Origin of the sequence: Amycolatopsis sp. TNS106 (assembly GCF_019330265.1) — a bacterium.
Lineage (GTDB): Bacteria > Actinomycetota > Actinomycetes > Mycobacteriales > Pseudonocardiaceae > Amycolatopsis > Amycolatopsis lurida.
This window is the reverse complement of sequence record NZ_CP024972.1, coordinates 2,681,904-3,604,649: the sequence shown is the minus strand read 5'-3', so window position 1 is coordinate 3,604,649 and position 922,746 is coordinate 2,681,904. Positions and strand designations below refer to the sequence as shown.

Here is a 922,746-nt window from a genome sequence, read left to right as displayed (position 1 = left end):
ACCACAGCCGCCGCCTCCGCAGGAACTCCCGCCTCCGCTGCTGCACGAGCTTCCTCCGCCGGTGCTGCACGTGGAGCCGCCGCCGGACGAACCGCCGCCGAAACCCCCGGGGACCGGAGGCGGGATCAGGGCCGCGCTCAGTTCCTCGTCCGGGTAGTAGGCGAGGCCGCCGAACGCGACCGCCGCCGCGGCGCCACCCAGCAAGGCGCCGCCGGCCGCACCGGCGTAACCCGGTCCGTTCGGGATGCCGCGTTTGCGCTCCCGGCCATGGACGGACCTGGCCCGGTGGAGGATCCGGCCGCCTTCGCTGGTCGGCCGCGGGCCCGACCGCTTGTTCTTGACCGCCCGGGCGATCAGCGTCGCGAAAACGGCCGCGATCAGCAGCGGGATGAGGAAACCGACGGGGCGGTCACCGGAGATCCCGGCGACCAGGCGGACGACGCCGAGTACGAGCACGGCGAGGTACAGGAAGAACACGACCTGGCGGATCCGGGGCGACCGGTCCGCGACGACGAGTCCCCGCTCCTCCAGTCCTTTGGCGAGCGCCTGCATCGGCCCCGACATCCGCAGCCGGTCGCGGATGCCGCGGGTCGTGGCGTTGTAGCCCGGCCGCGCGCCCTTGGCGACGGCCTTCTCGATCGGGTCGGCGGGCAGGGAGCCGGTGAGCTGGAGCTGCTTCGAGCTGCTGACCCGCAACGTCCCGCGGTCGACCAGCGCCGCGATGGCCGTGTCGACCACGCGGTCCGGGCCGCCGGCGAGATACGCGAGTTCGTACACCGTCGGTTCCGGTCCGCTCACGGTGGCGCGCGGGACCTTGGCGCCGAGCTTGGCCGCGACCGTCCACACGAGACCGACGACCAGCGGGAACACCAGCAGGGCGCCATAGATCACCAGGAACGCAGGGCCGGGGATGCCCCAGGTGTCTTCCATCGCACGGGCCTTTCACGAGCAGGTGCACTTACCGTAGTCGGACGCTTTTCCGCCCGGTCGTGGTTCCGTGATTCGACCATCCGGAGCGGGTCTCCACGACGGCAGTTGGGCCGTCAGTGGCCGCCGGTCCCGCAGGTGCTCGAACCGGGACCGTCACCCCAGCCGAAGGTGCGGGTGTCCTTGGCGGGCCGCCCGCCATAGCGGCTCAGGATGGCGGCGACCTGGCGATCGGGATACGCGGCGAAGCCGCCGATGGCCACCGCGCCCGCCGCACCCGAAACGAGGCTTCGATCCGACTCCGCCTCGGCCAGCACCGCGCGGCCCGCGGCCGTCGTCCGGCCCTCGTGATCGGTCCGGCCGAGCCGGAGGGAGACGATCAGCAAGGCCAGTGCCACGACGAGGAGCACGGTCAGGACCACGGTGCCGTCGGTGGCGATCCACCGGACCGTCCCGACCCCCAGAAGGACGGCGTAGACGGCGGCGGCGATCCTCCACGTGAGCCGTCGGCGTCCTTCGGCGACGACCAGGCCCCGGCGGCCCAACTCGGCCCACAGCGCTCGCATCGCCGGGCCGTGGCTCATCCTCTTCCGCAACTCGTGGTCGGGGAAGGCCGACAGGTGACCGGCGAGCTCCAGCCCCAGTGGGTCGACCGGAACCAGGGGAGTGCGGTAGATCCTGCCCGAACCACCGAGCCGGGCCTGGTCCCGTTCGAGCATCGAGGCGACCACCGTTTCGGTGACCCGCGAGGCGCCACCCGCCAAGGCCGCCACATGCCGCACGCTCGGCAACCCGTCGCCGTCGTGAAAGCCGCGCCGGAGCCGAAGCACATGAAGCGCCGCCACCGTGACGGGAAGCGCGATCGCCGGTGCGTGGAGCCACCCGAAGTCAGCCACCGCACCCACCTCCGCCTCCTCCGCAGGAAGAACCGCTCGCGCAGCCGCTTCCCCCGCTCGACGAACCCGCCGACCCCTTGGCGGTGGCGTCGCCGCTCCTGACCAGCATGTCCGCCATGACCGGATCGGGATACGCCGCCAAGCCGCCGAGCGCCACCGCGCCCGCCACTCCGGGGAGCAGAGCAGGATTCCGCCGGGCCGCGCCGAGGACGCGCAGACCGGCCGCGGTTGGCAGGACTGCGCGGCTCGGCCGCAGGAGAAGGACGGTCCCGGCGATGGCCGCGACCACCGCGAGGAGGAGACCCGCCAGCACCCCGGCCGGGCGACCCAGCGGGAGGGCGTTGGCGAACCTCGCCAGCCCGAGCGCGAGCACGGGGAGGTAGACGATCAAGGCCACCAGCCACCCGGTGCGACGGCGGCGTTCGTCCACTTGCAGGCCGCTCAGCTGAAGTTCGTTGCGCACTTCCTGGACGGCGGCGCTCCGGCTCAGCAGCTTCTTCAACCGGTAGAGCCCGCCGGCACCCGCTCGCGGAACGAGTTCGGCGGCGGCGCGCGTGAGCGGATCCCCCGATGCGGCGCGGAGGACCGTGACGCGCCCTCGGCTGTCCAGCCGTATCTGCTCACCGGCGACCATGGTGGCCACCACGACATCGGCGACCCGTTCGGTGCCACCGTCCAGCGCGGCGAGGTGGTAGGGGCCCGGCGGCGTCCACTCGTCGGCGGCACGACGCCGCAGCGACTGGGCCCACAGTCCGGCGAAGAGGAACGGCAGCACGACGAGGCAGCCGTACAGCCACGCGAAAGCCGGTCCCGAGATCCCCCATGGTTCGTTCATACGACACCGCCCTCCCTGACGTTGTTCACCATGAACGCGTCGGGGAGGGCGGTGGTTCGCTTCGGTTGGTTACGACTCGGGAACGAGCTTCAGCGAGATCGAGTTGATGCAGTACCGCTGATCCGTCGGCGTGGCGTAGCCCTCGCCTTCGAAGACGTGCCCGAGGTGGCTGTGGCACGACTTGCACAGCACCTCGATCCGGCGCATCCCCATGGTGGTGTCCTCACGGAGGAGGACGGCGTCGGTGTCGGCCGGGTCGTAGAACGACGGCCAGCCACAGTGGCTTTCGAATTTCGTGTCGCTGCGGAACAGCTCGGCGCCACAGGCTCGGCACTGGTAGACACCGGTGGTCTTCTCGTCGGTGTACTCACCGGTGAAGGGGCGCTCGGTGCCCGCCTGGCGGAGCACGGCGTACTCGTCGGGGCTGAGCTGTTCCCGCCATTCCTGCTCGGACTTGACCACGCGGGGCGTGGCTCCGACAACGGGTTTCATGCCTTTCACCGGTTCCACGTTACCCCGCGAGCCACGCGATGGCCCGGCCGATGATGTCCCATGCGGTGACCATCACGCCGAGCACGATGAGGATCACGACGAGTGCCGAAATCCACCAGCGCAGACCGCCGATCCGGTTGCTGGAGTCGGCGAAATCGGAGACACCGTCGAGGCAGGCTTCCACGGTGAAATTCGGGCCGCAGCGTTCGATGCGGTCCAGATGCTCGGCGAAGGCACGGGCTTCGGGATCGTACGGGTCGAGGCCTACCAGATCCTCCTGGAAGCGAGGATTCTGGCCAGGTCCGAAAGGTCCGCTATCGGCCATACCGGCAACAGTAAGCCACGAGCGGCGATTGGCCTACCACCAGCGAGGCGGGTCTCACCACCGCCACGCTGCGTCAGTTGCCGAGTACTCGCGTGTCGGCGTCGATGAGGTACTGGCCGCCGACCTGGACCACACGCAGCGCCGGCCGCGGGCCGCCGTTGATCGTGATGTTCATGTCGATCGACCCGTCGGGGTTACCGCCGCCGCTGTCGGCTCGTGCCTTCTCCGAGCCGGTGACCTTGTGCGCGGCCCAGTAGTCGGCGAAAGCCTGTTCTGAGCCGTAGACGGCCTTCGCGGCGTCCGTGAGCTTGTTCCAGCTCTCGGACGTGCCGATCTTGCCGGTATCGAAGAAGTCCAGGAGGAAGGAGCCCACGCTCGAGTAGCTCGTGACCTTCTCGCTGGGGGTCTTCCCCAGGCCCGCCGGCGAGGGGCGCGACGAGGACGGCGCACTCGACTTGGGCGAAGAGACACTGGTCTTCGGGTTCGCCCCGGCGTTGTTGCCACCCTGGTTGTCGGTCCCGTTGCCCGAATTGAGGACCAGGAACACGATCACGGCGACCACCACGACGGCGGCACCGGCGCCCGCGAACAGGACGGCCTTGCGTTTGGCGTCGGCGGGCTTGGCCGGGGACGGCCGCATCGGGGCGGCCGCGGACGGCGGCGGGCTCATCGCGGCGACCGGACGCGGCGGCGTGTTCGGCGGGGCGGACGGCGAGCGCATCGGGATGAAGGCGGCCGTCGGCGTGTGGGTCTTGGCCGGAGCCGGGGGAGCGCCCGCGGCGGACTCGGCGGGCTTGTCGGTCCGCTGCCACGGCGGCCGCTCTCCGCCGGGGATGCCGTGCCCCGGGGTGTCGGGCACGGCGGGCTGTCTACCGCCGCCCGCTCCGAAAAGCCGCGGCGACGCGGCCATGCCCGCGCCGGATTCGTTCGCCGCCAGCGCGGCGAGACGTTCCCTGGCCTCGGCCATGGTCGGACGCTCGGTGGGCTCGGTGCGCAGGAGGCTCATCAGCAGCGCCGTCGCGGGGCCCGCCTGCTGCGGCGGGTTGATCTGGCCATTCGCGGCCGCGTACAGCAGCGCCAGCTGGTTCGAGCTGTTCCCGTACGGGGTCTGGCCCTCGATCGCCTGGTAGAGCGTCGCGCCGAGAGCGAAGACGTCAGAGCTGGGCACCGGGTCGGAGCCGCGCGCCAGCTCGGGCGCGAGATACGCCGGGGTGCCGCCGATCAGGCCGGTCTGGGTGAGCGTCATGTCGCCGGCGGCCCGGGAGATGCCGAAGTCGGTGATCTTCGCGGTCCCGGCCTCGTCGATCAGGATGTTGCCCGGTTTGACGTCGCGGTGCACGATCCCGGCGCGGTGCGCGGCCACCAGCGCCGACGCGACCTGCTCGCCGATCTTCGCGACGCGCCCGAGCGGCAGCGTGCCTTCTTCGGAGATGATCGCCGAGAGACTCGGGCCGTTCAGGTACTCCATCACCAGGCAGGGATCGCCGCCGTGCTCGGCGATGTCGAACACCACGATCGCGTTCGGATGCTGGAACCGGGCCGCGTTCTTCGCCTCGCGCATGGCGCGCTGGCGCATGTTGTCGCGTTCGGCCTCGGAGACACCCGGCTGCGGGAGGATCTGCTTGACCGCCACCGAGCGCTCGAGGCGGACATCGATGGCACGCCAGACCACCCCCATGGCACCGCTACCAATTTGCTCGACCAGGCGGTAGTGCCCAGCGATCAGCTGACCGGTGTCGATGGCGACTGCTCCTGACACATTCTTTGACGAACACATCCCGGGTGATGGTGGCGTTACGCGACCTGACAGGTCCCGCGCACCCGATCGAGTGTAGCGGGCGGCGGTTTCGGCTCCCCGTCAGCTCGCCGGTGCGGAGGCGGGCAATTCTTCCTCATCGCTCGGTTCGGGTACCGGCCGGGCTTCGCGCCGGAAGACCTTGAGGAGCCCGATGGCCCCCGCCGCGGCGAACACGGCGTAACAGATCAGCAGGGCGGGCGGTGTTTCCCCGGTCAGCGCGTCGCCGAGGACGACGACCGCGATCGTCCCCGGCAGGCTGCCGAGCGCGGTTCCGAGCAGATACGGGGCGAAACGGACCGATGACACTCCGCACAGGTAACTGAACGGAGCGAACGGCACCATCGGGATCAGCCGTAAGGAGGTGATCGCCAGGACCCCGCCGTCGGAAAGCCGGTCGTTGACCGCACGGACCTTCGCCCGGTGCAGGTGCCGGGTGACCAGATCGCGGCCGAGTGCCCTCGAAAGAGCGAACGAGAGCGCCGACGCGACCGTGGTCGCCAGGATGCCGACGACGATGCCCGTCGTGGCGCCGAGCAGCAGCCCGCCCGCCAGGTTGAACACGGTGCGCGGGATCGGTGCCACGGTCAGGACCGAATAGACCAGGAAGAACACGAGTGGGGTGGCCGGGCCGGTCTCGGCCGCCCAGGCCCGCAGCCCGGCCGGACCCGGGATCGGCAACAGGACCGCGGCCGTCACGAAGACGGCGAGCACGGTGAGCGCGAGGATCAATTTGGTTCGGCCGGACACCGCCTCAACCGTACCGTGTCCGCTGTGATCGACACCGAGGCGCTGCGGACGCAGCCCGAACTCACCGGCGAGCTCGTCGTGCTCACGCAGCTCGACGAAACCTACTTCGAGACCGCGTGGAAGGCTCTGCAGGAGCCCGAAACCATCCGGCTGACCGGGACGCACACCCGGTTCGCCCCCAAGCAGATCCGGACCTGGCTCGCCGGGCGGAGGGGCCTCGACGATCGCGCGGACTACGCGATCGTGCGCACGGAGGATCGTGCGCACGTGGGCGATCTCGCACTCACCGACGTCGACAAGGACAACCGCTCCGCGTCGTTCCGCATCGCGCTGAACGGGCCGGAGTTCTTCGGCGTGGGCTACGGCACCGAGGCGACCAGGCTGCTGCTGGACTACGCGTTCGACGTCGTCGGCCTGCATCGCGTCTCGCTGGAGGTCTTCGACTACAACCCTCGGGCCCAGCGTGCTTACGAGAAAGCCGGGTTCGTCCGTGAGGGGCTCCAGCGGGAAGCGCTGTGGTGGGACGGCGAATGGCATGACGTCGTCACGATGGCAATCCTGAAGACCGATCCCCGGCCCTGATCGGCGATACGGTGTCCGCATGCCCAAGAACGGTGAGCCGATCGAGGTCGAGGCGGGCGGGCGCAAGGTCCGCGTGTCCAGCCCGGACAAGGTGTACTTCCCGGCCCGGGGGATCACGAAGCGCCAGGTCGTGGAGCACTACGTCGCGGTCGGAGAGCCTCTGCTGCGCGCGATCGGGGAGCGGCCCACGACGCTGAAGCGCTACGTCGACGGCGTCGAGGGCGAGTGGTTCTACGCCAAGCGCGTGCCGAAGGGCGCCCCGGAGTGGGTGGAGACCGCGAAGATCACCTTCCCGTCCGGCCGGACGGCCGAAGAGGTCTGCCCGACCGAGCCCGCCGTGTTCGCCTGGGCGGCGAACCTGGGCACCTTCGACTTCCACCCCTGGCCGGTGCGGCGGCCCGACGTCGACCATCCCGACGAACTCCGCATCGACGTGGACCCGCCGGACGAGGCGGGCTTCGCCGACGCGGTCGAGGTCGCGGGCGTGGTGCGCGAGGTCCTCGACTCGGCTGGTCTGGTCGGGTACCCGAAGACCTCGGGCGGCCGCGGCGTGCACGTCCTGGTGCGGATCCGGCCGGAGTGGGACTTCATCGACGTCCGGCACGCGGTGATCGCGCTGGGCCGTGAGGTCGAGCGCCGGATCCCGGACAAGGCGACCATCGCGTGGTGGAAGGAAGAACGCGGCGGCCGGGTCTTCATCGACTACAACCAGGCCGCCCGCGACCGCACGGTGGCGTCGTCCTGGTCGGTCCGTGGCACCGCACGGGCGACGGTGTCGACGCCGCTGACCTGGGATCTGCTGACCGAGGTCGATCCGGACGACTTCGACGTCCTCACCGCGGGCGCCTTCTACGCCGAGCGTGGCGACCTGCACGCGCCGATGGACGAGCAGGCGTTCGGCATCGAGACGTTGCTGGAGTGGTACGCGCGGGACGAGCGTGATCACGGCGTCGGCGAGATGCCGTACCCGCCGGACTACCCGAAGATGCCCGGCGAGCCGAAGCGCGTCCAGCCGAGCAAGGCGCGGGACGACACGTAGCACGCGTCAAGTGACGACGCGTGCGGTATCGGTGACCAATTCGCGCCTTCCTTCGTTTTGCTCCCGGAGTGATTGCGCTTTCATGTCGATCCAGAAACCAGTCACCGTGACGCGGTGGATCGATACGAGACTGTGTGACGCGTGGGACTCAGCCGTAACGCAGGTCTTCCTGCCAGCGACATTTCCCTCCGAACACTAGGCTGGGGGAGACGAAGGAGTACCCGTGGACGACCTGATCGCCTTTCTCGCCGCGCGTGTGGGGCAACGCCAGGCGTTGATCATGCAGGCGGTCAAGAAAACCGAGATCAACGAATCGCTCACTCGCGGTGAGACCAAGGTCGTCATCGAAAAGAAGATCCGTTCGCTCAACGACCTCGAACTCGACACGGTCAATCAGATGATCAACGAGATCGAGGCGACCCGGCGGCTCCTGCAGGTGCACCGCACCACGGTCTCGGAGAAGGTGCCCGGATTCCCCTTGTACGGCAACGAGTACTGGTGCGAGACCTGCCATGTGCCCGCCGACGAGGCCGGGACGAACTGGTGCCTGACCCTGCGGTTGCTGGCCCTGCCGCACGCCGACCACCCGGACTACAGCGAGCGCTGGCGCCCCTGAGCGGGGAATGCCCGCCCGGTCCGGGCGCGTTGACCCGAAGGTGATCACGCTTTCGGTACTGGACCGGTCCCCGACCCGCCGCGGCGGCGACGCGCCCCGCGCCCTGCGGGACACGGTCGCCTTCGCGCGGGACATCGAAGCGCTCGGTTATCACCGGTTCTGGGTCTCCGAACACCACAGCGTGCCCGGCGTCGCCGGTTCGGCGCCGACGGTGCTGGCGGCCGCCATCGCTTCGGCGACCGAACGGATCCGGGTCGGCACGGGCGGCGTGATGCTGCCGAACCACCGGCCGCTCGTGGTCGCGGAACAGTTCGGTGTACTCGAATCGCTCTTCCCCGGCCGGATCGACATGGGGCTGGGGCGTTCGGTCGGGTTCACCGGCGGGGTCCGGCAGGCGCTCGGGCACGACAAGGACGACGCCGATCGCTTCGGTGACCAGGTTCGCGAGCTGCTGGGCTTCCTCGCGGGCGATCAGACGACGTATCCGGGTGTGCACGCCATCCCCGCGGAAGGCCTGAGCGTGCCCACGTTCCTGCTGGCCACCGGCGCCGGGGCGCGGCTGGCCGCGGAACTGGGGCTGCCGCTGGTGATCGCGCCGGTCCGGGGTGAGGGACCGATGCTCGAAGCCATCGAGGGGTACCGCTCCGGGTTCCGCTCGTCCGCGCGGGCGCCGCGGCCGTACGTCGTGGTGTCCACGGCGATCGCGGTCGCCGAGACGGCCGAACGGGCACGGCGGTTGCTGATCCCCGAAGCGTGGTCGACGGTCTACTCGCGGACGCACGGCGTCTTCCCGCCGTTGGCACCGGTGGAAGAGATCCTCGCCGGTCCGCTGTCGGACCGCGACCGGGAGCGGCTGGACCGGGCGCTCGACGGTCAGCTCGCCGGCACCCCGGACGAGATCGGCGACCGGCTGGCCGAGCTCGCCGCCACGACCGGAGCCGACGAGATCCTGGTGACCACCAGCACTTTCGACCAGATGGAGCGGCTGGATTCCTATCGCGCGCTGGCCGAGGTCGCCGGGCTTCGGAGCCTGGCCGCGGCGTCGTGAGTTTTGCTAGGGTCACGGCCATGACTGCCGGGTCGGCCTCGTGCCGTGAGCGGACGGGTTCCCCGGCCTCCGCTTGAGCTCCGCGTGGGCCCGCGGCCCACCTTCTCCCGTATGTGTCCTGAGCTGTGGACCATGCATGGAGAGGAGGTGAATCGCATGTCTCCCACCGAAAACTGGCGGGCTTTCGTCACCGCGCACGCCGATGGCGGCGTTCTGGACGGCGTCGTCACGCGGGTGCTCCCGTTCGGCGCGTTCGTCGAAGTGGCCCCCGGGATGGAAGGGCTGTTGCCGACCGTCGGCGGAACCGGCCCGCTCGCCGCCGGGGCGGCCGTCGTGGTACGGCTGGACAAGCTGGACGTCCAGAACCGGCGGTTCAGCCTGATCCTGGCCTGATCCGGCGCGTTTCGCCCTCTCGAAGCGGGCAGGGAAACCCTAGAGGCGCAACAGAAGCTGGGTGAGGATGCGTTGCGCGGGGTCGTCGAGATCGATCCCGCACACCTCGCCGGCGCGGCGCACCCGGTAGCGGACCGTGTTCGGGTGGATGTTCAGCTCGCGCGCCGCCTTCCGGACGTCGCCGAACGCGTCGAGATAGGCGAGCACGGCGGGCACCAGGATGCCGCCGTGCTCGGCGTCGTGGGCGACCAGTTCGGTCAGCCGAGGATCGCGGATCCTCGGCTGCTCGCCGAGGAACGCGAGCACCTCCGAGAGCAGGACCTCGGCCCGGACGTCGGCCAGCGAGGCGACCTCCGCGGTCCCGTGCCCGCGCGCCATCGTCGCCAGGACACGGTCCGCGTCGCCACGCGAGGCCGCCGCGTCCGAGAGGCTGGGGACCACACCGCCCAGCGCCGCGCGCACCCGGACGTCGAGATGTCGTCGCGCGGTACCGGCGATTTCCTTGGCCAGCGTCAGGATCCGCGGTTCGGCGTGCTCGGGGAGGTCGGGAAGGAGCGCGTAGACCCGGCCGCCGATCACGCTCACCAGCGCGCTCCGCCGGTACGCGGCGGTGTGCACGGTGATCAGGTGCACCAGCTCCGCGCGCCGGAGCTGCCGGTCGGTCGCGGCCCGGTCGCGGGGGAGCGAGAACGCCAGCACCATGGCCGGTTTCCCGGGATCCGCGCCGATGTCGTCGGCGACGGACTCGGCGTCGAGTCGGCCGTCGAGCAGCCCCGCCAGCAGATCCTCGCGCAAGCGGAGTTCTGGGCTGGGCAGCGTCCGGTGCCGGATCAGCTGCGGCGCGAGCGCGCGGCTGGCGCCGAGCAGGGCGACCTCCGCGCTTTCGGTGAGCGGATGCGCGCCCTCCTGGACCCAGATCGTGCCCAGCGGCTGCGATCCGGCGTGGATCCCGGCCGCGATCCGCCGCCGGATGCCGAGATCGGGCCGTTCGTCGATGCGGACGATGCCTTCACCGGCGCGAAGACGCTGGTAAACGCCCCATTCGCGCAGCATCGCGAGATAGCGTTCCGGGCCTTCGCGGCCGAGGATGGAAAGCCTGCGCAGCTCGTCCACCTCGTCGCCCGCCCGCGAATAGGCCAGCACGCGGCTCGCGGTGTCCTCGATGCTGACCAGGCCGCCGGTCAGGGTCGCGATGGTCTGCGCTAGTGAGAACAGATCGCCAAGGACCTCGCCGCTGTCCGCCTCGCCACCTGCGCGAGCGGCGTCGACGACGCCCCTGGCCAGGGCTTCGACCTGTTCCCAGCGCGCTTCGTGGCCGACTTCGATCAGCGCGATCCCCGCGTCGGCCGCGACGTTCACGACGGCCATGCCGTTCTTGACCGCGACGGCGGCCGCGCCGGACCGCGCCGCCGCCCGGATCGCACCCGCGGCGGAGCGTCCGCGAGCGCCGATCACCAGGACGAGGTCACCCGGATGGGCGTCGGGCGGATCCTCCGGATCGTGGATGACGACCTCCTCCACGCCGACACCGAGCCCGCCCGGGGCCGCGAGCACCCTGACCAGCGGTTCCCCAAGGGTGGCGAGGACATGCCGCAGGGAAGCGCCAGGGGCCGTCTGAGTGGTCAGGGAGGACACTGTGATCACCGGTTAAGCCGATCGGACAAGATGGTCACCCTGATTCTAGCCAGTCGAACAAGCCGTCGGGGAGCCGTCAGGGCTACCGTTCGGGGTGAGACCTCTACCCGGCGAAGTGCAGTCAGGAGCAGTCAGTGGACGCCGTGACCCAGACCCCCGCCCCGAAGAACGAGCCGGTGCTGAACTACGCACCGGGCAGCGCTGAGCGCGCTGAACTCGAGGGCGCGCTCAAGTTGCTGGGCAACGCCGACCCCATCGACATCACCGCGACGATCGGTGGTGAGCAGCGCAAGGGCGGCGGCGAGAAGATCGAGGTCGTCCAGCCGCACAACCACAAGGCCGTGCTGGGCGTCATCCACAGCGCGACCGCGCAGGACACCCGCGACGCGATCGCCGCGGCCAAGGCCGCCGCCCCGGGCTGGCGCGCGCTGTCCTTCGACGACCGCGCCGCGATCATCCTGCGTGCCGCCGACCTGCTGGCCGGCCCGTGGCGCGCCAAGCTGAACGCCGCCACCATGCTCGGCCAGTCGAAGACCGCGTTCCAGGCCGAGATCGACTCCGCCTGCGAGCTGATCGACTTCTGGCGTTTCAACGTCGCCTTCGGCCGTCAGATCCTCGCCGAGCAGCCGGTCAGCTCGCCCGGTATCTGGAACCGGATGGAGCACCGCCCGCTCGAGGGCTTCGTGTACGCCATCACCCCGTTCAACTTCACCGCGATCTCCGGCAACCTGCCGACCGCGCCCGCGCTGATGGGCAACGTCGTGCTGTGGAAGCCGTCGCCGACGCAGAGCTACGCCGCGCACATGCTGATGCGGCTGCTCGAAGAGGCGGGCATGCCGCCGGGCGTCATCAACCTGCTTCCGGGCGACGGCAAGGCCGTTTCCGAGGTCGCCCTGACCCACCGCGACCTGGCCGGGATCCACTTCACCGGTTCCACCGCGACCTTCCAGCACCTGTGGGCCACCGTCGGCGCCAACATCTCCGGCTACCGCACGTACCCGCGGCTGGTCGGCGAGACCGGCGGCAAGGACTTCGTGCTCGCGCACGCCTCCGCCGACGTCGACATCCTGCGCACCGCGCTGATCCGCGGCGCCTTCGAGTACCAGGGCCAGAAGTGCTCGGCCGCGTCCCGCGCCTACGTCCCGCGTTCGCTCTGGGCGAGCCTGAAGGACGAGCTGGTCTCCGAGACCGAGGCCATCACCTACGGCGACGTCAACGACCTGAGCAACTTCGGTGGTGCCGTGATCGACCGCCGCGCCTTCGACAAGCACGCCGCCGTGCTGAAGAACGCGGCCGAGGACCCCGAAATCGAGGTCATCGCCGGTGGTACCGCCGATGACAGCGTCGGCTACTTCGTGCGCCCGACGATCCTGGTGTCGGACAACCCGGAGCACGAGATCTTCCGCACCGAGTACTTCGGCCCGATCCTCGCGCTGCACGTCTACGACGACAGCACCGACGCGGGCTTCGACAACGTCTTGAAGCTGGTCGACGAGACCGCCGACTACGCGCTCACCGGCGCGGTCATCGCGAACGACCGCACGGCCGTCGCGAAGGCGTCCGAGGCGCTGCGCTTCGCCGCCGGCAACTTCTACGTCAACGACAAGCCGACCGGTGCGGTCGTCGGCCAGCAGCCCTTCGGCGGCGGCCGCGCGTCCGGCACCAACGACAAGGCCGGTTCGGTGTTCAACCTGCTCCGCTGGACGAGCCCGCGCTCGGTCAAGGAGACCTTCGTTCCGCCCACCAGCGTCCGTTACCCCCACCAGGGCTGAGTTCTCCAGGAGTCCGTGATGTTGCGTGCCCCGTTGCTCGCCGCCGCTCGATCCCAGCGGATGCGCAAGCTGGTCGAGGTCGTCCCCGCCACCCGATCGGTGGTCAGCCGGTTCGTCGCCGGTTCGAAGACGCCCGACGCCGCCCGGGTGGTCCGTGAACTGGCCGACCAGGGCCTCCGGGTCACCCTCGACCACCTCGGCGAGGACACCACCGATGCCGAGCAGGCCGCGACCACGGTCCGCGCCTACGAGGAACTGCTGACCGCGCTGGCGGCCGACGGCCTCGCGTTCGGCGCGGACGTCTCGGTGAAGCTGTCCGCCGTCGGGCAGTTCCTGCCTGCCGACGGCGAGAAGGTCGCGCTGGAGAACGCCCGCAAGATCTGCGCGGCGGCCGAAGCGGTCGGCGCCACGGTGACCCTCGACATGGAGGACCACACCACCACCGACTCGACGCTGGGCATCCTGCGGGAACTGCGCACCGAGTACCCGTGGGTCGGTGCGGTGCTGCAGGCCTACCTGCGGCGCACCGAGCAGGACTGCCGCGATCTGGCGACCGAAGGTTCCCGCGTCCGGTTGTGCAAGGGCGCGTACGCCGAACCCGAGGAGGTCGCGTTCCAGGACAAGTCCGAAGTGGACAGGTCCTACGTGCGCTGCCTGAAGATCCTCATGCAGGGCAAGGGTTATCCGATGGTCGCCTCGCACGACCCGCGGATGATCGCGATCGCCGAGAAGCTCGCGGCCGACGCGGGCCGCAAGGCGGACGACCACGAATTCCAGATGCTGTACGGGATCCGTCCCGAAGAGCAGCGCCGGATCGCGGGCGACGGCAAGACGATGCGCGTCTACGTCCCCTACGGCGACGAATGGTACGGCTATTTCATGCGCAGGCTGGCGGAACGCCCGGCGAACCTGGCGTTCTTCCTGCGCGGACTCGCCACCCGGGGCTGACCCGGTCCCCGGTGGCACTGGTCCGCTGAACGACGAAGGGCCCTTTCCGGCGAAACCCGCAGGGAAGGGCCCCTTCTCCATGCTCGTCAGGCCTCCTTGGCCGCCTCTTCCTTGAGCTTGTCCATGTCGATGTCGCGCGCCTGCTGGATGAGGTCTTCCAGCGTCTTCTCCGGGAGCGCGCCCGGCTGTGCGTAGATGACCGTCTTGTCGCGGATCACCGCGAGCGTGGGGATCGAACGCACGTCGAAGGCCGCGGCCAGCTGCTGCTCGGCCTCGGTGTCGACGCTCGCGAAGACGATGTCGTCGTGGTTGCCCGACACCTTCTCGTAGGTCGGTGCGAACTGGCGGCACGGCATGCACCAGCCCGCCCAGAAGTCGATGATCACGAAGTCGTTCTCCGACACGACCTGATCGAAGTTGGCGGCGGTCAGCTCCACAGTGCTCATGCCCGCCGTAACGAATCGGGCGGGACGCGCATTCCCGCGAGGGCGCGTAGCGTCTCGGATGGAGCAACCCACGTTTCGCAGGAGGCGCAGATGGCCGACGGGGACATCCTCAACCGGATCGACGAGCTGGTCAGCGAGGAGCACGAGCTCCGTTCACGGGCGATCGGCACGGGGCTGAGCTCGGACGACCGGTCCCGGCTCGCGAGTGTGGAGCAGCAGCTGGACCAGTGCTGGGACCTGCTGCGGCAGCGGCGGGCACGGGTGGAGTTCGACGAGGATCCGGACCAGGCTTCGGCGCGGCCGATCTCCGAAGTGGAGTCTTACCGGCAGTAGCGGTTTTCGGGCCGGGGACGGCGGCGTGGGGTTGCGAAAGCCACTTTCGCAACCTTGAACGTTGCGAAAGTGGCTTTCGCACCGTGCCGTGGCGTCTTACCGGCAGGAGGCCGATTCGCTCACGTGAGTGATCAGGCCGGGCAGAGGGTCCCGTCGACGGGCACCTTTCCGTCGATCAGGAAGGCCCGCGTCGCGTCCGCGACACACGGCGAGAGGCTCAGGGCGCCGTGCCCGGCGCCCTGCCAGGTGATCGTCACCGCGCTCGGCATCTGGTCGGCCGCCCGGCCAGTGCCCTGCTCCGGCGTGACCGGGTCGGTCGCGGTGCCCGCGACGAGCATCGGCGGGGCGCCCGGCGCTCCCGCGGGCGGAAGCGGTTCCCGGCGCACGGGCCACGGGCTGCACCAGGCCAGCTGCTGTGCGGCGAAGACACCGAACTGCGGATACTTGTCGCGCAAGGTCGTGGTCGCGCGCGTGAGTTCCTCGGCCGAGAGCCGGGTCGCGCTGTCGTTGCATTTGGTCGCGAGCGTGCCGTCCAGCCGCGACGGCCGCGCCTTGGTGTCCTTCAGCACCGGCTCGGCGAACGCGGCCAGCGGCGTGACGTCGCCGGTCTGCGCGGCCTTGAGCGCCTCGGCGAGTTCCACCCAGCGCGAGCGCTGCGCGAGCCCGGAGTAGACGGCGTACAGCGCGATCCCCGGAGTGATCTCCTCGCCGTCGGTGGTCGTCGCGGACGCCGACCGGAGCCGGTCGGCGACGGCGGTCACGGCCGCGCGCGCGTCGCCGATCGGGCAGCCCCTCGCGATGCAGTCGGCGCCGAACGCGTCGAGGGTCGCCTGCGCGCTCGCGGCGACGGATTCCTGGGTGGCGGTCGCGTCGGGGGCGGGGTCGGGCAGCCCGTCGAGCATGACCCGGCCGACCTGGGCCGGGAACCGCACGGCGTATTCGGCGAGGACCTTCGAGCCGTCGCCGTGGCCCAGCGCGTGCAGCTTGTCCAGCCCCAGTTGCTCCCGGAGCTCTTCGAGGTCGCCCGCTGCCCGCCAGCTGTCCATCGCGACCTGCGCGTCGTCCAGTTCGATGGCGCACTGCTGACCCGCCCGGCGTGCCGCGTCGACGACGCCTTCGAGGTCGGCGGCGGCCGGATCGGCGCCGAGCAGATCGGTGCGGATCTCGGCGGGGATGCACTGCACCGGCATGGACGTCCCCGTCCCGCGCCGGTCCACGCCGATCAGCGAGAACTTCTGCAGGAACTCGGGCGGCAGCGTCGCGGCCAGCCGCGCGGCGTACAGCGACCCCGGCTCACCGTCGACGTCGTTGACCACGACGAGCGGGATCGGCCCGCCCCCGGTCTTGACCACCGAAAGCCGTGAGAGCCCGCGACCGGGCAGGTCCGGCGCGTCGAGGGTGGTGGGCACCCTGGCACAGGAGAACTTCAGCGTGTCCGGCACGGACGGCTGCCCCAGCCGTTGGCGGGTCGCTTCGTCGCAGTCCTCCCATTTGATCGACGGCGACCGCGGCTCGGTGAGCGGCGGCAGCGGTACCTGCTGCGCCGCCGCCGGACCGCCGGGGTTCGGCTTACCGTCGTTGTCGATCACCGCCGGCCGCACCGACGGCCCGGCCGTGCAGCCCGCGAGCACGGCCGTCACCACGGTGGTCGTCAGGAACAGCCGTGGCGTGCGGCGGGCGGTGCTCACGGGCTGGTCCTCACTTCCAAGGCATGACAAAGCTCGGGACAGAGCTTCGCAGGTCGGATGTCAGGACACGGTTAGCGGGTGCGTTTCACCTCGCCGCGGAACACCGCGTCCAGGTCGTAGCGGGCGATCTCCTCCAGCTGGGCATAGGTGCAGGAGGACGGCTCGCGGTCGGGGCGCCAGCGTTTGAACTGCGCGGTGTGCCGGAACCGCGACGGATACCCGGCCTCCGTGTGCTCGTAGCCGACCTCGACCACCTTTTCCAGCTTCAGCGGCACCCAGGGGGCTTCCTTGGCCTTCCACCGGGTGATCCCGCCGGGGATCCGCTGGTTCTCGCGCACGTTGTCACCCAGCCAGGGGTGATCGGTCCCGTCGGTGATCAGCGGCGCCAGCTCCTCGGCCAGCTCACGCCGCCGGGTGACCGGGAACGAACCGACGACGCCGGGATGGTGCAAGACGCCGTCCTCGTCGTAGAGCCCGAGCAGGAACGAGCCGACCAGCTCGCCCGGTTCGCCGTCGACGTGCCAGCGCAGCCCGGCGAGCACGCAGTCGGCGGTGCGCGAGTGCTTGTACTTCAGCAGCACACGTTTGCCGGGTGTGTACGGCTCGTCGAGCGGCTTGCCGATGACGCCGTCGAGCCCCGCGCCCTCGAACAGTTCGAACCAGTGCCGTGCGATCGCCGGATCCGAAGTGGCCGGAGTCAGATGGAGGCCGTCGGAGGCCAGTTTTTCCAGCCGCTCCCGCCGCTTCGAGGTCGGTTCGTCCAGAAAGGACTCGTCGCCCAGCGCCAGCAGGTCGAACGCGACGAACTCCGCCGGGGTCTGCTCCGCCAGCAGCTTGATGCGGCTTTCGGCCGGGTGGACCCGGTCGGTGAGCGCGTCGAAGTCCAGCTTGCCGTCCCGGGCGACCACCAGTTCGCCGTCCAGCACGATCCGCTCCGGCAGTGCCGCCTTCAAGCGCTCGACGACCTCGGGGAAGTACCGGTTGAGCGGCTTCTCCGACCGCGACTGCAAGGTCAGCTCGTCGCCGTCGCGGAACACCAGGCAGCGGTACCCGTCCCATTTCGGCTCGAACAGCAGGTCGCCGGAATCGGGGATCGCCTTCGCCGGTTTGGCGAGCATCGGTTTGACCGGCGGAGTCAGGGGAAGCGACATGACGGCCATTCTTGCCGCACCGAGCCGGTCAGCGCACCCGCTGCGGTGCTGCCGTGTCGAGTTCGATCCGGACGGCCGTCGGCAGGACGTCCACCCCGAGCGACTCCCGCGCGCGGGCCAGCACCGTGCGGTCGAGCTGCTCCCAGACCCGTTTCAGGTCGGTGCCCTCGACGAGCCAGAGCGTGATCCGCAGCGCCGGGTTCTCCTTGTCGCCGACCGCGCGGACCCGGGCGCGCCCGACCCCGTCGACCGTCTCCGCGTCGGCGCGGACGGCCTCGGAGATGGCCGAGGCGGTCACCACGAGATCGTCGTCGAGTTCGAGATCCGGCCGGCCTTCCGGGCGCAGCGACCGGAAGAACCACCACAGTCCCAGCCACAGCAGGAGCACGCCGAGCACGATCGCGCCGATCCGGGAGGCGAGCGCGTGCCGTGACAGCCAGTCGAGGGCGATCGGGTCGACGAGCGGCCGTCCGGCGCGGTGCGTGCCGAGCCAGCCCGCGCCGACCACGAGCGCCGCCGCGCCGCCGAGCAGCGCGACGAGTCCGATGAGGACGGTCAGGGTCCGTTCCGTGCCGGTGGACCGGCCCAGTGCCTTGGCGGAGACCGAACGGGTCATCGGCGGTCCTTCGGGGAGTCGACGACGACCGAGACCTTCGGCCGCCGCAGCAACGGGACGTCTTCGAGCAGACCGGAGACCGTCGCCAGCAGCCGCGGACGCAGCTCGCCTTCGGTTTCCAGCCTGCTCGTCGCGCGGACACGGATCTTCTTGGCGGTGGCCGTGACCTTCGCGCCCGCGACGTTGTCCTGCGCGCGCACGGTCACCCCGACCAGCCTCGCCAGGGAACGCGGCGACGTGGTCACGCTGACCTCGTTCGCCGGATCGGTCAGCCGGATGGCGCGCCGCCCGGCCGAGGCCGCCGCCAGGATCAGCAGCAGCCCCACGACCACGACGGCGATGGCGAGATACCGGACGAGGGGGGCGTTCCAGGTCTGTTCCGCGAGCCTGTCGCGCCAGTCGTCCCAGGGGAGGAACAGCGGGCCTCGCCCCGGCCGCCACCAGCCCCAGCCGACCTCCAGCGCCAGCAGGACCCCGGCGGCGGCCAGCGCCAGCCCGATCAGGGCCGACACCAGGCGGACGATCAAACGCATACCGGTTGCTCCTTCTAGCGGACGCGGGGCGCGATGTCGGGCAGGAGCGCGGAGACCGTCACCGAGATGTCCCGGACCTGGTACGAGGTGATCCGCTCGACCTCCTCGGTGACCTTGGCGCGCAGGTCGCCGACGATCCGCCGCACCGGCGCCGGATAGTTCAGCGCCACGTCGAGCACGAGATCGACGTCGTTGCCCTCACCGCCGACCTTCGCGCTCGCGCCGTGTGTCCCGAGCCCGAGCCCGGCGATCCGCCGCTCGGCGCGCGTGGTCCCGTCGACCTGGTCCGCGGCGTGCTGCGCGATCTTGCGGACCACGGACGGCGCGATGGTGAGGGTGCCGCGATCCTCCGGCTCGGGCGGGACGGTCATTTGTCGCGGCCCCGGCCGAACAGGTCGCCGAGGTCGAGTTCGCCGTCGAGCACGCGGCCGAGGACGAGGCCGATGACGCCGACGGCCAGCGTCACCAGGAACGCGGTGAAGCCCTGGGTCGCGGCGAGCCCGAGGATGAGGCCGGCGAGCAGGCCGGTCTGGGTCCCGTTCATCACTCGACCCGCGAGGTCTCGGTCTCGCCGCCGTTCTCGTCGGGCAGGTGGATGTCGTTGACCGCGATGTTGACCTCGATCACCTCGAGGCCGGTGATCTGCTCGACCTGGCCGATCACGTTGCGGCGCACCGCCCGCGCGACGTCGACGATGCGGGCGCCGTACTCGACGACCACGTCGAGGTCGATGGCCGCCTGCTTCTCGCCGACCTCGACCGACACCCCGGACGTGGTGACCGTGCCGGAACCGGGGATGCGCTCGCGGATCGCGCCGAAGGCACGGGACACCCCGCCGCCCAGCGCGTGGATCCCGGTCACCTCGCGGGTGGCGAGACCCGCCACCTTCTGCACCACCACCGACGAGATCGTGGTCTTGCCGGCGGCTCCTTCCTCGTTGAGGGACGCCCCCGCCACGGGGGTGTCGGGCCTGCTCGCGCTCGGCTGCGCCATGAAGTTCGCTCCTTCTCGGCCGGTGCCGCGCGACCTGCGCGCGCGGCGCTCCCTACGCTCTCACCGACCAGGACCCGCGCGCATGCCGAGCCGTCACGCGATGTCCCCCGGATGGGGTAATCAGTTCCGGGACATCGACGCCTTGCCGCCGATCAGTCCGGATGCACGTCGACGACGTGGACGTTGACCGCGGGCGGGGCGGAGCCGAGCTGACCGGTCAGTGCCGCGCTGACCCGGTGGCGCAGCAGGTCCGCGACGGCCGCTTCGACGCCGAACCGGATCGTCACCAGCACCTGGAGCACGTCCTCTTCGAGCGCGACGGCCGCGACGTGCACCCCGCCGAGTTCGCGGCCGATCTCGGCGGCGAGGCTCCTGGTCATCAGCACCAGCGCCCGCTCCGAAACCTGGGTCTTGCCGCCCGACGAGGGCAGGTCGAGCGGGGCGGTGGTGTGCCTGCCGCGGACACCGCCGACCGAGCGGAGCACCCGTTCGACGAGTCCCGGCGGCGTCGGCACCGGACGGCTCGCGGCGGCGCGCACCTGCTGCCACCGGGGGTCGTCGCGCGGATCCTCGCTCATCACCGTTCCCCGGGTCGGAAGTTGTCGCCGAGTTTCGCCAGCAGCGCCACCCTCGCGCGGTGCAGCCGGGCACGCAGAGCGGGCACGCTGACTTCGAGCACCTCGGCCACCTCGTCGTAGGTCAACCCTTCGAATTCTCGCAGAATCAGCGGGATCCGCTGGCCGACGTCCAGTTCGGCGATCGCGCGCAGCACCGTGCCGACCTGCTCGGCGCTCACCACGTGCCCCTCCGGACCAGGCACGACGCCCGCGTCGCCTTCGTCGAGCGGCACGGTCGGTTTCCGGCGCCGGACCACGCCGAGCGCGCCGTTCGTCGTCACCCGGTAGAGCCAGGTCGACACCGCGGACTCGAACCGGAAAGCGGGCAGCGCCCGCCACGCGGAGAGCCAGGCCTCCTGGACGACGTCCTCGGCCTCGGACGAGCTGCCGGTGATCCGCAGCGCCACCCGGTACATCCTGGCCGTGTGCCGCCGGACCAAGGTGTCGAACGCACCGTGGTCCCCGGCGGCGGCCCTGGCCACCAGTTCCTCGTCGGGAACCGGCGCGGCCTCGCTCACCCGCCCTCCCGTCGGCGATAGCGCAGCATGGTGAAGCCGTCTTCGACGAGCACGGACGCGAGATCCATCCGGCGCGGTTCCGGGGCAGGACGGCCGCGGACGATCCGGCTCTCGCCCGCTCCCGCCAGCAGCGGGGCGACGGTGAGGCACAGCTGGTCGACGAGGCCGGCGGCGATCAGGTCGGCGAACAGCGCCGGCCCGCCCTCGCAGTCGACACGGCGCAGGCCGCGCTCGTCCAGCAATGCGAGCGCCCGGTGGAGGTCGACGTCGGTCGTCCCCGCGACGAGGACGTCGGCGCCCGCGCGCTCCAGCTCGGCGCGCGGCGCCTGCTCGGTGGTGATGACGATCGGCGGGACCTTGGTGTCGGTGAACAACGGGCCCTCGGGGTCGAGTTCACCGGAACGGGTCACCACCGCGATCGGCGGGACCTCGGACCGGCCGAGCGCGACCCGGCGGGCCGCGCGTTCGGGAGTGACCCGTGCGCCGCGGTAGCCCTCGGCGCGCGCCGTGCCGGCACCGACCAGGATCACGTCGGAGAGCAGCCGGCCCAGCACGAAGATCCGCTTGTCGGCGGGGTGCGAAAGGCCCTCGGACAACTCGTCGACCGCCGCCGCGCCGTCCGCGGAGCTGACGAAGTTGACCTGGACCCAGGGACGGTTCAGGTCTTCGGGATACCCGTAGAGCCGCTCGAGGTCGGTGTCGGAGACGGGTTCCGCCGGTGTCGTTGGCCACAGAAGCTGCACACCGACATCCCAACACGCGCCCGAGGGCACCGCTGAGCGGGGGATACGCCCGGTCAGGGAGGGTGAACCCGCCACGCCGGTGCCGTTACGCTCGGCGAATGCCCGCCCGCCTGATCGATCGCCGTCCGGAGCTGTCCGCCGACGAGCTGATCACCGCGCTCGTCCCGCCGCCGAGGTTCGACGCGGTCCGGTTCTCCACGTACGTGCCCAACCCGGACGAGCCGAGCCAAGCCGAAGCCGTCGTCACGTGCGGCGCGTTCGCGAAGCGCGTGGCGGAAGCCTCGCGGCGGAAGCCGAAGTCGAAGCTGCGCGCGCTCTTCGGCGGTGGGGACGAGGCGCCGTCCGGGCCGATGGGGCTTTATCTCGACGGCGGATTCGGCGTCGGCAAGACCCACCTGCTCGCCTCGACCTGGCACGAGACTCCGTCGCCCAAGGCGTACGGGACGTTCGTGGAGCTGACCCACCTCGTCGGCGCGCTGGGTTTCGCCGAGGCGGTGCGGCGGCTGTCCGAACACCGGTTCCTCGCGATCGACGAGTTCGAGCTCGACGACCCCGGTGACACCATGCTCGTCACGCGGCTGCTGCAGGAGCTGATCTCGGCGGGGGTGTTCGTGGCGGCGACGTCCAACACGCTGCCGGACAAACTCGGTGAGGGCCGGTTCGCCGCCGCGGACTTCCTGCGCGAGATCCAGTCGCTGTCCGCCCGGTTCGGCGTCTGCCGCGTCGACGGCCCGGACTATCGCCACCGGGGCCTGCCGGACGCGCCACCGCCCGCGAGCCCCGAGGAACTGGAAGCCTCCGCCGCGGCGCATCCCGAGTCCACTGTGGACGATTTCGACGCGTTGTGCGAACACCTGGGTGGCCTGCACCCTTCGCGCTACGGCAGGCTTCTCGACGGCGTGACCCGGGTGCACCTGCGCGGCATCCACCCGGTGCCCGACCAGAACGTCGGACTGCGGATGGTCGCCTTCGCCGACCGGCTCTACGACCGCGCGATCCCGCTGGTGGTCTCCGGTGAGCCGGTGCCGGAGCTGTTCACCGAGGAGATGGTGAACGGCGGCTACCGCAAGAAGTACCTGCGCGCGGTCAGCCGTCTGACGGCTCTGGCGCGCGACGCCGTGCAGCCCAGCTGAGCAGCACCCACGTCGCGCACACGGTCGCGACGGCGAACAGCGCGCCGCCCACGACGTCGGTCAGGTAGTGGTAGCCGAGGCCGAGCATGCCGATCGTGACCCCGCAGAGCACCACGGCGCCCACCGTCGAGATGACCGCCGTCGCGACGCCGGGGCGGGCGAGCAGGACGAGTACCGTCAGCACGGCGACCAGCGCGACGGTGTGCCCGCTCGGGTAGGCGAGGTAGGTGTACTTCCAGCGGCCGAAGAGCGGTTTGAGCACCCAGGTGTTCGCGAGGATCGCGATGAGCGGGCCGACGATCATCAGCGCCGCTTCGAGCCTGCGGCGTCCGATCAGGCAGAGGACGGCGGTGAGAATCGCGACCGGGATCAGGACGTAGGCCTCGGTCGGCAGCACCAGTAGCCGCAGCAGGTCGGTGTCGGGGCCGAAGGCGCGCTCCACCCAGCGCACGGCGAGTTCGTCCGGACCGGCGACACCTCCGCCGGAGACCAGCACCCCGAGCACGACCATGATCACGGCACACGTCACCGCGACCAGCCCGTACGGCGCTCTTCCGCTCATCCGGCGAGATTACGTGACGGGCGATCAGTCACCATGCAAGGACGGCTCGCGAAGACGAAGGGGGCTTTCGATGCGGATCAGTGTGGTCGGCGGCGGGGTGATCGGGCTGAGCTGCGCGCACCGGCTGGCGGGGGCCGGGCACGACGTCACGGTGGTCACCGACGCCGGTCCGGGGGAGACGACGTCGGCGGTCGCGGGTGGCGTGCTGTTCCCGCCGCTGGCGGCGAACTCCGACCGGGTCGACCGCTGGACCACGACGAGCGTCGAGGAGTACCGCACCCTCGGTGCCCCCGGCGTCCGCATGCTCCGGGGGACGTACGTCGTCCCGCGTGAGGCGGCGCTGCCGTCGTGGGCGCTGTCCATGCCCGGCCTCGATCACGAACCCGGACGGCTCACCTTCACCACCGCGCTCGTCGACACCCCGGTGTACCTCGACTGGCTCGCCGGTGAGGTCGCCGCGCTGGGCGTGCGGACCGAGTACCGCACCGTGTCGCGGTTGGCCGACCTCGACGCGGATCTCGTGGTGAACGCCGCCGGGCTCGGCGGGGGACGGCTGGCGGGCGACGGCACGGTGGTGCCGGTCGGCGGCCAGGTCGTCCACCTCGCCGATCCGGGGCTGACCGAATGGATCGTCGACGGCTCGACGCCGGTGCTGCGGCACGTGATCCCGCACGGCCGCCACGTCGTCTGCGGTGGCACGCAGGAGCCCGGCCGCGATTCGGTCGAACCGGACCCCGGCGTGACCGCCGACATCGTGCGCCGGTGCCGGGAACTCGTGCCCGCGCTGGCCGACGCGCCCGTGCTGGGCGCGAAGGTCGGCCTGCGGCCGTTCCGGCCCGAAGTGCGGCTGGACCGGGACGGCCGGGTCGTGCACTGCTACGGGCACGGGGGCGCGGGGATCACGGTGGCGTGGGGCTGCGCGGACGACGTCCTGGCCCTGGTGTGAACCGCTGTCCGTGAAGGCCTCCTTGAGGGACCCAGAGTCCCTCAAGGAGGCCTTCACGGACTTGCGCCGTACCGCACCGGGCGCAAGTAGGTGACTAATTGCGGCGGGGGTCAGAGGGCGGCGAAGGCGGCGAAGTCCGCTTCGGTCTGATCCGCGTAGCGCACCGCGTAGGCCCCGATGGCCTCGTCGAGGTCTTCGTCGTCTTCGAAGTAGCCCGCCAGCATCCGCGGATGCAGTGACCGCGCGTGTGCCCGCGCCAACAACGCGCCGGCCAGCCGGCCGTAGTCGTCGAGGTGGTCCTTCTTCAGCTCCGCCGGATCGATGTCGCCCTTGAGGTTCCGGAACTGCCGCACGATGTACGGCACGCCGTCGATGGTCGTCCAGCCGAGCAGGATGTCCGTCTCGGCCTGCACGAGCCGTGCGCCCTCGACGATCCGCCGCCCCTCGTGCTCCGGGGCGGGCAGGCCGAGGAACGGCGCGAGCGCCGACGGGATGGCCTGTTTCACTTGCAGGACAAGGTCTTCACCGGAGTTCCCGTGCAGCAGCGCCACGTAGCTGCGCAGCCCGACACTGCCGGTGCCGACCACCCGGAAGGCCACATCGGACACCCGGTACCGCGAGATCAGTGTCCGCCGCGACTCGCGCAGCGTGTCCACATAGGACACCAGGCCGGTCACGACGGCTTCGGCGGTCGCGTCGTCGACGTGCGTGAGCACCGGTGGGTCCTCGACGAACCGGTGCCGTTCGAGGCCGGTCTCGTGGTCGTCGATCCGCCTGGTCCACTTCGCGGTGACCTTGGCGCTGGTGTTCTTCCGCGCCTTCTCCGCCGCTTCCTCGAAGTCGTCGATCAGGTCGTGCGCCTTGACCTTGCTCAGCACCGACGCGTCCGGCAGCGCGTTCCACGACCGGAGGAACGGCAGCTCCGCCAGCCCCCGGATGGTGCGCCGGTACGACTTCACCGCGTCCTCGGCGGCTTCCCGGCAGCCCGCTTCCCCGATGCCGCCCTCGCGCCCGGCGAGGACGAGACTCGCCGCGAGCCGTTTGAGGTCCCACTCCCACGGGCCCGGCACGGATTCGTCGAAGTCGTTGATGTCCATGACGATCTGGCCTTCGGGTGTGCCGTACAGCCCGAAGTTGGCGGCGTGCGCGTCGCCGCAGAGCTGCGCGGTCAGCCCGGACGACGGCGAACCCGCCAGATCGGCGGCCATCAGCCCGGCGGCACCGCGGTAGAAGGTGAACGGCGACGCGAGCATGCGCTCGCGCCGCAGTTCCACCAGTTCGGGCAGGCGGCCTTCGTTGGTGCGCGCGAAGAACTCCGCCACGCTGGGCCGTCCCTCGCCCGCCGCCGCGTGGTCGTGCGCGGACGAGGGTGCCTCGTCCCGCAGTGCCTTACCCCTCGCGAACCAGTCCTCCGGCGACACCGATTCGGTGCCGACCAGCGGCCGCTCCACCCACTCCCGCTCGTCTCCCATGGACAGGCAACGTACAGCCCGTCCGAAAGGTTCACCGGGTCTTGACGACCTCCGTGATGGCGTCGATACCGCGGTCGAGCTCCTCGCGGCTGATCACCAGCGGCGGCGCGATCCGCAGCGTGTGGTCGTGGGTCTCCTTGCACAGGACGCCGCGTTCGGCCAGCGCGGTGGACGCCTCGCGGCCGGTCGGCCCGCCGGGCGCGATGTCGATCCCCGCCCAGAGCCCCCGCCCGCGGACCTCGGCGAGCCCGTTGCCGACCAGTTCGCCGAGCCGCGAGTGCAGGTGAGCGCCCAGTTCCCGCGAGCGCTCCTGGAACTCTCCGGTCTTCAGCAGCCCGACCACGGCCCGCCCGATCGCGCAGGCGACCGGGTTCCCGCCGAAGGTGGAGCCGTGTTCACCCGGCCGCAGCACACCGAGCACGTCCTTGCCGCCGACCACGGCCGACACCGGCATGATCCCGCCGCCGAGCGCCTTGCCGAGCGTGTAGACGTCGGCGCGGACGCCTTCGTGGTCGAGTGCGAGGACGGTGCCGGTGCGGGCGAGACCGGACTGGATCTCGTCGGCGATCAGCAGGACGTTGTGCTCGTCGCACAGCCGGCGGGCTTCGGCGAAGTAGCCGGCGGGCGGGACGATCACGCCGGCCTCGCCCTGCACCGGCTCCAGCAGGATCGCGGCGGTGCGCTCGGTGATGGCGTCGCGCAGCGCTTCGGCGTCGCCGTACTTGACGGTGACGAAGCCCGGGGTGAACGGGCCGAAGTCGGCGCGCGCGGTCTCGTCGGTGGAGAAGGACACGATGGTCGTCGTGCGGCCGTGGAAGTTGGACCCGGCGACGACGATCTCCGCCTGCCCGTCGGGGACGCCCTTGACCCGGTACGCCCACTTCCTGGCGATCTTCACCGCCGACTCGACGGCTTCCGCGCCGGAGTTCATCGGCAGGGTCATCTCGGTGCCGGTCAGCTCGGCGAGCTCCCGGCAGAACAGCCCGAGCTGGTCGTGGTGGAAGGCGCGCGAGGTCAGCGTCACCCGGCCGAACTGCTCGATCGCGGCGGCGATGAGCCCGGGGTGGCGGTGCCCGAAGTTCAGCGCGGAGTAGCCGGAGAGGAAGTCGAGGTAGGTCTTGCCCTCGACGTCGGTGACCGAGGCTCCTTCGGCGGTGGCGATCACCACCGGGAGCGGGTGGTAGTTGTGCGTGCTCCACTGCTCGTCGAGCGCGATGAAGTCGGCGGTCGTCATGCGTTCAGGTTAGATGTCCATCCGGCTGCTTTCATCCGGGAAACGTTGCTTTGACCCGTTGTTCATTGCGTATCGACTCCTTCGGGTGGCGAAATCGTGCATCGGCGTACTTGATCACCGGAGGCGCGGCGCCCGGAGCGCGGTTATCGTCGCCGGATGGCGAAAAAGGACCCCGTCTCCGTCCGCGACACGCTGAGGATCGGCAAGGGCACCGAGCGGCACCATCCCGGCTCGTTCCCGATCGGGCCGACGAAGAAGCCCAAGGGGCTCAAAGACCTCGCCGACGCCGGCGGCAGGCTCGCCGAGTTGCAGGAGGCGCTGTACGCGGAGGGCGTCGGCGGCGGGAACCGCAGTGTCCTGCTGGTCCTGCAGGGAATGGACACCTCCGGCAAGGGCGGCACCGTCGGCCACGTCCTCGGCCTGGTCAACCCGATGGGCGTGCGGTACGCGGGGTTCAAGAAGCCGACCGCGACCGAGCGGCGTCATCACTTCCTGTGGCGGATCCGCAAGCAGCTACCGGTGCCGGGGCAGGTCGGCGTCTTCGACCGCTCCCACTACGAGGACATCCTGGTCCCGCGCGTGCAGAAGCTGGTGCCCGCGGCGGAATGGCGCAAGCGCTACGCCGAGATCAACGCGTTCGAAAAGGAGCTGACCGACGCCGGCACGACGATCGTGAAGGTCTTCCTCGACATCTCGCCGGAAGAGCAGCTGAAGCGCCTCAGGGCGAGGCTGGAGAATCCGGCGAAGTGGTGGAAGTACAACCCCGCCGACCTCGACGCGCGCGCCCAGTGGAACGACTACCAGAAGGCGTACGCCGACATCTTCGCCAAGACCTCCACGGCGGCCGCGCCCTGGTACGCCGTCCCGGCCGATCGCAAGTGGTACCGCAACTGGCTGGTCGCGCGGCTTCTGATCGAGACGATCGAGGGGATGGACCCGAAGTTCCCGCCTGCCGGTTTCGATCCCGAGACGGAGATCGAGAAGCTGGAAGGCGTTGGCGTACCGGCTTGAGCGTCTGAGAGAGTGCGGAGGTGACCGACACCAGCCTCGAAGATCTCCCGTTCCTCCGCCGTCAGGCCCGCACCCAGCGCTTCACCCTCGGCGCGCCGAAAGAGTTCAAGGTCGCCCCGGACGGTTCCCGCATCCTGTTCCTGCGGTCCGAGTCCGGCACCGACCCCCGGCACAGCCTGTGGTCGTTCGACGTCGCGTCGGGCGAGGAGACGAAGCTGGTCGACGCCGCCGAGCTGCTGCCCGGTGAAGAGGACCTTCCGCCGGAAGAGCGTGCCCGCCGCGAGCGCAGCCGGGAGACCGGTGGCGGCGTGGTCGGCTACGCGGTCGACGACGCCTTCACCGTCGCCGCGTTCTCGCTCTCGGGCAAGCTCCACACTCTCGACCTGGCCACCGGAGCGGTGTCGGTGCTGGTCGACGGCTCGGTCGTCGACCCGCGGCCCAGCCCGGACGGCACGCACGTCGCCTACGTCCGCGACCGGCGCCTGCGGGTGATCGACCGGGCGACCGGCGAGGACCGGCTGCTCGTAGAAGAGGCGGGTGACGCCGGTGAAGACATAGCCTGGGGGCTCGCGGAGTTCATCGCGGCCGAGGAGATGGGCCGCACCCGCGGCTACTGGTGGTCGCCGGACGGGAAGAGCCTCCTGGCCGAGCGCTCGGACCGGGCCGCCGTACCACGCTGGACGATCGCCGATCCGGCGAACCCGCAGTCGGCGGCGAACGTCGTCGCGTATCCGGCGGCGGGCACCACCAACGCGGACGTGACGCTGGCGGTCCTCGGCCTCGACGGCTCCCGAGTCGATGTCGAGAAGACCGATTGGGAGTACCTTGCCGCGGTGCACTGGTCCGCCGCGGGCAAGCCGCTGCTGTCCGTGCAGTCGCGTGACCAGCGGAAGCTGGAGATCCAGGCGGTCGACCCGGCGACCGGCGCCGTCGAGGTGCTGCACACCGAGACCGACGAGCACTGGGTCGAGCTCGCCGCGGGCGTCCCGGCGTGGACCACCGACGGCCGCCTGGTCCGCGAGAGCGCCGCCGACGGCGACCACCGGCTGGTCGTCGACGGGGTCGCCCTCACCCCGCCGGGGCTGCAGGTGCGGTCGATCCTGCACGTCGGCGACGAGGTGCTGTTCAGCGCGTCGGAGGCGGATCCGACGCAGATCCACGTCTTCCGCACGGAGGGTGGCGAGCTCCGCCGTCTGTCCACTGAGGACGGTGTGCACGTCGGCTCCGGGAACGCCTCGCTGACCGTGCTCTCGTCGTGGACCCTGGAGCGCAGCGGCCCGGTGGTGACCGTCGTGTCCGGCGATAAGACGGTGGCACGCATCGGTTCCTTCACCGTCGACCCCGACGTCGTGCCGAACCTGACCTGGCTGACGCTGGGGGAGCGGGGCCTGCGCGCCGCGCTGGTGCTGCCGACCGGATACGAGGAGAGCGAGGGCAGGCTCCCGGTGCTGCTCGACCCGTACGGCGGCCCGCACGCCCAGCGTGTCCTGCAGACCCGCAACGCCTTCCTGACCCCGCAGTGGCTCGCGGACCAGGGCTTCGCGGTGCTGGTCGCCGACGGGCGCGGGACACCCGGCCGGGGTGCGGCCTGGGAGAAGGAGATCGCGGGCAAGCTCGCCGACGTCACCCTCGCCGACCAGGTCGACGCCCTGCACGCGGCGGCCGCGCTCCATCCGGAACTCGATCTGGAACGGGTCGCGATCCGCGGCTGGTCCTACGGCGGCTACCTGTCCGCGCTGGCCGTGCTGCGCCGCCCGGACGTCTTCCACGCCGGGGTCGCGGGCGCCCCGGTGACCGACTGGTCGTTGTACGACACGCACTACACCGAGCGTTACCTCGGGCTTCCGCAGGAGGAAACGGCTTCGTACGAGCACAACTCGCTGATCGCCGGCGCCGGCGACCTCTCGCGGGCACTGCTGATCGTGCACGGGCTGGCCGACGACAACGTTTTCGTCGCCCACTCGTTGCGCCTGTCGTCGGCCTTGCTGGCCAAGGGACGCGCGCACGTGTTCCTGCCGCTGGCCGGCGCGACGCATATGACGCCGCAAGCCGAAGAGGTCGCGGAGAACCTGATGCGCACGCAGGTGGACTGGATCGTGCGTGAGCTGTCCGGTGCCGCGGTCAAGAGCGAGGAGAACGCATGAAACGGTGGGGCATCACCATTCCGCTGACCGGGGTGCCGCTCGCGGCGCACGAGGAGATGGTGCGGGAGCTGCCGGATCTCGGCTACACCGACGCGTGGTCGGCCGAGACCGCGGGCCACGACGCCTTCACTCCGCTGGTGCTGGCCTCGCAGTGGGCGCCGCAGCTGCGGCTGGGCACCGCGATCGTGCCGGTGTACACGCGCGGACCCGGGCTGCTGGCGATGAGCGCGGCGACCGTCGCGGAACTGGCGCCCGGCCGGTTCGTGCTCGGCATCGGCGCGTCGTCGCCGGTGATCGTGAAGAACTGGAACGCCGCCGAGTTCGAAGCGCCGTTCGCGCGTTCGCGGGACACCCTGCGGTTCCTGCGGTCGGCGCTGGCGGGGGAGAAGGTCACCGAGGAGTACGAGTCGTTCTCCGTCAGCAAGTTCCGGCTGGAGCGGCCCACCGACCCGCCGCCGTCGATCATGCTCGCCGCGCTGCGGCCGGGGATGCTGCGGCTGGCCGCGAAGGAGGCGGACGGCGCCATCACCAACTGGCTCGCCGCCTCCGACGTGCCCAAGGTCCGTGCGGAGATCGGGCCGGACGTCGAACTGGCCGCGCGGATCTTCGTCTGCCCCACCGAGGACAAGGCCGCCGCGCGCGGGCTCGGCCGGATGCTCATCTCCAGCTACCTGACCGTGCCGGTCTACGCGGCGTTCCACGAATGGCTCGGCCGCGGCGACGCGCTCGCGCCGATGCACGAGGCGTGGGCCGCGGGCGAGCGGCAGAAGGCGAACCAGGTCATCCCGGACGAGGTCGTCGACGACCTGATCGTCCACGGCAGCCTCGACTCCTGCCGCGAGCAGGTGCAGTCCTATGTGGACAACGGGCTGACGACGCCGATCATCGCGCTGCTGCCGACGGGGGAGGACCCGTTCGCGCACGTGCGGGGTCTCGCTCCGCGTTAAGCCTCGTGAGTGGTAAGGACGGTTCTAACCGTCCTTACCACTCACGAGCGCTACGCCTGCCCGAACAGCTCGTCGAACCGCGAAGCCATCATGTGCGACCCCTTGATCTCCGACGTGGTCGCCGCGTCCAGGATCCCGACCTCCTCGGCGTAGGTCGCGCCCCCGGAAGGCCCGAGCGGCAACGAGATCATCGGCCCGCCCGGCGTGTGCGCGCGCAGCTCGCCGCCTTCGATCAGCGCCCGGATGTTGGCCACGACGACCTCGGCGTGGTCACCGGCCACCTTCGCCAGCTTCCCCTCCGGCAACGCGGTGATGTCGCCGAGCGCGAACACCCCGGGACGGCCCGGTAGCCGCAGTTCGGGAGTCACCTCCACCTGCCCGTCCGCCCGCCGCGCGGCGGCCAGTTCGCCGTCGAGGTACGCGGTGTGCGGCGCACCTCCGTAGCACTGGAACCACAGGTCGGCGGTCACCTCGCCGCCGCCGGTGAGTTCCGAGGTGAACGTCTTGGCCTGCCCCGGTTCCGAGACCGGCGGCTCGGTCAGCGAGGTGCCGAGCAGAAGCTCGACGCCCAGCCCGTCGAGCTGACGGCGGATCTCCGCGCGGAATTCCTCCGGGAAGCCGGGCAGGATCTCCTTCGCCGGGTCGACGATCGTCACGACCTTCTCGGGCCACACCGCCTTGATCTCGCCCGCCAGTTCGAGGCCCACCGGGCCCGCGCCGAGCAGCAGCACCTTCTCCGCGCCCGCGAGTTCCTCCCGGGTGGCACGGATCTTCGCCTTCGCCGAAGCGCTGTCGTGGAAATCGATCTTCGCCGGGAACGGGTACGCCGAACCGGTCGCCAGCACGACGTAGTCCGGTGTGAGCCGTTCACCCGACGCCAGCGTGACGCCGTCCTGGTCCACGCTCACCGCGCGGTCGCGGAGCACCCGACCCCGCTTGAGGAGCCGGGCGTACGGGTAGAAGAGCCGATCCGTCCATTCGGGATCGACGAGCCCCCGCAACGCGGCGACGTGGTGGACGAAGTCCTCGCGCGGCTCGACGAGCACGACGTCGGTGAACGAGTCCAGCTCCTTGGCGACGGTCGTGCCGCCGTATCCCCCGCCGATGACGGCCACGGTCGTGGTCATGAGTTTCCCCTAGTTCGCAGTACGGAATGTTGGTACTGCGAACTACAGTAGTTCGTACTCCGAACGATCGTCAAGTAGACTTAGCTCATGACCACGGCCGAAGACCTCGGATTCGCGACGGCGCTGGTGCGGCTCTCCCACCTCGTGCAGCGGGCTTTCATCGACGTCGGCCGGTCCCACGACCTGACGCCGCAGCAGGCCCAGCTGCTCTGCGTGCTGGCGCAGGGGGAGACGGGCGTCGGGATGACCGACCTCGGCAAGATGCTGAACCTGGAGAAGTCCAGCGTCACCGGCCTGGTGGATCGCGTGCAGCGGCGCGCGCTCGTCGAGCGGGTCGCGGATTCCGGCGATCGCCGCGCGCTGAAGATCACGCTGACGGAAGAGGGGCTCCGGCTCGCGAACGCCGCGCACGAAGGCGTCGTCGAAAAACTGGAGGAGATGGCGGCGGACCTCCCGGCCGAACAGCGCGAGGCGGTCGCGGCCGCGGCGTGGCGGATGGCGCCCGAAGCCTGAGTCAGTGCCAGACGGCGGCGGCGAGCAGGAGTCCGGCCGCCGCGGCGCCGATCCCGGCGGCCATGGTCACGCCGACGTTCAGCGCGGCCCGAGGGCGCGTCTTCTCGGTGAAGAGGCGCAGCGTTTCGTAGCCGAAGGTCGAAAAAGTGGTGAGTCCACCGCAGAAGCCGACGGCCACCAGCGAGCGGACGCCGTCCGGCTGGCCGCCGTGCAGCGCCCAGCCGGTCAGCACGCCGAGGATCACCGAGCCTGTGATGTTGACCGCCAGCGTGCCCCACGGGAAGGCCGCGCCCCACCGCGCGCGCAGCCGAAGATCGGTCAGAAAACGGGCGATCGCACCGAAACCGCCACCGAGTGCGACGAAGAGGAAGGTCATTTCTTCACCGCGCGGGTGATCTCGTGCCCGGCGTAGACGGCTACCAGCGCCGCGGCCATCGTTCCGAACGCGTACGCCAACCCGGTGAACGGGCGCCCGGCCGTCACAAGATCGAGTGTGTCCGTCGCGTAGGTCGAGAACGTCGTGTAACCGCCCAGGGTCCCGACTCCGAGGAAGGGGCGCAGCAACCGGTGCGGATCTTCCGACGCGGTCAGCGACGCCATCAGGATCCCGATCAGCAGGCAGCCGGAAACGTTGGTGGCGAAGGTGGAAAACGCGAACTGACCCCGGGGATGAGGGATCGCGACCGAGAGCCCGTAGCGGGCGAGGCTGCCCAGCGCGCCACCGGCGCCGACGGCCGCGAGCACGTCCCAGCGCGGGCGGGGGACGGATGCCGGATCAGCCATGAATGGCAGCTTAGAACCGCTGTCCGGGTGAACCGGCGCCGCGGTGTCGAAGATCGCTCACAAGGCCGTTTTTGCCTGCTGGACAGTGAATTTTCTCGAAGCGTGTCGTAGGCTGGGCGGCGCTCCAGGCCGATTTTCGGTCCGTCCGCTCGTCTGAGAAAAAGGTGGCAGGATGGCACAGGAACAGTCAGGTACGCAGGCTCCCGACAGCGGTTTGCTGCTGGAGGTCGAGATGATCCCGGCCGCGGTCGACCGCGGGAAGGCCAACGGCGCGGCCGCCGACAACGACGGCAACGACGGCTGAGTGCCCGAAACGCCGACGCTGGCTGACCTCGTGGCTCCGCTCGGGGTCAGCCAGTTCTTCCAAGACGTCCAGGGCGAGACCTACCGCCGTTTCGAAGGCCGCGCGGGCCGGTTCGCCGACCTGTTGCCATGGCCGGCGCTGAACGCGATCCTCCGGCAGCACCGCCTGGAGTTCCCGCGGCTGCGCCTCGCGCTCGACGGCACCCCGGTGCCCATGGAGAGCTACACCGATCTCGTCCCCACCCGCCGCAGTGGCACCGTCCCCCGCCTGCTGGCCGCTCCGTTCACCGAGCACCTCCGCGGCGGCGCGACGATGGTGCTCGACGCCATCCAGGAACTCAGCGACCCGATCGGCGATCTCGCCAGAAGCCTCGAACACGACCTCCGCGAGAGCGTCCAGGTCAACCTGTACGCGGGCTGGGGCGTGACGCACGGCTTCGACGTGCACTGGGACGACCACGACGCGTTCATCATCCAGGTCGCCGGCCGCAAGCGCTGGCGGATGCACGGCCCGACCAGGCCCGCTCCGCTGCATCGCGACGTCGAGCAGCCCGAGCGGCCCGGCGAGCCGATCGACGACTTCATCCTCGAAGACGGCGACGTCCTCTACGTTCCGCGCGGGCACTGGCACGACGTCACCGCGGTGGGGGAGATGTCGCTGCACCTTACGCTCGGGTTCAGCCCGGCAACCGGGATCGACCTGGTGTCCTGGCTCGCCGACAAGCTCCGGGCGAGCACCGTGTTCCGTCAGGACCTCCCGAGGTTCGGGACGGACGAGGAGCGGGCGGCCCGTGCCGCCGCGCTGCGGGCCGAGCTGGAAGCCGCGCTGACCGGCGACGTCGTCGGCAGGTTCCTCGCCGAACGCGATTCGGCGGCCTCCGCGCATCCGCGAGTCGGGCTGCCCTGGGCGGCGACCCCCGGCCTGCTGCCGGACGGTGACGAGACCGAGGTCCGGTTCCTCGTGCCGAGGGCGGTGCTCGAAGAGAGCGGCGGCCGGGTGACCCTGCTCGCGGACGGTAAACGTTTCGTCTTCGCGGGCGCCGCGGCCCCGCTGCTGAAGGCGCTGCTCGACGGCACGCCGCAGGCGGTCAAACGACTCGCCGAGCTGTCCGAACTCGATCGGGGGACGGTGCGGGCCTTCCTCGGCGAGCTCACCACGCAGGGGCTGCTCTCGATCGGCTGAAAGTCACAGGGGACGAGAAGTGTGGAGGAGGGCCGGGCGGGGTAAGCTAAGGCATGCCTAAGGTGAAGTCCGGAGCGGTCGGCCGATGACCGCTCAGCTCTCGGACACTTCAGCGCCGCCCGCCGCGTTGCCGGGCTGCGCCACCGTCGCGCGCATGCTGGGCGCGAGCCCCGCCGGCACCGCCGCGGACATGCGCTGCTGGCTCCTCGTCGAGCAGCCGGGTCCCTGGCCCTCGGACGCGCTGGAAAACGTCCTCGACGAGGCCTTTCCCGCCGAGCGTCGTGAGCTGCTCGAGAATTTGAGACGTTCCCACGGGCTCCGCCCGCTGCTGATCCGGCGCCCCGGCAAACATCGTCGTGACCCGGATCGCCCCCGCTCCGTCTACGTCGGCGGAGGCGAGCCGGGCAACCGCTGGCTGGAGCGCCTGGAGATCCGCGACCTGAGCGAACTGGCCGAGCTGGACCTCGAAGCGGTCGCGGACGGCGTCGGCGGGCTCGGTACCCGAGTGGACGGGCCGCTGTTCCTGGTCTGCACGCACGGCACCAAGGACATGTGCTGCGCGGTGCTCGGCAGGCCGCTGGCTTCGACGCTCGACACGAACCACCCCGGCCGGACCTGGGAGGTCAGCCACGTCGGCGGCGACCGCTGGGCGGGCAATCTCCTGGTGGTCCCCGACGGCTTCCTGCACGGCCAGCTCAACCCGGCCGAAGCGGCGCTGGTCGCCAAAGCCGCCTTGCGTGGCCAGGTCGAGCCGGAGCAGCTCCGCGGCCGGACGTCCGCCCGGACGGCGTGGGCGCAGTTCGCGGAGATCGCGCTTCGGCGGCAGCTGGACCTGCCCGGACTCGACGACGTACTCGCCGTCCAGGAGGAGCCGCTGCTCGAATCCGACGCGCGGGTCGTCACCGTGCGCGGCGGCCAGGACTTCTACTCGGTGACGGTACGCCGCCGGTCGGCGACGCCGCGCGGGGAGAGCCGGTGCGCGGGGCTGATCCAGCCCGCCGGGTACGTGACCGAGGAGATCACGAAGCTCTGACGGGGCAAGTAGGCGACTGGTTGCGCCGAAGATCACCCACGTTCGAACATCTGTTTGACACTTGTCTAGAACATGTGTTCGACTGGCCGGGTGCGATGGGATCGACAGCGGGCGGACGGTGGCGAGCCGGTCCTGCCCGGATTGGACGGGTTGCTGCGTTCGGTGCGCACGCCCGAGTTCGACGGCGTCACCTTTCACGAGGTGCACGCCAAATCGGTGCTGAACAAGGTGCCCGACGGGTCGGGTGTCCCGTTCGGATGGACGGTGAATCCGTATCGCGGTTGTTCTCACGCGTGCACGTACTGCCTCGAAGGCGCGACTCCGGTCCTGATGGCCGATGGCCGGACCAAGGCGCTGGCGGAGCTCGCGCCCGGTGACGCGATCTACGGGACGCGCGGACGAGGAGCGGGCCGCCGCCTGGTGCCGACGAAGGTGCTCGCGCACTGGTCGACGCTGAAGCCGGCGTACCGCCTGACCCTCGACGACGGAACGTCCATCGTGGCCAGTGGCGACCACCGGTTCCTGACCGGGCGCGGGTGGAAACACGTCACCGGCACCCGGTTCGGCGCCGCGCAGCGGCCGCATCTGGTCGGCGGCACCGAACTCGTCGGCGTCGGGAAACTCGCCCGCACCCCGGACGACACACTCGGCTACCGCGCCGGATACCTGTGCGGGATGCTCCGCTCCGGCGGCTTCTCGACCGAGAAGGACGCCGCGGATCGCGCACTCCGGTACCTGCCCGATTTCGGCGCGTCGGTCGGCTTCGTGCAGGTTCCGCCCTCGCCGGATTCCCATTGGCAGCGTGGATTCCTCGCCGGATTGTTCGATCTCGCCGGTGGGTACCGGCACGGCGCGCTGCGTGTCACGCATGACGAGCAGGACATCGTCTCGACCTTCTGTGCCGCGCTGGGTAACTTCGGCTTCCGTTACGTGAGAACGGAAAACGTCAAGTTCCGTCCGCAGTGGACGGTTCAGCTCCTCGGCGGGCCGTCGGAGGAGGTGCGGTTCTTCCACCTCGCCGATCCCGCCGTCGGCTGGAAACGCTCGCTCGACGGCCTCGCGATCGGCCGGACCAGGCGGAAGGTCACGTCCATCGAACCGCTGGGCATCGAACTGCCGCTGTTCGACATCACCACCGGCACCGGCGACTTCATCGCCGACGGCATGGTCACGCACAACTGTTTCGCCCGGAACACCCACACGTATCTGGATTTCGACGCCGGACGGGACTTCGACACGCAGGTGATCGTGAAGGTCAACGCGCCCGAAGTGCTGGCCGCGCAGCTGCGGCGGCCGAGCTGGGCCCGCGAGCACGTCGCGATGGGCACGAACACCGACCCCTACCAGCGCGCCGAAGGCCGGTACAGGCTGATGCCGCGCATCATCACCGCGCTGGCCGATTCGGGCACGCCCCTGTCGATCCTCACCAAGGGGACCGTGCTGGCCAGGGATCTGCCGCTCCTGGAGTCGGTGTCGAAGGACGTGCCCGCCGGGCTGGCGATCTCGCTCGCGCTGCTCGACGAAGATCTGCAGCACCGCCTCGAGCCGGGGACGCCGAGCCCCCGGGCGAGGCTCGACCTGATCCGCAAGGCACGCGACGCCGGGTTGCCGTGTTCGGTGCTGGTCGCGCCGGTGCTGCCGTATCTGACCGATTCGGTGGACGCACTCGACGCCTTGTTCTCGAAGCTGGCCGAGGCGGGTGCCACGCGGGTCACCGTGCTCCCGTTGCATCTGCGGCCCGGCGCACGGGAATGGTTCGCGCGCTGGCTCGGCCGGGAACATCCGGAACTCGTGCCGAAATACCGCGAGCTGTACGCGCGCGGCGCCTATCTGCCGAAGTCCTATCGGGAGCGGCTGGGTGCCCGCGTCGGCCCGTTGCTGCGCCGTCACGGCTTCGGTTCCCGTGCGGACGACGGGGAACGAATGCAGGTGACGATGCCCGTGCAGCGCTCGGAGGAGGTGGTGATTCCGGCGGCGGAACAACTGAAACTGCTGTGAAGCGGTCCTGTGGCATGCGGCTCTCGCCGTCCGCCGAGGTGCCCTCACCTGCGCCGATGGCGCGTTGCGAAAGCCACTTTCGCAACCTTGGGCGGTGCGAATGCGGCTTCCGCGACCTCGCCGGAAGCTCCTGGCCGGCCTGCGGCGACAGAGACGACTTTCGCCGCACGCGGCCGAAAGTGCGCTCCGTTTCGCGCAATCGGGGAGAACGCCTTGCCGTTGCTCGGTGTGGATGGTGAATTTTCTTACCGCACAACGCATTCGGCCGTTCGGCGCAGTGACTTGGCGGAAAACCTTTTCGTGCTTAACCTCAACAGGACGAAGGCGAGGAGGTGCCTGGTGACCACCCGTACGGATCGCACCGCCGCTGTCCGCATCGCCTGGGCCGCGACCAAGCTGACCAGGGCGGGCAGACACCCCATCGCCATCGGAAGACTCGCCGCCACCGTCGGCATGGACCCCGCCGAAGCCCACCGCCTGATGGACCTGATGGGTTTCGCCATCCGCGACGGTCTGGTCGTGATGGACCGCGGTTCGCGCCCGGCCGAACGGGCGGGTGCCGACCGGTACCGCGTCGACCTGTTCCTCCTGGCCGTCGCCACCGGTGAACCCGTGCACGCGGACGCCGTCTGCCCGGCGACCGGGGCACGCGTCCGGGTCCACTTCACCCGGGAAAGGGTCTTGAGCGTGGACCCGCCGCACGCCGTGGTCGCCGCGTCGCGGTTGCCCGGTATCGACCTCGCCCTCGGCCAGGACTACGTCGAGGCGCTCGTCTGCACGCAGTTCTTCGCGTCGCGGGAGGCGGCCTCGGGCTGGCTGCTGGAGAACATCGACGGCCGGGTCCTGTCCGTGCCGGACTACCTGGCGCACACCCGGCGGATGGTCGCGGCGCTGGAGGCCTGGCCGACGATCTGAGTCTCTCGGGTGAACCCGCGTCCGCGATCGACGTCGGCAGGGCGCGATCTGGTCTTCCAGGTCGCGAAGGCGGTGTAGGCGCCCTGCCACCGCGATAGCGGAGCCTGCGGCCGGGGCGGGTTCACGCCTGTGGTCCCGTTCCCGACAAGACCTCGGCTCCGCCAACCGGCCCTGAGAACACCTGGTCGCGAGGCATCCGGGGCGATTCGTTAGCCTTTGACGTCGGCGAAAAACCGTCGAATCGCAGAATCGTGATGCCGAAGGAGAGCACCCGCAGTGCTTCGCACCCACAAAGCCGGCACCTTGCGTGCCGAGCACGCCGGTCAGACGGTCACCCTCACCGGATGGGTGGCCCGGCGGCGCGATCACGGCGGCGTCATCTTCATCGATCTGCGTGACGCCGGCGGCGTGAGCCAGGTCGTCTTCCGCGAGGGCGAGATGGCCGAGCGCGCTCACCAGCTGCGCTCCGAGTACTGCGTCCGCATCGTCGGTGAGGTCTCGAAGCGGCCGGAAGGCAACGCCAACACCGAGATCCCCACCGGCGAGATCGAGGTGCTGGCCACCGAGCTCGAGGTGCTGTCCGAGGCCGCCGTGCTGCCGTTCCCCATCGACGACCGGGTCGACGTCGGCGAGGAGGTGCGGCTCAAGCACCGCTACCTCGACCTGCGCCGTAGCGGCCCCGCGGCCGCGATGCGCCTGCGCAGCGAGGTGAACCGCGCGGCCCGCGAGGTGCTGCACGCGCAGGAGTTCGTCGAGGTCGAGACCCCGACCATGACCCGTTCCACGCCCGAGGGCGCCCGCGACTTCGTGGTCCCCGCCCGGCTCAAGCCCGGCTCCTGGTACGCGCTCCCGCAGTCGCCGCAGCTGTTCAAGCAGCTGCTCATGGTCGGCGGTCTCGAGCGGTACTACCAGATCGCGCGCTGCTACCGGGACGAGGACTTCCGCGCCGACCGGCAGCCGGAGTTCACCCAGCTCGACATCGAGATGAGCTTCGTCGAGCAGGACGACGTCATCGCGCTCGGCGAGGACATCGTGACGGCGCTGTGGAAGCTGATCGGCGCCGAGATCCCCCGGCCGTTCCGGCGCATCACCTACGCCGAGGCGATGGAGAAGTACGGTTCGGACAAGCCGGACCTGCGCTTCGACCTCGAACTCACCGACATGACGGCGTTCTTCGCCGACACCCCGTTCCGCGTGTTCCAGGCGCCGTACGTCGGCGCCGTCGTGATGGCGGGCGGGGCCGACCAGCCGCGCCGCACCCTCGACGCCTGGCAGGACTTCGCCAAGCAGCGCGGGCACCGCGGCCTCGCCTACATCCTGGTCAACGAGGACGGCACGCTCGGCGGGCCGGTCGCGAAGAACCTGTCGGAGAAGGAACGCGAGACGGTCGCCGAAGCCGCCGGCGCCAAGCCCGGCGACTGCGTCTTCTTCGCCGCGGGCAAGCCCGCCGACGCGCGTGCGCTGCTGGGCGCCACCCGCCTGGAGATCGGCAGCCGTCTCGGCCTGATCGACGAGAACGCCTGGTCGTTCGTCTGGGTCGTCGACTTCCCGATGTTCATCTCGGCCGAGGAGTCCGACGACGTCGCGGTCGGCGGCGGCAAGTGGAAGGCCCTGCACCACGCCTTCACCTCGCCGACCCCGGAGTGGATCGGCAAACTCGCCGACGACCCCGGCAACGCGCTGGCCTACGCCTACGACATCGTGTGCAACGGCAACGAGATCGGCGGCGGCTCGATCCGTATCCACCAGCAGGATCTGCAGAAGCAGGTCTTCGAGCTGATGGGCCTGTCCGAGGAGGAGGCGCAGGAGAAGTTCGGCTTCCTGCTCGACGCCTTCGCCTTCGGCCCGCCGCCGCACGGCGGGATCGCGTTCGGCTGGGACCGGATCGTCATGCTGCTGGCCAAGGCCGAGTCGCTGCGTGACGTCATCGCGTTCCCGAAGACCGGCGGCGGGTTCGACCCGCTGACCGCTGCTCCCGCGCCGATCACCGCGGAGCAGCGCAAGGAGGCGGGCATCGACGCCAAGCCCGCGCCGCCCGTGCAGAGCTGATGCTCCATCTCAGGGCCGTGTGCCCGCCGGACCGGACCGAAGAAGCGATCCGGATCCTGCGGGCACACGCCGGGACGGCGCACCTGGTGGTACATCGCGGGGTGGCGGTCGCGCCCGAGGGCGATCTGATCGAGGCGGACATCGCCCGCGAGGCGACCGACGACATCGTCGAGTCGCTGTGCGGGCTCGACCTCGACCACACGGGCGGGATCACGCTGGAAGCGCTGGACACCGCGGTGTCCGACGCCGCCGACAAGGCCGAAGAGGCCGCACCGGGCGAGGCCGCGGACGCGGTGGTGTGGCAGGAACTCGTCGGCCGCACCGGCGAGGAGTCGCGCCTCACCTGGACATTTCAGGCGTTCCTGACCATCGCGTGCCTGCTGGCGTCCGTCGGCGTCATCACGAACTCGTCGGTCACCATCGTCGGTGCGATGGTGGTGGGTCCGGAATTCGGCCCGCTGGCGGCCATCGCGGTCGGCCTGGTGCTGCGGCGGAAAGACCTCGTCAAGCAGGGCGGAATCGCGCTGCTCGGCGGCTTCCCGATCGCGATGGTGATCACGCTCGGTGTGGTGCTGGTGGGAAATGCCACCGGCGTGCTGGAGGTCAGCAAGCTCGCCGACAACCACGAGGTCGATTTCGTCTATCAGGTGGGAATCGCGTCGCTGATCGTCGCGCTGCTCGCCGGCGCGGCCGGGATGCTTTCCATGACTTCGGCCAAATCCGCCGCGCTCGTGGGCGTGTTCATCTCGGTGACGACGGTGCCCGCAGCGGGTTACGCGGTGGTCGCGGCGGTTGCCGGTCAGTGGGAACGGTGCCTTTATTCGGCCGGCCAGCTGCTGGTCAATCTCCTCGGAATCGTTGCAGCTGCGGCCATTGTGCTGACATTGCGCCGTCGTGGGCAACGATCGAGGGTGACGGAACGTCCGCTTTCACGCGGATGAGTCCCAGATCGCGCCAGTGCGCGCGATTGCCCGGATCTCAGTGGTCATGGTTGCTCAGTCACGAGTAGGGTCGGTGGCAATGACAGTCGATACCTCCTCTGCCGACGATTCCACCGTCGGAGCTGGAGCCGAAACCCTCGCCATCGCGGCCGCGGTCGCCGCCGGCGAGTCGGTCCTTTCGCGCCGATTCGGCAGCGCGATCACCCTCGTCGCCCCCGAAGACCTCGCCGGCAGTGGCCCGGCCACGGTCGTCCGGGCGCGGGTGGCGTCGTCGCCGTTCGCGCTGCCGCGGACCCTGGTCATCAAGCACTACCCCGACCAACCCGAACCGGGGCGGCCCGATCCGTTCGCGCAGGAGGCGGTCAGCTACCAGCTGTTCACCGCGCTCGCGCCGGAGGACCGCATGTGCCCGGAACTGCTGGCCCACGACGGCCGGGACCGTGTCCTGGTGATCGAGGACCTCGGCGGCGTCCCGACGCTGCACGACAAGCTCCATGCGCGCGACGCGCGCGGAGCCGAACGCGCGCTGCTGTCCTGGGCCCGGTCGCTGGGCAGGTTGCACGCGAGCACCGCGAGCCGCGAGCCCGACTTCAACGCCCTGTTGCGCCGTCTGGGCGGCCCGGTCAAGAACGAGGACGCGCCGCTGCCCGCGGTGTGCGCGCAGCTGCCCGGCCTGCTGGAAGAACTGCTCGACGTCGAGACGCCGGAGCCGGTGCAGCAGCGGGTCATGGAGGTCGCCGAGCGCGCGGGTTCGCCGTCGTACCGCGCGTTCAGTCCCGTCGATCTCAGCCCGGACAACAACCTCGTGACCAGCGGTGGAGTGCGGTTCCTCGACTTCGAACGCGGCCGGGTGCGCAGCACCCTCATGGACGCGGCGTACCTGCGCCTCCCGTTCGCGTCCAGTGAGGACGCGCTGGCGCTGCCGCCGGGGATGAGCGAGGCGATGATCGCGGCCTGGCGGGCCGAGGTCGTCTCGGTCTGGCCCGCGCTCGCGGACGAAGACGCGCTGGCCGAGCACCTGATGGACGGTCAGCTGCTCCTGCTGTGGGTCATCACCTGGGAGATCCTGCCGGAGCTGGACCTGAGCCGGCACGCCACGCCGATCAGCCGGGAGGCCGCGCTGGTGACCTGGTGGCGGGAACTGGCCAAACATTCGCTGCGCGCTCGCCTGACCCACATCTCCGAGCACGCCACCCGGGTCGCCGCGGCGCTCGGCGCGCGGCTGGGGCCGCACGCGGACCTCGCGTTCTATCCGGCGTTCCGGTAGCCGCCGCACGGACTTTTCGCTCGACCGTCCTCGCCGCGTTACCCAGGCATCACCACGGGTGAGTCTGCGTGGCCGATGGTGGCTACCGTGACCGTGATCAGTGTCGAAGTCACTCCGAGTCCCGAACCTCTCCTTCCTCCCGCGCCGGCCGTCCCGAGGTCCGCGCGCAGACTGGTCGTACTCGGCGATTCCACGGCCGTGGGCCTGGGCGACCCACTGCCGGACCGAGGCGGCTGGCGCGGGGTCGGCCCGCTGGTCGCCGAGGCGCTGGGCGTCGAACCGGACGGCTACCTGAACCCGTCGTTCACCGGTGCCCGCATGGGCTGTGTGCTGACGAAGCAGCTTCCCGCGGCCGTGGCGCACCGGCCGGACGTCGCGCTGGTGGTGGCGGGGATGAACGACACGCTGCGCCCCGATTTCAGTGCCGAGAAGATCGCCGCAGACCTCACCGAGGTGATCCGTGCGCTGGCCGCCGTCGGCACCATCGTGGTCCCGGTGCGCTACCACGACCACGGCAAGGTGTTCCGTCTCCCGCAGTCCTTGCGGCGGGCGTTGAGCCAGCGGGTGGCCGAACTGAACGCCGCCATCGACGGGGTCGTCGAACGCGAGGGCGTGCCGTGTCTCGACCTCGAACTCCTGCCGGGTGCCTACGACCTCACCGCGTGGAGCGTCGACCGGCTGCACCCATCGGAACTCGGGCACCGGATGCTGGCGACCGGGTTCACCGAACGGCTCGCCGAGGCCGGGTTCGCGGTGCCGCGGCCGGTCAGCCTGACCTGCTCGGGAGGCGTGGAGCCGAGTACCGCCGGGCACGTCGGCTGGCTGGTGCTCAAGGGCGTCCCGTGGGTGTGGCGGCGCGGCCGCGAGTTCGTGCCGTACGCGGCCGTGATCATGTGGCACGCGTTCCGGGAGCGGCTGCGCTGACCTGTGGCCGGAACCGTCGGTGGGTACGGCTACCGTCGACACCGTGGCACAGGACGAACTCTTCACCGTGAACCCCGACCTCGGGCCGCCGCCGGAGCCGGCCGAGCCGAGGAACACCGCGGTCCCGGCAGGCTCGCCGCTGGCGGTGCGGATGCGGCCGCGGTCGCTCGACGAGGTCGTCGGCCAGCAGCACCTGCTGCGTGAGGGCGCGCCGCTGCGGCGGCTCGTCGAAGGCGCGGCTCCCGCTTCCGTGCTGCTCTACGGTCCGCCGGGGACGGGCAAGACCACGCTGGCGAACCTGGTCTCGGCCGCGACCGGCCGCCGGTTCGTGGCGATGTCGGCGCTGTCGGCCGGGGTGAAGGAGGTGCGCGGGGTCATCGAGGAGGCCCGCCGCCGCCGGGCCTACAACGCCGAGAACACGGTGCTGTTCATCGACGAGGTCCACCGGTTCTCCAAGACCCAGCAGGACGCCCTGCTCGGCGCCGTCGAGGACCGGACGGTACTGCTGGTGGCGGCCACCACGGAGAACCCGTCGTTCTCCGTCGTCTCGCCGCTGCTTTCGCGGTCGCTGGTGCTGCAGCTGCGGCCGCTGACCGACGCCGACATCGTCACGCTGATCGAACGCGCGCTGGCCGACGAACGTGGTCTCGGCGGCGAACTCACCCTCACCGAAGACGCGCGGGAACATCTGGTGCGGCTGGCCTCCGGTGACGCGCGGCGAGCGCTCACCGCGCTGGAAGCGGCCGCGGACGCGGCGAGCGCGACCGAGGCCAAGACGATCGACCTGCCCATCGTCGAGTCCACAGTGGACAAGGCGGCGGTGCGCTACGACCGCGACGGCGACCAGCATTACGACGTCATCAGCGCGTTCATCAAATCGATCCGGGGGTCCGATGTGGACGCCGCGCTGCATTACCTGGCGCGGATGATCGAGGCGGGGGAGGACCCGCGGTTCCTGGCCCGGCGGCTGGTGGTGCACGCGAGCGAGGACATCGGCATGGCCGACCCGACGGCGTTGCAGTCGGCCGTCGCGGCGGCGCACGCGGTGCAGTTCATCGGGATGCCGGAAGGCCGTCTCGCGCTGGCGCAGGCGACCGTGCACCTGGCGACGGCGCCGAAGTCGAACGCCGTCATCACCGGCATCGACGCCGCGCTCAGCGACGTCCGGTCCGGGCGGATCGGGACGGTGCCGCCGCATCTGCGCGACGGGCACTACGCGGGAGCGGAGAAGCTCGGCAACGCGAAGGGCTACCGGTACCCGCACAACGTCCCGGAAGGTGTTCTGGCGCAACAGTATCCGCCGGACGAACTGGTCGGGCGGGACTACTACGAGCCGACGCAGCGCGGGGCGGAGCGGACGTTGCACGAGCGGGTTCCGAAGCTGCGGCGGACCATCAGGGGTGAACGTTAGCCCGCGTTCGGAGCAAGGTCGCCGTGATCGGTAACGATCGTCGAGCACGGGGCTATATCCCTTGTGGCTGGGGGATGCCGGGTTGTCACGCTGGGTGGGGTCTCCCGTGCTCGACCACGACGGCGAGCAGAACGAGACCGACAACCTCAACCGATGGCTGTTTTCGGAATTCGTGTTTTCGTGACCGCTTCCGTCGCGGTTTTCGCCGTGGCGACTGCTGCCCCCGCTTTGGCTACCGAGGCCCCGGCCGGCGCCTCGGTCGTGACGCAGACGCCGGACGAGGTGCGCACCGCCGCCGCAGCCGTCGTCGGGCTCGAAGTGACCCCGGTGTTGTTGCGGGCCGCTGAACGGGACTTCGTCTTTGAGATCTACCGTGCCGCGAAGCTGCGTGGCGAGATCGCGCGGGAAGTCCAGTTCGCGGCGCTCGGCGCCTACAACGACGGGTGGACTTCGTTGTTCCTCAGCACCGGGATCTACGAGGCGCACCAGCGGGATCTGGACCGGGAAACGCTGTACCAGGCCCGGCGCGCGGAGCGGCAGCCCGCCGCCGCACTGCTCGGTTTCGAGCTGATCTCGATCCTGCTGGCCCAGGACGACAAGAACTTCGTGTTCGAGTTGTGGGAACGGGCCGCCCAAGGTTCGTTCGTGAGGGCGGCCGCGGGCAAGGTTTTCAGCGGGACACCGGCGGAGCAGAAGGAGTTCATCGTCCGCGGGATCTTCGTCGAGCATCAGCGTGACGTGGACGCGGCGAAGGAAGCGGCCGAGAAGGAAGCCGCGGAAAAGAAGCTCCGCGACGCGCGGGTGAAGGCTGCCGCCGTCGTCGGCATGGATCCGGCGCTGGCCGCGCAGCTGACAGACGAGTATTTCGTGGAGCAGATCTGGTTCCATGACCTGGCGCCCCGGGACTCCGAGGTGTGGTACCGGGCCTTCCACAGCCGGACGCCGGAGCAGTGGCGTGCTTTCATCGACACCGGCATCTTCGAGGCCGCGGCCAAGGACAAGGTGGACACCATCAAGGTCCGCGCCGCCGCTGTCGTCGGTATCGAGGCCGGATACGCCAGGTACCTCCAGGAAGGGCCTTTGGTTCGCGAGATCTGGTCCAGGGCGAGGTCTGGCAGCCAGGTCCAGGCTGCCGCCTATCGTGCCCTGCGGAGCGAATCTCCCGCGCAGTGGCGGGTCTTCCTGGAGACGGAGATCTTCGTCGCCGCGGCGGCGGACAGGCCCTGAATCAGGTTGTGATCGGTCCGTTGGCGGCGGACTGTGCGGATTTCGGGACGTTGGATGACCCGAAATCCCCGCAGTCGTGCGTGATCGGTCCGGTCACGCGGGTTCGGGCCTTGGGCGGGGACGTCTCCGGAATGTCGCTGCGGAGCTGCGGGCATGCCGAGGGGCCCGTCGCCGGTGGCTGGCGGGCTCCTCGGGTTCAGACGTGATGGAGGGTGTTGCGGCGGGGATGTCGGAGCGGATCTCGGTATTGGGGTGGGATGAACTCCGGTAGTCCGTCGGCGGCCATGCGTACTTCCCAGTCACCGTGGTGGATCAGGCGGTGATGGAATCCGCAGAGCAGTACGAGGTTGCGGAGATCCGTCGGTCCGTCGTCTGCCCAGTGCACGATGTGGTGGGCGTGGCAGTTCTTGGGTTTCCGATGGCATCCGGGGAAGGCGCAGCCGCCGTCGCGGATGTTCAACGCTCGGCGTTGGCCGGGTGTCACGAATCGTCGCAGCCGCCCCACGTCGAGGGGTTCTCCGGCGGCGCTCAGCACGACGGGCAGCATCAGGCAGTCGCAGGCGGCCAGCCGGGCTTCCCTTGCGGTCATCGTGCCGACGAAGTCCAGGCACGCGGTCCCGAGACCCGACTTCAACTCGTCAAGTCCGATGGTGACATGGACGAGGGTGCGGTAGCCGCTGGTGCCAGGCTGGTCCGGGCACGCGATCGCCAGATCGAGAATATCGACCCACGCATCACCCATGCGCTCGCACTTCATCCGCAGGTCCGCCTGCCCGAACTCGTCGACGGGGCGGTGCTGGGCGTAGGCCTCCAGGGCGGCGGCGGTGCGGGCACCGGTCTCGTCATCGAGCAACCCGGTGAGTTTCCAGAATCCGTCTTTGCGGCGCTCCAGGGTGATTTCCCGGCGCGGCTCCTTCGGTTCCGGATCCTTGGGCGCCTTGCCGTCGGGGTCGAGCAAGGCGAGCAGGTTCGCCTCGGCCTTGGCCAGCTGCCGGGGACCGGCACTCGGGGCAAGATCGGCGAGGATCTTCTCCGCGTTCGCCCGATCCTCGGCCGGAAGTTTCTTCACGATCTCGAGGATCTGGTCGATCCGCTCGTCCCCGACCAACCCCTCCGCCGCCACAGCGGCAGTGGCAGGCAGCGCGGCCGGAACCTCGGTGCCGTCCAACGCGCGGGTCGGGTTCAGCGCGATGGCCCGCTTCACTACGGCACCGGCTTCACCGACCGACAGTCCGGCGATATCGGCGAACCACGCGGCCGTGCGGCCATACCCGTACAAGTCTTTGACGCCCCGCGACTCGATCTCCGCCAAATACCGCCCCAAACCCGCGGTAGCCATGCGAATCACCTGCAAGGACTGCTGCACGCCATGGGCAAGCTCCAGCTTGCCAGCACGCCACAACTCCTGCGGCAGTTCGGGAAGGAAGGTCTCGGACACGCCTCCAGAATACCGCAAACAATAGAACACGTGTTCGTAATTTTAAGCGACGAGCGAAACGCCTGGACAACACTGAAGGGTGATTCGGCCTCGTGCGGCGACCACGTAAAGAAGCCTGGCGCAATTAGCCGACTAAAAGCGATCAGTGCGCGAAGCAAGTAGCCGGCTAAATGCGATAAGCCCGAAAGTAAAGCGAGCTTGAGAATTCCTTGAGTCCACCCTGGACAGTTCGACCGCTCCCGTTCGCCTTGCCGTCGCGAGCCGAACACATCCGTCGGCGAGTATCCCGCGTATGGAAATCCCGAGGGTCGGTGTTCCCGACGCACTGGCTTCACGTCTGCCGATGGCCGAACAACACGAGTACCTGCGCCGCCGCACGATACTCAAAGGCGCCGTCCTCGCCGCCGGACCGCTTCTCTTGCAGGGCACCGCCTACGCCGATGGCGACAAAGTCGTCCCTGCCGGACGGCATCTCGCGTTCGGGCGGAATCCGCGGACGTCGATGCGGGTCGCGTGGCAGGTGCCGGCGCCGGTGCGGAAGCCGTTCCTGCGGATCGCCGACGGCCACGGCGGCTGGAGTCACCGCATCCCGGCCGAGGTTCGCGCGCTGCATTCCGAGGTCGCCGGGGTCATCGCGCCGTACGACCAGTACTACCTGCACGCCGAGGCCGACCACCTCTGGCCCGGCCACACCTATCGTTACGCCGTCGGGCACGAGGGTTTCGATCCGGCGTCGGGCGACGGCGGTTCCGCGGCGATCTCGACGTTCACCACCGCGCCCGCACGGGGAATCCCGGCGGGCAAGTTCACCTTCACCGCGTTCGGTGACCAGGGTGTTTCGACGACGGCGCTCGCTCAGGACGGCGCGGTCGCGCGGCAGAACCCGCGTTTCCACCTGCTGGCGGGTGACATCGCGTACGCCGACCCGAGTGGCGCGGGCAAGCCGCCCGGCACCAAGCCCGACGCGGACCACGACCTCTTCGACCCCAAGGTCTGGGACGCCTACTACCGGCAGATCGAGGGTGTCGCCGCGTCGGTGCCGTGGATGGTCACCACCGGCAATCACGACATGGAGGCCCTCTACTCGCCCGACGGCTACGGCGGCCAGGTCAAGCGCTGGGACTTCCCCGGCAGCGGCCCGCACGACTGCCCGAGCGTGTACTCGTTCATCTACGGCAACGTCGGGGTGATCTCGCTCGACGCCAATGACGTCTCCTACGAGATCCCGGCCAACCTCGGCTATTCGCGCGGCTCCCAGACGGCGTGGCTCAAGCGGCGCCTGCGGTACCTGCGCTCGCAGCCGGACGTCGACTTCGTGGTGGTGTTCTTCCATCACTGCGCCTACTCGACGACCAATCAGCACGCGTCCGAGGGCGGCGTCCGCGAGCAGTGGGTCCCGCTGTTCGACGAGTACCGGGTCGACCTCGTGATCAACGGGCACAACCACATCTACGAGCGCACCGACGCACTGCGCGGCGGCAAGGTGACCCGGGAGGTCAGAATCGGCGACACGGTCGAGCCGGATCGCGACGGAACCGTGTACGCGACCTGCGGTGGCGGCGGGAAGAGCCTCTACAGCTTCCCGGTGCCGGACACGTTCACGGGGGAGTTCCAGTCGTACCACTGGGTCAAGGGCGGCGAGAAGGTGACCGAGACCGTGTCCTGGTCGCGGGTGCGTTACACCGGTTACTCGTTCCTCGCGATCGACGTCGAGCCCGCCTGGCCCGGCCGCCGGACGACGCTGACCGTGCGGACCCTGCGCAACGACGGCGCCGAAATCGACCGGTTCACCCTGCGCCGTACGGCCGGCCTCCACCGTTCGCGGCACGCGTCGGTCCTCGGCGCCGACCAGGGAGACGTATAACGACCTACACAGGCCCGCATGGTGAGACTCGGTGCCATATCGTGGACCGGCGACATACAGTCCGGGACATGTCGCCGAGAACCCTCCTGCGGGCCGTCATGGCCGTTTCCGCCGTCACGCTCCTTGCCGCGTGTAACGCCTCGGCCAAGGATCCGGCCGATCGGAACGCCGCGGGTCCCGCGCTGGTCCTGATCACGCCGAGCCCGGTCGGGGTCAACGACTTCCTCAAACTCGCCGTCCAGGGCATCGAGGACTCGGCCAAGAAGCACAACGGGACGCAGAAGGTGTACCAGAGCACCGATCCGGCGTCGATCCAGCAGAACCTCGCGGCCGCGGTGCGGGAGAAACCCGCCGTGATCGTCGCCGTCGGCTTCAACTTCGCCGACGTGATCGCGGCCGAGGCGGAGCGCAACCCGGAGCAGAAGTTCCTCTTCGTGGACTCCTGCACGACGAAACCGTTCCCGAACGTCACCTGCGCGGTGTTCCGCGAGCACGAGGGCAGCTACCTCGCCGGTGCCGAGGCCGGGCTGCTGAGCAAGAGCGGCAAGGTCGGCGCGGTCGTCGTGCTCGACGCGCCCCAATTCCGCCGGTACTCGATCCCGTTCGGGCAGGGCGCCGAGAAGGCCAAACCCGGTACCACGCTGGCCCCGTTGTTCATCGGCGGCGCGAACCCGTTCAACGACCCGGCCCGCGCGAAGGCGCTGGCAGGCACGCTGGCCGGCCAAGGCGTCGACCACGTCATGGGCGCGGCGTCCGCGGCGGGCAACCTCGGCGTGTTCGAGGCGGCCGAACAGGGCGGGTTCTTCGCGTTCGGGGTCGACGCCAATCAGTGCCCGGCCAGCCCGGGACAGGTCGTGGACAACGTCATCAAGCGCACCAACGTCGTCGTCGGCGACGGCGTCGACGCGATCCTCGGCGGCAAGACCGGCGAGACGAAGTCCTATGGTCTCAAGGAGAAGGGCATTTCCCTGACCGGGCTGGAGCCGGACGCCGCCGCCTCGCAGTGCGTCGTCGCGAGCCACCCCGACGTGCTGGCCAAGGTCGGCGAACTACGGGACCAGATCGTCTCGGGCGCGATCGTCGTCGATGACCCCGCCAAGTCCTGACGCCGTCTCACTCCGGGGGATCGTCAAGCGGTTCCCCGGAGTGCTCGCGAACGACCACGTGGACCTCGACGTCGGCAGCGGCGAGATCCACGCGCTGATGGGGGAGAACGGCGCGGGCAAGTCGACGCTCATGTCCGTGCTCTACGGCCTGCACCGGCCCGACGAGGGCACGATCTCCCTGCACGGCGAGGAAGTCTCCTTCGGCTCGCCCGCGCAGGCCATCGACGCCGGTGTCGGCATGGTGCAGCAGGGATTCGCGCTGTTCGGCGAACTCACCGTCACCGAGAACGTCGTGTTCGGCAGCGAACCGACCCGCCGCGGTCTGCTGGACCGCAAGGCGGCGACGGGCCGCGTCACCGAACTGATCGAACGGCACGAACTGCGGCTGCGCCCCGGCGATCGCGTCCGTGACCTGCCGGTCGGGCTCCGGCAGCGCGTCGAGATCCTCAAACTGCTGTACCGCGACGCCGGTGTGCTGATCCTCGACGAACCCACCGCCGTGCTCACCCCGCCCGAGACCGAGCGGCTGTTCGGCGTGCTGCGCGCCCTCGCCGCCGAGGATCGCACGATTCTGCTGGTGTCGCACAAACTCCAGGAGGTCCTCGCCGTCAGCGACCACGTCACGGTGCTGCGGGACGGTCGCGTCAGTGCCCGCGGCCGCACCGCGGACCAGACGGCCGCCGGGCTCGCCGCGGCGATGACCGGCCGTGAGGTCGACCTCGATCGCGTCCACCCGGCCGGGACGCCCGGCGAGGCCGTCCTCGAAGCCCAATCCCTGATCGTTTCCGGCGTGGCAGGAAAGCCGTTGCTGGACAACGTGTCCTTGACCGTGCGCGCCGGGGAGATCGTCGGCGTCGCCGGAGTCGCGGGCAACGGACAGGCCGAGCTTTCCGGCGCCATCACCGGCCTGCTGAAAACCGGCGGCACCATCGTCCTGAATGGACAGAACCTCGACGGATTGTCGGTGCGGGCCAGGAGAGACGCCGGGCTCGCCCACGTCCCGGAAGACCGCGCCGAGGTCGGCTCGGCGCCCACGGCGAGCCTGCGGGAGAACCTGGCCGTCGGCTTCCATCGCAAGCGTCCCCTGGCGCGCAGGGGATTCCTGCGTCGCAGAGCGATCGGCGAGCACGCGTCGGCGATCATCGAGGACTACGACGTCCGCGCGTCCGGCCCCGCCGCCGCGATGGGCACGCTGTCCGGCGGTAACCAGCAGAAAGCGATCTTCGGCCGCGAACTCACCCACGACGCGCCGTTCCTGCTGGTCGAACAGCCCACCCGCGGCGTCGACGTCGGCGCGATCGAGAACATCCACACCCGCCTCGTCGCCCATCGCGACGCCGGGCACGCCGTCCTGCTGATCTCCGCCGAACTCAGCGAGATCCTGGCGTTGTCGGACCGCGTGCTGGTGCTGTTCGAGGGCCGGATCGTCGCGGAGTTCACCAAGGACGAGGCCGATCCGCACACGATCGGCCTCGCGATGGCCGGAGGTGCCGGATGACCCGCGTCCGCCTCGTCGCCGTCCCGGTCGCCGCCGCGCTCGTGCTCGGCGCGCTCCTGTTGCTGGCCACCGGAACCGATCCGCTGGCCGCGTACGGCGCGATCGTCTCCGGCGCGTTCGGCCCCGACGGCATCGGCGACACCCTCGCCTACGCCGTCCCCGTCGCGGGGATGGCGACCGCGCTGGCCATCCCGCTGCGCGCGGGCATGGTGAACCTCGGCGGTGAGGGGCAGCTGGTGCTCGGCGCGGTCAGCGCGCTCGCCGTCGGCCTCTCCGTGCCCGGCCCGGGGCCGGTGAAGGTCATCCTCGCGCTGCTCGCGGGCATCCTCGCCGGGGCCGCGTACGCCGCGCTGGCCGCGGTCTGCGAGAACCGCCTCGGCGTCCCGTTGCTGATCAGCACGCTGTTGCTGAGCTATCCGGCGATGTCGCTCGCCGGGTATCTGGTGCGGTTCCCGATGAAGGACGCCGGTTCCAGCCTGCCGCAGAGCCCGCAGCTGACCGAAGGCGCGCGGTTGCCCGAAATCGACGGCGTGACGACCGGGATCTTCCTCGTGGTGGCGGTGATCGCGGTCTACACGGTGATCGACGCCCGCACACCCGCCGGTTTCGAGACGAAGGTGACCGGGTGGGCGCCGCGGTTCGCCGCCTACGCCGGGATCGACCGGCCGAAACTCACCCTGCGGCTGCTGGCCGCCTCGGGCGGGACGGCCGGGCTGGTCGGCGCGATCGCCGTCCTCGGCTTCCCGTACCGGTTCATCGACGGCGCGCTGATCACGCCGCAGTACACCTGGATCGGGCTGCTGGCGGCGCTGCTCGCCGGGGCGAGCCCGCTCGGAACGCTGCTCGCGGCGGTGTTCTTCGCGGCGCTGACCAGCGGCGGCTTCGCGATGGAACGCGCCACCCAGGTCCCCCGCGAACTCACCGCGGTCATGCAGGCGGTGCTGATCATCTTCCTCGCGGCCGCCTCGGGGGTCTTCAGGCGGAAGGCGAGGCGGGCATGATCGACGCGAGTCTGTTCTCCTCGGCGTTCACCGCGTTGACGCCGATCCTGTTCGCCGCGCTCGCGGGCGCGCTGTGCCAGCGGGCCGGGGTCTTCAACATCTCGCTGGAGGGTTCCCTCCTGGTCGGCTGCTTCGGCGCGGTGGCCGGGAGCTGGTACACCGGCAGCGCCTGGATCGGCGTCGTCGTGGCGGTGCTCGCGGCGACCGCGTACTCGCTGATCCTCGCGATCGGCTCGATCACCTTCGATGGTGATCCGATCGTGCTGGGCGTCGCGAGCAACCTGCTCGCGGTCGGCCTGACGAGCTTCCTCATCCGTACCGTCTTCGGCACCGAAGGCTCGTTCAGCGATCCGTCGTTGCAAGGACTGGGCCAGTTCGGGCCGATCCCCGGGCAGTCGCTACTGGTCTACCTGTCCTGGCTGGCCGTGCCCGCGCTCGCGGTGCTGCTGTACCGGCATCCGTGGGGCCTGCGGCTGCGCGGCGTGGGCGAGCGCCCGGAAGCGGCGTCCAGTCTCGGCGTCAACGTGACCAAGTACCGCTACGGGGTGATCCTCGCGGGCGGAGCGCTGTGCGGTCTCGGCGGCGCGCAACTGGCGCTGGGCTCGGTGACGCTCTTCGCCGAGAACATGACCGCGGGCCGCGGCTGGATCGCCGTCGTGGCGGTCATGCTGGGCCGCGCGCATCCGCTCGGCGTGCTGCTCGCGGCGCTGCTGTTCGGCCTCGCCGAGGCGTTCGGCTTCCGGCTCCAGGGCATCGGGTTGCCGCAGCAGGCCACCGACGCCGCCCCGTACGTCGTCACGCTCGTGGCGCTGTTCCTGTCCAACATCAAGCGCAAGAAGGGACAGCCCGCGTGAGCGACGTCCTGCCCATCACCAAGATCCCCCGGCACGGACTGCCGCCGCGCGCGCTGGTCGTGGGCGACCCGGATCGCGCGACGGCCGTGGCCGAGTCGCTGGCGGATGGCGTCCTCGTCGGCCAGAACCGCGAGTACCGCAGCTACACCGGCACCTGGAAGGGGGTCCCGGTCGTCGTGTCGTCGCACGGTGTCGGCGGCCCCGGCGCGCTGTGCCAGTTCGGTGAGCTGGCCGAGGCGGGCGTCCGCACGTTTCTGCGGCTCGGCACCGCCGGATCGCTGGCCGACGGGATCACCGACGGCGATCTCGTCATCGCCGAGGCCGCCGTCCGCGACGACGGCGTCACCCAGCAGCTGATCCATCCGGAGTACCCGGCGTTCGCCACCCCGGAGATCGTCGTGGCGCTGAGCCGCGCGGCTCCCGAGGCGCATCGGGGCGTGGTGTGGACGCGGGCCGCGTTCAGCCCGCTGGTGCTCACCCTCCCGATGACCGAGTACCTGGCCGCGCGGGTGATCGCCATTGAGATGGAACTCTCCACGCTGCTGGTGTTCGCGGCATTGCGCGGCCTGCGGGCCGGTGGTGTGCTCGTGATCGACGGCGACGCGCGGCCCGAGCACCCCGATCCGTCGGCCTACGACCCGCATCGCGACGTCGTGGCCGAGGGGGTGGCGAGGGCAACTCGTGTCGCCCTCGACGCTCTCATCGACGTGGAAGGGGCGGAATGACCGAAGTGTGGCGAAAAGTGGCGCTCGAGTTGGCGAGCACCCTGACGGCGGACGCGGCCGAGCGAGACCTCGCCGGGCGTCTCCCGGTGCACGAGGTCGGCTTGCTGCGCGAGTCCGGGCTCTTGCCCCTGCTCGACACCGCCGGCTGGGCGGCCGCGAACGAGGCCACCCGGATCGTCTCCGCCGCGGACGCGTCGGTCGGCCATCTGCTCGGCTACCACTACCTGCAGCTGTGGCGCACCGGCCTGTTCGGGCCACGCGCGGCGAGCGAACCGGGCTGGTTCTGGGCGGGCGTGAGCAATCCGCTCGACGCCGCCCTGCTCATGACCCCGGTCGACGGCGGGTTCACCGTCGACGGCACCAAGACCTTCGCCACCGGCGCGGCCGTCGCCGATCGCCTGGTGGTCAGCGCGACGAGGACCGACAACGGCGAGAAGCTGACCTTCGTCGTCGACGCGCGGGCCGACGGGATCACCTTCCCCGGTGAGTGGGACAACATCGGCCAGCGGCTCACGGCGAGCGGCGCGGTGCGGTTCGAGGCCGTCCGCGTCGCCAAGGACGACGTGCTCGGCGCCCAGCCGGAAGACCAGTCGGATCCGAAAGTACCCCGCATCTCCCTGGCGGCGATCGGTTTCCAGCTCATGCTCGCGCAGGTGTACGTCGGCCTCGCGTTCGGCGCGCTCGACGCGGCGGCCGTCTACACACGGGAGTCCGCGCGGCCCTGGACGCTGTCCGATGTGGACAAAGCGGCGCAGGATCCGTACACCCTGGCCGGATACGGCGAGCTGGTCGCGACGGCGCGGGCGGCCGGTTTCGCCGTCGACGCCGCGGTTTCCGCGCTCGGTGAGGCCGACGAACGCGGCTTCGACCTGACCCCGGCCGAACGCGCCGAAGCGGCGATCGCCATCTCGTCGGCGAAGATCGTCGCGAGCCGGGCCGCGGTCGAGACCACGAGCAAGGTCTTCGAGTTCACCGGCGCGCGGGCCACCGCGACGAAGTACGGCTTCGACCGCTTCTGGCGCAACGCCCGCACGCTGACTTTGCACGACCCCGTGACGTACAAGGCGCGCGAGGTCGGCGACCACTTCCTCAACGGGATCCCGCCGTGCCTTTCGGGGTACAGCTGATGACGCTGCCGATCCTCGCCGAAAGCGTCCGCCTCGACGACGAAGGCGTGCACATCCTCGACCGCCGGGTCTTCCCGTTCGAGCGGGAATGGGTGCTCTGCCGGACTTCGGAAGAGGTCGCGGTGGCCATCGAAAACATGGTCACACAGTCTTCGGGGCCGTATTTCGCCGCGTTGGGCGCGATGGTGCTCGCCGCCCGGGAGGCGTCCGGGTCGGCCGACCCTCGGGCGTACCTGGAGCGGGCGGGTGAGCGGATCGTCGCGACCCGCAAGACCAACAACCACCTGCGCAAGGCCGTCGCCGCCGTACTGTCCGAAGTGGACAGAGCGGTCGGTGATCTCGTCGAGGCCGCGTCCAGGGGTGCGCGAGTAGGTGACGAATTGTATCGGTCCCGCAGCCGCGCGCTGGGTGCGCACGCGGCGGAGCTGGTGCCGGACAAGGCGACCGTGCTGACGCATTGCTGGGCCGACCTGTACCTGGTCGAATTCGTGCTCGCCGCGCGGCGGCAGGGCAAGGAGTTCTCCTTCCTGTGCACGGAGACCCGGCCGTACCTGCAGGGCGCGCGGCTGACCGCCGAGACGCTCGCCGAGATGGGCGCCGACACCCGGCTGATCACCGACGGGATGGGCGCCGCGGTGCTGTCCTCCGGCGAGGCCGGCGCGCTGGTGACCGCGGCCGACCGCGTCACCATGGACGGTCACGTCGTCAACAAGATCGGCACCCTGGGCCTCGCGGTGGCGGCGAAGGCGTTCGGCGTGCCGTTCCTCGCGATGGTCCAGGCACCCGATCAGGCGGCACCGACCGGTGCCGACGTGCCGATCGAATACCGCGACGGCGACGAAGTGCTGAGCGCGCTCGGGCACCGCGTCGCGAGCGAACGCGTCCGTGGGCACTATCCGGCCTTCGACGTGACACCACCGCGGTTCGTGACCGCGGTGGTGACCGACCGCGGGGCCTTCGAGCCCGGACGGCTCCGCGAGTACTACGCAGAAGGGGAAGCGAACCAGTGACCGCAACGCTGACCGCCCGATGGGTGGTCCTCGACATCGAGGGCACGCTGACCGCCACCAGCTACGTGCACGTGACCCTCTACGACTACGCGCGCCCGCGGCTGGGCCCGTGGATCGACGACCACCCGGATGACCCCGAAGTCGCCGGTGCTGTCGCCGAGATCAAGGAACTCGGCGGGCTCCCGGCGGACGCGTCCACAGTGGACGTCGTGCGGGTGCTGCACGGCTGGATGGACGCGGATCAGAAGATCGCGCCGCTGAAGACGTTGCAGGGGCTCATCTGGCAGCGCGGGTACGCCGAGGGCGACCTCACGACGGAGTTCTTCGGCGACGTCGCCCCGGCGCTGCGGTCGTGGCACGAGTCCGGGCTGCGGCTCGCGGTGTTCTCCTCCGGTTCGGTCGCCGGGCAGATCGCCTCGTTCTCCCGGACCACCGACGGTGACGTCACCGGCCTGTTCGAGAAGCATTTCGACACCGTCAACGCCGGGCCGAAACGCGAGGTGCCGTCGTACCGCGCGATCGCCTCCGCGCTGGAGGCCGAACCGGGTGACATCGTGTTCTTCTCCGACGTCCCCGCCGAACTCGACGGGGCCGCCGCCGACGGCTGGCAGACCGTCGGTCTCGCCCGCGTGGGTGAGCCCTTCGGCGACGCTGATTTCGGGACACACCGGACGATCCGGACGTTCGACGAGGTGAAGGTCGTCACTCGATGAGTCTTCTGGAACTCGCCGGACGCGCGCTGGCCGAGGAGTCCGCCCGGTTCGCCGGGCTGGGCTGGATGCGGGGCACGTCCGGCAACCTCTCGGTGGTGCTCGGGCGTGATCCGCTGCGGGTCGCCGTCACCGTCAGCGGCCGGGACAAGGGCGAGCTGACCAGCGACGACGTCGTGGTGGTCGGCGAAGACGGGCTGGCCGTCGCCGACCAGCCGCATCCGGAGAAGGTGCCGTCGGCCGAGGCCGGATTGCACGCCCGGATCGCGGCGGTGTCGGGCGCGGGCGCGGTGGTCCACGTGCACGCGCTCGCGCCGGTGGTGGCCGCCGAGCACTGGCCGGACGGTGTCGAACTGCGTGACCTGGAGATGCTCAAGGGCTTCGGCCGCGCCGCGCACGACGACCTGGTGACCATCCCGGTGATCGCCAACGGCCAGGACATGCGCGTCCTCGGTGACGCGTTCGAGGCGGGGTTCCGGGCGGACACGCCGGCGGTGATCGTCGCGCGGCACGGGATCTACGTCTGGGGGGATGACCTGCGCCACGCGCGTCATCGCGTGGAATGTTTGGAGTGGTTGCTCCGGTTCCGGGTAGAGACAAGACTTGTCGGTGGAGAAAGGGGAGTGCGATGACCCTGCTGACCGTGTGGCCGGACGACCGGCCCGGCGAGATCGCGCTCAGGACCGAGGACCCGGCCGTGATCACCGGGGAACTCGGGCGGCTCGGCGTCCGGTTCGACCGCTGGGACCTCGTCCCGGATCTGCCGCGCGAAGTGACGCCTGAGCAGGTGCTGGCCGCCTACGAGGAACCGATCGGCAAGGTCTCGGCGGCCGAGGGCTACACCTTCGTGGACGCCGTCCGGATGACCCCGTCGGACGAGCCCGGCTGGGCGGCCGAGGCCGCCGAAGCCCGGCAGAAGTTCCTCGCCGAGCACACCCACGACGATGACGAAGATCGCTTCTTCGCGCGGGGATCCGGCGTGTTCTACCTGCACGTCGGAGGCAAGGTGTACGCGGTGCTGTGCGAGGCGGGAGACCTGCTGAGCGTGCCCGCGAACACCACGCACTGGTTCGACATGGGCACGCGGCCCGACTACGTGTCCATCCGGTTCTTCCACGACGACGGCGGGTGGGTCGGGAACTTCACCGGCGCGACGCTGGCGGGGGACTTCCCGGACTTCGACACGTTGACCGCCGGGCGTTACTGACCGCTTCGGGCTTGCGTTGGGCGTGGGTGGCACGTCGCGAAAGCCACTTTCGCGACGTCAGATGTCCCGAAAGTGGCTTTCGCGACATGCTGGTGGCCTCCGTTGGCGGCGATGTGGCGCTCGGCCGTGCTTGCGTGGTTGTGAAAGCCACTTTCGCAACGCCGGGCACTACTGAGTCCGCCTGACCCGGTCAGGGCATCCGGACGCCATGAACGGTCCTTTCCTTGCGAAATTCGCAAGGAAAGGACCGTTCCTAGCGCGCTGCCGGGCTCTGTCAGGCGGGGGTCCAGAGGGCAGGCACGTTCGGCGGCTCCCAGCCGGGCAGGGACCGGTGACCCTGACGGCACACGTACGCCGCGCCGTTGTGGGTCACCCGGGCACCGGTGGCGTAATCGACGTTCGGCTTCCAGGCGTCGGACGGCACCGACGTGGTCGTCGTCGGCGTGGTGGTGGTCGTCCGCGTCGTGGTCGGACTGGTCGTGGTGGTCGTCGTACCGGTGGTGGTCGTGGTGGGTGTGGTGGTCGTCGTCGGCGGGGTACCGCCGCCACGCGGGTGATCCGACGCGATCGCGTAAGTCGTCCCGCCGAAGGTGAACGTGAAGTTCGACGGCGACGCGATCGGCATGTAGTAGTTCAGCCGGATCTCGACGGTGGCGCCCGGCGCGATGTTCTGCCAGGTCGGCACGGTCACCGCGACATGCTGGAAGTCTCCCTTCATCCCGCCGACGTTGGGCCCGCTGTGGCCCTTGCTCGTGACCGTCAGGCCGAAGCCGGATTGGTCGGACATACTGCCGGGCGCGCTCGTGCCGTAGTCGAACTCGATCTTCGTGCCACCGGGGATGGTGGTGGTCGAATTGTTGGTGATGCGCATCCGCGGGGTGATCGGGTAGTTCGCGTCGCCCAGCGCGAATCCGGTCAGGTTGACGTTCGCGTTCAGCACCGACGACGGCGCGGGACGCGGCGACTTGGCGTTGCCGTACGGGGCGGCTCCGCGCAGGCCGTCGTTGATCTTCGTGATCAGCGTGTCGCCCATGAAGTACTGGCCCTTGGCTTCGTCGAAGGCGTAGTCGCCCGCCAGTTCCCAGATCATGATGCCGCCGATGCCCTTGTCGGCCACGTATTTGGCCTTCGTGGCGAGCGAGGCTTCGTCCTCAGTGGACAGGAACACCTTCTTGTCGTTGTTCCACAGCCACGGCGTCACCATCGTGTTGTCGTAATACCTGTTGTAGGAGCCCGAGATCCGGTCCGTCGGGTCGGTCTTCGGTGTCAGCCCGTACGCCTCCAGGTAGTCCGGCGTGATCTCGTTCTCGAGGTTCTTCGCGTGCCACATCGGGTTCGCGCCCGCGGGGACCTCGCCGCCCGCCAGGCCGAGATCGTGCCAGAGGTTGTCGATACCGATCGCGCCGTTGCCGCACGGCACCGTCGAACCGACGTGTGACCCGGTGCCCGGTGGACACTGTTTCTGGTCGGGCAGCGGAGCCTTGCCCCACAAGCCGTTCGTCCCGCCGGACACGCCTTGCCAGCCGCGGGTGTAGAACCCGACGCCGATGTTGATCCGGCCTGCCTGCATCGCACCGCGGAAGTAGTGATAGGCCCAGTCGGTGTTGAGATAGCCTTGCCCGTCGTACTGCGGTGTCGTGTACACCTGCCAGTGCGCGAGTTCCGCGTCGTTGCCGGAGTCGTAGAGCGCGGCGTTCGGCCCGACGAATTGGTTCCACGCGCCGTGCAGGTCGTAGCTCATCATGTTGGCGTAGTCCAGATACCGCGTGACGCCGTAGACCTCCTGGCCGCGCAGCAGCCAGCCGGACGCGGGCACGGCGGCGGTCAGCAGGTAGTGCTTGCCGTCGGCGGCGCCCGCCCGGTCGAGCTTCTCGCGCAGCGTGCGCATCAGGTTCTCGTAGCCCGCCCAGAGGGTGCCGCGGTTGGCCTGCGCGATCCAGTAGTCGTCCGGGTTGCCGGCGTAGTTCGCCGACGTCGCGTACTCGTAGTCGATGTCCGCGCCGTTGAAACCGTAGGTGCGCAGGAATTGCACGACGGAATCCGCGAAGACGTCGATACCCGCCTGGGTCTGCGTCATCTTGTAGAACCCGCCGGAGGCGTTGCGGGTGCCGTCGGGGTTCAGGAAGCCGCCGGTCTCGGCCCAGCCGCCGATCGAGATCAGCGACTTCACGTTCGGGTGCTGCTTCTTGTACTTGGTCAGCAGGTTGAAGTGTCCCTTGTAGGGCAACGACGGATCCATCTCGGCGCCGGGCACGCCCGGCCATTCCATGCCGATGGACTCGTTGGTCGCGCTCGGCGCGCCGACCGACACCTTGTTCTGCGCGTCCACATGAGCGAACGCGTAGTTGAGGTGGGTGACCTTCGACCACGGGATGTTGTTGACCAGATAGGCCGGTGCGCCGTTCTTTCCGGTGCGCCAGCTGGTGAAGTAGCCGATCACGCGGCGGGAATGCCCTTGTCCCAGGGATTCGCGGCCCGCGGTGTCGTAGACGGTGCAGTAGGGGGTGTCGACGCCGGGTGTCCGGTACAGCCCGTCGGGACGGCAGTCCTCGTGGCCTGCCGCGCTCGACGTGGACGGGGTGATGACGACGATCATGATTCCGGCCAGCGTGATGAGCGACGCCAGCAGGGGGAGTAGTTTCCTGGTTCTCCTTGGCACGCCGAACCTCCGACAGTGGAAGATGGCCCTCGGTCCCAGCAGCTTGAGCCGCTGACCTGCCGCGCGTCAATAGGTGTAGACCAATTTCCATCCGGTGCCGTACGGCGGAGCGTACCTGTGGTTCGTCAGGTCCGGCCTTAGTCGAAGATCGAGGGCCGTTCGGGCGGTGGTGTGTAAGTCAAGCCGGTCAACAGGGTGCGCGGGTGGCCATACTCCCGACCACATCTCGTCAGTGCTATTACGCCATTTCCCTCGACATGGGTATGCGGGCCGATCTTGCCGGGAAACACCGACAGCGCCTCGGCGAGTGTTTCCGCGTCGCAATGGTCCGGGATCCCGAGTTCTGTTTTCAGCAGCCGGTATCGCCGGAACCATTCCCGCTGCCAGTCCCGGGGGTCTTCGGTGTGCTCGATGTCGTCGGCCCAGCCTTCGGGCAACGGCACTTCTTCATGGGGGAGAAGGTATCCGGCTTCGGCCGCTAGTTCGCCGACGGCTTCTTCGGGGACGGAGACGTCGTAGAAGCGGACCAGTTCGCCTTTTTCGGCGATGCACCACGACGTCGAAGCGTCACCGTGACTGGTGAAGTAGAAATGCGCCGTCCCGAATCGGCGGCTCAGTTCGACGCATCTCTCCCGGGTCACCCGGCGCCAGACTGCTTCGTTCGCGCGGACGTTCGCGTACAGGTCGCGTTCTTCCACGATGCCGGGGGGATGCTGGTCCTGTGAAGCGTTGCCGAAGACGAGAGTCCAGCCATCGAGGACCGGGCTGACGTAGACCTGCGCGCACCGCTGGTGCCCGAGGCCGGAATAGTGCCGGCTCCAGATCTCGGTACCCAGCGACATGGTCACCGGTTCCGCGTCGGACAGGCCGAAGGCGTCGAGCACCGCCGCCTGGTCGGTGGTCGGAACGGCGTACCAGAGCTCGCAAAATTCCATCGGGACGGGGACGTCGTCGGCGAGCTTGCCCCGGATCAGGCGGCGGACGAGCGCGAGGTCGTACTCGCCGAGCGCGTCCGGGCCGCCCACGGCGAACAGCAGGGCGCGTGCCGCGTTGCGCAGAACGGGATTCCCGGCTCGCCGGATTTCGCGCAGTTCGGCGAGCTCTTCCGGGCCGGCCTCGTCCAGGTCCCAGGAGTCGAAGTGTTCCCCGGCGGCCAGGGTCTCGGCCGCGGCTCTCATGTCCATGGGGCAGAGGTTATCGAGTGACGACGACGGAAAACTCGTTTCCGTCGGGATCGGCCAGTTCCACCCGGCCGTCCTCGCCGGTGCCGAGGCGGGTCGCTCCGAGCGAAACGAGACGGTCGACTTCCGCCGGCGGACCGCCGAGGTCGAAACGCACCCGGCGTTTCCCGGTCTTGGCGTCGAACGGCGGGCCGCCCCAGGTGATCTTCGGTCCGCCGTGCGGCGAACGGATCGCGGTCTCCTCGCCTTCGTCCCAGACCAATGGCCAGTCGAGCGCCTTGCTCCAGAAGTGGCCGGCTGCCCGCGAACCGTCGCAGGCGAGCGCGCCGACGAAGCCGCATTCGGCGAGGAAGCCGTTGCCAGGCTCGATGACGCAGAATTCGTTGCCCTCGGGGTCGGCGAGCACCACGTGCTCTTCCTCGGGGCTCTGCCCGATGTCGATCCGGCGGCCACCGAGGTCGAGCACCCTCGCGACCGTGTTCCGCTGACCTTCGAGGGACTCGCTCGTCAGGTCGAAATGCGCGTGGTTCTTGCCCGCCTTCAGTTCCCCGGCCGCGACGAAGCGGATGCGGAAACCGGTGTCGTCGGTCGGGATCAGGACGGTGCCGTCCGATTCCCAGCCGAGGATCTCCGCCCAGAAACGCGTGAGACGGTGCGGGTCGTGCGCGTCGAAGCCGAGCGCCTGCAGGGTCGCGGTCATAAGCGAAGCTAGGAGCCGCGGAGCCTGCGACGCAATCGATTAAGTCCGTGAAGGCCTCCTTCCCTACTCTCAGGGTAGGGAAGGAGGCCTTCACGGAACGATCAGCAGGAGACGCCGTTCCGCCCGTTCTCCACCCGCGCGGTCAGCGTCCGCAGGAACGACGGATCCCCGTCCGCGGTCACCTTCACGTCGTACCAGCCGCCCGAAACCGGCCAGTCCACCGTGACCGAACGCCCGGCCCCGACCCGCACGACACGCGTGAACCGCGAAGACGACAGCCGCAGCGTCAGCGCCGAAGTGCCCGAGTTGGACAGTTTGAACTCGACGCCGGAGCGCCAGGTCAGGAAGCGCGTCCGGACATCGACACCCGCGGCGGCTCCGCGACGGTTACCGCGAAGTTCCCACCACGACCGGTTCGGCCCCTGGACGACGACGCGGTATTCGTCACCGGCCAGCCGGACGAGCTCCGGTGCCTCGCCGCGGACGTCGCGGTGCGCGGGCTCGGCGAATTCGCCCTTGTACGGGTACAGCGCGAAATGCGCCGAAGACGAGCCGCTGTTGACCAGCGACAGCGCCAGATTCCCCGACTTGTCCACCGCGCCGGACACCGAAACCTGGTACGGCAGCGGACGCGACGGCCGGTTCCCGGGCTCGGCCACGGGCAGGCTCTGCTCCGCCGGGGCGGACGGCCGCCAGCGGCTGATCGGCGCGGGCACCGGGCCGGGCCGGTTCACCCGCGGCTGACGTCCGGCGCGCGAGAAGTCGAAGGCGCCGGTGAGATCGCCCGCGACGGTCCGCCGCCACTTGCTGATGTTCGGCTCGGCGATCCCCGTCCAGCGTTCGAGGAACCGCAGGACCGAGGTGTGGTCGTACACGGTGGAGTCGACGTTGCCGCCGATCGACCACGGGGAGACGACCGTCATCGGCACACGCGGGCCGAAACCGAGCGGCTGGCCGTTGAAGTGGTCCGCGTCGTTGGCCGCGTTCCCGGGCGGCATCGGCGGCGGCACGTGGTCGAAGTAGCCGTCGTTCTCGTCGAAGTTGATCAGCAGCACCGTCTTGGACCACGTTTCGCGGTCGGACGCCAGCGCGTCGAGCACGCGGTAGATCAGGTTCGCGCTGCCGACCGGGGTGGACGCGCCGGGGTGCTCGGAGTCCTTCGCCGACGGCACCAGCCAGCTGACCGCGGGCAGGCGCCGCGCCTGGATGTCCGCCTTCAGCCGGGTCACCAGCGTCTCCGGCTCACTGCGGTACATGGCCTTCTTGAACAGGTTCCGCTCGGCGGGCGTCAGCTTCGCGACCCCGGCGTCGAACTGCGTCAGCAGCTTGGTGCGCTCTTCGGGGGTCTTCTTGAGCAGGGTGTCGTAGAACTCTTCGGTGGTGCGGAACTTCCCCTCGACCGAAGCGAGGATCTTCGTGCCGACCTTCTTGAACGGCACGAAGTATTCGACGGCGTTGTCGGTGAAGTTGTCCCACTCCTGGTAGATCTGCCACGGCACCCCGGCGGCCTCGAGGCGTTCCGGGTACGTCGTCCAGTCGTAGCCCTTGTGGTCGTAGGAGTACGCGGCGTTGGTGACCGCGCGGTTCGTCGTGCTGCCCGGTTCGAATCCGGTGGTCCCGGTCCACAGGAAGTTCCGGTTCGGGTTGGTGGAGCCGAAGATCGAGCAGTGGTAGGCGTCGCAGATGGTGAAGGTATCCGCGAGTTCGTACTGGAGCGCGATGTCGCGGCGCTCGTAGTAGGTCATGGTGGCCGGCGTCTTCGCCGCGATCCAGCCGTTGTTCCAGCCGCGCGCCCATGCCTTGCCGCTGCCGTTCCAGCTGTGGTCGAGGTCGCCGAGGTACTGGATGTCGTCCGGTTTCCGCCCGGCGAGTTCGGCCGCCTTGCGCACCGAGAACGGCAACACCGTGCCGCCCGCCGGATTCGGCTGCTCGAACACCGAGGTCCCCGACGGCAGTTCGAGCGGATGCGTGTCGGAGAAGCCCCGGACACCGCGCAGGCTGCCGTAGTAGTGATCGAACGACCGGTTCTCCTGCATCAGCACGATCACGTGATCGATGGCGTCGAGTCCGCCCCGCCGCATGGGTTCGGCCATGGCGGCGTGCACGGACGGCGGGAGAAGGGTGGTGGCGGCCGCGGCGCCGGTGGCGCCCAGCAACGTACGGCGTGACAGTTCAGGCATGCCGGAACCTTGACCCAGTAACATGAACGTCACAAGAACCGAACAGGTCGACTCGGCGTCGGTAGCCGGAGGGCCGTGGTTCCCGGGCATCACGACGAAACGAAGGCGGGGAGGCCTCGTGAGACCGGTGTTCGCAGACCCCAGTGGCCGTCGTCGTGTCCTGGCCCGCCGGATCGCGATCAGTGCCGGGGCCACCGCCGGTTACGGGGTGCTTCTCCTCGTCGCATTCTCCGGCGTGCCGGACCTGCCCACCGCGCTGGGACCCAGGCCGATGCCCACGCCGCAGGCGACATCCCCGCCGCCTGTGGCCCCGCCGCCGAGGACTCCGCCGCCGGTGACCCCACCGCCCGCGACCACGCCGGACGAGCCGCGAACGCCTTCACCGCCGGAATCGCGGGAGGCATCCGAGCCGGTCGGCGAAACTCCGCGCACGAGAGCCAGGCCGGTTCCGTTCCGGGCCGCGGATGAGCCCACCCCGCCCGACCCGCGAGAGCCCGCCGCCTCCCCGCAGTCGGGCGGCGACCGCCGCAACGGCCGCGCGCCCGGAGACCCGCCCGGCAAGCCGAAGACCATGCCGCCCAAGAGCGGGCACTGACGTCCGGTTCTCCCCGGTTCGTCGTGCGGTCACTGCGCTGAGTGACCGTCCGGTGGGGTGACCCCGCCGAACGGCCGCCTGCGCGGTAACCTCACGGGCACCAAAGACCGCAGACCCTTGAGGAGGGCCCGTGTCGGCAGGGCAGATCGCCGCGCTGATCGCCGCAGGAGCATTCGTCGTACTCGTCGTGCTGCTGGCGATCGTGCTGTTCAAGCTCGGCCGGACCCTGGACGAGGCCACGATCGCCATCCGCAAGGCGCACGAGAACACCGACCCGCTGCTGATCGGCGCGAACGAGACGATCACGCACGTCAACACACAGCTGGAGCGGGTCGACGGCATCACCGCCAACGCGCAGGCCGTGTCCGGCAACGTGTCCGCGCTGTCGTCGGTGTTCACCGCGACGCTCGGCGGGCCACTGGTGAAGACGGCCGCGCTGTCCTACGGCCTCAGCAAGGCGATCAAGGCCCGCCGCAAGAAGGCGGAAGCGAAAGCCTCTCGTCCGGCGAAGAAGCGGGGCCGCAAATGAAGCGCCTGTTCTGGCTCGGCGTCGGCGTGGTCGCCGGAGTCGCCCTGTCACGCAAAGCGACGGAAACCGCTCGCCAGGCCACGCCGGCGGGGTTAGCCTCGAACCTGGGCGACGCCGTGCGGGAACTCGCGGGCGCCGTCGGTTCGTTCGGTGCGGAGGTCCGCGCCGGGATGAGCGAGCGGGAACAGGAGTTGCACGACATGGTGTCCGAACGGACCGGCTTGAGCACGGCCCCCGTGACCGAGGGCAGGCACGCGGCGTCGTCGCGGCGCCCGGTCCGGCGAGCTCGCCGGGCGGAGGGCTGATCCGGCCGCGTCCGGAAGCCCAGCCCTTCGCCGTTCCCGCCTGTCCGCATTCCCAGCGCGTTCGCGCGAGCCCGTATACAAGGACGATCCCGTGGAAACACACGAAATCACCCAGCGTTTTCTGAGCCATTTCGAGAACAAGGGCCACACGCGCGTCCCCAGCGCGCCGCTGATCCTCGACGACCCGAACCTGCTGTTCGTCAACGCGGGCATGGTCCAGTTCAAGCCGTACTTCCTCGGCGAGGCCCCGCCGCCGTACCCGCGCGCGACCAGCGTCCAGAAATGCGTCCGCACGCCGGACATCGACGAGGTCGGCAAGACCACACGGCACAACACGTTCTTCCAGATGGCCGGGAACTTCTCCTTCGGCGACTACTTCAAGGAAGGCGCCATCGAGTACGCCTGGGAGCTGATCACCAAGCCCCAGAGCGAAGGCGGCTACGGCCTCGACCCGAACCGCATCTGGGCGACGGTCTACGAGGACGACTCCGAGGCCGCGGGCCTGTGGAAGAAGCTCACCGGCCTGCCCGGCGAGCGCATCCAGTCCCGTGACGGCAAGGACAACTACTGGGACATGGGCGTACCCGGTCCCGGCGGTCCCTGCTCGGAGATCTACTACGACCGCGGCCCGGACTACGGCCGCGAGGGCGGTCCGGTCGCCGACGAGGACCGCTACATCGAGATCTGGAACCTCGTCTTCATGCAGGACGTGCGGGGCGACAAGAGCCCGAAGCACGGCCACAAGCCGATCGGTGAGCTGCCGAAGAAGAACATCGACACCGGCATGGGTGTCGAGCGGGTCGCGACGATCCTGCAGGGCGTCGAGAACGTCTACGAGACCGATCTCGTCCGCCCGGTGATCGGCCGCGCCGAGGAGTTCTCCGGCCGCCGCTACGGCTCCGACCACACCGACGACGTCCGCTTCCGCGTCATCGCCGACCACGCCCGCACCGGCGTCCTGCTGATCGGCGACGGCGTCACCCCCGGCAACGACGGCCGCGGCTACGTGCTGCGCCGTCTGCTGCGCCGCATCATCCGCTCCGCGCGCCTGCTCGGTGTGCACGAGCCGGTGCTGCCCGCCTTCGCCGCGGTCGTCCGCGACACCATGGGTCCGACGTACCCCGAGCTGGTCTCCGGGTTCGACCGCATCGAGGACGTCGTGCGCGTCGAGGAGGAGGCCTTCCTCTCCACGCTCACCAGCGGCTCGCGCATCTTCGACATGGCGGCCGAGGAGACCAAGCGCGCCGGTGGTTCGCTGCTGGCCGGGGACAAGGCGTTCCAGCTGCACGACACCTACGGCTTCCCGATCGACCTGACGCTGGAGATGGCGTCCGAGCAGGGCCTGTCCGTCGACGAAGAGGGCTTCCGCACGCTCATGAACGAGCAGCGGCAGCGCGCGAAGGCCGACGCGGCGTCGCGCAAGACCGGCCACGGCGACCTGTCCGAGTACCGCAAGGTGCTGGAGCGCAACGGCGAGACCGAGTTCCTCGGCTACACCGACCTGCAGGCCGAGGCGAAGGTCGTCGCGCTGCTCGAAGACGGTGTGCCGGTCTCCAGCGTCGGCGCGGGCAAGAAGGCGGAGCTGGTCCTGGACCGCACGCCGTTCTACGCCGAGAGCGGTGGCCAGGTCGCCGACACCGGCGTCCTGCTCGGCGACGGCGTCGAGCTCAAGGTCCACGACGTGCAGAAGATCGTGCCGGGCCTGTTCGTGCACCGCGTCGAGGTGACCGAGGGCGAGGTGGGTATCGGCAGCACGCTGACCGGTTCGGTCGACCAGCATCGCCGCCTGTCGATCGAACGGTCGCACTCCGCGACGCACCTGGTGCACGCCGCCGTGCGCGGCGCGTACGGCAAGCGCGCGGCGCAGGCCGGTTCGCTGAACTCGCCGGGCCGCATGCGTTTCGACTTCACCACCTCCGGTGGCGTGTCGGCCGACGTGCTGACCGAGGTCGAGGAGGAGGTCAACGACTACCTCCAGACCAACGTCGAGGTGAACACCTTCGTCACCACGAAGGACAAGGCCCTCGAACTGGGCGCGGTCGCGCTGTTCGGCGAGAAGTACGGCAACGACGTCCGCGTCGTCGACATGGGCGAGTACTCCCGCGAGCTCTGCGGTGGCACCCACGTCGATCGCATCGGCCAGCTCGGCCTGGTGAAGCTGGTGGGCGACTCGTCCATCGGTTCCGGCGTGCACCGCGTCGAGGCGCTGGTCGGCACGGACGCGCTCAAGTACGTCCGCAAGGAGCAGCTGCTCGTCTCGCAGCTCGCGAACACCTTCAAGGTGCCCTCGGAGCAGCTGCCGTCGCGCATCGACGACGTGCTCACCCGGCTCAAGAACGCCGAGAAGGAGATCGAGCAGCTGCGCACCCAGCAGGTGCTCGGTTCGGCAGGCTCGCTCGCGGACAAGGCCGAGGACATCGGCGGGATCGCGGTCGTGGCGGAGAAGCTCGGCGAGGGTGTCGACTCGAACGGCCTGCGCGCGCTGGCTTCGGACATCCGCGGCAGGCTCGGCGCCCGTCCCGGCATCGTCGCGTTGTTCGCCCCGCAAGGCGAGAAGGTCGCCTTCGTCGTCGCCACCACCAAGGCGGCGCAGGAGAAGGGCATCGCGGCGGGCAAGCTCGTCCCGTCGTTCGCCGAGGCGATCGGCGGCCGTGGCGGCGGCAAGCCGGACATGGCACAGGGCGGGGGCACCAACCCGGCCGGGGCCGAGCAGGCCATCGCCTCACTGCGCGCGGCGGTCGCCCAAGTTGGCTGACGACGCCCCCCAGCGGCGCCCGGATCGGCCAGGAGAGGCCGATCCGGGGCGTGGCAGGCGGCTTGGCGTGGATGTCGGATCCGTCCGGGTCGGGGTCGCGTTGAGTGATCCCGACCCCATCCTCGCGAGCCCTCTCGTTACCCTCACTCGCGACGCGGCAGGCGACAAGGACGTCGACCTGCTCGTCGGACTCGTCACGGAACACGACGTGGTCGAGGTCGTCGTCGGCTTGCCGAGGACGCTCAAGGACCGTCATGGCCCGGCGGCCGAAGCGGCGCTGGACTATGCCGAAAAGGTCGCCGCCAGGATCGCGCCGGTGCCGGTGCGACTGGCCGACGAGCGGTTGACCACGGTGACGGCATCCAGGATGCTGTCGCAGCGTGGGGTGAAGGGACGTAAGCAACGTGCCGTCGTCGATCAGGCGGCCGCGGTCGAGATCCTGCAGGCGTGGATCGACGCGGTAGCGGCACATCGCGCACGGAAGGGCGATACATGACCGAGCCCCACGGCCGGCCCGAGCGCCGTCAGGGCGGTAGACGACGGTTGCGGGAGCCTGAGGAGGCCAGCCCGCCACCGGCCCCGCCGCGTCGACGGCCCGAACCTCAGCCGACGGGACGACGGCACGTCCGGCAGGAACCGCCCGAGCCGCCGCCCGTACGGCGTCCGGCGGAAGAACCGCCGCGTGCCCGCCGGTCGCCGGAAGAGCCGCCGCCGCGTGCCCGGCGCGCCGCCGAAGAGCCACTGCGTCCGGCCCCGTCGAGGCGGGTGCCGGAACCCGCGGTCCCGCCACCGCCCCCCGCTCCGCAGCGGCGGTCCCCCCAGCCGGGTGACCGGGGTCTTGGCATGCCCGCCTACGCTCAGGACGAGGCACCCCGCCCCGGCCGGCGCAGGCGCCGTGAGGACGACGGCCCGTTCCCGGACGAGCGGCCGACCGACATCCTCCCCGCGATCCAGGAAGCGCCGATCGCCCGGCGTCCCGGCGCGAACCCCGCTTCGCCGCCCGAGGGCAGCGAAGAGGAATACAACGAGATCTTCGGCGACGACCCGTACGACGACTATGACGAGTACGACGACTACGAAGATTACGAGGACTTCGAAGACGAAGACCGGGCCGAGCCCGAACGCATCGAGGACGAGCGCCCGGAACGTCAGGGACCGCCGCCCAAGAAGCGCAAGAAGAAGCGCGCGCTGGGCTGGATCGCCGCGCTGACCGTGCTCGTCCTGCTGGCCGGTGGTGCCTACTACGGCTTCACCGAGATCTTCGGGTACGACGACTACGAAGGCGCAGGCGAGAGCGACGTCCTCGTCCAGGTGGAGAAGGGCGACTCGACGTCGGCGATCGGCAACCGGCTCCAGGCGGCCGGGGTGGTCGCCAGCGGCAAGGCGTTCGTGAAGGCGGGCGAGGACAACACCGCCGTCTCGCGGCTCCAGCAGGGCTACTACGTCATGAAGACGAAGATGTCCGGTGCCAGCGCGGTCGAGAAGATGATCGCGCCCGCGTCGAAGGTCGGGCAGGTCGAGATCCGGCCGTACACCCAGTTCCACGACATCACCCAGCCCGACGGCAAGGTGACGCCGGGGGTGTATTCGTTGCTGTCCAAGGCTTCCTGCGCCGACCTGAACGGCACGAGCACCTGTATCCCGGTCGAGGAACTGCGCAAGACGATCGAGACCGCGGATCTGGCGAAGCTGGGTGTCCCGTCGTGGGCCGTCGAATCCGCCACGAACGCCGAGCATAAGGACCGGCGGCTCGAAGGGCTGATCGCTCCGGGCATCTACAACATCAAGCCCGGCTGGAGTGCCGAAGAGCTGCTGACGTTCGTCGTCAAGACCTCGGCGGAGCGCATCCTGAACGCCGGGTTGAGCGATCAGTCGAAGGGGGAGGGCAAGACCCCCTACGAGACGCTCGTCATCGCGTCGATCATCGAACGCGAGGCGGTGAAGGCCGACTTCGGGAAGATCTCGCGGGTCATCTACAACCGGCTCGACAAGAAGATGCGGCTCGAGATGGACTCGACGATCAACTACGTCCTCGACCGGCCGACCCTGCTCACCAAACCCGAGGAACGGGAAAAAGCGGGCGTGTACAACACGTACAAATCGGTCGGCCTGACCCCGACGCCGATCGCGGTGCCCAGCGCGGAGGCGATCCAGGCCGCGCTGAAGCCGACCGCCGGCGAGTGGCTGTTCTTCGTCAAATGCGAGAAGAATGGACTCTCCTGCTTCACGGTGACGAACGACGAGCACAACAAGGCCAAGCTGGACGCACAGAGGCGCGGTGTCTACTAAGCGGAAGGCCGCGATCCTCGGGAAACCGGTCGAACACTCGCTCTCGCCCGTCCTGCACGGCGCCGCCTTCCGCGCGCTGGGGCTGGACGGCTGGACCTATGAGCGGGTCGAGATGGACGGTCTCGGGCTGCCCGCGTTCGTCGACGGTCTCGGTCCGGAGTGGACCGGGCTTTCGGTGACCATGCCCGGCAAACGGGCCGCGCTGGAGCACGCCGACGAAGTCACGCCGCGCGCGGCCGCCGTCGGCGCGGCGAACACGCTGGTGCGCCGGGAAACCGGCTGGCTCGCCGACTGCACCGACGTCGACGGGGTCACCGAGGCGCTGCGGATCGCGGGGGAATACTCGCCTGACACCGACGACGCCGCCGTCGTCCTCGGCGCGGGCGGGACCGCCGCCGCGGCCCTCGTCGGGCTGGCGTCGCTCGGCGTGCGGACGGTGCGGCTCGTCGTGCGGGATCCCGCACGGGCGACGGAAACGGTCGAGGCGGCTCAGCGGGCCGGGCTCGATGTCGAGATCCTCCGCTGGGCGGAGGCCGACTTCGGGAAGCTCGCGGCGGATTCGGCGGTGCTGGTGAACACCGTGCCCCCGGACGCCGTCCGGCCGCATCTGACGGAGCTGTCCCGGATCGGCTGCGTCCTCGACGTCATCTACCACCCTTGGCCGACCGCGCTCGCCGAAGCCGTCGCCGAACGGGGCGGACGGCTCGCGACCGGGCTGGACATGTTGCTGCACCAGGCCTTCGGGCAGTCCGAGTACTTCACCGGACAGCCGGCGCCGCGAGCAGAGATGCGGGACGCGCTGCGCGAGGCGACCGGAGGGATTCTTTCTCTGCCGATCGGCTGACAAGCTCGCCCGGTTTCGATAATCTGGCCGACTGCCTTGAGGAAGGAACAAGGGGTCAATGCCTAAACCCGATCGAGACGACTACACCGAAGAAGACATCAACGACTCGTGGGTCGATCAGGCTCCGGTACTGAATTCCACCGTCACGCTGGTCGAATACGACCCGGCGTGGCCCGAGCTGTTCGACCGGGAAGCGAAGCGCATCAGGGGGATCCTGGGGGAGCGCGCGCTGGTCCTGGAGCATGTCGGTTCCACGTCGGTGCCGGGTCTCTGCGCGAAACCGATCATCGACATCATGCTGATCGTCGCCGATTCGGACGACGAAGACGCCTATGTGCCGCAGTTGGAGGCCGAAGGCTACAAGCTCGTCATCCGCGAGCCGGAGTGGGAGAAGCACCGCTGCTTCAAAGGCCCGGACACCAACATCAACCTCCACGTCTACTCGCCGGACAACGGCCAGGCCGAGCGCTACCGGCTCTTCCGCGACCGCCTGATCGCGCACGAGGACGAGCTCAAGCTGTACGAGGCCAGGAAACGCGAACTGGCGTCGCGTACCTGGAAGTACATCCAGCAGTACGCCGACGCCAAGACCGAGGTGATCGACGAGATCATCGAACGGGCGCGCGCCGCCCAGTACGACGGGTTCGCCCGGCTCTACGCGGCGCACGCCGAAAGCAGCAGCACCAACGCCCTCTACGACCGTCCCGCCATCGTGGAGCTGGCCGGGGACGTCGCGGGCAAACGGGTGCTGGACGTCGGCAGCGCGGCGGGTCACCTCAGCGCCTTGCTCGCCGCGAAGGGCGCGGACGTCCTCGGCGTCGACGCCAGCGAGGGCATGGTGGCCGTCGCCAGGGAGAAGTTCGGGAGCGTCGCTCGTTTCGAGACGGCGGACGTTTCGCGGCCGATGTCCTTTTTGGAGGATGCCTCGATCGACGTCGTCACGGCGTCGCTGGTCCTGCACTACCTGAAGGACTGGGCGCCGGCGCTGGCGGAGTTCCGGCGGGTGCTCAAACCGGGCGGGCTCCTGGTGTTCTCGGTGCATCATCCCGCCGAGGACTGGCGCTGGTTCGACAAGCGGAACTACTTCCAGCTCGAACTGCTGGAAGACGAGTTCCCGCCGGGGCAGAAGGTCCGGTTCTACCGGCGGCCGCTGAGCTGGACGTTCGACGCGGTGCGGGACGCCGGCTTCGCGGTCGACCGGCTGGTCGAGCCGATGCCGCAGGAGGCGGCCGCCGAAGCGGACCCGCGGTGGTACGCGAAGCTCCGGACCGAGCCGCGGTTCCTGTACTTCCGGACCGTCCGAGAATCCTGACCAGGTCCAAGTCCGTGAAGGCCTCCTTGAGGGACCCAGAGTCCCTCAAGGAGGCCTTCACGGACGGGCACGCGGAGTGCGAAGCCCCGCAAGTAGGTGGCTAATCGCGCGGAGGAGCGGGGTCGTCCCGCTTCGAGAGGTCCCGGATCAGCGAAACGATCTCCCGGCTCACCGGCCGCAGTACCCGCAGCCGCGAGAGCCCCACCAGCCGCGCGATCAGCGGGACCGTCCGCTCCACCAGGAGCCGGCTGCGTTTCTGGCCCTGCGAGCGGTCGTGGACCCAGAACAGCACGACCCCCATCTGGTACAGCCACAGCAGATCGGGCAGGTCGTCGCGCAGGTCCGGGTCGAGTTTGGCGTCGGAGTCGGCGATGACGTCGCGCATCAGGCCGACGGAGGCGTCCCGCGCGGGTGAAGACTCTTCGCTGAACGGGCTCAGCGGCGAGTCCGGGTCGGCGGCGTTGACGAAGAACTGGGTGCCGAAGCGGTGGTACGGCTCGGCGACGTCGAGCCAGGTGAGCAGGACGGTCCTGAGCCGGGCGCTGAAGTCCCGCTCACCCGCGATCGACTCGCGCGCGGTCGTCAGGTGCGCGTTGGCGATCTCGTCGTAGAAACCTTGGATCAGCTGGTCTTTCGAGGCGAAGTAGTAGTAGGCGTTTCCGACCGACACGCCCGCTTCGGCGGCGATGGCCCGCATCGTCGTGCGGTCGTAGCCGTTCTCGGCGAACAACCGCAACGCCGTCGCCACGATCAGTGACTTGGTTTCCGCACTCTTCGCCACCACTGCACGGTATCCGGTCAGGGCGCGGGGTGTGGAGCGGGCGCCGGGTAGCCGGGGTAGGGCGGCGGGACCGGCGCGGGCCGCTCGGCCGCGTGGTTGAGGTGCTTGCGCCGGATCCCGTTGAACACCAGCACGTTCCCGACGTGCATCACGCCGAGCACGAGTGCCACGGTGCCGACCTTGACCGACAGCATCTCGAAGACGTCGCGCGCGTCGAGGACGGTGTCGTCGCTGGTCAGGAACAGGGTCACGAAACCCAGGCTGACCAGGTAGAACCCGACGACGAGCAGTTGGTTGACCGAATGCGCCAGTGCTTGTTTGTCCTGGAAGACGTCTTCCAGGAACGTCTTGCCGTGCCTGCTCAGCGTGCGGGCGACCAGCACGGTCAGGGGGACGGTGATGACCAGGTAGAGCGCGTAGGCCACGACTACGGGTTGCATGGGGACCTCCTTTTGAACGTGTTCAAGAAGAACCGTAGCCCAGATTTTGAACGCGTTCAAGAGATGCTGTTCATCTGAAGCTCACCCGTGCGGCCGCACGGAGTGCGTAAGGTCGCTACGACTCTGGGAGGTAAGACCGTGAAACGCATCGCCGCCGCGCTCACATCGGGCGCCGTGCTGGCCGGGACGCTGCTGGCCGCCGCACCGGCGGAAGCCGCCGTCGGGCAGAACATCCGCTTCGCGACGTTCAACGCTTCGCTCAACCGCGGAGCCGCCGGTCAGCTGGTGACCGATCTGTCGCAGCCGGGCAACGCGCAGGCCGGTGAGGTCGCCGAGGTGATCCAGCGCAACCGGCCGGACGTGCTGCTGATCAACGAGTTCGACTACGTGCCCGGCAACCGCGCCGCGGACCTGTTCCGCGAGAACTACCTCGCGCACGGCCAGAACGGCGCGGCGCCGATCGACTACCCGTACGCGTTCACCGCGCCGTCGAACACCGGTGTCGCGACCGGTTTCGACCTCGACCGCAACGGCCAGGTCGGCGGCGGCAACGACGCGCACGGCTTCGGCCTCTTCGAAGGCCAATACGGCATGCTCGTGCTGTCCAAGTACCCGATCGACACCGGGAACGCGCGGACGTTCCAGAAGTTCCTCTGGAAGGACATGCCGGGCGCGCTGCTCCCGGACGACCCCGCCACCGCGGCGCCGAACGACTGGTACTCGCCGCAGGCGCTCGACGTGCTGCGCCTGTCGTCGAAGTCCCATTGGGACGTTCCGATCCGGGTCGGCCGCTCGACCGTGCACTTCCTGGCCTCGCATCCGACGCCGCCCACCTTCGACGGCCCCGAAGACCGCAACGGCACCCGCAACCACGACGAGATCCGCTTCTGGGCGGACTACGTGACCCCGGGCAAGGGCCGCTACATCCGCGACGACAACGGCCGCCGCGGCGGGCTGGGCGCGCACGAGAAGTTCGTCATCGCCGGCGACCAGAACTCCGACCCGCTCGACGGCGACAGCGTTCCCGGCGCCATCTCCCGTCTGCTGAACGCCCCGCGCGTCATCGAAACCCGGCCGGGCAGCGAAGGCGGTGTGCGGGCCGCGCAGGACCAGGCCGGCGCCAACATCGGCCAGAAGGGCGACCCGTACTTCGACACCGGCGACTTCAACGACAAGGCGCCGGGAAACCTGAGGATCGACTACGTCCTGCCGTCGAAGGGCCTGTTCCCCTGGCGCGCCGAGGTCTTCTGGCCGCTGCCCGATTCACCCCTGGCCCGGCTCAACGACGCTTCGGACCACCACCTGGTGCGGGTGGACGTGTTCGTCCCGCGCTGGTGACGTTCAGCCGCCGAGCCGGGCGGTGCCCGGGCCGGTGAGCGTGGCCAGCCCGGCGCTGCGCCCGCTCACCGACAGGAGCAGATCGGCGAGCGGGCCCCGGACCTCTTCGGTGCCCGCTCCGCCGGACCATCCGGCGTCGGTGGCGATCAGCTTGAGGTCCTTGCAGCGCTTCTTGGCGCCCCAAAACGGGCTGACCAGCAGGTGCTCCAGCGCCGCGATCACCGGCTTCTCCGGCATGGGCCGGTCGATGCCGAGCGGGCGGGCGACGTCCTGGCCGTGGATGAGGACGTCGGCGAGCGCGTCGACCGGTTTGGCGCCGGGCGAGCGGCGCGCCGATCCGGCGTCCTCGCGGATCTGGGCGACGAGTTCGGCCGGGGTGAACCGCGCGGCGTAGGCGACGGCCTGGTCGACGTTCATCCGATCCCAGTTCCCCTTGGCCTTCACGATGCCGACGAGGGTGTCCTTGAGCCGGTTCCTGGTGGTCTGCGCGAGATGGCCCGCCATCTCGCGGACCGTCCACTCCGGACACAGCGTCCGCGCCGACCAGTCCTTTTCGTCGAGCCCCGCCAGCAAATCCGCGAAGCTCAGCCGTTCGGCCTCGGTCCACGTCAAGATTTCGCCGTCGTCCATCCCGCTCCTCGTCTTCGGCTCACCGTCGTTCGAGCGCCTTGACCGCCTCTTCGGAGGTCTCGATGACGATCGTGTGGTAGCTCTCGATCCGCGAGACGATCGCCTCGCGCGGGCCCGTCAGCCAGGCCTCACTGCCATAGAACTCGCGTTCCTGCCGTTCGTGTTCTTCGAGCGAGCCGAACGCGCGGATGAGGTAGGCCTCTTCGTGTCCGTCCTCGGCGACCAGTGAGCGTCCGAAGTCGACGACCCGCAACCCCGCCCGCTCCAGCAGGGGGATGGACTCTCCGGTCATCACCCGGAGGAATTCCTCGCTGGTCCCCGGCTTCAACCGGTAGGTGCGGAACTCCAGGATCACGGTGGCCTCCCCAGGCATGGCTTCGGCACCGACTCTAGCCTGGGAAGCATGAAGATCGCGATTCTCGACGACTACCAGGAAGTGGCGCTCGGATTCGGGGACTGGGGTTCCCTCGGCGCCGACATCGAGGTGTTCACGAAACCGTTCGCGGATCCCGCCGACGTGGTCGCCCGCCTCCGCGACTTCGAGGTCGTGGTCGCGATGCGCGAGCGCACCCGCTTCCCCGCCGAAGTGCTCGACCGGTTGCCCGCGCTCAAGCTGCTGGTGAGCACCGGCCACCGCAACGCCGCGATCGACGTGGCCGCCGCCCGGCGCAACGGCGTGGTCGTCTGTTCCACCGGGTACATCGCGGCCCCGGCGGCCGAGCACACCTGGGCGCTGATCCTCGCCGCCGCGCGGAACGTGCCGGTCGAGTCGCGGAACATGCGCGAGGGCGGCTGGCAGACCACCGTCGGCACGATCCTCTCCGGCAAGACCCTCGGCCTGCTCGGGCTCGGCAGGCTGGGTGCCGGCGCGGCCAAGATCGGGCAGGCGTTCGGCATGGAGACCATCGCCTGGAGCCAGAACCTGACCCAAGAGAAGGCCGACCCTCACGGGGTGACCGCGGTGTCGAACGACGAACTGTTCGCCCGCGCGGACGTCCTTTCGGTCCACCTGGTGCTCAGCGACCGCAGCCGCGGGCTGGTCGGCGAACGCGAACTCGCCGCGATGAAGCCGACGGCCATGCTGGTCAACACCTCGCGCGGCCCGATCGTGGACGAGGCCGCGCTGGTGGACGCCTTGCGCCGCAAGGAGATCGCGGTCGCCGCACTGGACGTGTACGACGTCGAGCCGCTGCCCGCGGAGCATCCGCTGCGGACGCTGGACAACGTCGTGCTCACCCCGCACATCGGCTACGTCACCCGCGAGACCTACGAGATCTTCTACCGCGACGCGGTCGAGGACATCGCCGCCTTCCAGGCGGGTTCGCCGATCCGGGTCATGGAGTGAGGCCGCGCGGGGCGAGCTGCTACCCGGCCTGCCGCCACGGGGCCCCTCCTTCGGTCAGCCTCGACGGTTGTGCCGGGGCGTGTCGCGGAGCCGAACGCTCACGACCCCAGTTCGGCCAGGACGGCGTCGGTGTAAGGCGGCCACACCTCGGCCGCCCACGGGCCGAAGGCGCGATCGGTGAGCGCGACACAGGCGGCGCCGGCGTCGGGATCGACCCAGAGGAACGTGCCGGACTGCCCGAAGTGGCCGAAGGTCCGCGGCGAGCTCGACGAACCGGTCCAATGTGGACTCTTGTGGTCGCGGATCTCGAAGCCGAGGCCCCAGTCGTTCGGCTTCTGGTGACCGAAGCCGGGAAGGACGCCGGAAAGGCCGGGGAAGACGATGGAAGTCGCCTCGCGCACCGTTTCGGCGGCGATGAGTTTCGGCGCCTGCAGTTCGGCGGCGAACGCGGCCAGGTCGTCCACAGTGGACTCGGCACCCGAAGCGGGGGAGCCGGTCAGCTTGGTCGCCTTCATGCCCAGCGGCTGGAAGAGCGCCTCCGCCTGATAGTCGGCGAAGGGGATGCCGGAATGTTCGGTGAGGGCGTCGGCGAGCTGCTCGAACCCGGCGTTGGAGTACAGGCGCCGGTTGCCCGGCGCGGCCATCGGCTTGTGCTCGTTGAAGGCCAGGCCCGAGGTGTGCGCGAGCAGATGCCGGATCGTGGAGCCCTCCGGCCCGGCGGGGGTGTCGAGTTCGACGACGCCCTCTTCGATGGCGATCAACGCGGCGTAGGCGGTGAGCGGCTTGGTCACCGACGCGAGCCGGTACACCTTCGTCGTGTCGCCGTGCGTGCCCAGCACGTCACCGGCGGCGGTCACCACGGCCGTGGCGGCGTTGTCCACCGGCCACTGTTCGATCCCACGCAGGCTTTCCATGCCTCACACCCTACGAAGCCCGGGCCGGTCGGGGCGGCCCGGGCTTCGCAGAGGCGGGGATCAGGCGTCGAGGTCGGTCGCCACCAGCTCGGCGATGGCGTCGACGGCCGCCTCGGCCCCCTCACCCTCGGCACTGATGATGACCTCGTCACCGAAACCGGCGGCGAGCGTCATCAGGTTCAGCACGCTGCCGGCCGCGACCGGGTCACCGCCCGCCTTGGCGATGTGCACCGCGACGGGCTGCGCCGCGGCCGCCTTGGCGACCGTCGCCGCGGGCCTGGCGTGCAGGCCCACCTTGCTGGCCACGGTGACGCGTTTCTCCGGCATGTTCTTTCCCTTTCGTGCCTTGTGTTCGGTGTGGCTGAAACTACTTGACGGGCTTCGCCGCGGTGGCTTCGAGATCGGCCTCGATCGCGTCGTCCTCGCGGCCCGGGGTCCGCAGGTTCCACTTCTTGATCACGAACCGGAAGATCACGTAGTAGACGACCGCGTAGGCGAGACCGATCGGGATGAGCAGCCAGACGTTGCCGCTCGCCGCCGGCAGACCGCTGTTGAGCGCGAAGTCGATCGCACCGGCGGAGAAGCCGAAGCCGAGGTGGATGTCGAGCGCGTTCACCAGTGCCAGCGACGTACCGGTCAAGACCGCGTGGATCAGGTACAGCGGCCACGCGACGAACATGAACGAGAACTCGATCGGCTCGGTGATACCGGTCAGGAACGAGGTCAGCGCGCCGGCGATCATCACACCGCCGACGATCTTCTTCTGGCTGGGCTTCGCGCTCTGCCAGATCGCCAGCGCCGCGGCGGGGATGGCGAACATGAAGATCGGGAAGAACCCGGTCATGAACGTGCCGCGGGTGGGGTCACCGTTGAAGAACTCGGTCAGGTCGCCACCGTCGAAGATGAACCACACCGGCACGTTCAGCAGCTGGTGCAGACCGACCGGGATCAGCAACCGGTTCAGCACACCGTAGATACCGCCACCGACGACCGGGGCGCCGGTGACCGCCTCGCCCGCGGCCTGGATGCCTTCGTTGACCCAGTGGAAGACCAGGCCCAGCGGCACCGCGAGGACCATCAGCGTCAGGGCGGTGATGATCGGCACGAACCGGCGGCCGCCGAAGAAGGCCAGGTACGGCGGCAGCTTGATGCGATAGAACTTCTGCCACAGCAGCGCGGTGACCAGGCCGACGATCACACCGGCCAGCACACTGTAGGGCCACTTCATCGGGTTGAGCATCAGGCCCGCGGGCTTCTCGGGATTCCAGCCCGGCAGCTCGGAGAACGGTGCGAAGACCTGGAGGACGCTGGTGAACACGAAGAAGCCGACCACGGCGGCCAGCCCGGTCGCGCCATCGCTCTTCCGGGCGAATCCGACGGCGATACCCACCGCGAACAGGAGCGGCAGCCAGCTGAACAGCGAGTTGCCCGCCGCGCCGAGAACCTCGGCCACTTTGTTCCAGCCGAGCCCTTTCTCGCCGAGCAGGTCGGGTTGGCCGAACCTGTTGAGGAGCGCGGCGGCGGGCAGGGCGGCGATGGGGAGCATGAGGCTGCGGCCGAAGCGCTGAAGCCCGGCCAGTCCCTTGCCCTTGCCCTTCGCCCCCTCCGCGGTGGTGGAGCTCATCGGGTACCTCCGTAGTGAGGATGTTGACCGGAATCCGGGGTGTTCCGGTCCAGCTGCATGGTGACCTGGTAGTGATCGCCCCGGTACCAGGAAGTCATGTCTTCGATCGGCTCCCCGTTGACGCTGGAGACCCGGCGGAAGACAAGAAGCGGACTGCCGGCGCGCATGCCGAGCAGGCGTGCCGTTTCGCGGTCCGCGGATTCGGCCCAGACCGTCTGCCACGCGTGGTCCGGGCGCAGGTCGTACGACTGGGCGAGTTGGACGTACAACGATCGGGTGAGATCGAGGTCGAGCAGACCGGGCATCCGGCCGGCGTGATACCAGCCGCGTTCGACCGCCAGCGGCACCCCGTCGGCCCGGCGAAGCCGGACGATGCGGTGTGCCGGGGTCCCCGCGGCCAGGCCGAGCGCATGCGCCGAGGGGGCGGGAGGGACCTCGGTGGAGGTCTTGACGACCTCCGTGGTCGGGGTCATCCCGCGACGGCGCATGTCCTCGGTGAAGGACATCAGGTAGAGCTGCAGTTCCATCCGCCTCGCGGCGGTGAACGTCCCCTTGCCGCGCACCCGCGACAAGAGCCCTTCTTCGACCAGCTTGCCGATCGCCGACCGGACCGTGAGCCTCGACACCTGGTAGGTCTCGGCGAGGTCACGTTCCGAGGGGATGGGTGAGCCGGGGGGTAGCTCACGCTCCACCGTGCGGCGCAGAATCTCCCGCAGCTGGGCGTGCTTGGGCGTCGGTCCGTTGATCACACGGTCGGACGGCGGCAGCTGCGCCGAAGCGCTCATGACGGTCACCGTCCTTTCGGGCCGGTCGGTTGGGGAACCCGTACTCGCGTCTGGTCCGGAAGATTGGTACGTTCCGGTCTAGACCAATGATCCGATGGGGCAGGATGCTCCGTCGCACGAGCGGGTGTCAACCACCGTTACGCGTTCGTGGCCAGGGATCACGTGCGAGTCGGCGAACGGCGTAGTACAGCTGGTTCGCATGTGGGAAACCGACAGGGAACAGGGAGACCGCGATGGCGGATGACAGGGCGGAAAAGATCCTCGCGGGGCTCGGCGGTGCCGAGAACGTCATCGAGGTCGAGGGGTGCATCACCCGGCTTCGCTGTGAGCTCGAAGACGTGAGCCTGCTCGACGAAGCGGCGCTCAAGGCCGCCGGGGCGATGGGCGTCGTCCGCATGGGGGCCGGTGTCCAGGTCATCGTGGGCCCCGAGGCCGACAACATCGCCAGCGAAATCGAGGATCTGCTGTGAGTCTCGAGATCCTCAGCCCGGTGGGCGGTAAGACGACCGCCATGACCGAAGTGCCGGATCCGGTCTTCGCGCAGGCGATGGTCGGCCCCGGCATCGCGGTCCTGCCCTCGGGCGGACGCCAGGACGCGGTCGCCCCGGTGGACGGGACGGTCGTGACCCTGCACCCGCACGCGTTCGTGGTGGCCACCGAAGACGGCCGCGGCGTGCTGGTCCACCTGGGGATCGACACGGTGAAGCAGAAGGGCGAGGGGTTCACCCTCCACGTCGTCAAGGGTGAGGCCGTCCGCGCCGGGCAGCCGGTGGTCGGCTGGGACCCCGACGCGGTCAAGGCCGCGGGCTACTCGCCGATCGTGCCCGTGGTGGCGCTCGACGCGAAGGCGGAAGTCCTCTCCGGACTGCTCACCGGCGGCGACGTCGAAGCGGGCGACGCGATTTTCACCTGGGACAGCTGAAAGCTTGCCGAAAGGGTCCCTTTAGGACGGAATTCCCCTCCTGAAGGGACCCTTTCGTGCGTTTCTCAGGCGGTGACGACCTGGCCGTTCGTGACCTTGACCGCGATCGAGGGCAGCGGCTGGTCCGCGGGCCCCTTTTTGACCGCGCCGGTCGCGGCGTCGAAGATCGAGTTGTGGCACGGACATTTCAGCTCCGCGCCCTCGGGCACGACCGCGCACCCCTGATGCGTGCAGATCGCGCTGAACGCGGCCGCCGTGCCTTCGGCGGTCCTGGTGACGATGACGTCCTTGCCGTCCGCGGTCTTGGCGGCCTTCGCCTTGCCGACCTCGATGTCGGAGAGCGCGGTCAGGGTCTCGCCCGGCGCGGCGGCGGGCGGTGCGGCGGGCGAACCGGACGGCGGGTTGCTGTCGCTTCCGCAGGCCGTGAGGGCCACGGCACCGACGGCCGCGCCGGCGACGGCGGCCCCGGTGGTCAGGACGGTGCGGCGGGAGTGGAGTTCGGCAGTCATGCCCCTACACACGGTCCAGACCGCCATCCGGTTCAATTTCGGCGACCATCGGGTGCCGGATTGAACCGGGAGGCCCGTTTTTCCGTGTTCAAAGGCATAGGGGAACCGAACACGCGGAAAGAGATACGGACATGATCCGGTGGTTGTTGCGGGCGGTCGTGGCGGCGGGCCTGCTCGGCTCGGCATGGGTGCACTACGTCGTATGGCAGGACTGGGCGTCGGAAACGGATGTGGTCGGCCCGCTCTTCCTGGTGAACGTGGTGGCGGGCGTGGTCATCGCGGTCGCCGTCCTGGTCTGGCACCACTGGCTCCCGGCGCTCGCGGCGATCGGCTTCGGTTTGGCGACGCTGGGTGCGTACGTGCTTTCGCTGACCACAGGATTCTTCGGCGTCTCGGAGCGCTTCACCACCCAAGCCGAGCTGTGGGGCCTGATCACCGAAGTGGCTTGCGTGGTCTTCGCGCTCCCGTTGCTCCTGAACCGGGAAAGCACGGATCGGTGAAGGAATACGCGGAGGACCGGCTGATGCGGGCTCTGCACGACGAGCACGCGGCGGCACTCTGGTCCTACGCGCTGCACCTCACCGGCGGCGACCGGGTCCGCGCGGAAGACGTCGTCCAGGAGACGCTGCTGCGGGCCTGGCGCAACGCCAAGGTGCTCGACCAGTCCGAGGGGTCGGCGCGGGGCTGGCTGTTCACCGTGGCGAGACGGATCGCCATCGACGACTGGCGCGCTTCCGAAGCCCATCCCGAGGTGGTGACCGGCCGGCCGCCCGAAACGGCGGTCACCGACGGCACCGAACGCGCCGTCCAGGGCTGGCTGGTCGCCGAAGCCCTCGGCGAGCTCTCGCCACGGCATCGGGACGTCCTCGTCCTGTGTTATTTCCAGGGTTACTCCGTCGCCGACGCTGCGAAACGGCTGGGTGTGGCCGAAGGGACGATCAAGTCGCGGACGCACTACGCGTTGCGGGCGCTGCGGCTGATATTGGAGGAAAGAGGGGTGACTCAATGACCGACCCCTTCGCCACCTACGACGCGGCCTACGTGCTCGGGGCGTTGTCCCCGGAAGACAGGTCCGCCTACGAGAAGCACCTTCGCGTCTGCGACCGGTGCGCGGCATCCGTGCGCGACCTGGCCGGGATCCCCGGGCTGCTCGCCCAGGCCGGTGCACCGGCGCTGCTGGAGGACGAACCGGCGCCCTCGTCGGAGTTGTTGCCGGCCGTGCTCAAACGGGTCCGCCGGGGACGGCGGATCCAACGGGCGATCACCACCACGACGGCCGGGGCCGCCGTCGCCGCCTGCGTGGCGCTCGCGGTCGTCCTGACCGGGCCGGTCGCGGCGGCGGGCGACCCGATGACCCCGCTCGGCGACTACCCGGTGACCGCCGAAGTCGCCATGTCCGCCACGGAGACCGGCACGAAGGTCGACATGACCTGCAGCTACGGCGGCAACCGCACCGGGGACTACATCCTGGTCGCCGTCGGCGCCGACGGCGGCACCAGCGAGCTGGCGTCCTGGCGCGCGATGCCCAAGGACACCGCGCATATCGTGGTCGGCACCGCGATGCGCACCGGGGACATCAAGGCGCTGGAGATCCGCACGCCCTCGGGTCTCCCGCTGCTGCGGATGAACCCCTGATCCCGGTGCCATGACAGGTCTTCGGTGCCGGACGCGGTGCGGATTGCCTTCTGGGCGAAGAAAGTTCTGTCGCGGCTATCCCGTTTCCAAGTCCGTGAAGGCCTCCTTGAGGGACCCAGAGTCCCTCAAGGAGGCCTTCACGGACTGGCGATCGTCACGGGAGCCCAAGGCACCCAGCCACCCGGCCCGACCTGCCGAAAGTGCGTGAAAGTCCCTGTCACGAAAAGAAATCCTTGCCTCACCGAGCGCGACGGGCGCACTCTTGATCTTGTGTTCACGCCGATCGCCTTCGCGGTGGCGGGCGCCGGATCGGCGCTCGCCACGCGCTCCTGCCTGCGCCGGGCGGGAGCGCCGGTCACGGCGTGGGCGGCCGCCATCGCCGCGGCGGCGCTCGTGGCGGTCTGGCTGCGGCACGACGCCGGAGCCTGGCCGTCGTGGTGGCTCGCGGTCCCGGCCGTGCTGACCGTCTTCGCCGTCCCGCTGGCGCTCGCCGACCTGAAGTACCGCCGCCTGCCCGACGTCCTGACCCTGCCCGCGTATCCGGCACTGGCCGCGGCCCTCGCGATCGCCGCGCAGGGGGGAGGGGCGGCCATCGCGTGGCGGGCCGCGCTCGGCGCGCTGGTCTTCGGCGGGGCGCACGCGCTCGTTCACGCGTTGTCGCCACGCTCCCTCGGCGCCGGGGACGTGAAGCTCGCGGGCAGCCTGGGAGCGGTCCTCGCCGCGACGGGCTGGCCGTCGGTCGTGCTCGGCGCCGTCGCCGCCGCGTTGCTGAGCGTGGCGCTCGCGGTGGGCGGGCCCCGGCATCCCACGGTGCCGCACGGGCCGGGTCTCCTGGTCGCGGCGTGGGCGCTCGCCGTCTTCGCCGGACCCGGTCCGGGATAGCCCGGCCTGTACCGGGACAGAGAGGAGGTTGTGACAGGATCTGTCAGGTGTTGCGCTGGATAACCGCAGGGGAATCGCACGGACCCGCCCTCGCCGCCATCCTGGAAGGGATGCCTGCCGGGGTCGAGGTCACCACCGCCGAAGTGGGCGAGCAGCTCGCGCGCCGGAGGCTCGGCTTCGGCCGGAGCCCCCGGATGGGCTTCGAGACCGACCACATCGAGTTCACCGGCGGCGTCCGGCACGGGCTCACCCAGGGTGGCCCCGTCGCGGTCCAGATCGAGAACGCCGAGTGGCCCAAGTGGGAGAAGGTCATGTCGGCCGATCCCGTGCCCGCCGAGGAGTTGGAAGGCCTCGCGCGCAACGAGCCGCTGACGCGTCCCCGGCCCGGCCACGCGGACCTGCCCGGCATGCAGAAGTACGGCTTCCCCGAGGCCCGTCCGGTGCTGGAGCGCGCGAGTGCTCGCGAGACGGCGTCCCGGACGGCGCTCGGCACGGTGGCCCGCGCGTACCTCAAGCAGCTGCTCGGGGTCGAAATCCTCAGCCACGTCGTCTCCATCGGCGGAGCCTCGGCGCCCGAGGGGCCGCTGCCGGTGCCGTCGGACCTTCCGGCCATCGACGAGAGCCCGGTCCGCGCCTTCGGCCAGGAGGGGACCGACGCGATGGTCGCCGAGGTCGACGCCGTGCGGAAGGCGGGTGACACCGTCGGCGGCGTGATCGAGGTCATCGCCTACGGCCTGCCGCCGGGCCTCGGCTCCCACGTCCACTGGGACCGCAGGCTCGACGCCCGTCTCGCCGGCGCGCTCATGGGCGTCCAGGCGATGAAGGGCGTGGAGGTCGGCGACGGCTTCACCACGGCCAAGCGCTGGGGCAGCCAGGCCCACGACGAGATCGACCGCGGCACCGGTCCGGTCGGGGTGACCCGCCGGTCCAACCGCGCGGGCGGCCTCGAAGGCGGTATCACCAACGGCGAGCCGCTGCGCGTGCGCGTCGCCATGAAGCCGATCTCGACCGTCCCCAAAGCACTGTCCACTGTGGATGTCACCACCGGCGAACCCGCGGTGGCCATCCACCAGCGTTCCGACGTCTGCGCGGTCCCCCGGGCCGGGGTCGTGCTTGAGTCGGTGGTCGCGCTGGTGCTCGCGGACGCCGCGCTGGAGAAGTTCGGCGGGGACTCGCTGGCCGAGGGCAAGCGCAACGCCGAGGCCTACCTGAAGGCGCTCGAGGAGCGCTGGTGACTCCTCGCGCGGTGATCATCGGACCGCCGGGCTCGGGCAAGAGCACGGTCGGCCCGGCGCTCGCCGCCCGGCTCGGTGTCGCCTTCCGCGACAGCGACGACGACATCGTCGCCGGCGCGGGCAAGCCCATCACCGACATCTTCGCCGAGGAGGGCGAGCCCGCCTTCCGCGCGCTGGAGGAGGAGATGGTCGCGAAGGCGCTGGCCGAACACGACGGCGTCCTCTCGCTGGGCGGGGGAGCGCCGATCACGCCGGGCACCCGCGAACGCCTCGCCGGGCACACCGTGATCTTCCTCAACGTCGGGATGGCCGCGGGCGTCCAGCGCGCCGGGCTCTCGACCGCACGCCCGCTGCTGGCCGGGGTGAACCCCCGCGCCACCTACAAGGCGCTCCTCGACGCGCGCCTGCCGGTGTACCGCGAGGTGGCCACGTTCGAGATCGAGACCGACCGCCTGACCGCCGATGAGGTCGTCGAGGCCGCCCTCATCGGGCTGCACGAGATCAGCAAGGACCGAGCATGAAACGCACCACCGCCGGCGTACTGCTCGCCGTCGTGGCCCTGACCCTGACCGCGTGCGGCGAGGAGAAGCAGCCTCCCGGCGCGGACGTCGTCCAGACGAGTGCGGCCCCCAGCGCCGCACCGGAGGCGGACGTCGCGGCCGACGTCAAGGTCACCAAGTGCGACAGCGGCAGCTACACCCCGAAGATCACCATCGAGGTCACCAACAGCACCGCGGAAGACGCGCGGTACGCCGTCACCATCGCGATCAAGGACGCCGAGGGCAAGGCCTCCGGTGAGGCGTTGTTCGCGAAGAACCGGATGACGCCCGGCCAGAAGGTGACCGAAGAGATCCCGGGGGACACCCCGGTCAAGGGCAAGATCACCTGCGAGGTCGCGAGGGCCAAGCGGCTTCCGCCGAAGTGAGGGGAACGATGACCGACCCGGTCCGCATCACCGTCAACACCGCCAAGCCCTACGACGTCGTCATCGGCCGCGGCCTGCTGGGCGAGCTCACCGAGCAGCTCGCCGACGCCTCCAAGGTCGCGCTGATCCACCCGCCGACGCTGACGACCACCGCCGAGGCCATCCGCGACGAACTGGCCGAGGCCGGGATCGACGCGCACCGGGTCGAGATCCCCGACGCCGAGGACGGCAAGGCGCTCACCGTCGCCAGCTTCTGCTGGGAGGTCCTCGGCCGCATCGGCCTCGACCGCCAGGGTGTGGTCGTCGGGCTCGGCGGCGGCGCCGTGACCGACCTGGCCGGGTTCGTCGCCGCCACCTGGATGCGCGGCGTCCGGCTGGTCAACGTGCCCACCACGCTGCTGGGCATGGTCGACGCCTCCCTCGGCGGCAAGACCGGCATCAACACCGAGGCGGGTAAGAACCTGGTCGGCGTCTTCCACGAGCCGAGCGCGGTCCTCGTCGACCTCGCGACGCTGGAAACGTTGCCCCCCAACGAACTCGTCGCCGGAATGGCCGAGGTGGTCAAGGCCGGGTTCATCGCCGACCCGCGGATCGTCGAACTCGTCGAGCAGGACCCCGCCGCGGCGCTGGACACCACCGGCGAGGTCCTCGGCGAGCTGGTCCGCCGCTCGATCCAGGTCAAGGCCGACGTCGTCGCCGCGGATCTGCGCGAGTCGGATCTGCGCGAGATCCTGAACTACGGCCACACGCTCGCCCACGCCATCGAGCGCCGCGAGCGGTACCGGTGGCGCCACGGCGCGGCGGTCAGCGTCGGCCTGGTGTTCGCCGCCGAACTCGCGCGCCTGGCCGGCCGGCTCGACGACGCCACCGCCGAGCGGCACGCCAAGGTGCTCAAGCTGCTGGGCCTGCCGACGACCTACGACCCGGACGCGCTCCCGCAACTGCTGGAGACGATGAAGGGCGACAAGAAGACCCGTTCAGGCGTGCTGCGTTTCGTCGTCCTCGACGGGCTCGCGAAGCCCGGCAGGCTGGAAGGCCCGGACCCGTCGCTGCTCGCCGCCGCGTACTCGGTGGTGGCCGGTGAAACCCCGAAGCCCGGCGGGAGTGTGCTGCTGTGAAGGTGCTCGTCCTCAACGGTCCCAACCTCGGCAGGCTCGGCCTGCGCGAGCCCGGTATCTACGGTTCGGCCACGCACGCGGATCTGGTGTCCACCTGCGTCGAAACCGGCAAGGAACTGGGGATCGACGTCGAGGTCCGGCAGACCGACCACGAGGGCGAGATGGTCGGCTGGCTGCACGAGGCCGCCGACGCGGGGTGGCCGGTGGTGCTCAACGCCGCCGCGTGGACGCATTACTCGATCGCGGTCCGCGACGCCGCCGCCCAGCTCAAGGCCCCGCTGATCGAACTGCACATCTCCAACGTGCACAAGCGTGAGCAGTTCCGGCACCACAGCGTGCTGTCGGATATCGCCACCGCCGTGATCGCCGGGCTCGGGGTCGACGGGTATCCGCTGGCCCTGCGCTGGATGGCCGCGAACGCGGCATGAACAACCCTCCCGCGCTCGAGACCGCGAGACTGCGGTTACGCGCGCTGACGGAGTCGGACACCGGCGCGATCGTCGAGCTCTTCTCCGACCCGGCGATGAGCTCGCATTTCGCGGTGCCGCTCACCGAGCCGGATCGCGTCCGCGAAATGGTCGGCCGCAGGTTGTCCTACGACGGTCCGGCCGGGATGGGGCATTGGGCGATCGAACGCGACGGCGAGGTGATCGGTCTCGCCCATCTGCGGCCGTCACAGGAGCTGCCCGGTGACGTGCCTGAGATCGGCTATTACCTTTCGCGCGCGCAGGGCGGGCAGGGCCTCGCGACCGAGGCCGCGAAGGCCCTGCTGGAGCACGGACTCGTCGGGCTCGGCCTGTCGTCGGTATGGGCGCTCGTCGGCGAGTCCAATGTGGCCAGTCAGAACCTGGTGCGGCGTTTGGGTTTTCTCGACGTCGGCGGCGGTGACCACTACGGCAGCGGGCCACATCGGGTCTTCGTCGCGCTGCCTTCGGACCACGGCCGCGCGCATCACCTCGAGCTGTGGGTGCCCGACCTCGGCCGCGCCGAGGAGAGCTGGGGCTGGCTGCTCGGCGAACTCGGCTGGCGGGAGTTCCAGCGCTGGCCCGCCGGAGTCAGCTGGAAACACGGCGCGACCTATCTCGTCGTCGAGCGTTCTCCCGCGCTCAGCGGCGAAAAACACGAGCGCACCGCGCCGGGCCTGAACCATCTCGCCCTGCACGTCGAGTCCCGCGAACGGGTGAACGAACTGGCCGCGAAGGCGCTCGAACACGGCTGGTCGCCGATGTTCGCGGACAAGTATCCGTATGCGGGCGGTGATCACCACTACGCCGCCTACCTCGAAAACGCCGATGGCTTCGAAGTGGAATTGGTCGCTCTCCCGGGTACTGAGGTCACTCGACTGGGTTAAGCCTCGCTACACTCGGCCATCATGCGCCTTTTTCGTGGGGGTCGGCGACCCGCCCGTGCCGTGGTGGCTCTCTTCGCGGCCGGCGCGGTCCTCGTGGCGTGCAGCGACGGCACGGTGCAGTCCAAGGCCGACGGCACGGGCGGCGGGATCGGCGGAGCCCAGCAGGCGCCCAAGGAAAAGCCGCGCCCGATGGACGTCGAACTCGCGACGAGCGATCCCCGGGCAGGCGGCGGTGTGGTCGCCGCCGGCGATCGGGACGCGGTCTACAACTACAGTCCGACCGTGATGCGGGACGGCGGCGAACTCAAGATGTGGTGGTGCAGCCAGTACGGCAGCGCCCAGCCTCCCGGCGACGACGTCCTCTACGCGCGGTCGTCCTCGCTCGACGGTCCCTTCACCGGCCCGTCCGGTGGTGGTCCGGCGGCGGTGTTCTCGGGTGCGCCCGGCGGGTTCGACGGAATGCACACCTGCGATCCCTCGGTGATCAAGGTCGGCTCGACCTACTACATGTATTACACCGGCGCGGCGGGTGATCACGCGCTCGGCAATTCGATCGGCCTCGCGACCAGCCCCGACGGGCTGACCTGGACGCGTGCGGCCGGCGGGAAGCCGATCATCGGCCCGTCGCACGACGTGCACCGTGACAACGTCTACGGCGCGGGCCAGCCCTCGGCGGTGTACCTCGACGGCTGGTTCTACGTGCTCTTCACCGACACCACGGCGAAGGGCGCCGGATGGAACGGCGCCGGGCAGTTCCTCCTCCGCGCCAAGGACGCGGCGTTCACCCGGAACGTGGAAACGCTGGGGGAGCAGGGCTTCCTCGCCAAGCCCGGCACGACCTCGCCGCGCCCGCGTTCGCTGGTCGACGCGTTCAGCTCCGATCTGATGTGGGTCGGTTCGCTCGACGCCTTCGTGATCGCGCACGAGACCGAAAAGGGCACCACCCTCACGTTCTGGACCAGGGACTTCTCCGCGCAGCCGTACCGGCAGGCGCTCATCCCCGGCGTGTGGAAGGAAGGCCCGGGGCTGGTCCGGCGGCCCGACGGGCACGCGCCGCTCTCCTCGGGCGACGTCTGCGATCGGGTCCCGTTCGACGTCGTCCGTGCCACGGTCATCGGCGGCGCCGGGGCGCCGACCGACCTCAAGCATTTCGGCCTGGACGTCCGCGGTTCGGGGGCGTGTGAGAACGAGGCCCGGATCCGGACCTCGTTCGAAGGCGTCGCGATGCCGTCACCGCAGCGGACCATCGACCTGGTGGCCGACGGCGTCCTGGTGCGGGTCGACCGGCGCTCGGTGGCTACGGCGCTCGCGGGCGAGGTGCTGAACCAGCGGCTCAAGGTCGTCGACCACCTGCCGGTGGCGGCGAGGTTGAGCGCCGGGGCGCGGATGGTGCACGCACCCGGCCGAGGGTTCGGAGTGGTGCTCGACGGCAAGCTCTACGCGCTGCCGGACGGCGGGGCGGCGGCGCTGAACGACTCGGGCTTCGAGAAGATCGCCGATCAGGCCTGGGACGGCTTCCCGGTGGGTTCCTCGCTCGCGGGCTGATCGGGTTTGGTGATGCGGCCGCCGACGAACAGGCCGAGCCCGGCCGGGATGAGCACCAGCAGGGCCGAGAAGGCGGCGCCGCCGGTGAGCGCGCCGCCGAGCTCCGATGCGCCGGTCTGATCGACGAACACCGCGCGGCCGATCACGTACAGCACGCCCGAGACCGGACCGGCGATCAGCGCCGCGATGAACCAGTTCTTGCCGCGTTCGGGTTTGCCCTGCCAGGCGTCCACGGCGCCCCAGCCCGCGGCCGCGCCGACCAGGACGGCGAGGGTGAGGGCGGTGACGAGGGTCTTGTCGGTGGGGTTGAAGACCTCGTACTTGGCCAGCACGGTGACGGCCGCGCCGTGCAGCAGCGCCATCACGAGTCCACGAGTCAGCCACGGTGCCATTGGAGGAGTTTAACTCGCCAGTAGCGACTGTCACGCCCGCCGCGGCCCCGTAGCCGGTGGAAGGTCCGTGAAGGCCTCCTTCCCTACTTTTCAGGGCCAGGGTCCCGGCAAGGTCGAGGCAGTACCGGTCAGACGGTCACTGTTGAGCGCATCGCGGGCCGGTCTGGTGTCCCCAATGTGGCATTGGAGACGCTCAGTGTCCCCAATGCCACATTGGGGACACCAGACCTGCAGCAGCCGCACTCCACAGCAGTGATACGACTTCGCCGAAACCTGGCGCCAAGTCCGTGAAGGCCTCCTTGAGGGACCCAGAGTCCCTCAAGGAGGCCTTCACGGACTTGGGCGGCGGCGAAAAGCGTGCCACCGGCGGCCCACCCCCTAAACTCCATCACGTGCGTGAATACTTCTCTCGCCGCCGCGCGGCGCTGCGTTCCCTGCTGGCCGATTCCGGGGTGGACGCGCTGCTGGTCACGGACCTGCTCAACATCAGGTACCTGACCGGCTTCACCGGGTCCAATGCCGCTCTCCTCGTCCACGCGGGCGGCGACGACAAGACGATCTTCTGCACCGACGGCCGCTACACGGTCCAGTCGGCGACGGAGGTGCCCGACCTCGAACGAGTGCTGGACCGCGCGAGCGCGGCGAAGCTCGCCGACCTGGCGGCCGAAAAACACTTCGGCAAGACCGGGTTCGAGAGCCAGCACGTCAGTGTCGAGCAGCACGAGGACCTCAAGGTCCGCTTCGACCGCGTCGAGCTGGTCCGGACGCCCGGGCTCGTCGAGCAGCTGCGGCTGGTCAAGGACGAGCAGGAGATCGAGGCACTGCGCCAGGCGTGCGCGGCGGCCGACCGGGCGCTGGAGGATCTGGTGTCCACCGGCGGGCTCCGGCCGGGCCGCACCGAGCTGGACGTCGCCCGTGACCTCGAGAATCGCATGCTCGGCCACGGGTCGACCGGGCCGTCCTTCGACACGATCGTCGCGGCGGGCGCCAACTCCGCGATCCCGCACCACCGGCCCACCTCGGCCGTGCTCGCGACCGGCGACTTCGTCAAGATCGACTTCGGCGCCACGGTCGACGGCTACCACTCCGACATGACCCGCACGTTCGTCCTCGGCAAGCCCGCGGCCTGGCAGGAGGAGATCTACGCGCTGGTCCAGCGCGCGCAGGCGGCGGGCTGTGACGCCGTCCTCCCCGGCGCCGAAGTGTCCGAAGTGGACAAGGCGGCCCGCGGCGTGATCGTCGGCGCGGGCCGCGGCGACGAGTTCGGCCACGGGCTCGGCCACGGTGTCGGGCTGCAGGTGCACGAGGCGCCCAGCCTCGCCGCGACCGGCGTCGGTACACTGTCCGCCGGTATGGCCGTCACCGTCGAGCCTGGTGTGTATCTGCCCGGACGCGGAGGCGTGCGCATCGAGGACACGCTGGTCGTGCGGGAAGGTACGCCCGAACTCCTCACGCTGAGCACCAAGGAACTCGTGGTCGTCTGACGGCGGCCCGGAAGATCGACACAGGAGACTGCACACTCGTGGCCACCACCAACGACCTGAAGAACGGGCTCGTCCTCAACCTCGACGGCCAGCTCTGGACCGTCACCGCGTTCCAGCACGTCAAGCCGGGCAAGGGCGGTGCGTTCGTCCGCACGACGCTCAAGCACGTGCTGACCGGCAAGGTCGTCGACAAGACCTTCAACGCGGGCACGAAGGTCGATACGGCCACCGTCGACCGCCGCAATATGACCTACCTGTACAAGGAGGGTCAGGACTTCGTGTTCATGGACGCGGAGACCTACGACCAGATCACCGTGCTGAACGAGACCGTCGGCGACAACGCGAACTACCTCCTCGAGAACACCGAGGTCCAGGTCGCGGTGCACGAGGGTGTCCCGCTGTACATCGAGCTGCCGACCTCGGTCGAGCTCGTCGTCCAGCACACCGACCCCGGTCTGCAGGGCGACCGCTCCACCGGTGGCACCAAGCCCGCCACCCTGGAGACCGGCGCCGAGATCCAGGTGCCGCTGTTCCTCACCACCGGCGAGAAGATCAAGGTCGACACCCGTGACGGCCGCTACCTGGGCCGCGTCTCCAGCTGATGGCAGGCTCAGGCAAATCCGGCAAGTCCCCGAACCGCGGCGGGCCGATCAGCCGTCGCCAGGCTCGTAAGCGGGCCGTCGAGATGATGTACGAAGCCGCCCAGCGCGGGGCCGACGCGGTGACGCTGCTGGCGGACCGGGTCGGTTCGGTCGAGGTCGACCCGATCGCGGACTACACGATCTCGCTGGTCGAGGGCGTCACCGGCCGCAAGACCCAGATCGACGAGCTGCTCTCCGAGCACGCTCAGGGCTGGACGCTGGACCGGATGCCGCCGGTGGACCTGGCGGTGCTCCGCGTCGGCGTCTACGAACTGCTGTGGGCCGAGGACGTGCCGGACCCGGTCGCCATCGACGAGGCCGTCGGGCTGGCGAAGGAGCTGTCGACCGACGACTCACCGCGTTTCGTGAACGGCGTGCTCGGCCGGATCGGCACCATCGCGGACCGGCTCCGCGCGGTCCTGTAGAAGACGTACTACAACGGGCCGTGTCCTCTGCCGAGGGCACGGCCCGTTCTCGTGCTCGGTGGTGCCGGTTGGCGTTTCCGGTCCCCCCGGACCGAAAACGTCGCCATCTCTAGTCCTCTTTGGACGGTCGAGCCTCGGGCGGCAGCACACCCCAGTCGATCAGCTGCTCGGTGAGCTCGCCGGGGGTCATGTCGTAGATGATCGCCAGGGAACGGAGGTCCTCGGTGCGGATCGAGAGCACCTTGCCGTTGTAGTCGCCGCGCTGGCTCTGGATGGTGGCGGCGTAGCGCGCGAGCGGCCCGACCTTCTCCGCCGGGAGCTGCTGGAGACGCTCCAGGTTGATGACGATCTTCGTGGCGGGCTCGGCACCCGACGGCACCCGGCCCTCCGGCAGCAGCTCGACCACCGGGACCCCGTAGAAGTCGGCCAGCTCGGCGAGCTTCTGTACGGTGACGGCGCGGTCTCCGCGCTCGTACGAACCGACGACGACGGCCTTCCAGCGGCCTCCGGACTTCTGCTCGACCCCGTGCAGGGACAGCCCCTGCTGCTGGCGGATCCCGCGGAGCTTGGCCCCGAGCGCCTTGGCGTAATCGCCCATCTGGTGGTTCTCCGTTTCCTCACCCCCGACCGGTCGGGGGTGACCGGTCCAGGGGACTCCTAGAGTCGAATACTCAGAGTAATGGTTACGCATAGTTGTCACCAGGTCAAGCGGGTGCTTTCGAGAGGCCTTCGTCACCTGGGGCGCGCCACTCGTAAGAATGAGCCTCCGCTCCTGCTAGTGTCGGTTCGATTTCCTCGCCAAGCAGGAAGTCGACGTCCTTTAAGGACCCGTCCAGAGAGGCGGGGAAGGAGGTCCGCCTTGTCGTCACGCCCGCGTGGCGCGGCGGAACCGGCGGGAGAGCGCGAGCTGCTCTCGTCCGGCGATGTCGCGCGCACGATCGCCCGAATGGCCCACCAGGTCATCGAGAAGACCGCTCTCGGTGCCGGTGGCTCGACTCCGCCCGTGTTGCTGGGCATCCCCACCCGGGGGACCCCGCTCGCCCTGCGGCTCGCGGACAAGATCGCCGAGTTCTCCGGCATCCGTCCGCCGACCGGCGCGCTGGACATCACGCTCTACCGTGATGATCTCCGCCGCCGCCCGCCCCGCGCGCTCGAACATTCGCAGCTGCCGCCGACCGGTATCGACGACGCGGTGGTGATCCTGGTCGACGACGTGCTGTTCTCCGGCCGCACCATCCGCGCCGCCCTCGACGCCCTGCGCGACCACGGCCGCCCGCGCGCGGTCCAGCTGGCCGTGCTGGTCGACCGCGGCCACCGCGAACTGCCGATCCGCGCCGACTACGTGGGCAAGAACGTGCCCACCTCGCGCGCCGAGGGGATCGAGGTCCTGCTGTCCGAAGTGGACGGACGGGACTCGGTTCTGCTTCGCGCGCAACCAGAAGGAGATCGATCGTGAAGCACCTGCTCGCCACCGACGGGCTCGACCCGGCGCTCGCGACAGCCGTGCTGGACACCGCCGAAGAGCTCAAGCACACCTTGCTGGGCCGCGAGGTCCGCAAACTGCCGACGTTGCGCGGCCGCACCGTCATCACGCTGTTCTACGAGAACTCGACCCGCACCCGCGTCTCGTTCGAGATCGCGGGGAAGTGGATGAGCGCCGACGTGATCAACGTCTCCGCTTCCAGTTCCTCGGTCAACAAGGGCGAATCGCTGCGGGACACCGCGCTGACGCTGGCCGCGGCCGGTGCCGACTGCGTGATCATCCGGCATCCCGCTTCCGGTGCGGCGCAGCGGCTTTCGGGCTGGCTCGCCGAAGCGGGGACGGCGGTCGTCAACGCCGGGGACGGCACCCACGAGCATCCGACGCAGGCGCTGCTCGACGCGGCCACGCTGCGGGAGCGCCTCGGCTCGTTCGAGGGCCGCCGCATCGGGATCGTCGGCGACGTCCTGCACAGCCGGGTCGCGCGGTCGAACATCCACCTGCTGTCCTCGCTGGGCGCGGAGGTGGTGCTCGTCGCGCCGCCGACGCTGCTGCCCGCCGGCGTGGAGAGCCTGCCGGTCACGGTGTCGCACGAACTCGACGCCGAACTGCCCGCGCTCGACGCGGTCATGATGCTGCGGGTGCAGGCGGAACGGATGCACGGGGGCTTTTTCCCGAGCGCGCGCGAGTACTCGATCGCGTACGGCCTCAACGAACGGCGGATGAAGCTGCTGCCCGAGCACGCCGTCGTCCTGCACCCCGGCCCGATGCTGCGCGGGATGGAGATCGCCTCGGCGGTCGCCGACTCCCCGGCCTCGGCCATCACCGAACAGGTCCGCAACGGCGTCCACGTGCGCATGGCGGTCCTCTACCACCTGCTCGCCAGCGAAGGAGCCGCCGCGTGACCACCGTCCTGATCAAGGGCGCCCGACCCTACGGCGAGGGCGATCCGGTCGACGTGCTCGTCGAGGACGGGGTCATCACCGACATCGGTGCCCTTGACGTCCCCGACGAGGCGGAAGTGATCGAGGCGGGCGGCCAGGTGCTGCTCCCCGGCTTCGTCGACCTGCACACCCATCTGCGCGAACCCGGCCGCGAGGACACCGAGACCATCGCCACCGGTTCGGCCGCGGCCGCGCTCGGCGGCTACACCGCGGTGTTCGCCATGGCCAACACCGACCCGGTGGCCGACAACGCGGTGATCGTCGACCACGTGTGGCGGCGCGGCCAGGAGGCCGGGCTGGTCGACGTGCACCCGGTCGGCGCGGTCACCGTGGGGCTCAAGGGCGAGAAGCTCGCCGAACTGGGCACCATGGCGAAATCCGAAGCCCAGGTGAAGGTGTTCTCCGATGACGGCCTCTGCGTCGCGGACCCGCTGCTCATGCGCCGCGCGCTGGAGTACTCGACGGCGCTCGGCGTGGTCATCGCCCAGCACGCCGAGGAACCGCGGCTGACCGTCGGCGCTCAGGCGCACGAGGGCGAGCAGGCCGCACGGCTGGGTTACACCGGTTGGCCCGCCTCCGCGGAGGAGTCGATCGTCGCCCGTGACTGCCTGCTCGCCGAGCACGCGAACGCGCGGCTGCACGTCTGCCATGTTTCGACCTCGGGTACCGCGGACATCCTCAAATGGGCCAAGGACCGAGGCACCAGGGTCTCAGCCGAGGTCACCCCGCACCACCTGCTGCTGACCGACGAGCGGCTCGCGACCTACGACCCGGTCAACAAGGTCAACCCGCCGCTGCGCACCGAGTCCGACGCCGAGAAGCTGCGCGCCGCGCTCGCCGAGGGCGTCATCGACTGTGTCGCCACGGACCACGCGCCACACGCGGTCCAGGACAAGGACTGCGAGTGGAACTCGGCAAGGCCGGGCATGCTCGGGTTGCAGACCGCACTGTCGATCGTGGTCGAGACCATGGTCCGCACCGGCCTGCTGGACTGGCGGGGCGTCGCACGCGTGATGAGCGAGCGGCCCGCCGAGATCGGCAACCTGTCCGACCACGGCCGTCCGATCGAGGTCGGCGAACCGGCGAACCTGACGCTGGTGGACCCGGACACCGAATGGACCGTGCGCGGGGCCGAGTTCGCGAGTATCGCGGCGAACACCCCGTACGAAGGAATGCGGCTCCCCGGCGTGGTGACGGCGACGTTGCTGCGCGGGCGGATCACCGCACGGGAAGGGAAGATCGCATCATGAGCGACCGGCTTCTGCTGACCCTGGCGGTCTTCGCCTTCTTCCTGTTCTGCGTCTTCCTGATGTGGCGCGGCTGGCGGCGCAAGTCCCGGGCGCAGAGCGTGCAGGTGCCGCCGTTCCCGGAGATCCCCGCGGAGCCGGGCGAGGCGTCCCTCGAATCGACCGGTGTCTACATCAGCACCACCACGGCGGGGCACTGGCAGGAGCGCGTGGTCACCCGCGGCGCCGGCCTGCGCACCGGCGCGGTGTGGCGCCTGCACGAAGACGGCATCGCCATCGAACGCGGCGGCGCCCCCGACTTCTGGATCCCGCGCGCGTCCGTCACCGGCGTCCGCAAGGACAAGGGGATGGCCGGGAAGGTGATGGGCATCGACGCGCTGCTCGTCGTCACCTGGCTGGCCGGGGACGTCGAACTGGACACCGGATTCCGCGGCGACGACGTCGACGACTATCCACAGTGGATCGAAGCTTTGCAAGACACCCGCAACGACATCAAGGGAGGTGCCTGATGAGCACCGCGAACAGCACCAGGACCCCCGCCGCGCTCGTCCTCGAAGACGGCCGCGTGTTCCGCGGCTCCGCGTACGGCGCCCGCGGCCGCAGCCTGGGTGAGGCGGTGTTCTGCACCGGCATGACCGGCTACCAGGAGACGCTGACCGACCCCTCCTACCACCGGCAGATCGTGGTCCAGACCGCGCCGCAGATCGGTAACACCGGCTGGAACGACGAGGACGACGAGTCCTCGCGTATCTGGGTCTCGGGCTACGTCGTCCGCGACCCGGCGCGCACCCCGTCCAACTGGCGCTCCAAGCGCACGCTGGACGAGGAACTGGAGCGCCAGGGCGTCGTCGGGATCTCCGAGGTGGACACCCGCACGCTCACCCGGCACCTGCGTGAGCAGGGCGCCATGCGGTCCGGTGTCTTCTCGGGCGACGCGCTGGGCACCGACGAGGAGATGCTCGCTCAGGTGCAGGCGAGCCCGCAGATGAAGGGCGCCGACCTCGCCGGCGAGGTCACCACGAAGCAGCCGTACGTGGTCAAGGCTCAGGGGGAGACCCGGTTCCGCGTGGCCGCGCTGGACCTGGGCATCAAGTCCAACACGCCGCGCATGATGGCCGCGCGCGGCATCGAGGTGCACGTCCTGCCCTCCTCGTCCACTGTGGACGAACTGCTCGCCGTCGAGGCGGACGGCGTGTTCCTGTCCAACGGACCGGGCGACCCGGCGACCACCGCGCACGCGACCGAGCTGACGAAGTCCGTGCTGCAGCGGGAAATCCCGCTGTTCGGCATCTGCTTCGGCAACCAGATCCTCGGCCGCGCGCTGGGACTGGGCACCTACAAGATGCGCTACGGCCACCGAGGGATCAACATCCCGGTGATCGACGTGGCCACCAAACGCGTCGCGATCACCGCGCAGAACCACGGTTTCGCCCTCGAAGGCGAGCCGGGCCAGCGGTTCGAGACGCCGTTCGGCGCCGCGCAGATCTCGCACTACTGCCCGAACGACGACACCGTCGAAGGTGTCCGCGCGTTCGACGTCCCCGCGTTCTCGGTGCAGTACCACCCCGAGGCCGCCGCCGGTCCGCACGACGCGGCCCCCCTGTTCGATGAGTTCGTCGCTTTGATGGAGAAGGCCAAGTAATGCCGAAGAGGACAGACATCCAGCACGTGCTGGTGATCGGCTCCGGGCCGATCGTGATCGGCCAGGCGGCGGAGTTCGACTACTCCGGCACCCAGGCCTGCCGCGTACTCCGCGAAGAGGGACTGCGCGTCTCGCTGGTGAACTCGAACCCGGCGACCATCATGACCGACCCCGAGTTCGCCGACGCCACCTACATCGAGCCGGTCACGCCGGAATTCGTCGAGAAGGTCATCGCCGAGGAGCGTCCCGACGCGATCCTCGCGACGCTGGGCGGGCAGACGGCGCTGAACTGCGCGGTCGCCCTGCACGAGCGCGGCGTGCTCGAGAAGTACGGCGTCGAGCTGATCGGCGCCGACGTCGAAGCCATCCAGCGCGGCGAGGACCGGCAGAAGTTCAAGGACATCGTCCGCACGATCGGCGGCGAGGTGCCGCGGTCGCGGGTCTGCCACGACATGGACGAGGTCCGCGCGACCGTCGCCGAGGTCGGCCTCCCGGTGGTCATCCGGCCGTCGTTCACCATGGGCGGGCTCGGCTCGGGCATGGCGCACACCGACGAGGAACTGGAGCGGCTCGCCTCCACCGGGCTCACCGAGTCGCCGGTCACCGAGGTGCTCATCGAGGAGAGCGTCCTCGGCTGGAAGGAGTTCGAGCTCGAGCTCATGCGCGACCGGCACGACAACGTGGTGGTCGTCTGCTCGATCGAGAACATCGACGCGATGGGCGTGCACACCGGCGACTCGGTCACCGTCGCGCCCGCGATGACCCTGACCGACCGCGAGTACCAGCACATGCGCGACGTCGGCATCGCCGTGCTGCGCGAGGTCGGTGTCGACACCGGCGGCTGCAACATCCAGTTCGCGATCAATCCCGAGGACGGCCGCATGGTCGTCATCGAGATGAACCCCCGCGTGTCGCGGTCGAGCGCGCTGGCGTCGAAGGCGACCGGTTTCCCGATCGCCAAGATCGCCGCGAAGCTCGCCATCGGCTACACCCTCGACGAGATCCGCAACGACATCACCGGCGAGACCCCGGCGGCCTTCGAGCCGACGCTGGACTACGTCGTGGTGAAGGTGCCGCGGTTCGCCTTCGAGAAGTTCCCCGGCGCGGACCCGACGCTGACCACGACGATGAAGAGCGTCGGCGAGGCGATGTCGTTCGGCCGCAGCTTCCCCGAGGCGCTCGGCAAGGCGCTGCGGTCCATCGACACCAAGGCCACCGGCTTCTGGACCCGCCCCGACCCCGAGGGCGCCACGCTGGAATCCGTGCTGGAGGCGCTGCGCACCCCGCACGACGGACGTCTCTACGAGGTGGAGCGCGCGCTGCGGTTCGGTGCCACCGTCCAGCAGGTGCACGAGGCGTCGGGCATCGACCCCTGGTTCATCGACCAGATCGCCCTCATCGGCGAGGTCGGCGCCGAGGTCCGCGACGCCCAGGTCCTCGACGAGCCGCTGCTGCGGCGCGCCAAGCGGATCGGCCTCTCCGACCGCCAGATCGCCTCGCTGCGGCCGGAACTGGCCGGCGAGGACGGCGTCCGCGCGCTGCGCCGCCGTCTCGGCGTGCGGCCGGTGTACAAGACCGTCGACACCTGCGCGGCCGAGTTCGCGGCCAAGACGCCGTACCACTACTCGGCCTACGAGACCGATCCCGCGGCGCAGTCGGAGATCACCGCGCAGACCGACAAGCCGAAGGTGCTGATCCTCGGCTCCGGGCCGAACCGCATCGGGCAGGGCATCGAGTTCGACTACTCGTGCGTGCACGCCGCGATCGCCCTGCGCGAGGCCGGTTTCGAGGCCGTCATGGTCAACTGCAACCCCGAGACCGTCTCCACCGACTACGACACCTCGGACCGGCTGTACTTCGAGCCGCTGTCGTTCGAGGACGTCCTCGAAGTGGTCAACGCCGAGCAGGAGTCGGGCACCGTCGCCGGGGTCATCGTGCAGCTGGGCGGCCAGACCCCGCTCTCGCTCGCGAAGCGCCTCGCCGACGCCGGTGTCCCGGTGATCGGCACCTCCCCGGACGCGATCCACCTCGCCGAGGACCGCGGCGCGTTCGGCGAGGTCCTCACCGACGCCGGGCTGCCCGCGCCGAAGTACGGCACGGCGACCTCGTTCGAAGGCGCGAAGCGGATCGCCGACAAGATCGGCTACCCGGTCCTGGTCCGGCCGTCCTACGTGCTCGGCGGGCGCGGCATGGAGATCGTGTACGACGAGGAATCCCTCGCCGGCTACATCCACCGCGCCACCGAGGTCACCCCCGAGCACCCGGTGCTCGTGGACCGGTTCCTCGACGACGCCATCGAGATCGACGTCGACGCGCTGTTCGACGGCGACGAGCTCTTCCTCGGCGGCGTCATGGAGCACATCGAAGAGGCCGGGATCCACTCCGGCGACTCCTCGTGCGCGCTGCCGCCGATCACGCTGGGCCGGACCGACATCGAGACGGTGCGCCGCTCGACCGAGGCCATCGCGCGCGGCGTCGGCGTCCGCGGGCTCCTGAACGTCCAGTACGCGCTCAAGGACGACGTCCTGTACGTCCTGGAGGCCAACCCGCGCGCCTCGCGGACGGTGCCTTTCGTGTCCAAGGCGACCGCGGTGCCGCTGGCCAAGGCGGCCGCGCTGATCATGACCGGCTCGTCGATCAAGGAGCTGCGCGAGTCCGGCGTCCTCCCGGCCGAGGGCGACGGCGGCCACATGCCCGCCGATTCGCCGGTCGCGGTCAAGGAGGCGGTCCTGCCGTTCCACCGCTTCCGCACGCCGGAAGGCCACGGCGTCGACTCGCTGCTCGGCCCGGAGATGAAGTCCACCGGCGAGGTCATGGGCGTGGACGTGTCCTTCGGCAAGGCGTTCGCCAAGTCGCAGGCCGGCGCCTACGGTTCGCTGCCGACGTCGGGCAAGGTGTTCGTCTCCGTCGCCAACCGCGACAAGCGTTCGCTGGTGTTCCCGGTGAAGCGTCTGGCGGACCTCGGCTTCGAGATCCTCGCCACGTCGGGCACCGCGGAAGTGTTGCGGCGCAACGGAATCGCCTGCACGGTCGTGCGCAAGCACTACGAAGGTTCCGCCGAGGGCGAACAGAATGTCGTGGACGTCATCCTCAGCGGCGAGGTGCAGATGGTGATCAACACCCCTTACGGCAACAGCGGTCCCCGCATCGACGGCTACGAGATCCGCACCGCCGCGGTGTCGCGGGACATCCCCTGCATCACCACGGTGCAGGGCGCGGCGGCGGCCGTGCACGGGATAGAGGCCGTCATCAAGGGCGACATCGGCGTGCGGTCGCTGCAGAGCCTCCAGGCGGCGCTGAAGGCCAAGGCATGACCGAGCGGTTCGGGGCGAGGCTGGCGCGGGCGGTCGCCGAGAAGGGGCCGCTCTGCGCCGGGATCGACCCCCATCCCGGGCTGCTCCAGGCGTGGGGTCTCCCGGCGGACGCGGGCGGACTCGAGAAGTTCGCCCTCACGGCCGCTGAGACGATCGCGCCCGAGGTCGCGGTGATCAAGCCCCAGTCGGCCTTTTTCGAGGCCTACGGGCCTCCTGGGGTCGCCGTTCTGGCCAAGACGATGAAGGTGTGCCGGGAGGCGGGCGCGCTCGTCCTGCTGGACGTCAAACGCGGCGACATCGGTTCGACGATGGCGGCGTACACGGCGGCGTTCCTGCCCGCGGGCGCGGAACTCGAGGCGGACGCCATCACGGTGTCGCCGTACCTCGGGTTCGGTTCGCTGGCGCCCGCGATCGACGTCGCGCAGGCACAGGGCAAGGGGCTGATCGTGCTCGCGCGCACCTCGAACCCGGAGGCGCAGGGACTGCAGAACGCCTTGCTGCCCAACGGAAAGACCGTCGCGCAGGACATCGTCGACACGGCGGCCGCGTACAACGCGGGCGTCGGTCCGCTGGGTGACATCGGCGTCGTCGTCGGCGCCACCATCGCGCCGGGGGAGCTCGATCTGAGCAACCTGAACGGTCCGATCCTGGCGCCCGGTTTCGGGGCCCAGGGAGCCACCGTGGCCGATCTCCGGGGCCTTTTCGGCCCAGGGCTACCGGGTGTGCTCCCGGCGTCCTCTCGTGACGTCCTCAAGCACGGACCGGACCCGGAGGCGTTGCGTGCGGCCGTTCGGCGGACCCGGGATTCCCTCGGTCCCCTGGAAAAAGGCCAATAGCAGGCCCGGGAATCCGTCATGACCAGCCACCCCCGCATTGTGGGCCGAGGTAACGGGTGGGTACCGTCGCCACACCCACCCAGATTTGAGAACTACCGGAGGAAAACGTGGCACTTCCCCAGCTGACAGAGGAACAGCGCGCTGCGGCGCTGGAGAAGGCCGCCGCCGCCCGCCGCATCCGTGCTGAGCTGAAGGAGCGGCTGAAGCGGGGCGGTACCACTCTGGTCGACGTGTTGAAGCAGGCCGAGGAGAACGAAGTCCTCGGCAAGATGAAGGTCTCGGCTCTGCTCGAGGCTCTTCCGGGCGTCGGCAAGGTCCGTGCCCAGCAGACCATGGAACGACTGGAGATCGCACCCAGCCGTCGTCTTCGCGGCCTCGGCGACCGGCAGCGCAAGGCGCTGCTGGCCGAATTCAGCGGCGAGTGAGCGGCACCGGTCAGGACCACCCGGTGAACCCGGGCGCTGACCGCGGCGGTGAGCCGGTGGCGGGAGTCGAATCCCGGCACCGGCTCACGGTCGTATCAGGGCCTTCGGGGGTCGGGAAGTCGAGCGTGGCCAAGGAGCTGCGCAAGCTGGATCCGGAGATCTATTTCAGCGTCTCGGTGACCACCAGGAAGCCGAGGCCGGGTGAGGTGGACGGCGAGCACTACCACTTCATCGACCGGGCCGAGTTCGACCGCATGGTCGCCGGTGGCGAACTGCTGGAACACGCCGAGTTCGCGGGTAACTGCTACGGCACCCCGCGCGGGCCCGTCGAGCGGGTGCTCGCCGAAGGCCGCAACGCGATCCTGGAGATCGAACTCCAGGGCGCCCGGCAGGTCCGCAAGGCGATGCCGGAGGCCCGGCTGGTGATGCTGATGCCGCCGTCGTGGGAAGAACTGGTCGGCAGGCTGACCGGCCGCGGCACCGAAAACGAGGCCGCGGTGAAGGCCAGGCTGGCCGAGGCCGAACGCGAACTCGCCGCCGCCGGGGAGTTCGACGAGCGCGTCGTCAACGCCGACGTGCGAGAGGCCGCTGAGCAGTTGCTAAACTTGATAACCGGCGACAACTAGACCCGAAGATTCGGAGCACCACGAGTGACGACTCAGGCCACGCTGCACGAAGAGCTCGAAGGCATCACCAACCCGCCCATCGACGACCTCCTCGAGAAGGTCAGCTCGAAGTACGCGCTGGTGATCTACTCGGCCAAGCGCGCTCGCCAGATCAACGACTACTACGCCCAGCTGGGCGAGGGCCTGCTGGAGTACGTCGGCCCGCTGGTCGAGCCGGGCCCGCGTGAGAAGCCGCTCTCCATCGCCCTGCGCGAGATCCACGGCGGCCTGCTCGAGCACACCGAGGGTGAATAAGCCCCGCGTCGTACTGGGCGTGGGTGGCGGGATCGCCGCCTACAAGGCCTGTGAGGTCCTGCGCGGACTGACCGAATCCGGTCACGACGTCCGCGTGGTCCCCACCGAAGCCGCGCTGAACTTCGTCGGCGCGGCCACCTTCGAGGCACTGTCCGGGAACCCGGTGCACACCGGCGTGTTCACCGAAGTGCCCGAGGTCCAGCACGTCCGTGTCGGCAAGGAAGCCGATCTGGTGATCGTCGTGCCCGCCACGGCGAACCTGCTCGCCAAGGCCGCGCACGGTATCGCGGACGACCTGCTGACCAACACCCTGCTCACCGCCCGATGCCCGGTCGCCTTCTTCCCGGCGATGCACACCGAGATGTGGGAGCACCCGGCCACCCGCGACAACGTGGCGCTGCTGCGCTCGCGCGGCCTGGTCGTCGCCGAACCCGCCGCCGGCAGGCTCACCGGCAAGGACACCGGCAAGGGGCGGCTCGCCGACCCCGCCGAGATCGTCGACCTCGCCCGGCTCCTGCTCGCCGTGCCGAAGGCCCTCCCGCGCGACCTCGAAGGCGTGCGCGTGGCCATTTCGGCGGGCGGCACCCGTGAACCACTGGACCCCGTCCGGTATCTGGGCAACCGTTCGTCGGGCAAGCAGGGCTACGCGCTGGCCAGAGTCGCCGCCCAGCGCGGCGCCGAGGTCACGCTGGTCGCCGCGCACACCGTGGCGCTCCCGGAGCCCGCGGGCGCGAAGGTCGTCCACGTGTCGACGGCCGAGGAGATGCGCCAGGCCATGCACGCCGAGGCCGCCTCCGCCGACGTCCTCGTGATGGCCGCCGCCGTCGCCGATTTCCGGCCGTCGAACCGGGCGGACCACAAGATCAAGAAGTCCGACGACACGCCGGACCCCGTGGTCGAGCTCGCGCGCAACGCGGACATCCTCGCCGAACTGGTGCGAAACCGGGCCAACGGCCAGGTGGTCGTCGGTTTCGCCGCCGAAACCGGGGACGACAAAGGTGGCGTCCTCGATCACGCCAGGGTCAAACTGAAGCGCAAGGGTGCGGACCTGCTGGTGGTGAACGCCGTCGGTGAGGGGAAGGCCTTCGGGACCGAGGACAACTCGGGCTGGCTGCTCGGGGCCGACGGCACCGAGATCCCGATCCCGCTCGGCGCCAAGGCCGAACTGGCGTCCACATTGTGGGACGCTGTTGTGACCTTGATGAAGCGTTGAGAGTCCCCCAAGCGATAGTCAGTAGGCTTGATTGCAAGCTGAGGGGTGCCTAACTTACTGGGCATCAGACGTCTAGGTGAGGGAGTGACGGCCACCGTGAGCGCGTCCACGAGCAGACTGTTCACGTCGGAATCGGTGACCGAAGGTCATCCCGACAAAATTTGCGATGCCATCAGCGACTCGATCCTGGACGGTCTGCTGGCTAAAGACCCGCGCAGCCGGGTCGCGGTCGAAACCCTCATCACCACCGGGCAGGTGCACGTCGCCGGAGAGGTGACCACCGAGGCCTACGCGGACATCCCGACCATCGTCCGCGATGTGATCCTGAAGATCGGCTACGACTCTTCGGCCAAGGGTTTCGACGGCAATTCCTGCGGCGTCAACGTCGCGATCGGCTCCCAGTCGCCGGACATCGCGCAGGGTGTCGACACGGCGTACGAGTCCCGTGTGGAGTCCGACGAGGACGAGATCAACCGTCAGGGCGCGGGCGACCAGGGCCTGATGTTCGGCTACGCCTGCTCGGACACCCCCGAGCTGATGCCGCTGCCGATCGCGCTGGCACACCGGCTCTCGCAGCGGCTGACCAGGGTCCGCAAGGACGGCGTGCTGCCGTACCTGCGTCCGGACGGCAAGACCCAGGTCACCATCGAGTACGCCGGCGACCAGCCGGTGCGGCTCGACACGGTGGTCGTGTCCACCCAGCACGCCGACGGCATCGACCTCGAGCAGATGCTCGGCGTCGACGTCCGTGAGCACGTGGTCGCCCCGGAGATCGCCGAGCTCGGGCTCGACACCTCCAACGTGCGGCTGCTGGTCAACCCGACCGGCCGCTTCGTCATCGGCGGCCCGATGGGTGACGCGGGCCTGACCGGCCGCAAGATCATCGTCGACACCTACGGCGGCATGGCCCGTCACGGTGGCGGCGCGTTCTCCGGCAAGGACCCCTCGAAGGTGGACCGCTCGGCCGCGTACGCGATGCGCTGGGTGGCGAAGAACGTCATCGCCGCCGGTCTCGCCTCGCGGGCCGAGGTCCAGGTGGCGTACGCGATCGGAAAGGCGGCCCCCGTGGGTCTCTTCGTCGAGACCTTCGGCACCGAGACGGTCGACCCGTCGAAGATCCAGGCCGCTATCCAGGAGGTCTTCGACCTGCGTCCGGCCGCGATCATCCGCGACCTCGACCTGCTTCGCCCGATCTACGCGCCGACGGCCGCGTACGGCCACTTCGGCCGTCCCGAGCTGAATCTCCCGTGGGAGAGCACGGCGCGGGCCGCGGACCTGAAGTCGGCCGCGGGCGCCTGATCGGCCTGTTCCGTCCGTGAAGGCCTCCTTGCCTGCCTTGAGGGTAGGGAAGGAGGCCTTCACGGCGTCCGGGCTGTGTGCACCGGGCGTGATTCGGGTCGCGGCCCGGTTGCGCGTGTGTCGTCCATCCAGTCACGCGTGCCGTCCGCCGGATCACACGTGTCGTCCCTTCGACCACGCGAGGCCGCCAGCTTGGGATCCCGGCCGGCGGGGCGTTGCCTGGTCCGTGAAGGCCTCCTTGAGGGACTCAGGGTCCCTGAAGGAGGCCTTCACGGCACTCTGCGGCAAGAATCGCACGCGGTGGCGGGCACTGGCGACGGAGTCTGGTAGAGATCACCGGGTGAGCACCAGTCCCGAACCGACCCCGCTGTGGGACCTTCCGGAGCCGAAGGCCGAGCCTGCGCGGAAGGCCAAACCGGCGCGCGCGAAAACGGCCAGCCGTCGCGGCGCGCAGAACCCCGCGCCCGAGAACCCGGTCGCCCGGATCGTCGTGGACATCCCGCTCACGCACCTCGACCGCACCTTCGACTACCGGATTCCCGAGAAGCTGCACGAAGCCGCCGTACCCGGCTGCCGGGTCCGCGTCCGGTTCGCGGGCCAGCTCGTCGACGGGTACCTCGTCGAACGCGCCGACACCACGGAGTTCACCGGGAAGCTCGCGTACATCGACAGGGTGACTTCCAGCGAGCCGGTGCTGCCTCCGGCGCTGCACACGCTCTGCCGGTCCGTCGCGGACCGGTACGGCGGCACGCTCAGTGACGTCCTTCGGCTCGCGATCCCGTCCCGGCACGCGAAGGTCGAAGCCGAACCACCCGCCGAACCCGCGCGGACGCCGGAGCCACCCGAAACCACCGCCTGGGAGAGGTACCAAAGCGGCCCCGCTTTCCTGGAGGCCGTCGCGGAACGGCGTCCGGCCAACGCTGTTTGGCAGGCGCTACCGGGTGAGGACTGGCCTCGCCGCCTCGCCGAAGCGGCCACCGTCGCGGCCGCTGCCGGACGGGGCGTCGTCATGGTCGTCCCCGACCATCGTGACCTGACACGGCTGCACGACGCGTGTGTTTCCTTGCTGGGCGCCGATTCCGTGGTCGCGCTGATCGCAGGCCTGGGGCCCGCCGAGCGCTATCGCCGCTGGCTCGCGGTGCTGCGCGGTGCGGTGCGGGTCGTCGTCGGCACGCGCGCGGCGATGTTCGCACCGGTCGCCGATCCCGGCCTGTTCGTGGTGTGGGACGACGGCGACGACGTCCACCTCGACCAGCACGCGCCGTACCCCCATGTCCGCGACGTGCTGATGGATCGCGCGCACGCCGCGAAGGGATCCATGCTCGTCGCCGGGTTCGCGCGGACCGCCGAGGCGCAGTTCCTGGTGGAATCGGGCTGGGCGCAGCCTCTCGTGGCGGCCCGGGCCGAACTGCGGTCGGCCGCGCCGCGGGTCACGCCGGTCGGTGAGGACTTCGACGTCGCCCGGGACGAAGCGGCCAAGGCCGCGCGCCTCCCTTCGGTCGCTTTCGAGGCGGCGCGGCAGTCGCTGGCCGGCGGATTCCCCGTGCTGGTCCAGGTTCCGCGTCGCGGTTACGTCCCGGGGCTCGCTTGCGGCAACTGCCGGACATCGGCGCATTGCCGTCGTTGCGCCGGTCCGTTGTCCTTGCCCGGCGGGCTGATCGACGGCTCACCGAGGCCGCCCGCGTGCCGGTGGTGCGGCGTCCCCGAGACGAACTTCCATTGCGCCGCTTGCGGTTCGGTGCGGTTGCGGGCGGTCGTCGTCGGCTCCAAGCGGACCGCGGAGGAACTGGGCCGGGCGTTCTCCGGTTTCCCGGTGCGGACCTCGGGCGCGACGGAGGTCTTGGCTTCGGTGCCCGGAACACCGGCGCTCGTGGTGTGCACGCCGGGAGCCGAGCCGGTCGCGGAAGGCGGCTACGGCGCGGCGCTGCTGCTCGACGGCTGGGCACTGCTCGGACGGCAGGACCTGCGCGCGGGGGAGGAGACCCTGCGCCGCTGGATGGCGGCCGCGGCCCTGGTGCGGCCGGGGACCGAGGGCGGTCGCGTTTTCGTCGGCGCGGAAGCGGGCCTCTCGGTCGTGCAGGCGCTGGTGCGCTGGGATCCGGGCTGGCACGCGAGCCTGGAACTGGCCGAGCGGCGCGAACTCGGCTTCCCGCCCGCGATGCGGATGGCGAGTATCGAGGGCACGCCGGACGCGGTCGCCGGACTGCTCGACGACCTCGCCCTCCCGGAGACCGGCGAGGTCCTGGGTCCGGTGCCGCTCGGCGAGGTCGACGAGGACGGCAACGCCGACCGTGAGCGGGCCCTGGTGCGCGTCGCGCGGCCGGACGGAAAGGCGCTCGCCGCCGCGATCCACGCGGCCGCCGCCCGCCGGGACGCGCGCAAGGCCGCCGAACCCATCCGGATCCAGCTGGACCCCTTGGAACTCATCTAACCCCCGCGTTTCGTCATCCGGATGCGGTAGTTCGGCCTCGAACTACCGCATCCGGATGACTGATTGCGTGGGGTCAGAGGGTCGTGCCGGGAGTGGCGAGGACGTCGGCGCGAGCCGAAGAGCCCGGAGCGGGCGTAGCGGGCTTCGCGGCGGAGCCGCCGAGAGCGGCGGTGAGCAGGGTGACGATCTGCGAGGAGATCGCCGCCCGTCGCGCCTCGAAGTCGGCATCGGTCAGCGCCGAAGGATCGGCGGGCGTGCCGAGGACGGGCGTGTGCAGATGCCCGCCCGCGATGCCGTCCAAGCCGAGTCCCGTCCGCAGCCGGTTGCTTCTGAACATCGACTCGTTGGACAGATAGTTTCCGCCGCCGCCCGAAGCGGCGATCTCGCCCGGCTTCGGCGCGTCCGTCCGGCAGACCGCCGTTCCCACGCCGGGGTTGCCGCTGTCCGGCCAGACGCAGAACGCCTGGTTGTACAGCACCTGGTACGCCCCGGCGGGCGCGGCGAGCATCTTTTCGTACGGCAGCGTGGTTTCGATGAACTGGACGTCCGGCTGCGGCCAGCCGTCGGCGGGCGGGACCGGGCCGCGGACGGGCTCGTCGAGGTTGTCCGGCGAACCGCCGCGCCAGGCACCGGCCCAGCGTTCGATGTCGAAGCGGCCGGGACGGCCCTGGCTGATCGTCATGATCAGCTCCGGACGGCGCAAACGGTCCTTGAACGCCTGACCGTAGGCCGCCTCGACGATGCCGGCGTCGAAGTAGCTCCACACCACCGGGAACGAGACGGCCTGCACCTGCGCGGGCCCGGTCGGGGTCTGGATCACCTTGCCGTCGAGGTGCAGCGCCGCCGCGCCCGACGGGTTCGCGATGCGGACGCCCGCGCCGTTGAGGGTGAACGGGTCGAATCCGCTCACCAGGACGCGGCGCTGCTTCGGGCCCGCCGGGAAACGGGAGTCGTCGAGTCCGCGCGCGCCGAAGTCGAACGTCTTCAGCAGCTCCGTGCGGGCGGGCGCGGAGAGCGGGAAGCGCGGCGTCCACTGCCGCAGCGCCTTGCTCATCTGCAGGCGCGCCCAGTAGAGCGGGCGGTCGTCGGCCTTGTCGATGGTGCCGAGATCGGGGCGGCGGCCCTGCGCGCGGTCGACCGCCGTGCGCCAGAGCCCCTCACCGGCCGTCTCGGCGAGCTTCTCGGCGCGCAAAGCGGTCTTCGTCGCGCACAGGCGGGCCGTGAAGTCGGAGACGAGCTTGTCGAATCCGGCGAGCCGGACCAGCTCCGGGCCGACCGCCGGCCCACCCGAAGGCAGGGTCGCGGTGAGCCGCTTCTCCTCGACGGTGATCGCGGCCGACTCGTCGAAGCAGGCGCGGGCGTCTTCGGCTTGCGCGACGCCGGGGACCGCGAGGACAGGGAGGGCAATGAGCAGCGGGAGGAGCGCGCTCCACCGCCTGCCGGGTGTCTTCATGGCCGCATTCTTCTCATCGAGGCCGGGCCGCACCACCGACGTTCGCAGGTCCGGCCGGGTCTTGTCCGGGGTGGACAGGCGGGGCAGACTCGCGCCATGGCCGCGCACAGAAGCACTCTGGGACGCATCACCGCAGTCACCGCGATCGCCGCACTGGTCGCCACCGCCGCGCCGGGAACCGCGGCCGCGGCACCACCGACACCGAAGTCGCCGACCGCCGTCGGCTATCTGGGCGCGGTGTCGAGTATCGACGCGGACGCGACCGCGATCGGCACGAAGATCCTGCGTGAGGGCGGCAACGCCGTCGACGCGGCCGTCGCGACGGCGGCCGCGCTGGGCGTCACTGACCCGTTCTCCGCCGGCTTCGGTGGTGGCGGCTTCTTCGTCTACTACGACGCGCGCACCGGCAAGGTGCACACCCTCGACGGCCGCGAGACCGCGCCGTCGACGGCGAACGAGAACCTCTTCGTCGAGAACGGCAAGGCGATCCCGTTCTCCGAAGCCGTCACCAGCGGTTTGGGCGTCGGCGTGCCCGGCACGCCCGCCACCTGGGACGAAGCCCTCAGCAGGTGGGGGACCAGGTCGCTGGCGAAGGCGGTCAAGCCCGCCGAAGAACTCGCCCGCAAGGGCTTCACCGTCGACCAGACCTTCGCCACCCAGATCGCGAACAACGCCGCCCGCTTCTCTGCGTTCCCGTCGACCAGGTCGCTGTACCTGCCCGGCGGCGCGCCGCCCGCGGTCGGCTCGACGTTCAAGAACCCGGACCTCGCGGGCACGTACGCCCAGCTCGCCGCCAAGGGCACCGACGTGCTCTACCGCGGCCCGATCGGCGCGGACGTCGTCGACACCGTCCGGAAACCGCCGGTGGACCCCGCGTCGACGTTGAAGGTCCGGTCCGGCGACATGACGGCGGCCGACCTCGCGAAGTACCGCGTCGTCGAGCGGAAGCCGACCAAGACGAAGTACCGCGGCCTCGACGTCTACGGCATGCCCGCGCCGTCGTCCGGCGGGCTGACCGTCGGCGAGGCGCTGAACATCCTCGAGAACACGAAGCTCTCCAAGCTGGAGAAGGCCGACTACCTGCACTACTTCCTGGAGTCGACGCGGTACGCCTTCGCCGACCGCAACCGGTGGATCGGTGACCCGGCCTTCGTCGACGTCCCGGCGAAGGAACTGATCAGCCAGAAGTTCGCCGACAGCCGCGCGTGCCTGATCGACCCCGCGAAGGCCGGGACCAGCCCGGTCGCGCCGGCCGATCCGCGCAAGCCCACGTCGTGCGTGGCGGGGACGAACCCCGCGCCGACGCCGTACGAGGGCGAGAACACCACGCACCTCACGGTCGCCGACCGGTGGGGCAACGTCGTGGCGTACACGCTGACCATCGAGCAGGAGGGCGGCAGCGGCATCGTCGTGCCGGGCCGCGGGTTCCTGCTCAACAACGAACTGACCGATTTCTCCTTCACCCCGGTGACGCCGGGCGTGCCCGACCCGAACCTGCCGGGCCCGGCGAAGCGGCCGCGTTCGTCGATGGCGCCGACCATCGTGCTCGATCACGGCAAGCCGTTCCTCGCCGTCGGCTCGCCCGGTGGCGCGTCGATCATCACCACGGTGCTGCAGATCCTCACCGGCCGGATCGACCGCGGGCTGAAGCTGGTCGACGCGATCGCCGAACCGCGCGCTTCGCAGCGGAACTCGGCGGCCGCGCAGGTCGAGCAGGCGTTCCTCGACCAGACCGAGGTGCTCGCGGCGCTGAAGGCCAAGGGGCAGGGATTCTCGGCGGCGCCCGCGGAGATCGGGGCGGCGACGGGTGTCGAACGGCTGCGGGACGGCCGGTGGCTCGCCGCCGCCGAACCCACGCGCCGGGGCGGCGGCTCGGCGGCCGTCGTGCTGCCCTGGCCACCCAGGTAGCAAGGACCGCGCGTGAAGGCCCCCTTCCCTCGGCTCAGCCGAGGGAAGGGGGCCTTCACGCGCTTCAGCGGAGCGCACGGGGGCAGCGAGCGCGCCGGGGGAGCGGGGCCCTTCTAGACTGAGCGGCGATGTTCGCCCAGTCAGAGGTACCCGTCCCCCCGGTGGAGGTGCGTTGATGCGCCTCGTCTTCGCCGGCACCCCCGAACCCGCCGTCCCGTCGTTGCGCGCGCTCCTGGCGTCCGAGCAGCACGAGGTCGTCGCCGTCGTGACCCGGCCGGACGCGCAGGCGGGCCGTGGCCGCCGCCTCGTCCGGTCCCCGATCGGCGCGCTGGCCGACGAGCACGGGATCGAGGTGCTGACCCCGCCGAAGGCGAGTGACCCCGCGTTCCTCGCCCGGCTCGCGGAGATCGCGCCCGACGCGTGCCCGGTGGTCGCGTACGGGGCGTTGCTGCCCCAGGCCGCGCTGGACATCCCGGCTCACGGCTGGGTCAACCTGCACTTCTCGCTGCTGCCCGCGTGGCGTGGCGCCGCGCCGGTCCAGGCCGCGATCCGCGCCGGGGACGAGATCACCGGCGCCTCGACCTTCCGCATCGTCAAGGAACTCGACGCGGGCCCGGTCTTCGGCGTGGTCACCGAGCAGATCGGCGACACCGACACCGCCGGGGAACTGCTCGCCAGGCTCGCGGAGTCCGGGGCGAAGCTGCTCGTGTCCACGATGGACGGAATCGCCGACGGAACGCTGCTCGCGGTGGAGCAGACCGGCGACGGAGTGACCTACGCGCCCAAGGTGACCGTCGAGGACGCGCGGGTCTCGTTCGCCGACCCGGCCACGGCCGTCGACCGGCAGATCCGCGCGGTCACGCCGGAACCGGGCGCTTGGGCGGAGTTCCGGGGAGAGCGGCTGAAGCTCGGCCCCGTGACGGTCGTCGACGAGCCGGGGCCCCCGCCCGGTGAACTGGTCGTGGAGCGCAAGCGGGTCCTGGTCGGCACGGCGTCGAAGCCGGTGCGGCTGGGCGAGGTGCAGGCGCAGGGAAAGAAGCGGATGGCGGCCACCGACTGGGCGCGCGGTACGAGGATCGGACAAGGAGAGCGCCTGCAGTGAACGAGCGTAGGGAACGCCGGCCGTCGAGGCCGGATCGCGGCCGTCCCGGCCAGCGTAAAGAGGGGCCGAGCCGCCCGCCGCAGATCGACCCGGCCCGGCAGGTCGCCTTCGACGTCCTGCGCGCGGTCCGCGAAGACGACGCGTACGCGAACCTGGTGCTGCCGCAGCTGCTGCGCACTCGCCGGATCTCCGGTCGTGACGCGGCGCTGGCCACCGAACTGACCTACGGCACCTGCCGCGCGGTCGGCATGCTGGACGCCGTCATCGAGGCCTGCCTCGACCGGCCGCTCGCCAAGGTGGACGCCATCGTGCTGGACGGGCTGCGGCTCGGCGCGTACCAGCTGCTGCGCACCCGCATCCCCCAGCACGCCGCCGTTGGGTCCACTGTGGACCTCGTCCGCGCCGAAGTCGGTTCCTGGATCGCGGGTTTCGTGAACGCCGTGCTGCGCTCGGTGTCCGAAAAGGACGAAGAGACCTGGCTGAACGAGCTGGCCCCCGACGAGGCCGTCGACCCGATCGGGGCCTACGCCCTGCGGACGGCGCATCCGCGCTGGGTCGCGCGGTCGTTCGCGGAAGCCTTGGGGGACAAGGGGCCTGAGCTGAAGGCGGCCCTGGAGGCCGACGACGACCGCCCCGACGTCCACCTGGTCGCCCGGCCCGGCGAGATCAGCGCCGACGAACTGGCCGCCATCACCGGCGGCGACGTCGCGCCGTACTCGCCCTACGGTGTCCGGATGCCCGCCGGCTCGGGCGACCCCGGTGACATCGAGCCGATCAAGGAAAAGCTGGCCGCCGTGCAGGACGAGGGCAGCCAGCTGTGTGCTGTCGCCGTCACGAAGGTCCCGCTCACCGGCTCCGACGAGCGCTGGCTGGACCTGTGCGCCGGACCGGGTGGCAAGGCCGCGCTGCTCGGCGCGCTGGCGACGATCAGCGGCGCGACCGTCGACGCCGTCGAGAAGGCGCCGCACCGCGCGAAGCTGATCGAGAACGCCGTCCAAGGGCTGCCGGTGACGGTCCACGTCGCCGACGGCCGCGAGACCGGTCTCGAACCGGGCTACGACCGCGTCCTCGTCGACGCGCCGTGCAGTGGCCTCGGCTCGCTGCGGCGCCGCCCCGAGGCGCGTTGGCGTCGTCAGCCCAGCGACATCTCGGACCTGACGAAACTGCAGGGCCAGCTGATCACCGCGGCGCTGGACCTGGTCCGGCCCGGCGGCGTCGTCACCTACGTCGTCTGCTCGCCGCATCTGGCCGAGACCGAAGGCGTCGTGGGGGAGACCGCGCGCCGCGCCGGTGCCGAGGTCGTCGACGCGCGGGAGTTCTTCCCGGACGTCCCGCAGCTGGGCAACGGCCCGTACGTCCAGTTGTGGCCGCACCGCCACGGTACGGACGCGATGTTCTGCGCCGTCCTGCGGAAGCCGGACTCCGCCAGGTGAGCAGGGTCCTCGGCCTGGTCGCGAGCTCGTGCGGCGGACTGGACACCCGGTTCGCCGCGCAGCTCGCGAAACCGGCCGCGGATCGCGGCTGGGAGCTCGCGATCACGCTGACCCCCACGGCGGCCCGCTGGCTGGAGAAGACCGGCGGGATCGGTGAGCTGGAGAAGCTCACCGATCTGCCGGTCCGCAGTACCTCCCGGCTGCCGGGCGAACCCCGGCCGCATCCGGATCCGGAAGTGTTCCTCTTCGCGCCCGCGTCCGCGAACTCCGTGGCGAAACTGGCGCTGGGCATCGCCGACAACCAGGCGCTGACGCTGCTCGGCGACGTCCTCGGGACGCCGGGGATCACGATCGTGCTGGGCTACCAGATCCAGGACACGCGGATCCACCATCCGGCGTGGCAGCGCCATCTCGACACACTCGCCTCGGCCGGGGTCACCACCGCGAGGCTCGGCACGGAGGCCTCGTGGACCTCCGTGCTGGACTTGCTCCCTTAGCGAGCGCAGAACCCCGTGTCGACAGCGGTGAAGAGATCCTTCGACGCCTTTCCCGGCAACGGATCCTGGTTCACCACGACGTTCACCTGCTTGCCGTGCGGGACCGCGCCGGACAGGGTGGTGAAGCCGGGGACGCTCCCGCGGTGGCCCCAGAACGTCCCCCCGCACGTCAACGGGACCGACACGATCCCGAGTCCGTACTCCGCGCCGGGAATGCCCAGGTTCACGGGAATGGTCCGCTGCAACTCCGCCTGCTGCGGCCGATGCAGAAGCCTGCCACCGGTGAGCGCGGCGAAGAAGCGGTTCAGGTCTTCACCGGTCGAAACGAGGCCGCCCGAGGTCCAGGCGGAAGAAGGGTCGAGTTCGGTGAAGTCGGCGAGGCCGGTGTCGCGGGGTGTGTAGCCCCTGGCGTGCGGGTGCGGCAGCCGTTCGTCGCCGCGCGGCGGCAGGTAGGTGCCGCGCAGGTTCAGCGGCTTCACGATCCGGGCATCGATCTCGGCGGACACCGAGCGCTTGGTCAGCTTTTCGATGAGCATGCCCGCGACGATGTAGTTCGTATTGGAGTACGACCAGCCGTCGCCGGGGTCGAACAACGGCCGCTGGGTGAGGGCGATGGCCACCAGCTCTCCGGGTTCGGCACCACGATGCCGCCACTCGTCGATGTCGATCCCCCGGGAGAAGTCGTAGAGCCCGCTGGTGTGCTGGAGCAGGTGCCGGACGGTGATCTTGGTGCCGTCGTTGCCGTTTCCGCGCACGAGACCGGGCAGATACCGGTCGATCGGCGTGTCCAGCCGGACCTTCCCTTCGGCGACCAGTTGCAGCACGACGACGGCGACGAAGGTCTTGGTGACACTGCCCGCCCGGAACTTCGAACCGGGCGGGAACGGTGTCCCGGTCTCGATGTTCCCGACGCCTTCGCGCTCCGACCACGTCCGCCCGGACGGGTTCGTCACCGTCGCCTGCGCGCCGGGGATTCCGTCCTGTACCAGCGTCTTCAGCGCTTTGTCGACGTCGTGACGGGCTCCGGTCACGGCGAGCGCCGGGGTGGCCGCTGTCGCGGCGAGCAGGGTGACCAGGGAACCGACGGCGATGATCTTCTTGCCTGGCAGGGTTTTCGGCATGGATACCAAGCTAGGGACGCTCGGCCGTGGTAGCCATGGGGGCAGCCCCCACGCCGGACCGGGGGGCTGCCCTACCTGTCCGTGAAGGCTCAGCGCAGGCTGTGCCCCGGGGCGACGATGCCGGTCTCGTAGGCGAACACCACCGCCTGGCTGCGGTTGGCCGCACCCAGCTTCCCGAAGATGTTGCCCACATGGGTCTTCACGGTTTCGAGGCTGATCACCAGCTCGGCCGCTATGTCCACATTGGACTTCCCGGTGGCGATGAGCCGCAGCACCTCGGTCTCCCGTTTCGTCAGCGAGGACGGCCGGGGAGCGAGGCCGGACGGCGCCGGTCGCGCGGTGACCATCCGGCGGATCGCGTCGGGGAACAACAGCGTCTCCCCGGCGGCGATGGTCCGGATGGCGTGCGCGAACTCCTCCTTGCGCGCCCGCTTCAGCAGGAAGCCGCTCGCCCCGGCCAGCAACGCGTCGTAGACGTAGTCGTCGTTGTCGAACGTCGTGATCACGAGGACCTTCGGCGGTTCGGGGATTTCGGCCAGTACCCGCCGGGTCGCCTCGATCCCGTCCACGCCGGGCATGCGCACGTCCATCAGGACCACTTCGGGACGCGTCCGCCGCACCAGGTCGACCACTTCGCCGCCGTCACCGGCCTCCCCGACCACGGTCAGATCGGGTTGGTTGCCGAGCAGTGAGCGCAAACCGGCGCGCAGCAAGGGTTCGTCGTCGACGATCAGGACCCGCAGTGTCATGAGTGCGACCGTAGCGGGATCGTCGTCACCAGCCGCCACAGCGGTTCCCCGTCGACGGCCGGCCCCGCGACGAGTTCGCCGCGCAGCGCTTCGACACGTTCGGTGAGCCCCGGCAGTCCGTTGCCGCCGCGGCCCGAATCGACCGCGTGCTCCACGAGCGGGTTCACGATCTCGATCCGCAGCGCGTCGGCGAGCACCGCGACCCGCACGGTCACCGGGCCGGGGTGGGCGTGCCGAAGCGCGTTCGTCAGTCCTTCTTGGACGATCCGGTACGCCTCCCGCGAAAGGGTCGCGGGAAGTTCCGCGGCGGGCCCGGTCAGCTCGTAGTCGATCACCGCGCCACCCGCGCGAGCCCGTTCGGCCAGCGTGACGGCCTCGATCAGCCGTCGTTCGGGTTCGCGGGAGGACCGGTCGTCCCGCAGCAGGCCCAGCACGTGGTCGAGGTCTTCGAGCGCCGCACGGGACGACTCCTCGATGGTGCCCAGCGCCCGGCGCACCAGCTGCGGTTCGGAATCGACCAGTTCCGCGGCCGCGGCCGCCTGGATGGTCGACGTCGTCAGCGTGTGGCCGATGGAATCGTGCAGTTCGCGGGCCAGCCGGTTGCGCTGCTCGAAATGGTTCGCCCGGACTTCGGCGGCGGCGACACGTTCGGCGGCCGAGGGGCCCAGCAGCGCGACCGCGCTGTACTGGAACAGTTTGGTGAAGCCGGCGAGCACGTACGCGATCACCACGAGCGTGAAGAACCCGATCGGCAGTGTCCACGCTCCGGCGATACCGGGTTCGATCGTCACCTGTTCACCGAAGATCGCGATGGGACTGCCGCCACCTCCGGCCCACACCAGGGTCAGGACGAACCCCAGGAACAGGAAGCAGCCGAGGCCGAACAGCACCCAGCCGAGCGCGGTGTGCACGAGCAGCCAGGCCGCCGAACGCCGGCGCTCCGCCCAGGCGATCTTCGTGTTCGGCAAGGGCTGCGCGATCCGGGTGCCCAGCATCTGGTTGGAGAACCAGATCCCGACCCGCCGCATCGGCCCCGGCAAGCCGGCCAGCGCGACCAGTACGCCCATGGCGAGCACGCCGTAGACCGCCTTCGCCCGCACGTCGCCCGGGATGAGGACGGCGGGGATGAGCGCGATCGGGAACGGGATCGCGGTGATCGCCATACCGAGGAAGCCGAACGGCAGGCTGCGGTAACTGCCGATCCGGACCAAGGGCTTGAGTGGGTTGACCATGACCGGAACGCTATTCGGCGGCGCGTGCGCGCACCTCCCACTGCGGTGCCATTTCCCGTCATACTCCAGACCGGGACGCCGGTCACAGCCGGTTAGCGGGCGTTAGCGGCGCCCTCTTACACTCGGGCCCGTGGCTCACCGACCTTTGATCGCACCCAGCATCCTCTCCGCGGACTTCGCCCGGCTCGGCGACGAGATCCGCGCCGTCGCGGGGGAGGGGGAAACCCGCGCGGACTGGGTCCACGTCGACGTCATGGACGCGCATTTCGTGCCGAACCTGACCCTGGGCCTGCCCGTGGTGCAGTCGCTGCTCAAGGCCACCGACGTGCCGATCGACTGCCACCTGATGATCGAGAACCCCGACAAGTGGGCCATCGGATACGCCGAGGCGGGCGCCTACAACGTCACCGTGCACGTCGAAGCCGCGCAGGACCCGATCGCGCTGGCGAAGAACCTGCGCGCAGCCGGGGCGAAGGCCGGGCTGTCGATCAAGCCGAACACGCCGATCGAGGACCACCTCGAGACCCTCAAGCACTACGACACGCTGCTGGTGATGTCGGTCGAGCCCGGTTTCGGCGGTCAGTCGTTCATCGAAGGCGTCCTCGACAAGGTGCGCACCGCGCGGCGCCTGGTCGACACCGGTCACCTGAAGCTCGTCGTCGAGATCGACGGCGGGATCAACGCCGACACCATCGAGCAGGCCGCCGAGGCCGGTGTGGACTGCTTCGTCGCCGGTTCCGCCGTCTACGGCGCCGAAGACCCTGGTAAGGCCGTCGCGGCGCTGCGCGAGCAGGCGGCCCGCGCCCGCGGCTGATCCCGCCTCTTGATCCGCCGTCGGGTCAGGAGAAGGAATCGGTCCCGATGGGTGTTGGATGAGGGGAGCACCGTTCCAGCGACGGTGCGAGCCAAGAGGAGGGCAGCAGGAGTGTTCACCGGCATTGTCGAGGAACTCGGCGAGGTCACCGCGGTCGAGCAGGTCCCCAACGCCGCGAGACTGACCGTGCGAGGGCCGCTGGTGACCAGCGACGCCGGGCACGGCGACTCCATCGCGGTGAGTGGCGTGTGCCTCACCGTGGTCGCGGTGACGGGCGGTGAGTTTACCGTCGATGTCGTGCACGAGACCCTGCAGCGCTCCAGCCTCGCGAAGGTGCACGTCGGTGACGTGGTCAACCTCGAACGCGCGACGCCGGCGGGCGGCAGGCTCGGCGGGCACATCATGCAGGGCCATGTCGACGGCACCGGCGTCTTCCTCAAACGCGACGAGCAGGGACTCACCACGTTCGCGCTGCCGAAGAAGCTTTCCCGGTACGTGGTCGAGAAGGGGTCGATCGCGGTCGACGGTGTCTCCCTCACGGTCGCTTCGGTGACCGACGAGGAGTTCTCCGTCGCCCTGATCCCGACCACCCTCGAACTCACCACCCTCGGCCGGAACACCCCGGGTGACCTGGTGAACCTCGAGGTCGACGTGGTCGCCAAATACGTCGAGAAGCTGGCCATGCCGCACCTGCGCACGCAGGGGGACAATGGCGGTACGGAGGAGCGGGCGTGAGCGAGACGAGTGCGATTCCGGGGTCGGCGGATCTGACCCCCTGTGGAGGCGGGGTGGCCGTGAACGCCGATGCCATCGAGGCGGCCATCGCCGACATCAAGGCGGGCCGTCCGGTCGTCGTGGTGGACGACGAGGACCGCGAGAACGAGGGCGACCTGATCTTCGCGGCGGAGAAGGCGACGCCGGAACTGATGGCCTTCATGGTGCGCTACACCTCGGGTTACGTCTGCGTGGCGCTGACCGAGGCCGAGGCGGACCGGCTCGACCTGCCGCCGATGTACCACACGAACCAGGACCAGCGCGGCACCGCGTACAGCGTCACGGTCGACGCCGCCGAGGGGATCACCACCGGTATCTCCGCGGCCGACCGATCGCATACCGTCCGGCTGCTCGCCGACCCGGGGTCCAAGGCGTCGGACTTCCGGCGGCCCGGCCACGTGGTCCCGCTGCGCGCCAAGCAGGGCGGCGTCCTGCGGCGCCCGGGGCACACCGAAGCCGCCGTCGACCTGGCCCGGCTGGCCGGGCTCTCGCCGTCCGGCGTGCTCTGCGAGATCGTTTCGCAGAAGGACGAGGGCGACATGGCCCGCCGCGACGAACTCGAGGTCTTCGCCGCGGACCACGACCTCAAGATGATCACCATCGCCGACCTGATCGCGTACCGGCGGCGCACCGAGAAGCAGGTCGAGCGGGTCGCCGAGGCGCGTATCCCGCTGGCCGCGGGCACGTTCCGCGCGGTCGGCTACGACAGCCTGCTCGACGGGATCGAGCACATCGCGTTCGTCTACGGCGAGATCGGTGACGGCGAGGACATCCTCGTCCGCGTGCACTCCGAGTGCCTGACCGGTGACGTCTTCGGCTCGCTGCGCTGTGACTGCGGCCCGCAGCTCGAGGCCGCGCTGGAAGCGGTCGCCAAGGAAGGGCGCGGTGTCGTGCTCTACATCCGCGGCCACGAGGGCCGCGGCATCGGGCTGCTGCACAAACTGCAGGCCTACCAGCTGCAGGACGCCGGCGCGGACACCGTCGACGCGAACCTGCAGCTCGGCGTCCCCGCCGACGCGCGGGACTACGGCACCGGCGCGCAGATCCTGTGCGACCTCGGCGTCCGCTCGATGCGGCTGCTGACGAACAACCCGGCCAAGCGGGTCGGGCTGGAGGGCTACGGCCTGCGGGTGAGCGGGCGGGTGTCGCTGCCGATCTCGCCGAACCCGGAGAACCTGCGCTACCTCAAGACCAAACGGGACCGGATGGGGCACGACCTGTCCCAGCTGGAGCATTTCGACCAGGTCGGCGCCGAGGTCGACCAGGGCAACGGAGGTGGCACGCGGTGAGCGGCGAGGGCCGTCCGGACGTCGAACTCGACCTGTCCGACTGTAAGAACATCCGGCTCGGGATCGTGGCCACGCGCTGGCACACGAAGATCACGAGCGCACTGCTGGAACGCGCCCTCGAGGCGGCCAAGGCGGCCGACCTGGAGGAGGAGCCGACGGTCGTGCGCGTCGCGGGTGCCGTCGAGCTGCCCGTCGCCGCGCAGGCGCTGGCCCGCACGCACGACGCGGTCGTCGCGCTGGGCGTGGTCATCCGGGGCGGGACACCGCACTTCGAGTACGTCTGCGACGCGGTCACCGCGGGCCTGACCAGGGTCGCGCTCGACGAGAGCACACCGGTCGGCAACGGCGTCCTCACCTGCGACACCGAACAGCAGGCCCTGGACCGGTCGGGGCTGCCCGGCTCCGTCGAGGACAAAGGTTACGAAGCGACGGTCGCCGCGCTGGACGCCGCGCACGCGCTGCGGAACCTGCGCCAGCCGTGGACCGAGCGGGGCTTCGTGTGAGCGTCGAGGCGGATGTGATGACGGAGTCCGAAGTCGTGGTGGTGCGGCCCCGGCGTGCCCTGGTGATGTGCTCGGTGCTGGCGGTGGTCATGCTGGCGACGTTCGTGGTCGTCGCGGTCCTGCTGCGCGGCTCGGACACCGGCGTGATCTTCCAGCCGTCCGATCAGGCGGCGATGATCGGCATCGGCGTCCTGCTCGCTGCGGGCACGATGCTGTTCGCGACCGCGCGCGTGAAGGCCGACGCCGACGGCATCGAGGTCCGGAACGTGCTGATGACCAAGAAGTTCGCGTGGAGCGAGGTGCTCTCGGTGAGCTTCCCGGACGGGGCCTCGTGGGCGCGGCTGGAGCTGCCGGACGACGAGTACTACTCGGTCATGGCCGTGCAGGCGGTGGACCGGGAACGCGCGGTGGCCGCGGTGCGGGCGCTGCGGCGGCTGCACAAGGCGGCTTGGGAAGGCTGACCTCTCCTGAAGTACGTGAAGGCCCCCTTCCCTCGGCTGAGCCGAGGGAAGGGGGCCTTCACGTACTTGGAAGGGGGCCTTCGTCCGCGGCCGCTGTGACCGGTGGTGCAGGTGGGGCGCATGTGGTGACCCTCGATTCCGTGAAGGCCTCCTTGAGAGACCCAGAGTCCCTCAAGGGGGCCTTCACGGACTGCTGCAGGGAAGGCTGACGCGTCCCACTCCGACCCGACCGCGTTTCGTCCTCTGAATGCGGTCCTTGCGCGTGCAAGTACGCGTTCAGAGGACGAAACGCGCGCTCAGAGCGAAAGATCCACCACGATCGGCGCGTGGTCCGAGGGCCCCTTCCCCTTCCGCGCCTCACGGTCCACATAGGAATCCGTCACCGCACCGGCCACGGCGGCGTCGGCGTACACGAGGTCGATCCGCATTCCCTTGTTGTTGGGGAAGTTGCCCGCCCGGTAATCCCAGTACGTGAACGGGTGGTCGTACTTCAGCGGCCTCGGGAACACGTCCGACAGCCCGAGGTCGCGCAGCGCGGCGAGCGCCTTCCGCTCCGGCTCGGTCACGTGCGTCGACTCGGCGAACAGGCCGATGTCCCACACGTCCGCGTCGGTCGGCGCGATGTTGAAGTCGCCGAGCACCGCGAACGGCAGCCCGCGCGCCTGCTCCTCCCGCACGGTCGCCTCCAGCGCCGAAAGCCAGGCCAGTTTGTAGCCGTAGTGCGGGTTCTCCAGGTCACGCCCGTTCGGCACGTACACCGACCACAGCCGCAGGCCGCCGCAGGTGGCGCCGATGGCCCGCGCGTCGGCCTTGTCCTCGAAGGTGGGCTCGCCGGTCAGGCCCCGTGTCACGTCGTCCAAGCCGACGCGGGACACGATCGCGACACCGTTCCAGCGCCCGATGCCGTACGCGGCCGTCTCGTAGCCCAGTTCCTTCACGGCCTCGAAGGGGAAGGCGTCGGTGCCGCATTTGAGTTCCTGCAGGCACAGCACGTCCGGCTGTACCGAGCCGAGCCAGTCCAGCACCCTCGGCAGCCGGGGCCCGATCGAGTTCACGTTCCAGGTCGCGATCCGCATGCCCGCGAGCGTCCCACACCCCACCGACACCCTGACGTGAAAGGGCCCCTGTCGCGGCGGATCACGTCGCGACAGGGGCCCGGCCGGGGTGGAGGTCAGACCCCGGTGGTCGTACGGATCCAGGAGCGGGCCGAAGCGACGCTGCCGTAGTTGTTGGTGCCGCGGACGTTCGAGCCGCTCTGGTTCTGCACGGTCGAAGCGACACCGACCTGGACGCCGTTGTAGACCTGGGGGCCGCCCGAGTCGCCCTTCCACGCCGAACCGTCGATGCCGACGCTCTGGATGGCCGGGCCACCGTAGGCGTCGCGCGAGGTACCGGTGACGCGGACGTTCGCGACCTTCAGCGCCGAGGCGGGCGGGCCGGTCGGGGTCTCGCGGCCCCAGCCGTAGAGCTGGTTGGTGCTGCCGACCGGCGGGTTCGAGCCGGTCAGGCTGATCGGCGTGACACCGGCGTCGGAGGCCAGGTGCAGCAGCGAGATGTCGGCGCCGGTCGGCGAGGACACCTTGCGGTCGACCGCGATCTCACGGCCGCCCTGGAGCTGGTTGCTGCCGACGCGGACCCGCATGCCGCTGCCGTCGGAGTCGAGGCAGTGCTTGGCGGTCAGGACCCAGCGCTGGGCGATGACGCTGCCGGAGCAGTTGAACCCGTCCCACTGACGGCCCGGGGTGTTGACGTAGATCTGGGCGCCCCAGCTCACGGTGGGGGCGGTGCCGCCACCCACGATGTTGGGCTGGACACCGGTGGGGGTGCCCGCGGAGGCGACCGCGCCGGCGGTCATGGTGAGGGCTGCGGCGGCGAGGGTGGCGGCGCCCAGCGTACGAAGACGGCTCACGGTGCAGGAGTCCTTTCGAGCGTCATCTGACGAAGAACCGAGTGAAGTGGAACTGGGACGGAAAGTAATCACCCGATTCACCCGCTAGGAACCAACGAACGTCTGATCCGGCCGAAGACCCGACTTAGGTCGGTATACGTAATGAAACACGGACCGGATCGTGGTAGGTGCCACTCGAATGAGGGTTAGAGCATGGGGCCTCGCGAGACTGTCGGTGGTGCCCCATAGGCTTGGCGGCGTGGCTGACCCGACCACCTACCGTCCCTCGCCGGGGAGCATCCCGGACGCCCCTGGCGTGTACAAATTTCGTGACGCCACGAAGAGGGTCGTCTACGTCGGCAAGGCGAAAAGCCTCCGCAGCAGGCTGAACTCGTACTTCGCCGACATCACGGGCCTGCACCCGCGCACCCGCCAGATGGTGACGACGGCGGCGAGCGTCGAGTGGACCGTGGTGAGCACCGAGGTCGAGGCGCTCCAGCTGGAATACAACTGGATCAAGGAGTTCGACCCGCGGTTCAACGTCCGCTACCGCGACGACAAGAGCTATCCGGTCCTCGCCGTCACGATGAACGAGGAGTTCCCGCGGCTGCACGTCTATCGCGGCGCGCGCAAGAAGGGTGTGCGGTATTTCGGTCCGTACGCGCATGCCTGGGCCATCCGCGAAACGCTCGACCTGCTGCTCCGCGTCTTCCCGGCGCGCACCTGCTCGGCGGGCGTCTTCAAACGGCACGGCCAGATCGGCAGGCCCTGCCTGCTCGGTTACATCGGCAAGTGCTCGGCTCCGTGCGTCGGCAAGGTCTCCGCCGACGAACACCGCGCCATCGTCGAGGACTTCTGTGACTTCCTCGCCGGCCGCACCGACGCGCTGATCCGCCGCCTGGAACAGGAAATGGCGGCCGCGTCCGAGGAGCTGGAGTTCGAGCGCGCGGCCCGGCTGCGCGACGACCTCGGCGCGTTGCGGCGCGCGATGGAGAAGCAGGCGGTCGTGCTCGGCGACGGCACCGACGCCGACGTCGTCGCCTTCGCCCACGACGAACTCGAAGCCGCCGTCCAGGTCTTCCACGTGCGCGGCGGCCGGGTCCGCGGCCAGCGCGGCTGGGTGATCGACAAGGCCGAGGAAATGGACGTCAAGGACCTCGTCGACCATTTCCTCACGCAGTTCTACGGTGAGGAGGCCGAACGCGCGGACGATCCCGACCTCGGGTCGCCGGTGCCGCGCGAGGTCCTCGTCCCCGAGTTGCCCGTCGACGCGGAAGCGCTCGGCGAATGGCTTTCCGGGCTGCGCGGGTCGAGGGTGAGCCTGCGGGTGCCGCAGCGCGGGGACAAGCGCGCGCTCGCGGAGACCGTGACACGCAACGCCGGCGAGGCGTTCACCCAGCACAAACTGCGCCGCGCCGGTGATCTCACGGCGCGTTCGGCCGCGCTGGCGGAACTGCAGGATTACCTGGCGCTGGAAACCGCGCCGCTGCGCATCGAATGCGTCGACATCAGCCATATCCAGGGCAGCGACGTGGTGGCGTCGCTCGTGGTGTTCGAGGACGGGATCCCGCGCAAGTCCGAGTACCGGCGTTTCGCGTTGCGCGAGGCCGCGGAGGAAGGCGACGTCGCCTCGATCGCCGAGGTCGTCCGCCGCCGCTTTTACCGCTACCTCAAGGAAAACGCCGAGGGTGCCGAGGTCGATCCGGATCGTCCTGGCATCGACCCGGAGACCGGCAAGCCGCGCAAGTTCGCGTACGCGCCGAACCTGCTCGTCGTCGACGGCGCCGGCCCGCAGGCCACCGCCGCGGCGGACGTCCTGTCCGAGCTGGGCGTCACCGACATCGCCGTGGTCGGCCTGGCGAAGCGGCTGGAGGAAGTGTGGCTTCCGGGCGATCCCGACCCGGTGATCCTGCCGCGCACCTCCGACGCGCTGTACCTGTTGCAGCGGTTGCGTGACGAGGCGCACCGCTTCGCCATCCGGTATCACCGCGAGAAGCGGTCCAAACGGATGCAGGTGTCCGCATTGGACGGTGTGCCCGGGCTGGGGCAGGCTCGCCGTACCGCACTGATCAAGCATTTCGGCTCGGTGAAGAAACTCCGCGAAGCGCGGATAGAGGAGATCGAGGCGGTGCCCGGCTTCGGCAGGCGCACCGCCGAAGCGGTCGTCGCGGCACTCGCAGGGGAGAAAGCCGCGGCGGCGGGGGAGTCCAGTACGTGACCGGTGAAGGGACCATCGTGAGTGCGCAAGAAGAAGGCCGCGGTTCGGGGATGGAGGTCGCGGTCGTTTCCGGTCTGTCCGGCGCCGGCCGCAGCACCGCCGCGAAATGCCTGGAGGATCTGGGCTGGTTCGTGGTGGACAACCTGCCGCCCGAACTGATCGCCACCATGGTCGAGCTCGGCGCGCAGGCGCGGGGCGCGATCACCAAGGTCGCCGTGGTGATGGACGTGCGTTCGCGCGCGTTCACCGACGACCTGGCGTCGGTCATCAAGGACCTCGACGCTCGCGGGTACAAGCCGCGCGTCCTGTTCCTGGAGGCCACCGACGCGGTGCTGGTGCGCCGGTTCGAGGCCGTCCGCCGCGGGCACCCGATGCAGGGCGACGGCAGGCTCGCCGACGGCATCACCGCCGAGCGCACGCTCCTGGAGCCGCTGCGGGAAGAGGCCGACCTCGTGCTCGACACGTCGTCGCTTTCGGTGCACGACCTGCGCGCCAAGATCGAGGACGCCTTCGGTTCCGAGGCGAGCACGCAGACCCGCGTCACCGTGCTGTCGTTCGGCTACAAATACGGCCTGCCGATGGACGCCGACCTGGTGATGGACGTCCGGTTCCTGCCGAACCCCTTCTGGATCCCGGAACTGCGCGACCACACCGGCCTCGAAGGCGAGGTCCGCAACTACGTGCTCAGCCAGGAAGGCGCGGACGAGTTCCTCGACCGCTACCACCAGCTGCTGCGCCTGATCGGCGCGGGCTACAAGCGCGAGGGCAAGCGGTACCTGACGCTGGCCGTCGGCTGCACGGGCGGGAAGCACCGCAGTGTCGCCATTTCCGAGGAACTCGCCCAGCGTCTGTCCAATGAGGACGGTATGGCCGTGAAGGTGGTGCACCGCGACCTTGGCCGCGAGTGAACCGCGCGCGGTCGCACTGGGGGGCGGGCACGGCCTGCACGCCACCCTCACCGCGTTGCGCCGGGTGACCTCGCAGGTCACCGCCGTGGTCACCGTCGCGGACGACGGGGGCTCCTCCGGCAGGCTGCGCCGGGAACTCGGGCTGCTGCCGCCGGGCGACCTGCGGCAGGCCTTCGCCGCGTTCGCCGCCGAAGACGGCGGGACCCTGTGGGCGGAGGTCTTCCAGCATCGTTTCGGCGGTGACGGCGCGCTCGCCGGGCACGCCGTCGGGAACCTCTTGCTGGCCGGGCTGTTCGAGGTGCTCGGGGATCCGGTCGCCGCGCTCGACGAGGCGAGCAGGCTCATGGGCATCTCCGGCCGCGTCCTGCCGATGTCACCCGAACCGCTGGAGATCCAGGGTGAGGTTTCGGGGCTGGACGCCGAGAATCCCGAGGCGGTCCGGCGGATCCGCGGTCAGGTGGCGGTGGCGACGACCCCGGGGCAGGTGCACCGGATCAGCCTGCACCCGTCCGGCCAGGCCGATCGGCCGCCGCGCGGCTGCGCCGAGGCGATCGAGGCGGTGCTCGACGCGGACGTGGTGTTCCTCGGTCCGGGGTCGTGGTTCACCAGTGTGCTGCCCCATCTGCTGGTACCGGATCTGCACGACGCGTTGCTCCGAACGGACGCCACGAAGGTCGTGATCCTCAATCTGATCCCCCAACCGGGGGAGACGGCGGGATTCTCGCCGGAGAAGCATTTGGACGTACTGTTCGAACACGCCCCGGAATTGCGGGTGGACGCGGTCATCGCGGATCGTGACTCGGTGCCCTCACCAGCCCGGTTGCGAGACGCTGCCGGGAGACTGGGCGCGCGGGCGTTGCTGGGGGCGGTGGCTGACCCGGTCGTGACGGGGCGGCATGATCCTGATGCGCTCGCGGGCTGTATGCGGGACGCTCTCGGTCTCACCGGGGGAGGAGCTGAAGGTATGGAGGGGCAGCGATGGCGATGACCGCCGCCGTGAAGGACGAGCTGAGCCGGCTGGAGATCACCAAGATCGGCCCGCGCCGCGCGGAGGTCGCGTCGATGCTGCGATTCGCGGGCGGGCTGCACATCGTGGCCGGCCGCGTCGTGGTGGAGGCCGAACTCGACACCGGTTCGGTGGCGAGGCGGCTGCGCAAGGAGATCCACGAACTGTACGGACACCAGTCCGACGTCCACGTCATCTCCTCCAGCGGATTGCGCAAGGGCACGCGGTACGTCGTCCGGGTGGTCAAGGACGGCGAGGGGCTCGCCCGGCAGACCGGCCTGATCGACCAGCGCGGCCGTCCGGTGCGCGGGCTGCCCGCCGCCGTCGTGTCCGGTGGCGTCGCCGACGCGGAAGCCGCCTGGCGTGGCGCGTTCCTGGCGCACGGTTCGCTCACCGAACCCGGGCGCTCGTCGTCGCTCGAAGTCACCTGCCCTGGCCCCGAGGCCGCGTTGGCGCTCGTCGGTGCCGCCCGGCGGATGGGCATCCAGGCCAAGTCGCGCGAGGTCCGCGGCGCGGACCGGGTCGTCGTGCGTGACGGCGACGCCATCGGCGCGCTGCTGACCCGTCTCGGCGCGCACACGAGCGTGCTCGCCTGGGAAGAGCGGCGGATGCGCCGCGAGGTGCGCGCCACCGCGAACCGGCTCGCGAACTTCGACGACGCGAACCTGCGGCGGTCGGCCCGCGCGGCCGTCGCGGCGGCGGCCAGGGTGGAGCGCGCGCTGGACATCCTCGGCGACTCCGCTCCGGATCACCTGCTCGCCGCGGGCAAACTGCGCCTGTCGAACCGGCAGGCCTCGCTCGAAGAACTGGGCCAGCTGTCCGATCCGCAGATGACCAAGGACGCCGTCGCCGGCCGGATCCGCCGCCTGCTGGCGATGGCCGACAAGAAGGCGAAGGAACAAGGCATTCCGGACACCGAATCCGCCGTCACGCCGGACATGCTCGAAGAAGACGAGGCCTGACCGCCGGCGCGGGCGATCATCAAGTCCGTGAAGGCCTCCTTGAGGGACCCAGAGTCCCTCAAGGAGGCCTTCACAGACCGAGCTTAGGTCAGGCGCCGCCATCGAGTGCGGCGGTCGCCAGGAGGACGGTGCCCGACGTCCACGCGGACCCGCCGGATCTCGGGCCACGGCCGGAATATCCTGGTGCCGGCGGTGAGCGGGACGACGTGGATCCGGCCCTCCGGGCACGCCCCTCGCCCGGCCGATGGCCGCACGGGACGCCCGCGACACCGTCAGCGTGGGCAGCCGCCGCACGACCCGGTGCTGCATGTCGACAAACCCGTACCACCGTTCGACCCGTGCCGCTGCGTGCCCGGTGACGGTGGCGGCCGTCGGCAGTCCACAATGGAGCATGCCGTAGCCGAGCCTATGCCGGTCATTCAGTCGTCCCGTCGCTTCGCCGAGGAGCGAAGCGAAACCGCACGAGGCGACCTTCTACCTCGCGAAGCGCCGCACGGGTGATGTCCTCTCCCCGGCGTTAACCCGCGGCGGGCAGGCGTAACGCGGCGGTTTCCGCGGTGACGACCGATGGAAACAGCCGCCCTCGAAGATCACCGGAGAGGTGATCTTCGAGGAAGGGGCGGCCATGCGGGTATCGGCGGAGGTCGGCAGGTGGCTCGCGCGGCGCAGCAGCCGGGCGGGTGACTGGTGGGCGGCGGAGCTGGTCGCCGCCAAACGCGGGACCCGGGTTTCGGTGGTGATCCCCGCCCGCGACGAGGAGGAGACGGTGGGCGCGATCGTCGGCACCATCCGGCGCGAACTCGTCGAACGGTTTCCCCTGGTGGACGAGATCCTGGTGGTGGACAGCCATTCCACCGACGCCACCGCCGAGGTCGCCAGGGCGGCCGGAGCGGATGTCGTCGCGCAGGACGCGGTGTTCCCGGAGCTGGAAAGCCTGACGGGCAAGGGAGAAGCGCTCTGGAAGGGCGTCGCCGAGACCACCGGCGACCTCGTCGTCTTCGTCGACGGCGACCTCCGCGATTTCACCGCCGGCTACGTGACCGGTCTGCTGGGGCCGCTGCTGACCGACCCGGGGATCGCTTACGTCAAAGGCTTCTATCACCGTCCGCTCGCCGGGACGGCGGGCGTCGAACCCGACGGCGGCGGCCGCGTCACCGAACTCGTCGCCCGTCCGCTGCTCAACATGTACTGGCCGGAACTGGCCGGTTTCGTGCAGCCGCTCGCCGGCGAGTACGCGGGACGGCGCGAAGTGCTCGAAGGCATCCCGTTCGTGACGCACTACGGCGTCGAGGTCGGCCACTTGATCGACCTGCTCGAACTGCACGGGCTCGACGCGCTCGCGCAGGTCGACCTCGGTCACCGCACCCACCGTCACCAGAGCACGCAGGCCCTCGGCCGGATGTCCGCGCAGATCATGCTGACCCTGATGGACCGGCTGGAGCGCGGCGGCCGGGTGATCTCCGCGGCGCCCCCGTCGACGTCGCTCGCCCAATTCCGGCGCGGTACGGGGGAGTCCGTCGAGCGGGAGCTCGTCCTCACCGATGTGGCCCTCACGCAGCGGCCGCCGCTGGAGAGCCTCCCGCCGGAGATCCGCCCGGAGAACTCACCCACCTTGCGCAGGAGCGCTTAACGCTTCCTTGGGCTGCCAGCCCGGCGGGCCGAACACGTAGCCGAGTTTGTCCCGCCACGACTCCGCCGCGCGGACATCGCGCAGGATCGAGCCGTACTCGTGGAAGCCGACCTTGAGCAGGTTGTAGGACTCGACGTTCTTGGTCAGCCCGTAGGTCGGGCGCTTGCCCTCCGGTACGAAACTGCCGAACATCCGGTCCCAGATGATCAGGATGCCGCCGTAGTTCGCGTCCAGGTACTCCTGATCGCTGCCGTGGTGCACACGATGGTGTGAAGGTGTGTTGAACACGTACTCGAACCAGCGCGGCAGCTTCCGGATCTTCTCGGTGTGCACGAAGAACTGGTACACGAGGTCGATCGACAGTCCGGTGAGGATCATCCACGGCGGGATGCCCGCCAGGGCGAGGATCGACCAGAACGGCAGCTGGAAGTACGGGGTCCACTTCTGCCGCAACGCCGTCGAGAAGTTGTAGTTCTCGCTCGAATGGTGCACCTGGTGGCCCGCCCACATGAGCCGGACGCGGTGACTCGCCCGGTGGTAGGCGTAGAAGACGATCTCCTGGCCCAGCAGCATCAGGACCCAGGTCCACCAGTCTTGCGGGCTGAACTTCACCGGTGCCAGCTCGTAGAGGACGGCGAACACGAACAGCATGGCGATGCGGAAGACACCGTTGATCACCACCGCCACCGCGCCCATGGACATGCTCGTCCGGGTGTCCTTGACGCTGTAACCGATGACGTTGTCGTCGTGGCCCAGCACGTGCAACGCGAGGATCTCGATAACGACGAACAGCAGGAACACCGGTGTCGCCAGCAGCACCGGGTCACTCAGATGGGCAAGAAAATCCGCCACCGCACCTCTCCTTCGTCCGCCCCCGTGATCTAACCATCAGGTAACTTACCCAAGAGTCACTTACCTCAGGGTAAGATAACCGCCGTGACAGAAGCAAGGGCCGTCGGCACGAAGGGGGTGCCCCGCGAGGAGCGGGAGACCCAGATCGTGCGCGCCGGGACGGAGGAGTTCGGCAAGAACGGGTACGCCGGGGCGTCGATGGTGGAGATCGCCCGCCGGGTCGGTGTCACGAAACCCTTGCTGTACCAGTACTTCGGCTCGAAGGACGGGCTGTACCTCGCCTGCCTGCACCGGGCGGGGGACAGGCTGACCGAAGGGGTCGCCGAGACGATGGCGGCGGAGGCCGAGCCGCCGGAACGGATGCCGCTCGCGGTGCTCTCGGCCATTTTCGAGACGTTCGACAACGACCGGTACGCCTGGAAGCTGCTCCGGGACCCGACGGTGCCTTCGACGGGTGAGATCGCCGGCGTCGCGATCGACTACCGCTACCGGCTCGACGGGTTCGCGCTGGTCGGCGCCGCCCAGCTGATGCGTTCACGGGGCCTGGACGACGATCGCGACATCGAGGCGATCGCGCAGGTGTGGACCGGCGTGGTCGATTCGCTGATCAGCTGGTGGATCGACCAGCCGGACCAGGACGCCGCGGCGATGACCGAGCGGTGCGGGCGGATCATGCGGAACCTGTTCGGCTGGTGAACGAAAAACCACCCCGCCGGGAGATCCCGGGCGGGGTGGCTTTCCTCCAGCTCACACTGGATACGGTCGGGGTGCCCGGCGCCGCTCCGGACACCCCGGCCGTGACTCAGGACGCGGCGCTGGATTTGCCGCGTAGCGTGACGTTGGCCGTCGAGGCGTTCTTGATCGCCGTCTCGATCTGCGCCATCGTCGAGGACGAGGACAAGCCCGGCACCGTCGCCGACTTCAGCGCGTACAGCGTGAAGGTGTAGGGATGGCTGGAGCCGCCGGGGCAGGGGCCGAAGTACTTCTGCGAGTTCGCCCCGCTGCCCATGGCCTTCTGCTTGGCGCCGTTCTGGTTCGGGACGGTGTAGCCCGCTCCGAGGCCTTCGGGCAGTGACACTGCGGGCCCCGAGGACGCCGGGATGTCCCAGATCGCCCAGTGCAGTTTGTTGCCGTTGTTGGCCACGTCGGCGAAGACGATCGCGTACCCCTTTGCACCGGTGGTCCCGGCGCCCCACGCCAGCGGCGGGGAGGTGTCCTGGCCCGCGGTGCCGTCACCGGCGCAGGTGAACTTGTCCGGGATCGTCGCGTTGTCGGCGAACGCGGAACTGGTCAGCTTGAACGCTCCCGGCTGCGAGCCACCGGGGAACTTCAGGCGTACCACCACGTTGTCGATCCCGCTCGGCGTGCCGCCGTTCTTGTCCGCGTTGGTCGAGGTGACCCACAGGCCGCCGTCCGGTGTCTTGGTGACCGAGCGGAGCCTGCCCCAGCGGCCGGAGAACAGCGACTGCACTGAGCCGACGCCGTTGCCCGCCGCGTTGATCTGCGTGGCGAAGAGCTGTTCGCTGGTGACGGCCGCGACGTAGATCCAGTCGTTGACGATCTCGATCCCGCTCGGCCCGCCGGAACTCGTCGGCCAGGTCTTCTTCGGCGCGACCGTGCCACCGCAGGTTCCGCTGGTGCCTTCGCACTGGGGCCAGCCGAAGTTGCCGCCCTTCTGGATCAGGTTGAGCTCGTCCTGCGTGCCGTCCCCGAATTCCGACGACCACAACTGGCCGCGGGAGTCCCACGCCAATCCCTGCGGGTTGCGGTGCCCGAAGCTCCAGACGTAGCGGGCGTTGCCGCCGGTGGAGAAGAACGGGTTGTCGCCCGGCGCCGAGCCGTCGGGATTGAGCCGGAGGATCTTCCCGTTGAGGGAACCCTTGTTCTGCGCGGTTTCCTTCTTCTGCCCGTCGCCGACGGTGGCGTAGAGCTTGCCGTCCGGGCCGAAGCGCAGCCTTCCGCCGTTGTGGTAACGGTTCTTGGCGATCCCGGTGAGCACCGGGGTCGAGGCCGAGGACAGTTTCCCGTTTTCGTAAGTCATTTTCACGATCCGGTTGTCGCCGGATGCCGTGTGGTACAGGTAGATCGCGTGGTCGGTGGCGTAGTCCGGCGAAATCGCGATACCGAGCAGGCCGCCCTCGCCACTGGTGCCGACCGCGCCGGGGACCTTGCCCAGCGTGGTCTTCTCACCCGACGGCGTGATCCGCAGGATCTCGAAGCGGTCCCGTTCGGTCGCCAGCGCCGTGCCGTCCGGCAGGAAGTCGACGGACCAGGCGAGGTCCACCTTCGTGATGTCCTTGTCGTACTCGGGAATCCCGCCGCCCGCGGCACCACTCGTCTTCGCGGTCAGTGCGGTGCTCGCGGCCGACGTGTTGCCGTCGAGGTCACGCGCCTTCACCGTGAACGTGTACGACGTGTTCGCCGTCAGGCCGGTCACCGTGGCTTCGAGCGAAGGCGTCGTCGCGACCTTCGCGGTGCCCTGGTACACGTCGTAACCGGCGATGGTGCCGCTGTTGTCCGTGGAAGCGTTCCACGCCAGGGAGACGCTGTTCGCCGTCACCGACGTCGAGCGAAGGTTCCCCGGCGCGGTCGGCGGGGTGGTGTCCCCGCTGGGCGGTGTCGTGAACTGGACGACATTGCTTTGCTGCGAAGGGTTTCCGGCCGCGTCGAAGGCGCCGACCGAGATGTCGTAGGCCGTGTTCGGCTGCAGGTTGTCGACGGTCGTGGTGAGCGTGTTCCCCTCGACGGTCTTGAGGACGTTGCCGCCGCGCATGACGTCGTAGCGGACCACACCGACGTTGTCGGTCGCGGCCTCCCAGGTGAAGGTTGCGCTGCGGGCCTTGATGTCCTTGGCGGCCAGGTTCTTCGGCGGGGTCGGCGCTTCGGTGTCGACCACCCCGCTCACGGTGAGCTTGTCCGCGTTCGGCCCGCCGTTCGCGGTCGTCGCGGTGGTGCGGATCTTGTTGGCTCCGGCGGCCAGCGCGACGTCCTTGGTGACGGTCTTCCAGGTGGTCCACGCGCCGGTGCCGGGGAAGGACAGTGTCCCGGCGGCGGTGCCGTTGACGGTCAAGGAGACGGGCCGGTCGATCGTGGTTCCGTTGGCGTAGCGGAAGGTCAGCGTCTGGGTTCCGGCCTGGGCGGCGTTCACCGTGTACTCGACATAGCTGCCGGCGACGTTGTCGAAGTTCACGAACCCGGTGCCGGAATAGCCCGCGTGGTTCTTTTCGACGGCGCCTTGGGAGATCGTCGCGGTTTCGGATTCGTGATCGGTCGGTGCCGCGCCGGCGGGCAGAGCCGGCAGGACGGCGAGGGTCATCGCCGTCGCGGCGGCACACGTGAGCAGCGCGCGCCACGGTGGTCGGGGTGCCACTGGAGCCTCCATGCGTGAAGTTCGGGGTTCGGGAGGGTGCAACGGCGGACCGGGCGAACCCGGCGGGGGACGTGGAGTTTTAGTTAGGAAACTTTCCTATCTATGGTTCAGATCACACACCAGCGGGTGCTTCGTGTCAATACTTGACCAACATCAACACGGACAGTCACGCCCACGAATGCATTTAGTCCCCTGGATGCGGTACTTGCACACGCAAGGACCGCATCCAGGGGACCAAATGCGATGGGGTGTCGCGGCCGGCGGGACACGTGGCTTCGGGGCCGGCGGGTTGCGAAAGCCACTTTCGCAACCTTCAGCGTTGCGAAAGTGGCTTTCGCAACGTCGCTTTCGCTGTCTCGACTGGGGCGGCGACTCCGGAGGCGGCACGTGCTCACTCGCTCACCCGAAGTCGGCGACCACACCCCCGGCCGGAGCGGTGGCGCCTTTACGCGGAAGGCGTCAGCCGGCGATGTCCGCCCGTGCGATCACCTTCGTGATCCGTGCCCGCACCAACGACTCCTCCGGGACGGCGTTCCGCTTGCCGTACGCCTCGGCCTTGTCCTCGCCCATGTACCGCCCACCGAGCCTGGTCGCCCATTCGAGCATCTCGTCGAAGTCGTTGTGCAGCACGGCTTCGGCGGTGAACTGCACATACGAGTACGGCGGCTTCTGGTCGTCGACGGCCAGCGAAAGCCGCGGGTCGCGGCGCAGCGCCTTCCCCTTGAGGGTGTCCGTGCCGGTGGTGAAGATCAGCTCGTCCCCGTCCGGCCCTTCGTTCAGCAGGAACCACACCGGCGTCACGATCGGCGCCCCGTTGGCGCGGACCAGGCCGAGCATGCCCGTCCGCGTGCCCTCGCTCGCGAACTTCCACCATTCTTCCCGGCTCATTTCACGCATGAACCAGACGCTACCGCCGCCCGGAGCGCCGGGCACCCCGGTCACCCGTGCGAGGTGCGAGGGGTGGCGACTAGCCTGGCCTGCTGTGCGAGACGACGAGCTGACCGGGATGGGGCTGGCCGACGAGGGGCTGACCCGCCGCCTCAAGGCGCTGGCCTGCACCGCGCCCTTGCACGACCTCGACGCGCGCAAGGCGAAGCTGGACTGGGCGGACGCCACGATCTACCAGATGGCCGAGATCGCCCTGCACACGATCGACCAGGTCACCGTCTCGATGGACTTCGACACCGGCGCCGACCACGACCAGGTGATCGCGCGGTTGCTGCCGTTCGTGGCGCTCCAGGCCCCCGGCCGGACCCCCGACGAGCACGCCAAGGTCGCCCGCTGGGTGCTCGACAACCTGATCAACGTCGGCACCACCGATCGTGGGTTCCGCCGCGTCTACGGCTCCATCGGCCCCGGCGGCGGCTACCAGCGCCGCCAGTTCGACTTCAAGCTGCTCGTCGAGCTGGCCGCGCCCGACGGCGAGGTCTACCTGCGCGCCACCGACGAGGCGATCAACGTGCTCGTCGGCGCGCTGGACACCGACGTCGAGTCGGCCCAGATCGCGGCCGAGGTCAAACTGGAGAACCTGATCAACCGCGGCCGCCTCGCCGACGCGAAGCTCGCGGCGGAGCAGGCCCGCTACCGGACGGTGCAGTACGGCGAGACCCTGCGCGCCAAGCTCGACGCCACCCGGCGCGACGTGCGCGCGGTCGACTGGGAGCGCGAGGTCCCGGATCTGCTGGATCAGGCGCTGTCCCATATCGAGTCCCGGTTCCGCGCCGAGAACGCGATCCTCAAGAACATCACCGCGTCGCGGGACGAGACCGAGGACCCCGACCGCAAACGCCGTGCGGCCGAACTCGTCGACATCGTCAGCGACTGCATTCGCCGCCACACGCGGCTCCAGTCACGGCTGGCCGACGCGGGCGCGGTGTTCCGCGCCGAGCAGGACCGTCAGCAGTTCTCCGGGCCGCCGCAGCGCGCGACGATCGACCTGTTCGGCCAGCTCCTGATGCCGACGCTGGGCCTGCCGATCGCCGAAGCCGTCGCGCCCGCCGAATCGTTCTTTCACGCCGGCGCCGGCATCTCCCCGCCGACCGTGCCGTCGCTGTCGTCGCTGGTGTCCTTGCTGCTGCGGCCCGCGCCCGAACGCGACCAGCTCGTCGGCGAGATCCCCGAGCCCGAACTCATGCCCGCCGAGGTCACCGACAAATTCGGCGACGAGCAGTGGCGCCTCGCCGACGACCTGCTCGACCTGCCGGAGGTGCCGCGGCGGCTGTCCGGGCTGCTCGAAGAGGCCCGCCGGATCGATCCCGGCCTGCCGGCCCTGGTCGCCCTGCGCGCGGTGCACGCCTACAGTCCCGGGGTCGGCGCGGCGCTCCGGCTGGGGGAGCGCCAGGTGCTGCTGGCCGTCGACGACGGCACGCTGCTCGACGACCCGGAGTTCGGCGGAGCGGATCTGCTGCTTTCGTCGGCCACGGTCGATCGCCACGAAGAAGAGGAGGAGGTCGCGTGACGACAACCGGGGACGTCGAATCCGCGGCCAGGCTGGTTTCCTTCGGCATGCGCCCGAAGCAGTTGCCGTCGCGGGACGTCGTGTACGGCGACCTCGTCCGGCGCTACGGCGAGGACAGGGCGTTCAAACAGCTCACGCACGCGGTCGCGGCCGGGCTCGGGCTGATGGTGCTGGAGGTCAACCTCCAGGCCGGTGCCGTGCTGGCGGCGACCGACGAGTCCGTCTTCGAGATCAAGATGGACAGCTACGCGCGGCAGAGCAAGATCCGTGAGCGCCGCGAGACCGAGAAGGTCCTGCACGGACTCGTCCACCTGGCCACCGCGGCGCTCGGCTACCCGCGCCCGGACGACCTCGCCAACGACACCTACATCGGCCGCGTCAGCGTCGAGCAGGTGGACGCGATGGTGCGCGAGGCCTGCCGGATCCTCGACGAGCGCGCTGCCGAGGCGGAGGCGAACAACGACCCGCTGGCCGACGCGCCCGAACTCGAACAGGCCTGGCGCGCCTACGCCCGGCGCCCGGCGGCCGCGGCGACCAAGGACGGCAGGCTGGCGTCGGACACCACGCGCGGCATGGTCGCGCGAGCCCTGCGCTTCCTCGCCGATCAAGGCTTTCTCGTCCAGGTCAGCGGCGAACAGGGCGGGACCTACCGGACGACACCGCGCTACCAGGTGCAGGTGCGCGAACTCGCCGCCGACGCGGCCTTCGACGACCTGCTCGAACTGAACGTGGTCTCGGTCGCCAACGGCGGCGGGACGTTGCGCGCGGCCGCGTCGGACACGCTTTAACCAAGGGGAGTCGATGTACGAGCTTTCGCGGGTTCGCCTGCACTCGGTGGGCCCGGCAGGCGCGCGGTACCAGGATGTCGTGCTGGACTTCAGCGGTGTCGGCGCGGCCATCACCGCGCCCAAACAGGACGCGCTGTTCAGCGCCGGGATCCACCTCGCGGGGGAGGGGCCGCCGCGGCGCCCTTCGCCGGCGAGCGTGCTGTTCCTGGAGAACGGCGGCGGCAAATCCGTCCTGATCAAGCTGATCTTCTCGGTCATGCTGCCCGGCCGCCGCCAGGTCGTCGGCACGACGAACACCAAGGTCCTGGAGAAGTTCGTCGCCGCCAAGGACGTCTCGCACGTCGTGCTGGAATGGCTGCAGGTCGAAACCGGCCATCGGGTGATCACCGGCAAGGTGTCGGAATGGCGCGGGCACGTGGTGTCGGCGGATTCGGAGAACCTCGTCGATTCCTGGTACTGCTTCCGGCCGACGCCCTCGCTCGATCTGGACTCGCTGCCGCTGACGTCGGACGGCAGGCTGCTGACGATGTCCGGCTTCCACGACCAGCTCGACAAGGTGCATGGCGGCGAGCCGGAACTGGAGCTGTTCTGGACGCGGCGTCACCACGAGTGGACGTCCCGGCTCGACGGCCTCGGTCTCGACACCGAGCTCTTCCGGTACCAGCGCGCGATGAACGCCGGTGAGGGCGAGGCGGCGGACGCCTTCGCGTTCAGCACCGACGAGGCGTTCGTCGAGTTCCTGTTGCGCGCGGTGCTTTCGGAGGAGGAGCCGAAGGATCTCGCCGAGGTCGTCGCGACGTACGCGCACAACCTCGCCCAGCGCGGGGATCTGTTGTCGGAGCGCGATTTCGTCGCCGGTGCCCTCGATCTGCTCACGCCACTGGCGGAGGAAGAAGGCGTCGCGGCCGCGTCACGGAAGCTCGCCGACGCTGCCCGCGCCGAGATGCGGACGCTGGCCGGTCAGGTCGCCGCGCGCGACAAACTGGAGAACGAGCGGCTGAGCGGGCTCGAACAGCACGTCGACGAGGTGAAGTCCGCGGAGAAACTGGCCGAGGGCGACCACCGCCGTCTCGCCGCCGGGGTCACCGAACTCCGCCGCCTGGTCGGGAAACTGCGGCTCGAAGAGGCGCAGGAAAGCAAGAAGCGGATCGACGGCGAACTGGCCGAGGCCAAGACCGCCGCCGAGGCCTGGCGTGAATGCGCCACCGTGCTCAACCACCTCAACGCCTCCCGCAAGGCCCGCGACTTCCGGGAACTGGTGGGGAATCGGGAGCAGAGGGCGCAGCCCGCGCTGCAGGCACGCAACGCCGCCGCGGGCGCGCTCGCGCGGGGACTGCTGGCGCTGGCCAAGAACGCCACCGAGCAGGCGGCGAAGGCCGAAGCCCATGTCGGCGCCCTGCGTGCCGAGGCGGAGAAGGCCCAGGCGGAACGCGACGAGTCGGCGAACCTCGCGGCCTCGCGCCGGGCGGAGGCCCGCGGACTGGGCGCGCGGATCGCCGAAATCCGTGAGGAGATCGCGGAAACCGTCCGGTCCGGCGCGCTCAAGGCCGGTGCCGACGTCGCCGAGGCGGCGCGTGCGGCCAGGACGGAGGCCGAGGAGACCGCCGCGGAACTCGTCCGTCGTGAACAGGAACTCGAACGCGTCGCGGAGGATCTGCGATCCGCGCAGGCCACCGTCAACGACGCGCACCGGCTCGCGGGGTCCACCAAGGACCGTCTGGAGCGCGCGGCCGACGAACTCGACCGGGCCAACCGGCGCACCGACGCGCTCGCCGTCGAGCCCCGGCTGAGTGAACTCCTCGGCGCCGACGACGTCACACTGGAGACGGACCTCCCGGTGCTGCTGGAGCGTCTTCGTGAGGCGGGTTCGGCCGCGGAGAAGGAACAGACCGCGCTGCGGATGGAGGAATCCGTCGACGAGCGCGCGCTGAACGCGCTCGGCTCGGGCGGCCTCCTGCCCGCCACCGAAGAGGTCCAGGCCGCTTTGGACGCGCTGGAAGCCGCCGGGATGAACGCGTGGTCCGGCTGGCGTTACCTGTCCACTTTGGACAAGAAGAGGCGGGCGGCCGTACTGGCCCGCGCGCCCCAGCTGGTCTCGGGGATCCTGCTCAACGAACCGGAGCAGGTCCGGCTCGCCGAGAAGGTCCTGGCGGAGCGGCGTCTGCTGCCCACCACGATCATCCCGGTCGCCACGACCGAGGCGACCACGACCGGCCGCCTGCCGGACGAGGCCGGGATCGAATTCCTCGTGCCGCCCAATCCGGCGATGTACGACGAGGAAGCCGCCGACGCCGAGCGTGAGGCCATCGCGCTCCGGCACGCGGAACGGCAGCGACGGCTGGAAGCGCTGGCGACGTCGCTGGCCGATGACAGCGCCCTGTCGTGGAAGCTCAAGACCTGGCGCGAGGACTATCCGCCCGGCAGCATCGCGACCCTGGCCGAGCAGCTCCAGAACGCGCGCACCGCACACGAAACCGCGCAGACCGCGTTGGAGCAGGCGGAAAAGGAGTTCCAGCGCCTCGGTGAGAAGGCGTCCGGGCTCCGGGAACGGGTTCCCGAGCTGCGCATGGCTTCGGCCGAGGCGGGGGAGCGGGCTCGCGGGCTCGAAACGCTCGCGGCACGCGCCGCGAAGATTCCCGAGTGGACGGACGACGTCGAACGTGCGACCGAGACCGCCGAGCGGGCGGAGGCGACGGCGTCCGAAGCGGCGGTGAGGGCCTCCCGGCTGCGCGAGCAGGCGAGCGAGGAGCAACGCACCGCCGACGGGCATCGGCGCACGGCGACGACCGCGAAGGCGGAACTGGCCGAGGTGCCGGGATCGAGTGACGTCACCGAAAACGACCCCGTGCCCGCCGAACCGGTGGACGCGTTGCGGAGGACTTTCGCCTCGGCTTCCGAGGCGTACGCGAAGGTGGAGGTCGGCAGCGACCTCCGTGCCGAACTCGACCAGGCCGAGAGTGTCGAGGCGTCCGCGCGGGCGGCCGTGGAGGCGCTGGACGACGCCGTCCGCGAACGGGCTTCGGCGTTGCTGGAGACGCCGGACGGTTCCGACGCTTCGGCGCGGGCGGCGGCGCAGGCGCGGGCGAACCGCGCGGTCGCGGTGCTGGAAGAGGAGCGCACCGAGATCGTCGGGCTCGTCGCGACGCGCAAGGCGGAACTGGGCCAGTTGCCGGAACAGCCGTCCGCGATCGCTTCCGACGCGCGGCCGAAGGACATCGAGCACGGCCTGGAGCTGATCGACGAGGCGAGTCTCGAAGTGTCCGCCGCCGCGCGGAAATGGGAGGAACTCCAGGAGCGCCGCGCCGCCGCCGAAGCGACGCTGGAGTCCGCGAAGACCTCCGCGTCCGGTTTCGGGCTGCTGGCCGAATCCATGGCACATCTGTTGTCCGAATCGGACACCGCGGACGGTGGGGCGGCCTTCGAGGGCGACGTCGAATCCGCGCGCGCCAAGCACTCCCGGCTCAACACCTCGCTCACCGAGGCGCAGGACGCCGCCGACGCGGGTGACCGCCGGGTGCGGGCCGCGGCCGACCAGCTGGCGCAGTACGCCACGGACAAGCGCTTCGAGAAGCTCAGCACGCCGGTGCGGCAGCAGGTGATCTCGGTCCGCCGTGATCAGCTGCCCGTCCACGCCGCGGAATGGGCGGAGGCGTTGCGGCCCCGGCTGCGCACGCTCACCGACGATCTCGCGCAGATCGACCGGCACCGCGGCGGCATCATCACCCGCCTGCAGGGCATGGTCGACGGCGCGCTGCGCACTCTTCGTGCGGCACAACGGGTTTCGCGGCTGCCGGACGGTCTCGGCGACTGGTCGGGCCAGGAGTTCCTGCGGATCCGCTTCACCGAACTCGAAGAGAACGTGCTCGCCGAGAAACTGGGCGAGGTCGTCGACGAGGCCGCGGTGGGGAAGACCTCGGACGGCCGGGACGTCAAACGGGACGGGCTTTCGCTCGTGCTGCGCGGCGTGCAGGCCGCCGCTCCCAAGGGTTTCCGGGTCGACATGCTGAAGCCGGACTCCGTGCTGCGGACCGAGCGGCAGCGTGTCTCCGAGATCAGGGACGTGTTCTCCGGCGGGCAGCAACTGACCGCCGCGATCATCCTGTACTGCACCCTGGCGGCGCTGCGGGCGAACAACCGCGGCAAGGCCCGCAACCGGCATTCCGGCGTGCTGTTCCTCGACAACCCGATCGGCCGCGCGTCGGCGGGCTACCTGCTGGAACTGCAGCGCGCGGTCGCGGAGGCGCTGGGCGTCCAGCTGATCTACACCACCGGCCTGTTCGACGCCGGCGCGCTGAGCGAGTTCCCGCTGATCGTGCGGTTGCGCAACGACGCGGACCTGAGGGCGGGGCGCAAGTACCTCTCCGTCGACGCGACGATCCGGAACGCCACCGACGAACTCGGCGAGCCGGACGGCGTCGCGCGGCTCTCGGCGACACGGCTGTTCACGCGACCGGCGGACGAGCCGGAACCGGAAGAGGAGACCGCCTAGGGTGGCACAATGTGGCACTAGGGGGCACATGAGCGCTATAGTGCGCTTATGAGCGTTCAGCACGAGATCTCCCAGCGTGATCTCCGGAACCGGTCCGGCGAGATCATGGACGCGGTCGAGCACGGGGAGACCTTCACCGTGACCCGCAGTGGTTCGCCCATCGCCCAGCTGGTCCCGCTGTGCCGCCGTCACGCCGTTTCCCGCGACCAGTTCGCCACCGGCTCGGCCAACGCTCCGCTCATCGACCCGGACAGGTTCCGCGCGGACCTCGACGACGCTTTCGAAGGCGAGGCGGAAGATCCCTATGGCCGCTGAGGTCCACGGCCTGCTCGACACGAACATCCTCATCCTCCGGCGGACGATCGACCACGCCCAGCTGCCGGATCTGATGTCGATCAGCACGATCACGCTCGCGGAACTGTCGGCGGGCCCGCACTACGCCACCGATCCGGCCGAGCGGGCCCGGCGTACGGATCTGCTGCAACGAGTGGAGTCCGAATTCGACCCGCTGCCCTTCGGCACCGAGGCGGCCAGGATCTTCGGCAGGGTGTCGGCGTCCGTGCTCGCGATGGGCAGGACGCCCCGGCGGCGGGTGGCCAATCTGATGATCGCGAGCGTGGCCATCGCGCACCGGATGCCGTTGTACACCACCAATCCGCAGGATTTCGAAGGCCTGAAGGAACTTCTCGAGGTCGTTCCGGTCACCCGGCCGGGTCGTTAGAACGACTCCGAATCACGCACGACCCCGTGTCGAGGCCCGGTACTGCCCGGGAGCCTGACGGCGAGCGCGGCGGAAGGCCCTGCTGAACGCGTACACCGAGGTGTAGCCGACCGAGTGGGCGATGGTGTCCACGGTGGCGTCGGTGTCGCGCAGCCGGACGGCGGCCAGGTCCATCCGCCACTGGGTCAGGTACTCGCCCGGCGTCCGGCCGGTGGTTTCGCGGAAACGCCGGGTCAGCGTGCTGCACGAGGTCGCCAGCTCCGTCGCGAGCAGGTCGGTGGTCCATGGTTTCGCCGGGTCCTCGTGGATCTTCGCCAGCGCCACGCTGATCAGCGGATCGCCGAGGACGCCGAGCCAGGTTCCCCGCGCCTCGGCCGGTTTCTCGGTTCGCCACGCGCGAAGCAACTGGACCAGCAGGATGTCGACGAGCCGGTTGAGGACGAATTCCGTGGCGATCTGCGGTGAGGCCAGTTCCCGCGACAACAGGCGGACGGTGTCGTCCAGTCCACCGCCGACGTGGTTCGCGCGGATGTGCACCAGCTCGGGCAGGGTGGCCAGCACCTGGGTGGACACCGCGGGGTCGTAGTCGTAGGACGCGCCGAGGACATGGGTGTCCACCTCGCCGGACCCGAGCCGCAACACGCCGCCGCAGGCTCGCGCCTTCTCCGCCGCCGTGCACAGGTTGGGAATGATCGCGACGTCCGGAGCGCTGCGCAGAGTGTGCTCCGGGCCGTTCGGCAACAGGACGACGTCGCCGGGCATGAGCTGCCGCGGCGGGTGCCCGGCCAGTTCCAGCCAGGCGGTGCCGCAGGTGACGGCGTAGAAGGCGGCGCGGGTGATGCCGTGCCAGAGGATGCCCCAGGGTCCGGACGCCTCGATCCGGGCTCCGGCGGCGCCGCGGACCCCGCCCACGGCGAGCGCTTCGGCCAACAGGTCCATGGCATCGAGGGTAGTGCGACAGGTGGATATCTTCGTGGTGTTTTCAGGCATCGATACGGTCACCGGATGCGTCATACGATCAAGGTCATGACTGACACGTTCGACTTCGACCAGATCAACCGCACCGTGATCGCCGAGTTTCGCGAGACCGGCGGGAAGGCGGGCGGCATGTTCGAGGGCTACCCGCTCGTCCTGGTCCACCACACCGGCGCGAAGTCCGGCACTCAGCGGATCGCGCCGCTCGTCCCGCTGCTCGAAGGCGACCGGATCTTCATCTTCGCGAGCAAGGGCGGCTCGGACGACAACCCGGCGTGGTTCCACAACCTGGTGGCCAATCCGGACACGAAGGTCGAACTCGGCACCGAGACCTTCCCGGTCCGCGCACGGTTGCTCGCCGGCGCCGAGCGCGACGAGGTCTACGCCAGGCAGTCCGCCGTCATGCCGCAGTTCGCCGAGTACCAGAGCAAGACCCGCCGCGTCATCCCGGTCTTCGAGCTGGAGCGGGTCTAGCCCTTCACGCTCAGCCGTTGTGACACCTGGTGTGCGTGGCGATCGCCGAGTCCGTGAACGCCTGACAGCCAGGTAGCCGCTCAGTTCGACGTGACGAGGTAACCGATCACCGCGGCCTCCAGGACGAGGAACAACGTCACGATCACCACGAGCCCCAGCTTGCGTTCCCGGCGTGAACGATCGGACTCGGTCACCGTGGGTCGCTCCTTCTGTGCTCTCAGTGTTCGGCGAGGGTTGGTATAGATACTTTCCCACCAAAAGTATCGGTATCTCGTATGGGTTCGGCAAGGCCCCGGTAGCCTCTCGCGCATGGCGGTTGATCGGATGGGTGTGCGGTGTGAGCCGTGGGCCGGGGACATCCGGATGATCCACGAGCGCCGGTACACGCTCGCCGACGGTGGCCCATGAGCAGCCCGGGCGCGAAGACCTACGCGAAACCGGACACCGGGTTCGCGTGGCTGCGGATGTTCGGGGCGATCCTGGTCGTCTTCGAACACTGTTTCCCGATCATCGAACCGAGCCGGATCACCAGCCTGCCGTCGAGCTGGAACATCTCGCTGGGGTACTTCGCGCTCATGGGCTTCTTCGCCATGAGCGGCTACCAGATCGCGGACAGCTGGCGGCGGGACTCCTCGTGGTGGCGGTACCTGCTCAAGCGGGTGCTGCGGATCTGGCCGCCGCTGCTGTTCGTGGTCATGGTGACGGCGTTCGTGATCGGGCCACTGGTGACGGTGCTCAGCCCGCGCGAGTACTGGGGGAATCACGACACCTGGGGCTATGTCGTGAACAACGCGATGCTGTACCCGTTGCAGCATCTGCTCCCGGGCGTGTTCACCGAGAACCCCTACCCGTTCTCCGCGAACGGTTCGATCTGGACGCTCCCGATGGAGGCCACCGGATATCTGATCGTGCTCGTCATCGGACTGGTGGGTGGCCTCGCGCGAGGACGGATCGTCCTGTTCCCACTGCTGCTGGCGTTCATGGTGGCGGACGGGTTCATGGGGGCCTCGGTCGGCTTCCACGGCAACGGGGGCTCGTTGTTCAGCGTGCCGCTGGGGTCGATGGTGGCGTTCCTGGTGGCGTTCGTCATCGGCATGCTGCTGCACAGTCACCGGGACCTGATCCCGTTGCGCCCGGCCGTCGCGTACGCGCTGGTGGCGCTCTACCTCGTCGCGAACTTCACCCCGCCCATCGAACCCGCGACGCGGTTCATCCTGCCCATCGCCGCGGGCTACGGCGCGATCACCTGGGCGTACCACTGGCCGCGCCGGCTGGAGGGCTACGACCAGTGGGTCTATCCCAGCTACGGGATGTACGTGTGGGGAATGCCGGTGCAGCAGCTGTTCACGCTCGCCGGGGTCCGCGATTCGTACCTGCTGATCGTGCTCGCGGTGCCCACCGCGTACGTCTGCGGGGTGGTCTCCTGGCGGCTGATCGAACGGCCGACCCAGAAACTGCGGATCTACCTCCGGGTGCCGGACGAATCCCGGTCCGGCAACGGAAGCCCCGCGCCGAACCCGGATACCGAGATCACCCAGGTGATTCCGGCAGTCCCGCTCGCGCCGAACCCGGACACCGAGATCACCCAGGTCATCCGGGCCGTCCCGCCTGCTCCGCCGCCACGCCGGCCGGCGCCTCGAGTCGCTCGCTTCGGGCCGCGGCCCGGGGGAGTGATGCCGCCGCTGGCCCACGGCCGGGAACGCCGGAACTGACGGGTCCGGACCGATCCGTTTTGTCGGGGCCCGGTGGTAGGAACGATCCGTGATCCCCAAGATCGATATCCGGCAGCGCCGTGCCCGCCTCGCGACGCGTCATCGCCTCACCACGCCCGCCGAGTCGGTGCTCGCCGCCGCGGACGCGGTCGTCGCGCTGCACGCCACCGATCCGGCGTCGGTGCACCTGTCGGCGTGGGCGCGGGTGAAGGGCGACGGCGTCGCCGAGCTGGAAAGCGCGCTGTACGAGGAGCGCACGCTGATCCGGATGCTCGGCATGCGCCGCACGGTCTTCGTACTCGGGCACGAGAACGCGGCGCTCGTGCAGGCCGCGTGTTCCGCCGACATCGCCAAGAAGCAGCGCCGCCTCCTCGAGCAGCACCTCGGCACGCAGGGCCATCCGGAGAACGTGCCGGAGCCGGAGCGCTGGCTCGCCGAGGTCGAGGACGCGACCGAGCGCGCCCTGAAGGCTCGTGGTTCCGCCACGGCACAGCAGCTGTCCGAGGACGAGCCGCGCCTCAAACAGCAGTTGCTGATGGCCAAGGGCAAACCGTACGAGGCGATCGCCAACGTCACCAGCCGTGTCCTGTTCCAGCTCGCGGTCGACGGCCGCATCGTGCGCGGCCGCCCGCGCGGCAGCTGGATCAGCAGCCAGTACTACTGGGCCCCGATGGCGGGCTGGCTGCCACAGGGCCTCGCCGAATGGGACGCCGACGCCGCCAGGGCCGAGCTCGCCTGGCGCTGGCTCTACGCCTACGGTCCCGCCCCGATCGTGGACCTCCGTTGGTGGACGGGCTGGACGGCGGGCCAGACGAAGAAGGCGCTCGCGGCGGTCCAGCCGGTCGAGGTCGATCTCGACGGCGTTCCCGGCGTGGTCCTCGCCGACGATCTGGAGCCCGTCGAAGAGCCAGGGCTGTGGGTCGCGCTGCTCCCGTCCCTCGATCCGACGTCGATGGGCTGGATCGAGCGCGACTGGTATCTCGGCCCGCACAAGGCGCCGCTGTTCGACGGCACCGGCAACATCGGGCCCACCGTCTGGGCCGACGGCCGCATCGTCGGCGGCTGGGCGCAACGCCCGGACGGCGAGGTCGTCCACCACTTCCTGGAGGACGTCGGCGCGGACGTCGAACGGGCCGTCGAGGCGGAGGCGAACCACCTGGCCGAGTGGTTCGGAGAGGTGCGAGTCACGCCACGAATGCGGACTCCGGTGGAGCGACGGTTAGCACAGGGAAGCTGAGAGTTTCGACAAGACGGCCTGGTAGCGATGGTCTTAATCGATTCTTGACCTGACCCACCGAGTGGTGGAAGTCTCGTCAGGGCAAAGAGGGTCGCCCGAGCACGCACGCTAGGGTTGCGCCCGAGTAAAGGACGTCTTACCGGGGCGATCCCGGACGAGTCTCAAGGGAGTGGCAGCAGTGACGGTTCGCGTAGGTGTCAACGGCTTCGGCCGCATCGGCCGCAACTTCTTCCGGGCCGTGCAGGCCGCCGGTCACGACATCGAGGTTGTCGCGTTCAACGACCTCGGCGACGTCGCCACCATGGCCCACCTGCTCAAGTACGACTCCATCCTCGGCCGTTTCCCGGGCGAGGTCAGCGTCAGCGACGAGGGCATCGTCGTCGACGGCAAGACGATCAAGGCCCTCGCCGAGCGCGACCCGGCCAACCTGCCCTGGGGCGACCTCGGCGTGGACGTCGTCGTCGAGTCGACCGGTTTCTTCACCACCGGTGACGCCGCCAAGGCGCACCTCGCCGGTGGCGCCAAGAAGGTCATCATCTCCGCGCCCGCCAAGGGCGAGGACCTGACCGTGGTGCTGGGCGTCAACGACGACAAGTACGACGGTTCGCAGAACATCATCTCGAACGCGTCCTGCACCACCAACTGCCTCGGCCCGCTGGCCAAGGTGCTGAACGACGCCTTCGGTGTCGAGCAGGGCCTCATGACCACGATCCACGCGTACACGCAGGACCAGAACCTGCAGGACGCGCCGCACAAGGACCTGCGCCGCGCCCGTGCCGCCGCGCTGAGCATGGTCCCGACCTCGACCGGTGCCGCCAAGGCCATCGGCCTGGTCCTGCCGGAGCTCAACGGCAAGCTCGACGGCTACGCGGTCCGCGTCCCGGTCCCGACCGGTTCGGCCACCGACCTCACCGTCACGCTGACCAAGAGCGCGACCCTCGAAGAGATCAACGCGGCGTACAAGGCCGCCGCCGAGGGCCCCCTGGCCGGCATCCTGCGCTACAGCGACGACCCGATCGTTTCGGCCGACATCGTCACCGACCCGGCGTCGTGCATCTACGACGCGCCGCTGACCAAGGTCATCGGCAACCAGGTCAAGGTCGTCGGCTGGTACGACAACGAGTGGGGCTACTCCAACCGCCTCGCCGACCTCGTCAAGCTCGTCGGCAACAAGCTCTCCTGAGCCATGGCGCTGAAGAACCTCGAAGACCTGCTGGGCGAGGACGTCTCAGGCCGGTACGTACTAGTGCGTTCCGACCTGAACGTCCCGCTCGACGGGGACAAGATCACCGACGACGGCCGTGTCCGCGCGGCCCTGCCGACCCTCAAGCGGCTCGCCGAGGCGGGCGCGAAGGTGGTCGTCACGGCGCACCTCGGCCGTCCCAAGGGCGAGCCGGACCCGAAGTTCTCGCTCGCGCCCGTCGCCGCGAAGCTCACCGAGCTGCTCGGCGTCGACGTCCCGCTGGCCGGTGACCTGGTCGGCGAGTCCGCCAAGGCCACCGTCGCGGGCCTGACCGACGGTCAGGTGGCCCTGCTGGAGAACGTGCGCTTCGACGCGCGCGAGACCAGCAAGGTCGAGGCCGAGCGGCAGGAACTGGCCGCCGAGCTGGCCGCGCTCGTCCCTGGCGGCGCGTTCGTCTCCGACGGTTTCGGTGTCGTGCACCGCAAGCAGGCCTCGGTCTACGAGATCGCACGGGCGCTTCCGGCGTACGCGGGCGGTCTGGTGCTGGCGGAGGTCGACGTCCTCAAGAAGCTCACCGAGGACCTGGCTCGGCCGTACGTCGTCGTTCTCGGCGGCGCGAAGGTGTCGGACAAGCTGGGCGTCATCGCCAACCTGCTGACCAAGGTCGACAGGCTGCTCATCGGTGGCGGCATGGCGTACACCTTCCTCAAGGCCCAGGGCCACGAGGTCGGCAACTCGCTGCTGCAGGAGGACCAGCTGGAGCAGGTCCGCGGCTTCCTCGCCGAGGCGGAGAAGCGCGGAGTCGAGCTGATCCTGCCGGTGGACGTCCTCGCCGCGACGGGCTTCGCCGCCGACGCCGACTTCGACGTCGTCGACGCGACGGCCATCCCGGCCGAGCGCATGGGGCTCGACATCGGCCCGAAGTCGCGGGAACTGTTCGCGGGCAAGCTGGCCGACGCGGCGACCGTGTTCTGGAACGGCCCGATGGGTGTGTTCGAGTTCGAGTCCTTCGCCGGCGGCACCCGTGCCGTGGCCGAGGCGCTGGTCGAGAGCGACGCCTTCACCGTGGTCGGCGGGGGAGACTCCGCCGCGGCCGTGCGGCAGCTCGGCCTGCCGGAGGACGGCTTCTCGCACATCTCGACCGGCGGCGGCGCGTCGCTGGAGTACCTGGAGGGCAAGGAACTGCCCGGAGTCACTGTGCTGGGAGAGAACGACTAGTGGCGCGCAAACCGCTCATCGCCGGCAACTGGAAGATGAACCAGAACCACCTCGAAGCCATCGCGCTGGTTCAGAAGATCGCCTTCGCCCTGCCGGAGAAGTACTACGCGAAGGTCGACGTCGCGGTCCTGCCGCCGTTCACCGACATCCGCAGCGTCCAGACGCTGACCGACGGCGACAAGCTGTCGCTCACCTACGGCGCCCAGGACCTGTCGCCGCACGACTCCGGTGCCTACACCGGTGACGTGTCGGGCCCGATGCTGGCGAAGCTGGGGTGCAGCTTCGTCACCGTCGGGCACTCGGAGCGGCGTGAGTACCACGGCGAGTCCGACGAACTGGTGAACAAGAAGGTCAAGGCGGCGCTCAAGCACGGCATCAAGCCGATCCTGTGCGTGGGGGAGAAGCTTGAGGTCCGCGAGGCGGGCGAGCACATCGCCCACACCACGGCCCAGCTGGTCGAGGGCCTCAAGGGACTCAAGGCCGAGCAGGTCAAGGACGTCGTCGTCGCCTACGAGCCCGTCTGGGCGATCGGGACCGGCAAGGTCGCGACGCCGCAGGACGCCGAGGAGGTGTGCGGAGCCATCCGCGCCACCCTCGCCGAAAAGTACGGTGCCGAGGTCGCGTCCTCGGTCCGCGTGCTCTACGGCGGCTCGGCCAAGGCCAACAACATCAGTGACCTCGTCGCCTGCGAGAACATCGATGGTGCGCTTGTCGGTGGTGCCAGCCTGGATGGTGACGAGTTCACCAAACTCTGCGCACTCGCCGCGGGCGGGCCCCTGCCCTGATCGGGGCACCTACCGGGTAACCTGGGTATCCGGTCCGTCACACAGCAGTGGACGAGTCCAGGAGTACGGTGTGTCCTGGCGGTGCTGGGTTGCAAACCCCGGCCGCCTGTGCACACCGTTTTCCTGCATTCTCCAAGAGCGCAGAGGATGACATGAAGCTGTTCCTGCAAATCCTGTTGATCGCCTCCAGCGTGCTGCTGGTGGTCGCCGTGTTGCTGCACCGCGGCCGTGGTGGCGGTCTGTCTTCGCTGTTCGGTGGCGGTATGCAGTCGAGCCTCTCGGGCTCGAGCGTGGCCGAGAAGAACCTCGACCGGATCACGCTGCTGCTGGGCGCGGTGTGGCTGATCAGCATCATCGGCCTCGGGCTCCTGCTCAAGGTCTGATCGACCCAGGTGTTTCGGCGTGCCTATGGGGGGCGCGCCGCCGATCCCTATAGGTGTGAGGATTCATGGTTGGCGGTAACGCGATTCGGGGCACCCGTGTGGGTGCCGGTCCTTCGGGCGAATCGGAACGGGGTGAGTCGGCGCCGCGGCGCCGTATTTCCTACTGGTGCGCCAACGGGCACGAGGCACAGCCCTCGTTCTCGATGGACGCCGAGATTCCCGACGAGTGGGACTGCCCGCGCTGCGGGCTCCCCGGTGGGCAGGACGAGAAGAACCCTCCTGCCGCGCCACGGACCGAGCCTTACAAGACTCACCTCGCGTACGTGAAGGAACGGCGTTCCGACGCCGACGGCGAGGCCATCCTCGCCGAGGCGCTGGAGCGGTTGCGCCAGCGCCGGGAGATCTAGTCGCTGCTGTTCAGGGCTGAGCCCGCGTCCGCTATCCCGTCGCCAGGGCGGTGGGATAGCGGAGCCCGCGGCCAGCCGGGTTCAGCGCGGCTCCGCCGACCGGCCGGTCACCGGTCGAGCGGGTACCGGGCACGCACCCGGAACCCGCCGTCCTCGGTGTCGGCGGTCTCGAAGCTCCCACCCAGCAGTCGAGCGCGTTCGGCCAGTCCGGTCAGCCCGTGCCCTCCCGAGGGCAGGGCCGCACCGGGGGTCCGGGCGCGCTCGTTGCGTATTTCGACCTTGAGCGAACCGTGTTCGCCCTGGATCCGGATGGTGGCGGTGGCGCCGGGCGCGTGCTTGTGCACGTTGGTCAGGCATTCCTGCACCGTCCGGTAGGCCGCCGCCGAAACCTGGCTGGGCAGGAGATCGGGGATCCGCTCGACGGTCAGATGCACCGGGACGTCCGAGCCTCGGATCAGCCGGTCGAGTTCGTTGATCCCCGGCCGGGGCCCGTCGTCTTCGGACCCCGAGCGGAGCACGCTCACGAGCGAACGCAGTTCCTCGAGCGTCTTGGTGCTCAGTTTCCGGATGACCTGCGCGGTTTCGAGGGAGCGGGCATCGGTGGTCTGCGCCTGCAGGGCGCCGGCCTGCATCGCGATCAGGGTGATCTGGTGCGAGACGACGTCGTGCATCTCCCGCGCGAGGCGGGCGCGTTCCTCCGCGCGCACGGCGTCGGCGTGGAAGCGGCGCTCACGATCGCGGCTGGCGGCGAGTTCGGAGAGCTTCTGCGAGATCTCGGTCCGCGCTCCGATGAGCAGGCCGATGGCCACCGGCATCCCGGCGACGATGACGCCGTAGATGCCGTCCAGGACGTGCTCGCGCCAGCTGAGTTCGACGAAGTCGGCCAGCGGCCACTGGACGAACCGGCAGGTGAAGACGAGGGCGAACCCGGTCCAGGTCTGCCAGTGCATCTGTTTGCGGGTGGCGAGGAAGCCGAGTGCGATCATCGCGGCCAGCTGTGACCAGCCCGCCAGGAATCCGGGGACGGTGACGATCACCGCGAGGAACGGCAACTTGCGCCGGAAGGCGAGACCGAGGCACGCGGCGCCGGACAGGTAGATCGAGTACGGCTGAGCCTTCTCGGGGATCACCAGCCACACGTCGAGCGCGGCCAGGAAGATCGCGAGTGTGTCGATGCCCAGCGCGACCAGCGCCGGGCGTTTGATCTTGGCGAACGAAATGACCCCGGCGGCACGGCGCATCCGGTCGGCGGCGTCCGCTCCGGAGCCGCCCACCGAGATACCTGGCATCGAGAGACCCTCTGTGCTCATCGCTGGCGACCTCACTCGTCTTGTGGACTTGGATGGTGAGACGTGTTCTTCGCCCGATCGGGACGCGCAGGAACGAACAAATGTGCGGATGCTAACGGGTGGATGTACAAGGGCGGTAAGTTTCCCCCAGTCGGGCTAGCGACTGTCCGGTCACCGTCCGCTCTGCGGACAAGTGCATGAACGTTCGGTCGGTCGGATCCACACCGGACCACCCGGGCTCGGTGGTCCGTTGATCGTTTCGACGCGCGAACAAGTCCTCTCTGATGCCGAAGCCCCCGGAAGTTGATCTACGTCACGTTTCGTGGCCGCGTGGTGACCCTGCCGCGCGGAAGTCCGTGAAGGCCTCCTTCACTACCTTCAGGGTAGGGAAGGAGGCCTTCACGGACTTCCGCCATGAGGGTGTCAGCGCCGGCCCGGCCGATCGTGCTCGAACTCGCGACTCGCGTGCTTGGAGGCGTAACTCGCGTGATCAGAGACGTAACTCGCGAGTTACGCCTCCAAGCACGCGAGATACGTGTCTGATCACGCGAGTCACGCCTGGGGGCACCTTGCCCGGATGCGCGTGAAGGCCCCCTTCCCTCGGCTCAGCCGAGGGAAGGGGGCCTTCACGCGCGAAGCGTCAGCCGGTAGGTGGCTGGTAGACCTTCGTCAGCTTCGAGGCGGAACCCCGGTCCAGCAGCCAGAGCGTGCGACGCGAGCCGCGTGCTCCCGCCACCGGGATCTCGACCTCACCCGCACCGGCCAGTGCCTGCGCGACGGCGTCGGCCTTGGCGTCGCCGCCGGTGACCAGCCAGATGTCCTGCGCGCGACGGATCGCGGGCAGGGTCAGCGAGATCCGGGTCGGCGGCGGCTTCGGGCAGTCCCGCACCGCGACGACCGAGCGCTCCTTCTCGTGCACCGCTGGGCTGTCGGGGAAGATCGAGGCGGTGTGCCCCTCCCCGCCGAGGCCCAGCAGCATGATGTCGAACGCCGCGTCGTTGGCGGCGAGCACATCGGCGTATGCCGCGGCAGCGTTGTCCACGTCGTCGCCGAACTCGCCGTCCGAGGGGGCCATGGCGTGCACCCGCTTCGGGTCGAGCGGGACATGGTCGAGCAGCGCCTCGCGGGCCTGCTTCTCGTTGCGATCGTCCGAGTCCGCCGGGACGAAGCGCTCGTCGCCCCAGTAGACGTCCAGCCGCGACCAGTCGATGGCGTCCCGGGCACTGGAGTCGCGAAGCTCGCGCAGGATCGCGATCCCGGTGCCGCCGCCGGTGAGCACCACCGAAGCAGAGCCCTTGGCGGCCTGGACGTCGACGATCCGGGTGACCAGCCTGGCCGCCGCGGCGGCGGCCAGGAGGTCCGGGTTCTCATAGACGACGACCTCGGTCTTGCTCATGAGGCGCTGTTCGCGGTCTTGGCGGCCGGAGCCTTCTTCGCCGCCGGAGCCGCCTTCTTCGCCGGAGCGGCCTTGGCCGCGGTGCCCGACGAGATCTTGGCGAGCCCGTGGAGCGAAGCCTCGTAGACCTCGTCCGGGTCGAGCCGCCGCAGCTCCTCGATCAGGCAGTCCTTGTTGTTCCGCCGCTGCAGGGCGATGCGGCGCGTCGGCTGGCCCGGCTGGGTCAGCATGCCGACCCGGCCATCCGGCCGGTGCAGTTCCACCGGCCCGGAACGCCGGTCCAGCGTCACCGAGATGATGCCCGCGGCACCGCTGCTCTTGACCCGCCTCACCGGCACCTTGAGGTACTCGGCCAGCCAGCCGGCGAGCAGTTCGGTCGACGGCGAGTCGGCCTCACCGGTCACGGTCGCGCCGGTGACCTTCTCATGCGGCGGAAGGTCCAGAGCGGACACCAGCTGTGCGCGCCAGCTGGTCAGCCGGGTCCACGCCAGGTCGGTGTCACCCTCCACATAGGACTTCGCCCGGGTGGTGAGTGCCCTTATGGGCGCCTTTTCCGCCGCCGAGTCGGTGATCCGGCGCTGGGCCAGCTCACCGAGCGGGTCCTTGGCCGGAGCCTTCGGACCGGTACCCGGCCACCAGGTGACGATCGGCGCGTCCGGCAGCAGCAGCGGCACGACCGCGCTCTGCCCCTGCGAGGCCAGCGGGCCGTAGAGCCGCAGGACGATGACCTCGCTCGCGCCGGCGTCGCCGCCGACCCGGATCTGGCCGTCGATCCGCGGCGCCGCGGTCCGCGCGCCCTTGGCCACCACGATCACCCGTGAGGGGTGTTCCCGGCTGGCCTCGTTGGCCGCCTCGATCGCCTCTTCGAGTTTGTCGTCGTCGTCGGCGACTATGACCAGCGTCAGCACGCGGCCGAGCGCGACCTGCCCGCCCTGTTCGCGGATCTCGACGAGTTTCTTGTTCAGCTGCGACGTCGTGGTCGACGGCAGGTCGATGATCACGGACGCCTCCAGTTCCGGCCGGTACGCTCCAGCATTTCGTCCGCGGACGGCGGTCCCCACGAACCGGGCGGGTACGCCTCGGGCGCGCCCTTCTTGGCCCAGTGGTCGAGGATCGGGTCCAGGATCTCCCAGGACAGTTCGACCTCTTCGTTCACCGGGAACAGCGACGGTTCGCCGAGCAGCACGTCCAGGATCAGCCGTTCGTAGGCCTCCGGGGACGACTCGGTGAACGCGTGTCCGTAGCCGAAGTCCATGGTGACGTCGCGGACCTCCATCGTGGTCCCCGGCACCTTCGACCCGAACCGCAGCGTGATGCCCTCGTCGGGCTGCACCCGGATCACCAGCGCGTTCTGGCCCAGTTCCTCGGTCGAGGTCGAGTCGAACGGCAGATGCGGCGCCCGCTTGAACACCACGGCGATCTCGGTGACCCGGCGGCCCAGCCGCTTGCCGGTGCGCAGGTAGAACGGAACCCCCGCCCAGCGGCGGTTCTGCACCTCCAGCGTCACCGCGGCGTAGGTCTCGGTGGTCGAGTCCTTCGCGAAACCGCCTTCCTGCAGCAGGCCCGGCACCTTCATCCCGCCCTGCCAGCCGCCCGCGTACTGCCCGCGCGCGGTGGTCTCGTCGAACGGCGCCAGCGGCTTGGTCGCCGAAAGCACCTTGACCTTCTCCGCACGGAGCGCGCGCGGGGCGAACGAGACCGGCTCCTCCATCGCGGTCAGCGCGAGGAGCTGCAGGAGGTGGTTCTGGATGACGTCGCGTGCGGCGCCGATGCCGTCGTAGTACCCCGCGCGGCCGCCGAGACCGATGTCCTCGGCCATGGTGATCTGCACGTGATCGACGTAGTTGGCGTTCCAGATCGGCTCGAACAGCTGGTTCGCGAAGCGCAGCGCCAGCAGGTTCTGCACCGTCTCCTTGCCGAGGTAGTGGTCGATGCGGAACACCGACTCCTCGGGGAAGACGTCGTTCACGATCTCGTTGAGCTCCTTGGCGCTCTTGAGATCGCGGCCGAAGGGCTTCTCGATGACGACACGGCGCCAGGTGTCCTCGCTCGCCTCGGCGAGGCCGGAGCGGGCGAGCTGCTTGGTCACCACCGGGAACGCACTCGGCGGGATCGACAGGTAGAACGCGGTGTTGCCACCGGTGCCCCGCTCGGCGTCGAGGTCCTTGACCGTCTGCGCGAGCCGGTCGAAGGCGTCATCGTCGTCGAAGGTGCCCTGGACGAAGCGGATCCCTTCGGCGAGCCGGTTCCACACCGACTCCTTGAACGGCGTCCGCGCGTGCTCCTTGACCGAGTCGTGCACGAGCTCGCCGAAGTCCTGGTGCTCCCAGTCCCGCCGGGCGAACCCGACGAGCGAGAACCCGGCGGGCAGCAGGCCGCGGTGGGCGAGGTCGTAGATCGCCGGCATGAGCTTCTTGCGGGCGAGGTCACCGGTGACGCCGAAGATCACCAGGCTGGACGGCCCGGCGATCCGCGGCAGCCGCTTGTCGCGCGGATCGCGCAGCGGGTTGTTCCAGGCTCGTGTCACTCGCCGGCCTCCTGTACCGCGCGGACCAGTTCGGCCAGGCCGGCGGCCCGGTCGGTGAGGTGCAGGCGCAAGACCGGACGACCGTGCTCGGCGAGCACCTGGCCGTCCCCGAGTGCCTGGGCGTGCTGGAGCACGCCGAGCGTGTACGGCCGGTCCGGAACGTCGAGATCGTCCTCGACAGCGCCGGTGATCTGCAGGAAGACACCGTTCTGGTGCCCGCCCTTGTGGTACTGCCCGGTCGAGTGCAGGAACCGCGGCCCCCACCCGAAGGTGGTCTGGCGGCCGGTGCGCTTGGCGATCTCGCCGCGCAGGACCGCGGTCGACGCGTCATCGAGACGGTCGAGGTAGGCCTGCACCGCGATGTAGCCGGTTTCCGGGGCGGAGTCGAAGAAAGCCCGCAGGATGTCCGCGAGCTTCCCGTCGGTGGCCACGCCTTCCGAGCCGAACACCTCGACCGCGCCGTCCACAGTGGACGGCTTCTCGCCGCCCTTGAGCGCGTCCGGGTTGTCCAGAAGGGAGCGTGCGGCCTTCTTCGCGGCCTCGACGTCGGGCTGGTCGAACGGGTTGATCCCGAGCAGCCGTCCGGCGAGCGCGGTGGCGAACTCCCACAGCAGGAACTGCGCGCCGAGCGAGCCGGTCACGGAGATCTTCGCGGCGCCTTCGGCCGATCCGACCGCCACCGGGGTGGCGTCGTCCTTGGCGTCGGCGAACCCGGGGGAGTCCGGGCCCTCGACGGCGACCGGCAGGAGGCCGGTGCCCTGCTTGCCGGTGGATTCGGCGATCAGCTGCTCCGCCCAGTCGGCGAAACCCTTGATGCCCGAACCGGTGTCGGCGATGACGACCTTCTCGGCGCCCTTTTCGTGCGCCGCGACCCACGCCGCCGCGAGCTTGACCGCGGGGTTGTCCACGGAGTCGGCGGCCAGCTCGTCGGCCACCGAAGCGGCCTGGTCGAGCAGGCGGGCGACGTCCGCGCCGGCGAGCCCGGCCGGGACGAGCCCGAACGCGGTCAGCGCCGAATAACGGCCACCGACGTTCGGGTCGGCGAGGAAGACCTTGCGGTAACCCTCCTTTTCGGACAGTTCCGCGAACGGCGAGCCGGGGTCGGTGACGACCACGATCCGCCGGGCCGCGTCGATGCCCGCGTCGGCGAAGGCCTTCGCGAAGATCCGCCGGTGGCTGTCGGTCTCGACGGTGCCGCCGGACTTCGACGAGACGACGATGACCGTGCGCTCCAGGTCACCGGCCAGCGCGTCGGCTACCTGACCCGGGTCGGTGGTGTCGAGGACCGTCAGCGGGACGCCGTCGGTCGCGGTGATGACCTCGGGGGCCAGCGACGAACCGCCCATGCCCGCGAGGACGACGCGGTCGACGCCCTCGGAGCGCAGGTCGGTCCGCAGTGCCTCGATCTCGCCGATCAACGGCCGCGAGGACTTGTGCAGCGTCGTCCACGAGAGACGGATCGACGCTTCGGACTCGGCTTCGGGACCCCACAGTGTGGCGTCCTGGGACGCCAGTTTCGATGCGACCTGGTCGGCGACGAGCCGCTCCGCGAACGGAGCGGCTTCGCCGGCCAGGGCGGCGTCGACGATTTCGACGCCGGTCGTTTCCCCTGCCATGGTCCAGATCAGTCCTTTGCCTTGTCCAGCTGCCCGGTGACGGTCTCGAGAAGCTCGGTCCACGACTTCTCGAACTTCTCGACGCCCTCGTTCTCAAGGGTCAGGAACACGTCGGTGATGTCGATGCCGATCGCGCTCAGCTTGTCGAAGACGGCCTGCGCGTCGGCGGCCTTGCCGGTCACCGTGTCGCCGGTGACGTCGGCGTGGTCCGCCGCGGCGTCGAGGGTCTTCTCCGGCATCGTGTTGACCGTGTCCTTGACGACGAGCTGGTCCACGTAGCGGGTGTCGGAGTACTGCGGGTCCTTCACGCCGGTGGAGGCCCACAGCGGACGCTGCGCGTTCGCGCCGGCCTCGGCGAGCGCCTTCCAGCGGTCCGAAGCGAAGAGCTCCTCGAACGCCGCGTACGCGAGGCGCGCGTTGGCGATCGCGGCTTCACCGCGCAGCGCGGTGGCGGCGTCGGTGCCGATCGCGTCGAGCCGCTTGTCGATCTCGGTGTCCACACGAGACACGAAGAACGACGCGACCGAGTGGATGCCCTTGAGGTCGTGGCCGTTGGCCTTCGCCTGCTCAAGCCCGGCGAAGTAGGCCTCGATGACCGCCCGGTACCGCTCGACCGAGAAGATCAGCGTGACGTTGACGCTGATGCCCTCGGCCAGGGTCTTGGTGATCGCCGGGAGACCCTCTTCGGTGGCCGGGATCTTGATCAGCACGTTCGGCCGGTCCACGGTCTTCCACAGGTCCTGCGCCTCGGCCACCGTCTTGTCGGAGTCCTTGGCCAGCCGCGGGTCCACCTCGATGGACACCCGGCCGTCGACCCCGTTAGTGGCGGTGTAGACGTCGCGGAACAGGTCCGCGGCGTTGCGCACGTCGGTGGTGGTCAGCTCGCGGATTGTGGCCTCGACGTCGGCGCCGCGGGCGGCCAGTTCGCGAGTCTGCTCGTCGTACGCCTCGCCCTTCGACATCGCGTTGGCGAAGATCGTCGGGTTGGTCGTCACGCCCACGACGTGCTTGTCGCGGATGAGGCCGGCGAGGTTGCCGGTGTTCAGGCGCTCACGGGACAGGTCGTCGAGCCAGATCGAGACGCCTGCCTCGGACAGCTGAGCGAGCTTGTCGTTGCTCATGCTTTCCCCTTCAGTTCTTGGTGTTGGCGATCGAGCGACGGGCGGCCTCGACGACTGCCTCCGCGGTGAAACCGAACTCACGGAACAGTGTGGCGGCGTCGGCCGAAGCACCGAAGTGCTCGATCGAAACGTTCACCCCGGCGTCACCGGTGAAGCGGTGCCACGACTGGGCGATACCGGCTTCCACGGAAACGCGTGCCTTGACCGACGGCGGGAGGACGGAGTCCTTGTAGGACTGCTCCTGCGCGTCGAACCACTCGACACACGGCATCGAGACGACGCTCGCCGGGATGCCGTCGGCTTCGAGGGTCTTGCGGGCCTCGACGGCCAGCTGGACTTCGGAGCCGGTCGCGATCAGCACGACCTCGGGGCTGCCGTTGGACGCCTCGGCGAGGACGTAACCGCCCCGCTTGACGCCTTCGGCGCTGGTGCCCTCCAGCACCGGCACGTTCTGCCGGGTCAGCGCGAGGCCCGACGGGTGGTGGACGTCCTCCAGGACGGCCTTCCACGCGTACGCGGTCTCGTTGGCGTCCGCCGGGCGGACGACGTTGAGGCCGGGGATGGCGCGCAGGGCGGAGAGCTGCTCGATCGGCTGGTGGGTGGGGCCGTCCTCGCCCAGGCCGATCGAGTCGTGCGTCCACACGTAGGTGACCGGCGCCTTCATCAGCGCGGCCAGCCGCACGGGCGGGCGCATGTAGTCGGAGAAGATCAGGAACGTCGCGCCGTAGGGGCGGGTGCCGCCGTGCAGCGCGATGCCGTTGAGGATCGAGCCCATCGCGTGCTCGCGGATGCCGAAGTGCAGCGTCCGGCCGTACGGGCTGGTCTTCCACATGTCGGTGGAAGCCTTCTCCGGGCCGAACGAGTCGGCCCCCTTCATGGTGGTGTTGTTGCTCTCCGCGAGGTCCGCGGAACCGCCCCACAGCTCGGGAAGCGGCTCGGCGAGCGCGTTGAGCACCTCACCGGAGGCCTTGCGGGTCGCGATGCCCTTGGCGTCCGGCTCCCACTTCGGCAGGTTGTCCGCGAAGCCCTCGGGCAGCGTGCGGGTCGACATCCGGTCCGCGATCTTCTTGCGCTCCGGGTTCGCGGCGCCCCACGCCTCGAACTTCTCCTGCCATTCGGCGCGGGCGGTCTTGCCGCGGTCGACGGCCTGGCGGGTGTGCGCGATGACCTCGTCGTCGACCTGGAAGCTCTGCTCCGGGTCGAAGCCCAGGATCTCCTTGACCGCGGCGACCTCTTCGGCGCCGAGCGCGGCGCCGTGGGCCTTGCCGGTGCCCATCTTCTTCGGCGCCGGGTACCCGATGACGGTCTTCAGCGCGATGAACGACGGGCGCTCGGTCTCGGCCTTCGCGGCCTTGATGGCCTCTTCGATCGCGACGACGTCTTCGCCACCCTCGACGACCTGGGTGTGCCACCCGTACGCCTCGTAGCGCTTCACGACGTCCTCGGACAGCGCGATCTTGGTGTCGTCCTCGATCGAGATCTCGTTGTCGTCCCAGAAGACGATCAGGTTGCCCAGCTCCTGGCGGCCGGCGATCGAGGAGGCCTCGGCGGTGACGCCCTCTTCGATGTCACCGTCGGAAGCGACGACGTAGACGTAGTGGTCGAAGATGCTCTCGCCCTGCGGGGCGTCCGGGTCCAGCAGACCGCGCTCGCGGCGGGCCGCCATCGCCATGCCGACCGCGTTGGCCAGGCCCTGTCCGAGCGGGCCGGTGGTGGTCTCGACGCCCTTGGTGTGGCGGTACTCCGGGTGACCCGGGGTCTTCGAGTCCCACTTGCGCAGCTGCTTCAGGTCTTCCAGCTCCAGGCCGAACCCGGCGAGGTACAGCTGGATGTAGAGGGTGAGGCTCGAGTGACCGGCGGAGAGGACGAAGCGGTCACGAGCGGGCCACTCGGGGTCCGCCGGGTCATGACGCAGCGTCCGCTGGAAGAGCGTGTACGCGAGCGGCGCCAGGCTCATCGCGGTGCCGGGGTGACCGCTGCCGCAGTTCTCGACCGCGTCCGCGGCGAGCACCCGAACGGTGTCGACGGCCCGCGTGTCGAGGTCGGTCCAGTCGGCGGGCACGTTGCGCCGGAGGAGTGGGTTCTTCTCGCTGGTAGAGGCGGTTTCGGACACTGAACTCGAACTCCCCGTCATCAGGTTGTGGCTTCTCTTCCCTCGTGGGTAACCCATGGGTACCGCTACTAATCTCAATCGATCCGGAAGGGACGATATTCCTGGTCCGGGCCGTTCGCAGAGGTACGCCGCGAGCTACCGCGGCCAGCCTAATGGTTCGGCCGGTCGAGGACCCGCGATCACCCTCTGGAAACAGCACGTCTAACATCGAGGAAGGGTTCAGAACACGGGATCCGGGGCCGCCACATCACCCGGAAGCCTGGTGGACCCCGCCCCGAAAACTGACGCAGGGAGTGAAATGTCGTTGGTGAACGCTGCGCACGGACGCAGTGACAGCACCAGCGCCGTACATCCGACCGGTGCGCGAGGGTCGCTTGCGGGCCCGAGCCATGGGGACGGACCGCACGGTGGCCGGCGAACAATCCGCCAGGTCGTCGGCGCGTACGCCGCCCTCGCGAAGCCCAGGGTGATCGAGCTCCTCCTGGTCACCACGATTCCCGCGATGTTCCTGGCCGGCCGGGAAATCCCGTCGCCGTGGCTGGTTCTCGCGACGCTCGTGGGCGGCACCATGGCCGCCGGCAGCGCCAACGCCTTGAACTGCGTCATCGACGCGGACATCGACAAGGTGATGAACCGCACCAAGCGCCGCCCGCTGGTGAAGGAATCGGTGCCCCGGCGCGGCGCGCTGATCTTCGGTCTCGTGCTCGGCGTCCTGTCGTTCGTCGTGCTCTATTTCACGGTGAACCTGCTCTCGGCGATCCTCGCGATCGTGACGATCCTCTTCTACATCTTCGTCTACACGCTGGTGTTGAAGCGGCGTACGTCACAGAACGTCGTCTGGGGCGGTGCGGCGGGCTGCATGCCGGTCGTCATCGGCTGGGCCGCCGTCACCGGCACCGTGGAGTGGCCCGCGTTCGTGATGTTCGGCGTCATCTTCTTCTGGACCCCGCCGCACACGTGGGCGCTGGGCATGAAGTACCGCGACGACTACGAGCGCGCCGGTGTGCCGATGCTGCCGGTGGTCGCCACCCCGCAGCACGTGGCGCGGCAGATCGTCATCTACTCGTGGGTGATGGTCGCGTGGACGCTGCTGCTGGTCCCGGTGACGAGCTGGATCTACACGACGTTCGCTTTGCTCGCCGGTGGTTGGTTCCTCTTCTACGCGCACAGCCTGAACGCGGCGGTGCGGCGCGGTGAGGAGACCAAGCCGATGTCGCTGTTCCACCGGTCGAACACGTACCTGATGATCGTGTTCGTCGCGCTGGCGGTCGACTCGGCGATCGGGCTGCCGGTCATCGGGCTGCCTTTCTGATCTTGTAGCGCGTGAAGGCCCCCTTCGCTCGGCTCAGCCGAGCGAAGGGGGCCTTCACGCGTGTGGTGCTCTGCTGGCGGGAGGGTTCCCAATGTCGCATTTGAGTCGCTGAGCGTCTCCAAAGCGACATTGGGAACCTGGCCTGAAGGCGTCCTTCAGGACGCTCGAACCTCTGGCCGTTCCCGTGGGCGGCGCGCGTTGCCGGTCCGAGCCACCCGTCAGTACCGTCCGGCGGAGTGACGAGTACGACCGAGCGCGCGACCATGGCGGTCGCCTGCCTGATCGTCTTCACCGCCCAGATGGCGACGACGATCTACCTCCCTTCCCTCCCGATGGTCGAGCGCGATTTCGCGGGTGTCGCGGCCACTTTCGCCGCGCTGCTCCACGAGAACGTCGTGTGGGCGAGTGTGGCCACCGTCCTGTCCCTCACCGCCTTCCTCCTGGTCCGGGTACGCGTGCGGGAATGAGATGATGGCGGGCGCCGTTGTAATCCGTTCGGCCCCTGTCCCACCTCTCGAAAGCAGGCTGCTTTTGTCCGTGTCCCCGGACCGGGAACCCGACGCGCTCGAGCAGGACGTCGCGCTCGAGCAGCAGTACGTCACCACCCTCTACCGCAAGCTCGACGCCGAACGCGTGGACGCGCAGCGCAGGCTCGACGAGACGCTGCGCCAGACCGGCGGCACCCCGCAGGCGCGTACCGAACGCGATGTCGCCACGACGCTGTACACCGACCGGCTGGCCCAGCTGAGCTCCGTCGAGCAGGGCCTGTGCTTCGGCCGCCTCGACTTCCTTCCGGAGCACGGCGAGGAGACCACCTACATCGGGCGGCTCGGGCTGTTCGACGAGGACGACGACTACCGTCCGCTGCTCGTCGACTGGCGCGCGCCGGTCGCACGGCCCTTCTACCTCGCCACCGCCGCTTCCCCCGAAGGTGTGCGGCGGCGCCGCCACATCCGGTCGCTGAGCCGGAAGGTCGTCGGCGTCGACGACGAGATCCTCGACCTGTCCGCCGCCGACCAGGGCCAGGACCTCGGGCTCGCGGGCGAGGCGGCGCTTCTGGCCGCGCTCGAACGCCGTCGCACCGGTGAGATGAGCGACATCGTCGCCACCATCCAGGCCGAGCAGGACCGCATCATCCGCGCGTCGCCGAACGGAGTCCTGGTGGTCCAGGGCGGCCCGGGAACCGGCAAGACCGCCGTCGCGCTGCACCGTGCCGCGTACCTGCTCTACACGCACCGCCAGCAGCTCACCACGCGCGGCGTGCTGGTGGTCGGGCCGAACAGCACGTTCCTTCGCTACATCGGGCAGGTCCTGCCGTCGCTGGGCGAGACCGGGGTGCTGCTGGCCACGATCGGGCAGCTGTATCCGGGGCTGGACGCCGACGGCCCGGTCACCCGCGAGGCCGCCGAGATCAAGGGCCGTCCGGTGATGGCCGACGTGCTCGCGAACGCGGTCCGCGACCGGCAGCGCGTGCCGGAACCGGTGCTGGAGATCGAATTCGAGCGCGAGATCCTCATGCTCGACCGCAAGACCTGCACCGAGGCGCGGACGCGGGCCCGCCGGTCGCGCCGTCCGCACAACCTCGCCCGGCGGATCTTCGTCTCGGACCTCCTCGACGCGCTGACCCGGCAGGCCGCCCGGAAACTGGGGGAGGACCTGCTCGACGCGCGCGACGTCCAGGACATCCGGGCGGAGGTCGCCGCGGATCGGAACGTGGCCGCCGCGATCGACGGGCTGTGGCCGAAACTCACCCCCGAGATCGTGCTCGACGAGCTGTTCGCTGACCGCGAACGGTTGCGCAGCGCGGCCGGAAAGGCCTTGTCGGACACCGATCGTGAGCATCTCTACAGCCCGACGGACGCGAGGTGGAGCCCGTCGGACGTCCCGCTGCTCGACGAACTCGCCGAATTGCTCGGCGAGGACGACACCGAAGCCCGTGCCGAGGCCGCTCGCCGCGAGCGGGAAGACCGCGCCTACGCGGAAGGCGTACTCGACATCCTCGAACAGGACGAGGAGATCGTCGACGAGGAACTGCTGAGGGTGGGCGACGTCCTCGACGCGGAGCTGTTCGCCGAACGTCAGCAGCGCCGCAGTGAGATGACCGCGGCGCAGCGGGCCGCTCAGGACCGGACGTGGACCTTCGGGCACGTGATCGTCGACGAGGCGCAGGAACTGACCGCGATGGACTGGCGGCTGCTGATGCGCCGGTCGCCGAACCGGTCGATGACGCTGGTCGGCGACGTCGCGCAGACCGGGGCGGCCGGTGGGGCGCGGACGTGGGGAGAGGCGCTTTCGCCGTACGTCGCCGATCGCTGGCGGCTCGAAGAACTGACCGTGAACTACCGGACCCCGGCGGAGATCATGGCCGTCGCGTCCCGGGTGCTCGCCGAGGTCAACCCGGAACTGGAGGCGCCGGTTTCGGTGCGGGAGACGGGTTTCGAACCCTGGCTGCGGTCCGTGGACCCGGCGGATCTCACCGTGGAACTGCCCGGCCTCGTCGAGGCCGAACTGTCCGCTGTGGACGGTGGGACGGTCGCCGTGCTGTGCCCGTCGCCCCTGGTCGCTTCGCTCTCGGAGACGCTCGGCGAGGCGGGGGACCGGGTGTCGGTGATGCCGGTCGAGCGGGCGAAGGGCCTGGAGTTCGATTCGGTGCTGCTGGTGGCCCCCGACGAGGTCATCGCCGAATCGCCGCGTGGGCTCAACGATCTTTATGTGGCCCTGACCAGGGCGACCCGTCGGATGGGCGTAGTGCAGACCGGTGACCTTGTTCCCGCGCTGGAGGGTCTTGGCTAAGGTCGGCCGCATGCGCACATTCGGCAAGATCGTGGTCATCGGCGCGGGCGTCCTCGCCCTGGCGGCCTGTGGCGAGAAACAGAACACCGCAGGTTCGGCCCAGACCTCCGGCGCGGCCCCCGCGTCGGCGTCGTCGTCGGCTCCGGCCGCCCCGAAGGGCAAGGAATGCACGGCCGAGGACGTGAAGACCACAGGGAAGTTCGGCGAGGCGCCGACCATCACCATCCCGGACGACTGCGACCCGCCGAAGAAGCTCATCACCAAGGATCTTGAGCCCGGCACCGGTGAGGGCGCCAAGGCAGGCGCGAACCTGAAGATGAACTATTCGCTGGTCACCTGGTCCAACAAGCAGAAGCTCGACAGCTCGTTCGACCGCGGTGAACCGTTCGAGCTGACGCTCGGCGCCGGCATGGTCATCCAGGGCTGGGACAAGGGCCTCGAAGGGATCAAGCAGGGTGCGCGGCGGCTGCTGATCATCCCGCCGGACCTCGGCTACGGCCAGGGCGGCAACGGTATCGCGCCGAACGAGACCCTGGTGTTCGTGACCGACGCGGTGAGCGTCCCGACCGACAAGGGCTGATGGGGACTTCCGACGGCCGCGTCCACCGAGGAACGGTTCGTTCCTGGCTGGTGGACGAGGGCTGGGGAGTGGTCGAGTCGGCCGATTTCGCCGACCCGATCTGGGCCCACTACGCGATGCTGGAGGGCTTCGGCCCCGGTGAATTCCGGCAGCTTCGCGTGGGCGACGAGGTCGAGCTGACCGTCGAGCACGCGGAACAGGACGAGTTCCGGCTGCGGGCGCTCTGGGTCCGCGCCGCAAGTCCGTGAAGGCCTCCTTGAGGGACCCAGGGTCCCTCAAGGGGGCCTTCACGGACTTCCTGGTCAGCCGGCGTACTCCCAGGTGAGCAGGTTGATCTCCAGCCCCTTCTCGACCTTCGTCTCCGGCGGCGCGTCGGTCAGGACGTAGCCGACCCGGCGAGCGACGGCCTGGCTGGCCGCGTTCTCGGCGTCGATCTTCAGCTGGAGCGGTCCGAGCCCGAGGTCCAGCGCGTGAGCGGTGATGACCCGCAAAGCCCGCGCGGCCAGATCCCGCCCGCGGTGGGCGGGACCGACGGCGTACCCGAGTTCGGCTGAGTCCTCCTTCAGGAACAGCACCACTTCGCCGAGCGGCTCGCCGCCTTCGGCCGTGATGGCGAGCCGAAGTCCGTTGCCCTCCTCGCGGCGGGCGACGGACTTCGCGTAATGGGCCTTCGCCGCCACCTCGTCGAACGGCGAAGGCAGCGGCGTGAACCGCGCGACAGCGGGATTGTCGAACAGCCCCGGCATGAACGCGATGTCGTCTTCGGCCCACTCCCGGAGAACGAGCCCTTCACCGATGAGCCGGACGTCCTCCGGCCAGAGCGTCGTCACGGGATCAGCAGGAGCTTGCCGGTGGTGCGGCGGCCCTGGAGGTCTTCGTGCGCCTGACGCGCGTCGGCCAGCGGGTAGCGGCCGCCGATCCGGATGTTCAGCGAGCCGTCCTGGACCGCGGCGAACAGTTCGTTCACGCGCCACTCCAGTTCCTCGCGGGTGAGCACGTAGTGCGCGGAGGTCGGGCGGGTGAGGTACACCGAGCCGCTGCGGTTGAGCAGCTGCGGGTCGATCGGCGGGACCGGGCCGCTGGCCGCGCCGTAGAGGGCGAGCAGGCCGCGGATCTTCAGGCTCGCCAGGCTGCCGTCCACAGTGGACTTGCCGACCCCGTCGTAGACGACCTCGACGCCCTTGCCGCGGGTGAGGTCGCGGACGGCCTCGGCGAAGTCGACCTGGTCGTAGCGGATGACGTCGTCCGCGCCCGCCTGCTTGGCGAGTTCGGCCTTCTCGTCGGTGGAGACGGTGCCGATGACCCGGGCGCCGCGGGCCTTGGCCAGCTGGACCAGCAGCAGGCCCATCCCGCCCGCCGCGGCGTGGATCAGCACGTCGTCCCCGGCCTTGACCTCGTAGGTCGAGGCGATCAGCGCGTGCGCGGTGACACCCTGGAGCATCGTGGCGGCGGCGGTCTCCTCCGTCACGCCGTCCGGGATCTTCACCGCGATCGCGGCGGGGAGCACGCGGCGCTGGGCGTAGCTGCCCAGTGAACCCTGCCAGGCGACGCGATCGCCGACGGCGAAACCGGTGACGTCCGCGCCGACCGCGGCCACCGTGCCGGCGCCCTCCATGCCCAGGATGAACGGCGTGTCGACCGGGTAGATGCCCTCGCGGTGATAGGTGTCGATGTAGTTGACGCCCGCCGCCGCGACGTCCACGAGCAGTTCGCCGGAACCGGGTTCGCCGACCTCGACTTCGGACAGCTCAAGGACTTCGGGGCCACCGGTTCGCCGGATCTGCACTGCCGCGGGCATACATCCTCCTCGTTCAAGGTCGTTCCGACCGGCACAACTATGGCCGACGCCACGGTTATTCCGCGTCCCGGGCCTTTCGCGGTTAAGCTCGGCGCGTGGCTGAGACCGAAGAGAAGACCGAGACCGCCGCCCCGACGTCGCGCCAGGTCGCGGCCGCCCGCGACTTCGTGAAGCGGCACGGGAAGCCGTCGCGCGCGGTGGTGGAGAACATCGGCCGGGTCGGCGCGCGCGTCGTGCTCGTGGGCGCCGACGGCGCGCTCGGCGACGTCGTCGTCACCTCCGTGGAGGCGGGCGAGGCACTGGTCGAGGCCGTCGAAGACCTCGAGCCCGCCGAGTGGGACAGCGAGACCGTGAAGGCCACCAAGATCGGCGCCGAGCACCGCCGCCGGATGGCGGGGAAGTGAGCGGCTCCGCGATCTTCGTCGCCTGCTCCAGCCTGCCGGAAGGCGACGGCGACGAGCACGCGGTACCCGAGGCGCTGGCCGACCTCGGCTTCAAGACCCGCTGGGCCGCCTGGGACGACACGACCGTCGACTTCGGCGCCGCGGACATCGTGGTGCTGCGCGCCACCTGGGACTACGCCGAGCGCCGCGACGAGTTCCTGTCCTGGACCGAATCCGTGCCGGCCTTGGCCAATTCGGCCGACGTCGTGCGGTGGAACACCGACAAGTCCTACCTGGCCGAACTCGGCGACGCCGGGGTCGCGGTCGTGCCGACGACCCTGATCGCGCCGGACGACAAGGCCCCGCGCTGGCCCAAGGGCGAATTCGTGCTGAAGCCCGCGGTCGGTGCCGGTTCGCGAGGCGCGGGCCGGTTCACCGCGGGCGACGCGGCCGCCGCACATCTCTCCGGGCTGCAAGCCGACGGCAGCACCGTGCTGCTCCAGCCGTATCAGTCCAGTGTGGACAGTGAAGGCGAGATCGCGCTGGTGTACTTCGGCGGCGTGTACTCGCACGCGTTCTCGAAAGCCGCGATGCTGGGCCGGGAACTCGACGAGTCCGGGCTGTACGTGACGGAAAAGCTCGCCCCCGTGCAGCCCGCGGCCGCGTTCCGCGCGCTGGCCGAAGACGCTTTGGACGCGACGGCGGCGCTGCTGGGCATCCTGCGCGCGGAGCTGCTCTACGCGCGCGTCGACCTCGTCGCCGGGCCGGACGGACGGCCGCTGCTGCTGGAATTGGAGCTTGTCGAGCCTTCGCTCGGGTTCCGCCAGACCGACGCCGCCGCGGCCTGGCGTTTCGCCTCCGCCGTCCGGCAGCAACTCGCCTGACCCGCCCCCTCGCGATGCTATGAACGGGCCGTTCCTTGCAAATTTCGCAAGGAACGGCCCGTTCATAGCGGCCGCGGGTGGGACAGCCGTCGCAAGTAGATGACTAATTGCGACGGGTGGCGTCAGGCGGGTTTCACACGTTTGGCGGCCAAACGCTCCGGCTTCGGCCACCGCACGTCGCGTGCCCAGCCGAACTTCTCGAACAGCCAGATCACCCGCGCCGACACGTCGACCTGTCCGCGCAGGACACCGTGCCGCGCGCAGGTCGGGTCGGCGTGGTGGGAGTTGTGCCACGACTCGCCCATGGACAGGATCGCCAGCGGCCAGAAGTTCGCCGCCTTGTCACGGCTGGCGAACGGGCGCTCGCCGACCAGGTGGCAGATCGAGTTCACCGACCAGGTGACGTGGTGCAGGAACGCGATCCGGACCAGCCCGGCCCAGAAGAACCCGGTCACCACACCCCACCACGACCAGCTGAGCAGCCCGCCGAGCACCGCGGGCAGCGCGAGGCTCAGCGTGATCCACAGCCAGAAGTAGCGATTCACCACGCGAAGGTCCTTGTCGGCCACCAGGTCCGGAGCGAACCGGTCGTAGTTGGTCACCTCGCGGCTGAACATCCAGCCCATATGCGCGTGCCAGAAACCGCGCAGCAGCGCCGAGGGCGACGTCCCGAACAGCCAGGGGGAGTGCGGGTCGCCTTCGCGGTCGGCGAAGGCATGGTGGCGGCGGTGGCTGGCCACCCAGAAGATGACCGAACCCTGCACCGCGAAACTGCCGGCGATGGCGAGCGCCACGCGCAGCGGACGCCCCGCCTTGAAGGCTCCGTGGGTGAAGTAGCGGTGGTATCCGACGGTCACCCCGAGCGTCCCGACGGTGTAGAACACGGCCGCGAGCGCCAGATCGACCCAGGTCATACCCCAGCCCCACACGATCGGCACGGCGGCGAGCAGCGCCACGAACGGGACCAGCAGGAAGGTCTTGAGGATCAGCATCTCCCCGGAGCCTCGCCGGTGGGAGATCAGGGGTTTGGACGGACTGGCCGGTGCGTCCGGCTCGGTGCTGGCGGTCATACGACACCTCGTGCCTCGACTCGGTGGTGACCCCCGTGCGGGGCACCGAGCGCAGCGTAAGGGCAGTGTCTGGCGAGCACGCCGCCCGGGGGTTACGTCCGGTTTGCCAGGGGGTCAGTTCGAAGTGGCGAGTTCCCGGTCAGCGGCGGGCGAAACCGGCGCGGCACCACGGTCGCGTGAACCACACCACAGTGCCGCGGTCGAGATGATCACCAGCGCGGAGCCGAGGACGTGGAACGAGACCAGCGCCTCCGGCACACCGAGGGCGTACTGCACCGATCCCACGACGCCCTGAAGGACCGCGACGACCCACACGATGGTGTACCGCTTCCACAGCTGCTTCGGCGTCTCGCCACGCATCAGCTGGAGCCCGAAGACGGCCAGCACGATCAGGTAGACCACCAGCAGTCCACCGTGGATCTGGGTGAGCGTCTCGATCGGGGCCTGGAGCCGGTGGGTGCCGGGGTCGCCGCCGTGCGGGCCCGCCCCGGTCACGGTGGTCCCCGCCGCGAGGACGGCCCACATGGCCGCGGCGAGGACGATCAGCGTCTTGCGGCCCGCGTCCGGGATCAGCCAGCGGGCGGGCTCGTCGCCCTCCTTGAACGCGCGCAGCAGCAGGACCGCGAGCCAGACCAGGGGGGTGGAGGCCAGGAAGTGGAGCGCGACGGTCCACCATTCGAGTTTCGCGAGCACGGTGATCCCGCCGACGACGGCCTGCAGCATCACGCCGGCGGGCATCGTCCAGGCCAGCTTCACCAGACGGCGCCGGCTCGGGTGCTCGATCTGCACCCGCCACGCGGTGATCACGCACAGCGCGGCGACCAGGATGACCACGCCGGTCAGCAACCGGTTGCTGAACTCGATCCACTGGGTGAGCATGTCCAGCTCGGGGTGCGCGACGGGCACGATGCTGCCTTCGACGCACTGCGGCCAGGTCGGGCAGCCGAGGCCCGAACCCGTCACCCGGACGACCGAGCCGGTGACGCCGATTCCGGCCTGCGCGATCACCGCCGCTATCGCGACCGCTCGCTGGACCGCGAACGAGGGATACGGCAGACGCGCTACAAGGCTCTGGAACGGCACCGTCCGATGCTAGAACGCCCTTCCTGAGAGCGTTCCACCGGCCGGACCCGCTGTGTCGGCCGCCTCAGGTCAGCTTGGTGGTCTTGCTCGCCAGCGCACCGGCGACGACACCCCAACCGACGAGCACCGCGAACGGGCCCCAGCCGAACGAGCCGTCCAGCAAGACCGAGCGCAGGCCTTCGGCGAGCGCGCCCGAGGGCAGCAGTTCGACGATCCACGCGACGCCGGACGGCATGGTCGACGGCGCCAGCAGGATGCCACCCGCGAGCAGCAGCACGAACCAGACGATGTTCGCCAGCGCCAGCACGGCCTCCGCGCGCAGCGCCCCGCCGAGCAACAGGCCCAGCGCGCCGAACGCGAGCGTGCCGACGATCAAGAACGGGATCGCGCCGAGAAGCCCGCCCAGCGACGGCGACCAGCCCAGCAGCGCGGCGACGCCACCGAGGATCACCGCCTGCAGCGCCACCACGACCAGCGCGGCGGCGACCCGGCCCGCGACGAGCAGCCAGCGGGGCAGCGCGGTGGCGGAAAGTCGTTTGAGGACCCCGTAACGGCGGTCGAAGCCCAGCGCGATGGCCTGTCCGGTGAACGCCGAAGACATCACCGCCAGCGCCAGGATCCTCGGCGTGATCCAGTCCACTTTGGACGAGTCGCCGAGTTGCGACGACGGCAGGATGTCCAGCAGCGACAAGCCGATCAGCAGCGCGAGCGGGATCAGCAGGGTCAGCAGGATCTGCTCGCCGTGGCGCAGCGTCAGGCTCGCTTCGACCTTCGCGTGCGTGCGGAGCATTTTGCCGAGCGAACCGCGGCCGGGGGCGGGGGTGAACGTGCCCGGGGCGAATCGGGGGGTGGGCGTCGTGGTCATGCGCGCAGTTCCCGTCCGGTCAGCTCCAGGAAGACCTCTTCCAGCGTGCGCCTGCCGACCTGCAGTTCCTCGGGCATGACACCCTGCTGCGCGCACCACGCCGTCACCGTCGACACCACCTGCGGGTCGATCGCGCCCTCGACGAGATACGTCCCCGGCGCCGATTCGTGGACGAGGTGGCCCTCGGGCAGGGCGGCGGTCAGCAGCGCGGTGTCGAGCCGCGTCCGTGCCTTGAACCGCAGCTGCGCGGTCTCACCGGCTTCGACGGTCAGCGACTGCGGGGAACCTTCGACGACGACCTTGCCGTGGTCGATGATCACCACGGTGTCGGCCAGCGTTTCGGCTTCCTCCATCAGGTGCGTGGTGAGCAGCACGCTGACCCCGTCCGCGCGCAGCGCCGCGAGCAGGTCCCAGACCAGGCGGCGGGCCTGCGGGTCCATCCCCGCCGTCGGTTCGTCGAGGAAGAGCAGTTCGGGCCGTCCGACGAGCGCGCAGGCGAGCGAGAGCCGTTGCTGCTGACCGCCGGAAAGCCGTTTGAACGGCGTCTTCCGCGCTCCGGAAAGGCCGAGGACGTCCAGCAGCCAGGCGGGGTCGAGCGGGTTCGCCGCACACGCGGCGACCAGCCCGAGCATCTCGTCGGCGCGGACGCCGGGATACGCGCCGCCGCCCTGGGGCATCACGCCGATCCGGGGCCGCAGCGCGGCGCCGTCGCGCGCCGGGTCCAGGCCCAGCACGCGGACTTCGCCGTCATCAGGCCGCAGGAAGCCTTCGCAGATCTCGACGGTGGTGGTCTTGCCGGCCCCGTTCGGGCCGAGCAGAGCGAGCAGTGCGCCACGTTCCATCCGCAGGTCGAGTCCATCGACGGCGGTGGTGGATCCGTAGCGTTTCACCAGCCCGGTGATCTCGACGGCGGGGGCGTTCACGACAGGTCACGATACGGCCTCACGCGGGGACCGAATGCTCCGGGGACGGTCTGGACAGCAGCAGTGGTGAGAGGCGGTGGACGATGAACAGCCCCAGCAGCGTGACGACCCCGGCGGCGGCCCACGCGAACGGCAGGACGAAACCTCGGCCCTCGAAGGTGCTTCCGGTCGTCGGCAGGAGGAACGGCAGGACGGCGGTGACGATCGTCGCGGCGATGCGGAACCGCGAGGTCCCCGCCGCCGCGGCGAGCGGGATGATCGCCCACAGCAGGTACCAGGGCTGGAGCGCGACGTGCAGCACCATCACCGCGCCGAGGGAGACACCGAGGCCGATGATCGGGCGGTAGCGCCATTTGAAGCTGTCCCACAGGAACTTGACCGTCACCGCGCCCGCGACGAGATAGCCGAGCGTGCCGAGGATCGGCACCATCGCGTTGGTGTGGTTGCCGAGGCCGAGCGCGATGCCGAGGACGCCGCCGAGCGCGGCGAGTTCCGACGTCGGCGAGATCCACGAGCGGACCAGGCCCGGCGTGCCGAGCGCGCCGACCCAGCCGAAGCCGAGGCCGGTGCCGTAACAGACCGCCACCAGCGTCACGCCGAACAGCAGCGCCATCGGCACCGCGGCGGTGACCAGGTCCTTGATCCGGCCGTGCCAGCGTCTGGCCACCATCACCGTGAAGAACGGCAGCGCCAGGATCGCGTTGATCTTCACCGCGACGCCGAGGGTGATGAGCACGACCCCGAGCCCGATGTACAGCAGCTCGCCTCTGGCCAGCGGGGGCGGCTCGTCGTTCTTGAACCGCACCGGCATCCGCTGGAGGCCGACCTCCAGCCCGGCCACCATCAGCCCGATCGCGAGCGCGTCGTTGTGGGCGCCCGCGACGAAGTGGAAGATCAGCAGCGGGTTCGCGGCGCCGAGCCACAGCGCGGTCGCGGGCTGCACGCCGAACCGCCGGGCCAGCCGGGGCAGCGCCCAGATGATCAGGATGACGCCGATCAGCGCGAGCCCGCGCTGCAGCAAGACTCCGGTGACGATGTTGCCGCTGCTCAGCGGGGCGAGCCAGCCGCCGAGGCGCAGCAGCAGCGGGCCGTAGGGCGCCGGGGTCTCGCGCCACATGTTGGAGACACCCGAGGTCAGCGGGTCGGAGACGCCGAGGGCTTCGGCCGGGCCGAGGGAGTACGGGTCCATCCCGCGGGCGACGATCTCGCTCTGCGCGAGATAGCTGTAGACGTCGCGGGAGAACAGCGGCGGGATGAACAGCAGCGGCGCACACCAGAGCGCGATGGTGCGGGCGAGCTGGCCCTGGGTGGCGAGGCGGCGGCGCGCGGGCTGCGCGAACCGGCCGAGCAGCAGCCAGCTGAGCACGATGATCGCCATGCCCGCCAGGCCCATCGCGAGCGAGACCATGGGGATGCGGGTGAACAGCCGCAGGACCGGGATCTCCTGCACCGGGTTGATCACCGGTGCGGCGCCCGCGCCGAGCGAGCCGAGCGCGAGGAACAGGGAGCCGACCGCGCCGAACCGGCGGACCACGTTCAGCCCGCGCAGTTCCTTGTCGTCCAGGGGTTCCGGATCGTGCGGGCGCCCGGGGACGAGCGTCGCCACCGACCCCGACGACCCCACGGCCCGGTCTTCCGGCTCCGCCCCGTCCGTGCCCCGCTGCGCCGGGTGATCGCCCTCTGCCACGAACGAAGGGTAGCGATGCCGGGAACAACGCAACTCGGCACCTGGTTGCGGTAGTTGCGCGTGCAAGGATCGCAATCCGCCATCTACTTGCGTCGGTGTCGGCGTGAAGTGACCCACGCCACTCCGTGAGGCACCCCTCTTTGCCGTCTCCCCGGAAATACGTCACACTTGTGTTGTGAAAAAGACGGGGACGCAGGACGAGGCCGGTGGCGACATGCCCCGCGCCGAGGTCCAGCCTGTCCCCGCGCAGGTCGGCCCCGAGGGCCGGACCAGGCACGAAGTGGCCCGCTTGCTGCTGGAACAGGGTCCGATGACCGCCGTCGTGGTGGCCGAGCAGCTGGGGATCAGCGCCGCCGCCGTTCGCCGTCATCTCGACGCGCTGCTCGCCGACGGCGAGGCCGAAACCCGCGACGCGCCCCGCCGCGGCCCTCGCGGTCGAGGCCGTCCTGCCAAGAACTTCCTGCTCACCGAAGCCGGCCGCGCCCGGTTCGGGCACGCCTACGACGACCTCGCGTCCTCGGCCATCCGGTTCCTCGCCGAACACGCCGGGGAAGACGCCGTGAAGGCCTTCGCGGAGGCTCGGGTCGCCTCGCTGGTCGGCCCGCACCAGGACGCGATCACCAAGCACACGGATCCCGCCGCGCGGGCCGAGGCCCTCGCTGCGGCGCTGACCAGGGAGGGTTACGCTGCGTCGACCCGTCAGGTCGGTGTCGGCGAACAGCTCTGCCAGCACCATTGCCCGGTCGCCCACGTCGCCGCCGAGTTCCCTCAGTTGTGTGAAGCCGAGACAGAGGCTTTCGCGGAACTTCTGGGTACTCACGTCCAGCGGCTGGCGACCATCGCACGCGGTGACAACGCGTGCACCACACACGTACCCGTCATCTCGGCGGGTCACCCGGCCACACCCGGGCCGGGAAGCACGGCGCCCTCCCCAGGGCGCACAGCACGGATCCCGAATGGAGGGAAACCCGCATGACTGCCGCTGCCGAGCAGCGCACTCCCACCACCGCGCCCATGAGCCAGGAAGAGACCATCGAGTCCCTTGGCAAGTACGCGTTCGGCTGGGCGGACTCCGACGAGGCGGGCTCAACGGCCCGTCGCGGACTGAACGAGGACGTCGTCACCGACATCTCCTCGAAGAAGTCCGAGCCGGAGTGGATGCGCGAAGCGCGACTCAAGGCGCTCAAGCTTTTCGACTTGAAGCCGATGCCCAACTGGGGTGCGGACCTCTCCGGGATCGACTTCGACAACATCAAGTACTTCGTGCGGTCCACGGAGAAGCAGGCCACTTCCTGGGAAGACCTGCCCGAGGACATCAAGAACACGTACGACAAGCTGGGCATCCCCGAGGCGGAGAAGCAGCGCCTCGTCGCCGGTGTCGCCGCGCAGTACGAGTCCGAGGTCGTCTACCACCAGATCCGCGAGGACCTGGAGGCCCAGGGCGTCCTGTTCCTGGACACCGACACCGCGCTCAAGGAGCACCCGGAGATCTTCAAGGAGTACTTCGGCTCCGTGATCCCGGCCGGGGACAACAAGTTCTCCGCGCTGAACACCGCGGTGTGGTCCGGCGGTTCGTTCATCTACGTGCCCAAGGGCGTCAAGGTGGACATCCCGCTGCAGGCGTACTTCCGCATCAACACCGAGAACATGGGTCAGTTCGAGCGGACCCTGATCATCGTCGACGAAGACGCCTACGTGCACTACGTCGAGGGTTGCACCGCGCCGATCTACCAGTCCGACTCGCTGCACTCGGCGGTCGTGGAGATCATCGTGAAGAAGGGTGCCCGCTGCCGCTACACGACCATCCAGAACTGGTCGAACAACGTCTACAACCTGGTCACCAAGCGCGCCAAGTGCGAAGAGGGCGCGACCATGGAGTGGATCGACGGCAACATCGGCTCCAAGGTCACGATGAAGTACCCGTCCGTGTTCCTCATGGGCGAGCACGCCAAGGGCGAGGTCCTCTCGGTCGCGTTCGCGGGCGAGGGCCAGCACCAGGACGCCGGCGCGAAGATGGAGCACCTGGCGCCGCACACCTCCTCGACCATCGTGTCGAAGTCGGTGGCGCGCGGCGGTGGCCGCACCTCGTACCGCGGCCTGGTCAAGGTCGCGAAGCGGGCGCACCACTCGCGGTCCAGCGTCGTCTGTGACGCGCTGCTCGTCGACACGATCTCGCGTTCGGACACGTACCCGTACGTCGACATCCGCAACGACGAGGTCTCCATGGGCCACGAGGCGACCGTCTCGAAGGTCAGCGAAGACCAGATGTTCTACCTCATGTCGCGCGGTCTCGACGAGGCCGAGGCCATGGCGATGATCGTGCGCGGGTTCGTCGAGCCCATCGCGCGTGAGCTGCCGATGGAGTACGCGCTCGAGCTGAACCGCCTGATCGAGCTTCAGATGGAAGGGTCCGTCGGCTAGTCATGTCGGTTACCGAGAACAACGTTTCCGAAGCGATGCGCGAAGGGGTCGTCATTCCGGCGACCTCTCGCGCGGAGCGCTTCACCTCCTACGACGTCGAGGCCTTCGAGGTCCCCGGCGGTCGTGAGGAGAACTGGCGTTTCACTCCGATGAAGCGGCTGCGCGGCCTGCACGACGGGTCCGCCGCCGCTTCGGGTTCGGCCACAGTGGACGCCGACGCCGCGCCCGAACTGAAGATCGAGCAGGTCGGCCGGGACGACGAGCGCCTCGGCGCCGCCGGTGTCCCGAGCGACCGGATCGCCGCGCAGGCGTACTCCTCGTTCACCGAGGCCACCGTCATCACGGTGCCCAAGGAGACGAAGACGTCCAAGCCGTCGACGGTGAAGATCACCGGCCCCGGCGAGGGCAAGGTCGCGTACGGGCACGTGCAGGTGCGCGCCGAGCAGTTCTCCGAGGCCGTCATCGTCCTCGACCACGCCGGCTCCGGCACCTACGCCGACAACGTCGAGTTCGTCATCGGCGATTCGGCGAACGTGACCGTCGTCAGCGTCCAGGACTGGGCCGACGACGCGGTGCACGTCTCCGAGCAGCACCTCAAGCTCGGCCGCGACGCCACGCTCAAGCACATCGTCATCACCCTGGGCGGTGACCTCGTCCGCGTCTCGCCGACGGCGACCTTCGCCGACAAGGGCGGCGACGTCGAGATGCTCGGCCTGTACTTCGCGGACGAAGCACAGCACCAGGAGCACCGTCTCTTCGTCGACCACGCGGTGCCGAACTGCAAGTCCCGCGTGATGTACAAGGGCGCGCTGCAGGGCGACGGCGCGCACACCGTGTGGGTCGGCGACGTGCTGATCCGGGCGGCCGCCGAGGCCACCGACACCTACGAGCTCAACCGCAACCTGGTGCTGACGCCGGGCGCGCGGGCGGACTCGATCCCGAACCTGGAGATCGAGACCGGCGAGATCGAAGGCGCGGGCCACGCGAGCGCGACGGGAAGGTTCGACGACGAGCAGTTGTTCTACCTCCAGTCGCGCGGAATCGGCGAAGACGCCGCGCGCCGCCTGGTCGTCCGCGGGTTCTTCCACGAGATCCTGGTCAAGATCGGCGTTCCCGAGGTGCGCGAGCGTCTCGAGGCCGCGATCGAAGCCGAACTCGAAGCTGTCGGCGCCTGAGCGCGCGTCCGTCCACAAGAGACTTTTAGGAAAGAAATGCCTACGCTGGAAATCAAGGATCTGCACGCCTCGGTCACGACCGAGGAGGGCCCCAAGGAGATCCTCAAGGGCGTCAACCTGACCATCAAGTCGGGCGAGACCCACGCGATCATGGGCCCCAACGGTTCGGGCAAGTCCACGCTGTCCTACGCCATCGCCGGCCACCCCAAGTACGAAGTCACCTCCGGGCAGGTCCTGCTCGACGGTGAGGACGTGCTCGAGATGAGCGTCGACGAGCGTGCCCGCGCGGGCCTGTTCCTCGCCATGCAGTACCCGGTCGAGGTGCCGGGCGTGTCCATGTCCAACTTCCTCCGCACCGCGGCCACCGCGGTCCGTGGCGAGGCCCCCAAGCTGCGCCACTGGGTCAAGGAGGTCAAGGACGAGATGGGCAAGCTGGAGATCTCGTCCGAGTTCGCCGAGCGTTCGGTGAACGAGGGCTTCTCCGGCGGCGAGAAGAAGCGCCACGAGATCCTGCAGCTGGCGCTGCTCAAGCCGAAGATCGCCATCCTCGACGAGACCGACTCCGGCCTCGACGTCGACGCGCTGCGCGTCGTGTCCGAGGGCGTCAACGAATTCAAGGCCAACAACGACGCCGGCGTCATGCTGATCACGCACTACACGCGGATCCTGCGGCACATCACGCCCGACTTCGTGCACGTCTTCGCGGGCGGCAAGATCGTCGAGTCCGGTGGCCGTGAGCTCGCGGACGAGCTGGAGGAGAACGGGTACGTCAAGTACACCGGCTCCGCCGAGACCGCCGCCGTCTGATCACTGAACTTCACGACTACACCGAGAGGAGTTGGCCCGATGACCACCACCACGGCTAACTCTGCTGTACCGCTGGACGTAGCGGCCATCAGGGCCGACTTCCCGATCCTGACCCGCACGGTGCGGGACGGGAAACCCTTGGTGTATCTGGATTCCGGTGCGACGTCCCAGAAACCGGTGCAGGTGCTCGAAGCCGAGCGCCGGTTCCTGGAGACCTCGAACGCCGCGGTGCACCGCGGCGCGCACCAGCTCGCCGAGGAGGCGACCGACGCCTACGAGTCCGCCCGCGTGCGGATCGCGGAGTTCGTCGGCGCCTCCCCGCACGAGCTGGTGTTCACCAAGAACGCCACCGAGGGCATCAACCTCGTCGCCTACGCGATGAGCAACGCCGCCACGGCCGGTCCCGGCGCCGAGCGGTTCAAGATCGGTCCCGGCGACGAGATCGTCATCACCGAGATGGAGCACCACGCGAACCTGGTGCCGTGGCAGCAGCTCTGTCAGCGCACCGGTGCGACGCTGAAGTGGTTCTCCGTCACCGCGGACGGCCGCCTCGATCTGTCCACTGTGGACGAGCTGATCACCGAGCGGACCAAGGTGCTCGCGTTCACGCACCAGTCCAACGTGCTCGGCACGATCAACCCGGTCGAGTTCCTGGTGAAGAAGGCCCGCAAGGTCGGCGCGCTGGTCGTGCTGGACGCCTGCCAGTCGGTGCCGCATTTCCCGGTGGACCTGCACGCCCTCGACGTCGACTTCGCCGCCTTCGCCGGGCACAAGATGGTCGGCCCCTACGGCATCGGTGTCCTTTACGGCCGCCGTGAGCTGCTCGAAGCGATGCCGCCGTTCCTGACCGGTGGCTCGATGATCGAGCTGGTCCGCATGGAGCAGACCACCTTCGCCGCGCCGCCGCAGCGGTTCGAAGCGGGCACCCCGATGACGTCGCAGGCCGTCGGTCTCGGCGCGGCCGCCGACTACCTGTCGGCGATCGGCATGGACCGCGTCGCCGCGCACGAGCACCTCCTCACCGAGGCGGCGCTCGCCGGGCTCGGCGAGATCCCGGGTGTGCGGATCATCGGCCCCACCGACATGGCCGACCGCGGCGGACTGGTGTCGTTCGTCATCGACGGCGTCCACCCGCACGACTCGGGTCAGGTGCTGGACAGCCTCGGCGTCGCCGTCCGCGTCGGGCACCACTGCGCGTGGCCGCTGCACCGGGCCTGCTCGGTGCCCGCGACCGTGCGCGCGTCGTTCTACGTCTACAACACCCTGTCCGAAGTGGACGCGCTGGTGAACGGTGTACGTGAGGCGCAGAAGTTCTTCGGGGTGGCGTGATGAACCTGGAGAGCATGTACCAGGAGATCATCCTGGATCACTACAAGAACCCGCACGGCCGCGGCCTGCGCGAGCCGTTCGACGCCGAGTCGTTCCAGGTCAACCCGACCTGCGGCGACGAGGTGACGCTGCGGGTGAAGGTCGACGACGGGAAGGTCGCCGACGTCTCCTACGAGGGACAGGGCTGCTCGATCAGCCAGGCTTCCACGTCGGTCTTGACGGATCTCGTCGTCGGGCACACCGTGGAGGAGGCGTTCACCACCATGGACGCCTTCGTCGAGCTGATGCAGGGCAAAGGGCAGATCGAACCCGACGAGGAAGTGCTGGAGGACGGCATCGCCTTCGCCGGCGTGGCCAAGTACCCGGCCCGCGTGAAATGCGCCCTGCTCGGGTGGATGGCGTTCAAGGACGCCGTCGCCCGCACGACCAACGGAGTTGAGACGGCATGACCGAACAGCAGACCGAAACCCGCGAGGGGCGCACGGCCGCCGACCTCGACGCCGAGACCACCGCCGCCCCGGACGCCGCCGATGTGGCGAAGGTCGAGGACGTCGAAGAGGCGATGCGTGACGTCGTTGACCCCGAACTCGGCATCAACGTCGTCGACCTCGGGCTGGTCTACGACATCCGGGTCGAGGCGGACAACACCGCCACCATCGACATGACCCTGACCTCGGCGGCCTGCCCGCTGACCGACGTCATCGAGGACCAGACCGGAGCCGCCCTCGTCGGCGGGGGAACGGGCCTGGTCAAGGACTTCCGGATCAACTGGGTCTGGATGCCGCCGTGGGGCCCGGAGAAGATCACCGACGACGGCCGCGAACAGCTGCGGGCGCTCGGCTTCACCGTCTGATTCTCGCTTGCGCGTGAAGGCCTCCTTCCCTCGGCTCAGCCGAGGGAAGGAGGCCTTCACGCGCTTCGGGCCTGGGTGGCTGGAGTGACATCCAATGCCACAAAATCCACACGGTCACCCCTTTCGTATAACGGCCTATACGGCGCGGGTGACGGCGTGTGCGTCTGGTTGGGTGACGGCATGGTCTTCCGCTCCATAGCGCTGTTCGCGCTCGCCGCCCTGCTGGAGATCGGCGGCGCCTGGCTGATCTGGCAAGGGGTGCGGGAACATCGCGGCTACCTCTGGATCGGCGCGGGCGTCGTCGCGCTCGGCCTCTACGGTTTCGTGGCGACCTTGCAACCCGACGCGAACTTCGGCCGCATCCTCGCCGCGTACGGGGGAGTGTTCGTCGCGGGATCGCTGGCGTGGGGCATGGTCGCCGACGGCTACCGGCCGGATCGCTACGACGTCATCGGCGCGCTGATCTGCCTGGCGGGGGTCGGAGTAATCATGTACGCGCCCCGAGGTTGAGACGCTAATCTGCGCTGTGACCGAAATGGGCTTCCCCGTCCCGCCTCCCGAAAAGGCCGGGCCGAAGCGAAGATTCTCCCCGCTCCTGTGGGTGATGATCCTGGTGGCGGTCGTCGGCGTGGGCGCCGGCGGCTATGGCTTCTGGAGCTTGTCGGACTACGCGATGAAGACCGCTGCCAGCCCGGCGATGAGTCCCACGCTCGAACCCGGCACCATCGTGACCTACCGGTGGTCCGAGGTCGGCGACATTCCGCGTGGCGCTGTGGTTCTCATGGATCTCAGCGCGTATCCGGACGCGAGTCCCAGCGAGGGCCTTGCCATCCAGCGGGTGATCGCCGTCGGTGATGATCAGGTCGTCTGCTGCACGAAGGACGGCCTGATCACTGTCAACGGGAAAGCCGTCAAGGAGACCTACGTCGATTACGGGGGCACCAGCGGGAGGCGCTTCGACGTCAAAGTCCCACCGGGCACCGTGTTCCTCGCGGGCGATCAGCGGAACAATTCCCGCGACTCGCAGCTTTATGCGGGGAAACCGGGTGATGGCGCCGTTCCGCTGGACAAGGTGCACGGGGTCATCGTCGGCATCGGCAGGAGCATCAACGCGGAACCCTTTCCGCAGACAACGGCTTTCGTCGACGCCGGCCTGCCAGGGGAACCGGTGTCCGACACCGGATTTCTCGCCGCGCGCCACTTCATGCTCGCCGGGATCAGCCTCGTTGCGATCGGTGTCATCGGGACGATCGTGAGCGTTGCCCGGTCCGCCGGAAAACGACGAAGAGCAGCCGCAATCCCACCAGCGCACTGACCACCAGCAGGTTGTAGCCGAACATCTGGTGCAGCGTGACCCCGTCCAGGACCTCCGGGCCGGTCGCGCTGCCCAGCAGCAGTACGGCCATCAGCCCGGTGGCCACACCGACGAACGCCAGCAGGATCTCGTGCACCAGTCCGGTGACCACGTCGCGGTCGCGTTCGTCGGAGAACAGCCGGACATTGACGGACAGCCTGCCCTGTTCCAGCGCGTTGCCGATCCGGTCGACGCGGCGGGGCAGCCGCCGCAGCACCGGAAGGAGCGCCATCAGTTCGTTGGTGGCCGTGGACCGCAGCGATTCCGGTCGCAATCCGGCACCTACTTGCTCGGCGGCGTAGGCGCGGGATTCGACGACGATGTTGAACCCCGGCGCCAGCGCGGCCAGCGTTCCCTCCAGGGTGGCCAGCGCGCGGAACACCGCGGCGATCGGCGGGGGCACGCTGAGCCGGAAGTCGGCGATCACCCGGAACAGGTCGGTGAACATGTCGAGATCCGGCGCCTGTCCGTGGTTGAAATGCTTGGCCACCAAGGACCCCAGCGCCCGCTCCAGGCGTCGCTCGTCGATCTCGTCCGGCTGGTCGACGATCTCCAGCAGACCGTCGCGCAGTGCGGCCGGGTCGCCGCGATCGAGCGCGAGGATGAGGTTCTGCAGCCCGCCGCGCAGGCCCGAGTCGAGCCGTCCGACGGAGCCGAAGTCGAGCAGGCCGAGCCTGCCGTCGGTGAGCAGCAGGACGTTGCCGGGATGCGGGTCGGCGTGGAAGACACCGCTGCCCATCACCTGGCCGAGCACGCACCGCAGCATCGACCGCGCGAGCTTTGCCCGCTCCGCGACCGGAACCTGCTCTCGCGCGGCCGCGAGCGGTTTGCCCTCGAGGCGCCGCATCACCAGGACCCGTTCGGTGGACAGTTCTTTGTGGACGGTCGGCAGGGCGACCTCGGTGCCGGGGTAGGCCGCGGCGACCGCTTCGATGTTCCTGGCTTCGGTGCGGAAATCGAGCTCTTCGACCAGCGCGTCGGCGAATCCCTCGGCGAGGTCGACGACGCCGAGCGAACGCGCCCAGCCGGCGCGCAGGTCCAGCGCGGCCGCCACCCGGCGGACGATGTCGAGGTCCCGGTCGACCAGCACCTGCACGCCGGGCCGCTGCACCTTGACCACCACTTCCTGCCCGTCGCGCAGCTTCGCCCGGTAGACCTGCGCGATCGACGCGGCCGCGATCGGTTCCGGGTCGAACTCGGCGAAGATCTCGTCCGGGTTCCCGCCCAGTTCCTCCCGTAGCACCGTCGCGACCTCGTCCGCGTCGGCGAAGGCGACCTGATCCTGGAGTTTGCCGAGCTCGTCGACGAACACCGGCGGGAGCAGATCGGACCTGGTCGAGAGCAACTGGCCGAGTTTCACGAACGTCACGCCGCCCTCCTCCAGCGCGCGGCGTAGCGATCGCGCCAGTTTGGCGTGCCGGACCTGGGCGAGGCCGGGTTCGCGGCGGCCGGTGAGGTACCGGCCGAGACCGTGCTTGATCGCGATCCGGGTGATCTGCGAGTAGCGCCGCGTCCGGGCCGCGCGGCGGCGCATCGACCGGATCCTGCCGAACAGCCCGAGCCCCGACCCCGCCGGAAGGACGAACTCCGCGACGAACAGGAAGATCAGCGTCGCGAGGAACGCGCCGCCCGCCACCGGGATGACCAGCCCGGCGAAGGCCCCGCCCGTGTACATCGGCGAGGGGAACGCGCTGAGGATGCCGCCCGCGACCAGCCAGCCGAAACCGGCGGCGCAGAACGCGCGGACCACGCCGATCCGCACACCCAGCACGCGGCGGGCGGCGACCACGAGCGGCCACAGCATCAGCGCGTAGACGGGCAGGGTGAGCAGGCCGAGCAGCAGGTTCATGCCGAGGAGCACATCACGCGCAGTCCACGGGGGATTCCCGCTCCGGCGGGACGGTACTCACCCTTGAGAGGGAACGGACCCCGAAGTTGTACGTCGTGGTCGCCTCCCGGGGTGCGAAGAGGACGCCGAGTACGGCGATCGCCGCCGCCGCGAGGAAGCCGGCGCGGAGGTCGAGGAGATCGCCGAGGAGACCGATGAGCGGTGCCCCGGCGGCCTGGCCGAGCGCCAGCGCCAGGAAGGCCACGCCGACACCGAACGCGGGTGCCGCTGGATAAGCCCTGGTGCCCCAGAGGATCAGCACGCCGGTCAGTCCGATGTAGACGGCCCCGAAGAGCGCGGCCGCGATGACGAGCGCGGGGAGGGACCGGGTGGCGAGCGCGAAGAGCGCCGTGGCGGCGGCGAACAGGACCATCCCTGCCGACCAGGCCCGGCGCAGGCCTGCCCGCGAGGTCAGTTCGGCGGTGAACGCGCCTGCCAGGCCGACCGCGCCGAGGACGATCCACACCACCGTCGAAGCGGTCTCGTCGAGGCCGCCGACGCTCACGGCGATGTCCCGGCCGAAGGTCCAGATCGCCGCGCTGGCCAGGCCGAGCGTCGCGGCGGCGGGCACCAGCCGTCCGGTGGCGGGCGGGAACAGCGGCACCGGCAGCCCGCGCGCGCGGTCTTCCTTGACCGGGGGCACGACCCGGGCGATCCACAAGGTCACCAGTGCCGAGGCCGCGGCGAAGGCCCACCAGGCCATTCGCCAGTCACCGATGGCGAGCAGGGAGACCGGGCCGGAGATCAGCACGCCGAGTCCGGTCCCGGCGTTCACCACGGATTGGGCGCGGTCACGGCGGGTCGCCCGGACGACGCGGGAGACCGCGTCGGCGAGCGAAGGGGAGGCCAGGCCTGTGCTGGCGCCGGCGAGGACCACACCGAGCGCGAGCACGCCGGCGTTCGGCGCGGACGCGATCAGGGCGGTTCCCGCGGTGGCCGTCGTCCCCGCGGCGAGCGCCCCCGCCCGCGCTCCCCAGCGGGTCGTGATGGCGGTCGACGCGACGACGGCGAGGCAGTACGCGACGTAACTTCCCGCCGCGATGGTGCCGAGGGCGCTGCCGTCGAGGTCGAACTCTGTCCGGAGGGTCGGCGCGAAGAGGCCGTACGCGTACCTCGCGAGGCCGTAGGAGACGGCGATCAGCGACAACCCGGCCGCCGTGAGGGTCAGTTCGCGCTTGTACGAAGAAACCATCAGCTCTCCTTCTTGTGTATACCGATCGGTATACTTCAGGAGTGTTCTCGCATTTCGCGCTCAGGTCAACCGGTCGGTATACTCGACACCATGCTGACCCCAGCCGGCGAGCGTGTCCTGAGCGCCGCGAGTGAGCTCTTCTACCGAGAGGGCCTCAACGCGGTGGGCGTCGCGGCCGTGGCCGAAGCCGCCGGCGTCACGAAGAAGACCCTGTATGCGTGCTTCGGGTCGAAGACGGAGCTCACCGTCGCGTACCTGCGACGTCGTCACGACGTCTGGTGGGCGTACCTCGAAGAGCGGCTGGCCGAAGCCGATCGTCCCCGGGCTCTCGTGGTCTTCGACTCCTACATCGACCACCCCCGGCTCGGGAGTGACCGGGGGTGCGCGTTCCTCAACGCGGCCGCCGAGCTGCCCGCGGGGCATCCCGGACTCGACGTGATCCGGCGGCACAAGGCGGCCGTGCGGGCGAAGTTCGCCGAACTGATCCGGGAGGACGCCCCGCGCGCGGACGATCCGGAAAGGCTCGCGGAGCAGCTCTTCCTCCTCGTCGAGGGCGCTGTCGCGCACACCGGGATCGACGGGGACGCCCATCGGGTCACCCTCGCGAGGGAGATCGCGGAGGTACTGATGCGGGATCCGTGCCCGGCCGGCACGCGCTAGAAAGAGCGCATGCGACTTTTCGGCCCGCTCGTCGACCGGGCGACCTACCGCCGTTGGGTGTATTTCATCCTCGGCGGCGCACTGAGCGTGCCGTACATCCTCTTCGCCGCCATCGTGGTGCCGTCGGTGCTGCCCCTCGTCGTGACGGTGGAACGCGGTCTCGTCATCGCGATGGTCACCGTCGTCCTGGTGATGGTCGCGTCGTCGTTCATCCCCGCCGTCCGGGTGCTGGAGGGCGCGGCCGTGCGGGAACTCCTGGACGATCCCGTACCCGGCGTGACGTTCGGGCCCGCGTCGAGCTGGCCCGTCCGGCTGCGGTCGACCGCGATGTTCCTGCTGCACGTGAGCACCGGCTGCGTCGTCAGCCTGGTGAGCCTGGTCGTCCCGGTCGCGTTCGGGTTCACGGTCGCGGCCCCGTTCACCGGCCGGATCGCACTGTCCACCGAGGATCCGATCGAGGTGCCGAAGGGCTGGGCGAGCGCGTGGATCCCGCTGGCGTGCCTGCTCGGCGTGGTCGCGCTGGCCTACGTCGTGTGGGGAGCGGGCGCGGTGCTGACCCGCTTCGCCAAGAGCCTGCTGGGGGTCTCGGCCGCGGAACGGATCGCCCAGCTGGAGAAGCGCACCGAACAACTCGCCGAACGCAACCGGCTCGCGCGCGAACTGCACGACTCCGTCGGGCACGCGCTGAGCGTCGTGACCATCCAGGCCGGGGCCGCGCGACGGACGCTGAGGTCGGATCCCGATTTCACCGAGCAGGCGCTCACCGCCATCGAGGACTCCGCCCGTGCCGCGCTGGACGACCTCGACCACGTGCTCGGGCTGCTGCGTGACGAGGCGTCGTCGCGGACACCGCAGTCAGGGCTGGCGGAGCTGCCCGCGCTGGTCGAAGCGACGCGGCTGGCGGGCGCCGAGGTGGCGGCGGAGGTGCGGGGAGAACCGTCCTCGGTGCCGCCGGTCGTCTCCCGTGAGGCGTACCGGATCTTGCAGGAATGCCTGACGAACGCGCTGCGGCACGCCGGTAAGGTTCCGGTGACGGTGCTCGTCGACGCCGGAACGGAGCTGCTACGCCTGCGGGTGTCCAACCCGCTCGGCGCCGCGTCGCCGTCGCGCGACGGGGGCGGCCGGGGGCTGCGGGGAATGACGGAACGGGTGGAAGTGCTCGGAGGCACGATCACCGCGGGCCGGGCGGACGGATTCTGGAAGGTCGAGGTGGCGGTGCCATGGGGGAAACGGCGATGAGCATCGGGGTGCTGCTGGTCGACGACGAACAGCTCATCCGGGCGGGGCTGCGGGCGATCGTCGCCTCCGAGCCCGACCTGGAGGTCGTGGGCGAAGCGTCCGACGGCGCCGAGGTGCCGGGGCTGGTCTCGCGGTTCCGGCCCGACGTCGTGCTGATGGACGTGCGGATGCCCTCGGTCGACGGCATTCGCGCGACCGCGCATCTGATGTCCACTATGGACAAGCCGCCGAAGGTGATCGTGGTGACCACCTTCGAAAACGACGACTACGTCTACGATGCCCTGCTCGCCGGCGCGAGCGGCTTCCTGCTGAAGCGGGCGCGGCCCGAGGAGATCGTCGCGGCGATCCGGACGGTGGCGGCGGGGGAGTCGCTCCTGTTCCCGGCCGCGATCCGGCGGCTGGCCGCGCAGCAGGCGAACCGGGGCCCGCAGGACGGCCTCGCCGGCGCCGGGCTCACCGAACGCGAATGCGAGGTGCTGCGGCTGATGGCGGGCGGACTGTCCAATGTGGAAATCGCGGGCGAACTGTACCTCGGCGTGCAGACGGTCAAGACGCATGTCGGAAACGTGCTCGCGAAACTCGGCGCGCGGGACCGGACCCAAGCGGTGATCAAGGCCTACGACACCGGATTCGTCACGCCGGCGGGCTGAAGCCGACGGCGGTCACCGCCCTCACCGTCGGCCGACGTTGCGAAAGCCACTTTCGCAACACGCCTTATCCCTCAACAGGGCACTATGATTTCGGCTTACTCCAGGGCGGCGAGGATCAGCGCGGCCATCGCGGCCGGATCGCCGTTTTCCGGGCGCAGCACCAGGTCCGGGTTCTCCGGCTGCTCGTAGGGAGCGTCGACCCCGGTGAACCCGCTGATCTCACCCGCCCTCGCCTTCGCGTACATCCCCTTGGGGTCGCGGTCTTCGCAGACTTCGAGCGGGGTGTCGACGAAGACTTCGAGGAACGGCAGCCCGGCCGCCTCATGTGCGGCGCGGGCGAGTTCGCGGTCGGTCCGGTACGGGCTGATCAGGGAGACCACCGACACCACACCGGCGTCGGCGAACAGCTTCGCGACCTCGGCGACACGGCGGACGTTCTCGGCGCGATCGGCGGGGCTGAAGCCGAGGTTCCCGTTCAGCCCGTGCCGGAGATTGTCGCCGTCCAGCAGGTACGCGGGCCTGCCGGACGCGACCAGCCGCCGCTCCAGTTCCACGGCCACACTCGATTTCCCGGACGCGGAAAGCCCGGTGAGCCAGACGGTGAGCCCGCGTGTCGCCCGTTCCGCTCTGCTGACCGCGGCGGTGTGCCAGACGACGTTCGACGCGGTCACGCTCGGGCCGGTGATCATGCCCGCCGCGACCGTCGCCCCGGAATGCTCGTCGATGAGGAGGAAGCCGCCGGTGGAGCGGTTGCGGCGGTAGGAATCGAACAGCAGCGGCTGTCGTGCGCGCAGCCGGATCCGGCCGATCTCGTTGAGTGACAACGATTCCGCGGTCTCGTCGCGGTGCAGGGTGGTGACGTCCAGCCGGTAGTCCAGGTCGCGGATCTCGGCCTTGGTCTCCCTGGTGGTGTGCCGCACGACGTAGTCGTTCCCTGTTTTCAAAGCTCCTTGTTCGGAGAACCAGCACACCATCGCGTCGACGTCCCTGCTGGTGTGGGGCCGGTTGCCGGGGCGGCAGATCAGGTCACCGCGACCGAGGTCGAGGTCGTCGGCGAGCTCGATCGTGACGGCCTGCGAGGCGAAGGCTTCGGTGACCGTGGTGCCGCCCGGGCCCCAGATCGCGCGCACCGTCGTGGTGAAGCCGGACAGCAGCACGGCGACCTCGTCGCCGGGTTTGAACACCCCGCCCGCGACGGTGCCCGCGTAGCCGCGGAAGTCGCGGCTGTGCTCCCGGATCACGTACTGCACAGGGAATCGCGCGTCGATGAGGTTGCGATCCGAGGCGACATGCACCTGTTCGAGGTGATGCAGCAGGGAAGTCCCTTCGTACCAAGGCATACTGGCGCCCCGGTGTACTACGTTGTCGCCGTGCAGCGCCGACATCGGCACGAAGGTGAGATCGTGTACCTGGAGTTTCATGGCGAAGCGGCGGAACTCCTCGCGGATCTCCTCGAAGCGTTCCTGGGACCAGCCGACCAGGTCCATCTTGTTGACGCACAGCACCAGATGCGGGATGCCCAGCAGGCTGGCCAGGAACGCGTGCCGCCGCGACTGTTCGAGCACGCCTTTGCGGGCGTCGATCAGGATCAGCGCGAGATCCGCGGTGGACGCGCCCGTGACCATGTTCCGGGTGTACTGCACGTGCCCCGGCGTGTCGGCGATGATGAACTTCCGCCGGGGCGTGGCGAAGTAGCGGTGGGCGACGTCGATGGTGATGCCTTGTTCGCGTTCCGCGCGGAGACCGTCGGTCAGCAGTGCGAGATTCGGGTACGCCTCACCGCGGTCGCGGCTGACGCGTTCGATGGCTTCGAGCTGGTCGGTGAACACCGTCTTCGAATCGAACAGCAGACGGCCGATCAGGGTCGACTTCCCGTCGTCGACACTGCCCGCGGTCGCGAGGCGGACCAGCGAAGCGCTCATCAGAAGTAGCCTTCCTTCTTCCGGTCTTCCATGCCCGCCTCGGAGATCCGGTCGTCGGCACGGGTCGCTCCGCGTTCGGTGAGCCTGCTGACCGCCACTTCGGCGACCACCTCACCCGGCGACGTCGCCGTCGACTCGACGCAGCCGGTGCAGGTCGCGTCGCCGACGGTCCGGAAGCGAACCGTTGCCTCGTAAGGGCTTTCGCCTTCGTACAGGGTGAGGAACCGGGTGTGCGCGAGCAGCATGCCGTCTCGCTGGACGACCTGGCGCCGGTGCGCGTAGTAGATCGACGGCAGGTCGACGTTCTCGGCTTCGATGTACTGCCAGATGTCGAGTTCGGTCCAGTTCGACAGCGGGAAGACCCGGATGTGCTCGCCCTTGCGGTGCCTGCCGTTGTAGAGGTCCCAGAGTTCCGGCCGCTGGTTGCGCGGGTCCCACTGGCCGAACTCGTCGCGGAAGCTGAACACGCGTTCCTTCGCGCGGGCCTTCTCCTCGTCGCGCCGCGCTCCGCCGAACACGGCGTCGAAGGAATGCTCGCGGATCCCGCGGAGCAGGGCGGCGGTCTGAAGACGGTTGCGGCCGGCCTTCGGGTCTTCGACGACCCGGCCCGCGTCGATGTCGTCCTGGACGCTGGAGACGACGAGCCTGAGCCCGTACGCGTCGACGGTGCGGTCGCGGAACTCGATGACCTCGTCGAAGTTGTGCCCGGTGTCGACGTGCATCACCGGGAACGGCGGCGGCGACGGCCAGAACGCCTTGGCCGCCACGTGGAGCATCACCATCGAGTCCTTGCCGCCGGAGAAGAGCAGCGCCGGTCGTTCGAAGGTCGCAGCGACCTCGCGGAAGATGTGCACGGCTTCGGCTTCCAGTGCTTCGAGATGGGTGAGCTCGTATGCCGGGGACGCCATCGTGACCTCCGTGGTTCGAGATCAGGAAAGTAGAACAAGTTCTTGTGCTTGGTCAAGGGCTGGGGGACGCTGTCGGCATGGACCTGGTCGCGCTCGAAGAGATCCGTCGCCTCAAAGCCCGCTACCTCCGCTGCCTCGACCTCAAGCTGTGGGACGAGATGGCCGAGACCCTGACCGCCGACGCGCACGCGCGCTACGGCACGCCGTCGTACGGCAAACCGTTGACCTTCGAGAGCCGCGAAGCCATCGTCGAGTTCTTCAGGAACGCGGTCGGCCCCGGCATCACGACGGTGCACTTCGCCGGGCAGCCGGAGATCGACGTCGACGGCGACACCGCGACGGGCACGTGGCTGATGCGGGACAAGGTGATCGTGCCCGAACACCGGGTGGTGATCGAGGGTGCGGCGTACTACGAGGACACCTATCGGCGAGTGGACGGCGTGTGGCTGACCGCCTCGACCCAGTACGACCGGCTGTACGAGACGATGATGTCGATGGACGACGTGCCGAGCCTGAAGCTCACCGCGAACCGCTGGTCTCCCTGACCCGCGATTCGTCATCTGGATGCGGTACTTGCGCGTGCAACTATCGCATCCAGGGGGCTAATTGCGGGGGTGGCGGCCGCCGGATTCGGCGGTGACGGCGTCGGCGGTGGCGACCAGCGCCGCGCCCCGCCGTGCGATCTCGGCGCCGGTGATCGGTTCGCCGACCGAAAGGGTGAGCACGAGCTCCTGCCGTCCCGAAGCGTCGAACGTCGGCGCGGCGAGCAGGCTCACCGCGTGTTTGCGACGAGGCTCCAGATCGGCCCCGAGGTAGACGCGCTCGCCGAGGCTCGAGACGAGTTCCCCCACCAGTCCGCGCACTTCCGGCGGGAGTTCCTCCGCGCCGACGCCCGCCATCAGCGCGTAAAGCCGCCGCCCCGCGGAAGTCAGGCTCTCCACCAGGTAACCGTGCTCCCGGCATTCGGCGACGACGCGACGCAGGTGTGCTTCGTCCAGCCGCACCGGCACCGTCGGGGGTTTGGCGAGCCAGGCGTCGAACGCCGCGTCGGAGTCCCATAGCACGTACATCAGGCCGACCGGCGGCGCGAACGGATAGGTCTCGCCCAGTTTGATCCGGCCGGGGCCGGCGCTCTGCACCATCACGATCCGGTCCCCGGCCACGGCCGACGCCGTGCACGTGGCGCCGTATCGCCTGCTCAGCTCCTCCAGGTGCCGGCGCGCGACCTCGCTCGCGCCGAATCCTTCGCTCGCGACGCGGCCGGCGGCGACCATCGCCGGGCCGAGCCGGTACGTGACCGGCTGCGGGTCCCGGACCAGATAGCCGCCCGCCGTCAGCTCGGTCACGATGCCGAGGCAGGTGGGTTTCGCCAGGTCCAGCTCGCGCGCGAGCTCCGAAAGGCCGATGCGACGGCCTGGGTGCGCGGTGAAGAAGTCGAGCAGCCGCACGACTCGCTCGGTGGGCGGTGAGCGTCGGGTCATTGACCCATCCTTAGAACGCGTTCTAGTCTGATTGTACGAGGAACGTACCAAGCCGGTACGTATTTGTACCAGTATGGGGAGTCGCCGGTGCTCACTCAACCGTTCGCGGACGCGATCGTCGAAGCCGAGAAGGTCATCGCGGAAGCGCCGCACATCCGGACCGAACAGGATCTGGTCGAGGGGTACGACTACCTCGCCGGCAGCATCCGCGCCTCCTTGCAGATGGCGTGGGCCTACGAACGGGACTATCCGTTCTTCACCCAGTCCACCGGCCCGTACACGAAGATGGGCCTCGACAACCCGGACACGTTGTACTTCAACGCGAACATCCGCGAGGACCGCGAATACGTCGTCACCGGGACGCGGGGGAGCACGGCCGACGTCAGTTTCCAGGTCCTCAACGGCGACTACTCGCCCGTCGAGGTGCCGGACAGCCTCGCCGCCTTCGACGACCGCGAGATCGAGATAGCCGAGGACGGCACGTTCGAACTCCGCTTCGGGCCGGCGAAACCCGGCCCCGGCCCCAACTACTTCGTGCTCGGCCCGGGTTCGTCGATGCTCGTGGTGCGCGAGGTCTACAGCGACTGGGCCACCGAACGCCGCGGCACGATCCAGATCCAGTGCGCCGACACCGCGGGTGGCGCGCCCGCGCCGCTCACCCGTGACGGGCTGGCCAAACGCTACGGCGTGACCGGCAAGATCCTGCTGAGCAGGCTCCGCACTTTCCTCGCCTTCCCGAAATGGTTCTACCTGAACCTGCCGGTGAACACGATGACCGAACCGCGACCCACGCCGGGCGGCCTGACCACGCAGTACTCGTCGGCCGGGCACTACGAACTCGGCGACGAAGAGGTCATGATCGTGACGGTGCCGCGATCGGACGCGCCGTACCAGGGCATCCAGCTCGGCAGCGTCTGGTATCTCTCGCTGGACTACATCAACCACCAGACGAGCCTCACCGCCGACCAGGCGCGGGTCGACCCGGACGGCAAGATCCGCTTCGTGATCAGCGAACGCGATCCCGGACTGGCGAACTGGCTCGAACGCACCGGGCACGACCGCGGGTACGTCCAAATCCGGTGGCAGCGCCTGTCCCGTGCGCTGGAGAAGGCCGACGGTCCCGAGGTCGAGGTGGTGAAGTTCGGCGAACTCGCCGACCGGTTGCCGTTCCACGACGAGGCGCGGGTGACCCCGCAGGAGTGGGCGGACCGGATCTCGGCCCGTCAGAAGGCCGTCGCGGCGAGGATGCTGGGATGACGGATCTCTTGCGCAACAAGGTGATCGTGGTCTCCGGGGTCGGTCCCGGGCTCGGCCGGTCGATCGCCGTGCGCTGTGCCGCGGCGGGCGCCGACGTCGTCCTCGCGGCCCGCACCGAATCCCGGCTCGCGGAGGTCGCCAAGGAGGTCGACGCGCTCGGCCGTCGCGCGGTCGCCGTGCGCACCGACATCACCGACGACGCTTCGGCGGCGAATCTCGCCGAGGCCGCGATGAAGGCGTTCGGACGGGTGGACGCCTTGGTGAACAACGCCTTCGCCATCCCGCCGATCATGGATCTCGCCGAGGTCGACCTCGCCGACGTGCGAGCGGGTTTCGAGACCAACGTGCTCGCCGCGCTCCGGCTCACGCGCTTGTTCACGTCCTCGCTCGCCGAGCGCGGCGGTTCTGTGGTGATGATCAATTCGGCCGTGTTGCGGCATTCCCGGCGGACGTTCGGCGCGTACAAGATGGCGAAGGCGAGCCTGCTCGCGCTCGCGCAGAGTCTCGCCTCGGAACTCGGGCCGCGGGGGATCCGGGTCAATTCCGTGGCGCCGGGCTATATCTGGGCGGACTCGCTGAAGTGGTATTTCGCTTATCTGGCCAAGGAACGCGGGGTGCCGCCGGAGCAGGTGTACGCCGAGACGGCGGAGACGATCGACCTGCGCCGTCTGCCCGAACCGGACGAGATCGCCGACACCGTCGTGTTCCTGGCCTCGTCGCTCGCCCGATGTGTCACCGGTCAGTGCCTCGACGTCAACGCCGGCGAATACCATCACTGAAAGGGAGAACATGCTGCCAGGGCGGGAAAACGTCGGCACCGTGGAGGATCTGCACGCGTCGGCGGCGAAACTCACCGGGCTGGACGACTTCGGCGGCGAAGACCACCTCGAAGGTCTCCGCGTGCTGCTGGATTCGTATGCCGGCGAGGCCGGGCTGACCCCGTACGGCAACAAGATCCATCGCGCGTTCCTGCGCGGCGCACTGGTGGCGAGGTCGTTGAGCGAGGCCTCGTGGAAGCAGAATCCGGAATACGCCGAAGTTCCCATCGAGCGGCCGATCTTCGTCACCGGCCTGCCGCGCACGGGGACCACGGCGCTGCACCGGCTGCTCACCGAAGATCCGGCGCACCAGGGGCTGGAAGTCTGGCTGACCGAAGTGCCGCAAGCACGTCCGCCGCGCGAGACCTGGGCGGAGAACCCGGTCTTCCAAGGGATCCAGGCGGGTTACGAGAAACACCACGTCGAACACCCCGAATTCATGGGCCTGCACCACATGTCCGCCGATCAGGTGGAGGAATGCTGGCAGCTCCTGCGGCAGTCGCTGAAATCGGTGTCCTACGAATGTCTCGCGCATGTGCCCTCGTACTCGCGCTGGCTGGACGGGCAGAGCTGGACCGACGCCTATCGCAGGCATAGGCGCAACCTGCAGCTCATCGGCCTGCCCGACGCCGGACGGCGGTGGGTGCTCAAGAACCCGAGCCATCTCTTCGCGCTCGACGCGTTGCTGGAGGTGTATCCGGACGCGCTGATCGTCCAGACCCATCGCGCGCCGAGCACGATCGTCGCGTCGGTGTGCAGCCTGAATGAGCAGGCCTCGGCGGGCTGGTCCGAAGTCTTCCGCGGCGACGTGATCGGCCGCAGCCAGCTGGATCTCTGGGCGCGCGGTGCGGAAAAATCGCTGGAGGCAAGGAAACGGCACGATCCGGCGCGGTTCTGCGATGTCCGGTATGAGGATTTCGTCGCCGACCCGATCGGTACGGTCGAGGGCGTCTACCGGCATTTCGGGCTGCCGCTGAGCGACGCCGCCCGGGACGCGATGACCGTCGTGCACGCCGAAAGCCGTTCCGGGGAAAGGAAACCCGTGCACCGGTACGACCTCGCGGACTTCGGGCTCACCGCCGGTGAGGTCGACGAACGCTTCTCGGCCTACCGCGCCGCCTACGCCCTCTGATCCCCCGCAATTCGTCATCTACTTGCGCGCGTAAAGAGCGCAAGTAGATGACGAATTGCGGGAGGGGGTCAAAAGCCGGCGGCGGCGCGTTGTGAGGGCAGGCCGCGCGTCGTGATCCCGCGCAGGACCTCGACCCGGTCCGAGCCCGGCCGCCCGAGCACCCAGCTCGACCCGGGGACCTCTTTGGCCCGCTTCTTCAGGGGCGCCAGGAGCCGGGAAGCGTCCTTGTAGGACCGGATCGCGCCGTGCCCGCACACCAGGGTCGCCAGCGAAACCGTCACCGGCAGCCCGTCGGCCGACCAAGCCGTGTCCAGCAGCGCGGCGGCGACCGTGCCGATCTCGTCGACGTCGCAGGCGATCAGGAAGTCGTCCCCGCCGACGTGGCTGACGCGCATCCGGCGCAGCCGGGCCTCCAGGTCGGTGAGGGTCCGGCCGAGCGCGCGGATCAGGTCGTCGCCCGCGGCGAACCCGGCGGTGTCGTTGACCGTCTTGAACGAGTCGACGTCCAGCCAGGCCGCGACGAACGGCTCCCGCGCGTTGATCCGGCGGTCGACGTCCCTGGCGACCGCGTCGCTGCCGGGCAGGCGGGTCAGCGGGCTCAGCGAGACCGCCTCTTCGACCTTCGCCTCCGCGACCCCGCGGACGACCTCGTTCACCAGCACCACGCCGACACACCGGCCGCGGTCGTCGACCACCACGACGTCGTCGCCGGTCCGGCCCCAGTCCGCGTCGGTGACCAGTTCGAGGAATTCGAGCGCGCTCGCGTCGGCGTGGATCGTGTGCGGCCGGTCGGCGAGCCGCGAAGCCGGCCGTTTGGCGTGCAGGGCGTGGCCGTACAACCCGGTGACCGCGACCAGGAACCGCGTCCGGTCGATCGACCACTGTGGACGGTGCCGGTCGTCGATGCCGACGATGCCGCTCGGCCCGTCGGCGGCGGCCAGCACCTCGCGCACGTCGTCGCAGGTGGCGTCTTCCGGCAGCGTGGTCGCGGGCCGGAGGAAGTCGCCGACGCGGCGGGCGCGGGCGGTACCGGGGATGAACGGCCCAGGCGCGTCCGGCGCGGGCAGCGGCGCGTGGTCGCCGTCCGGCGGGGCGAGCAGGTTGCCCTGCGCGATCCGCACGCCGAGCCGCCGCGCGGATTCCAGCTGCTCCGTGGTTTCGAGGCCAGTGGCGACCAGGCGGTTGTCGGTGCGTGACGCGAAGTGCAGCACCGCCTCGACCACCGCGACGGCGGCCGGGTCGTGCGGCAGGCCACGCAGCACGCTGCGGTCCAGTTTCACCAGGTCGACGGGCGCCGAAGCGAGCAGCGTGAGCGGGAGGTCGCCGCGGCCGAGGCCGTCGAGCGCGAGCCGGAACCCGAGGTCGGTGAGCCGTCGCATCCCGGTGAGCAGCAGGTCGGCGGGGATCTGGGTGAACGGTGGCCCGATCTCCAGCACGACGTCCCTGGTCCGGCGGCCCACCAGGCTGAGCGCCTCGGTCAGCGGGTCGAAATGCGCGGGCGGTGCCGCCACCGTCCGTGCGGACAGGTTCAGGTGCAGGGGGAGCGCGGCCTGCGGTTCACGCAGCTGCCGGACGGCCTCGGCGGCCAGGCCGACGTCGACCTCGGCCAGCCTGCCGCTGCGCCGGGCGTCGGCGAGCAGTTCGTGGGCGGTGCCGCGGCCTGGCCGGGCCAGTGCTTCGAACGCGACGACGCCACCGGTGTGCAGGCTGTACAACGGCTGGTAAGCGAAGCGGACAGCGATCTGCAACGTCACAAGCGCATGTTCTCCGCTGGCGGCGGTAAACGAAATACGTGTCAACTGATGTTCATCGTGCAGGCACCTGGGTTACCTAGAACGGCGTAACGCACGCCACCCGATCAGGTGTTTTCTTACTGTCCATGGCGACATTCGGAAAAGCGTCGACATCGCTTCGGCGTTACCCGAAACATCTTCGCGACCGCTCGTGAATGCCCGCTGGAGTGAGGTGGGCAAGGTGAAGAACAGATCGAAGAACACCGGGATCAGTTCGGGCGGCATTCCGCACAGTGCCCGCAGCCCGTGCCGCCGCAATCCGTGCACGGTGCGTGCCGAGGACGGCCACAGCGCCCGATGCGCCGCCGACGCCGCCGCGGCCGGCCCTCGATCCCAAGCCGCGGCCGCGGCGTCGGCCACCGTTTCCGCGAGCCGGATCGACGTCGTGACGCTGTACCCGGTCGCCGGATGCACCAGGGCGGCGGCGGTCCCGAACGGCACCGTCCGGCCACGTCGCGGCACCGGCGCGTCGAGCACGATCCGCACGCGTTCTTCGCGCCCGCGCGACGTCAGCCCGACAGCCTTCAGCCGGGCTCGCAACCGCGCCGCGAGGACGTCGAGCGGCAGGCCGGGCCGGCGGGCCAGCGACGTCTCCTCGACCAGGACGGTGCCGTCGCCGAGCGGCAGTACATACAGGAATCCGGACTCGGCCTCCCGCCAGTCCATGAACACGGCGGTGTCCGGGTCGTCCACCAGCCGCAGCGCGTCCTCGGCCGGGAGGACGGCACCGAACGCCGTCTGTTCGTACCGGTCGCCTCGCGGCCGGACACCGGACGCGTCGACGTACAGGCCGGTCGCGAGGATTCGTCCGTCCTCGAGGCGCACGGACGAACCTTGACCGCCGTGGTCCACACCGGACACTTTCCCGGCGACGACGTCGTAACCACCGTCGAGCCACGTGCGCAAGCCGGCGTTGTCCATCACCAGATAGCGCCGATCCAGGACGTGTGGCCTGGTCCCGAAGGCGAGCGTCGTCGAAGGCGCGCACGCGACGGCACCTCCGGGCAGCCCGGGCAGCTCGTCGGCGAACAACCCGTAGGTCGCCCGCCAGCGGCGGCCCGGCGCCGGGTCGATCAGGGTCGTTTCCAGACCGCGCCGTGCGCAGGCACGCGCGAGCGCCCGCCCGGCCGGGCCGCCGCCCGCGATCACCACGTCCGCCACCTGGGCAGTGTCTCTCAAAGCCCCGACGGATACCGTGTGACGCATGGAACAGACGGACCCGAGGGCGTGGCGGCGCGATCCGGAGAGCGCGAACGCCGGGTTCAGCGACCTCGCCACGAGCCCGTTCCGGATCGACCGGGACCGGATCGCCGCTTCGCCGTTCTTCGCCCGGCTCGGCGGTGTGACCCAGGTCGTCAGCGCCGGGGGCGCCGGGCTGCTGCACAACCGGCTCACGCACAGCCTCAAGGTCGCGCAGGTCGCACGCGCCATCGCCGAGCGGATCAACGCGAGCAGCGATTCGGCCGAACTCGCCGCGAAACTGGGCGGCTGCGATCCGGACGTCGCCGAGGCCGCCTCGCTCGCGCACGATCTGGGACATCCGCCGTTCGGGCACCTCGGCGAGCAGACCCTGGACCGGATCGCCCGCCACCGCTTCGGCCTCGCCGACGGTTTCGAAGGCAACGCGCAGTCGTTCCGGATCATCACCACCACCGACGTGCGCGGCCCGTCCGCCTCCGGGCTCGACCTCACCACGGCGGTGCGCGCCGCCGTGCTGAAGTACCCGTGGGCGCGGTTGCACGTACCCGACCCGCACCCGACGTCGATGCCCGTCCAGCCGCGCGGCGCGGCCGAGCCCGCCGACGCCCCCGGCACCGGTGCGAGCAAGTTCTCCGCCTACAGCACCGAACTCGACGACTTCGCCCAGGCGCGGGCCCCGTTCGACGGCCGGATCGAACCCTGGCAGCAGACCGTCGAAGCGTCCGTGATGGACACCGCCGACGACATCGCCTACGCCATCCACGACCTCCAGGACTTCCACCGGATCGGTGTCCTGCAGCACGCGCCGGTCGCCGCCGAGTTCTCCGGCTGGGTCGACCACGCGCTGGAACTGGCCGGGCTGGACGACGCGACCCTGACCGCGGAACGGCGGCTGCCCGGCCGTTCGCTGGAACGGCTGCGCCGCCGGATGCACGCCAAGGACGGCTGGATCGTCGACGACGACGCCTTCACCAGCGCCGTCGCCCGTGTCCGCGCCGAACTCGTCGACGGTCTGCTCGCCACCGGCTTCGACGGTTCCATCGAGGCGGAACAGGCCACCGCCGCCTTCTCCTCGAAGTGGACCGCGCGGCTCGTCGATGGGGTCCAGGTGGTGGCGTCGCCTTCGACCCGGACAGGGCATCTCACGCTGCGCCCCGCCCAGTGGCACGAGGTTCAGGTGCTGAAATTCGTGCACCGGCGGTTCGTGCTGCTGCGCCCGGAACTCGCGCTGCACCAACGTGGACAGGCCAGCCTGGTGACCACGCTGGTCGACGCGCTCGACGCGTGGCTGCTCGACCGCGACGAGTTCTACCGGCTCCCGCGGCGGCTGCACGACTTGGTGGAATTGGCACAGTCCGAGTTCTCCGCGCTCGCACGGACCTCGCCTGAACTGCTCATCGGAGCGACCGGGGAACCGGTCACCGGTGCCGACGCCGTACGCGGACTGGCACGCGGGCGGGCGGTCGTCGACTTCGTGGCGTCGCTGACGGACAAGCAGGCGGTGACCCTTTTGGACGGCTTGTCGGGCCGTGCTTCCCAGCCCTGGTCGGACTCGTTCGTCCTGTGACGACGCGATTACGCTGAACGGCCCACGACCTGCCGCCGAATCCGGAAATTCTCCATCAGACGTCACTCGAACGGCGCCTGCCGCCGGTGCACGCCCGGTACTTAGCTTGATCCAGCCGGTGATCGCCGGCGTCGGTCAGCGTGAGTCGGGGCACGCGCCTAGGAATCGGAGGCGCACGTGCGTCCAACCCGTTCTAGTAGGAGAAGAAGAACGATCCTGACCGCGGGCACCGCGGCCCTCGTCACCGCGCTCGGTCTGGTGAGCCCGCCCGTCGCGGCGGCCGAAAGCGGCGGATCCCCGGAGGCGTTCTCGGCGAACACCGTCCGGCAGATCGAGGCGCTGCAGTCGATCAAGAAGAGCCAGAACGCCGGCGAGTCCAAAGTGGACAGCCGACTGCTCGTCGAACAGAAGCTCCGCGCTCAGCGGATGCCGGCCTCAGCGGTTCCCGCACTGGGGTCTGGGGCGAATGTCTCCGCGGCCGGCACCGTACTCGTGGACATCCGGGGCCAGGTCTCGGAAGAACTCCTCAAGGGACTGCGGGAATCCGGTGCGGGGATTCGCGCGGTGTCCGAACGGTACGGCAGCGTGCGCGCCGAGGTTCCGCTGAACGCGGTCCCGGCGATCGCGGCCCGCGCCGACGTCAAGAAGGTCGAGACCGCCAACGAGGCGTTCACCGCCCGCCAGCTCGCCGAGCCCGCCACCGCGGGCAAGCGGGAGAGCAAGGAAGAGAAGGCCGCCCGGATCGCGGACGAGCTGAAGAAGGCCGTCGACGCCAAGGGGCAGGCCGGGATCGCCGCCGGACCGGTCACCAGCGAAGGCGACCGCGCGCACAACGCCGACACCGCGCGCCAGCAGTTCGGTGTCACCGGTGTGGGTACCAAGATCTGCGCGCTGTCCGACGGTATCGACTCGCTCGCGACCTCGCAGGCGCGTGGCGAACTCCCGGCGGGCGTCGACGTGATCCCCGGCCAGGAAGGCGACGGCGACGAGGGCACCGCGATGCTCGAGATCATCCACGATCTCGCGCCGAACGCGGCGCTTGGTTTCGCCAGCGCGTTCAACTCCGACGCCAGTTTCGCCGACAACATCCGCAAACTGCGGTTCGACGCGGGGTGCGACGTCATCGTCGACGACGTCCTGTACTTCAAGGAATCGCCGTTCCAGGACTGGATCATCGCCCAGGCCGTGAACGACGTGACCTCCGACGGCGCGCTGTACTTCTCCTCGGCCGGCAACGAAGGCAACGTCACCGACGGCACCTCGGGCCACTGGGAAGGCGACTTCGTCGACTCCGGCAAGAGCGTCGGCAAATACGCCGGTACCGCGCACAACTTCGCCGGGGCCGCGGGCAACCAGATCTTCCAGCCGCTCTCGAGCGCGTCGGGCCGGGTGCCGGTCACGCTGTTCTGGTCCGACCCGCTGGGCCGTTCGAACAACGACTACGACCTGTACCTGCTGAACGCGGCGGGCAACGTCGTCGACTTCAGCCAGGACGTCCAGAGCGGCACTCAGGACGCCTACGAACGGGTGGACACCACGGGCGTCGCCGGACTCCGACTGGCCATCGTCAAGTTCTCCGGGGAAGGCCGCTACCTTTCGCTGTCCGCGCTGCGCGGCCGGTTCTCCGACTCGGCCGACGGTCTCAAGGCCTACACCAGCCCCGGCGTGACCGTCGGCCACTCGGCCGCGCGGGACGCGTTCAGTGTCGCGGCGGCACCGGCGGCCAAGGCGTTCCCCCGTGCCCTCGAACCGGGCGACCCGGCCAACCCGGCCGGCCCGTTCCCCGGTGCCTTCGGCGCGGCCACGAAGGTCGAACGGTTCACTTCGGACGGTCCGCGGCGGATGTTCTACCAGGCCGACGGAACGCCGATCACCCCGGGCAACGTGTCCGCGACCGGTGGTGAGGTCCGCGCCAAGCCGGATATCACCGCGGCCGACGGCGTCTCGACCAGTGTCACCGGCTTCACCACGTTCTACGGCACGTCGGCCGCCGCGCCGCACGCCGCCGCGATCGCGGGCCTGGTGCTCTCGGGCAACCCGGGGCTGCCCCCGGCCGAGGTGCGCGAGGCACTGATCAACACCGCCGTCGACATCCTCGCCCCGGGCCGCGACAACTCCAGCGGCGCGGGCGTCATCCTCGCCGACAAGGTGCTCGCCTACACCGGCGCCAGCCCGCAGCCGCTCGCGTCGGCGGGCCAGCCGACGGTCACCCCGGCCGACGGCGGCTCCGCGCTCGACCCGGGCGACACCGCCAAGGTGACCCTGCCGGTGACCAACCGCGGTGACGGCACCGCGACGTCCACCAGCGTCGTGCTCTCCAGCCCGACCCCCGGTGTCACGGTGGCGCCGCGGTCGAAGTCGTACGGCACGATCAGCCCCGGGCAGACCGGCGTGAACGACTTCACCATCACCGTTCCCGCCACGCAGGAACTCGGGGTGCCGGTGGTGCTGACCGCACGCGTGACCTTCGCGGGTTCGTACTCGCCGACGACGTCCACGTTCTCGCTGCCGGTCGGCACCCCGTCGCCGGTGTCGCGGGACTTCGCCTACGCCGGTGACGCCGTGGCGATCCCGGACAGCGACCCGACCGGGGTGACCGTGCCGATCACGGTGAGCGGCGTCGGGCGCGCGTCGAAGCTGACGTTCTCGGTGGACGGGGCGACCTGCAACGCGGACCAGACCTCGACGACGGTGGGCATCAACCACTCGTACGTCGGTGACCTGGTCGGCACGCTGACGTCGCCCTCGGGTGCGAAGGCGACCGTGTTCCAGCGCAGCGGCGGCTCGGGCAACAACCTTTGCCAGGTCGTCTTCGCCGACAACGCGGCCACCGCGTTCAGTTCGGTGAGCGCGGTGAACGCGCCGTTCACCGGCACCTACAAGCCGGCGCAGGCGTTCGGCGGCCTGGCCGCCGGTTCCGCCGACGGCACCTGGAAGTTCACCGCGGTGGACGTCGCCGGTGGCGACACCGGGTCGATCCGCGCCATCTCCTTGCACATCAACGGTTTCGTTCAGCCCGGGGTGGCGGAGCGGCCCGCGGGTGTCGGGAAGTCGGTGGGGCGCGGCCCGGTGAAGCCGGTCTAGCCTCTCTTGTGGTCCGTGAAGGTCCCCTTTCCTCGGCTGAGGAAAGGGGACCTTCACGCGCGTCGGGGCCGGGCGGTGTCGCGAAAGTGGCTTTCGCGACACCACCGATCGGGAGCGTCGCGCTCACGTGCCCCAGCCGCGGCGGGTGTTGTGAAAGTGCTTTCGCAACCCCGGCAGCCGGGTCGTCGCCGCGAAACGGCAACGACCGACCCCTGCTGATCCGCGCCACGCCCCGTACGTTGGACCCATGGCGAGGGTGCGGCAGGTAGCAGGCGGGGGACGGGCGGTCGAGGTCGCGCCGGATCGCCTCGAAGGCTGGTACGCCCGCTTCGCCGTCCGCAACGAAGGCGTCCGCGAGACCGAGCTGAGCCCGGACACCGTCACGGTCGTCGCGGACAACGGCGTCGTCGCCGTCGCGACCGTCCCTTTCGGACCGCTGAACGCCGAAGCGACCGTGCCGGGTCTTGCCGTCGGCCCGCTCGTCGAGCACGCGCTGATCTCGCGGAGGATCGCGCTCCTGCTGGTGCGCCGCGGCGGGCACAGTGTCGGGATCGCGCGCGGGGGAGTGGTCGTCCAGTCCAGGACGGACCGGCATCTCGTCCAGGGCAGGTCCGCTGCGGGCGGCTGGTCTCAGCAACGGTTCTCGCGGCGGCGGGAAGGACAAGCGCGCTCGGCGCTCCGGTCCGCCGCGGACGACGCGTTCGAGGTGCTCGTCCCGCACCTGTCCGAAGTGGACGCCGTCGTACTCGGCGGTGACCGCCGCGCCCTGGCGTCCCTGCGCGAGGACAACCGTCTCGCGCCGTTGTTCCAGCTTGCCGAGGCCCGCGTTCTCGACATCGCCGAACCGCGCCGCACCGTGCTGGAAGACGCGGCGGAGCGGGCTGTCGCGGTCCAGATCACCCTCTCCGGGCCGTGACGTCGGGCACGGTCGGATAAAACCGTTCGACACCGGCCCGTACACTGATCGCGTGGACATCCTCTTGGAGTAGCTCCTCGTCTGCCCGTCGGCAGACGAGTCGAAGCTGTCCGCTCATCCACCCCTTTTACCGGGAGTTCCCGTGATCACGGCCTCTGGCCTGCAGCTGCGCGCGGGTTCGCGCATCCTGCTCGACGACACCAACGTCCGCATCCAGCAGGGCGACCGTATCGGCCTGGTCGGCCGCAACGGCGCCGGCAAGACCACCTCGCTCAAGGTGCTGGCGGGGGAGGGCGAGCCGTACGCGGGCGAGGTCCGCCGCAGCGGCGAGCTCGGCTACCTCCCGCAGGACCCGCGCGAGGGCGACCTGTCCGTCACCGCGAAGGACCGCGTGCTGTCCGCGCGCGGCCTCGACACCTTGCTGCGCAACATGGAAAAGGCGCAGACCGCGATGTCGGAGCTGGCGGACGAGAAGGAACGCGACAAGGCGGTCAACCGCTACAGCCGCCTCGAAGAGCGCTTCGCGTCCCTCGGGGGTTACGCCGCCGAGAGCGAGGCCGCGCGGATCTGTTCCAACCTCGGCCTGGCCGACAGGGTGCTCGAACAGACTTTGCAGACGCTCTCCGGTGGTCAGCGACGCCGTGTCGAGCTGGCCCGGATCCTGTTCGCCGCCGCCGAGGCGGGCGCGGGCGGCAAATCCGAGACGATCCTGCTGCTCGACGAGCCCACCAACCACCTCGACGCCGACTCCATCAACTGGCTTCGCGGCTTCCTGAAGCAGCACGACGGCGGTCTCGTGGTCATCAGCCACGACGTGGAACTGCTCGCCGACGTCGTCAACAAGGTGTGGTTCCTCGACGCGACCCGCGGCGAGCTCGACCTCTACAACATGGGCTGGCAGCGCTACCTCGACGCGCGCGCCACCGACGAGAAGCGGCGCCGCCGCGAGCGCGCGAACGCCGAGAAGAAGGCGTCGGCACTGCAGCAGCAGGCCGCCAAACTGGGCGCCAAGGCGACGAAGGCCGTGGCCGCCAAGAACATGGCCCGCCGTGCCGAGCAGATGCTCTCCGCGCTCGACGAGACCCGGCAGGCCGACAAGGTCGCCCGGATCAAGTTCCCCGAGCCCGCCCCGTGCGGCCGGACGCCGCTCACCGCGGAAGGACTCTCGAAGTCCTACGGTTCGCTCGAGATCTTCACCGGAGTCGACCTCGCCATCGACCGCGGGTCGAAGGTCGTCGTGCTCGGATTGAACGGTGCCGGAAAGACGACATTGCTCCGGCTGCTCGGCGGAATGGAAACTCCGGATACCGGCGAGACCATTCCAGGTCACGGATTGCGTCTGGGCTATTACGCACAGGAACATGAAACTCTCGACCACGATGCGTCCGTGTGGGAAAATATCCGTCACCTCGCGCCGGACACCGGAGCGCAGGAGTTGCGGAACCTTCTCGGTTCGTTCCTGTTCACCGGCGAGCAGCTCGATCAGCCCGCCGGCACGCTCTCCGGCGGCGAGAAGACGCGGCTCGCGCTCGCCGGGCTGGTGTCCAGCGCTGCCAACGTTTTGCTGCTCGACGAGCCGACGAACAACCTGGACCCGGCCAGCCGCGCCCAGGTCCTGGACGCCTTGCGCAGCTTCGCGGGAGCCGTCGTCCTGGTGACGCACGACCCGGGTGCGGTCGAGGCGCTGGAGCCGGAGCGCGTGATCCTCTTGCCGGACGGAACCGAGGACCATTGGTCGGCGGATTATCTGGAACTTGTCCAGCTTGCGTGAGGTCTGCGTCCGTTCGGGTGCTTGATCGATGCCATCCGGCCACTGAAATGGCCCAATGTGATCGCGGTTTCAGCAGTTTTGCGCTCGTCGTCTGGCATTCCGGCGCTCAGTGTTCGATCATTGCGGCGACAGGGGCCGTTATGTGGCCCAGAACACTCTCGGCGGGAAGGCGATCGACGTGGCTGATCTCAAGAAAGGCGCGCGGATCACCGGCAACACGCGTGACAAGCTGGCCGCTGACCTGAAGAAGAAATACGAGAAGGGCTCGAGCATCCGCGCTCTCGCGGAGTCCACGGGTCGCTCGTACGGGTTCGTGCACCGGGTCCTCTCGGAGTCCGGCGTCCAGCTGCGCGGCCGTGGTGGTGCCACCAGGGTCAAGAAGAAGTAGTCACGAGGAAGTAGCGGACTGCTGCGCGGGGGGCGCAGTTCCCTTTCCAGGGACCGCTGTTTCACGGGTTTCCGCGGCCAGGAAGGCCAGCCTGGCACCGAGCAGGACCAGCGGATACACCAGGTATCCGTACCTCGTCGCCGGAGTGAGCATGATCAGCGCGACGAGCCCGACGGCCATGCGCAGGAGCGCGTCCGAGCCAGTGGTGGGAGGACGGCGAAGCAGCCAGACGAGGATCGCGACGGCCGCGATCCCGAGCAGGGCGAAGGAAACCGCCGTGCCCACCGGGCCGAGCGAGGCGATGAGGTGGCCGGGCAGCGGGCTCGCCGCCGGTGACTTGATCACGCCGATTCCCAGCGGGAACCGCAAGACGTGCTCGACGAACGCCTTGGGGCCGGCCAGGTAGACGGGGACGTGCAGGACGAGGGTCGTCACCACGAGTGCCGCGGCGAATCCGCCCAGTGCGCGAGGGCCACGTCGCGTGATCAAGAGGACACCCAGCACCACTATCGCGGGCGCGACGATGAGTTTCGCGCTGACCACCAACGCCAGCACCAGACCCGACAGGATCGCGCGGCCGGTCGTGGCCAGCGCGAAGGACAGCACCAGCAGGCCGACGATGGCCAGATCGGGGCCGGCGACCGCCCAGGTCAGCGCCGTCAGCGGGCAGGCGAGCGCGAGTTGTGCCGCGCTGACCGGGATTTTCGGCCACTTCAGCAGTCGCAGCGTCAGCAGCACGCAGGCGACGGCCGCCAGCGCGAACATCCAGCGCGCGTCGGTGAGGGCGTTCGCGACCGGTCCGCCGCCGAACAGGGCGCGTGGCAGACCGAAGACGGTCATCACCGGACCGTATGGCGTGTAATCGTTTACTTCCACCGCGCGACCGAGCGCGGTGACGTCGACGTACGGGGTTCCGTTCTCCAGAAGGAGTTTCGCCGACCGTTCGATCACCCAGACCTCGGGCTGGGCGGCCCATGACACCGGCGTGATGAGCCAGTCCACTCCGGTCAGACGGCGAATGACGAGCATTCCCAACGGAAGGATCATCGCGAACAGGCCGATGGCGCCGATACCGAGCCACCGCGAACCGAGTGCGCCGGACAGCGGCTTGCCGCACCGGGCGGCGATCGTCAGCCAGCCGGTGTGGACCACGGCGAGGCCGTAACCCGCTACAGCGAAGTTCGCCCACACGCGATAACCGTAGAATTCCGCGACGGCGGTGTTCACGACGGCGTAGACGAGGCAGCCCGTGTAGAAGACCAGGTCGATGGTCAGTCGTCGCCGGTCTGGGTCCTTGGTCACCGGCTCAGGCTACCGACGCGGCCGCACCCGCTGGAAAGAGGACGCGGAAACCGGGAAGCATCCGGGGCGCCGCGGTGTTGGTCTTGCTTATATCCGGGAAAACTCTCGACTAATATCGAGGTTTTGGGGGCGAAGAGAGGGTTCTCATGGACAACACGTATGCGCTGATGAACTCGGCGATGAGGTCCGCCGATGTTCCGAAGGGGCTGCACAAGGGGACGCTCCGCCGCGTCGCGCGGTTCGCCAGGCCGCACTGGCGGAGATTGCTGATATTCCTGGCGCTCACCGTCGTCTCGGCGGTGCTGGCGGTCAGCACGCCGGTGCTGGCCGGAAAGGTGGTCGACGCGATCGTCGGCGGGCACGACGTCTCGCTGGTGGTGTGGCTGGCCGTGGTGATCGCCGTGCTGGCGCTGATCGACGCCGGGCTCGGGCTGGCCGAACGGGCCCAGTCGTCGAGGATCGGTGAAGGGATCATCCTCGACCTGCGGCTCGCGGTGTACCGGCACGTGCAGCGGATGCCGGTCGCGTTCTTCACGCGCACCCGCACCGGCGCGCTGGTGAGCAGGCTCAACAACGACGTCATCGGCGCACAGCGCACGTTCACCGCGACACTGTCCGGTTTGGTCACCAACGTGATCCAGCTGGTGCTGTCGCTGGTGGTCATGGTGACGTTGTCCTGGCAGGTCACCCTGCTGGCACTGGTGTTGCTGCCGGTCTTCATCCTGCCGACGCGGCGCCTCGGACGGCGGATGGCCGAGCTGCAGCGGGAGGCCGGCGGGCTCAACGCGTCGATGACCACGCAGATGACCGAGCGGTTCTCCGCGCCGGGCGCGACGCTGGTGAAGCTGTTCGGCGACCCGGAGCGCGAGACTGGCGAGTTCGGTGCGCGGGCCGGGCGGGTGCGCGACATCGGGGTGCGGACGGCGATGCTGACGCGCTGGTTCCTGACCAGCTTGACCACGGTCTCCGCGCTGGCGCAGGCACTCGTCTACGGGCTGGGTGGCTACCTCGCGTTGACCGGGGCGCTCGCGCCGGGCACCGTCGTGGCGCTGGCGTTGCTGCTGACCAGGCTGTACTCGCCGCTCACCGCGCTGGCGAACGTCCGGGTGGACGTGATGACCGCGCTGGTGTCGTTCGAGCGGGTCTTCGAGGTGCTCGACCTCAAGCCGATGATCGAAGAGAAGCCTTCCCCGCGCGGGCTGCCCGAAGGCCCGGTTTCGGTGGAGTTCTCGGACGTCCGGTTCGGCTACCCCGCGGCGGACCGATACTCGCTGGCTTCGCTGGAGGATGTGTCCACTTTGGATCACCGGGGTGGCGAAGAGGTTTTGCACGGCATCAGCTTCCGCGCCGAACCGGGGCAGATGGTGGCGTTGGTCGGTTCGTCCGGTGCGGGCAAGTCGACGATCGCCTCCCTGCTGCCGCGGCTCTACGACGTCGACGCGGGCTCGGTCCGCTTGTCCGATGTGGACGTTCGCGACCTCGGGTTCGCCACCTTGCGGGAAACCGTCGGCGTGGTGACCCAGGACGGGCATCTCTTCCACGACACCATCCGGTCGAACCTCGAATACGCGCGGCCCGGCGTCACCGACGCCGAGATCTGGTCGGCCTTGGAGAAGGCGCGGCTGGCCGAGCTGATCCGGGAGCTGCCGGACGGGCTGGAGACCGTGGTGGGGGAGCGAGGGTACCGGCTCTCCGGCGGGGAGCGGCAGCGGCTGACCATCGCGCGGCTCCTGCTGGCGCAGCCGAAGGTCGTCGTCCTCGACGAGGCGACCGCGCATCTGGACTCGCAGTCCGAGGCCGCCGTGGGCGAGGCGCTGACCGACGCGCTCGAGGGGCGGACCGCGCTGGTCATCGCGCACCGGTTGTCGACGGTGCGGGCGGCTGACCAGATCCTGGTGATCGAGCACGGGGAGATCGTCGAGCGGGGGACGCACGAAGAGCTTCTCGCGCGGGAAGGGCGCTATGCGGCGCTGTACCTGACGCAGTTCTCGGAGGAGCCTGCCGCCGCGTGACCGGATGCTATGAACGGGCCGTTACTTGCAAAATTCGCAAGTAACGGCCCGTCCATAGCGCGCCAAGGGGGATGGGAGGTCCGGTCAGGCGAGGGCGGGGGAGGCGAAGGTCGCGTTCACCAGTGCCATCTTCCGCGGATCGTCCCGCATCAGCGGCCCCATCCGGTTCATCGTGTAGCCGAAGGCGATCCCGCTTTCGGGATCCGCGCCGCCGGACGAGCCGCCGAACCCGTCGTGCCCGAACGCGCGCGGGTTCGGCCCGAAGCCGCGTTCCTCGCTGCCGAGGTAGAACCCCAGTGCCCATTCGTTGCCCAGCCCGCCGACGACGTCGGGCTCGCGGCCCTGTCCTTCACGCGCGGTCGCCAGCGCGCCGGCCGAAAGCAGCCGCCCGGAGGCGAGCGCGCCGTAGACGGTCGCGATGGCCCTGGCGGTGCCGTGACCGTTCAAAGCAGGCAGGATCGCGCGCCGCCACTCGGGATCGTTGGCGTCGCGGCCCTGCACGCGCGGGTTCGCCAGTGCCGCGAGGGCGGCGGGGCCGGCGTTGGCGAACGCCTGGGTCAGCGCGGTCGTCATCTCGTCGCTGAGCACGGGTTCGACGAGGGTGGAGCAACGCGCCAGATCCGCGTCGGAGTCCAGGCCGATCCGGAAGTCCGCGTCCAGCGGCCCGGCGATGTGCCCGGCGAAGTACGCGCGGACGTCCTGTCCGCTCACCCGGCGGATCACCTCGCCGACGAGGAACCCGAACGACAGCGCGTGGTAGCCGCCGGCGGTGCCCGGTTCGAAGAGCGGCGCCTGCGCGGCGAGCAGTCCGGTGATGTGGTCCCAGTCGTACAGCTCCTTCACCGTCACCGGCCGGTCGAGGCCGATCCCGGTCACCCCGGAGCGGTGCGAGAGCAGCCAGCGCACCGGGATGTCCCCCTTGCCCGCCGCCGCGAACTCCGGCCAGTATTTCGCGACCGGCGCGTCGAGGTCGAGCAGCCCGGCGTCGGCGAGGTGATGCGCGCAGAGCGCGGTCATGCCCTTGGTGGTCGACCAGACGTTGGTGAGCGTGTCCGCCCGCCACGGGGTCGTCCGGTCCGGATCGGCCCAGCCCGCCCAGAGATCGACCACGGTCTCGCCGTGCCGCGTCACCGAGAACGCGGCGCCGATCTCGCCGCGTTCGGCGAAGTTCTCTTCGAAGGCGGCACGGACGGGTTCGAAGCCCGCCGCGCACTCGCCGTGGATCTCGGTCATGGCACGGACCTCCTGCGGACACCGACCGGTCGGTATGTGACCGTAGAAGCGCCGCGCGGACGAGTCAAGGAACTCGTCCGCGCGGTGGAGGAGCTAGCGGAGCGCGGGGACCCGTTCGCCGTACTTGGCCAGCAGCGCGGCGTTGGCCTCGTCGCCACCGTCCACGTTGGAACTGCGCCACAGCGGGACGTCGACACCCTGCGCCGCACCGAGGTCGACGACCTCGGCGAGCACCAGGTTCCACAGGAACGCGTTGATCACCGTCGACAGCGGCGCGGTCCGCGGCGCGTCCGGCGGGTAGCTCGCGTCCCCGGGGCGGACGTGCGAGTCGAGCACGATGCTCGCCTCTTCGATCAGCGTCGTGGCCGCGCGTTTGGGCGCCTTGGCCACCGACGCGGCCGAACTCACCGCGATGACCGACGCCCCGCGCTTCCTGGCCCCGGCGGCCAGTTCGACCGGGTACGGGTTGACCCCCGAGGTCGAGAACACCACCAGGACGTCGTCCGGGCCCGGCGCGCGCTCGGCCAGCACCTCTTCGGCCAGCCCGGAACGGCGCTCGGTCTTGGTGCTGTGCTGCGCGCCGTGCAGCGGCAGCAGTTCGGGGTGGTAGACCGGGTACACGCAGGCGAGCCCGCCCGCCCGGTAGAAGGTCTCGGCGACCGCGGCCAGTGAATGCCCGGCCCCGGCGGTGAACACCAGGGCGTCCGCCCGGATGACCCCCAGGATCAGCTCGGCCGATTTCCGGATCTGCTCCGCGTTGCCCCGTTCGGCCTCAGCGAGCCGTTCGGCGACGTCTGCACAACGTTCGGTGGTGCTCACCACATCCGCCCTTCCGTCTGGAGATCAGCGACGAATGTATCGCGTGGACCAATGGCCGAAGTGGAATACATCGGGTCATGATCGAGGTTGACCCGATCACTGCGGCCGGGGTTTCGGAGACTGGAGGGTCCAGGGTGAGCGAGGCTGATCCCGCGGTGCGGACTTGGCGAGCACGCGGCCAGGTGAAAGGCGTGGTGCTGGTCCTGCACGGCGGCGCGGAGCACAGTCATGCCCGCGTGGCGCCGTGGCGGCTGGCGTACCAGCGGATGGTGCCGCTGGCGAGGGACGTCCACCGGGCGGGCCGGGCGCACGGGGCCGAGGTGCGGCTCCTGCGCAACCGGGTCTACGGCTGGAACGACCACGGCACCGACGCGCTCGCCGACGCGCGCTGGGCTTTGAAACAGATCCACGACGATCACCCCGGGGTCCCGGTGATCCTCGTCGGCCACTCGATGGGCGGGCGGGTCGCCCTGCGCGTCGCCGACGATCCCGCCGTCATCGGCGTCTGCGCGCTGGCACCATGGACACCACCGGGTGAACCCGTCGGCGCTGTCGACGGGCGTGCCGTGCTCATCGCGCACGGGACCAAGGACCGGATGACCGATCCGGTGGCATCACACGCTTTCGCGGAACGCGCCGAAAAGGTGACGTCGCGGTCCGCGCGATTCGAAATAGGCGGCGAAGGGCACGCGATGCTACGAAGGTCTCGCGTCTGGAACCGTCTCGTACGCGCTTTCACCCTCGAGCTGATCGAAGCCGGGGGAAGCGACGAAACGCTGAGCGGCGCCTGGGGGCGGCCGAGCTCGGAACGGCTGCGGATCCCGGTCTAGACCGGGCGGGAGGGAGTACTCATGTCCACGTCGAGCGTCGATCGGGCGGCCGGTTCGTCCGGCCTGCCCACCCCCGACGAAAACCGGTGGCCGGGGCTGGCCACCCCGCCGCATTCCCCGTTCCGGGCGCGGATCGCCGAGCAGCTGTTCCGGCAGGCGGTGCGCCCGCTGGACGTCCGCGTGCGCATGCCCGACGGCTCGCAGCTCGGCTCGGGCGGGCCGGACGCGCCCGAGATGCGGCTCAACCGCCCCGCCGCCTTCTTCCACCGCCTCGGCGTGGACGCGAAGATCGGCTTCGGCGAGGCCTACATGGTCGGCGACTGGACGAGCGACGCGCTCGCCGAGGTGCTGACGCCGTTCGCGGAGCGGATGGCGACGCTCGTCCCGCCGCTGCTGCAACGGTTCCGCCGGTTCGTCGACCGCGGCCACCCCGCGGACGAGGAGAACACCGTCGAGGGCGCGCGGGCGAACATCCACCGCCACTACGACCTGTCCAACGAACTGTTCGGCGCGTTCCTGGACCCGTCGATGATGTACTCGTCGGCGTTGTTCGGCCCCGGCGACGACCTCACCACCGCCCAGCACCGCAAGATCGACAGCGTCCTCGACTACGCCGGCGTCCGCGAAGGCAGCACCGTGCTCGAAATCGGCACCGGCTGGGGCGAACTCTCGATCCGGGCCGCCGCGCGCGGGGCCAGGGTCACGTCACTGACCATTTCCGAGGAGCAGGCGAAACTGGCGACCGAGCGCATCGCGGCGGCGGGCTTCGCCGACCGCGTCGATGTCCGGCTGTGCGACTACCGCGACTCGACCGGCGAGTACGACGCCGTGGTCAGCGTCGAGATGATCGAGGCCGTCGGCGAGTCCTACTGGCCCACGTTCTTCGATACCATCGGGAAGCGGCTGAAGCCGGGCGGCAGGTTCGGGCTCCAGGCCATCACCATGGACCACGAACGCATGCTCGCCGCGGCCCGGTCCTACACCTGGGTGCACAAGTACATCTTCCCCGGTGGGCTGATCCCGTCCACGACGTCGGTCGAGCAGGGCATGCTGGCGCACACCAGGCTGAAACTGCAGGGAGTGCGCGAGTTCGGCCAGGACTACGCCCGCACGTTGCGGCTGTGGCGGGAGAAGTTCACCCAGCGGTGGGACGAAATCACCGAATTGGGCTTCGACGACGTCTTCAAGCGGATGTGGGAGTTCTACCTGGCGTACTCCGAAGCGGGGTTCCGTTCGGGATATCTCAAGGTCCACCAGTTCGGATTCGCCGAAAACGGACAGTGAGCTCCACCCAACCGATGCGGGGTGCCGGACGTCCTTCACCTAGGGTCTGCGGTTGACTGGGCCCCACACGCGAGATCGGGACGGGTGATTCGGCATGACGTATGGAGGCGACGACCGAGGGCGACGGATGCCGCCGCCGCAACGGCCGCCGTCCGGCCGCCCCCGGCGGCATCAGCCCGCGCAGATGATGCCGCTGCCGGGCCGCGGGAGCAGCCCGTACGACGAACGGACGAGGCCCATGGGGACCGGCGGCCAGGAACGGCCCGCCGCCCCGCCACCGCGCCGTCCGGGCCCGCCGCAGCCCCCTCCCGGCCGTCCGGCCGACGATGGTGCGCGGCCGCCGCGGCGACGTAAGCGCTGGAGCTTCGGCAAGGTGCTGCTCACCCTGCTGACCGTGTTCGTGGTGTTCCTCGCCGGCGTGTGGGTGTATCTGGAGTTCTCCATCAACCGCGTCGACGCGCTGGCCGACTACTCCGGCCGCCCCGTCGCGGCCGAAGGCACCAACTGGCTGATCGTGGGCTCCGACAGCCGGGACGGGCTGACCCCCGAAGAGCAGGAGAAGCTGGTCACCGGGGACAGCAAGGCCGCCGGTGGCGGCAAGCGCACCGACACCATCATGGTCGCGCACGTCCCGTCCAACAGCACCAAACCGACCCTGCTGAGCCTCCCGCGCGACTCGCAGGTGACCATCCCCGGGCACGGCAAGAACAAGATCAACGCGGCGTTCTCGATCGGCGGCCCGACGCTGCTCGCGAAAACCGTCGAAGGTGCCACAGGCCTGCGCATCGACCACTACGCCGAGATCGGCTTCGGCGGCTTCGCGAAGATCGTCGACGCGATCGGCGGGGTCCACATGTGCGTCGAGAAGCCGATGGAGGACACCCTCACCGGAATCAAGATCCCGGCGGGTTGCCAGGACCTCCAGGGGCCGCAGGCACTCGGGTTCGTCCGCATGCGGCACAGCGAGGCCACCCCGCGTTCGGACCTCGACCGGGTCGCCAACCAGCGGAAGTTCATCGGCGCGCTGGTCAGCGAGATCGGCAGCCCCGGCACCCTGCTGAACCCGTTCTCGCTGTTCCCGCTGCTGTCGACGGCGCCGGACGCGCTGACGATGGACACCGGCGACCACGTGCACAACCTGGTGGGGCTGGCGCTGGCGATGCGCGGGATCTCCTCGGGCGGCGTCGTCACCACGACGGTGCCGGTGACCAGTGGTTCGGCGGAGAACTGGGACAAGACGAAGTCGAAGCTGCTGTTCGACGCCTTGAAGAACGACACGGAGATCCCGGACAGCGCGATTTTGACCTGATCTCCGGCCTCGTGAGTGGTAAGGACGGTTCTAACCGTCCTTACCACTCACGAGGAGACTGATGGAACCGCCCGCCGAGACCCTCGCCGACGAAGTCGTCACGCTGCGCCGCTGGAAGCCGGAGCAGCTCGAAACCCTCGCCGCCGTCGCGGGGGATTCGGCCGCGCACCTGGGCGCGTGGATGATCTGGGCCACCTACGGTTACGGCCGTCGCGAAGCCGCCGACTTCCTGGAGAACAGCGCGAAGAACTGGGCCGAGGGCAAGACCTATGACTTCGCGATCCTCGTCGAGGACGAACTCGCGGGCGGTACGGGCATGATCACGCGTCCGGACCGGATCGAGATCGGCTACTGGCTCGGCCGCCACCACACCGGCCGCGGCTACGTCACCAGGGCGGCGCGGCTCCTGACCGACGAGGCCTTCCGGCTCGGCGCGCCGGAGGTCGAGATCCGGCACGACGAGAGGAACCGCGCGAGCGGTGCCGTGCCCGCGCGGCTGGGGTTCACGATGGTCGGCGAAGAGGCCACCGAACCGCCGCTCGCCCCCGCCTGCGCGGGTGTCACCCGGATCTGGCGGCTCAAGCGTCCTTAGTCTTGCGCTCGCGCAAGGCCGCGAGTGCCTTGTCGGCGTGCACGGTGAACTTCAGCTCGCTCTTGATCACTTCGAGCACCTTGCGGTCGGTGTCGATGACGAAGGTGTGCCGTTTGGCGTGCAGCGGGCTGAATTTGCGCCATACACCGAACTGTTTCGCCACCACACCGTCCACATCGGACAGCAGGGGATAGTCGAAACCGTGTTTGGCCGAGAATTCCTGCTGTTTGGCGACGGCGTCCGGGCTGATGCCGACGCGGTGCGCGCCCACTTCGGCGAATTCGGCGGCGAGATCGCGGAAATGGCAGCTTTCCGCGGTGCAGCCGCTGGTCATCGCGGCGGGGTAGAAGAAGAGCACGACCGGCCCGGACGAGAGGAAGCCCGACAGCGTGCGCTGCTCGCCCTTGTCGTCGGGCAGGGTGAAGTCCGGGGCGATGTCACCTTGGTCCATGGACCGATCCTGTCAGATCAGTGGGCGTGCCGTTCGATGAGCTCGTCGACCTCGTCCCCGGTCGCCGAATCCGCCACGAACGAACCCCGCGCCGCGAGTACGCCGTACCGCCGCAGCCGTTCGGCCTGTTCGTGACTCCGGACGCCTTCCGCGCCGATGCGCAGTTTCAGCTCCTTGGCCCTGGCGACCAGCTGGCACAGATGACGGACGTCGGCCTCGTCTTCGCGATCGGCCAGGGCGTCGACGACGGCACCGGACAGGATCACGTGGCGGACCGGCAGCCCGTGCCGGGGGATCAGCTCCAGATCGTCCGAACCGGAGATGGTCAACACCAGCTGAGCGCCCAGATCGGCCAGTACGGCGAAGGAGTCGAGTACCTCTCCGCAGCCGTCGAGGATGGATTCGCGGTCCGTGCACAGCCGCAGCGCCTGTGCGGGCAGGTTGTGCCGGTCGAGCTGTTCCTTGACCAGCAGGACCAGGTCGGGCTCGATGGCCAGCCGGTTCGGCAGCCGCACACAGACGTCGGGCGCGGCCTCGCCGAACCGGTTCCGCCACCTCGCGGTGGCGGCCAGCGATTCGGCCAGCAGCCATCGGCCGAGCGGGATGGTCATCCCGGTGATCTGCGCGAGCGGGTAGAACTCGTCCGAGTCGAGTTCGCCTTTCTCCGGGTGGCTCCAGCGCAAGCCGGCGTTGACGGCGGCCAGCTGGTCGGGATTCGCGAGCTTCACCGTCGGCTGGTAGATCAGCGAGAACTCGCCGTTCTCCAGCGCGCCCGCGATGACCGCGCCGAGCTGGTAGCGGCCCCGGTCACGCGCGTCGAGTTCCGGATCGAACAGCATCCACTGCGCCTTGCCCGCCTCCTTGGCACGGTGCAGGGCGATTTCCGCGGCGCGAAGCAGGTCTTCGGGCCCGCCGTCGGTGACCGGGCGGACGACGATGCCCGCGCTCGCGCTGACGCCGATCCCGTGCCCACCGACGTAGATCGGCTCGACCAATTCTTCCAGGGCCTGCTCGACCAGCGAGATCACCTCGGGTGAGGTGAAGTCGCCGCGCAGCAGGACGGCGAACCCGTCGCCGGACAGCCGGGCCACCGAACCGTTGTACCTGCCGGTGAACACGGCCGTGAGCTTGTTCGCGACCCCGCGCAGCACCTGATCACCCACGCCTGCCCCGAGACCGTCGTTGATCACTTTGAAGCCGTCGACGTCGAGGTAGACGAGCGCGACCTGCTCGTTGCCGGAACCGGCCAGCGCGGCTTCGAGGGCGTTGCCGAACGCGGTGGAGTTGGGCAGGCCGGTCAGCGGGTCGTGCACGTTCTGATGCCGCAGTTGTTCCTGCAGCAGGTGGATTTCGTTGGCGTCGGAGACCATCAGCACCGGATAGGTCGAGCCGGGCCGGTCGCCGGGGAGATCGGTCAGCGTCACGTCGACCCAGAGAGGGCCTTCCTCGCTGTGATCCAGCAGCAGGCGTTCCTCCTGCGTCGGCTGACCGTGCGTCATGAGCTGGGCGAGCGCGTTCCGCAGTCGGGCGACGTCGTGTTCGGCGGAGCCGAGATCGGGGATTTCCCGGCCGCGCAGCGAGGCCGGACGGCAGCCGAGGAGACGGCCGAGCGCGCCGTTCGCCTCCACGATCACGCCGTTGCCGTCGGCGAGGGCGATCCCGACGGGAGAGGCGGAGTAGAGCTTGGAGAAGCGCAGCACGGCGGGCTGATGGTCGGGCTCGGCCAAGACGGCGTCCTTGGCGACACCGAGCAGCAGCTGTTCGAGTTGCTCCTTGGGAAGCGATACTCCTTTAGTGTCAGCGAGCGTCTCGGCCCATCTCCGAGCGACGTCCACCAACCCTGGCGCGGAACCAGGTTCGGGCACACTTCACCTCTTCATGCGCGGTAGATGGCCAGCTCAGACCGGGTGTCCGAGCCCATGGGCCCACACTAGGTATGAGCCGGCCGGGTGTAGTGCCACGGCATCATGCGCGATCCGGGGTGTCTACCGGCTGAAAGGGTGATCGCTGCTACACGAGTGGTGACCGGAAGTTACCAAGAGTACTCGATAGTGGGTGTCCGCTTGGTCCGGCTTCAGCGGGCCGTCAACTGGATCGGCAGGCCATCGGCCGGCACGGGCAGCGAGACGTAGTCCCAGCGTGCGGTGTAGTTCTCCGGTACCGACCACCGATACGCCCGCAGCATCTCGTGCAGCAGCGCCTTCACCTCGAACGTCCCGAAATGCAGGCCGATGCACTTGTGCGCGCCGCCGCCGAACGGCATCCACGCGTAGCGATGCGACTTGTCCTCGCGGCGTGCCTCGCCGAAGCGGTCCGGGTCGAACCGCATCGGGTCGGTCCAGTGGTCCGGCGAGAAATGGTTGACGGTGGGGGAAACCCCGACGAGTGTCCCTTCGGGAATGAAGTGCCCGAGAACCTCGGTGTCCTTCACGGTCTTCCTGGTCAGGGATGGAACCGGGGCGACCAGCCGCAGGGATTCCTTGATCACCAGGTCCAGCGTCGTCAGCGTCTCCAGCGCCTCGATGTCCGGCACGTCGTCGCCGAGCGCGAGGGACTCCCGCCGCGCGCGTTCCTGCCACTCGGGGTTCTTGGCGAGGTGGTAGACGGCGGCGGCGCTGGTGATGGTCGATGTGTCGTGCGCGGCCATCATCAGGAAGATCATGTGGTTGACGACGTCGGCGTCGGTGAAGCGGTCGCCGTCTTCGGTGGTGGCGTGGCACAACGCGGTGAAGAGGTCGTCGCCGTCGCTCGCCCGTTTCGACGGCAGGTTCGCCGAAAAGTAGCGTTCGAGGACCTTGCGGCCGTGCAGGCCTGCCGCCCAGCGGCCACCGGGCACGGGAAAGCGCACGATGGCCGTGCCCGCGCGCACGGAGTTCACGAACGCGCGGTTGATCGCGGCCGCGTCGTCGCCGGACCGCATGCCCATGAACACGCGCGTCGCGACGTCGAGCGTGAGTTGCTTGAGGGACCAGTAGATCCGCGGGTTCGGCCGGTCCGCCCACGCGGTGACGCCCTCGCGCAGAGCCGGTCCCATCTGGTCGACGTAACCGGTGAGCCGCTGCCGGGTGAACGCCGCCTGCATGATCCGGCGGTGCAGGTGGTGCTCACCGAAGTCGAGCAGCATCAGGCCGCGGTCGAAGAACTGCTCGATGAAGAACTTCCAGCCCTCCTGCGAGAAGGCCTTGTCCTTGTTCACCAGTGCGATCTGCGTGGCCTCAGGGCCCGTGAGCGCGACGATGCGGCGGCCGAAGGCGCCCATCCACGACACCGGGCCGTAGGTCTCGTAGCGTTTCAGGCCGAATTCGATGCCGAAACGCATGAAGTCGAGCGCGTGCCCGATGACCGGCGGGCCTTCGTCGCCGAGGACGGGTTTGAGGCCGGGCGGGGCGGGCGCGAGCTCCCGGACCGGCCACGTCGCGCCGAGCCAGCGCTGGTCGACCGAACGCGGCAGAGGGATCGAGGTGAGCGGCGGGACCCGCTCGCGCAGTGCCCCGGTGACCTTTTCGACGGCGTTCGCCATGGTGACCATCTCCCCGCTGAGATCGGTTACCGCTCCACCATCGCACCCTTGTTGACGGGTTGACAATACCTCGAAGGAAGTTCCGTGAAGGCCTCCTTCCCTACCTTGAGGGTAGGGAAGGAGGCCTTCACGGACCGGTCAGGCCAGTTCGGAGCGGACCGTGCGGGCGGCCGCGACCAGGTTCCGCAAAGCGGGCTCGACCTCGGCGTACCCGCGCGTCTTCAGGCCGCAATCCGGGTTGACCCAGATCCGCTCGGCGGGCACGGCGCCGACGGCGGTCCGCAGCAGCCCGCTGACCTCGTCGACACCGGGGACACGCGGCGAGTGGATGTCGTACACGCCCGGCCCGACGCCGCGGCCGAAGCCCGCCGTGCCGAGGTCCGTGACGACCTCCATCTTCGACCGCGCGGCCTCGATGCTGGTGACGTCGGCGTCGAGCGCGTCGATCGCCTTGACCACGTCGCCGAATTCCGAGTAGCACATATGCGTGTGGATCTGCGTCGCGTCGTCGATCCCCGACGTCGCGAGCCGGAACGACGAAACCGCCCACGCGAAGTACGCCTCGTGCGCCGCCGCCCGCAGCGGGAGCAGTTCTCGCAGCGCGGGTTCATCCACCTGGATGACGCGGATGCCCGCTTCCTGCAGGTCGTGCACCTCGTCGCGGATGGCCAGCGCCACCTGACGGGCGGTCTCGCCCAGCGGCTGATCGTCGCGGACGAACGACCACGCCAGGATCGTCACCGGCCCGGTCAGCATCCCCTTGACGGGCTTGCCGGTCAGGCTCTGCGCGTAGCGCGCCCACTCGACGGTCATCGGCTCCGGACGCGAGACGTCGCCGTACAGGATCGGCGGCCGGACACAGCGCGAGCCGTAGGACTGCACCCAGCCGAAGTCGGTGGCCGCGAACCCGGCCAGCCGCTCGGCGAAGTACTGCACCATGTCGTTGCGCTCGGGCTCGCCGTGCACCAGCACGTCCAGCCCGAGGTCCTCCTGCAGCCGGATGACGCGCTCGATCTCGGCCTTCATCGCGGCCTCGTAGCCCGCGTCGTCCAGCGAACCCGCCTTGTGCGCGGCGCGCGCCTTGCGGACGTCGGTGGTCTGCGGGAATGAGCCGATCGTCGTGCTCGGCAACGGCGGCAGAGCCAGCGCCGCCTGCTGAGCCGCCGCGCGCCGGGCGTAGGGGGAGCGGACGGTGTCTTCCGGCCGCAGCGCCTCCAGCCGGGCGCGCACCCCGCTGTCGGCCAGATCGGCCGCCGTCGCGCGATCCGCGGCCGCGGCACGGGCGGCGGCGAGGTCGACGCCCTCTCCCTTCACCGCGCGCCCGAGCAGGACGACCTCGTCGACCTTCTGCTTGGCGAAGGCGAGCCAGCCTTTGAGGCGCGGGTGGAGCCCGTCCTCCCGCTCGACGTCGTAGGGCACGTGCAGCAGCGAGCAGGACGTCGACACGCTGACCGACTTCGCGATGCCGAGCAGGGTCGCCGCCCGGCTGAGCGCGCGGGTCGGATCCGCGCGCCAGACGTTGCGCCCGTCCACGACACCGGCCAGAACCTCCTTGTCCCGCAAGGCGGGCTCGGCGGCGACGGCGTCCACAAAGGACTCGTCGGTGACGAGGTCGACGGCGATGGCGTCGATCGGGGAGCGGGCGAGCACGCCCAAGCCGCGACCGAGCCCGCCGAAGTAGCCCGCGACCAGGAGCTTCGGCCGCGCGGTCTCCTTCGCCAACCGGTGGTAGGCGCGGATGAGCGCGTTGAGCTCCCGCTCGGTGCGGTCGGCGGCGAAGGCGGGTTCGTCGAACTGGACCCACTCGACGCCTTCGTCGTGCAGACGGCGCAGTAGCTCGACGTAACCGTCGAGGAGGTTGTCGAGCAGGTCCAGCGGGCGGAAACCCTCCGGGGCGGTCTCGGCCGGCTTCGCCAGCAGCAGAAAGGTCACGGGGCCCACCAGTACCGGCCGGGTCTCGACGCCGACCGCGCGGGCCTCGCGGTACTCGTCGAGCGGTTTGGTGCCGGTGAGCGAGAACGTCGTGTCCGGGCCCAGCTCGGGGACGATGTAGTGGTAGTTCGTGTCGAACCACTTCGTCATCTCCATCGCGGGCGCGTCCTGCACCCCGCGTGCGGCGGCGAAGTAGGTGTCGAGCGGTGAGAGACCGAGCGTCGTGAAGCGCTCAGGCAGCGCTCCGAACAACTCGGTGGTGTCGAGCACCTGGTCGTAGTGGGAGAAGGTGTTGGAGGGGACGGAATCCAGCCCCGCGTCCTTGAGTTCCCGCCAGGTCCGGGTGCGCAGCGCGCGGCCGGTGCCCAGCAGTTCGGCCTCGTCGATCTTGCCCGCCCAATAGCGTTCGAGTGAACGCTTGAGTTCCCGGTCCGGTCCGATCCGGGGGTAGCCCAGCACTGTCGTGCCGATTTCGGTCACAGCTCTCTCCTCGCGAGCTTGTCGTGAGAGCCCGGAGCGCGCAGGAGTGACCGCCGTTCGGTCGCGCCCATCCCACGAGGCCCGGACTCACGCACGCCGTCGGCGCGCGTACCACGGGCAGGTCTTCGGACTCGTGGGCGACTCGCTCGGTCCTACCGGCCGTCGCTTCCCGGGGCGCCATGTCCCAGTGCTTTACCGTGTCTCGCACGGTGACGGCTTTCGTTCCCACATACCGCTGCGGGGCAGTCCCGGATTCGCACCGGGTTCCCTGTTACCTCGACCGGCCGGGGAGGCCGGGCGAACCAGTAGCACTCCGGAGCGTACCGAGGCGCGCTAGTGGCCCGCTGGACATGTGACGAACCGGACGCCACGCGTGACCAGACGGACGACACGCGTGATTGAGGGCGTAACTCGCGTGATCGGGGGCGTAACTCGCGTGTCCGGAAACGGAACACGCCGGGCGGAGGCCGCCCGGCGTGTTGTCCGTCTGATCACGTGAGTTCGCTGTTCGATCACGCGAGTTACGCCCCTGATCACGCGAGTTACGTGTCTGATCACGCGAGTCGCGAGTTCGGGATCAGTCCCAGTCGAGGGCGCCGCCCGACTGGTACTCGATGACGCGGGTCTCGAAGAAGTTCTTCTCCTTCTTGAGGTCCATCGCCTCCGACATCCACGGGAACGGGTTCTCCGTCTCGCCGAAGATCGGCGCGAGACCGATCTGCTGCGCCCGCCGGTCGGTGATGAAGTGCATGTACTGCTCGATCAGCTCGGCCGAGAGCCCGAGCATGCCGCGCGGCATGGTGTCACGGGCGTAGGCGACCTCGAGTTCGCACGCCTCGGTGAGCATGGTGCGGACCTCGGCCTGGAACTCCTCGGTCCACAGGTGCGGGTTCTCGATCTTGATCTGGTTGATGCAGTCGATGCCGAAGTTCAGGTGGATCGACTCGTCGCGCAGGATGTACTGGTACTGCTCGGCGATGCCGACCATCTTGTTCCGGCGGCCGAGCGAGAGGATCTGCGCGAAACCGGTGTAGAACCACATGCCCTCGAAGATCACGTAGAACGCGACGAGGTCACGCAGGAAGTTCTGGTCGGCTTCCGGAGTGCCGGTCTCGAAGTCCGGGTTCTCCAGGTTCTGCGTGTACTTCAGCGCCCACGCGTCCTTCTCCGAGATGGACGGGACCTCGCGGTACATGTTGAACAGCTCGCCCTCGACCAGGCCGAGGCTCTCGCAGATGTACTGGAAGGTGTGCGTGTGCACGGCCTCCTCGAACGCCTGGCGCAGCAGGTACTGGCGGCATTCGGGGTTGGTGATCTGCCGGTACACCGCGAGCACGATGTTGTTGGCCACCAGGGATTCCGCGGTGGCGAAGAAGCCGAGGTTGCGCTTGAGCATGGTGCGCTCGTCCTCGGTGAGGCCGTCGGGCGACTTCCACAGCGCGATGTCGGCCTGCATGGCGACCTCGGTCGGCATCCAGTGGTTGTTGCAGCCGGCGAGGTACTTCTCCCACGCCCAGGTGTACTTCATCGGCAGCAGCTGGTTGACGTCGGCGCGGGCGTTGATCATGCGCTTGTCGTCGACGTTGATGCGGGCGGCGCCGACTTCGATCTCACCGAGCCCGGTGGCGTCGGTGGAAGCGTCAAAGGTGGTCATAAAGGCTCCAAGAGGGCGTCGTGAGTGGTAAGGACGGTTAGAACCGTCCTTACCACTCACGAGAACGTATTACTGGCAGGCTTCGCAGTCGGGGTCGTCGATCCGGCAGGCTGCGCCGTCGGCGGCGACGAAGTCGACGTCGGAGACCTTCGGCATCTCCTTCGGCTCCGGCTTGGCGGCCGGGGCGGGGGCGGTCACCGGGACCGCGGCGGAAGCCGACGGGGCGGGCGAAGCGGCGGGAGCCGGAGCCGGGGCGGCGGGCTTGGGTGCCGAAGGTGCGGCCGGGGCCGGGGTGGCCGAGACCGCGTTCAGCTTGCCGTCGGTGCCGCGCAGGGTGCTCTTCTCCACGTGCGTCGCGGACCGCGCCCGCAGGTAGTACGTGGTCTTGAGGCCCTTGTGCCAGGCGTAGCGGTACAGCTCGTCGAGCTTGCGGCCGCTGGGCGCCGCGATGTACAGGTTCAGCGACTGCGCCTGGTCGATCCACTTCTGACGACGCGAACCGGCGTCCACCAGCCACTTGGACTCGATCTCGAACGCGGTGGCGTACAGCGCCTTCAGATCGTCCGGCACGCGGTCGATCTGGCCGAGGCTGCCGTCGAAGTACTTCAGGTCCGACACCATGACCTCGTCCCACAGCCCGCGCTCCTTGAGGGAGCGGACCAGGTGCGGGTTCACCACGGTGAAGTCACCGGACATGTTCGACTTGACGAACAGGTTCTGGAACAGCGGCTCGATCGACTGCCCGACCCCGCAGATGTTGGAGATCGTCGCGGTCGGCGCGATCGCCATCACGTTGGAGTTGCGCATGCCGACGGTCTTGACCCGCTCGCGCAGCGGCGCCCAGTCCAAAGTGGACGAGGTGTCGACGTCGAGCGCGTCGCCCTGCCGCGCGTCGATCAGCAGCTGCATCGAGTCGATCGGCAGGATTCCCTTGCTCCACAAGGAACCCTCGAACGTCTGGTACTGGCCGCGCTCCTCGGCGAGGTCGGTCGACGCCGAGATCGCGTAGTAGCTGATGTGCTCCATGCTGGTGTCCGCGAACTGGACGGCCTCGTCCGAGGACAGCGGCACACCGATCTCGAACAGCGCGTCCTGGAAACCCATCAGGCCGAGGCCGATCGGGCGGTGACGCAGGTTGGAGCGCCGCGCCTCCGGGATCGTGTAGAAGTTGATGTCGATCACGTTGTCGAGCATGCGGACCGCGGTGCGCACGGTCTTCTCGAGCCGCTGGGTGTCCAGGCCGTCGGGGGTGACGTGCTTGAGCAGGTTCACCGAGCCGAGGTTGCAGACCGCGACCTCGTCGGTGGTGGTGTTCAGCGTGATCTCGGTGCACAGGTTGGACGAGTGCACGACACCCACGTGCTGCTGCGGCGAGCGCAGGTTGCACGGGTCCTTGAAGGTGATCCACGGGTGGCCGGTCTCGAACAGCATGGTCAGCATGCGGCGCCACAGGTCGACCGCGCGGACCTTGCGGAACACCTTCAGTTCACCGCGCTCGGCGGCGGCCTCGTACTCGCGGTAGCGCTCGGCGAACGCGTTGCCGTAGAGGTCGTGCAGATCCGGGGTCTCGTTCGGCGAGAACAGCGTCCACTGCGCGTCGGCCTCGACGCGGCGCAGGAACTCGTCCGGCACCCAGTTCGCGGTGTTCATGTCGTGCGTGCGGCGACGGTCGTCGCCGGTGTTCTTGCGCAGGTCGAGGAATTCCTCGATGTCCACGTGCCAGGTCTCGAGGTACGCGCAGGCGGCGCCCTTGCGCTTGCCGCCCTGGTTCACCGCGACCGCGGTGTCGTTGGCGATCTTGAGGAACGGCACGACACCCTGCGACTGGCCGTTGGTGCCCTTGATGTGCGCGCCGAGGCCGCGGACCGGGGTCCAGTCGTTGCCGAGGCCGCCCGAGTACTTCGCCAGCAGCGCGTTGTTCTTGTACGCCTGGAAGATCGAGTCCAGGTCGTCGTCGACCGTGGTCAGGAAGCAGGACGACAGCTGCGGGCGCGTGGTGCCCGAGTTGAACAGCGTCGGGGTGGACGCCATGAAGTGGAACGTCGAGAGCAGCTCATAAAATTCGATCGCACGAGCTTCCCTGTCATCCTCGCGGATCGCCAGGCCCATCGCGACGCGCATGAAGAACGCCTGTGGCAGCTCGAAGCGGACGCCGTTGTGGTGCTGGAAGTACCGGTCGTACAGGGTCTGCAGGCCGAGGAAGCCGAAGTCGAGGTCGCGCTCGGCGTGGATGGCCGAGGTGATCTTGTCCAGGTCGAAGGTCTGGAGCTCGGGGTTGACCAGCTCCAGCTCGATGGCGCGCTTGAGGTAGTCCCGGAAGTACTGCGGGTACCGCGCGGTCATCTCGTCCTGGCTGGCCTGCTGCGGCACGCCCGCGAGGTAGCTGAGCGCCTCGCCGCGAAGCTTGTCCGCGAGCAACCGGGCGCTGACGTAGGAGTAGTTCGGCTCCTGCTCGACGAGCACGCGCGCGGCCATGATCTGGGCGAGGGCGAGTTCGTCGGCGCTGATGCCGTCGTAGAGGTTGCGCTTGGCCTCGGCCAGGACCGGCTCGGCCGAAACGTCCTCGAGGCCGGCGACGGCCTCGCCGACCACGTGCGAGACGCGGGCCCAGTCGAGCGGGCGGAGCGAGCCGTCGGCCGTCTTGACGCTGATGGCGACGTCGGACGACGCCGGCTTCTCGGCCTCACGGGCCTTCGCGCGCTCATCGCGATACAGGACGTACGCGCGGGCGACCTTGTGGTGCTCGCCGCGCATCAGCGCCAGCTCGACGATGTCCTGGATCTGCTCGATGTGCAGCGCGGTCTCGGGACCGGCGTGGCGGAGCAGGGTGGTCTCGATCTGCTCGGTCAATTCCTTGACCAGGTGGTGGATCCGCGACGAGGCGGCCGCGTCACCGCCCTCGACGGCGAGGAAGGCCTTGGTCACGGCGACCGAGATCTTGTTCGCGTCGAAGGGGGACACGCTGCCGTCCCGCCGGATGACTCGCACGGTCGCGGGCGTGGTGTCCGAAGACGAAGGTGGCCGCTGACCGGTATCGACTGACATGCGTCACTCCAAAAGGGCGCGTTGAAGCACCACAAGGCCTCACAAGGCCGTGCGCTGCACGTTCACAAAGCTGTCCGGCAACCGCTCCCGAGCGGTCTCCCCGTCGCTGGGCGGTACCGGTTCCCAGAGACTACATGTAGGGGTCGGAGGCTGCACGTGCCCCAATGGGTGGCGTGTCGTGGTCTCACCCTGGCGGGTTAGACGATCACGCTGAGCGGCTGGTCAACCGCCGAAAACGATCTTGAAGTCGCGCAGGCAGGCGCTCAGCACGGGCCGCTGACCGGCGAGGAAGCCGAACGGGCCGGCTTCGTTGATCCGCCAGTCCGCGGTCGCGGGGCGGGGGTTCGCCGTCGCCCGGACGGGGCTTCTTTTGAGACGGCCGTCCAGCATTTGGACGACGTCGAAGGCCGCGGGCATCCGCACCGGGAGACTCGGGCGGGCGGTGAAGGCCGCCGTCGCGATCCAGTCCTCGTGGGTGGCCGCCGAGGCGGTGAAGGTCCGCCCGTGGGCGAAGTCGAGCGCGGCGAGATCCTTGGGGATGCCCCACAGCGCGCGGCCGCCCGCGAGCGAGACCTCGCTGTCGACCCAGATGTCGGTGATGGAGCTGGACAGTCGTTCGCCGCGGACCGCGACGGTCGCCAGCAGCTCGTGGTACTGGAGCTGCCCGGGCTCCTGGTAGTCGATCCAGGCGGTGAACACCTGGGCGCGGCCGCCCAGCGTGATCGGCTCGGCGCCGCCGGGCAGTTCGGGCAGTTCGCTCACCGGGACACGCCAGATCGACAGGTAGGCCTGACCCGCCAGGTTCCAGGGCTCCGGGGGATAGGCCGTCACGAGTTCCGCCACGGCAGGTAGGCGGGCTGGTCGGTGTCGACGCGCATGGAGAACTCCGGTGGTCGTTTCTGCAGGAAGGACAGGACGCCTTCGACGGCGTCCGGGCTGGAGCCCAGGCCGCCGATCAGCTTGGAGTCCAGTGCGTGCACGGGGAACGGCGATTCCGCGCTGGCCATCCGGTACAGCAGTTGCCGGGTCACCGCGACCGACACCGGCGACGTGGTCGTGGCGATTTCGAGGGCCAGTTCGCGCGCCTTGCCGAGCACTTCCCCCGGCTCGTGGACACTGTGGACCAGCCCGGCGGTTTTCGCTTCCTCGGCGCCGAAGACCCGCCCGCTGACCATCCAGTCGAGTGCTGTTCCCATCCCGACGAGCCGCGGGAGGAACCACGCGGACGCGCCTTCGGGGTAGATCCCGCGGCGGACGAAGACGAAACCGAACCGGGAATCCGTGGACGCCAGCCGGTAGTCGCACGACAGCGTGATCGTGATGCCGCCACCGACGGCCGCGCCCCGCAGGGCCGCGATCACCGGCTTGTTCATCGTGAAGATCCGTTTCGAGCAGCGTCCCGCCGGCTCCTGCCACGCCGCGTCCGGCCCGGATTCGGGGTCGAAGTCGAAACCGCCCTGCGAGAGGTCGGCGCCCACCGAGAAGTCCTTGCCGTTGCCGGTCAGGATCACCGCCCGGACGTCTTCGTCGCGGTCGGCCCGGTCCATCGCGTCGCCGAGTTCGTCGGCCATGCGGATGGTGTAGCCGTTGCGGGCCTCCGGCCGGTTGAGCGTGACGGTCGCGATGCGGTCGGCGACCTCGTAGGTGATTTCGGCGTACGCGCTCATGACGTGAAAGTAAGGCTATGTTGACAAGGTGTCAATAAGGTTCATTCGACGTCGTCCAGATGGTCCGCGTAGTACTCGACCGCTCGCCGGTACCGCTGGACGCCGTCGTCGGCGCTGGTCGCCGCGAGCACCTTCAGCAGCGTTCCCGCCGCCTCGCGCGCCTCGCCGACGTTGTAGAGCGCCATCGCGAGGAACGTCCTGAGCGCCGCGTCGTCCGGGAACTCGCCGAGACCGCGTCGCAAGGTCGCGAGCGACTCGTCGTACCGGCCGAGGACGCGATACGTGCTGCCGAGCCCGACGAACACCCCGTGCCTGTCCTCTGTGGACAGACCTTCGCCCGCGAGCGCCTGTTCGTAGAACGGGGCCGCCTCGGCTTCCAGTCCGGCCGAATCGTGCGCCCACGCGGTTTGGTAGGCGATCACGGCGTCTCGCGGGTTCTTCTCGGCCAGCTCGATCAGCCGCAGGCGTGCCTCGTCGGTGCCCTGCTCCCGCAGCCGGATCGCTTCGTGTGCCTCGTTCACGCGACGGCGCCGTCGAAGGGCGGGTAGGCCTCGCCGCCGACACGCTCGGCCACGACGATGTACTCGGCCAGCGCGTCGCGCGACCGGGCCAGCTTGGCCAGCTGCTCGTCCAGACGTCCGAGCCGCTCGCGCATCGCGGCCAGCAACTCGGGACAGCCGATCAGCTCGGGTTCCTCGCCGATCGCGCAGGGGAGCAGGTACGCGATGTCCTCGGACGACAGGCCGGCGGCGAGCAGATGACGGATCTGCTTCACCCGCAGCAAAGCCGACTCGTCGTATTCGCGGTAACCGTTCGCGCCGCGGTTCGCCTCCAGGAGGCCTTGCGCCTCGTAGTAGCGCAACTGGTGGGCGTTGACGCCCGTCCGGTGACTCAGTTCACCGATCTTCATCGCATTCCCCGCTTGACCTTCATACCGGTATCAACGTTGACGATCGTGCCATGACGGACAACGAGAACACCCCGGTATCGGTCGTCGGCCTCGGTCTCATGGGCACCGCGCTCGCCCGCGCGTTCCTGAAGGCGGGGCATCCCACGACCGTGTGGAACCGGACGGCCGCCAAGGCGGACGCGCTCGTGGCCGAAGGCGCGCGGCTCGCGCCCGCGATCGGCGACGCGCTCGGCCCGGACGGCGTGACGATCCTGTGCCTCACCGACTATTCCGCCGTGCGTGGACTGCTCGGCGACACCGGGCTGGAAGGCACGAAACTGGTCAACTTGACCTCGGGCGACTCCGCCCAAGCCCGGGAAACCGCCGCCTGGGCCGAGAAGCGGGGCGCCCGGTACGTGGACGGCGCGATCATGGCCATCCCGTCGTCGATCGGGACCGCCGACGCGGTGATCCTGCTGAGCGGGCCGCGGCCGGACTTCGAGATCGGCGCACTCGGCACGATCAGTTACCTCGGCGAGGACCCCGGCTTGGCGTCCCTGTACGACGTCGCCGGTCTGACGATGATGTGGAGCGTCCTCAACGCGTGGCTCCAGGGCACCGCGATGCTCAGGACGGCCGGTGTCGACGCCGCGACGTACGCGCCCTTCGCGCGGCAGATCGCCGCCGGGGTGGCGGACTGGCTGCCCGGCTACGCGGAGCAGATCGACAAGGGTGCCTTCCCCGCCGAGGTGTCGGCGTTGGAGACCGACGCGCGGGCGATGGCGCACATGGTCGAGGAGAGCGAGGCGCTGGGCGTGAACGCCGAACTGCCGAAGCTGATCAAGGCGATGGCCGACCGCGCGATCGCCGCCGGGCACGGGGGAGAGCAGTACCCGGTGCTGATCCGGGAGTTCGAGCGCGGCCGGTGAGTGGCTGGGCTGCTCCGCTGTCCGTGAAGGCCTCCTTGAGGGACCCAGAGTCCCTCAAGGAGGCCTTCACGGAACGCTCGACCGAGGAAAACAATCAGGCGTGCTTGATTTTTCCGACGCGGGGTGCCAGCCTGAGGGTGACGCGAGGAGGCGGGCATGGCTGACCTTGGCGTGATCCTTGGGGATCTCGCGGCGGAATCGCAGGCCATCGACGACGTGGTGGCGGAGCTGCCCGCGTCGGACTGGGCGAGGAAGACCCCGGCCGAAGGCTGGACGATCGCCCATCAGATCGCTCATCTGGCCTGGACGGACAAGAAGGCGCTGATCGCGGCGCGCGGATCCGAAGCCGAGTGGCAGACCGAGATCGAAGGGCTGCTCGCGACGGGCGAGTCCTACGTCGACGACGGCGCCGCCGAGGGCGCGAAGACGCCGCCGCGCGAGTTGCTTGCGGAGTGGCGCGCCGGCCGCGCGAATCTCGCCGACGCGCTCGCCGCGGTGCCCGACGGACAGAAGATCCCCTGGTACGGGCCGCCGATGAGCGCCGCGTCGATGGTCACGGCACGCCTCATGGAGACCTGGGCGCACGGCCAGGACATCTATGACGCGCTCGGCGTCGAACGGGAGAACACGGCCAGGATCTGGCATATCGCCCGGTTCGGGACCCGCACCCGCGACTTCGCCTACAAGCTCAACTCGCTCGCGCCGCCCACCGAAGAGTTCCGCGTCGAGCTGACCGCGCCCGATGGCACCACCTGGGCGTTCGGGCCCGAGGACGCCGGGCAGCGGCTCACCGGGAGCGCGGTCGACTTCTGCCTCGTCATCACCCAGCGGCGTCATCCCGCCGACACCGGCCTGGTCGCCACGGGCAAGGACGTCGAGGAATGGCTCGGGATCGCGCAGGCCTTCGCCGGGCCTCCCGGTGCCGGGCGGAAGCCGGGGCAGTTCGCGTGACCCCGATCAGGATCGGCAACGCGTCCGGGTTCTACGGCGACCGGTTCTCCGCCGTCCACGAGATGCTCACCGGTGGCCCGCTCGACGTGCTGACCGGCGACTACCTGGCCGAGCTGACCATGCTCATCCTCGGCCGGGACCGGATGAAGGATCCGAACCGCGGATACGCCAAGACCTTCCTGCGCCAGATGGAACAGAACCTCGCGCTGGCGAAGGAAAAGGGCGTCAAGATCGTCGCCAACGCCGGCGGTCTCAACCCCGCCGGTCTCGCGGACGCGCTTCGTGAGCTGGCCGCGAAACTCGGTGTCGACGTCGCGATCGCGCACGTCGAGGGCGACGACCTCGTTCAGCGCGCGGAAGAGCTCGGCTTCGGCAAGACCCTGACCGCTAATGCCTACCTCGGCGCGTGGGGGATCGCGGAATGCCTGAACGCGGGCGCCGACATCGTGGTGACGGGGCGCGTCACCGACGCGTCGGTGATCGTCGGCCCGGCGGCCGCGCACTTCGGCTGGGCGCGCGACGACTACGACGCGCTGGCGGGCGCGGTCGCGGCCGGGCACGTGATCGAATGCGGCACGCAGGCCACCGGCGGAAACTACGCCTTCTTCACCGAGCACGAACTCGGCGTCCCGGGGTTCCCGATCGCCGAGATCTCCGCCGACGGCTCCAGTGTGATCACCAAACACCCCGGCACCGGCGGTGTGGTGAACACCGGAACCGTTACGGCGCAACTGCTCTACGAGATCACCGGCGCCCGTTACGCCGGGCCGGACGTCACGGCGCGGTTCGACACGCTGACGCTCACCGAGGACGGCCCGGATCGCGTCCGGATCAGCGGCGTCACCGGAGAACCGCCGCCTCCGACCCTGAAGGTCTGCCTGAACGGGCTCGGCGGTTTCCGCAACGAGACGACGTTCGTCCTCACCGGACTGGACATCGAGGCGAAAGCCGCGCTGGTCAAGGAACAACTCGAAGGCGCGCTCAAGGCCAAGCCGCCGGCGGACGTCCAGTGGACCTTGGCCCGCACCGATCATCCCGACGCCGAGACCGAGCAGCAGGCGAGCGCGCTGCTGCACGTCGCGGTGAAGGACGCCGATCCGGAGGTCGCGGGGCGCGCGTTCAGCGGCGCGGCGATCGAACTCGCACTGGCGAGCTACCCGGGCTTCCACGTCACCGCGCCGCCCGCGGCCGCCTCGCCCTACGGCGTGTACCGGCCCGCCTTCGTCGACGCGCACGAGGTGCCGCACGTGGCCGTCCTGCCGGACGGAACACATCGCGATATCGCGCCCGCCACCGAAACACTGCCTCTGTCCGAAGTGGACAACGAGCAGTTACCCGCCCCCTTCACGCAGGCCGAAGTTCGCCGCGCGCCGCTCGGCAGGGTTGTCGGTGCCCGCAGTGGTGACAAGGGCGGCAACGCGAACGTCGGCGTCTGGGCGCGTTCCGACGAGGCGTGGCGCTGGCTCGCGCACCGGCTCACCGTCACCGAGTTCAAACTGCTGCTCCCGGAGACCGCGGACCTCGAGGTCCGGCGGCATCTCCTGCCGAACCTGCGGGCGCTCAACTTCGTCGTCGAAGGCATCCTCGGCGAGGGCGTCGCGTCGCAGGCGCGGTTCGACCCGCAGGCGAAGGCGCTCGGGGAATGGCTGCGCTCCCGCGAGATCGATATCCCGGAGGCCCTCCTGTGACCGACCCCTTCTCGACGCCGGAACGCGCCGAACTGCGCAAGACCGTGCGGCGGTTCGCCGAAACCGCGATCCTGCCCCACCTCGAAGACTGGGAACGTGCGGGCGAGCTGCCCCGCGACCTGCACCGCAAGGCCGGCGAACTCGGGCTGCTCGGCGTCGGCTTTCCCGAAGAGGTCGGCGGCGGAGGCGGTGACTACCTCGACGCGGTGGTCATCGCCGAGGAACTGCACTACGCCGGCGGTTCCGGCGGGCTCTTCGCCTCGTTGTTCACCTGCGGCATCGCCGTCCCGCATATCGCGGCGGCCGGCGATCCGGTGCAGATCGAACGCTGGGTCCGGCCGACGCTGGAAGGCCACAAGATCGGCTCGCTCGCGGTCACCGAACCCGACGGCGGCTCCGACGTCGCCGGGATCCGCACCACCGCGGTGCGCGAAGGCGACGAGTACGTCGTCAACGGAGCCAAGACCTTCATCACCTCGGGCTGCCGCGCCGATTTCGTGACCACCGTGGTCCGTACCGGGGAGGCGGGCGCCCACGGGATCTCGCTCATCGTCGTCGAACGCGGCACGCCGGGTTTCACCGTCTCCCGCAAGCTGGAGAAGATGGGCTGGCTCTGCTCGGACACCGCCGAACTGTCCTATGTGGATGTCCGGGTGCCCGCCGAAAACCTTGTCGGCGCCGAGAACAGCGGGTTCGCGCAGGTCGCCACCCAGTTCGTCACCGAGCGGGTCTCGCTGGCGGTGCAGGGCTACGCGCACGCGCAGCGGGCGCTGGATCTGACGCTGGACTGGTGCCGCCTGCGCGAGACCTTCGGCCGTCCGCTGATCTCTCGCCAGCTGGTGCAGCACAAGCTCACCGAGATGGCCCGCAAGATCGACGTCGCCCGCACCTACACCCGGCAGGTCGCCCAGCGGCACGTCGCGGGCGAAGAGGTCATCGCCGAAGCCTGTTTCGCGAAGAACACCGCCGTCGAGACCGCCGAATGGGTGGTCAACGAGGCCGTGCAGCTGCACGGCGGACTCGGCTACATGCGGGAGTCCGAAGTGGAGCGTCACTACCGTGACGTGCGCATCCTCGGGATCGGCGGCGGGACCAACGAGATCCTCACCGGCTTGGCCGCGAAGCGATTGGGATACACCGCATGAGCACGATCAGGTCCTCTGTGGACACGCGGAGCGAGGAGTTCGCCACCAACCGCGAGTCCATGCTCGGCAAGCTGGCCGAGATCGACGGCGAGCACGCCAAGGCGATCGCGGGTGGCGGCGAGAAGTACGTCGCCCGCCACCGCAAACGCGGCAAGCTGCTGGCCCGTGAACGGATCGAACTCCTCCTCGACGAGGACTCGCCGTTCCTGGAGCTGTCACCGCTGGCGGCCTGGGGTTCGGACTACCAGGTCGGCGCCAGCGTGATCACCGGGATCGGCGTCGTCGAAGGCGTCGAATGCATGATCTCGGCGAGCGACCCGACGGTCAAAGGCGGGGCGAGCAACCCGTGGACGGCCAAGAAGAGCTACCGCGCCGCGGACATCGCCGCGCAGAACCGCCTGCCGGTGATCAACCTCGTCGAGTCCGGCGGGGCGGATCTGCCGACGCAGAAAGAGATCTTCATTCCCGGCGGCCGGATCTTCCGCGACATCACGCGTTCGTCGGCGGCGAAGGTGCCCACGATCGCCCTGGTGTTCGGCAACTCGACCGCCGGCGGCGCGTACCTGCCCGGCATGTCGGACTACGTCGTGATGGTCAAGGAACGGGCGAAGGTGTTCCTCGGCGGGCCGCCGCTGGTCAAGATGGCCACCGGTGAGGAGTCCGACGACGAATCGCTCGGCGGCGCCGAGATGCACGCCCGTACCTCCGGTCTCGCCGACTACCTCGCGGCCGACGAAGAGGACGCGATCCGGCTCGGCCGCAGCATCGTCAAACGGCTCAACTGGACCAAACAGGGCCCGACACCCAAACCGGACTACGCGGAGCCGTTGTACTCCGCGGAAGACCTGCTCGGCATCGTGCCCACGGACCTCAAGGTGCCGTTCGACCCGCGCGAGGTGATCGCCAGGGTCGCCGACGGTTCGGACTTCGACGAGTTCAAACCCTTGTACGGCAGCAGTCTCGCCACCGGCTGGGCGAGTATCCACGGTTACCCGGTCGGTGTCCTGGCCAACGCGCAGGGTGTGTTGTTCGGTGAGGAGTCGCAGAAGGCCGCGCAGTTCATCCAGCTGGCCAACCAGATCGACACGCCGCTGGTCTTCCTGCACAACACCACCGGCTACATGGTCGGCAAGGAATACGAGCAGAGCGGCATCATCAAACACGGCGCGATGATGATCAACGCCGTGTCGAACTCGAAGGTCCCGCATCTGTCGGTGCTCATGGGTGCCTCGTACGGCGCCGGGCATTACGGTATGTGCGGTCGTGCCTACGATCCCCGGTTCCTGTTCGCCTGGCCCAGCGCGAAATCCGCGGTCATGGGACCGCAGCAGCTGGCGGGTGTGCTGTCGATCGTGGCCCGTGCGGCCGCCGCGTCGCGCGGGCAGGAGTACAACGAGGAGCACGACGCCGCCATGCGCGCCATGGTGGAAGGCCAGATCGAGGCCGAGTCGATGCCGATGTTCCTTTCCGGGATGCTCTACGACGACGGGATCATCGATCCCCGCGACACCCGCACGGTGCTCGGGCTCAGCCTGTCCGTGATCCACAATGGACCAGTGAAGGGCGCCGAAGGCTTCGGCGTCTTCAGGATGTGAGCGGCATGATCGAGAAATTGCTGGTCGCCAACCGCGGCGAGATCGCCCGCCGCGTGTTCCGCACGTGCCGCGACGCCGGGATCGGCACGGTCGCGGTGTTCTCCGACGCGGACGCCGACGCGCCGCACACCGCCGAGGCGGACGTCGCCGTCTGGTTGCCGGGCAACGCGCCCGCCGACACGTACCTGCGAGCCGAACTGCTGATCAAGGCGGCCGTCGAGACCGGCGCCGACGCGATCCACCCCGGCTACGGCTTCCTGTCCGAGAACGCCGCGTTCGCCCGTGCCGTGCTCGACGCCGGGCTCACCTGGGTCGGCCCGCCGCCGGAAGCCATCGAGAGCATGGGCTCCAAGGTCGAGTCCAAGCGGATGATGGCCGAAGCCGGCGTCCCGATCCTGTCCGAATTGGACCCTGCCGAGGTCACCGAAGCCGACCTTCCCTTGCTGGTGAAGGCGTCCGCCGGGGGTGGCGGACGCGGGATGCGTGTCGTGCGCTCGCTCGGCGAACTCGCGGAAGCCGTCGAAGGCGCGAGCGCGGAGGCGGCGTCGGCGTTCGGTGACCCGACGGTGTTCTGCGAGCGGTACCTGGAGACCGGCCGGCACATCGAGGTCCAGGTGCTCGCCGACACCCACGGCACGGTGTGGGCGGTCGGGGAGCGCGAGTGCTCGATCCAGCGCCGTCACCAGAAGGTCGTCGAAGAGGCGCCGTCGCCGTTCGTCGACGAAGCCATGCGGGAGGCGTTGTTCGACGCCGCGCGCAAGGCCGCGCAGGCGATCGATTACGTCGGTGCCGGGACGGTCGAGTTCCTCGCCGGACCGGACGGGCGGTTCTACTTCCTGGAGATGAACACCCGGCTTCAGGTGGAGCATCCGGTCACCGAGGCCACGACCGGACTCGACCTCGTCTCGCTGCAACTGCGGATCGCCGAGGGTGACCACCTCCCGATCGAGGAGCCGGAGACACGGGGGCACGCGATCGAGGTCCGGCTCTACGCCGAAGACCCGGCCGAGGGCTGGCAGCCACAGAGCGGCACTTTGCACCGGTTCGAGGTTTCCGCCGCGCGGCGGGAATTCGAAGTCGGCCCGGGTGTCCGGCTGGACTCCGGTTTCGTCAGCGGCCAGACCGTCGGCGTGCACTACGACCCGATGCTCGCCAAGGTCATCGCCTACGCCCCGGATCGCCGGAGCGCCGCACGGGCACTGGCCGGCGCCTTGGCCGGTGCGGAGATCCACGGCGTGGTGACCAACCGCGATCTGCTGGTGAACGTCCTGCGCCACGAGGCTTTCCTCGCCGGGGAGACCGATACGGCGTTCTTCGACCGGCACGGACTCGAAACCCTGGCCCGCCCACTGGCCACTGTGGACACCGTACGGGTTTCCGCGCTGGCCGCCGCTTTGGCGGGGGCGGCGGCGAACCGCTCGGACGCGCGGGTGCAGCGGCGGCTGCCGAGCGGCTGGCGCAACGTCCGCTCCCAGGGGCAGCGCAAACGTTTTCGTCATGGCGACGACGAGATCGAGGTCGGCTACAGCCTCGGCCGGGACGGTCTGCGCGCCGACGGTTTCGAAGGTGTCGAACAGGTTTCCGCCGAAAGCGGCGCGGTCGTCCTGGAGGTTTCCGGGGTGCGGCGGAAGTTCGCCGTCGCCCGGTACGGCGACACGGTGTACGTCGATTCGCCGGAAGGCGCCGTCGAACTGGCTGTGGTGCCGAGGTACACCGATCCCGACGCGGCGCTCGCCGCCGGATCGCTCGTGGCACCGATGCCGGGCACGGTGGTCCGGCTCGCGGTCGAGGCGGGCGACACCGTCAAGACCGGCGATCCGTTGCTCTGGCTCGAAGCCATGAAGATGGAACACCGGATCGCGGCGCCCGCCGACGGCGTCGTGACGGAACTCCCGGTGGTGGTCGGACAACAGGTCGAAGTGGGCACGATCCTCGCGGTGGTAGGAGACGACGAATGAACGCGATGAACTTCACCGAGCCCGAGGAGCGCGTCGCGCTGCGGGCCGCGGTCGCCGAACTCGGCAAGAAGTACGGGCACGAGTACTACGCGAAACAGGCCCGTGCCGGGCTCAAGACCGACGAGCTGTGGGCCGAGGCCGGACGGCTCGGCTACCTCGGCGTGAACCTGCCCGAGGAGTACGGCGGCGGGGGAGCGGGTATCGCGGATCTCGCCGCGGTGCTCGAAGAACTCGCCGCGGCGGGCTGCCCGCTGCTGCTCATGGTCGTCTCGCCGGCGATCTGCGGCACGGTGATCTCGCGGTTCGGCACCGAGGAGCAGAAGAAGCGCTGGCTGCCCGGGATCGCCGACGGCAGCGGCCGGATGGTCTTCGCGATCACCGAACCGGACGCCGGGTCGAACTCGCACAAGATCACCACCACCGCGAAACGCGACGGCGACGGCTGGGTCCTCAGTGGACGGAAGGTCTACATCTCCGGTGTCGACGAGGCAGACGCCGTCCTGGTCGTCGGCCGCACCGAGGACGCGAAGACCGGCAAGCTCAAGCCCGCGCTGTTCACCGTCCCGACCGACACGCCCGGCTTCGAGTACAAGCAGATCGAGATGGACATCATCTCGCCGGAGAAGCAGTTCGGCCTGTTCCTCGACGACGTCCACCTGCCCGCCGACGCGCTGGTCGGCGAGGAGGACGCGGCGATCGCGCAGCTGTTCGCCGGGCTCAACCCCGAACGCATCATGGGCGCGTCGTTCTCGCTGGGCATCGCCCGTTACGCGCTGGGCAAGGCCGTCTCCTACGCCAACGAGCGCAAGGTGTGGGGCGCGCCGATCGGCACCCACCAGGGTCTCGCGCATCCGCTGGCGGAGATCAAGATCGAACTGGAGCTGGCGAAGCTCATGACGCAGAAGGCGGCGTCGCTCTACGACTCCGGTGACGACTTCGGTGCCGGCGAGTCGGCGAACATGGCGAAGTACGCCGCCGCCGAGGTCGCCATCCGCGCGGTCGACCAGGCCGTGCAGACCCACGGCGGCAACGGTCTCGCCAGCGAATACGGGCTGGGCACGCTGGTCACGGCCGTCCGGCTGGGCCGGATCGCGCCGGTGAGCCGCGAGATGGTGCTCAACTTCGTCGGCCAGCACAGTCTCGGCCTGCCCCGGTCCTACTGACTCGTGAGTGGCAAGGACGGTTCTAACCGTCCTTGCCACTCACGAGCCCACTACGGAAGGCGACCCTCCATGCCCACGCTGCACGGCAAGACGATCATCATCTCCGGCGGCAGCCGTGGGATCGGCGAAGCCATCGCGGTCCGCGCGGCCCGCGACGGAGCGAACATCGCCCTGCTCGCGAAGACCGCCGAGCCGCATCCGAAACTGCCGGGCACGCTCTACACCGCGGCCAAGGCGATCGAGGACGCCGGCGGGCAGGCGTTGCCGATCGTCGGCGACGTCCGGGACGACACGTCGGTCGAGGCCGCGATCGCGCGGACCGCGGAGCAGTTCGGCGGTATCGACATCGTGCTCAACAACGCCAGCGCGATCGACCTGACACCGACCGAAACGGTCAGCATGAAGCGCTACGACCTGATGCAGGACATCAACGCGCGCGGGTCGTTCCTGTTGTCGAAACTCGCCATCCCGCATCTGAAGCAGGCGGAGAACGCGCACATCCTGACGCTGTCGCCGCCGATCAGCCTCGACGAGAAGTGGTTCCGGGCCGGGCACCTCGCGTACAGCATCGCGAAGTACTCGATGAGCCTGGTGACGGTCGGGCTCGCCGCGGAACTGCGGCAGTACGGGATCGCGGCGAACTCGCTGTGGCCGCGGACGACGATCGACACCGCGGCGATCCGCAACGTCGTCGGCGCCGAACTGGCGGCGAAGTCCCGGACGCCGGAGATCATGGCGGACGCGGCGCACGCGATCCTCACCAAGCCGAGCACCGAGGCCACGGGGAACTTCTACCTCGACGACGAGGTGCTGGCCGCCGAAGGGGTCACGGACTTCTCGAAGTACCGCGTCGGCGGGCGGGAGGAAGACCTGCAGCTCGATTTCTGGGTCGAAAGCCGTACTCCAGAATCAGGGCCATGATCCGCGAACCACAGCAAGAGCGCAGCCGGACGACTCGGCGGCGGCTGGTCGAGGCCGCCGTCGAGACGATCGGGGAGCTGGGCTGGAACGGGACCACCGTCGCGCTGATCGCCGAACGCGCCGGTGTCTCGCGCGGTGCCGCCCAGCACCACTTCCCGACCAGGGAGGACCTGGTCGCGGCCGCGGTCGAGCACGTCGGCGAGATCCAGATCGTGGAACTGCGCGCCCGCGCCGCGGAACTGCCGTCGGGGCGGTCACGGATCGAGCGGGCCGTCGACATGGTGCTCAACCTCTACAGCGGGCCCCTGTTCCGAGCCGCGCTCCACCTCTGGGTCGCGGCGTCGACCGACGAGTCGCTGCGCGCGACCTTGGTGCCGCTGGAGGCGCGGGTCGGCCGGGAAGCGCACCGGGTAACGGTCGAGCTGCTCGGTGTCGACGAGTCCCACCAGGGGGTTCGCGAGCTGGTCCAGGCCACTCTCGATCTTGCCCGCGGCCTGGGACTGGCGAACCTGCTGACCGACGACACGAAGCGGCGCAAGCAGATCGTCGCCCAGTGGGCGCGGGTCCTGGAGCCGCCGCTGGCGTCGGCCAAGATCTCACGGAACCGAGAAGTCACCGACAACGTCTGAGATCTTGTTAACACTGATGGAGCAGCGACCGATAACACGGTGTGAGTGCTGCTGATTCAGGTGGCTGATCGAGAGAGGTCCGTCCGGTGTCCGGTTCAGAGGTCGAACTGTCCCATCGCGCGATGGCGATGCTGCGAGCGGTCGCGGCGCGCCGTGCCCAGATGTCGTGCAGCTGCGAGCCGGATCTCTTCATCGACGGGTTCGCCTGTTGCGATCAGATGACCGCGCACGCGCTGGCCCGCGGCGGTTACATCCGCCCCGGCGAGTCCACCGGTCCCGCCGCGGTCACCGGCCGGGTGCCCGCCGAGCTGACCGAGGCGGGCGAAGCCGCCATCGCGGTCACCGCAGCAGCCTGACCCTTCACCGCATCGTCTGTCCGCAGTGGACGACGACCGTTTACAACCACCTCCCGCGTTCCTAGGATCCACCCCGGGACGAGGCCGTCGCCGTCGAGCGACGGACCGGGTAGGGAGGTGCCGATGGCACGCACGGCTCGCCACGATTCCGGCGGGGACGCCCTGAACCCGCTCCGGCCGAAGGCCACGCCATCGCGGTGGCAGGGCGCCTATGCCGCCCTTCGCGAGCTGAAAGACCAGGTCGCGCCCCGGCGACGTCGAGCGCGGACGCGGGTTCACCACCAGACACTCAGCGAGTTGATGAGGAAAGCCGGTGCGGCACCCCGTCGCCAGGGGCCGCGCGGGCCGAAGCACCGGGCCCCGGAGGCCGCTCACGGGAGCGGGAGGATCCGGCGGATCTCGGCGCTCTCGGCGGGCGCTCTCGTCGTCGGCGGGCTGCTCGCCGTGCTGCTCGCCCCGGCCGAACAGGCCGAGGTCATCCCGGGGACGCCGCTCCCGCCGCCGTGGCCGACCATCGCGCCGCAGGCCGTCGAGGTGCCGGACGACGCGGTGTCTTCGCCCGTCCCGTCGGGGCCCTCGGGCGGCAGCGTCGCACCTCCGCCGCCGATGACGGCGTCGATGCACGGCTCGGAGACGCCGTCGCCGACGCCCACGCCGTCGCCCGAGGAACGGCCGGATCCGCGCGCCGGTCAGCACGAGTGGTATTACGACTGGAATCACGGCGGATATCCCGGCGGCGGCCGCTGGCCGCAATGGGGTCGATAGCGCCGATCGGGTGAGCAGAGGTATCGCTCACCGTCGAACAATGATTACGGTTCTCCCCGGATTTCGTCCTTTCGTGTCCGGTACGCCCATTCCTGTGCCCTGGGTTCGATCAGCTCCCTACGATGGTCCGCAATCTTCGATCCCTTCCGGACCACAGCTAGGGGCTGAACAGGAAAGATGAGTGTGGGGCGACATTCTCCCGCGGTGAAGCTCACTCGGAGAATGCTGATCAATCGCGAGGTGGGGGCACCTTCAAGACCGCAGCCGGTGACGCTGCTGCTCGGGCCGGTCGGCTCGGGCAAGACCACCGCGCTGGAGGCGATCCGGCACGATCTCGGCTGGGGTGTCGTGCACGCCGGGTTCGACTTCGGGCGTGGCGACCGGCCGAGCACGGTCGACGTGCTGACGAAGCTGGCCTACGCGTTGTCGAGCAAATGGCGGAATCGACCGAAACCGCAGTTCGTGCGTTTCACCATTGCGTTGATCGCCGTCCAGGCGGATCTGCCGGGACGAAATCGTCACGACGACCGGGATCAACTCAAGACACTGATCACCACTTTCCACGGAATCCGCTGGACGCCGCAGGCCGACGAATTGCTCACCACGCTGACGGATACCGCGAAGGCGACGGGTCTCGTCGAATCCGCTTACGCCGACGTGTTCCGCCAGGCGTTCCCGCATCTGGTCCGGAACATCCGGCCGCGGCTCGGCAAGGCGTTGAAGTACCTCGCTGACTTCCCGAACGCCGAGGGCAAAGACCCGTTCGACGCGCTGATCGAACTCAACCGGCTCGCGCACGGCACCGCCAGGGACGACAAGGCGGTCACCGAATGGCTGATCGCGGCCTTCCTCGGCGACGTCCGGGAGAACCATCGGAGGATGGCCAAACCGGAGGAGAAGAGCCCGTGTTCCTGTGACCTTTCCGAGCGCCGCAGGCACTGGCACAACTGGGTGCTGCTGCTGGACGACGTCCATCACGCCGGCGGCACCGAGTTCCTCGCCGATCTGATCGCCGCGCGAGAACGGTACGTCCTGCACCACCCGAACGACCGGGACACCCACGACGCGCTGCTGATCGTCGCCACCAGCGGACGGTGGCACCAGGACTGGGGAACGGCGTGGCTGGCGCCGTGGAAACCGGAGGCTTCGGCGCCGCCCGCGGTCCGGCCGGTGGTCGCCTGCGAGGAGGCGGGCTACGAGGACTGGGCGAATCCACGCGCCGGGGAGCTCGAATCCCCCTATTACCCCGTCATGCTCACGCCGCAGCCGATCGGGCAGATCGCGCGGGTCCTCGATTCCGGCGCGACGACCCCCAAGGTGAAACTCGCGCATCTGGCGACCGGTGGGCTGCCGTCGGCGATCGAGCGGATCGCGGGCACGTTGCGCGGAAGAGACGTGCGGGAAGGCGCCCGCGACGTGCTCACCACCGCTGCCGACGGCGAGCAGGATCCGTGTTACCGCAGGTTGAAGGAACTGGGCCTGACCGAATATCTCGACGGCGTCCACATCGACGACTTCGTGACCGCCGCCCCGTTCGCGACCGCGCCCTGGCTGATCCCGGACGCCGCGCAGAGCCGGATCGACCAGCCGCACGTCGGGCGGATCCTGACCGAACTGCGCATCGCGCTGTGGGTGACGGCGAAGAATTCCGCCGCCACCACCGAGGACCAGGCCGCCCTGCACCCGTGGATCGCCGCGAACCTGGTGTCCGCGCTGGCCCGGCGCGATGACGGGCCGACCTACGCCGGCCAGTTCCAGGCGCTGCGCGACGACCCGGACACCGCGCAGGACCCCGTGCGGCTGGCCTACTGCAACCTCGCGCTGGGCGATATCGGCGCGGTCGTCCGCTTCTTCGAAAGCGAGTTCAACCGGATCCCGCACGCCGAGTGGATCGCGAAGCTCCACCTCGTCCTGCACGCGCCGGACGACCTGCCGCCCGGGCGGAAACATGCCGAGTTGTACGAAGAACTCGTCAATCTGGACTCCGCTTGCCAGCCGGACGGCCGGACCGAGATCCGCAACAACATCGCCCGGCTCATCGCGGCGGGCTGGCTGACCGCCAACCCGTTCGCGGTCCGCGGTCTGGACCAGCAGCAGGTGATCGAAAACGCCTTCGCCGCGCTGGCCACGACCTCACATCGTCCCGACGTCGGCGCCCTCGTGGCTGCCAAGGATCTCGCCCGTCGCGGCGAGTTCCCCTGAACCTCGAACGGAAACCCGTGATGTCCTGGTTCGAATCGATGAAGACCCGGCTTTCCCGCACCCGCCACGGCGGGTCCGCCGGCCCGCCGGTGCGTCCGCACGGCTGGGCGCAACGCCACCGCGGCCTGCTCTCGGCGGTCGTAGTCCTCCTTCTCGGCGCACTCCTGGTCGCGATCAAACCGTGGGAGAACTGCGGGGCAGGTCTGCGTTCGGTGGACGCGGACGAGAAATCATCAGGCTCCTCCTATGCCTGCGTCGGCATCAATCTCGAGTCCGGTCCGATGCGGGAGAACGACCCGTTCACCGAACTGGAGAAGTTCATCAAGGCCCGTAACGACGAAGCGGGAAACGACTTCAGGACCATCGTGGTGCTGGAGAACTTCACCCCGGATCCGAAGGTCGACAGCCAGCCGATCGACTTCGTGAAACACGAGATCCAGGGCGCCATCACCGCCGCGTGGCCGAAGAACGGCCGGGCCGGGATCAGGCTCTTGCTGGCCAACTACGGCAGCAACGCCACCCACTGGAAGGACGTCGCCGAGGAGATCGTCGCGGCCGCGGCGAGCCAGCACATCGTCGCCGTCACCGACGTCGGGGTCAGTTCGGAGCACAGCCGGGCGCTGGTCGCGGAACTGTCCGCGAACGGCATCGCGACGATCGGCGCCACCGTCACCGCGGACAACATGAACGTCGATCCGCAGGGCAAACGGATCGACAACTTCTTCCGTGTCGGGCCGACCAACACCGACGAGGCCCGCGCCGCCGCCGGGTACATCGCGGCGCACGGTTTCCGGCGGGTGATGATGGTCCGGGGCACCGGCGTGGAGGACACCTACGCGACCACGCTCGCGGAAGCCTTTCAGAGCGCGTCGAAGGTTCCGGTTCTCTTCACCAAGGGATACAACAGCATCCCGTTGTTCGACGCGTCGAGGGAGGACTATTTGCGGAACCTGTTCCGCGGCTACCATTCCGACATCTGCGGCGCCAAACCTGATCTCATCTACTTCGCCGGGCGGGGGCTCGATCTCGGCGCGTTCGTGAAGGCACTGGCCGGAGACGGCGCCTGTGAAGGGCTCGACTCGGTGACCGTGATGACCGGGGACGACGCGAGCACGCTGGCCGGGAAGCCCTTGCCGCTGGACAAGGACATCGGGGTCCGGCTCCGGTACACGGCGCTGGCCTATCCCGACCAGTGGGATATGTTCGCCGCCGACCCGGCGTATCCGACCTACAAGAAGAACCACGACAACTTCGTCGCCGAGTTCACGCGGCGGTTCCCGCGTGGCGGACTGTGGGACGGCGCCGCGATGATCGAGCACGACGCGGTGGCCGTCGCGGTCCGGGCGGCGGGGGACAACGTGTCGGCCGATCCGGTCTCGGTGCCGGACGTGGTGCGCAACATCGACTGCAATTCCTCTGTCCCCGGCGCCACCGGAGCCATCGCCTTCGATCGGACGACGGGGAACCAGCTCGACAAGGCGTTGCCGATCCTGTCGATCGCTCCGGACGGTTCGGTGCATCCGGTCGACCTCGTGTGGTCGCGTGGGCGGCCACTGAACACCGCGCCGGACTGCGGTCGCTGAGTGGTGGTGGCGTGGGTGAGGGCCTCCTTCCCTGCCTTGAGAGCAGAGAAGGAGGCCCTCACGGACTGACACCGGTGGGGAACGGAAGTCAGCCGGTATAACCCGCCACGATCTTGGTGTAGTCGTACTTGCCTTGCGTGATTCCCGCACAGTTGTCGCAATCGCGGTTAACCGCCCAGAACGACAACCGGGCGAGATGTTTGCTCGCCGCGTAGTCACGGATCGCGCGGAAGTCGGCGACGCTGACGGTCTCGCCCGCCACATCGGTCTTCCCGTTCATCGACGAAAGCCCGCTGCGGCGGTAGGCCGCGTCGTCGCTCAAGCCGAAGGCGGATTTCACGACGTTCTTCAGCCCGTCCACGGCGCTGCGGGTCTTGCCCGCCATGTCACCGCCGCTGGAGAAGTCGAACGGCATGACCGACCACGCGTCGACGCCCGCGCCGAGCGCCTTCGACTGGTTGATGAGCCGCTTGCCGTGCGCGTTGGGGCCGCCGACCTCGGTCGGGATGGTGATGACCACGCGCAGGCCCGGGTTCTTCTGCTTCGTGATCTTGACGGCGTTCAGGATCCGGTCCTGGACGGTGTAGTTCTCGAACTCGTCGGTGTTCTCGACGTCGAGGTCGATCGCCTTGAGTTTGTAGGCGTCGATGACCTTCTGGTACGCGCCGGCGAGTGCCGCTGGAGTGGAGCATTTCGGGCCGAGCTTCGTGCCCGACCAGCCGCCGAACGAAGGGATGACGTCGCCGCCCTTGGCCCGGATGTCGGCGATCATCGTGGCGTCGGAGCCGGTGAGGGACCGGCTGCCGTCCCATTTCGGGTTGCAGCCGCCGTCGGAGAGGATGAACGCGAGAGTGAACGCCTTGACGCCGGTGGCGTTCATGGCGGCGATCGGGTCCGTCTGTCCCGACCACTGGTACAGATAGGGAGAGGCGAGCACCGGGTCCGGGGCCGCCGAGGCGACGGGGGCGAGGCCGGCGGCCGTGGCGAGAGCGGCGCCGACGGTGGTGACCAGTGTTGCCCAGCGTCGTAAGGATTTCATCGGTCCTCCAACTGGTACGCGCGCGGCGAGGCGCGCAGGTGTGGAGCACCTCCGTCTTGACGCGGCGGATCAACCGGGAGGGTGCGCTCTCTCACGGTGGACTAGACCATTGAGGACTGTCAAGAATTCACCGGAATACTCGCCGGAAACGACCGACCTTAGTAGGGGGTCATGACCCGGAAAGCGGATCGACACCATCGCGATTACCGGCTAGTTTGCCGAAATGGTGGGGGACTCCCTGATGGCGACCGGAAGCCGCGACCGGAGAGACCGGCTCGCCGTGCCGCGGCGGGTGCTGAGGTCGTGGAGCCTGTGGGAATTACCCAGGCGAGGCCTGATCGGATACCTGCTCCTCGTCGACTTCGCCGCCTTCGCCGCCACCGTCTACCTCTTCGTGCTGCGTCCGCCCGCGCCGTCGTCGTTTCTTCCGTTTTCCGCTCTGTTAACCGGAATGGTCCTCAGCGCAGAGCTTTCTCGCCCGGTCGAGCGATCCCGCGCCGACACCCGGCTCGGCGCCGGGCTGGACGCGGCGTGGATTTTCGCGGGCGCGCTCCTGCTGCCGCCCGCGCTGGCCGCGGTGCTCGTCGTCGCCTCCGCGGGATATCGCTGGTTCCGGATCCGCCGCGGGATCCCGCATCGGCAGGTGTTCGCGGCGTCCGCGACCATGCTTTCCGCGCTCGGTGCCTCGGTCATCCCGGTAGTGCTGGGCGCGCCACCGTTCATCGGCGCGGCAAGGGATTTCGAGAGTTTCGCCCTGGTTTTCGCGACCGGGCTGGTCTTCCTGTCCGTCGACGCGGCCTTGGCCGCGCCGGCGGCCGAATTCGGGGCGGAACCGTCGGGATTCGCCTTCGACGCGGCGATGGTCGCGTTCGGACTGGTGCTCGCGTGGTCGGCGGCGGACTGGCCGCTCGTCACCGTGGTACTCGCGGGGGCGCTCGTGGTACTTCACCGGGCGGGGACGATGCGTGCCCTGCGTGGCCACGCGGACACGGACACCGGTACCGGACTGCTCACCGCGTCGTCCTGGTTGGACGGTGCCCGCACCCAGTTCGAGCTGCTTCGCGGCCGTGGCGCCGATCTTTCGCTGCTGATGCTCGACCTCGACCATTTCGCCCGGCTCAACGACCGGCACGGCAGGCACGTCGGCGACGACGTCCTCCGGGCGGTGGCGGACACTCTGCGCGCCGAGGTCCGAGCCGCGGACCTGGTCGGCCGGTTCGGTGGCGAGGAGTTCGTGGTCCTGCTGCCCGGCACGAGCCGGTTCGACGCGCACGCGATCGCCGAACGCATCCGGCTGCGGATCTCCTCGACGTTCGTCTCACTGGATGGGAAGTTCGCCGGGTCGACCGTCTCGATCGGAGTGTCGTCGCATCCCGCCTGCGGTGAGACGCTCGACCGGCTCGTCGGCGCGGCGGATCAGGCGCTGCGCGCGGCGAAGGGGGCCGGGCGCAACCGCACCGTCGTCTTCGAGGCCGAAACCTAGCCCTCGGCGGGGACGCCGATGTCTTCGAACCACAGGTCCGGGCGATCCCGGATGAACTCGGTCATCAGCGCGGTGCACGCCGGATCGTCGAGCAGGGTGATCTCGACGCCGTGCTCCTCGAGCCAGCCGTGCCCGCCCTCGAACGTGGTGGCCTCGCCGATGACGACCCGGCCGATGCCGAACTGGCGCACCAGCCCGCTGCAGTACCAGCAGGGGGACAGGGTGGTGACCATGATCGTGTCCCGGTAGTGCGGCCGCCTGCCCGCGTTCCGGAAGGCCGAAGTCTCGGCGTGCATCGACGGGTCGCCGTCCTGGACCCGGCGGTTGTGGCCGCGGCCGAGCAGGACGCCGGCGGTGTCGAAGAGGGCGGCACCGATCGGGACCCCGCCCTCGGCCTTGCCGAGTTCGGCCTCTTCACGGGCGACGGACAGCAGCTGCGCGGGATCGATCACGCGGTTCACCTTACGGCTCGTGAGTGGCTAGGCGGTGTCCTGTAAGTCTGTTCGATGGGCTTCGTGATCCAGGTGGTTCCTGGCGGTGCGGGCGGATCCAGCCTCGTACCGGGTCGTACTCGGCTGGGCCGCCCGTGCCGCCAGGGGCCGCCTGGGCGCGGAGACCGCGAACACGACTTACTGGACAGCGCCTAGGACGGTTCTAACCGTCCTAGCCACTCACGAGCCCAATGCGGACGGGACCTGTCCTGAATATCTGCGAGACTCCTTCCATGAAGCGAGCGAACCGATGACCACGGGCACGTCGGCACGGCTGCTGAGGCTGCTCTCCCTGCTGCAGGCACGCCGCGATTGGCCGGGCGCCGACCTGGCCGACCGGCTGAAGGTGGACGTCCGCACGGTCCGGCGCGACGTCGAGCGCCTGCGCGAGCTGGGCTACCCGGTGCACGCCACCCCCGGCGTCGCGGGCGGTTACCGGCTCGGCGCGGGGGCCGCCTTGCCACCGCTGCTGCTGGACGACGACGAGGCCGTCGCGGTCGCCGTCGGGCTCCGCACGGCCGCGAACGGGACGGTCTCGGGGATCGAGGAGACCTCGGTGCGCGCGCTCACGAAACTGGAGCAGGTGCTGCCCGCGCGGCTGCGGCACCGGATCACCGCGCTGAACACCGCGATGATCCCGCTCGGCGGCGTCGTCCCGGTCATCGACGCGGCGGCGCTGACGGTCATCGCGTCCGCGTGCCGTGACCATCAGCGGCTCCGGTTCGGCTACCGCAACCACAACGGTGACGTCAGCGAGCGCTACATCGAGCCGTTGCGCCTGGTGCACACCGGGCGCCGGTGGTACCTGGTCGCGTTCGACCTCGGCCGTGAGGACTGGCGGACCTTCCGCGTCGACCGCATCGACGGCGTCCCGGACACGAGTTTCCGGTTCACGCCGAGGGAACCGCCCGCGGAGGACCTCGCGGCGTACGTCTCCCGCGGGATCACCTCTTCGCCGTATCCGCACCAGATGGTGCTGCGGGTGAACGCCCCGGCGGACGCGCTCGCCGAATACGTGTCCCCGACCGCCGGGACGATCGAGGCCATCGACGAGCACACCTGCCGGGTCCGGGTCGGTTCCAACGACCTTTCCGTGATGCCGTACTACCTCGCCCACTGGGACGTCGACTTCGTCGTCGAGGAGGCACCGGACGAGGTCAAGGAGCGGCTACGGCTGGTCGCCGACCGCTTCGCGCGCGCGGTCGTCTGAGTCCGAAGTGGACCGTGCGCGTTTGGCCAGCAGGCCGATCGAGCCGAGCGAGATCAGGGCCAGCACGATGATGTAGAGCGAGACCGACATCGAGGTCCCGGTGGATTCCAGCAGCAGCACCATGATGAACGGCGCGAGCCCGCCGCCGACGACCGCGCTGATCTGGTAGCCGAGCGAGGCGCCGGTGTAACGCATCTCGGCGGTGAAGAGCTCGGCGAACAACGCCGCCTGCGGGCCGTACATGATGCCGAGGAACAGCGACCCGACGAACGAGGCGATGACGAACAGCGGCAGCGAGGCGGTGTCGATCAGCAGGAACATCGGGATCGCCCAGAGCGCGACGCCCGCCGCGCCGAAGGTGTAGATCTTGAGCCTGCCGATCCGGTCGGACAGTTTCGCCGACAGCGGGATGATCGCGAGCTGCAGCGTGCTGATCAGCAGGGTCGCGACGAGCACGGTGGTCCGTGACATCCCGAGGTGGCGGGTGGCGTAGTCGAGGACGCCGTTCAGCAGGATGTAGAACGTGGCGGTGTTGACCATGAACGAACCGCCCGCCAGCAGCACCGTGCCCTTGTGGTCGCGCAGGACGTCGCGCAGCGGCGACTTGGCGCGGCCGCGTTCCTCGGCGGCGAGTTTCGCTTCCGCACGGCGGTATTCGGGGGTTTCGTCGATCTTGACGTGCATGTACCAGGCCAGGCCGAGCACGAGGACACCCACCAGGAACGGGATCCGCCACGCCCAGACGAGGAAATCCGACGGCGGCGCGACCTGGGCGGCGATCAGGAACACCGTGTTCGCCAGCACCACCCCGATCGGGACACCGAGCTGGACGAGGCTGCCGTAGAGACCCCGTTTGCCGGGCGGCGCGTACTCGGTGGCGAGCAGCATCGCGCCACCCCACTGGGCGCCGACGGCGACCCCCTGCACGAGCCGGAGCAGGACGAGGAGGATCGGTGCGGCGATGCCGATCGTGTCGTAGGTCGGCAGCAGGCCGATCAGCGTGGTCGCCGCGCCCATCAGCGCGATCGCCAGGACCAGCACGGGTTTCCGGCCGCGTTTGTCGCCGAGGCTGCCCGCGATGATCCCGCCGAGCGGCCGGGCGAGGAAGCCGACCGCGAAGGTCGCGAACGAGGCGAGGACGCCGGCGGCCGCGTTGCTGGTGGGGAAGAAGGTCTTCCCGAAGACCAGCGCGGCGGCGATCCCGAAGACGAAGTAGTCGTACCACTCGACCGAGGAGGCGAGTGCCGCCGCGGTCGCGGCCCTTCGGCGCTGGGACACGGTGATCGTCGGTTCGGCGGCGGTTTCCGGGGCGTTCGGTGCGGTGTCGGCCATCTGGATGCCCTTCGCTCGGCGCTGCTGCGGCGATGCAGTCCGGGCAAGTTAACAACCGCTTAGTATGTGGTCAACGTCTCAACGGGTATTTCCATATACCGACCGGTTGGTATGTCACTCTGGTGGCGGTAGCGCCGGAAAGGGTCGAACGGTACTGGTCAGGAGAGTTTCGTGCCGAGCATGCGCAGTACCAGTTCGCTGTACTCCTGGCCGAGTTTCTTGGGGGTCTGGCGCGTCCGCTCGCTGTACCAGCGGGAGACGTCGACGCCGAGCGAGAGCACGGCGCGGGCGGCGGTGTGCGGGTCGCCGACGGTGAACACGCCTGTCGCGGCGCCTTCGGTGATGACCTCGCGCACGACCTGCTCGATACGGCGGCGCAGTTTCGCGACGATCTCGAACTCCTCGTCGGGCAGCGCGTGCAGTTCGTACTGCACCACGCGGGCCACGGTATGCCTCCGCGCGTGCCACGCCACGAAATCCTCGACCAGCAGCCGGATCCGCTCGACCGGGTCGGTCTCCCGTGCCACGACGCTCTCGACCAGCGAGAGCGTCTGCTCGTGGCCGTACTTCGAGATCGCGAACAGCAACGCGGCCTTGGACGGGAAGTGCACGTACAGCGCCGCGGGGCTCATCCCCGCCGCCGAGGCGATGTCCCGGGTGGTGGTCGCGTGATAGCCACGGCGCGCGAAGGATTCGACCCCCGCCAGCATCAGCCGCCGTGCCGTCTCCGGCTGGACGTCGGGCCACAGCTCGGCCGACAGCGACATGGTCATCCGCAGATCCTCCCAGACGCTCGTTCCGGATGGCGGGCTTGACACCGTCTCCGGACCTTTCCATTGTAAGTGAGCGCTCGCTTAGTGATTGCGTCGCCAGTGAACACAGAGGAGATCGAAGAGTGAACTCGTTCAAGGATCGCGTCGCGATCGTCACCGGCGCCAGCCGGGGTATCGGCCTCGGGATCGCCAAGGACCTGGTCGAGCGCGGCGCGAAGGTGTGCATCACCGCGCGCAAGCCGGAGCCGCTGGCCGAGGCCGTGGCCGAACTGGGCGGCGAGGCCGTCGCCATCGCCGTTCCGGGCAAGGCCGACGACGAGGCGCACCAGGACGAGGCCGTCGCCAAGACCATCGAGACCTTCGGCAGGCTCGACATGCTGGTCAACAACACCGGGATCAACCCGGTGTTCGGGCCGACCCTGGACATCGACCCGGGGGCCGCCGCGAAGATCTTCGCCGTCAACGTGCTCGCGCCGCTTTCGTGGACCCGCCGGGCGCGGGACGCGTGGATGGGGGAGCACGGCGGCGCGGTGGTCAACGTCGCGTCCATCGCCGGGCTCGGCGCTTCGCCCGGGATCGGCATGTACGGCGTCAGCAAGGCCGCGCTGATCCGGCTCACCAAGGAACTCGGCTTCGAGCTGGGCCCGAAGATCCGCGTCAACGCCGTCGCGCCGGCCGTGGTCAAGACCAAGTTCGCGACCGCGCTGTACGAAGGCCGCGAAGAAGAGGTCTCCGAGTCGTACCCGCTGAAGCGCCTCGGCGTTCCGGCGGACATCGCGAGCGCCGTGTCGTTCCTGCTTTCGGAGGAAGCGGGCTGGATCACCGGGCAGACGGTGGTCCTCGACGGCGGCGTCACGCTGGCGGGTGGCCTGTGACCGCGTCGTTCACCGGTTCCGGGGTCGTCGTCACCGGTGGGGGCGGCGGCATCGGGGCCGTCCTCGCCCGCCGGTTCGCCGCCGAGGGCGCCCGGGTCGTCGTCGGCGACCTGAACGGGGACGCCGCGGCTGAAGTGGCGAAGGAGATCGGCGGGACCGCCGTCGCCGGTGACGCCGCGAGCGAAGCGGGCGTCGCGTCCCTGATCGAGGCGGCGCGCGAAACCCTGGGCGAGATCGACGTCTTCTGCGCCAACGCCGGGATCGCGCCGATGGGCGGTGTCGACGCGCCCGAGGAGGACTGGGCGCGGATCTGGGACGTGAACGTCATGGCGCACGTGCGCGCGGCGCGGCTGCTCCTGCCGCCGTGGCTCGAACGCGGCCGCGGGCACTTCATCTCGACGGTGTCGGCGGCGGGATTGCTGACCAGCCTCGGTTCGGCGTCCTACTCGGTGACCAAACACGGCGCGCTCGCCTTCGCCGAATGGCTGTCGGCGACCTACCGGCACCGCGGGCTCACCGTGCAGGCCATCTGCCCGCAGGGCGTGCGGACGGCGATGCTGGAGAACACCGGCCCGGCGGGAGAGCTGCTGATGGGCGCGTCGGCGATCCAGCCGGAGCAGGTCGCGGACGCGCTGTTCGAGGCCATCGCCGCCGACCGGTTCCTGGTGCTGCCGCACCCCGAGGTCGCGGACTACTACGCCGCGCGGGCCACGCAGACCGACCGCTGGCTCGGCGGGATGAACAAGCTGCAGCGCAAGGTGGAGCAGGTCATCGGCGACTGACCGGCGCCGGTTCCCCTTGGTGCATGGCCGAGCCGTGTCGCGAAAGCCACTTTCGCGACGTGTGATGTCCCGAAAGTGGCTTTCGCGACACGGTGGCCGGGGGCGCCGGGTGATCGGAGACGCGACTCGCGTGATCAAAGGCGTAACTCGCGTGATCAGAGGCGTGACTCGCGTGATCAGGGACGTGACTCGCGTGATCAGAGGCGTGACTCGGCGGCGGCGGTTGATCTTCGTCGGCGGATCGGCCACTGTGGTGAGGGGTCTTGCTCGCGGTAAGGAAAACTCGATGAACAAACGCTTCGTGCTCCGTGGTGCCGTGCTCGCCGCCACTCTCGCCGGGTCGGTGCTGACCGCGGGATCGGCGATGGCGAGCACCGCGGAGCCGTGCGCGGCCGGGGCGTCGGGTGACGTCGCGGCGGCTTCGTGCACGCCGTATCGCAAGGTGAGTGAGGGCTGGAGCAGCAAAACCTCCTGCAACCGCGCCGGCAACGAGGGCGCGCAGGCGGGCCGCTGGACCGGCTGGAACTGCAACCAGGCGCTGCGCGGCTGGGAGCTGTGGGTGCGCACGTGCACCGCGCTGGCCGCCGAGAAGGACGCGGTGACCACGCGCGAAACCGTCTGATCCTCCCTCGGAGCCGCCCCGGGTGTCACCACGCCCGGGGCGGCTCCATGTCTACAATGGACAACGCTTGTTCCGGTCGATCGATCGTTTTCATCGCTAAAGACCATTCGGCCGATCGACAGGCGAAGGTGTCCGTGTCCCGATCATCGGGCCAGCCGCTTCGTGAATCCGATCGATGTCCACCTTAAATCAATGTTAAGGATCGGCGGATTCGGTGCTATCGTGACGGAGCGAAAACGCGAGACTTTCTTCACGTGGAATTCGCTTCGTCTACTCCTCGATGCGAGGTTCGGTCGCCGAACCGGCCGCTGAGCTGAGGATTCTCCTGCTGGGGCCCCGATACCGAACCTTCGGTGCGGCCTGTCCGCACGGTGGGTTCGGTGGCCACGAACTGCGCCGGAATTCGTTGACCCCGTGGATGGCCGCTTCGTAGTGTTTGCCGAGTCTTGGGCAGGGACGGCTTTGGTGGACACATTTGGCTCAGGCAGAAGGGGGCTTTCCATGGCCGGCATCCGAACGATTTCCCCGATGGGCACGCGCGCTTTCGACGAGGGTCGCACCGTACGACCAGGAACCATCAGCGAATTCGTGGAAGTCGCCGACATGCCGCTCGCGGCACTCAGTGCCGGGTTGCGGCTCGGCAGCGGCAACGCGGCGTTCTTCCGGCTGCTCGGCCGCCGTCCCGCCGACGTGCTCGGCGAATCGTTCCCCGAGCTCGTCACCACTGGTCCGGACCATTTACGCGACCGGCTGAACCGCGTCGCCGAAGGCTGGGAACAGCGGTTCCGCGGCAGTGTCACCGGGCTCGGCTCCGGCGGCTCCGACCGGCTGACCATCGTGGCGGGCCGGATGCGGGCGCCGGGTACGGCGCTCCTGCTGACCATGCTCCCGGAGACCGCGCCCGCCGCCGCCCGCGCCGAGCAGCTGGGCTCGGTGTCCGACATCGAGGCGAAGATCCTCCAGGGGATCGCCAGCGGCCTGTCCAGCCTGGAGATGGCCGACAAGTACTACCTGAGCCGCCAGGGTATCGACTACCACGTCGCCCGCCTGCAGCGGAAGTTCAAGGCGCGCAACCGGGTCGAACTGGTTTCGCGGGCCTTCGCCACCGGCCTGCTGGACTCGACGGCCTGGCCGCCGCGGGTGCCGGAGTCCCGCCGCGCGAGCTGATCGCCCGAATCTGACGCGCGGGTGGCCATCGCGTGACGTGCTCGTGCGGTCACGGTGCGGTCCCGGTGAGCGGCCACTTCGGTTGCACGTATTTCGGCAGAATTCGTAATGACTCTCCCGGCGATTTCGCTCGTTTGAGCAGGCAGTGAGCCTCCGAGCGTGCTGATCGGTCGCCGCGTGGACACCCCGAAGGCGTCGGTGGTTCACGCCTTGTTTCCTTCTGTCGCGACTTCTGGCAGGCTTGGTCGACTTGGGCTTGCGCGCTGCTCCGTGCCCGAAATCCCGCCGTCGCTGCGCCTTGTGCTCATATGAGCGCGCGCTGTCCCCGTAGTGAGGGATAACCCTTATCGAGGTTGCACGCTCTATTCGGTAAGACGATCACACGATGAGATGGAACCAGGTAAGCGATTGTTCGCTCTGTGTGACGGCAATGGCTCCGATGGGACGACAGGGAGGCGGGAGATGACGGACGCCAACAGACTCGGACGCGCACTGGCCGGACGTGACGACGAGCTCCGTTGGCTCGCCGCCCGGCTGAGCCCCGGCGCGCCCGGCGAAGGCTCCGTCATCGTCGTGCGCGGGCAAGCGGGCATCGGCAAGTCCAGCCTGCTGGACACCGCGCTGGCGGCGCTCCCGGACACCGTCGTCTGCCGGGGCACCGGTGTTCCCGGCGACGGGGCCGCGGTCACGCGGCAACTGCTCGCGGACCTGCGCCGCGCGGGCGCCCGCGTCCCGGACCCGGGAGACTTCGCCGCCTGGTACGAGGCTTTCGCCGCCTGGGCTGGCGGGCGGTCCGCGATCGTGTTCGCCGTCGACGACGTGCACTGGTGTGACGAACCGGCCGTGCGGTGGCTGAGCCTGATCGCCCGGCACTCCACCCGGCTGCCGGTGCGGATGATCCTGGTCCGGTCGGCCGCCGACGGGCCGGACGGCGCGGCGGAACGCCTGGCGGATCTCGAATCCTGGTACGGCACCGAAGTGCTCGACCTCGGCCCGCTGCCCGCCGAGGCGGTCGCCTCGCTCGCGCGCGAGGCCGTCGGGTCGGAACCGGGAGAGCCGTTCGTGCGGCACTGCGTCGAGCAGTCCGGCGGGAATCCGTTGCTGTTGCGGGAGATGCTCGAAGAACTGGGCAAGGTCGCCGCCGGGATGGCCCCGGTGGCCGGATCCGCGGCGGGAGCGGCGCTGATCCGCTCCCTGTTCGCCGGCGTCCCCGACTACGCGATGGCGGTCGCCACCGCCATCGCGGTACTCGGCGGGCAGGACCTGTCGCTGGTCGCCAGGCTGGCCAAGGTGCCCGCCCGTACCGCCGGAACCGCCGTCGAGCTGCTCCGGAGCAGGCACATCCTTGCCACGGAAGGGCTTTCCTTCCGGCACGACCCGGTGCGGGAGGGACTGCTCGACGCTCTCGAACCCGCCGAACTGGGCCGGTGGCGGCGGACCGCGGCGATCCTGCTGAGCGACGCGGCCGGATCGCCGGAGGAGGTGGCGGAACACCTGCTCGAACTCGCCGAACTCGACATCTGGATGGTCGACCTGCTGCGCGACGCCGCGAGCCACGCCTGCGAGCGGGGCGCCCCCTGGGACGCGCTGCGCTATCTCCGGCCCGCCGCGGCCGCCAGGCCCTCCGACGCCGGACTGGCCGTTCAACTCGCGGAGACCGTCGCGCTGCTGGAACCGGACAGCGGATTCGATCTCCTGCGCCGCGCGCTCGAACTGCAACAGGATCCGGTGGACCAGGCCAGGGCCGCGGTGAAACTGGGCCGTGCGGCGCTCGTCGCCCGCCGGTGCGGGACCGCCGTCACCGTGCTGGACCGGGTGCTCACCGTGCTCGGAGGTGAAATGGACCAGCAACTGCGCGGGCAGCTCGAAGGGTTGTTGTGCCTGGTGGGCATCGAAGACCGCGACAGCCTGGCGAAGCTCGACACCCGGATCCAGCCGAGGTCGAAGGACGCGGTCGTCGATGCCCGGCATCTGGCCGTCTGCGCCGTCGTCGCCGCGCTCGACGGCACCCGGCCGCGTGAAGCCGCCGAATGGGCGATGCGCGCGATCCGCGGGTACACCCCGACCACCGACGATTCGGCCGTGAGTTCCGCCGTGCTGGCCCTGCTGCTGGCCGACGAGATCGACGTCGCCAGGGACGAACTGACCAGGGCCATCGAACTGGTGCCGTCCCAGCGCAGCGAATACCTCGCTTTCCGCGGCCTGCTCGGGCATTGGTGCGGTGATCTCGCCACCGCGGCCGCCGACGCCGGACAGGCCTACGCACTCAGCCGTCGCGCCGAAGGCCGGACCGGCGGTGTCGTCCCGCGGATCGCGTTCGCGACCGTCGCGGCGCAGCAGGGCGAGACCGCGAAGGCGATGAAGTTGTTGCGGGAAGCGGATTCCCCGCAATTGTGGGAGCACACGGTGATGCGCCCGTGGTTCCAGCTCGTCGACGCGCGGGTGCATTGGGCGGCGGGAGACCGCGAGGCGGCACTGAAGCTCTTCAACCGGTGCGGGGAGAGTCTCGCCGACGTCGGCATCGCCAACCCGCTGCTGGCTCCGTGGTGGTTCGAGGGCGCCTGCATGCTGGCCGACGAGGGACGTTTCGAGGAGGCCGCGGAGCTCGCGGCCGAAGGCACCGGACCGGCGATGCGGTGGGGCACCCCGAGAGCGGTCGGGATGGCCCGGCTCGCGACCGCGGTCGCGACCCGCGGCTCCGAGCGGATCGTGCTGATCGAAGAGGCGGCGGGCATCCTGGCGGGTTCACCCGCCCGGCTGGAGGAGGCACTGGCCGAGTACCACCTCGGCCGCGCGCTCGTCGAAGCCGGGGACACCGTCGCCGCGCGCACCCGATTGCGGCGCTGCGTCGAGCTGAGCCTGCGGACGGGGGACCGGTTCCTGCTCCGCCGCGCCCGGCGGACCGCCGCCGACGCGGGCATCCCGAGCGAGATGTCCCCGTTCGCTTCGCTGAGTCCGGCGGAACGGCATATCGCCCGGCTCGCCGGACGCGGGGTCAGCAACCGGGTCATCGCGGAGCGGCTCTTCGTCACCGTCCGGACCATCGAGACGCATCTGACGAGCGTGTACCGGAAACTGCGGATCAGCGGACGGACCGAACTGGCCATGGTGCTGGAAGAGACCGACGAGCGTCCGGCCGTCCTCGAAGGTGTCCGGTGAGCGCCGTCCGGCGGCTCGAAGCCGGCGACGCGGACGAACTCGTCGAACGCGAGACCGAACTGCGGCTGCTCACTCGCCTGATCGGGGATCTCGAACACGGCCACGGAGGCTCCGCGGCCGTGCTCGGCCCGGCGGGCAGCGGGCGCACGGCGCTGCTGGACCAGGTCGCGTCGCTGGCCGCCGGGCGGGGACTGCAGGTGTTCACCGCGCGGGGCTCGGCCAGCGAGGCGCAGCTGCCGTACGGGCTTCTTTCCCAGTTGCTGGCACCGATCCCGGAGCTCGCCGACGTCCCGTGGCTGCATGCCGCGCTCTCGGACGGCACCGACGTGCAGGTCCTGCACGAACTGCTCTGCCAGCGGCTGCTGGAGTCCGCCCGGCGCTGCCCGGTCCTGCTGGTCGTCGACGACCTCGTCCTGGCCGACGAGCAGTCCGAGGCCTGGCTGGCCGCCTTGCAGCGACGCCGGGGCAACGACCCCGTGCTGCTCATCGCCGCGCATTCCGCCCCGCAGGACGCCGACGAGGCGGATCCCTTGTCCCTCGGCGGCCTTCCCTGGGAGAACCGGCATGTCGTGCGGCTGCGGCCCTTGAGCGAGGCGGCGGTGCGGCGGCTGGTGCACGCGGTCCCCGCGCCGCGGCCGCCGGTGGCCGAGGTCTACGCGGCCACGCGGGGGAATCCCGCCCTGCTCGCGGAGGTGCTCGCCCGGTCGCCCGCCGGTCCGGAGATCACCGCCGTCACCGCGGACGTGCGCCGCGACACGGTGCTCGACCTGCTCGCCCGGCTGCCGTCCGATCTCGCCGCGCTGGTGCGGACGATCGCCGCGATCGGCACCCTGGACGAGGCGTACCTGCGGCCGCTCGCCGGGCCGCTCGGGATGCCGCTGGGCCGGGCGCTGCGGGTGCTGGCGGACTCCGGCCTGATCGGGACCGATCCGGCCGAGCCGATGAATCCGCAGGTGGCCACGTGGGTGCTGGCCGAGACCGGAGCGGACGAGCGGGCGGGCACGCGCCGCCGGGCCGCGGAACTCGGGCATCGCCGGGCAGCCCCGGAGGAGGACGTCGCCGGGCTGCTGCTCGGTTCGCAACCGGTCGGCGAGGCGTGGGCTCTGGAGACACTGCACGCCGCGGCGTTGCGCCGTCGCGAAGCCGGGGACCACGCCGAGGCGGCGCGCTACTACCGGAGAGCGCTGGCCGAGCCGGCGCCGCCCGGGACGTCGGCGCGGCTGCGGCTGGAACTCGAGACCGTCGAGGCGTCGTCGTGCCCGTTCACCGGCGGGCTGCGGCTGGCGAGGGCGACCAGGGTCTCCGGTGACGACACCGTCCGAACGCGACTGTCCGCTGTGGACTTGATGATGCAGCGAGGCGCGCGGGAAGACGCCTTGCGTGAGCTGGCCCTGCTGAGCGAGGCCGCGGTCGACGACCGGGACCGCGCGGATCTGGCGGCGTTGTACTGGCTGGCCGACGGCTGCGGGGCGGGCGCCGTCCATCTCGGCATCCCCGCCCTGCCGGACCTCGACCCGGCGGCACTGACCCCCGCGCAGGCGGCCGCCGCTTCCTGGCTGGCCACGATCGCCTGCCGTGACGGCAAAGCCGCCCGGCGGCTGGCCCGGCGCGCGGCCGATCCCGCCGGCGAGCCCATCACCCTCTACTCGCCGCGGCTGGCGCTGGCCATCACCTTCACCCAGACCGACGACGTCCTGGAAGCGCTTTCGGTCTACGAGGAGATGATCGCGGACGCGAGCGCCGCCGGGGCCGGAGTGCCGGTGGCCCTCGGGCTCACCGGCACGGCCTGGATCCATCTGCAGCGCGGTCGTGTGCAGGTCGCCGAGGACGCGCTGGCCGAAGCCGCCGCCTCCGGTCCGCCGGACGGCTGGCCGTCGACGGTCGCCACGTCGCTGAGCACGATCGAGATCGCGGCGGCTCTCACCCGCGGCGATCTCGAGGCCGCCCAGCGCGCCGTCGACGCCGCGGGCGACGGCGGTCCGCTGTACTCCACGCCCTATCTGCTGTTCATGCGCGGACTGCTGGAACTGGACCTGAAACGCCACCGCCGGGCGTTGGGCCTGTTCCAGGAATGCGGCAGGCGGATGAACGCGGCAGGCTGGCTGAACCCCGGCCTGGTGCCGTGGCGTTCGCATGTCGCCATCGCGGCGCAGGCGCTCGGCGACGAGCACACCGCCGCCGCGATGATCAGCGAGGAATGGCGGCTGGCGCAGAACTGGGGCACGCGCACCGCGATCGGGCGGACCCATCTGGGCGCGGGCATCGCGGTGCGGTCCGAGGACGCGGTGTTCCGGCTGACCCAGGCGGTCAACGCGCTCCAGCAGTCGCCGGCCAGGGTGCTCTACGTCGAGGCGGTCCTGCTGCTCGCGGCCGCCCAGCTCAACCGCGGCCAGACCAGCGGCGTGCCGCGGCTGCTGCGCGAAGCCGAACGGCTGGCCACCGCGTATCAGCTCGCGTGGGCGACGACCCGGATCGCGGACCTCGGGAAACGGCTGTCCGACCGGCCGCGGCGGTCCTACCGCACGGCGTCCCGGCGCTGGCGGGCGCTCTCGCCCGCCGCGACCGACCTCGTCCGCCGCGTGCTCGCGAACGCCTCCAACGCCGAACTGGCGGAGGAACTCGGCGTGAGCAAACGCGCCGTCGAACTGCGGCTCACCGCGATCTACCGGCAGCTCGAGGTGACCGGGCGGGCCGAGTTGCGGGAGCTGTTCGACGCGCTGGACAAGGAGCTCTGAGCCGCCGTCATGATGATCGAGCGAGCGGATCAGCTGGCCGCGATCGCCGGGGCGGTCGCCGAAGCCCGTGCCGGGGCGGGGGAGTTCGTCGTCGTCCGCGGCGGACTGGGGGCGGGGCGGTCCGCCCTGCTGCACGCGGCGGGAGAGGAAGCCGCCGCGCGGGGAGTGCGTGTGGTCCGCGCGGCGGCGACACCGCTGGAGCGAGGAGTCGCCCACGGCGTGGTCTGGCTGCTGCTGGAACCCTTGCTGGAGGCGGGCCGTCGCGGGGAACTGCTCACCGCGGTCCGGGCCGACAGCGAGTTCCCCGCCGACCCGCCCGACCCGCGCCGCGCCCACCTCGTGCTGCACGAACTGCTGGAGTTGTTCACCGAAATGGTGCGCGACACCGGCCCGGTGGCCCTGCTCGTGGACGATCTCCAATGGGCGGACGCGGCGTCGGCGCGCTGGCTCGCCTATCTCGCCAAGCGGATGAGCAGGCTGCGGGTCCTCGTCGTCGCGACCCTGCTGGAGGGCGACGACTCCGCGGACGACATCGTGGTCAAGGACATCGCCCGCACCGCGGCGCGCACGATCCACGCCACCCCGCTCTCGGCCGCCGGTGTCCGGGCCTACCTGACCGCCCGCTGCGGAACCGAACCCGCCCCCGAGTTCGCGGACGCCTGCCTCGCCCGCACGGGAGGTTCGCCGATGCTGCTGGACGCGCTGGTCAACACGATGCTCGGGCATGGTCTGCGCCCGGTCGCCTCGGCCGCGGCCGAGCTCGCCGCGTTGCGCCCCTCGCCCGCGGCGGCCCGGCTGACCCGCTGCCTGCGCGCCCAGCCGGACGACGTCCGCGCGGTGGCCAAGGCGATGGCCGCGCTCGGCGAGGAGACCGAGTCCGGCGTCCTCGCCGAACTCGCCGGGCTCGATTCCCCGGATTTCGACGCGGCGCTGCGCGCGTTGCGGAGGCTGGGCATCGTCGAAACCCCCGCCGACGGGCTGCTGCGATTCGCCGGAGGGATGGCGGGCGATCTCGTCGCGGACCAGCTGAGCGCCGACGAACAGGACCGGTTGCACCTGCGTGCCGCGAATGTCCTGTACCGCAACGGAAGGCCGGTCGAGCAGATCGGCCGCCAGCTGCTCGCCACGGTCGCCGAACCCGAGCCGTGGGCCGCGGACGTCCTGCGGACCGCGGCCAGTGCCGCGCTGGCGAACTCGTCGCCCCGGACGGCCGCGCAGTACCTGCGGCACGCGCTGGCGCATCCGGGCGCCGACCGCGCCGAACTGCTCGTCGATCTCGCCGCCGTCGAACGCGGCTACGATCTGCCCGCCGCGCACCGGCATCTGCATCAGGCGCTGGGCCTGATGCGGGATCCGGTCGACCGGGCCTTCGCGCTCGGCCTGCTCCCGGTGGTGGCCGGGCTCCGATTCGCCGCGGACGTCCGCCGTCTCCGGCAGGTGCTCGGGGAACTGCGTGCGGTCCCCGGCCCGGCCGCGGCCGAAGCGGCCTTGCGCATGGAAGCCCGGCTTCGCTATCTCGAACGAGGAGTCCCCGGCGCCGGGGACGCGGCGGCGGACCGGCTGGCCGAACTCGGTCCCGCGCCCGCCCAGGAGTCTTCGGCCCAGCGGGAACTGGTCGCGGTCCTGCTGTACCTGATGACCGTCGCGGGCGTCGCACCCCGGGAGTCCATTGTGGACCTTGCCAGGCAGGTGCTGGAACGGGAACCCGGTTCCCCCGACCAGATGTACACCACGCTCCCGCTCACCGTGCTCGTACTGGCCGCGGCGGATTCGCTCGACGGAGTGGACTCCTGGCTCGCGGCGGCGTGCGGCCCCGCCGCCGACCCCGACCTCCCGACGCTGGTCGCCTGGGCGGGGCAGGCGCTGGTGGCGTCCGCCACGGGGTTGCTCGGCGTCGCCAGGGACCGGGCACAGGCGGTGCTCGCCTCGGCGGGCCCCAGCCGGGTCGGGATCACCATGACGGCGATGCGGGTGCTGGCCGAAATCGCGATGGAGCAACGAGATCCGGCGCTCGCGCGGCTGCTCGTCGACAACCTGGAGGTCGACCACGACCCGTGGCTGCGGTCGCTGGCCTATGGCACCCTGGCCTTGACCGAGGCCAATCACACCGCGGCCGCCGAGTACTTCCTCGATTGCGTGCACCAGCTGGAGCGGTTCGGGAACCGGGTGCTGCTGCCGCTGCGCGGCCAGATCGCGCTGCTGCTCGCGGCGACCGACGATCCGAAACGGGCCGAAGCCGTCGCACAGGGCGAGGTCGAACGGGCGTTGTCGTGGGGCGCGCCGTCGTCGGTCGGACGCGCTTTGCGTATCCGCGCGACCCTGCTCGACCGTGACGAGGACGCCGTCCCGGTGCTGCGGGAGGCCGCGGAAATCCTTGCCCGCTCGGGAGATCGGCTCGAACTGGCCCGCACCCTGGTCCTGCTCGGCGAACGGGGCACCGGGCCCGACGCCCGCGAACGGCTGCTGGAGGGGCGGAGCCTGGCGGCCGGATGCGGTGCGAGCTGGCTGACCGGATCGGGGGAGCCGCAGGATCAGGCGGACGGCCTGCTGACCGCGACCGAGCAGCGCGTGGTGGAGCTGGCGGTGTCCGGGCGCCGCAACCGCGACATCGCGGAACTGCTGGAGGTCACGGTGCGCGCGGTGGAGAAGCACCTCACCAGTTCGTACCGCAAGCTGGGGATCACCGGCCGCGCCCAGCTGGCCGCGGCGATGCGGGGCCACCGGGCGGGGTGAGTCCCGGTCAGGAACCGGCGGGCGCCGCCGTGCCGAGGCGGCCCTGCAGCCACGCCGCGGCCAGCTCCACCCGGGAATGACTGCCGGTGCGCTCGAACAGCGACGTCAACCGCGCTTCGACGCGTTTCTCGCTGACCTGCAGCGCCGCCGCGATCTGCCGGTTCGTGTGGCCGCTCGCGATCAGGCCGACGATGTGGCGCTCCAAGGGATCCAGCGCCGCCCGGTCGGTCCGGTCCGCCTGTTCCGGCGAGAAGGCGATGCGGTGCCGTTCGAGCAGTGCCGAAACGGACGTCAGCTCGGCGACCGCGCCGAGCCGCTCCAACGTCCGGTGCGCTTCCAGCAGTGACGGCCCGGGGACCGGGCTCACCTCGCCGAACGCCGTGCACGCCTCGGCGATCCGGAACGCGTCGCCGGACTGCCGGGCCAGTTTGACCCCCGCGCGCACCGACTCCAGGTCCCCGCGCACGAGCCCGCCGCACACCAGGGCCGCCTCCTGGACCGACGCGGTCGGGCATCGGGTCGCGAGATTCTCCACTTCGGAGAGCAGACGGGTCACGGATTCGGTGTCGCCTTGGCGCCGCGCGCCGTACAGGAGCCGCGCGAGGAGCCGTTCCATCCCCGCGCGCACACCGCGTTCGCGGCAGTCGAGGTAATCCCGCCAGCCGCGCTCCACCGCCTCGTCGTGCCGTCCTTCGGTCTGATGCAGCCGGCAGCGGACCCAGGCGGCGCAGGCGTCGGCGGACGTCCGGAAAGGCAAGCGGCGCAACCATTCCGCGGCTCGGTCCGGCTGATCGCGCTGGGCACAGATCTCCGCGGCGAACACGCTCGCGAACCGGTGGCGACGGGGCGGGTCCCACCACAGGCGGTCGCCTTCGAGCCGCCGCGCCAGCGACAACGCCAAGTCCCACTCGCCCTCGCGGTAGGCCTGCCGGATGGCATGCCAGTCACCTGAGAACCCGGTCGAGGGCGGCTGATAGCGGCCGCGTAGCAGGACTTTCAGCACGCTGACGGTGTCGAGCACGTCGGCGGCCTCCGCGACGTCCTCGTGCGGCGGCATTTCCGTCGACACCAGCCATTCGTCGGCAGGTCTGCCACCGTCGCCGGGCAACGAGCCGAGAAGGATCCCGGCGCCGAGGGCGAACAACCGGTCGTCTTCGGCGCCGCAGGCACGCGCGAGCGCCCGGATCGCCTCGGCGGCCACCGGCCGGTCGGCCCGGTTGACCGCGTCCAGCAGACGGTGGCATTCGTGAGCCGCGTCGAGGGCGCGGCCGACTCCGGCGGCCAAGGGCCGAACGACGTCGAGTTCGGCGAGCCGCTGTTCATGGGCGAGGGCGCCGAGCCAGCACAGCAGCGTGGTGGCGGACGGCTCGGCGCCGGTGAGCCGCGGTGCGACGACGGTGGCGAGGTCGTCGGCCAGCGTGCCGTACTCACCGGCCGCGAGGCTGTCCGCGAGCAGCGCGCGGAGCGTTTCGGGGAAGCGGGTGTCGGCGGGAGCGAGCCGCCGGAGCGCCGCTCTCCGATAGCGGCGGGCGGTCGGCAGGTCGGCGTCCGCCGCCGCTTCGAGCAGCAGGCCGGCGGCCTCGGGGTCCGGCGGCGACGGCGGAAGCTCCGCGAGATACGGGGCGATCCCGGCGGATCGCCGCTCCCGGACGATCCGCCGGTGCAGCACGGTGCGCCAGCGCACGCCGTGCGCCAAGCGGAGGCTGTCGGCCAGCGCGGGGACGACGAACTCGATCGTGCCGCCGGTCCCGGTGCGCAGGATCCCGGCCCGGACCAGATCGTCGAGGGCCTGGCCCGCGCTGGACGGCGCCAGCGCCGCCGCGGAGGCCAGCCAGGGCAGTCTTTCGAGAGTGGGAGCGCTTTGTTCGCTCAGCACCGCGACGATGGCGGCCAGCCGCCGGGCACGCGGCCCGAGCCGCCGCGGCAGGAGCGTCTCGGGATGCCCGCCGGGCAGCACGATCGGCGTTCCCGCGCCGGTCAGGCACACGTGCTCGTCGATGACCGACAGCCTGCCGGAGGCGCGCAGGCCCGCGACCGTCGCGGCGACCGTGCCGGGATTTCCGAACAGCGGTCCGAGCGCGGCGCGCACCGCCGTGACGAGCGCCGGATCGCTCGCGATCCGCCCGGCGCGGGTCGTCCAGCCGGGGAGCAGCGCCGTCGTCTCGGCGGCGGTCAGCGGCCGGAGACCGATCGTGCCGTCGGCGACGGCGAACACCTTGCCGACCGGGCCGTCCCGCCTGCTCCGGCCGGTCACGGTCGCGACGGTGACCGTCCCGGTGGCGCGGGCGCCCTCGGCGACCAGGGTGAGCACGGTGGCGAGTTCCGGTGGCAGCAGGTCGAAGTCGTCGAACTGCAGGACGATGCGGCCGCGCGGGGCGAGCGTGGCGAGGACGGTGACGAGATCGTGGGCCGTCGTCTGCGGTCCGGCGCCGGAACCCGACTCGAGCCGGGTCCGCAGCCAGGCGACCGCGCTGAGCATGCTGACCAGCTCGGGGCGGTCGAGGGCGGTGATCAGCTCGACCAGCTGGGTCGTCAGCCGGAGGAGGACGGTCCCTGGTTCGAGGCCGGCGGGCACGGCCAGCACGGCGGCACCGGAGCGGCGGCCGCGCTGCGCGAGACCGGAGAGAACGGTGCTGCGGCCACTGCCCGGCGGCCCGTGCACCACCCAGATCGCGCCGGGACCGGTGAGCACGCGGTCCAACGCGGCCTGCGCGTCCTCCGGTCCGGCGCTCGTGACGGCCGTCGCTCCCATTTCCCTCCTCGGCCGGCGCGGGACCACGGCGCGGCCGGGCGACGGTCGCTCCGAGCATGGCGCAAGGAGGACCGTTCGGTCGGGAGCTCAGGCGGCCGGGGCACCTTCGGCCAGCATAGTTGCCCCGGCGGACCACGATCCCGCCCAAGTCCGTGAAGGCCTCCTTGAGGGACCCAGAGTCCCTCAAGGAGGCCTTCACGGACTCGCGCGACCAGTCAGGGCAGCGGGGTCGGGGCGGGTTGTGGGGGCGGAACATCGGTCTCGATCACCTTCGGCACGCCCCGCAAGCTTCGTAGCGCCACCAGCGCGAGGATCGTCATCACCGCCGCGCTGCCCAGCATGCTCGTCCGGATGCCGCCGACGAACGATTCCTCGGCCGCCGTCCGGACCGCCGTCGCCACCGGTTCGGGCAGGCCGGTCGCGACCGCCGCGGTGGCGCTGAACGATTCCCGCACCTGCGCGGCCAGATCGGGCGGCACACCGGCGGGCAGCGTCAGCTCGGCGTGGTAGACCGCCGACAGCACGCTGCCGACCACCGCGATCCCGAGTGAGCCGCCGAGTTCGTAGGCGGTGGCGGAGATCGCCGACGCGGCACCGGCCCGATCCCGGGGGACGGTGCCGAGGATGGTGTCGCCGGTGACGGTCAGGGTGAGCCCGGCACCCGCGCCGAAAGCCACCTGCGCGGCCAGCACCAGCAGGTACGACGAGTCCGTGCTGATCGCGCCGAACAACCCGAAGCCGATCGACGCCAGCGCCAGCCCGCCCGAGACCGTCGGCGCCCGGCCGAACCGGCGCACCGCCTTGGCCGCCACGACACCGCCCGCGACGAGCGCGGCGACGGCGCCGGGCACGAAGGCCAGCCCGGAGCGCAGCGGGCTCCAGCCCAGCACGAGCTGGAAGTACTGGCTGGAGATGAGCGCGAACGCGGACATCGTGAACACCGACACCAGATTCGAGCCGACCGACGCCGAGAAACCGCGGCGCCGGAACAGGTCCAGGTCGATCAGCGGTTGCTCCAGCCGTCGCTGGCGCCGGGCGAACCACAGCAGCGACGCGCCTCCGAGGGCGAACGCGCCGAGCACCTCCGGGTACCAGAGCCCGACGTAGAACGCGCCTTTCAGCGCGTACACCACGGCGATTAGCCCGACGATGGACAGCAGCACACTGGGCAGGTCGAGCCGCAACCGGCCGTTGGACCGCGATTCCGGGACGACGCGGGCGGCGCCGAGGATCAGCAGCGCCACCGGGATGTTGACGAGGAACACCGAACCCCACCAGAAATGTTCCAGCAGAACCCCGCCGACGATCGGGCCGATGGCGAAGCCCGCGGCCGAAACCCCGGCGGTGACCCCGACCGCGGCGGTCCGCGCTCGCTGCGTGGTGAAAACCGCGCGCAGCAACGAAGTCGTCGAAGGCAACACGGCGGCACCCGCTACACCCAGCAGCGCGCGGGCCACGATGAGCAGTTCGGCGGTAGGTGCGTAGGCCGCCACCAGTGAGCCGACCGCGAACGCGGCGACCCCGATCAGGAGCACCCGGCGCCTGCCGAACCGGTCGCCGAAATTGCCCATGGTCACCAGCAGGCCGCCCATGGCGAACCCGTAGACGTCCGCGATCCACAGCAGTTCCTCGGCCGACGCGCCGAGCTGCGTGGTCAGCGCGGGGACCGCCAGATGCAGCACGGTCATGTCGATCGCGACCATCAGCTGCGCCAGGCAGGACACCATGATCGTCGCGACGTCGCGGACCTTGGTGCTCATGCGGCCACCGCCTCTCGCAGGCGGGGCCGTCGTCTCGGTTTCAGCGTGTCCCGGAGGTCGGCGCGCAGCAGGGCGAACGCCGACGTCAGCCCGGGCAGCCGGTGGAGCAGGTGGTCCGGACCGGCGACGAGAACGCGGCCGACGCCGAGCGTGGCGAACCGGTGGACCAGCCCCGGCAGCCGGACCGCGTTGACCGTCGACTCCAGCAGGAGCGACGCCACCTCGCCGCCGGTCCGGACCGGCTCACCGTCCTGATCGGACACGACAGGCAGTTCCGGGTCGGCGAACTCGAACCCGCCGAAGACTTCTTCCGCCAGCCTGTCCCGCAGTCCGCCGAGCATCCGCGCGTGCGCCGCGGGACGCATGGTGGTGAGCGCGTAACCGCCCGTGGCCCGGACCCGCCGGACGAATTCGTCCAAATCGGACTCGCGCAGCGTCACCAGGTGGACCTCGTCGTCGAAGCGGCCGGAGAGTTCGTGGCCGATCCCGTCGAGGATCCCGCCGAGCGCGGCCTCCGGCGTGCGCACGATGAACTGGCTGACGAGGTCCTGGTGCGCCGTCTCGAAGTACTCCCGTTCCCGCCGGGCGACGGCGTCGACGAGCCGGACGAGATCCGCCACGGGAAGGGCGCCCGCGCGGACCACGGCGGCGCGTTCACCGAAACTGGCGCCGCCGACCGCGACCGGCACCAGCCCGTGCTCCCGCTCGGCGCGTTCGGCCAAGGCCAGCGACGCGAGCACGAACGCGATCTGGGTGTGCTCGGTGTACTCCTCGTCCGTTCTGGCGAGCGGATCCAGCAGGGAGCGGCCGAGCGCGCGCTCTGCCTCGCCGAGCAGGCGCCGGGCCAGGGGATCGATGACGAGGAAGCGGCCCAGTTCGCGAGCACGGGCCGGGCCCATGCCGGGGAACAGGACGGCATCGGTGGAACTTTCCACTGCGCACACCCGGTTTCGTGGTGGGGATCAGAGTTGTTCGGCGGCGGCGAATTGCTCCAGCCGCTTCCGGTCCGGTTTCCCGTTGCGGTTCAACGGGAACTGGTCGGTGACGAGGACGCGATTCGGCTGCTCGGCGGGCGGCAGCACACCGCAGATCCGGTCGCGCCAGTACCGCGAGTCCCGCCGCGCGTCGTCCTCGACGACGAAGACCAGGCTCGACCCGCGCCGCTGGTCGGGCAGCGCGACGATCTTCGCCGAGCAGCCTTCCCCGGCCAGCCGGTGCTCGATCACCTCGGGGTGCAGGGTGTGCCCGTTGCGGTGCACCGCCCGTTTGCGCCCGACGACGAACAGGTTCCCGTCCGCGTCGAGACGGCCGAGGTCGCCGGTCGCGTACCAGCCGCGGTCGACGGGGGTCACCTGCCCGGTGGCGTCGAGGTAGCCCTCCATGAGGTCGGGGTCGAGGACGAACAGTTCCCCGATCTCGCCGTGGGGCAGCACGGTGCCGTCGTCGGCGCGGACCTCCAGGGCCAGTCCTTCGACGATCTGCCCGCAACCGCGCGGGTTCCCGATGTTGGCGAAGGCGACGTTGCCCATCTCGGTGCTGCCGTAGCTGTCGAGCAGCGGCATGCCGAACAGCTCCTCGGCCTGTTCCACGACGCCGGGTTCGAGCGGCGCGGCGCCGCTGCAGAGCATGCGCACCCGGGAGAATTCCTCTTTGAGCGCCGGGCGTTTGCCGATGATGTTGAACAGGCTGCGATAGGTGGACGGCGTCGCGTCGACGACCGTCGCCCCGGCGCGTCCGGCCAGGCGCAGCGCCCGGTCAGGGCGGCGGTAGGGCGCGATCACCAGCGAGCAGTCCCGCAGCCACGCGATCATCACCATCGAAAGGCCGTATTGATGGTTGAACGGCAGCAGCGGCAGGAGGACGTCGTCCGCGACGTGGCCGACCAGATCGGCGTTGCGTTCGAGGTTCTTCAGGAACCGCGCGCCGTTCTTCGCGACGCCCTTGGGGACGCCGGTCGAACCCGACGACCACATCACGAGACTGTCGGGCAGCTTTTCCCAGACGTCGAAACGCAACTGGACGTCCGTCGGGGCCCGATCGGCGGCCGCGACCATGATCTCGTAGGTGTAGGCCGACGGCGCGTCCGGCGGCATCGGCGCGTCGTCGTCGATGACGGCCAGCACGACACCGGAGCCGGCGATCGTTTCGGCCGTGCGGTCGGCGTGCTCCATGTGGTCGACGAGCACCACCGACGCGCCGACGTGCATCAGCGCGACGAGGATCGTCAGATAGGCCAGCGTGTTGTCGGCCTTGAGCAGGACACGGTCGCCGGAGCCGACGCCGCGGTCCCGCAGTACCTCGGCGACGCGGAGGGCCTGCTGTTCGAAGGCCGCGCCGCCGGTGACCGCGTCGGGGGAATAGATCTTCGCGAACATGGGGAAGTCCTTTCCGCTGTCAATCCAGGCTCACCGGGGCGATTTCGTCGAACACGTCGCCGGGACCGGGGTTGTCCGGATGGGTGCCGCCGCCCAGGTGCTCGACGACGCCCCACACGGCGTTCAGCGCGGTGGTGACCGCGCTCTCGGAGAAACCGGCGATCCACGCGACGTCGTCGCCGGCGAGGAAGAAGCCGCGATGGTGCTCGGCGGCGTCACGCTGCATGAACTGGGTGAACAGGCGCCGCTGGTAGCGGTAGCTGCCGGGGAGGCAGGATTTGAAGGCGCCCTTGAAATGGGGCTGCGTCTCCCAGGTGATCGCGATCGGCGGGCCGATCATGTGCGAACGGATGTCGACGCCCGGATAGATCTTGGCCAGCGCGGAGAGCATCACGTCGAGCCGCTCGTCCGGGCTCAGCGAAGCGACCTTGAGCGAGTCGTCGTTCCAGGTGTAGGACAGCAGCATCGTGCCGGGCTCGTCGGGACCGTTGTCGATCAGGTAGACCCCGCGCGGGATGCGGTCGGTGAGCGTCGTGCTCATCACGTCGCGGCCGGTCGCCGGGTCCTGGTCGAGCCAGAACGGTCGGTCGGTGATGACGAACAGTTTCGACGCGCCCATGTAGTGGGTGCGCTCCAGCGCGGTCCAGACCGGCTGCGGCAGCAGGGCGTCGTCGCTCTTCATCCCCGAGAGCAGGTTCCAGTTCTGCGCGGCGAAGATCGCCGCCGGATACGTGCGCACGTCGCGGTTCGCGTCCTCGATGGTGAACCCGCGGCCGGTGCGGTCGATCCGCACCACCGCCGGCCGCGGTTCGCCACCGTGCAGGCTTTTCAGCGATGTGCCGGACGGCCAGTATTCGAGATCGGCGGGCTCGTCGGCCCACAGCCCGAGCGGCAGCTGTTGGCAGCCGCCGAGGATCCGGTGGTGCTCGTCGCTGGTGTCGGTGCAGATCACCCGCAGGATTTCGAGCGCGGAGTTGGGGAAGTCGGTGTCCCAGCCGCCGCAGCCGAAGCCGACCTGGCCGAAGATCTCGCGGTGCTCGAAGGACGAGAACAGCGGCGACGAGGTCAGGAAACCGTAGAACGACACGTTGTCGAACTTGGTGACCAGATGGTTCCACAGTGCCTTGATGGTCGGGATGTCCCGGCGCCGGATGGCGTCCTCCATCAGTGACATGTCGGCCTGCTCCTGGAGCGTCTTCGTCCAGGCGTCGTTGACCTCGCCGTACACCGGCGGCAGGTCGGCGGGCGTGCGCGCCCAGTGGTTCTCGCCGTGCAGGTTGATCACCGTGCTCGGTGACGCGGGCGAGAGCGGGTTGGGAAACGGCGTCGTCTCCAGCCCCACCTTGTCGATGTAGTGGAACAGCGCCCCGGCGGACGGCGGGAACCGCATCGCGCCCAGTTCGGCGACGGCGTCCGGATACCCGGGCAGGCTCACCGAGCGCATCCGGCCGCCGAGTTGTTCGGCTTCGTAGATCACCGGTTTGAGGCCGAGCTTCATCAGCTCGTAGGCGGCCACCATCCCGGACAGGCCGCCGCCGATCACCGCGACCTCGGTGCCGTGCGCCTGGCGCGGCACGCGGCCGAGCCCGGCGGGATGGCGGAGCCAGTCGTCGTAGGCGAACGGGAAATCGGGGCACAGCATGCTCGTCGGTGGCGCCGCCTCGGCGCGGGGGCCGGGCAGGATGCGTTCTTCGACGGGAGACAGGGTCATCGGCGTTACCTCCGGCACTGGTGTCTGGCGTCGCGCGGACGACCGCGGGCCGGCACGGCGGACGCCGGCGTTCTCGTGCGGCTACGGTTCTCGGCGCTGAAATCCGGTTCGCCGAAAACCACGTTAACGATTCCGTCCCGGCGCGCCGGATACCTTTTCCACCGCTTGCCCACGGCCCGGAAACCGGGCAGGGGAGCGGCCGGTTACCCGGCGGTGGAACAGTTCCGCCCCGCCCGCGACGGCCGCTGTGGCTAGCTGGACCGCGACTTCCCTGTGCCGGGCGACCCGAGGTGGCGAGTGCGCGCATGACCGAGCTGGATTCCCTGCGACGGCTGGAAAGCAGGCCGCGCGCCGAGCGGCGCCGCATACTGCTGGGCCTGGTGCGCCGGGCGACGTCGGCGGTGCTGGACGGGCCACTTCCGCCCGGCCGGACCTTCGCCGATCTCGGATTCGATTCCCTGCTGGCGGTGAAGCTGCACGCGTGGCTGACCGCCGAGACCGGGCTCGACCTGCCGGTGACCCTGGCCTACGACCATCCTGGCCCAGAATCGTTGGCGGACTTCCTCGGCGAGTGTCTCTTCGGAGCCGAGGCCGCGGGCACCGCGGACGGGGACGCGGCCACCGGCGAACCGATCGTGATCGTCGGCATCGGCTGCCGCTTCCCCGGCGGCGCGGACTCGCCCGAAGATCTCTGGTCCCTTGTGGACGAAGGAAGGGACGTGGTCACGGAATTCCCCCGTGACCGCGGCTGGGACGTCGACGGCCTCTACGATCCGCGCCCGGGCACCCCGGGCAAGACCTACGTGCGCCACGGCGGATTCCTGCCCGGCGCGGCCGAGTTCGACGCCGGATTCTTCGGGATCTCGCCGCGCGAGGCGCTGGCGATGGACCCGCAGCAGCGGCTGGTCCTGGAGACGGCGTGGGAGGCGCTGGAACGCGCCGGGATCGACGCCGGAACCTTGACCGGCAGCCGGACCGGGGTGTTCGTCGGCGCCGAGCCGCAGGAATACGGCACCCGCCTGGCCGACGCGCCCGAAGGGCTCGACGGGCTCCTGCTCACCGGCAGCGCGCCGAGCGTCGTCTCCGGACGGATCGCGTACACCCTGGGCCTTCAGGGGCCCGCGTTGACCGTCGACACCGCCTGCTCCGGCTCGCTGGTCGCGCTGCATCTCGCGGTCCGCGCGCTGCGGAACGGCGAATGCGGACTCGCGCTCGCCGGTGGGGTCGCCGTGCTCGGCACGCCCGGCCCGTTCGTGGCCTTCTCGAACCAGCGCGGCCTCGCGCCGGACGGGCGCTGCAAGCCGTTCTCGGCCGCGGCGGACGGGACCGCGTGGGCAGAAGGCGCCGGGATGTTCGTCCTGGAAAGGCTTTCCGACGCCGAACGGCACGGACATCCGGTGCTCGCGGTGATCCGGGGGAGCGCGGTCAACTCCGACGGCGCGTCGAACGGGCTCACCGCGCCGAACGGCCCGTCCCAGCAACGGGTGATCCGTGCCGCGCTGGCCGACGCCGGCGTCGGAGCGTCCACTGTGGACGTCGTCGAGGCGCACGGCACGGGAACCACGCTCGGTGATCCGATCGAGGCGCAGGCGCTGCTCGCGACCTACGGCCGGGGCCGGGAAACGCCGCTGTGGCTGGGTTCGGTGAAGGCCAACATCGGGCACGCGCAGGCGGCCGCGGGCGCGGCCGGGGTGATCAAGATGATCATGGCGCTGCGGCACGGCCGGTTGCCGCGCACCCTGCACGGTGCCGATCCGACCCCGGCGGTCGACTGGTCCGCCGGCGCGGTCTCGCTGCTGGCCGAGCCGGTCGCCTGGCCGCGTGGTGAGGAACCGCGCCGGGCCGCGGTGTCGTCGTTCGGCATCTCCGGCACGAACGCCCACCTGATCCTGGAAGAACCAGGGCTCACCGTGCCCACCGCGACCGCGCCCTCGGCGCAATCCCCGGTCGCCGTCACGTTTTCGGCGGCCGATCCGGAAGCGCTGCGCGCCCAAGCGGCGCAGCTCGCCGCCCTCGACGCGCACCCGGCGGACCTCGCCTTCTCACTCGCCAAGACCCGGGCGACGCTGGCCGAACGCGCCTTCGTCCTGGCCTCGGACACCGCGAGCCTGGCGGAAGCGCTGACCGCGTTCGACGAGCGGGTGCTTCGCGGTGGCCCGCTCCAGGAGCCCGCCGAACTCGCGTACCTGTTCACCGGGCAGGGCGCCCAGCGGATCGCGATGGGCCGCGAGCTTTACGACGCTTACGACGGCTACGCCGAGGCTTTCGACGAAGTCTGCGCACACGTCGACCTCCAGCTCGATCCGCCGCTGCGCGACGTGGTGTTCGGCGAGGCGGATCCGGCGTTGCTCGACCGCACCGACTACGCGCAGCCCGCGTTGTTCGCCGTCGAGGTCGCCCTCTTCCGGCTGCTGGAGTCCTGGGGTGTCACCCCCGCCTACCTGTGCGGGCATTCGGTCGGCGAGTTCGCGGCCGCGCACGTCGCCGGTGTGCTGTCGCTGTCCGACGCGGCGATGCTGGTGACCGCGCGTGGACGGCTCATGCGTGAGCTGCCCGGAGGCGGCGCGATGGTATCCCTGCGCGCCTCCGAGGAAACCGCTCGCGCGTTGCTGTCCGGGCACGAGGAACGCGCCGGGATCGCGGCGGTCAACGGCGAGGACGCGGTCGTGCTGTCCGGCGCCCGCGACGCGCTGGAGACGGCGATCAGCGGCTTCGACGGCAAGGTCAAAGGGCTCAACGTCAGCCACGCGTTCCACTCGCCGTTGATGCGGGACATGCTCGACGACTTCGCCCGGATCGCCCGGCTCGCCGACTACCACCCCGCGAACCTGCCGATCGTCTCGACGGTCACCGGCGAGATCGGCGGACACGGGTCCGCCGGCTACTGGATCCGCCACGTCGAAGCGACCGTCCGCTTCGCCGACGCGCTGGGTGTGTTGCGGGACAACGGGTGCGGCACCTATCTCGAACTCGGCCCGGACGGCGTCCTCTCGGCGCTGGTCGACGACGGTGTCGCGCGTCCGCTGCTCCGTCGTGACCGGCCCGAAGTCCCCGAACTGCTTACCGCGCTGGGCGCCGCCCATGTCCGCGGGGTGGACGTCGACTTCGCCGCGCTCGCTCCGGGCGGGCGCCGGATCGACCTCCCGACCTACCCGTTCCAGCGGTCGAAGTACTGGCTCACCCCAGGTCCGGGTGGGGACGCGCGCGGCCTCGGCCTGCGCCGCGCCGAACACCCGCTCCTCGGGGCGGTGGTCGCGGTGCCCGGCGGCGACACCGTGTTCACCGCGCGGCTCTCGACGACCGATCAGCCCTGGCTGGACGGCCACCGCGTCGGCGACGACGTTCTCTTCCCCGGCACCGGATTCCTCGAACTCGCGCTGCACGCCGGAGCCGAAACGGGCTGCGGACGGGTGGAGGAACTCACCCTGGGTGCCCCGCTCGTGCTGTCGGCCGCGGCCGAGGTGCAGGTGGTGGTGACCGCCGCGGACGACGACGGCCGCCGAGCGGTCACCGTCCATTCGCGACCGGAGCACGGCGAGGAGTGGACGCGGCACGCGAACGGCGTCCTCATTCCCGAGACCGATGCCGTCCCCTCGACTGTCGAGTGGCCGCCTCCGGGAGAAGCCCAGTCCCTGGAAGGCTTCTACGACAACCTCCCCGGCTTCGGCTACGAGGGCGTGTTCCGTGGCCTGCGTTCGGTGTGGGTCGACGGCGACGACGTCCACGCCGAGGTCGCGCTTCCCGCCGACGAGGACGGCGGCTTCGGCATCCATCCGGCCCTGCTGGACGCCGGACTGCACGCGATGTTCTTCCGGGAGTCGGCGGAATCCGCCGGTGGGCTGCCCTTCTCCTGGTCGGACGTCCGCCTGCGGGCGAGCGGCGCGAGCGCGCTGCGGCTGCGGATCACGTTCCACGCGGCGGACACCGTGTCGCTGGTCGCCGTCGACCCCTCGGGTGCCGAGGTGCTCAGCGTCGGTTCGCTGGTCGTCCGCCGCCCGGCCGCCCGCGGTCGGGAACTCCCCGGTGGACTGTTCACTGTGGACTGGACGCCGATCGCGGTTCCGGAACCGGTGGCGTGCACGGCGTATCCGGAGGTCGTTCCCGGCAAGCCCGCGGTGCTGTCGGTGCTGTCCGAAGGCGACCCGGTCAGTTCCGCGCACGAGCTCGGCGCCCGTGTCCTGGAAGTGCTCCAGGACTGGGTGACGCGGGAAGAGTCCACTTTGGTCGTCCACACGCGACACGCGGCGGGGCCGGACGCCACGGATCCGGCGGCCGCGTCGATCTGGGGCCTGGTGCGCAGTGCCCAGGCCGAGCACCACGGCCGGTTCGTCCTCGTCGACGGCGAGGCCGAAGACGTGCCGATGGCGGTGGCGACCGGGGAACCGCAGGTCGCCGTGCGCGACGGCGTCCCGCTCGTCCCGAGGATCGCCGAGGCGGGCGCGGGAGTCCTGCTGCCGCCAGGCGGGCCTTGGCGGCTGGGCAAGTCCGGTGAGGGCACGGTCGACGACCTCGTCCTGGAGACCGCCGACGAGCCGGAACTCGGGCCGGAGGACGTGCGCGTCGCCGTCCGCGCGGCGGGGCTGAACTTCCGTGACGTGCTGAACGTCCTGGGCATGTACCCCGGAGAGGCCGGGCCGCTGGGCTGCGAGATCGCCGGGACCGTGCTGGCCACCGGTGCCGCGGTGACCGACCTGGCGCCGGGCGACCGCGTGATGGGCATGGTGCACGGTGCGATCGGCCCGGTCGCCGTCGGCGAACGCCCGTTCTTGACGCGGGTCCCGGACGCCTGGACCGACGAGCAGGCCGCGACCGTGCCGCTCGTCTTCCTGACCGCCTACTACGCGCTGGTCGACCTGGCCGGGCTGAAGGCGGGCGAGTCGATCCTGATCCATTCGGCCGCGGGCGGGGTCGGGATGGCCGCGACGCAGCTCGCGCGTCATCTGGGCGCCGAGGTGTTCGGCACCGCGAGCGAGGGCAAGCAGCACGTCCTTCGCGCGGCCGGGCTGCCGTCGGATCACATCGCCTCTTCACGGACCCTCGACTTCGCCGAGGCCTTCCGGACCGCGACCGGCGGGCGCGGGGTCGACGTCGTGCTCAACTCCCTCGCGGGCGAGTTCGTCGACGCCTCGCTCGCCGTGACGGCGTCCGGCGGCCGGTTCCTCGAAATGGGCAAGACCGACGTCCGCGAACCGGCGGACGTCGCCTACCGCGCCTTCGACCTGATCGAAGCGGGCCGGACCCGCACCGCCGAGATCTGGGCCGAGCTGATCACCTTGTTCGACCAGGGTGCGCTCGCCCCGTTGCCGGTGCGGACCTGGGACGTCCGGCACGCGCCCGACGCGTTCCGGTTCGTCAGCCAGGCCAGGCATGTCGGCAAGGTCGCGCTCACCGTCCCGCGAGCGCTCGATCCGGACCGGACGGTGCTCGTCACCGGCGGTACGGGCGGGCTCGGGGCGCTCGTCGCGAGGCATCTCGTGACCGCGCACGGCGTCCGCAGGCTGCTGCTCACCAGCCGCCGCGGCCCGGACGCGCCGGGCGCGGGCGAGCTGGCGGCGGAACTCACCGGCCTCGGCGCCGAAGTCCGGGTCGTGGGCTGTGACGTCGCCGATCGGACCGCGCTCGCCGCGCTGCTGGACGGGGTCCAGCTGACCGGCGTCGTGCACACCGCGGGTGTCCTCGACGACGGCGTGCTGACCGGCCTGACCCCTCAGAGGCTCGCGAAAGTGTTGCGCCCCAAGGCGGACGCTGCCTGGCACCTGCACGAACTCACCCTCGGCCACGACCTCGCGTTCTTCGCGCTCTACTCGTCGGTGTCCGGGATCGTCGGCTCCGCGGGCCAAGCCTCCTACGCCGCCGCGAACACGTTCCTGGACGCCTTGGCGGTCCACCGCAGGACGCAGGGCTTGCCCGCGGTCTCGCTCGCGTGGGGACTTTGGCGGGAGGGCATGGGCAGCGGGCTGGCCGAGAACGACGTCGACCGCATGGCCCGCGAAGGCCTGCCGCCGTTGACCGCGGAGTCCGGGCTGGCCCGGTTCGACGCCGCCCTCGACGGCGGGTTCACCACCGTCCTGCCGATCGAACTGGACCGTGCCGCGTTGCGCGCCCACGCCAGGACCACCGAAGTGGCGCCTGTGCTGCGCGGTCTCGCGAAGGTCACCACCCGGCGCGCGGCGGCGCCCGCGGCCACCTGCGGCGCCGGTCTCGGCGAGCGGCTCACCGCACTGCCCGACGAGGAGCGCACGGCCCTGCTGATCGACCTGGTGCGGCACAACGCCGCCGCCGTCCTCGGCCACGAGGCGGGCGGCATGATCGATCCGGCCCGCGCGTTCAAGGACCTCGGCTTCGACTCGCTGACGTCGGTGGAACTGCGCAACCGGGTCAACACCGTCACCGGCTTGCGCCTGTCGGCCACCGCGGTGTTCGACCATCCGACCGTCGCCGCGCTCGCCGGGCACCTGCTGGCCGAACTGGCCCCGCCGTCGCTCAGCGCGGCCGACGCGGTGCTCGCCGAACTCGACCGGCTCGCGGAACGCCTGACCGCCGTCGACGACGACGGCCGGACCGCGGTCGCCGGTCGGCTGCGGTCCCTGCTCGACGGCATCACCACGCCGGGGAGCGACGTCGGCGGACGGCTGGAGGACGCGACCGCGGACGAGGTCGTCGACTTCCTGGCCACCGAACTGGGGATTTCGTGATGGCGGACAAGAAAGCCGTTGCCAAGGTGCTGGCCGACATCGAGCGGCTGGGTGAACGCCTCGGCGAGCTGGATCCCGAAGACCGCAAGAAGGTCGCCAAGCCGCTGAAGAAGCTGCTGCTGGCCTACGCGGCGGGCGACAAGGACGACGAATTCGACGACCTGCTCTTCGACGCCGCTGTCGACAAGGTCTTCGACTTCCTCACCGACGAGATCTTCTGAGCGTGTTGGCGGAGCTGAGGATGTATCCGGAAGAGCGACTGAACGCGTGAACCCGCGCTGGCCGAAGGCCCCCGCTATCGCGGTGACAGGGCGTCCTGAGATGGATGACCAGACAGTGTCCTGCCGACGTCGATCGCGGACGCGGGTTCACCGACAGACACCGACCACCGAGCGAGGGTGTGATGGCGGACCAAGAGAAGCTTCTCGACCTGCTGAAGCGGGTGACCGGGGACCTGCACCGGACCCGCGAACGGCTGCGTGACGCCGAGGACGGACGGCACGAGCCGATCGCGATCGTCGGCATGGCCTGCCGGTTCCCCGGCGGGGCCGACACGCCCGCCGCGCTGTGGGACCTGGTCGAGAACGGCCGTGAGGGCATCGGCGAGTTCCCGGCCGACCGCGGCTGGGACACCTCCGGCCTGTTCGACGACGACCCCGAGAAGCGCGGGACCACCTATGTGCGTACCGGTGGTTTCCTGCCCGGTGCCGCCGGATTCGACGCCGAGTTCTTCGGGATCTCGCCGCGTGAGGCGCTGGCCATGGAACCGCAGCAGCGGCTGCTGCTGGAGGTCGGATGGGAGGCCGTCGAACGCGCCGGCCTCGATCCGGCCGCGCTGCGCGGCAGCCCCACCGGTGTCTACGTCGGCGTTTCCGCGCAGGAGTACGGGCCGCGGCTGCACAACCCGGGCGACACGGTGGACGGCTACCTGCTCACCGGCACCACCTGCAGTGTCCACTCCGGACGGATCGCCTACCAGCTCGGCCTGGAGGGGCCGGCGGTCTCGATCGACACGGCGTGTTCGTCGTCGCTGGTCGCGGTGCACGCTGCGGTGCGCGGCCTGCGCGCGGGGGAGTGCACGCTCGCCCTGGCCGGTGGCGTCAACCTGATGGCCTCGCCGGGGATCTTCGTCGATTTCGCGCGGCAGCGCGGCCTGGCGCCGGACGGGCGCTGCAAATCGTTCTCCGACGACGCCGACGGCACCGCCTGGGCCGAAGGCGTCGGGATGCTCGTGCTGGAGAAGCTGTCCGACGCCCAGCGCAACGGTCACCGGATCCTCGCCGTGGTGCGGGGTTCCGCGGTGAACTCCGACGGCGCTTCCAACGGCCTGACGGCGCCGAACGGCCCGTCGCAGCAACGCGTGATCCGGGCGGCGCTCGCCGATGCACGACTGTCCACTTCGGACGTCGACGCCGTCGAGGCGCACGGCACGGGAACCAGGCTGGGCGACCCGATCGAGGCCGAAGCGCTGATCGCCACGTACGGCCGCGACCGTGACCGGCCGCTGTTCCTCGGTTCGGTCAAGTCGAACTTCGGGCACGCGCAGGCGGCGGCCGGGATCGCCGGGATCATCAAGATGGTCGAGGCGATGCGTCACGGTGTCCTGCCGCCGACCCTCAACGTCGGCACGCCCAGCCGCGAGGTCGACTGGACGGCCGGGCCGGTCTCGCTGCTGACCGAACGTACGCCGTGGCCCGAGACCGGGCGGCCCCGTTCGGCGGCGGTGTCGTCGTTCGGGATCAGCGGGACGAACGCGCACGTCGTGCTGGAGCAGGCCCCGCCGGAGGAGCCCGCCGCGGTGCGGGACGCGCCCGCCGTCGTGCCGCTGCTGCTGTCCGCGGCCACGGAACCGGCGCTGGCCGCCCAGGCGTCCCGTCTGCTCGCGGTGGCCGGGACCGCGGAGCCCATCGACGTCGCGTACACCCTGACGACCAGGGCGGCGCTGCCGTACCGGGCCGTAGTCACGGGTACGGACTGGGAAACCCTGTCGGCGGGGCTGGCCGATGTCGCCGCCACCCGGGTGACCGAGGGCGGGCTCGCGTTCCTGTTCACCGGACAGGGTTCGCAACGCCTCGGGATGGGTTCCGGGCTGTACGAGGCGTTCCCGGCGTTCGCGGCGGCCTACGACGAAGTTTGTGCGCTGCTGCCCGAGTTCGGGGATCTGGGCCGAACGGAGTTCGCGCAGCCGGCGATCTTCGCGTTGGAAGTGGCGTTGTTCCGCCTTGTGGAGTCGTGGGGTGTGCGGCCGGATTATCTGGCGGGGCATTCGATCGGTGAGATCGCGGCCGCTCACGTCGCCGGAGTGCTGTCCTTGACCGACGCGGCGAAACTCGTCGTGGCGCGGGGCCGGTTGATGCAAGCCCTGCCCGCTGGTGGCGTGATGGTGGCGGTGCAGGCGTCCGAGGAGGAACTCGGCGAGTTGCCCGAGGGAGTCTCGCTGGCCGCGGTGAACGGTCCGTCGTCGGTGGTGCTGTCCGGGGCCGAGGAAGCGACTCTCACCTTCGTAGAACGGTTCAGCGACCGGAAGACCAAACGGCTGGACGTGTCGCACGCGTTCCACTCGGTGCTGATGGAACCGATGCTGAACGACTTCGCCGAGGTGGTGCGAGGCCTGGAGTTCTCGGCGCCGCGGATCCCGATCGTGTCCACCGTGGCGGAGAACGCGGATCTGACGGACCCGGCGTACTGGGTCGCGCATGTCCGCGAGACCGTGCGGTTCGCCGGCGCGGCCGAGCGCCTGACCGCCGCCGGGGTCACGAAGTTCTTCGAGCTCGGGCCGGACGCCGTGCTCAGCGCGCTCGTCGACGGCGGAGTGCCCGCGCTGCGCCGCGGCCACGACGAACCCGGGCACCTGGTCTCCGCGCTCGGCACGCTGCACGCGCGTGGTGTCGCCGTCGACTGGGCCGCCTACCTCGGCGGCGGACGGTTCATCGACCTGCCGACGTACGCCTTCCAGCACGAGCACTTCTGGCTCGGTCAGGAAAGCGACGCCGACGTCACCGCGGCCGGGCTCGCCGCCGCCGACCACCCGCTGCTCGGCGCCGCCGTGTCCGTCGCCGCCGACGACGGTGTCCTGCTCACGGGACGCCTCTCGCTCGACCGGCATCCGTGGCTGGCCGACCATGTCGTCGCCGGCCGGGTGCTCGTCCCCGGTACCGCGTTCGCCGAACTCGCCGTCCGCGCGGGCGACGAGGTGGGCTGCGCGGGCGTGGAAGAGCTGATCCTGCGGGAACCGCTGGTCCTCGAACCCGGCACCGCGCCGGAGGTCCAGGTCGTCGCGGGCGCCGCCGACGAGCACGGCCGCCGTCCGGTGTCGATTCATTCGCGGCTTCCGGAGCGGCCGTGGGTCACCCACGCGACCGGCTTCCTCGGCACGCCGCCGGTGTCCACTATGGACACCGCTTGGCCGCCGGAGAACGCCGAGTCGCTCGGACTCGAAGACGCCTACGAACGGCTGGCCGCCGCCGGGCTCGCGTACGGGCCGATGTTCCGCGGCCTGCGCAAGGTCTGGCGCCGTGGCACGGAGATCTTCGCCGAGGTCGCCCTTCCTGAGCCCGAGCAGGCAGCGAAGTTCGGTCTGCACCCGGCGTTGCTGGACGCCGCGCTCCAGGCCACCGCCGTTCCCGGCGAAGACCAGGGTTCGGTGCCGTTCGCCTGGCGTGACGTCGTGCTGCACGCGCGGGGCGCGACCGAACTGCGGGTGCATGCCCGGCCGGTCGCCGACGGGTTCGCGTTCAATCTCGCCGACGGCACGGGCGCGCCGGTCGCTTCCGTGGGCGGGCTCAGCGTCCGCGCCGTCACGGCCACGACCTCGGTGCGGGACGGCCTCTATCGTGTCGAAGACGTGCCGCTTCCCGCCGGTTCTCCGGACCTCACGCCCGCGGCGGTGGTGGAAGCCGATGCGCTCGACACCACTCTCGTCGCCTTGCAAGACTTCCTGGCCACTGACGAGTCCGGCCCGCTGGTGGTGCTGACCGCTCGGGAAGGCGCGGCCGAGGGCCTGGTCCGGGCCGCGCAGGCCGAACATCCTGGGCGGATCGTCCTGGTCCGCGGCACCCACGCCGACGTCGAGGCCGCACTCGCCACCGGCGAACCCGAAGTACACGCCGACGGCGGAAACCTGTTCGCCCCGCGCCTGGCCAGGGCCGGTTCCGGCGAGTCCACACTGGACACTTCCGGCACGGTCCTGATCACCGGCGGCACCGGTGGGCTCGGCGCCCGCCTCGCCCGGCATCTGGTCGCCGAACACGGTGTCCGGCATCTGCTGCTGGTCAGCCGTCGTGGCGCGGACGCGCCGGGTGCCCGGCAGCTCGCCGACGATCTCGGGGCCCGGATCGAGGCCTGCGACGTCTCCGATCGCGATCAGGTGCGCAGCCTCCTGGCGTCGGCCGAACCTCCGGTCACCGGCGTCGTCCACGCGGCGGGCGTCCTGGACGACGGTGTGATCGCGTCACTCACTCCCGAGCGGGTCGCCGCCGTGTACCGGGCGAAGGCCACGGCCGCCCACGTACTCGACGAACTCACCGGCGACCTCGACTTCTTCATGCTGTTCTCCTCGATCGCCGGCGTGTTCGGCTCACCGGGGCAGGGCGCGTACTCGGCGGCGAATGCCGAGCTGGACGCCCTCGCCCGGCGGCGCCGTGCCGCCGGGAAGCCCGCGCAGTCACTCGCGTGGGGCCTGTGGCGGGACGGGATGGGTGCCTCGCTGAGCGGCACCGACCGCGACCGGATCGGCAGGGACGGCTTCGGCGCCCTCGAACCGGAAGAAGGACTCGCGCTGTTCGACGCCGCCGTGGCCGACGGCGGTGCCGTCCTCGTGCCGGTGCGGCTCGACCTCGCCGCCGTGCGCGGCGCCGGTGTCCCGCCGTTGCTGCGCGGGCTGGTCCGCGTCCGGACTCGCCGCGAAGCCGCCCGCCGCACTGACACCGGGCTGGCGGGACGGCTCGCCGGGCTCTCCGAAACCGACCGGGAAGCCCTGCTGATCGACCTGGTCCGGGCACGCGTCGCGGCGGTTCTCGGCCGGGCGGGCGCGGACACCGTGGAGCCGTCGCGGCCCTTCACCGAACTGGGCTTCGACTCCCTGACCGCGGTCGAACTGCGCAACGAGCTCACCGCGGAGACCGGGTTGCGGCTGCCGGCGACGCTCGTGTTCGACCATCCGAGCCCGGCGGCGGTGGCCGCGTACCTCGGCGCCGAACTGCTCGGCGCCCCGGAACCGGCGCGTCCGGTGGTGACCCGCCGCGGCACCGCCGACGAGCCGATCGCGATCGTCGCGATGAGCTGCCGGTACCCCGGCGGCGTCCGGTCACCCGAGGAGCTGTGGGACCTCGTGGCCGCGGGCACCGACGCGATCTCGCCGTTCCCCGGCGGACGAGGCTGGGACGTCGACGGGATCTACGACCCCGAACCCGGCCTGCCCGGCAAGACCTACACCCGGCACGGCGGATTCCTGCACGACGCGGGCGAGTTCGATCCCGAGTTCTTCGGCATCTCGCCGCGGGAAGCCCTGGCGATGGACCCGCAGCAGCGGCTCCTGCTGGAGATCAGCTGGGAAGCGCTCGAGCGCGCCCGGCTCGACCCGGCGTCGCTGAAGGGCAGCGCCACCGGTGTGTTCGCCGGGATCATGTACTACGACTACGCCGCGAAACTGGCCAGCGTGCCCGAGAGCGTCGCCGGCTTCCTGGGCACCGGGACCTCGGCGAGTGTCCTGTCCGGACGGATCGCGTACACCCTCGGCCTGGAAGGCCCGGCGGTGTCGGTCGACACGGCGTGTTCGTCGTCGCTGGTCGCGCTGCATCTCGCCGCCCGGTCGCTGCGGGCGGGGGAATGCGACATGGCGCTCGCCGGCGGGGTCACCGTGATGGCGACGCCGGAGACGTTCCTCGACTTCTCGCGCCAGCGCGGGCTATCCCCGGACGGTCGCTGCAAGTCGTTCTCGGCAGGCGCCGACGGCACCGGCTGGTCGGAAGGCGCCGGGGTGCTCGTGCTGGAGCGGCTTTCGGACGCCCGCCGCAACGGGCATCCGGTGCTGGCCGTGGTGCGCGGTTCCGCGATCAACCAGGACGGCGCGTCCAACGGTCTCACCGCGCCGAACGGCCCTTCGCAGCAGCGCGTGATCCGTGCGGCGCTCGCCGACGCCGGTCTGTCCACAGCGGACATCGACGCGGTCGAGGCGCACGGGACGGGCACGCGGCTGGGCGACCCGATCGAGGCGCAGGCGCTCATCGCGACCTACGGCGCCGAGCGGGACGAACCATTGTGGTTCGGTTCGGTCAAGTCGAACCTCGGCCATACGCAGGCCGCCGCCGGGGTCGCCGGGATCATCAAGATGGTCGAGGCGATGCGCCGGGGTGTGCTGCCGAGGACCCTGCACGCGGCGGAACCGTCCGAGGAGATCGAATGGGACGCCGGTGCCGTGGAACTGCTCCGTGAGCCGAGGCCGTGGCCGGAAGTGAGGCGACCGCGCCGGGCCGGGGTGTCGTCGTTCGGCATCAGCGGGACGAACGCGCACGTCGTCCTGGAGCAGGTCCCGGCCGAAGCCTCCGCCGAACCTGCCTCGCACGGCGTCGTACCGTGGGTGCTGTCGGCGAAGACCGATCAGGCCGTCGCCGACCAGGCCCGCGCTCTCCTGTCCCTTGTGGACAATGCGGATCCGCATGACGTGGCGTACTCCCTGGCGACGACGCGGACCGCGCACGAGCGCCGGGCCGCGGTCGTCGGCGCGGACGCGGAGAGCCTGCGTGCCGGGCTCGAAGCCATCGCCGACGGTGGCGGCATCACCGGCCGCGCGACGCGGGGCAAGCTGGCCTTCCTGTTCACCGGGCAGGGTTCGCAGCGGCCGGGGATGGGTTCCGGGCTGTACGAGGCGTTTCCGGTGTTCGCGGCGGCGTATGACGAGGTTTGTGCGCTGTTGCCCGGGATCGGGGATCTGTCGCGGACGGAGTTCGCGCAGCCGGCGATTTTCGCTTTGGAAGTGGCGTTGTTCCGGTTGGTGGAGTCGTGGGGTGTGCGGCCGGATTACTTGGCGGGGCATTCGATCGGTGAGATCGCGGCCGCGCATGTCGCCGGTGTGCTGTCGTTGGCTGACGCGGCGAAGCTCGTCGTGGCGCGTGGCCGGTTGATGCAGGCCTTGCCGCCGGGCGGAGTGATGGTTGCGGTCCAGGCGTCCGAGGAAGAGATCGGGGAACTGCCTGAGGGTGTTTCGCTGGGGGCGGTGAACGGTCCGTCGTCGGTGGTGCTTTCCGGTGCCGAAGAGCCGACGCTCGCCGTCGTGGAACGGTTCAGTGGCCGGAAGACCAAGCGGCTGGACGTTTCGCACGCGTTCCATTCGGTGCTGATGGAGCCGATGCTGGACGACTTCGCCGCGGTGGTCCGGGAGCTGACGTTCTCGGAGCCGCGTATTCCGATGGTGTCGCAGGTGACCGACCCGGCCTACTGGGTCGCGCACGTCCGGGAAACCGTCCGGTTCGGTGCGGCGGTCGAGCAGCTTCGCGCCGACGGCGTCACGAAGTTCCTCGAAATCGGCCCGGACGCGGTGCTTTCGGCCCTCACCGACGGAATTCCCCTGCTGCGCAAGGGGCGCGACGAAGCCTTGACGGCGATGACCGCGCTCGCGACCCTGCACGTCCAAGGTGTCCGTGTCGACTGGGACGCCGTGCTGCCCGGTGCCCGAGCGGTCGACGTTCCGACGTATCCGTTCCAGCGGAAGCACTTCTGGCTCGAACCGGCACCGGTCGGAGATCTCACCTCGGCCGGGCTGGACTCGCCGGGTCATCCGCTGCTCGTCGCCGGGCTCTCCCTCGCCGAGAGCGACGGCACCGTCCTCACCGGACGGATTTCGCTCGCGACCCACCCCTGGCTCTCCGGGCACACGGTGCACGACACCGTCCTGCTGCCGGGCGCGGCGCTCGCCGAACTCGCCGTCCGGGCGGGTGACGAGGCCGGACGGCCGCGGCTGGCCGAACTGACCCTGCACGCCCCCGTCGTGATTCCCGAGAGCGGGCCGCTCGAACTGCAGGTCGCGGTCAGCGCGGCGGCGGCGGTGACCATCCACTCGCGGATCCCCGGCGAGGAGTGGGAACTCAACGCGCTCGGCCTGGTGGCCGAGGCCGAGCCGCCCGCGAAGGGCTTCGTATGGCCGGACGGTCTCGAACCCATCGACCTCGGCTCGTTCTACGACGATCTCGCCGATCGCGGGTTCGTCTACGGCCCGCTCTTCCAGGGGCTGCGTGCGGCCTGGCGGCACGGTGAAGACCGCTACGCCGAAATCTCGCTGCCCGAGGACGCCCGGGACGACGCCGCGCGGTTCGGGATCCATCCGGCGTTGTTCGACGCCGCCCTGCACGGCATGTTCCTCGGCGAGGGTGAGGAATCGGGGGCGCTGCCGTTCAGCTGGAGCGACGTCAGCCTGCACGCGACCGGCGCCACGACGGTCCGCGCGCGGCTGCGGTTCCTCGCGCCCGGGGAGGTCGCGGTCGACCTGACCGATCTCGCCGGGGCACCGGTGCTGTCGGTCGGCTCGCTGGTCGTCCGCGCGGTCACCGGCGAGCAGGTGCGGGCCGGGGAAGACCGGTCGCTGTTCCGCGTCGAGCACGTCGCGGCCGAGCCGTCGTCCGCCACGCCGGTGCCGTGGGTGCGGTGGGACGAGGTGACCGAATCGGTGCCGCCGGTCGTCGTCCTGCCGGTGCCGCCGGCGGGGATCCACGCTGTCCTCGAAGTCCTGCAACGGTTCCTGGCCGAGCCGCGGTTCTCCGGCTCGCGGCTGGTGGTGGTCGTCGGCGAGGGGCTCGACGACGCGGCCGCGGCCGGTCTGGTGCGGTCCGCGCAGGCGGAGAACCCCGGCCGGTTCGTCATCCTCGACGGAGAAGTGTCCGATGTGGACACCGCGCTGGCCACCGGCGAGCCCCGGGTCCGGGTGCGGGACGGTCGCGCCGAGGTACCGCGGCTGGTCCGCGCCGAGCCCGGCCCGAAACCGGACTGGGAGCCCGCGGGCACGGTGCTGATCACCGGCGGTACCGGCGGTGTCGGGGCGAAACTGGCCGAACGGCTCGTGACCGAACACGGCGTCGAACGGCTGGTGCTCACCAGCCGTCGTGGCCTCGCCGCTCCCGGCGCCCGAGAATTGGCCGCCCGGCTGGGCGAGCTGGGCGCGGAGGTGCGCGTCGAAGCGTGCGACGTCGCCGATCGGGACGCGGTCGCCGCCCTGCTGGACGGCATCCCCGAGCTGTCCGGCATCGTGCACGCGGCGGGTGTGCTCGACGACGGCGTCGTCACCGCGCTGACCCCGGAACGCCTGGACCGGGTCCTCGGGCCGAAGGCCGACGGGGCCCGTCACCTGCACGAACTGACCCTCGACCGGCCGCTGACCGAGTTCGTGCTGGTCTCGTCGGTGTCCGGCGTGCTCGGCGGGCCGGGGCAGGGCAACTACGCCGCGGCCAACGCCTACCTCGACGCGCTGGCCGAGCGACGGCACGCCGACGGCCTGCCCGCGCGGTCGCTCGCGTACGGGATGTGGGCCGCCGAGGGGATGGGCGGGGTTCTCGACCAGGCGCTGATCGACAGGATGCGGCGCGACGGCTTCGGTGCGCTCACACCGGAAGAGGGCGCGGCGCTGTTCGACCGCGCTCCCGGGCCGGTGGCCGTTCCGGTCAAACTCGACCTGGCCGGGTTGCGGGACCAGGCCCGGGCGGGGGTGCTGCCCGCGCTGCTCACCGGGCTCGTCCGGCTTCCCGTGCGGCGCACGGCTTCCCCGGTCGCGGAATCCGCCGCGCTCACGCCGGACGCGCTGGAAGACCTGGTCCGGACGCAGACCGCGCAGGTGCTCGGCTTCGCCACGGCGGACGAGGTGGACCCGGACCACGCGTTCACCGACCTCGGCTTCGACTCGCTGACGTCGGTCGATCTGCGCAACCGGCTCGCGGCCGCGGCGGGACGGCAACTCGGGGCGACGGTGGTGTTCGACCACCCGACCCCTTCGGCCCTTGCGGCACACCTCCGGACGCTGCTGTTCCCGGAGGTCGCGGTGCCCGACGAGGCGCGTCTGCGACGTGCGCTGGCGGGCGCGCCGCTCGAGCGGCTCCGGGAACTGGGGGTGCTGGAGGCTCTGGTCCGGTTGGCCGAGGAACTGCCTGTCGCGGAGCCCGCGGTGTCCGGTGAGTCGATCGACGATCTGGACGTGGGGGATCTGATCAGCCGGGCGATGTCGACCGCTTCACCGGACTGACGGCCGGTTTCGTGGTGATCGCAAGTCCGTGAAGGCCTCCTTGAGGGACCCAGAGTCCCTCAAGGAGGCCTTCACGGACGGGATCACAGCGCGGACGCACGAGCCCACGCGTGCGCGCGAACCAGCCACCCAAGTACGTGAAGGCCCCCTTCATTGCGCCTAGCGCAGTGAAGGGGGCCTTCACGTACCAGTGGGCCCCCGGTTACCGGGCAATGGGGCCGGGGTGGCGAAGAGCGCCCGGGACGAGCGGCGTCCGCGCACAGGATGAGGCCATGCCCGAGCTGCGTCCGTCTCGTCCGGTCCGGAGAATCTGATGGCGACACCCGAAGAACTGGTGACCGCGCTGCGGGAGTCGGTCAAGGAGAACAGCAGGCTGGCCGCGCGCAACCGCGAACTCGCCGACGCGGCGAGGGAACCGGTCGCGATCATCGGCATGGGATGCCGCTACCCGGGCGGGGTCGATTCGCCCGGGGCGTTGTGGGATCTGGTGGCCGACGGTCGCGACGCGGTCACGGGGTTCCCCGCCGACCGTGGCTGGAACCTCGCCGAGCTGTTCCACCCCGACCCCGATCACCCCGGTACGTCGTACGCGCGGGAAGGCGGATTCCTCCACGAGGCCGCCGAATTCGATCCCGAGTTCTTCGGTATCTCGCCGCGCGAAGCGCTCGCGATGGATCCGCAGCAGCGGCTTCTGCTGCAGATCAGCTGGGAGGCGATCGAGCGCGCCGGGCTCGACGCGTCGACGTTGAAGGGCAGCGCGACCGGCGTGTTCGCCGGGATCATGTACCACGACTACGGAACCGGTGTTTCCGAGCTGCCCGAAGGAGTCGAGGGCTTCCTCGGCACCGGCACCGCCGGCAGTGTGCTTTCCGGCCGCGTCGCCTACACGTTCGGCTTCGAGGGCCCGGCCGTGTCGGTCGACACGGCTTGCTCGTCGTCGCTGGTTGCCGTGCACCTGGCCGCGCAGGCGCTCCGGGCTGGGGAGTGTTCGCTCGCGCTGGCGGGCGGCGCGACGGTGATGGCGGTCCCGGACACGTTCGTCGAGTTCTCCCGTCAGCGCGGGCTCGCCCCGGACGGGCGCTGCAAGTCTTTCGGCGCGGGCGCCGACGGAACCGGCTGGGGCGAGGGCGCCGGCGTGCTGCTGCTGGAGAAACTGTCCGACGCCGTCCGCAACGGGCACCGGGTGCTGGCCGTCGTGCAGGGCTCCGCGGTCAACTCCGACGGCGCGTCGAACGGGCTCACCGCGCCCAACGGGCCGTCCCAGCAACGCGTGATCCGCGCCGCGCTGGCGAGCGCCGGACTGTCCACTTCGGACATCGACGTCGTCGAGGCGCACGGTACGGGGACGAAGCTCGGTGACCCGATCGAGGCGGACACCTTGCTCGCGACGTACGGCCGCGACCGGGAAACCCCGCTGTGGCTCGGTTCGGTCAAGTCGAACATCGGGCACACCCAGGCCGCCGCCGGGGTCGCCGGGATCATCAAGATGGTCGAGGCGCTGCGCCGCGGCGAGCTGCCGCGCACGCTGCACGCCGACGAGCCTTCCCCGCACGTCGCCTGGGATTCCGGTGCGGTCGAACTGCTCACCGAGCACCGGCCCTGGCCCGAGACGGGCCGCCCGCGCGCGGCGGCGGTGTCGTCGTTCGGGATCAGCGGCACCAACTCGCACGTCATCCTCCGCCAGGCCCCCGAACGGCCGCAGGCCGAGAGCACGGCCGGGCGAGCCCGGGTCCCGTGGGTGCTGTCCGCACGCACCGAGACCGCGCTGCCCGAGCTGGCGGACCGCTTGCTCCAGACCGGCGGTCACCCCACCGACATCGCCTGGTCACTGGCCACTGGCCGGGCGCCGCTGCCGTATCGCGCGGTCGTCACCGGAGCCGACGAAGACGAACTCCGCGCCGGCCTCGGCGCCCTGGCCCGCGGCGAGTCCGCGCCCGGCGTCGTCACCGGCCGCGCGGGCGGCGGCAAACTGGCCTTCCTCTGCACCGGGCAGGGCTCGCAGCGGCTCGCGATGGGCGCCGGGCTCGCCGCGGCCTTCCCCGTGTTCGCCGAGACCTTCGAACGTGTCGCGGACCGGCTCGACGCGCACACCGGCTTCAAGCTCGCCGAAGTCCTCGCCTGCGAAGACCAGACCAGGATCGACCGGACCGACGTGGCGCAGCCCGCGTTGTTCGCCTTCGAGGTCGCGATGGCCGAGCTCGTGCGGTCCTGGGGGGTGGAGCCGGACTTCCTGCTCGGGCACTCGATCGGCGAGCTCGCCGCAGCGTACGTCGCCGGGGTGTGGTCGCTCGACGACGCCGCCCGGCTGGTCGCCGCCCGCGGCAGGCTGATGCAGGCGCGGCCCGAGGGCGGGGTGATGGTGGCGTTGCAGGCCACCGAGGCGGAACTGGACCTGCCCGAAGGCGTGAGCATCGCCGCGATCAACGGCCCCGCCTCCCTCGTTCTCTCCGGTGAGGAGGCAGCGGTCACCGCGGTGGTCGAGGCCTTCCCCGGCCGTCGCTCCAAGCGGCTTTCGGTCAGCCACGCCTTCCACTCCGCGATGATGGACGGGATGCTCGACGACTTCCGCGAGGTCGCCGAGAGCGTGACGTACGCCGAGCCGCGGATCCCGATCATCTCCGGTGACGTCCGCGACCCGGAGTACTGGGTGCGGCAAGTGCGCGAACCCGTCCGGTTCGCCGACGGCGTCGCGAGCCTGCACGCTCGCGGTGTCCGGCGTTTCGTCGAGATCGGGCCGGACGCCTCCTTGACCGCGCTGGGCGCCGACTGCGTCAGCGACGGCGTCTTCATCGCCACACAACGGAAAGATCGTGACGAGGCCGCCGCCGCGGACCTGGCGCGGGGAAGGCTCTTCACCGCCGGGGTGCGGCTCGACTGGGCCCGGATCTTCGACGGCACCGGCGCCACCCGTGTCGACTTGCCGACGTATCCCTTCCGGCGCGACCGCTTCTGGCTCGCCGCCGAGCGGACCGCACCTCCGGCCCGGCGGTACGAAGTCGTCTGGCGTCCGATGGAGCCGGTGGCGTCGCAGGAATCCTGGACCGTCTACGCCGCCGAACCCCACGCGTGGGCGGAAGCCGCCGCGAAGGCACTCGACGCGCCTCTGGTGACGGAAGTCCCCGAGACCGGCCCGATCCTCGCCTTCCTGGCGGACGGGGCCGCACTCGCCGCTCTCCTGCGGGACACCCCGGCGAAGGTGTGGTGTGCCACCAGCGATCCCGGCGTCGCCGCGGTCGCACGGGTCGCGGCGATCGAGCAGCCCCGCCGCTGGGGTGGCTGCGTGACCTTGCCCGATCGACCGGACCAAGCCGCTCGCCTCCGCGACGTGCTCGGCGGTCCCGAAGACGAGGTCGCGATCCGCGCCGACGGGATCTTCGCCCGCCGGCTCGTCCCCGCCGCCCCCGCGTCGGGCACGCCGTGGACCACCTCCGGAACCGCGCTGATCACCGGCGGCACCGGGGCTCTGGGCGCGCTCGTGGCCGAACGGCTGATCCGCGCCGGGACGGAACACGTCGTGCTTCTGTCCCGCCGTGGCGAGGACGCGCCGGGGGCGGCGGAACTGCGTGAACGGCTGGAAGGTCTCGGCGCCCGCGTCGACATCCACGCCTGCGACGCCGCCGACCGGGACGCACTGTCCACAGTGGTCACCAGCCTGACCGGCCTCCGCGTGGTCGTGCACACGGCCGGAGTCCTCGACGACGCCCTTCTCGACGACGCGACGCCCGAACGGTTCGAGGCCGTCGCCCGGCCGAAGGTGACCGCCGCGCACCATCTGCGGGAGCTGACGGAAGACCTCGACGCGCTGGTGCTGTTCTCGTCCATCGCCGGGGTGCTCGGCAACGGCGGTCAGGCCGCCTACGCCGCCGCGAACGCGGAACTCGACGCGCTCGCGACCCGATGGCGGGCCGAGGGCGTCAACGCGGTGTCGATCGCTTGGGGCCCGTGGGCCGAGGGCGGCATGGCCGAGGCCGTCGACGACGCCGTCCGCCGCAAGGGGTTGCGCCCGATGACCCCCGAGTCCGCCGCCGAGGAGTTCGTCCGGGCGATCGCCGACGGCGACACCTGTGTCACGGTCGCCGACTTCGACTGGCCGTCGTTCTTCGAGGACTTCCGCGCCGCGCCGGTGCTCGCCGAACTGCCACGACCGGAGACCGCGGTCGCCGAAGCACCGGTGGCGGATCTGCGGTCCCGGCTGAGCGGCCTGATCGAACCCGAGCAGCGACGGCTGCTGCTGAAGGTCGCCCGCGAAACCGTGGCCAAGGTGCTCGGCCACCCGGACACGTCGGCGGTCGGCCCGGACCGCGCGTTCACCGAACTGGGTTTCGACTCGCTCACCGCGGTCGAACTGCGTAACCGGCTCGACGCCGCGACCGGGCTCGCCGTGCCCGCGACGCTCGTCTTCGACCATCCGACCCCGCAGGCGCTGGCCGCCTACCTCTGGCAGGAACTCGCCGGGACGGACGACGACGTGGAGGGCCTGCTCGACGGACTGGAAGCCGCGCTGAGTCGGCTCGACCCGGGCAGCGACGAACACGCGAAAGCAGGCGCGCGCCTGCGGAAACTCGCCGAGAGCCTGGACGGGCCCGGCTTCACGCCGTCTTCGGACGACGAACTCTTCGCCTTCATTGACCAGCAACTCGGCGCTTGAGCCGGGTGCACGCGACCTCGACCGATGAGTGGGGACACCGTGGGTGAGAACGACAAGCTTCGCGACTACCTGACGCGAGTCACCGGCGAACTGCAGCGCACGCGCGGCAGGCTGGCCGCGCTGGAGGACCGTGCCGCCGAACCGATCGCGATCGTCGGCATGGGCTGCCGGTTCCCCGGCGGAGTCCGCACGCCGGAGCGGTTCTGGGAACTGCTGACCGCCGGGGAACACGGGATCACCGGGTTCCCCGAAGACCGCGGCTGGGACGTCGGCGCGCTCGTCGACCCGGACCCGGACCACCTGGGCACCAGCTACGTCGACCGAGGTGGATTCGTCGAGGGCGCCGGGGAATTCGACCCTGAGTTCTTCGGCATCTCGCCGCGCGAGGCCGTCTCGATGGATCCGCAGCAGCGGCTCCTGCTGGAGACGTCGTGGGAGGCACTGGAACGCGCCGGGATCGACCCCGCTTCGCTGTCCGGTGGCCGTGCGGGGGTCTTCGTCGGCACCAATGGCCAGGACTACGGCCGTGACCTGCCCAAGGGCGTCGAAGGCGTCGAGGGTTACCTCGGCACCGGCATCTCCGGCAGTGTCCTTTCCGGACGGATCTCCTACGTGCTCGGGCTCGAAGGCCCGTCGGTCACCGTCGACACGGCGTGCTCGGCGTCGCTGGTCACGCTGCACCTCGCCGTCCGGGCGCTGCGCGCGGGGGAGTGCGACCTCGCGTTGTCCGGCGGCGCCACCGTGATGGCGAGCCCGGACGCGTTCATCGAGTTCTCGCGTCAGCGCGGTCTCGCCCGCGACGGCCTGGTCAAGGCGTTCGCCGCCGGGGCCGACGGCACCGCGTGGGGCGAGGGCGCCGGCATGATCGTGCTGGAGCGGCTTTCCGACGCCCGCCGCAACGGTCACCCGGTTCTGGCCGTCGTGCGCGGCTCGGCGGTCAACCAGGACGGCGCGTCCAACGGGCTCACCGCGCCGAACGGGCCGTCGCAGCAGCGCGTCATCCGCCAGGCGCTGGCCGATGCCCGGCTGTCCACCAAGGATGTCGACGTCGTCGAGGCACACGGCACCGGTACGACGCTGGGCGATCCGATCGAGGTCCAGGCCCTTCAAGCCACCTACGGCCGCGACCGTGGGGAACGTGGCCCGCTGCTGCTCGGTTCGGTGAAGACGAACATCGGGCACACCCAGGCCGCGGCAGGGGTCGCCGGGATCATCAAGATGGTCCTGGCCCTGCGCAACGGAATCCTGCCCGCGAGCCTGCACATCGACGCCCCGAGTCCGCAGGTCGACTGGTCGCCGGGAACGATCGAGCTGCTGACCTCCGCCCGACCCTGGCCGTCGGGGGAGATCCGCCGGGCGGGCGTCTCCTCGTTCGGCATCAGCGGCACCAACTCCCATGTCCTGCTGGAGCAGGCGCCCGAGGCCGAAGAGTCCACAGTAGACTTCGTTGCCCCGCCGGTGGTGCCGTGGGTGCTGTCCGGCCGGACTCCGGCGGCGCTGCGCGCCCAGGCCCGCGCGCTGCTGGACGTCGAGGAGGACCCGGCGGGCATCGGCTGGTCGCTGGCCGCGACCCGGTCGACCTTCGAACACCGCGCCGTCGTCACCGGCCGTGACGAGGAGACGTTGCGCGCCGGTCTGACGGCGATCGCCGAAGGAGAGTCCGCCGTCGGCGAAGCGACCGAAGGCGGTCTCGCGGTCTGTTTCACCGGGCAGGGTTCGCAGCGGCTCGGCATGGGACGCGAGCTGTATGCGGCGTATCCGGTGTTCGCCGCCGCGTTCGATCAGGTCTGCGAGCTGCTGCCAGGCGTACGCGAGATCGTCTTCGGTGACGACGCCGACGCCTTGAACGACACCGCGAACGCCCAGCCCGCGCTGTTCGCGTTGGAGGTCGCGCTCTACCGCCTGATCGAATCCTGGGGAGTGGTCCCGGACTTCCTGATCGGGCATTCCGTCGGCGACTTCGCCGCCGCGCACGTCGCGGGCGTCTGGTCGCTGGAAGACGCGGCCGCCCTGATCGCCGCGCGTGGCCGCTTGATGAGCGCTTTGCCGCGCGGCGGCGCGATGTGCGCGATCGAAGCGACCGAGGACGAGGTCCGCGCCGCCCTGATCGCGGGTGCGGATGTCGCGGCCGTCAACGGTCCGCGCGCGATCGTCGTGTCCGGCACCGAGGACGCCGTGCGGACCGTCGCCGGGGTATTCGCCGGGCAGGGCCGCCGCACCAAGCACCTCGCCGTGTCCCACGCGTTCCACTCCGCGCTGATGGACGGCATGCTCGACGACTTCGCCGCCGTCGCCCGCCGTGTCACCTACAAGACGCCGAAGATCGCGCTGATCGCGGGCGTCACCGGCCGCATCGCCGACACTGCCGAGATCCTCGACCCGGCTTACTGGGTGCGGCACGTGCGCGAAGCCGTGCGGTTCGCGGACGGGATCGGCGCGCTGGCCGACGCGGGCGTCACCCGCTTCCTCGAACTGGGCCCGGACGGCATCCTTTCGGCCGCGGGGCAGGAAAGCGCCGAGGGCTTGTTCGTGCCCGTGCTGCGCCGCGACCGGCCCGAACCCGAGACTTTCGTCGCCGCGCTGGCCACCGTGCACGTCCACGGCGGAAAGGTCCGCTGGGCCGCCGCTTTCGACGGCGCGCGCCCGGTCGAACTCCCCACCTACCCGTTCCAGCGCGAGTTCTACTGGCTTCCCGCGACGCATACCGCCGGTGACGCGGCCGGTCTCGGCCTCGGCTCCCTCGACCACCCGCTGCTCGGCGCGGCCGTTTCGGTCGCCGACGCGGGCGGATTCCTGTTCACCGGCAGTCTTTCGCTCCGCACGCATCCGTGGCTGGCCGACCACCTGGTGCACGGCCAGGTCGTGGTGCCGGGCACCGCGCTGGTCGAACTCGCCGTGCGCGCCGCCGACGAAACCGGCCTGGCGGTACTGGACGAGCTGACGCTGCAAACCCCGCTGGTGCTCCCCGAAAGCGGCGCGGTCCAGGTGCAGCTCTGGGCCGGGACGCCGGAGGACTCCGGGCACCGCCCGCTCACCGTGCATTCGCGCCCGCACGGCACGGGGGAGTGGACACTGCACGCGACGGGCGCGCTCGCCCCGGCCGCTTCCACGCCGGACTGGGAGCTGACCGAGTGGCCGCCGCCCGGCGCCGAAGCCGTGTCCCTCGACGGCCGCTACGCAGAACTCGCCGCGGCCGGTCTGGACTACGGCGAGATCTTCCAGGGCCTGCGTTCCCTGTGGCGCGACGGCGAGCACACCTACGCCGAGGTCTCCCTGCCCGAGGCCGCCCGGGACCAGGCGGGCCGGTTCGGTCTGCACCCGGCGCTGCTGGACGCGGCGCTGCACGCCCTCGCTGAGGGTGACGGCCCTGCTCGCCTGCCGTTCGCGTGGAGCGACGTCGTCCTGCACGCCTCGGGCGCGGCAGAACTGCGTGTCCGGCTCACCCCGTCCGGTGCCGACGCGGTCAGCCTGCGTGTGGCCGACGGCACCGGAGCGCCGGTCGCCACCGTCGGTTCGCTGGTCGTCCGCCCGGTCACGGCCGGGCAGCTGCGGCCCACCGCCACCCGTGACGGCTTGTACGAGCTGGCCTGGCGGCCGATCGCCGCGGCCGAAACCGAAGCCCCGGCCTGGGCTCCGTTCGCGGAGGTCGCGGACGAGGCGCCCGAGGTCGTCGTGTACCGCGCCGAGGGTGACGACGTGCACGCCGTCACCGGCGCCACGCTGGACGTCCTCCGGACCTTCCTCGCCGAAGACCGCTTCGCCGCGTCGAAACTGCTTGTCCACACTGGACAGTCCGAGGTGGACCCGGTGGCCGCCGCGGTGTGGGGGCTGGTGCGCAGCGCGCAATCCGAGCATCCGGACCGGTTCCTGCTCGCCGACGCCGACGAGCTGACCGACGCCGTACTGGCCTCCGGTGAGCCGCAGATCGCCGTCCGCGACGGCGAACTCCGCGTGCCGCGCCTGGTCACGCCCGAATCCACCGGCCGGCTGCTCCCGCCGCCCGGGAACTGGCGGCTCGGCCTGTCCGGCAAGGGCACCTTCGACCACCTCACCCTGGAGCCGCTCCCCGACGAGCCGCTGGGCCCGCAGGGGGTCCGCGTCTCCGTCCGCGCCGCCGGGCTCAACTTCCGCGACGTGCTCAACGCGCTCGGCATGTACCCCGGCGAGGCCGGGCTGCTCGGCAGCGAGTTCGCCGGGACCGTCCTCGAGGTCGGCGCCGGCGTCACCGACCTGCGCCCCGGCGACCAGGTGATGGGCCTCGTCTCCGGCGGCGCCGGCCCGGTCGCGATCGCCGAACGGCCGATGATCACCCGCAAACCCGCGGACTGGACCTACGAGCAGGCCGCTTCGACACCGCTGGTGTTCCTCACCGCCTACTACGCGCTGGTCGACCTGGCCGGGCTCAAGGCGGGCGAGTCGATCCTCATCCACGCCGCCGCCGGTGGCGTCGGGATGGCCGCGACGCAGCTCGCACGCCATCTGGGTGCCGAGGTCTACGGCACGGCCGGCGAGAGCAAGCAGTACGTGCTGCGCGACGCCGGTCTCGACGACGCGCACATCGCCTCCAGCCGCACGCTCGACTTCGAGCAGCGGTTCAGCGGTATCGACGTCGTCCTGAACGCGCTCGCCGGGGACTTCGTCGACGCCTCCATCCGCACGATGGCGCCGGGCGGCCGGTTCCTGGAGATGGGCAAGACCGACATCCGCGAGCCCGAAGGCATTCACTACCGGGCCTTCGACCTGATCGACGCCGGACCGGAGCGGACCGCGCAGATGTGGGACGCGCTGACCGCGCTGTTCGACTCGGGCGCGCTCGCCCCGCTGCCGACCCGGACGTGGGACGTCCGCGAGGCGCGGGAAGCGTTCCGGTTCCTCAGCCAGGCCAAGCACATCGGCAAGGTGGCACTCACCATGCCGCGGGCGCTCGACCCGGACCGCACGGTGCTGATCACTGGCGGCACGGGCGGTCTCGGCGCCCTGATCGCCCGCCATCTCGTGACCACGCACGGCGTCCGGAAGCTCCTGCTCACCAGCCGGCGCGGCCTGGACGCTCCGGGCGCGCGGGAGCTGGTGGCCGATCTCCGCGAAACCGGTGCCGAAGTGAAGGTCGTCGCCTGCGACGTCTCCGATCGTGATGCCGTGGCGGCGCTGCTGGACGGCGTCGACCTGACCGGTGTCGTGCACGCCGCCGGTGTCCTGGACGACGGCACCATCGACGCGCTCACCCAGGAGCGGCTCGACTTCGTGCTCGGGCCGAAGGCCGACGCGGCCCGGCATCTGCACGAACTCTCCGGCGACCCGGAACTGTTCGTCACCTTCTCCTCGGCTGCCGGTGTGCTCGGCGCGCCGGGGCAGGGCAACTACGCGGCGGCCAACGGTTACCTCGACGGTCTCGCCGCCCACCGCCGTTCGCTCGGTCTCGCCGGGCAGTCGCTCGCCTGGGGGCCGTGGGCCGCGGGCATGGCGGAAACTCTCGGAGAGCCCCACCTGGCACGGCTGCGTGCCGGGGGAACTCCCGCGCTCGCCGTCGAGGACGGCCTCGCCCTGTTCGACGCCGCCCTCGCCGCCGGGATGCCGCTGGCCGTCCCGGTCCAGCTGGACCTGCCGGTGCTCGCCGCGTCCGGACCGCTCCCGCCGCTGCTCGGCGCACTGGTCAAACCCGGCCGCCGGACCGCGAAATCGGGCGGTGGGCAGGATTCCTCGCTGGCCAGGCGGCTCGCCGGGCTGACCGAGGCCGACCAGGACCGCGAACTGCTGGACCTCGTCCGCACCCAGGTCGCCCTCGTGCTCGGGCACGTCAACGCCGCCACCGTCGAGCCCGGCCGCGGGTTCATGGACCTCGGTTTCGACTCGCTGACCGCGGTCGAACTGCGCAACCGGCTCGGTTCCGTGACCGGCCTGCGGCTGCCGTCGACGGTGATCTTCGACCATCCGACCCCGGTCGCGCTCGCCGGTTACGTGCGTTCCGAACTGCTCGGCGACCTCGCCGCCGGACCGCGCACCCGCGCCCGGGTCACCGACGACAGTGAACCGATCGCCATCGTCGCGACCAGCTGCCGGTTCCCCGGGGGCGTGAACACGCCCGAAGACCTGTGGCGTCTCGTGGCCGAGGGCCGCGAAGGGCTCACGGAGTTCCCCACCGACCGCGGCTGGGACCTGGCGGCGCTGTTCGACCCGACGCCGGGCAAGCAGGGCGTCTCGCACACCCGGACCGGCGGCTTCCTGCCCGACGCGGGCGACTTCGACCCGGAGTTCTTCGGCATCTCGCCCCGCGAGGCCCTCGCCATGGACCCGCAGCAACGACTGCTGCTGGAGATCGCGTGGGAGGCCTTCGAACGCGCGGGGATCCCGCCGGGCACCCTGCGCGGCAGCGACACCGGCGTCTTCACCGGCGCGATCTACCACGAATACGCCTCCAGGCTGACGAAGATCCCGGAAGAGGTCGAGGGTTTCCTCGGCACCGGCACGTCCGGCGCGATGATGTCCGGCCGCGTCTCCTACACCTTCGGGTTCGAGGGGCCCGCCGTGTCGGTGGACACGGCGTGCTCGTCGTCGCTGGTCGCGATGCACCTGGCGAGCCAGGCACTGCGGTCGGGGGAGTGCTCGCTCGCGCTGGCGGGCGGCGTCACGGTGATGGCCAACCCCGACCCGTTCGTCGACTTCAGCAAGCAGAACGCGATGGCGGCCGACGGCCGCTGCAAGGCCTTCGCCAACGGGGCCGACGGCGTCAGCTGGGGTGAGGGCGCCGGGTTCGTGCTGCTGGAGAAGCTGTCCGACGCCCGCCGCAACGGGCACCCGGTTCTCGCGCTGCTCAGGGGTTCCGCGGTGAACCAGGACGGCGCGTCCAGCGGCCTCACCGCACCGAACGGGCCTTCGCAGCAGCGCGTGATCCGCCAGGCGCTCGCCAACGCCGGACTGTCCACTTCGGACGTCGACGTCGTCGAGGCGCACGGCACCGGAACCAGGCTGGGCGACCCGATCGAGGCGCAGGCCCTGCTCGCCACCTACGGCCAGGACCGTGAAGAGCCGCTGTTGCTCGGCTCGGTGAAGTCGAACTTCGGGCACACGCAGGCCGCGGCGGGAGTGGCCGGCGTGATCAAGATGGTCGAGGCCATGCGGCACGGCGTCGTCCCCGCGACGCTGCACGTCGACGCGCCCTCGGCCCAGGTGGACTGGGACACCGGCGCGATTCGCGTGGCTACCGAGTCCGCGGGCTGGCCGGAGACTGGCCGTCCCCGCCGGGCGGGGGTGTCGTCGTTCGGGTTCAGCGGGACCAATGCGCACGTCGTGCTCGAACACGTTCCGGCGCCGGAGACCGACGCGCCGGTCGCCCGGCCCGCGATGCTGCCCTGGGTCCTTTCCGGGCGTTCCGAGGAAGCCCTGCGTGCGCAGGCCGCGCGGCTCGCGGACCTGACGGCCGACCCGCTCGACGTCGCCTTCACGCTCGCCACCGCCCGCACCGCGCACGAACGCCGCGCGGTCGTCGTCGGGACCGACCCGTCGGTACTGCGTGCCGGGCTGGCCGCGTTCGCCGACACCGGCCGGGCCGCCAACGTCGTCTCCGGCCGTGCGGTCACCGGCAGGCTCGCGGTCCTGTTCACCGGCCAGGGCGCGCAGCGCGTCGGTATGGGCCAAGGCCTTTACGAGACCTTCCCTGCGTTCGCGGCGGCATATGACGAGGTCGCGGCGCTGCTCCCGCTCGAGGGCGATATCGACCGCACGGGTACGGCGCAGCCCGCGATCTTCGCGCTGGAAGTGGCACTGTTCCGGCTCTTCGAGTCCTGGGGCGTCACCCCGGACCTGCTGGCCGGACACTCGATCGGCGAGATCGCGGCGGCGCACGTGGCCGGGGTGTTGTCGCTGGAGGACGCGGCGAAACTGGTCGAGGCGCGTGGCCGGTTGATGGAGGCGCTGCCCGAGGGTGGCGCGATGGTCGCGGTGCAGGCGTCCGAGGACGAAGTGCGCGAGTACCTGACCGAAGAGGTCTGTCTGGCGGCGGTGAACGGTCCGCAGGCGATCGTTCTGTCCGGTGTGGACGGTCCGGTTCGCGCGGTCGCCGCCCGGTTCGCGAAGGAAGGCCGTCGCACCAAAAATCTCGTGGTGTCGCACGCGTTCCATTCCTCGCTGATGGAGCCGATGCTGGCGGAGTTCGCCGAAGTCGCCGAGTCCCTGACCTACCGCCGGCCGCGGATCCCGATCGTGTCCACAGTGGCCGAAGCGGCGGATCTGACCGACCCGGCGTACTGGGTGCGCCACGTCCGCGAAACCGTGCGGTTCGCGGACGGGCTCGCGACGTTGACCGCCGAGGGCGCCACGACGTTCCTCGAACTCGGGCCGGACACCGTGCTCAGCGCGCTCGTCGACGGCGGCGTGTCCGCGCTGCGCAAGGACCAGGACGAGGCCCGGACCGCGATGTCCGCGCTGGGCGCCGTACACGCGGCGGGCGCCCCCGTCGACTGGAACCGCTTCTTCGACGGCAGCGGCGCGCGGCCCGCGAACCTGCCCACGTATCCGTTCCAGCGCCGCCGTTTCTGGCTGCTGGCCCCGCCGGGCTCCGGCGACGCCACCGCGCTCGGCCTCGGCGCGCTCGACCATCCGCTGCTCGGTGCCGCCGTCGCGCTGCCCGAACGCGGCGGGCTCGTGCTCACCGGCAGGCTGTCGCTCGACGAACAGCCGTGGCTGGGCGGGCACCGTGTCCGCGACGCCGTCCTGCTTCCCGGTACCGCCTTCGCCGAACTGGCCGTGCGGGCGGGTGACGAGGTCGGTTGCGGAACCGTCGAAGAACTGACGCTGCAAGCACCGCTTGTGCTCACCTCTGCCCCGGTGCAGCTGCGAGTGTCCCTTTCGGACAGTGGTGCCCTGGCGGTGCACTCCCGTCCCGAGGACGGCGACTGGACACTGCACGCCACCGGCTCGGTGACCACGGCCACCGAGGAACCCGCCGCGCTCACCGAATGGCCGCCGTCCGGCGCGGAACCTGTTGACCTGGAAGGCTTCTACTCCACGCTCGCCGAAGCCGGGCTCGGCTACGAAGACCCGTTCCGCGGGCTGCGGGCCGCTTGGCGCCAGGGCGACGAGGTCTTCGCCGACGTCGCGCTGCCCGAGGGCACCGACATACGCGGGTTCGGGCTGCACCCGGCCCTGCTCGACGCGGTTCTGCACGCCGTCGGCCTGAGCGGCGGCCCGGCGCGGCTGCCGTTCTCCTGGGCCGGGCTGGCGTTGCACGCCACCGGCGCGAGCACCCTGCGGGCCCGGCTCACCCCGGCCGGTCAGGACGCGGTCTCGTTGCGAGTCACCGACGGCACGGGCGCTCCGGTTCTCTCGGTCGCCTCACTGAGCCTGCGCCCGGTCGGCGACGGGCCGCTGCCCAGCGCCGCTTCCGACGCGCTGTTCGGCATCGACTGGATTCCCGTCGCGTCGCCTTCGCAGGCCGAAGACGTCGCCGTGTGCGAAGCCGCGTCGGTCGAGGCCGCCCTGGAGGCGTTGCAGACCGCCGAAGACCGGCTCGTCGTGCACCTCACCGGTGACAGCCCGGAGCACGCCGCCGTCGCCGGTCTGGTGCGCAGCGCGCAGGCCGAGTACCCGGACCGGTTCGTCCTGGTCCACGGCGCCGGCGATGCCCGGATCGCGGCCGCCACCGGTGAGCCCGAGATCATGCTCACCGAGGACGGCCCGCGCGTGCCCCGGCTGACGCGGTCCCGCCCCACCGCCGATCCCGAGTGGACCCTCGACGGCACCGTGCTGGTCACCGGCGGTACCGGTGGGCTCGGTGCGCACGTCGCCCGGCGGCTCGTCGAGCGGCACGGCGTCCGGCATCTGCTGCTGGCCGGACGCCGGGGCGGCGACGCTCCCGGCGCCGAAGAACTGCGGGAGGACCTCACCGCCCTCGGCGCGGAGGTGACGATCGCCGCCTGCGACGTCGCCGACCGGTCGCAGCTGGAGTCCGTGCTCGCGCTCGCCGAGCCTCCGTTGAGCGGTGTGGTGCACGCGGCGGGCGTCCTCGACGACGGTGTCCTCTCCGCGATGACCCCCGAGCGGCTCGCCGCCGTGGCGGGGCCGAAGGCCGACGCCGCGCGGCATCTGCACGAACTGACCTCGGATCTGAAGCTGTTCGTCACGTTCTCCTCGATCGCGGGCGCGCTCGGCGCTCCCGGCCAAGCGAACTACGCGGCGGCCAATGGCTATCTCGACGGGCTTGCCGCCTTCCGCCGGGCCCAGGGCCTTCCCGGCACGTCGATCGCCTACGGCCTCTGGGAAACCGGCATGGGCGAGGGCCGCGGTGGTGCGGCACTGCCCGTCGAGGCCGGGCTGGAGCTGTTCGACCTGCTGGCTCTCGGTGACGACCCGCGGCCCGTCGCGGCCAAGCTCGATCTGGCCGCGCTGCGGGCGGAGGCCGAGGTGCCGCATGTGCTGCGGAGCCTGGTGCGGCCCCGGCGCCGCCGTGCGGCGGAGGAAGCGGAAGCCGCGGGCCTGCGGCAACGTCTGGCGGGCGTACCCGCCGGGGAGCGCACGCGGCTGCTGACCGAACTGGTCCGCACCGAGGCCGCGCACGTCCTCAGCCACACCAGCCCCGACGCCGTCGAAGCCGACCGCGCCTTCGGTGACCTCGGTTTCGACTCGCTCACCGCGGTCGAATTCCGCAACCGGCTCGGCACTGTCACCGGACTGCGGCTCCCGGCGACCCTCACCTTCGATCACCCGACCCCGGTGGCACTGGCCGAGTTCCTGCTCGCCGAACTGCTCGACGAACCCGGCGACGCGACCCCGGTCTTCACCGCCGCGCGCGCCGACGGCGACCCGATCGTCATCGTCGGCATGGCCTGCCGCTACCCGGGCGGCGTGACGTCTCCGGAAGAACTGTGGGACCTCGTGGCCGGCGGCCGCGAGGGCGTGACCCGGTTCCCCGAGGACCGCGGCTGGGACGTCGACGGCATCTACGACCCCGACCCCGACCAGCCTGGCAAGACCTACACCCGCGAGGGCGGTTTCCTGCACGACGCGGGCGACTTCGATCCGGAATTCTTCGGGATCTCGCCGCGGGAAGCGCTCGCGATGGACCCGCAGCAACGTCTGCTGCTCGAAGTCGCGTGGGAGGCACTCGAACGCTCCGGTACCGATCCGACGTCGCTCAAGGGCAGCCCGACCGGGGTGTTCGCCGGCGTCATGTACCACGACTACGGCACCCGGCTCGGCAACGACGTTCCCGACGACGTCGAGGGTTTCCTCGGCACCGGCACCTCGGGTTCCGTGCTGTCCGGCCGGGTCGCCTACACCCTCGGACTGGAAGGCCCGGCGGTTTCGGTCGACACCGCGTGCTCCTCGTCGCTGGTCGCCCTCCACTGGGCGACGCAGGCGCTCAAGTCGGGGGAGTGCTCGCTGGCGCTGGCCGGTGGTGTCACCGTGATGGCGACGCCCGAGACCTTCATCGGGTTCTCGCGTCAGCGCGGCCTCGCCGCCGACGGCCGCTGCAAGTCCTTCTCGGCCGACGCCGACGGCACCGGCTGGGCCGAAGGCGCCGGGATGCTCGTGCTGGAACGGCTTTCCGACGCGCGCCGCAACGGGCACCGCGTGCTCGCGGTCGTCAAGGGCTCGGCGGTCAACTCCGACGGCGCGTCCAACGGTCTCACCGCCCCGAACGGTCCTTCGCAGCAGCGCGTGATCCGTCAGGCGCTGGCCGCCGCCGGTGTCCCTTCGTCCACTGTGGACGCCGTCGAGGCGCACGGCACCGGTACGACGCTGGGCGACCCGATCGAGGCGCAGGCGCTCCTGGCCACGTATGGCCGCGAGCGTGACGGCGAACCGCTGTACCTCGGCTCGGTGAAGTCGAACTTCGGCCACACACAGGCCGCGGCGGGCGTCGCCGGGATCATCAAGATGGTCCAGGCGATGCGTCACGGTGTCCTGCCGCCGACGCTGCACCTTGGCGAGGCGACCCCGCACGTCGACTGGGAAGCCGGTGACGTCGAGCTGCTCGCCGAAGGCCGGGAGTGGCCGGAGACCGGGCGGCCGCGGCGGTCCGCCGTGTCCTCCTTCGGGATCAGTGGCACCAACGCGCATGTCATCCTCGAACAGCCTCCGGCCGAAACACCCGCTTCGCGCGAGGTCGTGGCTCCCGCGCTGGTGCCGTGGGTGCTGTCGGGCCGCGCCGAGAACACCTTGCGCGAGCAGGCCGGGCGCCTGCTCGGCCGCGACGGTGAGCCGGTCGATGTCGGTCTGGCGCTCGCCACGACCCGGACCGCGCACGAGCGGCGTGCCGTCGTACTCGGCGCCACCGGCGCGGATCTCCGCACCGGTCTCGAAGCGCTGGCCGAAGGAGCGACCACACCGTCGGTCGTCGCCGGACGGGTACTGCCCGGCCGGACGGTGTTCCTGTTCACCGGTCAGGGATCGCAGCGTCCAGGTATGGGCGAAGGGCTTTACGCCGCCTTCCCGGCGTTCGCCGCGGCGTACGACGAGGTCACCGCGCTGCTCCCGGCAGGCGGCGACCTGAGCCGCACCGGTGCCGCGCAGCCCGCGATCTTCGCGCTGGAGGTCGCGCTGTACCGGCTCGCCGAGTCGTGGGGTGTCGTGCCCGACTTCGTGGCCGGGCATTCGATCGGCGAGATCGCGGCCGCGCATGTGGCGGGCGTGCTTTCGCTGGAGGACGCGGCCAAGCTCGTCGAGGCGCGCGGTCGGCTGATGGAGGCGCTGCCCGAAGGCGGCGCGATGGTCGCGGTCCAGGCGAGTGAGGACGAGGTGCGTGAGCACCTGACGCCGAAGGTGTCGCTGGCCGCCGTCAACGGCCCCGACGCGGTCGTCCTCTCGGGAGCCGCGTCGCCGACGCTCAAGCTGGCCAAGAAGTTCGAGAAACTCGGCCGCCGCACGAAGCGGCTGGACGTCTCGCACGCGTTCCACTCGGCCCTGATGGAGCCGATGCTCGACGAGTTCGCCGCCGTGGTGCGGGAACTCGGCTTCTCGGCGCCGAAGATCCCGTTCGTGTCCACAGTGGACGGCGAACCGGTGGCACGGGTCGCCGAACCGGAGTACTGGGTCGAACACGTCCGCGCCACCGTCCGGTTCTCGGCCGGGCTCGCGTGGCTGCGTGAGGCCGGGGTGACCAAGTTCCTGGAACTCGGCCCGGCCGCCGTGCTGACCGCGCTCGCGGACGACGGCCCGGACACCTTCGCGGCGTCGTTCCTGCGCGCCGACCGCGGCGAAGCGGAGACCGCGCTCACCACGCTGGCCGCCGCGTACACCCGCGGTGTTCCCGTCGACTGGGCCGCGGTGTTCCGCCCGACCGGCGCCCGCGTCGTCGACCTGCCGACGTCGGTGTTCGACCGTCGCCGCTTCTGGCTCGCCGCCGGATCCGGGGCGGGCGACGTCACCACCGCCGGGCTCCAGGCCGCCGGGCACCCGCTGCTGGGCGCCGCCGTGCCGTTCGCCGACGGCGAGGGCTGGGTCCTCACCGGACGGCTTTCGGTCGCCACCCACCCGTGGCTGGCCGGGCACGCCGCGTTCGGCGAAGTGCTCGTCCCCGGCACCGGACTGCTCGAACTCGCGGTCCGCGCCGGTGACGAAGCCGGCTGCGGAGGCGTGGAGGAACTGACCCTGGCCGCGCCGCTGGTGCTGCCGCCGCACGGTGCGCTGGACGTCCAGGTGCTCGTCGGCGCGGCGGGCACGGGCGGACGACGCCCGGTTTCGGTGCACTCCCGTGCCCCGCAAGGGGAATGGACCGAACACGCCACCGGCACCCTCGCTCCCGAGGCGGCCGCCGCGCCGTCCGGTCTGACCGAGTGGCCGCCCGCCGCCGAGCCGATCTCCCTCGACGGGCTGTACGCGGACATGGCGGCCGCGGGGCTCGACTACGGCCCGCCATTCCGCGGGCTGACCGCCGCCTGGCGCGACGGGGACACGGTGTTCGCCGAGGTCGAGCTGCCCGAGGGCACCGAAGTCGACGGCTTCGGCCTGCATCCGGCACTGCTCGACGCCGCACTGCACACTCTGGGGCTCACGCCGGGGGAGGGCACCCGGCTGCCGTTCCTGTTCGGCGACGTCACCCTGCACGCCACCGGCGCCACCGCGCTGCGCGTCCGGGTCACGCCCGCCGGATCCGGATTCTCCTTGCTGGCCACCGACACCACCGGTGCGCCGGTCGCCACGATCGGCACGGTCGCGGTCCGGACCGCGGAGGCACCGAGGCAGCGCGGCACCGACTCGCTGTACGAGCTGACCTGGGTCGAGGTGCCCGCCGACGGTGACATCGGCGAAGACGTCCAGGTCTTCACCGCGCCGGACGGCGAGCCGCGTGCCGCGCTCGCCGCGACCCTCGCCGCCGTCCAGGAATTCCTCGCCGACGGCGGCCCGCGCCTGGTGGTGCGCACCGGTGACACCCCGGCGGGAGCCGCTGTCCGCGGTCTCGTCCGCACCGCCGCGTCGGAACACCCGGGCCGGTTCGTCGTCCTCGAAGGGGATGACGTGGCGAAGGCGCTGGCCACCGGCGAACCGCAGGTCCGGATCCGCGACGGCGTCGCGGAAGTCCCGCGGCTCGCCCGGGCCACGGCGGGAGAACCCGCTGTCTGGGGCGAGGGCACGGTGCTTGTCACCGGCGGCACCGGCGGGGTCGGGGCGGCCATCGCCCGGCACCTCGCGCCACGGGTCACCAGGCTGGTGCTCACCAGCCGCCGCGGCCTCGACGCGCCCGGCGCCGCGGAACTGGCGGAAGAGCTCGGCGCCGAGGTCGTCGCCTGCGACGTCACCGACCGCGACGCGCTCGCCGCCCTGCTCGACGGGATCGAAGACCTCACCGGCATCGTGCACGCGGCCGGGGTGCTCGACGACGGTGTCGTCACCGAGCTGACCCCGGAGCGCTTCGACACCGTGCTGCTGCCCAAGGCCGAGGCGGCGCTCGCGCTCCACGAACTCACCCTCGGCAGGCCGTTGACCCAGTTCGTGCTGGTGTCCTCGGTGTCCGGGATCCTCGGCGGTCCGGGGCAGGCCAGCTACGCCGCGGCCAACGCCGTGCTCGACGACCTCGCGCGCCGCCGTCACGCGGAGGGGCTGCCCGCTCGTTCGCTGGCGTACGGGCTGTGGGCCAACGGTATGGGCGGTCAGTCCGATGTGGACCGTCTGGCCCGCGCCGGCTTCGGCGCGCTGACCGACGAAGAAGGCCTGGCACTGTTCGACGCCGCGCTGGCCGCTCCGACGCCGGTCCCGGTTCCGGTCAAGCTCGACCTGGCGACGTTGCGCACGCTGGCCCGCACGAGCGAGCCCGCCCCCGCGCTGCGCGGCCTGGTCCGGGTGCCGAAGCGGCGGGGTGCGGCCAACGCCGCGGCCGCCGCCGGGCTGACCGCGACGCTCGCCCGGCTTTCGCCCGACGACCAGCTCTCGCATCTGGCCGGCCTCGTCCGCGGCCACGTCGCCGACGTGCTCGGACACGGCACCGCGACGTCGATCGAAGCCGGTCGCGCGTTCACCGAACTCGGCTTCGATTCGCTCACCGCCGTCGAACTGCGCAACCGGCTCGGCGAGGCGACCGGTCTGCGGCTACCCGCCACGCTGGTGTTCGACCACCCGACCCCGGCGGCGCTGGCGGCCCACATCCGCGGCGAACTGGCCGGTGACGAGGCAGGTGTGGACATCGAGCCGGTCAGGGTGGCCGAGCCGGACGAGCCCATCGCCATCGTCGCGATGAGCTGCCGGTTCCCGGGCGGGGTGAGCTCGCCGGAGGACCTGTGGCGCCTGGTCGCCGAGGGGACCGACGCGATCACGCCGTTCCCCTCCGACCGCGGCTGGGATCTCGACCGGCTCTACCACCCGGACCCCGACCACCCCGGCACCAGCTACGCCCGCGAAGGCGGCTTCCTGCACGACGCCGCCGACTTCGACGCCGAGTTCTTCGGCATCTCGCCGCGGGAGGCGGTCACCGTCGACCCGCAGCAGCGCTTGCTGCTGGAGACCGCGCAGGAGGCGTTCGAGCGCGCCGGGATCGACCCGGTCTCGCTGCGCGGCAGCGCCACCGGCGTGTTCGCGGGCGTCATGTACGACGACTACGCCTCCCGGCTGGCCGCCACCCCGGACGGGATGGAAGGCCTGCTCGGGACCGGCAGCGCGAGCAGCGTGCTGACCGGCCGGGTCGCCTACACCTTCGGGCTCGAAGGCCCGGCGGTGTCGGTCGACACGGCGTGCTCGTCTTCGCTGGTCGCCCTGCACTGGGCGGCGCAGGCGCTGCGCTCCGGCGAATGCGGGCTGGCGCTGGTCGGCGGCGCGACCGTGATGGCCAGCCCCAACCCGTTCATCGAATTCTCGCGTCAGCGCGGCCTGGCCGCTGACGGCCGCTGCAAGCCGTTCGCGGCCGCGGCCGACGGCACCGCCTGGGCCGAGGGCGCCGGATTCCTGCTTTTGGAACGGCTTTCCGACGCGCGCCGCAACGGACGTCACGTGCTGGCGGTCGTGCGCGGAAGCGCGGTCAACCAGGATGGCGCGTCCAACGGCATGACCGCGCCGAACGGACCTTCGCAGCAGCGGGTGATCCGCCGCGCGCTGGCCGCGGCGGGCGTCGAATCGTCCACTGTGGACGTCGTCGAGGCACACGGCACCGGGACCGCGCTGGGTGATCCGATCGAGGCGCAGGCGCTGCTGGCCACCTACGGCCAGGATCGTGAAGAGCCGCTGTGGCTGGGCTCGGTGAAGTCCAACATCGGTCACACGCAGGCCGCCGCCGGTCTCGCCGGGATCATCAAGATGGTCGAGGCGATGCGGCACGGCGTCCTGCCCGCCACCCTGCACGTCGACGAGCCGTCCCCGCACGTCGACTGGGAAGCGGGCGAGGTCCGGCTGCTCACCGAGGCGCGGCCGTGGCCGGAGGCGGGCCGTCCCCGGCGGGCGGCGGTGTCGGCGTTCGGGATCAGCGGCACCAACGCGCATGTGATCTTGGAGCAGGTCCCCGAACCTGAGGTGCCCGCGCGGACTCCGGTGACGCCGTCGCTGCTGCCGTGGGTGCTGAGCGCCCGCACCGAAGACGCGCTGCGAGCCCAGGCCGGACGGCTGCTCGGCACCGTCGGGTTCGCCGACCCGGTCGACATCGGCTACGCGCTGGCGACCACCCGGACCGCGTTCGAACGACGGGCCGTGCTCACCGGTGACGCCGACACGGTGCGCACCGCGCTGGCCGCGCTCGCCGGCGGCCGGACCACGCCGGAGGTCGTCACCGGCCGTGTCGTCGAAGGCAAACTGGCGCTGCTGTTCACCGGGCAGGGTTCCCAGCGGCTCGGCATGGGCCGAGGGCTCTACGAGGCGTTCCCGGTGTTCGCGGCGGCGTACGACGAGGTCGCGGCGCTGCTCCCGCTCGAGGGCGACATCGACCGCACCGGTACCGCGCAGCCCGCGATCTTCGCGCTGGAAGTCGCGTTGTTCCGGCTCGTGGAGTCGTGGGGCATCCGGCCCGATTTCCTGGCCGGGCATTCGATCGGTGAGATCGCGGCGGCGCATGTGGCCGGGGTGTTCTCGCTGGAGGACGCGGCGAAGCTCGTCGTGGCGCGTGGCCGGTTGATGGAGGCGTTGCCGGAAGGTGGCGCGATGGTCGCGGTGCAGGCGTCCGAGGAGGAGGTGCGTGAGTATCTGTCGGACGAGGTCTGTCTGGCGGCGGTGAACGGTCCTCAGGCGATCGTTCTGTCCGGTGTGGACGGTCCGGTCCGCGAGGTCGCCGACAAGTTCGCGAAGGAAGGCCGTCGCACCAAGGCGTTGATCGTCTCGCACGCGTTCCACTCCTCGCTCATGGAGCCGATGCTGGCGGAGTTCGCCGAAGTGGCGGAAAGCTTGAGCTACCACGAGCCGCGGATCCCGATCGTGTCCACAGTGGCCGAAGCGGCGGATCTGACCGACCCGGGCTACTGGGTGCGCCACGTGCGGGAGACCGTGCGTTTCGCCGACGGTGTCCGCGCGCTCGCCGAAGCGGGCGTCACGCGGTTCGCCGAGCTGGGTCCGGACGGCGTGCTGTCCGCGATGGGCCTCGACAGCGCTCCCGACGCGATGTTCGTCCCGGTACTGCGCAAGGACCGCGACGAACGACAGACCGCCGCCGTCGCATTCAGCCGACTAGTTGCGGCGGGGGCCGAGGTCGACTGGACGGCGTTCTTCGACGGCACCGGCGCCCGTGCGGTCCCGTTGCCGACGTACGCGTTCCAGCGCGAGCGGTTCTGGCTCGACCCGCCCGCGGTCGCCGGCGACGCCGCCGGGCTGGGCCTGGCCGCGGCCGGGCACCCGCTGCTCGGGGCGACCGTGCCGACGGCGGGCGAGGACGGCCTGGTCGGGTACGGCAGGCTTTCCCGCGCGGCACAACCGTGGCTGGCCGAGCACGCGGTGCTCGGCACCGTGCTGGTCCCCGGCGCGGCACTGGTCGAACTCGCCGTCCGGGCGGGCGACGAACTCGGCTGCGCCCGCGTGGCCGAACTGACCATCGCCGCGCCGATGGTGCTGCCCGAGACCGGCGGGCTCGCGGTGCAGGTCGTCGTCGGCGCCGCGGACGACGACGGACGGCGTCCGGTGTCGATCCACTCCCGGCTCGACGAGGCCCCGTGGACCGAGCACGCGACCGGCCTGCTCGCCCCCGGCGACGCTTATCCGGCCGCCAAGGACACCGCGTGGCCGCCCGCCGGAGCCAAGGCTCTCGACGTCACCGGGCTCTACCCGGGGCTCGCCGACGCGGGCCTGGAGTACGGGCCGGTGTTCCAGGGCCTCACCGCCGCCTGGCTCGTGGGCGACGAGGTCTGCGCCGATCTCGAACTGCCCGCGGTGGCGCACGCCGACGCCGGGAAGTTCGGCCTGCACCCGGCCCTGCTCGACGCCGCGCTGCACGCCATCGGCCTGCTGCCGGGGAACGCCGAGACCACCCGGTTGCCGTTCCTCTGGCGTGACGTCGTGCTGCACGCGGCCGGCGCCACCGCCGCCCGGGTCCGGGTCGCCGCCTCCGGGACCGACTCGGTGCGGCTGGAGCTCACCGACGGTGCCGGAGCGCCGGTGCTGACGGTGGGATCGTTGCTGCTGCGCGAGGTCACCGATCTCGGTCCGGTGGCTCCGTCCACTTCGGACTCGCTGTTCCGGCTCGCCTGGTCCCAGATCACGACCGGGGCCCCGGCCGCGTCGACGGAGCTGCTGTCGGCGGTGCCGGAAGCGGGCGACACTCCAGCGGCCACCCACGCGCTTCTGCGGAGCACGCTGGCGAAGCTGCAGGAATGGCTGGCCGGGGAGAAGGACGCCATCCTCGTGGTGCGCACCGAGAACGCGGTCGCCGTGTCCACTTCGGACACTGTCGACCCGGCTTCGGCCGCGGTGTGGGGCCTGGTCCGCAGCGCCCAGTCCGAGAACCCCGGCAGGCTGGTGCTGCTCGACGCGGCCGAAGCCGACGTCGACACCGCGCTGGCCGTGCTGGGCGACGAAACCCAGCTGGCCGTGCGGGACGGCGTCGTCCACGCCGCGCGGCTGCTGACCGCGTCGTCGTCGCCGGATCTCGTGCCGCCGTGGCACGAACCGGCGTGGCGCCTCGACAGCGTCGTCAAGGGCACCCTCGACCGGCTCTCCTTCGAGCCGTACCCGGACGTGCTCGAACCGTTGCTGCCGCGGGAGGTCCGGATCGCCACCCGGGCGGCCGGGACGAACTTCCGCGACGTGCTCAACGTCCTCGGCATGTACCCGGGCGACGCCGGCCGGATCGGCTACGAGGCCGCCGGTGTCGTCACCGACGTCGGCTCCGAGGTGACCGACCTCGCGCCGGGCGACCGCGTGATGGGACTGGTGCACGGCGGGTTCGGCCCGCTCACCTTCGCCGATCGGGATCTGCTGGCCAAGATGCCCGAGGGCTGGACGTTCGAAGAGGCCGCGTCGGTGCCGCTGGTGTTCCTCACCGCTTACTACGCGCTGACCGACCTCGGCGGGCTGAAGAAGGGTGAGTCGGTGCTCATCCACGCCGCCGCCGGTGGGGTCGGGATGGCCGCCACACAGCTCGCGCGGCATCTCGGCGCCGAGGTGTTCGGCACCGCGAGCGAGGGCAAATGGGACGTCCTGCGCGCCGCCGGGCTGGCCGACGACCACATCGCGTCGTCGCGGACGCTCGACTTCGAGGAACGGTTCCGCGAGACCACCGGCGGCAAAGGCGTGGACGTCGTCCTCAACGCGCTGACGGGCGACTTCATCGACGCGTCGATGCGCCTGTTACCGCGCGGTGGGCGGTTCGTGGAAATGGGGAAGACCGACGTCCGTCCGGACGGCGGCGCCGCGGGGCACCATCCCGGTGTGACTTACCAGGCGTTCGACGTGATCGACGCGGGCAACCACCGGATCGCGCGGATATGGGAGGAGCTGATCGCCTTGTTCGACCAGGGCGCGCTCACCCCGCTGCCGATCCGCACCTGGGATCTGCGCCGGGCCCCGGAGGCGCTGCGCTTCCTGTCGCAGGCCAAGCACGTCGGCAAGGTCGTGCTGACCGTGCCGCGCCGCCCGATCGGCGGCACGGTGCTCGTCACCGGCGGCACCGGCGGTCTCGGCGCGGTGCTGGCCAGGCATCTGGTCACCCGGCACGACGTCAAGGACCTGGTGCTCACCAGCCGTCGCGGCCCGGACGCGCCCGGCGCGGCCGAACTGGCGGCGGAACTGACCGGACTGGGCGCGACCGTGCGGATCGAGGCGTGCGACGCCGCCGACCGCGCCGCGCTCGCCGCGGTCCTGGACCGCACCCCGGAACTGACCGGGGTGGTGCACGCGGCCGGTGTCCTCGACGACGGCCTGCTCACCGCGCTCACCCCCGAACGGCTGGAGAAGGTGCTGCGGCCCAAGGTGGACGCGGCGTGGAACCTGCACGAGCTGACCCGCGGCCACGACCTGACGATGTTCGTCCTGTTCTCCTCGGCCGCCGGGGTGCTCGGCGCGCCGGGGCAGGCGAACTACGCCGCGGCGAACACCTTCCTCGACGGGCTGGCGCATCACCGGCGCGGTCTCGGCCTGCCGGCGACGTCACTCGCCTTCGGTCTCTGGGCCGACGGCATGGGCGACTCCGCCGACGCGGACCGCATGGGCCGCGACGGGGTCGGCAGTTTCGGCCCCGCGGAGGGACTGGAGCTGTTCGACCTGGCCACCGGGCTGGCCGAACCGGTTTCGGTGCCGGTGAAGCTGGACGTCGCCGGGCTCCGCACGATGACCGGACCGGTGCCGCCGCTGCTGCGCGGTCTCGTCCGCGGTTCGGTGCGGCGTGCCGCGCCGGTGGACGCCGCGGCGCAGGCCGACGGGCTCAAGCGACGGCTCGCCGGACTGTCGCAGGCGGACGCCGAACTGGTGCTGCTCGGGGTGGTGCGCGGCCAGGCCGCGGCCGCGCTCGGGCACGACGGCGCGGACTCGATCGAGCCGGGCCGGGCGTTCACCGAGCTGGGCTTCGACTCGCTGACCGCGGTCGAGCTGCGCAACGGGCTCGATGCGGCCACCGGCCTGCGCCTTCCAGCGACGCTGATCTTCGACTACCCGACCCCGGACGACCTCGCCAAGTTCCTGCAGTCCGAGATGGACACCGCGGGACCGGACGCGGACACCGGCCTGGCATCCGGGATCGACAAGCTCGCCGCCGAACTGTCCACAGTGGACCTGGCGAGCGCGGACGGTGCCGAGGTCGAGGCGAAGCTGCGGAACCTGGTGTCCCTCTGGCAGGACCGGACGCGGCCGTCGTCCGGCGGTGACGCGGATCTGGAAGTGGACACCATCGACGACATGTTCGCCCTGCTGGACAACGAACTCTGACCCCGGCCTGCCGCCGCGAGGAGGACCACCGTCATGACGACCGACGAGCGGACGCTCGACTACCTCAAGCGACTGACCGCCGAACTGCGCGAGACGCGGCGCCGGCTGCGGGAGGCCGAGGAAAGCGGCTCGGAACCACTGGCCGTGATCGGCATGGCCTGCCGCTTCCCGGGCGGGGTCACCTCGCCGGAAGGACTGTGGGACCTCGTCGGCGGCGGCGAGGACGGGATGACGGGGTTCCCGGCGAACCGGGGCTGGGACACCGACGGGCTCTACCATCCGGACCCGGAGCACCGGGGTACCACCTACAGCGACCAGGGCGGATTCCTGCACGACGCCGGGGAATTCGACGCGGGCTTCTTCGGGATCTCGCCGCGGGAAGCGCTGGCGATGGACCCGCAGCAGCGGCTGCTGCTGGAGGTCACGTGGGAGACCTTCGAACGGGCCGGGCTGGACACGGCGGCGCTGAAGGGCAGCGCCACCGGGGTGTTCGCCGGGGCCATGCGCACCGAGTACGTCTCCGGGTTCGACGGCGGATCCGAAGAGGTCGAAGGGTTTCTCGGCACCGGCTCGGCCAACAGTGTGCTGTCGGGGCGGCTCTCCTACACGCTCGGGCTGGAAGGCCCGGCGGTCACGATCGACACGGCCTGCTCGTCGTCGCTGGTGGCGGTCCACCTCGCGGCGCACGCGCTGCGGTCGGGGGAGTGCTCGCTCGCACTGGCGGGCGGCGTCACGGTGATGGCCACGCCGGAGACGTTCGTCGAATTCTCGCGTCAGCGCGGGATGGCGCCGGACGGGCGCTGCAAGGCGTTCGCCGCCGGCGCCGACGGCACCGGCTGGGGCGAGGGCGCGGGCATGCTCCTGCTGGAGCGGCTGTCCGACGCGCGCCGCAACGGGCGCCGGATCCTCGCCGTGCTCAGGGGAACGGCGGTCAACCAGGACGGCGCGTCCAACGGCCTGACCGCGCCCAACGGTCCGGCCCAGCAACGTGTCATCCGTGCCGCGCTGGAGAACGCGAAGCTGACCGCCGCCGACGTCGACGCCGTGGAGGCGCACGGCACCGGCACGACCCTCGGCGACCCGATCGAGGCGCAGGCGCTGCTGGCCACCTACGGCCGCGAGCGGGAAACCCCGCTGTGGCTCGGTTCGGTCAAGTCGAACATCGGGCACACGCAGGCCGCGGCCGGGGTCGCCGGGATCATCAAGATGGTCGAGGCCATGCGGCACGGCGTGCTGCCCCGCACCCTCCACGTCGACGAGCCGTCACCGCACGTCGACTGGACGGCCGGCGCCGTCGAACTGCTCACCGAACCCCGGCCGTGGGAGACCGGGGACCGCCCGCGCCGCGTCGGGGTGTCGTCCTTCGGCATGAGCGGCACCAACGCGCACGTCATCCTGGAGCAGGCCCCCGACGGCGAGGACACCGAGCCGGAACGGACCGCGCCCGCCGTCCAGACCTGGCCCCTTTCGGCTCGTGGCCCGGCCGCGTTGAAGGCCGCCGCCGCGCAGCTTCTGTCCATAGTGGACACTGTCGACCCGCTCGATCTCGGCTGGTCGCTGGCCACCACCCGGACCGCGCTGGAGTCGCGCGCCGCGATCGTCGGCAGCACCCGGGAAGACCTCGCCGCCGGGCTGACCGCGCTCGCCGAGGGAGAGCCCGCTCCCGGCGTCGTCACCGGCGAACCGCTGCTCGGGCGCACCGCGTTCCTGTTCTCCGGCATGGGTGCCCAGCGCTGCGGCATGGGCCGCGAGCTGTACGACACCTTCCCCGCCTATCGCGCCGCCTTCGACGAGACGTGCGCCGCCCTCGACCCGCACCTCGACCGGCCGCTGGCGGGCGTCGTCTTCGGCGACGACCAGAAGCTGCTCGACCGGATGACCTTCGCGCAGCCCGCGATGTTCGCCCTGCAGGTGGCGCTCTTCCGGCTGCTGGAGTCGTGGGGTGTCCACCCGGACTACGTCGTCGGGCACTCCGCCGGCGAACTGGCCGCCGCCCATGTCGCCGGGGTCTGGGATCTGGCGGGTGCCGCGCGGATGATCACCGCGCGCGGCCGCCTGATGGAGGCCCAGCCGCCGGGCGGCGCGATGATCGGTATCCAGGCCACGGAGGAGGAGATCGCCGCCGAACTGACCGACGGCCTGGAGATCGGCGCGCTCAACGCCCCCGACTCGGTCGTCGTCTCCGGTGAGGAGGCCGCCGCCGAGGCCCTCGCCGCGAAATTCGCCGAACGCGGCCGGAAGATCAAACGGCTCAACATCTCCCACGCGTCGCATTCCGCGCGGATGGACGGCATACTCGCCGAATTCGGCACCATCGCCGAGGAGATCCCGCACGGGACGCCGTCGATCCCCGTGGTGTCCAACGTGACCGGACGCCTCGCCGGTCCCGGCGAGGTCACCGTGCCCGGCTACTGGCCGCGGCACGTCCGGCAGCCGGTGCGGTTCGCCGACGGCGTCGGATTCCTGCGCGGTGAAGGGGTTTCCCGGTTCGTCGAGATCGGCCCGGACGCGGTGCTGGCCGGGATGGCGGCGCGGACCCTGCCGCCCGAAGGCACTCTCGTCGTCCCGGTGCTGCGCAAGGACCGCGCCGAGGCTCAGACGGCGATGACCGCGCTGGCCGAACTGCACGTCCGCGGCGCTCGCGTCGACTGGACCGCGTTCTACGAGGGCACCGGGGCCCGCACGATCGATCTGCCGACGTACCCGTTCCAGCGCGAGAACTACTGGTTGCGCGGCGGCCGCGGCGCGGGGGACCCCGGTGGGCTCGGTCTCGCCGACGCCGCCCACCCGCTGCTGGGCGCGTCCGTCCCGCTCGCCGACGGCGCCGGTGTCGTGCTGACCGGCCGGCTCTCGCCGTCCACCCACCCCTGGCTTTCCGATCACGCGGTCGCGGGCACCGTCATCGTGCCCGGTACGGCCCTGGTCGAGCTCGCGCTGCGAGCCGGTGACGAAGCCGGCTGCGCGCATCTGGAAGAGCTCACCCTGCGCGAGCCGATGGTGCTCGCGGGTCCGCTGGACGTCCAGGTCGTCCTGGCCGGGCCGGACGAAAGCGGACGTCGCGCCGTCGCCGTGTACTCGCGCGCCGGGGAAGCCGCGTGGACGCTGCACGGGTCGGGAACCTTGGCGCCGCAGGCTCCGGCCGCCGGTTTCGACCTCGCCGAGTGGCCGCCCCGTGACGCCGTCTCGATCGACGTCGCCGAGGTCTACCCGGCCTTCGCCGCCGCCGGATTGGAATACGGCCCGGTCTTCCGAGGACTCAAGGCCGCTTGGCGGCTGGGCGAGGAGATCTTCGCCGAAACCGCGCTACCGGAAGACACCGCGAAGGCCGACGTCGAGCGGTTCGGCCTCCATCCCGCGCTCCTGGACGCCGGTCTGCACGCGATCGGCCTGCTGGCCGGGGAAGCGGGCGGCGCCAAGCTGCCGTTCCACTGGCAGGACGTCACCCTGCACGCCACCGGCGCGTCGGCGCTGCGGCTGAAACTCACGCCCGGGCCGTCCGGTGCCGTCTCCCTGCGCGCCGCCGACGGCACGGGAGCACCGGTCGTCACCATCGGCTCCCTGACCCTGCGCGAACTCGCGCCCGTCACGTCGGCGGCCCCTGGTCTCGACTCGCTGTTCCGCCTCGACTGGACGCCGCTGCCCACCCCGGCCGAGCCATCACCGGTCGAGTGGGCCTATCACGGGCGGGTCGGCGGAGGCGCCGTACCGCCGGTGGTCGTGCTCCCCGTGTTCACCGACCCGGCGAGTGTCCGTGTCGCCACCCGTGAGGTGCTCGCCGTCCTGCAGCAGTTCTCGGCTGAAGACCGGTTCGCCGACGCGAAACTCGTCCTCGTCACCTGCGCCGCCATCGGCCCCGGCCGGGTCGACCCGGCCGCCGCCGCGGTCTGGGGTCTCGGCCGCTCCGCGCAGAGCGAACTCCCCGGCCGGGTCGTCCTCGTCGACACCGAGACCGGCGACCTGACCGAAACCGAACTCGCCGCCGCGCTGGCGACCGGCGAACCCCAGCTGACCTTGCGCGACGGCGGATTCGCCGCGCTCCGGCTCGCCCCGGTCCCCGGCACCGACGAGCTCAGCCCGCCCGCCGAACCCGCGTGGCGCCTCGGCATGGCCGCCCGCGGCACCCTGGAGGAACTGCGGCTCGAACCCTGCCTCCAAGCCCTGGAACCGTTGGAGCCCGGGCATATCCGCGTCGCCGTCGCCGCCGCGGGCCTCAACTTCCGCGACGCCCTCAACGTCCTCGGCATGTTCGAAGGCGAGCCAGGGCCGCTCGGCAACGAGATCGCCGGTGTGGTCCTGGAAACCGGGTCCGAAGTGGACGATCTCGCCCCCGGCGACCGCGTGATGGGCGTCGCCATCGGCGGCATCGGCTCCATCACCACCGCGCAGCGCTCGATGTGCGCCCGCATCCCCGAAAACTGGACGGACGAAGAAGCCGCGTCCGTGCCGCTGGTGTTCCTCACCGCCTACTTCGGCCTCAAGGAACTCGCCGGGTTGAAGGCGGGGGAATCCGTCCTGATCCACGCGGGCGCCGGTGGCGTCGGTATGGCGGCGATCCAGATCGCCCGGCACCTCGGCGCCGAGGTCTACAGCACCGCCAGCCCGGCGAAACAGCATGTGCTGCGCGAAGCCGGGCTGGACGACGGCCACATCGCCAACTCCCGCACCCTCGACTTCGAACAGCACTTCCTCGCCACCAGCGAAGGCCGCGGTGTCGACGTCGTCCTCGACGCGCTCACCGGTGACTTCGTCGACGCCTCCTTGCGGCTGCTGCCGCGGGGCGGCCGGTTCCTGGAGATGGGCAAGGCCGGACTGCGCGACCCCGGCGAGGTCGCCGCGCAACACCCCGGTGTGCGCTACCGGCCCTACGACCTCATCGAGGCCGGCCCCGAGCAGTTCTCCCGCATGTGGGCCGAAGTGCTGGAGCTGTTCGCGGGCGGTGTGCTGAAGCCGTTGCCGCGTCACGTTTGGGACGTCCGCCGGGCACCGGAGGCGTTCCGTCTGCTCAGCCAGGCCAAGCACATCGGCAAGGTCGTGCTCACCATCCCGCGTGGCCCGGAGCCCGGCGGCACCGTCCTGATCACCGGCGGTACCGGTGGCCTCGGCGCGATGCTCGCCAAGCACCTCATCGCCGTGTACGGCGTCCGGCATCTGCTGCTCACCAGCCGCCGCGGCCCGGACGCTCCTGGCGCGACCGAGCTGTCGCACGAGTTGCGGGCGCTCGGCGCCGAAGTCACCATCGCCGCGTGCGACGGCGCGGACCGTGAAGCCGTCGCCGCGCTTCTCGCCGCGATCCCGGCCGAGCACCCGCTGACCGCCGTGGTCCACGCGGCCGGTGTCCTCGACGACGCGCCGATCGACGCGCTGAATCCCGAACGTCTCGACCGTGTCCTCGCCCCGAAGGCCGACGCCGCCTGGCATTTGCACGAGCTGACCGCGGATCTTCCGCTGCGCTGGTTCGTCCAGTTCTCCTCCGCCGCCGGTGTGCTCGGCAACCCGGGCCAGGGCAACTACGCCGCCGCCAACGCCTTCCTCGACGGCCTCGCCACCCGGCGCCGCGCCGAAGGACTGGCCGCGCAGTCCGTCGCGTGGGGCCTGTGGTCCGGCGGCATGAAGGGCGAACTCGGCGACGCGGGCGAAGAACGTATGCGCCGCAGCGGTTTCCCGCCGATCGACCCCGAAAAGGGCTTGGCGATGTTCGACCGCGCGGTCGGCCTCGACCACGCCGCCCTGCTCGGCCTCGAATTCGACCGCGCGACCGTGCGCGGCAGCGACGCCCCGATCTCCCCGCTGATCCGCGCGCTCGTCGGCGGTTCCGGCCGCGCCAAGGCGAAGACCGCCACCGCCGAACAGGCGGGCGAACTGCGGCGCAAGCTCGCCGGGCTGTCCGCGCCGGACCGGGACGAACTCCTGCTGGACCTCGTGCGCCGCGAGGTCGCGCTGGTCCTCGGGCACGCCGACGCGGCCGGGATCGTCGCGACCCGCGCCTTCAACGAAATCGGCTTCGACTCGCTCACCGCGGTCGAACTGCGCAACCGTCTCGGCGCCGCCACCGGTCTCCGGCTGCCCGCGACGCTCGTCTTCGACCACCCGACGCCCGACGCGCTGAAGATCTTCCTGCGCGGCGAACTCGTCGGGGACGAGACGCCGGCCCCGGTCGCGGTCACCCCCGCCACGACCGGGGCCGGTCTCCACGACGATCCGGTCGTCATCGTCGGCATGGGCTGCCGGTACCCGGGCGAGGTCACCTCACCCGCCGAGCTCTGGCAGCTGGTCGCCGAAGGCCGCGACGGCGTCGGGGACTTCCCGGCCGACCGCGACTGGCCGCTGGACTCGCTGTTCCATCCGGACCCCGATCACCGCGGCACCACGTACGCGTCTGAGGGCGCTTTCCTCTACAACGCGGGCGATTTCGACGCCGAGTTCTTCGGGATCTCACCGCGCGAGGCGCTGGCCATCGACCCGCAGCAGCGCCAGGTGCTCGAGACCGCGTGGGAGGCGCTGGAGCGGGCGGGCATCGATCCGGCGTCCCTGCGCGGCACCAGCACCGGTGTCTTCGCGGGTGCCCTGTCCAACGACTACATCTCGCGGCTGAGCGCGATTCCCCAGCAGGTCGAGGGTTTCCTCGGCACCGCGTCCTTCAGCAGCGTCGTCTCCGGCCGCGTCGCCTACTCGCTAGGACTGGAAGGCCCGGCCGTCTCCGTCGACACCGCTTGCTCGTCTTCGCTGGTCGCCGTGCACCTGGCCGCGCAGTCGCTGCGGTCGGGGGAGTGCACGCTGGCGCTGGCGGGCGGCGTCAACGTGATGGCCTCGCCCGACATGTTCGTCGAGTTCTCGCGGCAGCGCGGGCTGGCGCCGGACGGCCGCTGCAAACCGTTCGCCGGGGCCGCCGACGGCACGAACTGGGCCGAAGGCGTCGGAATCCTGGTACTGGAACGTCTTTCCGACGCCCGCCGCAACGGGCACCGCGTCCTCGCGGTCGTCAAGGGCTCCGCGGTCAACCAGGACGGCGCCTCCAACGGGCTCACCGCCCCCAACGGACCTTCGCAGCAGCGGGTGATCCGGTCGGCGCTGGCGAACGCCGGGGTCGAAGCGTCCACTGTGGACGTCGTCGAGGCGCACGGCACCGGCACCCCGCTGGGCGACCCGATCGAGGCGCAGGCGCTGCTGGCGACCTACGGCCAGGGCCGGGAACGGCCGCTGCTGCTCGGTTCGGTCAAGTCGAACATCGGCCACACGCAGGCCGCCGCCGGGGTCGCCGGGATCATCAAGATGGTCGAGGCGATGAACCACGGGCTCGTCCCGGCGAGCCTGCACGTGGACGAGCCGACGCCCCACGTCGACTGGACGACGGGCGACATCTCACTGCTCACCGCGCAGACGCCGTGGCCGGAGACCGGCGGCCCGCGTCGCGCCGGGGTGTCGTCGTTCGGCATCAGCGGCACCAATGCCCACGTCGTCCTCGAACAGGCCCCGGCCGAACCCGAGCCGGAGCCTTCGGGAACGCTGCCCGTGGTACCGCTGGCGGTCTCCGGACGCACGCCGGAGGCGCTGGCCGCGCAGACTTCCCGATTGTCCACAGTGGACTTTACTGTCGACGCCGGTTACTCGCTCGCCACCACTCGCACCCACCACCAGTACCGCGCGGTCGTCGTCGGCGAACCCGGCGCGGGCCTGCGGACCCTGGCTTCGGGCGAACCCGCGTCCGGCCGCCTCGCCTTCCTGTTCACCGGACAGGGTTCTCAACGCGAAGGCATGGGTCAGGGGCTCTACGAAGCCTTCCCCGCTTTCGCGAAGGCCTACGACGAGATCGCCGCGCTGCTCCCGCTCGACGGTGACCTGAGCCGGACCGGGACCGCCCAGCCCGCGATCTTCGCCTTGGAGGTCGCGCTCCACCGGCTCTTCGAGTCGTGGGGGGTGCGCCCGGCCTTCGTCGCCGGGCACTCGATCGGCGAGATCGCCGCCGCGCATGTCGCGGGCGTGTTCTCGCTGGAAGACGCGGCGAAGCTGATCGAAGCGCGAGGCAGGCTGATGGAGGCGCTGCCCGGAGGCGGCGCGATGGTCGCCGTGCAGGCCACCGAGGCCGAGGTCGCCGAATTCGGCGTGGCCGTCGCGGCGGTCAACGGCCCGGACGCCGTCGTGCTCTCGGGCGCTGAGGAACCTGTGCTCGCCGCCGCGGCCGCGCTGGAAGCCCGCGGCCGCAAGGTGAAGCGGCTCGACGTCTCCCACGCGTTCCACTCGCCGCTCATGGACCCGATGCTCGACGACTTCGCGGAAGTCGCGCGGAGCCTGACCTACGCCGAGCCGTCGATCCCGGTCGTCTCGGCCGTCACCGGCGCCGTCGCCACCGAGCTGACCGACCCGGCGTACTGGGTGCGGCACGTGCGGGAGCCGGTCCGGTTCGCCGACGCGCTGACCGCGCTGTCGGCCGAGAACGTGACCACCTACCTCGAAATCGGCCCGGCGGCGGTGCTTTCGGCGCTGGCCGCGGGATCCGGCGAGGCGATCCCCGCCCTGCGCGACGACAAGGACGAGACGGCGACGGCGGTCACCGCGCTGGCCCGCCTGCACGTCCGCGGGATCGACGTCGACTGGGCCGCGTTCTTCGCCCCCGCGAAACCGCGTGTCGTCGACCTGCCGACCTACGCCTTCCAGCACGAGCGGTACTGGCTGCGCGAGCCCGCCGTGGCGCGGGTCTCCGGCGGCCTGCGCCACCCGGTGCTGGCCAACGCCGTGACGTCGGCGGACGACGGTTCGGTCCTGTGCACCGGCGCCCTGCCCGCCGACCCTTCGGACACGCTGCTGGTGGAGCTGGCGATCCGCGCCGGGGACGAGGCCGGGGCGGGCACCCTGGCCGAATTCGCGGTCGAGGCACCGCTGACCGGGGACCGCGAGGTCCAGGTCGCCGTCGGTGCCGAGAGCGGCGGCCGTCGCCCGGTCTCGATCCACACCCGCGCCGGACAGGGCTGGCAGCGGCACGGAACCGGATTCCTGGTCACCATCCCGGCCCCGGCACCGCCGGCCCCGGCCGGACCGCTGACCGAACTGACCCTGCCGGACGACAGCGCGCAGCTGTACGGCCTGCATCCGAGCCTGCTCGACCCGGTCCTGGCCGGACACGGCTGGCCGGTCGCCTGGCGGAACGTGACCCTGCACGCCACCGGCGCCACCACCGTCCGGGCGCACCTGAGCCCGGCGGGGGAGCTGGCGGTGTTCGACCTCGCGGGCGCCCCGGTGCTGTCGGCCGAGGTGACCTTCGGGGAGCGACCGGCCGCGGTGACCACCCCGAGCGAGTCGCTGCACCGGATCGTCTGGTCGCCGGTCCCGGCGGGTGACGCCGAACTGTCCTGGGCCCGGCTCGAAGACGTCGGCGCCGAGCTGCCCGGCGCCGTGGTCCTGGAACTCGCCGAACCGGCCGGTGACGTGGCCGACGCGGCGCGTTCGGCCACGGCGACCGTGCTCGCCGCGCTCCAGGACCCGGCGTACGCGGACACCCGGCTGGTCGTCCTGACCGTCGGCGCGGTCGCACTGTCCGAAGAGGACGGTGCGGATCCGGCCGCCGCCGCGGTCTGGGGCCTGGTGCGCGCGGCGCAGTCGGAGAACCCGGGCCGCTTCGTCCTCGTCGACGGCGACGGTGACACCACGCTCCTCGGCAAGGCGCTGGCCACCGGCGAAGACCAACTGCTGGTGCGAGACGGCAAGTTGTACGCGCCGAAGCTCTCACTGGTGCAGGCCCGGGCCGCGGAGATCCCGGCGTTGGCCGGGGGAGCGGTGCTCGTCACCGGCGGCACCGGCGGGCTCGGCGCCCACCTCGCGCGGCACCTGGTGCGTGCCCACGGCGTCACGGAACTGGTGCTCACCAGCCGTCGTGGTCCGGCCGCGCCGGGCGCGACCGAGCTGGCCGACGAGTTGACGGCTCTCGGCGCGAACGTCCGCGTCGAAGCGTGCGACGTCGCCGACCGCGCCGCCGTCGAAGGCCTTCTGGCCGGGATCCCCCGGCTGAGCGGGGTCGTGCACGCGGCGGGTGTCCTCGACGACGGCCTCGTCGGCGCGCTCACCCCGGATCGGCTCGCCACCGTGTTCGGTCCCAAGGCCGCCGCCGCTTGGCATCTCCACGAGCTGACCAAGGGCCACGAACTCGCGGCGTTCGTCCTGTTCTCCTCGGCCGCCGGGGTCTTCGGGAACGCGGGGCAGGGCAACTACGCCGCCGCCAACGCCTTCCTCGACGGTCTCGCCGTGCACCGCCGGGCGCTCGGCCTGCCCGCCCGCTCGCTGGCCTGGGGCCGCTGGGCGGACGGCATGGGCGGGGCGCTGGGCACTCAGGCCGGGCAACGCTTGAGCCGCAACGGTTTCCCCGCGCTGGGCATCGACGAAGGGCTGGAGTTGTTCGACGCCGCACTGGCCGCGGACGTGGCCGTGTCGGTCCCGGTGAAGCTCGACAAGGCCGGGCTCGCCGACGCCGCCGCGGCCGGGCAGCTCCCACCCGTCCTGCGCGATCTGGTGCCAGCGGTCCGGCGTACCGCCGCGGCCGCCGACGCCGGAGTGCTGCGCGTCAAACTCGCCGGGCTGGCCGAAGCGGAGCAGGAACGCGCGTTGCTCGACCTGGTGCGCGGGCAGGCCGCGGCCGTGCTCGGGCACGCCGGGGCGGCCGCGATCGCCCCCGGCCGTGGCTTCCTCGACCTGGGTTTCGACTCGCTCACCGCGGTCGAGTTCCGGACCGCGCTGGCCGCCGCGACCGGCCTCACTCTGCCCACGACGGTCGTCTTCGACTACCCGGCGCCGGACGCGCTGGCGAAGTACCTCCAGACCGAACTCGCCCCCGAGACCGGCGCGGCCGCCGCGGTGACCGAACAGATCACCCGGCTCGAAGCCCTGCTCGACGGCGCCGACCCCGGCGACGCGGAGATCGACGGACGACTGAAGCGGCTGGTGTCGGCGTGGGCGGCGAAGAAGCCCGCCCACGCGGACCTCGACGCCGCTTCGCCGGACGACCTCCTCGCGCTGATCGACGACGAGTTCGGCCCGCGCTGACCCTCCATCCACTCAGGAGCCGTGACATGCCTTCGGAAGAGCAGTACGTCGACTACCTCAAGCGGATGGCGGCCGACCTGCGGGAGAGCCGCCGCGAGCTGGCGGACGCGCGGGAGAAGGAGACCGAGCCCATCGCGATCGTCGCGATGAGCTGCCGGTTCCCCGGCGGTGTCCGCACCCCGGAACAGCTGTGGGAGCTGGTCGACGGCGGCGGCGACGCGATCTCGCCGTTCCCGGCCGACCGCGGCTGGGACACCGACGCGATCCACGACCCCGACCCGTCCGTGCCCGGCACCAGCTACGTCCGCGAGGGCGGGTTCCTGCACGACGCCGCGGATTTCGACAACGAGCTGTTCGGCATCTCGCCGCGGGAGGCCGAGGCGACCGACCCGCAGCAGCGGTTGCTGCTGGAGACTGCGTGGGAGGCCGTCGAGCGGGCCGGGATCGACCCGCTTTCGCTCAAGGGCAGCGCCACCGGGGTGTTCGCCGGCGTCGGGTTCACCGATTACGCGTCCCGGCTGACCGCGCTGCCCGAAGAGCACGAGGGCTACCTCGGCATCGGTACTTCCGGCAGCGTCGTGTCCGGTCGCGTCTCCTACGCGCTCGGCCTCGAAGGGCCGTCGGTGTCGATCGACACGGCGTGCTCGTCGTCGCTGGTCGCGGTCCACCTCGCGGCCCGCGCGCTGCGGTCGGGGGAGTGCACCCTGGCGCTGGCCGGTGGCGTCACGGTGATGGCGACGCCGGGCGCGTTCGTCGAGTTCTCACGGCAGCGGGGGCTCGCGCCGGACGGCCGCTGCAAGCCGTTCGCGGCCGCCGCCGACGGCACGAACTGGGCCGAGGGCGCCGGGATGCTGGTGCTGGAGCGGCTTTCCGACGCGCGCCGCAACGGACACCCGGTCCTCGCGCTCGTCCGCGGCAGCGCGGTGAACTCCGACGGCGCCTCCAGCGGCCTGACCGCCCCGAACGGCCCTTCGCAGCAACGCGTGATCCGCGCCGCGCTCGCGAACGCCGGGATCGAAGCGTCCACTGTGGACGTCGTCGAGGCACACGGCACCGGCACCGCGCTGGGTGACCCGATCGAGGCGCAGGCCCTGCTGGCCTCCTACGGTCGCGATCGGGAAACGCCGTTGTGGCTGGGCTCGGTGAAGTCCAACATCGGCCACACCCAGGCCGCCGCCGGTCTCGCCGGGATCGTGAAGCTGGTCGAGGCGATGCGCCACGCCACGCTGCCCGCGACCCTGCACGTCGACGCACCCTCCCCGCACGTGGACTGGTCCGCCGGCTCGGTGGAACTGCTGGACAAGGCCCGGCCGTGGACCGTGACGGACCGGCCGCGCCGCGCCGGGGTGTCGTCGTTCGGGATCAGCGGCACCAACGCGCACGTCATCCTGGAGCAGCCTGCCGAAGAACCCGCCGAGATACGCGAGATCGTGGCGCCGCCGGTGGTTCCGTACGTGCTGTCCGGCGCCTCGCCCACCGCCGTCCGCGCGCAGGCCGCCGCCCTGCTGTCCACTGTGGACGAATCCGGTGCCGAACCGGTCGACGTCGCGCTCTCACTGGCCACCACCCGGGCCGCCATGGAACACCGCGCGGTCGTCACCGGGGCCGACCGCGCCGAACTGGCCGCCGGTCTCCGCGCCCTCGCGGGCGGCGAAGCGGGCACGGTCACCGGCAGCGACACCGCCGGACGGACGGCCGTGCTGTTCACCGGTCAAGGTGCACAGCGGCTCGGCATGGGCCGCCGTCTGCACGAATGGTTCCCGGTGTTCGCCGAGGCCTTCGACGAGGCTTGCGCACACCTGCCCGGCGTCCGGGACGTCGTTTTCGGTACCGACGCCGCGCGCCTGGACCGCACCGAATTCGCCCAGCCCGCCTTGTTCGCGTTCGAGGTCGCGCTCTTCCGCCTCGTCGCTTCCTGGGGTGTCACTCCCGGCTTCCTCGCCGGGCACTCGGTCGGCGAGATCGTGGCCGCCCACGTCGCCGGGGTGCTCTCGCTGGAGGACGCCGCTCGTCTGGTCGCCGCTCGCGGCCGGCTCATGCAGGCGCTGCCCGAGGGCGGCGCGATGATCGCGCTGGAGGCCACCGAGGACGAGGTCCGCCCGTACCTTTCGGCCGACGTCGCCCTCGCGGCGGTCAACGGCCCGCGCGCGGTCGTCCTGTCCGGAGCCGAGGCGGCCACCACCGCTGTCGCGGAACGCTTCCCCGGCCGCCGCACGACCCGGCTTTCGGTGTCCCACGCCTTCCACTCGGCGCTGATGGAGCCGATGCTCGCCGACTTCACGGAAGTCGCGCGGACCCTGACCTTCCGCGAGCCCGCGATCCCGGTCGTCTCGACCCTGACCGGTGAGATCGCCGACCGGCTCACGGATCCGGCGTACTGGGCCGAACACGTCCGCGGCACCGTCCGGTTCGCCGACGCGGTGGAAACCCTGCACGGCCAAGGCGTCACGACCTTCCTCGAACTCGGCCCGGACGCCGCGCTCACGCCGATGGGCCGTTCGGTCCTGCCGGAAGGCGCCGTCTTCGCCGCCGCTCAGCGCAAGGACCGCGACCAGGCCGCCACGCTCGTCACCGCGCTGGGGCTGATCCACGCCCACGGCGCCCGCGTCGACTGGGCCGCCTATCTCGGCGGCAGCGGTGCGCGGATCGTCACCCTGCCGACCTACCCGTTCCAGCGCAAGCGTTTCTGGCTGGAAGACCCGGGTGCGGGCACGGTCTCAGCCGAAGACGGCCGGTTCTGGTCGGTCGTCGAATCCGGCGACGTCGGCGAGTTCGCCGCCGAGCTGAAGCTGTCCGACGTCGAAGCGCCGCTCGGCACGGTCCTGCCCGCGCTGTCGCGTTACCGCCGCGCCCAATCACTGTCGGCCGAAGCGGCTTCGCTGGCCTACCACGTGCGCTGGCAGCCCTTCACCCCCGCGACGACCACGGCCACCGGCCGCTGGCTGCTCGTCACCCCGGCCCAGGAACACCCGTGGATCGAGCCCGCCGCGGAGGCCCTGTCCGGTGCCGAGGTACGGCGGCTCGTCGTCGAGCAGTCCGACCGGGTGGAACTGCCCGACGAGACCTTCGACGGCATCCTGTCCCTGCTCGCCCTCGACGAGACCGAGACCGACGGGCTCTCGTTCGGCGCCGAAGCCACGATGACCCTGGTGCGGGAGCTGGCCGCCCGCGATTTACAAGGTCCACTGTGGACGCTCACCCGCGGCGCGGTCTCGACCGGCGCCCACGACGTGCCGGATTCGCCGGCCCAGGCCCAGCTGTGGGGCTTCGGCCGGGCGGCCGCGCTGGAGAACCCGCAGGCGTGGGGCGGTCTCGTCGACGTCCCGGCCGAGCCGGGGGAGCGGATCGTTTCCCTCCTGCGCGGCGTCCTCACCGGTCCTCGCGGTGAGGATCAGGTCGCCGTCCGGGCCACCGGCGCGTTCGGCAGGCGGCTCGCCCACGCCGATCTCGCGGAGCCCAAGCGGTCCTGGCAGCCACGCGGCACCGTGCTCGTCACCGGCGGGACCGGCGGACTCGGCGGGATCGTCACCCGGTGGCTGGTCGAGCACGGCGCCGAACACGTCGTCCTCGTTTCCCGCCAAGGAGAAGACGCTCCCGGCGCGGCCGGACTGGCCGGGGAGCGCGTCACCATCGTCGCCTGCGACGTCGCCGACCGCGACGCCCTCGCCGCCGTCATCGAGCCCATTCGTGACGACCTCCGCGCGGTCTTCCACCTCGCCGGCGTGCTCGAACTCGGCCTCATCGAGTCGATGGACCGCACGCGCTACGCCGACGTCCTTCGCCCGAAGGTCGCCGGGACCCGCAACCTCGAAGAGCTGACCGAGGGACTCGACCTCGACGCCTTCGTCCTGTTCTCCTCGATCGCCGCCTCGATCGGCAACGCGGTCCAAAGTGCTTACGGCGCCGCGAACGCGCACCTCGAAGCGGTCGCGCAACGCCGACGGGCGAACGGGCTCCCCGCGACGTCGATCGCGTGGGGCCGCTGGGGCGAGGTCGGCATGGGCGTCGGCGCGGATCTCGACGAACTGCTCAGCGGTCTCGGCGTTCCGGCCATGGCGCCGGAGACCGGCCTGGTCGCGCTCGGACAGGCACTCGACCGGGACGAGACCGCGCTGACCGTCGCCGAACTGACCTGGGAGAAGTTCGCGCCGCCGTTCGCCGCGCTGCGGCCGAGCCCGCTGCTGGCCGATCTGCCCGAGGTCGTCGCCATCGCCGAGGCCGAAGCCGCCCGCGCCGAAGAAGGCGCCGAAGCCGCCGACGCGTGGCGAGCCCGGCTCGCCGGGCTGCCCGAGGCCGAACGCGAACGCGTCCTCACCGAACTGGTCCTGACCCACACCGCCGCCGTCCTCGGGCACACCGACGGTGTCCCGGCGGGGCAGCAGTTCACGAAACTGGGCATCGATTCGCTCACCGCCATCGAGTTGCGCGGCCGGATCAACACCGAGACCGGGCTGGCGCTACCGCCGACGATGGTGTTCGACCACGCGACCCCGGCCGCGCTCGCCGCGCATCTGCTGGCCGCGCTCGCCCCCGCGGCCCAGGAGACGCGGACCGTCGTCACCGGACCGGCCGCCGCGGGCCAGGACGTCGCCGTCGTCGGCCTGTCCTGCCGCTTCGCCGGTGGCAGCGACACCCCGGAGAAGTTCTGGGAGAACCTGGTCCAGGGCAAGGACCTGATCCGCGAGGTGCCGCCGGACCGCTGGACCGCCGCCGACTACTACGACCCCGACCGCACCGCGCCGGGCAAGGCGTACACGCAGCAGGGCGCGTTCGTCGACGACATCGCGGGCTGGGACGCGGCGTTCTTCGGCCTGTCGCCGCAGGAAGCGCGACGGCTCGACCCGACCTTCCGCCTGCTCATGGAACTGGTGTGGGAAGGCATCGAAGACGCCGGGCTCACCGCCGACGAACTGCGCGGCAGCCGCACCGGCGTGTTCGCCGGGCTGATCGACACCATGCAGTACAGCATGCGGCAGCTCGAAGCCGACGGCATGGACGCGGCCGACGACCCCTACTTCGGGCTCGGCAGCTCGCTTTCCGCCGCCGCCGGCCGGATCGCGCATCTGCTCGACCTGCGCGGGCCCTGCCTGACCGTCGACACCGCGTGCTCGTCGGCGCTGAGCGCGGCGCACCTGGCCGTGCAGAGCCTCCGCCGCGGCGAATGCGACATCGCGATCGTCGGTGCGGCCTCGGCGATGATCAACCCGGACGTGTTCATCCAGTCCTGCAAGATGAGCATGCTGGCCGCCGACGGCCGCACCAAGACCTTCGACGAGCTCGCCGACGGCTACGTCATCGGCGAGGGCGGCGGAGTCGTGGTGCTCCGCCGGGCGGGCGAGGCCGGCCAGGGCAGGCGGACCCGTGCGGTCATCCGCGGCACCGCGACCAACCAGGACGGCCGCAGCAACGGGCTCACCGCGCCCAACCGCGCGGCGCAGAACGCGGTGATCCGAGCGGCGCTCGCCGACGCCGGGGTCACCCCCGACGAGGTCGGGTACGTCGAGGCGCACGGCTCCGGCACGCAACTCGGCGACGCGATCGAGTTCACCGCGCTCGGCGAGATCTTCGGCGAACGGAACGCGCCCGAGCCGCTCTACGTCGGCGCCGTCAAGACGAACGTCGGCCATACGCTCGCAGCGTCGGGGATGGCCGGGCTGATCAAGACCGTGCTGTCGCTGGAACACGGCACCCTGCCGGGCAACCTGCATCTGGACACGCCGAACTCGGTCGTCACCGTGGACGGCCCGGTCCGCCCGGTCCCCGAGGCGCGTCCCTTCCCGGCCAACGCCGACGGGGTGCTGCGCGCGGGCGTCAGCTCGTTCGGCTGGTCCGGTTCCAACGTCCACTTCGTCCTCGACCAGGCGGCGCCCGCTCCGATGCCCGCGCCGGGCCCGGAATGGCAGCTGCTCACGATGTCCGGGCAGAGCGAAGCCGGGCTGCGCGCGAACGCCGAAGCCTTGGCCGACCACCTGACCGAAGACCTCGAACTCGCCGACGTCGCCTTCACCACCCAAGCCGGGCGCAGCGCGCTCTCGGTGCGCAAGGCGGTGCTGGTGCGCGATCACGCCGACGCGGTCACGGCGCTGCGCGCGGTCACCGGCGGCTCGGCCGTCACCGACAAGCGGCGCTTCGGGCTCCTCCTGCCCGGCACCCGCCGCGGCCGGCAGGGCACCACCGACGAGCTGTACCGCACGGAACTCGCTTTCCGTGCCGCGATCGACGAATGCGCCGCCCTGCTGGACGGCCGGGCCGACCTCCTCGGCGCGCTCTACGGCACGGCCGAGGCCGACGAACGAGCCGTGGTCTTCGCCGTCGAGTACGCGTTCTGCCGCCTGCTGACCGCATGGGGTCTCGAACCGGCCGTGGTGCTCGGACGCGGGACCGGCGAATGTGTCGCCGCCGTCGCGGGCGGGTTGTTCGGCCTCGCCGAAGGCCTCGAACTCGCGCTCGGCGGACCGGTGCCGCGGACGGGAACGCCCACGGTGCCGGTGATCTCGCCCCGCACCGGCACGGTGCTCACCGCCGCCGAGGCCGCGGACCCGGCGCACTGGCGGATCTCCGACGACCGCTTCGAAGACGGCCTGCTGGCCATGGCGAAGTACGCCGGAGTCCTCGTCGAGGCGGGTCTCGGCGACGACGGCGCCGAGGCGGCCGGGCGCTACCTGCCGCAGACACCGGTGGTCTCGCTGCTGCCGGAGCCCGTGGCCGGTGCCGGACGGCGTGCCTGGCTGACCGCGCTCGGCGCGCTGTGGGAGCACGGCGTCGAGATCGGCTGGGCGGACGGCGCCGGACCGGACCGCCGGTTCGTCACGCTGCCCGGGTACCGCTTCCAGCGCACCCGTTACTGGCCGGAGGTCGCCTCGCGCGGCTCGGGCTGGTCGCTGAACCAGATGTCCGCCGCCGAACCGGAGACACCGGTCCGCGCCGGGCTGGCCGCGCACACCCCGACGTGGCACCGGGACACCACCCGCCGTGCCCCCGCGACGCCGGGCGACCTGGTCCTGTTCGCCGAACCGGGCAAGTTCGCCGATGATTTCGCGGCCGCCGCGGAAGCCGCCGGGCACCGCGTCACGGTCGCCTCCGGGATGGATCGCCAGGTGCTCGCCGGGGACGGCCCGCTGCGGATCGTGCACGCCCACGGGCTCACCACCAGTGACCTCGAATCCGGCTTCTACAGTCTCCTGGAGCTCGGCAAGGCCATCGGCGCCGAATGCGCCGGGCGCCGTGTCGATCTGCTCACGTTGGGACGCAACGGTTTCGACGTCCTCGGTGGCGACGCCACCGACGCCTTCGCCCCGACCATCGCCGCCACTGCCGACGCCATCGCCGCTGAGTACCCGCTGGTCCACGCCCAGTACGCGGACTTCGACCGCACCGGGGACAAGGCCGCCCAGGCACTCCACGAGCTCGACCTCCTGGCGGCGTCCACAGTGTCCAAATCGGACACAGTCGACGGCGTCGCGGTCGCCGCCTGGCGCGGCGGACGCCGCTGGCTGCGCGGTTTCGACGTCGTAGAGCTTCCCGAGGTCGACGACTCGCAGGCCTGGAAGCCCGGCGGGACCTACCTGATCACCGGCGGGCTCGGCGTCCTCGGCCTCGCGCTGGCCCGGCGGCTCGCGCCACTGGGCGTGAACCTCGCGCTGGCCGGCCGGTCCGAGCTGCCGCCGGAGGAGACCTGGGACGACTGGATCCGAGACCACGGAGTCGACGACCGTACGAGCGAAGTGCTGCTGGCGATCCGGGATCTGCGCGCCCTCGGCGCCGACGTCCTGACCCTGCGCGCCGACGTCAGCGCCCCCGGCGAGGCCGCCGCGCTGCTGGCGGAGGTCCGCGGCTACTTCGGCTACCTCGACGGCGTGGTGCACGCGGCCGGGATCGCCGGTGGTGGCCTGCTGCAGAACAAGACCCGCGACCAGGCGGCCGCGGTGCTGGCGCCGAAGGTCGACGGCACCCTCGCCCTGACCGAGGCGCTGCGCGTCGAACCGGTCGACCTGCTGGTCCTGTACTCCTCGACGGTGACGCTCACCGTCGGCGTCGGCGAGATCGACTACTCCGCGGCCAACGCCTTCCTCGACGGGGTCGCCTCGGCCGCGGCGGGCGGGCGCGGTCCCGCGAAGCAGGTCGTCTCGGTCGCTTGGGGCCCCTGGCAGCTGGACGCCTGGACGGCGTCGGGACTCTCGGGCTCCGCCGAAGCGCAGGAGGGCTCCCGCAAGTTCCGCGAGGAGTTCGGGATCGGCGCCGAAGAAGGCACCGAACTGCTCTCGCGGATCATCGTCTCCGGCGAACCGCTGGTGACCGTGCTGCCGCTCCCGCTGGCCGACGTGCTGGCCGCGCTCGCCCGGATGGGTTCGGTCGACGCGCTGGTCGGCGCCGATGCCGCGATCCCGACCGGCGAGCGGTACCCGCGGCCCGATCTGCGCACCGCGTACGTCGCCCCGCGCACCCCGGCCGAAGAGCGTGTCGCCGCCGCTTGGTGCGACTGCCTCGGCCTGGAGCAGGTCGGCGTGCACGACCCGTTCTTCGACCTCGGCGGTACTTCGCTGATCGGCCTGGTGCTGATCGGCCGTGTCGCCAAGGAGTTCGGCGTCGAACTGGCCCCGGCGAGCCTGTTCGAGAAACCGACCATCGCCGAGTTCGTCACGCTCCTCGGCGAACCCGGCGCGCCGCAGGTGGCCGCCGAGCCCGCCGAAGACGTCTCCGCGCGCGGTGAACGCCGCCGCGCCCGCACCGCGAAGCTCCGCAAGCGCCCGAGCCGGACCGGAAGGTGAACCACCCCATGACCACGCGAGAACGGGACACCGGCGACGACATCGCGATCGTCGGCATGGCCGGGAACTTCCCCGGCGCGCCCGACATCGGCAAGTTCTGGGCCGATCTGTGCGCCGGCCGCGACGGCATCACCCGGATGACCCGCGCCGAACTGCTGGCCGCGGGAGTGCCCGCCGAAGTGGCCGACGATCCCGCCTTCGTCCCGGCGGCCGGGTTGCTGCCCGGTATCGACCGCTTCGACGCCGACTTCTTCGGCTACAGCCGCGCCGACGCCGAACTCCTCGACCCGCAGCACCGGCTGTTCCTCGAGTGCGCGTGGCACGCGCTGGAGGACGCGGGCGTCGACCCGGACCGGATCGAAGGGCTCGCCGGGGTGTTCGCCGGCGGCGCCCCGAGCACGTACTTGCTGTCGAACCTGCTGTCCAACGACGTCACCGCGCTGACCGTCGGCCCGGACCAGCTGATCCTGCAGAACGAGAAGGATCTGCTCGCGTCCCGGCTGTCGTACGCGCTCGACCTGACCGGCCCGTCGGTCAGCGTGCAGAGCTGCAGTTCGACCGCGCTCGCCGCTGTCGCGCAGGGCTGCTCCAGCCTGCTCACCGGAGAGTCCGACCTGGTCGTTTCCGGTTCGGTTTCCGTTGTAGTGCCTCAGGAACCGGGTTACCTCTACCGCGAGGGCAGCCGGTTCGCGCCCGACGGGATCAACCGGATCCTCGACGCGGGCGCCAACGGCAAGGTTCCCGGCAACGGTCTCGGCGTCGTCGTGCTGCGGCGGCTGGAGGACGCGCTGGCCGACGGCGACCGCGTCTACGCGGTGATCCGGGGCTGGGCCATCCACCACGAGGGCAACCGCGCGCGGCAGGGGTTCAACCTGCCGGGCGTGCCCGGCCAGGCCGCCGTCGTCGCCGAGGCGATGGCCGCCGCCGATGTCGAGCCGGACGAGATCGACCATATCGAAGTGTCCACTTTGGGCACGCCGTTCGGTGACGTCGCCGAGATCTCCGCGCTGCAGAAGATCTTCGACGTCGACGGCGTCGAGCGGGTCACGCTCGGCTCGATCGACGCGAACCTCGGGCACATCAACCAGGCGGGCGGTGTCGCCCGGCTGATCAAGGCCGCGCTGGCGCTGCACCACGAGAAGCTGCCGCCCGCCGTCAACTTCGAGAAGCCCAACCCGCAGCTCGCCCACAGCGGTGACAAACTCGTCGTGCAGACCGGACTGGGGGACTGGCCACGCGGCGAGCGGCCCCGGCTGGCCGGGGTCAGCGCGTACGGCTTCGGCGGAACCGACGCCCACGTCGTCCTGGAGGAAGCGCCGGAGTACCGCCCGGAGCGTCCGTCCGCCCGTCCGCATCAGCTGCTCGTGTGGTCCGCGCGGACCTCCGAGGCGGCGGACGCGATGACCGGCAGGCTCGCCGCGGACAGTCCTGAGTGGACAGACCTGGCGGACGTCGCTTACACGTTGCACAACGGGCGCAAAGCGTTCGAGCACCGGCGGATGACGGTCGTGTCCTCCGAGAACGACATCGCCGACGCGTTCGCGACCGTGACGGCCGAAGCGGACTCGAAACCGCGGAAAGCCGGCTTCCTGCTCGCCGGGGTCGGCGAACAGTACCGAGGCATGGCAGGCGGGCTCTACGACAGCGAGCCGGAGTTCAAGGCCGCCGTCGACGAATGCGCCGCATTGTTCCGCGAGCATCTCGGCACCGACCCGACGGCGAGCCTGCACGGCTCTCGCGGTTCCGGCGGCGGTGATCTGGCCCGCCTGCTGGGCCGCGCGACCGACACCGAGGACGCGGCTCCGTCGGTCACCCAGCCCGCCGTGTTCACCCTCGGCTACGCCCTCGGGCGTCTGCTGCGCGCGTGGGGAGTCCAGCCGTCCGTGCTCGCCGGGTACAGCGTCGGCGAGTTCGCCGCCGCCACCCTCGCGGGCGCCCTGACGCTGGAAGAGGCCACGGCGCTGGTCGCCACCCGGGCGAAGCTGATCGAGAAACTGCCGGAAGGCGCGATGGCCGCGGTCCCGCTGGGAGCCGCCGAACTCACCGCGCTGGTGGGCGACGTGACCGCGTTCGGCGTCGACGTCGCCGCGGTGAACGGGCCGCGGATGATCGTCGTGTCCGGCGCGGGCGACGGCGTCGAAAAGCTGGCCGCCGATCTCGCCGGACACGGCATCCCAGCCAGGCCGCTGCGCACCACGCATGCCTTCCATTCGCGGGCCTTGCGCCCGGCCGCGGCGGAACTGACCGCGTGGGCGCGGAAGAACCTCACGCCGCGTGAGCCGGAAGTGCCCTACCTGTCGAACGTCACCGGCGCGCCGATCACGCTCAAGCAACTGAAGGATCCCGGCTACTGGGCCGAGCACATGTGCCGCCCCGTCCGGTTCGCCGCGATGATCGAGCATCTTGCCAGTGTTTCCCCGGATACCGTGTTGCTGGAACTGGGAGCCGGGCAGTCGCTCGGCTCGATGTTCCGCGGTCATCCCGATTTCCCGCAGACCTCGTGGCCGCTGCTGGTTCCGACCCTGCCCGGCGAGGCCGACCCCCGCCAGGACACGGCCGTGCTCACCGAAGCGCTCGGCCGCGCCTGGCTTTCCGGGGCGGACATCGACTGGCGGGCCTATCACGACGGCCGCGACCCGCGGAAGACCACGTTGCCGGGTTATCCGTTCCAGCGCGACCGCTACTGGATCGAGCCGACCCGGGCCGCCGCCGACGTCGCGCTCGGCGCCCGGTCCGCCGAGACCCCGGTCTACCTGATCGAAGGCGAACTGGACGTCACCGCCAGGGACCTGGCCACCCGGCTGGGCGCCGAACTGGGTGCGACCGTCGTGTTCGCCGAAGAGCACCCCGGCGGCCCTGACGCCGTGCGGGCCGCCCACGGCCGGCTCGACGGCGTGCTGGACCTGACCACGAGCAACACAGCCAAGGAGGAACGATGACCCTCGTCGGAGTCGTCGGCGCCGGTGTGATGGGCACCGGGGTCGCGCAGAATCTCGCCACCAGCGGGCACGAGGCCGTGCTCATCGACGTCGACCCGGGCAAATTGGCCGACGCCCGCGACCGGATCGAGCTCGAATGCCGGATGAGCCGCATGCTCGGCGGCCCCGAGATCGACGCGGCCGCCGTCCTCGGCCGGATCACCTTCGGTACCGAGCTGGCGCTGCTCGCCGAAGCCGAAGTGGTGATCGAGAACATCACCGAGAACTGGGACCTCAAATCCCGGCTGTACCCGAAACTCGACGAGGCCTGCAAGGCCGACACCGTGTTCGTCGTCAACACCTCCGCCATCCCGATCACCAAGGTCGCCGCGCTCACGCGGCGCCAGGACAAGGTGATGGGCGTGCACTTCATGAACCCGGTGCCGATGAAGCCGTCGTGCGAGTTCATCCCCGGCTACCACACCAGCGAGTCCACAAAGGACATCGTGCGCGAGCTGCTGCTCTCGATGGGGAAGAAGCCGATCCCGGTCAACGACGCCTCCGGGTTCGTCTCGAACCGCGTGCTGATGCTCACCGTCAACGAGGCGGCTTTCCTGGTGCACGAAGGGGTCGCGGACGCGGAGACGGTCGACGAGGTGTTCCGCGGCTGCTTCGGGCACCCGATGGGCCCGCTGGAGACCGCCGACCTGATCGGCGTCGACACGATCCTCTACAGCGTCGAGGTGCTCTACGACGAGTTCAACGACAGCAAGTACCGGCCGTGCCCGCTGCTCAAGCAGATGACCGCGGCCGGGCTGCACGGACGCAAGAGCGGCAAGGGTTTCTACAACTACAGCGGCTGAGCCCATCGGCCGCCGCACTCCATCTTCTTACTCACGAAAGGCATCCACCATGTCGCAGGACGTCCGCGGCGAGATCCGCGGCTTCATCGGCGCGAAGTTCCCCAGCCTGTCGTTCACCGACGAGCAGGACATCTTCGCGCTGGGCTTCGTGAACTCCCTGTTCGCGATGGAGCTGGTCATGTTCATCGAGAAGGCGTTCGCCACGCGGATCCCCAACGAGGAACTGAAGCTGGACAATTTCCGCACCGTCACGCGGATGACCGAGCTGGTCGAGCGGCGCACCGCCGCGGCCGCGCACTGAACGGGGAGAACGACGTGAGGGCGAGGACACGGCCCGAAACGCCCGGGGTCGAGGTGGTCGGGCGGTTCGTCGACGAGGAGGTCGGCCCGCACGCGGACGCGTGGGACCGGGCCGAGCGCATCCCGCCGGAGGTGCTGCGGCGGGTGGGGGAGCTGGGACTGTGGGCCCCGTTCCTCCCCGTCGAAGCCGGCGGCGCCGGGCTGGACATGGTCACCCTCGGGCGGCTGCACGAAGAAACGGGCCGCGGCTGTTCTTCGCTGCGGAGCCTGCTCACCGTGCACACGATGGTGACCGCGACGGTGCACCGCTGGGGTGACGACGAACAGCGCGAGCGCTGGCTGCCCGCGCTGTCCGACGGCGCGACGCTGGGCGCGTTCTGCCTGACCGAACCGGATTTCAGCGGCAGCGACTCGACGGCCGCGGGCACCGTGGCCGTCGCCGAGAACGGCGTCTGGACACTGCGGGGGCGCAAGACCTGGATCACCGGCGGCCAGGTCGCCGGGCTGCTGCTGGTGTTCGCCGGCACGGCCACCGGGATGAGCGCGTTCCTGGTGCCCGCGGATCATCCGGGGGTCCGGGTGACGCCGGTCCGGCACATGCTCGGCACCACGGCGAGCATGCTGGCGACCATCGAGTTCGACGACGTCCGGCTCGACCCGTCCGCACTGGTCGGCCCGCCGGGCTGGGCCGCGGGCACGGTGATGACCGGCGCGCTCGACCTCGGGCGCTACAGCGTGGCGTGCGGTTCGGTCGGGATCGTACGGGCGGCGCTCTCGGCGTCGGCCGCCTACACCTCGGCGCGTTCGGCGGGCGGCGGGCTGCTGCGCGATCTGCCGCAGATCCGCGCCAAGATCAGCGAGATGGTCACCGCGCGCGACGCCGCGCGCCTGCTGTGCGAGAAGGCCGGACGGCTCAAGGACGCGGGCGATCCGGCGACCATCATGGCGACCTGGGTGGCCAAGTACTTCGCGTCCACGGCCGCGGCGAAGGCGGCTTCGGACGCGGTCCAGATCCACGGCGCGAACGGCTGCGGCCCGGACTATCCGGTGGCACGGCTGTACCGCGACGCGAAAGTCATGGAAATCATCGAGGGCAGCACCCAGATCCAGGAGCTGACCATCGCGGACGAGGCGTACCGGGAGGTGCCGGGATGACCGGGGTACTGGAGAAACCGAAGCGCGGCCGCATCAAATGTGTCGTGTGGGATCTGGACAACACGCTGTGGGACGGCACCCTGCTGGAGGACGGCGAGGTCACCGTACGGCCGGAGGTGGTCGCGGAGATCAAGCGGCTCGACGAGCTGGGCGTCCTGCATTCGGTGGCCAGCCGCAACGACCACGAAGCGGCGATGGCGCGGCTGAAGGCGGCCGGGCTCGACGAGTACTTCCTGTACCCGCAGATCAGCTGGAACCCCAAATCCGGTTCCGTGGAACGGATCGCGAAGGCGCTCAACATCGGTCTCGACGCGATCGCGTTCGTCGACGACCAGCCGTTCGAGCTGGCCGAGGTCGCGCACGCGCTGCCTTCGGTCAAGACCGTCGACGTGGCGAAGCTGGGGGAGGCACTGGCGTCGGAGGAGTTCCGGCCGAAGTTCGTCACCGACGAGTCGCGGGTGCGCCGCGAGCTCTACCGCGCGGCCGCCGTGCGGGAGCAGGTCGAACAGGACCACGAGGGCACCAGCGAGGAGTTCCTGTCCACTTTGGACATGAAGTTCACGATCGCCCGTGCCCAGCGGGAGGATCTGCAGCGGGCCGAGGAACTGACCGTCCGCACCAACCAGCTCAACTCGACCGGCCGGACCTACTCCTACGACGAGCTGGACGAGCTGCGCACCTCGCCCGACCACGTGCTGCTCGTCGCGTCCCTTTCCGACAAGTACGGCGGCTACGGCAAGATCGGCCTGGCGCTGGCCGAACGCGGCGCGCCCGCCTGGCATCTGCGGATGATGCTGATGTCGTGCCGCGTGATGTCGCGCGGGGTCGGCACGGTCCTGCTCAACCACATCATGGGGCTGGCCAAGGAGGACGGCGCGAAACTGCGCGCGGACTTCGTCGAGACCGGCCGCAACCGGGTCATGTACGTGACCTACGCGTTCGCGGGCTTCACCGAGATCTCGCGGGACGGCGACCGGCTCGTCCTGGAATCCGACCTGAGCACGATCCAGCCACCGCCGCCCTATCTGACGATGGAGCTGCGATGACCGCTCCGAGCACGGCACGTCCCTGGCTGCCCGGCGGGCTCCCGCCGGGCGGGGTGACCAGGCTGTTCTGTTTCCCGCACGCCGGAGCGAGCGCGGCGGTCTACCGGGACTGGGTCCTTGCGGCGGGCGACGAGCTGGTCGTCCTGCCGGTCCAGCTGCCCGGCCGCGCCGAACGCGGTCGCGAGACGCCGCACGAAGACGTCGAAAGCCTTGTCGAGGCGGCGATCGAGGGCCTCGGGGACGCGCTGACCGGTGACTTCGCGTTCTTCGGGCACAGTGTCGGCGCCCTGACCGCGTACCTGCTCACCCGCAGGCTCGCCGAGCGCGGGGCCACGCTCCCGAAGCACCTGTTCGTATCCGGGCGGGCGGCCCCGCAGCTGCCCGACACCCGGCTCCAGCTGCGGGCGCTGCCCGACGAGCGGCTCGCCGCCGAACTGCACGCGCTCGGCGGCCTGCCGGACGTCCTGCGCCGCGAGCGCGAGCTGCTGGCGATGTTCCTGCCGCTGATGCGGGCCGATCTGGCGGTCAACGAGACCTACCGGCATGTCCCGGGGGAGCCGTTGCCGGTGCCGCTGACCGTGTTCGGCGGCGACCGCGACCCGCGGGCCGACCTGGACGAACTGGCGGCGTGGCTCGAACTCGCCACCGATTCGACGATGGTGACCTACCCGGGCGGGCACTTCTACCTCGAACAGCACAGGCCGGCGCTGCTGGACGTGATCCACCGGAAGCTGCGCCGATGACCACGCAGTGGTTCCCGGCGTGGAAACAGCCTTCGGGCGCGCTGGGCGAACGGCTCCGCCCCGGCCGGGACGTGCACGTGTGGCGGATCGCCCTCACGCGGGTGCTCGGCCCGGGCTCGTCCGAGGCCTACGGCCTGCTCGGCGCGCTCTCCGAAGACGAGTTGCGCCGGGCCGCCGCGATCACGGTGGACGAGGAACGGGCCCGTTTCCTGGCCGCGCATGTCGCGCTGCGCGACATTCTCGCGTCGTACACGGGCACCCCGCCGTCCGAGCTGCGGTTCACCCGCGACGGCGACCGCCCGGCACTGGCCGGCGCGACGGGGATCGAGTTCAGCCTGTCCCGGTCCGGCACGCTGGCGCTGGTCGCGGTCGCGGCCGGGGTCCGGGTCGGCGTGGACGTCGAGGAGGTCCGGGAGGTCGACCACGACGGCCTTGCCGCGCGGACCCTGCGTCCGGAAGAGGCCGCCACCGTCGGCGAGCCGCTGACCTTCTTCCGGTACTGGACCTGCAAGGAGGCCTACCTCAAGGTCGACGGCACCGGACTGGCCGGACTGCCGGGGCCCTCCTTCACCCTCACCGGCGGCGACGTCGCCCTCGACGACCGTCCTGAGTGGACGATCACGGAACTGGACGCCGGCGCCGGCAACGCGGCCGCGCTGGCCGTCCCGGCGCGCCCGGTCACCGTGCGCGCCTTCGACTGGCTTCCCGGCAGGCGGCGAGCGGCCGGGGAGCACCGGAAAGGCGGAGTGAAATGAGCGACCCGAAAGCGGAGCTCGAAGCGTTCATCCAGACCACGGAGTTCAGCTGTCTCGGCGCTCGCGCGGCGTTGAAGAAGGGCTCGATCGTCCACGGCCACTACCCGGCGCTGGGCGATCCCGAGTCGGCGCGTGCCCACTACCGCGACATGCTCGGCTATGCCCGTGACATCCGGCCCACGTTGTCGGACAAGAGTTTCCGCACGTTCGTGTCCACCTTCGAGGAGCCCGGCGGGGTTTTGGACGAAGAGGAGTACGAACGCCTGCTGTGGCGCCATCTCCAGCTCATCCACGACATCGACAGCCGCACCTACGGCCTCGACGAAGGCGCCACGTCGGATCCCGACGAACCGAACTTCGGTTTCCACGTCGCCGGGCACTCGTTCTTCGTCGTCGGCATGCACCCGGGTTCGTCCCGGGCGAGCCGCCGGTTCTCCCGGCCGGCGATCGCGTTCAACTCGCTGATGCAGTTCATGTTGCTGGGCGACAAGTTCTTCACGATGCAGGACGCGATCCGCAAACGCGAGACGACCAACAACGGTTCGGTCAACCCGAGCTTCACCACCTACGAGTACCAGATGCCGTCCCGGCACTTCTCCGGGCGGATGACCGAAGAGGACTGGAAGTGCCCGTTCACCTCGCGGCACGAGCCTTCTTCGGTCAAGTACACCTCGGACGTCATGCAGCGCCCCACCGGCTGATCCCGTCACGGCAGCGCCCCCGGCCGCTTCGGCGGCCGGGGGCTTTCGTCTTGCGCGTCCCGTAACTCACGTGATCAGAGACGTAACTCGCGTGTTCAGAGGCGTAACTCGCGTGTTCAGAGGCGTAACTCGCGTGATCACGCGAGTTACGCCTCCAAGCACGCGAGTTACGTGTTCAATCACGCGAGTTACGTCTTCGGTGCCGGTGCCGGTGCCGGTGCCGGTGGCGGTCCGGTCAGGCGAGGGCTTCGACGCGGCGCGGGACCGGGCGCCGGAGCAGCGCGGTACGGGTCGCGCGCGGGATCCGCTGGTAGACCAGCTCCCGCAAGGTCGCGCGGCGGAACGTGTAGCCCTCGTCGTCCTCACGGCGCAACACCGCGAGGCTCGCGAGCCGGGACAACGTCCCCTCGATCTCGGCGGTGTCGCGGCCGCAGACCGCGGCGACGTCTTCGGCGGTGAAGGCGTCCCCGGCGAGGCTGGCCGCCTTCAGCAGCGACTTCTCGGCGGCGGGCAGGTTGTCGAGCTGCGCGGCGAGCGTCCGGCGGACCAGCGGGGGTGTCATCGCCTGGCCGAGACCCGGAAACGGGGTGGTGCGGCCGTGGACCTCCTCGGCGTACGCGTGCGCGAACCGAGGGTTGCCGCCGATCCTGGTGATCAGTTCGCGCCTGCCGCGGATGAGCCGGGCGGTACCGGGAAGCAGCTTGTCGAGCAACTTGCCGACGGCGTCGTCGGCGAGCGGGGCGAGGGTGACCGTCGTGCCGCAGTGCTCGCCGTGTCCGGCATCCAGCAGCCCGGGCCGTGCGGAGGCGACGACCAGGACCGGCAGTCCCGCGCAGGCTTCACCGAGCCTGTCGACGGTGTCACGGGTCTCGGCGTCGGCGCGGTGCAGGTCGTCGGCCAGTACCACCAGCGGCCCGTAGGCGGTCAGCTCGGTGGCAGCGGCCCGAAGCGCCGCGTCGCCGCCCTCGGTGCGCAACCGGGACGCGGTCTGGGGGAGCAGCCCGGGAACGACGGCGAACGCCTCGGTGACGTCGGCCCCGGCGTCCAGCACCCTGATCCGGGGCTGCTCGGACAGGGTCTCGGCGAACTCGGCGAGGAGCCGTGTCTTGCCGATCCCGGGCTCGCCGAACACCGTCACCCGATGCGGGCGCCGGCCGCGCTCGACGAAACCGAGCAGGTGGTTCAACAGGTCGCGGTCGTGGTCACGGCCGACGAAGCCACCGGGATCGGCGGGCTCCGCGATCGGATGCTGGCGGGCCGAGACGGCGTGCCACCAGCCAGGCGAGTCTTCGGACGCTTCGTGCACCACGGCGGGCTCGGAGGCTTCGCGGACCGCGTCCGACACGCGGATCCGGCCTTCGGGCGCGCGCAGGGCCGAGCGGACACAGCGGTCCAGCACGGGACCCGCCACCTGCCCGGGGCCGTCGGCGGTGAACTCGACGAGAACGTCGCCGCTGTCGACCCCGATCTGGGTCGCGATCCCGGCCGTGCCCAGCCGGTCGAGGATCCGCAACGCCGTCCGGGTCGCGTGGACGGCGTCGTCGTCACCGGTCCGGGGGAGACCGAACAGGGCCAGCACGACCGGCCCCGACTCGCCGGGCAGATACGCGCCCGCGGCGATGGCCTCCTCCTCGACGACGGTCCGCAACCGCGCCTGCGCCTCCACGGCTTCTTCCGGATCGTCGTCCGGCGTGGCGAGGGCGACCCCGACCGCGACGACGGGCTTCCGCTCGCTCTCGACGGGCTCCGTACGGGGCAAGGCGATCACCGGCGCGGGTGTGAAGGGCAGCGGCTCGACCACGAGGGCGGGCTCGGGTTCGGGACGCGGCGCCGGATCCGGCCGCCGGGTGAGCAGGGTTTCGTCGTGCTGGAGGATCGCGCGTTCCAGCTCGCGCAGCTCCTTGCCCGGCTCCAGACCGAGACCCTCGGCGAGGCTGGCCCGCGTCGCGCGGTAGACCTCGAGCGCGTCCACGTGACGGCCGCAGCGGTAGAGCGCGGTCATCAGCTGGGCGTTGAGCCGCTCACGATTCGGATTGGCCTCTGCCAGCCCGCGCAGATCGGTGAGCACCTCGTGGTGGTGGCCTCGGTCCAGCTCCAGCCCGAAGAGGTCCTCGTGGACCGCGATCCGCTGATCCTCCAGCGCGACCAGCTCGGGCCACACCACACCGGTCTCGGTGAGGTCGGCGAGCACCGGGCCACGCCACAGCGAGAGTGCGTCACGATAAGCCGACACGGCCCGCTCGACGTCACCACCCGCCTGCGCCGTCCGCCCTTCGGCGGCGAGGCGCCGGAACCGGGCGACGTCGACCTGCTCGCTGTCGACGCGCAGCAGGTAACCGGGCGCGTGCGTGAGCAGCATCGCCTGCTCGGTCGCGCCGGTCCGCTGGGCCAGCGTCGAGCGCAGCCCCGACACGGCGTTCTGCACCATCTTGCGCGCGGTGGCGGGGATCTCGTCCGCCCAGATCGCCTGCAGCAACGTGCTGGTGGCGATGACCTCGTTGTGCCGCAACAGCAGGTAGGCGAGCACGGCCCGCTGGGTCGCCCCGCGCAACACGACCGGACGTCCGTCGTGCACGACGTTGAAGGGGCCGAGGAGGTCGAAACGCACGGGGTCACCACCTTGTTCGGGACTTGCGAAGACGATCTCCACCGTGGCCCCGCACCCCGCCCCCGGACAACGTCCTGGCGCGGATACTGGCTCGGTGCCAGTGGCACCCGAGAACGATGCCAGTTACCGCCCGATGTGTTGACTGTGGACGTTCGCGCCTGCTAGACGCGCGCGCCCCTCTCCCGCGATTAGTCGCCTGAATGCGAGGGCTTCACGGACCTCTCGGGAAAGGCGCGCGTCCGTGTTCAGTCGTCTGAGCGCGGGTCAGGTCAGGTATTCGCCGGTCAGGATCGCCGCCGCGAGTTCGACCCGGGACGCGTACCCGGTCCGGGAGAACAGCCTGCTGAGCCTGCCCTCCACGCTCTTCTCGCTCGTTTCGAGGACGACCGCCAGTTGACGGTTGGTGAGCCCCTCGGCGACGAGGATCGCCAGCAGGCGTTCGTTCTCGGCGGTCGTCTCCGTCCGCCCAGGACCGGCGAAGCCGTTGTCGCGCAACAGCTTTCGCACCCGGCCACGCCAGTACCACGCGCCGACCTCGCCGAACAGTTCGTACGCCTCGGTCCATGACCGCTCCGGCCGGTGCCCGGCGAGGCCCGCCCGCAGGAGGGTCATCGCCGACTCGTAGGGGACGTCCCGGCGTTCGCGCGCGATGGCCGCGGCACGCCGGGCCGAGGCGGGTTCGCGATGGACCACCGCGCGGGCGAGGTAGTGGTTCTGGTGCGCGCGGGCGGTGTCGAGCTGGGTCGCCGTGCGCGCGGAGCGCCGTACCCAATGTTCACCTTCGCGTTGCTTGTTCCGCGCCAGCGCGGAGCGTGCCAGGTCGGCCCAGAGGTCTTCGGTACCCAGCAGGTAGCCGCCCGCGTCGGCGCTGCGCGCGGCGGAGTACAGCAACGCGTCGGCGCCTTCGGTGTCACCGAGTTTGCTGAGCACGGTGAATTCGGCGTGATCGATCGTGTGCCGTATCCCGGTCGGGCGGCTGTCGGCGGCCAGTGCCCGGGCCCTGGAGAGCCAGCCCTGCGCGCCGAGGATCCGGATGGCGCATTGCGTCAGCAGGCTGTGCAGCGCCCGGGCCGGATCGGTGCCGCCCAGCATCGTCCGCCGGGCCAGTTCCATCGCCTCGGACCAGTCCCCGCCCAGATAGTTCAGCGCGAGCAGATTGGGCCCGGGCAGCTGGTCCAGGGTCATTCCTGCCTCGGTGATCAGCCGCCGCGCCTGGCGGAGTTCCCCCAGCTGCAGCAGCATCTCCACTTCGAACCGGCGCTGCTCGATCCGGTACTGCGGAAGATGCGCCGAACGCCACAGTTCCGGCCGCGCGATGAGCGTGTGCAGCTGGGACGTGTCGCCGAGCACGACGCCGCAGGCCGCGAGGAACATCGTGCCGAAGTCGGCGGTGATGTGGTTGCTGCCGGTCCACACCGCGCGCGCCCGCTCCAGCAGGTCGCGCGCCTCGATCCAGCGATGGCTCAGCACCAGGGCGTAGGCCCGGTTGATCACCATCAGTGCCGGGTCGTCCGGCAGTACCGGTGACGCGCCCGCCGCGATCTCGGCGAGCTCACCGAGGTCGCCACGGGCGGCGAGCCCGGAGATGAACACGACCGAAAGTTCCTGTGCCTCCGCGTGTTCGAGGTGGCCGAGATGTTTGCAGAGCACCTGCCGCGCGCAGTCCCCGGCCTCGGCCGCCCGATAGTGCAACGCTTTCGCCGCGCTCAGCAGCATCAGCACGTCCGTCCGCGCCGGCGGTTCGGTCACCCAGGACAACGTCGCGTGGAGCCAGCGTTCCGCCTTCGCGCCGTCGGTGAACAGGACACGCTTGCCGTTCTCGAGGAGTTCGGCCGCCGCGCGGCGCGTGTCGACGAGCGACCCGGCCTGGGTGATCCAGTCGAGCACCAGATCCGGATCCGAGACGGACGCGGAGCCCGACCACACCGCCTGGACCGCTTGAGCGGCCAGGCTGCGCGAGGCGTACGGCCCGATCTCGGTCAGCAAGGCGGCTCGCACGGCGGGGACCCGGAATCGGTGCCCGCCGTGGTGCTCTCGCACCAGGACACGTTCGGCGACGAGCCTGTCGAGCATCGCCCGCACGTCGTCTTCGCACCAGCCGAGCGCGGTCGCGGCCAGGCCGGGGGCGGAGGTACCGAGCGGGCAGAGCACCGCCATCGTCTCGGCCACCTCCCGCAGCTTGGCACCGGCTTCGGTCACCGCCAGCAGGAGCGGATGATCTTCGGTGGCCACGGGCCGGTCGACCCGCTCCACGCGGTACGCGGTGCGGTCGACGATCCGCAGGGCACCGGCCGCCCGGTAGCCGTGCACGAGCGCGGTCAAGGCGGCGGGATTGCCCCGGGCGGCGGTGTGCAGTTCGCTCACCAGGCCGTCGTCCGGCAGCGCCGAGACCAGTCCCGTCAGCAGTGACCGTGCTTGCGCGCGCGACAGCGGCCGGAGAAACCGCAGCTTCGCGCGGCCGCTCGCCCTGAGCCGGGCGAAGGCGGCTCTCAGCGCGGGACTCCCGGACAGGTCGTCCGCCGCGCCTGTCCGCACCGTCGCGATCACGCTGATCGGTGTCTCCGCGGTGCAACGGTGCAGCAGCGCGCTCACCAGCCGGGCGGTGTGGTCGTCGAGCCACTGCGCGTCGTCGACCAGGACCACCAGCGGCGTTTGGACACGGAGAAGCGCGAACACGGCGGTCGCGATCTTCGCGACGGTCTCCGGCGTCGGCGTCGTCTCGCCCGCCCTGGCGAGCATGGCCAGCACGGAGCGCCGCGCGGGCTCCTCCTCGGCCCGATCCCCGCCGAGCAGGACGAGGAGCCGGAAGATCGCCCCGTACGGGAGCGACCGGTCGAGTTCGGCCAGCCGCAGCACCAGCACCTTGGCCGACGGGGTGAGTTCCTCGGCGAGCCTGTCCAGCACCGTGCCGCGGCCGCAGCCGGGCTCCCCGGCGAGCACCGTCAGCGGAGTAGTGCCCTGAGCGGCCTCGTCCCGCAGGATCCCGACCTCCTCGACGCGGACGTTCGCGCGCGGTCCCGTCCCGGTGCCCGGGTGCCTGGTGCTCATGCGCCCAGTCCACCAGGACGGGGGCCGCCCGGCCGTCACCCAACCGTATGAACCGGGCGATCGAGGCCGTCCCGGGCACCCAGTGGCCGGTAATCGGTCCCGGGGACCGGCGGTTCTCCGGCCATCGACAAACCGGCCGGTATGCTGAGTGTCCGCACGAGAAGGGGCCGGCCATGACACGAGCGACCACCAGGAAGGCCGAGGCAGGCGGCGAAGACCAGGCCGCCGTCCCGCGCCGTCTGCTGTCGCACGCCACGAAGCTCTTCGCCAAGAAGGGTTTCGACCGAACCTCCGTGCAGGAGATCGTCGAGGCGGCCGGGGTCACCAAGGGCGCGATGTATCACTACTTCGGCTCCAAGGACGACCTCCTTTACGAGATCTACGCCCGGGTGCTGCGCGCACAGACCGAGCAACTGGAAAAAGTGGTCTCGAGCGAGGCTCCGCTGCGGGAACGGTTGCGTTCCGCCGCCTCCGACGTCGTCGTCAGCACGATCGACAACCTCGACGACAACACGATCTTCATGCAGTCCATGCACCAGCTCAGCGTGGAGAAGCAGAAGGCCGTCCGCGCGGAACGCCGCAAGTACCACGAGCGGTTCCGCACACTGATCGAGGAGGGCCAGGAGTCCGGCGAGTTCCGCGGGGACAAACCGGCCGACGTGATCGTCGACTTCTTCTTCGGGTCGGTGCACCACCTCGGTTCGTGGTACCGGCGCGGCGGCGCGCTTTCGGCCCGCCAGATCGGCGACCACTTCGCCGATCTGCTGCTGGCCGCGCTGCGGCCCGAGTAGCGCTCAGCCCGGTGGCGCGGGCACGAGGCGTTCGGCGAACCAGTCGTCGCGGCGTTCGAGCACCGTTCCGACTTCCCACTCGGACGCGAGGGCGAGCAGATCCGTCGCCACGTCCTCGGCTGCTTCGGGCGGCCAGCCCTGAGCGGCCAGACTCGACCGCAACGCGTCGGCGTAGTCGGAGAAGGTGAAGCCGGGCAGGTCCGCGACGAGCGCCGTCGTCGTTCCGCGGTGCGAGCTCAGCCCGCCGAACGCCCGGCCGCAGCCGCAACGGGAATCGGGCGAACTCTCGCCGTCGCCGCAGGGCGGGGCGACCCAGAGCAGTTCGCCTTCCACGCAGTGATCGAAGTCGTTCTCCCGCGCGCCCTGGGTCTTCGCGGTGGCCACGAGCAGTTTCATGCTGACTCCCTGTTCGATCGGATGTTCGAACAGTTGTACCGGCGGGGTCCGACAGTTTTCGGGCGGACCCCGCCGGGTGGGTCAGGCGGGAAGGTCGATCAGCGGCGCGAGGGCGGCGCGATGCCGCCCAGGAGTGCCGAGCGCGATCTCGTCGCTCTTCGCGCGCTTCAGGTACAAGTGCGCGGGGTGCTCCCAGGTCATGCCGATCCCGCCGTGCAACTGGATGGCCTCTTCGGCGGCGTGGACGGCGATGGGGGAGTTGCGGGCCTGCGCCACCGCGACGGCGATCGCGATGTCGTCACCGGAAGCCAGGCAGTCGGCGGCGTAGCGCGCGGTCGCCCTGGCGTTGACCAGATCCGTGTACAGGTTCGCCAGCCGGTGCTTCAGCGACTGGAACGAACCGACCTGACGGCCGAACTGGTAGCGCTCCTTGAGATAGCGCACCGTTTCGGTCAACGCCCATTCGGCGATTCCGAGTTGTTCCGACGCGAGCAGCCCCGCCGCGGTCACCAGCGCCTTGTCCAGCGCGGACGCCGCCACCGAGGGGCCTGCGACGCGTTTCGCGGCCACGTTCTCCAAGGTGACGTCGGCGATGCGCCGGGTGAGGTCGAGGGAAATCGCTTCGGCGACCGTCACACCCGCCGCCGAAGCGTCGATCGTGTACAGGCCGGGGCCATCGGGTCCCACCGCCGGGACGACGATCAGTTCGGCCACCGACGCGTCGGCCACGCTGCGGACCCGGCCGCTGAGCGTGCCGTCGGCGGCCGCGGTGACCGTCGAGGGGAACTCGGCGCCGGGCGCGGTCGACAGTGGGATCGCCAGCGCTCCGATGAGCGTGCCCGCGGCCAGTTTCCCGAGCGGTTCGGCCACTTCCGCCTGCGACGTGTCCGCCGCCAGCAGGGCCGACGTCGCCAGGACGGCGCTGCCGAGATAGGGGACGGGGGCGACGCTGCGCCCGAGTTCCTCCATCACGACGGCGACTTCCCGCGCCGAAGCGCCGTGCCCGCCCAGTGCCTCCGGGACGGCGAGGCCCGCCGCGCCGAGGTCGGCGGCGAGCGTGCGCCACAGCTTCAGGTCGTACGGTTCCGCCGTTTCGGTCCTGGTGATCAGGGCCGCCGGTTCGGCGCGGTCTTTGAACAGGTCACGGACGCTGGCGCGAAGGTCCTCTTCGACCTCGGAATACAGCAGGTCGCTCATCGGGGCAGGTCCTTCCAGGCGACGTCCTTGTCGATCCGCGGCTCGGACGGCAGCCCCAGCACGCGTTCGGCGATGATATTGCGCAGGACCTCCGAGGTACCGCCCTCGATGGAATTGCCCTTCGCGCGCAGATAGCGGTAGCCGGCTTCGCGGCCGAGGAAGTTCACGCCGTCGGGACGCCGCATCGTCCAGTCGTCGTAACGCAGGCCGTCTTCGCCGAGCAGTTCGATCTCCAGCCCGGAAGCGGCCTGGTTCAGTTCGGAGAACGCGACCTTGACCGCGGACCCTTCCGGTCCCGGCGCGCCCGCGGCGAGCTGCTGCCGCAACCGCGAGCTCACCAGTCGCAGGCTTTCGCCCTCCACCCACAGCTTCAGCAGCCGGTCGTGCAGTTCGGAGGTGCGCAGCTCCGGGCGTTCCCGCCAGGTTTCCGCGACGACGCCGACCATGCCGCCGTCGCGCGGGAACTCGGTGCCGCCGATCGCGACCCGCTCGTTCATCAGCGTGGTCTGGGCGACCTTCCAGCCCTCGCCGACCGCGCCGAGGCGGTGCGCGTCGGGGATGCGGACCTGGCTGAGGAAGACCTCGTTGAACTCGGCCTCGCCGGTGATCTGGCGCAGCGGACGGACCTCGACACCCGGGGCGGTCATGTCGCACAGGAAGTACGTCATGCCGCGGTGCTTCGGTACGTCGGGATCGGTGCGGGTGACCAGGATGGCCCACTGCGACTTGTGCGCGCCCGACGTCCAGACCTTCTGGCCGGTGACCACCCAGTCGTCGCCGTCGCGTACCGCGCGCGTGCCCAGCGCGGCCAGGTCGGATCCGGCGCCCGGCTCGCTGAACAGCTGGCACCACACCTCGCGCTCGGTCCACAGTGGACGGAGGAAGCGCCGGTGCTGTTCGGGTGTGCCGAAGGCGAGGATGGTCGGCGCGGCCATGCCCAGGCCGATCCCAATCCGTCGCTTGTCGTTGTCCGGCGCGCCCGCCGCCGCGAGCTCCTTGTCCACGACGGACTGAAGGGAGCGTGGCGCGTTCAGGCCACCGAGCCCTTCGGGGAAGTGGATCCACGCCAGCCCGGCGTCGAACCGCGCGTCGAGGAAGTCCTGACGCGGCGTGCTTTCCGGCGGATACGCGGCCAGCAGATCGGCCACGCGCCGCTTGAGATCGTCCACAGTGGTCACTTGGCGTCCTCCCCGCGGTACTTCTTCAGTTCACGGTGCGCCAGCGAGCGCTTGTGCACCTCGTCCGGACCGTCGGCGAGCCGCAGCGTCCGCACCTGCGCCCACATTTCGGCGACCGGGAAGTCCTGGCTCACCCCGCCCGCGCCGAACAGCTGGACGGCCTTGTCGAGGATCCATTCGACGGTGATCGGCGTGGAGATCTTGATCGCCTGGATCTCGGTGTGCGCGCCCTGGTTGCCGACGGTGTCCATCAACCACGCGGTCTTGAGCACCAGCAGGCGCTGCTGCTCGATCTTGACCCGCGCCTCGGCGATCCAGTCCTGCACCACGCCCTGTTCGGCGATCGGCTTGCCGAAGGTCTCGCGCGAAAGCGCCCGGCGGCACATCAGTTCCAGCGCGCGTTCGGCCATGCCGATGGCGCGCATGCAGTGGTGGATCCGCCCCGGTCCGAGGCGGGCCTGCGCGATGGCGAACCCGTCACCCTCGCCGGCGATGAGGTTCTCCGCGGGCACCCGGACGTCCTCGAAGACCACTTCGGCGTGCCCGCCGTGATCGCCGTCGGTGTAGCCGAACACGTGCATCCCGCGTTTCACGGTCATGCCGGGGGTGTCGCGGGGGACCAGGATCATGCTCTGCTGCTTGTGCGGCGGGCCGTCCGGATCGGTCTTGCCCATCACGATGAAGATCTTGCAGTTCGGGTTCATCGCGCCGGAGATGTACCACTTGCGGCCGTTGACGACGTACTCGTCGCCGTCGCGCCGGATGCTGGTGGCGATATTGCGCGCGTCGGAGGAGGCGACGTCCGGCTCGGTCATCGCGAACGCGGACCGGATCTCGCCGTCCAGCAACGGCTGGAGCCACTGCTTCTTCTGCTGCTCGGTGCCGAACATGGTGAGGACTTCCATGTTCCCGGTGTCCGGCGCCGCGCAGTTCAGCGCGGTCGGCGCGAGCCGGAGGCTGCGGCCGGTGATCTCGGCCAGTGGCGCGTACTGCAGGTTCGTCAAGCCCGCGCCGTGGTCGCCGGGGAGGAAGAAGTTCCACAGCCCGCGCTTGCGCGCCTCGGCCTTGAGTTCTTCGACGATCAGCGGCTGCGACCATTCGCTGTCGCGCTCGGCCAGCTGCCGCTCGAAGACGGCCTCGGCCGGATAGATGTGCGAATCCATGAACTCGAGGAGCTTTCCCCGCAGTTCCTCGGTTTTCGCGTCGAAGGCGAAGTCCATCTCTATCCCTCTTCCTTGAGAGTCTCGTTGCCGTGCGCGATCAACGGGACGACGCCCGACCCGATGCCGTCGAAACCGGCGCCGACGGTCTGTCCCTTGCTGTAGCGGAGGTGGATGCCTTCCAGGATCACCGCGAGTTTGAAGAACGCGAAGCTCACGTACCAGTTGAGCCGGGAGACGTCGCGGCCGGAACGTTCGGCGTACCGCGCGACGACCTCGTCGTTGCGCGGGTAGCCCGGCGCCGAGCTGGCGTTGGACACGAACTGCAGAGAGACCTTGTCGCGTTCGGCGTAGGCCACCAGCAGCGCGAGGTCGGTCAGCGGGTCGCCGAGGGTGGACATCTCCCAGTCCAGCACCGCGGTGATCCGGTCGTCCGCGTTCACCAGCACGTTGTCCAGCCGGTAGTCGCCGTGGACGATCGACGGTTCGCCCGATTCGGGTACCGACGAGGCGAGCCGGTCGTGGAGTTCGTCGACGCCGGGGAGGTCACGGCTGCGGTTGCCGTCGAGCTGCTTCTTCCAGCGCCGCAGCTGGCGTTCGAGGAAGCCTTCCGGGCGGCCGAAATCGCCCAGCCCCACCGATTCCGGATCGACGGCGTGCAGTTCGACCAGGGTGTCGACCAGTTCCTCCGCGATCGCCCTTGTCCGGGCGGGGCCGAGCGCGGCGAGTTCGGTGTCGGAGCGGAAGGGCGTGCCCTCCACGAACTCCATCACGTAGAACCGCGACCCGATGACGTCGGTGTCTTCGCACAGCAGCACGGTTTCCGGCACCGGGACGGCCGTGCCGTGCAATCCGGAGATCACCCGGAATTCGCGGCCCATGTCGTGCGCGGTCGGCAGGACGTGGCCCAGCGGCGGGCGGCGGACCACCCAGCGGAACCGGCCGTCGCCCACGATGTAGGTCAGGTTGGACCGGCCCCCTTCCACGACCTGGCCGCTCAAGTCACCTTGGACGAGACCCGGCCGGTGCTCGTCCAGATGGGCCTTGAGCCTGGCCAGGTCGAGGCCCGGCAGGTCGGACTGGTTCATGGTGCCTCCAGCGGCTCGCTTTCCGGTTACAGTACCGACCAGTCGGTATGTCGGGTAGGGGTGGTCCGGCGAGGTGCCGGACGTCACCTGCTCAGGCGATCAGCCGGACGACCATCTCCGCGACGCAGGCCGGTTTGGGCTCGCCGTCGATCTCGATCGTCCATTTGACGATGGCCTGCTTGCCGCCCGCGACGTCGGTGACCTCGACCAGCTCGGCACCCGCCCGGATCCTCGCGCCGACCTTGACCGGCTGGGGGAACCGGACCTTGTTCAGCCCGTAGTTGATGCCCATCTTGAGCCCGTCGACGCGATAGAGCTTCCCGACGAAGCCCGAAATGAGCGACAGCGTCAGGAAACCGTGGGCGATCGGGGCGCCGAACGGCCCTTCGGCCGCCTTCTCGACGTCGACGTGGATCCACTGGTGGTCGTCGGTGGCGTCGGCGAACAGGTTCACCCGATCCTGGGTGAGCGTCAGCCAGTCGCTGTGGCCGAAGTGCTCGCCGACGGCGTTCTCGAACTCCTGCAGGGAGGCGAATTCGCGCATGGTTCAGTCCTTCGGTCCGCCGGCGACGTAGATGACCTGGCCGGAGATGAACCCGGCGCCGTCGCTCACCAGGAACGACGCGAGGTTGGCGATGTCCTCGGGGGTGCCGACGCGCTGCACCGGGATCTGCGACGCGGCCGCCGCCTTGAAGTCCTCGAAGGACATGCCGATCCGCTCGGCGGTCGCCGCGGTCATGTCGGTGGCGATGAACCCGGGGGCGATGGCGTTCGCGGTGACGTTGAACTTGCCCAGTTCGATCGCGAGGGTCTTGGTGAAGCCCTGCATGCCGGCCTTGGCCGCGGAGTAGTTGACCTGGCCGCGGTTGCCCAGCGCCGAGGTGCTGGAGAGGTTGACGATGCGGCCCCACTTCTCCTGCGTCTGGTACTTCTGCACCTCGCGGGTCATCAGGAACGAGCCCTTCAGGTGCACGCCCAGCACCGAGTCCCAGTCCTGTTCGGTCATCTTGAACAGCAGGTTGTCGCGGGTGATGCCGGCGTTGTTGATCAGCACGGTCGGCGCGCCGAGTTCCTCGGCCACCCGGGTCACCGCGGCTTCGACCTGTGCGGCGTCGTTGACGTCCAGTGCGACACCGACGGCCCTGCCGCCCTCGGCGACGATCGCTTCGGCCCCCTGCTTGACGCCCGCCTCGTCGAGGTCCAGCAGGCCGACGGCGAACCCGTCGGAAGCGAGGCGCTTGGCCACGGCCGCCCCGATGCCGCGGCCGGCGCCGGTGACGATCGCTACACGGGAGGGGTGTTCGGTCACGGGTGTTCTCCTCGTCGTCGAGTGGAAGTGACGCCGAGTCTGCCGTACTAAGCAGTTGCTTTGTAGAGCGAATGCCGCTTTCGGGGAGCGCGGCGGGCGAATGTGACCGCAATCACCCAATGGCTCGGTCCGTGAAGGCCTCCTTGAGGGACCCAGAGTCCCTCAAGGAGGCCTTCACGGACTTACGTGCCGCAGGTGGTCAGCCCGCCCGCCTGCCGAGAACCTCGGTGATCAGCTTCGGTACCTCGCCGCCGTGCCAGGAACTGGGCGAGAACCGCTCTTGCGCGATCCCCTCCCAGAGTTCGCCGTCGTCCAGCGAAATACCTTCCTCGCGGGGGACGAGGGAGCCGATTTCCTGAGCCGCGACGCCCTCGCCGGCGAGGGTCTTCTTGGCGAGTTCGACATCCTGTGGCCGCACGGCGACCACGAGCGTCCAATCGCCCCACGCCTGTGCGAGCTCGAACGGGCCGAGGCCCGACTGCGCGCAGACGTCGGCGGGCGCGTCGTCCAGCCGGATGTCCGTGGTGATCCGCGCGCCGAGACCGTTGGCACCGCACAGGGTCCGCACGGTCGGGAAGAGACCGTCGGAAACGTCCATCGCGGCGCGTGCCAGCCCGGCCGTGGCGAGCATCCTGCCCGCCGCGACCTGGGCCATCGGACGGCACGCGCGCTCGCGGATGTCCGCGACGACAGGTCCGGGAAGCCGCGCCTGCTTTTCGACGAGCAACGCGTACGCCCACAGATAGCCGGGCGAACCGACCAGCAGCAGGCGATCACCGGCTTCGGCGCCCGCGCGCCCGAGCCGTCCGCCGGGGACGCACCGGCCGATCGCGGTCGCGGTGAGCTGCCGGACCGGGCCGTCCCGGAGATCACCGCCGACGACCTTGGTGCCGTGCACCTTCGTGCAGTCGTCGACGCCGTCGAGAAGCCGCCGGAATTCGCCAGCAGTGGTCGCCTTCGGGAGGGTGTAGTTGACGACCAGGCCGAGCGGGGTGGCGCCGGCCGCGGCGAGATCCGAGAGGTTGATCGTCGCCAGCAGCCACCCGGCGTGGTAGGGATCCGTTTCACCCAGGATGGTGACCAGCGGCGTGGGGCAGCTGTCGGTGGTGGCGACCAGTTCGCCGCGAAGCCCTTCGGTGGCGTCGAGGACCGCGCAGTCGTCCCCGAAGCCGCGGACACCGCCGTAGCGCGGCCGCAGGATGTGCTCCAGGATCGCGTGCTCGCCGAGGTCGCCGAGCCGGACGCCGTCGCCGATCGGCGAGAGTTCAGTTACGCCCGACATGATCCGCCAATCGGGACGGGGCGACGTCGTGGTCGCGGGAGTAGTTGTTCGGCATGGTGCCGTACGGCTGCTCGCTGCCGGTGGAGGCGAACAGCATCAGGTTGCAGATCCGCGTTCCGGGGTGCAGGAGCACCGGATGCCGCAGGTGGTTCACGATCTCCAGGGTCAGCACGGCGCCGGTCTCACTGCCGAATCCGGGGCTGACCTGACCGCACAGGACGACGCTGATGCCGAGCCGCGCGTAGTCGCTGGTGCCGTCGACGAGCCCGGCGAGCCTTTCCGAAAGCCCGATCTTCTCCAGCGTCGGCGCGAGAACGACTTCGCCGGGCTCGACGCGCAGCCTGCCTTCAGCGTCGAGTTCCTTCGGCCGCAGCTCCGGATACGTGCTCCGGTCGGCGATGTCGACGGTCCCGGTCGATTCCAGCGCGAACGCCTGTCGTCCGAGCCGGAGGCTGATCGCGGCGGGGCGGACGAGGCCGGGTTCGAACGGCGTGATCGTGAGTTCGCCGGTGCGGTGCGCGCGTTTGATGGCCCGGTCGGTCAGGATCCCGCGGCGCGGGGCGGGCCAGGTCAACGGCATGACGCCACCGCTTTCGCGACGGCGCCGACCAGGGCGCGGAAATCGTGCTCGGTCAGTTCGCCGTTGGGCTGGTCGTCGGACTCGCCCGGCTCGCAGTACACGACCGTGGTGCTTGTGCGGTGCGGTCCCTGGATCACCACCGTCGCGGTCAATCCCGCTTCGATGGGCCGGACGGTGTGGACGATGGCGGTGTCGCACGAGTAGACGTCACCGAGCCGGACGTGCGGGGTCTTCCCCACCGCGAGCCGGGCATCGCCGTCCGCGAGCAACGCGGCCGTATTCGCCGGATCGGCGCCGTAGCGGTACCGGGCGTACGGCTTCCCGCCTTCGGTCGTTTCGTGGAACTCGACCATGTGCAGGCCTGCGCCCGCGACGATGGTCGAGGCGAATTCCCACCGATGGCTGTGCGGATTGGACTCGCCGCGGGACGGCTCCGCGGATTCCGGCCAGACATGGAGCCGGATGCGGAAATCGGCCGAGGCGTGGAGCACCATTTTGGCGAATCCGTTGGGATGCCAGTAGGAACGTTTCGCCGCGGCGCGGACGGCTTCCTCGTCGCCGAGGATTTCTTCGAGCCACGAAAGGAAAGTGCCGGGGGAGTCCTGTACCCGGTGCGCGACCGTGCGCAGCCAGGCAAGGTCCGCGTCGCCGTGGCCGGGGCGACTGCCGGTGACCTCACGGAGGAACGCGTGCGCGCCCGCGGGCGCGGCCGTGAGGGTCGGGGGCGGGGTGTCGATCATGGAGTCGTACCTGGAGTTCCTGGAGGGCTGAGCGGGGGCCCGGCGGCGGCCAAGGCGGCCGCGCGGAGCGCGGTGACGGCGTCCAACGTCTGCCAGATGGGTAGGTCGCCGCTTCCCCAGGCCCACAGTCCCTGATCGGCGTCGTAGCGCTCCCAAAGGGTTCCGAGCGCCCGGTTGAGCCGGGGGAGTGGCAGGAAGGGGGCGGTGGCGAGCGCTTGGACGACCCAGGCTGCGGTGAAGTGCCGGATGATGATCCGGGTCGTTCCTTCCCCGTCGGGGCGAGGCCTTTCGAGATCCTCGGCCACGCCATCGTCCGAATGCGACCGGTCGATGAGCCATTGTGTGGCTTCGTCGGCCGCCTCGCGGACGTCGTTGCGATCTTCACGGCTGCGCAGGACTTCCCGCAGAGCGACGACCGATCGCGCGGTGTGCACCACCGACGCCTCCGGAGCGACAAGCCCGGCCTCGTTCTTCTCCGGCCACAGCTGTGAGCCGTCGAAGTCGAGCCGGGCCGCCAGGAGAGCGTCGATCAGCCGGTCGGTGAGCGGGGCGTCCGGGCGGAGCCGGACCGCCGTGTGCAACACGGCGGACAACAGATAGGGGCGGGTCCTGCTGTACGGGTCGAGCGACCCCTCGAGCTGGTCCAGCCCCTCGTCGGCGGACATGGTGCTGGTGCGGAAGAGCGCGTCCACCACCGAAGCGGTGGTCTCCGGTCGTTTGCCGCCCGCGCGGCCCCGCCAGCCGTGTGCCGATTGGAGCCGGTACAGATCCTCGGCGAGCGTATGTAGGTCGATGTAGGGATCGCCTACCACCAGCATGGTGTTGATCCCGTACGCGGTGCTGAGCGCCTTCGGCCCGGTGCTCTTCTGCAGATTGTGCCGCCAGCCGAGCGGTTTTCCGTGCTCGTCGCGGATCAGGCGCTCGGCGAGTTTGGCGCCGACGGTGTGGAAGACCTGCAGCAGCGACCGCGAGGTGTCGACGGTGGCGGCGTCGGCGAGGGCGGGCGGAGTGTGGTCCTGGGGTGAACGGGCGGTCTCCACCAGGGTGAACAGCGCGTTCGCGGCACGGAAGTGATCGTCGAGCTGACGCGCGTTGTGCGCCGACGGCAGATATTTCCCGGTCTCCCACTGAGTCAGGTTCGCCCTGGTGACGCCGATGATCCGGGCGGTCTCCGCCTGCGTTTCGCCCGCGGCCTTGCGCAGCCGCCGCAGCTCACGTCCGACACCCGACGCGGTAACGGTTTCCGCATCAGGGCTTACCGGCCCCTGCCCGGCCGATGTAGGCTTCATGTAGGCACTAGACACGAGCTTACCTACCTCTGGTAGGCAATGTAGGGCGGTGACTGAACGTGCACACAACGGGGAGAGTACAGCAAGGGGATCGAACCGCGCTGGCGCGTCGGTCAATGTCGGGTCACAACGTGCCGAGCGCCGCACTAGGCCCTGTTCTACCTGGTCCTGGTGTGCGTGACCCGCCAAATCACGAGGACCGGTCCAACCCGGGCACGACCGGAGAGCGGATGCTGTCAGCCATCTGAATGTGACGCTGTGCATCTGACCTGGTTCGCGTCGCCTGCGGGCCACACGAATGCCGGAGTAGGCGTCGTGTGTGCCGACCCGAGTCCGCGCTTCGCAGTATCGGGGGTGACCCTCATGTCCCACCACGAGAACCACACGGCAGCGCCCCGATCTTGGTTCGATCGACTTCTCGAACGCTTCCACGAATGGCTCTTCGCGGCCGGCGAGGACACGCGCGCGGCCGCTCGCGGCTGGCAGGTCTCGCGGGTGCCGAACAGCAGGCGCCGCCTCTATCGCGACCCCCGCTGGGACACCGTCCACGCGTGCACGCCCTGCGGGGGCACGGGGTGGTGGCCCTACGAGGACGCCGTTTGCCCGGACTGCGCCGGTGCCGGTGTCGTCCGCTCCATTCCCGCGGCGGCCGTGGCCGCCGAGCAAACCGCCGGACGGACAGGAGGAAGGTCATGAGCCGTTGGCAGGAACCCCAGGCGATCGCCGAGCTGGCCAGGGAGATCACGGTGGTCAGAAGGCCCAACCCGATCACCGCCTTGTATCACTGGCGGTACGAGATCGGCGCGCTCCTCGTGCTTCCGTACGCGGTGATCTCCCTTTTCCAGGCGGTCGGCCCGATCTGGGGCGCGGTCGTGCTGTTCGGTGTCGCGAACTGGCTGTTCTACTGGCGCTCGGCGCGGCGATTCCTCCGTGACCGGCTCCGCTCGGTCGTCGTGCAGCACCGGCTGCGGACCGGCTTCGCCCGCGCCCGGGTGTGCACCCTCGACGGCAAACTGCCGGTGATCCTGTGGACCAAACCACGCGGTGACGAGGTCGAGGTCACGGTGTTCTGCCCGGCGGGTGTCGGCTACGAGCGCATCGAGCAGCGGCGGGCGTTGCTGGCCGCGGCGTGCTTCGCCTCCGATGTCCACGTGTACCGCCATCACAAACGCGCCAACGTCGTGCACCTTTCGGTCTGCACCGCTCGCTTGCGTAAGGACGCGGAAGAGGATGACGTCAGGCCCGGTCTGCCGCCCGCGCGACGATATGCCGGGCAGACGGACGGTGGCGCCATTCCCCTTCCGGCGCCCTTCGTCGGAATTCCGCGCGCAGCGCGGCGATGAAGTCTTCACCGCGCGCGTCCGCCAGCGGCCGCATCGGCCCCGACCGGGTGTGCGCGGTGAAGAACGTGTCCGCGTCGGGGTGGACCATCGGGAACGACAACGGCTCGTCCCGTTCCAGTACGGCACCCTCCAGTGCGGGTACGAGCCGTTCCTCCCAGGAGCGGTCGCCCGCGGGGACACGTTCCCGGAGCACGTCGGAGAGCACCGTGAACGGCCCGCCCGGTTCGGTGCTGTGCGGCCAGTAGACGACCGAGAGCACGCCGCCCGGGCGTAGCGCGCCTGCCCAGGACCGGAGCGCGGTGTCGGGTTCGGGCAGTTGCTGGAGACCGAAGACCGAGACGACCGCGGCGGCCGAGGCCGGTTCGAGTTCCGAGGCGTCACCTTCGACGACGCGCACGAGTGGATTGCCCGCGGCCCGCCGCCTTGCTCTCGCGGCCATGCCCGCGGACAGATCGATGCCGACGAGCTCGCGACCCGGCAGATGTGCGCGGAGCACGTCGAGTTCCGGGAAGGTCCCGCAGCAGGGGACGAAGACGGGTCCGCCGGGCAGGTCGGTGGGGAGGGCGCGCACCGCCGCGGAGACCCAGGGCGCGAACCGGGGGACGTAGTACGCCTCGTATCCGTCGGCGGCTTCGTCCCAGGCGCGGGCGAGGTGTTCGGCGGTCATCGTGTCTCCGTTGGGGATTCGAGCGCGGCCAGCCTTCGCCGCAGGTGTGCGCGTTCGGGTTCTGTGGGGGCGAGCGCGATGGCTTCGCGGTAGGCCGTGGCCGCCGCGTCGGTGCGGCCCAGCCGTCGCAGCAGGTCGGCCCGGGCGATCACGAAAGGAGGGTAGCCGCGCAGCAACGGTTCGCCGCTCAGTTCGTCGAGCAGCGCGAGCCCCGCGGCCGGGCCGTCGCGCAGGGCGACGGCCACGGCGCGGTTGAGCGCGACGACGGGGGAGGGAGCCAACGTCATCAGGACGTCGTAGAGCGCCACGATCTGCGGCCAGTCGGTGGTTTCGACGTCGGCCGCTTCGTCGTGCAGGGCCGCGATCGCGGCCTGCACCCCGTACGGACCCGGCGGGCCGCCGGTCAACGAGGCGACCACCAGCCCACCGCCTTCTTCGATCAGCTCCCGGTTCCACCGGCTCCGATCCTGGTCCGCCAGGAGGACCGGTTCGCCGTCCGGCCCGGTCCGGGCGTCCCGCCGGGCGTGGACGAGCAGCATCAGCGCGAGCAGCCCCGCCACTTCCCGGTCGGCGGGCATGAGCCCGCGCAGGATGCGGCCGAGCCGGATGGCCTCCTCGGCCAGGTCGGCCCGTTGCAGGCTCCCTCCCGAACTGGCCGCGTACCCCTCGGTGAAGATCGAGTACACCGCCTGCAGCACACCCGGCAGCCGCTCCGGTAGTTCGGCGGCGCCGGGAACCCGGAACGGGATCCGGGCCTCGCTGATCTTCTTCTTCGCCCGCACGATCCGTTTCGCCATCGTCGGCACCGGGACGAGATAGGCCCGTGCCACCTCCGGCGTGGTCAGCCCGGCGAGGAACCGCAGCGTCAGCGCACCCCGGTCCTCGACGGGCAGGGCGGGGTGGGCGCAAGTGAAGAACAGCCTCAGCCGCTCGTCCGGCAGGCCGTCACCGGCGTCCGCCGCTGGGGCGGGACCGGCTCGATCGGCTTCCACCTGCAGGACCGCGAGCTTGGCGGCGTAGGCCTGGTCACGGCGCAGCCGATCGACGGCCTTGCGCCGCGCGGTGGTCATCAGCCACGCGCCCGGCCGCGGCGGGACGCCCTCCACCGGCCAGCGCTCCAGCGCCGCTTCGATCGCCTCGGACGTGACCTCTTCGGCCAGGTCCAAGTCGCCGAAGCGGCGCACGAGCGCGGCGAGGAGCCTGCCCCGTTCCTCGCGGAACACCGCCTCGACCGACGCCAGTCCGGCGCTCCGCTCGTCCACGGTCAGGCGGAGAAGTCGGCGACCGGGCGGACCACCACCGAGCCGTCACGGGCGCCGGGGCAGCGGGCCGCCCAGTCGAGCGCGGCGTCCAGGTCCGGCACGTCGATGACGTAGAAACCGCCCAGCACCTCGCGCGTCTCGGCGTAGGGCCCGTCGGTCACCGTCCGCTTCCCGTCGCGATCGACCTTCACCGTCGTCGCGGTGACGAGATCGGCCAGCGACTCGCCGGCGGACCAGATCCCGGCGTCCTTGACCTGCTTGTCGTAGGCCATCCAGTCCTCGAAGGTGCACTGGGGCTCGACGTCGCCGCTCGCGGCCTGGATCAGCAGCATGTACTTCACGGTGGTACTCCCGTTCTGGTTCGCGCGCGGCCTGCTTGCCGCACGACACCACTACGAGCGGGAAACCGTCAAATGGACAGGACGCCCGAAGGAATTTCACGAGGTCGTTTCCAGTGCTTCGGCCTGCTCGGTTACCGGTGCGGTGACCACCCGCGCGGGGATGAGCAGCGACGCCAGGGCGAGCAGCCCGGTCAGCGCCATCGCCCGCTCGACCAGCCCGAGCGGGATCGCCCGCCACCAGGGCTCACCGCCGTTCATCGAGACCACGATCGCCCCGAGGATCACGCCGAACCAGGCCAGGGCCGCCACCGCGAGCACCCGCGTCACCGCGCGCCGCGCGGGAGAGGAGGGGAAGACGGCCTTCGCCGCGAACCACACGGCCAGCGGCAGGCAGACGAAGGCCACGACGCTCGCGATCCGGTGCACCGTCCCGCCGGTGCTCGGCCCGATCGCCCAGTTGTTCTTGGGGAACGCCACGATCACCACCAGGCTCACCGTCCAGAGGCCGCAGAAGACCGACGCCGCGGACAGCGCGGGAAGGTGCTTGCGGCGGATCAGCGCGCCGAAGCCGATCGCCGAGCCGAACGCGACCAGCAGGACCGCGACGTCGAAGATCCACTTGTTCTCGCTGAGCGCGTATTCGCTGATGGTGCGGCGGACCGGGCTGATCTCACTGGTGGCGGGGAGGACCTGCAGGAGCAGGATCAGCAGCGCTCCGCCGGCGACCGAGGCCACGGCGGCCAGCAGGGCCAGCGGGGACCTGGCGGTGACCTGGGGCGTCGTCATGGGTGAAAGGTAACCATCCAACCTGAAGGTTTTCTTAGGCTTTCCTGTCGAAATCGACAGAAAGGTCCTGTCGCGGCGCGCGGGCAAGTGATCGTTCCGGCACGGTCGGTGAGATCGTTGGGCCGAAAGGGGTGCAGGCGACTTGTGGCGGGTCCCCCTGACGGTGTCCCGGGTCTAGGGTCTCGCTACCGGTGACCTCACCCGGTCACCGGACTGTCCAAGGAGGTCAGTCTGTGGGGTATTCACCAAACCGGCGAAGAGCGGGATGGACGGCGGCGACCCTGGTGCTCGCCGGCACCTTCGTGGCACTTCCGTCGGCCACGACGGCGGTGGCCGCGGACAACGTGGTCCGGGCCGACCGGGCCGTGCCGCGTTCCTGTTTCGCCGCGTTGCAGAAGCCGGGTACGGCAGGTACCGACCGGCGTGAGTTCACGTCCACAGTGGACGGTCTGCTCCAGGCCCGGATCGCGCCTCGTGGCGGTGGCGAAGGCGACTGGGACCTCGCGGTCTTCGACAAGGCCACCGGTGCCGTGGTCGCCGCGTCCGCCGCGTTGCGCAGCCACGAACTCGCCGAAGGCTTCGTGAAGAAGGATCAGAAGCTGGTCGTGCAGACCTGCCGGTACGACGGGAAGACGCGCGACGCGCTGCTGGGCGTCGACTTCCTCGCCCTCACGCCGCAGGGGACACCGACCGGTGCCGCGCACGCGCCACAGCGCGCCGAACTGGTCCGCGTCGAGACCCCGGGCAAGCAGGACAAGGACAAGCTGCTCCGGCTCGGCCTCGACGTCACCGAGAAGGCCGACGCCACCGGCGTCGAGGTCGTCCTCGCCAACGACGCGGACCGCAAGACGCTGGCGGACAACGGCTTCAAGTCGAAGGTGGTCGAGGCCGACCTTTCGGCGAAGTCGATCCAGAACGCCAAGACCGACCGTGAGTACGCCGCGAAGGCACCGGGCTCCACGTTGCCGTCCGGGCGGACGAGCTACCGGCACCTCTACGACTACCAGTTCGAGGTCAAGGAACTGGCCCGCAAGAACCCCAAGCTCGTCACGGCGTTCACGCTGCCGCAGCCGACCTGGGAAGGCCGTGACGTCATCGGCCTCGAGGTCGCGAGCGACGTCCAGAACATCGCGGACGGCAAACCCGTCAACTTCACCATGGGCGTGCACCACGCCCGGGAGTGGCCGGCGGGCGAGCATGCCATGGAATGGGCCCACGAGCTGGTCAAGGGCTACACCGGCGGCAACGCCGAGATCCGCGGCCTGGTCGGCCGGACGCGCAACATCATCGTGCCGATCGTCAACCCCGACGGCTTCGAAATCTCCCGTGAGGCCGAGCCCAGAGGTGACTTCTCGCGGTTCGACTACGAGATGAAGCGCAAGAACTGCAACGTCAACGACTCGCCGAAGGAGTTCGCGACCGGCGTCTGCAAGGCCAACCCGGCCGGACGTGAACGCGGCACCGACCCGAACCGCAACTACGCGGGCTTCTGGGGCGGCGCCGGCGCGTCGACCCTCTGGCGCAGTGACACCTTCCGCGGTTCCGGCCCGTTCTCCGAGCCCGAGACGCAGAACATCCGCTCCATCGTGTCCAACCGTCAGGTGACCAACCTGATCACGCTGCACACCTACTCCAACCTGGTGCTGCGTGTCCCGGGTGTCGCCGCCGTCCGCCCGCCGCTCGACGAGCCCGCGTACAAGGCGCTCGGCGACAAGATGGCCTCGCGCAACGGCTACACCAGCCAGCCGTCGTGGGCGCTCTACGACACGACCGGTTCGACCGAAGACTGGTCGTACTGGGCCACGGGTGGCTGGGGCTTCACCTTCGAGGTCGGCCCGAACGAGTTCCACCCGCCGTTCGCCGACGGTGTCGTCGCCGAGTACACCGGTGTCGCCCCCGCCGCGGGCGCGGGCAAGGGCGGCAACCGTGCCGCGTTCATCGACATGCTGGCCAACACCGCCGACCCGGCGGCGCACTCGACGCTGATCGGTACGGCGCCGAAGGGCTACCAGCTGAAGCTGCACAAGACCTTCCAGACGCCGACCTCGCCGGTGGTGCAGCCGGACGGTTCGACGAAGCCGCCGATCTATGTCACCGACAACCTGAACTCGTCGCTGGCCTCCACCGGCGGCCGGTTCGCGTGGTCGATCAACCCGTCGACCCGGCCCTACGTCGCGGGCCGCTACGGCCGCGAGCCGCAGGGCCCGGCGCAGCCCGCGATCCAGGCGGTCAACCCGCCCGGGGTCCCGGCGATCAACACGAACTACCCGACCGACCCGGCCTCGGAGAGCTTCACGTTCCACGTCGACGGGCTCCCCAAGGTCGACAACGGGAAGTTCAGCGTCGACGTCAAGTGGGCCAGCCAGGACACGGACTGGGACCTGTACGTCTTCGACTCCGCGGGCAACATGGTGTCGTCGTCGGCGAACGGTTCGACCACGGAAGAGCACGCGATCCTGTACGACCCGCCCGCCGGGGACTACACGGCCGTGCTGGTCAACTACTCGCAGGCGAATCCGTCCACTGTGGACGACTGGACCGGCGGCGTGTCGTTCCAGTCGCCGATCCCGCCGACCTACGGCCCCAAGGAGGCGTACCAGCTGACCTGTACGTCGCCGAAGGGCAAGCTCGTCGGGCTGGCGGACGTCTACATCGACCGCGGCCAGACGGTCGACGTCGGTGAGGTCTGCACCCGTTCCGCGCGGGCCAAGAAGGAGCGCTCGGGCCGGTAGTTCTTTGCGCGTGAAGGCCCCCTTCCCTCGGCTCAGCCGAGGGAAGGGGGCCTTCACGCGCTTCGCCCCGAATGCATTTCGTCCTCTGGATGCGGTAGTTGGCAGCGCGAACTACCGCATCCAGAGGACGAAATGCGGGTCTGCCGCTCCCTAAAGGGTGCCGGCGACCCGGTCCCGCACCACCCGCATCGTCGCCGCGTCCACAGTGGACGGCTCCGCCGCCAGCCAGCCGCCGATCTCGTGCAGGAACTGTTCCGGCGTCATCGGCGGCGCGGGGGAGGGATCCTCGAGATCCGTGGTGATCTCACCGGTCCGGCTCGGATACACGATCATCGCCCCGCGCAACGCGACCCCCGGCAGGATCCGCCGGTATTCGGCGAGGCTCTCGGTCAGCCTGCTCCCGCCGCCGCGGAAGGCGCGGCCGTTGCGCAGCAGACGGTCGTCGTCATCGGTTTCGTAGTGCCCCGGCAGCCACAGCTTCGATTCGATGAGCACGAGCCGCTTTCCGCACAGCACGGCGTGGTCGACGTCGGCGAACACCGAATCCGGCCACGAGAGGCCGTGGAAGATCCGGGCGCCGGGCAGCCGGGTCAGGTAGCGCTCGAGCAGGTCGGCGGTGAGCCGTTCGGCGAGTTCGTCGGTCTCGACGCCGGGGGTGCCGAACACGCGTTTCCCGCCGAATTCCGCGGCGAACCGGCTCTTGGCGCGCGAAGCCGCCAGGTAGCCGCGGGCGAGCCGTTGCACGAGCAGCGCGGTCCCGGCGGTCAGGATCAGCCAGACGATCAGCGTGGGGGCCGAGAACCCGACGCCGGTCAGCACCGGCAGCAGCACCAGCACCATCCCGCCGACCGCCGCCACCACCGGGGTGTGCCCGGGGCCGCGCCGCCGCCCGTGCCGCACGCGCGCGTCCTGTGCGGCGAATTCCCACCATTCGAGGTCGTCCGGGTCGATCACGACCGGATCGGGCTCGTAGCCCGGTTCTTCGCCGAAGCGGCGCCGCGGGCGCGGCCGGATCGGGGCCCGCACCGAACGGCCGCCCGCGTCGTAGCCGGCGCGCCGCATCGGATCGCTGAGCGTGTCGTAGGCCTCGCGGACCAGCTGGAAGGTGAGCGCGGACCCGCCGGTGTCCGGGTGATGCGACTTCGCCAGCCGCCGGTACGCGGTCTTGATCTCGTTGACCGAGGCGGCCTTGCCCACACCGAGCACCTCGTAGTAGTCGACATCGGGCACGGGCGGTTCACCTCCAAAGGGCCGGGCCGCAACACTATTCGGCCGCCGCCGCTCGCCCGCAACCACCTCCGCGGCGCGTCGGGGTGACTCCGCGGGCATACTGTTTCGCTTGTGGCGGAACGAGGTCCGCCTCCGCCGCGTCCTGGATATCGTGGAGATCGAGAGCACGCGAGGAAGGACAGTGGTGGGAGAACCGGTCACGGGCACGGCGGCGGGGGTACCGTTCACCGTCTTGCCGCCATCGGCCGAGGTCAGCGGCCCCGCGCCGGTGGTCGTCGCCTGGCATATGATCGACGCGCCCCGCACCGACGCGGCGTTCGCGGCCGCGCTGCCGCTGGACGGGGTGCCCGCGTGGCGGGTGTATCTCGGAATGCCGTTGTGCGGCGCGAGAATGGTCGACGGCAGCATGGACGCGGTGGTCGAACGGGCCGTCCGGGACTCGGTGCTCGCCTATGCCGAGCCGTTCGTCCGGCAGGCGGCGCTGGAATTCCCCGCCGCACTGGCTGAACTGCGGGAACGCTTCGGTTTCGACACCACGCGGATGGCCGTCGTCGGCGGTTCCCTCGGCGGTGCCGTGGCGCTGACGATCCTGGCCACCAGGGAGATCCCGGTGCGGGCCGCCGCGCTGGTCAACCCCGCCGTCCGGGCGCGGTCACTGGTCGGCGTGGTGGAAACCATGCTGGAACAGCCCTATCGGTGGACGGACGAAGCGAACCAGGCGGCGGATCACCTCGACTTCGTCGCACGATCGGGTGAAATCTCGGCCAGGGAAACGCAGGTTCCGCTGCTGGTCGTCAGCGGCGAGGAGGATTTCCCCACGTTTCGCGCGGACGCCGACGAACTCGTCGACGCGTTGCGTGCCCGCTACTCCGTGCCCGAGGACATCCGGTTGCGTCGGCTCCCCGGTCTCGCCCATCCGCTCGCCGAAGACCCGGGCATCGATCCCGCGCCGCAGTTGCCGATCGCGAAGCTGGCCGACGAAGCGGTCACCGAGTGGCTGGAGCGCCATCTGCTCTGACACGCGTCAGCAGCCCGGCGGCGGGACCGATCGGGGCGGCCCGAATTCCAGGCGCAGCTTGTCGGTCTTGGGGATCACGAACGCGACGCCGGTCGAGGCGCGCCAGTTCGCCGGCAGGAAGACGTACTGGCCGCTGGACTGGAGCAGCAGCTTCAGCCCGGTGTACCGGTACTTGTAGGCCGATTCGGGGTTCGCGCACTTCACCTGCGCGACACCGTTCGCGGTGAGGTTGAGGCTTTCCGCGCTGTACAGCGTCGCGGCCGGTCTGGCCGAGATCACCCCGGAGGCCTCGAAGGCACGGCTCGTGCCGACGGCTCCCGAGTAGTCACCGACCGCCCAGAAGAGGCCGACACTCACCAGGACGTAGCCGGTCACCAGTTCCGCGACGCTCGACCGGGTGCTTCCGGTCCTGCGCGAGGTCCAGTGGCGCCAGGAGAAGAGCACCATCAGGATTCCGATCGCGAAGCCGATGCCCGGAATACCGGGACGATCGCGAAAGGGTTCCGGATCGAGTGCGATCGCGGTCGTCGCGGTCAGCAGCGCGAGACCGAGGACGCCGGCGACGGGGGAGCAGATCCGCAGCAGCCGCGACCAGGAAGCCTCGCCGAGACGGATCTTCAGGACCCTGGTCAGGACGAGGAAGAGCAGCGCGGCGCCCGCGACGGCGGTCAAGGGCAGGAGCACCCCGTCGACGCCGCGCCCGAAGATCTCGTCCGGCGTCTGGCCGAGCAGGGTGTAGTGCACGCGGAAGTAGCCGAAGTACGTCTGCGTGTTGACGAGCCCGAAGTAGTAGAGCAGCGCGGTGAGCAGGGTCGTGTTGGCCAGGGCCGTGCCGACCAGCTTGAGTGCGCGTGACGGGCCCGCCGCGGGTTCGGGCTCTGGAGGCGTGGGTGCGCGGAGGCCCCGTCGTAGCGGCCGCCGGGTGCTCATCCGCTCGGGGTTCCGCTCGGCTGCTCGCTTTCCGACTTCGGCGGCGCCGAACTTTCCTCCGTGGTCTCGGTCGCGCAGGCCTTGGCCTGGATCGTGATCGTCCTGCCAGGGTTGACCGGGTTCGGGCGGATGCTGCGGATGCAGTCCCCTTCGCCCGCGATCACGACCGAAACCCCGCACCGCCGGGAACTCTTGCAGAGTCGTTCCAGGTCCTGTTCGATCGCGCTCTTGGCCGTGTCGGGGTCGGCGCCGAGCAGGTCGCTGTTGTACCTGATCGGGCTCCCGGGGACGACGGGCGGACGGGAGTCCTCGGTGTCCGGCCCGCCCGTCGGTCCGATGTCGGAAGACGCCGTCGGGGCCGTCTCCGTCGTCACTTCGGACGGAGACGTGTCGCGGGGTGTGGACGTTCCGCCGCAGGCCGCCGCGAACCCGAGTGCGGCGATCGCCATCGCCGTGCCGAACAGCCGTTTCATGGACCTCACCGTCCCTGGGGAAGACGTCCTTCTGGATAAGGACGCGGGACGACGGCCCCCTGATACGTCCCGGCTTGGTCCGTTCGGGCGTATTCCCGGGGAATCCGCCCTTTCGGGCAATTCCGGGTGGACCGGAGGACGACAACTTTGCGGACCGGCCTTCCGACACGCCCGAAATTATGTTAAGAAACTTTACTAACTAACAGGGAGGCGCGTTTTGAGTTCATCCCCGCGGCCGGGGCTCGAGCGGAAGATCGGGCCGCTCCAGGCGACCGCCATCAACATGACCCAGATGTGCGGCATCGGCCCGTTCGTCACCATCCCCGCGATGGTGGTGACGCTCGGCGGCCCGCAGGCCATGTTCGGCTGGCTCATCGGTGCGGTCATCGCGCTGGCCGACGGCCTGATCTGGGCCGAGCTCGGCGCCGCCCTCCCGGGCGCCGGCGGCACCTACGTCTATCTGCGCGAGGCGTTCGGCTCCCGTACCGGCAGGCTCATGCCGTTCCTGTTCGCCTGGAGCGCCGTGCTGTTCATCCCGCTGATCATGTCCACCGGCATCATCGGGCTCGTCCAGTACCTCGGGTACCTGGTCCCCGGGGTCGCCGACGACGGCGGGACGACGGCGCTCGGCAAGATCATCGGCCTCGGCGTCATCGTGCTGATCGTGCTGGCGTTGTTCCGCAAGATCGGCGAGATCGGGAAGCTGACCACCGTCCTGTTCGGGATCATGCTGTTCGCCGCGCTCTCGGTGATCGTCGCGGCCTTCACCCATTTCGACGGCGCGCAAGCGTTCGCCTTCACGCCGGGCGCGTTCTCGTTCGACGGCGGCGCGTTCTGGGCCGGGCTCGGCGCCGGCCTGATCATCGCCATCTACGACTACCTCGGCTACAACACCAGCGCCTACCTCGGCGGCGAGGTGCGTGACCCCGGCCGGACACTGCCGCGGTCGATCATCCTCTCGATCCTCGGCATCATGAGCCTGTACTTCCTGCTGCAGCTCGGGGTGCTCGGCTCGATCCCGCTGGAGGAACTGAAGAGCGCTACTTCGGTCGCCTCCACCGTGCTGGAGCAGGCGTGGGGTTCGGGCGCGGCCAAGGTCATCACCGTGTTCATCGTGATCGCCGCGATCGGTTCGGTGTTCGCCGGTCTCCTCGGCGGTTCGCGGGTCCCGTTCGAAGCCGCGCGCGACAAGGTGTTCCTGCCGGTGTTCGCCAGGCTGCACCCGAAACTGAACCTGCCGACCGCCGGTGTGCTGACGATGGGCGTCATCGCCGCGATCGGCTCGCTCTTCACGCTGACGGCGGTGATCAACGCGGCGGTGACGGTGCTGGTGCTCATCCAGTCGCTCGCGCAGGTCGCGGCGATCGTGGTGCTGCGGCGGCGACGCCCGGAGCTGCACCGGCCGTATCGCCAATGGCTCTATCCGATCCCGACGGTCATCGCGCTGCTCGGCTGGGTCTACATCTACTTCTCCGCGACCTGGCTCTCCATCGGGCTTTCGGTGGGGTGGATCGCGCTCGGCGTGGGGGCGTTCTTCGCCTATGCCAAGGCCGAGCACGTGTGGCCGTTCGGGCCCAAGGGAATTCAGGAATCGTTCGCGGGGGCGGCAGAGGGGAACGTCAAGTGACGGGGGAAGAACTGATCCTGGGGATCGACTTCGGCGGCACGAAGGTCGCGATCGGGCTGGCCGACCGGGCCGGGAGCCTGCTGGTCACCCGGCGGCTGGACACCGACGCGCAGGCGGGCGCCGAACAGGTGGTGAGCCGCGCGCTCGCCGCGGCGCGCAAACTGCTCGCCGACGAAGGCGCCGCGGACCGGCTCGTCGCCATCGGCGTGGTCAGCCCGGGCATCGTGCTGGAGGACCGCATCCTGCTCGCGCCCAACGTGCCGGGCTGGGAGGAACTGCGGCTGCGCGACCTCGTCGCCGCCGAGTTCGAGGGTGTGCCGATCGAAGTGGGCACCGACGCCAAGGCGGCGGCACTCGCGGAATGGCGGTGGGGGGCGCTGGCGGACGCCGATCCGGCGGTGTTCCTCTCACTGGGGACCGGGATCGCCGCGGCGGTCCTGGTCGGCGGACGGCTGCTGGCCGGCGCCAACGGCGCTGCGGGAGAGATCGGGTACAACCTTCTCTCGCCGCAGGACACCGACGGGTTCGCCAGTGGAGCGGCGCCACTGGAGGAAGCCGTCGGTGGGCGTGGGCTGGGCGGCCGGGCGAGTGAGCTGCTCGGCCGCCCGGTGACCGCGGGTGAACTGTTCGGTCTCGCCAGGGAGAACGCGCAGGCCAAGGAGCTGGTCGGCGCGGCGCTCGACGAGCTGTCGATGCACGTCGCGAACCTCGCCATCGCGCTCGACCCGCACCGCATCGCCGTCGGCGGGGGACTGGTGCGCTCGGCCGACATCCTGCTGCCCGCGTTGCGCGAGCGGCTCGCCCAAGCCGTGCCGTTCCCGCCGGAACTGGTTTCGGCGAAATTCGACCAGGACGCGTCCCTGCTGGGCGCGATCGCGATCGCGCTGGACGCCTAGCGAGATCACCGACCGAAGCCGCCGGGCGCCCGCTAGATCCGATCTAGCGAAAGTCCGGCGGCTTTCTCGCGCCCAAGGGGTGAAGCGAGAGGAGGTCGGTCATGGACACCAGTCCACTGCGGGTCGCGGTGATCATCGGAAGCACCCGCGAGGGGCGGGTGGGGGACACCGTCGGCAAGTGGTTCACCGGCCGTGCGGAGAACCGGGAAGACCTCGTCACCGAAGTCCTCGACCTGGTCGACTTCACGCTGCCCGCGGGGCTGCCGGAGCATCCGACGCCGGACATGAAGCGGTTCGCGAGGCTGGTCGACGAGGCCGAGGCGTTCGTCGTCGTCACCCCCGAGTACAACCGCAGTTTCCCGGCGTCGCTCAAGCAGGCGATCGACTGCGCCTACGACGAGTGGCGCGCGAAGCCGGTCGGTTTCGTCTCCTACGGCTACCGCTCGCAAGGGCTCTACGCCGTGGAGCAGTTGCGCACGATCTTCACCGAACTGCACACGGTGACCATGCGCGACACCGTGGCCTTCAACCTCCTCGACGGCACCTTCGCCCGCGACGGCACCCCCCTCGACAGCGACGGGCAGGGACAGGCCGTGACCACCCTGCTCGACGAGCTCGCCTGGTGGGGCCTCGCGCTGCGCGAAGCACGCGCCGCACGCCCCTACGTCTGCTGAATGCTCTGAAAGGAAACGAAAATGAGTGAACTGGCCATCGAAGCCTCGGGGCTGGTCAAGGTGTTCGGGGAGAACCGGGCGGTCGACGGGATCGACCTGAAGGTCCCCGCCGGCACCGTGTACGGCGTGCTCGGGCCGAACGGCGCCGGCAAGACCACCGCGGTGAAGATGCTCGCGACCCTGCTCCGCCCCAGCGGCGGAGAAGCGCGCATCTTCGGCAAGGACGTCGTCCGCGAGGCCGACGCGGTCCGGTCCATGGTGAGCCTGACCGGGCAGTACGCCTCGGTCGACGAAGACCTGACCGGCACCGAGAACCTGGTGCTGATCGGCAGGCTGACCGGGCACCGCAAACCGGCTGCCCGCGCGAGGGCGGAGGAACTGCTGGCGGCGTTCGGCCTCACCGAGGCCGCGGGCAGGCAGGTGAAGAACTACTCCGGCGGGATGCGGCGGCGGATCGACATCGCCGCGAGCATCCTCAACACCCCGGACGTGCTCTTCCTCGACGAGCCGACGACCGGGCTCGATCCCCGCAGCCGCAATCAGGTCTGGGACATCGTGCGCGCGATCGTCAAGCACGGCACCACTGTCCTGCTCACCACGCAGTACCTCGACGAGGCCGACCAGCTGGCTTCACGGATCGCGGTCATCGACCACGGCAAGGTGATCGCCGAAGGCACCAAGGGGCAGCTGAAGGCGTCGGTCGGGGCCGGCGCGGTCCACGTCCGGCTGCGTGAGGCCGACCAGCGTGCCGATGCCGAAGCGCTGCTCGTCCGCACCCTGGAGGCACAGGTGCTGCTGGAGCCGGACCCCGTCGCGCTCACCGCGCGGCTTTCGGGGGAAAGCACCGAGCAGGGCGCCGCCGAGCATGCCGCACGCGCGCTGAGCGAACTCGCGCGCGCCGGGATCGTCGTCGACACCTTCTCCCTCGGCCAGCCGAGCCTCGACGAGGTCTTCCTGGCCCTGACCGACCGCACCGCCGCACCTGAGGAGAGCGCGGCTTGACCGCGGAGTCGAGTCCGCCACTCCCGGCCAGAAGAGTCGATTCACACGTGCGCCTTGGCGACTCGATCGCGGACGCGCGAGGTACAGAGGAGAGATCAGCTTGAGCACCACGGCAGTCAAAGACAACGAACCCGTTCTCGCGGCACCGAAGGCGGAGGATCTCGCCGCCGTCCTGATCGCGAAGAACCGTCCTCAGCGCCCCAGCGCGCTTTCGACATCGGTCACCTTCGGGTGGCGCGCGATGCTGAAGATCAAGCACGTGCCCGAGCAGCTGTTCGACGTCACGGCGTTCCCGATCATGATGACGCTGATGTTCACCTACCTGTTCGGCGGCGCGCTGTCCGGTTCGCCGACGCAGTACCTGCAGTTCCTGCTGCCGGGCATCATGGCGAGCAGCATCCTGATGATCACCATGTACACCGGGATCTCGGTGAACACCGACATCGAGAAGGGGGTGTTCGACCGGTTCCGCACGCTGCCGATCTGGCGGCCGTCGGCGATGGTCGGCTATCTGCTCGGTGACATGCTGCGGTATCTCATCGCGTCGCTGGTGATCCTCGGCGTCGGCTTGATCATGGGCTTCCGCCCCGGCGGCGGATTCGGTGGCGTGGCCGCCGCGATCCTCCTGCTGCTGGCGTTCTCGTTCGCGTTCTCGTGGATCTGGACGATGTTCGGCCTGCTGCTGCGCAGCGAGAAGTCGGTGATGGGGGTCAGCATGATGGTGCTGTTCCCGCTGACCTTCCTCAGCAACATCTACGTCGATCCGGAGACGATGCCGGGCTGGCTGCAGGCCTTCGTCGAAGTCAACCCGGTGACCCACGTGGTCGCGGCGGTCCGCTCGATGATGGAAGGCGACTGGGACGGCGGCGAGATCACCTGGGTGCTGATCGCCGGCGCGGTCATCCTCGCGGTCTTCGGCACCTTGACGATGCGCCTCTACAACCGCAAGTGACCTGGGGGTCGTGGGTGTTCCGGCGACCCGGAACACCCACGGCCCGCTTGCGGGTTCGCGTGACCGGATGGACGGCACGCGTGATCAGGCGGACGACACTCGTGATCGGACGGACGACACGCTCGTGGCCGGGTTCCGCCGCGTGTCGTCCGTCCCATCACGCGTGTCGTCCGTTCAGTCACGCGTGTCGTCCAGTTCGTACCGGAGAGCGGCGGCTCACAGCCGCCAGGGGACCTTGTTTTCGGGCGCGTAGCGGCACGAGGAACCGGTGGTGACGGCCGCGCGCAGGTGCGCGGCCAGCGCCGGATGCTGCTCGTCGAGTTTGCGCAGGGTGTCCCGGATCCGCGCGGTCACCGTCTTGCGGGCGCGTTCCGCCTCGTCACCGAGCCGCCGGGTGCGGCCGCCGAGCCCGGCCGCGGACCGCAGTTCGGCGAGCAGCGCGTCTCGTTCACGGTCCAGCGCCGCGGCGCGCGCGTCCTGGCCCATCCCGGTCGCGGCGTCGATCAGTTCGTCCAGTTCGTCGAGCCGCGCGCGGTACCGGGCCTTCGCCTCGTCGTCGAGGACGGCGTCTCCGCCGAGGCTCTTCGCGGCGACGACCACCTCGCCGCCTTCGGGATCGAGCAGCCGCACGGCCGGCACCTCCGAACCCGGCCTGCCGAGCAGGAAATGCAGGTCCCGTAAGCCTTTCGAGTCCGGAAGGCGGGTGGTGACACCGTCGAAGTGCAAGGTCCACACGGCATCGTCGCGACGGAACTCCGCCCTCGGCGCCGCCTGGGCCCGCGTCTCCTCCCGAGCTTTCGTCATCCTGGCCACGACCGGCCGCATGCCGAGCGCGGTGGCTTCTTCGGTCACTTCGGACAGGAGTGCCGCCGCGGCCGCCGCGTCGCCTTCGAGGTTCCGGCCGAGTAGCGCCTTCACCAGCCAGGACTTGGCCTCGGTCGCCCAGACCGTCGCCCGGAGCCGATCCGCGGAGAGCATGGCGCCGCGCAGCCGGTCCACCGCGTCGTTCCAGCGTTCCTGCGCCAGGTCGAGCCTGCCGAGCCAGAGGTCGACCGGGCCGGAGATCTCGCAGCCGTACAGGGAAACCAGCCACTCCCCGCTGTAGGGCGCGAGCGGCGCACGGGCCGCTTCACAGCGTTCGGGGTCGCGCGAGACGGCCGCCGTCTGCGCCTGGCAGCGCAACCACAACGCTTCCAGATCGCGAGGATACGGCTTCACATCCGCCGCGAGAGCGGTGAGCCGGATGGCCTCCCCGACGTCCTCACGCTGGGCCGCGGTGATCGCCTCCAGCATCCGGCCGTAGACGTATCCGCTGCGCGAGATCTCGCGGTGCAGCCCGGCGAGCTCGTCGAACCGCCCCTCCAGGCACCACCGGATCCACCGCTGCAGCTGGTGCAGGTCGGCGAAATGGGGATGGTCGTCGCCGGCGTGGCACGAGATCACCTGGTGGATATACGCCTCGGCTTCGCCGAACCGGCCCTGCAGGGTGGCGATGATGCTCTGGTCGATCCGGGACGCCAGCTGCGAACTCGGCGCCCTGCCGGTGGCCGCCAAGGCGAGGAATTCCTGATACTGCTCGAAATACCGGGGATCGCCCTGTTCGAGCTGAGCCACCCACTTGAAGGACGCCGCGTAGTGCTCCAATTCCGGATTCGCCGTGCGGCGGCCGACGGCGACCAGTTCGTCGGTGAGCCGTTCCCGCTCCGCGGCGCTGCCCGGGCCCCAGATCGCGTCGTGCCGTGCCCACAGACCGAACAGCAGCGCGGAATCGTCCTGGTCGGCGCGGGCGGTCATCATGATGCGGGCCGAGAGCTCCTGAGTCATCTCCTCGACGGTGAGTTCCTGCCCTGGCTCGCGTCCGCAAAGCCGCGCGTGCGCTTCGGTGAGCACTTCGACCGTCTCGTCGACCCGGACGCTCTTGTGATCGGCGCGGACGAGGGTCAGCGCCAGGCGGGCGAGCAGATCGTCGTCGTCGAGTTCACGGACGAGCACGGAGACCTCGTCGAGGACCTGTCTGCCCTCGTCCGATTCGTGATGGCGGGTCAGATGCGCGCCCAGTTCGAGGGCGATGACCGCCTGCCGACGCCGGTCCTCGGCGATCTCCAGCGCCCGCCGGTAGTGCGTGGTCGTCTCCTCGATCGCCATCCGGCCGGTGGCGTCGATCGCGGCGGCCAGCAACAGGTCGATGGCCTCGTCCGGATCGACTTCCCGACCGGCGAGCAGCGCGTGGCGGGCCAGGTCCGCGGGGAAGAGGCTGTCCCGGGACGCCGGCGTCTCGCGGACGGCCGCGACGACGGCAGCGTGCTGCTTCCGGCGGTCCGACTCGGACAGGCTCGCGTACAGCGTCTCGCGGACGAGGTCGTGGGCGAAGGCGAAGCGCCCTTGACCTTGCACCACCACGAGTCGTGCCGTGACGGCCTGGTCGAGCAGCCGGTCCACCTGGGGAACGGGTGCCGACGCCACGCCCGCGAGCAGCCGGCGGTGGAACTCCCTGCCGAGTACCGACGCGGTGGTCAGCAGATCGAGGACCGGCTGGGGGAGCAGGGAAAGCCGTCGCTGCAGGGCGTCGGCCACGCCGGGTGCGATGGTCTCGGCGGAACCGCCGCTGTGCCAGAGCCGCGCCGTCTGCTCGACGAAGAACGGATTGCCGCCGGTGCGGCGGTGGACCTCGGCGACCAGCTCGTCGTCGGGTGCCGCGCCCGCCGTCCTGGTCATGAGCGCGCCGACCTCGTCCGGTTCGAGGCCGGTGAGAGTGACCGAAGTGGCCTTCGCGAGCAGCGGCATCATGAGCGAGCGAAGCGGGTGATCGGTGGCCTCGACCTCGACGTCCCGGTACGTGCCGATCAGCAGCAACCGTTCGAACCAGGTGTGCTGCGCGGCGAACTCGAGCAACCGGAGCGACGCGGCGTCGGCCCAGTGCAGGTCGTCGAGCACCACCACGACCGGCTGATCCTGGGAGGCGGCCACCAGCACGCTCGTCACCGCGTCGTACAGCCGGAACCCGTCGGCCGCGCCGTCGCCGCGCGCCTCACCGAGCAGGACGTCCAATTCGCTGTCGGCCATCGCGGCCCAGCGGCCCTGCCCGACCGCGCGCCGCAACCCGCGGACCACCTGTGTCCACGGCCAATAGCCCGGCGCGCTCGCCGAGTCCCAGCAGGACCCGTTGAGCACCAGGGCACCGAGGCGCTTCGCCTCTTCGGCGGCGCCGGTGACGAGCGTGGTCTTGCCGATCCCGGCCTCGCCGGTGACCAGCACCAGCCCGCCGTGGCTTTCGGCGGCACGGGAGATCTCCGCGCGGAGCACCCCCGCGGGATGGTCGCGTCCGATGAGCGCGGCTGACATGTCCGAATCCTCCCAGCAAGGTCCGACAATCTCACGACGCGCGTCCGATGTCAGGCGTTACCCGCGGTTCGTCGTGACCGACGGTGACCGACGTCTCCCGGTCGCCGGGAACCTCTCGCCAGGGAAAAGCGACTTTCTGGACGTGACTAATCGAGTGGGACGGCGGGTGAACAGCCGTCGAAATTCCTGCCCTGCCGGCCGAAGGCGGCCTGTTGTGCCAGGTCAGGTAGTCAGCGGCTGGAGTAGGGTGCGGGGTATGGGGAGCATTCGCTCGCGTGTGTTGGCATGGATCGGCCGCCGCTACCTCGCGCGTCAGCAGAAGAACGGTTTCGACCTGTCCAAGATGTCGATCATCCCGGACAACGCGCTGCTGCCGCTCAAGCGCGACGGTCTCGACCCGGTGGCCGAGCTGGGCCGGATCCGCGCGACGGAGCCGATCAGCAAGCTCGACCTGCCGTTCGGGATGAACGGCTGGCTGGTCACCGGCTACGACGAGGCCAAGGCCGTACTCGGCAAGGTGAGCGAGTTCAGCAACGACTTCACGAACCTGGTCGGCAACGCGGGCGTGACCGAGGACCAGAACCCCGGCGGGCTCGGGTTCGCCGATCCGCCGGTGCACACCCGGCTGAGGCGCCTGCTCACGCCGGAGTTCACCATGCGACGGCTGTCGCGCCTGGCGCCGCGGATCGACGAGATCGTCGCCGACCAGCTCGACGCGATGGCGAAGGCCGACGGTCCCGTCGACCTTTGGGAGGCCTTCGCGCTGCCGATCCCCTCGCTGACGATCTGCGAGCTGCTGGGCGTCCCCTACGAGGACCGCGACGACTTCCAGCGGCTGAGCACCGCCCGGTTCGACCTCTTCGGCGGCGCGGGCGCGTCACTCGGAGCGATGACCGAGTCACTGTCCTATCTGGACGAGATCGTCAAGAAGCAGCGCGAGAACCCGGGCGACGGACTGCTCGGCATGCTCATCAAGGAGCGCGGCGACGAGATCGACGACCGCGAACTCGCCGGCCTCGCCGACGGCGTGCTCACCGGCGGGCTGGAGACCACGGCGAGCATGCTCGCGCTCGGCGCGCTCGTGCTGCTCAAGGACCGCTCACTGTTCGAGACCGTCCGCGGCGACGACGGCGCCGTCCACAAGTTCGTCGAGGAACTGCTGCGGTACCTGACCGTCGTGCAGATGGCCTTCCCGCGCTTCGCCAAGGAGGACATGGAGATCGCGGGCGTCCGGATCGCCAAGGGCGACATCGTGCTGGTCTCGCTCAACGTCGCGAACCGTGACGGCGAACTCGGTGAGGACATGGAGAAGTTCGACGCGACCCGCGAGCCGACGTCGCATCTCGCCTTCGGCTGGGGCATCCACCGGTGCATCGGTGCCGAACTGGCCAGGATGGAGCTGCGCACCGCGTATCCCGCGCTGATTCGCCGGTTCCCCGAGATGCGGCTGGCGATCGAACCGGACGCGGTGAGCTTCCGGAAGGTCTCGATCGTCTACGGCGTCGACGCGTTGCCCGTGCTGCTGGACTGATCGTCAGGCGACTCCTCTCGGGCGGAACTGGATGCTGATCCTCGGCCCGACCGGTTTGGCGGTCTTGGGGACGGCGTGTTCCCAGGTCCGCTGGCAGCTGCCGCCCATCACGATCAGATCGCCGTGGCCGAGGGCGTGCCGGACGGTCTCGCCGCCGCCCCGCGGCCGCAGGGCCAGCTGGCGGGCGGCGCCGACCGAGACGATCGCCACCATGGTGTCCTCGGTGCGGGACCGTCCGGTGTCGTCGCCGTGCCAGGCGACGCTGTCGCGGCCGTCCCGGTAGAAGCACAGGCCGGAGGTCACGAACGGCTCGCCGAGCTCTTCCGCGTAGTGCGCCGAGAGCGTCTCCCTCGCCTCCGTGAGGATCGGGTGGGGGAGCGGCATGCCCTCGCGGTAATAGCTCAACAGCCGGGGGACGGCGACGACGCGGTCGTACATCTGCCGCCTTTCGGCGTGCCATGGCACGTCTTCGGCGAGCCGGGTGAACAGCTCGTCCGCGCCGGAGAGCCAGCCGGGAAGCACGTCTATCCAGGCACCACGGGTCAGCTCGGTGCGCCGGAGCCCGTCGAGCGAGCCCAGCCCGAGCGCGGCGCACTCGTCGAACAGCGAGGCTTGAAGCGCGGGGGTCATGGCAACCGAACCTACCCCGGTTCCGCTCAGTTGTCGAACGGGTGTTCGAGTGGCACGATGGGGACATGATCAACACAGCGAAGTCCGCGGACGGGACGCCGATCGCGTTCGAACGCCGTGGCGCGGGGCCGGTCGTGGTCGTCGTCGCGGGTGCGGGCAACGACCGGCACGGTGACGAACCGCTGGTCGCGGAGCTGGCGGCCGAGTTCTCCGTGGTGACCTACGACCGGCGGGGCCGGGGCGACAGCGGGGACACCGCGCCGTACGCGGTCGAGCGCGAGATCGAGGACCTCGCCGCGGTCGTCACCGCGCTCGGTGAGCCGGTGATCGTGCACGGCATCTCCTCCGGCGGCGCGCTCGCCCTCCTCGCCGCCGCGGCGGGCGTGCCGATGGCGCGGCTGTCGGTCTTCGAGCCGCCTTATCGCGGCGAAACGGAAGAAGTTCCCGAGGGGTACGCCGACGAGATGCGCGAGCTGGTCGCGGTGGACCGGTGGGACGACGCCGTCGCCCTGTTCATGATGTCCGCGGTCGGTGCCCCGGAAGAAGCCGTGGCCGAAGCGAAGGCGTCGCCGATGTGGGCCGAACTGCGGTCGTTCGCGCCCACACTCGTTTACGACGCCTTCGTGATGAAGGACTCGAAGGTGCCTGATGAGCTGGCATCGATCGCGGCGCCCGTCCTGGTGGTGAACAGCAACGGCAGTACGGACTGGCTGAAGGCCGCCGCTCTCGTCGCCGCGAAGGTGGTCCCGGGGGCGCGGCAGGTCGGGCTGGACGGCGAGTTCCACAGTGTCCCGCCGGAACGGCTCGCGCCGGAACTCAGCGCGTTTTACCGGGATCCTCGGTAAAACGCAGGTAGGCCGCGCCGCGCGGGGAGATCCGGTAGCCGACTTCGAGGCTGAGCGTGAGGCCGAGGTTCTTGAGCTTGCGGATGTCGACCTTCACCGGATCCTTGTCGCGGCGGAGGAGGTCGGCGAGCTCCTGGGCGCGGCGTCCGGGATTTTCGGCGATGAGGCGCAAGGTCTCGTGCGTCCACGGGCGTCGCCTGTCCATCTTGGACAATCGGTGGCAGATCTCCTCGAAGTCCTTTTCGGACAGTTCGGCGTCCGCGCTGAGCGCGCGCCGGGGATCGGGGCCGAGGTGTCGCAGGCCGATGCGGTACACCGGGGCGTCCGCGGGGCCGCGCAGGATGCCCCGCACCGCGTCGGCCGATTCCGCGCCGGACCGGCGGGCGTCCGCGTCGGTGATGGTGGCGGGGTCGACGCTCTCGACCGAGACGACTTCGATCACCCCCGCCTCAAGACGCATCACGTCGCCCGGCCGGACGTTCGGTTTCGACCAGCGCCGGAAGGCCAGGTCGATCGTCCCGGCCGCCAGTCCTTCGAGGACCGTCGAGGAGAGGATCACCGTCGTTACCCAATCAGCGGGACGCCGGGGCGTCAACGTCTTGTCCGCCGACGGTTCGTGCTCGTACAGTCGCAGCCTGGTCCTGGTCTGGACCATCACCGCCGCCCTGAGTGTGCAGGAGGCAGGATGCGGAGAAGACTTCGGACCGCCGGGGTGGTCGTGGCGGCCGGGCTCGGCCTGATCGCGTCGGCGATGCCGGCGAAAGCGCAGGTCGGCACCGGGCCGTGGACGGCGGAGAACCCCTCGTTCAACGTCCAGGAACGCGGCTGCGGCACCGTCGACGGGCTGAACTTCGAGCTGACCTGTTCCACCGGAAGCGGGGATCAGCGCGCGGAACGGCGCTACGTGACCTACACCGGCGGGACCCGGCAGTTCGAGGGATCGTTCCGGATCACCAGCATGGCGGGCACCCGGATCAGCCTGAAGCAGACCTTCCGCGACGCGCCGACCGCCGGGCCGTACTTCATGCTCGCGGTCGAACGCGGCGGGCGGCTCTACGCCGTCCACGGCGGGGACACCCTGGGGAGCGGGGCGACCGTCGGCACGTCCGTGCGAGTCAACACCGTGCACCAGGTCGGGAGTACCCACAAGGTGTACCTCAACGGTTCGCTGAAGCAGACCGTGAGCAGCAGCGGCGGGAGCTACTACGACAAGTTAGGCGCCTATCGGACGGCGAGCGGCGCCGGGCCGGTCAAGGTGACCTGGAGCGGGATCAGGTTCTGGCGCAAGTGAGCCCCGAGTCCGTGAAGGCCTCCTTCACTACCTTCAGGGTAGGCAAAGAGGCCTTCACGGCAAGGGCCCGCGGCGCCACGCGTCGAGGTCCGTCCACGCCTGGAGCGTCTGCCTGCTCTCGAACCGGCGGTGTTCCCCGGTGACCGGATCGGTGAACTCGAGGACTTTCGCCAGCAACTGCAAGGGTTCGGTGAAGTCGTCGAGCGGGGTCTCGGTCAGTTCCGGGTAGAAGTCGTCGCCGAGGATCGGCAACCCGAGACCGCTCATGTGCAACCTGAGCTGATGGGTGCGGCCGGTCGCGGGGATCAGGCGGTAGCGGCCGAGGCCGTCGCGGTGCTCGATGAGCTCGACGCGGGTTTCGGCGTTGGGCGGCCCGTCGACCTCCTGCGCGGCGATGACCCCGCGTTCCTTGACGATGCGGCTGCTGATCTCACGGGGCAGCACGACCTCCGGGTCGTACCGGGCGATCGCCTCGTATTCCTTGTGCACCAGGCGATCCCGGAACATCGTCTGGTACTTGCCGCGGACTTCGGGGGTGATCACGAACAGGATGAGCCCGGCGGTGACCCGGTCGAGCCGGTGCGCGGGACTGAGCCGCGGAAGGTCGAACTCGCGGCGCAGACGGACCAGCGCGGTCTGCAGGATGTGCCGCCCGCGCGGGATCGTCGCGAGGAAATGCGGTTTGTCGGCGATCAGGAAATGCTCGTCGCGGTGCACGACGGAGACCTCGAACGGCACGTCGACCTCGTCGGGCAGGTCGCGATGGAACCAGATGAACGAATCCGGCACGAACGGGGAATCGACGCCGAGCGGCCCGTCGAGCCCGACGATGCGCTCCTCCCGGAGCATCTCCTCGATCCGCTCGGGCGCGACCCGGGGGAGCCGCTCGACGAGGTGCTCCCGCAACGTCGTCCACGGCCCCTCGGCGGGCATCTTGAGCCTCGCGGGATCGAGCCCGTGACGGGGCGGGAGCGGCGGGCGGAGCTTGCGTCTCATCACCGCGCACTCTAGCCGCGACGGCTCATCCGTCCTGGTCGCGGGCGGCTTTCTGTGGGGCGCCGTGCCCGGGGCGTTGCGCGCGTCTGTGTCGCGAAAGCCACTTTCGGGACATCAGACGTCCCGAAAGTGGCTTTCGCGACACCGGGCCGGCCGCGGAGACGGGCACGCTGACGAAAGGATCAGGGCCGGTTCCGGTACCGCGCGAGATACCGCTCGGTCACCTCGGCTTCCGCGACCGCGACGGCCTCCGCGCGCGTCCGGCGTCCGGTGCCCGGCGGGAAGCCGTTCTTGGCGAGCCGGTGCTCGATGCTCTCCTCCATGTAGGCCATCGAGTAGAAGTACGCGACGAGGGCGGCCATCAGCACGATCGCCAGCCGCAGGGTGAGCGGGCCGGGCAGGAGCAGCCACACGGCGCAGAGCGGGGCGATCATCACCGTGCTGCGGGCGACGTGCCGCCAGCGCCAGCTTCCCGTGGTCGCGTCGTGGAGGATCCACGCGTGGTAGCGCTCGGGCAGCCTGCCGCCGAGTGAGTACCACAGCCAGCGGAACACGTCCGGGCGCTTGCGGGGCATCGGGCGACTCCTTCCGTCGATGCTCTCACAGTACACTAATGATTAGTATGCTAAACATTAGCGTGACGGCTAGGATCGGCGGCATGAACTCGGAGGGGCCGGAGATGAAGTCGATCGATCTGGGCGAGGATCCGCTCGCGCTGGAGCGTCAGGTGTGTTTCGCGCTGTCGGTCGCGTCGCGCAGCGTCATCGCCATCTATCGTCCGCTGCTGGAACCCCATGGGCTCACCCATCCGCAGTACCTGGTCATGCTGGCGCTGTGGGAGCGGGGCCCACAGGCCGTCAAGGAGCTGAGTGTCGCTCTGCGTGCCGAGCCGGCGACGTTGTCACCGCTGCTCAAGCGCCTGGAGACGATCGGATACGTCACGCGCAGGCGCAGTTCCGAGGATGAGCGCCTACTGACGGTCGAGCTGACGGAATCCGGTCGCGCGTTGCGCGCGGAGGCGGAAAAGATCCCGTACCGCGTCGTGGAAAAGCTCGGGATGGAGGTCTCCGAGCTGGAGGCGCTCCACAAGGCACTGACCCGCGTCATCGAAGCCACGGCTTGAGCGAACCGAAACCGGGGTGTGACGAAATGAGGGTGTGAAGCCGCTCCGGGGTGGGTAATTCCCGTCACGCCAACTCAAAGTGACAGGAAGATGAGGGACCGTGACCACCTCGACCCCCGCGCCCACGGAAGCAGGTCTGGAGCTCAAGACCAGGCTGAACGCCTACCTGGAGGACGTGGCCGCGGCACTGGGGATACGGCAGGACGCGTGCACGGTCGACCTCGCCGGTCCGGTCACCGCCCGGATGCGGCTGAACTGGCGTCTTCCCGGCTTCCCCGAGCGCGACGTGGACCTGATGTGGCACGAGGAGCACGGCTGGTCGGCCGCCGTGGCGACGCATTCGGGCGACGATCACCACGTGGTCGTCGCCTACCTCGGCGGCCGGACGGTGGCGTCGCAGCCGAGGCTGGTCGCCAGGTTCGCTGAAACCCTCCGCACCGGCGACCATCAGGATTGCTGGCCCGGCGCGCCGACGTTGCGCACCGCCGGCGGGCCGTCCGCGCTCGCCAAGGAACTTGCCGCCTGGGCCTGATCACCCAGGCGGGGCGACCGGACCGAGGTCGTGGGCGAGCAGGGAAGGTCTCAGGGACTGACGGTCAGCTTGCCGAGAATGCGCGCGACGACGGCGTCGAGGTTGTCTTCGAGGAAGAAGTGACCGCCCTCGAACACCTCCATTTCGAACGAGCCCGTGGTGTGCTCGCGCCAGTTTTCGACGTCCGGCAGATGCAGGACCGGGTCCGCGTTCCCGGCGAGCGCCACGACCGGGCAGCTAACGTCGGGGCCGGGCCGGTAGCGATAGGTCTCGACGGCCTTGTAGTCGCCGCGCAGCGCGGGCAACGCGAGCGCGCGGATGTCCGGGTCGGCGAAGATCGTGGGGTCCGTGCCGCCAAGGCGGCTGACTTCGCCGAGAAAGGTGTCGTCGTCGGCGAGGTGGTGCGACTTCTCCTTCTGGATATCCGGGCCACGGCGGGCCGAGACGAACAGCGCCGCCGGGAAGATCCCGCGTGCTTCGAGCCGCCGGGCGACCTCGAAGCCGACGATCGCACCCATGCTGTGCCCGAAAAGGGCGAACGGTTGCGGGAGCGCGGCGGCGACGTCCACCAGATGCTCGGCCAGGACGTGGACGTCGTCGATGACCGGTTCACCCATCCGGTCCTGCCGTCCCGGGTACTGGGCGGTGTGCACCTCGATCGTGGGCGAGAGGGCCGCCGAAAACGCGCGGTACGCGCTCGCCGATCCGCCCGCGTGCGGGAAGGCGAGGAGCCGCATCCCGGCCGACGGCGCCCGGTGGAAGCAGCGCGTCCAGCTGCTCGAAGCCTGTCCTGCCATCGAAAATCCCCCAATCCGCGCGGGAACGGCCCGCACGACAGTGGAATCTACGGGGGATCCGTGGAATGAGTCCATGCTTGTGCGGGGTTGTTCACGGTGGGACACGGGAAGGGAGCAAGTGTGGCGGAGGACCTGAAGATCAGGATCGGTGCCGGGCTGGGGACCGGAACGGCACCGGAGGAGTTCGGCGCCGCGGTCGACCTGCTGGAGCGGGCGGGCGTCGACTCGCTCTGGCTGCCTGAAGCGGTGTATTCGCCGAGGATCGACCCGGTCGTCGGGCTGACGCACGCGCTCGCCCGCACCACGAAACTGAAGGTCGGCACCGGGGTGATGGTGCTGCCCGGCCGTGACCCGGTCCTGGTCGCCAAACAACTCGCCTCTCTCGCCGCGCTCGCGCCGAAACGAGTCCTGCCGGTCTTCGGGCTGAAGCCCGCGCGCGACGCGGAACTGCCGTTGTTCCCGGTGCCGCAGGGCCGCCGCGCCGCGGTGTTCGACGAGTCGTTACGGCTGATCAGGGCCTTGCTGGAGCAGGAAGAGGTGACTTTCCACGGCGAGTTCTTCCGCGTCGAGGGCGCCGGTCTCGGCATGCGACCGGTCAAGCGGCTCGACCTCTGGCTCGGCGGGAAGGCGCCGGGCGCGCTGCGGCGGGTCGGCAGGCTCGCGGACGGCTGGCTGGCCAGTTTCCTCACGCCAGAGGAGGCGCGGGCCGGCCGAGAGGCGATCCAGGAGGCCGCGGCCGAGGCCGGCCGGGAAATCGAGGCGGACCATTTCGGGATCAGCCTCATCGTCGCGGAGGACGGGATCCCGGACGCGCTCGCGGCTTCGATCGCGGCCAGATCCGACGCGGACCCGTCCCGGCTGATCGCGGGCAGCTGGAGCGCCGCCCGCGACCTGATCGCCGAGTACGTCGACGCCGGGCTGAGCAAATTCGTGCTGTACCCGGCCGGGCCGGAGCCGATCGAGCGGTTCGTCGAGAACTTCGTCGAGCACGCCGTGCCGCTGCAGAACTGAGGCGCTAGTCGAACTTCAGCTCTTCGGTCCGCCGCGGCATCAGCAGCAGCGCGCCGACGCTGAGCACGGCGACCACCAGCATCGCCAGGAAGACGTGGTGCGTGGCGTCCGCGAGGGCGCCGCGCACGAACGTCGTCGTCGGGGTGTCCGGGCCGTGGCCCTCCAGGACGACACTGGTCGCGTCGACCCCGGACGGCAGGCCGGTGACTCCGGCGGGTGGAGTGGCGAAGCGGCTCGCCAGGGTGGCGTTCGCGATCGCGCCGAAGATCGCCACGCCCACGGCGCTGCCCAGCGAGCGACTGAACATGTTGGTCGCGGTGACGACGCCGCGCCGTTCCCAGCCGATCGTGGACTGCACGGCGATCAGCGTGGGGCTCGACGCCAGGCCCAGCCCCAGCCCGAGGACGAACGCCGCCGCGGCCGCCAGCCAGATCGACGACCCCGCCGTCAGGAACACGGTGAGCGCCGCGCCCGCGATGACGATCCCGCTGCCGATCAGCGCGGTGTCCCGGAATCCGATCCGCATGTAGACCCGGCCCGCCAGTGACGCCGAGATCGGCCAGCCGACGGTCAGCGCCGCCAGCGCGAATCCGGCGACGAGCGCGCCGGTGCCGAGCACGCCTTGGGAGAAGGTCGGCAGATACGAGGTGAGCCCCATCAGCAGCATGCCGACGACGACGGCGATCAGGTTCCCGCCGATCAGGGTCCGTTTGGTGAAGATCCACAGCGGCAGCACCGGCTCGTCGGCCTTGCGTTCCACGAGCACGAATGCCGCCAGCAGCACCACCGCGCCGCCGAAGATCGCCAGGCTCGGCGCGGACGCCCAGCCCCAGGCGACCCCGCCCTCCAGGAGGCCGAGGATCAGCAGCGAGCAGCCGAGGGTGAGCAGCGTGGCGCCGAGGTAGTCGATGCGGTGCGAGCGGCGTTCGACGCGTTCGCGGAAGTTCCGGAACAACATCCACGCCGCCAGCGCGCCGAGCGGCAGGTTGATGAAGAAGATCCAGCGCCAGTCGAGGTACTCGGCGAACACGCCGCCCAGCGTCGGCCCGACCACCGAGGAAATGGCCCACACGCTGGCGAGATAGCCCTGCACCCTGGCGCGTTCCTCGACCGTGTACATGTCGCCGACCATGGTCAGCGCGATCGGCTGGATGGCGCCCGCGCCGATGCCCTGCACCGCGCGGGCCGCGATCAGCACCGGCATGCTCCAGGCCGCGCCGCAGAGCACCGAGCCCACCAGGAATGCCGCGATCCCGAAGAACATCACCGGCCGCCTGCCGAGGACGTCGGCGAACTTGCCGTACAGCGGGACGGTGACCGCCTGGGTCAGCAGGTAGATCGAGAACAGCCACGGGAACTGCGAGAACCCGCCCAGATCGGCGACCACCGAGGGCACCGCCGTGGCGATGATGGTCGAGTCCAGCGCGATCAAGCCGGAACACAGCATCACGGCGATCAGGACGGGGCCGCGTTCGGACCGGAAGCCGACCCCTTCCTTCGCGGTGACCGGGGCCGGGGTCGTCATCTGTGGCGGTCTCCTCGGGCTCATGAACGACGTCAACTATTTCGCATGGGTAAGCATTCCATGGAGACACCCGGTCATGGGACCGATTTTTTCCGTGAGTCATCCCGCAAAATAAGTCGGATGAGCACCTGGATCCGCCCGATCGGCCGCGGCTGGGCCGTCCGCGACAGCGTCCCGGGGCCCGACGTCGACGAGTTCGCCGACCCGGGCCGGGTGGAGGCCGCGCTCGCCGGGGCGCACGGCGACAGCCTGCTGGCGGTCCAGCATCCGGCGAGGACCCCGGCCGCGCTGGCGGGCGGCCTCTCGATCGAGGCCGCGCTGCCGCAGGCCAGGGCGACTTTCGAGCGGATCCGGGAGCGGCACTATCGCCCGGTCGCCGACGTCGTCGCGCCATACCGCATCGACGGCCCGGACGGGATCGCGCTGGGCGTGCTGTGCCTGGTCGATCCGGCCGCGGTCCGGGAGGGTGGGGTGACCAGGGTTCGGCACACCGAGGACGTCTACCCGGACGTCGTCGCGGAGCGGGCCGCGATGCTCGCCGGGCTCGGTGTCGCGACGAGTGCCGCGATGCTGGTCCCCGCGACCGGCGGCCGGGAGCTGACCGCGCTGATCGAGCGGTGCTGCCGGGGACACGTGCCGAGCCTGTCCACAGTGGACGGATCGGGGCGAAAGCACGAACTGTGGCTCGCCGGTCCCGGGCAGGCCCAGGACGCACTGCTGGCGGCGCTGGACGAGCTGGATCTCCTGGTCGCGGATGGCAATCACCGGGTCGCGGCCGCCGCGGCTTCGGGGCGCGGGGCGTTGCTCGCGCTGGTCACCGGCGGGCCCGGGCTGCGGATCGGGCCCATCCACCGGGTGCTCGCCGGGACCGGTCTCGACCCGGCCACTCTGGTCCGGCGATGGACGGAGGCGGGGTTCGACGTCCACCCCGGCCCGCCGGGGCCGCCCGCCGAGCCGGGCGAGGTGACCGTGCTGACGGGCGAGTCGGCGTTCCGGGTGACGCTCGGCAAGGCGGGCGGTGACCACGCCGTGGTGGAGCAGGAGCTGATCCGCGGCGTGCTCGGCGTCGATCCGGAAGGTCCGAACGTGCGCCCTCTGCTGCCGGGAGCGCCGGTGCCCGAAGACGCCGACGCGGTATTCCTGCTGGCCCCGGTCCCGTACGCGGAGGTGCTCGCCGTGCACGCGGCCGGATCGCGGATGCCGAGGAAGGCCACCTATTTCACGCCCAAACCGCGGAGCGGGCTCCTCCTGGCCGAACTGTGATGCCGCGCTTTTGTCGGTGACGCGGCCTAGGATCGGCCTCGTGGAACTGCCCGTGATGCCACCCGTCAAGCCGATGCTGGCCAAGGCCGTGCACGAACTGCCTCGCACGCCGGGGCTGCTGTACGAGCCGAAGTGGGACGGCTTCCGTTGCGTGGTGTTCCGCGACGGCGACGAGGTCGTGCTGGGCTCGCGCAACGACAGGCCGCTGACGAGGTACTTTCCCGAGCTGGTCGATCTGCTCAAGGACGCGCTGCCCGAGCGCTGCGTCGTCGACGGCGAGATCGTGCTGGTCACCGAGGGCGGTCTCGACTTCGAGACGCTGCAACTGCGCCTGCACCCGGCGGCGTCCCGGGTGAACAAACTGGCCGAGGAGACGCCCGCCAGTTTCGTGGTGTTCGACCTGCTCGCGCTGGACGACCGGGATCTGACGCCCGAACCGTTCGGGGAGCGGCGGAAGCTGCTCGAAAGCGTCGTCGACACGAAGTTCGCCCGGGTCCACCTGACCCCGCTGTCCGAGGATCCCGACGTCGCCCAGGACTGGTTCACCCGGTTCGAGGGCGCCGGCTTCGACGGCGTGATGGCCAAGCCCGCCGACGCGCCGTACGAACAGGACAAGCGGGTGATGTGGAAGGTCAAGCACCAGCGGACGGCGGACTGCGTCGTCGCCGGGTTCCGGTGGCACAAGGACGGTGTCGGCGTCGGTTCGCTGCTGCTCGGGCTCTACAACGACGAAGGCGTCCTGCACAGTGTGGGCGTGGCCAGCAGTTTCACCGCCGCCAGGCGTGGTGAGCTGGTCGACGAGCTCGCGCCGCTGCGGGAGAACGCGCTGGAGAACCATCCGTGGCGTGAGTGGGCCGAGACCCACGAGGAGGCGGGCGGCCGTATGCCGGGGGCGGGCAGTCGATGGGCGCCGCAGAAGGACCTGAGCTGGGAGCCGCTCCGCATCGAATGGGTCGCCGAAGTCCGCTACGAACACGTCGAGGGCACGAGGTTCCGCCACGGCGGGAGGCTCGTGCGCTTCCGTCCCGACCGCGAACCCGCCTCGTGCACGTACGCGCAGCTCGAAGAGGTCCCGCCCGCCGAGCTGGCCACCTTGTTCACCGAGCTGGGGGAAACATGAAGGCAGAGCCGGTCACGCTCGACCTCGACGGCGTCGAGTTCACGGTGTCCAATCCGGGCAAGATCTACTTCCCGGAGCGCGGCGAGACCAAACTGGACCTCGTCGAGTACTACCGCGCGGTCTCGGTCCCGCTGCTGGCACAGCTCGGCGGCAGACCCCTGCTGCTGGAACGCTATCCCGACGGCGCGGGCGGGAAGTCGTGGTTCCAGAAGAGGGTCCCGAAGAACGCGCCCGGCTGGCTGACCACGACGGTGGTGTCCACCCCGAACGGGACCACGTCGGACGCGCTCGTGGCGAAGGACCTCGCGCACATCATCTGGGCGGTGAACCAGGGCTGCCTCGGTTTCCACGTCTGGCCGAACCGGGCCGAATCGCTGGATATCAGCGACCAGCTCCGCATCGACCTCGACCCGTCTCCCGGGATCGGGTTCCCCGAACTGCGGCACGGCGCCGTCCTGGCGAAGGCGTTGCTCGAGGAATTGGGCATCACCGCGCAGCTGAAGACCTCGGGCTCACGCGGCCTGCATCTCTACGTGCCGCTGGAACCGAAGTGGGACGGCTACGAGGTCCGCGCGGCCGCCGTCGCGCTCGCCCGCGAACTCGAACGCCGCCACCCGGCGGAGATGACGGCGCAGTGGTGGAAGGAAGAACGCGGCTCCCGAGTGTTCGTCGACTTCAACCAGAACGCGCCGCACCGGACGGTGTTCGGCGCGTGGTGTGTACGGCCGCGGGTCGGCGGGCAGGTGTCGACGCCGATCGGCTGGGACGAACTGGAGACCGTCGAGCCGGACAAGCTCACGCTGTCCACTGTGCCCGCTCTGCTCGCCGAACGCGGGGACCCTTGGGAGGGAACGAAACCGCAGTCGATCGAGCCGTTGCTCGAAATGTCCAGGAAGGACATGGAGGAGGGGCTGATGGACGCGCCGTGGCCGCCCGTCTACCCGAAGATGCCGAACGAGCCGCCCCGGGTCGCGCCGAGCAGGGCCAAGAAAGACGGCGTTTAGTCCTCTGAATGCGGGTCAGAGCGGTAAGTCGAAAGCGAGTTGTGTGTTCGCGGCGGTCGCGGTCTTGCGGGTGGACCGGTGGCCGGGGAGGGTCGCGGCGCAGCGGGGGCACGGGGCGACGTCGGTCGTGGTGAGATCCACCGGCGTCCACAGCCGGGATTCCTTGTCCCCGCAGGCGGAACGCCGGTAGCGGAGGTCTTCGGAGCGGGTCATCAGATGCGCGGCGGGAGAGTCCTCCGGCAGCGCGCCGACCAGATACCAGCGTCCGGCGGTGTTCGTCATGGAACTGTCCTCCCGATACAGGTGGTCCAGCTCGAGATTCCTTCCGCAGGCCAGTGTCGACGAGACTCGCCGCGATCCCCGGTATTTCGGCCTTTCGGCGTGTCAAGGCACGTCCAGTCCGGACACGCGTGCTCAGGGACGTAACTCGCGTGCTTGGGGACGTAACTCGCCCCGGTGCTGAGTTACGCCTCCAGACACGCGAGTTACGCCTTCGATCACGTGAGATGCGGCTCTGGACACGCGAGATCGGGCGCGGACTCGGGCGTGTCAGTCCTGAATGAACCGCAGCACGCGCAGCATGCCCCGGTCGTCGACGACGTCGGGATCGTCCGCGACGCATTCCTCGAGTCGCGCGGTGACGGCCTCGGTGTCGATCCCCGAACCGATCAATACCAGTTCGCTCCGGCGCGGCACGCCGGCGGGCCACGCCGACCGGTCCAGCTGGATGAAGGAGCCGACGGTGTGCAACCCGAACCGCGACCGCGGGCCGTTCGGGCCGAAGTCGAGGAAACCCTTGATCCGGTAGAGCCCGCCGGCGCGCTGTTCGAGGAAGTCCATCAGCCGTCGCGGGTCCAGCGGCCGTTCGGTCGTGAAGGCGACGCTGTCGTACGCGGTGTGGAAGTGGTGCTCGTGGTCGTGCTCCTCCTCGCGGAGGTCGTCGAACGACAGCTGGCCCACCCGTTCGCGCGGCCGGGCGTCGAAGAACAGGGCGGGGTCGATCCGGCCGTGGGAGGTCGCGATCACCGGCGTGCCGGGCGCGATCTCGTCGATCGTGCCGCGCAGTTTGGCCAGGGCGTCCTCGTCGGCCCGGTCGGTCTTGTTGAGCACGACCAGGTCGGCGAACCCAAGGTGCTCGTCCAGCTCCGGATGCCGCTTCCTGGTCGCCTCGAACTCGGCGGCGTCGACGAGCTCGACCAGGCCGCCGTAGGCGATGGCGGGGTTCTCGCTGGCGATCATCAGGCGGATGAGGTCACGCGGTTCGGCGAGCCCGCTGGCTTCGATCACGATGACGTCGATCCCGGCCTCGGCCTCGGAGAGCTTCGCGAGCATGGCGTCGAGGCCGCTCGCGTCGACGGCGCAGCACAGGCAGCCGTTGCCGAACGACATCATGGTGTCGACCTGGCCGGAGACGGCCATCGCGTCGACCGCGATACTGCCGAAGTCGTTGACCACGACCCCGATCCGCGCGCCCTGCCGGTTGGCCAGCAGGTGGTTGAGCAGGGTGGTCTTGCCGGAGCCGAGGAAGCCCGCGACCAGGATGACCGGAATCCGCCTGTCGACCACGATTTTCCTTTCCGTCGGAGCTCCCCGCACTCTAGCGACGGCGGGAGCCGGCCAATACACCGGCACGGGGAAAGAGCAGAAGGGCTCGCTGTCGAATACGCTCGAAAGAGTGATTAGAGGCGATCATAAAGTGATCTTGGCTGGACGTGATCATTTCGCGCGGTGTAATTCGGTGAATATCCCGCGAAGTCGTACGCAATTCCAAATATTGTCGTCCGCAAGCTTTCCAGCTGCGGAAATGTCACCAGAGGCGAAGCTTCTGCCATTTGGAGGATCGTGGCCGTCTTTCCGTGGGGTATCGTCTTTCGTCTGGTCCGGACCCGGCCATCTCGCCGATCAGGCATGATCCCTCCGGCCATTTCCGAGTGCAGGAGGAATGGTGATCGTTCCCGCCGCCGGTGCCGGCGTCGAATTCGGAGAGTGGGAAGCGGAGGTGGCGACGGCCTCCATGCGGGTGACGGATATCCCTCGCTTGCCTCCGGAGGCGACGGTGCGGGAACGGAGCGTGGACATCGCCGAGGCGGAGGACTTCCTGCGGCTTTTCCACGCCGAGACGGGCGGTGGGCCCGCGCGGCTGCGCGAGCGCCTCGACCGCGTCCGCGCCGAGATCGGCGCGACCGGCACGTATCGCCACACGACGGCCGAGGTCGAGTTCGGTGCGCGGGTGGCCTGGCGGAATTCCGCCCGGTGCATCGGCAGGCTGTACTGGCAGGGACTGAAGGTGCGGGACCGCCGTGGCGTGGTCGGGGCCGCCGCCGTCGCCGACGAGTGCGTCACCCATTTGCGGGAGGCGACCCGGGGTGGCCGGATCCGCCCGACCATCACCGTGTTCGCGCCGGACGGTCCCGAGGGGCCCGGTCCGAAGATCCACAACGACCAGCTCGTCCGGTACGCCGGCCACCGGCTGAGCGACGGCTCGGTGCTGGGCGATCCGCGCTACGCCGACTTCACCGAGACCGTCCAGGAGCACGGCTGGCGCCCGCCCGAGCGCAAGGGATCGTTCGACGTCCTTCCGCTGCTCATCGAGTCCGAGCCGGGGGAGCGGCGGCTGTTCCGGCTGCCGCAGGACGCCGTGCTGGAGGTCCCGCTGTCCCATCCCGACCACCGCTGGTTCGCCGGGCTCGGGCTGCGCTGGCACGCGGTACCGGCGATCAGCGATATGCGGCTGGTCATCGGCGGGATCACCTACCCGGCGGCGCCGTTCAACGGCTGGTATCTCGCCACCGAGATCGGCGCGCGCAACCTGGCCGACACCGACCGCTACGACCTGCTGCCGGTGATCGCGGACCTGATGGGCCTGTCGACGAAATCGGAACGCACCCTGTGGCGCGACCGCGCGCTCGTCGAACTGACGCTGGCCGTCCAGCACTCCTTCGACGCGGCGGGCGTGACCGTCGCCGACCACCACACCGAATCGCGGCGATTCCTCACGCATATCGCCAAGGAGGAGCGGGCGGGACGCCGTTGCCGGGCCGACTGGAGCTGGATAGTCCCGCCGCTGTCCGGCGGGCAGACCGCCGTGTTCCACCGCTACTACGACGAACCCGATCCGGCGGCGAGGCCGGCGTTCCTGCCGCCCGGGTAGCGCTCCGACGGGTGAAGAGGTGAGCCGAATGCGGCGTGTCGATGGGCCGGACGGTGGTACGGCCGACGGCCGCGCGGACAATGGCGGCATGACCGCAGTACTCGTCGCCCACGCCGGCAAATCCGGCGGGACAAGGGAGATCGCCGAGGTGATCGCCGCCGAACTGCGCGAAAGCGGTCTGACGGCCGATCTGCTGGACGCGGCCGAAGTCGAGGACGTCGAGCCGTACGGCGCGGTGATCGTCGGGAGCGCGCTGTACCACCGGCGCTGGCGGCCGGAGGCGGTGCGCCTGCTCACCGAGCACGAGGAGGCGCTCCGGAACCGGCCGGTCTGGTTGTTCCACAGCGGGCCGTGCGGGCCGCTCGCCGCGGGCAAACGGGTGAGCCTGCCCGCCGGGGTCGCCCTGCTGGCCGCGAGGATCGACGCCGAGCGCACGGCCACCTTCGGCGGCAGGCTCACCCCGGCCACCGCGAGCGGGCTGTTCTGGAAGATCATGGCCGCGGGCCCGTGGGCGGGAGACTTCCGTGACTGGCCGTCGATCCGGGCGTGGGCCCGTGACGTCGGCCGCCGGGTGCGCATCCGTGTCGCACTGTGAAAGACCGTTTCGTCGGTGCCCTGCCGTAAGGTGCCCTCATGGACAAACGGTTCACTGCGACGCTGGTCAAGAGCCCGGAGAAGGGCGGCTGGACGTACGTGGTCATGCCCGGCTCCGCCGAGTTCTTCGGCACCAAGGGGCTGGTGAAGGTCCGCGGCACCGTCGACGGGCATCCGTTCCGGAGTTCGTTCATGGCGCTGGGCGACGGCACCCACAAGCTCCCGGTGAAGGCCGACGTGCGCAAGGCGATCGGCAAGGAGGAGGGCGACACGGTGGAGGTCGTCCTGCTCGAACGGCTGGAGGGCTGAGTGGCCGCGGAGTGGAAGCCGTCCCCGGTCATCAAGATCTACGAGGCACTCGGCGCGGTCGCCGACGGGCGGGTCGAGATCGACGGTGACACCGCGCGGGTCGCGTCGTCGGACAGGGCCAAGACGTACGACGTCCGCCACGATCCGGTGGCGGGGTCGATCACGGCCAACGACAACGGGTCCTACTGGCAGGGGTATCTCGGGTACCCGGGCATCGCGTACTTGATGGAGCGCGGCGTGCTCGCCTACGACAGCGGCCTCACCGCCGGGCTCGCCGGTGTGCCGTGGAAGGAACTCGCCACCGAGTACCGCAACGACTGGGCGAAGGTCGAGAAGCACGTCCGCGAGGACCTGGCCGCCAAGGACGTGGATCTGGACCGGTTCGACGCCGGGATCGCCGAGATCTCGAACGGGCTGGAGAAACTGGCGCTCACCAAGCTCTCCCCTCGGCAGCGTCCGCCGAAGTGATGCTCGAGGGCGCGGCCACGGCTAGGGGCGCGCTCACCCTTGAGGCGGTGACGGAGGGCCTTCGCGGCCCGGCGGCAGCAAAGGGGGCTTCCTGCTGTGGTGTCCACAGAGGACATCGCAGCTCGGTGGCCGATGGGTGGCTATGTACGGTTTCGGTGGGGTCGTGAGTGGTAAGTGTCGTTCTAACGACACTTACCACTCACGATCCCCGCGGCGGGTCGCAACATGTCACGGTTGCCTTACCCCTGAACAACGTCGGCAAAGTGTCCCTTGTGGACACTCATGGCCGGCGCCCGGGGCTCAGCCGCAGTGTTCCGACGGGCTGTTGTACGCCGTCCCGCCCGCGGAGCCGCCCCACTTCACGCATTTGCCCGCCGCGGCCGCGCGTACCGGACCGGCGAACCACGAGAACGACCCGGAGTCGGTGATCCGGGACGAACCCGCCACTTCGAGGTAGGCCGATGTGGTCGTCGCGGTGCCCGCGGACTCGCTCTTCATCGTGCTGACACAGTTCTGCCCGTTGGAAGCGTTGTAGGACAGGTAAACCGTGCCCGCCGTCCCGAGCGGTGCCGAGTCGATCACGCCGTATCCGCCGCCGCACACCGGGGCGCCGAGGGTCGTCTCGGTGACGGTCGAGAAGCGGATGGTCTCGTTGGCGTTCCCCGCCGGGCCCGCCTCGTACAGCACGCCGACCGAACCCGAGGACAGCTGGACCATGTCGGAGTACGCGGCGTCACCGCTCCACACGAGCGTTCCGGCGGAGTTGCCCTGCCAGTTCGCGCCCTCGTCGAACGACGACCGCACGACGAGTTCCTTGCGGCGGTCGCAGACCGACGGCGCGGCGAACAGGATCCGGTTGTACTTGCCCGCCTTGTCGGTCGCGGTCATCCGCGCGGTCGACGCCTGCACCACCGGGGTGATCAGGTCCTCCTCGAAGGCGAACTTGGTGGAAAAGCTCGCCCCGCCGTCGGAGCTGATGGCGTAGGCGCGGTTCTTGGCACCACCGCTGAGGCATTTGTCGTCGTTGTTGGCCTGGTTGCGCGCCGCGGCGTAGACCCGGCCGTCGAGCAGTTCGGTGACGCTGATCTCCTGCGGGTTCAGCCCGGCCGTCGACGCCGGGGTGTCGGTGGCGCCGCGCTTCCAGGTGACGCCCTGGTCGTCGCTGTAGATGAGCGCGCCGCTGTTCTTGCCGTCGAGGGTGTAACTCATTCCGGCGACGATCCGGCCGGCGTGCGCGCCGCGGGTCAGCACGATGCCGTGCGACGGCCCGGTCGCGAGCCAGCCCGGCGCGCTGCTGAACCCGAGCTGCGTGGTGAGCACCTTGGGCGCGGTCCAGGTCTTGCCGTGGTCGTCGCTGATCGAGACGCGCGGAATCCGGTTGCAGTCGGGGTTCTTGACGCATTCCATCACCGAGAGCAGCACGATCCGCCCGGTGGACGGGATCACGATCGGCGTCGGATTTCCCTTGGTGTCGCCGAAACCTTCGATGACGATCTTCGGGGCGCTCCAGGTCTTGCCGTTGTCGGCGGAGCGTTTCACGACGAGGTCGATGTCGCCGCGGTCGTTGCAGAAGCTGGCTCCGCCGTTGCGGCCCTCGGCGAACGCGAGCAGCTCGCCGTTGTTCGCCTTGACGATGGCGGGGATTCTGAAGCAGTCGTAACCTTCTGTTTTCTGCTTGTACACCAACGTGTTCCCGACCGCGGTGGTCGAGAACTGGTCGCCGGTGGCCGGCGCGGCGAGGGAGGTGGCCGGGGCTGCGCCGACCGCCGCGGTGGCGACGAGGGCCGCGAACAGGCCCTGTGCGACGCGGGAGATCTTCACGGGAGTGTCTCCGTCCTGGATTCGGTTCAGGTGACGGGACATGAGAGTCCTTCCGGCTCGTACAAGACGCGTACAACCCGGGTTCGCGCTTTGTGTCAGATGACGCAGAGCGGCGGCACGATCCCTGCCAAGCTCGTTCCCGTCGGACACGGCGCGAGATCGGCAGGGAGGGCCGATGAAGGTGATCGATCCGGAGAGGTGAGGGGCGATCGATCACCGGTTCGCGTCGTGGCGCCGGTGGGTCCGGCCGTTGGCGGACTCACCGGCGGTTACCGGCCCGCCGTGGCGGCTCAGCGGTCGTCGGGTGCCAGCTGCCTGAGGTCGTCGACGCTCCGCACGACCAGTCGCTGGCGGCCGGTGCTGAGCAGCCCGTCGGCGCGCAGGGTCCGCAGGGTCCGCGCGACGGCTTCCCTCGACGCGGACGCGAGCCCCGCCAGGTCGCGCTGGCTGATCCGCAGGGCGATCAGGGTGCCGTCGGCGGCGGGCACGCCGTACCGCTCGGCGAGGTCGACGAGGATCGCGGCGATCCGTTCGGCGGCGGTGCTGTCCCCGAATTCGGTGCGGCGCGAATTGGCGTAGCGCAGGCGGGAGGTGATGATCCGGAGCAGGACCACCGAGATGCCGGGATGCTCGCTGAGCACGGCGTTGAACGCGCGCGAGGACAGCCACAGGCCGGTGACGGGCTCGACGGCGATCGCCGTGGCCGAGCGCAGGCTGCCGTCCATCGACGCCATCTCGCCGATGATGTCGCCTGGATCCCGGACGGCCAGCACGGCGTCGTAGCCGCCGGTGGACACCGACGTGATCTTGACCCGCCCGGTCATCAGGATCAGCACCCAGTCCGACCGGTCGCCCTCACGGATGATCACCGTGCCCGCCGGGTACCGGCGCAGTTCGGCACCGGCACGCAGCGCCTTGCGCTGGCCGTCGTCGAGCAGCTCCCAGAGCCTGCCGGGTGGATCGTGCGGCGCCGCCGCCGGCTGTGTCATGCCTTTCGTCGCCTCCGTGCGCGATCGTACGAGACGTCAGCCGGGGATCTCCTGGTACGCCTGGGAAAGGCGCTGGACGCCGTCCCGCAGCTGCGCGCCTGTCGCGGCGCTGACGTAGCTCAGGCGCAGATAGGGCCCCGGAGCTTCGGCCGCGAAGTACATCCTGCCGGGGGTGACCGCTACTCCGGCGCGGAAAGCGGCGCTGGTCAGCGCTACTTCGTCGACGAAGCCCGGGAGCGGCTGCCACAGGTGGTAGCCGCCGGTCGGGACCGGGACGGCGGTCCAGGTGGGCAGGAACTCCCGCAGTGCCGAGACAGCGACGTCGCGGCGTTCCCGCAACGAGGCCGCGAGGCTCCGGAGGTGGCGGCTCCAGGCAGGAGAACTCACCAGTTCGAGTGCGGTTTCCTGCAGCGGGCGCGGCACGAAGAAGCTTTCGACGGCGTGAAGCCCGCGCAGGCGTTCCAGTGCCGGGCCGCGCGCGGCCAGCGCACTGATCCGCAGGCTCGGGGACGCCGGTTTCGTGAGCGAGCGGATGTGCACCACGACGCCGTCGGGGTCGTCGGCCACGAGCGGCGGCGGGGGAGCCGGGCTGCCGGGATGCGCCATCAGCCGGGCGAAATCGTCCTCGATGACGAAAGCGCCCGCGTCACGGGCGATGCGCAGGACCTCGGCCCGGCGTTCGGCGCACAGCACCGCGCCGGTCGGGTTCTGGAACGCGGGCTGGCAGACGAACAGCCGGGCGCCCGTGTCGCGGAAGGCGTCCGCGAGCAGTTCGGGCCGGACGCCGTCGCGGTCGATCGGCACCGGGACCGGCCGCAGCCCCGACGCCCGCGCGATGGCGAGCATCCCCGGGTACGTCGGGGATTCCACCAGCACCGGCGCGCCGGGAGCACCGAGCGCGCGCAACGCCGTGGTCAGCGCGCTCTGCCCGCCCGAGGTGATCAGCACGTTCTCGACGTTCACCGGGCTGCCGATGTCGCGGGCGAACCAGGCCCGCAGTTCGGGCAGGCCGCAGATCGGCGGCCGGGTCCAGGCGCCGGGGCGGCGCCCGGCGCGGGCCGACGCCGCCGCGAGTTCGCGTTCCGGCTGGAGACTCGGATGCGTGTAGCCGCCGTTGAGGTCGATGACGCCCGACGGCGGGTCGCTCAGCGCGGTGAGCACGCCGCTCGCGTCGATCGCGCGGGTGCCGGACTGGGAACTCAGCGCCACCTCCTGCCACGACACGTCACCGGTCACCGCCACTTCGCGGGGCGGCGGAGCGCGGAAGACGCCGGCGCCGGGGCGGGTGATCACCAAGCCTTCGGCGGCCAGCGCGGCGATGGCGCGCGACACCGTCACCGGGCTCACCTTCAGCTGCCGGACCAGCTCCCGGCTGGACGGGAGCTTTCCATCGACCGGATAGCGCTCCAGGTCGACCTTCAGCTGTGTGACCAGGCTGGCGACACTGCTACCATCGGACATGAGACTGGATGATAGCGCTATCGCGGACCGGGCAGTAGCGGTCCGCTCCGGGACCGCGCTGGCGGCGCTGGGTGTCCTCGCCTTCTCGTTCACGTTCCCCGCCACCGTATGGGCGCTCAAGGGTTTCGACCCGTGGACGGCCACCGGACTGCGCAGCGTCCTGGCCGCGCTGGTCGCCGGTACCTGCCTTCGGCTCTTCCGGGTCCCGCTGCCGAGGCGCGACCAGTGGCGGGGCCTGGCCGTGGTCTCCCTCGGCTGTGTCCTCGCGTTCCCGATCCTCACGACGCTCGCGCTGACGACGTCGTCGACCGCGCATTCCGCGGTGGTGATCGGGCTGCTGCCGCTGGCCACCGCCGTCATCTCCTCGAAGCTGACCGGGAACCGGCCGTCCCGCCGGTTCTGGCTGGCCGCGGCGGTCGGCGCGAGCGCCGTCGTCGTGTTCACCGTCGCGCAGAGCGGCGGAGGACTGTCCACAGCGGACCTGTTCCTGTTCGGCGCGCTCGTGCTGTGCGCGTTCGGGTACGCCGAGGGCGGCAGGCTGGCCAGGGAGATGGCCGGCTGGCACGTGATCGGGTGGGCGCTGGTGATGGCGCTGCCGGTGACCGGCGCGTTCGCCGTCTTCGGGCTCGCGACCGAGCCGCTGCACGTCACCGGCGAGGGGATCGTCGGCCTGTTGTACGTCGCGCTCATTTCGCAGTTCGGCGGATTTTTCGCCTGGTACCGAGGAATGGCCGAGATCGGGGTCGCGCGGGCGAGCCAGTTGCAGCTCGCCCAGCCGCTGCTGACGCTGGTCTGGGCGGTCCTGCTGCTCGGTGAGCACCTCCCGGCCGCCGCGCCGGTGACCGCCCTGATCGTCGTCGCCTGCATCGTCGTGACCCAGCGGTCCCGGAGCTAGATCGACGTCGCGATTCCGCCAGACCGCGGTGCCCGCGCGGTGATGGGCTGAAGCACATGACCGCTTCTACCCTCGACACCTCCGCGCGGACCCCGCTGAAGGGATGGCTCGCCGTCCTCGCGGTGACGCTGGGGATCTTTTCCCTCGTCACCACGGAGATCCTGCCGATCGGCCTCCTGACCCCGATCGGCGAGGACTTCCGGATCACGCCGGGGACGGCGGGCCTGACCATGACCCTGCCCGGTTTCCTCGCCGCGCTCGCGGCCCCGGCCGTCACCGTCGCCGCCGGACGGCTCGACCGCAGGATCCTGCTGTGCGCGCTGATGGTGGTGCTGGCCTCGGCCGACGTCCTCGCCGCGACCGCGCAGGCCTACTGGGCGATGTTGGTCTCGCGAGTCCTGGTCGGGCTGGTGATCGGCGCCTTCTGGGCCATCGGTTCCGGGCTCGCCGCCCGGCTCGTCGGCCCCGGGCGCGCGGGCAGGGCGACCGCGGTGATCTTCTCCGCCGTCCCGCTCGGCTCGGTTCTCGGGGTGCCGGCGGGTACGTTCCTCGGCGAACTCTTCGGCTGGCGGGCGGCTTTCGCCGTGATGGCGGTCTTCACGGCCGGCGTCCTCGGCGCGCTGGCGTGGGCGTTGCCTCCACTACCGTCGGCGGAGGCGACCCGGCTCGGCGTCCTGCGGGGGATGACCCGCGAGCGGACGACCCGGCTCGGCCTGCTCGTCACGGTGCTGGTCGTGCTCGCCCACTTCGGGACCTACACCTACGTCACGCCGCTCCTGAGGCAGGTGACACAGGTGAGCCCTGAGCTGATCACCGTCTTCCTGTTCGTCTACGGCACCGCCGGGATCGCCGGCAACTTCGTGGCGGGCGCGGCGATCGCCCGCGATCTCCGGCTGACCTTCCTCGCCGCGGCCGGCTCGATCGGTGTCGTGACGTGCGCGTTGCCGTTTCTCGGCCATTCGAAGGCGGGCACGCTCGCGCTGCTGGTGCTGTGGGGCTTCGCCTACGGTGCCGTCCCGGTCTGCTCGGGAACGTGGTTCGCGAGGGCGGCGCCGCACGCGCCGGAAGCGGCATCGGTGCTGTTCACCTCGTCGTTCCAAGCGACCCTCTCGGCGGGCGCGCTGCTCGGCGGGCTGGTCGTCGACGCGGTCTCCGTCCCGGCCGTGATGGTCACCGGAGGCGTGGTGGCGCTGGTCGCGGCCGCCGTCCTCAGCCGAGCACGGTCAGTGTGACCAGCGCGGTGGTCCCGACCAGCAGCGTGGAGAGCAGGCCGAGCAGCAGGGCGCGGCCCCCGGTGCGGACGAGTTTGCCGATCCGCACCGCGCAGCCCAGCCCGAACAGCGCCCCGGCCAGCAGCAGGGTGCAGGCGACTTTGGCGACGTCGAGCGCGACCCCCGGCACGATCCCGGTGCTGCGCAGGGCGGCCATCGCCAGGAAACCGAGGACGAACAGCGGGACCAGCGGCGGCCGCTTGCCGTCGGCGGGCCGGTGCCGTTCGTGCACGCCGACCGCGGCGACCATCGGGGCCAGCAGGACCACCCGGCTGAGCTTGATCACGATGGCGACCGCGACGGCGGCGCTTCCGGCGGGGGTGGCCGCGGCGACGACCTGCGCGACTTCGTGCACGCTGAGGCCCGCCCACTCGCCGATCCTGGCCGCGTCGAGCCGCAGCCAGCCGCCGATCAGCGGCACCGCGGCGATGGCGAGCCCGCCGTAGAAGGTGACCAGGGCGACCGCGGTCGCGACGTCCGAGTCCTCGCGTTTCACGACGCCTTCCATGGCGGCGATGGCGGACGCGCCGCAGATCGAGAACCCGGTCGCGACCAGGATCCCCAGGCCGCGAGGCACGCCGAGGAGCCTGCCGAGCCCGATCGTGCCGAGGAACGTGATCCCGACGGTGAGCACGACGGCGACCAGGGTCCCGGGGCCCAGCGCCAGGACGGCCGGGAGCGAGAGTTGCAGACCGAGCAGCACGACACCGGCGCGAAGCAGTTTCTTGGTGATCCCGGCGATGGCTTTCCGGGTCCCGTCGGACAGCGAAGGCAGCGATCCGGTGACGATGCCGAGCACGACGGCGATGGTGAGCGCGCTGATGACCGGGAAAGCGGTGCCGACCAGGTACGCGGCGGCCACTCCGGCGCCGGTGATCGCGAAGGCGGCCAGGTAGGGCTTCGTCGGTCTCGCGTGCGTGGTGCTCATGGTTCGAGCCTCGCCCGGACGGGGCGACCTCGGTAGCCGGGAACAGCGGGGGTAGGTCATACACTTGGGCTATGACCACACCCGATCTGGACTCCCTGCGCCTGCTGGTGCTCGTGGACGAGCTCGGCAGTATCGGGCAGGCCGCGGCCAGCCTCGGGATCGCTCAGCCGTCGGCGAGCAAACGACTGTCCACAGTCGAGCGCAGGCTGGGGTTGGTGCTGGTCGACCGCACGCGACGCGGCTCCGCGCTCACCCCCGACGGCCGGGTCATCGCGGGCTGGGCGCACCGCGTGCTGTCCGAACTCGATGGCCTCCTCGACGGCGCCGAAGCGCTGCGCACCCAGCACGAGGCACACCTGCGGGTCGCCGCGAGCATGACACTGGCCGAGTATCTGGTACCGGGCTGGATCGGCGAGCTCAAACGCGGCGACCCCGGGTTGTACCTCGGGCTGGAGGTCACCAACTCCGACCAGGCCGCCGAACTGGCGCGGGAGGGCAAGGTCGACCTCGGGTTCGTCGAGTCGCCCGGTTCGCTGCCCGGCCTGTCCTCCCGGCGGGTGGCCACCGATCACCTGGTCCTCGTCGTGCCCGCGAATCATCCGTGGACCCGGAAGCGCCGGCCCGTGACCGCGGCCGAACTCGCGATCACGCCGCTCGTGGTCCGCGAACCGGGTTCCGGGACCAGGGAGACCGTGGACGCCGCGTTGCGCAAGGCCGGTGTCGGTCCGGCGAAACCGTTGCTGGAACTGGGTTCCGCGTCCGCGGTCGGCAACGCCGTGATCGCGGGTGCCGGGCCGGCGGTGATCAGTGAACTCGCCATCGTGCGGGACGTCGCCGAAGGCAGGCTCGTCCCCGTCCCGGTGGACGGCGTCGACTTCGGCCGGGAACTGCGGGCGGTGTGGCCCGCCGGGCGCCGGCTCGCCGGTCCGGCCGCGGAACTGCTGAGCATCGCGGTCCGGAACGCGAAAGCCCGCTGAGTGCTTTCATGTTCTCTTCGCGTGATACCGAATCCGTCATCGGCGTGCTACCGGCGATAGGGCGAATCGCCGTCGATTTCCGGAAATAGGTACGGACCACCATTCCCGGTGGTCCGATGGAAGTGGTCCGAACTGCTCTTCCCTGCTGTCGCGGGAAAAACATGGGACCTTCGGTACTCGCTCACCGCGGAAAAGCGTCGATCTTCGCGGTTCGCGGGCCGGCGTTCCGCCATTCGGTTTCTGTCGCCGGAAACAGTACTGCCGAGTATTGACGTGTCACCGCGTCTGCGTTTAAGTACGCTCGGTCATCAATTCACTCTTCCGTGTTTCGGAGGCTTCCCGTGGGAAAGGACGTCAGTGCCGTCAGTGTCCTTCGCCTGTCCGCACCGACCATCGCCGAGATGGGGTGCCTGCTCGACCGCGACGACCTTCCGCGCACCGGCGACATCGGCCGCGGCCGGATCCGGCTCAGCCTCGTCGACCCGACGCCCAAACGACTGAACCTGGCCAGGAAAGTGGTCGCTAAAGGCAGACCGTGGCGCGGCCGCAACGACCTCTGGTTCGTTCCGGAACCGCTGCTCGGCGCGGGCGGTGGCAAACTCGCCTTCGTCTTCCCCGGGCCCGAGAACGCCTGCGAAACGCATGCCGACGACGTCCGGCTGGGCAGGCTGCTCGACACGGCCTTGCGCCGTCTGCGCGTGACTCCGGACGCGCTCGCCGGGCACAGCCTGGGGGAGTGGACCGCCATGGCCATCGCCGGGATCCATACCGACGCCGAGGTGGACACGTTCCGGGCGGGTTTCGATCCGGACGCGCTCAAGGTGCCTGGACTGGCCTTCGCGGTGATCGGCACGGCGGCGTCCATGGTCGCCGAAGTCCTCAAAGGACAGTCAGAAGTGATGCTCTCCCACGACAATGCGCCCCACCACTCGATGATCTGCGGGCCTGCGGAAGCCATCGACGGCTTCGTGCGCCGATTCCGCGCCGAAGGGGTGATCTCTCACGTGCTGCCGGCCCGGCCCGGCTTCCACACCCCGATGCTCGCACCGTATCTCGGCCCGATCCGCGAGGCCGCCGAGCGCCAACCTCCGCGTCCGGCGGAACTCCTGCTCTGGTCGGCCACGACGGGCAGGCCCTACCCGGCGTCGGCCGGGGACGTGCGTGACCTGTTCGTGCGGCATCTGCTGGAGCCGGTGCGGTTCCGCGGCCTCGTCGAGAACATGTACGCGGCCGGGTTCCGCGCGTTCGTGCAGATGGGCGCCGGACAGCTCGGCTCGCTGATCGGGAACACCCTGCACGACCGTGAGCACCTCGTCGTCGCCGCGGACCCGGCACAGCGGCCGGGTCTTCCGCGACTACTGCGAGTCGCCACGGCCTTGTGGGCCGACGGGGCCGATCCGGCGTTCGGGCTCCTGCCGGGACTAGCCCTTCAGCCTCTTGAAAAATCCCACGTGTAGGGGCTCTCCTGGAGGGGTACCAGCCTTCAGAAGGTGCGTCCTCGTGCTGGGAGTCGTCATGACCGCGGTGAAGACATCGCCCCGACCGGAGGCCGTCCGTTTCGGCGGTCGGCGCCGGGCGCCCAAGGGCAGCGTGTTCCTCAACGTCGTCCGCACCACCGACCACAAGACGATCGGCGTGCTCTACTTGAGCACTTCGTTCGCGTTCTTCCTCGTCGGCGGGTTCATGGCGCTGCTGATGCGCGGCGAACTGGGCAGGCCGGGGATGCAGTTCCTTTCGCAGGAGCAGTACAACCAGCTGTTCACCATGCACGGCCTGATCATGCTGTTGCTGTACGCGACACCGAACCTCTTCGCGTTCGCCAACTACATCCTGCCGCTGCAGATCGGGTCACCGGACGTCGCCTTCCCGAGGCTCAACGCGTTCTCCTACTGGCTGTATCTCTTCGGCGGGCTGATGACACTCAGCGCGTTCCTCACGCCGAGCGGGGCGCCCGACTTCGGGTGGACGATGTACACGCCGCTGTCCAACGCCGCGCACACCCCGGGCGTCGGCGCCGATCTGGTGATCATGGGCCTGATCGTCTCCGGGCTCGGGACGATCCTGGGCGCGGTCAACATGGTCACCACGATCCTCTGCCTGCGCGCGCCCGGGATGACCATGTGGCGGCTGCCGCTGTTCACCTGGAACATCCTGTTCACCACGATCCTCATCCTGGCGGTCTTCCCGATCCTCACCGCGGCCCTGTTCGGGCTGATGGCCGACCGGCGGCTCGGCGCGCATGTCTTCGATCCGGCCAACGGCGGGGCGATCCTGTTCCAGCACCTGTTCTGGTTCTTCGGCCATCCCGAGGTGTACATCGTCGCGTTGCCGTACTTCGGCATCATCACCGAGATCGTCCCGGTGTTCAGCCGGAAACCGCTCTTCGGCTACAAGCTCATGGTGTTCGCGACGATCGCGATCACCGCCCTGTCCTTCGCCGTGTGGGCACACCACATGTTCGCCACCGGCGCGGTGCTGCTGCCGTTCTTCTCCATCATGACCTTCCTCATCGCGGTGCCGACCGGGATCAAGTTCTTCAACTGGATCGGCACCATGTGGAAGGGGCAGCTCACCTTCGAATCACCGATGCTGTGGTCGATCGGCTTCATGGTGACGTTCCTGCTCGGCGGGCTGACCGGCATCATCCTGGCCGCGCCACCGCTGGACTTCCACATCCACGACACCTATTTCGTGGTGGCGCACTTCCACTACGTGCTGTTCGGCACCATCGTGTTCGCCACGTTCGCCGGGATCTACTTCTGGTTCCCCAAGATGACCGGGCAGATGCTCGACGAGCGGCTCGCGAAACTCCATTTCTGGACCACCTTCATCGGCTTCCACACGACGTTCCTCGTCCAGCACTGGCTCGGCAACGAAGGAATGCCGCGCCGCTACGCCGACTACCTGAGCACCGACGGTTTCACGGTGCTGCACACCATTTCCACGATCGGCGCCTTCCTGCTCGGTGCTTCGGTACTGCCGTTCCTGTGGAACGTCGTCCGCAGCTACCGGTTCGGGGAGGTCGTCGAAGTGGACGATCCGTGGGGACACGGGAATTCGCTGGAATGGGCGACGACCTGTCCGCCGCCCCGGCACAACTTCTTCGATCTCCCGAGGATCCGGTCCGAACGCCCGGCGTTCGAACTCCACTATCCCCACATGATCCCCAGGTTGCGCGCCGAGGGGCATACGACCCCTTTTCAGCGCCGTGACCAGGCCACCCCTTCGGAAGTGGTGGCGGACAAGGCACTGAAGGACGACACCGCCTGAGGCGAGGGAATGAGGTACCGCGCATGATCCCCATGGATGTCGAAGGGATGGCAGTCCTGGCTCCGGAAGCGGCACCGGTGATGTTGCTGCGGGAGCGGGAGGGCGAACGCCGCTGGCTGGCGATCACGATCGGCGGTCCCGAGGCGAGCGCGGTGGCGCTCGCGCAGGAGCGGATCCGGCTGCCGCGGCCGGGCACGATCGAACTCATCGGCCAGGTGGTCGAGTCGTTCGGGCACCGGGTCACCGGGGTCCAGGTCACCGCGCTGCGGGACGGCATCTTCTTCGCCGACCTGGTGCTCGACTCCGGTATCCGCGTCTCGGCACGGCCGAGCGACGCGGTCGCGATCGGGTTGCGCGCCGGGGTCGGGATCGAGGTGGCCGACGCGGTGCTGGAGGTCGCTTCCGTGCGGGTCGAGATCGTGGGCAGCGGGCCGGACGCGGAACTGCCGGCGGTACCGCCGGATCCGGTCGCGCAGGAACGGGAGGTCGAGGAGTTCCGGGCGGCGCTGGACAAGATCGCGCCGGAGGACTTCGGGAACCCGCCGCCCGCCGACTAGCCCTCCGGAACGCCCGTGAGATGAAGGGGCCTTTCATCGCGAAATTTGCGATGAAAGGCCCCTTCATCTCACTTGAGTACTACTGCTTCCGAGGGCTACTGCTTCGCCAGGCCCTGTTCGATCGCCTCGATGATGCGCGGCCGCATCTCGGCGGCGCTGATGATCGCGTCCACCGAACCGACCTTCACCGCACGCTCGATACTGTGCACGCCGTCGAACTCGGCCGCGACCGCGCCCAGCTTCTCGGCGCGCACCGACGACTGGACCTCGGCCAGTTCGGCGGCCAGCGCGGCGCGCTCGGCACCGGTCGCCCCGCTGACCTTCTCCGTCAGCGACCGCACCCGCTGATCCGCCGCCGTCCGCGCGTTGACCTCACCCGCGAACACGACCGCCGCGGCGGGCGCGCCGCCGAGCACCGAGGCGAACGAGCCTTCCAGCGCCAGCACCGTCATGTTCGGGTTCAGTGCCTTGGAGAAGACCACGAACGCGCCGCCGTGGTACCGCGAGATCACGGTGAACACGATCGGGCCCTCGAAGTTGACGATCGCCCGGCCGATCTCCGCGCCGTACTCCAGCTGGAGTTTCCGCATCGACTCGGGCGAGCCGTCGAAGCCGGACAGGTTCGCCAGCACCACCAGCGGCCGGTTGCCGCTGGCCGCGTTGATCGCCCGCGCCGCCTTCTTCGACGACCGCGGGAACAGCGTGCCCGCGGTGTAGGTGTCCGGGCCGTCGGTGGGCGGGAAGCCGCGGCGCGGCACCGAACGCGACTCGATCCCGAGCAGGCAGACCGGCCGCCCGCCGAGGTGCACGTCCTGCACGGCCGCGGTCTCCGCGTCCGCCATGCCCGGCCAGCGCTCCAGCACCGGGTGGTCCTGGTCCGACAGCGCGCGCATCACGGTGCGGATGTCGAACGGCTTCTTGCGGTCGGGGTTGGCCTCCCGCGAGAAGATCTGGCCCACCGTGGTGAAGTCGCTGTCGACGGCCGCGTGCGGGAACGACGAGATGTCCCGGTCGATCGGGTCGTTCGTGACCGCCTTGCGAGGGCCGGGCTCGCCCGGCGCCACGTAGGTGTGGTCGTAGTGCGACATCAGGACGTCACGCGCCGCGGCGAGGTTCGGCGCCCAGTACTGCGCCTGGCCGTTCGGGCCCATCACCCGGTCGTAGCCGCCGATGCCGAAGTTGTCCTCCGCCGAGACGCCACCGGAGAAGTCGAGCGACTGCTTGCCGGTCAGCACCATCGCGGAATCCGGCGTCATCACCAGGATTCCCTTGGTGTGCATGAGCATCGTCGCTTCGGCGTTCCAGTACGGCTGGGCGCCGACGTTGATCCCGGCGACGACGATGTTGATCTCGCCGCCGTTCTGGGTGAAGTGCACGATCCGCTTGAGGGCGGCCGCGACCCAGTCCATGTTCTCGGTGCCGGACTCCATCGAGATCCGGGCGCCTGCCGAGAGCGCGTACCACTCCAGCGGGACACGCAGCCGCTCGGCGAGATCCAGCGCCGCGATCACCCGCGAGCACTCCGGCTCCGACAGCGCGCCGAGCGCCTTCGTCGGGTCACCGAGCAGGACCACGCGCTTGACGCCCTCCGGGTACCGCTCGGTCGGCGTGGTGACCACGCCGGCGACGATCGCCGCCTTGTTGCGGCCCTTCTTCCGCTCGACCGGGACGAGGGTGTTCGTGTCATCCATGTCGTACTCGGTGAACGAACCGAGCATCTCGGTCAGTTCGTACGGGTACACCGTGTCGCGGCGACGGGCGCGCAGGACGTTCTGGCGGTAGTCGTCGAGCGGCAGGATCGGCTCGGTGGTGGGCTCGGACAGCGACATCTGCACGCCGCCGCTGACGTCGTAGCCGATCCGCACGGCGACCTCTTTGACCTCACCGGTCGCGCGGTCGCGCTGCCTGCCGAGGAACTGGACCTCTTCGAGACCCGCGCCCGCCGTCGACGGCTGCACGCGCTGCGCGACCGTGTTCAGCTCCTCACCGGTGAGCTCACTGGTCGGCCATACGTACAGCATGATCCGGTTGGTGTCGAAGCGCTTCTTCGGCGGAAGCTTCGCCTGCACTTCGCGGATCGCGTCGAGACAGCCCGCCAGCGTGCCTTCGACCGCGGGCAGGGCCAGCAGCTTGCCGTCGTTGTCCCGCAACGGGGTGAGGTCACGGACCTGGGCGAGCGCGACCAGCCGCTGATCCGACGGGTTCATCGGCGAGACGCATTTGAACAGGTAGACGTCCTCGTCGCCCGACGGCAAGCGGGTGAGGTCGAAGTTCGCCAGCCGCTGCAACTGCATCCGCTGGGCGATCAGCGGGTGGAGACCGCGGATCAGCCGCTCCTCGCTGAACCCGGTCGAAGACGGGCGGAAGGTGAAGTGGTGGTGCATCACCGCGCCGCCGTGCCCGGCGACGGTGGTGGTGATCCGCCGGACGCGGCTCGGCAGCGACTCGGCCGTGAGGACCTCGCGCAGCCCGGCCGCCATCGTGTCGTCGTCGGCGGACTCGTCGTCCCACGTCAGGTAGAGATCGGCCTCGACGTCGGTGTCGGCGGGCAGTTGCGCGGCGAGGTCGGCGACCGCCTTGATTGCCCCGGGCAGCCCGGCGCGGTCGACGGCGGTGGTGACCATGTGGAACCGCTCGTTCGCGTCGGCGTAGTCGCCGGTGACGAAGGTGCAGCCGCCGACGGTCACCTGCTGGACACCGGTGAGCGCGCGGTTGCCGTAGTAGCGACGGCTCAGCACTTCCAGCAGCGGGCTGTGATCGGTGCCGGGGCGGCCGATCCGCTGCCCGAGCAGGCGGACCAGCGGCTGCGCGCTGGCCAGCATGCTCGCGATCCGCTCGGCGCGGTCCGGCGAATCCGGGTGCAGGTCGAGGTGACGCAGGTGTTTGCGGACCTCGCTGTACGCCTCGGCGCGAGTGCGGCGCAGCAGCGGCTGGGCGAACCAGCGGAACACCACGCTGCGTGCGAGGTCGCCCACCACCGGGAAACGGAGCTGCGTGGCGGCGATGAGCGCCTCCAGCGCCTTGCCCGCCGGCTCGCGCATCGACTCGAACGGCTGCGGCTCGGTGAGCCACTGCCGCAGCAACGCGGTGACGACCGCGACGTCGGACGAGGTCCGCTGCTGGGCGAGGAAGATGCGGAAGACCGCCTCCTCCAGCTCCGGCGTCCGCTCCAGGTCCTGGATGCCGTAGTGCGCCAGCACCTTCTTCAGCTTGTTCTGGAACGACTCCGACAGCCCGGCGCGCTCGACGTCGAGGCTCTGCAGGTAGGTGTGGAAGAACTCGCGGGAGCTGTGCACCCGGGTGTCCGTCTTGGCGTCTTCGCGGGCCGGCTTGTTGCGCATCAGCTCGGAGAGATCCGCGAACACGGTCAGCAGCTCGACCTCGCCCTCCAGCGGACGGTCGCCGTTGCCCTCCAGCTCGTCGCGGGCGGCGAGGTACGCGCTGAGCGTGCGGCGCTCGTCGTGCGGGTCGACGTCGAAGCCCAGCAGGAGGCTGCGCAGATCCTGCTGACCCCGCGTGATCCGCTGCGCGGCCGACGTTCCGTCCGGTTCGGCGGGCAGCTCGATCTCGACACTGCCCTTGTCCTCGGCGACCTCGGCTCCTTCCTCCGCCAGCGGCTCGAGCCGCAGCAGGGGAGCGCCGGTCTCGACCTGGCTGCCGACCGAGACGACGCACTCACGCAGCTTCGCGCGGAACGGCGCGCGGAGCACCGTCTCCATCTTCATGCTTTCCAGCACCAGCACGGGGGCGCCCGCCTCGACCTCCGCGCCGACCTCCAGCGGTGTCGCGACGACGAGCGCGGGCGCGGGGGAGCGGACGACGCCGCCCTCGTCCCGGCTGACGCGGTGGGTGACGCCGTCGACCTCGATCAGGTGGATCGGTCCGTGCGTGCCGGTGACCAGGCGGAACCGGGTGCCATTGACGGTGATCTGGCCGGTGTGCTCGTCGAACCGGTCGACCTCGACGTCGGCGGGGTGGATGTCGCCGCCGCCCGCCGAGACACCGACACGGAACCGGCGGTGGCCGATCCGGGCGACGCTCACGCGGTACGCGGCGCCGCGCAGTTTGAGGTCGAGGGGACGGCCGCTCTGGTGCTGGACCTGCGGGCGGCCACCGTGCGCGGTGGAGAGAAGCCGTTGGCGTTCAACGGCTTCCTCATCCTCGTACGCCTCGATCGCGGCGGCCGCGAGCGCGATCGCCGAGTGGCGGTGCGTGACGAGCTTGCCTTCGCCGCGGACGCGGTCGATCCAGCCGGTGTCGGCGCTGCCGTCGATCACCTCGGGCTGGTCGAGCAGGTCGAGCACGAAGCTCTTGTTGGTCGCGCCGCCCTCGATGATGACCGTGGTCTGGGCCATCGCGCGGCGCAGCCGGCCGAGCGCCTCGTCACGGTCGCGGCCGTAGGCGATGATCTTCGCGATCATCGAGTCGAAGTCGGCCGGGATCGTGTCGCCTTCGCTGACCCCGGTGTCGACGCGGATACCGGGACCGGCGGGCAGGTCCAGGCGCGCGATGCGGCCGGGCGACGGTGCGAAGTCGCGGTCCGGGTCCTCGGCGTTGAGCCGCGCCTCGACGGCGTGACCGAATTCGGCGGGCTGGGCGCCTTCGAGCTTGCCCCCGGAAGCGACGTGCAGCTGGGCCTTGACCAGGTCCATGCCGGTGGTCAGCTCGGTGATCGGGTGCTCGACCTGCAGGCGGGTGTTGACCTCGAGGAACGCGAACAGCTTGTCGCCGGGGTGGTAGAGGAACTCGACCGTTCCGGCGCCGCGGTACTCGACCGCGAGCGCGAGCCGCTCGGCGGACCGCTTGAGCTCGTCGGCCTGCTCGGGGGCCAGCACCGGGGAGGCGGACTCCTCGATGATCTTCTGGTTGCGGCGCTGCACCGAGCAGTCACGGACGCCGAGCGCCCACGCGGTGCCCTGGCCGTCGGCGATGACCTGGACCTCGACATGCCGGGCGCCGGTGACCAGGCGCTCCAGGAAGACGACGCCACTGCCGAAGGCGCGCTCGGCCTCCAGGCTGGTGCGCTCGTAGGCGTCCTTGAGCTCGTCGGCGGAGGTGATGACGCGGATGCCGCGGCCGCCACCGCCCGCGGTCGCCTTGAGCATCAGCGGGTAGCCGATCTCGTCGGCGGCCTTGATGGCGGCGTCGAGATCCGCGACGGCGCCGCGGCTCCACGGTGCGACCGGGACGCCGACCTCTTCGGCGATCAGCTTCGCGCCGATCTTGTCGCCGAGCTTGCGCATGGCGTCCGCGCTCGGCCCGATGAAGGTGACGCCCAGCCGCTCACACAGCTCGGCGAAGGCCGGATCCTCGGCCACGAAACCCCAGCCGACCCAGGCCGCGTCGGCCCCGGTCTCGGTCAGTGCCCGCTCGAGTACGGCGAAATCCAGATACGGACGCGCCGACGCGGGGCCGAGGTTGTAGCTGATGTCGGCTTCCCTCACGAACGTCGCCGACCGGTCCGCGTCCGTGAAGAGCGCGACGGTCTCGATCCGCCGTCCGGTCTCCGCCGAAAGCTCGCGGACGGCATGGATGAGCCGCATCGCGGCTTCTCCGCGGTTGACGATGGCGACACGACTGAACACCGACTGAGCCTCCCAAGTGCGCGACACCGTCCCGCCGGATCACGCGCGGGACAGTCTTCTGTACCTGTCTAACAGCCTGCCTCTTACCGGCCGGTACGAGAATGTCGTCGGTGGCGCATGCCGAGGGCCGGGTGTTGTAGGAACCCGCCAAAAAGTGTCCTGGAACACCTAGTGCAGGGGCCTGATGACGTGACGAAGTGGACAACTGGGGGTTCGGCTTGGTAGCCGGGTTCGCGAGGTGTCATCCGGTGTTCACGCCGGTTTCATCGAGGTGGCTCGGGCTTGTTTCCGGCTGGGGTGAGGGGTGGCCGTTTTCCGGCTGTCGGGTGTGGCTGGGGTACTCGGGGTGGGGTGCTCGGCGGTCGGGGTGTGGCTGGGTACTCGGGGCGGGGTGCTCGGCGGTCGAGTGTGGCTGAGGTACCCAGGGTGGGACGAGTCGCTCTGTGGGGATCGTCGGTTTCCGGCGACGGTGAGCGGCTCCCGATGGCGCCGTGGGCATTTTTCGGCGACGGGTTGGGGGCGTCGGCGATCGGCCGGGGTAGCGGCACGGGACAGTGTCGCCAGGCGGCGGTGGGCTGCGTTGCGCCTTCGATCGAGCTGTGGCCGTTTTTCGGCGACGTGGCCAGGAGGGTGGCGTTTCTCCTGGCGCTGCAGGGCGTGGTCGTTTTTCGGCGAAGGCTGGTACCGGTGGCGAGCGCTCGGGTCTGCGGTGTCGGCGGGCGGTAGTCACGAAGTGCGAGATGCCATTGCGTAGGGCTGCGCGGTGGTGCGGTGGTCGGATTGCGGTGACGGGTGGTCACGGTGGCTTCCCGGTTGGGGGTGTGTGCGGCGGTTACCGGGGCACCGATTCGTGCGGAGCCTTGTTCGTGTGCTCGATCGTCGTCGTGTTTCGGTCATGGACTTGCGTGGTGGCGTGTTCTGCGGCTGGCAGTGTGGCCCTTTGTGTAGGGCGGCGCGGTGGTCCCCTAGCGACGAGTGGTCACAGTGACTTCTCGACTGGGGTGTGTGCGGCGGTTACCGGGGCACCGATTCGTGCGGAGCTTTGTCCGTGTGCTCGACCGTCGTCGTATTTCGGTACGGCTGGCAGCGTGGCCGTTTTTCGGCGACGGTTTCAGAGTGGTGGTTGGTCGGTGCGGGGTTCGTGCAGTGGCGGTGGTGTGCTGTCGTAGCTGTGCCCTGTAGGCGTGGTGATGGTGAGGGTGCCATTCTCAGCCAGCCGGTAGGTCCAGCCGGGTTCGTCTTTGAGGCGGTGGTCGCGGCGGCAGAGGTCGATGAGTTCGGTGTGGGTGGTGTGGCCGCCGTGTTGCCAGGGCAGGGCGTGGTCGAGGTCGCAGGTTTGGGCGGGGCGGTGGCAGCCGGGTCTTCGGCATTCTCGGTCGCGGACTCGGACGAATTCGTCCAGTCCGGCGGTGGGTCGGTAGCGGTCGCGGCCGAGGTCGAGGATTTGTCCGGAGAGTGGGTCGGTGATGATGCGGCGCAGGATGGTGTGCGGGCCGGAGGCGATGTGCCGGGCCAGTGTGGCGGGGATGTGGCCGTGTCCGGCCAGTTCGGCGGGGTCGTCGTTCAGGCCGAGGTAGGTGTTGAGGTCCATGTACAGAAACACCTCACACCGCTCACTCTTCCCGCCCTGGCCGCCCAACATCAGATCGAGGGCGACATCGGCGCGCAACTGATCCAGGGTGCGGGTCTCGTCGCCGGTTTTAAGGGCGCGTGCCTCACGATCAATACGCGTGTAAGCGGCGGCGACTTTCTCGACGGGGCCGTCTTCGACTTCGATCGAGGCGACCCCGGTCTCGCCGTGGCGGATCGACAACCGGCGCCCGGCACGGTGCCGTTCCGCGCGCCGGGCGGCGCCGTCGCGGTCGGCCATCATCGCGGCGTGGTTGGCTGCTTTCCGGATCTGCTCGGAGTTCCGTCCCGGTAGGCGGTCTTCCAGGACGTCGTCGACCGCGCGGGCGTCCTCGTCGGTGAGCCAGGCGGTGGCGGTGGCGACTTTCATCGCCCCATAGCCGCCGACCTGGCCACGGTCCAGCAACCCCAGTGTGCGCGGGAGACGGGTGGTCAATGCCGCGGCCGTGGATACCAGACCGGCCGCGTGACCGTCCACAACGGACAGTGCGAACGCGACTTCCTGTACCACGCTCGACGCGCCGTCACGGTGCCGGTTCAGCTGTGCGAGCGCGCGGAACCGGACCGCTTCCAGGCGTGCGATTCCTTCCGATGCCGCGACGGCGGCGTCGATGGCATCGTTGTCCTCCAAAGAATCCAGCGAAGCATTGACCTCCCGCAAGGCATCAGGTGAGGTGATTTCCTTGAGTAGCGCCACAGTGGCGTTGCGTGTGTCCACACACAGAAGCTACAACCGACCACCGACAGTTTCCGGACTCAAGAACATTTCCGTTACACGGCAACGTTAATCTCTACCCGCGCCGCAGGGCTTCTCGTAGTGAACCGCGCCCGCCGCCAAGGACAACAGCCCGATCAGGAGCAGTGCCGCAGCTCGCCTCACAGTGAGGGCCAAGACCGGGAAGTCCCCGCACACAAGGAAATCCGCACTCCCTCTCCTCGTTCCTCACTCTGAGACCATGGTCGCGTGGGCATCCGGTGAACCACATCGGAAGGGCGGCCCCACGACGACCACCGGGCCGACAGCTTCAGCAGGAGGAGGCCCCAGTCCTTATAGGACATATGCCCGGAGTAGGCCAAGATGAGTGCGAGCAGTATCCCGACGGAGAGCCGGCCGGCGCCGACGGCGAGTACCACCAGGCCGATCGAGGCGACCATCAGCAGGATCACCGTCGCGCGGCCACGCGCAGCCCGGCCGGACCCAAGCGAATCGCCTCCCCGGACGAGGAGCCTATTGCGCGGGCGGTGCCAATTCGACCCTGTTGCGCCCGCCTTGCTTCGCGCGGTAGAGCGCCATGTCGGTGGCGACGAGAAGGTCGTCGACGCTGGTGATGTTGGCCGCCGGATACAGCGCTCCGCCGATCGACACCGTCAGATCGGTCAGCACGGTGTCGCGATCGGGCAGCGCGACCGACACCACCGCCACCTGGTGCCGGATCCGCTCGGCCACCTGGCGCAACGTCTCCTCGCCGTGGATGTCCGGGACGACGATCGCGAACTCCTCGCCGCCCCACCGCCCGCAGACGTCCTGCTCCCGGATCTCGGCGCGCAGCGCGTCGCCGACCGCGCGCAGGACGAGGTCGCCGTTGGGATGGCCGTAGGTGTCGTTGATCGTCTTGAAATTGTCGAGGTCGAGGAACAGCACGCCGAGTTTGCGTCCGGCGCGCGTCCGGCCCAGCTGCTCTTCGGCCAGTTGACGCCAGCGGCGTTTCGTGACGAGACCGGTGGTGGCGTCGGTGTGCGCGTCGCGCCGGTACTGCGTCAGCAGGAGCCCGCGGTGCAGGGCGACCAGCGCGATGACGACCCCGATCAGCACCAGCGGGTTGGCCTGCACGAGGACGACGGCCGTCACGAGCCCGAGGCCGAGCGCGCCCGCCTCGAGGATCTGGTCGCCGAACCCGGAGAACAGTTCGCCGATCGACTTCGGCGGCGACGAGAGCGCGATCGCGATCATCACCAGCGCGGTGTTGATCGCCCACCGCAAGGCCGCGGCGACGATGATGACGGCGAGGTCGCCCAGCCCGGCGAGCAGCCCGGAGTCGGGCGGCCCGGGGTAGTGGCGCATGCCGAGGTTGAGCACGACGACGGCGGCCTGTGTGCCGCACAGCACCGTCGCGGCGGAGAAGATCCACCGATGGGGGAGAACCGGCCGTTGGTGTGGCCAGATCCGCAGCCATGCGATGGTGTAGGTCACCACGACCATCGCGGCGGCGAGCACCGGCGGCAGCGCGATGACGGCGGCGACGCTCCACACCGCCTTGGTGTCGACGTAGGCGACCGACGGGGCCCTGTCGTACTCCCGTTGGCGTTCGATCTGCCGAGTGCCCTCGATCGCGATGGCCGCGCACAGCGTCAGTACGCCGAACCGCACCAGGTCGGTACCGGTCACCGGGATCAACCGGGCCGTGGCGGCGGTCGAGAGGACTGCGATGAGATTCACGACCAGGACGTAGGAACGCACAGGTCGCGGCAGGCTCCACAGGTGCCATGCCCTGAGCCGCCGCCGCACGCCGCCGAGTCGTCCGTCCACGCACCCTCTTCCGTCGGTGATCTACACCGTAATCGAACCGGGACGGCGACGACCGCGTTGTCTCCGGCGATAAGACACGCGGCCCCGAATTCCCCCGGACAGCCCAACCGAAACGAGGGAGGTGCACCGATGCAGGACAACAACTGGTGAGTGTTTTGCCGGGTTGATCGCTATTTCGAAGGAGGTGAACGACATGCGGGACAACAACTGGACCTGAGTGATCCGGCCCACATGAGCGCGCGGCTTCGCGAAGGGAGGTGAACGTAGTGCGTGACAACAACTGGACGACCCGTCGTGACAACAACTGGACGTGATGTGTCAGGAACCGTGCTCGCCAACGGGTGTCGTCCCGCCGACCGGCCCCACGGGATCTCCGGATTCCTCAGGGCCGCGGCGGGACGACACCGCCCGTGACCAGCCCACCCCGGCGACCGCGGCGACCAGCACTCCCGCACCCGCCGCGACGGTGACGACGGTGGTCGGCGCGACGACCTGGGCCAGCAGCCCGGCCGCCGCGATCCCCGCCGCCTGAGCCGCCCGCAACGCCGCGATCGCGACCCCGATCACCTGACCCCGCTGGGCGGGCGGCGCGGCGAGGCTGTACTGCGTCTGCGTGATCATGTCGTGCGCGGAGAACACCCCCGAGATCGTCCACAGCACGACGATCGTGACCAGGCCCGGAGCCCAGCCGGTCGGGATCAGCACCAGGCTGCTCGCCACCGCCAGCGCGCCCAGCACCCGGACCTGCCGTTCGCGCGGGACGCGGCTCAGCAGGATGCCACCGAGCACCGAGCCGACCGGGTTCGCGGCCAGCAGCCACGGCAACGCGCCCGCGCCGCCCAGTTCGGCGGCGACCGGGACGGCGAGGCCCTCGGGCACGACGTAGAAACCGCAGCAGCAGGCGATGAGCAGCAGCCAGCGCAGCTTGCGGTCGCGTGCCACCAGCCGGCAGCCCGCGATCAGGGACGGACGTTCGTGGTGGGCGGGTGCCGAGGGCGGGAACCGTTCGAGCCCGAAGCGGAGCATGAGCGCCGACAGCGCGAACGTTCCGGCGTCGATCAGCAGCGCACCCGGGACGCCGAGGCCGGTGACGACGGCGGCGCCCGCGCCGAAGCCCACCACGAGCCCGGCCTGGTACGTGGACGAGATGACCGCCTGGCCGACGACCAGCCGGTCCGGATCGAGCAGGTCCGGCAGCATCGCCTGCCTGGCCGCGTGGAACGGCCCGGCCATGAGCTGCACGAGGAACAACAGTGCGGCCGCGACGGGCAGTGGGAGCCCGGGTACCGCCATCAGCGCGATCAGGACAGCGCGGCCGACGTCGGTCACCACCATCACCGTGCGGCGCGAGAACCGGTCCGCGACACCGCCCAGCGCGCCGCCGAGGAGATCGGGCACGAAGGTCAGCGCGTACGCCGCCGAGGCCCATCCGGCCGAAGACGTCCGGTCGAACACCAGCACCGTGAGCGCGACCCTGGCCAGCTGGTCGCCGGCGACCGAGAGCAGATGTGCCAGCCAGATCCGGCGGAATCCGGCGACCGCGAACACACTGCGGAACGACGCCGCTCGGGCTGGCATGCGCTTCAGGCTGTCGTGAATCGGCCACTCGGCGCAACCCTCCGGAAAAATCCGGCCACCGTGTCGAACCGGCGCGGGCCCGTTCGACGTGTCGGTAAGAGAAGGAACGGAGAATCCGATGTCGCATTCACTGGGCCCGCTGGCGAACAATCTCGCCGCCTACGCCATTTACTCGACCGCGCAGACCGAGATGCGTCACGCCTACAAGCTGATCGACGCGGGCGACTACCTCGGCGCCGCCGCGGAGATCGATTCCGCCGCCCGCGCCGCCGAAGTGCTCGCCCGTGCCACCTTCGATCTCGACGTCGAGCGCTCGGAACGCTGGTTCAGAGTCGTCGCCGCCCGGAAGCGGTTCGCGGACCAGGCCCGGGCGCGGGCCTCGGACACCGCACTGGCCGTCGCCGCTTAACGGAAAGCACGCCGATACGTGCCGGGGCTGACGCCGGTCGTGCGTTTGAACCGGTCACGGAACGCGGTAGGCGAACCGAAACCGACCTCGGCGCCGATCCGTTCGACGGCGTGCTGAGTGGTCTCCAGCAGATGTTGCGCCTGCCGGACCCGCGCACGGTGCAGCCATTGCAGCGGTGTCGTCCCGGTCTGCTCGCGGAAGTGCCGGATCAGCGTGCGCGTGCTCATCCCGGCGCGGGCGGCGATGTCGGCGAGGGTGAGATCGCGCGCGAGATTCTCCTGCATCCAGAGCAGGGTGGGTTCCAATGCCGTGCCGCGAGGCGCGGGCGGATGCCGCAACGCGATGAACTGCGCCTGGCCGCCCTCGCGTTCCAGCGCCATGACCGAAAGGCGGGCGGCGTCGGCCGCGATCGCGGAGCCGTGGTCCCGCCGGATCAGATGCAGGCACAGATCCAGGCCGGCGGCGGCGCCCGCGGAGGTCAGGATCTGCCCGTTGTCGACATAGAGCACGTCCGGGTCGACATCGATTTCCGGGTACGCCGCGGCCAACGCCTCGGCGGCGACCCAGTGTGTGGTGGCGCGAAGGCCGTCGAGCAGGCCCGCGGCGGCGAGAACGAAGGTGCCGGAACAGATCGAGGCGATCCGAGTGCCCCTCGCGGCGGCCGACGTGAGCGCGTCGCGGACGGTTTCCGGCAACGGCCCGGCCGGATCCGCGGTGCCGGGAACGATGATCGTGTCGGCCTCGCGCAGTGCCTCCAGCCCCCACGGCGCGCGCAGGGTGAAGTGCCCGGCGTCGATGTCCGGGTGATCCGCGCAGACGAGCAGCCGGTAGCCGGCACTGCCGTCGGCGAGCCGGGTCCGGGTGAAGACCTCGATCGGCGTCGAGAGGTCGAACGGGATCACCTTGTCCAGCGCCAGGACGGCGACGGTGTGCATGACCGCACCGTACCCGTCCGATGGCGAGATCCCGGTGGAAGGCGTCGTTCACGCCACTGGGAGTGAGCCCCGGCCGGTTCTAGCGTCGAGCCATGATGATCATCGCGCCGATTCTCGTCGGCCTCGTCTACGTCGTGCTGATGTCGCTGATCCACGAACCGCACCGCCGCCGCTTCAACGCGGTCATGGTGGCGGGGGCGGGCGCCGCCTATCTGAGCGGCGGCGGGCTCGGGATCTGGGAGTTCGCGTTCGCCGCGGTCGTGACCTACGTGGCTTACCGCGGCCTCGAATCCTGGACGTTCATCGGTATCGCGTGGCTGCTGCACACCGGCTGGGACGTCGTCCACCACCTCAAGGGCGCCCCGATCATCCCGTTCCTGCACGATTCGTCGTTCGGTTGCGCGATCTGCGACCCGGTGATCGCCATCTGGTGTTTCGCCGGCGGGCGATCGGTGACGGATTTCGTCCGCGCCCGTGTCGGTTTCCGCCGTCCGCGTTCGTCGGTGGGGTGAAACGACCCGGCGAAGGGATGGAAGAGATGACCGTGATCGTGGCGGGCAAAGTGTACGTCGACCCGGAGGAGCGGGACCGGTACGTGGCCGGGCACCAGGTGATCGTCGAGAAGGCGCGGGCCCATCCCGGGTGTCTCGACGTGGTGATCACCGCGGACACGCTCGAACCGGGTCGGGTGAACATCTTCGAGTACTGGGAGTCGGAGGAGGTACTGAACGCCTGGCGCGCGATCTCGCCGAGGCCGGCGTACTCCGCCGAGATCCGGGACGGGGAGGTCTTCAAGCACCGGGTTTCCCACTCCGGGCCGCCGTTCGACTGAGCCGGAAGCTTGGTCACTGGGCCATTTGATGCGAACATATGTTCTATGACGACCGAGGGTCCCATCCTGCACGCCGATCTGGACTCGTTCTACGCGTCGGTCGAGCAGCGTGACGACCCCAGGCTGCGCGGGCGGCCGGTCATCGTCGGCGGCGGTGTGGTGCTGGCGGCCAGTTACGAGGCCAAGGCGTTCGGCGTCCGCACGGCGATGGGCGGCGGCCAGGCGCGGCGGTTGTGCCCGGACGCGATCGTGGTCCCGCCCCGGATGCACGCGTATTCGGCGGCGAGCAAGGCGGTCTTCGAGGTCTTCGGCAACACGACGCCGCTCGTGGAAGGCATCTCGATCGACGAGGCCTTCCTCGACGTCGGCGGGCTGCTGAAGATCGCGGGCACGCCGAGCCGGATCGCGGCGAAGCTGCGCAAGGACGTCATGGAACAGGTCGGCCTGCCGATCACCGTGGGCGTCGCCAGGACGAAGTTCCTCGCGAAGGTGGCCAGCGGTGTCGCGAAACCCGACGGCCTCCTCGTCGTGCCGCACGACAAGGAGCTGGAGTTCCTGCACCCGCTTCCGGTCGAGCGGCTGTGGGGCGTGGGCAAGGTGACGGCGCAGAAGCTGCGCGAGCGCGGCGTGACGACGGTCGGGCAGATGGAGGGGTTCGGAGAGAAGGAACTCGTCCGGATGCTCGGCCGCGGTGTCGGCACCCACCTGCACGCCCTGTCCCACAACGACGACCCGCGCCGCGTGCAGACGGGCCGCCGCCGCCGGTCGATCGGGGCGCAGCACGCGCTCGGGAGCAGGCCGCGGTCACCCGCCGAACTCGACGCGATACTGCTGACCCTTGCCGATCGCCTCGCCCGTCGCCTGCGGGCGGCGCACCGGGTCTGCCGCACCGTCGTGCTGCGGATGCGGTTCGCCGATTTCACCAAGGCCACGCGTTCGCACACCCTCATGGAGGCGACCGAACAGACGGGCGCGATCGTCGCTGCGGCCCGCGATCTGCTCGTGGCGGCGAGACCGCTGATCGACGAACGCGGGCTCACGCTGATCGGGCTCGCGCTCACGAATCTGTCGAAGGACGACGCGATCCAGCTGGCCTTGCCGTTCGGGGCGAAGCCGAGGGACGCGCTCGACGCGACGCTCGACACCGTCCGGGACCGGTTCGGGTCGAAATCGATCACGCGCGCGGTCCATCTCGGGCAGGCCGAGCGGCCGTGGGTGCCGCTGCTGCCGGACTGAACCCGTCGCTAGGGTGTCCCGGTGGCGGAAGTCGAGATCTACACCGATGGCGCGTGCAGCGGGAACCCCGGTCCCGGCGGCTGGGGCGCGGTGCTGCGGTACGGCACGGTCGAGAAGGAGATCTACGGCGGGGACGCCGGGCCGACGACCAACAACCGCATGGAACTGACCGCGCCCATCGAGGCGCTGGAAAGCCTGAAGCGCCGGGTCACGGTGGACATCTACACCGACAGCACCTACGTCCGGAACGGCATCACCAGCTGGGTGCGCAACTGGAAGAACAACGGCTGGATGACCTCGGCCAAGACGCCGGTCAAGAACGCCGATCTGTGGCGCCGTCTCGACGAGGCCGCCTCACGGCACGACGTCGAATGGCATTGGGTCAAGGGCCACGCCGGGCATCCGGAGAACGAGCGGGCGGACCGGCTCGCCGTCAAAGGCGTGGAAGAGGTCGTCGGACGACCGGTGATCCAGCCCGGCGAGCGGCCCGCCCGGAATCGTTAGCAGCTGACGTTCACCTTCGCGCTCTTGGCGAAGGAGACGTGGACGTGGTCCATGTGGTTGGCGGTCGCGCCGCCGCGGTCCTCCATGGTGTCCCAGCCGCTGCCGTCGTTGTAGCGCTGACGCCAGATCACGTAGGTGACGCCGAAGTCCTTCTGGTTGGCCAGGAGGTACTCGGCGATGGCGTTGCCGGTGGCGGTGTCCACCATGAAGTCCAGCGCGAGGCCGGAGGGGTGGTCGCTGGCGTTCGCCCGGCCGGCGACTCCGCCGACGTTCTTGACGCCGAACTTCGCCTTGACGTGGTTACCGACCTGGGCCACGTGCGGTTTGGTGCCGGCGAGGTCGGTGGAACACGCCGTCGCGGCGGGCACGGTCTTCTTGACCGGCGCGGGCGCTTTGGTCGGCTTCGGGGGAGCCGAGGAGGTCGCGGGGGAGGGGGACGGGGAGGGGGTGGGGCTTGTCGAGCTGGAGGGCGGGGTGCTGCTGGTCGACGGCGGGGGCGTCACGCTGGAGGCCGGGGGAGCCTTCACCGCGAGTGCGGCACTGGCCGCTTCGACGTCGGGGGTACCCGCGGTGGTCAGCCACATCGACGCCGGGAGCGCCGTGGCGACCGCTGCCGCGATACCCGCGGGGAGCTTCCACTGCGGAGCCTTGTTCTTGCGATGTCTGCCGGCCATTTCTCTGATCACTCACCACTTCGGGGACGGGAACTCGCGTCGGGGGCCGCGAGCTCCGGGCAACATTACGAAAAGGACACGGCAATGTCACGCCCGAGTGTGTTCGCCCACAGTTACCTTGATCGTTGAACCAAAAGAGGCTCACACCCGTACAGACCCAAGAAGTGCTTTTGTGTGAGCACTGTGAGTGATGAATTCACTCCGCCTTGCAGGATTGGAAGTACATCCTGTCGTCCGGCGAGGACACGTTCACGCCCGGGGTAACCGGAGCGCGTCCGGTGTCCGCCGAGGCCGCGATCGTCGTGCAGACCAGCTGATTGATGGCCTGGTTGGACAGTTTGCGGACGGAAAACGGCAGCACGATGGACGTCGGGTTGCCCGAATACACCTCGACCCGTCCGATCTCCGGCGGGACGAACGTGGTGAGCCCCTGCGCGGCTTCCCGCTCCGTCGGACCCTTCAACAGCAGCGTGATCGCGCCCTCGGGGGAGATGAAGCCTTCGCTGGGCCGGGTCACCGGGATGACGCGGCCGTCGGAAACGAAATACAGCGTCAGACCGGCGCGAACGTACGTCCCCGTGGTCGCGCGGATCGACGGGCCGGGCCCGGCCGGGACGACACCGGTCGGCTGCACGCCGCAGGCGGCCACCAGCGTCGCGGCCGCGAGAGCGGGCAGTACCCGGGTCCTTCTCATCGCGTTCCTCCTTCGGCCCGGTGCGGCAGGCGCAGGACGAACCGGGCGCCGTGCCCGGTGTCGGCGGCGGTGATGCCGCCGCCGTGCAGGCGAGCGTTCTCCAGCGCGATCGCCAGGCCGAGCCCGCTGCCCTCGGAGCGCGCACGGGCGGTGTCGGCCTTGGTGAACCGGTCGAACACATGCGGCAGGACCTCGGGATCGATACCGGGCCCGTGATCTTCGACCTCCAGGATGACGACGTCGTCACCGGCGCGCAGCCGGACTTCGACCGGGGCCGCGCCGTGCCGGAACGCGTTGCCGACGAGATTGGCCACGATCAGATCGAGCCGTCGCCGGTCGACGCGGGCGAGGACGCCTTCCGGCAGGTCGGTGACCAGGTCGTCGCCCTCGCGCCAGCCGCGGGCGTCGAGGCTGTCCCGGATCGCCGTCGCCAGATCCCATTCGTCGAGCACGAGTTCGGCGCGGCCCGCGTCGAACCGGGAGATCTCGACCAGGTCCTGGACCAGCCGGGTCAGCCTCCGGGTCTCGCCCGAGACCAGCCGCGCCGCGACGGCGGTGTCCGGCGGCAGGGTGTCCGCGTCCTCGTCGAGGACGTCGGTGACCGCGTTCATCGCCGCGAGCGGAGTGCGGAGCTCGTGCGAGACGTCGGCGACGAACCGGCGGGCGTCGGCCTCCATGGCTCTCAGCTCGCCGACGGTGCGTTCCAGTTCGGCGGCGGTGTTGTTGAAGGTCGTGACCAGTTCGGCCAGTTCGTCGGACCCCTTGGCGGGCAGCCGGACGTCGAGCCTGCCCTCGCCGAGCTGGGCGGCGGCGGTGTTGAGCGCGCGTACCGGTCTCAGCACCTGTCTCGCCGCGAGCAGGGCGAGCGCCGCGGCCAGCGGAAGGACGAGCGCGGCCATCTGCCAGGCCGATTTCGCGAGTTCGTCGATGGCCTGTTGCTGCTGGACGAGCGAGGTGAGCGAATACACCTCGATGCCGCTGGCCCTCGGCGACCCGTCGGGCTGCCGCGTCAGCACCGGCAGACCGACCTGGAGTTCGGGGCCGGTGTCGCGGTCCAGCCGCTGGAACTGGATACGGATGTCGCCCGCGACCGTCCGCCGCAGTTCGGTGGAGAACCGGGTCAGGTCTGGGCCGTTGACCGACCGCAGGGTCCCGTGGACCGCGACGGCGTTCAACCGCAGGCTGCCCGCGAAGTCGTTGAGCTCGTCCTGGGTCGGTGGCGTGGACAGCGGGCGGTCGTAGGCGCCGACCCGGTCCTTCAGCTGATCCATCGCCGCGTCCTGGACGGATTTGAGGATCGCGTTCCTCGCCGAGACGTAACTGGCCCCCGCCGCGGCCGCCGCGCCGATGATCGCCATCGCCGCGAAGGCCAGGATGAGCCGGGGCCGCAGCCCGGAGATCAGCCTCATGAACGGCCGAACCGGTACCCGAAGCCGCGGACGGTCTGGACGTGTTCGGGTTTCGCGGGAACGTCTTCGATCTTCGCGCGCAGCCGCTGGACACAGGCGTCGACCAGCCGGGAGTCGCCGAGGTAGTCGTGATCCCAGACGGCGGAGAGGATCTGCTGGCGGCTGTAGACCTGGCCGGGCGTCCGCGACAGCTCCAGCAGCAGTTTCAGCTCGGTCGGGGTGAGTGAGACCGGCTCGCCGTTCTTCGTGACCACCAGGCCCGCCCGGTCGATGACCAGGCCGCCGTGCCGCTCCCCGGCGACGGCGTCGTTCGCGGGCTTCTCGCTCACCGCGCGGCGCAGCACCGCCCGGATCCGGGCGTCGAGCACGCGGGGTTCGATCGGCTTGGTCACGTAGTCGTCGGCGCCGGCCTCCAGTCCGGCCACGATGTCGAAGTCGTCGCTGCGGGCGGTGAGCATGATGATCGGCACCTCACCCGCCGAACGGATACGGCGGCAGGTCTCGAAGCCGTCGATACCGGGGAGCATCAGGTCCAGCACGACGATGTCGGGCTGGAACACCCGCAGTTTCTCCAGTCCGAGCTCACCGCTCTCGGCGGTGTGGACGGTGTGCGCCTGCCGGCGCAGCGCGAGTTCCAGCCCCTCCCGCACGGACGCGTCGTCTTCGATCAAAAGGACACTGGCCACGCCGCCATTATTCGGATGTCGCCGCGCGTGTGCGACTCGGCTCGATCTTGTAGCAGAACCATGACATTGTCCGGACCTCCTGGCTAAACGCCGTGGGGACAGTGGGACGCATGGCCCTACTCATCCACGAAGCGAAGCCGACCCCCGCCCGCCGTCCGCTGCCGGGACGGCACGCCGAGACCAGGCGGACCCTCTCCAGGGCCGTGTTCCAGCTCGCCACCGGACTGGGACTGGCCGTCGCGTTCCTCGTGACCTATGTGCTCTTCGTGCACACGTCGGCCGGGCAGCACGCGGAGAACGGAGTCGTCCGCAGCGCGCAGTCCGGCCAGTGGTCCACAATGGACTGGGCGGGACCGCTGCGTGACCAGGACATGGTGCTCGTGATCGGCGCCGCCGGGATCGGGCTCGTCGGCCTGGCACTGCTCCGGCGCAAACCCGGCCTCCTCGTCCCCGCGCTGAGCGTCCTCGTGCTCCCGCTCGTCGCGGCGCAGTTGCTGAAGCTCTACGTCCTCGTCCGCCCCGAACTGCCCGACGGCGGCCGCGGGCCGGGGCACAACAGTTTCCCGAGCGGACACGTAAGCGCCGCCATGGCCATCCTGATGGCGCTCGCTTTCGTTCTGCCGCAACGATTCCGTCCGGCGATCATCGCGACCGGCGGTATCGCCGTCGCCTGGGTCGCGTCGTCGACCATCGCGCTGGGCTGGCACCGGCTCAGCGACACCGCGGGTGCCTGCCTCCTCGCGGCGTCGTTCGCCTGCCTGCTCGCCGCCTGGCTGACCAGCCGTCGCCGGGATCTGCGCCGCACCCCCGCTTTCCTGGTCGCGCTGGCCGCGGTGCTGCCCACCGGGATCGTCCTGATCGGCTTCGCGGTGCTGAACACGGCGACCGCCGGGGCCGCCCAGTTCGTCGCCGCGCTGGTGCTGGCCGCGTGCGCGGCGGTGGGGGTCGTGCTGGTCGCGCTGTGGCCGCTGCGCGGCTCCGCGTTCGACCGGCGGACCGGTGTGGAGACCCGGGTGGTCGACGATCTCCTCGAAACCCGCCTCGTGACCCGCCGCTGACGCGGGGCGAACGCATTCAGAGGACTAAACGCGTCAGTCCACCCGGCTCAACGGCGACGTCGGCTCCCGGGGTGACGGCGGGACCGCGGACGGTGCCACCACCACGCGGTTCCGTCCGCTTCGTTTCGCCTGGTACATGGCCGCGTCGGCCGCACGGAAGAGCTCGCCGTAGTCCGTCGAGTGTTCGGGCGAGAGGCCGACGCCGATCGACACGGTGCAGCCGTGGATCGGCCCCACCGCGCGGGGTTCGTTGGTGGCGTGCCCGCTGGCGAGCTCCGTCAGGCCGGTGATGGCGGTCTTCGCGACGGCCACCCGGATCCGCTCGGCGATCCGCATCGCCTCTTCGCGGGTGGTGTCCGGCAGCAGTACCGAGAACTCCTCGCCGCCCCAGCGCCCGACGATGTCGGTGGAGCGGGTGTTCTGCCGCAGTACGGCGCTGACGCAACCGAGCACGATGTCGCCGCCGGAATGCCCGTATTTGTCGTTCCACTGCTTGAAGTGGTCGAGATCCAGCATCAGGAACGCCGTCGGCCGCCGTCCGTTCTGATCTTCGAGCAGCCGCAGCGCCGCGGGGGCGTGGAAGGAGTCCTCGGTCAGCAGTCCGGTCTTCCGGTCGCGCTGGCTGCGCGCGACCGTGTCCGCCAGCGCCTGCGAGAGCCGGGTCGACCGCAGCGCGACCCCGATCATCACGAGCGGCACCAGCGCGATGTTGACCGCGCCGAGGATGGTGGTGCACGCGGCGAGTTGCAGCGCGTAGACGAAGTCCGCGTTGTCGGCCCAGCTGCCGATCAGCTTCTGCCGCCGCCAGCCTCCCCACGCGAGGCCACGCGCGATGCTGATCAGGAGCGTCTGCGACGCGAAGTACCAGAGCGCGGCGCCCACCAGCGCGACGGCGGCGACCGCGATGTCACCCGGCCCCTGGGGCAGCGTGCCCGATTCGAGCCAGGTGTGCAGTGCCGTCAGTTCGGTGATCGTGTGCACGCCGAGGATGGAGGCGGCGTGCGCGGCGGTGGTGAAGAGGAACGTCGTCATCGCCTTGTGCGCGATGGAGTAGCGCTGCACACGCACCATCAGCAGCAACGCGAGCGACAACGCGGGCGGCAGCAGGACGGCCGCGCCACCCAGCCAGACGGCGGTCTGGTCGATGTGCTCGCCGCGCCGGTCGTCGGCCCGGCGCTGTTCCTCCGGATGCTGCGTCTGGACGACGTACCAGATCGCGCAGCACGCGATCACGCCGAAGCGGACGAGATCGGTCGTCGTGGCGGAGGCCTTGAACCCGCTGTACAGCGCCCAGGCCGCGACGGCGATCTCGGTGCCGAGCATCCAGAAGACCGCCGCGGGCGGCAGTCGCCACAGTTCCCAGCCCGCCGGATGCCGCAGGGTGTTCCACGCACGACCTCGCAGCCGCCAGACGCGGGCGGCGGCGAGGCCGACGGTATCGGCGAAACCCCGGAGCGAACCGCGCGGCGGTTCCGAGACCGCGGCCGGGTCGTGCTTGCCGAACTCGCTGACGAGGGTCACCTCCCACCGTTACGCACCGCACCCGCTTCGATCTTGCTGGGTCACCGCAAGGGGGTGACAGGGGGACCGCGTTGACGATCCCGTGAGACACGGCCGATACCCACGTTCGCCGGACGCCATTCCGCCACAAGCTGGCATCGTGGCTCGTATGCCTGACGCCGCATACGACGACGCCGCCGTTCCGGTGATGTTCGGCCCGGAATTCGACAGGGACCCCTCACCCGCCTACGAATGGCTCCGGGCGAACGCCCCCGCGTTCCGGCTCCCGCTGCCCGGCGACACCTGGACCTGGCTGCTGACCCGGCACGCGGACGTCGTTTCCGCGATGGCCGACCCGCGCTTGTCCAAATGCCCGTCCGTCGCGGCGGACCACTGGCGCAAGGCCAATCTCGGGCTGCCCGCCGACCACCGGCCGACGCTCATCGGGCATATGAACAACTTCGAGGGCGAAGAACACGCACGGCTGCGCAAGGCCTGCGCCGGTGCCTTCGGCCCGCGGCGGCTGCAGCACATGCGCGACCGCACGCATCGGCTCGCGAACGAACTGCTCGACCCGATCCTCGACCGGGGCGAGGGCGACCTCGTCGAGGATTTCGCGTACCCGCTGGGGATCCGATCGATCTGCGAGCTGATCGGCATCCCGGACAGCCTGCTGGACGAGGTCCGCCCGCCCGCGCTGGTGGTGGCCGCCGGCGACGTCACGGACATGGCGTCGATGCTCAAGGCGACCGACGATCTGGACGCGTTGCTCGCCGACGTCGTCGCCCGCAAACGCGCCGAACCGGGGGCGGATCTGATCAGCGATCTCCTCGCGCAGGAGGCCGCCGGGAAACTGACCGGCGAAGAGGTCGCCGCGACGGCGTTCCTCTCCCTGATCGCCGGGCACGAGACGACGATCAGCCTCATCGCGTCCACCGCGCTGACCCTCATCACGCATCCGGAGGAGGCGGCCCGCGCCCGCGCCGACGGCGCACACCTGACGCTCGTCATCGAGGAGGTCCTGCGCCGCGACACCCCGCTGCAGAACACGAGCTGGCGCTTCGTCACCGAACCGATGGAGCTCGCCGGGCAGCGGATGGAGGCGGGCGATCCGATCCTGCTGTCGTTGCTGGCGGCCAACCGTGATCCGGAGGTGCACCCCGAACCGCTCGCCTTCCGGCCGGGCGAGCGGCCGGTGCGGCACGTGGCCTTCGGCGTCGGCCCGCATATCTGCATCGGCGCCGCGCTCGCGCGGATGCAGGCGTCCGCGGCGCTGGAGACGTTGGTCGGCCGCGCGCCGTCGATGACGCTGACCGTGCCCGAGGACCGGCTCGTGTGGTGGCCGAGCGCGATCACCCGGGGCTTGCACCACCTGCCGGTGAAGCTCTAGACCGTGCCCGGTCCGTCGGCTCGCGTGATCAGGCGGACGACACGCGTGATCTAACGGACGACACGTGTGATCAGGCGGACGACACGCTTGTCGTCCGAGGTGGCATGCGGCCTGAAGTCAAACGGCGCCTTCGAGACGGCCCCGCAGCACGCTCGCCTTCCGGTCGTCGAGATCCATGACGAGCTGGAGCGCGTCGCGCCAGACCGCCATGGCCTCGTCGGTGTGTCCCTGCGCGGCCAGCGCGCAGCCGCGTTCGTCGAGGGCGTCGGCCTGTCCCCAGACGTCGCCGCAGTTCCGGTAGGCGGTCAGCGCCTGCTCGCAGTACCCGAGCGCCTGCTCGAGATCACCGAACCGGCGGCAGGTTCTGGCCAGCGGTACCAAGGCGAACCCCATGCCGTGCTGGTCGGCGTCCTTCGCGTAGGCGTCGAAGGCGCGCAGGCCGTGGTCGAGGGCCTGGTCCCGTTCGCCGAGGTCGCGGTACGCGCGGCCGAGGTGGACCCGTGCGGTCGCTTCGCCGAGCCGGTAGCCGATCCGGGCGTTCACCTCCACGCTCTGCCCGGCGAGCCGCACGGCTTCGGCGTAGTCCTCCCGCTCGTGCGCGATGTTGCCGAGTCCGACCAGAGCCCAGCCGAGGCTTGGGGTTTCGCCGATCTCCTCGGCGAGCTCGACGGCCCGGCCGAACAGGTCGCTCGCGCGGTCGAGGTCGCCGCGCCGCCGGTGCGCCTCGGCGAGGTTGATCGCCGACCACGCCAGCCCGCCGAGGTCACCGCCCGCCTCCGCGGACTCGATCGCCACCTCGTGGCTGGAGATCCACGTCTGCCACGGCCTGCCGAGCAGGTGGTAGTCGAACAGCTCCACCGGCAGCCGCCAGCCGATCTCGTACAGCCCGTGGTCCAGCGCCAGGCGGGCGACACCGGTGATGCTCGGCATCTCCGACGCGCACCAGATATAGGCCTCGTCGAACGTGGCGAACCGGAGCGGCTCGACGCCTTCGGGCGCGGGGCCCAGGTCGATGTGGTGGTCGCGGGCCGGGGTCAGCGTCCAGCTCGCCGCGTTGGCGGCGTAGAGGTACCAATGGGTCAGCCGCGAGACCGCCGCCTCCCGCTCGTCCCGCCACTGTGCGGCGGCTGCCTCTTCGGCGGCGTAGACGCGGAGCAGATCGTGGAACCGGTAGTACCGCGCGCCGATCTGCTGGACGAGATGCGCGTGCGCGAGCTTGTCGAGCAGCCGTCGCGCCTCGCGTTCCGGCAGACCGGCGAGCGCGGCCGCCGCGCCCGCGGTGAACCGCGGCCCGGGATGGAGGCCGAGCAGCCGGAACATTCGGGCGGCGTCGGCCTCCAGCGCGCGGTACGACCAGCTGAACGCGGCCCGGACCCCGACGGCGTCGTCGTCGACCGCGAGCAGTTCCAGCCTTCGCCCCTCGGCGACGAGTTCACGGGCGAGGTCGCCGACGCTCTGGTGGGGATGCGTGGCGACTCGTTCGGCGGCGATGTTCACCGCGAGCGGCAGCGCCGCGCACAGCCGCACGAGCCTGCCGACGCCTTCGGGATCGCCTGCCGCGCGTTCGTCGCCGATGAGGTCGGCCATGAGCCGCGCCGCTTCGAGATCTTGCAGTGGCTCCAAGGAAACCTGGACCGCGCCGGTGCCGACGACCAGTCCGGACAACCGCCGTCTGCTGGTGATCAGCACGGTGGTGTCCGGGGTGCCGGGCAGCACCGGCCGCACCTGGTGCGAGTCGAGGGCGTTGTCCAGCACGACGAGCGTGCGCTGGCCGCGCAGCAGGCCCCGCAGGAGCGCGAGCCGCATGTGCTCCTCGGCGGGGACGCGATCGGGGCGGACACCGACGCAGCGCAGAAGATCGTCGAGGATGTCGGCGGGTTGCGCGGGAGAGCCCGCCGCATAGCCGCGAAGATCCGACCAGAGGACGCAGTCGAACTCCTCTTGCCGCCGGTTCGCCCAATTCAGCACGAGCGCGGTCTTCCCGACCCCGGGCGGCCCGGCCACGAAGACCACTTTCGCCGATTCGGTGAACACTTTTTCGTCCAGCAGCGCCAAGTGTTCCGCACGGCCGACGAAATGATCCGGCGGCGGGGGAAGGTGCACATAGGGTTCCGCGCGGGCGGCTTCGGCGAGCACGATCAGGGTCCCGCCCGCGCCCAGTGCGCGATCGCAGGCTTCGGCGAATTCCGCGCTCGGCGGGGTGAGCCCGCGTTCGACCCGGCTGATGAGGCTTTTGTCGACATAGGCGAGTTTCTGGAGATCCCGCAAGGCCAGCCCGCGCGCCTGCCGCCGTTGCCGCAAGGCGCGCCCGAAGGTCAGCGCGGCCGTCGAAACCGGGCGTGCCTTACCGGTCGCCCCGGATCCGGCCGAGCCGGAATTCTCGGTCACCAGAAGCACCTTTCTCCCCGCTGCGCGGCAGATGGTGCCACAACCTTCCCATTACGTGGGTCACAACACGGCCACCGGGTATGCGCAGGTGCGAAGCCAGCCCCCAAACTGAGCGAGAACGCGCCCGTTCCCCACCGGTGCGCCAGTCGAAAGGGAGGTGGATCATGCGCGACCGCGAAATGTGAGCAGGCCCTGTTCCGCCTTGCGAGCATCCGGGCGAGTATTGATCTCCTCGGAAGCCGGCCGTGGCCGCCATGCCCGGCGGCCACGGCCGTGACCTTCGGAACGTTCAGGACCACTTAACGTCGGTGTAGATCTTTTCACTTGTCCTGACGAGTCGCCCGAGGCAGCTTGGAGGTATCGAGCCGCCCGGCGAAAGGAACGAAGTGAGCATCGGCGCGCCGGGAACCCTGATCCGGATAGGCGTTCTCGCCCTGTTGTGGGGATCGGGATTCCTGTGGATCAAGCTCGCCCTGACCGGGTTGCCGCCCGTTCAGGTGACCGTCATCCGCTGCGCGCTCGGCGCGGCCGTCCTTCTCGTGCTGAGCCGCTGGGCCGGGCAACGCCTCCCGCGCGGCCGCCGGATCTGGGGCAGGCTCCTCGTCGCCGCCTTCTTCTGCAACGCCCTGCCGTTCGCGTTGTTCGGCATCGGCGAACTGACCGTCGACTCCGGCGTCGCCGGGGTGATGAACGCGACGACTCCGCTGTGGTCGCTGCTGATCGGCATCGGGATCGGCGCCGAACGCCGGATCACGGTGATCCGCGTCGGCGGTCTGGTCCTCGGTTTCGCCGGCATCCTGCTGATCTTCGCGCCCTGGCAGAAGAGCGGCCTGCTGGGCTGGGGGACACTGGCCCTGCTCGGTGCCGGAATCAGCTACGCGATCGCTTTCGCTTACATGGGACGGAAACTCGTCGGCGAGGGCGGTCCGATCGCGATCTCCGCCGCCCAGCTGCTGGCCGCCACCGGGCTGAGCGCGCTGGCGCTGCCGTTCGACGCCGCACCGTCCGGGCCGCTGACCGTGACCGCGGTGGTCGCCGTCGTCGTCCTCGGGATCTTCGGCACCGGCGTCACCTTCTACCTCAACTACCGGCTCATCGCCGACGAAGGCGCGACCTCCGCGGCGACCGTCGGCTACCTGCTGCCGGTCGTCTCGGTCGCGCTGGGCGCGCTCGTACTCGGCGAGGAACTCGGCCCGCGGGTGCTCGCCGGGATGGCCGTGGTGTTGCTCGGAGTCGCCCTGACCCGCTACGTCAGGTCTTCGGCGAGCAAGTCCATCAGCAGTCCGTCGTGCCAGCCTTCGCCGTCGGTGTCGCGTTCGTAGCGGCGCATCACCCCGACCTCGCGGAAGCCGACGGCCTTGTAGCAGCGGATGGCGGCGTCGTTGTCCACGGCGGGGTCGATCACGAGCCGATGGTGCCCGCGATCGTGCAGGAGATGCCGCGCCATCGTGCGGACGGTGTCCGTGCCCAGCCCGCGGCCGTGGGCCGCCGGGTCGAGGAACAGGTCGACCGACGCGTGCCGGTACATCGGGTCCTCCTCCTCGCCGTACTGGACGAAGCCCCGGACGGCACTCCCTTCCAGGACCGTGAAGCAGGTCGTCGTGGGGTCGTCGAACGGCCAGGTGGGGGAGTCGTCGACCGAACCCCAGCGTGCCCCGACCTCGGCCGTGCCGCGGATCCGCCGCAAGTCCGGGACATGGGCCTCGGTGACCGGGGTCAGGGTCACGAACTCCCCGCGCAACTCGGTGGTCAGTTCCCGCTCCGTCCACTCGTCCGAATGGCGTCAGTCTAGGGAGGAACCGGCTGGGGCGCCGCCGGAACCGCAAGAACGCGGGGGCTTTCGCCGCCGGAATCGGGTATCAACGAAAGGGACGACGGAGGTGGGTCATGGGGAACCCGTTCGACGAAACGCGTCCGGTGGAGGAACTGATCGACGGTGGGGCGACCGCGGTGCGGGCGGCGGTGCTGCGCAAGGCGACCGAAGCGGTGGTCGCGAACGCCCGCGACGCGACGGATTGCCGGATGCTGCTGGAGATGCTGGGGCTGCATTCCGCAAGGCCGGCCCGGACCGACGATGAAGCCGCTTGAGGCCACATCGGTCTCGTGAGTGGTAAGGACGGTTCTAACCGTCCTTACCACTCACGAGGAGTGGGGTCAGCGCCGCGGCAGCACGCAGAATTCGTTCTCTTCCGGGTCGGCCATGACCACCCAGGGGTCCGGCTCGGGGTCTTCGAGGATCTTCGCGCCGAGTGACACGAGCCGGGCGACCTCCTCGCGCTGCTCGAGTTCGGTGGGCGCGATGTCGAGATGCAGCCGGTTCTTGCCCGACTTCCCCTCGGGGACGGGCTGGAAGAGCAGGCTCGGCACGTCGGGGCCCTTCAATTCGACATAGGTCACGCCGTGACCGTCGGTCCACCGTTCGGTCTCCGGGTAGCCGAGTGCTTCCTTCCAGAACGCGGCCAGTGCTTCGGCCTCACGGCAGTCGACGGCGACGGCGAGCATCCGGGTACGCATGGTTCCACGGTGGCACGGAACGGCGAGGTTTGCCGGATGCGCGGACGGGCATCCGGCGGGGAGCAGAGTCACTCGCCGAAGGGAGCACCATGAAGGCCGTCACCTGGCACGGGAAACGCGATGTCCGGGTGGACACCGTCCCGGATCCGAAACTGGTCGAACCGACCGACGCGATCGTGCGCATCACCTCGACCGGTATCTGCGGTTCCGACCTGCACCTTTACGAGGTCCTCGGTGCCTTCATCGACGAGGGCGACATCCTCGGGCACGAGCCCATGGGCGTCGTGGAAGAGGTCGGGTCCGGCGTGACGAACCTGAAACCCGGCGATCGCGTCGTGATCCCCTTCAACATCTCCTGCGGCCACTGCTTCATGTGCGACCGCGGCCTTCAGTCGCAGTGCGAGACCACGCAGGTCACCGACCGCGGCAAGGGCGCGGCGCTGCTCGGCTACACGAAGCTCTACGGCCAGGTCCCGGGCGGCCAGGCCGAGTACCTGCGCGTCCCGCAGGCCCACTACGGCCCGATCAAGGTGCCGGACGGCCCGCCGGACGAGCGGTTCGTGTACCTCTCCGACGTCGTGCCCACGGCTTGGCAGGCCGTCGACTACGCGAACATCCCCGAAGGCGGCACGGTCGTGGTCTTCGGCCTGGGCCCGATCGGCCAGTTCTCCTGCCGGATCGCGAAACACCGGGGCGCGGGCAAGGTGATCGGCATCGACCTGGTGCCGGAACGGCTCGCGAAGGCCGCCGCGGCCGGAGTCGTCACCTATGACACGCGTGAGCACAAGTACCTCGGTGACGTCATCCGCGAGGCGACCGGCGGCCGGGGCGCGGATTCGGTGATCGACGCCGTCGGGATGGAGGCGCACGGCGCACCGGTCGGGCGGCTGGCGCAGAATCTCGTCGGCCTGCTGCCCGATCCGATCGGCGCGAAGATCACCGAGAAGGCCGCGATCGACCGGCTCAGTGTGCTGTACGCGGCCATCGACTGCGTGCGGCGCGGCGGGACGATCTCGCTGAGCGGCGTCTACGGCGGCATGGTCGACCCGCTGCCGATGATGGACCTGTTCGACAAGCAGATCACCCTGCGGATGGGACAGGCCAACGTCCGGCGCTGGCTCGACGACATCATGCCGCTGATCGCCGACCCCGCCGACCCGCTCGGCGTCGAGGGTTTCGCGACGCACAAGCTCCCGCTGTCGGAGGCACCGCACGCCTACGAGATCTTCCAGAAGAAACAGGACGGCGCGGTCAAGATCCTGCTGGAGCCGTCGGCGGCTTGAGGTGTCGGCTCGCGGAAGGCGGGTATCCGGTATGCGGATCCTGACGAAAGGAGCGATGGGATGACCACGGCACGAGAAATCATGACCGCGGGCGCGACCTGCGTGTCCGCGTCGGACACCGTGCTCGACGCGGCGAAGAAGATGGCCGCCGAGTCCGTGGGCGCGCTACCGATCTGCGGTGAGGACGGCAAGCTCCAAGGCATGCTCACCGACCGCGACATCGTGGTGAAGGTGCTCGCCGAAGGCAAGGACCCGAGGGCGCTGCACGCCTCGGAACTGGCCCAGGGCGAAGCGGTGACGATCGGCGCGGACGACGACGCCGAGGAGATCATGCGCACCATGGCGAACCACAAGGTCCGGCGGCTGCCGGTGATCGACGGGCACAAGCTGGTCGGCATCGTGGCACAGGCCGACGTGGCGAGGGCGCTGCCCAACCCGGACAGCGGCGAACTGGTGGAAGCCCTGTCCTACGACTGACCCGCCATACTCCTTCGGTGGCGTTCTTCGACATCGAAGGTTATGAACCCGTGTGGCTCTCCGGACTCCAGGCGATCCGGAGGGCGCACGGGGATCGTTTGCGTGCGCTGGTGGGCAAGCGGCTCCGGCACGTCCACCTCACCTGGTTCGTCGAATACGACGAGTGGCTGTCGGACGCGCCCGTCGTGGTCGACTTCGGCGCCGAGCGGCTGGAGATCAGGCACTGGAAGTTCGACGAGCTTTCGCTGACCTGGAACACGATCGACCCGTACGGGAAGTCCTCATGGGATTGGGGTGATCCGGCCGAGCCGAGCCCGCTGCGGTGGCGCCAGGACATCTTCCCGGAACTGTCCGCTTTGGAGGGTCAGGTGCTCCAGGACGTCGAACTGCTCGACTGTGCGACGAGGGACATGGCGAACGGGATGGTCGCGCTCGGTTTCGTCTTCCCGCGAGGCCGGTTCACCGTCTTCAACGCCTTGGACGAGAACGGGATCGAGTTCATCGAACCGGACTCCTCCTATCGGCGGCATTCCCTGGCCGGCTGAAAACGGGATGCGCCGGTCTTCGATCTTGGTGATACTTCCCGGCATGTCCCGGATCAAACTGGCCGAAGCGCTCGCGCTGCGCGCGGACGTGACCAAGAAGGTTGAGGCGCTGCGCTCCCGGATCGTCGACAACGCGCGGCACCAGGAGGGCGACCAACCGTCGGAAGACGCCTCCGCCTTGCTCGTCGAGGCCGAAACCGCGCTGGACGAGCTGGAATCGCTGATCCGGCGGATCAACCGGACCAACGCCGCGACCCCGCTCGGGGAGGGCACGATCACCGACGCGATCGCGCGCCGCGACGTCCTGCGGCTCAGGCACGGTGTCCTGACCGCGGCCGCCGACGCCGCGGCCGGGCGCAACCAGGGCGAGTACGGCCGACAGCTCCGCTCGGAGCTGCGGTACCTCTCCGCGCTCCCGGTCGCCGAGTTGCGGTCCCGCGCGGACCGGGTCGCGGGGGAGATCCGGGCGGTCGACGTCGAGATCCAGCGCACCAACTGGGAGACCGACCTCCTGGACTGAACGTGGAAAGCAGGTAGCCCTCCGGGAAGCGGGCACAAGCCGAGGGCCGGCGGTATTCCGGCCCGGCCTGGCACGTGGCGGGCAGCGTGGGGTTCGACTCCCCGATCACAACTCCGCCCAGCACGACGCACAGGTGACGGCGCAAACGGCACAGTTCATCACCACGTGCCGGTTCCGGAGGGTGAGGGCGGGTACGGGGTCTTTCCACGCGCATTCCCGGCGGCATTCCCGGTGACACAGTGGTGTTCCCGACACTCTTCACCTCGTCGAGGCATGGGCGGAGCTGATCGACTCTGTGCCAAGGTGAAAAGCGGAACAACCCAAGAGCCCAGGTGGTGACCCCGGATGGCACTGAAGATCGGTTACAAGGCGTCGGCCGAGCAATTCGGCCCGCGCGACCTCGTCGAGTACTCCGTGCTCGCCGAGCAGGTCGGGCTGGACAGCGTGATGGTCAGCGACCATTTCCAGCCCTGGCGGCACCAGGGCGGGCACGCGCCGTTCTCCTTCGCGTGGATGGCGGCGGTCGGCGAGCGCACCGAGCGGGTCGTGCTCGGCACCAGCGTGCTGACGGCGACCTTCCGCTACAACCCGGCCGTGGTGGCACAGGCGTTCGGCACCCTCGGCAGCCTGTACCCGGGCCGGGTGCTGCTCGGTGTCGGCAGCGGCGAGGCCCTCAACGAGGTCGCGGTGGCCCGGATCGAGTGGCCGGCGTTCAAGGAGCGGTTCGCGCGGCTGCGCGAGGCGATCGAGCTGATGCGCAAGCTGTGGTCCGAAGAACGCGTCACGTTCGAAGGCGAGTACTTCCAGACCACGGACGCCACCGTGTACGACCGCCCCGAGGGCGGCGTGCCGATCTATATCGCGGCCGGTGGCCCGGTGATGGCGAAGTACGTCGGCAAGCAGGGCGACGGCTTCATCTGCACCAGCGGCAAGGGCATGGAGCTCTACACCGAAAAGCTCCTGCCCGCGGTCGCGGAAGGCGCGGAGCAGGTCGGCCGCAGCACCGGCGACATCGACAAGATGATCGAGATCAAGCTGTCCTACGACCCGGATCCGGCGCAGGCGCTGGAGAACACCCGGTTCTGGGCGCCGCTCTCGCTGACGCCGGAGCAGAAGGCCGGTATCGAGGATCCGGCGGAGATGGAAAAGGCCGCGGACGCGCTGCCGATCGAGCAGGTCGCCCGCCGCTGGATCGTCACCTCCGACCCGGCGGACGCCGTCGAGCAGATCAAGCCGTACGTCGAGGCGGGCTTCAACCACCTCGTCTTCCACGGTCCCGGCCACGACCAGGAACGCTTCCTGCGCTCGTTCTCCGAACAGGTCGTCCCGGGGCTCCGCGAACTCGCCTGACCCGGCGCGGACGGCGGCATCGCGCGGACGGTGCCGCCACCGGGGTTCAGGCGGGTCAGGACTCGGTGACGAGCTTCCCGATCTCCTGGTCGAAGTCGAACCATTCCGGCTCGGAGCCGGCGGGCACGACGTCGTAGGTGCGGTCGAGGAACTCGGCCAGCTCCTGTGCGGGCGCTTCGAGGACGGCGCAGCCGTCGGGCGCGCTGAGCGCGAAGATCACGATCGAGGTGTCGTCGGCCGGGCTGATGATCACGTCGCCTTCACCCGATGGGGTGAGGAGGCCGTCCGCGAGGAGATCGCGGCCGAACATCCAGCGCACCGTCCCGCCGCCCGAGTGATAGGCCACCACGACGGCGTACGGGTCCTCGGGGTCGTATTCGAGGTCGGCCCGCACGGGGAGCGGGTCCGCACCGAATGTGCGCAGGCCGAAGACGATCGTCCCCCGGATGAGGTCGCTTTCCCTGTCCAATGCTTCAGCCCCTTACGTTCGGTTGCTGTTGATCTTCAGCTATGGATAACGCAATGTGAAGCCTTTTCGTGACCCGAGTCGACAAGGTTCACACGTTCGGCTGAGAGCTGCGTCTCACGTGCTCACGCACCGTCTTCGGCGGGCACGTGGGGTGAGCGGACGGAAAAGGCGATCATCCGTGCAAAAGAAAGAGAATTCGCACGTGCATATTCCGATGAAGGAAATATGGGCAGCCATTTGGCGGAGTGAATCTGTATTCTTGGCGGTTTAACATCAGCACGCGTCGTTCAAATGTTTCCAGGAGACCGGCGTGGCTCCGTCCTGGACCTCGGCGAGCTTGGTCGTTGCGGATCGGAGGGAGCGGTAATGGGTGTACGAATCACCGTCGTCATTCCCAGGGAAGACCGCGCGCGGCGGGATGTCGTTCGAGGACCGCGCGCGCGGACGGCGACCGGACGTGTTCCGCCTTCGTCGGGCTTCGGGACCGCGCCGCCGGTGCCGCGCGTCCAGGGACGCCGTCGTGATTGACCGGCTCCCGATGCGCGTCGGGCAGGCCGACATCGACCGGCTGGAGGGCGTCATCGCCGCGCTCCGGGCCCGCGACTATCGAGAAGGCGGCGGGTCCTGCCGGGAGTTGCTGCGCGTGCTGGAACCGTACGGCGCCGCGCTGCGACGCGGGATGATGCCCGACCCGCTGGCCCGGCGGCTGGCCGGCGTGGTCGCGGATCTGCACAACCTCAAGGGCTGGACGGAATTCGACTCCGGCCGTCCGGTCCGGGCGGAGCGGCACTTCCGTCGCGCGCTCGATCTCGCGGAGGAGGCTGAAGACGACGACCTCCTCGCCAATGTCCGCTACCGGCTCGGCCGGATGTGCCTGCATCACCGGTCACCGTCGGAAGCGCTCGAGCAGTTCGCCCAGGGACAGGTCGCGGCGCGGCGCGCCGGACGGCCGCTGTCGCAGGCGATCCTGTCGGCGAACGAGGCGTGGGCCTACGCGCTGCTCGGTGACGTCCGCCAGGCACTCGACAAGATTTCCCTTGCCCCGGAACAGTTCGCGGACTCCGCGGGCGACGCCGTCCCGTCGTGGTCGGCTTTCTTCACGGCCAACGACCTGGCCGCGATGATCGGCACGGTGCGCACCGAACTCGCCAGGCTCGTCGACGTCCGCCACAGCCGGAAGGCCATTCCCGCGCTCACCGAAGCCATCGAGGGCTACGGGCCGGACATGGTGCGCAGCCGGTCGCTGACGATGATCTGGCTCGCGGTCGACCACGCGCTGGAAGGCGATCTCGACCGGGCGGCGGAGGTCGGTCTCGCCGCGATGGACATCGCGGACGGAATCCGTTCCGCGCGGACGCGAGATCGTTTACGGCCGCTGTCGGAAAGCGTGCGGAAGCAGGTGGGTGACATTAACGCGCGAGATATCCTTGACCGGATCGCAACATTTCGGGCCAGTGCCTGAGTGCCGGAGAATGGGTGTGGGAATGACCGGATCAATTTCGCCGGGCGTAGGCTCGCGGGTATGAAACGGACTTCGTTCGCGCAGTGGCCGTGTTCGATCGCGCGCACCATGGACCTGCTCGGCGACTGGTGGACGCCGCTGGTCCTGCGGGAGGCGTTCTACGGGATCCGCAGGTTCGACGAGTTCCAGCAGCAGCTCGACATCGCACGGAACACCCTCGCCGACCGGTTGCGCCGCCTGGTCGCGGAAGGTCTGCTGGAAAAGCGCGCCTACCAGGCCGACCCCGTCCGTTACGACTACGTGCTGACCGAGAAGGGCTCGGATTTCTACGGGGTCCTCGCCGCCATGTCCCGCTGGGGCGACCGCTGGCTCTCCGGGGACGACGGGCCGCCGATCACCCTCCATCACGAGACCTGTGGGCACGACACCCACGCCGAGGTCGTCTGCGCGCACTGTGCCCGGCCGCTCACCGCGGAGAACACGCGGGCCCGGCTCGGCGCGGGCTACCCGCCCAAGCTCGCGAGCCGCCCGGACGTCGTCCGCCGCTTCGCCGCGCAGGAAGGTTTGACAACGTAAGTCCATCTACGCAACTATCGAGGTCACGGGCATGGGAGGGTGACCACGATGGAGTGGACGGGCGCCAAGTACGCCGACAAGCCGACGGTCGAGGTGCAGGCGTGGATCGACGCCGCCCCCGAGCGGGTCTGGTCGATCGTGTCCGATGTGCGGCTGATGCCGGAAATGAGCCAGGAAGTCCGCTCGGTCGAGTGGTGCGACGGCGCGCAGGGCGCGCCCGCGGTCGGCAGGCGGTTCGTCGGTCACAGCAGGCACGACGCGTTCGGCGAATGGCAGACGACGTCGTACGTCGTCGAATGCGAGGCCCCGCGCGTCTTCGCCTGGGCGGTGCAGGATCCCGAAACGCCCACCGCGGTGTGGCGCTTCACGCTGGAACCCGAGAACGGCGGGACGAAGCTCCGGCAGTGGATGCAAATGGGGCCGGGGCGGTCGGGTCTCTCGCTGGCCATCGACCAGATGCCGGACAAGGAGGAGAAGATCGTCTTCGTCCGGCTGCGCGAGTTCGAGAACGCGATGACCGGGACCCTCGCCGCGATCAAGGAGCGCGCCGAGGCGGACGGCGCGTGATGCGGACGGCGACCACGGTCGAGGCGTCCCGCGGCTGGCGGGAGACGCTGGAGTTCGTGCTGGAGGCCGAAAAGCTCGGTCTCGACGAATGCTGGGTCGCCGAAGCGTGGGGTTCGGACGCGCCGTCCGTGCTCGGCTATCTCGCGGCGCGGACCGAGCGGATCCGGCTCGGCTCGGGCATCATCCAGCTCGGCACCCGGACCCCGGTGGCGATCGCGCAGACCGCGCTGACCCTCTCGGAGCTCTCCGGAGGCCGGTTCGTCCTCGGGCTCGGCGCTTCGGGGCCACAGGTGATCGAGGGACTCCACGGGGTTCCGTTCGCCCGGCCGCTGACCCGGATGCGGGAAACGGTCGCGATCATCCGGCAGGCGTTCGCGGGGGAGAAGATCTCGTTCTCCGGCAAGGAATTCGAGATCCCGCTGCCGGGCGAAAGCAAGCCGATGCGGCTGTCGGTGCCGCCGAATCCGGAGATCCCGATCCATCTGGCCACGCTCTCGCCCAAGCTGCTGGAGCTGACCGGCGAGATCGCGGACGGCTGGCTGGGCACCAGTTTCGTCCCCGAGGGGGCGCAGGCCTATTTCTCGCATCTCGACGCGGGTCTCGCGAAAGCGGGCCGAACGCGGGCGGACCTCGAGGTCTGCCAAGGTGCCGAGGTCGCCTTCGCCGCGGACGAGGACGAGTTGCGCGGGATGGTCGCGGGCCGCAAGGCCGAACTCGCGTTCAGCCTCGGCGGGATGGGTTCGGCCAAGACGAACTTCTACAACAACGCCTACAGCAGGCAAGGGTGGGCCGAGGCGGCCGCGGCGGTGCGGGAGCGTTGGCAGGCCGGCGACCGCGAAGGCGCCGCCGCATTGGTGACCGACGAGATGGTGCTCGGCACGACGCTGATCGGCACCGAACCGATGGTCGCCGAACGGCTGCGCGTCTGGCAGGACGCCGGCGTCGGCACGGTCCGGCTGTACCCGGCGGGGGAGACGGTCGCCGACCGGCTCACCACTCTCGGCCGCGCGCTGGAGCTGGTCCGTGCGCTGGGCTGAATGCCCGCGCCGGCTGAGGTGACCGGCCGAGCGCGGCCGGTCGCGCCTGCTCCAAGCGGGTAGAACTTGTTCCACTTTTGCCCATGGTCCGGAGAACATGACCTCGCTCGATCCCCACGCGAGGAGGATTCATGGGTCCCGATTCCGGTCTGTCCCGGCGCCAGGTCCTGCTCGGCACCGGGCTCGCGCTCGCTTCGGGACTGCCGTTCGCCGGGACGGCCGCGGCCGCCTCCGCGGTGCTCGGCGAGTACGACGTCGTCGTGGTCGGTGCGGGCGCGGCGGGGATGACCGCCGCGCTGACCGCGGCGAAACGCGGGCTCAGCTGCGTGGTGCTGGAGAAGGCGGCGAAGTTCGGTGGTTCGGCCGCCCGGTCCGGGGCGGGGATCTGGATTCCGTGCAATTCCGTGCTGGCCGAGGCAGGCGTCCGCGACACCCCGGACCAGGCCGCGCGGTACCTGGCCGCCGTCGTCGGCCCGTCGATCCCTGCCTCGCGGCAGCAGGCATTCCTCGCCAACGGCCCGGCGATGCTGTCGTTCGTGATGGCCAACAGCCCGCTGCGGTTCCGGTGGATGGAGGGCTACAGCGACTACTACCCGGAGCTGCCCGGCGGGATGCCTGGCGGCCGTTCGATCGAACCCGACCAGCTCGACGGGAACGTCCTCGGCGCCGAACTGGCCAACCTGAATCCGCCCTACCTCGCCACGCCCGCGGGGATGGTCGTCTTCAGTGCCGACTACAAATGGCTCGCGCTGGCCGCGGTCAACCCGAAGGGCGCCGCGGTGGCGGCCGCCTGCCTCGCGCGTGGCACGGCCGCCGCCCTCGCCGGGCAGAAACCGCTCACCATGGGACAGTCGCTGGCCGCGGGACTGCGGGCCGGGTTGCAGCGCGCCGGGGTCCCGGTCTGGCTGAACACGCCGTTGACCGATCTCGTCATCGAGAACGGGAAGGTCACCGGGGTGACCGTCGCCGCGGGCGTGGTGAAGGCCCGGCGCGGCGTCATCGTCGGCTCCGGCGGGTTCGAGCACAACGCGGCCATGCGGGCGGAATATCAGCGCCAGCCGATCGGTACACAATGGACGGTCGGCGCCCGGTCGAACACCGGGGACGGGATCCTGGCGGGAAAGCGCGCCGGTGCGGCACTGGACCTGATGGACGACGCCTGGTGGGGGCCGGCGATCCCGCTCCCCGGCGAACCGTACTTCTGCCTCTCCGAGCGGACCCTGCCCGGCGGGCTGATGGTGGACGCGGCGGGCAAGCGATTCGTCAACGAAGCGGCGCCCTACAGCGACGTCGTGCACACGATGTACGACCGGAACCCGACGTCGCCCACCATTCCCGCGTGGCTGGTCGTCGACCAGCACTACCGCAACCGGTATCTTTTCCGCGACGTCGCGCCACTGTTGCCGTTTCCCGACGAGTGGTACTCGGCCGGGGCGGTCAAGAAGGCGTGGACCGTGGAGTCGCTCGGCAGCGCGATCGGTGTCCCGCCGCAGGCGTTGCGCGCCACGGTGAACCGGTTCAACGGGCTGGCGCTGTCCGGTGTGGACAGTGATTTCCGCAGGGGTGCCAGCGCTTACGACCACTACTACACCGATCCGTACGTCCTGCCGAACTCGTGTCTCGCGCCGCTCTGGGAGCCGCCCTTCTACGCCTTCAAGATCGTCCCGGGCGACCTCGGCACCAAGGGCGGGATGCGCACCGACGCGCGGGCACGGGTCCTGCGGGCGGACGGCTCGGTCATCCCGGGCCTGTACGCCGCCGGGAACGCCAGCGCGGCGGTGATGGGCAACAGTTACGCGGGGGCGGGATCGACGATCGGCCCGGCGATGACCTTCGGTTATGTCGCGGCGAACGATCTCGCGGATCAGGCGGGCTGAGGTTTCATTCGTCTTCGGGCGGCTTGTGCGGTCGAAGTTGTGACGGAACGTAGGGAACGCCGTCCAAGGTGGAGTCGGTGAACCTGATGTCACCGCTGAACGTCGCTCCGTCGAACGTGGTGTAGCTGCTGAAGGTCACCTGGTTGAACCAGGCGTCACCTGCGAACGCGGCCTCAGTGAAGTAGGACCGATGCGCGAACGTCACACCGGGAAGGTACGCGTCTTCGAAGAACGTGGAGTCATCGAAGGTTGCGCTGTCGGCGAAGGTGGCTTTGCTGAACACCACGCTCCCGGTGAACGTCGTATTCGTGAACCGGGCCTCGCGCAGGAACGAGGCTGCGCGAAATGTGGCGGTCCCTTTGAAGGTGGCCGCGTCGAATCTGGCCATGGCTTCGAAGGTCGCTTGATCGAATCGGACGTTGCCGGTGAACCGGGCTTCCGAGAACCAGGCGTCGCCGGCGAACGTGACGCCGTCGAACCGGGTTTCCCCATCGAAGTGGATGCCCATGAACAAGGTGTCACCACAGAACCGAGCGTTCGAGAAACGTGCGTTGTTGAGCCGGCAGTCGCGGAGCATGACGTCGATCAACAGTGCGCCGCTGAGGTCCAGGTCGATGTCCGGCCAGAACCGTTTCCCGTCCTGATAGTTCGGGTCGAGGTGGTCGGCCAAGATGCGTTGGGCGGTCGTTCGTACTTCGCGTTCTTGGAGATCCCTTCGGTATTCGTCGTGGATATCCTTCTCGGCGGTGGGATCGGGAGGCTTGTCGGGAAATTCGTAAGGCATGCGCAGGTAGGCGCTGATCACGTTGACGATCGTCTGACGTTGTGAAGGGTTGTCTTGAGCCAGGCGATCGAGGGCGTACAGCCCGGCGAGCCGAACGGGTGCCTTGTCGGCTCCCAGTTGCTCCACTGCTTTGAGGTAGAGGTCGCTGATCCGCCGCTCCGCGGCATCGTGGCGAGCGTCGTCGTTGGCCTGCTCTCGCAGTTGAAGGTCATGACGCTTGGTGATGAGGTCCTGTTCCGCGGTCTGCTGGCGTCGGGCGGCCAGGAGCAACGCGATGGCGCCGCCTGCTCCGAGCACGATCGTGCCGACGGTGCGCACCCCTTCCAGCCGAGCCTTGTCGGCGTCTGTTCCTTTTCCGTAGAGAAAGAACAGCACCCAGCAAGCGGCGACGGCGAAGACCAGGAGAAGCCCGGCGCACAAGGTGATGGTGCGATTCGACAGGGTTCGATGTTTCCCCTCCGAGGTACCGGCCGGTCGGGGTCGCGACTTTTCCGGAGGCTGGGAATCATCGGCCATCGGACCATGATCGCAGCGCGGGGCCGATTTCGAATCTGGCGAATACGTGATAGACCCGGGCGTGTTCAGGCTGGTCGGGACATTTGTCGCGCCGGTGTGAGGACGCGGTCGGCGACCTTCATCCGTGAAACGGCGATGACGAGCACGAAAGCGGTGAGCGCGGCGATGGTCCGGATGACGTTGTAGGTCTCCCACTGATCGAGGATCGCCGCGTGGTCGGCCGGTGCCGAGGTGGCCGCCCAGACCTTGATCCGGCCGTTGATGGGCACGTTCCCGAAGCGGGCGACCAGAAACGAGGTCACGACGAGGGCCGTGGCCACGCCGGCCAGCTGCCGCGGCCGCTCTCGGCTCAGGAAGGCGAGCGCGAGGGAGCTGATCGCCGCGAGCGCCATCGCGGACTGCATGACGACTCCGTTCCGCTGCATCAGCGCCGTGTGGAAGGTCAGCCGGACGTCGAGCGGGACGACGTCGAACGTGGCGGCGACGTTGACCGCGCCGTACCCGAACGCTCCCGCGAGCAGTCCTGTCGACAGGAGAGCGATACCGGTGGCGAGGCTTAACTTTGACATGCTGTCAAACATAGCCGCGTGAGTTAATGTTGACAACATGTCCGAGCTAGCCGAAGGGCGGCAGCGGCGACGGCGGACCGACGCCGATCGCAGTGTCGCTTCGATCCTCGCCGCGGCCAAGGAAGTCCTTGGCACGCAAGCCCATGCGAGCGTCGAGGACATCGCGAGAGCGGCCGGAGTGAGCAGGCAGACCGTCTACGCGCACTTCAAGACCCGCGAGGTGCTCCTGAGCGCGGTGATCGACGCGGTCTCCGAGGAGGCGGCGAACGAGATGGATGCCGCGCGGCTCGGCGAGGGTCCCGCCGCCGACGCCATGCTGCGCCTCCTCGACGTCGGCTGGCGGATGTTCCGGCGCTATCCCCAGCTGCCCGCCGGTGCCGCCGAAGAGAACGATCCCGAAGCCGACCGGAACCGTCATACGCCGGTGGCCGACCATCTGGACCGGCTGCTCACCCGGGGCAAGGAGTCGGGGGAGTTCGACCGGGAACTCGCGAATCCCTGGCTCGTCGACGCGATCGTGGCGCTCGGTCACGCCGCCGGACACGCCGTGGACGCGCAGCAGTTGACGCTCGAAGACGGCGTCGACGCGCTCGCCGAGAGTGTCCTGCGGCTCTGCGGTGCCGCTCGGCGGGACTGACGGACACGGAACGCCCCGAAGCGCTCACGGCCGGTTCCGCACCCGTTAAGGTGGGGCGTTCGCGTGGCATCAAGGGCTGGGGGGTCCGCCATGATCATCAAACGTGCCTATCACCACGGGGATCTTCGTCGTGCGCTCGTCCTCGCCGCACGGGAGCTCCTCGTCGAACGAGGTCCGGAGGGAGTGAGTCTGCGCGCGGCGGTCGCGAAGGTGGGTGCGTCCACCGCGGCGCCGTACCGGCATTTCCGCGACAAGGACGCGCTGCTGGTGGCGGTCGCGCTGGAGGGGCACGCCGAAGTGCAGGACCGCCTGCGGGCCTGCGGCGCCGGGACGGTGACCGCGCTCGGACGGTCCTATCTCGGCTTCGCCCTGGAGAATCCGGCGCTGTACCGCTTGATGGCCGGCGCCGGGATCGGTGACCGCGCCGCGTATCCGGAACTGGCCGAGGCGCACCGGGTGACCTGCGCGGTGCTGGCCGACGGGGTGGGGGAGCGGAACGATCCGGGCGGTTTCGCCGTCACGCTCTGGTGCCTGCTCCACGGGCTGGCCACGCTCGTGATCGACGGCCACGTCGAGCGCGAAGCCGCGGTCGCCGAAGTGGAGCGCAGCCTCGGGCTGCTGGTGGGGTGAGGACACGTGGTGCGCTCGCCCAAGGGGGCACTGTGTGGATTTCGGTGCGTTGGACGACCGGAAATCCACACAGTCCCCCTGAGACGTGGGTGTGTGGAAATAGGGACATTGAACGTCTCTATTTCCACACACCCCTCACTCGCAGTCCCACAGGTCACGTGGAGTAGCCGTATGGGCGAGGGCTCTCAGCGATCGATCACGAATATCACGAAGTCTCGAACGAACCAACCACCCCGCGACCCGGTTCAGCCGATGGACGGAATGAAGGTCGGCAGCCGCCGCACCTTCGTGTCCTGCTCGAAGGCGTAGGCGATGGCCAGGAGCGACGGTTCGCTGAACCGTCCGCCCATGATCGACAGCCCCAGCGGCAGCGGTCCGGCGTACGCCATCGGAACGGTCATGTTGGCGTAGCCCGACACGGCCGCCGGGCCGGACGAGTCGATCAGCAGCGCGCCGTCACCGACCCCGAGCTGCGTCTTCCACGCGGCGTTGTTCGTCGGCGCCACGATCGCGTCGAGCTTCTCACCGCGCAGCGTTTCGTCGAGGCCCCGCCGGGCGGCGCTCGTCGCGGCTTCGCGCATCGCGCGGTACGCCGGATCGGTGAGATCGCCGGTGGTGGCCTGCGACCGGTCCCACAGATTGTGGGTCCAGTACGGCATTTCGATCGCCGCGTGGTCCAGGTTGTACTGGATCAGCCCCGCCAGGTCGGCGGGATGCTTGCCGCCGGTCGAAGCGAGGTAGGCGTTGATGTCGTGCTTGAACTCGGTCCTGATCGCGGGGAACTCGTTGGCGGCGATGACGTCCAGATAGGGGATGGTGATCTCGACCGTGGTCGCGCCGAGTTTCCGGAGCCTGGTCAGCGCCTGGTCGAAGGCCGCCTTCGTCGTGTCGTCCGGTGTGTAGACCTCACGCCAGACGCCGATGCGCTTTCCACGCAAAGCGTTGGGGCGCAGGAACCGCGTGTAGTCGTCGAGTGATTGCCGGGCGGCGTCGACGGTGATCGGGTCACGGCGGTCGGCCCCGTTGAGGGCGGCGAGCAGGATCGCGGCGTCGACCACGTTGCGCGCCATCGGGCCCGCCGTGTCCTGCTGTTTCGACACCGGCACGATCCCGCTGCGGCTGACGAGCCCGAGGCTCGGCTTGACGCCGACGATGCCGTTGGCGCCGGACGGGCAGCTGATCGAACCGTCCGTCTCGGTCCCGACAGCGACGGTCGCCAGGTGTGCGGCGACGGCCACCCCCGAACCGGACGAGGAGCCGCACGGGTTGCGGTCGAGGACGTAGGGGTTGGCGGTCTGCCCGGCGAGCGGGCTCCAGCCGTTCGACGAGCTGGTGGAGCGGTAACTCGACCACTCCGACAGGTTGGCCTTGCCGAGGATGACCGCCCCGGCCTCGCGCAGGTTTTCGACCACTCCGGCGTCGCGGTAGGGACGGGATTCCAGCAGTGCCGTCGAGCCCGCCGTGGTCGGCTGCCGGTCCGCGGTGTCGATGTTGTCCTTGAGCAGCACCGGGATGCCGTCCATGGGCCCCTTCGACCGGTGCCGGTGCCGCCGCGCGTCACTCTCCGCGGCGAGCCGCAGCGCGTCCGGGTTCGTGGTGAGTACCGCGTGGAGCGTCGGGTTCAGCTTGCGGATCCGCTGCAGGTAGAAGGCGGTCAGCTCGACCGAGGACAGCCGCCCGGAGCGCATCGCCCGCTGCAGGTCGGGGATCGTCGCCCGCTCCAGGTCGATCCCGGCCACCACGGGGCGGCCGGAGGCTCCCGTGGCCGACGCCGGGACGGCCGTGGTGGCCGACGCGGCCGACACCATGACGAGAAACGCGGCGACGGCCACGCCCCGCCTTTTCCAGGAATGTCTTCTCAAGGAATTCCCTCCTTGCTCGAAAGAATTCCTGAACAGTACGGGCGCGGCCGTGGTTCGGAACCGGCCCCGAAAAGCGGGAAACGGTGAGTTGATCGCCGCGCGGCCGCTCATCCGGTAGGCGATCGGTCACGCAAACAGCCTGCGGGGCAACGGTGAGCGTGATTTCGGCACTGGGTGACGCCGGTCGTGGACGCACGGTGAGGGGATATCCGGGATTCCGTCGGAAATATTCCGCCTGCTTTCGGCGGGACATCGGTTTTCGCGTTGATCGCGGATTGTTCGCGATTCGCCGATCATCCGGCCCGGTTCCGCAGTGAGCATTCGGCGAGCGCGGCGCCGAAGGAACGGGCGGTGCTCGTCAGCACGGCCACCGTGGAAGCCGGGTCGCGGCGGGCGGGCAGGACGGCGGCGAGCGCCGCGCCGGCCCGGCCGTCCGGGGTCGTGATGCCGACGGCGGCGCAACAGAGCCCTTCCGCGATCGTCTCCGATTCGGCCGCGTACCCGGCCGCGCGGATCTCCAGCGCGTCCGCGTCCGGTTCGGCGAGGGCGGGGTGATGGGCGGCGAGGAGCCGCCCGGCGGCGGTCCCCGGAGGAAGCGGGCGGCCCGGGCACACGGGGACGTCGTCGGCGGGGAGGACGGCGCCCGCGGCGACCAGCGCGCGACCTTCCCTCGGGACCACGAGCACCAGGCTCGCGCGCATCCGCGCCGAAAGCGACGGCAGCCGTTCCTTGGCCAGGTCCCGGAGTTCGGGCTGCCAGAACCGCCCGAGGCGGAACACCCGCGAACCGATCCGGTAGCCGCGGCCGGCCCGTTCGACCGCGCCGAGGTCGGCCAGCTGGTCCAGGAGCCGGTGCACGGTGGTCTTCGGCAGCCCGGTGGCCCGCACGAGCTGGGTCAGCCCGGCCTGCCCGTCGTGTTCATCGAGTGCTTCGAGCAACGCGAACGCGCCTTCGAGCACGCCGCGTCCGCCAAGGGGTTCCCGCATCGCCGCCCTTTCCCGGAAAAAGGTCACACCGGAGAAGTAAAGTGCGTCCCCGGCGGGCCGGGATACGAACTTCCGGGCAGCCGATGGGGTGGTGTTCCGCTGAACGGCCCATCCGCGGACGTGACCGACACCGCGCCGCGAACCACCCTGCCGGGTCCGGCCTCCGGGCGCGTTCCTGGCATGCTGGCAAGGTTCGCGCGAACACCACAGCTCCAGGGGGACGTCGATAATGGAGGAGATCCGCCGCCTCGCCGACCGGTTCGATCTCATCGAGCCCGTCGGCGGTGGCTCCATGGGCACCGTGTGGCGGGCGCGCGACGAGAACCTGGAGCGCACTGTCGCGGTGAAGGAACTCCTTCTGCCGCACGGAGCAGGGGAGCAGAAGGCCGACGAGGCCAAGAACCGCGCCCTGCGCGAGGCGCGCATCGCCGCGCGGTTGGTGCATCCGCACGCCATCACCGTCTTCGGCGTGATCGACGAGCAGGACCGCCCGTGGATCATCATGGAGTACCTGCCCTCGACCAGTCTCGCGGACAAACTGCGCGAAGGGCCGATGGAGGTCGACGACGTCATCCGCCTCGGCATCCAGCTGTGCTCGGCGCTGGCGGCCGCGCACCGGGCGGGCATCGTCCACCGCGACATCAAGCCCGGCAACGTCCTGCTCGGCGAAGACGACACCGTCAAGATCACCGACTTCGGGATCTCGCGGGCGATGGGCGACGTCCAGCTCACCGCGACCGGCGAGATCTCCGGGACACCGGCGTTCCTGGCGCCGGAGGTGGCCCGGGGTGAGGACGCCACGTCCGCCTCGGACGTGTTCTCGCTCGGCGCGACGCTGTACACCGCGCTTGAAGGCGGCACGCCGTACGGCACGGCCGAGAACCCGATCGCGTTGCTGTACCGCGCGTCGAGCGGTGAGATCACCCCGCCGACCAAGTCGGGAATCCTGACGCCGCTGCTGAACCGGCTCCTCGACGTCCGGCCGGACAGCAGGCCGACGATGGCCGAGACCGAGCGGGAACTGCGGGCGCTCGCGGCGGGGGAGCCGACGACGCTCGTCGCCGAAGAACCGCCGCCGAAGGCGCGCAAGGGAATGCTGATCGGCGTGATCGCCGTGTTCCTCGTGCTCGCGGCGGCCGCCGCCGCGGCCGTGGTCGTGGTGCTCAGCCGCGAGGACGAGACCCCGTCCGGCCAGGCGCCGCCGCCGGCCTCACAGTCGCAGCCCGCCGTCCCGACCACGTCGGAGCCGGTCGCGCCACCGCCTTCGCCGTCCTCCGCGCCGCCTTCGACACCGTCTTCGTCATCCTCGTCCGCGCCGCCTCCGGCGCAGACGCCGGGGCAGGCGCTCGCGGCGTACTACGCGCTCATCCCGGGGAACCTCCAGGCCGGGTTCGCGACGCTGAGCGACAACTTCAAGCGCACCAGGGATCAGGACTTCGAGCGGTACTCGAACTACTGGAAGGGTTTCCGCTCGGTGACCGTGTCGAACGTGACCGAATCCGGCACCACGGTGTCGGCGACGCTCACCTACGTGCGGGCCTCCGGTGGGACCACGACGGAACGGGAGACCTTCGTCCTGGTCCAGCAGGACGGCCGGTACCTCATCGACTCCCAGCGGGCAGGCTGAGTTTTCCGGCGAGGCGCTGGAGCCAGGCCTCGACCTCTTCGGGAGAGTGGTCCGGGAGGCCGAAGATCGTCTCGGTGACCCCGGCCGCCTCCAGCGCGGCCAGGTTCTCCGGATCCGGGCGGACGCCGAGCGCCGAGATCTCAGGCTCGCCGGCGCGGCCCTCTTCGCGCCAGATCTCGCGTAGCCGCCGGGCTTTGTCCTCGATGCCGGTGTCGCCCGGCGTGGTGAGCCAGCCGTCGGCCGACTTCGCGATCCAGCGGAACGTCTTCTCCGTCGCGCCGGCGCCGACGATCACGGGGATATGCGCTTGCGCCGGTTTCGGCCACGCCCAGCTGGCGCCGAAGGACACGAACTCTCCCGCGTACGAAGCTTCGTCCTGGGTCCACAGCGCGCGCATCGCTTCCAAGTACTCGCGCAGGACCGTCCGCCGTTTGCCGCCGGGAACGCCGTGATCGGCCAGTTCGTCGACGTTCCAGCCGAAGCCGACGCCGAGGGTGACCCGCCCTGCCGAGAGATGATCGAGGCTGGCGATCGTCTTCGCCAGCGTGATCGGATCGCTCTCGACCGGGAGGGCCACCGCCGTCGCGAGCCGGATCCGGGAGGTCACCGAGGCCGCCGTGGCCAGCGCGACCCACGGGTCCAGCGTGCGCAGGTAACGGTCGTCGGGGAGCGACGAGTCACCGGTGCGCGGATGCGGAGCCTCCCGTTTGACCGGGATGTGCGTGTGTTCCGGCACGTGGAAGGTGTCGAAGCCCGCGGCTTCGGCCGCCCGCGCGGCGGCCGCCGGACTGATACCCCGGTCACTGGTGAACAGCACGATCCCATGTCTCACAACCGGTCACGCTATTAGAACGTGTTTCAGTTCGCAACCGTGGCGTGCAGGGTGACCGGCAAGGCGTTCAGCCGCCAGGTGCCCGGGTCCGGGATGCGGAGCAGGCCGTCGGCGAGTGCCAGGTCGGGGAATCTGCGCAGCAGGGCGATGAGCGCGACCTCGGCCTGAACCCTGGCCAGGGAAGCACCGAGACAGAAATGCGGACCGTGGGCGAAGGCGAGGTGCCAGGCGGGCCCCGCCGCGCGCCGGATGTCGAAGACGTCCGGGTCTCCGAACGCCCGCGGATCCCGGTTCGCCGCCGCGACCGCGACGGTAACAGGTTCTCCTTCAGGGATGAGGACGTCGCCGATCCGGACGTCCGTGGTGGCGAACCGGGGGATCGTCAGCAGCTGGGGGCTCTGCCAGCGCATCACCTCCTCGACCGCTCCGGGCATGAGCGCCGGGTCTTCGCGGAGCTCGGCCAGCTGTTCGGGGTGGGAGAGCAGGATCTCGACGGCGTTGGCGATGAGGTTGCCGGGCACCTGACCGCCGAGCACGAGTTGCCAGACCAGGGCGACCAGTTCGGTTTCGCTGAGCCTGTCGCCGTCTTCGGCCTGGATTCGGAGCAGTTGCGAGACGACGTCCTCGCCCGCGTGGAGTTTCCGGTCCGCGATGGCGGCGAGCGCGCCCTCGACGATCCCGGGGACCGCTTTCGCGAGTCCGGCGCCGTCGCCGGCCGAGACCAGCGCGCCGTATTCGCGCCACCGCGGGCGGTCGGCCGCGGGGATGCCGACCAGTGCGCAGATCACGTCGACCGGCAGGGGTCGGGCGAAGGCGGTGACCAGGTCGATCCGGTCTTCCCCGGCGAGTTCGTCGAGGAGGTCGTCCACGAGCCGCTCGATCCCCGGGCGGAGGGCGGCGGCCTTGCGCGGGGTGAACGCGGGCGCGACGAGCCGGCGGAGCCGGAGGTGTTCCGGGCCCTCGACCTCCTGCATCGTCCGCATGTACGGGCGGCAGTGGTCGGGGATGTCCATGCGCTGGTAGCTGTTCGCGCTCAGGGCGAACCGCGGGTCGCTCAGCATCTTGCGCGCCTCTTCGTGGCGCAGCACCGCCCACATGGAGAACCCGGGCGCGCTGAGCTTGGCGATCGGGGAGCGCTCGCGGGCCGGCCCGTAGGCGGTGAACGGGTCGCGGAGGACCTCGGGGTCGGTCAGGAGGATCTCGGGAACGTCGGACAAGGTGGCTCTCCCAGTTCGGATGTTCAAATCAGATGTTCTCGTCATCTGAATGGTCAAGGTATCTTGATCCGGGTCCGAGGGCAACGTGCTGGCTGACGGGAGGCCGATGGTCCGGCTGAGCAGGGCGGAGACGCAGGAGCGCAATCGCGCGAAGGTGCTGGCCGCCGCGCGTGACGAGTTCGCGGAGCAGGGTTTCCGGGACGCGAAGATCGACGTCATCGCCGAGCGGGCGGAGCTCACCCGCGGCGCGGTCTACTCGAACTTCCCGGGAAAACGTGCGCTGTACTTCGCCGTCTTGGCCGAGCTAGCCGAACGGTCCGCGGGCGCGCCGCACGCGATGCCGGGCGAGACGATCGAGGGCGCGCTGGGCGCACTGGCCAGGTCGAGAGTGGCCGCGTTTCCCCTGGACGACGATCAGGCAGGCCTCGTGCGCGACCTGATACCGGAAGTGCTCGCGGACGAGCGCGTCCGGCGGCCGTTCGCTCAGCTGGTGAAGCTCAACGGCCTCCTGCTGGGGCTCGCGCTGGAACGGCTCGACCCGCCGGAGCGGCCGCCGGGCTCGCCGATCCCGCGTCGGGTCCGGCTCGCGGAGACCGTGCTGACCACGCTGCACGGCGCCGGCCAGCTGGCGGCCGCCGCACCGGGCCTCGTCGAACCCTTCGACGTCGTGAGCGCCTGCGAACGGCTGGCGGGGCTGACCCTCAACGACTGGTGGGCGCCGCCGGTGATCGTGCCCGCGGCACAGGCGGCCGACCGGCCGTGGTCACCGCCAGAGGTCGTCGACCTCGTGCGCGGGGAATCCTTCGTACCCGCTGACGGCGTGGTCGTCGTCCTGGGCACGCATCGGCTGGGCGCCGCGGAAGAGGCCGTCCGGGCTCACGACGGCGATGTCACCGTCGTCGTCGTGACCAGCGAGCCCGCCGAGCTGGTGCCGTTGACCCGGCTGATCGCCGCGGAAGTGTGCGGCGGGCTGCGGCAGGCCTTCCCCCGGCCGTCCTGGCCGCGACTGCGCGTGGTGTGCGACGCGACCGGGACACTGGCCGCGGCCGCGGGGGTGCTCGCGGTCAGCGACGAGACCGAAGCCGCGATCCGCGTCGACCGAGGCCGGATCGTCGCCACGGCGGACGGGCGCGGCGCGGGACACGCCGTCTCGGGCGAGGTGTCCCGTGTGGACACCGCCTAGATGTATTGCCCTGGGAGGTTGGGGACGCGGCTGGCGGGTGGTTTGCCGTTGAGTGCGGTGTGGCCGCGGTGGTGATTGTAGGTGTGCAGCCAGCCGGGGTAGGCGTCTCGTCGCTCTTGTTCTGAGTGGTAGGGGCGTGCGTAGGCCCATTCTTCGAGGAGGGTGCGGTTGAACCGTTCGACTTTGCCGTTGGTCTGCGGCCGGTAAGGACGGGTGCGTTTGTGGACGATGCCGACGTCGCGCAGCGTGTCGCGCCAGAGGCGGGATTTGTAGCAGGATCCGTTGTCGGTCAGTACTCGCGCGACGGTGATGCCGTTGCGGGTGAAGAAGGTGCGGGCTCGGTGCCAGAAAGCGACCGCGGTCTCCTTCTTCTCGTCGTCCAGGATCTCGCTGTAGGCCAGGCGGGAGTAATCGTCGACGGCGTTGTGCAGGTAACTGGACCCGATCCTGGGTTTGCCGTGCCGGTAACGGGCGGTGGTGGTGGCTTTCTTGTGCCGCAGGCCGGTGGCTCGATCGAGGACGCGGTGCCCGCCGCCGTCGGGAATGTTGCCCAGCTTCTTGATGTCCACGTGGACCAGGTCGCCGGGCGCGGCGTGTTCGTAGCGGCGGACCGACCGCCCGGTGGCCCGGTCCAGATGCGTCAGCCGGGCAATCCCATAACGGCGCAGGACACGATGCACCGTGGACGGGTTCAGCCCGAGCAGGTAGGCGATCCGGGCAGGCCCCCACCGGCGCAGGACCCGCACCTTGATGATCCGCCGCTCGGTACGGGTCGGCGTCCGTGACGGACTATGACGCGGGCGCGACGAACGATCGACCATGCCGGCTTCGCCGTCCTCGCGGTAGCGGCCGGCCCAGCGTTTCGCCGTGGACACCGCGACCTGGAACCGCTCCGCGGCACGCCGCAACGGCCAGCCCTCGTCCACGACACACCGGGCCAGGCGCAGCCTTCCGGCAGGGGTCAACGGTGCGTTAGCGTGAGTCACGAGGGCCTCCAGGCAGCCGGTGCAGATGTCGCAATCCACACCGAACCCGGAGGCCCTCCCTCATACCAAGATCATCCGACTACGTGTCGGCCCGTTCACAACCTCTCAGGGCAATACACCTAGACCGTATCCGTGTGCCGGATCCGGTACACCTGCAGGCGAAGCCCGTAGTACTTGTCGGTCTCCCCGACCCAGACCATCCCGAGCCGTTTCGCGGTCGCGATGGCACGCACGTTGTTCGGCCGGGCGACGGCGAAGAGCTCGTCCGTGTCCTGGGTGAACGCCCAGCCGATCAGCGCGCGGGCGGCCTCGGAGGCGTAACCCTCGCCCCAGGCGTCCGGATGCAGCTGCCAGCTGATCTCCAGGTCCTCTTCGTACGGTGGCAGCAGGTGGATGCCCAGCCCGCCGACGACCACGCCGTCCTCCTTGCGCTGCACCGCCCATCTCCCGCGCGGCGGCACGAGATTCGGCTGGGCCTGTTGCCAGGCCTGCAGAACCGAACGCATGGCCGCGGCGTCGGACACCCGGTCCATCGCCGGGGTGAGCCATCGGGTCACGTCGGTGGTGCCGTAGATCGCCAGCGCGGCTTCGGCGTCGTCCTCGGACCACTCGCGGACGACGAGCCTTTCGGTGGTCAAGTCCATGACAGAACGTTACGCGCACAGATGGGTTCATGGGGTGTCCGGATCATGACAACTCGGCAACCCGGCGTACCTTGACGGCATGCGCGCCGACGCCTCGACGACCCCCGAACAGGCCTGCCCGATCGCCCCGGTGGTCGACCTCGTCTTCAGCCGCTGGACCACGCCGATCCTGTGGGCGCTCAACGAATTCGGCAGGCAGCGGTTCGTCGAACTCGAGCGGCGCATCGGGTCGATCACGCCGAAGGTGCTGACGCAACGGCTGCGGCAACTGGAACGCGACGGCCTGCTCACCCGGACCTATCACGCCGAGGTGCCGCCCAGGGTCGAGTACGAGATCAGCGACCTGGGCCGGAGCCTCGCGCCGCTTTTCGCGACCCTCGCGGACTGGTCGACGGAGAACCTGCCGAAGGTGGAAGAGGCCCGGTCGGCCTACGACTCCGCTTCCTGAGCCGCTCGCCGCCGCGAAACGGACGACATGCGTGATTGGCGTGGACGACTCGCGTGATTGGCCGGACGACTCGCGGCGGAGTCCCGCCCACGGGTGTGTCGTCCATCTGGTCACGCGAGTCGTCCGCCGGATCACGTGTGTCGTCCGGCCGATCACGCGGAAACCTCCGGCATCGATACACGGTGACTTCCTGAGCCGCCGCTGGTGTCCCCAATGCCTCATTTGAGACACTGAGCGTCTCAAATGAGGCATTGGGAACGCCGGCTGACCGACCCTTGAACCCGCTTTCTTGACCGACCGGTCCAGATGTGGCTAGGCTTCTCTCGTGTCCCGGGTGAAGGAATTCGACGTCGACGCGGCTTGCGAAGCCGCGCTGGAACTGTTCTGGCGGCAGGGGTACGAGGCCACCTCGGTCAGCGACCTCGTCGCCGAGCTCGGCATCGGCAAGGCGAGTCTCTACGCCACCTTCGGCACCAAGCACGAGCTGTACCTGACGGCCTTGAAGCGCTACATCGCCCGAGGCGACCAGCGGTTCGTCGAGGATTTCGCCGGGCCGGGCCCCGCGCTCGCGGGGGTGCGGCGGCTCATCGACCGCTATCTCGCCGAAATACTGGGCGAATCGGGGCGTAAGGGCTGTTTCGTGGTCAACGCCGCCATGGAGATGATGCCGAAGGATCCCGAGGTCGCGCGGGTCGTCGAGCGCAGCTGGGACGCGCTCGAGCTGGCCGTGCGGATGGCGTTGAGCCGCGCGAAGGCGCAGGGCGAACTCGACGCCGCCGCGGACCCGGAAGAGCTGGCCGGCTTCCTGCTCACCGTTCTGCAGGGCATGCGGGTGCTGGGCAAGGGGCCGGATCCCGCGGCGCGGGTCAGGGCGACCGCGAAGCAGGCCATCGCGGTGCTCGAAACCGCTCGCAAACACTCATAATGGAACGATCGGACCAGAAAGTGGTAACTACTGTGTTGTCTGCGGGGAAGCGATTCAGCGGCAAGGTCGTCCTGGTCACCGGCGGAGGATCCGGAATCGGCCGCGCCACGGCGGCGGCCTTCGCGCGCGAAGGCGCTCAGGTCGTCGTTTCCGGGCGGGACGGCGAAAAGCTGCGTCAGACGGTGAAGGAGATCGAGGCCGACGGCGGTACGGCCGACGCGGTGACCGCCGACGTGAGTGCCGGTCCCGAAGTCGAGCGTCTCGTCGCCGAGACCGTGCGGCGGCACGGCAAACTCGACATCGCGTTCAACAACGCCGGTGTGCTCGGCCGCCCCGCGCCGGCGGCGGACCTGGACGAAGAGGACTTCGACGCCGTCGTGCGGACGAATCTCACGGGCACGTGGCTGTCGATGAAGCACGAGATCGCTCAGATGCGGGCGGGCGGCGGGGGAGTCATCGTCAACATGGCCTCCAACATCGGCTCGCACACCCGCCTGCCGGGAATGGCCGCCTACGCCGCTTCGAAGGCGGCCGTGGACGTGCTGACCCGGACCGCCGCCCGCGACCACATCGGCGAGGGCATCCGGATCAACGCGGTCAGCCCCGGCGCCACCGACACGGAGATGTCGTTCCGGCCCGGCGAATCCGAGGCCGACCGGGCCGAACGGCTCGGTTCGGTCATCCCGCTCGGCCGGATCGGCGCGGTCGAAGAGATCGCCGCGGCGGTCCTCTGGCTGGCTTCGGACGAATCCGCGTACGTCGTGGGGCACGACATCGTCCTCGACGGTGGTGCCAGCGCGTGAGTCTCAGCGGCGCGAGGGCAGCAGTTCCTGCATTTTCGTCTTGATCCCCTGCGTGACCAGGTGCCAGGCGTCGGGCTCACCCTTCAAGACGGCTTCGGTCATGGCCTTCACCTGCTCGAAGGTGGCATGCGGGGGAATCGGCGGCACCTCGGGATCGCAGCGGATGTCGAGCACCGTGGGCACGTCGGCCGACAGCGCGACGTCCCATGCCTCGCCGAGCCGGGCGGGATCGTCGACGGCGATCCCGCCGAGGCCGACCTCCAGCGCGAAGTCCGAATAGGACACTTCCGGCAGGCTCTGCGACGGCTCGAACTTCGGGGAGCCGCCCATCGCCCGCAGTTCCCAGGTGACCTGGTTCAGATCGCCGTTGTGGAACACGCAGACGACGCAACGCTGATCGGCCCACAGTTCGCGGTACCGGGCGATGGTCAGCAGTTCCGCCATCCCGTTCATCTGCATGGCGCCGTCGCCGACCAGGGCGATCACCGGCCGGTCGGGATGGGCGAACTTCGCGCCGATCGCGTACGGGACGCCGGAGCCCATCGTCGCGAGGGTGCCGGAGAGCGTGCCCCGCATGCGGCCGCGCATCCGCAGGTTCCTGGCGTACCAGTTGGTGGCCGAACCGGAGTCGGCGGTGACGATGGCGTCTTCGGGGATCCGCTCGGACAGTTCGTGCACGATCCGCATCGGGTTGACCGGTCGCGCGTCCAGCATCGCCTGGCGGGTCAGCGTCTCCTGCCATTCGCCGACGTTCTTCTCGATCTTTTCGCGCCAGCCGCGGCCGGTTTTGCGCTCCAGCAACGGAATCAGCTGTTGCAGTGTGCCCTTCGCGTCGCCGAGAAGGTTCACCTCGGTCGGATACCGCAGGCCGAGGAACCGGGGATCGATGTCGATCTGGACCGCGCGCGCCTGCCCGAATTCCGGCAGGAACTGCGCATACGGCATATTCGAACCGACGATCAGGAGCGTGTCGCAATCCCTCATCATCTCGTACGTCGGGCGCGTGCCGAGCAGGCCGATGGAGCCGGTGACGTACGGCAGGTCGTCGGGGAGGACGTCCTTGCCCAGCAACGCTTTCGCCACCCCGGCCCCGGTGAGCTCGGCGACCTCGCGCAACTCCGTGACGGCGTTGCGCGCGCCCTGCCCGACCAGGACCGCGACCTTTTCGCCCGCGTTCAGCACCTCCGCGGCGCGGGCGACTTCTTCCGAGGGCGGGATGACACTGGCCCGCGGATGATCGGGCGGGGACGACGGCACGTGCTTGAACTCGTGCCGCGGCGGCTGGTAGGTCTCCTCCTGCAGATCCGCCGGGATGATCAGCGCCGTGGGCGCGCGCTGCGCGATGGCCGTGCGGAGGGCACGGTCGAGCGCGTTCGGCAGCTGTTCGGGGACGTTCACCTCCACGAGGTACTCACTCGCGACGTCCTTGAACAACGCCTGCAGGTCCACCTCCTGCTGGTAACTGCCGCCCATCGCGCTGCGCGCCGTCTGCCCGACGATCGCCACCACCGGCACGTGGTCGAGTTTGGCGTCGTAGAGACCGTTGAGCAGGTGGATCGCCCCCGGGCCGGACGTCGCCATGCAGACACCGGGCCGTCCGCTCAGCTTCGCGTAGCCGACGGCCGCGAACGCCGCCATCTCCTCGTGCCGTGTCTGCACGAAACGCGGCTTGTTCCCCGCCGCGCCGAACGCGCTCACCAGCCCGTTGATCCCGTCCCCGGGATAGGCGAAGACCTGCTCCACGTTCCATTCGCACAGCCGGGTCAGAACATGGTCCGCAACGGTTTCGCTCATGGTCGGCGGATACCGCCGCCCCCCGGCGGCTAAACGTCCTCGAGGATCTTGGTGATCCCCGCGACGACGTCCGGATGCCCGAGCGGCAGCGGAGGCGGGACCCGGTTGTACGGCTCACCGGTGCTGTGGGGGAGTACGTCGACGGCGGTCCCGGCCGAACGCACCCGTTCGGCGAGGTCGGACGACTCGTCCGGCACCGGGTCGACCAGCAGGACATGGGACGCGGCGCCGGGATGGCGTTCGGCCAGCCGCAGGGCGTCCGCGGCCGACTCGCCGGCGGCCACGACGTCGATCGGCGGGCCGCCGGGTTCCGCGTCGCCGAGTACGTCTTCGGCCTGGCTGAGCGCGCCGTCCACCGGCAGCCTGCACCAGATGATCTGGCGCCGGGCCGCGAGCGGCCGCCACGTCGCCGGGAGTTCACCGTGCTTGCCCTCGCCCGCCGGGTCGAGGACCAGCAGCTTCGCGCCTTCGGCGCCGCCGTCGGTGACGACCGAGGGGCCTTCGGCGCGGATGGGATCGGATTCGGCGGTCATGGGCGTCTCTCCTCTAGCAGTTCGTGCGGGGGAGTTCGGGGGAAACCGTGTCCAGTGGCACCGAACCCGAACGGACGAGTCCTAATTGGACTGTCTGCCGCTTCGTCACCGCTTCGAGCGCCCAGTCGGTGGCGGTGCGCAACCGGTTGCCCGGCATGGCGAGCAGATGGTAGCCGCGGGTGACCGCCTTGGCGGCGAACCCGGAAAGCGGGATGTGCAACGGATTCGCCGCGGCCTGGTGGGCGCCGAGGTCGACCACGAAGCCGAGATCGTGGTGGCGGTAAGTGCCGTGCGAGCCGTGCCCGAGCGACGCCGCGACGTTCCGCCCGGCGAGTTTGCCCTGGCGTTCGGCGTGCTGGGCCGTCATCGGCGTGTACTCGCCGGGTCTGGTCAGATCCGGGACGGCCGCCGCGTCCCCGCACGCGTAGACGTCGCGCCGCCCGGGAACGTTCAGCTGCGCTGTCACGACGAGCCTTCCCTTGGCCGTCTTCAGCCCCAGGTCCTCGATCAGCGGGTCCGGCCGGACGCCGACGCACCAGACGAGGGTGTGGGTCGGCACGGATTCACCGGAGGTCAGCGTGACCCCCTTTTCGCCGGCGTCGTCGATTGACGTCTTCATCAGCACCTCGACGCCGCGTTCGCGCAGCACCTCGTCCGCCGTGGCGCCGAGCCGCCGGTCGAGTTCCGGCAGGACCCGCTCGGCCACGTCCAGCAGCAGCCACCGGATCTTCTGATCCTTCAGTTCGGGGTGCCGCGCGGTGAGCGCGGCGGTGAACGCGGGCCCTTGCGCGGCGACCTCCGTGCCGGTGTAGCCGGCGCCGACCACGACGAACGTGCACCGCGCGTCGCGTTCGGCCGGATCCTGCGCCGAGGCGGCGAGTTCTATCTGCCGGGTGACGTGGTCCCGCAGGTAGAGGGCCTCGGGCAGACCGCGGAAGCCGTGGGCGTACTCGGGGACGCCGGGGATCGGCAGCAGCTTGTTGACACTGCCCGCGGCGAGCACGAGCCGGTCGTAGCCGAGGGAGTGCTCGCGGCCCTCTGGGTCGGTGTAACCCACCCTGCGATCGTCGAAGTCGACCGACTTGGCCGTGCCGAGCACCAGGCGCACACCGCGCAACGTGCCGGGGATCGACACCGAGATCCGCCGCGGTTCGAGGATCCCGGCGGCGACTTCGGGCAGCAGGGGGAGATAGAGGAAATAGTCGGTCGGGTTCAGGACGACGACTTCCGTGTCGTCGCCGACCGATTTGAGGAGGGTCTTGGCCGCGTTGTAGCCGGCGAACCCGCCTCCGATGATCACCACGCGCATCGTCAGTCCTCCGTGGGCCAGTCGCCGGTCGCCTTGCGGTAGCCGACCGCGCCCGCCCGTTCTGTGGCGGCCTTCACCGCGCCGAAGATCGCGCCCTGCGCGGCGGCCGCGACGATCACCTGGGTCCAGGTGAAGTCCCGGTCGGTGGCGTCCGGCGCTTCTTCTTCGCCGCTCACGCGTTTCCAGATCTGCCTGAACGCGATCCCGGCGAGCACGCCGCCCGCCGCGCTCACGACCATACTGAGCGGCTTGTAGAGAACCTTGTTCACGAGGAAGACCTCTTTCGCATGATCAACCGGATGGTGAAGAGCAACGCCAGGACACCGGCGAAGATCGGCAGGGGATTCGCGCGGACGACTTCGGTGCCCTGACGGAACTTCTCCGCCGCGGGCTCGGAAACCTTCTCGGAGATCTTCGCGCTGGCCTCGTCGACCTTGGTGTCGAGGTTGTCGTTGACCCTCGCCTTGACGTCCATCTTCTTGCCCAGCGCGTCGAGGGTCTCGGTGAGTTCCTCCCGCGTCACGTCGCGATCGGCGCGGGCTTCTTCGGCGTTCTTGGGGAAATCGGTCATGACCGCACTCCTTGCTTGACGGTGTCGACGTCCTCACGGACACCTTCGATGGCCTCTTCCGGCACCGGCGGTGTGGCGCTGGAGACCTCCTTCTTGCCGACGACGGCCGAAAGACCGGCGATCAGCAGCAGCGCCGCGCCCGTCACCACGGCCGCCAGCCACGCGGGCATCACCAGCGCGAGGGCCAGCACCACCGCGGCGATCAAGGTCGCCAGCCCGAAAAGGGCGAAGACACCCGCGGCGCCGAACAATCCGGCACCGAAGCCCATCTTCTTTCCTTTGCGCTGCAACTCGAACACGGCCAGCCGCATCTCGTCCCGGACGAGGTGTTTGACCTCGTCGCTGAGATCGGAAACCAGTTCGCCGACCGACTTTTCCTCGGACGGCTTCCGGTGGGTCTCTTCGATCATGGGGCACCTCCTCGGAGCGTTCTGTCCGCCGGGTACCCGGCGGCCCGGCAGGTCAATCACAGCGTGTTTCGCCCCGCTGAGCGCCGGGTAGCCGGGGAGTGCCGGCTCGAAAGCACCCAACCGACAGGAGGATGCATGAGCACGATCACCGAAATGGTGGACGTCGAAGTCCCGGTGAAGACCGCGTACAACCAGTGGACTCAGTTCGAGAGCTTCCCGCAGTTCATGGAAGGTGTCGAGGAGATCCGCCAGATCGACGCGACTCACACCCACTGGGTGACCAAATTCGGTGGGGTGAGCCGGGAATTCGACGCGACGATCACCGAACAACATCCCGACGAACGGGTCGCGTGGACCTCGGACTCCGGTCCCGACCACGCGGGCGTCATCACGTTCCATCGCCTGGCCGACAACAAGACCCGGGTGACGGCGCAGATGGAGATCGATCCGGAAGGTTTCGCCGAGAACGTCGCCGACAAACTCGGCGTGCTCGACCGCCGGGTCAAGGGCGACATGAAGCGGTTCAAGGAGTTCATCGAGAGCCGCGGCCACGAGTCCGGCGCCTGGCGCGGTGACGTGGACCGCCCCGGCAGCTGACCGGTACCCGGGACCTCCCCTGGAAGACGGCGTTTTCCTGGGGGAGGTCCCGGGTATCTCCTGGGGTGAGGTCCATTACGAAGGGAGCGTTCCGGCATGACTACCAACGCATACGTGGCCTTCCTCGTCATCGGGGTGGCGCTGGTCATGCTCGACGGTCTGATCATCTACCAGAGCGGTAAGCGCTACCTGCGAGGTTCCCACGGCGATCCGGCCGCGGGCGCTTCCATGACGTGGCTCGTGACGGTGCTGTTCCATCTCGCGACGCTGGGCGTCTTGGCGCTGCTGTCGACCGTCGACATCGGGGGCAGCGACCTTCCTGGTGTGGTGGGCAGGCTGGGCGTGCTGCTGCTGGTCCTGGCCATCGCCCACGCGATCACGCTCAGCGTGCTTTCGCGGATCCGTGGCGAGCAGGAGGCCGAAGCGGTCATCAACCGGCCGAGGCGTGTCGAGCCCGAGCAACGGGGCACGACGGTGACGCCGGTACCCGGGCAGGACGGCCGTTATCCGGCCGCGAGCCCGTCCATCGAACAGCAGGCGCCGTACACGACGCCGTAAGAAGTCGAGTGCTGGCAGGAGGTTTCGCCGTGCACGAGATCGACGACGAACTGTGGGACGAATTCCATCGCGTGGTCAACATGACTTCGCGGGAACTGGCCGACTGGCTGCGCACGAGGTCGGCCGACGACGAGGACGAAGCACTGCCGGACAAGGCGGGGACGCCGACCGGGCGGCATGTGCTCGGCATCCTCGGCAAGCGCCGGACCGACCTCACCGCCGAGGACGAGCGGGTGATGCGCTCGGTCGTCCGGCGGGTGGAGGACCAGCGGCGTGACGACCTCGAGCCCGTCGCGGGCGAGGCGCATTGGCGGCACAAGCTGATGTCGCTAGGGCACGACCCGCTGAAACCCGTGTGACCGAAGTACGTGAAGGCCCCCTTCACTGCGCTGGACGCAGTGAAGGGGGCCTTCACGTACCTGCCCACACGCGTGATCGAAGGCGTAACTCGCGTGATTGGAGACGTAACTCGCGTGATTGGAGCCGGATGGGGGAGTTACGCCTTTAATCACGCGAGATACGCCTCTGAGCACGCGAGTTCGGCCTCCTTGAGGGACCCGAAGTCCCTCAAGGAGGCCTTCACGGATGAACGAGGCCGCTACTCCGAGAGCTTGCCGCGCAACTGGTCCAGCGTCTGGGACAGGAGTCGCGAGACGTGCATCTGCGAGATGCCGATCCGTTCCGCGATCTGTGTCTGGGTGTAGCCCCCGAAGAAGCGCATCACGAGGATCGCGCGTTCCCGTTTGGGGAGCTCCCGCAGCAGGGGTTGCAGCGCCTCGTGGTTCTCCACCAACGCCATCTCGTGGTCTTCCTCGCCGATCGTGTCGGCGAGCGAGAGGGCCTCGGTGGCGTTGTCGTGCACCGGTTTGTCGACCGACAGCGTCTGGTAGGCCTGGCCGGCGAGCAGCCCTTCCCGCACGTCGTTGACCTCGAGCCCGAGATACTCGGCGAGTTCGGTCGGAGTCGGCGCGCGGCCGAGCCGCTGGGACAGTGCGGCCGTGCCCTGGCTGAGTGAGACGTGCAGCTCCTTGAGCCGCCTCGGCACCCGGACCGACCAGCCGGTGTCCCGGAAATGCCGCCGGACCTCACCCATGATCGTGGGCACGGCGAACGAGAGGAAATCGTGCCCGCGGCCGGGGTCGAACCGGTCGACCGCGTTGATCAGGCCGATCCGCGCCACCTGGACCAGGTCTTCGCGAGGCTCGCCCCGTCCGGAGAACCTGGTGGCGATGTGCTCGGCGAGCGGCAGCAGTTCGGTGACGAGGCGGGCACGCACATCCCGGCGGCGCGGGGAATCCTCCGGCAGCGACGACAGTTCCTCGAAGAGCGGTTCGCACTGAGCGTAGTCGTCGGCTTGCCGAGTGAGAGTCTTGCGCTCGCCACTCACCCGTCGCTCGTTCCCGGGGCCAGGACGAGGTCGATCGTCGTCGTGCCCCCTGTTTCGCCGGGAATCGGTTCGCACCGCGCCCGCACCGAGTGGGTCAACGTCGTCAAGACGTGCCAGCCGAACGTCGTCTCGCTCGGCAGATAGGGCCGGTTCGTCCGCGTCGAGATCGAGACGGCGATTCCTTCCGGTATCTCGTGAAAGACACAACAAAGAACGGCTCCCAGTTCAGCGGGCTGGACAAGTTGGGAACAGGCTTCGTCGACGGCCATCTTCGCGTCTGAAATGGCGTCCAAGCCGAAGTCCGCACGGGCCACCACACCATGGGTGAGCGTGCGGACGAGAGGGATCTGCTCCGCCTCCGCGGGAAGGCGAAGCTCGACCCGGTCGGACAGACCGTCCGACTGTGACCGGGTCTGGGGGGTGAGGCCGCCCCGTCCGTGTGCATCCATTACGAAACCCATCCGTCCGTGGCCGTGGGGTGACCGCGGCGGTGCTCCGCCGCGTGACGCGTGATCAACGGCCCAGGGCTCGCTGAAGCTCCTTTTTGGACATCTTCGACCTGCCCTCGACGTTGCGTTGTTTCGCTTCGTTGTAGAGCTGGTCCTTGGTCGGGCCGTTCGGGCCCAACCGGTTCCCCGACCGCTTGCCACCCCGCCGCTGGGGTGACATGTCCCGGAGGGACGTGCGGCTGGCCTCGCGTGACTCGCCCGCCTGCGCGCGGTTCTTGTTCACCGTGCGAGCGGCGATCTCCTCGGCCCGGTCGGTGCTCGCGCCCCGATCCTTCGCCGAGTCCTTGATGTGTTCGTACTGACGTTCTCGTTTGTCGCTCCAAGCCTGCTGCGGCATCGCGGCTCCTTTCTTCCCCCGGTCAGGTACCCCGTTCGATTCGCCGGATAAACGTCCGGTTGAGTCCGGGAAGGGGCGGGTACGCGGGGGTCGGACGCGAAGGAGGCTTCTATGCGCATCGGCTACACCCTCATGACCGAACAGGCCGGACCGAAAGACCTGGTGGGATACGCCGCCGGGGCGGAGAAGGCGGGGTTCGACTTCGAGGTCATGAGCGACCACTATTCGCCTTGGCTGGACGAGCAGGGGCATTCGCCGTACGCGTGGAGCGTGCTGGGAGCGGTCACCCAGAGCACCGAACGGGTCGAACTGATGACCTTCGTGACGTGTCCGACCATGCGCTATCACCCGGCGGTGGTGGCGCAGAAGGCGGCGACCGTGCAGGCGCTTTCGGACGGCCGGTTCACCCTGGGGCTCGGCGCGGGGGAGAACCTCAACGAGCATGTCGTCGGACGCGGCTGGCCGCCGGCGAACGTCCGGCACGAAATGCTCGCCGAAGCGGTCCAGATCATCGGCGGGCTCTTCGACGGCGGCTACTTCAACTACAAGGGTGACCACTTCCGGGTGGATTCGGCGAAGCTGTGGGACCTGCCGGAGCAGCGTGTCCCGATCGGGGTCGCGGTGTCCGGGTCGCAGTCGGTGACCAGGTTCGCGCCGATCGCCGACGCGATGATCGCGGTGGAGCCGGACGGGTCGCTGTGCCGCGAATGGGACGCGACCAAGCTCGGCCCGCCTGGCAGGAAGATCGCCCAGCTGCCGGTGTCCTGGGGCGAGGATCGCGACGCCGCGATCCGGCGGGCGCACGAGCAGTTCCGCTGGTTCGGTGGCGGCTGGAAGGTCAACGCCGAACTGCCGGGGCCCGCGGGGTTCGCCGGGGCCACCCAGTACGTCAAACCGGAGGACGTCGCCGAGGCGATCCCGTGCGGGCCCGATGTCGATCGGATCGTGAAGCAGGTCGGCGAGTTCGAGGCGGCCGGGTTCACCGACCTCGCCCTGATCCAGATCGGCGGAGACCAGCAGGAAGGCTTCCTCCGCTTCGCCGAGGACACGCTGCTCCCGGCGCTGCGGAGCTGATTCGCCCCCGAACGGGGTCACCCGTGTTCAAACCCGCGGATCGTGGGTATCAGAGCGACACATCCTTCAGCCAAGGGGGACAGATGAGCAACGAACTGAGTCTTCATCCCGTACCGGACCTCCTGCCGGAAGGCCAGGACACGCCGGAGCACGAGGCGATCCGGCGCAAGGCGGCCATCGCCGTCGCTTCGCGGGCGACGAGCGCCGAAGACTGCGCGACCCTGCTGGACATGCTCGGCCTGCACGACGGCCACCGCAGCTCCGAAGTGGCGTGATTCAGCGGTCGGCGCGCGCCGCCACGAGATCCGCGACGAAGGCCCGATAGGCCTCGTCGCGATCCGGCGCGCGCAGCACCGCAGACGGGTGCACGGTGGCGACGGCGGTGGTGGCGAACTCGGCGAGATCGATCCGCTCGCCGCGGCTCCGGGTGATGCGGAAGTCGTCGCCCAGCAGCGCCTTCGCCGCCGTCGCGCCGAGGAAGATCAGCAGCTCCGGGCGGACCGCCGCCAGTTCGGCGTGCAGCCACGGACGGCAGGCGACGATCTCGGTCTTGGACGGTGTCTTGTGGATCCGCCGTTTGCCGCGTTCGTCCCGCTTGAACTTGAAATGTTTGACCGCGTTGGTGACGTAGATCTTCCGGCGGTCGAACCCCGCCTCGTCGAGGGCCCGGTCGAGCAGCCTTCCGGCCGGTCCGACGAAGGGGGCGCCTTGGCGGTCCTCCTGATCGCCGGGTTGCTCGCCGACCACCATGATCTCCGCCGAACGCGAGCCTTCGCCGAAGACGGTCTGGGTGGCGTCGCGGTACAGGTCGCAGCCGCGGCAGCCGGACGCCGCCGAACGAAGCCTGTCCAGATCCGCGGTCTCGGGCGGATCCGCCCCGGGTGCCTTGGTCGCCATGGCGCCCGGATTCCCCACCCGGTCGCGGGACAAACCGGTTATGCGCGGGGCGCGGTGGGTAGCCCTCGATCATGGTGACTTCGACCGAACCGGCCACCGCTTCCGTCCAGGACACCGTGCGTGTGGCGCTGCGGGTCGTCCTGCCCACGCTCGCCGGCGGCGTGATCAAACGGCGGCCGCTGGGGATGGCGGCGGCACAGAAACTCCAGTTCGATCGCTCCGCCGTGCGGCTGCTGGGGCGGCTCCGGTCCCATTACGGTCCTGGCCCGCTGCGGCTGCGGGTGCCCGGCCGCACGATCGACCTGGCGCTGTCCGGGGAGGACGTCGGCGAGGTGCTCGCCGCCGCGCCGGTCCCGTTCAGCCCGGCGACCAAGGAGAAGAGGGCGGCGCTGGGGCATTTCCAGCCGCACGGCGTGCTGATCTCGGACGCGACGGAGCGGGTACCGCGCCGCCGATTCAACGAGGACGTCCTCGAACCGGGGAAGCCGCTGCACGACCTCGCCGCGCCCTTCGCCGCGGCGATCGCCGAGGAGGCGGCGTCGCTCTGGGACGGCGGCACGCTGGACTGGGACACCTTCACCGTGGCCTGGTGGCGGATGGTCCGCCGGGTCACGCTCGGCGAGTCCGCGGCGGGCGACGACGAACTCACCGACGCGCTCGCCCGCCTGCGGAAAGACGCGAACTGGGCGTACGCGCACCCCCGGCGCGACCGGCTCCACGACCAGTTCCGCACCCGGCTCATCGGTCACCTGGAACGGGCGGAGCCGGGGAGCCTCGCCGAAGCCATCGCGTCGGCGGGCCCGTCGGGTGAGCGGACAATGGACGTCGTGGCCGATCAGGTCGCCCACTGGCTCTTCGCGTTCGACGCAGCCGGGATCGTCACCTTCCGCACGCTGGCGCTGCTGGCCACCCACCCCGACGCACGGGAACGCGCCGGCGAAGAGGTCGCGACCGCCGACCTGACCGCGCCCGGCCAATTCGCGTACCTGCGTGCCTGCGCCCTCGAATCGGTCCGGCTGTGGCCCACCACGCCCGCGCTGCTGCGCGAGAGCACGGCCGAGACCGCCTGGGGACCCGCGGGGACCACGGTGCTGATCTTCACCCCGTTCTTCCACCGCGACCCCGAATCCCTGCCCTACGCCGACCGGTTCGAACCCGGGATCTGGCTGGACGGCAGCGCGGCGGCCAATCCGGCGCTCGTCCCGTTCAGCGCCGGACCGGCCATCTGCCCCGGCCGGGACCTCGTGCTGTTCTGCGCGAGCACGATGCTGGCGCACTTGATCAAGGACCAGCGGTGCGAACTGGTCTCCGGTGCCGTCCTCGGGCCGGAGCGGCCGCTGCCCGCGACGCTCGACAACTTCCACCTGAAGTTCTCGGTGGTCTAGTCTTCGACCCATTCCAGCAGGTCGCCGGGCTGGCATTCGAGTACCCGGCACATCGCTTCGAGGGTGCTGAACCGGACGGCCTTGGCGCGGCCGTTCTTCAGCACCGCCACGTTCGCCGGGGTGAGCCCGACGAGTTCGGCGAATTCGCCGACACTCATCTTGCGCTTGGCCAGCTCGACATCGATGCGGACGACGATCGGCATCAGATCACCTGTTCCATGTCCGACCGCAGGGTGGTGGCCTGCCGCAGCAACGTGCGCAGCACGACCATGAGAAGGCCCAGTACGGCGACGCCGATCAATGCCAAGAACAACAGCAACGGCAGGCCAGGGTCTTCGGCGTTGAAGCCGACGTAGAGGAACACACCCGCAAGTACCACCCAGCCGGCGAGGATCGCCCACACGATGGCGTCCACCCATCTCAGGGAAGCCTCGGTGAAGATCCGGTCCTTCTTGACCAGCGTGAGCAGATGCCAGGTGGCGACGACCACGACCTGGACGCACAGCACCCAGAAGATGGAGACCGCCGTCGCGGGCCAGCGCAAGTACGCCATTTCGGGGTCCTGCCGGGCCATATGCGCGAACTGCCCCGGCAGGGACATGGTCTGGAAGAGGACGAGGACCCCGAACAGCAGCACGAGGAACACTCGGAGAGGCGCGACCGCCCGTTGCCCTGTGATCATGCGTCGAGTTTCGCGCGTTATCTATCGAAAGTCAATCGGTAGCGCTCGGTTGTCGATGGATGGCGGGCTTCGGGTGCCCCGGTCGCGACACGCCCCGCCGCTGGTCGGTGCCGCTCAAGAGCCGGCGCGCAGATCGAGCCGCATCAGCCACCGCGGTCTCCGGTCCGAGCGCGCCTCGGTCTCTTCGGCGAGCGTGAACCCCGCGGCGGCGAACAGTCCGATGGTCCCGACGCGTGCCGCGGACGAGTTGATCCGTCCCTCGCCGGGATCGACCGCGGGGTGGATCCGGAAATCGGGCATACGGGGACCTTGAAGCGATGTTCGGAAAATCGCTCACCGCATTCGGTGAACGAGGTTGAATTTTTGGTGTGCGAAGGAATTCACCCGGCGGTAGTCCAGCCGTTGTCGCGCCGGGAGGCGTCTGCCAGGATGCTCGTGACCCGACCAGAAGGAGCGTTCCCATGGCTTCCCGTCTCAATCCCTATCTCAGCTTCGCCGGTGACGCGCGGCAGGCCATGGAGTTCTACAAGTCGGTGTTCGGCGGGGAACTGATGTTGAATACGTTCGGCGAGTCCGGTATGGCCGGAACGCCGGCGGAGGACCAGATCATGCACAGCCAGCTCGATTCCCCGAGCGGCTACACGATCATGGCGTCGGACACGCCGCCGGGAATGGAGCACGATCCCGGTACCAACGTGTCGATCAGTCTCAGTGGCGACGACGGCGAGGAATTGCGCGGATACTGGGAGAAGCTCTCCGCCGACGGCACCGTTTCGGTCCCTCTCGAAAAGCAGATGTGGGGCGACGAATTCGGCGCCTGTATCGACAGGTTCGGCATCTCGTGGATGGTGAACGTCGTTCTGTCCTGAGGGCATCCGGCCGGTCGTGAGTGATTCGGGTCGTTCTCGTGACTGAACGGACGACACGCGTGATCAGGCGGACGACACGCGTGTCTGGACGGACGACACGACCGCGGCCGGGATCCGCCGCGATCAGGCGCGCCGGAACTGCGGGGCGTCCACCTCGGCGCGCCGTCGCCCGAGAAGGACGGCCCGCCGCCGCTTGCGAAACCACTCTCTGAAGCCACGCCCTCGTTGATTGTTCTTCCCGAATCAAGGGTTCCGGTCAACCCGCCCCCGGGATGTAGTAGCCCGCGACGGAGCGACGGGCTGGTGGGGAGAGGGAATGAGCTCAGCGGAGGGTGTTGTCCTGGTGATCGGCTGCGGGATGCGGCCGTACCGGGAGTACCTGTTGGCGTCGGCCGGGCACCGGCATCCCTTGTGGTTGTTCAACGGGACCGAACCGACCTGGCAGGAGCGCCACATCACCGGCGCGACGGTGCTGGACACACAGGACCAGGACGCCGTGCTGGCCGCGGCCCGGGCGCTGAACGCGACCACGCCGGTGCTCGGCGTGGTGTCCTGGGACGAGGCACTGATCGTGGCGGCGGCGCATGTCGCGGACGAACTCGGGGTGCCGGGTCCCGGGATCTCCGCGATCGAAGGCTGCCGTGACAAGTGGTTCAGCCGCCGGACGCTCACCGCGGCCGGCGTCGCGCAGCCCGATTTCGGGTTCGTGCACGACGACGACCAGGCCGTCCGCGTGGCCGAACGGATCGGATACCCGGTCGTGGTCAAACCGCGCGGGGGCGGGGCCAGTATCGGCGTCAGCCTCGCGGAAGACGCCGAGGCGGCGCGGAAGGCGTTCCGGACCGCGGAGGACGCCAGCTTCGGCGGCTCTCCCGCCTACCAGGGCGGGGCGCTGGTCGAGGAGTACCTGAGCGGCCCGGAGATCAGTGTGGACGGTGCCGTCGTGGACGGCGAGTACACGCCGATGTTCGTGGCCCGCAAGACGGTCGGCATGCATCCGTACTTCGAGGAGCTCGGCCACCTGGTCAGCTCCGCGGACGCACTGCTCGCCGACCCCGCCTTGCGCTCGACGCTGGCCCGCGCGCACAGCGCGATCGACTTCCGGTACGGCATCACGCATACCGAACTCAAGCTCACCGAACGCGGGCCGGTGATCGTGGAGATCAACGGCAGGCTCGGCGGCGACCTGATCCCGTTGCTCGCCAAATTCGCGACCGGGGTCGACCCGGGCGCGGCCGCGGTCGACGTCGCGCTCGGCATGCGTCCCCATATCCCGCACGAGGCCGAGCCCCGGTGGGTCGGCGTGCGGTTCGGTTACCCGAAACAGGATTGTGTCGTCGAGTCCGTGTCCGTTCCGGATACCTTGCGGAACAACGGGATCCTCGCCGCGGACGTGCTCGTCGAGCCGGGCGCGCGCCTGCGGCTGCCGCCGGCGGAGTTCATCTCGAGGCACGCGTACGTGATCTGCGCGGGCACCGACCCCGAAGACTGCGAAGCGGTGCTGGACAAGGCCATGGCCCAAGTCCGGCTGACCGCGCACCCCCTGTTGCCCTCGGTGGCCGCCGGCGCCTGACCGCGCACCGGCACCGCACCACACCTTCCCAGCACTCTCAACGATGGCGGAGCAAACAAATGGCGAACCGTGATGTCGAGCTGCTCGCAGTCGGAGCAGGACCGTCCAACCTGGCGCTCGCAGTGGCACTGGAAGAGCTCGCGCCCGGCCTGGCCCGCGAATCGGTCCTGCTCGAACGGGACGAAGAGGTCTCCTGGCAGCGGGGCATGCTCCTGCCGGAGGCGCTGTCGCAGGTCTCGTTCCTCAAGGACCTGGTGACCCTGCGCAACCCGCGCAGCCGCTTCTCGTTCCTGAACTACCTGCACGCGACGAACCGGCTCAACGAATTCGTGAACATGGGCAGTTTCGTCCCGTACCGGGTGGAACTCGCCGACTATCTCAAGTGGACGGCCGACTCGCTTTCCCTGGTGGACCTGCAGCGCGGCCGGGAATGCCGCGAGATCACTCCCGTGTGGACGGACGGCACGCTCACCGGCTGGGACACTCGCGTCGCCGACGGCGAGGTCATCCGCAGCCGGTACCTGGTGGTCGGCGCCGGGCGCGACGCGCGGATCCCCGACCTGCTCCGCACGGTGAACCAGGATCGCGTCATCCACAGCACGCAGTACCTGCCGAGGATCGCCAAGCTGCGCAAGGACCTTCCGTACCGCGTCGCGGTGATCGGCGCCGGGCAGAGCGCGGCGGAACTGTTCAGCTCGGTGCAGAACGATCTTCCCGAATGCAAGCCGACGATGGTGATGCGCTCGATCGGGCTGAACTACTACGAGAGCAGCAAGTTCAACAACGAGCTGTTCTTCCCGTCCCATGTGGACAAGTTCTTCGAGGCGCGGCCGGAAGCGCGCGAGCAGATGCTCAAGGAGATGCACCACACGAACTACTCCGGGCTGGCACCGGGGACGATGGACGCGCTCTACCGCTCCGTCTACCTGGACCGTCTTTCCGGCCGGTCCCGGCTCAAGATGATCACGATGAACGACATCACCGACGCCCGTGACGAGGGCGAGGAGATCGTGCTGGAGCTGACCGACCGGCGCACCGGGGAGATCCAGGAACTGCGGACCGATCTCGTGCTGCTCGGCACCGGTTTCTCCCCGGAGATGCCGAGGATGGTCCAGGAGATCGCGAAGTCGATCGGCCTGTCGGAGATCAAGGTGACCCGCGACTACCGGCTGGAGATCGACCAGCCCGCCACCGCGGCCGTCTACCTCCAAGGCGTCAACGAGGCCACGCACGGCATCGCGGACTCGCTGCTGAGCGTCCTCGCCCCGCGGGCCAACGACATCCTGCAGGACATCCTCGCCCACCGCGGAGAGAACCCTTCGGTGCCACCGCAGCCGACGTCGGAAACCGCCCCCATCGTCGCCACCCGCTGACCCACGAGAAGGAAGAGAACGTCATGGAGATCCGTCCGCTTGAGCGGGAAAAGATGGTCTTCGAGAACGGCGCCTACGGCCAGCGGCTCCTGCCGTGGGCGGCACTGAACGCGCCGTTCGAAGGCGCCTGGGTGACGGTGCCGGCGCACGGCGCGACGGGTGCGCATTCCCACCACGAGTACGAGATCTTCATCGCCGTCAGCGGCGAAGCGGTCGTCGAGTCCGGGGGAGAGCGCAGGGCCTTCCGGCCCGGCGACATCGAATTCCACAAGCCCGGCACCGAGCACCGCATCCTCAACGACGGTGCGGAGGACTTCGAGATGTACGCGATCTGGTGGGACTCCGACATGACGGTGAAGTTCGCCGCCCGGCACGAGGCGGAGGCGTGAGCATGACCGACCAGCGACCGGTGGTGATCATCGGCGGCCCGCCGACGTCCAACGGGGATCTGCACATCGGGCATATCGCCGGCCCGTACCTCGGTGCCGACGTGCACCGGCGATACCTGCGCGCGGCGGGCCGCGAGGCCGTGTTCGCCTCCTGCACCGACGACAGCCAGACGTATCTCGTCACCAGCGCGGCCAGGGTCGGGCTGACGCCGCCCGAACTGGTGGAGCAGTCGACGGAGAACATCCAGCGCACCTTCAAGGCGATGGGCGTCGAGGTCGATGGCTTCTCGCCGACCGACGAAGGCTACAAGGCGCTGGTCTACGACTACGTCAAGCGCCTGTACGACAAGGGAAAGCTTCGCCTGCGCAAGGTGCGGCTGCCCTACAGCGAGAGCACGAGCGAGTTCCTGGTCGAGGGTTTCGTCGGCGGTGGCTGCCCGACGTGTCTCGCCGACAGCCGCGGCGGATTCTGCGAGGGTTGCGGGCATCCGATCGACTTCGACGCGCTCATCGAGCCGTACTCGGTGCTCGACCCGGCCGACGAGGTGACCTACCGCGAAACCGAGATCATGGTCTTCCCGGTCTCGGAGTACCGCGAACAACTCCTCGCCTATTACGAGGAGCGCGGCCCCGCGTGGCGGCCGCACGTGCTCGGGCTGATGCGGGAACTGCTCGCCGGGCCGTTGCCCGACTTCGCGATCACGTACCCGGTGAAATGGGGCCTGCCGGCGCCGTTCCTCCAGACCCCCGGGCAACGGCTGAACGCCTGGGTCGAGGGGATGCCCGCCTCGATGTACTGCACCGAGTACGCGTTGCGGCGCAACGGGAAGCCGAAGGCCGCCGATGACGACGCCTGGCTCGCGGAGAACGATGCGCGGGTCGTGGTGTTCATGGGGTTCGATCCGCTGTTCACCTGGGGTGTCGTCCACGTCGCGGAGCTGATCGCCCTCGAAGGCCGCTACGTCCTTCCGGACACCCTGCTCGTCAACGAGTTCTACGAGCTGGAGAACGAGAAGTTCTCCACCAGCAAGGGGCACGTGGTCTGGGCCCGTGAGCTGGCGGCCGAGGTGCCCCGCGACATCGCGCGGTTCCACCTCAACCTCACCGCCCCCGAGTTCGCGCGGACCAACTTCTCCCGTGCCGCGCTGGAGAAGGTCGCGGGGGAGCGGCTGGTCGCGCCCTGGAACGAACTCGCCGAGACCCTGGCGAAACTCACCGCCGAGGTCGGCGGCGAGAACGGCTCGCTCCCGGTGTCGACCGAAGCCACGGAACGCGCGGCGGCGATGGTCTCCCGGTTCGCGTTGAACTACGAACTGGAGGACTTCAGCCTCAGCCGTGCCGCCGATCTGGTGGTGCAGCACGTCGAGCGCCTGCGCGCGGCGACGGAACGCACGCTCAAGGGCAATCTCGACCAGGAGATGCTCCGCGCGCGGCTCGGTGATCTCTTCCTCGAACTGCGGGCGTTGATCGGCTGTGCCTCGCCGATCCTGATCGACCTCGCCGGGCGTGCCGCCGAAGCGGGCGGATTCGAACCCCGGATCACCGCGGCCGCCTTCGACGTCACGCACACCACGGCTTTCCCCGTGCCATCACTGGAATTCCCTCCGACGAGCGAGGTCTGACCCACCATGTCACTCGACAGCACCCTCTCCGCCGACGCGGCCCGGAGTTCCCGGCTCGCCGAACGCCTGCTGGTCCCGGCGGGCTTCATCACCACGGCGGGCAACGCGTTCCAGATCACCGCCGCCGCGATCCTGGTCTTCCACGCCGAGCAGACCACCCTGGCGGTCGGCTGGCTGTTCATCGCGGTGTCCATCCCGCAGGTCGCGCTCGCGGTCATGTTCGGGAAACTGGTCGACAAGGTCGACCGCCGGATGCTGTGCGTGGCGGCGGACCTCGTGAGCGCGATGACCGCGTTCGCGCTGCCGGTGTGGCTGTGGATCGGCGGCCCGGCGAACCTCGGCTCCTACATAGCGAACTTCATGCTCGCCTGCACCGCGGCGTTGTTCATGCCGGCCAGCAACGGCCTGATCAAGGAACGGATCCGGGACGAGCGGCTCGGGAAGTTCAACTCCCACTTCGAGATGGCGAGCAACTCCGGGATGCTGCTGGCGTCTTCGCTCGCGGGCTTCCTGGTGATCTGGTTCGGCGCCACGCCGTTGTTCGTGTTCAACTCGCTGAGCTTCGTCCTGTCGGCCGTGCTGGTCTACGCGATCGGCCGCAAGCCCGCCAAAGCCCCGGTGGTGGAGGAGATCACGGCCACCGACCCGTCGGCGCCGGTCGAGGTCCCGGTGCGGCAGCCGATCAAGCGGCTCGCGCTGTTGTACGCCAACGGCAACATCGGCCTGATGGTCGCCAACGTCATCCTGACGACGCTGATCCTGCAGACCTTCGACCAGGGCGCGTGGATGATCGGCGTGGTCGACGCGCTGGCCGGGGTCGGGTTCATCGTCGGCGCCGCCGCGTACGGCAAGGTCAGCAAGCGGTTCAAGGGGATCCATCTCGCGGTGCTCGGCACGCTCGGGAACCTGATCTGCCTCGCGATCCAGCCCCTGCACTACATCGCGCTGATGGCGGCGATCCCGTTCGCCGGGTTCTGCTTCGCGCAGGGGCGGATCGCGGCCCGCACGCTGCTGATGCGGGCCAGCCCGGAGGAACGTGTCGGCCGCATCTTCGGCGGCACCCAGGCCCTCGGCCTCGGGCTCGGCGTCGGCGCGACGGTCGCGTTGTCCTCACTGGCGGACGCGACGACGGTGCCCTACGCCTTCTGGGGACTGGCGATCCTGCAGGGCGCGATCGTGATCGGCACCTACTTCAGCTTGGCGAAACCGCTGTCGGCGCAGGAGAAGCGGCCGGCGGAGGTTCTCGAGGCGACCGCCGCCTGAGCGCGGCCGACATGCGGAGGAAGCGAAAGTCATGACGGACAAGCCGATCAAGGGTGGCGTCGCCACCTGGGCCTGCCTTCCCGGGTTCCCGCCCGCGGTGATCTTCCCCTTCACCCCGGGCGAGCGCTTCGGCGTGCGGAGCCTCTACGAGTTCCAGATGCTGATGTACCGGCCGCTCTACTGGCTGGGCCGGGACGGCGCGCCGGAGATCGACTGGGACCTCAGCGTCGGCGAAGAGCCGGTGTGGGACGAGACCGGCCGCACATGCACGGTCCGGATCAAACCGTGGAAGTGGTCCAACGGCGAGACGGTCTGCGCGGACAACGTCATCTTCTGGATGAACATGCTGAAGGTGAAGGGGCCGAGGTTCGGCGCCTACTCCGAGGGCTATTTCCCGGACAACCTGGTTTCGTTCGGGAAGGTCGCCGACGACACCGTGAGCTTCACCTTCGACAAGGCGTACTCGAAGAACTGGGTGCTGCTGAACCAGCTCACGATGATCACGCCGATGCCGAAGGCGTGGGACCGCACCGCGGACGGCCCGGCCGACGCGACACACGACATCGATCAGGCCGAAGCGGTCTACGAGTTCTTGATGGCGGAGAACGGCGACGTCGTCGAAGAGGACAACTCGCACCGCACGCGCTGGGCCGACAGTCCCGTGTGGAGTGTCGTGAACGGGCCGTGGCGCCTCAAGAGCTACACCGAGGAAGGCGTCGTCACCTTCGTCCCGAACGAACACTACAGCGGGCCGAACCCGGCGCATCTCGACGAGCTGCGCCAGGTCTCGACGACGTCGGACGAGCAGCAGTACGAACTGCTGCAGTCCGGTGACGTCCAGGTCGGCTTCCTGCCGCCGGGGATGGGCGTCCAGCCCGACGGCGACCCGACGCAGGGCGGCCCCAACCCGCTCGGCGACGGTTTCCAGCTGGAACCGCAGATCCTGTTCAACATCAACTTCATGGCGGTCAACTTCAGCAACCCGACCGTCGCCGGGAACATGATCAGGCAGCCCTACGTCCGGCAGGCGCTGCAGAGCTGCTTCGACCAGGAGTACGGGGCGCGCGAGGTCTACCAGGGTTACGGCTGGAGCCAGACCGGGTCGATCCCGGTGCTGCCCAAGAGCGACCTGGTGTCGCCGAAGATCGCCGAGCGCGGCGGGTTCTGGCCGTTCGACCTGGAGAAGGCGCGTCAGCTGCTCTCCGACAACGGCTGGGACGTCAGCGCTTCGCCCGCGGTGTGCGTACGCCCCGGCACCGGCCCCGGTGAAGCGGGCGAGGGCATCCCGGCGGGCACGGAGCTGAGCTTCTCCCTGCGCTATTGGGAAGGGCGGCCGTCGCTGGCGCGGCTCATGGCGCAGTTCCGGGACGACGCGGCCAAGGCCGGGATCGAGATCCGCCTCGAAGAGGTGATGGGGTCGGTCCTGGTGGCGGAGGACGGCCCCGGCGAGAAGCGGATGTGGCAGTTGTCCTGCTGGGGCGGCGGCTGGGTCTACAACTATCCGACCGGGGAGAACCTCTTCCAGAGCGGCGCCGCCTGCAACTTCAGCAACTGGCGCGACGCCAAGGCGGACGAGCTGATCGCGAAGACCGTCACCACCGACTCGCTCGAAGCGCTGTACGAGTACCAGGAGTACATCGCCGAGCAGGCGCCGGTGATCTTCATGCCGACGTTCCCGCGGCGGCTCTTCGAGGTCGCGGGCAACCTGCGCGGGTTCTCGCCGATCAACCCGTACGGCTTGATCAACCCCGAGAACTGGTATTACGTCGAGGAGCAGTCATGACGCGGCCGGTGGTACTGGTCGGGTTCGTGGCCGCCGCGCTGGGTTCGTCCATCAAGGACTTCCAGCCGGACGGATCGGTCATCTTCGTCGAAGAACCCGACGTCGTCCGCAAACGCGACGCGCGCAAGACGGTGGCCGGTTCGGCGCTGGTGCGCGAGCTGATCGAGTGGGAGTTCCACCTGCCCGGCAAGGCGGACGAGTTCTACCACGTCCACCACGACCTCGACCCGGCCGCCGTCGTCCCGCTGACCGAGTACGCGACCCCGTTCGCGGCCCGGCTCGCGGAACGCTACGGCCTGCCGGGCGCGGGGTTCGGCGCGGCGCAGATCCTGCGGGACAAAGCGGTGCTGCGCCTGGTCAGCCGGGCGGCGGGGATCGCGAACCCGGCGTCGGCGCGCGTCGAAAGCCCGGCGCAGGTCCGCGAGTTCATGGCGCGGCATCCGGGCAAGACCGTGCTCAAGCCGGCGAACCGGCAGGCGTCGGTGGGGACGCAGGTGCTCACCGATCCGGTGGAAGCCGAGCGGGCGTGGGCGAACTGCGTCGTGCAGGACGAGGGGATCTTCGTCCCGGACCGCGCGATGGAGCTGAAGATGCTGGCCGAGAGCTTCGTCGAGGGTGACGAGTACAGCGTCGAGATGCTGCTGAGGGACGGCGAGCCGTTGTTCGCCAACGTCACCGGCAAGCGGCTGTTCCCCGGGCCGCGTCCGATCGAGCTCGCGCATATCGTCCCCGCCGACATCCCGGACGCGCTGACCACGACGCTGACCGAGGAGACCCGCCGGCTCACCGGCGCGGCCGGGTTCCGCACCGGGATCGTCCACTGCGAGTGGATCGTCTCGGACGGTGTCCCGTACCTGGTCGAATGCGCAGGCCGGTTCGCGGGCGACGGCATCATCGAACTGATCCAGCGCGCCTATCCGGTGGAGCTGAACCGCGCCTACTTCTCGGTGATGAAGGACGAACCGGTCGCGGACGTGTTGCCGCGCAGGGCCGAAGGCGGTGCCGCGGTCCGGTTCCTCTCGATCGAACCGGGCCTGATCGAGGACGTGCGCGGAGTGGAGAAGGCGTCGCAGGCCGAAGGCGTGTTCCTGTGCGACGTCAGTGTCTCGGCGGGCGACCGGTTCGACGGGCTGCGCAGTTCGTGGGACCGCGTCGGCGATCTGATGGTGACCGCGGGCAGCCCGGCGGAGGCGGCACGCCTGGCCGAAGAGGCGGTCGCGCTGATCGAGATCGACGTGCGGCCGGACCGAGGAGAGAGGGAGAGCGCCGCACCATGACCATCGAAGCCGTCCAGTCCACGCTCCCGGCCGCCGGTCTCGACGTGCTCGTCACCGGGCTCTCGTCCGACGCGCACACCTGGAACCTGGTGTACCTGGAGCTGTTGCTGGAGGAACTGGGCTGCCGGGTCACCAACCTCGGCGCCTGCGTCCCGGACACGACGATCGTGCGCGAATGCGTCACCCGGCGGCCGGACCTGCTGGTGATCAGCAGCCTCAACGGGCACGGCCGCCAGGACGGCGTCCGGTTGATGGAGACCTTCCGCGCGCGGGCGGAGCTGGTCACGATGCCGGTCGTCATCGGCGGGAAGCTCGACGTCACGGGCGGCAGCAACGCGGCGCGGCTGCTGGAGGCCGGCTTCGACGCGGTGTTCGAGGACTCCGGCGGGCTGACGCCCTTTCGGACGTTCCTCCGCACCCTGTCCGTGCGCGCCCCCGGTGTCCCCCTGGGCGCGGGATGAGCGTGCTCACCCCGCGGCGGGGACATTCGTTCGGCGAGGTGGTCGCGCGCCACCATGCCCGAGGTGACCTGGTGGTCCAGCCCCGGATGGGTTTCGCGGATCCGGGGCGGATGACCCGGGGACTGCTGGCGACCAGGGCGGCGCGGGCCGCGACGGTCGGCACGATCACGATCGACAGCTACACCAGGGTCGGCGACCACGAGGCGGCGCGCGCGGCGCTGGCGGCCGGTGCCGATCTCAACGGGTACCCGCTCGTCGACCACGATCCCGCGACGACGGCGGCGTTGCTCGACGGCGTGCTGACCGGGGATTTCCCGGTTCAGGTCCGGCACGGTTCGGCGGATCCCCGCCGGATCGTCCGGGCGCTGCTGGACTTCGGGCTGCACGCGACCGAGGGCGGCCCGGTGTCGTATTGCCTGCCGTACAGCCGGATGCCGCTTTCGGCGGCCGTCGACAACTGGCGGCGCTCGTGCGAAACGCTGGCCGAGGCCCGCGGTCCCGAACTGGAGCCGCACCTGGAGACCTTCGGCGGCTGCATGATGGGCCAGCTGTGCCCGCCAGCGCTGCTGGTCGCGCTGAGCGTGCTGGAGGGGATGTTCTTCTGGCGGCACGGGATTCGCTGCCTGTCCTTCAGCTACGCGCAGCAGACCCACGCCGGGCAGGACGAGGAGGCCGTCGCCGCGCTGCACGCGCTGATCGGGGAATACGTGCCGCACGCGCGGACGCATGTGGTGATCTACGGCTACATGGGCGTGCATCCGAGGACACCGGGCGGCGCGCTGGAGCTGATCGCGGAGTCCGCGCGACTGGCCGCCCGCACCGGCGCGAGCAGGCTGATCGTCAAGACCACCGCCGAAGCGCACCGGCTGCCGACCGTGGCGGAGAACGTGACCGCGCTGGAACACGCGGCCGAAGCCGCGCGGGGGGTGTCCCGGATCGGCAGGCTCGGTGACACCGGGATCCACGCGCAGGCGAAAGCGTTGGTGGACAACGTTCTTTCGCTCGACACCGATCTCGGCAGGGCACTGGTCACCGCGTTCGCGCGGGGGCAGCTGGACGTCCCGTTCTGCCTGCACCCGGACAACGCGGGCCGTGCCCGCGGGCGGCTGGACGCCGGCGGCCGCCTGGAGTGGCAGCGGATCGGCGCGATGCCGCTGGGCGACCTCGTCGACCTGCCCGCGGAACGGCGGATGACCTCGGGCGATCTGCTGGACGCGCTCCGGTACGTCGAGCGCTCGTTCGACGAGAAGTACGGGTTGCCGGGAATCGAGCCCGTGAACCGACTGACACAGGGGAGTAGGACATGACCGGACCATCGGAGGCGGCGCTGCCGCCGGGCACCCGCGAGCATCTGACGTCACCGGTGACGCAGGCGGCGTTGCGCATCCAGAACAGCATCACCGCGGGCACCCGCGAGTATCTCGGCATGAACGGGTTCGTGGAACTGCAGCCGCCGCTGATCGGGCCGGTCACCGACCCGGGATGCCGCGGTGCCAAGCAGGTCGACGTCGACTACTACGGGCACAAGTACAAGATGATGACCAGCGTCATCCTGTACAAACAGGCTTCGCTGCTCGCGTTCGACAAGATCTTCTACGTGGCCCCGAACGTGCGGCTGGAGCCGCTGGAGACCTCGACCACCGGACGGCATCTGGTCGAGTTCACCCAGATCGACGTCGAGGTCGCCCGTGCCAGTCGCGAGGAGGTCCTCGATATCGCGCAGGGGCTGTTGCGGCACGTGGTCTCCCACACCCTGCGAGAGTCCAAAGTGGACCTCGCCACGCTGGGCCGGGACCAGGCGGCGTTCACGGCGCTGCTGGAAGAGGACTTCGAGCGGATGACGCACCGCGAGGCGGTGTCGCGGCTGCAAGGTCTTCGGCACGGGCAGAGCGCCGACGCGGAGATCGACTGGCAGGGCGAGCGGATCATCTCGGAGCAGACGAACCGGCCGTTCTTCATCGTCGACTACCCCAAGGGCTCGCGCGGGTTCACCGACGGCGAGTCCAGCACCGAACCGGGAGTGCTGCGGAACTTCGACCTCATCGCCTCGGACGGGTTCGGGGAACTGTGCAGTGGCGGTGAGCGCACGCACGAGTACCGACGGTTGATCGAGCGGATGCGGGAGACGGGGGAGAACCCGGCGAAGTACGCCTGGTACCTCGACCTCGCGCGCGAAGGGCTGCCGCCGAGCGCGGGCTTCGGGATGGGGTTGGAGCGGGTGACGCGGTACATCGCCGGGCTGGACGCGATCTGGCAGGCCAACGCGTACCCGAAGTTGCCCGGGATCGCGACGCCGTGATCACCGCGCGGCAGCTCCCGGAGGACGCGATCCGGGCCAGGGCGAGGGAAGGCAGCGCGGCGATCTTCCCCGACGTCGCGGGGTATGGCCGGTCGCTGTTCGGCGCGGACGCCGGCACTCCGCCGGACGAACTCGACCGCGCGCGGATCGTGCCGCCGGTGTTCGTCCCGCGGCGTCTGGAGAAGATGTTCGATCTCGCGCGCGAACCGGTGTACGGCGACGTCGGACTCTCGACCGTCCTGGGCGGGTTCACCGCGCCGTCGCCGGTGTTCCTGTGCGCGTTCGGGTCCACGCAGGTGGCGGGCAGCGGGCTCGGCATCGCCGCGAGCGAGCAGGCGGGCAGGCTCGGGATGCCGATGGTGATCGGCGAGAACGTCGTCCCCATGCACGGATACGGCCGGATGGGCGAAAGCGCCGAAGACGGCCTGCTCGGCCGCATCCGCGCGTACGCCGATGCCGTGCCGGACGGGCTGGGCGGTGTCGTCGTGCAGCAGAGCACCGAAGACGCCGACGCGGAGGTGTGGAACCTCGTCTACAGCGACCCGTCCGCGACGAAACTGCTGGATACCGGGCGGCTGGCGTTCGAGCTCAAGGTGGGCCAGGGCGCCAAACCGGGACTCGGCGGGATGACCGTGCTCTCGCGCACGGCCGCCGGCGAGATCGCCGAGCAGTACACAGTGGACGAAGCCTTCGGCAGGGATCAGGCCATGGTGCTGCGGTCCAGCAGCCCCGGCACCTTTACCGGGGAAATCCTGCGCCAGCAGATCCACCTGATGCGCAACAACTACCCACGGGCCCGCGCCTGGGTGAAACTGCACCCGGGCCGCGACGTCGGCGAGGCGGCGCGGGTCGCGTGGGCGGCGGGAGCGGACGCCGTCACCGTGGACGGTGCCGAGGGCGGCACCGGCTGGGCGCCGTCGGTCTTCCTCGACCAGGTGGGACTGCCGCTGGTGGAATGCCTGCGCCGGGTCGGCAAACACGACGCGTCGCTGCTGGTGTCGGGACGGATCTGGGAAGGCGCCCGTGCGCTGAAGTGCCTGGCGATGGGCGCTTCCGCGGTCGGCCTCGGCCGGGCGGCACTGCTCGCCGTCGACGAGGACGCGGACGAAGGGCTCGTGCGGCTGGTGCGGTGCCTCGAACTCGAACTGCGGTTGCTCGCCAGCGCGCTCGGGAAATACGACCTCGCGGATCTGACCACGGACGACCTTTGGTTCCCTGGTTCATCGGCACGGACGGAGCAGGACGAATGATCAACTACGACGGGAAACGGTTCCGCAAGGTCAGCACGGATCCGAACGCGCCGGTCACCCTGTACCGGCAGAAGGACGATCTGGTGTGGGCCGAGCTGAGCGGCGGCGGGGTGCGGCTCGGCTCGCTGACCGGGAAATGCGGCGAGGACGGCACGATCGACATGGCCTACACGATGGTGCTGGCCAGCGGGCAGGTGATCGCGGGGCACAGCACGAACACGCCGGAGTTCCTGCCGGACGGGCGGATCCGGCTGAACGAGGTGTGGGAGCGGTACGGGAGCCCCGGCTCTCGCGGAACCTCCGCCATCGAAGAGGTGGCCGAGTAGCTTCGTTTGCGCGTGAAGGCCCCCTTCCCTCGGCTCAGCCGAGGGAAGGGGGCCTTCACGCGCGTTCGGGGTGCGCCTGGATCGACCGGCGGCGGCCGTAGCGAGGACCGAACTCGCGTGCTTGGAGCCGTAACACACGTGATTGGAGGCGTAACTCGTGCACCCGGCCGTCTTACGCCTCCAGACACGCGAGTTACGGCTCCAAGCACGCGAGTTACGCCTCCGGACACGGCCCGGGCCGGGGCGGCACGGGATTTCTACCGGCGTCCGTCGCCCGAAAGGCGAATTCACGCGACCGAAAAGGGCAATCGAGGGGGCTGAACGGCGCACGCCGAAAGGAGCAGTTCAGCTCGGGTTCTTTTCCAGGTATTCCGTCCAGACCTTCTTCGGCACGCACATTCGCCACGAGTCGACGACGAGTTCTCGTAACTCTTCGTAATCGATCGCGGACAGCCGGACGCGGACCCACTGATAGCGCATATCGGATGGAATCGGCATCATGAACTTGTCCGGCTCGCCCGCCACGAGCGCTTCCCGCTCCTCTTTGGGATAGCCGAATCCCATCACGGTTTCGTCCGGCGAGAGCGAAAGAAAGACGATTCGCCCCACGCGGAACTTCGCCCGGTCACGGACCAGTGCCTCATAGGCACGAGGCAGGTCCGAAACGATCCGTCTGACGTCATCCCCGGTTACCATTTTTCCACCATTCTCCGCTGTCTGTTCCCCAGTCACTCTTGGCGCCCATGGTGAAGGCGACGTAGAGGTATTCGTCGAGGATCTTCGCCAGTGACACGGGCCTGCCCATCAGTGCGGGGATCTCGCCCCCGCCGTCCCCCGCCTCGGCGATCACCGCGGCGGCCCACGCGCGGCCGAGGCGCAGGTGCGCGCCGAACGCGGCGTCGTCGCGGGCACCGTGGAGGGCGGCCGCGATGGCGGCGTCCCACGGCATGATCGTGTTGGGCCGCAACGCATACAGCGCCTTGGCCGCGGCGGTCGGGCCCAGCGTACGCCTGGTCCGTCCCGCTGAGACGACGACACCCGCGAGATCCGCGTAGGCCTTCGCGGCGGTGTCGATCTCCGCGTCCGTCAGGCCGGCCAGGTCGGCCGACGGGAGCGTGGTGCCCCAGGTCTCCCACCAGGCCCGGACGCCGTCGTCGAAGGGGGCGGGTTCGCCGTCCCGCGGGTACCGGATACGGCATCCCCACGAGTTCAGCCAGCGAAGAAGAATTGTGCGATGCGCGGGCTGTGACAGGTCGATCGCGGAGTGCGTTTCCTCAAGCAGCCGAAGCCAAGAGGCGTCCACATTCGCGAAGCCGTTGAACACTTCGGCGGCCCGCCGGAGTTCGGCGAGTGGGGGCAGGGGGTCAGACATGGGCGAACCCTATCCGGTGCCACCAAGGGGGTGAATTTCCACGTCCAACTATTGGACTTTGTACATTGAGTCACCTATTTGTATCTGCTGCATCCTTCATTGGTCCTTTAGGGTTGTGGCCAGGAAGGCCACAAGGATGTCGGTCACGCAGCGCGATTGCGTTACCCCATCCAGGGGAGGGAGAGGGCATGGGCAGACCCGAGCGACCGTTGGACGGCTCCACTGGTCCGATCGCCGCATTCGCTCACGATCTGCGCGTTTTGAGGAACCGGGCGGGAAACCCGAGTTACCGGGAACTCGCCAGGACCGCACTGTTCGCACCTTCCGTGCTGTCCAGCGCGGCGAGCGGCCACCGTTTGCCGACGCTCGCCGTGACGTTGGCGTTCGTCTCCGCGTGCGGTGGGGACCGTGCGGTGTGGGAACGGCGTTGGCGCAGTGTCGCCGGACAGCCGGGGACCTGCGCCGAGACACGGGAAGACCGTGCGGCCGAGACTCCGCCGGACGGCGCGCACGCGACGGCATCCGGCGTCGTCCGCCTCGCCCGTCCGGCCCAGCTGCCCATGGGATCGAGGATTTTCGTCGGCAGGGAAAGGGATCTGGCCGACGCCGCCGAGATGATCGGGGCGAGCGGGCCGGTCAAGGTACCGTTGCTCGTCAGCGGCCCGATCGGGGTGGGGAAGACGGCTTTCGCCTTGCGGCTGGCGGAAGAGGTGGCGGCGGACTTCCCGGACGGGCAGCTGTACGCCGACCTGGGTGACAGCGGCTCCGGCGGCCGGTCGGCCAACGGGATCGTGCGCGGGTTCCTGCGCGCGCTCGGCGTGCCCGCCCATCTGGTGCCCGACGATCCGATGCAGCGGGTCGGGCTGTACCGGTCCCTGCTGGCGGAGCGCAGGTTGTTCGTGCTTCTGACGGGCGTCCGGGACGAGGGGCAGGTGCGGCCGCTGCTCGGCCAGGCGCCGCACAGCCAGGTCGTGGTGACCAGCCGCGCCCGGCTGCTCGGTTTGGAGGACACGAACCGTATCGAGCTCGATACGTTCTCCCGCAAGGAATCGCTGGCCTTGATCGGCCGGATCGCCGGACCGGGCCGGGTGCGGGCGGAGCACGACGCCACCGACACGATCGCCGAACTGTGCGGGGATCTTCCGCTGGCGGTGAACATCGTCGGCCGCAAGATCGCCGCGCGCCCGGAATGGGCGATCGCCTACACCGCGGGCCAGCTCGCCGATCGCGAACGGCTCATGGACAACCTCTGCGTCGGTGACGTCAACGTGCGGGACCGGTTCTCCGCGGCGTACGACCATCTCTCGCCCACCGAACGGGAGGCCATCCAGCACTTCGGGCAGAGCGGGGCGGGCTGGACGACGTCGATCGGCGTCGCCGCCGCGATGGGCATCATGATCGAGACCGCCGACGAACTCCTCGAATCCGTGGTGGACGCCGGACTTCTCCAGCGCGCCAACGTCGCCGGCCGCTACGCGGTGTCCCGGTTGGTCAGTGCGTTCGCCGCCGAACGGCAACGCGAACCAAGCCCGTTGGCCGCCGCCGTCTCGATGGCGGGCCGCAGGACGCGCAAGAACGCGTTCGAATCGCTGCGCCACGAGGCGGTGCGCACCCTGCCGGGCGGCTCGTCCGAAGGTTGATTGTTCTCCCCGCGCGGCGCTTCCGGTCAACGGGCCGCGCGGCTTGAATGAGTCGACGAATGAAGGCGAGCGAAATTCGGTGACACAATGCTGATTCTGTCGATGAAAGAGGGTCACGATGGCGGGATCGTGGCGATCGAGGACGGCAAGCTGCTGTTCGCGCTGGAGTCGGAAAAGGACAACTACCCGCGCTACGACCGGATCACCGGCGAGCTGATGGCGCGCGCGGCGGGCATGCTCGACAAGCAGCCCGACGTGGTCGCGCTCGGCGGCTGGGTCAAGGGGGAGTTCTCGGTGGAACCGCCGTCCCGCACCGGATACTTCGGTGTCGGCGAGGGCGCGATCTCCGACGAGGCAGGCAAGTTCTTCGGCAAGGACGTGCGGTACTTCTCCTCGACCCACGAGCGCTCGCATATCTACACCTCCCTCGGGATGGCCCCCGCGGCACCCGGCCAGGCGTACTACTCCCTGGTGTGGGAAGGGAACATCGGTGACTTCTACCGGATCGACGAGCGCGGCGAGGCCACGCACCTGCAGCACGTCCTGACCGACCCCGGCGCGAAGTACGCGTATCTCTTCGCGCTGGCCGACCCGGGTTTCCCGCTGGGCAAGGGGAAGTTCCGGTTCAACGACGCCGGCAAGCAGATGGCGCTGACCGGGTTCGCCGAGCCGGGCCCGCTCACGCCGGACGAGCAGAAGACCATCGACTTCATCCTCGACCGCGACGGCATCATCCTCGGTCTGTCCAAAGAGGAGATGTCCTGGTCCCATCTGTACAACGCCGGTGTCTGGTCGCAGGAATACCGCAACGCGGCGGCGAAGCACTCGCAGGCCATCTTCAACCGGTTCTACGACTACGCCGAGAAGAACCTGACCGAAGGCCTGCCGTTGCTGATCTCCGGCGGCTGCGGGCTGAACTGCGACTGGAACCGGTTGTGGCGGGAGAGCGGCCTGTTCTCGTCGGTGTTCGTGCCGCCGTGCCCCAACGACAGCGGTTCCGCGCTGGGCACGGCCATCGACGCGCAATGGTTCTACACCGGGCAGGCGACCATCGAATGGGACGTCTACGCGGGGGAGAACTTCGTCGAGGACGTCGTCCCGGATCCCGCCAAGTACGAGACGCGGCCGCTCGTGGCGAGTGAGGTCGCGAAGTATCTCAAGGACGGCAACATCATCGGCTGGGCGCGCGGCCGGTACGAGATGGGGCCGCGGGCGCTGGGCAACCGGTCGATCCTGGCCGCACCGTTCACCGTGGACACCACCGTGCGGCTCAACAAGATCAAGCGCCGCGAGGACTACCGACCGATCGCCCCGATCGCGCTGGAATCCGACGCCCCCCAGTGGTTCGTCGGCTCGGTGCAGGATCCGTACATGCTGTACTTCAACCACGTCACGTCCGACGAGTTGAAGGCCATCACGCATGTCGACGGCACCGCGCGCACCCAGACGGTGACGCGGGAGCGCAACGCCGGCATCACCGACCTGCTCGAGGCGTTCCGTGAGCAGACCGGGTTCAGCGTGCTGTGCAACACGTCGCTGAACAACAACGGGCGCGGTTTCCTCAACCGCACCAGCGATCTCATCGAGTACGGGGAGACGTACGGCCTCGACGGCTACGTCATCAACGACACGTTCGTGACCCCGCGCGCCTCCTGAAATCCTTGCCCGACGGGGGCAAGGCCCGGATGCCACCACCCAGCAGTGGCATCCGGGTACCTCGTGGTGCCCGAACGAAGTCTCGCCCGGAGGGGGAAGACCATGCGAGTCGTGTTCGCGGGCGGTGGTGTCATCGCGCTGCTGACCGCCTTGGAGTGTGTGTCGGTCGGGCACGAAGTGGTGCTCGCCGACCAGGCGGACATCCCGTTCTCCGGCGCGACCTCGTTCGACCGGCACCGTGTGCTGCGCGCGTTGCATGCCGGCGACCCGGCCACCACGGCGGCCGCGGTCGGCGCGCATCACGCGTGGATCGACCTCGAACACCTGCTGTCGACGTCGTTCTACGAACAGGTCGGTGCGCTCACCGCGTTGCCGGCGCCCGAGGCGGCGGCAGCGCGGGAGCTGCTGTCGGCGGCCGGGTCGAAGGCCGAAGTGCTCGGCGCGGACGAACTCGCCGCGGAATTCCCGCACGCCGGGTTTGTACCCGGGACGGGCGCGATCTTCGAGTCGCACGCGGGAGTGCTGCTCGCCGATCGCGTCTTGACCGCGTGCGCCACGTGGCTGCGATGGCACGCGAACGCGGAACTCCATCCGCATCGCAAGGTCGCCGGGATCGACGCCGACCGGGCGGAGGTCCGGCTGGCCGACGGGGAGACCCTCCGCGGTGACGCCGTCCTGGTGGCGGCGGGCCCGTGGTCCAGGGAACTGCTGGCCCCCGCGCTGTCCAGGGAACTCGTGCTGCACCGGCAGACGATGCTCTACTGCGATGTCCCGCCCGCCGACGCCACCGCGTGGGCCGCGACCCCGGCGATCACGTCGCTCGGCTCCGACGGGGGCGCGTGGCTCGTGCCGCCCGTCGCCGGGACGCCGTTGAAGCTCAGCGCCGCGAGCGCGTGCCGCGTCGTCGACGAGATCGGCGGCGCCACGGTGCCCTCGTGGTGGCGGGAGCACCTGATCGACACGTTCGCCACGCTGATCCCGGGTTTCCGCCGGGACTGGCTGGTCGACACCCGGGACTGCCACTACCTGGCCCGGCGCTCCACCCTCGGCCCGATGCTCGCCGTCCTCGGCGACCGGGTGCTGACCTACGCGGCGTGCGGCGGCTCGTCGTTCAAGTTCGCCCCGCTGATCGCCCGGTCCCTGGCCGCGCGCCTGACCGGCGCCGACCCGGTCCCGACCGGACTCGAACCGCTCGACCGGCCGCTCGCGCGAGCGGGCGGTGCCCACCCGATCCGTCCTGCCCTGCGAGGTGTGTCGTGAAACTGCTCGCGCTGGAAGCCAGCCAGAACTCCTACTACTACCTGCCCCGGTATCAGCAGATCGAGGACTTCGGCGGCGTGCTGTACGTGCTCAACGGCATCGGGACCGAGGATCTCTGGCCGTCCGAGCGCTACCGGATCGCCGGCAGCAACCACATCGACGACCTGATCCGGCACGCGAAGGCCTGGCACGCCGAGGAGTCGTTCGACGGTGTGCTCACCTTCTCCGAGTCCGGCGTGGTCCTGGTCGCCGCCGTCGCGGAAGCGCTCGGCCTGCCCGGTATCGGCGTCGACGCGGCGCGGACCAGCCGGAACAAGCTGATCATGCGGCAGGCGCACGAAAAGGGCGGGGCCGCGCATCCGGACTACCGGTTCGTCGAAGACCTCGATTCGGCCCTTCAAGCGGCCGAAGACTTCGGCTATCCGGTGATCCTCAAGCCGACCCTCGGCGCGGCCAGCAACTTCGTCTTCCGGGTCGACGACGAAGAGAAGATGCGGGAGCGCTACGCGCAGGCGCGCGAAGGCATCGACGGGATGTCCTGGTACAACATGGAGGCCGAGGGGCTGGACCTCGGCCCGCACGGCCTCCTCGTCGAGTCCTTTCTGGACGGTCACGAGCACCTCATCGAAGCGGTCGCGTGGGACGACGAGGTCTATCTCGGATCCATTGTGGACAGGGTCACTTCGGAGGGCGAGACCTTCGACGACGACGTGCACCACGCGCCCACGTCGCTCACCACCGAGCAGGTGGCCGAAGTGCACTCGGTGGTCGCCGCCGGCGTGCGGGCGCAGGGGCTCACTCGCGGCGCGCTGCACGCCGAGGTCCGTTTCCACCAGGGGAAACCGTTCCTGCTGGAGATCGCCGTGCGGCCCGGTGGCGGGGGACTCGACCACATGGCCCGGCTCTCGGCCGGGTACGACCCGATCAAGGGACTCATGGACGTCTCCCGCGGCGTGCGGCCGGACGTCGGGCACTTCAGCCCGACCGGGCTGCACACCGCCGCGATGTGCCTGATCTGCCCGGGCGGTGTGATCGCTTCGATCGACGTCCCGCCCGCGGTGAACGAATCGGACTCCTTGTACTACCTCAAGATCTTCGCCAAGCCGGGCGACCTGATCAAACGCCCGCCGCTCGGCAACAACATCTTCGGCGGTATCGGCGCGCTGGGCGCGTCCTTCGACGAAGCCATGCGCAATGCCAATGACCTGGCCGGGAAGATCGAGGTCAAACTCTCCGAAACCCAGAAGTAGCACCGGATCCTGTTCGACGAAGCCGGGCCCTTACCCAGGGCCCGGTGGCGGAAGACGCCCAAAACCGCGTGGAGGAAGCGTGTCACGGACTGCCACCCAACGGCACTACCTGATGGTCAGACCGACGTACTTCGACGTCGAGTACTCGATCAATCCTTGGATGGACCCGAAGAAACCGACGGACACCGAGCTGGCCATCGCGCAATGGGAATGGCTGCGCGACCTGTACGTCGACCTGGGGCATCGAGTCGAGCTGCTCGAACCGCTGCCCGGGCTGCCCGACATGGTGTTCGCGGCCAACGGTGCCACCGTGGTCGACGGACAGGTGCTCGTGGCGCGGTTCCACCACGTGCAGCGGGCGGGTGAATCCGACGCGTATCTGAAGTGGTTCCGGGCCAACGGATACCGCTACGTGCGGCAGGCGCAGTGGGTGAACGAGGGGGAGGGCGACTACCTCGTCGCCGGGAAGACGATCCTCGCCGGCACCGGGTTCCGCACGAACCCGGAGGCGCACAACGAATCGCGCGAGTTCTTCGGCCGCCCGGTGACCAGGCTGACGCTGGTCGACCCGCGGTACTACCACCTCGACACCGCGCTCGCCGTTCTCGACGAGGACACGGTCATGTACTACCCCGGCGCGTTCTCCGAGGAAAGCCTTCTGCTGCTGAAGGAGCTGTATCCCGACGCGATCCTGGCTTCCGAAGAAGACGCCGCCGTCTTCGGCCTCAACGCCGTCTCCGACGGCAAGCACGTCGTGCTGCCGCAGGCGGCCACCGCGCTGACCGCGCGATTGCGGGAACACGGCTTCGAACCGATCGGTGCCGACCTGTCGGAATTGCTCAAGGCGGGCGGCAGCGTCAAATGCTGCACGCTGGAACTGCGTGCCGGTTAGGGAGAGAAACTCGATGGATTCGGCTGTGCGGGACCGGGGCCGGCGCACCACGCTGCGCCGGATCGTCGTCGGGACCGCGTTGGTCGCGGTTCCGGCGGTGGTCGTCGTCGTGGTGCTCGGCCTGGGGTCGGCCTACGCGCCCGTCGCGAGCACGGGCGCCAAGGCCGCGGGCGGCGGTCCCGACACCTACGCGCGCCTGCTGGTCGCGCTGCCGGTGATCCTGGGCGCCTGCTACCTCGCGGGCGTCCTGGCCCGGCGGCTCGGCCAGCCCGCGGTGATCGGCGAGATCGTCGCCGGCATCCTGCTGGGACCTTCGCTGTTCGGGCTCGTCTGGCCCGGCGCGTTCGGCTGGCTGTTCCCCGGCGGGGTGGTCACGGCGATCAACATCCTTTCGCAGCTGGGCCTGATCTTCTTCATGTACCTGGTCGGTTCGGAGATCGATCTCGGCGCGGTGCGCGAGCGCGGATTCACCGCCGTGACGGTCAGCCAGGTCAGCATCGCGTTGCCGATGGTCTGCGGCATCGTGCTCGCGCTCGGCATGTACCCGACCTTCGGCGGCGACGTCGGCTTCCTCGCCTTTGGGTTGTTCATCGCGGTCTCCATGAGCGTGACGGCGTTCCCGGTGCTGGCACGGATCCTGACCGACCGCGGTCTGTCGAAGACGCCGCTCGGGGCGCTGGCGCTCACCTGCGCCGCCGTCGACGACGTCGCCGCGTGGTGCCTGCTGGCCGTCGTGGTCGCCGTCAGCCAGGGCGGGACGCCGTCGGAGGTGTTCCTGACCGTCGGGCTGACCTTGGTGTTCGTCGTGGTCATGCTCTACGTCGTCCGGCCACTGCTGGCGAAGGCGCTCGCCCGCGTGCCGGAGTCGGCGGTGCTCGCGATCCTGCTCGGCGGGATCATGCTGTCGGCGCTGGCCACCAGCGAGATCGGCATCCACGCGATCTTCGGCGCCTTCCTCTTCGGGGTGATCGCGCCGAGGACCGATCCGGTCGTCACCCGCGCCGCCGGAAAGCTCGGCAGCGTGACCCTGACGTTGCTGCTGCCGCTGTTCTTCGCCTACACCGGTCTGCATACCGAGTTCAGCCTGCTCGGCTCCGGATCGCTGTGGCTGTGGACCGTGGTGATCACGGCGGTCGCGGTGTTCGGGAAATGGGTGGGCAGCACCACGGCGGCCCGGCTGACCGGGGTCGGCTGGCGCGAAGCACTGTCGCTCGGGGCGCTCATGAACTGCCGGGGGCTGACGGAACTGGTGGTGCTCAACGTCGGCCTCCAGCTGAAGGTGATCAGCCCGGCGGTGTTCGCGATGCTCGTGCTCATGACGCTCGTGTCGACGATCGCGACCGCTCCCGCGCTCACCTTCATCGCCAAGTTCAAGACGAGACCGCCGGTCCAGCGGCGGCGGAAAGTGGATAGGACACCATGACCAGCAAGGAAACCCTAGTCAGCACCTTCACCGAGGTCGTCCTCGACGACGAGGTCCGGGACACCATCGGGAGCGACCTGCGGACCTTCCCGAACCCCGTCGACGACATCGACCGCTCGCTGGCGATGCTCCGCGTCGCGTTCTCGAAGCTGCCGATCGACCAGTTGCAGGCGATCCTGGACTTCGGCAGACATGTCGACACCCCCGGCGTCGCGCTCGTGCGCAACCTGCCGGTGGACGCGGAGCTCCCCGAGACACCGATCGACGGGGAGCCCAGCAAGGACAAGAAGACGTTCGTCGCCGAGACCGTCCTTTTGGGACTGAGCCAGCTGCTCGGCGAGCCCGTCGGGTTCACCACGGAGAAGAGCGGGCGGCTCGTGCACGACGTCGTCCCGGTCTCGGCGGGGGCGCGGAGCCAGACCAACCAGAGCTCGCACGTGTTCCTCAACTTCCACAACGACATCGTGCACGACGAGGTCGGCCGCTACGACGTGTCCAATCCGGACTTCCTGGTGCTGAACTGCGTCCGCCAGGACGGGAACAAGGAAGCCGTCACCTACTACGCCGACGGCAGGGACATCTCGGCCGCACTGGACCCGGAGGTGCTCGACGTCCTGCGGCGCCCGCTGTTCCGGCTCAACGCGCCCGGCAGTTACGTGCGTGACGTGGCCAAGGGAGCCGACGTGCTCTCCGACCTCGTGCCGGTCATCTCCGGGCCGGCGGAGTCTCCGGAAGTGGCGATCTCGGCCAACGGCGTGGTGGGGGAGACCGTCGAGGCGGAACAGGCGCTGGAGGAGCTGCAGCGGGTCTGCCGCGAGGTCGCGCACCAGGTCAAGCTGGAGCCGGGGACGGCGCTGCTGATCAACAACCGGAAGGGCCTGCACGCGCGGTCGCAGTTCTTCGCGCGGCACAACGGGCGGGATCGGTGGTTGCAGCGGACGTACATCCGGCGCAGCCTTTGGACGATCCGGTACCGGGGGACGGCGGAGGACCGGCGGGTGCACTGAGGCTCTCGGACCCCTGCACCTGACGGACGACACGCGTGATCAGATGGACGACACGCGTGATCCGACGGACGACACGGCGCGGGGCCGGATCCGCCGCGAGTCGTCCGTCTGGACACGCGTGTCGTCCGTCCAGTCACGAGTGTCGTCCGTCCAGTCACGCGATACCGCGCTTGGCCGAGGGTGATGCGAAAGCCACTTTCGCAACCTTGAAGGTTGCGAAAGTGGCTTTCGCAACGCTCAGCCCGGGTGATCGGCCGGTGACCGTGTCGCGAAAGCCACTTTCGGGACATCAGACGTCCCGAAAGTGGCTTTCGCGACACCCCGCCGGGCGCCGGCCACGGCATGTTCGAGAAAGCGGCCAGCCGGGTAACCGTCGGCGAAAGCACCCGACGGGAGGGAACCGATGGCAGACAAGTTACGGCCGCCGCAGCAGCAGGAACCACCGGGCGTGACGTCGAAAATGGACCCGCCGCCTCGTGACTCCATGGAGGATTACGAGGGCCGCGAGCTGCTGGCGGGCAAGCGCGCGTTGATCACCGGCGGTGACTCCGGTATCGGCCGCGCGGTCGCCATCGCCTTCGCGAAGGAGGGCGCCGACGTGGCGATCGCCTACCTCAACGAGCACGAAGACGCGAAGTACACCGAGGAACGCGTACGCGCTGAAGGACGCGAGTGTCTCCTCCTGCCGGGTGACCTCGCCGAGGCGGCGCAGTGCCGGGAGATCGTGGACCGGACCGTGAAGGAGCTCGGCGGCCTGGACATCCTGGTCAACAACGTCGCCACGCAGTGGCCGGTCGACTCCCCGGAGGAGCTCACCGACGAGCAGTGGACGCATACCTTCGACGTGAACATCCACAGCTTCTTCCGGGTGACCAACGCCGCGTTGCCCCATCTGGGTGAGGGCTCGGTCATCATCAACACCGGCTCGGTGAACGGCTTGCGGGGCAACAAATCGCTGATCGACTACTCCGCGACCAAGGGCGCCGTGCACGCGTGGACGTACGCGATGGCGCAGGCACTGGCCGATCGCGGCATCCGGATCAACTGCGTCGCGCCCGGTCCGGTGTGGACACCGCTGATCCCGTCCACCTTCCCGCCCGAGAAGGTGGAGAAGTTCGGTCTCCAGGTGCCGTTCGAGCGGGCGGCGCATCCCGACGACCTCGCGCCGTCGTACGTCTTCCTGGCGTCCAACCGGCTTTCGTCGTACTACAGCGGCGAGGTCATCGCCGCGCTGGGCGGCGAGACGACACCCGGCTGAGGCGCGCCACGGCGTCGACGACCGCGTCGGGCGCGAGGCGGTCGAGGCACGGATGGCCGGGCACGGGGCAGACCCGGGCCCGGCTGTCCTTGCACGCCGCGTGCTGGTCTCCGAGCACTTCGGACGGCACGCCGTACGGCGCCCAGCGCGACGCCGGCACGACAGGGGCGAACAGCGAGACGACCGGCGTCCCGACGGCGGCCGCGAGGTGGGCGGGGCCGGTGTTGGGCGCCACCACGACGTCCGCCGCCGCGAGCACGGCCGCCAGTTCGGACAGTCCCGTGCGGCCGCCCAGATCGAGCGCGGTTCCGGCGACCTGCCTGGTCAAAGCGCTTTCCGATGGCGAGCCTGTCACGACGACCCGGCGTCCGGCGGCCTGCAACGCCCGGACGATCGCAGCCGACCGTCCGGCGGACGGCTGCCTGGCCGGGACCGACGCGGCGGGATGGACGACCACGTAGTCCTCGTCGCCGACCAGGTCCTCCACCGGTGGCAGGGGCCAGCGGACGGCGAGACCGCCGTCGTCGCCGGGCGGCAACGAGAATCCCGCTTCCTCGGCGAGGGAAAGCATCCGGACCGGCTCCGGTGGATCACCGGGAACGCGATGCCGCAGATCCAGCAGCGACCCGGGGTAGTCCTCGCACACCGCGCCGATCCACGGTACGCCCACCATCCGCAGGAGCAGCGCCAGCGGGAGCGGGGACTGGTGGAACGACGTCAAGATCAACGCCGAGTCGAAGGAGAACTCGCTCAAGCGCCGGACGAACGCGTCGGTGTCCTCCCGAGTGACCGGTGGCGGTTCGGGGTCGATCCACGGTGCGCACCAGCTGATGACCTCGTCCACTCCGGGCAGCAGTTCGCCCGCGGCGCGGCCCCGGGGCCCGGTCAGCAGGACCACCCGGTCCGCTCCGGCCGCGACCGCACGGACACAGGGACCGGCGAGCAGGACGTCGCCGAGGTTGTCCATCCTCGCGACCAGCACGTTCATCGGCTGCCCGCGACGGCCAGATGCACGGCTTCGGCGAGGTCCCGGGCGACGGTCGCCCGGCGACGGGCGCGGTCGATCTCCTCCGGCCGGGTCCGTGCGGTCGGGATGAGGATGCCGCGGGCTCCGGCAGCGAGGGCGGCGTCGACGTCGGCGCCGGTGTCGCCGATGACCACGCAACGGCGGACGTCCACTCCGAGCGCTTCCGCGGCCTGCCGCACGAGTCCCGGCGCGGGTTTGCGGCACGGGCAGCCGTCACCGTCGTCGTGCACGCAGACCTGCCAGGTGCCGAACGGGCCGAGGACCTGTTCGACGCGGGCGTTCACGGCGGCCAGCCGATCCGGGGTGATCAGGCCTTTCGCCACCCCGGACTGGTTGCTGACCACGCCGATCCTGATACCCGCCGCCCGGACGCAGTGCAGGAGTTCTTTGGCACCGGGCACGGGCCGGACGCCGTCGGGATCGTCGAGGTAGGGCACGTCGACGATGAGCGTGTCGTCCCGGTCGAACAGCAGGGCCTGCGGCCGCCGGGCCAGCCGGTGCCGGAGTTCCCCGCGCAGCCGGTGATAGCAGGCCGCGGGCGGGATGAGGACGCTGGTCAGCAGCATCCGCGCCACTTCGCCCGGAGTGAGCGGTCCCGGGGCGATCCGGCGTGCGGCGAACTCGGCGGTCAGCCCCGCCCACACTCCGGCCGCCGCGGTGGCGGCCTTGCGGCGCCCCAGGGCGGACAACGCCAGGGCGCCGGCCGCGCTGACGGTGGCCAGCGCGTGCCGTTCGAGCCGTCCGTGCCCGGCTCCGGTCTGCTGTCGCCAGAGGACTCCGTGCTTGTGCCGCATGAGCGCGTCGTCGGCGTTGCCCCGCTGGGCGCGGAAGCTGGCCAGCGGACCCGACCGTTTGGGCGGATGGACGGTGACGCGGTCACCCCGGGCGATGAGGTAGCCCGCCTTGGCGACCTGCAAGGCCAGATCCGAGTCCTCCCGGTAGGCACGGGGGAAACGTTCGTCGAAACCGCCGACCTCGGCGAGCACGGACCGGCGGTAGGCCATGTCGGCCGTGATCCACCTGGCCGTCTCCAGCCAGGCGGTTCCTCGTTCGTCGTCGGTCGGGCGGCGGTCCGGCGGCAGTGGCACGACCAGCCGTGCCTGCGACGCCGCCGTCTCGGGCCCGAGGGGGAGGAGGTCTTCGGCGAGTTTCCGCGGCCAGTCCGAGCCGATCACCACGTCGTCGTCGAGGAAGGCGATCCACTCGGTCCGGGCGCGCCGCCAGCCCGCGTTACGGGCGGCGGCGGGACCGCGTCCGCCGGAGCGGACCACTTCGATTTCCGTACTGGACGGGGGAAGCCGCAGTTCGTCGCCGCCGGGCCGGTCGTCGGCGACGACGATCCGCGCCGGCCGGGGTTCCCCGGCGGCTTCGATCCCGGCCAGAAGCGTGTGGAGGTTCTCCCGGCCGGTCGTCGGGATCACGATCGTGTAGTCGAGGTCGCTCACCCTCTTCCGGTACCCGGGAGCCACCGCCGCAAACTCCGGTCAGGCCGGGATCGCGTCGGTTTTCCGCACCCACGAGCGATGTTCGCCCAGTTGCGCGAGGAACGAGGCGAAGAAGCCGTCGGGGAGGGTCGCCTCGGCCGCCGTGGTGGTCACCACGCCCTGGTCGATCAGGGTTTCGCTGTCGTCGGCCAGTTTCGCGGTCACGCCGGCCCGGCGCAGCAGGTCCAGACCCGAACCGAAGGCGGCCACCGGTTTGCCGTGCTTGTACGCCTCGGCGACGAAATGCACGGCGTACCCGTCGCGTTCGAGGACACTGATCGCGCTCGGGCCACACGGCACGGCGACGGCGTCGTAGAGCACCGAAGCCATGGTGTTGAGCTGCCTGTCCGGCCGCAGCGGATCCCCTTCCCCACCCGGCCGGAGCTCGGCTTCGGCCGGCGCGAGGACCTCGGCGATCGCGCCCTGCTCGGTCAGCGCCTCGACCAGGCGGCGGACGCCGATCGTGTCCACCCCGTCGGCGGCGAGCACCGCGACCTTTCGGCCGGTCGGGGCGACCGAGGGCTGGTTGAGCTGGGAAAGCGCGGGGGAGGTGCGGTCGTGATGGGGTGTGGCGGGAGCGGCGGGCACGGTCACCCCGATCCCCTCGGCCACCCGGGCCGCGAGGTCGTGGTCGACGTTGTTGAGCTCGGCGACGGTCCGCGCCCGGACCTCCCGGTCCTCGACCTTGCCCAGTTCGAACCGGAACGCGGCGACGATGTGCTCGCGTTCGACCTGGGACATGCTGTTCCAGAACAGCGTCGCCTGACTGTAGAAGTCCTTGAAGCTCTCGCTGCGTTCCCGGATCTTGTGGCCCGCCACGGCTTCGGTGTAATGCCGGAAGACGCCGGAATCGGCGATCGCCGGGCAGCCGCCGCCGAGCGAATTCGGGAAGTAGCTCGTCCGTCCTTTGTGGATGTTCTGCTGGCCGTGCCCGTCGCGCTGGTTCGTGTGCACCGGCGCGATCGGCCGGTTCACCGGGAGCTGGGAGAAGTTGGGGCCGCCGAGCCGGATCAGTTGCGTGTCGAGGTACGAGAAGTTCCGTGCCTGCAGCAGCGGGTCGTTGGTGAAGTCGATCCCGGGGACGATGTTCGCGGTGTGGAAGGCGATCTGCTCGGTCTCGGCGAAGAAGTCGTCGGGGTTGCGGTCCAGGACCATCCGCCCGACCGGCCGCACCGGCACCTGCTCCTCGGGGATGATCTTCGTGGCGTCCAGCAGATCGAAGTCGAAGTCGTGCTCGGAGTCCTCGGCCACCAGCTGGACACCCAGTTCCCATTCCGGATACTGCCCGGCCTCGATGGCGTCCCACAGGTCGCGCCGGTTGAAGTCGGGATCCTTGCCCGCGATCTTCTGGCATTCGTCCCACACCAGGGAATGCGTGCCGAGCACGGGCTTCCAGTGGAACTTCACGAAGGTGCCCTCGCCGTCGGCGTTGACCAGCCGGAACGTGTGGACGCCGAAGCCCTGCATCATCCGGTAGCTGCGCGGCAGCGCGCGATCGGACATCAGCCAGAGCACCATGTGCAGGCTTTCCGGTTGCAGCGAAACGAAGTCCCAGAAGGTGTCGTGCGCCGACTGGGCCTGCGGGATCTCGTTGTGCGGTTCGGGTTTGACCGCGTGCACGAAGTCGGGGAACTTGATGCCGTCCTGGATGAAGAACACCGGCATGTTGTTGCCGACGAGGTCGTAATTGCCCTGCCGGGTGTAGAACTTCGTCGCGAAGCCGCGGACGTCGCGGACGGTGTCGGCCGAGCCGCGCGATCCGGCGACGGTGGAGAACCGCACGAACACGGGGATCTTCTCACCGCTGGTGAGGAATTCCGCGACCGTGTAGTCGGCCAGCGCGTCGTCGTAGGCCTCGAAGAAGCCGTAGGCGCCCGCACCGCGCGCGTGCACGACCCGTTCGGGGATCCGCTCGTGGTCGAAATGCGTGATCTTCTCGCGGGCGTGGAAGTCCTCCAGCAGTGTCGGGCCCCGGGTTCCCGCGGTCAGGGAGTCGTTCGTGTGGTCGACGCGAACACCCTGCTGAGTGGTCAGTGCCGATTGTCCGGGATCCACACGGCTTCCGCCCAGTTGTTCGTCCTTCGCGTCTTCTCGATGCTGTGCCACTGGTGTCGCCCCTTCGTGGTGGTGGTCTTCCCTCGCGGCTACCCCGGCACTGTTTCGGCAAAACGACAGCGGGTAACCGGCGCGCAGTGAAACTTCGAGGAGGTGCGAATGACGACGGTGGAGCGGCCTGCCGTGCTGGAGATCCGCGACCCCGCCGACGACAGGCTCGTCGGCAGCGTCAAGGTGGCGACCCCCGGCGACGTCGAAACGGCGATCGCCACGGCGAAACGGCGGGCATCGGCCTGGGCCGTCACACCGGCGGCCGAACGCGGAATCGCGCTGAAGGACGCGGCCAAGTCGCTCCGGGAGCGCGCGGGCGAACTCGCCGTCCTCATCGAGAGCGAGACCGGAAAGCCTCGCGACGAGGCCGAGGAAGGGGTCTTGGCCGGGGCCGGGACCTTGGAGCAGTACGCCGAACTGGGCCCGGTCCACCGCGGCCGGTCCTTGCTGGGCGATCCGTCGGCGACCGACCTGATGGTGCCCGAACCGCGGGGCGTGGTCGTGGCGCTGACGCCGTGGAATGACCCCGTCGCCGTGGCCTGCGGGCTGCTGGGGGCCGCGGTGGTCACCGGCAACACGGTGGTGCACAAGCCGAGCGAACGCTGCCCGCACACCGGCGCCTGGCTGGGGAACGTGCTGTCGGAGGCACTTCCCGAGGGAATGCTGCAGACCGTGCAGGGCGACGGGAGCGTCGGTGCCGAACTCGCGGCCCACCTTGACGTCGACGTCATCGCTCATGTCGGCAGTACCGTCGCGGGCCGTTCGATCGCGGCGAGTGCGGCGCGGACCGGCGCCAAGGCGTTGCTGGAGAACGGCGGCAACGATCCGCTCGTCGTCGACGCCGGGGTGGATCCGGTCTGGGCGGCCGAGCAGGCGGCGACCGGAGCCTTCGCCAACTCCGGGCAGATCTGTGTCTCGGTCGAACGGATCCTGGTGCACCAGGACGTCGCGGACGCCTTCCTCACCGCACTGGTCGCCGAAGCAGGGAGGCGCCGGCTGGCCCCGCTCGTCGACCGGCGTCACCGCGAAGGGGTGCACGCGCAGGTCGCGGAGGCGATCGCGCAAGGCGCCGATCCGCTCGTGGGCGGCGTCGTGCCGGACGGTCCCGGTGCCTTCTACCCGGCGACCGTCCTCACCGGATGCACCTCCGGGATGCGGATCCTCCGTGAGGAGACGTTCGGCCCGGTCGCGCCGGTGACGGTGGTCGCGGACTTCGAGCAGGGGCTCGGCCAGGCCGCCGACGGCGAGCACGGTCTCGCCGCCACGGTGCTGACGTCCTCGATGGCGCACGCGCAGCGGGCCTGGCGCGAACTCCCGGTCGGAACCGTGAAGATCAACAACGTCTTCGGCGGTGCGCCCGGGGGATCCGCTCATCCGCGAGGTGCCAGCGGCAGCGGTTACGGCTACGGGCCCGAACTGCTCGACGAGATGACCCAGACGAAGGTCGTCCACCTGGCGCCCCCGGGCCCGTGATGCGCTGGACGGCGCCGTTCGCCTGGGCCGCCCGGGCATTCCGGGTTCCGGGAGAGGAACGCCGGAGTCTCATCCAGACCACGAAGGCCACGGCCGCGGCGGTGATCGCGTGGATCGTCGCGACGTCGGTGCTGCGGCTGCCACAGCCCTTTCTCGCGCCGTACGCCGCGGTGTTCCTGGTACAGGCCACCGTTTACCGCTCGCTGCGCGGCTGGGCGCAGCAGGTCGGTGCGGTGAGCGTGGGAGTGTTGCTCGCGGCGGGCGCCGGTCAGGTCGTCCCCTCGGTGACGGTGGCGCTCGGGCTGGTCATCTTCGTCGGATTGCTCATCGGCTCATGGCGGGGGTTCGGCGATTCCGGGGTCTGGGTCGGGATCACCGGCATGCTGCTGATCTCCTACGGCAACGCGACCGAACCCGTCCTGCTCGCCGACCGGCTGCTGGAGACCGCGCTGGGCGCGGCGATCGGCGCGGTGCTCAACGCGGTGATCCTGCCGCCGCTGCACGGCGAACGCCTGCGGGCGGCGACCTCCCGGCTGGCCGCGGCGATCGCCGACCTCCTCGACGAGACCGCGGAAGTGGTCCGCGGTGGCGAGGCGGCCGACGCATTGGACGACCGTCTGCAGGACGTCCGCAGCCTGGCCGCGGAGGCGGAAGAGGCGATCGGCTGGACCCGGGAGGGCCGATACCTGAATCTCCGCGGAAGGCGTGAGATCCACGAGGAACCTTTGCCGAACCTCATCTCCCTGTGGCAGCCGCTCGCCCAGCTGATCGACGCCGTGAACGAGGCCGCCCGGAGCGAACAGCCGTTCCGACATCCCGGCGAGTACGCGCGCGGGGTGATCGGTGACCTGCTCGAAGCGCTCGCCGAGGTCGTCCGTTCGGGCGACGCGGGCGAACTGGATCGGTGCGGCAGGCTGCTCGACGAGATCGACCACCTGCTCGTCACGCCCACCGACGAGGTCGCCACCTCGATCGGACTGGGGGCGATGGCGTTGCCCGCTCGCCGCCTCGTCCAGCGGATCCGCGCCGATTAAGCCGGGGCGACGGCGGGTAACCGTACCCATGAGCGACAGTGGCAAGCGGATCGTGGTCACCGGCGCCACCGGTAACGTCGGCACGGCGGTGGTACGCGCGCTGGGTGCGGACCCCGAGGTCGGCTCGATCGTCGGACTGGCGAGGCGCCCCAGCCGCTGGGAGAGCCCGAAGACCGAGTTCGTCACCGCCGATGTCGCCCGCGACGATCTCCGGGCCGTGTTCGACGGCGCCGACGTGGTGATCCATCTGGCCTGGCTCTTCCAGCCCACACACCGGCCCGAGGTCACCTGGCGGGCCAACGTGCTGGGTTCGATCCGGGTGTTCGAAGCCGCGCAGGCGATGCGGGTGCCGTCGCTGGTGTACGCGTCCTCGATCGGGGCGTACTCGCCGAGGGACGACGATCACCCGGTGGCCGAGGACTGGCCGACGCACGGCTCGCCCAAGGCGGCGTACACCCGGGAAAAGGCTTATGTCGAGCGGGTTCTCGAGGCTTTCGACCGTAGTCATCCACGGATGCGGGTGGTCCGGGTGCGCCCGGGATTCCTCTTCCAGAAGGCCGCGGCGCCCGAACAGCGCCGCCTTTTCGGCGGGCCGCTCGTTCCGGGCAAGCTGCTTCGGCCGTCGCTCGTCCCGATCCTGCCGGACATCCCGCAGCTGAGGATCCAGACCGCGCACACCGAAGACGTGGCCGACGCTTACCGCCGTTGCGCGCTCCAAGACGTCAAGGGCGCCTTCAACATCGCCGCCGACCCGGTGCTGGACACCCGCGCGCTGGCGCGGATCTTCGGCGCCAGGCCGGTGAAGGTCCCGGCCGCCTTCGTCCGGAACGCGCTCGCGGCGGCCTGGTCGCTGCACCTGATTCCGGCCACGCCGGGGCTCTTCGACGCGGTCCTGCATCTCCCGGTGATGGACTGCACGCGCGCCAGGCAAGAGCTGGGCTGGACGCCGCGATACTCGTCGGAGGACGCGATCGAGGCGTTCCTCAAGGGATTGCGGGAAGGCGAAGGTTTCCCGACCGAACCGCTGAAAGCAGACGTCGGCCGGGGTCACGAACTGGCCACCGGAGTGGGGGAGCGACCGTGAACGAGAAGGAACTGCTGCACACGCTGACCAAAGTGGTGTCCACTTTGGACGGAACTTCGGTGCGGTTCGCCGTCGCGGGCGGTCTCGCCGTGTACGCGCGGGGCGGCCCGCCGTCGGACCACGACGTCGATCTCTTCCTCAAACACGAGGACATCGAGGAAGCGGCGGAGGCGCTGGTGGCCGCGGGGCTGAGACGGGTGCATCCGCCGGAGGACTGGCTCACCAAGGTCTACGACGGCGACTGTCTCGTCGACCTCATCTTCCGGCCCAATCACCGGCCGGTCACCGACGAGATGCTCGACCGCGCGTCGCTGATGCGGGTGGGGGCGACCGCCGCCCCGGTGCTCAACGGGACCGATCTGCTCGTCGACAAGATGCTCGTGCTCAGCCCGCACCGCTGCGATTTCGGGCCGCTGCTGCGGATCGCCCGTGACCTCCGCGAGCAGGTCGACTGGCACCGCGTGGCCGAGGAGACCGCCGAATCGCCGTACGCCTGGTCTTTCCTGACCCTGCTCGCGGCTCTGTCCATCATCGACGGAAAGGAGCTTCCGATGCCCGAGGAAGCGCCACAGTACCTGGTCGCCAGGCTCACCAAGGCGCTGGCGGAGGATCCGAGGACCGCCGAACTCGGCGTGCACGTCACCGTGCGCGGCGACCAGGTCCGGCTCAGCGGCGAGGTCCCGTGCGCGAACCGCAAGGCCGACATCGAGGCGGTCGTCTGCGATCACATCGCGGCCGAGCTGGTGCACAACGACGTCCGGCTGGCGGACGTCCGCGAGCCGTCGCACGCCGAGGAGATCCGGTGATCCGGGTCGCCGCGGTCGGGGACGTCCACCTCGGGGAGGACAACCGGGGCCTGCTGCGGCCGGCATTGGACAACATCGCCGAACACGCCGAGGTGCTGCTGCTCGCGGGCGACCTCACCCGGCACGGCAGCGTCGAAGAGGCGAGGGTCGTGGCCGACGAGTTCGCCGGGCTCGACGTCCCCGTGGTGGCGGTGCTCGGCAACCACGACTATCACTCGGACGAGGCGGAAGCGGTCAGCGGGCTGCTGGAGGAAAGCGGGATCACCGTCCTGGAGGGTTCGGCCACCACTTTGGAACTGGAGGGTGGGAAGCTGGGTGTCGCCGGGGTGAAGGGCTTCGGCGGCGGGTTCGCGGGCAAATGCGCGAGCCGGTTCGGCGAACGCGAGATGAAAGACTTCGTCGAACACACCATGGCGGCCGCCAAGCGCCTGCGCACCGCGCTGGAAGGGCTCGAACACGAGCAGCCCGACGTGACCGTCGCGTTGACGCACTACTCGCCGATCCCCGGCACCCTGCACGGCGAACCGCCCGAAATCCACCCGTTCCTGGGGTCGTACCTGCTGTGCGAGCCGATCGACGACGCCCAGGTGGCACTCGCCGTGCACGGGCACGCGCACTACGGCAGCGAGCAAGGTGTCAGCCCGGGCGGCGTCCCCGTGCGCAATGTCGCCCAGCCGGTGATCCGCGCGGCATACGCGACGTACGTCCTCGAACCTGCGAAAGTGCTGACATGAGGGATCGATTCCACGGTCAGCTGAGCGTCCTCGGCGAGCTCCTGTCGAACATGTGCGGGATGGCCTGCGAGGAACTGCGCCTCGCGAACCGGGTCTTCCTCGACCGGGATGCCGAAGCCGCCGCCGAACTCGCGGCGGTCGAGGCGAAACTGAATGCGGCACGGACCACGTGCGACCAGACCGCGCAGAAGCTGCTCGCCCTGCAGGCGCCGGTCGCGCGCGACCTGCGGACCGTGCTGGCGGCGGTGTACTGCGCCGACCGGCTGGAGCGGATGGGCGACCTCGCCCAGCACATCGCCGACCAGGCCGCGCGAGCGCCGGAATTCGCCGTCCCCGACGCGCTCGCCGGCCGGTTCGGCGAGATGGCCGGGCTCGCCTGCTCGATGGCGGAAGACCTCGGCGCGGCGATCGAGGGACCGACCGCGGAGGTCTTCCACTCGCTCGCCCAGTCCGATCAGCGTGTCGACGCGCTGTACGAGGAACTGATGACGCTGGTCACCGAGCCGGACTGGCCCCACGGCATCGCGCCCGCGATCTCGGTGGCGCTGCTGGCACGGTTCTACGAGCGGTTCGCGGACCAGGCGGTTTCGGTGGCGCGGCGGGTGGACTTCGCGCTGACGGGAGAGCTGCCCGAGTCTTCCGTGCGGGATGTTCCTGCCGAGTCACCCACCGGCGCCATTCCGTGAAGGCCTCCTTGAGGGACCCAGAGTCCCTCAAGGAGGCCTTCACGGACCTCTGCGAACGGGCGGGCTCAGGTGGCGCGGTCCGTCAGCGCGTCCCGGATCTTGTCGATGAACGCCGTCCCCGGCGCCAGGATCCGGTTCGCCGGCGGCCGGTCCGGCGCGGCGGGATGCGGCCGCGTCGGGGCGATCTTTTTGGCCCGTAACACTTTCTCACCCAGCTCCCGCAGGTCCTCCGGCGAGCAGGCGGCCTGCAGTTTCGGCAGCAGGTCGCTCTCCTCCTCTTCGATGTGGTGCCGGACGTCCTCGATCAGCTTGCCGACCAGCTGGTCGAAGCGCTTGTCCGCCGGCTCCAGACCGATGAGGTCGTTCATCACGCGTTCGGCTTCGGCGTGCTCCTCGATCTCGTGATCGGCGACCTTGTCGCCATCGGGGAGGTGTTTCCGTGCAGCCGGGTACATGTGCTGTTCTTCGGCGATCGAATGCCGCACGAGTTCGGCGATCACGTGGTCGGCGAGGTCCTTGCGGTGCCGATCACCGCCCTTGCCGGACTCGAGTTCCTTGAAGATCCGTTCGAAGGCGCGGTGGTCCTCGGTGATCACCGAGACGAGGTCGTGTTTCGTGGTGGTGGTCATGGACACTCCTGTCCGTGGTCGTCAGTCCGACGCCGCACGGATACCCGTTTCCCCCGGTTCAATCACCCGGATTCGTCGGTGACGTGATGCGGCGCGCCCACGGGTTTGGATTCCGGGGAGCCGCGCTGGCGCAGATACACGCTGAACACCGCCATCGAGCCGATGGCGAGGAATTCCGACTGCCAGTTCTGGAGTGTGCGGTTCCAGAAGTCCGCCGACGCCAGATAGCCGGACCACGACTCCGGATCACCGAATTCGGTGAGCTGTTCGGCGTTGTAGGCGCTCATCCCGGCCACGGACTGGGCCAGCCAGGACAGCAGGAACAGTCCCAGCATAACCAATCCGAGTGACATCGAGAAGATTCCCGTGCGCCAGCCGCCCGCTTTCGCCCATTTCGGGGAGTCGGCCGTCGAATGCCTGCCGATCTGCTGCTCCTTGTCCGTCTCCAGCCCGGCCCGCCCCGCCGGTTTCGATTCGGGGGAGCCGCGTTGCAGCAGCCACACGGTCGCGAACACGTACAGGAAGAACTGCAGGTACTCCGATTGCCAGTTTTCGGCGACGTCGACGGCGAAATCCGCGGATGCCAGGTAGTCGAGCAGGCCGATCGGCTCGGCGGCATGGCTGAGCCGCCGGTCGTTGTAGGCGGAGAGGCCCGCGAACGCCTGTCCCGCGGAGGCTCAGCAGGAACAGCAGCCCGAACGCCAGCGAGAGGGCGTTGTCACGGAGAAAGCGCCGCATCATTTGCCTCCTTCACCGGTGGAGCAGGCCCAGTAGGACGCAATAGCCGAGGACGGCCACAACGAAGACGAGATAGACGGTGAACACCGGGCGCGCTTTCACGGTCCACCCACCGCACAGTCGTAGACCTGTTCGTTCCGGTGGCGGCAGCCCGCGCCCGTGATCACCCAGCCGGTGGACGATTCGTGCAGGAAGAGGGTGTCGCGGGCGGTTTTCACCTGGGCTTCTTCGCTCCAGACCGAGACCGTTCCGGGTGTACCGTCCGGGACGTCCGCGCCCGCCAGGCCGCGTTCGCAGCTCTCGGGTGCCCAGGACTCCCGGGCCCGGGGCGCCAGCAGCGCGCACGCCGCGCGGTGATCACCCGACGCGAGCGCGCTGAGGAACCGCGCGGCGGCTTCTCTCGCCGGCTCTTGCCCGCTCGCTCCGGTACAGCCCGGCGAGCAGGAGGCACACACCGAACGCCAGCGTTTTGACGATCACGGAAACGGGGTACCCGGCTGTGGCGTCGTTCACACCTGGCATCAGGAAGCGGGGTACTGCTTCTCCCGCAACAGGTTCGCCAAGTGGACGGCGTTGCGCGCGAGGGTCGCGTTGGTCGAGGCGACCGCTTCGGGTGATTCGTCGAGATCGTTGTAGTCGCCGCCCTTCATCGCCTCGCCGTTCCAATAGGTTCCCCCTTGGGCGGGCACGGTGAAACCGATGTCGTTGAGGGCTTGGAACAGGTCGGCGGTGATCTTGTGCGCCCCGTCCTCGTTGCCGACGACGGCGGTGACACCGACCTTGCCGAACATCGCGGGCCTGCCCTCTTCGTCCGTTTCGGACAGTTCGGCGTCGAGCCGTTCCAGCACACGCTGGGCCACACTGGACATGTGGCCGACCCAGGTCGGCGTGGAGATCAGCAGGATGTCGGCCGCGGCGATCTTCCGGCGGATCTCCGGCCAGGCGTCGCCGTCGCCCATGTCGCCTTCCACGCCGGGTTTGACGTCGTGGTCGACCACGCGCACGAGTTCACCCGTGGCGCCGTGCCCGGCCAATTCGTCGAGCAGTTGCCGGGCGATCAGCGCACTGCTCGACGGCGCGGGAGACGGCTTGAGCGAGCACACCAGTGCGAGGGCCTTCAACGGCTGGGTCATCCTGTCCTCCTGTTCGGGTCGGTACCGAGCCCCGTATGGGTGAAGCCCGCTTCGCCGACGGCCGCCGGATCCAGGAGATTCCTGGCGTCGACGACGACGGCGCGCTCGGTGGCGGCGGCGAGCCGTTCCCAGTCGAGCTCGCGGAACTCGGGCCACTCGGTGAGCACCACCAGCGCCGCCGCGTCCTTCGCGACCAGGTACGGGTCGTCGACGACCTGGACGATGTCCGGTTCGGCGGCCTCGACGCCGGGGTCGTACGCGGTCAGCACCGCGCCGCTCCTGGCGAGCTCCCGCGCGACCGCGAGTGCGGGGGACTCGCGCAGATCCCCGGTCCCAGCCTTGAACGCCAGTCCGAGCAACCCGATACGGATGCCCGAGAGCGAGCCGTCCGAAACCCCGGTGATCGCGAGGCGGATCTTCCGCACGACGGCCGCCCGCTGGCGCGCGTTGGCCTTCATGGCGTCACGCAGGATGCCGAAGTCGACGCCCGCGTGGTCGGCGGTCCGCAGCAGCGCGGCGGTGTCCTTGGGCAGGCACGAGCCGCCCCAGCCGGGGCCTGGCACGAGGAAGGCGGGACCGATCCGGGAATCGAGCCCCATGAGCCGCCCGACGTCGCGGATGTCGGCGCCGTAGTGCTCGCACAGTTCGGCGAGGACGTTCACATAGGACACTTTCAGCGCCAGGAACGCGTTGCTGGCGTACTTCGCGAGCTCGGCGCTGGCGGGATCGGTGAACCACACCGGCGCGTTCGTCTCGCCGTACAACGCGGCCACCCGTTCGGCGGCCGCCCGGTTCTCCGGCACCGAGCCGAGGACGATCCGGTCGGGCCGCAGGAAGTCTTCGACGGCGTGCCCCTCGCGGAGGAACTCGGGATTGCTCACCACGGGCAGATCCGGCCGCCCGAGCAGCTCCGCCAGGCGGGTTCCGGTGCCGACCGGAACGGTGGACTTGGTGACGACGGCACAGCCTGGCCGCAGCAGGCCGGGGAGCGTGGCCACGACCTGCTCCAGCACCCGGACGTCGGCGGCGCCGTCCTTCCCTTCCGGAGTAGGCAGGCAGAGCAGTACGAAGTCCACATCGGATAGTTCGTCCGGCGTGGTGGTGAACCGGAGCCGTCCACAGCCTAAGCCGTCGCGGACGAGTTCCGTGAGCCCCGGCTCGACGATGGTGACCTCGCCGCGCCGCAGTGCGTCCACTTTGGACCGATCGTTGTCGACGCAGACGACCTGATGCCCCAGCTGGGTGAAGCACGCGGCGCTCGTGAGCCCGACGTAGCCGGCGCCGATCACCCCGACCCGGTCACCCACGGGATGCCCCCGCGGCCAGCAGGCCTTCGGCCGCGGCTAGAACGCGCTCCTCGCGTAGCAGCAGCAGCCCCGGGTCCGGGGCTTCGCCGTGCGGATCGCCGACGTCGCCCACCCAGAGGACGGTGTGCTGCCGGGCCTCGGGAGGCGGGCCCCACAGCTTCGGCGGGGTCGGCCCGAACAGCAGGACCGACGGCGTCCCGTACGCCGTGGCGAGATGCCCGACACCGGTGTCGCCGCAGATGACCAGCCGCGCTTCGGCCACGGTCGCGGCCAGTTCGGCGAGCCCGTCGCCGGCGAGCACCGACTCGGCCGGCAGCCCGGCCGCTTCGGCGATCTCGCGCGCGAGCGGTGCTTCCGCCGCGTTTCCCGTGACGACCACCCGGTGACTTCCGGAGAGCGCCCGCGCCACCCGCGCGTACCGGTCCGGCGGCCAGCGCCGGGCGGCGAACGCGGCACCGGGATGGATCACCACCGCACCCGCCGCAGGGCTGGGGCCGGGCGGCGGTGGCAGCGCGAGATCACCGCGGTCGGCCGGGATGCGGGCGGCCTCCAGCAGACGGCACCAGCGGTCGACTTCGTGCGCTTCGGCGGGCCAGTCCGGGCCGTCGACGCCGGGGAAGTCCGGATGCCGGTGCGTGATCAGTTCGAGCGGGTCCTGGGCGAGCAGGTCGTGGATGCTCTCCGGGCCGCGGCCGTGCAGGTTCACCGCCAGCCGCGGCGGCTCGCCGGGCCAGGACAGTTCGCCCAGCCCGGCCGTCGGGAGCAGCTCGTCCACCGCGTCGATCAGTTCGACGATGTCGCGCAGCTTGTCGGGTGCGGCGAGCACCAGGCGCTCTCCGTCGAAGGCGCGGCGCAGTGCCCGCAGCGCGGGAATCGCGGTGAGCAGATCCCCCAGGCCGAGGGCGCGCAGCACGAGGATGCCACTGGTCACGGCCACGACCCCTCTTCCGAAGCGCACACCACGAGTTCGCGGACCTCGCAGCCGGGCGGCTGGGACAGCGCGAACACCACCGAAGCCGCGACGTGCTCGGGCTGGTTGAGTTTCGCGTCCGGCGGCGGCTTGTACCGCTCGGCCCGGTCGTCGAAGAACGCCGTGTGCATGCCGCCGGGGACGAGCAGGGTCACCCCGACCCGGCCCGCCAGTTCCATGGCGAGTGCCCTGGTGAAGCCGACGACGCCGAATTTCGAGGCGCAGTAGGCGCTCGCGTCCCCGGCCACCCGCAGCCCCAGCGTCGACGCGCAGGTCACCACGGTGCCGTGGCTCAGCCGCAGATGGGGCAGCGCAGCGCGGACGACCGCGGCCGTGCCGAGCAGATTGACCCGGACCACCCGTTCCCAGTCCTCAATGGACACTTCGTCGAGCGCGCCGCACGCGTCGGTCCCCGCCGCGGTGAAGACGCCGTCGATCCCGCCCGCCCGTTCGGCGAGCTCGTCCACGGCGTTCGCGGCCGCGGTGGAATCGGCCAGGTCGGCCTGGACGAAGGCGACGTCGGACGCGGGTTCGGCGCGGTCGATGACGAGGGGCGTGCCACCCGCTTCACGGACGGCTTCGACGGTCGCGGCACCGAGTCCGGAGGCGCCACCGGTGATCAGGACGTTGCCGAGAGGGCGCATCATGCTCCTTCCGCCGCGGCCACCAGCCGGGTGGTGGAATAGCCGCGGATGGTCGGGATCAGGACGATCTCGCCGCCGTGCCCGCGCACGACGGTGCTTTCGGGGAGTTCCATGTCCGCGTAGTCGCCACCCTTGACCCAGACGTCGGGGCGGAGGCGGTCGAGTACCGCGGCGGGATCGGGTTCGTCGAACACCACGACGGCGTCGACCGAAGAGAGTTCGGTGAGCAGCCTGGCGCGGTCCCGGGCGGTCACGATCGGCCGCCCCGGACCCTTCAGGCCGCGCACGGAGGCGTCGGAATTGAGGCAGACGACCAGGGCGTCGCCCAAGGCGCGAGCCTGCCGGAGCAGACTGGCGTGGCCGGGATGAAGCAGGTCGAAGCAGCCACCCGTGGCGACGAGCCTGCCGCCTCGCGCGCGGACCCGCGCGGCCACGTCGAACGCCGAAGCGCCGTGGTACGCGGTCTCCAGCCGGGGCTCGTTGTCCACAGTGGACAAAGTGGCGGCGCCGCCCGTGGCCACGAACCGCGCCGCCGTCTGGACCCCGGTGGCCACCGCGTCGGCGGTGGACGCCCCGTCGAGCAGCGCGGCGGTGACCGCGGAGGCGAAGCGGTCACCCGCGCCGCAGGTGTCCTTGGCGACCACGCCCGAGGGCGGCCGGAACGTGGTGCACGAGCCGCCCTCGGTCAGCACCGCACCCTGCGAACCCGTGGTGACGCACACCGCGTCGGCGTTCCAGAGCGAGTGCACCTGCTTCGCCAGGTCCTCGGCGTCGGCGCGGGCTTCGGTGAGCTGCTCGGCTTCGGCGAGATTCGGGGTGGCGAGCCGGATTCCCGCCACGGGCTCCGCTCCGCGGGGATGCGGATCCCAGACGATCGGGATCGTGTCCGCCAGTTCGGCGAGCAGCCTGCGGACCTCCGGATGGCCGGTCACGCCGCGGCCGTAGTCGGCGACGAGGATCGCGCCCGCCGAACGCAGCGTCTCACGGACGCCGGCGGTGAGCGGAGAGTGCTCCGCCCGGCCGTCACCGCTGTCGAGACGGACCAGCGACTGCCCGGCGGCGCGAACACGCGTCTTGGTGACGGTGGTGCCGCACAACGGCATCGGCACCACCCTGACCTCGCGCTCAAGGAGCCCCGCCAGGGTCCGGCCCGCCTGGTCCCCACCCAGTGGAGTGACCAGGACGACCTCGGCGGTGGACCGGGCCGCGAGCAAGGCGGCCAGCCCCGCGCCGCCCGGCCGCCGCCATTCGCGGGCGAGGTCGACCACAGGGACCGGCGCGTCGGGGCAGAGCCGGTCCGACGTGCCGTCGACGTCGACGTCCAGCAGGGCGTCGCCCAGTACGACCAGCGGCCTCACGTGGGCACCCCCAGCGCGCCGTCGAACGCGGTGCACAGGGCGTGCACCAGCGCGAGATGGACCTCCTGCACGGTGGCCATCGACGGCGCCTCCACCGGGATCGCGTCCGAGCACAGCGCGGCGAGCGGATTGGGGGAGGGGCCGGTGATCGCCCAGGTGGTGATGCCGAGTTCGTGCGCGGCCTTCGCGGCCGCGACGACGTTCTGGCTCCCTCCACTGGTCGAAAGGCAGACGAGGATGTCGCCGGAGCGGCCGTGCGCGCGCACCTGCCGGGCGAAGACCTCGTGCTCGCCGTAGTCGTTGACGATGGCCGTCACGGCGGAGGTGTCCGCGTGCAGGGCGATCGCTGAGAACGGCTGCCGGTCGTTGCGGAACCGGCCCACCAGTTCACCGGTGAGGTGCTGCGCCTCGGCGGCGCTCCCGCCGTTGCCGCACGCGAGCAGCCGTCCGCCGGAGGACAGCACGGTGGCCAGTTGCTCACCCCAGCCACGGATCTTCGGCGACCAGGAAACGGACTTCCCGGCGGCCTCGCTCAATGCTGCGAAGTGTTCTTCGATCACGACACACCTCCAAGGTCAGGGACGGCGGACCACGAAGGGTCCGAGGGCGAGCAGGTCGATGGGGGCCGAACCGAAGCACTCCAGCGCGTCCCGAGGGGAATCGACCATCGGCCTGCCCGCGGTGTTGAGGCTGGTGTTGACCACGGCGGGCAGTCCGGTACGCCGTTCGAACGCGCCGAGCATCCTCGCCACGAGCGGTTCGGCGGCGGCGTCGACGGTCTGCACGCGGGCGGTGCCGTCGACGTGGGTGACGGCGGGGAGGCGATCCCGCCACTCCTGCGCCACGTCGTGCACGAAGAGCATGTACGGGCTGGGAAGCGGGCCGCGGGAGAAGATGTCGCCCGCGCGTTCCGCGAGCACCATCGGGGCGACGGGGCGGAACTGTTCGCGGCCCTTCACGTCGTTCAGCCGTTCCAGATTGGCCTCGTGCCCGGGATGCGCGAGCAGCGACCGGTGGCCGAGCGCGCGCGGGCCGAATTCGGACCGGCCCTGGAACCAGGCCACGATCCGGTCTTCGGCCAGCGCTTCGGCCACGGCTTCGGCGACGTCGTCCGGCCGTTCGTAGCGGACGTTCGCGGTCTTGAGCGCGTTCTCCAGCTGGTCGTCCGTCCAGCCGCGGCCCAGGTCCGCGCCGGTCATCGGGCGACCGCGTTCGCCGAAGTCGGCCGCGAGCTGCAGCGCCGCGCCGAGCGCGGTGCCGGCGTCACCGGCGGCGGGCTGGACCCAGATGCGGTCGAACGGACCCTCGGCGTGGAGCCGGGTGTTGGCGACGCAGTTGAGCGCGATCCCGCCCGCCATCGCGAGGTCGGTGTGCCCGGTGTGCTCGTGGACCTTGGCCGCGAGTTCGAGGAGCACGTCCTCCAGGCAGCGCTGCACGCTCGCGGTCAGATCGGCGTGGACCTGCCCGGGTTCCTGCCCCGGCTCGACGGCGGGCGCGAACGAGGCCCAGTCGATCTCGTCGGTACGGAATCCCATTCCGTTGGTGTGCACGCTCTCCGCGATCCGGTCGAGGAAGCGGGGCTTCCCGTAGGAGGCCAGCGCCATCACCTTGTACTCGTCGCTGGACCGGGCGAAGCCGAGGTGCTCGGTCAGGTCCTCGTACATCAGCCCGAGCGAATGGGGGAGCCGTTGCTCGGCGAGCTCTTCGAACTTGCCGTCGCGGTACTCGCCCGCGAGATAGGACGTGCTCTCGCCGCGGCCGTCGGCCACCAATACCGCGCAGTCGTCGAACGGCGCGGCGAGCGCGGCCGAGGCGGCGTGCGCCACGTGGTGCCGGACGAACCGGACGGTCGCGGGATCCAGCCCGGGCAAGGCCGCCTTGAGGAACGCGGGAGCCCGGCGGGCGAAGTCGGTGCGGAGGCATTCGTTCTTCCCGTCATGCCCCGCCAGACCCGGCTCGACGAGCGCCGGATCGTACGAATAGCCGACGGCGTCGAGATCCCGCGCGGAGATCCCCGCCTCCGCCAAGCACCACGCGGCGGCTTCGGCCGGCTGTTCCCAAGCGGAGAACGGCACCGGCCGCTTGCCGTGCTTGCGACGGCTGAACCGTTCTTCCTCCGCCGCGGCCACGATCTCGCCGTCGACCACGAGGGCCGCGGCCGGGTCGTGGAAAACGGCGTTGACACCGAGTATGCGCACCGGGCCACCTTTCCGGTCGGGGGATGCGGGCCGTGACCCGCGCTTACTCCTGTAGCGCTACCCGGTGCAGTCGGTGATAAACGACGCGGCGCAGAAGCCCAGGACGTCGCTACAGAGCGAAGCGTCTCTCGAGGGATTTCGGGGTGCGTGCCGCGATCCGTCATTCGCGTGTCCAGACACGGAACTCACGTGCTTGGAGCCGTAACTCGCGTGATCAGAGCCGGTCCGGCTTCAAGCACGCGAGTCACGGCTCCGATCACGTGAGTTACGGGTTCAGGCGCCGGCGGCCGGGTACGGGCCGGACCGCGGCCGCGCGAACCAGGCGACGGTGCGCGGAAGTCCTTCCGTCAACGGGACTTCCGGCTCCCAGCCGAGTTCCCGGCGGGCACGGGAGATGTCCGGGCAGCGGCGGGCCGGATCGTCGACCGCCGCTTCGACGTGCTCGATCCGCGACGCGCTGCCGGTGACGGCCAGGACCTCCTCCGCGATCCGCAGCACGGTGAGTTCGTGCGGATTGCCCAGATTCACCGGGCCGGGCACGTCGGAGCCGGCCAGCGCGATCAGCCCGCGGACCGTGTCGTCGACGTAACAGAGGGAACGGGTCTGGTCGCCGGTTCCGGTCACGGTGAGCGGCTCGCCCGCCAGCGCCTGTCCGATGAACGTCGGGATCATGCGGCCGTCGTCGGGGCGCATCCGCGGGCCGTAGGTGTTGAAGATCCGGGCTATGCCGGTGTTCACGTCCCGTTCCCGGCGCATGGCCGACGTGAGCGCTTCGGCGTACCGCTTGGCCTCGTCGTAGACGCTGCGCGGTCCGATCGGGTTCACGTTCCCCCAGTATTCCTCGCGCTGCGGGTGCTCCCGGGGGTCGCCGTAGACCTCGCTCGTCGAAGCGAGGACGAAGCGGGCGTCGTCGCGTTCGGCGATGTCCAGCGCTCGCTCCGTGCCGTGCGAGCCCGCGCGCAGCGTCTCGAGCGGAAGGCGGAAGTAGTCACGGGGCGAAGCGGCGGACGCGAGGTGGAAGACGACGTCGAACGGGCCCGGCGCGCTCATCGGCGCGGTGACGTCACGGGAGAGAAGCCGGAACCCCGGCCGCTCGAGCAGATGCGCCACGTTGGCCGTGACGGCCGTGGCGAAATTGTCGGCCGCGACGACCTCCGTGCCCGCGTCCAGCAGACGTTCGCACAGATGCGAACCGACGAAACCCGCGCCCCCGGTCACCAGCACTCTGTCCATGGCGACCGGCTACCCGCGGTGAGGGCCGGAAAAACCGTGTGAATCAGGAGAGGACGGGTAAGCCTCGGATATGCGTGCATTGGTGATCGGCTGGGCGAGCTTCCGGCACGGCGAAGCGACGGCAGGGGACGTTCTCAGCATGCGCAGGGTCGACGAAGCGCTGTCGACGATGGGGCTCCCTCACGATCTTGCGTGGAGCCCGGTGTACCGGCCGGGCGACGTGAACTACGAAGAGGTGGATCCGGCGCGGTACAGCCACGTGGTGTTCGTCTGCGGGCCCGCGCACGGCAGGCAGGTGCGCGAGGTGCACCGGCGGTTCGCCCACTGCCACCGGATCGCCGTCGGGGTCTCGGTGATCGATCCGGAGGATGACACGGTCACGGGCTTCGACGAGGTCTTCGCCCGGGATCAGGGCGGAGTCGGCTCGCCGGACCTTTCCCTGGGCGTGCCGACCGACACGGTACTGGTGACGGGGGTGATCCTGGCGCCGGGACAACAGGAGTACGGCGACTCGGGCCGCCACGCTGCGGTGCACGCCTCGGTGAAGGACTGGATCGCCGGGGTGGACTGCGCCCGGGTGCCGCTCGACACGCGGCTGGCGGCGTCGGACTGGGAACGCTGTGAGACACCGGACCAGTTCACGTCGATCCTGTCGCATCTGGACGTCGTGGTCACGACCCGGCTGCACGGGCTGGTCCTGAGTCTGCAGGCAGGCGTGCCCGCCTTGGCCATCGACCCGGTCGAGGGCGGCGGCAAGGTCACCGCGCAGGCCGATGCGCTCGGCTGGCCCGCTCTCGTGCCTGCCGAGGAAGCGGCCGACCGGGACGTGCTCGACTCCTGGTGGCGCTGGTGTTCCTCGGTACAGGGCCGGGCGATGGCCGCGCTGCGCGCGCTGCCCGGTGACGACGGGCTGATGCGGGACATGGTGAAGGCGCTCAAGACCAGGCCGGTGCGATGAGCGCGACCGCGACGACGGTGGTGATCGCCACCCGCGATCGGGCACCCGAACTGGAACGGACGTTGCGGCGGCTCACGGCGCTGCGGCCGCCACCGCCGATCGTGGTGGTCGACAACGGCTCGTCCGACGGCACGGCGGCCATGGCCGCCGCGTTCCCGGGGGTGCGTGTCGTCCGGCTGCCCCGCAACATCGGTGTGTCCGCGAGGAGTCTCGGGGTCGCGGTGGCGCGGACGCCCTATGTCGCGTTCAGCGACGACGATTCCTGGTGGGCCGAGGATGCGCTTGCCGAGGCCGAGCGCATCCTCGAGACACACGACGACGTCGGCCTGGTCGCCGCGAAAACCCTGGTGGGGGAGGAGGAACGGGAGGACCCGGTCGTCTCGCTGATGGCAGCCAGCCCGCTCGGCAGGCCCGACGGGCTTCCCGGACCCGCGGTACTCGGGTTCCTCGCCTGCTCGGCGGTCGTCCGGCGGACCGCCTATCTGCAGGCCGCGGGTTTCCATCCTCTGCTGCACTTCGGTGCCGAGGAGCGGCTGCTGTCCTACGACCTGGCGGCACGCGGCTGGTGGCTCTGCTACGCGGAGGATGTGCGGGCGCATCACCATCCGTCGCCGGTGCGGCCCTCGTCGTCGTGGCGTGAGCGCGCCGAACTCCGCAACCGGATGCTGATCACGGTGATGAGACGGCCCGTGCGCCGTTGTCTCACCGAAGGATTCCGGGCCCTGGCACGGGTCCCCCGGGAACCCCATGTGCTCGGCGCGCTCGCCGGGTTCCTCCGGCGGCTGCCCCGCGCACTCGCCGACCGGCAACGGCTGCCCGCTTCGGTGGAGCGCCGCATCCGCGTTCTGGAACACGCCCATGGAGGATGAAGTGACGGACCGGATCACGGTCGTGGTGATCACGCACAACCGGCGCGGGCAGCTGCTGGAAACCCTCGACTCGATGATCGCGCTGCCCGACGCGGCGCCGATCGTGGTGGTGGACAACGCTTCCCGCGACGGCACCGCGGACGCCGTCGAGGAACGGTTCCCGTCGGTCCGGGTGATCCGCTCTTCCCGGAACCTCGGCGCCGTGGCGCGCAATCTCGCCGTCCGTGCGGTGGAGACGCCGTATGTGGCTTTCTGTGACGACGACACCCGATGGCAGCCGGGGTCCCTGCGGCGAGCCGTCGAGCAGCTCGACGCCCATCCTGGGCTGGGTGTGGTGACCGGGCGATGCCTGGTGGAGCCGGCGCTGACCGAGGACCCGATCACCCCGGAACTGCGGCACTCCCCGGTCCCGGGCCCGGACTGGCTGCCCGGCCCGGCGCTGCTGGGTGTCATGGCGGGGCTGTCGGCCGTCCGCGTCCGCGCGTTCCACGACGTCGGCGGCTTCTCGGACCGGATGTGGCTCGGCGGGGAGGAAGAGCTGTTCGCCCTCGATCTCGCCGCCAAGGGCTGGTGGATGTGCTGGGACGAGGAGATGGTGATCCACCATGCCCCCTCGGCCGTCCGCGATCCGCGGCGGCGTCGTCAGCTCGGCATCCGGAACACCCTGTGGACGTTGTGGCTGCGCCGTCCGCCCGGCAGCATCGCGCGCCGGATGGTCGCGGTACTGCGTTCGGCGCCGTTCGACCGGGCCACGTTCGCGGCGGTGGCGGAAGCGGTGCGGGGGATCCCCTGGGTGCTGGGGGAGCGCGCGGTGGTGCCTGCCGGAGTGGAGCGGGGGCTGGTGCTGCTGGAGGAGTCGCAGCGGAACTCGGTCGCGCGACGGTACGTGGGGTGAGCGGGTTCTTGGGGTGATGCGAAAGCCACTTTCAGGACATCAGACGTCCCGAAAGTGGCTTTCGCGACACGCGCGCCGCGGGGCGCGACCGAGCGCGTGCCGGGCGGAGGAAGCCGCTCAGGAAGGCGAAGCGGCAGTCGCCACTTCCGTCTCCCCGCTCAAAACCCGCCCGTAAGCGCGCAAGGTGTCCGCGGCCACCCGGTCCCACGAGTAGCGCGCCCGCACCCGGTCGGTCCCGGCGATCCCGAAGGACTCGCGTGCCGAAGCGTCGTTGAGGAGCCGCCGCAGTGCTCCAGCCAGGTCCTTCGGGTTGCGAGGCGGGACCAGCAGGCCCGTGACGCCGTCGACGACGGTGTCGGTCAGCCCGCCGACGGCGGTCGCCACGACCGGAACACCGCAGGCCATCGCCTCCAGCGGCACGATGCCGAACGGTTCGTACCAGGGTGTGCAGACCACCGCGTCGGCGGAGCGCAGGAGCGCGGGCATGTTCTCGCGGGACACCAGTCCCGGCAGGTGTACGCGGTCGGCGACGCCGGCCTGGTCGGCGATCTTCCGGAGCCGCCGCACTTCCGGAGCCTCGTCGAGCGGGCCCGAGTCCGGGCCGCCCGCGATGACCAGTTCCGTGTCCGGGAGCGAGGGCAGCGCTGCGATGGCGAGGTCGAAACCCTTGCGCGGCACCAGCCTGCCGACGCTGACGATCCGCTGGCGAGCCGTGTGGGGAGCACACTCGCCGTCCGGAGTGAACTCGGTCAAGTCCACTCCACAAGGGACGACGGACGCGCGGGAGCGCGGCAGGCCCATCCGCGCGAGTTCGAAGACCTCGTCCGAGCAGGTCGCGATCACCCGGTCGGCCTGTTTGGCGATCATCCGCTCGAGCCGGATCCGTTCGGCCGGGCTGGTGTCTTTTTTGCCCTGATAGCGCCGTTTCACCACACCCAGCGCGTGAAAGGTCTGGGTCACCGGGATGCCGAGATCCTTCGCCGCGAGAATCGAAGCCAGGCCGGACATCCAGAAATGCGCGTGGACGACGTCCGGCCGGTCCTTGGCCCAGCGGGAGCGCAGCACCCGCCCGAACTCTCCCATATGCGGCAGTAGTTCGTCCTTCGGCAGCTTTCTCGCCGGGCCCGCCGGGACGTGGACGACGCGGTAGCCGTCCGGCGTTTCGACCGTTGCCGCGACGCGCCGGTTCTCGCGGCGCGTGTAGACGGTGACGTCGTGGCCCTGCCTGCTCAGCGCGGCGGAAAGCTCGGCGAGGTGGACGTTCTGGCCCCCGGCGTCGGCTCCGCCGAGCGCGGCGAGCGGGCTGGCGTGTTCGGAAACCATCGCGATCCTCATCGGATTCCTTCCCGCCGCGATCGGCGTGGTCAAGCGGTCACCTCGGTCAGCAGGGCGTCCCAGCGGTCGAGGAACGCGTCGAGCCCGTAATGGCTCACCGCGAACTCGCGCGCGGTTTTCCCCGCCAGTACGGCGAAATCGGGTTCATGGATCAATTCGCGGTAAGCCCGCGCGAGCACCTTGATGTCCGTTGAGACGGCGCCTGCGTCGGGCGGGATCGCGAGCACGGCTTCGGTGGTCGCCAGTGCGACGACCGGCATGCCGAGGTGCATCGCTTCGAGCAGCGAGAGCCCCAGCGACGTCCACCGGGCGGTGTGCAGGTAGACACGGCGCCGGGCGACCTCGGCGTGCAGTTCCCGGCTGCGCAGGTCGCCGCCGGGACGCACCGCGGGGTGACGGCCTTCGAGGTCTTCGCTGCCGATGCCGTACACGTCGACCGGCGCGATCTCGGCGAAAGCGGGCAGCAGGTCGGTCCCGGTGATCCGTCCCCGCCTCGCCGGTTCGTTGATCAGGGCGGCGCCGTGAGGGAGTTCCCCGGTGTAGCGCTCACCCGGATCCGGGATCCCGTGCGGGACGACCACCGTGGGCGCGATCCCGGAGTCCCACATGAGTTCGTTGAAATGAGTCACGTGGACCAGCGGGATGTCGTCCCGATCGGCCAGCGGGTGCCGGGTGGTGGCCGCGTGATCCCGAGGCGTGTTGTGCTCGACGTAGACGGCGGGCACTTCCTTGCCGGGACGGCGGCGCAGCCACCGCGCCGCCAGCTGGAGCTCTTCGGGCCGCTGGAGAACCACGACGTCGACATCGAGGTCTTTCAGATCGTCGACCGGAACTTCCTCCGCGGCTGGCCAGTCGCGGCCGCTGAGACCTCTTCCCCAAGGCCCGCCCTCGGCGAGCAGCGGCAAGAGGTAGTGATGGCCGCCCCGCACGAAGGATTCGGTCCAGGACCCGTGAACGTGCCACAGGAGGATCCGGAGCGGGGCCTTTTTCGTCATACCCGCCAAGTTGCCCGTTGTGGAGGGACTAAACGTTCTCGCTCGCGTTGCTTTGCTCTCGCCGCGAGACGCGAGTGGCGGCGATGCCCACCACGAGCGCCGCGAGCGAGGTCAGCCCGTGGAGGGTGTTGTCGGCCCAGCTGAAGTTGACGGCGTCACCCGAAGTGTCGGTCGCCGCGGAGAGCACCCCGAACGCCGTCAGGCCCGCGAAAGCCACGAAAGCCAGCCAGCAGTAGGCAGGGATCGCGGACGGCTTGATCACCGCGACCAGACCGAGTGCGCCGAGCACGGTGCGGATGACGTCGAGCATGCCGGTCGCGCTGAAGATCCACAGGGTGTTCTCGCCCGCCTGGTTCGCCTCAGGGAGGAAGAAGAAGCCGAGCACACCCAAGACGAGATGGACCAGTGCGATGATCAGTACCACCGGTCGCAGGAGAAAGCCTGTCGTACGCAGATTCATCGGAAACGCCTCCGTTCCACCACAAGCCCGTCGGATACCCCGTGGAGACGCCGTGAAACTCCCCCGGCCGGGCGAGCCGGGGGAGTTTCCCGCACCGGCTCAGCCGGATTGCGGGTCGGTGTCGTCGTGGGGATCACCGGACGACGTGCCCTGCTCCCCACGAACCTCTTCGCGTTCTTCCTCGTCCTGCTTCTCGCCGGGGTCGGCCTTCTTCTCCACCGTGGCCTCCTTCGGTCATTTCCCTGCGGCTACCCCGTTCCGAGCGAGTCCAACCCTCGGATCGCAGGCCATTGTGGACGTTTGGCACCACACGACCGGGGTAGCCGGGAGCAACATCGGCGAACCCGGAGGGGACATGACCGCGATCTCCAATGCAGCAGCGCTTCCACTCGCCCCGGTGCGGCGGCCCCGGCTGCTGCGACCCCCGGGGGTGTACCGCCCGCAACACGACACCTGGATGCTGGCGAGCGCGTTGAGCACGTCAGGAATGCCCGCCGGGGCGAGAGTCCTCGACCTCTGCACCGGGACCGGCGCGCTCGCGCTGGCGGCCGCGGCGCACGGCGCCGGGTCGGTGACCGCGGTGGACATCTCCCGGCGGGCGCTGGCCGCGGTCTGGGTCAATTCGCGGCTGCGCGGGCTCGCGGTCCGGCCGCTTCGGGGCGGCTTGGCCGAAGCGGTGCGCGGTGGGCCGTTCGACGTCGTGCTGGCGAACCCGCCGTATGTGCCGTCCCCGGTGCCCGCGGCCGGGGCCGCACGGGCGTGGGACGCCGGGCCGGACGGCCGGATCGTGCTCGACCAGGTGTGCGCCGGGGCGTCGTCCCTGGTGGCGCCGGGCGGCTACCTGATGATGGTCCACTCCGCGGTCGCCGACCCCGGCAAGTCGCTGGAGCAACTGCGGGCGGCCGGAACGACGCCTTCGGTGGTCGCCACCCGGTCGATCCCCTTCGGACCCGTCATGCGGGAACGGGCGGCCTTCCTCCAAGCGGCGGGACTGATCGGCGCCGAGCAGCGCCACGAGGAACTGGTGGTGATCCGTGCCGACCGGCCGTGAAACCAGGGTCCGGATCGAACCCGGCGGGCCCCTCCTGGTGGAGGGGCCGGTCGAGATCGTCACCGAAGACGGCGAAACGGTGACCTCGGATCGCTTCGTGGTCGCCCTCTGCGCCTGCCGCCGCAGCAAGCGCTACCCGTTCTGCGACACCAGCCACCGCCGCCGTTCACGGCTAGGGGTGCAGCGGCCTCAGGAGTGAGCTTTCCCCGGCCGACCAGGCACCCAGCAGGTGCTCGGTCAGCCGGCCCTCCAGGAGATCGGTGGCCTGGACACCGAGTGCGATGTCCGCCGCCAGTTCCGGTTCCCGGTCGAGCAGGTCGCCGACGACGTCGTGCCGCAGCACCTGTTCGTGCACCGCGTCGGCCTCGATGTGCTCGGTGTAGAAGTACCGGCATTCGGCGGGCCCGCCGAGGCGTTCCAGCGCCTGGTCCATGCGCCGGGCGGCGGGCGCGGTGGTGATCTCGGCCGCGGCGAAGTGCCCGACGAGCGCGCCGCGCAGGCCACGGTGCAGGCCGAACAGCGACATCATGTTCACCGTCGCGAGCATGCACGCGGGGACGTGATCGAGGTAGGCGAGGTACCCGGACGACAGGCCGGCCGCGCTCAGCAGATCCGCGAACAGGCGGGAATGCGCCTGCTCGGCCCGCCCGCCGCCGAACTCGTCGAACTCCACGGCGACCAGCGCCGCCTTGGCCCTGCCCCGCAGCCGAGGGATCACCCAGGCGTGGGGGTCGGCCTCCTTGAGGTGGTAGATCGACCGGTGCGCGAAGTACTCCTCGATATGCCACCATTCGCCGTCGTCCCGCAGGAAGTGCGAAACGCCGCCGCCGTCGACCGGTTCGACGAGCAGCTCGTCCAGCAACCCGCCGACGTCGTCTCCACCGGGTACGGCGGCGCGGATGCCGTCGAGGAACGTGTGCTCCAGGACGGACCGGAAGCCCAGCAGCCGGGGGTCCCATTCCCATGCGGAGTCGACGCCGTCGAAACCCTGGTAGTGCAGTTCGTAGCAGACGTACAGCGCCAACTGCAGGTCTTCACCGAACGGGTCGGCGCCGGCCGCCGTCTCGAGGTCGAAGTCGTCACGGCGTCCGCCTGCCAGGGTGTCCACCACGGCGGCAGAGAGCGGGCCGCGGATTTCGGGCAGCCTCGCGGCCACCTCACGGTCGATGGTCGTCATACCCGGGAGTACCCGGTCTAGGCGTGCGGAACCGTCTCTTCGGTCAGCATCCGCAAGACCGCGATCTCGCCGTCGGCGGCGGCCCGGCGCTGCCGTTCGGCTCCGGTGCCCTCTCGTTCCAGCTGCCCGAGAAGGGTGCGGACGAGGTCCGCGTCACCGGTGTCCTCCAGTGCCTGCTTGGTGTGCGCCAGCAGCGCGGCGACCCGATCGCCCACCGGGACCGGTTTGCCCGCCACCGGGTCGACAGCCGGCCCCGAAAGACCGTGACGCGCGGCCGACCACACCGCGGCGGCGGCGATCTGCGGATCCAGCGGCGTGGCCTCCACGCCGCGGTCCAGTTCGGTGAGGGCGGTGCGCACCAGCGCGCGGGTCAGGAGGCCCTGAAGGACGGCTTCGTCCACTGTGGACGCGGTGTCGGCGGCGCGGACCTCGACGGTGGGCCACCGAGTGGACGGCCTCGCGAGCCAGAAGGTCTGGTTCTCGTCCACGAGGACACCGCAGTCCACCAGCCGTCCGACCTGCTCCTCGTAGGCGGCCGCGTCGGCGAAGTACGGTGCGACGCCCGAGCCGGGGAAACGGCTCTGCTCGACCATCCGCCAGCTTTCGTAACCGGTGTCGCGACCGCCCTCGAAGGGCGAGTTGCCCGACAGCGCCAGCATGGTGGGCAGCCATTCACCCAGGTGGTTGACGACGGCGACCGCGGTCTCGCGGTCGGGTACCCCGACGTGCACGTGACATCCGCAGGCCTCGTACGCCTTGACCACGCCCGCGTACAGCGCGTCGACCTTGCCGAACCGGTCGTCGGAACCATAGTCGCGCTCGGGTGAACGACGCGGGGGAGTGCCGGCGGCGATGACGGCGCAATCCTCGCCCGCGGCCGCTTCGGCGAGCGAGCGTCGCCCGGCGGTCAGGTGTTCGTACAGCTCGTCGGCCGTTTCACAGACCCCGGTGGCGGCCTCGATCTGGGTCGGCCGCAGTTCGCGGTGGACCGCGGCGCCGTCCGGCAGCGGACAGCAGATCCGGTGCCGTTCGAGCACCGCCTCCGCCCGGGGGCAGCTCACCCCGGTCCTGGGATCGACCAGCAGGAACTCCTCTTCGATACCGATCCCGGTCATCACCGCTCCCGTTTCTTCGGCAGCGCGCGGACGGCCGGCCCCTGGATCACCGACCCGTCCAAGCCGAACCGCGAACCGTGGCAAGGGCAGTCCCACGTCTTCTCCGCGTTGTTGAACGCGACGAGACAGCCCAGATGGGTGCAGTGGGCCCCGACCGCGTGCAGTTCGCCGCCCGGATCGCGGTAGGCGGCGACGAGTTCGCCGCCGTCACGGGTCACCTTCGCCTCACCGGGCAGGATCTCGTCCACGGACGCGGGTTTGCGCAACGCGCTGAGATGGTCGCCGATCAGGAACTTCGCCACGGTGGCGTTGTTCTCGACGGTCGAGATCGCGGACCGGAGGTCGAAGCGGTTCGGGTCGTAGAGACCCGCGGACGGGTTGTCGCGTCCGGTGAGGAGATCCGCGAGCAGCAGCCCGGCCGCGGTGCCGCCGGTCATGCCCCACTGGCCGAAGCCGGTGGCGACCCAAAGGTGGCGGCTCGCCGGGTGATAACGCCCGACGTACGGTACGGAGTCCAAAGTGGACAGATCATGGGCGGACCACCGGTGGGTGACGCGGTGCAGGGCCGCGTGCTCGGCCGCCCAGCTCGCCAGCCGTTCGTAGCGGCTTTCGACGTCGACGGAGTCGCCGACCCGGTAATGCTCGCCGCCGACTACCGCGTACGGGACGCCGTCCTTGAGGTAGCTCCGCACGGAATGGTGGGTGTCGGCGTCGAGGTACATCCCCTCCGGTGGGCGGTTGCCTTCGACCGGCCCGGCGACCACCAGGTCGCGCACCGGGTCGAGCCGGGCGAAGAACAGGCCGCGGTCGAAAACGGGGTAGTGGGTCGTCACCACGACCTCGCCCGCCCGTACTTCGCCGGAACTGGTGCGCACCTTGACGCCGCCGAGTTCGTCGACGCCTTCGGCCCGCACACCCTCGACGATCGTCCCGCCCGCGCGTTCGATCTCGCCGGCCAGCGCGAGCAGCCAGCGGCGCGGGTGGAAGTGCGCCTGTGAGGCGAACTTCACCGCGCCGAGGGCGGGCACGTCGAGCTCGACCTCGGTGACGTAGGAGGCTGGGAGACCCGCCTCGGCGGCCGCTTCCGCCTCCCGTTCGAGGCTTTCGACCGTCCCGGGATGGGTCGTGTAGACGAAACTGTCGGCGCGGGTGAAACCGCAGTCGATGCCGAGTTCGGCCGTGGCCGCGGCGATCCAGTCCAACGCGGCCGCCTGCGTGTATGCATACGTCGCGGCGGCTTCGGAGCCTTTGGTCTTGGCGAGCGTGGCGTACTTGAGCCCGTGCTGGGTGCTGACCTTCGCCGTGGTGTGGCCGGAGACCCCGGCGGCGAGGCGGCCTGCTTCCAGCACCAGTACCGAACGCCCGGCCCTCGCCAGCCGGTACGCCGTCGTGAGCCCGGCGATACCGCCGCCGAGCACGGCGACGTCGACCTCCGACGGCAACGGCGTTCCCGTGCGGTCGGGAGCGGGAGCGGTGTCGAGCCACAGTGAACGCGTTCCGGGCAACTCCGTCATGACCGCCGGATTCCCAGGTGGCGGCGCGGGCAAACCAGGGTTTTCGGGAAGTTCGAACCGGGTAGCACTGCCCTATGACCACATCCTCCAGTCCCCCAGAGGAAAAGAACATCTTCGTCATTGGCCTCGACGACAGCAACGACGAGGTGCTGAGACGAATCCCCGGCGCCGACCGGTATCGCTTCCATGCCTTGCTGACGCCGGAAGAGCTCCAGCACGGTGAGATCCAGATCGTGGAGCTGGTGGAGAAGGCGGAGCACCAGTTGGACGCCTTCGACGGCTCGATCGACGCGATCGTCAGCTACTGGGATTTCCCGTCGTCGACGATGGTGGCGATGCTGTGCGAAAAGTACGGTCTGCCCGGCGTTTCGCTCGAGGCCGTGCTGAAGTGCGAGCACAAGTACTGGAGCCGCCTCGAACAGTCGAAGGTGATCGACGAGGTGCCGGCGTTCGGCATCGTCGACCTGGACGAGGACGATCCCCGGCCGCCGGAGGGCGTCGACTACCCCATGTGGCTCAAGCCGGTGAAGTCGTTCTCGTCGGAGCTGGCCTTCCACGTCGGCGACGAGGACGAGTTCGACAAGGCCGTCGCCGAGATCCGGGCGGGGGTGGACAGGGTCGGCAAGCCGTTCGAGCGCGTCCTCGCCACGGTCGACCTCCCCGCCGAGGTGGCCGACGCCGGGGGAGCGGCCTGCCTCGCGGAGGGTGAGCTCAACGGCGTGCAGGCCGCGACCGAAGGCTATGTCTACAAAGGACAGGTCACGGTCTACGGGGTCCTCGATTCGATCAACTACCCCGACACCGCCTCGTTCCAGCGGCATCAGTACCCGTCGCAACTGCCCGAGGACGCCGTGGAGCGGATGAAGGAGATCTCCGTCCGCGTGATGGAGCAGATCGGCTTCGACAACGCCACGTTCAGCATCGAGTTCTTCTGCCACCCCGAATCGGGGCAGGCCTGCCTGCTGGAGATCAACCCACGGCATTCGCAGTCCCACGCGGAGCTGTTCGAATACGTCGACGGGGTGGCGAACCACCAGATCATGGTCCAGCTGGGCCTCGGCCAGGATCCCCGGACCCGGCGGAACCGGGGTGACTACCGGATCGCGGGCAAGTGGTACTACCGCCGCTTCCGTGACGGGCTGGTCACCCGGGTGCCCACCCGCGGTGAGATCGCGGACCTGGAGGCGGAGATCCCCGGGGTGAAGATCGAGCCGGTGGCCGAGAAGGGCATCCGGCTCTCCGACCTGCCCGAGCAGGACAGCTACAGCTACGAGCTCGCGCACATCTTCGTGGCGGCGCAGACCGAACGGGAGATGGAGAGCAAGTACCGGCGGTGCGTCGAAGCGCTGCGGTTCGACTTCGAGGAGGGATAGCCCATGCGGACGGTGGCTTCGCTGCCGTACGAGATCACCGAGGAGGACCACGTCTGGATCCCGGTCTCCGACGGCGTCCGGCTGTCGGCCCGGATCTGGCGGCCGGTCGCTTCGGACGGTGAGCCGGTCCCCGCGATCCTGGAGTACATCCCGTACCGCCACCGCGATCTGACCTCGGTGCGGGACTCCGTGCACCACCCGTACCTCGCGGGGCACGGCTACGCCTGCGTCCGCGTCGACATCCGTGGTTCGGGGGAGTCGGAGGGCGTGCTCACCGACGAGTACCTCGAACGGGAGCAGCTCGACGCGGAGGGCGTCCTGGAGTGGATCGCCGCGCAGCCGTGGTGCTCCGGCCGGACCGGCATGATGGGGATCTCGTGGGGCGGGTTCGCCGCGTTGCAGGTGGCGGCGCGCAAACCGCCGAGCCTGACCGCGATCGCGATCTCGTCGTTCACCGACGATCGCTATTCCGACGACATGCACTACATGGGCGGTTGCCTGCTTTCGGACAACGTCGCCGAGGCCTCCACGATGTTCGCCTACGCCACGTTGCCGCCCGACCCCGCGCTCGCGGGTGAACGGTGGCGCGAGCTGTGGCACGAACGGCTGGAGAACTGCAGCCTCTGGGCCGGTGAATGGCTGAGCCATCAACGCCGGGACGACTACTGGCGGCACGCGTCGGTCTGCGAGAACTACAGCGACGTCCAAGTGCCGGTCCTCGCCTCCAGCGGCTGGGCGGATGGATACTCGAACGCCGTCTCGCGGCTGCTGGCGAATCTCGACGTGCCCCGGCGCGGGCTGATCGGGCCGTGGTCCCACAAGTACCCGCATCTCGGGCGGCCCGGCCCCGCCATCGGCTACCTGCAGGAACTGGTCCGCTGGTGGGATCACTGGCTGAAGGACGTCGAAAACGGCGTCATGGACGGGCCGATGCTCCAGACCTGGATGCAGGACAGTGTGCCCCCGTCGACTTCGTACGAGGACCGCCCAGGCCGCTGGGTGGGCGAGCCGGCCTGGCCGTCGCCGCATGTGCGACCGTCCGAGCACCGGCTCGCCCGGCACCGGATCGCCCGGCCGGATGAGGACGTCCCGGCGGAGAACCTGTCCGTGGAGTCGCCGCTTTCGGTCGGCCAGTTCGCCGGGAAGTGGGCATCCTACAGCGCCCCGCCCGACCTGCCGTACGACCAGCGGGAGGAGGACGGCGGCTCGCTCGTCTTCGACACCGACGAACTCACCGAGCCGTGTGAAATCCTCGGTTCGCCGGTGGTGGAGCTGGAGGTCTCCGCGAACAAACCGGTGGCGCAGGTAGCCGTCCGGCTGTCGGACGTCGCCCCGGACGGCAGGGCCACGCGCGTGACCTACGGGCTGCTGAACCTGACCCACCGGGACGGGCACGAAGACCCGCAGCCGCTGGAACCGGGCGAGCGGTACCGGGTGCGCGTCGAGCTCAACGCCGTCGCGCAGGTGTTCCCCGCCGGGCACCGCATCCGGCTGTCGATCTCGTCGTCGTACTGGCCGCTGGCGTGGCCGCCGCCGGAACCGGCGATGGTGACCGTCCACACCGGACAGAGCGCGCTCACGCTGCCGGTCCGGCCGATGGCGGAGGCCGACGAGGTCCCGGCGCGGCCGTTCGGCGAACCCGAAGGCGCGGAGCCGTTGCCCGCGACCCAGATCGAGCCAGGTGAGCAGCGCTGGACGGTCTCGCGTGACCTGATCGACTACCGGTCCTCGCTCGACATCGTCAAGAACGAGGGCAAGGTCCGGTTCGACGACATCGATCTCGACGTCACCAGGAACGTCTTCGAGTGCTACTCGTGGGTGGCCGACGACTTCTGCTCCCCGGTGGCGGAGACGTCCTGGTCGATGACCTTCGCCCGCGGTGACTGGGAAGCGCGGTCCGAGACCCGCACCCGGGTTTCCTGCACTCCCACCGAATTCGTGATCGACGCACAGCTCGACGCATACGAAGGGGAGCGAAGGACGTTCTCCCGCAACTGGCATCGGACGGTACCCCGTGACCTGGTCTAAGACGAGTCTTCCGGCGAAGGCGCTGCTCGCGTGGCTGCGCCTCAGTGGCCGGAAGCGCACCTACGCCGAGCTCGACCGCTTCCGCCGGAGCATCGAAAGCAGTCAGGCGAAGGGTGATCGGGGGCCGATCCGCTCGATCAGGCGCCGGTTCGACGTCCGCCGGTCCGAAGTGGACGGACGGCCCTGCTATACCGTCAAGCCGCCCGGCGGCGGGGGCGGCAAGAAGGTGCTGTACTTCCACGGCGGCGCCTACGTGCACCAGATCCAGCACGACCACTGGCGGTTCTTCGGACGGCTGATCGACCGCACCGGCTGCTCGGTCACCGTGCCGATCTACCCGCTGGCCCCGGAGCACCAGTGCCCGGAGACCACCGCGTTCGTCCGCCGCGCCTACGACGAGTTCTCCGCGGGTGCCGACCCGGACGACCAGATCGTGATGGGGGATTCCGCCGGCGCGGGGATCGCGCTGGCGCTCACCAAGGCGTTGCGGGACGAAGGACGGCCGGTGCCCAAGGAGACCGTCCTGTTGTCGCCGTGGCTCGACCTGACGATGAGTCATCCGGCGCAACCCGCGCTGGACGAGCGCGATCCGTACCTCGCGCTCACCGGGCTCAACGAGGCCGCCAGGCTCTACAGTGGACAGCTGCCGCGTACCGATCCCAGGCTCAGCCCGCTGTCCGGGGACCTTTCCGCGCTCGGGTCGCTCACTGTCTACATCGGAACGAAGGACGTCCTCCTCTCCGACGCCCGCCGCCTCCACACGCTGTGCACCGAGCAAGGCGTACCGCTGGGCTATCACGAATACGAGGGCATGATCCACGCGTGGATGCTGGCCTCGATCCCGGAAGCGAGGCTGGCATTGGAGGGGATCGCGCATCTCGTGGAACGAGCGCTGGTGAAATCGGTGTAGCCGGGTGAAGAGGGGGTAACCGGAAGGCAACGGCCGGTGCAGCGAGGTTGTACGTCCGCCGGTCGTGAGGTGGACCGGCGTGGGCAGCCCCGGCGGAGCAGGGCCGTCGGCGCGCCGGTCACCGAGTCCATCCTTTCGTCGGGGAGCGCTCGATGCAGCAGCTGGAGACATTGGGGGAACTGGCCGCGCTGGTCCGGCGGCGGAAGGGTCTGTACGTCCGGTGGGCGCCGAGTCCCGAACACCGTCCCGGCACGAGCCGGGACGAACTCACCGGCGCGGAACTGCCGGGCCTCTCGGTGAACCCCCTCGATCCCGAACCCTGGTGGCGCGACCAGCCGCTCGAACTCTGGCTGGCCAGGCGGCTTTACGACTACTGCCACCTCCGGCACGAACGCCGTCGCGGGACCAAGCCCTGGGTACTGGCGGGCCGGGTCGTGGGCTCCGGCCCGGACAACGAGCCGCTGCTGACCGACCCCGAACCCGTCGCGAGGATCTCTACCGCGGTTCTCGGCGAAGCTCGCGAACTGTTGCGCGACAGGGCTCGGCACGACGCGGACTGGGGCCCCCTGCGCCGCCCGCCGGAGCTGACCACCCGTGCGCCGGGCCGTAACTCACGTGATTAGAGCCGTAACTCGCGTGATTAGAGCCGTAACTCACGAGTTACGGCTCTAATCACGCGTGTTACGCCTTCAATCACGCGAGTTACGGCTGGACGGCGAGGAGGTCCACGACGTCTTCCGGGCGTGCCCGCTTCTCGAACCGGGCTCGTTGCCGGTCGGCCCCGCTGCCCTCGGCGGTGAGCCGGGCGCAGCCGTCTCGGACGAAATCGAGGTCACCCGTCTCTTCGAGGGCACCGGCCGCGAAGGTGACGACGTCGTCGAGCACGTCGCTCGCCGGAGCGAGGTCGCCGGTGCGGAAATGCGGGCAGCGGCCGGAGAGGCCCTCCCGGGACGCGCGCCAGATCTGCGCCCGCAGGACCTCGTTGGACAGGTTCGGCGGGTGCTCCTCCGTCGCGAGGATCGTGCCGACCAGCCCGCGGATCAGCACCCCGAACAGAGCCGCTTCACCGGCGGTGGCCGCGACGTCGCCGAGCCGGAACTCCACGGTCGGCTGCGTCTCGGAAAGCCGCACATCCCAATAGACCATCGCGCGATCGAGGATGGCGCCCGCCCGGAGCCAGGCGTCGACGATGCTTTCGTAGTGGTCCAGCGAGGTGAACAGCGGCGGCGAACCGGCCGAGGGCCAGCGGTTCCACTGCTGGTAGCGCCAGCTGGCGTACCCGGTGTCGTACCCGTCGCAGATGGCGGAATTGGCGGTCACGGTCAGCAGCGTGGGCAGGAACGGCCGGACGTGGTTGATCACCCGGATCCCGGTTTCCCGGTCGGGGACGGCGATGTGGACATGACAGCCGCAGGTGTGCGACGTCCGGGCGGTCGCCCCGAAATGGTCGGACATCCGTTCGTAGCGCGGATTCGGGGTGATGGCGGGCAAGTCCGTCTCCGCGAGCGGCGCGCTGCCGCTGGGCAGCAGGCGGCAGCCCCGCCGGACGGCGGCTTTGGCCAGTTCGGCCCGCATCGTCGACAGTTGCCGCTCGGCCTCGTCCCGGGTCGTGCAGATACCGGTGGCCGATTCGGCCTGGGATCGGGTGAGCTCCTGCTGGAGTTCGCCCTCTTCTTCGTCCGCGGCGTCGACGACGGCGTCGCCGGCGGGGGAGAGATGACCGGCCCGGTCCACCACGAAGAACTCTTCCTCGACCCCGAAGGTGAGCGCGTCCTTGTTCACAACCGCTGATACCCCCGGCCTTCTCGGCACAAACTTGTTTTCGCAGGTCGTGGACGGGGTACTTCACGGCATGGGACCGAAGTCGGAGGAGCCGCCGTACCTGCTGGCCGCACAGGCCGGGGCGGTCGTGCGTCGCCTGTACGGCAGGCTGCGGGACGACGAGCCCGCCTCGCCCGCCGATCTCTGCCGCACCATCGGGGCGTTGCAGCGGCTCGCCGACGACCTCGCCAACGTCTTGCCGGGCCTGCAGAAGCAGCTCGAAGAGAGCCTGCTGGCCGGTCAAGTGGGTGCGGGGGACACGCCGGGCGAAGCCTGGGACAAGGTCTCCGAGGTCGGTTACGCGCTCGCGCAGGCTCGCACGGGCGGCCTCCTGCTGGCCGCTGAACTGCGAGTTTCCCAGCGGACGCTCGGCGAACTGACCTCTTCGTGACGCTCCGCGCTCAGCCGACCGGCTGAGCGCGGACCACCGCCACCGGGCAGTGCGCGTGGTGCAACGCGTCGTCACTGACCGAGCCCAGCAGCAGGCGCCGGAGATCGCCGTGATCGCTCCGGCCGAGCACGAGCAGCGCGGACTCACTGGACTGCACGGTCAACGCCTGCGCGGCGGGCCCCACCCCGTGCACCATCTCCACGGCGACGTCGGGATAGCGCTCCCGCCACGGTTCGAGCTGCCGGGCGACCAGTTCGTCGGCGACCTCCTGGGGGAGGCCCGGGGCCGGATCCAGAACCGGGCCGCCGAGCAGGGGCTCGCTCGCCGGCCCCCAGATCGGCATCCGCGCGACGTGGACCGCGTGCACGGTGAGCCCGTGACGAGCCGCGAAGTCGAACGCGAACCCCGCCGCCTGCGCGCTCTGCTCAGTGCCGTCGGTACCGAGGATCACCGGTGCGCCCGGCGGAGGCTCGTCCCCGCGTACGACCACGACGGGACGTCCGGCGGTCTTGGTCACACCGGATTCGGTCGAGCCGAGGACCGTCCTGGCGAACAGTCCGGTGTGGGATTCGCCCAGCACGATCATCGCCGCGTCCACCTCGTCGGCGACCGACGTCAGGACCTCCTCCGGCGTGCCGCCGCGGACGACCGTACGGACGTCGAGATCAGGGTCGGAGCGCTTGAGGGCGTCGGCCATCGAAGCGAGTTGCCGCCGGGAAGGTTCCACTTCCGCCGCGTCGTCCGCGACCTGGGGGACCGCTTCGTTCAGCGGGGTCGCGACGGGGTCCGAGCCCGGCGGGGGAAGCCGGTCATGGGTGCAGTACGCGAGGACCAGGCCGAGGCCGCGGGTCTTCGCCTCGGCGACCGCCCAGCGGACGGCGCGGCGGGCTTCGGGCGACCCGTCGAAGCCGGTCACGACCGGCCCGGTGCCGCTTTGTGCTGCCGACATGGAAAATCACCTCCGACGCGCTGGTGATACCCGCTTTCCGCGATGTTCAAGCGCGGTTTCCCCGGCTGCTCGCCGGGTACGCGGCGGGGGCAGAGCCCATCGGAAACGAGGAGAGACCGTGAGCAACGCGAACCCGATCGAAATCCAGAAGTACCTTTCGGGCGTCGACTATCCGGCAGGCAGGGACGACCTGGTCCGGGCCGCCGAGGGCAACGGCGCCGACGACCGGACGCTCGACCTGCTGCGGAACCTTCCCGATCGCGAATACGACGGCCCGAGCGGCGTGAGCAAGGAGATCGCGAAGGAGTAAGCGACCGTTTCATCAGATGCGGTGCCGGGGTACTTCCATTCATGACCTCCTTGTCAACGCCCCGCGCGCTTGACGAGAAGCGCGCCTACCAGGTGGCACCCGAAGCCCCCGGCCGTCTGCGGCTGCACGTGAGCAGGCCGACCAGGGATACGGCCGTGGTCAAGGCGAACGGTGCGGTGGACCTCGGCCCCGCGCCGAGGCTGTGGGAAATGCTGAGTCAGCGGCTCCACGGCAGCGGTACCAAGGTGATCGTCAACCTGTCCGAACTCGAGTTCTTCGGCACGACGGGCATCCGGGTGCTGGAAAGAGCGCAGCTGCTCGCCGAGGAAACGCACACGCTCCTCTTCGTCTTCCCCGGTGAGTGCCGTTCCGCCCGTCGGCTGCTCGACCTCCGCGAGGGCGAGGACCTCCACGTCCTGTCGGCGCACATTGGTGACCCGTAACAAGCGGGTCAAGCACGGCGGGTGGTCGCGCGAGCGGCGAGTGCCGCGCTGACCAGGGCGACGTGTTCGAGCCGGGTGGGATCCAGTCCGGTGAGGTCGGCGATCCGGCGCAGCCGGTAGTCGACCGTGTTGGGGTGGACGTGCAGGGCGGCGGCGGTCTGCCGTCGTCCTCCCCGGCGGAGGAAGGTCTCCAGCGTCTGCAGGAGTTCCTCGTTGCCGTCGAGGGGCGCCAGCCTGGCGGCCAGCCGGTCGAGGGCGGGGCCGGGACGGGAAAGCTGGTATTCGAGCAGGACGTCGTCGAGCCGGTACAGCCCGGGTGACCGCCCTGATCCGATGGCGACCGCGAGCACGTCCTGCGCCAGCCCGGCCGCGGCAGGCACCGCGGACGGTTCGGCGGCGGCCACACCGGCGATGAGGTCCGCACCCGCCGTACGGGCGACGTCGGCGAGGACGCGTCCCAGCCACGCCCAGTCACGAGCCGTCAGGTCGCAGGCCACCGTTTCGTGCGGCAGCAGGGCGATGCCGCCTTCAGGAGTGAGCGAGGTCAGGACGGTGCCCCGGATCTGGCGCTCCAGTTCGACCCGCAACCGCCGGAGTTTCCGCCGCCCGGCGACCAGCGGGTCGACCCCGTCGACCTCCTCGTCCGGATGCGCCCCGACCGACACCGCGAGCACGAGGTAGCACGGCGGCATCCGCAGTCCGGCCTGCCCCGCCATGACCTCCGCGGGTTCGCCGTCGAGCAGCGCGGACAGCACGGTGTGCCGCGCCGACCGCTCGTCGTCGAACATCGTCTGCCGCTCGTCGAGGTATCCGGCGCCGACCACGGGCGTGACCACCTCCAGGTAACGCAGGGTCAGCGCGTTGACCGCCAGGACGTCGGAGACCTCCTCCGGGCGCGCGTCCGGCGTCAGCGACGCCCAGACCACCTGGATACCGATGTGATACGCGGTGAGCACGATGTCGAGCGGGATGCCCTCCTCCGCGCGCCGGGCCGCCGACTCGCGGAGAAAGCCGAGTTCCTCCCGCGTCGGTGTGGACCCGGTGCGCAGAGTGTCGATGAACGAACGCAGGTTCTGCTCGATCACGTGGGTGATGTCGCCGCTGAGTTCCTCGGCGGGCAGTAGACCGTACTCCGGGATCCGGGAGACGATCTCGGCGAGCACCGTCTTCGCGAGCGACGGCAGGACTTCGGTCAGCCGTTCCGCCAGTGGACGTCCGCCGATACGGAAACCCGGATCCTTGTCACCCGTCACAACCGCCCATCATGACAGCCGGTCAGCGAGTGAGCATGTCCCGTGCTGAATCGAGGGTCGGGTGCACGATGAAGACGGCGTCGAGGCCGAGCAGCGCCATCGGGCGCAACAGGGCCCGCTCCTGGGTGACCATGATGAACGGGACGCCGGCTTGTTCGGCCTTCGCCCGGATCTGGACCAGCACGGTGAAGCCGGACGAATCGCAGAAGGTCACCGCGGACAGATCCGCGATCAGCGCCGACGGCTTGAATCGGAGCTCCTCGTCCAACGCCCGCCGCAGGTCGTCCGAGACGGCGAGGTCGATCTCACCGGCGACGGCGACCACCGTGTCACCGGCGGAAGCGGTGATCGAAATGTCGAGAGAGGACGCGAATCTCCGGGCCGACCGAGGCGGATCGGAAGCGGGAGCGCGGTAATCGGTCAAGTTGACTCCTTGCCGGTACGGGGTCCGGCCGCTGCCCAATGGACAGGCCGGACCCGGAAAAAGAGGGGATCCGGCGGCTGGTGTCTGAACCGCGACTGGTCAACCGTAGCAGCCTTGTGGTTCGGCACGCCGGATGAGCGATACCGGGCCCGTCTCACACCCTCCGTGCCCGGGCTTCGCCGACCATCACCTGATCGAGATCGGGATGGATTTCGTCGGCTCGATTCCACAGGTCCGCCGCCATCTCCGCGGAGCCTTCGGCGGCCGCGACGTTGCCGAGACCGACGTAGGCGCGCGCGGTCTCATACCGGCTCCCGCAGGCCTCGGCCCGGTCCGCGGCGGCACGATAGGCCGAGGCGGCGAGGTCGTGGCGCTCCGCGTTGTACCAGGCCCAGCCCACGCAGTTGAGGGCCATCGCGGCGTCGAGGTCCAGGCGCAGCTCGTCGAAGACGGCCAACGTCCCGGTGGCGAGCACGGCGGCTTCGGCGGCCTGCCCGAGGGCGGTCAGCGCCAGGGCGATCCCGCGTTCGGTGATCGCGGCGTTGCGGCGGTTGCCGTCACGGACATAGGACGCGTGCGCCTGCCGGAGATCCCGCAAGGCGCCTTCGTGGTCGCCCCGGTAGTGCTCGGCCCAGCCGCTGTGCGCGAGCGTGGTGGTTTCCCCGTGCCCGTCGCCGATCCGCCGGAACAGCGCGAGCGCTTCGCCGTAGCACGCCGAAGCCTCGTCCAGATCGCCGCGATCGACATGCGCGACCCCGAGGTTGGCCGTGGTGGTGGCCAGCGCCCACAGGTCCCCGATCGCCTCCGCGGACGCGCGCGCCCATCGATGGGTTTCCAGCCAGGGATCCCAGAGTTTGGCCACGAAGAAGTAGTCACGCAGGAAGAAGGCGAGCTGCCAGCATCGCTCGTGCTCGCCGCGGTCCCGTGCGGCCCGGCACAGGGCGACCAGACCTGGCCATTCGGCGCGGAACCAGGCCATCGCCATCTCGCCGTCGTCCAACCGGGCCGGCTCCGGAAGCCCCGGGGCGAAGTCGATTTCCGGGACGAAGCGGTGCGGCGTGAGTTCCTTGTCGGCCTGAGCGGCGGTCCGTACCGCGAAAGCGGCCAGTCTGCTGAATGCTTTCATTCCGTCCTCTGCGTCGGTCAAGACGAATTCGGTCGCGAATGCCCGTAGCAAATCGTGGAATCCGTAGCGGCCTGCCTCCGGCTGGGTGAGCAGATGCGCATCGTGCAAACGGTCCAGCAGACGGTCGGTCTCCCGGAACGAAAGCGAGCTCAGCGCGCTCGCGGTATGGATGTCGACGTCGGTGCCGGGATGGACGGTGAGCAGGCCGAAAAGTCTCGACTCGGCGGCGCTCAGCTGATGGACGGACAACCGGAACGCGGCGGCGAGCGAGCGTTCCCCGTCGTCCAGTTCGCCGAGGCGGGTCGTTTCGTCCGCCAGGCGCCGGTCGAGTTCGGTGACGTCCCACGCCGGATGCGCGCGCAGCCGCGCCGCGGCGATCCGGATCGCGAGAGGGAGCCGGCCGCAGCGCTGGACCACCCGGGTGACGGCCGCTCCGGCGGGAACCCCGGTGACCGTGGTGAAAAGCTCGACCGCCGCGTCGAGCGGCAGCATGGCCAGCGAGACGTGCACGGCGTCGTCGAGCGCGCTCAGCCTGGACCTGCTGGTGATCAGCACCCGGCATTTCGGCTCGGCGGGAAGCAGCGGGCGTACCTGGGCCGCGCTGACCGCGTTGTCGAATACCAGCAGCAGGCTGCGGCCGCGGAGACGGGACCGGTACAGCGCCGCGCGATCGGCGGGGTCGGCGGGGACACGATCCGCGGGAACACCCAGCACCCGCAGCAACCTGTCGTGCACCGCGGCGGGCTCGCCGGATTCGTCGCGCAGGTCGATGAACAGGCAGCCGTCGGCGAATCCGGATTCCAGCCGGTGCGCGCACCGCACCGCGAGTTCCGTCTTGCCGACGCCGCCCATGCCGGACACGACGCAGACACCGCCGTCGGCTTCGAGCGCCGCGCGGATGGCCCGCAACTCGCCTGCCCGGCCGGTGAACGAGGAGGTCGCCGGTGGCAGACCGGAAGGCCGGACGTCCGGCCGCGTCCTGCGCCGCGCGGGTTCACCGGGCAGCAGCGGTTTCAGTTCTCCTTCGGCGCCGAGTTCGGTTTCGCACAAAGCGGCGAGCGCCGCGTTCGGCGCGGAAAGCCCGGTCTCGACTTTGCTGAGGTAACCCTTGCTGTAGTGAGTGCGGGCGGCGAGTTCGGTGAGCGAAAGGCCTGCCGCTTTGCGGCGGCGTCTCAGCTCCGCTCCGAATGTGGCTCGCTCGTTCATCGGCCCCCACCCTCGTCGGAGGATCAGTATGGCCGTGTGGACGGTGTTTCGGCAGCGGCCGCCGTCCGACGGCCGGATCCGCGGATCCGGCCGACGGACGCAGGGACATCTCCTGTCGTCGATCACCCGTGTCCTCTCAGCCGAACACGAGGCCGAGCAGGGCGAGAATCAGGTCGATGGCGTGGGTCTGCATGGTCAGTCCACCTCCTTTCCGTCTGTGGCGACCGCGGGTGAGACCGGGTTCGCGGGCGCGGTTCCCGGTGCGCTGCCGAGCGCCAGCCCGAGGACGAGCGCGACCACCCACAGCCAGAAAGCCAGCCGTAAGAGCAGCGAAAACGAGCACATGACCTGCATTTCGACTCCTTCGGTGTGCGCGTCCGGGCAGCACTCGAAAACGCGGGAAAACCGCTGGTTGGAGTGTTATTCGCCGCTAATTGGGGCGGCTCACCAAGAATGCGTCGCCGGTCCTTGGGCGACAAGGAGTTTCCTGTTTCCCGTATGAGCGGGAAAGGAAAACCCAAAATAACGATCGGCGATACACGACCGCGATCGGCTGGACACGGGCCGCCGGGCTGACGACTATTGACGACCGTGCTTGAACCACTAGGGGAGGACTGGTGACCGTCAGCGCTGCGGACCTGGCCGTCGAATTGAAGCTGCTTCGGCGGGGCAGGGGAATTGCGGCACCTCAGCTCGCCGAACGCGCGGGCCCCGCGTTGCGCGCGGTCTGCGGCGCCTCCGGGGGAGACGGGAACGCGGCGATCCGGCGGACGCTGGGCGAGAGCCTGTCCGGGTGGGCGCGTTCGCTCCCCGAGGACCTGAGCACCGCGGTGCTGGCCGCGCTCGGGCTGCACCCGGATGCGGCGCACCCCTTCTACCAGGATCGGGTGCGCTGGCTGGCCAGGCATCTGCAACGGGACGACCGGACGGCCCGCCGCCGGATCGACGAAGGCATCGACCGGCTCGCCGAGGTCGCCGTGGCGTCCACAAGCGAATCCGGCGACGGTGACGTGCCCGAGCCCAGCAGGAGGTGGCACACGGAGGAGCTGCGCGTGTCGGTGGCGCTGGACCAGCCGATTCCCGAGGTCCTGGAATCCCGCCGGATCGTCGCGGACGCCGACGGCATCTCCGAACTGGATCTCGCGCTGACGCTGACCGACTCCGTCTACCGGGGCGAAGCCATCGGCAGCGACGATCTCCGCGTGGACGTCTTCCACGGTGGACGGCTGACCGGTCGGATGATGGAGTCCACCGATCGTGTCGGGCTGGCGTTACGGCTGCCCAAACCGCTCAAACGGGCGAGCAAGCACGACATCGCCCTGCGGTTCCGGGCGGAATTCCGGCATCCGCATTTCGTCTGCGTTCCCCGGCATCCGGTCGACCTGTTCGATCTGCACGTCCGGTTCGCCCTGCCGATCCCGAGGGAGGTCGTCCAGCTCGAACGGGTCTTCCAGGACGACGCGAGTGACGAGGCGGCACGCGGATTCCCGTTGACGCCGGACGCTTCCGGCGAGGTCCACGTCCAGTTCCGGCATCTGACACCGGGTTTCGCCTATGGGGTGCGGTGGAGGCCGTCGAGCGGGGCATGAATCCCGCTGGATGCGGTTTCCGAAGGCCCGCACTGTCGTGCGTGTCGCGAAAGCCACTTTCAGGACATCAGATGTCCCGAAAGTGGCTTTCGCGACACGGCACCCTGCCTCACCAGACGATCACGACCACCCGGCAGGCCACGCCGCGACGGTCTTGTGCCGCAGCACCCGTCGCGCCGCGACCGCCTTCTCGGCCAGATCCGTCGCGCTCCCGAGCGTCGCGACTATGTCGTCCGCGGCGCCTTCGACCAGTTCCGTGGCGTGCCGGTCCCGGCCGCGCCCGCTGAAGGCCAGCGCGAGACCGAGGTCGAGCCTGGTCTCCAAGGTTTCCGGATGGGTCGTGCCCAGCAGCCGGATCTGCGGCTGGAGGATCTCCTCGAGGAGTTCGGCCTGGCGGCCGAACTCGCGCAGCTGCCCGTGCGCCAGGGCGATGCCGTGCCTGATCCGGTAGCGCAGCCGGTGGTCACCGCCGAGAACGCGGACGACCGTCCGCTCTGTCGCGCTCAGTGCCCGTAAAGCCTGCTCCGCCCGTCCCGGGATCAGCAGCGCACGATCGGCCATGGCCGTGGCGGTCAAGGCCGGCGCGCTCTCTGGTCCGTAACGCCGCCCATACCTGTTCGCGAGTTCGCGCAGCGCGGCGCGGTCGGCGTGAAGGTCTTGCAAGTCGAGGGTGACTGTCGCCTCCGCCCACAGCAACTCGGCTTCGGTGCACCGGAAGTGCCGCGTCCGGCCGTCGGCGTGGAAGGCCGCGATCACCTGCGCCGCGACATCGCGCGCCGGTCGTGGCCGGCCGTCGAGCAGCAGGGCGCGCGTGTATTCCAGCAGTGCCGGTGGCAGGAGGCCTTCGCGCAGTGGCCCGTTCGGCAAGGCATGGAGCTCCGGCAGGATCGCGGTGAGAGACATGATGGCCTCCCTGGGGCGGCCCCTGAGGCGCGTCGCCTGTGCGCTCGCCACGATTGCGGGCAACCGGGTTTCACCCCGGACGAGGGATCTGTGCCAGAACATCCGCTCGCCCGCGTCGTAGTCGCCCTGGCAGTCGAACGCCTGCGCGGCGACCAAGGCAGCCGCGTACCGCTCGTCGTCGTCGCCCGCCGACAGCAGCGCGCGCCGGGCGTGCCGCGCGGCCTCCGGATACAGCCCGCAGGCGATCTCCACCCGTGCCGCCGTCGCGAAGTCCGTGCTCGCCGCTCCTTCGGTGGCCAGGATCATCGCGTGGATCTCGCCCGCCGCGAAGAAGTCCAGGTGCCTTTCGTGCGCGGCCGCGATCGGTCGCAGAAGCCGGATCCGATACGCCGCGGGCGTGTGTTCGGCGAGGGAACGGGCGTGCTGGAGAAGGAAGTCCCGGTATCCGGCGTGGTCGTCGGAAAGCAGGCGCAGCAAGGATTTCGCCGCGGCCTCCGGCAGTGGTCCCGGGTCGAGCCCGGCTCTGGCGACCTCCGCCACGAGTGGTTGCAGTCGCAGTCCACCGTCCACAAGGGAGGCCAGGCCCCAGGCCAGCACTTCGTCGACGGCTTCCGTGAAGCCAGGTCCGGCGCCGAGAACGTCACGGGCGATGCCGAGCGGAAAGGGGACCGGTGCCAGCAGCCCGCCCAGCCGGACGATCCCGGCGGCGATCGGCCCGCGGCCCGCGAGCAGGACACGGATCGCCGGCGGCGCGGTGTCCGGGCGGGAGGCGGCGCGATCGGCACCCGGGGAAGCGTTGGCGCGCACCGTGATCGGATGCCCGTCGCAGTGCTCGACGAGCCGGAGAACCGCTTTTCGCTCGGCGTCGTCGGCCGGTGCGCGGTGCACGCCGGACAACCTGAGACCTTCGGCCGGTGACAACCCGGTGAGGTCCAGCGTCTCGACGTCTCGAGGAGACTGCCCCGTCCGGCAGGTGAGCACCGTGGACACCTCGGGTGCGGGAAGCAGCAGCCGGTCCAGGACGTCCGGCGGGAGCCCTGCCGGTACGTCGTCGACGAGGACGAGAACACGGCGGCCGGCGGCCCCGATCCGCTCGGCGACGTGGGCGCGCAGCCGGTCGGAGTCCATTCCCGCCAGGTCGGTGCCCAGCCGGTCCCCGGCCGCGCGGGCCAGCGCGAGGTGGAACTGGGACAAGACCTCTTCGGGCGCGTGATGCCCGAAGGGGCCCAGCCGCAGCACACCGCCGTCGAAGGCGTCCTGGAAGAGGTCGGCGTACCGTTCGACCAGCGCGGTCTTGCCCACACCCGGCAGCCCGCGCACCATCAGGACCGGCCGGGCACGCAGGGCGTGATGGATCGCCGAGAGTTCCCGGTACCGTCCGATCAGCCGGTTGCCGGCGCCGCGCGGACGGCGGGCGCCGGCAATCTTGCGCAGGACGAGTTCGACGAGAGCCGCCGGATCCCTCGGATCCCCGTGCTCGCCGCCGCTCTCCGGATCGAGGACATGCACCCGGCGGGCCCGCGAGTAATGGACGAGCACGACCCGTGAATTCGCGAGCGCGTCGGCGATTTCGCGGGTCATCCCGTCGACGACCAAGTCCGGGAACACGCGGAGCCCGGCTTCGCGAAGGGCCGCTTCGACCTCGCCCATCCGCGCGACCTCGTCAGGATCCGTCGCGGTGAAACACAACAAGACATCGAAACGATCCATCATCAGCGCTCGCTCCCAGTGATCGTGCCGGTTCGCCAGCGCAGGGATCGATCCGGGGAACGCTTTCGCTACCGATGGCCGCGCAGCCGGGAAAACTGTCCTTGATCTGCCCGCTTCGCGAATTCGGGCAACGGACAAAACGAGGACAACAAACTCTGTTCCGCAACGTCGTCGCCTCGCTCCTCGATTATCGGGCATTCGGACCGTGAACGCCCGGGAGAGAGCATGGGAATCGCCACTGACACCACCACCGAGGGGAACGGCGCGGCCGTCGCCCTGATCCTCCTCGTGATCGCCGTGCTGTACCTGGGTTACGCCGCCCTGAAGAGACACGGGTTCCGGCCGCGGCGCGTGGAAACGGCCTTGAGCGGACAGCAGTTGCGCCAGGTCTTCACGAAGAAGATCGCGGGAAGGGGTTGGTCCGTGGCGGACGACGGCAATCCGATGATCGCCCGGTCACCGGAGTTCGACGGGGTCCGGCAGGGCATCTCCCTCGAGATCTCCGAGGCGGGCGGGCGCACGGTCGGTGAGCTGGCGGCGGTCCTCCACAAGAAGAAACTCTTCGGTGACACGGCGAAGGCGCACAGCCTGCGATGGCGGATGAACGCCTTTCTCGCGCAGGTCCGGCGGCTCGACGCCACCGCGAAAGTGATGGGCTGAACCGATGCCGACCCTCGACACCCGCCCGCACGAAGGCGAACTCCAGGGCTACCGCGCGCTCGCGACCCTGCCGCGCCCGTCGGGCCGCCTGACCAAAGAGACGCTCGATCCGCTCGTCGCGGCGGCGAAGACCGGGGACCCGGACGCCGTGGACGCGCTGCTGGCGGTCGTGAAACCGATGCTGGTGCGCTATTGCCGCGCGCGGATGGGCGGCCGCGACCTCTCCTATCTGTCGGCCGACGACGTCGCACAGGAAGTCTGCCTCGCGGTCTTCAAACTGCTGCCGGCGTACGAAGACCGAGGCGGCTCCTTCGTCTACCTCGTACGGGCGATCGCGGCCAACAAGGTGGCCGACGCCTTCCGCGTGGTGTCCCGCGACCGATCCGACCCTGTGCCCGAACTGCCGGAGGCCGGATCGGTCCGCGGCGAGCCGGAAAGCCACGTGCTCGCCGTCGACCTCGGCACCCGGCTGGGGAGGTTCGTCGCCCTGCTCCCGAAGCTGCAGCAGGAGGTGCTCACCCTGCGGATCGTCGTCGGCCTGTCCGCCACCGAGACCGCCGCCGCGCTCGGGCTGACTCCGGGGAACGTGCGGGTCAAACAGCACCGGGCGTTGGTGAAGCTTCGCGAACTGGTGAAGGAGGAGGACTTCTCTTGAGAGGCGGGGCGGCCCCGTGTGTGGCGCGAAAGCCACTTTCGCGACGTCTGACGTCCTGAAAGTGGCTTTCGCGACACGCTGCCGGCGAGCCGTCCTCACCGGCTACTCCACGGCGGGGTCGCCCCACGCCAGTTCCGGGAGCCACTTGCTCTCCGTCGTACCCGGACGGTGGAATTCCAGCCGGACCGTCAGGACACCGGTGACGTCGAGATCGATCCGCGCCGGTTTCCCCAGCGCCACCTTGACTTCGGGTGAAGGTCTCCCGTCGAGGAGTACGCGGAAGTGCCCGACCTGGAAGGGCTCGGCCGCGTCGTCGAGGACACCGGCCACCGCGGTCAGCCTCCGGTAGGCCATTCCCAGGCTCACTTCGACGAAGGCGGGCCGCTCGGCCGCGCGCAGGACGATGCTGTCCGAGTACTGCACGTCGTTGATCCGCGCGCCCTCGGTGCGGATGCCGCTGCTGCACGCGCGCCATTCCAAGCCGGTCGCCAGCGACGTCCGGCCCGGTCCGGCCCCGCTCGTCGCGCCGCCACGCCATCGGCCGCGTTCGGGCCGCTGGTGCCGGGCCCTGCCGGTGATCGCGGTCAGCAGATCCTCCACACCCTCCTCGGTGAACACCTCGATCGGGTACCTCGTGGTGGAGTGCGGGTTGAGGAAGTTCGGGATGTCGTCGACGGACTGCCCGGCGAACACGACCGGGAGGATCCGTTTGATCTCGCCGCCGAGATTCCTGGTCATCCGGTCGCGGATCCGCGCCGCCTCGAACTGGGAGCCGCGGCCTTCGTCGAACGCCGCTCTTCCTTCGGCACGGCGCTTGTACTCCGGCGAAGCGATGACGACCACGAAATCCGCCGTGTCGAGGTGGTCCAACGCCCACAACGACCAGTCGCGGCGTTCGCCGTCGTCCCATTGATCAAGATGTACTTCGAGACCGATCCGGCCGTGCAGGAATTCCGCGAAGAGGCGGACCCGCTCTTTGTGCTCCGGTGAATCATGTGCGTAAGTGACGAACACGTGCGGCGGCTCGTTGTCGGCCATCGGAACTCCTGTCGGACGAAGGGAACCCGGCCCGCCGGGTGCGTCGCATTCTCGGCGATCCCAAGGTCGTGGCGCACCCATTGTCGCCCGCTTGTCATCTTTCTGTCGTCGAGGGGTCGCGCGCGCTGTCGTGTCCAGTTTTTGTCGTGTTTTTGTACCTTTTTCGAAGGCGTCGTGGACCCCTACGATCGGGGCTGTCAAATGGATCGGGGTGCGAAGGGGCGATGGCGCTCGTGTACGAGTACGACGTGTTCATCAGCTATCGCCGCAGCGGTGGTGACGCCCCGGACTGGGTACGGAATCACTTCCATCCTCGGTTGCAGAGACTTCTGGACGACAATGTCGACTATGACGTCAAGATATTTCTCGAGGACGGCGTCCCGGTCGGAGGAAAGTGGCCGCAAGTGGTTCGTGACGCGTTACAGCGCGCCCGGATCCTGATCCCGGTCTGCTCCCCGAAGTACTTTCACGACGAGTGGTGCCTCGCTGAATGGCACACGATGGCGAAACGCGAGGAAATCGTCGCCGGTGGCGGCTCGGCGAAGCCCGGAAGGCTGATCTATCCGGTCATCTTCAGTGACTCGGAGAACTTTCCCGGCTACGCGCACGAACGTCGTATGCACAGTTTCCGTGACTGGAACAAGCCGCATCCGCAGTACCAGAACACCCCCGAGTACCTCGACTTCGATCGTGAGCTGGCGCTGATGGTGGAGGACCTGGTGGAGGTCATCGAGCAGGCGCCACCGTGGTCTCCCGAGTGGCCGGTCGAAACGCCGCCACCACCCGACCCGCCCAGGCCGTCGAAGCTGCCGAGGTTCTGACCCATGCCGGGAACCGTGGTCACCTTCTACTCCTACAAAGGCGGTGTCGGGCGGAGCTTCACCCTGGCCAACATCGCCGTTCTCCTGGCGCGCTGGGGAAATCGGGTGTTGTGCCTGGACTGGGACCTCGAAGCGCCCGGTCTGGACACCTACTTCCGGCCGATGATGAGCGCGCCCCCGTCGGGCGGCGTCGTGGACCTGATCGACGACTTCCGCGAAGGCAGGCTCCGTCCCGGCGCGCATACGACGCGGCTGACCGGGAAGGTGAAGCTCGACGTCATCACCGCCGGCCGGGCGGACGACGCCTACGTCCGGCGGGTGCAGGATCTCGACTGGGAAGCCTTGTACGAACAGGGTTTCGGTGACTACCTCGAACTGTGCCGGGAACAGTGGACGGCCGCCTACGACTACGTCCTCATCGACAGCCGCACGGGGATCTCCGATATCGGCGGCATCTGCACCGCCCATCTTCCGGACCGGCTCGTCGTCCTCTTCACGGCGAACGTGCAGAGCATGAAGGGCGCGGTCGAGATCGCCGACCGGGCCAACGCCGCCCGCGACCGCATGCCCTACGACCGGCCGCAGCTGACCGTCCTCCCGGTGCTGTCCAGATTCGACGCCCGCGAGGAGTACGCCCGCTCGGAGGAGTGGCGCCGCATCTGTCTCGAAGAGACCAAGGACCTGTTCCGCAGCTGGCTCGACCGCGACGTCTCTCCCGACGTGATGTCCCGGCATCTGACCTTGCCGTATGTCTCCTTCTGGACCTTCGGTGAGCAGCTCCCGGTGATGACGGAGCTCAGCCCGACCGCCGACCAGATCAGTTTCGCGCTGGAAACGGTCGCCGCGGTCGTCGCGCACGACTTCGACCGGACGGATCTGCTCGCGGAGAACCGGGACGCCTATGTCGCCGGGGTCCGCGCGGAGAAGCGCACCTTCGCCCACGACGTCCGGGTCAGCACGACCAGGCCGACCATGCGACTCGCCGAGGAACTCATGAAGTACCTGGTGGAGCTCGGCATCCGGCCGGTGCTGTCGTTCTCCGGTGAACGGTCGATGCTCGAAAAGACCGAGGACGACGCGAAACATCTGTGCCTGATCGTCGACCGGGAGGTGAGCCGGTGGCAGTCGGCCGAGGTCGAACTGTTCCTGCACCGGACACTCGGCCAGGATCGCCGCGTCGTCCCGGTGCTCACCGAGGAGACCAAACCGAACACCCTGCCGGGTTACGTCGGCAATCTGCGGCATCTCCAGTTCGGCCCGTCCCGCGGGCCGATGGAGATCGCCAGGAGCCTGGTGGACCAGCTCACGGGAACGACGGCACTCGTCGACCCTGGCGAGCTCGACGTCGCGGGCGTGCTCCGGCAGGCCTCGCACGCCAGGCTGCGTCCGCTGATGTGGGGCCTGGTGGACGAGATCGTCGCCGAGCTGCAGATCGCGATCGGCGCGGGGGACCGGGAGCGGGTACAGGACCTCGCCCAGGAACTCATGTCGGTGACCCGGACCCGGACCACCGAAACGAATCCGGAACGCCGGGTGCTCGCGCCGCCCGACACCCGTATGGCGATCGAGTGGGCCATGCGGACGTCGGAGGCCAGGGTGACGCGCCAAGGATTCAGCGGATTCCTCGACCAATAGCAACCAGGTACGGAAGGATCACGGATGACGGATCGATTGGGACAGAAGCAGATCGCGGCGATGCTCGTGCTGATGGTGGTCGCGCGCGAGGTGTCGAACCCCGAGCTGCGCGAGATCGTGGGCTTCGCCCTCGACGGGAAGGAACGCCGTCAGCTCAACGGTCTCGACCTGGTGGTCAGCGAACAGCGTGGCCGTCCCTATTTCCACGAGCTGACCGAGCGCGGCTGGGCCTGGTGCGAGGAGGAATTGAGCCAGGGAGAGCCGCCGTTGCCCCGGACCAGCCTGGGCAGCGCCCTGTACGTCGTGCTCGGCGGGCTCGGCAGGCACCTCCGGCGGGAGAAGCTCCGGCTCGCCGACCTCTTCATGCCCGAGGTCGACCTGACGGCCGAGGAGATCGAGAGCCGGATCCGGATCGCCTATCGCAAACTCGCCCGTTCGCCCCGGGACTGGGTCGCGCTGGTGGAGCTGCGGCCGATGCTCGGCGAAGCGTCCACTGTGGACGTCGACTCGGTGCTGAAGGAACTCAGCCGGTCGGGCCAGGCGGACCTCGTGCCGGAATCGAATCGCAAGGCGCTCACCGCCGCCGACCACGCGGCGGCGGTCCGCGTCGGCGGTGAGGACAACCATCTGATCTCGATCGAGGCGCCGTGATGGACGAGCTGAGTGCGCTCGCGGCGCTGCGCTTCGACTGGGCCGACACACCCGATCACGTGTGGCGTGATTCGCCGTATCACGTCGACGGCCTGCACACCGGCGTCCTGACGCAGGTCAGCGCGGGGATCAAGGAGGCCGTCGCCAGCGACGGCCCGAGCCCGATCGGGCTGGTCCTCCAAGGGAAGAAGGGCGTGGGCAAGACCCACCTGCTCGGTCTGGTCCGCAAGCAGGCCCATGGCGCCCGCGGTTACTTCTTCCTCAACGACCTCACGGCGGGCGACGCGTTCTGGGAGAACACCGCGGAGGCGATGCGCCGGGGCCTTTCGCGGCTCGACGGCTCCGGCGTACCGCAGCTCACCAGCTTTCTCCGCCGAGTCTGTCTGCGCGCGAGCATCGACGCGAACGTCACCAAGAAGATCCTGGACGGCCGTGGTCTGTCGAGGGGTGACGTCGACACGTTCGTCGAGGGCCTGCGCGCCTTCGATCGGGACGTCGCCAGGGAATGCGCCGACACGGCGCGGGCGCTGGTGCTCTACGCGAGCGAGGATCCGAGCAAGAACTACGTCGGGGACGACTACCTCGGCGTGTTCCCGGAGTCGAAATCCGGCGACCGCCGCAAATGGGGGATCCGCTCGGATCCGAAGTCCGCGAAGACCCAGGTCAGGAACATCACGCGGTTGCTCGCGCTCACCGGCCCGATCGTGATCGCCGTCGACCAGCTCGACACCCTGGTGGCTCGGTCCGCGGTGAGCTTCCAGAAAGTGCGGGACAGCGACGAACAGGACCTGCTCGTCGCGCAGATCGCGGACGGGCTGATGGGGTTGCGGGAGGCGACGAAACGGACCATGACGGTGCTCGCCTGCCTCCCCGGTACGTGGGAACTGCTCAAGGAGAAGGCCACCGACACCGTTCCGGACCGCTTCCGGGAAGCCCTGATCCTCGGCAGGGTGAGGGATGCCGAAGTCGGCAGGGCCTTGGTGGAGAAGCGTCTCGGTGTCGCTTACGAGGCGATGAACTTCGTGCCGCCGCACCCCACCTGGCCGGTGTCGCCGTCCGCGTTCGACGGGGAATGGGAAGAGATGTCCCCGCGAGACGTGCTGAAGCGGATCGGCGCGCATATCGACGCCTGCGTCCGGGCCGGCCGGATCACCGAGCTGACCACGTTCGACGAGGGCGGCGGGCGGTCGGCCACGCCGCCGCGTCCGGCGATGGCCGCCGACCGGTTCGTGGAACTGGACAAACGGTTCGAGGAGCTTCGCTCGGAGGCCGACCCGTCGGCGCTGCTGGATCCGAAGGTCGAGGACAAGGTGATGCCCCGCCTGCTGGCCGCGGCACTCCGGGGATGGATCACGGAGGTCGGCGACGACAACCTGGAATGGGTTTACGGGGCCAAGAGCGACCGGAACGAACTGCACGCCTGGCTCACCCGCACGGTGGACGAGGCCTCCGATCTGGAGGAGCACTGGGCGTTCCGCGCCATCGCGGCGTCACATCCCATCGCCGTGCTGCACCGCTTCCGCAAGGCGCGTTCGGCGGCCGGCGTGCGGAAGGGAGCGGAGAACCGGCACCTGGTCGTGATCCGCAATCTGGCTTGGTCGCGAGGGGTCAAGACCCAAGCGGAACTCGAGGCGTTCAAGAAGGACGGTGGCCGGGCCCGCGAACTGTCCGATGCGGACATCCGTACGTTCTGGGCGCTGGACAAGATGTTCGCCGAGGGCAGCCGGGAACTCCACGAGTGGCTCGTCGACCGGCGTCCCGCCGGGCGGTCGGAACTCCTGGCGGAAGTCCTGCCCGAGCCCCTGCCCCGATCCGCACCCGGATCCGGTGAGGCGCACGCCCCGGCCGCCGAGGGGGAGATCACCCTGGGCGCCGTGAGCGGCAGCGGGAAACCGGTCAGGATCGAACTGGCGGCCTTGCGCAAGCACGCCGCGGTGTTCGCGGGTTCGGGTTCCGGGAAGACGGTGCTGCTGCGGCGGATCGTGGAGGAATGCGCGCTGCAGGGCGTTTCGGCGATCGTGCTGGATCCCAACAACGACCTCGCCCGGCTCGGGGACGCCTGGCCGGAGCCACCCGAGGCGTGGGGAGCGGACGACGCCGAGCTCGCCAAGCGGTACCTGGCCGAGACCGACGTCGTCGTGTGGACGCCGGGACGGGCGGGCGGGCGGCCGCTCGCGTTCCAGCCGTTGCCCGATTTCGCCGGTGTCCTCGACGACGAGGACGAGTTCAACGCGGCCGTCGAGGTCGCGGTGGCGACGCTCGCTCCCCAGGTGAAGCTGACCGGCGGCACGGCGAAGACCACCGTCGGGCTCGCGGTGCTGCGGCAAGCCGTCGTGCACCACGCCCGGACCGGGTCACGGAGCCTGCCCGAACTCATCGAGGTGCTCGAAGACCTGCCCGACGGGGTGAGCACCTTGAACGACGGGCGGAAGCGGGCGGCCGAGCTGGCCGAACTGCTGAAGGCCTCCATGGTCAACGACCCCCTGCTGGCGGGCGGTGGCGAGCCCGTCGACCCGGCGCTCCTGCTCGCTCCCGGGGAAGGCAAGCGAGCGAGGGTTTCGGTCATCAGTTTCGTCGGGCTGCCCTCGGAGAAACAGCGGCAGAACTTCGTCAACCAGCTCCAGATGGAACTTTTCGCCTGGGCCAAACGGAATCCGGCGGGAGACCGGCCACTCGGCGCGCTCTTCGTCATGGACGAGGCGCAGATGCTCGCCGCGTCGGGGACGCTCACCGCGAGCACCCGCAGCACCATCGTGCTCGCCTCGCAGGCCCGGAAGTACGGTCTGGGACTGCTGTTCGCCACCCAGGCGCCCAAGGGACTGCACAACCAGGTCGTCGGCAACGCGATGACGCAGTTCTTCGGCAGGCTCAACAGCCCGGCCCAGATCGCCGCCGCCAACGAACTCGCCAGGGCCAAGGGCAGCCCCGTCGACGACATCTCGCGACTGGAACGCGCCCAGTTCTACGTGTCGGGGGAGGCGTTCGGCTTCCAGCGGGTGACCACTCCGCTGTGCCTCACCCACCATCCGGCCAGTCCGCTCAGCGTCGAGGAGGTGCTCGCCCGCGCCCGCCGCGAAGCCGAGTGAAACCACGGCCCGTACACCTCAGCAACTGTGCTCGCTGGAAAGGATTTCGCATCATGGCAGGAATCTTCATCACCGCCCGGGAAGGTGACGGTCTCGGCCGGAGTCTCGGTCACGTGTTCGGAAGGGACCGGGTCGTCCGGTCCGGCGGCCCCGCGTCCGTCCTGGTGGTGCCGATCGGCGCCGAGGGGCTGGACGACGGGGTCCAGGAGGAGATCGCCGAAGCACTGCGGCTCGGGAAGAAGATCGTCCCGGTCCTCGTCGACGACGCCGTCATGCCCGATGAAAGCGAACTGCCGTCCGAAATCGCCGGCTTCGCCCGCCTGCGGTACCGGCGGCTCGGCGGACGCACGGCGGGACAGGACATCGCGGGGCTGGTCATCGAACTGATCCGGATCGCCCCGGAACTGGGCATCGGTGTCGTGCAGGGCCTCGAAGACCTGGGGGAGTGGCTCGAATCCTGGCGGAACGAGACGCGTCCCGTGCTGCCGGAGGCACTCCCGGTGCTCGGCCGGGCCCGCGAAACGGACCGGCTCTGCGCTTGGCTGGACGCCGCGCCGTCGGTCCTGCCCGTCCACGCCGTCAGCCGGACCGAGGCCGCGGCGTTCGTCGCGACCGCGGTGGCGGCCCAGCGGCCGGGTCTCCGCGCGGTCCGCGTGTCCAGTGAGCAGGGCTGGCGTCATTGCCGCGATCTGGAGGGACCGTTCCTCGCGGTGGTGGACGGTGTCGAGGTGGGGGACGACACCGGTGGCGGGCATGTCGTCGTGGTGCGGAGGACGCCGGACCGGGACGGTGCCGATCTCCTGGAGCTGCCCGGGATTCCGCGTGACGAGGCGGCCGAGAAGTTCGCCGCGGCCGGCGTCCCGCCCGCCGACGCGGCGGCCTACGCGGACACCGCACGGCTGAGTCTCGGTGCCCTGCGCCGGAAACTGGCCGTCGCCGATGACCTCCCGAAGTGGGTGAACCCGCTGGAGCGCGATCTCGCCGCACCGCTCCTGCTGATCGGCCGGTGGTCGGCGGGATCGCGGCACGATCTGGACGAGATCGCCGCGATCGCCGGCCGGGAGATCGACGAGCTCACGCGCTTCTTCGCCAGGTCCGAGGCAGGCGACGACCCCCTGCTCGCCCGGTCGGGCGACACGGTGCGGCTGGCGGATCCGCACGATGCCTGGGCGCTCCTCCACGGCAGGCTCGGCGCGCAGGATCTGCGGCGCTGGAACGAGGAAGCCGTCAAGGTGCTCACGGAACGGGAGCCTGGGCGGAAGTGGTCGGCGGAACTGCGCCACGGGCTGGCGCGGAGCGCGGCGCTCCTGGCCTCCGAAGGGAACACGACGCTGTCGGGCGGGGTCGCGTGCGCCGACCACGCCACCCGCTTCGTCCGCGAAGTGCTCGGTCAAGCCAACGACGACGCGGACGGTGTGCTCTGGCGGTCGCTCGCGGACGTGCTGCCCTTGCTCGCGGAAGCCGCTCCTCACGAATTCCTCGGCGCCGTCGATCACGCGCTGACCAGCGACCCGTCACCGCTGAGCGGTACTTCCGACGGCCTGGTCGCGGCGCTGGAAACCGTCAGCTGGTCCGACGACGCGTTGCCGATGGTGGTCTCGCTGCTGGCCGAGCTGACGCGGCCCGGCCGGGAGACGGGGGACCAGCCGCTAGAATCCCTGATCACCCTGGTGCAGCCGTGGTACCCGTATCTCGACCTGCCCGCCGGGCAACGGACCGAGTTGGTCAAGGCGATCGGCCGTCGGTCGCCGGAAGCGGGCTGGCGGCTGGCCCTCGCCCTCCTGCGCGGTCCGCGCGGACACCTTCTCGCCAGTCCGAAGCGGCCCCAGGTCCGTCTCGAATGGACGGTCCCGATGCCGCCGGTCGCCGTCGCCGACGGGCCGGAATTCGAAGACGAGCTGGTCGCCTCGGCGCTGTCGGCCCTGGCGGAACGGCCTCACCGGTGGTGCGAGTTCTTCGAGCGGCTGCCCGAGCTGAACACCGCGCAGTGGGATCGCGTCGTGGACGGCTTCACGAGGCTGGACGCCGAACGGCTCTCGGCGGACGAACGTCTTCGCCTCTGGGGCCTGCTCACCGGAGTGATCGCCGAGCATCGTCATCACCACGGCGCCGGCTGGACGCTGCCGGAGGAATTGCTGCAGTGGCTGGAATCGTGCGCCGAGATGGTCGAGCCCTCGGTCAACCCGGGGCGGCACGGCCTGTTGTTCGGCCGGACTCCGTACCTGGACGGTGGTGAGTCCCTCGATCCGGACGCGCGTGACGCCGAGATCGAGCGCCTTCGCCGCGACGCGGTCAGTGGTGTCCTTCGCGAACACGGTGCCGCCGGGTTGAGTGCCCTCGCCGCCGAGAGCGCTCTGCCCAGGCTGGTCGGAGTGGTCGCGGCCCAGGTCGCCGGGGACGACCTCCAGGAAGACGCGCTCGCGGAACTCGGGCGCGAGGACTGGGCGGCGGGCTGGGCGGGCGAGATGGCGCGCTCACAGGGCGAAGAATGGCGGCACGGGGTCGCGACACAGCTCAAGGAACAAGACCGGCTGGTCGACTACCTCCTTGCCGTCCCGGTGGACCACGCGCCGTCGCTCTTCGAAGCCGCCGACGACGCGGTCCTCGAGGGCTACTGGACGCATGTCGGCCCGTGGCCGCTCCCCGAAGGACGGGAATCGTTCTTCGTCACCCAACTCGCGCGGCGACGGCCGTGGGCCGCGGTCAAGGCACTCGCACTGGCCGTGCGCGCGGCCGAACCGCCGTCCTTGCCCGTGTCCCTGGTCGAGGACGTGCTGCTCCAGGCGTCCGCCGACGGAGTCGAGGCACCCGACCGCAAGGCCGTCGCGAACGTGGGGCCGCTACTGGACCACCTGGCCGAGGCAGGCGGTTCGGACGTCGCGGTCGCGCGGCTGGAACTGCGGTTCCACGCGGCGCTCAAACACCACCGGAAACCGCGGAGCCTCCAGCGGATCCTCGCCGAGGACCCGGGCGCGTTCGTCGATCTCTGCACCCGGATCCAGCCCGCGGACGACGGCGCGCCGAGCGTGGAACTGGTCGACGCGTGGCTGACGATCTTCGAGACACGCACCATGCCGGGCGCCACCGAGTCCGGTCTCGACGGTGCCGCGCTCAAGGCCTGGGTTTCGCGCGCCCGCACGGAGTTCGCCGACCGCGGCCGGGCCGAGTTCGGCGACCGGACGATCGGCACCCTGCTGGCGAGCGGTTCCCCCGTCCCCGACGGCGGATGGCCGCCGGAGCCGGTCCGGGACGTCCTGGACGTCGCCGACGGCGGATATCTCCGGGAAGGCTTCGCCACCGGTCTGACCGTCCAGGACGGCGACTCGGGTGAGCTCGCGCAGCGGCATCGCGGCTGGGCCCGGCGGATCAACGTCGGCTGGCCGCGGGTCGCCGCGCTCCTGCGTGAGCACGCCGACGACCTGGCGCGACGCGGCTGACGTCGAAACGGCGCTCCGGGTGGACGGCTCTCCGCCCGGAGCGCCTCGTAGGCTGACCAGGTGACCGGGACGACGACGGCCGAGGTGCTGGCCGAACTGGCCGCGCTCGAAGACCCGCGCGCGCGGCAGGTGAACGAGAAACACGGCGACGACCACGGGGTGAACCTCGGCAAGCTTCGTGCGATCGCGAAGCGGCTGAAGACCCAGCAGGAACTCGCGCGCGAGCTGTGGGAAACGGACGACACGGCGGCGAAACTGCTCGCGCTCCTGATCTGCCGTCCGAAGGCGTTCGACCGCGACGAGCTGGACCGCATGGTGCGCGAGGCGCGCACCCCAAAGGTGCACGACTGGCTCGTGAACTACGTCGTCAAGAAGAACCCGCACGCCGAAGAGCTGCGCCTGGCGTGGTTCGCCGATCCGGACCCCGTGGTCGCGAGCGCCGGCTGGGCCCTGACCACCGAACGCGTGGCGAAGCGGCCCGAGGGCCTCGACCTCACCCGGCTGCTCGACGTCATCGAAGCGGAGCTGAAGACCGCGCCGGACCGCCTGCAGTGGGCGATGAACCACTGCCTGGCGCAGATCGGGATCGACCACGCGGAGCACCGTGCCCGGGCGATCGACATCGGGGAGCGCCTCGAAGTGCTCAAGGACTATCCGACCCCGCCGAACTGCACGTCGCCGTTCGCGCCCGCCTGGATCGCCGAGATGGTGCGACGGCAGGCGTGACACGCGCCGGTTGTCGCTACGGAAGTCCGTGTTCCGGGCCAGGCCGGAGTCTCAGCCGAGCGCGTCCGCCTTGATGGCCTCGAACTGGGCGCCCATCCGCGCCGCGAGCGCTTCCGCCGCCCGCAACGGCCGGACCATCACCTTGAAGTCGGTGATCTTGCCGTCGGCGCCGAAGGTCAGGAGGTCGCAGCCGTTGATCTCCAGCCCGTCGACGGTCGCTTCGAACTCGTACACGTGGTGCGCGCCGTCGTGGATCTCGCGGACGTAGCGGAAGTCCTCGAACACGCGCAGCACGCCGCGCAGGATCGCCGCGGTGATCGCCTTCCCCTGGTAGGGCTTGAACGCGACCGGGCTGGTGAAGACCACGTCGTCGGCGAGCAACGCCTCGATCGCGGCGGCGTCCTTCGCTTCGACCGCTTCACGGAACGTGGGCATGGCGATCTCCTCATAGTCAACTTGTTGAGTAGATGCGCCGAGCGTAGGTGATCACCGCGTCACTGTCCAACAAAGTGTCTAGTCAACTTTGCGACTAATCCGCGCGGCACTATCATCGCCCCCATGGCGCTGCGGAACGCGATCCTCGCGACGCTCCTGGACGGTGAGTCCTCGGGCTACGACCTGGCGAAGAGCTTCAACGCGTCGGTCGCCAACTTCTGGACCGCGACACCGCAGCAGCTCTACCGCGAACTGGACAAAATGGAGTCGCAGGGCCTGGTGGCGGCGCGAGTCGTCGAACAGCGGCGGCGTCCCACCAAGCGGCTCTTCTCCCTGACCGACGCGGGTGCGGCCGAACTCGCCGAATTCACCACCCGGGCGCCGAAGCCGACCGCGATCCGTGACGAGCTGCTGGTCCAGGTCCAAGCCATCGAGGCAGGCGACGACAAGGAGGTCCGGCGCGCGGTCGCGGACAGGATGGCCATAGCCGAGACGAAACTCAAGCAGTTCGAGCGCCTTCGTGAGCGTCTGCTCGGCGAGTCCGCCGAAGCGGATTTCCTCGCCACCGCGCCCCGGGTCGGGCCGTATCTGACCCTCGCTCGCGGGATCGCGTTCGAACAGGAGAATATTCGTTGGTGCGAGAAGGTCCTCGCGGCACTCGATCGGCGCGACGGAGATGAACGGCATGGTTGAGCGGAAAACGGGCCCGAGATTTCGTCAGGTGGTGCTGGACGGCACCGACGTCCGCACCTTGGCGGAGTTCTACCGGCGGCTGCTGGTCTGGGATTACCGGCCGGGGGACGAAGCGCCCCCGCCCGGCACCGAGGACAAGGACTGGCTGGTCCTGCGGAACCCGGACGGCGGGGCGCAACTCGCGTTCCAGCAGGTCGACCGGCTGGAAGAAGCGAGCTGGCCGGACGCCGAACCGGTGCCCCAGCAACTGCACCTGGACCTGACCGTGGACTCGGTCGAGGATCTCGAGGCGCAGCATGCCCGCGTCCTCGAACTCGGCGGGCGCCTCAGGTACGACCGCAGCGAGGACCCGGACGAACCCTTGCGCGTCTACGCGGATCCGGCGGGGCATCCGTTCTGCGTCTTCGTCGCCTGAACGCGCTCAGGCGCGGCACAGCAGCGCGTCAGGAGTGCGATTCGAGCCGACGCGCCCGGTGTACGCGACACCGGCGACATATTCGCCCGGAGCGCACTGGCCCTTGTAGTGGCCCGACGCGTAATCACCGCCGGGATTCCCGGAAGGCCGGTTGTCGCCGCGGTCGAACCAGACCGTCCGTCCGGCCCTGCCGAGCGGAGTGGCGGATTTTCCGCACAGGAGCGCGGAGAACGCCGCGCCGGTGACGCTGTAGCCGACCGCGGCGTGCTCGGGCGGGCATTGCACCTTGGTGTAGCCGGACGCCCAGTCGGTGTCCACATAGGTCTCTCCGCGGACCACGACGTAGCCCGCCGGCACGGCGAGCCTGCCGGTGCACAGCCCCCGGTTCCCGGTATGGGAAAGACCGGTGAGCCGCTGCCCGTCGGGGCAGGCTCCCTTGCGCGCGCCCGGATTCCAGTCCGCCATCGCGCGAACCTTGCGTGAGGCCTGGAAATCCGCGTAGTCGAGGTTCAGCATCGACCAGCGCTCGGCTTCGGGGATCCGTCCGGAGCGGGATGGGGCACTCACCAGCCGCCGCCACGCGGGGCCACGCCAGTCCGTGCCGTCGAGCACGTCGACGCGCCGGCCCGCCGCGTCCCACGAGAGCAAGGACCAGCCGTTGCCCGTGCTGCCTTCGTGGAACCCGACCGCGGGCCAGTAGGCGAAGTCGGTGTCGGTCTCCGCGAGGTAGGAGACGAAATTCTCGAACCAGGCTCGGCTCGCCGCGTCGGTGGTGTGACGCCCTTCGCCGAACTCGCTGATCCAGAGCGGCGCCGTGTAGTGCTTGCCGGTCTCCGCCGAAACGAAGAACGCTTGCCGGTAAAGGACATCACGGAGTTCTTGCGGCGACAGGTCGCGGTAGCGCGGGTCGTGAGTCTCGCCGGTGCCGGTCGCCCCGGAATGGTTCGGACCGGTGTACCCGTAGAAATGCGCGGCGTAGACCAGTTTCCCGGAATCCACGAGCGTATGCGACAGCGTGCGGGCAGGCTCCAGCGTGGGCCTGCCGTGCGGAAGGCCGTCCACGGGCAGGCCGGTCCAGTTGATGCCCTCGACGATGAGCAACAGGTCGGGATTGGCCTCGGTCAGGATGCGGTCGGCCACCCGCTGGCTCGCGCGCTGCCAGTCCGTGCCGTTTCCCCAGCCCCAGTTGGGATCGTCGAAGACGTTGCGGCGGACCTCGTTGTACAGATCGGCGCCCGCGACCCGTTTGTTCGCGGCGTACCGGCGGGCCATGAACAGCCAGTCCTCCTGCCACCGCTGCTCGGTCTGCGCGGTGTTCCAGCGCTCGTTGCCGTCGAGACCGCAGCACCAGCGGGAGGTCGTGGTGTGGTTGTTGAGGATCACCGCGAAGCCGCGCGCGGTCAGCCGCGCGACGACGCGGTCGTAGACCTGCAACGGGGTGAGGCCGCGCAGCCCCGGGTTCGCCGGGAGGTCCGGGACCGGTCTGGTGTCGTGGATCATCGCGTTGGAGAAGGGCAGCCGGACACTGTTCAGGCCCAGCTCCGCCAGCCCGTCGATGATCGTGTCGATCGAGGCCCGGTCCAACCCGAGCGGTGTCTGGTAGGCGATCTCGCCGGCGTGGTGCGCGGCCGGATCGTTCACATCGCCCGAGCCGGTCCACGTACCGCTCGCGCCGTGCCAGTTGGCGGCCTTCAGCTTGAACCGGTCGCCCGCCGCGTCGACGAGGTAGCGGCCGCGCGTGCTCAGCGGCGCCACCCACTCCGCCGGGTCCGCCCCGGCGACGGCGGGCGGGGGAATCACGATTCCGGCGGTCATCAGGACGGCGAGCAGCACACTCTTGATCCTCACCCGCCGGAGGCTAGCCAGAAGCGCGGCCGGTTGTATACGGGCGATCAGGTAGCTTCCGGTCATGACCACCGCGCTGATCATCGGTGACCTCCAGCGAGGTATCACGGGCAATTACCCGTTCACCGGAACAGTCCTGCCGCCGATCAAGAGCCTGCTGCCGCGTGCGCGTGCGGCCGGCGCGCTCGTCGTGTTCGTCCACTTCGCACTCCGCGGCAACGGGGCCGACCTGCCGCCCGGGAACGCGCTGTTCAAGACGTTCCACGAGGCGGGGGACACCTTCCACGAGGGTTCGGCCGGGACGGAGATCGATCTCCCGGTCGCCGACGAGGACGTGGTCGTGCTGAAACGCCGTGCCAGCGCGTTCGCCGGTACCGACCTCGACCTGGTGCTCCGCGCCCGCGGCGTCGACACGGTCGCGATCGCCGGGGTCGCGACCAGCGCCATGGTGGCCGCGACGGCCTACGACGCGGCGGACCGCGGTTATCACGTGACCGTGCTGCGCGACGGTTGTGCCGACGGAGATCCGGAGATGCACGGCTTCTTCGTCGACAAGGTGTTCCCGAGCCGGGGCTTCGAAGTCGTGCCGTGCGCGGAGTGGCTCGTCGGCGGCGCATAAATCGCGGGACCGGATCGCCCGGATGTGGCACCGTGGTCGCCGATCTGATCGAGGAGGGCGGAGATGGAGACGAGTCGGCTCGGGCGCACCGCTGTCGAGGTGACACGGCTGGGATTCGGCGGCGGGCCGCTCGGCGGATTGTTCGCGCCACTGGACGACGAGACCGCGGCGGGGGCGCTGGCCGCGGCTTGGGACGGCGGGATCCGCTACTACGACACGTCACCGCATTACGGGATCGGGCATTCCGAACGCCGCATCGGCGAGTTCCTGCGCTCGCGGCCGCGAGCTTCCTTCGTCCTGTCGACGAAGGTCGGCCGCCTGCTGGTTCCCCAGGATCCGGCCGGGCGAAGGGATCCGGCGGGCTTCCACGTCCCCGCGACGCACCGCCGGGTACGCGACTTCACACGAGACGGGATCCGGCGCAGCGTCGAAGATTCCCTGGAGCGGATGGGCCTCGACCGGATCGACGTGCTGTACCTGCACGACGCCGAGGAGTACTTCGACGACGCGCTGCGCGACGGCTACCCGGCCCTCTCTGAGCTGCGGTCGGAAGGGATCGTCGGCGCGATCGGCGCCGGCATGTACGACACCGCCCTGCTGACCACTTTGGTCGAGGAGACCGATGTCGACGTGATCATGCAGTCCGGCCGCCACACGCTGCTCGATCACAGCGCGCTCGACACCTTCCTGCCCGCGTGCGAGGAACGCGGGGTCTCGGTGATCGCGGCGTCGATCTTCAACTCCGGGCTGCTCGCCGTGCCGAGGCCTGTCGCGGGAGCACACTTCGACTACGAGACCGCCGCACCGGAGGTCGTGGAGCGGGCGAACCGGATCGCCGACGTGTGTGAAGCACACGGCGTGACGCTTCCGCAGGCCGCCATGGCCTTCCCGTTGCAGCACCCGGCCGTCGCCGGTATCGCGGTCGGGATGCGGTCCGCCGAAGAGGCGCGAAGCAACTTGGAATCCTTCGCCGCGGAGGTGCCCGCGCAGGTCTGGGCCGATCTGCGCGCCGCGGGTTTGATCCGTTCGACAGCGATTAGGGTGGTCTGATGGTGTCGGTGAAACAGGTCCAGGTCACGTTCGACTGCGCGAAACCCGAGCGCCTCGCCCGGTTCTGGTGCGAGATCCTCGGCTACGTCGTGCCTTCGCCCCCGGAGGGGTTCGACACCTGGGACGACTACAACCGTACGCTGCCGCCCGAGAAGCGGGACGCCGGTTTCGCCTGCAGTGACCCCACCGGCGTGGGCCCGCGGCTGTACTTCCAGCGTGTCCCCGAAGGCAAGGTCGTGAAGAACCGGGTGCATCTCTGCGTGCGGGCGGGCACCGGGCTCGTCGGCGAAGAACGTCTCGCCGCCCTCCAGGCCGAACGCACCCGCCTGGAGGCGCTCGGCGCGGTCTGCGAGCGGGTCATGCTCGCCGACGAGGAGAACGAGTCGTGCATCGTGATGCAGGACATCGAGGGCAACGAGTTCTGTCTCGACTGAGGCCCTGTTCATCTCGCGTCGCGGATGCTGAACGTCGTGATGCAGAATCCGCCGTCCTCGGTGCGATCCGCGATCACGGTGCCCCTGGCGGACCGTCCTTTGACGACTCCGGCGACGTCGGCCAGGACGAACTTGGCAGTCCCGCTGGTGGTCGTTACTTGAACGCGTGAACCGAGCGGGAGCAGGGAATCGATCTTGTCGTCCATGAACCTCTTCTGCGCCTCGCAGGCGAGCGCGATCGCCGACGGCTTGTCGCTCCCGGCGATCTTGGCGAGAAAGTCCGCGACCACCTGAATACCCTTTTCGGGCGGTCGAGCCGGACGCCTGGTGATCGTGATCCTCGGACGGCTGACCCTGGTGCTGGTCGGGCTTTCCGTGGTGCTCGTGGGTGAAGAGGTGGTCGTCGGGGTGCTCAGCGGGACGGGCAGCGAGATCCCGTGCCCGTTGCGGAGCAGGAAACCGGGCGCGGCGAACCCGGTGATGCAGAAGGCGACCAGCACGATCACCGCGACCAGGATCCCGATGGCCACACCGGGCTTGACGGTCGAGGGGCGGGGGTTCTGCTGGTCGGGCAGGCCTGGACAGGTCATCGGATTCACCTTTCGTGCGGATCTGGATCGGCGATCCGACGAGGCGTTTCCGAGGTGGGTTCCGACCCTTTCGAGGATCTTACGATTGTCGTGGAAGGTGTTCCGCGGCAAGGAAAGCCGTGCTTTGGCGGGTTCGCGTGACCGGATGGACGGCACGCGAACCCGCCGTGGATCTCAGCAGGGGTTCAACAGCCAGCAGAGCCGGTACTTCGCCTGGTAGGTCGTGGACGTACCCGGCGCGATGATGTTCTGCGTCCGCGCGCCGCCGTGTGCCCAGCCGGTGTAGGCGTACTTCAGGTTGAGCGGTGGCAGGTTCTGCGGGCTGTCCGCGCTGATCGAATTGGTGGAGCCCGCGATCACCGTCCGGGAGAACGGCGTGCGCTGCTGCGTGCCGCCGACGGTGAGCATCGCCTGACTGGGACTGGAGGTGAAGTTCAGCGACACCGTCTTCGGCTGGAGGTCGACCGTCTTGCTGCCGGTCCGGCCGGTCGAGTCGGTCGCGGTGAGGGTCAGTTGCAGGTACGACGGGTAGTCGTGGTCCGGTGCGACGAACGAGCCCGCCGCGACGCCGGGGAAGTCCTGGACGTTGTGCGTATGGCAGGTGCCGTTGGTCGCGCAGTGCCGGATCGCGAGCCGCCACGAGAGCGCCGACGCCGGGAGCTGTCCGTCCTGGGCGTCGACGGCGCGGCCGGAGAAGGACACGTTCTGACCGACGGACCAGGTCAGCGTGCCTGCCGGGCCGTCGATGACCGGCACCGGGTCGAGGCCCTCCGGGTTGCCGACGGTCACCCGCACGGTCGTGGTCGCGCTCGCGCCGTGGGAGTCCGTGACCCGCAATCCGGCGTCGACCGCGGCCGCCGCGGTGTAGGTCCAGGTGGGGGCGGAGGCCGATGAGTCGTCATACGCGCCGTCGGCGTCGAGGTCCCAGGCGTACGACAGGGTGTCCCCGGCGTCCGGGTCGGTGGACGACGTGCCGTCGAATCGCACGGTCAGCGGTGCGGGCCCGCTCGTCGGATTCGCCGTCGCCACGGCGGACGGCGGCCGGTTGGTGCCGCCGGGATGGCTCACGCGACGGAGTTCGCCGCTGCCCAGCGCGACGTAGAACAGGTCGCCGCCCGGTCCGGTGAGCACCTGCACCGGGACGTTGGCGCCGGTCACGAACGGTACGAGACGGCTCGGGCTCGGCTGGCCGCCGACGGCCTGCATGGCCCAGATGCAGCCCCGGGACGAGTCGGAGAAGAACAACGCGCCGGAGTACTCGGCGGGATAGTTGCTGCCGGATTCGAACGCGATGCCGCTGATCGACGAGCCGCCGGTGGGGCAGGGGTCGCTCGCCACCACCTTGGCACGGTGGTTGTAGGCGTAGTACGGGGCGGAGTGCCCGCCAGAGGAGTACAGGGACTCGCAGCGGTCGAGGTTCGCGCCGTCGTAGCCTGCCTGCCTGGCGTTGCCTTCGAAACAGGGCCAGCCGAAGTTCTCCGCCACGCCGTCACCGACGTCGGCGACGCGGTTGATCTCCTCCCAGGTGTCCCAGCCGACGTCACCGGCCCAGAGCTCGCCGGTACCCGGCCGGAAGCCGAAGCGGAACTGGTTCCTGGCGCCGTAGGCGATCACGCGCCGGGCGTTGGCGTCGGCGCTGTTCGCGAAGGGGTTGCCGGGGACGCCTTCACCGGTGTCCGGGTCGATGCGCAGCACCGTTCCGTTGAGCAGGACCGGCTGCCCGGCAGGACGCCGCGGCGACTGTGAACGCAGCGCGCCGCCCTCGGCGGTCGGCGGCGCGAGGTTCGTGCCGGCGGGCGAGGGCGGGTCGGCGCACGGGTTCCCGGTCTGGCCGTAGTCGGCGAAAGTGAAGCTGGCGCCGTCACCGCCGCCCGCGTACAGGGCACCGTCCGGACCGAAGGCGAGCGCACCGACCGAGTGGCTGGGGTACTGCTGACACCACCCCGTGACCAGGGGTTTTTCGCTGACGGCCGTGCCGGCCGCACCCATCGTCAGCTGGGAGACCCGGCCGGTCACGACGCATCCCTTGTCCGTGGCGCCGGGCGGGGTCGGGCAGGTGTCGCCCCACCGCGGCGCGGTCCCGCCGGGCTCCGCGTCGAGGGTGTACGAGACGTAGACGTACGGCCTGGCGGGAAAAGCGGGGTCGACGGCCAGCCCGAGCAGGCCGCGATCCCAGAAGTCCTGCGTCTGGGTGCGAAGGTCAGCGAACACCGTCGCCGTCGGGTCGGCGAGCGAGTCGAAGACCTTGACCAGACCGCTCTTTTCGGCGACGAACACGCGCCCGTCCGGCGCGAACGCGGTGGCGGTCGGCGAGCTGAGCCCGCCGATCGCCACCGTGTCGGTGAAGCCGGCGGGTACCGCGGCTTCGGCGGGCGCGACGGTGACGAGACCGACCGCGAGCGCGCCGGCCAGCGGGCCGACCACGCCCACCGCCAGCGCGCGTCGTGATCTTCGGGGGAACGGGAAACGACGGGAACTCAGCACACGAACTCCTCCGCGCGGGGACCGGCCTGAACAAGACGGCTCTCCGGTATGCCGCGAGAAGGCCGAAAGTTGTTACGCGTCTGCGAGAAACGCGCACAACTTCGTGGTCATCGAGCCGGTCACGGCAGGGCGGCCAGGCACGTCGGGAAAGCCACTTTCGGGACGTCTGATGTCCTGAAAGTGGCTTTCGCGCGCTCAGCCCATGGCCGTGGGGAGACCGGTCAGGCGGGCGAGGGCGTGGAATCCGTCTTCGGTGCCAGGCCAGTGCGCGCGGACGGCGTCGAGCCCGGCGCGGCGGACGACACCACGCAGGACGACGGTGACGATGATGGCGTCGTCGGCATAACCCAGAACAGGGATGAAATCGGGGACGAGGTCGAGAGGCAAGGCAAGGTAGGCCAGCAGCAGCGTGAGCCTGATCCGGACGCCACGCGGCAGCGTCCTGTCCGCGGCCAGGCGGCGGATCAGCCGCAGCACGTCGGGCAGCAGCCGCAGCGCCTCGCGGAGCAGGCCGCCACGCGGCCGGGCGAGGACGAGCGCCGCGACGAGCGCGAGCCAGGCCACGAGCAGCGCGCCGCCGAGGCCGAGCAGCAGATCCCACCAGAACGACCCGGTCATCGCGGCCCGGATGCGGGGGCTTCGGCACGCAGCGCCGCATCCTCGAAGGCGGCAAACTCGCCCGCTGCCTGCTCGACGGCGTCGCGGGCCACTTGGCCGCCTGGCGCGGCGAAATAGTCGCGTGCGGTGATCTTGCCCAGCCAGCCGCGGAAGCGGTTCAAGTCGGCTTCGGATTCTTCGACTTCCGCGTAGGTGGCGTTGCCGCGGGCCTGTTCGTCCGCGAGTTCCCGCCGCAGTTCGGGAAGTCGCTCAAGGACTTCGGCGTACTCGGCGTCGCGGGCCTCGTTCAGTTCGGCGATCACCGACTGCTCCTCGGCCGGGTCGGTGAACGCCATCGGCAGCACGCGCGCCGTCCCGCCTTGATGGCGGACCCGGTCGACGAGGCGGCGGACCTCCCGCGTCACCTCCGCTCGCGCGGGAAGCAGGCATACCGATTGCTGCAGGTAGAGCGCGCCGAGGGAACGGAGTTTGCGCCAGACCTGGACTCGCAGCGAGTCCGGGGCGCCGGCGGTGGACACGCTGATCACCAGCCAGCCCGCTTCGCTCGATTCATCTATCACATCGGCATGTTACGTCCGTAACATCGCGCTGGTCCAGCCGTAACGGACACCGAGTGCCATACGGGCGATTCACCCGGCACGGTACGGATCCGGCGGCAGGGGATTGTCGCAAGGCGGAGGGCACCTGCCCGTGGCTCGCACCGGGGACGGGAGGTCAGCCATAGGCGCCGAAGTGCTGCATGGCGCGCCGTGGGGTCGGTCAGCCGGAGCTTGCCGTCCGCCGCGAACTTCGCGAACCGGTCCTCCAGCATCCGTTCGGGTTCGGCGCGCGCCGGTTCCGCGATCCGCTCCTTCGCTGTCAACTCCCAGAACCGTCGGCCGGATTAGCTGCCCGACGTTGCTTGACGCGGCACTGAGAGGGCGTGGATCGAGCTTCACGGGAGCTTGGTGTTCAGCTCGCCGCCGGACTGTGGGCATGACGAGGTGCCCGTCGCCGGGTGGCTGGCGGGCTCCTCGAGTTCAGACGTGGTGGAGGGTGTTGCGCCGGGGTCTTCGAAGCGGATCTCGGTATTGCGGCGGGATGAACTCCGGTAGTCCGTCGGCCGCCATGCGGACTTCCCAGTCACCGTGATGAATCAACCGATGATGGAATCCGCAGAGCAGCACGAGATTCCGGAGGTCGGTCGGTCCGTCGTCTGCCCAGTGCACGATGTGGTGGGCGTGGCAGTTCTTGGGTTTCCGGTGACATCCGGGGAAGGCGCAGCCGCCGTCGCGGATGTTCAACGCCCGCCGCTGGCCCGGTGTGACAAAACGCCGCAGCCGCCCCACATCGAGAGGTTCACCCGCGGCGCTCAGTACAACGGGCAGCATCAGGCAGTCGCAGGCGGCCAGCCGGGCTTCGCGAGCGGTCATCGTGCCGACGAAGTCCAGGCAGGCGGTCCCGAGGCCGGATTTGAGTTCGTCGAGTCCGATGGTGACATGGACGAGGGTGCGGTAGCCGCTGGTGCCAGGCTGGTCGGGGCAGGCGATCGCCAGATCGAGAATATCGACCCAGGCATCACCCATCCGTTCGCATTTCATCCGCAGATCCGCTTGCCCGAATTCGTCGACGGGGCGGGGTTGCGCGTAGGCCTCGAGGGCGGCGGCGGTGCGGGCACCGGTCTCGTCATCGAGCAGGCCGGTGAGTTTCCAGAAACCGTCCTTGCGGCGCTCCAGCGTGATCTCCCGGCGCGGCTCCTTCGGCTCCGGATCCTTGGGCTCCTTGCCGTCGGGGTCGAGCAAGCCCAGCAGGTTCGCCTCGGCCCTGGCCAGCTGCCGAGGACCCGCACTCGGGGCAAGACCGGCGAGAACCTTCTCGGCATTGGCACGGTCCTCAGCGGAGATCTCGGCCGGGAGTCTCTTCACGATCTCCAGGATCTGATCGATCCGCTCATCCCCGACCAACCCCTCCGCCGCGACAGCGGCCGTGGCGGGCAGCGCGGCAGGAACCTCAGTGCCATCCAAAGCGCGGGTCGGGTTCAGCGCGATGGCCCGCTTCACCACCGCCCCCGCTTCACCGACCGACAGTCCCGCGATATCAGCGAACCAGCTGGCCGTGCGGCCATAGCCGTACAAGTCTTTGACGCCCCGCGACTCGATCTCCGCCAGGTACCGCCCCAACCCGGCGGTGGCCATGCGAATCACCCGCAGAGACTGTTGCACGCCATGGGCAAGCTCCAGCTTGCCGGCGCGCCACAACTCCTGCGGCAACTCGGGAAGGAAGGTCTCGGACACGCCTCAATAATACCGCAATTCACCGAACAAGTGTTCGTAATTTTCGGTAACCGCTAATTGGCGCGTTTACCACTGACGGGTGATTTGAACGCAAATGGCGACTACGCTAAAACAATCAGGCTCCGTCCGGTTTATTCGCGTCCGGGCGAGACTGGTACGAGGCCGAATCGCCCGCCGTGGCCGCCTGCTGGAGCGCTGTCTGCCGATCGGTGCTGCCGTTCAGGTCGACGACGATCGCCAGCGGGCCGTTCGCACCCTCGCCGAAGCTGCGCGCGGCAGTGCTGTCGTTCGGCAGGCCGAGCTGCATGCTCGCGGCCGGGTTGGCGACGGTCGCGGCGATCGGCACCGCGATCCGGCGGCTGGCCACGAAACGCGCGCCCAGCGCCGCCAGGATCACGAAGCCCGTCGAACAGAATCGCAGGACATGGGCTAGCGGCGCAGCTTCGGCGCCGCTGGGATCGAGTCACGGTCGACGGTGAAGACGGCGAGAAAGTAGTTCGCCGTAGCGCAGTTGACGTTCTCCCCGCCGGTGAGATTCACGTTCACCGTATCGCCTTCGATGGTCAGTTCCGCGCCGTCCTCGGCACAACCGGGCTCGACGAAGGCGAAACCGCGGCGGTCGGCCGGCGGCGCGGACGACAGGGCGGCACGGACTTCGTCCAGGTTCGGGATCTTGGCGCTTTCCAGGGCTCGCTGGAGTTCCTGCGAGCCGGCTGTCCCCAGCTCCGCGGGTCCCAAGCCCGCCAGTCCGGGGGCCGAGCCGAGTGGCGTGAAGGTCTCGAGTTCCACCTGCCCTTTGCTCGCACCGGCACCACATCCCGCCACGACCAGTAGGAGGCACGCCACGATCCATCTCATGTGACGTGGACGTAGTGAGCCGTTCCCTCGGTTGCGCCGTTCGGGTCTCGAAGCGATATCGGTCCGGCCGGAGGCTCGTTCGTTCGACCGTGTGTCCGAAATGGACAGAATCGGGTGCGTCCTACGGCTGATGTCCGCGCCGGAACGGCTCGACGCCGACGACATGGCTGGAGCGGGTCGGCTCGACGAGGACCTTGACCCGGCGTTCTCCCGGAATCCGCCATTCGAAACGGTCGGTTCCGACGTACTTCTTCGCCAGCCGGTCCATGCACCGGTCCGCCTCGTCGCCTTCGACGAACTCGACGACCCGGCCGTGGATGACGACCCGGTCGTAGGGATTCTCCGTGTCCAGACAGGACAACGACACCCGAGGCTCGCGGCGCAGGTTCTCCTCCTTCACCCGGCCGACGGCGGTGTTGAACACGATGTGATCGCCTTCGACGTCGATCCACATGGGGGACACCTGGGGAGAACCGTCCTGGTTCACCGTGGCCAGGTGCCAGAACCTCGGTGCCGCGACCCAGTCGCGGATCTGCTCGCTCAACTCGGCCACGGGGCCCTCCAGTGGGTCGGGACGACGATTGTCGCACCTGACGCCCCCTTGACATACATGAAAGTATTTTTCCAACCATACGACTTGTGCGTTGCCGGGGTCGTGGCAGACGAACCGAGGACGATCCGGGCCGGCGCCTCTGGGGAGAGGAACCGTTCATGCGGCCAGCCCGCCGAATCTCTGTCGTACTCGCGCTCGGCGTCACGGCGGGGATCGCCTTCGCGTCGCCGACTCTCGCGGGTCCGTCCGGTGACGACTACTACCAGGACGCGCTGGGCAAAACCGGGCCCGAGCTCAAGGCGGCGTTGCACAAGATCATCAGTACCGGCACCAAACTGACGTACGAGCAGGTATGGGACGGGATCAAGGCCACCGACGAGGATCCGGCCGACAAGGCGAACGTCGTATTGCTCTACAGCGGCCGCTCGCAGGCGAAGACGGCCAACGGCGGGGGAGTCGACGACTGGAACCGGGAGCACGTCTGGGCCAAGTCGCACGGCGACTTCGGCACGGCGGTCGGACCCGGCACCGACCTGCACCATCTGCGGGCGGAGGACGCGTCGGTCAACAGCACACGCGGGAACAAGGACTTCGACGCCGGCGGTTCTCCGGTCGAGGAAGCACCCGGGAGCCTGACCGACGACGACTCGTTCGAGCCGCGCGACGCGGTCAAGGGCGACGTGGCCCGCATGATCCTGTACATGGGCGTCCGGTACGACGGAACCGACGGTTTCCCCGACCTCGAACCCAACGACGCCGTCGACAACGGGTCGAAACCCCATATCGGCCGGATCTCGGTCCTGCTGAGCTGGCACACCCAGGACCCGCCCGACGCCACCGAACAGCGTCGCAACCAGATCATCCACGACCAGTTCCAGCACAACCGCAACCCGTTCATCGACCACCCGGAATGGGCGGCCTCGATCTACGGCTAGGCGCTGTCCCGCAAGTCATGTTCGCGGTCTCCGCACCGCCAGGAACCACCTGGATCACGAAGCCCATCGAAAAGCCTTACAGGACACCGCCTAGGCGATCTTCCGGACGAAGCAGACCCTGTCCTGGCCGGGCCCGTCGTAGTCGCCGTGCACGGGGAGCCCGTCCACCTCCCGATCCCCGGGTTCGAGGGTGAACCCCATGGCGCGATGAAACGCGATGGATCCGGCGTTCCCCGGCGAGGTGATCGCGCGGACTTCCGTGCGGCCCGCCTCGGCGGCGTGCTGGAAGAAGGCCGTGTACAGGCGGCGGGCCGTCCCCTGCCCGCGCAGTTCCGGGTCCACGCCCACGAAGTGGATGTACGCCTGGACATCGTCGTCGGGAGAGTGGAAGCCGACGAGGAACGCCCTGATGCCGGTTCCGTCCTCGACGACCAGGCTCGTGCCGGAGAAGAACTGCAGGAACAGCTTGGGGAGCAGCAGGGAGAGTTCGCGGGCCTGGGCGGGGGTGCGCGAGTCGCCCCACCACCGCTGGACGCGGTCGACGATCGCGCCGTGGTCGGAGACGTGTGCTCGGCGCGGCTCGGACATGACGTTCTCCTCCCGGGCGATCTTGACGCCACCCCGTTCTACCGTGTCGCCAGCCGATCGGCGAGGAAGGCGAGGATCTCGTCCCTGGCGCGCAGCGTGGGATGCCCGGCGGAGTCGACGAAGTGGGCGGTGACGACGCTGTGCGGCGTGCCGACCAGGTCGCGGAAGAACGGGGGCGGGTCGGTGTTCGCGGCACTGTCCGGCAGGACCCGTCCGTCGAAGGCGTCGCCGAGGAGGGCCCGGTAGGCGGCGAACCGCTGTCCGGTGCACCAGCGGTCGCCGTCGAAGCGGTAGGCGAGCACCTTGAGGCCGTCGCGCGCGATCCGGTCCCGGACCGCGGTCGCGTCCTCCTCGGCGAGTTCGAGCGCGCCCGGGTCGTCCAGCGGGAGCGAGGGGTGGTTGACCACGGGGGCGATGACGGCGGGTTCGAGCGCCATGGTGAGGGCGAAGTTGCCGGTGAAGCACAGGCCGATCGCGCCGACCCCGGGCCCACCGCATTCGGCGTGGGCGATGCGCGCGAGCCCCCGCAGCCATCGCGTGACGGGGCTGGTCCCGCCGCCGGCGAACGCCCGGAATTCGGCGCTGACACACGCGCGGCGGACCACTTCCTCCCCAGTCTCCGCGGTCGGATACGCGCCGTCGCGCCCGAAGAGCGAAGGGACGTAGACGGTGAAGCCGGCGTCTCGCACCCACCGCGCGAACCGAAGGACGTCAGGACTGATCCCGGGCATCTCCGGCATCAGCACCACGCCGGGCCCGGATCCCGCGACGTGCACCGTCTTCGGCACGCCGTCCACCTCCACGAGCCGGTGCGAGAAGTCGGTCAGGGGATCGTCCAGGTGTCCGTGCATGGCGAAAGCCTCGCCCGGCGCGGCCTTCGCGGGGACAGGCCAGATCGCCGGATAGCGGGGTAATCTCGCCACATGCTGCGAGTGGGGGTCCTGGCCTACCCGGGCTGTTTCGCGTCCGAGGTGTTCGGTGTCCCGGATCTCCTCACGATGGCCACGCACGTCGCGGGTCCGGGCCGTGCCGGATACGAGGTTTCCGTCGTTTCCCCTCGCCGCCGGGTCGCGGCGTCGGGCGGGGTCGTGGTGACCGTCGCGCCACTGCGTGAAGTCGACGTCCTCGTCGTGCCGGGATTCGAGCTCACACCGGGGCAGGACATCGACGGGAAGATCGCGAACCTCGCACCGGAGATCGAAGCGATCCGGTCGCATGCCGCCGCGGGCGACGTCGTGGTCTCGCTCTGCGTCGGCGCGTTCCTGCTGGCCGCGGCCGGGCTGCTCGACCGTCGCCGCGCCACCACCTCATGGCTCTTCGCGGACGAACTGGCTCGGCGCTGCCCCGAAGCCGAAGTCCGGCCCGAGCGTCTGGTCGTCACCGACCGGGGAGTCACGACGACGGCGGCGTTCAGTGCCATGTACGACTTCGCCCTCGAACTGATCCGCGAGCACAGCGGCGCCGATGTGGCACGGACGACGGCGCGGGTGGCGCTGGTCGACGACGCGCGGTCGTCACAGACGCCTTATGTCGACACGCGGCTCCTGCCGCGTCCGGGCAACGCGTTTTCCCGCCGGGTCATGCGATGGCTGGACCAGAACCTCGCCGTCCGCTACGACCTCACCGCCTTGGCCGGACGGTTCAATGTCAGCACCCGGACGTTGCTGCGGCGCTTCGCGGAGGAGGCCGGGCAGACGCCCCTCGAATACCTGCATTCCTCACGCGTCCGGCGTGCCCGCCATCTCCTCGAAACGACGGACCGGACGGTCGCCGGAATCTGCGCCGCGGTCGGCTATCGGGACCCGGGCACGTTCGCCGCCCTTTTCGCGAAGCACACGGGACGGCGACCCGGCGACTATCGGGCGGCCTTCCGGCGAGACTCCAGTACTTTGTGATACTTTGTACTGGTAGTCAGTGCCACTGAGTACCAGGATGCGAAGAGGGTCACGATGGACGGTCTGACCGAGATGCTGAAGGGCACGCTCGAGGGTTGCGTGCTGGAGATCGTCGGCGGCGAGGAGACCTACGGGTATGCCATCACGCGTCGGTTGAACGAGCTCGGCTTCGCGGAAGTGGTCGAGGGGACGGTGTACACCATCCTGCTGCGGCTGGAGAAGAACGGGCTGGTCCAGGTGACGAAACGGCCGTCGGAGCAGGGGCCCCCGCGCAAGTTCTACGCGCTCAACGACGCCGGGCGCGCGGAACTCGCGACGTTCTGGGCGAAGTGGGAGTTCGTCACATCGCGGATCGACAAGCTCAAGGAGGGCGGGAAATGAAGTTCTGGGACACCATCACGGGCGGCGATCTCACCAGGGAATGGAAGGCCTTCGAAGTCCGGGCCGAAGCCTTGCCCGCGGACTATCGGGCGGCGTGGGGACAGATCACCGGGCATCTCTCCCTCTACTCGGACTTCACCGGAAGAAATCTGACGCCGATTCTCGACGGCGCCCTGGGCCTGCTCGAGGAAACGGCCGCGGACGGGCAGAACGTGCACGAGGTGCTGGGTGACGACATCGAGGGCTTCTGCGCCGCGCTGGCCGGCGGGGAGCGGCGCCACGGCTATCGCGACCGCTGGCGCGAGCAGCTGAACAGGAACGTCGCCAGGAAACTGAAGCAGCTGGGAGGCTGACGTGGGCATCCAGGACATCATCGAGGGCAAGAAGCAGTGGCGTGCGCACCTGGCGCGGGTCAAGGCGCTTCCGCCGGACTATCGGATCGTCTACCAGGAGATGCGGAAATACCTTTTCAAGGTGGGACCGGTCGACCTGGCCGACGGGCCCTTGCTCTCCGGGATCGTGGACTTCTTCGAGGAAGGTGCCGCGTCGGGTAAGGGAGTGCGGGAAGTCATCGGCGACGATGTCGCCGCCTTCTGCGACGACCTGATCAAGGACACCCCCACCTACGCGGACCGCTATCAGGAGTCGATCGGCGGGCAGCCCGGCGCGGCGGGGCGGTAAGACGATCCGCCCGGGGACCGAGGTGCCCGGGCGTCCGTCGTGGCGTCAGGCCTTCCGCTTGTCGAAGAGCGTCAGGCGTTCGCTGAGGGACCACAGCTTCCTCACGTCGCCGGGATCGACGGCGGCGGCCGCGGCCCTCGCGGGTAGCCTGCCGTCGTAGTAGCCGCCGTTGAGGACCTTGGCCGACGGATCGGCCAGCCGGGCCACCGGTTCGGCTCCTTCGATCACCGGGCGGCCCCGATGGCTGTAGCCCGGCAGCATCCTGGTGGCGATGATGCCCGGGTGCACGCTGACGGCTTCCCTGACCTTCGGCCGGAATCCGGTCAGTGCGGCGGTCATCATGGTGAGGGCGAGTTTGGACTGCGCGTACGCCGCGCCTCGGTTGTAGCGGCGCTTCCAGTTGATGTCGTTCCAGTTGATCCGCCCGCCGCGGTGCAACGAGGAAGACACGTTCACGACGCGGCTCACCGTGGAGCGGTCGAGCGTGTCTTCGAGCAGCCGGGTCAGCAGGTACGGGGCGAGATAGTTGACCTGGACGGTCTGTTCGTGGCCGTCCTTGGTGAGCACACGCCCGTGCTCGCCGGTGATTCCGGCGTTGTTGACCAGAACGTCGAGACGGGGACAGGTCTCGGCGACGGAGACAGCGAGGTCGATCACCTGGCGCAGGTCGGTGAAGTCGGCGACGGCGGGCCGGAGTTTCCGGGTGTCGACGCCGGATTTCACCAGCCGGTCGCACGCTTCGTCGCTTTCCTCGCGGGTACGCGCGTGGGCGATCACCGTGCACCCTTGAGCGATGAGAAGACGGGCGGTCTCGAAACCGATGCCGTCCGATGCGCCGGTGAGCAGGACTGTGGGGCTGTCGTTCATGGGTCCATCCACAGAGGATTCATGGCGCGTTCGATCGCGCCGGGGCCGGAAGGTCGACGGCCGGCCGGGGAATCGCCGGAATCGGGGGTATCGCCGGCCGGCCCCGGATGAGGTGGACGGTCGTCGTGGCGCACGCCCCACGCGTGCCCGCGAACGTCACCCCTGCCCATGCCGCAAGCCAAACGTGCCCGCGGCCGGGGAGCAAGCTCGGCTGATCCGGTTTTACGGATTCCTTCCGCGGGATCCCGGGCCGGTCACCGGGCACCCACCCGGAAGCGCATCCGGCAGACGACGGCGTCCGAGCGGCGGCGCAGTGCGCGGGCGAGCACGCCGCCGCGCTGGTTCTGCAGGATCCGCTGCCACCGATGCTCGGGTTCGACTTCGGCGATCAGCACGAAGACGTGCCGTCCGCCGACGGTCCGGAGATGTTCCACCAGGGGCTCACCGAGGCGGCGGCGTTCGTCGTGGAGCTGGACCAGTGCCACCTCGGGATGCCATTTTTCCCAGGCCGTCAAGAAGTCCTGTGCCGCGTGCCCGTCGTCGGGGTGGGTGACGTGGACCGCCTGCACATGGTCGCCGAGTGACAGCGCGGCGGCGAGGGCGTCACGGGTCAGGCGGGAGACGGCGTGGACGGGGACGATCACGAGTGAGCGGTTCGGCCGTGGGGGAGCCGGGGTGACGCCGAGTTCGAGCCGATCACCGATCCGGCGGTAGCTGCGCTCGACCCACTCCATGGCCGCCACCAGCAACGGAAGCGCGACGACGATCAGCCAGCCGCCCTCGCCGAATTTCGTCGTCGTCACCACGATCGCCGCGGCTCCGGTGAGCAGCGCGCCGAAACCGTTGAGCGTGGCCTTGCCGCGCCAGCCGGCCGGGCGGAGACGGCGCCAGTGCCGGACCATCCCGACCTGGGAGAGCGTGAATCCGATGAACACCCCGATCGCGAACAGCGGGACCAGGGTGTTCATCTCACCGTCGGTGATGACGAGCAGGAGTGCGGCGGTGATGGCGAGGAAACCGACCCCGTGGCGATACACCTGGCGTTCGTCGCGCAGGGCGAACACGTGCGGCAGCTTGTGGTGTCTCGCCAGCAGCTGAGCCAGTACCGGCAGACCGCCGAAGGAGGTGTTCGCGGCCAAGGCGAGCAGCACCACGGTCGAGAACTGCACCAGGTAGAAACCGAAGCCGTCGCCCAGCGCCGCGGTGGTCACCTGCGAGAGCACCGTGACGCCGTCCACCGGATGGATGCCGAACTTCCCGATCAGCACGGCGATCCCGATGAGCATCACGCCGAGCAGGCCACCCAGCGCGATTTCCGCGTGCTGCGCCCGCCGTATCCGCGGCTTGCGGAACGACGGTACGGCGTTGGCGATCGCCTCGACTCCGGTGAGCGCGGCGCAACCGTTCGCGAAAGCCTTGAGCAGCAACAGAATCCCGACCATCTGCAGGTTCTGTGCGTGGTCCGGTGCGGCGATCTCCGCGGCCGGGCCGGACCGGAAGAGACCGGCGACGATCACGGTCAGGATCGCGACCACGTAGATCACGGTGGGCACGACGAACACCCGGGCACTTTCGGCGATGCCGCGCAGATTCACCGCGGTGACCAGTGCCAGGACGCCGAGGCACAACCACAGCGTATACGGCAGCAGGCCGGGGAACGCCGACGTCAGCGCGGCGACCCCCGCCGCCACGGACACCGCGACGTTGAGCACGTAGTCCACGATCAGGGACGCCGCGGCCACCAGCGAGGCCCGTCGCCCGAGATAGGCCCGGCTGACCCCATAGGCGCCGCCACCGTCCGGGAACGCGGCGATCACCTGACGGTAGGACAGCGTCAGCACGCCGAGGAGGGCCGCGATCGCGAGCGTGACCGGCAGGGTGAAGCCCAGCCCCGCCCCGCCCGCGACGGCCAGCACGATCACGATGGCCTCGGGCCCGTAGGCGACCGAGGCCATCGCGTCCAGGGACAGCGCGGCGAGCCCGCCGACGACGGAGAGCCGGTGCCGTTCGGAGCGGTCGAGAGCGCGCTCGGGGCGGGTGAGTGTCGTGGTCACGCCGTCAGCGTGGGGTTCCGACGCTCCACGGTTCGAGGTCGTTGACAGGTTCTTGACACCGATCCCGGTGAACCCGACAGCAAACTGACGACCGTTGCGCGGTATCTTCGCCGTTCAGTCGTCCGGGCCGCGCAAGGTGAGGACCACCCGGAGAACGTGTTCGACGGCGGCCGGGAACGCGGCTCCGCGTAGTTCGCCGCGATTGGCGAGGGTACGCCCGGCGAAGTCCAGCATCCGGTCCTCACCGAGACGCCGGACGGCCAGCGTCGCCACTTCCTCGAGGTCGAGTTCGGGATGGTCCATGCGGGTCAGCGCGAATTCGATGAGCAGCTGTTCGTCCGTCATTTCGCACCTCCGTCCCGCATCGAGGATACGGAGGCGCCGGGCGGTCAGCGCACGGTGCGGCCGAGGAAGTCCCTGATGAGGGCCGCGATCTCCGGGCCGTGCGTCTCCAGTGCGAAATGTCCGGCGTCGAGAAGGTGCAGTTCGGCGTCGGGCAGGTCGCGAAGGAACGCGCGGGCTCCGTCGGCGCCGAAGATCTCGTCGTGCTCGCCCCAGGTGATGAGCGTCGGCGGGCGGTGCTCGCGGAAGTACTGCTGGAAGGCCGGGTAGGCGTCGAGATTGAACTGGTAGTCCCAGAACAGCTGCAGCTGCACCTCCTTGTTGCCCGGGCGGTCGAGCAGGGCCTGGTCGAGGGTCCAGGTGTCCGGGGTGAGCCGGTCCAGCCGGTCGGCGGGGACGCCGTGGGTGTACTGCCAGCGGGTCGCCGCGGGCTCCAGGAGTTCGCGCACGGCTTCTTCGTGGGTTTCACGGTCCTTGGCGTGCGCGAACAGGACATCCCAGAACGGTGTGAAGCCTTCGACGTAGGCGTTGCCGGACTGCACCACCAGTGCGCTGACCCGCTCCGGGTGCCGGCTCGCGATGCGGAGCCCGATGGGCGCCCCGTAGTCCTGGAGGTAGAGGGCGAAACGGTCCAGGCCGAGCGCGTCGACGAGCCCCAGGGTGATCGCGGTGAGGTTCTCGAACGAGTAGTCGAACCGGTCGACGGGCGGGGCGTCGGAGTGGCCGAAGCCGATGTGGTCGGGGGCGATGACGTGGTAGCGGTCGGCGAGTGCGGGGATCAGCGTGCGGAACATCTGCGACGACGTGGGAAAACCGTGCAGCAGCACCACGGTCGGGGCGGCCGGGTCGCCTGCTTCCCGGTAGAACACGCCGCGGCCGTCGATGGTCGCCGTGCGGTGGAAAACCTCGTCGGCGGAACGGGTTGCTTCGGACATGTCAGGTGCTCCCTTGCTCTAACCGTCTAAATAAGTTTTAACGGTTAGAGACAAGCATGCGGAGACCTAACCTGTCAAGCGGTTGACGGAGGGTAGGATGGCGCCGTGCCGCAACGCCCCTTGGTCGGCGAGCCGATCGCTCTGGACCTGCTGAACACCACGTGGCCCGATCGTGGTGCGCGGCAGGACGTTTTCGATGAACCCGGCGGCGTCGGCGCCTGGCTGGCCGAGTGGGGCCTTCCGGATACGCCGGGCGCGGAGGAACCGTTGCGGCACACGCGGTCCGTCCTGCGCGAGGTACTCGAGAATCCCGGCGCTTCCGCCGAGCGTGCGCTGAACGAGGTGCTGGCGCGCGGGCGGTTGCGGCCGGAGCTGCGGGAAGGCGGCCCCGGAGAAACGATCGAGGTCGAGGAAGTGGCTTGGCGGCCCGCGTGGCTTGCGGCCTACGGCTACTTGAGCCTGCTTCGCGCGCGCCCGGAACGGATCAAGCGGTGCTCGGCGTATCCGGCGTGCACGCTGTACTTCGACGACACGACCCGTAACGGCACCAGGCGATGGTGCTCCATGGAAACCTGCGGCAACCGGGCGAAGGCCGCTCGTCACTATCGCCGCGAACGGTCGGCCTAGCGCCCGCCGTGAAGGACTACCGCCGGAACCAGCGGCGCCGCTTTTCCGCGGCGTCGGCGGGCTGAAGTCCCAGACTTCCGGTCAGGAAGAAGGTTCCCGTCACGATGTTGCCGCGGGCGGGGGGCTGCTCCAGGCCGGTGGTCGCGATGGCGACGTCGAGTTCGATCGCGGCGATGGTCCGGACCCGGATCCGATGGAATGCCTTGCCGGTGACGGTGTTCACGGGAGTCGCGGCCTCGACGACTTCGCCGGCGAACAGCGCGTGGGCGGAGGGCGCCCAGCCGGGCGAAGGGGCCTCGAGCGCGAAAGTGCCGGACGGGATGAAGTGGTCGGCGGCGAACTTCGGTCCGTCCTCGCCCTGCGAGGCCTCGTAGGCATCGGCGTCGGCGTGCACGGTGATGTCTTCGGCCAGCGCCGCCAGTACCAGGGAGCCGGACTCGAGTCGCCCGCCGGCGTTGGCGAGAACCGCCCGGTCTTCCAGTTCGACCGCGACAGGGCAGACCATCTCCCCGTCACCGTCGAGGAGGTCGAGCATCGCGGTCTCGTCATCGACAAGGCGTACGCCGCGCACCGGGACCGCGGGCGCCGTGCCTGCCAGGCATGGCAGAAGGAAGTCGATCTCGCCCTTGCGGACCTGTGCGACCAGCCGGGCGCCGGAGGAATCCGTCCACACGTGTTCGCTGATCTTCTTGTCGATCTGCCGGGCCGTGCCCGCGCCGATCAGGGAGACCACCCGCTCCCTGAACTCGTCCTCGTTGGTGACGCCGATCCCGATCGCCTCGAAGTGGCTGGACACGCTATCTCCCCCTGTCGCACCGTCCGCTGGAGAGTACTGGGACGGCCCGGACAAGGACATCCCCGTCCTCTGCCGAGACGCGCATTCACCATCGGGTTGCTTCTCGTGGTGCAACGTCACGCTGGGTCGGCCATTCGGCCGATGAGCACCCGGCCGATAAGCCGATCCAGCCGTGATCATCACCCCATAGCGTGACGACTGTCAGCAATTCGTCGTCTACGGGGAGTTCACGATAATGCTTCGCAAAACAGGCGTACTGATGGTCGGGCTGGCCGCGGCGGGAGCGGTACTGGCACCGGGGATCGCCGCGGCGGCCGACGGGCCGACGCCCTACGTCATCGGCGGGCACGACGCCACCGAGGACTATTCGTTCATGGTGTCGTTGCAGCAGGACGGGAATCACTTCTGCGGCGGCTCGCTGATCAGTGAGAACTGGGTGGTGACCGCGGCGCACTGCGTGCAGGGAGCGCGGCCGGACCAGGTCAGGACCAGGATCGGGGCACGGCAGCACAACAGCGGGGGGACGGAGACCGGCGTCAGCCGGATCATCGTGCACCCGGACTTCGACCGGCGGAAACCGTCGGGCGGGGACATCGCGCTGGTGCGGCTGGACAAACCGGTGACCGAGCAGCCGATCAAGATCGCCGAAGCCGTGGGCGACGCCGGAACGGCGACCCGGATCCTCGGCTGGGGCGAGCACTGCGCCGAGCAGAACTGCGGCGCTCCGGAGATCCTCCAGGAGCTGGACACCAAGGTCAGGCCGGCGGCGGAGTGCCGCAATCTGGCGACGGGCAAGGAGATCTGCACCGGATCCGACACGCCGGACGCGATGGGCTGCTACGGCGACTCGGGTGGACCGCAGATCAAGGGCAGGCCGGGTGAATGGGAACTGGTAGGTGCCACCAGCCGCGATGGTGACGCGGATCCGAAATGCGCCAGCGGTCTGGGCATCTGGACCGATGTGACGGTGTATCAGGACTGGATCGCCGAGCAGACGAGCCGAGAGGCGGCCGTGGCCTGATGCCGGGGCGTGTCGCGAAAGCCACCAGAAGCGGCTTTCGCGACACGGTCCCGACGAGCGTTACCGGCGGGTCTTCTCTTCCAGCGCCCGGCGTCGAGCGGCCACCTCGTCGGGGTCGTCCCCGAGAACCAGCAGCTGCAAGGTACTTCGCCTGATCGGATCGTCCGTGTGGCCGGTGTCATGGCCTGCCACGATGAGCAGGCGTCCGTCCGCCAGCGCCGGGCGTAGCTCGGCGAGCAGGTCGGTGAGCGCGCCGGCGACGGTCAGCTTCACGGACTCGGCGGGGTGGTCCAGGGCGTCGGGGCGGACGGACTGCATCGCCAGCAACGGGATCGAGCCGCTGGTGATCCGGAAGTTCAGGTCGAGCACGACCTGCTGGCCGTCCAGGGTTTGGGCGCAGTCGAGGCTGCACAGGCCGCGGTAGCCGACATCGGCCGCGCGCTGGGTGATCGCCAGGCATTCGGCGAGCAGTTCGGCGGGAGGGGTGGTGACCGCGCCGAATCTGCCGCCGGCGTAGATCCCGGTCTCGTCGACGCGTTGTTCGGTCACGGCGAGCAGGCGGGCACGCGCGTCCGCGCCCACGTAGAACTGCAGGCCCCAGTTGCGCAGGATCCGCAGGTACTCCTCGACGACGAACTCGCCGAGCACATCGGTGAACGCCGGCAGCGTGATCGGCTCGTGGGCCCGATGCAGATACACGTCGAGGCTGCCGCCGTGCGCGTCGTTGGTCGCGGCTTTGAGCACCCACGACTTCTCCGACGGCGCCGCCTCGGCGAGTTGCGCACGGGTCACGACGCTGCGGTGCGCTTGGAACCGGGGATCGACCAGCGTGGTGATGCTGGCCTTGTTGTTCAAGTAGCCGACGAGTTGCGCGCTTTTGAGCGCGCGTTCGTCCGGGCACAGCGTGGTCGGCTGGGGGTACTCCATCGACATCAGCAGACCGTCGGACATCGCTTCGGTCACCCGGGCGGCGAATTCCCTTTCGCTCCGGAACGCGCGCAGATCGGTGCCGACCGGCAGGCCGCTGTCACGCAGGAGCGCCAGCAGATCCGGGTCCGTGCCACCGGCGCTGCAGATCACCGGCAGGTCGGCCGCGACGGCGATCGGTCGTGCGGACACGACGTCACGGCTGTGGCGGTGCTTGTTCACTGGTTCGGCGGCGGCGAGCTCGGGCCGCGCGCAGACGGCGATGCCCGGACCGTACACATCGGTGAGCGAACGAGGAGCGCTGACGGCGTACGGCAGAACTACGGGGACACTGATGGAGGATCTCCTGTGGAGTGAGTCGGACCGGCCATGACCGGCTGTGGTGTGCGGGTGGAACGAGGGAACCGGTGCCGTCAGCCGAGGACAGGCCTGGTGCCTGTCCGCCGCGATAGGGCTCGACCCGGCGTGGTGGGCCGGCGTACCTGCCGCCGAGGTCAGCTGAGTGCCTCGGTGAAGCGCGGCGGAGCCAGGGCCGGTCGTCATGGGTCGAGCGGAGGGTTCGAGGTGAGCTTATAGCCGAGGACCTTCTGCCGCCCACCGTGGGAGCGTTTCGTTATCGGTCGTCAGGCGTTGCCCGTACGGGCAGCCCGGCGTACCCGAAGGTCTGCCGCTGCGCGGCTGGCCGGTCGGCGCCGCCGCGATCATCGTGGGAAGACCGCCGTCCGAGGAGGTCCGCGTGATCCATGAGGTCGATGAGGCGCTGCGGCGGCTGGTGCGGGACGCGGCCCGGCGCGGCAGCGAGATCGAGGTCGCGTTCGACGCGCCGACCAAGGAATGGGCGGCGCGGCGCAACGCTCCCGCGGTGAACGTCTATCTCTACGACGTACGAGAAGATCTGCGGCGCCGCTCGCGTGGCCTGCTCAACGAGTACGACCCGCTCGGCAAGGTCTCGGCGCGGCACCTTCCGCCCCGGCACATCAAGTTGTCCTATCTGGTCACCGCGTGGACGCAGCGTCCGGAAGACGAGCACCGCGTGCTGTCCGACCTGCTGCTCGGCCTGCTCTGCCACGACGCCGTCCCGGAGTCGGCGCTCACGGGGTCGCTGGCCGAAACGGGCCTGCCGGTGCCGATGACGGTCGCGTTGCCGCCGCCGGAGGACCGCGCGTTCGCCGACGTCTGGACCGCTTTGGGCGGCGAGCTGAAACCGTCGTTGGACGTCGTCGTCTCCGCGCCGGTCCACAGTGGACGGGTATACCCGGCCGAACGGCCACCGCGGGAAGGCTTGAAGCTCGACACCCGCGATGGCGAGCTGATCGGGCACCATGTGGCGGAGAGCGGGGCGGTCGAAGGGCAACGCCGGGTCGCGATGGCGCGCACGCACCGGAAGCCCCGATGAGCCTGGAATACCTGTTCGAGCGGTTGGCCCGGCTCGAACAGCGGATCCGCGACGCGGTCGAGAGCCGCCGGGCCGCCGACCCGAACCCCGACGATCCCTTCCGCGGGCTGTACCTCTCGAACGAGACGATCGACGCGCTGCTGGAGGGCCACCGTGAACCGTTCCCGCCGTTCACGGACTCCGTGCCGGACGGCCGCCTGCGCCCGTTGGCGAAGCGCGCGGGACTCACCGGTGTCGACGTCGAACTGCTGCTGGTCGCGCTCGCGCCCGACCTCGACAGCCGGTTCGAGCAGTTCTACGGCTATCTCAACGACGACGTGACTCGCCGCCGGGCGACGGCGGGCTTGGCCTTGCGCCTGTGCGGCATCCCCGAAGCGTCGGCCGCCGGCCGGGCGCGGCTCGACGCCGACGCTCCGCTGATCACTTGCGGCCTGCTCACCATGGAGGAGCAAGAACGACCCTTCCTGTCGCGGACGCTTCGTGTTCCGGACCGGGTGGTGAACCACCTGCTGGGCGACGATCGGCTCGCCCCTGAACTCGCCGGATGCGCACGCCTCGGCACGGACATCGCCGACGTGTCCGGTACCGAACGGCTCACCCGTGCGATCAGCGGCCAGGTCGCGTTGGTCTATCTGCGGGAGCATCCCGGCGGAGGTGCCGAAGAACTCGGTGTCGCGGCACTGACCGCCGCCGGTTTTCCCGCGCTCGTAGTCGATGCCCCACGGTGGCAGGCGGACTCCGGACGGGGCGAGCTCACCGCTTCGCTCATGCGGGAGGCGTTGCTGCGCGGTGCGGGGCTGGTGCTGGGCCCGGTCGACGACTCGCCGGGCCTGGAGAAGCTCGCGCATCCGGCGGTCCCGTCGATCGTGCACGGCACCGGGGCCTGGGACCCCCGGTGGAGCGCCGTCCCGCCGTTGCAGCTCGACGCCTTCCCCCTGTCCGTGGCGAGCCGGGTGGGCCTTTGGCGGGGCCATCTCGACGGCGGGCTCGCGCCGGATGTCGACCCCGCGGAGGCGACCGCGCATTTCGTGCTGGGGCCGGGGCAGATCGCCCGCGCGGCGAAGGCGGCGTCGGTGACGGCGCTGGCCGATGGCGGGCCGGTGCGGGCGTCCCATCTCCGCGCGGGCGCGCGGAGCCAGAACGCGGCGGGTCTGCAACGGCTCGCCCGGCGCATCGAACCCGGGGTGGGCTGGAGCGACCTCGTGCTGCCCGCGGGCGTACTGTCCCTTTTGGACGAACTGGCCGCGCGGGCCCGCTACCGGGACCAGGTGCTCGACGTGTGGCGGATGCGGCCCGGCGGCGGCCGCGGCCGAGGCGTGACGGGGCTCTTCGCCGGGGACTCGGGGACGGGCAAGACGATGTCCGCCGAGGTCATCGCCGCCTCGCTGGGGCTGGATCTCTACACCGTGAACCTGGCGACGGTGGTCGACAAGTACGTCGGCGAGACGGAGAAGAACCTGGAACGGATCTTCACCGAGGCGGCAGGCGTCAACGGAGTGCTGCTGTTCGACGAGGCGGACGCGATCTTCGGCAAGCGGTCCGAGGTCCGTGACGCACACGACCGGTACGCGAACATCGAAAGCGCCTACCTGCTGCAGCGGATGGAAACCTTCGACGGCATCGCGGTGCTGGCCACCAACCTGCGAGCGAACCTCGACGAGGCGTTCACCCGGCGGCTGGACGTGATCGTGGACTTCCCGTTGCCAGACGTCGAGCTGCGGCGGCAGTTGTGGGACCGCTGCCTCGGCGCTCGCATGCCCCGGGCCGACGACCTGGACCTGGGTTTCCTGGCCGAAGCGTTCGAACTCGCCGGAGGGCACATCCGCTCGGCCGCGGTGACGGGCGCGTATCTGGCCGCGGAAGCCGGCCGCCCGGTGGCGATGGCGGATCTGGTCGGCGCGGTCGCGCGGGAATACCGCAAGCTGGGCAGGCTGTGCCTGGACCGCGAGTTCGGCCCGTACCTGGCGATGGTGACCGACGGCTGACCCGCCCCTTCGGGCAGCCGATGCCGCCCGTTCGGCCGCGCACGCAGCCTGGTGCGCGGCCGGGCGACGGCGCAAGCTGGACAGGCGGCGTAGCGACCCGAGGGAGCGGACCATGCGCGGGCACAGTCACGACAACGACCTTGAACCGAGCCTGCGGCCGAAAGGCGACCGGGTGGACCGGGACGAGGGCGGCCTGCTCGGCCGCGCCGCCGCGGCCGGGCGCACCGATGTGCTCGGCCCCGCCGGAATGCTGGATCTGCAGCGCGCGGTGGGGAACGCGGGGGCGAGCACCCTGGTCGAGGAGGAGCGCTCCCCGGTCCACGACGTGGTCACCTCGGGCGGCGCGCCTTTGGACGCCTCGACGCGCGCGGACATGGAGGGCCGCTTCGGGCACGACTTCGGTGACGTCCGGGTGCACACCGACGGCGCCGCGCACGATTCGGCGAAGTCCGTCAACGCGCAGGCCTACACGGTGGGTTCGAATATCGTGTTCCAGCGGGACAAGTACGACCCTGGTTCCGATTCGGGCAGGCATATGCTGGCGCACGAGCTGACCCATGTCGTCCAGCAACGCAGCGGGCCGGTGGACGGGACCGACGCCGGTGGCGGGGTGAAGGTTTCGGATCCCTCCGATCGGTTCGAGCGCGAGGCCGTCGCGAACGCCGACCGGTTGATGTCCGCCCCGGCGCCTGCTGTGTCGCCGACGGGGCCCGCGGTCCAGCGGTGCGCGGACGACGGCGAAGCGCACGTTCAGCGCGAAGAAGCTCCTGAGGCCGAGGAAGGCGAAGAGGAGAAGATGGCGCAGACGTACGTGCAGCGCGAGGAAGAGACCGAAGAAGAAGCCTAGTTCCGGGCTCATCCGTCGGTGGGTTCGGCGACGGCGTGGGCTGTTCGCCGAGTTCATTCACTCGCGATCCGTTCCGGCGAGGAGTTCGGCCGCGAGGCGGCGCACTTCCGCCGAAGGGTCGGTGAGCGAACGCTCGACCGCGTCGCGATCGAACCCCCCGGCGTGGCCCAGGGTGAAGATCGTTTCGATCCGTGCGGTCTCGGCGGGGTCAGCGAGCAACGGCTCGAAGAGCCCGGAAGGCAGTGGCGTGGAGAGCAGGCGTGCGGCCGACAGCGCGGCGACACGGACGGCTTCGCTGGGGTCGCCCAGGCCTTTCTCCCATGCGGATCTCAGAGGTACATCAAGGACACCCAGGACATGGAGGTACTCCTCTCGGACTTCCGGGTCGGCTAAATCCAGCAAGCGCTGGTGGTCGGCCGCGTCGAAAGCAGTGGCCAGAACACTCGCCGGGTCGCCCTGACGGCTGAGGGTGATCGCTGAACGAAGGGCGAGGAGGATCTCGCTGTCGTCTCTCGACTCGACCGGTTCGAGAAGTTCTCGCAAGACCTTCGCCGGCCAGCCGGCCGCGTGGCCGAGGTCGGCCGCGGCCGCCGTCACAAGCGAATTCGCATCGCCGAGAGCGCGCAGCCCGATTCGAATGAGCGCGTTGCCGTCGCCGGGGGAATCCTGGAGCCTGCCCGCCTCGAGAAGTTCCCTCATGCCGTTCAGCGCGGCGATCCGGACGTCCCATTCTTCATCGTCGAGGAAACCGCCGAGCAGAGGGAACGAAGGGGAATAGGCGATTCGGGCCAAGGTCCGCACCGCGCGATATCGTTCCGTGTTGTCGCCGGTCATGGCGCGCCATGCGGCCTCGGTGACGACGGCCGGCCAGTGCGGGCCCGCGCCGGGATGTTCCCCTGGACCTTGATACAGGTGTGATCCGGTGGTGTCGGGTAACGCCTGTGAGGGGAGTCGCGTCGGGTGGCCCCGCATATCCGAGAAACAGCCGTTGAACCGGCTTCCGGACAATCTCGATCCGGCGAAGGACGTGCCGTTGAGACGACAACCGAAGAAGGTGACTCCCGTCAGGTCCAAGCCCTCGAGGCGCAGTCCCCGGAGATCGGCGCAGCGAAGCACGTCGAACGGACGGATGTCCGGTGGCTGTGCTCCGTCGGTCGCCCCTGACCTCCAGTGCGGGAAAACAAGCTCTCTGCTCACCTGTCACCTCGCCGGTTTCGGCCTCGCCGCCGATCTTCCGGCTCTTGGCCAGGGTAGCCCGGTGGAAGCCCGGCTGCCTCCAGCTGGTCCCGATAGGGTCCCGCCCATGTCGGCAGCGGGGGCTGTTCGTCGGCGGTGTAGGCCTTGCACCACGACTCGGCGTCGTCGCATTTCGTCTTCTCCGCGCGAAGGAGTTCCTTGGCTCGCTCGGGAAGCCTGTCGTTCGCGAGATGCCGGGCGAGTCCCTTCTTGTACTCGGTGGTCTTGGTGATGTGCAGAGTGCCGCCGGTATGCGATTTCCCGGAGACGGTTTCCATGATCGCCGCGAACGGGGTGCTACCGTCGCCCAGTTTCGCGGTCGGCTTGTTGTTCTCGCTCACTGTTTGCTGAGCGGCGTCGAGGGCGTCACGCACGTCTCGCGGGAACTGCTCGGCGGGGTTCCCCGCGAGCCGGAACTGAGCGCGTTTCTCGCTGATGTACTCGAGTGAGTAGAGTTTTTCCTTGTTCGTCTTCTTGCCGCTCGTGCGGTCTCCGGGGTTGACTTTGCCGTCGAAGTGGACGGTCGCTTCCTTCTCGTCCGCGGTTTCGACGACCAAGGTCAGTTCGGTCATCTTGTACTTCGCCTTGATCGCCGGCAGTTTCGGCCGGATCTCGTCTGGCGGTAGCCTCCGGTCCACCAGGGCGTCGGCCTCCTTGAGCCCGTCGGCGAGATCTTTCTTCTTCTGGTCCGCGGAGCGTTCGTCCTTCTCGCCGGACAGCTTCTTGAAGATCTTCTTCCCTGCCTTGACGATCGTCCCCACGACCGTGTCGATCACCTTGCCGACGGGGGCCTGGATCTTCTCCAGGATCGACTTGATCTTCTCGGAGATCCCGCCCAGCCCGAGCAAGCTCGCCAGGAAGCCGAGCACCATCGGCAGCGCCTTGGCCAGGGTCCGCTCGATCAGTCCCGCCACCGCGCCCGCCCCGCCCCGGGCGATCGACTCGACCGAGTCCAGCACCGACGAGACGAACTCCTTGATCTGGGCGGCCTTGTCCACGAAGAACAGGACGATGTCGTAGATCGCCTTGCAGGCCTTGATGAAGGCGGCCGCCGGGTTGAGCATCGAGATGATCCAGGTGATACCGGCCTTGACGATCTTCTCGATCACGAATTCCTTGATCTGGCCGAGCACCATCTCCTTGAGGTCGCCCAGCTTCTCGACCACCCAGCGCCAGAGCCCCGGTACGCCTTCGGTGATCAGGATCTTGACCACCTCGAACGTCTGCTCCAGCTTGGCGAGCACGGGTTCCGGGATGAAGCGGAGAATCCGCGCACGGACACTCGCCCAGGTGAGCCCGAGGATCGACATGACCATCTTCAGGATGCCCTTGGCGTCCAGTGTCTCCGGGATCTCGATACCCGCGCTCGCCAGGTTCCCGAGCAACCAGCCCTTCAGTCCGTCCTTGAGGTGCTGCACGATGTTCGCGCCGAAGTTCAGGACGCCGGTCTTGACCGCGTTGACCAGGTTGCCGAGGAACTCGATCGGTTTGGCGATGATCAGGCCGACCGCGTTCGCCGCCCGCGACAGTACGCCCAGCAGCATGTCCTTCAGCTTGAGGATCGTGTCGATCGCGCCGCCGACCGCCTCCTTCGCCTTGTCCCACAGGCCCTTGTTCTCCGCCTGCAGTGCCTTGATCTCCTCGTCGACGGCGTTGCGGGCTTCGCTGTACTTCTGTGCCAGATCGTCGACCAGCGACTGCTGTTTCTCATCGACGGAACTCTCGAGTTCGTCGAACTGGCTTCCGAACTCCTTGGCGGCCTCGCCCGCGATCTTGCGCAGTGCCGGGGATTGCGAGTCGACCTTCTGCCGCACTCGCTCGCGGCCCTCGGCGATCAGCCGTTTCGCTTCACTCAGCTGCTGCCCGACGAAATCGGCGATCTCGCCGATGACACCCTGCATCTTCGCCTCGTAGACCTTCTTGGCTTCGAGGAAGAGGTTGTTCGCCTCGGCGGGCAGCCCGGCGAACAGGTCGTAGCTCCAGCGGGCCGCACCGGCGACGCCGTCGTAGCGTTCGTCCTTGTACTTCTTCATCCGGGCCTGGTGGTCGGCGGTGAACGCGGCCTTCGCCGCCGCTTCACCGGTCTCGAACCGTTTGGCCACCTCGTCGTCGAGTGCGCCGAGGACCCCCTCGACCTTCGTCTTGGTCTCGTCGAAGATCGCCTTGATCTCCGCGGTGATCCGGGCCCGGTCCTGCTCGTCCTTGGCTTTCGTGGCCGACTTCGCCGCCTGCCCGCGTTGCCCGGCGGACGACCGCGCGCCGGCCATGCCCGCCATCGCGGCCTGTCCGGATGCCTGCGCCGCGCCCGTGACGGCGGCCAGCTGTCCCGCCTCCGACTCGCGAACCGCCGCGGGTGCCGACGCCGTGTGCTGTTCGCCTTCCCGTTTCGCCGCGAGCGCGCCGGTGAACTCGGGTTCGTTGGACTGGGCCAGCTGCTCGTCGGTGACCCCGGCCTCGGCCATTTTGCCGTGGGTTTCGCACTGGTCGGCGCGAAGGTCGGTTTGGGCGGGCGGCGCCTTGTCCGGCGTGGCCTTGCGCGCGTCCGGCGGGGACAACGCGGGCGGCGGCGGGGTCTCCGGTAGCGGTTTCACCGGCTTTTCCGTGGCCCTGCTGGTATCCGGCGCTTCCTTGGTGCGCTCGGTGACGTCCTTGGCCGAAGCGTCCTTGCCGCTGGTGACCTTGCCCAGCACTTCGGACTTGATCTGGCTGGCCTTGCCGGAGGAGGCGAACTTGTCGGCTTCGTCGAGATTCTTCGGTGCCTGCTTGGCCACGGCGGCGTTGACCGCGGCGATGAAGGCGGCCTTGTCGAACCCGGCCGGTTTTGCGGCGGCCATCTTGTCGGCTTGCGCCGCCTTGGCCTGGGCCTCCTTGTCGTCGGCGGGCGCGACCGAAGCGTCCTGCGCCTTCTTGACCTCCGCGGTGGCGGGCGGATGCGCCTTCGCCGCTTTCGCCTGTCCGCCGACGTCCTTCTTGAGCGACTGGAATTTCGGGTCCGACGCGGGTGTCACACCCGTGGGCGCGACCGGGGGAGCAGGGCAGCTACTGCGCTGCAAACCGACGAGGCGGGCCACCGCGGCATTGCCCGCGGTGGCCTGCAGTCGCAGCAGCGCGGGTGGGGTGGCGCGGCGCGCGGGTTTGACCGGCCGCGCGGGTACCGCGGCCGGGGCCTGTGTCACGTTGTCCCGGCCCACTGGCATGTCTTCACTTTCGGCTTCGCCCGGCCGGTTGCCAACGGCCGGACGGGCGGCCCCCGCCGCCCGAACGGGCAGTTGCCTCTTCGGGCAGAGATTGGTTCCCGCTGACCTATCCGCTCGGTCGTTTCGCCGCGAACGCGCACGCAGGAGCATCGCCGATGTCAGAAAGTACGCCGACAAGGGAGGCTCGCATGCCCACCTATCTCACGCCGGGTGTGTACGTCGAGGAGATCGAGGCGGGCGCCCGGCCGATCGAGGGTGTGGGCACCGCCGTCGCCGCCTTCGTCGGTTTCGCGGCGGACGGCCCCTTCAACACGCCCACCCTGGTGTCCAACTGGACCCAGTTCACGCAGACCTTCGGCGACTTCGTCGAAGGCTGCTATCTCGCCCAGTCGGTCTACGGCTATTTCCTCAACGGCGGTGCGAACTGCTACATCGTCCGCATCGGCGGACCGCGGGGCGACGGCGGGGCCAACGGCGCGGCGCCGAAGGAACCGACGCGCCAGGCGGTGCTCGGTGGCTACCGATTCGTCGCGAAGGAGCTCCCGAGCGGCGGACAGGCCGGTGAGCTCACCGTCGAGGTCGCGGAACCGGCCGGCGAGAACCCCGGCGACGACCGGTTCACCGTGCTCGTCAAGAAAGACGGCAAGGTCGTCGAAACCCACCACGTGACCACCAAACGCACCAAGGAGAACGTCGTCACGTCGGTGCGCGAGAAGTCGAACTTCATCACGATCGAGGAGCTCGCGACCGCCGGCGCGGTGGCGAAGCCGGACCGTGGCACCGCCGTGCTCACCGAGCCGCCGCAGCCACCGCCCGTCCCGCGGCGCATCGCGGCCGACGACTATGTCGGCGACGTCGCCGATCGCACCGGTTTCGGTGGCCTGGAGGCGATCGACGAGATCACCATGGTCGCGGTGCCGGATCTGATGGCCGCCCACCAGCGCGATCTGATCGACCTCGACGGCGTCAAGGCCGTGCAGCTGGCGATGATCGCGCATTGCGAGCTGATGGGGGACCGGATGGCGATCGTCGACCCGCCACCCGGGTTCACTCCGCAGGAGATCCGCACCTGGCGCATGGACCAAGCCGGGTACGACTCGAAGTACGCGGCGCTGTACTACCCGTGGGTGCAGGTGCTCGACGCCGCCAGCGGGACCAACACGTACGTGCCGCCGAGCGGCTACATGGCGGGGGTGTGGGCGCGCACCGACGCGACCCGCGGTGTCCACAAGGCGCCGGCGAACGAGGTCGTCCGCGGCGTGCTGGCGCTCGAGACGCATCTGACCAAAGCGGAGCAGGAGCTGCTCAACCCGATCGGCGTGAACTGTGTGCGTTCCTTCGCGGGCAAGGGGATCCGGATCTGGGGCGCACGCACGTTGTCGAGCGACCCGGCGTGGCGCTACCTGAACGTGCGGCGGCTGTTCAACTACCTGGAGGAGTCGATCCTCAACGGCACCCAGTGGGTCGTCTTCGAGCCGAACGACGACGCGCTGTGGGCCCGCATCCGGCGCACGATCAGCGCTTTCCTGGTGATGGAGTGGCGCAAGGGCGCGTTGTTCGGCCTCACGCCCGACGAGGCCTTCTTCGTGAAGTGCGACCGGGAGACGAACCCGGCCGAGGGGATCGATCTCGGCCAGGTGATCTGCGAAGTGGGCATCGCGCCGGTGAAACCGGCGGAGTTCGTGATCTTCCGGCTGGCCCAGATGTCCGGCGGCACCAGCCTGGTCAACGAATAGTGAAAGGGCTCCGAAATGGCACTTCCCGATCTTGACAAGGCCGTCGGCTGTTCGTTCGGGCTCGAGATCGACGGCGTCCAGATCAAGCAGATCTCCGAGGTCTCCGGACTGAAGATGGAGCAGGACGTCATCGAGCTCAAGCAGAACACCGTGGACGGCAAGTACGTCATCAAGAAGCTCCCCGGTCGCCCGAAGGCGGGCGAGGTGACGCTGACCCGTGGTCTCACCGAAGACAGCAGCTTCGAGAAGTGGGTCAAGGACGCGCACTTCGGCAAGATGGGTTCGGCTCGTAAGGGCGGCGCGATCATCGTCTACGACTACGAAGGCGCCCCGATCAAACGCTACAAGCTCACCAACGCGTGGCCGAAGAGCCTGGAGATCGGTGCGCTGAAGGCGGGCGACACCAGTGTGCTCACCGAGAAGCTCGTGGTCACCTACGAGCAGATGGAAGTCGAGTGAGCCCATGCGCAGGGTGATGGCGTCGGCACCGCCGGCAGAGGAAACCCCCGTCATGCCGGAGGAACAGGCTCGGCCGAAGCTGCGGACCGAGTTCGCGTTCGAACTCCCGCGCGGGTACGTCGACGACGCGGGGAGGGTGCACCACTCGGGGGTGATGCGGCTGGCGACCGCGCGGGACGAGCTCGTCCCGCTGCGGGACGACCGGGTCCGGGAGAACTCGGCCTTCCTCACGGTGGTGCTCCTGGCCAGGGTGATCACCCGGATCGGCGACGTCACCGACGTGCACGCCGGAGTCATCGAGAACCTGTTCGCTTCGGATCTGGCGTTCCTGCAGGACATGTACCGGCGCGTCAACAGCGAAGGCCATACGCGGGCGGGTGTCGCCTGCCCGGAGTGCGGCCACGGGTTCGTCGTCGACGTCGCCGGCGGCCGCCTGGGGGAATCGTGACGTACGCGGCCGGACGGCTGCACGAGGAAGTCGCGTACGTCGCCTACCACCTGCACTGGTCGCTCGACGACATCCTCGACCTCGAACACCACGACCGGTTGACCTACGTCGCCGAGATCGCCCGGATCAACACTCGGATGAGCGAGGGACGGTGACGCTGCGATGTGGACATGGCGCAGGAAAGAGCCGGGCTCGCCCTCGGAGTCGCCGGCACCGGCCACTCTGCCGTCGGCCCGGGCCGAATGGCGGGCCCTGCCGCCGATCCAGCGCGTCGTCGCCGAGCATCCGCTGATCAACCCGGTGCAGCGCTTCAGTTCCTCGCTGACGTCCTGGCGGAGCCCTGCCTACCTGGAGCAGCTGGGCCATCGGGTCGGCCCGGCCGAACCCGCGGGTGTCATCGATGGTCTGGCGCGGACGGCCGGGACCCCCGCGCCGGACATGCCCGTCGTGCAGCGGTCGGCTCGCAAACGCGGTGTGCTGTCCCGGTTGTGGGGAATGTCGGTGCAGCGCGCCGCCGAACCGGATCCTCCGGAATCCACGACCGTGGCGCCGCGCGAGGAGGCGGTGGCCGAAGAGCCCTCGCCAGAAGAGCCCTCGCCAGAGGGGCCGGGGCCGGCTTACGATCCGGCGCCCGCATTCGTACTGCCGTCCGTGGCTGTCCGGCCGCGTGAAGCCGACCGGCCGTCGATGCCGTTGACGTCCGCCGAACCGTCGGTGATCCCGGCGAGCCCGCCGGTGAGGACGGTCCAGGCGGTCCGGCCGGAAACCCCGATGGCGCCGCTTCATCCGCCGGGCCCGGCGGACGAGCAGTCCTCTGTGGACAGTCCGGATGATGTCGAGCCGGCAGCGGTGGACACTCCCGCACCGGAGCCCGACCTGGCCGACACCGGCTCTGTCGAGACAGCACCTGTCCCGGCACTTCCGCTTCCCGCGCCGCCACCCGTCGTCGAACCGGCCGCCTCGGGAAAGACGCCGCCCGGTGAGCCGGTGCGGTCCGCGCTCCCGGTCGTCCAACGGACCGGGCAGGCCGGGACATCGCCGCGACGGCTCGGACTCGGCGCACCGATCGTGCCGGAGCCGGGTGAGACGCGGACGCCGGTTCCGCAGCCAGCCGAGCCGGCCGCCGTCGAACCCGAAGTGCCCGTACCGGCAGCCGAAGACCGCGCCGCGGACACGGATGCGCCCCTGACGGGCGCCGTCGAAACCACCGCGGTTCCCGCGCCTCTCGCCGAAGAAACCGCACCCGTCGCGGACGACGCTCCGCGCCCGGTCGCACGGATCGCGGAGGGATCGGACCGGAGCCCGGCGGCGGCGTCGGTCGAGACGCCGACTCCGGGCGGTTCGGCGTCGGTATCGGTGTCGCGGGCGTCCGCGACGGAGCCTGTCCAGCGTTCGAGCATCGGACCGGCGCTGCCGTCGCGGCCGCCGTCGCCGACGCGACAGGACCCGCAGTCGTCCGGTGCTCCGGTCTTCAAGCCGGTGCAGCGTCTCCGTGACGACTCGCCGGGGAAGTTCGCAGAAGAGTCGCAGATCACGGCCTCCCGGGCGGTCTCGCCGCAACCGAGCCTGCCGATGGTCCCCTTGTCACGATCTTCACCGATCACCGCGTTCGATGCACTCGAAGCCGCGGAACCACCCGGGATGCCGGGCGGCTCAGCGAGTACTGCATCAGCACCGGATCGGACGGCACCGACGTCACCACTGCCGGTGGCGCGCGCCGTCGACAACGTGGCCGCGTCATCACCCGTCCCGGCGACGATTCCGGCGAGCAGGCCGACGCTCACCGCCCCGGCCGACGAGAGGCGGGGTGAGAGCGCACAGCTACCCGCGCTGGCCGTGTCCCGGGTGGTCGAGGCTCGGCGAAGCGCGAGCAGCCCGCTGCCGTCGGTCCGGGTTCTGGACGGCTCGGCACCGCCGGAGGTCCAGCGTGCCCACGAACCGAGCCTTGCCGTCGCGGAGCCGCACGCGACCAGGACGGTTCTTCTGACACCGGCCGCCGGCCAGGAGGCCGGGGGAGTGGCTCACCCGCTGAGGGCGGCACTCCCGGTCTCGAGAATCGCCGATCGCCAGGACCCGGCCCCGCGGCCATTTTCGCCACGCACCGGGAATCCGGTGAGCGCCGAGGGAACCGCACCGTTGCCGGTGGCGGGGATCGTCGAAGCGACCCCACCCGGGCAGAACGGCCGACCCTCCACAAGGGACGTTTCGCCCACTGTTCGCCGCGCCGCGCCGGGCGAGCGGGCCGATCACGGCAAGAGCGTCGTGCTCGACCTGCCACCCGTCGTCGTGACGCGACAGGCGGAGGCCTCGGTCGTCCAGCGCGAGCCGGAAGCAGCACCGCCGGAACCCGTCGCACCGCCGGTCGGGGAACCGGAGCCCGCGGCGCCGTCGGTGGCGGGGCCGTCGGCGGTGGCCGCACGGGCCCCGCAACCGGAGACCGAGGAACTCGTCAAGAAGCTGTTCGACCCGCTGCTCCGGCGACTGAAGACCGAACTCCGCCTCGACCGTGAGCGCCGCGGCGCGCTCACCGACCGCCCGCACTGAAGGAGAAGCCGATGCCGGACGCGGAAGAAGCCGTCGCCGTTTGTTACGTCGTCAAACTCGACGACAGGAACCTCGGCAACCTCGGCGCCTTCAGCAGCTGCGAAGGGCTGGGCTGCGAGTTCGTCATGGAGCAGCGGGAAGAGGGCGGCAACAACGGTATGGTCTGGCAGCTCCCGACGCGGATCAAGTACTCCAACGTCAAGCTTTCCCGCCCGGTCACCGAAGCCAGCTCGCAGATCACGAAATGGTTCGCCGACATGGCGAGCGGCATCGAGCGCAAGACCGCGACCATCGAAGCGCGCACCCTCGAAGGCGCCGTGATCGCCAGCTGGTCGTTGGAGGGTGTCGTCCCCGTGCGCTGGAGCGGGCCGCAGCTTTCGCCCGACTCGCCGAAGGTCGCCACCGAGACCCTGGAACTGGCCCACCACGGCTTTCTCAGCCCGGCGAGGAAGGGCTAGCCATGTCCTCGCCCGTCACGTTCACCTCCGCCGGATCCCAGCCACCGGCGGCGTACGGCTCCGGCGAACCGGCGCCGAACAACCTCCAGCGCGCCCTGCTAGAGGTCCGCAAGCCGCCGCAGTCCGGCGGCACCGGGCAGCCCGGCGCCAAGCTGTTCGAGATCAAGTTCCAGTTCAACCCCAAGGAACTCTCGCTCACCAAGAACGCCAAGTGGGGCCGCGACCCGCAGCGGAACGCGAAGAAGAGCGGACCACCCGAGTTCAAGGGCTCGGACCCGTGCAAACTCGCGCTGGAGATGTTCCTCGACGCCACCGACAAGATGGACGACGCCGTCGTCAAGAAGGTCGAGCAGCTCTTCACCTGCTGTGTCGCCACCGAGGAAAGCCGCCAGCACGGCAAGGGTTCTCCGCCGTGGGTGATCTTCAAATGGGGCGGCATGACCGGCTTCCCCGCCTATGTCGCCGGTGTCACCGCGAAGTACACGCTGTTCACCCCGTCGGGCACTCCCGTGCGCGCGGTCTGCACGGTGAACCTGGAGGAGATCGCGGGCGAGCTGAGCGGTCAGAACCCGACGTCGGGCGCGCTGGCGGCGCGGGACACCCATGTTTTCGTCGCCGGTGATTCCCTGCAGGCGGTGGCGTTCCGTGCCTATGGCGACGCGGGGAAGTGGCGCGCGATCGCCGACGCCAACGACATCGACGACCCGATGCGACTGCGGCCCGGCACCCGGCTGCTCGTGCCGGCGCTGGAGGAACTCGATGGCTAACGAGAGCTTCGCGAACAATCTCGTCGTCGAGGTCGACGGCGGTCCGCTGCCCGACGACGTGAAGACGCTGTTGTCCTACGCCTATGTCGACGACAGCCGGAACCTGCCGGACATGTTCGTCCTGCGGTTCCGCGACTCCGGGCACGTGGTGCTGGACAAGGGGAAGTTCAAGGTCGGCGCGGAGGTCAAGCTGAAGGTGCAGACCTCCGATCCGGAAGCGCCGCAGGAGCTGCTTTCCGGCGAGGTCACCGCGGTCGCGATCGACCTCGACCGGATCGGCACCTTCACCGAGGTGCGCGGCTACGACCACGCGCACCGGCTGTTCCGCGGCCGCCGGGTCGCGGTCTACCCGGGGATGAGCCTCGCCGATGTCGTCACGAAGGTGACCCAGCGGGCGGGGCTGAAGGCCGGCAAGATCGATCCGGTCCCCGGTGTCGGCGGGCGCCCGCATACACAGTTCAGCCAGGACAACGTCAGCGACTGGGAGTTCTTGTCCCGGCTGGCGGAGTCGGTCGGCGCCCATATCGCGGTCCGCGGCGGCGCGCTGAACTTCAGCCTGGCGGAGAAGCCTTCGGCGGCACCTGCCACCAGTGCGAAGGCCCACACCGACCCCTTGGTGCTCGAGGCGCACCGGACCCTGGTCAGCCTGCGCGCCAGCGTCACCGCGGCCGAGCAGGTACCCGAGGTCGAGGTACGCGGCTGGGACTTCGAACGGAAGCAGGCCGTGGTGGCCGTCGAAAGGCCGAAGAACGCGGGGGCCGAGGTCGAGGGCGTCGACCCGGTCACGCTCGCGAACAAGTTCGCCAGCCCCAAGTACGTCTCGGCGGATACGCCGCGCCGGACTCAGGCCGAGGCGAAAGCGGCGGCGATCGCGCTGTCCGAACGGCTCGGCGGCGCCTGCACCGAACTCGACGGAGTGGCCAAGGGCAACCCGAAACTCCGGGCGGGCGCGGCGGTGGCGCTGACCGGTGTCGGCAAGCCGTTCGCCGGCAAGTACACGCTCACCAGCACCCGGCACCTGTTCAACGCGGAAGTCGGCTACACCACCGAGTTCGCCGTCTCCGGACGGCAGGAACGCTCCCTCTACGGCCTGGTCGCCGGTGGCCACAGGACATCGACGTGGGCCGGAGTGGTACCCGCGGTGGTCAGCGACGCGAAGGATCCCGCCGGGCTCGGCCGGGTCAAGCTCATCTTTCCCTGGCTGGATCGGGACTTCACCAGCAACTGGGCGCGTACGGTGCAGCCCGGCGCAGGGAAGGGGCGGGGCTCGATGGTCCTGTCCGAGGTCGGTGACGAGGTGCTCGTGGGGTTCGAGCACGGCGACTTCGAAGCCCCGTACGTCCTCGGCGGGCTCCACAACGGCGCCGACGTGATCCCGAAGTTCACCGCGTCGCCGGTCGACGGCAACAGCGGCGAGATCGCCGTGCGGGGCTTCGTCTCCCGCGAGGGCCACAAGCTCGAATTCGCCGAACAGGACGGCATCGTCGTCGCTTCCGGGGACGGGAAGCTGGTGGTCAAGCTGGACCAGAAGAACCAGATGATCGAAGTGACCAGCGGCAAGGGTGTCACGGTGAAGGCGCGGAACGGGGTGAGCATCGACGCGGGCGCTGGTCCGCTGGAGCTCAAGGGCCAGAAGGTCTCCGTGAAGTCGGCGACCGAGGCGACCGTCGAGGCGGGCAGCAGCCTGAAGCTGTCGGGTACGGCGGGCGTCCAGGTCGAGGGCGCGACGGTTTCGGTCAAGGGGCAGGGCCAGGCGGAGCTGAGCGCGAGCGGCATCGTGACCGTGCGCGGCAGCGTGGTCAAGATCAACTGAGGGGAGTGGGCATGCCACCAGCCGCGAGGGTCGGCGATCCGACCGGGCACCCAGGCGTCATCGCCGGGCCCGGTGTGCCGACCGTGCTCATCGGCGGGATGCCCGCCGCCACCGTCGGCACGTTGCACACCTGCTCGTTCCCGCCGCCCGCGGTGCATCCGCCGACGCCGGTCGCACCGCCGGGTTGCCCGACGGTGCTGATCGGCGGCCTGCCCGCGGCGCGCATGGGCGACCTGGCCGCCTGCGGCGCGCCGATCGTCATGGGCTGCCCGACCGTCCTGATCGGAGGCTGAGGTGGACTTTCTCGGCAGGGGACTGGCGTTCCCGGTGCGCACCGACGCGACGGGTTCGATCGCCTTGGTCGGCGGAGAACGCGAGGTCGTCGAGAGTATCCGGCTGATACTGGCCACCGCTCCCGGTGAACGGCCGATGCGCCCGGAGTTCGGCTGCGCGGTGCACGATCTCGTGTTCGCGCCCGCCGACGCGGCCACCGCCGGGCAGATCGCGTACGAGGTGCGCACCGCGCTGGAGCGGTGGGAGCCGCGGATCACGCTCACCGACGTCGTGGTCGGGTTCGCCGAGGCCGACCAGGGCACGCTGCTGATCGACATCAGGTACCAGCTGCGCGGCACCAACGACCCGCGCAACCTGGTCTTCCCGTTCTACGTCATCCCCGCGCACGAGTCCGTTCAGGACGGTGCGTGATGTCGCTGCCCCTGCCCAACCTGGATGACCGCCGGTTCCAGGACCTGGTCGACGAAGCGAAGAGCCTGGTCCAGCGCAACTGTCCGGAATGGACGGACCACAACGTCTCCGACCCGGGCGTGACGCTGATCGAAACGTTCGCGCAGATGGTCGACCAGCTGCTCTACCGGCTCAACCGGGTGCCGGATCTGCATTACCTGCGGTTCCTCGACCTCATCGGCGTGCGGCTGTTCCCGCCGGCCGCCGCGCGCGCGGACGTGACGTTCTGGCTTTCGGCGGCGCGTGACGCCCCGGTGGTCGTCTCCGCGGGAAAACAGGTCGCCAGTGTGCGCGACGAGGCCGAAGACCCCGTCGTGTTCACCGTGGAGCGGACCCTGACGATCGTGCCGTGTGCGCTCACCGGCCTGGCGACCGGCGGGACCGACACCGGTGTGCCGCAGGTCGACCGCACCGACGAGCTGCTGGTCGGCGGCGAACCCGCGTGTTTCGCCGAAAGCCCGGCTCCCGGCGATGCCGTCTACTTCGGACTGTCGGACGCCGTACCCGGCTGCGCGGTGCTGCTGCGAGTGGACTGCGAGGTCGAGGGACAGGGCGTCGATCCGCACGACCCGCCGTGGGTGTGGGAGGCCTGGGACGGGCACGGCTGGGCCGCCGGTGAGGTCGACCGGGACAGTACAGGCGCGTTCAACCGGTCCGGGGACGTCGTTCTGCACGTGCCGCCGGGGCACACGGTGTCGGTGCTCGCCGGCAGGCACGCGGGCTGGATCCGGTGCCGGTTGACGGAACCGAAACAGCATCAGCCGTTCTTCCAGCGGTCGCCGAGGCTGCGCTCGGTCGAGGCGTCGACCATCGGTGGCACGGTCGGCGCGGTGCACGCCGAGGTCGTGCGCGGAGAGATCGTGGGCACCTCGGACGGCGTGCCCGGACAACGGTTCCCGCTCGGCAGGCGTCCGGTGGTCGCCGGTGGGGACGAGCTGATCGTGGAGGTGTCCGGTCCCGGCGGCTGGCAGGAGTGGACGGAGGTGTCCTCGTTCGCCGAGTCGGGCCCGGACGATCGGCACGTCCGGGTCGACCGGGTCGCCGGCGAGATCGCGTTCGGCCCGGCCGTGCGCCAGCCCGAGGGCGGCATCCGGTACTACGGTGCCGTTCCGGCCAAGGCCGCCGCGATCCGGGTGCCCGCCTACCGGGCAGGCGGCGGGCGGCGGGGGAACGTCGCACGCGAAGTGCTCGAGGTGCAACGGGATCCGATCCCCTTCGTCAGCGGAGTGGTGAACCGGCGTCCGGCGACCGGCGGGGTGGACGGCGAGTCGGTGGAGGACGCGGCGGTACGCGGACCGCTGCTGCTGCGCACCCGCGACCGCGCCGTCACCGCCGAGGACTACGAACAGCTCGCGCGCGAAGCGGCCCCCGAGGCGGCGAGGGTGCGGTGTGTGCCCGCGCACGGCGCCGACGGCCGCGAGACCGGGGCGATCCGCGTCCTCGTCGTACCCGCCGTTCCCGACACCGGTGAGCTGAAGTTCGCGACGCTGATGCTCGAACCCGGGATGCGCACCCGGATCGAGCGGTATCTGGACGAACGCCGCTGTGTCGGCGCCCTCGTGTCCGTGGAAGCGCCGTTCTACCACGGGGTCACGGTCGTCGCCCGGTTGAGGTCGCGCCGCCGGACCACCCCCGGCGCCCTCGGCTCGCGGGCGACGCAGGCGCTCTACGCCTACTTCAACCCGCTCACCGGCGGGCCGGACGGCGATGGCTGGCCGTTCGGGCGGCCGGTGCAGTCGGGTGAGGTCTTCGCGGTGCTGCAACGGCTTCCCGGTGTCGAGCTGGTCGAGGACGTCCGCCTGTTCGCGGCAAATCCGGTCACGCGGGAACGCGGCGAGCAGGTCGACCGGATCGATCTGCCGCCCCACGCGCTCGCGTTCTCGTTCGGGCACCAGGTCCGGGTCCGGGAGAGTGGCGGATGAGAGCGGCCGTGCCCGGGCTGCCGAGCCCCCACCCGATCGGCGAGCAGCTGCCCTCGGTCTACGCCGAGGACCGGTTCGTCCAGGGTTTCACCGGTGCGCTCGACGAAGTGCTCGCACCGGTCTTCGCCACGTTGGACAACTTTTCGGGCTATCTTGACCCGGCACTGGCGCCGGAGGACTTCGTCGGCTGGCTGGCGCACTGGGTGGCGTTGCGCGTCGACGAAGGCTGGAGCCCGGACCGGCTGCGTGAACTCGTGCTCCGATCGGTCGAGCTGCATCGGTGGCGCGGCACGCAGCGCGGGCTCGCCGAGCACGTGCGACTGCTGACCGGCGGCGCGGTCGAGGTGACCGACAGCGGCGGTGTCGTGGCGTCGCCGGAACCCGGAGCGCCGCTCCCGGACCCGGGACCGCCGTGGGTCCACGTGCGCGTGCGGGTGCCCGAGCGGGAGCGGATCGACGAACGAGGGCTGACGGCGACGGTCGTGGACGCGGTACCCGCCCACGTTCGCGTCACGGTCGAAGTGGTGGAGGGGTAGCGGATGGTCATCTACCGGGAGTGCGGGCATCAGGGCCCCGCCGACGTCGAGTTCTGCGGCGAATGCGGCCGGTACCTGAAATGGGACGACGAGGAACCCGCCACGGTGCGCCAGCCGGCCGCCCAGCAGCAGCTCGTGCAGCCCGCCGAACAGCTCGCTCCGGTCCGGCAGCCTCAGCAGCGGACGGCCGAGGAACAGGTTCTCCGCCCCGGTGACCTGATCTGCGGCAGATGCGGCAAGGGCAACGTGCCCACCCGCAACTTCTGCGGCCGTTGCGGCGCGTCCCTCGCCGAGTCGGAGGTCGTGAAGACCTCATGGTGGCGACGGCTGTTCGGCCGCGGTCCCCGTGAGCACAAGGCGGGGGAACGGCCGGGCAAGGACGGTGTCCGCCGTCGGGCCGGCCGTGCCGGTGCCGCGCGACGCCGCGCCGGCAAGGCCGTCCGCCGGGTGATCGCCGTGATGCTGGTGCTCTCGGCGCTGATCTACGCGCTCTACCAGCCGTTCCGGGGCGCGATCAACACCGCCGCGCTCGGCCTGTGGAATCAGGCGACGGGGATCTTCGAAACGAAGCTGAACCCGGTCCGCCCGAGCAAGGTGACCGCGAGCGCGCAGTCGCCCGCCCATCCGGGAAACCTGGTCAGCGACAACGCCAAGAACACCTTCTGGTCGGCGGCCGCCCAGAGCGAACCCGTGCTGGTGTTCACCTTCGACCGGCCGGTGGACCTGCGGAAGGCGATCGTGCATTCCGGTGACGGTGCGAACTTTCAGGCCGCGCACCGGCCGAAGACCCTGCATCTCGTGTTCTCCACCGGCAAGACCTACGACATGGTGCTGGCCGACACGCCGGACGCGCAGGAAGTCCCGATCGAGAACAGCGCGGGGGCGACCGGCGTCGAACTGCACGTGGTCGGGCTGCATCGCTCGCTGGACGGCATGGACGTCGCGATCTCCGAGATCGAGCTGTTCGAGGCAGGCTGAGGAGAGGCGAATGGCTTTTGCAGCGTCAGTGGACACGACTGCCTCGTCAGATGTCGCGAAAGCCACTTTCGCGACGTGTGATGTCCCGAAAGTGGCTTTCGCGACGCGATCGCGGCCGGGGCCACGAGCGGACCGCCCACCTCACCGGACCTCTTTGCCTTGTCCCTCAAGGGCTTCCGGAAGCCACCGAGGAAGGACCGGATGACCATGCGCCCGAACCGAGCGGTGGCGGCGATCGCCTTGGTCGCGGTGCTGGGCGGAGCGGCGATCACCGGGGTGTTCGCGCCGACCGCGGCGCAGCAGCCCGCACCGCCCGCCGCGCCCTACCGCGTCGGCTACGTCAGCGCCGCGACGACGGATTTGGCCCAGGCCACCGGCGAGGGCGCGGTGGCGGCGCTGCCGCCGGGCGCCGGGGGCGTCGATTCCGACGCGTCCGCGGGCACCGGCGGCCTGGTGTGGGTGAGCAAACGCGCCGTCCGCGACGGTGCCGAGCGGGACGGCGAGATCTGGTACCTGCGGGACGGCGCCCGGGTTCCGGTGCGCCTGACCGACGACGCGACCGCCGACACGCGTCCGGCGTTGTCGCCGGACGGCTCGTCGGTGGCGTTCGTGTCGGAACGCATGGGCAGCAAGGACATCTTCGTGATCGGCGTCGACGGCCGCGGTCCGCGTCAGGTGACCTCCGGACCGGCGGCGGACGATTCGCCGAGCTGGTCGCCCGACGGCGGCCGTCTCGTGTTCAGCGGTACGGGCGAGGACCCGGCCGGCGACCTCTACACCGTGCCGGTGAGCGGCGGCGCGCCGACTCGCCTGACCGCCGACCCCGGCGCGGACACCCAGCCTGCCTGGGCTCCCACCGGCTCCCGGATCGCGTTCACCACCACCAGGTTCGATCCCGCCGGGGACGTCGTGGTCATGGCCGACACCGGTGGCGCGCTCACCCGCGCGGTGCCGGAGCCCGGCGACTCGGCCGAGCCCGCGTGGTCGCCGGACGGTGCGCGGCTGGCCTTCACCACACGGCAACCGGATCCGCTCGGTGACGTCAAACAGGTCACCCTCCCCGGCGGTCAGGTCTCGGTGATCTCCGCGCTGCCCGCGGTCGGCGAAAGCGAACCGACCTTCCGAGCCGGTGGGCAGCCGGTGTTCACCCGGCTCCGCGGTGGGGACACCACCGACATCTGGAGCGCGGACGCGCGCGGCGGCGACCGCCGCGACCTCACGAACCGGCCGGACGCCGACGAAGCCGATCCTTCCTTCTCGCCGGACGGGACTTCGCTGGCCTACACGGAATTCGGCCCCGGTGAGTTCCGGAGCAGTCAGATCGTCGTGGCGAACGCCGACGGTGGCGCACCGCGACCGCTGACCGGTGGGGGCGACGGCAAGCGGGAGCGCCATCCGGCATGGTCGCCGGACGCGACGAAGATCGCGTTCACCCGGACCGTGTCGATCGGCGAGGGTTCCGACAGTTTCGTGCGGATCGTGCGTGTCGCGGACGGCCGTCTTCTCGGCGACATCCCCATCCCGGCGCATCTGCGCGGGGACGACTCGCAGCCGGTGTGGTCGGCGGACGGCACGAAGATCACGCTCACCCGTGCGGCCACGCTGATCGGGCCGCCGGGACCGTCCAGAGTGGACCCCGCGGTGGTGGACGTCCCGGTCGGGCGCGGCGGGTCGGCGCGGATCGCCAAGACGGTGCGGACCGACCGGATCCGGTCCCTGCCCGATGTCGTCCTGCTGATGGACCAGACCGGCTCCATGGGCGGGGAAGACGGGGTGATCGAGCAGGTCAAGACGAACCTCGGCCAGGTCATCGACAGCGTGCGGGACCGCGAGAAGGAAGCGCACTTCGCCGTCGCGGCGTTCGGTGACGTGGGCGACGACAAGGGCCAGCCCATCCCGCGGTCGTTCTATGTTCAGCAACCGCTGACCCCGGCGGGTACCGACGCCGAGCGGAAGCTGCTGTCCGACGCGTTCGCCCGGATCGAGGCGAGGGGCGGCGGAGACACCGCCGAGGACTGGCTGCTGGCCTTGCAGAAGGTCGCGACCGGAGCCATCACCTTCCGCCCCGGCAGCAGCCGGATCCTCGTCCTGGTCGGAGACGCGGCGAGCCATGAAGACCCACCGGAGAAGGGTTCGCCGGTCCGGTCGGCGGTGATCGCCGCGCTGAACGCGGCGGAGATCAGCGTGGTGGCCGTGCCCGCGGTCACCGGCGGGTCGAGCGAGGATCGTGACCACGGCCTCGACGCGCGAGGACAGGCGACCGCGATCACCAAGGCGACCGACGGTGTCCTCACGCCCGGCACCGACGCCGGCCAGATCGCGCGGGCGATCATCGACGGCATCGGCGACCTCCCGGTCAGCGTCCAGCCGGTGAGCTCCTGCGATCCCGGCCTCACGATGACGTTCGATCCTCCGGGCCCGCAACGGGTTCCCGGCGGCACGGACGCGCGATTCGTCGAAACGGCGACGGTGTCCCCGACGGCCGCACCGGGTTCTTTCCTCCGCTGCCGGGTGGAATTCCGGGTGAACGGGGAGACCACCGTGCGGCCGGGCTACACCGAGAACGTCACCGTGCGCGTCAAAGATCCGGCCCTGCCGCTGATCACCCTGCACGACCGGACGGTGACCGGAACCGGCCCCACGGTGATCGAGTACCCCGTGAGCGCGGTGGACGCGGACGGGACCCCGCTCACTCCGAGCTGCACGCCCTTGTCCGGCAGCCTGTTCCCGGTCGGGGCCACCACCGTGACGTGCACGGCGGCCGGGAGGAACGGCACCGCCGTCGAGACCGCGGTCATGGCCGTCGTCCCGCCAGGAGAAACCCGGCGGAAGACGGTGTGGCAGGTCGCCCTGACCCAGCCTTCGCCCGACGTCGTCGTGCCGGGAGACCAGCGTGACCTTTCGTCGCTGTTCGGCCCCGGCTGCGGTGCGGGGGAGGAAGGAGCGGCGGACGTCTCACCGGACGGTGCCACCCTGGCGTTCCAGAGCGGCAACGCGCTGATCTGTGTCGCTCCCGCCGTCGGCGGGCCCGCCCGGATCCTGGTGCAGCGCACGGGATTCGTCGACGATCCGGCCTGGTCGCCGGACGGCGGGCTCGTCGCCTACACGAATTTCCCGGGTGAGTCCGCGCCGCAGGTCGCGGTGGTGCCGTTCACCGGCGGCGAGAGCCGGATCCTGATCGACGGCCCCGGCGGGGCCGAACAGCCCGCGTTCCAGCGGATTCCCGACCTCGCCGTGAGCGCGACCGCCGTGCCCGCCGCGATCCCGTTCGAGGGGCTCACCACGTTCGAGTTCGTCGTCACCAATCGCGGTCCCACCGCTTCACCCGTGGTGGGCCTGTTCGTCCGGCTGACCGCCGGTCTGCGGCAGGCGGCGGTCGTGCCCACCAAAGGCACCTGCACGCCCGAACCGGTGTGCGCGTTCGGCACGCTCGTTCCGGGGGAGGAGGTGAGGGTGCGGTTCAGCGCGACCGGCCTGGCCGCCGGAGCGCAGGCGGCGGCCGGCACGGTCACCACGACGGGCCATGACGCGGACCCGCGGGACAACTCCGCGACGGCGGTCGTGACGGTCGGTGAAAAGCCGGCGCCACCGGTGACCCCCGGATCCTTGTCGGTCGGCCTGGCGGTCTCGGCGGTCCCGCTGTTCGTCGGCGGTGCCGACGTGGTGCTGACGTACTTGGTGCACAACGGTTCCCCGGCCGCGATGCCGGGCGTCCGGCTCGTGACCCAGCTGCCATCCGGGCTTCCCGCTACTTCGGTCACACCCGGCTGTGCGCCGGGCGGCGGCAGTTGCGCGCTCGGGACGCTGGCGCCCGATCAGACTGTGGCGGTCCGGATCTCGTTGGCCGCGAAGGCCGCTTTCGACGGCCCGGTGTCGGGCACGGTGAGCACGACGGGACCGGACGGCAACACCGGTGACAACACGGCGAACGCGCGGGTGGTGGTCCGGCAGCCGGTGGTCGAGCTGGATCCGAAGATCGGCACGCTCGGCTTCGTCCCGCGGGTGCGGGGAACGGACTTCCCGCCGGGCGCGGTGGTCCGGCTGGCCTGGTCGGCGGGCATCTCCGCACCGGGACTGGTCACGGTCCGCGCGGACGGAAGATTCGAGGCGCCGTTCTTGCTCTTCCACCACGACCTGATCGGCCCGCGCACGGTGAACGTGACCTCCGTGGGCGGCGTGAAATTCGGGACGGTGCGGTCGGAGCCGATCCTGGTGGTGCTCCGCACCCAGCAACCGCCGTTCATCACCCGAGGCTGAGGAGAGGCGACACTGAGCCTTTGCCGACCTGGTGAGGGGGCTGGCCGGCGGTTGTGCGGCGTGGCGTGCGGCCCGGGAGTGGATGTGCCAGCACTGCGGCCGTCGTGGACAGCTTGGTGGGGGCGGTGGTAATGGTGGTGCCCACCGTCCTGGGCGGACGGATCGATCGCGTCGCCTTCGCGGTTGGAGTGTCCGACACTCCTACGTCCGACCTGTTCCCTAGAGTCCGGCGGGTGAGTGAGAACGAAGCGTTGGATCAGACCCGCCGAGACTACGACGAGGTCGCCGAGTTGTACGACGACATGGTGCGACAGGGCGACCAAGTCATCGATGCGCTGTCAACAGGGATGATCAACGCCTTCGCCGACCTCGTCCGCGCCGGTGGGTCGGTGGGTGCTGTGGTCGATGCGGGTTGCGGTCCGGGACAGTGGACCGATCACCTGGATCGAGCAGGTATCCGGGCTTACGGGATCGATCTGTCACCGGCCATGGTCGCGATCGCCCGCCGGTATCGTCCCGACCTGCGCTACGAGGTCGGTTCTATGCTCCATCTCGACGCAGGGGACGAGTCGATCGCGGGCATCCTGGCGCACTTCTCGTTGATCCACACGCCGCCGGACCTGCTTCCGCGCGTCCTGACCGAGTTCGCCCGAGTGGTAGAGCCGGGCGGCCCCCTGCTGATCGGTGTGCAGATCACCGACACCGCAGACGCCAATGGTTGGGTCCCGTACGACCACAGAGCCTCACCGGCGTATCTGTGGACCCTCGACGCGCTCGCCGACCGACTGCGCGAGCACGACTTCGCCGAGCTCGGACGCCTGCGAATCGTTGCTCCGGCGCCAGGCAAGCCCCCCGCCGGATACCTGCTGGCGCGCCATGACGCCAGAAGTGACGAATGAATTTTGCCGACCTGGGCGGGCAGTCGGCGGTGTGCAGCGTGGCGTGACCTCGAATGGGTCCTGCGGAAGATCCGCTCCAGCCCGAACACCGCCCACCGGCTCATCGCCGCAGTTCAGACCCTCATGATCGCCGGCGCATGATCAGGTTGGCAAAGGCTCACTGCCCCAATGGGCAACGACCGGCGCACGGCCGCACACCCGTCCGCTGGTGCCGGGCCCGGCCCCGGACGCGCAGACTTCCGGGTATGGGAGCAACGGCGACGCTGTCCGAGGCGGGCCTGGTCGCGGAACCGGGTCAGGAGACCAGCTGCTCGGTGACCATCCGCAATGCCGGGCGGGTCGTCGATCAGTTCGCGATCGAAGTGGTCGGCGACCCGGGTGCCTGGGCCATCGCGGAACCGGCGACGGTGAACCTGATGCCGGGGGAGGCGGGGACGGTCGTCGTCCGGTTCTCGCCGCCGCGGTCGTCCGAAGTCCAGGCCGGGCTGATTCCCTTCGGTGTCAAGGTCTTCTCGAGCGAAGACCCGGCAGGATCGGTGGTCGAGGAGGGCACTGTCCAGCTCGCCGCCTTCACCGAGGTGACCGCCGAAGTCGTTCCGGCGAAAGTGGAGGCCGGTTCCAAGGCCGACTTCGAAGTGGCCGTGGACAACCGCGGGAACCATCCGGTCGCCGTCGAACTGAGCGCGCTCGACCCCGAGGACGAACTCGACTTCCAGCTCGAACGGAACCGGGCCGACCTCGCGCCGGGGACGGCCGCGTTCGTCCGCCTGCGGGCCCGGCCGCGGAAACGGTTCCTGCGCGGGCAACCCGTCCGCCACCGTTTCCAGGTGTTCGTCATCGCCGACGACGCCGAACCGCTCAAGACCGAAGGCACCATGGTGCAGCGCCAGTTGCTGCCCAAGTGGTTGCTGCCGGCGCTGGCCGCGCTGCTGGTGGTGTTGCTGGCCTTGGTGGCGCTGTGGTTCACCGTGCTGAGGCCCGCGGTGAAGTCGGCCGCCCGGGAAGCCGCTCAGGAGCAGAACCAGGAGGTGATCAAGGCGGCGCAGGACGCCGGTGGCGCCGCGGGTGAGGCGAAGAAGGACGCCGTTCAGGCCAAGCAGAACTCCGTAGACGCGATGAAGGCCGTCGGGCTGACCCCGCCGGCCGACGGCACGGCTCCCGGCCCCCGGCCGTCGAACGGGGTCCCCAACCCGGCGGGCAACGGCGCCGGGACACCGACCGACTTCCGGGTGGCGGCGGACGCGGCCGTCGACTCGAACGTCAACCGGTTCGCCGAATTCCCCTACACCCTGCCGGATGCCGCGAAAACGTTGGTCATCACCGACCTGATCCTGCAGAACCCGCGTGGCGACAACGGAACCCTGCGGTTGTTGCGCGACGCCGGTGGCACCAAGACCGTGCTGCTGGAAGTCGGGCTCGCGAACTTCCGGGACCTCGACCACCACTGGTTGCAGGCATGGCGGTTCGCCCCCGGGGAAAAGATCGTGCTCGCCGTCAGCTGTCAGACACCGGGCGACGGAAGCCGTTGCACCCCGTCGGTCTCGTTCTCCGGCCGAGTCGAATGAACCGGCTCAGATCAACCCCTCGCGCAGGGCGAACGCGACGGCATGAGCGCGGTTGCGGAGCTGGAAACGGTTGGTGATGTCGTGCAGGATCGACTTCACCGTCCGCTCGGAGTAGCTCAGCCGGTCGGCGATCTCCTTCGTCTCGAAACCGTCGGCGATCATCCGCAGCACCTTGGTCTCGCGCTGCGACATCCCGGCCAGATCCCAGCCGTTCGGTTGCAGCACGTCCCGCTGCAACCGGGACACCCGGGACAGCAGACGGCCGAGCAGATCCGGCGGCAGCGCGCCTTCCCCGGCGGCCGCGGCCTTCACCAGCCGCACCAGCGTGTCGGGGGTGGCGTCGGCCCGGCGGATGATCGCGGAGACACCGTTGCCCACGACGTCCAGCAATTCCGAGTCGTCCACCTCGCCGGCGACCAGGACGATTCCCGCGCAGCCGGCGCAGTGGAGGCTGCGCAGCAACTGCCGCGCCTCCTCGTTCAACCGCTCGACGATGACCAGGACGACGGCCTGCTCATCGGAGTCGCCGGCGAAACGGATCTCAGGACGTGAGCGCAACGCGGCGGTGACACCCGCGTGCGTGATGGTGTCGGTGGCATGAAGCAGCACCGGGATCTGGTCGACGAGCATCGGTGAACCCCTCCCCGCAACGGCGTTTCGTCCTTCTCAAGGATCGTGCGGACCGGGTTCCGCGAACAGGGATCCGGAGTCCCGATATGTCCCGTTTTGCTACTCCGATCGGGCAACGCCTGTCTTCCTGACCTTGGCGATGGCCTGGGCCCGGTCGGTGACGTGCAGCTTGCGGAAGATGTGGGACACGTGGTTTCGCACCGTTTTCGGGCTGAGCACCAGCCGGTCGGCGATGGAGGCGTTCCCCATGCCCTGCGCGATGAGCCCCATGATCTCCCGTTCGCGCGCGGTCAGCCGTGGAAAGGACTCGTCGCGCGGGGTCTCCGTGCCCAGCAGCGAAAGCACCCGGTTCGCGATGGCCGGGCTGAAGATCGCCTCGCCGTCGCCGATCACCCGTACCGCGCGGACGACCTGCTCGTTGCGCGCCCCTTTGAGCAGGTAGCCGCGCGCACCCGCGCGCATGGCGGCGAACACCGCGGCTTCGTTCTCGAACATGGTCAGCATGAGCACACCGGTGTGCGGGCAGGCGCCGACGATCCGGCGGGTCGCCTCGACGCCGTCGAGGTCCGGGAGGTTCAGATCCATCAGGACGACGTCGGGCTCCGCTCTGCCTGCTTCCGCGACCGCGGTGAGACCGTCGGGAGCCTGGCCGACGACCTCGATGCCGTCGGTACCGTCGAGCATCGCGCAGATGGCCGTCCGGAAGGCGGGATGGTCGTCCACCACGAGGACACGGAGGGGCGGGAACATCGCTCACTCCTTGGTGGCGAGCGGCAGCCAGGCGGCGATCCGGGTGCCGCCCGAGGGCGCCGGCTCGATCACGCAGCCGCCGCCGAGGTCGACGGCGCGTTCCCGCATCGAACGCAGTCCGGTCCCGCCGACCACGGGCAGCGCCTCGCCGCCCGCGCCGACGCCGTCGTCGACGATCTCCACGCGCAGATCGCCGTCCAGCGGCCAGAGGCGCACCGCGCACTGCCGGGCACCGGAATGGCGGGCGATGTTCACGAGCGCCTCGCGGATGATCCGGTACGCGGTGACCTCCACCTCGGCCGACAGCGGCGGCAGCTCACCGCGGACCTCGACCGTCACCCCCAGCGGGCCGTGCTCGGCGGGCACCCGGTCGGCGAGCATCCCGGCATACCGGCGTACGGCCGTGACGAGGCACGTTTCGTCGAGCGCGGGCGGTCGGGCGTCGGTCACGATGCGGCGCAATTCGGTGATGGCGCCGTGGAGTTCCTCCTCGAGCCGGGCCAGGAGCCGCTCGGCCCCGGCCCGGTCGCGGACGAGCAGTTCGCGGGCCGCGCGCAGCCCGAGCACCGCCACGGCGAGTGTCGGCCCGAGGCCGTCGTGGAGATCGTTGAGCACCGTCTTGAGCCGGTTTTCGTATCCGGAAGGATGAACGACGTCGGTGACGACGAAGGTCCGGCGCATTTTCTCCCCCGTCCGGCGGCATGACCTGGGTCCCTTGGCATCCGGGGGAACCAGCTCTCGGCAAGGTGACGCAACCGTCAGCCCCTAGCGCGTAGCGTTCTGGTCACTCGCAGTACTAGTCGCGAAAGGCCGTCCCGGCGTTTCCCCGCCTGCCGCCGGCCCGGGTAACGGTTTGGGGCCGATACGAAAACCGCGCGAACAGGGGCCGGCCATCCCCGCGATGACCGGCCCCGGTGTGGTCGGCCCGCTCAGGCGGGGGGTTCCTCCTGGAGGGCGCGGACCTCGACCTTGCTGCGCAGCGCCCGCGAGGCCTGTTTGGTCCATTCGATCGCGACGTCGTCGTTTTCGGCTTCGATGATCCAGAAGCCGCCGAGGTACTCCTCGGCCTCGACGAACGGGCCCGGCGTGAGCACGGGGGTGTCCCCGGAGTAGTCGACCGTGGTCGCGGTCGACGGGGGCTGCAGGCCGCCGGCGGTCACGAACGCGCCCGCCTCCTCGAGGGCGGTGTTGAACGCGCCGACCTCGGCGATGATCTCCTGCAGCTCCGCGGGGTCCATGTTCTCCATCGTCGGCTCCTCGGCGGAGTCGTGCGGGAGGCTCAGGAAGTACTTCGTCATGGTCGTCTCCTCGTCGTTGGCGATGCCGGAAACGCTAGGAGAGGCCCACCACCGGCGAATCAGTCATCGTGACTGGTGTCCGGGAAACCGGTGACCGCCGCCTGCCGTCAGACGAAGCCGGCCAGCTCGGCGCGCGCGGTGACGCCGAGCTTCGGATAGGCCTTGTAGAGGTGGTGACCGACGGTCCGCGGGCTGAGGAAGAGCTGTGCGGCGATCTCCTTGTTGGTGTGGCCGGTGGCGGCCAGCCGTACGACCTGCAACTCCTGCGGGGTCAGCAGGGTGAGCGGGCCGCCGCGCCGAGGCTCGTCGCCCCGCTCGCCGAAGGCGGCCAGCTCGCCGCGGGCACGCTCGGCCCAGAGCGCCGCGCCCAGGTCCTCGAACGCGGACGCCGCCGCCGCGAGATGGGCGCGGGCCTCGGTACGGCGGCGCCGGCGGCGCAGCCACTCGCCGTAGACCAGCTGCGTACGGGCACGCTCGTAGGGGCCGCCGTCCCGCTCCTGGAGCCGCAGCGCTCCGGCGTACAGCGCGTCGGCGTCGCCGTCGTCGGCCAGCAAGGCCCGGCAACGCAGGACGAGCCCGGTGGCGACCGGGCGGTCGACGTGCTCGGCCCAGTGCCGGAACTCCGCCAAGGGCCCGTGGGCGCGATCCGGCTCGCCGCCGCGCACGGCGGCCTCCACCAGATCCGGCACCGCCCGGACCAGGAGGTCGCGGCTCGCAGGTCCCCGGGACACCCTTTCGAGCCGGTCGAGTGCTTCGCCGAACCGCCGGGCGGACAGGTCGAGCATGCCGAGACCCCAGTCCGCGATCTCGGCGTTGACCCGGTGCCGGGTCCGGGCTCGCTGGAGCACCTCCTCGGCGAGGGCTCGGCAGCGTGACTCGTCGCCCGACACGGCGTGCAACCACACCTCCACCGAACGGTGGGCCAGGTGCTCGGTCGTGTTGCCGAGTTCGGCGCTCACGGCCGCGCCTTCCGCCACGCACGCGCGGGCGTCCGCGAACTCGCCGCGGAACAGCCGCGCCACGGCGAGCACGTTCAGGATGTACGGGACCCACCCCAGCGTTCCGGTGGCCCGTGCCTCGGCCAGCATGTCCTCGGTCCCGGTGAGGACGCCGTCGTCGTCGGCGAGCATGAGCCCGCCGATCGCGGCCGTGATGCGCTGCATCAGATCGTTCCCGCCGCCGGGTGAGGCGGTGTAGAGAGCGCGCATCGGTCCGACGGCCCGCTCCGGGCGACCGGCGAAGAGCTCCGCCCACCCGAGCAGGGCGTCGACGACGGGTGCCCAGTGTTCCGGCGGGCCGAACCCGCGCATCAGATCCGCCGCACGCCGCAGGAGGTCGTGCGCCGCTCCGTGCCGGGCGGCGTGCGCGGCTTCGTAGAGCGTGAGCGCGGCGCGCTCGGGGTCGATGTCGCGCACCAGCGCGGCGGCCTCGAGCGTCAGCTCCGCGTCGGCCCGTGGCGAGGTGCGTTCGTACTCCACGGCGCCACGGGTGTAGATGGCGTCGGCCCGGACGCCGATGTCGGTGGTGAGCGCGAGCGCTTCGGCCGCCAGCCGGGCGGCGCGGTCGGCCTTGCCCGCGTCGAACGCGGCCTGGCTGGCGCGGCCGATACGCCGGGCCTTCAGCTCCCGGTCGGCGCTGAGCCGGCCGGCGCGTTCGTAGGCCGCGCACACCGCCATCGCGCCGCCTCGGTGCCAGGCCCGCTCCGCCACGCCTTCGAGTTCCGCCGCCACCGCCTCGTCGGGTTTGGTGGTGGCGGCGGCGAGGTGCCAGGCCCGCCGGTCGGCATCGGCGTCCGCGCGCAGCGCTTCGGCGTACGCGCGATGTACCTCGATCCGCCGGTGCAGCGGCGCGTCCTGGTAGGCGGCTGCCCGTACCAGGGGGTGGCGGAACGTGATCCGGCCGTCGATCCGGAGCAGCCGGTCGCGTTCGGCGGGCGCCAGGTCGCCGGGCGCGCCGCCGAGGGCTTCGACCACGTGCAGGATCGTCGCGAGCGGCGCCGCCGTGTCCGCCGCCGCCGCCAGCAGCGCGCGCTGGGTGGGTTCGGGAAGCTCGACGATCTGGCGGCGGAACGCCTCCTGCACGCGGCGGGTCACCGGCAGCGGGCCGACCTGCTCGGCCGGGTCGGACTCGTCGGCGTCGCGTGCCGCGAGCCGCGACGACCCGAGTTCGATGATCGCCAGTGGATTGCCGCCGGACTCCGCGAGGACCCTCGCCCGCACCGGTTCGGCGAGTTCCGGAGCGTGGTCGTCCAGCAGCCGGGTGGCGTCGGGCGCGGCGAGGCCGGACAGATCCACGGCCTCGACGCCCGCGAGTTCGACCGGCGCCGACGTCTCGCGCACCGCGAACAGCATCGCGATCGGGTCGGCCACGAAGCGGCGGGCCGCGAACAACAGCGCCTCCACGGAACCCTGGTCGAGCCATTGCAGGTCGTCGACCACGCACAGCAGAGGGGCGTCCTCGGCCAGCGCGGCGAGCAACGACAGGGTGCCCGCGGAGATCAGGAACCGGTTGGCGTCGTCTCCCTCGGCCAGGCCGAACGCACACCGCAATGCCGTCGCCTGGGGAGTGGGCAGGGCGTCCAGCCGATCCAAGTGCGGGAACAGGAGTTGATGCAGACCGCCATACGCGAGCTCGGAGTCGGACTCGACCCCCGCCCCGCGGACCACCCGCACGCCCTCGGCTTCGGCGATCGACACAGCGTGGTCGAGAAGAACCGATTTCCCGATGCCCGCCGCACCCCGCAGCGCCAGCACGCCGCTGCTCGCGGCACGCGCGTCCGCGAGCAGGCGGTGAACCCGCGCCAGCTCGGCGTCCCTTCCCCTCAGCGACATTCGGTCACCCTAAAGGGCGACCTGATCGCCGCGACGCCTTCCCGGCTCCAGGCGGACAGGCCCTGCTCGATGCCCGTCGCCGCGAAGAGCGCGACTCCGGCCGGAAAATCGGCAAGGGTTGAAACCCGACGCCGCCGGGTACCTCAAGATCCATGTGGATGGTGCTGGTGACCCCGATGGTGATCATGGCGTTCGCCCTGATCATGGAACGTGTCGAAGTGACCGTCCCGGTCGCGAGACCGCGCCTGTCGGTTCCGGCCGGCTCCCGTCCGGCGCGCCAGGCGCGACCCGCGGCCGTTCAGGTGCTGGCGGTCGACCGCGCGCCCTCGTTCGAAGTACGGGGTAGCGCGAAGGCGGCGTAGGCGATCCCAAGCCGGCACAGGAAAATCCATTGTGGACTCCGACTCCGGAGATCCTGTCGCGCGAGCCGCCCGTGCTCGCGGGTAGAGCGGTCGGCCGCATGAAGCCGTGGGGATTCCCGCTGTGCCGCCGCCCTTTCAGTCGAAGTCGGCGTCGCCGTCCCCGTCGGAGTCACTGTCGCGGTCGGCGTGTCCGTTGCTGCTGTGCGACCCTTCGCGGAATCCGGCGATCGCGACACCCGCGCTCGCCAGCCCCAAGACGCCGTAGACCAGCCCGAGCAGTATGCGGGTGAAGATGCCGGTGGTGGGCTCACCCGCGCCGTTCACGAAGGCGATGTCGCCTGTCATGGTCAACACGGCCAGGACTGTCAGGCCGGCCCCGAACAGGAACCCGGCCACACGGCCCATCGGGCCCCAGAAGCTCGGAGCGGGCTTCTGTCCCTCAGGCATGGCCACGACGCTACGCGGACTCCGCCGCCTGGTGCACCGCTGACCGGAGTGACCGGGACGCGCGGCCGCCGTTCGGATTCCCTGTCCGGGGCCGGACGGTCCACTTCGGACGGATGGTTCAGGTCAAGCTGCGGGACGAGCGTGGAACTCTGTCGGCATCAGGGTGGTCGAGGTCGCCGAGGATCGTGATGGCGTGGTTCCAGGTGGTGCGGGCTGCGTCGGTGTCGTCGGCGGCGTGGTGGGTGTCGCCGAGGTGGGTGAGTGTGCCCGCTTGGTTGTAGAGATCTCCGAGTTGGCGAAACAGCCGGAGGGCGTGCTGGTAACAGGTGGTGGCTTGCCGTGTGGCACCGAGATGGAGGTGAGCGTGGCCGAGGCTGTCCCAGGTATGCGCCTCGCCCGCCTGGTCACCGAGTTTTCGGTGCAGGGCCAGGGCTTGCCGGCAGTGAGAGAGGGCTTGCCGGTGGTTGTCGAGCTGGGAGTGGCACCAGCCGACCTGGTTGAGAGCTCTGGCTCGCCCGTCGTGGTGGCCCGCGGTCGTGAACAGGTCGAGTGCTCGCGTGGCGTGGCCGAGCGCGTCGGTGTGGCGGCTCTGCCTTTCGAACATCCAGGCGAGGTCCAGGTGGGTATGGGCCCGTCCGACCTGGTCGCCGAGCTGATCGAACAGAGCGAGGGCGTACCGAAGAGTGGAGTGGGCGTCGTCGTACAGGCCCAACCGGATTTCGGCGCCCGCCAAGTCGTTGTGGGCGTGGGCTTGAGCGCGTCGATCGCCGAGTCGGCCGGCGGCGGCGATGGCGGTGCGCTGGATGGCGGCCAGCTCGTGCCAGTGCCCTTGCCGTTCGAGGAACGTCGAGAGGGACCAGGCCAACCGGGAGCCGGACGCGTCGGCCCCGATGCCGACGGCCAGGTCGATGGCGGCCAGCAGTGCGGGGTGCTCGACGGTGAACCACGCCAGAGCCTGTTCGAGGTCAGCGGGTTGCTCAACGGTGGTTCCGCTTTCGGGCGTGGTCAGGGTGAACGGGCGAGCGCGGTGCGGGTGGAGCCGCAAGGAGGCGGCGTGCGCCGTGTGCACGTAGTGATCGAGCAGCCGGTGAAGCACTCTGTGCGGCGGGTCTTCGGCGGCTGAGTCGTCGGCCCGCTCGCCCGCGTAGGTGCGGAGAAGGTCGTGGAAGCTGTACCGGCCGGGAGCGTGTTCGGTGAGGAGGTTCGCTCCGGTCAGCTCGGCCAGCTGCTCCAGGGCTTGCCGGAGCGGGCTGCCGGCGAGGCTGGCGGCGGCCGCTGTCCCGATGTCGGAACCGGGGTGCCGGCTCAGCAGCCGGAACATCCGGGTGGCCGAAGGGCTCAACGCGCGATAGGACCAGGAGAACACGGCCCGGATGTCGGTGGCCGGGTCGCCGCCGCGGAGAGTGTCCAGCGCGCTCGTCATGTCGCGGAGCTGGTTCACCAGCGAGGCGAGCCGTAAGCCGGGGCGGCTGGTGGCCCGGGCGGCGACAATGGCCAGTGCCAGCGGCAAGCGCGCGCATCCGTCGATGATCGCGGTGACGGCGAGGGGTTCGCGCTCCACTCGCTCCTGGCCGAGACGGCGGGCCAGCAGGTCTCGCGCCTCGTTCCGGGGCAGGAGGCCGACATCCAGCGCGTGAGCCCCTTCGACGGCGAGCAGGGAAGTGAACCGGTGGCGGCTGGTCACCAGGACCAGGCAGCCCGGGGAGCCGGGCAGCAGCGGGCGGATCTGCTCGACGTCCCCCGCGTTGTCCAAGACCAGCAACACCTGTTTGCCGGTCAGCACACTGCGGTACAGGCCGGTCAGCGCGTCGCGGTCCACCGGCAGACGTACCTCAGGCACGCCGAGAGCGGTGAGGAACCTCCGCAACGCGTCGGCGGGGTCGAGCGGTGACCCGGCGGTGTCGAACCCGCGCAGGTTCACATACAGCTGCCCGTCGGGGAACCGTGCGGCCACTCGATGGGCCCAGTGCACGGCCAAGGCGCTTTTGCCCACTCCGGCGGTGCCGGACACCACGACGATCACCACCGGCGCGGTCTTGCCCGGCAGGATCGCGTCCAGTTCGGCCAGGGCGCCGCTGCGGCCGGTGAAGGCGCGCACGGCGGGCGGCAACTGCGCGGGACGGGTCTCGGGTGCGTGCACTGGCTCTGCTGTGCGGGGGTGGAACAGCCGGGAGTCCTGAGCCAGGATCTGCCGATGGATCCCGGCCAGCCCGGCAGAGGGGTCCAGCCCGGAACCTTCGACGAGCACCTCACGGGCCCGCTGATACGCGCGCAGCGCGTCGGCCTGGCGCCCGGCCCGGTACAGGGCCGTCATCAGCTGGCCCCACAGTCGTTCGTACTCCGGATGGCGGGCGAGCAGCCCTTCCAGTTCCGCGATCAGCATCTCGCCCGACCCGGTCGCCAGATCCGCTTCGATCCGGTCCTGCACGGTGGTCAGCCGGAGCCGTTCCAGTCGCTCCCCTTCGGCATGCAGAGCCGCGATACCGGTGAACTCGCCGTAGGCATCCCCACGCCACAGCGCCAGTGCCGCGGCCAACCGGTCGGCAGCGGTATCCGCGTGCCCGGCGTCGAGGGCTCGCCTGCCGGCCGCGGCCAGCCGCTCGAACCGCGCCGAGTCCAGCATGTCCGGCCCCACGCGCAGCGCATACCCGGGAGGCCGTGTCACGATCAAGTCGTCCGCCCCGCTGTGGGTCCGGCGCAACGTCCCGCGGAGCCGGGAGACATAGGTGCGCGCCGTGCGGGCGGCGTCCGGCGGGGCTTGTGCCCGCCACAGGCCCTCCACCAAGGCCGCCACGCTCACCGCCCGGCCGGCGTCGGCGGCCAGCAGCGCGAGGACGATACGTAACCGCGGACCGCCCAGGTCCTCGAAGACGTGACCGTTCACGGCCACTTCGAGCGGGCCGAGCACCCCGACGGTCCACGCACCGCGTGGCGGTGCCCCCTCGACCTCGTCCACGGTGACAGATCACCTCCACCTCGACTCATCGAGACATGAGCCGCGGTGCGAGGTCCAGATACGTCGGGTCGTCCGATCGGACCGGTCCGGTCACCCTCCGGCCAAGGACCGTCGACCGGGTGTCGACAGCCTGTCGATGGCTACTGCCACGGTGAATCCCGAGCAGGAAAAGGCCGTGAACCGGGGAGTTCGGGACGAGAGCGGTCGAGTTCCCCGCTCGGCAACCGGCCCCGGACCGGACTCTGGAACTACTGATGAGGGAGAGAACGACATGCGAAAGTCAGTGCTCGGTATCGGTGCGATGACGGCCATGCTGGGGTTGTCCATGGCGCCGTCGGCCATCGCGGCGCCAGGACCGGCCGGGGAGGGAGGAGCCGGCACGTTCGCGTCGGTGGTGATCGCTGCCAAGCGGGTTCCGGTGGATAACCGCTTCATCCCACCGCGGGTCGGGGGAGACGCCGAATTCAACGGTCATGGTCCGGACGTCTTCGCCAGCGCGACGCTGGTGGGCATCGGGTCGAACCGGTTGGGGGTCAGGATCTTCATGGACGCGATCGAAACGACGCCGGACTTCACCCGCGCGCGGGGGACATCGCCCGACTTCCTGATCTACGTGGCGCCGGCGGGCCACTGCGTCCTGAGCGTCAGCCGGGGCGGTTACGAGGAAATCCGCTACCGCGACACCGACCACGCGGTCGACGCGTTCGCGGGCCAGGTCACGGACAGCTTCGTCAGCGGCTGGTCCTTCGTCGGAGACACCAACAGTTCGGAAGCGGGCACCAGAACGGGTGTCGCGCTGACCACCTTCAGTTTCGTGGCCAACGTACAACCGTGCTGAGGCAGTCCCGAGTCGGGTGAACGTCGCCGTCGGCCGGTCCCGCACGTATCCGCCGTGCGGGACCGGCCGTGGATGACGTCGCCGCCCGCGGAGATGCGAGGGCGCACAGCCAAGGGATACCATTGAATCGATTGTGCAACGAAACTTGGTGCCCGGAAACCCCAGGGCCACCAGATCGGAGAGCAGCGGTGACGACAGCGGGACTCAGGCCACGCCGTATTCCGGCGCCGGTGGCACTCGCCGGCTTCCTCGCCGTGGTCGCGGCGGTCGCCGTGACCGGTGCGCTGGCCGCGACACAGGCGAAAACGGTGTACAGCGGGCTCGTCCTGCCGGCGTGGGCGCCGCCCTCGTGGCTGTTCGGTCCGGTGTGGACGGTTCTGTACCTCATGATCGCCGTGTCGGGCTGGTTGTACTGGCGGGCACGCGGCGACCGTCGCGGTCTGGGCTGGTACGCGGCCGGGTTGCTGCTCAACGCGGCGTGGACCCCGTTGTTCTTCGCCGCCGGCGCGTACACCGCCGCACTGGCCGACATCATCGCCCTGGATGTGGTGATCGTCGTGACCGTGCTGGTGTTCCGCCGGAAATCCCCGCTCGCGGCCGCGCTGCAGGTGCCCTACCTGGCCTGGACGTTGTTCGCGACGGCGCTCAACGCCGCGATCCTGGTCCTGAATTGAGCCGGGAGATCCCATGATCCACGTCGAACGCAGTCTCACCGTCGCCACGCCCGCACCACTCGTCGCCGCGTACCTCGCCGATTTCGCGCACGCGGTCGAGTGGGATCCCGGCACCGTGTCCTGTGTCCGTGTCGACGACGGCGAGATCGACGTCGGCACGCGGTGGCGCAACGTCTCGGAGTTCCGTGGCAAGCGGACCGAGCTGACGTATCGGCTCACCAGGCTGGACCCCGGCCGGATCACCTTGGTGGGGCAGAACCGCACCGCGACCTCCACCGACGACTTCACCCTGCACTCGGGTCCCGCGGCGACCACCGTGCGCTATCAGGCCACGATCGTCTTCCACGGCCTGGCGAAACTCGCCTCCCCGTTCCTCAAGCGCGAGTTCGAGCGCCTGGGCGACGAGGTCGCCCCCGAACTCGCCGCCCGGCTGGAACAGCTCGGCCCCGGATGAGCTCCCCGCCCGCCCTGTGGTTGTTCGGCGACCAGCTCGGACCGCATTTCCACAGCACACCGGAGCATCGTGACCGCGAGGTGCTGCTGATCCGCTCGGCCGCGGCCTTCGGGCGCCGCCGGTTCCACCGGCAGAAACTGCACCTGGTCGAAGCCGGGATGCGGCGGCTGGTCGCGGATCTGGGCGGCAGGGCCAGGATCGTCGACGCGCCGACCTACACCGACGGCCTGCGCCGCTTCGGCAAGCCGGTGGTGGTGCACGAACCCGGCTCACACGCCGCCGACGCGCTCGTCAGGCGACTCCGCGAACAGGGCATCGTGGCGGACATCCTGCCGACGCCGGGCTTCGTTCTGTCCAAACAGGACTTCTCGACCTGGATCTCGGGCCGTCGCCGCTACCTGATGGAAGACTTCTACCGCGACCAGCGGCGCCGCTTCGGAATCCTGCTCGAGCCGGACGGTGAGCCGGCAGGCGGAAAGTGGAACTACGACCACGACAACCGCCGCCCGCCCCCCGGCCGGTCGACGCTGCCGGTGCCCGCGCCGTGGCACCCGAAGGAAAACGCGATCGATCAGGAGGTCAGGGCCGACCTCGATCGCGCGGAAGGCGAGGGGGCGATTCACCCGGTCGGCGTCGACGGCCCACGCCGGTTCGCGGTCGGCCACGCCGAGGCCGTCCGTGCCCTGCGCCGCTTTCTCGATCACCGGCTGGCCACGTTCGGGCCGCATCAGGACGCCATGCTCCACGCGGACTGGGCGATGTCGCACGCCCTGCTCTCGGTACCGCTCAATCACGGCCTGCTCGACCCGCTCGACGTCGTCCGGAAAGCAGAAGAACGCTACCGGGACGGGACGGCACCATTGGCGAGCGTCGAAGGCTTCGTCCGCCAAGTCCTCGGCTGGCGGGAATGGGTGTGGCATCTCTACTGGCATCTCGGGCCGGCTTACTCGGACCGCAACGTGCTCCGGGCGCACGAAAAGCCGCCGTCATGGTGGCGGGAGCTGGACGCCGACGCGGTCGAGGCCGCCTGCCTGCGGTCCGCGCTGACAGGCGTCCGTGACCGGGGGTATGCCCACCACATCGAACGGCTCATGGTGCTGGGCAATCACGCTCTGCAGCGCGCCTACGATCCGGCGGAGCTGACGGACTGGTTCGCCACCGCCTTCGTCGACGGTTTCCCCTGGGTGATGCCCGCGAACGTCATCGGGATGAGCCAGTACGCCGACGGCGGCATCGTCGCGACCAAGCCTTACGCGGCGGGCGGCGCGTACATCAACCGGATGAGCGACCACTGCGGCGGATGCGTGTTCGACCCGAAGAAACGCGTCGGCGCGTCGGCCTGCCCGTTCACCGCCGGGTATTGGGCTTTTCTCGACCGCAACGCGAAACGCCTGGAAGGAAACCCGCGGATGCGGCAGCCGCTCAACGGAGTGAAGCGGCTGTCCGACCTGAGTGCCGTGGTGGCGCAGGAGAGCGACCGCCGGGGCTTCTGACGAATCGGAGGCGGATCGGTTTGTGGTCGCGAGGCGCCGGGTAACCGCCGAGCAACACCAACCGACCACGTGAAGGAGCTGACGCTTCGCCATGGGCACGATCACCAAGACCGTCGACGTAGAAGCCGACGTGACCACTGTGTACAACCAGTGGACCCAGTTCGCCGAGTTCCCGCGGTTCATGGAGGGCGTGGACCGCGTTGAACAGCGCGACGACACCCATACACATTGGACGGTCACCATCGCCGGTGTGTCGAGGGAGTTCGACGCCACCATCACCGAACAGCATCCCGACGAGCGGGTGGCGTGGCAGTCCGACACGGGCCCGAACCACGCGGGCGTCGTGACCGTGCACCGGATCGACGACAAGCACAGCCGCGTCACGGTCCAGATGGACATCGACCCCGAGGGTTTCGTCGAGAACGTCGCCGACAAGCTCGGCGTGCTGGATCGCCGCGTGCAGGGTGACCTCGACCGCTTCAAGACCTTCCTGGAGAACCGGGACGGCACCGAGACCGGGGCGTGGCGTGGCGACGTCGAGCGCCCCGCCCAGCACGGCTAGGCGAACGCGGCGGACGGCCGGTGCGCTTGGGGTGGGAGCCGATCCCACATTCGCGCCGGCCGTTCAGCTTGTCGCGCCCCCGACCCGCCGTCGCCGGTCCTCGGCGAGATATTTCGAGGCGGCCAGCCGATTCAGCAAGCCGATCCGTCCGCGGTTGGGGACCGAGCGAAGCGCGTGCCCGGCGAGACCCCAGTGCCCGAGGAGGGTGTTGGCCGCGGCCCAGCCGGTGGCGGCCGCGCGTTCCATGAGAGCGACCGGCAGGTCGATCCGGATGCCGTCGCCCGCGAGCGCGAGGAGCGGGTCGGGGGTTCGCACGGCCGGCCGCCGGGCGAAGTCGCCGACACCGAACAGCGGGCAATCCTCGCGCCACAGCGTGCTCTCGCCGAGCACCCGCGCGTCCCGGGTTTCCGGGTAGATCTCGTGGAGCCGTTGTTCGAGGGCCTTCTCCAAGGCGCTGTGATCCGCGGTGGCGGCCGCGTAGGCGTGCAGTTCGACGACGGACCCACCGGTACGTGTGGCCCAGCGCCGCGCTTCGCCTTCGTACCGGTCGAGAAGGCTGATGTTGTCCAGCGGCGGGACGCTGCCGGTGCCGAGGAAAGGCGGACGCCGGGCGTCGACCGGGCGGTCGAGCCAGAGCCGCCGGACGAGGAAGGGCGGGGCGGTCCGCAGTTCACCGATCGCGCGCCGCCAGGCCTCGGTCGCGATGCCCGGGGAAGCGGTGACGAGGTCGCGGAGCCCGGCGACGTCGCAGGCGAGCACGACTCCGTCGAAACCCTCCGTGCGGCCACCGGTTTCGACTTCGAAACCGTCCGGTGTCCGGCCGAGGGCGGTCACCCCCGTACCGGTGCGGATTTCGACCCGGCGGCCGGCCAGGTAGCTCGCGAGCGGATCCCAGAGTGCCTGCGGGAACGGCTCGGTCGGCACGTCGAAGACGAGTCCTTCGCTGGAACCGAGGAAGTAGAGGTGGAACATGGTCGCCAGTTCCGCGGCGGACAGGTCGTGCGGGTCGGCGAAGAAGCTGCGCGAGAACACCTCGAACGCGAGATGTCGTGCGGCGGCGGGGAAGTTGATCGCTTCGAGGAAGGCCGAGGCGTCGGTGCGGTCGAGCCGGTGATAGGTCTCGGGCACGCTGACCGCGGCGAGTGGCAAGGCATCGCGCCCGCTGAGCCGAAGAAGGTCCCTGGGGGTGAAAGTCGGGCTTCGCAAGGCGAAGACCACCGCGTTCCAGATCGGTGTGCGAGGGAGCCCGGCGAAGGTGTCGATGCGGCCGTGAGCGTCCAGCAGCGGATAGTCGGAGAGCGGGGTCAGCCGATCCAGGTACGGGTCCGTGCGCGCCAGCAAGGTGCGGAGGTTGTAGTACTGACGGAAGAAGGCGTGGAAGCCCCGGCTCATCGTCACCGGTGTGCCGTCCGGCAGTTGTTCCCGCCAGCCGCCGACTCTCCCTCCGAGGTGGTCTTCCCGTTCGAAGACGGTGACGGTGACGCCGCGTTCGGCCAGTCCCGTCGCCGCGGTGAGCCCGGCGATGCCACCGCCCACGACGGCCACCGTGGGACGCGCGCCGAGCAGGCCGGCGTCGGCGAGGCCTCGCCGACCCGGATGAGTGACCAGGCGGCGGTCCAGGGGTGAGGTCACGAAGTCTCCCGGGGAGCGGTGCCGACGACGGTGTGCACGATGTCGCGTTGCCAGCCGGGGACGGTGGCGGTGTGGACGTCGGTGAAGCCGGCGTCGATGAGGCGCCGGGTGAGAGAGCTGATTCCGTCGAACTCGACGACGCTGCGGCGAAGGTGGCGGTAGAGCGTCGCGTCGCCGGTGGTGACCTTCCCGAGAGGGATGATCACGGCCGCGCACACCGCGTTCCAGACCCAGCGGGCTCGCCGGGAGTCCCGGACCGAGTACTCGTGTACGGCTATCCGGCCGCCCGGTCGCAGCAGGCCGCGAAGGCGGCGCAACTGGCCCGTGGGGTCGGCAACGTTCCGCAGCAGATAGGCCGCCAGGATGGCGTCGAACGGGCCCTCCACCCCTGCCAGCTCCTCCACCGGCGTGTGGACGAACTCGACCCCTTCCGGCCAGGTCTTGCTCCGGGCTCGCGCCAGCATTTCGCGGGAAGCGTCGAACGCCGTGATCCGCGCTCCGGGCGCCATCGAGACGAGCGCGGCGGTGGACGCACCGGTGCCGCAGCCCGCGTCGAGCAGCCGCAGGCGGTTTCCGTCGAACGGCAGGTCGAGCCGCTGGGCGGACAGCAGCAGATGCCGGTGATAACCGGGATTCGCGCCCACCAGGCGGTCGTAGAAGCGGGCTTCGGTGTCGAAGGCCGACGGCACGGCGCCGCGCGGCAGGCCGTCTCGCGCCAGGGCGTTCATCGCGCCTCCTCGTGTGGCCGGGACCGTTCCCACAGCAGCAGCACGGCGGTCACCAGCGCGTAGCCGAACAGGAAGTCTTCGATCGGGATGTCCCAGGGAAAGCGCCAGCCGGTGACGTGCTCGGGCGCGTAGAGGACGATCGGCGCGGACAACTTCGTCAGCCAGCCGTCGACCGGGATCTGGAAGCCGAAGACGATGGCCATCGTGAGCCAGTAAGCGGGTTTCCGGAACAGTCCGGTCTTCAGCACGAAGGTCTCGGCGAGGACGACCACGGCCACCGCGATGACGGCCGGAACGGTGTAGCCCCAGGGGATCATCGGCGGACCGCCCGTTCGCCGCGGCGCCGGGCCACGGTGAGCGAAAGCTGGACCATCTCGTAGGTGAGCAGGCCGCAGATCGGGATGACGACGAAGAACAGGATCTCCTCCAGCGGGATGGCGAACGGGGCGTGGACGCCGGTCATGAATTCCGGTGCGTAGCCCCAGACCCCGGTGGCGATCGCCAGCGCGTCCCAGACGAGGAAGACCAGCGCCACCGGGAGCAGGGCGCGGGCGAGCCGTTTCGGTTGCCGGTAGACGCGGGCACCGGCCAGTTCGAGCGGCAGTGTCACCAGGACACAGGCCGCCAGGACGATCAGGTATTCGAACTTGCCCACTCAGCTCACCGCCGCGGGGGGAGCGGGCGCCGGATGCCGCCTGCGTGCCCACAGGGAACGGGTCAGCGCGCCACAGGCGACCCCGAGCCGGCGGCGGCGGGTCACCTTCGCGCGGCCGGCGAACACGTCGTGGCCAGCGTCCTCGATCCGGTCGAGGATCTCCCCGTAGAGGGTCGCGGCGGTGGCGACACAGGGGCGCGAAACCGGATGCAGCATCGCGATTCCCGGCCGTGCCTCGGCGTAGATCCGGCGGGTGACGGCGATCTGGTCCCTGATCGCGGCCCGTACCGGTGCGTCGGCCCGGCCGTGCTCCGCGCACCAGGCCAGCCGTTCGCGGTCGACGTCGTGGGCCTTGAGCTCGTCCGCGGGCAGGTAGACCCGTCCTCGCGCGAAATCCTCGGCGACGTCGCGGAGGAAGTTGGTCAGCTGGAACGCCTTGCCCAGCGCGGCCGCCCGCGGCGCGGCCTCCTCGCGAGGGGTCACCGCGCCGAGGATGGGCAGCACCTGCAAGCCGATCACCTCGGCCGAGCCGTGCACATAGACGTCGAGATCGTCTCTCGTGGAGTAGTCCGTGATGCTCAGGTCCATCCGCATCGACTTGAAGAAGGCGCGGAAGAGGCGTTCTTCGAGCTCGTACCTGGCCGCCGTGTCGATCACGGCTCTCAGCAAGGGATCCTCGCTGGTGCCCGAAGCCAGATCGGCGAGGAACCGGCCCTCCACTTCGGACAGCCTCGCGGCCAGTGACCGAGGCGTGGCATCGGGATCCGGTTCGTCGACGATGTCGTCCAGCCACCGGGCGAAACCGTAGAGCGCGTGGACCGCGGGCCGTTGCGGCGCGGTCAGCATGCGGGTCGCCAGGAAGTACGTGCGCCCGTGCCGGGCGTTGAGGCCGCGGCACCAGGTGTAGGCGGCGCGCAGGCGCGGATCGCGGATACCGGCGGCGTCGAGTTCGCGCCTGGTCATCGGTTCGCCTCCGCGGCGAGGTCGAGCACGCGCGCGCCGCTCGTCGGCGTCCCGGTGATCCGGTCGGCGGCGAGCCTGCCGGAGATCAGCACGGTCGGGACCCCGACGCCGGGTACCGTCCCGCCTCCGGCGAGGACGACGTTTTCGGTACCGCGCGGCAGGTTCCGGGGGCGGAACGGGCCGGTTTGGCTGAACGAATGCGCGTAACTGAAGGGCGTCCCGGCCACCAGGCCGCGGTCCGCCCACTCGGCGGGACCGATCACCTCGGTGAACTCGGGTTCGAAATCCGGCAGCAGACGTTCACGGGCCACGGAAAGGATCTCCTCGGCGTAGGGACCGGCTTCGGCGGTCCAGTCCGCCGGGCCACGGTCGAGATTGGGCACCGGCGCGAGGATCGAGAAGAGCTGACGGCCGGGTGGGGCGAGTCCCGGATCGGTCGCGGTGGGCCGGGTGATCAGCAGGGACGGATCGCTCATGCGGCGTCCGGCGGTGATGAGTTCGTCGAAGGTCGAATTCCAGCCCTGCCCGAACGAAATCGTGTGGTGGCCGATTCCCGGATGGTCACCGGGGCCTCCGGTGTGCACGATCAGCGCGGACGGCGCGGGCCGCAGCGGGACGGGCCGCTTCGGCTTCCGGCCGAGAAGCCGATAGCTCTCGGGCGGTTCGGTCGTCAGCACGACGGCGTCACACGCGTGGCGTTCGCCACCGGCGGTGCGGACGGCGCGGACCCGGTCACCGTTCCGTTCGAGCGCGTTCACGGGGTCGCCGTAGTGAAAGGCGACCCCGTTCTCCGCGGCGACCCGGGCGAGTGCCCGCGGGAGCGCCGCCACACCGCCGGGCGGGAAATACACGCCACCGACGGTGTCCATATAGGAAATCACCGCGTAGAGCGCCAGCGCCCGCATCGGTGACTCGCCCGCGTAGAGGGCCTGGAAGGTGAACACCCGCTTCAGCCGCTCGTCCGACAGGAACGAGCCGATCCTGGGATCCAGCCGCCGGAAACCACCGAGCGCCACCAGCCGGGCCAGCTCCGGGCGGAGCATGCCCAGCGGTGAGTCGATGTTCGAGTCGATGAACCGGGAGAATTCGGTGCGGTACAGGCGAGTCAGCCATTCGCGGAGCCGCACGTAGCCCGCGGCCTCCGCCGGGCCCGCGAAGTCGCGTACCGCGTCCGTCATCGCCGCGGCGTCCGTGTGCACGGGCAGCGTGCTGCCGTCGGCGAAACGCGCCACATACGCCGGGTCGAGACGGGTCAGCGGTAGTTCCTCGCTCAGCTCGGCCCCCACGGCGCCGAAGGTGTCCCGAAGGATCGAAGGCATGGTGAGCACCGTCGGCCCGGTGTCGAGCAGATAGCCCTTCCGCTCGACGCGTCCCGCGAGTCCGCCCGGGCCGGCATCGCGTTCGAGAACGGTGACCGAGCGTCCTCGGCCCGCCAGGTGCAGGGCCGCCGCCAGTCCCGACAGCCCCGCTCCCACGACGACGACCCGGTTCGTGGGCCCTGGCACCGTCTTCACTGGTCGCGCTCCGTGCATTTCGTGGCCAGTACGGCCAGAGAATCCGCGGCATGCCGGGGGAACACGGCCGGATCGATCGCGGCCTGGGCCTTCTCGGCCCGTTCCCGGATGAGCTCGCCGAGGCGTTCCCGCGCCCCGGTCGCCGTGATCAGCGCGCACCATCGGGCCACGGCTTCGTCGTCCACCGCCGGTAGCGCGAGCAGGCCGTCGAGGTCCGCTCGCTGCCGCCGGTCGGCCATCTCGGCGGCGAGCACCACCACACTGGAAGCCTTGCGATCGCGGAGGTCCTGGCCCGCCGGTTTGCCGGTGACCGCCGGATCGCCGAAGACGCCGAGCAGATCGTCCCGGAATTGGAACGCCTCACCGACCAGGCCGCCGTACTCGGCGAGGGCGGCCAGGACGTCCGGGCCGCATCCTGCCAGCGCCGCGCCGAACTCGAGTGGCCTGCGGACGGTGTAGTTGCCGGACTTCCGGCGCAGGACGTCGAGCAGTGTCTCCCAGCTCGGGAGCGTCCTGGCGTCGTTCACGAGATCCGCGAGCTGCCCGACGGCCAGTTCCGCGCGCATCAGGTCATAGCGCGGCCAGCCGCGGGCCAGCGCCGCCGGGTCGAGGCCGGATTCCCGGAGCATCCGCTCCGACCAGACCAGGAAGAGGTCACCGAACAGGGTCGCCGCGGATTCGCCGAAGCGGTCGGCGGAGCCGCTCCACCCCTGTTCGGCGTGCCACCGCGCGAACCGGACGTGCAGCGCGGGGCGGCCGCGGCGCAGTGGTGAGCCGTCCATGACGTCGTCCTGAGCCAGCGCGAAACAGTGGAGCAGTTCCAAACTCGCCGCGGCGCGCAAGGCCGCGTCCGATTCCGGCCCGCCGCATCGCCACCCCACGTAGGCGAACTTCGGGCGAAGGAACTTCCCTCCCGCGACGAACTGCGGAATGGCGGTCTCCGCGAGCTCACCCTCACGGTGGCCGGCGAAATATTCGGCGGCCCGTGCCGAGACGAAACCGTACGCCTCGGTGAGGCAACGCCCGCTCAAGGCTTCCAGCCAGGCGGCGGGCGCCTCTTCCGCCATGATCGACGCCATCCGACCGTTCCCTCCGCCGTTCGAAAATTCGATTCGCAACCGTTTCGCAACGGGTGTACCCTGTCTACTGGATCGGGTGACACCCCCGCAACTCGGCGGTATCGCCTGCCAGGCAACAAAGTCCGGGGTGCCCGGAAGTCCCGGGATCAAACCGCGGATCGCTCCCGAATCGAAGACGACTGCCTCGCGCCGGTGGCCGGGACCCCGCCACCTCCGGGAACCCGGTGTCCCCCTTGGACCGGGTTTCGGACGCTCGGCGGTGCCCGGGCGGATCGGCCCCTCCAGGCCGGTCCCGGCGCCGCCGAGCGTCCTTTTTCGTAACGGCTCCATACCTGCCGTGTTCGAGCGTCACTGAGGGTGAGCACGTAGGCTCGGGCACGGATGCCGCTGTGCGAGGACCGTCCGTCGTCACGTGGCGACGACGGCTCCCTGGGTGTGGAAACGTGGTACTGAATGGAAGTCGACGAGGAGAACGGCCTTCGGCCCACGGGTTCGTGGACGCCCGGCAAGGTCGCCGAAATGCTGGGCATCTCCCCGGTCACGCTCCGTACTTGGGCCACGCGTTACGGAGTGGGGCCCTCACTGCGGTCCGAGCGGCGTCATCGCCGGTACTCCGACGTCGACGTCCGCAGGCTTCAGCACATGCAGCGGCTGATCGATCGCGGTATCCGTGCCCGCGAGGCCGCCGCGGCCGCGTTCTCAGGCGCCGCCGACGCGCTCCCCGACGTCCCGGCCGACCGCCGCGTGGACGAATTGGAACAGGCCGCGGAGGAGCTGGAATTCGCGTCCATCGCGGCGTTGCTGGACGAAACGCTGGACTCGATCGGCGCGGCGGCCGCGTGGACCGACGTGCTGCTGCCGATCCTGCGGAACCTCGGTGGCCGCTGGCAGCGGGGCGACGTCTGCTTCGAATCCGAATGGGCGCTCACCACCGAGGTTTCCCTGGCGCTGCAGCGTTACGTCGCCCGCTTCGCCGCGGCGCCCGCGGAGCGCGGCGTGCTCATCTCCTGCTGTCCGGACGAACGGCACAGCCTGCCGGTCGAGATCCTTCGCGCTTCGCTGATCGAGATCGGTATCCCCGCGCTCTACCTCGGTCAAATGGTGCCCCCTGAGACCATCGTCGGCATGGCTTCGAAGCTGGAGCCGGTGCTGACCGTGCTGTGGTCGATGTCCGTCACCACCGTCGACGACCTGCTCTGCCGTCGTCTCCAGCAGCACGGCTTCGAGGTCGTCGTCGCGGGGCCCGGCTGGGAAGGGCTCGATGTGCACGGCACCCCGTGGGTCAACGATCTCGCCGGCGCGCTGGAGGTCGTCGCCGAGCGGCTGAAGTCTTGAACCGTTGCGAGATCGCTCCAAGTGCCACAGGATGGTTCCGTCGGATATCGCGGGACAGGAGAGTCTGTGGTGGATCTCAGGCGGCAGGTGCTCGAGCGGTGGCCGGCGAACTGGCCGGTCCAGCCCTTCCGGGAACCGGCCTGGGCGCGGCAGGAGCCGACGTATCGCGAATGCAGCCCCGCGCTGATCGACGCCGCGGTCAAACGCGCCGACGCCCGGGTGGCTGGCAACTGGTTCGTCGTCGCGGCGAGCCGGGAAATCCGTGAGGACAGGCCACTCGGCCTCCGGGCGGGTGGCAGGGAACTGGTCGCCTGGCGTGGCCAGGACGGTGCCTTGACCATCGGGCCCGGCGCGTGTCCTCATCTCGGCGCTCCGCTGGAGCAGGCGCGTGTCCATTGTGGAGAGCTGGTCTGCCGATGGCACGGGCTGCGGGTCGGGGCCGACCGGCCGGGCTGGACGCCCTTGCCGTCCTATGACGACGGAGTCCTCGCCTGGGTCCGTCTCGATCGCTTCGGCGGCGAGGCTCCGACGGATCGGCCTGTCGTGCCGTCCCGTCCGCAAGGTGATACGACGGTCGACGCGGTAGCGACGCTGACCGGGATCTGTGAGCCGATGGACGTCGTCGCGAACCGGCTCGATCCCTGGCACGGCGCCTGGTTCCACCCGTATTCGTTCACGCGGTTGCGAGTTGTCTCGGCGCCGCAAGGAAACGAGGTCTCCGACGCGGACGACAAGTTCGTGGTCGAAGTGACCTTCCGGCTCGCCGGGAAGCTGGGGGTGCCGGTGATCGCCGAATTCACCTGTCCCGAGCCCCGGACCGTGCTGATGACCATCGTCGAAGGCGAGGGCGCCGGAAGCGTGGTGGAGACGCATGCCACCCCGCTCGGACCAGGTCCGGACGGCCGTCCGCGCACCGCCGTGATCGAGGCGACGATCGCGACCTCCGAACGCCCGGGGTTCGCGAAGGCCGCCCGGATCGCCCCGGCACTGCGGCCTTTGATGCGCCGGGCGTCCGCGCGCCTGTGGCAGGACGATCTCGCCTACGCGGAACGACGCTACGCCTTGCGAGCGGGACACGTCTGAGCTCGCGTCGCATGTGACACCGAGGAGCGTTCCGATGGCTGTGCACGAAACCGACGTCGTGGTGATCGGTGCCGGACTCGCCGGTCTCTCCGCCGCGCTGCACCTTCACCGCGCCGGTGTCGTCTGCACCGTCCTGGAGGCCGGGGACGAGGTCGGTGGCCGCGTGCGGACCGACGTCGTCGACGGCTTCCGGCTGGACCGCGGTTTCCAGATCCTCAATCCCGCGTACCCCGCGATCCAGCGCTTGGTGGACGTCGACGCGCTGCGGCTGGGCAAGTTCTGGCGCGCGGTCCGGGTGGCCGACGACGACCGGCTCAGCCTCCTCGGAAGCCCGCTCGACACACCCAAGGCGCTGCGGGACGTCGCGGCAAGGCGCTATTTGTCGGCGAAGGACCTCGCCGCGCTCGGTGCCTTCACCGCGCGGGCGGCGGGTGGTCCGGCGCGGTCGATCGTCCGGGGTCGCGACGGCACGACCGCCGACGAACTGCGTGCCGCGGGATTGTCGGACCGCGCGGTGGAAACCGTGTTCCGCCCGTTCCTGTCCGGGGTCTTCCTGGAGGCGGGGTTGAATACCTCCTCACGGTTCTTCCGGCTCGTCTGGCGCAGCTTCCTGCGATCCGCGCCGTCGTTGCCGTCGCTGGGCATGGGGGAACTGCCCCGGCAACTCGCCCGGTCGCTGCCCGTTTCCGCGGTGCGGACCGGAACACGCGTCGAACGCGTCGGGAACGGGGAGGTACGCACCTCCGGCGGGGACGTCTGGGCCGCACGCGCGGTCATCGTCGCCACGGACGGCACGACCGCCGCGAGCCTGGTCGACGGCGTTCCCGAACCGCGGTGGAACGGTGTCACGACTTGGTATTTCGCGCCACCACGCACACCGCTGCGAGAGCCGGTCATCGTGGTCGACGCCCGCGGCGGCCCGATCCTCAACACCTCGGTCCTGAGCGAGGTCTGCCCGGCATACGCCCCGGAAGGCGCGGCCCTCGTCAGCGCCTCGGCGCTCACGCCGCTCGGGGAATCGGAGGTGCGGCGGGAACTGAGCCGGATGTACCGTGTGGACACCTCGCGCTGGCCGTTGGTCGAGCGCTACGAGATTCCCCACGCGCTGCCGGCCATGTCGCCGCCGCACGACGTCCGTGGCGAGATCCGGTTCGGCGAACGGCTTTACGTGTGCGGCGATCACCGTGACACCAGTTCGCTGCAGGGCGCGCTGGCCTCCGGCGGCCGGGCCGCCCGCGCGGTGCTACGAGACCTGTGAGGAGATTGCCCGGATCGCGTCCGACAGTCGCGGATACACCGTCGCCCGCACGTCGAGCCCGAAGAGCCGCAAGATCCTGAGGTCCGTCGGCGACGAAGTGACCAACGCCAGCCGACGGCGCTCGTGACCGGCCAGGGCGGCGGCCTCCAGCACCTGAAGCCCCGCCACGCCGAGGAAGGTCACCCGGGACAGGTCGATCACCGTGTGATCGGGGAGGTTCCCGGCCAGATGTCGGCGGAGGAGCGGGGCCGTGGTGGCGGCGAGTTCGCCGGTCACGGTGAGGATCAGCAGACCGGTGGCGTGCTCGTGCCCCAGTATGGGGGCAGGTGTTTTTCGGTGCGGTGATGACATGGAGGTCTCCTCGGGAAGCGATATGACGCGCACTTCGAGTGCCCGCAGCAGCACGTCGCCGGACGCACCCGGTCTTCGGCCGGACGGTGCGAGGCCGGCAAGGTCACCGAACACGCGAAGCTGCGAGTTGAACCTCACGTGCTCTCACCGTACGTCGCCGGAGCCGCCCCCGCAGTCTGCGGGACAAGGAATTCCGTCGCCGTGAATCGGTCTTGAATCGGTTTGTGGCCAGGAGCTGCGGGGTAAGCCGATCGTGAAGGTCTCCGCAGGTGTGCTCCGGGAAGAACCGGGGTAACCGGCCACTGCTTCATCCGGATCATGGGAAAGGGAATCGACATGAGCCTGAACGACGACGACATCTCCACCACATCTGGCGAGGACCGCGAAGGACCGGCCGACGCCGGTGCCGGCCAGGGGACTCCCGGCGAGCACGACGGCGGGGCCGACGGTGGCGCCGAAGGGCCTGCCGATTCCGGCGCCGGCGAAGGCACCCCGGGCCAGCACGACGGCGGGGCCGACGGCGGCGCGGACAGTGGGGCGAGCTGAGCTGAGCGAGCCGTCCACCGGTACCGGGAAAAGCGTCCCGGTGCCGGTGGACGGCCGCGTCCCGGAAAGTGTCCTGTCGCGATTGGTCGGTGCGGACACCGAAGAGTTCGCGGCCCGGCATTGGGGCAGGAAACCGTTGTTGCGGCGAACCGGTGGCGGCTTCGGTGATCTGCTCGATCTGGACGGTGTCGACGAGATGCTGTCCCGCCGCGGGCTGCGGACGCCGTTCCTGCGGCTGGCTCGCGACGGGGCCGTGGTCGATTCCCGTTCGTTCACCGGGGGAGCCGGTGTCGGTGCGGAGATCGGCGACCAGGTCCGTGACGACCGGGTCGCCGCTCTTTTCGCCGACGGCAGCACCATCGTGCTCCAGGGCCTGCATCGCGTCTGGCCGGCCGTCATCGACTTCACCACGCGCCTGGCCGGCGAGCTCGGCCACCCCGCGCAGGTCAACGCCTACATCACTCCGCCGTCGTCGCAGGGATTCTCGGCGCACTACGACGTGCACGACGTCTTCGTGCTCCAGCTGGCAGGCCGCAAGCGATGGAAGGTGCACGCGCCCGTCCACCCGTCGCCTTTGCGTGATCAGCCGTGGAGCGAGCACGCCGATGCCGTCGCCGCGCGCGCCCGTGACGACGCTCCGGCCATCGACGAGGTCCTTGAGCCGGGCGACGTGATGTATCTGCCCCGGGGCTGGCTCCATTCCGCGACGGCGCTCGGTGACGTCTCCGCGCATTTGACCATCGGCGTCCACGTGATCACCGCCTTCGCCTTGGTGGAAGCGTTCACCGCGCTCGTCGGTTCCGAGGAACGGCTGCGCACGTCGCTCCCGCTGGGGATCGACGTCGCCGACCCGGACCGGCTGGAGGCCCATGTCGAGTCCGTCCGGGAAGACCTGATCGCCGCCCTGCGGGCCGTGCCCGGCGACGCCATCGCCCGGCACGTCCGGGACAGGACGTGGCAAGGGAATCGTCCGGAACCTCTGGCACCTGTCGCCACGGCCAGGTTCGTACTGGGCCTCGGCGACGGGGATGCCGTGCGGCGTCGTGAGGGTTTGCGCTTCCGGATCGGGGACACGGCGGACGGCCGGATCGTCCTCGAACTCCCGGATCGCCGCCTCTCGTTGCCGGCGGCCACCTCGACCGCCTTGACGGCGCTGCTGGACGGAAGGACATGGCGGCTGGGGGAGATTCCGGGAATGGACCGCGGTGATCAGCTCGTGCTCGTGCGCCGCCTGCTCCGGGAAGGCGTGCTGATGGCCGCGACCGCATGACCGCGACACCGGCGGAACGGTGCGCGGACCTGGCCGAAGCCGCGGGCGATCCCGGGGAGGGAACGGCCCCGCCCGCGGAGCACTGGCTCCTGGTCGAACATCCGGGCCCGTGGGGCCGCCTCGCGCTCAAGGAATCCGGGATCGATCCGGCAGCGGTCGCCCACCTCGGCTCCTGGGCGGCTCGGGTCAACGGCCGGATCGCCCTGGTGCGCCGTGTCGCCCGGCGTCCGTCCACACGCGACCGGCCCTTCCGCTGGTTCCGGGTCGACGCTCGTCCCGGCCACGAGCAGATCCGGACCGGGGAATTCACCGGCGCCGCGGAACTCTCCCGCATCACTGCCGCAGCGGGGAACGTGTGGAAGAAACCCCTTGCGCTCGTGTGCGTCCACGGCAGACACGACACCTGCTGCGCGGTGCGCGGCCGTTCGCTCGCGACCGCGCTGGCCGCGGAGTTCACCGAGGACACTTGGGAATGCAGTCACCTCGGCGGCTGCCGGTTCGCTCCCTCGATGGTGGTGCTGCCACACGGTTTCACCTTCGGCGGCCTGCGCCCGGACGACGCGATCGGTCTCTTCCACCGGTATTCGAAGGGCATCCTCGACCCCGGCTCCTTACGCGGCCGTTCCGCGTACCCGCCGATCGTCCAAGCGGCTCACCACCACGCCCGCGCCGCGACCGGCGCCGCCGGAATCGATGATCTCCGGTGGACGAAGACCACGCGTACCGGTGATAGGGACTGGCAGGTGGTGTTCGCCGAACCCGACTGCGTCGTGTACCTGCGCGAAGGCCGGATCCCGGCGGGCAGGCGGCTCACGTGCGCGTCCGAACCCGTGAGAACGATCAGGGTGTTCGAATTGGTGGATCTCCGGTACTGACCGGGTGCCGCCAGGAAGGTGGGGAAGCCATGGGGGAGCAGTGGTGGTGGGGCGCGCTGGGCGCAGTGATGGTCGTCAGCGGCTTGCTGACACGCCGGCCGGGTGACCGGAAATGGCGATCGTTCGCCGTCGGGACGGTCACGTCGGCGGGCTGGATGCTGGTCGCCCTGTTCGTGATCGGGCCGCTGGTCCCGGGGAACGTCCTCGGGACCACGATCCTGATCGTGATCGTCCTGGGTGTCCTCGCGGTTCCGCTGATCGTCCGGCTCAGTGCGGTTTCGCGGAGGAGACGCGGGGTATCCGGCCGCATGACCGAATACCGGCACACCGCGACCATCGAGATGCCCGCCGCGGACCTGTTCGCCTACTTGCGAGAGCCGCGGAACCTGCCTCGCTACTTCCCGCAAATGAGTCGGGCCGAGCCTGAAGGCGGCGAGGCCGTGCACGTCGAAGCCGACGTCGACGGCGAGCATGTGGAAGGTGACGCGTGGCTGAAGGTCGACGAGGCCAACCGCTCCCTGCGGTGGGGAGCCCAAGGGCCGCATGACTATCAGGGGGAGTTGTCGATCGAGGACGCCGGTCCCGCGGCGGCTCGTCTCACGGTGACCCTGCACAGCGTCCGGGACGCGGATGACGAGACGGTGCAGCGCGGGCTCGAGGAGACCGTTGCCGCGCTGGCGCACACCGTCACCGCGGATGCCGATGTGGACGCCGCCGAAAAAGAGGGAGGCTGGGCGGGACACCGGGATTCCTGACGGCCTCAGGAGCGGAACGGCCGCGACCCTGATCCGGGTCGCGGCCGTCATCGCACTGGCTCCTCACGAAGCGTCGTCTTCGATCAGTAGGGGCGGACGGTCCATCGCTGGTGCGCCTGGCCGGTGTCCACCTGCTGGACGACGGCGGTGGCGTTGGGGTCCGCGCCACCGGCGGCCTCGACGATCTTCGCCGAATGCACGCTGCGGAGGGCGACCGAGCCGTCCGCGGTGGTGGTGAACTCCCACTGCTGCGTCGTCCCGTTGTGGCACTGGTACTGGACGATCGAGTTGCCGTTGTGCAGTTCGCCGTACCGCAGGTCGAGGCACTTCCCCGAGTGGCGGTTCTTCAGGACGTAGACGTTGTTGCCGAGATGGGTCACGTCCCAAAGCTGCTTGACACCGCCGACGCAGTCCCACAGCTCCATGCCGGCGAGATCGTTCAACGCGCCTTCCCCGACGAGGCCTGCGGTCTGGATGCAGCGGCCCGACTTGGCTCCCCTGAGGTCGACCGTCTTGTGGGGGACCGCCGCGACCCGGTATGCGATGGTCGAGCCGTTCTCACTGCTCCAGTCGATCCGGCCGTTCTGGAACAGGTTGCGCCTGCCCATGGGGAGGGCGGTTTCGTCGGACTTCGGGTAGCCCAGGTACGAACGCTCGGCCCCCAGCTGCTTGTACTTCACACTGATGCTCCCGTAGACCAGGCGTGCGCCGGTGCTGGGATGCCAGTAGATCGAACCCGAACCGGTGGCGAAGTCGGCGACCTTGCCCACACCGTCCGAAGTGGACCGGATATCGCCCGTCGGATTCCCGAGCGGGCCGGTCTCGTAACCGTGCTCGGCGAACTTCCGGTGGATGTCACCGTTGATCGCGACGGTTCCGTTGCGGGTGATGTACACCGAGCCCGACGTGAAGCGCTGCATGGGGCCGGCGTCGGGGCCGTAGGTGCCGGCGTCCGCCAGGGGGTAACCCATGCCCGCCTCGAAGCCCATGGCGGCGAACTTCCGGTGGATCTCACCCTTGACCTGCCGGATCGCGCTACCGGGCACGTAGTAGATGGTGCCCGCGGCGAACCGGTTGTAGCGGACGTTCGTGCCACTGACGGTGCCCTCGTCGGAGAGCGGGTAGCCGTAGGGACCCGTTTCCCCGCCCGAATTCGCCCAGATCTCCCCGATCAGGCCGAAGACGATGTGGACCCCCGTCGACGCGCTCCACACGATGTGGAGGTGCGGCCCGCCCATCGTGGGTTTGACGACCCGCAGGACCTGGCCGTTGCCGTCCTTGGTGGGCACCTGGTCGGTCATCGCGCCGCCGACTCCGGCGGGCCCGCCGAGGGCGAGGAGCTTGTCGAGGACCGGTCCGTTGTAGACCGCCTGCACCGCGTAGCGCTGGTTGGTCCCGTCGTTGCCGGCGGTGAGGTAGAGCCTGCCCCGTTCGTACAACCGGTGGCCGAGGCCGACCCCGTTGGAAGTCCCTTCGGGAACGAAGTCGCCGACAGGCTTGCCGAGCTTGTCGCGCAGCGGCTGCTCCGCGGCGTAGCGCCGGTCGATCGGGTGCGGGGCCAGCGGGGCCTCGGCGTGCCACTTCGTCGCGATCGCGTAGGCGTCGTCATCGATCGCGCCGGTGACGAACAGGTACTTGCCCGAACTGCGCGAAGGGCGGATGGAGACGCTGGAGGCGTCACCCCGCACACACCAGGTCGCGTCACCCTTGAAGGCGTTGGAGCCGTCGGTCGGGTCGACGTAGGCCCGCACACGTTGCGACTGCGGGGGGATCATCGCCGTGTTCGCCGCGGAAGACGCTCCCGAACGCCAGCGCAGGTAGTGGTTGGGGCGGCTGACCGACTGGAACGAGAAGCACTCGGGATTGCTCAACCCCGGCTCGATCCTCCATCGCGCCTCCGGGCGCTCGCCCGGCTGCCACTGTTCGAGCACCACGTCGCCGTTGCGGTCGGTGAGGTAGACGTCGACACCGCTGTACGCGTCGACCCGCAAGGTCTGGACCAGGTTCTCGTACTGGCCGGTACGAAGGAACTTCTCGCGATCGCTGCGCTTGGCGGCGAGTGCCGCGTCCGCGGCGGCGACCAGCGCCGGCCGGATCAGCTGGTTCGCCGCGCGCGTGCGCAGTTCGGTGATCAGGCGGATGTACTCCTGGTCGCGCTTGGCGAGCTCGTTGACGATGTCCCGCAGGTGCGCTTCCTCGGCGCCCTGGTTGATGAAGAAGGCCCAGTCGGCGGGGTCGAGGCTGCCGACGGCGTCTTCGGCGGCGCCGTGGACCTCGGTGTCGCGGGGCACCGACTTCCAGATTTCGACGACGAAATCCCGGTCCTTCAGGTTGATCAGGTACTCCAGCCGCGCCGGGGGCACGGATCCCAGCGTGTGCGACACGGCGTTCGCCTTGGCGGCCTTCGCCCGTTCAGCGGCCTTGGCCGCTTCGTCCTTCGTGGCGTCGTCCTGGATGACCCGGTCCACGTCCTTCTTGTGCTCGGCGAAGAGCACGACGGTCAGGAAGCGCCACTGATCGTCCGCGGTACCCCGCAGCGCCGTGCGGGCCGCCTCCTTGACGGCCATGTCCTTGTAGCCGTCGGCGTTGAGTTCCAAGTGGACGATGAAGTCGAAGATCGATTTCGCCAGGACGGTGTTGTCCACCGGGATGCTGAGGGTCGACGCGGCCAGCGCCTTGGCGGCGCGTTCCTGCTCCTGCTGCTGGCGGCGGTCGGTGACGATCTTCTCGTCTTCCCGGTGCGCGTCGTGGATCCCGACCTTGATCCACTGCGTGGACGCCGCCTCGCCGTCGGCGGCGAGCGCGGCGATGGCCGTCTCCTTGAGCTTCTGGTGCTCCGGTTCGAGCGGATGCTGCTTGTCGATGTCGTCGGCCGCGTAGTACATCGCGGCGACGAAGCCCCGGTCGCTGAGGACCAGGAGGTCGGGTCCGGCCACGATCTTCAGGACGGCGGCGGCGTTGCCCTTGTCGATGTCCGTGGACTGCGCGGCGGCCGACGGCGCCGACGGCGGGGCGGCGAAAGCCGTGACGGGTGCCGCGACGCCCGCCGTTGTCGCGACGATCGCGGTGGCGATGATCAATCTCTTGAAAACCCCTCTTCGCCGTGCCGATGGCACGCCGGAGGGACCCCAGTATCCGTTCAAGACATCCTCTCCTTGGATGTAACGCGCGAGACCGTCATTCGGTCTCCATCGCGAGTGCGAATAGGAGACCAGTTAATGGCGAAAAAAAGACCGTGACTGTGATGTGGATCACGCCCTTTACGGGCGTTGTGTCCTTGTGCCATAGTCGTCCTCAGGCGTGCGCGAGCACGCAATTCTGGGGTCTGGGGTTCTGGGGATGAGACTTCGTGCACTGTTCGGCGCCCTCGTGGTGTCGATCATCGGGATCGGCGCAAATGTCGCTACGGCGAATGGAGTAACAGAAACGGCCATCGGGTCGAGTGTGCCCGGTATCGAGAATTCGATTTACTATCCGATCGTCCGGCAGAACGCGCTGTACCACTCGGAGGATCTGGTCAGGGTGGCGGCGTGGCAGGCGCTGCGGTCGGACGAAGGCGAGCCGGCCCTGCGGGCGTTCGTCCGGACGGGGTTCTTCGAGGCCAGGAAGCGGGCCGAGGGATACCACGCGCGGAACAAGGAGTTCGCGCGGCGGGTCATGACCAACTACAGCGCGCAGTATTCGCCTAACGTGCACGCCGAGGCCACGGCGGCGTACAAGGGCAGTTCCGCTCAGCAGGAGCAGTTCTTCCGGACCGGTTTCGCGGCGGCGAAGGCGCTCGACGATGCCGCCCGTGAGGCCGATGAGCAGCACAAACAGCAGATTCTCGACCAGGACCGCGCGTTCGTGCGGTTGCTGGCGGAGTTCGATCCGGGTGAGCAGGTGCGCCTGGCCGCCCAGCACGCCTTGCGGGCCGGAGGTACGGACAGTCACCTTCGGGCGTTCTTCGCCTCCGAGTGGATGGCCGCGGCCGCGACGGATGTCGAGGTCTACCGGATCCGCACGCAGGAGGCGGGTGTCCGCTTCTATGCCTTGATTCCGCAGCTGATCGCGGACGCGGAAGAAGCCGAGCGGGAGGCGCTCGCGGCCGAGGGTGCCGCGGCGGAGCAAGCCCGCGCGGTCGCCGCCCGGGCATGGGCCACGACCAGGGAAAAGGCCGATGAAGCCCGCGCGGTCTGGGAAAGCGAAGCGCTGGCCTGTGCCGAGCAGGCCCGGTACTGGCGGACGGTGATCGACCGGGCCAACGCCAGTGTCGACCCGGTCTGGGCGATGATCGCCACCAGGGCGGACAAGAATCGTGCCGGCTGGGCCGCCGACGGAACGTTCGCCGACGGGCAGACCCAGTACTGGGCGAGTGTCGAAAAGCATGCGAAAGAGCATCGAGACCAAATGTCGCCCGCGGGCTGAGTTCAGCCGGGCATCTCTTTTCAAGCGCTTCAGGACTTCTTCTTTCGAGTAAATTCGAAAAGGGCTCCGGTGCGCTCGATTCAACGCCGAGACGGGTAATCGACGGCCGACGGGGCGGGGTGGCGGACAGCTGCGCCCGTCCCGTTTTCTCCGGTGCCCGGAAACCCTCCCGGGATTCTTCTCGTGCGCGATTCACGAAATCTTTCTGCTACTGGGGAGTGGTGTGCCATGAAAAGGAAGACGCGACGCGCCAGACGGGGGCCACTCGCCTCCGGATGGTGCCGCGGCGCGGTCGTGCTGACCGTGACCACGGCCTTGGTAATGTCGGGCGCGGGGCTGGAACTCGCCGCCGCCGCGCCCGCCGTCCCGGTGGTGGCGGCCGCGCAGCAGGCGCCCGCCACGCCGCCGGGCGCGGTGACGCCGCCCGCCGCGGCGACGGCGACGAGTGACCCGGAAGAGGAGGCGCTGCTCCGGCAGTTGCAGCTGGACCTGCTCGCCGACATCGCGGCGCTGGACGAGCACGAGGAAGTCCGCGTGGCGGCGCGGGAAGCCTTGAAGAAGGCCGAAGCCGGCGACGACGCGGCCATCACGACGTTCTTCGAGCGGGGACACCAGGAAGCCAAGGCACGGGCGGAACGCCGCAAGCAGGAAGCCGACGACCGCAACCGCGCGGTGATCCAGTCCCTCGCGGGCACCGGCGGTCCGGCGTTCAACGCCGCCGTCGACCGCGCGCTGCGGGGCAACGCCTACGACCGCGAGAACTTCCTGGCTTTCGGGCGGGACATCGCCACGGAACAGGATCGCCGTTCCGGCGCCTACGAGAAGGAGATCCGGGACCGGCGGCGCGCCCATGTGCAGATCGCCGCGGACCGGGGGACACCCGAGGTCTCCGCCGCCGCGAAGACGGCGCTGGCCCAGGGCGACGCCGCGATCGAGGAATACCTCAAGACGGGGTACCTGGCCGCGGCCAAACGGGACGCGGATGCCCGGGAGCGCCGGCTCGCCGACCTGGAACGTCAGCGCAAGGAAGCCGAAGCGAACTCGGAGCTGGCGCAACGGATCGCGCGGGTCATGCGGGCGCGGCAGAGCCTGCTCTCCGCGCACGCGAGCGGTGTTCAGGCGCTGGAGCGGACCGCCAACGACATGACACTGGCGGCGAACGCGTCCCGGGAGGCCGCGCGGGCGCTGGCCGCCGATCAGGCGGGGAACAGCTATCACCCCGAGCTGTACCAGCGGGCGAAGGACGACGTCGCGCGTTTCGTCCGGGACGCGCGGACCGACGCTCAGCAGGCCCAGTCCGCGGCCGCGCTGGCGAGCGCCCAAGTGGACGTCCTCGTGCAGAACCAGATGCCGCACGGCACCCAATGGGCGAAGGTCGTCCAAGGCATGGCGGCCGCCGCGAACGCCGCGAAGCAGGCCGCCGAAACCGCGGCCCACGCGATCGACGCGATCGCCGCCGACGCCGCGGCCACCGACGCCGCGGAAAAGGCCAGGGCCCGGGAAGAGAACGCCCGCCGCTGGCGGGCCAACGCGCAGTCCCACGCCGACGCGGCGGAGCGCCTGGCCACGGCCGCCGGTGAACAGGCCGCGGCGGCCGCACAAGCGGCGGCACAGGCGCAGCAGGCGAAGACCGACGCGGAAACCGCGCTGCGGAACGCGAAGGCGCACGCCGCGAAGGTCAAGCAGGCACGTGCGGACGCCGAGCGGGAACGCGATATCGCCGACGCCAAGCGGCGTGAGGCCGAACAGTGGCGTGGTCAAGCGGCCCTCAAGAGGCAGGAGGCCGAGGCCAAGCAGCGGGAAGCCGCGAGCGAGCGGGACAAGGCCAAACGCGAGGCGGGTATCGCCCAGCAGAAGCGGCAGGAGGCCGAATCACAGCAGCGGATCGCCTCCGAAAAGCGCGTCGCCGCTCAAGGACAGGAACAGATCGCCGCCGACGCCGCCAAGGAGGCTCGGCGTCAGGAACAGATCGCGGCGGGCATCGACCAGAACGCCGGTGTCGAGGAGGGCAAGGCCCATCAGGCCCGGGAGGACGCCGCACGGGTGCGGCAGTCGGCCGAGACGACCGCGAAGAAGGCCCAGGCGCTCGAACAGCTGGCCGCGCGGGCGGAAGCGTCGTCGGAGATCCTCCAGGAGGAAAAGGAAAAGGTGCGGGCCGCGGCGACTCAGGCCCGAGCCGAGGCGAACACGGCGAAGGACGCGGCGCAGGCGGCCGACGGCTTCGCCACCCAGGCCGGCCAGGCCGCGGCGTCGGCTCGTGCCGCGGCGACGGAGTCACAGGCCGCCGCGGGCAGGGCGCGGGCGCACGCGGACCGGGCACAGGCGGCGGCGTCGCAGGCGCGGGCGGCGGCCAGGGAAGCCGAAGTCGCGGCGGAGAAGTCCCGGACGGCGGCGAACGAAGCGGAGGCCGCGGCGGCCCGCGCCAACGAGGCGGCGGCGCGCGCCGAACGGGAAGCCTCCGCCGTCCACGCTGAGGCGATGAAGGCCCGTGCGTCGGCGGAGGAGGCGACGGCCGCGGAATCGCGGGCCGCCGAGAACGCCCGCAACGCGGCGAACCTGGCGCAGGAGGCGGCGGTGCACTCGGAGCAAGCGCTCACCGCCGCGCATCGGACCCAGGAGGAGGCCAACGCCGCCGCGGCGGAGGCCGCCACCGCGGCCACCCAGGCGGGGATCGCGACCCGTGCGGCGGTCGCGGCGGGATTGTCGGGGTCCGGGATCGCCGCCCCGGCCGACCAGGCGATCAACCTGGTCAGCCCGTTCACCGGCGACGACCTCGACGCGGACTTCGTGCTCATGGTGGCGAACCGGGCGAAGGACGTCGGCGACACCCAGGTCCGGGCCGCGCAGGCCGCCGCGGCCGATGCCGCCGCGCAGGCGAGCCGGGCCGCCGAGGCGGCCAGGAACGCCGGGCTCGAGGTGAAGCCGGCGTTCGAGGCCGCGGCGGCGGCCGCCACTTCGGCGGCCGACGCGGCGAATTCGGCGGCGGCGGCCCAGCAGTCCGCGGCCGCCGCGGCGGTGGCCGCGGCCGCGGCCAGGAAGGCATCGGCCGAGGCGGGCGCCGTCGACGCCGAGGCACAGGCCGACGCCAAGGCCTCACGGGCGGCGGCCGACCAGGCGGCGGCCGATGCCGCGCTGGCGGGACGGGCGGCCGACCAGGCGGCGGCCGACGCCGCCGCGGCGAGGAAGGCCGCCGACGACGCGACCCGCGCGGCGAACGAAGCCACCGCCGCCGCCACCCGGGCCCAACAGGACGCGGTCGCCGCTCAGCAAGCGGCGGAGCAGGCCCAGCGTGACGCGGACGCCGCTCGCGAGTCCGCGAACCGGGCCGCGGATCACGCCCGGGACGCCGATTCCGCGGCCACCAACGCGGAGAAGTACGCGAAGAACGTGGAGGACCGGGCGGCGAACGCGGCGGCGGACGCCAAGGCGATCCAGGACCAGCTGGCCGAGATGCAGGAATTGCTTCGCCAGGAAGAAGAAGCACGCGAACGCGCCGAGGCCGAACAGGCCATCACCGACGACAGCGAGGTTCCCGAGCTGACGCCGGAGGAAGCGGAACTGCTGCGCGCGGAAAAGGGGCAAGCGGGTGTCGACGAGTACAACCGTGCTCGTGCCGACGCGAACAGGGACCTCATGGGCCTCATCGTCGACGAAGGCGGCCAGGTCATCCTCGACCTGATCGGCTACACCGACGCGAAGCGGTGCTTCATGGAAGGCGACTTCATCTCCTGCGTGATGACCGTGATCAACGCGCTGCCGATCCTCAAGATCGCGTCGGTGCTGCGGAAGATCCCGGACGCGGTCGGGGCGACCGTGCGCATCGTGAAGGGCATCCGCACCTTCAAGGACGTGAAGATGCTCGGCCGCCGCATCACCGACAACCTGCGTGACCTGATCAGGCAGCTCAAGGGATGCAAGAACCCCGCCGCGGTGGCGTCGGCGGCGGCACCGCCCGCCTGCCAGGTCGTGGACAGGGAAGCGCTGCGCAAGAAGGTGGAGGACGAACACAAGAAGCAGCCGGCGGTCAATCCTCAACCGGGACAGCGGCTCAGCACCCTCGCCCGGCAGCGGGAGGTGGAGGGCTGTTTCAAGAGCGTGATCCCGGCGAATATCTCCTTCAACTACCCCATGGAGGACTTCACCTGGCTCGGCAACGACGCCAAACGCGCCACCGGCGGCATCGTCTGCGTCAACCAGACCGCGAAACGATCGGGAGAACCGGCGGCGCCCGTCGGGCACCCGGACACCTCGCCGCCGAAGCTGGACGGTACGGCTGTCCACAAGGGACACCTGGTGCCCGCCAGGCTCCACGGTTCCATGCTGGTGGACAACATCGTGACCCAGTGGTCGAAGGTCAACCTCTCCGACGTCAAGAAGGTGGAGAACGCGGTGGGGGACATGCTGGACCGGTATCCCAACCGGGACGTCTCGGTCATCTACGAGGTCCACGTCCAGTACGCGACCAAGACCGCCGCGATGCCGAGGTGGATCTTCATCGAGGCGATCGCTTCGAACGGCGCGAAGTGCTTCGCGAAGATCGAGAACATCCCCACCGGTAACCTCGTCAAGGAAACCTGTCCCGCCTTCCGGACGGCCTGACGATCGAGAGAACGGAGGACGGACGTGCCGAAACGGTCGTACGTCGACGAAATCTGCGAGCTCGTCGGATGGCGCCCCGGGGACTTCGTGCCCGGGACGGACTGGGCCACCGTCGAACGCGAACTGGGGACACCGCTCCCCGGCGACTACAAGGAGCTGCTGACCCGCTTCCCCTCCGGAGGGTTCCGCGGCGTCATCTCCTTCTCGAATCCCGCCGAAAGCGTCGAGGCGTGCGCGAACGTCAAGAACGAGAACGCCGATCTGCTCGAGATCTTCGGCGACGAGGATCTCGAATACCTGCGGGGTGTCCCGTACCGGCTCTTCCCGGAGCCGGGCGGGATCTACCCCTGGGGGACCAACGGCGCGGGGGGATCGTTCTGGTGGGTCCCCGGCTCGGCGGATCCGGACGAGTGGGCGGTCGCCTACAACGACCGGGACCGGTGGCACGAGGAGCATTCCGGGCCGATGACGAAGGTTCTCTTGGAGCTGCTGGTGAGTACCGGTGAGGACAACATCCTCGGCTGGGACATGGCCGGTAAGCCGGTCGATTTCGACGGTCACTGGGCGGACCGGTACGTCTCTTATCCTGGCTGAGCGGGCCGGGCGGCGGCGTGCGCACTCGCACGTCGCCGCCCGGTCTCGATCTCATGCCTCGACGAAGAGCGTGCCCGCGTCGGCGAGTCGTTCGATCACGCGGGCCGGTTCGAGCAAGGTCTCCGGGGTGTAGAAGCCGGGCGGGACCGCTTCTCCGCGCAGGCCGAGCAGCCGCTCGATCCCCATGGCGAGGCCGAGCGAGGTCAACGGACGCTGGCCATGTGGGTGGACCAGGTACCGGTCGACGCTCAGTGGGGCACCTGCCGGGCCTGCTCCTTCGAGTTCGATCCGGACCTCGACGGACGGGCCGTCACCCCGGCGCGTCCCCGCGGATTCACCGACCGCGAACACGAATTCGACGTCCGGCGCGCCCGTCGCGAGCGCCAGGCTGGTCACGTCGAGGATCGGGACGGCCTGACCGGTGACCGTGGTCCCGTCGAGGCTGCGCAACTCCACCCGGGAATCGGCCGCGCCGGACCAGGCGAACACGCCGTCGCGCCGCGCGTAGCCGGCCGAGGTGACCTTCGCCCAGCGCTCCAGGTCCGCGAGGCCCGCGGGTCCGCCCGCGTCGTTCTCGTCGAGGATCGCGCCGATCCGGATCGTGTCGACCCGGTCGAATTCCCCGGCCCACGCCAGTGCCGTGAGGGTGATGACGCCCGCGGCCCAGTGGCTGGCCATCAGCACGGGCGCGGCCGCGGGGCGCTGCGCGGCGGCGGTGACCTCCGGCGCGATGTCGATCATGCCGCTGGACAGGCTGACGTAGGGCACGCCGTGGTCCTGGGCGAAACGCAGCCCGTTCAGCCTGCTGTCCCACAGCGTCGCGACCACCGCCGCGTACTCCCGGCCGGCGGGCAGGCCGAGATCACCGCGGGTCAGGTCGACGGTCACCGCGGTGGCGCCGCCCAGTTCGCCGGCCACCTTTCGCGTGCGTTCCGGATTGCGTCCCGCGATGGTCAACGGCAGCTCCGGGTACCGCCGCCGCAGGAGTGTGGCGGTATCCGAGCCCGCCTGTCCCGCCCCGCCCAAGAGCAGAACCGATCCTCGCTGTCCCATGTCGTCCTCCTCGATCCCCATAACCTACATTTTGTAACTTACACGATGTAGCTAGGATGGGGCGATGACCACCGCACCTGCCCGGCTGTCCAAGCAGGCCCGGCGCGAGCAGTTGCTCGACGTGGCCCTGGAGATCGTGCGTGCCGACGGTGCCGACGGGTTGACGCTGCCCACCCTCGCCGAGGCGGCCGAGGTGAGCAGGCCCATCGTGTACCACCACTTCGGCACCCGTCCTGGACTGCTGCTGGCGCTCTATCGGCGACTCGACGAACGGCACCGCGCCGCCATCGCGCGGGCGCTGGAACAGACCGCGCCGACCGCGGTGGACGTCGCGGAAGCCATGAGCGTCGCCTACTTCGCCTGCGCCACCGACATTCCGGAGTTCAACGCCGTTTCCTCGGCGTTGAAAGGAAATCCGGAGATGGAGGCGAGCCGGCGCGACCTGCACGAGGGCTACACCGATCTGATGGCCGATGCCTTGACGCCGTACTCCGGCCTGGACCGGTCGGCGCTCCGACTGCACTGCGTCGGCGCGCTCGGTGCCGCCGAGGCGATCGCCGGTGAACTGAACCGTGGTGCCACGACCGACGCCGACGCCGTCGCGGCCTTGACCGGCGTCATCTTGGGCCGCATCGAGCGAACGGCGGTGGCTCCGACAGAGTGAACACTCGATAACCCATACGGCCTTCCGGTGGTTCCCCATGTCGGAGAACCGCCGGCCGCTCCATCAGGACCGGAGCCACGGCCCGGTCATCGCGGCGAGAAGGCTGTGCTGCGGATCGTCGGCGCCCAGCTCCCACATCATCATGCCGGCCAGGCGGTGGCGTTTCGCGAACAGCGAGCGGTCCTGGATGGACCGCGGGTTCTCGTAGCTCACCCAGATCTTCTTTTCCGGGTTCCAGAGATACGGCGAGCGCACGATCGGGTCCCAGCCCTGGCGGAATCCGGGGTCACCGGCCCACTCCGGGCCCAACATCGATCACCTTCGTACCGTCCGTTCGTTCGCCGACTACGTCGAATCCAGGCAGGCCATCGGGGAAGGAGTGTCATGAGCGGCGAACCGTTCGGGTCCAAAGTGGACGAAGAACGCTGGCAACGCGGCGCGCACGTTTCGCACAAGGCGCTGACCGACCGGTTACTGGAAGCCGAGGGCGTGCGTGCGAGCCGTCCGCAGCTGATCATCGTGGCCCACGCCCTGCCCGACGTCCTCCCGTTCACCGCCGTGTCTCACCGACCGGCTCGACGTCACGGCGACCACGTTCTCCGTGGCACAGCAGGGATTGGCCGCGCCGTTCACGGCCTTGCGCATCGTGGCGGCGTACCAGCGGTCGGGACGGTGCGACGAGGCGGTCATCGCGGTACTGGAACAGACGACGCTCCCGACCCCGCATCCCCTCGTCGATGACGGCGGGCTGGTCGAGTCGGGTGCCGCGCTGGTCCTCGGCACCGGGCCGGGGCCACGGCTGGCGTCGGTGTCGTCCGGCGGGGCGGTGGGCGAGTTACTCGAACCTCATCGGGAGTCCGGCACGCTCGTGGTCCTCGGGCCGTGGGTGACGGAAGCCGTCGAGGCCGGGGACGTCCATCGGGTCGCGCCGGGCTCGTACTGCACCAGTGTGTGGCTCGCCCTGGCGGGAAACTGGCCTGCGTGGCAGGAGATGTACCGGAAGGTCGTGCTCTGTGACACCGATCCGGTGAGCGGTCGCAGTCATGCCGCGGCCTTCACCTTCCCGGCCGGGTAGCCCGATGCGGATCGGGGCCGACCTGCTGTACCTCGGCGAACTGGACCGGCCGTGGTTCCGTGCCTACGTGTACACCGAGTCCGAACTCGCCACCGCGGCCGGGTTCGGCCCCGATCGAGGCCGGGAGTTCCTGGCGGGCCGGTTCGCCGCGAAGGAAGCCGTCGCGAAGGCGATCGGCACCGGTTTCGCCGACGGCGTCGCGCCGCGCCAGATCGCCGTCGAACGAGCCGATTCCGGAGCTGCCCTGGTGGTGCTCACCGGCGGTGCTCACTCCACACGGTCAGCGTCCCATCTCCGCGGCCACTGAGTCGTGCTGGCCGACTTCGATACAGGCCGGACCTTCCCGTCGTCAACGCCCACTCGCTGTGATCGCGTAATACCCGAGTGGTCCCTTGTCGTGCACCTCGACCATTTCTAGTGTTGTTTACACGGCCGTGAAATTCGTCGCACTCCGGCGTCCGGCCTGTCGGGGGTATTCGCAGGCGCGGCGGCCGTGGGGACGAATACTGCCAATCGCGCGGAAGGAATGTCATGTCGGTCGCTCCGGACAGTTCAGTCTGCACTCGATGCGGTATGCCGATGGGATACGACAGATTCATCGCGGGCCTCGACGGCCGGGAGCCATCCCCAGATCCCGCACTGTGCACCCATTGTCTGAATCCGCCGGATCCGACCGAATTGCCGGCTCAAGAGGACCGCGGCAGATTGCTCGACTTGGTCTTCCGGCTGGTCCGTGGCGAAACGGTGGGAGAAGTGCCGCCCGAGCTCGACGAACTCGTCGCCAGCGTGCCGGCGCGGCGGCCTCAGGCGAAGGCCGACGCGCTGGTTCTCTACAGCGGAGGCAAGGATTCGAGCTGGATGCTGCACGATTTGGCAAGCAGGGACGTGCGGGTGGTGGCCTGGATGCTCGACCAGGGTTATCAATCGCCGCTGGCCATCCGCAACGCCCGCTCATTGTGCGGGAAATTGGACATCGAATTGGTGATCGCGCGTCCGGAACGCGACCCGATGAACACTCTGTTCCGGCTCGGTTTCGCGATGAACGAAGAAGGCGACCAAGACCTTCTCCGCGCGGTGATGTCCTGGGGGTCGGCGTGCTGGCCCTGCTTTTCCACCATTCTGGCCCAGGCATCGGTATATTGCCTTGACAATGCGATACCGCTGTGCTTCGTCGGAACGCACAAAGGTCAGAACCGCACTACCGCCGGTGATCAGCCGATTGTCAAAGTGGACGGGCTGACGCCGTTGGCCGGCGTCGTCGAAGACCAGGTTTCCTTGTTGCGCGGACACGCCGAGCGCAAGGCGCCGGAAGCCGCGGAATTGCTCCGGACCGGGGACAGCGGAGCCGCTCTGGTGCCCTTCTACGAGTTCGTGCCGAAGCCGCCGACTCCACAGATCATCGCCGACCTCGAGGCCATCGGCTGGGAAGTGCCCCGCAACACGGGCAGCTGTAGCACGAATTGCATGATCAACGAACTCGGCTACCGCATCATGCGCAACCAGTACGGCTTCGACATCTACCAGATCGCCGAAGCCCACGAGCAGCGGCTCTCGCCCGACCCGTCGCCCGCGAACATCGCCACCCTCGACGAGGAAGCGATCCGGCGCGGCGCGAAGCTGATCGAGCTGACACCGGTCGAGTCCCGTCGCTGGGGCATCGAAAAGTGACGGCCGAGCCCCCTTGGTCGGAGCTGCGGGCCCAGTTCGACCTCGACCCGGCCTACGTTCACCTGGGACTCTCGGTACTGGCCCCACATCCGCGGCCGGTTCGTGAGGCGATCGAACGGCATCGTCGGGGCCTGGACAGCAACCCGGCGTTGTACTTCCACCGTCGCGACGAGCTCCAGCGCCAGGTCCTGGAGAAGGCGGGACGCTACCTCGGTGCCGAGCCGGACACGATCGCGCTCACCGAAAGCACCACCATGGGCCTCGCCATCGTGATCACCGGTATGACGCTGCGACCGGGTGACGAGATCTTGAGCACCGAGCACGAGCATTACGCGGCCGGCGAACTGTTGCGGTTCAAGGCCGAATCGAGCGGTGCGTCCCATCGGATCATCGCGCTCTACGAGGACCCTCGGACGGCGACCGAGGACGAGATCGTCGCTGCCGTGTCCCGCGGCATCGGGGACCGGACCCGGCTGCTGGTGCTGACCTGGGTGCACTCGGGGACCGGGGTCAAGCTGCCGCTGGCCCGTATCGCGGAGGTCGTCGCGGCCGTCAACGCCGGGCGTCCACCCGGTACCGAGGTCCTGACCTGCGTCGACGGGGTGCACGGTATGGGCGTCGAGGACTTCGAGGTGACCGCGCTCGGTTGCGACTTCTTCGCCACCGGGTGCCACAAATGGCTGTTCGGACCGCGGGGAACGGGCCTGGTGTGGGGCAGTGAGCGAGGCTGGGCCGCTGTCCGGCCGATCATCACCTCGTTCGACGTCGAGGTGTTCTGGCCGTGGTACCTGGGTTCCGTGCCGGACGGCAAGGCGCCGGCGGCACGGTTCTGCACCCCGGGTGGGTTCCCGGCCTACGAGCACCGGTGGGCGCTCGCCGAAGCCTTCGACTTTCACCAGGACCTGGGAAAGTCCAGAGTGGCAGCACGCATCCACGACCTGAACGCGCACTGCCGCCGCGCGCTCGCCGACGTCACCGGTGTCCACGTGCGCACACCCGACGTGGCCGAGTTGACGTCCGGGATGGTGTGTTTCGACGTCCCCGGCATCGACCCGGCCACCGTCGTCGACCTCCTGCACGGCGAAGGAGTCGTAGCCGGGCAGACGCCGTATCGCAGCAGCGCGGTCCGCTTCGCCCCTGGCGTGCTGAACGACTTCGACGACGTCGACCGCGGAACCGAGGCACTGGCCAAGATCATCAAAAACCACACCTGAACGGAGAGACGTTGAGCACCAGGGAGACCGATCGGGATGCGGTGATCAGGGTGGCCCGCGGCGCGACCCTGTTCACCCCGTGGGCGTTGCGGGCCGCGGTCACGCTCGGACTGCCGGATCTGGTGGCCGACGGAGTCGCCGACCTCGCCGACCTGGCGCGCCGGTCCGGCGCGGAGGTGGCCGCGCTTCGGCGGCTGGTCCGGTATCTCGTGTTGCTGGAGGTGTTCCGCGCGCCCGCCGCGGATCGCGTCGAACTCGGAGAGCTCGGGGCGGTCCTGTGCAGTGGCCACCCGGCAGGCCTGGCGCAGGCACTGGACCAGCGCGAAGCCTTTGCCCGTCGTGGTGACGAGGCGATCGCCTCATTACCCGAAGCGGTACGCACCGGTAAAAGCGTGTGGGCAGGTCTGTTCGGACGCGGCTTCTGGGACGACCTCGCCGCCGATGCGGTGCTCGGCCGGTCCTTCGACGCGGCGATGGCCGTGCACGCCGCCACACTCGGCCCTGAGGTGGCGCGGCGTTACGACTGGTCGGGGGTCCGGCACGTGACCGACGTCGGCGGCGGGACCGGGCAGGTGCTCGCGGCCGTGCTGGCCGCTCATCCCGGGCTTACCGGAACGCTGGTGGACCTGCCCGGCACCGTCGGTGTCGCGGACCCGGTGCTGCGGGCGGCAGGGGTCGCGGACCGGGTGACCGTGGTGGGCGGCAGCTTTTTCGAGCCGCTGCCCGGCGGAACGGACGTCTGCCTGCTGGCGAACATCCTGCATGATTGGCCCGACGAGGACGCGGTCACGATCCTGCGCCGCTGCCGGGCCGCGGTGGTCGCGGGTGGACAGGTCGTGCTCGTCGAACGGGTGCTGGACGAGGTGCCCGCCGCCGGTGACGATCCCGGTCAGTTCGTGGCCAGTCAGCGAGATCTGGCCATGCTGCTCCTGCTGGACGCCGCCGAGCGCACCGAAACACAGTTCGCCCGGCTCGGCCGGGAAGCCGGGCTGCGGCCGGGCGGCGTCGTCGACCTGGTGCCGGAGCAAGGTTTGTTCCTGGTCTGTTTCGACGTCGGCTGACTCAGCCTGCCCAGGAGACCGCGAGGGGGAGTGCCCGGAACCCGATAGCCTTGCGCACGTCCTCGGGCCGCACCCCGCCGTCCAGCGAGAACGAGTCCCACCGCTCGAGCGCCGCGTGCAAGGCGACGCGCTGTTCCAGTCTGGCCAGCGGGGCACCGACGCAGAAGTGGATACCTCGCCCGAACCCCAGATGGTGGTTGGGTTCGCGTCGCGGGTCGAAGCGGTCCGCCTGCGTGAACTGGCGTTCGTCCCGGTTCGCGGAGGCGATCCAGACGAGCACTACCTCACCGGCCGGCACGACGTGGCCGCCGAAGGTGACTTCGCGGGTGGTCCGTCGCGGGGTCGCGGGCAGCTGCCCTCGGAAGCGCAGGACCTCCTCTACGGCGGCAGGGATCAGGTCCGGCCGGCACCGCAGTTCCGCGGCGAGATCCGGCCTGGAGGCGAGCAGGTGCACGGCGTTGCCGAGCACCAGTGTGGTGGTGATGTGCCCGGCTACCAGCAGGAAGCCACAGACGCCCAGTACCTCTTCGTCGGCGAGCCGGGTGCCGGCCACCTCGACCGCGGCGAGCTTGCTGATCAGGTCGCCGCCTGGATGCCGTCGCCGGTGACGGATGTGGTCGAGGAAGTAGGCGTTCATCTCGCCGATCAGCGGTTCGACCGAGCGCAGCATTTCCTCGGTCGGCACCACCACCGGCTCGTCCCCACGGCCCTGGAAGAACAAGGCGTCGGCCCAGGCGCGGAAAAGGTGCCGATCGGCCAGCGGGATGTTCATCAGCTCGGCGATCACGATCAGCGGCAGCGGGTAGGCCAGGTCGCCGATCAGCTCCACCCGGTGCCGTCCGGACAGGGAGTCGAGCAGTTCGTGCGCGATGGCGGTGATGCGGGGCTCGAGGCCGGCGATCATCCGGGGAGTGAGCGCGGCCCTGACCAATGAGCGCAGTTTCGTGTGCTCCGGGGGGTCGAAGCCGTTGAACGCGCCGCGCGCGACGATCGCGAACTGCTCCGGCTGCCGGACGGCTGAGCGCAGGTCCGACGAGAACGTCTCGTGATCGCCGATGACGCGCATCGCGTCGTCGTAGCGGAACACGTGCCAGTTCCCCAGTTCCGCGTCGTAGTGCACCGGCTTCGCCTCCCGCATGCGCGCCCACCAGCGCACCAGGGAGGCGTAGTCGCCCCGCTGGTCGGCAAGGCCGAGGCCCGCGGTCATCCGGTCACCCCGGCCTTCTCGTCGTCACCGGCCCGGCCGGGATCGGCGGCCATGATGCCGAAGATCTCGTCGTGTAGTCCACGGAGGACAGTGCGGTCACCCGGATCGCGGCGGTCGATCAGGCCCAGTTCGGTCGTCCGGCCGGTCAGGTCTTCGAGTGTGTCCAACCGGTAGTGGTCGAGGAAGGCGCGAACGGCGGGTGAGTAGCGCTCACGATGCAACGCCGCGGACGGGTCCACGGGCACCGCCAGCCGCGGGCGCGCGGTCAGCTCACCGACCACGTCACGGAGCACACGCATGGTCTCTCCGTAGGTGGCCCAGGCCGGTGTCCGGTAATCCGTCAGCCTGCCGCGGTCCAGCACTCGACGGCATTGCCGCGCGAGGTCGGCCGGATCGACAGCCGCGAAGTCGAACGGGCTGGTCCGGCCGGTGTTCCCGTACCGGACCTCGGCCAGGGCGCCGTTGTGCTCGCCGACGAAGTACGGGAATCCGTCCCAGCGCGGCAGCACCGCGGGCAACCCGCAGGCCATCGCCTCCAGCGGTGCTTTCCCATAGGTCTCGAAGATGCTGGTGGCACCGGAGACGTAGAGGTCCGCCGCGTTGTACAGGCTCACCGTCTCCTCGCGCGAGAGACGCTGGAACAGCACCACGTGTTCGAGCTGTGCCGCGAGCTGGTTGTAGAGGACCGCGTCGACGTGTGTCACCGACATCGTCAGCAGCGCGTCCGGCACGCTGCGGCGCAGCAGGTGGTATGCCTCGAGCAGCGCACCGATTCCCTTGTCGGTCATGAATCGGCCGGTATACAGCAGGATCGGCCGGTCGGGTGGGAGCCCGAACCGGGCTCTTGCCGCCGCGCGGTCCCCCGGCCGGTAGATGTCGCGGATGCCGAACGTGCAGATGTTGCGGGCGGGGATCCCGGCGACCTGCTCGTAGGCGGCCGCGGCATTGGTCGAGCCGCACAGGACCAGATCGCCGGGATGCGCGGTCTCGGCGACCAGCATCAGGTGACACAGGATATTGAGCGGGTACGGGTTCGTGTGCGGGATGATCAGCGCCGGGCACGAGTGGCCGTCCCGGCGCATCAGATACAGCAAGGGCAGCGCCTCGGTGTACTCCGCCACCACCATGTCTACAGTGGACAAATCGCAGGCTTCGCGCAGCCGGGCATACACCTGCTCGAAGAACTCGAAGCTGTGTCCGGCTGCCGGCAGCTGTTCGATCCGGAACAGCAGCAGTTCCGTGTCCTGACAGAAAATGCGGACGTCGTCAGGCGCGTCGGTCAGCGCCAGTACCCGTTTCATCGTTGTGCTCCCGTCCCGCCCGTTCCGCCCCTTCCGTCAGGCCGGCAGGCTCTCGAAGTACATCTGCCGGGTGCCGAGTTCCGGCCAGCGGTCGCGTGCTTCCTTGGCGGACGCGATCACGCGGCGGATACCTTCCTCGACCGTGACCGAGGGGTGGAAACCGAGGATGTTCTCGGCCTTGCGCGTGTCCGCCCACAGCCGCTCCGCGTAGATCGCGATGGGCGTCGGCACATAGCGAGGCGTGAGGTCCATGCCGAGTTCGGCGCCGATCAGGTCCAGGGTACGGTTGAACGTCGTCTCCAGTCCGGTCCCGACGTTGAACTCGTCGGTCTTGAGGTCGCCTTCCAGGGCGAGCTGGAAAGCGCGGCCGGCGTCGGTGACGTAGATGAAGTCGCGGGTCTGCTGGCCGTTTCCCCAGAGCACAGGCGTTTGTCCGCTGAGCGCGGCCCAGACGAACAGCGAGATGACGTTCGCGTAGCCGCCCTTGCTGAACTCGTCGTGCCCGTAGACACTGAACGGGCGCAGCCCGACCGCGGTGATGCCGTAGCGGTCGGAGTACTGCCGGGCGGCCTCCTCGTTCCACTTCTTCGAAAGCGCTTTCAGATCCGGTGGGGCCAGGGTCATCTCCTCGGTGTAGGGCACCGGGTTCCCCTCGTAGACCGCGCTCGTGCTCGCGTACACCAATTTTCCGACGTCGTTGCGGCGAACGGCCTCCAGGATGTTGAGGAAACCCTGTGTGGTGACCGACGCGCCGTCGGTGGGGTCTTCCTCGTACATCAGGAAGGAGGACGGAGCGGCAAGGTGGATGACCCCGTCCACGCCCTTGGTCAGCTTCGCCACGAGTGAATAGTCCCGGGAGTCGCCTTCGACCCAATTGACCTCATTGCGAATCTCGTCGTCGACGAACTCCTTGCCGCCGATCTTGTAGTTGTCCAGCGCCGTGATGGTGTACCCGTCACGGACCATCCCGGCAATCATGTTGCGTCCGATTAATCCGGCGCCGCCGGTGACGAGGACGTCCTTATAGGAAGCCATATCGCTCCTCGGGGAACTCGCTGTGAGAGCCGGTGCCCAGCCCCCCAGGGTGACACCGGCGAGAATTTACCTTCTTCATGGAAGCAGACAGTGAAGGGCGGGGGAATCCGCTGATCGAGTGGACGATCATGAACCGGAAAGCGCTTGCTCAATTGTTTCGCTCGTGGCACAAATCGGTAGTTTCGGGTCGGCGTAAAGGAGAAATCCGTAGCGCGGACCGCAGGTTCGCTGCTCCCTCGGCTCGAGCGCTGCGACCCGTTTGGCGGACAACGATCGGCCTACCGGCGACAGAGGGCGACGAAAGCTGGCACCGGCGGCCGATTGATCAACGTCGAATCCGCGTGTTAGAAATGCTGAGGCGCGATCCACCGGAAGCGGGGATTGGGGGGCTGACGGCCATTCTTGCGCCAACCGCCTTTCGTCCATGAGGAACTCCGCGTGCTCGCGCCACTGCCGGGCGCCTTCGTTTCCCGTCCGTGTGGCGGGAAACAATTCCGCACGCCCTGTGCCGGGACGGCGGCCGGGAGCCGATTCGATTCAGTGAAAGGAGGAACAATGGAGATGAACTGGGTTTCGGACCGCGCCAACTGGGTGTCCGACCGGGCCAACTGGGTGTCCGACCGGGCCAACTGGGTCTCGGACCGCGCGAACTGGGTCTCGGACCGCAGTGAGTGGGTTTCGGACCGGGCGCTGCGCGCATCGGCCGGTGTCTACGAGCTGGTCTCGGTCTAGCCGACCAGGCCGGCGCGGCCGGTCACAGCGCATGATCGGCCGCGCCGGCCGTACCTGGGGGCAGGTGGCGCCCCGCATCGAAAACGCGAAAGGTGCCCCGTGATAGTTCTGGCTGTGCTGCTCGTGCTCGTCGCGGCGTTCGCCCATGCGGGCTGGAACGTGATCGCGAAGAGAATGGGCATGTCGGGTTCACTGTTCGTCTTCTCCTATATGGCCGTGGGCAGCGTGCTGATACTGCCGTTGGGGATCGGCACCCTGATCCTCGGCGGCCCGGTCGACCTCGGGCATTGGCTGCTGTCGGCCGTGGTCGGCACCTGCTTGCAGCTCAGCTACTACCTGCTGCTGCAACGCGCCTACCGTACGTCGGATCTGTCGGTGGTCTACCCGCTGTCGAGTGGCGCGGCACCGGTATTCGCGATCGGCGCGGCCGTGTTGCTGCTCGGTGAGCGGCCGAGCCCGCTGGCCCTGCTCGGCGCGGCCACGGTGATCGGCGGGGTCCTGGTCATCACCGTGGACCGGTCGCCCGGTCCGATCAGCCGCGCCACGAGCTTGTCCGCGGCCGGATTCGGTCTGCTGATCGGCCTTGCCAACGCGTTGGCGACGTTGTGGGACAAGAACGTCGTCAGCGGTTTCGGTCTTTCACCGCTGCTCGTCTTCTGGGGCGTCTCGGTCGGTGAGGTGCTGGTCCTGGCTCCAGTCGCGCTCGCGCGGACCCAAGCGCTGCGAGATCTCTGGTCGGCGCACCGCCGCGAAATCCTGGTGGTCGGCACGCTGGTGCCGACCGCGTACGTCCTGGTGCTCTTCGCGATCCGGTGGGCGCCGGTCAGCGTGATCGCTCCGGTGAAGGAGCTGAGCATCGTGACCGCGGTCGTCTTCGGCTGGTACTTCCTGGGAGAGGGCCACGTCCGCCGCCGGATCACCGGCGCGCTCGTCGTGATGGGTGGTGTCGCCATGCTGACCTTCGCTTAGGGCCTCTGACCCGCTCACGGTTTCGAAAGGAGCAAGACCATGAACATGTCGTCTTCCGAGACAGCGGTGCGGCGGACTTTCGACACGGTAGCCGGGTCCTATGACCAGAACGGTGTCGAGTACTTCCGTCCGATCGCCACGCGGCTCGTCGAACTCGCAGCACTCGGTGCCGGCGAGTACGTCCTGGACGTCGGTTGCGGCCGCGGCGCGGCGCTGTTCGCCGCGGCCGACGCGGTCGGCCCCGCCGGGCAGGTCGTCGGGATCGATGTCTCCGCGGCCATGATCGCGAAGACGGCGGCGGACCTGCGTCGCAGACACGCCACCGGAGTGGTCGTCGCGGTCATGGACGGCGCCGCTCCCGGTTTCGGACCGGGCTACTTCGACGCCGTCATCGGCAGCAACAGTGTGCATATGGTGCCGGGCCTGGCATCCGCCTACGGCCGGTACCGGGCCCTCCTTGCTCCCGGCGGGCGCCTCGCGGTCTGTGCGCCGGCGTCGGTACTCGAACCCGAGCCCCGAGTGTTCGGGCTGCGGTCGATCGCGGCGGCCGCAGCCAGGTTCTCCGTCTCAACGCGCGTCTACCCGCAAGAGGAGGCCTTCGGTGGCCCGGAAAAGGCGACCGAGGACCTCCGGCGCGCCGGCTTCTCCGACATCGCCGTCCACGTCGAGGACGTCGTGCTGCGGGCGGACTCACCGGACCAACTCGTCCGGTGGACCTGGACGCACGGCATGCGGATGATGTGGGACACCATGCCCACGGAGCACCACGAGGCGGTCGCGCGGGAGATCGAGGCCGAAGCAGCCGAGTTCATGACGGATTCCGGTGTCCTCGAGATCCCGTCACCCGTGCGGTACTTCGTCGCCCGCTGACCTCCCGTCCTGCCCGTGGCCGAAGTCGCTCGGCTGGTGGTGGTCAGGACCGGGTGGAGGTGAGTCCGGTGGTTACGACGTCGATCAGCAGGTCGAGGATCTTCGAGTAGGTGGCGGAGTCGCCAAGACGGTCGGCGTGGAGCGGTACCAGCAGCACGGTTCGCAGGACGCCGACGATCACCTCGGGTGGTGCGTCGACGAGTTGGCCGGCTTGGTGTTTGCCGGTGACGTAGTCGGCGAGTGCGGTCGCCACCTTGGCCACGATGGACCGGGTGGCCGCCGAACATTTCGAACCACTCGGCGACCTGCTGTCCGAGATCACCAAATTCGCCGCTCTGCTCGTGTTCGGCGCGTTGATCACGCCCGACCGGCTTTCGCATCTGACCGTCGGCGGATGGATCCTGGCGGTGGTCACGATCGTGCTGGTGCGCCCGGCCGCGATGATGCTGTCGTTGCTCCGGACACCGATGACCCGGCGAGAACGTTCGGCGGCGGCCTGGTTCGGGCCGAAGGGATTCGCTTCCGTGGTCTACGGCTTGCTCGCGCTCCAGTCCGGGATCCCGGACAACGAGCTGGTATTCGACCTCGTGGCCGTCACGATCGCGCTGTCGATCGTGCTGCATTCCTCGACCGACGTGCCGGTGGCGAAGGCGCTCAGCTTCGAACCGAACACCACTTGGTCAGGCGCCTACGAGGCGTTGCGTGAGGTCCGGGTGGGGCCGGCGGCCCTGCATCTGGACCTCAGCTTGGCGACCTGGGCCGCGGACGGGCTTCTCGCGATCTTCTTCGTCGCGGGCCTGGAGGTCAAACGCGAGTTCGTCGCCGGGGATCTGCGCGATCCCCGGCGGGCCGCGGTCCCGGTCGCCGCCGCCGTCGGAGGCGTCGTGGTACCGGCGCTGATCTACATCGCGATCAACGTCGGCGACTCGGGCGCGCTGAGCGGCTGGGCGATCCCGACCGCGACCGACATCGCGTTCGCCCTGGCCGTCCTGGCGGTGATCGGACACCACCTGCCGTCCGCGCTGCGTACCTTCTTGCTCACGTTGGCGGTCGTCGACGACTTGATCGCCATCGTGATCATCGCCGTTTTCTACACCCGGGAGCTGCTGGTCGGCCCGCTGCTGCTGGCGCTGCTTCCCTTGGCGGTGTTCGCCGTGCTGGTTCAGCGCCGGGTGCGGTCCTGGTGGCTGCTGCTGCCGCTCGCGGCGGCGACCTGGGCGCTGGTGCACGCGTCGGGAATCCACGCCACGGTCGCCGGTGTCCTGCTGGGATTCGCGGTACCGGTGATCCGCAAGCACGGCGAAGGACCAGGGCTCGCCGAGCATTTCGAGCACCGGTTCCGGCCGATCTCGGCCGCCGTGGTGGTCCCGGTGTTCGCCTTCTTCGCCGCCGGTGTCACCGTGGGTGGTCTCGGCGGCCTGGCCGATTCGCTCCTCGACCCGGTGGCGCTGGGTATCGTCGTCGCGCTCGTGCTCGGCAAGACCGTCGGGATCACCGGGGCCACCTACCTCGTGGCCCGGTTCACCCGCGCGGAACTCCACGACGACCTCGCCTGGACCGACGTCATCGGGCTGGCCGCACTGGGCGGTATCGGCTTCACCGTGTCCCTGCTCATCGGTGACCTCGCCTTCGGCGCGGGCAGCGAGAGCGACGAGAAGGCCAAGATCGCGATCTTGGTGTGCTCCTTGCTCGCCGGCCTCGTCGCCACGATCATCCTGCGTATTCGCAACCGGGTGCACCGGAGAATCTGTGCCGAAGAGTCGGTCGACTCCGACCACGACGGCATCCCGGACGTGCACCAGCACGAAGGCGAACGCTAGAAGGCTTCCCGCGCGGTCACGGTGTGCCGCGCTTCCGAGGGTCGTCCGCATTCTCGGTTTGCAGGCCTCGGCGGATCGAGCCGGGAGCCCGTTCCGGGCGATGCCGGACTTTGGCTGACGAAGCGAGTTGCCAGGGCACGCTGGTCACCATGACGCCGGGCTGGAACAGGAGACGTCCCTTCAGCCGCAACGCGCTCTGGTTGTGCAGGACGTTCTCCCACCAATGCCCGACGACGTATTCGGGGATGAACACGGTGACCACGTCGCGCGGGTTGTTGGTGCGTATTCGTTTGACGTAGTCGAGGATCGGTTTGGTGATCTCGCGGTAGGGCGATTCGATGACCTTGAGCGGGATGGAGAAGGGCTGTTTGGCCCACCGGTCGAGGAGTTCGTTGGTTTCCTGGTTGTCGACGTTGACGGTGATCGCCTCGAGGACATCGGGCCGGACAGCCTTGGCGTAGGCCAGCGCCCGGCGGGTGGGCCGGTGCAATTTCGACACCAGGACGATCGCGTGATTACGCGACGGCAGAACGATCGGCTCATCCTCATCGGTGTCGTGGAGTTCGTCCCCGACCCGTTGGTAGTGACGGCGGATCGCGGTCATCAGCAGGTAGATCGCGGCCATGGCGGCCAGCGAGATCCAGGCACCCTGGGTGAATTTGGTGACGAGGATGACCACCAGCACAAGCGCGGTCATGGAGAAGCCGAAGGCGTTGATCGCCTGGGAGCGGCGCATCCGGTGGCGCGCGGCGGGGTCGGTTTCGGTGCGCAGCCGCCGGTTCCAGTGGCGGATCATCCCGCTCTGGCTGATCACGAACGACATGAACACGCCGACGATGTAGAGCTGGATCAGGCGGGTGACCTCGGCGTCGAAGGCCACGACGAGGAGAATGGCCGCGGCGGCGAGGAAGATGATGCCGTTGGAGAACACCAGCCGGTCGCCGCGGGTATAGAGCTGCCGCGGCAGGAAGCGGTCCTGCGCGAGGATCGAGCCGAGCACGGGGAATCCGTTGAACGCGGTGTTGGCCGCCAGGACCAGGATCAGGCCGGTGAAGAAGATGACGAACCAGGTCGCCGGCGGGAAGCCCGCGAACACCGCGTTGCCGAGCTGCGCCACCAGCGTCTTCTGCTCGTATCCCGCCGGTGCGCCGATCAGCTGATGCGCGGGGTCTTCCGCGACCTGCGCGCCGGTGAGCCGGGCGAGCATGATCAAGCCGAGGAACATGGTGATCGCGAGCACGCCCATCATCAGCAGCGTGGTCGCGGCGTTGCGGCCTTTGGGTTTGCGGAACGCGGGAACACCGTTGCTGATCGCCTCCACACCGGTCAACGCGGCGCTCCCCGAGGAGAAAGCACGCAGGATCAGGAAGGCGAAACCAAGCCCCGCGAGATGTCCGCTCTCCTCGACCAGCGTGAAGTCCGCGCTTTCCGCCCGTACCTCCTCGCCCAGGATGAAGACCCGCACCACCGCCCAGACGATCATGGCGAGGATGCCGAACACGAAGGCGTAGGTCGGGATGGCGAACGCGGTGCCCGATTCCCGCACACCACGGAGGTTCATGGCGGTCAGCACCACGATGGCGCCGACCGCGAACTCGACTTTGTGTTCCCCCACGAAGGGCACTGCCGAGCCGATGTTGGCCGCCGCGGAGGCGATCGCGGCACGAGTGACGGTGACGGTCGGCGGGGACCTGGACTTCGCCACCCACGGCAAGCTGGCAGCGGAGTTCGACAAGCTGATGGACCTGTCGCCGGACGGTGTGGTCGTCGATCTGACCGGAGTGGAGTTCTGCGACTCCAGCGGGCTTTCCTGTTTGGTCCGGCTCAACGCGAGATGCGTCGATGCGCGAGTACCGCTGCTCATCTTGCCTTCTCCGAGAATCAGCAGGCTGGTCGCCATGACCGGACTGACGGGCATCCTCCCGGTGGGCGGCGCCTGAGACGGCTGCGAAGTCACGGATTCCGGCACTGATCATCGGCCAGTGGCGGTAAGGGTCTCAGTGCAAGCGAGGGGCACAGAGCCGTCGCTCCTGCTCGCGATCACCAGTGTCCGCTGGACGACTTCACCCCGTGCCCGCGGTATTTCGTTTTCGGCGCTGGAAGAACCTTTGAATGAGTCTGGCGACACCTGAATTCGGCGGCGTGGGCTTGCCTCGTCGCGGGACAGGGGCGGTGAAGCGGAGGATGTGCACGGTGGGCGTGATCGGTGTCGACCATGCGGTGGCCTGTGCGCATTCGATGCTCTGACCTGCCGGTAGGGGCCTTGGAAGGCCCCTACGCGACGTCGCAGTGATAGTCGGTGTCCCACCGCCAGCAGTCCTACACCTCAGCACCAAGGCTGATGGCTCCGAACAGGACGGGCCGGGCTGGATCTCGGTTCACGCTTGCTACCGGGCGCGAACGGTTTCACCGCCCGGGCCGGCGGCCATGACGGTGCGGGGCCAGGTCCAGGCGTACCGCAGGACGAGGGCGAGAACGATCAATTCCAGTGCGACGCCGAGGCCGTAGAAGTACGTCCAGGACTCGCCCACCGCGTTGAACGCCGCGAAGGGGACCTGTACCGAGGCCACGATGAGGTTCGTGGTGCGGTTCGCCCGGGCGGGCAGGGTCATCGACAGCACGACCATGAGGATCGGGATCGCCATGAGCGTGAGGAAGACGGTGAACAACGGCTGGCTGATGTCGAACTCGAAGACGACGCCGGCCTCGATGTCTTTGATGACGCCGGGTTTGAAGAAGGCGAGAATGTCCACGTAGGCGTACAGGAGCACGAGGCTCGTCCACGCTGCGGCGAGCTTGGCTCTCACCGGGATCCGCTGGTCGTCCAGTGCGTTCGTGGTGGGTTGACGTGTTGTCATCGTGGGCTCCGTTGTCGTCGTGGTGAGGACCGGTGGGCCAACGATCACCGAGCCCGGCCGCGGGCACATCGTCGTCGAGGCCGGACCCGCCCCGGCCGCGAGGAGGAGCGCCGTCTCGTTCTTTCGGTCGGTCCCCGCCGCCTCGGCGGTCCCTAGGCTGGGCGGGTGACCACCAACGCCCTGCGCTCGCTGTGGGCCGAGCCGCGCGCCACGGACCCGCCCGAACGGATGTCGCGCGACTGGGTGTTGGTCGCGGCGTTGATGGTGACCGCGCTGCTCGAGGGCGTCCTCCGGGACGACGTCGCCTGGCGGCCGTTCGCGACGATCGTGGCGGTCGGACTCGCGCCGGTGCTGCTGTGGCGGCGTAGCCACCCGTTGGCCTGTGTCGTGGTGGCCTTCGGCACCGCGATGGCGTTGGGACTGGCGAGCCTGCTGGGCGGGGTCCCGAGCGTGGGCCTCGACACGATGATCTACGTCCTGGTGCTCGTCCACGCGCTGGTCCGCTGGGGCTCAGGGCGCGAGATCGTGATCGGGCTGGCGGTGGTGGCGGTCGCCGCGGGAATCGGTATGGTCCCCGGCCACATCGGGCCGACCGAGATCTTCGGCGGGCTCGCCATCCTCGCGGCAGCGGCGGCGGGCGGCGCGGCGTTCCGCTACCGCGCCGAGAGCCGGCGCCGGGCGTTGGACCAGATCCGCGGCCAGGAGCGGGTCGGTCTCGCGCGCGAGTTGCACGACATCGTCGCCCACCACGTCTCGGCGATCGCCGTGCAGGCGCAAGCGGGCCGGGCGATGGCAGGCCGGCGACCTGAGGCGGCACTCGACGTGCTGGCGGCGATCGAAGGGGAAGCGGCGCGGACCCTCGCGGAGATGCGGGCGATGGTCCGGGTGTTGCGCGACGGAGTGCCGGCGGAGTACGCCCCTCAGCCCGGTGTCGCCGACCTGGTCTCCCTCGCGCGACGCGCCCCGGTCCCGGTCGTCGACGTGGCGTTGCCGGACGACCTCGACGAACTTCCGCCCCAGATCGACGCGGCGGTCTACCGGCTGGCGCAGGAGGCGCTGACCAACGCCCTGCGGCACGCCCGCAACGCCTCGCGGGTGGAGATCCGGGTCGTGGAGGGCGCGGGAACGCTGCGGCTACGCGTGACCGACGACGGTCAGCTCGACCTGGCGCGGTCGGTGAACCACGGCTTCGGGCTGCTGGGGATGACCGAGCGTGTGCAGCTGCTCGGCGGCACGCTGCGTGCCGGGCCGGCGCCCGAGGGCGGGTGGACGGTCGACGCCGAACTGCCGACCAAGGTACGCCGATGACGGTGCGCGTGCTGGTGGCCGACGACCAGGATCTGGTGCGCACCGGCCTGTCGATGATCCTTGACGCGCAGCCCGACATCGAGGTCGTCGGCCAGGCCGCCGACGGCCACGCCGCCGTCGAGCTGGCGCATCGGCTCCGCCCCGACGTGTGCCTGGTCGACATCCAGATGCCCGGGCTCGACGGCATCGAGGTGACCAAGCTCCTCGCCGGGCGGGGCGTCCCGGACCCGATCGCGGTGGTCGTGATCACGACATTCGACCTCGACGAGTACGTCCATGGTGCGCTCCGGGCCGGCGCCCGGGGCTTTCTGCTCAAGGACGCCGGGACGGACCTGCTCGTCCAGGCCGTCCATGCCGCCGCCGTCGGCGATGCCCTGATCGCGCCGAACATCACCCGGCGGCTGCTGGCCACGCTCGCCGGCCGGGAACCACCGAACCGGCGGACCCAACCGATCGAGCCGCTCACCGAACGAGAGGAGGAGGTGCTGACGCTGGTCGCCCGCGGCCGCACGAACGCGGAGATCGCCGCCGAGCTGTTCATCGGCTTGACGACCGCCAAGACCCACGTCGCCAGCCTGCTGACCAAAATCGGCGCCCGGAACAGGGTCGAGATCGCGATGTGGGCGTACGACACCGGCCGGGTGGGGGACTGAACCGAACCTGACATACCCGCAGACGACTGGTCCCCGGCCGAGTGGCGGCGTGACACCGGTCGGCCGTCGCGCGCTCCGCGGGTTCGGGGACGAACCGGGGTCCGGCTCCGCGGCGGGGTGGGCGGCGTCGGGGAGCCGGACCGTGGGGGGTGGAGGTCGTCAGCAAGCCAGGGTGAGGATGGAGACCGTGCCGGAGCCGGAGTTGGTGACCAGGATGTAGCGGTGGCCGGGCCCGGGCGCGGACCAGTGCGCGTCCAAGCCCACCGCGACCTCGCCGAGCACCCGGTTGGTGCGGGTGTCGAAGGTGACGACGGTGCCCGTGCCCGCGGGGCCGGGGCCGGCGTTGACCACGTACGCGATCCGCCCGCCCGCGGCCAGGGTGATGCCGCGCGGTTTCACGCCGACGGCGATGGTGGCGGTGACCTCGCGGGTACGGACGTCGACCACGGACACGGTGCCGGCGATGGTATTGCTGATGTAGGCGGTGCGGTTGTCGGGAGTGATGAGCACGCCGCGCGGTTCGTCGCCGACCGGGATGGTGGCGACGGCGGTGTAGGTGTCGGTGTCCACAATGGAGACGGTGTCGGCGTCGGAGTTGGCCACCCAGGCGTGGCGGCCTCCGGTGGTGAACTGCACGCCGCGCGGCGCGTCACCCACCGGGATGGTGCGGGTGACGGCCTGGGTGCGGGTGTCGATGACGTACATCGCGTCGGAGCCGGTGTTGCTGACCCAGACCTCGCGCCCGTCGGGCCGCAGCGCGGCCAGGCGGGGCGCGTCACCGACCGGGATGGTCTTCACCACCGTCCGGCGGGCGGTGTCGATCACCGACACGTCGTCGGAGTCGCGGTTGGAGACGTAGACGTGGCGGCCGGAGCGATCGAAGACGATGCCGTAGGGAAAGGTGCCGACCGGGATGGTGGCGACCTCGATCCGGCGGACCGGGTCGATGACCGAGACGGTGCCGGAACCGCCGTTGGCGACGTAGGCCAGTCGGTGGTCGGGCGTGAACGCGACCATCCGGGCGTTGGCGCCGATCGGGATGGTGCCGAGTTCGACCGGGCGCCCGCTCGCCGCGCTCGCGGGGACCGGCGCCGCGACCAGCAGTGTCATGGTGGTGACGAGAAGAATCAGTCGACGCAACGGATTACCTTTCAGGAGGCGGATCGGACGGCGGCGGAACCGCGCAGGCGGTCACGGGACAGCGCGTAGACACCCGCGCCGACGATGAGCACGAGCGGCAATACGTAGTCGCCGTCGCGCTCGACGAATTGGAACCACTCCTGCCCGACCAGCGGCCGGAGCAGTTCGGTGGCCAGTTTCCAGCCGAGCACGAACCACAGCAACGGTTTCGCCGGGCGGATCAGCACGGCCAGCCCGAGCAGGATTTCGAAGGCGCCGAATACGACCAATAGATTCGCCGATTCGACGGTCATGCGCCCGATGCCGAAGAATTCGAAGAACTTGTACAGGTACGGCTTGTCCTCGAATGCGCCGAATCCGCCGTGGCCGATCAGCAGCAGCGCGAGACCGCCGCGCGCGGCCCAATGCACGCCGACGTGCGCGCGATCGGAGACCGCGATCGGCAGGTCGCCACGAGTGAACCAGCGCCGCAGCGACCACCCACCGCCGCCCACCAGGATCAGCAGGGCCAGCGGCATGCCGTAGTTGCCGCCGCGCTCCAGGAACTCCCACCAGCCCTCGCCGACGACCGGCCGCAGCAGGGCGGTGAACACGCCCCACACCGTGGCGTGCAGCAATACGATCCGCAGCGGGAAGAACAACACCGCCAGCCCGACGGTGATGTCCACCGCGCCGGTGACATACATCATGTAGTCCACCGCCGCGTCGGCGGAGATGCCGAACAGGTCGTAATAGGGCAGCCACGCCCGCGATCGGCTCAGTCCCGCCCACCCGTGGCCGAGATATTCCACGGCAACGCCCAATCGCAGCAGCCAGTACATTTTGGTTATAACCGGGGCTTGGGCCCATCGCTGCCAGAGTGTGCCGCCTCCGCCTATGCTCAATTCTGTCGTAGTCACGGTTTCCTCTATTTCCGAGAGGTGGTCAAGTACGATCATCATGAACGTACGGACTCGGTGACTTTTCCACATCGGCGAAACGCACTAATCGCCGTTGCTACTCCGCGATCATTCGAAATCGGGCTAAATTAAAAATGGGCGCGAAATAGCATCGCCACTATGGCGGAAAATCGGCCGCCGCCGTGAGGCCGCGCTCGTTCGCGCCGCCACGCTGTCGTGGCGTCGAGTGCGGAGTCGGTCGGTGATCGTCTCTGGCCTTGTCCGCCTCCTGGGGCTCAAGGTGTAGACGTACGTTGACCCAACTAAGCACCTCAGCAAGGATTGAGTCAATGGAACTTGACATATCACTTCGAAGGCGGGCGGCGGTGCATCACGCCCTCTCCGACCCTGTGCGCCTCGGCATCGTCGACCTGCTCGCCGTGGGCGACCGCTCACCCGGCGAGCTGGGCCGCAGGTTCGACCTCGCCTCGAACCTGCTCGCCCATCACCTCAAGGTGTTGAGGGAGGCCGGCCTGGTCGAGCGCACCAGGTCGCACGCCGACGGCCGGCGGGCGTACGTGCGGTTGACGCCCGAGCCGTTGACCGGCCTGCACATCACACCGACGGTCCCCGCGCCACGGGTGGTGTTCGTCTGCACCCGCAACGGCGCCCGCTCACCCCTGGCCGCCGCCGTGTGGGGCGAACGCAGCCCGATCCCGGTGACCTCGGCGGGCACGCACCCGGGCAACCGCCTCAACCCCCGCGCGGTCAGCACGGCCCGTCGGCACGGCCTGCGCCTGGAGCGCGCCGGCACGGCCCACGTGCGAGACGTGGTCGAACCGTCCGATCTCGTCGTCGCGGTGTGCGACAACGCCTTCGAGGAACTCGGACCGGCCGACCGGCGCGTGCACTGGTCCGTCCCCGATCCGGGTCCGGTCGACACCGACGAGGCCTTCGAGAGCGTCCTGGCTCAGCTCACCCGACGCATCGACCAGCTGGTCACCATCGCTTCCGCGCCGTGACGACCGACCACCATGGAGGAGCATCCCGTGTCGGACTGCCCGTACTGCGACCCGCCCGCCCCCGAGTTCGGCGGTTGGGTGCACGAAGACGAGAACTGGCTCGTCGCCCACGGACCCGCCGCGACCACCATGGCGGGCGCCCTCCGGGTGACCTCCCGCCGCCACTTCACCGACTTCGCGGAGATGACCACCGCCGAGTCCGAGAGCTTCGGCCGGCTGCTGACCCGCCTGGACGCCACCCTGCGCGCCGTCACCGACGCCGAACGCGTCCACGTCGTCTCCACCCGCGACCGCGTGCCGCACTTCCACGCCTGGCTCTACCCCCGCCCCGCACACCACCCGCTGCGCGGCACCGCCTTCCGCGACGCACCCCAGCAGAGTTCCCCCGCCGACACGGAGAAGACCGTCCACGTCATCCGTCACCATCTCGCCGAAGGCCGTACGGCGGCACGGTGACGCCGCACAGCGGACCGGATTTTGTCCACATTGGACAATCGGTGCCATCGATCTTCCCGCCTTTGATCGAGGGTTCCGCGCAGCGTCGGCCGCGCTCCCGTGCTCCGCGCGCCGCTCGGACACCCCGCCCGAGCTTCACTTGCCGGTGCCGCTGTCCCAGAGCGCATAGAACGTGGAACGGGAAACAGGGGTGAGGCCGGGGTCGGCGAGGTCGAGTGCTTGGTCGGTGAGTCCGCCGGCGTCATCCTCGAGGTTCCGCCACCAGTAGCGGTGAGCGGTCCCGGACGAGTCCAGCTCGATTTGCTTGAGGGCCACTGTCTCGTGGTCGACCACGATCGCCTCCCACAGCCAGCGAGCTCCTTCGTCGACCAGGCCTTCGCGATCCGCGTACTCGTAGTACCGGCGAAGCTCGGAGCCCTCGTCCAACGCCCGATACCACGCGACGCTTGCCCGGAACGCGGCTTCGGTCTCCAGTGGCCAGCGCCGTTGTACCGCCAGACGCCGGTAGCGCATCTCCACGTCCGGCGGAAAATCGGTCATTGCCAGAGTATGCCGGTGGCACCGAGCCGCGAGTCGCGCGTTTGATGCTTCGCGGTTGTAGTGGGCATGAGCGGGTTGTGCTGCGGCGGCTACAGCCCCAGCGGCTGAGGCCGCGGGAAAGAACAAGACTGTTTTTCGGTGCGGTCACTGCGCATCCTCGATGTCACTGAGCATCGATTGCGGGGAGCGCTTGAGTGACCATCACTGAGATCGACGTCGAGCAGGAGTACCTGGCGGTTTTGTACGCTCGGGTGGATGCCCTGCGCGAAGAGGCGGCCACGCGGTTGGTGGCCGCGCGTCGCGCCGGCGAAGACCCCGCGGCGATGGCTACCTGGCAAGCGGAAGTGACCCGTCTCGACGCGGTGGAACAGGGGCTGTGCTTCGGGCGGCTGGACATGCGCGACGGCCGCCGTGTTTACGTGGGTCGGCTGGGATTGTTCCCGGACACGGATGACGAACCTTTGATGGTGGACTGGCGCGCACCGGCGGCTCAGCCGTTCTACGTCGCGACCGCGACCGAGCCGCACGGCGTCCGCCGACGACGGCACATCACCACGCGAGGCCGCAGGGTCGTCGCGCTCGACGACGAGTTGCTCGACCCGGACAACGCCGCCGACGACAGCCTGGTCGGGGAGGGCGCGCTGCTGGCGGCGGTGACAGCGGACCGGACCGGGAGGATGCGCGACATCGTCACGACCCTGCAAGCCGAGCAGGACCGGATCATCCGGAGTGGGCACCAAGGAGTGCTCGTGGTGCAGGGTGGCCCGGGAACGGGAAAGACCGCCGTCGCGTTGCACCGGGTCGCCTACCTGCTCTACACGCATCTCCACCTCCGTGCCCGCGGTGTCCTGGTCGTGGGCCCCAGCCGGCTCTTCCTCGACTACATCGGCCAGGTCCTGCCCGGTCTGGGCGAGAACACCGTGGTGACCGCGACCATCGCCGACCTGTGCCCGGGCGTCTGCGTCAGCCGCGTGGATCCACCCGAGACCGCCGAACCCAAGGGCCGGGTGGGCATGGCCGAACGGTTGAGGGCGGCGGTGCGCGCCCGGGTCCGGATTCCCGACGAGCCGATCGACATCGAGTTCGAACAGCAGGAACTGCGGCTCGAGCCGGAGACCTGCCGCCGTGCCGTGCAGAGGGCGCGGCGGACCGGGCTGCCGCATAACCGGGCCAGGCTCGTGTTCGCGCGGGAGATCGTGGACGCACTTGCCCAGGGACTGATCGAGGAAATGGAGAGGGTGGTGCTCTCCGATACCGGCGAAGCTCTGGATGGCGGCAGCCTTGATGGCCGGCTGAGCGAAGCCGACCTGCGCGCGTTGGCGGCCGCGGGTGTCGTGATCGGCCGGAATGATCACGACGGACCGACGAACCTGCTGGACGAGATCGACAAGGCCCGTCTCCGGGACAGCCTGCTGATCGATGCCGGCGTCCAGGACGTGCTCGACGGCCTCTGGCCGCTGCTGACTCCGCAGGAAGCGGTGTCGGACGTCGTCGACAGTCCGGGCGCCGACTGGAGCGTCGCCGACGTCCCGCTGCTGGACGAGGCCGCAGCCTTGATCGGCCAGGGCGGCAGCCCGGCGACGTTCGGGCACGTGGTCGTCGACGAGGCACAGGAACTGTCCGCCATGGCGTGGCGGATGCTGATGCGTCGCTGCCCCAGCAGATCGATGACCGTCCTCGGCGACCTCGCTCAGACGGGGAACCCGGCGGGCGCCTCTTCGTGGGAACGGGTGCTGCGGCCGCACCTGAACGACCGTTGGCGGCTGGCCGAGCTCACGGTCAACTACCGCACACCATCGGAGATCATGGCCGCCACCGCGGACCTGCTCGCCGCCAGCCATCCGGGGCTGCGGCCACCCCGGTCGGTCCGCTTCACCGGCCGGCCCCCGTGGCGCCTGCGCACCACCCCCGCCGAGCTGCCAAAGGTCGTCGCCGACCTGGTAGCGACGCACTCGGAGGGCCAGCTGGCGATCATCGCCCCGAGCAGGCATCTCGGACGGCTGGCCGCCGAGTTGTCCCTGGCCACGCTGCCGGATCTGACGGATGAAGTGGTGTTACTGGCTCCTCAGCAGGCCAAGGGACTGGAATTCGACTCGGTCGTGATCATCGACCCGGTGGCGATCCTCACCGCGGGACCGCTGGGCCACAACGACCTGTATGTCGCCATGACCAGAGCCACCCACCGGCTGGGCATCGTGCATCCCGGCCCCCCGCCGGACGAACTGGCGGCCATCCCGGAACTCACATCCTGACGACACCGCTCGACCTCCCCGCCCGTCCGCTCATGCCACGAGTCGCGTCCTGCCGTGCCGATGATCGGCTATCTTGCGGTGGTGGATATCCAGGTGCTGGAGGGTGCGCTGGTCGAGGTGCCGACAGCCACAGCGACAGGCATGGACCGGCGCGCGTTCGGGGAGTTCGTCGGCCCGCAGGGTGAGCTGGCGTCGTACGCGTTCGGCTGGACGACGGGGTCGGACCCGCATGTCGCTCATCTGTCGGTCGGGATCGGCGCGGGCAACCCTGGCGGCGGAACCTTCCACGCCGTCGTCTTCGAAACCGAGGACGGGCATGCGTTCTCGCTGACCGACGACCCGTTCGAGCGGGTGCCGGAGGGTGGCCCGGACCTGACCGCGGACGAGGCGCGTGCCCATGAGGACCTGCCGTTCATCTGGTGGGTCGCCGACCGGATCATGCAGCGCGATCGGCGGGCTTGGTGGATGCTGCACTGGCTTCTGCGCACCACCTGTATCCAGACCCGTGAGATCTTCGAGCGAAGCGAGCCGATTCTGCTTGTCCAGCACGATGCCGAGGACGGCATGTGGCAGCTCATCGGCGCTTCCGACGCGGACGGCGGCACCGGCAAGATCGGTCATCTGCACCATGCCATCGACGAAGACCAAAGCCTGATCGACACCCTCGACCTGCCACCCGGCGGCAGCGCGACACGGGCAGGCGCCGAAAGTCCCTGGAATCGTCACCTCTAGAGTTGCAACGCACTCTCATACCGCAAGACTCGCGCCATCCGCCGCTCCGTGTCCGTCCAATATGGACATTCGCGCGGGCCGTGGGCCTCTGGCTGGAACCGTTCGGGTGGTCAGTCGCCCTTGGCCAGCCGGTCGTTGATCCGGCGGGCAAGCTCGCCGGTGAAACCCGCGGCCGGCACGGTGTGGCCGAGAGCGGTGACGATCGTGTCGAGATGGGTGTCCACCGTGCCTTCGATCAACGTGGTGAGTGTCGCGGTGGTGGATCGGGCCCGGCTCCACCCCACCGCGACGGCGCCGATTCCGGCCAGCGCCGCGGGATACCAATAGATCCCGAGGCCGAGGTACAGCAGGCCCCAGCCGACGAGCCTGGTGGCCGACCTGAACTGGGATTCGGCCGCCTGCACTGGAGTGCGGACCGTTTCCGGGACCAGTAACCACAGGCGCGGCCACACCAAGCCCAGATCGAGGCCGTGGTACTGCCCGGCGATCCGGGCGTTCAGCAGCCGGAACCGCTCGCCGATCCAGGCCGGATGCCGTGGACGGTAGGCGGAGACCGGATCCACCCCCGCCTTGGCCGCCGCTCGATCGAAGAGCCTGCCGCGTAAGGCCACCAGCCCCCGCGCGAGCCAGGCGGCAGGCCCGCGCCACGGTCTGGTCCACACCGCCTCGGCCAGGCTGCCGACCGCCTGCGCGGCCATGGCCGTCGCCGTGGCACCGGCCAGCAGGAAGACTGCCGCCGCGACCGGCAGGCGTGGTGCCTCCCGCACGATCCAGCCGGTCACCGAGACGAGGTCGAACGCCGAGCGGTGCCCCAGCCGGGCCGCGCACACCACCGCGGCGATGAACAGCGCCCCCGGCAGCACGAGGGTCGCGACCCATCGCTCGGCGAGTTTGCCGCTCAGCGACGATAAGAAGGGGTTCACGGCGTCGCGCCCGTCGGCAGCATCGGCTCGTTGTCGAACAAGGCGCAGACGGGCGGGTGCCCGTTGTCGTCCCGATGGTCGTGGCGCATGCACACCTTGCGCGGGCAGCTGTACTCGCCGCGTCCGGTCCTTGGCGGACGAGAGCTCCGCGTGCTGGGATATACGGGCATGCGGTCGGGAGTGCCCGCGCTCCTGGTCGGCTCCGCCGATTCGGCATCGAGCAGGTCGAACTGCCGGCACGCGTCCAACGCCGAACCACCCGCGCGCACGCGGGAGGCGGCACGTTCCAGCCGGTCGGTCCACCGGCCGGCGACGGCGGCCTGGCGCAGATCCGACATGGCGGTGCACCACAGAACAAGCGCTTGTCCCTCGTCGAATGCCGCCACTTCGCCCCTCCCTTGTGCCATCCTGAATCGTCTATCGCACCGTAGTGGGTGGGCGAGGGGAGGGGTGGGCATCTCGCTCTTGGAACGCATCCTCCGTTGCCTGGAAACAAGCGAATCCGACGAGGTCACCACACCCGAGGCCGTAGCGGACGCCGCTCGTCTGGTCCTGCCCGCCATCGGTACCGGTTTGCCTCCCGAACTGCTTCGGCAACTCGGAATGCTGCACTGGCTGCGGCATTGCGCCCTGCCGCCGGGCGGTATCGGGCCTGATATCCAGATCTGCACGGAACTGTTCGCTCCGCTCGCCGAATCCTTCCCGGGTGTGGTGCCACCACCGGTGCTCGGCTGGCTTCGGGAAAACCACTATGCGGGACTCACGCCCGCGCAACTCGGACCGTTCTACGCGTCGGTGATCACCGACGCCGCTTTGACGGCCGCGGACCCCGTCCTGACAGACCTGGGGATAGCCGCATGTCGAGCCGCCGTCGACGCCGGCGGTGAGGTCGACCGTCCGGCGCACCTGTTCAACCTGATGACGCTGGCGAACCAGCGCTTCGAGTGGACGGCCGCCGAGGCGGATCTGGACGACGCCGTCGCAGCGGGCCGCGCGGCACTCGAATCGGCCGAGCACCCGATCGCCCCGGCGGTCCGGTTTCCCCTCGGGCTTGCGCTGCTTACCCGGTTCGGGATCCGAGGGCGGGAACGGGACCTCGCCGACAGCACGGTGCTCCTGCGCGAAGTGGCGTCGTCTCTGCCGCTCGGTGACCCGGACCGCGTCGCCTGCCTGTCGCAGCTCGCCGTGGCCTTGGAGACCCATTGCAATATCGGCGGTCCGCTCGCCGTGGTCGAGGAGTACGTCGAGGTGACCCGGGAAGTCCTCGCAAGCTGCGCTCCGGACGACCCGGCATTCGGTGAAGCGCTCCTGTTGCGAGGCAGCGCCCTGCGCGTCAGGTTCGTCCGTACGGGCGATACCACCGACATCGCGGAAAGTGTCCGATATTTGCGGGAGGCTCTGGGGAACCTCCCCGAGGGCAGCGAGTCGCATGTCCCCGCGCTGCTCAACCTCGCAAGCTCGCTCCAGACCCGGTTCTCGTACGCCTCGGCGTTCACCACACCTGATGGTCCCGACGAGGCCGACCTGTCCGAAGCCATCACCCTGGCCAGGAAGGCCGACGCGGCCGTTGGTGAAAACCACCCGCTGAGGTGGGCGGTCGAGGCCACGCTGGCGACTGTGCTCCGAGCCGAAGGCACGGACCCTGCCGAGGTGACACGGGCGGCAAGAGCGGCCTTGGCGGCTCTGCCCGCGGACAGCCCGCTTCGGGGGACCGCGCTGCTGTCCCTCGGTGAGGCACTTCGCCGCCTGTACCGGGCATCCGGTGGTCAGGAGGTCCTCCGGGAAGCCGTGGACGTCCTTCGTGAGGCGAAGACGGCCGGCGCAGGCGGTCCGCTCGGTCGGACGCCGATGCTCACGGCCCTGTCGATGGTCCTGTACGAGACGGTCAAGCTGGCGGACACCGACGGCGAGATCGATGACGGTGAGCTCGACGAAGCCATCGAGACAACGAGAGTGGCCGCGCGGGACATCCCCGATGACACGGTGATCCGCGGCCAGCAGCTCTGGCAGCTGGCGGAACTGCTGCGGTGGCGTTTCCTGCGCACAGGCCAGGCCACGAACCTCGACGAACGGATCGAGACGCTGCGGGCGACGGTGCCGCTGGCCCCCGACGCCCCCGCGTTGACGCAGTGTTTGTCCGCGCTCGTGGACGCACTCAGCCTCCGGTACAGCCGCAATCCGGACCCCGCCGACCTCGACGAGTCCGTCGCCGCGTTGTGCCGGATCGTCGAGTCCCTGCCCACGGGCGACCCCCGGCTGCCCGACCTGCAGGCGGACACCGCGTTGGCGCACCTGCAACGCTTCGATGCCAGGGGCGAGCCTGCCGACAGGGAGACGGCGACCCGGCTGATCCGCTCGGCGCTCGCCGCTACCGGCGACTCGAGCCGCTATCGGATACTCGGCGTTCTTGCCGCGATCCTCAGCTCGACAGCCACCTCCGAGCGCGATCCCGAGAAGCTGACCGAAGCCATAGAAGCCTGCCATGCGGCGACGCCACCCGGCGCGGTTCCGAAGGTGGCGGTCACCCTCACCCTGGGCAACGCGCTCATATCCCGCTACGAGAACACCGGTGCCGAAGCGGACCTGGAGGCGGCGGCCACGACTTTGCGGTCCGCTTTGGCGCACGCGACCGAGATGAACCGGGTCATGCTCGTGAACAATCTCATCCAGGTGCTTCGCATCCGCTTTTTTCGCCACGGCGACCGAAGCGCCCTGGCCGAGGCGATCGACAGGGGGAAGGCAGCCCTGAGGGAAAGCCCCGACGCGTTGCTGCTGGCGGGAAATGTCGCGGCCGCACAGACGGATCGGTACGAATGGGCCCGCGACTCCGCCGATCTCACCGAGGCCGTCGACGCACTGCGGTCGGTGCTCGGCCGGGCCCGGCCGGACAGCCCGGATCTGCCGACGTTCCGGTTCTATCTCGGCCATGCCCTCCGGGCCCGTTTCCAGGCCACGGCCTCGATCGCGGATCTGGACGAGGCGATCGCGGTGTTGCGGCCAGGCCTCGCTTCGGTCAGGTCGCGCGACCAGAAGGTTCAATTCAGCCTGATGCTGGGAATCGCGCTGTCACTTCACGGGCAGTGGTCGAACGACCAGGTCGCGCTCGCCGAGGCGAGCGAATTGCTGCGGGTCGCGGCCGACGGGCTACCAGTGGCGAGCCCAGGCCGGAACACGGCGGGGATCTTCTTGGCGAGCACGCTGCGCCTGCGTTTTCTCAACTCCGGAGAAGACATTCTGCTCGCCGAAGCGATCGAGATCGGCAGGGATGTCCTCGCCCGCACTCAGGACGAGGAGGCCAACCGGGCGTACGCCCTGATCACGCTGGGCACCCTGCTGGCCCTGCGGTTCGAGCGGACCGGCGACGTCGGGGTGCTGACCGAGTCGATCGAGGTGCTGCGCCGCGGGGTGGCCGCCGCGGGCACGAACGACGCGATAACGGCGAACGCGTTGTCCGAGCTGGCGCACGCACTGCGTGGCCGGTTCAGCATCCTGGCTGAGTCCGCCGATCTGAACGAGGCCATCGAGGCCGCGGAGCGCGCCACGACCCTGCCGGGCACGACACCGGCCGAACGGAGTGCCCAGTTCACCGCACTGGCCGTCGGCCTGCTGACCAGATCGCTGGCCACCGGCGATCTCGACGACCTCGACGCCGCCGTCGACCTGGGGCGCGAGGCCGCCCGCGCGCCCAACTGGCACGCCGCCTCGGCGATCAACCTGATGACGCTGGGGCTGGCACTGTGGTCCCGGTTCGATCGGACCGGAACGGTCTCCGACCTCAATGCCGCCATCGACGCGTTGTTCGAGGCGGCGGAGGACGCCCATCCCGGGCACATCATGCGGCCCATCATGCTGACCAACCTGTCCAACGTGCTACGCACGCGGGCGGGTCTGCTCGGCTCTGTCGCCGACCTCGACGCCGCCGTGGAGGCCGGGCGATCGGCCGTCGCGGCCGCGCCGGCGGACCATCCGGCGGTGCCGATGTGCCTGATGAACCTCGGGACCGCGCTGCACCTCCGGTACCTGGAAAAGCAGGACACCGCGGACCTCGACGCCGCGGTCGCGGCCTTGAACGAGGCGGTGGACCGCAGCACGCCCCAGAGCCCGAACCGGAGAGAGATCCTGATCAACCTGGCGGGGCTGCTGCGCGCCCGCCGTGACCGGCGTCCGAGCCGGGACGCACTGGACCGGGCCGTCGCACTCGTCCGGGAGGCGATCGCGATCACCGACGTCACGCACTCGATGTACCCGCTGTGCGTCCTCAGCCTCTCGACCGTGCTGCACACCCGGTACGACCGCGGTGGGGACGACGCGGACGCGGCCGAATCGATCGAGTCGGCCAGACGGGCGATAGACAGCATGACCGCCGGTGACCCGCGAGTCGCGGTGGCCTGGGTGACGCTGGGAAGGCTGCACGAGCGCAGGCGCGTCGAAGGCAGGCGCGACGTCGACGCCGCGGTCGCCGCCTACCGAACGGCGGTCGAATCTCCCGCTGCCGCACCGACGTATCGGGCGGCCGCGGCCAGATTGTGGGCCGAGACGGCCGTCCGGCACCGTGATTGGACCTCCGCGACGGAGGCCTTCGGCGTCGCTGTCGCACTGTTGCCCCATGTGGCCTGGCACGGCATCGAACGCGACGCGCGCGAGCGCAGGCTGACGATGTGGGAAGGCCTGGCGAGGGTGGCCGCCGCCGCGGCACTGGAGGCCGGCGACCCCGGCCGTGCTGTGGAACTGCTCGAGCAGGGCCGCTCCGTTCTGTGGTCGCAGGCACTGCAGACCAGGGACGACCTGTCGATGCTGCGGGAACGTGACCGCGCGTTGCACGATCGCCTGCGCGCCGTGGCGGCGAAGCTGGCGGCCACCACCGCGCCCGACATTCCGGAGGCCGCCGCCACGACCGATCCGTGGAGCGACCCGAGCCAGCGTATGCAGTCCGACCGGATCAAGCTGGCCGAGGACTGGGACCGGTTGCTTGCCGAAGCACGCGCCTTGCCCGGACTGGAATACCTCCTGAGGATCCCGCCGCTGGCCACCCTCCGCGAGGGCCTGCCCGCCGGTCCCGTCGTCCTGCTCAACGTCGACGAAGCCCGATGTGACGCCTTGATCGTGCACGAGGACCGCGACGTCGACCACGTCCCGCTACCTGATCTGTCGTACGTGGAGGCCGGACGACAGGCAGAGGGATACCTGCGGGCGTTGAAGCTGCTGGAAAACCCCGGCGGACCCGGCGACCTCGTCACCACCGGCGCCAAACAAACGGTGCACGCGACCCTGGAATGGTTGTGGGACACCGTAGCCGAGCCGGTGCTGACCCGGTTGGGCTACACCGGGCACGATGAGCCGTTGCCACGACTGTGGTGGTGCCCGACCGGATCACTGACCCTGCTCCCGCTGCACGCCGCCGGTTACCACGACCCGGCCGACACACCCGCCGGGCGCACGGTGATCGACCGCGTGGTGTCGTCCTACACACCGACACTGCGCGCGCTGGCGAAGGCGAACACCGCGAGCGCGGTCAAGCCCGCCGACCGACGCATCCTCGTGGTCAGCATGCCGGAGACCCCGCCGGTTCCCGGCAGCCCGGCCATGTGCCCCCTGCCCGGTGCCCGGGCGGAAGCCGAGTTCGTTTCTCGTGCGCCCTCCTTCACCGGCACGGTACGTGTCGCCGACACCGCCACCCACGCCGCGATAACCGCCGACCTGCGCACCCACGCCTACGCACATTTCGCCTGCCACGGCGGGCAAAACCTGCGGCAACCGTCAACCGGCAGCCTCTACCTGTGGGACAAACCACTGAGCGTGCTCGAGGTAGCCGAACTGGATCTCGAGCACGCCGAACTCGCCTACCTGTCGGCCTGCAGCACGGCGATCGGTGGCACGGATCTGCCCGACGAGGCCATCCATCTCGCCGCGGCGCTCCAGCTCGCGGGTTACCGGCAGGTGATCGCGACCCTGTGGACCATCACGGACCGGACCGCGGTCGAGGTGGCCGAGACGATGTACACCGGACTGCTCGGACCTTCGGGTCTGCGTCTCGACGACACCGCCCATCTGCTCCATCGCACCGTGCGCGCCTTGCGCGACTCGGCCCCCCGCAACCCGGCCATCTGGGCCCCGTACGTCCACTTCGGACCGTGAAGGACAGGTGCACGCCTCGGCCCGCCGGCTCGTTTTCGCCGGGCGATTGTCGTCGTCGTGGTGGGATGGTGTCATGGTCGAACTGCCGATCCGTGATCGTGCCGGCAACGCCTTGATCGAGTTTCGTTCCGTCACGGAAGACGAGTTGGGGCGTCTGGTCGAGCAGGTGACCGTGCCCGCGTCGTTGGTTGTCGCTGTCCACGCGCACGCAGTCCTGATGATGTTCGATGGCCGGCGGAGGCAGTGGGAGCTTCCGGGAGGAATGAGGGAAGCGGGTGAGAGCCCGCGCGAGGCCGCGGTACGGGAGCTGGGTGAGGAGACCGGCATCCACGGCGTGGACTTGTCCTTCGCCGCCGTGGCCGAGTTCGATCTCACGAAGCCGGAGCGCCGGGAACTCCTGGCCGTATATCGGGTTCGGCTCCAAGTCATGCCTCGGCTGACCGTCAACGACGAAGCGCTGGACTTCCGATGGTGGCTACCATCGGAGCCGGTGAGCGAGGATACGAGCCCGCTGGACGCCGAGATCGCCAGGCGCGTGGCCCGATCATGCCGCGATGAGGATGGGTGAATCGGATGCGACGATACTTCCGGTTCCCGGCGGCAGCCGAATGTCCACATAGGACAATTCAGCGCGGGCCGCGCTCGGTTTTCCGGGGAATGCGTCCCCTTGCCCCGATCTGCGAAGATCGAGGCAAGGGGACGGCCGGACGCGCCGGCTGCTCGACTTCCTCGCCCACCGGAACGAAGGGAAGATCTCGTGGCTGACCGCGGCGCCGAGGACACCTGGGACCTGATCGTCACGCCGTGGCACGTCGACGAGTACATCCCGGCCTTTCCGATGCCTGCCACCGCGACCCGGGTCACCCCTCCGGATCTTCCCGCGGGCCCCGCCGCCGCGCGGATGAGCCTGCTGCACCAGGCGGCACTCGGCGCGGTGACGCGCGCCGCCAGGCCCTTGGTGCTGTCCGGTGACTGCCCCACCACTCGCGCGGTGGTGGCCGGGTTGCAGCGTCGTCATCGTGACCTGGCCGTATTGTGGCTGGACGCCCACGGCGACTTCAATACCCCGGCCATCTCGACCAGCGGGTACCTCGGTGGGATGGCACTGGCCATGCTGACCGGCCGCACGCCTGACCTGTTCGACGACACGCTCGGCCTGAATCCCGTCCCGGAGACCAACGTCGTACTCGCCGATGCCCGCGATCTCGACCCCGCCGAGCGCGAAGCCCTCGCCGCCGGTGATGTCCGTCGTGTACCCGCCGATCCCGCCGCGATCACGTCGGCCCTCGGGCGGCTCGGCCCGGTCCCCGTCTACCTCCACCTCGACATCGACGTCATCGACGGCGCCCAGCTGCCCGGCGCGCGTTTTCCCTCCGGCCCCGGCCCTTCCCTCGCCCAGATCGAGGAGTGCCTGTCCGCTGCCGGGGCGGCCACCAGCCTCGTGGGCGCCTACCTGGCCTGCGCCTGGCTCCCCGAACACGCCGACGACAGGTCCAGCCGCCACACCATGACCCGCCTCGCCGCAGCACTCGGCGCCGAACTGGCCTGGCCGGAACCCGACGGCGGTTGACTCAGGTCAGCGCCGCCGGCAACTCGGCCGCGGCGCGGCGGCCGCTGTCGATGGCGCCGTCGATGAAGCGTGCACCACGGATCCAGGGCCGCAGCTGCGGGTGGCCGGGCACTGGCTGGTCGAACGGACCGGCCGCACCGAGGACGACCTGCGGCAGGTCCGGCGGGCCGTGGAACTGTCCGGGCGGCTGTCCGGGCCGTGGTTGCGCGTAACCGGCGTCAAGCTGATGGTGGACGGCGTGATCGACAGCTGCACAGCGGCGATGAAGGCCCCGTTCGCCGACGGCAGCCATCCAGGACAACTGGCGGGCAGTGCTCGGCGACGACCGGGTGCGGCGCGGATACCCGTGGCGGGAACTCGCCGCCGCCGGCGCGGTGCTCGCGTTCGGCTCCGACGCTCCGACCGCGCCCCACCCGCCGCTGCCGGACATGTTCATCGCCACCACCCGGCGGTCGGCGTCCGACCCCGGGTTGCCTGCCAACACCCCGGAATACGCGCTGCCACTGGCCTCGCGCACGGCACCCGGCACGCCGCGTACTCCTGCCGCTGAGAGGGTCTGACCGGGCGACTGGCACCGGGGCTGGCGGCGGACTTCGCGGTGCTGGACCACGATCCTCTCACCGAGGCCCTGATTCCCTGTTGCGCACCAGGGTCCGGCGGACCGTCATCGCGGGCGAGGAGCGTGCCGGCTCATGACGCTCCCGCATGGCACGCGCGGTGAGAACCTACAGGCGCTGGCTTGTGGGTTCTCATAATCGTGGACGCTGCCTCGCCGGCCATGTCGTGTGGATGTCATCGAAGACGTTCTGGTGTGGTCCAGGGCCGTGGTCCGGGTGTGCCGCGTCCTCGGTGGAACAGCCCCGCCTGGCGCGAGGTCAAGCCTCGATCGCGCGCAGGCACCGTTCCGCCTGCTGCCGGAGCGCGCCTTCGAGTTCCGGCGGTCCGCTGACCAGGGTGAAATCGGTCTGGACCGAGGTGATCATCCACACCAGGTCGGACGTCGTCGGAGCGCCGAGGTGCAGGAGGCAGCGGTGCTCGTCGACGGCCTCGACGGCGCCCATCCCCGGCCACACCCGGTCGGCCACCGCGTCGGCCGATTCGTGCAGCTCGACCGTCGCCTGGCACGGCCAGGCGCGCGCGGAGAGCTGCTGCGCCAGATAGGCCGCGACGTCGTCGAACGGCGGCTCGCGGGGCGTGAACCGGGCGCCGGCGGGCGGTCGCGGGGTGAGGCGATCGACGCGAAAGGTGCGCCAGTCGTCGCGGTCGACGTCGAAGGCGACGAGGTACCAGTGCCTGCCGAAGTGGACCAGGCGGTAAGGCTCGGCGTGCCGCCGGGAGGCACCGCCGCGCGGGCTGACGTAGTCGAAGTGCAGGCGTTCGTGGTGGCGGCACGCGTTCGCGATGGTCATCAGCGTGTCCGCCGAGATCTTCGGGCCGGGTGCCACTCCGGCGCGCACGGTCGCGGTCTGGAGAGTGTTCACCCGATGCCGAAGCCGCGACGGCAGCACCTGCTCCAGCTTGGTGAGCGCGCGCAACGCCGTCTCCTCGATACCGGTGACCGAACTGCTCGTGGCGGTGCGCAGTCCGACGGCCACCGCGACGGCTTCGTCGTCGTCGAGCAGCAGCGGTGGCAGGGACGCGCCCGCGCCGAGCCGATAGCCGGGTGTGCCTTGGAGCGCGTGCACCGGGTAGCCGAGTTCCCGCAGGCGCTCGACGTCCCGTCGCACGGTCCGCGTGGTGACGCCGAGGCGTTCGGCCAGGTCGGTACCCGGCCAGTCGCGGTGGGTCTGCAGCAGCGACAGGAGCTTCAGCAGTCGTGCGGACGTTTCCAGCATGGTTTTGATTCTGCCGTCCGGTTAGGACCGAAGTTGTCCTAACCGGGCTCTAGCGTGGTCTTCATGACACAGGACATCCACCCTTTCTCGATCGACATCCCGCAGGCGGACCTCGACGATCTCGCCACGCGTCTGGCCGCCACCCGTTGGCCGAGCGAACTGCCGGACGTCGGCTGGAGCCGGGGTGTACCCGTCGGTTACCTCGCCGGACTCGCCGAGTACTGGCGCACCGGGTTCGACTGGCGGGCGCAGGAGGCCGCGCTCAACGCCCACCCGCAGTTCGTCACCACCATCGACGGCCAGCGCCTGCACTTCCTCCATGTGCGCTCGCCGGAACAGGACGCCACGCCGCTGGTCCTGCTGCACGGGTGGCCGGGCGGGGTGACCGACTTCCTCGACGTGATCGGGCCGCTTTCGGACCCGCGGGCGCACGGGGGAGACCCGGCCGACGCCTTCCACCTGGTGATCCCGTCCTTGCCGGGGTTCGGGTTCTCCACGCCGCTGGCCGGCCCGGGGATGAGCGCCGCGAAGATGGCAGGCCTGTTCGCCCGGCTGATGGCCGCGCTCGGCTACGAGCGGTACGGCGTGCACGGCTACGACACGGGTTCTTGGGTCGCGCCGGAGATCGGCAAGCAGGATCCGGAGCACGTGCTCGGCGTGCACCTCACCGCGATGATCACGTTCCCGATCGGCGCCGAGGGCGAACTGGACGACCTTCCCGAGGCCGACCAGCGCCGCTGGGAGTCGATGCAGAACTTCAACGACGGCTACCTGCAGTGCAACTCCAAGCGTCCGCAGACGGTGGCCTACGGCCTGCACGACTCGCCCGCCGGTCAGCTCGCGTGGATCGTGGAGAAGTTCAAGGAACTGACCATGCCCGAAGAAGCGCTGCCCGAGGAATGCCTGGATCGCGACCGCATGCTCGCCACGATCTCGTTGTACTGGTTCACCGGCACCGCCGGTTCGGCCGCCCAGGTCTACTACGAGGAGATTGCGGCGAACGACTGGAGCGGCGGCGAATCCGGGGACTGGGGATCCGGCGACTGGAGCGGCGCTGCGGCGCCGACCGTGCCCACCGGTGTGCTCGTGTCCGCGCACGACGTGACCGTCCGCCGGTGGGCCGAGCGCGACCACCACGTCGTGCACTGGACCGAACTCGGCCACGGCGGGCACTTCCTCGCCATGGAGGCGCCCGCCGCGCTGGTCGACGACGTCCGCGTGTTCTTCCGGAAGGTGCGCTGAGATGGGCGCCCGCGGGACCGCGGTGCTGAGCCCGCGGGCGCTCGACCGCGCCTTTCTCGGCAGGCGACTTCTCCTCGGCCGTGTCGAGCTCGGGGTTCTTGCTATGTCGCTCGCACTACAACGCCGTGCTTCGCGCTGACCCCTCGACCCGGCGAGCTGGGCGCATGATCGCGCCCAGCTCGCCGTCTTCGGCTACCGGTCCGGATTGGCGGAGCTCCGGCTCGCGGTGGTCATTTCCCATTCAGCGCCGGTGCGGCTCGCTCGGTGAGAGCGGACCGCACCGGCCTCCCCAGGAGTTCAGAGGCGCACGAGGCACTTCGTCGCGACCCAGCCGCTGCCGATGTACTTCCACAGATTGCCGCCGCAGGAGCCGTAATTCCTCCCGACAACGTTGTCGCAGGTCACGTTGTATAGTAAGCGCCGGACCCGGGGGTTCCGACGATCGACGAACTCCGGTCCGGCCGGTAATGGATGTTGATGGCCTACTTCGTTCGGTAGCTGCAGGTCGCCTGCGGCTCGACAGCCGCGACGCCGACCTGGACGACGGTCTTGTCGGGAACCGTGGGCGAGGTTGCCGCGAATGCCGCCGACGTCGAGAACCCCAGTGCGGCTATCAACATCGAAAATGAGAGGAGGAAACGCTTGAACGTTCACTTCTCCTTTGCGTTGAATGACTGCGGAACCCATTTGTAGCGCTCTTTCAGGCCTTGAATCTTGAAGAAATGGGAACCACGGTGCCCGACTGGGCCGGGGTCACGTCCGCCAGCGACCCGAATTCCCGGGTCAAGTGGGCTTGGTCGCTGTAGCCCACCGTTTGGGCCAGCTCGGCCAGGGATCGACGGGGACCGGGCAGGCGCAGCAGGTGCAGGCCGTGCTGGAAACGGATCACCCTGGCGGCGGCCTTCGGGGTCGACCCGATCTGTGTGCGGAACTGGTTCACCAGGTGCCTGCGGGTCCAGCCGACCTCGGCGGCCAGTCGCTCGATCGGGATGCGGCCATGGGAGTGGCGCAGCCGATACCACGCCCTCAGCACCTGCGGTGCGGGCCGCGGACCGGTCTCGGTCCACGCGGTGAGCGCGTCATCAAGCAACGCCATCCGCTCTGGCCAGCCCGTCACTTCCGTCAGCCTGGGCACAATCCGGTCAGCTTCGTGTCCTACGGCGTCGACCAGATCGATCACCATGTCAGTGACTTTCCACAGTGGAACGGCGAGCAATCCGTAAGCGCCAGGTGGCGTCAAATCTACATTGATGCTCGGTCCGTCGAATCGCGTCAACGTCGTGGGACGCGTACGCAAGCCGTACACCGCCGCTCTTGGTGCGGCGCCGGAGTCGGCCAGTTCCGGTGGCTCGCCGAGGCTGATGTCGATTTTCATTCGGGTTGACGGGACCAGGCGCAGCCGCGCCCACCCTCCCGGCTGCGGCCGATACCCCCGAACAGCGTGCACATACGCCGCCAATCTCGGCGACGGAATATGGTCGACGACGTCCGGCACCCCCTTCGTGCCGCCGATCTCCTCGACCAGGAACCCGTGTTCCGAGCATCCCGTAGCCATAGCAAGCCCCCGGTACTCGGCTATGGCCATCGTCGGGAAATGGCACCGCCAAGTCGTCGCACAGGGGACGGCATTTCGCGCTACGTCGTACATCCGAACCTGGTGCCTGCGACACCCGCATTTCGCGCTTGCCGGCGTGTGCGTAGTCGGCCGGATCTGCCATTGACAGTCCACAAGGGATTTCAGGATCTTCGTTATGCGACGGCGGCTCCCCACGGCGCGGCCAGTCCCAAAGTTTCGACTTCGCCGGGGAGCGTCCCAGTCCCTTTCCGTTCGGCTTGGACGTCTACGGCACGCAACCGAGCAAGGCAGCATCGACGCTGATGTCCCGGTGGGCACCGATCAGGAGATCCGGGAGTCCTGGCTTGCCCAGATCACAGCCTTGCTGCGGCACGACCAACCGAGCAGCGCCCCTGAATCACATCGACCACAGTGGCACCGAACACCTGCCGCCTCCGCGGAACGCCCTCGCAGCCGACCGGAGCGCTCAGCCCGGCGGATGCGGCTCCGGCGCAGGGGCGGCGGCGCGCGCCTTTTCGGATCGCCAGTCCGTGACGGCGTGCGTCTTTCCAGCCATATGCCGGGACCACATTGCCACGATCGTCCCTGGGTTCCGGGCATCAGCCCGACCTCGGCTCGGGCAGCCGAGGCCTGAAGGTGCGGAATCCGGAGCGCGGGGGATCGGAAGCATCGATAACGGCACCGGGCATGGTGATGGCACCGATCGGGGGACGAGTTCATCGAGCCGACGCTGGCATACTGCCCGATTGTCGGACCGTGACGTGGGGAGCGCCATGGGGAACGAGACAGCGGGAAGCAGACGCCGGGGCCGGGTCGCCAAGGCACCTGCGGGTACTGATCCTGCGGCGGTATTCGCCCGGCAGTTGTGGGAACTCAAGCAGAACGCGGGGGACCCCTCCTACGCCGCGATGCGTCAGGAGCACGGCGCGCTGGTGTCGGCGGCGGCATTGTCCGCGGCGGCGCGGGGCGCGCAGCTGCCTTCCTGGGAGACGACGTGGGAATTCGTCCGCTCTCTGGCGGTCGGCGTCCTCGGCCAGGATGAACAGCGAGTTCACGCCCAGTGGCGAAAGCGGTGGGAACAGGCGGCCGCCGCGGTCAGGACCCCGGCGGAGACCTCGCCCCCGGCCGCGGATCCGGCGCGGGCCGCGCCCGTGGAGAGCCCGGCGGCAGCGCCGTGGTTCAGGCGGCGCCGATGGTGGATCTTGGGTGCCGTCGCCGTGATCGGCGTGCCGCTGGCCATTGTGCTGTGGCCGCAGGCGGAAACACCGGGGCCTGCCACGATCGCGGAACCGTGTGAAGCGACATGGCTATGCCTATACCGGAATATCGGCTTCGAGGACATGAACTTCCGGACCCAGCGGCAGAACACCTGCTGGCGTCTTGCCGACTACCACCTCCAGGACGCTGTCTTCTCCTATGACAACAATCTTCCCGTCGTCGGCCGATTCTACGACGTGGCGAAAAATCATACTGGGACGATGCGCGCCGGTGACAGCAGTCAAGACAGTTCGATGTTGCCCGGTGCATACTGGTTCTGTACTGGCTCCGCCAGGCCGTGACGCGACCGGTCAGAGCTGAAAGTCAAAGCTCTGACCAGCTGATATGCTGCGATTTCGCTATAGTTGAAACAGAGTCCGGATCACCCTTCCCCTGGTCGTCGGACTGCTTCTACAGTGGCCACGCCATAGCAGAGCAGCATGGCTCACTTCACAATTTTCCGGGAGCCAACTGCGCAGATACACGACAGGGGTCTTCATCATGAGAAAAACTCAAGGCATTATGCTGGGCATATGCATGGCCGCAATGGTGTTCCTGGCCGGCGCTGGCACGGCGGGTGCTGCCGAAAGCAGCCGGCCTCGGACCACGGCAGATACGGGTGCCGTGGCATCGCCGAAATGTGGCGGCACCGAAAACTACGGTCCCATTCGTTACCAGGCATGCGTGCGATACAACTGCGACAGTACCTCTTGTTTCCACCGCGGATACATCGGATTGATCAACACGGCCACGAGCGCCCGAACGGTCACCTGGGATCTCTACTGGGCCATCAACAACGGAACCTTCGCCCTCGAGGCCACTGGCACCGTGCAGCTCGCCGCCGGTCAGCAGATGACGATCTACGCCCCGGACCGCGGCCTCAAGTCGGCCTGCAATGTCAGGGTCTGGCGGGGCCTGTTCGTTACCTACAGTTCCGGAACCAGCCCCGATCCCGCCATGGTCTATGACGACATGTCCTGCCGCTGACGCGCAGCGGTCAGCCGACTGGAGTGGTGGCTCTATCACCACTCCAGTCGAAGGCCTGTGCGTGCGAAGGGTGGCGCGTGCGGCCTGCACCGCGGCGCGTTCCGGGTGTGGCCGTTCATGCTCAGGTCGTCCTCGGCGAGCGCTGTGGCCAGGCTCGCGGCGACGGGAACGATGGACGCTCTGCGCCCGGTCTGGGCGGCGCCCGAGATCCTGCGCGCGGCCGCCGAGGGCCGTGTTCGAGCAGCCACGGAAGGTTCGCGGTGACCGAGGTCCGGTAGGAGTTCGGCGACGGACCGGAAGTCAACCTGTGCGGTAGCGATGTAGTCCCGGAGCCGGACGCGCGGCGACGGTTTCGACGGCTATCGTTCCCTGTGCGCCGACCGACGTGGCTGAGAACGAACGCTCCCGAAGCGGGCGACGCGGTGCTCGCGGTGTTCATGATCGCGTTCACCGTCGAGGCCGGCTTCGCCGTCGACCTCCCCGGCTTCCGGCCGTTCGACACGGCCGGTGTCATGCTGAGCGTGCTGGTCAACGCACCCCTGGCGGTTCGGCGGCGTGCGCCGCTCACGGTCTTCGTCCTCTTGCTGGCCGGATGGACCGCCTACCTGCTGCCGGGATATTGGCCGGGTGTCAGCGCGCTGGCACTGTTGCTCGGTCTCTACACCGTGGCCGCGTCCCGGTCCCTTCCGGTGACGGCACTGTGCGCGGCGGCCACGCTGGCGGGCGAGACCTACTCCGCCTGTCACTCCCAGCTGATCGGCTCGGTGTGGACGGCGGTTTTCCAGAGCATGCTGCTGACCGGCGTGGCCTGGGGTTTCGGCGCGAACGCGGGACGGCTGGCCCAGCGGAACGGCCAGCTGCGGGTGCTGACCGGGCAACTGCGCCTCGAGCAGGAGGACAGGGCGCGGCGGGCCGTCACGGAGGAACGGGTCCGCACCGCGCGTGAACTGCACGACGTCGTGGCCCACCACATGTCGGTCATCGCGGTACAGGCGGAGATGGCGCGGTACGTGTTCGAGTCGGACCCGTCGGCCAGCCGGACGGCGCTGGACGTCATCGGCCGCACCAGCAGCGAGGGACTGGACGAACTGCGGCGCATGCTGACGGTGCTGCGGTCCGGCGAAGACGACGACACCTACGTACCCGCCCCCGGGCTGGAGGGGCTGAAGGAGCTGGCGGCGAGGGTCGGCGCAGCCGGGGTGCATGTGGAGGTTTCCGTGCGGGGGACGGTCCGCTCGCTGCCCGACGGGGTGGGACTCTGCGTCTATCGTGTCGTCCAGGAGGCACTGACCAACGTCGTCAAGCATGCCCGCCCGGCCAGGGCATGGGTGTCGCTGACGTACGGCGCGGAGGAAGTGACGGTCCGGATCGCCGACGACGGCCGTTCCGAGCGGTTCCACGAGGGCACCGGACACGGCATGATCGGCATGCGAGAGCGTGCCGAACTGTATGGGGGAACACTCCTGGCCGGCGCGGGCGCGGAAGGGGGATTCGTGGTGACACTCGTGCTCCCGCTGGCGGGCAGGGGAGTCGGTTCATGATCGAGGTAGTGGTCGTCGACGATCAGGATCTGGTCCGCGCCGGGTTCGTCGCGCTGCTACGGGCCGCGCCCGGGATCACCGTCGTCGGCGAGGCCGCCGACGGACAGGAGGCAGTGGACCTGGTGGCGAGGCTGCGGCCGGACGTCGTCTTGATGGACATCCGGATGCCGGGCACGAACGGTGTGGTCGCGACGGAACGCATCCTCCCCGCGGAACGCGATCGTCCGACGCGCGTCCTGGTGCTGACGACGTTCGACCTGGACGAGTACGTGTATGCGGCCTTGCGGGCGGGGGCTTCGGGCTTCCTGTTCAAGGACGTCCGCGCGGAGCGGCTGGTCGCCGCGATCCACACGATCGCGGCGGGGGAGCAGCTGTTCGCGCCGTCGGTCATGCGGCGGCTGGTCGAGGCCTACACGAACCGGCCGGGCGGGCCCACCGGCGCTCGTGGACCGGAACTGGACTGCCTCACCGCCCGGGAGACCGAGGTGCTGCGCCTGGTCGGCAAGGGCATGACCAACGGCGGTATCGCCGGCGAACTGGTGGTGAGCGAATCCACGGTGAAGACGCACGTGAACCGCGCGATGACGAAACTCGGGCTCTCCAGCCGCGCGCAGATCGTCGCTGTGGCCTACGAGTCCGGTCTCGTCAAGCCGGGTGCCTGAGGCTTCCGGGAAGGAAGCCTCAGGACAGGTCATCGCCCGGTTTGCAGGGCCCGCCAGGTGTTCACGCCGGCGATCCCGTCGGCGTCGAGCCCTCGTGAGGTTTGGTAGCCCTTGAGGGCCGCGGTGGTCTTGGCACCGAACTTGCCGTCGACGGTCAGGTTCGCGGTGGTGGCGGCGTTGAGCGACCGTTGCAGCCGGGAAACGGCTTCACCGGACGAACCGTCCTGAAGTTGCGGAGTGGTACCGCGGGCCAGCAACGCCGTCCAGGTGTGCGAGTCCACCGAGCCCGTCTCCGCGAGTCCCACCTGAGCCTGGAAACGCTTCACCGCGGACACGGTCGCTGTATCCAGGACTCCGCTGGGGTCACCGGCACCGGTGTCCTGGCCGGCGGCGCGGAGCAGACATTGCGCCGTCTTGACCTCGGGCCGGGTGACGCCGGCGTCGAGCCGTGGATAGGGACCGTCGACACCTGCGTTCGTGCAACCGCGGGAGCGGGACACCAGCTCGGTCGCGGCTCGTTTGCCTTCGGCGGCCGCGTCGACGGCGTCGTGGATCGGCGACGCCTTGACACCGGGGAAGACGATGTAGTCGACGACCTTGCCGGACACCCCGCCCGAACGCGGGTCGGGGTTGATGCCGAGCGCCTTGGCCAGAGCGTAGGAGCCCTCGCCGATCGCTCCCGACGGGCCTACGTCGCCCACGACGGCATAAGCGACCCTGCCCTGGTAGACGACCGCGGCGACGGTGCCACCGGTGATTCCGGACCGGGCGTAACTCCAGGTCGAACTGATCCCGGGCACCACGACGTAGGGCAGTTTCTCGGCGTTCAGCGGCTTGCCGTCCGGCTGCGCCCACGCGGTCTGCCCCTGCCAAGAGGGATCGGTCGAGGCGTTGCACTTCTCGGTGCGCTGCCCGTCACAGTCGATCGTCATCCCGGACCGCCAGTGCACCGCGCCCCCGGTCGAGCACACCGGGATCGTGCGCGTACCGCCGCTGCGCTCGGCGTACTTCCCAGTGGACACCTGGTGAGTACACGTCGCGACCACCGCACTCAGCTCGGCGCCGGTCGGATCAGCGGCCGTGGCCGCCGTCGCCTCGTTGGCCGTCGCCAGGCCGAAGCCGACCATCATGGCCATCCCCAGCGCCACCGACTTCACCCGCATCGCGTTCCTCTTTCCCGTCCACAGTGGATTACTCATTTGCCGGCCTGCAACGCGGCCCAGGTCTTCGGCCCGGCGATTCCGTCGGAGGAGAGCCCTTGCGCGCTCTGGTACCGCTTCACCGCCGCTGTCGTGTTCGGGCCGAACCGGCCGTCGAGTCCGAGACCCGCGTCGAGGGCGGCGTTCAGCGAGCGCTGAAGACGCAGCACCGCGTCCCCGGAGGCGCCGTCCTGGAGCTGTGGGGTCGACCCCCTCGCCAGCAGAGCCGTCCAGGTGTGCGAGTCCACCCTGCCGAGCGCCGGCAGGCCCAGGCTTGCCTGGAACTGTTTCGTGGCGTCGGCGGTCGTCGCGTCGAAGGTGCCGGTGGGGCCGTTCACCCCGGTGGGGAATCCGGCGGAGGTGAGCAGGCACTGGGCGGTTTTGACCAGGGCTCCGGTCGCGGTCGGGGCGATCTCGGGATAGCGCGCGTGGTCCAGGCTCACCGCCGCGCAGGTCTTGGCGTCGCCCTCGACGACGTTGCGGTACCTGATCGCGGTGAACCCCGCCGTCCGATCGGCCGACCAGGTGCGTTGCGACGCCACCGTCCCGGAGCGGTATTCCTCCCACACCACGGCCTGTGTCTTCGCGGCGTCCGCCCATCGGATGAACAACGCCATGTGCTGGTGGGCGCTGGAATGCACCCACAGACTGTCGCCCGGCAGGAGGTTCTTCTTGTCGATCCGGGTGGCGACCTGCATGATGTCGCCCGTCCAGCGTGCGGTTTTGAGCCCCCAGGCCATCGACACGTATCCGGAGCAGTCCTGCCGGTAAGTGCCGTACTGGTTGGTGTGCTTCGTTTCCTGACTGTAGGGGACCCGTTCGTCGAGCCAGCTCTTCGCTCTGGTGAGGATGTCGTCGCGAGTCGGTTTCAGATCGGCGGTGGGATGCCCGGCGGCGTGGAGATCCGGTTCCGCGTGGGCGAGCCCGGATCCGGGCTGGAGAAGTCCACAAAGGACAAGTACGGCGGCGAGGACGCTCGCGGCTGTGGTTCGCATGGGCTCAGCATCGGAGGACCCGGCCGCGCGAGGCAAAGGTTTTCGGCTACCCCAAAGGGGGTGTTCAGGGGTCAACCCTGGTGGTAGGCGGAACCCGATCCTGCGCGGTATTTGTGCCGTCGACGGTGTCGGGGAATGCCGCGGATCCCCTAGCATCGAGCGTCGCAAGGGGGACTGCCAGTAGCCGTGTGTCGTCCGGTGGCCTGGTGGCGGGGGGATTCAATCCAGGGGGAAGTCATGCTTGTTCGGGATCGACGGGAGTGCGGTTCTCGTAGGAGACAGCCGTGCTGAGGATCCATTTCACTCCCGAAGACCTTGCCAGGACCAGGATCAGTGCGGCACCGCAGCCGATGTGGGAGGTCCTGCTCAGCATGTACCGGTTGCGCGGCCGGGAAGGCGGGATCTTCTTCGAGGAGTGGCGAAGATCGGTGGCCCCGGCGGCACCCGCCACCACCCGGCTGCTGGCCGACCTCGCTTCCCAATCCGGTTACGCGGTCGATTTCCTCACCCCGACGCTGCGGAACCTCTCGTTGGCGGAGGGACTCGAAGCGCTGCGCCGAACCCCGAAGAAGCGGCTTCGGGCCGATCTGGCCGTACTCGAGGGGAGCCGGCGGCTTCCCTCGTGGACCGCCGGTCTCGCCGACGGCAGACCGGAGACGCTCACTCAGCTCGCCGACTCGGTCGAGCGGTACTTCACCGCCTGCCTCGCCCCGTACTGGGTGCGGGTGTGCGGCCGGGTCGAGCAGGTACGCGCCAGACAGGTGAAGACGATGACCGAGGAGGGGTGCGAGTCCCTGCTCGCCCAGGTGCACCCCACGGCGCGATGGACCTATCCCGTCCTGGAACTGGACTATCCGGTCGAGCACGAACTGCGCCTGAACGGGCGGGGGCTGTGTCTCGTGCCGTCCTTCTTCTGCTGGGGGCTGCCGACGACCTTCTTGGCCGGTGAGCTGGAGCCGACCCTGGTGTATCCGATCGAGCACAGAGTGGGCTGGTCGGCGAACGGAGCGGCGCACAGGCCGTTGACGTCCCTGCTCGGCCGGACCCGGGCCCGGGTCCTTGAGGTCCTCGGGGAGTGTCCTGGTACCACCACCGAAGTGGCTTCCCGGACGAAGACCAGCCTCCCGACGGCGAGCCAGCAGGCCGCCACCCTGCGCGCCGCCGGCCTGATCACCAGCCGCCAGACCGGGCAGTCCGTGCTGCATTCGATCACCCCGCTCGGCCTCGCGCTCCTGGCCGAAGGCTGAGCGTCCGGGGCCCGGTCGCGAGAGGTTCGCGGCCGGGCCCCGGACACCGGTTACGGGGCCTGCAGACCAGGACGGCCTTCTTCGACCACGTACGAACGCGCCGTCAAGGCCGCCTTGTCGCGCACGGTGACCTGCTCGACGTAGCGGAAGTCGACGTCCATCTTGGCCTGGCTCAGTTTCGTCCGGACGTAACCTCGGTACTGGGAGTAGAACTTGAGGTGCGGGTTCTCGGCCTGGTTGGGAACACCGCCGGCTTTCGCGCCGTTGCCGCCGGAGGAGACCGAGCTGGTGACGAGTTCGGTGCCGACGACCGGCGAGCCGGGATTGGTGTAGTCCGCCTTGAGTTCGTTCGCCCAGGCACGGTGCACGTCACCGGTGAGGACCACCGGGTTGCGGACACCGCGCTGGACCCAGCCCTTCTGGATACGGTCGCGGGAAGCGGGGTAGCCGTCCCAGCCGTCCATTCCGGCCGCGCCCTGCGGGTCCACCCGCCGGGCGAAGAACACCTGCTGACCGATCACGTCCCAGGTCCCCTGTCGTTGGGACAAGCCGTCCAGCAGCCAGTTCTCCTGCGCGATACCGGGCAGGCTCCGCGACGGATCACCGGCTTCGGGGCAGTACTTCCAGCCGTCGCCGCACGCCTGGTCGCTCCGGTACTGACGGGTGTCGAGCAGGTGGAAGGTGGCGAGCTTCCCCCAGCGCACGCGCCGGTACAGCTGGATCCTGTGCCCGTTCGGCTTGGCGCCACCCCGGAGCGGCATGTTCTCGTAGTAGGCCTTGTACGCGTCCGCTCGGCGCTGGTCCCAGCCCTTGGGCAAGGTGGGCTTGTTGTTGTCCCGATGGTCCCCGGCGTAGTTGTTCTCGACCTCGTGATCGTCCGGGACGACCAGCCAGGGGGCGGCGGCGTGCGCGGCCTGGAGATCCGCGTCCATCTTGTATTCCGCGTACCGCTGCCGGTAGTGGCCGATCTCGGTGAGTTCGTTCTTGTTCTTGTGATACCGGGGACGGCTACCGTCTTCCTTGTTGCTGGTTTCGTAGATGTAGTCACCGAGATGCAGGATCAGGCCGGGACGCTCCTCGGCCATGCGCCGGTACACGGTGTAGAAGCCGTCTTCGTAATGTGCGCACGACGTGAACGCCATCAGCAGGTCGCGTCCGAACGTGTCGAACGCCGGGGCGGTGCGGGTGCGGCCGACCGGCGAGATGTGTCCGGCGGCACGGAACCGGTAGTAGTACTCGTAATCCGGCTGCAGCCCGTTGACCTCGACGTGCACCGAGTGCGCGTCCGCGTACACGGCGGTGACCTGGCCTTTCCTGACCACGTTCGTGAACTTGTCGTCGGTCGCGACCTCCCAGTCCACCGCGGTCGCCGTGGTCGGCATCCCGCCGTTGCCGTTCTCCAGCGGGTTCGGCGCGAGCCTGGTCCACAGCACGACACCGTCGGGCAGCGGATCGCCCGACGCGACGCCGAGTTTGAACGGATAGGGCAGCGCGGCGCTCGCCCGGCCGCCCAGTGCCACCGCCCCCACGGCGACGGCGGTACCGAAGACGAAGGTCCGTCGGTTGAACTTGCTCATTTCCCCATCCCCCTACTTAGGTGTTTCCAGGTTGTCGTCCAGTACGGCGGAGTTGCCCGCGAACGGGGCCCCGGGGCCGAAAGCGGTCGGCGTGCCGATCTGGGCGCGGGTGAGCTTGCGTGCCGCGGTCACCGTGAGCGCGTTGCCCGTCAGCCCGGTGTTCAGTACGAACATCGCCCCGGTCTGCGGACCGCCGTCCTCCCAGGGAGCCGAGACGGTCAGTTCGGGTTTGCCGTCACCGGTGATGTCGAGGATCCGTAGGCCGTACCCGAAGCCCTCGCCCACGGCGGCGCCGGCGTTGACCGGCGCGGTGTTCTCACCGACCGCAGTGGCGGGGAAGGACGACAACCCGCTCGCGCCGCCGCGCAGCAGGCACAGCGCGCCGGTGCGATTGTCCTCCTTCGGGATTCCGACGGCCAGGTCGTCGACGGTGTCGCCGTCGAGGTCGCCGACCGCGAGGGAGCCGCCGAAGTAGTCATTGGCCTCCGGGCTTCCCGGGATCGCGTCACCGGACTGGTCGATCACCTCGACCGCGGTGGTCAGCCCGGCGTTCCCGCCCCGCACGGAGACGAGCGCTCCCGACCCGGCCGGGCCGCCGCGGCGGCGGTCGGCCTGGACGACCAGGTCGGCGTTGGCGCCGCCGTGGAAGCGGCCGATGACCGCACCTCGCCACTTCCCGTCGGTGGCCGCGTTGCCCACGCTGATGTAGGAGGACGCCTTGGCGGAGAGCCCGCTCGCCGAGCCGTGCAGCAGGTGGACCGACCCCCAGGCGTTGGCGGTGCCGGTGATCACCTCGCCGGACGAGACCACGGCGAGGTCGTCCCGTTTGTCGCCGGTGACGTCTCCGGCCGCCAACGCCCACCCCATCAGGTCACCCGCTTCGGACGCCCCGGCCAGATCCGGGTCGTCCTGGTTGAAGGCGATCGCGTTCCTCGCGGTGAGCCCGGCACCGCCGCCGTAGAGGATCCATACCGCGCCGGCGCGCGCCTTCGTCTCGATCGCCTCACCCGGTGACCCGATGCCGAGGTCGGCAAAACCGTCCCCGTTGAAGTCGCCGGTCACGAGCGAAGCTCCGAACAGGTCACCGGCCTCCATCACCCCCGGCACGTCCGCGGTGTCCTGGTTGATCGTCCCGAGTGCCCCGGGAAGGGCACGGAGATACGGTGCCGTGCGCTGGCCGTAGAGAATGCTGACCGTGCCGGCGTTCGCCAGGCCGCCGACCGACTCGCCCGGGTTGCCGATCGCCACGTCGGCCAACCCGTCCCGGTTGAAGTCGCCGGTCGCGAGCGCGGCGCCGAACTTGTCGGAGGCCTCCATCCCGAGCCCGACGCCGGCGGTGTTCTGGTTGACCAGTGCCGAGGGGGCGCCGGGCGGGGCCGCCCCGCCGGGGGTCACCAGCACGGAGCCGCCGAGATCGTGCGGAGTGAGGGAGGTGTCGCCGCTGTAGGTCAGGCGCGCCCCCGTCGACAGCACGAGGTCGGCGATGCCGTCACCGTTCACGTCCGTCTGTGGGGCGGCCGCGAGTGCCGGTACGGCCGTCGCCGGTGATGTCAAGAGAATCAACGCGGCCGCGGCCGCCAGTACGGGAAACCATTTGTTCGCCACGACGGACGACGGTAGGAACCGGGAACGAGCGTGGACAATCGTTTTCGCCTGAGTGAAAAGGTCGGGCACGGCGCTCACCGGCCGGCCTGCAGCGCGCCCCAGGTGGCCTGCCCGACCACACCGTCGACCCCGAGCCCGCGGGAGCCCTGGTAGTCACGGACCGCCTTTTCGGTGTTCGGACCGAACGCGCCGTCGATGGCGAGGGTCTTGCCCGAGGCGGCGGTGAGCGCGCGCTGCAGCCGGTTCACCGCGGCGCCAGTCGCCCCCTGCCGCAGGGTGGGTGTGTCCCCTGTGGACAGTAGTGCGGTCCACGTGCGAGCCTCGATCTCACCGGTCGCGGCGAGCCCGTGGGCTTGCTGGAACGTCTTGGCGGCGGACACCGTCGCTTCGTCGAAGGTGCCGGTCGGCCGCCCGGTGGGCGACAAGAGGCACTGCGCCGCCTTGACTGCGTTCCCGGTCGAACCCGAGGCGATTCGCGGGTACGCGCCGAAGTCGAGGCTCACCGTGTCACACGGCGGCGTCGTGCCCGGCCCGACGTCCAGGTAGTCCCGGTCGATACCCGGGATCCGCACCCCGCCCCAGGTTTCCGCGACCTCACCGGCGTACTGGTGGATGCGCTGATGGTTCGCCCAGTAGGCGCTCGGCGCGTAGGTGCCGGTGTCGGTGTCGGCCTTGTCGTTCCACCAGGCGAACCAGATGTGGTCGGGTCTGGTGTACGAGGTGTTCGTGTAGGCGCTCGCCAGGTCCTTGATCCCGGACCCGGCGCTGGTGTAGACGCCGGAAAGCCAGCCCTTCGCATGCAGCGCCTCGGTCCAGCCGCTGACATAGGACAGCACGCCGGCCTTGCACGCCGCCGTCGACGAGTAGCCCTCGATGTCGCTGTAGATCACACTGCCCGCGCCGAAACCGAGCGCGGTGTTGGCCGCGATCGCGTTCGCCGCCGCGTCCCGGCCCTGCTGCCGGGCGATCGCGGGATCAGGGGACATCTTCAGCCGGTATCCGGTGCACGGGGCCTGTCTGCCGACGTCGGTGAGGATGAAGCGCCAGCCGCGGGCCGCCTGGTTCGCCACCCACGCCGGGGTGAGATTGGGTTGCGCGCAGGCACGCAGGTCACCACTGCTGTAGATGCCGACCGCCCGGTACGGAGAGGCTCGCCAGGCGTCCATCGTGGCCTGGGCCGGTGCGGCACAGGTTTCGAATCCCTTGCCCTGGAAGCTCCCGGGCGCCACGATCGGTGCCGCCGCGGCCGCTTTCCCCGGTCTGGTGGGCAGGACGGCACGTGTGCCGCCCGCGACCAGGCGCGCGCCTTCCAGCGCTGTCCGCACCGTCTGTTCGGTCGCGCCGGTGTGGCCCGCCGTGACCAGCACACCGGCGTCCGGGACGGCGACCCGGATGGTCCCTTCGCGGGACGGTGTCCCGGGCGGCGGAGTGGCCGTCCCCGGCGGCGCGGTCACCACGCCCTCGGGTACCTGCTCGGGCGTCAGCTCGGTGAGCGGTTCGATCACCACGCCCGCCGTCCTGCCGACGAGTTTCGCCGGACAGTCCGGTTCTTGGGCCTGGTGTCCCAAGTAGACGGTCTCGGCGTCGAACCGGACGCAGGTGCTCGGGGCGGTGGCCAGATCGACCACCCGCCAGCCGTCGGGGACGTCGAGCTGGTAGCCGTGGTAGGTGACGGTGCGCGAGCCCGTGGCGGCATCGGCCGGGGTCGCGAGGGACAGCAGCGCGACCGCGAGTGCGATGGCGCCTGTCCGCCGGATTCGTTTCATCGGTTCTCCTCCCGGAATCGAGGGCGGGAGGTTATCTGCGCGCGAGTGACGGCCGGAAGCGTTTTGGTGCCCGTGGAAAGGCTTCCAGCGCAAGGAATCCACGTTCTAGGGTTCCGGCTCCGTACCAGCGCGAACAAGGAGTGTCATGCGGCGCCTACTGATTTTTCTCGCCACCGTCGTGGCCATGGTGATGATCGGCGCGGGATCCGCGCACGCCGCGCCTGCCCCGGCGTGGCCGTTGGTCGGCGGTGATTCCACCGGCCCTGAGGTCACGTCGGCTCAGTACCTGCTCCGGCAACGCGGTGCGCAGATCGAGGCCGACGGCATCGTCGGCCCGAAAACCCAGGCGGCGGTGAAAGCCTTCCAGACCGCACAGGGGCTGACGGCCGACGGCATCGTGGGGCCGAAGACCTGGGGCAAGCTGGTGATCAACCTCGACAACGGTGCGACCGGCGAGGCGGTGAAAGGGGCGCAGCACCAGTTGGCGCGCCATGGTTACCAGGTCAAAGCGGACGGCACGTTCGCGGCGAGCACCGCGAGCGCGGTGACCGCGTTCAAGACCAAGCACGGGCTGCCCGCGACGTCGCTCGTCGACGCCACCACGTGGCAATGGCTCATCGCCGGGACCCCGTCCGTCGCGGGCTGGTCGCTCCCGCTCTCGCGTTCCGCGCTGCCGCGCAGTGAGTACGACGATCCGCATCACGACTATCCGGCGATCGATCTGCCGGTCGGCACCGGTACCCGGGCCCTCGCGGTCACCGCCGGTACGGTGGCGCTGGTCAACGACAGTTCCTGTGGTCGAGGCGTGGTGCTGACCGCCAACGGGACCCGTTTCGTCTACTGCCACTTCTCCCAGCACGCCGTGGCGTCCGGGGCGACCGTCCAGGCGGGCCAGCTCATCGGCTACACCGGGAACACCGGCAATTCGACGGGACCGCACCTGCACTTCGGCATCAAGATCGGCACGACCAGCCATTGCCCGCAGCGGCTGCTGCTGGCGATCTACGACGGCGTGGCGCCTCCCGCGCCGTCGAGCCTGCCCACCTCGGGCTGTTCCTACTGAAACCACTGCGAAATCCGGAGAATCCCATGCGCAGATTAACGGCGGCACTCGCCGTCCTGGTTCTGTCGGCCGGTTCGGCGATCCTCACCGTGGAACCGGCCCACGCGTACGGAAACGCCTTCTTCCATACCCAGAGCAGCGGAAATCGCGGTGTGGAGGTGCTGGCGATGCAGCATCTCCTCGTCCATCACGGACACGCGGCACCTACCACCGGTGTGTTCGACTCCGCCACGGTCGCGGCCGTGCGCGCGTTCCAGACCGCCAGAACGCTCGGAGTGGACGGCATCGCGGGACCGAAGACTTGGGCCGCGCTGACGCCCACGGTCCGGGCGGGCGACAGCGGCGACGCGATCAAAGCGCTTCAACTGGAATTGAACGCCAAGCGCAGGATGAACCTTCCGGTGAGCGGGCAATTCGACGCGGCGACGACCACCGCCGTCCGCGGCTTCCAGGAGCACGCGGGCATCGCCGTGGACGGTATCGCCGGGCCGGCCACGTGGAAGAACCTGGTCTGGCACCACGACTATCCCGACTTCGGCCAAGGGTTGTGCGATCAAGACCCGGACGGGAACGGAACGGCGGCAAACTGGGGAACCGGCGCCGCGGTCGCGCAGCTCGAGCAGGCCGCGAAGGTCTTCACGGGCACCGGACGCGGAAAAGTCCCGCTGGGCGACTTCGGTTTCGAACACGGCGGCGCCATCCCCGGGCACAGCAGCCACCGGGTGGGTCTCGACGTCGACCTGTGGCCGATACGGACTGATGGCGCGCAGTGCGGCGGAGGCAGGATCACCTGGCGCTCGTCCACCTACGATCGAGCGGCCACGCGTGACCTGGTCAAAGCCATCCGCGCGGCCGCGCCCGGACACGTGAAGCTCATCTTCTTCAACGACCCCACGCTGATCGACGAAGGCTTGACGACCAGCTACGCGAACCACGACAACCATCTGCATGTCCGCTACTGCGAAGCGGTGCATCCGAACAGCCTCTACGTCTGCTGAACCTTCATAGCCGGCGGGTTTCCGCTTTCCCTGCCTTGGCGGCCGTCATCCGCACCGGTAGCGGAGCTCACTACGCGGAGCGGGTGCCGGACATGGTGTAGCCCGCGGCGATCGCCTGGTGGTCTACCTCGGTCAGCGCGAGCAACAGAAGGAGGATGGACAGGACGAGGTAGCCGGGCCGCACTCGACGGGCGAGCAGGGGGGCGCCGATGGCGGCCAAGACCATCGCCAGAGCGGGCGGGCCCATCCACGCGCCCGCGGCCGGCGGGGAGAGCGCTTCGACGAGCTGCAGGTGCTGAGTGACCAGATACAGCGCGCCGCCGACACCGACGAGGCGGTGCCGGCGGCGCGATCGGTGAACAGCGCGACGTCGAGCATCGGGTCGCTCAGGCGGCGCTGGCCACCAGGGTGGCCGTGGTGTGGGTGTCGAACCCGTGCGTGTCCGCGTGCCTGATCGCGTATACCAAGGGAAGGCTGGCGCCCAGCGAGAGCGCCACGCTGAGCAGGTCCACCCGTCCGGTGCCGCCGACGAGTGGACCTGCCGCCATGCCGAGGGCGAAGGTAGTCGCCCACAAGCCGATCGCCAGTGCTCGTTCACGGGCGTCGGTGAGCATGTTGGTGATCAGGGCGAGGCAGGAGGGCATGAGCGTCGCTCCGCCACGCCCACAGGGCGCGTGCCGCGATGAGGATCTCGGCGGTGGTGGCGATCCGACTACGTGTCCCCACGTTCGCGACCTCCCGGGGCAGTACACCTAGCACGTTTGGAAGACCCGTGCTCGAGAGCTATCGCGCGGGGTAACCGGTCGACCCGGTGGGGTTGGCAGGCGCACGCCGCTGATGGGGCCGGTGAGAGCACCGCCCCCATCAGCCACCCGTCCGCAGTCAGGCTCAAAGGAAAATGATGCTCACCGAAAATCGCGGTCGAACCTCGCCGCTCTCGTTCGCGCGGTGCCGTCCTTACTGGGGTGCGGGGATTCCTTGGCTGATCCCGCCGTCGACGGTCAGTCTGGCGCCGGTGGTGAAGGTCGCGTCGAAGGCGAGGAACAGCACGGCAGCGGCGACTTCCTCGACGGTGCCGTGCCGCCGCATCGGGGTTGCCATCTCTCCCATTTTCATGAAGGCGTCCCGGCTCTCGTCGGTCATGCCGGTGATGCCCATTGTCGGGGTGTCGATGAAGCCGGGGCTGACCACGTTCACCCGGATGTTCCTGGGCAGTAGCGCGTGGGCGATTCCTTTGGCGAACGCCCGGACGGCGGCTTTCGCTCCGGAGTAGACGGTCAGGGTGTCTGTTCCGCCTTCGTCGGCGATGGAGGTGGTGAAGACGATCGAGCCACCGTCGTGGATGAGGGAAGCCAGTCGCTGGGTGGTGAAGAAGGCGCCCTTGGTGTTGGTGTTGAAGCTTTGGTCGTAGGACGTTTCGGTCACCTGCTCGAAAGGTTCGAGTTTGGCGAGTCCGATGTTGACGAACAGAAAGTCGATCCGGCCGAGCTTGTCTTCGACGAGGTCGCCGAGCGCGTGGATGTCGGCCATGCTGGTGGCGTCGGATCGGACCACGTGAGCGGCAGGGGACGCGAGCTGGGTCCGCGCCGTTTCGATGTTCTTCTCGTTGCGGCCCGTCAGCACGACTTCCGCGCCGCCGTCGAGTAGTGCCTTCACGACGGCGAGTCCCATGCCGTGCGTTCCGCCCGCGACGACGGCCTTCTTGCCCGAATACTCGTTCATTGTCTACTCCGTGGGTTTCTTGATCAGGTCGACCATTCCCGCGAGGTCGCGATCGTGTGCGGGCTGGCCGATGAGGTCCCGCAGGGGGATGAGCAGGTGGGAGAGCAGGGCTTTGTCGACGTTCTGGGCGTTGCTGGTCGTGACGATGTTGGCGATGGCCACCGCCTGCATGTCCGGTGGGGAAGCGGATTCCTCGCCCGCCTGCGTGCTGGTGTCGTTTTGTTCGGCGAGCAGGGGGAGCGCGAAGGTCGTCGCGGTCAGCCAGGGGACCAGCATGGACGAGGCGAACTCCGCCGGATCGCCCTTCTCCGTGCCGACGAGGGCGAGTGCGTGGCTCGCTCCGGCGAACTGGCCGTACATCGCGCTGAGCAGGGCCAGGTCGTAGAGCGACGCCAAGCCGTGGTCGGCGCCGACGTACTTGGCGATGCCCAGCCGGTTCAGCGCCTGCTCGTACCGGTCGAAGACGCGTCGTGAGCCGCTGTAAAGGACGAAGGCTTCCGGCTGGCCGATCATCGGAGGCACGGCCATGATGCCGCCGTCGAGGTAGTCGGCGCCGCGCTGGGCCGCCCAGGTAGCGGTCTCGCGGGCCTGGTCCGGAGTGCCGTTGGTGAGGTTCACCAGTACTCGACCGGTCAAGGCGTCGCCGACCGGATCGAGGATCTCGTGCAGGACCGGGTAATCCAGCAGACAAACGACCACCAGCGGACTGGCCGTGACCGCCTCGGTGATCGTGGCCGCCCGCGTCGCGCCGTCCGCGACGAGACTGTCGGCCTTGCCCGCCGAGCGGTTCCAGACGGTGGTGGGGTGGCCGGCGGCCAGGAACGCGGCGGCCAGCGCCTTGCCCATCGCGCCGAGGCCGATGACCGTCACCGGGACGGGTGGTTCGTGCTCGTTCATTCACAACTCCATTCGATCTGTGACCACCACTCTCGGATGGGGCACCCCAGGTCGGGTCTAGGTCCGGTCTAGGTCTGGTGCGCGTCGACCCGGCCGCCGGCCCGCCGGTTACCGTGGTGGCGTGCGTTTCGGAGTGCTCGGTCCGTTGGCCGTGTGGACGGCGGACGGGACCCGGGTCGACGTCCGGGAGTCGAAGGTCCGTGCCTTACTGGCGGCCCTGCTGGTCCGCGAGGGACGGCCGGTGTCGGCTGATCGGCTCATCGAGGACCTGTGGGGCGAGCGGCTTCCGCTGAACCCCCGAAAGACCTTGCAGACGAGGGTCTGGCAGCTTCGGCGGGCTTTGGAAGACGCCGAACCGGGAGGGCGGGGCCTGGTGGTATCTCAGCCGCCTGGGTACCTGCTGCGGGTCGATCCGGCAAGGATCGACATGGGCCGGTTCAGGGACCTGACCGCGCAGGCGCGAATCAGCGATGACGCCCGCACACGGGCGGAACTGTTGTCGGATGCCCTGCGGCAGTGGCGGGGGCCGGCGTTCGCGGACTTCCAGGACGCGGAGTTCGCCGGGCATCTCGCTCGGCGTCTCGAGGAGGAGCGGCTGGTCGTCCTGGAGGAACAGGCCGAGGCGAGGCTGGAGTCGGATGACCGGCTCGCCGCCGCACTCGCCGGCGAGCTTGGCGAACTGGTGGCTCGATACCCTCTGAGGGAACGTCTGTGTGCGGTCTACATGCGTGCGCTCTACCTCGCCGGGCGCCAAGCCGAGGCACTGGCCGCCTACAGCGGGCTCCGCCACCGGTTGGCCGAGGAACTGGGCCTGGACCCCGGGCCTGAGCTGGCGACCCTTCACCAGTCGATCCTGGAACAGGCCACCCACCTCAGCCTCACCTCCGGCGCCGCGCCGCGCACCACCCTGCCCATCCCGCTGAGCGCCCTGATCGGCAGAGCGGACGTCGTCGGCGCGGTGCGCTCGGCGCTGGGCACGGCCCGGTTGGTGACGCTGACCGGCCCCGGCGGTGTCGGCAAGACGCGGCTGGCCGTGGAGACGGCGGGCGGTCTGGTCGATGCCTTTCCCGACGGCGTCTGGCTGGTCGAACTGACCATGCTGGATCGCCAGGACGATCCGCGGACGTTAGCGGAACTGACCGACCTGGTCGCCGCGGTGCTCGGCCTCCGCGACGACGCCACAACTGCCTCGTTCCCGTCCTCTGGTCCCGTTTCCTCGCTCGAGCGGCTCACCGGTGCCTTGTGCACGAAGCAGCTCCTGCTGGTCCTGGACAACTGCGAGCATGTGACCGAGCCGGCCGCCGAACTCGTCGAACAGCTGCTGTCGACAGCGCCGGGGCTGCGAATCCTGGCGACCAGCCGTCAGCCGCTCGCGGTCGACGGGGAACAGGTGTGGCCCGTGTCGCCGCTGGAGCCACCGGCGCCCGGGGCGGCGATCGAAGCCGTGCGCAAGTCCAGCGCGGTCAGGCTGTTCCTGGCACGAGCGAGCGCCGCCGTGCCCGGGTTCGAGTTGACCGTGGACAACGCAGACGCCGTCGCCACGATCTGCCGGCGGCTCGACGGGATTCCTCTCGCCTTGGAACTGGCCGCCACCCGGCTCCGGGCCTTGGGCGCGCGGGAACTGGCCGTACGAGTGGACGACCGGTTCCGGTTGCTGGCAGGCGAGAAACGGGGAGCACCTGCTCGTCAGCGGACGTTGCGGGCGATGATCGACTGGAGCTGGGAACTGCTCACCGAGGCAGAACGCGTCGTCCTGCGCCGTCTTTCCGTCCATGCCGGAGGCTGCACCATCGAGGCGGCCGAAACGATCTGCGTCGGCGGGGGAGTGCGGGCGAGGGAGGTCCTCGATCTGCTTGCCCGGCTGGTGGACCGTTCGCTGATCGTCATGACCGAGACCGCGGACGGCCCCCGGTACCGGCTACTCGAATCCGTGGCGGTCTACAGCCACGAACGGCTCGACGAGTCAGGCGAGTCCGAACGGATCCGGCAGCTGCACCGCCGGTACTACACCGAACTCGCCGAACGCGCCGGGCCACACCTGCGAAGCAGACAGCAACAGTACTGGTTGCGGCGCCTCGACGCCGAGACCGCCAATCTCCACCGGGCGCTGGACGACGCGATCCAGCACGACGAAGCGGAATTGGCTCTCCGGCTGGTCAACGCTTTGGGCTGGTACTGGTTCCTGCGCGGCAGGCTCGGCGAAGCACGCCGAATGCTGAACCTGGTCTCGCCCCTCCACAGGCAAGCACCTGCCGCGACACGGGCCGTGGCGACCGTATGGCAAGCAGGCATCACACTGCTGATCCGCGATGCCGCCGATCCGGACACGGTCGTTCCAAGCGGCGTGCTGGACACGGTGAACGACACCGTCGCCGACCCTGCCGTGCGAGTGTGGGCCGAGTGGTTCCTCAGCTTCGCGCAGAGCGGTTTCGACACCCCGGCAACGACCGGTGACCGGATCGATCGGCTTCTGTCGGTCTACCGCGCCGCCGCCGACGACTGGGGCGTCGCGGCCGTCCTGATCACGCACACGTTCGCTCTCGCCAAGGGCGACATCGCCGAAGCCGGCCGGCTCGGCCGTCAAAGCCTGACCCTCTTCGAGGAACTCGGCGACAGTTGGGGGCAAATGAAAGCCAGGCAGCGCCTCGCCACACTGTCCGAAATCAATGGCGACTACGAAGACGCCGCACGTCTTCGCCGTGAGGGCCTGCGCAACGCCGAGGAACTCGGGTTATGGACCGAAGCGGCGTACGAACTGTCCGGACTCGGACGCAGCGCCCTGCTGGCAGGTGACTACGGCACAGCCGAGGAGTTCCACACCCGAGCGATGCGACTGGCCGCGGAACAGTCCCATCAGTGGGGCGTCCAACACGCCGAAGTCGGTCTCGGGCTCGGCGCGCGCAGGCAAGGCAAACTCGATACCGCCGAAACACATCTGCGAAACTGGCTCGACTGGTGCCGGCGCTGGAACGGAACCCCCGGTCTCGCCTTGATCCTGGCCGAACTCGGCTTCATCGCGGAACAACGCGACGACGCCCCGGCGGCGCTCGACCTCCATCTCGACGGCTATGCCGCAGCACAGGCCACCGGCGACCAACGGGCGATCGCACTCGCGCTGGAAGGATTGGCCGGGGCACACTCGCTCGCCGGCCATCACCACCACGCCGCCCGCCTGCTCGGTGCGGCCGCCGCACTCAGAAAAGCAGCGGGAGCGCCACTACCGGCCGCCGAACACGGCGACATCGACCGGATCACCGCCAGGATCCGGCACAACCTGCCCGAAAACGTCTTCGTCACCGAATTCGAAAACGGTCGGAGAAACGACCTCGACGTGATCGCCGGAAACACCACAGCGCCAAACGCCTAGCAGCCAGCAAACGCCCTCGCTGGTCGGGCGAACGCCGGCGCGTCCGCGTCTTGACGGCCCTGCGCGCCGTCGTGGTAGCCGGTGAGGTCGGAGGGAACAGTCAGCTGAGGAAATGCCAAGAGTTTGAGACTGATCATGGTGACGTCACCATGAGACAACAGAGAAAGCCCAGGTCGCGCAAGATCGGCATGTCACGGGCGGTGAGACCCTACATTAATGTAGGGTCTCACGCTCTGTGTCGAAATCTTGTAGTGCGGATGTCGTCAACGACATTCGCGCGAGATTCCGCGACTGACCCGGTGTGCCAGCATCGGAACTAGTGTTGCTCGTAGCGGGCGGCGAGGTGCTCCTCGAGTTCGGCGTGGCGGAAGTGGTAGGCGGGCCCGACTGCCCGCAGCAGGCCGAGGCGGTGCGCGTCATCCAGGAAACGCATGAGGTTCCGTGGCAGTTGGCCGGTCCTGGCGAGTTTGTTGACGGCAGTGACGTAGGCAGGCCATGCGTGGTGCTGCCCGGGCAGGAGGCCTGCCAGCAAGCCGATGATGCCGGCCCCGGCGATGGTGACCGTCACCGTCGCGAAGGCCGGCGCGTCCATGCGGGCGCAGATCGCGAGCGTGCCCGCGGCTCCGGCGGCCGTGGCGACTGCCACCTGGATGAGGGTGACGCGTCGAGCGGAACGCCAGACCGTCATCGAGGTGAGGTTGTCGAGGCCCGTGGTCGGTACTGCCAGGATCTGGTTGAGGGCGGAGGCCGCCAGGAACGGGTCTGTCAAACGAGCGGTGTAACTCGGGTTGAAGGAAACTACTTACGTCCGGCGGCGAGGCGGCCGTCGAAGGCGATCTCGAACGCGTTCAGCGCGGGTTTCCACCGCATGGTCCAGCGTTTGCGGCCGGTGCCGGTCGGGTCGAGGCTCATGATCGCCATGTAGACACATTTCAGCGCGGCTTGCTCGTTGGGGAAGTGGCCACGGGCCTTCACGGCGCGGCGGATGCGGGCGTTGACGCTCTCGATGGCGTTGGTGGAGCAGATGACCCGGCGGATCTCCGGATCGAATGCCAGGAACGGCACGAACTCGGCCCAGGCGTTGTGCCACAACCGCACGATGGCCGGATAGCGGGCGCCCCAGGTGTCGGTGAACTCGGCGAACCGCTCGCGTGCGGCGGCCTCGGTCGGTGCGGTGTAGACCGGTTTGAGTGCTTTGGCGATCGGATCCCAGTGCTGACGGCCGGCATAGCGGAAACTGTTGCGCAGCAAGTGCACCACGCAGGTCTGAGTAATCGTGGCGGGCCAGACGGTGGTGATCGCGTCGGGCAGCCCAGTCAGGCCGTCGCAGACGACCATGAGCACGTCGGCCACGCCGCGGTTCTTCAGTTCGGTGAGCACATGTAGCCAGTACTTGGCTCCTTCGCCGCCGTCGCCGGCCCACAAGCCAAGGATGTCCCGGCGGCCCTCGCAGGTCACCGCGAGTGCGACATAGATCGGCCGGTTGGCCACCTGCCCGTCACGGATTTTGACGTGGATAGCGTCGATGAAGATCACCGGATAGACCGGGTCCAGGGGCCGGTTCTGCCATTCGGTCATGCCCTCGACCACCTTGTCGGTGATGGTGGAAATGGTCTGCCGCGACACGTCGGCACCATAGACCTCGGCCAGGTGCGCGGCGATCTCCCCGGTGGTCAATCCCTTGGTGGCCAAGGAGATCACCATCTCGTCCACGCCACCAAGGCGCTTCTGCCGCTTCGCAACGATCTTGGGTTCAAAGCTGGCGTCCCGATCCCGCGGCACGTCGATCTCGACCGGGCCGACATCAGTCAGCACGGTCTTCGAGCGGGCGCCGTTGCGCGAGTTACCGGTCCCACGACCGGCCGGGTCGTGCTTGTCATAGCCGAGGTGATCGGTGATCTCGCCCTCGAGCGCGGACTCCAGCAGCCGCTTGGTCAGCTGCCGCAGCACCCCGCCCCCCATCGGTCAGCTTCAGCCCACCGGCCTTGGCGCTGCTCACCAGCTGCTCGACGAGCTGGTCGTCCAGGCCATCCAAACCGGTCTCGGGCTTCGAGTCCTCAGCGTTCTCCACGCCGGACATCATGTCGGTCATCAGGTGCACTTCCATGATCGGGAGTTACACCGCTCGTTTTACAGTCCCTCGCGTGGCCGTCGCCGTGACGGCGGGCCGAGGCGACGCCTCCACGATGTGGTCGAGGTCGAAGGCGTGGTCAAGGCAATGATCGACCTCAATCTCACCACGGTGGAACAGCTCAACGCGAGATTCCGAAGATGAACGCTAGCCATGCGGTCTCGTGTTCGGTCAGCGTCTGCGTTCCCAGGGCTCGACGGTGGCGAGCATGAGGAGGCCGTCGAAGATGAGCGGCCAGATGGCTGAGGTGCGGTGGTCGGTGCCGAATTGGGTTGCGAAGTCTCGCCCGTGGCGGCGCGAAGCATAGGCGGCGCCGAGGGCGGTGCAGCTGCACTGCAGAGCCGGTTCGCGCGAGATGTTGCTTCGTTCGTGGTGGTCATAGCGGTCACCGGGTTTTTGCGGTGTCGGCGGTGCCGCTTGATCACTGTCGTCGTGGAGCCCCGCAGCTCAACAGGCCTTTTGGGCATGGCGTACTTGTTCGAGCCGCGCCAGGGGGCGAGCCCCCACAGCGCCTCCGGTGCCTGATGTGATCCGCATCCGCCGGGCGGCCTGTCGTCCCATGCCGAGGGCTGTTCACAGACCTCTGAAATAGAAGAAACCTTCACTCGGTAGAGTTGAGTGAAGGTTCTCGCAACTGGTGAGATCTCACCTAAAGCGGTGTCCGAGGGGGGACGTGATCACAGATCCTTGGCAGATCCCCCAATTTCTGGGAGGTCATGCGTGTACTGTAGCAGATGCGTTGCTCTGCCTCGACCGGAGATGTCCTGCGGTTGCTGCGATATAGACGAATTCCGTTGCGTTCTGGGTGTCGACATGGGATCCTCGTCCGTTCAGTCGGTGCGAGTTCTGATTCTTGATTCCGTTGCAGGCTAAGTGCAGTTGAGTGGTTGACGCTCTTGCGTGGATCGGTGTGAACGGGTGGCGTTGTGGTAAACTGGCTTATGGTGGAGCGCGCGTGTGTCTGGCTCTCACCTGATCGGGCGGCGTTGCCGGACTGCTGAGGGGCCTGCGCAGGCAATGGGCATGAGTTATTCGCGGCATGATGTTATCCATCGTCACGTTTGCGTCATTGCTGACGTCTCACGCTACGAAGGGTGAGGACCGTAGTGGCAAGGGGCGGGTTGAGCTTAGTCTTGTATTGCCGCTTGGACGAACGCGACTAGATCACTGACTCGTCTCCGAAGACTGTCGGTCCACGACGATTGGCTCCAATCTTGACATATGGTCCTAGCGATGCGGACCTTGTCTGGGTTGGCTATGGAGCCGAGTGGATTCGTCCAGGGGTCGCCGTTCCAGCTCACTTCTTTCCTTGGGTGAACTGCTTTAACCGCTTCGCGTAGCAGCTCCTCAGGAACGTAACTTTCGATCGTGTATCCGTCGGTTGCCCATGCCAGGCCGGGCTGTCCGGGGTCGTTCAATTCATCGATTATTCGCTGCTTTGTCGCGTTGAGTTCCTGCTCGCCGGAGGTGGTATCCGAGTCGATCACGATCGCGAGGTGACGATTGAGTCGACGTAGTGATATGAGCTGCTCAGGCCAAGGATCGTCGGCAGTCAGATGTGAAACCAGGCTGCCTCCGTAGAACATGATCGAATAGTCAATGCCCTCGGTGAGCTCTGGATCCAGCTGCTGGATCCAATGGTTGATGTAGATGCGATCACTTGGCCCTTCGACCCAGATGACTGAGTTGGTTTGCAGCAGGTCGGAGGGGCGGTAGCCGAGGTCAGCGCAGATTGACCACAGCTGTGCGGAGGATTTAGCTTCGCTAGCTCGGAGGCCATTGCTGGTAGCTTTGATATTGAAAATATTCGCGCGTTCGTAGTCGAGCATTGCAGCTGAGTGCGTCGCGATGAGATATTGGTTCTGTGTGTGGTCGGCTAAGTAGCGGATGAGCTTGCGTTGCAGGATCGGGTGCAAGTGGATCTCAGGTTCTTCGATGCAGACAAGGTGGTCGCGGAGCACTGTTGCTGCCGCTGCGAGGATGATCACCTGGTGGACGCCGGTTCCGTAGTGTTCTAGGGGGAGCATGGTGTCGCCGCGGGTGACGTTGATCGCACGGCGATCATGTTGGACTTCTAGTTGGACGGCGTCGTCGTCGAGTACGACTTGTAAGAACTTGTTGATCGCATGGAACTGCCGTTTGGCGGCACGGTTCGACGATGGTGGGTTCTGCAGTTGCTGAAGCTTGTCGATCAGGCCGCGGCCGTCGTGCTTGTTCTGGCCATCGCCGGTATCCGGTCGAATCTGGCGGAAAGCATCAATGGCTGATACTGGCGGGAGGGTGTTAAGCACTGTGAGGTGTTGCCGAATTATGCGCTTGGCGTCTTCGCCCTCCTGTCCGCCGCTGGATTGGGTGAGTGCGCTGGAGAGGTGGCCAAGTGCGCGCCCGATGCCTTGTCGGGTTGCTTCTATTGCTTGAGCATGGCTTACGTCATATCTCCCCTTGAGTTCTTCCCAGGTCACCGTGTAGCGGATCCAGATGAGATCGTCATCGGTGAGGCGAAAGGCTGGCTGTGACAGGAACCGTTGAAAGTCGGCGTAGCTGCTGTTTCGGTAGTTGATGCTTGACTCGAGTCCGGTGATGAGCTCGTTGTCGGAATGGATGGCGAGCGCTAGTTCGAGGGGGCGTGAGTCCCCGCTGAGAGTTTGTGGTGCATCGTCGGTACCCGGAGCCTCAGGACGCCCGTTGAGGAACCGTTCAGCGAACCGAAGGATGGTCGACTTCCCCGCGTTGTTCTGGCCAGCCAAGAGCGTGATCTTGCTCATCGGGGCGATGAGGGTGAGATCGCTATGTGCGCTGCGATACCCGACGAAGCCGAATCCGGCGACTAGGCGGTTTGACAGGGTCGACTGGTCTTTCGGACTGGTCATGGCGATCATCTCTCGTGGAGCGCTAGCGGGCTATCGGTGGATTAGCTGAATCGAGCCGGAGTAGTTGGTCATCTATGAGAGGCGTTACCAGTCAGTACGACAGCCAACCATGCTTGGATCTTTTGCATGACCTCTACTGGCCGCAGCGCGGTCGAAAGGACGCCGAACTCCCGGTACTCTGGATGGTTCACGGGCAAGGGTGGGAGTCCGTCCTCGCGTAGGCGGACGACCGGGTAGCCGGCGTCGAGGAAGTCGCGGCTCTTGCGCTCGTCAACCTCTGATTTGTCGGCGTGCCAGTACGCCCCGTCATACTCGATCACCACTGTGCGTCCCGCGACTTCGACGCTGATGTCGGCCGTCCAGGACCGGGCTGCGGGGCCGGTAGTGCGCAAGATCGCGCCGGACCGGGCCTGGCCGAATGTGTCGACAGCCGCTTCATAGTGGGCCAGTTCGACGCGCGACTTGCCTGCCTCGCGGCATTCCGGGCAGGCGCCGCCGCTCGAACGCGAGCTCAGCGACATCTGCCACACGTGCGCTGGGTTGATGGGACAGACCCACTCAGGTGTAAAGGTGAGCGTGGCGTGTGGGCGTATGTGCCAGGCGCTGACTGGATTCACCGGGCTCCAGGTGGCAGCGAGGTCCGGACTCTGCCAGGCGAGCGAGCCGAGGATGGTGCGGCATGTCGGACAGCGGAGCCGCTGGTACTTGTCGCGATCGCGAACTGACTCTTGCCACTCGTGTCCGCAACATTGTGCGATCCACCACACTGTCCGCTTCGAATCCCAGACCACATTCTGTGGAGTCAGCTTGCCGTTTCGGGTCGGATGCCACTGATCGGCAATCTCGGGAAGGGTGTCAGCGAGCCACTTCTTGTTTGCGGCGGTCTTCTTGCCACGGCAGTGCGGACAACCGGAGTGGAGGAGACTCCCTGGCGCGATCCGCGGATAGTGCCCGCTTTCACAGCGGAACCGTCGAAGCCTCGAGTCCCCGACCATCACCTCGCGGGGAGACCCTTCATCTGCCCACATTGCCAGCAGCTCTGGGACCTCGGAGACAGGGGTGACATCCCAGCGCGCCAGTGTTTCTCGCCATTCGCTCTGCTCCCGGCTCCTGCAATCTGGGCAAGAGGGTCCTAGGGCCATCTCCCTGACCTTCGCCGTGAAACGAAAGGAACACTGCGGACAAATCCAGTGACACAAACGGGTTGCCCGGACAGTCACTGCCTTCAGCGTCGCTTCATCGTTCCGATCGTGATCCCACCACTCGAGGGCTGGTGACTCCGATTCGTTAAGGAAGGTCTTCGCGGCGGCGGGAGTGCTGGGGACCGAGGCTCGGGTGTTGCGCGAGCACGTGCATCCCCACCCAGTGTCGGAGACGCGGTCGACGGCGAGCTTCTGGCAGGCACGGCATTTCGTCACCATTACAGTGCTGGAGGTGATGACTTCGTCGAAGATCCTTACAAGGTCGAAGTTGTGGGCGTCGAGATGAGCCATGAGCCGTTCCATCGGCCACTGTCTGGAGTTCAGAGAGTCGCGGACTGTGTCGGTCGGGACTGCTTCGAGGATCTGCTCTGGCGTGTGTTGCAGGAGATCGTTGATCGCTCGTTCAAAGGTGCTGAGTAGGCTTGTGTCGTTGCGGGTACCCCAGCGCCGAAAAAAGCAAGCGCGGCAGGTTTTCTCGCCGGATCGGTTCTTGTCGAGGATGTGCTCGAGCCGATAGTGCGCCTGCACACCGCAGGTCAAGCATGTCGTGAGCCACCAGGCTCGAAGTCCGGGGAATGGTTCGTCGGCTCGAAGTCCAGCGTTGTAGATGAACTCGCCGATGCAGTCGCGGCACCATGCCGGTTTTGTTCGCGTCGAGAACGCGGCCGAGTTCGAACACGTGCTGGTTGAGCACTCCTGCATGGCAGCGCGGGTCATGGCACCCTCCTGTCGTCGACCGTTCATCGCCCGCAAGGTCATCTTTGTGACCGACGTGAGCAAATCGTGACGTCAGGACCGATGTCGCAAAGCATGCGTCGGAATCGGGAAGTCCAGGGGCAGCTGAGGTGAACGCTTGCCGCATGTTGATGTTGACGCGGGGCGGCCTGAGCACTGAGCGTGAAGTTCGTCCAGGCAGTCCTACGGAGACATGGTTGCCCAGGCAGATTCAAGAGGCCACCAGCGATTGTCTGTTATAAGCCGAACTCGTGGCTACGAAGCCACGACGAATGATTGCTATGGCTGGGCTAGTGGGTGGGGTTGTCCGGTCATTGCGGCGAGTGCGGTGGCGACGGTTTGGAGGTCGGTTTTGATGTAGGTGGTGGTGGCGGGGCCGGTGTTGTCGGTGTGGCCTGCGTAGGCGCGTGCGATGCCGTAGCCGTAGTGGCGTTCGACCCAGGTGAGGGTGGTGTGGCGGAGCCAGTGGGTGGAGATTCCTTGGTTGGTGATCCAGGGGAGTTGCTGGCCGAGTCGTTTCCAGAGGTGGTCGTAGCGTCGGGTGGTGAGTGCGCGGCCGTCGCGGTAGCGCAGCAGGCGCTCGCATGGTTCGAGTGCGCCGCGGGCGGTGGCTTGGTCGGCGAGGCGGCTGGCGAGCAGTGGGCTGATGGGTTGCCAGCGGAGGGTGCCGCCTTTCTCCTCGAGGCGGACGAGGCATTGGGTGGTGTCGAGGTCTGTGAGGCGGAGGGCGAGGGCTCCGCCGCGGCGGCAGGCGGTTTCGGTGTGGAGGCGGAGCAGGAGTGCGTCGAGGACGGGGTCGTTGCCACTAGAACGGGCGGTGGTGTCGATGTGGTCGAGTTCGGTGGTGGTGAGTGCCCGGCGTGGGCTGGGGAGTCGGCGGGGTTTGGCGACGCGGTGGGCGGGGCTTGCCGCGGCGGGGATGAGGTTGTCGGCGATGGCGCGGTTGAAGATCGCGCGTGCGGCCGCGACGACGTGTTCGCTGGCGTGGCGGCCGTTGCGGGTGTTGCGGCGGGTCCGGGCGTGGGTGGTGGCGTCGTGTTGCATGGCCTCGATGTCGGTGGCGGTGATCTGGTCGAGGCGCCGGTCGCCCCAGGCTGTGGCCATGCGTGTCCAGTAGTTGCCGTAGGTGCGGGCGGCTCCGGGGCCTGCGGCGGCGATGACCTGGGGGAGGTAGTCGGCGAGTCTGGGGATGCCGGGGGCTTCGGCTGGTTCGTCCTGTAGGTCGGCGAGGGTGACGCCTGGTTCGGCGAGTGTCTGGCGGGCGGCGAGGATCTGGGCGGGGTTAGGCGTCATGATCCAGTCCGGTTATGTCGCGGTAGTGCTCGGTCAGGAGGTGGGCGACGGTCGTGCCGGGGTGGACGACGAGTAGCTGTTCGTGGATCGAGGCGGCGAGGACGAGGGGCCGGTCGGGTTCGATCCCGCACAGGTGGCGGGCCGCAGCGGGAAGGGCGAGCGCGCCTCGCGTGTCGATGACGTGCCGGCCGGACGGATCAGGTGCGCTCACGATCAGCCCGTGCAGCGTGTCCAGTGAGAGTCGGTGGCCTGGGTTCCAGCCGAGTGCGCGGAACAGGAGGCGTTCGTTGACGCGGCCGGTCCGGTCGATACGCACGGCGCCGACCAGCAGGTCAGGGCCAGATTCCACCGGCAGACGCGGCTCGGGCAGAGTCGGCAATCGGGCAGGTTGGGGGCGGCGCTGGGTGCTGTCGGGTACCAGTGCCGCGATCAACTGCTCCCGTGGCCGGACTGCTCGTGCGGCCCCGGGGACGCGTTGTCCCACCATGTCATGGTGGTGCCCGGAATGATCGACACAAACCCCGCGACGCCAGGATCACCCGTTCGTGAGGATTGGGCGAGGCTATTCGAACCTTGAGCTAGAAGAAGTCTCGACTTGTTGCACTCGTCGGCGGCAGTCGTGCCACATGGTCCATGTGTCGATGGTCGCTGTGCATGTGTCATCAAGCCTCAAATTTGGCTGGATACACATCGAGCTTCTGTCACCCGCATGCTTCACAGGTGATAACACCAGTCTCAGGATTAGCTCATAGACACGTCATGTGTCGTATTAGGAGGAGGACTGGTGCCATCCCGTCACTCGAGCGGCGGTCGTTTCCTCACATGGGCGACCGCCACGATCGATGTGGGGAGGTATCCGTGGCAAGAGGACGTCGTCGCAAGACTCCGTTCAGGGCTTGGGGAGTGGTTCTCGCGGTCCTGGCATACTATTTTTATTCGGAACGGCTGTGGCAGCCTTTGCTTTTCGCAGTCGCAGCCTTGCTGCTCTACTTGACCGTAGTTCGGCTGACTCGTTGCAGGGTCGAGACGGTCAAGCATCGGCCGTGTCTCTGGCTTGTTCGGGGTATCGTCGGCACGTGCGACTTCCACGTCGGTTACAAGCGCGGGCTTCCTGTTCTTGTCCGCGGTAGGGGTTTTCTTGGGCTTCCGACCTTGATGTGGCCGCGTGACACCTTTGATCGTGGTGCCTTGCCAGAGCGGCAACCAAGCTCGGCTGTCCGCGGCGCGGCAGCCATGTCTTCGAGGGCGGACAGGCCGGGTTACGACTGGGCGATGATGTCCATCGCTGGGGCGAGCATGTTCGTAGCGATCGCCGCGTTCATCAGAGACCTGATCGCCGGCTGAAGTCATCGGCGAATCGGGCTTGTCGCTGGGCTCGCCCACCAGATGGAGTGCTTGGTGGAGCCGGATCAGGCCGCATGGAGACGCCAGTTGCCTGCCGTTCAGCCAGGCGAATGCTCGACGGTTGCTTGATGAACGTCGGACGGAGCGGTTAGCGCAGCCAGGGCGTCTCCGATGATCGGAACGGTTGATCAAAGGGGAGCACGATGTTGGTGAGACGACGCGTAGACGATGATTCACGTTACGTCTGCTCGTGAGTTCGTCGCGCACATTTCCAGAAGTCGTCGGCAGCAAGGGGAATCCGGAAAGCCTGGCATTACGCCGCGACCAGGCGGACAGGAACTGAACGAGGTCCAGTAATCACCTCCGAGGACGCGGCGGTCGGGATCGGCCAAGAAGTTGATGCGGTCGGCCTCGCGTCCCTGCAACGGATTGTCACGTCAGGGGAGCAGGCGTATGGCGAGTACGGTTCCATCCGGGTGAATTGATACCGGGCCGCCCCATGAGCTGTCCCAGGAATCGCTGGGCCGGGCGGAGCGGTGCTCGTAGATCTTGTGGCGGTACTGCGTCACTCGTCCATGAGCCAGGAGATCGAATAGTGCGATCTCTACGCCAGAGAAGGCTTCCACGCGGGTGCCGTTCAGTCGGAAGACGTGGTCGGTGCCGACGAAGCGTTTGCCGAGGAGGGTGTGGTTCGCGTCCTGCACGCTACCGGTGGCCGCGTGCGTGAAGCCGATGAAGTGCTTCCGTCCCTGGCGCTCGGTCAGGTACTGGGCGGTCGCTTCGCCATTGCCGGCGAAGGCTGTCAGTCCGGCGGCGGCCGTTCGTGCGAGCACGCGCCCGAACCATTCGTAGTGATCCGGTGTGATATGGAAGCCGGGGATCGAGGTACGGGTTTCGTCACCGTTGGAAGGGAGGCGGATTTGGGGAAAATGGTTGACGTCGCTGAGCTCGGCATCCAGGTCGCTACCCTCAGCGCTGGGATTGGCCAGCCAGCCGCCACTTCCTTCGGCGCAGAGGGCGTGCACGGTGACGTGGCCATCCAGGGGCAGCTCAGTGCTGAAGATCAGGCAGGGGGTCTCGTTCCATGGTCCGACGTGCACCGCCTCGACGTGAGCCGATGCAGACGCGAGTTGGACGTGGGAGTGTGCGGCGTTGCTGTGGTTGCCCTTGCAGGCGATCGGCAGTACTAGCGAAGGCACTTCCGGCTTCCACAGCTCAGCGAAGAACTGTGGGCGGTACCGGTAGTTCTGTCGTTGTCCCTTGTCTCTGCTGGTCAAGGCCCAGCCTGCGCGCAGCGCCGTGTCCGCGGGCACGATGGAGACGACGCGATCGGGATATCGTTGCGCCAGGATCCGCCTGGCCAGTGCCAGTGCGAAGCCGACTCCGAGTTCACTCGACTGGACGGCCTTGTAGTAGTCCGCCGTCTCCTTGCCCTCAGCGGATAGCTTCAGGAATGAACCTGTGTCGCCGGTCAGCGCCTGGCTGTACTTCAGTGCGCCCCAGTGCTCGGCGAGTCCGCGCGCGGCGCCTCGTCTGGCCAATGCGATGGCTCGGCCGAGTACATGCAGCACGTCCCACGGTGTCAGCGGCGAGGATTTGTCTCCCCACGCGCGTATCGGATGGAGTTCGGGCTTCCGCCGTAGGACTTCGTCGTCGTCTTTGGCGCTGCTCTCCTCGTCTCGCTTCTTTGCGCGCCTTTCGTCGTCGTCAGCTGCTGCGGCGGCCACAGCGCCAACCAAAACGGGATCCGAATGGAGGGAGACGTTCGAGCGTTGCGCTAGATCCCTCAGCACGTGCCTCGCGGGCTTCAACATCATCTTCCTTATGCGCCCTCTACGTCGACCTGGTCGCACTACGCGTGATCAACACCGACACACAACGATACGTTCTCGATCACGGGCGTGGTTCCGCTCAAGGAGTGAGGTATGTCGATGATCTTGGGGTGTAGTCGACGACCAGAGTTTGAACCTTGCCCAACCGCCGTGCCGGGCGGAGCCTCCGTCTCAGGGTCCGGAAACGAAAACTGGTGATCGTCATCGCGTTCTGCGTGGTTCTCGTAGTGGGCATGGCCACGTTCATCGTCATCAGGGCCTTGTCGCCGACGTGTCCGTCGAGCAGCCACGAGGTGAATGCAGCTACGAACTTGCGTTCCGACAGGTCGCCGTCCTCCGCAGCCGAGGTTCGACCGCGGCTCGGGGATAACGATGATGACCGACGACGGCCAGACCGTCTACGGACCCTGTCGTCCGATCGCGAGGGAACCCAGGTCGGAGACTGTGGTGCAGGGACCTTGCCGATGAACATCGGGTTCAAGTCGATACCCCACGAGGGCTGGGTGTTCATGCCTTGCCTCAACCTGCGTCCCTGATTTCACGCCGCAGGCGCGGCGAGGTGTCGGGGATGGAGCAGATGCTTCGGCTTGTCGGGGATTGCCGTGACAATTTCAGACGAGTTTGAACGAGAGTACGGAAAATTGATTTCCGACCGGCCTCCTGAATATGGGATGATCCGATCTCGGAGCGAACTCGTCAGGGTCAACCACTTCGACGTGCACGCTAAGAAAGGTCGGAATCGCCGAGAGCAACGGTACGTGTGTACCGCTCCACCCTGGTGAAAATCGTAGGGGGCGCGAGGTACTGTTCCTGTCCGAGTAGGTCGGGCGAGTCCGGAGGAACAAATGGGGATCGAAGGGGCGTTCGACGCCTACCAGAAGACGGTCGACGCTGATCCCGATCAAGTGAAGCTTGCTCGGGACCGGCGGGATGCGTTCAAAGCCGCTTTGCGGGACACCGACGTGGACGACGTGTGGGGTTCGGGTTCGCTTCGTCGAGCGACCCAGCTCAAGCCGGTCCATGACGTCGACCTGGTGGTGGAATTCTCGCGGGAGGCGTACCCGGATTGGGGGCAGCCTGGCGACTCCTCGGAAGCCGCTCTCGATCTCGTCCATGATCGAGTCAAGGCGGCACTGGGTGATCCGGGCGGCAGCGAGGAGGAGTGGGTTCGCCGGGCGGACCCCCGTGATCGCGCCGTCAAGTGCTTCCTCGACGACCCGGACGACCCGGATGGGTTCACGGTCGATGTGATGCCGGCGCTTCGACAGGACGACGACACCCTGCTGATCCCCGGAAAGGGGCACGCCTGTTGGATCGTCGCGGATCCGGAGTACCTGATCGAGCGTGTCGAGAAACGGCAGCAGGCGTGGAGCTACTATCGACCGCTCGTCCGGGTGCTCAAGCAGTGGCGCCGTGGTGTTTCGGCCGACAAGCCGGTCAAGAGCCTCGTCATCGAAGTGCTGGCGCTCGAGTGCCTTCCGGCCGGCCCGACGCGTTCGTCGGCGCTGAGCTCGTTCTTCACTAGCGCCGCCTTCCGGGTCAACGAGCCGATCGAGGATCCCGCGGGTCATTGCGGGCCGATTCAGCCGGACCTGGACGTCGACGCCTTGCGTGACGCGTGCGAAGAGGCCCGCGAGCTGGCGGCGGCGGCCATGACCGCTGAAGACAACGATGATTTCGACGAGGCCAAGAGGCTGTGGCGGACGATCCTGGGGGCGGATTTCCCCGCTCCCGCCAAGGCGAAGAAGACCGGAGCCACGTTGATTGGGTCGGGCTACGCCGTACGCGACGTTCCGCAGGGGTGATCAGTGGCCCGGACTTGGTGGGAATGCGAGCCTCGCCGGTTCGCGCGTGACCGGGCCGAGGTCGCGGAGAGGTTCTCCGGGCTGGAGTGGGAAGAGAGCGGTGCGGGAGGGTGGTTCGGTCGTCTGCCACTGTGGCCTTTCGAGCGGTCGGCGCCCCCGGGGCTGGCCGAACTGACCGGGGGCATGGGGCTGCTGGTCCACCTGCGATACGGGCATGCGTATCCGGCGGCGGCACCGCGGCTCGAACCACTGGATCCGAAACCCCCGCTCGATGCCCGCACCGATCAGCGCTGGCATGTCCTGGGCGACGGCAACTTGTGTCTCATGCAGTCGCCGTCGCAGTGGACCGGCCGCGAATCGCCGGTAGGTCTGCTGCTCAAGGCGGCGGGCTGGCGCGTCGAGTACGAACTGATGTCCTGCGGCGCCATCGACGCTATGACTATCAACGGCATCGTCGACGATGCCGTGCTCGACGACACGATCGCCGAGCTCGCCCATGCGTGAACTGCTGTTGCTGAGCACCGAGGCTGCGGAGGCGATCCGACAAGGTACGGGCTGGGGACCGTTGACGCTCAGGCGTGCGCCCGCCGATCGCGTTCTAGGCGTTCGGGCGGTCGGCCGTGGCGACAACGCCCGATTTCCGGTCGCGGTGGGCCCGCCCCGGCACTTTCTCGGCTCAGGTGACGACTACCCGACGGGGTTCTGGTACCGCGTGTCGGCCCAGGTCAATGTCGGTTGGTTCTTCATGCGCCGCAAAGGCACTTGCATCCCCGTCGCGGATTTCGCGGCTCAGGTTCAGACAGGCTTCAAACAGCCTGGTGGCGGTGCCTATTTGGCCATTACGCACGCGATGCCCGGCCCTGACCTGGAGATCGGGGACTTCTCTGTCCCCGAGTTCGCGGCTTGGCTGGTCAGCGCCGAAGGAGCGGCACCGATCGACATCGAAGTGCAGCCCGACGTCACCGGAACACCGGCGTTGGCTCCGCACTGGCCGATCGACGCGACGTCGAAGCTGAGGTTCTTGGTCGTCGGAACCGGCAGTATCGGCGGGGCCGCGGCACACGCGCTGGCGTCGTACGGCGTGGGCAGGCTCGACCTGCTCGACCCTGATCGGCTCCGCTGGCGAAACCTGCCGCGGCATGTGTGCAGCGAGCGACATGTCGGTCGACTGAAGGTCGAGGCCTTAAGGCTGGATCTCGCAGGCGTTAGACCGGACACGGAGGTGCACGCGTGGCCGTTGGACGTCGTGGAGAATGCCGACCACGTTCGTGAGCTGCTGGACAACACGGACATCGTGTTGTGCGCCGCCGACGGTGTGGAGCCGCGGCAGGTCGTCAGCCACCTCGCGCGCCGTGCCGGAGTACCCGCCGTGCTGGTGTGCGTACTGGAGAACGGTGGTCTAGGTGAGATCATCCGGCTGATGCCCTGGGCAAGTCGAGGATGTCTGGCCTGTCAGCGAGCCACTCTCGCGGAGCACGGCGGAATTCTGCCCGAACCGACGCTGGACGCGGAGTACGGTACGGGGACCACGCACCGCCCCATGACCGCGGTCGGTGGCGATCTCCATTTGCTCGGCCAGCTCGCGGCGAAGGTCGCCGTAGGGATTCGCCTGGAGCCGGAGGGCCTTCGCGATCAGGTTTTGCGAGCCGACCACGGTGTTGTCGGACTTCGGCCCCGCCCTGGCTGGAGGGCACCGTTCGACGTGTCATGGCTCGGCCAAGTCCGATGGCTTAAGGCGGGGCCGCCCCGCCCGGGCTGCCCGACCTGTGAACCGGCGTGACGAGGAGACGCGGTGACCGATTTCGTGAGGCTTCCCGCCGACCTTCAGGCCGCACTGGTCCTCGGAACACCGTTGCGAGACGGTATCGAGCTCGTTCGCGCTCGGGGGAAAGGAACGATAGTGGTGCTGGGGTACGACGAGTCGTTCCCCATCAGGGGAGGACATCAAGTCGGGATGCCGCTGACCCCGGCGAAGATCGATACCGCCTCGAACAACGACGGCGCCACGATCGTGTCTGCGGATCTCGAACGCGTCCTGCTGGAACAGGCGGTCTTGCAGCCAAAGCCGGTGGCCGTGGAAAGTGCTGGTGGCACCAGGCATATTTCCTCGTGGAGTTTCGCCAAGGAGATCGGCAAGGCGGTGATTGTGGTAAGCGACGAACGCCAGACCGTCACCGTCTACTACCGCGAGGAGCAATATTTCCTCACATCGAAGGATGAATTGCGGCGCAAGCTCGACGGGTCGATGAACGCATTGCGCTCGTTCCGCGCTCCTGTCGACGGAGCGGGCAAGGAACCGGCGTCCCATCAGATGACGAAGATAAAGAGCCTCCTTGGTGAAGTGAAGATTCTCCTTTCCGAGCTGGGGTCTTCGGAGCAGAGCGTTGCCATCGAGTGCGAGAACATCGCGACCGCATTGGGAGTCGAATGGACGCAGCCGAATAGTCACCCTCGTCTCTTCGAGCCTGTTGCCGGCGCTGAGCTCGTCCCCCTTCCCTCCTTGACTGCGACTCTGCAGCACAAGGACTTCGGTGGCTCCTTTCGTCCCGCCGGGGTCGCGCCGCCACGTCCGCAACAGCTTCCGTCGGCGCCGCCGCGTTTCACCGGACGAGCCGAAGAGTTGGCCAAGCTCGATGCCATCCTGGCCGGCGATGACGCGACACCGAAGATCGCCCTCGTCACCGGTGGGGCGGGGATGGGCAAGAGCGCCCTCGTCGTGCACTGTGCGAGGTTGGTCGCCGACCGGTTCCCTGACGGAGTGCTCTACACCGACCTCCGTGGATTCGAGCCCGCGGGGCAGCCGGCAGACCCCGCGGAGGTCCTTCGCGGACTGCTGCGGGATCTCGGCGTCGAGGAGTCGTCGATGCCGCGCGATCTCGACGGCGCGATCCGCCGGTACCGATCGTGCTTGGACGGCCGGAGATACCTCGTCGTCCTCGACAACGCCCGCAACGCGGACCAGGTGCGCCCCCTGGTCCCGGGTTCGGCTTCGTGCGGGGTGCTGGTGACGAGCCGATCGGTGCTGCGGAGTCTGACGGTCCGTGAGGGGGCGCGTGTGCTGGTGCTCGGCACCATCCCGCCGGACGATGCGGTCAGCTTGCTCGGCAAGGCCGCCGGCGGAAAGATGGACGGCGCCGCGGCGGCGGAACTGGCCAGGCTCTGTGGATACCATCCGCTTGCGTTGTGCATCGCAGGCGCACGAGCCGCCGCTTGCTCGACCGATGAGCTGGCCGATTTCATTTCCGAGCTCGAGTCCGAGCTGCTAGAGACACTGAGCGACACGGACGACGCCACCGTTTCGGTCAAGGCGGCTTTCACCGTCTCTTACGACATTTTGCCGCCCGATGCCCAGAGAACCTTCCGGTTGCTGGGTGGCTACCCTGGCCCGACAATTTCTCAGGAAGCCGCCGAAGTCCTCACCGGCGACAGAGCAGGACTGCGGAAGCTCGCCGACGCCCACCTTCTGGAGAAGGTGGGCCGCAGGCGCTATCGATTCAACGATCCTCTGCGAGCGTACGCCGTCGAACGCGCGCAAGCCGAACCAGCCGAGAACCGGCAAGTCGCGCTGGCTCGCTTGCTCGTTTGGTTCGCTGAAACCGCGGAAGAGCAGGATCGGGCACTCGACCACTGGCTTCTGCGGATGCAGGATCCGGTTCCTTCTGCGGCAGGGCACGAAGATCCCGCCGAAGCGGCCGTCTGGTTCGAGCACGAGCTCGTGAACCTGGCGGCCGCGACGGAGGCCGCATGGAACGAAGAGGAACGAGAGGTCGCGTGGCGGCTGGCGCTCGCGCCGTCGGCGTACTTCTTCAGCCGCAAGCCGTGGGCACTCTGGATCCAGATCCAGGAGACGGGATTGGCGGCCGCGCACTCGTCTGGCGCAGTCGAAGCGGAGGCATGGTTGTGTGACGGTCTCGGTGTCGCATACCGGGAGCAATCGCGGCTCGAAGACTCCTTCCGCTGCTTCAACAGAGCACTCGCCGCCTTCCAAGAGGTGGGCAACCGCCTGGGTGAAGCCCAGGCTCAGTTACACCTCGCGCAGGCGTACCGGGAGAAGGGGGAGTTGGAACCGGCTCTTCGGACGGCGACCACCTCGATCGAGTTGTTCGGGTCGGCAGGCCACGAGCATGGCGAAGCCAGAGCCGCCAATCTCCTGAGCGGTATCCACCTTTCTCTTGACGACCTCCCGACGGCGTTGAGCTGTGCCCGGCGGGCCACCGCACTGTTCCATGAACTCGGCGATGACCACGGTCACGCCTGGGCGGTCAACAACATGGCGGCGGTGCTCGCGAAGTCAGGAAAGCGAGCGGAAGCCATCGAGGCGTTCCGCCGAGCGGAAACCGTGCGCCGGGTAATCGACCGGTACGGGCTCGCCTTAACCTTGCAAGGACTGGGCGACGTCCTGACGGAAGAGGGCGAAGTCGGCGAAGCACAGGAGAAGTATCTCGAAGCACTAGAGATCTTCGACGAACTCGACGATCCGAGAGCCACACAGGCGAGGTCCAGCCTGAAGACGACCGGGGAGCTCGCTTCCGTCGTCGGCCTGCAAACCGCCCAGAGCCTGCGTCGGCTCTCCGATCGGTTGGCCGCCGAACTCGACGTGGCCGCCAGCCAAGCCCTGGACGGAGAACGCGGCCTTCTCAGCACCGGGCTCTATGTGCCCAGGACTGCCCAAGCGCAGGTTCTCGCGAAGCTCAGGACCTCCGACAAACCTGTGCTCGTGCAGGGAATAGCGGGCGAAGGGAAGAGCAGCCTGCTGTGGGCGTTGCACGAAGACCTCGTTTCCGACCCCGACTTCGACGCCTACCTCTTCGACTCCTCGTGGTTGTCGTCCGGCGCGGGATCGGAGCCTCGCGTGTCGATCGAGTCACTTACCCGGGCCGCGGAACTGGCCCACACCCGTGGTCACACTCCGGTGTTCCTCGTCGACACGGTGGATCTGCTGCTGCACGACGAGCACAGCAGGCAGAACGTTCTCGATCTTTGTGACGCGGCGGTCGGCGTGGATGCCAAGCTGGTCCTCACGACCCGCCCGGAGGAAGCCCGGACCCTGCCCAAGGGGGCCTTCGAGGGCATCGTTCTCGGGCCGTACGACGACAAGGAACTGACTGCGGCGGTTTCCGCGCACGCGGCGGTGTTCTGTACCTCCGCACCGGCGGACACTCTAAGGGAAAAGGTCGAGAACGTCGTCGGTGCCGCCGCGCGCGGCCTGGCAGTGCGCGAAGTCGTGGTGAATCCCTTGAACCTGCGGTTGCTGTTCGAGCTCTACGCACCGCAATTCCCCGGCTTGGAACACGACGTGTCGAGTTTGTACGAGATGTACTGGGACAGACGGGTCCGCACGGACAGACGCGGCGAACTCGCGATCACGGAGGCGGGTGATCTCTCCCAGACGACCGAGAACACCGGGATCGCGCTACTCGCGGCCGGTCGGCTCAAGCTAGGTGAGCGGTCCTTGGTGCGGTCCGCCGCGGCAGTGGCGGCGGGGCGAGCCGATCGCCGCGACCCCGATCAGATGGCCGTGCGGATGGACATTACGACGCTCGCGCATCGCGGGGTGCTGGCCCGCTCCGGCGAAGACCTCCGGTTCTTCCATCAAACGATGTTCGAATACGCGGCGTCAAGAGGGTTAGTGGCCAGGGACGGAGAACGCGGGCTGTCGTTCCTTGTCGAGCACCTTCAGGAGCATCCGGACGATCTGGTCGTCGGCGCTGTCGCCGAACAGGCACTGGTCCTCGCGGTCGACGACCCACTCTGCGCCGACGGCGCGATCGAAATCCTGATCGGCATGGCGGAAGCAGGACTTCCGCTGTTCCAGCGCATCGCGCTCGGGGTCCTCGCGCACCGGCCCACCTTGGAGGAGATCACCGGAAGGCTCATCGACCTGGCTGATACCGCCGCACTCAGGCGTTACGCGCAGACCGTGCCGACGGTGGCCAAAGCAGACCCACGCCTCCAGGTCGCGATGCTGGAGAGAGTCTGGAAACGGGACAAGTCCGTGCGTAAGTCCGTCCTCGAAGCGCTGGAACGCTTGGGCGCGCGCAACCCGAACGTCGTGATCACGACCTTGCGAGGATTCGAATGTGTCGAGACCGCCTTGTCCTGGGCGAACGATCCCGCGGGGATGGTGATGCTCGTCGCCCGTGCGCTGGTGGCGTCCGCGGCAGCCGACCCGGAATGGGCACGAGAACAGCTGTTCGCTTTGTTCGACGGCATGATCTATGACAAGAAGCACCGTGCCGTGCCTTGCCGGATCGTCGAACTCATCGCTGAGTACTGGCCGGTCTTGGGTTCAGCCGAGGCCGCTGCGGCCCTCAGAGAGCGAATCCTGGAGGCGCAAAAGAAGCATGATGCCTCGGCTTCAGAGATGCGACGTGCTCTTGGGCTGATACAGGCACTTGAGTGGCGGAGCAGGCTCGATGCCAACGGTCCGGATGAGGAGCAGTGGTGGTCGCGGACCTTGGAGGGGGTCTGCGCGTGCCTGGAGAACGACCGCCGGGATGTACTCGGCAACGCGCAGCTTCGGGCGATCGCCGAACTGATCGCGACAGAGGCCCTTAGTGCCGCGCAGGCGACACGGACGGTGGCTCGGTTGTGCCGTCTTCGCGGCGCGGCGCCGTTCGCGCTCAACTGGCTTTTCCTGCCCCTGTTGCAGAGAGCGACGAGAGGTGAAACCGGCGCGATCACCGTCGTGCCCGAGATCACCAGGTTGCTCGTCGGCCTGCCGGCACCGGGGAACAACCCGGCGGAGGGGCCGCCACGGCTGGCGCACGCGGCGAGAGAGGCACTGCGGGAGGCTGGCCTCGAACCCCGACAGCTGACAGCTCTCTTCCCGGACGTCCCGGTGGCCCGCCAGGTGGCAAGCTGGCTCGACGACGACCGCTTGGCGGTCTTACTGATCCTCGCCGCGGTCGGGGGACACCCCATCGCGTTAGCGGCACTCGAACAGGTGAAAGCCGACGCGGGTGTACTTTCTCCGATCGGGCAACGGAATGTCTGCTACGACCTCGTCCCACAGCTGGACCGCCGGCCGGATCTGCTGGCACTGCTCGTCGAGCTCTCGGTTCGACGGCAGTCCGCGCAGCCCTTGGCAGAGGTGGTGAACGAGGTCGACGGCGGGCTTCGGGCGCGCCTTCGCGAACACTCGGCCGCACTCGAAGAACTGATCGAATCGATGTTCGCAGGCAAAGGAACAAGCCAAAAGGAGGCGACGAGCCTCTGGCGACGGCTTTACCGAGCCGGTGCGGTCGAGGCGCCGGAATACCACGTTCTCACCGCACGGTTCCTGGAGACCCCTGTACCGGCCGCCCGCGGGAACGTGCTCGAACTGGCCGTCGATGCCGCTTTGGACGACAAACTGAAGTTCGACGTCGTCGACGGGATGCTGCGTGACAAGTTCGTCCTGGACACGGTGTCGAACGCGATCGTGTCACCGGGGACGGCGCAAGCCGACCACGTCGCCATAATCGCCCGCGGAGCCTGGCTCAGGCTGGTTTGCCGACACGGGCGTCCGGACAAGTTCGACACCGGCGAGGTGCTGGCGATCGCGTCGGCAGCACCGGCCGATGTCGAAAGTTTCGCGATACTCGGCGACCTGATCACCTGGTTCACTCGTCAGGGCGCACCGGAAAGGGCCGTCGAGATACTGTCGCGCGTCGCTGAAGCCGCCAGAGAACAGCTGTCGGCCAAACAGGAGAATGCCCTCGCGAACAGACTTCGTTCGCCACTTCGCAGAATTTTCGGTTCTGCTCCGCTCGACCTGCAGCGGGACTTGGTGGGAGAGGCCAAGACGCTGCCTCCGACGTTCGCGCGGATCCTGGTCGCCGCGGCCGCCCAGGAAGGGTTTGAGCGGCTGCGGCCCCATCTCGCCGCCTTGCTGACCGATGAACTGCCGCCGGGAGTCGCGCAGCAGATTCACGACGACATCCGGGTGCGCTCTCGGGAATCGGCTCGCAGCGCGCTCCCCGTGCTGATCTCGCCCATCCCGGGCTAAAGCGACGTAGGACGTGGTCCTCGCGTCAGCCTGACTCGACCTTCGCGTGGCCCTCGCCGTGACGGCGGGCTGAGGCGAACGCCTCCACGATATGGTCGGGGTCGAAGGCGTGTTCAAGACAATGATCGACCTCAATCTCACCACGGTGGAACAGCTAGACGCGAGATTTCGAAGATGAACGCTAGCCATGCGGTCTCGTGTTCGGTCAGCGTCGGCGGGTTCCCAGAGCTCGACGGTGGCAATCATGAGGAGGCCGTCGAAGATGAGCGGCCAGATGGCTGAGGTGCTGTGGTCAGTGCCGAATTGGAGTGCGAAGTCTCGCCCGTGGCGGTGCGAAGCGTAGGCGGCGCTGAGGGTATCGAGGGTGGTGCAACTGCACTGTAGCGCCGGTTCGCGCGACGATGGGAACGATGTTGCTTTCGTTCGTGGTGGGTATAGCGGTCACCGGGTTTTGCGGCAGTGCCGCTTGATCGCTGTCGTCGCGGAGACCCGCAGCTTAACAGGCCTTTTGGGCATGGCGTACTTGTTCGAGCCGCGCCAGGGAGCGAGAACTCCCACAGCGCCTCCGGTGCCTGAGGTGATCCGCATCCGCCGGGCGGCCTGTCGTCCCACCCCCGGCGACATTCACAGATCCCTGAAAAAGAAGAAACCTTCACTCGGTAGTGTTGAGTGAAGGTTCTCGCAAGTGGTGAGATCTCACCTAAATCGGTGTCCGAGGGGGGACTTGAACCCCCACGTCCGTTAAGGACACTAGCACCTCAAGCTAGCGCGTCTGCCATTCCGCCACTCGGACTTGCTGATGTGAGAAGAGTATACGTCGCATCGGAGGCCTCAATCAGGGGGGTCCGTATCGTCACGCAGACCTACATTGAGACGATGATCGGTTACCCTCTGACAACTTCCGCACCCCCATGGGGCCGCATGTTCCCAGGTCGGGATCAGAAAGTGCGAAGAGTGACGATGGGTTGCCGAAAGTGACCAGTCGGGGAGGGTGGCCGGGAATCAAACCCGGTCACCGAGCGCTTACACGGGCGTGAAGAAGATTGGTTTCCTGTCCTTCGGCCACTGGTCGGCGAGCGCGTACTCCGAGACGCGGTCCGCCGCCGACTTCCTGCATCAGTCGATCGACTTGGCCGTCGCGGCCGAGGAGCTCGGCGTGGACGGCGCGTACTTCCGTGTGCACCACTTCGCGAGGCAGGCGGGCAGTCCGTTCCCGTTGCTGTCGGCGATCGGGGCGCGCACGTCGAAGATCGAGATCGGTACCGGCGTGATCGACATGCGCTACGAGAACCCGATGTACATGGCGGAGGAGGCGGGCGCCGCCGACCTCATTTCGAGGGGCAGGCTCCAGCTCGGAGTGAGCCGGGGATCCCCGGAGCAGGTGATCGACGGCTGGCGTTACTTCGGTTACGGCCCGGCGGAGGGGCAGACCGTCGCGGACATGGCCCGGCAGCGCATCGAGGTCTTCCTCAAGCTGCTTGACGGCGAGGGGTTCGCGCAGCCGAATCCGCGGCCGATGTTCGCCAACCCGCCGGGGCTGTTGCGGCTGGAGCCCTTCTCCGAGGGGCTGCGCGAGCGGATCTGGTGGGGGTCCAGTTCGAACGCGACCGCGGTGTGGGCGGCGGAGCAGGGCATGAATCTGCAGAGTTCCACGCTCAAGGACGACGAGACGGGGGAGCCGCTGCACGTCCAGCAGCGCAAGCAGATCGAGGCCTACCGCGAAGCCTGGAAGAAGGCAGGCCACTCGCGCGAGCCGCGGGTGTCGGTCAGCCGCAGCATCTTCGCGTTGACCAACGACCTGGACCGCGCCTATTTCGCCCGCGATCGGGACTCTCGGGACCAGGTCGGCATGATCGACGAGACGACCAGGGCGATCTTCGGCCGGTCGTACGCCGCCGAGCCGGACGAGCTGGTGCGGGCGCTCAAGGAGGACGAGGCGATCCAGGCCGCGGACACCTTGTTGCTGACCATCCCGAACCAGCTCGGCGTCGAGTACAACGCGCACGTGCTGGAGAGCATCCTCGAGCACGTCGCGCCGGAGCTCGGCTGGCGCTGAGAATGCGCGGTTCGGCGGATGGGCCGGGGCGCCTCGCTCGTTACGATCGGGGCATCCCCGGCCATCGGAGGGTCCCGTGAGACTGCCCCGATCCCTTTCCTGCCTGGTCCTGGCCCTCGGTCTGGCCTCGCCGTCGACCGCGCAAGCGAGCGCTCCCGCCCCGCTCGGCGGCGGGAGCGTGTTGCAGAGCAGCGCCGCGACGCGGTGTACGGCCGGGTTCGCCGCCGTGCAGGGCAAGACCGGCTACCTGATCGCGAGTTCCGCCTGCGGCAGGCCCGGCGACACCATCCGCAGCGCGGGCCGGGTGGTCGGGGTGGTCGTCGGCACGCAAGCCCCGCCGACCGGCGTGATCGTCATCCGCGTGACCAATACGACCGACTGGCGGCTGGTGGGCTCGATCCCGCCCACCGGCAGCCGTGTGACCATCACCGGTTCGGTCGAGGCCCCGGTCGGCGCGTCGGTGTGCCGATACGGCGCGACCACCGGCTGGCACTGCGGCACCATCCAGGCGAAGAACGTGTCGATCACCTTCCCGGAAGGAACGCTGACCGGGTTGACCCGGACCTCCGTGTGCGCCGAGCCGGGGGACAACGGCGGACCGTTCGTCAGCGGGACGCAGGCGCAGGGAGTGCTGGTCGGCGGCAGCGGGAACTGCTCCAGCGGCGGCACCACCTACTTCGTCCCGGTCAACCGCGTGCTGTCGGCCTACGGGCTGACGATCCTCACCGGCGCTTAGAACGGCTGGACCCTCGGATACGGGGGAGGGGAGTGCCGCGCGAACGCCGGAGTTGTCGTCACCCGCGCTTCTCCGACGGCATCGAAGATCGTCTGGTGCTCGGGCGCGAGCTTGCCCGCTTCGGCGTTCAACGCGGCAGGCCCGCTGGACGGCCACTGCCCGGCGTCCAGCCGCCGCTCCAGCGTGCGCAGGGCGGTGATCTCCTCGGACGCGGTGAACACGCAGTGGCCGGCGCGATTCACGAACAGCTGACGGAGATCGCCGCCCGGCCCGACTCGTTCGGCGTAGGCGCGTTCGTGCGCCGCCGGCGCGGTGCCGTCCGCGACGGTGTGCATGGTCAGCACCGGGACCGGTGTGCGTCCCAGCGGCAGCCCGAACCGCGCCAGATAGCCTGCCGCGGCCGGATCGGGCGTGACTCGCGGCGCTTTCGCCAGCTTTTCGAGGTCGGCGGCGAGATCGAGGCCCGCCTCCGCATAGGCCCGTTCCACCAGCGGCCGCTCGCCTGCCTTCGCGAGGATCCGCCGGTAGTCGACGCCCACGTTCCAGCTCGGGTTGCCGCCCGCGCGCTGTTCCAGCGCGACCCGGTCCACGCCGAAAGCGCTGACGCGGTAGAAGCGATCCCAGACGCCCTGCCAGAAAACCTGATCGGCGACGGACCGCGGCCGGGGCCGGGTGGCGTCGAACCAGCCGGGGATTTCGGCCAGCGCGTTCGCCAGTGCGAGCCGGGCCCGGCCTTGCGGGTTCGCGGTGGCGGCCCGTACCACGTCGGTGAACCGGCCCGCGTTGGCCGCGGCATCGGCGATCCGCACCAGGTCCAGCCGTGCGTCGAGCAGCGTGTTCAGTGCGAACCCGAGATCGAGACCGGAGTTCCAGTGCGCGGCCCCGCCGGCGAGGTTGCCGCAGAAGGTCATCAAACCGGCGAACCGCCGCGGGTTCCGCTCGGCGAGCAGGGTCGCGGTGATCGCTCCCACCGATTCGCCCGTCGCGATGGTCCGCCGCGGTGGGCCGACCGTGCGGGAGAACCAGTCGTGCAACCGGATCTGGTCGGTCAGCGCCTCCTCGATCGACCAGCCGCGCACGGTCCGGTACTGGGACGCGGCCAGCGCGTAGCCCTGCTCCAGCAGATACGACTCCGTGGTGGGCTGTGAGGTCAGCGCGATCCGCTCTGGCTCCGGATAGGCCAGGGAGTACATCCCGTGACTCCACAGCATGAGCGTGCCGTTCCAGTTTTCCGGAACCAGCACCAGATAGCGCGCGCCTTCGAGTTCGCCCTCGTACCTGGTGACCGGCTCGGCGGCCGCGGCGCGGGGAACCAGCAGCGCCAGAAAGATCGTGAACAGGGCCAGGAGAACGAGACCACGTCGGGCCATCACGACCACCCCCGTGCCTCATCCTTCGCCGCCGGGGGATGCGGTGTCGAGGTCCGCTCGGCCTAACTGAAGATGACCGAGCGGAGGAGAAGTCTGTCCGAACCGCGGCCGCCGTTGGGGCGGAGCGAGAAATAGGAATCGCTCGCGCAATCGTCGTCCAAGAACACCACCGCGGTCGAGTCGGTGTCGTTGCGCGGACGGAACGCGTCGACGTCCCAGTCGGCTATTTCGGGTATCTCTATGCATTCGCCGCTGGGCGGATCGACCAGCGTGCCGACCTGGATCTCTTCGTCTTCGTCGTAGTAGCGGTAGGTGAATTCGCCTTCGGCCGCGGACGCGGTCGCGGGGATCGTGAAGCACAGGGTGACGGCGGAGGCCATGGCGAGGAAAGCGGTACGTGTACGCATGGGAACGACGTTAGGACGAAGATCGACATTTCCGATAGGTCTCGCGGCCGGATCCACTCCGGCAGGTGGACCGAAGTCCGGCCGGTGATCGATAGTGAGGACATGTACACCGGCAACCCCGACGTCCCAGAGGACGTGTTCGCGGACGTTCTCGCGCAGATCGACGACTTCGTCCGCACCCGCGTGATGCCTCGTGAGCTGGAGATCATGAGCACGGACGCCATCCCGGCCGACCTGCGGGCACAGGCCGCGGAGATGGGGTTGTTCGGGTACGCGATACCACAGGAGTGGGGTGGGCTCGGCCTCGATCCGGTGCAGGACGTCGAGGTGGCGATGACGCTGGGTTACACGTCGTTGGCGTTGCGGTCGATGTTCGGGACGAACAACGGGATCGCCGGACAGGTACTGGTCGGGTTCGGCACGGACGAACAGCGGGCGCGGTGGTTGCCGGGTATCGCGTCAGGTGAGGTCGTCGCGTCGTTCGCGCTCACCGAGCCGGGTGCCGGATCCAATCCGGCCGGCCTGCGGACCAGCGCGAAGCCGGACGGCGACGGCTGGGTGATCGACGGCGGCAAGCAGTTCATCACCAACGCCACCGAGGCCGGGCTGTTCGTGGTCTTCGCGCGTATCGACACCGGTATCGCGGTGTTCCTGGTGCCTGCCGACGCGCCCGGCATCACGGTCGGGGCGAAGGACGCCAAGATGGGGCAGGAGGGTTCGCGTACCGCGGACGTGACGTTCTCGCAGGTCCGCGTCGGGCCGGAGGCGCTGGTCGGCGGAGACGGGGAGGTCGGGTACAAGGCGGCGATGACGTCGCTGGCGCGCGGCCGGATCCACCTGGCGGGTCTCGCGGTCGGGACGGCGCAGCGCGCGCTCGACGAGTCGGTCTCGTATGCCGCGACGGCGACCCAGGGCGGGGCGCCGATCGGGGATTTCCAGCTGGTGCAGGCGATGCTCGCGGATCAGCAGACCGGTGTGCTCGCCGGCCGGGCGCTCGCTCGTGATGCCGCGCGGCTGTACGTGACGGGAGAGGACCGGCGGATCGCGCCGTCGGCGGCGAAGCTGTTCTGCACCGAAATGGCCGGGAAGGTCGCCGACCTCGCGGTGCAAGTCCACGGAGGCAGCGGGTACATGCGCGAGGTCGCGGTCGAACGCATCTACCGTGACGTCCGGTTGATGCGGCTGTACGAGGGCACGAGCGAAATCCAGCGGCTGATCATCGGCGGTGGCCTGGTGCGGGCCGAGAAGAAGAAAGCATGACCCGGCCGCTCGAAGGGGTCACGGTCGTCGCCGTCGAGCAGGCCGTCGCCGCTCCGCTGGCCACCCGCAATCTCGCCGATCTCGGCGCGCGCGTGATCAAGGTCGAACGCGTCGACGGCGGGGATTTCGCGCGCGCCTACGATCACGCCGTGCACGGGAGCGGCGCGCATTTCGTGTGGCTCAACCGGGGCAAGGAGTCTCTCGCCGTCGACCTCAAGACCGCCGAAGGCCGTGACGTCGTCCGGCGGCTGGTCTCGAAGGCCGACGTGTTCGTCCAGAACCTCGCGCCAGGCGCGGCGGAGCGGCTCGGTTTCGGTGACCTGCGCGCGGCGCACCCGGAGCTGGTCGTGGTGAACCTGTCCGGATTCGGCTCGGGTGGGCCGATGGAGCAGCGCAAGGCCTACGACATGCTGATCCAGGCCGAGGCCGGGCTCATCGCGATCACCGGCACCCCGGACGCGCCGGCGAAGACCGGGATTCCGACCGCGGACATCGCGTCGGGGATGTATTGCGCGCAGGCGGTTTTGGCGGCGTTGCTGCGCCGCTGGCGGACCGGCGAGGGCGCGACGATCGAGGTCTCCATGCTGGAGGCCACCGTCGAATGGATGGGCTACGCGCTCAACACCCGGATGTACGCCGGAACCGAGCCCGAACGGATGGGCCTGAGCCACAGTTCGATCGCGCCCTACGACGCTTTTCCCACACGCGACGGCCAGATGCTGATCGGCGTCCAGAACGACACCGGCTGGCGCACCCTCGCCACCGATGTCCTCGACGCGCCCGAACTCGCCGACGACCCGCGCTTCACCACGAACGTGCAGCGCGTGGCCCACCGTGCCGAGTGCGACGCCGCCGTCGCCGCGAGGACATCGCTGTGGTCCACCAGCGAACTCGACGAACGGCTCGCCGCGGCCGGGGTTCCCGCCGCCCAGCTCAAGGACGTCGCCCAGGTCGCCGAGCATCCCCAGCTGCGGGCCCGTGATCGCTGGCGCGAGGTCGGCACCGAATTCGCCCGGATCGACGCTTTGCTGCCACCGGTGACGTTCGACGATTTCGAGGCGTGCATGGGCGACGTTCCGGCGCTGGGCGAACACACGCGGGCCTTGCTCGTCGAGTCCGGAGTGGACGCCGACGACTACCTTCGCCGGGGCATCGCCCGCTGAATTCCGGGAGCGACTGGAGGAACTCCAGGTTTACGCTCGAGATCATGCGATTCGCCATCAAGACTTCGCCGCAGGACACCGTCTGGTCCGACATGCTCGCCGTCTGGCAGGCCGCCGACGAGATCGAACTCTTCGAATCCGGCTGGACCTTCGATCACTTCTATCCCATTTTCTCGGATTCGACCGGTCCGTGCCTGGAAGGGTGGGTGACGCTCACCGCGCTCGCGCAGGCCACGAAACGGCTCCGGCTGGGCACGCTGGTCAGCGGGATCCACTACCGCCACCCCGCGCTTCTCGCGAACATGGCCGCGACACTGGACATCGTCTCCGGCGGCCGCCTGGAGATCGGCGTCGGCGCGGGCTGGAACGAGGAGGAATCCGGCGCGTACGGCATGGAACTCGGCACCATCAAGGAACGCAGTGACCGGTTCGAGGAGGCCTGCGAGATCCTCGTCGGACTGCTGACCCAGGAGACCACCACGTTCCAGGGCGAGCACTACCAGCTGACCGACGCCCGCTGTGAACCGAAGGGCGTGCAGAAGCCGCATCCGCCGATCTGCATCGGCGGCAGCGGCGAGAAGCGGACCCTGCGCACGGCCGCGAAGTACGCCCAGCACTGGAACTTCGTCGGCGGCACGCCGGAGGAGTTCGCGCACAAGCGCGAGGTGCTGCACCGGCACTGCGCGGACATCGGCCGGGATCCGAAGGAGATCACCTTGTCCTCGCACGTCCGCCTCGGCACCGACGGCGACTACGCCAAGGTCGCCGCGGACGCCGAAGCCCTCGGTGAAGCGGGCCTCGACCTGGCGATCATCTACCTGCCGCCGCCGCACACCCCCGCCGTGCTGGAGCCGCTGGCGAAGGTGCTCGAACCGCTGCGCTGAGGTCTCGAAGGCCGGCCGGGGAGCGACCGCCCGTTGCGGAACCGGCCGGTCTCGCTATACGGTGACAGAACTAGAACAGGTTATAGTTCTGCACGGTGGGCGGACCGAGGAGCGGACATGGCGAACAGGGCTGCGCGCGGCGACGAGGCCGACTACGTGGTCGTCGGATCGGGCAGCTCGGGCGCCGCGATCGCCGGCAGGCTGGCGGAGGCCGGTGCCAGCGTGATCGTGCTCGAGGCGGGCAAGAGCGACGACAAGCTGCTCGTCAGGAAGCCGGGGCTGGTCGGCCCGATGCACGCGGTGCCCCAGCTCAAGAAACCGTTCGACTGGGGCTACTACTCGGTGCCGCAGAAACACGTTCTCGATCGCCGGATGCCGGTGCCGCGCGGCAAGGTGGTCGGCGGTTCCAGCTCCATCAACGGCATGGTCTACGTCCGCGGCAACCGCGCCAACTTCGACTCGTGGGCCGCCGAGGGCAACAAGGGCTGGGACGCAGACAGCGTCAACGCCGCGTACAAGCGGATGGAGGACTTCGAAGACGGGGAGACCGAGTTCCGGGGCGCGGGCGGGCCGATCCGGGTCACCCGCAACAAGACCCCGCAGGAGGGCACGCTCCAGTTCCTCCAGGCGACCGCCGACGCGATCGGCTGCGAGATCCTCGACGACTACAACGCCGAGTCCCAAGAGGGCGTCAGCCGGATGCAGCAGAACGCCGCCGACGGCCTTCGGTACAGCGCCTCTCGCGGCTACATCCACCATCTCGCGCCCGCCACGCTGCAGGTCCAGTCCGGCGTGCTGGCGAAGAAGGTGGTCATCGAGAACGGCCGGGCCGCCGGCGTCGAGGTCGTCGACGCGAACGGGGGACAGCGAATCATCCGCGCGGGCGAGGAAGTGATCCTCTCGGCGGGCTTCGTCGGGTCCGCGCACCTGCTGATGCTGTCCGGGATCGGCCACGCCGAACACCTGAAGGAGCACGGCATCGACGTCGTCGCGGACCTGCCGGTCGGCGACAACCTGCACGACCACATGTTCCACGCCCTGACGTTCCGCGCGTCGTCGAGCAAGAACCGGGGCACGCCGCCGTACTTCGCGCGCGGCCTCGTCAGCGAACTTCTGCGGCCCGGGACGACGTTCCTGGCGAACTCGGTCTTCGAGGCGGTCGCCTTCCTCAAGACCTCCCAGGCCACCGAGGTGCCCGATCTCCAGCTGCACCTCCTGCCGTGGGCGTACGTGACGCCCAACCAGGACGCGCCGATCCGCCACGACGTCGACAAACGGCCCGCGCTCACCGTGCTGACCACGCTGATCTACCCGAAGAGCCGCGGCACGCTGCGCCTCGCTTCGGCCGATCCCACGGCGGCGCCGCTCATCGACCCGCAGTACCTGTCCGACCCGGCCGATCTCGAGCTGCTCGGCGAGGGCTCGGAGATGGTGCGCGAGATCTTCGCGTCGGGGGCCTTCAACGGCTCGATCAAGGAAGAACTCCATCCGGGCGAGTCGCTGCGGGGCCAGGAGCTGCGCGACGCGATCCTGAACCGCGCGACATCGGTCTACCACGGCGTCGGCACCTGCCGGATGGGCGTCGACGAGCTCGCGGTCGTCACGCCGGACCTGAAGGTGCGCGGGGTCGACGGCCTGCGGGTCTGCGACGCCTCGATCATGCCGTCGATCACCGGCGGCAACACCAACGCGCCCGCCATCATGATCGGCGAGATGGGCGCGCAGCTCGTCCTCTCGGACAACTGACGGAAAGAGGACCATGACCGTCACACCGCTCGCGCTCACCCGACCGGCGTCGGTGACCGACGCGTTCCTCCGACGGCTCGTCGCTCGCGTGCCGGGCTCGTCCGGCACGACCTGGAAGCTCACCGAGGTCTACACCGGTGACGTGCTCGTCGAGCTGCCCCAGTCGACCCCCGCCGACATCGAGCAGGCGTTCACCACCGCGCGCGCCGCGCAGGAGAAGTGGGCCGCCACACCGCTCAAGCAGCGGCTGGAGGTGTTCAAACGGGCGCACACGCTCTTCGTCGACAACGCGCCGGCCGTCACCGACCTCATCCAGGTCGAGAGCGGCAAGAACCGGCGGATGGCGATCGAGGAGACCTGCGACCCGGCGATGGTGATGAGCCATTACCTCACGCGGGCCGCCAAACTGCTGGCACCGACCAAACGGGGCGGGCCGGTCCCGTTCCTGACGACGTCCACCGAGATCCGGCAGCCCAAGGGCGTGGTCGGGATCATCGCGCCGTGGAACTTCCCCTTCGCCACCGGCATTTCCGACGCCATTCCGGCGCTGATGGCCGGCAACGCGGTGGTGCTGAAACCCGACAACAAGACCGCGCTCTCCCCGCTCTACGGCGTCGAGCTGCTGGAGAACGCGGGTTTGCCGAAGGGGTTGTTCCAGGTCGTGTGCGGCGAGGGCCCGGACGTCGGCCCGACGCTCATCGATCAGGCGAACTACGTGATGTTCACCGGTTCCACCGCGACCGGCCGCGTGATCGGCGAACGGGCGGGCCGCAACCTCATCGGCTGCTGCCTCGAACTCGGCGGCAAGAACCCGATGATCGTGCTCGAAGACGCCGACCTCGCCGAGACCGTGCAGGGCGCGATCTTCGGCGCTTTCGGCAACACCGGGCAGATCTGCATGCACATCGAGCGGATCTACCTGCCCGAGTCCCGTTATGACGAGTTCAAGAACGCGTACGTGGCCAAGACCAAGGCACTCGACGTCCGCGCCGCCTACGACTTCGGGCCGGACATGGGCTCGCTCGTCTCCATCGACCACATGAGCCGGGTCAAGTCCCATGTGGACGACGCCGTGGCAAAGGGTGCGACCGTCCTTTGTGGAGGAAAGCCGCGGCCCGACCTCGGCCCGGCGTTCTTCGAACCGACGATCCTCGAAGGTGTCACGAAGGACATGCTCTGCGGCGTCACCGAAACGTTCGGACCCGTTGTCGCACTGCACAAGTACCGCACGGTCGACGAGGCCGTCGCACTCGCCAACGACACCGAGTACGGCCTCAACGCCTCGGTGTGGGGCACCGACGTCGGCGCCGCGCGTGCCGTGGCCGCGCGGATCGAGTCCGGCAACGTCAACATCAACGACATCCTGGCCACCGCGTACGCCTCGAAGGGGACGCCGTCCGGCGGTGTCAAGAATTCGGGCGTGGGGGCCCGCCACGGGGACCAGGGCCTGCTCAAGTACACCGACGTCAAGAACGTGGCGGTGCTCAAGAAGCAGGTCATGGGTCCCCGCGGCGGCCAGACCTACGAGAAGTACGTCGAGGGGATGCTGTCCGGGCTGAAACTCATGCGACGGTTGCGTATCCGCTAGACGGAGTCGGTGTGCGGTGGATCGGGAACCGGTCAGTTCCCAATGTCGCATTGGAGACACTCAGTGTCCCTGATGCGACATTGGGGACATCGGGCTGTATCGGCGCGACCGGCTAGACCTCGTCGGTGTGCTGCGGCGCGGCCAGCACACAGACGATGCTCAGCACGCACATGCCGATCAGCAGGCCGATCGCCGGCCAGATACTGCCGGTCGCCTGGAACAGCAGCGTCGACACCAACGGCGAAAGGCCGCCGAAGAGCGCGCCCGCCAGCTGGTACGACAGCGAGATGCTGGTGTAGCGCGCCCGCGGACGGAACATCTGCGACAGGACGGCGGCGATCGGGCTGTAGGTCGCCGTCATCGCGAGGCGCATCGCCACGAACGCCGCGATGATCAGCGCCGCGTTCTTGGTCGAGAGCACCAGGAACTGCGGAGCCGCGAGGACGGCGACACCGATCAGGCCGATCACGACCACCCGCACGCGGCCGAAGCGATCGCCGAGCCAGGCCGCGCCGAAGCTGACGACCAGTTCGACGAACGCGGCGATGGTGAGCGCGTTGAGCACGAGCGATTCGGAGACGCCGACGGCCGGGTCGGTCGCGTACGCCGTCGCGAAGGTGGTGACCAGGTAGTAGCCGCCGACCGCGACGGGCAGCACACAGATGCCCAGCAGGATCGGCTTCCAGTTCGTCCGGACGGCGTACAGGATCGGTACGCCGTTTTCTTCGACGGTCTCCTCGAAGACCGGGGACTCTTCGACCTTCAGCCGCACGATGAGGCCGACGCCGATGAGCAGCACGGACGCGAAGAACGGGATCCGCCAGCCCCACGTGGTGAGCCATTCGGTGCCGCCGGTGCTCAGGAGGCTGAACAGACCGGTGGCCAGCAGCGCGCCCGCCGGATTTCCTGCCTGCGCGAAGGCGCCGTAGAAGGTCTTCTTGTCCGGTGGCGCGTGTTCCACGGCCATGAGCACGGCGCCGCCCCATTCGCCGCCGACGGCGAGCCCTTGGACGAACCTGAGCACCACGAGGAGGATCGGCGCCCACGTGCCGATCTGCGCGTATCCGGGCAGGCAGCCGACGAGGAAGGTCGCCGCGCCCATCATGGTCAGGGTCACCACGAGCGCGGTCTTGCGGCCCACCCGGTCGCCGACGTGCCCGAACACGATGCCGCCGAGCGGCCTGGCGAAGAACCCGACCGCGTAGGTCGCGAAGGCCGCCGCGACCCCGGTCAGCCGGTCGCCGGTTTCGGGGAAGAACACGGTGCCGAAGACCAGGCTCGCCGCCGTGGCGTAGATGTAGAAGTCGTACCACTCGATGGTGGTGCCGACGAAGGCCGCGAGCCCGGCCCGGCGGGCTCGGCGAAGCGACTGGGTGCCGGTCTGAACGGTCATCGGGCCACCTCGCCGTCGATCCAGGTTTCCACCACGCGGATACCGGCGATCCGGTCCGGCTCGCAGGTGAGGGGATTCTCGCCGAGCAGCACGAAATCGGCGCGTTTGCCGGGCGTGATCGAGCCGAGGTCGCGTTCCCGGCCGAGCACCCTGGCACCGGCGATCGTATGCGCGGCGACGGCCGAGCGGACGTCGATCAGCAGGTCGTCCCCACCGAGCCGGTGCCCGCGGCGGGTCGTCCTGGTCACCGCGGTCTGGATGGCTTCGAGCGGGTTCGGCTCCGCGACCGGGGCGTCCGAGCTCAGCGTGACCGGCACACCCGCCGCCTGGAATTCGCCGAGAGGGTTGAACCGCTCGCCCGGGGTGCCGACGGCGTCGGTGACGCCTTCGCCCCAGTTGTAGTAGTGCTGCGGCTGGTTGACGGGATGGACGCCGAGCTCGGCCATGCGCTGGATCTGTTCCGGAGACGGCAACCCGCAGTGCTCGATGCGGTGACGGGCGTCCGGCCGGGGATTTCGCCGCTGCGCGTCCTCGATGGCGTCGAGCACCATGGCGATCGCGTCGGGGGACTGGGCGTGGGTCGCGGTCTGGAGCCCGGCCTTGTGCGCCTTGCCGATCAGCGCGGAGTAGTCCTTGGGGTCGTGGTAGAGCTGCCCGGTGCGGCACGGATCGCCGACGTAGCCGTCCGGGAAGTACGCGGTCCAGCCGCCGAGCGTGCCGTCGGCGTAGAACTTGATCCCCGCGAACGCGAGCCGAGTGGTGCCGAAAGCGCCATGCAGTCCCATTTCCAGCGCCTGGTCGAGCAGATGCGACAGCAGGTACATGTGGACACGCGTCTTGAGCAGGCCGGCCTCGTCCAGCCGCAGGTACATGTCGAATTCGCGGCGCGTGACCTGCGCGTCGCCGATCGCGGTCACTCCCGCGGCGAGGAACTTCTCCTGCGCGGCGGCCAGCTGCCGCGCGTGCTCCTCCGGCTCGTCCTCGAGGTGGAAGTTGGGCCCGTGCCGCCCGACCTTCACCCCGGTGACGCCGGTGAGGATGTTGCACGCCGCGTCCGACAGCTCCCCGGTGAGTTCACCGTGCTCGTCACGGAAGAACACCCCGCCGTCGGGATCCGGGGTGTCACGGGTGACGCCGTTGCGCCGCAAGGTGAAGCTGTTGACCACGCCGCCGTGACCACTGGCGTTCATGAGGTAGACCTCGCGGTCTTCGGCGACCGCGTCGAGTTCTTCCTTGCGGGGATGGCGTTTCTCGGCGAGGTTGCGGTGTTCGTAGCCGTAACCGCGGACGGGCCTGCCCGCCGGGGTGTTCTCGGCCGCCTCACGCAGCAGTGCGACGATCTCGGGAATGGCCGACGCGCGCTCGGGGCCGCAGTCCACCCAGGTCATCATCTGCCCGTACATCAAGGGATGCGCGTGCGGATCGATGAATCCGGGCAGAAGCGTGCCCGGCAGCCGTCGCACCTCCGGCTCGGGGCGGCCAAGGCCCGCGGCGCGGGTGCGGCACTCGTCCACCGAGCCGACCGCGGCGATCTCCTCGCCGAACACGAGCACCGCTTCGGCGCCTTCGGTGGCGTCGTCGACGGTCACCAGCTCGTCGGGAAGCAGGATCGTCGCTCTCGCGTCGAGGACTGAACGATCGAGGGGCAGCAGACGCATCGCGCGGACTCCAGGGGTTCGTCGGTGAAGTGGGGCGAAGGTAAGCGACGAAAACCGGGAGCGCAATCAGATCGGTCGTGTACGGACGGTGTTCACAGCCGATATGTGTGTGCTCTTGGACAAAACGCGCAATCTCAGCTGTCCATCGCGGTGGTTGGCCGGTGATATGCTGCTGCGCGCCGTCGGAAATTCAGCAGAGGAGAACCGCCGTGGACGACGCGTTGGTCGCGGCTTTGCGCGCGGACGGCCGGATCAGCGTCGCCGACCTGGCCAAGCGTGTCGGCGCTTCGCGGGCGGCGGTGTCGGCGCGGCTGGAGCAGCTGAAGGCCGACGGTTCACTCAGCGTGGTCGCGGCGGTCCATCCCGAGTTTCTCGGCCTGACCGCCTACGCGCATCTCGCGATCCGCACGTCGGGCCGTTCGCAGGCGACGACGGACGCCATCGCGGCGTTGCCCGCCGCGGCGTTCGTCTCCGCGGTGAGCGGGGAGTACCAGACCGTCGCCGAGTTGCGGTTGCCCGATTCCCCGGAGCTGTACCGCACGGTGGCGGACATCCGTGGCCTGCCGGAGGTGGAGCGGGTCAACACGCTCGTCTACGTGGACGTGGTGAAAGGCCTGTTCATGCCAGGGCGGCCGCTGCCGCCCTGGCTGCGGCTCGACGACCGCGACCTCGCGATCATGCTGAGGTTGCAGGCCGATGGCAGGGAAAGTTACGCGAGCATCGCCGAGCACGTCGGGCTTTCGCCGTCGGCCACCCGCACCCGCGTGCGCTTCCTCGTGGAGCACGACGTCATCCGGATCGCGCCGGTGCTCAGCCGCGCACGCCCGGACGCCGGGCTGGTCTGCGGGATCGGCCTGAACGTGCGGGGCGCCGGGGATTCCGTGACGGCGGCGCTCGCCGCGCGCGACGACACCGAGTTCCTGGCCAGGACCATCGGCCGGTTCGACGTCGTCGCCACCATCGCGGCACAGTCCGCCCGCGCCCTCGACAGGGCGCTCGAAGAGATCAGCGGCAGGCCCGACGTCGTGACGGCGGACACGTGGGTCCACCTCCGCATCGCCAAGGAGCGGTACGAGTGGCCGTTGCCGACCGCGGATGAACTCGCGCGGCGTTGAGGGTTGGAAGTATGTGTTTACTCGCGCGTGTGTTTTTCGTGGTTGGGTCTTGGGTGTTCTGGGCTTGGACGGTGTCGTGCTTTGGTTGTATGGGATGCGAGAAGTGTTGTAGTCGGATCGCTCTTCGGTGTTGTTCGCGCGTTTTGGTGGTTGCTTAAGGATTGGGGACATTTGTTCTGTCTCCGTATCGTTAAGGGGTGGCGCGAGTGGTCGTTGTCGACTGTGGGCTAAGGGTTGGAAGTAGGCGTTTACTTGGCGCGTGTGTTCTTCGGGGTTGGGTCCTGGGTGTTCTGGCCTTGAACGGTGTCGTGCTTCGGTTGCATGGGGCGCAAGACGGGTCGTAGTCAGATCACCCGTCAGTGGTAAACGCGCCAATTATCGGTTACCTAAAATTACGAACACCTGTTCGATGGATTGCGGTATTATTGGGGTGTGTCCGAGACTTTCCTTCCCGAGTTGCCGCAGGAGTTGTGGCGTGCTGGCAAGCTGGAACTTGCCCATGGCGTGCAGCAGTCCTTGCAGGTGATTCGGATGGCTACCGCCGGTTTGGGGCGGTATTTGGCGGAGATCGAGTCTCGGGGTGTCAAAGACTTGTACGGGTATGGCCGCACGGCGAACTGGTTCGCCGATATCGCGGGGCTGTCGGTCGGTGAAGCGGGTGCCGTGGTGAAGCGGGCCATCGCGCTGAACCCGACCCGCGCCTTGGATGGCACTGAGGTTCCGGCCGCGCTGCCCGCCACCGCCGCTGTCGCGGCGGAGGGCTTGGTCGGGGATGAGCGGATCGATCAGATTCTGGAGATCGTGAAGAGACTCCCGGCCGAGATCTCGGTGGAGGATCGGGCGAACGCGGAGAAGGTTCTCGCCGGTCTTGCGCCGAGTGTGGGTCCGCGGCAGCTGGCCAGGGCCGAGGCGAACCTGCTGGGCTTGCTGGACCCTGACGGCAAGGAGCCCAAGGATCCGGAGCCGAAGGAGCCGCGCCGGGAGATCACGCTGGAGCGCCGTAAGGACGGGTTCTGGAAGCTGACCGGGCTTCTGGATGACGAGACCGGGGCCCGCACGGCTGCCGCCCTGGAGGCGTACGCGCAACCCCGCCCCGTCGACGAGTTCGGGCAGGCGGATCTGCGGATGAAGTGCGAGCGGATGGGTGATGCGTGGGTCGATATTCTCGATCTGGCGATCGCGTGCCCGGACCAGCCCGGCACCAGCGGCTACCGCACCCTCGTCCACGTCACCATCGGACTCGACGAACTGAAGTCGGGTCTGGGGACCGCGTGCCTGGATTTCGTCGGGACGATGACCGCAAGGGAAGCCCGCCTCACGGCCTGCGACTGCCTGATGCTGCCCGTCGTGCTGAGCGCCGCGGGCGAACCCTTGGATGTGGGACGGCTCAGACGGTTCGTGACACCGGGTCAGCGTCGGGCGTTGAACATCCGCGACGGGGGCTGCGCCTTCCCTGGCTGTCACCGGAAACCCAAGAACTGCCACGCCCACCACATCGTGCACTGGGCAGACGGCGGACCCACCGACCTCCGCAACCTCGTGCTGCTGTGCGGGTTCCATCATCGGTTGATTCATCACGGTGACTGGGAAGTCCGCATGGCCGCCGATGGGTTACCGGAGTTCATCCCACCCCAATACCGGGATCCGCTCCGACAACCCCGGCGCAACACCCTGCATCACGTCTGAACCCGAGGTGCCCGTCGGCCATACCGGCGACGGGCCCCTCGGCATGCCTCCACTCGGTCGCGAGGGTCGTGAGTGACCGCCGCCCCGCACAGACCGCGGCACCACCCCGGCCCGGCCACAGGACGCGACAGGATCAGGCCGATGGTCAGCACCGCGCCCACGATGTCCGCGCAACGGTGCGATTCTCGGAAGCCGCCGGGGCGGCGTGCGCACTGGCTCGTCCGGCAGACCGCAGACGGCGCCCCATGCGGAACGGGGCAAGCTCCGAGCCGAGATTCCGGCACCTGGTGTGATGTTCGGTTCGAAGAAGCTCGACGATCTGATGGCGCAGCTCAGGCCCGACCTGAGTCGGGAATCGCTCGGCGTTCTCGTCGACTGGCGGGAGGTCGGCGGCGACGGAAGTCCACGCATGGTCCTGATGCTCGACGTGGAAACCGCCGGCGGTATCTCGTTCCGCGGTATCGCGGACGAAGACCTCACGATCACCGAGCTCACCCGGCTCGCCCCAGGACGGACGTTGCCCGTGCGCTACCGGCCTGCCGTCATGGACCGCTACGTCGCCCTTGCCCGGGACCCCGCCCAGATGCGGCGGCTCTCAGATGAGATCGCGAGCCGCAAGCGGACCTGAACCGGGATCGCGTGGCGTGATGTTCCCGGCGGTCGAAGGCCCCTGATGCGGTAGCCGCAAGTGCGCAATCCCTGACCGCCGCACGTCAATTCCGCGCATGGGAAACCTCGTGACCCGCCCGTAGTTTCGGCGCCGTGCCTGAAATCGAACCGTTCACCATCCATGTCCCCGATCGCGAGCTGGCCGATCTCCACGCTCGCCTGGCCCGGGTACGCCTTCCCGAAGCCGAGACGGTTTCCGACGCCACCCAGGGAATCGAGCTGGCCCGGTTGACGGCGTTGCTCCGGGCGTGGCGGGAACACGACTGGCGGGCACGGGAGATCCGGTGGAACACCCTTCCGCACTACCGGACCCGGATCGACGGTCTGGACATCGGGTTCTGGCATGTCCGTTCGCCCGAGCGCACGGCACTCCCGCTGATCTTGACCCACGGCTGGCCGGGTTCGATCCTCGAATTCGAAAAGGTGATCCGGCCGCTCAGCGATCCGGTGGCCCACGGCGGTTCCGCGAGCGACGCCTTCGACGTGGTCGTGCCTTCGTTGCCGGGGTTCGGCTTCAGTGAACGGCCCAGTGAGCGCGGCTGGCATCCTGGCCGGACCGCCCGGGGGTGGGCCGGTCTGATGACCGCGCTCGGGTACCGGCGGTTCGGGGCCCACGGCGGGGATTGGGGTGCCGTGGTCAGCACGGAACTGGCACTCCATGCGCCCGACCGGGTCGCGGGCCTGCACCTGACGATGCCGTCGGCGTCGCCGTTGCGGGAGGACCGGGTGGCACCGAGCGCATCCGAACGGCGCATGCTGGATCGGCGTGATCTGCACCTGTCCGACGGCTACGGCTTCGGGATGCTCATGGGCACGCGCCCGCAGACGCTCGGTTACTCCCTGCTCGATTCGCCGTCGGGGCTCGCCGCCTGGCTCGGGGAGAAGTTCGCCGCCTACGCCGACGACAGGCCGGAGTACGGCGGCGGGGTGAGCTTGGCGGAGCAGGTCGACACCATCGCGCTGTACTGGCTGACCGGCACCGGTGCTTCGAGCGCTCGCTGGTACTGGGAGGCGATGCGGTGGGTGCCGCGCAGCGCGCAGGAGGAGAACGCGCGGCCGGTGACCGTGCCCACCGCCGTGTCGCTCTTCCCCGCCGACCCGTGGCCGACCGCGCGACGCTGGGCGGAGCGCCGCTACCGGAACCTGCACCGGTGGACCGAACTCGACCGCGGCGGGCACTTCCCGGGACTGGAGCGGCCGGACCTGCTGGTGTCCGAAATCCGGGAGACATTTCGGGATCTGCCGGTAAACGGTTAAAAACCCCCGACGTTCGGCGGGATACATCGGGAAGCGGGTGCTCTTAACGTCGGAAGCCGACCGAAACCCGGTGAGGAGCACCTCTATGAAACTCGTGCGCATGATGGGGCTGGCCGTGGTGACGGCCTCCGCATTGGTGTTTTCGATGACCGCGGCGTCCGCGCACGATCCCGAGACGGCGGAGGGACAGGCCGCGGCCCGGACCTTCCTAGCCGACCATGTTCCGGCGGAACGGCACGCCGTCACCGGCACCGCCGCGGGTGTCCCGTGCGTCAACGGCATGGCCGACAAATACCCGTGCAAGAACGTCGACCTGCTCAGCGTGCTTCCGCTGTCCGGGCTCGGCGGCGGGAACGGCAACGACATCTGGGGCTGGACCGACCCGTCGTCCGGCAAGGAGTACGCCGTCGTCGGGCGGACCAACGGCACCGCGTTCGTCGACCTGAGCGTCCCGACCTCGCCCAAGTTCCTCGGCAACCTGCCCTCCAACGGCGGCAGCAGCTCGTGGCGGGACATGAAGGTGTACAAGAACCACGCGTTCATCGTGGCCGACTTCATCACCGGGCACGGGATGCAGGTGTTCGACCTGACCAGGCTCCGCACCGTCACCACACCGCAGACCTTCACCGCCGACGCGCTGTACCGGGAATTCGGCCCTGCGCACAACATCGCGATCAACGAGGAGACCGGTTTCGCCTACGCGATCGGCTCCAACACGTGCAGCGGCGGACCGCATATCGTCAACATCCAGAACCCGAAGGCGCCGGCCAAGGTGGGCTGCGTGTCGCAGGACGGCTACACCCACGACACGCAGTGCGTCGTCTACCGCGGGCCGGACACTGCCTACAGTGGCCGGGAAATCTGCTTCAACGCCAACGAGGACACGCTCACCATCGTCGACGTCACCGACAAGGCCAGGCCGGTCCAGATCTCGCGCAAGGGCTACTCGGGCGCGCAGTACTCGCACCAGGGCTGGCTGACCGGCGACCAGCGCTACTTCCTGCTCGATGACGAACTGGACGAGTCGCGCGGCACCGACAAGCGCACCAAGACCTACATCTGGGACCTGGCCAAGCTGTCCGCCCCCGTGCACACCGGTGTCTACAGTTCGCCCGCCACCGCGATCGACCACAACCAGTACATCAAGGGCCAGTACTCCTACCAGGCGAACTACCAGGCCGGTCTCCGCATCCTCGATGTCAGCGGCGTCGCTTCGGCACGGTTGTCCGAGGCCGGCTATTTCGACATCTACCCGGCGGGCAACGCGGCGAGCTTCAACGGCGCGTGGAGCAACTACCCGTACTTCGCCAGCGGCATCGTCATCGTCAACGGCATCGAACAGGGCCTGGTCGTGGTGAAGCCGAACCTCGGCGCCAAGTGACCGGAGGGCAGGCGTGCGCAAGCCCCGCTTCACGGATTGGTTGTTCCTCGCGCTGGCACTGGTGATCGGCGTGGCCGCGGTGTTCGTCGCGCTCCGGCCGACACCCGGTTCCGCGCACTCCGCTCACCGACAGCCCGTCGTGACGGCGGATCTGCTTCCCGCCGCGCACAGCGACGGGCTGTCGGAGGCGGAAAGCGGGTACCGGTTCGAGCGGGTGACCACGCCGGCCGCCCGGGGTCCCGAGGTGCCGGTCGCGTTCCGGATCCTCGGGCCCGACGGGCGTCCGGTCACCCGGTTCCTGGACAACCAGACCAAACAGCTGCACTTCTTCGCCGTGCGCGACGACATGAACGTCTTCCAGCATGTGCACCCGACGCTGGACGGCGACACCTGGCACACGAGCCTCGCGCTGACCGATGGCGGCGCCTACCGGATGTTCGCCGAGTTCGTCCCGCTCGACACCAAGGATCCGAAGCATCCGGTGGTGCTCGGTGTCCCGTTCACCGTTCCGGGCGACACCACCTTCGTTCCGGTGCCCGCTCCGGCGGGCGACACCATGACGTCGACGGGATACCGCGTGACGAGGGTGGACGGGGAGACCCGGATCCCGGCGATGCGCGCGCAGGTCCTCCGCTTCGCCATCCGCGGCCTCTACGGCGCGCTCGTCACCGCGGTCGACCCGCACCTGGGCGCCAACGGCCATATGACCGGATTCCACACCATGCTGTTGTCGGCCACGCATCTGCATCCGGTGCAGCCGCTCGGTGCGGCGCTCGTCGACGGCGAGCTGACCTTCCACTCGCTGTTCTCGGAACGCGGGGAGTACCGGCTGTTCCTCGAATTCTCCCATGGCGGGCGGGTGCACACGGCGGCCATCACGGTCGCGGTGGGCTGACCGGACCTACGGCTTCTCGGTCAGTGCCTCCGCGGTCAGGGTGAGATGCCGGGTCAGTGCCTCGGCCGCCGCGTCGGCGTCGCGGGCCAGCGCGGTCTCCTCCAGCAGGCGATGTTCGGCGAGATGGTCGCGGCCGGGGGAGCGCTGCGCGGCCCAGCGGCGGGCGAGTTCGCTCGCGGTCCACATCCGGTCGAAGGTCTCCAGCAGGACCGGGTTTCCGCAGCCGTCCAGCAGGCTCCGGTGGAAGACGCGGTGGGCTTCGGACCACGCGCCGCTGAGGTGCTCGTCTTCATCGAACGGCGGTGTCCGGCTCAACCGGTGATGGGCGGCGCGAACGCGGGCCTCCCACTCGAGGTCGCCGCGCTCCACGGAGAGGCGCAGCACGAGCGGTTCGATCGTCCGGCGGGCCTCCGTGATCTCCTGCCAGCGGCGGTCGGAGAAGGCCGGGACGGCGAACCCGCGGTTGGGGAGCCGGTCGGCGAGGCCGTCGCCGACCACGCGCACGAGGGCTTCGCGGACGACCGCCAGGCTCACGCCGTGTTCCTTGGCGAGGTCCTGCGGTTTGAGCGGGGCGCCGGGGGTGTGGTCGCCGCGCATGATCGCGTCCCGCAGGCGGTTGTACACCTGCTCGGAGAGCATCTGCTTGTCCGGTGAAGCCATCCGCGAAGTATAGACGAAGCCAGAGATAATCGATTATCTGTGTTAGAGTCGATTCATGACCACCGTCAATGATCCCTTCGCCCGGCTGCCTGAGGTGGCCTCTTTCGCCGTCACCAGCGCTTCTGTCGCCGACGGCGCCGCCTGGTCACCCGATCAGCTGGCCGGCAAGGACGTCTCGCCACAACTGAGCTGGAGCGGCGCCCCGCGCGGCACGAAGAGCTACGCCGTCACCGTCTACGACCCCGACGCCCCGACCGGCTCCGGTTTCTGGCACTGGGCGGTCGCTGACATCCCGGCCGCGGTCACGGAGTTGCCGGAAGGCGCCGGCGACGACAGTGGCTCCGGGCTACCCGAAGGCGCCTTTCAGCTGCCCAATGACGCCCGCCTGACCCGCTTCCTCGGTGCGGCGCCGCCTGCTGGGCACGGCGTGCACCGCTACTTCGTCGTGGTGCACGCCCTCGACGTCGAGTCGCTCGGCGTCCCGGCCGAGTGCACGCCGGCGTTCCTCGGCTTCACCATCACCCAGCACGTACTCGGTCGCGCTGTCCTGGTCGCCACGGCGGAAACCCCTGGCCCCGAACGCATCGAGGTCTCCCGGCTCATTCCGGCTCCCGCTGACGCGATCTTCGCCGTCTTGAGCGACCCGGAGGGTCATGTCGACATCGACGCGTCGGGAATGCTCCTCGCCGCGGAAGGCGAGCCGGTCGAGCAGGCGGGTGACCGGTTCGTGGTGCACATGGACCGGGAGGCGCTCGGGGACGTGCCCTTGGGCAAGTACGACGTCGAGGTCGTCATCACCACCCTCGTTCCGGACGAGGAGATCGCCTGGACCGTCGAAGGCCGGGTCCGGCCGCATGCCCGGCACATTTACGGCTACCAGCTGAAGCCCGCCGAGGGCGGCACACTCGTGACGTCGTATTACGACTGGTCGGAGGTCGGCGAGGAGTGGAAGGAGCGCATCACGTTCCCCGTGGTTCCGGAGTCGGCGCTCAAGGCCACGCTCGGGATTCTCGAGCGGACCGTGCGGCGTCGAGGCGATTCGCCCCCGCGCGGGGACTGAACAAGGCAGAATGCCCGCGTGCGGAACATCCTCGTGGCGCTGGCCCTCGTCCTGCTCGGTGTCACCGGATGCCAGGGCGGGGTTTCCGGCCAAGCCGAACCCGAAGGCGACAGTTTCGCGATCAAGGACGGATCGCGGCTGAGGTTCCGCCCGGTCCTGACGGAGTTCCCGCCCGGCCCGGCGACCGGCGCGGCGACGAACCGGCAGAGCACGGACCCCGCCGAACAGCAGGCCGCCGCGGCGGCACTGGACTGCTCTGCGGGAGCGGATCCGCTGGACGGCCGTGACGATCCGGCACTCCCGCTGGTCAGCTGTGACCGCGTGCAGGGCACCAAATACCTGCTCGGCCCGGCCTTCCTCACCGGGGCCGACCTCAGCCGGGTGAACGCTCTGCTCGATTCGCGGTCGGGTGGCCCGCTCGTCGGGCTCAGCTTCACCGACGCGGGCGCGCGGACGTGGGGCGACTGGACCGCGGCGAACGTCGGCAAGCAGGTCGCGATGGTGCTGAAGAGCCGGGTGCTGACCGCGCCGATGATCCAGTCCGCCATCACCGGCGGGGAAACCCAGATCACCGGCAAGTTCACCATGGACGACGCCCGCCGGCTGGCGCGGGACATCGCCGGCGCCTGAGTCAGGGACCGACGCGGAATACGATCACGCGACCCGACGTTTGAGCGTTCAACTACTTGAGGAGTTGGACATGGGTTACGAGATCCTGGGCACCCCGCAGGCGCCGACCTTCGGCCTGGACACGTTCGGCGACGTCGAGAACGGCGCCGACGGCCAGCCGGTGAGCCAAGCCGAAGCCATCCGCCAGGTCGTGGCCGAGGGCGTCCTCGCCGACCAGGTGGGCGTGGACTACTTCGGCGTCGGCGAGCACCATCGCGCCGAGATGGCGGTGTCCTCGCCGGACGTCGTGCTGGCCGCGATCGCGGGGCGGACCGAGCGGATCCGGCTGGGTACCGCGGTCACGGTACTCAGCTCGGACGACCCGGTGCGTGTGTACGAGCGGTTCGCCACGCTCGACGCCGTTTCCCGGGGGCGCTCCGAGGTCACGCTCGGCCGGGGCTCGTTCACCGAGTCGTTCCCGCTGTTCGGGTACTCGCTGGAGGACTACGAAGCGCTCTTCGCCGAGAAGCTCGACCTGTTCACGCATCTGCAGGGGGAGAAGCCGGTCGACTGGTCCGGGACCGTCCGCCCCGCGCTGGAAGGCGCGCAGGCCTACCCGGTCACCGAATCGGGCAGTCTGCCCGCGTGGGTCGGGGTCGGCGGCACGCCGCAGTCGGTGGTCCGCGCGGCCGCGTACGGCCTGCCGCTGGTGATGGCGGTGATCGGCGGCTCGCCGGAGCGGTTCACCCCGCTCGCGGACCTCTACCGCCGCGCGGTGAAGGAGGCCGGGCACCAGGAGCTGCCGATCTCGATGCACAGCCCCGGCCACGTCGCCGAGACCGACGAACTCGCCGTCGCCCAGCACTTCTCGCATCACCAGGCCGCCTTCGCCAAGATCGGTGCCGAACGAGGCTGGGGCCCGATGTCCCGGGCCGATTACGACGCCATGGCGGGACCGCGCGGTGCGCTCTTCGTCGGGTCTCCGGAAACCGTCGCGCGGAAGATCGCGTGGGCGGTGCGGACCCTCGGCCTGTCGCGATTCCAGCTCAAGTACAGCGTCGGCGCCCTTCCGCACGAGCAGCGCCTGAACTCGATCCGGCTTTACGGCGAGCAGGTCGTCCCCCGCGTGAAGGAGTTGCTCGGCTAGCCTCGAAGGCGTGGTGTTCGACTCCGAGCGATTCGACCTTCAGCCGTACACTGGTTTCGACATGTCCCGCTATGTCCGGCGGACGTATTGCAGCTGGGAGGATTCCGGCTGGGAGTCGCTGCTCGTCCAGCGATTCGACCACGTTCCCGTCGCCGAGGACATGCGGCTGCCCGGCGTCGCCGATCTGCATCTGGTCCTGCCGCTCGCGGGGCGGGCGGTGATGGAGACCCGCGGCGAAGGCCGGTGGAACCGGCACCAGTGGGGGCCGGGACGGCTCGAGCTCGCCGTTCCCGGCATGCCGCTGCAGCGTCGTTACCGCGGTGACGAAACGATGCGAAGCCTGCAGGTGCACATCCCGGGCACCACGGTGGACTCGGTGGCCGCGCGGCTGGGCGGCCGCGCGGTGGACCACGAGGCGATGTCCGCGTCCGTGGCCGGGGGAGACCCGCTGCTCGACGAGCTGGTCCGGGCGGTCGGGAACGCCGGGGAGCAGGACGATCTCTACGCCGAATCCGCGGCCGCCTTCCTCGCCGTGCACCTGCTCACCCGCCACGCGCGGAAACCGGAGCCGCCGAACGCGGGACGGGAGGACCAACGGGTTCGCGCCGCGGTGACGATGATGCGCGACCGGCTGTCCGAACCGCTCACCGTCGCCGAAATCGCCGGGGAAGTGCATTTGAGCGTCTACCACTTCATCCGGGTCTTCAAGGAGAAGACCGGCCAGACCCCGCACCGTTTTCTCGGCGGGCTACGGATGGAGGAAGCGCGAAGGCTGCTGCGCGACACGGATCTCCCGATCGCCGCCATCGCGGGCAGATGCGGATTCGCCACTCCCGGCGCCTTGTCGGCCGCTTTCCTGAAGCACACCGGGTCGCGCCCGTCGGAGTACCGCAATTCCTGATCGCTGCCGCGCAATCCGGCGCATGGTGACGCCGCCCGCCCGTTCCTAGGGTGAGCCTTATGAGTGGAACGCAGTCGTACGACGTCACCGCCGAATCGACGGCGCCACCCACCGCGGTGTGGGCACTGTTGCTGGACGCCCGCAGCTGGCCGGTCTGGTCACGGGTGGGCTCCCTGGAAGTCGCCGCGTCGCAAGGACTTTCCGCCGACGGACGCGACGGTGTCGGTGCGGTGCGTGCCTTCCGCACCGGCAAGACGGTCACCAAGGAGCGGATCACCGCCCTCGACCCCGAACGGCGGTTCGCCTACGAGGGCGTGGACGTCCCGGTCATGCTCGACTACCAGGCTTCGGTCGATCTGTGTGAGACACCCGGCGGCGGAACCCGGATCCGCTGGCACGGAACGTATCGCGTCGGCAAGGGCAACGCGTGGATCTTCCGTTGGTACCTTCGCCGCTTCATGCGGGACATGGCGACCGGGCTCGCCGATCACGCCGGGAGCCCGGTCCGGAGGCCATGACGAGGAATCAGTGCCGATGGGCGGCTTCGCGGTGGAAGCCCGCGATCATCGCTTCGGTGCTCGGCGGGTTGAAGGGCTGCCCGAGGGTGCGCATGAGTGAGTTCACGCTGGGGCGGTACATCCCGGTCTTGCAGTAGCGGGAACCCTCGAAGACACCGACCGTGCCGCCGTCGGGGGAGGGCTTGCCGAGCCAGGCGTACCACTTGGCCCGGCGATCCTTCATCTGCTGCGCCGTGAGCGCGGAAGCGTTGGGCTCCCGGGGTTCGCGCGTGTCGCAGGTGCCGTAGTCGTATTCGTCGGCGAGCCCGCCGATGGAGTGACCGAGTTCGTGGGCGACGATCTGGCTGGCCTGGATGTTGCCGCCCGAGGAGGTCGCGACCCCGCCGCCGGCGCCGCCGTACTTCGTCGTGTTCGCCAGCATGATGACCTGATCGACGTCCGGCGCGGCCGCGGCGTACTGGTTCGCCTTGGTTTCGTTGACGCACAACAGCCGTTCGATGCCGCCGCACCAGAAGTAGGAGCCCAGCGCGGTGTTGCGCCGTATCCCCTGGGTCGGGTCGTTGGTGATGCCGGACTGCGGTGACACCACGTCGACCTGCCAGAGGTTGAACTGCTTGCGGTGGCTCTTGTACGGCTCGATGGCGAACAGCGCCGCGACGCTGTTGCGGACGTGCTGCGAGTAGGTGCCCAGCTGCGTCGAGGTGTAGCCGTCACCGACGAAGACCAGGTCGAAGGTGGTCTCGCTGGGGCCGTTGGTTTCGATCGGGGTCACCGCGGCGGCGCTCGCGTACTGCCGCGGCGCGGCGGTTCGGTCCGAAGCGGGCCGGGTGACGTTCACCCGGGTGATGGTCCCTCCTGGTTCGAAGGCCTCCATCGACGTCGTGAATCCGGGCGCCGCCGACGCCGTCGCGGGAACGAGCCCGGCGACGAGGGTGGCGGTCAGCGCGACCATCAGGCAGGCGCGTCGCATGCGTACTCCTTGCGGGGACGAGGGGGAGTACGAAAAACGATCCCGACTTTCGACGGCTTCCGGCACATCCCAAGTGGCCATAAGGTCCGCGTGATGGACGTCGAGTTACGTCACCTTCGCGTGGTGTGCGCCGTCGCCGACGCCGGCAGCATCACGCGCGCGGCGATCGGGCTCGGGAGCACTCAGCCCGCGTTGACCGCCGCCGTGCAGCGGATCGAGCGCGCGTTCGGGGGAACCTTGTTCGTCCGAGGCCGGGACGGGGTCTTCCCGACGGCGTTCGGTGAATGCGTGCTCGTCCGTGCCCGCGCCGTCCTCGCCGCGGCGGACACGATGCACCGGGACGCGGCGCGTTTCCTGGCGGAAGGCGAGAAGCGCCCGGTCGCGCTGGGTGGGATCGGCGGTTCGATGGTCGTCGAGCTGGCGGACCGGCTCGGTGATTCCGGCCGGGGGCAAGCGGTTTCGGTGACCACAGAGTTCTCGCCGTTGCGGTTGCTGGATCTCGTGGCAGGCGGGCAACTCGACGCCGCCGTGGTCGCCGACTATCCCGGGCACAGGCTGCCGTCGGCCCCCGGGGTGGCGTCGCGTCCCCTGGCCACGCAACCGGTGTTCGTGGCGATCGCCGCGGACCATCCGGCCGCCCGCCGCGCCGAGATCGACCTCGCCGACCTGGCCGCGGAGCGGTGGGTGCTCGGGCCGTCCGACGGTGCCGGCTGGCCGGAGTGCTTCGAGGAAGCCTGCGCCCGGGCGGGATTCCGGCCGCTGGTCGCGCACCGGAGCACCGAGTTGCGGCCCCTGCAACGCCTGATCGCCGCCGGCCGGGCGCTTTCCCCGTGCCAAGTCACCTTTCCCGCCTCTCCCGGGATAGCGATCCGGCCTCTCGCCGGGGATCCGCTGTGGATGCGGTACCTGATCGTTTGGAGCACGGAAGGAGCCTTCGGCGCGGACAGCGACGTTTTGATCGCCGCGGCCGAGGCGGCCTACCGGTCCGACACCGAAAGCAGCCATCCCTATCGTCACTGGCTCGCCCGTCGCGGTGAACCGGTCGGTGGGCGGCGTGCCATCGGGTGACACCTGGTCAGGTAATTCCCCTTGTCGCGCAGGGGTCTTAGCCTCGGATCACCTCATCGACGAAGGGTAAGAAATTGCGTCTGCGCGCCCTGCTGGCCGCTGCTGTCCTGACCATCCCCACCGCTCCGGCCGCGTTCGCCGCGCCGGACGTCGCCCACGGCACCGATGTCCCACCAGGGCAGTTCGGGTTCGTCGCGAAGATCGCGATGACGAAGATCCCCCGCCCGGACGGCTCGACCTACAGCAGTTACTGCACGGGTGCGCTGGTCGCGCCCGGCTGGGTCGTCACCACCGGACACTGCTTCCACGACGCGCACCGCAAGCGTGTCGAGGGCAAGGTACCGTACCCGACCTTGGTGACGTTGGGCCTCGTCGACGAGGCGATCGAATCAGGCGTGGCCCGCAAGGCGACCGAAGTGCTGCAGGCGAAGGAAAATGACGTCGCGCTCATCAAGCTGGACACTCCGGTGACGACGGTGACCCCGCTGACGGTGAACCGGGTGCTCCCCAAGATCGGCCAGCAGCTGACGTTGGCGGGCTGGGGCAGCCTGACCGCCAAGAACCCCGCTCCGGCCACCCGCATGCAGCAAGGCACGGTGCAGGTGGCGACGGTGGCCCCGGCGACGATCGGTGTCCGCGGCGCGGCACCCTCGATCACGACCAGTGCCTGCACGTACGACTCCGGCGCGCCGTACTTCGTCCCTGAAGGCAAGAGCGGCACCTTGGTCTCGCTGGAGGCCACCGGGCCGGACTGCCCGCACGCCGGGATCGAGACGACCTCGCGCGCGGACGTTATCGCGGACTGGATCGCCACCCGGACGGGCTAACCGGTCGTTTCGTCTGGTGACGGACAGGGTAGTGGCGTGAGCAGGAGGTCAATGCGATGACGAGTGTTCGAATGACCGCGCCTCCGGCGCCGCCGAATCCCATGCCGCCGGACCCCGGCGTACCCGACCCCGGGATTCCCGAACCGGTCCCGGACCCGGGCAGGCCGGAGCCGGTCCCGGATCCCGGGGTGCCCGAACGGGTCCCCGATCCGGGACCGGACCACCCGGTTCCGGAACCCGAGAGCCCGCCGGAAGCCCAGCCGGGGCCGGCGGGACTCAGAGAGTGAACGCGAGCCAGAGCGCGAGCCAGGCGCAGGCCGCGACCGCGGCGACGACCGCGACCACCCGCAGGCCGGCGGCGGCGATCCGGAGCGACGCGGTGCCGGTGTGGTGTCGGTGATTCCCCATGATTCCGCCCTCCTTCCAAGATCACCATCCGCTCTCGGCGCCTTCGCCGCCACCTGGGTGACCCCGTCCGGGTGAGTACCCCCGCACTCAGCGGATCGAATGCGGGGGTGCTCAGAGCCAGTCGTTGTGCGCGGCGAAGATCCCCAGCTGGAACCGGCTGGAAACACCCGCGCGATCCATCAGGTTTTCGAGATAGCGGAACAGGGTTCGCCTGCTGACGCCGAGTTCGGCGGCGATCTCGTCGTCCTTGCGCCCGGCGGCGAGCAGGAGCAGCAGTTCCCGTTCGGCCGGCCGGATCGGCTGCCCGGAGGTCCGTCCATACCGGTCGAGCGGAAGCGCGGCCGCCCAGGAGGTTTCGAACAGTCCCTCCAGCGCGGAGAAAAGGCTGCACGGGCGCACGATGACGATGGACTGGTTGCGATCGGCCTCGCGGATGGTCAGCGCGATGGTCGCGGCACGGTCGTCGAACAGCGTGAGTTTCACCGGGAGCTCGGGCAGGAGGCGGGCCTGTTCGCCGGCGCGCAGGCACGGCAGGATGTTCGCGGCGAGATAGCCGGGATCGCCGAGCGAAGCTCCACTGTAGACACAACGGTAGGTGATCCCGCGCCGTAGTTGGTCCTCCTCCAGGAGATTCCGGCGGCCGCCGGTGAAGTAGGGCGGGGAGTCGAGGCGGCGCACCTGATGCCGCACCGTGGTCGCGAGGTGCTGAAGCCGCGGGATGATGGCGTCGCCGGTGACCACTTCGAGCAGGTCCTGCGCGTTCGGCATCCCCGAATGCGCCCGGCGGAAGGCACGGTACGCGGTCTGGACCGCGAGCCGCGCGTCGTGCAGTTCGGCCTGCCGTCGCGTGGTCAGCGCGGTGAGCGCTTCGCTGGGATTCGCCGGGAGGTATTCGGTGCTGTCCACTCCGGACGACACCGCGAGCCCGGCATCGGCCAGCTCCTTCAGCGCCAGCTGGACGGTCTCCGCGTCGTCCTCCCGCCAGGCCAGCTCGTCGGCGGTGACGGGCGCGCTTTCGAGCATCCGCCGGTAGATCCGGGCGGCGGTCTCGCCGAGACCCAGTCTGGCCAGCTGTGAGCCGAGCCCATCCGGAGAAGCCGTCGATCCCACTTTCCACCTGCCTTCTCAGCGGTCCGGGAGCGGTGGCGCCACCGCTCCCGGACCGGTTCGCGGAAACCTAGACGCCCGAGGTGTCGCGGATCCAGGTGCGGTTCGCCGAGATGCTGGTGTGCGTCGAGGTGTCCACCTTGTTGCCGGCGATGTGCACGCCGACCTGCTTGCCGCCGACGAAGACCGGACCGCCCGAGTCGCCGCCGTTGGTCAGCCCGTCGCCGCGGCGGGCCTTGATCAGTCCGCTTCCGCCACTGGTCACCGTCATCCGGGCGACCTTCAGGTAGCGCTGCAGGTCACCGTCTTCGTTGTAGCCCCAGCCGTAAACGTGTTCGGTGTCGCCGACGGCGACCGAAGTGCCGAGGGACGCGTACGTCGTGCTCACCGAACGGTCGAGCCTCAGCAGCGCGATGTCGGCGCCGCTGGAGGGCGTGTAGATGCCCGTCACCACGGCGTACGTTCCGGCCCGATGATCGACGTCGCCCACCCGGACGGAGTAATCGGCGCCGGGTTCGTCGACGCAGTGCTCGGCCGTGAGCACCCAGCGGGCGCTGATGATCGAACCGGAGCACCACTGGCTGCCGTTCTGTTCGATCATGGCGGCCCACGGGCCGGACTGGGCGTATTCACCGTCGATGATGGGGGCCGCGACGGCGGCGGGCGCGGCCGTCGCGAGCCCGGCCGCGCACAGCAGGGCGGCGAGGAGACCTCGGATGCGCATGGGTGCCTTCCAATGCAGGGAAATCGGGGAAAAGGAAATCGACGGGTCACCCGTTTTGCGGCCGTGACGGATCGCCAGGGATCGCCCGGCCGGATCCGAAATCGGTTTCCCATGCTAGGTAGGCGGATACGGCGGTAGATAGCGACTAAAGACGGGAGAAGACCGCGCCGGGCGGCACCGGACCTGCGCTTTCGGCACGAGAGTGCCGATGGCACCGATGTGTCACGGGGGAGTCCCTGTGAAGTACGTGAAGGCCCCCTTCACTGCGCTAGACGCAATGAAGGGGGCCTTCACGTACTTCGGAAGGTGTGAATGTGCGAGCTATCCCGCGGTCATCGGCGCCGGGGCCTGGCGTCGAGCAGTTCCTCGGCGAGCAGGATCGTCCGCTCCGACAGCGTGGCGGACAGCCGCTCGACCGACTCGCCGATCCGGCCCGCCTCCCGGCGCACTCCTTCGCCCGCGGGCATGTTGTGCCGCTCGGCGAGGCCCGCGAGCCTGCTGCCGGAGACCAGGACGAGATCGGCGAGCCGCTCGCCCAGTTCGGTCAGCCGGTTCGCCGTCCGGCCCGCGCGGCGTGCCACGAGGTCTTCGGTCTCCCGGCGCAGCTCCCGGACCGCGGACCTCGACTCGTTCGTCGTCCCGGTGAGTGCGGACCTCAGGGTTTTCGTCACGTTCATCAGGGATCGACCTCCACGCGGCTAGCTCTGGAATTCAGTGTACAGCTGTACTCCGTATTCATGGAATACGAGATCTCGTATTCGTTCGCACGAAACAAAAGTGCTGAAACTGAGCGAACGTGCGTAAGCGCAAGTGGTGCCAGGTCGAACGTTCACCGGCGGCAGTCGAAAAATTTCGGAAACATGTCAATTTCTTGCGTTTTGTCTCCTGGTTGTTGCATGCTCGTACGGCTGTGGCTCCCTCCCCGCCGTCTCAAAGAAGAGAAGACGCCATGACACGTATGCGCCTGTCCCGGCTCATCGCCGGTCTCCTGGTCTCGGGGCTTTCCGTCGCCGGACTCTCCCTCGCTTCCGCCGCGAGCGGACCACCTCCCGACCCCGTTCCGGCCGCGCTCGCCGAAGTGCCGTTGACCCGCACGGTGTCGGCGAGCAGCGCGCTGCCCGGTTATCCCGTCGCGAACGCCGTCGACGGGAATCAGGAGAGCTACTGGGAATCCGCCAACAACGCGTTCCCGCAGTGGATCCAGGCCGACCTCGGCACGGTGAAATCCCTCTCGCGGATCGTGCTGAAACTGCCCGCGGGCTGGGAATCCCGCACGCAGACGCTGGCCGTGCGCGGAAGCACCGACGGCACGGCGTTCACCGACCTCGCCGTGCCGGCCGGCTACGCGTTCGCTTCCGGTACCAACACCGTCACCATCCCGATGACCGCGTCGGCCCGCTACGTGCGGCTGCAGGTCACCGCGAACTCGCGGTGGCCCGCCGCGCAACTCGCGGAATTCGAGCTGTACGGGCCGGACACCGGCGACACGCAGGCGCCGAGCGCGCCGGCGAATCTCGCGCTGACCGAACCCGCCGCCGGCCAGATCCGGTTGACATGGTCACCCTCGGCGGACAACGTCGGCGTCACCGGCTACACCGTCCATCGCGACGGGACGCCGGTCGCCACGATCACCGGCACCACGTTCACCGAGTCCAGGCCCACGGGGACCCGGGTCGAGTACTTCGTGCGCGCCAAGGACGCGGCGGGCAACGAATCCGGCGACAGCGACCACGTCGTGCGCTCCGGGACGAGCGCGGGCGCGAACCTGGCTGCGGGCAAGCCGATCGAGGCCACGTCCACGGTCCATGCGTTTGTCGCGGCCAACGCCAACGACAACAACACCGCCACGTACTGGGAATCCGCCGCGGGCTATCCGAACGCGCTGACGGTGAAGCTCGGGGTCGACGCGGACGTCGATTCGGTCGTGGTGAAGCTCGACCCGGACGCGATCTGGGGCGCGCGGACACAGAATTTCGAGGTACTCGGTCGTCCGCAGGGGACCTCCGCGTTCACCGCGCTGTCGCCGCGAGCCGACCACCGCTTCGACCCGGCCACCAACCGGAATTCGGTGGTCATCCCGGTCAGCGGACGCGCTGCGGAGGTACGCCTGCAGTTCTTCGCCAACTCCGGTGCCCCTGGCGGTCAGGTCGCGGAATTCCAGGTGATCGGCACTCCCGCGCCGAACCCGGACCTCGTCGTCACCGGCACGACCTGGACGCCGTCGAATCCGACGGAGACCAGCAGGCTCGCCGTGTCGGCGACGGTGAAGAACACCGGCACCGCGAACGCGGCCGCCACCACCGTGAACGTCAGCCTCGGCGGCACCGTCGCCGGTGACGCGGCGGTCGGGGCACTCGCCGCCGGCGAGTCCGCCACGGTCACCGTCGACGCGGGAACGCGCCCGCAGGGCACGTACACCGTGGCCGCCACCGCCGACCCGGCGGGCAAGGTGGCCGAGCAGGACGAAACGAACAACACCCACACCTCGCCGACGCCGCTGGTGATCGCCCAGTCGCCGGGGCCCGACCTCGAGGTCACCGGCATCACCTCGAACCCGCCCAATCCGGCGGCCGGTTCGGCGGTGTCCTTCACCGTCGCGGTGCACAACCGCGGCACGAGCGGCGCGGGCGCTTCGGTGACCCGGTTGGCGGTCGGCGGCACCACGCTGACCGGCACCACCGGGGCGATCGAGGCGGGCGCCACCGCGAACGTCGCGATCTCGGGCACGTGGACCGCCGTCGACGGTGGGGCGACCCTCACTGCGACGGCCGACGCGAACGGCACGGTGCCGGAGACCAACGAGTCCAACAACAGCCTCTCGCGGGCCATCGTCGTGGGCCGCGGCGCGGCGGTCCCGTACGTCGAATACGAGGCGGAAGCCGCGCAGTACCAAGGACAACTGCTGGAAGCCGACCCGCTTCGCACCTTCGGCCACACGAACTTCGCGACCGAATCCTCGGGCCGCAAATCCGTGCGGCTGGCGAATCAGGGCCAGTACGTGGAGTTCACGTCGGCGAACCAGGCGAACTCGATCGTCGTGCGCAACTCCATCCCCGACGCTCCCGGAGGCGGTGGGCAAGACGCGACGCTCAGCCTGTACGTCAACGGGACTTTCGCGCAGAAGCTGACGCTGTCGTCGAAACACAGCTGGCTCTACGGCAGCACCGACGATCCCGAAGGCCTGACCAACACCCCGCAGGCCAACGCGCGACGGCTGTTCGACGAGTCGCACGCGCTGCTGTCGCGGTCGTATCCGCCGGGCACGAAGTTCAAGCTGCAGCGGGACAGCGGTGACAACGCGGCGTTCTACATCGTCGACCTCATCGATCTGGAACAGGTCGCTCCCGCGTCGGAGAAGCCCGCGAACTGCGTGTCGATCACGGACTACGGCGCCGTGCCGAACGACGGGAACGACGACTCGGCGGCGATCCAGCGCGCGGTGACCGACGACCAGAACGGCGTGATCGGCTGCGTCTGGATCCCGGCGGGGCAGTGGCGGCAGGAGAAGAAGATCCTGACCGACGATCCGAACGTGCCCAACGGCGGCGGCCAGTACAACCAGATCGGCATCTCCAACGTGACGATCCGCGGTGCCGGCATGTGGCATTCGCAGCTGTACTCGCAGATCGAGCCGCAGAACGCGGGCGGCATCAACCATCCGCACGAGGGCAATTTCGGGTTCGACATCGACAAGAACACGCAGATCTCCGATATCGCCATCTTCGGTTCCGGCCGGATCCGCGGCGGCGACGGCGGAGCGGAAGGCGGTGTCGGTCTCAACGGCCGCTTCGGTACCGGCACGAAGATCTCCAACGTGTGGATCGAGCACGCCAACGTCGGCGTGTGGGTCGGCCGGGACTACAGCAACCTGCCTGCGCTCTGGGGCCCCGGAGACGGACTCGAGTTCAGCGGCATGCGGATCCGGAACACCTACGCCGACGGCATCAACTTCACCAACGGCACCCGGCACTCGAAGGTGGTCAACTCGTCGTTCCGCACCACCGGTGACGATTCGCTCGCGGTGTGGGCGAACCAGTACGTGAAGGATCCGTCGAAGGACATCGCGCACGACAACGTGTTCGCCCACAACACGATCCAGCTCCCGTGGCGTGCCAACGGGATCGCGATCTACGGCGGCTACGGCAACAAGATCGAGAACAACGTCGTCCACGACACGATGAACTACCCGGGCATCATGCTGGCGACGGATCACGATCCGCTGCCGTTCTCCGGGGAGACGCTCATCGCGAACAACGCCCTGTACCGCTGCGGCGGCGTGTTCTGGGGCGAGCAGCAGGAGTTCGGCGCGATCACGTTCTTCGCGCAGGGCAAGGACATTCCCGGGGTGGTCCTGCGGGACACGGAGATCCACGATTCGACCTACGACGGTGTCCAGTTCAAGACGGGTGGCGGCGTCGTGACCGCGGCCCTGACGAATGTCAAGATCGACAAGTCGAACAACGGCGCCGGCATCCTCGCGATGAGCGGCGCCCGCGGCAGCGCGACCTTGACGAACGTGACGATCACGAATTCCGCGAACGGCGACATCGTCCGGGAGCCGGGGTCGCAGTTCGTGATCAACGGCGGGCCGGTGCCGGCGGTGATCTCGCCGGGCCGCCGTACGCGGTAAGCCGTAAGTGATTCAGGGGCCGGAACGGGAGACCGCTCCGGCCCTGGTTCACGCCTGGGGGCTCAGACCCGCGACGGCCAACCGGAACAGGCGGTCCGCCTGCACGGCGGGATCCGGGTAGTGCTCGGTGGCCAAGACGATGCCGACGATCAGGGTGATCAGGTCGGCGACCGTGACGTCCCGAGACACCACGCCGTCCCGTGCGGCCCGCCGCACGAGCGGATCCCCGGCTTCCTCGATGGCGGCGGAACAGGAGTTCTCGTGCTCCAGGGGACCGTCGTAGGCGAGCGCGGCCGCCAGGCCGCGGGCGGAGACGCAATAGGCGACGACCTCGTCGAGCCAGGTCAAGAGCGCTTTCCGGCTGTCGTCCTCGCCGGTCAGTTCGACGGCGCGGGCGCACAACGCCGCGATCCGGTTCGCGGAGACCGCCTCCAGCAGCGCCCGCCGGGTGGGGAAGTGGCGCCGGACGGTCGCCGAGCCGACGTTGGCGGTCCGCGCGATCTGCTCCAGGGAGGCGCCGGAGCCGTGGGCCGCGACCTCCTCCTCGGCGACCGCGAGGATGCGCGCGTAGTTGCGCCGCGCGTCGGCGCGCCGGCCGTCGGACATGTCTTCACCTCGGAGTTTGCGTAAGTGGCGGGCCCCGCCATATTGTAGCGGACGATAAGTGGCGGGCCCCGCCACTTAGTCGACCGAAGGAGCCTCCATGTCCCCATCACCCGTTTTGGTCACCGGCGCCACCGGCAGGCAGGGCGGTGCGACCGCTCGTGCTCTGCTCGCGGCCGGTGTTCCCGTCCGCGCGCTGGTACGCGACCCGGCGAGGGCGAAAGCCGTCGAAGCGCTCGGCGCCGAACTCGTCGTCGGCGATCTCCACGACATCGATTCCGTGATCCGGGCGGCCAAGGGCGCCCGCGCCGTCTTCTCGGTGCAGATGCCGGGCATGAACGCCGACGGATTCGACTACGCCGGCGAGGTGACCCAAGGCGTCAACCTCATCGAGGGCGCCATGGCGGCCGGGGTGCCGCAATTCGTGCACACCTCCGTTTCGGGGGCCGGCCAGCACATCGAGGCGGACGGATGGGCCGAAGGGCGCTGGGCGGTGATGGAACCCACGCTGGGTGCCAAAGCCGCGATCCAAGACCGTCTCCGCGAAGCCGGATTTCCTCAGTGGACCCTGCTGAAGCCGGGTTTCTTCATGGAGAACTTCCTGCCCGACATGAAGTTCCTCTTCCCGCGCGGGGTGGACGGCGGTCTGGTGAGCGTCATCAAGCCGTCGACGTCACTGTCACTGGCCGCCGTCGACGACATCGGCACCGCGGCCGCCGCGGTCATCGCCGAACCGGAGCGGTTCACCGGGGTCGAACTGGAGCTGGCGAGCGACTTCCTGACCATGGCGGAGATCGCCGAGGTCCTCTCCGGCGTGCTGGGCACCCCGCTGGCGGCACCGGACATGACCGTCGAGCAGGCGGTCGCCGCCGGGATGCCGCCGATGGGTGCCTCGCACGAGTGGCTGAACGTGGTCGGCCAGCCCGGACGTCCGGAATACGCGCGGGAACTCGGCCTCCCGCTCACCGGATTCGCCGACTGGGCGCGGAAATATCTTGCGTAGTGCGTGATCGTTGAGGCATGCGCATCGAGCCTCTGCTGGACCATCTCGACCGGGAGGATCCCGGCGGCGTCCTCGGGTTGTACCTCTACGGTTCCGCCGCGGCGGGTGGGCTGAAACCGGACAGCGACGTCGATCTGCTGCTGGTCACCCGCCGCTCGCTCGGCGCATCGGAACGCGCCGGGCTGGTGTCCCTGCTGGTGCGGCTTTCGGGTTGGCGTGGCCACGCCGCCCGATTCCCGGACGCGGCGGATCGCCGTCCGATCGAACTGACGGGGATCGTCGCCGGGGACAAGCCGTCGCGCCGTGATTTCCAGTACGGCGAATGGCTTCGGGAGGCCTTCGTGCGAGGTCGTCTTCCCTGGCCAGTGGAGGATCCCGACGTCGTGATCCTCGTGGCCACCGCCCATGCGGCGCATCGCGTTCTGCGCGGCCCCGCGCTCGCCGACCTGCTCGATCCGGTGCCGCGGGAGCCGCTCCGTCACGCGGCGCTCGGCGTCATTCCCGGTCTGATGGCCGAGATCGAAGGCGACGAACGCAACGTCCTGCTCACGCTCGCGCGCATCGTCGTGACCGTCGAGACGGGCGGGATCGTCTCGAAGGACGCCGCGGCGGCGGCCGTCGCGCCGACGCTCGACGGCGACGGCCGCGCGCTGCTCCAGCGGGCGCGAGCGGGCTACCTCGGTAATGCTTCCGATGACTGGACCGGACTTTCGGCCGAGGTGGCCTCGCTCGCGCGTGCGCTCGCGGACCGGGCGAAGGGAGTTTGACAAAGCGGAACGGTGCTCCGTATGTTTGTGGAACAGTGCTCCGCTTAGTGCGGCGCCGTCTCGCAAAGGAAGAATCACCATGAGCACGTCAGTGATCTCGATCGCCCCGGTGACCCTGCCTGCCCCGGATCGAGCCGTGGATCTGCAGGTCCGGGTCTCCGCGCCGGTGACCGGCGGCGGGTTGCCGATCATCCTGCTGTCGCACGGCCAGGGCTATTCGAATCACCTGTCCTCGTTGAACGGCTACGCCCCGCTCGTGAACTACTGGGCGGCGCACGGATTCGTCGTACTCCAGCCCACTCATCTGAGTTCCAGGACGCTGGATCTGGGGGCCGATCATCCCGAAGCGCCGCTGTATCAACGGTCCCGGGCCGAGGACATGATCGGCATCCTCGACCGGCTCGACGAGATCGAGGCCGCGGTGCCGGGTCTGCGAGGGCGAGTGGATCGGAGCAAGGTCGCCGTGGCCGGGCATTCGATGGGCGGGCATACCGCGAGCCTGCTGCTGGGTGCGCGGTACACCGACCCCGGCGACGGCACGGTGGTGAACCTGGCCGAGCCACGGATTTCCGCCGGAGTGCTGCTCGCCGCGCCCGGTCGCGGCGGCGACGCCGTCACGGAATTCGTGGCGGCGAACTATTCCTTCTTCGTCAGTACCGACTTCTCCGCGATGACGACGCCCGCGCTCGTGGTCGCCGGCGACAAGGACTCCTCGGCGCATCTGACGGTCCGAGGCCCCGAATGGCATGCCGATCCGTACTTCCTTTCGCCGGGGCGCAAGACCTTGCTCACCCTGTTCGGCGCGGAACACGGTCTCGGCGGGATTTCCGGCTACGACGTCGCCGAGACCACGGACGAGAATCCGGCGCGAGTGGCCGTGCTGCAGCGGCTCACGGCGGCCTATCTCCGCAGCGAACTCTTCCCGGGTGATCCTGCCTGGCAGGAGGCCGCCGAGGCGCTGGCCGCCGAGTCCGATCCGCCGGGGTACGTCGAATCGAAAGAGGCCTAGTTGACAAGTCATATAGGTGACTAGTCTACTAGCGACATGGTTCTTTCCCGCCTCATCCTGGGGTTGCTCGCTCTCGCGCCCATGACCGGCTACGACCTCAAACGTCATTTCGATTCGACCGTCGGGCACTTCTGGGCGGCGGACAAGGCGCAGATCTACCGCACCCTCGCCCGGCTCGTCGCGGACGGGCTCGCCGAGGTCGAGACCGTCGCCGGCGCCGGGGCGCCGGACCGGCAGGAACACCGCATCACCGCCGCGGGGCGGACGGCGCTCGCCGAGTGGCTGGCGAGTGAGCCCGAGCGCCACGTCGAACGCGATCCGTTCCTCGCGCGGGTGTTCTTCGGCGCGGATCTCGACGACGACGCCTTCCGCTCCCTCTTGGTGGCACATCGTGAGGCGACCCAGGCGCGGCTGGAGCGGTTCGAACGGATGCGCGCGGAGTCCGATGCGCCTGACCGGGCGGCCCGGCTGCGAATGTCCACACTGGACAACGGAATCGCGCACCTGCGCGTCGAACTGGACTGGCTCGACGCGCTCGAGGAGGAACTCGCGTGAGTGCGTTCCCCGAGGTGCATTCCGCCGGGACGGCCACGGCGGAGCGGCCGGTGGTGCTGCTGCACGGCGGCAATGTCGCGAACTGGATGTGGGAGCCGCAGCTGTCCGCGTTCGGCGATCGGACGGTGCTCACACCGGACTTGCCGGGCTTCGGTGAACGGGTCCGCGAGCCCTGGCCGGGACTGGACGCGGTGGCGGACGACGTCGTCGCGAGAGTGACCGGGCACGGCGTCGACGGCCAGTTCGATCTCGTCGGGCTCTCCCTCGGAGCGCTCACGGCGTTGCGCGTGCTGGCCCGGCACCCGGACCGGGTGAGTTCGGCGTTCCTGACCAGTGCGCCGCTCCTGCCTGCCGGCGCCGGGATGCGCTTGTACTGCGGGGTGCAGACGGCATTCTCGCGAGCCCGCTGGTACTGGCGCGCCCAAGCCGCTGTCTTCGGGCTTCCCGAAGAGGCACGCGCCCGGTATGTCGAACATGGTCTCTCGGTGCGCCGCGAGACCGCGTCCGCGATGGCCGCCGAGGTGTGCGCGGGCGGGGTGCCCGCAGAGGTGGGCCGCTATACCGGGCCACTGCTCGCGACAGCGGGGGAGAAGGATTCCGCGGCGGTGCGGCGATCCCTCGCGGCGATCGCGCGGGCCGCACCCCAGACGCGGTCCCGGCTCGTGCCGGGGATGCACCACATCTGGAACGTGGAGGACCCCGAACTGTTCAACGGAGTCCTTCGCGCTTGGCTCGGCGGAGCCGTGGATCCGCGTCTTCTGGGCTGACCGTGTCAGAGCACCGCGATCTCCGCCCACACCGTTTTGAACCCCGCGCCGGTGGTCACTCCCCATTGGGCGCTGATCGCCTCGACCAGAGCCAGCCCTCGTCCGCGGGGGCTCGTCGGATCGGCCTTGGCCACGCGGTGCGGCCGGAGCCGGGGCCGGCGGTCGTCGACTTCGACGCGGACGACGTGCCGGCCTGCGGGCACGGAGACCCTGAGTTCGGCGACGCCGTCCGCGTGTTCGTGCGCGTTGGTGACCAGCTCCGTGGTCAGCAGTTCGGTGTCCGCGACGGTGGCGCGGCCGACCTCGGTCAGCCGCTCTCGCAACCAGGCCCGCACCTCTCCCAGCGGCGGGGCGGCCCCGGTGGGGAATTCGTAAGCCTGTCGTGTTCTCGTGATACCCACGCGTTCTCCTTAGCAGGTTTCCCAGCTTGGCCAAGAGCATGGGCGTGAGGTGAGTACCCCGGGAACACGGGATTCACACGGGGGAACTCGCGGCGATCGCGGTGACCCTGGTCTCGGCGCGCGTCCGCCCCTGTGCTCGCGGAACTGCTCCACGCTCGCCGTGCTCACCGACGACGGCTACAGGCGCCGGCCCGGATCGCCGCCGAACTGCGGACGCGGCCTGCTGACCTCGCTCGGGCACTGTCCTGAGAGGCAGTCGATTGTGCGCGCGAAGGGCTCTTGTGCCCGCGTTCCGGACTCTGGTCCTCTGACGGGGGTCATTTCACGCGAAGAGGCGGAGCTTTCGTGTTCAAGAAGATCTTCGCCGTCGTGTCGGTGTTTTCGATGGCGCTCGTGGGCGTCGCGGGGACGGCACACGCCGGGATCGTGCAGTGGTCCGACGGTTACGAATCGAATCCTCATGGCGTATGGGAGCGCGAGATTCAGGGTGGTGACGGGCATTCCTGGTTCGACATCGGTATGGGAGTGGCGCGGACCGGCAACAACGGCTGGCTCTTCGCCGACAACGGCTGGTCGGCGATGAGGACCCCGAAGTCGCTCGGCAGTTTTCCGGCGAATCGATCGAATTGTGCCGCCGCGATTCACGCCGACCCGGTCGGCGGTGGGGCGAACATCGGCCTCGAGATCTGGGACCCCGTCGGCTGGCGGAAAATATCCCACACGGTGAAGTGGATCGACGACCGGGCGGGCTATCAGCTCATCACGCTGAACAATCTCAATCTGAACGGCGTGGGTACCGTCTATCTTCAGCCGATCTACGGCAACAACGGCGGGCCGGCGAAGTACATCCGCTTGGACGACGCGATCATCCAGTGCGTCTACTGATCGAGGTCTCGCCGGGGTAACGACCATTGCGACATTCGGTGGTTGTTCGCCGTCGAATCCGGACTTCCGCCCGGCGCCGTGATCACGGAAAACGCCGAAATCTTTGGCACCTCTCACGCTGAAGAGTGAGAGGTGTCGAATCTCCTTCGGCTGGACGGCGCAATGCGGACCTGGTCCGCGTAGCCCGGATCCTCGGTAACAGCCCGTTGGGCACCTTGACACAGGGCACTCCGGGTGAAGCCCGGTTCTCGCGCTAACGAAAAGCGAAAAATTCCGTCTTCTCCAGGAGCGCACAGGAATTCCGGCTCCGGCCGGGTCTCGAAAGGGAAGTCCATGTCACGAAGACCACTGCTCGTCGTCCTGGCCGCCGTTTCGGCGATGCTCGCGTCCACCGCGGTCGCCGCCGCGGCTCCGCCGGGTGTGGACCCGGCCACGCTCGACCTCACCCTGAACGCGGGGCAGAGCACGACCGTGACCAAGAACGTGACGACTTCGGCCGTCCCGCCGAATCCCGACCTCGTCCTGCTCGCGGACACCACGGGCAGCATGGGCGGGCCGATCGGCAACGTCCGGACGAACGCCGGCGCCATCACCGCCGACGTCCTCGCCGCACAGCCGACCGCGCAGTTCGGTGTCGCCGAGTACAAGGACTTCACCGACTCGGTGCCGTTCAAGGTCAATCAGGGCATCACCGGGGACACGACCGCCGTCCAGGCGGGGATCAACCAGTGGACGGCCTCGGGCGGCGGGGACACGCCGGAGGCGAACCTGAACGCGCTCTACCAGCTCGCCACCGGCGCGGTCGCGTTCCGGCCCGACGGCACCCGCATCATCGCGTGGTTCGGCGACGCGCCGTCGCACGATCCGAGCGGCGGGCACACGCTGGCCCAGACCATCGCGGCGTTGCAGGCGGCGAAGATCCGCGTGGTCGCCGTCAACGTCGGCGCGCTCGACGCCACGGGGCAGGCTTCCGCCATCACCTCGGCCACGGGCGGCGTGCTGCTGAACAACGTCCCGGCCGGGCAGGTCTCCCAGGCCATTTTGGACGGCATCAAATCCATCGAGGTCACGGTGACCCCGAAGGTGACCAGCTGCGACCCGCAGCTCACCGTCACCAACGATCCGGGCAGCGTCAAGGTGACCAGTGGCGAGGTCGCGACGTTCACCGAGACGATCAAAGCCGCCGCCGGTGCCGCTCCCGGTACCTACCAGTGCGTCGTCGACTACCAGGTCGACGGGGTTTCGCGGGGGTACATCGAGACCACGACCGTGCGCGTGCTCGGCCTGAGCATCGACGACGTGACTGTCGGTGAAGGTTCCGGTGGCGCGCAGGTACCGGCGACGTTCACGGTGTCGCTGCTCGGCGGCCCCAGCCCGAATCCGGTGACGGTCCAGTACGCGACCGCCAACGGCACCGCGACGGCGCCCGCCGACTACGCGGCGGCGAACGGGACGGTGACGTTCGCGCCGGGACAGACCACCAGGCCGGTGACCGTCCTGGTCAACCCGGACACCGTCGACGAGCCGGACGAGACGTTCACGGTGAACCTCTCGGCCCCGTCGGGGGCCGGTCTCATCGACCCGACCGGTGTCGGCACGATCGTCGACGACGACCGTGACGGCGTCTTCTCCTGCACCGGCACCGCGGCGAACGTCCTCGGGGTGACCGCGGCACGGGCCAACCCGGCGAACCTGCCTTGTGCCGACGACAGCAGCACCGTCGCCGCCGCGACGCTCAACGCCGGCCTGATCAAGGTCGACACCAAGGTGCTGACCGCGTCGACCGATCTCACGCCGGACGACCAGTCGGAGGCTCCGGCCGCGGGCGATCGCGCGCTGGCGTCGGCCAAGATCGACAAGACGGTGATCAGCACGCTCGGGCTGACCGTCGAACTCGGCGTGATCCAGTCACAGGCGACCGCGACCTGTCAGCCATCGCCGGGCGGGCTCGCGCCAGTACTGGCGGGCAGTTCGCACGTCGCCTCGCTGAAGATCAACGGTGAGTCGATCACCGTCGGGTCGGCGCCGCTGACCATCCCGCTGGTCATCGGTTCGCTGAAGCTCAACGGCCAGACCGTGGTGAACGGCGTGGTGAAGCAGCAGGCCGTCGCGCTGGACACCGCGCTCGCGAAGATCGTGCTCGCGGAGTCCCAGGCCGACGTGCACGGAACCCCGGCGCATCCGGCGGGAAACCCCTGCCGTCGCTGAGCCGCTGAATCCCGCCGGGACGGACGCGACCTCGTCCGTCCCGGCGGGTGCGCTCAGGGAAGGGCCTTCACCGCGGCCGCGGTGGCGTCGGCCAGGAGCTTGTTGTCGATCTCGGCGTCCTTCTCCGACCGGTCGGTCAGTACCGAGATGACGATCGGCGCGCGACCCGGCGGCCACACGACCCCGATGTCGTTGCGCGTGCCGTAGGACGCCGTTCCGGTCTTGTCGGCGACCGGCCAGCCGGGCACCCCGGCGCGGATGTTCTGGTCGCCGGTGGTGCTGGCCCGCATCATGTCGACCAGGATCTTGCGTTTGTCCTCGGGGAGGGCGTCGCCGAGGGCGAAGGCGCGCAGGCTCACGGCGAGCGCACGCGGTGTGCTGGTGTCCCGGGTGTCGCCGGGCGCGGTGTCGTTGAGTTCCGGTTCGATCCGGTCGGCGTGGCTCGTGGTGTCGCCGATGCCGCGCAGGACCGCGTTGAGACCTTCGGGGCCGCCGAGTTCGCGGAAGAGCAGGTTCCCGCCGGTGTTGTCGCTGTACCGGAGGGTCGCGTCCATGACGGCGCGCAGCGGCATCCCCGTCGCCACGTGTTTCTCCGTGACCGGCGAATTCACGACGAGGTCCTTGCGTTCGTAGGTCACCGTTCGGTCCAGCTCGGCGACCGGCGTCCGCTGCAGGACGCCACCGGCGCTGAATACCTTGTGCGTCGAGGCGTAGGCGAAGCGTTCGTCGGCGCGGAAGGCGACCTCGCGGCCTGTCGCGGTGTCCACCGCGTACACCCCGAGCCGGGCGCGGTAGGCGCGTTCGAGCTGTTCGAAGTCGGCACGCCCGGTCGCCGCGACCGGTGAGGCGGCCGACGGCGGCGGTGCGGGGGCGGGTGTGGAGCATGCGGCGAGAGACGCGACCGAGAGCGCCAGCAGGGCGGCCCAGCGGCGAGAAGTGACGGACACGGTGGTTCCTTTCAAGATCGTTCGATGTCCGCAGTCTGTCCAGCGCCGGTCATGCTGTCCAAGACACGAACGACCTCTTTCATGCGGAATCCGCATAGTATGTGGTCGTGGACCTGATCGGGAGCTGCCGGGCGTTCGTGAGCGTGAGCGAGGCCGGGACCTTCACCGCGGGGGCGGCGATCGCACGCATCCCCCAGCCGGTGGCGAGCCGCCGGATCGCCGCGCTGGAACGGCATTTCGGCGAGCGGCTGTTCGACCGTTCCACCCGCCGCGCCGTGCTCACCCCGTTCGGCCGGGACATGCTGCCGTCGGCGAAACGGCTGGTGTCACTGGCCGACGCCATGGAGCACGACGCGCAGCGCGCCAAACTGCGTCCGATGCGGCTGGCGATGCCGGACACCTGCACCGTCCGCGAGCTCGCCGAACTCGACGCGGCGGCGCGAGCGCTCGACGTCTTCCTGGAGTTCCGGCAGGCGCCGCCGGGGGAGCGGGCGGAACTCGTGCGCACACAGGAGGTCCGCGCGGCGCTCACGGCCGTTCCCGCCGAAGAGGGCACCTGGACGGTGCCTCTCGGGCTGGCGGGCGGGGGAAGGTCGCGAGCGAGCGCGCTCCACCTGGAAACGCTGCGGGTCGGCCGGTCCGGCCGTCCGGCTCGCCGGGTCTGGATCCAGCCGGAGGACGACGTGCCGCATATCCGGGATCGCCTCTTCCGCATCCGTGACTCGGTGGGCTTGCGGCCGGCGCAGGTGTCCGTCGCCGACACTCTCACCGCGGCCGCCGCGGCGGTGTTCGGTTCGGAAGATCTGCTGCTGTGTTCGACGGCCCAGGCGACCGAACTCGGCCTGAACTGGCGGCCGATCGGGGAAACCCGGCTCGCGCGCGGGTTCGAGATCACGGCGGGGCCCGGTGAGGACACGCGGCGGCTCCGGGCACGATTGTGGCCGGACATCGCCCGGTGTCTCGGCGCGGAGGAGACGACATGAACACCGAGACGCTGCTCCTCGGGCTGCGCGCCGAGCTGGACGACGGCGGCCTGCGGGGTTCGTTCCTCGTGCGCGATCTGCGGACCGGATACGAGATCGGCATCGACCCGGATCTGGAGTTCCCGAGCGCCTCGCTGGTGAAGATCCCGCTCGCCGCGGCGACCCTGGAGCGGATCCGCCGGGGCGAGCTGGACGGCTCCGCGCCGATCGACGTCGAGCCGGGGCGGGCCACCGCGCCCGGGCCGACCGGGCTGACGCGGTTCCGGCATCCGGCCAGGGTGGCGATCGACGACCTGCTCTATCTGACGATGGCCATCAGCGACGAGACCGCCGCGGACGCGCTCTTCGCGCTGACCCCGCCCGCCGAGGTCACCAGGATGACCCGCGAATGGGGCGTTTCCGGGATCACCGCGCGGCATCCGGCCGCGGACCTCAGCGACACGCCCGCCGAACGGTTCGCCCCGGCCGACGTCCACCTCGCGCACGCGCTCGCGATCAACGCGGGCACCGCCGGGCGAGGCCATCCCGTTCCACAACTCGACGTCACCCGCGCGAGTTCCGGTTCGGCCCGCGCGTTCGTGAACCTGCTCGAAGCGTTGTGGAAACCGTCCAAAGTAGACGGAGAAGTGGCGGCGCGGGTGCGTGAACTCATGGGGCTGAACCTGCTGCGTCAGCGGCTGAGCCCGGATTTCGTCTCCGACGCCACGAAATGGTCGTCGAAGACCGGCACGGTGCTGAACCTGCGGCACGAGGTCGGGGTGGTCGAACACGCCGACGGCGGGCTGTACGCGATCGCCGCGCTGACCGGATCCCGGGTGCCCGCCGCGATCCAGCCGGAGGCCGAAGTGCTGATGGCCCGCGTGGCGCGGGTGCTGCGGGATCACCTGCGCGAAGGGTGACGTCACGTTCTACGCCGCTGCCCGGTTCTCAAGGGGAAAGAACCGGCGAGGTGGAGGATCGGCATGAAGGTCGTCATCGTGTGCGTTTCGGTGTCCCACGGCAACACGGCGAGGGTCGCCGAAGTGCTGGCAGGGGTTCTCGGCGCGCGTCGTCAGCCCCGAGGAGATCGACCCGGCCGAGCTCGATTCCTGTGACCTCGTGGGTTTCGGCTCGGGGATCTTCGGCATGGACTTCCATCCCCGCCTGCGGCGGTTCGTCGAGGAACTGCCGTCGAAGCAGCGGAGGAAGGCGTTCGTGTTCGGCACCAGCGGGTTGCCGGAACCGCGGTTCCGGCGCTACACCCGTCGTCTGGCACGGTTGCTCGGCCGCAAGGGATTCGAGGTGGCGGGCACGTTCTCGTGCCGGGGTTTCGACACGTGGCTGCCGTTCAGGCTCGTCGGCGGGATAGGCAAGAACCGGCCCGGTACGGTCGATCTCGAAGCGGCACGACGGTTCGCCGAAGGGCTCGGTGGTTGACGCGCCGCGTTTGCGCGCCGCCGGCTGTGGGTATCAGCGGCGCGTGCTCGATCACTCGTACTTCCCGGAGCTGAGGGACCAGCGTCTCGTCGTCGACTACGACGACGCCGACGACCCGGTCCTGCGCCGCCCCGACGGCTCGCCGATCGACACCTGGCGGGAGAACTACCCGTACACGACGCGAATGTCGCGTGAGGAATACGACGTCGTGAAACGGTCGCTGCAGATCGAACTGCTGAAACTGCAGTACTGGATCAAGGACACCGGCGGCCGGATGGTGATTCTGTTCGAGGGACGCGACGCAGCGGGCAAGGGTGGCACCATCAAACGGTTCACCGAACACCTCAACCCGCGTGGCGCGCGAGTGGTGGCGCTGAGCAAGCCCACCGAACGCGAGCAGGGGGAATGGTACTTCCAGCGCTACGTGAACCACCTGCCCACCGAGGGCGAGATCGTGCTGTTCGACCGATCCTGGTACAACCGCGCCGGCGTCGAACGGGTGATGGGGTACTGCACGGACGAGCAGTACGAGCGCTTCATGCGGCAGGCGCCGACGTTCGAGGAGATGCTCGTCGACGACGGGATCATCCTCGTCAAGCTCTGGTTCTCGGTGTCGAAGTCCGAGCAGCGCACCCGGTTCCTCATCCGGCAGGTCGACCCGGTGCGGCAATGGAAGCTGAGTCCCAACGACATCAAGTCGCTCGACCGCTGGGACGCCTACACCGAGGCGAAGGTCGCGATGTTCCGGTCCACCGACACGGAGATCGCGCCGTGGACGGTGGTCAAGAGCAACGACAAGAAACGGGCGCGCGTCGAGGCGATGCGCAGCGTCCTCGCCCGGGTGGACTACGCGGACAAGGACGAGGACGCCGTCGGCGACCCGGATCTGAAAGTGGTCGGCGCCGCGGCGACCCTGCTGGAGGAGGGGGAGGACGAGGCGTCGCTCAGCCCGACCCCGATCGCGCCTTCGCCGGACCCCGATCACGGACCCGGCCTGCATCCGTGACGGAACGCGTGACTCGCGTGATCAGAGGCGTAACTCGCGTGCTTGAAGGCGTAACTCGCGAGTTACGCCTCTGATCACGCGAGTTACGTGTCTGATCACGCGAGTGTCGAGATCCTGCCATGTCGGGTATCCGCCATCTTCCGGCCGTGTGGGAAAGCTGATCATCCGTCTTTACTTCACGTACGGACGTCGGGGGCTCCTGTCGAAAGGGATCATGGTGATCAGTAGTACGAAAAAGACGCGGAGGGGCACGGTGGCCGTCGTCGCCGGTGCGTTCCTGGCCTCCGGCCTGGTGCTGGCTCCGGCGGCGGGTGCGGCACCCGCGGTCAAGGCCGAGCCGGACACCGCCGCGCTCGCCGGCGCGCTGACCAAGCAGGCCGTGGCCTGGGGCGAGTGCTCGTTCCCCTCGGTCGCGCCCGCGACGGAAGCCGAACTGAAGAAGGTCAAGGGCCTCGCCTGCGCCACCGTCCAGGTGCCGCGTGACTGGCACGACCCGCAGGACGGCAACACCATCGGCGTCCGCGTCTCCAAGACCGCGACCGCCTACCCCGGCACCGGCAGGCAGGGCATCGCGCTGGTCAACCCCGGCGGCCCCGGCGGCGAAGGCCTCCCGTGGGGCGCCGCGATGGCGATGCGCAGTCCCGTGCTCGCCTCGCAGTACGACTTCGTCGGTTTCGACCCCCGCGGCGTCGGCCAGAGCACCCCGCTGACCTGTAGCTACACCGTCCCGGACAGCACGGATCAGAACGTGATCAGCCGGGCGAAGGTCGAGGGTTGCCTGAAGAACCCGCTGACGAAGTTCATCACCACCGAGCAGACCGCGTACGACATGGACTTCATCCGGGTGCTGCTCGGGGAGAAGAAGACCAGCTACATCGGTTACTCGTACGGCACGTGGCTCGGCACCTGGTACGCCACCACGTTCCCGTCCAAGGCGCACCGGTTCCTGCTCGACTCGTCGACCGACGCGAGCCGCTCGACGCTGGAGAAGACCTGGGATCTCCAGCCGCGCAGCCGTGACCGTCAGTTCCAGGAGGCGCTGCTGCCCTACGTCGCGCGCAACGACGCCAAGTACAAGGCGGGCACCGATCCGCTCGAGATCCGCCGCAACTGGGAGAAGGCGGGCGGCACCCGGGAATTCGCGGGCATGCTCTACGCCGCGTGGTTCATCATCCCGGCGATGTACGACACGTCCCAGTACCCGTCCGCGGCCTCGATGGTGGCCGCGCTGGCGAAGGGACCCGCGCCCACCGGGACCGACTCGGAGAAGCTGGAACAGGTCGTCGCGAAGGCTCTCGCCACTCCCGGGCTGACCGACGCGAACAAGGCGTTCCTGACCAAGGCCAAGGGCAACGCGCTGGAGGCCATCGCGAAGAAGGACTCGGTCGAGCGCAAGGCCTCCTACCAGGGCGGAGCCGAGGTCGAGACCTGGGACGCCGCGTTCGAGGCGATCCGCTGCCAGGACGGCCAGTGGAACCAGAACCTGCACTACTGGAACTACTGGCAGGCCGATCTGACCGTGAACGCGCCGTTCATCGCGCCGATCATGGCCCTGTCGGGCGCGCCGCTGTGCGCGTTCTGGCCGACCGCCAACGCCAAGCCGGCGCCGGACGCCAAGACGTTCCCGAAGCTGCTGATCGCGCAGACCGAACTCGACGCGGCCACGCCGTACGAGGGCGCGCTCGCCACCGCGAACGGCCTGCCGGGCGCCAAGATGATCAGCGTCGACAACGAAGGCAGTCACGGGATCTTCCCGTACAACACCGACTGCGTCGACGACCCGATCGTCGCCTACTTCCAGACCGGGCTCACGCCGAAGAAGAAGTTCACCGGCTGCCAGGGCCTGCCGCTGCCGGGTGAGGACAAGACGGTCGAGGTCGGCGGTCACCTCGGGCACGACGGGAAGATCAAGATCAAGATGATCACGCCCCAGGTGCGCAAGGCGAACGAGATCGTCCGTGAGCTGCTGGAAGGCACCGCGACGCCGGAAGCGGACGAGAAGGGCATGCCCGCCAACGCCTAGTCCGGACGGTGCCGACGAGAGGCTCCCGCGGTTCGCGGGAGCCTCTTCGTCATGATCCGTGACGGTTTCGTTATCGGTCCAGGCGCACGATCCGGCCGTTTTCCCCCTCAAGACCAATGAGTCGTGACATCGATGTCACGTCGATCGATCCTGGGCGGGGGAGGAGAAGCGTCATGCTCGCCGAGTCGCGGGGCCTGTCGATGGAGGCCGAGCAGCTGTACCGGGCCCTGCTGGACGGGCGTCCGGTCACGCCCGGCGCCGAGCTGGCGGAGCTGGAGCGGTTCGGCCTGGTCCGGGCGGGTGCGTCCGGGGTCGAGGTGTGCCCGCCGCGTGCGGCGCTGTCGGCGTTCGCGGCGCAGCACGAGGCCGCGGCGATCCGTGCGCGGGAAGCGGCCGAGGTGCTCGGCGCCGCCTACTCGCTGCGGACGGGGCGGGACGCGGACTTCGTCGAAGTGCTGCGGAGCCGGGAAGAGGTGATCGCCACCTTCGAAGCCATGCAGACCCAGGCGGGCGTCGACATCGTCGCGCTGGACCCGGGGTCGTACATGAGCCCGAAGGCCGAAGTGAGCACGGTGCAACCCGGTTCGATGGCGCGCGGCATCGCCTACCGCGTCGTCTACGACTCGTCCGTGCTGCAGCACGACGACGGCTTCGCCCAGGTGCAGTCGAGTATCGCGCTCGGGGAGCAGGCCAGGGTGTTCCCCGGGCTGCCGCTGAAGCTGGTGATCGCCGACGGCAACCGGGCGCTGATCGCGGTCCCGAATTCCGACGCCGGTGACGTGCTCGCCCTGCTGATCCATCCGTCGATGCTGCTGAGCGCGCTGATCGAGTTGTTCGCCTCGTTCTGGCGGATGGCCGTGCCCGTGCGGGCGGGTGGCCCGGACGACGCGGAAGCGGCGCAGGAACCGACCGTCGCCACGCGCCGCCTGCTCGCGCTGCTGAGCGGGGGCCTGACCGACGAGGCGATCGCGCGCGAGCTCGGGATCAGTGAGCGGACGGTGCTCCGGCGGATCAGCCGGTTGCAGGAGCTGCTCGGCGCCCGGACCCGATTCCAGCTGGGAGCGCAGGCTTCGCGCCAGGGGTGGCTCTGAATCCCCTGTGCTCAAATGGCGATCATGCGTGTCTGGATGGACGACACGCGTGACTGGACGGACGACACGGCGTGGCCGGGGTTCCGCCGCCGCGCCGAAGTTCGTGCCGAAGTGACAAGCGGAGTGCCCCCTTCCTCACGTCCCGGTGAGCACGTCCGCGCTTTCGCCGGCATTCCATCATCCTTTCATTGACACTCTTCCCGGGACGTCCATACAGTTCCGGGCAGATCAAGAACGGTCTCCGGAATGGAATCCGCTTTCGGCAACGGTGCCGTTCCGAATTCACCCGCTCCTGCACGAATCGTCACGACGAGGGGCCATGGAAACCATTTCGGAATCGGTCGCCGCCGCCCACGCGCCGGACGACGCACGCGGCGGGGAGTCGTTCGCGACGCTGCTGAGGTACTGGGCGTGGCGGCTCGGCGACGACGCCGCGGTGACCTACCTCGACCATCGAGCCGGGGCGGACGGCCGGGCGATCACCCTGTCCTGGCGCGAACTCGACGACCGGGTCGACGCCCTCGCCACCCGGCTGACCGGGTTCACCGGCCCGGGTGACCGGGCCGCGATCCTGGCCCGGCAGTCCGTCGACTACGTGGTCGCGTTCCTCGGCGCGATCCGAGCCGGGCTGGTCGCGGTCCCGCTGTTCTCCCCGGGCCTTCCCGGGCACGCGGGCAGGCTGGCCGCCGTGCTCGCCGACTGCGCGCCGAGGGTCGTGCTCACGACCACCGACGGGCTCGGCGACGCCGCCGGTTTCCTCGCCTCGACGGATTTCGAGCGGCCCGCCGTGCTCGCCGTCGACACCACAGCTCCGGTCGCGGCCGGTGATCGCTCCTGGCCGCGACCGGAACCGGACGAAGTGGCGTACCTGCAGTACACGTCCGGTTCCACGCGGACGCCGGCGGGTGTGATGCTGACCCACCGCAACGCGCTCACCAACGCCCGTCAAGCGTGTGACGCCTACGCGATCGAAACCGGGACGACCTCCACCGTCAGCTGGCTGCCGCTCTTCCACGACATGGGCCTGATCCTCGGGATCGGCGCGCCACTGGCGGCGGGGGCGGCGTCCGTCCTGATGGATCCGCGCGCCTTCCTGGAACGTCCGTCGCGGTGGCTGCGCGCGCTCTCGGCCAGCCCCGGCGCGATCAGCGCGGCACCGAATTTCGCTTACGCCTATGCCGCTTCCCGGGTCACCGAGGACGAGAAGAGCTACCTCGAACTGAGCCGGGTCGTCTCGCTGATCAACGGCAGCGAGCCGGTGCTTCCTTCGACCATCGCGAAGTTCCACGGCGCTTTCGAGGAATGCGGGCTGCGCCCGGAGGTGCACCGGTCCTCCTACGGACTGGCCGAGGCCACGGTACTCGTCTCCGTCACCGAAGCGGGCAAGGCGCCACGGCAAGTCGCCTTCGACCGCGACAGCCTCTCCGCCGGGCTGGCCGTGCCGGCGCTCCCCGGCGCGGCGGCCACCACGCTCGTCTCCTGTGGATTCCCGGTGGGACAACGGGTCCGCATCGCCGATCCGGTCACCGGCGCGCTGGTCGAACCGGGCAGGGTGGGGGAGATCCAGGTCAACGGCCCGAACGTCGGCGTGGGCTACTGGGGACGGCCCGCCGCATCCGACGGCGTCTTCGGCCTGCCCCCGATCGACCCGGATTCCGGGGCGGGCTGGCTCGCGACCGGAGACCTCGGCGTGCGCTACGAAGGCGAACTGTTCATGACCGGCAGACTCAAGGACCTCGTCATCGTCGACGGCCGCAACCACTACCCGCAGGACATCGAACAGACCGTGGAGACGCATCCCGCGGTCCGGCCGCATTCCGCCGCGGCTTTCGCGATCGGGCGCGAAGACGGTGAAGCGGCGGTCGTCCTGGTGGAACGGGCCAAGGAGACCGAAGCCGACCTCGCCGTGGCGACCGCGGAGATCCGGAGTGCGGTCTCGGCCGTGCACGGTCTGCGGCCGCACGACGTCGTCTTCCTCGCCCCGGGCGAGGTGCCGCGCACCTCCAGCGGCAAGATCAGCCGTGCCCGGTGCCGGAAGTCCTATCTGGACGGTTCGCTGACCGCGCGGCGGCTCGGGTGACCGCGGAGATCCGTGCCTGGCTCATCGCGCGGGTGGCGGAGCGGACCGGGGCGCCCGCGGAGCATGTCGATCCGGACCGCCCGCTGCACGAGAGCGGCCTTTCCTCGCGGGAGTCGATGGAACTGGCGGCGGAACTGGGCCGGTACCTCGGCCGTCCGTTGCCGCCGACCCTGGTGTGGCAGTACCCGACGATCGCCGCCCTCGCCGCGCGTCTGTCCACAGTGGATTACTCCACGCTCGTGCGCGGTGAGGGCCGTGAAGAGGAACCGATCGCGATCGTCGGCCTCGGCTGTCGCCTGCCGGGCGGAGCGGACTCCCCGGAGCGCTATTGGCGCCTCCTGGAGGCCGGCCGCGACGGCATCCGCGACGTTCCGGAGGAGCGGTGGGAGATCCCCGCGCGTGGCGGGTTCCTCGGTGACATCGCCGGTTTCGACGCGGAGTTCTTCGGCATCACCCCGGGCGAGGCCGAAGCGATGGATCCCCAGCAGCGGATGCTGCTCGAAGTGGCGTGGGCGGCGCTGGAGCACGCCGGGATCCCGCCGTCCACGCTGCGGGGAAGCCGGACCGGGGTGTTCGTCGGCCTTTCGGCGGGCGAGTACGGCCACCTGACGATGGCCGATCCCGCCACCGTCGACGTCTGGTCCGCCACCGGCGCCGCGACGAGTATCGCCGCCAACCGGCTGTCGTACTTCTTCGACCTGCGCGGGCCGAGTCTCACCGTCGACACCGCGTGCTCGTCGTCGCTGGTCGCGGTGCACCAAGCGGTGCAGAGCCTGCGCCGCGGCGAATGCGGGACGGCGCTCGTCGCCGGGGTGAACCTGCTGCTCTCACCGGCGGTCACCGCGTCCTTCCAGCGGGCCGGGGTGCTGGCCCCGGACGGGTACTGCAAACCGTTCGACGCCGCCGCCGACGGCATCGTCCGCGGCGAGGGCTGCGGCGTGATCGTGCTCAGACCGCTGAAGGCCGCCCGTCGTGCGGGGGACCGCGTGCTCGCGGTGATCCGCGGCAGCGCGATCAACTCCGACGGCCGGTCCAATGGTCTCGTCGCGCCCAGCCCCGGCGCGCAGGCCGGCCTGTTGCGGGACGCGTACGCGGCGGCGGGTGTCGAACCGTCCTGTGTGGACTACGTGGAGGCGCACGGGACCGGGACCGAGGTGGGGGACCCGATCGAGGCAGGCGCGCTCGGCGAGGTGCTCGGAGCCGGACGCGAACCCGACCGCCCGCTCCTGATCGGCTCGGTGAAGGGGAATCTGGGCCATCTGGAGGGCGCGGCCGGGATGGCCGGGCTGATCAAGGTCGTCCTCGCGCTGGTCCACCGGCGGCTGCCGCCGACCCCGCGTCATCAGGAACCCAGCCCGCATGTCGATTTCGCCGCTCTCGGCCTCCGGGTGGTGGACACCGCGACGGACTGGCCGCGCTACACCGACGTCGTGCGTGCCGGGGTCTCCGCGTTCGGTTTCGGTGGCACCAACGCCCACGTCGTCCTCGAAGAATGGCCCGCCGCGTCGTTCGCCCCTCGCGGGACGGAAACCGGGCGCCCGCGGATCTTCGCGCTGTCCGCGCGGTCGGCCGAGGTGCTCCGGGCGCGGGCCGCCGATCTGGCGGACTGGCTCGAAGACCCCGCCCACCGCTCGGTTCCGCTGGACGCGGTCGCCGCGACGCTGGCCCGGAGCCGCGACCATCTGCCCGTCCGGGGCGCGGTGGTCGCGGAGGGACGTGAACGGGTGGCCTCCGCGTTGCGGGAACTGGCCGCCGGTCGCGCGAGCGGTGACGTCGTCTTCGGCGAGGCCGGGCCTGTGCCGGGCGTCGTGTTCGTCTTTTCCGGCTACGGCTCCCAATGGCCCGGGATGGGCCGCCTCCTGCTGCGCACCGAGCCCGCGTTCCGGGCGGAGGTGGAGGCACTCGATCCGGTGTTCCGTGCCGAATCGGGCTTCACCCTGAGCGAAGTGTTCTCCGGCGCGCGGGACCTCCCGGATCTCGCGGCGACACAGCTCGCGTTGTTCGGCATGCAGCTGGCCCTCGCCGGGCTCTGGCGCGCGCACGGGGTCGTCCCGGCCGCGGTGCTCGGGCATTCGATGGGCGAGGTCGCGGCCGCCGTCGTCGCGGGGGCGCTGGACGTGGCCGACGGCCTTCGCGTGATGGCCACCCGCGCCCGGCTGCTGGCCGAGGTCGACGCGTCCGGCGACGGCGCGATGGCGGTGGTCGAACTGTCCGCCGCCGAACTCGCCGACCTGGAAGCGGACTTCCCCGGGATCACCGTCGCGGTCTACGCCTCACCGGTCCAGTGCACCGTCAGCGGCGGCGCCGAACAGGTCGAGGCGCTGGTCTCGCACGTCGAGAGCCTCGGCAGGCTCGCCATGCGGCTCCCGGTCGGGGGTGCGGGCCATTCGGAAGCCGTCGACGCGGTTCTCGGCCGGTTCCGCGCCGAACTCGGCGGCCTGTCCCCGCGACCGGTGGAGATTTCCTGCTACAGCAGCGTTCTCGACGATCCACAAAGGTCAGTGGTGTTCGATGTCGAGTACTGGGCGGCGAATCTGCGCCGTCCCGTGCGCTTCAGCCAGGCGCTGGCGGCGGCGACCGCCGACGGGTACGGCGTGTTCGTCGAGATCTCGCCGCATCCGGTGGCCTTGGCCGCGATCGAGCAGAGCACCGGCGCGCTCGCGTTTCCGACGGCGAGCCGCAAGGGCGATGAGCGAGTGGCGTTCCTGACCACGCTCGCCCGGCTCCACACTCTCGGGCTGCCCGTCGTGCTCGACGACGGCGGCCCCCGTCCGCTTCCGATGGAACTGCCGGGCCCGCGCTGGCGGCACCGGCGGTTCTGGCCGCGGCGTCCGGCGGCCCGGGCCGGTGGCGCGCATCCGATGCTGGGTGTCCACATCGAACAGCCGACCGGCGGGCACCTGTGGCGCGCGGACGTCGGGACGGAGGCGCTGCCGTGGCTGGCCGACCACGCGGCGATGGGTGTCCCGTTGTTCCCCGCCGCCGGATTCCTGGAACTCGCGCTCGCGGCGGCGAAAACGGTCCTGCGTCCCGCCGGGCGAGTACGCATCGGCGGTCTCGAACTGCACCGGGTCCTTCCGCTCGCCGCGCACACCGAGGTGACGACCAGCCTGAGCGACGGAAGCGTGGACGTCTACGCGCGGTCCGCGGACGGCGGCTGGGTGCGGCACGCCACCGCCCGCGTCCGCGACGGGGTCACCGCGGTGGTGCCGTTCGGCCCGGTCGGCGTCGACGCCCGGCCGGTCGACCTCTACCGGGCGCTGGCGGGGGCCGGGCAGAGCTACGGTCCCGCTTTCCGTGGGCTGCGCGACGTTCTGGCCGCGCCGGGCCGGGCCTCGGCGTCGATCGCCCTGCCCACCGACGATCCGGCATTCGTCCTGCACCCGGTGATCGCCGACGCCTGCCTGCACGCGCTGGCCGCCGCGGCCGGGGACGCGCTGCGCGAAGCCGACGGCGTGTTCCTGCCGCTGACCCTGGGCGAGGTCGTCCTCGCCGGTGATCCGCGCCGCGGTGTCCGGGTCGACGCGGTTCTCGATTCCCTTGATCCGGCGGGTGACGGCCTGGTCGGTGGTGTCCAGCTGGTCGACGCCGACGATGTCGTCCTGGTCGAGTTCCGCGAGGTCTACTGCCGCCGGTTCCAGCGTTCGGCGCTTCCGGTGCCCATGGCGGAGCTGCTGTTCGAAACGGTCTGGCGGGAGGTAGACCTGCCGGTGGCGGCGCCGGGCTCGCGCCGCTGGGCCGTGCTGCACGAAGACGCGCCGTGGCTGACGGCGTTGCGCGAGCGGCTCACCGAAGCCGGGGACGAGCTGGTGACGATCCGGCCGGGGGACCGGCAGGCGCTCGCGGAAGTCCTGAGATCCCGCGAGGTGGCGGGAGTCCTCGTCTGCGCCGGGATTTCGGACGGGCCCGACCCGATGAGCGCGGCGCGGAGGGTCGCCGAGTTCTCCGGAGTCCTCGCCGGACTGGTCGAAGCCGCACCGCGGTTGTGGTTCGTCAGCGCGGGTGCCTCGGCCATCGAACTCGGCGAGCGCGGCGACCCCGGTCAGGCCTGGCTGCGCGGACTGGTCCGCGTCCTCGCCTTCGAACACCCCGAACTGCGGGCGAGCCAGATCGACTTCGACGCCGAGCCGGACCCCGCCCACCTGTGGGTCGGCAAGCTGGTGGCGGAGATCCGTGCGGACGCGCCGGACGACGAGATCGCCTGGCGTGAGGGCGTCCGGTACACACGGCTGCTGGCCCGCCCGGAACTCGGCGAACCCCGCCACGAAACCGTGGTGCACGACGGCGCTTACGTGATCACCGGAGGTCTCGGCGGCCTCGGCCTGGTCGCGGCGGACTGGTTGGCGGCGCGCGGCGCGACCAGGCTCGTCCTTTCCGGCCGGAGCGGGGCGAGCTCTGCCGTCGAGCCGCTTCTGGCGGAGTTGCGTGAGCAGGGCGTCGACGTTCGTGTGGTGACGGGTGACATCGCCGAGCCGGGGACGGCCGAAGCGCTGGTCGCGGCCGCGACCGAAGACGGCCTGCCGTTGCGCGGGGTGCTGCACGCGGCCGGTGTGCTGTCCGACGGCGCCGCCGTCACCCTCGACGCCGACGCCGTCGAGGCTGTCTGGCGCGCGAAAGCGCTGGGGGCGTGGCGAGTGCACGAGGCGACGGCCGGACACGAACTCGACTGGTGGCTGACGTATTCGTCGGCCGCGGCGTTGTTCGGGTCACCGGGCCAGACCGCCTACGCCACCGCGAACGCGTGGGTGGACGCCCTCGTCACCTGGCGCCGCGCCGCTGGATTGCCGGCGGCGACCATCGGCTGGGGAGCCTGGGGTGAAGCGGGAGCGGCCGTCGGCAGCCGCAACCCCGTCCTCGAACCACTCGGCACGGAGGAGGCACTGGCGGCGATGGACGCCGTGCTGCGCCGTGACCGCGCGTCGACCGGGATCGCCAGGGTCGACGCCGGGACCGTGCTCGCCCTGTTCCCCCGGCTGGCCGGACGGCCGTTCTTCGAGATCCTGATACCGGGGGAGGAGCAGGACGCCGGACCGTCCACTTGGGACGGGCTGGACGCGCTGCGGGCGGTCCTCCCGGAAGCCGCCCGCGAGATGCTGACCGACTATCTCGCCGGGCTCGTCGCCGGGATGCTCGGCCTCGCCGCGGACGAGATCGACCGGCGGACACCCCTCACCCGGCTCGGCTTGGACTCGCTCTCGGCCCTGCGCGCCAGGGGAGTCGTGGAGCGCGACTTCGGCCTGACGCTGCCGATTCCGCTGCTGTTGCGAGGTGCGGGCCTCGCCGAGGTCGCCGGCCATCTCGCCGACCAGGCGGGGTTCGGTGAGACAGGCACCCGGCCCGCCGGCCCGGTCACGGCCGTCGGGCCACGCGATCCGGCCGAACGCTGGATCGCCCGGCATTGGCAGGCGGAACTCGGTGGCGCGGAACCCGGCGTCCACGACGACTTCTTCGCCGCCGGTGGCGACGCCGGAGCGGTGGAGCGGCTGCGGGACGTGATCGCCGGGCAGCTGGGAGCCGTTCCCGAGCGGCTCTTCGCCACTCCGACGATCGCCGCGATGGCCGATCTGCTGCGCGACGAGATCGAAGGACGCGGAGGCTGCCCTGTCCGGCCGCTGCGCGAAGGCGGCACGGATCCGGTGTTCCTGTTCCATCCGGCGGGTGGTCCGACGAGCGTCTACGAGGGGCTCGTCCGGCTGCTGCCCGAGAACAGAGCCGTCTACGGGCTCGAACGGATCGACGAAGAGGACACCGTCGAGGACAAAGCCGAGTGCTACGTCGAGCTGATCCGGGAAATCCAGCCGCGGGGCCCGTACCGGCTGGGCGGTTGGTCGTTCGGCGGCTGCCTCGCCTACGAGACCGCGCGGCGGCTGACCGCGGCCGGGGAGCGGGTCGATCTCGTGTTCCTGATCGACAGCATCCTGCCGCTGCCCGCGCCGGGGAAACCGGCCGACGAGATCCTGCTGGACCGCTTCGACCGGTTCGCCGAGCACGTCGAGCGGACCTACGGTGTCCCGCTGGACATCCCGCGTGAAGAGCTCGCCCGGCTCGGCGACGACGACCAGATCCGGCTGGTGATCGGCAGGCTGGCCGCTCAGGTGCCCGAGCTGGGCCACGGCGTGCTGCGGCACCAGTACGAGTCCTATGTGGACGCACGGGTCGCCGAACGGTACGAGCCGCGACCGTATGCCGGGCCGGTGCTGCTGGTGCGCGCGCAGGAGCCGCATCCGCTGACCACCACGCTCGATCCGCGGTACCTGCGCGTCGACGACGCTCTGGGCTGGGACGCCTTCTGCCCGGAGCTGGAGATCGTGCGGGTGCCGGGGGACCACCTCTCGATGATCGACCCGCCGCATGTCGAGGCGGTCGCCGCGGCACTGGCGGCCCGGCTCGGGGCACCCAAGGCGGCGCGGCCATGACCGACACGACGGCGTTCCGGATCGCCGACCTCGCCGCCCGCCGGGAAGAGCTCCGGACTGCGGAGAAGCGGGCCGTCGACCGGCAGCACGCCAAGGGCAAGCTGACCGCGCGCGAACGCGTCGAGGAACTGCTGGACCCGGGCTCGTTCGTCGAACTCGACCAGTTCGCCCGGCACCGGTGCACCGAGTTCGGGATGGACGCCAGCCGGCCCTACGGCGACGGAGTGGTGACCGGGCACGGCACCGTCGACGGCAGGCGGATCTGCGTGTTCTCCCAGGACTTCACCGTCTTCGGCGGCAGCATGGGCGAGGTCTTCGGCGAGAAGGTCCTCAAGGTGATGGACCTGGCGATGACGCTGGGCTGTCCCGTGGTCGGGATCAACGACTCCGGCGGTGCCCGCATCCAGGAAGGCGTCGTCTCGCTCGCCTACTACGCCGAACTCGGCAGGCGCAACACGCTGGCGTCAGGGGTCATCCCGCAGATCTCGCTGATCATGGGCCCCTGCGCGGGCGGGGCGGTCTACTCGCCGGCGATCACCGACTTCACCGTGATGGTCGACGAGACCGCGCACATGTTCGTCACCGGGCCGGACGTCGTCCACGCCGTCAGCGGTGAACGGGTCACCGCCCAGCGCCTCGGCGGCGCCGCGGTGAACAGCGAGGTCTCCGGGAACGCCCACCACCGTGCCGCCGACGAGCACGACGCCCTCGACTGGGTGCGGACCCTGCTCGGGTACCTGCCGTCCAACAACCTCGACGCCGTCCCGGAATACGCCGACGAGACCGCGCCCGAGCTCACCGCCGCCGACCTCGAACTCGACCGGCTGGTGCCCGATTCGCTGAACCAGGCCTACGACATGACCGAGGTGATCTCGCGTCTCGTCGACGACGGCGACTTCATGGAGGTGCACAGCGGCTTCGCGCCGAACATGCTCTGCGCTTTCGGCCGGATCCGGGGCCGCACGGTCGGCGTCGTGGCGAACCAGCCGCGCCATCGAGCGGGCGTGATCGACATCGACGCCTCGGAGAAGGCCGCGCGGTTCGTCCGGTTCTGCGACGCCTTCTCCATCCCGATCCTCACCCTCGCCGACGTTCCCGGCTATCTGCCCGGCGAGGAGCAGGAACGGCAGGGGATCATCCGGCGTGGCGCCAAGCTGATCTACGCCTACGCCGAGGCCACGGTGCCGAAGGTGACCGTGGTGATCCGCAAGGCCTACGGCGGCGGCTACGCGGTGATGGGGTCGAAACATCTCGGCGCGGACGTCAACCTGGCCTGGCCCACCGCGGAGATAGCGGTGATGGGCGCCGAGGGCGCGGTGCGGGTGCTGCACCGGCACGAACTGGCCGCGTTGCCCCCGGAACAGCGGTCCGCCGAACGGCGACGGCTCACCGAGGCGTACCGCGAACGGCATTCGAACCCCTACCTGGCGGCCGAACGCGGCTACGTCGACCAGGTCGTCACGCCGTCGCAGACCCGCCTTCAGGTGGCGAGGGCACTGGACGCGCTGCGGACCAAACGGCGGACCCTTCCGGCCAAGAAGCACGGAAACATCCCGTTGTGAGCAAGGAGAAACGATGAAGCGAACCCGGCGGTGGGGTCTGCTGGCACTGGCCATGGTGACCCTGCTCGGAAGCCCGGTCCCCGCGAGCGCGGCGCCCGCGCCGGTCACCGCCGACAACGGCGCGAAGCTCGTCGAGGAGACCTGGCTGGACGCGCGCACCGTCGACCTGAAGATCAGTTCGCCCGCACTCGGCACCACCGGCATGGTGCGCCTGCTGGTCCCGGCGGGCTGGGCCGCGCAACCCGCGCGGACCTGGCCGACGCTGTTCCTGCTGCACGGGTGCTGCGAACCGGTCGACTACCGTTCGTGGGACCAGTTCACCGACGTCAAGGCGTTCACGGCGGACAAGGACGCCCTCGTCGTCATGCCGACCGGCGGGCCGGCCGGCATGTACACGAAATGGTGGAACTTCGGGCTCAAGAGCACCCCCGACTGGGACACCTTCCACACCTTGGAGGTGCGGCAGATCGTCGAACGCGGGTACCGGGCGGGTCCGCGCCGGGCGATCGCCGGACTGTCGATCGGCGGCTACGGCGCGCTCGCGTACTCGTACAAGCACAAGGGCATGTTCGCCGCGGCCGCGTCCTACAGCGGCGTGCCGAACACCCTCAACCAGGGCGCTCCGCTGTTCATCCAAGGGATCCTGGCCCGCGCGGGGATCTTCAACTACCTCGAACTCTGGGGCGACTCCTGGGGGATGCGGCCGCTCTGGACGGCGAACAACCCGTACGACAACGTCGACGGTCTGCGTGGCACGACGCTGTACATCTCCTGCGGGAACGGGAAGACCGGCCCGCTCGACCCGCCGGGGCAGTCCGACATCTTCGAACCGCAGGCGCTGGCTTCCTCGGTGAGCTTCACGGACCGGTTGAAGGCCAAGGGGATTCCGGCGACCGTCGACTACTACGGCGACGGCACGCACAGCTGGCCGTACTGGCAACGGGCGCTGCGGAACTCCTGGCCGGTGCTGGCGGGCGGGCTCGGCCTGTGAGGTGACCGAACGCCGAACTCGCGTGATCAGACCCGTATCTCGCGTGCTTGGAGGCGTAACTCGCGGTGCGGCCGCTGATCACGCGAGTTACGGCTCCAAGCACGCGAGTTACGCGTTCGATCACGCGAGTTACGCCTTCGGCCCCCGCCAAGGCGTTGCGAAAGCCACTTTCGGGACATCAGACGTCCCGAAAGTGGCTTTCGCGACACCCGCACACCGCAGGTCGTTTACGGGCTACCGCATCGAGAGGACTAAAGGCGAAGGGTCAGCCGGCGATCAGTTCGGCGAAGCGTTCCGGGCTGACGTTCCCGCCGCTGAGGATCACCCCGACCCGGCCCGAAGCGGGCACCTGGCCGCTGAGCAGCGCCGCGAGCCCGGTCGCCCCGCTCGGCTCGATGACGAGCTTCAGCCGTTCGAACGCGAACCGCATCGCGTCCCGGACCTGGTCGTCGGTGACCAGCGCGATGTCGTCGACGAGCCGCTGGTTGATCGAGAAGGTCAGTTCACCGGGAATGGAGGCGGCCTGGCCGTCGGCGATGGTCCGCGGCACCGGGATCGACACGCGCTCCCCGGTCTCCAGTGAGCGTTTGGTGTCGTCGCCCGCGGCAGGTTCGACGCCGACGACCCGGATGCCGGGCCGGACGGCCTTCGCGGCGGTCGAGCTGCCCGCGATCAGACCGCCACCGCCGACGGGGACGACGAGGGTGTCCAGTGACTCGGCGTCCTCCAGCAGTTCCAGCGCCGCGGTGCCCTGGCCGGCGATCACGTGCGGGTGTTCGTACGGCGGGATGAGCGCGAGACCGCGGTCGGCCGCCAGCGCCTCGCCGATCGCGACGCGGTCGCCGGTGTACCGGTCGTAGGTGACGATCTCGGCGCCGTAGCCCGCGGTGGCGTCCTTTTTGGACTGCGGGGTGTCCTCCGGGATCAGGATGACCGCGCTGCTCCCGAGTTCCCGCGCGGCGAGCGCGACGGCCTGGGCGTGGTTCCCCGACGAGTAGGCGGCGATGCCCTTGGCCAGCTGTTCCGGCGAGAGCCGCGAAGCGGCGTTGTACGCGCCACGGAACTTGAAGGCCCCGATGCGCTGGAGGTTTTCACACTTGATGAAGACCTCGGCGCCGACGAGGTCGTCGAGGGTCCGGGAACGCACGACCGGGGTCCGGTGTGCGACACCGGCCAGACGGGCGGCGGCGTCACGGATGTCGTCGATGGTCACGGGGGCGGTCATGATGCTCCTTGATCACGGATTTCGGCGAGATAGTTGTAAGCGGAGGCACGGGAGATCCCGATGCGGGAGGCGACCTGGGGCACGGCCCGTCGCACCGCGAAGACGCCGCGCGCGTGAAGGCTGCGGAACAGATCGAGACGTTCTTCGCGGCTGAGGGCGGTCCAGGGTTTGTTCAGCCGGAGCTGGTGCTCGTCGACGATCGCGTCCACCACGGCGTCGACGTCGTCGCCGAAGGTCGTGGTCGGCGTTTCGGTGACGGCACCGACGTCGGCGAGTTCGCCGACCAGGGTCTTGAGCTGGCTCAGCGCGGTGACGTCGAGGTTCACGCACAAGGCGCCGAACACCGAGCCGCCGCTGCCGCGCAGCAGCATGGTCGACGACTTCACGAGCTTCCCGGACGCCGTCCTGGTCACGTAGTTCAGCTGGTCTTCGGCGTCGTCACCGCGGGCGAGCAGGCCCATGCCGATCTCGCTCATCGAACCGCCCACGGTGCGGTCGGTGACCGAGCCGGCGATCGCGACCACCGATTTCTCCGGACGGCGGAAGTCGTGCACCACGACCTCGCAGAACGAGCCGAGCGTCGCCGCGATGCCGTCGGCGACCGGGGCGAGCGCGTCGAGGATCGCGTCCTGCTCAGACATCGCGTACTCGGGCGAGGGCCTCGACCTCGACGACGCCGCCGTAGGGCAGCGACGCGACCCCGACGCAGGTCCGAGCGGGCCGGGGCTCGGCGAAGAACTCTTCGTAGACGCGGTTGAGGCCGTCGCGGTCGGCGATGTCGGTCAGGTACGCGACGACCTTCACCACGTCGGCCCGGGTCGCGCCCACCGAACGCAGGGCGGCGTCGAGATTGGCGAAGGCCTGCGGGCATTCGGCGTCGAAGCCTCCGGGCACCAGCGCGCCGGTCTCGGTCACGCCGAGCCGCCCGGACACGGAAACCAGGTCGCCGCTGCGGAAGGCGGGTGGGTACGGATGCTCGTTGGTCACGAGACTGACTGTATAAGCGTTGGACGAAAAGTCCAATCAGATTAGAAGTGACCTGCCACTCACCTGGTGAACGGGGTGTTACTCGCGAGTAGTCAGCCAGGTTAACGGCTTTCACTCGAACGAGCGACGGCTGTTTCCTGATCATCAAATGGACGTGAAACGCCTTGTCCTGCCTTTGATGATCAAGCCATCCTCCTCGGCGTGCGGTCCCCTGTCCGCGCACTCACCAGTCGAGAGGACGAACACCATGAGCGACACCCGGAGCACCACCCGCCGGTGGACGAAGCGCGGCCTGGCCGCCGGCCTGCTGGCGGTGCCGATGCTGGCCGTCTTCGGCGGCTCGGCCTCCGCGGCGGAACTGACCCCGATCGCCGAGTACCTCGACAGCACCATCGCGGGCCTGTCCGCGTCGTTGGTCCAGGCACTCGCGGCCTTGCTCGGCGTGAGCTGAGCCCTGGCCGGATGTGCCGGGAAAGGGTCGCGCCCTGAGCGACCCCTTCCCGGCACTCTCAGACCACCTCGAAGTTCGCCATCATCGCCATGTCCTCGTGTTCGGCGTTGTGGCAATGGAAGACGTAGCGGCCGCGATAGCCGTCGAAGCGGGCGATGACCTCGGCCGACTCGCCGGGGGCCAGGTCCACGGTGTCCTTGATACCCCCGTCGAACGGCCCCGGTGGCCGCCCGCCCCGGGAGAGGATCCGGAAACCCACCAGGTGCAGGTGCACGGGATGGTGGACGTCGGCGACGAACCGCCAGATCTCCGTGTCGCCGAGGCGCGGGCTCGCCGACATCACGTCCGGCGAGAACGGTTCCCCGCCGATCACCCAGCCCGCGCGGCCGTGGACGGTGCCTGCCCGGAACGAGAAGTCCCGTGTGGTCGTGGCCTGTTCGCGAGCGAGCGGCGGGATTTCGCCGAGTTTCGGCGGAACGCGGCTGTCGTCCGCCGCCCGGCGCGTGACGACGAACCGCATGACCTGAGCGGTCGAACCGGTGCCGAGCCGGTTCACGAGGGTGACCTCAGTGCCGACCGGATACCGGCCGAAGTCGACCACGAGGTCGTACCGCTCCGCCGGGGCGATGGGGAGATGGTCGTGTTCGCGCGGCGCGTCCAGGAGGCCTTGGTCGGCGCCGATCTGCACGAAACCGCCTCCGCCGGGCGGCGGCGGGTCCAGCGCCAGGTCGTAGCGCCGGGCGTTGGAGCCGTTGAGGACACGCAGGCGGTACTTGACGGCCGCCACCTCGTGCACTGGCCAAGGCGCGCCGTTGACCAGGATGACGTCACCGAAAACACCTTCCACGTAAGCACTTTCGACGCCCGGTGTGGTCCGCAGCGACCGGTCGAGAGAGGGATAAGCGAAGGCGCCGTGCTCGTCGAAAGACCGGTCGGCGATCATCAGCGGCAGCTCACGGTCTCCGGACGGGAGCCCCAGCGAGTCTTCCTCGTCGTCGCGGACCAGATGGAACCCGGCCAGGCCCCGGTACACGGCCGGACCGGTGAAGTCCATGCGATGGTCGTGGTACCAGAGGGTCGCGGCCCGTTGCCGCAGCGGGAAGACGTAGTCGCGTTCCCCGTTCGAGATCCGGGCGCGCGAGTCGGCCATGCCGTGCCCGGTATGCGCGGTGCTCCAGCCTGAACGCGGCAGGACGAGATCGGTCGGATAGCCGTCGGAATCGGCAGGCGTGTGCCCGCCGTGCAGATGGACCACGGTCGGCACGGGAAGCTCGTTGCGGTGGTGCGCCACCACCGTCCGGTCCCGCCGCGACTCGATCGTCGGGCCGGGGAAGATCCCGTCATAACCCCAGATCGGTGTCCGGACGCCGGGCAGGATCTCGGCCGTCGCCGCCCGCTGGGTGATCGTGTAGTGATCGGCGTCGGCGGTCCTTTGTGGACGCAGGACCGGCGGGATCGGCAGCGGAACCCGGAAGGGCTCCGGCAATGGGAGTGCGCTGCGCAGCAACTCGCCGGTCCCCGGAGCGCCCTGTGCGAGCAGGCGGGGAGCGGTGATCCCCGCGGCGACGAGGACGCCGGCCCCGCCGGCGAGCCCGAGGAAGGTCCGGCGGGGCAGCCGCCTGGTCATCGGTCGGCCCGCCAGGTCTGCGGCCGCCACACGGCGATGGTCGTCAGCACCGTCGCGGTGACGAGCGCGACGCCGAGCGGGACGTGCAGATCGAGCGCGCCCTTCATGCCGGCGAGATACTGCCCGGTCTCGCCCAGCGCGAGCAGCAGGCTGATCCAGAACAGCCAGCGCGGTCCGCGGACCAGCCACAGGACCAGCGCCGCCAGGATCTGCGCGTACGCCAGGTACGACACGGCGTCGGCGCCCCAGCTGTGCAGCCAGAGCATGTCGTAGTCGCCGCCGAGATAGCCGCCGGCGAACACCGGCTGGCCGATGATCGCGAGGGCGTGGGCGCTCACCAGCACCCGGTTCACCACCAGTGTCCCGTGCGCCTTCCGGCTCGGGCTGGTCAGGGTTTCACTCACGTGCTCGAACGTAGGAGCTGACGCCTTATGCTGTCCAAGACAAGATCGGTTATCTGTTCATAACAGGCGAGGTATCAGCAGTGGATCTTCTGGCGCTCCGGTACTTCCAGACGGTCGCCCGGCTCGAACACGTCGGCCGCGCCGCCGAAAAGCTGCGTGTCGCGCAACCCTCGCTCAGCCGGACCTTGGCCAGGCTGGAGAACGACCTCGGCGTACCGCTGTTCGACCGGCACGGCCGCCGGATCCGGCTCAACCGGTTCGGCACCGCGTTCCTCCGCCGCGTCGACCGGGCGCTGGCCGAACTCGACGACGCCCGTCAGGAACTCGACGACGCCGCCGGGCTCGAACGCGGCACCGTCGCCGTCACGGCCGAGAGTCTGCTCGTCCTCACCGAACCGCTTCGCACCTTCGCCCCCGATCATCCGTTGGTGGACCTAAGGCTTTCCCAAGCGTCGGGAGAGGGGATGGCGGAGAAGCTGAAAGCCGGCGATGTCGACCTGTGTGTCACGTCGCAACCCTTGACGGGCAACGATATTCGCAGCCGCGTGCTTCTCGACGAAGCGGTGATGCTCTGCGTGCCCGCCGGGCACCGGCTGGCCGAGCGCGGCAGTGTCAGCCTGGCGGATCTCGAGGGCGAGCCGTTCCTCACCACGCGACCCGGCTACTGGCAACGCGCGCTCGTCGATCGTCTTTTCGCGAAGGCCGGGCTCGAACTGCACGTCGTCTGCGAGGGGGACGAAGCCGCGGTGCTCTTTCAGCTCGTCGACGCGGGTCTCGGCATCGCGTTGGTGCCTGCTCTGGGGCTGCGCGCCGTCACGGGTTCGGCGGTGGTCTGGCTCGACGTCGACGACCCCGAATGCCGGCGCGTGCTCAGCGTCGCGTGGCGCGAGGATACTTACCTTTCCGCGGCGGCCCAACGATTTCGCGACCATCTGGTCGGCCACTTCAAGGCACAGGCCGAGCCCCGGTCGCGGTGACCGGGGCCCGGCGAGAGGCGCTTACGGGTTGAGCGTGACGCTGTAGGCGCTCATCGCCTCGCCGATGGGCTGGTAGTACGAAGTACCACTGCCCTTGCCGGAGGTGATGCCGAGGCCGACGCTGCCGGAGAACAGGCAGCCGCCCGAGTCGCCGGGGTTGGCCAGCGCGTTGGTCTGGATCAGCTGGTGCACCGCGCCTTCGGCGTAGTTCACCGTGACGTTCAGCCGCTGCACCGAACCCGAGGTGAGGCGGGTGGTGCTGCCGCTCTTGCTGATCCGCTGCCCGACGGTGGCGGTACCGGCCGAGGCGATCCGCTGGGTGGAGCCGTTCCAGAGGGTGACCGCGCCGGGCGCGCTGCCGGTGGTGTTGCGGATCAGGCCGTAGTCGTTGGTCGGGAAGCTGGCGCCCTGCGACGGTCCGACGTTCCACTGCGACACCGCACGGGTGCAGTGGCCGGCGTCGAGGATGTAGTTCTGGCCGCCGCGGTTGGTGTTGAACCCGACCGAGCACCGGGTGCCGCCGCCGGTGATGGCCTCACCGTTGTAGATCGCCGTGTGCATCTCGCCGGTGGTCCGCTCCACGCGGACGCGGTCGCCAAGCGCTTCGGCGGCCTTCACAAGGGCTCCGGTGCCCTTCGCGGCGTCGGAAATGGTCAAGACCACCTGGTTGGCCTTCGGGTCGAGGCCGATCGACGTGTGCGTGACCGACGGCAGCGCCTGGAGCGCGTTCTGCGCCCCCGCCAGCGCGGCACTGGAGTGCTTGACGATCCGGGCCTGCGCCCCGGTCGCCGTGACCTGGTCCGCGGCGGCCTGGTCGAGGACGTTCACCACCGGCTTGGCGGCGTCGTCGAGGTACCCGTCCGCGGCACGCGCGCCGAGCGACGCGGTGACCTGCTGCAGCTTCTCGACGCTCGCCGTCTGCGTCCGGAGGAACTCGACCGCGGCGGCCTGGCTGATCCCGGCTTCGGCGGCGAGGGAGGTCACCGCTTCGTGCTGCACCGTGGGGGAGTAGCCCGCGATGGTGGTGGCGGTGGCCGTGGACGGGGCGAGGAAGCCGACGACCGCGGCCGCGGCCACCAGTGTCGTGGCGGTACGGGCTAAGGGGTTTGTGCGCATACCGGTGTCTCACTTTCGCGAGGGGACATCCAGCGCGAGGGGTGGCCGCACTGGACACGGTGGGGTAGCCGGGCACGGCCAAGGTGACCCGGCACCGGTGTTCCGGTGCCGATCATGGTGATCCGCCGCACCGGGGGCGGATACCGACTTTCGTTGGACAGGAAGAAAAATAGGTACCCGCCGTTCGGGCTACCGACGGATACGCGCACAGCAAAGGGTGATCACGTGAGCGCGGCGTCGAAGGCCAGGCGCGCGAAGCGCTCTCCGATGAGCCGGTGTGTGGCCGCGTCCGGGTGGAGGGCGTCGGGCAGTGGCAGCTCGGCGTGGTCCGCCTCGCCGTACAGTTCGAGGCCGTCGAGGTAGCGCAGGTGCGGATCGGCCGCGCTCCGTTCCTTGACGATACGGGCGAGTTCTTCGCGGATCACGGTGAGCGTCAGCTTTCCCGAGGCGGTTTCCGCGGGATCGCCGGTGGCCCTGAACCGCACTTTCCCGTCGCGCAGGGCGTCCGGGTCGAACTCGCCCGGCCCCGGTGTGTGTTCGTGGATGGGACAATGGATCGGCGAGACGACCAGCAACGGCGTGGCGGGATGGCCTTCCCGGATGGTGTCGAGGAAACCGTGCACCGCCGGGCCGAACGCGCGCAGCCGCATCAGGTCGGCGTTGACGACGTTGATGCCGATCTTGACGCTGACGACGTCGGCGGCCGTGTCCCGCATCGCCCGGGCGGTGAACGGGTCGAGCAGCGCGCTGCCGCTGAAGCCCAGGTTGACCAGGTCCACCCCGGCGAGGGCCGCCGCCGTGGCAGGCCACGTGCCGGTCGGGGTCGTCGCGTTGGAGCCGTGACTGATGGAGCTGCCGTGGTGCAGCCAGGTCCGGCGGCCGCTCGACTGTGCACTGTGGACGGACGCGTCGGTGCGCAAGGCGACCAGCCGGGTCGTCTCGTTGTGCGGCAGCCAGATTTCGACGGTCTTCTCGCGGCCGGGCAGGCCGTCGAACCGCAGGGTTCGGACGGGGCCGGGCTCGTGCCGTGCGGCGCCGGTCGCCAGGTCGACCCTGATCGTGTCGCCGTCGGGCACGCTCGCCTGCCCCGAGCGCCTGCCGTCGACGAACAGTTCGTAGACGCCGTCGGGACGGGGCGGTGTGCCGGCGAAGACCCGTTTGGTGGCCAGGACGTCGAGTTCGACGAGGGACGCCGCGGTGCGGAAGACCAGCCGCACGCCGGACGGCTGCGATTCCGCCATGGTCAGCTGGCCGTCGGGGATCTGCCGCCTGGCCCGCGCGGGCAGCCGGTGGGGGAGCACGCCGCGTTCGGTGAATTCGAGGTCGAGCGCGCCGCGGACGAGGCCGGCGGTGATCGGGGTCGTGAGCATTGTTCCGTTCATTTCGTTCGGGGCCAGGCGCGCAGCAGGACGTCGAGCGCGTCGAGGATTTCGGTCCAGCTCTCTTGTGAGCCGGGAGTGCTGTGACTGAAGCCGCCGGCGGCCTCCAGCCCGACGAAGCCGCTGAACACGCTGCCCAGCAGCCGGACCGCGTGCGTCTGATGCGGTTCGGCGAGGTCGTAGCCGCGCAGGATCGCCCGCGTCAGTTCGGCGTGGCGGACACCGGCGCTGGTGACCGCCTTGTCCGGTGCGAGCCGGAATCTCGCGGCGGTGAACCGGCCCGGGTGTTCGAGGGCGTAGTCGCGGTGCACGTCCGCCAAGGCGATCAGCGCGTCCTTGCCCGCCAGGCCCGCCACCGCGGTGGCGGCGCGATCGGCGAGTTCGGCCAAGGCCAGCAAGGCGATCTCGGTCTTCAGTTCGTGGGCGTTCTTCACGTGCGAGTACAAGCTCGCGGTCTTGACGCCGCACCGTTTCGCGAGCTCGGTCGGGGTCACGTGCTCGAAACCGATCTCGTCGGCCAGTTCCGCACCCGCCCGGACCACGAGTTCCTTGGTCAGTCCCGCTCGCACCATGGAAGCCACCATACCATAGCTCATTCGGCATTTGCCTAATGCTATTAGGAAGGCGAAACCTGGGTTCGGTAGCGCTGGGCCCGGCGGATGCTGGGCGCGGTACGAACGGAGGTGGACATGATGAACACGGTGGACCCGGCCAAGGCCCGGCACGACCGGATCGAGCGGTGGCGCGGAGATCGCCGCCTGCTCGTGGGCGCGATCCTGGCTTCGCTGGTCACCCTCGTCTGCGGCTATCTGACCGGGTATGGATTCGGCGCACTCCTCGAGGAGTTCCGCACGATGGCGATCGACAGCGTTTTCGACGACCGCGGTGACGGCGAGCCGCCGTACAGCTCGGTCTGGGGAACTTTCGGCTTCCTCGGATGTCTTGCCGCGGGCAACCTCGCGCGAGCCGCGACGCGGCGCTACCAAGGACGGCGGTCGGGACCGGCGTTCCCGGTCGTCCTGGCCTTCGCGGCCAGTACGCTCGGTCTCTGGGAATCGTCACGAGCGTGGCTTCCGCCGCTCGCCGTCGGCACGGCGGTCGACCCCGTGTTCCACGAGGACGAAAAGTGGGGGTTCTGGGGGTGGTTCCTGTACTACGCCGACCTGTGGGCGCCCGCGTTCCTGCTCCTCCTGACGTTGCTGGCCCTGTGGTACGCCGTCGGAGTTTCGCGGCACCAAGCCGAACTGGCGCGCACCAAGGAACGGCTGCTGCGGCAGGGCCGCCGGGTGCCTGCCGAGCTCGTCGAAGTGAAGGTGCGCATGGGCGGGGACGAGTCGGGCACCCGGGTCGTCGGCGCGGACGTGACGGTGTCCTTCGTCGACCTCTCGGGCGTCCGGCACTGGGTGACCCGCCGCACCGGCGACACCGCGATCGCCGGCGCGGAAGTGCTGTTCGACCCGGCTGCACCCGCCGATGACAAGAAGATCTTCGTGGCGCTGCGGCGTCATCCCGCCCTCAGCGACTGGCTGTCCGCGAACTGAGCTCTGGAGTGTCCATGCCGCTCACCCTTGTCCGCGGGTTCCTGACCGGGATCATCAGCGGGACGACCTTGTGCGCGTTCATCGTCGGCATCGTCATCGAGTACGTCCCGCTGATCGTCACCGGCGTCGGGCTCCCGATCGTCTACGGGATCCTGCTCCACCTCGCCGGGGCACCGCGACGCGCCCGTGAGGCGAAGATCGTTCCGGTGGTCGCGCTCGCCAAGATCGAAAGCCTTCGCGCCGGGGGCACCGAGACCGGGGACATCCCGGTCGACTTCGTCTTCACCGTCGCCCCCGAAGGCATGGCCACGTTCCGGCTGAAGGTCGCCCACCACATCAACCTGGTCGACATCCCGAACTACCGGCCGGGTGACGTCCTCGTCGTCCGGTACCCGCCGGACCGGCCGTGGAAGGCGGAGGTCGTGGACCGGCCGCCGCCGTCGTGGGAACGCCGCGCGGCCGAAGCCACGATCGAATCCGCTCCGGAGTCCGGCCTGGTGCAGGAACCGCCGGAGGGCTGCGGGTTCTCCGCGCTCGCCGTCCTCGGGTTCCTGCTCGGCGCGGGGCTCGTGCTGTTCCTGTTCCGCGCCGAGCTGTTCGCGCCGGAAACGCCTGTCCGGACGGAAGAAACCCAGTCCGGTGTGACCACGTCCTCCTCGGGATCCGCGACCGTCGACGTCGACAGATCCCTGCTGGGCGAAGGGGAGTTGCGCCGGGCGATCGACTCACTGGCGCAGGCCACGGACGTTTCGCAGGTGATCACCGTGGTCGTCGAAGACCGGCGGCTGACCGTGGTCTTCGCGCCGTCGGGCGCCCAGGTGCCGCGGTTCGACCTCCGCGCGCTGGAGGCCGACCGCGTCCCTGCCCTGGTGCGGCGGGCGAAGGCGACTATCGAAGTCGGGGAACCGCAGACGTGGCAGGTCACGACCGTCCCGTTCGGCACCGCGGTGAGCACCAGGGTGATCGTGACCGGACCCGACGGCAGCGGCTCACTCGCGGACGGTGGCTGAAGCCGATCCGTGCTTGCCCGGCGCGGCGCTGCCGGAGTATTCGCCGAGGTCGGAGATCAGCGCGGTCAGCTCGGCGTCGCCGTCGTAGCGACGCTGGTGCAGTTCGGCGATCTTCGCGCCCATCTCCGGGTCCGGATCGTCGGTGATGTCGAAGGACGCGAACCGGTCGACCAGCGGCAGCCCGACCCGGTCGGTGTTCCGGTGCGCCGGGTGCATGAGGTACTCCCAGTACCCGTCGAGGTCTTCGATCGCGAAGACGGCGCCCCATTCGTAGTCGCCGCCGAAATCGCGGCCGACGACGAAGGACTTCACCGACGGGATGACCCGGCCCTGGTTGCGGAGGCTTTCCAAGGCTTCTTCGACCTGCTCCGGCGAAGCGTCGGGGCGCAGGGTGAAACGGTTGCCGTGGTAGATCATCGTGTTTCCTTTCGGTTGTTCCGGTTCGGGAGAAGAGCGGCGAGTGCCGCTCCGGCGCCCAGGGCGGCACCGGTCCAGGTGAACGCGCCGGCGATGCCGATGCCCTGGACGAGTGGCTGGACGACGAGAGGGGACAGGAACTGCCCGAGGAAGATCCCGGCGACCAGGCCGCTGAGCACGCGGCCGCGATGCGCGGGATGGGCGAGGTCGGCCAGGCGCAGGTTGAGGTTCGGGACGACGAGGCCGACCCCGAATCCTCCGACGAGCAACCCGGCCACGACCTGGGCGACGGTGCCCGCCGTGCCGATCACCAGCCAGCCCGCGGCCATGAGCGCGACGCTCGCGGTGGTGATCGCCGTGGGGCTCGAGCGCTCACGCAGGCGGGGGAACACCAGCGCACCGGCGACGCTGGTCAGCGTGCTCCCGGCGACCACGGCCCCGACGACCGCGGGACCGCTGCCGAACCCCTCCAGCAGGAAGGGTAACTGCGTCGGCGCCATGTAGAAGGCGAGTGTCACCACCAACGCGAGGACGTAGACGCCGATGACGCGACCGGGCGGCCGAGGCCGCTCGCTCTCACCGGCCGCTGGACCGCGCCGGACCGGCTCGCGCAGGGAGGTGATCGCGAAGACCGCCACGATCACCGAGACCGAATAGATCCAGAACGGCGCCTGCCAGCTCACGGTGGCCAGCACTCCCGCCAAGGGGAGGAAGACGACACCGCCGAGACTCGCGAAAGCCTGCTGCATCCCGAGGAACGAGGCGCGGCGTTCGCCGGAGAACCAGTCGGTGATCAGGGTGCTGACCGCCGTCATGATCCCGCCGACGGCGAAACCGAGCCCCACCCGGGTGATCAGCAGCAGAAAGAGGTCGTCCACGAAGAATCCGGCCGTACCTGAAACCGCGTAGAGGCCGAGGCCCGTCAAGAGCAGAGGGCGGCGTCCGGCGCGGTCGGCGACGATTCCGGACAGCGGCGCGCTGATCGCGATCGCGAGGGAGGTCACGGTCAGCGTCAGCCGCACGAGAAGATCGGAGCCGGGGGTACCGGAGAAGACCTCACGCATCGCGGGCAGGCTGGGCGCGATGATCGCCGCGGCCATGATGGTCAGCGGTGCCGCGGCCAGCACGGTGCCACGGGCTCGCCGCGTCGGCGCCAAGATGTTCGTCACGCCACCAATCTCGCAGCGGGACAGCGGGGTTCGCGTCGGTGAAAATCGCCTATGTCCGCCCGCGCTCGGTAGCGTGCGGGCATGACCGACGAGATCCTGCCCGCCATCGCCGGAGAGATCCTCACCGGAGAAGCCGCCTTGTCCGTGGCGGGGAAAGACTGGGGGAACCTGATCCACACCCGGCCGGGACTGGTCGTGAGGCCGGCCTCGGTGACCGATGTGGCGGTCGTGCTCAGGTTCGCCGCCGCGCGGGGGCTGCCGGTCGCCGCCCGCGGAGCGGGGCATTCGCCGTACGGGCAGGGACAGGTCGACGGCGGGATCCTGCTGGACATGACCTCGCTGCCGCCGCGCAGGGTGGTCACCGGTGAGCTGGTGTCGGTGGACGCGGGCGCCCGCTGGCGGGAAGTGCTGGAGACGACCTTGCCGCATGGGCTTGCGCCTCCGGTGCTCACCGACTATCTCGAGCTGACCGTCGCCGGCACGCTGGTGGTCGGCGGGATCGGCGGCGCCACCCACCACCACGGCACGCAGACCGACGGCGTGGTGGAACTGGAGGTCGTCACCGGTGCCGGAGAGGTGATCACCTGCTCACGCGAGAGCGATGAGGACCTGTTCGACGCGGTCCTCGGCGGCCTGGGGCAATGCGCGGTGATCACTCGCGCGACGCTGCGGCTGACCCCGGCCCCGGCGCGGGCCCGGCGGTGGAAGCTCTACTACGACTCGCTTCCGGCGTTCTTGGCGGACCAGCGCGCCGTGGTCCGTGACGGTCGTTTCGACTACGTGGAGGGCCAGCTGATCCCCGTCGGCGACGGGTGGCGGTATCTGCTGGAGGCGGTCGCCTACTACTCGCCGCCCGCCGGGCCGGACGAGGACGCCTTGCTGGACTCGCTCGGTTTCGACGAGTCCGAGGACGAGGACACGGGGTATTTCGACTTCCTGAACCGGATGGCCGACGGGGAGGCGGCCCTGCGGGCGGAAGGAAGCTGGTTCCATCCGCATCCGTGGCTGAACGTGTTCCTCACGGACGACACGGTCGAGCGGTTCGTCGCCGAAACCCTCGCCGCCACCGGCGAATCCGAACTGGGTGCCACCGGACTGGTGCTGCTTTACCCGGTGCGCAACGACCGACTGAAGACTCCGCTGTTCGCCGTGCCGCCGGGGGAGATCTCCTGGCTGTTCTCGCCGCTGCGTGTCGGTTCGCCCCGCGACCCGCTGCACAACGCCCGCCTGCTGGCGCTCAATGTGGACCTCTACCGGAAGGCACGCGAGCTGGGCGGAAAGGTCTATCCGTCGAACGCGCTGCCGATGTCCACAGAGGACTGGCGCGCGCACTTCGGCGACGCCTGGCCGAAACTCGCCGACGCCAAGGCCCGGTACGCGCCGGGGAACCTGCTCAACCCCGGCCAGTGCCTGCGGGTGCCCTGAGGTCCGGGGCCACTGGTAGAAATGTCCGATGCGGGATTTCTTCAGGGGTTTCCGGATGTTCGGGCAAGGCCTGGGCATCCTTCTGCGGTCGCCGAGACTGCTGCTGATCGGCGCGCTGCCCGCGTTGCTGAGCACGGTGCTGCTCATCGGCGGCATCGTCGCGCTGGCGTTCTGGATCGATGATCTCTCGCTCCTGATCACCTCGTTCGCCGACGACTGGTCGCCGGGCTGGCGGACGACGATCCAGGTGGCGGCCGGTATCGCGGTGTTCGGGGTCGCGCTGGCCATCGCCATGATCGGGTTCACGGCGATCACCCTCGCCGTCGGCGGCCCGTTCTACGAGCACATCGCGGAGAAGGTCGAGGACGACCTCGGCGGCGTGCCCGGCGCGGTGGACCTCTCGTGGTGGCGGTTGCTGGTGCTGGGCCTGAAAGACGGTATCGCGCTCGTGCTCCGTTCGCTGATGTTCACGATCCCGCTGCTGATCGCGGGCTTCATCCCCGTGGTGGGGCAAACGGTCGTGCCGGTCCTGCTGGCCTTGGTGACGGCGTGGTTCCTGGCCCTGGAACTGATCGCCGTGCCGTTCTACCGGCGGGGGATGGGGTTGAAGCAGCGCCGGCCGCTGCTGCGCCGTCACCGCGCGCTCGCCCTCGGGCTGGGGCTTCCCGTGTCGCTGCTGTGCCTGATCCCGTTCGCCGCGCTGATCGTGATGCCGGTGGGCGTCGTCGGCGGTGTGCTCGTCGCCCGTGAGGTCCTCGCGGCGGAGGCGGCCTGAGCTTCGTCTGTGTCAGATGCCCCTTTGGACCTGACGCCCCCTTGCCCAGCCAGTCCGTGAAGGCCTCCTTGAGGGACCCAGGGTCCCTCAAGGAGGCCTTCACAGACAGCGCCGCCTAGCCGATGGGTTCGATCCAGATGTTGCGGAACCGCGGGTTCTCGCCGGGATCCCCGTGGTCCTGCAGCCGGATGGCGCCCGGCGCCGCGCTCTCCGGGATGCTGTCGCCCGTGCCGCCGTCGATCGCCACGTCGTTGTGGACGACGACGCCGTTCCAGACCACGGTCACGCGGGCGTTGTCGGTCTTGTTCCCGGCACCGTCGAACCGTGCGGCGCGGAACGTGACGTCGTAGGTCTGCCAGGTGCCCGGAGCCGTCGCCATGTTCCGGTCAGGTGCCTTCTTCGAGTAGATCGCGCCCGCTTCGTTGTCGGCGAGCGTGGTGTCCCCGAAGGATTCGAGCACCTGAAGTTCGTAGCGTTCCTGGAGATAGACGCCGCTGTTGCCCCTGGCCTGTCCGGTGACCTCTGGCGGATAGTTCGGCTCGTTCCACTCGACGTGCAGCCGGAAATCGCCGAACTGCTGTTTCGTGCGGATGTCCCCGCCGTTCGACTCCATCGCACCGCCCGAGACCGGCCAGGTCGCCGCGCCACCCGCGCGTTTCTCCCACGCGTTCAGATCGGTGCCCTTGAACAACGGGATACGCCTCGACTCGGTCAGGGTGAGACTGTCGAGATTGACGTTGCCCGCGTCGCCCGTGTCGTAACGGTAGGAGATCGTGTTCGACCCGGCTTTCAGGTTCAGCGTCTCGGGTTGCGTGTTCCAGGTGTCCCAGTTGCCGGTACTGGCGAGCCGGACCTGTTTCACCTTCGTCCCGTTGACGTAGACGGTCACCGATTTGGTCCCCGGCGCCGGATCCGGGCCGTTCGAGTAGCGCAAGGCCGCGTTGTAGGCGCCGGACTTCGGCGCGTTCACGGTGAACGTCGTCGCGGCGCCCTGGTTCCAGTAACCATCGACGAATCCGGTGCCCGTGTAGCCGGTGTGGTTCGTGTTCGTCCCGGCGCCACCGCTCAGCGCGGCCCGCTCCGCCTCGTAGGTCGTGCTCGCCGCCGGGCCGCCGACCAGCGAGTTCAACGTGTACCAAGCCTCGGTGCTCCACAGCGCCGCACCGGACTCCGCCGCGAACGGCCGCGGCGACCGCACGTGGACCACGTGCCCTGCCTTCAAGCCCGCCACCTGCAGGGTGACCTTCTTGCGGTCGGCCGAGAGGCTCGCCGACGTGACGGACAGGGTCTGCTCGTCGAGCTTCGGTCCGCCGTACGCGGGGGTCGGCTGGTAGCGCCACTGCTGAGCCTGGTACTTCGCCGCGAGGTTCTGCGCGGTCTCGGCCGACAACGGCTGGGTGTACTCCAGCTCGAAGCCGCCCGCGACGGCCCGCATGGCGCGGATGTCGAAGGCGTTCGTGCCGTTGGGCGTCACCTTCTGGAGGCCGTAGGCGAGTTTGCCGGGCTGGCCCCAGTTCCCGCCGCCGTCGATCCCGCCGGTGTAGATCGCGCCGTCGGGGCCGAGGCTGATCCGGCTGACACCCGACTCGAGTCCTTGCGTGAGGCGGAAAACGGCGCCCTGGTACTCGCCGTTGACCTTCTCCAGGAACGCTCGCTGAAGCCCGCCGTAGGTCACGTCGCCGTACACCATCTGCCCGGCGAAGGGGCCTTGCGACAGCATGACCATATTGCTCGGCGAGTTCGCGATCTCGTTGTGCGGCAACCACAACACGGGCGCGGTGACGGGCTTCGAGTCGAACGGGCCCGGCGGATTGGTGTAGTGATTGAAGAACCGGTCCTGTTTGACCCGCACCAGCTTGTTCGCCGGCAGCCAACCGCCCTGGTTGTCCGTGACGAAGACGTCGCCTTCCGGTCCCCAGCCGATGCCGTGCGGCGTACGCAGCCCACCGGCGATGTAGGAAACCTTGCCGGTCGCCTTTTCGACCTTGATCGTCGTGCCGCGGTTCGGCGCGGGCTGCGGATCAGTCGTGGCGCCGCCGTAATTGATGGACACGGAAAGGTTGGCGTAGAAGAAGCCGTCCTTGTACAGCAGGCCGAACGCGAACTCGTGGAAGTTGCCGCCGAACGGCCACATGGCCACGGTGCGGTAGTCGTCGGTCACGCCGTCGCCGGTGGTGTCGTTCAGTTCGACGAGCCGCGTCTTCTCCGACACGTACAGCTTGCCGTCGACGTACTTGACGCCCATGGGTTCCTTCAGCCCGCTGGCGACCCGCTGGGTGCGGACCTTGCCCGGGTCGGTGTTCCCGCTGACGTTGCTCAGCAGATGGACCTCGCCGAGAGTCTTGTCGGAGCCGCCCCAGGTGGCGATGGCGAGCCGTCCGTCCGGCAGCCAGTCCATGCCGGTGACCTGCGGCTGGAACCCGTCGGGACGCAGGTTCGTCAGCGTGAAGCCGGGGTGGACGCCGTTGAGCGGCAAGCCGTCACCAGGGGAGTCCGTGGCGCCCTCGCATTCCTTGCGCCCCGGCGCGGTCACCCGGACGACGTCGGCGTCGGTGCTGAGCACCGAATTCGGGACGAGCGCGAAGTCCGAAGCGCCCGGCGGCCGCCATTCGAGGGTGACCTGCTGGTCGTGGAGATTGTCGAAATGGTCGATCCGCAGCGCGTGATAGCCGGTGCTCAACTGGACCGAACCGGTCGCGGGGGTCGCGCCGTGCAGGCCGTCGTGGTTGATCACCGTCTGTCCGTCGATCCGGAGCCGGGAGCCGTCGTCGCTGGTGAGCCGGAATTCGTACTGCCCGGCGGTGGCGATGTTGATGTTGCCGATGACCTCGGAGACGAACTGCTCGTTCAGCCCGAAGTCGGCGGTGGTGGTCCAGTTGATCGTCGGCATCAGCTTGTCGACGTTGGGGGTCTGGCCGGATTTGATCGCGCAGAGCTTGGTGAGCTCGCGTTGCAGGTCGTACGTGCGGAGCGTGACACCGGGTTGCTGGGGCGGGATGGCCGCTTCTGCCGGGGCTGTGACCAGCCCGGACACTGCCGTGACCAGCGCCAACGAGGCGACGATGGTCCGGTTGAAGCGCTTGCGGACAGACGGAAGCATCGTTGCTCCTCGGGTCGGCGGCGGAGCACCTCTGTGACGTTCGCTGAACCTAAGAGGGCTTTCGATTGAAGTCAACGAAAGTATGTACAGAAATGACGAAAGTTAGGCCGAACGGTCTCTCGGATAGAGTTGCGGCCGGACAGGGGGAGGGCGAGTGACGAGGGGATCGGGCGAGTCCCGGCTGCGGTCGGCCGTTCTCGCGCAGGCGTGGGCGGGCATCCCCGGTGTGGAAGTCCTGTCGTCGGCCGACGGCGGCCCGCTGACCCGGACGATCAAGAAGATCATCGACCCGCTGGTCGTCCGCACCGCGGCGCGTCCCCGGCTCGGTCGTCCCGTGCTGGACGCGGTCACGGCGGCGGAGTTGACGGAAGTGCTGCTGGCCGACGCGGACAGGCTGCGCGCGACGGCCGCGTGGTTCACCCACCTCAAACGGCAGCGCCGCGCCTTGCGCATCACCGCGGGCAACGTCCAGGACGTGTGTTTCCCGCTGGCGTACGAGTTGGCGACGGGTTTCGGCTCGCCGGGTCCGGACGCGGCGGAGACGGCCGCGGCGGCGCTACGGGATCTGCACGGTGAGGGCGGCGCGGTGGGCGTCGACCAGCTCACCGCCTACCTCTCGGATCCGCGGCACTCGGCCAGGCTGACCGCCGAACTGCGGCGCCGCTGGCACGCCGAAACCGCTGTGCCGCAGGACATCGCCCCGCTCCGGGCCTTCGTCGACGGCCTTTCCGACCCCGCTTGGCGAGCTCTCGCCGATTCGGCGGCCGGGCACGCTCTCGGGCTGATGCTGCGACAGCCTGGCGGGGCCCGAGGCCTGACCGAAGTCGTCCAAGAGATTTCGGGGCTGCGTGCACCGGATCTCGGTCTGCAGCGCGGGGATCGCACCGCCTTCCCGCCGCTGAACCGGAGTGACGAAACCGGTTCCGAACTCCTCGAACGCAGTGTCGAGCGCCGGGTGCGCGCGACACTGCGTCGTCTGCCACCGGACGAGCGGGCTCCTGTCACCGAGCTGGTCGACGACGAACTCACCAGGGTCGCCGCCGGATTCGGGCTCGGCCTGCCCGCGTTGGCCGGGTGTTTCGCGCTCGGTGTCGTCCTGGCGCCCGCGCTGCGGCCACTCGACGGCGCGGCGCCCGCCGGTGTTCCCGAATTCGCGCGGCAGCTCAACGCGCAGGTCGCCCGCGAGGGTTACGTCCTGCACGCTCGCCGGGCACTGGCCGGTGCCACGCCGCTCACTCCGCGGCCCGACGCCGGACTCCTGCGCGATCTTCGCGAGTTCGCCAAGCACTTCCTCGGCAGGCTGTGGGTCCGGCTGCACGGCTTCGACGTCCGCGGCGATCTGCCCGCCGACGCCGCCGACGTACGCGACCTCGTCACCGGGGTGGTCCGTTCGACCTCATTGGACCTGCGGACGAAGGTGCGGCGCGCGCTCGTGGCCCGGCTGCCCGAGCTGGAGGCCGTGTCGTGACGCATCCGGTGCACACTCCCGTCATCGCGGCCGACGGTGCGCTCATCCGCTTCGCCCTGGCCGATCTCCTCGACGGCCGGACGACGACGATGCACATCGAACTCACCGACGCCGGAGCCGCCGAACCCTGGTTGACCCGGCTCGCGGGCGCCGAGGCGAGCCTCGCCGCGCTCGGCCGGGGCCACGCCGAGCTTCCCGCCCGGGCGGAACTCGGCAGGCTCGCTTTGCTGCTCTGGCTGCGTCGCTGGTGGCCCGCCGGCCCGTCGCTCGGGATCCCTTCGCTGGATCCGGCGTTGCTGGACCTCGAAACGGCGGTCGCGACCGCCGATGTCGAGGACCTGGCCGAAGGCCTTCTCGACGGTTTCGAAGCCTCCCCGGCCGAGCTGTTCGACGCGGCGATCGCGGACGGCGCCCTGCTCGCTGCCGCAGTGCCGGTCGCCGACGGAGCCCGGGACTTCTGCGCTCGTCTCGCGGCTTGGTTCGACGATCAGGACGACGTCGTACGCGCCGAGGCGGCGGCCGAAGTGTCGGCACGGCTGGAAACGGCGGCACCCGGCCAGCGTGAGTACGCGCTGGCCGCGGGCCTCGATCCGCTCGCACCCGGCGAAGGAGTACTGGCGACCGGACGCGCGAGTGTCGACTGGGCGCGCGTGCCACCGGGGATCCTGGACGCCGGTGAGGACACGGTGACCTGGCGGATCGTCGCGGCCGCGACCGCCACGAGACTCGAAGTCGTCGTCGCGGGCGCGTTCGCCGACGCGGCCATCACCGCGTTCGCGAGTCACGAGGGCGAGCCGTTCGCGGAGGTGCCACTGGAACTGGGCGCCGGGCGGTTCTCCGGCACGGCGGAGCTGGACGAGGCCGCGACCAGGCTCGCCGCTCGCGTCCACAGTGGACAGATAGCCGTCGTCGTCGGCGTCGCGGGGGAAGGCGTCGCCGGGACGACGGCGGAAGACCGGGCGGAAGTGGTCGCGCTCGTGCGAGCCCGCCCGCCCGAAGCCAGGACGCTCGCCGAACGGGCGGCGGCCGCTTCCGCCGATGAGGAGTTCTGACGTGCTCGTCGGCATGCCACCACCCCGGAATCGACCGGACCGGCCGCTTCCGCCCGAACTGGGGCCCGCGACCTCGCACGGTTACAACTGTCGTTGTGTCGCACGGCATTTCGGCCTGGATCCGGCGCTGTACGGCGAACTGCCCGCGTGCTCGCTGTCCGAACGCCAGTACCGGAAGCTGCTCGTCGAGGCGGTCAAGCTCCAAGACAAGGCCAAACGGCTCGCCGTCACCCGGGACGTCGCCGGCGCGCATCGGACGTACGGCAAGATGCGGGAGATCGCGCAGCGGCTCGACCGGACGGATCTGGACCTCGCCGCGGTCAGCGATCTGGCCACCGTCTGCTATTCCGCGGGCGACCTGCGCAACGCGCGGCAATGCGCCGAGGCCGTGCTCCAGGCCTTCAAGGTGAGCACCACCGCCGTCGTCCACTACGGACAGTACGCCGAAATCCGGATGATCGAAGGCTCCCGGGAGGTCGCCGAGCGCGTGCTCATCTCCTTGCACACGGAGGAAGGTGACGTCGCCAAGGCACGTGAGCTGATCGCCGGGCAACGGCGCCGGGCGGCGCTGCGCAAGCAAGAGGGGCCGAACCAGTACCCGCCCGAGCTGCTCGACGTGTACGGCGCGGACGAGCTGGAACTGCGGATCTTCGACGTGCGCGTCCAGATCGCCGCCGGGGACATGGCGGGCGCGCGGGCCGCGATCGAGGAGATCCTGACGGCGCTGGACGCCCTCGCCGGGATCGACGAGATCCGCGGGCAAGTGGCGGCCCTGCAAGCGATGGCGCGCGCCGAGCGTGCCCGCGTCCGCCAGGCGGGCGGCGAAGACGCCGAGGCGCGCGCGGATCTGCTGAGGCTGAGCGCCCAGCACGAAGGCCGCCCCTTGGCCGCCAGGGCGAGCATCGAGCTGGCGGCCGACCGGGCCTTCGGTGGCGACTTCCCCGGAGCGGTCGCCACGATCGTCGCCGCCCGTGACGAACTCGTCGAGGCGGGCCTGAACGGCGATGTCGCGGAGGCGAGCCACGCGCTGGGCACAGTGCTGCTGATGGCGGGTGACGTCGCACAGGCCAGGGATCAGTTCGAGCACGCGGGAAAGATCTGGACGGCCAACGCCGACGTTCCGGGCCTGCGGCGTCTCGACGTGGCATTGGCCCGCTGCGCGATGGCCGAAGGCGACTGGGCCACGGCGAGGGACCACGTGACCCGCGCCCGGGAGTCCGCGCGGACGTCGGGGGACTGGTCGGACCGTCTGCACACGGATTTCGTGGCGGCCACGATCGGCTTCGCCCACGGCGAAGACCTGCGCTCGGTGCTGGATCTGCTGCTCCCGCTCGCCCTCGCGGCGGCGGAGTACCGGTTCGAGTTCACTTCGCCGCAGGCACGCACGGCCTGGGCGCGCGACGTCGCCGGTCCGGCGACGGAAATGCTGATGGCGCTGCTGGGGCGGCTCCAGGAGCCGAGGCTGGCGGCGGAACTGATCGAGCGCACCTGTGCCGTCGGGGCGTACACGGGCGTGGAGGGGCGCTCGCTGGACCTCACCGGCTCGCTGCCCACCCTCGAAGTTGGCCCCGTCGCCGAAGGGCTTCCGTTGGCGGCGCTGGGTTCCGTGACGTCGTCGCTTCCGCTGCGGCTCGCCCCGCCGCCCGCGCTGCGCTGGTCGCCCTCGTCGCCCCTGGAGCTGGACCCGTGGCTCAGCCTCGCCGCCGAGCGGTATCAGCTGCCCAGTACGGTCGCCGAAACCGTCGAGACCTGGCCGCCCGCGAAGCCCGGACGCGAGACGTTCCTCCTGCGCTACGCCGACGCCGGCCACACCTTCCTCACCTGGCGGACCACCGAGGACCTCGACACCGTCCACACCCATCCGATCGAATTCGCCCTGGTCGGGACCGCTCGCCACTTCTTGGACGCCGCGTCGCCCACCCCACGCGAAGGCGAGAGCGCGGCCGACGCCGTCCGCCGCTCAATGAGCGAAGACGCCTTCGGGAGCTTCGCCGGTGAACAACGCCTGGCGCGCATCCTCGCCCTCAACCTCCTTCCCGCTGATCTGGTCGGACGCCTCCGGCGTGCCGCCGCCGACGGAAGCCGCCCGCTCCTGCGGATCCAGCCGTCCCCGAGCCTGGCCGGTGTTCCGTGGGGACTGCTGGCGCTGCCCGACAGGCGGGCCGATCACGTCCTCGAGCTCGACGAGATCGGCGGCTGTTTCGACAGTGACGAGCGCGTTCTCGATGTCGCCGACGTCTCGTTGCTCGCCCCCGCCGCGATCCCGCGCCGTCCGCCCGCCGCCGACGGCCCGCCCGTCTACCTGCTCGACCCGCGTATCCCCGGCCAGAGCGCGTTCGGCGAGCTGGGTTCCGTGCTCGGCAAGCAGGAACCGGCGTCGCCGCTGATCCGGTATCTCGACGAGCGGCTCGCCGATGGCCCGGTCCTGCCCGCCGCCGCCCGCGGGCTCGATCTGGTCCGCCGCACCGACACCGACCGCCGCCTGCTCGCCGAACTGCTCGCGGGTCCCTGTTCCCGGTTGGTGTTCGTCGGGCACGTCAGCCGCGTCCGCGACGAGTACGGCGCACAGACCGCGCTCCATCTGTCCTGTTCCGCCGATCTTCCCGGCACGGCCGCGCCGATCGGAACGCACCGGCCGTTCACCGCCGCCGACCTCGCACTGTCCGAAATGGACAGCATGCCCGCGCGGGTGGCGCTGATCGGCTGTGCCAGCGCGAGCGATTTCGGTCTCGCCGAACCGTTCGGTGTGCTGCTCGCCGCGGTCGCGGCCGGAGCGGGACTGGTCGCCGCCACGGTCTGGGCGTTGCCGACCTCGGCCGCTGTGTCCGGTTCGGACCCGATGTCCGAACTGGTCATCGCCGTCGACACCGCGCTCGCCTGGGAAGATCCGGTCACCGAACTGTGCGCCTGGCAGCGGTCCCGGCTCGTCCGCTGGCGCGACCGGCCCGAACCGGCGGCCTCACCGGTCTTCTGGGCGTCGCTGACCTGCCTCGACGCGACCGACGACGGGAAAACCTGGGTTCGGTAGCGGGACGGCCCGCCGAAGCTGTGTCCAGCACGAACGACACGGCGAAAGGCGGCACCCGATGTTCAAGAAGATCCGCGACAAGATCAACGACGCGACACAGCAGGGCATGGCGCGGGGCGAGCAGGACTTCCACCGCCACGCGGAACAGTTCCGGCAGGCCGCCGCCGCGCAGGGCCACGACATCACCCCGCAGCTGCCGACGCCGCAGCTGGCCGCGCAGGCCTTCCGGAGCCTCAACGCCGACCCGGACATGGCGGCGTTCCTGACGCTGCCGATGGACGAGCAGCTGCGTCAGCAGCAGGAACTCCAGGCCTACGGCACCGAACTGCGGCGGCTCTACGACACCTGCGAGCCCGCCACCCTGGTGGTCCGCGAGCTGGTGCCGACCGGCCGGAAGATCGCCGGGCAGGCACAGTACACCGCGACCCTCGAGGTCACCCGTACCGATGGCACCACCTACCGGACGGTGACGCAGCTGATCGCGCCGCTGGCGACGATCCAGCAGTACGCGCCGGGTACCCGCCACGAAGCCCGCGTCGACCCCGCCGACCCGGCGAAGGTCGCCGTGTTCGGCCCGGTTGCGTAGGGGGCGGCGATGTTCGGAACCTTCGAGTTCGGCCTGCCGGGGGACCCCCGGCAGGCCCGACGCCCCGGCCTGCGGCTCTGGCTGCTCGGCGTGCCGACGGCGCTCGCCTGGGCGGCGGCGGGCTGGTCGGGCGCCCTCGGGCTGCTGGACGGCTTCCGGTTGATGTCGCTGAACCGCGTCGACGCGTGGGGGCCCGACGCGGGCCCCGCGGTTTCGCTCGTCCTGTTCTTCAGCGTCTCGATCACGGTGGCCTCGTCGCTCGGCTTCGCGATGCTGTGGGGCGGCGGGATGTCGTTGCGGGGGATGGGCGTCGGCTTCCGGGCGAGCAGCCTCGCCGCGTCCCTCGGCGTCGCGCTGGGCAGCGGCGTCGCGATCCCGTCCTGGACGCCGCCCGAGGCGGTGGGGAAGCGACTGCCGTCCGAACCCTGGACCGACGTCGACTGGATCATCTACTACGAGCCGTATCTCGTCCCGGCGGTGGCGGGGGTGACCGCGCTGGTCATGATCATGGTGCTGGGGCGGGCGTTCGTCACCAAGGCCGAGGCGGACGACCGTGCGCAGGCATTGGCACAGACGGGTCGTCAGGTGATGGGCCACGTGCTCGGCGTCGAGTTCACGAACGTCTGGGTGATGGGGAATCCGCGGTTCAGCGTGCAGGTCCGGTTCCCCACCGACGACGGCGAGCGGACCGTCGTCACGACGATGATCACCTCGCCGCTGCAGGCCCCTGCCCGCGGCTCGACGGTGAAGGTCACCTACGACCCGCGCAACCCCGACTCGGTCCAGGTGGACCCGGATCCGGCCGATCGGGCCGCCGGCGGGAACTTCGGTGCGTTCCTGCCTCCGCTGTTCTGATCGCCCTCTACACTCCCGCGGATGGACGAACAGACGGCAGAGGTGTCCACCGCACCGGCGGTGCGCAAGGCGATGATCCGGCTGGTCCCGTTACTCGGGCTGCTCTATCTGCTCAACTATCTCGACCGGGTCAACGTCGGGTTCGCGGCGCTCACCATGAACGCCGACCTCGGCATCAGCTCGGCCGCCTACGGGCTCGGCGCGGGCCTGTTCTTCGTCGGGTACTTCTTCTTCGAGGTGCCCAGCAACGTGATCCTGCACAAGGTCGGCGCCCGGATCTGGATCGCGCGGATCATGGTCACCTGGGGCATCGTCGCCTCGGCCACCGCGTTCATCCAGGGCGAGGTCAGCTTCTACATCGTCCGGGTCCTGCTCGGGATCGCCGAGGCCGGGTTCTTCCCCGGCATCATCCTGTACCTGACCTATTGGTTCCCGCGTAAGCAGCGGGCCAAGATCGTCGCGCTGTTCTTCCTCGCGGTGCCGCTCTCTTCGGTCATCGGCAGCCCGGTCTCGTCCCTGCTCATCAAGCACGGCGACGGTGTCCTGGGCTTCGACGCGGGCTGGCGGTTCATGTTCTTCGCCGAAGGGGTGCCCTCGATCCTGCTCGGGGTGGCGGTGTTCTTCCTCCTGCCGAGCAAGCCGAAGGACGCGAAGTGGCTGACGCCGCAGGAACGCACGGCGTTGCAGTCGGCCATCGACGCGGAAGACGTCCGCGAGGTCGGCAAGGAGGTGAGCACCCGATCGGCGCTGACCGATCCGCGTGTGCTCGCGCTGAGCGCCGTCTACTTCGGGATCATCTTCGGCCTCTACGTGCTCGCGTTCTTCCTGCCGCAGGTGATCAAGGGCTTCCAGGAACAGTTCCAGACCAGCTACAGCATCGTGGAGATCGGGCTGATCACCGCGATCCCGTACGCCGTGGCCGCCGTCGCCATGGTGTTGTGGGCACGGCATTCCGACCGCACCGGCGAACGGGCGGGGCACGTCGCCATCGCCGCGTTCGTCGGCGCGGTCGCGATCGCCGGTGCGCTGTATCTCGGTTCGCCGCTGTGGGTGATGATCGCGGTGACCGTCTGCGCGGTCGGCGTGTTCACCGCGATCCCGGTGTTCTGGCAGCTGCCCAACGCCTTCCTGACCGGGGTCGGCGCCGCCGCCGGGATCGGCCTGATCAACTCGTTCGGCAACCTTTCGGGCTTCGTCGGTCCCTATCTCACCGGCTGGCTCCAGGGTTTGACCGGGAGCTTCCGCGCCGGGATGTGGGCCGTCGCGTTCTTCATGGCGATGGCGGGGGCCATCGCGTTGACCTTCCGCGGCAAGGACAAACGCGCGGTCAAGTGAGGTGGTCGAAGTCGCCGTTCACCCACCGGATATGGGTTTCGGCGCTTCGGCTCACCACCGCGCGGGCATCCTGGTCGATGGTGTCGCCGCCGAGGGTGTAGAGCCGGTCGTAGGAGAATTCGTCGAGCCGGTCGACGATCCGCCGGACCACGGCCGCCGACAGCGGGATGTGCTTGGGGAAGTTGCGCTGGAACGACACCCAGTTCGGCGCGAGGCCGCCCGAGATCGTGTCCCCGGCCAGGATGCTGCCGTCCGGTGTCCTGGCCACGGCGCTGCCCCGCATATGCCCGCCGAGCCGGACGAGTTCGAGGCCGGGCAAGGGTTCCACGTGCTCGTCCCAGAACTCGAACGCGGGATCGGGGGCGGGCAGCCATTCGCGGTTGCCTTCGTTGACCAGCACTGGAACCCCGCCCAGCGCGCGGCTCCAGCCGAGCTGGGCGCCGAACATGTGCGGGTGGCTGGTGGCGATGACGGCGACGTCGCCGAGCCCGCGCACGACGTCGAGCACTTCCGTGTCCAACCAGGACGGCGGATCCCAGAGCAGGGTGCCCGCCGGGGTCACCGCGAGGAACGACCAGTGCCCGATCGCGAAGTTCGGCTCCCGTTTGATGCTGTGCAGGCCGCGTCCGTGATCCCGGTGCAAGGTCTTGTGCGGCAAGGAGATCAGTTCCTCGTGCCTCCACCAGCGGCCGGTGTGCGCGCCGAGATCGCCTGCTTCCTCGATGTCGACCTCACCGCGGTCGAGAACGCATCGGGGAGGCTCGGGGGTGGCCGGATGTTCGATACCGCACCTGTCGCCAAATCCACATGATCGACAGCTTGCGACCTCCAGCGCACTGGAGGTCAAGACGCGTCTTCCCCCGGCTCGCCGAGCCGGGGGAAGACGGGGGTTCAGCTGACGGTCGTCTTGCCGAGGACGGCGTCCTGGTCCGGCGGGTCGAGCGCGAGCTGGACGTCGAACTCGCCGAGCGAGCTGTCGGTGACGATATGCGAGGTCGCCGCGGCGTCCACGCTGCTCGTCGCCTCACCGGCGGGGGTGCCCGCGGGGATGGTGAAGTCGACCTTGCCTTCCGCGGTGAACTTGAGCGGTCCTTCGGCGGGCACCTCGGTGTCCGGGATCGGCAGCTCGATGGGGATCGAGATCTTCTGCTCACCGAGCGCGATGTTCACCTTCGAGCTGATCGTGCCGGAGAGCTTCTTGGCACCGACGAGCCGGAGCCCGTCGCCCGCGGCCTGACCGGCGTCGACGTCGAGGGTGAACGGCACCGAAACCGGCTCCCCGGCTTTCGCGGCCGCCGGGATTTCCGCCTTGACGACCACCGCCACCTTCTGGTCGCCGATGATGGGGAAGCCGCCCTTGTACGTGAGATTCTTTTCGACGGCGGCAGCGGTTCCCGCCGCGGCGAGCATGACCGTTCCGGCGACCGCGGCCGCGATCCCGGCCGCGCGGAATCGCCGAACACCCTTCCGTACGAGGGTTTCCGTCATGTCAGGTCCTTTCGTCGTTGAATGGGCTCGAAAGCGAATGTAGGTGGAAAGTCACCAACGAGGAAAGGAAAAGATCTCTCGCGTTTTCTTTGCGCTTCGATCTTGTCACGTGTATGCGGAATGGCGAGTTCGTGAATTGTCATGCGGGGGAGTAAAGGGGAAATGGTGTCCGCATTCTTGTCACCTCGGTGACAGGTGCGCCGGACCCGGGGCGAGCGGGCCAGGCCGTGTCCGGCAAGTCGTGTTCGCGGTCTCCTCGCCCAGGTGGCCCATCGAACAGACTTGCAGGACACGGCCTAGGTGTATTGCCCTGAGAGGTTGTGAACGGGCCGACACGTAGTCGGATGATCTTGGTATGAGGGAGGGCCTCCGGGTTCGGTGTGGATTGCGACATCTGCACCGGCTGCCTGGAGGCCCTCGTGACTCACGCTAACGCACCGTTGACCCCTGCCGGAAGGCTGCGCCTGGCCCGGTGTGTCGTGGACGAGGGCTGGCCGTTGCGGCGTGCCGCGGAGCGGTTCCAGGTCGCGGTGTCCACGGCGAAACGCTGGGCCGGCCGCTACCGCGAGGACGGCGAAGCCGGCATGGTCGATCGTTCGTCGCGCCCGCGTCATAGTCCGTCACGGACGCCGACCCGTACCGAGCGGCGGATCATCAAGGTGCGGGTCCTGCGCCGGTGGGGGCCTGCCCGGATCGCCTACCTGCTCGGGCTGAACCCGTCCACGGTGCATCGTGTCCTGCGCCGTTATGGGATTGCCCGGCTGACGCATCTGGACCGGGCCACCGGGCGGTCGGTCCGCCGCTACGAACACGCCGCGCCCGGCGACCTGGTCCACGTGGACATCAAGAAGCTGGGCAACATTCCCGACGGCGGCGGGCACCGCGTCCTCGATCGAGCCACCGGCCTGCGGCACAAGAAAGCCACCACCACCGCCCGTTACCGGCACGGCAAACCCAGGATCGGGTCCAGTTACCTGCACAACGCCGTCGACGATTACTCCCGCCTGGCCTACAGCGAGATCCTGGACGACGAGAAGAAGGAGACCGCGGTCGCTTTCTGGCACCGAGCCCGCACCTTCTTCACCCGCAACGGCATCACCGTCGCGCGAGTACTGACCGACAACGGATCCTGCTACAAATCCCGCCTCTGGCGCGACACGCTGCGCGACGTCGGCATCGTCCACAAACGCACCCGTCCTTACCGGCCGCAGACCAACGGCAAAGTCGAACGGTTCAACCGCACCCTCCTCGAAGAATGGGCCTACGCACGCCCCTACCACTCAGAACAAGAGCGACGAGACGCCTACCCCGGCTGGCTGCACACCTACAATCACCACCGCGGCCACACCGCACTCAACGGCAAACCACCCGCCAGCCGCGTCCCCAACCTCCCAGGGCAATACACCTAGGGTCTTGATCGTGACCGAACGACCCGAGCCGTGGCATCTCCGGACCCGCAGGTTCCTGCGCGCGACGGATCAGCGCGGCGAACTGGTACGCGGGGCGCGGTTCCTCCGCAGGCTGGTCCCGGGTGACCCGCTGGCGCCGTCCACGGGCCGCTCGTCCGACCGGCTCGCCCGGCTGCTCGCCGAGGCGGGCGCGGACCGGCCCAGCGCCACCCGTGAGCTGGGGCTGGCCGCCGTGCAGGCCTGGCAGGCAGTCCGCCGGTCCGGCGCGCCACCGGTGTCCGCGGACGGGATCACGGTGCTGTTCACCGATCTGGTCGGCTTCTCGACCTGGGCGCTGCAGGCGGGCGACGAGCGTGTGCTGGAGCTGCTGCGTTCGGTCGCCGAGGTGACCGAATCGATCGTCACCGGGCATCGCGGCAGCATCGTGAAAGGCCTCGGCGACGGCGTGATGGCCGTGTTCGCCGACCCGGGCGAGGCGGTGAACGCCGCCTACGAGACGTGCTCCGCCGTGAGCGTGATCAAGGCCGAGGGCTATCTCCCGCACCTGCGTGCGGGGCTGCATCGAGGGAATCCTCGGCGGGTCGGCAACGACTACCTCGGCGTCGACGTGAACATCGCCGCCCGCATCATGGCCGCCGCCGACGGCGATGAGGTCCTGGCCAGCGGAAGCGTCGTCGACGAGCTGGACCCCGGCGCGGTGATCGTGCGACCGCGCCGGAGCTTCCGCGCCAAGGGGACACCGAAGGACCTCCGTGTCTACCGGGTGGTGCCTCGGTACTCCTCGTGAGTGGCAGTCCCGGGTCGCGGTGGGCGGTCCCTCGGTGGCCGCTCTGAGACCGTGTCGCGAAAGCCACTTTCGGGACATCACACGTCGCGAAAGTGGCTTTCGCGACACGCACCCTGGCCAGGGAGGTCACCGCCACCTGGGCCGTCCGTTCGCCCTCCCGCAGACGTTGCGAGAGCCACTTTCGCAACCTTCAACGTTGCCAAAGTGGCTTTCGCAACGTGACACCTTTGCCCTGCCCCTCGAATGGGCCGCACTCCTAGCCGGGCATCTCCGAAGGCTGCGAGTCCAGTCCCGCCCTCGGCTTCGTCCAGCCGCCACGCGTGAAGTCCGGTACCGCGACCGGTTTCCCGCCGCGTGCCAGGGAGACCACGCTCAACGGCACGGGGGAGCACCAGGCAGCCGAGTCGTAGACGTCGATGTCCGGCACCAGCCCGGCGCGCATCTGCTGCACGATCCGCCACTGCAGCACGTAGTCCATGCCGCCGTGCCCGCCGAGGTTCGGGTCGTCCTTGAGCTTCTTCCACAGCCAGTGGTCGTGGCGTTCGCGGTACGGCCCGAAGTCCTTCCACGCGTGGCCGCTGTGATCGGGCTCGAGGTAGATCCGGGCGGGATAGTCCTCGACGATGCCGCGGCTGCCGGCGAGGCTGTTGATGCGGCTGTACGGACGCGGTGAGCTGACGTCGTGCTCGGCGCGGATGATCCGGCCCTGCTCGGTTTCGATCAGGCAGGTCACCAGGTCGCCGTTGATGTAGGTCTCTTTCCACGACGGGTGGCCCGGCGGCATGTGGCGTTTCCGGTAGTCGGCGAGCCCCTTCGGTTCGGTCGCCGTGGCGCGCAAGGTGGCGAACCGGTCGCCGCGGTTCACGTCCATGCAGGCGGCGATCGGCGCGAGGCCGTGCATCGGGTAGAAACTCGCGGTGCTGCGGGTGTGCCACTTCCGGCGCCACGCGTCGGTGTAGTACGTGTCGGAGAACAGCAGTTCGCGAAGGTCGTGCAGGTAGCCGCCGTGCCCGTTGGTGACCTCGCCGAAGACGCCCTCGTGCGCCATCTTGAGGATGGCCAGTTCGTTGCGCCCGTAGCTGCAGTTCTCGGCGAGGAACAGGTGTTTGCGGGTCTGCTCGCTGGTGTTGACCAGGTCCCACAGCTGGTCGAGCTCGGTGGCGATCGGGAGCTCGACGCCGACGTGCTTGCCTGCCAGCAGCGCGGCCTTGCCCTGCGCGTAATGGAACTCCCACGGCGTGGCGATGTAGACGAGGTCGATGTCGTCCCGGGAGAGCATCTTCTTGTAGGCGTCGGCGGATCCGCCGTACTCGGCCGGGCGCGGACGCCCGCCGGCGGCGAGTTTGTCCGCGGCGGCCTTCGCGCGCTCGGCGCGGATGTCGCAGACCGCGGTGACGACGGCGCCCGGGACGGCGCTCCACCCGCCGATCATGGACATCCCGCGGTTGCCGAGACCGATGAGCGCGATCCGGACGGTCTGGTGCCGCTCGAACGGGACCCCGATCATGCTGCGCTGACCAGGACGGCGAGGCGCGCTTTCCGCCTCTTCCGCCGCGGTCGCGCTCGTCGGGATCGCGGCGAGCGCCCCGGCGGCGAGTGCGCCGCCGAACAGTGTCCGCCGGGAGACAGAGGGCAGGTCGGCCATGAAGAACACTCCTTCGTGTCGCCTTCGGTGCCCAGACCTTGTCCAATCGCCGTCGGATATGTCAAGAGATGCGCCAAAGTGCGCAGTAAAATGCACTAATGAGCAATATGAGTGCGTGCTTGGCCGGGTTTCGCGCAACCCGGGTGCGCGTACACACCCGGGCCGCGCGGCCGGTCACCGGCGGATCAGCACCTGGTCGATCGACTTGCGCACCAGGTTCGGCACCACGCAGTCGTCCGCCGGATAGCCGACCGGGATGACGGCGAACGCCTTCTCGTTCTGCGGTCGCTCGAGCAGCTCGCCGAGGAACCGCATCGGCGACGGCGTATGCGTCAACGCGGCCAGCCCGGACAGATGCAACGCCGTGAGCAGCATGCCGACCGCGATGCCCACCGACTCGTCGACGTAGTAGTGCTTGTGCTTGGTGCCGTCCTCGTCGAGGAAGTAGCGCTGCTGGAAGACCACGATGAGGTACGGGGCGTCGGTGAGATGGGTCTTGACGGCGTCGGTGCCCAGCGGGCGCAAGGCGGACAGCCACTCCTCGCCGAGCCTGCCCTCGTACGAAACGCGTTCTTCCTCTTCGGCGGCCTCACGGATCCGCTGTTTGGTCTCGGCGTCCTTGATGAGCACGAACGTCCACGGCTGCTGGTGCGCGCCGCTGGGCGCCGTCGCCGCCACCGCGATGGCGTCCACCACCACCTGCTCGGGCACGGGGTCCGTCGAGAACATCCGCACGGTGCGGCGGCTGTCCATGCGGCGGCGCAGGTCGGCGGCGGTGGCCAGCGCTTCTTCCGCGGGTACGCGCGCCGGGCGGTAGGGCACCGGCTCGAAGGGGTCGCCGTAGGTCGGGGTCCACTGTGCTGTGGTCATGATGGCGATTCTGGCGGCGGACCCGGTTTTCGGGAACCCCCGGAGCGAGGTTCGGAGGCGCAAGGCAAAGCGTCGTGGGCGGGATCATGCGCACGGAGGCTTCCGTGGCGACGTGCGGGCCGTCGGCCCCGCCGTGGGCAGCTTCGCGCGGGGGTCGTGAGTGGTAAGGAGCGTTAGAACGACACTTCTCACTCACGACCCTCCGCCTGTACCGCCCACTCCGAAGCGACACCTCGGCTACCTCCGGAGCAAGGTTATGTCCTTGGAGTTATGCCGCCGTCTGTCTCAAGTGGACGGACGCCGGTCGTCGTAACCGGTGGGCGGTCCCGGTACCTAGAGCGCCACTCAGTGGTCGTCGCGGCGTAGAGATAGGTATCCACTGCACGACTTTCGTCGGTGTCAGGTTTCTCTTGCCGCGCACCAGAATCAGCACACCCGTCCCCCTCGCGCGGCCGAATCCGGGCCGCAGAAATGAGTCGGAACCATGCGACTGCGCTCCTTCGCCCTGATCGCCGGCACCGCCTTCGCGGCGCTGCTCGGCGTCACCGCCCCCGTGGCGTCCGCCGCGGAACCGTCCTCCGACGTCCAGCCGATGATCATCGGCGGCCAGAACGCGACGAGCGGCCCGTGGGCGGCCAGGCTCTTCGCCAACGGCAGGCAGACCTGTACCTCGACGATCATCGCGCCGCAGTACATCCTGACCGCGAAGCACTGCGTCGCGAGCAGCGGCACGTTCACCTTCCGGATCGGCAGCCTCGACCAGCAGAGCGGCGGCACCATGGCCACCGGCTCCACCGTCACCCGGCACCCGAGTGCGGACCTCGCGATCGTGAAGCTGACGACGTCGGTCAACGCCACCTACTCACCGCTGGGCACCACGGCCAACGTCTCCGTCGGGCAGACCGTCCAGGTCTACGGCTGGGGCGCGACCAGCCAGTGCGGCTCGGAGATCAACTGCCAGTCCCGCTACCTGAAGGTCGCCAACGTCTCGGTCACGTCGGTCTCCTGCCGTGACTACAACGGCGGCATCGCGGTGTGCGCGCGCCGCGGTGACGGCATCACCGCCGGCGGGGACTCGGGTGGCCCGATGTTCGCCTCCGGCCGTCAGGTCGGCGTCGCCTCGACGAGTGACCGGCAGACCACGACCGCGTACACGAACATCACGCGGTACCGGCCCTGGATCCAGGGTATCGCCGGCGTCTGAGAACCTGCTGGCCTGAGCTGACCGAGTGGGTCGTGAGTGTGATGATGAGGGTGAGAACGCTCGTCGCCACTCACGACCCCTCTCAGTGGGATCGGAAACCAGCCGGACCCCGGGTCTGCTTTCCGAAAAGTGCCTCCTGTGGACAGTCCTGAAGGGTGGGCCACGTCAGCCCGCCCGCCCAGCAAGGGTCCTCCCCGGCGCTTGCCGGGGAGGACCCTTTCGTCTGCTCTAGTCGGGGCGGCCGACTTGGGTGTTCGACAGGTCGAGACCGATCGCGAAGTCCGCCGTGTAACCGCTCCCGGCCTGCTGGGGACGCAGAAGCATCTGTGACCCGCCGTTGCGGTAGATGGAGTCCCGGCTGTTGGTCGTGTCGGCCGGTCCTTTCCGCCGGTACGGTTCCGTCCGCAGATAGGCCGCGCCGAACTCAGGGGTGAAATAAAGCTGCGAGGTGAACTCGTACGGACGGCCATTGGTGCCGGTGGTGCGGATTTTGAGGTGGATATGGAGCGTGCGTCCCGTGTACCACCCTGGCAGAATGGTGGTGAAGCGGGCCGCTCCCGTTTGGTCGGTGTTCTGATAACCGCGCAGGAAACGGCGGCCCCGGCTGCCCTGGGACGGAATGTCGGAGTACAGTCCGAACGCGTCGCATTGCCAGAGATCGACCATGGCGCCCGGTAGTGGCGTGCACTGCTGCTGGCGGATTTGCTGGACGGTGAAATTGATCGCCAGCGCGGTGCCGGGAACCAGTTGCCCGGTGGAGGGCTCACTGCGGATGTCGGAGCGGTTGAGCCGTTCGTCGACGAAGTACGGGCCCTCCATCTGTTCCGGCTTGACCACGCAATCCAGCGTGCAGATATCGGGCGCGCCCGGGCTGGAGGTGGTGGCACTCGCGGTGGTGGATCCGGCGACGGCGAGTGTCGCGCCGGCGGCGCCGAGGAGAATCAGCGCCTGTCGCCTGCCGAGTACCCGGCCTACTGGCTCATCATCGTCATGCATGAGGTTCCTTTTCGCCGAATGATGGGAGTAAGGGAACTGAACGCGACAAGAGTCGACTCCTTGGCGTCGCGCGCATCTGATTTTCCGACATGACCCGGTCGCTGTCGAGAAAGTTCACTCGCGTGCATCATACTGCGATACGGGCACCGTTCTTTGATGGGCCGAATTCGTGAACCGCTGTTACGGCATTTCGCCTACGGTGCCCCGGAAAATCCAGTTTGAGAAAGCTTTCGTGCCCGATGGTTCGCGACGTTGACGCGATTCCCGCATAATCCCGGCATGCAATAGCGACGCCGTCCGGGACGCGTCGTGTCGATGAACGCGCCTCGGCAGGTGGGTGCGCCACAGGCCCGGAACCGTTCCACGCCGAGAAACTGGACGACGCCGAGTATTCCGACGCCGCAGACCAGGGCTAGGGAGTCCGCGGCCGTTGCGCCAGGCCGGGCCGAAACGCCCCATCGTGCGGTGTCGGTCAGAAGGGTGACGTCGCCGATCGAAGACGTGAGCGCGGTGGCGCCGGTGATGAGGTGCGCCCGGTCCGGGTGGTCGATCAGCTCCCGCACTGTGGCGCGTAGCCGTTGAACGGCACGCAGCTCGCTGGGCCGGGATGGCTCGGGCAGCGAGTGAAGCTCGGCGAAAGCGGCGAGAGACTCCAAGTCGGACAGCTTGTCTTCACCGTGCCAGACCTCCGGGGCGGTGTTGACCAGGTCGGTAGCGACGCCCGCCGCCCGGACGTAATCGTCTAACGCTACTTGCATCCCTTACCGGCCTCTCGTACGTTCACGGTTAACCGCTACTTTAACCCTTACCGGGAGGTCGTCCGTGGAGATCGATGCGGTGGTGTTCGACATACTCGGCACGCTCGTCGACGAACCGGCCGGGATCCGTGAGGCCGTCCGACGTGCCGTGCCGGATGCCGATGTGGACGAGATGGTCGACCAGTGGCTGAGTCATGTCGAGACCGAGCAGCGGCGCATCGTCGCAGGGCAGCGTCCGTACGCGCCGAGCGACGTTCTCGACCGCGAAGCGGCCCAGTCGGTCACCAAGACGGACGTGGTGCCGAGGCTTCCGCCATGGCCTGACAGTCACGAGGGGCTGGCTCGCCTCGCGGAGCGATACCCGCTGATCGGGCTCTCCAACGCCAGCCGGACGAGCCTGCTGCGCATCAACGCCCACGCGGGTCTCCGGTGGCACCAGGCCCTCTCCGCCGAGGAAACGCAGACCTACAAGCCCGCCCCTGCTGTTTACGAACTGGCCGTCGAGGCCTCAGGTGCACCGCCGGAGCGGCTGCTGATGGTCGCGACCCACGCGTGGGACCTGCGGGGCGCGCAGAGTGCCGGTCTCCGGACCGCCTACGTCGCCAGGCCCGTCGGGGACCCGCCGAAGGCCACGGATCATTTCGACCTCCATGCCGACGACCTCGCCGATTTGGCGGCTCAACTCGGAGTACTTCCGATGTGAGCAAAACTGTCGGTGCCTCCCGCTAGGTTCGTCCCAGTCCCCACCGAGGCACCCCCGCAAGGAGAAGATGCGTTGTCAGACTGGGAAAGAGCAAGCACGGTCAGGGTGTTGCCACCTGCCCGCCCGCGCAAGCTCGCGAAGGTCCCGTTCGTCGAATTGGCCGACGGACGGGTGCAGGGCGTGGTGTCCAGCGGATCGGACATCGGCCGCGTGTACGTCTCGTCGGTCGCGGCGAGCACGTACGAGTTCGCCTGCAGTACCAACAACAATCGGCCCTGCGGCGGGGCGCGGGGCATGTTCTGCAACCATATTCTCGCCCTGATCAACGAATCCACCCTTCAGTACGGCGCCGAGCGGGTCGCGCGGTACTTGCGCGTCGAGGTTCCGGAGCCGACCGCGCAGGCCCTTTCGCAGATCATGAGCGCGACGCGGCCGTCGCAGGGCGACAACACCGCCGCCGCTTCCGTGTTCAGCCAATTCCTGCGGCATCTGGCCTACCTCGAATTCGAGCCGTCCACGGCGCCGGTACCGGAGCTGCAGTGGTTCCCGCCGACGAGGGTGGTGGTCTGATGCGCGTCGATCTGCTCACCGATCCCATCGCCGGTCTCGACGAGGCGCTTTCGGTTGTCGATGCCTTCGACGCCGTGCTCGTCGCAGGTCTGCTCCGTCCCCAGAAGGTCGCGGGCCTGATCGAGCTGGCCGATGCCGTCGCGGGGTCGCCGCTCGCGACGCGGGTCGCGGAGGCAGCGGAGAAGACCGCGGCCGGTGCCGCGGGGGAGGAACACTTCGTTTCCCTTGCCGCGGCGAGGATCGCGGTGTTCGGCTCCGTGCACGACGCGGTTCTCGCGCGCCTGGTCGAAGCGACCGGTCGGCCGCTGGGCGAGGACTACGCCGGGCAGGCCGCCGGAACGGAACCACCCAACGTTCTGGTCGCCGCGCGGTCCTGGCTGTCCGATCTGGCCCGCGCGGGCTGGCAGGGTATCGACCACGACCTGATCTCGGCTTCGGCGCAGGTGATCTCCGCGCTGCTCGCGGAGCCGAGCCTGCGTCGGCCGGCCGTCCTGCTCGACGGTTTCGCCGCGGAGCTCGCGGCGTCCTGTCCCGGTGCGGCGCTGGAGCGGATCCCCGCCCGGCGCTGGGGCGACCTGTGGTCGCGCGGAATGCTGCTGACCCTGCCCGGGGCGGCGGCCACGCCGTCGATCGGCACGGTCACCGGCCGCCTGCTGCCCCTCGGGGTCGACCTGCTGGAACATGCGACGGCCGCGCAGGCCCAGGTCCACGCGGTCTTCGAACCCGAAGACGGCACCGCTCCGCGGCTCGTGCGCGCGAACGTGACCGCGCCGAAGCCGGACACGATCGTCGGCGCCGGGATCTGGCAGTTGCTGCGCCCGCATCTTTCCCTGCTCACGGCGATCAGCGAGGGCCGTTCGATGGACCTCGCCGACATGCCGGTCACCGCGGAGGGCGACCTCCTCTGGCGAGACGACCATGCTCGGCTCGGAGAGCCCGCGGACGCGTTCTCCACGGCGCGCGTCGCTTTGCCTAGGGCCGTCACGTCGCCGGTCGCGCCGCTGGATCGGCACCCGGCGCGGCTCGCCGTTCCTGTTTTCCTCGAGGGTTATGGCATCGAGGGCGACGAAGACGCGCTCACGTTCACCTTCGGTGGGAATCGGCTCTCCGTCGAGACCGATCGCATCCCGGCCGCCGGCCCTCTGACCCCCAAGGCGGTCGCTGGTTCCAGCGCGTGCATCGGCCTGATCCGGTGGGACGGCGGGTTCCGGCTCCAGCCGCTCGCCGTCGAGACCACCGTTCGCAAGAAGACCACCGCCGTGCACGCCGGAGCCTGGGCCGGCGGCACCACGGACAAGGCCGGGGTGAAAGCCGAGAAGGCGGCCACCGACGCCGCGGCCGTACTGCGCGAGCGCGCCGGAAGGCTGTTGCGGAAATGACCGAACCCGAGGACAACCGCCGCCAGGTCCTGTACTGGCGGCTGCTCGCCCGGCTCTTCGATCCCGAGGAGCAGGCCGCGCTCGAATCGGCGAGTGTGGCCGTGGTCGAGGACATCGGCCTGCCGTCCGCCGTGCTGGACCCGAACGTCGCGGTCGACTCGATCGTCCAGCGTCATCCGGAGCTGGCGGCCGAGTTCGACGGGCTGATGGTCCCCGAAGCCGAGGACGGCCGGGACAAGGCCGCGGAAGTGCGGCGCGCGGCGCTCGTGTCGAAGGTGCTGCTCAACGTCTTCGCTCCGGCGCCACCCACGGTGACGGCGGGGCAGCTGTCCCGCTGGCAGGCCGACGCGGGCTGGCTGGAGCGCGCGTTGGGCTGCCGTCCGGGCGAGTTGCGCGGAGGTCGCCGTGGCGGCGCCCCGACCGGCCTCGGTGGCACCGGCGGTGGCGGCGCGCCCGATTTGAGCACCCTGCTCCCGGCGATCGGCCCGGAACTCGGCGGCATCGAGGCGGACCTCGTCAAACGGATGCATCTGCGCGAGGTCCTCGCCGACCCGGCGCTCGCGGCGAAGCTGAGCCCGAGCATGTCGCTCATCGAACAGCTGTTGCGGGACAAGGACAACCTGTCCGGAGTGGCGTTGGCCAACGCCAAATCACTCATCCGCCGCTACGTCGACGAGATCGCGGAAATCCTGCGGACCCAGGTCGAGAAGGCTTCGACGGGCAAGGTGGACCGTTCGGTCCCGCCGAAACGCGTGTTCCGCAACCTCGACCTCGATCGGACCATCTGGAAGAACCTCACCAACTGGAGCCCCGACGAGGAACGGCTCTACGTCGATCGCCTCTACTACAAGCAGACGGCGAAGAAGACCACACCGCAGCGGCTCATCGCGGTCGTCGACCAGTCGGGCTCCATGGTGGACTCGATGGTCAACTGCGCGGTACTGGCCTCGATCTTCGCCGGACTGCCCAAAGTGGACGTTCACCTGATCGCCTACGACACACAGGCGCTCGACCTCACGCCGTGGGTGCACGACCCCTTCGAAACGCTGCTGCGCACCAATCTGGGCGGCGGCAACGACGGCATGGTCGCGATGGCGCTGACCCAGCCGAAGATCGCCGAACCCGCGAACACCGTGGTGGTGTGGATCTCCGACTTCTACGAGACCCGCGTCGAGCAGCTCTTCGAAAGCATGGCCGCGATCCACCGGTCCGGGGCGAAGTTCATCCCGGTCGGCTCGGTCACCAGCGCCGGCCGGGGCAGCGTGAACCCCTGGTTCCGCGAGCGCTTCAAGGACCTCGGCACGCCGGTGATCTCCGGCCACATCACCAAGCTCGTCCACGAACTCAAGACCTTCCTCACCTCCTGAACCTCCCCGAAAGGCAAGACATGTCCGACCTGTTGCGCGCTCCCGCCGAGATCAAGTACGCCGAAGAGCTGGACTGGCTGGAGTCGGTCGACGACAACCCCAAGCCGTTCGCCTGGCGTCTGTCCCCGAAGATGCTGCGCCTGTTCATCCTCGGTTCCGAGCGCGCCGACGGCCTCGACCGCGAGATCACGCAGAAATGGTTCGGCGACCGGAACATCGTCGAGCGGGCCATCGTCACCCTCGCCTCGGACCGCGGGCTCCTGCTGATCGGCGACCCCGGCACCGGCAAGAGCTGGCTCGCCGAACTGCTGGCCGCGGCCATCTCCCGCAACTCCACACTCGTCGTGCAGGGCACCGCCGGCACCACCGAGGACCACATCAAGTACTCGTGGAACGTCTCCATGGTCATCGCCAAGGGGCAGTCCCGCGAGTCGATGATCCCGTCGCCGATCATGACCGCGATGGAGGCGGGCTCGATCGGCCGGTTCGAGGAGCTGACCCGCTCCACCAGCGACGTGCAGGACGCGCTGATCTCGATCCTGTCGGAGAAGTACATCTCGGTACCGGAACTGGACAGTGACGGCATCGTCTTCGCCAAGCCCGGGTTCTCCGTGATCGCCACCGCCAACAGCCGTGACCGCGGCGTCAACGACCTGTCGTCCGCGCTCAAGCGCCGCTTCAACTTCGTCCGCATCCCGGTGGTGACCAACAAGAAGAGCGAGGCGGAGATCGTCCGCTTCCGCACCGAGGAACTCCTGCGCCGCCACCAGATCGAGCTGGACGTTCCGCCCACGCTGCTCGACGTGCTGCTGCGCAGCTTCGGCGACCTGCGTGCCGCGGCGGCGTCGGCGGGCAGCGACGACGAGAAGCTGGAGTCGGCGTTGTCCACCGCCGAGCAGATCGGCGTGCTCGAAGACGCGGTGCTGCACAGCAACTTCTTCGGCGAACGCGAGCTGACCGCCCGCACACTGGCGTCCTCACTGGTCGGTTCGCTCGCCCGTCGGGAGCCGGAGGATCTGGCGATCCTCAACAAATACCTGCACGGTGTCGTCGAGCCGCGCAGCAAGGACGAGGGCGGGGACTGGCCCGAGTTCCTCGACGGCGGCCGCGACGCGATCGCCTCCCTCTCGTGAGCGGCGCCTTCGAGGCGTTGCGCGGCCAGTTGCAGGAGGCCGCGGCCGCCTTCGCCGACGGGCCCGGCGCACTGGAGGGCATCCTGCTCGGGCTCGTCGACGACGTCGACCGCGCGGTGCGGGAGCCTTTGGAGATCTTTCCGGTGTGCCATCATTCCCCGGCTTCGGCGGTGGCGATGGCACGGCGGCTGCGGGAGAAGCAGCCGAAGGTGGTCTACCTCGAACTGTGTGAAGACATGGCGCCGTTGCTGACCGAACTGCGCAACTGCCGTCTCCCCGTGGCGGTTCAGGCCTTCGCGACGGAGGTGAAGGGATTCCCCGCGGAGTGGGCGCCCCTGTCCGTGGTCGCGCCGATCACCGAGGCTTCGGCCGAGTACCAGGCGATCGCGTACGCCCTCGACACCCCGGGCGTCGAGCTGGTCCTCGTCGACCGGTCGGCGGACCACGTCTTCCAGTGGGACGAACGCGAACCGTCCCCGGAGGCGGACGCGCCGCCCGCCGAGGAGGAGGCGGCGCTGCACGGTGACGCGGTCGGCGTCGAGATCGGTGATCTCCGGCCCCGGTTCGCCGAACTCGAGGAACACCTGCTGCGGCACGGGCGGGTGCGGCACTGGTCGGAGTGGTGGCACCAGTACGTCGAGCTGCCGCTCGGCGACAGCGATCACGACACCTACCGCCAGGTCATGTTCCTGATCGGCAGCCTGTTCCGCCGTCTCGCGCCGGGCGACAGCAAGCGCGTCCGAGTGGACGAAGACCGTGAGCGCTACATGTGGACCCGGATGCGGGAGCACCTCGCCGCCTCGGGCGCGGATCCCGCGGACTGTCTCTACATCTGCGGCGCGTTCCACGCGGCCAGCCGGGTCGCGGAGTTCGGCGTCGAGGGTACGGACGGGTTCGTGATCAGCCCGCGCAGCGAGAGCACGTGGCAGTACGGCCTGATCCCGTCGAGCCACGCCTCGATCGAGGCGCAGTTCGGGCTCGCCGGGGGATCGGTGTCGATCGCCGCGACCGAGTGGGCGAAGAACCTGAAGCGCACCAAGGTGAAGCAGTTCCAGCTGGAAGGGCAGGCAGGCGGGCCGAAGCGGAAGAAAGCCGCGGAGCTGCCCGCGCCGACGCCGGATCCGGTGGCAGTGGATCCATCGGACCAGCTTTCCGGCTTCCTGCGACGACCTCCGGTGCTCGACCGGCTGGACGAGGCCGAGCTGCTGGGGTGGTCGGTCGAGATCGTCCGCGCGGCGCGCCGCAACGGGTACCTGGCCTCGACCGCCGACGCCATCGCGGTGTTCGAAACCTCGATCCTGCTGGCGGGCCTGCGTGACCGGGCCAAGCCGACGCCGTACGACTTCCAGGACGCGGCGGTCACCTGTATCGAAAAGGACGCCGTGCCCGGCAGGCGCGACGTACGCCGCCTTGTCGAGATCATGATGGGCGGGGACCGGATCGGCCAGGTCGGCTACGACGCGTTGCCGCCGTTGGCGCGCGACGTGCACGATCGGCTCGAACCCCTGAATCTCAAGCTGCAGCAACGAGGTGTGCAACGGGCGCTGCTCGACATCGCGTCGAGGCCGGAGCTGGAGCCCTGTTCCGATCTGCTGTGGATGCTGCGCTACCTGATGCCCCGCGGTGCGGCGCGGCCGATCATGGGGGAGCGGCGGCTCGGCGAACGGCCGATCCAGGAGTCGTGGGATCTGGCGCTGGGCACCCACCAGCGGGCCCTCATCGAGCTGGGCTACGAGGGTGTCAGCGTCGAACAGGTGCTGGAGCAACGGCTTAGGCGTGCCGCCTACCATCCGCAGGCCACGGCGGCGAAGGTGCTCGGAGCGGTCGAGGACGCGACGCTCTACCTTCGCAGCGCCCGGCTGGCGGGGGAGCTGGGCACCCGTGCCCTGGAGGTGCTGGCCACCGAACGCACCGTCGACGGCGCTCCGGAAGTGCTTCGGCGCGTGCGGAGGCTGCTGGCGCACTACCGGACCAGCGAGCCGGTGCTGCCGCGGTGGATCGAGGACTTCGTGCGGACGGGGTACGCGCACTACTGCACGTTGCTCCCGGCGGCCTTCGCCGACGAGGAGGCCGGTGTCGAGCAGGTCGCCGCGATGCTGGGCTTCCTGTTCAGCATGGAGGCGCTCGCGTTGTCCCTGGGGTGTGACCGGACGCAGCTGGAGCTGGCGATCGCCGGATCGCATCCGGAGGAGCCGTCGAAGGTGGCGCTGCTGTGGGCGGCGCAGGTCCAGCTCGGCCGTCTCTCGCGCGCGGAACTGCGTGAGCGGTGCGCCGGGCTGCTGGCGAACCCGATGGTGCTGCCCGCTTATCCGCGCTACCTGAGCGGTTTCGTCCACGCGTTGGAGCCGGCGCCGGGATTGGCCGACTTCGTCGTCGAGGCGGTGTCGAACGCTTTCGCCGAGCTACCGGACAGGCTGCTGCTGCCGTGGTTGCCGACGTTGATCACCACGCTGCGGTCTCGCGGCGCGGAGCTGGTGCCGCTGCTCGTACGTGAGGCGGGGCGGATCTTCCCCGCCAGGCTCGCGGCGCTCGACGAATGGGTCCCGCCCTGGAAGGAGCGACCGGAGTCCCTCGCGGTGACGAGGAAGGCCGGGGGAGGTGGCCTCGCGTTGCTGGCGGCGCATCCGGCGACCTGCGACGCCGTGGCGGGCCTGCTGGGTTGCGAGGAGCCGTGGGGCGGCACCGCGCCCACCGGCTTGATGCTGCTCGAGCGCTATCCGGACTCCGCAGTCGCGTTGGAGGAGGTGCTCACCGGCGGGTGAATCGGACGGGCGGTCGCCGGATTCCGGCGACCGCCCGATCCGTCAGTCGGCGACCCAGCTTCCGTGGAAGCCCAGCGGCACCGGCTTCGGCAGGTGGATACGGGCCAGTGGCTTCGCGGTGAAGTCCTGCGCCGCGAGGATCACCAGATCCGAGGCGTTGCGGTCGGGATTGTTCACGTAGGCGAGGGCGTAACCGTCGTCTTCTGATTTGCCGCGGGACGACGGCACGAACACCGCTTCGCTCGCGTCGGCGCCCCGGCCGAAGCGGTGCACCTCCGAACGCCCGTTCCGCAGATCGTGCTTGATCAGCGCGTTGCCGAACGAATCGGAGGGCTTGTCCAGGTAGACGTCGAACAATTCGCCGGGCGAGGCCGAGTAGCCGTACCTGTGCCGCCGCGACACCAGGCTTTCATTGACCCGTGGGAACTCCTGCGGCCGGTCGTCGAGGACACGGCGCCGGACCCGTCCTTGCGCGAGGTCGATCGTCCAGCGCTCCAGCACCGGCGGACCCGAAGCCGACGGGCCACCGAAGCCCTGCTTGCCCGCCACCTCGAACGGAGCAGGCATCGTGGTCAGGTCGACCACCACCGTGGAGCCCTGTTCGTACGCGTTGAGCGTATGCGAATAGAACACCGGATCCACGCCGAACCAGCGGACCGGGCCGCCGGCGCGGTTCATCACCCCGACCCTGGCCGGATGGTCCGCGTTCCACTTGTAGGGCACCACCTTGCCCGGCCGCGGATCGAAGGTGACCGGCACGTCGAAGACGACCACGTAGTTCTCGGTGAGCCCGAAGTCGTGCATCATCGGACTGTCGGTGACCGGGATCCGGGTGGTCCGCACGACGCGGCCGGTGCGGTCGACCATCAGATGCCGTACGTGATCCCACGTCGGGTGATAGGTCACCGCGTGCAGCTCGTCGGCGCGGGCGTCGAACTTGGTGTGCGCGGTGTAGGAGCCCTCCAGCGAACCGCCGAAGTCGAACGGCCCCAACGTGTTGAGTTCACCGTCGAGCTCGTACGGCGGCGCGCCGGACTCCTGCAGGGTGAGGATGCGGCCGTGGTGGCTGATCACGTGCGTGTTGGGCGCGAAGTCCTCGGCGGGCACCGGCCACGGGTATCGCTCGCCGAGTTTCGCCGCGACACCGGACGAACGCACCCAGCGGTTGCGGTACCACTCGGCCTTCCCGTCCCGCAGCCGGACGCCGTGCACCATGCCCTCACCCAGCATCCAGTGGTGAGCGCGCGGATCTTCGAGCCCGAGCACATTCGGCCCGGTGCGCAGGTATCGCCCGCAGAGATCCCGGGGAATACGGCCGGTGACCGGCAGGCCGAACGCGGTCACCTCCTCCCGCACCGGCGCGAACGCTCCTTCGACGAACGGGTAGCGCGGCTTCTGCTCGGCGAAGGCGGATCCGCTGGTCCCGATGGTCGCGGCGGCTCCGCCGATGGCCAGCGCGGCCGCCCCGCGGAGCACGTTCCGCCTGGTCGGTTCGGTCATGGTCGATCCCCCAACTCGTGAAGTAACTGTGTATGCCATGAACAGTGTATGACTTTACCTGTTTTGGATGCAACAATGCGGCCATGGACGACGTGGAGATCGAGTTGCTGCCGCCGGGCACCGCGCTGGCGTGGGGTCATGCCCCTGGGCCCCGGCGCGGGCCGAAGCCGGGATACAGCCTCGAACAGATCGTCGACGCGGCCATCGCTCAGGCGGACGCGGAGGGCTACGCCGCACTGTCCATGCCGTCGATCGCCAAACGGCTCGGTATCACCGCGAACGCGCTCTACCGGTATCTGAACTCCAAAGAGGAGTTGCTCGTCCTGGTGGCCGAAGCGGCGTGGGGGCCTCCGCCGGAGCGGGCCTCCGGCGACTGGCGCGCGGCGGTCACCGCCTGGGCGCGTGCGCTCCTCGAACGCTGCCGTCGCCATCCGTGGCTGATCGACCTGCCGGTCCGGAGCGTGCCGAGTACGCCGAATCTGCTGGGGTGGCTGGAAAATTTCCTTGAGGGGATGGCCGACTCGGGCCTGAGCGCGCAGGACGTGACCGGCTGCGCCGTACTGGTCGACGGCTGGGTCCGCAGTACCGCTTCCTTGCTCCGGGACGTGAACGCGAGCCCGCCTGATCAGGTCCGGGCGCTGAGCGCGTTCCTCGGCCCGCGCCTCGAAGGACGGGGCTATGCGCGCGTCGCCGCCGTGGTCTCCGGCGAGGCGTACGGCGAAGAGGGCGTGGACGAAGCCGACGTCGAGTTCGGCCTCGGCCGGATCCTGGACGGCATCGAGGCGCTCATCGAACGCCGGTGAACACTCCGTCGAGCCGGTAGTCGACGATCTCCGCCGCGCGTTCGGCCGTGTAGGCGTCGACCATGATCCCCGTGACGAGGCCGGCGGACATCGTCGCGAGCGCGTCCGCCTCGAGCAGAGGGGCGAGGCGGACGGGGACGGTGCCCTTCTCCTGTGCCGCCCGGAGCAGGCCGGCGATCGCCTGGACCAGGTGGGGCAGAAGGGGTTCCTGATCGGGATCCTGGCTCCCGCGCGTGACGTCGACGGCGAAGTACGCGATCTGGACCGCGGCCAGCATGCGTCGCCGCTCACCGTCCGGCAGGACGGCGGTCAGGTAGGCGCGCACGATGGTGCGTTCGTCTCCCGTCTTCATCGCCTCGCCGATGGTCTTCCCGGCGATCTCGCCGGTCAGTTCGACGACCCGCTGCCAGGCGAACCGCAGCATCGCTTCCTTGGTCGGGAAGTAGTACTGGACCAGGTTCATCGAGATGCCCGCCTCCGCGGCCACCGCACGCAGGGTGACCGCCTGCAGGCCTTGGGTGGCGGCGATCCGGAAGAGGGCCTCCGCGATTTCCCGCCTGCGCTCTTGGTGGTCCACACGTTTCGGCACGCGCTCACTCTGCCATGCCGGCGAGGGCTGGCCGGAACGGCCACCCACTGTTATAGTGCAAGTGCACCATAAAAATTCGAGGAGGTCCGATGCTGGGGGAGTTCACCGACAAGCAGGCCGAGGAGCGCTTTTTCGCGACTTATGAGGCGATCTTGCGGAAGTGGCCGGTTCCCGCCGAAGAACAGGACATCGCGACGAGATTCGGCCCGACCCGGGTCCGGAGTTGCGGGCCGGAAGACGGTCCGCCGATCGTGCTGCTTTCCGGGGGAATGGGCACGTCGCTGTCCTGGTATCCGCATATCGCCGAACTCGCCGTCCGGCACCGGATCCACGCCGTCGACTCGATCGGCGAGCCGGGACGGTCGATCCAGACCGCGCCCATCGGGTCCACAGAGGACTGCGCGGACTGGCTCACCGAGGTCGTCGAGGGGGTCCTTGCGGGAACCGGTCACGAAAAGGTCCACCTGGCAGGCGTTTCGCGAGGCGGCTGGCTGGCGCTGAATCTGGCTACCCGGACGACGGACCGGATCGCCGGTGTCGTCACCATCGAAGCCGCGGGGTTCGGCGTGATCGACCGGAGCTTCATCTGGTGGAGCTTTCGGGAGATCTTCCTCTGGTTCCTGCCCAAGTGGCTTCTCCGGCTGGTGGCGTCCGGCGATCCGGACGTGCGGCACACTGTGCGGCCCCTGCTGTTCGCCGCGCTCAAGTACAAGCAGCGGCTACCTGAGATGCACCTGTTCAGCGATGAGGAATTGTCGGCGATCGACGTGCCCACCCGGATTCTCGTCGCCGAACGCAGTGTCATCCTCCGCGCCCGCGAGGTGGCGGCCCGGCTCGGCTCACTGAACCCGCATATCGAGGTCGAAGTCGTGCCCAAGACGACTCATGGGTTGTCCCTGGAGAAACCGGAACTGGTCACCGCGCGAATTCTCGAGGCCGCGCGTCACACCGCGGCGACCTGATCGGGCCATGACGGCGACCGGCCCAGCAGTGCGACGATCGTGTCCAAATCGGACTGTCCGGTCGCGTCGACGGCCGGGCCGAAGGCGGCGCCGGGAGCCGTCCGGTTCTTCCCGTCCGGGATCGCCTTGGCGAACCGCATTCCGGCGTCGAGTACCTCCTGCTGGAACTTGAGCGGAAGGCCGAGGGTTTTGGCCACGTCCCAGGAGTGCACCAGGTAGTCGACGAAATGAAAGCCCAGCGCCTGCTCCGCGGTGAAGGTGATTTCGGTGGAGAACTCGGGAAGGGCGAACTTCCGGTCGGCGAGGTCGTGGGGGACGAAGGCGTTCAGGACCCGGTTCACCGAGGCGCGGTAGGTGGCGATGGGGTCGTCGCCCAGCGGGAGCAGCCGCCAATGGTCGAGGTGGCTCTCGCCTTCGGCGGCGGCGGCGAACCCGTGGTGCTGGGTGGTCATATGCGCCAGCAGGCCGTGCAGGGTCCAGGCGCTGCACGGGGTCGGTTTGACCAGATCCGCGGGGGTGATCTTGCCGACGAGGTCGAGACTGGTCCGGGTCACGAGGGCGTCGAGGAAGCGAAGCTCATCAATAGGCATGCGCTTATCATCTACATATGCGTACGAGTTCGTCAACGGGTTTCGCCGGCCAGGTCGGTATGGTCTGCGCATGGCGGAGCAGGGGAGGCCGGATCTCGCGGCGATGCTCGGCGGGCTGATGCGACGGCTGATGAACGCCGAGACGCCGGTGCTGGCCGAGCACGGGTTGACCATGTGGGGCTACGTGGTGCTGAGCGCGCTCGACGACGGGCCCGTCCGCACGCAGGCCGCCCTCGCGAAGGCGATCGGCGCGGACAAGACCCGGATCATCGGCACCCTCGACACCCTTCAAGAGGACGGGCTGATCACCCGCGAGCCGGACCCGAAGGACCGCCGGGTCCGGCTGCTGGGGATCACCGAAGCCGGCCGCGCCGCGCGGAGGTCGGCCCAGTCGAAGATCCAGGAGCAGGAAGAACGCTTGCTCGGACGGCTGTCCGCGGGCGACCGTGCGGCGTTCCTCCGTGCGGCGCGCCTGTTGTCCGAAGCCGAGTGGCCGTGACGGGGTTCACCGGAGTAGTTCGGCGACCATGCCCGGCGGGTAGTCCGACGGCGAGCGGCGCCACCATGCGCCGAAAGACCGGGCCAGCCGCCGGGGCACCTCGACCTGAGCGCCGCCGCCGTGAAAGTCGATCGTGACCAGGACGCCGCCGATCTTCGAGGTTTCCCAGGGGATTCGGCGGATCAGTTTCGCGTAGTCGGCGCTGGCGGACACGAACGTGACCACGTTCGCGGCCCCGAGCCGGCGGGCTTCCCCGAGCACGGCGTCTTCGAGCACTCCCGGCGGCCAGTCGCCCAGCTTGAGTTTCCGGTCGTAGTAGGCGATCGGTTCGTCGGCGCGCAGGATTCCGTAGCCACCGCTGAGGATCAGCAACCGCCCGGAGGCGGCGGCCTCGCCGAGGGCGCCGCCGACGTTCCGGTAGAAGTTCCCGGTGTAGCGGAGCCACGCGGGCCGCAGCCCGCCGCCGTCGACCTTGGACCGCGCCAGGACCTCGGTCCGCGCGCGAAGCATCGGCTCGGGCCAACGCGCGCCAGACCCCGCGTGGGCGTCGCCGCCTCGGATCTTGGCCTTCGAGGGGCCGAGGACGATCAGGCTGTCGCGCGGCTCGATCGCGTTCAGAACGGTCACCCGCGAACCCTAAAGCGCCTCGCTGACCGGACGCTGATCGGTCCCGGGCATGCTGGAGGGACCGGACCGCGGAAGGAGGACCATGTCGCCACTCGTCGTGCACGGCCTGTGGTCCCGGGGCCGCGGGATCGTGCTCTGGGGCGAACACGGCGACCGTCCGGCGACGACGTCGATGCGGGTGTCGAGCGCTGCCCGGCCGCATCCGTTCGCCGCCTCGGTCGCGGATCTGACCGCCTTGCACCCCGGCAAACCGGCGTCGGCCGTCCTGATGCTTCCGTCGCGTCGCGGCGGGCCGGTCGCCTCGCCCGAACTGGGCTCCCGAAGCCGCCCGCAGCAGGAACCGACCCTGGAACCCTGGTCGGTGCCCGCGCTCCTGATCGACCCCTCGGAGCTGGAAGACCTGGCCGAGACGGTCAGCTACGGCACGTCGGTCCGCCATCTCCGCGCCGTCGTCCGGCTGGCGGACGATCTGGTGCGCCGCGGCCGCGTGCTGCCCACACTCGTGCGGAACGAAATCGTGGCGCGGGCACGCTGGCGGCCCGTGGCCAGGGGCGGGGACGCGGTCGCGGTCCGGGCGCTGATCGCGGCCACCCCGCCGGTCGGTAGGGCCGAACATCCCGGGCCGGATCCGGCGGCGCTCGTCACCGACGCGCTCCACACCCTGGTCGACTCAGCCGTCCGCGATCGCCTCGCCGCCGCCGGACATGCCACGGAGAGCGACGGCCGCGAGGGTCCCTTCGGGTCGTGGCTCCATGCGCTGAAGAGCGCAGATGATCGGATCGGCCAGGCGCCGGGGCGCATGGGGATCGTCGCCGAGGGCATCGCCGCCTGGGACGCGGTCGGCGACACCGACCTGACCGAGGGCACCGTCTGCTTCCGGCTCGACGAGGTCCCCACGCTGCATGGCCCGGCCGACGACCCCGACGACCAGACGGGCGACGGGACCAAGTGGCAGCTGCGGTTCTTCCTGCGCTCCACGGCCGATCCCAGCCTCCTGCTTCCGGCGGAGGACGTCTGGTCGGGCAAGGCCGGCGCCAAATTCACCGACCCCGAGGGCCTGTTCGCCGCCGAACTGGAACGCGCCGCCGGTGTACTGCCGCTGCTCGGCCAAGCGGTCGAGGCGGAGAAGCCCGGCATCTACGACCTCACCGTCGCCGAAACCGTGGAGTTCCTCGACGGCGGAGCGGAACGGCTGGTGGCGGCCGGATTCGACGTCCAGCTCCCGGCGAGCTGGGGCGGCAGGCGCAAGCTCGCGCTCAAGTTGTCCGTCCGCGGCGCGCCGGTCGACCAGGCCGCCGTGCACCGGCTCGGCCGTCACCAGCTCGCCTCCTACCGCTGGGCGCTCGCCGTCGGCGAAGACGCGCTGACCGACGAAGAGCTCGCCGGGCTCGCGGCCGCGAAGTCTTCACTGGTCCGACTGCGCGGCCGCTGGGTGAGCGTGGATCCCGAACTGCTGCGTGCCGGTCTCGAGTACCTCCGCCGTGACCCGGACCGCGAGAAACCGCCGCTGCCCACACCGGCGGACCTGCTGGCGTTGCTCCACGGAGGCTTCGAAACGCCGCTACCGGTCACCGAGGTCACCACGGACGGCTGGATCGACGACTTCCTCGCCGGCCGTGTCCAGCGCACGATCGAGCCGGTCGAGCCGCCGCCGACGTTCCTGGCGACCCTGCGGCCGTACCAAAGCCGCGGTGTCGCGTGGCTTTCATTCATGACGTCGCTCGGGCTCGGGGCCTGCCTCGCCGACGACATGGGGCTGGGCAAGACCGTCCAGCTGCTCGCGCTCGAAGCGATCGAGCGAGCACAGGGCGACAGGCGGCCGACACTGCTGGTCTGCCCGATGTCGCTGCTCGGGACGTGGCAACGGGAAGCGGCCAAATTCGCGCCGGAACTCCGCGTTCACCTCCATCACGGCGCCGATCGCGGCCGCGTCCGGACCGAGGGCGCGGACCTGGTCGTCACCACCTACTCGACCGCCGCCCGCGACGCCGACGAGCTCGCGGCCATCCGCTGGCACCGGCTCGTGCTCGACGAGGCGCAGGCGGTCAAGAACCAGAACACCGGGCCCGCGCAGGCCCTGCGGCGGATCCCCGCCGGGCATCGGATCGCGCTGACCGGTACGCCGGTGGAGAACCGGCTCGCCGACCTGTGGTCGCTTTCGGATCTGCTCAACCCCGGCGTGCTCGGGGGCAGGCAGGAGTTCCGGGAGCGGTTCGAGGTGCCCATCGAGCGCCGGGGCGATCTTCCCGCGGCCACCGAGCTGCGCCGGCTGACCCGGCCGTTCCTGTTGCGGCGCCTCAAAACCGATCCCACCGTGCTCGCCGACCTTCCCGAGAAGATCGAGATCCTCCAGGAGTACCGCCTCACCCGGGAACAGGTGACGCTGTACCGCGCCACCGTGGACGAGATGATGACGAAGATCGCCGACAGCGCCGGGGTCAAACGGCGCGGCAACATCCTCGCCGCGATCACCAAGCTCAAGCAGATCTGCAACCATCCCGCGCATCTGCTGCACGACGGCTCGCCGATCGGGCACCGCTCCGGCAAGGTCAACCGGCTCGAGGAGCTCCTGGCGGAGATCCTGGACGCCGGCGACCGCGCGTTGTGCTTCACCCAGTTCGCCGAATTCGGGCACCTGCTCGTACCGCATCTTTCGCACCGGCTGAACGCGAAGATCGCCTTCCTGCACGGTGGCCTGTCGCAGCGGCGCCGCGATTCGATCGTCGAGCATTTCCAGTCGGGCGAGGGCCCGCCGATCCTGCTCGCGTCACTGAAGACCGGCGGAGCGGGGCTGACGCTCACCGCGGCCACCCATGTCCTGCATCTCGACCGGTGGTGGAATCCGGCGGTCGAGGAACAGGCCACCGACCGCGCCTTCCGCATCGGCCAGCGGCACAGCGTCCAGGTGCGGAAGTTCGTCTGCCCCGGCACCATCGAGGAGCGGATCGACGCCGTCATCACCAAAAAGGAAGCGCTGGCCGATCTCGTCGTCACCGACGGGGAGGACTGGCTCACGGAGCTGTCCACCGATTCCCTGCGCGAGGTCTTCGCGCTCGGGCGGGAGGCGGGCGATGACTGACGGATTCCGCCGGGCACTCGACGAATTGGGCGTCCACAAAGGACTTGTACCGCCCTGCCGGGTCGACACGCTCACGATCGGGCCCGGCGCCGCGGTCGCCCGTGTCCGGGTGACCCGGCAGCGGTTCTACGAGGTCCGCATCGGTCTGCCGACGTTCGGCAAGCAGGTGTGGACGGCGGTCATCGCCGCCGTCGCCGCGGACGAGACCGCGAGGACGGCCTTGCTCGACGGCCGGGTCCCGGACGATATCGATCGCTTCTTCGCCGCCGAGCAGGTGCCGCTGTTCCCCGAGGCGGTGTGGGAACTGTCGCTGGACTGCACGTGCCCCGGCACCCGCGTTCCCTGCGACCACCTCGTCGCCGCGCTGATCGCGCTCGAAGACGAGGAGGACCCGTTCGTGATCTTCACGCTCCGTGGCCGCTACCGTACGGTCTTGCTCGGCGAGATCGGGCGGCAGGCAGGGGCCCGGGTGACCGCCCCGTCGGCGGAAGCCGAGCTCCCCGGCCTCGACGAGGTGATGGACGACTTCTTCGGCTGGGGTCCGGCCGGCGACGTCACGAACACGCGACGGCCGCGGGCCGGGGACCCGTTGGGACTGCTCGACGAGGTCCCCCCGCTCACGGCGACAGTGGACGGAACCTCGGTCACCGCCCTGCTGCGGCCGCTCTACCGCACGATCACCGGTCAGGCGAAGTAGGCGTCGACGAGTTCGGCGTCCACTTCGGACAGTGTGGCGGGGGACCACTTCGGGGAGCGGTCCTTGTCGATGATCTGTGCTCGGATCCCCTCGGCGAACTCGGCGGTCGAGAGCGCGTGGGTCGAGATCCGGAGCTCCTGCGCCAGCGCGGTTTCCAGATCGGGCATCGCGGCGGCCGACCGGAGTGCCCGCAAGGTCACCTTCAGCGCGGTCGGCGACTTCGCCTCGATCTCCTTGGCGGCGGTGGCCGCGGCGTCACCCTCGGCGTGAAGCCTGGTCAGGATCTCCTCGACGGTGTCCGCCGCGTAGCACCGGTCGATCCAGGCGGCGTCCACGGCCAGCGCGCTCGGCGGCGCGGGTTCGGCGATCAGCTCTAGCGCCTCGTCCGGTGCGCGGGTCTTCAGCGCGTCGAGCAGGTCCGGGATCCGTTCGCTGGGCACGAAATGGTCGGCGAGTCCACAGTGGATCGCGTCGGACCCCGAGATCGCCCCGGCGGTGAGCGCGATATGCGTCCCGAGTTCGCCGGGCGTGCGGGACAGCAGGTACGTGCCGCCGACGTCCGGGACGAAGCCGATCCCGGTCTCGGGCATGCCGACCCGGGAGCGTTCGGTGACGATCCGGTGGCTGCCGTGCGCGGAGACGCCGACCCCGCCACCCATGACGAGCCCGTCCATCAGCGCGAGGTACGGCTTGGGATAGCGCGAGATCACGGTGTTGAGGCGATATTCGTCGGCCCAGAACCGCAGGGACGCGGTGCCTCCGCCGCGGGCGTCCTCGTGGATGGCGCGGATGTCGCCGCCGGCGCAGAGCCCGCGATCGCCGGCGCCGTCGATCAGCACGGCGCGGACACCCGGGTCGGCGCGCCACGCTTCGAGGTGGTCGAGCATGGCGAGGACCATGCCGTGGTTCAGCGAGTTCAGCGCACGCGGCCGGTTCAGCGTGATCCGGCCGATTCCGCTCTCGACGAGGAACTGGACGTCATTCACGAAGCCACCCTAAAAGTAGGATGTCCTACTATGTTGAGCTTGTGGCGTACGCCTCAGCGCACGGAAAATTCTGGTAGTCATCGGGTATGAGCGATGAGCCCACAGCGGTGCAGCTTGCCGACGACCTCCTCGACGTCCTCGCGACCGAGATGCCCTTGATGGCGACCTTCGACAACATCCCGGGCCACGACCACGAGTTGCGGGACGTCTCGGAGGCGGGGGACGACCGGCTGCGGGAGCGCGCCGCCCGTATCGCCGGGGACGCCGCCCGCTCCACGGATCCGGACCGGGTCACCCTCGGTGTCGTCGCCCATCACGCGGAATCGCTGCTGGCCAGGCTCGACTCGCGGAAGATCGAGTTCACTCTCGCCGATCAGATGGCGGCCGAGGGGACCGGAGTGCTGTCCTGGCTCCCGCAGCTCGAGCCGTCGGGGGAGCAGGCGGAAGAGGACTACCTGGCCAGGCTGGCGGCGTTCCCGGACTTCTTCGCGGCCCTGGCCGACCGCCACCGCGCCGGGGTCGCGGCGGGCCGGACCCCGGTGGAACGGGCGGTGCGCGGCGCGATCGACCACGTCGACCGGTTCCTGGCCACCGAACCCCCGCCACTGCTCGTCCCGTCGCTGACCGGTGACCGCGCGGAACGACGGCAGCGGCTGTTCACCGAGAAGGTCCGCCCGGCGCTCGTCGCCTATCGCGAAATGCTCGCCCACGAGATCTCCGGCCGTGGACGCTCGGACGACCAGCCGGGCCTCTGCCGGCTGGACGGCGGCAAGGAGAGTTACGCGGGCCTGGTCAAGACGCACACCACCATCGGGGTCTCGCCGGAGGAACTGCACCAGACCGGCCTCGAACTCGGCCGGGCGCTGGACGAGGAGTACCGGCGGCTCGGTGCGGCCGTGTTCGGCGAGGACGACCCCGTCGCGGTCCGGCGGCGGATGCGCACCGATCCGTCGCTGTGCTGGCGGGACGCGGACGAGATGATCGCGACCGCGACGGAAGCGGTCGCGCGGGCCACGGCCGCGGCACCAGGCTGGTTCCGCCGGGTTCCGTCGGCCGAATGCGTGGTGCGCGCCGTGCCGGAAGCCGACGGGCCCTCCGCCGCGCAGGCGTATTACATGCCGCCTTCGGGCGACGGCAGCCGTCCCGGTGTCTACTCCACCAACACCTACCGGGTGACCGAACGGTTCCGGTTCATCGCCGAGTCGGTCGCTTTCCACGAAGCCGTTCCAGGGCACCATTTCCAGGCTTGCGTGTCCTACGAGCTGGAGGGCGTGCCCCGGCTGCGCAAGCTCGTCCCGCTCTCGGCGTTCGACGAAGGCTGGGCGCTCTACACCGAGCGGCTCGCCGACGAGATGGGCCTGTACTCCGACGACGTCATGCGGCTGGGCATGGTCGCCGAGGACTCGTTGCGCGCGGCGCGGCTCGTCGTCGACACGGGGCTGCACGCGCTGGGCTGGACCCGGCGGCAATGCGTGGATTACCTTGCCGAGCATTGCGTACTGAGTGACGTCGAAGTGCAGTCCGAGACCGACCGGTACATCGAATGGCCCGGTCAGGCACTGTCGTACATGACGGGCAGGCTGGAAATCCAGCGGTTACGCGCGTTCGCCGAGGAGCAGCTGGGCAAGTCCTTCGACATCCGGGATTTCCACGACGTCGTGCTGAGGAACGGGCAGGTGACGCTGCCCGTGCTCGGCGACATCGTGCGGGAGTGGGTGGACGGCACGCGGCGCCGGGAGTGACCCCGGCGCCGCGTGTCCGGGCTCAGTCGCGCTTCGCGAGCGTCGCGACTTCGGCGTCGGTCAGCGGCCGGTCGTAGAGCCGGACGTCGTCCACCGCGCCGCGCAGGAAGTCGACCTGCTGACCGCCGTACTGGCCGCGGCCGATCACCGTGTGCCCGGTGCTCGGTGCGGCGGAGCAGGCGTTCTGCGCGGCGACCTTCTTGCCGTCGACGTAGAGCGACAACGTGCCCGCCTTGGCGTCACGGACGCCGGTCAGGTGGTACCAGCGGCCGACTTCCGGCTTCTCCGGCGACAGGGCACGGAGGCCGACGAAGCTCATCGCCCACCGCTGGTCCTGTCCGGAGTACTGCAGGAAGAACGCGCTGTCGCGGCCGGTGTCCTGGCTGACGACGGTCTGGAACGCGCCGCTCGCCTCGTCCAGCTTGGCCCACGCCGAAACCGAGTAACCGCCGGCCGTGTTCACGAGGTTCGCCCCGGTGTCGGCCTGCCCGTTGCCCGCGAAGGCCAGCGCGCCGCCCTGGACGCCGCCCGCCCACTGCGCGTTGGTCAGCGTGGCGTGCGCGGTGCCGACCGAGTCCTTCGCGCTGGATCCGGTGCCCTCGTCGAACTTGTAGGCGTGGACGCCGTCGATACCCGGAGTGCCGGGGCCCGGGTCGGGAGCGCCGGAGCCGCTGCCGTCGGCGTTGCGGATGATCGCCTGGTTGACCGCCCGCACCTGGGCGAAGTCCATCTTCTTCACCTGCCTGTCGTAGGTGAAGAAGCCGTTGACCTCGTGCTCGACGTCGGTGATCTGTGTGTAGATCGAGCCGCTGATCCCACAGCTCTGCGCGGACGCGAGCACGTCGCGCTGGTTCTGGACGTAGCGGCTGTTCAGGGTCGCCTGGTCCTTCACCATCTCGTAGGCGTGTCCTTCGCCGAACCACATGTGGTTCTCGACCTCGAGACCGTAGCCGCCGTGTTCGCCGTCGATCGAGATCCGCTTGGCGTCGGGCATCGGCTTGGCGGGGCCGGGGTAGGCGTGCCAGTCGAGGACGTCGCCCTTGCCGGAGTCGCCGAGGGAGTCGCAGCAGTTGACGCCGCTGTGCGCGTTGACCAGCCGGGTCGGGTCCTGGGCCTTGACGTCGTCGGCGATCTTGCCGGTGGTCTCGCGCGACCACTCGCCCCAGCCTTCGTTGAACGGCACGTAGCCGACGATCGAAGTCCAGTTCTTCTTCTGCTCCACCAGTTCCTTCAGCTCGACCTGGAACTGCCGCTGCGCGTCGGCGGGCGGACGTCCGCCGGTGCGCATCGACGGCATGTCCTGCCAGACGAGCAGGCCGAGTTTGTCGGCGTGGTGATACCAGCGGTCGGGCTCGGTCTTGATGTGCTTGCGGACCGTGTTGAAGCCGAGGACCTTGTGCTGTTCGAGGTCGAAGCGCAGCGCCTGGTCGGTCGGCGCGGTGTAGATGCCGTCCGGCCAATAGCCCTGGTCCAAAGTGGACTGAAGGAAGAGGATCCTGCCGTTGAGGGTGAACCGAAGTTTGCCGTCGGCGCCCTTGGCGGTGCCGAATTCGCGCATGCCGAAGTAGGACGACACCTTGTCCACGGTGCGGCGGCCGTCCTTCAGTTCGACGTCGAGGTCGTAGAGGAACGGCGAATCCGGCGACCAGAGCTTCGCCTTGGGCACCGGCAGGGAGATCGTCCCGGAGGCGGATGCCTTGCTGCGGCTGACCACCCTCCTGCCGTCGCGGACCACGGCCTCGACGGTGAGCCCGGAGTTCCCGCCGGTGTCCACGGTGAGCTTGAGCGTGGAGGACTTGAGGTCGGGGACCATGCCGAGCGTGCCGATGTGCTTCGCCGCGACCGGTTCCATCCAGACCGTCTGCCAGATGCCCGAGGCGCCCTCGTAGAAGATCCCGCGGTCGGGGACCAGCCGCTGCTTGCCGACGGGCTGCCATGTCGCGTCGGCGCGGTCCTCGACACCGACGATGATCTCCTGCTCTCCCTGGGGTTTCAGCGCCGAGGTCACGTCCGCGGAGAACGCGCCGTAGCCGCCTTGGTGCGCGGCCACCTCCTTGCCGTTGACGTAGACCTTCGCCTTGTAGTCGACGGCGCCGAAGTTGATCCGCAGCGTGTTGTCCCTGCCGACGTTCCAGTGCCTCGGCACGGTGAACGTCCGCCGGTACCACATGAAGTCCTCGTGCCGCTGGATCCCGGAAAGCGCCGATTCGGTGGGGTAGGGGACCAGGATCTTCTCGGCCAGCTTCTCGCCGAAGGGCGGGACCTCGCCGGGCGCGGCGCCGGCGAACTCCCAGACACCGTTGAGGTTCTGCCAGTTCTCGCGCACCAGTTGCGGCCGGGGGTACTCGGGCAACGCGTTGGTGGGCGACACCTGGTTCGTCCACGGGGTGGTCAGGCGTGGCTTGCCCATCTTCCAGCCGCTCTCCGCGGCCGTCGCGGCCCCCGACGTCAACGCCAGGGCGGTTATGGCGACCACCGCGGCGGTCAGGGGCTTCCGGAAGCGTCTCGGCCTCCGGGGACGTTGTGACAACGTTGGCAACATCTGCTCGACACCCTTCTCCGGGGGCGGCCGCCTCGGCGGAGGTCTGCCTCCCGCTGGACTTGTGCAGGCGTGAAACCACGACCCCGTGGCCGAGGGAAACCGGTGTGAGCCGGGCCATGGCTGGTCGTCAGGATGTTTTTACATCGTTGATACAACGTTGTAAAGCGTCGAAGGCCTCGAATCGGTCCTGGAGGGGAGAGCTGTCCTGCGTGTCAGGAGTGACGGGATTCGCGCAGCCACTCGCCGAGTTCGCGGTAGTCGGCACCGGTCAGGCCGCGCCGGGGATCGACGCGGTGCAACAGGGTCTGTCCGGCGTGGTGACCGGATACCCAGTCGCGATCGATCTCGGAGATCTCGTCGTCGATCCAAGCGAAGGGGCGGCCCCGGCCGTCGGCATCGTCGTTCTCCGACGGTTCGGGCCAGTCCACCACCGGCAAGCGAGGGAGGCCGAGCCTTGGTGCGAGAACCTCGTTGGCGTCGTGCAGCCCTGTCGTGGCCAGACGAGTTCTCCGGGGAGCGCCTTCAGTCGCGGCCCATACGAGGGATCCGGCGCGGTGTTGATTGACACGGTAACTGACCGAAAAGTAACTTACTGATGAGTCAGATCAACCGGAGGGCGACGATGCCGACCGAAGAACGGTCCTGGTGGGGCTGGGGAACCCTCGACGGCGAACTGTCCCGAGAGGAGTCCGACGCGCTGGTCGCCCGCACCGCGGGTGTGCTGCCCGGCCACGACTTCACCGACCACGCTCCGCCCGACCCGGCGGAGCTCGGCCTCCCGGCCTCGCGGATCCGCCCACCCGCGACACTCGCCGCGCTGTGCGGTGACGTACCGGCCGACCGGTTGTCCCACGCCCGCGGCAAGGCGTTCCGCGACGTCGTGCGCAACCTGCTCGGGCAAGTCGACCACGTTCCGGATCTGGTCGCCCGCCCGCGTACGGAACAGGACGTCGTCGACCTCCTCGACTGGTGCGCCGCGTCCGGCACCCCGCTGATTCCCTACGGTGGCGGCAGTTCCGTGGTCGGCGGCGTCGAACCGCGGTTCGACGGCCCGGCGGTCTCGATGGATCTGGCGGGCCTCGGCGACGTGCTCGAGGTGGACACGGTCAGCCGTGCGGCGCGGATCCAGGCCGGGATCTTCGGGCCGGCGCTGGAAGACCGCCTTCGTCCGCTGGGACTGACCCTGCGGCATTTCCCGCAGTCGTTCGCCCATTCGACGCTCGGCGGCTGGCTCGCCACCCGCGCGGGCGGGCACTACGCCACTCTCGCGACGCATATCGACGATCTCACCGAAGCGCTGCGCGTCGTCACGCCCGCGGGGATCAGTGAATCGCGACGCCTGCCGGGCTCGGGCGCCGGTCCTTCGCCGGACCGGATGTTCCTCGGCTCCGAGGGCACACTCGGCGTGATCACCGAAGCCTGGATGCGCCTGCAGGACCGGCCGGTGTGGCAGGTGACCGCGTCCGTCACCTTCGAACGACAGGAAGACGCGGTCGCCGCCACCCGCGCGATCGCGCAGTCCGGGCTCCATCCGTCGAACTGCCGCCTCCTCGACCCGGCGGAGGCGCTCATCAACGCGGGCGCGAGTGTGGGCGGAGGTCTCCTGCTGGTCGCGTTCGAATCCGCCGACCACCCGGTCGACCCCTGGCTCGATCGCGCGCTGGAGCTGGCCGCCGGTCACGGTGGTGTCGTGAAAGCCAGGCGCGGCAAGAATTCCGCCGGTCAGGACAGCGCTTCGGCGTGGCGGTCGTCCTTCCTGCGGATGCCCTATCAACGCGACGCCCTCGCCCGCCGGTCGCTGATCGTCGAGACTTTCGAGACCGCGTGCACCTGGGACGGTTTCCCGGAGTTCCACGACGCGATCACCTCGGCGGCGCGTGCCGCGATCGACGAGGTGTGCGGTGGCGCCGGGGTCGTCACGTGCCGGTTCAGCCACGTGTACCCCGACGGTCCCGCGCCCTACTACGGGGTCTACGCCGCCGGGCGCTGGGGCAGCACCGTCGCCCAGTGGGACGAGATCAAGGCCGCGGTCTCCGAGGCGATCGCGGGCCACGGCGGCACGATCACCCATCACCACGCCGTCGGCCGCGATCACCGGCCCTGGTACGACAGGCAGCGTCCCGGCCCCTTCGCCGCCGCGTTCGCCGCCGCCAAGGCCGCGCTCGACCCGGCCGGGATCCTCAATCCCGGGGTGCTGATCGGCTGACCGGCGGGCGGACGAACGAGGTCAGCAGCGCGGTGAACCGCAAGGCCGCCAAGGACAAGGTCCGGCCCGCCATGGTCTGCACCTGGGCTTCGCGTTTGCGGAACACGGCGTTGTCGAGCAGCACGTAGGCGACGCCTTCGGTGGCCGCGTCCTGCTCGATGTCACCCAGGCCGCCGACGAGCGCGATCCCTCCGCCGCACCGGACGAATTCGTACTTCGGGCTCAGCTCGTTGCACTCCAGCACCGGATGGGCCGCGAGATTCTCGATCCGGGCGGCGATGTCGAACAGGTCGCGCAGACTCTGCCCTGGCGCCGGGAGCGCGAGCGGATGCCGGCACAGTTCGGCGAGTTCGACGGAGTCGCGACTGGTCAGCGGATGACCGAGCGGGACGATCGCGTACACCGGGACGACGACCGCGCTCTCGACTCGTACCCCGTGCTGCGGTCCGGTCGCGAACGTGACGGCGACGTCGGCCGCGCCTTCGAGCACCTGCCGGGTCGCCTCTTCCCTGGTGACCACGTCGAGGTGGAACGTGACGTCGTGTTCGCGCCGGAAGGCGGCGATCGCCTGCGGGACCACGCGGCGGGCGAACCCCTCGGAGCAGGCGACCGTCAAGGACCGGGCGTGCAGTCCGCGGCCGGTGCGGAGTTCGTCGACGAGAACGGCCGATTCGGCCTCGCTGCGCCGGACGTGGTCGAGCAGCCGGGTGCCGGCCTCGGTCGGCACCATGCCGCGCGGATGCCGGACGAACTACGGCACCCCGAGCCCTGCTTCGAGTTTGGCGATCTGACGGCTGATCGCCGAGGGCGCCACCGTCAGTTCCGTCGCCGCCTCGGACACCGAGCCGGTGCGGGCGACTTCGAGGAAGTACGTCAACGCGATCGGCAGCAGTCGCATCAGGGTCTCCGCAGGTTTGCCGCAATGAGAACGCGGAGCACGGTAAACGGCAATGGTCCGGATCCGCAAACCGACTTACGCTCCTCTGCGACACTCGACGAGCGAATCGGGAGACAACACGGTGATCCCTGCGGAACTGGTCTCGAAGGCACACGAGCACGTCGACTCGGGAGCGTTCTTCACCGAACTCGCCGAGCTCGTCCGGTATCCGACCGTGAGTGATCATCCGAGCGGTCGCGTTGCCATCAAGGCATACCTGGACGAGGTGCTGGCCCCGGCACTCACCGCGCTCGGCTGTTCCGTGGCGATCCATCCCAATCCGGATCCCGGCGGCGGCCCGTTCCTGATCGGCACCCGGATCGAGTCGCCAGAGCTGCCGACACTCCTGTGCTACGGCCACGCGGACGTCGTAGACGGGCACGAGGGCCGGTGGAGCGGTGGCCGGGACCCGTGGACGCTGACCGCCGACGGCGAACGCTGGTACGGCCGCGGTTCGGCGGACAACAAGGGGCAGCATCTGATCAACCTGACCGCGCTCAGGCTGCTTCTCGCCGAGACGGGTTCGCTCGGGTTCAACCTCAAGTTCCTGTTCGAGACAGGGGAGGAGATCGGCTCACCTGGACTCGACGAGTTCGTCTCGGCGCATCGGGAGGCACTGAGCGCCGACGTCCTCATCGCCTCCGACGGCCCGCGCCTGGACGCGGCGACGCCGACGCTGTTCCTCGGCGCGCGAGGCAGTGTCCGGATCGCCCTCGACGTCGACCTCCGCCCCGACGCCTACCACTCGGGTAACTGGGGTGGTGTGCTGCGCAACCCCGCCACCACCCTCGCCGGGGCGATCGCCTGTCTCGTCGACGGGCACGGCCGCGTCCAGGTTCCGGAACTCCTGCCGCCCGAGCTTCCGGACAGCGTCCGCGCGGCGCTCGCCGGACTCGAGATCGGGAACAAGCCGGGCGATCCGGCGCTGGACGCGGGCTGGGGCGACACCGGGCTGACCGCGGCGGAGCGGCTGTACGGCTGGAACGCCCTTGAAGTGCTCTCGCTCGGCGCCGCGGACATCGACCGGCCGGTCAACGCCATCCCCGGCCGCGCACGGGCGATGCTGCAACTGCGCTACGTCGCGGGCACCGACGTCGACAGGGCGGGCGAGGCCATCACGAAACACCTTGCCGCGCACGGATTTCCCATGGTCGACGTCACCGCCGAGGGCAGCTTCCGCGCCAGCCGCACGCCGGTCGACGACCCGTGGGTCGGCTGGGCGAAGAGCGTCCTCGACGAGGTTGCCGACCGGCGTGTGGCGGTCCTGCCGAGCTTCGGCGGGGGACTGCCGAACCACGTGTTCACCGAACTCCTCGGCCTTCCGACGCTGTGGCTGCCGCATTCCTATCCCGGATGCCTGCAACACGCGCCCGACGAACATCTGCTCGCACCGATCGCCCGTGAGGGAATCGTCCTCGCCGCGGCACTGTTCCACGCGCTCGGACGGCGGGGCGGGGAGGCATGATGAGGGAGCGGACGGTGGCCAGGCCGCGCACGCCGTCCTCCACGCGGCGCGCGATCGCCGCCGCGACCATCGGCAACGCGCTCGAATGGTTCGACCTCGGCGTGTACGCGCTCATGGCGGCCTATATCGGCAAGACCTTCTTCCCCGGCGGGAACGCCGCCGTCCAGCTCGTGCAGGCGTACGCGGTCTTCGGCATCACGTTCCTCGTGCGTCCGCTCGGTGGGCTCGTGCTCGGCGCCTACGCCGACCGGTTCGGCCGCAAGAAGGCGCTGGTGCTGACCATCTGGCTGATGGTCGCCGGGACGTTCCTGCTCGCGGTGATGCCGAGTTACGCGTCGATCGGTTTCCTCGCGCCGGTCGGCGTGATCGTCGCGCGGCTGATCCAAGGCTTCGCCGCGGGCGGGGAATTCGGGGCCGCCACTTCGTTCTTGATCGAACAGGACGATCGCCGCAAAGGCTTCCTCGGCAGTTTCCAGTTCGCCAGCCAGGGTTTCGCGACACTGATGTCCGCCGGATTCGCCGCCGGGCTGACCGCTTCGCTCAGCGCCGACGCGATGACGTCCTGGGGCTGGCGGATCCCGTTCGTCTTCGGGCTGCTCGTCGGCCCGGTCGGCTACTACATCCGGCGTCACGTCGACGAACCCGAGGCCGCGAAGGAGGACCAGCCGAAGTCCACGCCGGTCCGGACGCTGTTCCGCTTCCAGTGGGGCGGGCTCCTGATCGCGGGTGGAGCGCTGGTCGTCTCGACCTCGCTGAACTTCATCCTTCAGTCGCTGCCGACGTTCGCGATCAAGAACCTCGGCCTGGACGACTCGCTGTCGTTCGTCGCCCTGATGATCACCGCCGCCATCCTGACCGTCGTGACACCGATCGTCGGGCTGTTCACCGACCGGCACGGCCGCATGAGGATCATGATCGGTGCCGCGGCGGTGATCGGGGCCGGCGTGGTGCCGCTGTACCTGTGGGTCACCACCTCGCCGTCGTTCCTGACCCTCACGATCACGATGACGATCCTGGGGCTGCTGAAGGCCATCTACTTCGGCGCGCTTCCGTCGGTGATGGCGGACGTGTTCCCGGCGCACACCCGGGCGACGGGACTTTCGTTCGCCTACAACGCCACCGTCGGGATCTTCGGTGGGTTCACGCCGACCATCGCGACCGCGATGATCGCGGCCACCGGATCGCCTGTCTCGCCTGGTTACTATCTTTTGGCGACGGCATCGCTGAGCATCGTCGCGCTGGTCGCGGCGAATCGGCGGCGAGGGATTCGCTGAAGTCGGCGTTTAGTCCACAGTGGACGGACGGCGGAACCTTGTTCGGGGTTCGGCGAGGGCGGTGTGCTCCGTCGGGTGGCGAGGCGTGTCGCGAAAGCCACTTTCGCGACGTTGGATGTCCCGAAAGTGGCTTTCGCGACCTGGCTCGGGGCCCAGTCTGGACGGCCCGCGATGAGGTGATCAGTGCCGTCGGTTTCTTGGCACGTGGGCATGCCGAAGGGCCCGTCGCCGGTGTGGGCGGCGGGCTCTTCGGGTTTCAGCGGTGGTTGTGGCGTGGGGTTTGTAGTGGGTCGAGGTATTGGGGTGGGATGAATTCGGGTCGGTTGTTGGTGATTTGGACTTTCCAGCCGGATTGGCCGTGGATGATCAGGTGGTGGTAGCGGCAGAGGAGGCAGAGGTTGTTCAGGTCGGTGTCGCCGAGTTGGCCCCAGGGGAGTATGTGGTGGGCTTCGCAGTGTTTGGGTTTGCGGTGGCAGCCGGGGAAGGCACAGCCGCGATCCCGGAGGTTGAGGGCCCGGCGTTGTGCGGGGGTGACGGTGCGGGTGGCGCGGCCGATGTCGAGGGGTTCGCTGTCGGTGCCGAGGACGGCGGGGATGATTTTCGCGTCGCAGGCGAGCATCCGCGCGTGCCGTGCGGTGATCTGGGTGACCTCGTCGATGCAGGCCGCTCCGAGTCCGGAGGTCAGAGACTCCAGAGGGATGGTGACCACGATGGTGGTCTGGTCTCCGGACAGGGTGGGGGCCTTGTCGTTGGTCATGGCGTAGTGGATGGCGTCGAAGAGTGCGTCGCCGTGGCGTTCGCCGGGGGTGCGGGGGTCGCGGTTGCCGTCCTCGTCGATGGGTCTTCGTTGTCCCCAGGTGTCGAACAACGCCTTCGCGCGGGCTCCGAATTCGGGATCCAGGAGGCCGTTGAGTCGCCACCAGCCGTCGTCGCGTTTGCGGAGGGACACCTCGCGTGAGGGTGGTGTGAGGTCCTCGTCCTTCGGTTCGTTGCCGTCGGGGTCGAGGTGGGCGAGGAGGTCGGCGCCGGCGTTGGTGATCTCCTGTGGTCCGGCGTGGCGGGCGAGGGTCACCAGGATCTGTTCGGCGCTGGCCCGGTCGTCGTCTGTGGCGTCGGCGGGGATGTTCTTCAGCACGGCGAGGATCGGGTCGAGTTGCTGATGCCCGAGGTCGCCCTCCGCGGCCGCGGCCCCGGCGATCGGCGCGGACGCGGGGGCGGGGGTGCCATCCAGATTCCGGCTCTCGTTCAACGCCAGCGCCCGGGCGACGGTGGCGCTGGCTTCTTTGGGGCTGATCCGGGCGGTCTCGGCGAACCAGCCCGCGGTCGAACCATGCCCGAACAGTTCCATCGGACCGCGGGACTCGATCTCGACCAGGAACTGCCCGACCTCCGCCAACGCCTGACGTGCCACCGACAACCGCTCGACCACACCGTGCGCGAGTTCCCGCGCACCGGCACGCCGCAACTCGTGTGGTGGTTCGAGGATGCGTTGGCTGGACACCCCGCAATAATACCAGTATTCGAACACGTGAGCGAATGTGAAAAGCGCTCCAGAACCGTTTTCGCATTCTGGCGATGTGGACGGTGTCACCTGGGCGTGTCAGGAATTATCGGGAGGAAAGGAAAGCGAAGAGAGGTCCGTCGCTGCCTTGTCGACCGCCCTTCCTTGCCCCACGGCAATCTATGAAGAGTCCGATGTGGACAGAACTCACAGCTCCCGCAACAGATATCGCTGCAGCTTCCCGCTCGCATTGCGCGGCAACGCCTCGATGAACCGCACCCGCCGGGGATACTTGTACGGTGCCGCGGTCGCCTTGGCGTGATCCTGTAGCGCCCGCACCAGATCCGCGCCCGGCTCGATACCGGGCCGGGGGACGACGAACGCCGTCACGACCGAGCCGCGATCGGGATCCGGTGTGCCGATCACGGCGCATTCGTCCACGTCCGGGTGCGTGAGCAGGGCCTCCTCGACCTCGGGGGCGGCGATGTTGTACCCCGACGAAATGATCATGTCGTCGCTGCGCGCGACGAAGCGGAAGTAGCCGTCGGCGTCGCGGACGTAGGTGTCACCGGTGAAGTTCCAGCCGTCGCGGACGTAGTCCTGCTGGCGCGGGTCTTCGAGGTAGCGGCAACCGGTGGGTCCTCGCACCGCCAGGAAACCGGGAGTGCCGTCGGGAACGGGTGAACCGTCGGCATCGAGAACGGCCGCCTGGTAGCCGGGCACGACCTTGCCGGTGGCGCCGGGACGCGCGTCGCCGTCGGCGGCGGAGAGGAACACGTGCAGCATTTCGGTGCTGCCGAGCCCGTCGATGAGGGGCCGTCCGACGGTTTCCCGGTACTGCTCGGCCACGGGGGCGGGAAGCGACTCGCCCGCCGAGACGGCCCGGCGTACTCCGGCCAGCAGCTGTCCGTCGCCGGCGTTCAGGATCGCCCGGTAGGCGGTCGGGGCGGTGAACAGGACGGTGACATTCCTTGCGGCGACGATGGCGGCGAGTTCCGCCGGGGTGGCGCGCTCGACGAGCAGTGTCGCCGCGCCGGCGCGCAGGGGGAAGACCAGCAGGCCGCCGAGGCCGAAGGTGAAGGCCAGGGGTGGCGTACCGCAGAAGAGATCGTCGGAAACCGGGCGCACGACGTGGCGGGAGAACGTGTCGGCGATGGCGAGCAGGTCGCGATGGAAGTGCATCGTCGCCTTCGGGGATCCCGTCGTGCCGGAGGTGAAGGCCAGCAGGGCGACGTCGTCGGCCGCGGTCGGGACGTCGGCGAACGTCGCCGGATATCGGTCCGCGCGGGCGGCTAGTTCGGTTCCGTAGGACACGACGGGGAGATCGGGCGGGAGTTCGTCCAGCAGCCGCTCGTCGCAGACCGCGACGGCGGGCTTCGCGCGGCCGGTGATCTTGTCGAGTTCGGCGCGCCGCAGCATCGGCATGGTCGTGACGGCCACCGCGCCCGCCTTGAGCACGGCCAGCCATACGGTCGCGAGCCACGGGGTGTTGGTGCCCCGGATCAGCACCCGGTCACCGGGAACGACCCCGAATTCGGTGACCAGGACGTGGGCGACGCGGTTCGCGCGGGCCAGGACTTCGCCGTATGTCCACGCTTCGGTGGCGGAGAGCAGACATGGCCTGTCGTGGCCGAGTCGCGCGGCGGTGTCGTCGAGCAGCGCGGTCGCGGCGTTCAGCCTGTCGGCGTACCGGAGCTCCGGCAGATCGAAGACGAATTCCGGCCACTGATCGGCGGGCGGCAGCCGGTCACGGCAGAACGGGTCGACGTGCGCGCTGGGAGAAAGCCTCATCGTCGCCGCTCCTCGGTCCGGCCGTGCCCCCTTCCGCGAAGGTAGCACTTGTTACGACCGTCGAGAAGACGCGATGAAACTCAGGGGACGAGGTCGGCCACGGCTCGGTGCAAAGTGGCGCGCACGGTCTCGGCGTCGTCGAGGTTCCCGCCGTGAAGCGCGCCGTCGCGGAGTAGGACGAGGGTGCGGGCGGCGTGCTCGGGGTCGGCATGACGCGCGTCGCGCGCCAAATCGCGAAGTACGCCGAAGAACCAGTCCCGGTGGTCGGCGATGACCTGGCGCATCTGGTGCGCGGGGTCGGGGTATTCGGCCGCCGCGTTGAGGAACTGGCAGCCGCGGAAGTCGGCGTCGAGCGTCCGGTCGCCGATGATGCCCAGTGCGGCGAGCAGTGCTTCGCGGGCGGCTTTCCCTTGCGTCGCAGCCGCGACGCCCGCGCGGATCCGCTCGCTCGTGGTGCTCAGGTAGGCGGCGACGAGGTCGTCCTTGGTGGGGTAGTGGCGGTAGAACGTCGCCCTGGTCACGGCCGCTTCGGAGACCAGACGTTCTACGCCGACGGCATGGATGCCTTCGGCGTAGAACAGCCGCGACGCTGTCTCGAGCAGCCGGATCTTCGGGTGGACGTCGCGATCGACAGTCGGCATTCCCCAACTCTAGAGAAAGAACGGTCATTCCACCAGGTCGGCTTCGTCACGTTGCGGAAGGTCTCTTCGGGGAGCATTGTTCAGGCAGAAAGACCGATCGTTCTCCCTGATTCTGAAGGAGTCACCATGAGCAACCAGAAGCCCACCATCGTCCTGGTCCACGGCGCTTTCGCCGACTCGTCCAGCTGGAACGGCGTCGTCCCGAAGCTGCGTGAACAGGGCTACCGCGTGCTGGCCGCCGCGAACCCCCTGCGGGGGATCGAGTCCGACGCGGACTACGTCGCCGACGTCGTCAACGGCGTGGACGGCCCCGTGGTGCTGGCCGGGCACTCCTACGGCGGCGTGGTGATCAGCCGCGCGGCCACCACCGCGCCGAATGTCAAGGCGCTCGTCTACATCGCCGCTTTCCAGCCTGAGGCGGGGGAGAGCGTGTTCGAGCTGTCCGGCCGGTTCGAAGGCGGCAAGCTCGGCCCGGACACCACGAACGTCCTGGCCGCCCAGGGTGAATTGTCGATCAAGCCCGAGAACTTCTCGGACGTGTTCGCGGCCGACGTCCCCGTGGAGACCGCCGACGTCATGGCGGTCACCCAGCGCCCGGTCACCGAGCGCGCGCTCGCCACGCCGTTCGACGGCGAGCCGGCGTGGAAGAACCTGCCGTCGTGGGCGCTGGTCGCCGAGCAGGACCACGCGATCCCCGCCGCCGCGCAGGCGTTCATGGCCGAGCGTGCCGGTTCGGAAGTCACGACGGTCGACGCTTCGCACGCTGTCTCGGTCTCGCGGCCGGACGTCGTCGCGGAGGTCGTCCTCGCGGCGGCCGCCAAGGTCGCTTGACACGGGAAACCCTCCCCGGAGAGACTGCTAAAACGTTTTGGCAGTCTCTCCGGGGGAGAACCGCATGAAGGTCTTGGTGCTCGATTCGAGCCCGCGTCGGGAAGGCAACTCCTGGGCGCTCGCGCAGGCGCTGGCCATGGGGGCGGAGGAAGCAGGCCACACGGTCGGCTTCGTCCGCCTCGCCGATTTCGTCGAGTCGCCGCTGGGCGACTGTCGCGAGTGCCGGTCGAGCGACCGGTCCTGCGGCATCGGGGACGGCTACGAGCGCCTGCTGTTCGACCATGTGCTCCCGGCGGACGCGATCGTCTACGCGACACCGCTGCACTGGTACGGCATGACCGGGCGCCTCAAATCCTTCTTCGACCGGCTTTTCTGCTACACGTCCGGCAGTTCGCCGCACACCTCGGAAGTGGTGCCGGGGTTGATGCACAAACGCGCCGCGGTGCTGATCTCGTGCGAGGAGAGCTACCGCGGCGCGACGCTCGGCCTGGAGGCCCAATTCCAGGAACTCACGCGCTATCTGCGTCAGGATCTCGCCGGGATCGTGGTCGGCGTCGGCAACAGCCGGGGCGAGGTGGAGCGCGATCCCGCGCGGCCGCTGGCGGCGGCGGCGGACCTCGGCCGTAGGCTGGGCGACGCCCATGTCACCGACTATCGGCTGGACACCGACCGGCCGAACCGCGTTTGGGGACCGCCCGTGGAGGCCTGAGTGTCGCCGACCATCCGTGACGTCGCCGCCGCCGCGGGGGTTTCGATCACCACCGTTTCCCATGTGCTCAGCGGGCAGGGCCGGATCTCCGAGGAGACCCGGCGGCGCGTCGCGCGGGCGGCGGCCGAACTCGGTTACCAGGCCAGCGTGCACGCGCAGCAGCTGGTCACCCGGCGCAGCCGTACCCTGGCGATCCAGCTCGCGAATTCGGTCGACGCGAGCAGCGCCTGCGCGCTCGTGCCCAATTCGGACTACTTCCTCGAAGTCCTCAACGGCGCGGCCGAGGCCGCGTCGAAACGTTCGTACGCCCTGCTCCTGGCTCCGGCGGACGCCGACCTCGACCGGCTGAACGCCTTCGCCGTCGACGGCGCGATCCTGGTGGATCCCCGCGGAGACGAGCCTTTCTTCGCGACCGGCTGGTGCCAGGACCGGCCGTTGGTGACCGTCGGACGTCCGATGGCGGCGCCGTGCCCGGTGCCGGTCGTCGTCGACAACGATCTGGTCGCGGCCGCCCGGCTGATGCTGGATCACTTGGCGGACAACGGTTTCGAGCGGCCGTCGATGATCACCACCGACACCGCCCGCTCGTACGCGGCCGATCTGGTCGCGGGGTACACCGGCTGGATGGCGGACCGGGGCCTGGAGCCGGTGGTGGTCGAGATCGACGAACCGCCCACCACCGAAGGCACGGCGGCGGCACTGGGCAGGCTCCTCGACCGGCGGGTGTGCCCGGACGCCGTCTTCACGACATCGGAGAATCTCGCTCTCGGTGTCCTTCACGAGGCCCGCCGCCGACGGCTGGAGGTACCCGGTGTGCTCGGGATCTGCAGCGCGGTGGACAGCGGTTCGCTTCGGCTCGTTTCACCGCAGGTGACCGGGATGTTCGTGCATCCGCGCGAGGTGGGCGGCCGTGCGGCCACGGCGTTGATGGATCTCGTCGAAGGTGTGGCCGCGGGTCAGCCGCACCGGATCGAGGTTCCGGTGCGGCTGAACCCGCGGGAATCCACGGACCGGTTCACCAGGTGACGGGCAGTTCCCGCACCGTGTAGAAGACCGCGTTCTCGTCGAACGTCAACCCTTCCAGCGGTACGGCCGGCTTGAGGGTCGGTATGCGCCGGAACAGCGTGCCGTACACGATCTGGAGCTCCATCCTGGCCAGCGGAGCACCGAGGCAGACATGCCTGCCGTGACCGAAGGCGACGTGATGGCGGGCCTTGCGCCGGACGTCGACGATGTCCGGGTCGGGAAAGGCCACCGGATCCCGGTTGGCCGTGCTCTTGACCGCGATGATGCCTTCGCCGGCGCGGATGAGCGTGCCGCCGATCTCCAGGTCCTCACGCGCGACGCGGCGTGCTTCGGTGTGGGTGACGGACAAGTAGCGCAGGAGTTCCTCCACCGCGCCGGGGGCGTCGGCGCGGACGAGGTCGAGCTGGTCCGGGTTCGCCAGAAGCGCCGCCGTGCCCAGCGCGATCATGCTCGCGGTGGTGTCGTGTCCGGCCACCAGCAGGAGCTGGGCCATCGTGGCGATCTCGCGCGGGGTCATCGCGCCGGTCCGGAACTGCTCGACGGTCAGCGTGCTGAGCAGATCGTCGCCGGGTGCCGCGTTCTTGCGGGCCACCAGCTCTTCCAGGTAGGCGTTCAGCTCCTCACTGGCGGTCAAGGCCCGGCCGGGATCGGACTCGCCCATGACGAGGGTGCGGGCCACCTCCCGGAAGAAACCCCGATCGGCGTAGGGCACGCCGAGCAGTTCGCAGATCACCCGCGTGGGGACCGGCAACGCGAACGCCGTCACCAGGTCTACCGGCTTGGGACCGTCGAGCAGCTCGTCGATGAGGTCGTCGACGAGCCGCTGGACTCGTGGCCGCAATGCCGCCATCTTCTCGACCGTGAACTCCGGCGTCAGCAGCCGCCGCTGGGCGGTGTGTTCCGGCGCGTCCAGCTGCATCAACGTCTTCATCGTCGTGTCCCTGGCCTTGCTCACCGCGTTGGTGTGGGGGAAGGCGGGACAGGTGGCGTCGACGCTGACCCGCGGATCGGCCAAGACCGTCCGCACGTCCTCGTACCGGGTGATCAACCACGGTGTGCCGCCGTCCCATGTCTTCACCCGGGACACCGGGTCTTCTTCGGCTCGCCGCGTCAGTTCCGGGGCAGGATCGAAGGGGCGGCCTGTCTGGCGCGCCAGGGGAAATCGCCGGTCGTCCACGGGTTTCTCCTTGCTGTCGAGTGCATCGCGCTCGCAGCATGCCGGTGCGGAGGACCCCGGTAATCGGACAAATCAGACGTGAATTGTGTCACATTCCATTGATCAGGAACTCCGGCACGCCGCGACCGGCGCGGCCCCGCCGTCGTCCTCCGTGGTCGCGATGAAGCCGAAGGTGGTCGTCCCGCCGACGGGCAGTACCGCGTTCCAGTCCACTTCGGACACTCGCACGCGGTCGCCGTCCTGCGCCAGGGAACCGTTCCACAGATTGGCGATGCGGGTGCCGGGCGGCAGGGTCCAGCTGACCTCCCAGCCGGTGAGGCGGGTGTCCTGGGTGTTCCGGACGGAAACGCGGATCTCCGAGCCGCCGGGCCAGCGATTGGCGACTTCGTACCGCGCTTCGCACACCGGTTTCGCGGCCGAAGGCACCGGTACCGCCACCGGAGCGGCGGCGCCGGGCGGGTCACCGTCGGACAGCAGGACCCCCGCCAGGACCCCACCCACCACGACCACGCCACCCGCGATGGCGAACGGCAACCGCGAACGGCGGGTGGGCGCGGGAAGCCGTTCGGTCCCGGGCAGGATCGCCGGGCGACCGTCGGCGACGGCGGCGAGCATCCGCCCGGCCTCGGCCATGTCCGGCCGTTCCCGCGGATCGCGCCGGAGCAACCGCAGCAGGACGTCCGTGAGCGGGCCGGTGGACCGTGGCGGGACGATCTCACCGCGGGCGACCCGTTTGAGGAGGGCGATCTGGTTGCCGTCGGTGCCGAACGGCGGCGCGCCCTCCAGCACGGTGTAGAGCGTGGAGCCGAGCGAGAACACGTCGGACGGGTAGCCGGGTTCCTCGCCGTCGGCGACCTCGGGGGAGAGGTACGCCGGTGTGCCGACGACGAGACCGTCTCCGGTCATCGTCCCTTCACCCGTGGCGTGGGACAGGCCGAAGTCGGCGATCTTGGCTTGGCCGTCCTCGGTGATCAGGATGTTGTTGGGCGTCACGTCCCGGTGCAGGATGCCGTCCTCGTGGGCGGCGGCGAGCGCGGCGGCGATCTGCGCGCCGAGCTCCGCGACCCGGCCCGCGGGGAGCGGGCCGTCGTCGGCGAGGAGCTCCGTCAACGGCCGCGACGACAGGAACTCCATGATCAGATACGGGGTCCCGTCCTGCTCCACGACGTCGTAGACGGTGACCGCGTGCGGATGCTTGAGCCGCGCGGCGACCCGGGCCTCCCGCATCGCGCGCACGATCGACCGGAACGGCGCGTCGCCCGGCGAGTTGTCCGGCAGCAACTGCTTGACCGCGACCGTGCGGTCGAGCCGCTCGTCGCGCGCCTGCCACACCACGCCCATCGCGCCCCGGCCGACCTTGTGCTCCAGCCGGTAACGGCCGGCGATGATGGCGTTCCGGGTCACGCGGACAACTGTATCCGCTACGGGAGCTTGGCCTCCTCGACCGGCGCCCCGGCGGCCGCGAGCCAGGCTTCTGCGAGCAGCCGGTGCCCCAGCGGGCTGGGGTGGACGCCGTCCGGGGCCAGCGTCGCCGCCCCGTGCTCGGCGGCCGCGCGCGGCATGAACAGGTCCGCGCGCACCAGCCGCGCGCCGAACTCGGTCGCCACGTCGATCGCCGCCTCGATGCGGGGCGCCAGATCGCCGAGCCATTCGTGCTGTTCCGGCTCCACCGGCAGCAGGAACGGCGTGATCACGTACAACTCGGCCGGGAGGTGCTCCCGCGCACCGGCCAGCAGCCGGGAGTACGCGGCACGGAACTCGCCGATCGGGCTCGACAGGCCGCGATCGAAGGTCCGCCAGGTGTCGTTGATGCCGATCTTCACCGTGAGGACCGTGGGGCGCGCCGCGAGGACGTCGGTGGCCCACCGGGCTTCGAGGTCGTAGATCCGGTTGCCGTTGATCCCCCGGTTGACCACTTCCGGCCCGTCACCGAGAAGATCCGCGATCTGCCGGACGTAACCCTTGCCCAGCGACGCCGGATCGGTGCGGTCACGGCTGGAGTCGGTGATGGAGTCACCGGCGAAGAGCAGCCTGTCGGCTTCGGTGAACCTCACGCGCCCGCCTCGATCAGCTTCCGCAGCGAGTCGGCCTCGCCGGGGATCAGCTCCGGATCGTTGTCCGGGACGAACTCCAGCAGCGCGTCGAGCGGCCGTCCGGTCTTGGCGAGCAGGCCGAACGCCCGCGTCCACAGATCCGCCCGGAAGGTCAGCGGATGCCGCTCGTTGCTGGGCCACCACGAGAAGACGTGCACCGCGCGCACGTGGTCGAGCACCAGCTCCAGGCCGGCCAGCGCCCGGTCGTCCGGCAGGTCCTGCGGCGGTTGCCAGTAGGTGCCGAGATTGTCGCGGCCGACCTCTTCGAGCAGCCGGACGGTCGATTCCGCGGTGTCGGTCAGCGTTCCGCCGTGGAACTCCAGCGCGACCTCCAGGCCGTGTTCGTTCGCGACGTCGGCGGCTTCACGAAGACCGGCGACGACCTGCTCGCGTTCGTCGGGCTCGACGTCCGCGGAGCCCGCCTTGCCCGCCCACACCCGGATTCGCGAGGCGCCGAGCCGGACGGCGGTGGCGGCGATGTCGCCGAACTTCCCGGCCTCCACCGGGGTGGCGCGGAAGTACGAACCGTAGGAGTCACAAGTGAGCCCGTGCCGTGCCATGGCCTCGAAGGCGCGCTCGGCCGCCCAGTCGTCGCCGGGGCGTACGTGGACGTCGGCGCCCCACTCGATCACCTGCAGGCCCGCCTGTTCGGCGCGGCTCGCGACTTCGTCGGCGTCCAGCCGCCGCAGCGTCACCGAACACAGTCCCGGGCGGATCATTTTCCCTCCAGCGGTCGAGTACTTTCGCGCAGCACGACCTCACCGGTGATCGGTTTGACCCGGGGGACGGCCGCGCGGGCGTCGAGGATGAAGTCGAGGGCCTGTTCGCCCATGCGCTCGATCGGCACGCGCACAGTCGACAGCGAAGGCCTGATGTCCCGCAACGTAATAATGTCGTCGAACCCGGCGATCGCGATCTGCGCGGGGACCTGCAGCCCGCGGTCGCGGCAGGCGGCCATCGCGCCGACGGCCATCACGTCGTTGACCGCGAAAACACAGCCGCGGAAGCCGCTCTCGATCGCCCGCACCATCGCCGCGTAGCCGCCGTCGCGGGTGAATTCCGCACGCAGTACGTGGTTCTCGGGCAGCGGGATACCGTGCCGGGCGAGTCCGTCACGGAAGCCGAGGACACGATCCCGCGACGTCAGCAGGCCGGGCGGGCCGGCGAGCACGAGGAAGTCCCGATGCCCGAGCGCGGCGAGGTTCTCCGCCAGATCCGCCGCTCCGGCCCGGTTCTCCAGCATGACGGTGTCGAACGGCAGTTTCCGCTGCCCGATCACCACGACCTGACCGTCGGCGGCTTCGAACGCCTTGAGCTCCTTGGTCAGGTTCCGTTGCAGGGCGCTGTCTTCGTTCCGCGACCCGGCGAGGATGACCGCGCGCGCCCGTTGCCCGCGCAACGTCGTGACGTACTCGAGTTCCTTCTCCGGATGGTTCTCGGTGCTCGCGATGGTGACCGTCAGCCCGTGCCGGGCCGCCACGCGCATGACGCCGGACGCGATCGAGGAGAAGTACGGGTCGACGATGTCGTGCACCAGCAGCCCGACGACATTGCCGCGGCCGCGCGCCATCGCCTGCGCGGGCACGTTCGCCGTGTACTGAAGCCGTTCCGCGGCCCGAAGCACCGATTCGCGCAGGGTCACGCTGACCTGTCTGGTCCCGCCGTTGAGCGCCCTCGACGCCGTCGCGAGCGACACTCCGGCTTCGCGGGCGACGTCGGCCAGGGTGGCCGAACCCGCGGCGCGCTGCGCCATGCTTCCTCCTCGGTGGTGCGGTGGGCTCACGCCGGTGTGGGCTGACACCGGCGTGAGCCCGGCTCTGATGCCGGCCGCCCGGCTACGGAGCGCCGGGGCCGACGTCCGCGGTGGTGAGCGGCCGGTTGGCGATGGCGGCCGTCGAGTACTCGTCGGCGCCGACGTCACGCAGGCTGCCGCGGGCCTGACCGTCGAGGTCCAGCGTGACCGGTGCGGTCGACAGGGTCGCCGCGTCGATCGCGGGGCTGCCCGCGGCGAGCCGCGAGACCCCGTCGGTGCCCTGCACGAGTTTCGGGTCGATCCGGCGGAAGGTGCCCGCGGGGATGTTCCCGTTCCCGCCCGAACCCCACAGGATGTTGCCCGACCACGTGAAGTTGCCCGTGGTGCTCATCGTGACCAGGTCGCCGTTGCTGCCGACGAAGAGGTTGTCGGAGATCGTGCAGTCGCGCGGTTCGATCGTCCGTTTGGTCTCGCCGGACAGCGTGCCGCTGTTGTTCAGCAGCGTGTTGTGCGCGATGAGCACGCGGTCCGCCGCGTCGTTGCCGCGCCGTGACTCCTTCGATTCACCCGGGAAGTGGTCCCGGACGGAGCCGCTGCCGACGACCAGCGCGGTGCCGGACACTCCGGCGACGTAGTTGTTGACGATCTTGTGGTCGTTGCCGTAGATCCGGATGCCCTCCTTGCCGCCGAGGATGAAGTTGGATTCGACGACGGACTTGTTCCCGTGGCGCAGCACGATGCCGCCGCGGCTGTTCCGGATGGTGTTGTTGCGGATGAAGTTGCCCGACGACTTGACCGAGATCGCCTCCGGGTCGCCGTTCGCGCGTTCGAACAGGTTGAACTCGATCTTGGCGCCGGCGGTGCTCAGCGCGCGCGGGCTGACGCCGAGCCGGATCGGCTCGCCGCCGTTGTCACCGGGGAAGGTGTGGTCGGAGAAGTAGTTCCGGAAGACCTCGACGTCCGCGGCCATCTTGTCTTCGTCCGCGCCCTCGATGCAGAGCATGACACCGAGGGTCGTCTTGTGGTGGAAGTGGTTGCGGTCGATCTTGCTGTTGTCGGCGCGGACCATCACCCAGTGCAGGTCGGGGAGGTCGGCGAACTGGAGATCGTTGCGGGTCAGCCGGATCCGCGAGCAGTTCGCCGGGATCTCCAGCGTGGTGCTCTGGCGGAACTTGAACCCGCTGATCGTGACGCCGGTGGAGTCGTCGAAGACGAAGCTCTGCTCACCGGTGAGCGTCACCCCGCCGCGGGACTGGGCGACGATGGTGATCGGCTGGTCCTTCGTGCCGCGCCTGCCCTTGATGCTGATCGGCTTGCCCGTCGGCACGGTGTACGTGCCGTTGTTCACGGTGATGACGGCGCCGGGGCCCGCCTGGTTGATCGCGTTCTGCAGTTCGGTCAGCGAACTGACGTTCAGGGCGCACAGCCCCTGCGGTTTGGCCGACGCCGTGCCCGCGGTGACCCAGGGGACGGTGATCAGCGCGGCGCCGAGGGTGGCGCCGCTGAGGAACCTTCTGCGATCCATGATGCCTCCGTGCTCAATCGGTGGGGCGGGTTTCGGCGGCGGGGCTTTGTTCGTTCAGGAACAGTTCGATCACCGGGACCGGGGTGTCCGGTTTCCGGATGGGGAGCTTGAGGGTGAGCGTGCCTTCCGGCTGCCCGCCCATCTGGGTGTTCTGCGCGGTCTGCCCGGGATCCGTGTGCACCTGCCGGATTTCCGAGGCGTCGTCGAGCAGTTGGGCGTAGCGCACCCGCCCGGCGAGCCCGGGCAGGTGGACGTGGTTCATCGGCCAGCTGAACAGGTGCAGGTATAGCCGGTCGCCGCGCCGGGTGTAGCGGCCGTCGGCGGGTGCGGTGAACTCGGCGGGACCGCAGCCGCGGATGGAGCGTTCGTGCCGGTCCATCCAGCGGCCGAGTTCGGCGAGCACCTCGAGCGCCCGCGGGTCGATCTCGCCCCGGCCGTTCGGCCCGACGTTGAGCAGCAGGTTGCCGTCCTTGGACACGCCGTCGACCAGCATCCGGATCAGCAGCTCCGGGCTCTTGTAGTCGAGGTTGTCGCGGTCGTAACCCCAGCTGCCGTTCAGCGTCTGGCACGCCTCCCACACCACCGGGACGCCGTCGCGGGTCATCGGCCCGGACGGCTGGTACTGCTCCGGGGTGATGAAGTCACCCGGGATCCCGGTGCGGTCGTTGACCAGGATGCCGGGCTGCAGTTCGCGGACCAGCGCGAGCAGGCCGGGGGAGTCCCAGTCGTCGGGTCCCTTGCCGCCCCACCATTCCTTGCGGCCCTTGTACGAGAAGTCGAAGAACAGGTAGTCGATCGTGCCGAAGCGGGTGAGCAGTTCGCGCACCTGACCGTGCAGATAGAGCTGGTACTCGGCGATGTCGGCGTACTGGTGCGCCGCGATGTACTCCGCGTCGTCACGGCGGGGATGGGTGCCGTCGACGGGGAAAGCCGGGTGATGCCAGTCGATCAACGAGTGATAGAAGCCGACCTTCAAGCCCTCTTCGCGGCAGGCGTCGACGAACGGCCCGAGCAGATCCTTGCCGTAGGGCGTGTTCGTCACCTTGAAGTCGGTGAGGTCGCTGTCCCACAGGCAGAAACCGTCGTGGTGCTTGGTGGTGAGCACGACGTAGGTCATGCCCGCGGCCTTCGCGGCGCGCGCCCAGGAACGCGGGTCGTACTTGTCCGGTTCGAAGTGGTCGAAGTACACCCGGTACTGCTCGTCGGTCAGCTTTTCGCGGTTCTGCACCCACTCGTGCCGGGCGGCCAGGGAATACAGTCCCCAATGGACGAACATCCCGAACCGGTCGTGGGTGAACCAGGCGGTGGAACTCACTTCGCTCCTTGTGATGGTGGGTCAGCCCTTGAGTGCGCCCGAGGCGAGGCCGCGGACGAACGAACGCTGGAAGAACAGGAACGCGGCGACCGACGGGAGCAGCGCCAGCAGCGACGCGGCCATGATCACGCCGGGCGTGACGTTCGTGTCGATCCGCAGCGTCCGCAGGGCCAGCGGCAGGGTGTAGGTGGAAGCGTCGGTCGACACCAGCAGCGGCAGCAGATACTGGTCCCAGATCATCGTGAAGCCGAAGACCCCGATCACGCCGAGCGCCGGCTTGCACATCGGGAGGATGATCTGCGCGAAGATCCGCAGGTCGCCCGCCCCGTCGATCCGCGCGGCCTCTTCGAGTTCACGGGGGACGTCCTTCATGAACTCGGTCATCACCAGGATCGAGAAGGCCCACGCGCCCAGCGGCACGATCATCCCGGCGAGGCTGCCGATCAGGTTCAGATGCACCACCGGCAGATCCGACAGGATCAGCGACAGCGGGATCGCGAGGATCTCCTCCGGCAGCATCAGCGTCGCCAGGATCGCGACCAGCACGAAGGTCATGAACCGGAACTTCTTGCGCGCCAGCGCGTAGCCGGCCAGCACCGAGATGACGACCTGCAGCAGCAGGCCGAAGCCGACCACCAGGAACGAGTTGAGGAGGTACATCCCCACGCCAAGGTCGAAGGCGATGCCGAAGTTGTCCAGGGTCGGGCTGGACGGCACGACGCTCAGCGCCGTCGGATCGGAAACGTCGTTGAACGCGCTGACCAGCAGCGCCAGCAGCGGCCCGGCGAACACCAGGAGCAGCAGGGCGTACAGGACGAACTTCAGGATCCGCCCCGCCGGGGATTTGACGGCGTCGAGGCCGAGTGCGGAATCGTTGGCCGCGGTCATGCGTCTCGCCTCCGTCGGAGCACCTGGACGAACAAGGTCAGCACGAGCGTCGCGAGGAACAGCAGGACCGCGCCCGCCGCGCCGACGCCCAGCCGGTTCTGCTCCAGGCCGAGTTTGTAGATCAGGGTCATCGCCACTTCCGTCGAGCCGTTCGGCCCGCCGTTGGTCAGCAGGAACACCTCGGTGAACACCCGCAGGCCGCGGATCGCCGCGAGGACGAACAGGATCGAGAACACCGACCGCAGGCCCGGCAGCGTCACGTGGAGGATCTTGCGCCAGCGCGAGGCACCGTCCACAGTGGCCGCTTCATAGAGGCCCCTGTCGATTCCGGCGAGGCCCGCGAGGAAGATCATCATGTCGTACGGGGCACCGCGCCAGATCCCGGTGACGATGACCGAGAGCATCGAGCTGTCGGGATCGTTGATGAAGCCCGACGGGCCCATCCCGACCAGGCCGAGGATGGAGTTCAGCATCCCGTCCTCGGTCGGGTGGTACATGATGCGCCAGAGTTCGGCGACCACCGCGATCGGCACGACCACCGGCAGGAACGCCGCCGACCGCAGGAACTTCAGCCGCTTGCTCTGGCCCTCCATCAGCAGGGCGAGCGCGAGGCCGATGATCATCGACCCCGCGGTCTGCCCGACCGCGATCACGATGGTGTGCCAGACCGCGGAGTGGAACGCCTCGTCACCGAGGACGGTGCTGTAGTTCTGCCCGCCGACCCACGTGTTGCCCAGGTACGGCTGGACGTCCTGGAAGGACATCGTCACCGCGGTGAACATCGGGATGAACTTGAAGTACACGAACAGGATCAGGGCGGGCGCCAGGAACAGCCACGGCGTCCACCACTTCCCGTCGCGGTCGCTGCGCCTGCGGGCCTTCGGCGCGGGCGTCCGCTTGACGGCGGGACGGTCCGCGCCGACGGCCGCCGGCTTGGCGTGATCTACGGTCATGAGGCGCTGATCCCCTGTTGCTGCAAGGTCGCGGTGAGCTTGGTGTCGAGTTTGGACAGTTCCGCCTTGAGGTCGAGCTTGCAGTCGGCGACGAGCGCGCTGATCGTGTCGGCGGTGTCCTGGCGGACCGGCGTCCAGTTCGGGATGGACGGCGCGTAGTGGCCGGACTTGGTGTAGATCTCGGCGTAGGTCTTCCAGCGCGGGTCGGAGCGGACCTGGGTGATGTCGACGTTCTTGTTCACCGGGAGCTGCACGATGAAGGCCGATTCGCCCTCCATGCCGATCTTCTGGCCCTCGACCGAGATCGCGAAGTCACCGAAGGCGTCCTGCCCGGCCTGGTTCGGCGAACCGGCCATCATGTAGATCGACAGGCCCTCGGCGAGGACGTCGGCGTTCTTGGCGCCCTTCGGCATCGGGACGACCTCGTACTTGTCCTTGCCGAGCGACTTGTCGAACCGGGGCAGCAGGTACGGGCCGACGACGTACATCCCGGCCTTGCCCGCTTCGAAGGTCTCGTTGGTCGCCGGGGTCGGCATGGTGACCGAACCTGGCTGGATGACGTTGTCCTTGCAGCCGAGGTCGCGGAACCACTGCACCGCGGCCACGGATTCGGGAGTGCTCATCGCCGGCTTGTACTTGCCGCCCCCGGTCTCGGAGATGAAGTCGCCGCCGGCGGCCCAGAGGAAGTTCGAGAAGTACCACGAGGCGTAGCCACGCTTGGTCGACAGCGTCGCGTTCAGGCCCGCGGTGTCGGCCTTGCCGTTGCCGTCGGGGTCGCCGGTGGTGAAGGCCTTGGCGAGGTCCGCCAGCTCGGCCCAGCTCTGCGGGACGCCCTTGCCGAGCTTCTCCCGCCAGTCCTTGCGGATGAGCAGCGCCGAGGCCTGCGCGCTGTAGGGCAGGCCGTACAGCTTGCCGTCCGCGGTCTGGTTCGACTTCAGCGCCTGCTCGGTGAGCTCCGAGGTGTGCTTGATCTTGCCCGGTTCGACCTCGCGGACCAGACCCTGGCTCTTCAGCGTGCCCAGCTGCGTGACGTCGTTCATCACGATGTCCGGCAGGTCGCGCTGGGCGGCGCGCTGGGCCAGTTTCGTCTCGAAGTCGTCGAAAATCGCGGTGACCTGCACCTTGAACCCCGTGGCCTTCTCGAAGGCTTCCGCGAGCCGTTTGGTGGCCTGCTCACCAGGGCCGCCGGGGGTCGTCCGGGTCCACAGTTCCAAGGGTGCCTTGGTGTCCTGCGCGACGTTCGTTCCGGCGGGGCCTGCCGAGCAGCCCGAAAGGACCAGCGCTGAGACAGTGAGTCCCACGCCGATCCACCGCGATTTCCGCATCGCATCTCCTGTTCACTGTGGACCACGCTGTCTACTTCGCAGGGGACGGTAAGCGCTTTCCCGGGGTCTGGTCAATGGTCCGATGATTACGAATCTCAATCAGCACGGTTTGCCCGTGCGACGGAGTCGCCGCGCGTGGACCGGGTCAAGCATCCGATGTATGGTCGCCGCGGAGGTAGGAATGACCGAGCTGCGACACCGGCCGACGGCACTTCTCGTGATGGAGGAACGCCGCCGCGACGACGTTTATCCCGAGGCGGTGCTGAAGGAGATCGAAACGCTGGTGGACCTGCGTGAGCCGCTCACCCGTGAGCGGCTGGCGGAGGACCCGGCGACACTGGAAGGCGTCGAGATCCTGCTGTCCGGCTGGGGCGCCCCGGTGCTGGACTCCGTCCTTTTGGGACACGCGCGGGACCTGCGGGCCGTGCTCGTCGCCGCCGGCTCGGTCCGGCCGCTGACCACACCCGAGTTCTGGGCGCGCGAGCTGCCGATCGTGTCGGCCGCGGCCGCGAACGCCGTCCCGGTCGCCGAGTTCACCCTTGCCCAGGTCCTCTTAGGACTCAAGCAGGTGCACCGGATCTCCCGGGAGATCCGGGAGCGGCGGGCCTATCCGCCGGATCCGAGGGTCGCGGGTGCCTACCGGTCGCGGGTCGGGCTGCTCGGCCTCGGCGAGATCGGTGCTCTCGTCGCGTCGCATTTGCGCGGTTTCGACGTGGATGTGCTCGCCAGCGACCCCGTCGTCGACGCGGCGACGGCCGACGGTCTCGGCGTACGGCTGGTGGGCCTGGACGAACTGTTCGCCACGTGTGCCGTGGTCAGCCTGCACGCGCCGCTGCTCCCGGAGACCGAAGGGCTGGTCAATGGGGAGCTGGTGGCCAGGATGGGCGTCGGCGCGACCCTGATCAACACCGCTCGCGGTGCCGTCGTCGACGAGCCGTCGGTCGTCCCCGTGCTGCGCGAGCGCCCCGATCTGACGGCGATCCTCGACGTCACCTGGCCCGAACCGCCCGAGCCGGACTCGCCGCTGTACACGTTGCCGAACGTGGTGCTCACGCCGCATCTGGCGGGCGCGCTGGGTGCCGAACGGGCTCGGATGGGTGAGCTGGTGGCGGCTGAGCTGCGGCGGTTCGTGCTCGGTGAGCCGCTGGAGCACGCCGTCGCGCCGGACCGGGCACACCTCAGGGCTTGATGCTCGCCGTTCGGACGACGGGGCGGCGGGCCGGGGGTGCCCATGGTCCTGCTGTACGCCTTGGGCAGCTTGGGCCGATTGGTATTCGCTCGCGGCGATGGCCGACGAAGTGACCGATCTGCTGGGGGGCGGGCGGATCTGGCCGGCCATTCACTGGGCGGCCAGGTCGCCGTGCTGGGCCCAGGCCGCTGCTCCGGAACCTGGCGCTCGCGGGTCCCGGATTGCCGGAATTCGACGACCTTGCGCTCGTGCCACGGCATCCGGTGACCGGGCGGTCGTGGCCGCACTCGGGCGCGGCCGACGTGGTGCCGGTTGCCGTCGAGGTATGGACTTGGCTGGCTTTCGGCCGCGACCCGGTGACGGCGCCGGTCGCCGGGGCATGCCGGCAGGCGTCCTGCGACGATCCGCTGCCGAAGTGCCCGGGCGGCCGTTTCCCTCCCTCGCCCGATGCCTTGCTGCAGACCTTGGCGCGGCTCCCGGCTGTTCGGAAGCCGTGGCTGCGGACGATCTACGACCGGGTGCGCGCCGCCCCCTCGGCCCGCCTCGCGGGGCTGGCTGTATAACGACCTGCACGGCGCGCCTGTGGTCTTCGCCGGCAGTCGGCGACAGGCTCGGTGGGGGCGTCGCCGATTACCGTTCGGGTGCGGGGATTCGCCACGGACTGTTGCCGCGAAACGGCGACGGCCGGGGAGCTGGCGTGGGTGGCCTTCGTTGGGGTGGTCGGCAACCACGACGCACTGTGAGCCACGGCTTGTTGCCGTGAATCGGCGAAGCTTTGAGTGACTCCGCCTGGTCGCCGCGAAACGGTGAAGCTCTGAGTGACCCCGCCCCGTTGCCGCGTATCGGCGACGGGTGGCGGGATTGGTCGGTCACGTGACAGGGGCACTGGCGGCCCGTTGCCGTAGAACGGCGACGTCGAGCGGCGGCTTGAGGTCTCCGCAACTCGGTCCCGTGGTCTGTTGCCGCGAAACGGCGACGGCCGTTGGGGTGTGGGATCGGATCCTGCCGGGCGGGCCGAGGGTCGTTGCCGCGATTCGGCGACGGGTCATGGGTGTGGCGGGATTGGTCGGTCACGTGACAGGGCACTGGCGGCCCGTTGCCGTAGAACGGCGACGTCGAGCGGCGGCTTGAGGTCTCCGCATCTCGGTCCCGTGGTCTGTTGCCGCGAAACGGCGACGGCCGTTGGGGTGTGGGATCGGATCCTGCCGGGCGGGCCGAGGGTCGTTGCCGCGATTCGGCGACGGGTCATGGGTGTGGCGGGATTGGTCGGTCACGTGACAGGGCACTGGCGGCCCGTTGCCGTAGAACGGCGACGTCGAGCGGCGGCTTGAGGTCTCCGCAACTCGGTCCCGCGGTCTGTTGCCGCGAAATGGCGACGGCCACGGATGGCGGCGGGATCGGTCGGCCAGACGACACGGGTCACCGGCGTCCCATCGCCGCAGGACGGCGACATGGCCCTTCGCCACAAAACGGCGACAGACCCACGAGGCGCCAGCGGTCAAGTCACCGGTTCCGCACCGCGGGCGTGAACATCCGGGACACAGACTCCGGCGGCACGGCGCCGGCCCCGTCGAGGAGCGCCCGCAGGTCCGGCTCGCGTTTGGGTCGCCGCGTTCGCCAAGCTGATGGTGCGCACAACCCGGTCGCGCACCTTCGGCGATGAGACTCAAGCCGCCCGTACCGAAGTTCCGAGCGCGACCCGGCTGACGCGTAGTCCCGAGCGGCCGAGTAGGTAGTACTGATCCAGTGGCATGGAAGCGTCTTCTCAGTGGTGCCCGGCGTGGGCGGGAACGACGAAGCTCACCGTCTTCTGGTCGAGGATCTTGTGCGTCGGGTCGGCGAGACCGATCCACACCTTGTGCGGTCCCGCGGGCAGTGACTGGATGATCAGCGGTTCCCCGCTGCCGTCCGCCCAGTGCCACGCCGCGTCGTCGACGGTCACGTGGATATGGCCGATCCGGGGCGAGACGTCCAGTGCGGCGGGGCCGTACACCGGGACGATCCGGAGGTTTTCCGCCCGGTACCGCAGTACGACGAGGCCCATCGCGAGCTGCTCGGGCAACGGCTCGTCCACGACCAGCGACGGCGGAGGCTGCGACGGCAGCGGTACCACGGGAGCGGGCGACCAGCCGGCGGCGGCCGCGGCGGCAGGGGGAGCGGCGACCGGCGGGGCGGGCGGGGGAGCACTACAGGCGGCGGTGAGCAGAACGGCGGCGGCGAGAGCGGCTTTCCCAAGTGCGGGCATGAATTCACGCTAGGACGGCCGAAGGTGCCGCGGCGCCCGTCGGACGACGTCATCGGTGTACGTCACCGTGACACTTTCCGGTGATCATCCAGTGAACCGGCCGGATCCGGGGAACCCGGGGGCATCGACGGAAAAGGGAGAGCACCATGAAGACTCGAATCGCCGCCTTGGCGGCCGCGGTCACGTTCTTGGGCGCCGTCACCGCCTCGCCCGCCATCGCGGATCCGGTGCCCGGCAGCCCGAACCAGTTCTACGCGTCCTGCGCGGTCGATCTGCTGGGCGTGCCGGTGGGCTGCCTCGAAACCGACGAAGAGCACGCGACGCACATCTGTCAGTACGTGCTCACGACCTTCGGCCTCGGTCTCGACTGCATCCAGCGCTGAATCCGCTCAGGTGCCCAGCCAACCGGGGTTGGCCGCCGCCCATTCGGGAAGCCGATGCCGGATCACGCCGGGCTCGGCGATCGCGTGCATGAGTCCACTTCGGACAGCGGGGACGTCGATGGACGAGCCGTCCCGCCACAGCAGGAGATGCCTCGTCCGCAGCGGCGCACCGCGCAGTGCCACCACCGGTCCTGGAATCGCGGAACCGGAATCGAGGGAGCGGACGGGTGCCACCGCGCGGGGTTCGTGCTGGACGGTCCGGCGCACCACCGTCGGGTCCAGTTTCCGGACGGTGATCGCACCGAGGCCGGCGCGGGCGCACTGGTCGGCCAGGTGCTCGGGGAACTCGTCGTTCTCGTCCGACGGCACCAGCCAGACCGAGCCGTGGAGGTCGGCCAGCGACACCTCGCCGCGTGCGGCGGCGGGATGTTCCGGGGACACGGCCACGAAGATCGGCTCCGTGCCGACGGGAAGCAGGTGGACGCCCTCGGGCGGGACGATCTCCTGCCCAGGGTGATCCGCGTACAGCGCCAATTCCACCGTGCCGTCGCGCAGGGCCGAGAACAACCCTGTCCGATTGGTCAGCGTCAGCAGTTCGACCGGACGGCCGGGGGCCGCCGCGGCGACCACACCGCTCAGCGCCTCGGCGAAGACGGTCGGAAGCGCGCCGATCCGGAGCGGTTCCCCGGAAGGCGCGCTGTGGAACCGGCGGATCGCCAGTTCGAGGTCGTCCGCCGCGGCCAGTACCCGGCGCGCGTGGTCCAGCAGCACCTCGCCCAGCGCGGTGGGCCGCACGCCGTGCCGGTCGCGTTCGAACACCGTCCGTTCCAGCGCCCGCTCGACGCGGTGGAGCTGCGTGCTCAACGCGGGCTGGGAGAGCCCGAGCGCGGTCGCGGCCTTCGCCATGCTGCCCGCGGACGCGATCGCGTCGAGGAGCCGCAGATGCCGGACATCGATCTCCACCGGCCAGGTATGGCCGTCCCCGGGGCCGATCAGGGGGCTGATCACAGGTCGTCCTCGCTGATGATCGTGCGGAGTTTGTGCAGGGCTCGATGCTGGGCGACCCGGACCAGGCCGGGACTCACCCGCAGGACCGCGCCGGCCTCGGGCGCCGTCAGGCCGACCGTGATCCGCAGGCGGAGGATCTCCTGCTGGATGTCGGGCAGGCTGCTCATCAGCCGCGTCAACCGGTCGTGACCGTCGGCCGCCAGGGCCTGCCACTCGGGTTCGTTGGGTTCGGGCGTCGCGTGCTCGGGCGGATCGGGCATGGGTTCCGACCTGTCCCGGGCTCGCCTCCGGAAGGCAGCGGCGACCTTCCGGGCGGCGATCCCCAGGACGGCGGTGAGGAAGGAACCGCCGGTGGTCCGCGCGGTCGGCAGTGCGGTGAGTACGGCGAGACAGGTCTCCTGCGCGACGTCGTCCGCGGCGATCTCCCGCGCGTCCGTTCCGTCCATCCTGTTCCGGCAGTAGTCCGCGACCACCGGCTGGACGATGTTCATCAGCTCGCTCGTCGCCGCGGGGTCACCGCGGCGGGCGCGGGGGACGAGGGACTCGAGATCCGCCGTCAGCGCGCCGTCGTCAGGGAGAGGAGCCGCCCCCGGCGAGGTGAGGTCGCCGGGGGCGGTCCAGGTCAGGCGAGTTCCCAAAGCGCGGGCACGTTCGGCGGTTCCCAGCCGGGCATGGAGGTGTGCGGCTGGATGACCCGGTAGTTGCTGCCGCCGTAGCTGGCGGTCGCGCCGGAGCCGTAGTACGTGTACGGCGCCCAGGTGCCGCCCGGCGGGTTCGACGTCGTCGGGCTGGTCGGGGTGGTGGGCGTGGTCGGCGTCGTGGTGGTGCTGGACGGCGGGTTGCCACTGACCGTCAGGCGCAGGTTGTAGACGCTCAGGATCTCCGAGATCGGCTGGAAGTAGATGGTGCCGCCGGAGGTGCAGTTCCCGGAGCCGCCGGAGGTGACGCCCTGTGCCTGATCGCCGGTGAGCCAGGAACCGCCGGAGTCACCGGGCTCGGCGCAGGCGTTGGTCCGGGTCAGGCCGGTGATGGTGCCCTCGGGGTAGGTGACCGAGGTGTTCTTCTGCAGGATGGTGCCGCAGCGCCAGCCCGTGGTGGAGCCGGAGCGGCACACCGAGGAGTTGACCGGGGCCTCGGTCGAACCGGCGACCGGCACGGTTCCGGGGTAACGGTTCACCAGCGGGCGCGGGGTGTTGCCCGCGTCGGCGCGGACCCAGGCGTAGTCGTTGCCGGGGAAGCTAGAGCCGGCGACGCTCCCGCTCGGGTTCGAGGTGCGGGTTCCGGTCCTGCCGCAGTGCCCGGCGGTCACGAAGCCGCCGTCGACCGCGAAACCGATGGAGCACCGGCCCGAGCCGAAGGTGTAGGCGTTGCCGCCGATGATGTCGATCAGCGGGCGCGGCTGTTCGGTGCTGGCCTCGACCCGGACCAGGTCGGACGGCACACCGGCCTCGGCCGCCCACGACTTCGCAGCGCCTTCGCCGCCGGCGTTGGCGAGCACGACGATCGAGTTGGTGGTGACGTCGGTGAACCAGCCCGGCACGGTCTTCGGTGCCTTGGCGGACTTGGCGTCGAGCCGCAGCTTCGCCGCGTCGAGATCGGCGGCACTGCGGGCGACCGTCTTCGGGGTGGCTCCCGCGGCACGCACCAGGTCGCCCACGGCGGCGTCGGTGACCGCGACGGTCAGGGTGGTCCCGGAACCGTCCAGCCACGATCCGGCGTACGACGTGCCGAGCTGCTTCTTCAGCGTGGTGTCGGCGACCGCGGCACGCTGTTCGCTCGCGAGGCGGAGCTTGGCCTGTTCCGGGCTGATCTTCAGGTCGCGGGCCATCGCGGCCAGCATTTCGGACTGGGACTGGTCACCGGCGGTGGCCTGCTGACCGGCGCTCGCGTTGGGGGTGAGGGCGATGGCGGTGACCAGGCCTGCCCCGGCTATGGCCGCGGCTGTGGCGGCTAAGATCTTTCTGTTCATTTCAACGCTTTCCTCGAAACGGGCGGGGGAGGGGGATTCGTCCCCGACCGTACGAGGCGGATCACGCAACTGGTACATACCATTTGGGTCATATCGCCCGGCTGGAACGCGGGGTGATATGGCGGCGGTCCGTGCTGATCCGGGTGGCGATTTCGTTGCGGTGCAACGGTTCAACCGCTGCCGGGAGAAAGGTGGCACCGGCTCGAGATCCGGTGTCCATTGTCGTCAATACCGTACTTTTGAGGGGTATGGCAAAGGGAACGCCGGAACTTCTCACAGTGTGGGGAAGTGCCCGTCGTGCCGGAGGGGGCGACGGCACGACGGGCACTGGTGCGGGTGGCCTCAGTGGCCGGTGCAGCGGTAGCTCGTGGCCACCGCGGGATCACCGTGGCCGCGGTAGCGCGATACTTGCGGATACGGGCAGAGATCGCGGGTGAGGGTCTTGTCGCCGTTCGCCGCGGACAGGGTCGACGGCGCCTTGCCGCGTTCGACCCAGTCGACGAGCGCGCCCAGCGCGTTCGTCGGTGCGGCGCCGGCGCCGCCGGAGCAGTGCGCGACACCCGGCGCGAGGAACAGCCGGTAGAAGTCATTGACGCGCTTCGGGCCGCCCATCTCGCGCTCGACCTCGCGGCGGTACTGCAGCGTGCCGCCCGGTGGGATCAGCTGGTCGTCGGAGCCGACGAAGGAGATCAGCTTGCCGCCCGCACGGCGGAACGCCGACAAGTCGGGGTCCGAGGCCCCGATGACGTCGTCGTACTCCCGCACCGACTGGCGGAACAGGTCGGCGAACTGGCGATAGGTGATCTTCTCGGTGTCGAATCCGGGCTGCTTCTCCAGGAACGTCTGAACCCACCCCACGGCCACCGGGAAACCGGGAGCGTTCGTCACCGGGCCGAAGTCCGCACCCTTGGGGAGACCGGCCCAGAGCCGTCGCCCGTGCTCGTCGGCCGGCCCGGCCCAGATCTTGCGGACGACTTCGGCGTCCGCCGCGGTGACGGTGACCTCCCGGTCGCCGCAGCGCACCTTCGTGCCGATGAGCGATCGAGGGTCGTAACCGCATTCGTCGGGCCGGTCCACGATGCCGTTGGTGACCCCGTCGCGGCCGTCGCAGGCCTTGATCGCCGCCTGCTGGAAAGCGGTGAAGACGCAGGCCGCCGGGAAGGTCTTCTCCTGGTTCATCACGACGCGCGGCCAGAGGGTCGCGACCGCGAACTCCGCCCAGTGCACGGCGGGGGCGTTCGCCAGGACGCCGTCGAAGTCTCCCGGGTACCGCTGCGCTTCCGAGTAGCCCTGACGGCCACCGGTCGAGCACCCGTTCCAGTACGAGTAGGCGACTTCGCGCTGGTAGAACTTCTGTGTCACGTCCTTGCCGACGAGAGCGGCTTCGTGCACGGAACGGGTGGCGAAGTTCGTCACCAGGGTCTTGTCGATCTGGCCCTGGGGCGTGAGTGCCCACGAGGTGTCGAGGAAGGTCAGCGGGACACCGGCGTCGGTCGTCACGCCGCTGTAGCCGTCCTTGACGGCCTGGACCAGCGGGGCACCGAAGTCACCGGCGGTGTAGGCGCTGCCGCCGACCGCCTGGAGCCTGCCGGTCCACCCGGTCCGGGGCAGCGCGACGGCGACCTTGACGTGGTCACCCGCCGTGCCGTGGGTCAGCGTGACGGTGATTTCGCAGTACGCGGGCACGTCCGTGATCGCGGCGGGGGCCGAGAACGGGGTGGGCGGGAACGTGACGGTCCCGCCGGGCTTCGGCTCGGCCCGGACGGACTCGATCCGCGCGCCGTCGGGCGCCGAAACCGGGACCGCCGCGCACGACGTCGCCGCCGCCTCGGCGGGCGCCGTCTGGGTGACCGAGGTCAGCACCAGCGGCAGCAGGGCGGCCAGCGGTGCCGCCGCCAGGAACAACTTCTTGCGTCTCATCACTTTCCTTCAGGGATTCAGTCGAACGAACAGCCGAGGTCGGGCACCCGGTAGAGCACCTCGAGCACGACCGGTTCCGTGCCCAGGTTCCGTCCGATGTGGACGTAGCCTGGGCCGCTCTCCTCGGTGATCGCCTGCCCTGCGCGATAGACGCCGTCGCTCGCGCAGGTCGCGTCGTGGTGGCTCAGACGACGCTAGGCCGATCGTGTTGACACGCCGTCTACATCCAGTGGACGGCGCCGGGAGTCCTGACCGGACCGTTTGGGTATCGTCGGACGGGCGGCCGCCCACGGCCGACGGGAGGAATGCCGCACCATGCCGCTTTTCGGACGGGAAGCCGAACTGAAGGATCTGTCCGAGCTGGTCGACGGGCCCGCCGCGGGCTGCGGCGGTGTTCTCGTCCAGGGCGAACCGGGCGTCGGCAAGTCCGCCCTCGTGGCGGAGGCGGTGGCCGCCGCGGCCCTCGGTGGCCTGCGGGTGTTGCGCGCGACCGGCGCCGAGGCCGAACGGAACTTCGCGTACGCCGCCCTGCACCAGCTGCTCCATCCGGTCCGGGCCGGTGCCGACAGCCTGCCCGCACCGCAGAGGTCCGCGCTCGGGGCGGCGCTGGGGCTCGCCGAAGGAGCGGAGCCCAACCCGTATCTGGTCGGGCTCGCCGCGTTGACGCTGCTCTCGGACGAGGCGGCGGCCAAGCCGTTGCTGATCGTCGCCGAGGACGTCCACTGGATGGACCGTGAGAGCGCCGACGCGCTCGCGTTCGTCGCCAGGCGGATCGAGACGGAGCCGATGGTGCTGATCGCGACCGTCCGGGGCGGGGAGCCGTCGCCGCTGCGGGACGCGGGACTGTCCTCAATGGACCTGGAGCGCCTTCCCGGCGACGTGTCGGCCGAATTGCTCGATTCCGTCGCCCCGGGCCTTTCCTCGACGACCCGGTCCCGCGTGCTCGCCGAGGCCGACGGGAATCCGCTGGCCCTGACCGAGCTGCCGTCGGCCGTGACCGAGGCGCTCGAACCCGTGCTGCCGCTGACCGAACGGCTCCAGCGAACGTTCGGGGCGCGGTTCGCGGCGCTGCCGGAACCGGCCCGGACGACTTCGCTGGTAGCCGCTCTCAACGAGACCGGCTCGCTCGCCGAGACCCTCGCGGCGGCAGGCGCGCTGCTGGGCGAGGTCCTCGAACCGTCGGTGCTGGCACCCGCCGTCGAAACCCGGTTGATCGATCTCGAAACCCGCGTGGTCACTTTCCGGCATCCGCTGATGCGCTCGGCCATCCCCGCCTCGGTGTCCGCCGGGGAACGGCGCCGCGCACACCTGAGCCTCGCCGAGGTCTTCCGTGAGCAGCCGGACCGCGGCGCCTGGCATCGGGCGGCCGCGGCGACCGGCGCCGACGAGGACGTGGCCCGCGAACTGGACCACGCCGCCGACCGCGCCCGGCACCGCGGCGGAGTGGCGGCCGCCGCCGCCGCGCTGGAGCAAGCGGCGCTGGTGAGCGCCGATCCGGAACGACGGGCGGACCGGCTGCTGCGCGCGGCCGAGCTGGCCGTCGAATCCGGCGGCCGGGAGACGGCGGAACGACTCGTCCGGGACGCCCGCGCGGGAGACCTGACGCCACGGCAACGAGCGACGGCGAGCTGGCTGCTCAGCGGGTTCGAGGACGGCGTCCGCGAGGACCTGTCACGGGTCGCGGAACTGGCGCGGCTGGCCGAGTCGGTCGCGGAGGACGGCCAGCCGGATCCGGCGATGCGGGTCCTGTGGGGTGCTGCCATGCGCTGTTTCTGGGCCGAGCCCGGCGAGGACACGCGGCGCATGCTGCTGGGCGTCGCGGACCGGCTCCCGGTCGAGGACTCGGACCCGCGCCTGGTCGCCGTCGCCGCCTACGTGGCGCCGTTCGACCGGGCCGGATCGGTGCTCCGCGAGCTGCGCGAACTCGCCGCCGTCACCGGTGCCGACCCCGAGGTCGACCGATTTCTCGGCAGCGCGTCGCTGCAGGTCGGCGCGGTCGATCTGGCGGCCCGGTTCTCCGCGGCCGCGGCGCCGGGGCTGCGGGCACAAGGCAGGCTCGGCCTGTTGCCGCGAGCGCTGGCGGTGCTGGCGTGGAGCCGGGTCCGGCTCGGCGACCTCGCCGCGGCCGTGCCGGTCGCGGCGGAAGCCGCCCGATTCGCCGAGGAGACCGGGCAGCCGTTCATGTACGGCCTCGCGACCGCGGTCCAGGCCGAGATCGCCGCCCTGCGGGGCGACCACAAACAGGCCAAGGCACTGGCCGTCGAAGCCGAACGGAGCGCGCTCGCCGCCGGTGCCCGGCCGGTGCTGGCGACCGTGCAACTCGCCAAGGGGATCGCCGCGTCGAGCGAGGGCCGCTTCGACGACGCGTTCGCCGACCTGCGACGCCTGTTCGACCCCGCCGATCCCGCCTGCCAGCCTGCGCTCCGCGTCTACTTCGTCGCGGAACTCGCTGAGGTCGCGGTCCGGGCCGGCCAGGTCGACGCGTTGCGCGAGATCGTCGCGGAGATGGAACAGCTCGCCCTGATCACTCCGGCGCCCGCACTGCGCATCGGCTTGCGCTTCGCCCGCGCCGTCCTGCAACCGGGTGACGAGCTGTTCGAGGCCGCGCTGGAGGCGGAGCTGGACGGCTGGCCCGCCGAACGCGGGCGGCTGCACCTGGCCTACGGCGAATGGCTGCGGCGGCAGCGGCGCGCCGTAGACTCGCGGGCGCATCTGCGCACCGCGCGGGAGACGTTCGACGCGCTCGGCATGACCGCGTGGGCCGAACGCGCGCGCCGTGAACTGCGGAGCGCGGGGGAGTCCAGCCCCAACCGCGGTCCCGACGCGCGGGAAAAGCTGACCCCGCACGAGCTGAGCATCGTGCAGCTGGCCGCGGAGGGCCTGACGAACCGGGAGATCGGACAGCGGCTCTACCTGTCGCACCGGACGGTCGGCACGCACCTGCACCGGATCTTCCCCAAGCTCGGGGTGAGTTCGCGGGCGGAACTCAAGAAAGCCTTGGGCCTCGTGAGTGGTAAGGACGGTTAGAACCGTCCTTACCTCTCACGAGCGCGACATCTCAGGCGACCGTCGCGTCCAACGTCACTTCCACGTTCCCCCGCGTCGCCTTCGAGTACGGGCACACCTGGTGCGCGCCCTGGACCAGCTCGTCGGCGGTGGCCTGGTCGATTCCGGTGGCCTCCAGGTGCAGCGCGGCGCTCAGGTGGAACTCACCTGTTTCGGTGTCGTGGTGGAGCGTCACCTCGGCGACGACGGCGAGGTCGTCCAGCTTGACCTTCTTGACGCCCGCGACGCGGCGGACGGCGCCGACGAAGCACGACGCCCAGCCCGCGGCGAACAGCTGTTCCGGGTTCGTGCCGTCGCCGGAGCCGCCGAAGGCCTTGGGGACGGCGAGGCCGACATCGAGCACGCCGTCGTCGGAGGTCGCCCGGCCGCCGTTGCGGCCTTCCGCGGTCGACGTGGCGACGGCGGTGTACGTGGTTTCAGACATGCCGCAACCGTAGGAATCCCGCCCTGACGGCGGCGACCGTCGGACGACGTCATTCCTGTACGTCATGGGTGGACGACGTACGCCGATGACGTCGTCCGACGCTCGCGGCCGTCGCGCGGGCTCGCCTACTTTTCCGCTCATGTCCAGCCTGCCGCAGGAAGTCCGGTATCGCTTCACCGTGCTCGGCCCGCCCGGTTTCACCAGCGGCGGCACCCGGATCGACCTCGGCTCGCCGCAGCAGCAGGCGGTCTTGATGCTGTTGCTGGCCAACGAGGGCAGTTTCGTCCGCACCGGTGAGCTCATCGACGGGCTCTGGGGCGAACGGGCGCCGGCCACCGGTGAGGCGGTCATCCGTACCTACATCTCCCGCCTCCGGCGGCTGCTCTCCTTGCAGGGCTTGGGTTCGGCGATCGTCTCGCGGTCCGGCGGCTACCGGCTGGACCCGGACCGCTTCGAGGTGGACGCCGTCGAATTCGCCCGGCTGATCGAGAGCGCGCGTCAGTCGCACGACGTGGACACGGCCGCGAAGCTGCTGGAACGCGCGCTCGGACTGTGGACCGGAACGGCGCTGGCCGGCGTCCCCGGCGAAGCGGCCGAACAGGAGCGCTCGCGCCTGGAGCGACTGAAACTGACCGTCACCCAGGAACTGCTCCGGCTGCGCCTCGAACTCGGGGAACACGACGAGGTGATGGCCGAAGTACCCGTGCTGATCGAGCGGAACCGGCTCGAGGAGCCACTGTACGAGATCTACCTTCTCGCCCTTCATCGCGGCGGGCGCCGGGCCGAGGCGCTCGAACTGTACCGCTCGATCCACGAACTGTTCGACGAAGAACTCGGGGTCCGGCCGGGACCGAAACTGCGGGCGCTGCATGAGAAGGTGCTTCGCGCCGAGGACGATCCGGCGCCCGGCCTCCGTGACTCGGCTCCGCTGTTCGTCGGCCGCGAGCGCGAACGGGCGGAATTCCGGCGGCTGCTCACGAGAGACCCGGCCGACGGTGCCGAGGTCCTGTTCCTCAGCGGACCACCCGGCATCGGGAAGTCGACCCTGCTTCGGAAGTTCGCCGACGACGCGGCGGCCATGGGCAAACCCGTGCGGCTGTTCGACGGGCTCGACGATCCGGCGGGAGTCCTGCGCCGCCTGCCCCGAGACGCCACGGTCGTGATCGCGAGCCGGACCGGGCCGGACGCCACGCTGCTGGTCGATCCGGCGTGGGCGGGGAGGACCCGGATCCGGAAGCTCGAAGCCTTGAGCGAGAACGAGTCCTCGGCGCTGCTCGAAGCCCGTGGTGTCGCCGCGGCTCTGCGGGAGTCCATTGTGGACTTCGCGGCGGGCAACCCGTTCGCGCTCTCGCTGGCCGCCGAGGTGAGCAGGTCGCCACGGCCTGACGCGGAGCGCTACGTGGTGGACACCGTTTACGCGCATCTGGCCGGTGATCCGCCGACGGAGGCACACCGGTGGGCGTTGTACGTGTGCGCGCAAGCGGAGCACACCACCGAAGACCTCCTCCGGTCGGTGCTGCCGGGAGGACGGTCGTCGGAGCTGTTCGACTGGCTCCGCGACCACCCCTGCGTCGAGACCGCCACCCACGGCCTCGTCCTCGGCGGTGTGCTCCGTGAAGTGCTCGACAGACACCTCCGGTGGCGTGACCCGGCGGGCCGCGCAAGGATGCGCGGCCGGATCAGCCGGGTCACGACCGGCCGGTGATCAGGTGCGCAGCCACACCGCCGTGTCCATCGGGAGAGCACCGTCGACGGGGCCACTGGCCAGGAGCACTTCGCGGTGCGGCGGCAGCGCCACCGGCTTGTCCGAGAAGTTCAGCACGAAGGTGAAACCCGGCTCCCGGGTGAAGGCGAGCACGTGGTCGCCCAGTGCCAGCCAATCCAGAGCGCCGGGGCCGAGCGCGGGCAGTTCGCTCCGCAGGCGCAATCCGGCGCGGTAGAGCCGGAGCATCGACGCCGGATCGGCCTCCTGCGCCTCCGCCGTGTTGGAGCGCCATTCCTCGGGCTGGGGCAGCCACGTCCCACCGCCGCCGAAACCGAACGGCGGCGCGTCACCGGACCAGGGGAGCGGGACGCGGCAGCCGTCACGGCCGGGATCGGCGCCGTTCGTGCGGGCCCACACTGGATCCTGACGGAGTCCGTCCGGGATGTCCTCGACCTCCCACAGGCCGAGCTCCTCCCCCTGATAGACGTACAGCCCACCGGGCAGTGCCATGGTCAGCAACGCCGCAGCCCGTGCCCGCCGGGTCCCGAGTTCGCGGTCCACCGGGGTGCCGTGCAGCCGGTCGGCGAACGCGAAACCGGTGTCACCTTCACGGCCGTACCGGGTCACGTGCCGGGTGACGTCGTGGTTCGACAGCACCCAGGCCGCGGGCGCGCCGACCTCCTCGTGCGCCGCCAGCGTCCGCTCGATGACGTCCCGGAAGCGCGTGGAATCCCACGGGCACACCAGGAAATCGAAGTTGAACGCCGCGTGCAGCTCGTCGCGGCGGAGGTACCGCGCGGCCCGCGACATGTCCGGCAGCCACATCTCGCCGACCATCACCCGGTCGCCCGGGTAGCTGTCGGCGATCTTGCGCCACGACCGGTAGATCTCGTGCAGCCCCTCCTGATCGGAGAACGGCGTCTCGTCGCCGGGAGCGACGTCGGGCAGGCGCGGGTCCTTCACCAGCCCGTCGGCGACGTCGATGCGGAAGCCGTCGACCCCGCGGTCGAACCAGAACCGCAGCACGTCCTCGAAATCGGCACGGATGTCCTGGTTGTCCCAGTTGAAGTCCGGCTGGCGCGAGCTGTAGAGATGCAGGTACCACTCGCCGTCCGGAACCCGGGTCCACGCGGAGCCGCCGAAGCGCGACTGCCAGTTGTTCGGCGGCTCGGAGCCGTCCGGTCCGCGCCCCGGCCGGAACCAGAACCGTTGCCGTTCCGGTGATCCCGGCTCCGCCGCGAGTGCGTCGGCGAACCAGCGGTGCTCGTCGGAGCAATGGTTCGGCACGATGTCGATGATCACGCGGATCCCTTTGGCGTGGGCCGCGGCGATCAGGTCCTCCGCTTCGGCGAGGGTGCCGAAGAGCGGGTCGATGTCCCGGAAGTCGGCGACGTCGTAGCCGCCGTCGTCCATCGGCGACGGATACCACGGGGTGAACCAGATCGCGTCGATCCCCAGCTCGGCCAGGTAGTCCAGCCGCGCGCGGACCCCGGCGAGATCGCCGATGCCGTCGCCGTTCCCATCGGCGAAACTGCGGATGTAGACCTGGTAGATCGCCGCGCTCCGCCACCATCCGGCGGACTGCCCCAATGCGGTCACGGAAGTGCCCTCCTCAGTCGTTCGTGGATACCCCGAATGCGGCGAAGAATTCAGCCTTTGACGCTGCCGGCGGTGAGCCCGGCGAGAATGTGCCGCTGGAAGGCCAGGAACAGCGCCACCATGGGCAGACTGGCCAGCACCATGCCCGCGACGAGCACGTTCAGCGGCATGTCGATGGCCACCCGCTGCAGCATCACCGACAGGGTCTGCTTTTCGGTGTCCGGGAACACCAGCAGCGGCCAGATGAAGTCCTTCCACGCGGCCACCACCGCGAGGATCGAGACCACGGCCAGGATCGGCCGGGAGATCGGCAGGATGATGCGCCACAGCGTGCGCACCGGCCCGGCGCCGTCGAGCCGCGCGGCCTCGATCAGCTCGTCCGGGATCTGGTCGAAGAACCGTTTCAGCAGGTAGATGTTGAACGCGTTCGCGGCGGCGGGCAGCCAGACCGCCGCCGGCGAGTTGATCAGGTTGAGGTCCAGCAGCGGCAGATCGGTGATCGTCACGTAGGTGGGCACCAGCAGCGCCGCCGCCGGGAGCATCAACGTCACGAGCATCAGCCCGAGTACGACGTTGCCGAACTTCGGCCGCAGCTTGGACAACGCGAACGCCGCGGGAACGTCGATGGCCAGCTGGGCCAGCCAGGCGCCGCCCGCGACGATGACGGTGTTGAGGAAGTACTTGCCGAGACTCAGCTGGTCCCACGCGTCGGCGAAGGTCTCCGGATGCCACTCGCCCGGGATGAACGTCGCCGGCGTCTGTGCCAGCTCCTGCGGTGACTTCATCGCGCCGGTCACCGCCCAGTACAGCGGGAACAGGAACGCGAGCACGAACAGGAGCAGCGTGCAGCCGAAGATCACGGCGTACCCGATCTTGCCGCCGGGGCTGCGGAGCGTGCTGGGGGAGACGAGCGTCCTCATGACCGATCCGCCTTCCGGGTCAGGCGCACGTACAACGCGGAGAACACCCCGAGCGCGACGAACAGCAGCAGGCTCAACGCGCTGGCCGAGCCGAAGTCGTTGTAGACGAAGGCGTAGCGGTACAGCAGCAGGAGCACGGTGACGGTCGAGTCGTCCGGACCGCCGCCGGTCATCACGTACGGCTCGGTGAACACCTGCATGGTCGCGACGACCTGCAGCAACAGCAGCACCAGCAACACGAACCGGGTCTGCGGGAGCGTGACGTGGATCAGGCGCTTCCACAGCCCGGCGCCGTCCAGTTCCGCGGCCTCGTAGAGCTCACCGGGGATGGTGCCGAGCGCGGCGAGGTAGATCAGCGTGGTGCTGCCCATGTTCGCCCACGTCGACACGAACACCAGCGACAACATCGACGTGTCGCTCGAGTCGAGCCACTGGCCGCCGGGCAGGCCCACGGCGCCGAGCGCGGAGTTGAACAGCCCGGCGCCCGGGTCGTAGAACCACTTCCACATCAGGGCGGTGACCACCGGCGGCAGCATCACCGGCAGGTAGACCGCGAGCCGGAAGAACGCCTTGGCGTGCCGCAGCTCGTTGAGCAGCACCGCGGTCACGAACGGCACCACGAACCCGAAGACCAGCGCGAGCACGGTGAACAAGAGCGTGTTGCGCCAGGCGATGCCGAACAGCGGGTCTTCGAACAGGCGGGTGAAGTTGTCGAACCCGACCCAGGTGGGCGGGTTGACGAAGTCGACCTGCTGGAAGCTCAGCAGCACCCCGCGCACGATCGGGTACCAGGAGAACAGAGCGAACACCACGAGCGCGGCGCACAAGAGGCCGTACGCGGTGAGATTCTCCTTGAGCTTGCGGCGCAACCGGTTCCGGCGGCGTTCGGCGGCCGAAGCGACCGGGCGACCGGCCCGCGACGACGTAGTCGCGGGCCAGTCGAGGACGCTACTTGACCTGGGCGAGGACACTGTTGACCTTCGACACGGCCGACGACAGCTGCTGATCGATATCCGCGTTCCGATCGGTGAGCACCGCCTGCATCACACTGTCGAGAATGGCGTAGACCTGCTGCGCGTTCGGCGGTTCGATACTGCCCCTGATCCGCGAACCGGAGTCCACATAGGACTGGTAGTTCTCGGCGGGAACGTTGGCGTGCTTGGCCTTGATCGCGAGCTGCTGGTCGCGGACCGCGCCCTGCCAGACGTCCGGAGTCGGCTCGGCGGGCAGCCCCACCGGTTGTTTGCCGTCGACGTACTGCTGGACGTGCTTCTCGAAGCGCTCCGGGTTGAGGTACTTCCAGCGGACCCATTCCAGACCGGCCTTGATCTTCTCCGGCGAGGCCTTGGGGTTGATCATGTAGCCCTCGCCGCCGAGCAAGGTGCCCTGCCCGCCCGGCATCCCGGCGACGCCGTAGTCCTCGTACTTGCCGTTGAACTGCTTGACCAGCACCGGGACGTTGTCCGGGGCCGCCATGTACATGCCGAGCTGGCCGGCGCCCATCATGCGCTGGACGTCCTGTGCTTCGAGGAGCTGCTTGCTGCCCATGGTGTCGTCTTCCCACCGCATGGCGCGCAGCTGGTTCAGGGCGGCCTTGGCCTTGTCGTTGTCGAACGCGGCGACCCATTTGTCGCCGTCCTTGCGGGCGACCTCGCTGCCCATCGAGTAGAGCCACGCGGTGAGGTGCCAGCCGCCCTGGTTGTTCTTGCTGTAGTCGGCGTACCCGACCGTGCCGTTGCCCAGCGCGGCGATCTTCTTCGCGGCCGCACGGACCTCGTCCCAGGTCTGCGGCGGTTTGTTCGGGTCGAGCCCGGCCTTCTGGAACAGTGGGCGGCTGTAGACCAGGCCCATGCTGTAGTTCATCGTCGGCAGGCCGTAAAGCTTGCCGTCGGCATCCCGGAAGTTGTCCAGTAATTCCGGTTTGATGTCGCCGAAGTTCTTCAGCCCCTTGGCCGCCTCGGTGATGTCGGCGGCCTGGCGGCGCGCGATGATCTGCGCCGGGTCGGTGAAGTAGACGTAGTAGACGTCTTCGAGCTGCCCGCCGGCGAGCTTGGCGGAGAACGTCTTCGGATCCATGAACCCTTCGTGGGGCTCGATGTCGATGTCCGGGTGGCTCTCCTCGAACTCCTTGACGTCGGCGTCGAAAACGCCGCGCTCGAACGGCTGGCTGGTCGGGGGCTGGCCGGTCACGGTGATCTTGACCTTGCCCCCGGCGCTTTCACCGGAACCGGAACCGCAGGCGGCCACCCCCAGGGTGAGTCCACCCGCGAGGAGCAGGCAGAACATCCGGCGGCGCACGGTGGGGGACCAAGTGCTGCTCATCTTCAAGCCTCATCTCGGGATCGCGACGGCTGTCACGTGATTGCGGTCACTCTAAAGTGCAGCCCCGGATCAACGCAATAACTGGATGAGAACTTGCAACTTTTCGACAGTCGTCGCTCAGTGCCTCCAGCGCGTGAAGGCCCCCTTCCCTCGGCTGAGCCGAAGGAAGGGGGCCTTCACGCGCTGGAGGCTCGGACGCCCCCGCAAGGAGGTGACTAGGTGCGGCGGGCGGTGGAGCCCCGGACGACGAGTTCGGGGGCGAACAGCAGCTCCTCGGCCGCCACCTCGCCGCCGTTTATGCGCTTGACCAGCAGTTCCACCACGGCGCGGCCCATCGCCTCGATCGGCTGGCGGGTCGTGGTCAGCGGCGGATCGGTGCAGTTCATCAGGGCCGAGTCGTCGTAGCCGACCACCGAGATGTCTTCGGGGACCGACAGACCCTGCCGTCGGGCCGCGCGGATCGCGCCCAGTGCCAGGAGATCGCTCGCGCACAGAACGGCCGTCGCGCCGCGCGGGTACAGCCTGGCCGCGGCCGCGTGCCCGCCTTCGATGGAGAACATGCCGTGTTCGACGAGTTCGTCCAGCACCGGGAGCCCGAGTTTCGCCGCGTAGGAGCGGAAGGCCTCGAGTTTGCGCTGCGACGGCACGTGGTCGTTCGGGCCGAGGACGAGGCCGATCTTCTCGTGGCCGAGTGAGCTCAGGTGCCCGACGACCTGCTCGACGGCGACCGCGTCGTCGCACGAGATCTGCGGCAGCCCGAGGTGGTCGACGGCGGCGTTGATCAGCACCGTCGGCAGGCGGCGCTCGGCGAGATGGTGGTAGTGGGAGTGCACCGCGTCGGCCTGGGCGTAGAGCCCGCCGGCGAACACGACACCGGAAACCTGCTGTTGCAACAGCAGTTCGACGTACTCCGCTTCGGAGACACCGCCCGCGGTGCGGGTGCACAGGACCGGGGTGAATCCCTGCTGGGCGAGTGCGTTGCCCATGATCTCGGCCAGCGCGGGGAAAATGGGGTTCTGGAGTTCGGGTAGGACCAGTCCGACCAGGCGGGCTCGATCCCCGCGCAGCTGGGTCGGCCGTTCGTAACCCATCACGTCCAGGGCGGTGAGGACGGCGGCCCGGGTGCTGGCGGAGACCCCGGACCGGCCGTTGAGCACCCGGCTGACCGTGGCTTCACTGACCCCGACCTTGCGGGCTACTTCGGCAAGACGACGCGTCATGGCTGAAACATTACCGCAAGCGAGCGCAAGAACTAGACACTCTTGATCGGTGCGGTGGTCCGGAAATCCCGCGAAGAGGGAACCAGCGCGGCGGCCGCCGGTGCGGCGAAGCAGATGATCACGCATGTCGCCAGCACTGGCGCCGCCCCGAACCGGTCGATCGCGGGTGCGATGAGCGCGAGCCCGGCGGGCGCGAGGCCGTAGGAGAACAGGAAGTCCAAAGAGGACACTCGCGCGAGCTTCCCCGGCTCGACCTCCCGCTGGGTCGCGGTGAACCACGGGACGTTGAACAGTTCGATGCCCAGCCCCGCGACGGCGTAGGCGGCGACGACGAAAGCGGGATGCACCGGGAACAGCAGGCTCAGTGGGGCGAAGCCGTAGCAGCCGAGCCCGATGAGCGCCGCCCAGCCCTGCCGTTTCGGGCGCCAGCGCGAGATGACGACGGCGCCCGCGAGCGCGCCGATCGTGTATGCGGTGAGCCCGGCGGCCAGGACCGCCTCGGTGTCGTAGCGGTCGCGGCTGACCAGTGGCAGCACCACGCCGGTGGCGGAATAGCCGGTCGCGATCACGGCGGTCAGTGCGCCGAGCCCGGCCAGGAACCACGGGTGACGGCGGGCCTCACGGAGCCCGTCGGCGAATTCGCCGAAGAAGCGGACCCTGATCGTGGCCGGGGCGGGCGCGAAAGAGCCCGGCGGCGGGATCAGCGCCGCGCCGAGCCACAGCACGCCGGTCCCGATCACCAGGGCCGGCGTCGAGGCGAACCGCGAGAGCAAGGCGGTGAGCCCGGGCGCGACCAAGGTCGTGACCCGCACGGCGAGCGTCATCGCGGCGTTGGCCTGCTGGCGGCGATCTTCGGCGATCACTTCGGCGGTCAGCGCCTGGAACGCCGGGCGGCACGCGCCCTGCCCGACGCCGACGACGGCGGCCGCGACGGCCATCACCAGCACCGATCGGCCCATTCCGGCGGCGATCAGGGGAGTGGCGAGACCGGCGACGAGACCCGCCCAGAGCACCACCCCCCGCCGTGAGTACCGGTCGGCCAGGACGCCCGCGACCGGTACGGCCACGAGGAATCCCGCGGTCCGCGCGGCGAGCACGATGCCGAGGTCCACAGCCGAAAGCGATCGTTCCAGCACGGCGAGCCCGAGGATGAACGGCAGGGCCCAGGTCGCCAGCCCGGAGGCGGTGTTCCCGGTCCAGAGCCGGAGGAACGACAGGCTGCGGAACACCGGGGTGACGATAGCAAGGAGAGACAGCAGGCCCTCTCGCGCTCTACTCTGCCTTCCGTGCGCACGCCGCCCCCGACCCGAGGCCCGGCCAGACGCCTCCGCGGCGGGGCCGTTGGGGTCCTGACCGGCACTTTGGCGACCGGTGCCCACGCCGGGACCAGCGGACGCGTCCCCGACCTCGGCGTGGTCGTGCTGCTCGTCGTCCTGCTGAGCTGGGTGGCGTACGCGTTCGCGGGACGCCGTCGCGGTCCGCTCGCCATCCTCTGCCTGGTGGCAGGCGGTCAGCTGGCGATGCACGCCTGTTTGACGTTCCTGACCTGGCAGTCGCACGCCCACCACGAGGAGAGCCCCGGCAACGACCTGGCCATGGCGGCCGGGCACGCCGCGGCGACGCTCGTGGTGGCGATGGTGCTCGCGGGCGCCGAGCGTGTCCTGTTCGCGCTCACGGCGCTGATCGCCGCGGTCCTTCCGCGCCGTCTGTCACCGCGGCCCGCGACAGCGCCGCTGCGGATCCGTGTCCCGCTCGCGGTGAAGTTCCCCGCGACCGAAGCGCTTCTGCGAGACGTGCTTTCGCGGCGCGGTCCGCCGGTGACGTTCGCCTGATCCACGAAACCCTGCCGAGACCCATGTCGCGGCAGGGCTCAGCACGCGTGCCGTGACCTGCCCGGCGCGCGGCGCAGGCGCACGCCTCCCCACCGACGCGTCAGGAGTTTCCCCCATGGCAACACGAATCGAACCGACCACGAGCCCGCCGCGCGCGACCGGCTGGCGCGGACTGTTCCTCCGTCTCCACTTCTACGCCGGCGTTCTCGTCGGACCGTTCGTCCTCATCGCCGCGCTCACCGGCGTGCTGTACGCGGCGACGCCGCAATTGGAATCCTGGATCTACTCCGATCAGCTCCGGGCACCCGTCGGACTGAACCAGGTCTCACTGGCCGACCAGGTCAAAGCGGCTCAAGCCGCGAACCCTGGCGGTGACCTGGTCGCCATCCGTCCCGCCCCCGAGCCGGGCGACACCACGCGCGTGCTGTTCGCCGAGGACGGGCTCGGCGAGTCCGAACGACGCGCGATCTTCGTCGACCCCGCCACCGCGCAGGTGCGCGGGGATCTCGTCGCCTACGGCTCCAGCGGCGCCTTGCCGTTCCGGACGACGCTCGACCAGTTGCACCGCAACCTGCTGCTCGGTGAACCCGGACGGCTCTACAGCGAACTGGCCGCGTCCTGGTTGTGGGTGGTCGCGCTGGGCGGTCTCGTGCTGTGGGTGAGCCGCCGCCGCGCCCGCCGGACCGAGAAGGCCGAGTCCGCGCGGGGGAAGTCGGTGCGCCGTCACGGATCCGTCGGCCTGTGGGTGCTGCTCGGCGCGCTGTTCCTTTCCGCGACAGGGCTGACGTGGTCGACGTACGCGGGAGAGAACGTCTCGGCGCTGCGTGAATCCCTCGGCTGGACCACTCCGGCGTTGAAGGTGATCGGCGCCGGCGAGCACGCCGGACACAACGGACACGCGGGGCACGGTGAAGCGCCCGCCGCGAAACCCGAGAGTGTGGACGCGATGCTCGCGTCGGCCCGTGCCGCCGGGATCGACGCACCCTCGGTGGAGATCGGGCTGCCCGCAAAACCCGGCGCTCCTTGGCAGGTGGCGGAAATCGAACGCGGCTGGCCGACGCAGGTCGACGCCGTCGCGGTCGACGGGACCACCGGGCAGACCCTGGACGAAGTGCGGTTCGCCGAATATCCGCTGATGGCCAAGCTCGCCCGCTGGGGGATCGACGCGCATATGGGCGTGCTCTTCGGCTGGCCCAACCAGATCGTGCTGCTCCTGCTGGGCGCCGGTCTGGTCACGCTGGTCGTGCTCGGCTACCGCATGTGGTGGCGGCGCCGGCCGACTCGCGCCACCGGGCTGACTTTCGGGCGGCCCATCCCGCGCGGTCAGTGGCGCAAGGCGCCGCCCGCGCTGGTGGCTGGGCTCCTCGTGGCCGCCGCCGCGATCGGCTGGTTCGTGCCGCTGTTCGGGATCAGCCTGCTGGCGTTCCTGGTGATCGACCTGCTGCTGGGCCTGCGGTCCCGTGGCCGGTCCGAACCGGACCCCGCCGACGTCACCGTATGAGGTCCGCGCTCGCCGCCCACGATCGGGCGGCGAGCGCGGTGCCGGCGAGCCGGGGCGATTCACCCGCCACGCGTCGCCGAAGCGGGCTCCTTCACCCACCGAACGTGCGGCACACCGAGGTCCTCGGTCGGAACGCGGTGCGTTTCGCGCGCGGTGAGCGCGGCCGCGGCGCTGAGCAGGCAGACGGCGGCGGTGAAGACGGCGACGCCGAGCCAGTCGTCCTTCCCCGAACCGATGGCGGCGACCACGCTCGGGGCGAATCCGGCGATGGCGAACCCGATCTGCGTGCCGATCGCCATCCCCGAAAGGCGGACCTTCGCGCTGAACATCTCACCGTAGAACGACGGCCACACCCCGTTGACGGCGCTGTAGGCGATCCCGAACAGCAGGATGCCGAGGGTGAAGATCAGCGGATACGAACCGTCCGAAATGGACCACAGATACGGGAAGATCAGCACCGCGCAGGCGAGGCAGCCCGCGATGAACACCGGTTTGCGGCCGATCCGGTCGGAAAGCCCGGCCAGGAAAGGGATCGCGAGCAGCGCGGTGACGTTGGCCAGTACGCCGACCCACAGGATCGGGCCGCGTTCCAGCCCGACCGTGTTGACCGCGTAGCTCAGCGCGTAGACGGTGAAGATCGTGCTGACGGAGGCGATGGTGGCTGCGACGACGACGCGGAGGACGTCCCTCCAGTGCGTCCGGAACAGCACGGCGACCGGCAGTTTGGCGACTTCGGACCGGTTCTGCTGGAACACCGGGGTCTCGTCGATCTTGCGGCGGATCACGAAGCCGGCCACCACCACGACGGCGCTGCACCAGAACGGGATCCGCCAGCCCCAGGTGAGCAGCTGCTCCTGGGGCAGCGCGGCGATCGGCAGGAACACCGCGGTGGCCAGGATCTGGCCGGCTTGCGTGCCGCTGAGGGTGAAGCTCGTGTAGTAGCCGCGCCGGTGGGACGGCGCGTGCTCCAGCGACATCGAGTTGGCGCCCGCCTGCTCGCCGGCGGCCGAAAGCCCTTGCAGGAGGCGAAGTATCACCAGCAGGACCGGCGCGAGCACGCCGACGGAGGCGTACGTGGGCAAGCAACCGACCAGGAATGTCGTGACGCCCATCAGTACCAGCGTGAACACCAGGACCTTTTTGCGGCCCAGCCGGTCGCCGACGTGCCCGAGCACGAACGCGCCGACCGGGCGGGCGAGATAGCCGACGCCGAAGGTGGCCAGCGCGAGCAGCGTTCCGGTGGCGGGGGAGGAAGCGGGGAAGAAGACCTTGTTGAACACCAATGCGGCGGCGGTGCCGTAGATGAAGAAGTCGTAGTACTCCAAGGCGCTGCCGATCCAGGCCGCCAATGCGGCCTTGCGGGGCATGCCTTGCGTGACAGGGGAGGGAGAGGCCACGTCGACGCTCCAAGGGACGATCGAGCAATGTACGATCTAGTTAGTTAACACAGCCTGCGAGACGATGCCCGGGTTGTCAAGAGCCGGGATTTCAGGCCGTCAGGTACTCGATCACCAGATCGCCCAGCATCAGGCGATAGTGCTCACGGCGCGCCGGATCGAGCATGTCGCGGCCGAAGATCGCCGAGAAGGTGTGCCGGTTCGCGAGGCGGAAGACGCAGAACGAGCTGATCACCATGTGCACGTCGAGCGCGTCGACGTCGTCGCGGAACCGGCCGGCTTCGCGGCCGCGGCCGAGGATGCGGGTGAGCACGTCGAGGGCTGGATTGGCCATGCCGGACAAGGCTTCCGAGCGGGCGATGTGCTCGCCGTGGTGGATGTTCTCGATGCTCACGAGCCGGATGAAGTCCGGGTTCGCCTCGTGGTGGTCGAAGGTGAGCTCGGCGAGCTGGCGGATCGCGTCCTCGGGTTCGAGATGGTCGACGTCGAGATCCTGTTCGAGGGCGCGGATGGTCGCGTACGCCCGTTCGAGCGCGGCGACGTAGAGCTGTTCCTTGCCGCCGAAGTAGTAATAGATCATCCGCTTCGTGGTGCTCGTGCGAGCGGCGATCTCGTCCACTCTGGCGCCGGCGTAGCCCTTGTCGGCGAACTCCCTGGTGGCCACCGCGAGGATTTCGGCGCGGGTGCGTTCCTTGTCGCGCTGGCGCTCGACCTCGGACGACGGTGCGGCCACCTGACTCCCTCCGAACCGCTGGTGGAGGCCCCACTCTAGCGCAGCCCTTCTCGTCCCGGCCGGTCCGCGCTACAGTGAACTCACTAGTTCGTACATTAATGGAGGATCTTGGTGACCAGCTACCTCATCGGCCTGGCCGGCACCGGTATCGGGCCGTCGCTGAGCCCGGCGCTGCACGAACGGGAGGCCGACGAGCTCGGGCTGCGCTATCTCTACCGGCGGCTCGACCTCGACGTGCTGAGGCTGCCGGTCGGGGAGGTGCTGGCCGCCGCGCGGATCGCGGGTTTCGACGGCCTCAACATCACCCATCCGGTGAAACAACAGGTACTGCCGTACCTCGACGAGGTCGCTCCGGAGGCCGCGGCGCTCGGCGCGGTGAACACGGTGGTGTTCCGCGAAGGACTGGCGACCGGGCACAACACCGACGCGACCGGTTTCGCCCGCAACCTCACCCAGGGCCTCCCGGACGCCGAGCTGGACGCGGTCGTGCTCCTCGGCGCGGGCGGGGCGGGCGCGGCGGTGGCCCACGCGCTGCTTTCCTTGGGAGCCGGGCGGCTGATCGTCCACGACGTCGACGCCGCGCGTGCCGGAACCCTGGTCGCCGCGCTGCGACGGCGTTTCGGCGACGGCCGGGCCCTGACCGGCTCCCTCGAAGACGTCCGTGTCGCCGACGGCCTCGTCCACGCCACGCCGACCGGGATGGCCGCGTATCCGGGGTCGCCCGTTCCCGCCGAGTCGCTGCGCCCGGGGATGTGGGTGGCCGACATCGTCTACCGGCCGCTGGAGACCACGCTGCTCAAACAGGCGCGGGAGCGCGGATGCCGGACGCTGCACGGCGGCGGGATGGTGGTCTTCCAGGCCGCGGACTCGTTCCGCCTGTTCACCGGCGCGGAGCCGGACGCCGACCGGATGCTCCGGCATTTCGAAGCGCTGGAAGGGAAACCCGCCCATGTCCGGTGACACCGCCATCGCGACCGTCTGCCTTTCCGGGACACTCGAGGACAAACTCGCCGCGGCGGCCGCGGCCGGCTTCCACGGCGTCGAAGTCTTCGAAAACGACCTGATCGCGTCACGGCGGTCGCCGTCGGAGATCCGGCGGCTCTGCGCCGATCTCGGCCTCACGATCGATCTCTACCAGCCGTTCCGCGATTTCGAGGCGGTGCCGCCGGACGTGCTTCGCGCGAACCTCCGCCGGGCGCGGCGGAAGTTCGACCTCATGGCCGAGCTCGGGGCGGACACCGTCCTGGTCTGTTCTTCGGTCTCTCCCGACGCCGTCGACGATGACGATCTCGCCGCGGAGCAGCTGCACGAGCTGGCTTCGCTGGCCGCATCGCGCGGAGTCCGGGTCGCCTACGAAGCGCTGGCGTGGGGCCGGTTCGTGAACACCTACGAGCACGCGTGGCGCATCGTGCGGCGAGCCGACCATCCCGCGCTGGGTGTCTGCCTCGACAGCTTCCACATCCTGTCGCGGCGCAGCGATCCCCGCGCGATCCGGACGATCCCGGGGGAGAAGATCTTCTTCCTGCAACTGGCCGACGCGCCGTTGCTGGACATGGACGTGCTGCACTGGAGCAGGCACCATCGGCTCTTCCCCGGCCAGGGCGCGTTCGACCTGGCCACGTTCACCGGGCACGTCCTGGCGGCGGGTTACCGAGGGCCGCTTTCGCTGGAGGTGTTCAACGACGTCTTCCGGCAGGCGGACCCGCGACCCGCGGCCGTCGACGCCATGCGATCGCTGGTGGCTCTGCGCGAATCCGTTGGCGCCCTTGCGGTTCCCGAGGCGCCCCGGCTGGATGGGCACGCCTTCGCGGAGCTCGCCGTCCCCGGCACCGTGCTCGCGGAACTCGGTTTCACGCACGTCGGAACGCATCGCTCGAAGCCGGTTCACTTGTGGCAGCAGGGATCGGCGCGGCTGCTGGTGAACGAAGCCGCCGCCGAGGGCACGATCAGCGCGCTCGGCCTGACCAGCGCGAACCCGGCCGGATCGGCGCGGCGCGCGGAGGACCTGCTAGCGCCGGTGCTGCCCCGTGAGCACGGCCCGGACGAGGCGGACCTGTCCGCCGTCGCCGCCCCGGACGGGACCGAGATCTTCTTCTGTGGCAACGAAGAATGGCTTCGCGACTTCGTTCCCACCGGGGCGGTCCCGGCCGGGATGGGGATCACCGGCATCGACCACGTCGCCCTGACCCAGCCTTTCGATCACTTCGACGAGGCGACGCTGTTCTACCGTTCGGTGCTGGGAATGCGGCCCGAGCCGGTGTCCGAATTCGCGGCGCCGTTCGGGCTCGTGCGCAGCCGGGCGGTCGGGAACCGGGACGTGCGCCTGACGTTGGACAGTGCACTGGTCCGGCGAGGGGAGTGGGCGCCGGGAGTGCCCTCGCCGCAACACATCGCTTTCGCTTGCGACGACGCGATCGGTGTCGCGCGGGCCATGAGGGAGGCGGGCGCACCCTTGCTCGCGATCCCCGGGAACTACTACGACGACCTCGACGCGCGATTCGATCTGCCGTTCTCGGCAGCGTTGCGGGAGAACTCCGTGCTGTACGACCGGGACTCGTCCGGCGAGTTCCTGCACTTCTGCACCGAACTGGTCGGCTCGCGGGTGTTCTTCGAGGTCGTGCAACGGATCGGCGGGTATGGCGGGTACGGGGTCGTGAACACGCCGGTGTACATGACCGCGCATCGGGAACGGCGGCTCAGCCTCGCGCGCTGAGCCTGCCGAGACGGATCGCCGAAACGAGGAAGAACACCCCGCCGAGGAAGGCGTATCCGGCCAGGTTCAGCAGCGTGGCGTCCGGTTGGGCGGCCTGCAGGACGAAGGAGGTCCCGGCGAGGGCCGAGATGGCCCCGCTGGCGATCATCGCCCACTGGCCGCCCAGTTCGCGGCGGCCGATGCCGACGGCGAGCTGGACGAGACCCGACACGATCGCCCAGGCGCCCCAGACGCGCAGCACCGCCGGGATCCCTGAAGCGGCGGCGAACACGAGGCCGATGCCGGCGATCGCGCTGATCGCGATGTTCACGTACAGGCCCGAAGCGGGCTTCGAGTCCTGTGCCGAGCGAAGGTCGATGACGGCTGCGGCGACGTCGAACAGCGGGTACAGCACGAGTAGGGCGATGCTGACCGGTCCGAGCTCCGACGCACTCGTGAACAGCAGGCCGGCCCACACAAGTGCGAAGCCGAAACGAGCGAAGTACAGACGCTGCAGGGTGGGCGCGAGGGTGGCGGTATGGCTGCTCACAGAAGCTCCCAATGGAAGTGAGGAGAACGTTCGGTCTACTTGACTCTGGCAGGTGAGCGCGGTCCGGTCAAGACCGAACGTTCTATCCCGTAAGCTGGCCGTAATGTCTCAACGTCAAGCGTCCGAAGCGCGCACCAGGCTGCTCACCACGGCGACCAGGCTCTTCTACTCGGAGGGCATTCACTCCGTGGGCATCGACCGGATCGTGGCCGAGGCGAAGGTGACCCGGGCGACCCTGTACCGGCATTTCCCGGGCAAGGACGATCTGATCGTCTACTACCTGCAGGAAGCCGACCAGGCGATCCGCGCCCAGATCGACGCCATCGTCGCCAAGGGGACGGCGGCGCCCGACACCCTGCGCGCGATCGCCGGGAACATCGCGGACGGCATCCGGTCACCCGGTTTCCGCGGCTGCGCCTTCCTCAACGCCGCGTCGGAGTACCCGGATCCGGCTCATCCCGTGCACCAAGCCGTCCTCGCCCATCGTGAGTGGTTCGCGCGGGTGGTCACCGAGGTGCTGGCCCCCGTGGGGAGCGGTCCGGCCGAACTCGCGGCCCGGCGCTTCGTCCTGCTCCGGGACGGCGCGATGGCCACCGGCTGCCTTTCCGACCCCGCGCCGATCTGTGAAACCTTCCTCGCGGGAGTCGAAGACCTGCTGTCTCGTGAGTGGTAAGGACGGTTAGAGCCGTCCTTGGCAACTCAGAAGCCGATGGGCAAACCCGCGTAGTTCTCCGCCAGCCCAGCCCGCCCCGCCTCACTCCGCGCCAGCCATCGCAGCTGCGAAAGCTGCAACTGCCGGTCGAACGGGTCGCCGGATTGGTGCAGCATCGTGGTCATCCACCATGAGAAGTGCGTACACCGCCAGACCCGGCGCAGCGCGGTGTCGGAGTAGGCGTCGGCGAGCGCGAAGTCCTTGTCTCGCACCAAAACGGCCAGTGCGGGGGCGAGGAGGGCGACGTCGGCGACGGCGAGGTTGAGCCCCTTCGCGCCGGTGGGCGGCACGATATGGGCGGCGTCGCCGGCAAGGAACAGGCGGCCGTACCGCATGGGCTGCTGCACAAAACTGCGCATGGGCAGCACGCTCTTGTCGGTGATCGGCCCCGGCGTGAGGGTCCAGCCGTGCCGGCCGTGGCCGAGCCTGGCCGCGAGCGCTTCCCAGATCCGGTCGTCGGACCAGCCGCCGATGTCGGTGCCGTTGGGCACCTGGAGATAGAGCCTGCTGACGGTCGCCGAGCGCATCGAATGCATGGCGAAACCGTCGGGATGCCACGCGTAGATGAGTTCGTCGGTCGACGGGGCGACGTCGGCGAGCACGCCGAGCCACGAGTACGGGTAGGTGCGTTCCCAAGTCTGCTTGGCGGCGTCGGGGATCGCGGTGCGGCAAGGGCCGAAGGAACCGTCGCAGCCGACGACGACGTCGGCGTCCAGCCGCTGTGGTGCGCCGTCCGCGTCGGTGAAAGTCACGCAGGGGCGCTCGGTATCGATGTCGTGTACGGCGGTGTCGGTGACTTCGTAATGGATCTGCTGCCCGGCCGCCGCTCGCGCCTTGCCGAGATCCTTCGTCACCTCGGTCTGGCCGTACACGGTGACGCTTCGGCCAACCAGGTCCACGAAGTCGAGGTGGTGCCGTTCTTCGGGCCATTGCAGGTAGATACCGCGGTGCTCGTCGCCTTCGCGGTCGAGCCGCTCGCCGAGTCCGGTCTCGCGAAGGAGGTCCACTGTGGACTGTTCGAGGATGCCCGCCCGGATCCGGGCTTCGACGTACTCGCGCGAGCGGGCCTCGACGATGACCGATTCGACTCCCGCCAGATCGAGCAGATGCGACAGGAGGAGTCCGGCCGGGCCGGCGCCGACAATGGCGACTGGGGTACGCATGACCGGAGTCTGGTCGCCCGGCGGCCGGACCGCTAGCCGTCGCTTCCACTCAGTGAAATCCTCAGGCTTCTGCCGATACCGGCGGCCGCGACCTGGAGCGCGGAGATCAGCCGGGCCCGGCCCCGGCTCAGATCGGGAACGACCAGGCCGAGCGCCGCGACGACGTCGCCGCCCGACGGCCGGATCGGGACGGCGACCGAGCAGGCGCCCCGGCTCATCTCCTCGACGGTCTGCGCGTAGCCCTCTCGCCGGACACGGCGCAACTGTTCGCGCAGGCGGCCGGGCTGCGTGATGGTGTACGGCGTCACGCGGGTCAGCGAGGCGAGCACTCGCCGCTGAACGTCTTCCGGTGCCCAGGCCAGCAGGACCTTCCCGATCCCGGTGGCGTGCAACGGCAGGCGGCCGCCGATCCGGCTGACCACCGGCACGGACGCGTTCCCGGAGAGCCGGTCGAGGTAGAGCACCTGGTCGCCGTCACGTTCGCCGAGATGCACCGTCGCGCCGGTCGCGCCATAGAGATCCTGGAGGAAGGGCGCGGCGATCTGCCGCAGTTCGAACTGGACGGGCACGAGCAGCCCGAGGTCCCACAGTCGCCTGCCGACGGCGTACCGATCCTCGCGCCGCTCCAGCGCGCCCAGGCCCACGAGTTCGCGGGCGAGCCGGTGCGCCGTGGGCAGCGGCAGGCCGGCCCGCTGCGAGAGTTCGGTCAGCGAAAGCTCACGATGGTCGACATCGAAGGCGCCGAGCAGCGCGAACGCCCGCGATGTGACGCTGGCGCCGGGAGTCGACAGGTTCCCGGGCATCCGCCCATTCTCTCACTGAGTGGAAGTCAGGGCGAGCCCCAGCCACAGCCCGCCGACGGCGAGCACGATGGACGCGGGGACGGTGAGCAACCCAAGCCGGGTGAACTCGCCCAGCTCCGGGCGGGTGTCGTGCCGGTGCAGGATCCGCCGCCACAACAGCGTCGCCAGCGAACCGACGTAGGTCAGGTTCGGCCCGAGGTTGACCCCGATCAGCACGGCCAGCACCACCGGTGTCCCACCGGCGGCGGCGAGCGGCAGCAGCACGAGCACGGCGGGCAGGTTGTTGATCAGGTTGGCGAGGACCGCCGCCACCGCGGCGGCGCCGAGCAAGGCGAGGAACGAGGTGGAAGCCGGCACCAGATGGCTGAGCGCCTCGTCCAGTCCGTTGTCGACGACGGCGCGGACCACGATCGCCAGCGCGAGCACGAAAGCGACGAAGGGGAGGCTCGCCGACCGTACGATCGCGGCGGGCGAGGTCCGCCTCCGCACGAGGGCGCGGCACGCCAGGACGGCGGCTCCGGCGAACGCGGCCCACGCGGGGCTGACGTCCACCAGGGACGTGATCACGAACCCGGCCAGCGTCAGGATCAGCACGACGAGGACGAACGCCGGGACCTTCCCGGCCGGGACCGCTTTTCCGCCTCGGGGCCGGGCCGCCAGGTCGGCGGCGAAGAACCGGCGGAACACCACGTATTCGGTGAGCACCGCCGCGAGCCAGGGCAAGGTCATCAGCGCGGTGAACCGCAGGAACGAGATCCCGGTCGCCGCGACAGCGAGCAGATTGGTCAGATTGGACACCGGTAGCAGCAACGAGGCCGAGTTCGCCAGATGCGTGCAGGCGTAGGCGTGCGGTTTGGCCCGCGCGCCCATCCTCGCGGCGGTGGCGAACACGACCGGGGTCAGCAGGACGACGGTGGCGTCGAGGCTGAGCACCACGGTGACCGCCGCGGCGACGGCGAACACCGCCGGCAGCAGCCGTCGCGGCCGTCCCCGGCTGAACCGCGCCATGAGCGTCCCGGCCGCTTGGAACAGTCCTTCGTCGTCGCACATTTTGGCCAGGACGAGTACCGCGGCGAGAAAGCCGACGACCGGGGCGAGCCTGGTCACCTCTTCGAGAGCGTCGGAGAACGAGATCGCTCCGGCCGCCAGGACGATCGCCGCGGCGGGGACGGCGGCGACCGCTTCCGGAAGACCCCGTGGCCGGATCACCGCGAAGGCCAGGACCACCAGCAAGAGCGCGATGGACACCATTTCGCCCGGAATGCCCGTCAGTGCGAACCCTCCTCCGCGTGAAGCCGACCTCGGCAATCTAGCGTGGGTAGTCTGGGCCTGGTGCGCGAGACGAACTGGGCGGGAAATCAGACCTTCACCGCGGAACGGATCTTCCGCCCCCGCACCGTCGAGCAGCTCCAGGACGCCGTGGCCGGAGCGCCCGCGGTCAAGCCGCTCGGCAGCGGGCACTGTTTCAACGACATCGCGGATTGCCCGGGTGGTGTCCAGCTCGATCTGTCCGCGCTCGAAACGGACGTCGTCCTCGACGCGGAGTCCTCGACGGTCTCGGTGCCCGCGGCGGCCCGCTACGGCGACCTCGCCGTCCAGGTGCACGCGGCCGGGTTCGCGCTGGCCAACCTCGCTTCACTGCCGCATTGCACGGTGGCGGGCACCGTCGCGACGGCGACCCACGGCTCCGGGCGGCGTAACCAGAGCCTGGCGTCGGCGGTGTCCGGTTTGGAGCTGGTGACCGCCGACGGTGAGCTGAAGACGTTCTCCCGGCACGACGGCGTGGTCGTCGGCCTCGGCGCGCTGGGTGTGGTGACCCGGCTGACCCTCGACCTCGTGCCGTCGTTCGACCTCCGCCAGGACGTCTTCGACGGCCTGCCCTGGGAGTCGGTGTACGAGCACTTCGACGAGATCCAGGACGCCGGTTACAGCGTCAGCCTGTTCACGAACTGGGCCCGCGACGAGGTCGACCAGGTCTGGGTCAAAGGACCGGGACAGCCGGGAGGGGACTTCTTCGGTGCGACGGCGGCGGACGGGCCGCGGCATCCGGCTCACGCGGCGGGCATCCCGGCGGGCAACTGCACGCCACAGCTCGGCGTCACCGGGCCGTGGCACGAACGGATCCCGCATTTCCGCCTGGACTTCACGCCCAGCATCGGCAACGAACTCCAGACCGAGTACTTCGTGCCCGTCCGGCACGCCGTCGAGGCGATGGAAGCGATGCGCGAACTCGGGCACCGGCTGGCGCCCGTCCTGCTCACGTCCGAGATCCGCACGGTCGCGGGGGACGAACTGTGGCTCAGCCCGTTCCACGGCGGCGACCGGCTGGCCCTGCACTTCACCTGGCTGCCGGACGAGAAGGCGGTCCGCGAACTGCTGCCCGTCATGGAGGAGCGCCTGGCACCGTTCGACGTCCGGCCGCACTGGGGGAAGCTCTTCCACCGCGCGGCGGCCTACCCGAGGCTGCCCGATTTCCGGGCGCTCGCCGTCGAACTGGACCCGGACGGCAAGTTCCGGAACCCGTTCGTCCGGCGGCACGTGTTCGGGGAGAGCTAGTCCGATTGCGACCACGCCGCGACGGGCAGCGAGAGGTACACGCCGACGTCGTCGATCCCGGTCGCGGATTCGATGCTCGTGCGCAGCAGGTCCACTCGCTCCTGCCGGTTGTCCGCTCGGCTCGGGAACCACTTGGACCGGACCTCCACCAGGAGGTCGAGTCCGAAGCGGTCGAACGGTCCCGGCGTCCGGAAACGCAGTTCCACGTCGCCGGGCTGGAGGTCGCCGTCGTAGGGCTCCTCGGGGCATTCCACCGCGACGGACACGAGATGCGGCAGAACCGAGCCGAGTTCGCGCAGCTTGGCTTCGGGAAGATGGGGCGCGTAGGTGATTTCCACGAGAGGCACGGCACAAGCCTAGGGCAGGCGAAACTGCTATCGTGGCGGCAGTTGCTTGCTCGCGCGGGAGACCCCCGGCTGCTGCACTGGAGCCGCACGTTTCTCCCGAGGAGCCTTCATGTCTCTTCCCCTGGCCCGTCGTATGGACGGTGTCACCAGTTCTCCCGTGCGCGACCTGCTCGCGCTCACCGCCCGCCCCGGCGTGATCTCGTTCGCCGGTGGCATGCCCGCGCCGGAACTGTTCGACGTGGACGGCCTCCGCGCCGCCTTCGACCGGGCACTCGCCGACAAGTCCGCGTTGCAGTATTCGCCCACCGAAGGGAATCCGCGGCTGCGCGAGCTGCTCGCGCGGCGGCTGACCGCGCGCGGGGTCACGACCACTGTGGACGATCTGCTGATCACCACGGGTTCGCAGCAGGGCCTGCAACTGCTGAGCACCGCGTTGCTGGACCCCGGCGCCACCGTGCTGGTGGAAGAACCGGTGTATCTGTCGGCGCTGCAGTGCTTCCAGCTCGCCGAGGCCCGCGTCGTGCCCGTTCCCGGTGACGCGGAAGGGATCGACCCCGCCGCGCTGGACGAGATCGCGGCCAGGGAACGGCCGGCATTGCTGTATCTCGTCCCGACGTTCTCGAATCCCTCCGGGCGCACGATCGGCCCGGAGCGACGCCGCGCGCTCGCGGAAGTGATCGCTCGTCACGGGTTCTGGCTCGTCGAGGACGATCCGTACCACGAGCTCCGGTATCGCGGCGAACGCGAGGAACCGCTGTCGGCCCGTCCGGAACTCGCCGGGCGCACGATCTATCTGGGCACGTTTTCGAAGGTGATCGCGCCGGGGATGCGGCTGGGCTGGTTCCGGGCGCCGAGGGAACTGCTGCGCCGCGTCACGATCCTCAAGCAGGCGACGGATCTGCACAGCTCGACCGTCGACCAGGCGGCCGCGGCCGAGTACCTGGCGGTCGCGGATCTCGACGCGCACCTGCGAAAACTGTGCGAGACGTACCGCATGCGGCGTGACGCGATGCTGGCCGAACTGCCCGCGATCACCCCGCCCGGTACGACGTGGACGGACCCGGACGGCGGGATGTTCGTCTGGGTCACCCTTCCCGGCGGCGCGGACACCGACCGGCTGCTGCCCGAGGCGCTGCGGCAGGACGTCGCTTTCGTGCCCGGCTCGGCGTTCCAGGTGGGTGAGCCGGACAGGTCGGCGTTGCGGCTGTCGTTCGCCACGCACGCGCCGGAGACGATCGCCGAAGGACTGAGGCGGCTGGGCAAAGCCCTGTCGCAGTAAGAGGCCTTCGTCGGGACTTACGGGACCATCTGTGTCCTGATCGTCTGCGTAGGACAGTCGTGAGTGGTAAGTGTCGTTAGAACGACATGTCTGAGTTCAGGACATCGTGAACAGTTGATGTTTCAGGACATCGTGAACACTGACCGGCCTGTCGGCGTGATGACCAGGGTGTTTGTGGTGATCATCCGGCGATGGGCAGTACAGGGTTTTCGATGGATCCTGAGTTCGTCGCCGCGGTTGCGCGGGTCGCCGCGGGCGAGAAGATCAACATTTCGGGGTTCTGCCGTGACCGCGGCATCTCCCGGGGCGTGTTCCACAAGTATGTGACCCGGTTCAAAGCCGAGGGCGTGGATGGGTTCATCCGCCGCAGCACCGCTCCGCGTCACCATCCGACCGCGTTCGGGCCGGAAGTGGCCGAGGCGGTGCTGCGGGCCCGCAAAGAGCTCGAGGACGAGGGCTGGGACAACGGGCCGATCTCGATCCACTGGCGGCTGGAAGACGCCGGGTTCGAGCCGTTGCCGTCACGGTCGGCGATCTACCGGATCCTGCGTGATCGCGGCCAGATCACCCCGGAGCCGCGAAAGAGGCCCCGCACGAGGCGCCGGTTCGAATACGCCGACCCCAACGGGTGCTGGCAGATCGATGGCATGGAGTACTACCTGGCCGATGGGCAGAAGGTCTGCATCATCCAGATCCTCGACGACCATTCCCGCCTCGACGTCGGCACCTACGCCGCGGCCAGCGAGAACAGTGCTGACACCTGGGCGGCGTTGCAGCAGGCCTTCGCCGGCTACGGAGTACCGGTGAAAGTGCTCTCCGACAACGGCTTGGCTTTCTCCGGCAAGCACCGTGGCCTCATGGTCGAGCTGGAACGCCACCTCGCCGGAGAGGGTGTCACCACGATCGCCTCCTCGGTCTATCACCCGCAGACCTGCGGGAAGAACGAACGCGTCCACCAAACCCTGCAAAAGTGGCTCGCCGCACGACCCCCAGCCGAGAACCTCGTTGCCCTGCAACACCTTCTCGACCAATACCGGCACACCTACAACACCCAGCGACGGCACCAGAGCCTCGACGGCCAGACCCCGCAGCAACGCTACGACGCCAGCCCCAAAACCGCGCCATCCACCAACCGGCAAGCCCCCAGCGGCACCACCCAGCGGCCGATATCCGCCACCGGCGTCATCGCGTTCTCCGGCTGCTCCATCGTCCTCGGCCGACGCTGGGCAGGCCACACCGCGACCGTGTTCTGGCAAGGCGACCGCATCACCATCATGATCGGCGACACGGTCACCCACCAGCTCACACTCAACCGCTCAGTACGCTACCAACGTCTCACCAACCAGAAACCGTTCACGAAGTCCTGAAACACATCTGTTCACGAAGTCCTGAAACAGGACATGTCGTTAGAACGACACTTACCACTCACGACCACCCCGGCCGACGCGGTGCTCATCCCGTAAGCCGGCGTGCCCATTCGGTGATCACGGCGGCGGTCTTCGCCGGCTGGTCCTCGGCCGTGTACGCATAACTGTCGGGGATGGTCTTCAGCGGCGCGTCCAGCCGTTCGGCGAACCGCCGCGCGTGGGCGAGCGGGAACACGCGATCCTCGGCGGCCCAGGCGAGCAGGATCGGTTTGCCGAACTCGATGTCGAGGCGGGCGGCCGCCTCGCGGCTGTATCGCGCGGACACGCTGCCGATGGCCTTGCGGCCGTCGTGGCGGATCGCCGGATCGGTCAGGACCGGGCCGATGTAGCTCTCCATGGCCCGCGCGTCGACGGGGTACTTGGCGAGCCACCCGTAGGTGTTGCGCCAGCGCCAGGTGCGGCGGATCCGCAACGCCTGATAGAGCGCCCGGTAGGTCGCCGGGTGGACGGCGGTCGCCTTGAGGAGCCCGAAACCGCCGGGGTCGGGCGGCCAGGAGCATTCGGGGGTTTCGCAGCTGTTGAGCACCAGGCGCGCGATGCGGTCGGGGTAGGTAGTGGCGGCGATCTGGCTGTAGGCGCCGCCGGAATCGTTGCCGATCAGCGTGACGTCGGTCAGGTCGAGCGCGTCGAGGAACTGCGCGATCACGGCGGCCATCCCGGGCGGGGTCAGGTCGGTGTCGCGGGGCATCGGGACCAGATGAGCGCCGAGCGGCCAATCCGGGGTGACACAACGGAAAGCGGGGGAGAGCAGCGGGACGAGCGCGCGCCAGAGGTTCGCGTTGACCAGATAGCCGTGGACGAAGACGAGCGTCGGCCCGGTTCCGCTCTCGTGATAGCGCAAGGTTCCCGAGGGGAGTTCGGCCTCCTTCGCGGCGCCGAGCCGGGGATCCCGCCAGCCGGTGCCCGCCCAGTTCGTCATGCCCGCCGCCTTTCCCGGAGAGTTCTTGTAATCGTTGCAAGAACTGTAGCGTGGTTCTTGCAACGATTACAAGAACCGCTAAGCTTCCTGTGTGGACCCGCGTAAGGAACGGACCGTAGCCGCGCTCCTGCGCGCCGCCGACGAGGTCTTTCGGGAACGTCCGGCAGACGAGGTCACGGTCGAGGAGATCGCCGAGCGGGCGAGGGTCTCCGTCGGCTCGCTCTACAACCACTTCGGCTCGAAGGCGGGCCTGCACGCGGTGGTAGTCGAGCGCGCCCTCCAGGTGGATCGCGAGTACATGGACCGCGCCTATGTGCCCGGCCGCAAGCCGATCGAGCAGATCTACGCCGCCGCCGACGAGTATTTGGCGTTCTATCTGGCCAACCCCGACTACTTCCGGATGCTGGCCTTCCCTCGTGAGCCCGGTGGGTACGCGGCGGGCCACGAACTCGCGGAACGGCTCGCCCGGTCGGTCGCCGAGCAGAACGCTCGGCTGGTGCGCGCCCTGCGTGAAGGGGTGGAGGCCGGCGAACTGCGGGACGTCGACCCGGAGGTGGCCGCCACCGTGCTGTGGGCGGCGTGGAACGGGATCATCAGCCTCGGCTGGCGGCCGGATGCCTTGCGCCGCGACGAGAAGCAGCTGCGTGCCCTGCTCGCCGCGGCGACCGGGATCGCCGCGAACGGCTTGCTGAAACGCTAGGCCTGCGGGTCCCAGGTCAGCAACCGGACCTTGCTGACGGTCTGGACATGCCGCCGCATCGCGTTCGCGGCCGCCTTCGGGTCGCCGTTCCGGATGGCCTCGGCGATGTTGTGATGCTGGCTCAGTGAGCGCCACGGCCTGCCGGGCTGCCGCAAGGACTCGTTGCGGCTTTCCGCGATCTGCGTGTCGATCGAGCGCATGAACTCCGCGAGGAGCGCGTTGTTCGCGGCGGCGGTGATCGCTTCGTGGAACCGGCGATCGCCTTCGGCGCCGTGTCCGCCTTCCTCGATCTCGGTCTTCATGTACTCCAGTGCCGCGTCGATGGCGGCGAGATCCGCGTCGGATCGTCGCGACGCGGCCAGTTCCGCGAGCTTGGTCTCCATCGCCTCGCGGGCTTCGAGCACTTCCGGCAGCCTGCGGCGGCGGGCGACGAGCTCGTCGACCGGTTCGACGTCGAGGTGATCGTTCCGCAGGTAGGTGCCCCCGCCGTGCCGGGACTCGAGCAAGCCTTGCACCTCGAGCACGACGATCGCCTGCTTGATCGACGCGCGGCTCACCCCGAGCCGCTCCGCGAGATCGCGTTCGCTGGGGAGTTTGTCGCCCGCGTGCAGGCCGGACTCCTCGACGTGCGCCTTGATCCGCTCGACGACCTGCTCGTAGAGCTTCGCCCGGTTCAACCGGCTCAACGCCTCCGGCACTGTCCCTCCCTCGACTGGGCAAGTGGCTCAGCCAATTTACCACTCATGGGTTGACAGGTGGTCGTCGTCACAGGGAAAGTGGCTCAGCCACTAGTCCACTCGGCCACTCGCCAAGGGGCTCCCGCCGTCAAGGAGGACGGTCATGTCCGCCCAGCTGATCTCGATCCTCGTCCTCGTGGTGATCTTCGTCCTCGCCACGACCCGCTCGATCAACATGGGGGCGCTCGCCTTCGCCGGCGCGTTCCTCGTCGGCACCCTCGCCGGTGGCCTGGACACCGACGGCATCTTCGCCGGCTTCCCCGGCGACATCTTCGTGGTGCTGGTGGGCGTCACCTATCTGTTCGCCATCGCCAGGGCCAACGGCACCACCGACTGGCTGGTCGCCGCTGCCGTCCGGCTGGTCGGCGGCCGGATTGCGCTCATCCCGTGGGTGATGTTCGTGATCACCGGCGCGCTGACCGCGATCGGCGCGGTGAGCCCGGCGGCCTGCGCGATCGTCGCGCCGATCGCGCTCGGTTTCGCCGCCCGCTACAGGATCAGCCCGCTGCTCATGGGCGCGATGGTGGTGCACGGTGCGCAGGGCGGCGGATTCTCGCCGATCAGCGTCTACGGCTCGATCGTCAACGGGATCGTCGAACGCAACCACATCGCGGGCAGCCCCGTGGTGCTGTTCTTCGCGAGCCTCGGCATGAACCTCGCCATCGCGGGTGTCCTTTTCGTCGTCCTCGGCGGGACCAAGCTCCGGCGCCGCCGGCTCGTGGCGGCGGGCACCGGGGGAGTGGAGACCGACGAGGAGCCGCTGCCGCACGAACAGCGCATTCCCTTGGACGGCCCCAAAATCGTGACGCTGATCGGTCTGGTCGCGCTCGTGGCCGGCACCCTCGTGTTCGACCTCGACCCGGGCCTGACCGCCATCACCGTCGCCGTCCTGCTGAGCGTCGCGTGGCCCAAGACCAGCCGTTCCGCCGTCTCCGAGATCACCTGGCCGACCGTGCTGCTGATCTGCGGTGTGCTGACCTACGTGGCGGTGCTGAAGGAGATCGGCACCATCGACTACGTCGGCAACGCGGTCACCACCGTCGGGATCCCGCTGCTCGCGGCGCTGCTGCTCTGCTACATCGGCGGTGTCGTCTCCGCCTTCGCGTCGTCGGTCGGGCTGATGGGCGCGCTCATCCCGCTCGCCGTGCCGTTCCTGGCGCAGGGCACGATCGGGCCGGTCGGCATGATCGCCGCCCTCGCGGTCTCGGCGACGATGGTGGACGTCAGTCCCTTCTCCACCAACGGCGCGCTCGTCCTCGCCAACGCGAAGGACGTCGATCGCGACAAATTCTTCAAACAACTTCTGGTCTACGGGGCGCTCGTGGTGGCCATCGTGCCGCTGATCGCCTGGCTCGTGTTCGTCGTGCCCGACTGGGGCTGAGGAGGAGATCCATGCTGGTTGCCGGGAAGAGTGACCGGGTCGCCCTGCGGTTCGGGGCCGAATCCCTGACCTACGGCGAACTCGCGTCCGTCGCGGGCCCACTCGCCGCCACGCTGGCCGGCCGTACGCGGGTCGCGGTGTGGGCGACGCCGACGCTGCGGACCTGTGTCGCGATCGTCGCCGCGCTGACCGCCGGAGTCCCGGTGGTGCCGATCAATCCGAAGGCCGGTTCCCGCGAACTGGCGCATATCGTCGCCGACAGCGTGCCGGACCTGGTGCTGGCCGCACCGGACGCGGAGTTGCCGCCGGAACTCGATGTGCTGCCGCGGGTTCCGGTCGAGCTGGACATCTCGGGCGCGCCCTGGCAAGGCGAGGAACCGGATCCCGAGAGCCCGGCGTTCGTCATCTACACCTCGGGCACCACCGGACCGCCGAAGGGAGTCCTCCTTCCGCGCCGGGCGGTGGCGTCGAATCTCGACGCGCTCGCCGAGATCTGGGACTGGACCGGCGCCGACGTCCTCGTGCACGCCCTTCCGCTGTTCCACGTGCACGGCCTGATCCTGGGCGTGGTCGGCCCGCTGCGGCGCGGCGGTTCGCTGCACCACCTCGGCCGGTTCTCGACCGAAGCGGCCGCGAAGGAACTCGCCGGTGCGGGCACGATGCTCTTCGGTGTCCCGACGATGTACCACCGGCTCGCGGCCGACTGCGAGGCCGATCCCGCGCTGGCCGCCGGAGTGGGCGCGGCGCGGCTGCTGGTTTCGGGTTCGGCGGCGCTGCCCGCGGCCGACCACGAGCGGATCGCCGCCGCGACCGGGCAGCGGGTCGTCGAACGTTATGGCATGACCGAAACACTGATGAACTGCGGTGTCCGGGCCACCGGGGACCGGCGGCCCGGTGCGGTCGGCCCGCCGGTGCCCGGCGTCGAGCTGCGGCTGGTCGACGACGCCGGAGAACCGCTCGCCGGCGAGTCCGTCGGCGAGATCGAGGTTCGCGGCCCGAACCTGTTCCTCGGTTACCTGAACCGGCCGGACGCCACGGAAGCCGCGATGCGGGACGGCTGGTTCAAGACGGGCGACATGGCGGTGCGCGATCCGGACGGTTACGTGCGGATCGTGGGCCGCCGCGCCACCGATCTGATCAAGAGCGGCGGATACAAGATCGGCGCGGGCGAGATCGAGAACGCGCTCCTGGAACATCCCAGGGTCGCGGAGGCGGCCGTCACCGGGGAGCCGGACGACGACCTCGGCGAGCGCATCGTGGCCTGGATCGTCCCGGCCGGGGCCGAACCGACGGCTGAGGAACTCGCCGACCACGTCGCCGGACTGCTCTCCCCGCACAAGCGGCCGCGGGTGGTGCGATACCTGGAAGCGTTGCCCCGCAACGAGATGGGCAAGGTCCTCAAGCGGGCTCTCCATGACTGACCCGCTGGGCTGGGCGGGCTACGCCGCTTCCCTCGCCCGCGCAAGGGAACGCACGGGCACGGACGAGTCGGTGGTCTGGGAGCGCGCGAAGATCGGCGGCCACGAGGTCGTGGTGCTCCGCTTCGAGTTCGGCTTCCTCGGCGGTTCGGTCGGGACCGGCACCGGCGCGCTGATCGAGCGGGCGCTCGACGAGGCGCGCTCGCACCGGTTGCCCGTCGTCTCGCTGCTGTCCACCGGCGGCACCCGGATGCAGGAAGGCGTTCCCGCGCTGCGGCAACTGCAGCGGATCGCGCGCGGTCTGGCACTGCTGCGTGAAGAGCGGTTGCCGCACATCACCGTCGCGCGACACCCCACCACCGGCGGGGTGTGGGCGTCCCTCGGCGCCGACGCCGATGTCGTACTCGCGGTCCCCGGCGCTCAAGTGGGGTTCGCCGGACGCCGGGTGCGGCCGGAGCGATACGCCGACGACCCCGCGTACACGGCGGAAAACCAGTACGCGGCCGGATATGTCGACGAACTCGTGGCCGAGGAAGCGATCGCCGACCGGCTGGAGGTGTGGCTCGGTCTCCTGACCGGTGCTTCCCGGAACCGCCCGGCGGAGTTGCCCCGCGCGCTCGGCGCCCTCGATCCCGCCCCGGACGGCTGGCAGGCCGTTCTTCGCGCCCGGTCGGCGGACCGGCCCCGCGCGGGCGCCTACCTCGACGACTACTTCGACACCCGCGTCACCCTCCGGGGCGGCGCCGACGACGGTGTCCTCTGTGGACTCGGAAGCAGGGGAGGGCGGCCGATCGCCTTCGCGGCGCAGACCGGGACCGCGACCACGCCCGGCGGTTTCCGGACGGCGACCCGGCTGATCCGCCTCGCCGACCGGCTGGGGCTGCCGGTGCTCACCCTCGTCGACACCCCGGGCGCGGCCGCCGGTCCGGCCGCGGAGACGGCCGGGGCCGGGAACGCGATCGCCGAACTGTTCGGCACGATCGCGGCGGCGAAGGTGCCGATCACGACCCTGGTGATCGGGGAAGGAGGGTCGGGTGGCGCGCTCGCCCTCTGCTCGGCGGACCGGATCTGGCTCACCCCGGACGCCTGCTTCTCCGTCATCGCCCCGGAACTGGCGGCCGGGATCCTCAAACGGGACCCTGAAGAGATCCCCGCGCTCGCCGACGCGCTGAAGCCACGGCCCGAAGATCTGCTCGCCCTCGGTGTCATCGACGGCATCGCGGGACCGGAACCGGTCACCTTCCTGGGATAAGGGGTT

Annotated in this window: 785 protein-coding genes, 1 tRNA gene, 5 pseudogenes and 1 riboswitch (2 of these 792 running past the window's edge); of the genes and pseudogenes, 454 read left to right on the top strand and 337 right to left on the bottom strand. The window is 69.6% G+C overall.

Annotated elements, in window-relative coordinates; genetic code table 11:
• Window positions 1–5: the 5' end (the start) of a DUF692 domain-containing protein gene (locus CVV72_RS16005; RefSeq protein WP_219153160.1), read on the bottom strand. The gene continues 811 nt to the left of window position 1, outside the view; 5 of the gene's 816 nt are visible here — the first part of the coding sequence; it begins with the start codon at window positions 3–5; the stop codon falls past the left edge of the window.
• Window positions 1–930, bottom strand: the 5' portion of a protein-coding gene (locus CVV72_RS16000; protein ID WP_219153159.1) for a TIGR04222 domain-containing membrane protein. 6 nt of this gene lie to the left of the window's left edge; the window shows 930 of its 936 coding nt (coding positions 1–930); it begins with the start codon at window positions 928–930; its stop codon lies beyond the left edge, outside the window. Before CVV72_RS16000 ends, CVV72_RS16005 begins: the two co-directional genes overlap by 11 nt.
• A gap of 113 nt (window positions 931–1,043) precedes the next feature.
• On the bottom strand, window positions 1,044–1,823 hold the full coding sequence (locus CVV72_RS15995; protein WP_219153158.1) for a TIGR04222 domain-containing membrane protein: 780 nt from the start codon (window positions 1,821–1,823) through the stop codon (window positions 1,044–1,046).
• Window positions 1,816–2,658: a TIGR04222 domain-containing membrane protein gene (locus CVV72_RS15990; protein WP_219153157.1), complete on the bottom strand. Its 843-nt coding sequence runs from the start codon at window positions 2,656–2,658 to the stop codon at window positions 1,816–1,818. Before CVV72_RS15990 ends, CVV72_RS15995 begins: the two co-directional genes overlap by 8 nt.
• A 69-nt stretch (window positions 2,659–2,727) precedes the next feature.
• The gene (msrB, locus tag CVV72_RS15985; protein WP_034318341.1) at window positions 2,728–3,150 is read right to left on the bottom strand and encodes a peptide-methionine (R)-S-oxide reductase MsrB; all 423 of its coding nucleotides are present in this window, start codon (window positions 3,148–3,150) and stop codon (window positions 2,728–2,730) included.
• Window positions 3,151–3,169: 19 nt separating this feature from the next.
• Window positions 3,170–3,475, bottom strand: a complete 306-nt coding sequence (locus CVV72_RS15980; protein ID WP_034318111.1) for a hypothetical protein — start codon at window positions 3,473–3,475, stop codon at window positions 3,170–3,172.
• A gap of 73 nt (window positions 3,476–3,548) precedes the next feature.
• A complete protein-coding gene (locus CVV72_RS15975; protein ID WP_255632780.1) occupies window positions 3,549–5,153 on the bottom strand; it encodes a serine/threonine-protein kinase in 1,605 nt (534 codons plus the stop codon).
• Window positions 5,154–5,333: 180 nt separating this feature from the next.
• Window positions 5,334–6,020: a TVP38/TMEM64 family protein gene (locus tag CVV72_RS15970; RefSeq protein ID WP_219153155.1), complete on the bottom strand. Its 687-nt coding sequence runs from the start codon at window positions 6,018–6,020 to the stop codon at window positions 5,334–5,336.
• Window positions 6,021–6,044: 24 nt separating this feature from the next.
• Here CVV72_RS15970 and CVV72_RS15965 point away from each other — a divergent pair, with 24 nt between their 5' ends.
• From CVV72_RS15965 to CVV72_RS15945, 5 genes are all read left to right on the top strand, one after another.
• On the top strand, window positions 6,045–6,602 hold the full coding sequence (locus tag CVV72_RS15965; protein ID WP_219153154.1) for a GNAT family N-acetyltransferase: 558 nt from the start codon (window positions 6,045–6,047) through the stop codon (window positions 6,600–6,602).
• A 19-nt stretch (window positions 6,603–6,621) separates the two neighbouring features.
• Window positions 6,622–7,641 carry a DNA polymerase domain-containing protein gene (locus CVV72_RS15960; protein ID WP_219153153.1) on the top strand — a complete coding sequence of 340 codons (1,020 nt, stop codon included), beginning with the start codon at window positions 6,622–6,624 and terminating at the stop codon, window positions 7,639–7,641.
• A 223-nt stretch (window positions 7,642–7,864) separates the two neighbouring features.
• Window positions 7,865–8,257 carry a DUF6221 family protein gene (locus CVV72_RS15955; RefSeq protein ID WP_219153152.1) on the top strand — a complete coding sequence of 131 codons (393 nt, stop codon included), beginning with the start codon at window positions 7,865–7,867 and terminating at the stop codon, window positions 8,255–8,257.
• Window positions 8,258–8,264: 7 nt separating this feature from the next.
• The gene (locus CVV72_RS15950) at window positions 8,265–9,305 is read left to right on the top strand and encodes an LLM class flavin-dependent oxidoreductase (protein WP_219153151.1); all 1,041 of its coding nucleotides are present in this window, start codon (window positions 8,265–8,267) and stop codon (window positions 9,303–9,305) included.
• Window positions 9,306–9,461: 156 nt separating this feature from the next.
• On the top strand, window positions 9,462–9,698 hold the full coding sequence (locus CVV72_RS15945; RefSeq protein ID WP_034318126.1) for a S1 RNA-binding domain-containing protein: 237 nt from the start codon (window positions 9,462–9,464) through the stop codon (window positions 9,696–9,698).
• Between the two features lie 39 nt (window positions 9,699–9,737).
• Here the strand turns inward: CVV72_RS15945 and CVV72_RS15940 are convergent, their stop codons facing one another.
• Complete coding sequence (locus tag CVV72_RS15940; protein ID WP_255632709.1) at window positions 9,738–11,342, bottom strand: CdaR family transcriptional regulator; 1,605 nt, start codon at window positions 11,340–11,342, stop codon at window positions 9,738–9,740.
• Window positions 11,343–11,467: 125 nt separating this feature from the next.
• Between CVV72_RS15940 and pruA the strand changes: the two genes are divergently transcribed.
• Window positions 11,468–13,105: an L-glutamate gamma-semialdehyde dehydrogenase gene (pruA, locus tag CVV72_RS15935; RefSeq protein WP_219153150.1), complete on the top strand. Its 1,638-nt coding sequence runs from the start codon at window positions 11,468–11,470 to the stop codon at window positions 13,103–13,105.
• Between the two features lie 18 nt (window positions 13,106–13,123).
• Window positions 13,124–14,053: a proline dehydrogenase family protein gene (locus CVV72_RS15930; RefSeq protein ID WP_219153149.1), complete on the top strand. Its 930-nt coding sequence runs from the start codon at window positions 13,124–13,126 to the stop codon at window positions 14,051–14,053.
• Window positions 14,054–14,139: 86 nt separating this feature from the next.
• Here the strand turns inward: CVV72_RS15930 and CVV72_RS15925 are convergent, their stop codons facing one another.
• Window positions 14,140–14,499, bottom strand: a complete 360-nt coding sequence (locus CVV72_RS15925) for a co-chaperone YbbN (RefSeq protein WP_126731607.1) — start codon at window positions 14,497–14,499, stop codon at window positions 14,140–14,142.
• Window positions 14,500–14,589: 90 nt separating this feature from the next.
• Between CVV72_RS15925 and CVV72_RS15920 the strand changes: the two genes are divergently transcribed.
• Window positions 14,590–14,832 carry a DUF2630 family protein gene (locus tag CVV72_RS15920; protein ID WP_219153148.1) on the top strand — a complete coding sequence of 81 codons (243 nt, stop codon included), beginning with the start codon at window positions 14,590–14,592 and terminating at the stop codon, window positions 14,830–14,832.
• 131 nt (window positions 14,833–14,963) lie between these two features.
• On the opposite strand, the gene CVV72_RS15915 is transcribed toward CVV72_RS15920, so the two are convergent.
• The 10 genes from CVV72_RS15915 to CVV72_RS15870 form a co-directional block, all read right to left on the bottom strand.
• The gene (locus CVV72_RS15915; RefSeq protein WP_219153147.1) at window positions 14,964–16,520 is read right to left on the bottom strand and encodes an alpha/beta hydrolase; all 1,557 of its coding nucleotides are present in this window, start codon (window positions 16,518–16,520) and stop codon (window positions 14,964–14,966) included.
• A gap of 71 nt (window positions 16,521–16,591) precedes the next feature.
• Window positions 16,592–17,671: an ATP-dependent DNA ligase gene (locus CVV72_RS15910; RefSeq protein WP_219153146.1), complete on the bottom strand. Its 1,080-nt coding sequence runs from the start codon at window positions 17,669–17,671 to the stop codon at window positions 16,592–16,594.
• A gap of 28 nt (window positions 17,672–17,699) precedes the next feature.
• A complete protein-coding gene (gene amaP, locus CVV72_RS15905; protein ID WP_219153145.1) occupies window positions 17,700–18,287 on the bottom strand; it encodes an alkaline shock response membrane anchor protein AmaP in 588 nt (195 codons plus the stop codon).
• The gene (locus tag CVV72_RS15900) at window positions 18,284–18,820 is read right to left on the bottom strand and encodes a DUF6286 domain-containing protein (RefSeq protein WP_219153144.1); all 537 of its coding nucleotides are present in this window, start codon (window positions 18,818–18,820) and stop codon (window positions 18,284–18,286) included. The genes amaP and CVV72_RS15900 overlap by 4 nt, the downstream gene beginning before the upstream one ends.
• 14 nt (window positions 18,821–18,834) lie before the next feature.
• Window positions 18,835–19,191 carry an Asp23/Gls24 family envelope stress response protein gene (locus CVV72_RS15895; RefSeq protein ID WP_219153143.1) on the bottom strand — a complete coding sequence of 119 codons (357 nt, stop codon included), beginning with the start codon at window positions 19,189–19,191 and terminating at the stop codon, window positions 18,835–18,837.
• Window positions 19,188–19,364 (bottom strand): hypothetical protein, encoded by a 177-nt coding sequence (locus tag CVV72_RS15890; RefSeq protein WP_005157087.1) that lies wholly within the window; start codon window positions 19,362–19,364, stop codon window positions 19,188–19,190. The genes CVV72_RS15895 and CVV72_RS15890 overlap by 4 nt, the downstream gene beginning before the upstream one ends.
• Window positions 19,364–19,813, bottom strand: coding sequence for an Asp23/Gls24 family envelope stress response protein (locus CVV72_RS15885; protein WP_034318147.1), 450 nt, complete (start codon window positions 19,811–19,813; stop codon window positions 19,364–19,366). The genes CVV72_RS15890 and CVV72_RS15885 overlap by 1 nt, the downstream gene beginning before the upstream one ends.
• A 152-nt stretch (window positions 19,814–19,965) precedes the next feature.
• Complete coding sequence (locus CVV72_RS15880; RefSeq protein ID WP_219153142.1) at window positions 19,966–20,391, bottom strand: hypothetical protein; 426 nt, start codon at window positions 20,389–20,391, stop codon at window positions 19,966–19,968.
• Window positions 20,391–20,948 carry an RNA polymerase sigma factor gene (locus CVV72_RS15875; RefSeq protein WP_219153141.1) on the bottom strand — a complete coding sequence of 186 codons (558 nt, stop codon included), beginning with the start codon at window positions 20,946–20,948 and terminating at the stop codon, window positions 20,391–20,393. Before CVV72_RS15875 ends, CVV72_RS15880 begins: the two co-directional genes overlap by 1 nt.
• Complete coding sequence (locus tag CVV72_RS15870; RefSeq protein WP_219153140.1) at window positions 20,945–21,691, bottom strand: pyrimidine reductase family protein; 747 nt, start codon at window positions 21,689–21,691, stop codon at window positions 20,945–20,947. Before CVV72_RS15870 ends, CVV72_RS15875 begins: the two co-directional genes overlap by 4 nt.
• Before the next feature lie 98 nt (window positions 21,692–21,789).
• Between CVV72_RS15870 and zapE the strand changes: the two genes are divergently transcribed.
• The gene (gene zapE, locus CVV72_RS15865) at window positions 21,790–22,824 is read left to right on the top strand and encodes a cell division protein ZapE (RefSeq protein ID WP_219153139.1); all 1,035 of its coding nucleotides are present in this window, start codon (window positions 21,790–21,792) and stop codon (window positions 22,822–22,824) included.
• Here the strand turns inward: zapE and CVV72_RS15860 are convergent.
• Window positions 22,778–23,386 carry a phosphatase PAP2 family protein gene (locus CVV72_RS15860; RefSeq protein ID WP_219153138.1) on the bottom strand — a complete coding sequence of 203 codons (609 nt, stop codon included), beginning with the start codon at window positions 23,384–23,386 and terminating at the stop codon, window positions 22,778–22,780. The genes zapE and CVV72_RS15860 overlap by 47 nt on opposite strands.
• A gap of 70 nt (window positions 23,387–23,456) precedes the next feature.
• On the opposite strand from CVV72_RS15860, the gene CVV72_RS15855 reads away from it, so the two are divergent.
• Complete coding sequence (locus tag CVV72_RS15855; protein ID WP_219153137.1) at window positions 23,457–24,332, top strand: FAD-dependent oxidoreductase; 876 nt, start codon at window positions 23,457–23,459, stop codon at window positions 24,330–24,332.
• 110 nt (window positions 24,333–24,442) lie between these two features.
• On the opposite strand, the gene CVV72_RS15850 is transcribed toward CVV72_RS15855, so the two are convergent.
• Both CVV72_RS15850 and rocD read right to left on the bottom strand, forming a co-directional pair.
• Window positions 24,443–25,804, bottom strand: coding sequence for a DUF2252 domain-containing protein (locus CVV72_RS15850; protein WP_125675151.1), 1,362 nt, complete (start codon window positions 25,802–25,804; stop codon window positions 24,443–24,445).
• 31 nt (window positions 25,805–25,835) lie between these two features.
• A complete protein-coding gene (gene rocD, locus CVV72_RS15845) occupies window positions 25,836–27,038 on the bottom strand; it encodes an ornithine--oxo-acid transaminase (RefSeq protein ID WP_219153136.1) in 1,203 nt (400 codons plus the stop codon).
• Window positions 27,039–27,194: 156 nt separating this feature from the next.
• Between rocD and CVV72_RS15840 the strand changes: the two genes are divergently transcribed.
• From CVV72_RS15840 to CVV72_RS15830, 3 genes are read left to right on the top strand one after another with little or no spacing between them, the layout of a single operon-like run.
• Window positions 27,195–28,049, top strand: coding sequence for a PPK2 family polyphosphate kinase (locus CVV72_RS15840; RefSeq protein ID WP_219153135.1), 855 nt, complete (start codon window positions 27,195–27,197; stop codon window positions 28,047–28,049).
• Between the two features lie 20 nt (window positions 28,050–28,069).
• Window positions 28,070–30,193 (top strand): prolyl oligopeptidase family serine peptidase, encoded by a 2,124-nt coding sequence (locus CVV72_RS15835; protein WP_219153134.1) that lies wholly within the window; start codon window positions 28,070–28,072, stop codon window positions 30,191–30,193.
• Window positions 30,190–31,140: an LLM class F420-dependent oxidoreductase gene (locus tag CVV72_RS15830; protein ID WP_219153133.1), complete on the top strand. Its 951-nt coding sequence runs from the start codon at window positions 30,190–30,192 to the stop codon at window positions 31,138–31,140. The genes CVV72_RS15835 and CVV72_RS15830 overlap by 4 nt, the downstream gene beginning before the upstream one ends.
• A gap of 50 nt (window positions 31,141–31,190) precedes the next feature.
• On the opposite strand, the gene CVV72_RS15825 is transcribed toward CVV72_RS15830, so the two are convergent.
• The gene (locus CVV72_RS15825) at window positions 31,191–32,267 is read right to left on the bottom strand and encodes an NAD(P)/FAD-dependent oxidoreductase (protein ID WP_219153132.1); all 1,077 of its coding nucleotides are present in this window, start codon (window positions 32,265–32,267) and stop codon (window positions 31,191–31,193) included.
• A gap of 87 nt (window positions 32,268–32,354) precedes the next feature.
• Between CVV72_RS15825 and CVV72_RS15820 the strand changes: the two genes are divergently transcribed.
• Window positions 32,355–32,780: a MarR family winged helix-turn-helix transcriptional regulator gene (locus CVV72_RS15820; RefSeq protein ID WP_126731640.1), complete on the top strand. Its 426-nt coding sequence runs from the start codon at window positions 32,355–32,357 to the stop codon at window positions 32,778–32,780.
• 1 nt (window position 32,781) lies between these two features.
• On the opposite strand, the gene crcB (CVV72_RS15815) is transcribed toward CVV72_RS15820, so the two are convergent.
• The gene (gene crcB, locus CVV72_RS15815) at window positions 32,782–33,156 is read right to left on the bottom strand and encodes a fluoride efflux transporter CrcB (protein WP_219153131.1); all 375 of its coding nucleotides are present in this window, start codon (window positions 33,154–33,156) and stop codon (window positions 32,782–32,784) included.
• Window positions 33,153–33,563: a fluoride efflux transporter CrcB gene (crcB, locus tag CVV72_RS15810; protein ID WP_219153130.1), complete on the bottom strand. Its 411-nt coding sequence runs from the start codon at window positions 33,561–33,563 to the stop codon at window positions 33,153–33,155. Before crcB (CVV72_RS15810) ends, crcB (CVV72_RS15815) begins: the two co-directional genes overlap by 4 nt.
• 172 nt (window positions 33,564–33,735) lie before the next feature.
• Between crcB (CVV72_RS15810) and CVV72_RS41650 the strand changes: the two genes are divergently transcribed.
• The 11 genes from CVV72_RS41650 (at window position 33,736) to CVV72_RS15760 (ending at window position 46,814) form a co-directional block, all read left to right on the top strand.
• Window positions 33,736–33,867, top strand: coding sequence for a hypothetical protein (locus CVV72_RS41650; RefSeq protein ID WP_255632708.1), 132 nt, complete (start codon window positions 33,736–33,738; stop codon window positions 33,865–33,867).
• The gene (locus tag CVV72_RS15805) at window positions 33,868–35,049 is read left to right on the top strand and encodes a cupin domain-containing protein (RefSeq protein WP_219153129.1); all 1,182 of its coding nucleotides are present in this window, start codon (window positions 33,868–33,870) and stop codon (window positions 35,047–35,049) included.
• Between the two features lie 85 nt (window positions 35,050–35,134).
• Complete coding sequence (locus tag CVV72_RS15800) at window positions 35,135–36,082, top strand: sucrase ferredoxin (protein WP_219153128.1); 948 nt, start codon at window positions 35,135–35,137, stop codon at window positions 36,080–36,082.
• Between the two features lie 90 nt (window positions 36,083–36,172).
• Window positions 36,173–38,080 (top strand): intein-containing Rv2578c family radical SAM protein, encoded by a 1,908-nt coding sequence (locus CVV72_RS15795; protein WP_219153127.1) that lies wholly within the window; start codon window positions 36,173–36,175, stop codon window positions 38,078–38,080.
• Window positions 38,081–38,419: 339 nt separating this feature from the next.
• On the top strand, window positions 38,420–38,995 hold the full coding sequence (gene merB, locus CVV72_RS15790; protein ID WP_219153126.1) for an organomercurial lyase: 576 nt from the start codon (window positions 38,420–38,422) through the stop codon (window positions 38,993–38,995).
• 276 nt (window positions 38,996–39,271) lie between these two features.
• Complete coding sequence (gene aspS, locus CVV72_RS15785; RefSeq protein ID WP_219153125.1) at window positions 39,272–41,044, top strand: aspartate--tRNA ligase; 1,773 nt, start codon at window positions 39,272–39,274, stop codon at window positions 41,042–41,044.
• Complete coding sequence (locus CVV72_RS15780) at window positions 41,044–41,985, top strand: DUF389 domain-containing protein (protein WP_219153124.1); 942 nt, start codon at window positions 41,044–41,046, stop codon at window positions 41,983–41,985. Before aspS ends, CVV72_RS15780 begins: the two co-directional genes overlap by 1 nt.
• 79 nt (window positions 41,986–42,064) lie before the next feature.
• Window positions 42,065–43,252 (top strand): phosphotransferase, encoded by a 1,188-nt coding sequence (locus CVV72_RS15775; RefSeq protein ID WP_219153123.1) that lies wholly within the window; start codon window positions 42,065–42,067, stop codon window positions 43,250–43,252.
• Window positions 43,253–43,327: 75 nt separating this feature from the next.
• Window positions 43,328–44,176, top strand: coding sequence for an SGNH/GDSL hydrolase family protein (locus CVV72_RS15770; RefSeq protein WP_219153122.1), 849 nt, complete (start codon window positions 43,328–43,330; stop codon window positions 44,174–44,176).
• Between the two features lie 43 nt (window positions 44,177–44,219).
• Window positions 44,220–45,587, top strand: coding sequence for a replication-associated recombination protein A (locus CVV72_RS15765; protein WP_219153121.1), 1,368 nt, complete (start codon window positions 44,220–44,222; stop codon window positions 45,585–45,587).
• Between the two features lie 207 nt (window positions 45,588–45,794).
• Entirely contained in the window at window positions 45,795–46,814 is a 1,020-nt protein-coding gene (locus CVV72_RS15760) for a hypothetical protein (protein ID WP_255632707.1), read from the top strand.
• Between the two features lie 196 nt (window positions 46,815–47,010).
• Here CVV72_RS15760 and CVV72_RS15755 read toward each other — a convergent pair whose 3' ends face one another.
• Entirely contained in the window at window positions 47,011–48,252 is a 1,242-nt protein-coding gene (locus CVV72_RS15755) for an HNH endonuclease signature motif containing protein (RefSeq protein ID WP_219153120.1), read from the bottom strand.
• A 292-nt stretch (window positions 48,253–48,544) separates the two neighbouring features.
• On the opposite strand from CVV72_RS15755, the gene CVV72_RS15750 reads away from it, so the two are divergent.
• The 11 genes from CVV72_RS15750 (at window position 48,545) to CVV72_RS15700 (ending at window position 59,354) form a co-directional block, all read left to right on the top strand.
• Window positions 48,545–50,116, top strand: a complete 1,572-nt coding sequence (locus tag CVV72_RS15750) for a metallophosphoesterase family protein (RefSeq protein ID WP_219153119.1) — start codon at window positions 48,545–48,547, stop codon at window positions 50,114–50,116.
• Between the two features lie 68 nt (window positions 50,117–50,184).
• On the top strand, window positions 50,185–51,222 hold the full coding sequence (locus tag CVV72_RS15745; protein ID WP_255632706.1) for a BMP family ABC transporter substrate-binding protein: 1,038 nt from the start codon (window positions 50,185–50,187) through the stop codon (window positions 51,220–51,222).
• A complete protein-coding gene (locus CVV72_RS15740; protein WP_255632705.1) occupies window positions 51,203–52,720 on the top strand; it encodes an ABC transporter ATP-binding protein in 1,518 nt (505 codons plus the stop codon). Before CVV72_RS15745 ends, CVV72_RS15740 begins: the two co-directional genes overlap by 20 nt.
• Window positions 52,717–53,721 (top strand): ABC transporter permease, encoded by a 1,005-nt coding sequence (locus CVV72_RS15735; protein ID WP_219153118.1) that lies wholly within the window; start codon window positions 52,717–52,719, stop codon window positions 53,719–53,721. The genes CVV72_RS15740 and CVV72_RS15735 overlap by 4 nt, the downstream gene beginning before the upstream one ends.
• On the top strand, window positions 53,718–54,575 hold the full coding sequence (locus CVV72_RS15730; RefSeq protein ID WP_219153117.1) for an ABC transporter permease: 858 nt from the start codon (window positions 53,718–53,720) through the stop codon (window positions 54,573–54,575). Before CVV72_RS15735 ends, CVV72_RS15730 begins: the two co-directional genes overlap by 4 nt.
• On the top strand, window positions 54,572–55,300 hold the full coding sequence (locus CVV72_RS15725; protein WP_219153116.1) for a nucleoside phosphorylase: 729 nt from the start codon (window positions 54,572–54,574) through the stop codon (window positions 55,298–55,300). Before CVV72_RS15730 ends, CVV72_RS15725 begins: the two co-directional genes overlap by 4 nt.
• Window positions 55,297–56,427 (top strand): acyl-CoA dehydrogenase family protein, encoded by a 1,131-nt coding sequence (locus CVV72_RS15720; RefSeq protein ID WP_219153115.1) that lies wholly within the window; start codon window positions 55,297–55,299, stop codon window positions 56,425–56,427. The genes CVV72_RS15725 and CVV72_RS15720 overlap by 4 nt, the downstream gene beginning before the upstream one ends.
• Window positions 56,427–57,437, top strand: coding sequence for a methylthioribose-1-phosphate isomerase (locus tag CVV72_RS15715; RefSeq protein WP_219153980.1), 1,011 nt, complete (start codon window positions 56,427–56,429; stop codon window positions 57,435–57,437). Before CVV72_RS15720 ends, CVV72_RS15715 begins: the two co-directional genes overlap by 1 nt.
• Window positions 57,434–58,150: an acireductone synthase gene (gene mtnC, locus CVV72_RS15710; RefSeq protein WP_219153114.1), complete on the top strand. Its 717-nt coding sequence runs from the start codon at window positions 57,434–57,436 to the stop codon at window positions 58,148–58,150. The genes CVV72_RS15715 and mtnC overlap by 4 nt, the downstream gene beginning before the upstream one ends.
• Window positions 58,147–58,779 carry a methylthioribulose 1-phosphate dehydratase gene (mtnB, locus tag CVV72_RS15705; protein ID WP_219153113.1) on the top strand — a complete coding sequence of 211 codons (633 nt, stop codon included), beginning with the start codon at window positions 58,147–58,149 and terminating at the stop codon, window positions 58,777–58,779. The genes mtnC and mtnB overlap by 4 nt, the downstream gene beginning before the upstream one ends.
• Window positions 58,776–59,354: an acireductone dioxygenase gene (locus CVV72_RS15700; RefSeq protein WP_219153112.1), complete on the top strand. Its 579-nt coding sequence runs from the start codon at window positions 58,776–58,778 to the stop codon at window positions 59,352–59,354. The genes mtnB and CVV72_RS15700 overlap by 4 nt, the downstream gene beginning before the upstream one ends.
• Window positions 59,355–59,628: 274 nt before the next feature.
• On the opposite strand, the gene CVV72_RS15695 is transcribed toward CVV72_RS15700, so the two are convergent.
• From CVV72_RS15695 to CVV72_RS15680, 4 genes are all read right to left on the bottom strand, one after another.
• Window positions 59,629–62,013: a glycosyl hydrolase family 18 protein gene (locus CVV72_RS15695; RefSeq protein ID WP_219153111.1), complete on the bottom strand. Its 2,385-nt coding sequence runs from the start codon at window positions 62,011–62,013 to the stop codon at window positions 59,629–59,631.
• 137 nt (window positions 62,014–62,150) lie between these two features.
• On the bottom strand, window positions 62,151–63,197 hold the full coding sequence (locus CVV72_RS15690) for a hypothetical protein (RefSeq protein ID WP_255632704.1): 1,047 nt from the start codon (window positions 63,195–63,197) through the stop codon (window positions 62,151–62,153).
• A 10-nt stretch (window positions 63,198–63,207) separates the two neighbouring features.
• Window positions 63,208–63,894, bottom strand: a complete 687-nt coding sequence (locus CVV72_RS15685; protein WP_219153110.1) for a VOC family protein — start codon at window positions 63,892–63,894, stop codon at window positions 63,208–63,210.
• A gap of 101 nt (window positions 63,895–63,995) precedes the next feature.
• Window positions 63,996–66,074: a phosphocholine-specific phospholipase C gene (locus tag CVV72_RS15680; RefSeq protein WP_219153109.1), complete on the bottom strand. Its 2,079-nt coding sequence runs from the start codon at window positions 66,072–66,074 to the stop codon at window positions 63,996–63,998.
• Window positions 66,075–66,192: 118 nt separating this feature from the next.
• On the opposite strand from CVV72_RS15680, the gene CVV72_RS15675 reads away from it, so the two are divergent.
• The 8 genes from CVV72_RS15675 (at window position 66,193) to CVV72_RS15640 (ending at window position 74,703) form a co-directional block, all read left to right on the top strand.
• Entirely contained in the window at window positions 66,193–66,669 is a 477-nt protein-coding gene (locus tag CVV72_RS15675) for a hypothetical protein (protein WP_219153108.1), read from the top strand.
• 130 nt (window positions 66,670–66,799) lie between these two features.
• Window positions 66,800–67,198 carry a DUF948 domain-containing protein gene (locus tag CVV72_RS15670; RefSeq protein WP_007031187.1) on the top strand — a complete coding sequence of 133 codons (399 nt, stop codon included), beginning with the start codon at window positions 66,800–66,802 and terminating at the stop codon, window positions 67,196–67,198.
• On the top strand, window positions 67,195–67,503 hold the full coding sequence (locus CVV72_RS15665; RefSeq protein WP_016333063.1) for a hypothetical protein: 309 nt from the start codon (window positions 67,195–67,197) through the stop codon (window positions 67,501–67,503). Before CVV72_RS15670 ends, CVV72_RS15665 begins: the two co-directional genes overlap by 4 nt.
• Window positions 67,504–67,594: 91 nt before the next feature.
• Window positions 67,595–70,258: an alanine--tRNA ligase gene (alaS, locus tag CVV72_RS15660; RefSeq protein WP_219153107.1), complete on the top strand. Its 2,664-nt coding sequence runs from the start codon at window positions 67,595–67,597 to the stop codon at window positions 70,256–70,258.
• Window positions 70,251–70,754: a Holliday junction resolvase RuvX gene (gene ruvX / locus CVV72_RS15655; protein ID WP_219153106.1), complete on the top strand. Its 504-nt coding sequence runs from the start codon at window positions 70,251–70,253 to the stop codon at window positions 70,752–70,754. Before alaS ends, ruvX begins: the two co-directional genes overlap by 8 nt.
• 347 nt (window positions 70,755–71,101) lie before the next feature.
• On the top strand, window positions 71,102–72,547 hold the full coding sequence (gene mltG / locus CVV72_RS15650) for an endolytic transglycosylase MltG (RefSeq protein WP_219153105.1): 1,446 nt from the start codon (window positions 71,102–71,104) through the stop codon (window positions 72,545–72,547).
• A 13-nt stretch (window positions 72,548–72,560) separates the two neighbouring features.
• Window positions 72,561–73,391 carry a shikimate dehydrogenase gene (locus tag CVV72_RS15645; RefSeq protein WP_255632779.1) on the top strand — a complete coding sequence of 277 codons (831 nt, stop codon included), beginning with the start codon at window positions 72,561–72,563 and terminating at the stop codon, window positions 73,389–73,391.
• A gap of 58 nt (window positions 73,392–73,449) precedes the next feature.
• The gene (locus CVV72_RS15640; protein ID WP_219153103.1) at window positions 73,450–74,703 is read left to right on the top strand and encodes a GrpB family protein; all 1,254 of its coding nucleotides are present in this window, start codon (window positions 73,450–73,452) and stop codon (window positions 74,701–74,703) included.
• Window positions 74,704–74,803: 100 nt separating this feature from the next.
• Here CVV72_RS15640 and CVV72_RS15635 read toward each other — a convergent pair whose 3' ends face one another.
• Both CVV72_RS15635 and CVV72_RS15630 read right to left on the bottom strand, forming a co-directional pair.
• A complete protein-coding gene (locus tag CVV72_RS15635) occupies window positions 74,804–75,484 on the bottom strand; it encodes a TetR/AcrR family transcriptional regulator (RefSeq protein ID WP_219153102.1) in 681 nt (226 codons plus the stop codon).
• 17 nt (window positions 75,485–75,501) lie between these two features.
• Window positions 75,502–75,924: a hypothetical protein gene (locus CVV72_RS15630; RefSeq protein WP_219153101.1), complete on the bottom strand. Its 423-nt coding sequence runs from the start codon at window positions 75,922–75,924 to the stop codon at window positions 75,502–75,504.
• Window positions 75,925–76,062: 138 nt separating this feature from the next.
• On the opposite strand from CVV72_RS15630, the gene CVV72_RS15625 reads away from it, so the two are divergent.
• Window positions 76,063–77,262, top strand: a complete 1,200-nt coding sequence (locus CVV72_RS15625) for an endonuclease/exonuclease/phosphatase family protein (protein WP_219153100.1) — start codon at window positions 76,063–76,065, stop codon at window positions 77,260–77,262.
• A gap of 3 nt (window positions 77,263–77,265) precedes the next feature.
• Here the strand turns inward: CVV72_RS15625 and CVV72_RS15620 are convergent, their stop codons facing one another.
• On the bottom strand, window positions 77,266–77,892 hold the full coding sequence (locus CVV72_RS15620; protein ID WP_219153099.1) for a maleylpyruvate isomerase family mycothiol-dependent enzyme: 627 nt from the start codon (window positions 77,890–77,892) through the stop codon (window positions 77,266–77,268).
• 19 nt (window positions 77,893–77,911) lie between these two features.
• Window positions 77,912–78,247, bottom strand: a complete 336-nt coding sequence (locus tag CVV72_RS15615) for an NIPSNAP family protein (RefSeq protein WP_219153098.1) — start codon at window positions 78,245–78,247, stop codon at window positions 77,912–77,914.
• Between the two features lie 48 nt (window positions 78,248–78,295).
• Here CVV72_RS15615 and CVV72_RS15610 point away from each other — a divergent pair, with 48 nt between their 5' ends.
• Window positions 78,296–79,237, top strand: coding sequence for a D-2-hydroxyacid dehydrogenase family protein (locus CVV72_RS15610; RefSeq protein WP_219153097.1), 942 nt, complete (start codon window positions 78,296–78,298; stop codon window positions 79,235–79,237).
• A gap of 98 nt (window positions 79,238–79,335) precedes the next feature.
• Here CVV72_RS15610 and CVV72_RS15605 read toward each other — a convergent pair whose 3' ends face one another.
• Genes CVV72_RS15605 through CVV72_RS15590 form a run of 4 tightly spaced genes read right to left on the bottom strand, consistent with a single transcriptional unit; the run spans window position 79,336 to window position 82,560 of the window.
• Window positions 79,336–80,151 (bottom strand): serine hydrolase, encoded by an 816-nt coding sequence (locus tag CVV72_RS15605; protein ID WP_219153096.1) that lies wholly within the window; start codon window positions 80,149–80,151, stop codon window positions 79,336–79,338.
• Between the two features lie 60 nt (window positions 80,152–80,211).
• A complete protein-coding gene (locus tag CVV72_RS15600) occupies window positions 80,212–80,478 on the bottom strand; it encodes an HPr family phosphocarrier protein (RefSeq protein WP_034318300.1) in 267 nt (88 codons plus the stop codon).
• 40 nt (window positions 80,479–80,518) lie between these two features.
• Entirely contained in the window at window positions 80,519–81,775 is a 1,257-nt protein-coding gene (locus tag CVV72_RS15595) for a PTS transporter subunit EIIC (protein ID WP_219153095.1), read from the bottom strand.
• Complete coding sequence (locus CVV72_RS15590) at window positions 81,772–82,560, bottom strand: GntR family transcriptional regulator (protein ID WP_219153094.1); 789 nt, start codon at window positions 82,558–82,560, stop codon at window positions 81,772–81,774. Before CVV72_RS15590 ends, CVV72_RS15595 begins: the two co-directional genes overlap by 4 nt.
• A 233-nt stretch (window positions 82,561–82,793) precedes the next feature.
• Between CVV72_RS15590 and CVV72_RS15585 the strand changes: the two genes are divergently transcribed.
• Both CVV72_RS15585 and CVV72_RS15580 read left to right on the top strand, forming a co-directional pair.
• On the top strand, window positions 82,794–83,030 hold the full coding sequence (locus tag CVV72_RS15585; protein ID WP_219153093.1) for a glucose PTS transporter subunit EIIB: 237 nt from the start codon (window positions 82,794–82,796) through the stop codon (window positions 83,028–83,030).
• The gene (locus CVV72_RS15580) at window positions 83,027–83,482 is read left to right on the top strand and encodes a PTS glucose transporter subunit IIA (RefSeq protein WP_219153092.1); all 456 of its coding nucleotides are present in this window, start codon (window positions 83,027–83,029) and stop codon (window positions 83,480–83,482) included. Before CVV72_RS15585 ends, CVV72_RS15580 begins: the two co-directional genes overlap by 4 nt.
• 65 nt (window positions 83,483–83,547) lie before the next feature.
• On the opposite strand, the gene CVV72_RS15575 is transcribed toward CVV72_RS15580, so the two are convergent.
• Window positions 83,548–83,991 carry a ubiquinol-cytochrome c reductase iron-sulfur subunit gene (locus CVV72_RS15575; protein ID WP_219153091.1) on the bottom strand — a complete coding sequence of 148 codons (444 nt, stop codon included), beginning with the start codon at window positions 83,989–83,991 and terminating at the stop codon, window positions 83,548–83,550.
• A 131-nt stretch (window positions 83,992–84,122) separates the two neighbouring features.
• Between CVV72_RS15575 and CVV72_RS15570 the strand changes: the two genes are divergently transcribed.
• The 11 genes from CVV72_RS15570 (at window position 84,123) to CVV72_RS15520 (ending at window position 92,682) form a co-directional block, all read left to right on the top strand.
• Entirely contained in the window at window positions 84,123–84,491 is a 369-nt protein-coding gene (locus CVV72_RS15570) for a hypothetical protein (protein ID WP_125675063.1), read from the top strand.
• The gene (locus CVV72_RS15565) at window positions 84,488–85,000 is read left to right on the top strand and encodes a sigma-70 family RNA polymerase sigma factor (protein WP_219153090.1); all 513 of its coding nucleotides are present in this window, start codon (window positions 84,488–84,490) and stop codon (window positions 84,998–85,000) included. Before CVV72_RS15570 ends, CVV72_RS15565 begins: the two co-directional genes overlap by 4 nt.
• Window positions 84,997–85,626: an anti-sigma factor gene (locus CVV72_RS15560; RefSeq protein WP_219153089.1), complete on the top strand. Its 630-nt coding sequence runs from the start codon at window positions 84,997–84,999 to the stop codon at window positions 85,624–85,626. The genes CVV72_RS15565 and CVV72_RS15560 overlap by 4 nt, the downstream gene beginning before the upstream one ends.
• 270 nt (window positions 85,627–85,896) lie before the next feature.
• The gene (locus CVV72_RS15555; protein ID WP_219153088.1) at window positions 85,897–86,508 is read left to right on the top strand and encodes an A24 family peptidase; all 612 of its coding nucleotides are present in this window, start codon (window positions 85,897–85,899) and stop codon (window positions 86,506–86,508) included.
• Window positions 86,509–86,555: 47 nt separating this feature from the next.
• Window positions 86,556–87,743 carry a chorismate synthase gene (gene aroC / locus CVV72_RS15550; RefSeq protein WP_125675055.1) on the top strand — a complete coding sequence of 396 codons (1,188 nt, stop codon included), beginning with the start codon at window positions 86,556–86,558 and terminating at the stop codon, window positions 87,741–87,743.
• Complete coding sequence (locus CVV72_RS15545) at window positions 87,740–88,264, top strand: shikimate kinase (RefSeq protein WP_219153087.1); 525 nt, start codon at window positions 87,740–87,742, stop codon at window positions 88,262–88,264. The genes aroC and CVV72_RS15545 overlap by 4 nt, the downstream gene beginning before the upstream one ends.
• Entirely contained in the window at window positions 88,261–88,668 is a 408-nt protein-coding gene (locus CVV72_RS15540; RefSeq protein WP_219153086.1) for a hypothetical protein, read from the top strand. Before CVV72_RS15545 ends, CVV72_RS15540 begins: the two co-directional genes overlap by 4 nt.
• Before the next feature lie 8 nt (window positions 88,669–88,676).
• Window positions 88,677–89,786 carry a 3-dehydroquinate synthase gene (gene aroB, locus CVV72_RS15535; RefSeq protein ID WP_219153085.1) on the top strand — a complete coding sequence of 370 codons (1,110 nt, stop codon included), beginning with the start codon at window positions 88,677–88,679 and terminating at the stop codon, window positions 89,784–89,786.
• Window positions 89,783–90,214: a type II 3-dehydroquinate dehydratase gene (gene aroQ / locus CVV72_RS15530; protein WP_219153084.1), complete on the top strand. Its 432-nt coding sequence runs from the start codon at window positions 89,783–89,785 to the stop codon at window positions 90,212–90,214. The genes aroB and aroQ overlap by 4 nt, the downstream gene beginning before the upstream one ends.
• Window positions 90,211–91,137: a GNAT family N-acetyltransferase gene (locus CVV72_RS15525; protein WP_219153083.1), complete on the top strand. Its 927-nt coding sequence runs from the start codon at window positions 90,211–90,213 to the stop codon at window positions 91,135–91,137. The genes aroQ and CVV72_RS15525 overlap by 4 nt, the downstream gene beginning before the upstream one ends.
• Before the next feature lie 60 nt (window positions 91,138–91,197).
• Window positions 91,198–92,682: a beta-xylosidase gene (locus CVV72_RS15520; protein ID WP_219153978.1), complete on the top strand. Its 1,485-nt coding sequence runs from the start codon at window positions 91,198–91,200 to the stop codon at window positions 92,680–92,682.
• Here CVV72_RS15520 and CVV72_RS15515 read toward each other — a convergent pair.
• Complete coding sequence (locus tag CVV72_RS15515) at window positions 92,637–93,074, bottom strand: B-4DMT family transporter (RefSeq protein WP_219153082.1); 438 nt, start codon at window positions 93,072–93,074, stop codon at window positions 92,637–92,639. The genes CVV72_RS15520 and CVV72_RS15515 overlap by 46 nt on opposite strands.
• Window positions 93,075–93,466: 392 nt before the next feature.
• Here CVV72_RS15515 and CVV72_RS15510 point away from each other — a divergent pair, with 392 nt between their 5' ends.
• From CVV72_RS15510 to nusB, 3 genes are read left to right on the top strand one after another with little or no spacing between them, the layout of a single operon-like run.
• A complete protein-coding gene (locus CVV72_RS15510; protein WP_219153081.1) occupies window positions 93,467–94,558 on the top strand; it encodes a Xaa-Pro peptidase family protein in 1,092 nt (363 codons plus the stop codon).
• Window positions 94,559–94,596: 38 nt separating this feature from the next.
• A complete protein-coding gene (gene efp, locus CVV72_RS15505; protein WP_034311660.1) occupies window positions 94,597–95,160 on the top strand; it encodes an elongation factor P in 564 nt (187 codons plus the stop codon).
• Window positions 95,160–95,624 carry a transcription antitermination factor NusB gene (nusB, locus tag CVV72_RS15500; RefSeq protein ID WP_219153080.1) on the top strand — a complete coding sequence of 155 codons (465 nt, stop codon included), beginning with the start codon at window positions 95,160–95,162 and terminating at the stop codon, window positions 95,622–95,624. Before efp ends, nusB begins: the two co-directional genes overlap by 1 nt.
• A 109-nt stretch (window positions 95,625–95,733) precedes the next feature.
• Here the strand turns inward: nusB and CVV72_RS15495 are convergent, their stop codons facing one another.
• Window positions 95,734–96,222 carry a transcriptional regulator gene (locus tag CVV72_RS15495; protein ID WP_003096372.1) on the bottom strand — a complete coding sequence of 163 codons (489 nt, stop codon included), beginning with the start codon at window positions 96,220–96,222 and terminating at the stop codon, window positions 95,734–95,736.
• 261 nt (window positions 96,223–96,483) lie between these two features.
• Between CVV72_RS15495 and pyrR the strand changes: the two genes are divergently transcribed.
• The 13 genes from pyrR to CVV72_RS15430 all read left to right on the top strand — a co-directional run bounded on the left by pyrR (window position 96,484) and on the right by CVV72_RS15430 (window position 111,375).
• On the top strand, window positions 96,484–97,080 hold the full coding sequence (pyrR, locus tag CVV72_RS15490) for a bifunctional pyr operon transcriptional regulator/uracil phosphoribosyltransferase PyrR (RefSeq protein ID WP_034311664.1): 597 nt from the start codon (window positions 96,484–96,486) through the stop codon (window positions 97,078–97,080).
• A complete protein-coding gene (locus CVV72_RS15485; protein WP_034311667.1) occupies window positions 97,077–98,009 on the top strand; it encodes an aspartate carbamoyltransferase catalytic subunit in 933 nt (310 codons plus the stop codon). The genes pyrR and CVV72_RS15485 overlap by 4 nt, the downstream gene beginning before the upstream one ends.
• Entirely contained in the window at window positions 98,006–99,298 is a 1,293-nt protein-coding gene (locus CVV72_RS15480; RefSeq protein ID WP_219153079.1) for a dihydroorotase, read from the top strand. The genes CVV72_RS15485 and CVV72_RS15480 overlap by 4 nt, the downstream gene beginning before the upstream one ends.
• Window positions 99,295–99,804: a transporter gene (locus CVV72_RS15475; protein WP_219153078.1), complete on the top strand. Its 510-nt coding sequence runs from the start codon at window positions 99,295–99,297 to the stop codon at window positions 99,802–99,804. Before CVV72_RS15480 ends, CVV72_RS15475 begins: the two co-directional genes overlap by 4 nt.
• The gene (carA, locus tag CVV72_RS15470) at window positions 99,804–100,937 is read left to right on the top strand and encodes a glutamine-hydrolyzing carbamoyl-phosphate synthase small subunit (protein ID WP_219153077.1); all 1,134 of its coding nucleotides are present in this window, start codon (window positions 99,804–99,806) and stop codon (window positions 100,935–100,937) included. The genes CVV72_RS15475 and carA overlap by 1 nt, the downstream gene beginning before the upstream one ends.
• Window positions 100,937–104,251 (top strand): carbamoyl-phosphate synthase large subunit, encoded by a 3,315-nt coding sequence (carB, locus tag CVV72_RS15465; protein ID WP_219153076.1) that lies wholly within the window; start codon window positions 100,937–100,939, stop codon window positions 104,249–104,251. Before carA ends, carB begins: the two co-directional genes overlap by 1 nt.
• Window positions 104,248–105,087, top strand: coding sequence for an orotidine-5'-phosphate decarboxylase (gene pyrF / locus CVV72_RS15460; protein WP_219153075.1), 840 nt, complete (start codon window positions 104,248–104,250; stop codon window positions 105,085–105,087). The genes carB and pyrF overlap by 4 nt, the downstream gene beginning before the upstream one ends.
• A 107-nt stretch (window positions 105,088–105,194) precedes the next feature.
• Window positions 105,195–105,512, top strand: a complete 318-nt coding sequence (mihF, locus tag CVV72_RS15455) for an integration host factor, actinobacterial type (protein WP_003096398.1) — start codon at window positions 105,195–105,197, stop codon at window positions 105,510–105,512.
• A complete protein-coding gene (gene gmk, locus CVV72_RS15450) occupies window positions 105,509–106,138 on the top strand; it encodes a guanylate kinase (protein ID WP_219153074.1) in 630 nt (209 codons plus the stop codon). The genes mihF and gmk overlap by 4 nt, the downstream gene beginning before the upstream one ends.
• A gap of 24 nt (window positions 106,139–106,162) precedes the next feature.
• Window positions 106,163–106,432, top strand: a complete 270-nt coding sequence (rpoZ, locus tag CVV72_RS15445) for a DNA-directed RNA polymerase subunit omega (RefSeq protein ID WP_005152353.1) — start codon at window positions 106,163–106,165, stop codon at window positions 106,430–106,432.
• Window positions 106,425–107,645 carry a bifunctional phosphopantothenoylcysteine decarboxylase/phosphopantothenate--cysteine ligase CoaBC gene (coaBC, locus tag CVV72_RS15440; RefSeq protein WP_219153073.1) on the top strand — a complete coding sequence of 407 codons (1,221 nt, stop codon included), beginning with the start codon at window positions 106,425–106,427 and terminating at the stop codon, window positions 107,643–107,645. Before rpoZ ends, coaBC begins: the two co-directional genes overlap by 8 nt.
• A 96-nt stretch (window positions 107,646–107,741) precedes the next feature.
• Complete coding sequence (metK, locus tag CVV72_RS15435) at window positions 107,742–108,944, top strand: methionine adenosyltransferase (protein WP_219153977.1); 1,203 nt, start codon at window positions 107,742–107,744, stop codon at window positions 108,942–108,944.
• 340 nt (window positions 108,945–109,284) lie between these two features.
• Window positions 109,285–111,375, top strand: coding sequence for a primosomal protein N' (locus tag CVV72_RS15430; protein ID WP_219153072.1), 2,091 nt, complete (start codon window positions 109,285–109,287; stop codon window positions 111,373–111,375).
• Between the two features lie 73 nt (window positions 111,376–111,448).
• Here CVV72_RS15430 and CVV72_RS15425 read toward each other — a convergent pair whose 3' ends face one another.
• Window positions 111,449–112,828 carry a pyroglutamyl-peptidase I gene (locus CVV72_RS15425; protein WP_219153976.1) on the bottom strand — a complete coding sequence of 460 codons (1,380 nt, stop codon included), beginning with the start codon at window positions 112,826–112,828 and terminating at the stop codon, window positions 111,449–111,451.
• A 96-nt stretch (window positions 112,829–112,924) separates the two neighbouring features.
• On the opposite strand from CVV72_RS15425, the gene ggt reads away from it, so the two are divergent.
• The 4 genes from ggt to CVV72_RS15405 all read left to right on the top strand — a co-directional run bounded on the left by ggt (window position 112,925) and on the right by CVV72_RS15405 (window position 117,768).
• A complete protein-coding gene (ggt, locus tag CVV72_RS15420) occupies window positions 112,925–114,736 on the top strand; it encodes a gamma-glutamyltransferase (RefSeq protein WP_219153071.1) in 1,812 nt (603 codons plus the stop codon).
• Between the two features lie 175 nt (window positions 114,737–114,911).
• Window positions 114,912–115,838, top strand: a complete 927-nt coding sequence (fmt, locus tag CVV72_RS15415) for a methionyl-tRNA formyltransferase (RefSeq protein ID WP_219153070.1) — start codon at window positions 114,912–114,914, stop codon at window positions 115,836–115,838.
• On the top strand, window positions 115,835–117,271 hold the full coding sequence (locus CVV72_RS15410; RefSeq protein ID WP_219153069.1) for an RsmB/NOP family class I SAM-dependent RNA methyltransferase: 1,437 nt from the start codon (window positions 115,835–115,837) through the stop codon (window positions 117,269–117,271). The genes fmt and CVV72_RS15410 overlap by 4 nt, the downstream gene beginning before the upstream one ends.
• On the top strand, window positions 117,268–117,768 hold the full coding sequence (locus tag CVV72_RS15405) for a flavoprotein (protein ID WP_219153068.1): 501 nt from the start codon (window positions 117,268–117,270) through the stop codon (window positions 117,766–117,768). The genes CVV72_RS15410 and CVV72_RS15405 overlap by 4 nt, the downstream gene beginning before the upstream one ends.
• On the opposite strand, the gene CVV72_RS15400 is transcribed toward CVV72_RS15405, so the two are convergent.
• The 3 genes from CVV72_RS15400 to CVV72_RS15390 form a co-directional block, all read right to left on the bottom strand.
• A complete protein-coding gene (locus CVV72_RS15400; protein ID WP_219153067.1) occupies window positions 117,765–118,889 on the bottom strand; it encodes a serine hydrolase in 1,125 nt (374 codons plus the stop codon). The genes CVV72_RS15405 and CVV72_RS15400 overlap by 4 nt on opposite strands.
• A gap of 89 nt (window positions 118,890–118,978) precedes the next feature.
• Complete coding sequence (locus tag CVV72_RS15395) at window positions 118,979–119,638, bottom strand: response regulator transcription factor (RefSeq protein WP_219153066.1); 660 nt, start codon at window positions 119,636–119,638, stop codon at window positions 118,979–118,981.
• A complete protein-coding gene (locus tag CVV72_RS15390) occupies window positions 119,635–120,870 on the bottom strand; it encodes a sensor histidine kinase (RefSeq protein ID WP_219153065.1) in 1,236 nt (411 codons plus the stop codon). The genes CVV72_RS15395 and CVV72_RS15390 overlap by 4 nt, the downstream gene beginning before the upstream one ends.
• A gap of 145 nt (window positions 120,871–121,015) precedes the next feature.
• On the opposite strand from CVV72_RS15390, the gene rpe reads away from it, so the two are divergent.
• The 5 genes from rpe (at window position 121,016) to CVV72_RS15365 (ending at window position 124,711) form a co-directional block, all read left to right on the top strand.
• Entirely contained in the window at window positions 121,016–121,684 is a 669-nt protein-coding gene (gene rpe / locus CVV72_RS15385) for a ribulose-phosphate 3-epimerase (RefSeq protein ID WP_219153975.1), read from the top strand.
• Window positions 121,685–121,795: 111 nt separating this feature from the next.
• Window positions 121,796–122,419: a riboflavin synthase gene (locus CVV72_RS15380; protein WP_034311704.1), complete on the top strand. Its 624-nt coding sequence runs from the start codon at window positions 121,796–121,798 to the stop codon at window positions 122,417–122,419.
• Window positions 122,420–122,472: 53 nt separating this feature from the next.
• A complete protein-coding gene (locus CVV72_RS15375; protein WP_199745476.1) occupies window positions 122,473–123,747 on the top strand; it encodes a bifunctional 3,4-dihydroxy-2-butanone-4-phosphate synthase/GTP cyclohydrolase II in 1,275 nt (424 codons plus the stop codon).
• Window positions 123,744–124,250, top strand: a complete 507-nt coding sequence (ribH, locus tag CVV72_RS15370; RefSeq protein ID WP_034311710.1) for a 6,7-dimethyl-8-ribityllumazine synthase — start codon at window positions 123,744–123,746, stop codon at window positions 124,248–124,250. The genes CVV72_RS15375 and ribH overlap by 4 nt, the downstream gene beginning before the upstream one ends.
• 17 nt (window positions 124,251–124,267) lie before the next feature.
• Window positions 124,268–124,711 (top strand): PH domain-containing protein, encoded by a 444-nt coding sequence (locus CVV72_RS15365; RefSeq protein WP_219153064.1) that lies wholly within the window; start codon window positions 124,268–124,270, stop codon window positions 124,709–124,711.
• Between the two features lie 296 nt (window positions 124,712–125,007).
• On the opposite strand, the gene CVV72_RS15360 is transcribed toward CVV72_RS15365, so the two are convergent.
• Both CVV72_RS15360 and CVV72_RS15355 read right to left on the bottom strand, forming a co-directional pair.
• Window positions 125,008–125,787 (bottom strand): exodeoxyribonuclease III, encoded by a 780-nt coding sequence (locus tag CVV72_RS15360; protein ID WP_219153063.1) that lies wholly within the window; start codon window positions 125,785–125,787, stop codon window positions 125,008–125,010.
• Window positions 125,788–125,882: 95 nt separating this feature from the next.
• Window positions 125,883–126,620 carry a trypsin-like serine protease gene (locus tag CVV72_RS15355; RefSeq protein WP_219153062.1) on the bottom strand — a complete coding sequence of 246 codons (738 nt, stop codon included), beginning with the start codon at window positions 126,618–126,620 and terminating at the stop codon, window positions 125,883–125,885.
• Window positions 126,621–126,858: 238 nt separating this feature from the next.
• Between CVV72_RS15355 and uvrC the strand changes: the two genes are divergently transcribed.
• From uvrC to CVV72_RS15330, 5 genes are all read left to right on the top strand, one after another.
• The gene (uvrC, locus tag CVV72_RS15350) at window positions 126,859–128,817 is read left to right on the top strand and encodes an excinuclease ABC subunit UvrC (RefSeq protein WP_219153061.1); all 1,959 of its coding nucleotides are present in this window, start codon (window positions 126,859–126,861) and stop codon (window positions 128,815–128,817) included.
• Window positions 128,818–128,867: 50 nt separating this feature from the next.
• Window positions 128,868–129,725: an RNase adapter RapZ gene (gene rapZ / locus CVV72_RS15345; protein WP_034311885.1), complete on the top strand. Its 858-nt coding sequence runs from the start codon at window positions 128,868–128,870 to the stop codon at window positions 129,723–129,725.
• Entirely contained in the window at window positions 129,712–130,713 is a 1,002-nt protein-coding gene (yvcK, locus tag CVV72_RS15340; RefSeq protein ID WP_219153060.1) for a uridine diphosphate-N-acetylglucosamine-binding protein YvcK, read from the top strand. The genes rapZ and yvcK overlap by 14 nt, the downstream gene beginning before the upstream one ends.
• The gene (whiA, locus tag CVV72_RS15335; RefSeq protein WP_044850376.1) at window positions 130,704–131,693 is read left to right on the top strand and encodes a DNA-binding protein WhiA; all 990 of its coding nucleotides are present in this window, start codon (window positions 130,704–130,706) and stop codon (window positions 131,691–131,693) included. Before yvcK ends, whiA begins: the two co-directional genes overlap by 10 nt.
• 625 nt (window positions 131,694–132,318) lie before the next feature.
• Window positions 132,319–133,323, top strand: a complete 1,005-nt coding sequence (locus tag CVV72_RS15330) for a glucosyl-3-phosphoglycerate synthase (protein WP_219153059.1) — start codon at window positions 132,319–132,321, stop codon at window positions 133,321–133,323.
• On the opposite strand, the gene CVV72_RS15325 is transcribed toward CVV72_RS15330, so the two are convergent.
• Window positions 133,297–134,175 carry a sterol desaturase family protein gene (locus tag CVV72_RS15325; RefSeq protein WP_219153058.1) on the bottom strand — a complete coding sequence of 293 codons (879 nt, stop codon included), beginning with the start codon at window positions 134,173–134,175 and terminating at the stop codon, window positions 133,297–133,299. The two genes, CVV72_RS15330 and CVV72_RS15325, sit on opposite strands and share 27 nt — an antisense overlap.
• A gap of 84 nt (window positions 134,176–134,259) precedes the next feature.
• Here CVV72_RS15325 and CVV72_RS15320 point away from each other — a divergent pair, with 84 nt between their 5' ends.
• Window positions 134,260–134,871: a TetR/AcrR family transcriptional regulator gene (locus CVV72_RS15320; RefSeq protein WP_233621456.1), complete on the top strand. Its 612-nt coding sequence runs from the start codon at window positions 134,260–134,262 to the stop codon at window positions 134,869–134,871.
• A 106-nt stretch (window positions 134,872–134,977) separates the two neighbouring features.
• Here the strand turns inward: CVV72_RS15320 and CVV72_RS15315 are convergent, their stop codons facing one another.
• Complete coding sequence (locus tag CVV72_RS15315) at window positions 134,978–137,491, bottom strand: PQQ-dependent sugar dehydrogenase (RefSeq protein WP_219153974.1); 2,514 nt, start codon at window positions 137,489–137,491, stop codon at window positions 134,978–134,980.
• 513 nt (window positions 137,492–138,004) lie between these two features.
• Window positions 138,005–138,442: a PPOX class F420-dependent oxidoreductase gene (locus CVV72_RS15310; protein WP_219153057.1), complete on the bottom strand. Its 438-nt coding sequence runs from the start codon at window positions 138,440–138,442 to the stop codon at window positions 138,005–138,007.
• Between the two features lie 109 nt (window positions 138,443–138,551).
• Between CVV72_RS15310 and CVV72_RS15305 the strand changes: the two genes are divergently transcribed.
• Genes CVV72_RS15305 through CVV72_RS15285 form a run of 5 tightly spaced genes read left to right on the top strand, consistent with a single transcriptional unit; the run spans window position 138,552 to window position 146,001 of the window.
• Window positions 138,552–140,003 carry a hypothetical protein gene (locus CVV72_RS15305; RefSeq protein WP_219153973.1) on the top strand — a complete coding sequence of 484 codons (1,452 nt, stop codon included), beginning with the start codon at window positions 138,552–138,554 and terminating at the stop codon, window positions 140,001–140,003.
• Between the two features lie 47 nt (window positions 140,004–140,050).
• A complete protein-coding gene (locus CVV72_RS15300; protein ID WP_046199931.1) occupies window positions 140,051–140,791 on the top strand; it encodes a hypothetical protein in 741 nt (246 codons plus the stop codon).
• A 13-nt stretch (window positions 140,792–140,804) separates the two neighbouring features.
• Window positions 140,805–145,280, top strand: a complete 4,476-nt coding sequence (locus CVV72_RS15295; protein WP_219153056.1) for a hypothetical protein — start codon at window positions 140,805–140,807, stop codon at window positions 145,278–145,280.
• Between the two features lie 48 nt (window positions 145,281–145,328).
• Window positions 145,329–145,595 (top strand): type II toxin-antitoxin system Phd/YefM family antitoxin, encoded by a 267-nt coding sequence (locus CVV72_RS15290; RefSeq protein WP_037320919.1) that lies wholly within the window; start codon window positions 145,329–145,331, stop codon window positions 145,593–145,595.
• Complete coding sequence (locus tag CVV72_RS15285) at window positions 145,585–146,001, top strand: type II toxin-antitoxin system VapC family toxin (protein WP_219153055.1); 417 nt, start codon at window positions 145,585–145,587, stop codon at window positions 145,999–146,001. The genes CVV72_RS15290 and CVV72_RS15285 overlap by 11 nt, the downstream gene beginning before the upstream one ends.
• 12 nt (window positions 146,002–146,013) lie before the next feature.
• On the opposite strand, the gene CVV72_RS15280 is transcribed toward CVV72_RS15285, so the two are convergent.
• Window positions 146,014–146,940, bottom strand: coding sequence for an AraC family transcriptional regulator (locus CVV72_RS15280; RefSeq protein WP_219153054.1), 927 nt, complete (start codon window positions 146,938–146,940; stop codon window positions 146,014–146,016).
• Between the two features lie 66 nt (window positions 146,941–147,006).
• On the opposite strand from CVV72_RS15280, the gene CVV72_RS15275 reads away from it, so the two are divergent.
• From CVV72_RS15275 to CVV72_RS15240, 8 genes are all read left to right on the top strand, one after another.
• Complete coding sequence (locus CVV72_RS15275; RefSeq protein ID WP_219153053.1) at window positions 147,007–147,450, top strand: nitroreductase family deazaflavin-dependent oxidoreductase; 444 nt, start codon at window positions 147,007–147,009, stop codon at window positions 147,448–147,450.
• A gap of 404 nt (window positions 147,451–147,854) precedes the next feature.
• The gene (locus CVV72_RS15270; protein ID WP_219153052.1) at window positions 147,855–149,162 is read left to right on the top strand and encodes an acyltransferase; all 1,308 of its coding nucleotides are present in this window, start codon (window positions 147,855–147,857) and stop codon (window positions 149,160–149,162) included.
• 49 nt (window positions 149,163–149,211) lie between these two features.
• Window positions 149,212–150,399, top strand: coding sequence for a winged helix DNA-binding domain-containing protein (locus CVV72_RS15265; RefSeq protein ID WP_219153051.1), 1,188 nt, complete (start codon window positions 149,212–149,214; stop codon window positions 150,397–150,399).
• Window positions 150,400–150,577: 178 nt separating this feature from the next.
• A complete protein-coding gene (gap, locus tag CVV72_RS15260) occupies window positions 150,578–151,582 on the top strand; it encodes a type I glyceraldehyde-3-phosphate dehydrogenase (RefSeq protein ID WP_034311751.1) in 1,005 nt (334 codons plus the stop codon).
• A 9-nt stretch (window positions 151,583–151,591) separates the two neighbouring features.
• A complete protein-coding gene (gene pgk / locus CVV72_RS15255) occupies window positions 151,592–152,800 on the top strand; it encodes a phosphoglycerate kinase (protein ID WP_304511510.1) in 1,209 nt (402 codons plus the stop codon).
• On the top strand, window positions 152,800–153,585 hold the full coding sequence (tpiA, locus tag CVV72_RS15250; RefSeq protein WP_037344017.1) for a triose-phosphate isomerase: 786 nt from the start codon (window positions 152,800–152,802) through the stop codon (window positions 153,583–153,585). Before pgk ends, tpiA begins: the two co-directional genes overlap by 1 nt.
• A gap of 152 nt (window positions 153,586–153,737) precedes the next feature.
• Complete coding sequence (gene secG, locus CVV72_RS15245; RefSeq protein ID WP_016333144.1) at window positions 153,738–153,968, top strand: preprotein translocase subunit SecG; 231 nt, start codon at window positions 153,738–153,740, stop codon at window positions 153,966–153,968.
• Window positions 153,969–154,033: 65 nt separating this feature from the next.
• On the top strand, window positions 154,034–154,375 hold the full coding sequence (locus tag CVV72_RS15240) for an RNA polymerase-binding protein RbpA (RefSeq protein ID WP_034311760.1): 342 nt from the start codon (window positions 154,034–154,036) through the stop codon (window positions 154,373–154,375).
• 107 nt (window positions 154,376–154,482) lie between these two features.
• On the opposite strand, the gene CVV72_RS15235 is transcribed toward CVV72_RS15240, so the two are convergent.
• From CVV72_RS15235 to tkt, 7 genes are all read right to left on the bottom strand, one after another.
• Entirely contained in the window at window positions 154,483–155,685 is a 1,203-nt protein-coding gene (locus CVV72_RS15235; RefSeq protein WP_167373484.1) for a sensor histidine kinase, read from the bottom strand.
• 619 nt (window positions 155,686–156,304) lie between these two features.
• Window positions 156,305–157,060 carry a 6-phosphogluconolactonase gene (pgl, locus tag CVV72_RS15230; protein ID WP_219153049.1) on the bottom strand — a complete coding sequence of 252 codons (756 nt, stop codon included), beginning with the start codon at window positions 157,058–157,060 and terminating at the stop codon, window positions 156,305–156,307.
• Window positions 157,057–158,061 carry a glucose-6-phosphate dehydrogenase assembly protein OpcA gene (opcA, locus tag CVV72_RS15225; protein WP_219153048.1) on the bottom strand — a complete coding sequence of 335 codons (1,005 nt, stop codon included), beginning with the start codon at window positions 158,059–158,061 and terminating at the stop codon, window positions 157,057–157,059. The genes pgl and opcA overlap by 4 nt, the downstream gene beginning before the upstream one ends.
• Window positions 158,058–159,587, bottom strand: a complete 1,530-nt coding sequence (gene zwf, locus CVV72_RS15220; RefSeq protein WP_063270998.1) for a glucose-6-phosphate dehydrogenase — start codon at window positions 159,585–159,587, stop codon at window positions 158,058–158,060. The genes opcA and zwf overlap by 4 nt, the downstream gene beginning before the upstream one ends.
• On the bottom strand, window positions 159,584–161,203 hold the full coding sequence (locus CVV72_RS15215) for a glucose-6-phosphate isomerase (RefSeq protein WP_219153047.1): 1,620 nt from the start codon (window positions 161,201–161,203) through the stop codon (window positions 159,584–159,586). Before CVV72_RS15215 ends, zwf begins: the two co-directional genes overlap by 4 nt.
• Before the next feature lie 8 nt (window positions 161,204–161,211).
• Window positions 161,212–162,324 (bottom strand): transaldolase, encoded by a 1,113-nt coding sequence (gene tal, locus CVV72_RS15210; RefSeq protein WP_219153046.1) that lies wholly within the window; start codon window positions 162,322–162,324, stop codon window positions 161,212–161,214.
• Between the two features lie 10 nt (window positions 162,325–162,334).
• Window positions 162,335–164,437, bottom strand: coding sequence for a transketolase (gene tkt, locus CVV72_RS15205; protein ID WP_219153045.1), 2,103 nt, complete (start codon window positions 164,435–164,437; stop codon window positions 162,335–162,337).
• 298 nt (window positions 164,438–164,735) lie between these two features.
• Between tkt and CVV72_RS15200 the strand changes: the two genes are divergently transcribed.
• The 5 genes from CVV72_RS15200 to CVV72_RS15180 all read left to right on the top strand — a co-directional run bounded on the left by CVV72_RS15200 (window position 164,736) and on the right by CVV72_RS15180 (window position 169,370).
• Window positions 164,736–165,749: a heme o synthase gene (locus CVV72_RS15200; protein ID WP_219153044.1), complete on the top strand. Its 1,014-nt coding sequence runs from the start codon at window positions 164,736–164,738 to the stop codon at window positions 165,747–165,749.
• Window positions 165,750–165,985: 236 nt separating this feature from the next.
• On the top strand, window positions 165,986–166,216 hold the full coding sequence (locus CVV72_RS15195) for a hypothetical protein (RefSeq protein ID WP_219153043.1): 231 nt from the start codon (window positions 165,986–165,988) through the stop codon (window positions 166,214–166,216).
• Between the two features lie 70 nt (window positions 166,217–166,286).
• On the top strand, window positions 166,287–168,542 hold the full coding sequence (locus CVV72_RS15190) for a UvrD-helicase domain-containing protein (RefSeq protein WP_255632776.1): 2,256 nt from the start codon (window positions 166,287–166,289) through the stop codon (window positions 168,540–168,542).
• 10 nt (window positions 168,543–168,552) lie between these two features.
• Window positions 168,553–169,122: an FKBP-type peptidyl-prolyl cis-trans isomerase gene (locus CVV72_RS15185; RefSeq protein WP_219153041.1), complete on the top strand. Its 570-nt coding sequence runs from the start codon at window positions 168,553–168,555 to the stop codon at window positions 169,120–169,122.
• On the top strand, window positions 169,122–169,370 hold the full coding sequence (locus tag CVV72_RS15180; protein ID WP_219153040.1) for a cold shock domain-containing protein: 249 nt from the start codon (window positions 169,122–169,124) through the stop codon (window positions 169,368–169,370). The genes CVV72_RS15185 and CVV72_RS15180 overlap by 1 nt, the downstream gene beginning before the upstream one ends.
• A gap of 54 nt (window positions 169,371–169,424) precedes the next feature.
• Here the strand turns inward: CVV72_RS15180 and CVV72_RS15175 are convergent, their stop codons facing one another.
• Together CVV72_RS15175 and CVV72_RS15170 are read right to left on the bottom strand one after the other, a co-directional pair.
• Window positions 169,425–169,952, bottom strand: coding sequence for a GNAT family N-acetyltransferase (locus CVV72_RS15175; protein WP_219153039.1), 528 nt, complete (start codon window positions 169,950–169,952; stop codon window positions 169,425–169,427).
• Window positions 169,949–170,920, bottom strand: a complete 972-nt coding sequence (locus CVV72_RS15170) for a quinone oxidoreductase (protein WP_219153038.1) — start codon at window positions 170,918–170,920, stop codon at window positions 169,949–169,951. The genes CVV72_RS15175 and CVV72_RS15170 overlap by 4 nt, the downstream gene beginning before the upstream one ends.
• A gap of 95 nt (window positions 170,921–171,015) precedes the next feature.
• On the opposite strand from CVV72_RS15170, the gene CVV72_RS15165 reads away from it, so the two are divergent.
• Both CVV72_RS15165 and CVV72_RS15160 read left to right on the top strand, forming a co-directional pair.
• Window positions 171,016–171,324 (top strand): hypothetical protein, encoded by a 309-nt coding sequence (locus CVV72_RS15165; protein ID WP_034311792.1) that lies wholly within the window; start codon window positions 171,016–171,018, stop codon window positions 171,322–171,324.
• Entirely contained in the window at window positions 171,321–172,187 is an 867-nt protein-coding gene (locus CVV72_RS15160; RefSeq protein WP_219153037.1) for a RimK family alpha-L-glutamate ligase, read from the top strand. Before CVV72_RS15165 ends, CVV72_RS15160 begins: the two co-directional genes overlap by 4 nt.
• A gap of 122 nt (window positions 172,188–172,309) precedes the next feature.
• On the opposite strand, the gene CVV72_RS15155 is transcribed toward CVV72_RS15160, so the two are convergent.
• From CVV72_RS15155 to mptB, 5 genes are all read right to left on the bottom strand, one after another.
• Complete coding sequence (locus tag CVV72_RS15155; RefSeq protein ID WP_219153036.1) at window positions 172,310–173,257, bottom strand: acyl-CoA desaturase; 948 nt, start codon at window positions 173,255–173,257, stop codon at window positions 172,310–172,312.
• 114 nt (window positions 173,258–173,371) lie between these two features.
• A complete protein-coding gene (locus CVV72_RS15150) occupies window positions 173,372–174,340 on the bottom strand; it encodes a heme A synthase (protein ID WP_219153035.1) in 969 nt (322 codons plus the stop codon).
• Between the two features lie 64 nt (window positions 174,341–174,404).
• Window positions 174,405–175,205, bottom strand: coding sequence for an ABC transporter permease (locus CVV72_RS15145; RefSeq protein WP_219153034.1), 801 nt, complete (start codon window positions 175,203–175,205; stop codon window positions 174,405–174,407).
• Complete coding sequence (locus CVV72_RS15140; protein ID WP_219153033.1) at window positions 175,202–176,128, bottom strand: ABC transporter ATP-binding protein; 927 nt, start codon at window positions 176,126–176,128, stop codon at window positions 175,202–175,204. The genes CVV72_RS15145 and CVV72_RS15140 overlap by 4 nt, the downstream gene beginning before the upstream one ends.
• Window positions 176,129–176,147: 19 nt before the next feature.
• Complete coding sequence (mptB, locus tag CVV72_RS15135; protein WP_219153972.1) at window positions 176,148–177,734, bottom strand: polyprenol phosphomannose-dependent alpha 1,6 mannosyltransferase MptB; 1,587 nt, start codon at window positions 177,732–177,734, stop codon at window positions 176,148–176,150.
• Between the two features lie 256 nt (window positions 177,735–177,990).
• On the opposite strand from mptB, the gene CVV72_RS15130 reads away from it, so the two are divergent.
• From CVV72_RS15130 to lepB, 9 genes are all read left to right on the top strand, one after another.
• Window positions 177,991–178,791 carry a helix-turn-helix transcriptional regulator gene (locus CVV72_RS15130; RefSeq protein WP_370641915.1) on the top strand — a complete coding sequence of 267 codons (801 nt, stop codon included), beginning with the start codon at window positions 177,991–177,993 and terminating at the stop codon, window positions 178,789–178,791.
• Entirely contained in the window at window positions 178,788–180,236 is a 1,449-nt protein-coding gene (gene sufB / locus CVV72_RS15125) for a Fe-S cluster assembly protein SufB (RefSeq protein ID WP_038515497.1), read from the top strand. Before CVV72_RS15130 ends, sufB begins: the two co-directional genes overlap by 4 nt.
• 2 nt (window positions 180,237–180,238) lie before the next feature.
• Window positions 180,239–181,411: a Fe-S cluster assembly protein SufD gene (sufD, locus tag CVV72_RS15120; protein ID WP_219153032.1), complete on the top strand. Its 1,173-nt coding sequence runs from the start codon at window positions 180,239–180,241 to the stop codon at window positions 181,409–181,411.
• Window positions 181,412–181,447: 36 nt separating this feature from the next.
• Window positions 181,448–182,218: a Fe-S cluster assembly ATPase SufC gene (sufC, locus tag CVV72_RS15115; protein WP_063276055.1), complete on the top strand. Its 771-nt coding sequence runs from the start codon at window positions 181,448–181,450 to the stop codon at window positions 182,216–182,218.
• A 39-nt stretch (window positions 182,219–182,257) separates the two neighbouring features.
• Entirely contained in the window at window positions 182,258–183,547 is a 1,290-nt protein-coding gene (locus CVV72_RS15110; RefSeq protein ID WP_219153031.1) for a cysteine desulfurase, read from the top strand.
• The gene (sufU, locus tag CVV72_RS15105) at window positions 183,547–183,996 is read left to right on the top strand and encodes a Fe-S cluster assembly sulfur transfer protein SufU (RefSeq protein WP_034311809.1); all 450 of its coding nucleotides are present in this window, start codon (window positions 183,547–183,549) and stop codon (window positions 183,994–183,996) included. Before CVV72_RS15110 ends, sufU begins: the two co-directional genes overlap by 1 nt.
• On the top strand, window positions 183,993–184,400 hold the full coding sequence (locus CVV72_RS15100) for a metal-sulfur cluster assembly factor (RefSeq protein WP_219153030.1): 408 nt from the start codon (window positions 183,993–183,995) through the stop codon (window positions 184,398–184,400). Before sufU ends, CVV72_RS15100 begins: the two co-directional genes overlap by 4 nt.
• 180 nt (window positions 184,401–184,580) lie before the next feature.
• A complete protein-coding gene (locus tag CVV72_RS15095) occupies window positions 184,581–184,910 on the top strand; it encodes a YnfA family protein (RefSeq protein ID WP_034311812.1) in 330 nt (109 codons plus the stop codon).
• A 94-nt stretch (window positions 184,911–185,004) separates the two neighbouring features.
• A complete protein-coding gene (lepB, locus tag CVV72_RS15090) occupies window positions 185,005–185,715 on the top strand; it encodes a signal peptidase I (protein ID WP_255632775.1) in 711 nt (236 codons plus the stop codon).
• On the opposite strand, the gene CVV72_RS15085 is transcribed toward lepB, so the two are convergent.
• Together CVV72_RS15085 and CVV72_RS15080 are read right to left on the bottom strand one after the other, a co-directional pair.
• Entirely contained in the window at window positions 185,639–187,603 is a 1,965-nt protein-coding gene (locus tag CVV72_RS15085; RefSeq protein WP_219153028.1) for an AarF/UbiB family protein, read from the bottom strand. The two genes, lepB and CVV72_RS15085, sit on opposite strands and share 77 nt — an antisense overlap.
• 13 nt (window positions 187,604–187,616) lie before the next feature.
• A complete protein-coding gene (locus CVV72_RS15080) occupies window positions 187,617–188,834 on the bottom strand; it encodes an MFS transporter (protein WP_219153027.1) in 1,218 nt (405 codons plus the stop codon).
• 90 nt (window positions 188,835–188,924) lie between these two features.
• Between CVV72_RS15080 and CVV72_RS15075 the strand changes: the two genes are divergently transcribed.
• The 3 genes from CVV72_RS15075 to CVV72_RS15065 are packed head-to-tail and all read left to right on the top strand — an operon-like array spanning window position 188,925 to window position 191,383.
• Complete coding sequence (locus tag CVV72_RS15075) at window positions 188,925–189,494, top strand: TetR/AcrR family transcriptional regulator (RefSeq protein WP_219153026.1); 570 nt, start codon at window positions 188,925–188,927, stop codon at window positions 189,492–189,494.
• 9 nt (window positions 189,495–189,503) lie between these two features.
• Window positions 189,504–190,733, top strand: coding sequence for a sensor histidine kinase (locus tag CVV72_RS15070; protein WP_219153025.1), 1,230 nt, complete (start codon window positions 189,504–189,506; stop codon window positions 190,731–190,733).
• On the top strand, window positions 190,730–191,383 hold the full coding sequence (locus tag CVV72_RS15065; protein WP_219153970.1) for a response regulator transcription factor: 654 nt from the start codon (window positions 190,730–190,732) through the stop codon (window positions 191,381–191,383). The genes CVV72_RS15070 and CVV72_RS15065 overlap by 4 nt, the downstream gene beginning before the upstream one ends.
• Before the next feature lie 95 nt (window positions 191,384–191,478).
• On the opposite strand, the gene cysC is transcribed toward CVV72_RS15065, so the two are convergent.
• Both cysC and cysD read right to left on the bottom strand, forming a co-directional pair.
• On the bottom strand, window positions 191,479–193,305 hold the full coding sequence (gene cysC / locus CVV72_RS15060; protein ID WP_219153024.1) for an adenylyl-sulfate kinase: 1,827 nt from the start codon (window positions 193,303–193,305) through the stop codon (window positions 191,479–191,481).
• On the bottom strand, window positions 193,305–194,213 hold the full coding sequence (gene cysD / locus CVV72_RS15055) for a sulfate adenylyltransferase subunit CysD (protein WP_219153023.1): 909 nt from the start codon (window positions 194,211–194,213) through the stop codon (window positions 193,305–193,307). The genes cysC and cysD overlap by 1 nt, the downstream gene beginning before the upstream one ends.
• 77 nt (window positions 194,214–194,290) lie before the next feature.
• Here cysD and CVV72_RS15050 point away from each other — a divergent pair, with 77 nt between their 5' ends.
• Window positions 194,291–194,758 (top strand): nuclear transport factor 2 family protein, encoded by a 468-nt coding sequence (locus CVV72_RS15050; protein ID WP_219153022.1) that lies wholly within the window; start codon window positions 194,291–194,293, stop codon window positions 194,756–194,758.
• Between the two features lie 57 nt (window positions 194,759–194,815).
• Here the strand turns inward: CVV72_RS15050 and CVV72_RS15045 are convergent, their stop codons facing one another.
• Window positions 194,816–195,694 (bottom strand): IclR family transcriptional regulator, encoded by an 879-nt coding sequence (locus CVV72_RS15045; RefSeq protein ID WP_219153021.1) that lies wholly within the window; start codon window positions 195,692–195,694, stop codon window positions 194,816–194,818.
• Window positions 195,695–195,781: 87 nt separating this feature from the next.
• Between CVV72_RS15045 and CVV72_RS15040 the strand changes: the two genes are divergently transcribed.
• From CVV72_RS15040 to CVV72_RS15030, 3 genes are read left to right on the top strand one after another with little or no spacing between them, the layout of a single operon-like run.
• Window positions 195,782–196,951: a hypothetical protein gene (locus tag CVV72_RS15040; protein ID WP_219153020.1), complete on the top strand. Its 1,170-nt coding sequence runs from the start codon at window positions 195,782–195,784 to the stop codon at window positions 196,949–196,951.
• Entirely contained in the window at window positions 196,948–197,730 is a 783-nt protein-coding gene (locus tag CVV72_RS15035; protein ID WP_219153019.1) for an SDR family oxidoreductase, read from the top strand. The genes CVV72_RS15040 and CVV72_RS15035 overlap by 4 nt, the downstream gene beginning before the upstream one ends.
• Before the next feature lie 10 nt (window positions 197,731–197,740).
• Window positions 197,741–198,901, top strand: coding sequence for a sulfotransferase (locus CVV72_RS15030; protein ID WP_219153018.1), 1,161 nt, complete (start codon window positions 197,741–197,743; stop codon window positions 198,899–198,901).
• Window positions 198,902–198,969: 68 nt separating this feature from the next.
• On the opposite strand, the gene CVV72_RS15025 is transcribed toward CVV72_RS15030, so the two are convergent.
• On the bottom strand, window positions 198,970–200,655 hold the full coding sequence (locus CVV72_RS15025; RefSeq protein ID WP_219153017.1) for a GGDEF domain-containing protein: 1,686 nt from the start codon (window positions 200,653–200,655) through the stop codon (window positions 198,970–198,972).
• Window positions 200,656–200,727: 72 nt separating this feature from the next.
• Window positions 200,728–201,855: a lycopene cyclase family protein gene (locus CVV72_RS15020; protein ID WP_219153016.1), complete on the bottom strand. Its 1,128-nt coding sequence runs from the start codon at window positions 201,853–201,855 to the stop codon at window positions 200,728–200,730.
• Window positions 201,856–201,898: 43 nt separating this feature from the next.
• Here CVV72_RS15020 and CVV72_RS15015 point away from each other — a divergent pair, with 43 nt between their 5' ends.
• The 5 genes from CVV72_RS15015 to CVV72_RS14995 all read left to right on the top strand — a co-directional run bounded on the left by CVV72_RS15015 (window position 201,899) and on the right by CVV72_RS14995 (window position 209,620).
• Complete coding sequence (locus tag CVV72_RS15015; RefSeq protein ID WP_219153015.1) at window positions 201,899–203,461, top strand: deoxyguanosinetriphosphate triphosphohydrolase family protein; 1,563 nt, start codon at window positions 201,899–201,901, stop codon at window positions 203,459–203,461.
• A gap of 213 nt (window positions 203,462–203,674) precedes the next feature.
• Complete coding sequence (locus CVV72_RS15010) at window positions 203,675–206,545, top strand: S8 family serine peptidase (RefSeq protein ID WP_219153969.1); 2,871 nt, start codon at window positions 203,675–203,677, stop codon at window positions 206,543–206,545.
• A gap of 247 nt (window positions 206,546–206,792) precedes the next feature.
• On the top strand, window positions 206,793–207,461 hold the full coding sequence (locus CVV72_RS15005; protein WP_219153014.1) for an acVLRF1 family peptidyl-tRNA hydrolase: 669 nt from the start codon (window positions 206,793–206,795) through the stop codon (window positions 207,459–207,461).
• Between the two features lie 142 nt (window positions 207,462–207,603).
• Window positions 207,604–209,232 carry an ABC-F family ATP-binding cassette domain-containing protein gene (locus tag CVV72_RS15000; RefSeq protein ID WP_034311834.1) on the top strand — a complete coding sequence of 543 codons (1,629 nt, stop codon included), beginning with the start codon at window positions 207,604–207,606 and terminating at the stop codon, window positions 209,230–209,232.
• 178 nt (window positions 209,233–209,410) lie between these two features.
• The gene (locus tag CVV72_RS14995) at window positions 209,411–209,620 is read left to right on the top strand and encodes a helix-turn-helix domain-containing protein (RefSeq protein ID WP_003071237.1); all 210 of its coding nucleotides are present in this window, start codon (window positions 209,411–209,413) and stop codon (window positions 209,618–209,620) included.
• Here CVV72_RS14995 and CVV72_RS14990 read toward each other — a convergent pair whose 3' ends face one another.
• Complete coding sequence (locus CVV72_RS14990; protein WP_219153013.1) at window positions 209,621–210,922, bottom strand: glycosyltransferase family 87 protein; 1,302 nt, start codon at window positions 210,920–210,922, stop codon at window positions 209,621–209,623. It abuts the gene before it with no gap.
• Between the two features lie 146 nt (window positions 210,923–211,068).
• Between CVV72_RS14990 and CVV72_RS14985 the strand changes: the two genes are divergently transcribed.
• Complete coding sequence (locus CVV72_RS14985; RefSeq protein ID WP_219153012.1) at window positions 211,069–212,934, top strand: ABC transporter ATP-binding protein; 1,866 nt, start codon at window positions 211,069–211,071, stop codon at window positions 212,932–212,934.
• Between the two features lie 84 nt (window positions 212,935–213,018).
• Here CVV72_RS14985 and CVV72_RS14980 read toward each other — a convergent pair whose 3' ends face one another.
• On the bottom strand, window positions 213,019–214,167 hold the full coding sequence (locus CVV72_RS14980; protein WP_219153011.1) for a serine hydrolase domain-containing protein: 1,149 nt from the start codon (window positions 214,165–214,167) through the stop codon (window positions 213,019–213,021).
• A 93-nt stretch (window positions 214,168–214,260) separates the two neighbouring features.
• A complete protein-coding gene (locus CVV72_RS14975; RefSeq protein WP_219153010.1) occupies window positions 214,261–214,989 on the bottom strand; it encodes an SIS domain-containing protein in 729 nt (242 codons plus the stop codon).
• A gap of 131 nt (window positions 214,990–215,120) precedes the next feature.
• Between CVV72_RS14975 and CVV72_RS14970 the strand changes: the two genes are divergently transcribed.
• From CVV72_RS14970 to CVV72_RS14955, 4 genes are all read left to right on the top strand, one after another.
• Window positions 215,121–215,816 carry an alpha/beta hydrolase gene (locus CVV72_RS14970; protein WP_219153009.1) on the top strand — a complete coding sequence of 232 codons (696 nt, stop codon included), beginning with the start codon at window positions 215,121–215,123 and terminating at the stop codon, window positions 215,814–215,816.
• Between the two features lie 21 nt (window positions 215,817–215,837).
• Window positions 215,838–217,100: a cyclopropane-fatty-acyl-phospholipid synthase family protein gene (locus CVV72_RS14965; protein ID WP_219153008.1), complete on the top strand. Its 1,263-nt coding sequence runs from the start codon at window positions 215,838–215,840 to the stop codon at window positions 217,098–217,100.
• Between the two features lie 94 nt (window positions 217,101–217,194).
• A complete protein-coding gene (locus CVV72_RS14960) occupies window positions 217,195–218,409 on the top strand; it encodes an LCP family protein (protein ID WP_219153007.1) in 1,215 nt (404 codons plus the stop codon).
• A 61-nt stretch (window positions 218,410–218,470) separates the two neighbouring features.
• Window positions 218,471–219,001, top strand: a complete 531-nt coding sequence (locus CVV72_RS14955) for a GNAT family N-acetyltransferase (RefSeq protein WP_219153006.1) — start codon at window positions 218,471–218,473, stop codon at window positions 218,999–219,001.
• On the opposite strand, the gene CVV72_RS14950 is transcribed toward CVV72_RS14955, so the two are convergent.
• From CVV72_RS14950 to CVV72_RS14905, 10 genes are all read right to left on the bottom strand, one after another.
• On the bottom strand, window positions 218,988–219,452 hold the full coding sequence (locus tag CVV72_RS14950; RefSeq protein ID WP_219153005.1) for a peroxiredoxin: 465 nt from the start codon (window positions 219,450–219,452) through the stop codon (window positions 218,988–218,990). The genes CVV72_RS14955 and CVV72_RS14950 overlap by 14 nt on opposite strands.
• A gap of 17 nt (window positions 219,453–219,469) precedes the next feature.
• Window positions 219,470–221,287: a diguanylate cyclase domain-containing protein gene (locus CVV72_RS14945; protein WP_370641960.1), complete on the bottom strand. Its 1,818-nt coding sequence runs from the start codon at window positions 221,285–221,287 to the stop codon at window positions 219,470–219,472.
• A 239-nt stretch (window positions 221,288–221,526) separates the two neighbouring features.
• On the bottom strand, window positions 221,527–222,972 hold the full coding sequence (locus CVV72_RS14940) for a cytochrome P450 (protein ID WP_219153004.1): 1,446 nt from the start codon (window positions 222,970–222,972) through the stop codon (window positions 221,527–221,529).
• A gap of 138 nt (window positions 222,973–223,110) precedes the next feature.
• Window positions 223,111–225,384: a 5-methyltetrahydropteroyltriglutamate--homocysteine S-methyltransferase gene (gene metE, locus CVV72_RS14935; protein WP_219153003.1), complete on the bottom strand. Its 2,274-nt coding sequence runs from the start codon at window positions 225,382–225,384 to the stop codon at window positions 223,111–223,113.
• A 98-nt stretch (window positions 225,385–225,482) separates the two neighbouring features.
• Window positions 225,483–225,706: riboswitch (cobalamin riboswitch) on the bottom strand.
• 255 nt (window positions 225,707–225,961) lie between these two features.
• Window positions 225,962–227,038, bottom strand: a complete 1,077-nt coding sequence (locus CVV72_RS14930; RefSeq protein WP_219153002.1) for a ribonucleotide-diphosphate reductase subunit beta — start codon at window positions 227,036–227,038, stop codon at window positions 225,962–225,964.
• A gap of 69 nt (window positions 227,039–227,107) precedes the next feature.
• On the bottom strand, window positions 227,108–230,083 hold the full coding sequence (locus tag CVV72_RS14925; protein ID WP_219153001.1) for a ribonucleoside-diphosphate reductase subunit alpha: 2,976 nt from the start codon (window positions 230,081–230,083) through the stop codon (window positions 227,108–227,110).
• Between the two features lie 222 nt (window positions 230,084–230,305).
• Window positions 230,306–230,914, bottom strand: a complete 609-nt coding sequence (locus tag CVV72_RS14920; protein WP_219153967.1) for an acetoacetate decarboxylase family protein — start codon at window positions 230,912–230,914, stop codon at window positions 230,306–230,308.
• A complete protein-coding gene (locus tag CVV72_RS14915) occupies window positions 230,911–231,750 on the bottom strand; it encodes an enoyl-CoA hydratase-related protein (RefSeq protein WP_219153000.1) in 840 nt (279 codons plus the stop codon). Before CVV72_RS14915 ends, CVV72_RS14920 begins: the two co-directional genes overlap by 4 nt.
• Before the next feature lie 41 nt (window positions 231,751–231,791).
• Window positions 231,792–232,271 carry a tetratricopeptide repeat protein gene (locus CVV72_RS14910; RefSeq protein WP_255632703.1) on the bottom strand — a complete coding sequence of 160 codons (480 nt, stop codon included), beginning with the start codon at window positions 232,269–232,271 and terminating at the stop codon, window positions 231,792–231,794.
• Window positions 232,268–232,660, bottom strand: a complete 393-nt coding sequence (locus CVV72_RS14905) for a MerR family transcriptional regulator (protein ID WP_219152999.1) — start codon at window positions 232,658–232,660, stop codon at window positions 232,268–232,270. Before CVV72_RS14905 ends, CVV72_RS14910 begins: the two co-directional genes overlap by 4 nt.
• A 50-nt stretch (window positions 232,661–232,710) precedes the next feature.
• Between CVV72_RS14905 and CVV72_RS14900 the strand changes: the two genes are divergently transcribed.
• The 13 genes from CVV72_RS14900 to CVV72_RS14840 all read left to right on the top strand — a co-directional run bounded on the left by CVV72_RS14900 (window position 232,711) and on the right by CVV72_RS14840 (window position 248,524).
• Complete coding sequence (locus CVV72_RS14900) at window positions 232,711–233,568, top strand: NAD(P)-dependent oxidoreductase (RefSeq protein ID WP_219152998.1); 858 nt, start codon at window positions 232,711–232,713, stop codon at window positions 233,566–233,568.
• Window positions 233,569–233,724: 156 nt separating this feature from the next.
• A complete protein-coding gene (locus tag CVV72_RS14895; RefSeq protein ID WP_219152997.1) occupies window positions 233,725–234,519 on the top strand; it encodes a TIGR03084 family metal-binding protein in 795 nt (264 codons plus the stop codon).
• Complete coding sequence (locus CVV72_RS14890) at window positions 234,516–236,207, top strand: acyclic terpene utilization AtuA family protein (RefSeq protein WP_219152996.1); 1,692 nt, start codon at window positions 234,516–234,518, stop codon at window positions 236,205–236,207. The genes CVV72_RS14895 and CVV72_RS14890 overlap by 4 nt, the downstream gene beginning before the upstream one ends.
• Window positions 236,204–237,352: an acyl-CoA dehydrogenase family protein gene (locus tag CVV72_RS14885; protein WP_219152995.1), complete on the top strand. Its 1,149-nt coding sequence runs from the start codon at window positions 236,204–236,206 to the stop codon at window positions 237,350–237,352. The genes CVV72_RS14890 and CVV72_RS14885 overlap by 4 nt, the downstream gene beginning before the upstream one ends.
• Window positions 237,349–238,947, top strand: a complete 1,599-nt coding sequence (locus CVV72_RS14880; RefSeq protein WP_219152994.1) for an acyl-CoA carboxylase subunit beta — start codon at window positions 237,349–237,351, stop codon at window positions 238,945–238,947. The genes CVV72_RS14885 and CVV72_RS14880 overlap by 4 nt, the downstream gene beginning before the upstream one ends.
• A 5-nt stretch (window positions 238,948–238,952) precedes the next feature.
• Window positions 238,953–240,905, top strand: a complete 1,953-nt coding sequence (locus CVV72_RS14875) for a biotin carboxylase N-terminal domain-containing protein (RefSeq protein ID WP_219152993.1) — start codon at window positions 238,953–238,955, stop codon at window positions 240,903–240,905.
• Window positions 240,902–242,068, top strand: coding sequence for an acyl-CoA dehydrogenase family protein (locus CVV72_RS14870; RefSeq protein ID WP_091597231.1), 1,167 nt, complete (start codon window positions 240,902–240,904; stop codon window positions 242,066–242,068). The genes CVV72_RS14875 and CVV72_RS14870 overlap by 4 nt, the downstream gene beginning before the upstream one ends.
• A 69-nt stretch (window positions 242,069–242,137) precedes the next feature.
• Window positions 242,138–242,989: an NAD(P)-dependent oxidoreductase gene (locus tag CVV72_RS14865; RefSeq protein ID WP_219152992.1), complete on the top strand. Its 852-nt coding sequence runs from the start codon at window positions 242,138–242,140 to the stop codon at window positions 242,987–242,989.
• On the top strand, window positions 242,986–243,618 hold the full coding sequence (locus tag CVV72_RS14860) for a TetR/AcrR family transcriptional regulator (RefSeq protein WP_219152991.1): 633 nt from the start codon (window positions 242,986–242,988) through the stop codon (window positions 243,616–243,618). Before CVV72_RS14865 ends, CVV72_RS14860 begins: the two co-directional genes overlap by 4 nt.
• An 86-nt stretch (window positions 243,619–243,704) precedes the next feature.
• Complete coding sequence (locus tag CVV72_RS14855) at window positions 243,705–243,974, top strand: hypothetical protein (RefSeq protein ID WP_126731876.1); 270 nt, start codon at window positions 243,705–243,707, stop codon at window positions 243,972–243,974.
• Between the two features lie 123 nt (window positions 243,975–244,097).
• The gene (locus CVV72_RS14850) at window positions 244,098–244,739 is read left to right on the top strand and encodes a hypothetical protein (RefSeq protein ID WP_255632702.1); all 642 of its coding nucleotides are present in this window, start codon (window positions 244,098–244,100) and stop codon (window positions 244,737–244,739) included.
• 222 nt (window positions 244,740–244,961) lie between these two features.
• Complete coding sequence (locus CVV72_RS14845; protein WP_255632701.1) at window positions 244,962–246,941, top strand: CobW-like GTP-binding protein; 1,980 nt, start codon at window positions 244,962–244,964, stop codon at window positions 246,939–246,941.
• A gap of 20 nt (window positions 246,942–246,961) precedes the next feature.
• Window positions 246,962–248,524, top strand: a complete 1,563-nt coding sequence (locus CVV72_RS14840) for an ABC transporter substrate-binding protein (protein ID WP_255632700.1) — start codon at window positions 246,962–246,964, stop codon at window positions 248,522–248,524.
• An 88-nt stretch (window positions 248,525–248,612) separates the two neighbouring features.
• Here CVV72_RS14840 and CVV72_RS14835 read toward each other — a convergent pair whose 3' ends face one another.
• Window positions 248,613–249,563: a chitinase gene (locus tag CVV72_RS14835; RefSeq protein ID WP_219152989.1), complete on the bottom strand. Its 951-nt coding sequence runs from the start codon at window positions 249,561–249,563 to the stop codon at window positions 248,613–248,615.
• Window positions 249,564–249,786: 223 nt separating this feature from the next.
• Here CVV72_RS14835 and CVV72_RS14830 point away from each other — a divergent pair, with 223 nt between their 5' ends.
• Window positions 249,787–251,046: a GGDEF domain-containing protein gene (locus CVV72_RS14830; RefSeq protein ID WP_255632699.1), complete on the top strand. Its 1,260-nt coding sequence runs from the start codon at window positions 249,787–249,789 to the stop codon at window positions 251,044–251,046.
• On the opposite strand, the gene CVV72_RS14825 is transcribed toward CVV72_RS14830, so the two are convergent.
• A complete protein-coding gene (locus tag CVV72_RS14825; protein WP_219152988.1) occupies window positions 251,043–251,507 on the bottom strand; it encodes a nucleoside deaminase in 465 nt (154 codons plus the stop codon). The two genes, CVV72_RS14830 and CVV72_RS14825, sit on opposite strands and share 4 nt — an antisense overlap.
• Window positions 251,508–251,787: 280 nt before the next feature.
• On the opposite strand from CVV72_RS14825, the gene CVV72_RS14820 reads away from it, so the two are divergent.
• Entirely contained in the window at window positions 251,788–252,747 is a 960-nt protein-coding gene (locus CVV72_RS14820; RefSeq protein WP_219152987.1) for a YafY family protein, read from the top strand.
• On the opposite strand, the gene CVV72_RS14815 is transcribed toward CVV72_RS14820, so the two are convergent.
• On the bottom strand, window positions 252,706–254,079 hold the full coding sequence (locus tag CVV72_RS14815) for an MFS transporter (protein ID WP_219152986.1): 1,374 nt from the start codon (window positions 254,077–254,079) through the stop codon (window positions 252,706–252,708). The genes CVV72_RS14820 and CVV72_RS14815 overlap by 42 nt on opposite strands.
• A 158-nt stretch (window positions 254,080–254,237) precedes the next feature.
• Window positions 254,238–254,852 carry a TetR/AcrR family transcriptional regulator gene (locus CVV72_RS14810; RefSeq protein ID WP_034322756.1) on the bottom strand — a complete coding sequence of 205 codons (615 nt, stop codon included), beginning with the start codon at window positions 254,850–254,852 and terminating at the stop codon, window positions 254,238–254,240.
• 122 nt (window positions 254,853–254,974) lie between these two features.
• Here CVV72_RS14810 and CVV72_RS14805 point away from each other — a divergent pair, with 122 nt between their 5' ends.
• The 7 genes from CVV72_RS14805 (at window position 254,975) to CVV72_RS14775 (ending at window position 266,925) form a co-directional block, all read left to right on the top strand.
• Window positions 254,975–255,727 carry an SDR family oxidoreductase gene (locus CVV72_RS14805; protein ID WP_219152985.1) on the top strand — a complete coding sequence of 251 codons (753 nt, stop codon included), beginning with the start codon at window positions 254,975–254,977 and terminating at the stop codon, window positions 255,725–255,727.
• On the top strand, window positions 255,724–256,509 hold the full coding sequence (locus CVV72_RS14800; protein ID WP_219152984.1) for an SDR family oxidoreductase: 786 nt from the start codon (window positions 255,724–255,726) through the stop codon (window positions 256,507–256,509). The genes CVV72_RS14805 and CVV72_RS14800 overlap by 4 nt, the downstream gene beginning before the upstream one ends.
• Window positions 256,510–256,795: 286 nt before the next feature.
• A complete protein-coding gene (locus tag CVV72_RS14795; protein WP_219152983.1) occupies window positions 256,796–257,131 on the top strand; it encodes a hypothetical protein in 336 nt (111 codons plus the stop codon).
• Between the two features lie 501 nt (window positions 257,132–257,632).
• Window positions 257,633–258,298: a LuxR C-terminal-related transcriptional regulator gene (locus tag CVV72_RS14790; RefSeq protein ID WP_219152982.1), complete on the top strand. Its 666-nt coding sequence runs from the start codon at window positions 257,633–257,635 to the stop codon at window positions 258,296–258,298.
• A gap of 462 nt (window positions 258,299–258,760) precedes the next feature.
• Window positions 258,761–261,457 (top strand): LuxR family transcriptional regulator, encoded by a 2,697-nt coding sequence (locus tag CVV72_RS14785; RefSeq protein ID WP_219152981.1) that lies wholly within the window; start codon window positions 258,761–258,763, stop codon window positions 261,455–261,457.
• Window positions 261,454–264,192 (top strand): AAA family ATPase, encoded by a 2,739-nt coding sequence (locus CVV72_RS14780; protein ID WP_219152980.1) that lies wholly within the window; start codon window positions 261,454–261,456, stop codon window positions 264,190–264,192. The genes CVV72_RS14785 and CVV72_RS14780 overlap by 4 nt, the downstream gene beginning before the upstream one ends.
• Window positions 264,193–264,201: 9 nt before the next feature.
• Window positions 264,202–266,925, top strand: a complete 2,724-nt coding sequence (locus CVV72_RS14775) for an AAA family ATPase (protein ID WP_219152979.1) — start codon at window positions 264,202–264,204, stop codon at window positions 266,923–266,925.
• A gap of 7 nt (window positions 266,926–266,932) precedes the next feature.
• Here CVV72_RS14775 and CVV72_RS14770 read toward each other — a convergent pair whose 3' ends face one another.
• From CVV72_RS14770 to CVV72_RS14750, 5 genes are all read right to left on the bottom strand, one after another.
• Window positions 266,933–269,677 carry a LuxR family transcriptional regulator gene (locus CVV72_RS14770; RefSeq protein ID WP_219152978.1) on the bottom strand — a complete coding sequence of 915 codons (2,745 nt, stop codon included), beginning with the start codon at window positions 269,675–269,677 and terminating at the stop codon, window positions 266,933–266,935.
• Between the two features lie 215 nt (window positions 269,678–269,892).
• Window positions 269,893–271,437 (bottom strand): MFS transporter, encoded by a 1,545-nt coding sequence (locus CVV72_RS14765; protein WP_219152977.1) that lies wholly within the window; start codon window positions 271,435–271,437, stop codon window positions 269,893–269,895.
• Window positions 271,434–272,372: an ACP S-malonyltransferase gene (locus CVV72_RS14760; protein WP_255632698.1), complete on the bottom strand. Its 939-nt coding sequence runs from the start codon at window positions 272,370–272,372 to the stop codon at window positions 271,434–271,436. Before CVV72_RS14760 ends, CVV72_RS14765 begins: the two co-directional genes overlap by 4 nt.
• 27 nt (window positions 272,373–272,399) lie before the next feature.
• On the bottom strand, window positions 272,400–273,812 hold the full coding sequence (locus tag CVV72_RS14755) for a class I adenylate-forming enzyme family protein (protein ID WP_219152976.1): 1,413 nt from the start codon (window positions 273,810–273,812) through the stop codon (window positions 272,400–272,402).
• A 19-nt stretch (window positions 273,813–273,831) separates the two neighbouring features.
• Window positions 273,832–275,523 (bottom strand): NAD(P)/FAD-dependent oxidoreductase, encoded by a 1,692-nt coding sequence (locus CVV72_RS14750; protein ID WP_219152975.1) that lies wholly within the window; start codon window positions 275,521–275,523, stop codon window positions 273,832–273,834.
• Between the two features lie 305 nt (window positions 275,524–275,828).
• On the opposite strand from CVV72_RS14750, the gene CVV72_RS14745 reads away from it, so the two are divergent.
• The 15 genes from CVV72_RS14745 to gntA all read left to right on the top strand — a co-directional run bounded on the left by CVV72_RS14745 (window position 275,829) and on the right by gntA (window position 347,121).
• A complete protein-coding gene (locus CVV72_RS14745; RefSeq protein WP_219152974.1) occupies window positions 275,829–282,218 on the top strand; it encodes a type I polyketide synthase in 6,390 nt (2,129 codons plus the stop codon).
• Entirely contained in the window at window positions 282,218–282,439 is a 222-nt protein-coding gene (locus CVV72_RS14740) for a hypothetical protein (RefSeq protein ID WP_219152973.1), read from the top strand. Before CVV72_RS14745 ends, CVV72_RS14740 begins: the two co-directional genes overlap by 1 nt.
• A gap of 182 nt (window positions 282,440–282,621) precedes the next feature.
• The gene (locus CVV72_RS14735; RefSeq protein WP_219152972.1) at window positions 282,622–292,440 is read left to right on the top strand and encodes a type I polyketide synthase; all 9,819 of its coding nucleotides are present in this window, start codon (window positions 282,622–282,624) and stop codon (window positions 292,438–292,440) included.
• A 313-nt stretch (window positions 292,441–292,753) separates the two neighbouring features.
• Window positions 292,754–297,088: a type I polyketide synthase gene (locus CVV72_RS14730; protein WP_219152971.1), complete on the top strand. Its 4,335-nt coding sequence runs from the start codon at window positions 292,754–292,756 to the stop codon at window positions 297,086–297,088.
• Between the two features lie 39 nt (window positions 297,089–297,127).
• Window positions 297,128–318,844 (top strand): type I polyketide synthase, encoded by a 21,717-nt coding sequence (locus CVV72_RS14725; protein ID WP_219152970.1) that lies wholly within the window; start codon window positions 297,128–297,130, stop codon window positions 318,842–318,844.
• Window positions 318,845–318,877: 33 nt separating this feature from the next.
• Entirely contained in the window at window positions 318,878–329,872 is a 10,995-nt protein-coding gene (locus CVV72_RS14720; RefSeq protein ID WP_219152969.1) for a type I polyketide synthase, read from the top strand.
• Window positions 329,873–329,898: 26 nt separating this feature from the next.
• The gene (locus CVV72_RS14715; RefSeq protein WP_219152968.1) at window positions 329,899–338,640 is read left to right on the top strand and encodes a type I polyketide synthase; all 8,742 of its coding nucleotides are present in this window, start codon (window positions 329,899–329,901) and stop codon (window positions 338,638–338,640) included.
• Between the two features lie 8 nt (window positions 338,641–338,648).
• Window positions 338,649–341,579, top strand: a complete 2,931-nt coding sequence (locus tag CVV72_RS14710) for a type I polyketide synthase (RefSeq protein ID WP_219152967.1) — start codon at window positions 338,649–338,651, stop codon at window positions 341,577–341,579.
• A complete protein-coding gene (locus tag CVV72_RS14705) occupies window positions 341,576–342,421 on the top strand; it encodes a 3-hydroxyacyl-CoA dehydrogenase family protein (RefSeq protein WP_219152966.1) in 846 nt (281 codons plus the stop codon). Before CVV72_RS14710 ends, CVV72_RS14705 begins: the two co-directional genes overlap by 4 nt.
• 49 nt (window positions 342,422–342,470) lie before the next feature.
• A complete protein-coding gene (locus tag CVV72_RS14700; protein ID WP_007029786.1) occupies window positions 342,471–342,722 on the top strand; it encodes an acyl carrier protein in 252 nt (83 codons plus the stop codon).
• Between the two features lie 14 nt (window positions 342,723–342,736).
• On the top strand, window positions 342,737–343,876 hold the full coding sequence (locus CVV72_RS14695) for an acyl-CoA dehydrogenase family protein (protein WP_219152965.1): 1,140 nt from the start codon (window positions 342,737–342,739) through the stop codon (window positions 343,874–343,876).
• The gene (locus CVV72_RS14690; protein ID WP_219152964.1) at window positions 343,873–344,922 is read left to right on the top strand and encodes an HAD family hydrolase; all 1,050 of its coding nucleotides are present in this window, start codon (window positions 343,873–343,875) and stop codon (window positions 344,920–344,922) included. Before CVV72_RS14695 ends, CVV72_RS14690 begins: the two co-directional genes overlap by 4 nt.
• A complete protein-coding gene (locus CVV72_RS14685; RefSeq protein WP_219152963.1) occupies window positions 344,919–345,665 on the top strand; it encodes a thioesterase II family protein in 747 nt (248 codons plus the stop codon). Before CVV72_RS14690 ends, CVV72_RS14685 begins: the two co-directional genes overlap by 4 nt.
• A complete protein-coding gene (locus CVV72_RS14680) occupies window positions 345,662–346,420 on the top strand; it encodes a 4'-phosphopantetheinyl transferase superfamily protein (RefSeq protein WP_219152962.1) in 759 nt (252 codons plus the stop codon). Before CVV72_RS14685 ends, CVV72_RS14680 begins: the two co-directional genes overlap by 4 nt.
• Window positions 346,417–347,121 (top strand): guanitoxin biosynthesis heme-dependent pre-guanitoxin N-hydroxylase GntA, encoded by a 705-nt coding sequence (gntA, locus tag CVV72_RS14675; RefSeq protein WP_219152961.1) that lies wholly within the window; start codon window positions 346,417–346,419, stop codon window positions 347,119–347,121. Before CVV72_RS14680 ends, gntA begins: the two co-directional genes overlap by 4 nt.
• Before the next feature lie 235 nt (window positions 347,122–347,356).
• Here gntA and CVV72_RS14670 read toward each other — a convergent pair whose 3' ends face one another.
• Window positions 347,357–349,729, bottom strand: coding sequence for a BTAD domain-containing putative transcriptional regulator (locus CVV72_RS14670; RefSeq protein WP_219152960.1), 2,373 nt, complete (start codon window positions 349,727–349,729; stop codon window positions 347,357–347,359).
• A 264-nt stretch (window positions 349,730–349,993) separates the two neighbouring features.
• On the bottom strand, window positions 349,994–352,777 hold the full coding sequence (locus CVV72_RS14665) for an AAA family ATPase (protein WP_219152959.1): 2,784 nt from the start codon (window positions 352,775–352,777) through the stop codon (window positions 349,994–349,996).
• Between the two features lie 173 nt (window positions 352,778–352,950).
• On the opposite strand from CVV72_RS14665, the gene CVV72_RS14660 reads away from it, so the two are divergent.
• Window positions 352,951–353,568 (top strand): TetR/AcrR family transcriptional regulator, encoded by a 618-nt coding sequence (locus tag CVV72_RS14660; protein ID WP_034322768.1) that lies wholly within the window; start codon window positions 352,951–352,953, stop codon window positions 353,566–353,568.
• Window positions 353,569–353,571: 3 nt separating this feature from the next.
• On the opposite strand, the gene CVV72_RS14655 is transcribed toward CVV72_RS14660, so the two are convergent.
• The 11 genes from CVV72_RS14655 to CVV72_RS14605 form a co-directional block, all read right to left on the bottom strand.
• Window positions 353,572–353,964 carry a hypothetical protein gene (locus tag CVV72_RS14655; protein ID WP_034322770.1) on the bottom strand — a complete coding sequence of 131 codons (393 nt, stop codon included), beginning with the start codon at window positions 353,962–353,964 and terminating at the stop codon, window positions 353,572–353,574.
• Window positions 353,965–354,045: 81 nt separating this feature from the next.
• Window positions 354,046–355,161, bottom strand: a complete 1,116-nt coding sequence (locus CVV72_RS14650; protein ID WP_219152958.1) for an acyl-CoA dehydrogenase family protein — start codon at window positions 355,159–355,161, stop codon at window positions 354,046–354,048.
• A complete protein-coding gene (locus CVV72_RS14645; RefSeq protein ID WP_219152957.1) occupies window positions 355,158–356,339 on the bottom strand; it encodes an acyl-CoA dehydrogenase family protein in 1,182 nt (393 codons plus the stop codon). Before CVV72_RS14645 ends, CVV72_RS14650 begins: the two co-directional genes overlap by 4 nt.
• Window positions 356,336–357,559, bottom strand: coding sequence for an acyl-CoA dehydrogenase family protein (locus CVV72_RS14640; RefSeq protein ID WP_219152956.1), 1,224 nt, complete (start codon window positions 357,557–357,559; stop codon window positions 356,336–356,338). Before CVV72_RS14640 ends, CVV72_RS14645 begins: the two co-directional genes overlap by 4 nt.
• 2 nt (window positions 357,560–357,561) lie before the next feature.
• Window positions 357,562–358,587, bottom strand: a complete 1,026-nt coding sequence (locus CVV72_RS14635; protein WP_219152955.1) for a phosphotransferase family protein — start codon at window positions 358,585–358,587, stop codon at window positions 357,562–357,564.
• A gap of 91 nt (window positions 358,588–358,678) precedes the next feature.
• Window positions 358,679–359,131 carry a MaoC family dehydratase gene (locus CVV72_RS14630; protein WP_219152954.1) on the bottom strand — a complete coding sequence of 151 codons (453 nt, stop codon included), beginning with the start codon at window positions 359,129–359,131 and terminating at the stop codon, window positions 358,679–358,681.
• A 3-nt stretch (window positions 359,132–359,134) separates the two neighbouring features.
• Window positions 359,135–359,896 (bottom strand): 3-oxoacyl-ACP reductase FabG, encoded by a 762-nt coding sequence (gene fabG, locus CVV72_RS14625; RefSeq protein WP_219152953.1) that lies wholly within the window; start codon window positions 359,894–359,896, stop codon window positions 359,135–359,137.
• 199 nt (window positions 359,897–360,095) lie between these two features.
• Window positions 360,096–361,178 (bottom strand): thiamine-monophosphate kinase, encoded by a 1,083-nt coding sequence (locus CVV72_RS14620; RefSeq protein WP_219152952.1) that lies wholly within the window; start codon window positions 361,176–361,178, stop codon window positions 360,096–360,098.
• Window positions 361,162–361,758 (bottom strand): dCTP deaminase, encoded by a 597-nt coding sequence (dcd, locus tag CVV72_RS14615; protein ID WP_219152951.1) that lies wholly within the window; start codon window positions 361,756–361,758, stop codon window positions 361,162–361,164. The genes CVV72_RS14620 and dcd overlap by 17 nt, the downstream gene beginning before the upstream one ends.
• Window positions 361,749–362,498: a hypothetical protein gene (locus CVV72_RS14610; RefSeq protein WP_219152950.1), complete on the bottom strand. Its 750-nt coding sequence runs from the start codon at window positions 362,496–362,498 to the stop codon at window positions 361,749–361,751. The genes dcd and CVV72_RS14610 overlap by 10 nt, the downstream gene beginning before the upstream one ends.
• Window positions 362,495–363,787 carry a helix-turn-helix transcriptional regulator gene (locus CVV72_RS14605; protein WP_219152949.1) on the bottom strand — a complete coding sequence of 431 codons (1,293 nt, stop codon included), beginning with the start codon at window positions 363,785–363,787 and terminating at the stop codon, window positions 362,495–362,497. The genes CVV72_RS14610 and CVV72_RS14605 overlap by 4 nt, the downstream gene beginning before the upstream one ends.
• Before the next feature lie 363 nt (window positions 363,788–364,150).
• Between CVV72_RS14605 and CVV72_RS14600 the strand changes: the two genes are divergently transcribed.
• Together CVV72_RS14600 and CVV72_RS14595 are read left to right on the top strand one after the other, a co-directional pair.
• Window positions 364,151–364,483, top strand: coding sequence for a hypothetical protein (locus tag CVV72_RS14600; protein WP_219152948.1), 333 nt, complete (start codon window positions 364,151–364,153; stop codon window positions 364,481–364,483).
• Window positions 364,480–365,130: a hypothetical protein gene (locus CVV72_RS14595; protein ID WP_219152947.1), complete on the top strand. Its 651-nt coding sequence runs from the start codon at window positions 364,480–364,482 to the stop codon at window positions 365,128–365,130. Before CVV72_RS14600 ends, CVV72_RS14595 begins: the two co-directional genes overlap by 4 nt.
• Here CVV72_RS14595 and CVV72_RS14590 read toward each other — a convergent pair.
• From CVV72_RS14590 to CVV72_RS14575, 4 genes are all read right to left on the bottom strand, one after another.
• The gene (locus tag CVV72_RS14590; protein WP_219152946.1) at window positions 365,024–365,797 is read right to left on the bottom strand and encodes a trans-aconitate 2-methyltransferase; all 774 of its coding nucleotides are present in this window, start codon (window positions 365,795–365,797) and stop codon (window positions 365,024–365,026) included. The two genes, CVV72_RS14595 and CVV72_RS14590, sit on opposite strands and share 107 nt — an antisense overlap.
• Window positions 365,794–367,059, bottom strand: a complete 1,266-nt coding sequence (locus CVV72_RS14585; RefSeq protein WP_219152945.1) for an RNA polymerase sigma factor — start codon at window positions 367,057–367,059, stop codon at window positions 365,794–365,796. The genes CVV72_RS14590 and CVV72_RS14585 overlap by 4 nt, the downstream gene beginning before the upstream one ends.
• Before the next feature lie 2 nt (window positions 367,060–367,061).
• Complete coding sequence (locus CVV72_RS14580) at window positions 367,062–367,400, bottom strand: YciI family protein (RefSeq protein ID WP_034322797.1); 339 nt, start codon at window positions 367,398–367,400, stop codon at window positions 367,062–367,064.
• 96 nt (window positions 367,401–367,496) lie between these two features.
• Complete coding sequence (locus CVV72_RS14575) at window positions 367,497–368,186, bottom strand: DUF998 domain-containing protein (RefSeq protein WP_219152944.1); 690 nt, start codon at window positions 368,184–368,186, stop codon at window positions 367,497–367,499.
• A gap of 233 nt (window positions 368,187–368,419) precedes the next feature.
• Between CVV72_RS14575 and CVV72_RS14570 the strand changes: the two genes are divergently transcribed.
• A complete protein-coding gene (locus CVV72_RS14570; RefSeq protein WP_255632697.1) occupies window positions 368,420–370,918 on the top strand; it encodes a M14 family zinc carboxypeptidase in 2,499 nt (832 codons plus the stop codon).
• Between the two features lie 150 nt (window positions 370,919–371,068).
• Here CVV72_RS14570 and CVV72_RS14565 read toward each other — a convergent pair whose 3' ends face one another.
• Complete coding sequence (locus CVV72_RS14565; protein WP_219152943.1) at window positions 371,069–372,148, bottom strand: DnaJ domain-containing protein; 1,080 nt, start codon at window positions 372,146–372,148, stop codon at window positions 371,069–371,071.
• A gap of 184 nt (window positions 372,149–372,332) precedes the next feature.
• On the opposite strand from CVV72_RS14565, the gene CVV72_RS14560 reads away from it, so the two are divergent.
• Window positions 372,333–373,166: a S9 family peptidase gene (locus CVV72_RS14560; RefSeq protein ID WP_255632696.1), complete on the top strand. Its 834-nt coding sequence runs from the start codon at window positions 372,333–372,335 to the stop codon at window positions 373,164–373,166.
• A 6-nt stretch (window positions 373,167–373,172) separates the two neighbouring features.
• On the opposite strand, the gene CVV72_RS14555 is transcribed toward CVV72_RS14560, so the two are convergent.
• Together CVV72_RS14555 and CVV72_RS14550 are read right to left on the bottom strand one after the other, a co-directional pair.
• Window positions 373,173–374,096, bottom strand: coding sequence for a hypothetical protein (locus CVV72_RS14555; RefSeq protein WP_219152941.1), 924 nt, complete (start codon window positions 374,094–374,096; stop codon window positions 373,173–373,175).
• On the bottom strand, window positions 374,093–374,569 hold the full coding sequence (locus CVV72_RS14550) for a hypothetical protein (RefSeq protein WP_219152940.1): 477 nt from the start codon (window positions 374,567–374,569) through the stop codon (window positions 374,093–374,095). The genes CVV72_RS14555 and CVV72_RS14550 overlap by 4 nt, the downstream gene beginning before the upstream one ends.
• 217 nt (window positions 374,570–374,786) lie before the next feature.
• Here CVV72_RS14550 and CVV72_RS14545 point away from each other — a divergent pair, with 217 nt between their 5' ends.
• The 5 genes from CVV72_RS14545 to CVV72_RS14525 all read left to right on the top strand — a co-directional run bounded on the left by CVV72_RS14545 (window position 374,787) and on the right by CVV72_RS14525 (window position 379,720).
• Window positions 374,787–376,196, top strand: coding sequence for an APC family permease (locus CVV72_RS14545; RefSeq protein ID WP_219152939.1), 1,410 nt, complete (start codon window positions 374,787–374,789; stop codon window positions 376,194–376,196).
• On the top strand, window positions 376,193–377,092 hold the full coding sequence (locus CVV72_RS14540) for an ROK family protein (protein ID WP_219152938.1): 900 nt from the start codon (window positions 376,193–376,195) through the stop codon (window positions 377,090–377,092). The genes CVV72_RS14545 and CVV72_RS14540 overlap by 4 nt, the downstream gene beginning before the upstream one ends.
• A gap of 101 nt (window positions 377,093–377,193) precedes the next feature.
• A complete protein-coding gene (locus tag CVV72_RS14535) occupies window positions 377,194–377,766 on the top strand; it encodes an NADPH-dependent FMN reductase (protein WP_219152937.1) in 573 nt (190 codons plus the stop codon).
• Window positions 377,767–377,787: 21 nt separating this feature from the next.
• Window positions 377,788–378,768, top strand: coding sequence for an ATP-binding cassette domain-containing protein (locus tag CVV72_RS14530; protein ID WP_219152936.1), 981 nt, complete (start codon window positions 377,788–377,790; stop codon window positions 378,766–378,768).
• A 100-nt stretch (window positions 378,769–378,868) separates the two neighbouring features.
• Complete coding sequence (locus CVV72_RS14525; RefSeq protein ID WP_219152935.1) at window positions 378,869–379,720, top strand: ABC transporter permease; 852 nt, start codon at window positions 378,869–378,871, stop codon at window positions 379,718–379,720.
• A gap of 216 nt (window positions 379,721–379,936) precedes the next feature.
• Here CVV72_RS14525 and CVV72_RS14520 read toward each other — a convergent pair whose 3' ends face one another.
• A complete protein-coding gene (locus CVV72_RS14520; RefSeq protein ID WP_219152934.1) occupies window positions 379,937–383,062 on the bottom strand; it encodes an AAA family ATPase in 3,126 nt (1,041 codons plus the stop codon).
• 256 nt (window positions 383,063–383,318) lie between these two features.
• Between CVV72_RS14520 and CVV72_RS14515 the strand changes: the two genes are divergently transcribed.
• Window positions 383,319–384,593, top strand: coding sequence for a cytochrome P450 (locus CVV72_RS14515; RefSeq protein WP_219152933.1), 1,275 nt, complete (start codon window positions 383,319–383,321; stop codon window positions 384,591–384,593).
• A gap of 3 nt (window positions 384,594–384,596) precedes the next feature.
• On the opposite strand, the gene CVV72_RS14510 is transcribed toward CVV72_RS14515, so the two are convergent.
• Window positions 384,597–385,223, bottom strand: a complete 627-nt coding sequence (locus tag CVV72_RS14510) for an alpha-ketoglutarate-dependent dioxygenase AlkB (RefSeq protein ID WP_219152932.1) — start codon at window positions 385,221–385,223, stop codon at window positions 384,597–384,599.
• A gap of 65 nt (window positions 385,224–385,288) precedes the next feature.
• On the opposite strand from CVV72_RS14510, the gene CVV72_RS14505 reads away from it, so the two are divergent.
• Window positions 385,289–386,068, top strand: coding sequence for an alpha/beta fold hydrolase (locus CVV72_RS14505; protein ID WP_219152931.1), 780 nt, complete (start codon window positions 385,289–385,291; stop codon window positions 386,066–386,068).
• Here CVV72_RS14505 and CVV72_RS14500 read toward each other — a convergent pair.
• Complete coding sequence (locus tag CVV72_RS14500) at window positions 386,040–386,723, bottom strand: hypothetical protein (RefSeq protein WP_255632695.1); 684 nt, start codon at window positions 386,721–386,723, stop codon at window positions 386,040–386,042. The genes CVV72_RS14505 and CVV72_RS14500 overlap by 29 nt on opposite strands.
• Window positions 386,724–386,753: 30 nt before the next feature.
• Here CVV72_RS14500 and CVV72_RS14495 point away from each other — a divergent pair, with 30 nt between their 5' ends.
• Complete coding sequence (locus CVV72_RS14495) at window positions 386,754–387,359, top strand: hypothetical protein (RefSeq protein WP_219152930.1); 606 nt, start codon at window positions 386,754–386,756, stop codon at window positions 387,357–387,359.
• Between the two features lie 54 nt (window positions 387,360–387,413).
• Here the strand turns inward: CVV72_RS14495 and CVV72_RS14490 are convergent, their stop codons facing one another.
• Together CVV72_RS14490 and CVV72_RS14485 are read right to left on the bottom strand one after the other, a co-directional pair.
• On the bottom strand, window positions 387,414–388,355 hold the full coding sequence (locus CVV72_RS14490) for a pseudouridine synthase (RefSeq protein ID WP_219152929.1): 942 nt from the start codon (window positions 388,353–388,355) through the stop codon (window positions 387,414–387,416).
• A 182-nt stretch (window positions 388,356–388,537) separates the two neighbouring features.
• The gene (locus CVV72_RS14485) at window positions 388,538–388,930 is read right to left on the bottom strand and encodes a DUF5313 domain-containing protein (protein WP_219152928.1); all 393 of its coding nucleotides are present in this window, start codon (window positions 388,928–388,930) and stop codon (window positions 388,538–388,540) included.
• Between the two features lie 104 nt (window positions 388,931–389,034).
• Here CVV72_RS14485 and CVV72_RS14480 point away from each other — a divergent pair, with 104 nt between their 5' ends.
• Both CVV72_RS14480 and CVV72_RS14475 read left to right on the top strand, forming a co-directional pair.
• Window positions 389,035–389,478 (top strand): MarR family winged helix-turn-helix transcriptional regulator, encoded by a 444-nt coding sequence (locus tag CVV72_RS14480; RefSeq protein ID WP_219153959.1) that lies wholly within the window; start codon window positions 389,035–389,037, stop codon window positions 389,476–389,478.
• A gap of 100 nt (window positions 389,479–389,578) precedes the next feature.
• Window positions 389,579–390,010: a DUF6292 family protein gene (locus CVV72_RS14475; RefSeq protein WP_219152927.1), complete on the top strand. Its 432-nt coding sequence runs from the start codon at window positions 389,579–389,581 to the stop codon at window positions 390,008–390,010.
• A 50-nt stretch (window positions 390,011–390,060) separates the two neighbouring features.
• On the opposite strand, the gene CVV72_RS14470 is transcribed toward CVV72_RS14475, so the two are convergent.
• On the bottom strand, window positions 390,061–390,807 hold the full coding sequence (locus CVV72_RS14470) for a thioesterase II family protein (RefSeq protein WP_219152926.1): 747 nt from the start codon (window positions 390,805–390,807) through the stop codon (window positions 390,061–390,063).
• 120 nt (window positions 390,808–390,927) lie between these two features.
• Here CVV72_RS14470 and CVV72_RS14465 point away from each other — a divergent pair, with 120 nt between their 5' ends.
• Complete coding sequence (locus CVV72_RS14465; protein ID WP_219152925.1) at window positions 390,928–391,818, top strand: TIGR03854 family LLM class F420-dependent oxidoreductase; 891 nt, start codon at window positions 390,928–390,930, stop codon at window positions 391,816–391,818.
• A 4-nt stretch (window positions 391,819–391,822) separates the two neighbouring features.
• On the opposite strand, the gene CVV72_RS14460 is transcribed toward CVV72_RS14465, so the two are convergent.
• Window positions 391,823–393,343 (bottom strand): MDR family MFS transporter, encoded by a 1,521-nt coding sequence (locus CVV72_RS14460; protein ID WP_219152924.1) that lies wholly within the window; start codon window positions 393,341–393,343, stop codon window positions 391,823–391,825.
• Window positions 393,344–393,463: 120 nt separating this feature from the next.
• Between CVV72_RS14460 and CVV72_RS14455 the strand changes: the two genes are divergently transcribed.
• The 3 genes from CVV72_RS14455 to ligD are packed head-to-tail and all read left to right on the top strand — an operon-like array spanning window position 393,464 to window position 396,730.
• On the top strand, window positions 393,464–394,606 hold the full coding sequence (locus CVV72_RS14455) for a DUF1015 family protein (RefSeq protein ID WP_219152923.1): 1,143 nt from the start codon (window positions 393,464–393,466) through the stop codon (window positions 394,604–394,606).
• A 40-nt stretch (window positions 394,607–394,646) separates the two neighbouring features.
• The gene (locus CVV72_RS14450; protein ID WP_219152922.1) at window positions 394,647–395,726 is read left to right on the top strand and encodes an ATP-dependent DNA ligase; all 1,080 of its coding nucleotides are present in this window, start codon (window positions 394,647–394,649) and stop codon (window positions 395,724–395,726) included.
• Window positions 395,723–396,730, top strand: a complete 1,008-nt coding sequence (gene ligD, locus CVV72_RS14445) for a non-homologous end-joining DNA ligase (protein ID WP_219152921.1) — start codon at window positions 395,723–395,725, stop codon at window positions 396,728–396,730. Before CVV72_RS14450 ends, ligD begins: the two co-directional genes overlap by 4 nt.
• A gap of 15 nt (window positions 396,731–396,745) precedes the next feature.
• Here the strand turns inward: ligD and CVV72_RS14440 are convergent, their stop codons facing one another.
• Complete coding sequence (locus tag CVV72_RS14440) at window positions 396,746–397,012, bottom strand: hypothetical protein (RefSeq protein ID WP_219152920.1); 267 nt, start codon at window positions 397,010–397,012, stop codon at window positions 396,746–396,748.
• 267 nt (window positions 397,013–397,279) lie between these two features.
• On the bottom strand, window positions 397,280–398,296 hold the full coding sequence (locus CVV72_RS14435) for a GTP-binding protein (protein ID WP_219152919.1): 1,017 nt from the start codon (window positions 398,294–398,296) through the stop codon (window positions 397,280–397,282).
• A gap of 376 nt (window positions 398,297–398,672) precedes the next feature.
• Between CVV72_RS14435 and CVV72_RS14430 the strand changes: the two genes are divergently transcribed.
• The 4 genes from CVV72_RS14430 (at window position 398,673) to CVV72_RS14415 (ending at window position 401,252) form a co-directional block, all read left to right on the top strand.
• Window positions 398,673–399,881 (top strand): nitric oxide synthase oxygenase, encoded by a 1,209-nt coding sequence (locus CVV72_RS14430; protein ID WP_219152918.1) that lies wholly within the window; start codon window positions 398,673–398,675, stop codon window positions 399,879–399,881.
• An 88-nt stretch (window positions 399,882–399,969) separates the two neighbouring features.
• Window positions 399,970–400,476 (top strand): flavodoxin domain-containing protein, encoded by a 507-nt coding sequence (locus CVV72_RS14425; protein WP_219153958.1) that lies wholly within the window; start codon window positions 399,970–399,972, stop codon window positions 400,474–400,476.
• 38 nt (window positions 400,477–400,514) lie between these two features.
• The gene (locus CVV72_RS14420) at window positions 400,515–400,784 is read left to right on the top strand and encodes a DUF1905 domain-containing protein (RefSeq protein ID WP_034322891.1); all 270 of its coding nucleotides are present in this window, start codon (window positions 400,515–400,517) and stop codon (window positions 400,782–400,784) included.
• Window positions 400,785–401,252, top strand: coding sequence for a hypothetical protein (locus CVV72_RS14415; protein ID WP_219152917.1), 468 nt, complete (start codon window positions 400,785–400,787; stop codon window positions 401,250–401,252).
• Between the two features lie 300 nt (window positions 401,253–401,552).
• On the opposite strand, the gene CVV72_RS14410 is transcribed toward CVV72_RS14415, so the two are convergent.
• The 3 genes from CVV72_RS14410 to CVV72_RS14400 form a co-directional block, all read right to left on the bottom strand.
• Window positions 401,553–403,073 carry an exo-alpha-sialidase gene (locus CVV72_RS14410; RefSeq protein WP_219152916.1) on the bottom strand — a complete coding sequence of 507 codons (1,521 nt, stop codon included), beginning with the start codon at window positions 403,071–403,073 and terminating at the stop codon, window positions 401,553–401,555.
• Window positions 403,074–403,363: 290 nt separating this feature from the next.
• The gene (locus CVV72_RS14405; protein ID WP_219152915.1) at window positions 403,364–404,062 is read right to left on the bottom strand and encodes a Crp/Fnr family transcriptional regulator; all 699 of its coding nucleotides are present in this window, start codon (window positions 404,060–404,062) and stop codon (window positions 403,364–403,366) included.
• A gap of 36 nt (window positions 404,063–404,098) precedes the next feature.
• Window positions 404,099–405,523, bottom strand: coding sequence for a PLP-dependent aminotransferase family protein (locus CVV72_RS14400; RefSeq protein WP_219152914.1), 1,425 nt, complete (start codon window positions 405,521–405,523; stop codon window positions 404,099–404,101).
• Between CVV72_RS14400 and CVV72_RS14395 the strand changes: the two genes are divergently transcribed.
• Together CVV72_RS14395 and CVV72_RS14390 are read left to right on the top strand one after the other, a co-directional pair.
• The gene (locus tag CVV72_RS14395; RefSeq protein WP_219152913.1) at window positions 405,522–406,418 is read left to right on the top strand and encodes a DMT family transporter; all 897 of its coding nucleotides are present in this window, start codon (window positions 405,522–405,524) and stop codon (window positions 406,416–406,418) included. The two genes, CVV72_RS14400 and CVV72_RS14395, sit on opposite strands and share 2 nt — an antisense overlap.
• A gap of 56 nt (window positions 406,419–406,474) precedes the next feature.
• Window positions 406,475–407,650: an MFS transporter gene (locus CVV72_RS14390; RefSeq protein WP_219152912.1), complete on the top strand. Its 1,176-nt coding sequence runs from the start codon at window positions 406,475–406,477 to the stop codon at window positions 407,648–407,650.
• On the opposite strand, the gene CVV72_RS14385 is transcribed toward CVV72_RS14390, so the two are convergent.
• Entirely contained in the window at window positions 407,628–408,617 is a 990-nt protein-coding gene (locus CVV72_RS14385) for a YeiH family protein (RefSeq protein WP_219152911.1), read from the bottom strand. The two genes, CVV72_RS14390 and CVV72_RS14385, sit on opposite strands and share 23 nt — an antisense overlap.
• Window positions 408,618–408,688: 71 nt before the next feature.
• Between CVV72_RS14385 and CVV72_RS14380 the strand changes: the two genes are divergently transcribed.
• From CVV72_RS14380 to CVV72_RS14365, 4 genes are all read left to right on the top strand, one after another.
• Window positions 408,689–409,594 carry a LysR family transcriptional regulator gene (locus CVV72_RS14380; protein ID WP_219152910.1) on the top strand — a complete coding sequence of 302 codons (906 nt, stop codon included), beginning with the start codon at window positions 408,689–408,691 and terminating at the stop codon, window positions 409,592–409,594.
• 341 nt (window positions 409,595–409,935) lie between these two features.
• Entirely contained in the window at window positions 409,936–411,051 is a 1,116-nt protein-coding gene (locus CVV72_RS14375) for an acyltransferase domain-containing protein (RefSeq protein WP_255632694.1), read from the top strand.
• Window positions 411,052–411,109: 58 nt separating this feature from the next.
• The gene (gene ctaD, locus CVV72_RS14370) at window positions 411,110–412,864 is read left to right on the top strand and encodes a cytochrome c oxidase subunit I (protein WP_370641958.1); all 1,755 of its coding nucleotides are present in this window, start codon (window positions 411,110–411,112) and stop codon (window positions 412,862–412,864) included.
• A 23-nt stretch (window positions 412,865–412,887) separates the two neighbouring features.
• Window positions 412,888–413,421, top strand: coding sequence for a bifunctional nuclease family protein (locus CVV72_RS14365; protein WP_219152908.1), 534 nt, complete (start codon window positions 412,888–412,890; stop codon window positions 413,419–413,421).
• A 95-nt stretch (window positions 413,422–413,516) separates the two neighbouring features.
• Here CVV72_RS14365 and CVV72_RS14360 read toward each other — a convergent pair whose 3' ends face one another.
• The 4 genes from CVV72_RS14360 to CVV72_RS14345 form a co-directional block, all read right to left on the bottom strand.
• Window positions 413,517–419,006, bottom strand: coding sequence for a carboxyl transferase domain-containing protein (locus tag CVV72_RS14360; protein ID WP_219152907.1), 5,490 nt, complete (start codon window positions 419,004–419,006; stop codon window positions 413,517–413,519).
• A 1,111-nt stretch (window positions 419,007–420,117) separates the two neighbouring features.
• The gene (locus tag CVV72_RS14355; protein WP_255632693.1) at window positions 420,118–421,353 is read right to left on the bottom strand and encodes an HNH endonuclease signature motif containing protein; all 1,236 of its coding nucleotides are present in this window, start codon (window positions 421,351–421,353) and stop codon (window positions 420,118–420,120) included.
• Window positions 421,354–421,863: 510 nt separating this feature from the next.
• A complete protein-coding gene (locus tag CVV72_RS14350; protein ID WP_219153956.1) occupies window positions 421,864–423,093 on the bottom strand; it encodes a diguanylate cyclase in 1,230 nt (409 codons plus the stop codon).
• Between the two features lie 387 nt (window positions 423,094–423,480).
• Window positions 423,481–424,740 (bottom strand): MFS transporter, encoded by a 1,260-nt coding sequence (locus CVV72_RS14345; RefSeq protein ID WP_219152906.1) that lies wholly within the window; start codon window positions 424,738–424,740, stop codon window positions 423,481–423,483.
• A gap of 118 nt (window positions 424,741–424,858) precedes the next feature.
• Between CVV72_RS14345 and CVV72_RS14340 the strand changes: the two genes are divergently transcribed.
• Window positions 424,859–425,149 carry a hypothetical protein gene (locus CVV72_RS14340; RefSeq protein ID WP_219152905.1) on the top strand — a complete coding sequence of 97 codons (291 nt, stop codon included), beginning with the start codon at window positions 424,859–424,861 and terminating at the stop codon, window positions 425,147–425,149.
• Here CVV72_RS14340 and CVV72_RS14335 read toward each other — a convergent pair.
• Window positions 425,146–426,084 (bottom strand): GlxA family transcriptional regulator, encoded by a 939-nt coding sequence (locus tag CVV72_RS14335; protein WP_219152904.1) that lies wholly within the window; start codon window positions 426,082–426,084, stop codon window positions 425,146–425,148. The two genes, CVV72_RS14340 and CVV72_RS14335, sit on opposite strands and share 4 nt — an antisense overlap.
• A 92-nt stretch (window positions 426,085–426,176) precedes the next feature.
• Here CVV72_RS14335 and CVV72_RS14330 point away from each other — a divergent pair, with 92 nt between their 5' ends.
• Genes CVV72_RS14330 through rnhA form a run of 4 tightly spaced genes read left to right on the top strand, consistent with a single transcriptional unit; the run spans window position 426,177 to window position 428,656 of the window.
• Window positions 426,177–426,596, top strand: coding sequence for a DUF6010 family protein (locus tag CVV72_RS14330; RefSeq protein ID WP_219152903.1), 420 nt, complete (start codon window positions 426,177–426,179; stop codon window positions 426,594–426,596).
• Between the two features lie 26 nt (window positions 426,597–426,622).
• Window positions 426,623–426,916, top strand: a complete 294-nt coding sequence (locus CVV72_RS14325) for a putative quinol monooxygenase (protein WP_219152902.1) — start codon at window positions 426,623–426,625, stop codon at window positions 426,914–426,916.
• 45 nt (window positions 426,917–426,961) lie between these two features.
• The gene (dinB, locus tag CVV72_RS14320) at window positions 426,962–428,152 is read left to right on the top strand and encodes a DNA polymerase IV (protein WP_219152901.1); all 1,191 of its coding nucleotides are present in this window, start codon (window positions 426,962–426,964) and stop codon (window positions 428,150–428,152) included.
• A gap of 21 nt (window positions 428,153–428,173) precedes the next feature.
• Window positions 428,174–428,656 (top strand): ribonuclease HI, encoded by a 483-nt coding sequence (gene rnhA / locus CVV72_RS14315; protein WP_219152900.1) that lies wholly within the window; start codon window positions 428,174–428,176, stop codon window positions 428,654–428,656.
• Here the strand turns inward: rnhA and CVV72_RS14310 are convergent.
• The 4 genes from CVV72_RS14310 to CVV72_RS14295 all read right to left on the bottom strand — a co-directional run bounded on the left by CVV72_RS14310 (window position 428,653) and on the right by CVV72_RS14295 (window position 432,119).
• The gene (locus CVV72_RS14310; protein ID WP_219152899.1) at window positions 428,653–429,330 is read right to left on the bottom strand and encodes a hypothetical protein; all 678 of its coding nucleotides are present in this window, start codon (window positions 429,328–429,330) and stop codon (window positions 428,653–428,655) included. The two genes, rnhA and CVV72_RS14310, sit on opposite strands and share 4 nt — an antisense overlap.
• 196 nt (window positions 429,331–429,526) lie before the next feature.
• Window positions 429,527–430,024 carry a hypothetical protein gene (locus tag CVV72_RS14305; RefSeq protein ID WP_219152898.1) on the bottom strand — a complete coding sequence of 166 codons (498 nt, stop codon included), beginning with the start codon at window positions 430,022–430,024 and terminating at the stop codon, window positions 429,527–429,529.
• Complete coding sequence (locus CVV72_RS14300; protein ID WP_219152897.1) at window positions 430,021–431,433, bottom strand: HAMP domain-containing sensor histidine kinase; 1,413 nt, start codon at window positions 431,431–431,433, stop codon at window positions 430,021–430,023. The genes CVV72_RS14305 and CVV72_RS14300 overlap by 4 nt, the downstream gene beginning before the upstream one ends.
• Window positions 431,430–432,119 (bottom strand): response regulator transcription factor, encoded by a 690-nt coding sequence (locus tag CVV72_RS14295; RefSeq protein ID WP_219152896.1) that lies wholly within the window; start codon window positions 432,117–432,119, stop codon window positions 431,430–431,432. Before CVV72_RS14295 ends, CVV72_RS14300 begins: the two co-directional genes overlap by 4 nt.
• Window positions 432,120–432,229: 110 nt before the next feature.
• Here CVV72_RS14295 and CVV72_RS14290 point away from each other — a divergent pair, with 110 nt between their 5' ends.
• Window positions 432,230–433,177, top strand: coding sequence for a phosphatase PAP2 family protein (locus CVV72_RS14290; protein WP_219152895.1), 948 nt, complete (start codon window positions 432,230–432,232; stop codon window positions 433,175–433,177).
• A gap of 33 nt (window positions 433,178–433,210) precedes the next feature.
• Here CVV72_RS14290 and CVV72_RS14285 read toward each other — a convergent pair whose 3' ends face one another.
• The gene (locus tag CVV72_RS14285; protein WP_219152894.1) at window positions 433,211–434,698 is read right to left on the bottom strand and encodes a GGDEF domain-containing protein; all 1,488 of its coding nucleotides are present in this window, start codon (window positions 434,696–434,698) and stop codon (window positions 433,211–433,213) included.
• A gap of 148 nt (window positions 434,699–434,846) precedes the next feature.
• On the opposite strand from CVV72_RS14285, the gene CVV72_RS14280 reads away from it, so the two are divergent.
• The gene (locus CVV72_RS14280; protein ID WP_219152893.1) at window positions 434,847–436,067 is read left to right on the top strand and encodes a cytochrome P450; all 1,221 of its coding nucleotides are present in this window, start codon (window positions 434,847–434,849) and stop codon (window positions 436,065–436,067) included.
• Window positions 436,068–436,184: 117 nt separating this feature from the next.
• On the opposite strand, the gene CVV72_RS14275 is transcribed toward CVV72_RS14280, so the two are convergent.
• A complete protein-coding gene (locus tag CVV72_RS14275; protein ID WP_255632692.1) occupies window positions 436,185–438,455 on the bottom strand; it encodes a helix-turn-helix domain-containing protein in 2,271 nt (756 codons plus the stop codon).
• Between the two features lie 386 nt (window positions 438,456–438,841).
• Here CVV72_RS14275 and CVV72_RS14270 point away from each other — a divergent pair, with 386 nt between their 5' ends.
• Window positions 438,842–439,777, top strand: coding sequence for a DMT family transporter (locus tag CVV72_RS14270; protein ID WP_219152891.1), 936 nt, complete (start codon window positions 438,842–438,844; stop codon window positions 439,775–439,777).
• Here CVV72_RS14270 and CVV72_RS14265 read toward each other — a convergent pair.
• Window positions 439,702–440,208: a GNAT family N-acetyltransferase gene (locus tag CVV72_RS14265; RefSeq protein WP_370641957.1), complete on the bottom strand. Its 507-nt coding sequence runs from the start codon at window positions 440,206–440,208 to the stop codon at window positions 439,702–439,704. The genes CVV72_RS14270 and CVV72_RS14265 overlap by 76 nt on opposite strands.
• A 134-nt stretch (window positions 440,209–440,342) precedes the next feature.
• On the opposite strand from CVV72_RS14265, the gene CVV72_RS14260 reads away from it, so the two are divergent.
• A complete protein-coding gene (locus tag CVV72_RS14260) occupies window positions 440,343–440,543 on the top strand; it encodes a hypothetical protein (protein ID WP_219152889.1) in 201 nt (66 codons plus the stop codon).
• Window positions 440,544–440,609: 66 nt separating this feature from the next.
• Here the strand turns inward: CVV72_RS14260 and CVV72_RS14255 are convergent, their stop codons facing one another.
• Entirely contained in the window at window positions 440,610–440,969 is a 360-nt protein-coding gene (locus CVV72_RS14255) for a VOC family protein (RefSeq protein ID WP_219152888.1), read from the bottom strand.
• 89 nt (window positions 440,970–441,058) lie between these two features.
• Here CVV72_RS14255 and CVV72_RS14250 point away from each other — a divergent pair, with 89 nt between their 5' ends.
• The 5 genes from CVV72_RS14250 (at window position 441,059) to fgd (ending at window position 445,144) form a co-directional block, all read left to right on the top strand.
• Complete coding sequence (locus tag CVV72_RS14250) at window positions 441,059–442,252, top strand: zinc-dependent alcohol dehydrogenase (RefSeq protein ID WP_219152887.1); 1,194 nt, start codon at window positions 441,059–441,061, stop codon at window positions 442,250–442,252.
• Window positions 442,253–442,312: 60 nt separating this feature from the next.
• A complete protein-coding gene (locus tag CVV72_RS14245) occupies window positions 442,313–442,729 on the top strand; it encodes a CBS domain-containing protein (RefSeq protein WP_219152886.1) in 417 nt (138 codons plus the stop codon).
• 17 nt (window positions 442,730–442,746) lie between these two features.
• Window positions 442,747–443,274, top strand: coding sequence for a hypothetical protein (locus tag CVV72_RS14240; protein WP_219152885.1), 528 nt, complete (start codon window positions 442,747–442,749; stop codon window positions 443,272–443,274).
• Between the two features lie 43 nt (window positions 443,275–443,317).
• Window positions 443,318–443,794, top strand: a complete 477-nt coding sequence (locus CVV72_RS14235) for a DIP1984 family protein (RefSeq protein WP_255632691.1) — start codon at window positions 443,318–443,320, stop codon at window positions 443,792–443,794.
• Window positions 443,795–444,139: 345 nt separating this feature from the next.
• Window positions 444,140–445,144 carry a glucose-6-phosphate dehydrogenase (coenzyme-F420) gene (fgd, locus tag CVV72_RS14230; protein WP_034319550.1) on the top strand — a complete coding sequence of 335 codons (1,005 nt, stop codon included), beginning with the start codon at window positions 444,140–444,142 and terminating at the stop codon, window positions 445,142–445,144.
• A 55-nt stretch (window positions 445,145–445,199) separates the two neighbouring features.
• On the opposite strand, the gene CVV72_RS14225 is transcribed toward fgd, so the two are convergent.
• Window positions 445,200–445,613 carry an SsgA family sporulation/cell division regulator gene (locus CVV72_RS14225; protein ID WP_034319553.1) on the bottom strand — a complete coding sequence of 138 codons (414 nt, stop codon included), beginning with the start codon at window positions 445,611–445,613 and terminating at the stop codon, window positions 445,200–445,202.
• Between the two features lie 538 nt (window positions 445,614–446,151).
• On the opposite strand from CVV72_RS14225, the gene CVV72_RS14220 reads away from it, so the two are divergent.
• From CVV72_RS14220 to kstD, 5 genes are all read left to right on the top strand, one after another.
• Window positions 446,152–447,075: a tetratricopeptide repeat protein gene (locus tag CVV72_RS14220; RefSeq protein WP_219153954.1), complete on the top strand. Its 924-nt coding sequence runs from the start codon at window positions 446,152–446,154 to the stop codon at window positions 447,073–447,075.
• A 60-nt stretch (window positions 447,076–447,135) separates the two neighbouring features.
• On the top strand, window positions 447,136–447,651 hold the full coding sequence (locus CVV72_RS14215; protein ID WP_219152884.1) for a helix-turn-helix domain-containing protein: 516 nt from the start codon (window positions 447,136–447,138) through the stop codon (window positions 447,649–447,651).
• A gap of 48 nt (window positions 447,652–447,699) precedes the next feature.
• Window positions 447,700–448,218: an SRPBCC family protein gene (locus CVV72_RS14210; protein WP_219152883.1), complete on the top strand. Its 519-nt coding sequence runs from the start codon at window positions 447,700–447,702 to the stop codon at window positions 448,216–448,218.
• A complete protein-coding gene (locus tag CVV72_RS14205) occupies window positions 448,218–449,255 on the top strand; it encodes an LLM class flavin-dependent oxidoreductase (RefSeq protein WP_219152882.1) in 1,038 nt (345 codons plus the stop codon). The genes CVV72_RS14210 and CVV72_RS14205 overlap by 1 nt, the downstream gene beginning before the upstream one ends.
• A gap of 131 nt (window positions 449,256–449,386) precedes the next feature.
• Window positions 449,387–451,132: a 3-oxosteroid 1-dehydrogenase gene (gene kstD, locus CVV72_RS14200; protein WP_219152881.1), complete on the top strand. Its 1,746-nt coding sequence runs from the start codon at window positions 449,387–449,389 to the stop codon at window positions 451,130–451,132.
• Window positions 451,133–451,136: 4 nt separating this feature from the next.
• On the opposite strand, the gene CVV72_RS14195 is transcribed toward kstD, so the two are convergent.
• Window positions 451,137–452,291 (bottom strand): pentapeptide repeat-containing protein, encoded by a 1,155-nt coding sequence (locus CVV72_RS14195; protein ID WP_219152880.1) that lies wholly within the window; start codon window positions 452,289–452,291, stop codon window positions 451,137–451,139.
• Window positions 452,292–452,497: 206 nt separating this feature from the next.
• Window positions 452,498–453,001, bottom strand: coding sequence for a DUF1772 domain-containing protein (locus CVV72_RS14190; protein WP_219152879.1), 504 nt, complete (start codon window positions 452,999–453,001; stop codon window positions 452,498–452,500).
• Window positions 453,002–453,038: 37 nt separating this feature from the next.
• Between CVV72_RS14190 and CVV72_RS14185 the strand changes: the two genes are divergently transcribed.
• Together CVV72_RS14185 and CVV72_RS14180 are read left to right on the top strand one after the other, a co-directional pair.
• Window positions 453,039–453,638, top strand: a complete 600-nt coding sequence (locus CVV72_RS14185) for a TetR/AcrR family transcriptional regulator (protein ID WP_219152878.1) — start codon at window positions 453,039–453,041, stop codon at window positions 453,636–453,638.
• 90 nt (window positions 453,639–453,728) lie between these two features.
• Window positions 453,729–454,268, top strand: a complete 540-nt coding sequence (locus tag CVV72_RS14180) for a TetR/AcrR family transcriptional regulator (RefSeq protein ID WP_219152877.1) — start codon at window positions 453,729–453,731, stop codon at window positions 454,266–454,268.
• 245 nt (window positions 454,269–454,513) lie between these two features.
• Here CVV72_RS14180 and CVV72_RS14175 read toward each other — a convergent pair whose 3' ends face one another.
• A complete protein-coding gene (locus CVV72_RS14175; protein WP_219153953.1) occupies window positions 454,514–456,076 on the bottom strand; it encodes an amidase in 1,563 nt (520 codons plus the stop codon).
• A 347-nt stretch (window positions 456,077–456,423) separates the two neighbouring features.
• Entirely contained in the window at window positions 456,424–457,116 is a 693-nt protein-coding gene (locus tag CVV72_RS14170) for an IclR family transcriptional regulator (protein WP_219152876.1), read from the bottom strand.
• Between the two features lie 229 nt (window positions 457,117–457,345).
• On the opposite strand from CVV72_RS14170, the gene CVV72_RS14165 reads away from it, so the two are divergent.
• Window positions 457,346–458,743 carry a serine/threonine-protein kinase gene (locus tag CVV72_RS14165; RefSeq protein WP_219152875.1) on the top strand — a complete coding sequence of 466 codons (1,398 nt, stop codon included), beginning with the start codon at window positions 457,346–457,348 and terminating at the stop codon, window positions 458,741–458,743.
• On the opposite strand, the gene CVV72_RS14160 is transcribed toward CVV72_RS14165, so the two are convergent.
• Together CVV72_RS14160 and CVV72_RS14155 are read right to left on the bottom strand one after the other, a co-directional pair.
• Complete coding sequence (locus tag CVV72_RS14160) at window positions 458,718–459,575, bottom strand: LLM class F420-dependent oxidoreductase (RefSeq protein ID WP_219152874.1); 858 nt, start codon at window positions 459,573–459,575, stop codon at window positions 458,718–458,720. The genes CVV72_RS14165 and CVV72_RS14160 overlap by 26 nt on opposite strands.
• A gap of 26 nt (window positions 459,576–459,601) precedes the next feature.
• Entirely contained in the window at window positions 459,602–460,792 is a 1,191-nt protein-coding gene (locus CVV72_RS14155; protein WP_219152873.1) for a cytochrome P450, read from the bottom strand.
• A gap of 106 nt (window positions 460,793–460,898) precedes the next feature.
• On the opposite strand from CVV72_RS14155, the gene CVV72_RS14150 reads away from it, so the two are divergent.
• Complete coding sequence (locus tag CVV72_RS14150; protein ID WP_219152872.1) at window positions 460,899–461,975, top strand: TetR/AcrR family transcriptional regulator; 1,077 nt, start codon at window positions 460,899–460,901, stop codon at window positions 461,973–461,975.
• Here CVV72_RS14150 and CVV72_RS14145 read toward each other — a convergent pair.
• Together CVV72_RS14145 and CVV72_RS14140 are read right to left on the bottom strand one after the other, a co-directional pair.
• Window positions 461,972–462,961 (bottom strand): IS481 family transposase, encoded by a 990-nt coding sequence (locus tag CVV72_RS14145; RefSeq protein WP_219152871.1) that lies wholly within the window; start codon window positions 462,959–462,961, stop codon window positions 461,972–461,974. The two genes, CVV72_RS14150 and CVV72_RS14145, sit on opposite strands and share 4 nt — an antisense overlap.
• Before the next feature lie 119 nt (window positions 462,962–463,080).
• Window positions 463,081–463,605 carry a GNAT family N-acetyltransferase gene (locus tag CVV72_RS14140; RefSeq protein WP_219152870.1) on the bottom strand — a complete coding sequence of 175 codons (525 nt, stop codon included), beginning with the start codon at window positions 463,603–463,605 and terminating at the stop codon, window positions 463,081–463,083.
• 79 nt (window positions 463,606–463,684) lie between these two features.
• Between CVV72_RS14140 and CVV72_RS14135 the strand changes: the two genes are divergently transcribed.
• The 3 genes from CVV72_RS14135 (at window position 463,685) to CVV72_RS14125 (ending at window position 465,781) form a co-directional block, all read left to right on the top strand.
• Complete coding sequence (locus tag CVV72_RS14135) at window positions 463,685–464,053, top strand: helix-turn-helix domain-containing protein (RefSeq protein WP_125674622.1); 369 nt, start codon at window positions 463,685–463,687, stop codon at window positions 464,051–464,053.
• 325 nt (window positions 464,054–464,378) lie between these two features.
• On the top strand, window positions 464,379–464,978 hold the full coding sequence (locus tag CVV72_RS14130; protein ID WP_219152869.1) for a TetR/AcrR family transcriptional regulator: 600 nt from the start codon (window positions 464,379–464,381) through the stop codon (window positions 464,976–464,978).
• Window positions 464,978–465,781, top strand: a complete 804-nt coding sequence (locus tag CVV72_RS14125) for an SDR family NAD(P)-dependent oxidoreductase (protein WP_219152868.1) — start codon at window positions 464,978–464,980, stop codon at window positions 465,779–465,781. The genes CVV72_RS14130 and CVV72_RS14125 overlap by 1 nt, the downstream gene beginning before the upstream one ends.
• Window positions 465,782–465,784: 3 nt before the next feature.
• Here CVV72_RS14125 and CVV72_RS14120 read toward each other — a convergent pair whose 3' ends face one another.
• From CVV72_RS14120 to CVV72_RS14095, 6 genes are read right to left on the bottom strand one after another with little or no spacing between them, the layout of a single operon-like run.
• Window positions 465,785–467,575 (bottom strand): thiamine pyrophosphate-requiring protein, encoded by a 1,791-nt coding sequence (locus CVV72_RS14120; protein ID WP_219152867.1) that lies wholly within the window; start codon window positions 467,573–467,575, stop codon window positions 465,785–465,787.
• A gap of 29 nt (window positions 467,576–467,604) precedes the next feature.
• Window positions 467,605–468,108 (bottom strand): hypothetical protein, encoded by a 504-nt coding sequence (locus CVV72_RS14115; protein WP_219152866.1) that lies wholly within the window; start codon window positions 468,106–468,108, stop codon window positions 467,605–467,607.
• 13 nt (window positions 468,109–468,121) lie between these two features.
• The gene (locus CVV72_RS14110) at window positions 468,122–469,417 is read right to left on the bottom strand and encodes an NAD(P)/FAD-dependent oxidoreductase (RefSeq protein WP_219152865.1); all 1,296 of its coding nucleotides are present in this window, start codon (window positions 469,415–469,417) and stop codon (window positions 468,122–468,124) included.
• A 2-nt stretch (window positions 469,418–469,419) separates the two neighbouring features.
• Window positions 469,420–469,686: a DUF4235 domain-containing protein gene (locus tag CVV72_RS14105; RefSeq protein ID WP_034319611.1), complete on the bottom strand. Its 267-nt coding sequence runs from the start codon at window positions 469,684–469,686 to the stop codon at window positions 469,420–469,422.
• Window positions 469,683–469,988: a DUF3618 domain-containing protein gene (locus tag CVV72_RS14100; protein ID WP_125674610.1), complete on the bottom strand. Its 306-nt coding sequence runs from the start codon at window positions 469,986–469,988 to the stop codon at window positions 469,683–469,685. Before CVV72_RS14100 ends, CVV72_RS14105 begins: the two co-directional genes overlap by 4 nt.
• Window positions 469,985–470,398 (bottom strand): phage holin family protein, encoded by a 414-nt coding sequence (locus CVV72_RS14095; RefSeq protein WP_219152864.1) that lies wholly within the window; start codon window positions 470,396–470,398, stop codon window positions 469,985–469,987. The genes CVV72_RS14100 and CVV72_RS14095 overlap by 4 nt, the downstream gene beginning before the upstream one ends.
• Before the next feature lie 135 nt (window positions 470,399–470,533).
• Here CVV72_RS14095 and CVV72_RS14090 point away from each other — a divergent pair, with 135 nt between their 5' ends.
• The 3 genes from CVV72_RS14090 (at window position 470,534) to CVV72_RS14080 (ending at window position 471,912) form a co-directional block, all read left to right on the top strand.
• Window positions 470,534–470,995 (top strand): SRPBCC family protein, encoded by a 462-nt coding sequence (locus tag CVV72_RS14090; protein WP_219152863.1) that lies wholly within the window; start codon window positions 470,534–470,536, stop codon window positions 470,993–470,995.
• Window positions 470,996–471,091: 96 nt separating this feature from the next.
• The gene (locus tag CVV72_RS14085) at window positions 471,092–471,553 is read left to right on the top strand and encodes a hypothetical protein (RefSeq protein ID WP_034319620.1); all 462 of its coding nucleotides are present in this window, start codon (window positions 471,092–471,094) and stop codon (window positions 471,551–471,553) included.
• A gap of 80 nt (window positions 471,554–471,633) precedes the next feature.
• Entirely contained in the window at window positions 471,634–471,912 is a 279-nt protein-coding gene (locus tag CVV72_RS14080) for a DUF3140 domain-containing protein (protein ID WP_255632774.1), read from the top strand.
• Between the two features lie 239 nt (window positions 471,913–472,151).
• On the opposite strand, the gene CVV72_RS14075 is transcribed toward CVV72_RS14080, so the two are convergent.
• From CVV72_RS14075 to CVV72_RS14065, 3 genes are all read right to left on the bottom strand, one after another.
• The gene (locus tag CVV72_RS14075; protein ID WP_219152862.1) at window positions 472,152–472,940 is read right to left on the bottom strand and encodes a SigB/SigF/SigG family RNA polymerase sigma factor; all 789 of its coding nucleotides are present in this window, start codon (window positions 472,938–472,940) and stop codon (window positions 472,152–472,154) included.
• Entirely contained in the window at window positions 472,937–473,389 is a 453-nt protein-coding gene (locus CVV72_RS14070; RefSeq protein WP_126730774.1) for an anti-sigma factor, read from the bottom strand. The genes CVV72_RS14075 and CVV72_RS14070 overlap by 4 nt, the downstream gene beginning before the upstream one ends.
• A gap of 64 nt (window positions 473,390–473,453) precedes the next feature.
• Entirely contained in the window at window positions 473,454–473,786 is a 333-nt protein-coding gene (locus CVV72_RS14065; protein WP_219152861.1) for a plasmid stabilization protein, read from the bottom strand.
• A 111-nt stretch (window positions 473,787–473,897) separates the two neighbouring features.
• Between CVV72_RS14065 and CVV72_RS14060 the strand changes: the two genes are divergently transcribed.
• On the top strand, window positions 473,898–474,860 hold the full coding sequence (locus tag CVV72_RS14060) for an LLM class F420-dependent oxidoreductase (RefSeq protein WP_219152860.1): 963 nt from the start codon (window positions 473,898–473,900) through the stop codon (window positions 474,858–474,860).
• Window positions 474,861–474,943: 83 nt separating this feature from the next.
• The gene (locus CVV72_RS14055; RefSeq protein WP_219152859.1) at window positions 474,944–475,135 is read left to right on the top strand and encodes a hypothetical protein; all 192 of its coding nucleotides are present in this window, start codon (window positions 474,944–474,946) and stop codon (window positions 475,133–475,135) included.
• A 1-nt stretch (window position 475,136) separates the two neighbouring features.
• Here the strand turns inward: CVV72_RS14055 and CVV72_RS14050 are convergent, their stop codons facing one another.
• The gene (locus CVV72_RS14050; RefSeq protein WP_219152858.1) at window positions 475,137–475,757 is read right to left on the bottom strand and encodes a UdgX family uracil-DNA binding protein; all 621 of its coding nucleotides are present in this window, start codon (window positions 475,755–475,757) and stop codon (window positions 475,137–475,139) included.
• A gap of 71 nt (window positions 475,758–475,828) precedes the next feature.
• On the opposite strand from CVV72_RS14050, the gene CVV72_RS14045 reads away from it, so the two are divergent.
• Window positions 475,829–477,142 (top strand): cytochrome P450, encoded by a 1,314-nt coding sequence (locus tag CVV72_RS14045; RefSeq protein ID WP_219152857.1) that lies wholly within the window; start codon window positions 475,829–475,831, stop codon window positions 477,140–477,142.
• Here the strand turns inward: CVV72_RS14045 and CVV72_RS14040 are convergent.
• From CVV72_RS14040 to CVV72_RS14030, 3 genes are all read right to left on the bottom strand, one after another.
• Entirely contained in the window at window positions 477,139–477,345 is a 207-nt protein-coding gene (locus CVV72_RS14040; protein ID WP_034319648.1) for a helix-turn-helix transcriptional regulator, read from the bottom strand. The two genes, CVV72_RS14045 and CVV72_RS14040, sit on opposite strands and share 4 nt — an antisense overlap.
• On the bottom strand, window positions 477,345–477,824 hold the full coding sequence (locus CVV72_RS14035) for a DUF2975 domain-containing protein (RefSeq protein ID WP_219152856.1): 480 nt from the start codon (window positions 477,822–477,824) through the stop codon (window positions 477,345–477,347). The genes CVV72_RS14040 and CVV72_RS14035 overlap by 1 nt, the downstream gene beginning before the upstream one ends.
• Before the next feature lie 114 nt (window positions 477,825–477,938).
• Entirely contained in the window at window positions 477,939–478,124 is a 186-nt protein-coding gene (locus CVV72_RS14030; RefSeq protein WP_219152855.1) for a hypothetical protein, read from the bottom strand.
• Between the two features lie 161 nt (window positions 478,125–478,285).
• Between CVV72_RS14030 and CVV72_RS14025 the strand changes: the two genes are divergently transcribed.
• The 13 genes from CVV72_RS14025 (at window position 478,286) to CVV72_RS13965 (ending at window position 492,309) form a co-directional block, all read left to right on the top strand.
• Window positions 478,286–478,693, top strand: a complete 408-nt coding sequence (locus tag CVV72_RS14025; protein ID WP_219152854.1) for a VOC family protein — start codon at window positions 478,286–478,288, stop codon at window positions 478,691–478,693.
• Window positions 478,694–479,009: 316 nt separating this feature from the next.
• The gene (locus tag CVV72_RS14020) at window positions 479,010–480,266 is read left to right on the top strand and encodes an ATP-grasp domain-containing protein (protein ID WP_219152853.1); all 1,257 of its coding nucleotides are present in this window, start codon (window positions 479,010–479,012) and stop codon (window positions 480,264–480,266) included.
• Window positions 480,267–480,325: 59 nt separating this feature from the next.
• A complete protein-coding gene (locus CVV72_RS14015; protein ID WP_219152852.1) occupies window positions 480,326–481,639 on the top strand; it encodes a lysine N(6)-hydroxylase/L-ornithine N(5)-oxygenase family protein in 1,314 nt (437 codons plus the stop codon).
• A 23-nt stretch (window positions 481,640–481,662) separates the two neighbouring features.
• A complete protein-coding gene (locus CVV72_RS14010; RefSeq protein WP_037344297.1) occupies window positions 481,663–482,028 on the top strand; it encodes a cupin domain-containing protein in 366 nt (121 codons plus the stop codon).
• 2 nt (window positions 482,029–482,030) lie between these two features.
• The gene (locus CVV72_RS14005; RefSeq protein ID WP_219152851.1) at window positions 482,031–483,650 is read left to right on the top strand and encodes a class I tRNA ligase family protein; all 1,620 of its coding nucleotides are present in this window, start codon (window positions 482,031–482,033) and stop codon (window positions 483,648–483,650) included.
• A gap of 6 nt (window positions 483,651–483,656) precedes the next feature.
• Window positions 483,657–484,913: an MFS transporter gene (locus CVV72_RS14000; RefSeq protein WP_219152850.1), complete on the top strand. Its 1,257-nt coding sequence runs from the start codon at window positions 483,657–483,659 to the stop codon at window positions 484,911–484,913.
• 31 nt (window positions 484,914–484,944) lie between these two features.
• Window positions 484,945–486,696 carry an ABC transporter substrate-binding protein gene (locus CVV72_RS13995; RefSeq protein ID WP_219152849.1) on the top strand — a complete coding sequence of 584 codons (1,752 nt, stop codon included), beginning with the start codon at window positions 484,945–484,947 and terminating at the stop codon, window positions 486,694–486,696.
• Complete coding sequence (locus CVV72_RS13990) at window positions 486,693–487,973, top strand: ATP-grasp domain-containing protein (protein WP_219152848.1); 1,281 nt, start codon at window positions 486,693–486,695, stop codon at window positions 487,971–487,973. The genes CVV72_RS13995 and CVV72_RS13990 overlap by 4 nt, the downstream gene beginning before the upstream one ends.
• Window positions 487,970–488,434: a cobalamin B12-binding domain-containing protein gene (locus CVV72_RS13985; RefSeq protein WP_219152847.1), complete on the top strand. Its 465-nt coding sequence runs from the start codon at window positions 487,970–487,972 to the stop codon at window positions 488,432–488,434. The genes CVV72_RS13990 and CVV72_RS13985 overlap by 4 nt, the downstream gene beginning before the upstream one ends.
• Window positions 488,431–489,741, top strand: a complete 1,311-nt coding sequence (locus tag CVV72_RS13980) for a methylaspartate mutase (protein ID WP_219152846.1) — start codon at window positions 488,431–488,433, stop codon at window positions 489,739–489,741. The genes CVV72_RS13985 and CVV72_RS13980 overlap by 4 nt, the downstream gene beginning before the upstream one ends.
• Window positions 489,738–490,733 carry an asparagine synthetase A gene (locus tag CVV72_RS13975; protein ID WP_219152845.1) on the top strand — a complete coding sequence of 332 codons (996 nt, stop codon included), beginning with the start codon at window positions 489,738–489,740 and terminating at the stop codon, window positions 490,731–490,733. The genes CVV72_RS13980 and CVV72_RS13975 overlap by 4 nt, the downstream gene beginning before the upstream one ends.
• Entirely contained in the window at window positions 490,730–491,983 is a 1,254-nt protein-coding gene (locus CVV72_RS13970; protein WP_219152844.1) for a glutamate synthase-related protein, read from the top strand. The genes CVV72_RS13975 and CVV72_RS13970 overlap by 4 nt, the downstream gene beginning before the upstream one ends.
• Window positions 491,980–492,309 (top strand): hypothetical protein, encoded by a 330-nt coding sequence (locus tag CVV72_RS13965; RefSeq protein WP_219152843.1) that lies wholly within the window; start codon window positions 491,980–491,982, stop codon window positions 492,307–492,309. Before CVV72_RS13970 ends, CVV72_RS13965 begins: the two co-directional genes overlap by 4 nt.
• Before the next feature lie 345 nt (window positions 492,310–492,654).
• Here the strand turns inward: CVV72_RS13965 and CVV72_RS13960 are convergent, their stop codons facing one another.
• Both CVV72_RS13960 and CVV72_RS13955 read right to left on the bottom strand, forming a co-directional pair.
• Entirely contained in the window at window positions 492,655–493,005 is a 351-nt protein-coding gene (locus tag CVV72_RS13960) for an MmcQ/YjbR family DNA-binding protein (RefSeq protein WP_219153951.1), read from the bottom strand.
• Window positions 492,989–493,681, bottom strand: coding sequence for a hypothetical protein (locus CVV72_RS13955; RefSeq protein WP_219152842.1), 693 nt, complete (start codon window positions 493,679–493,681; stop codon window positions 492,989–492,991). The genes CVV72_RS13960 and CVV72_RS13955 overlap by 17 nt, the downstream gene beginning before the upstream one ends.
• 188 nt (window positions 493,682–493,869) lie before the next feature.
• Between CVV72_RS13955 and CVV72_RS13950 the strand changes: the two genes are divergently transcribed.
• The 8 genes from CVV72_RS13950 (at window position 493,870) to CVV72_RS13915 (ending at window position 504,067) form a co-directional block, all read left to right on the top strand.
• Window positions 493,870–495,321 (top strand): NB-ARC domain-containing protein, encoded by a 1,452-nt coding sequence (locus CVV72_RS13950; RefSeq protein WP_219152841.1) that lies wholly within the window; start codon window positions 493,870–493,872, stop codon window positions 495,319–495,321.
• An 87-nt stretch (window positions 495,322–495,408) separates the two neighbouring features.
• On the top strand, window positions 495,409–496,977 hold the full coding sequence (locus CVV72_RS13945) for a carbamoyltransferase C-terminal domain-containing protein (RefSeq protein WP_219152840.1): 1,569 nt from the start codon (window positions 495,409–495,411) through the stop codon (window positions 496,975–496,977).
• A 102-nt stretch (window positions 496,978–497,079) separates the two neighbouring features.
• Window positions 497,080–498,237, top strand: coding sequence for an FAD-binding oxidoreductase (locus CVV72_RS13940; protein ID WP_219152839.1), 1,158 nt, complete (start codon window positions 497,080–497,082; stop codon window positions 498,235–498,237).
• Window positions 498,234–499,487: an ATP-grasp domain-containing protein gene (locus tag CVV72_RS13935; protein WP_219152838.1), complete on the top strand. Its 1,254-nt coding sequence runs from the start codon at window positions 498,234–498,236 to the stop codon at window positions 499,485–499,487. The genes CVV72_RS13940 and CVV72_RS13935 overlap by 4 nt, the downstream gene beginning before the upstream one ends.
• A gap of 79 nt (window positions 499,488–499,566) precedes the next feature.
• Complete coding sequence (gene ddaH / locus CVV72_RS13930) at window positions 499,567–500,379, top strand: dimethylargininase (protein WP_219152837.1); 813 nt, start codon at window positions 499,567–499,569, stop codon at window positions 500,377–500,379.
• Between the two features lie 13 nt (window positions 500,380–500,392).
• Entirely contained in the window at window positions 500,393–501,802 is a 1,410-nt protein-coding gene (locus CVV72_RS13925) for a cation:proton antiporter (RefSeq protein WP_219152836.1), read from the top strand.
• Window positions 501,799–502,809, top strand: a complete 1,011-nt coding sequence (locus CVV72_RS13920) for a TauD/TfdA family dioxygenase (RefSeq protein WP_219152835.1) — start codon at window positions 501,799–501,801, stop codon at window positions 502,807–502,809. Before CVV72_RS13925 ends, CVV72_RS13920 begins: the two co-directional genes overlap by 4 nt.
• A 403-nt stretch (window positions 502,810–503,212) precedes the next feature.
• On the top strand, window positions 503,213–504,067 hold the full coding sequence (locus CVV72_RS13915) for an SDR family oxidoreductase (RefSeq protein WP_126730825.1): 855 nt from the start codon (window positions 503,213–503,215) through the stop codon (window positions 504,065–504,067).
• On the opposite strand, the gene CVV72_RS13910 is transcribed toward CVV72_RS13915, so the two are convergent.
• The 3 genes from CVV72_RS13910 to CVV72_RS13900 are packed head-to-tail and all read right to left on the bottom strand — an operon-like array spanning window position 504,030 to window position 508,684.
• The gene (locus tag CVV72_RS13910) at window positions 504,030–505,055 is read right to left on the bottom strand and encodes a glycosyltransferase family 9 protein (protein ID WP_219152834.1); all 1,026 of its coding nucleotides are present in this window, start codon (window positions 505,053–505,055) and stop codon (window positions 504,030–504,032) included. The two genes, CVV72_RS13915 and CVV72_RS13910, sit on opposite strands and share 38 nt — an antisense overlap.
• Window positions 505,052–506,539: an HAD-IIIA family hydrolase gene (locus tag CVV72_RS13905; protein ID WP_219152833.1), complete on the bottom strand. Its 1,488-nt coding sequence runs from the start codon at window positions 506,537–506,539 to the stop codon at window positions 505,052–505,054. The genes CVV72_RS13910 and CVV72_RS13905 overlap by 4 nt, the downstream gene beginning before the upstream one ends.
• 39 nt (window positions 506,540–506,578) lie before the next feature.
• Window positions 506,579–508,684: a catalase gene (locus CVV72_RS13900; protein WP_219152832.1), complete on the bottom strand. Its 2,106-nt coding sequence runs from the start codon at window positions 508,682–508,684 to the stop codon at window positions 506,579–506,581.
• Between the two features lie 108 nt (window positions 508,685–508,792).
• On the opposite strand from CVV72_RS13900, the gene CVV72_RS13895 reads away from it, so the two are divergent.
• Genes CVV72_RS13895 through CVV72_RS13870 form a run of 6 tightly spaced genes read left to right on the top strand, consistent with a single transcriptional unit; the run spans window position 508,793 to window position 514,501 of the window.
• Complete coding sequence (locus CVV72_RS13895; RefSeq protein WP_219152831.1) at window positions 508,793–510,157, top strand: aldehyde dehydrogenase; 1,365 nt, start codon at window positions 508,793–508,795, stop codon at window positions 510,155–510,157.
• Window positions 510,157–511,191 (top strand): FUSC family protein, encoded by a 1,035-nt coding sequence (locus tag CVV72_RS13890; RefSeq protein WP_219152830.1) that lies wholly within the window; start codon window positions 510,157–510,159, stop codon window positions 511,189–511,191. The genes CVV72_RS13895 and CVV72_RS13890 overlap by 1 nt, the downstream gene beginning before the upstream one ends.
• 28 nt (window positions 511,192–511,219) lie before the next feature.
• Complete coding sequence (locus tag CVV72_RS13885; RefSeq protein WP_219152829.1) at window positions 511,220–512,275, top strand: NAD-dependent epimerase/dehydratase family protein; 1,056 nt, start codon at window positions 511,220–511,222, stop codon at window positions 512,273–512,275.
• Window positions 512,272–513,081 carry a BON domain-containing protein gene (locus CVV72_RS13880; protein ID WP_219152828.1) on the top strand — a complete coding sequence of 270 codons (810 nt, stop codon included), beginning with the start codon at window positions 512,272–512,274 and terminating at the stop codon, window positions 513,079–513,081. The genes CVV72_RS13885 and CVV72_RS13880 overlap by 4 nt, the downstream gene beginning before the upstream one ends.
• On the top strand, window positions 513,078–513,815 hold the full coding sequence (locus tag CVV72_RS13875; protein ID WP_219152827.1) for a metallophosphoesterase: 738 nt from the start codon (window positions 513,078–513,080) through the stop codon (window positions 513,813–513,815). Before CVV72_RS13880 ends, CVV72_RS13875 begins: the two co-directional genes overlap by 4 nt.
• Window positions 513,812–514,501: a PhoU domain-containing protein gene (locus tag CVV72_RS13870; RefSeq protein WP_219152826.1), complete on the top strand. Its 690-nt coding sequence runs from the start codon at window positions 513,812–513,814 to the stop codon at window positions 514,499–514,501. Before CVV72_RS13875 ends, CVV72_RS13870 begins: the two co-directional genes overlap by 4 nt.
• A gap of 65 nt (window positions 514,502–514,566) precedes the next feature.
• On the opposite strand, the gene CVV72_RS13865 is transcribed toward CVV72_RS13870, so the two are convergent.
• From CVV72_RS13865 to CVV72_RS13815, 11 genes and pseudogenes are all read right to left on the bottom strand, one after another.
• A complete protein-coding gene (locus tag CVV72_RS13865; protein ID WP_219152825.1) occupies window positions 514,567–515,130 on the bottom strand; it encodes a hemerythrin domain-containing protein in 564 nt (187 codons plus the stop codon).
• 62 nt (window positions 515,131–515,192) lie between these two features.
• Window positions 515,193–515,741, bottom strand: a pseudogene (locus tag CVV72_RS13860) (DUF6766 family protein); the annotation flags it as partial.
• A 225-nt stretch (window positions 515,742–515,966) separates the two neighbouring features.
• Window positions 515,967–516,323, bottom strand: a complete 357-nt coding sequence (locus CVV72_RS13855; protein WP_255632687.1) for a hypothetical protein — start codon at window positions 516,321–516,323, stop codon at window positions 515,967–515,969.
• 66 nt (window positions 516,324–516,389) lie between these two features.
• Window positions 516,390–517,001 carry a flavodoxin family protein gene (locus CVV72_RS13850; RefSeq protein ID WP_219152824.1) on the bottom strand — a complete coding sequence of 204 codons (612 nt, stop codon included), beginning with the start codon at window positions 516,999–517,001 and terminating at the stop codon, window positions 516,390–516,392.
• Window positions 516,998–518,308, bottom strand: a complete 1,311-nt coding sequence (locus CVV72_RS13845; RefSeq protein ID WP_219152823.1) for a UDP-glucose/GDP-mannose dehydrogenase family protein — start codon at window positions 518,306–518,308, stop codon at window positions 516,998–517,000. Before CVV72_RS13845 ends, CVV72_RS13850 begins: the two co-directional genes overlap by 4 nt.
• Window positions 518,301–519,245 carry a glycosyltransferase family 9 protein gene (locus CVV72_RS13840; protein WP_219152822.1) on the bottom strand — a complete coding sequence of 315 codons (945 nt, stop codon included), beginning with the start codon at window positions 519,243–519,245 and terminating at the stop codon, window positions 518,301–518,303. Before CVV72_RS13840 ends, CVV72_RS13845 begins: the two co-directional genes overlap by 8 nt.
• Window positions 519,236–519,922, bottom strand: a complete 687-nt coding sequence (locus CVV72_RS13835; RefSeq protein WP_219153950.1) for an SDR family oxidoreductase — start codon at window positions 519,920–519,922, stop codon at window positions 519,236–519,238. The genes CVV72_RS13840 and CVV72_RS13835 overlap by 10 nt, the downstream gene beginning before the upstream one ends.
• Entirely contained in the window at window positions 519,922–521,280 is a 1,359-nt protein-coding gene (locus CVV72_RS13830; protein WP_219152821.1) for a PfkB family carbohydrate kinase, read from the bottom strand. Before CVV72_RS13830 ends, CVV72_RS13835 begins: the two co-directional genes overlap by 1 nt.
• Window positions 521,277–521,840: an SIS domain-containing protein gene (locus CVV72_RS13825; protein ID WP_219152820.1), complete on the bottom strand. Its 564-nt coding sequence runs from the start codon at window positions 521,838–521,840 to the stop codon at window positions 521,277–521,279. Before CVV72_RS13825 ends, CVV72_RS13830 begins: the two co-directional genes overlap by 4 nt.
• A 15-nt stretch (window positions 521,841–521,855) precedes the next feature.
• The gene (locus CVV72_RS13820; RefSeq protein ID WP_219152819.1) at window positions 521,856–523,478 is read right to left on the bottom strand and encodes a carbamoyltransferase C-terminal domain-containing protein; all 1,623 of its coding nucleotides are present in this window, start codon (window positions 523,476–523,478) and stop codon (window positions 521,856–521,858) included.
• Window positions 523,479–523,751: 273 nt separating this feature from the next.
• On the bottom strand, window positions 523,752–524,711 hold the full coding sequence (locus tag CVV72_RS13815; protein WP_219152818.1) for an NAD-dependent epimerase/dehydratase family protein: 960 nt from the start codon (window positions 524,709–524,711) through the stop codon (window positions 523,752–523,754).
• A gap of 70 nt (window positions 524,712–524,781) precedes the next feature.
• Here CVV72_RS13815 and CVV72_RS13810 point away from each other — a divergent pair, with 70 nt between their 5' ends.
• Genes CVV72_RS13810 through CVV72_RS13800 form a run of 3 tightly spaced genes read left to right on the top strand, consistent with a single transcriptional unit; the run spans window position 524,782 to window position 527,433 of the window.
• Window positions 524,782–525,669 carry a polysaccharide pyruvyl transferase family protein gene (locus CVV72_RS13810; protein WP_255632686.1) on the top strand — a complete coding sequence of 296 codons (888 nt, stop codon included), beginning with the start codon at window positions 524,782–524,784 and terminating at the stop codon, window positions 525,667–525,669.
• Complete coding sequence (locus CVV72_RS13805) at window positions 525,666–526,538, top strand: glycosyltransferase family 2 protein (RefSeq protein ID WP_219152817.1); 873 nt, start codon at window positions 525,666–525,668, stop codon at window positions 526,536–526,538. Before CVV72_RS13810 ends, CVV72_RS13805 begins: the two co-directional genes overlap by 4 nt.
• The gene (locus tag CVV72_RS13800) at window positions 526,528–527,433 is read left to right on the top strand and encodes a glycosyltransferase family 2 protein (protein ID WP_219152816.1); all 906 of its coding nucleotides are present in this window, start codon (window positions 526,528–526,530) and stop codon (window positions 527,431–527,433) included. The genes CVV72_RS13805 and CVV72_RS13800 overlap by 11 nt, the downstream gene beginning before the upstream one ends.
• A gap of 117 nt (window positions 527,434–527,550) precedes the next feature.
• Here CVV72_RS13800 and CVV72_RS13795 read toward each other — a convergent pair whose 3' ends face one another.
• From CVV72_RS13795 to CVV72_RS13785, 3 genes are read right to left on the bottom strand one after another with little or no spacing between them, the layout of a single operon-like run.
• Window positions 527,551–528,768: a glycosyltransferase gene (locus CVV72_RS13795; RefSeq protein ID WP_219153948.1), complete on the bottom strand. Its 1,218-nt coding sequence runs from the start codon at window positions 528,766–528,768 to the stop codon at window positions 527,551–527,553.
• A 29-nt stretch (window positions 528,769–528,797) separates the two neighbouring features.
• A complete protein-coding gene (locus tag CVV72_RS13790) occupies window positions 528,798–529,763 on the bottom strand; it encodes a glycosyltransferase (protein ID WP_219152815.1) in 966 nt (321 codons plus the stop codon).
• Between the two features lie 28 nt (window positions 529,764–529,791).
• Entirely contained in the window at window positions 529,792–530,223 is a 432-nt protein-coding gene (locus CVV72_RS13785) for a DUF4383 domain-containing protein (RefSeq protein WP_219152814.1), read from the bottom strand.
• A 355-nt stretch (window positions 530,224–530,578) separates the two neighbouring features.
• On the opposite strand from CVV72_RS13785, the gene CVV72_RS13780 reads away from it, so the two are divergent.
• Both CVV72_RS13780 and CVV72_RS13775 read left to right on the top strand, forming a co-directional pair.
• Entirely contained in the window at window positions 530,579–531,274 is a 696-nt protein-coding gene (locus CVV72_RS13780; protein WP_219152813.1) for a methyltransferase, read from the top strand.
• A complete protein-coding gene (locus CVV72_RS13775) occupies window positions 531,258–531,473 on the top strand; it encodes a CDGSH iron-sulfur domain-containing protein (protein ID WP_219152812.1) in 216 nt (71 codons plus the stop codon). The genes CVV72_RS13780 and CVV72_RS13775 overlap by 17 nt, the downstream gene beginning before the upstream one ends.
• On the opposite strand, the gene CVV72_RS13770 is transcribed toward CVV72_RS13775, so the two are convergent.
• The 3 genes from CVV72_RS13770 to CVV72_RS13760 are packed head-to-tail and all read right to left on the bottom strand — an operon-like array spanning window position 531,447 to window position 535,080.
• On the bottom strand, window positions 531,447–532,451 hold the full coding sequence (locus CVV72_RS13770; protein ID WP_219152811.1) for an iron-containing redox enzyme family protein: 1,005 nt from the start codon (window positions 532,449–532,451) through the stop codon (window positions 531,447–531,449). The two genes, CVV72_RS13775 and CVV72_RS13770, sit on opposite strands and share 27 nt — an antisense overlap.
• A 17-nt stretch (window positions 532,452–532,468) precedes the next feature.
• Window positions 532,469–533,566, bottom strand: coding sequence for a glutamate--cysteine ligase (locus tag CVV72_RS13765; protein WP_219152810.1), 1,098 nt, complete (start codon window positions 533,564–533,566; stop codon window positions 532,469–532,471).
• The gene (locus CVV72_RS13760; protein WP_255632684.1) at window positions 533,566–535,080 is read right to left on the bottom strand and encodes an FAD-dependent oxidoreductase; all 1,515 of its coding nucleotides are present in this window, start codon (window positions 535,078–535,080) and stop codon (window positions 533,566–533,568) included. Before CVV72_RS13760 ends, CVV72_RS13765 begins: the two co-directional genes overlap by 1 nt.
• 74 nt (window positions 535,081–535,154) lie before the next feature.
• Between CVV72_RS13760 and CVV72_RS13755 the strand changes: the two genes are divergently transcribed.
• The 4 genes from CVV72_RS13755 (at window position 535,155) to CVV72_RS13740 (ending at window position 540,014) form a co-directional block, all read left to right on the top strand.
• Complete coding sequence (locus CVV72_RS13755) at window positions 535,155–536,453, top strand: acetyl-CoA carboxylase biotin carboxylase subunit family protein (RefSeq protein ID WP_219152809.1); 1,299 nt, start codon at window positions 535,155–535,157, stop codon at window positions 536,451–536,453.
• Window positions 536,454–536,456: 3 nt separating this feature from the next.
• Window positions 536,457–538,481, top strand: coding sequence for a CocE/NonD family hydrolase (locus CVV72_RS13750; RefSeq protein ID WP_219152808.1), 2,025 nt, complete (start codon window positions 536,457–536,459; stop codon window positions 538,479–538,481).
• Window positions 538,468–539,391, top strand: coding sequence for an alpha/beta hydrolase (locus CVV72_RS13745; protein ID WP_219152807.1), 924 nt, complete (start codon window positions 538,468–538,470; stop codon window positions 539,389–539,391). The genes CVV72_RS13750 and CVV72_RS13745 overlap by 14 nt, the downstream gene beginning before the upstream one ends.
• A gap of 152 nt (window positions 539,392–539,543) precedes the next feature.
• Window positions 539,544–540,014 (top strand): DUF6098 family protein, encoded by a 471-nt coding sequence (locus CVV72_RS13740; protein ID WP_219152806.1) that lies wholly within the window; start codon window positions 539,544–539,546, stop codon window positions 540,012–540,014.
• A gap of 79 nt (window positions 540,015–540,093) precedes the next feature.
• Here CVV72_RS13740 and CVV72_RS13735 read toward each other — a convergent pair whose 3' ends face one another.
• Entirely contained in the window at window positions 540,094–541,173 is a 1,080-nt protein-coding gene (locus tag CVV72_RS13735) for a glutamate--cysteine ligase (protein ID WP_219152805.1), read from the bottom strand.
• A 70-nt stretch (window positions 541,174–541,243) separates the two neighbouring features.
• On the opposite strand from CVV72_RS13735, the gene CVV72_RS13730 reads away from it, so the two are divergent.
• Window positions 541,244–541,603, top strand: a complete 360-nt coding sequence (locus CVV72_RS13730) for a hypothetical protein (RefSeq protein ID WP_219152804.1) — start codon at window positions 541,244–541,246, stop codon at window positions 541,601–541,603.
• A gap of 10 nt (window positions 541,604–541,613) precedes the next feature.
• On the opposite strand, the gene CVV72_RS13725 is transcribed toward CVV72_RS13730, so the two are convergent.
• Complete coding sequence (locus CVV72_RS13725) at window positions 541,614–542,552, bottom strand: universal stress protein (RefSeq protein WP_219152803.1); 939 nt, start codon at window positions 542,550–542,552, stop codon at window positions 541,614–541,616.
• 118 nt (window positions 542,553–542,670) lie between these two features.
• On the opposite strand from CVV72_RS13725, the gene CVV72_RS13720 reads away from it, so the two are divergent.
• Together CVV72_RS13720 and CVV72_RS13715 are read left to right on the top strand one after the other, a co-directional pair.
• Complete coding sequence (locus tag CVV72_RS13720; protein ID WP_219152802.1) at window positions 542,671–542,862, top strand: DUF2795 domain-containing protein; 192 nt, start codon at window positions 542,671–542,673, stop codon at window positions 542,860–542,862.
• A gap of 41 nt (window positions 542,863–542,903) precedes the next feature.
• Entirely contained in the window at window positions 542,904–543,305 is a 402-nt protein-coding gene (locus CVV72_RS13715; protein WP_255632683.1) for an STAS domain-containing protein, read from the top strand.
• Window positions 543,306–543,313: 8 nt separating this feature from the next.
• Here CVV72_RS13715 and CVV72_RS13710 read toward each other — a convergent pair whose 3' ends face one another.
• The 4 genes from CVV72_RS13710 to CVV72_RS13695 all read right to left on the bottom strand — a co-directional run bounded on the left by CVV72_RS13710 (window position 543,314) and on the right by CVV72_RS13695 (window position 547,668).
• The gene (locus tag CVV72_RS13710) at window positions 543,314–544,558 is read right to left on the bottom strand and encodes a CdaR family transcriptional regulator (protein WP_219152801.1); all 1,245 of its coding nucleotides are present in this window, start codon (window positions 544,556–544,558) and stop codon (window positions 543,314–543,316) included.
• Between the two features lie 22 nt (window positions 544,559–544,580).
• Window positions 544,581–544,982 carry an STAS domain-containing protein gene (locus tag CVV72_RS13705; RefSeq protein ID WP_219152800.1) on the bottom strand — a complete coding sequence of 134 codons (402 nt, stop codon included), beginning with the start codon at window positions 544,980–544,982 and terminating at the stop codon, window positions 544,581–544,583.
• 154 nt (window positions 544,983–545,136) lie between these two features.
• Window positions 545,137–547,314, bottom strand: coding sequence for a helix-turn-helix domain-containing protein (locus CVV72_RS13700; RefSeq protein ID WP_219152799.1), 2,178 nt, complete (start codon window positions 547,312–547,314; stop codon window positions 545,137–545,139).
• A gap of 195 nt (window positions 547,315–547,509) precedes the next feature.
• Complete coding sequence (locus CVV72_RS13695; protein ID WP_219152798.1) at window positions 547,510–547,668, bottom strand: hypothetical protein; 159 nt, start codon at window positions 547,666–547,668, stop codon at window positions 547,510–547,512.
• Window positions 547,669–547,931: 263 nt separating this feature from the next.
• Between CVV72_RS13695 and CVV72_RS13690 the strand changes: the two genes are divergently transcribed.
• Window positions 547,932–548,903, top strand: a complete 972-nt coding sequence (locus CVV72_RS13690) for a hypothetical protein (protein ID WP_255632682.1) — start codon at window positions 547,932–547,934, stop codon at window positions 548,901–548,903.
• 120 nt (window positions 548,904–549,023) lie between these two features.
• Here CVV72_RS13690 and CVV72_RS13685 read toward each other — a convergent pair whose 3' ends face one another.
• Window positions 549,024–551,519 (bottom strand): ATP-binding protein, encoded by a 2,496-nt coding sequence (locus CVV72_RS13685; RefSeq protein WP_219152797.1) that lies wholly within the window; start codon window positions 551,517–551,519, stop codon window positions 549,024–549,026.
• Between the two features lie 222 nt (window positions 551,520–551,741).
• Between CVV72_RS13685 and CVV72_RS13680 the strand changes: the two genes are divergently transcribed.
• Complete coding sequence (locus CVV72_RS13680; RefSeq protein WP_219152796.1) at window positions 551,742–552,176, top strand: hypothetical protein; 435 nt, start codon at window positions 551,742–551,744, stop codon at window positions 552,174–552,176.
• Between the two features lie 4 nt (window positions 552,177–552,180).
• The gene (gene shbA, locus CVV72_RS13675) at window positions 552,181–552,831 is read left to right on the top strand and encodes an RNA polymerase sigma factor ShbA (protein WP_219152795.1); all 651 of its coding nucleotides are present in this window, start codon (window positions 552,181–552,183) and stop codon (window positions 552,829–552,831) included.
• Between the two features lie 102 nt (window positions 552,832–552,933).
• Here shbA and CVV72_RS13670 read toward each other — a convergent pair whose 3' ends face one another.
• A complete protein-coding gene (locus CVV72_RS13670) occupies window positions 552,934–553,869 on the bottom strand; it encodes an SEFIR domain-containing protein (RefSeq protein ID WP_219152794.1) in 936 nt (311 codons plus the stop codon).
• Between the two features lie 224 nt (window positions 553,870–554,093).
• Here CVV72_RS13670 and CVV72_RS13665 point away from each other — a divergent pair, with 224 nt between their 5' ends.
• From CVV72_RS13665 to CVV72_RS13640, 6 genes are read left to right on the top strand one after another with little or no spacing between them, the layout of a single operon-like run.
• Window positions 554,094–554,690: a toll/interleukin-1 receptor domain-containing protein gene (locus CVV72_RS13665; protein ID WP_255632681.1), complete on the top strand. Its 597-nt coding sequence runs from the start codon at window positions 554,094–554,096 to the stop codon at window positions 554,688–554,690.
• A gap of 3 nt (window positions 554,691–554,693) precedes the next feature.
• A complete protein-coding gene (locus CVV72_RS13660; RefSeq protein WP_219152793.1) occupies window positions 554,694–556,325 on the top strand; it encodes a CATRA system-associated protein in 1,632 nt (543 codons plus the stop codon).
• A gap of 24 nt (window positions 556,326–556,349) precedes the next feature.
• Window positions 556,350–556,976 (top strand): hypothetical protein, encoded by a 627-nt coding sequence (locus CVV72_RS13655; protein WP_255632680.1) that lies wholly within the window; start codon window positions 556,350–556,352, stop codon window positions 556,974–556,976.
• Entirely contained in the window at window positions 556,976–560,062 is a 3,087-nt protein-coding gene (locus CVV72_RS13650; RefSeq protein ID WP_255632679.1) for an ATP-binding protein, read from the top strand. Before CVV72_RS13655 ends, CVV72_RS13650 begins: the two co-directional genes overlap by 1 nt.
• Before the next feature lie 53 nt (window positions 560,063–560,115).
• Complete coding sequence (locus tag CVV72_RS13645) at window positions 560,116–563,499, top strand: hypothetical protein (RefSeq protein WP_219152791.1); 3,384 nt, start codon at window positions 560,116–560,118, stop codon at window positions 563,497–563,499.
• A gap of 60 nt (window positions 563,500–563,559) precedes the next feature.
• Window positions 563,560–564,225, top strand: coding sequence for a DNA alkylation repair protein (locus CVV72_RS13640; protein ID WP_219152790.1), 666 nt, complete (start codon window positions 563,560–563,562; stop codon window positions 564,223–564,225).
• A gap of 51 nt (window positions 564,226–564,276) precedes the next feature.
• On the opposite strand, the gene CVV72_RS13635 is transcribed toward CVV72_RS13640, so the two are convergent.
• A complete protein-coding gene (locus CVV72_RS13635; RefSeq protein WP_125684619.1) occupies window positions 564,277–564,660 on the bottom strand; it encodes a nuclear transport factor 2 family protein in 384 nt (127 codons plus the stop codon).
• 123 nt (window positions 564,661–564,783) lie between these two features.
• On the opposite strand from CVV72_RS13635, the gene CVV72_RS13630 reads away from it, so the two are divergent.
• Both CVV72_RS13630 and CVV72_RS13625 read left to right on the top strand, forming a co-directional pair.
• Window positions 564,784–565,353: a PadR family transcriptional regulator gene (locus CVV72_RS13630; protein WP_219152789.1), complete on the top strand. Its 570-nt coding sequence runs from the start codon at window positions 564,784–564,786 to the stop codon at window positions 565,351–565,353.
• Window positions 565,346–565,768, top strand: coding sequence for a VOC family protein (locus CVV72_RS13625; protein WP_219152788.1), 423 nt, complete (start codon window positions 565,346–565,348; stop codon window positions 565,766–565,768). The genes CVV72_RS13630 and CVV72_RS13625 overlap by 8 nt, the downstream gene beginning before the upstream one ends.
• 6 nt (window positions 565,769–565,774) lie before the next feature.
• Here the strand turns inward: CVV72_RS13625 and CVV72_RS13620 are convergent, their stop codons facing one another.
• Window positions 565,775–567,583: a glycoside hydrolase family 5 protein gene (locus CVV72_RS13620; RefSeq protein ID WP_255632772.1), complete on the bottom strand. Its 1,809-nt coding sequence runs from the start codon at window positions 567,581–567,583 to the stop codon at window positions 565,775–565,777.
• 94 nt (window positions 567,584–567,677) lie between these two features.
• Here CVV72_RS13620 and CVV72_RS13615 point away from each other — a divergent pair, with 94 nt between their 5' ends.
• From CVV72_RS13615 to CVV72_RS13605, 3 genes are all read left to right on the top strand, one after another.
• Window positions 567,678–568,232 (top strand): cysteine hydrolase family protein, encoded by a 555-nt coding sequence (locus CVV72_RS13615; RefSeq protein WP_219152787.1) that lies wholly within the window; start codon window positions 567,678–567,680, stop codon window positions 568,230–568,232.
• A gap of 63 nt (window positions 568,233–568,295) precedes the next feature.
• The gene (locus CVV72_RS13610; RefSeq protein ID WP_219152786.1) at window positions 568,296–569,282 is read left to right on the top strand and encodes an aldo/keto reductase; all 987 of its coding nucleotides are present in this window, start codon (window positions 568,296–568,298) and stop codon (window positions 569,280–569,282) included.
• Window positions 569,282–569,716, top strand: a complete 435-nt coding sequence (locus tag CVV72_RS13605; protein ID WP_219152785.1) for a VOC family protein — start codon at window positions 569,282–569,284, stop codon at window positions 569,714–569,716. The genes CVV72_RS13610 and CVV72_RS13605 overlap by 1 nt, the downstream gene beginning before the upstream one ends.
• Window positions 569,717–569,724: 8 nt before the next feature.
• Here CVV72_RS13605 and CVV72_RS13600 read toward each other — a convergent pair whose 3' ends face one another.
• The 8 genes and pseudogenes from CVV72_RS13600 to CVV72_RS13565 all read right to left on the bottom strand — a co-directional run bounded on the left by CVV72_RS13600 (window position 569,725) and on the right by CVV72_RS13565 (window position 577,092).
• Entirely contained in the window at window positions 569,725–570,306 is a 582-nt protein-coding gene (locus tag CVV72_RS13600; RefSeq protein WP_219152784.1) for a hypothetical protein, read from the bottom strand.
• 174 nt (window positions 570,307–570,480) lie between these two features.
• The gene (locus CVV72_RS13595; protein ID WP_255632678.1) at window positions 570,481–572,790 is read right to left on the bottom strand and encodes a PQQ-dependent sugar dehydrogenase; all 2,310 of its coding nucleotides are present in this window, start codon (window positions 572,788–572,790) and stop codon (window positions 570,481–570,483) included.
• 195 nt (window positions 572,791–572,985) lie between these two features.
• A complete protein-coding gene (locus CVV72_RS13590) occupies window positions 572,986–573,408 on the bottom strand; it encodes a YkvA family protein (protein ID WP_219152783.1) in 423 nt (140 codons plus the stop codon).
• On the bottom strand, window positions 573,405–573,968 hold the full coding sequence (locus tag CVV72_RS13585) for a Chromate resistance protein ChrB (protein WP_219152782.1): 564 nt from the start codon (window positions 573,966–573,968) through the stop codon (window positions 573,405–573,407). Before CVV72_RS13585 ends, CVV72_RS13590 begins: the two co-directional genes overlap by 4 nt.
• Before the next feature lie 459 nt (window positions 573,969–574,427).
• Entirely contained in the window at window positions 574,428–575,681 is a 1,254-nt protein-coding gene (locus CVV72_RS13580; RefSeq protein ID WP_219150905.1) for an HNH endonuclease signature motif containing protein, read from the bottom strand.
• 178 nt (window positions 575,682–575,859) lie between these two features.
• Window positions 575,860–576,057, bottom strand: a pseudogene (locus CVV72_RS13575) (hypothetical protein); the annotation flags it as partial.
• Window positions 576,058–576,110: 53 nt separating this feature from the next.
• Window positions 576,111–576,470, bottom strand: a complete 360-nt coding sequence (locus CVV72_RS13570; protein WP_255632677.1) for a hypothetical protein — start codon at window positions 576,468–576,470, stop codon at window positions 576,111–576,113.
• A 190-nt stretch (window positions 576,471–576,660) separates the two neighbouring features.
• Window positions 576,661–577,092: a PPOX class F420-dependent oxidoreductase gene (locus tag CVV72_RS13565; protein WP_219152780.1), complete on the bottom strand. Its 432-nt coding sequence runs from the start codon at window positions 577,090–577,092 to the stop codon at window positions 576,661–576,663.
• A gap of 158 nt (window positions 577,093–577,250) precedes the next feature.
• Here CVV72_RS13565 and CVV72_RS13560 point away from each other — a divergent pair, with 158 nt between their 5' ends.
• The gene (locus CVV72_RS13560; protein WP_219152779.1) at window positions 577,251–578,027 is read left to right on the top strand and encodes an endonuclease I family protein; all 777 of its coding nucleotides are present in this window, start codon (window positions 577,251–577,253) and stop codon (window positions 578,025–578,027) included.
• Window positions 578,028–578,117: 90 nt separating this feature from the next.
• Here the strand turns inward: CVV72_RS13560 and CVV72_RS13555 are convergent, their stop codons facing one another.
• Window positions 578,118–578,615 (bottom strand): GNAT family N-acetyltransferase, encoded by a 498-nt coding sequence (locus CVV72_RS13555; protein WP_219152778.1) that lies wholly within the window; start codon window positions 578,613–578,615, stop codon window positions 578,118–578,120.
• A gap of 38 nt (window positions 578,616–578,653) precedes the next feature.
• The gene (locus tag CVV72_RS13550; protein WP_219152777.1) at window positions 578,654–579,466 is read right to left on the bottom strand and encodes a dienelactone hydrolase family protein; all 813 of its coding nucleotides are present in this window, start codon (window positions 579,464–579,466) and stop codon (window positions 578,654–578,656) included.
• 72 nt (window positions 579,467–579,538) lie between these two features.
• Here CVV72_RS13550 and CVV72_RS13545 point away from each other — a divergent pair, with 72 nt between their 5' ends.
• Genes CVV72_RS13545 through CVV72_RS13530 form a run of 4 tightly spaced genes read left to right on the top strand, consistent with a single transcriptional unit; the run spans window position 579,539 to window position 581,572 of the window.
• Window positions 579,539–580,510, top strand: coding sequence for a GlxA family transcriptional regulator (locus CVV72_RS13545; RefSeq protein ID WP_219152776.1), 972 nt, complete (start codon window positions 579,539–579,541; stop codon window positions 580,508–580,510).
• Window positions 580,511–580,564: 54 nt separating this feature from the next.
• Window positions 580,565–580,891 carry a PadR family transcriptional regulator gene (locus tag CVV72_RS13540; RefSeq protein WP_219152775.1) on the top strand — a complete coding sequence of 109 codons (327 nt, stop codon included), beginning with the start codon at window positions 580,565–580,567 and terminating at the stop codon, window positions 580,889–580,891.
• On the top strand, window positions 580,888–581,244 hold the full coding sequence (locus tag CVV72_RS13535; RefSeq protein ID WP_219152774.1) for a DUF1048 domain-containing protein: 357 nt from the start codon (window positions 580,888–580,890) through the stop codon (window positions 581,242–581,244). The genes CVV72_RS13540 and CVV72_RS13535 overlap by 4 nt, the downstream gene beginning before the upstream one ends.
• 1 nt (window position 581,245) lies before the next feature.
• Complete coding sequence (locus CVV72_RS13530) at window positions 581,246–581,572, top strand: DUF1048 domain-containing protein (protein ID WP_219152773.1); 327 nt, start codon at window positions 581,246–581,248, stop codon at window positions 581,570–581,572.
• Between the two features lie 45 nt (window positions 581,573–581,617).
• Here the strand turns inward: CVV72_RS13530 and CVV72_RS13525 are convergent, their stop codons facing one another.
• The 4 genes from CVV72_RS13525 to CVV72_RS13510 all read right to left on the bottom strand — a co-directional run bounded on the left by CVV72_RS13525 (window position 581,618) and on the right by CVV72_RS13510 (window position 585,770).
• Window positions 581,618–582,439: an SDR family NAD(P)-dependent oxidoreductase gene (locus CVV72_RS13525; RefSeq protein ID WP_219152772.1), complete on the bottom strand. Its 822-nt coding sequence runs from the start codon at window positions 582,437–582,439 to the stop codon at window positions 581,618–581,620.
• Window positions 582,440–582,693: 254 nt separating this feature from the next.
• Window positions 582,694–584,493, bottom strand: a complete 1,800-nt coding sequence (locus CVV72_RS13520; protein ID WP_219152771.1) for an APC family permease — start codon at window positions 584,491–584,493, stop codon at window positions 582,694–582,696.
• Window positions 584,494–584,607: 114 nt separating this feature from the next.
• Window positions 584,608–584,838, bottom strand: a complete 231-nt coding sequence (locus CVV72_RS13515) for a hypothetical protein (protein WP_219152770.1) — start codon at window positions 584,836–584,838, stop codon at window positions 584,608–584,610.
• Window positions 584,839–584,882: 44 nt separating this feature from the next.
• The gene (locus CVV72_RS13510) at window positions 584,883–585,770 is read right to left on the bottom strand and encodes an alpha/beta fold hydrolase (RefSeq protein WP_219152769.1); all 888 of its coding nucleotides are present in this window, start codon (window positions 585,768–585,770) and stop codon (window positions 584,883–584,885) included.
• 105 nt (window positions 585,771–585,875) lie between these two features.
• Between CVV72_RS13510 and CVV72_RS13505 the strand changes: the two genes are divergently transcribed.
• Entirely contained in the window at window positions 585,876–586,397 is a 522-nt protein-coding gene (locus CVV72_RS13505; protein ID WP_219152768.1) for a CGNR zinc finger domain-containing protein, read from the top strand.
• Between the two features lie 16 nt (window positions 586,398–586,413).
• On the opposite strand, the gene CVV72_RS13500 is transcribed toward CVV72_RS13505, so the two are convergent.
• Window positions 586,414–587,193, bottom strand: coding sequence for a hypothetical protein (locus tag CVV72_RS13500; protein WP_219152767.1), 780 nt, complete (start codon window positions 587,191–587,193; stop codon window positions 586,414–586,416).
• Window positions 587,194–587,428: 235 nt separating this feature from the next.
• Between CVV72_RS13500 and CVV72_RS13495 the strand changes: the two genes are divergently transcribed.
• Window positions 587,429–588,214: a trypsin-like serine protease gene (locus tag CVV72_RS13495; protein WP_219152766.1), complete on the top strand. Its 786-nt coding sequence runs from the start codon at window positions 587,429–587,431 to the stop codon at window positions 588,212–588,214.
• Between the two features lie 60 nt (window positions 588,215–588,274).
• Here the strand turns inward: CVV72_RS13495 and CVV72_RS13490 are convergent, their stop codons facing one another.
• On the bottom strand, window positions 588,275–589,420 hold the full coding sequence (locus CVV72_RS13490; protein ID WP_034307394.1) for a hypothetical protein: 1,146 nt from the start codon (window positions 589,418–589,420) through the stop codon (window positions 588,275–588,277).
• Between the two features lie 457 nt (window positions 589,421–589,877).
• Between CVV72_RS13490 and CVV72_RS13485 the strand changes: the two genes are divergently transcribed.
• The 3 genes from CVV72_RS13485 to CVV72_RS13475 all read left to right on the top strand — a co-directional run bounded on the left by CVV72_RS13485 (window position 589,878) and on the right by CVV72_RS13475 (window position 593,369).
• Entirely contained in the window at window positions 589,878–590,537 is a 660-nt protein-coding gene (locus CVV72_RS13485) for a DUF4255 domain-containing protein (RefSeq protein WP_219152765.1), read from the top strand.
• The gene (locus tag CVV72_RS13480) at window positions 590,534–592,522 is read left to right on the top strand and encodes an ATP-binding protein (RefSeq protein ID WP_219152764.1); all 1,989 of its coding nucleotides are present in this window, start codon (window positions 590,534–590,536) and stop codon (window positions 592,520–592,522) included. Before CVV72_RS13485 ends, CVV72_RS13480 begins: the two co-directional genes overlap by 4 nt.
• A gap of 112 nt (window positions 592,523–592,634) precedes the next feature.
• Window positions 592,635–593,369 (top strand): DUF4157 domain-containing protein, encoded by a 735-nt coding sequence (locus tag CVV72_RS13475; RefSeq protein ID WP_219152763.1) that lies wholly within the window; start codon window positions 592,635–592,637, stop codon window positions 593,367–593,369.
• 57 nt (window positions 593,370–593,426) lie between these two features.
• Here CVV72_RS13475 and CVV72_RS13470 read toward each other — a convergent pair whose 3' ends face one another.
• From CVV72_RS13470 to CVV72_RS13465, 3 genes and pseudogenes are all read right to left on the bottom strand, one after another.
• Window positions 593,427–594,203: a HEAT repeat domain-containing protein gene (locus CVV72_RS13470; RefSeq protein WP_255632676.1), complete on the bottom strand. Its 777-nt coding sequence runs from the start codon at window positions 594,201–594,203 to the stop codon at window positions 593,427–593,429.
• Window positions 594,204–594,392: 189 nt separating this feature from the next.
• Window positions 594,393–594,485: pseudogene (locus CVV72_RS41970) on the bottom strand (pentapeptide repeat-containing protein); the annotation flags it as partial.
• Between the two features lie 77 nt (window positions 594,486–594,562).
• Window positions 594,563–597,802 (bottom strand): hypothetical protein, encoded by a 3,240-nt coding sequence (locus CVV72_RS13465; RefSeq protein ID WP_255632675.1) that lies wholly within the window; start codon window positions 597,800–597,802, stop codon window positions 594,563–594,565.
• Between the two features lie 188 nt (window positions 597,803–597,990).
• On the opposite strand from CVV72_RS13465, the gene CVV72_RS13460 reads away from it, so the two are divergent.
• The 16 genes from CVV72_RS13460 (at window position 597,991) to CVV72_RS13385 (ending at window position 616,928) form a co-directional block, all read left to right on the top strand.
• Window positions 597,991–599,538, top strand: a complete 1,548-nt coding sequence (locus CVV72_RS13460) for a phage tail sheath family protein (protein ID WP_219152761.1) — start codon at window positions 597,991–597,993, stop codon at window positions 599,536–599,538.
• A 15-nt stretch (window positions 599,539–599,553) separates the two neighbouring features.
• Window positions 599,554–599,997: a phage tail protein gene (locus tag CVV72_RS13455; RefSeq protein WP_037344451.1), complete on the top strand. Its 444-nt coding sequence runs from the start codon at window positions 599,554–599,556 to the stop codon at window positions 599,995–599,997.
• Between the two features lie 4 nt (window positions 599,998–600,001).
• The gene (locus tag CVV72_RS13450; RefSeq protein WP_219152760.1) at window positions 600,002–600,445 is read left to right on the top strand and encodes a zinc-ribbon domain-containing protein; all 444 of its coding nucleotides are present in this window, start codon (window positions 600,002–600,004) and stop codon (window positions 600,443–600,445) included.
• Entirely contained in the window at window positions 600,442–600,600 is a 159-nt protein-coding gene (locus CVV72_RS13445; protein WP_016333592.1) for a DUF6760 family protein, read from the top strand. The genes CVV72_RS13450 and CVV72_RS13445 overlap by 4 nt, the downstream gene beginning before the upstream one ends.
• Window positions 600,601–600,607: 7 nt before the next feature.
• Entirely contained in the window at window positions 600,608–602,989 is a 2,382-nt protein-coding gene (locus tag CVV72_RS13440; RefSeq protein WP_219152759.1) for a hypothetical protein, read from the top strand.
• An 11-nt stretch (window positions 602,990–603,000) separates the two neighbouring features.
• Window positions 603,001–603,447, top strand: coding sequence for a phage tail protein (locus CVV72_RS13435; protein WP_219152758.1), 447 nt, complete (start codon window positions 603,001–603,003; stop codon window positions 603,445–603,447).
• A gap of 2 nt (window positions 603,448–603,449) precedes the next feature.
• Window positions 603,450–604,214 (top strand): LysM peptidoglycan-binding domain-containing protein, encoded by a 765-nt coding sequence (locus tag CVV72_RS13430; RefSeq protein ID WP_219152757.1) that lies wholly within the window; start codon window positions 603,450–603,452, stop codon window positions 604,212–604,214.
• The gene (locus CVV72_RS13425) at window positions 604,207–606,027 is read left to right on the top strand and encodes a VgrG-related protein (protein WP_219152756.1); all 1,821 of its coding nucleotides are present in this window, start codon (window positions 604,207–604,209) and stop codon (window positions 606,025–606,027) included. The genes CVV72_RS13430 and CVV72_RS13425 overlap by 8 nt, the downstream gene beginning before the upstream one ends.
• Window positions 606,028–606,038: 11 nt before the next feature.
• Window positions 606,039–606,320 carry a PAAR domain-containing protein gene (locus tag CVV72_RS13420; protein WP_034307364.1) on the top strand — a complete coding sequence of 94 codons (282 nt, stop codon included), beginning with the start codon at window positions 606,039–606,041 and terminating at the stop codon, window positions 606,318–606,320.
• A 1-nt stretch (window position 606,321) separates the two neighbouring features.
• Window positions 606,322–606,732 carry a GPW/gp25 family protein gene (locus CVV72_RS13415; protein WP_219152755.1) on the top strand — a complete coding sequence of 137 codons (411 nt, stop codon included), beginning with the start codon at window positions 606,322–606,324 and terminating at the stop codon, window positions 606,730–606,732.
• Window positions 606,732–608,693, top strand: a complete 1,962-nt coding sequence (locus CVV72_RS13410) for a putative baseplate assembly protein (RefSeq protein ID WP_219153941.1) — start codon at window positions 606,732–606,734, stop codon at window positions 608,691–608,693. The genes CVV72_RS13415 and CVV72_RS13410 overlap by 1 nt, the downstream gene beginning before the upstream one ends.
• Window positions 608,690–609,229: a phage tail protein gene (locus CVV72_RS13405; protein ID WP_219152754.1), complete on the top strand. Its 540-nt coding sequence runs from the start codon at window positions 608,690–608,692 to the stop codon at window positions 609,227–609,229. Before CVV72_RS13410 ends, CVV72_RS13405 begins: the two co-directional genes overlap by 4 nt.
• Window positions 609,230–609,232: 3 nt before the next feature.
• Window positions 609,233–610,207, top strand: coding sequence for a zinc ribbon domain-containing protein (locus tag CVV72_RS13400; RefSeq protein ID WP_219152753.1), 975 nt, complete (start codon window positions 609,233–609,235; stop codon window positions 610,205–610,207).
• Between the two features lie 201 nt (window positions 610,208–610,408).
• The gene (locus CVV72_RS13395; RefSeq protein ID WP_255632674.1) at window positions 610,409–614,464 is read left to right on the top strand and encodes a DPP IV N-terminal domain-containing protein; all 4,056 of its coding nucleotides are present in this window, start codon (window positions 610,409–610,411) and stop codon (window positions 614,462–614,464) included.
• Window positions 614,465–614,697: 233 nt separating this feature from the next.
• Window positions 614,698–615,363, top strand: a complete 666-nt coding sequence (locus tag CVV72_RS13390) for a class I SAM-dependent methyltransferase (protein ID WP_219152752.1) — start codon at window positions 614,698–614,700, stop codon at window positions 615,361–615,363.
• Window positions 615,364–615,608: 245 nt separating this feature from the next.
• Window positions 615,609–616,928 (top strand): hypothetical protein, encoded by a 1,320-nt coding sequence (locus tag CVV72_RS13385; RefSeq protein ID WP_219152751.1) that lies wholly within the window; start codon window positions 615,609–615,611, stop codon window positions 616,926–616,928.
• A 6-nt stretch (window positions 616,929–616,934) separates the two neighbouring features.
• On the opposite strand, the gene CVV72_RS13380 is transcribed toward CVV72_RS13385, so the two are convergent.
• The 5 genes from CVV72_RS13380 to CVV72_RS13360 all read right to left on the bottom strand — a co-directional run bounded on the left by CVV72_RS13380 (window position 616,935) and on the right by CVV72_RS13360 (window position 622,437).
• Complete coding sequence (locus tag CVV72_RS13380; protein WP_219152750.1) at window positions 616,935–617,558, bottom strand: response regulator transcription factor; 624 nt, start codon at window positions 617,556–617,558, stop codon at window positions 616,935–616,937.
• Window positions 617,559–617,657: 99 nt separating this feature from the next.
• Window positions 617,658–618,308, bottom strand: coding sequence for a response regulator transcription factor (locus CVV72_RS13375; RefSeq protein ID WP_219152749.1), 651 nt, complete (start codon window positions 618,306–618,308; stop codon window positions 617,658–617,660).
• A gap of 3 nt (window positions 618,309–618,311) precedes the next feature.
• The gene (locus CVV72_RS13370) at window positions 618,312–618,989 is read right to left on the bottom strand and encodes a sensor histidine kinase (RefSeq protein WP_219152748.1); all 678 of its coding nucleotides are present in this window, start codon (window positions 618,987–618,989) and stop codon (window positions 618,312–618,314) included.
• Window positions 618,990–619,237: 248 nt separating this feature from the next.
• Window positions 619,238–619,606, bottom strand: a complete 369-nt coding sequence (locus tag CVV72_RS13365; RefSeq protein ID WP_219152747.1) for a YciI family protein — start codon at window positions 619,604–619,606, stop codon at window positions 619,238–619,240.
• Between the two features lie 107 nt (window positions 619,607–619,713).
• The gene (locus CVV72_RS13360) at window positions 619,714–622,437 is read right to left on the bottom strand and encodes an AAA family ATPase (protein WP_219152746.1); all 2,724 of its coding nucleotides are present in this window, start codon (window positions 622,435–622,437) and stop codon (window positions 619,714–619,716) included.
• Between the two features lie 158 nt (window positions 622,438–622,595).
• On the opposite strand from CVV72_RS13360, the gene CVV72_RS13355 reads away from it, so the two are divergent.
• A complete protein-coding gene (locus tag CVV72_RS13355) occupies window positions 622,596–622,799 on the top strand; it encodes a hypothetical protein (protein ID WP_219152745.1) in 204 nt (67 codons plus the stop codon).
• A gap of 135 nt (window positions 622,800–622,934) precedes the next feature.
• On the opposite strand, the gene CVV72_RS13350 is transcribed toward CVV72_RS13355, so the two are convergent.
• Together CVV72_RS13350 and CVV72_RS13345 are read right to left on the bottom strand one after the other, a co-directional pair.
• Entirely contained in the window at window positions 622,935–623,246 is a 312-nt protein-coding gene (locus tag CVV72_RS13350; protein WP_219152744.1) for a hypothetical protein, read from the bottom strand.
• 118 nt (window positions 623,247–623,364) lie between these two features.
• Window positions 623,365–626,202, bottom strand: coding sequence for an AfsR/SARP family transcriptional regulator (locus CVV72_RS13345; RefSeq protein WP_219152743.1), 2,838 nt, complete (start codon window positions 626,200–626,202; stop codon window positions 623,365–623,367).
• A gap of 301 nt (window positions 626,203–626,503) precedes the next feature.
• Between CVV72_RS13345 and CVV72_RS13340 the strand changes: the two genes are divergently transcribed.
• The 5 genes from CVV72_RS13340 (at window position 626,504) to CVV72_RS13320 (ending at window position 630,223) form a co-directional block, all read left to right on the top strand.
• Complete coding sequence (locus CVV72_RS13340; protein WP_219152742.1) at window positions 626,504–627,040, top strand: hypothetical protein; 537 nt, start codon at window positions 626,504–626,506, stop codon at window positions 627,038–627,040.
• 188 nt (window positions 627,041–627,228) lie between these two features.
• Complete coding sequence (locus CVV72_RS13335) at window positions 627,229–627,714, top strand: TspO/MBR family protein (RefSeq protein ID WP_219152741.1); 486 nt, start codon at window positions 627,229–627,231, stop codon at window positions 627,712–627,714.
• Window positions 627,715–627,727: 13 nt separating this feature from the next.
• On the top strand, window positions 627,728–628,168 hold the full coding sequence (locus tag CVV72_RS13330) for an SRPBCC family protein (protein ID WP_219152740.1): 441 nt from the start codon (window positions 627,728–627,730) through the stop codon (window positions 628,166–628,168).
• Window positions 628,165–629,661: a cryptochrome/photolyase family protein gene (locus tag CVV72_RS13325; RefSeq protein WP_219152739.1), complete on the top strand. Its 1,497-nt coding sequence runs from the start codon at window positions 628,165–628,167 to the stop codon at window positions 629,659–629,661. Before CVV72_RS13330 ends, CVV72_RS13325 begins: the two co-directional genes overlap by 4 nt.
• 91 nt (window positions 629,662–629,752) lie before the next feature.
• Window positions 629,753–630,223, top strand: a complete 471-nt coding sequence (locus CVV72_RS13320; RefSeq protein ID WP_219152738.1) for an SRPBCC family protein — start codon at window positions 629,753–629,755, stop codon at window positions 630,221–630,223.
• 63 nt (window positions 630,224–630,286) lie between these two features.
• Here CVV72_RS13320 and CVV72_RS13315 read toward each other — a convergent pair whose 3' ends face one another.
• From CVV72_RS13315 to CVV72_RS13285, 7 genes are read right to left on the bottom strand one after another with little or no spacing between them, the layout of a single operon-like run.
• On the bottom strand, window positions 630,287–631,855 hold the full coding sequence (locus CVV72_RS13315; protein WP_219152737.1) for an FAD-dependent oxidoreductase: 1,569 nt from the start codon (window positions 631,853–631,855) through the stop codon (window positions 630,287–630,289).
• Window positions 631,852–632,583 (bottom strand): class I SAM-dependent methyltransferase, encoded by a 732-nt coding sequence (locus CVV72_RS13310; protein WP_219152736.1) that lies wholly within the window; start codon window positions 632,581–632,583, stop codon window positions 631,852–631,854. Before CVV72_RS13310 ends, CVV72_RS13315 begins: the two co-directional genes overlap by 4 nt.
• Window positions 632,580–632,900 (bottom strand): lycopene cyclase domain-containing protein, encoded by a 321-nt coding sequence (locus tag CVV72_RS13305; protein WP_219152735.1) that lies wholly within the window; start codon window positions 632,898–632,900, stop codon window positions 632,580–632,582. Before CVV72_RS13305 ends, CVV72_RS13310 begins: the two co-directional genes overlap by 4 nt.
• Window positions 632,897–633,238, bottom strand: a complete 342-nt coding sequence (locus CVV72_RS13300; RefSeq protein ID WP_219152734.1) for a lycopene cyclase domain-containing protein — start codon at window positions 633,236–633,238, stop codon at window positions 632,897–632,899. Before CVV72_RS13300 ends, CVV72_RS13305 begins: the two co-directional genes overlap by 4 nt.
• Window positions 633,239–634,201, bottom strand: coding sequence for a phytoene/squalene synthase family protein (locus CVV72_RS13295; RefSeq protein WP_219152733.1), 963 nt, complete (start codon window positions 634,199–634,201; stop codon window positions 633,239–633,241).
• Window positions 634,198–635,715, bottom strand: a complete 1,518-nt coding sequence (crtI, locus tag CVV72_RS13290) for a phytoene desaturase family protein (RefSeq protein ID WP_219152732.1) — start codon at window positions 635,713–635,715, stop codon at window positions 634,198–634,200. The genes CVV72_RS13295 and crtI overlap by 4 nt, the downstream gene beginning before the upstream one ends.
• On the bottom strand, window positions 635,712–636,794 hold the full coding sequence (locus tag CVV72_RS13285; RefSeq protein WP_219152731.1) for a polyprenyl synthetase family protein: 1,083 nt from the start codon (window positions 636,792–636,794) through the stop codon (window positions 635,712–635,714). Before CVV72_RS13285 ends, crtI begins: the two co-directional genes overlap by 4 nt.
• A gap of 453 nt (window positions 636,795–637,247) precedes the next feature.
• On the opposite strand from CVV72_RS13285, the gene CVV72_RS13280 reads away from it, so the two are divergent.
• The 3 genes from CVV72_RS13280 (at window position 637,248) to CVV72_RS13270 (ending at window position 640,470) form a co-directional block, all read left to right on the top strand.
• Window positions 637,248–638,129, top strand: a complete 882-nt coding sequence (locus tag CVV72_RS13280; RefSeq protein ID WP_219152730.1) for a MerR family transcriptional regulator — start codon at window positions 637,248–637,250, stop codon at window positions 638,127–638,129.
• A gap of 69 nt (window positions 638,130–638,198) precedes the next feature.
• Complete coding sequence (locus tag CVV72_RS13275) at window positions 638,199–639,212, top strand: DUF5914 domain-containing protein (protein ID WP_219153939.1); 1,014 nt, start codon at window positions 638,199–638,201, stop codon at window positions 639,210–639,212.
• 34 nt (window positions 639,213–639,246) lie between these two features.
• Window positions 639,247–640,470 (top strand): NAD(P)/FAD-dependent oxidoreductase, encoded by a 1,224-nt coding sequence (locus tag CVV72_RS13270; protein ID WP_219152729.1) that lies wholly within the window; start codon window positions 639,247–639,249, stop codon window positions 640,468–640,470.
• On the opposite strand, the gene CVV72_RS13265 is transcribed toward CVV72_RS13270, so the two are convergent.
• On the bottom strand, window positions 640,456–640,959 hold the full coding sequence (locus tag CVV72_RS13265) for an STAS domain-containing protein (RefSeq protein ID WP_219152728.1): 504 nt from the start codon (window positions 640,957–640,959) through the stop codon (window positions 640,456–640,458). The two genes, CVV72_RS13270 and CVV72_RS13265, sit on opposite strands and share 15 nt — an antisense overlap.
• Window positions 640,960–641,157: 198 nt before the next feature.
• Here CVV72_RS13265 and CVV72_RS13260 point away from each other — a divergent pair, with 198 nt between their 5' ends.
• From CVV72_RS13260 to CVV72_RS41645, 4 genes are read left to right on the top strand one after another with little or no spacing between them, the layout of a single operon-like run.
• A complete protein-coding gene (locus tag CVV72_RS13260) occupies window positions 641,158–641,367 on the top strand; it encodes a hypothetical protein (RefSeq protein WP_219152727.1) in 210 nt (69 codons plus the stop codon).
• Window positions 641,354–642,637, top strand: a complete 1,284-nt coding sequence (locus CVV72_RS13255; RefSeq protein ID WP_255632673.1) for a cupin domain-containing protein — start codon at window positions 641,354–641,356, stop codon at window positions 642,635–642,637. Before CVV72_RS13260 ends, CVV72_RS13255 begins: the two co-directional genes overlap by 14 nt.
• Window positions 642,634–643,512: a sucrase ferredoxin gene (locus tag CVV72_RS13250; protein ID WP_219152726.1), complete on the top strand. Its 879-nt coding sequence runs from the start codon at window positions 642,634–642,636 to the stop codon at window positions 643,510–643,512. Before CVV72_RS13255 ends, CVV72_RS13250 begins: the two co-directional genes overlap by 4 nt.
• 29 nt (window positions 643,513–643,541) lie before the next feature.
• Window positions 643,542–644,267 carry an SRPBCC family protein gene (locus CVV72_RS41645; protein ID WP_255632672.1) on the top strand — a complete coding sequence of 242 codons (726 nt, stop codon included), beginning with the start codon at window positions 643,542–643,544 and terminating at the stop codon, window positions 644,265–644,267.
• A gap of 83 nt (window positions 644,268–644,350) precedes the next feature.
• Here the strand turns inward: CVV72_RS41645 and CVV72_RS13240 are convergent, their stop codons facing one another.
• Window positions 644,351–647,347 (bottom strand): RICIN domain-containing protein, encoded by a 2,997-nt coding sequence (locus CVV72_RS13240; RefSeq protein ID WP_219152725.1) that lies wholly within the window; start codon window positions 647,345–647,347, stop codon window positions 644,351–644,353.
• A gap of 259 nt (window positions 647,348–647,606) precedes the next feature.
• Here CVV72_RS13240 and CVV72_RS13235 point away from each other — a divergent pair, with 259 nt between their 5' ends.
• From CVV72_RS13235 to CVV72_RS13225, 3 genes are all read left to right on the top strand, one after another.
• Window positions 647,607–648,674: a hypothetical protein gene (locus CVV72_RS13235; RefSeq protein ID WP_255632671.1), complete on the top strand. Its 1,068-nt coding sequence runs from the start codon at window positions 647,607–647,609 to the stop codon at window positions 648,672–648,674.
• Between the two features lie 228 nt (window positions 648,675–648,902).
• Entirely contained in the window at window positions 648,903–653,273 is a 4,371-nt protein-coding gene (locus CVV72_RS13230; protein WP_255632670.1) for a DNA/RNA non-specific endonuclease, read from the top strand.
• A 24-nt stretch (window positions 653,274–653,297) separates the two neighbouring features.
• Window positions 653,298–653,867, top strand: coding sequence for an SMI1/KNR4 family protein (locus tag CVV72_RS13225; RefSeq protein ID WP_219152724.1), 570 nt, complete (start codon window positions 653,298–653,300; stop codon window positions 653,865–653,867).
• 51 nt (window positions 653,868–653,918) lie between these two features.
• On the opposite strand, the gene CVV72_RS13220 is transcribed toward CVV72_RS13225, so the two are convergent.
• Window positions 653,919–654,941, bottom strand: a complete 1,023-nt coding sequence (locus CVV72_RS13220) for a saccharopine dehydrogenase (RefSeq protein WP_255632669.1) — start codon at window positions 654,939–654,941, stop codon at window positions 653,919–653,921.
• 43 nt (window positions 654,942–654,984) lie between these two features.
• Here CVV72_RS13220 and CVV72_RS13215 point away from each other — a divergent pair, with 43 nt between their 5' ends.
• Window positions 654,985–655,584 carry a TetR/AcrR family transcriptional regulator gene (locus CVV72_RS13215; protein ID WP_219152723.1) on the top strand — a complete coding sequence of 200 codons (600 nt, stop codon included), beginning with the start codon at window positions 654,985–654,987 and terminating at the stop codon, window positions 655,582–655,584.
• A gap of 63 nt (window positions 655,585–655,647) precedes the next feature.
• Here the strand turns inward: CVV72_RS13215 and CVV72_RS13210 are convergent, their stop codons facing one another.
• Entirely contained in the window at window positions 655,648–655,896 is a 249-nt protein-coding gene (locus tag CVV72_RS13210; protein ID WP_219152722.1) for a glycosyl hydrolase family 18 protein, read from the bottom strand.
• A 289-nt stretch (window positions 655,897–656,185) separates the two neighbouring features.
• Between CVV72_RS13210 and CVV72_RS13205 the strand changes: the two genes are divergently transcribed.
• The 5 genes from CVV72_RS13205 to CVV72_RS13185 all read left to right on the top strand — a co-directional run bounded on the left by CVV72_RS13205 (window position 656,186) and on the right by CVV72_RS13185 (window position 660,602).
• The gene (locus CVV72_RS13205; RefSeq protein WP_219152721.1) at window positions 656,186–656,659 is read left to right on the top strand and encodes a hypothetical protein; all 474 of its coding nucleotides are present in this window, start codon (window positions 656,186–656,188) and stop codon (window positions 656,657–656,659) included.
• 4 nt (window positions 656,660–656,663) lie between these two features.
• Entirely contained in the window at window positions 656,664–656,966 is a 303-nt protein-coding gene (locus tag CVV72_RS13200) for a holo-ACP synthase (RefSeq protein ID WP_219152720.1), read from the top strand.
• A 272-nt stretch (window positions 656,967–657,238) separates the two neighbouring features.
• Window positions 657,239–658,327, top strand: a complete 1,089-nt coding sequence (locus tag CVV72_RS13195; protein ID WP_219152719.1) for a hypothetical protein — start codon at window positions 657,239–657,241, stop codon at window positions 658,325–658,327.
• Window positions 658,324–659,541 (top strand): aminotransferase class V-fold PLP-dependent enzyme, encoded by a 1,218-nt coding sequence (locus tag CVV72_RS13190; protein ID WP_219152718.1) that lies wholly within the window; start codon window positions 658,324–658,326, stop codon window positions 659,539–659,541. Before CVV72_RS13195 ends, CVV72_RS13190 begins: the two co-directional genes overlap by 4 nt.
• 11 nt (window positions 659,542–659,552) lie before the next feature.
• Window positions 659,553–660,602: a methyltransferase gene (locus CVV72_RS13185; protein ID WP_219152717.1), complete on the top strand. Its 1,050-nt coding sequence runs from the start codon at window positions 659,553–659,555 to the stop codon at window positions 660,600–660,602.
• A 1-nt stretch (window position 660,603) separates the two neighbouring features.
• Here the strand turns inward: CVV72_RS13185 and CVV72_RS13180 are convergent, their stop codons facing one another.
• From CVV72_RS13180 to CVV72_RS13170, 3 genes are read right to left on the bottom strand one after another with little or no spacing between them, the layout of a single operon-like run.
• A complete protein-coding gene (locus tag CVV72_RS13180) occupies window positions 660,604–661,809 on the bottom strand; it encodes a cytochrome P450 (RefSeq protein ID WP_219152716.1) in 1,206 nt (401 codons plus the stop codon).
• Window positions 661,806–663,110, bottom strand: a complete 1,305-nt coding sequence (locus CVV72_RS13175; RefSeq protein WP_219152715.1) for a glycosyltransferase family 4 protein — start codon at window positions 663,108–663,110, stop codon at window positions 661,806–661,808. The genes CVV72_RS13180 and CVV72_RS13175 overlap by 4 nt, the downstream gene beginning before the upstream one ends.
• A gap of 36 nt (window positions 663,111–663,146) precedes the next feature.
• The gene (locus tag CVV72_RS13170) at window positions 663,147–664,145 is read right to left on the bottom strand and encodes an NAD-dependent epimerase/dehydratase family protein (RefSeq protein ID WP_219152714.1); all 999 of its coding nucleotides are present in this window, start codon (window positions 664,143–664,145) and stop codon (window positions 663,147–663,149) included.
• Between the two features lie 555 nt (window positions 664,146–664,700).
• Between CVV72_RS13170 and CVV72_RS13165 the strand changes: the two genes are divergently transcribed.
• The 3 genes from CVV72_RS13165 (at window position 664,701) to CVV72_RS13155 (ending at window position 666,716) form a co-directional block, all read left to right on the top strand.
• Window positions 664,701–664,877: a hypothetical protein gene (locus tag CVV72_RS13165; protein WP_219152713.1), complete on the top strand. Its 177-nt coding sequence runs from the start codon at window positions 664,701–664,703 to the stop codon at window positions 664,875–664,877.
• A gap of 99 nt (window positions 664,878–664,976) precedes the next feature.
• On the top strand, window positions 664,977–665,846 hold the full coding sequence (locus tag CVV72_RS13160) for an EamA family transporter (protein ID WP_219152712.1): 870 nt from the start codon (window positions 664,977–664,979) through the stop codon (window positions 665,844–665,846).
• Window positions 665,847–665,885: 39 nt separating this feature from the next.
• Window positions 665,886–666,716, top strand: a complete 831-nt coding sequence (locus tag CVV72_RS13155) for a class I SAM-dependent methyltransferase (RefSeq protein WP_219152711.1) — start codon at window positions 665,886–665,888, stop codon at window positions 666,714–666,716.
• 43 nt (window positions 666,717–666,759) lie between these two features.
• Here CVV72_RS13155 and CVV72_RS13150 read toward each other — a convergent pair whose 3' ends face one another.
• Window positions 666,760–666,969: a hypothetical protein gene (locus CVV72_RS13150; protein ID WP_219152710.1), complete on the bottom strand. Its 210-nt coding sequence runs from the start codon at window positions 666,967–666,969 to the stop codon at window positions 666,760–666,762.
• Window positions 666,970–666,979: 10 nt separating this feature from the next.
• Here CVV72_RS13150 and nhaA point away from each other — a divergent pair, with 10 nt between their 5' ends.
• Window positions 666,980–668,536 carry a Na+/H+ antiporter NhaA gene (nhaA, locus tag CVV72_RS13140; RefSeq protein ID WP_255632668.1) on the top strand — a complete coding sequence of 519 codons (1,557 nt, stop codon included), beginning with the start codon at window positions 666,980–666,982 and terminating at the stop codon, window positions 668,534–668,536.
• Between the two features lie 16 nt (window positions 668,537–668,552).
• Here nhaA and CVV72_RS13135 read toward each other — a convergent pair.
• Window positions 668,553–670,193, bottom strand: a pseudogene (locus CVV72_RS13135) (APC family permease); the annotation flags it as partial.
• On the opposite strand from CVV72_RS13135, the gene CVV72_RS13130 reads away from it, so the two are divergent.
• Entirely contained in the window at window positions 670,096–670,476 is a 381-nt protein-coding gene (locus CVV72_RS13130; protein WP_370641907.1) for an STAS domain-containing protein, read from the top strand. The pseudogene CVV72_RS13135 and the gene CVV72_RS13130 overlap by 98 nt on opposite strands.
• A 447-nt stretch (window positions 670,477–670,923) precedes the next feature.
• Here CVV72_RS13130 and CVV72_RS13125 read toward each other — a convergent pair whose 3' ends face one another.
• Window positions 670,924–671,394 (bottom strand): DUF6326 family protein, encoded by a 471-nt coding sequence (locus CVV72_RS13125; protein WP_219152707.1) that lies wholly within the window; start codon window positions 671,392–671,394, stop codon window positions 670,924–670,926.
• 165 nt (window positions 671,395–671,559) lie between these two features.
• Between CVV72_RS13125 and CVV72_RS13120 the strand changes: the two genes are divergently transcribed.
• Both CVV72_RS13120 and CVV72_RS13115 read left to right on the top strand, forming a co-directional pair.
• Window positions 671,560–672,702, top strand: coding sequence for a sensor histidine kinase (locus CVV72_RS13120; RefSeq protein WP_219152706.1), 1,143 nt, complete (start codon window positions 671,560–671,562; stop codon window positions 672,700–672,702).
• The gene (locus CVV72_RS13115) at window positions 672,699–673,355 is read left to right on the top strand and encodes a response regulator transcription factor (RefSeq protein ID WP_219152705.1); all 657 of its coding nucleotides are present in this window, start codon (window positions 672,699–672,701) and stop codon (window positions 673,353–673,355) included. Before CVV72_RS13120 ends, CVV72_RS13115 begins: the two co-directional genes overlap by 4 nt.
• Window positions 673,356–673,514: 159 nt before the next feature.
• Here CVV72_RS13115 and CVV72_RS13110 read toward each other — a convergent pair whose 3' ends face one another.
• Both CVV72_RS13110 and CVV72_RS13105 read right to left on the bottom strand, forming a co-directional pair.
• Window positions 673,515–674,465 (bottom strand): beta-propeller fold lactonase family protein, encoded by a 951-nt coding sequence (locus CVV72_RS13110; protein WP_219152704.1) that lies wholly within the window; start codon window positions 674,463–674,465, stop codon window positions 673,515–673,517.
• A gap of 41 nt (window positions 674,466–674,506) precedes the next feature.
• A complete protein-coding gene (locus CVV72_RS13105; protein WP_219152703.1) occupies window positions 674,507–675,286 on the bottom strand; it encodes a hypothetical protein in 780 nt (259 codons plus the stop codon).
• Window positions 675,287–675,759: 473 nt separating this feature from the next.
• Here CVV72_RS13105 and CVV72_RS13100 point away from each other — a divergent pair, with 473 nt between their 5' ends.
• Together CVV72_RS13100 and CVV72_RS13095 are read left to right on the top strand one after the other, a co-directional pair.
• On the top strand, window positions 675,760–676,395 hold the full coding sequence (locus CVV72_RS13100) for a helix-turn-helix domain-containing protein (RefSeq protein WP_255632667.1): 636 nt from the start codon (window positions 675,760–675,762) through the stop codon (window positions 676,393–676,395).
• Between the two features lie 27 nt (window positions 676,396–676,422).
• The gene (locus tag CVV72_RS13095; protein WP_219152701.1) at window positions 676,423–676,851 is read left to right on the top strand and encodes an HIT family protein; all 429 of its coding nucleotides are present in this window, start codon (window positions 676,423–676,425) and stop codon (window positions 676,849–676,851) included.
• Between the two features lie 135 nt (window positions 676,852–676,986).
• Here CVV72_RS13095 and CVV72_RS13090 read toward each other — a convergent pair whose 3' ends face one another.
• Window positions 676,987–677,391, bottom strand: a complete 405-nt coding sequence (locus CVV72_RS13090; protein ID WP_219152700.1) for a hypothetical protein — start codon at window positions 677,389–677,391, stop codon at window positions 676,987–676,989.
• 200 nt (window positions 677,392–677,591) lie between these two features.
• On the opposite strand from CVV72_RS13090, the gene CVV72_RS13085 reads away from it, so the two are divergent.
• Window positions 677,592–679,643, top strand: coding sequence for an ATP-binding domain-containing protein (locus CVV72_RS13085; RefSeq protein ID WP_370641955.1), 2,052 nt, complete (start codon window positions 677,592–677,594; stop codon window positions 679,641–679,643).
• Window positions 679,644–679,724: 81 nt separating this feature from the next.
• Window positions 679,725–680,375 (top strand): hypothetical protein, encoded by a 651-nt coding sequence (locus CVV72_RS13080; RefSeq protein WP_255632666.1) that lies wholly within the window; start codon window positions 679,725–679,727, stop codon window positions 680,373–680,375.
• 110 nt (window positions 680,376–680,485) lie between these two features.
• Here CVV72_RS13080 and CVV72_RS13075 read toward each other — a convergent pair whose 3' ends face one another.
• Window positions 680,486–681,298: a hypothetical protein gene (locus tag CVV72_RS13075; RefSeq protein WP_219152698.1), complete on the bottom strand. Its 813-nt coding sequence runs from the start codon at window positions 681,296–681,298 to the stop codon at window positions 680,486–680,488.
• Entirely contained in the window at window positions 681,295–681,636 is a 342-nt protein-coding gene (locus tag CVV72_RS13070) for a hypothetical protein (protein ID WP_219152697.1), read from the bottom strand. Before CVV72_RS13070 ends, CVV72_RS13075 begins: the two co-directional genes overlap by 4 nt.
• Window positions 681,637–681,748: 112 nt before the next feature.
• Between CVV72_RS13070 and CVV72_RS13065 the strand changes: the two genes are divergently transcribed.
• From CVV72_RS13065 to CVV72_RS13055, 3 genes are all read left to right on the top strand, one after another.
• Window positions 681,749–687,433, top strand: a complete 5,685-nt coding sequence (locus CVV72_RS13065) for a CHAT domain-containing protein (RefSeq protein ID WP_219152696.1) — start codon at window positions 681,749–681,751, stop codon at window positions 687,431–687,433.
• A gap of 73 nt (window positions 687,434–687,506) precedes the next feature.
• The gene (locus tag CVV72_RS13060; protein ID WP_219152695.1) at window positions 687,507–688,001 is read left to right on the top strand and encodes an NUDIX hydrolase; all 495 of its coding nucleotides are present in this window, start codon (window positions 687,507–687,509) and stop codon (window positions 687,999–688,001) included.
• A gap of 189 nt (window positions 688,002–688,190) precedes the next feature.
• Entirely contained in the window at window positions 688,191–689,003 is an 813-nt protein-coding gene (locus CVV72_RS13055; protein ID WP_219152694.1) for an arginase family protein, read from the top strand.
• A 1-nt stretch (window position 689,004) separates the two neighbouring features.
• On the opposite strand, the gene CVV72_RS13050 is transcribed toward CVV72_RS13055, so the two are convergent.
• Window positions 689,005–689,295 (bottom strand): hypothetical protein, encoded by a 291-nt coding sequence (locus CVV72_RS13050; RefSeq protein ID WP_219152693.1) that lies wholly within the window; start codon window positions 689,293–689,295, stop codon window positions 689,005–689,007.
• 19 nt (window positions 689,296–689,314) lie between these two features.
• Between CVV72_RS13050 and CVV72_RS13045 the strand changes: the two genes are divergently transcribed.
• Window positions 689,315–689,563 (top strand): hypothetical protein, encoded by a 249-nt coding sequence (locus tag CVV72_RS13045; protein ID WP_219152692.1) that lies wholly within the window; start codon window positions 689,315–689,317, stop codon window positions 689,561–689,563.
• Between the two features lie 315 nt (window positions 689,564–689,878).
• Here the strand turns inward: CVV72_RS13045 and CVV72_RS13040 are convergent, their stop codons facing one another.
• On the bottom strand, window positions 689,879–690,838 hold the full coding sequence (locus CVV72_RS13040) for a YafY family protein (RefSeq protein WP_219152691.1): 960 nt from the start codon (window positions 690,836–690,838) through the stop codon (window positions 689,879–689,881).
• A gap of 63 nt (window positions 690,839–690,901) precedes the next feature.
• On the opposite strand from CVV72_RS13040, the gene CVV72_RS13035 reads away from it, so the two are divergent.
• Window positions 690,902–692,080 (top strand): epoxide hydrolase family protein, encoded by a 1,179-nt coding sequence (locus CVV72_RS13035; protein WP_219152690.1) that lies wholly within the window; start codon window positions 690,902–690,904, stop codon window positions 692,078–692,080.
• 700 nt (window positions 692,081–692,780) lie between these two features.
• Here CVV72_RS13035 and CVV72_RS13030 read toward each other — a convergent pair.
• The gene (locus tag CVV72_RS13030; RefSeq protein WP_219152689.1) at window positions 692,781–693,455 is read right to left on the bottom strand and encodes a helix-turn-helix transcriptional regulator; all 675 of its coding nucleotides are present in this window, start codon (window positions 693,453–693,455) and stop codon (window positions 692,781–692,783) included.
• A 974-nt stretch (window positions 693,456–694,429) separates the two neighbouring features.
• On the opposite strand from CVV72_RS13030, the gene CVV72_RS13025 reads away from it, so the two are divergent.
• From CVV72_RS13025 to CVV72_RS13005, 5 genes are all read left to right on the top strand, one after another.
• A complete protein-coding gene (locus CVV72_RS13025; RefSeq protein ID WP_219152688.1) occupies window positions 694,430–695,215 on the top strand; it encodes a hypothetical protein in 786 nt (261 codons plus the stop codon).
• A 235-nt stretch (window positions 695,216–695,450) separates the two neighbouring features.
• Window positions 695,451–695,900, top strand: a complete 450-nt coding sequence (locus CVV72_RS13020) for a hypothetical protein (protein ID WP_219152687.1) — start codon at window positions 695,451–695,453, stop codon at window positions 695,898–695,900.
• Window positions 695,901–695,957: 57 nt separating this feature from the next.
• Window positions 695,958–696,164, top strand: coding sequence for a hypothetical protein (locus CVV72_RS13015; RefSeq protein ID WP_219152686.1), 207 nt, complete (start codon window positions 695,958–695,960; stop codon window positions 696,162–696,164).
• A gap of 107 nt (window positions 696,165–696,271) precedes the next feature.
• Entirely contained in the window at window positions 696,272–697,441 is a 1,170-nt protein-coding gene (locus CVV72_RS13010) for a sensor histidine kinase (RefSeq protein WP_219152685.1), read from the top strand.
• Complete coding sequence (locus CVV72_RS13005; RefSeq protein WP_219152684.1) at window positions 697,438–698,103, top strand: response regulator transcription factor; 666 nt, start codon at window positions 697,438–697,440, stop codon at window positions 698,101–698,103. Before CVV72_RS13010 ends, CVV72_RS13005 begins: the two co-directional genes overlap by 4 nt.
• A 29-nt stretch (window positions 698,104–698,132) precedes the next feature.
• Here the strand turns inward: CVV72_RS13005 and CVV72_RS13000 are convergent, their stop codons facing one another.
• Both CVV72_RS13000 and CVV72_RS12995 read right to left on the bottom strand, forming a co-directional pair.
• On the bottom strand, window positions 698,133–699,266 hold the full coding sequence (locus CVV72_RS13000; protein WP_219152683.1) for a peptidoglycan-binding protein: 1,134 nt from the start codon (window positions 699,264–699,266) through the stop codon (window positions 698,133–698,135).
• A gap of 32 nt (window positions 699,267–699,298) precedes the next feature.
• Window positions 699,299–700,297, bottom strand: a complete 999-nt coding sequence (locus tag CVV72_RS12995; RefSeq protein WP_219152682.1) for a peptidoglycan-binding protein — start codon at window positions 700,295–700,297, stop codon at window positions 699,299–699,301.
• 284 nt (window positions 700,298–700,581) lie between these two features.
• Here CVV72_RS12995 and CVV72_RS12990 point away from each other — a divergent pair, with 284 nt between their 5' ends.
• Entirely contained in the window at window positions 700,582–701,544 is a 963-nt protein-coding gene (locus CVV72_RS12990; protein ID WP_219152681.1) for a helix-turn-helix transcriptional regulator, read from the top strand.
• 50 nt (window positions 701,545–701,594) lie between these two features.
• Here the strand turns inward: CVV72_RS12990 and CVV72_RS12985 are convergent, their stop codons facing one another.
• The 3 genes from CVV72_RS12985 to CVV72_RS12975 all read right to left on the bottom strand — a co-directional run bounded on the left by CVV72_RS12985 (window position 701,595) and on the right by CVV72_RS12975 (window position 706,492).
• A complete protein-coding gene (locus CVV72_RS12985) occupies window positions 701,595–703,121 on the bottom strand; it encodes an alkaline phosphatase (protein ID WP_219152680.1) in 1,527 nt (508 codons plus the stop codon).
• A gap of 12 nt (window positions 703,122–703,133) precedes the next feature.
• Window positions 703,134–704,726, bottom strand: a complete 1,593-nt coding sequence (locus CVV72_RS12980; RefSeq protein ID WP_219152679.1) for an integrin alpha — start codon at window positions 704,724–704,726, stop codon at window positions 703,134–703,136.
• A gap of 74 nt (window positions 704,727–704,800) precedes the next feature.
• Window positions 704,801–706,492, bottom strand: a complete 1,692-nt coding sequence (locus CVV72_RS12975) for a glycoside hydrolase domain-containing protein (RefSeq protein ID WP_219152678.1) — start codon at window positions 706,490–706,492, stop codon at window positions 704,801–704,803.
• A 145-nt stretch (window positions 706,493–706,637) separates the two neighbouring features.
• On the opposite strand from CVV72_RS12975, the gene CVV72_RS12970 reads away from it, so the two are divergent.
• Together CVV72_RS12970 and CVV72_RS12965 are read left to right on the top strand one after the other, a co-directional pair.
• Complete coding sequence (locus tag CVV72_RS12970) at window positions 706,638–707,555, top strand: peptidoglycan-binding protein (protein ID WP_219152677.1); 918 nt, start codon at window positions 706,638–706,640, stop codon at window positions 707,553–707,555.
• Complete coding sequence (locus CVV72_RS12965; protein WP_255632665.1) at window positions 707,468–708,553, top strand: penicillin-insensitive murein endopeptidase; 1,086 nt, start codon at window positions 707,468–707,470, stop codon at window positions 708,551–708,553. The genes CVV72_RS12970 and CVV72_RS12965 overlap by 88 nt, the downstream gene beginning before the upstream one ends.
• Before the next feature lie 70 nt (window positions 708,554–708,623).
• On the opposite strand, the gene CVV72_RS41965 is transcribed toward CVV72_RS12965, so the two are convergent.
• The 4 genes from CVV72_RS41965 to CVV72_RS12945 form a co-directional block, all read right to left on the bottom strand.
• Complete coding sequence (locus CVV72_RS41965) at window positions 708,624–708,800, bottom strand: hypothetical protein (protein WP_219152676.1); 177 nt, start codon at window positions 708,798–708,800, stop codon at window positions 708,624–708,626.
• Window positions 708,801–708,939: 139 nt separating this feature from the next.
• Window positions 708,940–709,197, bottom strand: coding sequence for a hypothetical protein (locus CVV72_RS41960; RefSeq protein WP_219152675.1), 258 nt, complete (start codon window positions 709,195–709,197; stop codon window positions 708,940–708,942).
• Window positions 709,198–709,510: 313 nt separating this feature from the next.
• The gene (locus CVV72_RS12950) at window positions 709,511–710,275 is read right to left on the bottom strand and encodes an SDR family oxidoreductase (RefSeq protein WP_219152674.1); all 765 of its coding nucleotides are present in this window, start codon (window positions 710,273–710,275) and stop codon (window positions 709,511–709,513) included.
• Between the two features lie 3 nt (window positions 710,276–710,278).
• Entirely contained in the window at window positions 710,279–711,172 is an 894-nt protein-coding gene (locus tag CVV72_RS12945; RefSeq protein WP_219152673.1) for an NAD(P)-dependent oxidoreductase, read from the bottom strand.
• A 121-nt stretch (window positions 711,173–711,293) separates the two neighbouring features.
• Between CVV72_RS12945 and CVV72_RS12940 the strand changes: the two genes are divergently transcribed.
• Entirely contained in the window at window positions 711,294–714,539 is a 3,246-nt protein-coding gene (locus tag CVV72_RS12940; protein ID WP_219152672.1) for a BTAD domain-containing putative transcriptional regulator, read from the top strand.
• 316 nt (window positions 714,540–714,855) lie between these two features.
• Here the strand turns inward: CVV72_RS12940 and CVV72_RS12935 are convergent, their stop codons facing one another.
• The 8 genes and pseudogenes from CVV72_RS12935 to CVV72_RS12900 all read right to left on the bottom strand — a co-directional run bounded on the left by CVV72_RS12935 (window position 714,856) and on the right by CVV72_RS12900 (window position 725,931).
• Entirely contained in the window at window positions 714,856–715,308 is a 453-nt protein-coding gene (locus CVV72_RS12935) for a hypothetical protein (protein ID WP_219152671.1), read from the bottom strand.
• A gap of 29 nt (window positions 715,309–715,337) precedes the next feature.
• Window positions 715,338–716,619, bottom strand: a pseudogene (locus CVV72_RS12930) (IS256 family transposase).
• Window positions 716,620–716,841: 222 nt separating this feature from the next.
• Window positions 716,842–717,009 carry a DUF2637 domain-containing protein gene (locus tag CVV72_RS12925; protein WP_370641954.1) on the bottom strand — a complete coding sequence of 56 codons (168 nt, stop codon included), beginning with the start codon at window positions 717,007–717,009 and terminating at the stop codon, window positions 716,842–716,844.
• Window positions 717,010–717,797: 788 nt separating this feature from the next.
• Window positions 717,798–719,540: an ATP-binding protein gene (locus CVV72_RS12920; RefSeq protein WP_219152670.1), complete on the bottom strand. Its 1,743-nt coding sequence runs from the start codon at window positions 719,538–719,540 to the stop codon at window positions 717,798–717,800.
• 68 nt (window positions 719,541–719,608) lie between these two features.
• Window positions 719,609–721,459: a zinc-ribbon domain-containing protein gene (locus CVV72_RS12915; RefSeq protein WP_219152669.1), complete on the bottom strand. Its 1,851-nt coding sequence runs from the start codon at window positions 721,457–721,459 to the stop codon at window positions 719,609–719,611.
• Window positions 721,460–721,756: 297 nt separating this feature from the next.
• A complete protein-coding gene (locus CVV72_RS12910; protein WP_219152668.1) occupies window positions 721,757–722,770 on the bottom strand; it encodes a site-specific integrase in 1,014 nt (337 codons plus the stop codon).
• The gene (locus tag CVV72_RS12905) at window positions 722,760–723,149 is read right to left on the bottom strand and encodes a hypothetical protein (protein ID WP_219152667.1); all 390 of its coding nucleotides are present in this window, start codon (window positions 723,147–723,149) and stop codon (window positions 722,760–722,762) included. The genes CVV72_RS12910 and CVV72_RS12905 overlap by 11 nt, the downstream gene beginning before the upstream one ends.
• 1,402 nt (window positions 723,150–724,551) lie before the next feature.
• Complete coding sequence (locus CVV72_RS12900) at window positions 724,552–725,931, bottom strand: hypothetical protein (protein WP_219152666.1); 1,380 nt, start codon at window positions 725,929–725,931, stop codon at window positions 724,552–724,554.
• A gap of 860 nt (window positions 725,932–726,791) precedes the next feature.
• On the opposite strand from CVV72_RS12900, the gene CVV72_RS12895 reads away from it, so the two are divergent.
• From CVV72_RS12895 to CVV72_RS12880, 4 genes are read left to right on the top strand one after another with little or no spacing between them, the layout of a single operon-like run.
• Window positions 726,792–727,751, top strand: a complete 960-nt coding sequence (locus CVV72_RS12895; protein WP_219152665.1) for a hypothetical protein — start codon at window positions 726,792–726,794, stop codon at window positions 727,749–727,751.
• A gap of 3 nt (window positions 727,752–727,754) precedes the next feature.
• Window positions 727,755–728,255 (top strand): hypothetical protein, encoded by a 501-nt coding sequence (locus CVV72_RS12890; RefSeq protein ID WP_219152664.1) that lies wholly within the window; start codon window positions 727,755–727,757, stop codon window positions 728,253–728,255.
• Window positions 728,248–729,531: a ThiF family adenylyltransferase gene (locus CVV72_RS12885; protein WP_219152663.1), complete on the top strand. Its 1,284-nt coding sequence runs from the start codon at window positions 728,248–728,250 to the stop codon at window positions 729,529–729,531. The genes CVV72_RS12890 and CVV72_RS12885 overlap by 8 nt, the downstream gene beginning before the upstream one ends.
• Window positions 729,532–729,543: 12 nt before the next feature.
• A complete protein-coding gene (locus tag CVV72_RS12880; protein WP_219152662.1) occupies window positions 729,544–735,741 on the top strand; it encodes a tetratricopeptide repeat protein in 6,198 nt (2,065 codons plus the stop codon).
• A gap of 709 nt (window positions 735,742–736,450) precedes the next feature.
• Here CVV72_RS12880 and CVV72_RS12875 read toward each other — a convergent pair.
• Window positions 736,451–736,534: transfer RNA gene (locus tag CVV72_RS12875), tRNA-Leu, on the bottom strand.
• Between the two features lie 240 nt (window positions 736,535–736,774).
• Between CVV72_RS12875 and CVV72_RS12870 the strand changes: the two genes are divergently transcribed.
• Entirely contained in the window at window positions 736,775–737,797 is a 1,023-nt protein-coding gene (locus tag CVV72_RS12870) for an LLM class flavin-dependent oxidoreductase (RefSeq protein WP_219152661.1), read from the top strand.
• A gap of 76 nt (window positions 737,798–737,873) precedes the next feature.
• On the top strand, window positions 737,874–738,533 hold the full coding sequence (locus CVV72_RS12865) for a S1 family peptidase (protein ID WP_219152660.1): 660 nt from the start codon (window positions 737,874–737,876) through the stop codon (window positions 738,531–738,533).
• Here CVV72_RS12865 and CVV72_RS12860 read toward each other — a convergent pair.
• Both CVV72_RS12860 and CVV72_RS12855 read right to left on the bottom strand, forming a co-directional pair.
• Window positions 738,530–739,903: a hypothetical protein gene (locus CVV72_RS12860; protein ID WP_255632664.1), complete on the bottom strand. Its 1,374-nt coding sequence runs from the start codon at window positions 739,901–739,903 to the stop codon at window positions 738,530–738,532. The two genes, CVV72_RS12865 and CVV72_RS12860, sit on opposite strands and share 4 nt — an antisense overlap.
• A gap of 62 nt (window positions 739,904–739,965) precedes the next feature.
• A complete protein-coding gene (locus CVV72_RS12855; RefSeq protein ID WP_219152659.1) occupies window positions 739,966–740,310 on the bottom strand; it encodes a hypothetical protein in 345 nt (114 codons plus the stop codon).
• A gap of 102 nt (window positions 740,311–740,412) precedes the next feature.
• On the opposite strand from CVV72_RS12855, the gene CVV72_RS12850 reads away from it, so the two are divergent.
• From CVV72_RS12850 to CVV72_RS12830, 5 genes are all read left to right on the top strand, one after another.
• Window positions 740,413–741,570, top strand: a complete 1,158-nt coding sequence (locus tag CVV72_RS12850; RefSeq protein ID WP_219152658.1) for an acyl-CoA dehydrogenase family protein — start codon at window positions 740,413–740,415, stop codon at window positions 741,568–741,570.
• Window positions 741,567–742,733 (top strand): CaiB/BaiF CoA-transferase family protein, encoded by a 1,167-nt coding sequence (locus CVV72_RS12845; protein WP_219152657.1) that lies wholly within the window; start codon window positions 741,567–741,569, stop codon window positions 742,731–742,733. The genes CVV72_RS12850 and CVV72_RS12845 overlap by 4 nt, the downstream gene beginning before the upstream one ends.
• A 44-nt stretch (window positions 742,734–742,777) precedes the next feature.
• Complete coding sequence (locus tag CVV72_RS12840; RefSeq protein ID WP_219152656.1) at window positions 742,778–743,617, top strand: LLM class F420-dependent oxidoreductase; 840 nt, start codon at window positions 742,778–742,780, stop codon at window positions 743,615–743,617.
• Between the two features lie 117 nt (window positions 743,618–743,734).
• Entirely contained in the window at window positions 743,735–745,363 is a 1,629-nt protein-coding gene (locus tag CVV72_RS12835; RefSeq protein WP_219152655.1) for a GMC family oxidoreductase, read from the top strand.
• Between the two features lie 13 nt (window positions 745,364–745,376).
• On the top strand, window positions 745,377–746,951 hold the full coding sequence (locus CVV72_RS12830; protein WP_219152654.1) for a succinic semialdehyde dehydrogenase: 1,575 nt from the start codon (window positions 745,377–745,379) through the stop codon (window positions 746,949–746,951).
• 112 nt (window positions 746,952–747,063) lie between these two features.
• Here the strand turns inward: CVV72_RS12830 and CVV72_RS12825 are convergent, their stop codons facing one another.
• The gene (locus tag CVV72_RS12825) at window positions 747,064–748,344 is read right to left on the bottom strand and encodes an MFS transporter (protein ID WP_219152653.1); all 1,281 of its coding nucleotides are present in this window, start codon (window positions 748,342–748,344) and stop codon (window positions 747,064–747,066) included.
• Window positions 748,341–750,002, bottom strand: a complete 1,662-nt coding sequence (locus CVV72_RS12820; RefSeq protein ID WP_219152652.1) for an amidohydrolase — start codon at window positions 750,000–750,002, stop codon at window positions 748,341–748,343. Before CVV72_RS12820 ends, CVV72_RS12825 begins: the two co-directional genes overlap by 4 nt.
• Before the next feature lie 209 nt (window positions 750,003–750,211).
• Between CVV72_RS12820 and CVV72_RS12815 the strand changes: the two genes are divergently transcribed.
• The 6 genes from CVV72_RS12815 (at window position 750,212) to CVV72_RS12790 (ending at window position 757,005) form a co-directional block, all read left to right on the top strand.
• Window positions 750,212–751,117 (top strand): Lrp/AsnC family transcriptional regulator, encoded by a 906-nt coding sequence (locus tag CVV72_RS12815; RefSeq protein ID WP_219152651.1) that lies wholly within the window; start codon window positions 750,212–750,214, stop codon window positions 751,115–751,117.
• 432 nt (window positions 751,118–751,549) lie between these two features.
• Window positions 751,550–752,803, top strand: coding sequence for an HNH endonuclease signature motif containing protein (locus tag CVV72_RS12810; protein ID WP_219152650.1), 1,254 nt, complete (start codon window positions 751,550–751,552; stop codon window positions 752,801–752,803).
• A gap of 292 nt (window positions 752,804–753,095) precedes the next feature.
• A complete protein-coding gene (locus CVV72_RS12805) occupies window positions 753,096–753,431 on the top strand; it encodes a hypothetical protein (protein WP_219152649.1) in 336 nt (111 codons plus the stop codon).
• Window positions 753,432–753,565: 134 nt separating this feature from the next.
• A complete protein-coding gene (locus CVV72_RS12800; protein ID WP_219152648.1) occupies window positions 753,566–754,729 on the top strand; it encodes an epoxide hydrolase family protein in 1,164 nt (387 codons plus the stop codon).
• An 85-nt stretch (window positions 754,730–754,814) separates the two neighbouring features.
• Window positions 754,815–756,110 carry a choice-of-anchor B family protein gene (locus CVV72_RS12795; RefSeq protein ID WP_219152647.1) on the top strand — a complete coding sequence of 432 codons (1,296 nt, stop codon included), beginning with the start codon at window positions 754,815–754,817 and terminating at the stop codon, window positions 756,108–756,110.
• A 13-nt stretch (window positions 756,111–756,123) separates the two neighbouring features.
• On the top strand, window positions 756,124–757,005 hold the full coding sequence (locus CVV72_RS12790) for a hypothetical protein (RefSeq protein WP_219152646.1): 882 nt from the start codon (window positions 756,124–756,126) through the stop codon (window positions 757,003–757,005).
• Between the two features lie 6 nt (window positions 757,006–757,011).
• Here the strand turns inward: CVV72_RS12790 and CVV72_RS12785 are convergent, their stop codons facing one another.
• The gene (locus tag CVV72_RS12785; protein WP_255632663.1) at window positions 757,012–757,665 is read right to left on the bottom strand and encodes a GntR family transcriptional regulator; all 654 of its coding nucleotides are present in this window, start codon (window positions 757,663–757,665) and stop codon (window positions 757,012–757,014) included.
• Window positions 757,666–757,720: 55 nt separating this feature from the next.
• On the opposite strand from CVV72_RS12785, the gene CVV72_RS41875 reads away from it, so the two are divergent.
• The 5 genes from CVV72_RS41875 (at window position 757,721) to CVV72_RS12760 (ending at window position 761,900) form a co-directional block, all read left to right on the top strand.
• The gene (locus CVV72_RS41875; protein WP_219152645.1) at window positions 757,721–758,725 is read left to right on the top strand and encodes a YbhB/YbcL family Raf kinase inhibitor-like protein; all 1,005 of its coding nucleotides are present in this window, start codon (window positions 757,721–757,723) and stop codon (window positions 758,723–758,725) included.
• A gap of 18 nt (window positions 758,726–758,743) precedes the next feature.
• Window positions 758,744–759,355: a precorrin-3B C(17)-methyltransferase gene (locus CVV72_RS12775; RefSeq protein ID WP_219152644.1), complete on the top strand. Its 612-nt coding sequence runs from the start codon at window positions 758,744–758,746 to the stop codon at window positions 759,353–759,355.
• Between the two features lie 70 nt (window positions 759,356–759,425).
• Window positions 759,426–760,481, top strand: coding sequence for an LLM class flavin-dependent oxidoreductase (locus CVV72_RS12770; protein ID WP_219152643.1), 1,056 nt, complete (start codon window positions 759,426–759,428; stop codon window positions 760,479–760,481).
• A 10-nt stretch (window positions 760,482–760,491) separates the two neighbouring features.
• Window positions 760,492–761,382 (top strand): AraC family transcriptional regulator, encoded by an 891-nt coding sequence (locus CVV72_RS12765; RefSeq protein ID WP_219152642.1) that lies wholly within the window; start codon window positions 760,492–760,494, stop codon window positions 761,380–761,382.
• Window positions 761,383–761,441: 59 nt separating this feature from the next.
• On the top strand, window positions 761,442–761,900 hold the full coding sequence (locus CVV72_RS12760) for an SRPBCC family protein (RefSeq protein ID WP_219152641.1): 459 nt from the start codon (window positions 761,442–761,444) through the stop codon (window positions 761,898–761,900).
• 7 nt (window positions 761,901–761,907) lie between these two features.
• Here the strand turns inward: CVV72_RS12760 and CVV72_RS12755 are convergent, their stop codons facing one another.
• Window positions 761,908–762,870 carry a M64 family metallopeptidase gene (locus tag CVV72_RS12755; protein WP_219152640.1) on the bottom strand — a complete coding sequence of 321 codons (963 nt, stop codon included), beginning with the start codon at window positions 762,868–762,870 and terminating at the stop codon, window positions 761,908–761,910.
• Between the two features lie 93 nt (window positions 762,871–762,963).
• On the opposite strand from CVV72_RS12755, the gene CVV72_RS12750 reads away from it, so the two are divergent.
• The 3 genes from CVV72_RS12750 (at window position 762,964) to CVV72_RS12740 (ending at window position 765,052) form a co-directional block, all read left to right on the top strand.
• Entirely contained in the window at window positions 762,964–763,938 is a 975-nt protein-coding gene (locus tag CVV72_RS12750; protein WP_219152639.1) for a LysR family transcriptional regulator, read from the top strand.
• A gap of 74 nt (window positions 763,939–764,012) precedes the next feature.
• Entirely contained in the window at window positions 764,013–764,765 is a 753-nt protein-coding gene (locus CVV72_RS12745) for a trypsin-like serine protease (RefSeq protein WP_219152638.1), read from the top strand.
• A 56-nt stretch (window positions 764,766–764,821) separates the two neighbouring features.
• Complete coding sequence (locus CVV72_RS12740) at window positions 764,822–765,052, top strand: hypothetical protein (RefSeq protein ID WP_219152637.1); 231 nt, start codon at window positions 764,822–764,824, stop codon at window positions 765,050–765,052.
• Here the strand turns inward: CVV72_RS12740 and CVV72_RS41615 are convergent.
• The 4 genes from CVV72_RS41615 to CVV72_RS12725 all read right to left on the bottom strand — a co-directional run bounded on the left by CVV72_RS41615 (window position 765,042) and on the right by CVV72_RS12725 (window position 767,681).
• Complete coding sequence (locus CVV72_RS41615; RefSeq protein ID WP_255632662.1) at window positions 765,042–765,173, bottom strand: hypothetical protein; 132 nt, start codon at window positions 765,171–765,173, stop codon at window positions 765,042–765,044. The genes CVV72_RS12740 and CVV72_RS41615 overlap by 11 nt on opposite strands.
• 111 nt (window positions 765,174–765,284) lie before the next feature.
• Window positions 765,285–766,283, bottom strand: coding sequence for a LuxR C-terminal-related transcriptional regulator (locus CVV72_RS12735; protein WP_219152636.1), 999 nt, complete (start codon window positions 766,281–766,283; stop codon window positions 765,285–765,287).
• Between the two features lie 67 nt (window positions 766,284–766,350).
• The gene (locus CVV72_RS12730; protein ID WP_219152635.1) at window positions 766,351–767,004 is read right to left on the bottom strand and encodes a trypsin-like serine protease; all 654 of its coding nucleotides are present in this window, start codon (window positions 767,002–767,004) and stop codon (window positions 766,351–766,353) included.
• 332 nt (window positions 767,005–767,336) lie between these two features.
• A complete protein-coding gene (locus CVV72_RS12725; protein WP_219152634.1) occupies window positions 767,337–767,681 on the bottom strand; it encodes a hypothetical protein in 345 nt (114 codons plus the stop codon).
• A gap of 272 nt (window positions 767,682–767,953) precedes the next feature.
• Here CVV72_RS12725 and CVV72_RS12720 point away from each other — a divergent pair, with 272 nt between their 5' ends.
• Entirely contained in the window at window positions 767,954–771,634 is a 3,681-nt protein-coding gene (locus tag CVV72_RS12720; RefSeq protein ID WP_255632661.1) for a CARDB domain-containing protein, read from the top strand.
• A 48-nt stretch (window positions 771,635–771,682) separates the two neighbouring features.
• On the opposite strand, the gene CVV72_RS12715 is transcribed toward CVV72_RS12720, so the two are convergent.
• Window positions 771,683–772,240 carry a TetR/AcrR family transcriptional regulator gene (locus tag CVV72_RS12715; protein ID WP_219152633.1) on the bottom strand — a complete coding sequence of 186 codons (558 nt, stop codon included), beginning with the start codon at window positions 772,238–772,240 and terminating at the stop codon, window positions 771,683–771,685.
• A gap of 97 nt (window positions 772,241–772,337) precedes the next feature.
• Between CVV72_RS12715 and CVV72_RS12710 the strand changes: the two genes are divergently transcribed.
• From CVV72_RS12710 to CVV72_RS12690, 5 genes are all read left to right on the top strand, one after another.
• Window positions 772,338–773,240: an NmrA/HSCARG family protein gene (locus CVV72_RS12710; RefSeq protein WP_219152632.1), complete on the top strand. Its 903-nt coding sequence runs from the start codon at window positions 772,338–772,340 to the stop codon at window positions 773,238–773,240.
• 17 nt (window positions 773,241–773,257) lie between these two features.
• Window positions 773,258–774,007, top strand: a complete 750-nt coding sequence (locus CVV72_RS12705) for an aminoglycoside adenylyltransferase domain-containing protein (protein WP_219152631.1) — start codon at window positions 773,258–773,260, stop codon at window positions 774,005–774,007.
• 79 nt (window positions 774,008–774,086) lie between these two features.
• Entirely contained in the window at window positions 774,087–775,016 is a 930-nt protein-coding gene (locus tag CVV72_RS12700; protein ID WP_219152630.1) for an alpha/beta fold hydrolase, read from the top strand.
• A gap of 36 nt (window positions 775,017–775,052) precedes the next feature.
• Complete coding sequence (locus CVV72_RS12695; protein ID WP_219152629.1) at window positions 775,053–775,571, top strand: PadR family transcriptional regulator; 519 nt, start codon at window positions 775,053–775,055, stop codon at window positions 775,569–775,571.
• On the top strand, window positions 775,568–776,338 hold the full coding sequence (locus tag CVV72_RS12690) for an alpha/beta fold hydrolase (RefSeq protein WP_219152628.1): 771 nt from the start codon (window positions 775,568–775,570) through the stop codon (window positions 776,336–776,338). Before CVV72_RS12695 ends, CVV72_RS12690 begins: the two co-directional genes overlap by 4 nt.
• Before the next feature lie 5 nt (window positions 776,339–776,343).
• Here CVV72_RS12690 and CVV72_RS12685 read toward each other — a convergent pair whose 3' ends face one another.
• Window positions 776,344–776,739 carry an ATP-binding protein gene (locus tag CVV72_RS12685; RefSeq protein ID WP_219152627.1) on the bottom strand — a complete coding sequence of 132 codons (396 nt, stop codon included), beginning with the start codon at window positions 776,737–776,739 and terminating at the stop codon, window positions 776,344–776,346.
• A 345-nt stretch (window positions 776,740–777,084) separates the two neighbouring features.
• Between CVV72_RS12685 and CVV72_RS12680 the strand changes: the two genes are divergently transcribed.
• Window positions 777,085–777,624, top strand: a complete 540-nt coding sequence (locus CVV72_RS12680) for a hypothetical protein (RefSeq protein ID WP_219152626.1) — start codon at window positions 777,085–777,087, stop codon at window positions 777,622–777,624.
• A gap of 333 nt (window positions 777,625–777,957) precedes the next feature.
• Window positions 777,958–779,832, top strand: a complete 1,875-nt coding sequence (locus tag CVV72_RS12675; protein WP_219152625.1) for a Calx-beta domain-containing protein — start codon at window positions 777,958–777,960, stop codon at window positions 779,830–779,832.
• A 53-nt stretch (window positions 779,833–779,885) separates the two neighbouring features.
• Here CVV72_RS12675 and bla read toward each other — a convergent pair whose 3' ends face one another.
• A complete protein-coding gene (gene bla / locus CVV72_RS12670) occupies window positions 779,886–780,779 on the bottom strand; it encodes a class A beta-lactamase (RefSeq protein ID WP_219152624.1) in 894 nt (297 codons plus the stop codon).
• Window positions 780,780–780,880: 101 nt separating this feature from the next.
• Between bla and CVV72_RS12665 the strand changes: the two genes are divergently transcribed.
• The 10 genes from CVV72_RS12665 to CVV72_RS12620 all read left to right on the top strand — a co-directional run bounded on the left by CVV72_RS12665 (window position 780,881) and on the right by CVV72_RS12620 (window position 798,347).
• On the top strand, window positions 780,881–781,762 hold the full coding sequence (locus CVV72_RS12665; RefSeq protein ID WP_219152623.1) for a LysR family transcriptional regulator: 882 nt from the start codon (window positions 780,881–780,883) through the stop codon (window positions 781,760–781,762).
• A complete protein-coding gene (locus tag CVV72_RS12660) occupies window positions 781,759–782,661 on the top strand; it encodes a serine hydrolase (RefSeq protein WP_219152622.1) in 903 nt (300 codons plus the stop codon). Before CVV72_RS12665 ends, CVV72_RS12660 begins: the two co-directional genes overlap by 4 nt.
• 226 nt (window positions 782,662–782,887) lie before the next feature.
• Window positions 782,888–783,178 carry a hypothetical protein gene (locus tag CVV72_RS41610; protein ID WP_255632660.1) on the top strand — a complete coding sequence of 97 codons (291 nt, stop codon included), beginning with the start codon at window positions 782,888–782,890 and terminating at the stop codon, window positions 783,176–783,178.
• Window positions 783,179–783,221: 43 nt separating this feature from the next.
• Window positions 783,222–784,184, top strand: a complete 963-nt coding sequence (gene ppk2, locus CVV72_RS12650; RefSeq protein WP_219152621.1) for a polyphosphate kinase 2 — start codon at window positions 783,222–783,224, stop codon at window positions 784,182–784,184.
• A gap of 253 nt (window positions 784,185–784,437) precedes the next feature.
• Window positions 784,438–786,207 carry an alpha/beta hydrolase gene (locus tag CVV72_RS12645; RefSeq protein ID WP_219152620.1) on the top strand — a complete coding sequence of 590 codons (1,770 nt, stop codon included), beginning with the start codon at window positions 784,438–784,440 and terminating at the stop codon, window positions 786,205–786,207.
• 173 nt (window positions 786,208–786,380) lie between these two features.
• Entirely contained in the window at window positions 786,381–787,298 is a 918-nt protein-coding gene (locus CVV72_RS12640) for a helix-turn-helix transcriptional regulator (protein WP_219152619.1), read from the top strand.
• A 319-nt stretch (window positions 787,299–787,617) separates the two neighbouring features.
• Window positions 787,618–789,378, top strand: coding sequence for a fatty acyl-AMP ligase (locus CVV72_RS12635; RefSeq protein ID WP_219152618.1), 1,761 nt, complete (start codon window positions 787,618–787,620; stop codon window positions 789,376–789,378).
• A complete protein-coding gene (locus CVV72_RS12630) occupies window positions 789,375–795,794 on the top strand; it encodes a type I polyketide synthase (protein WP_219152617.1) in 6,420 nt (2,139 codons plus the stop codon). The genes CVV72_RS12635 and CVV72_RS12630 overlap by 4 nt, the downstream gene beginning before the upstream one ends.
• A complete protein-coding gene (locus CVV72_RS12625; protein WP_219152616.1) occupies window positions 795,791–797,356 on the top strand; it encodes an acyl-CoA carboxylase subunit beta in 1,566 nt (521 codons plus the stop codon). The genes CVV72_RS12630 and CVV72_RS12625 overlap by 4 nt, the downstream gene beginning before the upstream one ends.
• Before the next feature lie 13 nt (window positions 797,357–797,369).
• Window positions 797,370–798,347, top strand: a complete 978-nt coding sequence (locus CVV72_RS12620; protein ID WP_219152615.1) for an alpha/beta hydrolase family protein — start codon at window positions 797,370–797,372, stop codon at window positions 798,345–798,347.
• Window positions 798,348–798,612: 265 nt separating this feature from the next.
• Here CVV72_RS12620 and CVV72_RS12615 read toward each other — a convergent pair whose 3' ends face one another.
• The 3 genes from CVV72_RS12615 to CVV72_RS12605 are packed head-to-tail and all read right to left on the bottom strand — an operon-like array spanning window position 798,613 to window position 800,559.
• The gene (locus CVV72_RS12615; protein WP_219152614.1) at window positions 798,613–799,572 is read right to left on the bottom strand and encodes a pyridoxal-phosphate dependent enzyme; all 960 of its coding nucleotides are present in this window, start codon (window positions 799,570–799,572) and stop codon (window positions 798,613–798,615) included.
• Window positions 799,569–800,213, bottom strand: coding sequence for a transcriptional regulator (locus tag CVV72_RS12610; protein ID WP_219152613.1), 645 nt, complete (start codon window positions 800,211–800,213; stop codon window positions 799,569–799,571). Before CVV72_RS12610 ends, CVV72_RS12615 begins: the two co-directional genes overlap by 4 nt.
• Complete coding sequence (locus CVV72_RS12605; RefSeq protein ID WP_219152612.1) at window positions 800,206–800,559, bottom strand: RidA family protein; 354 nt, start codon at window positions 800,557–800,559, stop codon at window positions 800,206–800,208. Before CVV72_RS12605 ends, CVV72_RS12610 begins: the two co-directional genes overlap by 8 nt.
• 247 nt (window positions 800,560–800,806) lie before the next feature.
• Here CVV72_RS12605 and CVV72_RS12600 point away from each other — a divergent pair, with 247 nt between their 5' ends.
• A complete protein-coding gene (locus CVV72_RS12600; protein WP_219152611.1) occupies window positions 800,807–801,010 on the top strand; it encodes a hypothetical protein in 204 nt (67 codons plus the stop codon).
• Between the two features lie 58 nt (window positions 801,011–801,068).
• On the opposite strand, the gene CVV72_RS12595 is transcribed toward CVV72_RS12600, so the two are convergent.
• On the bottom strand, window positions 801,069–802,637 hold the full coding sequence (locus CVV72_RS12595) for a multicopper oxidase family protein (RefSeq protein WP_219153927.1): 1,569 nt from the start codon (window positions 802,635–802,637) through the stop codon (window positions 801,069–801,071).
• Window positions 802,634–803,041 (bottom strand): hypothetical protein, encoded by a 408-nt coding sequence (locus CVV72_RS12590; RefSeq protein ID WP_219152610.1) that lies wholly within the window; start codon window positions 803,039–803,041, stop codon window positions 802,634–802,636. The genes CVV72_RS12595 and CVV72_RS12590 overlap by 4 nt, the downstream gene beginning before the upstream one ends.
• A gap of 80 nt (window positions 803,042–803,121) precedes the next feature.
• Here CVV72_RS12590 and CVV72_RS12585 point away from each other — a divergent pair, with 80 nt between their 5' ends.
• Complete coding sequence (locus CVV72_RS12585; RefSeq protein ID WP_219152609.1) at window positions 803,122–804,018, top strand: LysR family transcriptional regulator; 897 nt, start codon at window positions 803,122–803,124, stop codon at window positions 804,016–804,018.
• Window positions 804,019–804,039: 21 nt separating this feature from the next.
• Here the strand turns inward: CVV72_RS12585 and CVV72_RS12580 are convergent, their stop codons facing one another.
• The 3 genes from CVV72_RS12580 to CVV72_RS12570 form a co-directional block, all read right to left on the bottom strand.
• Window positions 804,040–805,134 carry a S1 family peptidase gene (locus tag CVV72_RS12580; RefSeq protein ID WP_219152608.1) on the bottom strand — a complete coding sequence of 365 codons (1,095 nt, stop codon included), beginning with the start codon at window positions 805,132–805,134 and terminating at the stop codon, window positions 804,040–804,042.
• A gap of 221 nt (window positions 805,135–805,355) precedes the next feature.
• Window positions 805,356–806,504, bottom strand: coding sequence for an SGNH/GDSL hydrolase family protein (locus CVV72_RS12575; protein ID WP_219152607.1), 1,149 nt, complete (start codon window positions 806,502–806,504; stop codon window positions 805,356–805,358).
• Between the two features lie 8 nt (window positions 806,505–806,512).
• Window positions 806,513–807,085 carry a TetR/AcrR family transcriptional regulator gene (locus CVV72_RS12570; protein WP_219152606.1) on the bottom strand — a complete coding sequence of 191 codons (573 nt, stop codon included), beginning with the start codon at window positions 807,083–807,085 and terminating at the stop codon, window positions 806,513–806,515.
• Between the two features lie 117 nt (window positions 807,086–807,202).
• Between CVV72_RS12570 and CVV72_RS12565 the strand changes: the two genes are divergently transcribed.
• Window positions 807,203–808,054 carry a hypothetical protein gene (locus CVV72_RS12565; protein ID WP_255632658.1) on the top strand — a complete coding sequence of 284 codons (852 nt, stop codon included), beginning with the start codon at window positions 807,203–807,205 and terminating at the stop codon, window positions 808,052–808,054.
• 14 nt (window positions 808,055–808,068) lie between these two features.
• On the top strand, window positions 808,069–809,064 hold the full coding sequence (locus CVV72_RS12560) for a hypothetical protein (protein ID WP_219152605.1): 996 nt from the start codon (window positions 808,069–808,071) through the stop codon (window positions 809,062–809,064).
• Here CVV72_RS12560 and CVV72_RS12555 read toward each other — a convergent pair.
• Both CVV72_RS12555 and CVV72_RS12550 read right to left on the bottom strand, forming a co-directional pair.
• Window positions 809,044–809,481: a Dabb family protein gene (locus tag CVV72_RS12555; protein WP_219152604.1), complete on the bottom strand. Its 438-nt coding sequence runs from the start codon at window positions 809,479–809,481 to the stop codon at window positions 809,044–809,046. The two genes, CVV72_RS12560 and CVV72_RS12555, sit on opposite strands and share 21 nt — an antisense overlap.
• Window positions 809,478–810,650 (bottom strand): MFS transporter, encoded by a 1,173-nt coding sequence (locus CVV72_RS12550; protein ID WP_255632657.1) that lies wholly within the window; start codon window positions 810,648–810,650, stop codon window positions 809,478–809,480. The genes CVV72_RS12555 and CVV72_RS12550 overlap by 4 nt, the downstream gene beginning before the upstream one ends.
• 81 nt (window positions 810,651–810,731) lie before the next feature.
• Between CVV72_RS12550 and CVV72_RS12545 the strand changes: the two genes are divergently transcribed.
• Together CVV72_RS12545 and CVV72_RS12540 are read left to right on the top strand one after the other, a co-directional pair.
• Window positions 810,732–812,075, top strand: a complete 1,344-nt coding sequence (locus CVV72_RS12545) for an FAD-binding protein (protein ID WP_219152603.1) — start codon at window positions 810,732–810,734, stop codon at window positions 812,073–812,075.
• Between the two features lie 28 nt (window positions 812,076–812,103).
• Window positions 812,104–812,850: an EI24 domain-containing protein gene (locus CVV72_RS12540; protein ID WP_219152602.1), complete on the top strand. Its 747-nt coding sequence runs from the start codon at window positions 812,104–812,106 to the stop codon at window positions 812,848–812,850.
• A 115-nt stretch (window positions 812,851–812,965) separates the two neighbouring features.
• On the opposite strand, the gene CVV72_RS12535 is transcribed toward CVV72_RS12540, so the two are convergent.
• On the bottom strand, window positions 812,966–815,950 hold the full coding sequence (locus CVV72_RS12535; RefSeq protein ID WP_219152601.1) for a family 16 glycoside hydrolase: 2,985 nt from the start codon (window positions 815,948–815,950) through the stop codon (window positions 812,966–812,968).
• Window positions 815,951–816,104: 154 nt separating this feature from the next.
• On the opposite strand from CVV72_RS12535, the gene CVV72_RS12530 reads away from it, so the two are divergent.
• From CVV72_RS12530 to CVV72_RS12505, 6 genes are read left to right on the top strand one after another with little or no spacing between them, the layout of a single operon-like run.
• Window positions 816,105–817,418: a hypothetical protein gene (locus tag CVV72_RS12530; protein ID WP_219152600.1), complete on the top strand. Its 1,314-nt coding sequence runs from the start codon at window positions 816,105–816,107 to the stop codon at window positions 817,416–817,418.
• A complete protein-coding gene (locus CVV72_RS12525) occupies window positions 817,415–818,470 on the top strand; it encodes a hypothetical protein (RefSeq protein ID WP_219152599.1) in 1,056 nt (351 codons plus the stop codon). The genes CVV72_RS12530 and CVV72_RS12525 overlap by 4 nt, the downstream gene beginning before the upstream one ends.
• Window positions 818,457–821,498 carry a hypothetical protein gene (locus CVV72_RS12520; protein WP_255632656.1) on the top strand — a complete coding sequence of 1,014 codons (3,042 nt, stop codon included), beginning with the start codon at window positions 818,457–818,459 and terminating at the stop codon, window positions 821,496–821,498. Before CVV72_RS12525 ends, CVV72_RS12520 begins: the two co-directional genes overlap by 14 nt.
• A 58-nt stretch (window positions 821,499–821,556) precedes the next feature.
• Entirely contained in the window at window positions 821,557–822,084 is a 528-nt protein-coding gene (locus CVV72_RS12515; RefSeq protein ID WP_219152598.1) for a hypothetical protein, read from the top strand.
• A 9-nt stretch (window positions 822,085–822,093) separates the two neighbouring features.
• The gene (locus tag CVV72_RS12510; protein ID WP_219152597.1) at window positions 822,094–822,939 is read left to right on the top strand and encodes a DUF3592 domain-containing protein; all 846 of its coding nucleotides are present in this window, start codon (window positions 822,094–822,096) and stop codon (window positions 822,937–822,939) included.
• 21 nt (window positions 822,940–822,960) lie between these two features.
• Entirely contained in the window at window positions 822,961–824,274 is a 1,314-nt protein-coding gene (locus CVV72_RS12505; protein ID WP_219152596.1) for an MFS transporter, read from the top strand.
• Here CVV72_RS12505 and CVV72_RS12500 read toward each other — a convergent pair.
• Window positions 824,267–824,932, bottom strand: coding sequence for a hydrolase (locus CVV72_RS12500; protein ID WP_255632655.1), 666 nt, complete (start codon window positions 824,930–824,932; stop codon window positions 824,267–824,269). The two genes, CVV72_RS12505 and CVV72_RS12500, sit on opposite strands and share 8 nt — an antisense overlap.
• A 15-nt stretch (window positions 824,933–824,947) precedes the next feature.
• Here CVV72_RS12500 and CVV72_RS12495 point away from each other — a divergent pair, with 15 nt between their 5' ends.
• Window positions 824,948–825,085, top strand: coding sequence for a hypothetical protein (locus CVV72_RS12495; RefSeq protein ID WP_219154444.1), 138 nt, complete (start codon window positions 824,948–824,950; stop codon window positions 825,083–825,085).
• 80 nt (window positions 825,086–825,165) lie between these two features.
• Here the strand turns inward: CVV72_RS12495 and CVV72_RS12490 are convergent, their stop codons facing one another.
• A complete protein-coding gene (locus CVV72_RS12490) occupies window positions 825,166–825,762 on the bottom strand; it encodes a DUF6801 domain-containing protein (protein WP_219152595.1) in 597 nt (198 codons plus the stop codon).
• Between the two features lie 419 nt (window positions 825,763–826,181).
• On the opposite strand from CVV72_RS12490, the gene CVV72_RS12485 reads away from it, so the two are divergent.
• Window positions 826,182–827,171, top strand: a complete 990-nt coding sequence (locus tag CVV72_RS12485) for an IS481 family transposase (RefSeq protein ID WP_219152594.1) — start codon at window positions 826,182–826,184, stop codon at window positions 827,169–827,171.
• Window positions 827,172–827,175: 4 nt separating this feature from the next.
• Window positions 827,176–827,958, top strand: a complete 783-nt coding sequence (locus CVV72_RS12480; RefSeq protein ID WP_219152593.1) for an adenylate/guanylate cyclase domain-containing protein — start codon at window positions 827,176–827,178, stop codon at window positions 827,956–827,958.
• Between the two features lie 256 nt (window positions 827,959–828,214).
• Here the strand turns inward: CVV72_RS12480 and CVV72_RS12475 are convergent, their stop codons facing one another.
• Both CVV72_RS12475 and CVV72_RS12470 read right to left on the bottom strand, forming a co-directional pair.
• On the bottom strand, window positions 828,215–829,603 hold the full coding sequence (locus tag CVV72_RS12475) for a Gfo/Idh/MocA family protein (protein ID WP_219152592.1): 1,389 nt from the start codon (window positions 829,601–829,603) through the stop codon (window positions 828,215–828,217).
• A 174-nt stretch (window positions 829,604–829,777) separates the two neighbouring features.
• Window positions 829,778–830,473: a nitroreductase family protein gene (locus tag CVV72_RS12470; protein ID WP_219152591.1), complete on the bottom strand. Its 696-nt coding sequence runs from the start codon at window positions 830,471–830,473 to the stop codon at window positions 829,778–829,780.
• 484 nt (window positions 830,474–830,957) lie between these two features.
• On the opposite strand from CVV72_RS12470, the gene CVV72_RS12465 reads away from it, so the two are divergent.
• Window positions 830,958–831,677 carry a trypsin-like serine protease gene (locus CVV72_RS12465; RefSeq protein WP_219152590.1) on the top strand — a complete coding sequence of 240 codons (720 nt, stop codon included), beginning with the start codon at window positions 830,958–830,960 and terminating at the stop codon, window positions 831,675–831,677.
• A gap of 228 nt (window positions 831,678–831,905) precedes the next feature.
• Here the strand turns inward: CVV72_RS12465 and CVV72_RS12460 are convergent, their stop codons facing one another.
• Both CVV72_RS12460 and CVV72_RS12455 read right to left on the bottom strand, forming a co-directional pair.
• A complete protein-coding gene (locus tag CVV72_RS12460) occupies window positions 831,906–832,673 on the bottom strand; it encodes a twin-arginine translocation pathway signal protein (RefSeq protein WP_219152589.1) in 768 nt (255 codons plus the stop codon).
• Window positions 832,674–832,867: 194 nt separating this feature from the next.
• Window positions 832,868–833,431 carry a CGNR zinc finger domain-containing protein gene (locus CVV72_RS12455; protein WP_219152588.1) on the bottom strand — a complete coding sequence of 188 codons (564 nt, stop codon included), beginning with the start codon at window positions 833,429–833,431 and terminating at the stop codon, window positions 832,868–832,870.
• Window positions 833,432–833,495: 64 nt separating this feature from the next.
• Between CVV72_RS12455 and CVV72_RS12450 the strand changes: the two genes are divergently transcribed.
• The 6 genes from CVV72_RS12450 (at window position 833,496) to CVV72_RS12425 (ending at window position 841,345) form a co-directional block, all read left to right on the top strand.
• Window positions 833,496–834,134 carry a haloacid dehalogenase type II gene (locus tag CVV72_RS12450; RefSeq protein ID WP_219152587.1) on the top strand — a complete coding sequence of 213 codons (639 nt, stop codon included), beginning with the start codon at window positions 833,496–833,498 and terminating at the stop codon, window positions 834,132–834,134.
• Between the two features lie 105 nt (window positions 834,135–834,239).
• Window positions 834,240–834,704, top strand: a complete 465-nt coding sequence (locus tag CVV72_RS12445; protein WP_219153922.1) for a hypothetical protein — start codon at window positions 834,240–834,242, stop codon at window positions 834,702–834,704.
• A complete protein-coding gene (locus CVV72_RS12440; RefSeq protein ID WP_255632653.1) occupies window positions 834,704–836,083 on the top strand; it encodes a hypothetical protein in 1,380 nt (459 codons plus the stop codon). The genes CVV72_RS12445 and CVV72_RS12440 overlap by 1 nt, the downstream gene beginning before the upstream one ends.
• Entirely contained in the window at window positions 836,080–837,450 is a 1,371-nt protein-coding gene (locus CVV72_RS12435; protein ID WP_219152585.1) for a VWA domain-containing protein, read from the top strand. Before CVV72_RS12440 ends, CVV72_RS12435 begins: the two co-directional genes overlap by 4 nt.
• A gap of 20 nt (window positions 837,451–837,470) precedes the next feature.
• Window positions 837,471–838,583, top strand: a complete 1,113-nt coding sequence (locus tag CVV72_RS12430; RefSeq protein ID WP_219152584.1) for an AAA family ATPase — start codon at window positions 837,471–837,473, stop codon at window positions 838,581–838,583.
• Window positions 838,580–841,345, top strand: coding sequence for a DUF5682 family protein (locus CVV72_RS12425; protein WP_219152583.1), 2,766 nt, complete (start codon window positions 838,580–838,582; stop codon window positions 841,343–841,345). Before CVV72_RS12430 ends, CVV72_RS12425 begins: the two co-directional genes overlap by 4 nt.
• 42 nt (window positions 841,346–841,387) lie before the next feature.
• Here CVV72_RS12425 and CVV72_RS12420 read toward each other — a convergent pair whose 3' ends face one another.
• The gene (locus CVV72_RS12420) at window positions 841,388–842,845 is read right to left on the bottom strand and encodes a carotenoid oxygenase family protein (protein ID WP_219152582.1); all 1,458 of its coding nucleotides are present in this window, start codon (window positions 842,843–842,845) and stop codon (window positions 841,388–841,390) included.
• Between the two features lie 83 nt (window positions 842,846–842,928).
• On the opposite strand from CVV72_RS12420, the gene CVV72_RS12415 reads away from it, so the two are divergent.
• On the top strand, window positions 842,929–843,648 hold the full coding sequence (locus CVV72_RS12415; protein WP_219152581.1) for a TetR/AcrR family transcriptional regulator: 720 nt from the start codon (window positions 842,929–842,931) through the stop codon (window positions 843,646–843,648).
• Here the strand turns inward: CVV72_RS12415 and CVV72_RS12410 are convergent.
• On the bottom strand, window positions 843,632–844,237 hold the full coding sequence (locus tag CVV72_RS12410) for a TetR/AcrR family transcriptional regulator (RefSeq protein WP_219152580.1): 606 nt from the start codon (window positions 844,235–844,237) through the stop codon (window positions 843,632–843,634). The genes CVV72_RS12415 and CVV72_RS12410 overlap by 17 nt on opposite strands.
• A gap of 89 nt (window positions 844,238–844,326) precedes the next feature.
• On the opposite strand from CVV72_RS12410, the gene CVV72_RS12405 reads away from it, so the two are divergent.
• Entirely contained in the window at window positions 844,327–845,199 is an 873-nt protein-coding gene (locus CVV72_RS12405; RefSeq protein ID WP_219152579.1) for an alpha/beta fold hydrolase, read from the top strand.
• Here CVV72_RS12405 and CVV72_RS12400 read toward each other — a convergent pair.
• Window positions 845,181–845,789: a TIGR03086 family metal-binding protein gene (locus CVV72_RS12400; RefSeq protein ID WP_219152578.1), complete on the bottom strand. Its 609-nt coding sequence runs from the start codon at window positions 845,787–845,789 to the stop codon at window positions 845,181–845,183. The genes CVV72_RS12405 and CVV72_RS12400 overlap by 19 nt on opposite strands.
• A 70-nt stretch (window positions 845,790–845,859) precedes the next feature.
• Here CVV72_RS12400 and CVV72_RS12395 point away from each other — a divergent pair, with 70 nt between their 5' ends.
• Entirely contained in the window at window positions 845,860–846,288 is a 429-nt protein-coding gene (locus tag CVV72_RS12395) for a MarR family winged helix-turn-helix transcriptional regulator (protein WP_219152577.1), read from the top strand.
• A 6-nt stretch (window positions 846,289–846,294) separates the two neighbouring features.
• Here CVV72_RS12395 and CVV72_RS12390 read toward each other — a convergent pair whose 3' ends face one another.
• The gene (locus CVV72_RS12390) at window positions 846,295–846,915 is read right to left on the bottom strand and encodes a YaaA family protein (protein ID WP_219152576.1); all 621 of its coding nucleotides are present in this window, start codon (window positions 846,913–846,915) and stop codon (window positions 846,295–846,297) included.
• An 82-nt stretch (window positions 846,916–846,997) separates the two neighbouring features.
• Between CVV72_RS12390 and CVV72_RS12385 the strand changes: the two genes are divergently transcribed.
• Together CVV72_RS12385 and CVV72_RS12380 are read left to right on the top strand one after the other, a co-directional pair.
• Entirely contained in the window at window positions 846,998–849,994 is a 2,997-nt protein-coding gene (locus tag CVV72_RS12385) for a DEAD/DEAH box helicase (protein ID WP_219152575.1), read from the top strand.
• Window positions 849,987–850,691, top strand: coding sequence for an SWIM zinc finger family protein (locus CVV72_RS12380; RefSeq protein WP_219152574.1), 705 nt, complete (start codon window positions 849,987–849,989; stop codon window positions 850,689–850,691). The genes CVV72_RS12385 and CVV72_RS12380 overlap by 8 nt, the downstream gene beginning before the upstream one ends.
• On the opposite strand, the gene CVV72_RS12375 is transcribed toward CVV72_RS12380, so the two are convergent.
• Window positions 850,679–851,677, bottom strand: a complete 999-nt coding sequence (locus CVV72_RS12375; protein ID WP_219152573.1) for an enoyl-CoA hydratase/isomerase family protein — start codon at window positions 851,675–851,677, stop codon at window positions 850,679–850,681. The genes CVV72_RS12380 and CVV72_RS12375 overlap by 13 nt on opposite strands.
• Before the next feature lie 86 nt (window positions 851,678–851,763).
• On the opposite strand from CVV72_RS12375, the gene CVV72_RS12370 reads away from it, so the two are divergent.
• The gene (locus CVV72_RS12370; RefSeq protein ID WP_219152572.1) at window positions 851,764–853,419 is read left to right on the top strand and encodes a DUF885 family protein; all 1,656 of its coding nucleotides are present in this window, start codon (window positions 851,764–851,766) and stop codon (window positions 853,417–853,419) included.
• A gap of 22 nt (window positions 853,420–853,441) precedes the next feature.
• On the opposite strand, the gene CVV72_RS12365 is transcribed toward CVV72_RS12370, so the two are convergent.
• Both CVV72_RS12365 and CVV72_RS12360 read right to left on the bottom strand, forming a co-directional pair.
• Window positions 853,442–855,895 carry a LamG-like jellyroll fold domain-containing protein gene (locus CVV72_RS12365; protein ID WP_219153921.1) on the bottom strand — a complete coding sequence of 818 codons (2,454 nt, stop codon included), beginning with the start codon at window positions 855,893–855,895 and terminating at the stop codon, window positions 853,442–853,444.
• Between the two features lie 278 nt (window positions 855,896–856,173).
• On the bottom strand, window positions 856,174–856,389 hold the full coding sequence (locus CVV72_RS12360; protein WP_219152571.1) for a hypothetical protein: 216 nt from the start codon (window positions 856,387–856,389) through the stop codon (window positions 856,174–856,176).
• Between the two features lie 194 nt (window positions 856,390–856,583).
• Here CVV72_RS12360 and CVV72_RS12355 point away from each other — a divergent pair, with 194 nt between their 5' ends.
• On the top strand, window positions 856,584–858,167 hold the full coding sequence (locus CVV72_RS12355) for an FAD-binding oxidoreductase (protein ID WP_219153920.1): 1,584 nt from the start codon (window positions 856,584–856,586) through the stop codon (window positions 858,165–858,167).
• Here the strand turns inward: CVV72_RS12355 and CVV72_RS12350 are convergent.
• Window positions 858,142–858,897: a LysR substrate-binding domain-containing protein gene (locus tag CVV72_RS12350; protein WP_255632652.1), complete on the bottom strand. Its 756-nt coding sequence runs from the start codon at window positions 858,895–858,897 to the stop codon at window positions 858,142–858,144. The two genes, CVV72_RS12355 and CVV72_RS12350, sit on opposite strands and share 26 nt — an antisense overlap.
• Before the next feature lie 21 nt (window positions 858,898–858,918).
• Window positions 858,919–859,065 carry a LysR family transcriptional regulator gene (locus tag CVV72_RS41605; RefSeq protein WP_255632651.1) on the bottom strand — a complete coding sequence of 49 codons (147 nt, stop codon included), beginning with the start codon at window positions 859,063–859,065 and terminating at the stop codon, window positions 858,919–858,921.
• Between the two features lie 121 nt (window positions 859,066–859,186).
• On the opposite strand from CVV72_RS41605, the gene CVV72_RS12345 reads away from it, so the two are divergent.
• Together CVV72_RS12345 and CVV72_RS12340 are read left to right on the top strand one after the other, a co-directional pair.
• Window positions 859,187–860,569: a M20 family metallopeptidase gene (locus CVV72_RS12345; protein WP_219152570.1), complete on the top strand. Its 1,383-nt coding sequence runs from the start codon at window positions 859,187–859,189 to the stop codon at window positions 860,567–860,569.
• Entirely contained in the window at window positions 860,569–861,843 is a 1,275-nt protein-coding gene (locus CVV72_RS12340) for an MFS transporter (protein ID WP_255632650.1), read from the top strand. The genes CVV72_RS12345 and CVV72_RS12340 overlap by 1 nt, the downstream gene beginning before the upstream one ends.
• A gap of 256 nt (window positions 861,844–862,099) precedes the next feature.
• Here CVV72_RS12340 and CVV72_RS12335 read toward each other — a convergent pair whose 3' ends face one another.
• The 3 genes from CVV72_RS12335 to CVV72_RS12325 form a co-directional block, all read right to left on the bottom strand.
• Entirely contained in the window at window positions 862,100–863,344 is a 1,245-nt protein-coding gene (locus CVV72_RS12335) for an HNH endonuclease signature motif containing protein (protein ID WP_219152568.1), read from the bottom strand.
• Window positions 863,345–863,551: 207 nt separating this feature from the next.
• On the bottom strand, window positions 863,552–865,135 hold the full coding sequence (locus CVV72_RS12330) for an AMP-binding protein (RefSeq protein ID WP_219152567.1): 1,584 nt from the start codon (window positions 865,133–865,135) through the stop codon (window positions 863,552–863,554).
• 80 nt (window positions 865,136–865,215) lie between these two features.
• The gene (locus CVV72_RS12325) at window positions 865,216–865,776 is read right to left on the bottom strand and encodes a TetR/AcrR family transcriptional regulator (RefSeq protein ID WP_219152566.1); all 561 of its coding nucleotides are present in this window, start codon (window positions 865,774–865,776) and stop codon (window positions 865,216–865,218) included.
• A gap of 126 nt (window positions 865,777–865,902) precedes the next feature.
• Here CVV72_RS12325 and CVV72_RS12320 point away from each other — a divergent pair, with 126 nt between their 5' ends.
• From CVV72_RS12320 to CVV72_RS12310, 3 genes are all read left to right on the top strand, one after another.
• Entirely contained in the window at window positions 865,903–866,607 is a 705-nt protein-coding gene (locus CVV72_RS12320; protein ID WP_219152565.1) for an alpha/beta fold hydrolase, read from the top strand.
• Between the two features lie 64 nt (window positions 866,608–866,671).
• Window positions 866,672–867,316 (top strand): flavodoxin family protein, encoded by a 645-nt coding sequence (locus CVV72_RS12315; protein WP_219152564.1) that lies wholly within the window; start codon window positions 866,672–866,674, stop codon window positions 867,314–867,316.
• Window positions 867,317–868,342 carry a LacI family DNA-binding transcriptional regulator gene (locus CVV72_RS12310; protein ID WP_219152563.1) on the top strand — a complete coding sequence of 342 codons (1,026 nt, stop codon included), beginning with the start codon at window positions 867,317–867,319 and terminating at the stop codon, window positions 868,340–868,342.
• On the opposite strand, the gene CVV72_RS12305 is transcribed toward CVV72_RS12310, so the two are convergent.
• From CVV72_RS12305 to CVV72_RS12260, 10 genes are all read right to left on the bottom strand, one after another.
• Window positions 868,332–869,519, bottom strand: coding sequence for a cytochrome P450 (locus CVV72_RS12305; RefSeq protein ID WP_219152562.1), 1,188 nt, complete (start codon window positions 869,517–869,519; stop codon window positions 868,332–868,334). The genes CVV72_RS12310 and CVV72_RS12305 overlap by 11 nt on opposite strands.
• Window positions 869,520–869,621: 102 nt before the next feature.
• A complete protein-coding gene (locus tag CVV72_RS12300; RefSeq protein ID WP_219152561.1) occupies window positions 869,622–870,923 on the bottom strand; it encodes a serine/threonine-protein kinase in 1,302 nt (433 codons plus the stop codon).
• Window positions 870,924–870,940: 17 nt separating this feature from the next.
• On the bottom strand, window positions 870,941–871,573 hold the full coding sequence (locus CVV72_RS12295) for a GDSL-type esterase/lipase family protein (protein ID WP_219152560.1): 633 nt from the start codon (window positions 871,571–871,573) through the stop codon (window positions 870,941–870,943).
• Window positions 871,570–872,331 (bottom strand): sugar phosphate isomerase/epimerase, encoded by a 762-nt coding sequence (locus CVV72_RS12290; RefSeq protein ID WP_219152559.1) that lies wholly within the window; start codon window positions 872,329–872,331, stop codon window positions 871,570–871,572. Before CVV72_RS12290 ends, CVV72_RS12295 begins: the two co-directional genes overlap by 4 nt.
• The gene (locus CVV72_RS12285; RefSeq protein ID WP_219152558.1) at window positions 872,328–873,365 is read right to left on the bottom strand and encodes a LacI family DNA-binding transcriptional regulator; all 1,038 of its coding nucleotides are present in this window, start codon (window positions 873,363–873,365) and stop codon (window positions 872,328–872,330) included. Before CVV72_RS12285 ends, CVV72_RS12290 begins: the two co-directional genes overlap by 4 nt.
• 82 nt (window positions 873,366–873,447) lie before the next feature.
• Entirely contained in the window at window positions 873,448–874,890 is a 1,443-nt protein-coding gene (locus CVV72_RS12280) for a polysaccharide lyase 6 family protein (RefSeq protein ID WP_219152557.1), read from the bottom strand.
• Between the two features lie 13 nt (window positions 874,891–874,903).
• Window positions 874,904–876,205, bottom strand: a complete 1,302-nt coding sequence (locus tag CVV72_RS12275; protein ID WP_219152556.1) for an alpha-L-fucosidase — start codon at window positions 876,203–876,205, stop codon at window positions 874,904–874,906.
• Window positions 876,206–876,226: 21 nt separating this feature from the next.
• A complete protein-coding gene (locus CVV72_RS12270; protein ID WP_125690702.1) occupies window positions 876,227–877,093 on the bottom strand; it encodes a carbohydrate ABC transporter permease in 867 nt (288 codons plus the stop codon).
• A complete protein-coding gene (locus tag CVV72_RS12265; protein ID WP_219152555.1) occupies window positions 877,090–878,046 on the bottom strand; it encodes a carbohydrate ABC transporter permease in 957 nt (318 codons plus the stop codon). The genes CVV72_RS12270 and CVV72_RS12265 overlap by 4 nt, the downstream gene beginning before the upstream one ends.
• Entirely contained in the window at window positions 878,043–879,371 is a 1,329-nt protein-coding gene (locus CVV72_RS12260; RefSeq protein ID WP_219152554.1) for a sugar ABC transporter substrate-binding protein, read from the bottom strand. Before CVV72_RS12260 ends, CVV72_RS12265 begins: the two co-directional genes overlap by 4 nt.
• A gap of 181 nt (window positions 879,372–879,552) precedes the next feature.
• On the opposite strand from CVV72_RS12260, the gene CVV72_RS12255 reads away from it, so the two are divergent.
• Window positions 879,553–880,560, top strand: a complete 1,008-nt coding sequence (locus CVV72_RS12255; protein ID WP_219152553.1) for a hydroxyacid dehydrogenase — start codon at window positions 879,553–879,555, stop codon at window positions 880,558–880,560.
• Window positions 880,561–880,781: 221 nt separating this feature from the next.
• A complete protein-coding gene (locus CVV72_RS12250; protein ID WP_219152552.1) occupies window positions 880,782–881,123 on the top strand; it encodes a hypothetical protein in 342 nt (113 codons plus the stop codon).
• Window positions 881,124–882,325: 1,202 nt separating this feature from the next.
• On the opposite strand, the gene CVV72_RS12245 is transcribed toward CVV72_RS12250, so the two are convergent.
• Window positions 882,326–882,805, bottom strand: coding sequence for a DUF6130 family protein (locus tag CVV72_RS12245; protein WP_255632649.1), 480 nt, complete (start codon window positions 882,803–882,805; stop codon window positions 882,326–882,328).
• 146 nt (window positions 882,806–882,951) lie between these two features.
• Between CVV72_RS12245 and CVV72_RS12240 the strand changes: the two genes are divergently transcribed.
• Window positions 882,952–883,188: a hypothetical protein gene (locus CVV72_RS12240; RefSeq protein ID WP_219152551.1), complete on the top strand. Its 237-nt coding sequence runs from the start codon at window positions 882,952–882,954 to the stop codon at window positions 883,186–883,188.
• Window positions 883,189–883,194: 6 nt separating this feature from the next.
• Here the strand turns inward: CVV72_RS12240 and CVV72_RS12235 are convergent, their stop codons facing one another.
• The 4 genes from CVV72_RS12235 to CVV72_RS12220 form a co-directional block, all read right to left on the bottom strand.
• Window positions 883,195–884,196, bottom strand: coding sequence for a LysR substrate-binding domain-containing protein (locus CVV72_RS12235; RefSeq protein WP_219152550.1), 1,002 nt, complete (start codon window positions 884,194–884,196; stop codon window positions 883,195–883,197).
• Window positions 884,193–884,834 carry a sigma-70 family RNA polymerase sigma factor gene (locus tag CVV72_RS12230; protein WP_219152549.1) on the bottom strand — a complete coding sequence of 214 codons (642 nt, stop codon included), beginning with the start codon at window positions 884,832–884,834 and terminating at the stop codon, window positions 884,193–884,195. Before CVV72_RS12230 ends, CVV72_RS12235 begins: the two co-directional genes overlap by 4 nt.
• Window positions 884,819–886,165 carry an alpha-lytic protease prodomain-containing protein gene (locus CVV72_RS12225; RefSeq protein WP_219152548.1) on the bottom strand — a complete coding sequence of 449 codons (1,347 nt, stop codon included), beginning with the start codon at window positions 886,163–886,165 and terminating at the stop codon, window positions 884,819–884,821. Before CVV72_RS12225 ends, CVV72_RS12230 begins: the two co-directional genes overlap by 16 nt.
• A 342-nt stretch (window positions 886,166–886,507) precedes the next feature.
• Window positions 886,508–888,085: a tannase/feruloyl esterase family alpha/beta hydrolase gene (locus CVV72_RS12220; RefSeq protein WP_219152547.1), complete on the bottom strand. Its 1,578-nt coding sequence runs from the start codon at window positions 888,083–888,085 to the stop codon at window positions 886,508–886,510.
• A gap of 315 nt (window positions 888,086–888,400) precedes the next feature.
• Here CVV72_RS12220 and CVV72_RS12215 point away from each other — a divergent pair, with 315 nt between their 5' ends.
• Window positions 888,401–891,112: a LuxR family transcriptional regulator gene (locus tag CVV72_RS12215; protein WP_219152546.1), complete on the top strand. Its 2,712-nt coding sequence runs from the start codon at window positions 888,401–888,403 to the stop codon at window positions 891,110–891,112.
• Window positions 891,113–891,143: 31 nt separating this feature from the next.
• On the opposite strand, the gene CVV72_RS12210 is transcribed toward CVV72_RS12215, so the two are convergent.
• Window positions 891,144–891,575 carry an organic hydroperoxide resistance protein gene (locus tag CVV72_RS12210; RefSeq protein ID WP_219152545.1) on the bottom strand — a complete coding sequence of 144 codons (432 nt, stop codon included), beginning with the start codon at window positions 891,573–891,575 and terminating at the stop codon, window positions 891,144–891,146.
• A gap of 139 nt (window positions 891,576–891,714) precedes the next feature.
• Between CVV72_RS12210 and CVV72_RS12205 the strand changes: the two genes are divergently transcribed.
• Window positions 891,715–893,280 (top strand): BTAD domain-containing putative transcriptional regulator, encoded by a 1,566-nt coding sequence (locus CVV72_RS12205; protein WP_219152544.1) that lies wholly within the window; start codon window positions 891,715–891,717, stop codon window positions 893,278–893,280.
• Here the strand turns inward: CVV72_RS12205 and CVV72_RS12200 are convergent, their stop codons facing one another.
• The 6 genes from CVV72_RS12200 to CVV72_RS12175 form a co-directional block, all read right to left on the bottom strand.
• Entirely contained in the window at window positions 893,281–894,879 is a 1,599-nt protein-coding gene (locus CVV72_RS12200; protein ID WP_219152543.1) for a glycoside hydrolase family 13 protein, read from the bottom strand.
• Window positions 894,880–894,929: 50 nt separating this feature from the next.
• A complete protein-coding gene (locus CVV72_RS12195) occupies window positions 894,930–895,799 on the bottom strand; it encodes a carbohydrate ABC transporter permease (RefSeq protein ID WP_219152542.1) in 870 nt (289 codons plus the stop codon).
• The gene (locus CVV72_RS12190) at window positions 895,796–896,770 is read right to left on the bottom strand and encodes a carbohydrate ABC transporter permease (RefSeq protein ID WP_219152541.1); all 975 of its coding nucleotides are present in this window, start codon (window positions 896,768–896,770) and stop codon (window positions 895,796–895,798) included. Before CVV72_RS12190 ends, CVV72_RS12195 begins: the two co-directional genes overlap by 4 nt.
• Complete coding sequence (locus CVV72_RS12185) at window positions 896,748–898,121, bottom strand: ABC transporter substrate-binding protein (protein WP_219152540.1); 1,374 nt, start codon at window positions 898,119–898,121, stop codon at window positions 896,748–896,750. Before CVV72_RS12185 ends, CVV72_RS12190 begins: the two co-directional genes overlap by 23 nt.
• 215 nt (window positions 898,122–898,336) lie before the next feature.
• A complete protein-coding gene (locus CVV72_RS12180; protein WP_219152539.1) occupies window positions 898,337–899,341 on the bottom strand; it encodes a LacI family DNA-binding transcriptional regulator in 1,005 nt (334 codons plus the stop codon).
• A gap of 32 nt (window positions 899,342–899,373) precedes the next feature.
• Window positions 899,374–900,570: an MFS transporter gene (locus tag CVV72_RS12175; RefSeq protein ID WP_219152538.1), complete on the bottom strand. Its 1,197-nt coding sequence runs from the start codon at window positions 900,568–900,570 to the stop codon at window positions 899,374–899,376.
• A gap of 57 nt (window positions 900,571–900,627) precedes the next feature.
• On the opposite strand from CVV72_RS12175, the gene CVV72_RS12170 reads away from it, so the two are divergent.
• Both CVV72_RS12170 and CVV72_RS12165 read left to right on the top strand, forming a co-directional pair.
• Window positions 900,628–901,173 (top strand): hypothetical protein, encoded by a 546-nt coding sequence (locus CVV72_RS12170; RefSeq protein ID WP_255632648.1) that lies wholly within the window; start codon window positions 900,628–900,630, stop codon window positions 901,171–901,173.
• 115 nt (window positions 901,174–901,288) lie between these two features.
• Window positions 901,289–902,674: a PepSY domain-containing protein gene (locus CVV72_RS12165; RefSeq protein WP_219152537.1), complete on the top strand. Its 1,386-nt coding sequence runs from the start codon at window positions 901,289–901,291 to the stop codon at window positions 902,672–902,674.
• 59 nt (window positions 902,675–902,733) lie between these two features.
• Here CVV72_RS12165 and CVV72_RS12160 read toward each other — a convergent pair whose 3' ends face one another.
• Together CVV72_RS12160 and CVV72_RS12155 are read right to left on the bottom strand one after the other, a co-directional pair.
• Complete coding sequence (locus CVV72_RS12160; RefSeq protein WP_219153917.1) at window positions 902,734–904,041, bottom strand: MFS transporter; 1,308 nt, start codon at window positions 904,039–904,041, stop codon at window positions 902,734–902,736.
• A 121-nt stretch (window positions 904,042–904,162) separates the two neighbouring features.
• Window positions 904,163–904,804, bottom strand: a complete 642-nt coding sequence (locus tag CVV72_RS12155) for a TetR/AcrR family transcriptional regulator (protein WP_034316459.1) — start codon at window positions 904,802–904,804, stop codon at window positions 904,163–904,165.
• Window positions 904,805–904,915: 111 nt separating this feature from the next.
• On the opposite strand from CVV72_RS12155, the gene CVV72_RS12150 reads away from it, so the two are divergent.
• Together CVV72_RS12150 and CVV72_RS12145 are read left to right on the top strand one after the other, a co-directional pair.
• Window positions 904,916–905,764 carry a shikimate dehydrogenase gene (locus tag CVV72_RS12150; protein ID WP_219152536.1) on the top strand — a complete coding sequence of 283 codons (849 nt, stop codon included), beginning with the start codon at window positions 904,916–904,918 and terminating at the stop codon, window positions 905,762–905,764.
• Entirely contained in the window at window positions 905,754–907,517 is a 1,764-nt protein-coding gene (locus CVV72_RS12145) for a bifunctional sugar phosphate isomerase/epimerase/4-hydroxyphenylpyruvate dioxygenase family protein (RefSeq protein ID WP_219152535.1), read from the top strand. Before CVV72_RS12150 ends, CVV72_RS12145 begins: the two co-directional genes overlap by 11 nt.
• Here CVV72_RS12145 and CVV72_RS12140 read toward each other — a convergent pair.
• Complete coding sequence (locus CVV72_RS12140; protein WP_255632647.1) at window positions 907,501–908,046, bottom strand: hypothetical protein; 546 nt, start codon at window positions 908,044–908,046, stop codon at window positions 907,501–907,503. The two genes, CVV72_RS12145 and CVV72_RS12140, sit on opposite strands and share 17 nt — an antisense overlap.
• Window positions 908,047–908,149: 103 nt before the next feature.
• Here CVV72_RS12140 and CVV72_RS12135 point away from each other — a divergent pair, with 103 nt between their 5' ends.
• Window positions 908,150–908,719: a TetR/AcrR family transcriptional regulator gene (locus tag CVV72_RS12135; RefSeq protein ID WP_219152533.1), complete on the top strand. Its 570-nt coding sequence runs from the start codon at window positions 908,150–908,152 to the stop codon at window positions 908,717–908,719.
• A 26-nt stretch (window positions 908,720–908,745) separates the two neighbouring features.
• Here the strand turns inward: CVV72_RS12135 and CVV72_RS12130 are convergent, their stop codons facing one another.
• The 3 genes from CVV72_RS12130 to CVV72_RS12120 are packed head-to-tail and all read right to left on the bottom strand — an operon-like array spanning window position 908,746 to window position 911,975.
• Entirely contained in the window at window positions 908,746–909,921 is a 1,176-nt protein-coding gene (locus CVV72_RS12130) for a 4-hydroxybenzoate 3-monooxygenase (RefSeq protein WP_219152532.1), read from the bottom strand.
• Between the two features lie 32 nt (window positions 909,922–909,953).
• Entirely contained in the window at window positions 909,954–910,724 is a 771-nt protein-coding gene (locus CVV72_RS12125; protein WP_219152531.1) for an IclR family transcriptional regulator, read from the bottom strand.
• Window positions 910,725–910,736: 12 nt separating this feature from the next.
• A complete protein-coding gene (locus CVV72_RS12120) occupies window positions 910,737–911,975 on the bottom strand; it encodes an ArsB/NhaD family transporter (RefSeq protein WP_219152530.1) in 1,239 nt (412 codons plus the stop codon).
• 81 nt (window positions 911,976–912,056) lie between these two features.
• Here CVV72_RS12120 and CVV72_RS12115 point away from each other — a divergent pair, with 81 nt between their 5' ends.
• Window positions 912,057–913,280 carry an FAD-binding protein gene (locus tag CVV72_RS12115; RefSeq protein ID WP_219152529.1) on the top strand — a complete coding sequence of 408 codons (1,224 nt, stop codon included), beginning with the start codon at window positions 912,057–912,059 and terminating at the stop codon, window positions 913,278–913,280.
• On the opposite strand, the gene CVV72_RS12110 is transcribed toward CVV72_RS12115, so the two are convergent.
• Entirely contained in the window at window positions 913,277–913,627 is a 351-nt protein-coding gene (locus CVV72_RS12110; protein WP_034316452.1) for a hypothetical protein, read from the bottom strand. The two genes, CVV72_RS12115 and CVV72_RS12110, sit on opposite strands and share 4 nt — an antisense overlap.
• A 109-nt stretch (window positions 913,628–913,736) precedes the next feature.
• On the opposite strand from CVV72_RS12110, the gene CVV72_RS12105 reads away from it, so the two are divergent.
• A complete protein-coding gene (locus CVV72_RS12105; protein ID WP_255632646.1) occupies window positions 913,737–914,906 on the top strand; it encodes a PLP-dependent aminotransferase family protein in 1,170 nt (389 codons plus the stop codon).
• 212 nt (window positions 914,907–915,118) lie between these two features.
• The gene (locus tag CVV72_RS12100; protein WP_219145817.1) at window positions 915,119–916,273 is read left to right on the top strand and encodes an IS481 family transposase; all 1,155 of its coding nucleotides are present in this window, start codon (window positions 915,119–915,121) and stop codon (window positions 916,271–916,273) included.
• 85 nt (window positions 916,274–916,358) lie between these two features.
• On the opposite strand, the gene CVV72_RS12095 is transcribed toward CVV72_RS12100, so the two are convergent.
• A complete protein-coding gene (locus CVV72_RS12095; RefSeq protein WP_219152528.1) occupies window positions 916,359–917,252 on the bottom strand; it encodes an alpha/beta fold hydrolase in 894 nt (297 codons plus the stop codon).
• Between the two features lie 91 nt (window positions 917,253–917,343).
• Here CVV72_RS12095 and CVV72_RS12090 point away from each other — a divergent pair, with 91 nt between their 5' ends.
• Window positions 917,344–917,952, top strand: a complete 609-nt coding sequence (locus CVV72_RS12090; RefSeq protein ID WP_219152527.1) for a TetR/AcrR family transcriptional regulator — start codon at window positions 917,344–917,346, stop codon at window positions 917,950–917,952.
• Here CVV72_RS12090 and CVV72_RS12085 read toward each other — a convergent pair.
• Complete coding sequence (locus CVV72_RS12085) at window positions 917,949–918,650, bottom strand: FadR/GntR family transcriptional regulator (protein WP_219152526.1); 702 nt, start codon at window positions 918,648–918,650, stop codon at window positions 917,949–917,951. The two genes, CVV72_RS12090 and CVV72_RS12085, sit on opposite strands and share 4 nt — an antisense overlap.
• A gap of 142 nt (window positions 918,651–918,792) precedes the next feature.
• Here CVV72_RS12085 and CVV72_RS12080 point away from each other — a divergent pair, with 142 nt between their 5' ends.
• From CVV72_RS12080 to CVV72_RS12070, 3 genes are read left to right on the top strand one after another with little or no spacing between them, the layout of a single operon-like run.
• Window positions 918,793–920,070, top strand: coding sequence for an SLC13 family permease (locus CVV72_RS12080; protein WP_219152525.1), 1,278 nt, complete (start codon window positions 918,793–918,795; stop codon window positions 920,068–920,070).
• An 11-nt stretch (window positions 920,071–920,081) separates the two neighbouring features.
• Window positions 920,082–921,491 carry an acyl-CoA synthetase gene (locus tag CVV72_RS12075; RefSeq protein ID WP_219152524.1) on the top strand — a complete coding sequence of 470 codons (1,410 nt, stop codon included), beginning with the start codon at window positions 920,082–920,084 and terminating at the stop codon, window positions 921,489–921,491.
• Complete coding sequence (locus CVV72_RS12070; protein ID WP_219152523.1) at window positions 921,484–922,740, top strand: carboxyl transferase domain-containing protein; 1,257 nt, start codon at window positions 921,484–921,486, stop codon at window positions 922,738–922,740. The genes CVV72_RS12075 and CVV72_RS12070 overlap by 8 nt, the downstream gene beginning before the upstream one ends.
• Window positions 922,741–922,746: the final 6 nt, after the last annotated feature.

Excerpts from the sequence above, each read along its gene's own strand:
- CVV72_RS15085 (WP_219153028.1), bottom strand. The coding sequence starts at position 187,603 with ATGAACCTGCTGCTCGGCCTGCTCACCCTGCCCGTCTACGCGCTGATG.
- CVV72_RS12825 (WP_219152653.1), bottom strand. The coding sequence starts at position 748,344 with ATGACCGTTCAGACCGGCACCCAGTCGCTTCGCCGAGCCCGCCGGGCC.
- CVV72_RS14070 (WP_126730774.1), bottom strand. The coding sequence starts at position 473,389 with ATGGATGCACACGGACGGGGCGGCCTCACCCCCCAGACCCGGTCACAG.
- lepB (WP_255632775.1), top strand. The coding sequence starts at position 185,005 with ATGATCCTGGTGGCGGTCGTCGGCGTGGGCGCCGGCGGCTATGGCTTC.
- CVV72_RS14050 (WP_219152858.1), bottom strand. The coding sequence starts at position 475,757 with ATGGCGACCAAGGCACCCGGGGCGGATCCGCCCGAGACCGCGGATCTG.
- CVV72_RS15080 (WP_219153027.1), bottom strand. The coding sequence starts at position 188,834 with ATGGTTTCTTCGTACAAGCGCGAACTGACCCTCACGGCGGCCGGGTTG.
- CVV72_RS15980 (WP_034318111.1), bottom strand. The coding sequence starts at position 3,475 with ATGGCCGATAGCGGACCTTTCGGACCTGGCCAGAATCCTCGCTTCCAG.
- CVV72_RS14215 (WP_219152884.1), top strand. The coding sequence starts at position 447,136 with ATGAAACGGACTTCGTTCGCGCAGTGGCCGTGTTCGATCGCGCGCACC.
- CVV72_RS15640 (WP_219153103.1), top strand. The coding sequence starts at position 73,450 with ATGCCTAAACCCGATCGAGACGACTACACCGAAGAAGACATCAACGAC.
- CVV72_RS13955 (WP_219152842.1), bottom strand. The coding sequence starts at position 493,681 with ATGTCTGACCCCCTGCCCCCACTCGCCGAACTCCGGCGGGCCGCCGAA.
- CVV72_RS13550 (WP_219152777.1), bottom strand. The coding sequence starts at position 579,466 with ATGCACGGACACCTGGACGATCCCCTGACCGACTTCTCGCACCGGCTC.
- CVV72_RS13195 (WP_219152719.1), top strand. The coding sequence starts at position 657,239 with ATGGGATACGACAGATTCATCGCGGGCCTCGACGGCCGGGAGCCATCC.
- CVV72_RS14120 (WP_219152867.1), bottom strand. The coding sequence starts at position 467,575 with ATGAGCGAAACCGTTGCGGACCATGTTCTGACCCGGCTGTGCGAATGG.
- CVV72_RS14895 (WP_219152997.1), top strand. The coding sequence starts at position 233,725 with ATGGCTGACCTTGGCGTGATCCTTGGGGATCTCGCGGCGGAATCGCAG.
- CVV72_RS12845 (WP_219152657.1), top strand. The coding sequence starts at position 741,567 with ATGACCCGGCCGCTCGAAGGGGTCACGGTCGTCGCCGTCGAGCAGGCC.
- CVV72_RS13325 (WP_219152739.1), top strand. The coding sequence starts at position 628,165 with ATGAGCTCCCCGCCCGCCCTGTGGTTGTTCGGCGACCAGCTCGGACCG.
- CVV72_RS15745 (WP_255632706.1), top strand. The coding sequence starts at position 50,185 with ATGTCGCCGAGAACCCTCCTGCGGGCCGTCATGGCCGTTTCCGCCGTC.
- CVV72_RS12260 (WP_219152554.1), bottom strand. The coding sequence starts at position 879,371 with ATGCGGAAATCGCGGTGGATCGGCGTGGGACTCACTGTCTCAGCGCTG.
- CVV72_RS14170 (WP_219152876.1), bottom strand. The coding sequence starts at position 457,116 with ATGCGGGAACCCCTTGGCGGACGCGGCGTGCTCGAAGGCGCGTTCGCG.
- CVV72_RS14020 (WP_219152853.1), top strand. The coding sequence starts at position 479,010 with ATGAGCTCAGCGGAGGGTGTTGTCCTGGTGATCGGCTGCGGGATGCGG.
- CVV72_RS15360 (WP_219153063.1), bottom strand. The coding sequence starts at position 125,787 with ATGCGGATCGCGACCTGGAACGTGAACTCGATCGGGCCCCGGCTGCCG.
- CVV72_RS14715 (WP_219152968.1), top strand. The coding sequence starts at position 329,899 with ATGCCTTCGGAAGAGCAGTACGTCGACTACCTCAAGCGGATGGCGGCC.
- CVV72_RS12555 (WP_219152604.1), bottom strand. The coding sequence starts at position 809,481 with ATGATCTACCACGGCAACCGTTTCACCCTGCGCCCCGACGCTTCGCCG.
- CVV72_RS14865 (WP_219152992.1), top strand. The coding sequence starts at position 242,138 with ATGCCCACGCTGCACGGCAAGACGATCATCATCTCCGGCGGCAGCCGT.
- ligD (WP_219152921.1), top strand. The coding sequence starts at position 395,723 with ATGAAGGCAGAGCCGGTCACGCTCGACCTCGACGGCGTCGAGTTCACG.
- pyrF (WP_219153075.1), top strand. The coding sequence starts at position 104,248 with ATGACCGAGCGGTTCGGGGCGAGGCTGGCGCGGGCGGTCGCCGAGAAG.
- CVV72_RS15145 (WP_219153034.1), bottom strand. The coding sequence starts at position 175,205 with ATGACCACGACGCCCACCCCCCGATTCGCCCCGGGCACGTTCACCCCC.
- CVV72_RS13295 (WP_219152733.1), bottom strand. The coding sequence starts at position 634,201 with ATGACCAGGCGCGAACTCGACGCCGCCGGTATCCGCGATCCGCGCCTG.
- CVV72_RS15285 (WP_219153055.1), top strand. The coding sequence starts at position 145,585 with ATGGCCGCTGAGGTCCACGGCCTGCTCGACACGAACATCCTCATCCTC.
- CVV72_RS12135 (WP_219152533.1), top strand. The coding sequence starts at position 908,150 with ATGTCTCAACGTCAAGCGTCCGAAGCGCGCACCAGGCTGCTCACCACG.
- CVV72_RS12270 (WP_125690702.1), bottom strand. The coding sequence starts at position 877,093 with ATGACCGCGGCCAACGATTCCGCACTCGGCCTCGACGCCGTCAAATCC.
- CVV72_RS15400 (WP_219153067.1), bottom strand. The coding sequence starts at position 118,889 with ATGCCGAAAACCCTGCCAGGCAAGAAGATCATCGCCGTCGGTTCCCTG.
- CVV72_RS12435 (WP_219152585.1), top strand. The coding sequence starts at position 836,080 with ATGACCGAACCCGAGGACAACCGCCGCCAGGTCCTGTACTGGCGGCTG.
- CVV72_RS15100 (WP_219153030.1), top strand. The coding sequence starts at position 183,993 with ATGACCGAACAGCAGACCGAAACCCGCGAGGGGCGCACGGCCGCCGAC.
- CVV72_RS12730 (WP_219152635.1), bottom strand. The coding sequence starts at position 767,004 with ATGCGCATCCGAGGTCTCCTCGCCGCCCTGCTGTGCGCGGCCGGGCTC.
- CVV72_RS13350 (WP_219152744.1), bottom strand. The coding sequence starts at position 623,246 with ATGCCTGAGGGACAGAAGCCCGCTCCGAGCTTCTGGGGCCCGATGGGC.
- CVV72_RS12370 (WP_219152572.1), top strand. The coding sequence starts at position 851,764 with ATGAGCGATGAGCCCACAGCGGTGCAGCTTGCCGACGACCTCCTCGAC.
- sufD (WP_219153032.1), top strand. The coding sequence starts at position 180,239 with ATGTCGGTTACCGAGAACAACGTTTCCGAAGCGATGCGCGAAGGGGTC.
- CVV72_RS12075 (WP_219152524.1), top strand. The coding sequence starts at position 920,082 with ATGCTGGTTGCCGGGAAGAGTGACCGGGTCGCCCTGCGGTTCGGGGCC.
- CVV72_RS14385 (WP_219152911.1), bottom strand. The coding sequence starts at position 408,617 with ATGAGCACCACGCACGCGAGACCGACGAAGCCCTACCTGGCCGCCTTC.
- CVV72_RS13460 (WP_219152761.1), top strand. The coding sequence starts at position 597,991 with ATGCCCACCTATCTCACGCCGGGTGTGTACGTCGAGGAGATCGAGGCG.
- CVV72_RS13320 (WP_219152738.1), top strand. The coding sequence starts at position 629,753 with ATGGGCACGATCACCAAGACCGTCGACGTAGAAGCCGACGTGACCACT.
- CVV72_RS14750 (WP_219152975.1), bottom strand. The coding sequence starts at position 275,523 with ATGACCCTGTCTCCCGTCGAAGAACGCATCCTGCCCGGCCCCCGCGCC.
- CVV72_RS14090 (WP_219152863.1), top strand. The coding sequence starts at position 470,534 with ATGAGCACGATCACCGAAATGGTGGACGTCGAAGTCCCGGTGAAGACC.
- CVV72_RS12855 (WP_219152659.1), bottom strand. The coding sequence starts at position 740,310 with ATGCGTACACGTACCGCTTTCCTCGCCATGGCCTCCGCCGTCACCCTG.
- CVV72_RS12600 (WP_219152611.1), top strand. The coding sequence starts at position 800,807 with ATGAGCGACACCCGGAGCACCACCCGCCGGTGGACGAAGCGCGGCCTG.
- CVV72_RS13910 (WP_219152834.1), bottom strand. The coding sequence starts at position 505,055 with ATGAACGTGCTGGTCGCGAGGATGGACAACCTCGGCGACGTCCTGCTC.
- CVV72_RS12320 (WP_219152565.1), top strand. The coding sequence starts at position 865,903 with ATGAGCAACCAGAAGCCCACCATCGTCCTGGTCCACGGCGCTTTCGCC.
- CVV72_RS12625 (WP_219152616.1), top strand. The coding sequence starts at position 795,791 with ATGACCGACACGACGGCGTTCCGGATCGCCGACCTCGCCGCCCGCCGG.
- CVV72_RS14210 (WP_219152883.1), top strand. The coding sequence starts at position 447,700 with ATGGAGTGGACGGGCGCCAAGTACGCCGACAAGCCGACGGTCGAGGTG.
- CVV72_RS15715 (WP_219153980.1), top strand. The coding sequence starts at position 56,427 with ATGACGCTGCCGATCCTCGCCGAAAGCGTCCGCCTCGACGACGAAGGC.
- CVV72_RS14575 (WP_219152944.1), bottom strand. The coding sequence starts at position 368,186 with ATGACGACGCCCCAGGTCACCGCCAGGTCCCCGCTGGCCCTGCTGGCC.
- CVV72_RS13200 (WP_219152720.1), top strand. The coding sequence starts at position 656,664 with ATGCGGATCGGGGCCGACCTGCTGTACCTCGGCGAACTGGACCGGCCG.
- CVV72_RS13470 (WP_255632676.1), bottom strand. The coding sequence starts at position 594,203 with ATGACCGGCGACAACACGGAACGATATCGCGCGGTGCGGACCTTGGCC.
- CVV72_RS13035 (WP_219152690.1), top strand. The coding sequence starts at position 690,902 with ATGACACAGGACATCCACCCTTTCTCGATCGACATCCCGCAGGCGGAC.
- CVV72_RS12325 (WP_219152566.1), bottom strand. The coding sequence starts at position 865,776 with ATGCCGACTGTCGATCGCGACGTCCACCCGAAGATCCGGCTGCTCGAG.
- CVV72_RS15570 (WP_125675063.1), top strand. The coding sequence starts at position 84,123 with ATGATCCGGTGGTTGTTGCGGGCGGTCGTGGCGGCGGGCCTGCTCGGC.
- CVV72_RS14810 (WP_034322756.1), bottom strand. The coding sequence starts at position 254,852 with ATGACCATGTCGCTGTCGGCCGAGCTGTGGCCCGACGTCCAGCCGGAG.
- CVV72_RS12840 (WP_219152656.1), top strand. The coding sequence starts at position 742,778 with ATGCGATTCGCCATCAAGACTTCGCCGCAGGACACCGTCTGGTCCGAC.
- CVV72_RS14630 (WP_219152954.1), bottom strand. The coding sequence starts at position 359,131 with ATGCGCGAATTCGCCTCCCTGCAGGAGTTCGAGAACGCCGTCGGCGAG.
- CVV72_RS13020 (WP_219152687.1), top strand. The coding sequence starts at position 695,451 with ATGGCCGCAATGGTGTTCCTGGCCGGCGCTGGCACGGCGGGTGCTGCC.
- CVV72_RS14795 (WP_219152983.1), top strand. The coding sequence starts at position 256,796 with ATGAACAAACGCTTCGTGCTCCGTGGTGCCGTGCTCGCCGCCACTCTC.
- CVV72_RS15910 (WP_219153146.1), bottom strand. The coding sequence starts at position 17,671 with ATGTCGCTTCCCCTGACTCCGCCGGTCAAACCGATGCTCGCCAAACCG.
- CVV72_RS14590 (WP_219152946.1), bottom strand. The coding sequence starts at position 365,797 with ATGACCGCCGAACACCTCGCCCGCGCCTGGGACGAAGCCGCCGACGGA.
- CVV72_RS14815 (WP_219152986.1), bottom strand. The coding sequence starts at position 254,079 with ATGGCCGACACCGCACCGAACGCCCCGGAAACCGCCGCCGAACCGACG.
- rocD (WP_219153136.1), bottom strand. The coding sequence starts at position 27,038 with ATGACGACCGCCGACTTCATCGCGCTCGACGAGCAGTGGAGCACGCAC.
- ctaD (WP_370641958.1), top strand. The coding sequence starts at position 411,110 with ATGACCGCGGTGAAGACATCGCCCCGACCGGAGGCCGTCCGTTTCGGC.
- CVV72_RS15800 (WP_219153128.1), top strand. The coding sequence starts at position 35,135 with ATGACCGCTCAGCTCTCGGACACTTCAGCGCCGCCCGCCGCGTTGCCG.
- CVV72_RS15960 (WP_219153153.1), top strand. The coding sequence starts at position 6,622 with ATGCCCAAGAACGGTGAGCCGATCGAGGTCGAGGCGGGCGGGCGCAAG.
- CVV72_RS15720 (WP_219153115.1), top strand. The coding sequence starts at position 55,297 with ATGACCGAAGTGTGGCGAAAAGTGGCGCTCGAGTTGGCGAGCACCCTG.
- CVV72_RS13330 (WP_219152740.1), top strand. The coding sequence starts at position 627,728 with ATGATCCACGTCGAACGCAGTCTCACCGTCGCCACGCCCGCACCACTC.
- CVV72_RS14325 (WP_219152902.1), top strand. The coding sequence starts at position 426,623 with ATGACCGTGATCGTGGCGGGCAAAGTGTACGTCGACCCGGAGGAGCGG.
- CVV72_RS12210 (WP_219152545.1), bottom strand. The coding sequence starts at position 891,575 with ATGTCTGAAACCACGTACACCGCCGTCGCCACGTCGACCGCGGAAGGC.
- CVV72_RS15945 (WP_034318126.1), top strand. The coding sequence starts at position 9,462 with ATGTCTCCCACCGAAAACTGGCGGGCTTTCGTCACCGCGCACGCCGAT.
- CVV72_RS12225 (WP_219152548.1), bottom strand. The coding sequence starts at position 886,165 with ATGAACAGAAAGATCTTAGCCGCCACAGCCGCGGCCATAGCCGGGGCA.
- CVV72_RS14505 (WP_219152931.1), top strand. The coding sequence starts at position 385,289 with ATGATCAACACAGCGAAGTCCGCGGACGGGACGCCGATCGCGTTCGAA.
- CVV72_RS14440 (WP_219152920.1), bottom strand. The coding sequence starts at position 397,012 with ATGACGAACACCGCCGGACGCTGGTATCTGGTCGGCGCGCTGCCGGAG.
- CVV72_RS12470 (WP_219152591.1), bottom strand. The coding sequence starts at position 830,473 with ATGACCACAGCACAGTGGACCCCGACCTACGGCGACCCCTTCGAGCCG.
- CVV72_RS14100 (WP_125674610.1), bottom strand. The coding sequence starts at position 469,988 with ATGACCGATTTCCCCAAGAACGCCGAAGAAGCCCGCGCCGATCGCGAC.
- CVV72_RS14030 (WP_219152855.1), bottom strand. The coding sequence starts at position 478,124 with ATGCCCGATTTCCGGATCCACCCCGCGGTCGATCCCGGCGAGGGACGG.
- CVV72_RS12165 (WP_219152537.1), top strand. The coding sequence starts at position 901,289 with ATGGCAACACGAATCGAACCGACCACGAGCCCGCCGCGCGCGACCGGC.
- CVV72_RS12440 (WP_255632653.1), top strand. The coding sequence starts at position 834,704 with ATGCGCGTCGATCTGCTCACCGATCCCATCGCCGGTCTCGACGAGGCG.
- CVV72_RS12195 (WP_219152542.1), bottom strand. The coding sequence starts at position 895,799 with ATGAGGACGCTCGTCTCCCCCAGCACGCTCCGCAGCCCCGGCGGCAAG.
- pgl (WP_219153049.1), bottom strand. The coding sequence starts at position 157,060 with ATGAGCAAGACCGAGGTCGTCGTCTATGAGAACCCGGACCTCCTGGCC.
- CVV72_RS12255 (WP_219152553.1), top strand. The coding sequence starts at position 879,553 with ATGACCGAGCTGCGACACCGGCCGACGGCACTTCTCGTGATGGAGGAA.
- CVV72_RS14730 (WP_219152971.1), top strand. The coding sequence starts at position 292,754 with ATGGCGACACCCGAAGAACTGGTGACCGCGCTGCGGGAGTCGGTCAAG.
- CVV72_RS15860 (WP_219153138.1), bottom strand. The coding sequence starts at position 23,386 with ATGAGCGGAAGAGCGCCGTACGGGCTGGTCGCGGTGACGTGTGCCGTG.
- CVV72_RS12475 (WP_219152592.1), bottom strand. The coding sequence starts at position 829,603 with ATGGCCGACCTGCCCTCTGTCTCCCGGCGGACACTGTTCGGCGGCGCA.
- CVV72_RS14045 (WP_219152857.1), top strand. The coding sequence starts at position 475,829 with ATGGTGACTTCGACCGAACCGGCCACCGCTTCCGTCCAGGACACCGTG.
- CVV72_RS13730 (WP_219152804.1), top strand. The coding sequence starts at position 541,244 with ATGGGACCGAAGTCGGAGGAGCCGCCGTACCTGCTGGCCGCACAGGCC.
- CVV72_RS14835 (WP_219152989.1), bottom strand. The coding sequence starts at position 249,563 with ATGAAATCCTTACGACGCTGGGCAACACTGGTCACCACCGTCGGCGCC.
- CVV72_RS14595 (WP_219152947.1), top strand. The coding sequence starts at position 364,480 with ATGAGCCGTTGGCAGGAACCCCAGGCGATCGCCGAGCTGGCCAGGGAG.
- CVV72_RS14335 (WP_219152904.1), bottom strand. The coding sequence starts at position 426,084 with ATGCACACCGTCGCCGTCCTGGCGCTGGACAAGGTGATCCCGTTCGAC.
- sufB (WP_038515497.1), top strand. The coding sequence starts at position 178,788 with ATGACTGCCGCTGCCGAGCAGCGCACTCCCACCACCGCGCCCATGAGC.
- CVV72_RS13890 (WP_219152830.1), top strand. The coding sequence starts at position 510,157 with ATGCGCTGGACGGCGCCGTTCGCCTGGGCCGCCCGGGCATTCCGGGTT.
- CVV72_RS15495 (WP_003096372.1), bottom strand. The coding sequence starts at position 96,222 with ATGGGCGATTACGCCAAGGCGCTCGGGGCCAAGCTCCGCGGGATCCGC.
- CVV72_RS14175 (WP_219153953.1), bottom strand. The coding sequence starts at position 456,076 with ATGGTGTCGGCCGCGTCGGCCACCACGGCCGTCCCGGCGTCGGCCACG.
- CVV72_RS15700 (WP_219153112.1), top strand. The coding sequence starts at position 58,776 with ATGACCCTGCTGACCGTGTGGCCGGACGACCGGCCCGGCGAGATCGCG.
- CVV72_RS15780 (WP_219153124.1), top strand. The coding sequence starts at position 41,044 with ATGCTCCATCTCAGGGCCGTGTGCCCGCCGGACCGGACCGAAGAAGCG.
- CVV72_RS13480 (WP_219152764.1), top strand. The coding sequence starts at position 590,534 with ATGAGCCTGGAATACCTGTTCGAGCGGTTGGCCCGGCTCGAACAGCGG.
- CVV72_RS15885 (WP_034318147.1), bottom strand. The coding sequence starts at position 19,813 with ATGGCGCAGCCGAGCGCGAGCAGGCCCGACACCCCCGTGGCGGGGGCG.
- CVV72_RS13230 (WP_255632670.1), top strand. The coding sequence starts at position 648,903 with ATGAAAAGGAAGACGCGACGCGCCAGACGGGGGCCACTCGCCTCCGGA.
- CVV72_RS13270 (WP_219152729.1), top strand. The coding sequence starts at position 639,247 with ATGGCTGTGCACGAAACCGACGTCGTGGTGATCGGTGCCGGACTCGCC.
- CVV72_RS14840 (WP_255632700.1), top strand. The coding sequence starts at position 246,962 with ATGTCCTGGTTCGAATCGATGAAGACCCGGCTTTCCCGCACCCGCCAC.
- CVV72_RS12565 (WP_255632658.1), top strand. The coding sequence starts at position 807,203 with ATGATGAACACGGTGGACCCGGCCAAGGCCCGGCACGACCGGATCGAG.
- gntA (WP_219152961.1), top strand. The coding sequence starts at position 346,417 with ATGAGCGACCCGAAAGCGGAGCTCGAAGCGTTCATCCAGACCACGGAG.
- CVV72_RS13285 (WP_219152731.1), bottom strand. The coding sequence starts at position 636,794 with ATGGCGTCGATCATGGCGGAAGAGGCGCCCGCCGCCTGGCTGGAAGCC.
- CVV72_RS15890 (WP_005157087.1), bottom strand. The coding sequence starts at position 19,364 with ATGAACGGGACCCAGACCGGCCTGCTCGCCGGCCTCATCCTCGGGCTC.
- CVV72_RS14300 (WP_219152897.1), bottom strand. The coding sequence starts at position 431,433 with ATGAGGCTGATCTCCGGGCTGCGGCCCCGGCTCATCCTGGCCTTCGCG.
- CVV72_RS12350 (WP_255632652.1), bottom strand. The coding sequence starts at position 858,897 with ATGGTGCCGACCGAGGCCGGCACCCGGCTGCTCGACCACGTCCGGCGC.
- CVV72_RS15065 (WP_219153970.1), top strand. The coding sequence starts at position 190,730 with ATGAGCATCGGGGTGCTGCTGGTCGACGACGAACAGCTCATCCGGGCG.
- CVV72_RS13395 (WP_255632674.1), top strand. The coding sequence starts at position 610,409 with ATGACCATGCGCCCGAACCGAGCGGTGGCGGCGATCGCCTTGGTCGCG.
- CVV72_RS12290 (WP_219152559.1), bottom strand. The coding sequence starts at position 872,331 with ATGATCCGCCCGGGACTGTGTTCGGTGACGCTGCGGCGGCTGGACGCC.
- CVV72_RS12615 (WP_219152614.1), bottom strand. The coding sequence starts at position 799,572 with ATGACCGCCCCCGTGACCATCGACGACATCCGTGACGCCGCCGCCCGT.
- CVV72_RS12535 (WP_219152601.1), bottom strand. The coding sequence starts at position 815,950 with ATGCTTCCGTCTGTCCGCAAGCGCTTCAACCGGACCATCGTCGCCTCG.
- CVV72_RS14025 (WP_219152854.1), top strand. The coding sequence starts at position 478,286 with ATGGCTTCCCGTCTCAATCCCTATCTCAGCTTCGCCGGTGACGCGCGG.
- CVV72_RS13695 (WP_219152798.1), bottom strand. The coding sequence starts at position 547,668 with ATGCAGGTCATGTGCTCGTTTTCGCTGCTCTTACGGCTGGCTTTCTGG.
- CVV72_RS12920 (WP_219152670.1), bottom strand. The coding sequence starts at position 719,540 with ATGACCAGTCCGAAAGACCAGTCGACCCTGTCAAACCGCCTAGTCGCC.
- CVV72_RS13915 (WP_126730825.1), top strand. The coding sequence starts at position 503,213 with ATGGCAGACAAGTTACGGCCGCCGCAGCAGCAGGAACCACCGGGCGTG.
- CVV72_RS13555 (WP_219152778.1), bottom strand. The coding sequence starts at position 578,615 with ATGTCCGAGCCGCGCCGAGCACACGTCTCCGACCACGGCGCGATCGTC.
- CVV72_RS12215 (WP_219152546.1), top strand. The coding sequence starts at position 888,401 with ATGCCGCTTTTCGGACGGGAAGCCGAACTGAAGGATCTGTCCGAGCTG.
- CVV72_RS15600 (WP_034318300.1), bottom strand. The coding sequence starts at position 80,478 with ATGCCGGAGAAACGCGTCACCGTGGCCAGCAAGGTGGGCCTGCACGCC.
- kstD (WP_219152881.1), top strand. The coding sequence starts at position 449,387 with ATGGGTCCCGATTCCGGTCTGTCCCGGCGCCAGGTCCTGCTCGGCACC.
- CVV72_RS14900 (WP_219152998.1), top strand. The coding sequence starts at position 232,711 with ATGACGGACAACGAGAACACCCCGGTATCGGTCGTCGGCCTCGGTCTC.
- CVV72_RS13715 (WP_255632683.1), top strand. The coding sequence starts at position 542,904 with ATGACCTCCTTGTCAACGCCCCGCGCGCTTGACGAGAAGCGCGCCTAC.
- dcd (WP_219152951.1), bottom strand. The coding sequence starts at position 361,758 with ATGCCGTTGACCTGGCCCGCCCCGCGCCGCGGGATCCTGACCGACCGG.
- CVV72_RS12985 (WP_219152680.1), bottom strand. The coding sequence starts at position 703,121 with ATGAGCAAGTTCAACCGACGGACCTTCGTCTTCGGTACCGCCGTCGCC.
- CVV72_RS15680 (WP_219153109.1), bottom strand. The coding sequence starts at position 66,074 with ATGCCTGAACTGTCACGCCGTACGTTGCTGGGCGCCACCGGCGCCGCG.
- CVV72_RS15180 (WP_219153040.1), top strand. The coding sequence starts at position 169,122 with ATGGGGACTTCCGACGGCCGCGTCCACCGAGGAACGGTTCGTTCCTGG.
- CVV72_RS13885 (WP_219152829.1), top strand. The coding sequence starts at position 511,220 with ATGAGCGACAGTGGCAAGCGGATCGTGGTCACCGGCGCCACCGGTAAC.
- CVV72_RS13605 (WP_219152785.1), top strand. The coding sequence starts at position 569,282 with ATGGTGTCGGTGAAACAGGTCCAGGTCACGTTCGACTGCGCGAAACCC.
- CVV72_RS15515 (WP_219153082.1), bottom strand. The coding sequence starts at position 93,074 with ATGGCACCGTGGCTGACTCGTGGACTCGTGATGGCGCTGCTGCACGGC.
- CVV72_RS13540 (WP_219152775.1), top strand. The coding sequence starts at position 580,565 with ATGGACGGTCTGACCGAGATGCTGAAGGGCACGCTCGAGGGTTGCGTG.
- CVV72_RS13510 (WP_219152769.1), bottom strand. The coding sequence starts at position 585,770 with ATGTCCGAAGCAACCCGTTCCGCCGACGAGGTTTTCCACCGCACGGCG.
- CVV72_RS14955 (WP_219153006.1), top strand. The coding sequence starts at position 218,471 with ATGGAACCGCCCGCCGAGACCCTCGCCGACGAAGTCGTCACGCTGCGC.
- CVV72_RS14500 (WP_255632695.1), bottom strand. The coding sequence starts at position 386,723 with ATGGTCCAGACCAGGACCAGGCTGCGACTGTACGAGCACGAACCGTCG.
- CVV72_RS12620 (WP_219152615.1), top strand. The coding sequence starts at position 797,370 with ATGAAGCGAACCCGGCGGTGGGGTCTGCTGGCACTGGCCATGGTGACC.
- CVV72_RS15050 (WP_219153022.1), top strand. The coding sequence starts at position 194,291 with ATGGACCTGGTCGCGCTCGAAGAGATCCGTCGCCTCAAAGCCCGCTAC.
- CVV72_RS14185 (WP_219152878.1), top strand. The coding sequence starts at position 453,039 with ATGTCCGAGCTAGCCGAAGGGCGGCAGCGGCGACGGCGGACCGACGCC.
- CVV72_RS13985 (WP_219152847.1), top strand. The coding sequence starts at position 487,970 with ATGACCATCGAAGCCGTCCAGTCCACGCTCCCGGCCGCCGGTCTCGAC.
- CVV72_RS14080 (WP_255632774.1), top strand. The coding sequence starts at position 471,634 with ATGACTTCGCGGGAACTGGCCGACTGGCTGCGCACGAGGTCGGCCGAC.
- CVV72_RS13355 (WP_219152745.1), top strand. The coding sequence starts at position 622,596 with ATGGTGCTGGTGACCCCGATGGTGATCATGGCGTTCGCCCTGATCATG.
- CVV72_RS12595 (WP_219153927.1), bottom strand. The coding sequence starts at position 802,637 with ATGACCAGGCGGCTGCCCCGCCGGACCTTCCTCGGGCTCGCCGGCGGG.
- CVV72_RS14395 (WP_219152913.1), top strand. The coding sequence starts at position 405,522 with ATGAGACTGGATGATAGCGCTATCGCGGACCGGGCAGTAGCGGTCCGC.
- CVV72_RS14655 (WP_034322770.1), bottom strand. The coding sequence starts at position 353,964 with ATGAAACTGCTCGTGGCCACCGCGAAGACCCAGGGCGCGCGGGAGAAC.
- CVV72_RS15425 (WP_219153976.1), bottom strand. The coding sequence starts at position 112,828 with ATGAAGACACCCGGCAGGCGGTGGAGCGCGCTCCTCCCGCTGCTCATT.
- CVV72_RS13260 (WP_219152727.1), top strand. The coding sequence starts at position 641,158 with ATGAGCCTGAACGACGACGACATCTCCACCACATCTGGCGAGGACCGC.
- CVV72_RS13040 (WP_219152691.1), bottom strand. The coding sequence starts at position 690,838 with ATGCTGGAAACGTCCGCACGACTGCTGAAGCTCCTGTCGCTGCTGCAG.
- CVV72_RS13835 (WP_219153950.1), bottom strand. The coding sequence starts at position 519,922 with ATGCGCCCTCTCGGCAACGTCCTGATCACCGGTGGCGCCTCCGGACTC.
- CVV72_RS15240 (WP_034311760.1), top strand. The coding sequence starts at position 154,034 with ATGGTTGGCGGTAACGCGATTCGGGGCACCCGTGTGGGTGCCGGTCCT.
- CVV72_RS14085 (WP_034319620.1), top strand. The coding sequence starts at position 471,092 with ATGACTACCAACGCATACGTGGCCTTCCTCGTCATCGGGGTGGCGCTG.
- CVV72_RS15315 (WP_219153974.1), bottom strand. The coding sequence starts at position 137,491 with ATGACCCTCGCCGTCCTGCCGGCTCTGCCCGCCGGCGCGGCACCGACC.
- CVV72_RS15475 (WP_219153078.1), top strand. The coding sequence starts at position 99,295 with ATGAGCGACCGGCTTCTGCTGACCCTGGCGGTCTTCGCCTTCTTCCTG.
- CVV72_RS14950 (WP_219153005.1), bottom strand. The coding sequence starts at position 219,452 with ATGGACCAAGGTGACATCGCCCCGGACTTCACCCTGCCCGACGACAAG.
- CVV72_RS12995 (WP_219152682.1), bottom strand. The coding sequence starts at position 700,297 with ATGCGAACCACAGCCGCGAGCGTCCTCGCCGCCGTACTTGTCCTTTGT.
- CVV72_RS15930 (WP_219153149.1), top strand. The coding sequence starts at position 13,124 with ATGTTGCGTGCCCCGTTGCTCGCCGCCGCTCGATCCCAGCGGATGCGC.
- CVV72_RS13215 (WP_219152723.1), top strand. The coding sequence starts at position 654,985 with ATGACCACCGCACCTGCCCGGCTGTCCAAGCAGGCCCGGCGCGAGCAG.
- CVV72_RS13380 (WP_219152750.1), bottom strand. The coding sequence starts at position 617,558 with ATGCTCGTCGACCAGATCCCGGTGCTGCTTCATGCCACCGACACCATC.
- CVV72_RS12145 (WP_219152535.1), top strand. The coding sequence starts at position 905,754 with ATGTCCGGTGACACCGCCATCGCGACCGTCTGCCTTTCCGGGACACTC.
- CVV72_RS13815 (WP_219152818.1), bottom strand. The coding sequence starts at position 524,711 with ATGGACAGAGTGCTGGTGACCGGGGGCGCGGGTTTCGTCGGTTCGCAT.
- CVV72_RS15820 (WP_126731640.1), top strand. The coding sequence starts at position 32,355 with ATGACCACGGCCGAAGACCTCGGATTCGCGACGGCGCTGGTGCGGCTC.
- CVV72_RS12285 (WP_219152558.1), bottom strand. The coding sequence starts at position 873,365 with ATGGCGCAGCGCGCCGCGGGTTCGGCCACCCTGGCCGACGTCGCCCGC.
- CVV72_RS12850 (WP_219152658.1), top strand. The coding sequence starts at position 740,413 with ATGTACACCGGCAACCCCGACGTCCCAGAGGACGTGTTCGCGGACGTT.
- CVV72_RS12750 (WP_219152639.1), top strand. The coding sequence starts at position 762,964 with ATGGACGTCGAGTTACGTCACCTTCGCGTGGTGTGCGCCGTCGCCGAC.
- CVV72_RS14340 (WP_219152905.1), top strand. The coding sequence starts at position 424,859 with ATGTCGCATTCACTGGGCCCGCTGGCGAACAATCTCGCCGCCTACGCC.
- CVV72_RS13430 (WP_219152757.1), top strand. The coding sequence starts at position 603,450 with ATGTCCTCGCCCGTCACGTTCACCTCCGCCGGATCCCAGCCACCGGCG.
- CVV72_RS12080 (WP_219152525.1), top strand. The coding sequence starts at position 918,793 with ATGTCCGCCCAGCTGATCTCGATCCTCGTCCTCGTGGTGATCTTCGTC.
- CVV72_RS13435 (WP_219152758.1), top strand. The coding sequence starts at position 603,001 with ATGCCGGACGCGGAAGAAGCCGTCGCCGTTTGTTACGTCGTCAAACTC.
- CVV72_RS15630 (WP_219153101.1), bottom strand. The coding sequence starts at position 75,924 with ATGCAACCCGTAGTCGTGGCCTACGCGCTCTACCTGGTCATCACCGTC.
- CVV72_RS14705 (WP_219152966.1), top strand. The coding sequence starts at position 341,576 with ATGACCCTCGTCGGAGTCGTCGGCGCCGGTGTGATGGGCACCGGGGTC.
- CVV72_RS12160 (WP_219153917.1), bottom strand. The coding sequence starts at position 904,041 with ATGCCCCGCAAGGCCGCATTGGCGGCCTGGATCGGCAGCGCCTTGGAG.
- CVV72_RS12830 (WP_219152654.1), top strand. The coding sequence starts at position 745,377 with ATGACCGTCACACCGCTCGCGCTCACCCGACCGGCGTCGGTGACCGAC.
- CVV72_RS13895 (WP_219152831.1), top strand. The coding sequence starts at position 508,793 with ATGACGACGGTGGAGCGGCCTGCCGTGCTGGAGATCCGCGACCCCGCC.
- CVV72_RS14470 (WP_219152926.1), bottom strand. The coding sequence starts at position 390,807 with ATGGCAGGACAGGCTTCGAGCAGCTGGACGCGCTGCTTCCACCGGGCG.
- CVV72_RS13125 (WP_219152707.1), bottom strand. The coding sequence starts at position 671,394 with ATGACAACACGTCAACCCACCACGAACGCACTGGACGACCAGCGGATC.
- CVV72_RS14940 (WP_219153004.1), bottom strand. The coding sequence starts at position 222,972 with ATGGCGAACGCCGTCGAAAAGGTCACCGGGGCACTGCGCGAGCGGGTC.
- CVV72_RS12125 (WP_219152531.1), bottom strand. The coding sequence starts at position 910,724 with ATGCCCGGGAACCTGTCGACTCCCGGCGCCAGCGTCACATCGCGGGCG.
- CVV72_RS13005 (WP_219152684.1), top strand. The coding sequence starts at position 697,438 with ATGATCGAGGTAGTGGTCGTCGACGATCAGGATCTGGTCCGCGCCGGG.
- CVV72_RS14735 (WP_219152972.1), top strand. The coding sequence starts at position 282,622 with ATGGCGGACCAAGAGAAGCTTCTCGACCTGCTGAAGCGGGTGACCGGG.
- CVV72_RS14870 (WP_091597231.1), top strand. The coding sequence starts at position 240,902 with ATGAACGCGATGAACTTCACCGAGCCCGAGGAGCGCGTCGCGCTGCGG.
- CVV72_RS14485 (WP_219152928.1), bottom strand. The coding sequence starts at position 388,930 with ATGCCCCGCAAGCGCCCGGACGTGTTCCGCTGGCTGTGGTACTCACTC.
- CVV72_RS15950 (WP_219153151.1), top strand. The coding sequence starts at position 8,265 with ATGCCCGCCCGGTCCGGGCGCGTTGACCCGAAGGTGATCACGCTTTCG.
- CVV72_RS15075 (WP_219153026.1), top strand. The coding sequence starts at position 188,925 with ATGCTGACCCCAGCCGGCGAGCGTGTCCTGAGCGCCGCGAGTGAGCTC.
- CVV72_RS13535 (WP_219152774.1), top strand. The coding sequence starts at position 580,888 with ATGAAGTTCTGGGACACCATCACGGGCGGCGATCTCACCAGGGAATGG.
- CVV72_RS13340 (WP_219152742.1), top strand. The coding sequence starts at position 626,504 with ATGACGGCCATGCTGGGGTTGTCCATGGCGCCGTCGGCCATCGCGGCG.
- sufC (WP_063276055.1), top strand. The coding sequence starts at position 181,448 with ATGCCTACGCTGGAAATCAAGGATCTGCACGCCTCGGTCACGACCGAG.
- CVV72_RS13220 (WP_255632669.1), bottom strand. The coding sequence starts at position 654,941 with ATGGGGATCGAGGAGGACGACATGGGACAGCGAGGATCGGTTCTGCTC.
- CVV72_RS14405 (WP_219152915.1), bottom strand. The coding sequence starts at position 404,062 with ATGACACAGCCGGCGGCGGCGCCGCACGATCCACCCGGCAGGCTCTGG.
- CVV72_RS13770 (WP_219152811.1), bottom strand. The coding sequence starts at position 532,451 with ATGACGACCATCGACCGTGAGGTGGCCGCGAGGCTGCCCGAAATCCGC.
- CVV72_RS12465 (WP_219152590.1), top strand. The coding sequence starts at position 830,958 with ATGCGACTGCGCTCCTTCGCCCTGATCGCCGGCACCGCCTTCGCGGCG.
- CVV72_RS12520 (WP_255632656.1), top strand. The coding sequence starts at position 818,457 with ATGAGGAGTTCTGACGTGCTCGTCGGCATGCCACCACCCCGGAATCGA.
- mtnB (WP_219153113.1), top strand. The coding sequence starts at position 58,147 with ATGAGTCTTCTGGAACTCGCCGGACGCGCGCTGGCCGAGGAGTCCGCC.
- amaP (WP_219153145.1), bottom strand. The coding sequence starts at position 18,287 with ATGACCCGTTCGGTCTCCGCCAAGGCACTGGGCCGGTCCACCGGCACG.
- zapE (WP_219153139.1), top strand. The coding sequence starts at position 21,790 with ATGCCCGCCCGCCTGATCGATCGCCGTCCGGAGCTGTCCGCCGACGAG.
- carB (WP_219153076.1), top strand. The coding sequence starts at position 100,937 with ATGCCGAAGAGGACAGACATCCAGCACGTGCTGGTGATCGGCTCCGGG.
- CVV72_RS14040 (WP_034319648.1), bottom strand. The coding sequence starts at position 477,345 with ATGCCGATCGTCGTCCGCATCGATGTCGAGCTGGCCAAGCGCAAGATG.
- CVV72_RS15665 (WP_016333063.1), top strand. The coding sequence starts at position 67,195 with ATGAAGCGCCTGTTCTGGCTCGGCGTCGGCGTGGTCGCCGGAGTCGCC.
- CVV72_RS12130 (WP_219152532.1), bottom strand. The coding sequence starts at position 909,921 with ATGCGTACCCCAGTCGCCATTGTCGGCGCCGGCCCGGCCGGACTCCTC.
- CVV72_RS13600 (WP_219152784.1), bottom strand. The coding sequence starts at position 570,306 with ATGACCTGTCCAGGCCTGCCCGACCAGCAGAACCCCCGCCCCTCGACC.
- fgd (WP_034319550.1), top strand. The coding sequence starts at position 444,140 with ATGGCACTGAAGATCGGTTACAAGGCGTCGGCCGAGCAATTCGGCCCG.
- CVV72_RS13750 (WP_219152808.1), top strand. The coding sequence starts at position 536,457 with ATGCGGACGGTGGCTTCGCTGCCGTACGAGATCACCGAGGAGGACCAC.
- CVV72_RS14775 (WP_219152979.1), top strand. The coding sequence starts at position 264,202 with ATGATGATCGAGCGAGCGGATCAGCTGGCCGCGATCGCCGGGGCGGTC.
- CVV72_RS15900 (WP_219153144.1), bottom strand. The coding sequence starts at position 18,820 with ATGCGTTTGATCGTCCGCCTGGTGTCGGCCCTGATCGGGCTGGCGCTG.
- CVV72_RS41645 (WP_255632672.1), top strand. The coding sequence starts at position 643,542 with ATGGGGGAGCAGTGGTGGTGGGGCGCGCTGGGCGCAGTGATGGTCGTC.
- secG (WP_016333144.1), top strand. The coding sequence starts at position 153,738 with ATGAAGCTGTTCCTGCAAATCCTGTTGATCGCCTCCAGCGTGCTGCTG.
- CVV72_RS15975 (WP_255632780.1), bottom strand. The coding sequence starts at position 5,153 with ATGGGGGTGGTCTGGCGTGCCATCGATGTCCGCCTCGAGCGCTCGGTG.
- CVV72_RS13250 (WP_219152726.1), top strand. The coding sequence starts at position 642,634 with ATGACCGCGACACCGGCGGAACGGTGCGCGGACCTGGCCGAAGCCGCG.
- CVV72_RS12245 (WP_255632649.1), bottom strand. The coding sequence starts at position 882,805 with ATGCCCGCACTTGGGAAAGCCGCTCTCGCCGCCGCCGTTCTGCTCACC.
- CVV72_RS15605 (WP_219153096.1), bottom strand. The coding sequence starts at position 80,151 with ATGGAAAGCCTGCGTGGGATCGAACAGTGGCCGGTGGACAACGCCGCC.
- CVV72_RS15610 (WP_219153097.1), top strand. The coding sequence starts at position 78,296 with ATGAAGATCGCGATTCTCGACGACTACCAGGAAGTGGCGCTCGGATTC.
- CVV72_RS13370 (WP_219152748.1), bottom strand. The coding sequence starts at position 618,989 with ATGCGCCGGACCTTCGTCGTCACCGACGTCGTTCATCCTTCCGGATAC.
- CVV72_RS14235 (WP_255632691.1), top strand. The coding sequence starts at position 443,318 with ATGTCCCGGATCAAACTGGCCGAAGCGCTCGCGCTGCGCGCGGACGTG.
- CVV72_RS13805 (WP_219152817.1), top strand. The coding sequence starts at position 525,666 with ATGAGCGCGACCGCGACGACGGTGGTGATCGCCACCCGCGATCGGGCA.
- CVV72_RS13740 (WP_219152806.1), top strand. The coding sequence starts at position 539,544 with ATGCAGCAGCTGGAGACATTGGGGGAACTGGCCGCGCTGGTCCGGCGG.
- CVV72_RS12700 (WP_219152630.1), top strand. The coding sequence starts at position 774,087 with ATGAGCACGTCAGTGATCTCGATCGCCCCGGTGACCCTGCCTGCCCCG.
- CVV72_RS14830 (WP_255632699.1), top strand. The coding sequence starts at position 249,787 with ATGGTGGGGGACTCCCTGATGGCGACCGGAAGCCGCGACCGGAGAGAC.
- CVV72_RS15300 (WP_046199931.1), top strand. The coding sequence starts at position 140,051 with ATGCGCCCGAAGCAGTTGCCGTCGCGGGACGTCGTGTACGGCGACCTC.
- CVV72_RS13375 (WP_219152749.1), bottom strand. The coding sequence starts at position 618,308 with ATGTTCCCGCCCCTCCGTGTCCTCGTGGTGGACGACCATCCCGCCTTC.
- CVV72_RS12675 (WP_219152625.1), top strand. The coding sequence starts at position 777,958 with ATGTCACGAAGACCACTGCTCGTCGTCCTGGCCGCCGTTTCGGCGATG.
- CVV72_RS13625 (WP_219152788.1), top strand. The coding sequence starts at position 565,346 with ATGGTTGAGCGGAAAACGGGCCCGAGATTTCGTCAGGTGGTGCTGGAC.
- shbA (WP_219152795.1), top strand. The coding sequence starts at position 552,181 with ATGCCGACCCTCGACACCCGCCCGCACGAAGGCGAACTCCAGGGCTAC.
- CVV72_RS15330 (WP_219153059.1), top strand. The coding sequence starts at position 132,319 with ATGCGGGTATCGGCGGAGGTCGGCAGGTGGCTCGCGCGGCGCAGCAGC.
- CVV72_RS12095 (WP_219152528.1), bottom strand. The coding sequence starts at position 917,252 with ATGACGAACTGGGCGGGCACCGGCTGGCGGGATCCCCGGCTCGGCGCC.
- CVV72_RS14765 (WP_219152977.1), bottom strand. The coding sequence starts at position 271,437 with ATGAGCACCAAGGTCCGCGACGTCGCGACGATCATGGTGTCCTGCCTG.
- CVV72_RS14770 (WP_219152978.1), bottom strand. The coding sequence starts at position 269,677 with ATGGGAGCGACGGCCGTCACGAGCGCCGGACCGGAGGACGCGCAGGCC.
- CVV72_RS14480 (WP_219153959.1), top strand. The coding sequence starts at position 389,035 with ATGAAGTCGATCGATCTGGGCGAGGATCCGCTCGCGCTGGAGCGTCAG.
- CVV72_RS14965 (WP_219153008.1), top strand. The coding sequence starts at position 215,838 with ATGTCCACGTCGAGCGTCGATCGGGCGGCCGGTTCGTCCGGCCTGCCC.
- CVV72_RS13660 (WP_219152793.1), top strand. The coding sequence starts at position 554,694 with ATGCCGGGAACCGTGGTCACCTTCTACTCCTACAAAGGCGGTGTCGGG.
- CVV72_RS12820 (WP_219152652.1), bottom strand. The coding sequence starts at position 750,002 with ATGCGTCTGCTGCCCCTCGATCGTTCAGTCCTCGACGCGAGAGCGACG.
- CVV72_RS13725 (WP_219152803.1), bottom strand. The coding sequence starts at position 542,552 with ATGTCGGCAGCACAAAGCGGCACCGGGCCGGTCGTGACCGGCTTCGAC.
- CVV72_RS14400 (WP_219152914.1), bottom strand. The coding sequence starts at position 405,523 with ATGTCCGATGGTAGCAGTGTCGCCAGCCTGGTCACACAGCTGAAGGTC.
- CVV72_RS14535 (WP_219152937.1), top strand. The coding sequence starts at position 377,194 with ATGGACACCAGTCCACTGCGGGTCGCGGTGATCATCGGAAGCACCCGC.
- CVV72_RS13425 (WP_219152756.1), top strand. The coding sequence starts at position 604,207 with ATGGCTAACGAGAGCTTCGCGAACAATCTCGTCGTCGAGGTCGACGGC.
- sufU (WP_034311809.1), top strand. The coding sequence starts at position 183,547 with ATGAACCTGGAGAGCATGTACCAGGAGATCATCCTGGATCACTACAAG.
- CVV72_RS14095 (WP_219152864.1), bottom strand. The coding sequence starts at position 470,398 with ATGATCGAAGAGACCCACCGGAAGCCGTCCGAGGAAAAGTCGGTCGGC.
- CVV72_RS13450 (WP_219152760.1), top strand. The coding sequence starts at position 600,002 with ATGCGCAGGGTGATGGCGTCGGCACCGCCGGCAGAGGAAACCCCCGTC.
- CVV72_RS15595 (WP_219153095.1), bottom strand. The coding sequence starts at position 81,775 with ATGAGCTCCACCACCGCGGAGGGGGCGAAGGGCAAGGGCAAGGGACTG.
- CVV72_RS15295 (WP_219153056.1), top strand. The coding sequence starts at position 140,805 with ATGTACGAGCTTTCGCGGGTTCGCCTGCACTCGGTGGGCCCGGCAGGC.
- CVV72_RS13305 (WP_219152735.1), bottom strand. The coding sequence starts at position 632,900 with ATGATCCCCTGGGGCTACACCGTTCCGGCCGTCATCGCGGTGGCCGTG.
- CVV72_RS41615 (WP_255632662.1), bottom strand. The coding sequence starts at position 765,173 with ATGGGGAATCACCGACACCACACCGGCACCGCGTCGCTCCGGATCGCC.
- CVV72_RS14985 (WP_219153012.1), top strand. The coding sequence starts at position 211,069 with ATGGACAACACGTATGCGCTGATGAACTCGGCGATGAGGTCCGCCGAT.
- CVV72_RS13420 (WP_034307364.1), top strand. The coding sequence starts at position 606,039 with ATGCCACCAGCCGCGAGGGTCGGCGATCCGACCGGGCACCCAGGCGTC.
- CVV72_RS12100 (WP_219145817.1), top strand. The coding sequence starts at position 915,119 with ATGGATCCTGAGTTCGTCGCCGCGGTTGCGCGGGTCGCCGCGGGCGAG.
- mltG (WP_219153105.1), top strand. The coding sequence starts at position 71,102 with ATGCCCGCCTACGCTCAGGACGAGGCACCCCGCCCCGGCCGGCGCAGG.
- CVV72_RS13545 (WP_219152776.1), top strand. The coding sequence starts at position 579,539 with ATGCTGCGAGTGGGGGTCCTGGCCTACCCGGGCTGTTTCGCGTCCGAG.
- CVV72_RS13700 (WP_219152799.1), bottom strand. The coding sequence starts at position 547,314 with ATGAACGAGCGAGCCACATTCGGAGCGGAGCTGAGACGCCGCCGCAAA.
- CVV72_RS14140 (WP_219152870.1), bottom strand. The coding sequence starts at position 463,605 with ATGGACTTGACCACCGAAAGGCTCGTCGTCCGCGAGTGGTCCGAGGAC.
- CVV72_RS12660 (WP_219152622.1), top strand. The coding sequence starts at position 781,759 with ATGAACACCGAGACGCTGCTCCTCGGGCTGCGCGCCGAGCTGGACGAC.
- CVV72_RS13950 (WP_219152841.1), top strand. The coding sequence starts at position 493,870 with ATGGGCAGACCCGAGCGACCGTTGGACGGCTCCACTGGTCCGATCGCC.
- CVV72_RS13870 (WP_219152826.1), top strand. The coding sequence starts at position 513,812 with ATGAGGGATCGATTCCACGGTCAGCTGAGCGTCCTCGGCGAGCTCCTG.
- CVV72_RS13110 (WP_219152704.1), bottom strand. The coding sequence starts at position 674,465 with ATGACACTGCTGGTCGCGGCGCCGGTCCCCGCGAGCGCGGCGAGCGGG.
- CVV72_RS12860 (WP_255632664.1), bottom strand. The coding sequence starts at position 739,903 with ATGGCCCGACGTGGTCTCGTTCTCCTGGCCCTGTTCACGATCTTTCTG.
- CVV72_RS13465 (WP_255632675.1), bottom strand. The coding sequence starts at position 597,802 with ATGCCAGTGGGCCGGGACAACGTGACACAGGCCCCGGCCGCGGTACCC.
- CVV72_RS14365 (WP_219152908.1), top strand. The coding sequence starts at position 412,888 with ATGATCCCCATGGATGTCGAAGGGATGGCAGTCCTGGCTCCGGAAGCG.
- nusB (WP_219153080.1), top strand. The coding sequence starts at position 95,160 with ATGGCAGGCTCAGGCAAATCCGGCAAGTCCCCGAACCGCGGCGGGCCG.
- CVV72_RS15170 (WP_219153038.1), bottom strand. The coding sequence starts at position 170,920 with ATGCCCGCGGCAGTGCAGATCCGGCGAACCGGTGGCCCCGAAGTCCTT.
- CVV72_RS14255 (WP_219152888.1), bottom strand. The coding sequence starts at position 440,969 with ATGCGTACCCGGATGCTCGCCGTCGCCGTCGACTGCCGTGAGGCCGAA.
- CVV72_RS15855 (WP_219153137.1), top strand. The coding sequence starts at position 23,457 with ATGCGGATCAGTGTGGTCGGCGGCGGGGTGATCGGGCTGAGCTGCGCG.
- CVV72_RS12755 (WP_219152640.1), bottom strand. The coding sequence starts at position 762,870 with ATGCGACGCGCCTGCCTGATGGTCGCGCTGACCGCCACCCTCGTCGCC.
- CVV72_RS14980 (WP_219153011.1), bottom strand. The coding sequence starts at position 214,167 with ATGACCGAGATCCACGGCGAGTGCGCGGCGGGCTTCGAACCCGTCCGT.
- CVV72_RS14250 (WP_219152887.1), top strand. The coding sequence starts at position 441,059 with ATGAAGGCCGTCACCTGGCACGGGAAACGCGATGTCCGGGTGGACACC.
- CVV72_RS12070 (WP_219152523.1), top strand. The coding sequence starts at position 921,484 with ATGACTGACCCGCTGGGCTGGGCGGGCTACGCCGCTTCCCTCGCCCGC.
- CVV72_RS15740 (WP_255632705.1), top strand. The coding sequence starts at position 51,203 with ATGACCCCGCCAAGTCCTGACGCCGTCTCACTCCGGGGGATCGTCAAG.
- CVV72_RS12265 (WP_219152555.1), bottom strand. The coding sequence starts at position 878,046 with ATGACCGTAGATCACGCCAAGCCGGCGGCCGTCGGCGCGGACCGTCCC.
- CVV72_RS41960 (WP_219152675.1), bottom strand. The coding sequence starts at position 709,197 with ATGCCCTCCTGCCTCGCCCTGATCACCAACATGCTCACCGACGCCCGT.
- CVV72_RS12340 (WP_255632650.1), top strand. The coding sequence starts at position 860,569 with ATGAGGGAGCGGACGGTGGCCAGGCCGCGCACGCCGTCCTCCACGCGG.
- CVV72_RS14205 (WP_219152882.1), top strand. The coding sequence starts at position 448,218 with ATGCGGACGGCGACCACGGTCGAGGCGTCCCGCGGCTGGCGGGAGACG.
- CVV72_RS12805 (WP_219152649.1), top strand. The coding sequence starts at position 753,096 with ATGTTCGGTTCGAAGAAGCTCGACGATCTGATGGCGCAGCTCAGGCCC.
- CVV72_RS14690 (WP_219152964.1), top strand. The coding sequence starts at position 343,873 with ATGACCGGGGTACTGGAGAAACCGAAGCGCGGCCGCATCAAATGTGTC.
- CVV72_RS12885 (WP_219152663.1), top strand. The coding sequence starts at position 728,248 with ATGCGTGAACTGCTGTTGCTGAGCACCGAGGCTGCGGAGGCGATCCGA.
- CVV72_RS13525 (WP_219152772.1), bottom strand. The coding sequence starts at position 582,439 with ATGAACGACAGCCCCACAGTCCTGCTCACCGGCGCATCGGACGGCATC.
- CVV72_RS15735 (WP_219153118.1), top strand. The coding sequence starts at position 52,717 with ATGACCCGCGTCCGCCTCGTCGCCGTCCCGGTCGCCGCCGCGCTCGTG.
- CVV72_RS12970 (WP_219152677.1), top strand. The coding sequence starts at position 706,638 with ATGCGGCGCCTACTGATTTTTCTCGCCACCGTCGTGGCCATGGTGATG.
- CVV72_RS12950 (WP_219152674.1), bottom strand. The coding sequence starts at position 710,275 with ATGAACGAGTATTCGGGCAAGAAGGCCGTCGTCGCGGGCGGAACGCAC.
- CVV72_RS12180 (WP_219152539.1), bottom strand. The coding sequence starts at position 899,341 with ATGACGCGTCGTCTTGCCGAAGTAGCCCGCAAGGTCGGGGTCAGTGAA.
- CVV72_RS12380 (WP_219152574.1), top strand. The coding sequence starts at position 849,987 with ATGACTGACGGATTCCGCCGGGCACTCGACGAATTGGGCGTCCACAAA.
- CVV72_RS12510 (WP_219152597.1), top strand. The coding sequence starts at position 822,094 with ATGTTCGGAACCTTCGAGTTCGGCCTGCCGGGGGACCCCCGGCAGGCC.
- CVV72_RS12570 (WP_219152606.1), bottom strand. The coding sequence starts at position 807,085 with ATGGTGCGAGCGGGACTGACCAAGGAACTCGTGGTCCGGGCGGGTGCG.
- CVV72_RS12895 (WP_219152665.1), top strand. The coding sequence starts at position 726,792 with ATGGGGATCGAAGGGGCGTTCGACGCCTACCAGAAGACGGTCGACGCT.
- CVV72_RS14065 (WP_219152861.1), bottom strand. The coding sequence starts at position 473,786 with ATGCCGCAGCAGGCTTGGAGCGACAAACGAGAACGTCAGTACGAACAC.
- CVV72_RS12395 (WP_219152577.1), top strand. The coding sequence starts at position 845,860 with ATGGCGGAGCAGGGGAGGCCGGATCTCGCGGCGATGCTCGGCGGGCTG.
- CVV72_RS14305 (WP_219152898.1), bottom strand. The coding sequence starts at position 430,024 with ATGAGAAGGACCCGGGTACTGCCCGCTCTCGCGGCCGCGACGCTGGTG.
- tal (WP_219153046.1), bottom strand. The coding sequence starts at position 162,324 with ATGAGCAACGACAAGCTCGCTCAGCTGTCCGAGGCAGGCGTCTCGATC.
- nhaA (WP_255632668.1), top strand. The coding sequence starts at position 666,980 with ATGGACCGGGTGGCCGCCGAACATTTCGAACCACTCGGCGACCTGCTG.
- CVV72_RS12635 (WP_219152618.1), top strand. The coding sequence starts at position 787,618 with ATGGAAACCATTTCGGAATCGGTCGCCGCCGCCCACGCGCCGGACGAC.
- CVV72_RS14530 (WP_219152936.1), top strand. The coding sequence starts at position 377,788 with ATGAGTGAACTGGCCATCGAAGCCTCGGGGCTGGTCAAGGTGTTCGGG.
- CVV72_RS12405 (WP_219152579.1), top strand. The coding sequence starts at position 844,327 with ATGCTGGGGGAGTTCACCGACAAGCAGGCCGAGGAGCGCTTTTTCGCG.
- CVV72_RS14720 (WP_219152969.1), top strand. The coding sequence starts at position 318,878 with ATGACGACCGACGAGCGGACGCTCGACTACCTCAAGCGACTGACCGCC.
- CVV72_RS13615 (WP_219152787.1), top strand. The coding sequence starts at position 567,678 with ATGACCACCGCGCTGATCATCGGTGACCTCCAGCGAGGTATCACGGGC.
- CVV72_RS13170 (WP_219152714.1), bottom strand. The coding sequence starts at position 664,145 with ATGGCTTCCTATAAGGACGTCCTCGTCACCGGCGGCGCCGGATTAATC.
- CVV72_RS14490 (WP_219152929.1), bottom strand. The coding sequence starts at position 388,355 with ATGAGACGCAAGCTCCGCCCGCCGCTCCCGCCCCGTCACGGGCTCGAT.
- CVV72_RS15290 (WP_037320919.1), top strand. The coding sequence starts at position 145,329 with ATGAGCGTTCAGCACGAGATCTCCCAGCGTGATCTCCGGAACCGGTCC.
- CVV72_RS14245 (WP_219152886.1), top strand. The coding sequence starts at position 442,313 with ATGACCACGGCACGAGAAATCATGACCGCGGGCGCGACCTGCGTGTCC.
- CVV72_RS15920 (WP_219153148.1), top strand. The coding sequence starts at position 14,590 with ATGGCCGACGGGGACATCCTCAACCGGATCGACGAGCTGGTCAGCGAG.
- CVV72_RS13060 (WP_219152695.1), top strand. The coding sequence starts at position 687,507 with ATGGTCGAACTGCCGATCCGTGATCGTGCCGGCAACGCCTTGATCGAG.
- CVV72_RS13455 (WP_037344451.1), top strand. The coding sequence starts at position 599,554 with ATGGCACTTCCCGATCTTGACAAGGCCGTCGGCTGTTCGTTCGGGCTC.
- CVV72_RS14600 (WP_219152948.1), top strand. The coding sequence starts at position 364,151 with ATGTCCCACCACGAGAACCACACGGCAGCGCCCCGATCTTGGTTCGAT.
- CVV72_RS14860 (WP_219152991.1), top strand. The coding sequence starts at position 242,986 with ATGATCCGCGAACCACAGCAAGAGCGCAGCCGGACGACTCGGCGGCGG.
- CVV72_RS12460 (WP_219152589.1), bottom strand. The coding sequence starts at position 832,673 with ATGCATGACGATGATGAGCCAGTAGGCCGGGTACTCGGCAGGCGACAG.
- CVV72_RS15280 (WP_219153054.1), bottom strand. The coding sequence starts at position 146,940 with ATGGACCTGTTGGCCGAAGCGCTCGCCGTGGGCGGGGTCCGCGGCGCC.
- CVV72_RS14880 (WP_219152994.1), top strand. The coding sequence starts at position 237,349 with ATGAGCACGATCAGGTCCTCTGTGGACACGCGGAGCGAGGAGTTCGCC.
- aroB (WP_219153085.1), top strand. The coding sequence starts at position 88,677 with ATGACCGACCCGGTCCGCATCACCGTCAACACCGCCAAGCCCTACGAC.
- CVV72_RS14425 (WP_219153958.1), top strand. The coding sequence starts at position 399,970 with ATGACCGCAGTACTCGTCGCCCACGCCGGCAAATCCGGCGGGACAAGG.
- CVV72_RS14165 (WP_219152875.1), top strand. The coding sequence starts at position 457,346 with ATGGAGGAGATCCGCCGCCTCGCCGACCGGTTCGATCTCATCGAGCCC.
- CVV72_RS13940 (WP_219152839.1), top strand. The coding sequence starts at position 497,080 with ATGCGAGTCGTGTTCGCGGGCGGTGGTGTCATCGCGCTGCTGACCGCC.
- CVV72_RS14635 (WP_219152955.1), bottom strand. The coding sequence starts at position 358,587 with ATGAACCAGTCCGACCTGCCGGGCCTCGACCTGGCCAGGCTCAAGGCC.
- CVV72_RS15525 (WP_219153083.1), top strand. The coding sequence starts at position 90,211 with ATGAACAACCCTCCCGCGCTCGAGACCGCGAGACTGCGGTTACGCGCG.
- CVV72_RS13960 (WP_219153951.1), bottom strand. The coding sequence starts at position 493,005 with ATGGTAACCGGGGATGACGTCAGACGGATCGTTTCGGACCTGCCTCGT.
- CVV72_RS15310 (WP_219153057.1), bottom strand. The coding sequence starts at position 138,442 with ATGCGTGAAATGAGCCGGGAAGAATGGTGGAAGTTCGCGAGCGAGGGC.
- CVV72_RS15690 (WP_255632704.1), bottom strand. The coding sequence starts at position 63,197 with ATGGACATGAGAGCCGCGGCCGAGACCCTGGCCGCCGGGGAACACTTC.
- CVV72_RS41650 (WP_255632708.1), top strand. The coding sequence starts at position 33,736 with ATGGCACAGGAACAGTCAGGTACGCAGGCTCCCGACAGCGGTTTGCTG.
- CVV72_RS14740 (WP_219152973.1), top strand. The coding sequence starts at position 282,218 with ATGGCGGACAAGAAAGCCGTTGCCAAGGTGCTGGCCGACATCGAGCGG.
- CVV72_RS14380 (WP_219152910.1), top strand. The coding sequence starts at position 408,689 with ATGACCACACCCGATCTGGACTCCCTGCGCCTGCTGGTGCTCGTGGAC.
- cysC (WP_219153024.1), bottom strand. The coding sequence starts at position 193,305 with ATGAGCGCTTCGCTGGTCCGCCTCGCGACCGCGGGCAGTGTCGACGAC.
- CVV72_RS15775 (WP_219153123.1), top strand. The coding sequence starts at position 42,065 with ATGACAGTCGATACCTCCTCTGCCGACGATTCCACCGTCGGAGCTGGA.
- rapZ (WP_034311885.1), top strand. The coding sequence starts at position 128,868 with ATGGAGGTCGCGGTCGTTTCCGGTCTGTCCGGCGCCGGCCGCAGCACC.
- CVV72_RS13235 (WP_255632671.1), top strand. The coding sequence starts at position 647,607 with ATGAGACTTCGTGCACTGTTCGGCGCCCTCGTGGTGTCGATCATCGGG.
- CVV72_RS14685 (WP_219152963.1), top strand. The coding sequence starts at position 344,919 with ATGACCGCTCCGAGCACGGCACGTCCCTGGCTGCCCGGCGGGCTCCCG.
- CVV72_RS12835 (WP_219152655.1), top strand. The coding sequence starts at position 743,735 with ATGGCGAACAGGGCTGCGCGCGGCGACGAGGCCGACTACGTGGTCGTC.
- CVV72_RS12540 (WP_219152602.1), top strand. The coding sequence starts at position 812,104 with ATGCGGGATTTCTTCAGGGGTTTCCGGATGTTCGGGCAAGGCCTGGGC.
- CVV72_RS14925 (WP_219153001.1), bottom strand. The coding sequence starts at position 230,083 with ATGTCAGTCGATACCGGTCAGCGGCCACCTTCGTCTTCGGACACCACG.
- CVV72_RS14640 (WP_219152956.1), bottom strand. The coding sequence starts at position 357,559 with ATGGACTTCGCCTTCGACGCGAAAACCGAGGAACTGCGGGGAAAGCTC.
- CVV72_RS14555 (WP_219152941.1), bottom strand. The coding sequence starts at position 374,096 with ATGAGCACCCGGCGGCCGCTACGACGGGGCCTCCGCGCACCCACGCCT.
- CVV72_RS14785 (WP_219152981.1), top strand. The coding sequence starts at position 258,761 with ATGACGGACGCCAACAGACTCGGACGCGCACTGGCCGGACGTGACGAC.
- CVV72_RS15155 (WP_219153036.1), bottom strand. The coding sequence starts at position 173,257 with ATGACCGCCAGCACCGAGCCGGACGCACCGGCCAGTCCGTCCAAACCC.
- CVV72_RS15620 (WP_219153099.1), bottom strand. The coding sequence starts at position 77,892 with ATGGACGACGGCGAAATCTTGACGTGGACCGAGGCCGAACGGCTGAGC.
- dinB (WP_219152901.1), top strand. The coding sequence starts at position 426,962 with ATGACGACCGAGGGTCCCATCCTGCACGCCGATCTGGACTCGTTCTAC.
- CVV72_RS14820 (WP_219152987.1), top strand. The coding sequence starts at position 251,788 with ATGACCACGGGCACGTCGGCACGGCTGCTGAGGCTGCTCTCCCTGCTG.
- CVV72_RS14280 (WP_219152893.1), top strand. The coding sequence starts at position 434,847 with ATGCCTGACGCCGCATACGACGACGCCGCCGTTCCGGTGATGTTCGGC.
- CVV72_RS14190 (WP_219152879.1), bottom strand. The coding sequence starts at position 453,001 with ATGTCAAAGTTAAGCCTCGCCACCGGTATCGCTCTCCTGTCGACAGGA.
- CVV72_RS14520 (WP_219152934.1), bottom strand. The coding sequence starts at position 383,062 with ATGTCAGCCGCGCTCATCGGACGCGACCATCCCGCGGGGGTGCTCCGC.
- CVV72_RS14180 (WP_219152877.1), top strand. The coding sequence starts at position 453,729 with ATGATCATCAAACGTGCCTATCACCACGGGGATCTTCGTCGTGCGCTC.
- CVV72_RS12715 (WP_219152633.1), bottom strand. The coding sequence starts at position 772,240 with ATGTCCGACGGCCGGCGCGCCGACGCGCGGCGCAACTACGCGCGCATC.
- CVV72_RS12240 (WP_219152551.1), top strand. The coding sequence starts at position 882,952 with ATGAAGACTCGAATCGCCGCCTTGGCGGCCGCGGTCACGTTCTTGGGC.
- CVV72_RS14610 (WP_219152950.1), bottom strand. The coding sequence starts at position 362,498 with ATGATCGACACCCCGCCCCCGACCCTCACGGCCGCGCCCGCGGGCGCG.
- CVV72_RS14510 (WP_219152932.1), bottom strand. The coding sequence starts at position 385,223 with ATGACCCCCGCGCTTCAAGCCTCGCTGTTCGACGAGTGCGCCGCGCTC.
- CVV72_RS14680 (WP_219152962.1), top strand. The coding sequence starts at position 345,662 with ATGACCACGCAGTGGTTCCCGGCGTGGAAACAGCCTTCGGGCGCGCTG.
- CVV72_RS14055 (WP_219152859.1), top strand. The coding sequence starts at position 474,944 with ATGAGCAACGAACTGAGTCTTCATCCCGTACCGGACCTCCTGCCGGAA.
- CVV72_RS14930 (WP_219153002.1), bottom strand. The coding sequence starts at position 227,038 with ATGACCACCTTTGACGCTTCCACCGACGCCACCGGGCTCGGTGAGATC.
- CVV72_RS13410 (WP_219153941.1), top strand. The coding sequence starts at position 606,732 with ATGTCGCTGCCCCTGCCCAACCTGGATGACCGCCGGTTCCAGGACCTG.
- CVV72_RS15770 (WP_219153122.1), top strand. The coding sequence starts at position 43,328 with ATGGTGGCTACCGTGACCGTGATCAGTGTCGAAGTCACTCCGAGTCCC.
- CVV72_RS13405 (WP_219152754.1), top strand. The coding sequence starts at position 608,690 with ATGAGAGCGGCCGTGCCCGGGCTGCCGAGCCCCCACCCGATCGGCGAG.
- CVV72_RS14455 (WP_219152923.1), top strand. The coding sequence starts at position 393,464 with ATGAGCACCTGGATCCGCCCGATCGGCCGCGGCTGGGCCGTCCGCGAC.
- CVV72_RS15850 (WP_125675151.1), bottom strand. The coding sequence starts at position 25,804 with ATGGGAGACGAGCGGGAGTGGGTGGAGCGGCCGCTGGTCGGCACCGAA.
- CVV72_RS15925 (WP_126731607.1), bottom strand. The coding sequence starts at position 14,499 with ATGAGCACTGTGGAGCTGACCGCCGCCAACTTCGATCAGGTCGTGTCG.
- CVV72_RS14260 (WP_219152889.1), top strand. The coding sequence starts at position 440,343 with ATGGGGAACCCGTTCGACGAAACGCGTCCGGTGGAGGAACTGATCGAC.
- CVV72_RS13495 (WP_219152766.1), top strand. The coding sequence starts at position 587,429 with ATGCTTCGCAAAACAGGCGTACTGATGGTCGGGCTGGCCGCGGCGGGA.
- CVV72_RS13025 (WP_219152688.1), top strand. The coding sequence starts at position 694,430 with ATGGGGAACGAGACAGCGGGAAGCAGACGCCGGGGCCGGGTCGCCAAG.
- CVV72_RS12400 (WP_219152578.1), bottom strand. The coding sequence starts at position 845,789 with ATGCCTATTGATGAGCTTCGCTTCCTCGACGCCCTCGTGACCCGGACC.
- CVV72_RS12280 (WP_219152557.1), bottom strand. The coding sequence starts at position 874,890 with ATGGATCGCAGAAGGTTCCTCAGCGGCGCCACCCTCGGCGCCGCGCTG.
- CVV72_RS14550 (WP_219152940.1), bottom strand. The coding sequence starts at position 374,569 with ATGAAACGGCTGTTCGGCACGGCGATGGCGATCGCCGCACTCGGGTTC.
- CVV72_RS13790 (WP_219152815.1), bottom strand. The coding sequence starts at position 529,763 with ATGACGAAAAAGGCCCCGCTCCGGATCCTCCTGTGGCACGTTCACGGG.
- CVV72_RS13645 (WP_219152791.1), top strand. The coding sequence starts at position 560,116 with ATGGCAGGAATCTTCATCACCGCCCGGGAAGGTGACGGTCTCGGCCGG.
- CVV72_RS12705 (WP_219152631.1), top strand. The coding sequence starts at position 773,258 with ATGCGCATCGAGCCTCTGCTGGACCATCTCGACCGGGAGGATCCCGGC.
- CVV72_RS14390 (WP_219152912.1), top strand. The coding sequence starts at position 406,475 with ATGACCGCTTCTACCCTCGACACCTCCGCGCGGACCCCGCTGAAGGGA.
- CVV72_RS13115 (WP_219152705.1), top strand. The coding sequence starts at position 672,699 with ATGACGGTGCGCGTGCTGGTGGCCGACGACCAGGATCTGGTGCGCACC.
- CVV72_RS12575 (WP_219152607.1), bottom strand. The coding sequence starts at position 806,504 with ATGCTCACGACCCCGATCACCGCCGGCCTCGTCCGCGGCGCGCTCGAC.
- CVV72_RS12770 (WP_219152643.1), top strand. The coding sequence starts at position 759,426 with ATGGGTTACGAGATCCTGGGCACCCCGCAGGCGCCGACCTTCGGCCTG.
- CVV72_RS41965 (WP_219152676.1), bottom strand. The coding sequence starts at position 708,800 with ATGGGCCCGCCCGCTCTGGCGATGGTCTTGGCCGCCATCGGCGCCCCC.
- CVV72_RS13655 (WP_255632680.1), top strand. The coding sequence starts at position 556,350 with ATGACGGATCGATTGGGACAGAAGCAGATCGCGGCGATGCTCGTGCTG.
- CVV72_RS13850 (WP_219152824.1), bottom strand. The coding sequence starts at position 517,001 with ATGACCCAGCCGTTGAAGGCCCTCGCACTGGTGTGCTCGCTCAAGCCG.
- CVV72_RS13670 (WP_219152794.1), bottom strand. The coding sequence starts at position 553,869 with ATGGCCGACAACGAGCCGCCGCACGTGTTCGTCACTTACGCACATGAT.
- CVV72_RS14290 (WP_219152895.1), top strand. The coding sequence starts at position 432,230 with ATGGCCCTACTCATCCACGAAGCGAAGCCGACCCCCGCCCGCCGTCCG.
- CVV72_RS13590 (WP_219152783.1), bottom strand. The coding sequence starts at position 573,408 with ATGACCGGGTCGTTCTGGTGGGATCTGCTGCTCGGCCTCGGCGGCGCG.
- CVV72_RS14125 (WP_219152868.1), top strand. The coding sequence starts at position 464,978 with ATGGAACGATCGGACCAGAAAGTGGTAACTACTGTGTTGTCTGCGGGG.
- CVV72_RS13365 (WP_219152747.1), bottom strand. The coding sequence starts at position 619,606 with ATGACGAAGTACTTCCTGAGCCTCCCGCACGACTCCGCCGAGGAGCCG.
- CVV72_RS15730 (WP_219153117.1), top strand. The coding sequence starts at position 53,718 with ATGATCGACGCGAGTCTGTTCTCCTCGGCGTTCACCGCGTTGACGCCG.
- CVV72_RS13765 (WP_219152810.1), bottom strand. The coding sequence starts at position 533,566 with ATGACCGGGATCGGTATCGAAGAGGAGTTCCTGCTGGTCGATCCCAGG.
- CVV72_RS14420 (WP_034322891.1), top strand. The coding sequence starts at position 400,515 with ATGGACAAACGGTTCACTGCGACGCTGGTCAAGAGCCCGGAGAAGGGC.
- CVV72_RS14460 (WP_219152924.1), bottom strand. The coding sequence starts at position 393,343 with ATGACGACCCCGGCCCCGGTCACCGCGAAGGAAGGGGTCGGCTTCCGG.
- CVV72_RS13760 (WP_255632684.1), bottom strand. The coding sequence starts at position 535,080 with ATGACGGAGTTGCCCGGAACGCGTTCACTGTGGCTCGACACCGCTCCC.
- CVV72_RS13560 (WP_219152779.1), top strand. The coding sequence starts at position 577,251 with ATGCGGCCAGCCCGCCGAATCTCTGTCGTACTCGCGCTCGGCGTCACG.
- CVV72_RS13945 (WP_219152840.1), top strand. The coding sequence starts at position 495,409 with ATGCTGATTCTGTCGATGAAAGAGGGTCACGATGGCGGGATCGTGGCG.
- whiA (WP_044850376.1), top strand. The coding sequence starts at position 130,704 with ATGGCGATGACCGCCGCCGTGAAGGACGAGCTGAGCCGGCTGGAGATC.
- CVV72_RS13755 (WP_219152809.1), top strand. The coding sequence starts at position 535,155 with ATGACCACATCCTCCAGTCCCCCAGAGGAAAAGAACATCTTCGTCATT.
- CVV72_RS12695 (WP_219152629.1), top strand. The coding sequence starts at position 775,053 with ATGGTTCTTTCCCGCCTCATCCTGGGGTTGCTCGCTCTCGCGCCCATG.
- CVV72_RS12185 (WP_219152540.1), bottom strand. The coding sequence starts at position 898,121 with ATGAGCAGCACTTGGTCCCCCACCGTGCGCCGCCGGATGTTCTGCCTG.
- CVV72_RS12900 (WP_219152666.1), bottom strand. The coding sequence starts at position 725,931 with ATGATGTTGAAGCCCGCGAGGCACGTGCTGAGGGATCTAGCGCAACGC.
- CVV72_RS15990 (WP_219153157.1), bottom strand. The coding sequence starts at position 2,658 with ATGAACGAACCATGGGGGATCTCGGGACCGGCTTTCGCGTGGCTGTAC.
- CVV72_RS14110 (WP_219152865.1), bottom strand. The coding sequence starts at position 469,417 with ATGCGCGTGGTGATCATCGGAGGCGGGTTCGCCGGCTACAACGCGGCC.
- CVV72_RS12740 (WP_219152637.1), top strand. The coding sequence starts at position 764,822 with ATGACGAGTGTTCGAATGACCGCGCCTCCGGCGCCGCCGAATCCCATG.
- CVV72_RS15685 (WP_219153110.1), bottom strand. The coding sequence starts at position 63,894 with ATGACCGCGACCCTGCAGGCGCTCGGCTTCGACGCGCACGACCCGCAC.
- CVV72_RS12915 (WP_219152669.1), bottom strand. The coding sequence starts at position 721,459 with ATGACCCGCGCTGCCATGCAGGAGTGCTCAACCAGCACGTGTTCGAAC.
- CVV72_RS14605 (WP_219152949.1), bottom strand. The coding sequence starts at position 363,787 with ATGAAGCCTACATCGGCCGGGCAGGGGCCGGTAAGCCCTGATGCGGAA.
- CVV72_RS12640 (WP_219152619.1), top strand. The coding sequence starts at position 786,381 with ATGCTCGCCGAGTCGCGGGGCCTGTCGATGGAGGCCGAGCAGCTGTAC.
- CVV72_RS14745 (WP_219152974.1), top strand. The coding sequence starts at position 275,829 with ATGACCGAGCTGGATTCCCTGCGACGGCTGGAAAGCAGGCCGCGCGCC.
- CVV72_RS15825 (WP_219153132.1), bottom strand. The coding sequence starts at position 32,267 with ATGACCACGACCGTGGCCGTCATCGGCGGGGGATACGGCGGCACGACC.
- CVV72_RS13090 (WP_219152700.1), bottom strand. The coding sequence starts at position 677,391 with ATGACCGATTTTCCGCCGGACGTGGAGATGCGCTACCGGCGTCTGGCG.
- CVV72_RS12610 (WP_219152613.1), bottom strand. The coding sequence starts at position 800,213 with ATGTCTGAGCAGGACGCGATCCTCGACGCGCTCGCCCCGGTCGCCGAC.
- CVV72_RS15275 (WP_219153053.1), top strand. The coding sequence starts at position 147,007 with ATGCGTCATACGATCAAGGTCATGACTGACACGTTCGACTTCGACCAG.
- CVV72_RS15110 (WP_219153031.1), top strand. The coding sequence starts at position 182,258 with ATGACCACCACCACGGCTAACTCTGCTGTACCGCTGGACGTAGCGGCC.
- CVV72_RS14010 (WP_037344297.1), top strand. The coding sequence starts at position 481,663 with ATGGAGATCCGTCCGCTTGAGCGGGAAAAGATGGTCTTCGAGAACGGC.
- CVV72_RS14430 (WP_219152918.1), top strand. The coding sequence starts at position 398,673 with ATGGTGATCGTTCCCGCCGCCGGTGCCGGCGTCGAATTCGGAGAGTGG.
- CVV72_RS13795 (WP_219153948.1), bottom strand. The coding sequence starts at position 528,768 with ATGAGGATCGCGATGGTTTCCGAACACGCCAGCCCGCTCGCCGCGCTC.
- CVV72_RS15575 (WP_219153091.1), bottom strand. The coding sequence starts at position 83,991 with ATGACTGCCGAACTCCACTCCCGCCGCACCGTCCTGACCACCGGGGCC.
- CVV72_RS41875 (WP_219152645.1), top strand. The coding sequence starts at position 757,721 with ATGACCACCGTCAATGATCCCTTCGCCCGGCTGCCTGAGGTGGCCTCT.
- CVV72_RS14345 (WP_219152906.1), bottom strand. The coding sequence starts at position 424,740 with ATGCCAGCCCGAGCGGCGTCGTTCCGCAGTGTGTTCGCGGTCGCCGGA.
- CVV72_RS14875 (WP_219152993.1), top strand. The coding sequence starts at position 238,953 with ATGATCGAGAAATTGCTGGTCGCCAACCGCGGCGAGATCGCCCGCCGC.
- CVV72_RS13030 (WP_219152689.1), bottom strand. The coding sequence starts at position 693,455 with ATGAAAATCGACATCAGCCTCGGCGAGCCACCGGAACTGGCCGACTCC.
- CVV72_RS15365 (WP_219153064.1), top strand. The coding sequence starts at position 124,268 with ATGACGGAGTCCGAAGTCGTGGTGGTGCGGCCCCGGCGTGCCCTGGTG.
- CVV72_RS15215 (WP_219153047.1), bottom strand. The coding sequence starts at position 161,203 with ATGGCAGGGGAAACGACCGGCGTCGAAATCGTCGACGCCGCCCTGGCC.
- CVV72_RS13665 (WP_255632681.1), top strand. The coding sequence starts at position 554,094 with ATGGCGCTCGTGTACGAGTACGACGTGTTCATCAGCTATCGCCGCAGC.
- CVV72_RS14650 (WP_219152958.1), bottom strand. The coding sequence starts at position 355,161 with ATGAGCGACCTGCTGTATTCCGAGGTCGAAGAGGACCTTCGCGCCAGC.
- CVV72_RS15070 (WP_219153025.1), top strand. The coding sequence starts at position 189,504 with ATGCGACTTTTCGGCCCGCTCGTCGACCGGGCGACCTACCGCCGTTGG.
- CVV72_RS12120 (WP_219152530.1), bottom strand. The coding sequence starts at position 911,975 with ATGGTGTCCATCGCGCTCTTGCTGGTGGTCCTGGCCTTCGCGGTGATC.
- CVV72_RS12710 (WP_219152632.1), top strand. The coding sequence starts at position 772,338 with ATGTCCCCATCACCCGTTTTGGTCACCGGCGCCACCGGCAGGCAGGGC.
- CVV72_RS14905 (WP_219152999.1), bottom strand. The coding sequence starts at position 232,660 with ATGAAGATCGGTGAACTGAGTCACCGGACGGGCGTCAACGCCCACCAG.
- CVV72_RS15750 (WP_219153119.1), top strand. The coding sequence starts at position 48,545 with ATGGAAATCCCGAGGGTCGGTGTTCCCGACGCACTGGCTTCACGTCTG.
- CVV72_RS13210 (WP_219152722.1), bottom strand. The coding sequence starts at position 655,896 with ATGTTGGGCCCGGAGTGGGCCGGTGACCCCGGATTCCGCCAGGGCTGG.
- CVV72_RS13990 (WP_219152848.1), top strand. The coding sequence starts at position 486,693 with ATGACGCGGCCGGTGGTACTGGTCGGGTTCGTGGCCGCCGCGCTGGGT.
- CVV72_RS12760 (WP_219152641.1), top strand. The coding sequence starts at position 761,442 with ATGAGTGGAACGCAGTCGTACGACGTCACCGCCGAATCGACGGCGCCA.
- CVV72_RS15095 (WP_034311812.1), top strand. The coding sequence starts at position 184,581 with ATGGTCTTCCGCTCCATAGCGCTGTTCGCGCTCGCCGCCCTGCTGGAG.
- CVV72_RS15235 (WP_167373484.1), bottom strand. The coding sequence starts at position 155,685 with ATGAGCACAGAGGGTCTCTCGATGCCAGGTATCTCGGTGGGCGGCTCC.
- CVV72_RS13440 (WP_219152759.1), top strand. The coding sequence starts at position 600,608 with ATGTGGACATGGCGCAGGAAAGAGCCGGGCTCGCCCTCGGAGTCGCCG.
- crcB (WP_219153131.1), bottom strand. The coding sequence starts at position 33,156 with ATGACCTTCCTCTTCGTCGCACTCGGTGGCGGTTTCGGTGCGATCGCC.
- CVV72_RS13620 (WP_255632772.1), bottom strand. The coding sequence starts at position 567,583 with ATGACCGCCGGAATCGTGATTCCCCCGCCCGCCGTCGCCGGGGCGGAC.
- CVV72_RS15895 (WP_219153143.1), bottom strand. The coding sequence starts at position 19,191 with ATGACCGTCCCGCCCGAGCCGGAGGATCGCGGCACCCTCACCATCGCG.
- CVV72_RS13385 (WP_219152751.1), top strand. The coding sequence starts at position 615,609 with ATGGGAGCAACGGCGACGCTGTCCGAGGCGGGCCTGGTCGCGGAACCG.
- CVV72_RS13070 (WP_219152697.1), bottom strand. The coding sequence starts at position 681,636 with ATGTCGGATCTGCGCCAGGCCGCCGTCGCCGGCCGGTGGACCGACCGG.
- CVV72_RS14000 (WP_219152850.1), top strand. The coding sequence starts at position 483,657 with ATGTCACTCGACAGCACCCTCTCCGCCGACGCGGCCCGGAGTTCCCGG.
- CVV72_RS15840 (WP_219153135.1), top strand. The coding sequence starts at position 27,195 with ATGGCGAAAAAGGACCCCGTCTCCGTCCGCGACACGCTGAGGATCGGC.
- ggt (WP_219153071.1), top strand. The coding sequence starts at position 112,925 with ATGGCCGCGCACAGAAGCACTCTGGGACGCATCACCGCAGTCACCGCG.
- CVV72_RS13310 (WP_219152736.1), bottom strand. The coding sequence starts at position 632,583 with ATGAACGCCCTGGCGCGAGACGGCCTGCCGCGCGGCGCCGTGCCGTCG.
- CVV72_RS12975 (WP_219152678.1), bottom strand. The coding sequence starts at position 706,492 with ATGAAACGAATCCGGCGGACAGGCGCCATCGCACTCGCGGTCGCGCTG.
- CVV72_RS13360 (WP_219152746.1), bottom strand. The coding sequence starts at position 622,437 with ATGTCGCTGAGGGGAAGGGACGCCGAGCTGGCGCGGGTTCACCGCCTG.
- CVV72_RS14060 (WP_219152860.1), top strand. The coding sequence starts at position 473,898 with ATGCGCATCGGCTACACCCTCATGACCGAACAGGCCGGACCGAAAGAC.
- CVV72_RS14845 (WP_255632701.1), top strand. The coding sequence starts at position 244,962 with ATGCTGATCAATCGCGAGGTGGGGGCACCTTCAAGACCGCAGCCGGTG.
- CVV72_RS15880 (WP_219153142.1), bottom strand. The coding sequence starts at position 20,391 with ATGAGCGAGGATCCGCGCGACGACCCCCGGTGGCAGCAGGTGCGCGCC.
- CVV72_RS13630 (WP_219152789.1), top strand. The coding sequence starts at position 564,784 with ATGGCGCTGCGGAACGCGATCCTCGCGACGCTCCTGGACGGTGAGTCC.
- CVV72_RS14700 (WP_007029786.1), top strand. The coding sequence starts at position 342,471 with ATGTCGCAGGACGTCCGCGGCGAGATCCGCGGCTTCATCGGCGCGAAG.
- CVV72_RS15185 (WP_219153041.1), top strand. The coding sequence starts at position 168,553 with ATGCGCACATTCGGCAAGATCGTGGTCATCGGCGCGGGCGTCCTCGCC.
- CVV72_RS12430 (WP_219152584.1), top strand. The coding sequence starts at position 837,471 with ATGTCCGACCTGTTGCGCGCTCCCGCCGAGATCAAGTACGCCGAAGAG.
- CVV72_RS15590 (WP_219153094.1), bottom strand. The coding sequence starts at position 82,560 with ATGAGCGCTTCGGCGCAGCTGCCGCCGTCCGACCGTGTGATCAACGGA.
- CVV72_RS13975 (WP_219152845.1), top strand. The coding sequence starts at position 489,738 with ATGACCGGACCATCGGAGGCGGCGCTGCCGCCGGGCACCCGCGAGCAT.
- CVV72_RS12315 (WP_219152564.1), top strand. The coding sequence starts at position 866,672 with ATGAAGGTCTTGGTGCTCGATTCGAGCCCGCGTCGGGAAGGCAACTCC.
- CVV72_RS13995 (WP_219152849.1), top strand. The coding sequence starts at position 484,945 with ATGACGGACAAGCCGATCAAGGGTGGCGTCGCCACCTGGGCCTGCCTT.
- CVV72_RS15585 (WP_219153093.1), top strand. The coding sequence starts at position 82,794 with ATGGCGGATGACAGGGCGGAAAAGATCCTCGCGGGGCTCGGCGGTGCC.
- CVV72_RS12945 (WP_219152673.1), bottom strand. The coding sequence starts at position 711,172 with ATGAACGAGCACGAACCACCCGTCCCGGTGACGGTCATCGGCCTCGGC.
- CVV72_RS15390 (WP_219153065.1), bottom strand. The coding sequence starts at position 120,870 with ATGGTCAACCCACTCAAGCCCTTGGTCCGGATCGGCAGTTACCGCAGC.
- CVV72_RS12545 (WP_219152603.1), top strand. The coding sequence starts at position 810,732 with ATGACCGACGAGATCCTGCCCGCCATCGCCGGAGAGATCCTCACCGGA.
- CVV72_RS12580 (WP_219152608.1), bottom strand. The coding sequence starts at position 805,134 with ATGCGCACAAACCCCTTAGCCCGTACCGCCACGACACTGGTGGCCGCG.
- CVV72_RS13810 (WP_255632686.1), top strand. The coding sequence starts at position 524,782 with ATGCGTGCATTGGTGATCGGCTGGGCGAGCTTCCGGCACGGCGAAGCG.
- CVV72_RS15270 (WP_219153052.1), top strand. The coding sequence starts at position 147,855 with ATGAGCAGCCCGGGCGCGAAGACCTACGCGAAACCGGACACCGGGTTC.
- CVV72_RS14665 (WP_219152959.1), bottom strand. The coding sequence starts at position 352,777 with ATGAGCACCAGGCACCCGGGCACCGGGACGGGACCGCGCGCGAACGTC.
- carA (WP_219153077.1), top strand. The coding sequence starts at position 99,804 with ATGAGCACCGCGAACAGCACCAGGACCCCCGCCGCGCTCGTCCTCGAA.
- CVV72_RS15560 (WP_219153089.1), top strand. The coding sequence starts at position 84,997 with ATGACCGACCCCTTCGCCACCTACGACGCGGCCTACGTGCTCGGGGCG.
- CVV72_RS15005 (WP_219153014.1), top strand. The coding sequence starts at position 206,793 with ATGGCGAGGGTGCGGCAGGTAGCAGGCGGGGGACGGGCGGTCGAGGTC.
- CVV72_RS13515 (WP_219152770.1), bottom strand. The coding sequence starts at position 584,838 with ATGACGGACGAACAGCTGCTCATCGAATTCGCGCTGACCCGCATGGAC.
- CVV72_RS13130 (WP_370641907.1), top strand. The coding sequence starts at position 670,096 with ATGGCGGTCAGCACCACGATGGCGCCGACCGCGAACTCGACTTTGTGT.
- CVV72_RS12725 (WP_219152634.1), bottom strand. The coding sequence starts at position 767,681 with ATGAACGTGACGAAAACCCTGAGGTCCGCACTCACCGGGACGACGAAC.
- CVV72_RS13780 (WP_219152813.1), top strand. The coding sequence starts at position 530,579 with ATGACCGCGATCTCCAATGCAGCAGCGCTTCCACTCGCCCCGGTGCGG.
- CVV72_RS14755 (WP_219152976.1), bottom strand. The coding sequence starts at position 273,812 with ATGTTCGCGAAGATCTATTCCCCCGACGCGGTCACCGGCGGCGCGGCC.
- CVV72_RS12560 (WP_219152605.1), top strand. The coding sequence starts at position 808,069 with ATGCCGCTCACCCTTGTCCGCGGGTTCCTGACCGGGATCATCAGCGGG.
- CVV72_RS13980 (WP_219152846.1), top strand. The coding sequence starts at position 488,431 with ATGAGCGTGCTCACCCCGCGGCGGGGACATTCGTTCGGCGAGGTGGTC.
- CVV72_RS12455 (WP_219152588.1), bottom strand. The coding sequence starts at position 833,431 with ATGCAAGTAGCGTTAGACGATTACGTCCGGGCGGCGGGCGTCGCTACC.
- CVV72_RS14135 (WP_125674622.1), top strand. The coding sequence starts at position 463,685 with ATGCGCGCCGACGCCTCGACGACCCCCGAACAGGCCTGCCCGATCGCC.
- CVV72_RS13650 (WP_255632679.1), top strand. The coding sequence starts at position 556,976 with ATGGACGAGCTGAGTGCGCTCGCGGCGCTGCGCTTCGACTGGGCCGAC.
- CVV72_RS12105 (WP_255632646.1), top strand. The coding sequence starts at position 913,737 with ATGTCTCTTCCCCTGGCCCGTCGTATGGACGGTGTCACCAGTTCTCCC.
- CVV72_RS13475 (WP_219152763.1), top strand. The coding sequence starts at position 592,635 with ATGCGCGGGCACAGTCACGACAACGACCTTGAACCGAGCCTGCGGCCG.
- CVV72_RS14620 (WP_219152952.1), bottom strand. The coding sequence starts at position 361,178 with ATGTCGGGCGTAACTGAACTCTCGCCGATCGGCGACGGCGTCCGGCTC.
- CVV72_RS13050 (WP_219152693.1), bottom strand. The coding sequence starts at position 689,295 with ATGGCTGCCGTCGGCGAACGGGGCCTTCATCGCCGCTGTGCAGCTGTC.
- CVV72_RS15045 (WP_219153021.1), bottom strand. The coding sequence starts at position 195,694 with ATGACCCGACGCTCACCGCCCACCGAGCGAGTCGTGCGGCTGCTCGAC.
- CVV72_RS12720 (WP_255632661.1), top strand. The coding sequence starts at position 767,954 with ATGACACGTATGCGCCTGTCCCGGCTCATCGCCGGTCTCCTGGTCTCG.
- CVV72_RS15200 (WP_219153044.1), top strand. The coding sequence starts at position 164,736 with ATGTCGTTGGTGAACGCTGCGCACGGACGCAGTGACAGCACCAGCGCC.
- CVV72_RS13280 (WP_219152730.1), top strand. The coding sequence starts at position 637,248 with ATGGAAGTCGACGAGGAGAACGGCCTTCGGCCCACGGGTTCGTGGACG.
- CVV72_RS14220 (WP_219153954.1), top strand. The coding sequence starts at position 446,152 with ATGCGCGTCGGGCAGGCCGACATCGACCGGCTGGAGGGCGTCATCGCC.
- CVV72_RS15030 (WP_219153018.1), top strand. The coding sequence starts at position 197,741 with ATGCTGCCAGGGCGGGAAAACGTCGGCACCGTGGAGGATCTGCACGCG.
- CVV72_RS13635 (WP_125684619.1), bottom strand. The coding sequence starts at position 564,660 with ATGCCCACGTTCCGTGAAGCGGTCGAAGCGAAGGACGCCGCCGCGATC.
- CVV72_RS13800 (WP_219152816.1), top strand. The coding sequence starts at position 526,528 with ATGGAGGATGAAGTGACGGACCGGATCACGGTCGTGGTGATCACGCAC.
- CVV72_RS12330 (WP_219152567.1), bottom strand. The coding sequence starts at position 865,135 with ATGAGGCTTTCTCCCAGCGCGCACGTCGACCCGTTCTGCCGTGACCGG.
- CVV72_RS12415 (WP_219152581.1), top strand. The coding sequence starts at position 842,929 with ATGGACGACGTGGAGATCGAGTTGCTGCCGCCGGGCACCGCGCTGGCG.
- CVV72_RS14015 (WP_219152852.1), top strand. The coding sequence starts at position 480,326 with ATGGCGAACCGTGATGTCGAGCTGCTCGCAGTCGGAGCAGGACCGTCC.
- CVV72_RS14710 (WP_219152967.1), top strand. The coding sequence starts at position 338,649 with ATGACCACGCGAGAACGGGACACCGGCGACGACATCGCGATCGTCGGC.
- CVV72_RS14495 (WP_219152930.1), top strand. The coding sequence starts at position 386,754 with ATGCGGAGAAGACTTCGGACCGCCGGGGTGGTCGTGGCGGCCGGGCTC.
- cysD (WP_219153023.1), bottom strand. The coding sequence starts at position 194,213 with ATGGCGTCCCCGGCATACGAGCTCACCCATCTCGAAGCACTGGAAGCC.
- CVV72_RS41605 (WP_255632651.1), bottom strand. The coding sequence starts at position 859,065 with ATGCGACTGCTGCCGATCGCGTTGACGTACTTCCTCGAAGTCGCCCGC.
- CVV72_RS12205 (WP_219152544.1), top strand. The coding sequence starts at position 891,715 with ATGTCCAGCCTGCCGCAGGAAGTCCGGTATCGCTTCACCGTGCTCGGC.
- CVV72_RS14330 (WP_219152903.1), top strand. The coding sequence starts at position 426,177 with ATGATGATCATCGCGCCGATTCTCGTCGGCCTCGTCTACGTCGTGCTG.
- CVV72_RS13920 (WP_219152835.1), top strand. The coding sequence starts at position 501,799 with ATGACCAGCAAGGAAACCCTAGTCAGCACCTTCACCGAGGTCGTCCTC.
- CVV72_RS14660 (WP_034322768.1), top strand. The coding sequence starts at position 352,951 with ATGACACGAGCGACCACCAGGAAGGCCGAGGCAGGCGGCGAAGACCAG.
- CVV72_RS14115 (WP_219152866.1), bottom strand. The coding sequence starts at position 468,108 with ATGACCGCCGAATCCGATCCCATCCGCGCCGAAGGCCCCTCGGTCGTC.
- fmt (WP_219153070.1), top strand. The coding sequence starts at position 114,912 with ATGCGCCTCGTCTTCGCCGGCACCCCCGAACCCGCCGTCCCGTCGTTG.
- CVV72_RS15015 (WP_219153015.1), top strand. The coding sequence starts at position 201,899 with ATGGAACAGACGGACCCGAGGGCGTGGCGGCGCGATCCGGAGAGCGCG.
- CVV72_RS13965 (WP_219152843.1), top strand. The coding sequence starts at position 491,980 with ATGATCAACTACGACGGGAAACGGTTCCGCAAGGTCAGCACGGATCCG.
- CVV72_RS13685 (WP_219152797.1), bottom strand. The coding sequence starts at position 551,519 with ATGATGGATCGTTTCGATGTCTTGTTGTGTTTCACCGCGACGGATCCT.
- CVV72_RS12515 (WP_219152598.1), top strand. The coding sequence starts at position 821,557 with ATGTTCAAGAAGATCCGCGACAAGATCAACGACGCGACACAGCAGGGC.
- CVV72_RS15035 (WP_219153019.1), top strand. The coding sequence starts at position 196,948 with ATGACGGATCTCTTGCGCAACAAGGTGATCGTGGTCTCCGGGGTCGGT.
- CVV72_RS14790 (WP_219152982.1), top strand. The coding sequence starts at position 257,633 with ATGGCCGGCATCCGAACGATTTCCCCGATGGGCACGCGCGCTTTCGAC.
- CVV72_RS12910 (WP_219152668.1), bottom strand. The coding sequence starts at position 722,770 with ATGACGCCTAACCCCGCCCAGATCCTCGCCGCCCGCCAGACACTCGCC.
- CVV72_RS14960 (WP_219153007.1), top strand. The coding sequence starts at position 217,195 with ATGACGTATGGAGGCGACGACCGAGGGCGACGGATGCCGCCGCCGCAA.
- CVV72_RS13165 (WP_219152713.1), top strand. The coding sequence starts at position 664,701 with ATGGAGATGAACTGGGTTTCGGACCGCGCCAACTGGGTGTCCGACCGG.
- CVV72_RS13785 (WP_219152814.1), bottom strand. The coding sequence starts at position 530,223 with ATGAATCTGCGTACGACAGGCTTTCTCCTGCGACCGGTGGTACTGATC.
- CVV72_RS14515 (WP_219152933.1), top strand. The coding sequence starts at position 383,319 with ATGGGGAGCATTCGCTCGCGTGTGTTGGCATGGATCGGCCGCCGCTAC.
- CVV72_RS14005 (WP_219152851.1), top strand. The coding sequence starts at position 482,031 with ATGACCGACCAGCGACCGGTGGTGATCATCGGCGGCCCGCCGACGTCC.
- CVV72_RS12355 (WP_219153920.1), top strand. The coding sequence starts at position 856,584 with ATGCCGACCGAAGAACGGTCCTGGTGGGGCTGGGGAACCCTCGACGGC.
- CVV72_RS14310 (WP_219152899.1), bottom strand. The coding sequence starts at position 429,330 with ATGGCCGGCAGACATCGCAAGAACAAGGCTCCGCAGTGGAAGCTCCCC.
- CVV72_RS14150 (WP_219152872.1), top strand. The coding sequence starts at position 460,899 with ATGGTCCGGCTGAGCAGGGCGGAGACGCAGGAGCGCAATCGCGCGAAG.
- CVV72_RS15830 (WP_219153133.1), top strand. The coding sequence starts at position 30,190 with ATGAAACGGTGGGGCATCACCATTCCGCTGACCGGGGTGCCGCTCGCG.
- CVV72_RS13155 (WP_219152711.1), top strand. The coding sequence starts at position 665,886 with ATGAACATGTCGTCTTCCGAGACAGCGGTGCGGCGGACTTTCGACACG.
- CVV72_RS12795 (WP_219152647.1), top strand. The coding sequence starts at position 754,815 with ATGAAACTCGTGCGCATGATGGGGCTGGCCGTGGTGACGGCCTCCGCA.
- CVV72_RS12420 (WP_219152582.1), bottom strand. The coding sequence starts at position 842,845 with ATGACCGAACCGACCAGGCGGAACGTGCTCCGCGGGGCGGCCGCGCTG.
- crcB (WP_219153130.1), bottom strand. The coding sequence starts at position 33,563 with ATGGCTGATCCGGCATCCGTCCCCCGCCCGCGCTGGGACGTGCTCGCG.
- CVV72_RS12385 (WP_219152575.1), top strand. The coding sequence starts at position 846,998 with ATGTCGCCACTCGTCGTGCACGGCCTGTGGTCCCGGGGCCGCGGGATC.
- CVV72_RS15305 (WP_219153973.1), top strand. The coding sequence starts at position 138,552 with ATGGGGCTGGCCGACGAGGGGCTGACCCGCCGCCTCAAGGCGCTGGCC.
- CVV72_RS15540 (WP_219153086.1), top strand. The coding sequence starts at position 88,261 with ATGAAACGCACCACCGCCGGCGTACTGCTCGCCGTCGTGGCCCTGACC.
- CVV72_RS14035 (WP_219152856.1), bottom strand. The coding sequence starts at position 477,824 with ATGATCACAGGGCAACGGGCGGTCGCGCCTCTCCGAGTGTTCCTCGTG.
- CVV72_RS12490 (WP_219152595.1), bottom strand. The coding sequence starts at position 825,762 with ATGACGGAAACCCTCGTACGGAAGGGTGTTCGGCGATTCCGCGCGGCC.
- CVV72_RS13925 (WP_219152836.1), top strand. The coding sequence starts at position 500,393 with ATGGATTCGGCTGTGCGGGACCGGGGCCGGCGCACCACGCTGCGCCGG.
- msrB (WP_034318341.1), bottom strand. The coding sequence starts at position 3,150 with ATGAAACCCGTTGTCGGAGCCACGCCCCGCGTGGTCAAGTCCGAGCAG.
- CVV72_RS15395 (WP_219153066.1), bottom strand. The coding sequence starts at position 119,638 with ATGACACTGCGGGTCCTGATCGTCGACGACGAACCCTTGCTGCGCGCC.
- CVV72_RS12785 (WP_255632663.1), bottom strand. The coding sequence starts at position 757,665 with ATGGCTTCACCGGACAAGCAGATGCTCTCCGAGCAGGTGTACAACCGC.
- CVV72_RS12220 (WP_219152547.1), bottom strand. The coding sequence starts at position 888,085 with ATGAGACGCAAGAAGTTGTTCCTGGCGGCGGCACCGCTGGCCGCCCTG.
- CVV72_RS14915 (WP_219153000.1), bottom strand. The coding sequence starts at position 231,750 with ATGAGCGCGTACGCCGAAATCACCTACGAGGTCGCCGACCGCATCGCG.
- CVV72_RS41610 (WP_255632660.1), top strand. The coding sequence starts at position 782,888 with ATGGACTTCCATCCCCGCCTGCGGCGGTTCGTCGAGGAACTGCCGTCG.
- CVV72_RS13000 (WP_219152683.1), bottom strand. The coding sequence starts at position 699,266 with ATGCGGGTGAAGTCGGTGGCGCTGGGGATGGCCATGATGGTCGGCTTC.
- CVV72_RS13400 (WP_219152753.1), top strand. The coding sequence starts at position 609,233 with ATGGTCATCTACCGGGAGTGCGGGCATCAGGGCCCCGCCGACGTCGAG.
- CVV72_RS13175 (WP_219152715.1), bottom strand. The coding sequence starts at position 663,110 with ATGAAACGGGTACTGGCGCTGACCGACGCGCCTGACGACGTCCGCATT.
- CVV72_RS13865 (WP_219152825.1), bottom strand. The coding sequence starts at position 515,130 with ATGACCACCACCACGAAACACGACCTCGTCTCGGTGATCACCGAGGAC.
- CVV72_RS13610 (WP_219152786.1), top strand. The coding sequence starts at position 568,296 with ATGGAGACGAGTCGGCTCGGGCGCACCGCTGTCGAGGTGACACGGCTG.
- CVV72_RS14850 (WP_255632702.1), top strand. The coding sequence starts at position 244,098 with ATGGCACGCACGGCTCGCCACGATTCCGGCGGGGACGCCCTGAACCCG.
- CVV72_RS13180 (WP_219152716.1), bottom strand. The coding sequence starts at position 661,809 with ATGACCGCGGGCCTCGGCCTTGCCGACCAGCGGGGCGACTACGCCTCC.
- CVV72_RS13680 (WP_219152796.1), top strand. The coding sequence starts at position 551,742 with ATGGGAATCGCCACTGACACCACCACCGAGGGGAACGGCGCGGCCGTC.
- CVV72_RS12505 (WP_219152596.1), top strand. The coding sequence starts at position 822,961 with ATGGACGAACAGACGGCAGAGGTGTCCACCGCACCGGCGGTGCGCAAG.